Origin of the sequence: Agromyces sp. NPDC057679 (assembly GCF_042799635.1) — a bacterium.
GTDB lineage: Bacteria > Actinomycetota > Actinomycetes > Actinomycetales > Microbacteriaceae > Agromyces.
Map to the genome: position 1 here is coordinate 332,934 of NZ_JBHVIK010000001.1, position 903,542 is coordinate 1,236,475.

Here is a 903,542-nt window from a genome sequence, read left to right on the forward strand (position 1 = left end):
AGATTGCGCACGATGCGGCGGATGCGGCGGGGGTCGACGTCGGCGTCGAGATGGCCGCCCGGCGCGACGAGCCGCAGCTCGCTGCCGCGCTCGCGCGCCAGCTCGTGCATCGACTCGATCGCGTCGCCCGCGAGGTGCACGAGGTTCGTGGGCTCGGTCGTGAGCTCGACCGAACCGGCGTCGTAGCGGCTGATCTCGAGCAGGTCGGCGAGCAGCGTCTCGAAGCGCTCGGTCTGCGTGTGCAGCAGCTCGACCGTGCGCGACGTCGGTCCGGGGAAGTCCTCGCGCTGCCCGTACAGCACGTCGCCTGCGAGCCTGATGGTCGTGAGCGGGGTGCGCAGCTCGTGCGAGACGTCGGAGACGAAGCGCTGCTGCATGACCGAGAGCTCGGCGAGCTCGCGGATGCGGGCCTGCAGGCTGTCGGCCATGCCGTTGAACGAGGCGGCGAGGGTCGCCAGCTCGTCTTCTCCCTTCGAGGGCATGCGCACGCCGAGGTCGCCCGCGGCCAGGCGCCGGCTCGTCGCGGCCGCCGATCGGATCGGCTCGATCACCCAGCGCACGACGAGCAGCGTGATCGCGCTGAGCAGCACGATGAGCGCGATCGCGCCGAGCACGCCGACCGCCTGCATGAAGCCGAGGGTCTGCTGGGCATCGGCGAAGTCGTAGCCGATGTAGAGCTCGTAGTCGCCCACTCTCGGCACCTCGAGGGTGCTGCCGACCACCACGCCCGGGTCGGTGCCTCCGTCGGCGTTCTCGAGCGCGACCGACTGCCAGAACTGTCCGTCGGGGTTGGCCTGCACCCGCTCGCGCAGCTCGTCGGTGATGACCGCGCTCACCTGCGGATCGCCGCGGTCGGGCGGTGCATCGCGCACGGCCGTCTCGGTCGGCACCCGGAAGTAGACGATCGAGTTGGATCCCGACGTCGTCTGCACCGTGCGCACCGTCGAGGCCATGAGGCTCTGCAGCGCACCGCGGTCGGCGGCGTCGGAGGAGTTGAGGATGCGCTGCGCCGCCACCGTCGCGTTGTTCGCGGCGGCGAGGGACTGGTCGAGCTGGCTCTGGAACAGGTTCGACGCCACGCTGAAGGAGATGTACAGGCCGATCACGAAGATCGCGAGCGAGGAGAGCGCGATGGTGATGAGGACCGTGCGGAACTGCAGCGACCGCCGCCAGAGCGCGTTCAGCCGCCTCGGCAGCTCGCGCCACGAACCCGTGAACGGGATCGCCGTGGCGGAGGTCTCGGTCATCCGGCCCGTCGCCTAGGTCGTCGCGCCGGCGCGATAGCCGACGCCGCGCACCGTCATGACGATGCGCGGGTTGTCGGGGTCGTGCTCGACCTTCGCCCGCAGCCGCTGCACGTGCACGTTCACGAGCCGCGTGTCGGCCTTGTAGTGATAGCCCCAGACCTGTTCGAGCAGCATCTCGCGGGTGAACACCTGCTGCGGCTTCGAGGCGAGGGTGAGGAGCAGGTCGAACTCGAGCGGGGTGAGGTTGATGCGGGTCTCGCCGCGACGCACCTCGTGCCCGGCCGCGTCGATCACGAGGTCGCCGATGCCGAGCGTCGCGACGACCGGGTCGGGGGTCGGCCGGAGCCGGGTGCGGATGCGGGCGACCAGCTCCTTCGGGTTGAAGGGCTTGACCATGTAGTCGTCGGCGCCGGATTCGAGGCCCTTCACGACGTCGGCCGTGTCGGACTTCGCCGTCAGCATGATGATCGGCGTGCCCGACTCGGCGCGGATGCGACCGCACACCTCGATGCCGTCCATGCCGGGGAGCATCAGGTCGAGCAGGACGAGGTCGGGCTTCGACTCGCGGAACGCGGCGAGCGCGCCGGCGCCGTCGGCGCAGAAGACCGGCTCGAAGCCCTCGGTGCGCAGCACGATGCCGATCATCTCGGCGAGGGCCGTGTCGTCGTCGACGACGAGTACGCGTGAAGTCATGCCGTTCATTCCTGTCGGTGCCGTGCGACGCGGCGCGGCCCGTGTCGGTGCCGTGCGACGCGGCGCGGTCTGGTGCGCTCCAGCGTAGTCGGTCGGCGTGCGGGTCGGCCGAATGTGCGAGCATGGGGGCACCCCGCCGGAAGGAGTGCGTACAGGTGTCGGATCACGACTGGCAGGCGCCCGGCAGTCCGGCGAGCGGTTCGGCTCCGGATGCCCCGGCTCCGCCGCCCTACGGCGCACCCCCGGCTCCGCCGCCCTACGGCGCACCCCCGGCTCCGCCCGTCCCGGGTTACGGCCCGCCCCCGCCGCAGCAGCAGCCCTGGGTCCAGCCGCCGCCCGGGGCCTGGGCGCCGCCGCCGAAGCCCGGACTCCTGCCGCTGCGGCCGCTGAGCTTCGGCACGCTGCTCTGGGCGCCGTTCCAGGCGCTGCGCCGCAACCCGGCCGCGACCTTCGGCAGCGGGCTCGTGGTGCAGCTCGTCTCGGCGCTCGCGACGCTCGCCGTCGTCGTGCCGTTCATGGTGTTCATCTTCACCCGCGTCGAGAACGCCGCCACTGAAGACATGGACGCGGTCATGTCGGGCGGGGTGGGCGCCTTCCTCCTGCTCATGCTCGTCCCGGTCGCCCTCACGCTCGTCGCCGGCGCCTTCCTCCAGGGCGTCATGGTGGTCGAGGTCGCCACCGGGACCCTCGGCGAGCGCCTCGGATTCGGGGCGCTCTGGCGGCGCGCCGCACGCCGCATCTGGCCGTTGCTCGGGTGGACGGCGCTCGTCACCCTCGCGCTGCTCATCGTCGTGGCCGTGTTCACCGGCATCATCGTCGTCGCCGCGCTCACCTCGCCCGGCGCCCTGATCGGTGCGGTGCTCGTCACCATCATCGGAGTGCTCGGGCTCGCCGTCCTCGGCGCCTGGCTCGGCACGAAGCTCTCGATCGTGCCGAGCATCATCGTGCTCGAGCACGCCGGGATCGGGCCGGCCGTACGGCGGTCGTGGCGGCTCACGAACGGGTACTTCTGGCGCACCTTCGGCACCCTGCTGCTCGTCGGGCTCATCCTGAACGTGGCCGCGCAGATCGTCGTGCAGCCGGTGTCGCTCGTCGGCACCATCCTCGCCGCGATCATCGACCCGACCGGTTCGGGGGCCGCGATCGGCATCACGATCGCGACGAGCGTGGTCACCCTCGTGCTGTCGGTGCTCATCGGTGCGATCACGGCGGTCGTGCAGAGCGCGCTCGTCGCCGTCATCTACATCGACCTCCGCATGCGCACCGAGGGGCTCGACCTCGAGCTCGCCCGCCACGTCGAGCAGCGCGATGCGGGCGCGGCCCCGACGGGCGACCCGTACGCGCCGCCGCCCGCTGCCCCCGCCTGGACGCCGCACGCCCCGGCACCGACCCCGCCCGAGACGGCCTGGCCGACGCCGCCCGAGGCGGGCGAGCCCGGGCAGCCGCGGCACTGACGGTGCTCGTCCTGACCCCGCTCGACCCCGACGCACCCGAAGCGCGTCGGTGGCTCGAGGACGAACTCGCGAAGCCCGAATACCAGAACTCGAAGCCCACTGCCTTCGACCTCGCGATGCAGGCCGTCCGCGACTGGTTCGCCGACCTCCTGGGCGGCGCCGGCGGCGTGCCCGCGCCGGTCGTGACGCTCATCGTCGTCCTCGTCGTCGCCGCGATCGTCGTCGTCGCCTTCCTGGTCTTCGGCGCCCCTCGTCTCCGTCGGCGACGGTCCGCCGCCGTCCCGCTCTTCGACGACGATGACCGTCGCGACCTCGCGGCGCTCCGGCGCGCCGCAGAGCTCGCCGCGTCGGACGGCGACTGGCCGCTCGCCATCGAGGAGCGCTTCCGCGCACTCGTCAGGGGTGCGGTCGACCGGGACCTCGTGCAGGTGCACCCCGGCACCACCGCCCATGCCTTCGCGATCGCGGCCGCGCGTCCGTTCCCCGGTCGCGATCAGGATCTCGCGTCCGCCGCCGCCGAGTTCGACGGGGTCCGCTACCTGGGCGGGACCGGCAGCGCGGCGGCGTACGAGCGCATGAGCGAACTCGAGGCGGAGCTCGCCCGGACGCGACCGGCCGGCGACGCCGACGCCGCCGCCGACGCCGAGGCGGCGGGGGCCGTCCGGTGACGGCGGCACCGCCCTCCGCGGCGGCACCCTCCGGCACCGCCGATGCGGTGCCCGCCGACGCCATCACGCCGACGTTCCGCGCCGGCGTCCGCCGCCGACGCATCTGGATCGTCTTCGCGGTCGTGCTCGTGCTCGGCGCGATCGCGCTGCTCGTCCTCCGCGGCGGGGCCGCGGGCGCGGGGCAGCGCCTCGGCGCCGACAACCCGGCCCCGCTCGGGGCCAAGGCCCTGGTCGAGGTGCTCGGCTCCCACGGCGTCGAGGTCGAGGCCGCCGCCGACTTCGACACCGCGCTCACCGCGGCGAAGTCCGGTGCCACGGTGCTCGTGTTCGACGAGTTCGGCCTGCTCGACGAGCAGCGGCTCAGCCGGCTCGCGTTGTTCTCCGATCGCCTCGTCGTCGTCGAGCCGGGATTCACCGCACTCGAGGCGCTCGCACCCGGCGTGCGGATGGCGGGGGCGGCGTCCGGCGCGCTCGACGACGTCGCGTGCGAGCTCCCCGCCGCCGAGAACGCCGGGGCGCTCTCGACGGGCCAGCGTCTGTTCACCCTCGACGACGAGGCGACCGCCGACGGCTGGCAGGGATGCTTCCGCGACGGCGAGTACGGCTTCGCCGTCGCCGAGGGGCCCTCATCGGGCGACGGCCGGATCGTCCTCGTCGGGGCGTCGACCCCGTTCGAGAACGGCCGCATCACGGAGCGCGGCAATGCGGCGCTCGCCATCGGGCTCGCCGGGGCATCCGATGAACTCGTGTGGTACCTGCCCGGCCCGCTCGACGCCGACCCCGACCAGGCGCCCACGCTCGGCGAGCTCACGCCCGGCTGGGTCAGCCCGGTGCTCGCGCTCGCGATCGTGGTGACCGTCGTCGCCGGGATCTGGCGGGGGCGCCGCTTCGGTCCGCTCGTCGTCGAGAACCTCCCCGTGCACGTCCCTGCTGGCGAGACCGCCGTGGGCCGCGCCCGCCTGTACGCCAGGAACGCCGCCCGCACGCACGCGCTCGACCAGTTGCGCCTCGGCGCGATCGCCCGCATCGCCACGGCGCTGCGACTGCCTCGCACCGCCGACGTCTCCGAGATCGCCGCCGCCGCGGCCGCCGCGACCGGACGTGACCCGTGGCAGGTGCGCGCCGTGCTCGTCGAGGCGCTGCCCGTCGGCGACCGCGACCTCGTGCGGCTCGCGAACGAGCTCGACGACCTCGAGCACGCCGTGCGTGCGACACTCGCACCAGAGACCTCCACCCCGCACGATGCGGAACACCCAGGAAGGCGACCATGACCGACCCGATCGCGAACGAGACGACCGCTGCGCCGGCGCCCGCCACGCCCGACGACGAACTGCGGCGCGCGCTGAACCGCGTCCGCACCGAGGTCGGCAAGGCGGTCGTCGGCCAGGACGGCGCGGTGACCGGCCTCATCATCGCCCTGCTGACCCGCGGGCACGTGCTCCTCGAGGGCGTGCCCGGCGTGGCGAAGACCCTGCTCGTGCGCACCCTCAGCCGGACCCTGCAGCTCGACACTCGGCGACTGCAGTTCACGCCCGACCTCATGCCCGGCGACGTCACCGGCTCCCTCGCCTACGACCCGCGCTCCGGGGAGTTCGCCTTCCGCGAGGGCCCGGTGTTCACCAACATCCTGCTCGCCGACGAGATCAACCGCACGCCGCCGAAGACCCAGTCGGCGCTCCTCGAGGCGATGGAGGAACGCCAGGTCTCTGCCGACGGCGTGACCCGGCCGCTCCCCGACCCGTTCATGGTCGCGGCGACCCAGAACCCGATCGAGTACGAGGGCACCTACGCGCTGCCCGAGGCGCAGCTCGACCGCTTCCTCCTGAAGCTCGTCCTCGACGTGCCCGAGCGCGAGGCCGAGGTCTCGCTGCTGCGCCGCCACGCCGACGGCTTCGACCCCCACGACCTCGCCGCCGCGGGTGTCACGCCGGTGCTCGGCGCCGACGAGCTCGCGGCCGCGCGCCGGGCGGCGGCCGCGGTGCGCGTCGAGGACGACGTGCTCGGCTACCTCGTCGACCTCGCCCGTGCGACCCGGCGCAGCCCCTCGATGCGACTCGGCGTGAGCCCTCGAGGCACGACCGGGCTCCTCGCCGCGGCGAAGGCCTGGGCCTGGCTCACGGGCTTCGAGTCCCTCACCCCCGACCACGTGCAGGCGATGCTGCTGCCGGTCTGGCGCCACCGGGTGCAGCTGCGGCCCGAGGCCGAGCTCGAGGGCGTCTCGGTCGACCAGGTGCTGCGCGGCATCGTGCAGCAGGTGCAGGTTCCGCTCTGAGATGGCGCTGACCGGTCGATTCGCGCTGCTCGTCGCCCTCGGGGTCGTCCCCGTGGTCGTGGCGGGCCTCTCGAGCGCGCCGCTGGCCTGGCTCGCGCTCGTCGGGTGGCTTCTCGTCGTCACCGGTGCCGGCATCGTCGACCTCTCGCTCGCCGCCTCGCCCCGCACGGTCGCCTTCCGCCGTGAACTGCCCGACCGCGTGCGCCTCGGCGAGCACGTCGCCTCCCGGCTCACGGTGCAGAACCTCGGCGGCCGGATGCTCCGCGCCACCGTCCGCGACGGATGGGAGCCCTCCGCCGGGGTCGCCGGACCGAACCGCACCCGGCTCTCGATCCCGCCGGGCGAGCGCCGGCGGATGACGCTGCACCTGGTGCCGACCCGCCGTGGCGATCGCCGCACCGGACAGGTGACGATCCGCTCGGCCGGGCCGCTCGGGCTGTGGGCGCGGCAGGCGACCTTGGCGGCGCCGGGGCGAGTGCGGGTGCTGCCGCCGTTCCATTCGCGGGTGCACCTGCCCTCGCGGCTGACCCGGCTGCGCGAGCTCGACGGACGGACGCCGCTCCTCATCCGCGGCCAGGGCACCGAGTTCGACTCGATCCGCGAGTACGTCCGCGGTGACGACGTGCGTTCCGTCGACTGGCGGGCGACCGCGCGCCACATCGACCCCGAGGTCCCCGGCAACACGCGGCTCATGGTCCGCACCTGGCGCCCCGAACGCGACCGTCGCATCGTCATCGTCGCCGACACCTCGCGCACCGCGGCGGCGCGCATCGCCGATGAACCCCGCCTCGACACGAGTTACGAGGCCTCGCTGCTCCTCGCGGCGCTCGCGTCGCACGCGGGCGACCGCGTCGACTTCCTCGCGACCGACCGACGCCTGCGCGGGCGCGTGCACGGTGCGAGCGGGGCCGACCTCCTCGCCCGCATGGTCGACACGATGGCGGGCATCGACGCCGAGCTCGTCGAAGCCGACTGGGCGCTCGTGCCCGGCCAGGTGCGCGCGGTGACGAGCCGCCACGCCTTCGTCGTCCTGCTGACCGCGGCCGACTCCCCCGGCTCCGCCCGAGGTCTGCTCTCCGTGCTGCCGCAGCTCACCGCCCGGCACACGGTCGTCGTCGCCTCGGTCGCCGACCCGACCCTCATCGAGACCAGCCGGCTGCGCGGCGACCTCGACGAGGTCTACGGCGCCGCCGCTGCGGAGCGGGGCCTCCTCGACGGCGAACGGGTCGGCGCGGCGATCCGCCGTCTCGGCGCCCAGACGGTCACGGCCGCGCCGCACGAGCTGCCCCCGGCCCTCGCCGATCGCTACCTCGAGCTCAAGGCCGCCGGGCGCCTCTGACCCCACCGCCGCCGCCGCCGCGCGCCGACGGCGACTCGCAGCGTCACACGACGCAGTTTTCGAACATTCGCGCGGGGTTCACCGCTGCAGAACCGCAGTCTCGCTACGCTCTGGAAGGCGCCGATGAGGCAGCGCCACGCTCGAGCGGTCGCCGTCCGCGCCCGCCCACCCTACGAAAGGGACTCAATGTCTGACACCGCACCTGCTGACACCGCACCTGCCGGCACCGCACCTGCTGTCGCCGCTCCGTCGACCGCTCAGAAGCTCGTCGCCGAACTCCTCGGCACGTTCATCCTCGTCTTCGGCGTCATCGGCGCGGCGATCTTCTCCTCCGCGAACACCGGCCTGCTCGGCGTGGCCTTCGCACTCGGCCTGTCGGTCGTCGTCGGCATCTACGCCTTCGGCCCGATCTCGGGCGGCCACTTCAACCCGGCCGTCACGCTCGGGCTCGCGATCGCCGGTCGCTTCGCCTGGAAGGACGTGCTCGGCTACATCGCCGCCCAGGTCGTCGGCGGCATCCTCGGCTCGGTGGTGCTGCTCGGCGTCCTCTCGACCGGCCCCAAGTTCGACATCGCGATCTTCCGCAGCGTGTCGACCGGCTACGACGAGCTCTCGCCGGCCGGCTTCGGCCTCGGCTCCTTCCTCATCGTCGAGATCGTCGCCACCGCGATCTTCCTCTTCGTGATCCTCGGCGTGACCTCCGCCGGCCGCGCGGCGTCGAACCTCGCCCCGCTCGCGATCGGCCTCACGCTCACCGTGCTCGTGCTCGTCGCCGGCCCGGTCTCGAACGGCTCGTTCAACCCGGCCCGCTCGATCGCGACGGCGATCTTCGGCGGCCAGCTCGCCCTCACCGAGCTCTGGGCGTCGATCGTCGCCCCGATCGTGGGTGCGCTGCTCGCCGGCGTGATCTACAAGGCGGTCTTCGACCGCCCCGCGAAGCTCACCGCGTAGTCGACGCTGCGACTGACGAAGGCGGATGCCCCACGGGGCATCCGCCTTTCGTCGTCTCACCGCAGGTACGCGGCGGTGCGGAAGAGCGCGAGACGCGCACCCGGAGCGCTCTCGTCGCCTCAGCCCGAGACGACCCGCGTGGCCCCGGCGTCGAACGCCGCGAGGTCGCCCGTCGCCCCTGCGCGCCGCGCCCGCCCGCCGACCACGAGCATGTAGAAGAGGAACCCGCCGAGCGCGAGCGCCCCGATGCCGATCTTCACGGCCCACGGCCACGGGGCGGGCGTCACGAAGCCCTCGATGAGGCCCGCGATGAAGAGGAAGAACACGAGTCCGATGGCCACGGTGAAGAGGGCCCGCGCGTCGGCGGCGAGCGCGACCCCGCGCGGCCTCGGACCCGGGGCGACCCAGGCCCAGAAGATGCGCAGGCCCGCCGCCGCCGCGACGAACACGCAGGTGAGCTCGAGGAGGCCGTGGGGGGCGATGTAGAGGAAGAAGGTGTCGGCCTCGTCGTACGCGAACATGACCGCGGCGTTCACGCCGAGGTTCTGCGCGTTCTGCATGATCACCCACGGCACCCAGACGCCGAGCACGCCGAAGGCGACGCACTGGGCGGCGATCCACGCGTTGTTCGTCCACACGGAGCCGGCGAAGGAGCCGGCCGGGTGCTCCGAGTAGTAGGCGGCGAAGCCCTCCTCGGCGATCTGCCGGAGCTCCCGCTCCGAGCCGATCGAGGCGAGCGCCCGCGGATCGCCGAGGATCCACCAGGCGTACAGCGCCGCGATGACGAACGTGGCCACGGCCACCGCGAGCGTGAGCCAGCGGATGCGGTGGAGCGCCGCGGGGAGGTCGAGTGCGACGAACCGCGCGAGCTGGCGCAGCGGGTTCTCGGGCGCGCCCGTGAACCGCAGCCGCGCTCGCGCGAGCGAGAGCGAGAGGCGGTCGCCGAGGGCGGTCGAGCCGGCCGTCGACTTCACGAGCGAGAGGTCGGATGCCCCGGCTTGATACCGCTCGATGAGCTCGTCGGTCTCGGGCCCGCTGAGGCGCGGGCTGCGCGCGAGCGCGTCGAGTCGCTGCCAGTCGTCACGGCGGGCTGAGGCGAGCGCTTCGAGGTCCATCTGCTTGAATACTACCCATGGCCGAATCGACCGCCGAGCCCGTCCGGCTCGCCCGCTTCGACGACGACGGAGTGGTCACCGGCGAGGCGGTCAGCCTCGATCTCCGGCCCGCGAGCGCGCTCATCCGCGCCGGCGGCGCCGCGATCGACGTGCTCGTGAACCTCGCGCTCCTCATCGGCCTCGTCTTCCTGCTCGCGGGCCTCGGCGTCGACGAGGCGGCGTTCCGGGCGGTGCTGATCACCGGTCTCGTGGCGGTCCTCGTCGTACTGCCGACGACCGTCGAGACGGCCTCGCGGGGCCGTTCGCTCGGCAAGCTCGCCCTCGGGCTCCGGGTGGTGCGCGACGACGGCGGCGCGATCGGCTTCCGGCACGCCTTCATCCGCGCGCTCGTGGGCGTCGTCGAGATCTACATGACCTTCGGCGGGCTCGCGGTGCTCGTCGGCTTCCTGAACCCCTCGTCGAAGCGGCTCGGCGACCTGCTCGCCGGCACGCACGGCCAGGTCGAGCGCGTGCCGGTGCCGCCCTCGACCGCGTTCGGAGTCCCGGTCGAGCTCGCCGCGTGGGCCTCCGTCGCCGACCTCGGACGACTTCCCGACCCGCTCGCGCGCCGGGTGGCGTCGTTCTTCCAGAACGCCCCGCACCTCGCGCCGGCGAGTCGCGAGCGAGTGGCGGCGTCGCTGGCCGCTGAGGTCGCCCCCTACGTCTCGCCGGTCCCCGACGCCCCGGCCGAGCGGTTCCTCGCCGGGGTCGCCGCGCTCCGGCGCGAACGCGACCTCGTCGCGCTCGGCCTCGAGACCGAGCGCATGGCCGCACTCGCCCCCGTGCTCACCGCGAGCCCGCCCGGCTTCCCCGAGCGTTGACGCGGGGGCCGCGGCATCCGGCCGCTCAGTAGCGGTAGTGGTCGACCTTGTAGGGCCCTTCGACGGGCACGCCGATGTAGGCCGCCTGCTCGGGGCTCAGCTCGGTGAGCTGCACGCCGAGCGCGTCGAGGTGGAGGCGGGCGACCTTCTCGTCGAGGTGCTTCGGCAGCACGTAGACGCCGATCGGGTACTCGTCGATGCGGGTCCACAGCTCGATCTGCGCGAGCACCTGGTTGGTGAACGAGTTCGACATGACGAACGACGGGTGGCCCGTCGCGTTGCCGAGGTTCATGAGCCGGCCCTCGCTCAGCACCAGGATCGAGCGGCCGGTCGGCAGGCGCCACTCGTGCACCTGCGGCTTGATCTCGACCTTCTCGGCGCCCTCGAGCGCCTCGAGCGCAGCCATGTCGATCTCGTTGTCGAAGTGGCCGACATTCGAGACGATCGCGAGGTGCTTCATCTCGAGCATGTGCTCGAGCCGCAGCACGTCCTTGTTGCCCGTGCAGGTGACGAAGATGTCGACCTCGCCGACGACGTCCTCGACGCGGGCGACCTGGTAGCCGTCCATCGCGGCCTGGAGCGCGCAGATCGGGTCGACCTCGCTGACGATGACGCGGGCGCCCTGGCCGCGCAGCGCCTCCGCGGCCCCCTTGCCGACATCGCCGTAGCCGACGACGAACGCGACCTTGCCGCCCATGAGCACGTCGGTGGCGCGATTCAGGCCGTCGGGCAGCGAGTGGCGGATGCCGTACTTGTTGTCGAACTTCGACTTCGTCACCGAGTCGTTGACGTTGATCGCCGGGAAGAGCAGCCCGCCCTCGGCGTGCAGCTCGTAGAGGCGGTGCACGCCGGTCGTGGTCTCCTCCGTCACGCCCGTGAGCTCCTCGGCGATGCGGGTCCAGCGGTCGGGACTCGTCGCGAGCGAGCGACGCAGGGTGTCGAGGATGACGCGGTACTCGCCGCTGTCGGCGGCGGAGGCCTCGGGCACGACGCCGGCGGCCTCGAAGTCGCGTCCGCGGTGCACGAGCAGCGTGGCGTCGCCGCCGTCGTCGAGGATCAGGTTCGGGCCGATCCAGTCGGCGCCCGCCTCGGCGGCCTCGGCCGACCAGTCGAAGATGCGGTCGGTGCACCACCAGTACTCGTCGAGCGTCTCGCCCTTCCACGCGAAGACGGGCACGCCCTTGGGCTCGTCGACCGTGCCCTCGGGTCCGACGACGATCGCGGCGGCCGCCTCGTCCTGCGTGGAGAAGATGTTGCAGCTCGCCCAGCGCACCTGCGCGCCGAGCGCGACGAGCGTCTCGATGAGCACCGCCGTCTGCACCGTCATGTGGAGGCTGCCCGCGATGCGCGCTCCGGCGAGCGGCTGCGCCTCGGCGAACTCGGCCCGCAGCGCCATGAGGCCCGGCATCTCGTTCTCGGCGAGCCGGAGCTGGTGACGCCCCGCCTCGGCGAGCGAGAGGTCAGCGACCTTGTACGGGAGTGCGGTGGTGGCGGGCAGCGTCGTCATGCCGTCCATTCTCGCAGGCCGCGCCCGACGGCGACGCACTGCGTCGCCGTCGGGCGCGAGCCGTGAACCCTACCCCTGCGCGCCGGGATCCCGCGGACGCACGGCGGCGGCCGCCTGCACCGGGAGGGTGGGCTCCGACATCCGCTGCTCGACCACGACCCGGCCCCTGAGCGTCGTCACGAGCACGGTGATGCGGGCACCGACGTGCGCGTCGGTGAGTCGCAGCGTCGACGTCGGCGGCCCCGCGATCGGGGCGCCATCGGCGAACCACCGGTAGGCGAACCTCGATCCGGGCGGCTTCGGGCCCGCATCGACCGTCAACCGCTCGCGGACGACCGGCGCTCCCCAGATCCGCGGCAGCGTCGGGTCGACGCCAGCCGGCCCGACCGGCTCGCTGGGAACGGAGCTCGACGTCGTCGGCAGGTATCCGTCCGCGGTCGCCGTCACCCGGACGGAGATCCGCTTGCCGAGGTGCTCGGGACCCAGCACGAGCTTCGCGCCCGCCGCCCCCGCGATCGCGGCATCGTCGGCGAGCCACTCGTAGCCGAGTGACACGCCGTCGGTCGTCGCCTGCGCAAGTGCGGTGAGCGTCTCGCCGACGCGCGCGGCACCCGACAGCTCGGGCGTGGGCAGCTCGACCGAGACGGTCCCGACCCGGTTCAGCTCGGCGTCGATCCCCGCGGTCTCCGTCCCGGCTGCTACTGCGATCCCCGAGGCCGATGCGGCTGAGCCGGCATCCTGCCACCATTCTGCGAGATACCCCGGCACCCATTCGGGCGACGGCACGAACCGCAGCTTGACGTCGCCCGTCGGGAGTCCCTCGAACCGGTAGCCGCCCTGCACGTCGGCCCGGTTCTCGCCGATGAGGTCACCGTCGGCCGAATACGCCTCGACCGTGGCGAACGAAGCGCCGAGACCGTCGGCGTCGGTGACCCGCCCGCTGAGGCCTGCACCGCGCTCGAGCTCGGCGTCGATGCCCGTGACCGCTTCTCGCCCGGGAGTGACGGCCGTCGCGGCGCCAGGCGTCGAGGCGTCGTTCCACCACTCCATGCCGAGGTCGCGCCAGACGTCGCCGAAGCGGACGGTGTACGGCACGCCGTTCTGGAGACCCCAGATGCGGTACGAGCCGTCGGCGGTGGTCTCAGCAGAGCCCGCGGGGCCGAATCCGTCGTGAGCGGTCACCCAGTGCGCCCCGATGGACTCGCGCCCGTCGCCGAGATCGGCCGTGACGCGGCCCTCGACGACGCCACCGGTCTCAAGCTCCACGTCGAGCTCGAGTTCGCCGGTCTGCCCGGGCTCGACGGTCACCTGCTCGATGTGCGCCGCGGCACCCATGTCCGTCTTCGTCCGGACGGAGACGCGGTAGGTACCGGGGTGCAGCCAGTGGGCGTTCGCCGAGCCCGGCTCGTCGCACATCGTGTCGCGATAGGGCCCGCTGATCTCACGGACACCGATGCAGGTCTCCACCGGCTGGCCGAGATAGCTCACCGAGGTCCGCAGTCGCGCGGCCTGAGCGAGTCGGATGTCCTGGTTCACCTCGCCGACGCCGTCGATGACCTCGACGATGACGGGATCGGGCGTGCCCGTTCCGGCGTGCTGCACTTCCACGGCGTACGTGTCGGGTTCGAGGCCGGTGACTCGGTAGACACCCGTGTCATCCGCAACGGCGGAGAAGCTCCTCCCGCCGTCGCCGCTGATGGTGACGTACGCGCCGGGAATCGGCGCACCCTCGGGCGCGTAGACCGTGCCGGTCAGCACGGTGTCGAGCGACAGTGTCGCATCGGCGCGTGCTTCGCCACCGATCGGCACCGTGATCGTCTGCGAATCGGCGAACGAGCCGCCGCCCCACCAAGTGTCGTGGATCGGCCCGGTGAAGCGCAGCTTGACCTCGCCCGCCGGTACGTCGTACAGGCTGATCGTGTCGCCGTCCCAGGAGCTGCCCGCGGCGAGCATCTCACCGGTGGCGGGGTCGAATGCCTCCATCCGGATGTACCCGGAGTACGGCCCGTCGGTCTCGACAGCCGACGTGATCCAGCCGAGTCCCGGCAGCGTGTAGTCGCGCGTCACGGCCTCCGCGCCCACGTCGAAGTACCGCGCCGTCATGCGGGTGGAGCCGTCCCACCACCACGACGTCGACGACCACGAGCTCTCGGCGAACCGCACCGCATATCGGCCGACGTCGAGGCCCTCGAACCGGTAGCCGCCGTCGGGATCGGTCGAGATCGTGCGCAGCAGCCCGCCCTCATCGTGGAGCTCGACGATAGCGCCCTGCGCCGCGACCGGGCCGTCGATGGTCTCGACCGCCACGCGCCCGGCGATCCCTCCAGACCCCGCGGCCGGTGCCGCGAGATCGAGCACGGCCTCGTTCGACGCGGCGACCGAGACGATGTCGGCACCGGCGCGCGTGGGCGAGCCGCCTGACCAGGTCGCGGTGATGCCGGGGCCGGTGACCTCGACGAGGTAGCGTCCGCCGTCGAGCGGTGCGATCACGTATCGACCATCGTCGTCGGTGATGGCGGCGCCCGCGGTCGCGCCGCCGAACGCGTGGAGGGTCACCGCCGCGCCGGCCACGCCGGCTCCCGAACCGTCGACCGTGATGCGCCCGCTGACGGACGCGGCCCGCACGGGAGCGTAGTCGAGGACCGCAGTGGCACCGTCCGAGACCTCGGTACTTGCGCCGCCGCCGAAGTACGGCACACCACTCGGCATCGAGAACCAGACGTCGTACGCACCCGCCCGCAGCCCGACCACCTCGTATCGCCCGTCTGCATCGGTCGTCGCGGAGCCCCACCCAGCGCCGCTCACCGAGACGTCGACTCCCGCGATCGGCTGGCCGTCGACGGCGACGACGCCGGAGATGGAACCGGCTCGGCCGAGCTTCGCGTCGATGCCGGTCACGCTCTCACCGCTGTCGACGTCCACCGGAGTCGCATCGAACATCTCGGCGGCATCGTCCCAGTACTCGCGGAGATATCCCGAGACGGCCTCCGGGTCGAACGCGTCGGCTTCGAACGACACCGTGTAGCTTCCGGCGGCGAGGCCGACGAGCTCGTACCTCCCGTCGGCATCGGTCGTGGCGGAGACCCAGCCGGGGCCGTTCGCGGAGACCGAGACTCCTGCGAGCGGAAGGTCGTCGGTGCCGGTCACGATGCCGCTGATGGAGCCGCCTGCCGAAAGTTCCGTGACGAGCCCCGAGAGGGTCTGCCCGCCGACGACCTCGAAGGTGTCAGCGGAGAACTGGTCGAGCTGGTCGTTCCACCATTCGCCGGCGAACGCCGAGCCCCACGGAGCGCTGAACTCGAGCGTGTACGCGCCCGCGAGCAGGCCACTGAACCGGAACGTCCCGTCGGGACCGGTCCACGCGCTGGCCCGGTGCTCGACCGAGCCGTCGACGACGGCGAACGCCGTGACGCCGACGTCGGACAACGGCGCGCCGTCCGTCCCCGTGACGACGCCCTCGACGATGCCGCCGGTCGCCAGCGTCGCATCCATGCCGGAGAGCTCGTCGCCCTCGGCGATCTCGAAGGAGTCGGCCGACCACTGCTCGCGCTGGTCGTTCCACCACTCGCCGACGAAGGCGGAGCCGTAGGACGACGCGAACTCGAGCGTGTACGTGCCGGGCTCGAGCGACTCGAACGCGTACGCCCCGTCGCCGCCGCTCTGCATGCCGGCCGCGTACTCGAAGTACTCGCCGTTGAAGCGATGGAGGTTCACGCTGACCTCGGCGGCGGGCGAACCGTCCTCCGCGGACACGACGCCGCGGAGCGACCCGCTCGCGATCTCCTCGGTCGCCGGTGACTCCTCGACCTCGGCGGCGAGGGGCTCGGCCTCCTGAGCCTCGGGAGACGGCGGAGCCGTCTCCTCGACGGCCGGCGTGGTCGGAGAGAGCGACTCCGCCGATGCCGGCGCGGCAGCGCCCAGCGCGAGTGCGCCTGCGAGGAGCGCGGTGATGACGAGACGCGCGACGGCGCCCAGGGATGACGAGAAGGATCGAGGACGCACGTGGTCTCCGGCTGTAGGGTTCCGGTCGGGAAGAACCGTGTGCGCGGCAATGCTGTCGCTGGGCCGGACCGTGTTCGAATCCCGACAATAGCGACGCGTGGTCGGGAATCCCTCCCCCCTTTCGGGGGGCACCGAGCGGCGGGCCCTCAGCTGCGGATGAGCGCCAGGACCTCGTCGCGGACGGCGGCCATCGTGGGCTCGTCTCCGCCCTCGACGTTCAGGCGCAGCAGCGGCTCGGTGTTCGAGGGGCGCACGTTGAACCACCAGAACGGCTCGTCGCCGGCGGTCTGGCCGATGACCGTCAGACCGTCGAGTTCGTCGAACTCGCCGCGGCCCGTGAACGCCTCCACGATCCGCGTGTACGCGGCCGGGACGTCGTCGACGACCGAGTTGATCTCGCCCGAGAGCGCGTACGGGTCGAACCGTGCGCCGAACTCTGAGAGCGGGGCATCCTGCGCACCGAACTCGGCGAGCACGTGCATCGCCGCGAGCATGCCGTTGTCGGCACCCCAGAAGTCGCGGAAGTAGTAGTGGGCCGAGTGCTCGCCGCCGAAGACCGCGCCCGTCGCCTTCATCTGGTCTTTGATGAGCGAGTGGCCGACGCGGGTGCGCACCGGCACGGCGCCCGCCTCCTCGATGGTCTCGGGCACGAAGCGCGAGGTGATGAGGTTGTGGATCACGTTGACGTTCGTCTCGCCCGCTGCGCCGACGCGGGCGATCTCGCGGAGGGCGACGATCGCGGCCACCGCCGAGGGCGTGACCGCCCCGCCCCGCTCGTCGACGACGAAGCAGCGGTCGGCGTCGCCGTCGAACGCGAGACCGAGGTCGGCGCCGTGCTCGACGACCGCGCGCTGCAGGTCGACGAGGTTCGCCGGCTCGAGCGGGTTGGCCTCGTGGTTCGGGAAGGTGCCGTCGAGCTCGAAGTAGAGCGGCACGATCTCGAGGGGCAGTGCGGGAAGGCCCGCGGCCTCGCCGAGGACGGCGGGGACGGTGAGGCCGCCCATGCCGTTGCCCGCGTCGACGACGATCTTGAGCGGGCGGATGCCGCTGAGGTCGACGAGCCTGCGGAGGTAGGCCGCATAGTCGGCGAGGACGTCGGCCTCGAGCACCGCACCCGGCATCTCGACGGGGGTGATGCCCTGCTCGAGGAAGTCGGCCGCCCGGTCGCGGATCGCCGCGAGGCCCGTGTCGAGCGAGATGCCCTGGGCGCCCGCCCGCGAGAACTTGATGCCGTTGTAGGCCGCGGGGTTGTGGCTGGCGGTGAACATCGCCGCCGGGGCATCCATCGAGCCCGACGCGAAGTAGCTCTCGTCGGTGGAGCACAGGCCGATCGACACGACGACGGCGCCGCGCGCGGCCGCCCCGGCCGCGAACGCGGCCGCGAACGCGGGCGACGAGTCGCGCATGTCGTGTCCGACGACGACCCGCCCGCCGGCCGCGCCGACCTCGTCGACGAAGGCCGCGCCGAGTGCCTCGACGGTCTCGGCGGTGAGCCCCTCGCCCACGATTCCGCGCACGTCGTACGCCTTCACGACCGCGTCGAGGCGCGCGCGTGCGTCGGATGAGGCAGCGGGATTCATGCCTTGAAACCTACCCCACCGAGCGCCGTGTGCCGCACGACCTGCCAGCCCACGGGCGCCGAGGTTCGCTCGGCGTGCCGGGCGCAGAGGTCGTAGCCGTGGGGCTCGCGCACGACGGCGAGCGGACCCAGCACCGCGGTGGACTCGGCGTAGTCGAAGGTCAACGTCGCAACCGCTTCGGCGGCGCATGCGGTTCGCGAACAACGTCTCATGGCAGATCAAGAGTAGCGATCGGTGCCGACAATAGGATGGAATGCATGCCCCGTTCCCGTCGTGTCGCGCCCCGCTCTCCGAGACGGCTGGCACGTGACCGCCACGGCCGCGGCATGCGCTCCCCGGTGACCGGTCCGCACCTTCCGCTGCTCTCGACCCGGCTCGACGAGTTCGAGCTCACCATCGGCACGACCGTGTCGTACCTGCGCGGACTCTGGCCCGAGCTCGACGGGGTCGTGTTCGAGGTCGCACAGGCTCCCGCCGAGGCCATCCACGAGGACCACATCGACCGTTGGAAGGTCTACCACGACGAGCGTCGCATCGTCTTCTTCCGGCTCCCGATCGTGCGCTTCCTCCGGCTGCAGGAGGGCGAGGACCGCGACGAGAAGCTGCTCGTCGAGAGCTGCGTCTTCCGCGCCGTGGCCGACTTCCTGGGCCGCGATCCGTGGGAGCTCGCGCCGGGACGCTACCGCCACTTCTGACACGCGGCCTGCACGGCGTGCGGCGGCGCCGCGCAGCGACGAACGACGCCGCGCAGCGCCGCGTCCCGCTCAGCGCGGGGTGACGACGATGGGCGAGTCGAGCGGCCCGGGCGGCCGGACCGGGAACGACGACAGGGCGCGCTCGCCCGAGAACGAGACGGTGGCGTGCACCCCGTCGGCCCCGGCGAGCTCGACGACGCTGCGCTGCGGGAGCTCGATCGACGCCGCCTCCTCGGGTGCGAGCCGGACGGCGCGCTCCTCGCCGTCGACGACGGCCAGCACCTCGAGCTCCTCGTCGCCCGGGTTCAGCAGGTGCAGCACCGGGCCGGGCCCGGCCGGAACGGCCACGACGGCGTCATCGAGCAGCGGTGCCGTGGCGACCGTCCAGGCGAGGTCGACGGAGGACTCCTCGTCGTCGCCGCCGGGGGCGGTCTGCGCCTGCGGCGTGCCGGTGGTCGCGCGGGCTGCGGCGACGATCGGCCCGTCGGCCTCGAGCGTGATCGTGTAGTCGCCCTCGTCGAGCTCGCCGAGGGGCACGTCGGTCATCTGGCCGGGTTCGAGCGTGACGTCGATGCCCGCCCCGCCGCCGCCCGACTCGGAGGCGACGCCGATCGAGACCTCGACCTGCTCGTCGCCCGGTGCGAAGAGCCGCACCGCCGGGTGGTCGTCACCCTCGGCATGGTCGTCGGCCGGGTCGACGCCGCCGGCGGTCGGCACCACGAAGCCGGGGATCGACTGCTTCGTCGCCGGCATCGCCGTCGGGCCGACGAGCTCGACCCCCGCGGGCGTCAGCCCCTCGATGACCGAGTGCTCGAGCGTCACCGCGATCGCACCGCCCGTGCTGGTCACGTGCACCACCGGTGAGCGGAGGTTCGGCGCCAGCCCCGCGAGCGAGAGCACGCGCTGCTCGCCGGCCGGCACCGTGATGCCGAGCGCCGACGGGGCCTCGACCGGGCCGTTCTCGCCGCTGACGCGCACGTCCACCGTCGCGGCGACCTCGCTGGGGTTCGACAGCAGCACGATGCTGCTCCGGCCGACATCGGTGGCACCGCCGACGAGCCAGGCCTCGGCGACCGCTTCGTCGCACGCGGCGGCGGCGAATCCGGCGATCGTCTCGCGCTCGCTGCGCTGCCCCTGCGCGCCCGCGAGTTCACCGGCCCCGGCGGCGCCGGCCTCGGTGGTGATGGCGAGCGGGGTGCCGTCGCGATCGGCGTTCGGGTTCTCGGGGGCGCCGAGCGGCGTCTCGGTGATCTCGACGTCGTCGGGCGAGACGCCGGTCGTGACCGAGGTCGAGCCGACCGACACCGCGGTCGTCGCGTCGGCGGCGTCGTCGCCGAGCGAGAGCAGCGGCCCGGGGCAGACCCGCAGCTGTCCGGTCTCCGCGGGCTCCACCACCGTCGACGGCGGTTCGACGCGGAATTCGGGCCACGGGACGAGGGCCGCCGCCGCGAGTGCGGCCGCCGCGATCCCGCCGGCCAGGACGAGGGCGAGGCCGCGACCACCCGCGCGGGCGACGTTGCGGGCGAGTTCGCGCCTATCGGGCATCGTCGTCTCCTTCGCTCGTGGGGGTGGGTTCCGCCGGGCGCTCGGGCTCGGGCTGGGGCTCCGGCTCGGATGCCTCGGCGCCCGACTCGGTTCCGGCGTCGGCCTCCGGGCCGGCATCGGCCTCCGGACCGGCGTCGGGCTCCGGACCGGCGTCGGGCTCCGGACCCGACTCCGGGCGCGCGTCCTGCGCCGGGGCATCCCCCGCATCGACCGCCCCGTCGTCGGGGCCGATCTCGTCGGCATCGGCGGCGGCGTCGACGGCCTCATCCCGCTGCGCGTCGGCCTCGGGCTCCGCGACCGCGGTACCCGCGGCCGCCGCGGCGGCCCGCTCCTTCCGCCGTGGCGTCACCGGGCGGCGCCGCTCGGGTCGGCGATCCGCCTCCCTCCCGGCGCCGGTCGGGATCGAGAGCAGCAGCGTCGCTCCGAGCACGAGGAGCTGCACGGCGGTGACGACGCCGGCGATCCATCCTCCGGCGTCGGCCGGGATCTGCGCGGCCGGGGCGTCGGCCTCCGCCGCGGTGAAGCGCCAGAGCGTGCCGAAGTCCGTCTCGCCGACGGCGACGAGCGACGAGTTGGCGTCGAGCGCGGTGCGCGCGCGGTCGGCCACCGCGACGGCGGCGCTGTCGTCGGCATCGACCGGTTCGTCGAGCAGCACGAACGAGGCGCCGAACTCCTCGACCGCCGCCTCCGCTCCCGTGCCGCTGCGCGAGGCGAGGTTGCCGGCGACGAGCGCGAGCTCCTCCTCCTCGGACGACAGCGTCCGCGCGGTCGCCGCGAGCGTCGACTGCTCGTCGAGCGTCGTCCCGGTGCCGCGCTCGAGGGTCGCGCGCAGGCTCCCGTCGGCTTCCGGCGTCAGCCGGAGCGTGGTGACCCGCGGGTCGGTCTCGGCCTCCGCGCCCACGAACGCGGGCAGGGTGCGAGCGGTCGCGGGCTGCACGGCGACCGAGCCGGTCGCGAGCGCGATCCCGGTCGGCAGCATCGCGGCGGCGATCGCGGCGAACACCACCCATCCGAGCAGCGCGCGGCCGCGTCGCATCGCGTCGAGCGCGAGCACGGCGGCGAGCACGAGGCCGAGCCAGGCGAGGCTGAGGCCCGCGCCCGTCCAGACCGGGATGGCGTGCGATCCGGCCGAGGCGACCGAGAGGTGCGCCGCGGCGACCGCGGTCGCGAAGCCGAGGAGCGCGATGCCGAGGGACAGCGCGGCGGCCCGGAGCGAGCGGGTGAGCACCGCGGCGAGCGCGACGAGCACGAGCGGCAGCACGAGCGCACTGAGGGCGATGCGGAAGTCGACCGAGCCTGACCCGGAGAAGAAGTCCTCCCACCCGCCCCAGGAGCCGTCGGGGAGTCCGAGGGCGAGCTGCCAGGTCGACGGGATGCCGCTCCCGGTCGGGAGCCCAGGATCGGCGACGAGCCCGAGCGGCGTGCCGCGACGGAGCTGATCGACGACGAGCGGCAGCGCGAGCACGAGCGCGGGGATCGGCAGGCCGATGAGGCGCACCCAGGCGCGCCCGCTCACCGCGAGCGCGACGATCCACGCGACGAGCAGCGCTGGTGCGAGGCTCGGGGCCGCGCCGACGAGCGCGGCGAGCAGCAGCGAGGCGGTCGCCGCCGCCGCCCACGAGGTGGCGGCGCCGAAGGCGGCGAACGCGAACCACGCCAGCAGCACGTGCGCGAGCACGGCTCCGGGGCGGCCGTCGCCGAGCGCGATGAGGAACGGCGGCGCGAACGCCCAGAGGAGCGCCGCGACGGCGCGCACCGAGGCGCGTTCGCTCAGTCGCGAGGCGGCGAACCAGGCGCCGACGGCGGCGGCGGGGATCGCGAGGAGCCAGAGCAGCAGGAGCGCGAACGACGGCGCCCAGAACGCCGCCGAGCCGAGGACGGCGAGGACGCCGGCGAACGGGTCGGCCGCGCCGACGAATCCGGTGCCGAGGTCGCGCCATCCGTAGGCGGCGTTCCGCCAGAGCTCGGCGACGTCGTTCGAGAGCGGCTGGAGCGCCCCTCCGCCGACCCCGCCCGAGCCGAGCAGCCAGGAGAAGAGTCCCACGGAGGCGGCCGCCGTCGCGAGGAGGATCCATCCCCCGCCCGTGCCGATGAACTGGAGCTCGTGCTTGCGCCCGCGCGCCCGCTCACGCCGGGCTTCGGCGGAGTGCTGCCGCCGGCGGCGCATCTCGTCGGGCTGCATGCGAAGCGGGGCGATCGCCGACCATCCGACCGTGCGCGCGGATTTCAGCGCGCGCCGGGCCCGCGGCACCCGTGCGCCCGAGAACATCGTCGTGAACGCCGCCGCGAACTCGCCCGGGATCGCCCCGGGCGCCTTCACGAGCAGGAGCCGGACCGAGCGGACGACGGCGAGCAGCAGGAAGCTGAGCCAGTGCAGCGGCACGAACGGCAGCGGAGCGTAGACGAGTCGCCGGTGCAGCTGCGCCGCACGGGTCGCACGCACGCGACGGCGCGTCGTGCGTGCTCGCGGGCCGGTTTCGGGGCCGGCGACGCCGACGCCCGCGAATCGCGCCTTCGCCCCGGGGACGACTGCGACCCGGTGCCCGGCCAGGCGGGCGCGGACCGAGAGGTCGAGCGCGTCGTCGACGGTGGGGAGCCCCGGGTCGAATCCGTCGAGCGCCCGCCAGACGGTGTGCCGCACGAGGATCGCCGCCGGGTCGAGCCCGAGGACGTCGCTGAGCCCGTCGTGCTGGCCCTGGTCGAGTTCGTCGGCGACGATCGCGACACTGCGTCCGAGGCGGGTGATCGAGCGGCCGAATCGGGCGATGCGCTCGGGCTCGTCCCAGTCGACGAGCTTCGGTCCGGCGACGGCGACCGACTTCGCGGTCTCGAAGGCGGCGACGAGCTGGGCGAGGGCATCGGGCGCGGGGGCGCTGTCCTCCGCGAGCAACCAGAGCGCGTCGCCGTCGCCGTCCGGCGCCTCGAGCACGCGGTCGGCCGCTCGGATCGCCGCACCGAACGAGAGGTGCTGCGAGAGGTCGATGAGGTGGGAGGGCGAGGCCGAGGCGACCTGTTCCCGTGCGACGTCGTCGGCCTCGGTGAGGACGACGACGAGCGCGTCAGGCGTCCGCTCCTGGGAGCGGATGGCATCGAGCGTCTGGCGGAGGTGGTCGCCGCCGTGGTGCACGACGAGGACGGCGGTGACTCTGGGGAACATCGGGGTCAGCCTAAGCGGCGCACCCCGCGGCATCCGCAAGCGAGGCGGGCGCGCCTCGAAAACGGCGGCCGGAAAGCCGAGCGCGGAGCCTGCCGAAGCAGGCTCCGCGCCTCACACCGCCCGCTTGCGGAGCTTGCGCCGCTCGCGTTCGGAGAGTCCGCCCCAGATTCCGAAGCGCTCGTCGTTGCCGAGCGCGTATTCGAGGCATTCGCCCCGAACCTCGCAACCGGTGCAGATCTTCTTCGCGTCCCTCGTCGATCCGCCCTTTTCAGGGAAGAACGCCTCGGGATCGGTCTGCGCGCACAATGCGTCGCTCTGCCACGCCAACGGATTGTCGTCGTCGACCGTCGGTCGCACGCCGGGAACTCCCAGCCTGACCGGATCGATGAACCAATCGTCAGGTACTCCAGAACGATATTCAGGACTTCCCATATCGTCTCCCACCCAGTTGTACCGACCACCCAGAGGGTGTGTCACGACCAATTACACCGGTGTAGTTCGTGAGAGTCAAGTCGTAGATCGTAAACCCTCGATTCGCCGTCGAGGCTTCACGAGGGTCACGACACGCCGGGTGTTGAGCAGACGTTATGAATCGGGCGCGGATGACTCGCGCTCAGCTCGCGGCGCGGCGGGCCTCCCAGGCGCTGCGCACCATGTCGGTGAGCGAGTGGCGCATACGCCAGTCGAGGTCGCGCGCCGCGAGCTCGCCGGAGGCGACGATGCGGGCGGGATCGCCGGCGCGACGAGGCGCGACCTCGGGTTCGAACGCGATACCGGTGACCTCGGCGACCGCGGTCATGATCTCGCCGACCGAGACCCCCGCGCCGGATCCGAGGTTGTAGACGGCCTCGACCGGTTCGCCGGCCTCGAGCCGCTGCGCCGCGACGACGTGCGCCTCGGCGAGATCGGCGACGTGGATGTAGTCGCGCACGCAGGTGCCGTCGGGCGTCGCGTAGTCGTCGCCGTTGATGCGCGGCGTGCGTCCGTCGAGCAGCGCGTCGAAGACGAGGGGGAAGAGGTTGTGCGGGCTCGGGTCGAACACCTCGGGCGTGCCCGATCCGACGACGTTGAAGTACCGCAGGCTCGTGTGCGAGAGGTCCGTCGCGCGCGCCTGGTCGGCGAGGAGCCACTCGCCGATGAGCTTCGACTCGCCGTAGGGCGATTCAGGATGCTTCGCGGTCGTCTCGGTGACGAGGTCGACGTCGGGCGTGCCGTACACGGCCGCGCTCGACGAGAAGACGAGGTTCGAGACCCCCTTGGCCTCCATCGCGGCGAGGAGGGTCGCGGTGCCCGTGACGTTCTGCTGGTAGGTGTGCAGCGGCCGCTGCACCGAGACGCCCGCGTACTTGTACCCGGCGAGATGGACGACGCCGCGGATGCCGTACCGCTCGAACGCCGACTCGAGGACGCGCCCGTCGAGGATGGAGCCCTGCACGAAGGGGATGCCGTCGGGGACGAAGCCGCGTCGGCCCGAGGAGAGGTCATCGACGACGACGGTGTCGATGCCCTTCGCCGCGAATGCCCGCACGACGTGCGACCCGATGTAACCCGCTCCCCCGGTGACCAGCCAGCTCATGTTCGACCTCTCCTGACGGCGGTGTCTCCGGCGCCCACCCGATCGTAACGAACCGGGCGAGCGCGAGCCCGCCGGCGCTCTCCAAGGAGCGTCGGCGGGCTCGGTCCGCGTCGGTGGTCAGCTGAGTCGTTCGATGTGGCGCGTGCGGTCGCGGATCTCGGGACGACCGTAGCCGTCGTCGTCGAGCCGGAGCACGGTGGCGAGGACTCCCCAGACGGCGAGCCCCGCGAGCACGAGGAGCATGATGGTGGTCATGGCAGTAAATCTACGTATTGCCAGATACTGCCGAAAGTGGCAGAGTGGACACTAATCGATCGATTTCTGCCAAGCGGAGGGCACCGTGCTCCACTCCATCGCCTGTCTCGCCATCCCCCAGATGGCGCCGTTCGAATTCGGCGTGATCTGCGAGGTGTTCGGCATCGACCGCTCCGAGCAGGGCGGGCCGAACTTCGACTTCCACGTCGTCGCCGCCGACCCCGGCCCCATCTCGACGAAGCTCGGGTTCGACATCGTCGTGCACGAGGGGCTCGAGTTCGCCCGCACCGCCGACCTCGTCGCGGTGCCGGCCGCCCTCATCGACGAACCGCTCGACGGGCGCGTCGCCGAGGTGCTCCGCGACGCCGTCGCACGCGGCGCCTGGGTGCTCAGCGTCTGCTCGGGCGCCTTCACGCTCGGCCGCGCCGGCGTGCTCGACGGCCGGCGCGCCACCACCCACTGGATGTACACGGACCGCCTCGCCGCGGAATTCCCGACCACCGACGTCGACCCCGACGTGCTCTTCGTGCAGGACGACAAGGTCGTCACCGGCGCAGGCACCGCCGCAGGCATCGACGCGGCGCTCCACATCGTGCGCTCAGAACTCGGCGCGAGCGCCGCCAACATCATCGCCCGTCGAATGGTGGTGCCCCCGCAGCGCGACGGCGGCCAGTCCCAGTTCATCCAGACGCCCGTGGGCGAGTGCCACAGCGACTCGTTCGCGACGATCACCGCCTGGATGCTCGAGCACCTCGACGAAGAGCTCACCGTCGACCGGCTCGCCCGCACCGCACTCATGTCGCCGCGCACCTTCGCCCGCCGGTTCCGCGCCGAGACGGGCACGACGCCGAACGCCTGGCTCAACCGTCAGCGGCTGCTGCGCGCCCAGCAGCTCCTCGAGGAGACCGACCTCAACCTCGAGCAGATCGCCCGCGACACCGGGTTCGGCGCCGCCGCCGTCATGCGGCACCACTTCGTCAAGGTGCTGCAGACGACGCCGACGGCCTACCGGCGGCTGTTCGGGCTCCGCGTCGCGAGCTGATCAGGCGGCGGGCGACCACGAGCCGTCGACGGTCGCGATCCACGCGTCCCCGTCGCCGGCGACGACCAGCTCCCGCTCCTCGGGCGTGACGAACGCGGCCTCGCCGCGCTCGAGCATGAACGGCTCCGTCGAGGCGCCGCCGCGAAGCTCGATCCGCGCGCGCTCCGCCACGACGATCGCCGGCCCGCCGAGCGCGACCCGAACCGCTTCCCCGGCCGTCGACGGCTCGACGCGGTACAGCTGGAAGTCGGGCACCCCCGGGCGGAACGCCCGCACGCCCGGCGCGACCTCGACCGGTTCGAGCCGCGGCGGCGGCATGGGGGTGAAGTCCAGCACGCGCGCGAGCTCGTCGACATCGACGTGCTTCGGGGTGAGCCCGCCGCGCAGCACGTTGTCGCTCGCGGCCATCAGCTCGATGCCGAGCCCGTCGAGGTACGCGTGGATGTTGCCCGCGGCGAGGTAGAGCGACTCCCCCGCGGTGAGACGGACCCGGTTGAGCAGCAGCGAGATCACGATGCCGGGGTCGCCGGGGTAGGCCTCGGCGAGCGCGCCGACGGTCTCGAACGAGACGGCGTACGGCGAGGCGGCCGCCTCGGGCGAGGCGGCGAGCGCGGTCACCCGCTCGATCACCCAGCTCGCCTCGCCGGTGTCGCCGCCGCGGCCGTCGGTCAGCAGCCACTCGACGGTCGCGCGCAGCGGCTCGGCACCCGAGAGATGCGACTCGAGCAGCTCGATCGCTCCGGGTTCGGGTGAGTCGGATGCCTCGTCGGCGGCGCGGAGCGCGGCCAGGACGCCGCGCACCTCCTCCATCGGCCGGAACCCCGAGAGCGCGTCGAAGGTCTCGCTCACCGCCACGATGAGCTCGGGCTTGTGGAACTCGTCCTTGTAGTTGCGGTCGTACGCGTCGATCGGGACGCCGTCGGCCTCCTCGAGCGCGAAGCCCGCTCGTGCCTGCTCGGGGGTCGGGTGGGCCTGGAGCGAGAGCGGCGCGCCGGCAGCGAGGACCTTCAGGAGGAACGGCAGTCGCGCCCCCTTGGATGCGAGGTCGGGACCGAGCGCCGCAACCGGGTCGGCCGCGATCCACTCGGCGAGGTCGGCGTGGCCGACGGACGCGCCGTCGACGATCCGCGCGGGCGAACCGGCGTGCGCGCCGAGCCAGAGTTCGGCCTCGGGCTCGCCCGACGCGGGCCTGCCGCGGTACGCGGCGATCGCGCTCCTCGAGCCCCAGGCGTAGTCGCGGGGGGTGTTGTCGATCGCCACGAACATGCGTGCTGGTCCCTTTCTTCGGCGTGGCACCACGCTACCAACGGACGCAGCCGGGGAGAGGCATCCGGCCTCGTCGAGCGGCTGTGCCCGCCGATCACCGCGCCGGCGGCTCCCGGCGGTCCGCGAGTCCGCGGCGCTCGCCGATCGTGCCACTGCGGGCATGGCCCTCCTCGCGGGGAGGATCACGCGCGAGGCTCCGTTCGTCTAGCCTTACTCCATGACCACGGCCCGGCGCAGCGCGCTCATCGGCGCGTACGCGACGTTCGCGCTGTTCACGTTGCTGGCAGGCCAGTTCTGGCGCAATCTGCTCGGTTGGTGGGGCTTCGGCATCGTCGCGGCCCTCGTGCTCGGCGGCGCGATCTGGCTCGTCGTCGCGACGCGTCCGAAGTGGAACTGGCGACGGGTGCCGAAGTCGACGCTCGTGTTCCTCGTCTTCGCGACCCTCTCGATCGCCTGGTCCTACTATCCGGGCGCCTCGGCGCTCGGCGTCGGGCTCACCCTCGTCACGACCTTCGTCGCCGTCGCGCTCGCGCTGTGCCTGCCCTGGTCCGGCATCGTCCGCTCGCTCGGCGCCGCGATCAAGTGGGTGCTCGCGCTCTCGCTGCTCTTCGAACTCTGGATCGCGGTGTTCGTCCGCGAACCGCTGCTGCCGAACTTCCCCGACTTCGACCCGAACGCCGAGAAGATCCCGATGGCCTTCTACTGGTCGCGGGCGCTGCTCTTCGACGGCGGTCCGATCGAGGGCATCGTGGCCAGCCGCAACCTCCTCGCGATGACCGCGCTGCTCGGGCTCATCGTCTTCGGCACGATGCTCGCGGCGGGCACGATGCGTCGAGTGAGCGGCATCTTCTGGCTCGCCGTCGCCGGTGCGGTCTTCGCGCTCACCCGATCGGCGACCGTCATCCTCGTGGCGGTGGTCGTCCTCGTCGCCCTCGGCTTCGCGCTGTGGGCGCGCCGCATGGGCCCTGAGCGTCGTCGCGGGGTGTACTGGGCGGCCGGCGGTGCGCTCGTGGCATCCGTCACCCTGCTCGCCGTGTTCTGGAATCAACTGCTCGAGCTCTTCGGCAAGGGTGAAGACCTGACCGGTCGACTCGACATCTGGGACGCGGTGATCGGCATGATCGGCGAGCGCCCGATCGCGGGCTGGGGCTGGGTCGGCTACTGGAACCCGTTCGTCGAGCCGTTCAGCGACCTCGCCGTCCGCAAGGGCGTCGTCTACCTGCAGGCGCACAACGCCTGGCTCGACGTGTGGATGCAGCTCGGCATCATCGGCCTCCTCGCCTTCGCCTCCATCGTCATCGGCGCGCTGTGGCGCTCGTGGTTCCTCGCCGTCGACCGGCCGATGGATGCCTCGGGCCGGCCGATCCCGTACTCCTCCGCCGCACTCCTCCCCCTCCTCGTGCTCGTGGCGCTCATCGGCCAGAGCCTCGCCGAGAGCCGCCTCCTCGTCGAGAGCGGCTGGGTACTGCTCATCGCGATCGCCTGGGCGACGAAGCGCCGCCAGTGGGAGCACGAGCCCCTGCCCGCCGCTCCCGGGGCGAAGCGCTTCGGCGGTCACGACGCGCAGAGCGTGCGCGACGGGGCGCGATGACCTCGGGCGGGGCGCCGGCGCGCGCCGAGATGATCCGCGAGTTCGTGGGTTCGGCACGGTTCGCGCAGGCGGTCTCGCTCCTCGCGATCGGGCTGGCGTTCAGCACGCACGCGATCCGCGCCCTGATCGGCTGGCCCGGCCTGCTCGCAGCGCTCGCGGGACTGCTCGTGCTCTGCGCCGCCTCGCTCGTGACGCGCTGGCGGGCGATCGAGTGGTACGGCATCCTGCCGCTGACCATCCTCGTCTTCGTCGGCTGGTGCGCCGCGTCGGTCATCTGGAGCACGACGCCCGGCGCCTCGGCGGCCCGGGTCGTCTACCTCGTCGCCTTCGCCGTGCTCGGCGTCTACGTGGCGCTCATGCGCGACACCATCCAGATCGTCCGCGCCTTCGGCGACGCCTTCCGGCTCCTCCTCGGCGTCTCGCTCGCGCTCGAGCTGCTCGCCGGCATCCTCATCGACTCGCCGATCCCGTTCCTCGGGATCCAGGGCGATCTCGCCGCGCTCGGCCCGATCCAGGGCATCTTCGGCTCCCGCAACATGCTCGGCTTCGTCGCGCTCATCGGGTTCATCACCTTCATCGTCGAGTGGCGGATGCACATCATCTCGCGCACTCGCGCGATCGGCTCGGTCGCCCTCGCGCTCGGCTCCATCGTGCTCTCGGGCTCCCCCACCGCCTGGATCGCCCTCGGTGCGGCACTCGTGGCCCTCGCAGCGCTCTACGGACTGCGGCGGGTGCCCACGGTGAGCCGCTGGCGCTGGCAGCTCGCGCTGCTCGTCACCGGCGCGGCCGCGCTCGTCACCGGGTGGATCCTGCGCATCCGCATCATCGAACTGCTCGATGCGCGGGCCGAGTTCGACGTGCGGCTCGACCTCTGGCGCGAACTCTCCCGCTACCTGAGCCTCAACCCGCTGCAGGGCTGGGGCTGGGTCGGCCGCTGGCCCGATGCGCCGCCGTACACCTGGCTCGAGGCGGGCGCCGGGCGGCCGCACGAGTCCGCGCTGAACGCGTACCTCGACGCCTACTTCCAGGTCGGCGTCATCGGCGCGTTCGCCTTCGCCGCGCTGATCGGCGTCGCGCTCGTGCGGGCCTGGCTCCTCGCGTCGAACCGGCGCAGCGTCGTGTACCTGTGGCCCGCCCTCGTCCTGGTCGCGGTCGCGGTGACGAGCGCGGCCGAGAGCTTCGCCCTCTACGAGGGCGGATGGATGCTCGTCGTCATCTGCGCGGTGAAGGCCGCGCGCGACATGAGCTGGCGCGACGCGCTGGCGAGGCGAGCGGCCTCCGCCGGGTGATCTTCGCGAAGATCGCGGACCTGCCTCCCCGTCGGCCTCTCCCGCTGCGGAGTTCCGTGCGCCGTTCTCGCGGCTGCTGCCGCCACCGGTGCAGGATCGCCGACGAGCGGGTGCTCGGCCATTCGTCGCCCTCCGGAAGAGCCCCGTAGAATCGTGCGATGGTCGTCAGGGCAGAATCGTGCGCGTTCCGGCGCGGCAGGACAGTATTCGAGGGCGACACCCGCGAGGCGATCGTCGGTTTCTCTGCCGACGGTGCCTGACGCCGTGGTCGAGACAGGCGCGATTCCGATTCCGGCCGCGAGCCGCAGCCCTCGCGGGAGCTTCGTGCTCGTCCTCCTCGCGACCGCGGTCGTCGGCGTCGCCGGGTACGTGATCACCTGGCTCGTTCCCCGCATCACCGGCGTGGAGGACTACGCGGTCTTCGCGGTCTTCTGGTCCTTCGTGTTCCTCCTCGTCGCCGGGCTCTCGGGTATCCAGCAGGAGATCACGAGAGCGACGCGGCTCGCCGAGACGACCGCGGCGGGCACCCGTCACCGCGCGGCTCGATTCGGGCTCGTGTCGGCCGCACTGGTCTTCGTCGTCGTCGTGGCCAGTGCGCCGTTCTGGGTCGGCAGCGTCTTTCCCGAGGGCGGGTACGACCTCGTGTGGCCGCTCGCCTGCGGCGGGGCGGCATTCGTGCTGCTCGCCGTCCTCACGGGCACGCTCTACGGCATCTCGTCGTGGGGGGTCCTCTTCTGGGTCATCCTCACCGAGGGCGTCCTCAGGCTCGCGCTCATCGGGGTCGCGCTGATGTTCACGCACGACCCCGTCGTGCTCGGTTGGGCGATCGTCATCCCCTTCGGCGCGACGATCGCGATCATCTGGCCCGCGGCGCGCGGGAGCATCGCCGGTCGGACCGACCTCGACGTCGGCTACCGTGCTCTCACCTGGAACGTCGCCCGCACCGTCGTCGCCGCGACCGCCATGGGCGTCCTCGTGAGCGGGTTCCCGCTCATCCTCAAGCTCACCTCGCCCGACGCCGATCCCGCGGAGCTCGGCCTGCTCATTCTGGCGACCACCCTGGTGCGCGCCCCGTTGATCGTCGTCGGGATGGCCATGCAGAGCTACCTCGTCGTGCTCTTCCGCAACAACCTGGCGCGCTTCTGGCGCATCCTGCTGGCGCTCGAAGGCCTCGTCATCGCCGCCGGGGCGCTGCTGGCCCTGCTCGGCTGGCTCTTCGGCCCGGCGGTGTTCGAGGTCCTCTTCCCCGGTGAGCCGGTGCCGTCGGGTGCCCTCATCGCCGTCCTCGCTGCGTCGTCAGCGCTCGTCGGAGCCCTCTGCGTCACGGCGCCGGCGGTGCTCTCCCGAGCCCGCCATTCCATCTTCACCGCCGGATGGGTGACCGCCGCACTGGCCACGGTCGCCTGCCTGCTGCTGCCGATCGGCCTCGAGGCACGCACGATGCTCGCGTTGCTCGTGGGGCCTGCGGCAGGGCTTACCGTCCACGTCGTGTTCCTCGCGTTCTCGCGCGAGCGCATCGACACGGCCGAGGGTGACCGCCTACTCTGACCGCGAGTCGTCGGGCCGAAGGATCTCCTCGAGTTTCCGTATCCTCAGGTCCTGGATCGCGGCGCGCTCGGCGAGGACCCTGGTCTTGGACTCGAGCCGGGTCAGCTCGGCACTGTGCTGGAGGCAGACGAGGAAGAGGATCCCGATGCTCACGAAGAAGACGAGGTTGGTCGGCACCTCGATGCCGATGACACCCGCCGCCCACTCGAGCGTGCTCGGAAAGATCCCGACGATGAGCGCGAGGACGCCGGCGATCAGCCACCAGAGCGCGTGACGCTCTCTCAGCCTGCGGCGCCGCAGCATCTCGATGACGACGACGAGAGCGAGGACCGCAGCGGCGATCCCGAAGATGTAACTGGTGGCGCTCACGGTCGGGCCGTCCCGACGGCGAAGCTCTCGGCCGGCCGAACCATGGCGAATCCGAGCGCCATCACCGCGCGTCCGAGGTACGCAGCGGACTTCACCGGATTATGGGAGGGGACCCCGCCCGTCCTGGCGCGCATGGCGACCGGGACCTGGCGGATGGCGCATCCTGCCCGCGCGGCGATGACGAGCGCCTCGATCGTGTCGCCGAGGTATTCGGCGGGATAGTGCTCGGCGAACAGGCGAACCGCCTTCGGACCCGACGCACGGAACCCCGACGTCGTGTCGGTCAGTGTCGTGGAGGCGACGCGGCTGAGCACCACGGCGAGCACGCGCATCGCCCACTTGCGCGGGCCGCGGACGCTGTAGTCGCCGGTTCCCGCGAACCGCGCCCCCATGACGACGTCGGCGGAGTCGAGTGCCTCGAGCAGGGAGGGGACACCGGCGGGATCGTGCTGTCCGTCGGCGTCGATCTGGACGACGTTCGCGTAGTCGTTCTCGATCGCGTACTTGAACCCCGCCCGCATGGCGCCCCCGACGCCGAGGTTGAAGGGCAGCCGGATCACGTTCGCGCCCGCCCCGGCCGCTGCCTCGAAGGTGCGATCCCGCGAGCCGTCATCGACGACGAGGATCCCTGCAGCGGGAAGCAGCGCACGAACCTCGCGGACGACATCGCCCACGGACTCTTGCTCGTTGTAGGCAGGGAGGACGATCAGGGTCCGCTCGATGGCAGCGTTCACCAGATGATCCTAGCAATCGCGCGCGATCCTCCCGAACGGTGCGCCGTGCCGATGACGTAGGCTTGGCGGCTGGCAGCGACCGGAACGAAAGGCAGAGTGTGCGGATTCTCTTCATCCACGAGGTGAACTACCTGATGAAGGTCATCTTCGAGATGCACGAGTTCCCCGAACTGCTCGCGCTGCGCGGTCATGACGTGACGTTCTTCCACTATCCCGAGTCCGCGGTGGGGCAGCGACGGAATCACCGCGCGAGCACCCACCGGATCCACGGTCGCGCGTACCCCGAGGCCGCCCTCGAACTCGTCACGCCGCCGACCTGGGGCGGCGGAGCCATCGGACGCCTCACCGCGCCGATCGTCAACATCCCGACCCTCTCCCGACTCATCCGCACCGGCGGCTTCGACGCGATCGTCCTCTACGCCGTGCCGACCACGGGCTGGCAGACGGTGCGCATCGCGAAGCGTGCCGGCGTGCCGGTGATCTTCCGCGCGCTCGACGTCTCTCACCGCATCCGCCGGACGCCGTTCGCGCCGCTCATCCGCCTCGCCGAGCGGTACATCTACCGCAACGCCGACCTGCTCTCCGCCAACAATCCGGCGATGGCCGCCTACTGCGTCGAGGCGTCAGGGCGGACGGGCCCTTCGGAGGTGCACCTGCCTCCGGTGGATGTCTCGCACTTCGCGGTCGGCGACCGGAAGGTGCGCCCCGAGTTCGATCTCACCGACGAACACCGCGTGATCCTGTACATGGGGAGCTTCTTCGAGTTCTCGGGTCTGGATGACGTGCTTCGATCGATGGTCGGCGAGTTCGAGCGGGATCCCATGCTGCGCCTGATGCTCGTGGGCGGCGGCACGATCGACGAGTCGCTGCGAGAACTCGCGGTCGAACTCGGCATCGACGATCGGGTGATCTTCACCGGTGTCGTGCCGTATCTCGATCTCCCGTCGTACCTGAAGGCGGCGGACGTCGCGATCAACCCCTTCCGGTCCGAACTGGTCACGAATGTCGCGTTCCCCCACAAGGTGCTGCAGTACATGGCCGCCGGGGTGCCCGCGGTGTCGACGTCGCTGACCGGACTGCGCGGCGTCCTGGGCGATGCATCCGGCGTCACGTGGGCGGATGGACCCGCCGGCGTCGCCGCCGAGGCCGTGCGCATCGCGCACCTGCCGCTCGCCGAGCGACGCAGCATCACCACGGCACAGGAGGACTTCGTGGCACGGACATTCTCGATCGATGGTGCGGTCGCCGCGCTCGAACGATCGCTGACGGAGGTGGGCTAGCATGGCAGTCATGTCTTCGCGGGTCCTCGTCCTCGGCGCGACCGGGATGCTCGGCCACACCGTCCTCTCGACGCTCCTCGACATGGGAGTCCCGGCAACCGGCACCGTCCGAGCCGTCTCGAACGCCCCCGAGGCGCTGCAAGCGCACGTCGCGCCGTTCGAGGCAGGCGTCGACGCCGTCGACGGCGTCGTCGCAGGACTGGGGCCGGGCGACTACGTCGTGAACTGCATCGGCGTGATCCGCCACCTCATGAGAGACGACGACGAGTCCGACCGTCTCAATGCCGTGCGCATCAACTCGCTCTTCCCGTATGAGTTGTCCGCGGCCGCCACGGCCCAGGGTTTCCACGTCATCCAGATCGCCACCGACTGCGTCTACTCGGGTGCCCGTGGCGGCTACGACGAGGCTGCCCTGCACGACGCGACCGATGTCTACGGGCACAGCAAGAGCCTCGGAGAGGTTCCGAGCCCGAACTTCCTGAACCTCCGGGCCTCGATCATCGGCCCCGAGGTCCGCACCGCGACGTCGCTGCTCGAATGGACGCTCGCACAGCCTGCCGGCGCGTCGATCAAGGGGTTCACCGACCACGTCTGGAACGGCGTCACCACCGAGACGTTCGCGCGTATCGTCGCCGGCCTCGTCACCTCCGGAGAACGACCGAGCGGCACCCGGCACCTGGTTCCCGCCGACGTCGTGACGAAAGACGAACTCGTTCGGATGATCCTCGCCGCCTTCGGCCGCACCGACGTCACCGTCGACGCTCACGAGACCGGTCACCGCGTCGACCGCACCCTCTCGACCTCGTACCCCGACGCCAACGATGCGTTCTGGGCGGCGGGCGGCTTCTCGGAGCGCCCGACCATCGCCGACATGGTGAACCGCCTGGCCGCACACACCAACGCCACTTCGATCGGAAACACTCAATGACCCGAAGCATCAAGGACGCCGTCGTCACCATCACCGGAGGCACCGGCTCCTTCGGATCCACCATGGCGAAGCACCTGCTGACGCAGGGCGTCGGTGAGGTGCGCATCTTCAGCCGCGACGAGGCGAAGCAGGACGCGATGCGCCACGCCATCGGCGATTCGCGCATGCGCTTCCACCTCGGCGATGTGCGCAACGAGCAGAGCGTGATCCGAGCCATCCGCGGCAGCGATCTCGTCTTCCACGCAGCCGCGCTCAAGCAGGTCCCGTCCGGCGAGTTCTTCCCGATGGAGACGGTGGCGACGAACATCCACGGCAGCGCGAACGTGATCCGCGCTTCGGTCGAACACCAGGTCAAGTCGATCGTCTGCCTCAGCACCGACAAGGCCGTCTACCCCATCAACGCGATGGGCATGACGAAGGCGCTCATGGAGAAGACCGCGATGGCGATGGCGCGCGAGTTCATCGACTCCGACACCTCCATCTCGGTCACGCGCTACGGCAATGTCATGTATTCGCGCGGCTCGGTCATCCCGCTCTTCCTGAAGCAGCTGTCCGATACCGGCGGCGTGACGGTGACCGACCCGAAGATGACGCGCTTCCTGATGTCGCTGGCGGAGTCGGTCGACCTCGTGAAGTACGCATTCACCCAAGCCGAGACGGGCGACCTGTTCGTGCGCAAGGCGCCCGCGAGCACGGTCGAGGTGCTGCTCCAGGCGGTCGCGCGCATCGCCGGGGTGGAGAACCCCGGCGTCGACATCATCGGCGTGCGCCACGGCGAAAAGCTCTACGAGTCGCTCCTGAGCTCGGAGGAGCGCGCCACGGCCGAAGACCTCGGCGGGTACTACCGGGTCCCGCTCGACACCCGTTCGCTCGACTACAAGCCGTACTTCGAGGAGGGTCTCGACCTCGGCGACGACAGCGCGAGCGAGATCGAGGCATACACGTCGCACAACACGCAGCGACTCGACGTCGACGAGGTCGAGGCGCTGCTGCACACGCTGCCCGAGATCCAGGCCTACCTGGCTGCGCGGTAATACTGTGACCAAGCCGAGAGTCCTCACCGTCGTCGGGACGCGCCCCGAGATCATCCGCCTGTCGCGGGTCATCGCCCACCTCGACGACGCGACCGACCATGTCCTGGTCCACACGGGCCAGAACTACGATCGTCAGCTCAACGAGGTGTTCTTCGAGGAACTGGGTATCCGCTCCCCCGACCACTACCTGGGCGTCGACACGTCGAGCCTCGGCGCGACGATGGGCGATGTCCTGCGCAAGAGCGAGACCTGCTTCAACGAGGTCAAGCCCGACGCCGTACTCGTGCTGGGCGACACCAACAGCGCGATCTCGGTCGTGATGGCGAAGCGGATGCACATCCCGAGCTATCACATGGAGGCAGGCAACCGCTCGTTCGATGAGAACGTGCCCGAAGAGACCAACCGTCGTCTCGTCGACCACGTCGCCGACTTCAACCTCCCGTATACCGAGCACGCCCGTCGCAACCTCCTCGCAGAAGGGCTCTCGCCGCGGCGCATCGCGGTGACCGGCTCGCCGATGCGCGAGGTCATCGACCACTACCGCGACGCGATCGACGGCTCGGACGTACTGGCGCGGCTCGAGGTGGAGCCGAACGGCTACTTCCTCGTGAGCGCGCACCGACAGGAGAACGTCGACTCGCCCGAGCGCCTCGGCGCACTGCTCGACTCGCTGCGGGCCGTGCATGAGCGCTGGGGTCTCCCGATCCTCGTCTCGACCCATCCCCGCACACGTGTGCGCCTGAAGGCGCTCCAGGCCGAAGAGATCCCCGGGGTGCGCTTCCACGAGCCCTTCGGGTTCCTCGACTACTGCAAGCTCCAGATCAACGCGCGCTGCGTCCTGTCCGACAGCGGGACGATCAGCGAGGAGTCCGCGATGCTCGGATTCGACGCGATCACCATCCGTGACTCGATGGAACGCCCCGAGGCCCTCGAAGCGGGCATCGTCGTCATGACCGGCCTGCGCGCACCCGAGATCGTCGCCGGCATCGAGGAGGCGACCTCTCGCCGCTACGGCACCGCGCGCGTCGCTCCGGCGGACTACCAGATCGCCGACACCTCGCGTCGCGTCGTCAGCTTCATCCTGTCGACCGTCGGCCGGCACCATGAGTGGGCGGGCGTCCGACGCTGAGCTCGACCGGTCGCTCCGCCGCCTGTCCGCGAACCTCCGACATGCGACCGTACAGTGACGCCCACTACACTCGCTCTGGTAGCTCCCCCAGGAAGGCAGATGTGAGAACCGCACTCATCGGCTATACCGGCTTCGTCGGATCGAACCTCGCATCGAGGCACCCATTCGACTCGGTGTACAACAGCAGCAGCATCGACAAGATCGCGGGCGAATCGTTCGACCTCGTCGTGACCGCGGGCAACCGCGCTGATTCGCACCGCATCAACCGCCACGGCGACGAAGACCGCGCCGAGATCGACGCGCTCGCCGACCGCCTCGGCACCGCGCAGATCGGCAAGCTCGTTCTCGTCTCGACCGTGTGCGTCTACCCGGGTGGATCGAGCCCGACCGAGTCGACGAGCCGCAGCCCGCGCGACCTGACCCCGTACGGCGCCAACCGGCTGCATCAAGAGGAGCGGCTGGCCGGGCAGCACGACACGCTGATCCTGCGTCTTCCGCAGCTGTACGGCGACGGGCTGAAGAAGGGCGTCATCCACGATCTCGCGAACGACTACCGCGTTGAGTTCATCCGTCCCGACGGCGAGTTCCAGTACTACGACGTGCGCCGCCTCTGGAATGACATCGGCATCGCGCTCGGCGCCGGGCTCGAGTCCATGAACCTGGCCACCCCCGCCCTTCGCAACGACGTCGTCGCGCGCGACGGATTCGGCGTCGACGTCACCATGAACGATCCCGGACCTGCCGATCCGTTCTCGACGATGTACACCCGCGACATGCGAACCGAGCACGCCGCGCTCTTCGGCGGATCGGGCGACTACCTCCTCGATGCCGACACCGAGCTCGACGGCATCCGCGAGTTCGCCCGTTCGATTCGCGAGGTGGCCTGATGTACGCCGGACACCGCGTCTCCGCCATCGTCACCTGCGCGGGCAAGGGCACCCGCTTCGGTTCGAACAAGCTCCTCGTCACGATCGACGGCATGACGGTCATCGAACGCACGGTGCGCTCCATGCTGCTGCCGATCGTCGATGAGGTCATCGTGACGGTCAGCGCCGAGAATGAGGCCGAGTACCGCCGGATCCTCGTCGAGGAGGCGGGCCTCGACGTGACGTTCGTCATCGGTGGCGCCGAGCGCCACATCTCCGCGATGAACGGCCTCGAGGCGACGACGGGCGACATCGTGCTCACGCATGACGGTGTGCGGCCGTTCGCGACACCCGAGCTCATCGAACGCGTCGTCTCCGCAGCCGTCGAGCACGGTGCCGCGATGCTCGGCATGCCGAGTACCGTACAGGTGAAACTCGTCGGTGACGACGGCTTCATTCAGGGATCGCTCGATCGCTCGCACTCGTGGCTCGGACAGACCCCGCAGGTCTTCCGGCGCGACCTCCTCGATCACGCCTACCGCCGCGCCGTCGAGTTGCAGTACGCCCGTGTCAGCGACGACGCGGATCTCGTCGCCGAGTTCTCCGGCGTCGCTGCGCGAATCGTCGAGGGTCACGTGAACAACATCAAGATCACGACGCCGCAGGACCTCGGCACTGCGAGGCTCATCGCCGAACATCTCGTCGACGCCGAGTGAGAGAACGCCTGACGCAGTCCGTCCGGCGTGACGCGCGCCGATAGGATTGCGTGGTGCTCAAGGTCAGCGTCGTCGTGGCGACATACTCCCCCGGTACCGGCCTCGATCGCCTGGTCGCTTCGCTCGACGCGCAGACCCTTGCTGCCGACGACTTCGAGGTGATCTTCGTCGATGACGGATCACCCGATGACACCCTCGATCGGCTGAAGTCGATCCAGGCGACCCGACCGAATGTGCGAGTCGAGCGCATCGAGAACTCGGGCTGGGCGTCGCGCCCCCGCAACATCGGGGCCGACCTCGCCGTCGGCGAGTACCTCCTGTTCATGGACCACGATGACGAGCTCTACCCCGACGCCCTGCGCGCGGCGAGCGCGTTCGCGCGCGAACACCATGCCGACGTACTGAACGGCAAGGAGTCCCGCACCCACGACGCCGGTTGGGCACTCGACACCTATTCCGGCGACCGTGGCCAGGATCGCGGCCGAGTCGACGCGCACCCCCTCGTGCCGACCAACCCCCACAAGCTCTACCGCACGGCGTTCGTCCGAGAACATGGAATCCGATTCCCCGAGGGCCGCCGGGTCCTGTGGGAGGACATCTTCTTCAATGTCGAGGTCGCCGAGCATGCGGCCACGATCTCGACGCTCTCCTCTGTGCCGTTCTACCACTGGGTGCAGACCGCCGGCAGCGGGTCGACGACCTTCAAGCGCTCCGATCCGGTGTGGTGGGACTACCTCTCACAGGTCATCGATTCCATCGAGCGTCATCTCGGGCACGACTCATTGCAGGGCGCCCAACTGCGCCGCCATCAGTATCGGAGTCGCCTCCTGGCCTCGTTCAACCCGGCGTACGGGCGGCGTCCACTCGCCGAACGCGAACTCATCGAGACACGCGCCCGCGAACTCCAAGACCAGTTCATGGACGCGACCGACGACGAGTCACTCGACCGCGGCGCGCTGGCGGTCGCGCGAGCCCTCCGCTCAGGCGACTCCGCGTTGCTCGCGCTCGTCTCGACCACCAACGGCACCGACCGATTCGCCGAGGCGCAGCTCGGTTCTGCGAGCTGGAGCGACGGCAAGCTGCTCATCTCGACCGCGATGTCGACGGTCGAGCGCCACGCCGGCGGAGGGACGTTCCTCCTCGACGGCACCCGTGTGCTCGCAATTCCCGGGGCGACCATCGCGAGGCTCGGCACGATCGACGAGTTCGACGTCAGAGCCGAGCTCGACTCGACCACGGCCTCACTCGTGGTCCGCGGCCGCTCGTCTCGCATCGCCTGGGACACCGGCGGCAACGTGACCTCGCAGTCCCTGGTCTCGACGGCCGAGGGCACGGAGGCGACCTTCGGACTCGAGCTCGAGGGGGCCGTCGATGTCCGTTCAGACGCATTCGGTGCACCCCTCGACTCGCAGGTGTGGGATGTCTTCGAACGAGTGAACCGCGCAGGCCGCGTGCAGCAGCCGCGTGTGCGCGCGAGCATCGCGGCGCTCCCGGCGCTGATCGACGGGCGACCGGTGACCGCGTACGCGAATCGTGACGGATTCCTCAGCATCGACGTGGGCGGCGAGATCACGTCGGTCTTCGACGGCGCAACACCGTCGGCAGTGGTCGGTTCCGAGCCCGGAGCCGCGAACACCACCGTCGTGCTCGCACTCCCCGGCCTTCCGGTCAGCGGGTCCGGCGAAGGCGAAGGCTGGGTGGCTCTGAGCGAGCGAGGCTCCGGTCTCCGCGCACGACTCGCGCGAACCGTGCGCAAGGTCATCCGCAGGAGTCATCCCCCCGCTCGGTTCCCCGTGCGCTATCTTCCCTCCGAGTCCGGTGCGACCGCGCGAATCGAGCTGCCGAGCCGGCCCGGTCGATACCGTTGGCGCCCTTCGGAGCGCTCACCGGGCCTCCCAGGATGGGACGTCATCCTCCGAGGCGACGACGTGCGTCTGGAGGTGCACCATGGCTGATCACGGCGCGACCCCGCCGAGCGTCACGGTCGTGATTCCGACCTTCCGGTCGGGCGAACGGCTCCGGCGGCCACTCGACTCCCTGCGCGCGCAGACGCTCGGGTCCGATCGCATCGAGATCCTCGTCATCGACGACGGATCGCCCGCGGAAGACGCCGCGGTGATCGCCGATCTGGTCAGTGGTCTGCCGAACGCGCGCTTCCATCGCATCGAGCACTCGGGCTGGCCCAGCCGTCCGCGGAACGTCGGCATCGATCTCGCCATCGGCGACTACATCCTCTTCGTCGACCACGACGACGAGCTCTACCCCGACTCGCTGGCGATCGCCCTCGACACGCTCGCGAGAACGGGTGCCGATGTCTTCGCGGGCAAGGAGGCCCGGACCGACCAGGCGAAGTGGGGGCTCGACGCGTTCGACGGCAATCACGATGCTGCCGAACTGCGCACCGATGTCCACCCGCTCGTCCCGACGAACCCGCACAAGCTCTACCGCACCCGCATGCTGCGAGAGCACGGCATCCGATTCCCCGAGGGAGGACGCCAGCTCTGGGAGGACGTGCTGTTCAACGCCGATGTCGCTCGACACTCGCCGCGCGTCAGCATCCGATCGGACGAACCCTTCTACCACTGGGTACGGGAAGGTCGCACGACCTCGACGAGCTTCGGCGAGGACGCCGACGAGTGGTGGAGCGCGCTCACCCGAGTCGTCGAGCACGTCGACGGCGCCCTCAGCGGGGACGGCAACGAACTCCAGCGCCGCCTGCTCGTCGGGCTGCAGTTCCGCGACCGGGTGCTTCCGGCTCTCGGTCCGTCCCTGCTGCGTCGCACGGAGGCGGAGCGGACCGAGATCCTCGCCCGGGCACGGCACCTCGTCGTGGACTTCCTCGACGACGAGGTGCAGCAGTCGCTTCCCCGGCACCTCGCCGCTCGCGCCCAACTGCTGCGTCTGGGGCGTCCTGACCTCGTCCTGGCGCTGGCGCGATACGACGACGGCATCGCCGGAATCACGTTCGCCCGCTCCGTCGTGGTCGACGCCACGATCCGGCTGGAGACCACCACCAAGTGGTTCGCGAATCGCGGCGGGTTCCTCGACCTGGTCGTCGCAGGCGGGCAGGTCCGTCGCGCGCTGTCTCCGGATCTCGAGGAGGCGCTCGACCCGAGCTATCTCCTGCTCGACGACGACCTCGCCGCTGCGTCGAGTCGGATCGGCCTTCGTTCACGCGATTCGCGCATGACGTGGCTCGTACCGACCGAGACGACGGTCGGCGTCAGCGACGATCCGTTCTATCCCGATGTCACTGCTCGGTCGACCGCGCTCATCGACCCCGATTCACTCCGCTACGGCCTCCCGATGGCCGACGGCTATTGGGATTTCAACGCCCGGAACGAGCTCTTCGGCGTCGTGAACCACCGTGCGATCCGGGCAGTCGGCGTCAACGGTCGGGCGCAGCGTTCGCGAAACCTCCGCGTCTATCAGAACGTGCACGACAAGCTGAGCCTGCAGATCAGCTGAACCCCGAGAACTCGACGGATCCTGCGTCTCGGGACGCCGGGAGAGTTCAGTCTTCGGGCGACGTCGGCATCGGCGTGGCCCGCAGCGGCATGTCCTCGCGGAGCCGCTCGAAGACCAGGTCGTACAATTCGACCACGCGACGGTTCTCGCCTCGGACCTCGTTGAGCTCGGCGCGAAGCTCCCGAACCTCGAGTTCGTAGGCGAGCATGCGGCCGGTCAGCGAATCGTCAGTCGGGTCGACGCGCGCAAGCAACTTCAGGTTGTTGTAGGTCACCGGCATGGCCCGTTCCGCCAGGCGGCCGAAGAACTGCTTCATCGTTGGTCTCCATCATCGGTTGTCGGTCGGGTCGCGGTCGCTCTGATCACGAACTCCACCTCATCGCGGCGTCCGTGCGGTGTCGAGGCAGCTCCGAGCTCACGAAGCTCGAGACTGAGCGCATGTTCGGCGATCTCGGTCTCGAACCACTCCCGCGGGTAGTGCCAGCTCGTCGGATCGTCGCGCCGGTGCGACGCCGGAAGATTCGTGTACGTCGTCCCCCATGCGACCGCTCCCCCGCGCAGCAGGAGTTCGAGCAGGTGGAAGAGGCCGTGACGGTTCGTCATCGTGAGTCCGTGGATGACATCCGCGATCCTGACATGCCACACCTCACCGGTCGCCAGGAGCCGGGCGCCGAGTGCCAGGAGATCATGCCGGTCATTCGCGTTGACGTAGGCGAACTGCGTACCCGGAGCCGCGTTCGCCGCGGCGATCGAGAGCGCCTCATGGCTGAAGTCGACACCCACCACGCGGTGCCCCGTCGACGCGATGACATTCGCCGCTTCGCCGGTCCCGCAGCCGAAGTCGAGCACCGGGACGCCGTCGGGCAGGTTCTTCGCCCACGCGACGATCGCGGCGGGGTCGGCCGGCTGCGGCTGCACGCCGTCGAGGGCGAGATAGTGCTTCTCCCAGAACACCCGCGCGCGATTGTAGACACCGAAGTTGTTCTCGAACCGGCGCCTGGTCCATTGAGACGTCTCGAACACGAACGACGGGTCGGGGACGATCCAGTTCGGACCGTAGGCGTACTCGAGCCAGGCCTCGGGCCGGTTCGGAGCCGGCAGCGTGACTCCGTCGACTTCGACCCGCTGCACCGGCAGGAGGTCGCTGTGCACGACCTCGGAGCCACGAAGCGCGAACGGCTGGCAGTAGAGCCCGTCGCGGAAGAACCCGGTGAAGATGTCGACGTAGTGCTCGACGTGACCGTCGTCGTCGAGGAAGTCGATCTCGAGATGAGCGAGGCTGTGCCGGACGACGATCATTCCGGCCGAGCGGAGCACCCGCTCCAGTCGGTATCCGTCGAGGGCGATGTCGGCAGGATGCCAATGCTTGCTGAGGAAGGCGAGGTCGATGTCGTCGTCGTGCGGCATCAGCGCGCCATTGCGCATGTAGCCGAGCAGGCTCCCGCCGACGATGTACACGTCGAAGTCATGTGCCTCGAGCAACTCGACGAGCGACCTGGCGTTCTCGAGCAGCCGTTCGCGCAGCGTCTCGTCACCGCCTTCGAACACCGGCCCGAGGCGTGCCCACTTGTTCATGGCGAGCGGACGGCCCGCCGTGTCGCGCAGATCGACACTCCGGGTCGAGCGTCCGAACTGCAGGTCGGCCTGCATCAGTTCATCGCCGTTGGCCGAGTTCCGGATGCTCACCGTGGTGCGGCCGTCGAGATAGGGACGCATCGCCTTGGGCCAAGGCAGGCGGCCGCCGGTCACTTCGTCTGCGGCAACCGACCAGACTCGGCGACCATCGAAGAGGACGTCGATCGTGTTGACACCGCGAAGGAGCCCGGACCCGATACGAAGGAACCTCTTGGATGAGCTCATGCGGCGTTCATCGCTTCGACGGCCTCCGCGATCGGCCCGTCGAAGACCTTCTTGCCCTTCTTGATGACGACGCCTCGTTCGCAGAGCTCCTGCACCATCGCCATGTTGTGACTGACGATGAGCATCGTCTTGCCCGCTCGGGCGAGTTCGTGGATCTTCTCCGTGCACTTCTTGCGGAACGGGGCGTCGCCCACCGAGAGGATCTCGTCGACGAGGAGGACATCGAGTTCGACATGGATCGCCACCGAGAACGCGAGGCGCAGGAACATGCCCGACGAGTAGTGCTTGACCTCTTGGTCGATGAACTCGCCGATCTCGGAGAACGCGACGATCTCGTCGAACCGCTCATCGACCTCGGCCTTGTTCATGCCGAGGATCGCCGCGTTGAGGTAGACGTTCTCGCGTCCGGAGAGGTCGGGGTGGAACCCGGCCCCGACCTCGATGAGGCCGGCCACTCGTCCACGAGTGAGGATGCGGCCCGCGTCGGGCTCGAGCACCCCTGAGACGAGCTTCAAGAGCGTCGACTTGCCCGAGCCGTTGTAGCCGAGCACCGCGACGCTCTCACCCTCGGCGACGGTGAAACTGACGTCATCGAGCGCTTGGAAGGCTGACGAGCCGACCTTCTTCCGCTGCACCCACGAGACGAACGCCTCCTTCATGGAGTGCGTGTGCCGGATCTGGAACGTCTTGCGAACCTGGTCGACGATGATGCTCGGACGACGTTGCGCGTTGAACTCATTCATAGGTCTTGTGCAAAGCTCCGTTCGAACCGGCGGAAGACGAGCTGCCCGATCACGATCGTGATGATGCAGATGCCGAGCGTCGTCAGGATGTCGGTGCCGATCGTCGGGACGAGAACGTCTTCGACGCTCGGCGTGCTCGTCGTCGGAGCCCAGAACGCGAGATGGAAGAGCTCGACCGCGGTCGTGAGTGGGTTCAGCATGTAGATGCGGAGCGCCCATTCGGGCAGGGCCGCCTCGACCATCGTGATCGTGTACAGCACGGGGGACGCCCACGTGGAGAGCATCCGCAGGATCTCGACGATGTTCTGCGCATCGCGGAATCGGACGTTGAGCGCACCGAACAGGAGCCCGAGACCGAGGCTCGTCAGGAGGATGATGAACAGCCCCAACAGGAACGCCCCGAGCGAGATCAGCGTCGGCGTCCACCCCAGCAGGATGCACGCGAGCAGCAGGATCGCCACCTGCGGCAGGAAGTGGATGAGCGCCACCACGATCGAGGCGATCGGGAAGAGCTCGCGGGGGAGGTAGATCTTGCGCACCAGCGCCCGATTGTCGACGATCGAGCTCGTGGCGTTGCCGAAGCCCTCGTTGAAGAGGTTGATCGCGACGACGCCTGCGAAGAGGTACACCGCGAAGTTCTCGACATCGCGATGGAACTGCAGGACGACACCCATCACGAAGTAGTAGATGAAGAATTGCGCCGCCGGCTTCACGTACGACCAGGTCCACCCGAGCACCGAGTTGCGATAGCGGGTGGCGGTGCCCTTCCTGATGAGCAGGCGGAGCAGATAGCTGTGGGTGAAGACGTCGAGGATGCCGCGACCACGTCCCGGGGTCTCGAATCCCGTCAGGTCACCAGATGTCATGTGATCGTGCTCTCCATATCGACAGGGCCCCGTTCGACCCGAAGCCCCACGGCATCCTAGCCGAGAATTCTGCGGGCCCAGAGTGCGCGTCACGGGCGCGGAACCCCCGTGACGGTGGGGTGTCGAGCAGCGGCCACGCGGCCGCTCCCATGGGCGGCGCCCGCCGCCCATGCGCACGCGGCTCGGTGCGATGCAGGACGTGCGTCGCGCCCCGCCATTTCGACGCTGCCTCGCGGACCGCGACGACTCAGCCGGATTCAGCCCAACGAGCGACCACATGGCAGGATAGACGGTTGTGAAAGGGATCATCCTCGCCGGCGGCTCGGGCACGCGGCTGCACCCCATAACGCTGGGCGTGTCGAAGCAGCTGATCCCGGTCTACGACAAGCCGATGGTGTACTACCCGTTGTCGACGCTCATGCTCGCGGGGGTCCGCGAGATCCTCGTCATCACGACGCCGCACGATGCCGCGTTCTTCGAGCGCCTCCTGGGCGACGGGTCTCAGTTCGGCATCTCATTGACGTTCGCGCAGCAGCCCTCACCCGACGGTCTCGCGCAGGCGTTCACGATCGGGGCCGGATTCATCGGCGACGACAAGGTCGCCCTCGTCCTCGGCGACAACCTGCTGTACGGCCCGGGCCTCGGCACCCAGCTCAAGCGCTACACCGACGTCGACGGCGGCGCCGTCTTCGCGTATTGGGTCGCGCACCCGGAGGCCTACGGCGTCGTGGAGTTCGGTCCCGACGGCCGAGCGGTCTCGCTCGAGGAGAAGCCGGCCCAGCCGCGCAGCAACTACGCGGTACCGGGTCTGTACTTCTACGACAACGACGTCGTCGAGATCGCCCGGAACCTGAAGCCGAGCCCGCGCGGCGAGTACGAGATCACCGATGTCAATCGCGCCTACCTCGAGCGGGGCAAGCTGCAGGTCGAGGTCCTCCCCCGCGGCACGGCGTGGCTCGACACCGGCACCTTCGACCAGATGACGGATGCCGCGGAATACGTGCGCACGATGCAGCGACGCACGGGACTGTCGATCGGTGTGCCCGAGGAGGTCGCGTGGCGTCAGGGGTTCCTGAGCGACGACGAACTGCGTGAACGCGCCGAGAAGCTCGTGAAGTCGGGGTATGGCGCCTACCTGCTCGACACGCTGATGAGAGGCCACTGATGACCCACCTACTCGTGACGGGCGGTGCCGGCTTCATCGGCTCCAACTTCGTGCACCATGTCATCGACCACACCGACTATCAGGTGACGGTCCTCGACAAGCTGACGTATGCCGGCAACCTCGCGTCGCTGAACGGCCTCCCCGACGACCGGTTCGCATTCGTTCACGGCGACATCACGGATGCCACCGTGGTCGACGACCTCGTCGCCCGCGCGGACGCCGTCGTGCACTACGCGGCGGAGTCGCACAACGACAACTCATTGCACGACCCGCGCCCCTTCCTCGACACGAACATCATCGGCACGTTCACCCTGCTCGAGGCGGCGCGCAAACACGGCACACGCTTCCACCACATCTCGACCGACGAGGTGTACGGCGACCTCGAACTCGACGATCCCGAGCGGTTCACCGAGGCGACGCCGTACAACCCGTCGTCGCCGTACTCCTCGACGAAGGCGGGGAGCGACCTGCTCGTGCGCGCGTGGGTGCGCTCGTTCGGGCTCCAGGCGACGATCTCGAACTGCTCGAACAACTACGGCCCCTACCAGCACGTGGAGAAATTCATCCCACGCCAGATCACGAACGTCATCCGCGGCATCCGCCCGAAGCTCTACGGCGCGGGCGAGAACGTCCGCGACTGGATCCACGCAGACGACCACTCGTCCGCGGTGCTCACGATCCTCGACCGCGGCGTCATCGGTGAGACCTACCTGATCGGCGCCGACGGCGAGCGGAACAACAAGGCGGTCGTCGAACTGATCCTCGAGCTCATGGGCGAGCCGCGCGACGCGTACGACCACGTCACCGACCGTGCCGGCCACGACCTGCGGTACGCGATCGATTCGACGAAGCTGCGCGACGAACTCGGCTGGCGCCCGCAGTTCGGCGATTTCGAGTCCGGGCTCACCGCGACGATCGACTGGTATCGCACCAACGAATCGTGGTGGGCGCCGGCGAAGGACTCCACCGAAGCGTTCTACGCGTCGAAGGGGCAGTGAGTGACGGAGTACAGCAAGCCGCTTCGCCGCACCGAGACGCCGATCCCCGGGCTCACGGTGTGGGAGCTGCCGGTCCACGGTGACAATCGTGGATGGTTCAAGGAGAACTGGCAGCGCGAGAAGATGATCGCGCATGGGCTCGAGGACTTCGAGCCCGTGCAGAACAACATCTCGTTCAACGACGCCGTGGGCTCGACCCGTGGCATCCACGCCGAGCCGTGGGACAAGTGGGTCTCGGTCGCGACCGGGCGCATCTTCGGCGCGTGGGTCGATCTGCGCGAGGGGCCGACGTTCGGCACGGTGTTCACGACGGAGATCGATCCGTCGCGGGCGATCTTCGTGCCGCGGGGGGTCGGCAACGCTTACCAGTCGCTCGAGCCCGACACCGCGTACACCTACCTCGTCAACGATCATTGGTCGCCCGACGCCGAGTACACCTTCCTCAACCTCGCCGACGAGACCGCCGCCGTTCCGTGGCCGATCCCGCTCTCGGAGGCAGAGCTGTCGGCGAAGGACCTCGCGCACCCGCGTCTCGCCGACATCACGCCGGTGCCGCCGCGCAAGATCCTCGTGCTCGGCGCCGACGGCCAGCTCGGCAAGGCGCTCCGCGCCGAGTACGGCGACTCCGACCATGTGGAGTTCGCGGCGCGGGAAGACCTCGACCTCGCCTCCCCGGAGCTTCACGAGGCCCGCCGCTGGCGCGACTACGACGCGATCGTCAATGCCGCCGCCTTCACCTCAGTCGACCTCGCGGAGACGCCGGCGGGCCGACGCGACGCCTGGGCCGCCAACGTCACGGGTGTCGCCGCCCTGGCGAAGATCTCCGCCGAACACGGCATCACGCTCGTGCACGTTTCGAGTGACTACGTGTTCGACGGCGCGCTCGAGCGTCCGTACCGTGAAGACGACGCGATCAGCCCGCTCGGCGTGTACGGGCAGACGAAGGCCGCCGGTGATTCCGTGGTCTCCGCTGTTCCCCGTCACTACATCCTGCGCACCTCGTGGGTCATCGGCGAGGGCAGGAACTTCGTGTCGACGATGGCCTCGCTCGCCGAGCGCGGCGTCCGGCCGAGCGTCGTGTCCGACCAGATCGGCCGACTCACCTTCACTGACGACCTCGCCCGCGGCATCCGCCACCTCCTCGAGGCGCGACCCGCATTCGGCGTGTACAACCTGACGGGCGGCGGCGAGCCGATGTCGTGGGCCGACATCGCGCGACGCGTGTTCGCGCTGCTGGGCAACGATCCGGCGAACGTGACCGATGTCGCGACTGACGAGTACTTCGCGGCGGCGACCGAACCTGTGGCACCTCGACCGCGCAACAGCGTGCTCGACCTCACGAAGATCGAGGCGACGGAGTTCACGGTCTCCTCGGCGGCGGATTCGCTCGCGCGCTACCTCACGGCGGCGGCGCGATGACGACCGACGCTGCACCTGCTCGGTCCCGATCGCGACAAGGTCTGCAGCGCGCGGTCGCGTGGGTGAACACGAACGATCGCTGGGCGTACGTGCTGCTGTTCATCGTCTTCGCCGTGCTCGTCCTCACCGGCACGACGACCTCGAATCTCACGCAGGACTACCTCCAATCGACGGTCGGCGGCCGGGACGGGATCCTGTTGGGCACTCCGCAGGAGATCCGCTGGGACGAGTATCTCAACGCGACACCGACCTACCTCTCCATGATGGCCACCGGAGGGACCCCGTCGTTCCCCCCGCTCGCCGAGCAGTCCGGTCTTGCGATGCGCTACAGCGAGAGCGGGCCGATCGCCTCGATCGTCTTCTTCGAGAGCACGCTGCTCCACCTCTCGGGCGTCATTCCCGAGCCGATCCTCTTCAGCCTGCGGTGGTGGCTCCCGACGATCCTCCTCCTCGCGTGCATGCCCATCTGGTTCCGTCAGCTCGGGTTCGACAGCAGACTCGGCTGGCTGGCCGGCCTGGTCGTCGCCGCCTCGCCCGCAGTCGCGTGGTGGTCGCTCCTGCCCGCCAACAGCATGGGATTCACCCTCGCCGGGTGCGTGGCGCTGCTCGCCGGTTTCTCGCGGCTCTCCGAACGACGTTTCTGGCTGGCCGGGGTGTTCGGCGTGATCGCCGCGATCCTCCTCGCCGGCATGCCGTCGGGGTACCTGATCTGGTCGCTCATCCTGGGCGCGCCGCTGCTCCTGGCCAGCGCTGTGCGGATCCTGCTCTCGAATCATCCGAGGGCGACGGTCCGGTGGGGCTACCTCATCGGCGTCGGCGTGCTCACGATCGTCTTGACGATCGGAATGCTCGCCGATGTGCGGGGTGGGCTCGAAGCGCTGTTCGGGACCCTCTATCCCGGTGACCGCCGGCTCCCCTCGACCCCGACGATCTTCGAGCTGCTGTTCGGCGCTCCGTCCGGCCTCGCGGTCGATCGTGGCGAACTGACACCCTCCGGCGGGGTCACCAACAAGAGCGAGCTCTCGGCTTCATGGACTGTGGCGTTCGTCATGGTCGCCCTGCTCATCACCGGGGCGGTCGTACGCCTCGTGAAGCGCGAATGGCGAGTCTGGCTGCCGGTCGGCGTCCTCCTCGGGTGGGGACTCGTCTGGCTCGCATGGGCGTCGTTGTCGTTCGGTGACGCGAGCGCCGGCCTCCCCCTCTTCAGCCAGGTTCCGTCCCAGCGCGCAGCCCAGGTCGTCGGCATCATCGGCGTGATCACGCTGTGCCTGATGCTCTCCCGCATTCGGCCGAGTGTTCCGCGCTCGGCCGGCATCGCCCTCGTGGTCGCGGCGGTCGGCTTGTATGCGGCGTCCCTCCTGCAGCGGTTCATCATCCTCGACATGTCGACGCTCGCGGTCTGGGTTGCGGGCATCGGATCGGGCATCGCCGCCTTCCTCGCGGTCCGATGGGGCAACAGGATCTGGGCGATCGCACTGGTCGCGGTCATCGCAGCCGCCTCATCCGCGACGGCGAATCCGATCACGGTCGGCCTCGGTGCATACCGCGACTCGGACCCGGCCCGTTACTTCGCCGCCGCGGCGGACGATGTGCGCGAGTCGGGCGAGGTGTGGGCCAGCGACTTCCGTGCGATGGACGCGATCATGCTCGCCAACGGCCTGCCGTCGCTCTCCGGCCCCCAGCCGTCAGGGCCCGACGCCGATGAATGGAAGCGACTCGATCCGGATGGTTCGGCTGAGGAGAGCTGGAATCGCGGCGGCAGTCGCATTCGCATCGTGTGGAGCGAGGAGCCCGGCGTCGACATCGAGGCCACGAGCTACAACGTGATCACGATCACCGCCGACCCGTGCAGCCTTCATGAACGCATCCCCGAGCTCACCACGGTGATGTCCCGCGATGTGCTCACCCAGAACTGCCTCGTCGAGCAGGACGTGATCCAATGGAAGGACACGCCGGTTCACGTCTACGGGTTCGACGACGCGAACTGATCGCCGGCACCGCCGATGATCGCCGCCCGACCGGGACACCGACGTCAGCACGTCAGTGTCGCCGTCACCGTCATCGTCGCCGCCGCCGCCGGGGCGATCTCGACAAGCGAGCGCGCCAGCACTGGCACACCCCGACTTCGCAGGCACGAGACGCTAGGCTCGTAGTCTCGCCCGGGGGCCACGGCGAGATCCACCGACACACACGGAGCATTGCAGCGTGAGCTTGACCTGGAACGAGATCCAACGCGTCGTCTTCCCCCAGGATGCCGACCCCGACGTCATCTCCCTGTATGTCGATGCCGACGTCTGGGCGAAGGTCGGCGACCGCGAGGTCCGCATGAGCGACCGGGCCCACCTCGACGACGTGCTCGGGCGCGACCGCTACCGCGTCGGCGTCGGCGAGCGGGTGTCGTTCGCGAGCTACTTCAATGCCTTCCCCGCCTCGTACTGGCAGCAGTGGACGAACGTCGACCGCGTGCGCCTCTCGGTCGAGACCAGCGGCGAGGGCAACCTCCTCGTCTACCGCTCGACCGCGCAGGGCGTGCCGCAGCGCGTCGCCTCCGAGCCGTTCTCGGGTACCGTGCGACACGAGATCGACCTGCCGGTCACGACGTTCGGTGACGGCGGCTGGTACTGGTTCGACATCGTCGCCGGCGACGCCGAGGTCGTCGTCGCCGACGGCCGCTGGCTGACCGACGCCGCCGAGCTGCGCTCGGGCGGGGCATCGATCGGCACCACGACCTTCAACAAGCCGGACTACTGCGTGCGCACCCTCGAGGCCCTCGCCGACGACGAGACCGTCCGGTCGGTCATCGACCGCATCTACATCGTCGACCAGGGCGGCCAGCGCGTCGCCGACGAACCCGGGTACGACGCGGTCGCCGAGCGCCTCGGCGACACGCTCTCGATGATCGAGCAGCCGAACCTCGGCGGCTCGGGAGGTTTCGCCCGCTCCATGGCGGAGACCGTCGCGGCGGGCTCCAGCGACTTCCTCATCCTGCTCGACGACGATGTCACCGTCGAACCCGAGTCGATCGCGCGTGCCGTGCGGTTCGCTCGGCACGCCACCCGGCCGATCGTGGTCGGCGGCCACATGTTCGACCTGCTCAATCGGCCCGTGCTGCACGCCTTCGCCGAGACGGTCGAGCTCAAGCCCTTCGTCTGGCGAGCACTTCCCCGTGACGAGACGCCGCACGACTTCCGCTTCTCGAACCTGCGGCAGACGAGGTGGATGCACGCGCGCATGGACGCGGACTACAACGGCTGGTGGTTCTGCCTCATCCCCACCGAGGTCATCCGGTCGATCGGCCTCTCGCTGCCGGCCTTCATCAAGTGGGACGACGCCGAATACTGCCTGCGCGCCCGAGACGCCGGCTATCCGACGGTGACCCTGCCGGGTATGGCACTCTGGCACGTCTCATGGCTCGACAAGGACGACTCAATCGACTGGCAGGCGTACTTCCACGCCCGCAACCGCATCGTCGCCGGCCTCCTGCATTCGCCCCACGCGAACGGGGGCCTCCTCCCCCGCGATAGCGAACGCTGGGATCTCAAGCATCTGCTCTCGATGCAGTACTACCCCGTGACGCTGCGGCACCGCGCCCTCCGCGACATCCTGTCGGGTCCCGCGCACATGCAGCGCGGAATGCCGACCATCCTCGGCGAACTCCGGGCGGCGGCAGCCGACTTCCCCGAGAAGACCGTGCTGCGGCACGAATCGGAGATCCCGATGACGGTCGAGGGCAAGCGGGTCTATCCCATTCCGGCGATCTCGGCCGGGCCCGCCGGCCCCCGCGGCATCCCCCTGGTCGTGTTCACGGTGCAGATGACGCTGCGCCAGTGGTTCACTCGCCCGGCGCCGAAGAACGTCGCCGAGCCCCAGGTGGAGCTCTCCAAGCGTGACAGCACCTGGTACCGGATGCCGCACCTCGACAGTGCGCTCGTGTCGACCGCCGATGGATCCGGCAAGGTGCGCTACACGCGCGATCCGAAGACCTTCCGGCGACTGCTGCGTGAGAGCCGCCGTCTCCACCGCGAACTGCGCAAGCGCTGGCCCGAACTGGCTCGGGAGTACCGTTCCGCACTCCCCGAGATCACCTCGCCCGAGGCGTGGGCGCCCCACTTCACGACGAAGAAGTAGTGCGCTCGCACCGGGCACGGCGATGATCCGCCGTGCCCGGTGCGCCGTTCAGCAGAGCACGAGCCGCGCCACTCGATCGCTCAACGCACCCGGCCCGCCGAGGAGCGTGAGCGAGGTCGCCTGCTGCTTGAGCAGTGCGGCGCGAACCGCGCTCGGCACGCAGGTACCACGGGTGAGGTACAGCGGTTGCTTCGCGCGCCCCGCCGCGGCCGCGCCGCTGAGGGCGTCGGGGTAGGAGAGCCCGGTCGCCACGAACGCGTTCGCACTCGTCGCGAAGATCGAGTTCACGGCCACGCCGGTCGCGTACCGATCGGCACCCGCGTACCGCTTCACCGTGCGTTGCTCGGCGAGCTTCGACTGCACGCCCGACGACACGACTCCCGTGCCGCCGGCGATGCGGACCTCGCCGACGCCGAGCGCGTCGAGGAGCGATCTCGTCGCAGCGTCGACCGTGCTCGAGCGCCCGTCGAGGAGCACGACGGGCGCACCGATCGAACCCGCGGCCGCCCCGGCGGTCAGCCCGTCGGGGTAGTCGCGTCCCGTGGCGATGTACGCGACGGCCGCAGTGTCGAAGGCGTGGTCCGCGAGCCGCCGCGACGTGTCGTAGCGATCGGTGCCGCCGATGCGGCTGACCGGCGCGACCGCGCCGACCGCGCTCGCGACCCCGTTCGAGATGACACCGGTGCCTCCGACGACGACGATCTGCTTCGGTTTCAGGCGCTTCAGCTCGGCGAGGGTCGAGGCCGGCACCGACGACTTCAGCGTCAGCAGCAGCGGACCGCCCTGCTTCGCGGCCGCGGGCGCGGCCGAGAGCGCGTCGGCGAAGTCGCCGCCCGACGCGAGGTAGGCGACGGGCACGCCCGCTGTGGGGAAGCTCGCCCTCGAGATGGATGCCGCGGTCTGGTAGCGGTCTTCGCCTTCGAGCCGCGTGACCGGGATGGCCGTATCGACCCGCGGGTCGCCGAACCAGTCGCGGTACATGCGCCAGAAGTTGCGGTTTCCGTAGGCCGAGCAACCGTCACCCGTGCCGTACAGATTGGCGAGCGCCGCCGCGTTCGGCTGGTACGGCGTGTAGTAGTAGAGGGCGGCGGTCGCGGCGTTCTTGACCGTGACGAGCGACGATCCGCAGCTCGTGGCGGGGTTGTACTGGATCCGGTTGGCTTGGCCGACCTTGATCCACGTGAACGAACCCCCGGGATTTCCGTACCAGGTGAGTTGGCGCGCTGCAGCGAACACCTGGTTGAAGAAGCCGTAGTACGTGGAGTCGCACGACGCGGTGTCGGGGCACCCGTAGCCCATCGCCTTGCGCAGCACCCCGGACGTCGGAGCGGGGTCGGTGAGCAGCGACTGCTCCTTCTGCAGGGTGACGAGGATGACCTTGGCGCTGAGCCCGCAGGCGCGCTGCACCTTGTAGATCACCCGCGCCGCCGACTCGCCTCGCGCGCCCGGATAGGTCGCGCAGGTGCCGAAGCTCCAGGTGCGCGTGGGCGTGTCCATCTTGAGCCGTGCGAGGCAGGACGAACTCGCGCAGGTGCCGACCATTCGCTGGAGGAACGCCTGGATCTCGGCCTCGGTCATCGCCGCACCGTTGCGGAAGTTCGCGTTGGAGATGAGGTTGCCCGCGGTGAACGGCGAGGCCGCGGTCGCCGAGAATTGCCCGTCCACGGCGGCATCCGAGGCCGTCGCATCGAGCTCGACCTGCCGCTCGGCCGCCGCCGCAGCATCGCCCGGAGCCTCGTCGCCCGCCTTTGCCGCCTGTTCGGCCAGGTGCGCCTCGTACAGACTTCGCTCGTCGACGGTGTCGTCACCGGCTTCCGGAACCGACGCCGGAAGCGTCGCTGCTCCGACGGCCTGAGCGGTCGGCTCAGCCGCCACCTCCTCGGCCGCGGCCGGCAATGTGAACGACGCGGCCAGCACCGCCCCTGTGATGATCCCGACGATGGTTGTCTTCAACATGGTGCACTCCCCCGAGGCGCCGCCCGAACCGGCGACTCAACACGACACTAGCTTGGCCACGCGATCGCCCAGGGCTCCCATGCCGCCGATCAGCGTGATCGCGGTCGTGCCCTTGGCGTAGATCGCCGTCCGGATCACCGGCGGCACGCAGGACGGCTGCGTCAGCAGCAGCGGGTCGGCTGCGGCGCCCGCCGCCGCGGCCCCCGACAGCGCGTCGGGGAACGCGGCACCCGTCGCGAGGTACGCGTTCGCGGTCGTGCCGAAGACGGAGTTGACGGCCGCGCTCGTCGAATAGCGGTCTGCGCCCGCGTACCGCTTGACCGTGAACGCGGCGGCGAGGGACGACTGCACGCCCGACGAGACGACACCCGTGCCGCCGGCGATACGCACCTCCGCGACGCCGAGCTTCTTCAGCAGCGACACGGTCGCGGTGCCGGCGGTGCGCGCCTTCCCGTCGACGAGCACGATCGGCACATCGAGGGCCCCGGCTGCGGCACCGGCGCTCAGTCCGTCGGGGAAGTCGCGGCCCGTCGCGACGTAGGCGGTCTTCGCCGATCCGAAGGCGTCCGCGGCGATCCGGCGGGAGGTGTCGTAGCGATCGGCTCCTCCGATGCGCTTCGTCGGGGCCACCTTGCCGAGCGCAGTCGCGACGGCGCCGCCGATCGCCCCGGTCCCGCCGACGATCACGATCTGCTTCGGCGCGAGCCGCTTGAGCTCGGCGAGCGTCGACGCGGGCAGCGATGACGTCGCCGAGAGCAGCAGCGGGCCGCCCTTGTGGGCGGCGGCGGGCGCGGCCGCGAGGGCGTCGGCGAACTCGAGCCCGGCGGCGACGTAGACGACCGGAACACCGGGCGTCGGATAGGACGCCTTCGAGATCGCCGCTGCGGTCGCGTAGCGGTCCGCACCCTGCAGGCGCGAGACCGTCATGGCGGCGCCGCCGCGCGGATCGCCGAACCAGTCGGTGTACATCCGCCAGAAGTTGCGGTTGCCGTACGACGAGCACGCGTCACCCGAGCCGTAGACGTTCTTGATGGCCGCGGCGTTGGGCTGGAACGGCGTGTAGTAGTAGAGCGCGGCGGTGGCCCGGTTGGCGATGACGACGCCGGACGCCCCGCACGCGTCCGTCGGGTGGTAGTCGATGCGGTTCGACTCGCCGACCTTCAAGTAGGTGAAGGTACTGCCTGCCGTGCCGTAGTACGTCAACTGCCGCGACGCGAACGCGACCTGCTCGAAGAACCCGGCGTACTCGGGGTCGCACGAGCTCTCGTCGGGGCATCCGTACCCCATCGCCTTCGCGAGCGTCGCGGCCGACGGCTCGCGGTTGGTGAGCAGCGACTGCTCTTTCTGGAGCGTCACGAGGATGACCCTCGCGCTCAGCTGGCACGCCTGCTGCACCTTGTAGATGATGCGGGCGGCGGACTCGTTCGCCGCGCCCACGTAGTCGACGCAGCCGCCGTAGCTCCAGGCGATGTCCTGGGTCGTCTCGCGGTAGTTCGGGAGGCATGAGCTGCTCGTGCACCCAGCGCCCATCTTGACGAGGAACGCCTGGATCGCGGCCTCGCTCATCGCATCGCCGTCGTAGAAGTTGGCATCGGCGATGAGGTTGCCTGCGGTGAATCCGGTCGCGGCGGCCGGGGCGAAGGTGGCCGAGCCGGATGCCTCGGAGAGCGAGCGATCGAGCTCGACGCGGGCCTCGGCGTCGGCTTCGCCACTCGCCTCCCCCGGAATCGGGTCACCGGCGATCGCCGACTGGCCGGCGATGTGCCGGGCGTAGAGCGCCTGCTCGGTCGCGGTCGAGCCGGGGTCGTGGCCGGGCGAGTCGGCGGCCTGCGCCGGCGAGAGGCCGACGAGCCCGGCGAACACGCCGGCGAGTACTGCGATCGCGAGCTGCTTCACTGCGGCACCACCTTCGGGACGAGACCCCGCGGCGGCGCCGGGTTCGGGCCGGTGGAACTGTGCGGACGCAGGGATCCGTGCGACCGAGCCTAGTGCCGCCGGGTCATCGTGCGAAGCGCTCGACCAGCTTGTTCTGGAACATGCTGAGCGCCGAACCGATCGCCATGTGCATGTCGAGGTACTGGTAGGTGCCGAGTCGGCCGCCGAAGTAGACGTCGGGCTCGCCGTCCTGCAGTTCGCGGTACGCGAGGAGCGCCGCGCGGTCTTCGGGCGTGTTCACCGGGTAGTACGGCTCGTCGCCCTGCTCGGCGAAGCGCGAGAACTCCCGCATGATGATGGTCTTGTCGGCCGGGTACTCGCGCTCGGGGTGGAAGTGGCGGAACTCGTGGATGCGGGTGAACGGCACCGAGGCGTCCGCGTAGTTCATGACCGACGTGCCCTGGTAGTCGCCCACCGGCATGACCTCGCGCTCGAAGTCGAGGGTGCGCCAGCTCAGGTGACCGGCCGACGAGTCGAAGTAGCGGTCGACGGGACCCGTGTAGATCACGGGCACGTTGCCGACCACGGCCGCCTTGTTGATCGGCTGCGACGCGTCGAAGAAGTCGGTCGAGAGCTTGACGTCGATCTTCGGGTGGTCGGCCATGCGCTCGATCCACGCCGTGTAGCCGTCGACCGGCAGGCCCTCGTGGGTGTCGTTGAAGTAGCGGTTGTCGTAGTTGTAACGCACCGGCAGGCGGCTGATGACCTCGGCGGGAAGCTCGGTCGGGTCGGTCTGCCACTGCTTCGCGGTGTAGTCGCGGATGAACGCCTCGTAGAGCGGGCGGCCGATCAGCGAGATCGCCTTCTCCTCGAGGTTCGCCGCGGCCTTCGTGTCGAACTCGTCGGCCTGCGAGGCGATGAGGGCGCGAGCCTCTTCGGGCGAGTAGGCCGCGCCGAAGAACTGGTTGATCGTGCCGAGGTTCACCGGCAGCGGGTACACGACGCCGTTGTGGTTCGTGTACACCTTGTGCTGGTACGAGGTGAATGCGGTGAAGCGGTTGACGTACTCCCACACCTTCTCGTTCGAGGTGTGGAACAGGTGCGCGCCGTACTTGTGCACCTCGATGCCCGTGGCCGGGTCGTCCTCGCTGTAGGCGTTGCCGCCGATGTGGTCGCGCCGGTCGATGACCTGCACGGTGAGGCCCAGCTCGTTCGCCGCGCGTTCCGCGATCGTGAGCCCGAAGAATCCTGAACCGACGACGACGAGATCGGTCATCGTGCACCTCCGTTTCCGATGACGAGCCGGGGTGTGCCCACCCAACGGTCGGCCGCGGTCACGTTGCGGCCGTCGACGAGGAGCCGAACGCCGGGGACCTCGCCGGTTCCGAGCGTTCGGTAGTCACTGTGGTCGGCCTGCACGATCGCGAGATCGGCGGGTTCGCCGAGGTGGTACGGCGCCCATCCGTAGCGGGCGAGTTCGTCATCGGTGTAGAGCGGGTCGTGCACGAGCACCTTCGCGCCCCGTGACTCCAGGGCCTCGACCGTCGCGAAGACGCCCGAGAACGCCGTCTCCTTGACGCCGCCGCGGTACGCGGCGCCGAACACGACCGCGGTGAGCCCGCTGAGGTCGCCGAGGATGCCGGCCGCCTGGGCGACGAGTCGCTCGGGCATCGAGGCGTTGAGCACGCGCGCGGTGCGCACGATCTCGGCGTCGCGGTCGGTCGAGAGGTAGAGGCGCGGGTACACCGGGATGCAGTGGCCGCCGACGGCGATGCCGGGCCGGTGGATGTGGCTGAACGGCTGCGAGTTGCACGCCTCGATGACGGAGTACACGTCGACGCCGACCTCGTCGGCGTAGAGCGCGAACTGGTTCGCGAGCCCGATGTTCACGTCGCGGTAGGTCGTCTCGGCGAGCTTCGCCATCTCGGATGCCTCGGGCGAACCCATGTCCCACACGCCGTTGGCGCGGGCGAGGTCGGGACGCTCGTCGAACTCGAGCACCGCCTCGTAGAACTCGATCGCGCGCCGACCGCCCTCGGGGCTCAGCCCGCCGACGAGCTTCGGGTACTTGCGGAGGTCTTCGAAGACGCGCCCGGTGAGCACGCGCTCGGGCGAGAACACGAGGTGGAAGTCCTCCCCCTCGGTGAGCCCCGAGATCTCCTCGATCATCGGCTTCCATCGGCCGCGCGTCGTGCCGACGGGAAGGGTCGTCTCGTACGAGACGAGGGTGCCCGGCGTGAGGTGCTCGGCGAGCGAGCGGGTCGCCGCGTCCATCCAGGCGAAGTCGGGCTCCCAGGTGGCGTCGTCGACGAAGAGCGGCACGACGATGACGACGGCGTCGGCACCCGGCACGGCGTCGGCGTAGTCGGTCGTGGCCCGGAGACGGCCGCCCGGCACGAGTGCGCCGAGCTTCTCCTGCAGGTGCGCCTCGCCGGGGAACGGCTCGGTGCCGGCGTTGACGAGGTCGACGACGGCCTGGTTGACGTCGACGCCGATGACCTCGTGGCCCCGGTCGGCGAACTGCACAGCAAGAGGGAGGCCGATCTTTCCGAGGGCCACGACGGCGATACGCATGAACTCCAGTCTATGGCGTGAGCGGATGCCCGAGGACCGCCCTCAGCGTGCGCGGTCCGCCAGCACCTCGATCACACGGGCCGCGGCGCGGCCGTCGCCGTAGGGCGCGACGTCCGTCGGCTGCGGTGCGGGTCGGGTGACGCCCGCCGCGATCTCCTCGGCGGTGTCGACGAGGACGTTCCAGCCGAGATCGACCGTCTCGACCCACTCGGTCTCGGGTCGCACGGTGGTGCAGGGGACCCGCAGGAGGAACGCCTCCTTCTGCAGCCCGCCCGAGTCGGTCACGACGCCGGCGCTCGCCATGACCGACGCGATCAGGTCGGGGTAGGCGAGCGGTGCGTGCTGGACGAGCGCGCCCTGGGTCAGCGAGATCCCGGCAGCGGCGGCCTTCGCCACGACGCGCGGATGCGCGAGCAGCACCACGGGCTTGTCGAGCGCCGCGAGGCCGGCGACGACCTGCGCGAGGCGGGCGGGGTCGTCGGTGTTCTCGGCACGGTGGATCGTCGAGACGTAGTAGCCGCCCGGCTCGAGGCCCGACCCGGCCACGAGCGGCGACGGCGTCGAGGCGACGGCGTCCCGCACCTCATAGAGCACATCGGTCATGACGTCGCCGACGAGCACCGTGCGGTCGGCGAGCCCCTCGTTCGCGAGGTGCCCGACGGCGACCTCGGTCGGGGCGAGCAGGAGATCGGCGGCATGGTCGGTCAGCACGCGGTTGTGCTCCTCCGGCATGCGGCGGTTGAACGAACGGAGCCCGGCCTCGAGGTGGGCGACGGGGATGTGCAGCTTCACGGCGCTCAGAGCCGCCGCGATCGTCGAGTTCGTGTCGCCGTACACGAGCACCCAGTCGGGCCGGTGCTCGTCGAACACGGCGTCGAGCGCACCGAGCATCGCCCCGGTCTGCACGCCGTGCGATCCCGACCCCACGCCGAGGTGCACATCGGGCGCGCCGATGCCGAGGTCGTCGAAGAACACGTCGGAGAGCATCGGGTCGTAGTGCTGGCCGGTGTGCACGATGACGTGCTCCACCGATGCGGCGACGGTCGCCTTGTGGATCGGGGCGAGTTTCACGAACTGCGGTCGGGCGCCGACCACGCTGAGGATCTTCACGGGGTGCCATCCTAGCGCCGACACCCGGGGCATCCGTGAACGGAAGACGGATCGCGGGATCAGCGATCCGCGGCGCTCCCCCGGCGGCTCACCGCGATCGAGGCGAGTCCCCAACGGAGCGGCGCCTCCCTGGCGAGCGCCCACAGCGGATTCCGGGGCAGGAGGGACCCGAGGCTGCGCTGGCTCCCACGGGCGGCCGCCGCGGCGAGGAGGGAGTCGACCGGCGAGTCCGGGTCGGCGGCGAGCTCGACGAGACGACGGTCGATGCGCGAGAGCCGCTGGAGCGCCCGGGGTGCCGCCGCCGTCACGATCGCGACGGCGTCGGCGAGGTCCCGGCGGTCGGTCTCCGTCCACGACGACGACGTGCGGTTCAGCACGAGTCCGATGACATGCAGGCGGAAGAGCTTGCAGGCGACCGCGATCCGGGTCCGCCCGGGCAGTGCGCGGAACACCGGCCCCCCGACGAGCGGCGCGAGGAACGCGACATCCTCGCGCACCGGGCGGGCGGTCGAGGTGACGCGGACCTCCGCGTCGTCGTGCACGATGTACGCCGGCCCCGATGCGTCGTAGGCGACGGCGGCGCCCGAGCACCACAGGGCGGTGCTGAACGCGATGTCCTCCCCCGACCGCAGCCCGGTCGTGAATCGCAGCTCCCCGAACCGGGCGCGCGAGATGAGTCCCAGCGGTGCGTTGCGGTACGCGAGGCGGTCCGCGACCACCTCGAGGCCGACCCGGCGTCCGAGCCGTACCGGCGGCGACGGCACGGTGACCGGCGGCCGGGCGTCGTTGCGGATGCGGGCGATCACGACGTCGGCTCGGGTGCGCGACTGCAGCGCGAGCCACGAATCGATCGCCCCGGGCGCGAGCTCGTCGTCGGAGCCCATCACGGCGAAGAAGTCGGCGGTGGACGCGGCGATGCCGTGATTGAACGGGCCCGCAGGGCTCGGAATGCCGTCGTGCAGTTCGTGCACAGCGAGCCGGGGATGCCCCGACCACGGTCGCAGCCGTTCGAGGACCGGACCGGGCTCGGTGTTGTGGATCACGACGAGCGCGCGCGCCGTCGGCGACTGGGCGTCGATGACCGAGGCGACGGCGCGCTCGATGGCTCGCTCGGGCGAATGCACGGCGATGACGACGTCGACGGAGGGGGCGGGCATGACGACGACCCTATCCGTCGGCCCGATCGATCCAACCCGCTCGCAGCACCTCTGCGCTCATCCGCCCGTCGTGCACGAGTCGCACGAAGTCCCGGCCCGCGCTCACGAGGGCGGCCCGTCGATCGCCGTCGGCGGCAAGGCCCCGCAGCACGGTCTCGAGCGAGTCGGGCGTCGCCTCGACGAGCGGGGCGGGCCCGCCGGTCGCGCGTTCGATGTGCTCGCGGACGTGGGGCAGGAGGTGGGCGACGGTCACGCAGCCCGCTGCCATCGCCTCGCACGCCGCGACGCCGTAGGAGCCGAGGCGGAACTGGTCGAGCACGACATCGGCCTCGCTGAAGAACCCCGGCATCTCGGCATGGGGCACGCCTTCGATGCGGCGATAGGCGATGACGCCCTCGGCGTGCAGACGTTCGAGCACCGGCTCGATGAGGTGCGTGCCCTTGATCTTCGTCTTCGACGGCGCATGCACGACGCGCAGCGGTCCGTCGTGCGACGCGCGCGGCAGGGACCACCGGTCGAGGTCGACGACGACCGGGCACCAGTCGGCCCACGGCACGTCGTCGAGCAGGTCGGGGGTCGACACGAACACCGATGCACCGAGCTCGCGGAGGAGCGCGATGTTCGCGATCGCGTCCCGCTCGAGCTTGTCGGTGTAGAGGTCGTCGTCGAGGAACGGCGACCACGGCGTGGCAGCGGCATGCCGCGACGGCACGCGCACATCGGTGCCGTGCCCGATCATCGCGATCGAGAGCCCCCGCGAACGGAGCTCGGCCGCCTCGCGGCGGACGTCGCGCCCGAAGAGCCGTCCGAAGAGCGGTCGCTCCGCCTCGAACAGCACATGGCTGAACCGGGTGACGGCGTCGAGCTCGGCCCGCTGCCACTCGGCCGATCGCGCGTAGACGCCTGTCGGCACGACGGTGTCGGCCTCGAAGCTGAACCCGCCCGGCACGTCGACGGCCATGTTCGCGGCGCCGATGCGCTCACTCGAGCGGGTGAGTGCCTGCGCCCACTCGTGCCCCTGGCCGGCGTAGTTCGTGGGCCCGATGTAGACGCGGACCGGCGCGTCGGGGGCGGGAGTCGGCGCCGGGATGTCGGCGGCGTTCACGGGCCCCGTCGCACGCACCGCGAGCCGACCCCAGAAGCCGTCGGGGTGGTCGGCGACGTGGTCGATCGCGAGGTTGACGAATCGCGGAAGGCGGTGGCGGTCGCGCAGTACCGCACCCATCATCGACTGCAGGCCCACACCGATCCCCTTCTCATCGCTCCGTCACCGGTGCCGTGCGGCCGGCGTCGACGATGCGCCGCACCGCGGCCTCCCAGACGTGCTGCTGCCGTTCCGCCGAGAGCCGACCGGCGGCGGCGTCGGCGTGCTGCTTCCACGCGGCGACCTCGTCGACGGCGAGCCGGTCGAGGATCTTCACGAGATCGGCGACCTCCGTGCCCGGCACGACCTCGCCGATCCCCTCTTCGCGGACCATCGCGGACATCTCGGGCGCGGGCCCGACCAGGATGCCGAGGCGGGCCTGCGCGAAGTCGAACAGCTTGTTCGGGAGGGCGTTGACCGAGTTGAAGCCGCGCATGACCGGCATGTACACGCCGAGGTCGTAGCCGTTCAGCGCCTCGACCAGCTCGTCGTACGGCAGCGGCTCGCGAATCACGACCCTCGAGCCGCTGCGCCCGGCCAGCGCGCGGAGCTCGTCCATGTACGCGGGCGGGCCCGGCACGAGGAACAGGTCGAGCGTGAGGTCGGAGCTCGTCGCCGCGACCGCCCCGATGATCGTCTCGAGCCCGCGCGTCCGATCGGCGACCCCGCTGAAGACGAGTCGCACGGGCTCGGTCACCGGTCCGGGGCGCAGGTCCTTGCCGGGACTCGCGTTCAGCACGAGCTCGGGTTCGAAGCCGAAGCGTCGCGCGTACTCGGCGGCGATGCGCCGGCCGACGGTCGTCGTCGATGCGGCGCGGGCGGCGTACCGCCGGCAGAGCCACGAGTAGTACGGGCCTCTGAACAACATCCACTTGCGGTCCTCGTCGCGAAGCCGCGGCCAGTACTCATGCAGGTCGAGATGGACCCGCGACGGCGGGAAGTGCTTCATCGCCAGCGGTGCGGTGTCGAGGTCGTTCGCGAGCACGACGTCGAACGCGCGCCCCTCGAGGAGCGCGTCCGCTTCGCGGACGTCGCTGTTGGACCAGTACAGACGCCGGTAGCGACGGAGCACCGTGCGCACCTCGCCGAGGAGGCGACCGGCTCGCGTGGGCCGCGGCGCCGACGCCCGCGTGATCTCGAGGTGCTCGACGTGGGGATGCGGCGAAGGACCGAATCCGCACGTCGTGACCTCGTACTCGCGCGCGAAACCGCGGATCTGCTTCAGGACCCGTGCGTCGCTCGCGAGCGGTGAGAGCGACAGGATCAGCATCCGGGGCCGCTCAGGCATCGTTGACCTCCAGTCCGGCGAGTCGCGCCTGCTGACGGAACTCGGGGACGCGCCGCTGCAACTCGTCGAAGGCACCCGTGTCGACCACGCGACCGTCAGCGAGGTAGGCGATGCGATCGAAGGTGCGGATCGTCGAGAGCCGGTGGGCGACCGAGATCACGGTCACCTCGCCCCGCAGGCCGCGGATGGCCTTGGCGACCGACTCCTCCGTGCGGCCGTCGAGGGCGCTCGTGGCCTCGTCGAGCACGAGCACCCGCGGCGCCGCGTAGAGGGCGCGCGCGATGCCGAGTCGCTGCCGCTGGCCGCCGGAGAGATCGAGACCGCGTTCGCCGACCGCCGTGTGGATTCCGCCCCGCTGGGCGATGAACTCGGCGAGCTGCGCCCGCTCGAGCGCGGCGTCGACCCGCTCGTCGTCGATGTCATCGCCCCAGGTGAGCGCCACGTTCTGCGCGACGCTGCCGGCGAAGAGCGCGACGTGCTGGGGAACGTACGCGACCGAGGATCGCCACGCGCGGGTGGCGGCAGAGACGTCCACACCGTCGATGCGAACCGAGCCCGACGACGGCGCGGCGAGCCCGAGCAGGATGTCGATGAGCGTCGACTTGCCGGCGCCCGACGGCCCCGCGACGCCGAAGGTCGACCCGAACGGGATCTCGAGCGAGACGCCGTCGAGTGCGGGGCGCTCGGCGCCCGGATACGCGAAGTGCACGTCGTCGAGCACGAGCTTCGAAGGGGACTCGGGCAGCACCGCGGTGTCGGCCGGCTCCTTCTCGTGCACGGCGTGCGCGGCCGAGCCGATGTCGTCGATCACGTTCTCGGCGTGCACCACGTTGGCGGCGGCCTGCGTCAGCGCGCCCTGCACACCGGTGATCGCCGGAATCAGCCGGAACCCGGTCACTGCGAACAGCGCGACCGCGGCGACCGCCGAGTCGAGGCCGCCGGTGAGGTAGGAGACGCCCCCGATCAGCAGGAGCCCGCCGATGAGCGCCGCCTCGATCACGTACTTCGGCACGATGGCGAGGAACGAGATGTTCGCACGCGCCCGGGTGGCGTGCGAGCGGAGCCCGCGCACCATGTCGCGGACCTCGCCGAGTCGGCCGCGGAGGGTGACCTCCTTGAGCGCTTCGACCAGCTCGGTGATGACGGCGGCGGCGCGGTAGGCGTACTCGCGGTTGACCCGTCCGGCGACGAGTGCCTTGCGCGAGATGACCGCGAAGAGCAGGTAGGCGATGATCCCGAGGTACACCGTGACGACGATCGCGCCGATCGGCTCGGAGACGACGAGCACGAGGCTCACCGCCGCGAAGGTGAGGATGTTCGCGGGGATGCCCGAGAGCGGGAGGAGGAAGCCCATGATGGTGTTCGCGATGCCAGAGTCGGCGACGCGCGTGATGTCCGACGTCGTCTTCGCCGAACGCTCCGTCCAGGCGAGTTCGGTGTACCCGGCGAGCAGCCGGTCGCCGACCTCGAGCTCGTACCTGGCGAAGCGCCGCGTCGCGCGCCAGTGCAGGAACACGGCGATCACGCCCTTGACGACGATGAGCGCGCACGCGATGAGGATGAACCAGACCGCCGACTCCGGCGGGAACTCCCCGAACAGCGGCAGCACGACGGGCGAGCCCGAGAGCGTCGGCGCCAGGACGAGCGACAGCAGGCCCATCGACACGATGTCGAGCGCGCTGAGCGAACTCGTCGCGACGATGTAGGCGAAGTAGAAGCCGTAGGCGCCGTGCGGCATGAGCCGCAAGACCCGTCTCGCGACGGCGAACATCGACAGCAAACGGGTCCCTCCGGATTCTCGCCGACCCGAGCGGGTGGCGAAGCCAGCCTAGTACCGGGCGCCTGTGACGCCGCCGACGAGGAACTCGCGCAGCACCGCGGCGGCCGCCTCGTCGCCGTGCGCCCGACGCACGAACGAGGGGCCCGCGGCGGCGATCGCCGCGTAGTGCGCGCGCCGATCGGCGATGTCGCGCAACACGTCTTCCAGCGAGTCGGGATCGGCCTGGACGATGGGCGGTTCCTCCCCGACCACGGATGCGACGTGCTCGCGCACGTCATCGCTCAACCGGGCGACGACGAGACGCCCGGCCGCCATCGCCTCGATCGACGTCGTCGAGTAGATGCCGAGCCGGAACTGGTCGAGGACGACGTCGGCGGCCGCGTAGCGATCGCGCATCTCGCCCGCCGGCACCCCCTCGACGCGCGCGTAGTCCACGAGTCCCTCGGCCTGGAGTCGCTCGAGCGCCGGCTCCACGAGTGCGCTGCCCTTGATGACCGCGTTGGTCGGGGCGTGCAGCACGCGCACTCGTGCCGCCTCGAGGACGGGCGCGTCGGTCGCCCAGTCGTCGGGCTCGACGAGGTTCGGCAGCCAGCGGGCGCCGGGCGCGTCGGCGAGCAACTCGGGCGTCGCCACGAAGACCGGGAGGTCGAACTCGTCGATGATCCGGGCGTTCTCCGCCGCGACCGCTTCGAGCGTCTCGCGCAACTCCCAGCTCTCGTCGCCGAACGGCGACCACTCGCTGTCGGCGACGTGCCGGCTCGGGAGGCGCAGGTCGCTGCCGTGCGAGATGAAGCCGACCGAGATGCCGGCGTCGAGCATCGACCGCACCTCTCGTCGCACGTCGCCCGAGAACCGGCGCCCGAGGATCGGCCGCTCGGCCTCGACGAGCACGTGCGTGAAGCCGCGCACCGCGCGCCACTGCCCGTCGCTCCAGCGTCGCGAGCGTGCGACGACGCCCGCGGGCACGGATGCGTCGGCGGCGAACCCGCCGTTCGGTCCGGTGAACTGCAGGTTCATCGCAGCCACGCCGGGGATCCTCCCGGCCGCCCGGGCCCAGCGACGGCCCTGCGCCGCGTAGTTGGCCGGGGCGATGAGCAGGCGCACCGCTCCCTCGGGTGCCTGGATGGGGCGCGGCACATCGCCCGGACCGTACCCGATCACCCTGGAGAACGCGCGCTCGGCGACCGTATCGGGCAGCGCGAGCACCGCTCGACCGGCCAGTCGTCGCGCCGCGGCGACGGGACTAGGCATCGTCCGCCCGCCGGGCGGCGCCGCGCACGACCTCGGCGGCGGATCCCGCCCTGGCCTCGGACGACGCGCGCTCGCGCGCCCAGGTGCCGAGTGCCCGCCGCGCCTCGTCCGACGGGTCGTGCGCGAACGCCTCGAGCATCGCGGCGGCCACGGTCTCGGCGTCGTAGACGACCGACGTCCCGATCCGCTCGGCCTCGACGTATTCGGCGCCCGTCCCGACTCCGGCGAAGATCACCGGCGTCCCCGACGCCGCGGAGGCGAGCACCTTCGTGGGGAGGGCGAAGTCGTAGCCCTGACCCGGCTTCAGGCTCACGAGACCGGCGCGCGCCGAGCGCAGCCAGGCCGCCGCCTCGTGCGGCGGGACGGATTCGACGAATCGGACGGCATCGGGTGCGATCTCCGCCGCGAGCCCCTTGAGCGCGGACCAGGCGCTGCCCTGTCCCACGAAGGCGATCGTCGCATCCGGCATCGCCTCGAGCACCCGCGGCATCGCGCGGATGAACACGTCGGCTCCCTGCCATTCACTCGTCGTTCCGGCGTAGACGCCCCATGCCGGCTCGTCGCGACGCGGGCCGTCGGGGGTGAAGACACGCGTGTCGATCCCGTTCGGCACGACCGTGACGTCGGCCCGCGGTGCGAGTTCGCGAACCTTCGCCGCGACGCCGTCGGTCACCGCGATGACCGCCGAGGCGCCGCGGAGAGCGCGCCGTTCCAGCCAGCGCACCGCGCCGACCACGGCGGCAGGGGCGTTCGTCGACTCCGTGGCGTCCGACCAGACGTCGGCCGCGTAGTACACGTACGGCGTGCGGCGCATCGCGCAGGCGATGCGCATGAAGAACCCCGTCGTCGGCGGGGGCTCGATCACCACCGCATCCGAGCGACGGGCGAACAGGAGTCTGAAGAAGGCCGGGACGTCGAAGCTCAGGTACTGGAGGTAGCCGCGCACGTATCCCGCTCGATCGCGGAGCACCGGTGCACGTCGGACCCGGACACGCGGGTCCGTCGGCGAATCGGCCTCGAGGCCGCGCGGCGGGCGCACCGTGACCACGTCGACCTCATCGCCGCCGCGGGCGAACGCCTCGACGAGCGCGGCGAGACGGAACGATGCGGCCGCAGGTTCGGGCTCGTAGATGCGGGTGACGACCGAGACGCGCATCGTCAGATGACGACGGTCTCCGCCGTGCGGGCGGATTCGAGCGCGGCCTCGACGACCATGAGCGTGCGCAGTCCCTGTTCCATCGTGACGACTTCGCTCGGCCGCCCGAGCACGGCGTCGCGGAACGCCTCGTGCTCGACCCGGAGCGGCTCCCGCTTGGCGAACGCGAACCGGGTGACATCGCCCTCGGAGACCCCGCGGAATGCCGAGATCGACTCCCATTCGAGCGGGAAGGTGCCGTTCGCGTGGAAGGTCAGGTCGCCGGTCGCGGTGTCGGCCACGAAGGCGCCCTTCTCACCGGTCACGATCGTCAGCCGCTCCTTCATCGGGCTCAGCCAGTTCACGAGGTGGTTCGTGATCACGCCGTTCGCGAGCCTGCCGGTCGCGGCGATCATGTCCTCGTGCTCGCGTCCGCTGCGGTACGTGGTCTGCGCCGAGACGGAGACGTAGTCGCTCTGCGCGACCCACGCCGTGAGGTCGATGTCGTGCGAGGCGAGGTCCTTGCCGACGCCGACGTCCGCGATCCGGGCGGGGAACGGCCCCTGGCGACGTGTGGCGATCTGGAACACCTCGCCGGCGTCGCCCTGGGCGATACGGCGACGCAGCTCCTGGAGCGCGGGGTTGAAGCGCTCGATGTGTCCGACCGCGCCGACGAGCCCCGCGTCGGTGAACGCAGCGGTCATCCGGCGCCCGGCCTCGACCGAGTGGGCGATGGGCTTCTCGACGAGCGTGTGCACGCCGGCGGCCGCGAGCTTCAGCGCGGCATCCTCGTGGAACTGCGTCGGAACCGCGACGACCGCGAGGTCGACGCCCGCATCGATGAGCGACTCGATGTCGGGGAGGATCGGCAGTTCGCCCGCGACGCCGTGGGGGTCGCCACCGGGATCGGCGATCGCGACGAGGTCGATGCCGTCGACGTCGCGCATGACGCGCGCGTGGTGCCGACCCATCATGCCGACGCCGAGGAGGCCCGCTCGCAGCGCGGCCATCAGGCGCCCGCCCCGGCCACGGCGTTGACGGCGTTCACGATCCGGTCGAGCTCCGCCTGGCCGAGCGAGGGATGCACGGGCAGGGAGACGACCTCGGCAGCCGCGCGCTCGGTCTCGGGCAGGTCGAGGCCCGGGGCGTACCGTTCGAGCGACGCGAGCCGATGGTTCGGAATCGGGTAGTACACGCCGGATCCGACGTTGTGCTCCTCGCGGAGCGCCGCCGCGAAGCCGTCGCGGTCGTCGGCGACGCGGATCGTGTACTGGTGGTAGACGTGCTTCGCGCCGGGCGCGACCGGGGGCACCGTCACGCCGCGCAGCTCGCGGTCGAGGAATGCCGCGTTCGCACGTCGAGCCTCCGTCCACCCGTCGATCTTGGTGAGCTGCACGCGGCCGATCGCCGCGTGGATGTCGGTCATCCGGGCGTTGAACCCGATCACCTCGTTCGCGTACTGGCGCTCCATGCCCTGGTTCCGCAGGAGACGCATCATGCGCTCGATCTCCGGCGTCGCGCACGACACCATGCCGCCCTCGCCGCTCGTCATGTTCTTCGTCGGGTAGAGGCTGAACATCGCGAAGCTGCCGAACGTGCCGACGCGCCGGCCGTCGAGCTCGGCGGCATGCGCCTGCGCCGCGTCCTCGAAGACGGCGATGCCGTGCTTGTCGGCGACGGCTCCGAGCTCGTGCATCGCGGCGGGGTGCCCGTACAGGTGCACGGGCATGACCGCGGCGGTGCGCGGGGTGATGGCCGCCTCGACGGCCTCCGCGCTCAGCGTGAACTGCTCGGGCTCGATGTCGGCGAAGACGGGCGTGGCGCCGGACAGCGCGACCGAGTTCGCGGTCGCGGCGAACGTGAACGACGGCACGATGACCTCGTCGCCCGGGCCGATGCCCGCAGCGAGGAGCCCGAGATGGAGGCCGGAGGTGCCCGAGTTCACGGCGACGCTCACGCGTCCGCCGGCGATGACCTCGGCGAACTCGGCCTCGAAAGCGGCCACCTCAGGGCCCTGGGCGACCATGCCGGACCGGAGCACGCGATCGACGGCCTCCCGCTCCTCGTCGCCGATGATGGGCTTCGCCGGTGGGATGAAAGCCTCGGTCATGCGTCTGATTCTCCTCTGAGATTGCCGTCGATCAGTCGATAGCGTTCCCCGGTGGCGGGGCACGTGAATCCGTCTGAAGTCTCTTCGAGCCGCCGACCCGACCGGCCGACCCACCCGATCTGTCGTGCAGGGACGCCGGCCATGAGCGCGTGCGGCGGGACGTCCTTCGTCACGACCGCGCCCGCGGCGATCGTCGACCACGCCCCGATCGTGACCGGGGCGACGCACACGGCGCGGGCTCCGATCGCCGCACCGCGCTCCACGGTGACGCCGACGGCCTCCCAGTCGTCGGCGCTCTTCTGCGAGCCGTCGGGGTTGATCGCGCGCGGGTAGGTGTCGTTGGTCAGCACGACCGCGGGCCCGATGAAGACGCCGTCGGCGAGCTGCGCCGGCTCGTAGACGAGCGCGTAGTTCTGCACCTTGCAGTTGTCGCCCAATCGCACGCCGGTGCCGATGTAGGCGCCGCGGCCGACGACGCAGTTCTCGCCGAGCACGGCGCCTTCGCGCACCTGGGCGAGATGCCAGATCGAGCTGCCCGACCCGATCACCGCGGTGTCGGCGACGTCGGCCGAATCGACCACCCGCACATCGGGGGTTCTCTTCACGGGCTCCTCATTCCGTTCGACTGCCGGGACCGAAGATCAAGCGTAACGCCTTCTGACAGAATGGCCTGATGGACTCTTCCTCGGTGCACCCCCCCGAGAGCCCCCGACGACACGCCTCCGACACCACGATCGTGATCCCCCTCTACAACGAGGCTCCGGTCATCGGCGGCGTGATCGAGGGGCTCCAGGCGCACTTCGACCACATCGTCTGCATCGACGACGGCTCGAGCGACGGGTCGGCCGAGGCGGCTCGCGCAGCGGGCGCCCGCGTGCTCCACCATCCGTTCAACCTCGGGCAGGGGGCCGCGCTCCAGACGGGCATCTCGTACGCGCTGACGCTCCCGCACACGAGGTTCATCGTGACCTTCGACGCCGATGGGCAGCACCGCGTCCAGGACGTCCTCGAGATGCTCGATCTCGCCGACCGCGACGACGTCGCGATCGTCTTCGGCTCGCGCTTCCTCGACAAGCGCACGAACCCGGGCATCATCAAGCGCGTCATCCTGAAGACGGCCGTCTGGGTGACCAACATGACCACCGGGCTGCGCCTCACCGATGCGCACAACGGTCTCCGCGTCATCCGTGCCGATGCCGCATCGAAGATCACTCTCGAACAGGACCGCATGGCCCACGCGACCGAGATCGTGCTGAAGCTCGGCCGCACCGGCCTCCCGTGGCGCGAGTATCCGGTCGAACTCCTCTACACCGACTACTCGAAGGCGAAGGGCCAGTCCGTGCTCAACTCCGTGAACATCCTCGTCGACCTGCTGGTGCGCTGACCATGATCATCCAGATCCTCCTCGTCATCGGCGTCATCGCCGTGGGCCTGTTCCTCGCGCGCCCCACGGGCGGCGACCGCCACCTGGCCCTCCGTCGCCTCTTCATGGCCCTGTTCGTGCTCGTCGCCGTCATCTCGATCCTGTTCCCCCAGTGGCTCAGCTGGCTCGCGAACACGATCGGCGTCGGACGCGGCGCAGACCTGCTCCTCTACGCGCTCGTGCTCGCCTTCCTCATCACGGTGGCGACGAGCTACCGCCGGAACGTCGCGACGAACCGCCGCATCACGCAGCTCGCTCGCGAGATCACGCTCTCGCGCGCCGCTGCGGAGGATCGCGACGCCGGGGAGCAGGCGCCCGGCACGGAGCGCGCCGGGCGTCCGGAGTGACCCTTCTGCTCAGTCGCAGGCGGTGATCCGGTAGAGCACGAGGTCGCCCTCGCGGTCGACCTCCTCGAAGCCCGGTGCGGTGTCGAGATCGAGCAGGCCCTCCATGCCGACCCGGCTGTCGACGGTGAGCTTCTTCTCGTCGTTCCTGATGAAGTCGCCGAAGTCGAGTGCCCATCGAACGTCGAGATCGCGCACGGCGTCGCAGACGGCGGGGTCGCTCGCCGCATCGCGCAGTCGGGCGTTCACGAGAAGCTGCTCGGGCGACTTGGGAGAGTTGAAGTGCGGGTTGAGCACCCGCTGATCGGCGAGTGCGTACGCCAGGTTCGTTCCCGTCCACGGGTTCCCCACCAGGGTGCCTTCGAGTCCGGTGTGCTCCGGGAGCCGCTCGATGAGGCGCCGCTCGGAGTTCGTGAGGATCGGCGCGTCCTCGGTCATGCGGAATGCGCGCTCGGCGGAGTTCCGTGCCGTGCCCATCGCCGGCACCTGCACGGCGACGAGCGACGCCAGCGCCACGACGGCGATGAGCACCCGCACGTGCGGCTTGGCGACGCGGCTCCGGACGAACCGCCAGACGGTCACGGCGCCGTAGCTCGCGAGCGGGATGCAGGTCACTGCGAACACGGCGGCGAGTCGCGGCGGGTCCTTGTAGAACAGCCCGAGCAGCGAGTCGCGCACGAGCGGGTGCTGGATGGCGTCGGCGACGTAGTAGAGCACTGCACCCGTCGCCCACATCCCGACCAGCGCGAGGCGACGACGGCGGATGAGCGCGAACACGAGCCCCAGTGCGGCGAGCAGCGCGACGCCGATCGAGGCCGGGGCTCCGTACCTGAAGTGCAGGGCGACCTGCAGCGCCCCGGCACGGGGGCCCACGATCGGGTCCCACGGCGCGTACTGGCCCATCCGGCCGACGACGACCCAGGCGACCACGAATGCCACCAGCGCGAGCGACGCGACGACGGCGAGCACGACCCGTCGGCGCAGCGGCGTCCCGGGCGAGCGGAACGCACGTCGCACGACCACGCCGATCGCCGCCGGGACGGTGACGGCGATGGCCGCGAAGACGATGGCCGGCTGTGCCAGGGCGATGGCGAGCCACACGACGAGGAGCAGGATGATGCGACGGGGGCGACTCAGGCCGAGTGCGCTGCCCGCGCCGAGGAGCGACAGCTGGAGGGCGACCGCGATCGGCAGCAGTGCGAGCGCGAGGAAGAACGGGTACAGCACCCCGAACGTCAGCATGAGCATCGGGAACCACGGGAGCAGCGACGCGATGATCGCCGCGCTGTAGGTCGCGGCCAGGTTGCCGCCGAAGACCGTTCGTGAGAGCAGCAGCACCGCGCCCGGCCACACCAGTGCCAGCACGACCAGGTTCGTGGCGTTCACGCCGACCGGGATCGACGCCCCGGTGGTCGCGACCACGAGGGAGACGAGGTCGTGCCACGCCGCGGGATACACGCCCGTACTGTCGATGACACCGGCGAGCGTGAGGGTCGAGCCGTCGGCGGTGTCCAGGATGTGGCGGACGGCGTTCATGTGGAAGCCGTTGTCGAACGTCTGCGAGATCGCGGCCGGGTGCACGAGCGCCCAGGCGAACAGGCCGGCGCACGTCACGCCGGCGATGACCCAGGCGATCACGACGTGGCGGGCGCCGTGGTCGCGCGGCGGCGCGCTCGGCGCTCGACGGAGCACCCGCGTCAGCACGCCCACGAGGAGCGTGATGCCGACGAGGGCGATGCCGACGGTCCAGGGGTTCCAGGGCAGCCCGACGCGCTCGAGCAGCACGGCCAGGCTCGCGATCGCGCCGATCGACGCGGCGGGACCGATGCCCCAGGCGACGAGCCCGCGAGCGCCGAGCGCGTACGTCATCGCGACGCCGGGGAGCACGATCCAGCCGGCGGCGGCGAGGAGCGCGGGGACGAGGTCGATCCAGGCGGCGTTCACGCGGCACCGGCCCGGGCGGCGACGGCCGAGGTCACGATCTGATCGAGGCCGAGGCCCGCACGCCAGCCGAGCTCGTCGGCGATGCGCGTGACATCCGCGACGACGTGGGCGGGGTCGCCTGCACGCGCAGCCACGACCTCGGCGGGGACCGGCCTGCCGAGCGCGGCGGAGACCTCGTCGAGTATCTCGATCACCGAGGTGCCGACGCCGCGACCGACGTTGTAGACGGTGTGCCCGGGTGGGACCGCGTGCAGCCGGTCGAGTGCGACGAGGTGCGCCTGCGCGAGGTCGAGCACGTGCACGTAGTCGCGCACGCCGGTGCCGTCCGCGGTGTCGAAGCCGGTGCCGTAGACCTGCGGCGTCAGGCCGCGTTCGATGCGGTCGAGCACGATCGTCAGCAGGTTGGCGACGGCTCGGTCGCCGAGGTCGGGCCATCCGGCGCCCGCGACGTTGAAGTACCGCAGGCTCGTGGCGCGCAGCGGGGTCGCCCGTGCGACGTCGGCGATGAGCCATTCGGAGACGAGCTTCGACTCGCCGTACGGGTTGATCGGATGGACGGCCGACCGTTCGGTGACGAGTGGCGCCGCCTGCTCGCCGTAGACCGCGGCGGTCGAGGAGAAGACGAGACGTTCGACCCCCGCGCGGCCCATCGCCTCGAGCAGGTTGGCCGTGCCGCCCACGTTCTCCCGGTAGTACCGGATCGGCTGCTCGACCGACTCGGGCACCTTCTTCTTGGCAGCGAGGTGGAAGACGGCCTCGACGTCGTGCCGGGCGATCGCCGCGGCGATCGCGTCGACCGCATCGTGCGCGGCCAGGTCGATCGGCTCGATCGCGGCATCGCCGATCCGTCCGGCGTCGCCGGAGGACAGGTCGTCGAGGACGACGACGCGATCTCCGCGCTCCTGCAGCAGCCGAACGATGTGGGCGCCGATGTACCCGGCACCTCCGGTGACCATGACACTCACTGCGACTCCTCCGGAACCCCGTCCGTGGGTCCCCGGATATCCTAGACGGCCGCTCCTGAACGTCTCGCAGCGGCGGGCGGATCGGATGCCGCGGTCCGGCCGGTCCCCTCGCCGGGTGCGCGGGAGACCCCGCTCAGTCGATCGACCCGCCGCCGGCGATCAGCTTGCGGTACGCGACCTTCCGGACCCCTTCGGGGACGAACCGGTAGACGCCCCGCACGGTCACGTTCCGCAGGTACTCCCACCGGCTCGTGAAGCGGATCCTCCGCAGGGCACGCTGCAGCTGCAGCTCGCTGCGCCACTGCGCCTTCCCGCCGCGGCGCGCGTAGGCGCCCGCGCCGACGCGGTACATCACGAGCGGTTCGACGAGGTTCTCGACGGATGCCCCGGCGTCGATCATCCTCGCGAACAGCCAGTAGTCCTCCATCAGCCCGAGGGGCTGGTAGCCGCCCGCCCGTTCGACCGCGCTCCGCCGGTACATGACCGTCGGGTGGCTGAACGGGTCGTGGAAGCGGGCGTAGCGGGCGATCTCGTCGTGCCCGGTGCGCGGGGTGCGCCGGCCCACGATGGCGCCGCCGTCGTCGAGGAACTCGAACATGCCGGTGCCGAGCAGGTCGACGCCGCCCTCGACGACCGGGAGCTGGCGGGCGAAGCGCTCGGGCAGCGAGATGTCGTCGGCGTCGATGCGGGCGACGATCTCGTGCTCGCAGAGGCCGAGCCCGAGGTCGAGCGCACGGGCGAGTCCGACGTTCTCGTCGATGACATGCCGGGTGACGGGTACCGGGCTCGCGTCGACGACCCGGTCGATCGCGGCGGCGAGCTCGTCGCCGACCGGGCCGTCCTGCACGAGGACGACCTGCGACGGCTTGACGGACTGCTCCCCGACGCTCGAGGTGAACGCCTTGGCGAAGTGCGCGGCGTCGTCGCCGCGGTAGACGGGCATGAGCAGCGAGAAGTCCGCGCTCATGCAGGCTCCACCTGCACCACGGCGTCGCTCGCGCGACCGAGGCCGGCGAGCGCCGTCGCGTTGGGTCGCGGCCGGGTGCGGGTGCCGTCGCGGTAGCCCCGGCGCCAGCCGTCGCGGAGCACCGTGCGATCCTCGGAGCGCGCGAAGGTGCGGATCCAGCGACGGACGCTCGACGCGCCGTACACCGCCTTCTCGAACGGGCCGAGGCTCTGCGATCGCCGGAACATCCACAGCTTGTTGCGCACCTCGTAGTAGAAGCGCGGCCCCGGGTCGGCGTCGGTGGCGCCGAGCACCTTCGTCTTGTGCACGACGACGGAGGCGGGCACGTGCAGGCCGCGCCGCCCGCGCAGGGCCCGCGTCGAGTACTCGAAGTCGTCGTTCCAGATGAAGTAGTCGGCGATGGGCAGGCCGATCTCGCGCACCACGTCGGCGCGCACGAGCATCGAGACGAACGAGGTGCTGCGAATCGGGATGCCGCCGCGGCGCGCCGCGGCGACGCGCTCGTCCTTGCCGACGAAGGGCTTCTCGCGGGGGGTGTTCATCGGGTGCTCGGTGCCGTCGTGCCAGACCACACGGGACCCCGCCACGACGTGGTCGGTGCCGTCGACGGCGTTCAGGAGCTCGGCGAGCGCCCCCTCCGTCGGCACGGTGTCGTCGTCCATCAGCCAGAGCCAGTCGGGCTCGTGGTCGGCGAGGGCGACCGCCATGCCCGCGGCGAAGCCGCCGGCGCCGCCGGTGTTGCGCGGCAGGGTGACGAGATCGACGAGGTCGCCCGCGGCGCGTGCGACGTCGGCCGAGGCATCCGTGGAGGCGTTGTCGACGACGACGACCTTCGCGAGCGCTGCGCGCTGCGCGCCGAGCGCGTCGAGGACCTCGGCGAGGAGCTCCGCCCGGTTGTAGGCGACGACGACGGCGACGACGCGCGGTGGCACTGGTGACGGACTCATCGACTCTCGCTGATCTCGGGAAGGCGCCCCGGACTCTCGGGAAGGCTCCCCACTATCTTGCCCTGTCCCCGGCCGCGAGCTTTCCACAGCGGCGGCCCTCACGCCCGATTCTCGGGGAGCGGACGATAGATTGGGTGATTCGACCGTACGACACTCGAAGGAGGGGCATGCCCACGACGCTTCGGATGATCGTCGACCAGGTGGTCGCACCGGTACCCGGCGCGCTCGGCCGCTACACGCAGGCACTCACGACCTGGCTCATCGACACCGCCCCTCCGGGGTGCGAGGTCGAGGGGGTCGTCTCGTCGTCGCTGCCGAGCGACTACGAGCTGGTGCTCGAGCGCTTCCCGGGCCTGTCCGGGCTCTACAAGTCGAGCCTCGCGCGACGCGAGCTGGTCGCCGCGTGGCAGTTCGGGCTCACGACCTCGCCGGGCGGCGGCATGATCCACGCGCCGAGCCTCTTCGCGCCGCTGCGCCGGCACGACGCCGCTGCGGGGGTCGACCAGACGGTCGTCACCGTGCACGACCTCCTCGCGTGGACCCACCCCGAGTCGCTCACGACGACCACGGTCGCGTGGAACAAGGCCATGATGAAGCGCGCGCGCAAGCACGCCGATGCGATCGTGGTGCCGACGCACGCCCTCGCGGAGCGGCTCGCGATGGTCGCCGACTTCGGCGACCGGGTGCGGGTCATCGGCACCGCCCCGCGCGTCGGCCTGAAGCTCCCCCGCGACGCCGCGGACCGCGCGGCACGCTTCGCGCTGCCGCGCGACTACCTCGTCACGGCCGGGTCGCTCGACCCGCGCAACGGCGTCGTCGACCTGCTCGAGGCACTCGGTCGCCCCGACTCCCCCGACATCCCGGTCATCGTGCTCGGTCCCGAGAACTGGGGCGAGCTGCATCTCGCGACGGTCGCCGAGGAGGCCGGGGTCCCGCGCGGCCGGGTCAGAGCGCTCGAGCTCGACGACCCCGCCGATCTCGCCACGGTGCTCTCGGGCGCCACCGCGTTCGTCGCGCCGAGCCACGACGAGGGCTCGGGCACCTCGCTCATCGAGGCGTTCAGCCTGGGCGTCCCCGTGATCCACTCCGACACCCCCGCATACGTCGAGGTCGGCGCGGAGGCCGGGCGCGCCGTCGCCGTCGGCGGCGGTGCGGGCTACGCCGAGCGCCTCGCGGCGGCGATCACCGCGGTCGTCGAGGACTCAGCGCTCGCCGATCGCCTCTCGATCGCCGGAACCGACCGGGCGCAGGCCTTCACCTGGCGCGACTCGGCCGAACGCGTCTGGCAGCTGCACGCCGACCTCTGAGCGGTCGGGGCCGGCGACTCGTCGAGCGGGGCCGCGGGCGACGGCGCGCGTCCTGCATCCCGCGCACGGCCGTGCGCCGGCGCACCGCAGTGCGCGCCGGCGCGACCGCGCTCGCGACTACTCCGCCGGCTCCTCCGTCGCGGGCGGTGCGATCGCCTCGGCGACGAGCTGGCGGATGTACTCGTAGTCGGGGTCGGCCGGGTCGATGCCGTTCTCGGGCGTCAGCTCGACGTGCCCCATCGGCAGCTCCTTGGTCTTCATCGCGAGGCCGACGAAGTAGCCGAGCATCGACTGCGGCACGTCGGTCTTCACGGTCTCGGCACCGGCCGAGGCGACCTCCTGGAACTTCGCGAGCACGTTGGTCGGCGTGAACTGCCGCAGGATCGCCTCCTGCAGCACCCGCTGACGCGCCATCCGCTCGTAGTCGCCGCCGGCGACGCCGTAGCGCGCGCGGCCGTACCAGAGCGCGTGATAGCCGTTGAGGTGCTGCTGGCCCGGCTCGATCCAGCCGTCGACGCCGTTGTTGTCCTCGTCGCCGCCGATCGGGATGCGGGTCTCGACGTTGATGTCCACCCCGCCGAGCGCGTTGATGAGGGCCTCGAAGCCCTGCATGTCGATGAGCGCGTAGTACTGGATGTCGAGTCCGGTGATGCCGGACGCCGCGTCGCGCACGCCCTCGATGCCGGGCTCGGACCCCTCGGCGACGGCGTTCGGATACATCTCGGGGCTCTTCAGCTCGACCTCGGTGTACACCGAGTTCAGCTGGCAGACGTCGACCTCGCAGCCGTCGATCGCGCCATAGCCCTCGGGGTAGACCTCGGCGAGCGGCGAACCCTCGGGGAACGGGAAGTACTCGAGGTCGCGGGGCAGGCCGATCGTGACGGCCGAGCCGGTCTCGGCGTCGATCGAGACGATCGACATGCTGTCGGGGCGCATTCCCTCGCGGTCGGGACCCGAGTCGCCGCCGAGCAGCAGGATGTTGTAGCGCCCGTTCTCGTCGGGCGGCTCGGTCGGGCCGGCGACGAACATCGACGAGATCACGCCGCCGGTCGTCGTGGCGAGGTAGGCGCCGTAGGCCGCGGTGCCCGAGACCAGCACCATGACGACCGTGGTGAGCCCCGCGATCCAGCCGCGCGCCGACGGCGAGGTCTTCACGATCCGCACGAGCCGCAGCGTGTCGAGCGTGAGCACCACCCACAGCACGGCGTAGAAGGCGAGCACGAGGGCGACGAGCCACAGGGTCCACGGCGTCGAGGCGATCGTGAACAGCGCGATGCGCCAGAACAGCCACGACAGCAGGGCGAGCACGGCGAGCACCCACAGCACGAGGGTCGCGCCCAGCCCGAAGCGTCCGAGCCGCCGGTTGCCGGCGAGCACCTGCGGCGCCCCGGGGATGAGGAAGTTGAGCACGACGAGCCACCAGCCGCGACGGGTCATCACGGTGCGCGAGGCGACATCCGGGTACCGGATGGGGCTTGCTGCGAGGCTCATCGCGACTGCTTCAACCGTTCGTTCTTCTCCTCGACGAGCGCGGCGAGGTCGCGCGCGTAGCGGTCGAGGGCTTCGGCGATCGTGGGGTCGGATGCCCCGAGCACGCGTGCGGCGTAGAGTCCGGCGTTCTTCGCTCCGCCGATCGCCATGGTCGCGACGGGGATGCCGCCGGGCATCTGCACGATCGAGAGCAGCGAGTCGAGGCCGTCGAGCTTCGCGAGCGGCACGGGCACGCCGATGACGGGCAGCGTCGTGACCGAGGCGAGCATGCCGGGCAGGTGCGCTGCGCCGCCGGCGCCGGCGATGATGACCTTCAGGCCGCGGGCGGCCGCCTCCTTGCCGTAGGCGATCATCTTCTCGGGCGTGCGGTGCGCCGAGACGACCTCGACCTCGTGGGCGATGCCGAACTCGTCGAGCACTGCGGAGGCCTCGCGCATGACGTTCCAGTCGGAATCGGAACCCATCACGACGCCCACGAGGGGGCTGGTGTTCGTCTCAGTCACTTGATCGAGTGTACGGCCGCGTGCTGGGAGATGCCCGCAACGACACCGCGGCGCGACCCGCACGGGCCGCCGTCGGCCGGATCAGTCCTGGAAGAACGCGGCCGCGGCGCGCGCCTCGTACACGACCGAGTCCAGATCGTCGCCCGTCGCCGTGACGTGGCCGATCTTCCGGCCGGGGCGGGGCGCCTTGCCGTAGTTGTGCACCTTGACCGTGGGGTGACCGGCGAGCGCCTCCGCGTAGCGGTCGGTCAGCGCACCCTCGGCCGGGCCGCCGAGCACGTTGACCATGACCGACCAGTCGCCGTGGCTGCCGGTGGCGCCGAGCGGCAGGTCGAGGACCGCGCGCAGGTGCTGCTCGAACTGCCCGGTCGTCGATCCGTCCATCGACCAGTGGCCGCTGTTGTGCGGGCGCATGGCGAGCTCGTTCACGAGGATGCGGTCGTCGGTGGTCTCGAAGAGCTCGACGGCGAGCACCCCGGTGACGCCGAGCCCCTCGGCGATCGTGATGGCGACCTCGGCAGCGACGTCGGCGAGGCGGCCCGCCGAGCGGGGCGCTGGCGCGATGACCTCGCTGCAGACACCTCCGACCTGCACCGTCTCGACGACCGGCCAGGCCGCGATCTCGCCGCTCGGTCGGCGTGCGACGAGCTGCGCGAGCTCTCGGCGGAAGTCGACGAGCTCCTCGACGAGCAGCGCGCCCTGCCGGCCGTCCTCGACGATCGTCGTGAACCATTCGGCGACCTCGGCGGCGCTGCGCACCACGCGGACGCCCTTGCCGTCGTACCCGCCGCGCGGCGTCTTCACGACCGCGGCGCCGCCGTGCTCGGCGATGAACTCGTCGAGCTCCTCCGCCGTCTCGACGCGCGCCCAGTCGGGCACCGGGAGGCCGAGCTCGGAGAGCCGCTCCCGCATGACGAGCTTGTCCTGCGCGACGGCCAGCGCCTCGGGGCCGGGGTGCACCGCGATGCCGGCGTCGACCATGGCCCGGAGCACGTCCTGGGGGACGTGCTCGTGGTCGAAGGTCACGACGTCGACGGTCTTCGCGAACTCGAGCACGGTCGCCGTGTCGGTGTAGTCGCCGACACGCTCCGCGGCGATCTCGGCCGCCATCCCGTCGTGTTCGGCGAGCACTCGGAGGTCGACTCCGAGTTCGATCGCCGCGGGAACCATCATTCGGGCCAGCTGTCCGCCGCCGATCACTCCGACCCGCACCCCGTGCACTCCATTCGTCGTCGTGCGCCCGAACGGCGCCCAGTCCAGTCTAGGCGGCGCGGAATAGGATGTGTCGGTGTCCACCAGCATCGCCGACGTCGCCGCCCGCCTGTGGCACGGGCTCCTGGCGTACGCGGTGAAGTTCGGCGTCGTCGGCCTCATCGGGCTCGTCATCGACGTGGCGCTCTTCAACGCCCTCCGGCTCGGCCTCGCGGGCGACGACACGTGGGCGCAGTCGGCGATCGGCGCGAAGACGATCTCGACGAGCGTCGCGATCGTGTTCAACTGGCTCGGCAACCGCTACTGGACCTTCCGGAGGCACCGGCGCCGCAACTACCTGCGCGAGTTCGCCGAGTACGTCATCGTCTCGCTCGGCGGCATGGCGATCTCGCTCGCCTGCCTGTGGGTCAGCCACCACCTGCTCGGCTACACCACGCTGCTCGCCGACAACATCGCCACGAACGTCGTCGGCCTCGGGCTCGGCACGGCGTTCCGCTTCGTGCTGTACCGGTACTGGGTGTTCGGGCACCATCGCGCCGACGGCCTCTCGACGCTCGCGCGCGTCGAGGAGGCCCAGCGCACCCTCTTCGAGGAGCCGGATGCCCCGGCGCCGGCGGATGCCGCGGACGTCGTGGCCGAGGCATCCGCACCGGAGCCCGACGCGGTCGCGCGCCCGCGCCGGCCCGCCCACTCGACGAAGGCGGGCCGACCGTAGCGGGTCAGTCTCCGTCGAGCTCGATCTCGCATCGCGCAGCCTGGAACCACGGCCGACCGTAGCGGGTCAGTCTCCGTCGAGCTCGATCTCGGCCGGCTGGAACCACGGCGGGTAGACCGCGACCTTGGCGCGGACGCCGACCGCGGCGAGTGCCGCCCGCACCCGGTCGCGCACCTTGTCGTTGCCGACGGCGATGAGCGCGATGCGCTCGAGCGGCACCTCGCCGCGGGCGAGGAACTCGGCCGTGCGGAGGCGCGCGGTCTCGTCGGCGTGCACGAGGCGCCGCAGCAGCCGCTCGACGTCGGGCCACTCGATCGCGAGCTCGGCGCCGGGCAGCGCCGCGTCGGTGTCGCTGACGATGACGGCGCCGGGCTCGGTGAGCGCGCCGCGGGCGGCGGCGACCGATCCGACGAGGATGACGTGGTCGGCCGCAGGGCGGAGCACGGCGTCGTCGCGGAGGCGCGGGTCGGGGCTGGCGGTGCGCACGGCGTCCCAGACGAGCGCATCGGGCGTGAGCAGGAAGGGCACGTAGTCGGCGAGGGTCGCGTCGACGCCGGGGACGGACTGCTGCCGGCGGAACTCGCGGACGGCGGGCGCCGCGACGTCGACGGCGGGGTTGGCCCCGCCCGCGTCGGAGAGGATCGCCCCGGCGCCGAGGATGCGGCCGAGGTTGTCGAGGTGCGTGACGTGGTAGATGCGGATCGTGCCGACCTCGACGGGCGGCGCCGTGAGGGGACGGCCCGTGAGCGTCGGTGCGGCGCGGCCGGCGCCCGAGGAGGCGGTGCGCGTGGAGGCCGTGGCAGTCCGTGCGCTGCCGCGGGTCGATCCGCGGACCGGTGCGGTCGCCGTGACCTTCTGCTCGGGCTCCTTCGGGGGGAAGCACGTGGCGCAGAGGCCGTCATCGAAACCGTGGATGCATTCGTCGCCCAAAGGGGAACCTCTCGTCGCGCGGCTCGCACTCGGGGGCGTGCGAGAACCGACGGACAACTTTACGCGCTCCGGCGGGGTTCCGCGGCCGGGTCGGGATGGGCGTCCGGTTCGGTCGGCGCCGGGATCGGTCAGCGCCCGCCCCAGGCGACGGTGTCGCCGTCGAGCAGGGTCGCGGCGGCGGGCCCGCGCGTCGCCGGACCGTGGGCGGTCTCCATGAGCTCGTGGAGCGCGGCCTGCACGAGCTGCGGCTTCGGCAGGTCGCGGAGGACGACGGGGCGCTCCTGGCCGACGTCGATCCGGACGTCGCCCGAGCCGAAGAGGCTCTGGCCCGGGGTCTTGCGGACGCTGACCTCGCGGACCCTGGCGTGCACGACCTCGTTGCGCACGCGCACGAAGACGCCTCGGCGCATGATGATGCGCCGCGTCGTGATCGTCGTGCGGCCGGTGAGCCAGGCCAGGTACGGCAGGAGGCAGGCGAGGACGACGACGAGCAGCGCTCCCCCGAGGAGCGCGAGCAGCTGCCAGAGCTCGCCCACGAACCCCAGCGCGTACCCGGTGCCCGCGGCGACCGCGACGAGCACGATCACCGGCAGGATGAGCACGCGCGCATGGCGTCGCAGCCTCGCGACCACGCGCTCGGCCGGCGGTGCGGTCGGCGCGGCGGCAGACGCGTCGGCTCTCGTCATACGCCCATTAATACCGCAGGTGCGTCACGTCGCCCGCGGCGACAGACCAGGGTTCGCCGTTCTCCCGATCGATGACGACGAGCCGGCCGTCGCCGTCGAGGCGTTCGGCGCGCCCGAGCAGTTCGCGGTCGCCCGGCAGTTCGACGCGCACCTCGCTGCCGAGGGTGCCGCAGAGCGCGGCGACCCGGCGGTCGACCCCGGATGCCACGGGGTCGGCACCCGCGGCGCAGAAGTCGTCGAACAGGGCGATGAATCGCGTGAGGTAGTCGGCGAGCACCGCGTCGCCGTCGGGCCGGACCCCGGTGGCGAGCAGCAGCGAGGTCGAGGTGAGCGTCGGCAGGTCGTGCTCGTCGAGGGTGAGGTTGAGCCCGGCGCCGACGACGACCGCGCCCGGTGCCTCGCCCTCGGGCGCCTGCAGCAGCTCGGAGAGGATGCCGCAGATCTTGTATCCCGACACGAGCACGTCGTTCGGCCACTTCAGCTCGACGTCGACGACGCCGCTCCGGTCCTCGTCGTCGTGCTCGGGGTCGGCCGCCGCGCGGACGGCGGCGGCCGCGTCGACCGCGCCGCGCACGGCCTCGGTCATCGCGGCGCCCGCGATGAGCGGGATCCACCCGTAGCCCGAGACCGGGAACGGCCGCCCGCCGGGCAGCTCGGGCCGGAGCAGCATCGAGATCGCGAGGGTCTTGCCGGTGGGGGCGAGCCAGGTGCGTCCGAGCCGGCCGCGCCCCTTCGTCTGGTTGTCGGTCACGATGACCGCGCCGTGGGGCCAGCCCGGGGCATCCGCGCCGGTGGCCGCCTCGCGCAGCTCGTCGTTCGTCGACCCCGCCTCGGCGAGGAACTCGAAGCGCGGCACGGCCGCGCGCGATCGCTCCCATTCCATGCCGACCACACTAGCCACGGACGGCTTTGTACGAAGTCGGCCAACTCGCGAGTGGATTTGTAGGAAACCGTCAACGAAGTCGGCCGGATGCTCGCCGGTAGAGTGAACGGCGTGACCGAAGCGACTGACGGCCCCGACCTCTCCACCACCGCCGGCAAGCTGGCCGACCTCAAGCTGCGCTACCACGAAGCGGTGACCGCGTCGGGTGAGGCGGCGATCGAGAAGCAGCATGCCAAGGGCAAGATGACGGCGCGCGAGCGCATCGCCGAGCTCCTCGATCCGGGCTCCTTCGTCGAGCTCGACGAGTTCGTGCGCCACCGCACGCACGCGTTCGGCATGGACGCGAAGCGCCCCTACGGCGACGCGGTCGTCACGGGCACCGGCACGATCCACGGCCGGCAGGTCGCCGTGTACTCGCAGGACTTCACGATCTTCGGCGGCTCGCTCGGCGAGGTCGCGGGCGAGAAGATCATCAAGGTCATGGAGCTCGCGCTGAAGACGGGCGTGCCCATCATCGGCATCCTCGACTCGGGCGGCGCCCGTATCCAGGAGGGCGTCGTCGCCCTCGGCAAGTACGGCGAGATCTTCCGCCGCAACACGCAGGCCTCCGGCGTGATCCCGCAGATCTCGATCATCTGCGGCCCGGCCGCGGGCGGCGCGGTCTACTCCCCCGCGCTCACCGACTTCGTCATCATGGTCGACAAGACGAGCCAGATGTTCGTCACCGGCCCCGACGTCATCAAGACCGTCACGGGCGAGGACGTCGGCATGGAGGAGCTCGGCGGCGCGCTCACCCACAACACCGTCTCTGGCGTGGCGCACTACCTCGCGAGCGACGAGTCCGACGCGCTCGACTACGCGCGCACCCTCGTCTCGTTCCTCCCCGACAACAACATGACGGATGCCCCGGTGTACGACGCCGAGGTCGAGCTCGAGATCACCGACGACGACAAGCGCCTGAACACGGTCATCCCCGACTCCCCGAACCAGCCGTACGACATGCACACCGTCATCGAGGGCATCGTCGACCACGGCGACTTCCTCGAGGTGCAGCCGCTCTACGCCCCGAACATCGTCGTCGGCTTCGCCCGCGTCGAGGGCCGCACGGTCGGCATCATCGCGAACCAGCCCTCGCAGATGGCCGGCACGCTGAACATCGCCGCCGGCGAGAAGGCCTCGCGGTTCGTGCGCTTCTGCGACGCGTTCTCCATCCCGATCCTCACGCTCGTCGACGTGCCCGGCTACCTGCCCGGCACCGACCAGGAGTGGACGGGCGTGATCCGCCGCGGCGCGAAGCTGCTCTACGCCTACGCCGAGGCGACGGTGCCGCTCGTCACCGTCATCACCCGGAAGGCGTACGGCGGCGCCTACATCGTCATGGGCTCGAAGCAGCTCGGCGCCGACATCAACCTCGCCTGGCCGACGGCCGAGATCGCGGTCATGGGCGGCCAGGGCGCCGTGAACATCCTCTACCGCGGCGAGATCAAGCGCGCCGAGGAGGCCGGTGAAGACGTGGCCGCCGTGCGCACGAAGCTCGCGAACGAGTACACGTACAACGTGGCCTCGCCGTTCCTCGCGGCCGAGCGCGGTGAGCTCGACGGCGTCATCGAGCCCGCCGCGACCCGCGTCGCCGTCGTGAAGGCGTTGCGGGCGCTCCGCACCAAGCGGGCGAGCCTGCCCGCGAAGAAGCACGGGAACATCCCGCTGTAGGGCGGCGACCATGTCTGCACACGAAGATCCCGCCGTGGCCGCGAACGACGCCGCCGGCGACCCGCGCGCCGCTGAGCTGCGCATCCTGACGCGTTCGGTGACCGACGAGGAGACCGCCGCGGTGACCGCGGTGCTGCTCGCCGCCGCCGACGCCGAGGTGCCCGAGGCCGACGAGGTCGCGCCCGGCCGCAACGCGTGGGTGCGCAGCGGCGGCGCGATCCGCCGCCCGGTCGAGGTCGGGCCGGGCCGCTGGGTCGGCTCGGTCCGTTGAGGCGATCCGCGCCGCTGTCCCCCGTTTCACCGCGCCATGCCGTCGCTCGGCGACCCCGCACGCGCCGCGCGCGGCGCGGGGGGACCCAGTGGGGGACACGGATGTCCCCCGAAATGCTGACTATGCGGACGGTGCTCAAACGAGCAGTATTGATCTTGCAGGCTCCACAGGAGTCGCCACTGTCATCGGTCGGGTAACCGGTGACTGTTGGGGGCGAGCCAGGGCGATATTCGGGTTGTCGCCGTGGCTCGGGCTTGAAGGGGGACCGGTCGGGGATCGGTCCCCCTTCCTCATGTCCGCTGCGTGGGCGCCATCGAGCCGCCCCGGAAGTGCCCCACCTGACCCGGCCGGGAACCGCGGCGTCACACGTCCGTGTCGCGCGTCACGCCCGCTCGCGCGGGATCTCCAGCCAGAGCTCGACCTCGAGGTCCTCGGTGTCGCCCGACGCCGCGTGCTCCTCGTCGTCCGCCGCGTCGACGAGCCCCACGACCGTCACCGCGGTCGGCGACCCCTCGGCCGCCGTGCGCGCGATCAGACGGTCGGCGGTCGACGAGGCGATCGCCTCGGCCAGCTGGGAGAGCACGCGGTCGCGGGCGGCCTCGTCGAGGTCGTCGATGCCGCCCTCATCGAGCAGGGTGACGATCACGCCGCGCTGACGGGCTCGCTGCACCTCGGCGCGCACGACGTCGGTGAGGAGCATCCGCCCCCGGATCTCGTCGCGGATCGTCGCCTCGAGCAGCCGGCACTCCGCCCGCTGCATCTCGTCGAGCCGGCCGTCCCGGTCGGCGATGCGGCGGAGCATCGGCGCGGCGACCCGGTTCGTGTGCGCGAGCCGCATGCGGCCCTCGAAGAGGTGGGCGTCCTGCGCCGCCTGCCAGGCGGCGGCCTCCCGCTCGGCCTGGGCGTATCGTCGCGTCTCGCGTCCGGCGTTCGTGAGGGCGCTGGTGAGCATGTGGGCGATCGCGACCCAGACGAGGCTGCCGATGACCCCGAGCGCGCCGAGCGCGAGCGGCCCGGCCCACAGCATCGTCTGCACGGCGAGCGCGATCACGCCGATCCAGGCCGTGATGAGCCGGCGTCGGGCGGCGGCGATCGTCATGAGCGTGCCGACCGCCGCGACGTACCAGGTCGCGTAGCCGTTGTCGACGGCGGGGTCGAGCTGGCTCGTCACGAGGAGCGGCAGCACGATGCTCACGGCGAGGTCGAAGGCGGCGAGCCAGTCGGGCATCCGCACCCGGCGGGCCGGCCAGAGGCTCGCGACGGTCGCCGCGGTGTAGAGCACGAGGGCGACGACGGTCGGCCACGGCGAGTCGGGGACCTCGAGCGAGTAGATGCCGAGCACGACGTGGTACGCGGAGAAGAGCGCCCCGAGCACGAGCAGGAGCCACCGCGGGATCGTGATCATGCGCCGGCTCCCGTCGCGGGTGCGGCGCCCGGCACACCGCCGGATGCCCCGGGGTCGCCGCCGAGCGCACCCGCCGGCCACGCGAGCGTCACGGTCGTGCCGTGCCCCGGGCGCGACGCGATCTCGGAGGCGCCGCCCACGTTCGCGATCCGCTCCTCGATCGACACGCGGAGCCCCAACCGCTCGCTCGGCACCCGGTCCGGCTCGAATCCGATGCCGTTGTCGGCGATCTCGATGACGCAGCCGCCCGCGCGCACGCCCCTGATGCGGATCTCGCGCCGCGCGCGGCGCCCGGGCTCCTCCGCGTGCTGCACGCTGTTGACCATCGCCTGGACCGACGCGGTGTAGAGCGCGTCGACGACCTCGACGGGCAGCTCGACGCCGCCGGCGTTCACGACCCGGACCGCGAAGTTCGTGTTGAACGTGGTCAGGGCGGCGCGGAGGCGCCGCACGAGCACCGACAACCCCACCCGGTCGAAGGCCCGCGGGCCGCTCGCCCCGGCCTCGTCGAGCCGCTCCAGCGCGTCCCTCGCCATCCTGGCGGCGAGCTTCTCCTCGCCCTCGCTCCTCGCCGAGGCGGCCGAGAGCAGCGTCGTCAGCACGCTGTCGTGCACGAGCGCGTCGACCTTGACGCGTTCGGTCTCGGTCGCGTGCTGCCGGGCGACGAGGTCGTACCGTTCGAGCGCGGCCTCCTGGGCGGCGTCGACCGCCGAGGCCGCCTCGCGCAGCATCGTGATGATCGCGAGCACGACGACGCCGAGCACGACGGCGTAGAGGGCGTCGAGCACCGCGAGCAGTGGCGGAGCCTGCCCGCCCGACGGGGTGGCGCGGATGACCCCGTAGAGCGCCGGCACGATGAAGGTGTAGGCGGCTGCCCAGACCGGCGGAAGCGCCACCACGGCGCAGGTCGTGGCGACGGTGCAGAGGTAGTAGAGCCAGGGCACCGCGCCGTCGAGCGCCTCGGGGTCGCTGACGAGCAGCGGCCAGACGACGAGCGCCGCGACGTAGAACCCGGCGAAGACGAGGCACGCGGTGCGCACCGCGACCTTCGCGACCGTGGCGACCGCGAGCGCGGCGATCCCGCCGAACAGCGCCGCCATGAGCGCTGCTCCCGCACCGACGCCGAGGGCATCGGCCTGGTCGAGCGCGAGCGGCAGCGACTGCGCCCCGAAGACGAGCCCCACCACCCCGAGCGCCCGCGCGATGATCGTCTCGATCTGCGCGCGGGTGACCGCGGGCTTGCGCTGCGGGAGGCGGGGCACCCGCCACTCAGCGGCGGCCATCTCCGCTCTCGGCGTCGAGGCCCGGGAGGATGCCGTCTTCGACGGCGCGCCGCAGCAGGTCGACCTTCGTCGGCGCCGGGCGGCCGATCTCGACGTACTTCGCGCGGATCCGGTCGAGGTACTCGCGCGCCGTGGAGTGGGCGATGCCGAGCTGCATCGCGACCGCCTTCAATGGCAGCCCGGAGGCGTAGAGGTGCAGGACGTCGCGCTCGCGCCGCCCGAGCTGCGCCTTCGCGAACTCCCGGTCGGCCTCGATCGCGCTCGCCCATTCGACGTTGGTGAGCACGCCGCCGCCGGCGACGGTCGCGATCGCGCCGATCACGGCGGACATCGGCGAGGCCTTCGGGATCACCCCCGCGGCGCCCGCGGCGAGCGACTCGCGGACGGCGGCGACGCGATCGGCGATGCTGTGCACGAGCACGGCGCTCCCGGTCGCGAGCACGGCCCGCACGTTCTCGGTCACGGTGGTGCCGTCGCCGAGCGAGAGGTCGAGCACGACGACGTCGCAGTGCCGCGCCTCGATCACGGGGAGCAGCTCGGCCACGTCGGCCGTGTCGGCCATGACCTCGTAGCCCGCGGCCTCGCACGCGGCGCGCAGGCCGATGCGCACCGCCTCGTGGTCGTCGACGATCGCGACCGTCGCCGCCGGCTCCGTCGTCTGCGCGTCCTCCGCCACAGGCCCCCCTTCCCGTCGAATCACACGATAGCGGTCAGACGCGCGACCGCCTCGACGTGATGGGTGTTCGGGAAGAGATCGAAGGCGCGGACGGCGTCGAGCCGGTAGCCGTGCTCGGCGAAGATGCCGACGTCGCGGGCGAGCGCGACCGGGTCGCACGCGACGTAGACGAGCTGCCGCGGGGCGAGGGCGGCGAGTCGTTCGACGACCTGGCGCCCGGCGCCCGAGCGGGGCGGGTCGAGCACGATGGTCGCGGCGCGCAGCCGCTCGCGCTCGGACGGGCTCGCGGCGGCGGCGAGCTCGTCGAGGTAGCGATCGACCCGGCCGGTGACCGCTCGCGCGCCGACCCAGTCGGCGAGGTTCGTGCCCGCGTGCTCGGTGGCGCGCGCGTCGGACTCGACGGAGGTGATGCGCACCGTGTCGCCGAAGCGATCGCCGATCGCGGCGGCGAGCAGGCCCACCCCGCCGTAGAGGTCGTGGTTGGCGGCCCGGGGGTCGAATCGCTCGTCGTCGACGAGGTCCTGCACGGCGGCGCTCAGCGTCGCGGCCGCACCGCGGTGCACCTGCCAGAATCCCCCGCGGTCGAGCCGGAAGACGCGGTCGCCGACCTGCTCCTCGATGCGTTGCGTGCGACCGCCCCGCGTCGCCTCGCCGGTGTCGACGACGACCCAGGGGTTGCCGAGCGACGGGGCGACGAGGTCGACCGACCGGGCGCCGGCGAAGCGTTCGTCGAGCGGCGCGAGGTGCGCCAGCTCGGGCACGGCGAGCGGCACGGATGCCACGGGCACGACCCGGTGGCTGCGTGCCGCGTACGGGCCGACGCGGCCCTCGGCGTCCACCTGCAGCCGGAGCCTGGTGCGCCATCCGGTGCCGAGCTCGGGGTCGGCACCGGGTGCGAGCACCGGGTCGACCGCCTCGACCTCGACGGCCTGCTCGACGCCGCCGAAGCGCGCGAGCGCGTCGACGAGCACCTCGCGCTTCAGGTCGCGCTGGCGCGCCATGGCGATGTGGCCGAACTCGGCGCCGCCCGCGCGGTGCTCGGGGGCGCGGTCGACGCCGGCCTCGGCCCAGGGGTGCTCGCGGCGGTCGGGCGAGGCGTCGAGCACCTCGAGCGTCTCGGCGCGCCAGAACTTGGCCTTGCCGGTGTCGGTGACACGGGCGCGCACGCGCTCGCCCGGGATGGCGTCGGCGACGAAGACGACTCGCCCCTCGTGGCGGGCGACGGCCACGCCGCCGTGGGCGATCCGTTCGACGTCGAGTTCGAGCACGGGGCCGTCGAGCCGCGGTTCTGCGGGTGCGGGGCGGGCCGGGCGGGGTGCGGCGCCCTGCGCACGCGAGGGACGGCGCGCGGTACTGCGGCGTCGACGATCGGGATTCACCATGCCTCGAGCATTCCACAGCAGCCCTGAGTGCGGGCAGGATGGGGTGATGCGCCTCTACCTCGCCTCGACCTCCCCGGCACGGCTCCAGACCCTGCGCGCAGCGGGCATCGAACCGATCGCGGTGCCGCCGGGCGTCGACGAGGCGGCCGCGGTCGCCGCGCACGAGGCGGAGTCCGGCCCGCTCGAGGCGCCCGAGATGGTGCAGCTGCTCGCACGGGCCAAGGCCGAGGCGCTCGTCGGCTCCCGACCGGGCGGCGAGGAGATCGACGGACTCATCCTCGGGGGCGACTCGGCCTTCCTCACGGGCGGGGCGATCCACGGCAAGCCGCACACGCCCGACGTGGCGAAGACGCGGTGGCTCGCGCAGAACGGCGGCCACGGCGACCTCTGGTCGGGGCACTGGCTGATCGACCACCGCGGCGGCGAGGTGCGCGGCGCCGTCGGCCGCGCCGACATGGCGACGGTGCGCTTCGCCGCCCTCGACGAGACCGAGATCGACGCGTACATCGCGACGGGCGAGCCGCTGCTCGTGGCCGGCGCGTTCACGGTCGACAGCCTCGGCGGTCCGTTCATCCGCCGTGTCGAGGGCGACCCCTCGACCGTCGTCGGGCTCTCGCTCTCCACCCTGCGCGACCTCGTGCGCGAGCTCGGCGTCGACTGGACCTCGCTCTGGAATCGGGGCGGTGCCGCCGCGGGGTGACCCCGCGATTGTCGTCTGCCGCAAGAGACATCCATTCATTTTGTGGAGGTCGTCCAAAGTCAGCGCCGCCGTGCGCAATAGGCTTGGGAACTATGCCGCGTATCACCAAGGTCCTCATCGCCAACCGTGGAGAGATCGCCGTCCGCGTGATCCGCGCCGCTCGCGACGCCGGCATCGGCTCGGTCGCCGTCTACGCCGACCAGGACCGCGACGCCCGCCACGTGAAGCTCGCCGACGAGGCGTACGCCCTCGACGGCACCACGAGCGCCGAGACCTACCTCGTCATCGACAAGATCCTCTCGGTCGCCCGCCGCTCCGGCGCCGACGCGGTGCACCCCGGCTACGGCTTCCTCGCCGAGAACCCCGACTTCGCTCGCGCCGTCATCGACGCCGGCCTCATCTGGATCGGCCCCTCGCCCGAGGCGATCGAGCGCCTCGGCGACAAGGTCTCGGCCCGCCACGTCGCCGAGAAGGTCGGCGCCCCGCTCGCGCCCGGCACCCTCAACCCCGTCGCGGATGCCTCGGAGGTGCTCGACTTCGTCGACGTCCACGGCCTGCCCGTGGCGATCAAGGCCGCCTTCGGCGGCGGCGGCCGCGGCCTCAAGGTCGCCCGCACCCGCGAAGAGGTGCCCGAGCTCTTCGAGTCGGCCACCCGCGAGGCGGTCGCCGCCTTCGGCCGCGGGGAGTGCTTCGTCGAGAAGTACCTCGACAAGCCCCGCCACGTCGAGACCCAGTGCCTCGCCGACCAGCACGGCAACGTCGTCGTCGTCTCGACCCGCGACTGCTCGCTGCAGCGCCGCCACCAGAAGCTCGTCGAGGAGGCCCCGGCGCCGTTCCTCAGCGATGCGCAGCGCACCGCCCTCTACGAGTCGTCGAAAGCGATCCTCAAGGAGGTCGGCTACGTCGGCGCCGGCACCTGCGAGTTCCTCATCGGCCAGGACGGCACGGTCTCCTTCCTCGAGGTGAACACGCGCCTCCAGGTCGAGCACCCCGTCTCCGAGGAGGTCACCGGCCTCGACCTCGTGCGCGAGCAGTTCCGTCTCGCCGAGGGCGGCGTGCTCGACTACGCCGACCCCGAGACGGTCGGCCACTCGATCGAGTTCCGCATCAACGGTGAGGACCCGGGCCGAGGCTTCCTCCCCGCGCCGGGCCCGATCCACCAGCTCCGCTTCCCCGGCGGCCCCGGCATCCGCGTCGACTCCGGCGTGACGAGCGGCGACGAGATCTCGGGTGCGTTCGACTCGCTCCTCGCGAAGCTCATCGTCACCGGCAAGGACCGCGAGGAGGCGCTCTCGCGCGCACGTCGCGCCCTCGACGAGTTCGAGGTCGCGGGCCTTCCGACCGTGCTGCCCTTCCACCGCGACATCGTGAACAACCCCGCGTTCGCGCCCGAGGGCGATGCGCCGTTCTCGATCTACACGCGCTGGATCGAGACCGAGTACGACAACCGGCTCGAGCCGTGGTCGGGCGAGCTCGAGGAGACCACGGGCCCTGCGGCGCGCACGAACGTCGTCGTCGAGGTCGCCGGTCGCCGCATCGAGGTCAGCCTCCCGAAGCGGCTCGCCGGCGGGGCATCCACCGCGTCGCGCACCGCGGGCCCCGCGCCGCGCCGCCGCACCGGATCGCACGCCGTCGACACCGGCACCGGCGACGCCGTGAAGGCCCCGATGCAGGCGACGGTCGTGAAGGTCGCCGTCGCCGAGGGCGACAAGGTCGTCAAGGGCGACCTCGTGCTCGTGCTCGAGGCCATGAAGATGGAGCAGCCGATCGTCGCGCACAAGGACGGCGTGATCGGCGCGGTGAACGCCGAGGCCGGCGCGACCGTCTCGAGCGGGCACCTGCTGCTGTCGATCGCCGACGCCTGATCCCCCCTCTCTCTTTTTTCCCTCCCTCGACCATCCGGGACCCTTCTCAGGACTGGCCCGAGCGCTTCTCAGGAGTTCCGAGCGATCTTCCGTCGAAACGCCGAGCCTTCGTCCTGAGTAGCGACTGGATCGGATGGGTCGGTCCTGAGAAAGGCGACGCGAAGCTCGTGGGAACTCGCGCGCAGCCGGGGCGGGTCAGCACTGAGCGAGCACTCGCAGGATGGTCGCGACCACGAGGTCGGGCTCTGCGAGCACCTCGAGCGCGGTGAACCGCAGCACCCGCACTCCGCGTTCGAGCAACGCGACGTCCCTACGGCGATCGCGGGCGAACGCATCCCGACTCGAATGATGCGCGTAGCCGTCGACCTCGACGACCAGCCTGCCTCCGACCAGGAAGTCGACGAAACCGACGCGGTCGAACGGCACCTGTTGCGCGAAGGAGACGCGCGCACGACGCAGGGCGTCGGCGAGGTAGGTCTCGGCTCCCGAACCGTCGAGCCCCGTGAGCTGCCACAGCCCGAATCCGGGCGGCGTTCGAGCAGCGAGCAACTCGGTCGCCGCGGCGAGCGGCACCAGTCGAGCGGCGACGGCCGACTCGAATGCGGCGAGCACGTCGATGCGAGCCGCGCAGCGCGCGAGTTCGCTGAGTGCGGTCGTCACCGGCACGCACCAGGCGCGCTCGTCGCGTGCACGAGCCCCGAACGGCACATCCGTCCAGTGCAGCACGAGCTCGGTCGAGGATCGATCCGGGGTGAGCGGTTGCGGATCGGGAATCAACACGCGGTTCGTGCGGAGGCGCGCGGCATTCGCCGGCAGCGAGACGTGCACCGGTCCTGGCTTGCGGCACCAGAGCCCGAGTCGTTCGGCGGCGCTCACGCAACCGAGACGGCCTCCGACACGCACAGCGGCCATCGCGGCGGTCGATGCGTCGGGCCTCGCGTAATGCGACCGTCTCACGCGACGGATCTCGCCCGTGGCGAGGGCACGCGAGATCGTTCCCGAACGGATGCCCCGATCGAGCAGCTGGGATCGTTCGACGATCCCGCCGAACGCGTCGACGAGTTCCAGGAGTCGCGGCATGGCGGGAGTCTGCCCGCGACCTGAGGCGCGGAGCTTCGCCGCCGCAGTCCAAGTGGCGCAGTCGAGACGACGATGGGCTGTGGAGGACGAGTGCTCGAGACATCCACCGATTCGCGTTTCTCAGGACGCCCGCGCCGCCCGCGCCGCTTTCTCAGGATGAAACACCGCGCCCGCAGACTGCGTGGCCGTATTCCTCCTGAGAAACGACAGGGGCAGCGGAGCGTGGAGGGCGGAGGGTGGAGGGCGGGTCAGGGCCCGGTGCTGCCCTGCGCGGTCGGCACCTCGACCTCGCTGACGCTGCCGGCCATGCGCGAGTGACGGCGGCCGTAGAGCAGGTAGATGAGGACGCCGATCACGAGCCACACGAGGAACCGCACCCAGGTGAGCGTCGTCAGGTTGAACATCAGCCAGAGGCAGAGCGCGGCCGAGATGATCGGCAGCACCGGTGAGAACGGCACCCGGAACCCGCGCGGCAGATCGGGCCGGGTGCGTCGCAGCACGACGATGCCGATCGACACGAGCACGAACGCCGAGAGCGTGCCGATGTTGATCATCTCCTCCAGCAACCCGACATCGGTGAACGCGGCGACGAACGCCACCACGGTGCCCGCGATGATCTGCACCCGGGCGGGCGTCTTCGTGTGCTCGGTCGTCTTCGACAGCCACCGCGGCAGGAGGCCGTCGCGGCTCAGCGCGAAGACGATCCGCGAGAGCCCGAGCAGGATGATCATGATCACCGTCGTGAGGCCCGCCAGCGCGCCGAGCGAGATTACGGCCGACGCCCAGTCCTGGCCGACGAGACGGAAGGCGGTCGCGAGCGACGGCGTCTCCTCCTCGGCGAGCTCGCGGTACGACACCATGCCGGTCATCACGATCGAGACGAGCACGTAGAGCAGCGTCACGATGCCGAGGCCGATGAAGATGCCGCGGGGCAGGGTCCGCTGGGGTTCCCGCACCTCCTCCGCGCTGGTGGCGACGACGTCGAAGCCGATGAAGGCGAAGAACACGAGCGCAGCCGCCGCCAGCATGCCGAACACGCCGTACTGCGCGGGCGCGGCGCCGGTCGCCCACGAGAACAGCGACTGCGTCCACACGTCGGTCGCGCCGCCCTCGGTCGGCACGGCCTCGGGGATGAAGGGGGTGAAGTTCGCGGCCTTCACGAAGAAGAAGCCGACGACGATCACGAACAGCACGATCGCGACCTTGATGATCGTGAAGACGGCGCCGACGCGGGCGGTGAGCTTCGTCCCGGCGACGAGGAGCGCCGTGAAGACCGCGACGATCAGGAACGCCGGCCAGCTCACTTCGAGCCCGCCGATGTCGAACGTCGCGGGGAACGGCAGCCCGAAGGCGAGCAGCGCCTCGCCCAGGTAGACGCCCCAGTACTTCGCGAGCACCGCCGCCGCGGTGAAGAGCTCGAGGATGAGGTCCCACCCGATGATCCAGGCGAGGAGCTCGCCCATCGTCGCGTAGGTGAAGGTGTACGCGCTGCCGGCGACCGGCACGGTCGAGGCGAACTCGGCGTAGCACATGATGGCGAGCCCGCACGTGACGGCCGCGAGCACGAACGAGATGATCACGCTCGGCCCGGCGAAGTTGGCGGCCGCCTGCGCCCCGACCGAGAAGATGCCGGCGCCCACGGCGACCGCGATGCCCATGAGGGCGAGGTCCCACGTGCCGAGCGAGCGCTTGAGGCTGCGCTCCTCGTCGTGGGAGTCGGCGATCGACGCCTCGACGGACTTCACTCGCAGCTTCATCGCTACCCCCTGGGTTCGGCGCCGCCCCCGCGGCACTCGATCACCTCAGCGTACGACGTGCATGGCCCTCGCGGCATCCGTCAGCGAACCGCTGAGCGACGGATACACCGGGAACGCCTCGGCGAACTGGTCGACGGTGAGCCGATGCTCGACCGCGAGCGCGAGCGGGAAGATGAGCTCGGAGGCCTTCGGCGCGACGATGACGCCGCCGATGATCGACCCCGAACCGCTCGAGGCGAAGAGCTTCACGAAGCCCTCGCGGATGCCCATCATCTTGGCCCGGGGGTTCGACGAGAGCGGCAGCTTGTAGACGACGCCGGGCACGACGCCCTCCTCGATCTCCTTCTGCGTCCACCCGACGGTCGCGATCTCGGGCTGCGTGAAGATGTTCGAGGTGATGTTGCGGTTCTCGGGCGGGTTCACGATGTCGCCCATCGCGTGGAACACGGCCGTGCGCCCCTGCATCGAGGCGACCGAGGCGAGCGGCATGAAGGTCGTGCAGTCGCCTGCGGCGTAGATGTTCGGGATCGAGGTGCGGGCGACCCGGTTGACCCGGATGTGACCCGACTCCGCCAGCTGGACGCCGGCCTCCTCGAGGCCGAGCTCGCGGGTGTTCGGCACCGAGCCGACCGCCATCAGGCAGTGCGAGCCCCGCACCTCGCGGCCGTCGCCGAGCGTCGCGACGACGGAGTCGCCGTCGCGCACGACGGATTCGGCGCGCGACTTGTTGAGGACCTTCATGCCGTTGCGCTTGAAGACCTTCTCGATCACGGATGCCGCATCCGCGTCCTCACCCGGAAGCACCTGGTCGCGGCTCGAGATGAGGGTGACCTTGGCGCCGAGCGCGCGGTACGCCGAGGCGAACTCGGCGCCGGTGACGCCCGAGCCGACGACGATGAGGTGCTCGGGCACCTGCTGGAGCGAGTAGAGCTGGGTCCAGGTGAGGATGCGCTCGCCGTCGGGCACGGCGGTCGGCAGCACCCGAGGGGTCGCACCGACCGAGAGCACGAGCGTGTCGGCCTCGATGCGGTCGAAGTCGGTGCCGCCCTTCGCGGTGGCGACGATGACGGCGTTCGGTCCGTCGAGGCGTCCCTCGCCGTGCACGAGGTGCACCCCGGCCTCGATGAGGTTCGAGCGCATGTCCTCCGACTGCTGCGCCGCGAGGCCGAGGAGCCGCTTGTTCACGGCCGCGAGGTTGATCGCGACGCTCGGCTTGACGGCCTTCTCGGAGTCGCCCTTCGCGTAGAACTGCACGCCGAGATCGGCGGCCTCCTTCACGGCGTTCGAGGCCTCGGCGGTCGCGATGAGCGACTTCGAGGGCACCACGTCGGTGAGCACGGCCGAACCGCCGACGCCGGCGCGCTCGATCAGGGTGACCTCGGCGCCGAGCTGAGCGGCGGCGAGGGCGGCCTCGTACCCGCCGGGGCCTCCTCCGAGGACGGCGATCCGTTGCGTGCGCTCGAACTCGTAGGACATGCTCATATTCTGCCAGTCCCATGGGCTCGGCCAGCACATGAGCAGCTTCGTGCCGAAGCATCCGGTGCGTTCTAGAGTGGTGGGATGCACGATGCGAACCCGCTGGACGACCCCACCGCCGACCCGTTCGAGGTGGCCGCCGCCGCCGCCGCGAAGATCGCCGAGCTCACCGGCGTTCCCCGCCACGACGTCGCACTGACGCTCGGCAGCGGCTGGGGCCGCGCCGCCGAGCTCATCGGCGAGACGACCCACACCCTCGCCGCGACCGACGTGCCCGGGTTCTCCAAGCCCGCCCTCGAGGGCCACGTGGGCACCCTCCGCTCGGTGCTCCTGCCCTCGGGCAAGCGCGCGCTCGTGATCGGCGCCCGCACCCATTACTACGAGGGCCACGGCGTGCGCCGCGTCGTGCACTCGGTGCGCACCGCGGCCGCCGCGGGGGCGACGACGATGATCCTCACGAACGGCGCCGGCGGCATCAAGGAGCACTGGACGCCCGGCACGCCCGTGCTGATCAGCGACCACATCAACCTCACGGCCGATTCGCCGCTCGAGGGCGCCACCTTCATCGACCTCACCGACCTGTACTCGCAGCGGCTGCGCGACCTCGCACACACGATCGATCCCGGGCTCGACGAGGGCGTGTACTGCCAGTTCCGCGGCCCGCACTACGAGACCCCGGCCGAGGTGCAGATGGCGAAGACCATCGGCGGGCACATCGTCGGCATGTCGACCGCGCTCGAGGCGATCGCCGCCCGTCAGGCCGGCATGGAGGTGCTCGGCATGTCGCTCATCACCAACCTCGCCGCCGGCATCCAGCAGACCCCGCTGAGCCACGCCGAGGTGATCGAGGCCGGCCAGGCCGCCGAGCCCGTGATCAGCGCGCTGCTCGCGAAGATCGTCGCCGCGCTCTGAGCGCACGCCGCAGGAAGGACCGACGGATGTCGCACGAACTCGATGCCCGCGACGCCGAGCGCGTCGCCCTCGCCGAGGCCTGGATCGCGCAGGACCCCGACCCCGAGACCCGCGACGAGCTCGCCGCGATCGTCGAGTCCGTGCGCGGCGGCGACGCCGAGGCGTCCGCCGATCTCGCCGACCGCTTCGACTCGCGGCTCGCCTTCGGCACCGCCGGGCTCCGCGGCGAGATCGCGGCCGGCCCGAACCGCATGAACCGGGTGCTCGTCGCCCAGGCGGCGGCCGGGCTCGCGGCGTACCTCCTCGAGCACGCCGCGCCGGGCGCAACGCCCTCGGTCGTCATCGGCTACGACGGGCGCAAGAACTCTGCGGTCTTCGCCCGCGACTCGGCCGAACTCATGGCCGGCGCCGGCGTCCGCGCCATCCTGCTCCCGCGCCTGCTGCCGACGCCGGTGCTGGCGTTCGCCGTGCGCCACTTCGACACCTCGGCGGGCGTCATGGTGACCGCCTCGCACAACCCGCCGAACGACAACGGCTACAAGGTGTACCTCGGCGGCGAGCACCACGGTTCGCAGATCGTCGCCCCCGCCGACGCCGAGATCGCGGCGCACATCCTGCACATCGCGTCGACCGCCGCCGTGCCCTCGCTGCCGCGCGCGGAGTTCGAGACCGCCGGCGAGGAGGTCGTCGACGAGTACGTGCGCCGCACCGCCGAGAGCGCCGCTCCCGGCACCCCGGCGGCGCAGCCCCGGGTCGTCTACACGGCGATGCACGGCGTCGGCTGGGAGACGGCGGCCCGCGTGCTCGAGACCGCCGGATTCGACGCGCCCGCGCTCGTCGAGGCGCAGATCGCCCCCGACGCCGCGTTCCCGACGGTCTCGTTCCCGAACCCCGAGGAGCCGGGGGCGATGGACCTGTCGTTCGCCCGCGCCCGCGAGATCGACGCCGAACTGATCGTCGCGAACGATCCCGACGCCGACCGGCTCGCCATCGCGATCCCCGACGCGGCCGCGCCCGACGGCGCAGGGTACCGCCGCCTCACCGGCAACGAGGTCGGCCTGACCCTCGGCTGGCTCGCCGCGCGCCGCGCCGCCGACGCCGCGACCGGCGACGGCGGACCGAACGGCGCGCTCGCCTGCTCGATCGTCTCCTCCCCCGGGCTCGAGGCCGTCGCCCGCGCCTACGGGCTCGACTTCGAGGCGACGCTCACCGGGTTCAAGTGGATCTCGCGCGCGCCCGGCCTCGTCTTCGGCTTCGAGGAGGCGCTCGGCTATCTCGTGAACCCCGGCGTCGTCCGCGACAAAGACGGGATCTCGGCCGCGGCCGCGTTCCTCTCGCTCGCGGCCGAGCTGAAGGCCGAGGGCCGGACGGTCGCCGACCACCTCGACGAGTTCGTCGAGAAGTTCGGATGCCACGCCTCCGGCCAGGTCTCCATCCGCGTCACCGACCTCTCGAAGATCGGCGCGGTGATGGCACGGCTGCGCGCCGAGCCGCCCGCCTCGGTCGGCGGCATCCGGGTCGAGCGCATCGAGGACCTCGCCGACGGATTCGGCTCGCTCCCCCCGTCGGACGTCCTCCGCATCGTGCTCGAGGGCGGCTCCCGTGTGATGGTGCGCCCGAGCGGCACCGAGCCGAAGCTCAAGGTCTACCTCGACGCCGTCTCGGAGCAGGGCACGGTCGCCGAGCGGCGGGCCGCGGCGACGGCCACCATCGCCGCGCTCGAGGCGGGCATGCGCGAGCTCGTCGCGTAGCCCCGCCCGGGCGCGGGCGTCAGCCGAGCGAGCGCTCGAGGAGCCGCGAGATCTCGTCGACGTCGAAGTAGTTCGTCACCTCGACCACCTCGGCGAAGCTCCGCCCGATGGCCTCGCGCACGGCGGGCGCCAGCTCGCTCGAGGTGAGGATCACCTGCGCGTCGGCTGCGGCCGCGACGATGCCCGCGAGATCGCTCGCGTCGACGTCGGCGGCGAGCTCGAGGCGCTCGAGGGCGCGTTCGGCGTTGACCTTGAGGATCGCGGAGGTGCCGATGCCGACACCGCACACGGCGATGATCTTCACGCTGCGCCCCCGTCGGTGCCGAGGAGAGCCCGGACCTCCCCCGCGTCGCGCGCCCGGGCGAGCCGGTCGACCGCGCCGGCGTCGTTGAAGACGTTGGCGAGGTTCGCGACCGAGGCGACGTGCTCCTCCGCGTTCGCGACCGCGAGGCCGAGGACGACGTTCACCGGGTCGTTGTGCGGGTGCCCGAAGGCGACCGGCTCGGCGAGCGTCACGACCGCGAGCCCCTCGTGCAGCACGTCGCGCCCGGGCCGGGCGTGCGCGAGCGCGAGCCCGGGGGCGATCACGACGTACGCGCCGAACTCCTCGATGACCGCGATCATGCGGTCGGCGTAGTCCGAGCGGGTCGCACCCGAGCGGGTCAGCGCCCGCCCGGCCTCGCGCACGGCACCGCGCCAGTCGGCGGCGTGCGCGCCGAGGACGACGGCCTCGTCGGGAAGGGGAGGGAGGTTCATCACGGTCCGTTCAGGGGCGGCGGCGCGGACGGCGGAGGCCCGTGGCATCCGCCGTCGGCAGCGTCGTCAGGCTTCGTCGAAGCCGTCTTGAATGAGCTCGGCGAGCTCGTCACGGTCGTCGAGCGGCAGGAACGCCGCGGCAGCCGCATTGAGCTGGAACGTCTCGAGGTCGTCGAGGTCGTAGCCGAAGGCGTCGCTGAGCAGCGCCAGTTCGCGGGTGAGGCTCGTGCCCGACTGGAGTCGGTTGTCGGTGTTCACCGTCACGCGGAAGCCCAGCTGGTAGAGCAGGTCGAAGGGGTGGTCGACGAGTTCGTCGCCCCACGCCGTGATCGCGCCGGTCTGGAGGTTCGACGACGGGCTCGTCTCGAGGGCGATCTCGCGGTCGCGGACCCACTGGGCGACCGGGCCGAGCGAGACGTAGGTGTTCTCGTCGTCCTGGCGTTCGATCAGCAGGTCCTCGGCGATGCGGACGCCGTGGCCGAGCCGGAGTGCACGGCCGTCGAACAGCGCGCTGCGGATCGACTCGAGGCCGTCGGCCTCGCCCGCGTGCACCGTGACCGGCATGAACTGGCTCGCGAGGTAGTCGAACGCGGTGCGGTGGCGGCTCGCCGGGAACCCGGCCTCGGCGCCCGCGATGTCGAAGCCGACGACGCCGCGGTCGCGGTGGCGCACGGCCAGCTCGGCGATCTCGAGCCCGCGGTCGGCGTGGCGCATCGCGGTGATCAGCTGCCCGGTGCGGATGCCTCCGCCCTGGTGCCGCACGTCGTCGGCGCCCTGCTCGAGGCCCTCCTGCACGGCCTCGACCGCCTCGTCGAGCGTGAGCCCGCGCGTGAGGTGCTGCTCGGGCGCCCAACGGATCTCGCCGTAGATGACGCCGTCGGCGGCGAGGTCCTGCACGAACTCGCGCGCGACGCGCGAGAGGCCCGCGCGGGTCTGCATGACCGCCGTGGTGAGGTCGAACGTCTTCAGGTACTCGACGAGCGAGCCCGAGTTCGACTGCTCGGTGAACCAGGCGGCGAGGCCGTCGGCATCGGCCGCCGGCACCTCGAGCCCCTGCTCGTCGGCGAGCTCGATGAGGGTCTGCGGGCGCAGGCCGCCGTCGAGGTGGTCGTGCAGCGAGATCTTGGGCAGGGACTGGATGCTCGTGCCGTCGCCCTCGAGCCGGTACTCCGTCGGAATCGTGTTCACGTGACAACGATAGCGGCGCGACTGCCGCGAAGTCTCGGCAATCTCGAAGCCGGGCGCGTCCTGAGACGCGCTACACGCCCGCCGCCGCGGCGCTCAGCGACCGATGCGGTCGGCGATGAGCGGGCCGCCGTCCTCGACGGGGTCGCCCTCGTCGCCGATGCGCCAGGCGCCCGCGACGGCCTCGAGCGCCCGCTCGAAGCGAGCCGGTTCGTCGGCATGCAGCGTGAACAGCGGCTGGCCGGCACGTACCGCGTCGCCGGGCTTCGCGTGCAGCTCGATGCCCGCCGCGTGCTGCACCGGATCCTGCTTGCGGGCGCGGCCGGCGCCGAGGCGCCAGGCGGCGATGCCGAACGGCAGCGCCTGCTGCTCGACGAGCACGCCGTCGCGCTCGGCGGTCACGACGTGCTGCTCACGGGCGACGGGCAGCGCTGCGTCGGGGTCGCCGCCCTGCGCGATGACCGAGCGTCGCCAGGTGTCCATCGCGCGACCGTCGTCGAGGGCGGCCTCGACGTCGACGTCGGGCCGGCCGGCGAGGGCGAGCATCTCGCGGGCGAGCTCGACCGTGAGCTCGCGCACGTCGGCGGGGCCGCCGCCGGCGAGCACCTCGACCGACTCGCGAACCTCGTTGGCGTTGCCGATCGTGAGGCCGAGCGGCACGTTCATGTTCGTGATGAGGGCGCTCGTCGCGACCCCGGCGTCCTCGCCGAGCTCGACCATGGTGCGGGCGAGCTCGCGCGAGCGCTCGATGTCCTGCAGGAACGCGCCCGAGCCGAACTTCACGTCGAGCACGAGCGCGCCGGTGCCCTCGGCGATCTTCTTCGACATGATCGACGAGGCGATGAGCGGGATCGCCTCGACCGTGCCGGTGATGTCGCGGAGCGCGTAGAGCTTCTTGTCGGCCGGCGCGAGGCCCGCGCCCGCGGCGCAGATCACGCCGCCGACGTCGCGCAGCTGCGCGAACATCTCGTCGTTCGTGAGGTCGGCCCGCCATCCCGGGATCGACTCGAGCTTGTCGAGCGTGCCGCCCGTGTGGCCGAGCCCGCGCCCCGAGAGCTGCGGCACCGCGACGCCGAAGGTCGCGACCAGCGGCATCAGCGGCAGGGTGATCTTGTCGCCCACGCCGCCCGTCGAGTGCTTGTCGCTCGTCGGCTTGCCGAGCCCGGAGAAGTCCATGCGCTCGCCCGAGGCGATCATCGCCATCGTGAGGTCGCGGATCTCGCGGCGCGTCATGCCGTTGAGGAAGATCGCCATGGTCATGGCCGACATCTGCTCGTCGGCCACGTAGCCGCGCGTGTAGGCGTCGACGAGCCAGGCGATCTCGGGCGAGGTGAGCTCGCGCCGGTCGCGCTTCGCGCGGATGAGGTCGACGGCGTCGAAGGGCTCGATGGCGGTGGTCATGCTTCTCCTCGGAATTCTGCGAGCTGGCGTGGGCCGAACGCGTCGGGCAGCACCTCGTCGATGGTCTTCAGGCCCGACACGGTGTCGAGCACCATGCCCTCGGCCGAGTGCTCGTACAGCAGCTGGCGGCACCGCCCGCAGGGCATGAGCGTCGCCCCGTGGCCGTCGACGCAGGTGAAGGCGACGAGCTTGCCGCCGCCCGACATGACGAGTGCCGACACGAGCGAGCACTCGGCGCAGAGGGTGACGCCGTAGGAGGCGTTCTCGACGTTGCAGCCGCTCACGATGCGACCGTCGTCGACGATCGCCGCAGCGCCCACGGGGAACTCGGAGTACGGCACGTAGGCCTTCGCCATCGCCTCGCGGGCGCGCTCGCGCAGCCCCTGCCAGTCGATCGCATCCGTCGCGGTCATGTTGCTCTCCCGTTGCAGATGAGGTGTCGGATGTCCCGGGGCGGCCCCGGGACATCGGTCACGCCTTGATGTATGGCTTGCCTGCCGCGGCCGGGCCGCGGACCTTGCCGACGAACCCGGCGACCGCGATGATCGTGACGACGTAGGGCAGCATCAGCATGAACTCGCTCGGCACCGACGAGCCGATGACACCGAGCACGTTCTGCAGGTTCGATGCGAAGCCGAACAGCAGGGCCGCCAGGGTCGCCTTGATCGGATCCCACTGGCCGAAGATCACTGCCGCGAGCGCGATGAATCCGGCGCCGGCGGTCATGTCCTTGTTGAACGCGCCGACCTGGCTCAGCGTGAAGAACGCGCCGCCGAGACCGGCGATCGCGCCGCCGAGCGAGACGTTCCAGAAGCGGGTGCGTCCGACGTTGATGCCGACGGTGTCGGCGGCCTGCGGGTGCTCGCCGACCGCCCGCAGCCGGAGACCCCACTTGGTGTGGAAGAGCCCGATGTAGACCGCCGCGACCGCGACGTACATGATGTAGACGATGATCGTCTGCCGGAAGAACGTCGGCCCGATGATCGGGATCTCGGACAGGATCGGAATGTTGATGCGCTCGAAGCGCGGCGGCGTGTTGAGCGTCGCCGCGTTGGGTGCGAGCACCTGCGAGAACAGGAAGCTCGTGAGGCCGAGCACCAGCACGTTGAGCACGACACCGACGATCACCTGGTCGACGAAGTACTTGATCGAGAACGCCGCGAGCACGAACGAGACCAGGACGCCCGCAACGGCCGCGGCGAGCAGTCCGATGTAGGGGTTGCCGGTCGCGCTCGCGACGACCGCGGAGGTGAAGGCCCCGCCGAGCAGCTGCCCCTCGATCGCGATGTTCACGACACCGACGCGCTCGGAGATGACGCCGCAGAGCGACCCGAAGATGAGCGGGACCGACAGGCTCAGCGCACCTGCGAAGAGGCCGGCGAGCGGGATGACGTGGGTCGACGCACCCGCCGCGGCCCAGGTGAGGAATGCGATCAGGAACACGACCGCGAACACCACCATGAGCCAGACCGGCACCCGTCGCTTCGCGCGCACCATCACGAAGCTCACGACCGTGATCGCCGCGAGGAGGATGACGCCGACGACGCTCGTGACCGTCGAGTCGAGCACGACCTCGGGCAGCTGCAGGAAGTCGCTCGCCCCCGAGATGCGGAAGACGGCCTGGCCGTCGTTGCTCGCCACGAAGAAGAGGACCGCCGCGAGCGCCGTGATGACACCGAAGGCGATCGGCGCCTTCCAGGTGACGACGGTGGTCTTCGCGAGGGCCGGCTCCTGCGGAGCGGTCGCGTGATGCTGCGTCACAGCGGTCATTTCGCCGCCACCTCCTTCGTCACGATCGGGCGAGGTCGTCGCGGGGCGCTGCCGGGGGCCGGCAGCCGGAAGATCGCGCGCACGAGGGGCGGCGCAGCGATGAACAGCACGATGAGCGACTGCACGACGAGCACGATGTCGATCGGCACGCCCTCGGCCGCCTGCATCGAGAAGCCACCGGCCTTGAAAGCACCGAAGAGGATGCCGGCAGCGAGCACGCCCCATGGGGTCGAGCGCCCGAGCAGGGCGACCGTGATCGCGTCGAAGCCGATTCCGGCGTCGATGCCGCTCGAGAAGCCGGTCGTGACGGTGCCGAGCACCTGGCTCACCCCGGCGAGCCCGACCAGAGCACCGGAGATGAGCATCGCGTACACGTACATCGACTTGACGTTGATGCCCGCGACCCGCGCCGCGTTCGGGTTCTCGCCGACGGCACGGAACTGGAAGCCGAGCGCGGACCGGTCGAGGATCCACCAGACGAGCACCACCGCGGCGATCGCCAGGACGAACCCGAAGTGGAGGTTGTACTGCTCGCCGAGCAGCGGGAAGAACACCGCGGTGTCCTTCATCGGCGGCGTCTTCGGATTGTTCGAGCCGGGCGCCTGGAGCAGGCCGGGTGTGCGGAGCATCCAGGTCACGAGGTAGAGCGCGACGTAGTTCAGCATGATCGTCACGATCACCTCGTGCGCACCGGTGCGCGCCTTCAGGAGACCCGCGATGCCCGCCCACAGCGCGCCGGCGAGGAGACCCGCGAGCAGTGCGACGAGCATGTGCAGGCCGACCGGCAGATCGAATGAGAAGGCGACCCACCCCGCGGCCGACGCGGCCATCAGCATCTGGCCGCGACCACCGATGTTGAACATGCCGACCCGGAACGCGAGCGCGACGCCGAGGCCGGCGGCGATCAGCGGGGTGGCGAAGTTCAGCGTCTCGGTGAGCGGCTTGATGCCGGTGACGAAGCCCGGCCTGCGGAAGTTGTAGATCGACCCCTGGAAGAACGCCGAGTACGCGCCCGAGACCGAATCCCAGATCGCGACGAAGGTGTCGCCGGGGCGGGCGAAGAAGTAGCCCGCGGCCGCCTGCACGTCTTCGTCGGTGAAGGCGATCATGATCGCGCCGACGACCAGGGCGAGCAGCACGGCGAGCACGGAGATGATCGCGTTGCCGGTGGCGATCTCGCGCAAGGCGGTCTGCCAGCGAGACGGCGGTTCGACCTCGTCGGGCGCTGCTGCGGTGCCGCCGGCGGTGGCAGTGGCGGTCGCCTTCGCGGTGGAGTCGGCCGGCGACGGCGACGTGTCGGCGGCCTGGTCGGCCGCAGCCGCCGGGTCGATGGGCCCTGAGTCGCCCGACGGCGTCACCGTCGGCTCGGCCTGCGGGTCTTTGGGGTCGCTCATGCGGCGGCTCCTTCTGCAGGGACCTCGCCGGCCATCATGAGGCCGAGGACGTCGCGGGGGGTGTCGCCCGGGACGATGCCGACGATGCGGCCCCGGTACATGACCATGATGCGGTCGGCGAGGGCCGTGACCTCATCGAGTTCGGTCGAGACGACGACGACGGGAACACCCGAGTCGCGGGTCTCGATGATGCGCTTGTGGATGAACTCGATCGACCCGACGTCGACACCGCGTGTCGGCTGCGCGGCGACGAACAACCGCAGCTCGCGACTGAGTTCGCGGGCGAGGACGACCTTCTGCTGGTTGCCGCCCGACAGGCGCCCGACCTTCGTCTCGATCGACGGCGTGCGCACGTCGAACTCGGCGACCTTCTCCCGGGCGAACTCGGCGAGCGTCGAGAGCTGCAGGCTGCCCGCCTTGACGAAGGGGGCGGAGTCGGCGCGGTCGAGCATGAGATTCTCAGCGATCGTGAACTCGGCGACCAGGCCGTCTTCCTTCCGGTCTTCGGGCACGAAGCCGACGCCCGCCTTCAGGATCGAACGCACGCTGTCGCCGTTCAGCTCATCGCCGTCGAGCATGATCGACCCGCGCACGCGCGGCTGCAGGCCGACCAGCGCCTCGGTGAGCTCGGTCTGCCCGTTGCCCTGTACGCCGGCGACCGCGAGCACCTCGCCCCGGCGCACCTCGAACGACACGTCGTTGACGACGAGCTGGCCGATCGGGTCGATCACGGTGAGCCCGTTCACGACGAGCGCGGCGTCGCCGAGCGTCGGCGGGTTCTTGTGCACCGTGAGTTCGACGGCGCGGCCGACCATGAGCGAGGCGAGCTCGGCGTTGGTCGCCGTGGGCGAGGCCTCGCCGACCACCTTGCCGAGCCGGATGACCGTGATGCGGTCGGCGACCTCGCGGACTTCGCGGAGCTTGTGGGTGATGAAGACGATCGAGGTGCCGCTGTCTTTCAGCTGACGCATGATCGCCATGAGTTCGTCGGTCTCCTGCGGCGTGAGCACGGCGGTCGGCTCGTCGAAGACCAGCACCCGCGCGTCGCGGGAGAGCGCCTTGATGATCTCGACCCGCTGCTGCACTCCCACCGGGAGGTCGTCGACGAGTGCATCGGGGTCGACGTCGAACCCGAAGCGGTCGGAGATCTCGCGGACCTTCTCGCGGGCGGTCTGGAGGTCGAGGAGGCCACCGGCCTTCGTCGACTCATGGCCGAGCATGACGTTCTCGGCGACAGTGAACACCGGGATGAGCATGAAGTGCTGGTGAACCATGCCGATGCCGGCGCGCATCGCGTCGCCGGGACCCGCGAAATGCTGGATCTCGTCATCGAGCAGGATCTCGCCGCCGTCGGCCTGGTACAGGCCGTAGAGCACGTTCATCAGCGTGGACTTGCCCGCGCCGTTCTCACCGAGCAGGCAGTGGATCTCGCCCGCCTCGACGGTGAGGTCGATGTGGTCGTTGGCCACGAGCGTTCCGAACGTCTTCGTGATGCCTCGGAGCTCGAGTTTCATGTCACCGATCCTAGTGATCAGGCTGCAGATGCAGCAGGTTCTGCGCAGATGTCGGCAGGGCTCGAACCGACTTGCTCAGATGTTGCAGACATTGCGCATGGGTCGAACGACGGCGGGGAGGCCGGCCGCAGCCGCCCTCCCCGCCGCACGATCTCCCGCTTACTTGGCGAGGTAGGACTCGACCGTGATGTCGCCGGCGATGATCGCGTCGCGCAGCTCCTGGATCTTGGCGTCGAGCTCGGCCGGAACCTTGTCGGCCCAGTCGTGGTAGTCGGCGAGGCCGACACCCTCGTTCTCGAGCGTGCCGATGAACGGCGTGGTGTCGAACTCGCCGTTGCCCGACTCGATCACGGCCTCCTGGACACCCACGTCGATGCCCTTGCGGATCGAGGTGAGCAGGAGCGGAGCGACCGAGGGGTCGGTCTCGTACACGTCGGCGTCGACGCCGATCAGTGCGATCTCGCGACCCGAGTCCTCGATCGCGACCGCGGCCGACTGGTAGATCGGGCCGCCGACCGGCAGCAGCACGTCGACGTTCTGGTCGATGATGCCCTGCGCGAGCTGGCGAGCGCCGTCGTTGGCCTCGAAGCCACCGGTGAACGAGCCGTCCTGTGCGGCGCGGTCCCAGCCGATGACCTTGACCGCGGCGCTGTTCTCCTCGTTGTAGTACTCGACACCCTGGGCGAAGCCGTCCATGAAGATCGAGACGGTCGGGATGTTCATGCCGCCGAAGGTACCGACGGCGCCGGTCTGCGAGATGCCGGCCGACAGGTAGCCCGCGAGGAACGCGGCCTGGGCGGTGTCGAAGATGATCGGCTTGATGTTGTCGGCGTCGGTCGTGCCGTCGAAGTCGGTGTCGACCGTGTCGTCGATCGAGATGTAGTCGATGTCAGGGTTCGCCGTGGCCGACTCGAGCGCCGCAGGGGCGAGCAGGAAGCCGACCGTGACGATCGCGTTGCAGCCCTGGTCGACGAGGCTCGTGAGGTTCGAGGCGTAGTCGGTCTCAGCCGCCGACTCGACCATGATCGGCTCGACGCCGAGCTCCTCGGACGCCGCCTCGAGGCCCTGGGCGCCGAGCTGGTTGAAGGACTTGTCGTCGAATCCGCCCGCGTCGGAGACCATGCAGGGGATGAAGTCGAGGGCTTCGCCCCCGCCGTCGCCGCCGCCCTCTTCAGGCGCCGATGCGCAGCCGGCGAGCAGTGCGACACTGCCGAGCAGCGCGAAACCGCCGAGCGCGGCCTTCTTGGTGGTGACCTTCACTGTGTCCTCCAAAAGACGCAAGACCCCGACCTTCGCGGGGCACGTGCAGTCACGTTACCCAATGTTGCGGCGCGCGGGATCGTCCGCCGGGCCCGCATCGGGCAATGGTTATGAATACGCGACATTCTGCTCATATGAGCAGCACGGATGCCCCGCACTCGGGGGTCGTGGCGGCCGACTACGGCGCGCTCGGCGACTCCACGACGAGGTCGCCGGCGATGATCGCCTGTCGCAGCCCCTCGATCTCGGCGTCGAGTTCGGGCGAGACCAGGGCCTCGAGCTCGTGGTACGGCGCGATCTCGACGCCGCCGTTCTCGAGCGTGCCGACGAACGGCTCGTTCGTGAACTCGTCGGCCTCCACGTCGCCGACGATGTCGACCATCGCGTCCTGCGTCCGCTTCAGCACGCTCGTGAGGATCACGGGCCGGAACTCCGCCGAGAGCGTCTCGTACCCGTCGCTGTCGACCCAGATGATCGAGACGCCCCGCTCCACGGCGGCCGCTGCGGCGCCCTCCCCGACCTGGCCGGCGACCGGCAGGATCACGTCGGCCCCCTGGTCGATGAAACCCTCGGTCATGACCTTGCCCTTGTTGACGTCCTCGAAGTCCCCGGTGAACGAGCCGTCCTGCTTGGCCTTGTCCCAGCCGAGCGCCCGCACCTGCGTGCCGTGCACCTCGTTGTACTTCGCGACGCCGTCGACGAAGCCGTCCATGAAGAGGGTGACGGGCGGCTGGTTGCCGCCGCCGAACGTCGCGACGACGCCGGTCTTCGACACGCCCGCGGCCAGGTAGCCCGCGAGGAACGAGGCCTGCGCCGTGTCGAACACGACGGGCTTCACGTTGTCGGCCTCGACGGTCTCGTCGACGATCGCGAACGCCGTGTCGGGATTCGCCCCGGCCTCCTCGAGCGTCGACTCCGCGAGCTCCCAGCCGACGGTCACGACGAGCCCGCAGCCCGAGGCGACCGCCTGGGCCACGTTCGGGGCGAGGTCGGTCTCGCCGGTCGAGACGAGCGCCTGGGCCTCGATGCCGTACTCCTCCTCGGCCTGCTGCAGGCCCTCCCAGGTCGACTGGTTGAAGGAGCGGTCCTCGAGGCCGCCCGAGTTCGTGACCATGCGCACGCAGCCCTCCCCCGCGGCGTCCGTGCCGCCGGCGTCGGGGGCGGAGGCGCACGAGACGAGCGCGAGGGATGCCGCGGCGACCGCGGCGACGAGGAGACTGCGCGTTGCCCTGGGCATCTTGAACCTGCCTTCTCGTGCCTAGAGCACGTCGCTCGAACCGCCGAGCCGGAGGGCGTCGACGACCGCTTTCACCCGCTGCGCGTGCTCGCTCGTGGTGACGAGGAGCGCATCGGGCGTGTCGACCACGACGATATCGTGCACCCCGATGAGGCTGATGACCCGCTTCGACCGGCTCACCACGATGCCGCTCGACGCGTCGGCGAGCACGCGGGCGTTCTCGCCGAGGATGGCGAGCTCGCCGGAGCGCCCCGCCGTGTTCAGCTTCGCGAGCGAGGCGAAGTCGCCGACGTCGTCCCACTGGAAGTGGCCGCGGATCACCGCGAGCCGGCCGGCGGCCGCCGCGGGCTCGGCGACCGAGTAGTCGATCGCGATCTTCTCGAGGCGCGGCCAGATGCGGTCGACCGCGGGGCCGCGGGTGGACGGGTCGTCCCAGGCCTCGGCGAGCTCGAGGAGCCCGGCGTGCAGCTCGGGCTTGTTCCGGGCGATCTCGGCGAGCAGCTGGTCGGCTCGGGCGATGAACATGCCCGCGTTCCAGAGATGGCGGCCGCCGGCGAGGTACCGCTTGGCGGTGGCGAGGTCGGGCTTCTCGACGAAGCTCGAGACGAGCTCGCTGTGCTTCGCGCCGGGCACGTCGAGGGGCTCGCCGCACTCGATGTAGCCGAATCCCACGGCGGGCTCGGTGGGGGTGATGCCGATCGTGGCGATGTACCCGGCCCGCGCGGCCGCGACCGCCTCGGCGACGGCGCCCCGGAACAACGCATCGCCGGAGATCACGTGGTCGGCCGCGAAGGAGCCGATGACCACCCCGGGTTCGCGGCGCTCGAGGATGGCCGCGGCGAGGCCGATCGCGGCCGTCGAGTCGCGCGGCTCGGATTCGAGCACGATGTTCTCGTCGGCGAGCAGCGGCAACTGCGCCTCGACCGCGGCGCGGTGGGCGCGCCCGGTGACCACCATGATGCGCTGTTCGCCCGAGAGCGGGGCGAGGCGGTCCCAGGTGTCCTTGAGGAGCGTCTGTCCTGAGCCGGTGAGGTCGTGCAGGAACTTCGGCGCATCGGCGCGCGAGAGCGGCCAGAGCCGCGAACCGACGCCGCCGGCGGGAATGATGCTGTAGAAGCCATCGAGGGCTGCGGAGGTCATCCGCTCAGGATAGTCGGCGCATCCCGGACCCGGGCGGTATTCGCCGCGGCGGCGAGTGGATAAGGCACACCTCACCTGCACGTCGACCGGGCCGGGTCTAGACTCTGATCGGGCCGTCGCGCCCGTGCGCCCGCATGTCCGGGCCGGAAACACACAGCCAGGGAGGGTTGTTCATGCCAGAGACCTCGGCAGGAACCCTGACCACACCCGAGAAGCCGGCGAAGCAGAAGCCGGGCGGCACGCTCTATCGCGGCCACGAGGGTATGTGGTCATGGGTGCTGCACCGCATCACGGGTGTCGCGATTTTCTTCTTCCTTCTCGTGCACATCCTCGACACGGCGCTCGTGCGGGTGAGCCCCGAGGCGTACAACGCGGTCATCGGCGCCTATCAGACCCCGATCATGGGCCTCGGCGAGGTCGCCCTCGTGGGTGCGATCGTGTTCCACGCGTTCAACGGGCTGCGCATCATCCTCGTGGACTTCTGGGCCTGGGCCACGCGTCACCAGAAGGTGCTCTTCTGGGTCGTCATCGCCCTCTGGGTCGTCACGATGCTCGCGTTCACCCCGCGTCACCTCATCAACGTCTTCAGCCACTAGGGGTCCTCCGACATGACTGCGATCGAATTCCCCGGCGAACCCCGCCGGCGCGGCTCCAACCTCGAGAAGTGGGGCTGGATCTACATGCGCGCCTCCGGCGTCGTGCTCCTCGTGCTGATCTTCGGCCACCTCTTCATGAACCTCATGGTCGGCGACGGCATCCAGGCCATCGACTTCGGCTTCGTGGGCGGCAAGTGGGCCGACCCGTTCTGGCAGTGGTGGGACGTCCTGATGCTCTGGCTCGCCCTCATCCACGGCGCCAACGGCATGCGCACCCTCGTGAACGACTACACGAACCCCGGCACCGTGCAGAAGCTGCTCAAGGGCGCCCTGTTCGCCGCCGCGGCCGTGCTGATCATCCTCGGCACCCTCGTCGTCTTCACCTTCGAGCCGTGCCCCGCGGGCGCCCCGGCCGACCTGCTCCCCTCGTTCTGCGCCGCATAGGAGATTCGTGAACACCCAGACCTCCGACGCCGAGACCAAGATCGTCGACGGCGTCCACTACCACCAGTTCGACATCGTCATCGTGGGCGCCGGCGGCGCCGGCATGCGCGCGGCCATCGAGGCCGGGCCCGGTGCGAAGACCGCCGTGATCTCGAAGCTCTACCCCACCCGCTCGCACACGGGCGCGGCGCAGGGCGGCATGGCCGCGGCGCTCGCGAACGTCGAAGAGGACTCGTGGGAGTGGCACACCTTCGACACCGTCAAGGGCGGCGACTACCTCGTCGACCAGGACGCGGCCGAGATCCTCGCCAAGGAGGCGATCGACGCGGTCATCGACCTCGAGAACATGGGCCTGCCGTTCAACCGCACGCCCGAGGGCAAGATCGACCAGCGGCGCTTCGGCGGGCACACGCGCGACCACGGCAAGGCGCCGGTGCGTCGCGCCTGCTACGCGGCCGACCGCACGGGTCACATGATCCTCCAGACGCTGTTCCAGAACTGCGTCAAGCTCGGCATCAACTTCTTCAACGAGTACTACGTGCTCGACCTCGTGATGACCGAGGTCGACGGCGTCGAGCAGCCCTCGGGCGTCGTCGCGTACGACCTCGCGAGCGGCGAGCTGCACGTCTTCCAGGCGAAGGCCGTGATCTTCGCCACCGGCGGCTTCGGCAAGATCTACAAGACGACCTCGAACGCGCACACGCTGACCGGCGACGGCGTCGGCATCGTCTGGCGCAAGGGCCTCCCCCTCGAGGATATGGAGTTCTTCCAGTTCCACCCGACCGGCCTCGCCGGCCTCGGCATCCTCCTCACCGAGGGCGCCCGCGGTGAGGGTGCGATCCTCCGCAACGCCTCGGGCGAACGCTTCATGGAGCGCTACGCCCCGACCATCAAGGACCTCGCGCCCCGCGACATCGTCGCGCGCTGCATGGTGCAGGAGGTGGCCGAGGGCCGCGGCGCCGGCCCCCACAAGGACTACGTGCTGCTCGACTGCACGCACCTGGGTGCCGAGGTGCTCGAGACCAAGCTCCCCGACATCACCGAGTTCGCCCGCACCTACCTCGGCGTCGACCCGGTGTACGAGCCGGTGCCCGTGATGCCGACCGCGCACTACGCGATGGGCGGCATCCCGACGAACGTCGCCGCCGAGGTGCTGCGCGACAACACCACCGTCGTGCCCGGCCTCTACGCCGCCGGCGAGTGCGCGTGCGTCTCGGTGCACGGCTCGAACCGCCTCGGCACGAACTCGCTGCTCGACATCAACGTCTTCGGCAAGCGCGCCGGCCGCAACGCGGTCGAGTACGTGAACTCCGGCGTCGAGTTCACCCCGCTGCCCGACGACCCGGCACGCGGCATCCGCGAGCTGCTCGCGCAGCTGCGCGACTCGAACGGCACCGAGCGCATCGCCGCCATCCGCAAGGAGCTCCAGGACGAGATGGACAAGGGCGCGCAGGTGTTCCGCACCGACGAGTCGCTCGCCCACGTCACGAACGTCATCGCGGGCCTCCGCGAGCGGTACAAGAACATCGCCGTCCAGGACAAGGGCAAGCGGTTCAACACCGACCTGCTCGAGGCCGTCGAGCTCGGGTTCCTGCTCGACCTCGCCGAGGTCGTCGTCTTCTCCGCACGCAACCGCAAGGAGAGCCGCGGCGGCCACATGCGCGACGACTTCCCGAACCGCGACGACGAGAACTACATGCAGCACACCATGGCGTACCTGTCGGGCGACGCGCACTCGGCCGACGCGGCCGACCACATCCGGCTCGACTGGAAGCCCGTCACCGTCACGCGCTACCAGCCGATGGAAAGGAAGTACTGATCGTGAGCACCGCCACGCTCGAACAGGCGCCCGCCGCTGAGGCCCCCATCCAGTCGTTCACCGTCACCTTCCTGATCCGCCGCTTCGACCCCGACGTGGACACCGAGCCGCGCTGGCAGGACTTCGACGTCGAGATGTACGCGACCGACCGCGTGCTCGACGCGCTGCACAAGATCAAGTGGGAGCAGGACGGCTCGCTGACCTTCCGTCGCTCGTGCGCCCACGGCATCTGCGGCTCGGACGCGATGCGCATCAACGGCCGCAACCGGCTCGCGTGCAAGACCCTGATCAAGGATCTCGACATCTCGAAGCCGATCTACGTCGAGGCGATCAAGGGCCTGCCCCTCGAGAAGGACCTCATCGTCGACATGGAGCCGTTCTTCGCGAGCTACCGCGAGGTGCAGCCGTTCCTCGTGGCGAACTCCACGCCCGAGCCGGGCAAGGAGCGCGTGCAGTCGGTCGCGAACCGCGCGATCTTCGACGACACCACGAAGTGCATCCTCTGCGCCGCGTGCACCTCGTCGTGCCCGGTGTTCTGGACCGACGGCCAGTACTTCGGCCCCGCGGCGATCGTGAACGCCCACCGCTTCATCTTCGACTCCCGCGACGACAACGCGCAGACCCGCCTCGACATCCTCAACGACAAGGAGGGCGTGTGGCGCTGCCGCACGACCTTCAACTGCACCGAGGCCTGCCCCCGCGGCATCGAGGTCACGAAGGCCATCGCCGAGGTCAAGCAGGCGATCATGCGCGGCAAGCCGTAAGCAGAGATCAACCCCGAACGGGGCCGGTGCCGGGCGGCACCGGCCCCGTTCGCGTTGCGGGAGAACCACGGCACGCACGAGGGGCCGGTGCATCCGAAGCACCGGCCCCTCGCTCGCGTGGTTCCTAGGCGGTGTGCCGTTCACCCGGGCGGCGGCGACGGACGATCGTCACCGACACCAGCAGCGCACCGATCAGCAGGAGCCCGGCAGCACCCCAGAGGAGGGGCCCGCCTGCGAAGCCGGTCGAGGCGATGCCAGGAACCGGCGGCTGCGGCACTCGGACCGTGACGGTCGAGTCGTCGCAGAGGATGGGCAGTTCGGGATCGATTACCGCGAGCGGGGCGATCTCTTCCCCGGGTTCGCCGTTGATCTCGCCCTGATCGGGCAGGTCGTTCCAGCAGACCTCACCGGTGTTGTCGATGCTCGACTTCTTCGACGCGGGGTTCAATGTGACGCCGAGCACCACATCGGGGGCATCGGGCTCGGTACCGCCGATCATGCCGTTGAGCACGCAGTGCAGGGTGCCGCCGTACCCCGACGAATCCTTGCCGGTGACCTCGCAGTCGTCCCAGCGCGGGAAGGCGGGGGCAGGATCCGTCGTGATCGTGTTCACCTTGAGGTCGCCGGGGATCTCGTCGAAGAGCTCCATAGCCTCGACCGCGCCGAGCCCCGAGTTGGTGACCGCCAGCGTGTAGTCGAACGAGCTTCCCGGCTTCGCCTCGGTCACGCTCGACGTCTTCTCGATCGTGACGCTCGGGTCGCGCTGGACCTCGCATGCCGGGGTGGCCTGCGGATACACCGCGAGCACGGACTCGCTCGGGTTGACCTGGAACGTGATCGTCATCGGGTTCACCTGGTCGGCGAACGCGTAGCTCTCGAGCTTCGAGTCCTTGACCATGTTCTCCCAGATGTCGACGATGCCGTTCTCGCCCACGACGTCGCCCTCCTGGATGAGGCGCCATCCGGGCCATCCGATCGAGATGCCCTCGTCGTTCACGACGCCGTACGGCCACAGGGTGCGGCCATTGCGCTCGTCCCACGGGATCTCCGTCACGACCGGCTCCGCGTCGGGGTAGACCGAGGCGTCGGGGGTCCAGGTGACCGTGATCGGCCCAGGAGCGACCGATCCGGTCGTCTGCACGTTGTAGTGCAGGTAGGGCACGTCGTTCTCGCACTGCACGAAGGCGTTCGCCTGCATGGCCTTCGTCGGCACCTCGGCCGTGTCGCAGTCGTTCGTCGGGTCGACGTCGAACTCCGAGACCTCGACGCACGCCGTGTTCTCGATGTCCTCCGCAGGGACGAGCGGCGGCTCCTCCGACGGGTTCTCGGGCAGCTCGGGTCCGACCACCGGGTCCTTCAGCGTCACGGGGATCGTGATCTCCACGATCGGACCGGGGCCGAAGGTCGCATCGGTCGTCCAGGTCAGCTCGTTGCCGTTCTGGAGGAACGTCCACGAACCGATCGGGTCGAGCGTGATGTCGGCCGGGTCGAACTCGAGCGAGTCGGGCAGCGTGTCGGTGACGACGACGCCGTCGACCGGTGTCGGCCCGTTGTTCGTCACCGTCAGCACCCAGTCGAAGGTGTTGTCGTCGGTGCCGGCCTCGACCGCATCCACGCCGTCGGGAAGCACCGCAGCCTTCACGATGCCGACGTCGACGATCGGGATGTCGGTGCATCCCTCGAGCTCGGTCGTGACGGTGCCGTTCACCATCTCCGCGGTGTTGAGGAACCCGCCGCCGGTCTCGGTCGCCGCGCACTTCGCGTGGTCGATCGTCTCGATCGAGGCGGCGTTCGCGCGGACGGTGATCGTCCAGACGTGGGTGTCGCCGGCGGTGATCGGATGCGCCGTCGCGAGCGTCGTGGCATCCTCGCCGTTCCAGCCGGCGACGTCGCCGCCGTCAGGATCCGTCGCCGTCGCCGATTCGATCGTCACGCCGTCGGGGAAGGCGAGCGTGTCGCTGAGGTCGTAGACGAGATCGTGGTCGCCGACCGTGTCGACGGTGATCTCGTAGACGATCTCGTAGTCGCCGCCGCCGAGGTCGGTCGCGGGGTGCGCGACCTTGACCGCGGTGGTGCGGCCGGGCTCGGCGCAGGCCTCGTCGTCGGTCGGGAGCCCCGCGACGGTCAGCGTCGCCGAGTTCGCGAAGCCGCCCTGCTCACCGGGCACGCAGTTCGTCGAGCCGTCGCCCTCGCCTTCGCCCTCGTCCCAGACCGCGTCACCGGTGACGGTGGCGTGCACCGTCACGAGGTACTCGTGGGTGCCGACGGCGGCCGTCAGGACGACGTCGTTCGCGAGTTCCTCGACCGGCTGGGTCGCCGGGTCCTCCCAGACGTCGCCCGAACCGTCGGGGCCGGTCCACGAGGCCTCGTCGATCTCGATGCCCTCGCCGAAGTCGGCGAGCGAGTCGACCAGGTCGTAGGTGACGGGCGAGACGACGCTCTCGTTCGTCACCGTCACGGTGTAGTCGATCGTCCAGGTGCCGTCGTCCTCCTGCACGACCCCGGTGACCTCCTTGTCGAGCAGGTAGCTCGCGGGCTTCGCCGTGTTGACGATGGTGCACGTCACGTCGTCGCCCGGTGAGAGGTTCGCCGTGTCGCCGGTGAGCACACCCGGCACGTCGCAGCTCCACGTGCCGGCCTCGAACTCGTCGGCGCCCTCGAAGTCGCTCGCGAGCTCGGTGAGCACGTAGTCGACGTTCGACTCGACCGCGCCGGTCGCGGTGCCGTCGCCGGTGATGACGGCCGCTTCACCCTCTTCGGTCGCCGAGACCGTCCACAGCGTCGGCGGGAAGTCCGCCTCGACCGAATCGGGGGCGACGTCCTTCACGAGCGTCAGCGTCGGCGCGAGGTCGGTGTTCTCGATCTCGCAGTCGACGGTGGCGCCGAGCTCGTGGACCGTCAGCGTCGCGCTCGTCGCGCCGTCGGCGGCGGTGAGCGTGAACGCGTCCTCACCCTGCTCCGAGGTGCAGCTCCAGGTCGCGAGGACCTCGTACTCGACGCCGTCCTCCCAGATCACCGACACCTCGTTGAGCGTGTACCCGACCTCGAGGTCGACGGGTCCCGAGGCGGTGCCCGGTCCCCCGAAGCCGTCCTCGGGCGTGCTCGCCGACACGGTCCAGTCGGATGCCACGGCGTCGCCGCCGTGCGCATTCGTCACGATCTTCTCGAGGTTGACCGTCTGCACGCAGTCGACCTCGTTGGTCACGAGATAGCTGTTCACCGTGGCGTCGAGCGTGTAGTCCCCCGTGCCGTTCTCGACGGCGTCGACGATCTCGCAGCCCTCGGGCACGACCACGTCGGTCTCACCGACGGCGACCTCGTCGCCGAGCGAGTACGGGCCGCTCTCGGCATCCCAGTCGACGTCGGTGCCGTCGAGCTGGCCCTGTGCGGTGAAGCCGTCGGGCAGTTCGTCGCTGTCCCATGCGATCGGCTCGCCGCCGTCGATCACCCACGCCTTGTCGACGATCACGATCACGGGCACGTCGAGGCAGCCGTCGTCGGTCCACGTGCCGCCGGAGGTGACGACCGCGCCGTTCAGGAGTCCCTGCCCGTCGTCGCCCTCGCAGAGGAGCGCCGGGGAGCCGTCGACGCCGTCGACCGTGAACGACACCGTGACGGTGAAGGTGTGGGTCGCGCCGCCGGCGAGTTCCTGGTCCTCGACGATCACGTCGGTCGCCGGGCTCGCGCCGTTCCACGCGGGGTTCACCGTGACATCCGCGCTGGTGACCTCACGATCGGTGATCGTGACGCCGTCGGCGAAGTCGGGGGTGTCGGCGAGGTCGTAGACGAGCGACTGGCTCGCGCTCAGGTTCTCGACCGTGATCTCGTACGTGGCCTCCCAGTGGTCGCCCACCTTGACCGCCTCGGTGCCGACCGCGGTCTTCGTCACCTCGGGCTCGGCGGGCAGGCCGCAGCCGTCGTCCGACTGGGGCACGCCGTCGCTCGTCAGCGTCGCGGTGTTGAGGAATCCGACGTTCGGCTCCTCATCGCTCGGGTCGCAGGTGTTCGTCGTCGGGTCGGTGAACGCCGCCTCGTCGACCTTCGCGGTCACCGTGACCGTGTAGCTGTGCACCTCGTCGATGTCGATCACCTCGGGGGTGCCGACGATCGTCTCGGTGGGGTTCGCCTCGGGGTCCTCCCACTCGCCGTCGGTGCCCTGGCCCGCCCACTCGGCGGTGAGGATCTCGACCGAGGGGCCGAAGTGCAGCGTGTCCTCGAGCGTGTACGTCGAGATGTAGTCGCCGTTGCCGGTCACCGTCACGTCGTACTCGACGGTCCAGACGCCCTCGCCGTCCTGGGTGACGGTCGGGTCGGACTTCTCCACCGTGGGACGGCCGCCCGGCTCAACCGGGGTGCAGTCGTCGGAGGTGTCGACGATCTCGCCGCTCGTGAGCTCGACCTCGTTGAAGAAGCCGGCGCCCGACTGCCCGTCGACGCAGAGCCGCTCGTTCTCGGGCAGGCCCGAGGGAACGGTCGCGTTGAGGGTGATGCGGTAGACGTGCACCGCTCCGGCCGCGATCGGCTCATCGGCCACGACCGGGATGGTCGCCGGAACCGGCGACGCGTCGGTCGTGATCGGACCCGCCACCGGCGAGACCTCCTCGACGGTGTACGAGTTCAACGTCACCGACGCCGGGAAGCCCGGAACGTCGTCGAGCGAGTAGTAGCCCGCCTTCGCGCCCGGCGCGGTGTTCGAGACCGTCAGCAGGTAGCTGACGTCCCAGGTCGCGTCGAGCTGCTGCAGTGCGGTCGCGCCGCTCTTCAGCACCTTGGGGGCGCTGGGGCTGTCGCACGCCGTGTCCGTCTCGGGGTTCCCGCCGACCGTGAGCACGGCGGCGTTGTTGAACGCACCGTCGCTGTCGTCCTGCGGGCACGCGGTCTGCGCGGGCGTCAGGGTCGGTCCGTCGAGCGCGATGCCCGAGACGGTGATGATCCAGACGTCGGATGCCCCGCCCGCGAGGTAGGCGTCGGCGACGAGTGCTCCGGCGCCGGCCCAGCCGGCCGCGGCCGGCGACCCGTCACGGGTGACCGTGTAGCTCGCACCCGAGAGGTCGACGCCGGCACCGAAGTGCAGCTCGTCCTCGAGCGAGTAGGTACCGCCGACGGCGCCGGTGTTGTCGACGTCGATGCGGTACTGGATCGTCCAGAGTCCGTCGACGCCCTGGCTCACCGAGCCGGGCACGACCGTCTTGTCGTGCACGATGACCGGCGGGTCGACCGTGACGCAGCCGGTGGCGTCGTCGGACTGGTTGCCCGACTCGACCGTCGCGACGTTGTTGAGTCCGCCGTCGCTCGGACACCGGAAGCCGGCCTGGTCGGCACCGATCTCGACGATGACCTGCACCTGGTAGACGTGCTGGTCGACGCCCGCCGTGCCCGCGAGGGTCACATCGTCGGCGAGGAGGGTGTTCGGCGCGAATCCGGTCCACGAGGCCTCGGTCGGCACGGGCTGGGCGACGACCGTCGCAGGCCCGGTGGCGGTGACGCCCGTCGGCAGGTCGAGCTCGTCGACGAGGTCGTAGACGACGCTCGTCGTCGCGGACGGGTTCGTCACGGTGATCGTGTACGGGAGCGTCCAGGTTCCGTCGCCGTTGTCGACGGCGGTGCCGCCCTGCTTGGCGATGGTCGGCTTCACGGGCAGCTCGCAGTCGGATGCCTCGTAGGGGACCTGTCCGACGTACATCGTCGCCGTGTTGAGGAAGCCGACGGTGCCGGGCTCCTGGTCGTCGCATGCGCCCTGGGTCGATCCGGTGAAGTCCGCGTCGGCGTCGACCGTCGCGTTCACGGTGACCCGCCATGTGTGCGAGGTCCCCGCGGCGAGCTGCGGTTCGCCATCGAACGGCTGCACCGCGTCGAATCCGACGGTCCAGGCCTCGGCGGAACCGGCGGGCAGCGGTTGCACGCGCTGGTAGCTCGCGCTGTTCACCGTCACCTCCGAGCCGAAGTCGAGCTGGTCGGAGAGGATGTAGTCGAGCGGCTGGAAGGCGCTCGGGTTCGTCACGACGATGTCGTAGGCGATCGTCCACGAGCCGTCCGCGTTGGGCGTCGGCACGGCCGCCGTCTTCGAGATCGACGGGGTGAACGGCTTGAGCGTGTTGGTGACCGTGCACTCGACCGCGTCGCCGGCGCCGAGCGCGGCCACGTTCGGGCCGGGCACCTCCGGGCCGCCGTTCAGCGAGCAGAGCCACGCGCCGGGGGCGAATTGGTCGGCATTCGGCAGATCGGTGCTCTCCGAGAGTTCGAAGGCGACGCCTGCCGGAACGGTCACGACTCCCGTGGTGCCGTCACCGCTCGCGACGACCTGGTCGTCGTCGGTGCGGCTCGCGCTCAGCGTCCACTCGTTCGCGGCGGCGACGTCGCCGGTCACGACCTTCGTGAGCTCGAGCGTCGGGGCGATCGGGTCGTTGGAGATGACGCAGGTGCCCTGCCCGAGCGCGGGCAGCGTGATCTGGTCGGTCTCGACGAACTGGCCGTTCGGCGACGTGCGGCACATGACGCTCGTCTGGGTCCAGCCGTCGGGCCCGCCGCTCTCCGACACCGTGTACGCCTTGCCGGGGCGGACGTACACGGTCTCGCCCGTGGTCGCGTCCTGGGCGTCGAGACCCGGGATCGCGGGCGCGTTCGGCGTCGCGGTGAGCGTCCAGTCGCTCGGTTCGGCATCGATGCCGAGGTCGTTGTCGACGTTCTTGATGAGCGTGAGCGACGCGGTCTGGTTGACCGCGGTGCACTGGACCCGGAAGCCCAGCGGCACCGTGACGCCGCCGTTGAGGCCGTCGGCGAAGCCGGGGACGACCGTGCCGCCCGCGTTCACCTGCACGCAGTCCCAGCTGCCCGTGGCGGGCGGCACCGGAACGGCATTCAGGCCGAGGGTCTGTACGTATCGCGGGTCACCCGTCTCCACGAGCGGGTAGGTGACGTTCGGGGTCACGAGTGCCGTCGCGTTCGGGGTGCCGGTGGCGCCGTTCGGTCCGGCGAGCGCCCCGCCGGGAGCCACTGCGTCGAGATTCCACTCGCCCGGTGCGACGGGACCGTTCGAGACGGTCTTCTTCAGCGTGAGCTGGGAGTCGCAGGCGACGGTGTTGGTGATCGTGTACGTGTTGTCACCCGGTTGCAGCGTGGCACTGTACGGCAAGGCCCCGTTGGCCGGTGCGCTGCCGTTCGCGAGCGTCACCTTGCTGTCGGTGATGCGGCAGAGGTCACGCGAGCCGACGCTCGTCGTCTCGTTCAGCGACACGACGGTGTTGGCCGGGACCGGGCCCTGCGGCGTCACCCACGGCGCGTTCGCGCCGCCGACGGTGAGCTGCGCCGTCAGGCCGATCGGCTGCTGGCCGTTCTGGTAGGTCACGCCGTTCACGACCCAGACCTTGTTGACGCTGTAGGTCGACTGCGGCAGCGGTGGCCGGTTCCAGACCGTACAGGTGACGGCCTGCGTGGAGCTGACCGGGATCGAGAAGCCGTTCGTCTCGTTCGTCACCGTGATCGCGTTACCTGTCGCGACGTCGGTGCAGACGGCGTTCTTGCCGCTCGTCGTGACGATGCTGTGGCCCTGCGGATCCTCGGTGACCTTGACGGTGCCCGAGGTGGTGCCGCCCGCGAAGGTGAGCGGGAGGTTCACGGCGCCGGTGCCGGCCGCCGTCACGCCCGACTGCGATGCGGGAGTGATGCCGCCGGTCGTGGGCTCCGCGGTGAAGGTCCAGCCGCCCGCCGGAGTCTGGCCCGTCTTCTGCTCGCCCGTGCTCGTGTTCGACACGACCTGCTTCACGACCGAGACCGATCCCTGGCAGGCACCGAGCGCGAGGTTGCGCAGGATCGTCCCGGCCTGGTCGTAGCTCGCGGACTGGAAGTAGTCGGAGTTCAGCTGGCTGCCGGAAATGGCCACGAGGTTGTCGGGCGAGCCCCCGACGCCGCTGCCGACGCCGAAGGCGATGACACGGGTGCCGAGCGCTTTCACGGCATTGGCCGAGAAGACGCCGTTCTCGACCTCGCGGAATCGAGTGCGGTTGCCCGGGCCCTCGTTGTTCGCGTAGACCGTGGGGTTGCCGTCGGTGAGCACGAGTGCGATGTCGTACTGCGTGCCGCTCGTCGCGACCTGGTAGATGCCGCGGTCCCAGTTCGTCGCCCCGCTGGGGGTGCCGAAGCTGTCGATGTGGTTGCGCACCGTGTTCGCACCGCCGACCGTCGAGACCGGCGTGATGCCCAGGTTGCCGCCGACGCTCGCGGGCGCGACGTTGTTGAAGGTGAAGATGCCGACCTGCGACGGCGTGCCCTGCAGTGCGGTGACGAAGCCCTTGGCGGCGTCCTTCAGGTCGTCGAAGTTGGGTTCCACGGAGCCGGAGAGGTCGATGACGAGCGCGATTCGCACGCCGCACTGCTGGGCCCTGGTCGGATTCGCGAGCGAGTTCTGCCAGATGCCGCCGGAGGCGTTGTTCGCGGTGTTGCCCGTGGCGATCATGAAGTCGCTCAGCGAGCTGAGGGTCTCGCCGGCGTCGACGTCGGCGATGCGGAATCGGTAGTCCGCGGAGGTGGGCGAGGTGCCGGTCGCGAGCGTGTCGTTCGAGAACCAGCCGGCCGGGACGCCGGGAGTCGCCTGCGCGACCCAGAAGTTGGAGTTGTTGGCGTTCGGCACGACGAAGCTGCAGACGCCGGCGGCGGTCGACGTGCAGGTCGCCCACGGCTGGTTGATGATGGAGCCGAAGCTGCCGGCATTGTCGGTGTAGAGCTGCAGGGTCACTCCGCCGAGACCGCCGACGCTCGAGATGCCGGTACGTGCCCCGCCGACCTGGACGTTGATGGTCGCGGGACCCGTGTAGGTCTGGGTGAAGGTGCAGTTCGCGGTCTTGTTGTTGCTGTCGGGGAAGGTGACCGTTCGGGCTGCCTGATTCCAAGTGGGGTCGCCGCCGCCCGGACCGCCCGTGGTGCACTCGAACGTCGTCGTGTAGTTCGCCGGCCCGTTGTCGGCGAACAGCGTGTAGGTGTTGTTGCGCGGCACCGGCCGGGTCTGCCCGGAGGTGAAGTTGTAGTTGTCGCTGTTGCTCGAGCGGACGGCGTGCAGCGTCCACTGGCTCGCCGTCGCCGGTCCGCCGGAGACGACGTTGGTGATGGTGAGGCTGCCGCAGTTCGACGTACAGTCCGCTGTGTCGGCCGGGAAGACCGCCATCGGCGCGACGAGCTGTTCAGTGGCCTCGGGAGCCGGCGCCGGCTCGGCGGGCGCCCGCTCGGCGGGCGGCGCCTCGGCCGGCGGCTCCTCTGCGGGCGGTTCCTCCGCCGGCGGCTCCTCCGCCGGCGGCTCCTCCGCCGGCGGCTCCTCCGCCGCAGGCTCCTCGCTCGGTGCCGCGCTCTCCCCCGTCCCGGGTTCGACCGACTCGCTCGCGACCTGCGCCGACTCGGGCGTCGTCCCGTCCGACGCCTCGCCTGCGGCGAAGGCCATCGTGGGCAGCCCGATCGCGAGCATCGCGCCGGCGGTGATCGCGGCGATGGTCGCGCGGAGCGATCGGCTTCGTCGCTCCTGGCGGCGGCGTCGAGCGCGACGTCCCTCAGGCTTGCGGTCGGAGCGGAACGGGTCGAACAAGCTGTCCATGGTTGTCGAACCTTCGTGATCGGGTGATGCGCACGGTGGCACAGATCGCGCAATTGCGCCGAGTCAACCAGAGGATTCGGGGGACAAACAGGGGGGCGGTGACACCAAAACGGGGGGCATGCTCCGCTCTCAAATCAGTATTGATCAGGGATTCATGAGATCGTGTCACCCGAAAGCGGGGTACTCGACAATCACTCGACTTCCCCCCTTCGGGGGACACGCCGACGGGGGTCGGACCTCGATGGTCCGACCCCCGTTCGCCAGGGCCTCAGCGCGCCCTCACCGACTCACGCGGCGTGTTCGCCCTGCCTGCGCCGGCGGATCACCATGCCGGCCGCGACGAGCAGTCCGCCGAGGAGCACGAGTCCTGCAGCGCCCCAGACGACGGGCTCACCGCCGAAGCCGGTGGCGGCCATGGGCTGCGGGATCCGCACGGTCACCGTCGAGTCGTCGCAGACGACCACCGGATCCTCGGAGGTGTCGTCGGCGTTCTGCCAGCACACCTCGCCCGTGTTCACGACGCTCGTCGCCTTCGTCGCCGGGTCGACGTGCACGTCGAGCACGATGGGCGGGGCTTCGGGGTAGTTCGGACCGAGCACCCCGAGCAGGTCGCAGTGCAGCAGTCCGCCGTAGCCCTCGGCGTCCTGACCGGTCACCTGGCAGTCCTCCCAGCGCGGGAAGGCGGGAGCGGGTGCCGTCGTGATGTCGTCCACCCGGAGGTGCGACGGGATCTCGTCGAAGATCTCCACCGGCTCCGCCGAGCCGACGCCCGTCGCCGTGACCTCGAGCGTGTACTCGAAGTTCGTGCCGGGCTTCGCCTCCTCGACGCTCGCGGTCTTCAGGATGTCGACCTCGGGCTCGCGATCGATCGCGCAGGTGGGCAGCGCCTGCGGGTACACCGCGAGCACCGACTGCGAGGGATTCACCGAGAACGTGATCGTCGCCGGGTTCTCCATGTCGCGCCAGGGGTAGGTCGGCACCGTCTCGTCGAGGATCAGGTCGCCGAACCGGGTGCCCGGCGTGGGCGGGTTCGTGAGGTCCTCCTCGGTGATCGGGCGCCAGCCCGGGAACTCGAACGGCACGCCATTCTCGTCGACCGCTGCGCCCGGCCAGAGCAGCCGGCCGTTGCGCTCGTCCCAGGGAACCTTCTGCTCCTTCGTCAGCGTGCCGTCGGCGCTCGTCCAGGTGACGGTGATCTCGCCGGGTTCGACGTGCTCGCTCGCCGCGACGTTGAAGTACAGCCACGGGACATCCGCGATGCAGCGCACGAACGCGGCCGGGTCGATCGCCTTGCGGGGCACGTCGACCTCGTCGCAGTCGTTCGCCTCGATCAGGTCCTCGAGCACGCCCTCGCCGCTCGTGATCGCGACGCACGCCTGGTTCGGGACGTCGCCGATCTCGATCTCGGGCAGCGGCGGCACGGGGTCGTCGGGGTCGACGATGTCGGTCTCCACCGGCTCGGGCTCGGGCAGCCGCACCGGGATCGTGATCGTGGCCACATCGCCCGGCTCGAACGGTCCGACGCCGTGGGCGGCGAACTCGTTGTCGCCGACCGTCGGCTGCTCGGTCCAGGTGCCGACCCCCTCGAAGGTCGCCGGGCCCGTGACCTCGAGCTCGGGGTCGACCAGGTCGGTGACGTCGAGCTCCTCCACATCGATGCTCGAGTGGTTGGTCACGGTGAGCACGTAGTCGAACTCGTCACCGCCCTCGATCGCGTCGTCGGGCAGACCGCTGAGGTCGTAGTTCTTCTCGATCCCGACGTCCACGAGTTCGGCCTTGTTGGTGAGGTCGCAGCTCGTGAGCTCGCCGACCTCGACGAGCGCCGTGTCGTCTCCCTCGCCGTCGCGGTCGCAGATCCAGCCCTGGCTGAAGAAGTACTTCAGCAGCGGGTGGGTGGATGCCTCGGCCGTCGGCTCCTCCGAGAGGCCGTACTCGCCCGTGGGAAGGGTGAACACGGTGCCGACGTGCCCGAGCACCGCGACGCTCTCGTCGGCGCCGGTGCCCGTGAGCAGCCAGTCCTTCGGTGCGAGCTGCTCGAGGTCGCCGAGCCCGAGGTCGGCGAGGTCGATGCCCTCGAACGCCGAGAGGTCGACGTGCTTCTCGAGCGTGAGCCGGCCGACCGGGATGGTGTCGCAGTCGTCGACCTTCGTCACGATCGTGCCGTTGTCGAGCACCGCCTCGTTGAAGAAGCCGCGACCGCTGGTCGACGCCTCGCAGGTGACGTGATCGATCACCGTGATCTCGTCGACGTCGGCCACCACCACGATCGTGTAGGTGTGGACCGCCGACTTCAGGATCACCGCGTCCTCGGCGAGCGTCGTCTCGGAGTCGCCGTTCCAGGCCGACGTGTCGAAGCCCGCGTCGTTCGTCGCGGTCGCCGAGACGATCTCGACGCCAGCCGGGAACCCGAGGTCGTCCTCGAGGTCGTAGTACTGGTCCTGCGTGGCGCTCTCGTTGGTGACGACCACCTCGTAGGTCACGGTCCAGTCGCCGTCGTCGCCGCGCACCGGGCTGCCGACGAGCTCCTTCGTGACCGTCGTGCGGCCGGGCTCGTCGCAGTCGGTGGCCGGCTGCGGTTCGCCGTCGCCGACGATCAGGAACGCGGTGTTGCGGAAGCCGCCCTGGGTGGTCTCGCCCTCCTGGCACTGGTCCTGCGAGGTCTCGTAGACCTCCTCGCCCGCAGTCGCGTTGATCGTGATCGTGTAGGTGTCCGTCCCGGAGGCCGGCACCGACTCGTCATCGGCGAGCACGGAGTTCGATGCCGTCGGATCCCAGTCGGCGGCCTCGTCGCTCGGCCCCTCGGCCTCGGCGTCGTTGATCACGATGCCGACCCCGAAGAACGGCTGGTCCTGCAGGTCGTAGACGAGCGGCGCGACCGGGCTCTGGTTGGTCACCTTCACCTCGTAGACGAGGTCCCACGTGCCCTCGGCGTTCTGCCCGATGGAGACGAGCTCCTTCGTGATGAGTCCGGTCGGCGGGACCACGTCGTTCGTCACGTCGCAGCTGAGCGTGGCGCCCGGCGTCGCGACGAACTGGTTGCCCGCCGTCTGCGGGTCGGAGTCGGTGCACGTCACCGTGCCGCCCGACCAGCCCGCCGGCAGTTCGCCCTCGGTCACCGTGTAGACGGTGCCGATCTTCAGGTTCGTCCACGTGACGCTGTCGGTCACGTTGCCCACTCCGGTCACCGTCTGCTCGGCCTGCGGCAGCACGCCGTCGGCGGGCGAGATCGTGAGCGGGAACGACCACTCGAAGCCGTCGGGGACGCCGGTCACGTGCTTGGTCACGGTGACCTCGCCGGGCACCGCCTCGTTCGTGATCGTGCAGCTGATCGACAGGCCGGGCGTGACCTCGAACTGGAAGCCGGCGAGCTCGTCGTCGGCATCCTCGAGGTCGCCGCCGTTGCAGATGAAGTCGCCCTCGTTCCAGCCCGACTCGTCACCCTCCGTGAGCGTGTAGGTCTCGCCGACCACGAGGTCGGTCCAGCTCACGCTGGCGTCGGCCTCGGTCACGTGCTGCGTCGTCGGCTGCGCGCCGACCGCGGGCGAGATCGTGATCTCGAAGTCGAAGGGGTAGCCCTGCGGCACGCCCTTCACGATCTTGCGCACGGTCACGTCGCCAGTCTCCGGGGCGTTCGTGTACGTGCAGACCACGGTCTGACCTGCTGCGAGCTCGATGCTCGCCGTCGCGCCCTCGGTGTCGACGCCGTCGGGCGGCGTGCACTCGAGACCGGTGAGGTCCCAGTTCGCCGTGTCGCCCTCGGTGACCGTGTAGCTGCCGGGGAGGAGCGAGCCGAAGGCCTGCGGGGCGTCGCCGTCGGTGAGCGAGAACTCCTGGTCGTCGCCGTCACCCGCGAAGGTGAAGGGGAACGCCTGGGTCGCGCCGCCCGGGATCTCTCCGACGCCCGGCACCACCTTGTCGACGATAATGGTCGACAGCTCGGTGTTCGAGTAGGTGCAGACGACGGTCTCGCCCGGATCGAGGTCGATGCGACCCTTGAGCGGGTTCACCTGGTCGATCGACGAGCCGTTGTCGGCGCCCCCGACACGGGACTCGACGCAGCCGACGAGTTCGCCCACGTGCGTGTTCGTCAGCAGCTCGGTCACGCTGTAGCTGCCCGCCACGACGTTGTCGTAGCTGTTGGCGCCGGTGCCGTTCGCGGTGGTCACGCCGAAGGATCCGATCGACGGGTTGCCGGCCCACGGCCACGTGCCCGTGAACTGGAAGGTGCCGTCGGCGCCGTCGATGTTCTTGACGATGATGATCTTGCCCTTGGCCGTGTTCGTGATGTCGCACTCGAACACGTCGCCCGGCTCGACCGTGAAGCCCGACTCGTCGACGGACTCCGCGGTGTCGTCGCCAGCGTGGGTGACCTCGCAGACGAGCTCGCCCACGACCCATCCGGCGCCCGGGTCCTTCTCGGCGAGCGAGTAGGTGGTGCCGGGCACGAGGTCGGTGAACGTCGTGTCGCCGACGCCGCCGCCGGCGGGGGTGGTGACGATCTGCTCGATCGGGGCGCCGGCCGGGTCGATCGGGGTCAGCACGAAGGTGAAGCTGCCGGCCGCGCCGACCGAGGTCTTCGTGACCTTCGCCGAGGCGGGCTCCGCCTCGTTCTTCACCGTGCACTCGAGCGAGAAGCCCGGCGTGACCACGAACTGGTCGCCCGGCTTGCCGGGGTTCGAGTCGGGGCCGCACTCGACGACGCCGCCGGTCCAGCCAGCGGGCAGGTCCTCGGTGATCGTGTACTCCTCGCCGACGACGAGGTCGGTCCAGGTGACGGTGTCGCTCGTGTTGCCGGTGCCCGACACGGTCTGCGTCGCGCTCGGCTTCACGCCGTCGGCGGGGTCGATCGTGAGGTCGAACTCCCATTCGGTGTCGTCGGCGACGCCGTCGACCGTCTTCGTGACCTTCACCTCGCCAGGTTCGGCGACGTTCTTCACCTCGCACTCGAGCGAGAGGCCCGGGGTGACGGTGAACTGGAAGCCCGGGTCATCCGACTCGTCGTCGATGCCCTCGCAGGTGATCGTCCCCTCGTCCCAGCCGGCGAGGTCGCCCTCGGTGAGGGTGTACGTCGTGCCGACGTCGAGGTCCTTCCACTCGACGATCGGGTCGTCGTCCGTGGCGTTGATGGTTCCCTGCTGGCCGCCGGGCACCGGGCTGATCGAGATGGGGAACGACCAGTCGTAGCCGTCGGGCACGCCGTCGACCTTCTTCTCGACGGTCACGCTGCCCTTCGTCGCCGTGTTGAGCACCGTGCACTCGACGGTCTCACCCGGCGAGAGCGTGATGCCGATCGGCGAGTCGGCGGTGGGCGTCTCGCCCGAGCAGGTCATGCTCGTGACGTCCCAGCCGGCCTCGGCGAGCTCGGCGAGCGTGTACGCGCCGGGGACGATGTTGTTGAACGCCTTCGACTGGCCGTCCTTGAGCACGAAGCCGCTCTGCCCCGTGAGGGTGAAGTCGAACTCCTGGGCGGAGCCGTCGGGGTTCGTCTGCTTCGTGACGATGATGTTGCCGCGCTGGGTGTTCGTGTAGGTGCAGGTCACGAGCTCACCCGGCTGCACCGTGATCGTGGCCTTGCCCTGGGCGATCGAGACGACCGAGTCGCCAGTGACGTCCTCGACGCACGTCAGGTTGGTGAGGTCGTAGAACGGAGCCGGGGTGGTCTCGGTGACGGTGTAGGCGCCGGGAGCGACGCTGTCGAAGAGCTTCGTCGCGGTGCCGCCGACGGTGGTGAGGTCGAAGCCCGAGAGGTCGGCGCCGGTCGTCGTGAAGCTGAACGTGCCGTTGTCGCCGGCGACGTTCTTGATGATCTTGATCTGGCCGTCCTGCTCGTTGGTGAACGTGCAGTTGAGCACCTGGCCGGCGATCGTCTTCAGCTTCGCGGTCGCGGTCGCGAGGAACACGTCGCCGTCACCGTCGCCGTCGGCGTCGCAGACGATCGACGTGAGGTTCCACTGGGGCGTGCCCGGCTCGGCGATCTCCGTGATGTCGACGTTGCTGCCGGGCGTGTAGTAGAAGACCTGCGAGCTCTGCCCGCCCGGAACCTGCACGTTGCCCTGCTGCCCGGTCACGGTGAAGTCGAAGGTCGCCGGGTCGCCCGCGGCGGCCTTCGTGATCTTCACGCCCGAGGTGACGTTCTCGATGGTGCAGGTGGTGGTCGCGCCGATGTACAGCTTGAAGCTGCCGTCGGTCGTCGACTCGACCTGCCCGTTCGCGGGGTTGGTGACCGAACACGTGGTCTGCTTGAACGCCCACGGCGACGGCGGCGTCGCCTCGGTGAGCTTGTAGTCGTTGCCCGCGAACACGTTGCCCCAATTGTGGGTGTCGCCCAGGCCGATGGCAGCGCCGAGCCCGTTGTTGCCGGCGACCGTGTCGGTCGGACCGGTCAGCGTGGCGTCGTGCACCTGCCCGCCCCCGGTGCGGGTGACCGCGTAGTTGAAGGAGGCGTTCGGCGCCCCCTGCGGGGTGCCGACCTTCTTCACGACGAGGCTGCCGCAGTTCGTGAGGGTGATCGGGTTCGACGACACGAGCTGGTCCTGCAGGGTGGCGGTGTCGCTGTTGCCGGTGCGGGTGATGAAGCCCGAGTCGAGGAACGAACGACAGGTGCCGTCGGGCGGCAGCAGCCCGGAGGCCGTGAGGTCGACCGCCATCTCACCGAAGGTCGCGTCGGTGCCGCTCGTGTTGGTGTCGGTGTTGCCGCCGACCGCGGCCTGGTAGACGACCGGGCTGCCGATGGGCTCCCAGCTGTTGCCGTCCCACGAGAGCACGCGGATGGAGGTGGTCGGGCTGCCCGAGGGGTCGTAGTTGAACTCGACCAGGTAGTCGTCGGACCGTCCGGCGGCCGGCCCCTGGAAGACCTCGTAGGAGGTCATGTCGCCGTTGCCCGAGAGGCGCGTCCAGTAGGCGTAGAAGATGGTGTGCTGAACCCCGTTGACCGTGACGACCTCGTACGCCGAGCCGCCGGTGCAGGCATCGCCCTTCGCGTTCGCCGAGTTCGTGATGAGGTTCTTCCACGGGTTGTCGTCGATCTTCGCGCCGCCCGGGAACACGCTCAGCGTCTCGGTGGCGCCGCAGGTGCCGGGCGAGCCGAGGGTCGCCCCGCTGTCCGCGGAGCGCTGCGCGGCGAGGATCCCACTCGACTGGTGCCCGGATGCGGTCGTGTACGCGGGCTTCGGCGTCGATCCCACGACCCCGCCCCAGTCGTTCGCGCCGGAGGTGTTGCCGTCGATCTCGAAGCTCGTCGAGACCGATCCGAGCGTGGCCGCCGCGGCCGAGGTCGCCGGCGCGACCGCCATGAAGACGGCACCGCCCGTCGCGAGCAGCCCGGTGATCGCGAGCGCGCTGATGAGACGCTGTCTCGCCCGCCTCGCCTGGAGCCTCAACGAGCGACGTCCGGTCGCCTGGTCGGTGGAACGGGTGCGGTGGGATCGCGTGACGTTCATCATCAGCCTTCGGGTTTCGGAAGCGGGTGAGCTTCCGGCTGTTCCGGCCCGGGCGACCGGGCCTGGGGGTGCGCGGGCACGCATTCCCCGGTGGTCCGCTTCCGCGGACCGGTGAACCCGCGGGTACGAGTTCGCGCTCATCCTCGCATCGGGGCACCGGCCCGAAACAGGGGCCCACTGGCACCAAAACGGGGGGATCCTCAGTTTTGGGGGACAGATCTTTCCCCTGATGGGCGCGAAATGGGGGACAAAGCCGATGCGTTCGAATGGTCCTGTGCTCGAAGCCGTTCACGCCCTCGGCCGGAACACCCGACCGCCGGCATGACGGATGCCCCGCCGGGATCGCTCCCGGCGGGGCATCCGACTCATCGCTCAGTTCTCGCGAGGACGACGAACCCCGCGAACGATCGCCGCGGCTCCGAGGAGCACGAGCATCGCACCGAGGGGCAGCATCGCGGAGGTCCGGACTCCGCTCTCGGCGAGGCCCGCCGGCGTCGACGACGGCGTCGACGGCGGCGACGGCTGGTCCGGCGCCGCGTTGCAGTTCGGCGTCGGCGGCGGGTACACCACGTCGGCGTCGTTCGACGGGTTGATCCGGATCTCGACGACCGCCTCGGCCCGCAGGTCGTAGAACGGTGCACTCGGATCGAGGATCCAGGTGCCGTCGGGCAGCAGCGTCCACCCCGGCCAGTCGGTCGGGTTGCCGTCCGCGTCGACCTCCGCCCCCGGCCAGAGCTGCTGTCCGGAGATGGTGTCGCCGCTCACCCACCCGGCCGGGTAGGCGATCGGATCGACCTGGGAGGCACCGTCGGCGAGGAGCGCCGCGACGTCATCGGCCGGGATCGAGGGGTCGCGATTCGCGAAGGCCTCGGGCGTCCACCAGATCAGCGAGATGGGATTGGCTCCCGGGTCGCTGATGTTGAACGGCGTGATCGAGTAGGTGAACCACGGGGTGTCGTTGACGCACTGCGCGAGTCCGACGAGTCCGATCGCCTTCACCGGGGTCTCGGCGTCGTCGCAATTGTCGTCGGGATTCGAGTCGAACCCGGGCTCGCCCGCCTCGACCTCGGCAGCGGCGATCGACGGCGCCTCGGGTTCGGGGTACGCCTCGCTCGCGACGCAGGCGCCGTTCACGAGATCGGGGATCGGCTGGTCGGGCGCGGGTTGCGCGAGCTCGCCGACCGTGACCTCGAACGTGATCGTGATCTGGTCCCCCGGGAAGATCCAGCCGTTGTGCTGGACGGTGAGCACACCGTCCGCCACCTCGACCGGGTCCCACTCGCCCGGGTTCGGCGAGATCACCGCCGAACCGTCGACGTACGTCACCCCGTCGGGCAGGACATCGGTGACGAGGCTGCGGTACGCCGGGTCGGTGCCCTTGTTCGTGATCGTCAGCGTGTAGGTGATGACGTCGTCCTCGCCGGAGTCGACGGGCTCGTCGCCCTCGGTCGCCTCGTCCTTCTCGAGCACGAGATCGATGTCGACGACCGGGTGGTCGACGACGCAGACGTCGTCGTCCACGGCGACCGCGTTCGCGGTGCGCTGGGCGAGCGCGGGTTCCTCCTCGCTCGGGCACTCGCCGCCGGGCCCGGGCACGACGACGTTGTGCAGCAGTTCGCCGAACACGTCCTCGCCCACCTCGACGGTGTACGAGACCGTCGCCGAGTCACCGGGCTCGAGGTCGGGGACGTCCCACGTGAGCACGTCGCCCACGGGACCGGAGAGCCCGGCTCCGAGGTCGACGATGGTGCCGTTGTCGAGCACGTCGCTCACGTCGTCGAACGCCTTCGCCCCCGTCACCGTGGCGTCCGAGTCGTTGTAGGCCTGGAGCGTGTAGGTGATGAGGTCGCCGGGTTCGACGATCGCGCCGTCGGTCGGCATCGACCACTTCTGGAGGAGCCAGTGCGGCACGGGCACCCGCGGGCACGGCTGGACGGTGATCGTCTTCTCGAGATCGTTCTCGGGGTCGTCGCCCGTGCGATGGAGGACGACGTCGTAACTGCCGGGCTCGAGCTCGAAGTCGTGGTCGAGGACGTCCTCGAACGTGACCGAGTCGATGAGCTCGTCGGTGCCGGACTTGTAGACGCTGAGCGTGTACTCGAAGCCGAGCAGCAGGCCGAGGAGCGCGACCTTGACCGGCGGCGGCGTGCCCCCGGGCTCGGTGCAGATCTCGGCGGTCAGCTTCATCGTCGGAGGTGCCGGGTTGCAGTCCTCCTCGGTGATCTCGGTCTTCGTGGTGTTGAGGCCCGGGAAGTGATGCTGGACCCCGTCCTTGTCGAAGTAGTCGAACACCGGGATGATGTCGCGACCGTCCTGATGCTCGGAGTGCGCGTGCGTCGGGTCGGTCGGGTCGTCGGGGTCGCCGTTCGGGTCGATGATCGAGCGCACGCTCGGCGAGATGAACACGTACGGGTTCGACTCGCTGCTCGTCGCGTGGCAGATCGCCACGTGATCCTTCCACTCGGGGATGGTGGTGACCGGCGGTCCGCCGTTCTCCTCGTCACCCGTCGGCGCCACCGTTCGCGCGGCCGGTGCGGGTGCCGCCGCCTCGGCTGCGGGCGGCTCGGCCGCCGCAGCGGGCTCGGGTGCTGGCGTCGTCGGCTCGGCGGGCTCGGCTGCGGGCTCCTCGACCGGCTCGGGCTCGGCGACCGGCTCGGGCTCGGCGACCGGCTCGGCGGGAGGTTCAGCGACCGGCTCGGCTGCGGGCTCCGCCGCGGGTTCTGCCGCGGGTTCGGCCGCCGGCTCGGTGGCCGTGACCTCCGCGCTCGGCGGCAACTCGTCCGCCGCGGCGAGCACGGGCGCCCCGAAGAGCACGAGTGCGCCGACCGTGATTCCGGCGAGCCCGGCGCGGATGCCATGCGCCGGACGTTCGGCGCGATGGGCAGGATGGTGACGGTGCATGACGAGCTCCAGACCTCGAGGTGGGAGCCGGCTCGGGTGAGAAACCGGGTCAGCACTGCCAGTCTGCGCCGCGCCGCGGGCATGAAACAAGGAATTCTCAGGTATCACCCCTGAATGCGGGGTACCCCGCTCCCCGAGGACTCCGACGTGAACACCGGTGATGCCGCGGCGCTCGTCGCGCCGCGGCATCCCCCGCTCGACCCGAACCGCCTACACACCCCCGATGCGGCGGCGCCGGATCACGACCCAGGCGACGGCGACGCCGCCCACGAGGAGCATTCCGGCCGCGATCCAGACGAACGGGCCGCCCGCGAAGCCGGTGCTCGCGATCGACGAGCCGGGCACGGTCACCGTGACCGAGGAGTCGTCGCAGAGGATCGGCTCCGCCGGATCGAGCGGGATCGCACCCTCGGCTGCGGCCGCCGTCTGGTCGTCGGGCAGGTCGTTCCAGCAGATCTCACCGGTGTTGACGATGCTCGACGAGTTCGACTGCGGATTCAGCGTGACGGAGAGCACCACATCCGGGGCATCCGGCCTCGTGCCGCCGATCTGCCCGTTCAGGATGCAGTGCAGCGTGCCGCCGTAGCCGGCCGAGTCCTTGCCGGTGACCTCGCAGTCGTCCCAACGGGGGAACGCGGGGGCCGGCGGCGTGGTGATCGAGTTCACCCTGAGATCGGCCGGGATCTCGTCGAAGAGCTCCATCGCCTTGGTCGAGCCGAGGCCGGGGTTGGTGACCGACAGGGTGTAGTCGAACGTGTCGCCCGGCTCCGCCGTGGTCACGCTCGAGGTCTTCTCGATCAGCGGTCCGGCCTCACGGGTCACCGCGCAGGCGGGGGTCGCCTGCGGGTAGACCGCGAGCACCGACTGGCTCGGGTTGATCTCGAAGGTGATCGTCATCGGGTGGAGCTGGTCGGCGAACGCGTAGCTCGGCAGCGACGAGTCCTTCACCATGTTCTCCCACGAGTCGACGATCGTGCCTTCTCCGACGACGTCCCCCGGCTCGGCCAGGCGCCATCCCGGCCAGCCGATCGAGATGCCCTCGTCGTTCACTTCGCCGTACGGCCAGAGCAGCCGGCCGTTGCGCTCCTCCCACGGGATCGTCATGACGATCGGCTCCGCGTCGGGGTAGAACACCGGGTCGGGCGTCCAGGTGACGGTGATGTCCGACGGGGTCACGGGTCCGGCCGTCATGACGTTGTGGTAGAGCCACGGCACGTCGTTGATGCACTGCACGTAGGCGTTCGCCTCGATCGCCTTCGTCGGCACCGTGGTGTCGTCGCAGTCGTTGGCGGGGTTCGCGTCGGTGACGGGCAGCACCGGGTCGTCGACCGCGGCGAGCGCGGCGGCGGCCGTCGGCGGCTCGGTGTCCGGCACGACGATCGCGACGCACGCCTCGTTCTCGACGGGCTCGGCCGGCACCGGCTCGGGCGGCACCTCGGGGTTCTCGGGCAGCGGCCCGAGCGGATCGCCGAGGAACCGCACCTGGAACCGGAACTCGGTGACCGAGCCGGCCTCGTAGACGCCGCTGTACTCGGCCGAGAACTCGTTGCCCGTGAAGGACGCGGTCCAGTTCGGATCGACGGGGTCGATCTCGATGCCGCTGATCACCTCGAGCGTGTCGGGCAGCGTGTCGGTCACGAGCGCGCCCGGCACGTCGGGTCCGTGGTTCGTCACCGTCAGGGTGAACCAGAACTCGGATGCCTCGGGGTCGGTGTTGTCGATCGCCTCGACGCCTTCCGGCAGCTCGTAGTCCTTCACGATGCCGAGGTCAGCCGGATCCGCGGTGTTCACGATGCCGCACGTCGCCTCGCCGCCCGCCGGCACGTATACCTCGTGCTGGGGATCGACCAGCTTCTCGGGATCCTCCCCCTCGTCATCGCACACCCACTCGCCGGGCACGTACGTGCCGTCGTCGACGTACGGGTTGTCGGACTCGGGGGCCGGCCGCTCGCTCAGGCCGTACCAGCCGCTCGGAACAGGGTAGCTCGTGCCGGGGTCGTCCGCGCCGGGATCCTCGACCGTGACCGGGCCCTCGGCCTTCAGCAGCCAGTCGCTCGGCACCGCGAGCGGGAAGTCGGGGATGTCCTGGACCTGCTCGTTGTCGACGGTCTTGATGAGCGTCAGGCGCCCGGGGGCGTCGCAGGCCTCGTCCTCGCGCACTCCCGTGCCGATCGTCACGATGCCGGTGTTCGAGAAGCCGCCGCCGTCTTCGCCGTCGCAGCCGTACTCGGGCATGCCGTCGTCGTCGATGGTCGCGGTGACCCGGATGAGCCAGCTGTCGGTGGCGCCGACCGCGATCGGCACGTCCGTGGCCAGCAGGTACTCGGCGACCGGATCGAACGGGCCGGTCAGCGAATGCCCCGGAAGGCTCGGGTCCTCACCCGGCTCCCAGTACTCGATTGCCGAGATCGTCATGCCGGCGCCGAAGTCCGTGGCATCCGACAGGTCGTAGGCCGTGTCGACGTGCCCCGTGTTCTCGACGTCGAGCGTGTAGCCGAGCGTCCACTCGCCGGTCGCCACGTCGAGGTCGGTCTGCACGACGTTCTTGTCGATCGCGATGTCGGGCGTCGGGTTGTGCGTGGTGCAGTCGTCGACGGGCGCCGCCGACTTCACGTCCTCGGGGCATCGCCCGTTGTCGCCGGGAGTGACCACGTTCGCGAGCACCTCGTTGAAGGCGTCGTCGTCGACCTGCACGGTGAACGAGAGGGTGGCGGTGTCGCCCGGACCGAGATCCGGGATCGACCAGGTCAGCTCCGTCCCCACGAGGTCGGCACCCGCCGGGAGGGGCAGCTGGATGGTCGCGTCGTCGAGCACGTCGCTCAGGTCGTCGACGAGCTCCGCGCCCGTCACCGGCACGACGCCGTCGTTCTGCGCGTGCAGGGTGTAGGTGACGTCCTGCCCCGGTTCGACGGTCGAACCGTCGGCCGGATCGACCGTCTTCCACGCGAGCCACCTCGGCGCGAAGGTGTTCAGCACCCAGCAGTGGGTCGTCTCCTCCCTCTCGACGGTGGCCGTGAAGGTGCGGGCGTCCGTGTCGAACGGCACCGCGACCGCGTCTTCGAGGTCCGGCGAGGTGCCGCATCGGGCACCCGTCAGCATGCTGCCGCCGTCCGCCGTCTCGGAGAACACGACCTGGCGTGCCGGCGGGTCGGGCTGCACCGCGAAGCCGGTCACCTCGTAGGGGTCGGTCTGGCTGGAGGCATCCGTGGTGTCGCTCGTCGGGTCGACGTCGGAGGTCGCGGTCGAGAACTCCCAGCCTGCCCCGCCTGCGACGCCGGGGAACGCCGCCCCGACCTGCTTGTGGATGATCACGTTGCCGCCGCAGAGCGCCTTGGCGACGAGTTGGAGGTCATCGGCGAGGCTCGAGTAGTTCGTCGACGTCATGTAGTCGGCCGTCGCGATGTTCGACCCGTCGAACTCGGTTCCACCCGAGATCGACTCGATCGGACCGAGCGAGACGTTGGGCCCGACCGCGACGACGAAGACGTGCGACGGGATGCCCTTGATCGCGTTGGCCTGGAGGATCGCCGGGTCGAGCGCCCCCGGGGAGCCGTCGGGGAACTCGCCCCCGTCGTCGGGGTCGACCGTGTTCGGATTGCCGTCCGTGATCACGATGGTGAGCTCGACGGGCGGGTCGCTGAACCCGCCGAACGAGCCGAGACCGACCTCGAGGCCGCGCTTCCAGTTCGTCCAGCCGTCGGAGCCCAGTCCGCTGTAGGAGCCCTGGATCGTCGCGAGGTTCGCGCTCGTGAGCGCGATCGCCGACTGCAGCAGGCTCGCGTCCTGGTCGAACTCGGTGACCGAGACCTCGGAGCCGGTGTCCTTCAACGCCTCGGTGAACGCGTCGGCGGCGGCCTTCAAGTCCGCGATGCCGCCGTCGCCGATCGAGCCCGACTTGTCGAGCACGAGGGCGAAGTCGAGTCCGCAACTGTCGGGCAGATCCGGGTTGGACGACGGCTCCGGCGAGTCCGTGGCGGCGAGGCTTCGCAGGCCCGCCTGCTGTTCGGCCAGGCACGCGTCGCGCGCGCTGCGGTCGTCGTTCCCGATCGGGATCGCCATGCAGTCGACGGGCGCGGGCGCCGGGGCCTCGGGGGCTGCGAGCGGTTGCTCGACGGGCGGCTCCTCCGCGGGCTGCTCCTCGGGCGGGGCGGCCTCTTCAGCGGGGGGCGCGGCTTCCTCGGCGGGCGGCGCGGGCTCCTCGGCAGGGGGCGCCTCCTCCGTCGGCGGCGCGGTCTCCGCGGGCGGGGTCTCGGGTTCCGCTGTCGCCTCCTCGGCCTGGACGACGGCCTCGTCGCCCGCCGCCGGCGGCGTCGCGAGTTCGTCGGCCGCGGCGAGCGTCGGAGCACTGAAGACGACCAGCGCACCCACCGTCAGCGCCGCGAGCATCGCCCTGATCCGCGGTGGCGGCGGGGCCGCCGATTCTTCGGTTCGAGCAGCGGAACGAGTGCGCAGTTTGCGGTGCATTTCAGACTCCACGTTCGGGTGCGGTCAGGCCGAATCGAGAATTTCTCAGGTCGACGGCCCCAGTCTTCTCGCACGCTTCGGCCGATTTCAAGGAATTCTCACCACCTGGTGTCCCCCAGTTCGCGGGGTACGGGCGAGCCGCGCAGCACTCCCCCGGTCCGCTCCGTCCCGCTTCTCAGCAGCGTTCTCGGCGGTCGCGCACCGAGACGAGCGCAGTGGCGATGTCCCCCGAAAGGCCGACATGCTTCGCCCGTGAACCGGCGATCCGGCGACTGGGGCTCGGGGCCGTGACGACGGGCGAAGACCGTCGCCCGGGGCGAGGGCTTCCACGCGCGGACCGACGCTCGAGCGCCTCCGCCTCGGTCCCGGCCTCGATCGCTAGGGTTGGAGCGTGAGCGAGCGCGGGTCGAGACCTCCACACGGGGCGGCGAAGTCCGACGTGCGGTCGGCTGCCGACCCGCTCGATCTCGACGGCCGCCCGCCCTCCGCGAAGGAGCGCTTCGACGCCGTGAGCCAGCCCATCCTCGAACGCTTCGAGGAGCCGATCAGCAGGGTCAACACGCTCACCCAGAAGACCATGGCGCTCTTCCCGGTCCGGGTGTGGCGGCACTTCCTCGCGCGGAACGGCTTCATCCTCTCGGCCGGGCTGAGCTACCAGGCGCTGTTCGCGAGCTTCGCCGCGATCTACGTCGTGTTCGCCGTCGCCGGCATCTGGCTCACGAGCAACCAGGAGACGATGGATGCGTTCATCACGCTGGTGAACACCTATGCGCCCGGGCTCGTCGGCTCCGGCGACGAGGCCGTCATCTCCGACGACGAGCTCACCCAGATCGCGCAGGCGAGCGCGGGAGTGCTCGGGTGGACCGGTGCCATCGCCGTCATCGGCCTCATCTGGACGGCCATCGGCTGGATCACCTACGCCAGGCTCTCGGTGCGCTCGATCTTCGGGCTGCCGAAGGACACCCGGGCGTACGTGCTGCTCAAGGCGAGGGACTTCCTGGCCGGATTCGGCTTCGGCGCAGTGCTCATCTTCGCCTCCGTGCTGTCGGTGGCGACCACCTCGTTCATCTCATGGGTGTTCAGTTCGCTCGGCATCGAGGACGCGGGCGGCTGGGAGGCGTTCCTCGTGCAGGCGGGCGCGATCGTCGTCGTGTTCGTGATCGACACGCTCGCCCTCGCGGTGATGTTCCGGTTCCTCTCCGGTGCGGCGATGCCGTGGCGCCGGATGTGGGTCGGCTCGCTCCTCGGCTCCGGTGCGCTCTCCGCGATGCAGATGCTCAGCGGGCTGCTCGTGTCGAGCGCGAGCCGCAACCCGCTGCTCGCGACGTTCGCCGTCTTCATCGCGCTGCTCCTCTGGTTCCACCTCGCGAGCATCGTGATCCTCGTCGCCGCGAGCTGGATCGCCGTCGAGGCCGCGGATGCGCACGAGACGCTTCGGAAGGTGACTCCCGAGCAGCTCGCCCAGGAGGCCAGGGAGCGCGAGCACGAGGCGATCCTGACCGCGGCGCGCGTGCGGGTGCGGGAGGCCCGCAACGAGCTCGCCGCGGCGAACTGGTTCGACCGCCTGCCGGCCAAGCGCCGGCTGGCGCGGGCCGAGCAGGAGCTCGCCGAGCTCGAAGCGGACGGCGGCCCCCGGGCGGCGAACGGTGACGGGGGGCTCCCGTAGGATCGAGGGCATGCCCTCCGCGAAGCCCCTCCGTCTCGCCAGCGTCAACGTGAACGGAGTGCGAGCCGCATTCCGCAAGGGCATGGGCGAGTGGCTCGCCGGCCGCGACGTCGACATCCTCGCCCTCCAAGAGGTGCGCGCCTCGACCGAAGACCTGCAGGGCCTGCTCGGCGACGAATGGGACATCCTGCACGACCCGGCGACCGCGAAGGGTCGCGCAGGCGTCGCGATCGCCAGCCGGCGCCGCGCCCACATCCACCGCGTCGAGCTCGGCGCCGCCGATTTCGACACCGCCGGGCGCTGGCTCGAGGCCGACTACGAGGTCGGCGACCGCGTCATCACCGTCGTCTCGGCCTACGTGCACTCGGGCGAGGTCGACACGCCGAAGCAGGTCGAGAAGTTCAAGTTCCTCGACGCGATGGTCGAGCGCCTGCCGAAGCTCGCCGAGCACTCCGAGCTCGCGGTCGTCGTGGGCGACCTCAACGTCGGTCACCGCGCCCTCGACATCAAGAACTGGAAGGGCAACGTCAAGCGCGCCGGCTTCCTGCCCGAGGAGCGCGCGTACTTCGACCGCTTCGTCGGCGCCGAGGGCGACGAGGCCTACAACGCGGGCGCCGGGCTCGGCTGGGTCGATCTCGGCCGCCGCGACGCGGGCGAGGTGCCGGGGCCGTACACCTGGTGGTCGCAGCGAGGCAAGGCGTTCGACACCGACACCGGCTGGCGCATCGACTACCAGCTCGCGACGCCCGCGCTCGCGGCGACGGTGCAGCGCTACACGATCGACCGGGCGGCCGCCTACGACCAGCGATGGTCCGACCACGCCCCCGTCGTCGTCGACTACGCCATCTGACCCTGCCGCACCGCGGCCGCACACTTCGAAGGAACTCCCCATGACGCAGAAGCCCCGCCTCTACTCGGGCATGCAGCCTTCCGCCGACTCGCTGCACGCCGGCAACTACATCGGCGCCCTCCTCCAGTGGAAGGAGTTGCAGTCCACGCACGACGCCTTCTTCTCGGTCGTCGACATGCACGCCATCACCGTGGCGCAAGACCCTGACGAGCTCCGCGAGAAGACCCGCCGCACCGCGGCGCAGTACATCGCCGCCGGCATCGACCCGTCGAGCTCGACCCTGTACGTGCAGTCGCACGTGCCCGCGCATGCCGAGCTGGCATGGGTGCTCAACACCATCACGGGCTTCGGCGAGGCCGGGCGCATGACCCAGTTCAAGGACAAGTCGCAGAAGCAGGGTGCTGACGCGACCAGCGTCGGCCTCTTCGCCTACCCCGTCCTCATGGCGGCCGACATCCTCCTGTACCAGACCGAGATCGTCCCGGTCGGCGACGACCAGAAGCAGCACGTCGAACTCACCCGAGACCTCGCGACCCGGTTCAACGCCCGCTTCGGCGCCGGCACCTTCGTGCTGCCCGAGCCGGCGATCCAGCGCGAGACCGCACGCATCTACGACCTGCAGAACCCGACGTCGAAGATGTCGAAGTCGGGCGACACGCCGGCGGGCATCCTGTGGATGCTCGACGAGCCCTCGGTCACCGCGAAGAAGATCATGCGCGCCGTCACCGACACCGACGGCGAGGTCCGCTTCGACCGCGAGCACAAGCCCGGCGTCTCGAATCTGCTCACGATCTTCTCCGTGCTCTCGGGCCGCAGCATCCCCGAGCTCGAGCAGGAGTTCGCGGGCCGCGGCTACGGCGACTTCAAGAAGGCGCTCGCCGAGGTCGTCGTCGACGAGTTCGAACCCATCCGGGCACGGGCGCTCGAACTGCTCGACGACCCCGCCGAGCTCGACCGCCTGCTCGGCGTCAATGCCGACCGCGCGAGCGAGGTCGCCGAGGCCACGCTCGCGACGGTCTACGACCGCATCGGCTTCCTCCGGCGCGCGCGCTGACCATGCAGCCTGTCGCCCTGCGTACCGCACGACTCGTGCTCGACCTCCCGGTCGAGGGCGATGTCGCGCGCGTCGCCGAGTACTGCACCGACCCGCTCTTCGAGCAGTTCCTCACCACGCCGTGGCCGTACACCGAGGCGCACGCACGCGGATTCCTCACCGAGCATGTACCGTCGGCGTGGTCATCGGGCGAGGAGCTCACGTGGGCGGTCCGCACCGAGACGGGCGGCCCGCTGCTCGGGGTGATCAGCCTGCGCACCGATGCCTGCGAGGTCGGTTACTGGCTCGGCGCCGAGCACCGCGGTTCGGCGTACATGACCGAGGCGCTGCTCGCCGTGTGCGAGTGGGCCTTCGTCGAGCTGCCCGGCACCGAGACGGTCACCTGGCGCGCGAACGCGGGCAACGTCGCCTCGGCGATGGTCGCCCGGGCCGCCGGGTTCCTCAACACGACGACGGCGACTACGACCGTGCCCGGGCGTGACGGAACCGATCTCGAGGGCTGGTCCGCCGAGCGCGGCCGCACCCCCGCAGCCGATGCCGTCGCCAGTTGGGCGCCGCTCCTCGGCGGCGCGGCATGACCTCGGTCGACGGCCCCGCCGACCCTGCGCAGACGGCCTCGTCGTCGACCGTGAGCCCCGCGTCGCCGCTCGTGCTGTTCGACCTCGACGACACGCTGATGGCCCATCGCGAGGCGGTCGCGGCCGGCATCGCCCTCCACATGCGCGAGCGCGCATACGTGGGCGACGATGCACCCGCGCAGCAGCTCTGGCACGAGCTCGAAGAAGAGCACTACCACGAGTACCTCGCCGGGCGCCTGACCTTCGAGGGGCAGCGGCGAGCCCGCGCCCGCGACTTCGCCCTCGCGCACGGCGACGAGCTCGACGAGCTCGCGGCCGGGGCGTGGTTCGACCGCTACTTCGAGCGCTACCGCGAGTCGTGGACCCTGCACGCCGACGCGCTGCCGGCCATCGATCGCCTCGGCGACGAGATCCCCGAAGTGCGCATCGGCATCATCACGAACGGCGAACTCGACTTCCAGCTGGCCAAGCTCGACCGCCTCGGCATCCGCGACCGCTTCGGGCACGTGATCGCCTCCGGCACGGTCGGCGTCACGAAGCCCGACTCCGAGATCTTCGAGCTCGCGGTCGCCAGGTTCGCGGCGGAGCGTCCGGTCTCCTGGGCCGCCTACGTCGGCGATCGCCTGGCGACCGACGCGATCGGCGCGGCGCGCGCCGGACTCGTCGGTGTCTGGCTGAACCGGTTCGGCGTGGAGCCGAGCGCCGACGAGGCCGACGAGGCCGCGGCAGCCGGCGTCATCGAGATCGCCTCGCTCGACGAACTCCCCGCTGCGCTCACGCCGCGCCTGCGACGCTGACGCCCGAGGGGGCGACCCGCCCGGTCACGCCCGCTGCGGGCCCAGGTCCCGGCCAGCCGACCCCGACCCCGACCCGCACGACGAAGACGGGCCGAGCGCACCCCCATGCGCCCGGCCCGTGAATCCACCGTAACCCGCGGTGGACGTGCTGCAGATCAGACGACGTCCGCGTCGACCCAGTCGAGGGTCTTCGAGACGGCCTTCTTCCAGTTGCGGTCGAGTCGTGCACGCTCGGCCTCGTCCATCGACGGGGTCCAGCGCTTGTCCTCCTGCCAGTTCTGGGCGAGCTCGTCGAGGCTCGACCAGAAGCCGACCGCGAGGCCCGCGGCGTAGGCTGCGCCGAGCGCCGTCGTCTCGGCGACGACCGGGCGCACGACCGGCACACCGAGGATGTCGGCCTGGAACTGCAGCAGGGTGTCGTTCGCGGTGGCACCGCCGTCGACGCGCAGCTCGGTCAGGTCGACGCCCGCATCGGCGTTCACGGCCTCGATCACGTCGCGCGTCTGGAAGGCGATCGCCTCGAGCGCGGCACGGGCGATGTGGCCCTTGTTCACGAAGCGCGTGAGGCCGACGAGCGCACCGCGGGCGTCGGGGCGCCAGTACGGTGCGAACAGGCCCGAGAACGCCGGCACGAAGTACGCGCCGCCGTTGTCCTCCACCGACTTCGCCAGCTCCTCGACCTCGGCGGCCGACGTGATGAGCCCGAGGTTGTCGCGCAGCCACTGGATCAGCGAACCGGTGACGGCGATCGAGCCCTCGAGGGCGTAGTGCACCGGCTGGTCGCCGAGCTTGTAGCCGACGGTCGTGAGCAGGCCGTTCTTCGAGTGGACGATCTCCTCGCCCGTGTTGAAGATGAGGAAGTTGCCCGTGCCGTACGTGTTCTTCGCCTCGCCGGTCGCGAACGCCGCCTGCCCGAAGGTCGCGGCCTGCTGGTCGCCGAGGATGCCGGAGATGGGGGTCTCCCGCAGCAGCGAGTGCTCGTTCGCGGTGCCGTAGACCTCCGACGACGACTTGATCTCGGGAAGCATCGAGCGGGGAACCCCGAAGATGCCGAGGATCTCGTCGTCCCATTGCAGGGTCTCGAGGTCCATGAACATCGTGCGGCTCGCGTTCGTGACATCCGTCGCGTGCACGCCGCCGTCGACACCGCCGGTCAGGTTCCACAGCACCCAGCTGTCGGTGGTGCCGAACAGGAGGTCGCCGGACTCGGCCTTCTCACGCGCGCCGGGCACGTTCTCGAGGATCCAGACGACCTTGGTGCCCGAGAAGTAGGTCGCGAGGGGCAGTCCGACCTTCGCCTTGAAGCGCTCGACGCCGCCGTCGGCCGCGAGGCGGTCGACGATGGGCTGCGTGCGGGTGTCCTGCCAGACGATCGCGTTGTAGACCGGCTCGCCGGTCGTCTTGTCCCACACGACCGTGGTCTCGCGCTGGTTGGTGATGCCCACTGCGGCGATGTCGTGGCGCGTGAGGTTCGCCTTGCCGAGGGCCTGGCCGATCACCTCGCCCGTGTTGCGCCAGATCTCGGCGGCGTCGTGCTCGACCCAGCCGGCCTTGGGGAAGATCTGCTCGTGCTCGAGCTGCCCGGTCGAGACGATCGATCCGGCCTTGTCGAAGATGATCGCGCGCGACGAGGTCGTGCCCTGGTCGATCGCGAGTACGTAGTCAGCCATCTGAGAACTCCGTTGCTGTCAGTGAATGGTGAGGGGTGAGGGGCGGATGCCTCGGGCTCAGCCGAGGATCGGGAGCAGGGGAACCGCGGCGAGGCCGGCGAGCACGCCGCCGATGATGGGGCCGACGACCGGCACCCACGAGTACGACCAGTCGCTGCCGCCCTTGCCCTTGATCGGCAGGATGGCGTGCGCGATGCGCGGGCCGAGGTCACGGGCCGGGTTGATCGCATAGCCGGTCGGGCCGCCGAGGGAGGCGCCGATCGCGATCACGAGGAAGGCCACGGGGATCGCGCCGAGCTCGGCGGGGGTGCCGCCGTTCGTGAAGCCGATGATGACGAACACGAGCACGAAGGTGCCGATGATCTCGGTGACGAGGTTCCAGCCGTACGAGCGGATGGCGGGGCCGGTCGAGAACACGCCGAGCTTGTTGGCGGCCTCGGGCTCGGCGTCGAAGTGCTGCTTGTACGCGAGCCAGCAGAAGATCGCGCCGAGGAAGGCACCGATCATCTGGGCTCCGATGTAGGTGAGCACCGAGACGGCGCCGACAGGCACCTGGATGCCCGCCGCGGCGTTGCCGAACTCGGTGGCGCCGTTCGCGACGAGGCCGAGGGTGACGGCCGGGTTGAGGTGGGCGCCCGAGGCGTACGACACGATCACGCCGGCGAAGACCGCGAGGCCCCAGCCGATGTTGACCATGAGGAACCCGCCGCCGAAGCCCTTGTTCTTCGCGAGGGCGACGTTCGCGACGACGCCGCAGCCGAGCAGGACCAGCATCGCCGTGCCGACGACTTCCGACAGGAACACGAGACCGAGATTGTCCACGTTGACCTTCTTTCTGAGAGAGCGAGCCGATCGGCCCCGATGAAACGTATCCGCCGAAATGGCCGGTGCACGGCGTTTCCGGGTGCACATCCGTGCAGATTCGATCCGCCCCCATCGGTCGCCGCACGGGCGCGACGGCACCGTGCCGCGACCGACGGGTGGGCCCGAGACGCCGAGCTACTCGACCGGCGAGAGGCCGGCGAGCTCGCCGATCGCGACCCCGTGGCGCTCGGCCAGCAGCGTGCGGGTCGCCGCGATCTCCTCGGCGCGACGGCCTGCGCTCCACCCGAGCACGGCGCCCGCGAGCTCGCCGAGCTCGGCGAGGAGCTCGGCGGTCAGGGCGCCCGTGAACGCGATGCTCGTGCGCCGCAGCACCAGGTCCTGCAGGTGCACGACGCGCTCGCCCCGCACGAGCCAGGCGATCTCGCGGCGGCTGTAGCCGGTGTGGTGCGCGAGCGGTTCGTCCTGCTCGCCCTCGACCTCGGCGAGGAAGGCGGCGGCGCGGGTGCCGTAGCGCTCGAGCAGCTCGTCGGTGCGGAGGCGGCCGACCTCGTCGCCGTGCGACACGAGCCACACGCGGCGGGCGTCGTCGTTCGCGGGGTAGCCGGCGCCGCCGCCGATCGCGAGCCCCTTCGTCGTCACGGTGCGCTCCGCTCCGATGAGCGCGAGCACCTCGTCCGAGAGGTGCTCGGCGAGCGCCCGGAACGTGGTCCACTTGCCCCCGACGAGGCTCAGCACCGTGGTGCCGGGGCGGCCCGTGGCATCCGCCCGTTCGATGCGGTAGTCGCGGGAGACGAAGCCCGGCTGCGTCTCGTCGTGGTGCGGCAGCGGGCGCACGCCCGAGAAGCGGTAGACGATCTGCGAACGGTCGACGGCGACGCTTGGGAAAACGTGCGCGATGAGGTCGAAGAAGTAGTCGACCTCCTCCTCGGTGCAGATCGCGGGCTCGCGCATGTCGTGCTCGAGGTCGGTGGTGCCGACCATGACCTTGCCCTTGAGCGGGTAGATCAGCACGATGCGCCCGTCCTCGTGCTCGAAGAAGATCTCGCGTCCGGCGGTGGCGGCGTGCAGCTCGGGGTGGTCGAGCACGATGTGCGAGCCCTTGGTGCCGCCCATGAAGCGCGTCTCGTGGCCGAGCTCGGCGTTCGTGAGGTCGGTCCAGGGGCCCGAGGTGTTCACGACGACGTCGGCCGCGATCGAGAACTCCTCGCCCGTGGTCGTGTCGCGGACGCGCACGCCGGCGGCGTCGTGGCCGATCGCCTCGAGGTAGTTCGCGGCCCGGGCGTGCGGGCCGGCCGCGAGCCCGTCGAAGAGCACGTCGAGGGCGAGTCGCTCGGGGTCGTGCATGCTCGCGTCGTAGTAGGTGGCCGTGTACTTCACGCCCGGGTTCAGGGCGGGGAGCTCGGCGAGCGAGCGCTTCCGGCCGTGGAACCGGTGTCGCGGCACCGAGCCGCCGTCGCGCGAGAAGGCGTCGTAGATCGTGAGGCCCGCCTTGATGAGCGCGGCGCCGCGCTCGGTCGGCTTGCCCGACTTGTGCGTCAGGAAGCGCAGGGGCGCGGAGAGGATGCCGGAGAAGGTCGAGAAGATCGGCACGGTCGTCTCGAGCGGCTTCACGTAGTGCGGCGCGATGCGGATGAGGCTGTTGCGCTCCTCCACCGACTCCTTCACGAGGCGGAACTCGCCGTTCTCGAGGTAGCGGATGCCGCCGTGGATCATGTGCGACGACGCCGAGGAGGCGCCGGAGACGAAGTCGCCGCGCTCGACGAGCACGACGTCGACGCCCTGCAGGGCGAGGTCGCGGAAGGTCGCGATGCCGTTGATGCCGGCGCCGATCACGAGCACGGATGCCTCGGGGCGGGCGCGGAGGGCTGCGATCTCCTCCCGGGTCGACGGTGCTCCGCCGTGGTGCTCCTGGCGGTGCTGGTTCGTCGAATGCGTTGACATCGCTGTCCTCTCGGAGAAGGCGGGCTTGCATGAGCCTGCCGCGTGTGGATGAATACATCGTGAACACGGCAGCACGAACTTGCAAGCCGCGTGAACATATGTGCAGAGTGGGGGCCATGATCGACAAGGAGATCCTCGCGACGATCGACGTCGACGAGGCGGTGCCGGGAAAGACCCGTGACGCGCTGCGGGCAGCGCACCTGTACTACATGCAGGACCTCACGATGGACGCCATCGCGCACGAGCTGCACACCTCGCGTTCCTCGGTGTCGCGGCTGCTGAGCCACGCCCGCGCGAGCGGGCTCGTCGAGATCTCGATCCATTCCCCGCTCGACCTCCCGAGCCGCATCGAGCAGGAGATCCTCGAGCGCTTCGAGGTGCAGGCGCACGTCATCCCGGTGCCCGACCACGCGAGCGATGTCGACCGGCTCGACCGCGTCGCGCTCTCGGCTGCACGGATTCTCGGCCGCTTCATCGACTCGAACCTCACCGTCGGCCTCGCCTGGGGATCGACCATGGGCGCGATGAGCCGGCACCTCGTGCCGAAGGCGACGCACAACTCCGAGATCGTGCAGCTGAACGGCGCCGGCAACCTGCGCACGACCGGCATCGTCTACGCGAGCGAGCTGCTGCGCCGATTCGGCGACGCGTTCGGGGCTCGGGTGCAGCAGTTCCCGGTGCCGGCGTTCTTCGACGAGCCGGCCACGAAGCAGGCGTTCTGGCGCGAACGCTCCACGCAGCGCCTGCTCGACCTCCAAGGCCGGCTCGACCTCGCGCTCTTCGGCATCGGCTCGCCGTTCGCCGAGGTGCCGAGCCACGTCTACCAGGGCGGCTACCTCGAGCGCGCCGACTACGAGGACCTGAGCCGCGACGGTGCGGTCGGCGACGTCGCGACGGTGTTCTACCGCGCCGACGGCTCGACCGACGACATCGCGCTGAACGCCCGCGCGACCGGTCCCGACTTCGCCACCCTGCGACGCGCGCCGCGACGCATCTGCGTCGTCTCCGGCCGCGCGAAGCTCGCCGGCCTCCGCGGAGCGCTCGCCGCCGGGCTCATCACCGACCTCATCGTCGACGAGGGCACCGCCCGGGCGCTCGTCGAGCAGCCCGCCGCCTGACCCGTCGATCCATCGAGTGGGCAGATAAGCACCTTCCCAGGGTTCTGGAGGTTCAGCTCCGCCCACTCAATGGGGTGGAGATCGGCGCGGCCGGTCGCGAGGCGAGGCGGGAATAGGACGGCGTCCCGTGCGTTGACCTACAATCGACACGAGAAACGTGCTCCGGGGTCGGTGTAATTCCGAGCCGGCGGTGACAGTCCGCGAGCCGGGCGCGTTCGATCGCAAGGTCGAATGTGCACGGTTGAACCGGTGGAATTCCGGTACCGACGGTGAAAGTCCGGATGGGAGGCGGCACGTGTCGGCTGCGCTGCGCGCCGCCGACGACGCGGTGGCGACACCGCGGAACCAGCCGAGCATTCCCGGAGCCTTGGACACGAGGACGAGGAATGGCGAGCGCTGACGACCAGGCGGCTGCGCAACACGCTGCGGATGCCACGGCGATGCGCCGCGCGCTCGAACTCGCCGACCGGGGCCCCGCCACGGGCGTGAACCCGCGCGTCGGCTGCGTCATCCTCTCGCCCGCGGGCGAGGTGCTCGCCGAGGGCTGGCACCGGGGCGCCGGCACCGCGCACGCCGAGGTCGACGCCCTCTCGAAGCTCGCCCCGGGCACCGCCGCCGGTGCGACGGCCGTCGTCACGCTCGAGCCCTGCAACCACACCGGCCGCACCGGGCCGTGCGCCCTCGCCCTCGTCGAGGCCGGCATCGCCCGCGTCGTCTACGCGGTCGGCGACCCGGGCGACGACTCCTCGGGCGGCGCCGCGCGCCTGCGCGCGGCGGGCGTCGACGTCACCGGCGGCGTGCTCGCCGACGAGGTCGAGGCGCTCCTCGACGACTGGCTGTTCGCCGCCCGCCATCGTCGCCCCCGCGTGATCGTCAAGTGGGCGTCGAGCCTCGACGGTCGCGCGGCCGCGGCCGACGGCACGAGCCAGTGGATCACCGGCCCGGCCGCCCGGCACGACGTGCACCGCCGCCGTTCCGCCGCCGAGGCCATCGCCGTCGGCACGGGCACCGTGCTCGCGGACGACCCCGCGCTCACGGCACGCGACGACGCCGGCCGGCTGCTCGAACGCCAGCCGGTGCCCGTCGTCTTCGGGCGCCGCCCCGTGCCGACCGGCGCGACGCTGCACGCCCATCCGCAGACGCCCCTGTTCGTCACGGGCGCCGACCTCGCGAGCGACCTCGAAGAGCTGCAGCGGCGGGGCATCCGCTCGCTCTTCGTCGAGGGCGGCCCGACGCTCGCGAGTGCGTTCATCGCCGCCGGCCTCGTCGACGAACTGCTCGTCTACCTCGCCCCCGCCCTCATCGGCGGTCCGATGCTCGCCCTCGGCGACCTCGGCATCACGACGATCGCCGACGCCCGCCGCTTCGATTTCGCCGCCGTCGAGCGGCTCGGCGACGATCTCCTGCTCGTCGCCCACCCGGCCCCGGCCGGCCCACAGGAAGGCAACTGACATGTTCACCGGAATCATCGAGGAACTCGGCCGCATCGCGGGCGTCGAGCGCAACGCCGACGCCGCGCGGCTGACGGTGCACGGGCCGCTCGCGGTCGAGGGCGTGAAGCACGGCGACTCGATCTCGGTATCGGGCGTCTGCCTCACGGTGGTCGAGTTCGACGCGCAGGGCTTCACCGCCGACGTCATGGCGCAGACCCTCGCGATGTCGACGCTCGACGCGGCGCGCGAGGGCCTCGCGGTGAACCTCGAGCGGGCCGCGAAGGTCGGCGACCGCATCGGCGGGCACATCGTGCAGGGCCACATCGACGGCACCTCGGAGGTGCTCGAGATCCGGCCGGGCGAGGCCTGGCGGGTCATCCGCTTCTCACTCGACCCCGAGCACGCGCCGCTCGTCGTCGACAAGGGCTCGATCGCGGTCGACGGCGTCTCGCTCACGGTGAGCGAGGTCGGCGCCGATGACGCCGGCGACTGGTTCGAGGTGTCGCTCATCCCCGAGACGCTCGTGGCGACGACCCTCGGCGAGCGCGTCGTCGGCGACCGGGTGAACCTCGAGACCGACATCCTCGCGCGGCAGGTCGCCAGGATGCTGCGCTTCGGCGAGCACCGCACGCTGCCGTCATCCGTGCCCGCGACGAGCGGGGGTCTCGCATGAGCCTCGCCACGATCCCCGAGGTGCTCGACGCGCTCCGCGCCGGCAAGCCCGTCATCGTCGCCGACGACGAAGCCCGCGAGAACGAGGGCGACGCGATCATGGCCGCCGAGTTCGCCACGCAGGAGTGGATCGCCTGGATGGTCCGCAACACGAGCGGCTACCTCTGCGCGCCCATGCCGAACGCGATCGCCGACCGCCTCGAGCTGCCCCTCATGGTCGAGCGCAATGAAGACGCGCGCTCGACGGCGTACACGATCTCGGTCGACGCGGCCGACCGCAACTCGACCGGCATCTCGGCCACCGAGCGCGCACACACCCTGCGGGTGCTCGCCGACCCCGCGTCGACGCCCGAGCGGCTGATCCGGCCCGGTCACGTGATCCCGCTGCGCGCGGTCGACGGCGGCGTGCGCGAGCGCGCCGGGCACACCGAGGCCGCGGTCGACCTCATGCGCCTCGCGGGCCTCTCCCCCGTCGGCGTCATCGGCGAGCTCGTCGAGGACGACGGCGAGATGATGCGCCTGCCGGGCCTCATCGCGCTCGGCGAGCGCGAGGGCCTGCCGGTGACGACGGTCGCCGCACTCATCGAATGGCTGCGCGAGTGGCACGAGGACGACGACCTCGACGCCGCCGCCGCGGTGCCCGAGTCGTCGCCGGTCGCCTTCGAGGTCGAGACCACGCTGCCCACCGAGCACGGCGACTTCCGCGTGCGGGCGTACCGCGACCGCGGCACCGGGGCCGACCACGTCGCGATCATCGTCGGCGACCCGGGCGCCGACGAGCTGGGCGCGGTCGTGCGGGTGCACTCCGAGTGCCTGACCGGCGAGGCGTTCGGCTCGCTGAAGTGCGAGTGCGGGCCGCAGCTCGCCGCCGCGCTCGAGGAGATCCAGCGCCGCGGCGGCGTCGTGATCTACCTGCGGGGCCACGAGGGCCGCGGCATCGGACTCATCAACAAGCTGCGCGCGTACCGCCTGCAGGAGGACGGCCTCGACACCCTCGACGCGAACGTCGCGCTCGGCCTGCCGATCGACGCCCGCGACTACACGGCGGCGTCGGCGATCCTCGCCGACCTCGGCGTCGAGCGGGTGCGCCTGCTCACGAACAACCCCGACAAGGTGCGCCAGCTCGAGGCGCACGGCATCGAGGTCGTCGAGCGCATGCCGCTCGTGGTCGGCGTCGGCACCGTCAACACCGGCTATCTCGACACCAAGCGTCGCCGCATGGGCCACGCCATCGAAGACCAACAGCTCGCCGACGCGGCGGCGGAAACCCTCCTGGAAGGACACGCATCATGAGCGGTCACGGCTCGCCCACCCTCGACATCGACGGCTCCGGCCTCCGCGTCGTCATCGTCGCCGGCAGCTGGCACGACGAGATCTCGAACGGCCTCATCGCGGGCGCGACCCGCACGCTCGAGACGGCGGGCGCCGAGTTCGAGCTCGTGCGCGTGCCCGGCAGCTTCGAGCTGCCGGTCGTCTCGAAGGCCGCGCTCGAGGCCGGCGCCGACGCGGTCGTGGCGCTCGGCGTCATCATCCGCGGCGGCACGCCGCACTTCGAGTACGTGTCGGCCGCGGCGACCGACGGGCTCACCCGGGTCGCGCTCGACACGGGCAAGCCCGTCGGGTTCGGCGTGCTCACCCTCGACGACGAGCAGCAGGGCCTCGACCGTGCCGGCCTGCCCGGCTCGAAGGAGGACAAGGGGCGCGAGGCCGCCGAGGCCGCGATCGCGACGGCCAGGGCGCTCCGCGCGCTCTGACGGGCACTGACCGGGCGCTGACCATGCCCTGCCGGCGGAGAACCGTCCGACGTTCAGGTTTCGACTTCGACGCGTCGTAGAACCGACTACACTCGGCACCATGGAGACCCTGCGCCACATCGTCGTGTTCGTTCACCTCATCGGCTTCGCCGTGCTGTTCGGCGCCTGGGTCGTCGAGGCGGTGAACCGCCGCTACCAGGTGACCCGCCTCATGAACTACGGGCTCCTCATCGCGGGCGTCGCCGGCCTCGCGCTCGCGGCCCCGTGGGGCATCGAGTACGACATGAACTACATGAAGATCGGCATCAAGCTCATCGTGCTCATCGCGATCGGCGCACTGCTCGGCATCGGCTCGGCACGCCAGCGCAAGAACGGCTCCGTCCCGCCCGCCGTCTTCTGGTCGATCGGCGTGCTGACGGCCCTCAACGCCGCCATCGCGGTCATCTGGCGGTAGTCCGTCCACGAACGAACGGATGCCCCGAGCCGACACCGGCTCGGGGCATCCGCGTTCTCGGGCGCGCGCCGTTCGCCGCACGATCGCCACCGTTCGTCGCACGCACGGCCCCCGCTCGCGGGGTCGCGCCGCAGCGCAGGCGTAGTGTAGGTGGGTTGCCACAAGCGACGATTCCACCCGCTGCCTCACGGGCAAGACGCCAGACCGACGTGCCCCGAGCGCAGCGTCGTCACGCAACCCCTGGAGTCTTCGCCAGCGATGTCAGCATCACCCGCGGCCCCGTCCGCACCCACCACCACGGCCGCCCCGGCCAATCCCCGCAGCCGCGTGATCCTCGCGAGCCTCATCGGCACGACGATCGAGTTCTACGACTTCTACGTCTACGCGACCGCGGCGGTGCTCGTCTTCCCGCACCTGTTCTTCCCGACGGGCGACCCGACGACCGCCCTCCTCTCGTCGTTCGCCGTGTTCGGCGCGGCGATGGTCGCGCGCCCGCTCGGCGCGATCGTGTTCGGCCACCTCGGCGACAAGCACGGCCGCAAGGCGACCCTCGTCGGCGCCCTCCTCACGATGGGCATCGCGACCTTCCTCATCGGCGCGCTGCCGACGTACGAGGCGGTCGGCTGGCTGGCACCGCTCCTCCTCGTCGTGCTGCGCATCGCGCAGGGCTTCGCCCTCGGCGGCGAGTGGTCGGGTGCGGCGCTCGTCGCGACCGAGAACGCGCCGGCCGGCAAGCGCGCCTGGTACGGCACCTTCCCGCAGCTCGGCGCGCCGATCGGCTTCATCATCGCGAACGGCCTGTTCCTCGTCATCGCGGCGCTGCTGCCCTCGGACGACCCGACGATGCCCTCGCAGGCGTTCCTCGACTGGGGCTGGCGCATCCCGTTCCTCTTCTCGATCGTGATGGTCGCCGTCGGCCTCTGGGTGCGTCTGCGCCTGGTCGAGTCCACCGCGTTCCAGTCGGCGTCGAAGCGCGGCAAGCTCACGCGCCTGCCTCTCGCGAGCGTCTTCAAGCACTACTGGAAGCAGCTCATCCTCGGCACCTTCTTCATGCTCGCGACGTACGTGCTCTTCTACCTGATGACGACGTTCTCGCTGAGCTACGGCCGCGCGGCGGTCGAGCCGGCCGACGGCGCGCTCCCCGGCCTCGGCTACTCGTACAACACCTTCGTGCTGATGCTCATCGGCGGGGTCGTGTTCTTCGGTGTCTTCACCCTCCTGTCGGGCCCCTGGGCCGACCGCTGGGGCCGCCGCAAGACGCTCATCTGGGTCACCGTGGCGATCATCCTGTTCGGCCTCGCGTGGGTGCCGCTGCTCGGCGCCGGCTTCGTCGGCGTGATGGCGTGGCTCGTGGTCGGCTTCTCGCTCATGGGCATGACCTTCGGGCCGATGGGCGCGCTGCTGCCCGAGCTGTTCCCGACGAACGTGCGCTACACGGGCTCGGGCATCTCGTACAACGTGTCGTCGATCCTCGGCGCCGCGGTCGCCCCCTTCATCGCGGTCGCGCTGTGGCAGGCCGGCGGCGGCAGCCCGTTCTGGGTGGGCGTCTACCTCTCGGTCATGGGCGTCCTGACGCTCATCGCGCTGCTCGTCTCGAAGGAGACCCGCGACGTCGACTTCGACGAGGCGGGGCTCGAGTCCTCGGCGGTGCTGTAACCGGCGGTTCCCCACGAAGGGCGGATGCCTCCCCCCGCCGCTCCGCACATCGCCTCGCGATGCGCGGAGCCTCCGGCGGGCGGGCCCGGGCATCCGCCCTTCGTCGCGCCCGCCGGGGTTCGTGCGCGCCGACCTCTAACATGGCGGCATGCCCGTCGACGTGCCGCCCGGCTCCGCCCACCCTGCGATCCGCGTCACCGAGGAGGTGCGCGCCGCCCTCGACGACGGGCGGCCCGTGCTCGCGCTCGAGTCGACGATCCTCACGCACGGGCTGCCCCGGCCCCGCAACCTCGAGGTCGCGCTCCGCAGCGAGGCCGAGGTGCGGGCGGCGGGGGTCGTGCCGGCCACGATCGGCGTCGTCGCGGGCGTCCCGGTCGTCGGGCTCGCCGCCGCCGAGATCGAGCACCTCTGCACCGCGGAGGGCGTGGTCAAGGCGAGCGTGCGCGACCTGCCGATCGCCCGGGCGAAGCGCCTCGATGCCGGCACGACGGTCGCCGCGACGGCCTGGCTCGCCCACCGGGCCCGAATCCGGGTGATGTCGACCGGCGGCCTCGGCGGGGTGCACCGGGGCGCCGGCGAGAGCTTCGACGAGTCGGCCGACCTGCCGCTGCTCGCCGAGACCCCGATCACCCTCGTGAGCGCCGGCGTCAAGTCGATCCTCGACATCGCGGCGACGCTCGAACGCCTCGAGACCCTCTCGATCCCCGTCGTCGGCTACCGCACGAACCGGTTTCCGGCGTTCACGGTCACCGATTCGGGCTTCGCGCTCGACTACCGGGTCGAGTCCCCCGCCGAGGCGGCGGCGCTCGCCCGGGCGCGCGACGAGCTCGGGCTGCGCGCCGCGGTGCTCGTCGCGAATCCGGTCGCGCCCGAGCGCCAGCTCGACCCGGCGCTGCACGACCGGGTGCTCGCCGAGTCGCTCGCGGCCGCCGCCGCCGCCGGGGTGACCGGACACGACACGACGCCGTTCCTGCTCGAGCGGTTCCAGCGCGAGACGGGCGGCGCGAGCCTCGAGGTGAACCTCGAGGTCTATCGCGGCAACGTGTCGCTCGGGGCGGAGATCGCGCGTGAGCTCGCCGGCTGATCCCGCGATGGATGCCCCGCGCCCGCCCCTCCTCGCGGTCGTCGGCGATCTCGTCGAGGACGTCGTCGTGTGGGCGTCCGAGCCGGTGCGGCACGGCACCGACACCGCGGCACGGGTGTTCCGCACGCGCGGCGGCAGCGCGGCGAACGTCGCGGCGCTCGCGGCCCCGCTCGTCGCCACGCGATTCATCGGCTGCGTCGGACCCGATGCCGCGGGTGACGCGCTCGTCACGGAGCTCGAGGGCCGCGGCGTGGACGTGCGGGTGCAGCGGCGCGGCACGACGGGCGCGGTGGTGCTCGTCGTCGATCCCGACGGCGAGCGCACGATGTTCCCCGACCGCGGCGCGAGCGCGCTGCTCGGGGCGGTCGATCCGGCCTGGCTCGACGGCGTCGCGTGGTTGCACGTGCCGAGCTACGGCTTCGAACGCGAACCGGCGCGATCGGCGGTGCTCGCGCTCGTCGCCGAGGCCCGGCGCCGGGGTGCTGGCCTCTCGATCGACGCCTCGTCGACCGGCTTGCTCTCGGCGCTCGGCGTCGAGCAGGTGCTCGCGCTCTACCGATCCCTCGGACCCGACGTGCTCTTCGCGAACGAGACCGAGGCCGCGCTGCTCGGTCTCGGCACCGACGAGCGGCGCAGCGCACCGGTGGCCGCGACGGTCGTCGTCAAGCACGGGCCGCTGCCGACGCACGTGTTCGAGGACGGCCGGCTCGTCAGGACCGTCCCGGTCGAATCCGTGCTCGGCGCACGCGACCTCACGGGTGCCGGCGACGCCTTCGCAGCCGGATTCCTCGCGGCCCGCCTCGCGCGCAGCGGTGTCGTCGAGGCCGTGCTCACCGGGCATGCCGCGGCGGCCCGGGTCATCACGACGGCGGGCGCCGCCACCGAGGTCGATGGCCGCAGCCACGTCAACCAAGATTGACGGGATGGCGAACGTCAACTACGGTTGACGCCATGGACGACCGCAACCTCCGCACCGCCATCGCCGCGGCTGACGGCGACGACCCGTACCGGGCGCTCCGCGAACTCCACCGCGCGAGGGTCGAGCTCACCCGCGACCTCGACCGAGCCGAATCCCTCGCCGTCCGCCGCGCCCGCGCGGCCGGATCGAGCTGGCAGCTCATCGCGCTCGCCCTCGGAGTGTCGAAGCAGGCGGTGCACAAGAAGTACGGGCGCAGCTGAGACGCGTAGGCTGCAATGCGGCGATGATGCGAGCGGCGGGGGCGCGAGGCATCCGATCGCTCTTCTCGTCAGGAAAGTGAGCATGAGCACCAGCGAGCCCCGAACCCGCCGCGACGAACGCGCCGCGCGCAACGCGCGCACGGCACGTCGCACCCCGTCCAGCCGTCGCACCTCCCCCTTCGCCCGCCGTGGCGGCGGCGAGCAGCCGACCGGCCCCCGCGCCACCTTCCGGCAGCTGCTGCCGTTCATCTTCGAGCACCGGCCGGTGCTCATCTGGGTCGCCGTGCTCTCGATCGTCGGCGCGTTCGCGAGCCTCGCCCAGCCGCTGCTCGTCAGCCAGGTCATCAACGTCGTCGAGGCGGGCGACCCGCTCGGCGGCATCGTCTGGGCGCTCATCGCGCTCGTCGTCGTGAGCGGCGTGATCTCGGGCTACCAGCACTACCTGCTGCAACGCACCGGTGAGGGCGTCGTGCTCTCGAGCCGCAAGCGGCTCATCCACAAGCTGCTCCACCTGCCGATCGCCGAGTTCGACACCCGCCGCACCGGCGACCTCGTCTCGCGCGTCGGCAGCGACACGACGATGCTGCGCGCCGTGCTCACGCAGGGCCTCGTCGAAGCGGTCGGCGGCACCGTCACCTTCATCGGCGCCCTCATCGCCATGCTCATCATCGACCCGGTGCTGCTCGGGCTCACCGTGCTCGTCGTCGCCGTCGCGATCACGACCGTGACGCTGCTCTCGCAGCGGGTGCGCGAGGCGTCGCATGCGGCGCAGGCGAAGGTCGGCGACGTCGCCGCCTCGGTCGAGCGTGCCATCGGCGCCGTGCGCACCATCCGCGCCGCCGGCGCCACCGAGCGCGAGGTCACGGCCGTCGAGGCCGAGGCCGAGGGCGCCTGGCGCATGGGCGTGCAGGTGGCGAAGATCTCGGCGCTGATCGTGCCGATCGCCGGCATCGCGATGCAGGTGTCGTTCCTCGTGGTGCTCGGCGTCGGCGGCTACCGCGTGGCCTCCGGGGCGATCACCGTGGCGAACCTCGTCGCGTTCATCCTGTTCCTCTTCATGATGATCCTGCCGCTCGGGCAGGCGTTCGGCGCGATCACCTCGGTCAACCAGGCGCTCGGCGCCCTCGGGCGCATCCAGGAGATCCTCGACCTCCCCGACGAGGACGCGCACGACCGCGAGCTCGCCCCCCGCGCCCTCATCGTCGGCGATGCGAACGAGGGCCTGCTGCCCGACGCACCCGCCATCGCCTTCGACGACGTGCACTTCGCGTACGCGTCGACCCGCCAGGACCCGGCGGACCCCGCCAACGACTCCCCCGACGAGCACCTGCCCGAGCCCGACGTCACCGAGCGCCAGCCCGTGCTGCGCGGCGTCTCGTTCGACGTGCCGCGAGGCCGCCGCATCGCACTCGTCGGGCCGTCGGGCGCCGGCAAGTCGACGATCCTCGCGCTCATCGAGCGGTTCTACGACCCCTCGGTCGGCGCGGTCCGCATGGGCGGGCTCGACCTGCGCGCGCTCGACCGCACCGAACTGCGCGCCCAGATCGGCTACGTCGAGCAGGACGCCCCGGTGCTCGCCGGCACCCTGCGCGACAACCTGCTGCTCGGCTCGCCCGACGCGACCGACGCCGAGTGCGAGCACGTGCTGCGCGCCGTCAATCTCGGCGCGGTGCTCGACCGCGACCCGGCCGGCCTCGGCGCCGCGGTCGGCGACGACGGCATCATGCTGTCGGGCGGCGAACGCCAGCGGCTCGCGATCGCGCGGGCGCTGCTCGCCGCACCCCCGATCCTGCTGCTCGACGAGTCGACGTCCTCGCTCGACGGCGTCAACGAACGAATGATGCGCGAGGCGATCGACGCCGTCGCCGCGGGCCGCACGCTCATCGTGATCGCGCACCGGCTCTCGACCGTCATCGACTCCGACCGCATCGTCGTGCTCGACGACGGGCGTGTCGTCGGCGAGGGCACGCACGGCGAGCTCGTCGACTCGGTGCCCCTCTACCGGGAGCTCGCCGAGCACCAGCTGCTCGTCTGAGCTCCAGCTGACCTCACGGCGAGGTGTCCCGTGGCGGCCGCCACGGGGCATCCGCCGCTCAGTGCTGACCCGAGCGAACCTCAGTGCTCGCTCGGATGGATCCGCGACGCGTCGTCCTTAGCGTGGGAACCCGCATCCGGCAATGGATGCCCCAGGCCCATGCCCCACGGAGGACCCACCATGACCATCGCGACCATGACGGACGCGCGCGACCTCAGCCGCTTCGACGAACTGCCGGTCGAGCTCATCGACGAACTGCCCGAGGCGGGCGACGCCACCACGACGCGTCGCTCGGGCCTCGGCAACTCCTTCGACCGGGTGCAGTCCGGCATCCAGGGGTGGCTGCGCCACTGGGAGCCGCTGCAGCTGCCGGCGTTCACCGCCGTGCGCGACGTGATGCCGGACGACGACCGCGGTCGCAGCTCGTTGCACGCCGCCCCGACGCGGCCCGACGGCGCGGTGCGCCTCACCGCGAGCGTCTACGACCGGCCCAACCGCTCGGGCGGGCCCCTCGCCTGGTCGCGCAACTGGGCGAGCCTCGCAGTGCTGCCGCCGGCCAGGGAGGCCGGACGCCTGTTCTACCGGTTCAGCGCCGCGAGCCGACTCGTGCTCGACGGCCAGGCCGACCTCAGCCTCGTCTCGACGAGCGTCAACTTCGGCGTCGTCGCCGACGCCGCGAAGCAGAGCCCGTTCCAGACGCCGGGGTTCGCCACCCCGATCGTGCGTCCGCTCGTCGGCGTGCAGTGCCGCGCCGACGTCGACGCCACGTCATCGCAGACCTTCGAGGGCTCGATCGCCGTGCGCCAGGGCGACACCCCGGCGATGGCCTTCGTCATCGGCACCGACCTCCTCTTCGAGCACGGCTGGGTGCGCATGCACGAGGGCTCGAGCACCTGGATCGGCCCGAGCGAGGCCGGCGCGAGCGGCACGATCGAGTTCCGCTACGCCCCGGCGGCGCTGCTGCGCCTGCTCGGGCACCTCGACGACCCGCACACCGTCGACTGAGTCCCGCCCGCGCCCTCGCGGCCGAACCCCGACCCGGCCGCGTGGGTGCGACGCATCGGACGGCTCAGACCGCCGGAAGCCCGCCGAGCGGCCAGGATCCGAGGATCCGGCCGTGGTGCGAGGTCTCCGGCGGCCTGAGCCGGACGAGCGCGAGCGTGCCGAGCTCGAGACGGTCGCCGGGGTGCACCCGCCCGTGTCGCTTCGCCGTGACGTGCGGACGGAAGTCGAGGCGCGGTCGGACGCGCTCGACCCCCGCATCGTGGAGTCTCGAGATCGCCCCGCTGCGGAGGGCGGCGATCTCGCCGCCGTCGCGCACGAGCGAGACGAGGATGTCGCGGCGCGGCCCGAACATCGCATCCTCGCCGACGGCCACCGAGATCGGCCGCTCGTCCGTCTCGCTCGCGAGCGCGCCGAGCGTCTCGCAGAGGACGTCGGCGTCGAGCTCGGTCTCGAACGGTTCGACGAGGGTCACGTGCAGCGGCCATTGCGCGACCGTGAACTCGTCGCCGACGGTGAGCGGCGAGAGCGGGAGCACGACGACGAAGCGCGCCATCCGGCGAGTCTATCCGGGCCCCGTCACGCGACGGTGCGGGCGGCTCGCGGGGCTACTGCGGCCGCGCGGCCGCACGCTCGGCGCCGCCGACGTCGACCTCGCCGTCACCCTCCCGGGCGCCCGGTCGCTGCCATGGCCACCGCCCGGTGATCTCGACGGCGAGCGACCAGCTGAGGAAGGTCCGGATCAGCACGATGATGCCGAGGACGCCCACCGACTCGAGGGTCGGGGTCACGGCCACCGTGCGGATGATGTCGGCCGCGACGAGCAGCTCGAGGCCGATGAGGATGCCCCGGCCGAGCACCCGGCGGAACTGCTCGTAGACCGGCCCGGTGCGGCGGATCCGCCGGATCGCGGCATCCACCATCGCGTAGAGCACGCCGACGACGATCGCGACGACGCCGATGACGTCGATGACCTCGCCCGCCCGCGTGATGATCTGGCCGAACTCCATGGGGTCCTCCTGCCGCACACGCTAGCCCTGATGCCGCGCACTGCGGCCGATGCGGCCCGCGTGGCGCGCCCCGGAGACGACGGAGGGGCGGATGCCCTGAGGCATCCGCCCCTCCCGAGCGGTCTCGACGTGCTGCGCTACTCGGCGACCGGGGCCGAGGCGTGCTCGAGGTGGTACCGCAGGCTCGCGAGCTCGGCCTTGAGCGCCGCGGGCACCCGGTCGCCGAACTGGGCGAAGTACTCGTCGGTGAGCGCGCACTCGGCGAGCCACGAGTCGCGGTCGACGTCGAAGAGCTGCTCGAGCGCCGCCTCCGTGATGTCGAGTCCGTCGAGGTCGAGCGAGTCGGCAGCCGGGAGCAGGCCGATCGGCGTCTCCACCGTGTCGGCGGTGCCCTCGATGCGGCCGACGATCCACTCGAGCACGCGCGAGTTCTCGCCGAAGCCGGGCCAGAGGAACGAGCCGTCGGCGCCCTTGCGAAACCAGTTGACCTGGAAGATCTTCGGCGCGTTCGTGCCGAGCACGCGGCCCATCTTCACCCAGTGACCCCAGTAGTCGGCCATGTTGTAGCCGCAGAACGGCAGCATCGCGAAGGGGTCGCGGCGCAGCTCGCCGACGGTGCCCTCGGCGGCCGCGGTCTTCTCGGAGGAGATGGTCGCCCCCATGAAGACGCCGTGCTTCCACGAGCGGGCCTCCGCGACGAGCGGCACGTTCGTCGCGCGGCGACCGCCGAAGAGGATCGCGTCGATCGGCACGCCCTCGTGGGCGTCCCAGTCGTCGGAGATCTGCGGGCACTGCGCGGCGGCGACGGTGAAGCGCGAGTTCGGGTGCGCGGCGGGGCGGCCCGAGGCGGGCGTCCAGTGGTTGCCCTGCCAGTCCGTGAGCTCCTCGGGGATCTCGTCGGTCAGGCCCTCCCACCAGACGTCGCCGTCGGGGCGGAGCGCCACGTTCGTGAAGATCGTGTTGCCCCAGAGGGTCTGCACGGCCGTCGGGTTGGTGGTCTCGCCGGTGCCCGGCGCGACGCCGAAGAAGCCGGCCTCGGGGTTGATCGCGTAGAGGCGGCCGTCGTCGCCGGGGCGCATCCAGGCGATGTCGTCGCCGATCGTCTCGACCGTCCAGCCGGGGATGGTCGGACGCAGCATCGCGAGGTTCGTCTTACCGCACGCCGACGGGAAGGCGGCCGCCACGTGGTACGACTTGCCCTCGGGCGAGGTGACCTTGATGAGCAGCATGTGCTCGGCGAGCCAGCCCTCGTCGCGGGCCATGACGCTCGCGATGCGCAGCGCGAAGCACTTCTTCGCGAGGAGCGCGTTGCCGCCGTAGCCCGAGCCGAACGACCAGATCTCGCGCGAGTCGGGGAACTGCACGATGTACTTCTCGTCGTTGCAGGGCCACTCGATCTCGGCACGGCGGTGGCCGACGCCGTCGACGAGCGGGTAGCCGACCGAGTGCACCGTGCGCACCCACGGCTCGCCGGCCTCGATGAGGCGGTAGACCTGCTCGCCCATCCGGGTCATGATGCCCATCGAGAGCACGACGTAGGGCGAATCGGTGATCTCGACGCCGAGCTGCGAGATGGGGCCGCCGAGCGGGCCCATCGAGAACGGCACGACGTACATCGTGCGGCCCTTCATCGAGCCGTCGAAGACCTCGGTGAGCTCGGTGCGCATCTCGCGCGGGTCGCGCCAATTGTTCGTCGGGCCCGCGTCCTCCTCGTAGGTCGAGCAGATGAAGGTGCGGTCCTCGACGCGCGCGACGTCCGAGGGGTCGGTGCGCGCGAGGTAGCTGTTGGGACGCCACTCGGGGTTCAGCTTGATGAGCTTGCCTTCGGCGACGAGCTGCTTCTCGAGCAGGTCGGCCTCGTGCTGCGAGCCATCGCACCAGACGATCTCGTCGGGCTTGGTGAGGCCCGCGATCTCGTCGACCCACGCGCGCAGGGCCGCGTCGGTCGTCCCGCGCCGTGCGGGCGATGCAGAGTCGGATGCCTCGGTGCCGATCGAGAACTCGGAGATGGTCATCGTCGTCCCTTCCAGTGGGTTCCCGGCGTGCGCCGGAGTGGTCGTGTTTCCAGAATGCGCCGTTTCGTGGCATCCGCGTGACCAAATCGGTAGTTAAGAACTGTTGATCTTTCGATATTCTTAAGGCATGAAGGCAGGCTCCCCCGACCTCGCGACGCTCGGCCACCGCATCCGCCACTTCCGCGGCGAGCGCGGGCTCACCCTCGACCAGCTCGGCGAGGCCGTCGGCATGGCCGGCAGCCAGCTCTCGCTCATCGAGAACGGCAAGCGCGAGCCGAAGCTCTCGACGCTCGACGCCTTGGCCGCCGCGCTCGACGTCGAACTCGCCGAACTGCTCTCGCGCGAGGCGCCGAGCCGGCGCGCCGCGCTCGAGCTCGAGCTCGGCCGGGCCCAGGCGGGCCACCTCTACGCGAGCCTCGGCCTGCCGCCGATCAAGGCCACGCGCGGCATCACCGACGAGACGCTCGAGGCGGTCGTGGGGCTCCACCGCGAGCTCCAGCGCCGGGCGACCGAGGCGATCGCGACCCCCGAGGAGGCGCGGCGCGCCAACACCGAGCTCCGCGAGCGCATGCGCGAGCGCGCGAACTACCTGCCCGAGATCGAGACCCTCGCCGAGGAGCAGGTCCGCTCCTCGGGGCACCGCTCCGGCGCGTTGACGCACCGCGAGGTGAGCGTCATGGCCGAGCGGCTCGGGTTCCAGCTCTTCTACGTCGACGACCTGCCCGACTCGACGCGGTCGATCAGCGACCTCTCGAACGGCCGCATCTACCTGCCGCCCGCATCGATCCCCGGCGGCCACGGCCTGCGGTCGATGGCCCTCCAGGCGATGGCGCACCGACTGCTGGGACACACTCCCCCGGCCAGTTACACCGAGTTCCTCTGGCAGCGACTCGAGATCAACTACTTCGCCGCCGCCTGCCTCATGCCGCAGGACGCCTCGATCGCGTTCCTCCAGGAGGCGAAGAAGGAGAAGCGGCTCGCGATCGAGGACTTCCGCGACGCGTTCGGCGTCACCCACGAGGCCGCGGCGCTGCGCTTCACGAACCTCGCGACCTCGCACCTCGACATGACCCTGCACTTCCTCCGGGTGGCGGGCGATGGAGCCCTCCTCAAGGGCTACGAGAACGACGGGCTGCCGCTGCCGACCGACGTGACCGGGTCGATCGAGGGCCAATGGGTGTGCAAGAAGTGGAGTGCCCGCACCGCGTTCGCGCACACCAACCGCACGACGGAGAACTACCAGTACACCGACACCCCGGCGGGCACCTTCTGGTGCGCGACCCAGACCGGCCGCACGGATGCCGCGGAGTTCTCGATCACGGTCGGCGTGCCCTTCGCGCAGGCGAAGTGGTTCCGCGGGCGCGAGACCACGCTCCGGGCGGTCTCCACCTGTCCCGACGAGTCGTGCTGCCGCAGCGCCCCGTCCGATCTCGCCGAGCGCTGGGCGGGCCGGGCCTGGCCGAGTGCGCGCCTGCACGCGCACGTGCTCTCGCCGCTGCCGTCGGGCACGTTCCCCGGGGTCGACGACGCCTCGGTCTACGAGTTCCTCGAGGCGCACGAGGGCGAGTAGCCCTCCCCGCGGGCATCGCCGAGTCCGTTCCGCTCCTCCGGCGCGGCCCGATCAGGCGACGGGGGCGAGTGCCTCCCGTTCGCCTTCGGCGCGACGGGACGGCAGCGGGAGGCGGAACAACCCGTCGGGAAGGTGCGGACGCAGGACGGCGGGCCCCGCCGTGAGGAGGGTCGTCGCGCCGACGACGAGCACGAGCGCGGCGAGATCGCCGCCCGGAATCGGCGGGATCACGATCACGAGCACCGTGAGCGCCACCGGGTGCATGAGGTAGATGGCGAGCGTGCGGCCCCCGAGGAAGCGACCCGCGCTCGCGACCCGCGGGATCCTGGCGGCGGCGCCGCACAGCATCACGGCCGCGGTCACGCCGAGCAGGCTCAGCGCGGGCGTGATGGACCAGGCGGACGATCGGTCGAGGAGCGAGAGCACCGTCCACGAGACGGCGAGGACGAGCCCGAGGGCCGGCGGGGCCCCGGCCATCCGATCGAGCACCGAACGGAGCGTCGCGCCCGCCACGAACCACACGAAGAACGTCATGAGCCGGTACAGGGTGAGGCCGGCCGGAAGCGTGGTGACGAACGGCGCCAACACGGGTGCGCACAGCCACAGCAGCACTGCGACGCCGAGGAGCGCGGCGCGGTGCCGGCCCGCCGCGCGCGCGGCGAGGAAGAACACGACAAGCGCCGGCAGGTACCAGTAGGCTCCCGAGAGTTCCGGGATCCAGCCGAGTGCCCGCGGGAGGTCGGCCAAGCCCGCGCCGTAGGCGAACGCCCAGCACGGCGCGAATGCGAGCGACCAGATCGCGTACGGCCAGAGCAGGTCGAGGATGCGCGATCGACGGACGGCGGCGAACGGTCGATCGAGCGCGCGCGTCGCGAGCATGCCCGAGACGAGGAAGAACAGGGGCATGCGCACCGTCAGCAGCAGCTCGTTGACGGCGCCGATCATCGCGCCCACCCGGCCGGTCTCGGCGAGCACGGCATCGATCCAGGCACCACCGACGTGGTACAGCACCACCAGGGCGATCGCCGCGGCCCTTGCGACATCGGCCCAACCGAGTCGCGGGAGCACGCGCTCAGCATAGCCGAGGCCGTGCGCGGCGACGGATACTCGAGACGCCCTTTATCGCGTCTATTGCATTACTGTGCGAGACACACTATCGTGTGATCCATGGACACCGATGAGACGACCGCCGGGCACCTGCAGGAGCTGCGCCGCGGCACCGTCGTGCTCGCGTGCCTGATCCGGCTGCGCACGCCCGACTACGGCTACGCCCTGCTCGAGTCGCTGAACACGCTCGGCATCCTCGTCGACGCCAACACGCTCTACCCGCTGCTGCGCCGGCTCGAGAAGCAGGGCCTCCTCACGAGCGAGTGGAACACCGACGAGGCCCGGCCCCGCAAGTTCTACCGCACCAGCCCCGGCGGCGAGCTGCTCGCCGACGCCCTCATGACCGACTGGCGGCGCATCGACGACGCGCTCGCCGGCCTCACCGACGGAGACGAATCATGACCGAGCTCACCGACCGCTATCTCTTCGCGGCGACACGGAGCCTTCCCCAGATGCAGCGCGAGGAGCTCTCCCGCGACCTCGCCGAGCGCATCGCCGACACGATCGACGCGCGGGTCGAATCGGGGGCCTCGACGCCCGAGACCGCCGAGCGCGACGCGCTCGTGGAACTCGGTCACCCCGCCGTGCTCGCTGCGAGCTACAGCGACCGCCCGCTCATGCTGATCGGGCCGCGCTACTTCCTCGTCTGGAGGCGCCTGCTGATCTTCCTCGAGTCGTTCGTCCCCGCGACGGTCGCGGCTGCGACCGCGCTCGGCCTCGTGCTCGCGGGCGGCGGCTGGGAGATCATCGGCACGGTGGTCTCCACGGGCCTCGCCGTCGCCGTGCACCTCGCCTTCTGGCTGACGCTCGTCTTCGCCCTCATCGAGCGCTACGACACGGGTGCCGTCGGCAGCACGGACAAGCTGCTCGGGTGGACGCCCGACCAGCTCCCGCAGCTGCCCGAGGTGCGTCGCCCGCACCGGCGGGGCGACCTCATCGCCAGCCTCGTCTGGCTCGCGATCGCCGCGGCGTTCCTCGTGTGGCAGCAGTTCGGCATCGTGTGGATCGGCGGCGAGCGCTCCGCGGTGCCGCTGCTCGCGCCCGAGCTGTGGTCGTTCTGGCTGCCGTACCTCTTCGTGCTCATCGCGCTCGAGGCGGCGTTCGCCGTGTGGATCTACCGCAGCGACTGGAACTGGGCCAACGCGATCGTGAACGTCGTGCTGAACGCCGCGTTCGCGATCCCGGTCATCTGGCTCTTCGTCGAGGGCATGCTGCTCAGCCCCGAGTTCGTCGCGCTCGTCGACCCGCACCTCGACGCCGACGCCGTACGGGTGCTCTCGGTGCTGTTCGTCGGCGGCGTCGCGGCGGTCTGCACCTGGGACTCGATCGACGGCATCGTCAAGGCGGCCCGTGGCGGCGGGCGCGGCACGCTCGACTTCCCGGGAAACCGCAGCCCGCGGCGCACCTCGGTCTGAGTCCGGCGGCAGGCGGGATGCCTCGGGGCCGGCGATCGCGCGATCGTCGGCCCCGAGGCATCCGTTCGTGCAGCCGGCGACCGAGCCGACGACGGGTCGCAGGAGCAGACCGCCCTCGGACGCGCGGGCGCCCGCGTGTCGCGCGAATCCTCCTGCGACCCGTCGACGGGTGACGGCCCCGCTGCGTCGGGTCGGCTACTTCGGCTGCATCCGGATCGCGCCGTCGAGGCGGATCGTCTCGCCGTTCAGCATCGGGTTGGCGATGATCGAGCGCACGAGCGCGGCGTACTCGCTGGGGTGGCCGAGCCGCGAGGGGTGGGGCACCTGGGCCTCGAGCGAGCCCCGCACCTCGTCGGGCATGCCCGCCATCATCGGCGTCTCGAAGATGCCCGGCGCGATCGTCATGACGCGGATGAGCAGCTTCGACAGGTCGCGTGCGATCGGCAGGGTCATGCCCGCGACACCCGCCTTCGACGCCGAGTAGGCGGCCTGGCCGATCTGCCCGTCGAAGGCGGCGACCGAGGCCGTGTTCACGATGACGCCGCGCTCCGCAGTCGCCGGGCCGCCCGCCAGGGCCGAGGTCACGGGCTCGGTCGCGGCCATCGCCGCGGCCGCGAGGCGGGTGACGTTGAACGTGCCGATGAGGTTCACCCGAATGGTCCGCTCGAAGGCGTCGAGCGGGCCGGCGCCGTCACGGCCGACGGTGCGGTTCGCCGTCACGATGCCGGCGCAGTTCACCGCGACGCGGAGGGGCGCGAGGGACGAGGCCGCATCGACCGCGGCCTGCACCTCGGCCTCGTTCGCGACGTCGGCCGCGACGAAGCGGGCGCGATCGCCGAGTTCGGCCGCCGCCTCCTCGCCGCGCGGCCCGGGCAGGTCGACGAGGACGACGGCGGCGCCGCCCTCGACGAGTGCGCGCGCCGTCGCCCGGCCGAGGCCCGAGGCGCCGCCCGTGACGATCGCGGATGCTCCGTTGAGTTCCATCTGCTGTCCTTTCGATTGGTGTGGTCGCCGTGCGTCTCCGTTCGAACCGGAGGTTCCCGCTGCCGCGGCGACGCTCGGCCGGACGGCGGCACTCGACGAGATCGAGCGGGTGGGAGGTCGGTCAGATGCGTTCGATGACGGTGGCGTTCGCCATGCCGCCGCCCTCGCACATCGTCTGCAGGCCGTAGCGGCCGCCCGTCGCCTCGAGCTGGTTGACGAGGGTCGTGAGCAGGCGCGTACCCGACGAGCCGAGGGCGTGCCCGAGCGCGATCGCCCCGCCGCGCGGGTTGAGCTTCGCGGCGTCCGCACCGGTGTCGGCGAGCCAGGCCAGCGGAACCGAGGCGAATGCCTCGTTGACCTCGTACGCGTCGATGTCGTCGTGCGTGAGCCCGGCCCGCTCGAGCACCTTCGCCGTCGCCGGGATGACGCCCGTGAGCATGTAGAGCGGGTCGCTGCCGACCACCGAGAACGAGCGGAAGCGCGCCCGCGGGGTGAGCCCCAGCTGCGAGGCGCGCTCGGCGCTCATGATGAGCGCGGCGGAGGCCCCGTCGGTGAGCGGCGACGAGTTGCCGGGCGTGATCCGCCAGTCGAGCTCGGGGAAGCGGGCCGCGAGCGCGTCGGTGCGGAACGCCGGGTTCAGGCCCGCGAGCGACTCGACCGAGGTGCCCGGGCGCACCGTCTCGTCGGCGAGCCCGTCGACGCCGGGCACCGGCACGAGCTCGCTCGCGAAGGCACCCGACTCGTGCGCCGCGGCCGCGAGCTCGTGCGAGCGTGCGGCGAAGGCGTCGAGCTCGTCGCGCGAGAAGCCCCACTTGGCCGCGATGAGCTCGGCGGAGACGCCCTGGTTCACGAGCCCCTCGGGGTAGCGGGTGCGGATGCGCGAGCCGTACGGGTCGGCGCCCGCGGCGCTCGAGCCGAGCGGCACCCGGCTCATGGACTCGACCCCGCAGGCGATCACGATGTCGGCCTGGCCCGCGAGCACGGCCTGCGCGGCGAACGTCGCGGCCTGCTGGCTCGAGCCGCACTGCCGGTCGATCGTGGTGCCCGGCACGTGTTCGGGGAAGCCCGCGGCGAGCACCGCGTTGCGGGTGAGGTTGTAGCTCTGCTCGCCGATCTGGCTGACGCAGCCGCCGATCACGTCGTCGATCAGCCCCGGGTCGAGGTCGTTGCGATTGACGAGCGCGTCGAGCACTCCCGCGAGGAGGTCGACGGGGTGGACGGCGGACAGCAGCCCCCCGGGCTTGCCGCGCCCGACGGGCGTGCGGACGACGTCGACGATGACGGCTTCAGTGCTCATGGCTCCAGCCTACGGCCAGCCAAGCGCTCGCTTGGTACGCGAACGACGGATGCCCCGTGCGCACGCGTGCGCACGGGGCATCCGTCTCGTTCTGGAGGCGAGGTCAGCCGACCGGCTCGGGCTCGCGCGCGAGCACGACGGGCTGGCGCTCGGGCAGCACGACGGGGTGGGTGCCCGCCATCGCCTCGATCACGCGCACGACCTGGCACGAGTAGCCGTACTCGTTGTCGTACCAGACGTAGAGCACGGCGTCGGTGCCGTCGGCGATGGTCGCGAGACCGTCGACGATGCCGGCGCGGTTCGAGCCGACGAAGTCGGTCGAGACCACCTCGGGCGACTCGATGTAGTCGATCTGCTGGCGCAGCGGCGAGGTGAGCGAGGTCTGGCGGAGGAACCGGTTGAGCTCGGCCTTCGTCGCGGGGCGCTCGAACTGGAGGTTCAGGATCGCGAGCGACACGTCGGGCGTGGGCACGCGGATGGCGGAGCCGGTGAGCTTGCCCTCGAGGGCCGGCAGCGCCTTCGACACGGCCTTCGCGGCGCCCGTCTCGGCGATGACCATGTTGAGCACGGCCGAGCGGCCACGACGGTCGCCCTTGTGGAAGTTGTCGATCAGGTTCTGGTCGTTCGTGAACGAGTGCACCGTCTCGACGTGACCGCGCACGACGCCGTAGGCGTCGTCGACGGCCTTCAGCACCGGGGTGATCGCGTTCGTCGTGCAGGAGGCGGCCGAGAGGATGCGGTCGTCGGCCGTGATGTCGTCGGTGTTGATGCCGTGCACGATGTTCTTGATCGCGCCCTTGCCGGGTGCGGTGAGGAGCACGCGGGCGACGCCCTTCGACCGCAGGTGCTGGCTGAGGCCGGCCTCGTCGCGCCAGCGGCCCGTGTTGTCGACGACGATCGCGTTGTCGATGCCGTAGGCGGTGTAGTCGATCGTCGCGGGGTCGTCGGAGTAGATGACCTGGATCAGCGTGCCGTTCGCGAGGATCGTGTTCGCCTCCTCGTCGACCTCGATGGTGCCCGCGAAGGGGCCGTGCACCGAGTCGCGGCGGAGCAGGCTCGCGCGCTTCACGAGGTCGTTCTCCGCGCCCTTGCGCACGACGACCGCACGCAGGCGCAGGCCCTGGCCGCCGCCCGTGTGCGCGATGAGGATGCGGGCGAGGAGGCGCCCGATGCGGCCGAAGCCGTAGAGCACCACGTCGGTGCCGGACGCCTCGGGGGCGCCGGCCTCGGCGATGACCGGGGCGAGTTCGGCGCGCACGAAGTCGACGAGCTCGCGGGCGTCGCCCTCGCCGACGGCGTCGGCGTAGCGGCTGACGATGCGGGCGACGTCGATCGAGGCCGGGCCCGGCGCGATCTCGCGGAGCACGTCGAGCACGCGCATGGTGTCGACGAGGTCGAGCTCGACGTCGCCGGCCTGGCGGGCGAAGCGGTGCGCCTTCAGCAGTTCGACCGCCGAGCGGTTGATGAGCCGTCGTCCGTGGATCGACGTCACCACCCCGTGGTCTCGGTAGAGGCCGCCGATCAGCGGAATCATCCGCTCGGCGAGCTCCTCTTTGGCGATCCATTCGGCACGGCGGGCGTCGAACTCGTGGCTCACGTTCTTCCTTCTCGGCCGAGCGGACGTGGGCGTCGTCGACCAGGGTCGTGCGACCGCGTCTGCCGGTGGGCAGCGCTGGCCGCATTCTTTCCGGGGATGTCTCGATCATACCTAGACATTCATGCGCGGTTGCTGTACGTGACGTCGAACGGAGGCAACGCGGCGCGACGGCGCGGCGACCGGCCGGCGACCGAGGGCGCCTCCGTAGACTGGGGTCACGTGGATCGCCTCATGCCCGGAGTCATCGCCGTCCTCGTCGGCGCCGTCGCCCTGACGGTCGCGTTCGTGCCGCTCGTGGCCCTGAGCTACCGTCGGCGCGGCGGGTTCTCGACAGCACGGTTCCTCGGCTGGATCGCGCTCGGCTTCTACCTGCTCGGCCTCTGGGCGTACACCCTGCTGCCGCTGCCCGATTCCGGCGACTACACGTGCTCGGGCGTCGTGCTCGACCCCTTCGCGGAGATCGCCGACATCGTGCGCCTCCAGGCGGAGGACGGCGGCTCGCTGCTGCGCAACGCCGCGTTCCAGCAGTTCGCGCTCAACATCGTGCTGTTCCTGCCGCTCGGCTTCTTCGTGCGCGCGCTCTTCGACCGCGGCATCGTCGTCGCGACGGCCGCGGGCGCACTCGTCTCGCTCGCGATCGAGCTCACGCAGCTCACCGGCGTCTGGGGCGTCTACCCGTGCGCCTACCGACTGTTCGACACGGGCGACCTCATGACGAACACGCTCGGCGCGGTGCTCGGCTCGCTCGCGGCCCTGGCGCTCGTCAGGCGCGGTCGAGCGTCCGACGAGCAGGATGCCGCGACCGGCGTCGTCTCGGCCGGGCGCCGGCTGCTGGCGATGACCGCCGACCTCCTCGTGCTGGGCGTGGGATCCATCGGGCTGTCGGTCCTCGCGAACGCCGCGCTCCTCCTGCTCCTCGGGAGGGAGTCGGTGCTCGAGTTCTCCGACGCCGTGTCGCTCGTCGCGACCCTGCTCGTCATCTCGGCGCAGGCGGTCTCCGTGCTCGCGGGCGGGGTCACGATCGGCGAGCGCGCGGTGCTCATCGGTGCCGCCGAGACCCGGCGCCCCCGCGTGCTCTGGCGACTCGTGCGGTTCGCGGCGGGCATCGGCGGATACGGACTGCTGCAGCTCATGCCCGAGCCCTGGAGCCTCCTCGCGAGCGTGCTCGCGGTGGCGAGCCTCGTCGTGGCGTTCACGAGCCGGGGCCACCGCGGCCTCGGACAGGCCGCGGCCGGGATGGACGCCGTCGCGTGCGCTCCGGGTCAAGGGCCCCGCGCGCCTGGACAACGCCGCGCGCCCGCGCGCTCCTAGCGTGGATGGTCACGACTCGACGTGGAGGAGCCATGACCATCGACACCCAGACCCCCGTCCTCGAGGAGGCGCACGCCGCGCTCCTCGCGGAGATCACCCCGAACGGCGGCGAACGCCGCGAGATCCTCGACCCCGCGACGGGAGACGTGGTCGGCCACGCCCCGGTGCACACGGTCGACGACCTCGACCGCGCCGTCGCCGCGGCGAAGGCCGCGCAGCCGGCATGGGCCGCACTCGGGCACGAGCGCCGCAGCGAGCTGCTCCTGCAGGCCGCCGACGCGATCGACGCGAACGCCGAGGCGCTCGCCCACCTGCTCTCGCGCGAGCAGGGCAAGCCGCTCAACGGCCCGAACGCGCGGTTCGAGGTCGGCGGGGCATCCGGCTGGATGCGGGCGGCCGCAGCGACGCCGCTCGAGGCCGAGGTCGTGTTCGACGACGGCGAGACCCACGCCGAGCTGCACTACCGCCCCATCGGCGTGGTCGGGGCCATCGGCCCGTGGAACTGGCCGCAGATGATCACCGTGTGGCAGATCGCCCCGGCACTGCGCATGGGCAACACCGTCGTGGTGAAGCCCTCGGAGTACACCCCGCTCAGCGTGCTCGCGCTCGTGCAGGTGATCAACACCGTGCTCCCCGAGGGCGTGCTGCACATCGTCAGCGGCGGCCGCGAGGTCGGCGCCGCGCTCTCCGCGCACCCCGAGATCGGGAAGGTGATGTTCACCGGCTCGACCGCCACCGGCAAGGCGATCATCCGCAGCTCGGCCGACACGGTCAAGCGCCTCACCCTCGAGCTCGGCGGCAACGACGCCGGCATCGTGCTGCCCGACGTCGACCCGAAGGCCATCGCCGAGGGCCTGTTCTGGGGCGCGTTCATCAACACGGGCCAGACCTGCGCCGCGCTGAAGCGCCTCTACGTGCACGACGACGTCTACGACGAGGTCGTCTCGGCCCTCGCCGAGGTCGCCGGCGCCATGCCGATGGGCGTCGGCGTCGACGAGCGCAACGTGCTCGGGCCGCTGCAGAACAAGCAGCAGTTCGACATCGTCGACCGGCTCGTCGAGTCGGCGAAGGCGTCCGGCGCACGCGTCGTGCTCGGCGGCGAGCCCGACCGCGAGCAGCCGGGCTACTTCTACCCGACGACGCTGATCGCCGACATCGACAACGACCACCCGCTGGTGGCGGAGGAGCAGTTCGGCCCGGCGCTCCCGATCATCCGGTACCGCGACCTCGACGAGGCGATCGAGATGGCGAACGGCGTCGACGTCGGCCTCGGCGCCTCCGTCTGGTCGTCCGACCGCGAGACGGCCCGCGAGGTCGCGTCGCGCATCCAGTCGGGCACCGTCTGGATCAACGCCCACGGCGTGGTGCACCCGATGGTGCCGTTCGGCGGGGCGAAGCAGTCGGGCTACGGCCTCGAGTTCGGGGTCGAGGGGCTCAAGGCGCTCGCCGTGCCGCAGGTCGTCAACGGCTGAGGCGCGCACGCGACGGCGATGGCCGGGCGGGAGGATTCCCGCCCGGCCATCGCCGTGTCTGCTGCGGCCGCCGCGTATCGTGGAGCGAACGCACCGCCGTCACCCTGGAGGGTCAATGCCGAAGATCGTCGACCACGACGAACGTCGTCTCGCGATCGTGCACGCGACCTGGCGCCTCATCGCGGCGAAGGGGTTCCGTGCGACGACCATGCGCGAGATCGCGAAGGCGTCGGGGGTGGCCAACGGGGGCCTGTTCCCGTACTTCCGCAACAAGGAGGAACTGCTCGGCGCGACGTTCGAGCACGTCTTCGAGGCGACGAACGATCGCTTCGCCGCCGTCCGCGCCGACGCCGAGGGGCTCGCGGCGCTGCGCGCGCTCATGCTGCAGATCTTCCCGATCGACGACGAGCGGCTCCTCGAGGCCCGTATCGTGATCCCGTTCTGGGAGTACGCGGCCAACGAGCCCGAGCTGCTCGAGCTCCACGAGCGCACCATGCAGCGCTGGCGCGTCGAGATCACGGGGCACCTCGAGGCCGCGAAGCGACTCGGCGAGATCCGCGAGGACGTGGAGGTCGCGCTCGTGACCGACCTCTTCATGGCGCTGCTCGACGGCGTGCAGGTGGTCGCGGTCGTGTCGCCCGGCACCTCGGGGCCCGAGCGGCTCACGCGCATGCTCGACGGCTACCTCGAGCTGCTGCGCTGATCCCGGCGGTCGACGGCGACGGGCGGCCGGACGTCGCCCATGCGACATCCGACCGCCCGTGCCCTCGAGGCGTCGCTCAGTGCGCGTGCCCCGAGCAGGTGCACGAACCAGCGGCGCAGCCGCACCCGCCGTCACCGTCGTGCGCACCGTGCGCCGCGGCGGTGTGGCAGGCCATGCCCATCGACGCCGACGACGGCACGTCGAGCGCGGGGTTGCGGTCGAAGAAGCCGTAGGGCTTCAGGGTGAACTTCGCGTAGTCGACGGGCATGACCGGCCAGTCCTCGACGCGCGGGAAGTGCGTGGGGCCGAAGGTGTGCCAGAGGACGATGTCCTCGCCGTCGATCGAGCGGTCGGCCGCGGTGTAGCGCGGCAGGCCGTCGCCGCCGGGGTTCTGGTTCACGAGGTCGCCGGCCGGGTACCGCTCGTCCTGCGCGTAGCGCGTGACCCAGAGATGGTTGCGGGTGAAGCCCGCGCGCTTGGCGATCACCGACTCGGGGTCGGCCATGAGCGTCGGCAGGCCCTGCGCGAGCAGTTCGTACGCGACCGGCCGGCCCAGGCGGTTCTGCTTCTCGGTGTTGACGATGTGCCAGGCCCGGCCGACCGCGAGGTCGGCGTCGCGCACGCCCTCCGACTCGGTGCGCAGTCGCGTCGTCTGCTTGGTGAACGCGTTGCCGTACTCGTTGCCCTCGCCCATCGGCAGGCGCACCGCGTCCACCTCGTCGACCGCGTTCGCGACGCCGTCGACCATCATGTCGAGTCGCGCGCTGAACAGGTGCTGGTGGTACGGGGCGCCGAGGCCCGGCGCGACCTCGCTCGCGTGGTCGCCCGCCTCGGGGTCGTACGCGGAGGTGAAGAGCACGCCCGTGAGCTTCGCCTCGCACTCGATGGTGCCGTCGAGGTAGAGGTACCAGTAGAAGCCGTAGTCGTAGTTGCCGACGGTCGTGAAGAAGCTGATCACGAGCCGGCGCTGGCGGCGCACCTCGTTCGAGCCCGTGTAGATGTCGGTGTGCTTCCAGAGGGTGCCGTAGTCCTCCTCGTGCATGCAGATGGCGTTCGGGATGACCCGGGGATTGCCGAGCTCGTCGGCGAGCGTGGCGTCGAAGTAGTGGATCTCGCCGAGGCAGTCGCAGCCCAGCACGAGCGAGTTCGCGTAGCGGCCGAACACGTACTCGCCGGTGTCGAAGTAGTTCTGCCAGAAGCGCGCGGGCGACGGGTCGCCGTAGGGCACGACCATCTCGGCGATCGAGGCGCGGTAGACGATGTCGCGCTCGGCGCCGCCCTGGTCGGCGTCGACGAAGCGGATGCGCCGCAGCACGAGCCCTTCGCGGGCGTCGAACGCGAGCGAGAAGCGCCAGTTCGCCCACGACACCTCGTCGCCCTCGACGGTGAAGCTCGGGCCCTCGGGCTGGGTGATCGCGATGGGCTTCAGGGTGTCGAGCGGCGCGCCCTGCACCTCGGGGTCGTCGAAGTTACCGCCCTCGGCGGGGATGGGGAAGACCTTGTGGTCGACGAGCTCGAACATGCGGCCCTCGACCATGTCGACGTACGCGCAGAGCCCGTCGACCGGGTGGGCCCAGCAGTGGTCCTGCTCGTACTGGCGCATGAAGGCGAGCACGCGGATGACGCGGCGCCCCCGCTCGTTCTCGAAGCCGTACTGGCCCGCCGAGAGCGGCGCGAGCGCGACCTGCTCGTGCGTGATGCCGCGCTTGGCGAGCGCGGCGTGCCACTCGTCCTCGCGACCGAGCAGGTCGTAGATCGCCTCGAACTCGACGTCGAGGATCGGCACCTGGCCGTTCGCTCCGTCGATCTCGTCGACGCGGACGACCTCGCGGGCGGTGAGCGAGACGCGTGCGTCGTGCGAGGCGCCGGTCGCCTGGTCGAGCAGCAGCGCACGGATGACGCGGGGCAGGTCGATTCCGGCGAGGACCTCCGCCTTGGCGGGCTCGTCGACGCCGACGTACACGAAGCGGGTGGTCTCGCGCACGAGCCCGGCTGCGGCGAGGATCTCGCGCGTCGCGACGATCTCGTCGGCGGCGAGGCCGCGCAGCGGGTCGGCGTCGCGCAGGGGCGACGGGAGGGTGTCGATGGGTGACGGGCTCGCGTGGTGCGAGTGCTGGGCCGACGTCGTTGTCATGCTGGGTCCTCGTTTTCTCTACGAATGTTGAGATACATTAGCCTGCATCCACGAGACAGGGAAGTCCCGAGATGAACGAATTCGCCCACGGCGCGATGCTCGTCGGCGCGCTCACCGGCGCGGGGTGCGCCGTGACGACGCGCCGCGCGGCGCTCGACCTCGCGGCCTCCGCCGTCATGCTCCTCGCGATGTGCGACATGGCGTTCACCCGCCTGGCTCCCCCGCTGGCCTGGACGATCGTGCTCGTCGGCATCGGACTCGCGCTCGGGGTGCGGCTGCGCACCGAACAGGCCGGGCACCGCGCGCGGATCCCCGCACCTGGGCGCCCGCGCCTGCTGCACCGGGCGCTGACGTTCATCGTCGGCGGATGGGCGTTCGCGATGCCCGTGGCCGCCGACGCCGCCTCCTCGGCCCACGCGCACGGCGGCGGCGGCGCCTTCGCCCTGGCCGCGCTCGCGATGACCGTGTTCGGCGGATGCCTCGTGGTCCGAGAGCTGCGCGCCGACGGCGCACGGCGCCTCCGGCACGCGGCCGAGGCGGCGAGCACGTCGCTCATGCTCGCCGCCATGGCCGTACCGGGCGTCGTGGCCGCGCTCGCGTGAACGACCGACGGCCACGACGGGATCGCCCGCTGGTCAGATGCCGCGGTGCGGCTCCGAACCGTGCACGGCGGCCTCCGCCTCGTCGACCCCGTGACCGATGCGCTGGTACAGCGCGGGATCGCGACGGCGCAGCGCGAACGCCCACACGACGCCGAGGACGCCGGGGACGATGAGCAGGGCCGGCAGCACGAAGGTCGCCGGCGTGGTCTCGGCCTGGCCGAGCAGCACGTCGAAGTTCGCGACGATCAGCACGAACACCGTGAACAGCACGACCGCGGCGATCGAGGGCGCCACGACCGCCGCCCACGTGCTGACTCCACGGCGATCACGACGGAAGAAGCCGATGACCGAGACCGCGACGATGCCCATGAGCAGCACGAGCCCCATCGCCCCCGTGTTGGTGAGCCACGTGAACATCGTGAGCACCGGGTAGAGGAACTCGACCGGCGCGAAGTCGTTCTTCAGCCCCAGGCCCTCCCCCGCGATGATGAATCCGAGGGTCACCACGACCGCGATGACGCTCTGCGCGAGCGAACCGGCCCAGGGTGCGCGGGAGGCGGCGCGCACGGCGCCGAGCCCGCGGTGCAGCACGCCCTCGCGACCGAGCGAGTAGAGGTAGCGCGCGACCGCGTTGTGGAAGGACTGCAGGGCCGCGAACAGGCTCGTCAGGAACAGCACCTGCATGATGTCGCTGATGATGACGGGGGCGTGCTCGCCCATGAAGACGAACATCAGGTCGGGCCCGAAGGTCGCCGAGGCCTCGACGATCTGCGAGGGCCCGACGCCCACCGTGAACGCCCACGCGCTGAACGCGTAGAACACGCCGATGATCGCGACGGCGGCGTAGGTCGCGCGGGCGACGGTGCGCTTCGGGTTCTTCGCCTCCTCGCCGTAGATCGCGGCCGACTCGAAGCCCATGAAGGCCGCGATGCAGAACGAGAGCACGGCGCCGATGCCGGGCACGAAGAGGCTCGACGGCTCGAGCGCGGCGGTGCTCACGCCCTCGGGTGCCACGGCGAGCGCGACGAGGTCGAACACGAGCACCGCGACGAACTCGAGGGCGACGAGCGTGCCGAGCACCTTCGCCGACAGGTCGACGCGGTTCACGCCGAGGATGCCGACGACGATGATGCAGACCAAGATCCAGAGCCACCACGGCGTGGCGATGCCGAGCTTGGCCTCGAGGAACATCGAGAGTTGGAACCCGAAGAGCCCGTAGATGCCGATCTGCATCGCGTTGTACGCGACGAGCGCGACGAGTGAGGCGCCGACGCCGAACGGCCGGCCGAGGCCCTGCGCGATGTACGCGTAGAACGCCCCGGCGTTCGTGACGAACCGGCTCATGGCCGCGTACCCGACGGCGAAGACGGCGAGCGCGACGGCGAGCAGGAGGAACGCGAGGGGCACGCCGATGACCCCGGTCACGGCGAAGGTGCTGGTGACCCCGCCGGCGACGACGGTGAGCGGCGCGGACGCCGCGATGATCATGAGGGTGATGGAGGGCACGCCGAGGCGGCGTCGACCGAGCTCACCGCTGGTCGTCGTCGGCGACGTTGTCGACGTTGAGGTCATGGCAGAGGTCCTTCGTCCGGGTGCGCGAGACCCCGACGGCCTCGCACGATGCCCGTCATCATCGCCCCTCTCCCACCGCGGCGGGTTGTCGCTGCGTGAACGGCGCTTGCCCTCCGGTGCACGTCCCACTGTCGGTCTTCGCGCTACGTGCGTAGAATAACCGCACCCCCGTGCCGGACGACGACGTCCGGAGAGAGACTGAGGTGACCCCGTGGAGCACTCGCTCGGCACATCCCCCGCCGCCGACACCGTCGCGCCACTCGACTTCGCGCAGTTCGCCGGCCTCGTGTCGCGATCGTTCGTGCCGCTGCGCGTGCACCCCGAGCGACCCGACTCGTTCCGCGGCGGGCTCCGCACCGCGTCATCCGACGAGGTGCACCTCTCGGTCGTGACCGCCGACGCGCACGAGATCCGGCGGACGCCCGAACTGGTGGCCCGCAAGGAGGCGCGGTTCTTCAAGCTCGGCCTGCAGCTCTCGGGCAGCGGGCTGCTCATCCAGGACGGGCGCGAGGCAGTGGTGCGCCCGGGCGACCTGGCCATCTACGACACGAACACCCCGTACTCGCTGGTCTTCGAGGAGCGGTTCACGACGGCCGTGCTGATGGTGCCGCACCGGCTGATCGAGCTGCCCACGGAGGCGGTGCGCGGCATGACGGCGACGACCCTCTCGGGCGACGAGGGCCTCGCGCACATGGTCTCGGGGTTCCTCGGCGGCCTCGCCGGGCAGCTCGACCAGCTCGACGGTCCCGTCGGAAGCAGACTCGCACGCAACGCCGTCGACCTGGTGACGACGATGTACGCCCAGCAGCTCGACCTCGCCCGCGACGCCGACAAGCCGCACCGGCCGATGCTGCGTCGCGTCCAGGCGTTCATCGACGAGCATCTCGGCTCGCCCGAGCTGAGCCCCACCAGCATCGCCGCCGCCCACTTCATCTCGACGCGGCACCTGCACGCCGTCTTCCACGAGGAGGGTCTGACCGTCTCCAGCTGGATCCGCGCCCGCCGCCTCGATCGATGCCGTCGCGAACTCGTCGACCCGCTGTCGGCGCATCGCCCGGTCGCGCAGATCGCGGCGCGGTGGGGGTTCCGCGACGCCGCGCACTTCAGTCGCGCGTTCCGCGCCGAGTTCGGCGAGGCGCCGACGGGCGCCAGGGCACGGGCGATCGCCGCCTGACCGGCGGCCGAGCCCCTCGTCAGCCGGCGTGCGGCTCGTCGCCGCGGCCGATGGCCACGTCGTCGACGTACGAGATCTCCTTGGCGGCGATGCGCTCGGGGATGCCGTCGAACGCCGCCGCCCGCTCGGGCGAGACCACGTACGCGGCCTCGACGCGCTCGAACTCGGCCCGGTCTCCCGGCACGCTGACCGCCCACACGAACTCGTTCGCCGCGGGCACGCCGTAGGCGAACTCCACCTCGAAGCCGGTCGCGCGCCGCACCGCGGGCATCCGCTCCTCGAACCACGAGACGAACGCCTCGTACTCGCCCGGGACGATCTGGTAGCGGCGCAGCTGCACGGTCTTCATGCGTCCATCATGCCGTGGCGGCACGGGGCGAACGTTCACCCGCTGGTCGCACCCGGGTCATCCGGCCGCCCTACCGTCGCACCGGCGACCGTCGCCGACGATGAGGAGACCAGACATGCCCGACCGACTTCCCGTGAGCCGCCGCGCCGTGATCACCGCCGGGGCGCTCGGCGCCGTCGGCGCCGCGCTGCCCGTCGGCGCCGCGAATGCGGCCCCCGCGAGCCCGCGACGCTCCCCCGCCGGCAGCCCGCGCGCGAACGGCCCGAAGCTGCGCTTCCACGGCGACGGCACCTTCAAGGTGGTGCAGTTCAACGACACCCAGGACGACGAGCGCACCGACCGCCGCACCGTCGAGCTGATCGAGAAGACCCTCGACCAGGAGCAGCCCGACTTCGTGCTCATCAACGGCGACGTCATCACGGGCGGCTGCGAGACCCGGCTCGCCGTGAAGCAGGCCATCAACAACGTCGTCTGGCCGATGGAGAGCCGGAAGATCCCGTGGGCGGTCACCTACGGCAACCACGACGAGGACTCGCTGCCGCAGTCGGGCGTCGACGAGGCCGGGATGCTCGAGTTCTACCGCTCGTACGACTACAACATGAACGCGGCGAACATCGCGGGCGTCACCGGCACGGGCAACACCATCGTGCCGGTCGCCTCCTCGGCGAAGAAGAACCGCGACGCGTTCGCGCTCTGGCTGCTCGACTCGGGCCGCTACGCGCCGGGCTCGATCAACGGGCAGGACTTCGCGGGCTACCCGACCTGGGACTGGCTGCGCATGGACCAGGTCGCCTGGTACCGCGAGGAGTCGCAGCAGCTCGAGCAGAAGCTCGGGCGCAAGCTCCCCGGCCTCATGTTCATCCACATCGCCCTGTGGGAGCACCGCTTCATGTGGTGGGGCGGCGTCGACACCCGCACCGCGGCCGACGCCGCGCGGGGCAAGGCCCGTCACGGCATCGTCGGCGAGCGCAACGAGGACGAGTGCCCCGGCCCCATCAACTCGGGCATGTACAACGCGATCCTCGAGCGCGGCGACGTGAAGGGCGTCTTCGTCGGCCACGACCACGTGAACGACTACGTCGGCGACTACTACGGCGTGCTGCTCGGCTACGCGCCCGGCACGGGCTTCGGCGCCTACGGGCTGCCCGGTGCCGCGCGCAACCGCATGCGCGGCGGCCGCGTGTTCGAGCTCACCGAGGCCGGCGACGACGTGACCGTCGCGACCCGCGTGGTCTATGCCCGCGACCTCGGCATCGACCTCACGGCGAACGACCAGCCGATGGAGCCGACGCCCCTCGCCCCGAAGCAGGAGCGGATCTGACGCGGATCCCGAACTGATCGGATCGGACGGGGCTCGCGCAGCGGGCCCCGTCCTCGCTTGACCGGTCGCCCCGGGTGCGGTCAGAATCAGCCATGCGCTGCGCGGGAGCACGTCCGGTCGCGATCGCCGTCGGACTCGCCGTCGTGGTGATCGCGAGCCTCGTGGGCTGCGCGCCGCAGACCGGCCCGCCTGGCGGATCGAAGGGCGGCATCCTCGTCGAAGAGCGGGGCGAGCCGTTCAGACCGCTCGACATCCGACTGAGCGGCCTCGAGCCGAACAGCACGGTGACGCTCTCGGCGGAAGCAACCATCGACTGGATCATGCACCGCTCGGAGGCGGCCTTCGTCGCGAACGGGGTCGGCGAGATCGACCTCTCCGAGACCGCCCCGGTCGAGGGCGACTGGTCGGTCGCCGACCCGATGGCCCCGTTCTGGGCGCTCGCGCCCGAGGGCACCGGCGTTCCGAGCTTCGGCTCGCTCGGGGAGACGTACGAGGTCGAGTTGACGCTCAGCTCGGCGGACGGCGAGGAGCTCGCGAGCACGGTGGTCACCCGCGGCACGCAGTTCGAGGGGCTGTCGATCGAGCCCGTCGACGACGACGGACTCATCGGCGAGTTCGCGGCACCCGCCGCAGCAGGGGTTCCCGGTGCGGAGCCGCGCGCGGCCGCCCTCGTCATCTCGGGCAGCGAAGGCGGCATCGGGGGCGCCCGCCTCGTCGCCCGTCAGCTCGCCGCGGCCGGCTACCCGGCACTCGCCGTGAGCTACTTCGGTTCGCCGGGTCAACCGACGTCGCTCGCCGAGATCCCGCTCGAGCCCTTCCTCACGGCGGTCGAATGGCTTCGGGCCCGCCCCGAGGTCGACCCCGAGCGGGTGACCCCGTTCGGGATCTCCCGCGGCGGCGAGGTCGCCCTCTGGCTCGCCTCCGTCCATTCCGATCTCGTTCGCGGCGCGATCGCCCCGGTCGGCGCCGGCGAGCTCTGGTGCGGGTATCCCGAGTGGAGGCGTTCGGCCTGGACGCTCGCGGGATCCCCGACGCCCTGCACGATCGACCCGGCGGACCCCGTCCCCGCCTCCGTCCTCGACCTCGAGAACGTCGACGGACCGCTCGTACTGGCCTGCGGCACCGCCGACACACTGTGGGACTCGTGCCGGCTGATGGATCGCACCCTCGGGCGCGCCACGTCCGCGGGGCTCGACGTGACCGCGATCACCGGCGACGGCGCCTCGCACTTCATCGCGACCGATCCCACCCAGCCGGCATTCGCCGGGACGGATGCCGCCGCCGACGCCGCCGCTCGCGCGGAGTTCTGGAGCGCCGCCATCCGAGCGCTCGGCCCGCCGACCGACGGCCGCTGAGCGATCGACACCTGACGCCGCGCAGTCCACCCGGCGGCCGCAGGGGTCGTATACTCGACCTCGTCCAGGCGCACGGCGATCATCGATCGGCATGGCGCCGGTGCTCGAAAAATGGGCACGAAGCGTCGCCGATGCTGACGTCGGCCGCGAGACACATACGGAATCACCTCATCCGTCATCGTCTCGAAAGGCTTCGCCATGCCCGTACCCTCGAACACCACCGTCGCCGCGCACGTCGCGCGCACCCTCGCCGCCCACGTCGACCACGTCTTCGGCGTGATGGGCAACGGCAACGCCTACTTCCTCGACGCGCTCGAACGCGAGACGGATGCCGCGTTCACGGCCGTGCGGCACGAGGCGGGCGGCGTCGTGGCCGCCGACGCGCACTATCGCGCCTCGAAGCGGCTCGCCGCGGCGACCTCGACGTACGGCGCCGGATTCACCAACACCCTCACCTCGCTCGCCGAGGCGGCCCAGGCCCGCGTGCCGCTGGTGCTCGTCGTCGGCGACGAGCCCACCTCGGGCCGTCGCCCGTGGGACGTCGACCAGATCGCCCTCGCCTCAGCGGTCGGCGCGCGCACCTACACGGTCGGGCGCACGGATGCCCCGGCCACCACGGTCATCGCGATCGAGCACGCGCTGAGCTACCGCGTGCCGGTGGTGCTGGCCCTCCCCTACGACGTCGCCGCGGCCGAGGCCGGGCCGTTCGTCGCGGCGCCCGCGCCGCGGCATCCCGACCCCCTCGACCCGGCGGGCGAGTTCGCGACCGGCGTGATCGGCGAGCTCGCCGACGCGCTCGCAGGCGCGAGCCGTCCCTTCCTGCTCGCGGGCCGCGGGGCGTGGCTCGCCGATGCGGGCGAGGCGCTCGGCGAGCTCGCCGCGGCGACCGGGGCGATCACCGCGTCGACGGCGCTCGGCCGCGGCGTGTTCCCCGACGCCCGCTACGACCTCGGCGTCACCGGCGGATTCGGCGCCGAGGGCGCGATGGAGCTCGTGCGCGAGGCCGACGTCGCCGTCGTGTTCGGCGCCTCGCTCAACCAGTTCACGATGCGCTTCGGCGACCTCTTCGCGCCGGGCACCCGGGTGTTCCAGGTCGACGTCGCCCCGTCGGCGACGCACCCGCACGTCGGCGGCTACCTCCGCGCCGACGCCGGCGTCGTCGCCCGCGCGCTCGTCACCGAGCTCTCGGTGACCGGTGCCGCGTCGTCGGGCTGGCGCGAGCAGGTCGACGTGGGGGCACTCCGGGCCTACCCGGCGCCCGAGCGCGCCGACGGACTCGCCGACGACGGCCGCCTCGACCCGCGCGCCGTCGCGCTGCGCGTCGCCGAGCTGCTGCCCGAGGACCGCGTCGTCGTCTCGGACGGCGGTCACTTCATCGGCTGGGCGAACATGTACTGGCCAGTCGCCTCGCCCGACCGCATGATGATGGTCGGCACGGCGTTCCAGTCGATCGGCCAGGGCTTCCCGAGCGTCGCCGGCGCCGCCGCGGCGAAGCCCGAATCGACGATCGTGCTGACGAGCGGCGACGGCGGCGGCCTGATGGCCCTCGCCGACCTCGAGACCGCGGTGCGGACGGCCGGCGGACGCGGCGTCGCCGTGATCTGGAACGACGCGGCCTATGGCGCCGAGGTGAACCTCTACGGGCTCAAGGGCCTCGCCGAGGGGCCCATGCTCATCCCCGAGGCCGACTTCGCGGCGGCCGCGGCCGCGTTCGGCGCCGAGGGCGTCGTCGTGCGCGAGCTCGGCGACCTCGAGGCGCTCGCGGCGTGGGCCGCGCGGCCCGTCGACGAGCGACGCTTCCTCCTGCTCGACTGCCGCATCTCGGGCACGGTGATCGCGCCGTACCAGGAGGAGATCATCCGGGTGAATTCCCGCTGAGCGGCCTGCGGCCGCGGCGCGATCCCACGCCCGGCCGTACCCATCGTTCTCCCAGCGGGCGCTTGAAAGGATACCCCCGGGGTATCCGAACCACCCCCGGGATGCGAGCGACCATGTGCCGAGCGGTGAACTGCAAGACCTGCGGGAAGACGACGTGGGCCGGCTGCGGCCAGCACGTCGACCAGGTGATGCGCGGGGTCCCGCGCTCCGAGCGGTGCACCGGCCACGCCGACGAGCCGAAGCCCGCCGGCCTGCTGGCCCGCCTGTTCGGGCGCTGAGCGACCTCGACGGCCCGACACCGAAGACGACGACGGCGCCCCGCCCGGATGGGCGGAGCGCCGTTCGGCGGCTCGGGTTCAGCGCATGCCGTAGACGGCCCCGCGCGACTGCTCGGCCTCGTGGTCGGGCCCGAGCGGGATGCCCGTGCGGTCGCGGAGCAGCAGCGTGGCCGCGAAGGCGACGACCATCACGCCCGCGATGTAGAAGGCCACCGAGGTCGCGGTGCCCGTCTCCTGCACGAGCCAGGTGGCGATCATCGGCGCGAACGCGCCGCCCAGGATCGCACCGATCGCGTACGTGATCGACACGCCCGAGTAGCGGATCGAGGCCGGGAAGAGCTCGGCGAAGTACGCCGCCTGCTGCCCGTACGTGAAGCCGTTGCCGATCGCGAAGAGCGAGACGCCGAGGAACAGCAGCCACGGGTTGCCGGTGTTCACGAGCGGGAACAGCAGGAAGACGGTGGCGAGGAACGCGATCCACCCGATGATGTAGGTGTTGCGGCGGCCGATCCGATCGGAGACGATGCCCGCCGCGAACGTGCAGACGAGCCAGACGACCGAGGCGCCGGCGACGGCGAGCAGCACCGGCGTGCGCTCCATGCCGACGAGGCCGCCGTCGGCGAGCGGTGTCGTCGCGTAGTTCTGCAGGTAGCCGCCGGTCGTCATGTAGCCAGCCGCATTGTTGCCCGCGAAGGTGAGCGCGGCGAGCAGCACGAGCAGCCAGTGCTTGCGGAAGAGCGTGAGGATCGGGGTCTTCGCCTCCTCCTTCTTCGCGGCGATCTCGAGGAAGACGGGGCTCTCATCGACCGCTCGTCGCACGATGATGCCGACGACGATGAGCACGAAGCTGAGCAGGAACGGCACGCGCCAGCCCCACTCGAGGAAGGCGTCGCCGGGCGAGATCACGCCGGTCATGAGCGCGAGCACGCCCGAGGCGAGGAGCAGGCCGATCGGCACGCCGATCTGCGGGAAGGCGCCGTAGCGACCGCGCTCCCCGTCGGGCGCGTGCTCGACCGCCATGAGCACGGCACCGCCCCACTCGCCGCCGGTCGAGAGCCCCTGCACGATGCGGAGGAGTACGAGCAGGAGCGGGGCCGCCATGCCGATCTGCTCGTAGGTCGGCAGGAAGCCGATGAGCGTCGTCGCCGAGCCCATCAGGATGAGCGTGACGACGAGCATCGCCTTGCGGCCGATCTTGTCGCCGAAGTGGCCCGCGAGGAACGCGCCGAGCGGGCGGAAGAGGAAGCTGACGCCGACCGTCGCGAACGAGAGGATCGTCGCGAACTCGGCGCCCGCGGGGGCGAAGAAGAGCGACCCGAAGACGAGGCCCGCCGCGCTCGCGTACAGGAAGAAGTCGTACCACTCGATGGTGGTGCCGATCACGGTGGCGAAGGCGACGCGCTTGAGTTCGCGGCGCTTCGCGGCATCGACGGGCGATGGGGCGGGAAGGGTTTGTGCGGTCATGCGGCGACTCCTCTGTCGAGTCCGCGGTCAGGGGGATGCGCCCGGACCGGCTGCTCCGCCCCGAACACGTCTCGAATCATATACGATTTCAGATACCCCGCAACCGGGGCGCCGCCGCCCCGATCCGTGAGCGGTGACTACGATCTCCAGTGGACCCTCGATGAAGTGGAGCGCCTGTGCTTGACCAGCCCGCGATCGACGCGATCGCCGACGAACTCGTCGCCGCCGACCGCGACCGCACGACCGTGCCCCTGCTCACCGCGCGCCATCCCGGCATGAGCGTCGACGACGCCTACGCCGTGCAGCGGGTGTGGGCCGAGCGCCGGATCGCCGGAGGCGCCCGGCTCGTCGGGCGCAAGATCGGCCTCACCTCGAAGGTGATGCAGGTCGCCACCGGCATCACCGAACCCGACTACGGGGTGATCCTCGACGACATGGTGATCGAGTCGGGGGCATCCGTCGACTTCGACCGCTTCTCGAACGTGCGCATCGAGGTCGAACTGGCCTTCGTGCTCGCGAAGCCCCTGCAGGGGCCGAACACCACGATCTTCGACGTGCTCGACGCGACGGCCTACGTGGTGCCCGCGCTCGAGATCCTGAACTCGCACATCGAGATGCAGGGCCGCACGATCGTCGACACCATCAGCGACAACGCCGCCATGGGCGCCATGGTGCTCGGCGGGCGACCGGTCAAGGTCGACGCGGTCGACCTGCGCTGGGTCTCGGCGCTGCTCTCGCGCAATCAGACCATCGAGGAGTCGGGCGTCGCCGCGGCCGTGCTCGGCCACCCCGCGATGGGCGTCGCCTGGCTCGCGAACAAGCTCGCCCACCACGGGCAGACCCTCGGCGCCGGCGAGATCATCCTCGCCGGCTCCTTCACCCGCCCCATGTGGGTCGAGCGCGGCGACACCGTGCACGCCGACTACGGACAGCTCGGGACGATCTCATGCCGATTCGAATGAACCTGCCCCAGACCTTCGCCGCGCGGCTCGCTGCGGCCGACCGGCCGCAGATCGGCATGTGGGTGTGCTCGGCGAGCCCGCTCGTCGCCGAGATCGCCGCCGGCAGCGGACTCGACTGGGTGCTCATCGACGCCGAGCACTCCCCCAACGACCTGCAGACGATCCTGCATCAGCTCTACGCGGTCTCGGCCTACCCCGTCGCCCCGGTCGTGCGCCCGCCGATCGGCGATCCCGTCGTGATCAAGCAGTACCTCGACCTCGGCGTGCAGAACCTCCTGGTGCCGATGGTGCACTCGGCGGCGCACGCCGCCGAGCTCGTGCAGGCCGTGCGCTACCCCGACGGGGCCGTCGATGGCGGCGTCCGCGGCGTCGGCGCCTCGCTCGCCCGCTCCTCGCGGTGGAACCGCGTCGAGGGCTACCTCGGCAGCGCCTCGTCGTCGATCAGCCTCATCGTGCAGATCGAGTCGGCCGCCGCGGTCGCCGCGGCGGGCGAGATCGCCGCGGTCGACGGCGTCGACGCCGTCTTCGTCGGTCCCGCCGACCTCGCCGCCTCGATGGGACTCGTCGGGCAGCCCGGCCACCCCGACGTCGTCGCGGCGGTGCTCAGCGCGATCCGCGCCGCGACCGCCGCCGGCACGCCGGTGGGCGTCAACGCCTTCGTGCCCGACGACGCCGACCGGTATCTCGAGGCCGGGGCGTCGTTCGTCGCCGTCGGCGCCGACGTCGCACTCCTCGCCCGCGCCTCCGAGGCGCTCGCCGAGCGCTACATCGGCTCGCGAGACGGGCAGGATGCCACGGGCCCGACGCCGCGCACGAGCTACTGAGCCACGAGGCATCCCGCCTGCATCGCTTCAGGACTTCGGAGGCCGCTCAGGACGGTTCGGCCCGGAATCGTCCTGACGGGGCTCCCTGCTCCTGAAACTCCGTGCTTCACAAGGACCGCTGGATCGTATATGATTTCTGATATCACGAGACGAGGACGTCAATGACCATCGCTGGCATCGCCACTCCCGGCAAGATCATCGCCGTGCACCTCAACTACCCGTCGAGGGCCGCACAGCGCGGGCGCACGCCCGCCCAGCCGAGCTACTTCTTCAAGCCCGCTTCCTCGCTCGCCCACACCGGCGGCACGATCGAGCGCCCCGCCGGCACCGAGCTGCTCGCCTTCGAGGGCGAGATCGCCATCGTCATCGGCGAGCGCGCCCGCCACGTCGCACCGGCCGACGGCTGGTCGCACGTCGCGCTGGTCACCGCGGCGAACGACTTCGGGCTCTACGACCTCCGCGCCGCCGACAAGGGCTCCAACGTGCGCAACAAGGGCGGCGACGGCTTCACCCCGCTCGGCCCGGTCGCGCTCCCCGCGAGCGCCGCAGGCGAAGACGGCTGGCGCGTGCGCACCTGGGTCAACGGCGAGCTCGTGCAGGAGGACACCAGCGACACCCTGCTCTTCCCCTTCGGCCGACTCGTCGCCGACCTCTCGCAGCACCTGACGCTCGAGCCCGGCGACGTCATCCTCACGGGTACGCCCGCCGGATCGAGCGTCGTCGTGCCGGGCGATGTCGTCGAGGTCGAGGTCGACGCCCCGGGTGCACCCGGCGCCCCGAGCACCGGCCGCCTCGTCACGACCGTCACCCAGGGCACGGTGCCCTTCGGCGACTTCGGCACGAAGCCCGCGATCGACGACGCCCAGCGCATCGAGGCCTGGGGCAGCGAGACCGAGCACGCCGCGGCGGTCGCCGCCGGGCTCGCGAGCCCGCTCGACGCCCCGGCCGCCCCGGCCGACGCGGCCGACGCGGCGGCTGCGACCGGCGCCGCGCCCGTGGCATCCGGCCCCGTGCTGACCGACGAGGTGCGCGAGCAGCTCGGCGGCGCCGCCGTCGCGACCATCTCGGCGGCCCTGCGCAAGCGCGGCTACCACGACGTCTTCATCGAGGGCGTGTTCGCGAACCACCCCGGCGACCGCATCGTCGGCACGGCGAAGACGCTGCGGTTCATCCCGTTCCGCCCCGACCTGTTCAAGGAGTTCGGCGGCGGGTTCAACGCGCAGAAGCGCGCCTTCGACACCGTCGAGGCCGGCGAGGTGCTCGTCGTCGAGGCCCGCGGCGAGCGCGGCACCGGCACCGTGGGCGACGTGCTCGCGCTCCGCGCCCAGGTGCGCGGCGCCGCCGGCATCGTGACCGACGGCGGGGTGCGCGACTTCGACGCGGTCGCCGAGTTCGACATCCCCGTGTTCAGCCAGGGGCCGCACCCGAGTGTGCTCGGCCGCCGGCACGTGCCGTGGGAGACCGACGTCACCGTCGCCTGCGGCGGCGCCGCGGTGCAGCCGGGCGACGTGATCGTCGGCGACGGCGACGGCGTGCTCGTCATCCCCGCGGCGATCGCCGCCGAGGTCGCCGCCGAGGCCTTCGCGCAGGAGGCCGAGGACGCCTGGGTCGCCGAGCAGGTCGCCGGCGGGGCCTCCGTCGACGGGCTGTTCCCCATGAACGCCGAGTGGCGCGCCCGCTACGACGCCGACCGCGCGTCGGGTGCCGACTCGGCCGATGCCGCGCAGGAGTCGCGATGACCGCCGAGTCGAAGTCGCAGCGCGCCTACGGGTTCATCCGCGAGCGCATCGACGACGGGCGCTACGTGCCCGGCTACCGGCTCGTGCTCGGGTCGATCGCCGGCGAGCTCGACGTCAGCGTCGTGCCCGTGCGCGAGGCGATCCGCCGGCTCGAGGCCGAGGGGCTCGTCACCTTCGAGCGCAACGTCGGCGCCCAGGTCGCGCTCATCAAGGAGACCGAGTACCTGCACACCATGCAGACGCTCGCCCTCGTCGAGGGCGCCGCGACGGCGCTGTCGGCGCCGACGCTCACCGCCGAGCAGCTCGCCCGCGCCCGCGCGGTGAACGAGCGTATGCGCCGCACCCTCGACGACTTCGAGCCGCACCGCTTCACCGAGCTCAATCTCGAGTTCCACGCCGTGCTCTTCGAGGAGTGCCCGAACCCGCACATCCTCGACCTCGTGCACCGCGGCTGGAACCGCATGAAGGTGCTCCGCGACTCGTCGTTCAGCTTCGTGCCCGGCCGGGCCCACGAGTCCGTCGCCGAGCACGAGCGCATCCTCGAGCTCATCGAGGCGGGCGCACCGTCGCTCGAGGTCGAGCTCACCGCACGCGCCCACCGCACCGCCACACTCGACGCCGTGCTCGCCTACCAGGCCGAGCACAAGCATCCGGCGTCCGCCTGACCCGACCGAGACCGACCGTCTCCTCGCCCGACCACCGCAGAACGGAAGAACCACGATGACCGCGTACACGCCCGAGGGGCTGCCCGACCGCATCCGCCATTACATCGACGGCGAGTTCGTCGACTCGATCGACGGCGACACCTTCGAGGTGCTGAACCCCGTCACGAACGAGACCTACGTGCACGCCGCCGCCGGCAAGAAGGCCGACGTCGAGCGCGCCGTGGCCGCCGCCCGCCGCGCGTTCACCGAGGGCCCGTGGCCGCGCATGCTCCCCCGCGAGCGCTCGCGCGTGCTCCACCGGATCGCCGACATCGTCGAGTCGCGCGACCAGCGCCTCGCCGAGCTCGAGTCGTTCGACTCGGGCCTGCCGATCACCCAGGCGCTCGGACAGGCGCGCCGTGCCGCAGAGAACTTCCGCTTCTTCGCCGACCTCATCGTCGCGCAGGCCGACGACGCCTTCAAGGTGCCGGGCAAGCAGATGAACTACGTGAACCGCAAGCCGATCGGCGTCGCCGGGCTCATCACGCCGTGGAACACCCCGTTCATGCTCGAGTCGTGGAAGCTCGGCCCCGCCCTCGCGACCGGCAACACCGTCGTGCTGAAGCCCGCCGAGTTCACCCCGCTGTCGGCCTCGCTCTGGGCCGGCATCTTCGAGGAGGCGGGCCTGCCCAAGGGCGTCTTCAACCTCGTCAACGGCCTCGGCGAGGACGCGGGCGACGCGCTCGTGAAGCACCCCGACGTGCCGCTCATCTCGTTCACGGGCGAATCGAGCACCGGCCAGCTGATCTTCGGCAACGCCGCGCCCTTCCTCAAGGGCCTCTCGATGGAGCTCGGCGGCAAGAGCCCGGCCGTCGTCTTCGCCGACGCCGACCTCGACACGGCGATCGACGCGACCATCTTCGGCGTGTTCTCACTGAACGGCGAGCGCTGCACCGCGGGTTCGCGCATCCTCGTCGAGCGCCCGGTCTACGACGAGTTCGTCGAGCGCTACGCCGCACAGGCGAAGCGCGTCAAGGTCGGCCACCCGCACGACCCCGCGACCGAGGTCGGCGCGCTCGTGCACCCCGAGCACTACGACAAGGTGATGAGCTACGTCGAGCTCGGCAAGACCGAGGGCCGGCTCGTCGCCGGCGGCGGACGCCCCGAGGGCTTCCCGACCGGCAACTACGTCGCCCCGACGGTGTTCGCGGATGTCGCGCCCGACGCCCGCATCTTCCAGGAGGAGATCTTCGGGCCGGTCGTCGCGATCACCCCGTTCGACACCGAGGAGGAGGCGCTCGCCCTCGCGAACGACACCAAGTACGGGCTCGCCGCCTACATCTGGACCAACGACCTCAAGCGGGCGCACAACTTCTCGCAGTCGGTCGAGGCGGGCATGGTGTGGCTCAACTCGAACAACGTGCGCGACCTCCGCACCCCGTTCGGCGGCGTCAAGGCGTCGGGCCTCGGCCACGAGGGCGGCTACCGCTCGATCGACTTCTACACCGACCAGCAGAGCGTGCACATCACGCTCGGCGCACCGCACAACCCGACCTTCGGCAAGGCCTGAGCCCCGAGACCCCCACTGAGCAAGGACGCTGACATGACCAACCGCGACGACATGACCCTCACCTCCTCGGGCTTCTACGTGAGCCAGGAGGCCCCGATCCACACCGACAACCCGGTGCCGACCCCGTCGGTTCCCGCCCCCGACATCCTCCGCTGCGCGTACATGGAGCTCGTCGTGACCGACCTCGCCGCCTCGCGCGAGTTCTACGTCGACGTGCTCGGCCTCTACGTCACCGAGGAGGACGACGACACGATCTACCTCCGCTCGACCGAGGAGTTCATCCACCACAACCTCGTGCTCCGCCGGGGCGAGCTCGCGGCCGTCGCCGCGTTCTCGTACCGGGTGCGCTCGAACGACGACCTCGACAAGGCGGTCGCGTTCTACACCGAGCTCGGATGCCGCGTCGAGCGCCGCGCGGAGGGCTTCACCAAGGGCATCGGCGATTCGGTCCGGGTCGAAGACCCGCTCGGGTTCCCGTACGAGTTCTTCTTCGAGACGACGCACGTCGAGCGACTCTCGTGGCGCTACGACCTGCACACGCCGGGCGAGCTCGTGCGCCTCGACCACTTCAACCAGGTGACCCCCGACGTGCCGCGCGCCGTGAAGTTCATGCAGGACCTCGGCTTCCGCGTCACCGAGGACATCCAGGACGAGGAGGGCACGGTCTACGCCGCGTGGATGCGCCGCAAGCCCACCGTGCACGACACCGCCATGACCGGCGGCGACGGCCCGCGCATGCACCACGTCGCCTTCGCGACGCACGAGAAGCACAACATCCTCGCGATCTGCGACAAGCTCGGCGCGATCCGCCGCTCCGACGCGATCGAGCGCGGGCCGGGCCGCCACGGCGTCTCGAACGCGTTCTACCTGTACCTGCGCGACCCCGACGGGCACCGCGTCGAGATCTACACGCAGGACTACTACACGGGCGACCCCGACAACCCCGTCGTCACGTGGGACGTGCACGACAACCAGCGCCGCGACTGGTGGGGCAACCCCGTCGTGCCCTCGTGGTACACCGAGGCGTCGCTCGTGCTCGACCTCGACGGCAACCCCAAGCCCGTCGTCGCGCGCACCGACTCGTCCGAGATGGCGGTCACGATCGGCGCCGACGGCTTCTCGTACACGCGCAAGGGCGACGAGGAGCTGGGCTTCAAGCTCGGCAACACGCTCTAGGCGTCGCCGTTCCGGAGGCGCCCTCGCCGTTCAGCGGCGCCCAGTGCAGAATTCAGGATGGCTCGCGCGCCGCGCCGCACGATCGCCCGTGCGGCGCGGCGTTTCGCCTGACGCGTCCTGAGTTCTGCACGCCCGCAGTCACCGCACGCCCGCTCAGACCGGCCGGTCGAGCCCTTCGCCCCAGCGATGCACGCCGCGCCGCATCAGCATCCGCACGACCCCTTCGACCGACGGCCAGTCGTCGACCACCTGTCGATGGCTGAACGCCACGTGCGCGTACCCGGCCGCCTTCAGCCAGGCCGCCCGCCGTCGATCTCGCTCGAACGCGCCGGGCGCCGAGTGGGGGCCTTCGCCCTCCACCTCGAACACGACCCGCTCGCCGACGAGCAAGTCGCCGTGGTACCCGCCCGGCAACTCCACCTGCACGCGCACCGGCACGCCGAGCTCCTCGAGCCGGTAGCGCGCGATCGTCTCGCCGATCGCCTGGCTCGAGGCACTCGAGCGGAGGGCGATCGACCGGCTCGAGGCGGGCAGCCGTTCGAGCAGCCGCGCGAACCCGGCGTCGTCGAGCTTCGGCCCCGGCCCGCCCTGCCACGGCACCCACTCGCGTGCCGAATCGAGAACGCAGAGCGCATCGAGCGCCGGGAGGCAGCGGAACATCTGCGCGAGGCACTCGTCGAGCGGCGCGAGGAATCCGTGCAGCTCAGGGGTGGCGCTCGTCCAGTGCAACCTGACCGCCGCCCTCGGGGCCTCGTCGCGCGGAAGCGGGCGGGCGTCGTCGTCGGGATGCCGCAGTCGGGCCGCCTGCCCCGCCAACCCGACGTGCAGCCGCACGGGCTCGCTCAGCACGCGGAGACCGTGGAGTCGCGCGGCCGAGACGCAGCTGAGCCTGCCGCCGACGCGCACCGCCCGTTTCGCGGCCGCGGGGACCAACGGGTCGATGTAGACGCCGCGCCGGACCCGCTCGAGTCGACCGCGCGCGAGCGCGGCCTCGACCGTGCGGCGCGGCACTCCAGCGGCGACGAGATCGGCCGCGCGACACACTCCGCCGCCCGCTCGGAGGACCCGCGTGATCGTGCTCACCCGCTGATCGTGCACCGGTGCCGACGGCTGGGGCGGGGACCGCCGTGCTGCCGGGACGCTCGCGGCTCCCCCTCGGTTTGTTGAGGAGCAGTCGGGGACCGTACGGCATGTGCAGAACTCAGGATGCTTGGGGCGGCGCGCCGCCCGTTCGCCACGACCGTGCGGCATGGCGGGCCAGGCATCCTGAATTCTGCACTCGCCCCGGGCGCGCAGAACGCCCGCGCACGCGGCCCCCTCAGTCGGCGGGCGTCGCCTCGACGAGCGGGATGACGCGGTGCGGGATGGGCGTGTCGAGCACGACGAGCGTCGAGGTGCGCTCGATACCGGGCACGCGCACGAGCTGGTCGACGACCCGCTGGAGGTCGCGGTTCGAGGCGGCGACGACCCGCACCAGCAGGTCGCTGCGGCCGGTGATGGTGTGCGCCTCGATGACCTCGGGGATGCCGCGGAGCTCGTCGAGCATGAGGTCGCTGCGCGAACCCTGCGCGATCTCGATCTCGACGAAGGTCGTGACCGGGTAGCCGAGCGCGGCCGTGTCGATGTCGGGACCGAACCCGGTGATGATGCCGAGCCGCTGCAGCCGGTCGAGGCGGGCCTGCACGGTGCCGCGGGCGACGCCGAGGCGCCTCGAAGCCTCGTACACCCCGATGCGCGGTTCGTCGGCGAAGAGCGCGACGAGTCGCGCGTCGAGTCGATCGATGGGCATCGGGACCTCCCCCGCATCCAGCGTACGCGGGCGATCGCGGGCCGGATGACGCGGGGAGGACGGGGGCGGCGGGGTCGCGGCCGCCGACGCCGCCGACGCCGCCGACGCCGCCGCACGAGGAGTCGGGACACGGTCGGACGCCCCCACGCCCGACCGCGCCCCGGTGCGGGCGCCGATCCCGCTCAGCCGAGCATCGCGCGGTCGTCGAGCGCCGCGCCCTTGATCTTCGCGAACTCCGCGAGGAGCCCGGCGACGGTCATCTTCTGCTTCTCCGCCTCGGGCAGGTCGAGGATGATCCGCCCCTCGTGCATCATGATGAGCCGGTTGCCCACGCGGAGCGCCTGCTCCATGTTGTGCGTGACCATGAGGGTCGTGAGCTTGTCGCGCTCGACGACCGACTTGGTGAGGCGGGTGACGAGGTCGGCCCGCTGCGGGTCGAGTGCCGCCGTGTGCTCGTCGAGCAGCAGGATGCGGGGCTGCGTGAAGCTCGCCATGAGCAGCGACAGCGCCTGGCGCTGGCCGCCCGAGAGCAGGCCCACGCGGGCCTTCAGGCGCTGCTCGAGGCCGAGCTCGAGCGCGACCAGCTCCTGCTCGAAGCGCTCGCGACGCGCCTTCGTGACGCCGAGGTGGAACCCCCGTCGCTGCCCGCGCCGGAGCGCGAGCGCGAGGTTCTGCTCGATGGTGAGGTCGGGCGCGGTCCCGGCCATCGGGTCCTGGAAGACCCGGCCGATGTACGCGGCCCGCTGGTAGTCCTTCATCCGCTTCACCGAGCGCTCGTCGATGAGGAGGTCCCCCGAGTCGACGGCGATCTTGCCCGCGATGATGTTCAGCAGCGTCGACTTGCCGGCGCCGTTCGAACCGATGACGGTGACGAAGTCGCCCTCGTCGAGGTGGAGCGACACGTCGTTCAGCGCGACGCGCTCGTTGACGGTGCCCGGGAAGAAGGTCTTCGTGACGTGATCGATGGTGAGCATGGTCGTCGTTCCTCTCAGGCCCTGACCGCGCGGCGGTTGAGCTGCCGGAAACTCGGGACGCGCTTCAGGAAGCCCCAGCGCGGCAGCAGCAGCGCGGCGACGACGAGCACGGCGGAGATGAGTTTCATGTCGTTCGGGTTGAGGCCCGCCGCGAGCGCGAAGAAGATCACGAGGCGGTAGATGATCGCGCCGACGAGCACCGCGAAGGTCGCCACCCACACCGAGCGGCCTGCGATGATCGCCTGTCCGATGATGACCGAGGCGAGGCCGACGAGGATGAGGCCGATGCCCATCGAGACATCCGCGAAGCCCTGGTACTGCGCGACGAGCGCGCCGCAGAGCGCGACGAGCGCGTTCGAGATCGCGAGCGTCAGGATCGTCGTGAAGTGCGTGTTCACGCCGAACGAGCGGATCATCTGCTCGTTGTTGCCGGTCGCCTGGATCGAGAGGCCGAGGTCGGTCGAGAGGAACCAGTCGATGGCGAACTTCAGCACGAGCGCGAAGATCGCGAAGATGAGGATGCTCCACGGCCCGCCGAGCAGGCCGTTGTCGCGCAGCGGCGTCATCACGGTGTCCTCTCGCAGCAGCGGGAGGTTCGATTTGCCCATGATCCTGAGGTTGATCGACCACAGCGCGATCATGGTGAGGATGCCGGCGAGGAGGCCGTCGATGCGCCCCTTCGTGTACAGCACCCCGGTCACGATGCCGGCGACCGCCCCCGACGCCGCCCCTGCGAGGGTGGCGACGGGGGCGGGAACGCCCTGCACGATGAGCGAGGCCGCGACGGCGGCGCCGGTGGTGAAGCTGCCGTCGACCGTGAGGTCGGGGAAGTTGAGCACGCGGAATGTGAGGTACACACCGAGCGCCATGATCCCGTAGAGCAGGCCGAGTTCGAGTGCGGCGTTCATGCAGGGCCTTCCGGATGTCCCGTGGGCGTCTTATTCGATGGTCTGGTCGGCGTCGGCGACCAGGTCTTCGGGGAGGGTGACGCCCTGGCGCTCGGCGGCGGCGGGGTTCACGATGAGCGAGAGCTCGTCGAGGGTCTCGACGGGCATCTCGGCCGGGTCGGCGCCGTTCTCGAGGATCTCGATCGCCATCTTGCCGGTCTGGTAGCCGAGCTCGGTGTAGTCGATGCCGTAGGTGGCGACGGCGCCGCGCTCGACCTGGCCGCCCTCGGCACCGAACAGCGGGATCTGCTTCTGCTCGGCGATCTGCACGACGGCCTCGAGGCCCTCGGTCACGCGGTTGTCGGTCGGGATGTAGATCGCGTCGACGTCGCCGAGCGACTCGGTCGCCTGGGCGACCTCGCTCGAGTTCGTGACGGTCGCCTCCTTGATCTCGAGGCCGAGCTCGTCGGCGGCCTCCTTCGCGAGCTCGACCTGCACCTCGGAGTTGACCTCGCCCGAGCTGTACACGATGCCCACGGTCTTCGCGTCGGGCACGACCTGGGTGACGAGCTCGAGCTGCTGCTCGACCGGGTTGAGGTCGCTCGTGCCGGTGACGTTGCCGCCGGGCTTCTCCCAGCTGTCGACGAGGCCGGCCTCGGCGGGCTCGGTGACAGCGGTGAAGAGCACGGGGATGTCGGCGATCGACTGCGCCGCGGCCTGCGCGGTGGGCGTCGCGATGGCGAGCACGAGGTCGACGCCGTCGGTCTGGAACTTCGCCGCGATGGTGGTGGCGGTGGCCTGCTCGCCCTGCGCGTTCTGCTCGTCGAACGTGATGTCCTCGCCCTCGACGTAGCCGGCGTCGGCGAAGGCCTGCTTGAAGCCCTCGCGAGTGGCGTCGAGCGCGGGGTGCTGCACGATCTGGCTGATGCCGATCGAGAGGGTGTCGTCGGATGCGCCGGCCGCGCCGCCGTCGGCTGCGCAGCCGGTGAGCACCAGTGCTCCCGAGGCGAGCAGTGCGAGTCCGGCGAGCTTCGAGTGGGTTCTCATCGTGGGGATCCTCCTCAGGTCCGTGTTGCGGGGGTTCCGTGCGCGGGGCGCAGGTCTCTGGGGCGGGCTCGGCCGGGGACGGCCGGGCCCGGGAAGGGATGGAGCGGGGGTTGGAGGTGGGACGGGATGCGGGGTGGCGTCAGCCGACCGGCGCCGCGACCGGTGCGGTCGCGAGCGCGTCGGCCGCGGCGGCGAGGAAGCGGTCGTTCGCCTCGGGCGAGCCGATCGTCACGCGGACGCCCTCGCCGGCGAAGGCGCGTGCGACGACGCCGTGCGCGTGCAGCACGCCGTCGACGCGTTCGGTGTCGTCGCCGGTGCGGAGCCACACGAAGTTGCCGAAGGAGTCGACCAGCTGCCAACCGCCGTCGCGGAGCGCCGCCGTGACGCGCTGCCGCTCGGCGACGATCTCGCGGATGCGCACCTCGAGCTCGGACTCGGCGTCGAGCGAGGCGATCGCCGCGCGCTGCGCCAGGTCGCTCACCGCGAACGGCACGCCGACGCGGCGGAGGTTCGCGGCGATCTCGGCCGGGGCGATCGCGTACCCGACGCGGAGCCCGGCGAGCCCGTAGGCCTTCGAGAAGGTGTGCAGCACCGCGACGTTCGGGTGGCGGCGGAAGAACTCGAGCCCGTTCGCCGAGCGGGGGTCGTCGTCGAAGTGCACGTAGGCCTCGTCGACGACGACGAGCACCTCGGCGGGAACCTTCGCGAGGAACGCGGTGAGCTCGTCGGCGGTCACCGTCGCGCCGGTCGGGTTGTTCGGGTTGCAGACGAAGACGAGCCGGGTGCGGGGCGTGATCGCCGCGGCCATCGCGTCGAGGTCGTGGCGTTCGTCGGCCGTGAGCGGCACGGGCACGGGGGTCGCGCCCGCCACCTGCACGAGGATCGGGTACGCCTCGAAGGAGCGCCAGGCGAAGATCACCTCGTCGCCGTCGCCGGCGCTCGCGTGGATGAGCTGGCCGGCGACCTCGACCGATCCGGCGCCGAGCGCGATCTCGGCGGGGTCGACGTCGTAGTGCTCGGCGAGCCGGCGGGTGAGCTCGGCGGCGCCGAGGTCGGGGTAGCGCTGGATCCCGTCGAGACCGGCGACGACCGCGTCGACGACCGAGGGCAGCGGGGGGAACGGGTTCTCGTTCGAGGAGAGCTTGACGGCGCCCTGCGCGGCGGGCCGGCCCGGCTTGTAGACGGGGAGCCGGCCGATGACGTCGCGCTGGTGGATCATGTCCCTACTTCCTCGTGGGTCGTCACCGCGGCGCCCGTCGCCGCTGACGATCGGCAGCCTAGGGAGGAAGTCGACGGGGCGGCAAAGCGACGATCGAGCACCCGACAAGGTGCTCGATCGTCACGTGCCGATCCGATTCGAGCTGTACAAGATGCACAGCCGCAGATTGGCACCCGGTGCGGGTGCGACCCGGCTCAGTCGTGCAGGAACCCGATCGCCGCGTCCTTGAACACCCGCGAGGTGAGCGTCGAGACGTGGTCGCGGCCCGGCACCGAGACGAGGTCGACGCCCCAGTCGAGCGCGAGCTGCTGCACGCCGGCCGGCACCGGGTCGAGCTCGCCCGCGACGAAGAGCGCGGGGATCGTCCCGGGGATCCCGAGCGGTGCGCCCGACACGCCCTCGACGACCGCGAGCAGCGCCTCCCGGTCGGCGCCCGCGTCGATCGCGGGCCGGAGCACCTGCTCGATCACCCGGTTCTCGGTCGGCCGGTCCTCGACGAGCAGCGCGCGCACCTCGGCGATGGCCCACGAGGCGAACAGCTCGTTCGGCCCCGCCCCGCCGAGCACGACCCGCCGCAGGCGTTCGGGGGCGATGGCCGCGAGCGCGGAGACCACGCGGCATCCCATCGAGTAGCCGATCGCGTCGGCGACCGGCACCCCCGCCGAGTCGAGCACGGCGGCGAGGTCGGCGCCGAGTCGGATCGGCGCATAGTCGGCCGCACCGATCGGCTTGTCGCTGTCGCCGTGGCCGCGCAGGTCGACGGTCACGACCTCGCGACCGGCGTCGGTGAGCGCCTTCACCCAGCCGGTGCCCTCCCACGTGATGCGCGCGTCGGAGGCGAAGCCGTGCACGAGCAGCACCGGCGGCAGCGCGGCGTCGCGATTCGGCGCGCGGTGCACGCGGTAGCCGATGAGCACCCCGTCGGCGCTCTCGGCGTGCAGCAGCGGAGGGCGGGAGGCATCCGTCGCGATCACTCGGCGGCCCCGGATGCCTCGGCGACGACGCTCGAGGTCACGATGAGCGCCCCCGCGTGGCCGAGCTCGGCGAGGGCGGCGTTCGAGGACTCGGCCGCGACACCCGCGACGAGGTCGGTCAGCACGCGAACGTGCTGGCCGTGCTCGAGCGCGTCGAGCGCGCTCGCCCGCACGCAGTAGTCGGTCGCGAGGCCCACGACGTCAACGTCGGTGATGCCGTGACGGCCGAGCAGCTCGCTGATCGTGTCGCCCGCGTCGTCGGTGCCCTCGTAGATCGAGTACGCCGGCACGCCCTGGCCCTTGCGGATGTGCACGTCGACCTCGTCGACCGTGAGCGACGGGTGGTACTCGGCGCCCATCGTGCCGGCGACGCAGTGCGGCGGCCAGGTGTCGACGAAGTCGGGTTCGGCGTCGGTCGCGAAGTGGCCGCCGTTGTCGCCCTCGCCCGAGTGCCAGTCGCGCGAGGCGACGACGAGCTCGTAGGCGCCGCGATGGCGGGCGAGCAGCTCGCTCACGCCGGCGGCGACGGCGGCTCCGCCGTCGACGCCGAGCGCACCCCCCTCGGTGAAGTCGTTCTGAACGTCGATGATGAACAGCGCGCGGGTCATGCCTCCATTGTCCCCCCGCCCGCGCGAGGGGCAACCCGGGCGGGCTCAGGGCCCGCGGCAGCCTCGCCGCTCACTGGTTCGAGAGGTTGTCCCCGCAGAGGTAGAAGCCCGTCGCGAGCGTGTCGATCGCGGTCTTCGCCTCATCGGTCACGTCGCCCAGGGCGTAGATCGCGAAGGTGAGGTCGGTGCCGTCCTCGGCGCGGATGACCCCCGAGAGCGTGTAGCCGGTGTTGATCCACCCCGTCTTCGCGAGGACGCGGCCGTCGGCCACCGCGTTGTCGCCCCAGAACCGGTCGTCGTAGGCGAGCGAGCCGCGCTCGCCCGACACCGGCAGCGAGTCGAGCAGGTACCCGAGGTTCGCCTCCCGCGCGTTGATCTTCACGAAGAGCCGCGTGAGGTACGAGGGCGGCACGGCGTTGTCGTCGGAGAGGCCCGAACCGTCGACGACCGTGATGCCCGCCGTGTCGACCCCGTAGGGCGCGAGGCCTTCGAGCACGCCCGCGTTGATGGCCGCGAAATCGTTGCCGGAGCCCGTCTCGATCGCGACGAGGCGCGCGAGCATCTCGGCGACCGTGTTGTCCGACACGACGAGCGCCTTGTCGACGAGCGCCGACACGGGCGGCGAGAGCACCTGACCGAGCTGCGTCGCCCCGGCGGGCGCCGTGCCCCGCTCGATCGTCGCGACCCCGCCGAGCTCGTCGGCGAAGGCCTGCCCCGCCCGGCCGATCGGGTCGTCGCTGCGCCAGGAGGTGTTCGAGTACGGGTCGTCGCGGTCGCCGTCGACCATGAGCGCCGTGATGTTCGACATGTAGCCGTCTTCGCGCTCGACGAGGTCCCAGCTCGGCTGCCATTCCTCGCCGCCGAAGTAGCTCGCGTCGAGGATCAGCTTCGTGATCGGCGGATTCGCCGGATCGGCGGCCCAGGCCTCTTCGACCTGCCGGGCGAGCTCGTCGAGGTGCGCGGCGCCCGGGTAGGCCGTCTCGTCACCGGAGGGGGTGCGCGAGAGCGTCACGTCGCCGCCGCCGACGAGCACGATCGAGCCCGGCTCGGCGCCCTTCACGACGGTCGTCGCAGCGCGGTGGTCGGGCCCGAGCACCGAGAGCGCCGCCGCCGAGGTGAGCACCTTCATGACGCTCGCGGTGCGGGAGGGCGTCGTGCCGCCCCGGTCGTACAGCACCTCGCCGGTCGAGGCCTTCATCACCTGCGCCTGCAGGTTCGCGAGACGGGGATCGGCGGCGCGCTCGGCGACCGAGCAGGTGCGCACGCGGCTCGCCGCCGCCGCGGTCTCGGGCCGCGGCCGTGCCTCGGGGGTCGGCGTCGGGGTCTCGCTCGGCACCGCGGCCGAGACGGGCTCTTCGGGTGCGAGCGCGGCGCCGAGCGCGACCGCACCGCCCCCGACGAGCGCGAAGGCGAGCACGCCGCCGACGATCGCGAGCGGCAGCCGATGCTTCCTGATGAAGGCGAGCGCGGATGCCGCGGCACCGCCGCGCCCGGGCGGCGCGGCGCCCGTGGCATCCGTCTCATCGATCACGCGGGAATTGTACGCGCCCTCCCCCGGTGCCCCGTTCAGGAACGGCGCGGGCACCCGCACCCGCCGACCCGCCGGCCGCCGACCCGTCGATCAGACGCCGGCGCGCAGGGCGGCGATCGGCTCGATGCGCGAGGCCTTGCGCGCCGGGTAGGCCCCGGCGCCGAGCCCCACGGCCGCGCCGAGGAGCGCCGCGCCGAACACCATGGGCAGGTCGATGATCGGCGTCCACTGCTGCACGAGCGCGACGACGACCACCGCGAACACGCCGACCGCGGCCCCGATGAGCCCGCCGAGCAGGCCGATCACGACCGACTCGACCATGAACTGGCGGGCGATCTGCCGCCTCGTCGCGCCGAGCGCACGCCGCAGGCCGATCTCGCCCGTGCGCTCCGACACCGAGAGCAGGGTGACGTTCGCGATGCCGAGCCCGCCCGCGAGCAGCGCGATCACCCCGAGGATGAGGAAGACCACGTTGATGTCGGCCTGCACGTTCTCCTGCAACGAGGAGCCCGCGCGCGGCGCCTGCACGTCGAAGTTCTCGGGCGCGTTCGGGTCGAGCGCGATCGGCGCCTGCTTCGCGACGAGCGGACCCGCGCCCGCGTCGATGCGCAGCTGGAGTTCGCTCGCGCTCCGCAGGCCGAAGTCGGCACGCGCCGTGCCCAACGGCAGGATGACCGCGTCGAGCAGGTCGGGCCGGCGCTCCACGCCGTCGACGATGCCGATGACGGTGTACGGGCGCTCGCCGATGAAGATCGAGGGCTGGCTGTCGACGCGGTTGATCCCGAGCTTCTCGGCGGCCCGCGCCCCGATCACGGCGACCCGGTCGGCGCGGGCCTCGTGCCCGTCGTCGAAGTAGCGCCCGGCGCTCACCTCGCCGCGCACGGCGTCGAGGAGGCCCGGCGAGGTCGCAAGCAGCGCCGGGCTCAGCACCTCGGGCGCCGAGGGGTCGTTGATCGGCACGGCGGTGATCTCGAGCTCGCCGATCGGCACCTCGCCGATGAGCCCCGCGCGCTCGACGCCGTTGAGGCGCTCGACCCGCTCCGACGCATCCCACGGCAGGGTCGTGGTCGCGACCTCGTTGCCGCTGGAGTTCGCGGTCTCGGGCTTCACGACCGCCTGCGTCGCGGCGACGGCGTCGAACTGGCGGCTGATCTGCCCCGCGGCCGTCTGCGCGAAGCCGATCGTGACGACGAGCGAGGCGATGCCGAGCACGGTGCCGAGCGTCGTCATGACGAGTCGTCCGGTGTGGCCGCCGATGCCGTGGCTCACCTCGACGAGGAGGTCCTGGTTGGTGAAGCGGTCGGCGCGGGCGATCACGGGGACGGCGGCGGCACCGCCCGCAGCGTCGGCCGTCGCGTCGCCTTCGGTCGTGCCGGCGGTCGTGCCGGCGGCCGCACTGCCGGCGACCGCGCTGCGCCGGAATCGCCGGAGGATCGATCGCCTCACAGCTCGCTCACCCGCCCGTCGGCGATGCGGATGCTCCGTCGCGCCCGGTCGGCGACGTGCTGGTCGTGCGTGATGACGACGAGGCTCAGCCCGTCGGCGTTGAGCTCTTCGAAGAGGTCCATCACCTCTCCGGAGGTCTGCTGGTCGAGGTTGCCCGTGGGCTCGTCGGCGAGGATCAGCTCGGGCGAGGCCATCACGGCCCGCGCCACGGCGACGCGCTGGCGCTCGCCGCCCGACAGGGTCGTCGGCAGGAAGTCCATGCGGTGCGCGAGGCCGACCCGGTCGAGCGCGGCCTTCGCCCGCGGCATCCGTTCGCGTCGCGGCACGCCGCTGTACAGGGTGGCGAGGAGCACGTTGTCGAGCACGGTGCGACGCGGAAGCAGGTGGAAGGCCTGGAACACGAACCCGATCGTCTGCGCACGCAGGCCCGCGCGCGCCTCCTCGTCGAGCGCGGCGGTGAGCACGCCGCCGAGCCGGTACTCGCCGACCGTCGGCCGGTCGAGGAGGCCCAGCACGTTGAGCAGCGTCGACTTGCCCGAACCGCTCGGTCCGACGATCGAGAGGTAGTCGCCCCGCCCGATCGAGAGGTTGACGCCCTTCAGCGCCTGCACCTCGGGCGGACCGGGGAAGGAGCGGGTGACATCGATGAGCTCGACCACGGGGGCCTGGCTCATCGGCCCACCACGACGAGGTCGCCCTCGGCGATCTCACCGGTGATCTCGACGAATCCCTCGGCGGCGAGGCCGGTCTCGACCTCGACGAGCCGGGTCTCGTCGCCGTCCTGCACCTCGACGCGCGATTCGCCGCCGGGCCCCGCAGTGAGCGCCGCGAGCGGCACCGCGAGCACATCGCCCTCGGTCGCGCCGATCGAGATCTTCACGCGCACGTTCTGCCCGCGCAGCGCCTCGACCTGCGCGTCGGTGGGCTTGACCGGGGCGAGCACCACGTCGTAGCGCGGTCCCGACTCGGCGGCCTCGCCGCCTTCGGCCTTGCGCGGCTCGACCGAGGTGATCGCGGCGCCGAGCTCGGAGCCGTCGGGCATCGCGAGGGTCGCGACGTCGCCGGCCTTCAGCAGCTTCGCATCGCTCTCGGCCGCGGAGGCGTTGATCGCGAGGGTCGCCCCCGAGACGAGCATCGCCGCGGACTGCACGATGGTGCCGCGCTCGACCATGACCTCGTCGACTCGGCGCGGGAGGTCCTGGAGGTAGAGCACCTCGCTCACCGGGAGGAAGGCGAGGGTGCCGGTCTCGGCCTCCTCGAGGAGCTCGTACGCGTCGTCGAGCTGCGAGCGGGCCGAGTCGAGGGCCGCCCGTTCGGCGCTCGCGTCCTTCGGCGCGAGCCCGGCGTCCCGCTCGACGCGGGCGAGCTTCAGCGCATCCTCGGCGTCGCCGATCGCGACGGGGTCGCCCTCGGCCTTGGCGGCGGCGAGCGCGCGCTCCGCGGCGCGCACCGCGTTGTCGAGCTGGACGCGCTCGACGGAACTCGGGCCGGACCCGGCAGCGGCGAGCGCACGCTCCGCTGAGGCGACCGACTCCTCGGCGCCGTTCACGGCCTCTCGCGCCGAGCGCACCGTGTCGGCGGTGCCCTCGGGCGCCTCGGGGAGCGGATAGCCGACCTTCTCGTAGAGGGCCGCGACGCCGGCCGCGGTCGCCGAGTCGAACGAGTCCGAGCCGACGTCGCCGGGATCGATGCCGACGGCGCGCAGCGCCTGCTTGAGCTGCGTCACGTCGGGCCCCGAGAGGCCGGCCCGAAGGGTGCGGTAGCCCGGCAGTTCGCCCGGCAGCACGATGACGGGGCGACCGGTGACCTCGAGTGCGACCGCCGCAGGACCGAGCGTCGCACCCACCTCGGGCACGCGACCCGTGACGACCGCGGGGCCGCCGAGATCGCCCGTCTCGAGCTTCACCTCGACGGAGTCGGCGAACGCCGCGTCGCCGCGGATGGTGACGTCGTTCGAGAGCGAGCGCAGCTCGACCGGCACGGTGATCGGTCCGGCGTCGGGAGCCGACGCATCGGCGGCGGCCTGCCCCGGCGAGACGATGAGGAAGCTCAGTCCGACCCCGGCGACGAGCGAGGCGATCGCGACGGCCGCGAGCACCCAGAGCACCCGGTTGCCGCGCAGCACGCGCCGCCACCCCTGCACGGCGGGGTCGACGGGCTCGGTCGGGGCGACCTCGGCCGGGGCGGACGCCTCGGCGGCGACGAGCTCGTCGAACTCGCTGCGCGGGGCGTCCGACGCCGCGTTCTCGCCGGCCGCACCCGCCTCGCCCGTCGCGCCCGACTCGTCGGCGCCGCCCAACTCGCCGGCCTCGCCCGCGCGCCGCCTGCGGATCACTCGTCGCCCTTGCTGTACGCGGCGAGCAGCGCGTCGAGCTCGGACTTGTTGTCCTCGATGAACTGCTCCTCGAGCGCGAACTGCGCCTTCAGCTGCGCGTTCTGGTAGTCGAGCTTCTCGGCGCAGCGGAAGTCGGCGACGGCGATGTCGATCTCCTTCTGCTTGAGCTCGGCGAGCTGCTCCTCGCTCGGGCCCTCGGGGTTCTCACCCTCCCAGAAGGCGTTCTGCTCGTCCATGATCGAGGTCTGGGCGTCGCTGCGGGTCTTCAGGTCGGGGTACTCGGCGTCGGCCATGCAGGCCGCCCACTTCTCGTCGAGCGCGAGCATGTCGGGCTGCTTCGCGAGCCCCTCCCACAGGGCGCCCATCGCCTCGGTGAGGTCGGTGAACTCCTCGTCCTCCCAGTAGTTCTCGCCCTGGATCTCGTGCTGCGCCGCGCCTTCGCAGCCCGCGGTCTCCCAGTTGTACTCGTAGGAGCCGTCCTCGTTCATCTCCTCCTCGGCCGGAGGCTCGCCGTAGAGGGTCGCGTAATAGGCCTCCTGCTCGCTCGGCGAGAGCGCCTCGACGTAGGGCTGGTTCGGGTCGACGAACTCCTCGGCCTCCGCCTGCTGGGCGTCCATCTCCTCCTGGGTCTGCACGAAACCCCACCCGTTCGCGGCGACCCATTCCTCGGTCTCGCGCTCGGCCATCTCGTCCTCGTCCATGAAGCCCATGTTCTGCGACTGGTCGACGGGGGTGTACTCGAAGCCCTCCTCGGCCATGCACTCGGCCTTGAACTCCTCGGCCTGCTTCTGCTCGGCGACCATCCGCTCCTCGTCCCACGTGCCGTTGACCGGCTCGAGGTACTTCGTGAGCGGGCTGTCCTCGTAGCTGAGCTTCTCCGTGCCGCCGCCAGGCCCGCCGGCGCAGCCTGCGAGCGCGAGCACCGCGACGGCGGCGAGGGCGGTGAAGCCGAGGACGGGGCGGCGTGCGGGCACGGGGAACTCCTTCGGGTCGGTGCGCCGAGACCCGCGTCGGACGGTCGCTCGAGCGGGTCTCGGACGCGTCGGCAGGGCGGCGCTCCGGCGAGCCTATCGGCGCTCTGGAGCGCCGCACCATCCGTCCAGAGGATGATTCGGGGTCGGATCAGGGTGATCCCCGATCGGTGCTCACTCGCCCGGGTAGCGCAGGCCGATCTGCTCGCGGATCAGGTCGAGCGTCTCCATGATCGCGACGCTCTGCCGGGTCGGCAGGATGTCTCCGCCGTCGGTGCGCCCCTCGGCGACGAGTCGCTCGAGCGCGGCCGCCTGGTAGTGCATGCCCCGGCCGTGCACCTCGGAGACGTACTCCTCGACGACCTCGCCGTCGGGACGGACCAGGCGGAAGGTCGTCGGCGCGTACCAGATCGGGTCGATCTCGATGCGCGCCTCGGTGCCGAGCACCATCGCCGTGTTCGGCCCGCGGGTGTTCGATGCGGAGAGCGTGGAGGCGATGCGGCCGTCGCCGTAGGTGAAGATCGTCGCGACCTGCGCGTCGGCGCCGGTCGGCTTGAACGTCGCCGACGACCGGACGTCGGCGGGGGCGCCGAAGAGATCCCAGGCGAACGAGATCGGGTAGATGCCGAGGTCGAGGAGCGCACCGCCGCCGAGCTCGAGCGCGTTGAGCCGGTGGGCCGGGTCCTCGGGGAGCAGCTGCGTGTGATCGGCGATCAGCGTGCGCGGCTCACCGATCGCGCCCGTCGCGACGAGCTCGCGGATCCGCACCATGTGCGGGAGGTAGCGGGTCCACATCGCCTCGAGTGCGAGGAGCCCTCTGGCCTCGGCGACCTCGGCGATCTGCCGAGCCTCTCGGGCGTTCAGTGTGAAGGCCTTCTCGACGAGCACGTGCTTGCCGGCCTCGAGGGCGAGCACGGCGTTCGCCGCGTGCATCGGGTGCGGGGTGGCGACGTAGACGACGTCGACCTCGGGGTCGGCGACGAGCGATTCGTAGCTGCCGTGCACCCGGGGGATGCCGAACTCCTCGGCGAAGCGTGCGGCGGAGGCCTCGTTGCGCGAGCCGACGGCCCGCACATCGAATCCGTTGAGCTTCAGGTCGTTGACGAAGAGGCGAGCGATGCCGCCGGTCGCGAGGATGCCCCAGCGCAGAGATTCGGTCATCCGGCAAGGATACGGCGAGTCGGGTGCTCACCGCCCCCACCCCCACATCTGGGTTGCTGTGGATTCCTCAGTTCAGGTCTAGCGTTGGCCCATGAGTGCACTTTCAACCCGAAAGGCTCGCAACGGCATCGTCGCCGCGGCGGCCGCAGTCGCCCTTCTCGCGATCCCGATCGGGATCGCACTGCCCGCCCAGGCAGCGCCGCCCGAGACCGCCGTCGCGAAGTACGTGGCGCTCGGCGACTCGATCGCCGCCGGCCAGGGCGCGGGCATCCCGCTCGACGCCTGCCTCCGCACCGGCGCGGGCTATGCGAACGGCCTCGATGCGATCCCCCGCATCAACCTCCTGCGCAACGCGGGCTGCAGCGGCGCCTCGATCGCCGACGTCGCCGCCGGCCAGCTCGGCCAGGTGAACCGGGGCACGACCCTGGTCACGATCACGGCGGGTGCCGGCGACCTCGACATCGGCGGCGTGTACGCCGCCTGCTTCCCCGATCCGGCCGTTCCGGCGTGCGTCGCCGCAGTCGTCGCCGCCCAGCAGACCCTCGAATCCGGCGTCATCGGCGAGCGCCTGACCGCACTGCTCATCGCGACGCATGAGCGGTCGCCGCGGGCGCAGATCCTCGTCACCGGGTATCCGCTCCCCTTCGGCGGCGCGACGCAGGGATTCCTGGGCGTGATCGACCAGGCGGTCGCGGCCCTCGACGCGCAGATCGCCGGAGCCGTCGCCGCAGCCGCCGGCCTCGGCGGCGTGCCGGCCGGCTACGTCGACGTGACGGCCGCGTTCGCGGGCCACAGCGCGGTCAGTGCCGATCCCTGGCTCGGTTCGAACCCCGCCGATCCCGTCACGTTCCTCCATCCCAACGCCGCCGGCTACGCCGCGTACACCGGCATCGTGCACGACGCCTACCTGGCCGTGGCGCCGTGAGCGCGCGCAGCACGCTGGCCGCGGCGGTCGCGGCCGTCGTCGTCGCGGCTCTCGCGCTGACCGGCGCGTCGCCCGCGTTCGCCGCGAAGGGGCCGGGGAAGCCAGGTGGCGGCTCGAGCGAGCTCGCCTACGTCGCGCTCGGCGACTCGTTCGCCGCCGGGCAGGGCGGCGGGAGCTATCTCGACACGAGCTGCTACCGCAGCAGGAACAGCTACCCGCAGCGACTCGATGCGACGGCGAAGCTGAAGCTCACCGCCTTCCCGGCCTGCGCCGGAGCCTCGACCGTCGAGACCCTCGCGTCGCAGGTGCCGGCGATCCCCGCAGGCACGCAGCGCGTGTCGCTGACGATCGGCGGCAACGACGTCGGGTTCGCGTCCGTGATGCAGAACTGCTTCGTGTTCGTCTCCACCACGAGCTGCGAGTCGCGGCTCGCGACCGCGGAGACCATGGTGGGCGACGGCACGATCCACAACCGGGTCGCCTCGCTGGTGCAGGCCATCCGCGCGAAGGTCGGCGCCCAGGCGAAGATCGTCGTCGCCGGCTACCCGCAGCTGTTCCAGCTGCCGTCGCGGTACGCCTACGCCGCCCGCGTCAACGCCGACACGAGCGCGCTGAACGACCAGGTCGAAGCGGCCGCGGTCGCCAACGGCGCGACCTTCGTCGACGTGGAGGCGGCCTTCGCCGGACACGGCATCGGCAGTTCGACGCCGTGGATCAACGCGTTCAGCATCTTCAACACCACCGCGGCGTTCCACCCGAACTCGACGGGATACGCGAACTACGCGACGCTCCTCGGCCCGGCGCTCGGCTGACGACTCGAGACGGGAACGACGAAGGGCCCGGGGAGACCCGGGCCCTTCGCATATCCGGCACCTCGTCGATTCCGACTCGATCGGACCGCAAGAGTAGGGTGCCGATCGTCGCGGCGAGCAAGGCTGGACGACGAAGGGAGCACCATGATCGCAGAACTGAACCGCCTGGTCGCGTACGTCGAGGATCGCCTCACCGACGACCTCGACGTGACCACGCTGGCGACGGGTTTCGGCACGACCGAGTACCACCTCCGCCGGATGTTCTCATCGTTGGCCGGCATGCCGCTCTCCGAGTATGTCCGGCGCCGCCGGATGACGGCCGCCGCGGCGGACGTCATCGGAGGCGGCGACCTGCTGGGCATCGCCGTGCGCTACGGCTACGGCTCGACCGAGGCGTTCGGCCGAGCGTTCCGATCGGTGCACGGCGTCGGCCCCGGCGACGTGCGGCGAGACGGCGGCCCCCTTCGAACGCAACCGCAGCTCAGGTTCCGCCTGACCGTCGAAGGGAACATCACCATGGACACTCGAATCGCAGATCGACCGGCATTCCGACTCGTCGGCCACGCAGCACGTGTGCCGCTCATCCACCACGGCGCCAATCCGCACATCCAGGCCCACATCGCCGCGCTGCCGGCATCGGAGCACTCCCGACTCAAGGACCTGGGCGACAGCGAGCCCGCGGGCCTGCTCCAGGTCAGCGACGATGTCGATCCCGATTACGCGGAGGGCAGCGAGCTGACCTACCTCCACGGGGTCGCCGTCACCGACCGGACGCGGGTGCCGGAGGATCTGGATGCGATCGACGTACCTGCCGGCAGCTGGGCGGTGTTCCGCACCGAAGGGGAGTATCCGGGAGCCCTGCAGGCGGCATGGGCGGCCACCGCGACGGAGTGGTTCCCGTCCAATCCCTGGCGGCTGCGCCCCGGTCCGTCGATCGTGGCGATCCTCGACCGGGCCCCCGACTTCAGCACGGCCACCTGCGAGTTGTGGCTCCCGGTCGAACGAGCCTGATCGAGACCGCCCGTCGGAGACGAACCCGGCGTCCCGGCGTCCCGGACAACGGAAGAAGCCCGGAACCCCGCGAGATCTGCGGAGTTCCGGGCTTCGTATCGGAGCCGCCTGTGGGAATCGAACCCACGACCTTCTCATTACGAGTGAGACGCTCTGCCGACTGAGCTAAGGCGGCGTGACGACCGGCGCGCGAGGCGCACCGACTGGCACGAGAGTCAATAGTAGCGGATGCGCGAGGCTCCCGATGACCACTCGGATCCGAGGTGCGGATGCCGCGCGGCGCTCACCCCGCGACATCCGCACCCGATCAGCACTCGGGGTCGCTCGCCGGCACTGTCCCGTCGATGAGATAGCTCTCGACCGCGCCGTTCACGCAGGAGTTCGACTTGTTGTACGCGGTGTGCCCCTCGCCCTCGTAGCTCACGAGCACGCCGCTCTCGAGCTGGTCGGCGAGGGCGACCGCCCACTCGTACGGGGTCGCCGGGTCGCCGGTGGTGCCGACGACCATGATCGGCGCGGCGCCCTCGGCATGGATCTCGGCCCGCTCGCGGTCGGACTGGTACGGCCAGTTGACGCAGCTGAGGTCGCCGTAGCCCATGTACGGGCCGATCGTCGGGGCGGCCTCGGCGATCGCCTCGGCCTTCTCGCGCATCACCGCCACGTCGGACTGGTAGGTGTAGTCGAGGCAGTTGATGGCCCGGAAGGCCTCGGTCGAGTTGTCGAGGTACGTGCCGTCGGGGTTGCGACCGTTGTAGCCGTCGGCGAAGGCGAGCGCCGGATCGGCGTCGCCGAGCATCGTGGCCTCGAGCATGTCGCTGAGGTACGGCCACGAGTCGGCGCTGTAGAGCGGGTAGATGATCGCCGTCAGGAGCGTGTCGGCGCCCACCATCCGCCCGTCACTGCCGCGCAGGGGGCTCTGGTCGACCGACGCGAGCAGACGCCCGATCTCGTCGCGCGACGCGTCGACGGTGCCGTCGAACGGGCAGTCGTCCGAGGCGAGGCAGTCTTCCAGGTAGGCGTCGAGCGCTCGCTCGAACCCGACGGACTGCGCCTTCGAGACCTCGAAGTCGCTCGCCGAGGGGTCGATCGCGCCGTCGAGCACGAGCCGGCCGACCTTCTCGGGGTAGAGCTCGGCGTAGGTCGCCCCGAGGAAGGTGCCGTACGAAAAGCCGAGGTAGTTCAGCTGCTCGTCGCCGAGGACCGCACGCAGCAGGTCCATGTCGCGCGCGGCGCTCTCGGTGTCGACGTTCGGCAGGAGGGCGCCGGTGTTCTCGTCGCAGGCCGCCCCGAAGTCGGCCGCGGCACTGCCGACGGCCTCGATCCACTCGTCGCTGCCGCGCTCCGCGGGCACGATGCCGTAGAGGTAGTCGTCCATCTCGGCGGCGTCGTAGCAGGCGACCGCCGAGGAGCGGCCGACCCCTCGCGGGTCGAAGCCGACGATGTCGAAGCGTTCCTGCAGGGGCTCGCCGACGGCGTAGTCGAGGGAGTCGAGCACGAAGTCGTAGCCCGAGCCCCCTGGGCCGCCGGGGTTCACGAGCAGCGACCCGACCTTCTCGCCGCTCGCCGCGTGACGCACGAGGGCGAGGTCGATCTCGCCCGCCGACGGGTCGTTCCAGTCGAGCGGCGCCTTCGCGGTCGTGCAGCCCATGCCGTCGCCGCAGCGCTCCCACTCGAGCACCTGCGTGTAGAACGGCTCGAGCTCGGCCGAGACCTCTTCGCCCGTGGGGGTCGACACCGGCGCCGACGGCTCGAGGAACGACGGCACGCACGCGCTCAGCGCGAGCACGGCGGCGAGCGCGACACCGACCGCCGCGAAGCGACGGCCCCGCGGCCTCCGCCCCCTCGGCTCGCGGTCCTGCGATCGTCGGACGGTGCTCGGTGCGCTCATGCGGCTCCTCGTTCGTGGTCGTTGGCTCTGACGGCGGAGACGAGCATCGCCTCGAGCGCGAGGGCGGGCTGCACGTTGCCCTCGATGCGCGTGCGCGCGGTCTGGATGGCATCGAGCGTCGCGAGCGTCCGCGCGGGCGTCGCCGCCGCGGCGGCCTGCTCGATGCCCGGCAGCAGCTCGCGATTGACGAGCGGGACCTCGGCCGCCAGCTGCACGAGCAGGATGTCGCGGTAGAGCGACGCGAGATCGACGAGGATCCGGTCGATGCCGTCGCGGAGGCTCCGGGTCGCCCGGCGCTTCTGATCGTCTTCGAGGGCCTTGATCTGCGGCCGGAGCGCCGGCGGAACCGCCTGCCCGGGGGCGATGCCGAGCGAGTGCAGCGCGTGCTCGCGCTCCTCGGCGTCGCGGAGCTCGGTGATCGCCTTCGCGTCGTCGCCGGCGATCTCGAGATACCGCGCCGCCGTCATCACCGCCGTCGCCGTCGAGCGCACCCGGAGCGCGAGCTGGAGCGTCTCGGCCCGGCGCTCGCGGGCCTCGGCGTTCGTGGCGAGCCGGTGCGCCATGCCGATGTGGCTCTGCGCCTCGCGAGCGGCGCGTTCGGCGAGCTCGGCGTCGACGCCGTCACGGCGCACGAGGAGTTCTGCGACGTCGGCGATGCTCGGCACCTGGAGGCGCACCGAGCGCACCCGCGAACGGATCGTCGGGATGAGGTCGGCCTCGCTCGGCGCGCAGAGGATCCAGACGGTGCGCTCGGGCGGCTCTTCGAGCTCTTTGAGAAGGAAGTTCGAGGTCTGCTCGGTCATGCGGTCGGCGTCCTCGACGATGATCACGCGGTGCCGGCCGATCGACGGCGCGTAGTGCGAGCGCTTCACGATGTCGCGCACGTCGTCGCGCTTGATGATCACGCCCTCGGTCGCGAGCACGTGCAGATCGGGGTGGCTGCGCGCGTCGACCTGGATCCGGGTCGCCTCGTCGCCGTCGGGGTCGCCCGAGATGAGCGCCGTCGCGAAGGCGTAGGCGAGATTGGATCGCCCCGAACCCGGTGGGCCGGTCACGAGCCACGAGTGCGTCATCTGCTGCGAACTGCCGCCGGATGCCTCGGCCCCACCGCCGCGCGCGGCCTCGGCCGCGGCGCGGAACACGGCGATCGCCGCGTCCTGCCCGGTCAGCTCGCTCCACACGCTCACGGCTCCACGCTACCTTCCGCCGCCGACGGCGGATTCAGCGGTCGCCCAGGAGCGCGCCGACCCGCTCGCGGATCGCGAGCGCGATCGCCTCGACCGGCTGCGCCGCGTCGACGACGAGGAACCGCCCGGGTTCGGCCTCGGCGAGTCCGAGATAGGCGGTGCGCACCCGGTCGTGGAACTCGGCGGCCTCGGCCTCGAGCCGGTCGTAGCGCGTGCGCGCCTCGTCGAGACGGCCTCGGGCCGCCGCGGCGTCGAGGTCGAGCAGCACGGTGAGGTCGGGCACGAGTCCCTCGGTCGCCCACTCGGAGATCCCGCGCACGGCTTCGGGGTCGAGCACGCGCCCCGCCCCCTGGTAGGCCACCGAGGAGTCGATGTAGCGGTCCTGGAGGACGACGTCGCCGCGCTCGAGCGCCGGCCGCACGACCGTCGCGACGTGATGCGCGCGGTCGGCCGCGTAGAGCAGCGCCTCGGCGCGCGGAGCGATGTCGCCGCGGTGGTGCAGCACGATCTCGCGCACCTCGACGCCGACCTCGGTGCCGCCCGGCTCTCGAGTGCGCACGACGGTGCGCCCCTGCCCGGTCAGCCACTCGCCGAGCAGTTCGGCCTGCGTGGTCTTGCCCGAGCCGTCGCCCCCCTCGAGGGTGATGAACAGACCCGAACCGCTCACTTCTTCGACGCCGCCTTCTTCGCGGCCGGCTTCTTGGCGGGCGCCTTCTTGCGCGGTGCGGCCGGCCCCTTGTCGCGCTTGATCTGCAGCAGCTCGACCGCGCGCTCGAACGTGATGTCCTCGACGGACTCGGCCCGCGGGATCGTCGCGTTCGTCGTGCCGTCGGTGACGTACGGGCCGAAGCGGCCGTCCTTCACCTTGATCGGCTTGCCGCTCACCGGGTCGTTGTCGAACTCCTTCAGGGCGCTCGACGCGCGGCGGGCGCCGTACTTCGGCTGGGCGAACAGCTCGAGCGCGCCGGCGAGGTCGATATCGAAGATCGCGTCCTCGCTGGGGAGCGTGCGGGTGTCGGCGTCCTTCTTGAGGTACGGGCCGTAGCGACCGTTCTGCGCCGTGATCTCGACACCCGACTCGGGGTCGGCGCCGACGACGCGGGGCAGGTCGAGCAGCTTCAACGCCGTCTCGAGGTCGATCTCCTCGGGGTGCATGCTCTTGAACAGCGACGCCGTGCGCGGCTTCGGGGCGGCTGCCTTCTTCGCGCCGCGCTTCGGCTTCGGCGCCTCGACGACCTCGCCGGTGGCGGTGTCGACGGTCGCCGCCGTCTCGGGCTCGGGCTCGAGCTCGGTGACGTACGGTCCGAAGCGGCCGTCCTTCGCGACGACCTGCTTGCCGTTCGCGGGGTTCACGCCGAGGACGCGGTCGCCCTGCACGGGCGCCTCGATGAGCTCTCGGGCCTTCGCCTCGGTGAGCTCGTCGGGCGCGAGCCCCTCGGGCAGGTTCACCCGGCGCGGCGTCGGCTCTCCGGTCGCGGAGGGTGCGGCGTCGGGGTCGACCGTCTCCAGGTAGGGGCCGTACTTGCCGATGCGCAGCGTGATGTCGGGCGCGATCGCGACCGAGTTGATCTCGCGCGCGTCGATCTCGCCGAGGTTGTCGACGACCTGACGCAGGCCGCGGTGCTTGTCGGAGCCGAAGTAGAAGCTCGAGAGCCAGTCGACCCGGTCGGCCTCGCCCGCGGCGATGTGGTCGAGGTCGTCCTCCATCTCGGCCGTGAAGTCGTACTCGACGAGGTCGCCGAAGTGCTCCTCGAGCAGGCGCACGACCGAGAAGGCGATCCAGCTCGGCACGAGCGCCTGGCCGCGCTGCGTGACGTAGCCGCGGTCGATGATCGTCGAGATGATCGAGGCGAAGGTCGAGGGCCTGCCGATGCCGAGCTCCTCGAGTCGCTTGACGAGGCTCGCCTCGGTGTAGCGCGGCGGCGGGCTCGTCTCGTGGCCCTTGGCCTCGAGCAGGTCGAGCGCGAGCTGCTGCCCCTCGGCCAGCTGCGGGAGCTTGGCGTCGCCCGAGGCGTCGTCGCGGTTGCGCTCCTCGTCGCGTCCCTCTTCGTAGGCGGCGAGGAAGCCGCGGAAGGTGATCACGGTGCCGCTCGCGGTGAACTCGGCGATCGTGCCGCCGATCTTCGTCGTCGGTGCGGCCGGGGCGGCGGCATCCGCCTTCGTCGGGCCGACCTCGATCGTGACGGTGGCCGTCTGGCCCTTCGCGTCGGCCATCTGCGAGGCGACGGTGCGCTTCCAGATGAGGTCGTAGAGGTCGAACTCGCGCCCGCGCAGTGCCCCCTGGAGCGAGGAAGGCGTGCGGAACACCTCGCCCGAGGGGCGGATGGCCTCGTGCGCTTCCTGGGCGTTCTTCGACTTGCCCGCGTACACGCGGGGCTTGTCGGGCACGGAGTCGGCGCCGTAGAGCGAGGTCGCCTGCGCACGCGCCGCCGAGATCGCCTGCTGCGACAGCGAGTTCGAGTCGGTACGCATATAGGTGATGTAGCCGTTCTCGTAGAGCGACTGCGCCACGCGCATCGTGTCCTTCGCCGAGAGGCGGAGCTTGCGAGCGGCCTCCTGCTGGAGGGTCGACGTGGTGAAGGGCGCCGCCGGCCGGCGCGAGTACGGCTTCGTCTCGAGCTTGGAGACGCGACGGGCGACCGTGTCGTCGCGGAGCGCCGACGCCAGCGCCTCGGCGGTCGCCTCGTCGATGACGACGGCCTTCGAAGTGAGCTTCCCGGAGTCGTCGAAGTCGCGGCCGGTCGCGATGCGCTCGCCGCCGACACGCACGAGCTTGGCGTCGAACGCGCTGCCCGGGGCATCCGTGGCGAAGGTGCCGATCAGGTCCCAGTAACCGGCCGCGACGAAGGCGAGGCGCTCGCGCTCGCGGTCGACGACGAGGCGGGTGGCGGCGGACTGCACGCGGCCGGCTGAGAGGCCGGGGCCGACCTTGCGCCAGAGCACCGGCGAGACCTCGTAGCCGTAGAGCCGGTCGAGGATGCGGCGGGTCTCCTGCGCGTCGACGAGCGCGGTGTCGAGTTCGCGGGTGTTGTCCTTCGCCTTCTGGATGGCGTCCTTCGTGATCTCGTGGAAGACCATGCGGCGCACGGGGACCTTGGGCTTCAGCTCCTGCAGGAGATGCCACGCGATGGCCTCGCCCTCGCGGTCCTCATCGGTGGCGAGCAGGAGTTCGTCGGCGTTCTTCAGCGCGCGCTTGAGTTCGGCGACCGTCTTCTTCTTCGAGTCGGAGACCACGTAGTACGGCTCGAAGCCGTTGTCGACGTCGACCGAGAACTTGCCGAGCGGGCCCTTCTTGAGCTCGGCGGGCAGGTTCTTCGGCTCGATGAGATCGCGGATGTGACCGACCGAGGACAGCACCTCGTACCCGTCGCCCAAGTACTGGGCGATGGACTTCATCTTGGTCGGCGACTCCACGATGACCAACTTCTTCGCGCCTGACACCAGACTCCTTCTGACCGTTCGAATGAGACGAGAACGCACAATATATGCCGCGCCCCCGAGCGGTGTGCCATGGCCGGCGGAACGCTCCGCCGACAGCCACACGATACACACCCTCGCCGGAAGTACGCCCACTCCACCGCGTCCAGTCGGCGGGACGCGACTCGCCGCGACCCCTTGCGCTTCGGCACGCCGGGAGGAGAATGGCGGCATGGACACGTCATCTCACGGCTCGTACACGGCCAAGCTGATCGACGGGCCGCTCGAGGGCAAGACCGTCGCGACGGCCTTCCTCGAATCCGGCGACCCCAGGCCCCGCCTCGAGCTCAACGCCGATGCGGGCAAGCGCTACGTCTACTCCCGCTCGGCCGGACGCGAGTTCGAGACGCCGGGCGACTCCCGCCCCTCGGCGGTCGACTACCGGTTCATCGAGACCGTCTTCGACTGATCGGCCCGGCTCGCCGCGCGGCGACGGGTTCACCCCGGCCAGCTCGGAGGGCCGGCGCGTGCCTCGGCCGTGAGCGCGAAGCCCGGCACCCCGGCGCGCACCGATACCTCGGCGATCGGGCCGTCGAGTTCGCACGAGACGAGTTCGACGCCGTTGCGCTCGGCGATCGCCGAGGCGAGCGCGCAGGGCGTTCCCGGTACGGCGCCGCTCGACGCGTCGGCGGCGGCGAGCGCGGCGGCGTCGGCCGCGTTCGCCGCGCGCTGCGACCCCACGAAGGCGCCGAGCACCGGCACCAGGAGCGCCGAGAGCCCGATGATCGCACCGACGAGGCCGAGCGCGACGACCGAGGCGGCACCACGGTCGTCGCGTCGGCCGTCGGGGCGATCCGGCAGACGGCTGCGCCGGCTCATCGTCCACCTCCGACGGCGCACGACTCGGCGCTCAGACGCACCGTGGAAAGGAGGCCCGCACCCGAGGCGGTGAGCCGCGCGCACACGAACTCCCCCTCCTCCGCGACCGCGAGCGCCGCGGCTCCGGCCACGCGCGCGGCGATCGCCTGCGCCGTGGCGCTCGACTCGCCTCGTCCGAGCGCCCGTGCGGCGTCGGCGGCCGCGTCGGTGAGCCGCACCTGCTGGGCCGCGAGCTGCACCGAGGCGAGGCATCCGGCGAGCGCGAGCGCGATCGCCGGCAGCGCGACGGCGAACTCCGCCGTCACGCTGCCCCGCTCCCGGTCACCCCACCGTGAGCGCATTCCGCACGAGATCGGTGAGGATGCCGCGCACCTCGTCACCGCGGAGGATGACGACGAGCAGGCCCGCGAAGCCGACCGCGGCCATGGTCGCGACCGCGTACTCGGCGGTGGCGGCGCCGCGTTCGCCTGCGAGGCGCCCGAGGAGCCGTCGCGCGGCGGATCGCTGCGGGGGCGGTTCGGCTCCGGTCTCGACGTCGCCCGATCGTGCGGGCTCGTCGACCCGGTCATCGGAGTTCTGCATGTGGTTCCCTTCAGTAGCGCCGGAGGCCCGGCGGATCGGCGGCACGAGTCCTGAGTCGTCACGAGGCATCGCCGAGGGTGCCGGTGACGACGGAGATCATGAGCGGCGCGACGCCGAGCAGCACGAAGGCCGGCAGCACGCAGAGTCCGAGCGGCAGCATGAGGCGCACGCCGAGTGCGGCCGCCCGCGCGGCACCCGCCGAGCGGGCGGCGCGGCGCACCCGGAACGACTCGGCCCGGAGGAGCTCGGCGACCGGGGCGCCCGCCCGGGCCGCGAGCGCGACGACCTCGTCGACGGCGCGGCCGTCGCCCGAGTGCGGCACGTGCGTGCGCATTGTCTCGCGGGTGAGGGCCCTGGCCCGCTCGACGGAGGCGCCGCTCGACATCGCGATCGCGAGCAGCTCGAGCTCGAGTCCGGCATCGGCCTGCGAGACCGACGCGGTGCGGGCGAGCCGGCGGTTCCATCCCGCTCCGGCCCAGAGCAGCAACGCGCCGAGCACGAGGCAGGCGAGGCCGACGGGATTGCCGAGCAGCACGCCGACGGTGTCGAAGCCGAGGGTCGCTCCGAACACGACCGCGATCGGCGGCAGCGCGGTGACGAGCCGGGCGCTGGCCGCGGGGCCGGCGAGCGCGGCGCCGACGTCGCGACGGAGCTGCGCCTCGTCGCGGAGCACGACGGCGAGGCTCCGCAGACTCGCGGCGAGCGGTGCGCCCGACTCGGCGGCGACCGACCACGCCGCGGCGAGCACCGGCCAGGCGAGGGAGGCCCCGGGGTGGGCCGCGCCTGCGACGGCGATCGCCGCGGCGACCGACTCCCCCTGCGACGCCGCCTCGGCGGCCGCGGCGAGCACCCGCGCGTCGCCGGAGGCGGCCGCGCAGCCGTCCGTGGTTCCCATCGCGCCCGCAGCGCCGTCCTCCGCGGACACGTGGCGCCAGGCACTCGAGGCCGGCACTCCCGCGGCGAGGAGCACGGCGAGGCGCTCGGTGATCGACGCGATCGCGTCGACCCCCGCGCCCGGGTCGGCCGCACGCCGGCGCAGGAGCTTCGTCAGCGCGATCACAGCGGCTCCACTCCGAGCCGATCGCCGCGCAGGGCGAACCGGCCGATCTGGGCGAGACGCCGGCGGCCGTCGACGCGTTCGAGGTGCAGCACGAGATCGAAGGCGCTCGCCGTCTGCCTGGCCACCGCGTCGGGCGAGAGCCCCGCGGTCGCGCCGAGCGCTTCGAGCCGTGCGGGGACGTCGGCGAGCGAGTTCGCGTGGAGCGTGCCGGCCCCGCCGTCGTGCCCGGTGTTGAGCGCGGCGAGGAGTTCGCGCAGCTCGGCGCCGCGGCACTCGCCGACCACGAGCCGGTCGGGGCGCATCCGCAGCGCCTCTCGGAGCAGCGCGTCGAGGCCGATGCGCCCGCTGCCCTCGAGATTGGCCTGGCGTGCTTCGAGCGAGACGACGTGCGGGTGCGCGAGCCGGAGCTCGGCGACGTCCTCGATGACGACGATGCGTTCGTGCGCGGGCGCACCGCTCAACATCGCGGCGAGCATCGTCGTCTTGCCGGTGCCGCCGGCACCGGTGACGAGCAGGTTCCGGCGGTCGCGCACCGCGCGCTCGAGCAGCTCGCGCTGCACGTCGTCGAGCATGCCGGTGGCCGCGAGCTCGGCGAGCGATCGACCGGCCGCCCTCGGGATGCGTACGGAGATGAGGGTGCCCCCGGTCGAGACGGGCGGCAGCACCACGTGCACGCGGATGCCGAGACCGAGCCGGACGTCGACCGTCGGAGTCGCCTCGTCGACGTGGCGTCCGCCGCGGGCGATGAGCTTCACGGCCAGCGCGCGGACCTCGGACTCCTCAGCCGCCCACCCGGACTCGCGGCGGGCGCCGCCGCCCCGGTCGACCCAGAGCCCGGCGCCGCCGTTGACGAACAGGTCGGTGACGGGCCCGTCGGCCGCGAACGGCGCGAGGGCGTCGAGCACGGCCAGATCGAGGTGGGATGCCGCGGCTCGCGTCTCCCCCTCCGTCGCCCCGAATCCGGACTCGAGGCCGGTGAGAATCTCGGTGAACCGGTCGATCGCCTCGAACTCGGAGGGCGTGTGCGACGACGACACTCGGCTGATCGACCGCGTACTCGGCACGGCGATCTCGGTCGTCTGCCACGAGGGCGTCGCCACGAAGGGGATGGACATGCGGCGAGCGTATGGAGCCGGGCGGGCCCCGAGGCATCCGTTCGAACGCGGAGAAGAAGAAATCCCCCTCCACGTCGTTGTGGAGGAGGATTCGACTCGCACCCGGGAGAGGTGCTCTTAACGAAAGGGGGCGGCACCCATTGGGGGGAACAGGTGCCGCCTCGGCAGCGCAAGGATTGGGGGGAATCGCGAGCGCTGCAGGCCTCGAAACGAGTGTTCGGGCGGTATTCAGTGTAGGGCCTCAGAATGAATGCGCAAGTATTTTTGTCCTCATTTGTGCGGACACACAGATTTCTCTGCGCAAAGGCACAGTAATACTCCGAAGCCGTGCACGGAAGTGCAAACCGACGATGTGTTTCCTCACTCGTCGAATGCATGCATGAGCGAGAGGTAGGGTGCTGCTTGGGGCAGGCGACCCAACCGATGAAACAGATCGCGAAGGAGCGACCGGAGAACCATGACCGTTCAGATCGATCACGCACTCGAGGAGATCAGGCGCTTCCGTCCGAGCCCCGAGTTCGCCGCCCAGGCCGTCGCCGGCCAAGAGCTCTACGAGTCGGCACGCGCCGACCGCCTCGGCTTCTGGGCCGACCAGGCGCGAGAGCTCCTCACCTGGCAGAAGCCCTTCACCCGCACGCTCGACTGGTCGAACCCGCCGTTCGCGAAGTGGTTCGACGACGGCGAGCTCAACGTCGCCGAGAACTGCCTCGACCGCCACGTCGCCGCCGGCCTCGGCGACCGCGTCGCGATCCACTTCGAGGGCGAACCCGGCGACAGCCGCGACATCACCTACGCCGAGCTCACCGACGAGGTCAAGCGCGCCGCGAACGTGCTCGAGGGCCTCGGCATCGGAGAGGGCGACCGCGTCGCCATCTACCTGCCGATGATCCCCGAGGCGATCGTCTCGATGCTCGCCGTCGCACGCATCGGCGCCATCCATTCCGTCGTGTTCGGCGGGTTCAGCTCCGACAGCCTCGCCTCGCGGATCGACGATGCCGAGGCGAAGCTCGTCATCACCGCCGACGGCGGGTACCGCAAGGGGCGGGTCTTCCCGCTCAAGCCGACGGTCGACGAGGCGATCGCCAAGTCCGCCGGATCGATCGAGAACGTGCTCGTCGTCAAGCGCACGGGCAACGAGGTCGACGTCGTCGACGGCCGCGACCACTGGTGGCACGACACCGTGGCCGAGGCCTCGGGCGAGCATGCGGCGAAGCCCTTCAACGCCGAGCACCCGCTGTTCATCCTCTACACGAGCGGCACCACCGGAAAGCCCAAGGGCGTCGTGCACTCGAGCGGCGGCTACCTCACCCAGGCCGCGTTCACCCACAAGAACGTCTTCGACCTGCACCCCGAGACCGACGTCTACTGGTGCACGGCCGACGTCGGCTGGATCACGGGCCACTCGTACGTCGTGTACGGCCCGCTCGCCAACGGCGCCACGCAGGTGGTCTACGAGGGCACCCCCGACACCCCGCACCCGGGTCGCTGGTGGGAGATCGTCGAGAAGTACAAGGTCTCGATCCTCTACACGGCGCCCACGGCGATCCGCTCGTTCATGAAGCTGGGCCGGCAGATCCCGCACCAGTTCAACCTGCGTTCGCTGCGCCTGCTCGGCTCGGTCGGCGAGCCGATCAACCCCGAGGCCTGGATCTGGTACCGCCACGTCATCGGCGGCGGCTCGATCCCCGTCGTCGACACCTGGTGGCAGACCGAGACCGGCGCGATCATGATCTCGGCGCTGCCGGGCGTCACCGACCTGAAGCCGGGTTCGGCGCAGGTGCCGGTGCCCGGCGTCTCGATCGACATCCTCACCGACGACGGCGCCCCCGTCGAAGGCGAGGAGGGCGGGCTCCTCGTCGTGACCGAGCCGTGGCCGTCGATGCTCCGCGGCATCTGGGGCGATCCCGAGCGGTTCAAGGAGACCTACTGGGAGAAGTTCGGCGACAAGTACTTCGCCGGCGACGGTGCGCGCCGCGATGAAGACGGCGACATCTGGCTGCTCGGCCGGGTCGACGACGTCATGAACGTCTCGGGTCACCGGCTCTCGACCGCTGAGATCGAGTCGTCGCTCGTCGCCCACCCGTGGACCGCCGAGGCCGCCGTCGTCGGCGCCTCCGACGAGACCACGGGCCAGGCGGTCGTGGCGTTCGTGATCCTCAAGGCGAGCCAGGCCGCGCACGGCGACGACGTCGCCGCGGCGTCGGAGGAGCTGCGCAAGCACGTCGCGACCCAGATCGGCGCGATCGCTCGTCCCCGCCAGGTGTTCATCGTCAACGAGCTGCCGAAGACCCGCTCGGGCAAGATCATGCGGCGCCTGCTGCGAGACCTCGCCGAGGGCCGTCAGATCGGCGACACGACGACGCTGGCCGACACCTCGATCATGCAGATCATCAGCGAGCAGGTGAAGTAGCCGCTCCGCGTCGCTCGCACGACGACGGATGCCCCGGCGGGAATCGATCCCGCCGGGGCATCCTGCTGTCTGCTGGGGCTATGCGAACTCGACGACGAGCTCGAGCTCGACCGGCGAGTCGAGCGGCAGCACCGCGACGCCGACGGCCGAACGGGCGTGGCGCCCGGCGTCGCCGAAGATCTCGCCGAGCGCCTCGGAGGCGCCGTTGATGACCCCGGGCTGCCCGGTGAACGCCGGGTCGCTCGCGACGAAGCCGACGAGCTTCACGATGCGGGTGACGCGGTCGAGCGAGCCGATCTCGGCGCGCACGGCCGCGAGCGCGTTGAGCACGCAGGTGCGGGCATAGGCCTTGGCGTCGTCGGCGGGCACGAGTCCGTGGCCGTCGCCGACCTTGCCGGTGGCCGGCAGGGCGCCGGCCGTGAACGGCAGCTGGCCCGAGGTGTGCACGTACGAGCCGGTGACGACGGCGGGCACGTAGGCGGCGACGGGGGCGGCGACCTCGGGGAGCTCGATGCCGAGCTCGGCGAGGCGGGCCTCGTATCCGGCCATCAGGCGTGCCCCTCGCCCTCGAACTGCTTCGCGGCCTGCGCGGCCGCCGCGGCGCCGGCCGACGCCGCCGCCGAGTCCTCGCCGCCCTTGGGGCGCTTCAGGTACGCGACGAGGCCGCCCTCGGGGCCCTGCACGATCTGCACGAGCTCCCAGCCCTCCGAGCCCCAGTTGTTGAGGATCGCGGCGGTGTTGTGGATGAGCAGCGGAGTGGTGATGTACTCCCAGGCGGGCATGTGGGCTCCCTCGATGGATGTCTCGTGCACGATACGTGCGGGATCGCGGTTCGCGGCGTGTCGTACCCGGATGCGACGCCCAGCGCACGTATCGGGATTTGTCAGCCTTCTCCGTTAAGCTCCACTATATGTCTGCCCAAAAACGTACGATGAGCGACGTCGGCTCCGGAATCCTCGGGTTCGTCGGCATGAGCGCTCTCGCCGGCGTCCTCGTGACCGCCGCGGTGACCCCGGCCCTCGCCGTGACCGGTATGGCTGCCAACAACAGCATCACGATGTTCGAGAACCTGCCCGGGTACCTCGAGATCGGCGAGCTGGCGCAGAAGTCGACGATCTACGCGATGAAGCCCGACGGCACGCCGTCGGCGATGGCGTACTTCTACGACGACAACCGCGAGGAGGTGGAGTTCAAGTACATCTCGCAGTACCTGAAGGACGCCGCCGTCGCCGGTGAGGACCCCCGGTTCTACGACCACGGCGGCATCGACATCGCGGGCACCGTGCGCGGCGCGTTGAAGACGGTCATCGGAGGCGACACCCAGGGCGGTTCGTCGATCACGCAGCAGTACGTGAAGAACGTGCTCGTCGCGAACGACATGTCGAAGGCGACGACCGACGAAGAGCGCACCGAGGCGTGGGAGAAGCACACGAAGACCTCGGTCGACCGCAAGCTCAAGGAGATGCGGTACGCGATCGCGGTCGAGAAGGAGTACTCGAAGGATGTGATCCTCGGCGGCTACCTGAACATCGCGGGCTTCGGCGGCCAGATCTACGGCGTGCAGACCGCCGCCTCGTACTACTTCGGCACCAACGCGAAGGACCTCTCGCTCGCGCAGGCGGCGAGCCTCATCGCGATCGTGAACAGCCCCGAGGAGTTCCGGCTCGACTACCCCGAGGACGAGCTCAACGGCGCGGCCACGGTCGTCGACGGCGAGACCGTGCCGTACGCGCGCAACAAGGAGCGCCGCGACTACATCCTCGGGAAGATGCTCGAGGAGAAGAAGATCACCCAGGAGGAGCACGACGCGGCGATCGCCGAGCCGGTCGCTCCGAAGATCGTGCCGCCGTCGAGCGGCTGCCAGGCCTCGCCCGTCTACGCGTACTTCTGCGACTACGTCACGTGGGAGATCAAGAACAAGCTCGACAACCCCGAGACGACCGACGTCAACGAGGGCGCCCGCATGCTCGAGCGCGGCGGCCTCGACATCTACACGACGATCGACGTCGACCTGCAGAACGCGGCATACTCGGCCGTGCACGACAACGTCCCCACCTCGATCCCCGAAGCCAACATCGGCGGCTCCGCCGTCTCGGTCGAGGTCGGCACCGGTCGCATCCTCGCGATGGCGCAGAACACCGTCTACAACGTCGACCCCGAGGTGACCGGCGACGGCTACGACGCCGTGAATTACAACGCGACGATCGACTACGGCAGCTCGCACGGCTTCCAGCCGGGCTCGACGTTCAAGATCTTCACGCTCGGCGAGTGGCTCAAGGAGGGCCATTCGGTCAACGAGAGCATGGACGCCCGCAAGCGCAACAACTGGGGCACCTTCAAGGACAGCTGCGACGGCGACAAGGACGCGGGCGACTGGGATCCCCGCAACGACGAGGGCGGCAACGGCGGCTACTGGAGTGCGCTGCACAACACGGTCCGCTCGGAGAACACCGGCTTCGTCGCCATGGCGAAGCAGCTCGACCTGTGCGGCATCAAGAAGACCGCGACGGGGCTCATGAGCGCCGGCCGCGCCGACGGCAAGCCGCTCGGCGAGGGTCTCAACGAGGACGGCAACCGCATCCCGTTCGGCCCCTCGGCCGTGCTCGGCACCGAGGAGATCGCGCCGATCTCGATGGCGACCGCCTTCGCCGCGGTCGCGGGCGGCGGCAAGTCGTGCACCCCGATCGCGATCGACAGCATCACCGACGGTGAGGGCAAGGCCGTCGAGATCCCGAAGTCGACCTGCACCCAGGCCATCACGCCCGACGTCGCAGCGGGTATGAACTACGCGCTGCAGCGCGTGATGACCGAGGGCACGGGCACGTCGTCGCGCGGAAGCATGGACACCGCGGGCACGCCCATGATCGGCAAGACCGGTACGACCGATGACGCGTACGCCACCTGGATGAGCGGCGCCTCCTCGAAGGTCGCGACGGTCGTCGGCGTCTACAACGTCACCGGCTTCGTGAATCTCCGCGAGACCTACATCAACGGCGAGCAGGCCGCCGTGCTCCGCCACAACATCTGGCCGCGCATCATGGACGTCGCGAACAACAAGTACGGCGGCGACGCGTTCGCCGAGCCCGACCAGAAGTACCTGAGCACCCCGATGGCGAACGTGCCGAGCGTGCTCGGTCTCGCCCCCGAGGCGGCCCAGAAGGCGCTCGAGGCCGCCGGCTTCGGCTGGTCGATGGACGGCGACGTCGACTCGGCGCAGCCGAAGGGCACGATCGGAAGCCAGTCCGCGACCGGCCAGGCTCCGCGCGGCTCGTCGATCTCGCTGAAGATCAGCCGCGGCAACCTGACCGGGGTGCCCGACGTCAGCGGCATGCAGGCCGACCAGGCCGAGGCGACCCTCGGCGCCGCCGGATTCCGGGCCGACCGCAAGGAGCAGGACACGGACGACGAGAGCAAGAACGGCCTCGTCATCTCGCAGTCCCCTGGCCCGGGCGAGAATGCGAAACCCGGCCAGAAGGTCACGATCGTCATCGGCCGATTCACCGGTGGCGGCGGCAACGGCGACGGCGGCCCCGAGACCCCTCCGGGCAACGGTTGACCGCCCGCCTGACGCCCGTCGCGCGGATCGCTCTGGCGATCGGCGCGGCGGGCGTCGCCGCGTTCGCCTGGGGTTCGCTCGTCGAGCGGACCCGATGGACCCTGCGCCGCGCCGAGGTGCCGGTGCTCCCCGCCGGCGCGCAGCCGATTCGCGTGCTGCACCTCTCGGACCTGCACATGGCGCCGTGGCAGCGCGACAAGCAGGAGTGGGTGCGCGAACTGGCACTCCTCGAGCCCGACCTCATCGTCGACACGGGCGACAACCTCGGCCATGAGCGCGGCCTCGAGGGCATCCGCCGCGCCTTCGAGCCGTTCGCGGGCATCCCCGGGGTCTTCGTCAACGGCTCGAACGACTACTTCGGCCCGACACCGAAGAATCCGTTCGCGTACTTCGCGGGCCCGTCGCGGCTGCGCCGCTCGGCGAAGCGGCTCGACATCGAGGCCTTGCACGGGTTCTTCGCCGAGCTCGGCTGGCAGGACCTCGACAACACCGCCGCGAGCCTCGACCTCCGGGGCACGCACTTCGAGTTCTTCGGCGTCGACGATCCGCACAAGGGGTACGACCGGCTCGACCTCATCACCGGTGCGATCGACGAGCTCCGCGCCGACGACCCGCTCGGCGAGGAGAGCTGGCTCGACGAGACCCCGCAGCCCACCGCGCGGCCCACGGTGACCATCGGCGTCGCGCACGCGCCGTACCAGCGCGTGCTCAACTCCTTCGTGAACCACGGCGCCCAGCTGATCCTCGCCGGCCACACGCACGGCGGCCAGGTCTGCGTGCCCGGCTACGGGGCGCTCGTGACCAACTGCGACATCCCGCGCAAGCAGGTGAAGGGGCTCAGCGTCTGGCGGCACGGGCTGCGGTCGGCGTTCCTCAACGTCTCGGCCGGCCTCGGCACCTCGATCTTCGCCCCGGTGCGCTTCGCCTGCCCGCCCGAGGCGACCCTCATCACGCTCGTCCCCGCCGAATAGGCCCCGATGCCCGCAACCTCGGCTCCCCGCCGCGGCGGAGGGCGAGGCACGGCGCAGTGGTCGGAGGCGCTCGATTTATCGGCTATCCTTGTTGAGGCCCGCAAGGGTCACCCCGGGGTGTGGCGCAGCTTGGTAGCGCGCGTCGTTCGGGACGACGAGGTCGCAGGTTCAAATCCTGTCACCCCGACCGGGTAGAAACCCCCTCCGATTTCGGAGGGGGTTTCGTCGTTCTCGGGGCGCCTCAGGGGCGCCCGATGCCCCGGTACTCCCAGCCGGCCGCGCGCCAGGCGGCGGCGTCGAGCACGTTGCGCCCATCGATGATGCGCCGGCCGGCGACGAGTCGCGCCGTCTCCACCGGATCGAGCGCCCGGTACTCGCGCCACTCGGTGACGAGCACGACGAGGTCGGCGCCGCGCAGCGCCTCGCGGGTCGAGGTCACGTAGTCGAGCTGCGGATGACGCGCCCGCGCGTTGTCGATGCCCTCGGGGTCGGTCGCGACGACCTCGGCACCGAGCCCCTTGAGTTGCACGGCGACGTCGAGCGCGGGCGAATCGCGCACGTCGTCGGATTCGGGCTTGAAGGTGACGCCGAGCACGGCGATGCGCTTGCGGTGCACGCTGCCGTCGAGGGCGGCGACGGCGAGGTCGACGGCGCGCTGGCGCTGACGCAGGTTGATGGCGTCGACCTCCCGGAGGAAGGCGAGCGCCTCGCCGCGGCCGAGCTCTTCGGCGCGAGCGGTGAACGCGCGGATGTCCTTCGGCAGGCATCCGCCGCCGAATCCCACGCCGGCGTTGAGGAAGCGGCGCCCGATGCGCGCGTCGTGTCCGATCGCGTCGGCGAGCGCCGTGACATCGGCGCCCGAGGCATCCGCGATCTCGCTCATCGCGTTGATGAAGCTGATCTTCGTCGCGAGGAAGGCGTTCGCCGCGACCTTGACGAGTTCGGCGGTCGCGTAGTCGGTGACGATCCGCGGGGTGCCCGCCTCGATCGCGGCGCGGTAGACCTGATCGAGCACGGATGCCGCGTGGTCGTCGCCGACGCCGTACACGAGCCGATCGGGCTCGAGCGTGTCGCGCACGGCGAAGCCCTCGCGGAGGAACTCGGGGTTCCAGGCGAGCGAGGCGTGCGGCGCGAACTCGGCGAGGCGCTCGGCGAGGCGCCCCGCGGTGCCCACGGGGACGGTGCTCTTGCCGACGATGAGCGCGCCCTCGGCGAGATGCGGCACGACGGCGTCGAAGGCCGCGTCCACGAAGCGCAGGTCCGCGGCGTTGCTGTCGGCGGCCTGCGGCGTGCCGACGGCGAGGAAATGCACCTCCGCGCCGGCGGCATCGGCGATGTCGGTCGAGAAGCGGAGCCTGCCCGTCGCGATCGCGGAGGCGAGGATCTCGGCGAGCCCCGGCTCGAAGAACGGCGGACGCCCGGCGGCGAGCGCGGCGATCTTCGCCGGGTCGACGTCGATGCCGACGACGTCGTGCCCGAGTTCGGCCATCGCCGAGGCGTGCACGGCGCCGAGATAGCCGCAGCCGATCACCGAGATGCGCATCCTGGTCCTTTCGAGCGTGGAACTCCATTCTCCCGCACGTGCCCCGACGCGGGCCGTCGCCGGTGCGCCGGGGGCGAACTTCGTCATGGGCCACCATCCGTCCGACGGGATTGCTAGCGTGAGGGCCGACCCGAACCGAAAGGTGTTCAATGTCCAGAACCCCTGCTCGCACCGCCGTGGCCGTCCTCACGGCCTTCGGCGTGTGTCTGACCGCGATCGCCGCCCCCACCGCGGCGCTCGCCGAGTCGCGCTCGACGAACTCCATCGCCTCCGAGACGACCGCACCCGATGGGCTCGTCGTCGAGACGCCCACGATGGGCGAGTACGCGGCCGAGGACTACCTCTCGGCGGCGAACGGCCTGCCGAACGGACTCGTCGCCGCGCTCGAGAGCGATCTGGGCATCACCCCCTCCGAATACCTCGCACAGTCCGACGCCGCCGTCGACGCGGGCGACGTGCTCGGCTACCTGTCGGCGTTGGGCGTGCCCACCGACGACGCCGTGCTCGACGGCACCGAGCTCACGGTGCTCGTCGACGACGAAGACCAGGCCGATGCGGTCGCCGCCGTCGGTGCGACCCCGGTCTTCCAGCCGGTCGACGGCATGGATGCCGACTTCTCCGACATCGACTTCGACGCCGCGGCCGACCTCGTCGGCGGCACCGGGTGGACCTACGAGCTCCCGAACAACATGATCAGCCTCTGCTCGGTCGGGTTCAACGGCCGTGCGACCTCGAACGGAGCGGACCAGTTCGCGACCGCGGGCCACTGCCTCGAGGCGAACTCGACCGACGGAACGCCGCTCTACGCGCTGACGCAGTCGAAGCCCGATGACAGCCTGAGCGCTGTCGGCGCACACCTCGGCTCCCGCGTGCCGGGCACGGTCAAGTACGGCGCGAACGTCGACTCGGCACGGGTCGCGGTCGCCGCCGGCTGGACGCCGAAGCCCACGGTCTCCACCTGGGGCGGCGGCAAGGGCGCTCCGACCGCCGGCACGCCGGTCACCGTTCGCGGCGCTACAGCGGGTGTCGTCGGCGCGAAGCTCTGCAAGTCAGGACGCACCACGGGGTGGACCTGCGGCACCGTGCAGGGCTTCCAGACGATCCAGGTCGGCGGCCGAGACGTCAACTCGGTGATCGCGAACGTCTGCGCCATCCCCGGCGACAGCGGCGGCGCGGCCCTCGTCGGCAACTACGCGGTCGGCATCACCTCGGGCTCGAATGCGAGCGCGACCTCCTGCGCCGCGCAGCCGCTGGCCGCGTTCTTCGCGATGACGTCGTCGCGCGGCCAGGACGTGCTCGAGTACAACACCGGCTGGGAGCTCTCGGTCGCGGTGAACACGCCGGTGGTCACGACCCCGAGCTACAACCGCGTGTTCGCGGGCGAGTCGCTCACGGGTTCGGTGCCGGCCGCGCCGAGCGGCACGGTCGTGTCGCTGTACCTCGACGGCTCGACCACCGCGACGTCGCAGGTGAAGCTCGCCAAGACGGGCGGCACGTTCTCGCTTCCCTTCACCGGCGTCGCGCTCGGCGCCCACAGCTGGAGCATCGTGGCCCAGCACGGCACCTTCTCGAAGTCGAGCGCCGCGACCGGGACGGTGACCGTGCTCCCGGCGCCGAAGGTCGATCGCCTCGCCGGCGCGGATCGCTACAGCACGGCGATCGCCATCTCGATGTCCGCGTTCCCGACGACCGCACCCATCGTCTACGTCGCGGCCGGCGACGGATTCGCCGATGCGCTCGGTGCCGCCCCCGCGGCCGCGAAGGGCGGCGGACCGCTGCTCCTCACGCCGAAGAACTCGCCGCCGGCTGCGCTGCTCACCGAGCTCAAGCGTCTGAAGCCGCAGAAGATCATCGTCGTCGGCGGCACCGGGGCGGTCTCGTCCTCGACCGCGAACGCGTTCGGCAAGATCGCCCCCGTGACCCGACTCGGCGGCGCGGACCGCTATGCGACGAGCCGCAAGGTCGTCGACTACGCGTTCCCGTCGACGACGACGGCCGTCTACGTGGCCTCCGGAGGGAACTTCCCCGACGCGCTCGGCGCGAGCGCCGCGAGCGCGCGCTACGACTCCCCCGTCGTGCTGACCGCGGGCACGTCGCTCGATGCGGCGACCTCGGCCCTCATCAAGCGGCTCGGCGCGAGCAAGATCCGCGTGGTCGGCGGCTCCGCCGTCGTCTCGAACTCGGTGCTCACGTCGCTGAGGGGCTTCGCGAGCGACACGAAGCGCGTCGCCGGCAGCGACCGGTTCGGCACCGGCCTCGCGATCAACAAGGACGCGTTCGCCTCGAGCGGTCGGGTCTTCGTGGCGAACGGCATGAACTTCCCCGATGCCCTCGCCGGAGCCGCGTTCGCGGGCGGCGTGAAGGCACCGCTCTTCCTCTCGCCGGCGACGTGCCTCGCGAGCGGGACGCGGGCCGACCTGCTGCGTCTCGGCGCCGGCCAGGTCACGCTGCTCGGATCGGACGGCGTGCTCAGCGGCAACGTCGCGAAGCTGCGGGAGTGCTGACCGCGGGCGCATGACCAGGAGCCCCTGCGCACCCTTCCGAGGGAGCGCAGGGGCTCCCGTCGTTCCTTCCCGAGGCGGCGAGCGCGTCACTCCGTGGTGTCGGAGCGAGCGGAACGACCGCTCGCGGCGCGGAGCAGCCGCTCGAGCGGGCCTCGCCCGAGGAATCGCCGCCAGAGCCACGCGAACGCCATCCCACCGACGATGAGCCCGATCGTCAAGGCCCAGGAGTCGTCGGTGACGAAGCCGTCCTCGACTCGCTTCGCCCCCGAGATCACCACGAGGTGCAGCGTGTAGATCGTGAGCGGCATCGCACCCATCGCCGTCACCGGCGACAGCACCGCCCCCGCGATCCGCGTCACGGCCGGACGGGCGAGCGCGGTCAGCGTCACCATCGCCGCGACGATGACGAGCCCGATGCCCACGTTTCCGAGGGCGAGCGCCGAGGCGGAGACCGCATGCTCGGCAGGTGAAGCCGTGGCATCCGCCTCATCGGGCAGCAGGCGGGTGAGCGGCAGCATGACGACCGCGGTGAGTGCGCCCGCGAGCGCATACCGCGGCACGACCCGCGGATCCGCAGCCCCCAGACGCGCGAGCCCGAGCCCGATGAGCATCACCGGCACCCAGATGATCACCGGGTACGCGCCGGTGAGCAGCCAGTCGAACAGCAGCCGCGGGCCGTCCTCCCTCGCCGCCAGGAGCTCCTGGCTGTACTGCGCCGCGGTCGCGACGCCTGGTGCCACCGCGAGCAGCCCGGTGCCGACGACGAGGGCGACGCGGGCCGGCAGGAAGAGCAGGGGCAGCATGACGAGGAACGCGACGCCGTAGACGTCGAGGATGATGAACACGAGCGGGTGGAGGGTGGCCGCGATGAGGAGGCCCAGCGCGATCAGGATGACGGCGCGCACCGCGAGTTGCCGGCGCAGGACGCCGCGCCCCTCAGCCACGGGGCGGATGCCTCCGGTGAGGAAACCGAGCCCGAACCCGGCGGTGAGCGCGAACAGCAGGCGTGGGCGCTCATCGGCGATCGCGATGAGCTCGGCGGCCTCGGGGCTGGCCGCCACCGGCGCGACGTGCGCTACGAACATGCCGATGAGTGCGAGACCGCGAGCCGCGTCGATGCCGTCCACTCGCGGCGCAGGGCGGTCGCGCACCCGCGCTCCCACCCCGGCCGGAGCCGTCACCGCACGACGACCGTGGGGGCCTCGAGACGCGCGAGCACGCCGTGACTCACCGAGCCGAGCAGGAACCGGGTGAGGGCGCTGCGCCCGTGGCTCCCGACGACGAGGAGTTCGGACTCGGCCGCGGCGTCCGCGAGGGCGACGACCGGGTCGCCGGCGATCACGCGGCGATCGACCTCGAGTCCGGGATGGGATCGATCGAGCGGGACGAGCGCGTCGACGAGCACCTCGTGCGCGGCCCGCGTGAGGTCGTCCATCGCGAACGCGGAGACCCCGTAGCCGTACTCCCCACCCGCCATCAGCGCCAGATCCCATGCGTGCACCGCGATGAGCGGACAGCCCAACCGCTCCGCCTCGGCGGCGGCGAATTCGAGCGCCCGCGCCCCGACCTCCGAACCGTCGATGCCGACCGCGACGCCGGATCGAGCCGAGACGTCGATGTCGGGCACGACCGCGACCGGCGCGTGGCTCGCCGCCGCGAGACGGAGGCTGTGCACGCCGCGTCGGCTCGGGCGTTTGCCACCGTGCGAATCGCTGGCGACGACGAGCAGATCAGCCTCGCGCGAACGCTGTTCGAACCGGGCGATCGGAGCGCCCTGCTCGAGGTCGGTGATGATCTCGAGCGACGAGTCGACGGCACGAGCGGTGTCGGCAGCGATGGCCAGCTGCTCGCGGGCTGCGTCGAGCACCGCCAGGAGCAGATCCGCGTCGCCGCTCGCCTCGATCGCCTCATCGACGACGTGGAGGAGGCGCAGCGTCGACCGGCGGGCGGAAGCCCGCTCCGCGGCCCACCGCACGGCCAGGAGGCCCGCGCGTTCAGCGACGCTCACTCCGACGACGATCTCGCTCATGCGGCGACCTCCTCGACTCCATCTTCACGCGAACGGGAGGACGGCACCAGCACCGCGCTGCGCGGCGCGGCGTCCTGCGTGTCGTTCAGTGCCGCCCGTTGAGCACGCCGCCCGACTCCTGCAGGTAGCAGACGCCGCAGAGCGACTCGTACTCCACCTCGACGCCGTCGATCGCGACCTGCTCGCCGTCGAAGATGTACCGCCCGTCGACGCTGCGTCCGTTGAAGATCGCCTTGCGTCCGCAGCGGCAGATCGTCTTCAGCTCTTCGAGCGAGTGCGAGACCTCGAGGAGGCGTCGGCTGCCGGGGAACGCGACCGTCTGGAAATCGGTGCGGATGCCGTAGGCGAGCACCGGGATGCCGTCGATGAGCGCGATGCGGAGGAGGTCGTCGACCTGCTCCGACGAGAGGAACTGCGCCTCGTCGACGAGCAGGCAGCTCACGTCGCGGCCCGACTCCTCGATGACCCGGGTTCGATGCCCCTGGAAGCGGTCGAGCACCGGGGCATCCTGTTCGATGACGAAATCGACCTCGCGCACGACGCCGAGGCGCGAGACGATGTCGCGATCCCCCTTCGTGTCGACGGCGGGCTTCGCGAGGAGCACCCGGTGCCCGCGCTCCTCGTAGTTGAAGGCCGCTTGGAGCAAAGCCGTGGACTTGCCGGAGTTCATCGCGCCGTAGCGGAAGTACAGTTTCGCCATCTACTCGAGGAACCCGTCCTCCGCCGCGCGACGGATGAGCTCCGCCTTGCGGCTCGCAGGCCGGCCGACCTTCGCATACTTCTCGCGCACACGGCGCAGGTAGGTCTTCGCGGTCTCGTAGCCGACGTCCATGCGCTGCCCGACCTCCAGGGTGCTGAGTCCCTGGGCGTAGTAGCGCAGCGCCTTCTCTTCTGCGGGGCTGAGGTGCACGCCCGACATCGTCGCGACCGCGCCGCCCACCCCCGGTGCTCCGACGGCTCGGGCGCCGGGCCGGGATGCCTGCCGCGGCAGTCGCTCGCCGCGCATGACCCGCCGTGCGTAGTCGACGAGCACCTCGGCGGGGAGCGTCTTCGAGACGAAGCCGGCCGCGCCCGCCGCCATGCAGCGCTCGCGCGAATCGTCGTCGTCGAGCGCGGTCACCACGATCACCCGGGCGCCTGCGGCGCGGCACGCCCTGATGCGGGACTCGATCGACACGCCGTCGGGGAGCTGGAGGTCCATCAGGACGATGTCGACGGGGAACTCGGGGCTGCGCACGAGGTCCATCCACGAGGTCGCGGTGACGACCACGTCGAAATCGGCCGCACGGTCGCCGAACCACCGGGCGAGGCTGTCGACGATCAGACTGTGGTCGTCGAGGATCGCAAGCCGGTGCCGATGCTCCGGGCCTTCGTCAATCGATGACATAACTCAGCTCCACACGTACATTCTCTCGCGTCGAAGCCGATTCGGCACCCAAGGAAACGGCGCGCGCCACGGCGATGAACCGATCGATCTCGCGTTTGGCCGGCGGGCGACCCGCCGGAACGGCCGAGATCACGATCCGGCCGCCGTCGAGATCGTTCACGAGGGAGACCGCCACCCGTTCGGAGCGCGCCGGTTCGGCGAGCCAGCTGATGAGCGCCGTGAGTGCGGAACGCTGGTCGTCGCCGAGCAGGTCGGCGGCCCCGGAGGGGTCGTCGACGACGGTCTCGATGCCCCGGGTCAGCCTGACATTGGTCGCCAGGTCGTCGAGCCAGGTCGACTCGAGCCCCGCCCGCAGGGCACGGCGAAGCTCTTCTGCGAGCTCGCGGGCCCGATCGGCCTCGGCCACCGAGATCCGTTCGGCCGTCATGATGCCGGCGAGGAACGGCAGCACCTCGCGGCCGAGCACCGAGACCCGGCTCTGCTGCACCGAGCGGGCGATGCCCGCCCGCAGCTCGGTGTCGCGCTGGAGGGCCGCACGGTTCGCCTCGCGCTGCCAGCCGAGGGTCTCGGCGATGATCGCGTAGGCGTACCCGGCCGCGGCCGCGGAGAGCGCGATGACCGGCGCCGCGTTCACCGCCACCAGGGCGCCGACCGGGGCATCCGCTGCGACGTAGCTCGAGGCGCCGACGACGAGGATCGACAGGACGATCGAGGCGAGCACGCCCGCGAGCGCGAGCGAGACCCACGTGCAGTACGGGGCCACCGAGAGAATGAGCATCCCGATGACGACCGGCCCGAAGTCGTCGTAGAGGTAGCGGTTGGAGCCGACGGTGCTGGTGTACTCGGCGATCGCGGCGCCGACGGCGAGAGTGACGACGACCCAGAGGCGCTCGGCCGTGAATGGCGCCCGCGACGGTGCCGCCGAGATCGCGGCGACCGCTCCGGCCGCCGCGACGAGGAGGATCGCGACGATCGCCGCGAGCGGCGAGACGACCTCGCCCCGGTGGACCCAGGTGAGTGCGACCGCGCTGCCGAGGGCGAGCGCGGCCCCGATCGCCACGATCGGCGCCGCGGTGATGCCGCCGATCGGGTCGGCCTCCTGCTGGGTCAGGCGCATCATGCTCCGCCCTCCGGGACGGTGAGCACGATGGTGGTGCCGATGCCCTTGGTCGACCACAGCCGGACGGTGCCGTCCTGCTGCTCGATGCGGGCGCGGATCGAGGTGCGCAGCCCGATGCGGTCGTCGGGCACCTCGCCCTCGTCGAATCCGACTCCGCTGTCCATCACCGCGATCGTGACTTCGCCGCCCCCGAGGCCGAGCGCGAGTTCGGCCTCGTCGACGCCGGCGTGGCGTGCGACGTTGATCAGGCACTGCGCGACGGCCGCGTCGAGCGCCTCCGCGCGCCCCGGCCCGAGCACGTGCAGGATCTCGGGGTCACCGGTCACGCGCACGTCGAGGCCGGCGTTCGACGCCGCGGCGAAGGACTGCACGAGCATCGTCGTGCCGTCGCCGCGCGGCTCGACCGGCTCGGAGGCGGTTCTCGATCGCGTCGCGGCCCCGCCGGCGCCCCGACGGGCGAATCGCCCTCGCCCGGTCGCCCCGTTCGGCGAGGGATCGGGGACGGGGGCGGCGCGCCGGTTGCCGCGATCGTTCGCCGCCGCCTGCCCCGAGTGGTCGATCGCCCAGTCCCGGCCGACGATGAGCCCGAGATCCTGGCGGATCCCGGCGCGCAGCCGCTCGTCGACCGTGCCCGAGCCGGCCGCGGCGATCGCGACGAGATGGCTGAGTGCGGTGTCGTGCAGTCGCGCGGTGGCCCGAAGTTCGTAGTCGTGGCGGATGGCGAGTTCGCGCGTCTGCTGGCTCGCGCGGTGCAGCCCGGTCTCCTGCCGGGGATCGGAACGGCGCGAGACGCCGTCGAAGATCCTGACCACGAGCAGGATGCCGAACGCGGCGGCCGCCGCCGTGCTGGGGGCGTAGGCGCCGCCGACGAGCGCGACGCCGAGGAACGCCGCCGCCTCGCCGAGCGCGTAGCCGAGCGTGGCCCAGACGATCGCGATGAGCGAGCCGCTGCCGGCGCCCCCGACGAGCAGGAGCGCGATCCTCGGGAGCGCGAGCACCGCGTTGTTGGTCGATTCGAAGCCTCCGGGCTCCATGACGAGCATCGTGAAGGCGATCGTCGCTCCGGTGCCGACGACGAGCGCGAGGACGGTGAGGGTGACGGACGGGTACATGGCGACGGCGACGAGCGCGAGCAGCATCACTCCGGCGAGCGCCGCCCCCGTCCACCCGGTCGGCCGCTCGCCGACGGTCGCGACGAGGATGCTCACGACGATCGTGATCGTCAGGCAGGCGAACGCGGCGCAGTGCCCGGCGAACGCGAGCGCTCGACTCAGACTGTCGCGCGCGAGGTGACCCGGCAACCCCAGGCTCATCGTGAACCTCCACTCGCGAGCAGCGCCCGACCTTCGCGAGCCGATCGGACTCAGCGAATTATCTCAGTCCGGCGGGAATTCGCGCATCTCCACGCACCGCGAGCGCAGCGTTTCGCTCAGGGCGGGTCAGAACAGTCCGCTCAGGGCGGGTCAGAACAGGGCCGCCGGGTCGGCGAGCGCACCCAGCCCGGCGGGGAGTTCGAGCGTGGTCGACGCCGTCTCGGAGCCGGCACGGGCACCGGCGCCGTTCGGCCGCCCGGCCGCCCCCGGCCGGGTCCAGCGGTCGCGGGGCTCCGCCGTCGACCGGACTCCGCCGGTCACCGGGTCTTCGATGCCGCGTTCGAGCCCGTGCGCCCGGATCAGCGGGTGGATGCGCTGGGCGAGCCAGCGCCGGTACTCCTTCGGGGCGTAGGCGTTGTTGCCGTAGTACATCGAGCGGTACTGCGGCACCAGTTCGGGATGCTCGCGTTCGAGCCACTGCATGAACCACGGCTTGACCGCCCCGCGCAGGTGGAGCGCGGCGTACAGCACGCTCGTCGCCCCGGCCGCCTTCACCTGCCGCAGCGCCTCGTCGAGGTGCGCCCGGGTGTCGGTGAGATACGGCAGCACGGGCATGAGGAACACCGCGCAGTCGAGCCCGGCCTCGCGGACCGCCGTCACGGTCGCCAGCCGCGCCTTCGTCGACGGCGTGCCCGGTTCGAGCGACTGCTGCAGTTCGTGGTCGTGGATCGCGATCGACATGGCGAGGTCGACCGGCACGTGTTCGGCGGCGGCCGCGATGAGCGGCAGGTCGCGGCGCAGCAGCGTGCCTTTCGTGAGGATGCTGAACGGGGTACCGCTCGTCGTGAGTGCGTCGATGATGCCCGGCATGAGCTCGTAGCGGCCCTCGGCCCGCTGGTACGGGTCGGTGTTCGTGCCGAGCGCGACCGGCTCATGCCGCCACGAGGGCCGGGCGAGTTCGCGCCGCAGCACCTCGGCGACGTTCACCTTCACGATGATCTGACGGTCGAAGTCGTCGCCCGCGTCGAGGTCGAGGTAGCTGTGGGTCGGCCGGGCGAAGCAATTGTGGCTCACGACGCCGTTTGCGATGAAGTCACCGGTCGACGTCGTGATATCGAGCATGTCGAGCGTCGTGCCGAGCGGCTCGATGGAGACGATGCGAAGGTCGGCCATGGTCTTCACCGTCGCACCCGCGAGTGCGAGTTTTCGACTGATCGCCGGGCGGCTGATCGCGAAGAAGGCGTTTCTGGCACGGAGCCCGCCCCTGACGCGAACGTTCGAGACGCCGTTGGCCCGCGGCGCCTCTCTGACATGCGGAATCGCGAAGGTGGACAGAGCGCGCTCGATCTCGGTGAGGATCTCCTCATCGGAGTTGCTGATGCGGAGAACCCCGCGTGAGCAGGAACCCTCAGCATCGAAGACGCCCGAGAGATACCCCGCTCGCCAGCCCTCGGACGGGTCGTCGGGCCACTCGATCAGGCTGGTGATGAGGTCGAGATCGCTCGCCTTGGACGTTCGGATCGCCATCATCGCCCGCCGCGCTTCAGTCGCCGTCGAGAACTGGAAGGTCGTCGTCCGGACTCCGAAGTGCTCGAGGTAGTCGGCCGAGCGCTCGAGCGCCTCCACATCGGCAAGCGCGAGTCGGAACCTGTTGGCGACATACGAACCGCCGTTCGTCCGCGGGTAGCGCCGCCGCAGGATCGTCCCGTCGCCGCGGACCATACCCGTCAGGTACCCGCGTCGGAAGTCGTCCGAGGTGATCTCCGGCACGGGTTCGGCGCTTCCGCCGCCGAACCCCACGAGCGAGTTGCCGAGGGTGAGGTGCGGGCGTCTCGCGCCCCCCGACATCGCACCGGTCACATGCTTCCACCCGCGGTCGGTCAAGAACCGATGATCCCCGCTCGCGATGAGCGAGGTGCCGTCCGCGAGACGGATTCGGTACGCCGGCTTTCGCGTCGACCACTTCGCGAGGACGACCGTGGGCACGTAGCGGCGGTAGCGGCCGATCGTTCGGGTGCCCATGACCTCGTCGCCGACCGCGACCTCGGACAACGGTTTCGTACGGCCGTCGGCCATCGTGATCCCCGTCGTCGGATCCAGGCAATAGACGCACGCATGGCTGCAGCCCCGGTACGGGTTGATGGTCCACCCGAAGGGCATCATCGACTGGCCCGGCACCCGGTTCAGCGCCGATTTCGCGAGCACCTCGTGGAAGGTGACGCCGGCGAACTCGGGTGTCTGCACCGACCGCACGAGGTTGTTGAGCCGGGCGAGGCCGGGCAGGGCGTCGACCTGGTCGACTCCCAGTTCTTGCCCGCTCCACCGCATTCACTCATTCGAACATACATTCGAATATCGCGCAAGGGCGCGGCGATCGGCTGCCCGAAGATCGGGATGCCTCGGGGACGCACCCCGAGGCATCCCGCCTGCTCAGCCGGCGACCGCGACGGGGGCCGTGCTGCCCGGGTGCAGCTCGAGCCGCTCCCCCGACCAGCGCCGGCGCAGCCAGCGGTCGTGGCTCGCGATGACGACGGCGCCGGGGTAGCCCCCGAGCGCCTCCTCGAGCTCGGTCGCGAGCGCGAGCGAGAGGTGGTTCGTCGGCTCGTCGAGGAGGAAGACGTGCGGCGGGCGCGCGAGGACGAGCGCGAGCGCGAGCCGGCGCTGCTGCCCGACCGAGAGCGCGCCGACCGGCCGCTCGAGGTCGCGCGGCGCGAGGAGGCCGAGGCCCGAGAGCGGCACCTGCTCGGCCCGGCGTTCGCCGAGCACCCGCTCGTACGTCGCCCGCGGCGTCGCCGCGGGGTCGCCGAAACGGACGTCCTGCTCGAGCAGCTGCACCCGCAGCCCCTTCCGCCGCTGCACGGCTCCCCGGTCGGCGGCGATCGAACCGGCGAGCACGCCGAGCAGCGTCGACTTGCCCGCCCCGTTCGCCCCCGTCACGAGCAGTCGCGAGAGCGGCTCGAGCCGGAGCCGCTCGAGCCGCAGCCGGCCCGGGACCTCGACGTCGTCGAGCTGCACGAGCAGCCCGGCGGACTCCTCGAGCGCATGCGATCCCGACGGGATGCCGGCGAACTCGAGGGGTGCAGGGGGCTTCCGCAGCTGCTCGCGTTCGAGCGTCGCGAGCCGCTGCTCGGCGTTGCGCACCCGGCGTGCGATCGAGCGCTCGACGTTCTCGCCCTTGAAGTACTTGAGGAACTTGTCGTTGTCGGTCGCCGCCCGCCCGTGCGAGACGTTGCGCGCCGTCCCGCCGATCGAGGACCGCAGGCGCCGGAGCTCCTCCTGCTCGTCGTCGTACTGCCGCTGCCAGCGCGCCCGCTCCTCGGCCTTCACGCCGAGGAACTCGCTGAACCCGCCGCCGAAGACCGTCCCGCCGAGGGTGCCCGATGACCCGTCGGCGGCGGACGCCGCGAGCGCGCCCTGGCGCCCCGGGTCGAGGTCGAGCAGGCCCGTCGCCGCCCGATCGAGGAACGCCCGATCGTGGCTCGCGAACACGACCGGCCCCGCGAAGGCGCGCAGGCGCCCCTCGAGGAACTCGGCCGCGGCGTCGTCGAGGTGGTTCGTCGGCTCGTCCAGGAGCAGTGCGTCGGGCGCCGAGAGCAGCAGCGCCGCGAGGGCGAAGCGCGAGCGCTGCCCGCCCGAGAGCTCGTCGATGCGCCGCCCGCGCCCCAGCCCGGCCACGCCGAGCCCGTCGAGCAGCTCGTCGCGACGGGCCTCGGCGGTCCACACCTCGGCCCGCTCGGCGGCGTCGAGTGCGGCCGCGTAGCGCTGCTCGGCCGATGCGGCGTCGGCATCCGCACTGGCGCCGAGCGCCTCGGCCGCGGCGTCGAGTTCCCGTTCGATGGCGCGCACCGGGGCGAGGGCCGCCTCGAGCACGAGATCGACGCGCTCATCGGGCGCGAACGGCAGCTCCTGCGTGAGCAGGCCGGTGCGTCGGGGGCGCGTGATCCGCCCCGAGACGTCGGCGCGTGCGAGCGGGCCGGCGGCCGAGGCATCCGGGCCGTCGTCGGCGGCGAGGAGCCGCAGCAGCGTCGACTTGCCGACGCCGTTCTCGCCGATGAGGCCGAGCCGGTCGCCGGGGGCGACGGTGAAGCCGAGGTCGGCGAAGACGCGCCGGTCGGGGTAGGCGACCGAGAGTCCGTCGGCCCGGAGATGGTTGGAGAAAGAGAGGTGTACAGCCAAGGGGTCCGCCCTTCGCGAGGGCTCCCGAACGGCCGCCGGATACGGCGACGACGCGGTCCGTCCGGTGCACCGGCGGTGCCGGGGCGTCGCGTGCGACACCTCGGCCCGCGCGTTCGCTGCGGATGCGGCGACCGTTCGGGAGCGGAGTGGATCCCGCCGGGCATTGCCGGGCGTGGGTGCACGAGACCGCAGTCGCGATCAGCACGGGTCGATCAGGACCGTGTGCACACCCGACGTCAACGGCGCCTCAGGCGCGGGACGAGGGGGTGTGCTCACTTCATAGCGTGTACGACCGTAGCAGCGTGCCGGCGCGGGCGCAAACAGGCGCCCCCGCCGGCACGAGCCGAATCGTCAGGCCGAGAGCTTGAGCACCTCGGCGGTCGCCTTCAGCGACGCCTCGGCGGCGGCCGGGTCGGCCGAGAGCTCGGTGCCGTAGCTCGGGATCATCTCGCGGAGCTTCGGCTCCCATTCCGCCATGCGGTCGGGGAAGCAGCGCGAGAGCACGTCGAGCATGATCGGCGCGGCGGTCGATGCGCCGGGCGAGGCGCCGAGGAGACCGGCGATCGTGCCGTCGGCCCCGGTGATGACCTCGGTGCCGAACTGCAGGATGCCGCCCTTCTCGGGGTCCTTCTTCATGACCTGCACGCGCTGGCCGGCGGTGATGAGCTCCCAGTCCTCGGTCTTGGCCGTGGGCATGAACTCGCGCAGCGCCTTCATCTTCTTCTCGCGGTTCGCCATGAGCTCGCCGACGAGGTACTTCACGAGGTCGAAGTTCTTGAGGCCGACCTGGAGCATCGGCCCGAGGTTGTGCAGGCGGATGGAGAAGGGCAGGTCGAACCAGGTGCTCGTCTTGAGGAACTTCGGCGTGAAGCCCGCGTACGGACCGAACAACAGCGCCGTCTCACCGTCGACGACGCGGGTGTCGAGGTGCGGCACCGACATCGGCGGGGCGCCGACGGCGGCCTTGCCGTAGACCTTGGCGTGGTGCTGCGCGACGAGCTTGGGGTTGGTCGTGCGCAGGAACTGCCCGGAGATCGGGAACCCGCCGAAGCCCTTGATCTCGGGGATGCCCGAGTGCTGGAGCAGCGCGAGCGCGCCGCCGCCCGCACCGACGAACACGAAGCGGGCGATCACGGTCTTGGGGGTGTTGCCGACGGTGTGGCGGAGCCGGAGCTTCCACCGGCCGTCCTTCAGGCGCTTGAGCCAGGTGACCTGGTGGTTCGTCTGGATGGAGGCGCCGCGCTGCTCCATGTCGTGCATGAGGTACTTCGTCAGCGCGCCGTAGTCGACGTCGGTGCCGGCCTCCATCCGCGTGGCCGCGACGCGGGCGCGAGGATTGCGCTTCTTCGCGAGGAGCGGGGTCCACTCGGCGATGCGCTCGAGGTCCTCCGTGAACTCCATGTCGGGGAAGAGCGGCTCGTCCTTCAGCGCCTCGACCCGCTTCTTCAGGTACTCGATGTTCGCCGCACCGCGGACGAAGGTCATGTGCGGGGCCGAGTTGATGAAGTTGTGCGGCTCGGGCAACGCGCCCTTCGCGACGAGGTAGGCCCAGTACTGGCGGCTCACCTGGAACTGCTCGTTGATCGACACCGCCTTGGTCGAGCTCACGCTGCCGTCGGCGTTCTCGGGCATGTAGTTGAGCTCGCAGAGCGCCGCGTGGCCGGTGCCCGCGTTGTTCCAGGCGTTGGAGGACTCCTGCGCGACCTCGCCCAGGCGCTCGTAGACGCGGATCGTCCAGTCGGGCTGCAACTGGGAGATGAGGGAGCCGAGCGTCGCGCTCATGATGCCCCCGCCGATCAGAACGACGTCGACGGTTTCCTCTGAATTCACGGGTTCCAGTGTAGATGGGCTTCGAGGGTGCCCTTGACCGGCCCATTTCCTCGGATGACTCGGCGCGCCCCTGCGCGGTCAGCCGAGCTGCGGAAGGCCTCGCTCGTCGAGCGGCCAACCGGGGTTGTGCGCGAGCTCCCAGAGGTTGCCGTCGGGGTCGGCGACGTAGCCGCTGTATCCGCCCCACTCGGTCTCGGAGGCCGCCTTCGCGATCGAGCCGCCGGCGAGCACCCAGTCGCCGACGGCGTCGTCGACCTCCTCGCGCGAGGCGAGGTTGATGGCGAGCGCCACCGCCCTGAACCCGGGCGCGTTCGCGTGGAAGGTCGGCAGCGCCGCGTCCTTCGCGAGCTCGGCCGTCTCCCAGAGGGCGAGGACGCCGCCCGGCGTGGCGAAGAAGGTGATCTCCCCGGCGACGGTGGAGCGGGCTTCGCGCCAGCCGAGCCGGTGGTAGAACGCGGTGGCCGTCTCGACGTCGGCGACGCCGAGGGTCACGAGTGAGAATCGCTGCGGGATGCCCATGCGCCGAGCGTACGCCCTGACGTCGGCGCCGTCACCCCGCCGTCCGGCCGTCCCGCCGAACGCGCCCGTTACGGCACGAGCACCGTCGCCTCGGCCGCCGCGATCGCGACCGCGGTACGGGCTCGCTCGAGCGCCGCTTCACCGGCGCCCGCCGCGACGAGGGAGAGCAGCGCTGCGCCGACGATGGGCGCCGAGTCCACGATCGAGAGGCGCGCGAGCGGCGCGACCTCGGCGAGGCGTTCCCGGACTCTCCCGAGCAGGCGCTCGTCGCCAGACTGGGCGATACCGCCGCCGAGCACGACCGGCACCGGCCGCTCGAGGAGGCCGAGCCGCGTGAGGCTCGCCCGGGCGAACGCGGCGATCTCGTCGGCCTGGCGGTCGACGAGCGCGATCGCGACGGCGTCTCCGGCACGTGCGGCGTCGAACACCGCCGGGGCGAGGGCGGTCAGCTCGGAGGAGTCGCGCCGCCCGAAGTGGAGCTCCTCGATGAGCTCGGGCACCGAGGCGACCCCGAGCCCGCGCAGGAGCTCGTCGACCAGCGTCGTGTCGGGCCCGCGGCCGTCGACGGCGCGCGCGGCGTGCCAGAGCACCGCTTCGCCGAGCCCCGAGCCACCGCCCCAGTCGCCCGACAGCGGCCCGAGTGCCGGGAAGCGCACGACGGCGCCGTCGGCTCGGACGCCGATGGCGTTCACGCCGGTGCCGCAGACGACCGCGACCGCGTCGGGCGAGTCGGTGCCCGCGCGGAGGAGCGCGTAGAGGTCGTTCTCGACGACGGCCCCAGCGGCCCACCCGAGGCCCGCGATCGCGCCGGCGTACTGCTCGATCTCGACCGGCAGGTCGAGGCCCGACAGGTAGAGGCCGGTGTGCGCGACGGGGTGCTCCCCCGCGACCTGCCGCACGAGGCCGTCGACCTGGGCGACGGAGGCGCCGAGCCCCTCGAAGTGCGGGCTCGACCCCGGGCCGCGCCGGTGCGCGACGAGGTCGCCGTCGAGCGTGAGCGCGACGGCGTCGGTCTTCGAGCCGCCGCCGTCGACGGCCACGACGACCGGCGGCGCCGTGGCATCCTCGGCGACGCCCGCCGCGCCCCCGGTCACGCCCACTCCAGGAAGCGCGCGTTCTCGGCCAGGAGCAGGTCGGTGAGCTGCTCGGCCCGGTCGTGCTGCAGCACGAGCGGGTGCGCGCGCATGGCGCGGAGCACGCGATCCCGACCGCCGTGCAGCGCCGCGTCGAGCGCGAGCCGCTCGTATCCGGCGACCCCCGAGACGAGCCCGCGGATGTCGTCGGGAAGCGGCGCGACCGGTTCCGCGACGAATCCCCCGTCGCGGAACACGGCCGGCACCTCGATGACGTGGTCGTCGGGCAGGAACGGCAGCACGCCGTCGTTGCGCAGGTTGACCACGCGGGAGCGGCTCCCGCCGTCGCGCATCGCCGCGAGGAGCTCGATCGCCGCCTCCGAGTAGAACGCGCCGCCGCGCCCCTCGAGGGCGGCGGGCTTCTCGTGCTGGGCGACGTCGGCGTAGAGCTCGAGGAGCTCGCGCTCGATCGCGCGGACGGCCTCGGCCCTGGTGGGTTCGCGCAGCTGCTCGCGCAGCACCTCGTCGTGCGCGTAGAAGTAGCGCAGGTAGTACGAGGGCACGACACCGAGCTGGGCGATGAGGGCCGGAGCGAGGTGCACCTCCTCGGCGAGGTCGCCGATCCGGTGCTGCAGCAGGCCGGGCAGCCGGTCCTCGCCGTCGACGACGACGCTGCGCTCCCAGGTCAGGTGGTTGAGCCCGACGTGGCCGAGGTTCACCCGGTCGTGGTCGACGTCGAACATCGCGGCGAAGCGGCGCTGGAACCCGATCGCGACGTTGCAGAGGCCGACGGCGCGGTGGCCCGCCTCGAGCAGCGCCCGCGTCACGATGCCGACCGGGTTCGTGAAGTCGACGATCCAGGCGTCGGGCTTCGCGTGGGCGCGCACGACCTCGGCGATGCGGAGCACGACCGGCACGGTGCGGAGCGCCTTGGCGAGGCCGCCCGGCCCCGTCGTCTCCTGGCCGATGCAGCCGGCCTCATGGGGCCAGGTCTCGTCGGCGTGACGGGCGTCCTGCCCGCCGACGCGCAACTGGATCAGCACCGCGTCGGCGTCGGCGACGCCGGCGACGAGGTCGGTGGTGCCGATCACGGCGGCCGGATGTCCCGCATGCTCGAGCATGCGCCGCGACATCCCCGCGACGAGCGAGAGCCGGTGCGGGTCGGTGTCGACGAGCCGGATCTCCTCGAGCGGCAGGGTGTCGCGGAGCCGGGCGAACCCGTCGATGAGTTCGGGCGTGTAGGTGGATCCTCCGCCGACGATGGCGAGCTTCATTGGTCCTCATTCCGTGCGTGGTGCGCACCGCGCGCAGCGGCGCGGAGCGAAGATCGTGGCCTGACGGCGGATGCCCCGGCATCCGCCGCTCGCAGGCGGGTCAGGTGGCGAGCGAGATGTCCGCCTCGAGCTGATCGCGGATCTGGTCGACGAGCTGCTGGCGCGCGCCGAGGAGCACCGGCTGCGCGCCGGCGCCGCTCGTGCGCACCGCGAGCTTGGGGTGGGCCGCGGGATCGACGCGGCCGGCGACGAGCTCGGCCAGCCGAGCACCGCCGGCGGTGCCGGTGGGGCCGCCGAGCACGATCATCGAGGGGTCGAGGATCGCGAGCAGCGGGTCGACCGCCAGGATGACCCGGTCGGCGAGCGCCGAGAGCGCCGCGTCGTCGCCCGCGAGGCGGGGCAGGACGTCGGCGAGCGCCTGGTCGCCGTCGCCCAGCATCCGCGCGACGGCCGGGCCGCCGAGCAGATCGGTGAAGTCGTTCGCAGCCGGCGCGAGCGCGGCGGCCGCGCGCGGCACCGCGAGGTAGCCGATCTCGCCGGCCCCGCCGGACGCGCCCCGGTGGACGGTGCCGCCCAGGTCGACGCCGACGCCGAGGCCGTCGCCGATCCAGAACAGCGCGAAGCTCGACGCCTGCTGCGCCGCTCCGGCGGAGCGCTCGGCCATCGTCGCGAGGTTCACGTCGTTGTCGATGGTCACCTGGATGCCGAGCGCCTGCTCGATGCGCGCGCGGGCGCCGATCGCCGGCCAGCCGGGCAGCGTGTCGGTGAACGAGAGCTCGTCGCCCTCGACGAAGAACGCCGCCTGCACGCCGATCACGACCCGGCTCACCGTGTTCTCGTCGATGCCCGCGCTGGCGCAGGCCGCGCGGACGGCGTCGCGGACGTCGCCCTCGGGCGTACGGTCGCCGTCGGCCGTCGCGATCTCGACGATCGGGTGGTCGTGGTCGACCGCGTCGACGACGACCGCCTGGATGGATCGGTCGAGGATCGAGATGGCGACCCCGGTGATGCGATCGGTGCGGACGCCGTAGGTCACCGCGTTCGGCCCGCGTCCTCCCGAGCGCTCGCCGACGGGATGGATGAGCCCCACCCGCTCGAGCCGTGCGAGCATCTGCGATGCCGTCGGCTTCGACAGCCCGGTGAGTTCGCCGAGGCGCGAACGCGTGAGCGGCCCGTGCTCGAGCAGGAGGCGGAACGCGGTGCGGTCGTTGCGCGCCGCGAGCCACGTCGGGGTGCCCGGGTCGATCTGGCTCATGCTGTCCGCCTCTCGCGAATCGTGTTCGTGGTCACTCTATCTGAAAACAATGTTTACTGATTGGATCACCCGCCGCTCCGCACCTCGTCGCGCAGCCGTCCGAGCCGATCAGGATCGGCGGCCGCCTCCAGCAGGGTCTTCGTGTAGTCGTGCTGCGGATCGAGGATCACCTGCTCGCTCGGCCCGCGCTCGACGATCTCGCCGCGGTACATCACGAGGATCTCGTCCGAGAAGTGCCGCGCGGTCGCGAGGTCGTGGGTGATGTAGAGCACCCCGAGGTGCTCCTGCCGCTGCAGCTCGGCGAGCAGGTTCAGCACGCCGAGGCGGATCGACACGTCGAGCATCGACACCGGCTCGTCGGCGATGATGAACCGGGCCCCGGGCGCGAGCGCCCGCGCGATCGCGACGCGCTGTCGCTGACCGCCCGAGAGCTCGTGCGGCCGGCGGTCGGCGAACGTCGAAGCCGGCGAGAGCCGCACGCGCTCGAGGAGCTCCTCCGCGCGTTCGCGGACCTGCTTCGACGAGAGCCGCGGGTGGTGGATGCGCAGCGGCCGCTCGAGGTGGTGCCGGATCGGATGGAACGGGTTCAGCGAGCTGAACGGATCCTGGAAGACCATCTGCACATCGCGTCGGTAGCGGGCGAGGCCGCTCCCCCGGGTCGCGCTCGCGCGCCCGTCGAGGAGCACCTCGCCGGACGTCGGGGTCTCGAGCTTCGCCATCATCCGGGCGATCGTCGACTTGCCCGACCCCGACTCGCCGACCAGGGCGATGGTGCGCCCGGGCTCGAGGGTGAACGAGACATCCCGCACCGCATTGAGGGTGCGCACGTTCACGCCGCTCCGCAGGCGGAAGTCCTTGACGAGGTGGCGCGCCTCGAGGGTCGTGGCCTCGAGGGGCGTGGTGCGCCCGCTCATGCCGCACCGCCCATCGCGGCACCCGTACGGATGAAGTCGCCCCGCTCGCCGCGGAGGCTCGGGAAGCTCGACAGGAGTCGCCGGGTGTATGGGTGCCCGGGAGCACGGTAGATCTGCTCGGAGGCGCCCTGCTCGACGATCTCGCCGTCGAGCATGATCGCGATGCGGTCGCTGATCTCGATGAGCAGCGGCAGGTCGTGCGTGATGAAGATCACCGCGAAGCCGAGCCGTTCCCGCAGCCGCATGATCTCGCGGATGATGCCGCGCTGCACGACGACGTCGAGTGCCGTCGTCGGCTCGTCCATGATCATGACCTGCGGGTCGAGGGCGAGGGCCATCGCGATCATCACGCGCTGGCGCATGCCGCCCGACAGCTCGTGCGGGAAGCTCGAGAGACGCGCGGGGTCGACGCCGACGAGGCTCAGGAGCTCGGCGCAGCGCGCCTCGCGCTCGGCCCGCTTCATCGCGGGCCGGTGCGTGAGGAACACGTCGGCCAGCTGCTTGCGCACGCTCATGACGGGGTTCAGCGAGTTCATCGAGCCCTGGAAGACCATCGACACCTTGTCCCAGCGGTACTTCCGCAGCGATTCGCCGTCGAGTGCGACGACGTCGATGTCGGCACCGGATGCGTCGTGGAACACGACCTCGCCCCCGGTCATGAGCGCCGGGGCCTTGAGCAGGCGATTGAGGCCGTACGCCAGGGTCGTCTTGCCGCAGCCCGACTCCCCCGCGAGTCCCAGGATCTCGCCGCGGTGCAGCGTGATCGATGCGCCCCGCACGGCCTTCACCGGCGGGTCGACCTCGTACTCGATCGAGACGTCGCGCGCGGTGAGCACCGGCTCGCCGAGGGCGAGCGCGCCGTTCATGGGGTCCGTGGCGATCACGGGGTTCGTGGGGTTCATGCGAATGCTCCGGTGTCGGCGACGCCCCGGCCGGCCTTGGCTGCCCGGCGCTGGCGCTTCGCGTTCTCAGGCGCGAGCCTGAGCTTCGGGTTCACGACCTCGTCGATCGCGAAGTTGATGAGGGCGAGCCCGGCGCCGAGGGCGGCGATGACGAGGCCGGGCGGCACGAACCACCACCAGGCGCCGGTGCCGACGGCCTGGCCGGTCTGGGCGTCGTTCAGCATCGTGCCGAGGGTGATCGAACCGGTCGGCCCGAGCCCGAGGTACGAGAGGCCGGCCTCGCCGAGCACGGCGAAGATGACGCCGAAGATGAACTGGGCGGCGAGCAGCGGCACGAGATTCGGCAGGATCTCGACGAAGATGATGCGGCCCGGCTTCTCGCCGGCGACACGGGCCGCGGCGACGTACTCCCGGGTGCGGAGTGAACGCGCCTGCGCCCGCAGCACCACCGCCGACCCGGCCCAGCCCGTGATGCCGAGCACGAGCGCGACGAGGAGCGAGCTGCGGGCGAGCGGCCCGAGCCCCTCGGCGTTCTGCACGTAGGCGGCGATCACCATGACGACGGGCAGGCCCGGGATGACGAGCACGATGTTCGTGAAGAGGGTGAGCACCTCGTCGAGCACGCCGCCGAAGTAGCCGGCGAAGACGCCGAAGATCACCGCGAGGAGCAGGGCGACGATGCCCGCGACGAGCCCGATGAAGAGCGAGCCCTGCGTGCCCCAGGCGAGCTGGGAGAAGACGTCGTAGCCGAGCTTCGTCGTGCCGAGCCAGTGCTCGGCCGAGGGCGGCTGCAGCGCCTCGTTGCTCGAGTCGCGGGGCGGCTGGGCGATCATCGGGCCGAAGATGCCGAACAGGGTGATGAGCCCGACGATCACGACCCCCGCGACGAGCTTGCCCGAGCGGCTCGGCAGCACATGACGGAACCGCCCGCCGCGCGTCGCGCGGGCCGCCGCGATCGCCGCGGTCGCGGTCGCCTCCCGGTTCGTCTCGCGCACGGCCTCGGCGGAGACCGGCGACTGGAACGGCGCGTCGTCGCCCGTCGCGTACCCGGAGTCGTCGGTCGCGCGATCGAGGGTGGGCTGGGAGTCATCCATTGTGTCGCACCCTCGGATCGATGAAGCCGTAGATGAGGTCCATGAAGAAGTTGGCGGCGAGCACCGTGAGCGTGATCACGAGGAACACGCCCTGCATGAGCGCGTAGTCGAGGCCCTGCACCGCCTGGATCATGAGCTTGCCGATGCCCGGGTAGCTGAACACCTGCTCCATCACGATCGAGCCCGCGACGACGAAGCCGAGCGCGATGCCGAATCCTGCGAGGCTCGGGATCGCCGCGTTGCGCGACGCGTACTTCGTGCGCACGCGGCGCGGCGTCAGCCCCTTCGCCTCGGCGGTGACGACGTAGTCCTCCGACATCGTCGACACCATCATGTTGCGCATGCCGAGGAGCCAGCCGCCGACCGAGGAGAGCACGATCGTGGTCGCCGGGAGGATGGCGTGGTAGACCGCGCTGCCGATGAACGCCCAGCTGAGCTCGGGACCCGCCGGGAACTCGAAGACGTCGTACCCGCCGACGATCGGGAAGAGTCCCAGCTGCACCGAGAACACCGCGACGAGCACGAGCGCGAGCCAGAAGTACGGGATCGACTGGAAGACCGTCGTCACCGGCACGAGATGGTCGAGCCAGGTGCCGCGCCGCCACCCCACCCACGCGCCGACGACGATGCCGAGCAGGAACGAGATGACGGTCGCGACGCCGACGAGGATGATCGTCCACGGCAGCGCCGCGGCGATGAGGTCGGCGACCGAGGCCGGGTACCGCGTCGAGGAGACCCCGAGGTCTCCCTGCAGCAGCCGGCCCCAGTACGCCACGTACTGGTCCCAGAGGGACATGTCCTTCCCGGCGCCGAGGATCGAGGTGATCGCCTCGATCGTCTCCTCGGAGAGGGGACGCCCGCCGCTGGCCCGCCGGAGCTTGCCGAGCATGATCGCCGCGGGGTCGCCCGGGAGGAGCCGCGGGAGCAGGAAGTTGAGCGAGATCGCCGCCCAGAGGGTCACCAGGTAGAAGGCGACCCGCCGAAGGTAGAAGCTCATCCCGCTGCCGTCCTCGAGGTGGGGGAGGTTCGTTCCATGGGACCGCTCGGCCTACTCGACCGGCGTGAGGTGCGTGAGCACGACCGCGTTGGCCACTGCGAGATAGGGCAGGGGCGCGGCGTACAGCTCGTCCTCCGTCGGCCACCCGCTGAACTTCTCGGTGTTGAAGAACGACTGCGAGGCGTTCAGCACCACCGGGATGTACGGGAGGTCGCGCGCGATCTCGGCCTGGATCGTCGCGTAGGCCTCCTGCTTCGCCGCGACGTCCTGCGTCGCACCGGCTGCGAGCACCGCCGCATCGACCGTCGGGTTCGTGTAGCGGGAGTAGTTCTGCCCGACGAGCGGGGGCTCGCCGACCTTCGCGGTCGAGGTGCCCGCGAAGTACTCGTGGTAGTTCGAGTACGGGTCGGCGACGAGGCTCTGCGTGAGACCGAAGAGCGCCATCTGGAAGTCGCCGTTCTGGATCGGCGTCCAGTACTCGGCGTCGGAGACGGTGCGGGCATTGATGCGGATGCCCGCCTCCGCCGCCTGCTCGGAGATGAGCTTCGCCGCGTCGTTGTAGTCGGTCCAGCCGTCGGGCGAGAACAGGTCGATCTCGATCGCCGTCCCGTCCTTGCCGTAGAACCCGTCGGATCCCTTCGTGTAGCCGGCGGCCTCGAGGACGGCGCCCGCCTCGGCGGCATCCGCCTGCTGCGGGCTCGTGGCGAGCTCGGGGTCGCTCAGCCACTGCTCGTCGCGCGGCTGCAGGGTGAACGACGGCGAGGACTCGCCCGCGAGGCCGGCGAACGCCTTCTCGGCGATCGTGGCGCGGTCGATCGCGAGGTTGATCGCCTGGCGCACGGCGGGGTCGGTCTGGGGGCCGACGCACCCGAGCTCGGCGTTGGCGCACGTCGTGATCGTGGTCGGGTCCTGCTGCTGGTTGAGCGTCGTGATCTCGCCCGACCCGGTGACGGCGTCGGGGTTCGCGATGAACTGGCCGACCCAGTCGATCTTGCCGGTGGTGAGCAGGTCCTGCGAGGACTGGTTCGAGTCGAGCCCGACGTACTGCACCTGCTCCACGGCGGGGGCGCCGTCGCGGAAGAGCTCGTTCGCCTCGACGGTGTACGCCGCGTCGGAGAAGCTCTTCAGCACGTACGGCCCGGAGCCGACCGGTTCGGGGTTCGTCTCGGCCATGAAGTCGTCGATCGAGGCCCAGATGTGCTCGGGGATGATGTAGGTCGATCCGAGCGTGAGCGAGGCGCTCGTGAACTGGGGCTCGGTGTAGGTGAGCACGACCGTGGTGTCGTCGGTGGCCTCGGCCGAGACGAACTGCTCCGACTTGTTCGAGCCGTACCCGAAGGTGAAGGCGACGTCGGCGGCGGTGAGGTCTTCGCCGTCGCTCCACTTCAGGTCGGGCTTGATCGTCACCGTGAGCGTGCGGCCGTCTTCGCTGTACTCGTAGCCGTCGCCGATGAGCCCGACGGGTGCGTCGGCCGAGAGCTGGTTGAAGAAGAACAGCGGCTCGTAGATCGCACCGAAGGTGGCGTGCACGGCGGTGTCGACCGCGAACGGGTTGAAGTTGTTGTTGATGGGGGTGGCGCTGCCGGCCCAGACCCGGAGGACCGCGGCGTCGCCGCCCGACCCGGTCGAGGGCGTGCACCCGGTCAGGCCGACTGCGAGCGCGGCGGCCCCGGCTGCGAGCGCCACCGCGATGCGGCGCTTGGATCGAATCATCGTTCCGTCATTCCTCTCGTGCTTCATTGCGTGGGAAGAGCAGTACGCCGCGCGCAGGATCGTGGTGCGGTCGTTACTGGAAGCGACCCTAACAGAAAATGAAGTAACCGGAAACAATTCATTCAATTAGTCCGGCTGTCACGGCGAGCGCTGCGGCCGCGGGCTCCGCAGGCGCACGAAACGACGACGCCCGGTGCGGGAATCCCCCGCACCGGGCGTCGTCGTGACGGCCTGGGCCTCAGCGCGCGAGCAGCGCGGCGAGCGCCGGCAGCTGGGCCGGATCCTCCAGGGCCGATCCGACGGCGACCGTGCGCACCCCGCGGGCGAGGAACTCGCCCGCGTTCGAGGCATCCATGCCGCCCGTCGCGACGAAGCGCGCCTCGGGGAACGGCCCGGCCATCGCGCCGAACCAGCCGGGCCCGAGGAGCGAGGCCGGGAACGCCTTCAGCCAGGTCAGCCCGAGCGACGTCGCCCGCTGCACCTCGGTCGCCGTCGCGACGCCCGGCAGCGGGGGCAGTCCGGCGTCGAACGAGGCGCGCACGACGGCCTCATCGAACCCGGGGCTGACCGTGAACCCCGCGCCCGCGGCGGCGGCCTGCTCGACGTGCTGCAGCGACACCACGGTACCCGCGCCCACGATCCGACCCTCGGCACGCCCGGCCTCGGCGACGGCGGCGAGCGCCTCGACATCGGCGTCGGACTGGATCGGCAGCTCGACCACGTCGATGCCGAGCTCCCACGCCTGTCGCGCCAGCGCGAGGCTGCGGTCGACGCCGAAGCCGCGGAAGATCGCCATCAGCGGGCGGCCGGCGAGGAGGGTGTCGAATGCGGCGTTGTCGATCGTGGTCATCACGGGGCCTTTCACTGGGAGCGAGTCGGGGCGGTGCGCGGTCGTGCGGTGCGCGGTCGGATCACGGGGCGCTGAGCTCGCGCGGGAAGTCGCTCGTCTCGGCGAGCACGAGCACCGCGCGGTCGTGGCCGGCCTGCAGCCGCTCGACGGAGTCACGGCCCTCGAGGAGTGCACCGAGATAGCCCGCGGCGAACGCGTCGCCGGCGCCGACGGCCTCGACGACCTCGACCCGGTGCGCGGCGACGTGCTCGACGGTGTCGCCGCCGTCGGCGTCGCGCGCGAACTCGGTGGCCCCGACGTCGCCGTCCTTCACGACGAGCCGCTCGGGCTCGGGCAGCAGCACCCGCACCTCGGCGGGGGTCGCAGTGCCCCAGAGCCGCTCGGCCTCGTCGAGCCCGACGAAGGCGACGTCGGAGCCGGCGGCGAGTGCGCGGAGGCGGGTCGCGGCCGCGGCGAGCGCGGCGGACGGATCGCCCGGCCAGAGCACCGCCCGGTGATTCACGTCGAAGCTGAGCAGCGCGCCGCTCGAACGGACGCGTTCGACGGCGGCGTCGAGCATCGCGTCGCAGGAGGCGGAGAGCGCCGCGGTGATGCCGCTGAGGTGCACGACCCGCACGCCGTCGAGCGGCAGTGCGGCGAAGAACCCGGGCGACATCCTCGAGGCGGCGGAGCCGGCCCGGAAGTACTGCACGCCGTTGCCGGGGTCCTTCACGTAGAGCCCGGTCGGAGCACCGGGGTCGCGTTCGACGTAGCGCGTGTCGACGCCGCGGGCCGCGAGCTGCGCGACGAGTCGGCGACCGAGCGCGTCGTCGCCGACCCGGCCCGCCCAGGCGGCGGCATGGCCGAGTGCGGCGAGGTGCGAGGCGACGTTCGACTCTGCGCCGCCCGCGTCGAGGTGGAAGTCGCGGGCCTCGGCGAGCGGTTCGGCGAGCGCGGGCGCCACGAGCACCATCGTCTCGCCGACGGCGATGATCTCGGGCAGCGGAGCAGCGGTCACACGGCCTATGCTGGCGGTTGTGCAACTGCTGCGCAAACGCGTTGCAGAATACGCAACACCTAGAAAGTGAGCTTCGGATGCACCGCCTCGCCCCGCTCGCCGAGACCGCCGACACCCGCCTCACCGAGTGCGACAAGGGGCTGCCCCCGCGCGCGGCCGGGCTCACCGTTCAGGAGTTCCTCGACACCGCGCCCCGGCTCGGCGAGTTCTGGACCCCGCTCCTTGCGCTCGATCGCGCGGCCCTCGAGCACAACGCAGAGACGATCCAGCGCTGGTGCGACGAGCGCGGCCTCGAACTCATGCCGCACGGCAAGACGACGATGGCCCCCGCGCTCTGGCGCCTCCAGCTCGCCGGCGGGGCCACCGGCCTCACCCTCGCGACCCCCGGCCAGGTGCGCACCGCACGCGCCTTCGGCGTGCGCACCGTCGTGCTCGCGAACGCCCTCGTCGCGCCCGACGCGCTCGCCTGGGTCGCCGCCGAACTCGCCGACCCCGACTTCGAGTTCTGGTCGTGGGCCGACTCCGTCGAGACCGTCGAGGCGATGGAGCGCGGCCTCGCCGCCGCCTCGCACGCGATCGGCTCCGAGGGTGCGGCGGTCGCCCGCCCGATCGCCGTGCTCGTCGAGCTCGGCGCCGGCGGCGGCCGCACCGGCGCACGCGGACTCGACGAGGCCCTCGTCATCGCCCGCCGCATCGCCGACTCGCCCGTCCTGCGGCTCGCGGGCGTCGCCGGGTACGAGGGCAGCCTCGGGCACGACCGCTCCTCGGTCGCGGTCGCAGCGGTGCGCGACTACCTCGCCGACCTCGTCGAGCTCCACGGCGCCGTGCGCACGCTCGCCGACCCCGCCGACGGCCCGCTCGTCGTGACCGCGGGCGGCAGCGCCTACCTCGACCTCGTCGCCGACGTCTTCGCCCCCGAGATCGAGGCCGACGCCGGGCGCGGCGACACCCGCTGGGTGCTGCGCTCGGGCGCCTCGCTCGTGCACGACGACGGCTTCTACCGCGGCATCTCTCCCATCCATCGCGAGCTCACCGCCGCGATGCGCGGCTACGCCCGCGTCGTCTCGCACCCCGAGCCCGGGCTCGCCCTCCTCGACGGCGGCAAGCGCGACCTCCCCTACGACGAGGGGCTGCCGGTGCCGCTCGCTGTCGCGAGCGCACTCGGCGACGAGGTGCGGCCGCTCGACGAGGCATCCGTCACCGCCGTGAACGACCAGCACGCCTACCTCCGCGCCGAGGCCGGCGCGACCCTGCCCGTCGCCATCGGCGACGTCGTCGCTTTGGGCCTCTCGCACCCCTGCACCGCGTTCGACAAGTGGCGCTGGATTCCCGTCGTCGAGCATGCCGGGAGCGACCTCGTCGTCGACCTCGTGCACACGAGGTTCTGACGGCGATGACCGAGACGCTCCCCCATGACCCGGTGCTCATCGCGAACGCCCGCATCGTCGACGAGACGGGTGCGCGCGCGGGAACGCACGACGTGCTGCTCGCCGGCGGCCGCATCGCGGCGATCGACGCCGCGGGCGCTCGCGATGCGCGTGCGGCGCTCGGCCGCCGGGCGACCGTCGTCGACGCCGCGGGGCGGCTGCTCCTGCCCGGCTTCGTCGACGCGCATTCGCACGCCGACGGCGCCGTGTTCGACCCCGAGGTGCAGCTCGCGCTCCTGCGCCAAGGCGTCACGACGGTCATCGGCGGCCAGGACGGCGTGGGCTTCGCCCCCGGCGACGGGGCCTACGGCACCGAGTACTTCGCCGCGATCAACGGGAGGCACCCGCACTATGCGGGCGGCGGCGTCGGCGCCCTCCTCGCGCGCTACGACGGCACGACCCCGCTCAACGTCGCGACCCTCGTGCCGGCCGGCACGGTGCGGTTCGCCGTCATGGGGCGCTCCACGGATGCCCCGACCCCGGCCGAGCTCGACGAGATGCGCGAGCTCGTGGCATCCGGGCTCGCCGACGGCGCCGTCGGCCTCTCGACCGGACTCGATTACGTGCCCGGCGTCTTCGCCGACGCCGCCGAGCTCGCCGACCTCGCGCGGCCGGTCGCCGCGGCCGGCGGCGTCTACGTGACGCACATGCGCGGCGGCTACGAGGCCAACTCGGCGGCCGGCATCGACGAGATCGGCGCGGTCGCGACGGCGAGCGGGGTGCGCGTGCACGTGTCGCACTTCCACGCGACGCCCCCGATCGTGCGCGGCGAGCTCGCGCGGCTCGCCGAGGCCGGCGTCGATGCCACCTTCGACGCCTACCCGTACACGCGCGGCTGCTCGATCCTCGCGATGCCGATCCTGCCGGCCTCGCTCACCGTGCGCCCCGCCGCCGAGGTGCTCGCGGTGCTCGCCGACCCCGCCGAGCGGGCCCGGCTGCGTGCCGATTGGTTCCCGACGATCACGGGCTACGCGAGCCTCGGACCCGACTGGCCCGCGATGCTGACGCTCGCGCACATCGCCGCGCCCGAGTACGACTGGGCGCACGGGCTCAGCCTCGCCGAGGCGGCGGAGGCGAGCGCTCGGAGGAGCGCCTCGACCGCCGCTGCCGAACCGATCGATGCGATCGACTTCGCGCTCGACGTGCTCGTGGCCTCGCGGCTCGAGGTCAACGTCGTGATGGCCGTCCAGCACGAGCGCAGCGACGCCGAGCTCGCCGAGATCCTCTCGCACCCCTCGGCGATCGGCGGATCCGACGGCATCTTCCTCGGCCGGCACCCGCACCCCCGGGCGCGCGGATCGTTCGCAAGATACTTCTCGCTCCTCGTCGGCGAGCAGCGCACGCTCGGGTGGCCGGATGCCTCGGCACTCGTCTCGGGCCGCGCGGCCCGACGATTCGGGCTGGGCGAACGGGGTGTCGTGCGCGAGGGTGCCGTCGCCGACCTCGTGCTGGTCGACCCCGAGCGCGTCCGCGCCGGGGCCTCGTATGCGGCACCGCTCGAGCTCGCCGCGGGCATCGACGACGTGTTCGTCGCGGGCGTCCCCGTGCTCGCGAACGGTGCGCTCACCGGCGCCACGCCGGGCCGGGGCCTGCGCCGCTCGGCTTCGTTTCTCAGGAATGGGGCCGCGACCGACGGCGGTTTCTCAGGACGATCGACGTTCGCGGAGCCCGCGAACGCCCCGGCGCTCCTGAGAAACGAGGACACGCTCCTGAGAAACGATGGCGCACTCCTGAGCAACGATCGCGCAGCCGACGACGGGGAAGGGCGGGCCTGACATGTCGCAGAGCGTGACGCGCGCCGCGCACATCATCGACGCGATCGCGGCCGATCCGCGCACCGTCGCCGAGCTCGCCGCGGAGTTCGGCCTGCACCGGTCGACGATGTTCCGCGAGCTCCAGGCGCTCGAGGCCGTCGGCTGGGTGCGCAAGCGCGGCTCGGGCCGGTACACGCTCGGCACCCGGCTCGCCGCGCTCTCCAAGCAGGCGCTCGACTCGCTCGACCTGCGCGAAGCGGGCGCCGAGCACGTGCGCCGGCTGCAGCGCCGCACGGGCAACACCGTGCACCTCGCCGCCCTCATGGACCGCTCGATCGTCTACGTCGACAAGGCCGAGGACGAGGCCGGCGTGCGCATGTACTCCCGGATCGGCCGGGCGGTGATCCCTTACTGCTCCGCCGTCGGCAAGGCGATCCTCGCGGGGATCGACCCCGCGAGGCGCGACGCCGTGCTCGACGGCGTCGTCTGGCAGCGCTACACCGAGCACACGATCGACTCGCGCGAGCGACTCGACCGCGAGCTCGCACTCACCGCGGCCCGCGGCTACGCCGTCGACGACCGCGAGTTCGAGGCCTTCGTGAACTGCATCGCCGTGCCGATCCGCAGTTCGCTGGGCGTCGTCGGCGCGCTCTCCGTCACCGCGATCCGCATGGTCGCCGACCTCGACCGGCTGAAGGCCGAGCTGCCCGCCATGCGCGAGACCGCCGAACTGATCTCCCGCGAGCTCGGGTGAACGGATGCCTCGGGGTCGCGCCCGAGGCATCCGCAGACCGCGAACCGCACCACACCCCAGACCACCCAGACCACCCAGACCACCGGAACGAACACCCAGGAGGAACCCATGTCCAAGACCGCCGTCACGCTCTCGAACGCGCCGAAGCCCGCCGGGCCCTACAGCCACGGCGTCGTCGCCAACGGATTCCTGTACACCGCGGGCTTCGGCCCGCAGGACCCGGCGACGGGCCTCGTCGTCGAGGGCGGCGTGAAGGAGCAGACCCGCCAGGTGCTGCGCAACATCGGTGCTGTGCTCGCCGAGTACGGGCTCACCCACGACGACGTCGTGAAGGTGACCGCCCACCTCGAGGACCTCGCCGACTTCGCCGAGTACAACGAGGCCTACGCCGAGTTCTTCACCGAGCCCTATCCGGTGCGCACGACGGTCGGCTCGCGCCTGGCGGACATCCTCGTCGAGATCGACGTCGTCGCGGCGATCCCGCAGGCCTGATCCGCCGCGCTGCTGCTGCTGCAGGAGATCGGGCCCCATGGTCGCCCGACCGGGCGTCCCAGTGCAGTTCTCCTGCAGAAACAGCGCGCCCAGGCGCTCGGGCTACGCGATGCCGCCGCCGTCGACGACGAGCGCCGACCCGGTGACGTAGCTCGACTCGTCGCTCGCGAGCCACACGACCGCCGCCGCGATCTCGCGCGGTTCGCCCATGCGACGCAGCGGGCGGTCGGCGGCCTCGGCGAGGAACCCGTCCTCGGCTTGGCCGAGCTGGCGGGCCTCCTCGCGCAGCATGCCCGTGTTCACGTCGCCCGGGTTGACCGAGTTCACCCGGATGCCCTGCGGGCCGTGGTCGATCGCGAGCGCGCGGGTCATGTTGACGACGGCGCCCTTCGAAGCGCAGTACGAGATCGCCTGGCCGCCGCCCTTGAGGCCCCAGCCCGAACCGGTGTTGACGATCGAGCCGCCGCCCGCTGCCTCCATGACCGGCACGACGTGCTTGCACATGAGGAAGATCGAACGCACGTTCACGCCGAAGACGCGGTCCCACTCCTCGACGGTCGTCTCGACCGCGGTCGTGCGGCGGATGATGCCCGCGTTGTTGAAGACGACGTTCACACCCCCGAACTCGGCGACCGTCGCGGCGACGACGCGTTCGATGTCGGCCTCGCTCGAGACGTCCGCCCCGATCGCGATGGCGGTGCCGCCCGCCTCGCGGATCTCCGCGGCGACCTGCTCGGCGGCCTCGGCGTTCAGGTCGACGACCGCGACGGCGGCACCCTCGGCCGCGAGTGCGAGCGAGGTCGCGCGGCCGATGCCGCCCGCTCCGCCCGTGACGATGGCCTGCTTGTTCTCAAGGCGCATGGCCTTCTCCTTCGATATCGGGTGCGTGGACAGGATAGAAACTGGATGCGCCGGAGCCGGTGATCACGCGCGCGAATCCCGCGAGGCGGGCGTCGACGCGCGGGTCGCCGGTGTCGACGAGCAGGGGGCGCCCGCCGAGGTCGATGAGCTTCTGCTCGGGGGCCACGACCACGAGCGGGTCGTCGTCGAGCAGGCGCAGCACCCTCGGCGAGAGCTGCTGGTTGCCTCGGCCGAGCAGGAACCCCTGCCCGCCGATGACGCTCACCACGGCCTTCGCCGGGCCCCGTGAGATCTCATCGACGAGGTCGTGCTCGCTCGCGCCGGCCAGCACGAGGCGGCCGTCGAGCACGACGTCGACGCCGAGCGGGGTCTTCGCGACGCCGAGCTCCCTGGCGAGCTCGCTCATCGTGCCGCCGGGACCGAGCAGGTAGCGCACGCCCGGCCGCATGGCGCGGGCGGCACCTCGGGCGGCGGCCACGACGGCGGCGTGCTCGCTGGCGGGCGTCGCCGCCTTGCGCGACTGCGTTCGGCCTGCACGGTACGGCACCGGCATGGTGCCGTAGAGCCGCGGCTCGACGCGCGACCGACGCATCGCGGCCTCGTCGAGGTCGAGCACCTCGCGCTCCTGCACGGGCAGGGCTCCGTTCGATCCGGATGCCTCGACCCACGCCGCGGCGAGGGCGCCCGCCGCGCGCGGACTCACCGCGAACACGGGCGAGTACATCTTGACGCCGGCGGGGATGCCGAGCGCGGCCGCGGGAGCGAGCAGCCCGGCGGCGACGTCGCGGGCGGTGCCGTCGCCGCCGGCGAAGAGCACGAGGGTCGCCCCGGCGGCGACGAGTGCACGCACCGCTGCGGTCGTGTCGGCCGCGGTCGCCGCCGAGGCGGATGCCCCGGGGCCGTCGCCGCCCGGTCGGTAGACCACGTGCGGCTCGAGGCCCGCGGCCCGCACCGCGTCCTCCCCCATCGGGCCCGCCGCCGTGAGCACCGGCTGCCGCGCGGCATCCGCCGTCGTCGCGACGACCTCGAGCGCGAGCCGGGCGCGCTCGGCCGCGCGCGGGTGCGAGCCGCGCGCGGCGGCCTCGACCTGCACGTCGGCGCCGTCGGAGCCGGCGAGCCCGGCGGGCCCGCCGACCCCGGCGACGGGGTTCACGACGAGAGCGAGCATGCTCAGGCGGCCGACTCCGCGACGTCGACCGCCGTCGGAGCGCCCTCGCCGAAGTACTTCCGGCGGTAGGCGCGCCACGTGATCGCCCAGCGCTCGGGGTCGTCGAGGTCGTCGTGGTGGGTGTGGTGCACGGTCTGGTTGTGCGGGGCGGTGCGCACGACCTCGGGGGTCTCGCGCGCCTCACGGGCGACCTCGGCGAGCGCGCCGACGTACTCGTCGATCTCGGCCATCGAGTACGACTCGGTCGGCTCGAGGGTGAACGGCTGCGGCACGACGTAGGGGTGGTGGCTCGTCCAGTAGTGCATGCCGAAGTCTGAGAGGCGGATGCCGATCTCCTCCGACGAGATGCCGGTGTCCTCGAAGAGCTCCTGCCACGAGTAGCGCACCTGCTCGATGCGGCGGCGGCCCTCGGCGTACGGCGCGGAGGCCCCGGGGATCTCGAGCACCTTCGCGAGCAGGTAGTTGTTGTTGAGCACGGCGATCTCGGCGGCGGCGAGCAGACCCTCGGCGCCGAGCGCCATGATCCACGAGTACGCGCGCACGATGTTCGGCACGACGCCGTGGAACGGCGCGACCGCGCCGATCGACTGCGGGCCGGCCTCGCGCACGTCGAAGCGCACCTCGCCCGACGCATCGGTCGAGCGCACGACCCGCGGCCCAGGCAGGAACGGCGCGAGCGCCTCGCTCACGGCGTTCGCCCCGGCGCCCGGCCCGCCGCAGGCGTGCGGCGTCGAGAACGTCTTGTGCAGGTTGAAGTGGCAGACGTCGAAGCCGGCGTCGCGGGCGCGGGTGATGCCGAGGATGCCGTTCGCGTTCGCCTGGTCGTACGAGGCGAGGGCGCCGACCTCGTGCGCGGCATCCACCCACTGCTTGATCGCGGGGTTGTAGATGCCCGTGTCCTCGGGGTTCGTGACCATGATCGCCGCGGTGCGCGGTGAGAGCGCCGCCTTCAGCGCCGCGAGGTCGGGGTAGCCGTCGGCGTCGGGGTGGATCGTGATGATCTCGTACCCGGCCGCCTTCGCCGCCGCTGCGTTCGACGGGTGGCTGAAGATCGTCGTGATGACCTCGCGACGCTGCTCGCCCTCGCCGTTGGCCTCGTGGTACGCGCGGATCATGGCGATGTTCGCCCAGATCGCGGCCGAGCCGCCCTGCGTGTGCAGCGACACCTCGGCCATGCCCGAGATCTCGGCGAGCATGCGCTCGAGGTTCCAGGTGATCTCGAGCACGCCCTGCGCGTCGGCCGGGTCCTGCAGGGGATGCATCGCCGTGAGCTGCGGCACCCCGATGAGCTGGTCGTTGATCTTCGGCGAGTACTTCATCGTGCAGGTGCCCTGGCCGATGTCGACGTTGAAGTCGGCGCCGAGGTTCTCCTGCGAGAGCCGCAGGTAGTGCTTGAGCACGCGCTGCTGGCCCATCTCGGGGAGGGCCGGCGGCGTGACCCGGCGGAGGGCCGCGGGCAGCGACGCGACGACGTCGCCGACGGCGTCGCGCACGCCCGGCTCGATCGGCGTGACGAGCACGCCGCGCTCGCCCGGAGTCGAGAGCTCGAAGATGACGGGTTCGTCCCAGCTGGCCTGGTGGAAGCGGCGGACGGCGGGCTTGGGTGCGAGCGGGAGGCTCATGCGCGGGTCTCCTGAGTGGTGGTGTCGGTGGATGCCTCGGCGAGCGCGCCGATCGCGGCCGCGAGCCGGTCGAGGTCGGCCTGGCCGGTGAGCTCGGTGACGCACACCGCGAGGGTGTGCACGCCGAGGGGCACGCCGGGCTCGATGCCGTCGCGCCGGAGCGCCTCGACGACGCCCTGCGCGGTGAGCCCCGCGCCCGACACGTCGATCGTGAACTCGCGCAGGTGCAGCGCGTCGTCGCCGAGCGCGACGCCCGGGACCGCGGCGAGCCGCTGCTGCGCGTACCGGGTGCGGGCGAGCAGCAGTTCGCCGAGCTCGCGCATGCCCTGCGGACCCATGAGCGCGAGATAGACGCCGGCGGCGATGCCCCAGAGCGCGGCGGCCGTGCCGACCCACTCCTTGCCCTCCTCGCGCAGGGCGAAGGAGGTGCGCTCGTAGGCGACGTCGCCGAAGCCGACCTCGCCGGGCACGTCGGTCGTCGCGAGGCCGAAGAGGCGCGAGGGCATCTCCATGATGAAGGTGGGGTCGTCGGCGACGGCGATGAAGCCGCCGTGGGCCCCGCCGTACCACTGGTGCAGTCCGAGCGACTGGATGTCGCCGCACACGATGTCGGCCCCCTGCTCGGCGGGCGGCGTCAGCACGCCGTAGCCGACCGGGTCGGTGCCGACGACGAGGATCGCGCCGACGGCGTGCGCGGCGTCGGCGATCGCCCGGAGCGATGCCTCGACCGCGCCGGTGACGCTCGGGGTCTCGACCCACACCGCGGCGACGTCGTCGCCGAGGCGCGCGGCGAGCCCCGCGACATCCGCCGTGCCGTTCACCGTCGGAACGACCTCGAGGTCGAGGTGCACGCGCACGAAGTCGAGCACCTTGGAGGACTTCGCCGGCAGCACGTCGCTCGCGACGAGCACGCGGCGGCGGCCGGTGATGCGTCCGGCCATGGCGAGGCTCGTCGCGGTCGCCTGGTACCCGTCGTAGGTGGGCACGTTCACGACGTCCATCGCGAGCAGCTCGGCCATGAGCGACTGGTACTGGAACAGCGCCTGGAAGCGGCCGTGGTCCTCGTAGGGCTCGCCCGCGTAGGCGGTGAGGAATTCGCTGCGGTTGATGACCTCGTCGACGACGGCGGGCACGTAGTGGTGGTAGGTGCCGTGGCCGAGGAAGCTCAGCCGCTCGTCGGTCGACCGGTTCTTCGCGAGGAGGCCGCGCACGTGGCGGGCCAGGTCCTGTTCGGCGACGAGCGGGGCCGGCAGCTCGAGCGCGCGGCCGAGCCGCAGCTCGGCGGGCACGTCGGCGTAGAACTCGTCGATCGAGGCCGCGCCGACGGCGTCGAGCATGGCCTGCTTCGTCGCGGGCGCGGTGTTCGGGATGTACGGATGGACGAAGGAGTCGGTCATGGTGCCTCAGTCGTTCGTGACGGTGGAGTCGGTGGAGTCGGACAGGGTGATGAAGGGCGGCGCGTCGGCCCGCGGGGTCGCGAGCACGGCGGCGCCGAAGCGCGCCAGGGTGAGGGTGCTCCCCCTCGGCGCGGCCTCGCCGAGCAGCTCGCGCGCCCCTTCGGGCACGTCGACCGTGATCTCGCGTCGGCCGTGGTTCAGCACGAAGGTGTAGTCGGTGGTCTCGTCGCTGCGCGTGACGGCCTCGAGGTCGAGGTCGAGGCGCTCCCGGGCCGGCAGGCCGGCCGCGGCGAGCACCTCGCGGAAGAGCGCGACGAGGCCGGCAGGCTCGAGCACGCAGCTCGCATACCAGGCGGCGCCGGATGCCCCGTCGCCCGCCTGCGGGCGCCGAGTGATCGCCGCACGGTCGTCGAGCTCGCCCGACGCGTAGTGCGCGAGCACTTCGGTGCCGTCCCGGACCTCGAGCCACTCGCCCCAGGTCGGGGCGTCGAACTCGGCTCCGCCTGCGGCGAAGCGCACTCGCTCGGCGAGCCCGTCGGCGACGGGCCACTGCTCGTCGACCTCGACCCCGAGGAGTTCGCGCAGCGGGCCCGGGGCGCCGCCGTCGTGCACCTTCTCGGTCGCGTCGACGACGCCCGAGAAGGGGCCGACCACGAGCTGGCCGCCGCGGGCGACGACGTCGGCGAGGACCTCGGCCTGCGAGGCATCCGTCACGTAGAGGTTCGGCACCGCGACGACGTCGTAGCCCTCGAACGGGCCGGTCGCACGCACCGTGTCGACCGGGTGGCCGAGCGCATGCAGCGCCGCATGCCAGGCGCGGGCCTGGGCGAGCCAGTTCAGCCGCTGCGAGGGCAGCGACTCGGTCGCCGACGAGCCCCACCACGAGTCGTGGTCGACGACGAGCGCGACGCGCGAGCGCACGCGGGTGCCGCGCACCGGCTCGAGGCGCTGCAGTTCGGCGCCGAACGCCTTCGCCTCCTGGAACGAGCGGGAGGCCTCACCGCGGTGACCGACCATCGCCGAGTGGAACTTCTCCTGGCCGTATTTCGCCTGGCGCCACTGGAACACCATGGCACCGTCGGAGCCGTGGGCGACGGCCTGCAGGCTGCCGATGCGGTACTGGCCCGGCGCTTTCGGCACGTTGACGTCGCGCCAGCTGACGCCGCTCGGCGCCTGCTCGAGCAACAGCCACGGCTGCCCGCCCTTGAGCGAGCGCATGTACCCGTAGTTGAGCGCCGCGGGCACGTGGGCGAGCGGGTCGGCCGGGTCGGGGTAGGCGTCGTCGGTGACGAGGTCCTCGACGGCGGCGAAGTCCCAGTAGTCCAGGTCTCGGAGGATCGACATGAAGTTCGTGGTGACGCCGATCTCGGGCGTGACCTCGCGGAGGATGTCGACCTCGAGCTGGAAGAGCTCGAGCAGGGCGTCGGACGAGAAGCGCTCGAAGTCGAGCAGCTGCGTCGGGTTGACCGGGCCGGTCGAGCGGCGCGGCGCCTCGATGTGCGCCCAGTCGGTGTAGCGCTGGCCCCAGACGTTGACGCCCCAGGCCTCGTTGAGGCCGTCGAGGTCGCCGTAGCGGGCCTGGAGCCAGCGACGGAAGTGCGCGGAGGACTCGGGGCACCAGCAGCGCGAGACGTGATCGCCGTACTCGTTGGAGACGTGCCAGAGGGCGAGCGCGGGGTGGTCGCCGTAGCGGTCGGCCATGGCGCGGGTCATCCTCGCGACGTTGTCGCGCCAGACCGGGGAGCTCGGGCAGTACGCCTGGCGCGAGCCGAACTCGAGGCGCCGGCCGTCCTCGTTCCACGGCAGCATCTCGGGGTTGCTGCGGATGAGCCACGAGGGCGGGGTCGCGGTCGCGGTGGCGAGGTCGACCTTGATGCCGCCCGCCCACAGGAGGTCGATGATGCGGTCGAGCCAGCCCCACTCGTAGACGCCCGGCGCGGTCTCGAGCTGCGGCCACGAGAACACCGGGAGGCTCACGATGTTGACGCCGGCCTCCTGCATGAGGCGGATGTCCTCGTGCCAGACCTCCTCCGACCACTGGTCGGGGTTGTAGTCGCCGCCGTAGGCGAGCGCGTCGAGGCGGATCGCCCGAGGGGACTCGTCGGCCACATCTGCTCCTCTCTGAGTGCGTGGGGATGTACAGTCTGCGCTGCAGAATGTATTCTGTATACAGACACCGTAAACCGGATGCCGGAACCGGTCAAGCCCACCTCACGTCCTAGGCTTGCCGCGACGGCCGAACGGCCCGGAGGGGCGAATACATGGCGATCGAACGCAAGAACCTGCGCTCACAGGTCCGCGAAGAGCTGCTCGCACGCATGCGCGCCGGCGCAGTGCAGCCCGGCGAGGGCATCAACGAGGTGCAGCTCGCCGCCGAGCTCGGCGTCAGCCGCACCCCGCTGCGCGAAGCCCTCATCGCCCTCGAGAGCGAGGGCCAGATCGAGAGCGAGAACGGCAAGGGCTTCCGCTTCGTCCCCCTGAGCGCGAGCGAGTTCGAAGACCTCGCCCCGGTGATGGCGAGCCTCGAGAGCCTCGCGCTCGAGCTCAGCCCCATCGACGAGCTCCGTGAGATCGGCGCGCGCCTCGCCGCACTCGCCGCCGACTTCCAGCAGGAGGTCGTCGAGCACGCCCTCGTCGTCACGAAGGACGACGAGTGGCACGGCATCATGCTCTCGGCCTGCCCCAACCGGCGACTGCTCGACGTGATCGCCAGCGTGCGCGGGGCGTTCCACCGCTACGAGTCGCTGCTCGTGCCGAACGACGTCATGGTCGAGCGCGTCGCCGCCGAGCACGCGGCGATCGCCGCATGCCTCGCCGACGGCGATGTGCCCGGCGCGATCGCCGCCCTCAAGGTCAACTGGCTGCACGGCATGCGCCGCATCCTCGACAACGCGTCGAGCCCCTACTTCACCGCGTAGCCCGACGCTTCTGCAGGAGAATTGCGCTGACATCCCGCCACAGGCAGGGATGGGGCCCGATCTCCTGCAGAAGCTGTAGCCCGCGGGATCAGTCGTCGGCAGACAACGCGACCGCGAGGTCGATGAAGAGCGCCGCCGACCAGCCGAACGCGGTCGTCGCCGTGCGCGCCTTCCTCCCGGTGAGCGGGTTGAAGTACTCGTGCGGCCCGCCGCCGTGCACGACGAGCGCGACGGTGCGTTCGGCGAGCTCGCGGGCGAGCTCGGGATGCCCCGAGGCCCGCAGCCCCTCGACGATCAAGGCGTTGGTGTTCACCCACACCGGTCCGCGCCACATCCGTTCGGCCGAGAAGTCGGGGTCGGCGGCGGAGACCGTCGGCACCGCCCACGGCAGCGCGTAGCGCTCGGGGTCGCCGAGCGCGGCGAGGAGCGCCTCGGCCACCTTCTGCGGCAGGCGCCCGGTGAGCAGCGGCATGAACCCGACGACGGCGTCGCTCGCGACGACCTCCCCCGCTGCGCGGGCGAGGAAGCGGCCGGATGCCTCGTCCCACATCCCGAGCAGCAGCTCGAGCGTGCGCGCCGCACGTTCGCGGTGCGCGCGGGGCTCGCCCGCGGCATCCGCCCCGTAACGTTCGGCGAGCGCGGCGAGTTCGAGGTCCTGCAGCACGAGATAGGCGCCGAGGTCGGGCGCCGTGGTCGGCAGCGGGCCGTCGAAGATGGGGCTGTCGTCGAGGCCTGAGGAGTAGGGGTGGCCGTACTCGGGCATCCCGTCGCCGTCGAGGTCGCTGCCCGCGAACCACCAGTCCTGCGAGCGGCGGATCACGGCGAGCTGCTCGCGCGCCCACTCGGGCTCGTCCTCGACCTCGAGCACCTTTCGGAGCGCCCAGGCCGCGAGCGGCGGCTTCGTGAGCGGCACCGGCGCGCCAGGATCGGCGATCTGCGAGCCCGCACGGCGCAGCCGGTCGCGATCGGCCTGCGGCAGGTCGTCGCTCGTGGCGAGCACGCCCTCCTCGTGCACGACGTCGGGCAGCTGACCGTCGGCACTCGGGAACCGGAACGCGATCTCGAGCTGCTCCCGGGCGAGCGCCGGGTCGCCGTGGCGAAGCCCCACCGCGATGAAGTACGCGTCCCACTGCCACACCCCGACGTAACCGATCTTGGAGGGCACCACGCCGCGCACGTCGCCGAGCGCCGGCAGCTCGACGATGTTCGCGCCGAGCACCCACCAGCAGAAGGCGGCCATCTGCTGCAGCTCGTCGCGCACGATCGGGCACTTCGCGAACCAGTCGAGCCAGCGGCCCTCGGTCGCGGCGAGGTCGTCGGCGTGCGAAGCGGATGCCTCGTGCACCACGCCGCGGTCGGCGCCGATGTGCAGGCGGGCGGCGGGGGCGTCGGCCGTGAGCTCGACGCGGGTGCGTTCGCCGTCTGGGGTCGTCCACTCGACCGAGAGGCCGCCGGCACCTCCCACCGAGATCGCACCGGCACCCGCGAAGGTGAGCGTCGCATCGCCGTCGCCGAACTCGATCGCGTGCGGCAGCACCGCGGTCACGAGCAGCGCCCGCCCCGAGGCATCCCGCACCACCAGTTCGTCGATGACCCGGCACTCGTCGAGCCACCGCTCGTACTCGGAGGTGTGCACCCGGAGCGCGGTCGCCGGGGCTGCGCCCTCGGCGCCGCCCCGCTCGACCCACTCGTCGCGGTCCGCCCGGAACACGAGCACGCGCGAGCGCGGCAGCGTGAACGGGGCCTGCACGAGGTCGAGGTGGCGGCCGGCGAGACCGGCCAGCGCCGAGGCATCCATGGTCGTCGAGCGCTCGGTCATCGTCCTCCCAGTCCCGAAGCGGCCATGCTGTTGAGGATGCGACGCTGACCGATGATGAACACGATGAGCATCGGGATCGTCGAGATCGCGCTCGCCGCCATCACGAGGCCGTAGTTCACCGAACCGAACTGGCCCTGGAAGCTCGAGAGCAGCAGCGGCACCGTGAACAGGTCGGGCGTGTTCAGCAGCACGAGCGGGAACAGGAAGGCGTTCCACACGTCGAGGGCGACGATGATGCTGAGCGCCGCGAGCCCGGGCTTCAGGTTCGGCAGGATGACGCTCCAGAAGATGCGCCAGCGTCCGGCGCCGTCGACGAGCGCCGCCTCCTCGAGCTCCTTCGGCAGGCTCAGCACGAACTGGCGCATGAGGAACACCGCGAACGGGTTCGCGAGCAGCCCCGGCACGATGAGCGCGAGGTGCGAGTCGACCCAGCCGAGCTGCGTCATGAGCAGGTAGAACGGGATGAGCGTCACCTGCTTCGGGATCATCTGCGTCGCGAGGAACACGATGAACAGCACCTTCGCCCCGCGGAAGCGGATGCGCGCGAACGCGTAGCCCGCCATCGAGGCCGTGAGCAGCGTGCCGGCCACGACGAGCGCCGCGATGTAGAGGCTGTTGAGGTACGCCTGGCCGAACGGCACCGCGTTCCACGCCTCGACGTAGTTGTCGGCCGTCCACGGCTGCGGCAGGAACGCGAGCGGGTCCTGCAGCAGCTGCGGCAGGGTCTTGAACGACGTCAGCAGCATCCAGATGAAGGGGAACACCATCGCCACGCCGGCGACGACGAGCACGATGTGCAGCGCCGTCGAGCTCAGGCGGCGCTTGCCCTTGCCCGTGCGGGGCGCCGTGGGGCGGTAGCCGGGTGCGCTCAGCGCAACGGTCGAGTCGGTCGGGGGCGTCTGCGTGCCGTCGGCGAGGCGCGGATTCGTGAGACTCATGCGGCGTCGTCCTCGTAGTGCACGAACTTCTTCTGGGCGCCGAACTGGATCGCCGTGATGATGAGCGTCAGCACGAGCAGGATGACGCTCGCCGCGCTCGACGGGCCGATCTCGAACTTGCCGAAGCCGAGATCGTAGATGTGGTACACGATCGTGCGGGTCGCGTTGTCGGGCCCGGCGTTCGAGACGAGCACGTAGACCGTGTCGAAGGTCTGCAGCGACGAGATGAACGCGACGACCGACGAGAAGAACACGATGGGCGACAGCAACGGCAGGCGGATGCTCGTGAACAGGCGCCACGGGCCGGCGCCGTCGATGCGTGCGGCCTCGATGACCGAGGGCGAGATGTTCTGCAGGCCGGCGAGGAAGATCACGACGTTGAGGCCGAGCGACGACCAGATCGTGACGATGCAGACCGCGAGCAGCGCGAGCTTCGGGTCCTGCAGCCAGTCGGGCGGGGCGATGCCGAAGATCTTCGCGATCGCGGTCGACAGCACCCCGTCGGCGCGGAACATCTGCTGCCAGATCATGGCCACCGCGACGGTCGACGTCACGACCGGGGCGAAGAACAGCACGAGGTAGAGCGTGCGGGTCTTCAGCTTCTCGAGCGCGACCGCGATCATCACGGCGAGTCCGAGGCCGATCGGCACGGTGACGACCGCGATGATCAGCGTGTTGACGATCGATCGCCACAGCAGCTCGTCCTGGAACTGCGCCGTGAAGTTCTCGAACCCGACCCAGGTCAGCTCGGACAGGCCGTCCCAGCTGGCGAACGCGAGCACGAGGCTCGCGACGAACGGCAGGACGACGAAGAGCAGCATGCCGAACAGCTGCGGGCCGATGAACACGTAGCCCCAGCGGCGGTCGCGGCGACGCCACGCCGCCTCCTTGCGGTACGTGCGCGGGGGCGGAGCGGATGCCGCAGGGAGCTCCTGCAGCATCCGCTCGCCGGTGGCGATCTGGCTCACGCTATTCGCCCGACTTCTCCGCGACGAGGTCGGCGGTGGCGTCGAGCGTCTGCTGTGCGTCGGCCTTGCCCTCGTACAGCTTCAGGAACAGGTCGCTGATGTCGGTCGAGAGCCCGGGAACGCGCGCCTCGGCGGCGTAGTTGGTGAAGCCGATGTCGCGCATGTCGAGGAACGTCTGGGCGTGCGCCGGGTAGCCGTCCTCGAGCACCACGTCGTCGGCGCCCTTGATCGACGGCACGGCGTTGCCGCCGCCCTCGAGGCGGAACGTCTGGCCCTCGGCCGAGAGGAACTCGGTCCAGAACGTGAACGCGGCGTCCTTCGCCTTCGTGTTGCCGTTGATCGCGAGGAACGAGACGGCGACACCGGTCGGCGCGGCCTGCCCATCGGGCGTCGGCCAGCGCACGATGTCGTAGGCGTCGGGGTCGCCCGCGGTCTGCACGGTGCCGATCGTGTAGCGGCCCTGCACGAAGAAGCCCGACTTGTGCGTGACGAACACGCTGTCGGCTCCGGCGCCGTCGGGCAGGGTGTCGGCGACGACGAAGGTGCCGTCCTGGAACAGGCCGCCGAGTTCGTCGATCGCCTCGACGCTCGCCGGGTCGGCGTCGGCCGTGAAGGCGCCCGACTCGTCGTACGGTGCGGGCAGGCCCTGCGACGAGAGCCAGCTCCAGTGCGTGGCCCAGTAGTTCCAGAACATCGAGCCGGTGAGCCCCGCGTCCTTGAGCTTCGCGTTCATCTCGAGGTACTTGTCGGTCGTCCACTCGCCGTTCTCGGCGAGCGTGGCCGGGTCCTCGGTGATGCCGGCCGCTTCGAGCGCGGTCCTGTCGTACCAGAGCACGTCGGGGTTCGAGTCGTTCGGGGCGCCGTAGTACTCGTCGTCCTTCTCGGCGGCGCCGAACAGGCCGGGGAAGAAGTCGTCGGGCTTGGTCTGGCTGTCCTTCGACTCCATGAGCTTCTTCAACGGCATGAGCCGGCCCGAGTCGGCGAACTGGCCCATCTTGTCGTCGCCGACGTAGAACACGTCGGGCGCGGTGTTGCTCGCGAGCTGCGCGAGCAGCTTCGAGTGGTAGTCGCCGTAGTCGGCGACGGGCTGGAGCTTCACGGTGATGTCGGGGTGGCGGTCCATGAACTCCTCGTTGAACTCCTTGTACCGCGTGAGCTCCTCAGCGGTGCCCCACGTCGACCACACGACGGTGTTCTCGTCCTTCGCACCTCCCCCGCCGCTGCATGCCGCCAGTCCGAGGGCGAGGGCGCTTGCCGCGCCGATCGCCAGGAGACGCCTCATCTTCGAGTTCGCGCGGGCCATTCCGCTACCTCTTTCGTCATTGCAGGAGGTGCCGACGAGGGTGTCGGCGGTGAGGGGATGCTTCGCCATTATTCTGTATACAAAACTCAATTCCGTCAAGACGTGACAGGTCACGAACGGGCAACGGCACCGTTCTCCGACCCGCTCGAGGCGCCGCCCCCTGAGAACGACGGATGCCCCGTGGCCGACCGGCCACGGGGCATCCGTGTGATTCGAAGTGACGTTGCGCTACACGCGCGCCGGCACCTTCGCGGCGACGAGCTCCGCGATCTGCACGGCGTTCAGTGCCGCGCCCTTGCGCAGGTTGTCGTTCGAGACGAAGAGCACGAGGCCCTTGCCCTCGGGCGCCGACTGGTCCTGGCGGATCCGGCCCACGTAGCTCGGGTCGTTGCCCGCGGCCTGCAGCGGCGTCGGGACGTCGCTGAGCTCGACACCCGGCGCCACGGCGAGCAGCTCGGTCGCGCGCTCGGGCGTGATCGGGTTCGCGAACTCGGCGTGGATCGAGAGCGAGTGGCCCGTGAACACGGGCACGCGCACGCAGGTGCCGGCGACGAGCAGGCCCGGCAGCTCGAGGATCTTGCGGCTCTCGTTGCGGAGCTTCTTCTCCTCGTCGGTCTCGTTGTCTCCGTCGTCGACGATCGAGCCGGCGAGCGGGATCACGTCGAAGGCGATCGGGCGCGGGAACTTCTCGGGCGCGGGGAACTCGACGGCCGAGCCGTCGTGCACGAGGTCGATCGTGTTCTGCTCGACGGCGGCGCGCGCCTGCTCGAGCAGCTCCTCGCCACCGGCGAGACCGGCACCGGAGACGGCCTGGTAGGTCGACACGACGAGCCGCTCGAGGCCGGCCTCGTCGTGCAGCACCTTCAGCACGGGCATCGCGGCCATGGTGGTGCAGTTCGGGTTCGCGATGATGCCCTTCACGGCCTGGTCGATCGCGTGCGGGTTGACCTCGCTCACGACGAGCGGGACCTCGGGGTCCATGCGCCACCCGCTGGAGTTGTCGATGACGGTGACGCCGGCCGCGGCGAAACGCGGAGCCTGCGCCTTCGAGAGCGTCGCACCGGCGGAGAAGATCGCGAGGTCGAGCCCGGTGGGATCGGCGGTCGAGGCGTCCTCGACGACGATGTCCTCACCCTTGAACGGCAGCGTGGTGCCGGCCGAACGCGCCGAGGCGAAGAAGCGGATCTGCGCGACCGGGAAGTCGCGCTCCTCGAGGAGGCGGCGCACGACCGCGCCGACCTGACCGGTGGCGCCGACGACGCCGATGTTCACACCGTTGCTCATTTCACCCTCTTGATCGTCGAGTTCATTTCAGTTTGCAGGACTTCGGAGGCTGCTCAGGACGAAGTCGGTGATTCCGTCCTGAATTGGCAGCTTTCTCCTGAATTCAGGCGGGGATGCCTCGCGCTGGCGCGGCGCTAGCGACCGGTGCCCGCGTGGACGATCGCGTCCTCGTCGCCGTCGAGCTCGAACGCCGTGTGCACGGCCTGCGCGGCCGCCTGCACGCTGTCGGCGCGCGTCACGACCGAGATGCGGATCTCGCTCGTCGAGATCATCTCGATGTTGATGCCGGCCTCGTAGAGCGCCTCGAACAGTCGCGCCGAGACGCCGGTCGCCGAGCGCATCGCGTTGCCGACGAGCGAGAGCTTGCCGATCTGGTCGTCGTACTGCAGCGACTCGAAGCCGATGGCCTCCTGCGCGCTCGCGAGCGCGGTCAGCGCCCGCTCGCCGTCGGCCTTCGGCAGGGTGAACGAGATGTCGGTGCGACCGGTCGCCGCCGCCGACACGTTCTGCACGATGACGTCGACGTTCGCGTTCGTGCCGGCGACGATCTTGAAGATCTTCGCGGCGACGCCCGGCTTGTCGGGCACGCCGACGACCGTGATCTTCGCCTCGGACAGGTCGATCGCGACTCCGGCGATGACGGACTCTTCCACAGCTGCTCCTTCGGGAAGACGCGAGGGGTCGTACACGATCGTCCCCTCGCTGTTGTTGAACGACGAACGGACGTGCAGGGTGACGCCGTGACGACGCGCGTACTCGACCGCGCGGATGTGCAGGACCTTCGCGCCCGATGCGGCGAGCTCGAGCATCTCCTCGCTCGTCACCCTGTCGAGCTTGCGCGCCTTCTTCACGACGCGGGGGTCGGAGGTGAAGACGCCGTCGACGTCGGTGTAGATCTCGCAGACGTCGGCCTCGAGGGCCGCCGCCAGCGCGACGGCGGTCGTGTCGCTGCCGCCGCGCCCGAGGGTCGTGATGTCGCGGGTGTCGCGGTTGAAGCCCTGGAAGCCGGCGACGATCACGATCGCTCCGTCGTCGAGCGCCTCGCGCAGCCGCACGGGGGTGACGTCGACGATACGGGCGGCGCCGTGCTGGGCGTCGGTGATCATGCCGGCCTGGCTGCCGGTGAAGCTGCGGGCCTCGTGCCCCATGCTCTTGATCGCCATCGCGAGCAGCGCCATCGAGATGCGCTCGCCCGCCGACAGCAGCATGTCGAGCTCGCGGGGCGCCGGGATCGGCGACACCTCGCTCGCGAGGTCGAGCAGCTCGTCGGTCGTGTCGCCCATCGCCGAGACGGCCACGACGACGTCGTTGCCCGCCTTGCGGGTCTCGACGATGCGCTTCGCAACCCGTTTGATGCTCTCGGCATCGGCGACGGACGAGCCGCCGAACTTCTGCACGATCAAGCTCACGTGGCCTCCCGGGGATTCTGGGCGCGCGCGGGCCGACGGGCCCGTCGTCGGAGTCTTCATCATACGGCGGCCCGCATGCGCGGCCCGCCATGTGACGCCGTCGTGACGGCTCGTGCGACCGGGGCACGACCGCACCCGCAGGAGTAGCATGCGGCCATGTCCGAGGTGCTCGACGGCTGGTCCGAGTTCAACGTCGCGATGGTGGGCGCGACGGCGGCGCTCGCCGGCCTCCTCATCGTGGCGATGTCGGTGAACATCCGCACGATCCTCGAGTCGCCGACCCTTCCCGCCCGGGCCGCGGCGTCCATCGCCACCCTGGTGCTCGCGATCGTGGTCACGGGGCTCGCGCTCGCACCCGACCAGCCCGCCTGGCTCTACGGGGTCGAGGTGCTCGGGGTCGCGCTCCTCGCCGGATCCTTCGAGGTGCACGCGATCCGGGTGATCCACCGCGACGCGACCGAGCACCGCGGCAGTGCGCTCGAGCAGCTCGCGAAGTCGATCGCCGGGGTGCTGCCGCTCGTCGCGTACCTCGGCGGCGCGATCGCCCTCATCGCGGGCGCACCGGCCGTCGGCCTCTGGGCGCTCGGCGTCGCCACGCTCCTCGCGATCGCCACGGCGATCCTCTACTCGTGGGTCGTGCTCGTCGAGGTGCTGCGCTGAGGCTCAGCCCTCGTGATCGCGCGGCATGTACCACTCGGTGAACTCGCTCGCACGCCCGTCCGGGGCGAAGCGGATCACCCAGAGGTTCAGGTAGTCGCGCTCGGCCGGGTACTCGGTGCGGCCCTGCACGAGGGCGAGCTCGGATGTCTCGTGCACGACGTGCCAGTCGAAGCTCCACGCCCCCGGTTCGTCGGCGTCCTCGATCCAGCCCGAGACGATCTCGGCACGCCCGCGACGGGGCTCCACGTCGGGTGCCGTGAGGTAGCTGGCGTCATCGGTGAAGAGACCGCCGATCGCGTCGGGATCGTTGCTCTGCCAGGCGCGGAGGTAGCCGGTGACCCAGTTCGCGGTGCGTTCGCTCGCGGATTCGCTCATCACCCCGGTCTACGCGCGCTCGACTCGCGCGTCAACCCGACGGCCCGATCGCGGCGTCGGCCGCAGCGGCGACCTCGACCGGGGGCGCGAGTCAGCCGACGACGCGACGGCCCTCGAACGCGCGACCGAGCGTGACCTCGTCGGCGTACTCGAGGTCGCCGCCGACGGGCAGGCCCGAGGCGAGACGGGTGACCTTGATCTCGAGCGTGGTGAGCAGCCGGCTGAGGTAGGTCGCCGTCGCCTCGCCCTCGAGGTTGGGATCGGTCGCGATGATGACCTCGACGACGGTGCCGTCGGCGAGCCGCTGCATGAGCTGGCGGATGCGCAGTTCGTCGGGGCCGATGCCGTCGATCGGGCTGATGGCGCCGCCGAGCACGTGGTACAGCCCGCGGAACTCACGGGTGCGCTCGATCGCGACGACGTCCTTGGCCTCTTCGACGACGCAGATGAGCGAGGGGTCGCGGCGGGGGTCACGGCAGATCGAGCACGTCGACTGCTCGGAGACGTTGCCGCAGATCTCGCAGAACCGCACCTTGTCGCGCACGGTGGTCAGGATCTCGGCGAGGCGGGAGACGTCGAAGTGCTCGGTCTGCACGATGTGGAACGCGATGCGCTGCGCCGACTTCGGCCCGATGCCGGGCAGCCGGCCGAGCTCGTCGATCAGTTCTTGGACGATGCCTTCGTACACGGGCTACCCACGCTCCCCGAAGCCGCGCGCCGGAGCTTCGACCTCTTCGAGGAAGGTCGCGCCGAGCACCTCGCGCACGACGGCCTCGCCGTACCGCTGGATGCCGCCGTCGGTCGTCGAGGCCACGGGACGCGACGGCGCGCGTCGCGCCGGGGCCGGGCGGCCCTGCGCCGGAGCCCGTCGAGAGTCGGCCGGAGGCGGGGGTGCGTCGAACGGCTCGGGCGCAGGGCCCGGGTCGAACGGCGGCTCCTCATCGGCCGGCGGCGCCTCGGCGTCGTCGGGCACGAAGTCGGGGATGCCATGGCTCGATTCGGCGGCGCTCGTCGCGGAAGGCCCGGCCGCGCGCGGCCCCGCGTCAGGAGCCGGTCGTTCGGCGAGTGCCGTCGCGGTGCGCGCGGGCGCCTCGGCCGCGGCCGTGCCGGCGGGATCGGCGTCGGGTTCGGGATCGCGCGGGATCGCGACCGTCGCCCACGAGTCGACCGGCCCGGTCGGCGTCTCGGCCGGCCGCTCCTGCACGGCAGCCGTCGGCGCCGGCGCGCTCGTCGCAGAGGCCTCGGCGGCGTCGGTGCGGGCCGGAACCGGCCCCCCGCCGCTCGGATGTGCCGTGTCGGGGCCGGTCGGCGTCGGAGCCGGGGCCGCGCCGCCACCGCCCGGAGCGGGCGACGGCGTCGGCGCGGGCGCGGTCTGACCGCCGCCGCCGCTGCCGATCACGCGCGGCACGAACTTGACGGTCACGCCGAGCACCTCGGCGATCGCCGTGCGCAGCAGGTCGGCCGCCGTCTGCGTGCCGCTGCCCGCCCGCAGGCCGTCGAGGTCTCCGGGGCTCGCGAAGCCGAGCACGAGCACGGCCTCGTCGGTGCGGTACTCGAGCACCTGCGCTGCGAGCGCCGCCATCCATGCGGTGCGCTTGGTGCGCTGGAGGACGTTGAGCACCTCTGGCCAGGCGTCGCGCACCTGCTGCACCGTGATGGGACCGCTCGGCCGGACGCGTTCGGCCGGCGGCGCCGGCGCTTCGGCCACCGGTTCGGGCACGACCTGAGCAGGCTCGACCGGCGCGGACGCGGCCGGCGCCGTCGACTCGGCCGGCCGGGCCTCGGCCGCCGGATCGGCGGCACGCGCCGGAGCTGCGGTCGGCTCGGCCTGACGGCTCGGTGCCGCAGTGGCCTCGCGCGTGGCGGCGGCGCGAGGCGCCGGCTCGGCCGCACGAGTCGCCGCCGGCACGGCACCGCCCGACGACGCACCGCTCGATGCGACCGCGAGGGCCCCGCCCTCGACGGCCCGCTCGAGCCGCTCGACGCGCGCGAGCGCGCCGCGCTCGGAGTCGTCGCTCGCCGGCACGAGCACCCGGGCCAGCATGAGCTCGAGGTGCAGGCGCGGCGAGGTCGCGCCCGTCATCTCGGTGAGGGTCTGGCTGACGAGGTCGGCCACGCGCGACAGCTCGGCCGAGCCGAACGCCCGGGCCTGGGTCGCCATGCGGGCGAGCTCGTCTTCGGGCACGCCGCGCAGCACGGCCGCGGCCGCCTCGGGCGTCGACGCGGCGACGACGATGAGGTCGCGGAGCCGCTCGAGCAGGTCTTCGACGAAGCGTCGCGGGTCCTGTCCGGTCTGCACGACGCGGTCGGCCGCGGCGAACGCCCCGGCGGCGTCGTGCGTGCCGATCGCGTCGATGACCTCGTCGAGCAGGGCGCCGTGCGTGTAGCCGAGCAGCGCCACGGCCCGCTCGTAGTCGATCGTCGAGCCCTCGGAGCCCGCGATCAGCTGGTCGAGGAGCGAGAGCGTGTCACGGGGCGACCCGCCGCCGGCGCGCACGACGAGGGCGAGCACGCCGGGCTCGACCGAGATGCCCTCTTCAGTGCAGAGCTGCTGCACGTACTCGAGCATCGGCGCGGGCGGCACCAGCCGGAACGGGTAGTGGTGGGTGCGCGAGCGGATGGTGCCGAGCACCTTGTCGGGTTCGGTCGTCGCGAAGATGAACTTGATGTGCTCGGGCGGCTCTTCGACGATCTTCAGCAGCGCGTTGAACCCGCCCGAGGTCACCATGTGCGCCTCGTCGATGATGAAGATCTTGTAGCGATCGCGGGCGGGGGCGAAGATCGCCCGCTCGCGCAGGTCGCGCGCGTCGTCGACGCCGCCGTGGCTCGCCGCGTCGATCTCGACGACGTCGAGCGAGCCGCCGCCGCCGCGCGACAGCTCGACGCAGCTTGGGCACACTCCGCACGGAGCATCCGTCGGGCCCTCTGCGCAGTTCAGGCAGCGCGCGAGGATGCGCGCCGACGTCGTCTTGCCGCAGCCGCGGGGGCCGCTGAACAGGTAGGCGTGATTGACCCGATCGGTGCGGAGCGCCGTCATCAGCGGCTCCGTCACCTGGGACTGGCCGATCATCTCGGCGAACGTCTCTGGCCGGTAGCGGCGATATAGGGCGGTGACCACGATTCAATCGTAGTTGCCGCGTCCGACACGCCATCCGGATGCCTCGGGCGTACGATGCACGGACGGAAGGAGCGTGATGACGGTGACGACGATGACTCCGGCTCAGCTCGAGCGATTCGAGGCCCGCCTGCTCGCCGAACGCGGGGAGGCCGCCGAACGCGCGGCCGAGTTCGGCGATGTGATGGGCGAGGTCCGAGCGGCCAGATCCGGCGCCAGCGCCGACGACGAGCACGACCCCGAGGGCCCGACGATGACCCAGGAGTGGTCGCAGCGCACCGCGGTGCTCGCCGACGTCGAGCACGAGCTCGCCGAGATCGACCGCGCCCTCGCCCGCATCGCCGACGGCAGCTACGGCTTCTGCGCCCGCTGCGGCAAGCGCATCACGGTCGCCCGGCTCGACGCGCGCCCGACGGCCACGCTCTGCATCGACTGCGCCCGCCTCGAGCGCTGACCGACCCGGCCGCGCTCAATCGCGACGGCGGTACGCCTGGATCATCGGGCAGTCGAAGGGATCGCGCGCGGCGAGGCCGACCCGGTTGAGGTAGGCGATGACGATGCCGTACGACTCGATAAGCCCGGTCTCGGTGTAGCGGAGGTCGTTCTCGCGGCAGTACTCGCGCACGATCTCCTGCGTGCGCTTGAGCGCCGGCCGCGCCATGCTCGGGAAGAGGTGGTGCTCGATCTGGTAGTTGAGGCCGCCCATGAGCGAGTCCATGAACCGCCCGCCGCGGATGTTGCGGCTCGTGAGCACCTGGCGCTCGAGGAAGTCGACGCGGACCCCGCGCGGGATGAGCGGCATGCCCTTGTGGTTGGGCGCGAACGACGCGCCCATGTAGACGCCGAAGACGCCGAGCTGCACGAAGAGGAACACGGTCGCGAGCAGCGGCGGGAACGCCCAGAACACGAGCGCGGCGACCCCGACGAGGCGCACGGCGATGAAGGCGAGCTCGAGCCCGCGGCGCTTCACCGTGTTGCGGCGGTCGAGCACGTGCCGGATGCCGTGGACGTGCAGGTTGAGGCCCTCGAGCAGCAGGAGCGGGAAGAACAGGTACCCCTGCTTGCGCGTGATCAGGCGGACGAGACCGCGGCTCTCCGCGGCATCCTCCTCGAGGAACGAGATCGTGTCCTTCGCGATGTCGGGGTCGCGGCCGATCATGTTCGGGTTGCCGTGGTGGCGGGTGTGCTTGTTCATCCACCAGCTGTAGCTGATGCCGACGACGAGGTCGGCGAGCACGAGCCCGGCCCAGTCGTTCACCGGCCCCGAGCGGAAGATCTGCCGGTGCGAGGCCTCGTGCGCCATGAAGGCGAACTGGGTGAAGACAACGCCGAGCACCGCGGCGATCACGAGCTGCCACCACGAGTCGCCGATCATGACCGACGCCGCGATCGCGGCACCGAGCACGACCGCCCAGAACACGGCCTTCCGCACGTAGAAGCCGACGAAGCGGTCGAGCAGCCCCTCGGCCTTGATCTGGCGCGACAGCCGCGCGAAGCCGCTCTGCGCCGGATCTACGGCGTCCTCGCGGCGGCGGCCAGCCGTCAGGATGACGGGCGACATGGTGCCCAGCGCACCGTCGGGGCGTTCAACGACCTGCAGGCTCATCTGCGCTCTTCTCGTCGTCCGAAGGCGCGAATGAGTCTCAGACGAACGATTCGGGGGCGTGTCCGCGGCCTGGTTCGACCACGACGCGAGCGTATGCAGGCGGTTCAGCGCGTCGCATCACACGGCTGAGCCATTCGCACCCCCTACCCCGGTACGGGTTCGGATGACTCGGCCGTCGCCGAAGCGGCACGCAGGCCCTTGAACGCCCGCAGGTACAACGGGCTCGACGCGAGCACCAGGTAGAGCCCCGCGCACACCACGAGGGTCGGCACGAGCCCCGCCTGCTCGGCCGCGAGGCCGCCGAGGAACGCGCCCAGCGGCATGGTCGCGGCGACGCCCGCGGTGGTCACGCCGAACACCCGGGCGCGCATGCCGTCGGGGATCAGCCCGTACATCGCGGTCGAGATCATCGGGTTGATGGCGCCCGCGGCGAGCCCCGACAGCGCGAGCACGGGCAGCAGCACCGGCGCGGGCGCGCCGAGCGCCATCGTCAGGTAGGGCACGGTGCCCGCGATGAGGAAGCACACCGCGAACATCACCCGACCCGAGAATCGGTGCCCGACCGCCCCGAAGAGCACCGAGCCGGTCAGCGCACCGGCCGCGAAGCATCCGACCATGAAGCCCAGCTGGGCAGGATCGCCGAGCACCTCGGTCGCGTACAGCGGCTTCAGCACGGTCATGCCGGCCGCGTCGATCGCGTTCGTGAGCGTCACGAGCAGCACGATCGCGCGCAGCAGCGGCGAGGATGCCACGAAGCGGAGCCCCTCCATGAAACCGCCGCGCGGGGCCGGGTCGGCGGCGTCGGGCTCGCGGGCCTCCTCGGCGCCGGGGCGTCGCGGCACGAAGCAGAGCACGAGCAGCGCCGAGACGACGAACCCGCCGGCGTCGACGACGAGCGCCGGCATCGGCCCGAGGAACGCGACGAGGGCGCCCGCGGTGCCCGCACCGAGCATCATCGCGGTGCGCTGCACCGCCGCCTGGGCTCCCGCGGCCCGTTCGATCGGCCAGTGCGCGAGCTTCGCGAGGTCGGGCGTCATCGAGGTCTTCGCCGTGTCGCCCGGAGGGTCGAGGAGCCCGCCGAGGAAGACGAGGGCGAGCATCGCCCCGAACGGGAGCCCCACGGTCGCATGGAGGATCGGGATGGCGAGCACCGTCACGGCGCTCGCGAGGTCGGCGACGATCGACGACAGCCGGTAGCCGAACCGGTCGACGAGCACGCCGCCGAGCGCCCCGCCGATGACGAGCGGCACGGTCGCGAAGACGCCGACGACGCCGGCGGCGAGCGGCGAGCCCGTCTGGGTGAGCGCGATGATCGGCAGGGCGACGAGCGCGATCGCGTTGCCGCCGAGCGAGAACAGGGCGGCCGCGAGGTTCGCGACGAGCGGGAGTCGCCGGCGGGCGCCCGCCTCGGCGGCGGCCCGGCCGCCTTCGGTCGCGGTCTCGGTCGCGGTCTCGACCAGCTCGCTCATCGCTCGCTCCTCGGGAAGGTGTGGGTGATCCAGCGCACGGCGCGGGTGCCCGGCCGCGGCTCGCGCCCGACCGCCCACCACTTCTCGCGCACCGCGGCGAGTTCGGCGGTGAGCTCGCGGAACTCGTCGAGGGTGAGCTGCGCGCCGCCGTCGCTCGAATCGGAGGCGGCGATCCAATCGGGCTCGAGCCCGCGCTCGGCGTCGAGCGCGTCGAGGAGTTCGCGGTGGTACGAGTCGATGACGGTGCGGCGCATCGCCTCGGCGGCCTCGCGGCGTTCGGGGTCGTCGAGATAGCTCTCGGCGTTCAGGCTCGTCATGTCGTGGGCCGAGCGCCACCAGCGCTCGCGACCGTCGCGCTCGTGCTCGGGCGCGGGCTCGACGAAGCCGTGCTTGGCGAGCGTCGACAGGTGGTAGCTGATCGACCCCGACGCCGCTCCGGTCGCCTCGGCGAGCATGCCCACCGAATGCGGGCCGTGCATGCGGAGGAGGCCGAGGATGCGCAGCCGCAGCGGGTGCGCCATGGCGCGCATGGCGCCCGCGTCGCGCAGGTCGATGGAGTTCCGGCTCTCGCTCACGCCACCATGCTAACTCTGCAAGAACTATTGCGCAACAGTTCTTGCATATCCCCGCGCGCCGATTCCCCGAGCCTGCAACGGTGTTTCTCAGGACCGCCCTCGCGTTGCTCAGGATGCCCTCGCCGCACTCGACGACCGTTGCGCCAGATCCCGGCGCGCTCGGGTCCGGGTCATCCTGAGAAGCGCGAGCACGTCCTGAGAAGCAGAGATGGGGTCCTGAGAAACGTGAGGTGGGGGCCTGAGAAGCTGTGATCAGGCCGAGACGGCCTCGAGGGTCTGGCGGGCGATCTCGAGCTCTTCGTCGGTGGGGACGACGAGCACCGTGACGGGCGACGCGTCGGTCGAGATCACGCGGGTCTCCCCCGAGCGGGCCGCGTTGCGCTCGGCGTCGAGCTCGATGCCGAGACGCTCGAGCCCGGCCAGCGCGGCGGCGCGCACCGGGGCCGAGTTCTCCCCCACCCCGGCCGTGAACGAGATCACGTCCACCCCGCCGAGCTGCGCCAGGTACGCCCCGATGTACGCCTTCAGCCGGTGCGCATACACCTCGAGGGCGAGCGCTGCGCGCTCCTCCCCCGCTTCGGCCGCGTCGACGAGGTCGCGCATGTCGGCGTGCCCGCCGAGGCCGAGGATGCCGCTGCGCCGGTTCAGGAGTTCGTCGACGCCGTCGACGTCGAGGCCCGCGCGACGCTGCAGGTGCAGCAGGATCGCCGGGTCGAGGTCGCCCGAGCGGGTGCCCATCACGAGTCCCTCGAGCGGCGTCATGCCCATGCTCGTGTCGACCGAGCGGCCGCCGGCGACCGCGCACGCCGAGGCGCCGTTGCCGAGGTGCAGCACGATCTGGTCGAGCTCCTCGAGGGGCCGGCCGAGGAACTCGGCCGCTGCGCGCGAGACGTAGCGGTGCGAGGTGCCGTGGAAGCCGTACCGGCGGATGCGGTGCTTCGCCGCCACGTCGCGGTCGATCGCGTACGTGTACGCCGCCGGCGGCATGGTCTGGTGGAACGCCGTGTCGAACACCGCCACGTGCGGCACGTCGGGGAACGCCCGCTGCGCCGCCTCGATGCCCTCGAGGTTCGCGGGGTTGTGCAACGGCGCGAGGCTCGACAGCTCGTCGATGTTGATCTTCACGAGCGGCGTGATCACCGTCGGCTCGAAGAAGCGGGCGCCGCCCTGCACCACCCGGTGCCCGACCGCGACCGGCGGGTACTGCTCGAGCGACGGCCCGTGTGCGGCGAACCCCTCGAGCATGACGTCGAACGCGGCGAAGTGGTCGGGCACGTCGACCGCGGCATCCCACGTCGAGCCGAGGCTGTCGTTCTCGGGACCCTCGTGCCGGTGCCTGGCGTGCCCGCCCTCACGGCCGATGCGTTCGACCAGCCCGCTCGCGAGCGCCTCGCCGCTCGCCGCGTCGACGAGCTGGTACTTCAACGACGACGAACCCGAGTTGACGACGAGGACGAGGCTCACGAGGCATCCGCCGCCTGGATCGCCGTGATCGCCACGGTGTTCACGATGTCCTGCACGAGCGCCCCCCTCGAGAGGTCGTTGACGGGCTTGCGCATGCCCTGCAGCACCGGCCCGATCGCGACGGCGCCGGCCGAACGCTGCACCGCCTTGTAGGTGTTGTTGCCGGTGTTGAGGTCGGGGAAGACGAACACGGTCGCCCGCCCCGCGACATCCGAGTCGGGGAGCTTGGTGCGCGCGACCGCCGCGTCGGCCGCGGCGTCGTACTGGATCGGCCCCTCCACCGCCAGCTCGGGCGCCCGCTCGCGCACGAGCTCGGTGGCACGCCGCACCTTGTCGACGTCGGCGCCTGCACCCGACTCCCCCGTCGAGTACGAGAGCATCGCGATGCGCGGCTCGATGCCGAACTGCGCGGCGGTGGCCGCCGACGAGATCGCGATGTCGGCGAGCTGCTCGGCCGTCGGGTCGGGCACGATCGCGCAGTCGCCGTAGACGAGCACGCGGTCGGCGAGCGCCATCAGGAACACGCTCGAGACGACCTCGACGCCCGGCCGCGTCTTGATGATCTCGAAGGAGGGCCGGATCGTGTGGGCCGTCGTGTGCGCCGCCCCCGAGACCATGCCGTCGGCCATGCCGAGCTCGACCATCATGGTGCCGAAGTACGAGACGTCCTGCACGCGCTCGCGCGCCTGCTCGAGGGTGACGCCCTTGTGCGCGCGGCGCTTCTGGTACTCCTCGGCGAAACGGGTCACGTAGACGAAGTCGTGGTTCGAGAGCACCGTCGCGCGCGAGATGTCGAGGCCGAGCCCGATCGCCCGCGAGCGCACCTCGATCTCCTCGCCGAGGATCGTGAGCTCGGCGACGTCGCGCGCGAGGAGGGTCGCGGCGGCCCGGAGGATGCGGTCGTCGTAGCCCTCGGGCAGCACGATGTGCTTGCGCTCGCGGCGCGCCCGCTCGAGCAGGCCGTACTCGAACATGAGCGGGGTGACGACCTCGGGGCGCGCGATCTCGAGCCGGTCGAGCAGCGCCTGGCCGTCGACGTGCTGCTCGAAGAGCGACAGCGCGGTGTCGCGCTTCCGCTGCGACTCGGCGGCGAGGCGGCCGCGGGTGTGGGTGATCGCGAGCGCGGTCTCGTAGCTCGTCAGCTGGGTGCGGATGATCGGCAGCCCGGCCTTCAGGCCCTCGACCAGTCGCTCGATGTGGCCCGAGAGCGGGAACCCGCCGTTCAGCACGATGCCCGAGATCGACGGGAACGTCGCCGAGGAGTGCGCCGTGAGCACCCCGAGCAGCACCTCGCTGCGATCGCCGGGCACGATCACGACCGAGCCCTCGATGAGGTGGGAGAGCACGTTCTCCATCGACATCGCCGCGATCACGACGCCGAGCGCCTCGCGGTCGAGCAGGTCGGCGTCGCCCGCGTAGAGCTCGCCGTCGACGGCGTCCATGATCGAGCGCATCGACGGCGCGACGAGGAACTGGTCTTCGGGGATCGCCCACACTGCGGCGGATGCCTCGCCCGACGCCGCGGCGATCGGCCCGCGGTCCGAGCGCGACGCGCCCAGCACCGCGCCGACGATCTCGGTGAGCCGTGCGGGATCGGCGCGGTTGACGACGATGCCGAGGAGCGATGCGTGTTCGCGTTCGAGCTCCTCGACGGCGAGCTCGGTGAGCTGCGCGAGCTCGTCGGCGGTGCGCGCCTCGGTGTCGCCGAGGTGCTCGCTGCGCCCGCGGCCCTGGCCCTCGCCGACCCGCCCGCCGAGCACGAGGAGCACGGGGGCGCCGAGGTTCGCGGCGATGCGCGCGTTGTAGGCGAGCTCGGTCGGGCTGCCGACGTCGGTGTAGTCGGAGCCGATGATGACGACCGCGTCGCACCGGCTCTCGATCGCCTTGAACCGGCGCACGATCGTCGCGAGCGCCGCGTCGGGGTCGGCGTGGACCTCTTCGTACGCGACGCCGATCGCCTCGTCGTAGTCGATCGGCACGACTCCGTCGTGCGCGATCAGGAGTTCGAGGACGTAGTCGCGCTCGGCCGTGGATCGCGCGATCGGCCGGAAGACGCCGACGCGGGTCGCCCGGTGGGTCAGGGTGTCGAGCGTGCCGAGCGCGACGGTGGACTTGCCGGTGTTGCCCTCGGCCGAGCAGATGTAGATGCTGTGCGCCACGCACTCAGCCTATTCGGCGTGTGCGCCGTCGGTTCTGAGTATCTCCGGTCAGTCGGCCGCCCGGTCGCGATGCGGTGCTGCGTCAGCCAGGACAGTGCGGCGAGCCACAGCAGCGCCGCGGTCGTCGCGACGAGCTCGAGCCAACCGCCGAGGTCGGTCGCGACGCCGGCGAGCGAGAGGATGCCGCCGGTCGCCGAGGTCGCGATGACGAGCAGGATGCTCGGGGCGGCGAGGGTCGCGTAGGCCCGCCCGAGCCGGAGCGTCTGGATGATGGCCACGCCCGCCAGCGCGAAGCCCGTGACGGCGGCGATGGTGTGCACGGCGTCCTGCGGGGCGGCGGCGGCACTGAACGGGATCGGACAGCCCGTCGTGCACGGCACCGCCGCGCCGACGGCGAACATCGCGCTGGCGCCGATGAGGCTCGTGCTCACCGCCCACGCGCCGAACAGCCCGCGCCCGCTGCGCAGGCCCCAGAGCCCGATCGCCGAGGCGGCACCGCCGAGCGCCACCAGCCCCAGCGAGAGGTTGAACGCCGTCGCGGTGATCTCGCCGGCGGCGCCGAGCCCGCTCACATAGGTGTTGCCGGGGAACACGATCCGCGAGGCCCACATCATGCCGAGCGCGAGCAGGACGAGGCCGGGGCCGACGAGGCGCAGGGCCATCGCCGTCGGGCCGCAGAGCCAGCGCGCGGTGGACGGGGAGACGTTCGAATGGGGCATCATTCCACGCTAGGAACGCGGCTGCGCGGTGTCGTCGGCACGGGGTGCCGTCGTCGTGGCACCCGGGGCCCATCCTCACGAGCTGGCCATCCGTCGGGAGGATGACGCGCGACCCGAGAGAGCGCGACCACGTCGGATCTCGGGCGCGGTCGGAACCCGAGCGTCATTCGCCTATGCTGATCGGGCACATCGACGTGCCGTGCCGTCCCCCCTGCGGCGCGACCCGAACAGAGACACCCACCTGTGAACCCCATCGCCCTCATCGGAGCGGGCCCCTCGGGCCTCGCCGGCGCGCGCGCCCTCAGCCGCGCCGGTCTTCCCTTCCACGGTTTCGAGGCCGGCGCCGACGTCGGCGGCCTCTGGAACATCGACAACCCGCGAAGCACCATGTACGAGTCGGCGCACCTCATCTCGAGCCGCACGACGACCGAGTTCGCCGAGTTCCCGATGCGTTCGACGGCCGACTACCCGAGTCACCGCGAACTCCTCGGCTACTTCCGCGACTACGCCGACGAGTTCGGCCTGCGCGAGCACTTCCGCTTCGGCACCCGGGTCACCGCGGTCGAGCCGCTGCCGGTCGAGGGCGGCGAGACGCCCGGCGCGAACGGATGGCGCCTCACCGCGGTCACCGACGACGGCGAGACGATCACGGGCGAGTACTCGAGCGTGATCCTCGCGAACGGCACCCTCGCCGAGCCGAACGTGCCGGCGTTCCGCGGTGAGTTCACCGGCGAGCTCATGCACACGAGCGCCTACAAATCGGCGAAGGTGTTCGACGGCGAGCGCGTGCTCATCATCGGCGCCGGCAACTCGGGCTGCGACATCGCCGTCGACGCGGTGCACCACGCGGCATCCGTCGACCTGTCGGTGCGTCGTGGCTACTACTTCGTGCCGCGGTACCTGTTCGGCAGGCCGTCCGACACGCTCAACCAGGGCCGGCCGCTGCCCGCGCCGATCAAGCAGTTCATCGACGCCCGCGTGCTCAAGGCGTTCACGGGCGACCCGGTGCGGTTCGGCTTCCCGAAGCCCGACTACAAGATCTACGAGTCGCACCCGATCGTGAACACGCTCATCCTGAACCACCTCGGCCAGGGCGACCTCCGCATCGTGCCCGACGTCGACCGCTTCGACGGCCGCACCGTCCACTTCGCCGACGGCAGCTCGGCCGAGTACGACCGCGTCGTGCTGGCGACCGGGTACACGCTCGACTACCCGTTCGTCGCACGCGAGCACCTCGACTGGGCGGGGGCCTCGCCCTCGCTCTTCCTCAACATCTTCCCGCCGAGCTTCAACGGCCTGCACGTGCTCGGCATGATCGAGGCCTCGGGCATCGGCTGGCAGGGCCGCGCCGAGCAGGCCGAGCTCATCGCCGCGTACCTCGCCGCGGCTTCGAGCGCGCCCGAGCAGGCGGCACGGTTCAGGGCGCGGGCGGTTGCCCCGTGGCCCGACCTCACCGGCGGGTACGACTACCTCGGGCTCGACCGCATGTCGTACTACGTCAACAAGGACGCCTACCGGCGCACCGTGAAGCGGCTGCGCAAGACCCTGCCCGAGGCATCCGCTTCACCGAACCGGACCGGCGCCGCTGCTGATGCGCGCCGTTCGGCCGACCGGGACGGAGTGCGCGCATGAACATCGACGACGTCGTCCTGAACTTCACGCCCGGCTCGATGCTCGCCCTGAACGTCGTGCTCGGCTTCATCATGTTCGGCATCGCGCTCGACACCGCGCCGAGCGACTTCAAGGCCGTGCTCACCGCGCCGAAGGCCATGATCGTCGCGATGCTCGCGCAGATCATCCTGCTCCCGGCGGTCACGTTCGGGCTGACCCTGCTGCTGAACGTGCAGGCGTCGATCGCGCTCGGCATGATCCTCGTGGCGTGCTGCCCGCCCGGCAACATCTCGCAGGTGCTCACGTACCGTGCCCGCGGCAACGTGGCGCTCTCGGTCTCGATGACCGCGGTCGCGAACGCGCTCTACATCTTCGTGCTCCCCGTCAGCATCGTGTTCTGGGGCAACCTGCACCCGACGGCGTCGGAGCTCGTACGCGAGGTCAGCCTCAACGGCTGGCAGATGCTGATCGAGATCTTCCTCATCATCGGCCTGCCGTTCTTCGCCGGGCTCCTGATCCGGGCGAAGTGGCCACGTTTCGCGGCTCGCGTGCAGCCGTACGCCCGCTGGATCAGCCTCGCCGCGCTCGTCGGCTTCATCGTCATCGCCCTCGTCGGCAACTGGGCGATCTTCATGGCCTACATCGGCGTCGTGCTCGTCGCGGTGTTCCTGCACGACGCGGTCGCGCTCGGCCTCGGCTACGCGAGCGCCCGCATCGGCGGGCTCGGCGTGCGCGACCGGAAGGCGATCACCTTCGAGGTGGGCATCCGCAACGCCGGCCTCGGGCTCGGGCTCGTGTTCGCCTTCTTCGACGGCCTCGGCGGCATGGCGATCGTCGCCGGCTGGTGGGGCATCTGGGACATCATCGCGGGCCTCGCGGTCGCGACGCTGTGGGCGCGGCATTCGGCGAAGCGGTCGGATGCCACGGCGCCGGCCCCTGCGGTCGCCGCCGGGGCCTCCGGAAGCGAGCCCGTCGCATGAGGCGCGTGCTCGTCACCGGCGGCTCGGGGTTCCTCGGCTCCTCGGCGGTGCGCGCCCTCGCGGGCGACCCGCACGTCGAGCTCGTCGTCTCGGGCGACGTGCGCGAGCCCGCCTCGACGCCCGACGGGGTCGTCGTCGAGGCGTGCGACGTGACCGACGCCCAGGCCGTCGCCGCCGTCGTCCGCGAGCACCGCATCGACACGATCGTGCACCTCGCCGCGATCGTGAACCCGGGCGCCCTCGACGAGGAGATCGAGTACCGGGTCGACGTCGAGGGCACCCGCAACGTGCTCGACGCGGCCGTCGCCTACGGCGTCTCGCGCATCGTCGTGTCGTCGTCGGGCGCCGCCTACGGCTACCACGCCGACAACCCCGAATGGCTCCGCGAGGACGACGCGATCCGCGGCAACGAGGAGTTCAGCTACTCGCGGCACAAGCGCCTCGTCGAGGAGATGCTCGCCCGATACCGGGAGGCCCACCCGGCGCTCGATCAGGTGGTGCTGCGCATCGGCACCATCCTCGGCCCGACCGTCGCGAACCAGATCACCGCCCTCTGGGACGGCCCGCGGATCCTCGCGATCCGCGGCTCTGACAGCCCGTTCGTGTTCGTCTGGGTCGACGACGTCGTCGGGGCGATCGCGACCGCCGCGACCGGCGAGGCGACCGGCGCCTTCAACGTCGCCGGCGACGGCAAGGTGAGCGTGCACGAGATCGCCGCGGCGCTCGACAAGGGCACCCTGACGCTGTCGCCCGGGGTGCTCGCGTTCGCGCTGCGCGCTGGGCGGGCCCTGCGGCTCACCGTGCACGGGCCCGAGCGCGTCGGGTTCCTGCAGTACCGGCCGGTGCTCGCGAACGACCGCCTGAAGTCGGTGCTGGGCTACACGCCCGCGAAGACGAGCCGCGAGGCGTTCGACGCATACCTCGCGGCGCGGGCGGCGCGCGGCTAGTGTGCCACCCTCGCTCGTCACGAGACAGCGCACCGCACTTTTCAGGATGAGCGCCTCGTTGCGTCTGCATGCGGCGCCGAGGACGCGCTCATCCTGAAAAGCGCGGCCGCGTCACCCCGAAAGCACGGATGCTTCGCGCCGCGCGCAGCTCGAAGCATCCACCTCGCCGGCATCGCGCTGATTTCGGGCGGCAGCGGCAGCTCGGCTCAGCGAGCGTCGATGACGAGATGCGCGTGCTCGCGCGGGCGGAACCGCTCGGCGAAGTCGCGCTCGTTCGGCACCCACACCTCGTCCCAGAGGCGGTCGTGCCGGCGGCCCAGCGCCTCGTCACGCGCCTTGCCGCGCCTCGCGGCGGTCTCGAGGTCGAGGTCGATCCAGATGCGCAGGTCGAGGAGCTCGACCGTCTCGGGGTGGAAGAACCCGATCAGGTCGACGACGAGCACTTCGGCGCTCGGCAGCGGGCGCGGCTCGCCGAGGCGGCCCGCGCTCCAGTCGTACGGACGGAACTCGCCGGGACCCCGCTCGCGGAAGGGCCGCAGCACCTCGTCGGCGAGCCGCACGCGCTCGACGCCGCTCCAATCGCTCGACCGCAGGTGCGAGCGCACCGGGTCGAGGAAGTCGTCGCCGCGGATGCGCACGACGCCGCCGCCGCCGCGCGCCACGAGGGCGCGCGCGAGCGTCGACTTGCCCGCCCCGCAGTACCCCGAGATGCCCACGACGATCGGACGCTCAGCAGCCGCGCGCGCCTCCGACACACGCGTGAACACGGCATCGACGTCGGGCTGAGGCATCCCCTCAAACTAGTGCCGGGTCGGCTCGACCGGGCACTGGTTCTTCGACCCCGCTCGGCTCGGGTAGACTTGCTGCGGCTCCCCACGTGGCGCCATCCAGGCCAACTCCCCCAGGGCGGAAACGCAGCAAGGGTAACCGGGCTCTGGCGGGTGCGTGGGGGGTCACTGGAGGATTCGCCTAGTGGCCTATGGCGCACGCTTGGAAAGCGTGTTGGGTGAAAGCCCTCAGGGGTTCGAATCCCCTATCCTCCGCCAAGAAATTCACCGCGCGCGCAGCACCCGCCGATGGGGTTCGAATCCCTTCTCCTCGCCAGATCCGAGCGCTCGCTCCGCATCTCCGCCCCAGGGCGTATTGCGTCCGCGTCTGGAACGCCTATGCTGTCCTGAGCCGGGTCGTGAGGGCCCGAGGTGTCGACGAAGACGACGGCGACCTTGTTGACCCCACGACACCGGCGCGCCCTTCCCACTCTCCCCGCTCGCCGGCCCTTTGCGCCGCGGGAATTCCCCCTGTTTCGGCGCCGTTCCGACCCGTGTCCTCATTAATGCGGAATAGCGCCCTCGAGCCGAACAGGCGCATCATGTGTGTGATGTCAGCAGCACAGGTGGAAGCGAGGAGTGGGGACGCAGGGGGCTCCTCCACCAGCGCAGCGGCAGCAGGGGGCGACGGCCTCAGGGTGATCACCCTGAGGCCTCGTCGCACTCTCGGGTGGAACTACGGTCTGGCGCTCACCGCGCTCGTCGTGCCGCTGCTCGCGGCCGAGCTGTGGTTGCTCGACCAGCCGACCGCGTGGCCGATCGTCGCCGCGACGGCCTCGGTGCTCGGCGTGCTCATCGGGCTCGCGTGGGTCGCGTATCGGCGCGCCCGCGTGTCGGTGAGCAAGTACGGGATCGTCGAGCGCGGATTCTTCGGCGTCACGACCGTCGTCGCGGCTCGCGACGTCGCCCGAGTCCTGCGCCTGGAGCTCTATCGCCCGAACAGTCTCGACACGACCGAGGAGCTGTTCGTCGTCTGCCGCGGCGGGCGCGGACGTTTCCGCATGCGCGGCCGCTTCTGGGACGAGCGCACGATGAACCTCGTGGCCGAGGTGCTCGAGGTCGACGAGACGACGCGGGTCGAACCCGTGACGCTGTCCGAGCTTCGCGCGAGCGATCCGACGCTGCTCTACTGGTTCGAGCGGCGTTCGCTCCTCGGCTGATGTCGAGCGTCGGGGTCGCCGACGCGGCGGCCGCGTCGCCGCTCAGCTCGTCGCGATGCCGAGCCGCGGCGCCTGTGGGGTGCTTGAGGGCAGTTCGTGGAATCCGAGCCGGTCGTAGAACGCCCGCGCACCCGTGTTCGCGGCGGCGAGGCCGAGGTGCAGCGCCGGCACGCCCCGCGCGGCGAGTTCGGCTCGCACCCGCTCGATGAGGCGGCGCCCGAAGCCCTGGCCCTGCAGTTCGGGCAACAGGTCGATGTGCAGGTGCGCGGGGTACTCGGCGAGCTCGGGCACGAGCATGCGCTCGGGGTGGAGGCCGGCGTCGATCAGCTCCGCCTCGGTGAAGTCGGGTGCGTGCGAGGTGGGCTCGCCGGCGGCCGGATGCCTCGCCGCGAAGCCGGGCCCCCACTCGCGCCGCCACCACTCGATGAAGGCGGCGGTGTCGGCGATCGCCATCACGTAGCCGAAGGCCCGCCCGGTGTCGGCGTCAGCCACGACGAACGCGAGCTCGGGCGCGTACTCGACGTACGGCAGGGCGAACACCTCGGGCATGAGCGTGTCGTCGGAGTAGACCCCCGTCGCGTCGCCGCCGGCCGCCGCGGTGCGCAGGCAGATCAGCGCGACGTCCTCGCGGTCGTCGGGGCGGTAGGGGCGGATCTCGAACACCTGTCAATCCTCCCCGATCTCTCGGGAGTCCCGAGACGCTCGGCTGCTCGACCGGCCGTGTCGCGGTCTCAGCGGCGCTTGGCCATGCCGAAGAGCCCGGTGAGCACCTGCGTGATGACCTTCTGCGTGGTCTTCGAGCCGAGCACCTGGTCGAGGGTCGAGCGCTGCGGCGACCGCGACCGCGAGCCGCCCGAGCGCGAGGAGCCGGAGGTCTTCTTCAGCAGTCGGTCGTACTCGGCCTGCGCCTTCTTGTCGGCCTTCGCCGCGTCGGCCTGGATCTTCGCCTGCATCTTCGCGTACTCGGCGTCGGCCTTCGCCTTCGCCTCCGCCGCCTCGGCGGCGTCGGCGGCGGCCGCCGCGTCGGCCATGCGCTTCGTGAGCAGTTCATGGGCCGATTCGCGGTCGATGGCGGTGCCGTACTTATCCATCAGCGGGGATGCCGCGACGGCGGCGTCGATCGCGGCGTCGGCGCTCGGCGACATCGAGGCCTGGGGCGCGCGCAGCCTCGTCCAGGCGACGGGCGACGGGGCGCCCTTCTCGTTCATGACGGTGACGACGGCCTCGCCCGTGCCGAGCACGGTGAGCGTCTCCTCGAGGTCGTACCCCGACTTCGGGTAGGTCGAGACGGCCGCCCTGAGCGCCTTCGCGTCGTCGGGCGTGAAGGCGCGCAACTGGTGCTGCACGCGCGAGCCGAGCTGCGCGAGCACATCGCCCGGCACGTCCTTCGGCGTCTGGGTGACGAAGAAGACGCCGACGCCCTTCGAGCGGATGAGCCGCACCGTCTGCACGACCTGCGCGAGGAAGTCCTTCGAGGCGCCGCTGAACAGCAGGTGCGCCTCGTCGAAGAAGAAGACCAGCTTGGGCTTGTCGAGGTCGCCCACCTCGGGGAGGCCCGCGTAGAGGTCGGCGAGCAGCCACATCAGGAACGTCGAGTACAGCGCGGGCTTGTCGGCGACGCCGGGCACCTCGAGCAGGCTGATGACGCCGCGCCCGTCGGCGGCCGTGCGCAGGAACTCCGCGGTGTCGATCTCGGGTTCGCCGAAGAACACGTCGGCGCCCTGATCGGCGAAGGTGATGAGTTCGCGGAGGATCACGCCGACGGTCGCCTTCGACAGGCCGCCGAGGCCGTCGAGCTCGGCTTTGCCGTCGTCGCTCACGAGGTAGGCGAGCACGGCGCGCAGGTCGTCGAGGTCGAGGAGTGCGAGCCCGTTCGCGTTGGCGTAGTGGAACACGAGCCCGAGGCTCGACTCCTGCGTGTCGTTGAGTCCGAGCACCTTCGAGAGCAGCAGCGGCCCGAAGCCAGAGATGGTCGCCCGGATGGGCACTCCGCGCCCGACGCCGCCGAGCGAGAAGAACTCGGTCGGGAAGCTCGCGGCGCTCCATGCCTGCCCGATGCCCTCGGTGCGCTTCAGCAGCTTCTCGTCGCCCTCGCCCGGCGTCGCGACGCCCGAGAGGTCGCCCTTGATGTCGGCGGCGAAGACCGCGACCCCGTTCGCGGCGAGCTGCTCGGCGAGCACCTGCAGCGTGCGGGTCTTGCCGGTGCCCGTCGCGCCGGCGACGAGCCCGTGCCGGTTGGTCATCGCGAGCGGGATGCGCACCGGGACACCCGGCATCGCCTCGCCGTTGACGAGCGCACCCATCTCGAGCGCGGGGCCCTCGAAGGCGTAGCCGGCGCGCACGGCGTCGATCGCGGCCTGATCGAGCGGTCCGGATGCTTCGGCGCCTGCCGCTGCGGCGGATGCCGCCGTCGCCGGGGCCGCGGCCTCCTCAGGCCCGGGTTCGGCCTTGGCCTCGGCAGCGGGATCATCCGCGGGTACTGCCGCTGGCTCTGCCGCCGCGGCTTGCGCCGACGCCGCCGCGGCCGCCGCCTGCGCGAGCGCCGCGGCCTCCTCAGCGGCTTTGATCGCGGCCTCCGCCTGGGCCTGCAGCGCCTTCGCCGCCGCGGCTGCCGCAGCGGCCGCCTCCTGTGCCTGCTTCACCGCGTCGTCCTCGGCCATGTGCCGATCCTACTGACGCACGCCGGAGCACCCCGATCACAGCGGATGTGAATCGGCGATCGCGCGCCGCAGCCCGGTCGGGTTGAACAGGCTCAACGCCGTCGCCGAGACGACCTCGACGGGCGCGTCGAGCAGCCGTCGAGCGAGATCGGCGAGCAGCGGCGCGGCCGCCGAGCCCATCGCGATATCGGTCTCGACGAGCAGGGCCAGGGCATCGGGGTGCTCACGGTACTCGTCGTCGAGCACGCGCACGTTCGTCGCCCCGTTCGCCTCGAACACACGCAGCAGTTCGCTCCGCCGAAGGCCGAGGCGCTCATCGAGCGGAAGGTCCGCGAAGCGCCTGCGCTCCTCTCTGTGCCCGCCGGGCCGCCTCCCCGCGGCGAACTCGAGCATCGCCTCGCGGACGACGGCCTTCTTCGTCGTGCCGAGGAAGTACGCGAACTCGTCGATCAGCGCGTTCGTCGCGCCATCCACTTTCACCGGCTTCTCCGTCACCCGTGACGCCTTCCGTCTGGTCTTCCGCTGTCTCGTCGGGCCGGCTCCGGCTAGGGTCGGCGCATCCTCGCCCGTCCCTCCGTGGCCCCGCGCCGGCGTGCCCCCGCGCGCCTCTCACCCGAAGTCCCGGGGTCCGTACCTCGAGCTCCATGCCTCCGTGCTCCGTGGCCCGTACCGTGGCCACGGCCACCGAGGCCCGGAGGCAGAGTTCCCTTCGCAAGGTCGGTACCGAAGTACCGAAGTACCGAAGTACCGAACGCGGGGCAACGGAACTCTTCCGCGTCGCAGGGCCGGGCGGTGCGAACGGCGTCTCCGGTCGGGCGGTCCGAGCAGGGGCGGCGCTGGGGAGGAGGAGTCGGCGGCGAGGGCCGACGGGGTTCCCCGGGCGCGCGGGCCGCCCTAGGGTGAAGGGATGAGCCCGGCAGCGCGTGCGGCAGAGGTCATCGACGTGGGGGGTCGCGAGGTGCGGATCTCGCACCCCGACAAGCTCGTCTTCCCCGAACCGGGCCTCACGAAGCTCGATCTCGTGCAGTACTACCTCACGGTCGCCGACGGGGCGCTGCGCGGAGTCGCCGGGCGGCCGATGGTGCTGAAGCGCTTCGTGAAGGGCATCGATCAGGAGGCGTTCTTCCAGAAGCGCGCGCCCGAGAAGCGTCCCGACTGGATCGAGACCGCGACGCTGCACTACGCCTCGGGGAACTCCGCCGAAGAGGTCGTCGTGACCGACGCCGCGGCGCTGGCGTGGGTCGTGAACCTCGGTTGCATCGACCTCAACCCGCACCCTGTGAGGGCCGACGACCTCGACCACCCCGATGAGCTCAGGGTCGACCTCGACCCGATGCCGGGCGTCGACTGGTCGCAGATCGTCGACGTCGCCTTCGTCGCCCGTGACGTGCTGAGCGACCACGGGCTCGTCGGCTGGCCGAAGACGTCGGGCTCACGTGGCATCCACATCTCGGTGCGCATCGCGCCCGAGTGGAGCTTCACCGAGGTCCGCCTCGCCGCCGAGACGCTCGCCCGGGAGGTCGAGCTGCGGGCGCCGGGCCTCGCCTCGGCGCGCTGGTGGAAGGAGGAGCGGGGCGAGAGCGTGTTCGTCGACTTCAACCAGAATGCGAAGGACCGCACGGTCGCCTCGGCGTACTCGGTCAGGGCCCTGCCCGACGCCCGGGTGTCGACGCCGCTCGACTGGTCGGAGGTCGCGGGCAGCCGTCCCGAGCGCTTCACGGTCGCGACCGTGCTCGAACGCTTCGCCGAGCGCGGCGATCCTGCGGCCGGCATCGACGACGCCGTCGGGCGGCTCGACGGCTTGCTGCGGCTGGCTGAGGAGCTCGGTCCGGCGGAGAAGCCGCCGCGCGGCTCCGACGGGTCGGGGCGCCGCCAGTCGACGATGCCGCTCATCGAGATCGCGCGCGCGAAGACCAAGGAGGAGGCGCTCGAGGGGCTCGAACGGTGGAAGGCGAGACATCCCGACGTCGTCGCGCGCCTCGAACCTGCCGACGTGCTCGTCGACGGCATGCGCGGCACCTCCTCGCTCTGGTACCGCATCCGCGTGAACCTGCAGCACGTTGCCGAAGCCGACCGGCCGGCGCAGGAGCCGCTCGAGGTCGACTACGACCCGTGGGCGCGATACCGCGACGAGGACGGCACGCTCTCGTTCCCGGGCTCGCCCTCGTGAGCGACCTCGGCCCCGTCGACCCCGGACACCATGCCGACGTCGAGTGGCTGCACCGCTGGCGGCTCCGGCCCGAGGGCGACCCGCACACGACCGCGTCGAGCACGCTGATCCCGGTGCGCACGGCCGAGGGGGCGCCGGCGATGCTGAAGCTCGCCCATATCGACGAGGAGGAGCGGGGCGGCGAGCTGCTCGAACGGCTCGCCGGGCGCGGCGTCGCGCGGGTGCTCCGCCGCGAGGGCCCCGCGATGCTCCTCGAACGAGCGACCGGACCGAACGACCTCGTGCGGATGGTCCTCGCCGGGCACGACGACGAGGCCACGCGCGTGCTGTGCGCCACGGCGGCGCAGTTGCACGTCGACCCCGCCGACCTCGACGGGACCGACCCGTCCACCTCGGGCGAACTGGTCGTGCCGTCCGATGCCGGCGGCGCGCCGCTCGTGCCCCTCACGACCTGGTTCCGCGAGCTGTTCGCGCACGCCGACGAGCTCGAACCGCTGCACCGCCGCGGCGCCGAGCTCGCGGACGGACTGCTCGCCGCGCCCCGCGACGAGCGGGTGCTGCACGGCGACGTGCATCACGGCAACGTGCTCGACTTCGGCGAGCGCGGCTGGCTCGCCATCGACCCGAAGGGGCTCGTCGGCGAGAGCGCGTTCGACTTCTGCAACCTCCTCTGCAACCCGTCGCACGAGCGCGCGCTCGCCCCCGCCCGGCTCGAACGGCAGTTCGGCGTCGTGATCGAGGCGACCGCGCAGGCCGGTGCACCCCTCGAACCCGACCGCTTCGCGCGGTGGCTCGTGGCCTGGTGCGCCCTGTCGTCGACGTGGTTCGTGCTCGACGATGACCCCGCGCACGCCGAGGGGGCCACCCGGATCGGCGAGCGGGCGCTCGGCCTCATCGGCTGAACGCGCCCGCCTCAGCGGGTGAGCTCGACCGGCGACCGTGACGCCCACTCGCGCACGAGGTCGACGCGCACGGCGACGCCCGTGCCCGGGGCATCCGGCACCCTCAGCTGGCCGCGATGCTCGCCCGAGCCGAGCACGAACGGTTCGGTGACGTCGTCGGCGTAGTAGCGGTCGGACGCGGAGGTGTCGCCGGGGAGCAGGAACCCCGGCAGCGCGGCGAGCGCGACGTTCGCGGCCCGACCGACGCCCGTCTCGAGCATTCCCCCGCACCAGACGGGCACATCGAGCTCGCGGCAGGCGTCGTGCACCCGCAGCGCCTCGAGGTAGCCGCCCATGCGGCCGGGCTTGATGTTCACGACGCTCGTGGCGCCGCGGTCGATCGCGTCGACCGCGGTGGCGGCGTCCAGGATCGACTCGTCGAGGCAGACCGGCGTCTCGCTCGCGGCGGCGAGGCGCGCGTGGCTCGCGAGGTCCTCCTCGGCGAACGGCTGCTCGATGAGCAGCAGCTCGAAGGCGTCGAGGCTCGCCAGCAGCGGGATGTCGTCGGCCGTGTAGGCGGTGTTCGCGTCGACCTGCAGCAGCCCTCCGCGGCCCATGAGCTCGCGCACGGCGCCGACCGGCACCACGTCCCAGCCGGGCTTGATCTTCAGCTTGATGCGCCGGTACCCCGCCTCGAGGTAGCCCGTGACCTCGTCGAGCAGCTCCTCGAGGGTCGGCGCGATGCCGACCGAGACGCCGCAGTCGACCCACTCGCGCACGGCGCCGAACGCCTCGCCCATCGAGCGGCCCTGCGCCCGCAGCTCGGCGTCGAGCACCGCCGCCTCGAGCGCGCCCTTCGCCATCCGGTGCCCTGCCACGAATCCGAGGGCGCCGGCGACCGAGCGGGCGAGCGGGAGCGAGGCTCCGCGGTGGCCCGGCGCCTCCTCGCCCGTCGGGCCGCCGGTCGGCTTCGCCTCGAGCAGCGCCGGACCCAGGTAGCGTTCGATCACGGATGCCACGCCGTCGACGTACTCCGCCGAGTAGAACGGGTCGCGTCCGGCGACGCACTCGCCCCAGCCCTCGCCCGCGTCGGTGCGCACGTGCACGAGCAGGGCCTCGCGCACCGTCTCGCGCCCGAAGCTCGTCTCGAAGGGGCGCACCAGGGGCACCTCGATGCGGTGCAGTTCGATCGCATCGATGCGATTCGGCGTCGTGCTCATCTCGGCTCCTGTCCGGGGCGGGCGTCAAGGTCGGGGTCGTCGTCGGTGAAGACGTAGTCGCCGTGCTCGTCGAGCTCGGGGCGGAGCCCCTGCCTGGCCATCGCGGTGAAGGCGGCGGCCGACGCGGCGCGCAGCCGTGCGGCCTCGTCGGGGTCGTCACGACGGAGGGACTCGAAGTCGGCGACGAGAGCGAAGCCCTCCTTGCCCGACCAGTGGGGTGCGGGTTCGCCCGCAAGGGCCCGGTCGACGCGCGGCGCGGCGAGCCGCCAGCGCACCTCGAAGCGGTCGCTGCGGTCGGCGCCGGTGATCTCGTCGCCGATCACCCCGTAGAACTCGGGCAGGTAGGCTGCGACCTCGGCGCCGAGCCGCACGAGGTTCATGCGCGCGTTGCGGCGGATGAGCGGGTCGAACGTCCACCGGATCTCGTCGACGCCGTGCGCGATCGCGATCGCCCGCTGGCGGAGCTTCAGCGCGAGGCCGATGCCGTGCCCGCGGGCCGCCGGCGCGACGGCGTTCATGTGCGAGTGCAGGTGGAGGCCCTCGTTCCAGCCGAGGAACCCGAGCGTCGCGCCGAGCAGCGCTCCCGGCGTCGCGTACGGCGGCGTGGCCGAGGCATCCACCCCGCCCTCGTCGTCGACGACCGCGACGAGCACCGTGCCGCCGGCGTGCAGGAGCGCACGGATCATGGCGTGGTCGGGACCGCGCCCTTCGCCCCACGTCGCCTCGAAGCGCCCGAGCACGGCGTCGACCTCGTGCTCGGCCGCCTCGCGCGTGCGCACGCCCGACCGGAGATCCGCCGCCTCGGCGAGTGCTTCGGCGGCATCCACGACGTCACGGTCCATGCCTCCCGAGGCTAGCCGACCGCGAGCCTCGGCACCCCTCCCGGCACCGGTCAGCAGAAGCCGGCGACGCCCTCCCACGCCGCCGGCGCGGGCTCGACGCCCTCGCGCGTGACCGACGCCTCGATGAGGCCGTACGGGCGGTCTGCGGCGAAGAACACCTCGTTCGGGTTGTCGAGGCCGAACGGCGCGAGATCGACGACGAAGTGGTGCCGGTTCGGCATCGAGAACCGGATCTCGTCGAGTTCGGGCTCGGCCCCGAGCACCGCCCGGCCCATCTCGTACAGGGTCGCCTGCAGGGCCGGCGAGTACCCCTCGGCGAAGCTCGCGAGCAGGCGCGCTCGCACCCTGGCGTAGAGCGCGTCGTAGTCGGGCCGGGCCCCGGCGGCGAAGCGCCAGCGCACGGCGACGCTCGTCGCGAGGATCCGGTCGCTCGTCTCCTGGAGCGTCGTGTAGCGGTCCCTCGGGAACCCCTCGAAGCCCGAGCCCGTCGTCTTCATCACGGTGAGGTCCTTGAGCCCGCCGAGCACGTGCCGGGCCGGCCCGTCGGCGACGACCGCCGCGGTCCGCACCTCCTGGCCGGTGCGCACGAACGCGTGGTCGTGCGGCTCGCCGTCGGCGGCGATGCGCTCCCAGGCGTACCGCTCGGCGAGCCAGCGCCCACCCGTCACCCAGTCGAACTCACCGGTGAAGTGCCCGGCGAGGCGCAGCAGGAACTCCTCGGGGGCGCCCACGCCCTCGCGGGCGAAGGCGAAGATCGTGTTCTTCTGGGTGTCGGTGGCGACGACATGCGCGTTGTCGCCCTCGAGGTGCGCCGCCGAGAAGTCGCCGCGCAGCTGCGAGGTCACGTTGAGGTCGTCGAGCTCGTGCCGCGCGGTGTCTCGGGTCACCCGTACGAGGCGCACCTCGGCCTTGCCGTACCGGTTCGGGCCGAGCACGATGCCCCCGCCCTCTCCGCCGCCGTTCGCTTCGTCGGTCATGCTCGTCCTAGCTCCCTCGATAGGTGGAGTACGCGAATGGGCTGAGCAGGATCGGCACGTGGTGGTGCCGCCCCTCCTCGTCGACCACGAAGGTGATGAGCACCTCGGGGTAGAAGCCCGCGGTGCCGCGGGCGGCGAAATAGGCGCCCGTGTCGAAGCGCAGGCGGTACTCCCCCGGTGCGACCCGCTCGGGGCCGAGCGCGTTCACCCGCCCGTCGTCGTCGGTGGTCGCGTGCGCGAGGCTCGTCCACCCGTCGCCGCCGTCGTGCCGGAGGAGCTCGACGGCGACGCCCGCAGCGGGCCGGCCCTGGGCTGCATCGAGCACGTGCGTCGTGATCTGCGAACCGGTCATGGTGAGAAGCGTCCCTTCACTCGCAGCACGGCGATCTCGCGCAGCTGCTCGGCGACGATCGCCGCCTCGTCGGCGTCGTCGTTGCCGAGGCGGGCTTCGAGCGCCTCGAGGATGTCTCGCGCCGAGCGCCCTGCGGCCCGGATGAGGAACACCCGCCCGAAGCGACGCTCGTACGCCGCGTTGCCCTCGGCGAGCGCGCGGGCGAGCTCGGCGTCGGTCGGGTCGACCCCGGCCTGCTCGCCGCGCGAGAGCTCCGCCGACTCTCCGGCCCCCGCCGCCCGTTCGCCGATGCGCGGGTGGTCGCCGAGCGCCTGCGCGATCTCCGCCTCGGTGAACGGCGACGCGGCGAGGCCCGCCGCGCGCACGAGGTCGTCGAGCGACGCGAACGGCCGCGCGTCGGCGAGCTCCTCGCACCACCTGGCGAGGTCGAGGCACGGCCGGAGCGACGCGATCGCCTCATCGCGATCGGCGCCGTTGAACCACTCGAGGGGGCCCGGCTGCCTCATCGTCCCATTGTGCTGGCGTCGGCCCTCGAGGGGAACCGGCTCGTGCCGGAGCATCCGCCCGCGCGGCCGGCCGCGATCGACGGGCACGCCGGCGAGGAGCGTCCGCCGCACGACGCCGGTGAGCTCGCGCCCGTCGTACGGCGAGACGGGATGCCGGTGCTGGAGCGAGGCGGCGTCGACGGTGAACCCCGCCTCGGGCGCGAAGACCACGAGGTCGGCGTCGGCGCCGACCGCGATGCGTCCCTTCGTCGGCAGCCCGACCAGCTCGGCGGGACGCTCCGACATCCACCGGACGACCCGCTCGAGCCCGATGCCGCGACGGCGCGCCTCCGTCCAGACGAGCGGCAGGCCGAGCTGCAGCGAGGCGATGCCGCCCCAGGCGAGCTCGAAGTCGCCGTCGCCCGCGAACTTCAGCTCGGGCGTGGCCGGGGAGTGGTCGGAGACGACGAGGTCGATGACGCCCTCGACGAGCCCCTGCCAGAGCGCGTCGCGGTTCGACTGCTCGCGGATGGGCGGGCAGCACTTGAACGCGGTCGCCCCGGCGGGCACGTCCTCGGCACTCAGCGTGAGGTAGTGCGGGCAGGTCTCGACGCTCAGGCGGACGCCGGCGGCGCGGGCGTCGGCGATGCGCCCGAGCGAGTCGGCGGAGCTCAGGTGCAGCACGTGCGCGCGGGCACCGGTGCGCTCGGCGCCCGAGATGACCGCGGCGATCGCCGCGTCCTCAGCCGCCCGCGGCCGCGACGCGAGGAAGTCCGCGTAGGCCGGCCCACCGGGGTGCGGGGCGCCCTCGATCAGCCCGGCGTCCTCGGCGTGCACGATCAGCAGCGAGTCGAGGGCCGCGATCCGCCCCATCGCCGCCTCCATCTCGTCGGCGCTCACCGGCGGGAACTCGGGCACCCCCGACGGCAGGAGGAAGCACTTGAAGCCGAACACGCCCTCGGCGACGAGGGGCTCGATCTCGTCGAGGCTCCCCGGCACGATCCCGCCCCAGAACCCGACGTCGACGGCGAGCTGGCCCTCGGCCGCCGCGCGCTTGACCGCGAGCGCCGCGACCGACACCGTCGGCGGGATGCTGTTCAGCGGCATGTCGATGATCGTCGTGACGCCGCCGGCCGCGGCCGCCCGCGTCGCCGACGCGAAGCCCTCCCATTCGGTGCGGCCCGGCTCGTCGACGTGCACATGGGTGTCGACGAGCCCGGGCAGGAGCACCTCGTCGTCGGCGAGGGTCTCGACCTCGGCCCCCTCGAGCTCCGCTCCGAGCGGCGCGATCGCCGCGACGACGCCGTCGCGCACGCCGAGCTCGACGGCCGCGAACGCCCCATCGACGAGGGCGCGCCGGGCGCGCAGCACCCGGTCGAACGGTCGGGCGTTCACGCGGTGAGCCTCACCTGCCGGTTGACGTCCTTGTAGAGCAGGTAGCGGAACGGGCCGGGCCCGCCCGCGTAGCAGGCCTGCGGGCAGAACGCGCGCAGCCACATGAAGTCGCCCGCCTCCACCTCGACCCAGTCGTCGTTGAGCCGGTAGACGCCCTTGCCCTCGAGCACGAACAGTCCGTGCTCCATCACGTGCGTCTCGGCGAATGGGATCGAGCCGCCCGGACGGAAGGTCACGATGTTCACGTGCATGTCGTGCGCGAGGTCGTCGGGGTCGACGAACCGGGTCGTCGCCCAGGCGCCGTCGGTGCCGGGCATGGGCTGCGGCGCGACATCCTGATCGCGGGTGACGAACGAGGCGGGCGCCGCGATCCCTTCGACGGGCTCGTAGGCCTTCCTGATCCACTGGAAGCTCGTGAGCGCCTCGCCCTCGTTCACGATCGACCAGTCCGCCCCGGCGGCGAGATACGCGTACCCGCCCGGTTCGAGCCGGTGCCGTCGGCCCTCGAGGGTCAGGGTCAACGCGCCTGCGGTGACGAAGACGACGCCCTCGACCTCCTCCTCGGCTTCGGGCCGGACCGCGCCGCCGCCCGGTGCCAGCTCGACGATGAGCTGCGAGAAGGTCGTCGCGAACCCCGCGATCGGGCGCGCGAGGATCCAGGCGCGCGCGTCGGTGAACCCGGGAAGGCTGCTCGTCACGATGTCGCGCAGCACCCCCTTCGGGATGACCGTGTACGCCGTGGTCACGATCGCCCGGTCGCTCAGGAGTTCGCGCTGTCCGGGCAGTCCGCCCTCGGGGGTGAAGTAGTCGCTCATCGAGCCTCCTCGTGATGGTCGTCGGTGCGTCCGCCGCGGCATCCGCTCATCTCGTCGTTCGCCTCGCCCTCGCGAGGTCCGCGAGCGCAGGCTCGTCGTAGCCGGTGTCGGCGGCCACCTCGTCGCCCGTGAGCGCACCGCACTGCACCCCGCGACGCACGAACGCGGCGAGCGCGCGCACAGTGGCCGGCTCGTCGAGCACGGCGCCCGCCGTGCCGTCGTGCACGTGGCGCAGGCGGGCGGATGCCTCGGGGTACCCCTCGCGGTAGTAGGCGTACGCCGCGACGAAGCGGGTGGGCAGCTGCGCCGGGTGGAGATCCCACCCCTGCGGGAATCCACGCTCGAACGCGCGGCGCACGAGCCGGGCGTGCACCCGCCAGGCCTCCAGCGCGCGGTCGCCGAGCGGCAGCAGGTTCGACGAGCCGTCGGAGAGCCGGATGCCGGTGCCCGCGACCGCGAGCTGCATGACCTGCTTCGCGTGATCGGCGGCCGGGTGCTCGAGCGACTGATAAGGCGCGGCGATGCCGAGCGCGGCGGTGTAGTCGTACGTGCCGAAGTGGAGGCCGACGATGCGGCCGGGGGCGGCGAGTGCCAGCCGCGCCACCGGTGCGACCCCGTCGGCGCCCAGCACGAGCTGCGGTGTCTCGACCTGCACCTCGAAGCGCAGCAGCCCCTCGGGCAGGCCGTGCGCACGTTCGAGCGCCGCGAGCGCCCCGGCCATCGCCTCGACCTGGGCGACCGTCGACACCTTCGGGAGGGTGAGCATCAGGCCGTCGGGCAGCCCGCCCTGCTCGACGAGCGCGGTGACGAAGAGGTCGAGGGTGCGCACGCCGCGTGCGCGCGTCGCCGCCTCGAACGACTTGCAGCGGATCCCGATGAAGGGCGGAGCGAAGTGCGCGCCGGTGGCGGCGGCGACGCGCTTGGCGGCGCGCACCGCGTCGGCGTCCTCGGTGTCGTCGTCCTTCTCGCCGTAGCCGTCCTCGAAGTCGATCCGCAGGTCTTCGATCGGCTCGCTCGCGAGCTTGCGCTCGACGAGCGGGGCCACGGCCTTCGCGATCGGCGCATCGAGCCCGATGCGGAGCCCGAGGGCCTCGGCGCCGCCGGCGGCGGCGACGGCCTCGCGGGCTGCCCTCCCCCACTCGACCGGGAGTTCGGGCGTGTAGCGATCGCCCGGCACGTACACCGTGTGCACCGGCTGGCGGGAGGCGTCGTCGCCGGGATAGGCGCCCTCGAGCAGGCGGTCGGTGTCGGCGAGCCGCTCGTCGACGCGCGCGAGGTCGGCGGGGGTGAGTGCGGTGCGCGCGGGACCGGCCATGCTCAGCCCCGCGGCCGGGCGTTGCGGGCGACTCCGATGGTCATGCGAACACCTCCGTCCACGCCGTCCGTCGGCACCGAGGGAGGCGTCTCTCGGAGGCTACACCCGCAGCCGCGCGAGACGGCCGGAACCTGCCGTCCTGCGCTCGGCGCCCCGTGCCGCGGAGGTGCGTAGACTCCGAAGGAGGGGTGCAACGTCGCACCGGAGGAGCCCGGCCCATGGAAGAACCCGTTCTCACCGTCAACGGACGACGGCGCCCGTTGACGGGCGTCACCGCGCACACGACCGCCCTCGACTGGCTGCGGTCGACGGGGCTCACCGGCGCGAAGGAGGGGTGCGCCGAAGGCGAGTGCGGGGCCTGCGCGGTGCTCATCGCGACGCCCGACGGCGACGGCACCGCGTGGACGGCGGTGAACTCGTGCCTCGTGCCGGTCGCGGCGCTCGACGGGCAGGAGCTCGTCACCGCCGAGGGCCTCGGTTCCCCCGAGTCGCTGCACCCCGTGCAGCGGGAGCTCGCCGAGGCGGGCGGTTCGCAGTGCGGCTACTGCACGCCGGGATTCGTCTGCAGCATGGCGGCCGAGTTCTACCGCGCCGGGCGGGCGCCCGCCACCGGGGTGGGCGGGGCGTCCGACGACGGGGCCGACGGGGCATCGGACGCCGAGCACGGGCCGAACGGCTTCGACCTGCACGCCCTCGGCGGCAACCTCTGCCGGTGCACGGGGTACCGCCCCATCCGCGACGCCGCCTATGCACTCGGCACGCCGGAGGCCGACGACGCGCTCGCCGCACGCCGCGAGCGCCCCGCCCCCGCCGCCGCGGCGACCGACCTCGCTGCCGCCGGAACCCGGTTCCTCCGCCCCTCCGCGCTCGACGAGGCGCTGCGGCTGCTCCACGACGAGCCGTCGGCCGTCGTCGTCGCGGGCTCGACCGACCTCGGCGTCGAGGTGAACCTCCGCGGTCGCCGCGATCCGCTCGTCGTCGCGATCGACCGTCTCGACGAGCTCCGCGCCTTCGCCGTCGACGGCGACGCCGTCGAGCTCGGGGCGGCGCTGCCGCTGTCCGAGATCGAACAGCGGCTCGACGGCCGGGTTCCGCTGCTCGCGCAGCTCATCCCGCAGTTCGCCTCCCGACTGATCCGCAACCGCGCGACGCTCGGCGGCAACCTCGGCACGGGCTCGCCGATCGGCGACGCGCCGCCCGCCCTGCTCGCCCTCGATGCCCGCCTCGTGCTCGTCTCGCACGACGGCGAACGCGAGGTCGGCGTCGCCGACTACTTCACCGGCTACCGCGAGACGGTGCTCCGACCGGGCGAGCTCATCCGCGCGGTCCGCATCCCGCTGCCGCTCGCGAGGCTGACGGCGTTCCACAAGATCGCGAAGCGCCGGTTCGACGACATCTCGAGCGTCGCGCTCGGCTTCGCGTTCGACGTCGACGACGGCGTCGTGACCGCGGCGCGGATCGGCCTCGGCGGCGTCGCCGCCACCCCGGTGCGCGCGCTGGCGACCGAGGCGGCGCTCGTCGACCGGCCGTGGAACCTCGCGACCGTGCGCTCCGCCGCCGCGGTGCTCGCGGGCGAGGGCACCCCGATGTCCGACCACCGCGCCTCGAGCGAGTACCGCTCGATCATGCTCGGCAACGCGCTCGTGAGGCTCTTCCACGGCGACGCCCACCGGGCGACCGACCGGAGGGAGGTGCCGGCATGATCCCCACCACGCCTCCGGACATCACTGGCGCGATGCCCGGAGCCTCGCGCGGCATGATCCCCACCGCCCCTCCAGACATCGCCGGCGCGATGCCCGGAGCCTCGGGCGGCGTGGGCCCATCGCTCGCCGATCGCCCGCCCGCCCCCGTCGTGGGTCGCCCGGCCGTGCACGAGAGCGCGGCCCTGCACGTCACCGGGCGCGCGCAGTACACCGACGACCTCGCCGTCCGCGCCGCAGGCGCGCTCACCGCCTGGCCGGTGCAGTCGACGCACGCGCACGCCCGCATCGCGCTCGACGTCGCGCCCGCGTACGAGGTGCCGGGCGTCGTCGGGGTGCTCACGGCCGACGACGTGCCCGGCCTCAACGACGCCGGGGTGAAGCACGACGAGCCGCTCTTCCCCGACGAGGCCATGTTCGTCGGGCACGCCCTCGCCTGGGTGCTCGCCGAGACGCCCGAGGCCGCACGCCTCGGGGCCGCCGCGGTGCGCGTCGACGCCGAGCCGCTGCCGTCGATCGTCACCGTGCGCGAGGCGATCGCCGAGGGGTCGTTCCAGGGCATCCCGCGCACGGTCGTGCGGGGCGACGCCGCGGAGGCCCTGCGCACCGCCCCCGTCGTCCTCGACGGCGTCTCCGAGTTCGGCGGGCAGGAGCACTTCTACCTCGAGACGCACGCCTCGTTCGCGGTGCGCGACGGCGAGGGGCAGTACTTCGTGCAGTGCTCGACGCAGCATCCGAGCGAGACCCAGGAGATCGTGGCGCACGTGCTCGGCATCCCCTCGCACGAGGTCACGGTGCAGCAGCTGCGCATGGGCGGCGGGTTCGGCGGCAAGGAGATGCAGCCGCACGGCTTCGCCGCGATCGCCGCGCTCGGCGCGAAGCTCACGGGGCGCCCGGTGCGGCTGCGGCTCGATCGCACGCACGACCTCACGATGACGGGCAAGCGGCACCCGTTCCACATCGCCTGGCGAGCGGGGTTCACCGACGACGGCCACCTGCTCGCGCTCGACGCGACGCTGACGAGCGACGGCGGGTGGAGCCTCGACCTCTCCGAACCCGTGATGACGCGCGCGCTCTGCCACATCGACAACGCCTACTGGATCCCGAACGTGCACGCCCACGGGCGCGTCGCGAAGACGAACCTGCCCTCGAACACCGCATTCCGCGGCTTCGGCGGCCCGCAGGGCGTGTTCCTCATCGAGGACGTCCTCGGCCGCGCCGCGCCGATCCTCGGCGTCGAGCCCACGCGGCTCCGCGAGCAGAACTTCTACCGCCCCGGCCAGACGACGCCGTACGGGCAACTCGTGAAGGACGCGGATCGCATGCCCGCGATCTGGAATCGGCTGAAGGCCGAGTCCGATTTCGACGCCCGCCGCGCCGAGCTCGCGGCCTTCAACGCGGCGCACACCGAGGTCAAGCGCGGGCTCGCCCTCACGCCGATCAAGTTCGGCATCTCGTTCAACTTCACCGCCTTCAACCAGGCGGGCGCGCTCGTGCAGGTCTACAAGGACGGCTCGGTGCTCGTGAACCACGGCGGCACCGAGATGGGTCAGGGGCTGCACACGAAGATGCTGCAGGTCGCCGCGACCGCGCTCGGCGTCGAGGCGCATCGGGTGCGGCTCGCGCCGACCCGCACCGACAAGGTGCCGAACACCTCGGCGACGGCGGCCTCCTCGGGCGCCGACCTCAACGGCGGCGCGGTGAAGCACGCGTGCGAGCAGATCCGCGATCGGCTTGCGGCGGTCGCCGCGCCTCGCCTCGGCGTCGAGCCCGGCGACGTGCGCTTCAGCGGCGGCCTCGTGCGCGGGCCCGACGCCGACGGCCCGCGACTGTTCTTCGACGAACTCGTCGCCATCGCCTACCTCGAGCGGGTGCAGCTCTTCGCCGCCGGCTACTACCGCACCGAGGGGCTCACGTGGGACCTCGACCGCATGCAGGGCTCGCCGTTCAAGTACTTCGCCTACGGCGCCGCGGCCGCGGAGGTCGAGGTCGACGGATTCACCGGCGAGTACCGGCTGCGCCGCGTCGACATCGTGCACGACGTCGGCGACTCGCTGTCGCCGCTCATCGACCTCGGGCAGATCGAGGGCGGCTACGTGCAGGGCGTCGGATGGCTCACGCTCGAGGAACTCCGATGGGACACCGGCGACGGCCCTGACCGGGGGCGCCTGCTCACGCAGTCGGCGTCGACGTACAAGCTGCCGAGCTTCTCGGAGATGCCCGAGGTCTTCAACGTGCACCTCTTCGAGAACGCCCGCGAGGACGGCGCGGTGTACGGCTCGAAGGCGGTCGGCGAGCCGCCCCTGATGCTCGCGTTCAGCGCCCGGGAGGCGCTGCGCGACGCCGTCGGCGCGTTCGGCGAGCCGGGTCGGAGTGTCGAGCTCGCCTCGCCGGCGACGCCCGAGGCCGTCTTCTGGGCGATCGAGGCGGCTCGCGCGGGTGCGGCCGAGCACGTGACGAGCGCGCGGGGCGCGCCCGAGGCATCCCTCGCATCGGATGCCCCGACGACGCCCCGGCGCGAATCGGTCACCGCGCGGCGCGAGACCTGACGGGGCCGCGGATGGACTGGCTCGAGGCGCTGCGGCGGCTGCGGGAGGCCCGCGAGCCCGCGGTGATCGTCACCCTGGCCATCGTGCGCGGGCACGCACCGCGCAACGGCGGGGCGAAGATGGTGGTCTCACGGGGCGCGATCATCGGCACCGTCGGGGGCGGCAACCTCGAAGCCACGGCGATCGACCGTGCCCGCTCGCTGCTCGCCTCGGGGTCGACCGACCCCGAGCTCATCACGCTGAAACTCAGCGACAAGACCACGACCGAGTACGGCGTGCAGTGCTGCGGAGGAGAGGTCACCCTCATGCTCGAACCCGTTCCGGTCGTGCCGGCCGTCGCGATCTTCGGCCTCGGACACGTGGGACTCGAACTCGCCCGCATCCTCGCCCGGCAGGAGTTCGAGCTGCACCTCATCGACTCGCGGGCCGAGATGCTCGCACCCGAGCGGCTCGGCGTGCCCGGCGAGTCGGGGGTGCTCGCCGATGCGGTCGCGCTCGTGCACGTGCAGCACGAGCCCGTTCCCGAGGCCGGGCTCGCCGCGCTGCCGACCGGTGCCCATGTGCTCGTCATGACGCACGACCATGTCGAGGACCTCGCGATCGTCGACCAGGCGCTCCGCCGGGAGGGGCTCGCGTCGATCGGCCTGATCGGCTCGCGGTCGAAGTGGGCGCGGTTCAAGGTGAAGCTGGCGGAGCTGGGCCACGACGACGCGTCATTCGCCCGGGTCTCGACGCCGATCGGCATCCCCGAGGTGGCGGGCAAGGCGCCGGCGACGATCGCGGTGAGCGTCGCCGCGCGCATCCTCGAGCTCGTCGAGCGCGCGCGAGCGGACGACGACGCGGGCGACGAGGCGGGCGACGACGCGGGCTGAGGCCGGCGTCGGCCGCCTGGCTCAGTACTCGATGCGGTCGGCCTTGCGCTGCCACTCGGCGAAGGGTGCGAGCCGCTGCCCGCCGGGGAGTTCGAGCCGGGCGACCGGCATGACGGCGCGCGACTCCTCGCCGTCGTCGTCGTCGAAGTAGCGATAGAAGCGGGCGTCGTCGAAGCCGGCGTCGGCCGCGTCATCGCGGGTCGCGGCGTAGACGACCCGGTCGAGGCGGGCCCAGAGTGCCGCGGCGAGGCACATCGGGCACGGCTCGCAGCTCGAGTAGAGGGTGGCCCCGCTGAGGTCGAAGTCGCCGATGCCGAGGCACGCGGCCCGGATCGCCGTGACCTCGGCGTGCGCGGTCGGGTCGAGGTTCGCGGTGACCCGGTTCACCCCGTCGAAGCTGCGGCCGTCGGCGGTGACGACGATCGCGCCGAACGGCCCGCCGGCGTTGCGCACGTTCTCGGTCGCGAGCTCGACGGCCTGGGCGAGCCGGGCGGCGGTGTCGTCGCCGGGTGCTGCCTGGATGGGGCCGAGGTTCATGCGATGCATCCTTGCTCTTCGTCCCGACAGTAACAGCCGAACGCGCCGCGCAGGCCGGTGGATTCGTGCCGCATCGCTCGCTGGTTCCGCATCTGCGGCACTATTCTCGGTTTCATGACGCAATATCGGATCAGTGAGGCCTCGGAGCTCGTCGGGGTGAGCGACGACACGGTACGCCGCTGGATCGCCGACGGCCTGCTGCCCGTCGAGAAGGACGCCGCCGGCCGTCAGGTCGTTCCCGGCGCCGAGCTCGCGGCGCGCGCACAGGCGATCGCCTCGACGGCCGACGACCGCACCGGGGTGCGCCGCAGCGCGCGCAACCGTTTCGTCGGGCTCGTGACCCGCGTCGAGATCGAGGGCCTCATGGCCCAGGTCGAGCTGCAGTGCGGCCCGCACCGGGTGGTCTCGCTCATGTCGTCGGAGGCCGCGCGCGAACTGCGGCTCGAGGTCGGCTCGCGCGGTGTCGCCGTCGTCAAGGCGACCATGGTCGTCGTCGAGACCGAGCAGGCGGCCTCGTGAGCGCCCGCCGCGCCTTCACCGCGTTCGCGCTCGGCTCGGTCTCGCTCGCGCTGCTGGCCGGGTGCGCCACCGCCGGCACCGATGCCTCCGGCACTCCGTCGTCGGCCGCGACCGGGGCCCCCGACGACGAGCCCACCGGCGAGCTCACGATCTTCGCCGCGGCCTCGCTCGGGGGCGCCTTCGACGAGCTCGCCATCCGGTTCGAGGCGCTCCATCCCGCGCTCGACGTGCTGCCCGTCACCTACGACGGCTCCTCGGTGCTCGCGACGCAGCTCATCGAGGGCGCCGCCGCCGACGTGTTCGCCTCCGCCGACGAGCCGAACCTCGACCGCATCGCCGAGGAGGGCCTCGTCGAGGGCGAACCCGAGGTGTTCGCCACGAACGTGCTCGAGATCGCGGTGCAGCCGGGCAACCCGCTCGGCATCGACGGACTCGACGACCTCGCGCCCGCCTCGGGCGCGGCACCCGTCGTGGTGGTCTGCGCCGCCGAGGTGCCGTGCGGGCGCGCCGCCGCGACCCTGCTCGCCGACGCCGGCGTCGAACTCGTGCCCGCCAGCGAGGAGCAGAACGTGACGGCGGTCCTCACGAAGGTGCGCTCGGGCGAGGCCGACGCCGGCCTCGTCTACGTCACCGACGTGCGCGCGGCCGGCGACGACGTCGACGGCATCGCGATCGAGGGCGCGGATGCCGCGACGAACCGCTATCCGATCGCCGCCCTCGCCGAGGCCGCGAACCCCGAGGCCGCCGCGGCATTCGTCGAGTTCGTGCGTTCGCCCGCGGGCGCCGAGGTGCTCGAGGACTTCGGATTCGGGTCACCGTGACCCCGTACCGCCTGCGCGACGAGGTGGCGGCCCTCCGATGACCGGCACCCCGTTCGCACTGGGGCCCGCGCCCTCGCCCGCGCGGGATCGCGTCGGCGCCCGTCGGGCGATCGGGATCCCCGGCGCCCTCCTCGTGCCCGCGGCCCTCGGCACGGCCGTCCTCGTGCTGCCCCTCGCCGCGCTGCTGCTGCGCCTCGACTGGAGCGCGGTGCCCGCCGCGGTCACCTCGCCCGCCGCGGTCGAAGCGCTCACGCTCTCGCTCGTCACCGCCGCGGTCGCCACCGGGTGCTGCCTCGTGCTCGGCGTACCGCTCGCCCTCGTCATCGCCCGGGCCTCCCGCCGCACGGCGGCGGTACTGCGCACCCTCGTCACGTTGCCGCTCGTGCTGCCGCCGCTCGTCGGCGGCATCGCCCTGCTCGCGCTGCTCGGCCGCACGGGGCTCTTCGGCGAGAGCCTCGCCCTCCTCGGCATCCGCATCCCGTTCACGACGACCGCCGTCGTGATCGCGCAGGTGTTCGTCGCCCTCCCCTTCCTCGTGATCTCGGTCGAGGGTTCGCTGCGGGCGGTCGGCACGCGCTTCGAGGCGGTCGCCGCGGGACTCGGCGCCCGGCCGTTCACGGTGTTCCGCCGGGTGACGCTGCCGCTCGTGCTCCCCGGCGTCGCCGCCGGCACGGTGCTCTGCTTCGCCCGGGCGCTCGGCGAGTTCGGCGCCACGGCGCTGTTCGCCGGCAACACCGCGGGCGTCACCCGCACGATGCCGCTCGCGATCTACACCGCGTTCAACGGGGCGGGCGTCAGCGAGGACACCGCGATCGCGCTCTCGCTCATGCTCATCGGTGTGGCGGTCGCGGTGCTCCTCGTCATGCGCGGCTGGCGAGAGGACGTCCCGCGATGACCGGCGGCGGGGCATCCGGTGCGCTCGTCGCGGACGTCGTGAGCGAACGCGGCGGCTTCCGCCTCGAGGCGGCGCTCCACGTCGACCGCGGGGAGGTGCTCGCGGTGCTCGGGCCGAACGGCTCGGGCAAGTCGACCCTGCTCGCGACCCTCGCGGGCCTCATCGCCCCGACGCGCGGAGTGATCCGGCTCGGGGAGCGGGAGCTCTTCGGCGTCGCGCCCGGCGCGCGGCGGCCGGTCGAGGTGCCGGTCGATCGTCGCCGCATCGGACTGCTCGGCCAGGAGCCGCTGCTGTTCCGGCACCTCAGCGTGCTCGAGAACGTCGCCTTCGGGCCGCGTTCCCAGGGCGTGCGCGCCGCCGCGGCGCGCACCGAGGCGCGGCAGTGGCTCGACCGCGTCGACGCGACCGGCTTCGCCGACCGTCGCCCGGCCGAGCTCTCGGGCGGCCAGCAGCAGCGGGTGGCGATCGCCCGCACCCTCGCGGCCCGGCCCGAGCTGCTCCTGCTCGACGAGCCGTTCGCGGCGCTCGACGTACCGACCGCGGCCGCGATGCGCCGCCTCCTCGGCGAGCTCTGCGCCGAGACGGCGACGCCGACGGTGCTCGTGACGCACGACCCGCTCGACGCCATCGTGCTCGCACCGCGCGCGGCCGTGCTGCACGACGGCCGCATCGCGCAGACCGGGACCGTCGCCGAGGTGCTCGGCCACCCCGCCACCCCGTTCGTCGCCGCCCTCGCCGGCGTGAACCTCGCGATCGGCGTCGCGACCGGCGACGGCGGCGTCGAGATCGCCGGCGTCGACGGCTCGCGGTTCGTGCTCGCGGGCGGCGCACCCGCGCCCGGAGCACCCGACGCCGCACCCGCCAGGGGCATCCCCGAGGGGCTGCCCGCCTCGGCGGTCTTCAGCCCCGGCGCGGTGCACGTCGCACCGGCGATCGGGGTCGGCGCCGGGGCATCCGGTGCCGCGACCGCGAATCGCTGGATCGGCACGGTCGCCCTGCTGCAGCCGGCACCGGGCGGAGTGCGGCTCACGACGCGCGAGCACCCCGAGCTCGCCGTCGACCTGCCGGGCGCGGCGGCCGTCGCGCTCGACCTGCGGCCGGGGGCGCGGTTCTCGTTCTCGGTCGCACCCGAGGACGTCGCGGTGCGCGTGCGCGACTGAGCCGGTGTTACGGTGGCACCACGAGCAGGGGGTGACCGACGAGCGACACGGCGATTCCGATCCGACCGCCTCGCGCCGAATCGGCGGGTGCGGCGCTCGGCGTGCGCCGGCTGCCCTCGACGGGCCTCGAAGCCGTCGAGCCGTCGCTCGTCGATCGCCGGGATCGCCCGATGCGCGACCTCCGCATCTCGATCACCGACCGCTGCAACTTCCGCTGCGTCTACTGCATGCCGAAGACCGTGTTCGGTCGCGACTACGCGTTCCTCGACCGCGACGAGCTGCTGAGCTTCGAGGAGATCACCCGCATCGCCCGCATCGCCGCCGCGCACGGCGTCGAGAAGCTGCGACTGACCGGCGGCGAGCCGCTGCTGCGCCGCGGGCTCGAGGGGCTCATCGAGCAGCTCGCCGGGCTGCGCACCCCCGACGGCCGTCCGCTCGAGATCGCGCTCACGACCAACGGCTCGGCGCTCGCGATGAAGGCCGCCGCGCTGAAGGCGGCCGGCCTCACGCGCGTCACCGTCTCGCTCGACTCGCTCGACGACGAGCTGTTCCAGGCCATGAACGACGTGCGGTTCCCCGTGGCCCGCGTGCTCGAGGGCATCGACGCGGCACAGGCCGCCGGCCTCGGGCCGGTCAAGGTCAACATGGTCGTCAAGCGCGGCCTCAACGACCACGAGATCCTGCCGATGGCACGGCACTTCCGCGGCACCCCGTTCACGCTGCGCTTCATCGAGTACATGGACGTCGGCACGACCAACGGGTGGCGGCTCGACGACGTCGTTCCGTCGGCCGAGATCGTCGAGCGCATCGGCGCCGAGTTCCCCCTCGAGCCGCTCGGACAGACCGCCCCGGGCGAGACGGCGACGCGCTGGCGGTACCGCGACGGCGGCGGCGAGATCGGATTCATCTCGAGCGTCACGAACGCGTTCTGCGGCGACTGCAACCGCGCCCGCATCTCGACCGAGGGGCGGCTCTTCACCTGCCTGTTCTCGGCATCGGGGCACGACCTGCGGGCACTGCTGCGCGGCGGCGTCGACGACGAGGGGCTCGCCGACGCGATGGCCGCGATCTGGCGCGGCCGCGACGACCGCTACTCCGAGGTGCGGGCGACCCTCACGCCCGAACTGCGGGCCGCACGGCCCAAGGTCGAGATGAGCTACATCGGCGGCTGAGGCGGCGCCCGGCGGTCGCCGGCACCGATGCCGACCCCGACCCGGGGCTCAGAGGCCGACCCACTCCGAGACGCCGTCGTCGAAGTGCTGCCGCTTCCAGATCGGCACCTCGCGCTTGATGAGCTCGACGAGGCGCTCGCACGCGTCGAAGGCCTCGGCGCGGTGGCCCGCCCCCGCGGCCGCGACGAGCGCGACGTCGCCGATGCAGAGGTCGCCGACCCGATGCGCGGCCGCGACCGCGAGGCCCGTCTCCTCGGTGACGCGGCGCACGCAGTCGGCGAGGAACCGCTCGGCGTCGGGGTGGGCCCGGTAGTCGAGCGACAAGACGCCCCGGCCGCCGTCGTGGTCGCGCACGACCCCGTGGAAGACGACGACGGCGCCGCTCGCGTCGGATTCGACCGCGCGTCGCACGGCGGCCTCGTCGAGCGGGAGATCGGAGACGAGGGCGTACGGTTCGGGCATGCGGCGATCCTATGCCGTGCGGTGTCGGGCCTCGATGCCGTCGCTGCGCTCCGCGCGCCGACCGGCCCGACCGACGTCCGCCGGGTCCATCACTTCTCGGGCGCCGCTGCGCCGGGCCGGGCGTCGCGGAGCATCCCGGCGACGACGAGCGCGAACGCCCCCACGAGCACGAGCAGCCAGAGCCCGAGCGCGTACGAGTTCGTCTCGGCGTTGTAGGTGGCGCCCATCACGAGCGGCGGGAAGTACCCGCCGAGACCGCCCGCCGCCGCCACGACGCCCGTCACCGCACCGACCTTGTCCTTCGGGGTCGACGGGCCGACCCAGGCGAACACGGCGCCCATGCCGAGGCCCATCGCCGCGGCCATCGCGATGAAGGTGACCCCGGTGAGGATGCCCTCTGGCGGTTGCTGCCCGACGACGTAGGCGAGCGAGACGATGCCCGCGAGCGAGATGAGGGAGATGATCTTCGGCCCCACCCGGTCGGAGAGCGCGCCGCCGATCGGCCGCGCGACCACCGCCGCCGCCGCGAAGAGCGCGGTGCGCGTGCCGGCGCCCACCGGGTCGACGTCGTCGGGGTAGATCGTCGTGAGGTACTTGGGCAGGAACGTCGAGAACGCGACGAAACCGCCGAAAACGATGCCGTAGAGGAACGCCATCTCCCACGTGATGCGGAGCTTCAGCGCGCCGAGGACCTTCGGCACGAGCGGCTGCCTGCTCGGCTCCCAGACCGGCGAGTCGCGGAGGAACAGCCACACCAGCACCGCGGTGGCGGCCATGATCCCCGCGATCAGGAAGTGGGTCGGGAGGTAGCCGATCCACTCGGCGAGGCGCGGGGTGAAGAACGCCGAGACGGCCGTGCCGATCATGCCCATGCCGAAGACGCCGGTCGCGAAGCCGCGACGCGAGGGTTCGTACCAGGCGCTCGAGAAGGGCACGCCGACCGCGAAGATCGTGCCGGCCACGCCGAGGTAGAAGCCCGCGCCGATCAGCAGCGGGAAGCTCTTGATCTCGCCCGCGAGCGCGACGAGCAGCACGGCGGGCACCGAGAGCAGCAGCACGGCGACGAACATCGTGCGGCCGCCGAAGCGGTCGGTGAGCGCGCCGACGAGGATGCGGCCGAGCGCGCCGACGAGCACGGGCGTCGCGAGCATGAGGGAGATCTGGCCCTCGTCGAGGCCCATCTCGGTGGCGTAGGTCTTCTGCAGCGGGGCGATCACCATCCACGCCCAGAAGCCCATCGTCGAGGCGAAGGTCGCCAGCAGCACCTGCCCGAGCTGCCCCCGCAGCTTCGTTCCCTCGGATTGCGTCGACGATGCGGTCATGCTGCCCCTCCAGCCGATTGGAAATCGTGACCCTTCCTGAGCCAGACAGTACCGGGCGGGCGCCCGGGGCGCACGCAACCCGCCCGGTGGATCCGCACTCGGCGACGCGCGGACCCCACGGGGGTTCCTTCCCATCCGGTCGCTCACCGACCATGATGTCGGGTAGGACGTGTCGGATCGCGGCCTCGGCCGCGATCGACGCACCAGCCGAGACGAGGAGGCTTCGATGAGCCGAACGCCCCGATCTGCGAGCGAGCCGGCCACCGACGGCCCGCTCGCCGATTCCCTCCTGAGGTTCGGCCGCTTCCTGAGACCCGGCGAGTTCTCGCCCGACCTCCGCACCGTCACCCTCGAGGGCGGTCGCCAGGGCGACGTCTTCTACCGCGATCGCTGGTCGCACGACAAGGTCGTGCGCTCGACGCACGGCGTGAACTGCACGGGATCGTGCTCGTGGAAGGTGTACGTCAAGGACGGCATCATCACGTGGGAGACGCAGGAGACCGACTACCCGTCGGTCGGCCCCGACTCCCCCGAGTACGAGCCCCGCGGCTGCCCGCGCGGCGCCGCGTTCAGCTGGTACACCTACTCGCCGACCCGGGTGCGCTACCCGTACCTGCGCGGCGTGCTGCTCGAGCACTACCGGGCCGCGAAGGCCCGCGTCGGCGGCGACCCCGTGCTCGCCTGGGAGGCGCTCGTCACCGACCCCGTGGCATCCCGGGCGTACAAGCGGGCCCGGGGCAAGGGCGGGCTGGTGCGCGCGAGCTGGGACGAGACGCTCGAGATCATCGCGGCGGCCCACGTGCACACGATCAAGGCGCACGGGCCCGACCGGGTGGCCGGGTTCTCGCCGATCCCCGCGATGTCGATGGTGTCGCACGGCGTCGGGGCCCGGTTCATCAACCTCATCGGCGGCACCATGCAGTCGTTCTACGACTGGTACGCCGACCTCCCGGTCGCGAGCCCGCAGGTGTTCGGCGACCAGACCGACGTGCCCGAGTCGGCCGACTGGTGGAACTCGACCTACCTGATGATGTGGGGCTCGAACGTGCCGGTGACCCGCACGCCCGACGCGCACTTCATGACCGAGGCCCGCTACCGCGGCCAGAAGGTCGTCACCGTCTCGCCCGACTACGCCGACAACACGAAGTTCGCCGACGAGTGGCTCTCGCCGCACCCCGGCACGGACGCGGCGCTCGCGATGGCGATGGGGCACGTGATCCTCAGCGAGTTCCTCGTCGGGCGGCGGGTGCCGCGCTTCGAGCACTACCTGAAGACCTACTCGGATGCCCCGTACCTGATCTCGCTCGAACGACGGGGCGAGGCGTGGGTACCCGGGAAGTTCGTCACGGCGGCCGATCTCGGCGGGTTCGGCTCGCGCGTCGCGAACGCCGCGTTCAAGACGGTCGTGCTCAACCAGAACGCCGAACCGGTCGTGCCGAACGGCTCGCTCGGCCACCGTTTCGGCCCCGACGACGAGGGCCGGTGGAACCTCGATCTCGGCGACGTCGACCCGTTGCTCACGATCGCCGACGCGCCGGGGTGGCGGGGGGCGGCCGTCGCCGTCGACCTGCCGCGGTTCGACACCGCGCCCGGGCCCGGAGCGGAGCACGAGGGCGGAGCGGGCGTGGTGCGCCGCGGCGTGCCCGTCGCGACCGTCGAGGGCCGCACCGTCACGACCGTCTTCGACCTGCTGCTCGCCCAGTACGGCGTCGGTCGCGACGGACTCCCCGGCGACTGGCCGACCGGCTACGACGACGCCTCCACCCCCGGCACGCCCGCGTGGCAGGAGGAGATCACGGGGGTGCCCGCCGAGCAGGCCGAGCGCATCGGCCGCGAGTTCGCCGACAACGCCGAGCGCTCGGGCGGCCGTTCGATGATCCTCATGGGCGCGGGCACGAACCACTGGTTCCACTCCGACACGATCTACCGCACCTTCCTCGCCCTGACGACGATGACCGGCTGCCAGGGCGTCAACGGCGGCGGATGGGCGCACTACGTCGGGCAGGAGAAGGTGCGGCCCGTCACGGGGTACTCGCAGTACGGCACCGCGAGCGACTGGTCGCGGCCCGGCCGCCAGATGATCGGCACCGCGTTCTGGTACCTCGCGACCGACCAGTGGCGCTACGACGGGCTGCCGGCCGACCAGCTCGCCTCGCCGCTCGCCGAGGGCTTGTTCGCCGGCCGCACCACGGCCGACTGCCTCGTCGAGTCTGCCAAGCGCGGCTGGATGCCGAGCTTCCCGACCTTCGACCGCAACCCGCTCGACCTCGTCGACGACGCCCGCGCCGCGGGCAAGGAGCCGGCCGAGTACGTGGTCGACTCGCTGAACGACGGCACGCTGCGCTACGCCTGCGAGGACCCCGATGCGCCCGAGAACTTCCCACGTGTGCTGAACATCTGGCGGGCGAACATCCTCGGCTCCTCGGGCAAGGGCAACGAGTACTTCCTGAAGCACCTGCTCGGCACCGACTCGGCGGTGCGCGCCGCCGAGGCGCCGCCCGAGCGCCGACCCGAGTCGATCGAGTGGCACGACGACGCACCCGAGGGCAAGCTCGACCTGCTCGTCACCGCCGACTTCCGCATGACCTCGACGACGCTCTTCTCCGACGTCGTGCTGCCGGCCGCCACCTGGTACGAGAAGCACGACCTCTCGTCGACCGACATGCACCCCTTCGTGCACTCGTTCAACCCCGCGATCGCGCCGCCGTGGCAGACGAAGACCGACTTCGAGATCTTCCACCTCATCGCGAAGCGGTTCTCCGAGTACGCGCGCACGCACCTCGGCACCCGCAGCGACCTCGTCGCGGCACCCCTCATGCACGACACCCCCGATGCGATGGCGACCCCGCACGGCACCGTCGAGAACGGTCTGCCCCTCGTGCCGGGCGTGACGATGCCGAAGCTCGTCGTCGTCGAACGCGACTACACGGCGATCGCCGACAAGCTCGCGACGCTCGGGCCGCTCGCCGTGAAGGCGGGCATGGTGACGAAGGGCATCGTGTTCGACCCCACGCCCGAGGTCGCCGAGCTCGGGCGGGTGAACGGGGTCGCGTCGGCCGGCGCCGGCGCCGGGCAGCCGCTGCTCGACACCGACGTGAAGGTGTGCGAGGCGATCCTCGCCCTCTCGGGCACGACGAACGGTCGGCTCTCGGTGCAGGGCTTCCGACAGCTCGAGAAACGCACGGGCCAGCGCATCGCGCAGCTCGCCGAAGACCATGAGGGCGGCCGCATCCGCTTCGCGGATGTGCAGGCGCGGCCGGTCTCGGTCATCACGAGCCCCGAGTGGTCGGGTTCCGAGCACGGCGGCCGGCGCTACACGGCGTTCGCGATCAACGTCGAGCACCTGAAGCCGTGGCACACCCTCACCGGGCGCCAGCACTTCTTCCTCGATCACGACTGGATGCGGGAGCTCGGCGAGAACCTGCCGATCTACCGGCCGCCGCTCGACCTCGCCAGGCTCTTCGGCGATTCGCCGACCGTCGGGTCGACGGCGCCGAGCGGCGACCCCGCGGCATCCGGCCATGCCGAGGTCGCCGTGCGCTACCTGACGCCGCACTCCAAGTGGTCGATCCACTCCGAGTACCAGGACAACCTCTTCATGCTGTCGCTCTCGCGCGGCGGCCCGACCATCTGGATGTCGACGCAGGACGCCGAGAAGATCGGCGTGCGCGACAACGAGTGGATCGAGTCGTACAACCGCAACGGGGTCGTCGTCGCCCGCGCGATCGTCTCGCACCGCATGCCCGAGGGCACGGTGTACATGTACCACGCGAAGGACCGCACGGTCGACGTGCCCCGCACCGAGACGAGCGGGCAGCGCGGCGGCATCCACAACTCGCTCACCCGGGTGCTGCTGAAGCCGAGCCACCTGATCGGCGGCTACGCGCAGCTCTCGTTCGCGTTCAACTACCTGGGGCCGACCGGCAACCAGCGAGACGAAGTCACGGTGATCCGCCGGCGCAGCCAGGAGGTCGAGTACTGATGAAGGTCATGGCGCAGATGTCGATGGTCATGAACCTCGACAAGTGCATCGGCTGCCACACGTGCAGCGTCACCTGCAAGCAGGCGTGGACCAACCGCTCGGGCGTCGAGTACGTGTGGTTCAACAACGTCGAGACGCGGCCGGGCATCGGCTACCCCCGCCGCTACGAGGACCAGGAGAAGTGGGGCGGCGGCTGGGTGCGCACGAAGTCGGGGCGCCTGAAGCTGCGCTCGGGCGGGCGCCTGAAGAAGCTCGCCACGATCTTCTCGAACCCGAAGCTGCCCGAGATCCACGACTACTACGAGCCGTGGACGTACGAGTACGACATGCTCCTCAACGCCCCGGCCGGCGAGCACACCCCGGTCGCGAAGCCGAAGAGCCTGCTCACCGGCGAGGACATGAAGATCTCGTGGTCGGCGAACTGGGACGACAACCTCGGCGGCTCGGCCGAGACGATGGCGGAGGACCCGATCCTCCAGCACATGTCCGACCACGTGGCATCCGAGTACGAGCAGACCTACATGTTCTACCTGCCGCGCATCTGCGAGCACTGCCTGAACCCCTCGTGCGTGGCCTCATGCCCCTCGGGCGCGATGTACAAGCGCGTCGAGGACGGCATCGTGCTCGTCGACCAGGACCAGTGCCGGGGCTGGCGCATGTGCGTGTCGGGCTGCCCGTACAAGAAGGTGTACTTCAACCACAAGACCGGCAAGGCCGAGAAGTGCACGCTCTGCTATCCGCGTCTCGAGGTGGGCCTGCCGACGGTCTGCTCCGAGACGTGCGTGGGGCGCCTGCGCTACCTCGGCCTCGTGCTCTACGACGCCGACAAGGTCGCCGAGGCCGCGTCCATCGAAGACGAGCACGCGCTCCTCGACGCGCAGCGCGACGTCTTCCTCGACCCGCACGACCCGGCGGTCGTGCAGGCCGCCAGGGAGGCCGGCATCCCCGAGGACTGGATCGACGCCGCCCAGCGCTCGCCGATCCACCGGCTCATCAACGAGTACAGGGTGGCGCTGCCGCTCCACCCCGAGTACCGCACGATGCCGATGGTCTGGTACATCCCGCCGCTCTCGCCCGTGGTCGACGTCATCGCCTCCTCGGGCAACGACGGCGAGGACGCGAAGACGCTGTTCGCGGCGATCGCGAAGCTCCGCATCCCGCTCGAGTACCTCGCCGGGCTCTTCACCGCGGGCGACACCCGCCCGGTCGAGGCGTCGCTGCGCAAGCTCGCCGCGATGCGCTCGTACATGCGCGGCATCAACCTCGGCGAGGGCAAGGACGAGCGGATCGCCGATGCCGTCGGCATGACCGGCGACACCCTCGAGGAGATGTACCGGCTGCTCGCGATCGCGAAGTACGAGGAGCGCTACGTCATCCCGGCCGCGCACACCGAGCAGGCCCGCGAGCTCGACGAGCTCGCCTGCTCGCTCGACTACGACGGCGGCCCGGGCATGGGCGGCGCGGGGCCGTTCGGCTCGTCGAGCGGGCAGCAGGTGCCCGTCGCGGTCGAGAACTTCCACGCGCTGAAGAACCGGCAGAGCGCCGACCGGCCCTCCACCGCGGGCCGGGTGAACCTGCTCAACTGGGACGGCAACGGCGCGCCGAACGGCCTCTTCCCCCCGAAGTCCGGGGAGGAATGATGGCGAACTTCCCGCTCATCTTCAGACGCTCCGGTTCGGATGCCTCGCGCTCGTCGCGCAGACCGGCGACGGCGCCGCTCGCGCTCGACGACGCCACGCGGCGGCTCGCGCACATCGCGGCCTCGCTGCTGCTCGACTACCCGGGCGAGGGCTTCGACGCCCGGGTCACGGCGGTCGAGGCCTCCCTCGGCCAGCTGCCGCCCGCGATCGCGAGCGAGCTCCGCGCCTTCATCGACCACGCCGCCGCGACCGATCGCGAGGCCCTCGCGATCGAGTACGTCGCGACCTTCGACCTCAAGCGCAAGTGCTGCATGTACCTGAGCTACTACGCCGCGGGCGACACCCGCCGGCGCGGCTCCGCGCTCGTGACCTTCATCGAGGCCTACCGCGCCGCAGGCTGGGAGTTCGACGCCGACGAGCTGCCCGACTACCTGCCGGCCGTGCTCGAGTTCTCGGCGCGCAGCGACTCGCCCGTGGCATCCGAGCTGCTGTCGGCGCACCGCGACGGACTCGAGGTGCTGCGCGAGGCCCTCGAGAAGCAGCAGAGCCCGTGGGCGGGCCTCGTGCGCGCCGTCTGCCGGTCGCTGCCCGAACTCGACGAGGCGACGCGCGAGCGCTACCTTGAGCTCGTCAGCCAGGGGCCGCCCGCCGAGACGGTCGGGTTGTCGTTCCTCGGCGACATCCCGCCGTACCGGCCCGTCGGAGCCGCACACGAGGAGGCACGCGCATGACCGCCTGGGACGTCCTGCTGTGGGTCGCGATGCCGTACGCCGCGTTCGCGGTGTTCGTCGTCGGGCACATCTGGCGCTACCGCTACGACAAGTTCGGGTGGACGACGAGGTCGAGCCAGACCTACGAGAACCGGCTGCTGCGCTGGGGCTCGCCGATGTTCCACCTCGGCATCCTCATGGTGCTCGCGGGGCACGTCGTCGGCCTCCTCATCCCGCGCGAGTGGTTGTACGCCATCGGCATCGACGAGCACCTGTACCACCTCGGCGCGACCGCGCTCGGCACCGCGGCGGCGGTGCTCACCCTCGCGGGCCTCGCGATCCTCATCTACCGTCGGCGCACGGTCGGACCGGTCTTCCTCGCGACGACCCGCATGGACAAGCTCATGTACGTCGTGCTCGGCGCGGTGCTGCTGTTCGGCACCATCGCCACCGTCATGTACCAGCTCCTCGGGCCGGGCTACGAGTACCGCGGCACGGTGGGCCCGTGGCTGCGGAGCCTCATCATCTTCCAGCCGAAGCCCGAACTCATGGTCGACGTGCCGCTCATGTTCCAGATCCACGTGATCGCGGCGAACGTGCTCTTCGCGCTCTGGCCGTTCACCCGGCTCGTGCACGTGTGGTCGGCGCCGATCGGCTACCTGTTCCGCCCGTACATCGTGTACCGCTCGCGCGACGACGCCCGGCGCCCCGGCTCGCGGCCCGCCCGCCCCGGCTGGGAGGGCATCCAGACGCCCGACCCGAAGAAGCTCACGAAGCTCTGAGCGCTCTGGGCCCCCGCGGAGCGAACGGCGTCGCTCAGCGCGTGACGAGGTCGGCGGCGACCCCGGCGAAGCGCTGGATGCCGCCGTCGAGCGAGGCGACCTCGGCGTGCCCGCGGCGTGCGAGCTCACGGGCCGCGCGCTGCGAGCGGATGCCGACCTCGCAGTACACGACGATCGGGCCGTCGCCGGGCGGGAGCTCGGCGCCCGAGAGGAGCTCTCGGAGCGGGAGCAGGGTGCTGCCGTCGATGCGGACGAGCTCGGCCTCGCTCGGCTCGCGCACGTCGATGAGGCGCAGCGGCTCGGCCGCACGGAGACGCATGAGCAGTTCGGCGGCCGAGATCGGGGGCGGCGCGGTCGCCGAGGCATCCGATTCGCTCGAATCGTCGAGGCCGCAGAACCGTTCGTAGTCGATGAGGTCCGTGATCTCGTCGGCGTCGGCGATCGCCGTGTAGGCGATCTCACGGGTGCGCGCGGTGAGCGCGTCGTAGCTGAGCACCCGGCCGAGGAGGGGGTCGCCGAGTCCGGTGACGAGCTTCACGACCTCGGTCGCCATGAGCGCGCCGACCACGAGGCAGAGGCTGGGCAGCACGCCGCCGAGTTCGCAGCTCGGCACCTCGCCGGGCGCGGGCGGCACGGGGAAGAGGTCGCGGTACCCGGGGCCGCGACCGCGCCAGGCGACGCCGAGCTGCCCGTGATAGCGCAGGATCGCGCCCCAGACGAGCGGCTTGCCGGCGAGATGGGCCGCGTCGTTCGTCAGGTAGCGCGTCGGGAAGTTGTCGCTGCCGTCGACGACGAGGTCGTAGCCGTCGAGGATGCCGCGGAGGTTCGTCGCGGTCAGGCGCTCGAGATGCCGGATCACCCGGCATTCGGGATCGGTCGCGGCGACCGTGTCGGCGAGCGAGTCGACCTTCGGCCGACCGAGGTCGTCGACGCCGTGACTGAGCTGGCGCGGCAGGTTGCTGAGCTCGACCGTGTCGGCGTCGGCGATGCCGATCGTGCCGACGCCCGTGCCGGCGAGCGCGGGCACGACCGCGCTGCCGAGCCCGCCGGCGCCGATGACGAGCACCCGCGCGGCCTCCAGGCGACGCTGGGCGAGCTCGCCGAAGCCCGGCAGCATGAGCTGTCGGCTGAAGCGTGCGAGCCTGGCGGGAGACAACGGCGGCCCGGGCTCGACGAGCGGCTCGGTCATGCGGCCAGTGTATCCGGCGGGTTCCGCCGCGAGGGCGGTCGGCGGGGCGGCGGATCCGGATAGGGTTCCGGATCCGTCGCGCCGCACTGCTCGGGAGTGATCGGCGCCGGGGCGCATGGGAGCCGTTCGTGGGGGCCGAGTTCGCTCCACCCCGGAACGCCGATCGCGGGACACCCACTCGGGTGTGGGTCAAACGTCCCACTTACGAAGATACGGATCCATCCTGTGAACCGGCTCCACGATCCCTGCACGCTTCCACTGAGTCCCGAGTGCACCCGACGGGGATCGGGAACGGGCCGGCCCGCATCGGATCGCACCCTCCCGGTACCATCGACGGCATGACGATCGTGACCGTGCGGTACTTCGCGGCGGCCGCCGACGCGGCCGGTGCCGAGGAGGAGCGGCTCGAGCTCCCCGACGGCGCCACCGTCGGCCACCTCCGCGACGAGCTCGCCGAACGGTACGGCGTCGCGATGCAGCGAGTGCTGCAGAACGGGTCGTTCCTCGTCGACGGCACCGTCGAGCGCGACCCCTCGACCGCACTCGGCGCGGCCGTCGACATCCTTCCGCCGTTCGCCGGCGGATAGGACCGAGCACTCCCCGAGCGCTCACCTGACTCGGGAACCCGTAGCACCCACCGCAGAGACGAGGCCGGAATGCGCAGCTACGCCGAACACCAACGGGCCGTGCACGAACTGCTCGACCCGCTCGCCGCGCGGCTCGACGCCGCGGGCGGCCGCCCGGTGCCGGTCTCGGCCTCCGTCGGGCGAACCGACGCCCACGGGCGGGTGCTCGCCCGCGACGTCCACTCGCCCGTCGCGCTGCCCGGCTTCGACAACTCGCAGATGGACGGCTACGCCGTGCGCTCGGCCGAGCTCGCCGGGGCGCGCCCCGGTTCGCCGGTGCGACTGGTGGTCGGGCCGACCAGCGCCGCGGGCGACGCGCCCTTCGCACTCGCCCCCGGCACCGCCTCCCCGGTGATGACCGGTGCCGCGATCCCCGGCGGCGCCGACGCCGTCGTGCCGATCGAGGTCGCCGACCCGTCCGCCTTCATCGGCCTCGGCGCCGGGCGCCACGACTCCCCCGACGGCTCGGTCGTCGGGTTCACCGCCCCGGTGGCGCCGGGCACGTACATCCGCCGCGCCGGCAGCGACATCGCCGCGGGTGCCCTGCTGCTCGCCGCCGGCACGCGGCTCGGCCCCGCGCAGCTCGGCTCGCTCGCCGCGGCCGGCGTCACCGAGGTGCTCGTGCGGCGTCCGTTGCGGGTGCTGCTCGTCTCGACCGGCCACGAGCTGCAGGCCCCAGGCGCTGCGCTCCGCCCCGGGCAGATCCACGACGCCAACACGACGATGCTCGGCGCCGCGCTCCGCGGGTGCGGCGTCGAGGTGGTGGAGGCCCTGGCGCCCGACGACGCGGACTCCGTGCGGGCCGCGCTCGAGGCATCCGCTCGCCGCGTCGACCTCGTGGTGACCACCGGCGGCGTCAGCGCCGGCGCCTTCGAGGTGGTGCGCGAGTCGCTCGCCCCGCTCGGCGTCGAGTTCGTGAAGGTCGCGATCCAGCCGGGCGGACCGCAGGGCCTCGGCACCGCCCTCCTCGAGCCCGACGACGGCGCCGGCCCGGTCGAGGTGCCCGTCGTGTCGTTCCCCGGCAACCCGGTGTCGGCGCTCGTCTCGTTCGAGCTCTTCCTGCGGCCGGTGCTGCGTCGGCTCGAGGGCCTCGCGCCCGACCGCCACCGCGCACGGCTGCCGCTCGCGCACGACGTCGTCTCACCACGGGCGAAGCACCAGGTGCGGCGGGGCGTGCTCGACGGCGACGGCGCCGTCGAGGTCGGGGCGCCGAGCTCGCACCTGCTGCACGCGTATGCTCAGGCGACAGTGCTCGTGCACCTGCCGGTGGGGGTCGACGCGCTTCCCGCCGGCGCCGCCGTCGACGTCTGGAGGATCGATGACTGACACCCCGCCCCGTCTCACCCACCTGCGCGACGACGGTTCGGCGCACATGGTCGACGTCACCGACAAGCAGGTCACGAAGCGCACCGCGAGCGCGCAGGCGGTGCTCACGACCCGCCCCGAGGTCGTCTCGGCGATCCTCGACGGCACCCTGCCGAAGGGCGAGGCGATCGGCACCGCGCGCATCGCCGGGATCATGGCGGCGAAGCAGACCTCGACGCTCATCCCCCTCTGCCACCCGCTGCCCCTCACGAAGCTCGACGTCGACATCACCGCCGAGGGCGAGCGCGTGCGCGTCGTCGCGACGGTCACCACCAAGGGCGTCACCGGCGTCGAGATGGAGGCCCTGACCGCCGTGAGCGTCGCCGCGCTCACCCTCTACGACATGATCAAGGCGGTCGACCACCACGCCGTCATCGGCGAGATCATGGTGCTCGCGAAGGCGGGCGGCAAGAGCGGCGACTGGTCGCGCGCATGAGCGATCGGATGCCGCGTGCCGCCACGGTGCTCGTCGCGTCGACGCGTGCCGCGGCCGGCGTCTACGAGGACCGCACGGGGCCGGTGATCGCCGCCTGGCTCGCCGAGCGCGGCTTCGCGGTGCAGGGGCCGCTCGTCGCCGCCGACGGCGTGGCGTTCGAGACCGCGCTGCAGGCGGCCGTCGCGGCGGCGCCCGCGGTCATCGTGACGACCGGCGGCACCGGCCTCGCCCCGGGCGACCTCACCCCCGAGGCGACGGCGGCGCTGCTCGACCGCGAGCTCCCCGGCTTCGCCGAGGAGCTGCGCCGACGCGGCGCAGCGACGACGCCGACCGCCCTGCTGACCCGTGGCGTCGCCGGGGTCGCGGGATCGACGTTCGTGGTCAACCTGCCGGGCTCGACGGGCGGCGTGCGCGACGGCCTCGGCGTGCTCGGCGACGTGCTCGACCACGTGCTCGACCAGCTCGCGAGCGGCGATCACGCGCGTCCCGCCTGAGGGTCGGGTCCGGCCGGCGGCCGTCAGCTCCGCGGCACGCGCGGCGGGGTGACGTGCTCCTGCGCCAGGGCGGCGTTTCGGGCCGAGACGAGCTCGAGCCGGGCGAGGCGCTCGCGTTCGAGCGGCACCGCGAACACGGCCCAGAGCACGAGCGCGACGCCCGCGCCGACGAGCGCGCCGCCGACGGTGTCGGAGAACCAGTGCGCGCCGAGATAGGTGCGGCTGATCGCCATGAGCACCGTGTACACGGCGCCGAGCACCCAGACCCAGAGGCGCGGCACGATCACGCCCACCGCCACGGCGATCGTCGCGGCGTTCGCGACATGCCCGCTGGGGAATGAACCGTAGTCGGACACCACGATCATGTCCTCGGGGCGGGCGCGGCCGAAGAACGACTTGAGGATCTGCACGACCCCGGCGCTGAGCGCCGAGGCGAGCACGAAGTAGAGCGCGGCCCAGGGCCTGCGCAGGAGCAGGAGCACGATCGCCGCGCCGACGGGGATCACGAACACCGCGATGATGCCGCCGCCGAGCGCGTTCATGAAGTACGAGAACACGTCGCCGACGGGCCCCCGCAGGGCGAGCACGTCCTCCGCCCACTCCTCGTCGACCTCGAACGGCAGTCCGCCCTGCCGTCCCATGATGACGAAGCCGAGCAGGGCGGCCGTCACGACCGCGGCGATGCCACCGATGAGCGGGGCGCGTCGCCGCACCGTCCGCACCGACGCGGCCGCCTGCTTCGCCTCAACCGTCCTCGTCGCCTGCATCCTCCAACGCTAACGGCCGCTGCGGCGGCATCCACCCGGCTCGCCGGGGCGCCCGGGTTCAGTCGGTGAGGGGCGGCACGGTCTTCGGACGCACGAGCACCCAGAGGCCGATGATCGCGATCGCCGCGGCGGCCGACATGACGATCGCCATCGGCAGCGCACTGCCGACGCCCATGAGGCCGATGAGCGGGGAGATGAGCCCCGCGAGCCCGAAGTTCAGCGCCCCGAGGAGCGACGCGGCCGTGCCGGCCTCGCTGCCGTGCGAGGCGAGCGCGAGGATCTGCACCGCGGGGAAGGAGAAGCCGCAGGCGGTGATGAACAGGAACAGCGGCACGATCGTGCCCCAGAGGCCCGCGCCGGTCACGTCGAGCACCGCGATCGCGATGGCCGAGCCCAGCAGCACGACGGTGGTCACCGCGAGGATCCACTGCGGCGCCACCCGCCCGCGCATGAGGCGCGAGCTCGTCTGGACGCCGATGATGATGCCGACCGAGTTCACTCCGAACAGCAGTCCGTACTGCTGGGCGGTGAACTCGTACACCTCCTGGAAGAGGAACGACGAGGTCGACAGGTACCCGAACAAGCCGGTGAACACCATGCCGCCGACGAGCGCGGCGCCGAGGTAGACCCGGTCGCTGAAGAGGGAGCGGTAGCGGTCCCGCATCGTCGAGTGGCCCGAGACGTGCCGGCGCGACGGCGGCAGCGTCTCGACGATGAGGAAGGCGACGCAGAGCACGACGACCACGCCGTACGCGGCGAGCACCCAGAAGATGCCCCGCCAGTCCATGACCTGCAGCAGCTGCGAGCCGATGACGGGCGCGAGCACGGGAGCGAGGCCGTTCACGAGTGCGAGGCGCGAGAGCATCTTCACGAGGGGCTTGCCGCCGAACAGGTCGCGCACCATCGCCATCGCGACGACGCCGCCCGCGGCGGCGCCGAAGCCCTGGAGCAGGCGGAACACCGCGAGCCACACGATGTCGGGGGCGAACGCGGCACCGATCGACGCCGCGATGTGGAGCGCCGTGGCGAGCATCAGCGGAAGCCGGCGGCCGACCTTGTCGCTCCACGGGCCCACGATGAGCTGCCCGAAGCCGAAGCCGATCATCGTGCCCGTGAGGGTGATCTGCACCGCGGCGGCCGAGACGCCGAGCTCCTCCTGCAGCACCGGGAAGGCGGGCAGGTAGAGGTCGACCGTGAACGGGCCGAGCGCGGTGAGCGCACCGAGCACGAGCACGTAGACGAGACGCTGGCGGCTGGTGAGCCGGTCGCCGGCGTGCACCGAGACGACCGGGGTCGAGCGGGTGTCGTCGGGGCGGATGATGGGGATGGGGCTCGTGGCGGACATGCGATCCTGGCGTGCTCGAAGGCGGATGAGGTCTGGTGCCGGGCGCGACCGGCTGCCTCGGCGCGCGCCGTCGGACGCCGGGAACGACGACGACGGCACCGCGTGGGCGCCGTCGTGCGGATCCGAGCCCTGCTACCGCACTCGAATCGATTCGAAGGCACTAGGTTATCGCACGGTCGACCACGGCGCGAGCGTCGATTCCCCGACTCCCGGCATGCACGCGGGCTGCGTCGCTAGTCTGGATCGATGCCGTTCGATCTCCGAGACATCCCGCTCGACCAGAAGGCCGAGGCCGCGCTCGCCGCACGCGGTCTCGCATACCGAGTGATCGACCCGCATGACCGTGCGGCGCTCGCGGCCTGGGCGCAGGCCGACAGCCGCGGCTTCCACAACGCCGTTCCGAACGAGCAGGAGCTCGAGCGCGAGATCGGGGTGATCTCCGATCGACGGGTGCACGGCGTCTACGACCCGACGCTCGACGAGCCCGAGATCCCCGTCGCGACCGTCGCGAGCTGGCCGACCGGCCTCAGCGTGCCCGGCGGACGGAGCGTCGACGGCTGGGCCGTCAGCTCGGTGACGGTCGCCGCGACGCACCGGCGGCGCGGCGTCGCCCGCGCGCTGATGGAGGGCGAGCTCCACAACGCCGTCGCCGCGGGCGCCGCCGTGGCGATGCTCACCGCGACCGAGGCGACGATCTACGGACGCTACGGCTACGCGCCCGCCGCACGGGCGACGACCATCGAGGTCGACCGCCGGCGCGTCTCGTGGGCCGGCGCCGCCGAGCCCGGCCGCGTGCAGTTCGTCGCCCCCGCCGCGATGCGCGAGCAGGCCGCGGCGATCGCCCGCCGCGCCGTGGCCCGGACCCCCGGCGAGATCGACCGCTGGCCGGGCCTGCTCGACCGGGTGCTCGGCACCCATCACCCCGACAGCGAGCGCTCCCGCGCGGTCCGGGTCGCCCGCTACGACGACCGGCACGACCAGCCGCAGGGATTCGTCGTCTTCCGGGTGCGCCACGAGGGCGACATGGCGGGCGTGATCGAGTTCGATTTCATGGCCGCGGCGAGCGACGAGGCCGAGCGGGCGCTCTGGCGGTTCCTCGTCGAACAGGACTTCGTGACCCGCATCCGCGGACGCCTGCGATCGATCGACGAGCCGCTGCCCTGGCTCCTGACCGACCGTCGGGCGATCAGCGTGACGGAGTCGCACGACCACCTCTGGCTGCGCATCCTCGACCCGGTCGCGGCGCTCGAGGCCCGCCGGTACACGGGCAGCGGTTCGCTCGTGCTCGAGGTCGACGACCCGCAGGGCTACGCCGCGGGCCGCTTCGAGCTCGAGTTCTCGGCGAAGGGTCACGCCGAGGTGCGTCGGCTCGAGCAGGGCGCGCCGGATGCCACGGCCTACGCCGCCCGCCGCTCTCGCCCCGCGCAGGGCCTGCGTCTCGGCGTCGCCGAGCTCGCGGCGATCTACCTCGGCGACGTCGCGCCGTCGCTGCTCGCCCGCGCCGGCCGAGTCGTCGAGACGACACCGGGATCGCTCGCCCTGGCCGACCGGCTCTTCTCGTCGCCGCGGGCACCGCACCTCAGCGTCTGGTTCTGAGCGCCGCGCCGCCCGCCGGGTCGTCACGAGTGGACCGGGTCGGTCCATCCCGCCGCGAGCTCGGCGCCGGCCCGTTCGAGCCATCGGAGCGGTTCGGCGACGGCGGCGGCGCCGCTGCCGGCGAGCTCGGTGAGCGAGGCGCTCGCCGCGAACCCGGCGCGCACGGGCTCGACGGACACGAGCCCGGCCACGAGCGCGGCGGGGATCCCCGCGGCCTCGGCGAGGCGGACGACCTCTGACGGCGCCTTGCCGGCGGCCGACTGCCCGTCGTAGCGCCCCTCGCCGGTGATCACGAGCGAGGCGCCGTGGAGGGCGCCGGGCAGCCCGATCGTCTCGGCCACGGTACGGGCGCCGGGGGCGATGCCCGCGCCCCACGCGAGGAGGCCGAAGCCGGTGCCGCCTGCGGCGCCCGCGCCGGGCGTCGTCGGGTCGGTGCCGGGCAGCAGCTCGGCGAGCCGGGCGAGACCGGCGTCGAGCAGGGCGACGTCGGCGGCCGTCGCGCCCTTCTGCGGGCCGAACACCTCGGCGGCGCCGGTCGCACCGAGCAACGGGTTCGTGACGTCGACGAGGAGTCGGGCACCGGAGACGGGCGGGCGTCGGAGACCGTCGAGCCGCACCTCGGCGAGCCGGGCGAGCGCGCGGCCGCCGCTCGGGACCGGCCGCCCCGCGCCGTCGAGCAGCTCCGCGCCGAGCGCGGCGAGCGCCCCGGCTCCCCCGTCGGTCGAGGCGCTGCCGCCGAGCGCGAGCAGGAGCCGCACGACCCCGTGGTCGAGCGCCGCGGCGATCGCCTGACCGAATCCGCGGGTGTGCGCGTCGAGCGGCGCGAGCGGGTCGAGGAGCGTGATGCCGCTCGTCACGGCGAGCTCGACGACGCCCGTCGCGGGTTCGCCCGGCAGCAGCAGCCAGTGCGCGGCGACGGGCGCGTCGAGCGGCCCGGTCACGGTGACGGGCATCCGCGTCGCCCCGGGCACCGCCGCGGCGAAGGCGTCGAGCGTGCCCTCGCCGCCGTCGGCCATCGGGTGCAGCACGAGCTCGTCGCCCGGGCGCATCGTACGCCAGCCCCGGGCGATCGCGGCGGCGGCCTCGGCCGCGGTCGCGGTGCCCTTGAACGAGTCGGGGGCGATCACGACACGACGCATCGGGCTCCTCCTCGGAGTCGGGCCGCTCGGCGCGAGCCGGCGCGCGGGCTAGATCGAGTCCTGCCTCGGGAACACGACCTTCTGCACGATGATGATGAGCGAGGCGGCCACCGGGATCGCGACGAGCGCGCCGAGCACCCCGCCGAGCGTGCCGCCGGCGACCGCGGCGATCACGACGAGCGCGCCCGGCACCGAGACCGCGCGGTTCATGATGCGGGGGCTCAGCACGTAGGCCTCGACCTGCATGTAGATGAGGTAGTAGATCGCGGCGGCGAGCGCCGTCGGCGGGCCGGCGGCGAGGCACACGAGCGTGATGATCACCGCGCCCGTGAGCGTGCCGACGAGCGGGACGAGCGAGAACAGGAAGGCGATGAACGCGAGCAGGATCGGGGCGGGCGCCCCGATGATCGTCAGGAAGATGAGGCTCAGCACGCCGTTGACGGCGGCGAGGCTGACCTGGCCCATGACGTAGCGGCCGACCGAGCCCGTGATCTCCTCCGAGACGTCCCGGTAGCCGGGGCGCGAGGAGGCCGGCACGAAGCGGGCGGCGTAGCGCTTCATCGAGTCGAGCGAGGCGAGGAAGTAGAGGGTGAGGATGAGCACGATCGTCGCCCCGGTGAACCCGCCCGCGATGCCGGCGCCGACCGCGAGGATGCCGCCGCCGAGCGAGCCCAGGTTCTCGGGGTCGGCGAGCCACTTGCCGACCGACTCGATCGCGTCGTTGAGCGCGTCGCCCGAGCCGGAGACGCTGTTGAGCCAGCCGACGAGGTCGCTGTGCTTGAAGTTCTCGACGATCGTCGGCCAGTTCTCGATGACGTACGTCGTCTGCTCGACGACGAGCGGCACGATGGTCGCGATGAGGCCGACGAAGAGGCCGACCACGACGATGACGACGCCGAGGATGGCGGCCCACCGGGGCATCCCCCTGCGCTGCAGCCAGCTGACGACCGGATCGAGGCCGAGCGCGAGGAACAGTGCGAGCGCGACGTAGAGGATGACGGTGCCGAGCTCGGCGATGATCCCGCCGAGCATGAGCGCCAGCAGCACGCCGAGCGCCCCGATGAATCCGATGCGGAACGCCCGGATCTTCACCTCTGGACCGCGCGCGTCGCCGTCGCTCGTGACCTGGGCCGCGGGCGGCTCGGGTGCGACCGCTCGCTTCGTTCGGATTCGCATGCCTCGACGGTAATGCGCGCCCCGGCCGAAGGCATCCCCTTGACCCGGCGAGTTCGATCCGGCAGCCGCCGCGAACGGATGGAATGATTCGCGACCCGGGGCGTTGCACCACAGCGGGGCGGCACCGTGCGCCCCGGCGAGGAGCGGGCATGGCGGACACGACGGGTGTGGGATTCCGATCCGAGCGGGGGCCGGTGCTCATCGCGGTGATGCTCGCGACCGGGCTCATCGCGATCGACTCGACGATCCTCGCGACGGCGGTGCCCTCGATCGTCGAGGATCTCGGCGGCTTCTCGCAGTTCCCGTGGCTGTTCTCGATCTACCTGCTCGCCCAGGCCGTCTCGGTGCCGGTCTACTCGAAGCTCGCCGACACGGTGGGGCGCAAGCCCATCATGCTCGTCGGGATCGGGCTGTTCCTCCTCGGCTCGATCCTCTGCGGCGTCGCGTGGGACATGACCTCGCTCATCGTCTTCCGAGCGGTGCAGGGTCTCGGCGCGGGGGCCGTGCTGCCCGTCTCGATCACGATCACCGGCGACATCTACACGGTGCGCGAACGCGCCAAGGTGCAGGGCTACATCGCGAGCGTCTGGGCCGCCTCCTCGGTCATCGGCCCGACGCTCGGCGGGGTGTTCGCCGAGTTCCTGTCGTGGCGGTGGATCTTCTTCGTCAACATCCCCCTCTGCATCCTCGCCGCCGTCATGCTCTGGCGGGGCTACCACGAGTCGCTCGGCCGCCAGAAGCACCGCATCGACGTGGCCGGTGCGACGGTGCTGACCCTCGGGCTCACCCTCGTCATCCTCGCCGTGCTCGAGGGCGGGCAGGCGTGGGCCTGGCTCTCGTGGCAGAGCCTCGGCGCGTTCGGCATCGGCGGGCTGCTGCTTTTCGCGTTCGTGCTCATCGAACGCCGCGCGGCCGAGCCGGTGCTGCCGCTCTGGGTGTTCTCGCGCCGCCTCATCGTGACGACCTCGCTCATCTCGCTCGGCGTGGGCGCCGTGCTCATCGGGCTCACCTCCTACGTGCCCACCTTCCTCGAGATCACGGCGGATGCCTCGCCGCTGGTCTCGGGCCTCGCGGTCGCCGCACTCACCCTGGGCTGGCCGATCGCCGCCTCGAACGCGGGGCGCCTGTTCCTCCGCATCGGGTTCCGCGCCACCGCTCTCATCGGGCTCGCGGTCGCCGTGCTCGGCAGCGCCGCGCTCTTCGCGGCCTCGTTCGTGCCGAACGTGTGGACGACGGCGATCGCGTGCTTCATCGTCGGCCTCGGCCTCGGGCTCGTGGCGTCGCCCACCCTCATCGCGGCCCAGTCGTCGGTGCCGTGGGAGGAGCGCGGCGTGGTGACGGGGGCGAACATGTTCCTCCGCTCCGTCGGCAGCGCCGTCGGCGTCGCGATCTTCGGTGCGGTCGCGAACGGCGTGATCGCCCGCTCGGGGCTCGGCGACCACTCGCCCGTCGCGATCCAGGCGGCCTCGGCCACGGTGTTCTTCGCCGTCGCCGTCGCGGCGGTGCTCACGATCGCCGCGGCGCTCGTGATGCCGCGCGCCCGGGTCGACGAGATCGAGCACCGCCCGGCCGAGGCGGCCGCCGCCGCCTGACACGAGTGGGTTGAGGGGCGGCCCGACGAGTCGCAGGAGAATCCTCCCGCCACGCCGCGCCGCAAGCCCGATCAGCCGATCTGCTCCTGCGACCCGTCACTCAGTGGTCGCCGCCCGGCCGCACCTTGACGAGTTGCAGGAGAATCCAGCCCGCCGCACCGCTGACGGCTCGATTCCCCGGGTTCGATCCTGTGACTCGCCGACTTCCCCTCAGTCCCAACGGGCGGCGGGCGGCAGGATCTCGGCCTCGAGGGTCCGCACCCAGCGGTCCCCCGTCGCCCGGAACTCCCGCCGCGTCGCGAAGCGGTAGTGGTAGGCCCGCACCCGCACCCAGCTCGGCGTCGCCCCGTCGAACGGGTCGCGGGCGAGCAGCGCGAGCGTCGGGGCGTCGGCCGCGAGCAGACGCTCGATGAGCACCCCGAACCACGGCTCCCACATGCGCCCGAGCGGCAGGAACCACATCAGCCAGTCGAGCCGCAGGTGATACGGGGCCCACTGCCGCGGCACCGCGCGCACGTCGCCGGGCTTGCCCTTGAAGCCGTACTCCGACCACGCGGCATCCTCGTCGGGCACCTCGTCGAGCGTGCCCTCGACGACGATCTCGATGCGCCGCTTCGTGACGGTGCCGAACGCGCCGTAGGCGTTCACGAGCATCCACCGGTTGAAGGCGGCGTTCATGAGCTGGCGCCGCGAGAAGAGGTTCCGCAGCGGCCACCAGCTGAGCACGAGCAGCAATGCGGAGGCCGCGAGCACGACGAGCGTCCACCAGACGGGCGACCCAGAGGCATCCGTGCCGAGATCAGCCGGGATCGCCGGGACGAGCGCATGCCAGACCGAGTCGGGCACGGCCGCGGCGGCGAGCACGACCGTGATCCAGTTGAGCCAGGCGAAGTTGCCCGTGACGATGAGCCAGAGCTGGGTGGCGATGACGATCGCGGCCGCCGCCGCGCCGACCCACCCCGGCACGAACAGCAGGAACGGCACGACGAGCTGCGCGAAGTGGTTGCCGAGCACCTCGCCGCGGTGGAACCACGGCGGCAGCAGGTGCGCCTGGCGGCTGAGCGGTCCCGGCATCGGCTGGGTCTCGTGGTGGTACATGAGCGCCGTGAGGTCGCGCCACTCGCGACCGCCGCGGATCTTGATCATGCCGGCGCCGAACTCCAGCCGGAACACGAGCCACCACACCGCGACGACGATCGTGATCGACGGGGGCTGCGAGTTCGAGCCGAGGAACGCCACGGTGAACAGCGCCTCGCAGAGCAGCATCTCCCATCCGAACCCGTAGAAGGTCTGCCCGACGTTGACGATCGAGAGGTAGAGCAGCCAGAGCCCCAGGAACACGAGCATCGGCAGCCACGGCGGGCCGAGCTGCGGCAGCCCGAGCACGACGGATGCCCCGAGCACGATCCCGGCGACGGCGACCGCGACGAGCCGCCGGTCGGTGTACCCCCAGCGGAACAGGCTCGGGCCGCGCAGCCGCGAGGCGCGGCGCAGCAGCTCGGGCACCGGCAGGAGGCCCCGCTCGCCGAGCAGCGGGCGGAACTGGTTCAGCGTCGACCAGAACGCGACGACGGCCAGTGCACCGACGCCGCGCTGCAGCACCTGGCGGGCGACCTCGTAGTCGTGCGCGTCGAACCAGGCGGTCCAGTCCACCCCTCAACGCTACGCCGCGGCCCGCCCGTCGCGCAGGAGCTGGGCGCCCCGTTCGGGGCCGCCGGAGTCAGACGCGGAGACCGAACCGCTCGCGGAGGGCGAGCTTCGCCGCGTACCACCCGTTCATGCCGTGCACGGCGGGACCGGGCGGGGTCGCGCTCGAGCAGAGGTACACGCCGTCGACGGGGGTGCGCCACGGCGCCGTCGAGATCACCGGGCGCTTCACGAGCTGGGTGAGGTCGAGCGCCCCCGAGTAGATGTCGCCGCCGACGTAGTTGCGGTTGTAGATCCCGATCTCGTGCGCCGAGCTCGCCGCGCTCGCGAGCACGACGTCGCGGAACCCCGGCGCGAAGCGCTCGACCTCAGCGGTCACGAGCTCGGTCGCGTCGAGCGTCGACCCCGCCGGCACGTGGGTGTACGCCCACAGCACCTGCTTGCCCGCGGGCGCACGGCTCGGGTCGACGACGCTCGGCTGGCAGACGAGCACGTACGGATGCCTCGGGGCGCCGCCGTCGCCGGCGATCTGCGCGTTCAACCCGGGTTGCAGGCCTCGCGCGACCGCGTTCTCGGCCGCGGCGATCTCGCGCCGGCTGCCGCCGAGGTGCACGGTCGGCGCGAGTCCGACGGCGGGGTTCGCCCACGGCACCGGACCGTCGAGCGCGAAGTCGACCTTCGCGACGCCGGATCCGTAGCGGTAGCGACGCAGCGCGCGCTCGTAGCGGTGCGGCAGCTCGGCGCTGAACAGCAGCTCGGGCGAGGTGTCGAGCAGCACCGCGCGCGAGCCGCCCACCTCGTCGAGCGACTGCACCGGCGCATCCGTCACGATCTCGGCGCCGTGCTCGGCGAGCTCAGCGGCGAGCGCATCGGCGATCGCCTGGGATCCGCCCTTCGGCAGCCCCCAGCCGACGCCGTGGGCGTGCATCGCGATCAGCAGTCCGGCGCCCGCCGAGGCGAGCGAAGGCAGACCGCCCGCCGCGTGCGCGACGACGCCCGTGAAGAGCGCCGGCGCGACGTCCCCCGTGAAACGCCGGTCCCAGGCTCGGGTGCCCTGATCGAGCGCGCGCAGGCCGAATCGGAACGCCGCGATCGGATCGCGTGGCACCCGGAGCAGCTGCGAACCCGTGAAGTCGACGACGCCGTCCTGGCGGGCGAGGAGCGGTCCGACGAGACGCTGCCACGCCCGGCCGTCGGCGCCGAGCCCGTCGACGGTGCGGTCGAGGTCGCGCCAGGCGATGCCGGCACGGCCGCCCGGCAACGGGTGCGCGTAGGAGGCCTCGGGCAGGATCCACTCGGGCGCGCGCGGCCCGTCGACGAGGCCGAGCTCGCGGAACACCGGGGAGGCGAGCGCCGCCGGATGCACCGCCGAGCAGACGTCGTGCCGGAAGCCGGGCAGCGTCAGCTCAGCGGTGCGAACGCCCCCGCCGATGGTCGGCGCCGCCTCGACGACGCGCACGGTGAGCCCGGCGCGCGCGGCGACGACGGCGGCGGTGAGCCCGTTGGGCCCCGATCCGACGACGGTGACGTCGACCATGCTCAGAAGGTGTGGAGATAGACCCAGGGCAGGCGGTCCATCATGAGTCGGTGGCGGTTGCCCTGGGCATCGGGGGCGTCGTCGGGCACGGCCGGGCCGCGCCCCTCCCCGCCCGGGGCGGCGTCGTACTCGTCGTCCTCCTGCCAGAGCACCATGCGGCGGGCGTCGTCGCGGCGGGCCCGGTAGGAGCGCACCTCACCGGCGGCGAACCCGGCGAGCGCAGCGTCGACCGACGGGGCCCCGCGCAGCCCGTGCAGGGTGACCCACGTCGGCGGCCACAGCGTCATGCCACCCGCGGCGTGCCGGTCGAGGGCGTCGACCGGCCGGATCCACTCCGCGGAGACGACCTCCTCGGGGGCGAGCCGCAGTTCGCCGTCGGGGACGCGCACGGCGAAGAACGCCGTCGTCAGCTGCTTGGGAGCACCGCGCGGCGGGGTCCACAGGGAGAAGGGCACGAGCTCACGCCCGTCGATGACGAGGCCCACCTCCTCCTCCACCTCGCGCACGGCGGCGCGCCGGGCGGCCTCGAGCCCGTCGGCTGGGCCGCCGAGCGCGTCGGCCTCGTCGACGGCACCGCCCGGGAACACCCAGGCGCCGGCGAACGAGCCGCGATCGCTCGGCCGCTCGGCGAGCAGCACCTCGAGGCCGAGCTCGCCGTCGCGCAGCAGCACGACGGTGGCGGCGGATCGGGTGGCGACGGAAGAGCTCGGGGACTCGGGCGCGCTGTCCATCCACTCAGACTAGGCCGGTCGGCCCCACCTCGCACCGGGGCGGGCCGATACACTGCCGGGATGGATGACGCCGCAGCGCAGGAGCGGGTCGACGCGGCCGGGCCGTCGCGACTGGCCCGCGCGGTGCTCGCACCGAACGCCGGCCCGATGACCCTCGACGGCACGAACTCGTACGTGCTGCAGGCGCCCGGCGCCCGTTCGACGATCGTCGTCGATCCGGGACCCGCCGATGCCGGCCACCTCGAGCTGCTCGCGGGCGCCGGCGAGGTCGAACTCGTGCTCATCACGCACCACCACGCCGACCACACCGAGGGGATCGACGCCTTCGCGCGGCTGACCGGGGCTCCGGTGCGGGCGATCGACCCCGTGTTCTGCCGCGGCGCGGCGCCGCTCGCCGACGGCGAGCGCATCGTCGGGGCGGGCGTCGAGCTCGAGGTGCTCGCGACCCCCGGGCACACGGCCGACTCGGCGTGCTTCGCCCTGCTCGGCGAGACGGGCGAACCCCGGGAGGACGGCGACCGCTCGCCGCTCGCGGTGCTCACCGGCGACACGATCCTCGGCCGGGGAACGACGATCATCGCCGACCCCGACGGCGCGCTCGGCCCGTACCTCGACTCGCTCGAACGGTTGCGCGCGCTCGGCACGCCCGGGCCGGTCGCCGTGCTGCCGGGTCACGGCCCTGCGCTGTCCGACCTCGCGGCGATCTGCGACGCCTACCTCGCGCACCGGGCCGAGCGGCTCGACCAGGTGCGCGCCGCACTCGCCCGGCTCGGCGCCGACGCGACGGTCGGCGAGGTCACCGACCTCGTCTACGCCGACACGGATGCCTCGGTGCGGGGCGCGGCCGAGGCATCCATGCGTGCGCAGCTGCGCTACCTGCGCGAGCCCGCCTGACGCACCCGCCCAGACGCAGGATCGCCCGGTTCCACGAGGAACCGGGCGATCCGTGCGATGCGCCGTGCGTCAGGCCGCGACGGCGAAGCCGCCGGTCCAGCCGATCTTCTCCTGCACGGCGAGGGTGAGCTGGAGGAAGCCGATCGACTCGAGCTCGCGGGCTCGCTTGAGCGATCCCGCGTCGATCGCCTTCACACCGCCGGCGCGCACGACGTCGATGAGGGCCTGCTTGGCCACGGCGTCGTCGCCCGCGACGAGCACGGTGGTCTCCTCGTCGCCGACCGACTTCGAGGCGAGGGTCGCGGCGAAGTTGGTGTTGAACGCCTTGAGCACGCGCGACTCGGGCAGGAGCGCGGCGAGCTCGGCCGCCTTCGAACTGTCGGACGCGGGCACGAGCGAGTCGAAGGTCTCGAAGTCGAGCGGGTTGGTGATGTCGACGACGATCTTGCCGGCGAGCTCGGCACCACGGGCCTCGACGATCTCGGCGAGTGCGAAGTGGGGCACGGCGAGCACGACGATGTCGCCCGTGATCGGCTGCGAGACGTCGCGGCCGATGACCTCGACGCTGTTGCCGCCCGCGGCGACGATGCCGCCGATCGCGCTGCCCATGTTGCCGTTTCCGATGATGCTGACGGTCGTCATTGCGATTCCTCCCCGCGCCGTTCGACGCGATTACTTGTTACGACAACTATTACGATAGCCCAATTCAGTTGTTGCGTCAACCAATGCGCTAGAATCGAGGCATGGCAGACGAAACGCAGTGGCTCTCCCCCGAGGAATCGGCGGCCTGGGTGCGCCTCATCGCCGTCGCCGAACTGCTGCCCGGCGCACTCGACGCGCAGCTCCTCCGCGACGCGGGCCTCACCCATTTCGAGTACGTCGCGCTCATGGCCCTCGCGGACGCCCCGGACCGCACCATGCGCATGACCGAGCTCGCCTCGCGCACGAACGCGACCCTGCCGCGCCTCTCGCACGTCGCCCGCCGGCTCGAGGAGCGAGGGCTGATCCGACGATTCCCCTGCCCCGAAGACCGGCGCGCGACGAACGCGACCATCACCGAGGCCGGGCTCGAGCTCATGGCCGGCGCCGCCCCCGGGCACGTCGGCACGGTGCGCGCGAACGTGTTCGACGCGCTGAGCGCCGAGCAGCTCGAACAGCTCTACGTCATCGCGGGCGCCGTGCTCGCGAAGCTCGATCCCGACGAGCGGCTCTCGGCCACCTCCTGCCAGTTCAGCGAGGGGCCGGTCGTCCGCACGCTCGCGAGCTAGGGCTTCGCCGCCCGGGGCAGCGCTGCTCACAGCAGCGCTGCCGTCGGCAGCATCGGGCCCGCGCCGCGCCCCCACGGCGCAGGCTGAGGGCATGAGCGAACAGACCCCGGCCATCCAGCCGATCGACGCCGAGCTCACCGCCCGGCTCTTCCACGAACGCATCATCGTGCTCGGCGACGAGCTCGACCAGCAGGGCGGCAACCGCCTCTGCGCGCAGCTCGTCACCCTCGCGGCCGACGACCCGCGCCGAGACATCCGCTTCTGGATCAACTCGCCCGGCGGCTCGGTGTCGGCGATGCTCGCCATCGCCGACCTGATGCGCTCGATCCCGAACGACGTGTCGACGATCGCGTACGGCATCGCGGCGAGCGCGGGCCAGTTCCTGCTCAGCGCGGGCACGCCGGGCAAGCGCTTCGCCCTGCCGCATGCGCGCATCCTCATGCACCAGGGATCGGCGGGCATCGGCGGCACCGCCGTCGACGTCGAGCTGCAGGCCGACGACCTGCGCCACATGCGCGACACCGTGCTCGGCATCACCGCGGCGAACACCGGCCAGCCCCTCGAGCGCATCGCCGAGGACTCGCTGCGCGACCGCTGGTACACCGCCACGGAGGCGGTCGACTACGGCTTCATCGATCGCATCGCCGACGGCTTCGACGAGATGTTCCCCCGGGCCGAGCGCCCCCAGACCGGATTGCGAGCGACCGCATGAGCAGCTACACCATCCCCTACGTCGTCGAGAAGCGCGGCAACAGCGAGCGTTCGCTCGACGTCTACAGCCGCCTGCTCTCGGAGCGCATCGTCTACCTCGGCACCGAGATCGACGACGGCGTCGCGAACGTGCTCATCGCGCAGTTCCTCCACCTCGCCTCCGAGTCGAGCGAGACCCCGATCAGCCTCTACCTCAACTCCCCCGGCGGCTCGCCCGGCGCGGCGCTCGCGGTCTACGACACGATGCAGCACATCAGGCCGGATGTCGCGACCACGTGCGTCGGCCAGGCGGCCGGGCCGGCCGCGGTGCTGCTCGCCGGCGGGGCGAAGGGGCAGCGGGCGATCCTGCCGCACGGACGGGTCGTGCTGCACCAGCCCTCGACGCAGGGCCGGGGCTCGATCCCCGACCTGATCATCCACGCCGACGAGGTCGTGCGCGTGCGGGCCGAGCTCGAGGCGGCGCTCGCCGCCGACACGGGGCACGACGCGGCGACGCTGCGACGCGACACCGATCGCGACCGCATCCTGTCGGCGGCCGCCGCCGTCGAGTACGGGCTCGCCGATCACGTGCTGACGGCGCAGGTCGCCGTCGGTGCGGGCGCCGCCTACGCGGCGAGCAGGTAGACGCCGCCGGGCGGTGCGACGACGGTCGCGCCGCCCGCGGCCGTCGCGGCGTCGAGGTCGAGCACGAGCACGGCGTCGACGTCGGACGCGGGATGCCTCGCCGGCACGTCGGCGCGGAACGCGAACGACACCTCGCGTTGGAGGCGTTCGCGCCGCTCGGCCTCGCGGCGTTCGAGCTCGCGCCGGGCCTCGAGCGACTCGGCCACCCGGTGCACGAGCTCGACGAGCTCGAGGCCGAGCGCCTCGGCGACCGAGCCGAGCACCTCGCTCGACGCCTCCTTGCGACCGCGCTCGATCTCGGAGAGGTACTGGGGCGAGACGCCGGCCGCCCCGGCGACCTCGGTCAGGATGCGCTCCTGGGCGAGCCGCTCGCCGCGGAGCACCTCACCCAGCTCGTTGCGCCAGAGCGGCTTGGCGGTGCGCGGTGCTCGCGGGAACTCGACGACCTTGCCCATGCCCCGAGGCTAACCGCCGAGCCGAGCGGGCGACAGCTCGATCCGCTCACAGCAGAACAGCGAGCCCTCGACGACGAAGGCGGCGCGGGATCGCTCCCGCGCCGCCTGCGCCTCATTGCGTCAGGATGCCCCGAGCATCGTCATCGAGGCACCCCGCCGACGTTGATCTCAGCGGCCCCGCCGAACGCATTGCCCGCCATCGAGTTCAGTCCGACGAGCTTCACGTACCGACCGGCAGCGGCAGCGAACTCGACGCGCTGGGGCCCGAGGTCTCCGGTGAACGACCCCGTGGCGACGGGGTCGCCCCAGCTCGTCCCGTCGGCCGAGACGAAGACCTGGTAGTCCTTCATCCGGCCGTTGACCGCGTTCTGGCGCGTCAGGTACTCGAGGCCCGTCACGTCGTAGCTCGCCCCGAGGTCGAGGGTGATGAAGTGCGGGTACGGAACTGCGCCGTTGCGGTACGACGTGTGCCAGAACGTGTACGGGTCGCCGTCGATCGCCTTGGTGGCCGGCGTGTTCTCGGAGACCGTCTCCTCGCTCGAGACCCCGGCGATCGTGAGCTTCGTCTGGTCGATGAGGTTCGGCAGCGGCGGAATCGTGGGAACGGAGAGCGTCTCGGTCGCGCTTCCGGCTCCGTCGCCGCCCCGGTAGTCGGCGGTCGCGGTGAAGACGCGGAGCGCATACCCCGCTCGCTTCTCCGGGACGCGGATCTGGAAGACGGCGACCTCCTCGTCGCCCGCGGCGATGCGGCCGAGGTCGTCGTCGACCACGGCGACCTGCCAGCCGACAGGGCCGGCGAACGACACGGCGACCTTGCTCATCGCCTTGTCCGAGTCGTTCGCCACCGTCACCTCGACGTCGACGATCGCCGGCCCTTCGAGGCTGATCTCGGAGATCGAGACCGCGATCTCGGCCTCCTCGGCCGGCACCTCGTCAGCAGCCTCGGCCTTCTCGGCCTGCTGCTCCGGTGCGGCCGAGGCCGCAGCGGGGGCCTCGGCCTCCGACGCCTCCGGTGCCGGGGCACCTGTTTCGGTCGCCTCGGTCTCAGGGGCGTCCGATGCCGGGGCTTCGGGCGCCTCGGGCTGCTGCAACGCCTCCGGCGTCGGAGCCGGCGTGCTCGTCGCCCCGGGTGCGGGCGGGTCGTCCAGTGTGCTGCCGAATGCCGGCGGTGCGGCCAGCGCGAGCGTCGAGGCGAGCGCGATCGCCGCGAGGGCGCCGCGACGGACGGAGTTCGATGACATTGTTCGCTTCCTCTCTCGTTCGGGGGTCAGACGACGGCCGGCATGGCGGTGCGGACGGAGTCGAGGCCGAGGCGGAGCTTCTTCCACTCGCCGCGGGTGAAGTCGGGCACCTCGACCGGGCGGCCGCCCTTCTCGATCGACGTCACGCTGAGCGGCACGGGTGCGCACCACGCGGCCGAGTCGTAGACGTCGATGTCGGGCACCTGGCCGGTGCGCATCTGCTGCACGATGCGCCACTGCAGGATGTAGTCCATGCCGCCGTGGCCGCCGCCGGCCGCGGGCCCCTCGAGGTCCTTCCACAGCCAGTGGTCGTACTCGGCGCGCAGCGCGCTCGCGCCCCGCCAGGTGTCGCCGCTGTGGATCGGCTCGGCGTAGACGCGTGCGCCCGTCGCATCGGCGCCGACGTAGTCCTCGAAGATGCCGCGGCTGCCCTCGATCGTGTTGATGCGGCTGTACGGTCGCGGCTGGCTCACGTTGTGCTCGGCCCGGATCATGCGCCCGTTCGCGGTGGAGATCATGCAGGTGACGAGGTCGCCGTTGATGTACTCCTCCTTCCACGAGCGGTGGTCGCGCGGCACGAACCGCTCGCGGTAGTCGGCGAGGCCCCGAGGCGCGCTCGCGGTCGCGGTCAGGGTCGTCAGCCGGTCGCCGCGGTTGATGTCCATCGCGGCCGCGATCGGCGCGAGCCCGTGCATGGGGTAGAAGCTCGCGACGCTCTTCGTGTGCCAGATCCGACGCCAGTCGTCGGTGTAATAGCCGTCGTTGAAGAGCAGCGACCGCAGGTCGTGCAGGTAGCCGCCGTGTCCGCTCGTGATGTCGCCGAAGACGCCGTCGTGCGCCATCTTGAGCATCGCGAGCTCGTTGCGGCCGTACGAGCAGTTCTCCATGAGGAACAGGTGCTTGCGGGTCTGCTCGCTCGTGTCGACGAGGTCCCAGAGCTCGTCGAGCTCGGTCGCGATGGGCAGCTCGACGCCGACGTGCGCACCGGCCTTCAGCGCGGCCTTGCCCTGGGCGTGGTGGAACTCCCACGGCGTGGCGATGTAGACGAGGTCGAGCTCTTCGGTGTCGAGCATCTTCTGGAACGAGGCGTCGGAGCCGCCGTACTCGCGCGGGCGGGGCTTGCCGGCGTTCGCGACCCGATCGGCGGCGCGGGTCGCGCGATCCCCTCGGATGTCGCAGACGGCGACAACCTGCGCGCCCGGCACGCTGACCCAGCTGCCGAGCATGCCCATGCCGCGGTTGCCGAGCCCGATGAGGCCGATCTTCACGGTGTCGACCTGGTTGAAGGGTTCGTTCGCCATCGATCGCGAGCCCTGCTTGCGGGCCGGCGCGGCGGCGGTCGCTGCGCCCGAACTCGCGGCCGTCGCGAGCGCGACGCCGGCCAGCGCTCCGCCGAGCAGGTTCCTGCGGGTGAAACCGGATGCCACGGATTCGAGGTCGGCGGCGGCTCCGACCTTCTCGCGCGGACTGGTGAAGAAACGCGGCATTGCACTCTCCAGAGCTCGTGTGTGTGGTTGTTGAGCACACTGGCGCAGGTGAGCGATGGATGTCAAGAGTTGATTGGAAACTGACTCAATCAATCATGAAGGTGCAGAAGTCGACGAATTCTGCCGCCTGGCGCACAGAAAAACGGGCCTCACCGATCACTCGGTGAAGCCCGTTCCGGCTCTGGTCAGGCGACTTCGTACGTCAGGCAGTCGGCATCGTCGGCGCCGGCGCCGATGCGCACCGAAGCCGCGGTGCACTCGAGCTTCGAGTTGTGCACGCACTCGGCGCGCTGGCATGCGCCGACGTGGGTGAGCACCTTGTCGAGGCCGCCCTTGCTGCCCAGCGGGATGAAGGTCGCGCACTCGGCATCGCCGACCGAACCGGCGATCGTCACGGCGGCGGCATGGCAGTGCGAATGATCGTTGTAGGAGCATCCGGCCACCGAGCATTCGGCGACTGCGGGCAACTCGTCGAGCGTCATGCTCATGGGTGACCTCCTCTGGCGGTTGCGACCCGTCGAGACGGCCGCTCGGTATCTGGATGCTAACCCCGCACGGCGCGATCCCACAGTATCCATGGGACGGTTTTCCGCAGATCAGTGCGACTTTCTTCTGAGGATTGCCTAACCTTCCCGGCCTTGTTCCGGGCGCCGCAGCATGACTCAGGCCGGAGCGTTGTCGGGGTCGACGGTCTCGATCATGTCCTCCTCGACGGCGTTGTCTGCCTCGACGTCGTTCGCCTCGTCGCCGCGATCAGGGCCGCCGTCGGCCGGCTCCCCCTCGCGGTCGAGACGACCTGCCTCGTCAGGGTGTTCGGATGCTCGGGGTGCCCCTCGATCGCGCGTCACGTCACTCATGATGCCCTCCCAGGTCTCGATCGTCGCGGTCGTCCGAGCGTGCGCGGGCGCGAGGCATCCCGTCAACCGCTTGACAGCGACGCCGACGAGGCGAGCCGCCGTTCAGTACTCGAGCACGTAGCTCCGGTGCGAGTGGGCGATCTCGAACCCGAGGCCGGTGTACAGGCCCAGTGCCCCGGTCGGGTTCTCGGCGTCGACGTCGAGCGTCGCCTTCTCGAGGCCCACCGAGCGACACGCGTCGAGATGACGGGCGAGCAGCCGCCGGGCCATGCCGCGACCGCGCCACGACCGGACGACGCCGACGAGCTGCACGTACGAGGAGCTGAAGCCCTGGCCCGCCCAGTCCTGCTCGTTGCGGAGCGCGAGCACGAAGCCGACGACCTCGCTGCGACCGTCGATCGGCGCGACGGCGAGGAACGAGAGCGACGGGGCGAACTGCTCGCCGCCGACGAAGCGCGCCCACCGCTCCCGGCCCGTGGACTGGCTGCCCCAGTGGTCGACGAAGGCCGCGTTGCGGGCGAGCCGTGCCGATTCCGTCCACTCCGCCGACCACGGGACGATCGCGTACGCCCCGTCATCGGGGCCGAGGTCGACGGGCTGGGCGACCTCGCGCTCCAGCGTGAAGAAGTGCCGGCGCAGCTCGAGGCCCGCCCGGGAGAGGAGGGCCTGCGCATCGGGTGCACGTTCCTCCGCATACGCCATGATCCAGCCCGGCAGGGTCTTCTCGCTCGCCGAGAGCTGCTCGCGAGCTCGGGCGAGCTCCCACTCGAGCAACCGCCGTCCGATGCCGCGGCCGCGTGCTTCGGGCCGCACCGAGCCCGACACGATCGAGCGCACGAGGGTCTCCTGGCCGGGCGGGACGACGGCCGATCCGCTCGCGAGGATCCGCCCGTCGTCGGCGAAGGCCAGCAGGGTGTCGCGGACGGGGTCGATGTGCGAGAGCTCGAAGGTCTCGAGCAGCTCGTCGCGCGACTCGACCCAGTTCGGATGGTCGGCGCTCGCCACGTCGGCGTGGAAGGCGAGGAGCTCGTCGAGGTCGCCTGGGGCGGCGGGCCGCCAGCGGGCGACGTCGGGGTGCTCGGGGAGGACGGGCGCGGGAGCGACGCCCACTCGACTCGACAACGGGGGTCGCGGCTCGGCCATGCTCAGATCCTGCCACGCCCGGGCCGGGCGGCGACCGACCGCGCCGGGATGCTGGAGTTCGCGTCGCCGCACGGGCATGATGAAGCCACGGACACGGAGGTGGGCGATGTCGACGGAGACGATGTTGTGGTCGATCCTGGGGCTGATCGGCGCAGTGGGCGGGGTGCTGCTGCTCGCCGCGCTCTGGTCGCTGATACGCCGCCCACGGCAGTGACCGGGGCGGCGCTCCCCGACGGGTTCAGCGGATCGCGTCGGCGATCGGCGTCGCGCCCGCGTTGAACCGGATCGTGCGCCCGATGGTCGCCGGCTCGGCGAGCACGGCGGCCGCGACGGCCGCCACATCGGCGCGGTCGACGGTCAGGCTCTCGGATGCCTCGGCGTCGATGCGCCCCGTGCCCTCGCCGTCGGTGAGGCGGCTCGGGCCGAGGATCGTCCAATCGAGCGCCGTCGTCACGAGGTGCTCGTCGGCGGCCGCCTTCGCCTCCGCGTACGCGTGGAACGAGTCGGCCTCTGGCACCGAGTGGTCGGGCGAACGGAAGTACGAGACCATCACGTAGCGCCGCACGCCCGCCGCCTCGGCGGCGGCCATCGAGCGCACCGCCGCATCGCGGTCGACCGCGTAGGTGCGCCGCGGATCGCCGCCGCCCGCACCCGCCGACCAGACGACGGCATCGTGCCCCCGGACGAGGTCGGCGAGGCCGTCGACGTCGAGGGTCTCGATGTCGGCGACGACCGGGTTCGCGCCGCTCGCGGCGACCTCGGCCGCGTGCGCGGGGTTGCGGATCACCGCGTCGACCTCGTCGCCGCGCGCCACGAGGAGACGTTCGAGCCGCAATGCGACCTTCCCGTGCCCTCCGATGAGTACGATGCGTGCCATGCGGAACTCCTTCGCTGCTCCTGCTCCACGCTACCCGGCCCCGGCACCGGAGGGCGGTCCGGCGCCGTGCCGGTGACCAGCGCGGGTCTCCTGCTCTACCGGACGGCGCCGGTGGAGGCCGCTCCGACGGGCGCCGTGCTCGAAGTGTTCATCGCCCACATGGGCGGCCCGTACTGGGAGCGCCGGCACGAGGGGGCCTGGACCGTGCCGAAGGGCGAGTACCTCGTCGCGACCGAGCATCCGCTGCTCGCCGCCCGGCGCGAGTTCGGCGAGGAGATCGGGGTCGCGGCGCCCGAGCTCGACTACGCCGACCTCGGCGAGTTCCGATCCTCGACCGGCAAGCTCACCCGGGTCTACGCGGCCGAGGCACCCGACTTCGAGATCGGCCACGTGGAGAGCAACTCCTTCGAGCTCGAGTGGCCGCCGCGCTCAGGTCGCGTCCAGTCCTTCCCCGAGGTCGACGACGCGCGGTGGGTGCCCATCGACGAGGCGCGATCGCTCGTGACGAAGGGCCAACGGCAGATGCTCGACGCGCTCGAGGCACGGCTCGACGAATCGGGCTGACCCGCATCACTCAGCCGACGCCGAACTCCGTCAGGAGTTCCCCGCACCACGCGGGCACCACCGAGCTCGCGGGTCCGTGCCGCACGTCGTCGAAGAGCGGCGTGATCTCGCTCGCCGCGAGGTTCAGTTCGATCGTGCGCGCGCCGTGCTCGGCCGCGGTGACGACGAACCCGGCGGCAGGGTACACAGCGCCGGAGGTGCCGATCGCGGCGAACACCTCGCAGGCGGCGAGTGCGGCCTCGATCTCGTCGAGCCCGTACGGCATCTCGCCGAACCAGACGACGTCGGGGCGCAGCATCCGTTCGCCGCAGTTCGGGCACTCAGGACGCTCGATGAGGTCGCCGGGCACCGGCGAGCGCTCGGCGCACGCGAGGCATCTGGCGAGCGCGAGCTCGCCGTGCATGTGCAGCACCCGGGTCGAGCCCGCCAGTTCGTGCAGGGCGTCGATGTTCTGGGTCACGACGAGCAGCTCGTCGCCGAGGGCCTCCTCGAGGTGCGCGAGTGCGACGTGCGCGGGGTTCGGCTCCGCGAACGCGACGGCATGTCGGCGTGCGTCGTAGAAGCGCTGCACCGTGTCGGGGTCGCGTTCGAACGCCTCGGGCGTCGCGACGTCCTCGACGCGATGCCCCTCCCACAGCCCGCCGGCGTCACGGAACGTCGGCACCCCGCTCTCGGCCGAGATGCCGGCCCCGGTCAGCACGACGACCCGCATGACTCCATGAGACCACGTCGCGGCGGCTGTCGGAATCGCCCGCGATCTTGCAGGATGGCCGTATGGGGGGCGATGCGCTCATCGACGAGGCGGCGGCGCTGTACGCGCTGCGCCCCGAGGAGTTCACCGCGGCCCGGAACCGCCGCGCCCGCGAGCTGCGCGACGACGACCGGGAGCTCGCCGACGCCGTGACCGCGCTGCACCGCCCGGCCCCGGCGGCCTGGCTCGTGAACCAGCTCGTGCGTCACCGCGGCGACGAGCTCGACGAGCTCCTCGGGCTCGGAGCCGAACTGCGCGCCGCGCAGGCCGAGCTCGATGCCCCGGCGCTGGCCCGCCTCGCCAAGCAGCGCCGCGCGCTCGTCGCGGCGCTCGCCCGCGAGGCCGGCTCCCTGGCCGAGCAGCTCGGCGCCCCGGTGCGCCAGCCGGTGCTCGACGAGGTCGCGCAGACCCTCAATGCGGGCATGGTGGATGCCTCCGCCGCCGACGCCGTCTCCAGCGGACGACTCGTGCGGAGTCTCGAGGCCGTCGGCCTCGAGGTCGACCTGGGCGGCGCGGTCGCGGGCGGCCCGGGCAGCCCGACGCCGGCGAAGCGGCCCGCGCGGCCGAAGGCCGGCCGGCGTGGCGACGCCGATGACGATGCGGCAGGACGCGAACGCGAAGAGCAGGCGCGGCGCGAGCGTGCGGAGCACGAGCGTGCGGCGGCGGCGGCGGCCGAGGAGCGCTCGGCCGAGGCATCCGCCGCCCTCGACGAACTCGAGCGCGAACTCGCGGCGCTCACCGAACGGATCGCCGCGGACGCCGCCCGACGCGACGAGCTCGACGCCGAGCTGCGCGAGGTCGAGGACCGGCTCGACGAGCACGGCCGGGAGCAGCGGCGGCTCGGGCGCGAGCGCGACCGGGCGGCACGGTTCGCCGAGACGGCGCGTGACGAGGCGACCGCGGCGCGCCGGGCGCTCGACTAGCCTGTCGGCATGCCCGACACCCCCGACGACGCCCCCGCCCTCCGCCCCGAGACCGTCGCCGTGGTGGCGGGTCGGCCGCCGCACGCACCCGACGCCCCGATGAACGTGCCCGTCCACCTCACGTCCACCTACGTGGCGGGCGGCGACACCGCGTACGGGCGGTACGGCAACCCGAGCTGGACGGCCTTCGAGGACGTGCTCGGGGCGCTCGAGGGCGGCCGCTGCGTCTCGTACGCCTCGGGCATGGCCGCGATCTCGGCGGTGCTCGACCTCGTCGCGCCCGGCGGGCTGGTCGTCGCGCCGCGCCACTCGTACACGGGCACGGTCGCGCTGCTCGAGGAGCGGGCCGAGCAGGGGCGCCTCCGGGTCCGCTTCGTCGACATCTCCGACACGCCCGCCGTCGTCGCTGCCTGCGCCGGAGCCGCGATGGTGTGGTTCGAGACGCCGACGAACCCCGCGCTCGAACTCGCCGACATCGCGGCCATCGCGGCCGCGGCGCATGAGCACGGCGCGCTCGTCGCGGTCGACAACACCTTCGCGACGCCGCTGCTGCAGCGCCCGCTCTCGCTCGGCGCCGACCTCGTGGTGCACTCGGCGACCAAGTACCTCTCGGGTCACAGCGACGTGGTGATGGGCGCCGCGATCGCCGCGAGCGAGGAGCACGCCGCCGCGCTCGTGCAGCGTCGAAGCCTGGCCGGGGCGATCCCGGCGCCGCTCGAGGCGTTCCTGGCGCTGCGCGGGATGCGCACGCTCGCGGTGCGGCTCGACCGTGCCCAGGCGAACGCGCAGGAGCTCGTGCGGCGGCTCGACGGGCACCCCGCGATCGACGAGGTGCGCTACCCCGGCTTCGGGGCGATCGTGTCGATCGTCGTGCGCGGCGGCGCAGTGCCGGCGGAGACCCTCGCCGAGCGCACCCGCCTGTGGGTGCACGCCACGAGCCTCGGCGGGGTCGAGTCGACGCTCGAGCGGCGTCGGCGCTGGCCGGCCGAGCAGCCCACCATCCCCGAGGGCCTCGTGCGGCTGTCGGTCGGGATCGAGCAGGTCGACGACCTCTGGCGCGATCTCGCCGGCGCCCTCGACTCGCTCGGCTGACGCCGGGGCGACCCTCAGCCGAGACGGGCCAGGAGCCAGTCCATGGCGTCGGGCACGGTGTCGAGCACCGAGATGTGCCCGTCGTCGAGGCGCATCCAGAGCGTCGCGTTCCGCAGGTGGGCGAGCTGCCACGCCGCATGCCGCCGCGGCACCACCCGGTCGCCTTCGCCCTGCACGACGAGCACGGGGGCGACGACCTCGGCGAGCTCGAACCCCCACGGGCTCGCGAAGGCGACGTCGTCGTCGATGAGCCCGTCGGGGCCGAGTTCCCCGGCACGCACGGCATCCGCGCCGAGGGACGCCCACCGGCCCTCGAGCGCCGCGAGATCCACCGGCAGGAACTGCGCGGGGTCGAACTCCTCGGTCTCGGCGAAGCGCGCCCTGGCCGTGCGCCCCTGCCGTGCGGCCTGCAGCGCGCCCGGTGCATGCATGCCGTCGTACCAGTCGTAGTCCTCGGTGAAGGGGGCGATCCCCGCGAGCACCGCCGCGCCGATCACCCGATCGGGATGCCTCGCCGTACCGGCGAGCGCGTGGGGCCCGCCGCCCGACGCCCCCATCGAGGCGAAGCGCCCGATGCCGAGCGCGTCGGCGACCGCGACGACGTCGTCGGCCGCAGAGGCGACGTCACGTCCGGGGCGCGGCGTCGAGCCGGCGTAGCCCGGGCGGGCGTACGAGACGAGGCGGATGCCCCTGGCCTCCGCCGCGGCGGCGACCGGTTCGAGCGGCGCCCCCGTCTGCGGCGAACCGTGGTGCCAGACGAGCGTGAGCGGCGCCGAAGCATCCGCGCCGGAGTCGTACGCGCGCAGCACCCGACCGTCGTCGAACCGCACGTCCTGCACCGTCGCCATGCGCACCTCCGTCGCCACCCGGCCTCGCGCCGGTGCGCCCAGCCTAGGCTGGGCTCGTGATCGAGGGCTTCCTGCAGGGCGTGCGGATGCTCGTGCGCGGCTTCGCGTTCTGGGCGAAGCGCCCGCGGGTGATGCTGCTCGGGCTGATCCCGGCCGCGATCGTGTTCCTCCTCGTCGTGGCGGCGCTCGTGGGGCTCGGCTTCGGGCTGCCCTCGCTGACCGACTGGCTCACCCCGTTCGCCGACGACTGGGTCGAGCCGTGGCGCGGCCTCGTGCGCGGCACGATCGGGGCGATCCTCCTCGCCGCCGCCGTCGTGCTCGCCGCGGTGACGTTCACGGCGGTGACGCTCGCCGTCGGCGACCCCTTCTACGAGCAGATCTGGCGCGCCGTCGAGACCGAGCTCGGCGGTGAGGTGCCCGAGCACGGCCCCGGGTTCTGGCGCGCGGTCGGCGATTCGCTCGGGCTCATCGGCATGGGTGCGGTGATCGCGATCGGCGTCGGAATCGTCGGGCTCATCCCGCTCCTCGGCGCGGTCGTCGGGCCGGTGCTCGGCGTCGTGCTCTCCGGTCGATTGCTGGCCGCCGAGCTCGTCTCGCGCGCGTTCGCGGCGCGCGGGCTGCGCGGCACCGATCGGCGACGGATGTTCCGGGGCAGGCGCTCATCGATGTTCGGCTTCGGCGTGGCGACCCAGCTCTGCTTCATGGTGCCGCTCGGCGCGGTGATCGCGATGCCGGCTGCCGTCGCCGGTTCGACGATGCTCGCCCGGGCGGCGATCGACGCCGCCGCATCCGCCGCGCCCCCAGGCGCTGCTGCTTCTGCAGGAGATTAGGTCCCATCCCCTGCTCTGAGCCCTGCTCAGCGCAATTCTCCTGCAGAAGCAGCAGGAGGAGCAGGTGGAGATGCGGGCGCCCGGCCCTCGAAGAGCAGGATCGGCACCGGCCCGAACGGCAGCGATCTCGCGCGCACGCGCCGCACCTCGCCGGCGGTGAACCCCGCCGCGACGAGGGCCGCCTCGGTCTCGCGGTCCCAGTGGCATCCGTGGCACCACCGCTTCGACAGGGGGGTCGCGACCCGCTGCACCGCGCGCTTCAGCGTGCCGCGGGGCGCGGCGACGTGGTCGACGAAGACGACCCGGCCGCCGGGCACGAGCACCCGCCGCACCTCGGCGAGCGCGGCCGCCTGATCGGTGACCGAGCAGAGCACGAAGGTGCCGACGACGGCGTCGACGGAGTGATCGGGCAGCGGGATCCGCTCGGCGACCGCGTCGAGCGGTTCGGCCGGGTGACCCCATTCGCGCCCGCGGGTGGCGAGCTCGGCACGGCGCTTCGCGTCGGGTTCGAGGCCGATCCACTCGACCCCGAGCTCGAAGGCGCCGAAGTTCTCGCCCTCGCCGGCGCCGATCTCGAGCACCCGCCCGCGCACGCGGCCGAGCAGTTCGCGACCGAGTTCGTCGACCGCGTCCTGGCTGATCAGTTCGCCGGGGGCCACCCCGGCACGCTACCGCGCGGGCCGGCTCCTGTCATCCGGGCGACCGACTCAGCCGCCCGGCATCGGATGCCTCGTGCCGCGCTCAGGCCTCGAGGCCGGCGGTGCGCGTGGCCGCGGCCACGAACGCGGGGCGCACCCGATCCCAGCCGTCGAGGTAACCGCCGACCATCGCCGCGTCGCGGAGCAGCACGAGCTGCGCGGCCGCCTGCTCGGGCGTCTCGACCTCGGCGGCGGTGAGCAACCCCTCGAGCTCGGAGCGGAACCACTCGCGGTGCTCGCCGACGGCCCGCCGCACGCCGCTGCCGGGGTCGGGGTACTCGGCGGCCGCGTTGATGAAGGGGCAGCCGCGGGTGTGGTTGCGGGCGACGTCGTCGGCGAGGCCCTCGATGACGAGCCCGACGAGCTGCCGCGGCTCGGCGCCCGACGCCTCGGCGGCGTCGAACGCCCCGCGGATGTTCGCGTCCTCGACGCCGAGGTAGGCCTCGACGAGGTCCTCCTTGCTCGGGAAGTGCCGGTAGAAGGTCGCGCGGGTGACGCCGGCCTCGGCGATGATGCGGTCCACGCCGACGGCGTGGATGCCCTCTCGGTAGAAGAGTTCGGACGCCGTCTGGAGCAGCCGTTCGCGCGCCGCGGAGGCGCCGGTGGAGGTGGTTCGTGCAGCCATACCAAAGATGATAGAACGATCTTTCTCTTTTTGCTTGACATCCGTTCCGCCCTGGGCGTACAGTCTGGGAATACAAAGAGATAGAACGATCGTTCTACTTCACAGATCACGAAGCGGTCACCCCGATCGCCCCACCACAAGGAGCAGGAACCATGAACACCACCGGCGCGAACAGCAGCAAGGCCACCATCGTCCTCGTCCACGGGCTCTGGATGACCCCGAAGAGCTGGGACACCTGGGCCGAGTACTTCCGGGCCCGCGGCCACGAGGTCGTCGTCCCGGGCTGGCCCGGGATCGACGACCGCGACGTCGCCGACATCCGCTCGAACCCCGAGTCGCTCAAGGGCATCGGCCTCAAGCAGATCGCCGACCACTACGAGCGAATCATCCGCGCCCTCCCCGAGAAGCCGATCATCATGGGCCACTCCTTCGGCGGCGTGATCACCCAGATGCTCGCCGACCGCGGCCTCGGCGCCGCCTACGTCGGCGTCGAGCCCGGGCAGACCGCCGGCATCACGACGCTCCCCGCATCGACCCTCCGCACGGGCTTCCCGATCCTCGCGAACCCGTTCGACAAGAACGGCGCGAAGCCCCTCTCGAAGTCGCACTTCCACTTCACCTTCGGCAACGACCTCGGCCGCGAGGCATCAGACCGCCTCTGGGAGGAGTTCGCGGTGAACTCGTACAACCGGGTCTTCTTCGAGGGCGTCGCCTCGACGATCAACGAGAAGGGCGGCGTCACCCACGTCGACTACGCCCGCACCGACCGCGCGCCGCTGCTCGTCATCACCGGCGAGATCGACCACGTCGTGCCGCCGGCCATCGGCCGGGCCATCGTGAAGAAGTACACCTCGACCGGCAGCCCCGCGATCGTCGAGCTCCGCGAGTTCGCCGGCCGCACGCACCGCATCGTCAGCCAGGACGGCTGGGAGGAAGTGGCCGAGTACGCGCTGAACTGGGCCGTCGAGCACGCGCAGGCGCCGCAGGCCGCCTGATCGGCATCGCCCCCGCCGCGGAAGGCGCGGACCCCGAGGGGTCCGCGCCTTCGCCGCGTTCAGGCCGACCTCAGTCCGCTGCGCGCAGCCCCGCGAAGAACGCCCGGATGTCGCCGACGACGAGCTCGGGCACCTCGAGCGCCGCGTAGTGCCCGCCCCGCTCGAACCGGCTCCAGTGCACGATGTTCGAGTTGTCGCGCTCGGCGAACACCCTGATCGTCTGGAAGTCGTCGGCGAAGACCGCGACGCCCGTGGGCGCCGCGTTGACCTGCGGCTCCTCCCCCGCGGCCTCGGCAGCGGCGGCGGCGCGGGCGTTGTCGAGGTAGGCGCGGCTCATGCCGGCTGCCGCGTTCGCGAACCAGTTGACGCTCACCTCGGTGAGGATCGCGTCGAGCGGCACGAGCGAGGTGCCGTTGCCGAAGGAGTTGAACAGCTCGCTGTAGGCGAGGAGGCCCACGGGCGAATCACTGAGCCCGACCGAGACCGTCTGCGGACGGCTCGCGTTCATCGTGTTGTACCCACCGACCGACTGGAACCACTGCATGTGCTCGAGCCCCGCGTAGTCCTGCGGTTCGAGGCGTTCGAACTCGGCAGGGTCGCCCGAGGGGAACGAGAACAGCTGCAGCACGTGCAGGCCGAGGAAGCCCTCGGGGTTCAGCAGCCCGAGGTCGCGCGCGACGAGCGCGCCGTTGTCGGAGCCGTGGATGCCGTACTCGGTGTAGCCGAGGCGCCGCATGAGCTCGTCGTAGGCCCGGGCGACCCTGGCGGTCGTCCACCCCGACTCGGTGACGGGATTCGAGAAGCCGAAGCCAGGGGCGTCCGGGACGACGACGTCGAAGGCATCCTCGGCGCGGCCGCCGTGCGCGACCGGGTCGACCAGCGGGCCGATCACGTCGAGGTAGTCGACGGATGACCCGGGGTAGGTGTGGGCGAGCAGCAGCGGCGTCGCCCCGGCGTGGGGCGAGCGCACGTGGATGAAGTGGATGGGCTGCCCGTCGACCTCGGTCGTGAAGTGCGGGAACTCGTTGATGCGCGCCTCGACGGCGCGCCAGTCGAAGCCGCTGCGCCAGCGGTCGACGGCCTCGCGGAGGTAGGAGTTCGGCGTGCCGGCATCCCAGTCGTCGACCGGGGCGGCCTGCGGAAGGCGGGTGCGCGCGAGGCGCTCCTGGAGGTCGTCGAGTTCGGCCTGGGCGACCTCGATGCGGAAGGGACGGATCTCGGTGGAAGCGGTGGTCGTGTTCATGTCTTCGACGCTACGGTTCATATAGGCACGTTCCGTTCCTAATGAGCGAAGAGAATCGAACCATGTCCGACACCGCCGCACGCCTCCTCGCGTTGCTCTCGCTCCTGCAATCGCGCCCCGACTGGACGGGCACCGAGCTCGCCGCACGACTCGCGGTCACGACGCGGACGATCCGCAACGACGTCGAGCGCCTGCGCGAGCTCGGCTACCCGGTCGACGCCGCCCGCGGCAGCACGGGAGGGTACCGACTCGGCGCCGGCGGCAAGCTGCCGCCGCTGCTGCTCGACGACGAGGAGGCGGTCGCCGTCGCGGTCGGCCTGCGCGCGGCCACCGGCATCGCCGGGATCGAGGAGTCGAGCGGCCGCGCCCTCGCGAAGCTCGAGCAGGTGCTGCCCTCGCGCCTGCGACCCACGGTCGCCGCCCTGCACGAGACGGTCGACCGCGCACCAGAGAACACGGGCACGGATGCCCCCGACCCCGAGGTCGACGCCGCCGTCCTGCAGGCGGTGGCCGCGGCCATCCGCGACGTCGAGTGGCTGCGCTTCGACTTCCGCGGCGAGCCCGTGCTCGTCGAGCCGTACCGGCTGCTGAGCTGGCAGCGCCGCTGGCACCTCGTCGCACGCGACCCTCGCAGCGGCGACTGGGGCACCTACCGCGTCGACTGGATCGAGCCGCGCATGCCGACCCGTCGGCGCTTCGAGCCCGAGCCGGTGCCCGGCGGCGACGCGACCGCGTTCGCCATGCGCACGATCGCCGCGACCGGCTGGAACGTGCACGCACGCCTCCGCATCGCCGCCTCGGCCGACGAGGTGCTCGCGCGCATCAACCACGCGGTCGGGGTCGTCGAGCCGGTCGACGAGCACCGATCGGTGCTCGTGACGGGTGCCGACACGCTCGAGACGATCGCCGCGTACATCGGGATGCTCGGGATGGACTTCACCGTCGAGTCGCCGCCCGAACTGCGAGCGGTCCTGCTGACGTACTCGGAACGGTACGCCCGGGCCGCCGCCGAGTGACCGGCCGCCGCACCGTCGTCGTCAGCCGAGCCCGATGCGGTCGGGCACGGCCGCCGCGACTGACGGCAGCCAGGCGTCGACCTGAGGCCAGGCGCGCGCGACGGGCAGGCTCCGCAGCAGTTGCGCGAGGGAGGCGTCGGCGGCCGGCCACGGGATGACGCGACGCGGCGATGCACTCGCGAGCACCCCGAGCCACCAGTGCTTCCAGGTGACGGGCAGGCTCTCGGGATGGATCACGACGTAGTAGTCGGGGACGTTGAGGTCGTGCCGCCCGGCCGCCTCGAGCGCACGGGCGATCTCGAATTCGAGCACGCCGTAGGTCGACAGGTCGTCGAAGAACTCGACCCAGGCTGCGGCCACGTGCGCGAGCGGGTCGTGGTCGTGGACGACGAACGGTGCCGCCGAGCTCGACGACCAGCGGGCGACGTCGGCGTCGGAGGCGTCGGGCAACAAGGCCGCACGCACGTTCGCGAAGCCCTCGAGCGCATGGATGGCATTCGCCGTCTCATCTCCGACGACGACCAGCGTGGTGCTGGACGGAGCCTCCATTTCCGCAGTCTACGCCGCGGTGGATCGGCCGGGTCAGTGGGCGCGCCAGTAGCCGCAGAAGGAGATGTCGCGCTTGGCGATGCCGCGCTCGTTGACCAGGAACCGACGGGCTCCCGTCGCGAGCTTCGACTCCCCCGCGGCGAAGGCGTACACCGAGTCCGCGGGGATGCTCAGCTCCTGCAGGTGCTCGAGTGCCGCACGTCCGGCGGGCTGCTCGGGTCGGCGCACGATCCAGTGCACGTCGAACCCCTCCGGGGCGTCGACGTGCTGGCGGTCGGCGAGATCGGGCACCTCGATGATCGCCTGCCCCCGTGCGTCGCGCGGGAGGTCGCGCAGGATGCCGAGCACCGCGGGCAGCGCGCTCTCGTCACCGACGAGCAGGACCTGCTCGGCGCGCTCGGCATCGGCCTGACGGAATCCGCACCCCTGGTCGATCAGCGCGACGGAGGCCCCCAGCGGCAGGCCGCTCGCCCAGGGCCCTGCGACGCCGTCATCGCCGTGCACGACGAAGTCGATGTCGAGTTCGAGTTCGGCCGGACGGAACTCGCGCACGGTGTAGTTGCGGATGACGGGCCGCGTCGCCTTCGGGAGCATCAGGTAGCGGAGGTACCCCGCCATGTCGAAGGTGTCGGCGAGGTTGTCGAAGCGCGTGTCGCCCGCGGTCGGCACGGCGAGCCGGAACCACTGGTCGAAGCCGAGGTGCCGCCAGTCGGCGAGCCCCTCACCCGCGACCGTGAGGCGCACGAAGTGCGGCGAGATGCGAACGGCGTCGGAGACCGCCACCTCGACGACGCCGCTCGGCGCATGGGTGACGGCGATGTTGCTGGCGGCCACGGGACTCCTCGGGGTAGTTAGGTAATGCTTACCTTATACGTGACCGTTGCTCCGATGGAACCGAGGCAACCGACGCCGTCCGGAAGGAATCCTGAAGATCTTTCGGAGATCGCATCATGATCCGGCTCCATCTGCGTCTCTCTGATTGAGTAGAGGTGGTCGACCCCCTCGATCCCCTCTCGTTCCCCGCCCGTTCTCCCCGAAACGGAACCCGATCATGCACTCCCGCGCCCCCCGTTCCCCGCGCACGCGCCTGCGCTCGTTCACGAGCCTGCTCGCCATCACCGGCCTCGCCCTGATGGGCGCCGTCGCGATCACGGCCGCAGCGCCGGCCGCCCCCGCGAACGCCGCCGAGCCATTGCCGATCTGCCCGCCCGACGGCGAGGCTCCCCCGATCGGCCCGCTGCCGACCTACACCGACTCGAACGTCGCGGTCTATGTGGGCGGCGACTACCTCGCGACCTCGAGCGCCGCCGAGTCCGAGGGGCTCCTGCTGGTCCGCGGCAACGCGACCTTCGACAAGACCTCGGGCGGCGTCTTCAACGTGGGCGCCGTCGGCGCCGGCTCCGGCATCGTGCCGGCGGGCGGCGGGACCATGCTCGCGGTCGGCGGCGACCTCGTCGTCGGCCCGACGACGAACCTCCACGTCGGCGCGAACATCACGGGCGGCGGCGCGGTGAAGGTCGGCGGCACGTCCACGGGCACCGTCGACACCAACGGCGCCGGCATCGAGACCGGTCTGGGCCAGGCGGCCGCGATGGACCCGAACGCCGACTTCCAGACGGTGATCACCGACACCTCCGCGGAGATCGCGGGGTACCCGGTGACCGGCACCGGCCTCGTCGCCGGCAACCAGGTGCAGTTCGTCGGCACGCCCGGCGACGACCCCCAGGTCTTCACGCTCGACACGGGGGCGATCTCGGCGATCACCGAGATCTCCTTCACCGCGCTCCCCGCCGACGTGCCGATCGTCATCAACGTCACCGGCACCGACGACGTGGCGTTCTCACCGAACTACTTCGCGATCGACGGCGTCCGCGTCGACGACCTCACGTCACCCGTGTTCGGCAATGCCGCCTCGCGCATCCTCTGGAACTTCACCGACACGACGTCGCTCCTCATCGGCGGCACGAGCCAGTTCATGGGCTCGATCCTCGCGCCGACGGCGGACGCCGAGATCACCGCGTCGACCAACGGCCGCGTGCACATTGGCGGCGACCTCACCACCCGCGGCGCCGGCAACGAGCAGCACAATTACCCGTGGACCGGCGGCGGGTCGCTCGGCTGCCAGCAGGTCGGCGGCTTCTCGGCGGCGAAGGACGTCACCGGCCCCGCGGCCGGCGACGTGCCCGCCGACACCGAGTTCACCCTCGAGTACTCCTACGAGCTCGGCGGCGAGACGATCACCGGCCAGCTCACGCTGCTCGCCGACGGCACCGTCGTCGACGGCCCGCAGGACCTGCCGGTCGGCACGGTCGTCGACTTCGACGAGATCGACCTGCCCGTGATCCCCGGCGTCTCGTGGGGCACGCCGGCCATCAGCCCCGAGCAGGTCACGATCGGCGACGACGAGAACACCCTCGTCACCGTCACCAATCCGACCGAATCGGGCACCCTCATGGCCGGCGGCTTCTCGCTCGCGAAGTCGGTCGGGGGCGACGCCGCCGCGGCCGTGCCCGCCGAGACCTCGTTCACCGTCGAGTACCGCTACGAACTCGACGGCACGACGACGACGGGCAGGATCGCCGTGCTCGCCGACGGCACCGTGAGCCAGGGCCCGCAGGACCTCCCGACCGGCACCGTCGTCTCGTTCACGGAGGTCGACCTGCCCGAGATCGACGGCGTCGAATGGGGCGAACCGACCTTCAGCCCCGAGACGGTGACGATAAGCACCGATGAGGACGTGCTCGTCACGGTGACGAACACCGCCGGCTCGCCCGACGGTCCGGGACCGGGCCCCGACGGCGGTACCGACACCCCGACCGACGGCGACGGCGACCTCGCCGAGACCGGCGTCACCGGCATCGCGGCCGCGATCGCGGGCGCCGCGGCACTGCTCGCCGCGGGCGTCGCACTGCTCCTCGTGCGCCGCCGTCGCACCGCCTGAGCGACGACGCACAGGGATGCCCCGGGCTGCACCCGCAGCCCGGGGCATCCCTGTGCTCACCGACGACCCGTCACACGCCGATGGTGAGCGCCGCGGTGTAGCCCGCCGCCACCGAACCCGACATGCTCGCGATCTGGTGGATGCCGCCGTCGTCGCCGAAGACGTTGTCGCCGCTGAGGCTCGTCCGCGACATGTTCTGCACGCTCCGCTCGTAGCCGGAGGTCGCGTAGACGAGCGCGTTCGCCTCCTCGGGCAGTGCGATCTGCGAGGTCTTCACGATCGGCCCCGAGGCGACCGCGTTGTCGACGTCGGAGTACACCTCGAAGTGGATGTGCGGCCAGCGCCCCGAGTAGCAGGCGGGGTAGATCGAGGTGAACCGCACGGTGCCGCTCTCGTCGGTGGCCTGCACGCCGCGGAGGTAGTTCTCGTTCGCGGCGCCCTCCGAGTAGAGCGAGTAGTCGCCGGCGCGGTCGCAGTGCCAGAGGTACACCCCGGCGCCGACGAGCGCACTGCCGGTCGCGGCGTCGCGCACCGTGAGCGCGATCTCGAGCGGGACGCCCGCGGCGACCGTGGTCGACGAGCCGAACGACGAGCGGATGTCGCTGCGCACGATGCCCGAGTCGTCGAGCACGTTCACGCCGTTCGAGCCGTCGGCCGGGTACGGGCCGCCGGTCTCGTCGGGCACCTCGTCGAGCGGTCCGGATGCCTCGGCGCCGGCGCTCGACGAGGGCGTCGGGGTCGCCGTGGCCGATGAGGCGGTGGAGGGGCTCGCGCTCGCGCTCGGCGACGCCGGGGCGGCCGTGCAGGCCGCGAGCAGCGAGGTGAGCCCGATGCCGCCGAAGATGCCGAGCGCGCGTCGCCGGTCGACGAGGGTGCGGATGTCGTAGACGAGGCCGCGATGGTCTTCGTCGATCTCGTCGCCGTGCTCGTCGAGCCAGCGGGGGTCGACGTCGCGGGCGGCGTCGGGCTGCCGCTCGGCGCGGTCGGTGGTTCGGTCGGTCATGACTGGCTCCTCACGTTGCAGCGAGCATGGCCGGGATGCCTCGCCGCCGGCTGTGCGGCCGCTATGCCCCTGCCATGAGTGCCCGCACCGCCCGCTCGAGGAGGGGGCGCGGGTCGAGGACCGGGTCGACGGTGAGCCGGTGGAGGACCAGTCCGTCGCCGAGCGCCATCACGGTCTTCGTCGCGGTCGCCGGATGGGGCATGCCGATGCCGACCAGGAGCGATTCCGTCCAGCGTTCGAACTCGTGTCGTTGCCGCCGCAGCGGTGCGCCGAGCTCGGGGTCGCTGCCCAGCTCGAGCCACAGCGAGTACCTGGCCCGGGTTCGTGCGGCGAGCGGGCCGGTCTGCAGTTCGAGGATGCGGCACAGCCCCCCGATGAACTCGTCGACGCTGCGAGGGGCGGCGGCAGAAGCGCTCGACGCGTCGAACTCGGCGCGCTCCTGTTCCGCGAGGTGGTCGACGCACCCGGCGAGGAGCGCCCGGCGGGTGCGGAACCAGTTCGACGTGCTGCCGGCGGGCAGCCCGGCGGCGGCATCGACCCGGGCGTGGGTGAGGGCGCGCACCCCCTCCGTGCCGAGCAGTTCGAGTGCCGCGTCGAGGGCACGGACTCTGGTCGTGGGCATGTACACCTCGCTCGGTTCGGTCTACTATGAACATAGTCCTACTACGAATGTAGTATCGCCGCGACGAAGGAGTCGTCATGAGTCGGATCGGATCGACGGGGAGTCTCGGGCTCACCGTTCAGCGTGAGCTTCCCGGCACCCCCGAGGAGGCCTTCGACGCGTACACGGACCCCGGCAGGCTGCGGGTCTGGCTGTCGGCGCTCGGACCGGAAGAGGGCGCCGTGCTGACCTCCGTCGACCTCCGCGTCGGAGGCCGCTGGGAGGCGCGGTTCCGCCCGAACCCTCAGACGCTCGTGCACGACGTGCAGACCTACCGCGAGATCGACCGTCCGCACCGTCTGGTCACCGACCTCGTCGCCGAGTCGAGCGTCGGCGGTGAAACCATGCCGACCCTCGAGACGCGCATCGTGATGACCTTCGCGGCGACCGAGACGGGCACGCTCGTGACGGTCGAGCAGTCGGGGTTTCCGGCGACCGAGATGCGCGACTTCTTCGAAACGACCGTGTGGCCGGCCGGCCTCGACCGCATCGCCGAGTTCCTCGCGAGCGGGTGACGCCGTCCGCACCCGAGCGGGCCGAGGAGGAACGCCGAGGGAGCCGTACTCCCCCACCGGGCCGCTCGGGCGGCGGAACCGTCACATCGCGCGGGTGCCGTCGCTCATGACCGGCGAGATCAGCCCGAAGAGGTTGCCGTCGGGATCGGTGAGCGCGCCGGTGCGCCCCACCCCCTCGGTGTCTTCGAGCGGCACCGCCTCGGTCGCCCCGAGTTCGAGCGCGCGCGCGAACGTCGCATCGACGTCGTCGACGCCGACCACGATGTTGCAGCCGTTGACCGGCGCTCCCGGCGCCGGAGCCGGGCCTTCCCGTTGAGTGAGCCCGCCGTTGATGCCGAGCCCGGGCGACGCCTCGGTGTTGCCGATCGACCCCTCACCGGTCTGGATCATCCAGTACGGATAGTCGCCGAACTGGGTGAACTGCCACCCGAGGAGCTCGGTGTAGAAGTCGACGAGCCGCTGCGGCTCGCTCGCGTGGATCTCGAAGTGCACGACCAGGTTCGCCATCATGGCTCCGTCCGCTCAACGCCGGCCCGCCGCGTCGCGGCCGGTCACGCGGCACAGGCTACGCCGGGCCGGCGACATCCTCCACCGGTACCGGGCACTCGAGCGCCGGCGAGGCATCCGGGGCGGGGGGGTTCCGTTCGCCGCCTCGGAGGCGAATGATGGGGACGGTGCGGGGCGCGGTCGCGGCCCGCCGCCGATGACGTGCCGAGCGGCCGCTCCGCGAGGCATGCGAAGGAGCGGAACCATGGGCATCATCGCCGCCGACCTGTTCGTCACGCTCGACGGGGTCTACCAGGCCCCGGGCGGCCCTGAGGAGGACGAGGAGCACGGCTTCCCGTACGGCGGCTGGCAGGCGCCGTACCTCGACGACGAGAACGGCGCCGACATCATGGCGGGCATCGACCGGCTCGACGCGCTGCTGCTCGGGCGCAAGACCTACGACATCTTCGCCGCGTACTGGCCGCACCAGTCGGGCCCCATCGCCGAGAAGTTCAACGCCGTTCCGAAGTTCGTCGTGTCGCGCACGCTCGCCGACGCCGACTGGGCCGGCACCACGGTGCTGCACGACGCCGCGGGCGAACTGCCCGCCGTGAAGGAGCGATTCGACGAGATCCACATGATCGGCAGCGGCGACCTCCTGCAGACGCTGCTCGACGTCGACCTGGTCGACCGGCTGAACCTGTTCGTCTACCCGATCGCCTTCGGCACCGGCAAGCGGATGTTCCGCGACGGGGTGAAGCCGGCCTCGTTCACGCTCGCCCAGCCCGCCCGCAGCTATTCGAGCGGCGCCATCGGGCTGGTCTACGACCGCGCCGGGGTGCCGGTGACCGGCATCTCGATGGAGTGACGCAGGGATGACGGGAGGCCGACCATGAGCACTCGTGACGAGGGCTTCGAACTCCTCGGGGAGGTCGCCCCCGAGCTGCTCGCCGAGCCCGACGTGGCGTTCGGCCGCATGTTCGGCTCGGAGGGGCTGTCGGTGCGCGGCAAGTTCTTCGCGTTCGTCTCGTTCCACGGCGACCTGGTCGTCAAGCTCGACGCCGACCGCATCGAGGAGGCGGGCCTCGACAACATGGTGATGCGCGGGCGCCCGATGCGGGAGTGGGCGGTCGTGGGCCTCGCCGAGGGTGCCGACCGCTGGCGCGAGGCCGCCCGCGAGGCGTACGCGTTCGTCGACTCGATCACCCCGCGCTGAGCAACCGGACTGAACCGTCAGCCGCCGGGGTGGAGCGGCAGCAGCCAGGGCACCATGGTGATCGCGACGACCATCACGATGAGTGCGAACGGTGTGCCGATGCGCAGGAAGTCTCCGAAGCGGTATCGCCCCGGCCCCAGCACGAGCGTATTGACCGGCGACGAGACCGGGGTCATGAACGCGGCGGAGGCCGCGAGGATGACGACCATCGCGAAGGGGTAGGGCGAGGCATCCAGTTTCTCGGCGGTCGCGATCGCCACGGGCCCCATCAGCACCGCCGTCGCGGTGTTCGAGACGAACAGCCCGATCACCGCGGTCGTGAGGAACAGGCCCGCGAGCAGGACGACCGGACTCCCCTCCCCGAGCGTCGAGGTCAGCGCCGTCACCGCGAGGTCGATGCCTCCCGTGCGCTCGAGTGCGAGCGCGAAGGGCAGCATGCCGACGATCAGCAGCAGCGTCGGCCAGTGGATCGACCGGTAGGCGCTCGGCATGTCGATGCAGCCGAACAGCCCCATCATGAGGCACGCGATGAGCGCGGCGATCACGTTCGGCACGATGCCCGTGACCATGAGCACGACCATGACGACGACGCTCAGCAGCGCGAACGGCGCGCGATTCGCGGCGGGTGACTGCTCGCGCACCTCGGCCGGCAGTTCGAGTGCGACGAAGTCCGCGCTGCGGGCGGTCAGTCGCTTGACATCCTCCCAGGCGCCGACGACGAGCAGGGTGTCGCCCAGCCGCACGCGTTCGTCGGCGAGCGAACCGGTGAACGCCTCGGCGCCGCGCCGCAGGCCGATCACGTCGACCCGGTACAGCTCACGCGTGCGCAGTCCGCCGATCGTGCGCCCCAGTGCGGCCGAGTTCGGCGGCGGCATCACCTCGCCGAGCCCCACTTCGCGGGACCGTTCGGCGAGGAAGCCCTCACCGGCGGGCAGGGCGCGCAGGCGCAGGCGCCGGAGCTGCTCGGCGAGGTCGCCGCGTCGTTCGAAGACGTCGACGAGCAGCACGTCGCCCCGGGCGAGCTGCGTCGCCGGCGCCGTGGCCGTCACGTCGAGCGTCCGTTGCAGCCATCGCGAGCGCTCGACGGCGATGATGCGGAGGCCGTGCGGGTGCAGGCCGACCTCGCCCAGGCGCTGCCCGATGAGGGGCGAGCCCCGCCCGACCTTCACCCGCCGATCGCGATCCGCGAGCCGGTAGTCGCCGATGAGGTGGCCGAACGTGCGGTCGGCCCGAGTCGAGTCGTCGGCGGAGCCGGCCCCGAGGAACCGGCGTGCGACGAGCATGTAGCCGATTCCGAGCACGAGCACCACGAGCCCGAACGGGGTGACCGAGAAGAACCCGAAGCCGTCCTCGCCGGCGCGCACCAGTTCGGCGTCGATGACGAGGTTCGGTGCGGTCGCGATGAGGGTCAGCATGCCGCTGATCAACGCGGCGAAGCTCAACGGCATCATGAGCTGTCGAGGCGAGATGCCGAGTCGCGCGGCGATGCTGAGCACCACCGGGATGAAGATCGCCACGACGCCGGTCGAGCTCATGAACGCGCCGAGCAGCGCGACCGTGAGCATGAGCAGCACGATGAGCCGGGTGCTGCTCGTGCCGGCTCTCGCCGACAGCCAGTCGCCCAGCCGATAGGTGAGTCCGGTTCTGGAGAGCCCCTCGCCGATGACGAAGAGCGCGGCGATGAGCACCACGTTCGGGTCGGAGAACCCGGAGAGCGTCTCGGGCACCGTCAGCACGCCGGTGAGCGGGAGGGCGACCAGGAGGCCCACGGCGACGACGTCCATGCGCGGGCGGTTGATCGCGAACATCACGATCGAGGCGACGAGCAGGGCGAGTACGACCAGCAGTTGCCAGTTCACGGTGCAACCGTATCGGCCGCGGCGGCGATCGGACAGGTTTCGGCGACCGCGCACCGCGCTCGCGACCGCGCTGGTCTCTCGGCTCGGGCAGCCGACGGTCACTCACTCGCGCAGGAGGCCCCGCAGCGTCTGGATCGTGTCGGCCTCGGCCGGCCCCTTGTCGTCGCGGTAGCGCTTGACCCGCGCGAAGCGCAGGGCGATGCCGCCCGGGTACCGGCTCGACCGCTGCACCCCGTCGATCGCGATCTCGACGACGGTGACCGGTGCGACGAAGACGGTGTTCGCCGTGCGCCGCACCTCGATCTCGGGGAAGCGCTCGGTCTGCCAGCGGAGCAGCTCGTCAGTGAGGCCCTTGAAGGTCTTGCCGACCATGACGAAGCCGCCGGGCTCGCCGAACTCGCCCTCGGGGTCGAGCGCCCCGAGGTGCAGGTTCGAGAGCAGCCCGGTGCGTCGCCCCGATCCCCATTCGCACGCGAGCACGACGAGGTCGTAGGTGTGCACCGGTTTCACCTTGACCCAGCTCGACCCGCGTCGGCCGGCCGCGTACGGCGAGTCGATCGCCTTGACGACGACGCCCTCGTGCCCGGCCGCGAGCGCCTCGCGCGAGACCCGTTCGGCCGCCTCGGGATCGGCGGTCACCTCGCCCGGGATGCGGTGCGCGGGCGCGATGCGCTCGAGCTCGGCGAGCCTCGCCGCGAGCGGTTCGTCGAGCAGGTCACGGCCGTCGACGTGGAGCACGTCGAAGAACCAGGGATGCAGCACGGTGTCTCGTGCCGACTCGGCGCCGAACCGCGACATCGTCTCTTGGAACGGGCGCGGCGCCCCGTCCTCACCGAGCGAGAGGGTCTCGCCGTCGAGGATGACCCGGTCGACCGGCAGCCCGCGCACGACCTCGACGACCTCGGGCACCCGGTGCGTGATGTCGGCGAGGTTGCGCGTGAAGACCCGCACCTCGTCGCCCGCGCGGTGCACCTGGATGCGCGCCCCGTCGAGCTTGTACTCGACCGAGGCCTCACCGGTCTGCTCGATCGCCGCGCCCGGCGTGGCCGCGGTCGCCGCGAGCATCGGCTGCACGGCTCGCCCCACCACGAGCCCGACCGCCTCGAGCTCGCCCTCGGCACCGGTGAGCGCGACGCGGGCGGTCTCGCCGAGGTCGCCCGAGAGCATCGCGGCCCGGCGCACGAGATCGGCGGGGCGGTCGGCGGCGCGGGCGATCGCGTCGGCGAGCACGCCCGCGAGGGCGCCGGTGCGCACCTCGCCGAGCAGCACCCCGGCGATGAGGTGCTGCTCGCCCTCGGTCGCCCGGGCGAGGAGCTCGCGCAGCTCGCTCGAACGCTCGCCCGAGGAGCCCGTGCCCGCCGCGGTCGCGAGCCGGTCGAGTGCGGCGTCCAACTCGCCGACCGTGATCGACGGCGACTCGGCCGCCGCGGTCGTCTCGATCGCGGCCGACAGTCCGCGCCACCCGACGCCCACCCGACCCTGCCTCGGCTTGCCGACGAGAAACCCCACCGCCGGTGCGATCTCGTCGGGTTCGAGCCGCCGCAGCAACTCGGCCAGCGCCTCGATCTTCGCGAGGCGCGAGCGGGTGGCGGCCACGGCCGCCGAGGTGGTGACGAGCTCGTCGATCAGCACCCGCCCAGTCTCGCACCAGCCGCCGACACGTACCCTTGGACGATGACCACGCTCCTCGCCGCCGAATGGCGCGCCCGCGCCGAGGCGCACGCCGAGCGGGCCGACACCCTCACCGCCGGTCATCGCGAACGGACGGCGCGCGGCGAGAAGCATCCCATCGAGGACTTCCTCTTCACGTACTACTCGTACTCGCCGAGCCTGCTGCGCCGCTGGCACCCGGGCCCAGGGGTCGAGCTCGCCGATGCCGCGGGCGACCCACGCGCCGACTGGCGTTGGTACGCCGAGGGCCGCGAGCCGGGTTCGCTCGTCGTCGACCGCGACGCGATGGAGGCGGAGAAGGGCCCGATGCTCGCGGTCGTCGCGCGCATGCTGCGGCTCACGGCGTCGCGTCCGGCGGCGTTCGGATGCTTCGGACTGCACGAGTGGGCGATGGTCTACCGTCAGGGCGAGCACCGGCATCCGGTGCCGCTGCGACTCGGGCAGGCGGCGACCGACGAGGTCGTCGAGGCGCACGAGCTGCGCTGCACGCACATCGACGCGTTCCGCTTCTTCACGCCCGACGCGGTGCCGCGCAACCGCTTCGAACCCACGCGCGCGTCGCAGCCCGAGCTGGAGCAGCCCGGCTGCCTGCACGCCAACATGGACGTCTACAAGTGGGCGGTGAAGCTCGGTCCGCTCGTGCCGGGCGAACTGCTGCTCGACGCCTTCGAACTGGCCCGCGACATCCGGTACCTCGACATGCAGGCCTCGCCGTACGACATGGCGCCGTGGGGCGGCGCGCCCGTGCGCATCGAGGACGCCGAGGGCAAGGCCGAGTACGTGCGACGACAGCGCGGCTTCGCCGAGCGGGCGAACGGGCTGCGCCGCGCCATCCTGGATGCCGCGTTCGCACCGGTGCCCGCGCCCCAGCCGGTCGAGTAGGCGCGCAGCGCCGTCTCGAGACCACGACCGGTGGTCTCGAGACGCTGCGCAACTCGACCGACCTGAGCGCGGTCAGGGAACCTGGTATCCCGCCGCGCGGAACAGCTCGTACCACTCGGGGCGCGTGAGCGGCACGGCCGAACCCGCCGCGGCGCCCGCGACGCGCTCGGGGTTCGTCGTGCCGAGCACGACCTGCATGTTCGCGGGATGCCTCGTGATCCAGGCGGTCGCGATCGCGATCGGCGGCACGTCGTACTTCGCGGCCAGCCGGTCGATCGCCGCGTTCAGCTCGGGGTAGTCGGCCGAGCCGAGGAACACGCCGGTGAAGAACCCCGCCTGCAGCGGCGACCAGGCCTGGATCGTGATGCCGTTCAGGCGGCAGTAGTCGACGACGCCCCCGTCGAGCATCGTGGACTGCGAGAGCCCCTGCATGTTCGCCGCGACGCCCTGGGCGATGATCGGCGCATGCGTGATCGACAGCTGCAGCTGGTTCGCCACGATCGGCTGGCGCACCGAGCGGCGCAGCAGCTCGATCTGGCTCGGCGTGTGGTTCGAGACGCCGAAGGCGCGCACCTTGCCGGAGGCCTCGAGCTCGTCGAAGGCCCGGGCGACCTCGTCGGGCTCGACGAGGGCGTCGGGGCGGTGCAGCAGCAGGATGTCGAGGTAGTCGGTCTGCAGCGCCTCGAGCGAACCCTCGACCGACTCGATGATGTGCTCGTACGAGAAGTCGAAGTACGGGCCGTCCTTCACGATGCCGCACTTCGTCTGCAGGGTGACCTGCTCGCGCTCCGACGGCGAGAGCCGCATCGCCTCGGCGAAGCGGCGCTCGCATGCGTGCAACGTCTCGCCGTAGATGTCGGCGTGGTCGAAGAAGTCGATGCCGGCGTCGCGGGCGGTGCCGATGAGGGTGCGCACCTCGTCGTCGGCCATCTCTTCGATGCGCATGAGGCCGAGCACGACGTTGGGCGCCGCGATGCCGGCGAGGTCGATGGTCTTCACTGGGCTCCTTCGGGGCGCCCGACGCCTTCGGGACGCGCCCACCCACCCTAGCGAGGCGGGGCGGCTCCTCGTCGCGGTGCCGAGGCGAGCCACTCGTCGAAGCTCTGGCGACCGAGCCTCGCGTGGGGCCCGGGCAGCACGGCGCCGTGGCGCATCTCGCGCATCCCCTTCATCGGCAGCGCGATCGAGAGCACCGGCCCGCGCCGTCCCTCCGCGCGGGCCAGGCGGCGGACCATCTCCGAGAGCTGCTCCTCGCGCGGGCCCGCGAGCTCGCCCGCACGGCCGGCGGCCGGATGCTCGGCGAGTTCGACGAGACGTTCGCCGACCTCCCGCGCGGCGACCGGCTGCGTGCGCATCCGCGGCGCCAGCTGCACCCCGGCGACCCGCATCCGCCCGGCCATCTGCCCCGCGAACTCGTGGAACTGGGTCGCCCGCAGGATGGTCCACGGCACCTGCCCCTGCTCGACGACCCGCTCCTGGGCGAGCTTCGCCTCGTAATAGGCGTACGGCACCTCGTCGATGCCGACGATCGAGAGCAGCACGTGGTGACCCACCCCTGCCCGAGCCTCGGCCGCGAGCAGGGTGCGCGAGCTCGTGGTGAAGAACCGCTCGGCCGTCTCGCGGTCGATCGACATGATGTTGGCCGTGTCGACGACCACGTCGACCCCCGCGAGCGCCTCGGCCAGCCCCTCGCCCGAGATCAGGTCGACCCCGACCGAGCGGGCCAGGACGACGACCTCGTGGCCGCGTTCGCGGGCGACGTCCACGACGTGACGTCCGACGGTTCCGGTGCCTCCGGCGACGGCGATCCTCACAGTGCTGCTCCTCTCCTCCGGTGCGGCGGGGTGCCGCAGGCGGGGCATCCGATCGCCCCTCACCATGACGACGACGCAGCCCGCCGGAATGTGACGCGGCGGTGGGAGCGCGGGATGAGAGGCTTGGCGCATGACCCGCGACGACACTGCGGAGGCGGCCGCCCTCGAGGCCGAGCGCCCGAGGCTGCTCGGGCTCGGCTACCGCCTGCTCGGCACGGTCGCCGATGCGGAGGACGCCGTCCAGGACGGGTATGCGCGCTGGTATCGGATGCCTCCGGCCGAACGCGACGCGATCGAGAACCCCGGGGCGTGGCTGATGCGGGTCACGAGCCGGATCTGCCTCGACCTGCTCGGCTCCGCGCGGGCCCGACGCGAGTCGTACGTCGGCGAGTGGCTGCCCGAACCGTTGCCGACCGCCGACGTCGCCCGGTTCGCGGTGCGCGCCGCCGACGACCCGCTCGACCGCGCGATGCTCGACGAGTCGGTGTCGACGGCCCTCCTCGTCGTGCTCGAGGCGCTCACCCCGGCCGAACGGGTCGCCTTCGTGCTGCACGAGGTGTTCGCCGTGCCGTTCGGCGAGATCGCCGAGATCCTGGGTCGCTCGCCCGAGGCGTGCCGACAGCTCGCCTCATCGGCCCGGCGCCATGTGCGCGAGGGTCGTGCCGGCGCCGTCAGCCGCGAGCGCCACGACGAGGTCGTGCGCGCGTTCGTCGCGGCGGCCGGCAGCGGCCGGCTCGAGGCGCTGGTGGCGCTCCTCGCCCCCGAGGTCGTGCTCGTCGCCGACGGCGGCGGCCTCGCCACGGCGGCGCGTCGCCCGGTGCTCGGACCCGACCACGTCGCCCGCTACGTCGCCGGCATCCTCGAACGTCGCGGTCCTGCGCTCGAGTGGGCGGTGCACGAGACCGCCGACGGGCTCGTTCTCGTGTTCGGCGAGCGCGGCATCGTCGACTCGGTCGCATCCGTCGAGGTCCGCGACGACCGCATCGCGCAGGTCTGGATCATGCGGAACCCCGGGAAGCTGCAGCGCTGGAACCCGTTAGCGGCCGACGCGGGGTGAGCGGGCGCCGATCGCCGGCCGCAGCCCGGTGCCGTTGATCCCGATCAGCCCACGGTGTCCAGCGCCTCGCTCACATCGAGGAGCAGGGCACTCTGCAGTCCGTTCCACTCGGCGGTGTCGGGGTCGGGCCAGGTCGAGAGCTTGACGATCACCGAGTCGGTCCGGGGGTCGAGCCAGAGGTTCTGCCCGTGGATGCCGATGCCGCTCACGTTGCCGCGCGCGTTGCCCATGCACCACCATTGCGCCGTGTACGAGCCGCCGGGGAACGCGCCGGTGAATGCCTCGGAGGTCATCGCCCCCGGGTCGCCGCCGGCGAGGATCGCGCGCGCCCACTCCTCGGAGACGACGCGCCCGCCGGGTGCGACCCCGCCGTCGAGCACGAGGCGCCCCACTCGAGCGAGATCGCGGGCGGTGCACGAGATGCCGCCGTTCGCGAAGCCGAACCCCGCGCTGTCGACCGTGATCGTCGCATCGCGGTCGGCGTCGAGCTTCGACCACACGAGGTCGGCGACGACGTCGTGGTAGCGCGAGCCGGTGGCCCGCTCGATGATCCACGCGAGCACGTCGGTGTTCGCCGAGCAGTACTGGAACTCGCCCACCGCCCCGCTGCCGCGGAGCGTCGTGAGGAACGCGTAGGTGTCGACCGGGTCGCCGTCGCGCCGTCGTCGCCACCCGGCCGCACGGTCGTGCGTCTGCACCTCGGCGGCCGGGTTCACGTAGTCCTCGTCGTAGTCGATCGCGACCTGCATGTCGAGGACGTGACGCACGGTCGGGCCGTCGTAGACCGATCCGGCGAGCTCGGGCACGTAGTCGGTGACGGGACGCGCCGGGTCGATGCGGCCGGCGTCGACGAGCGCGCCGACGGTGAGTCCGCAGATCGACTTCGACACGCTCATGAGCAGGTGGCGCTGGTCGGGCGCGAAACCGGGCTTGAAGTACTCGGCGACGACCTCGCCGCCGCGCAGCACCAGGAACGCATCGGTGAAGGTGGCCTCGAGCCGGCGTTCGAGGTCGGGCAGCTCCGTCGCGAACGCGTCGAGCCGCACGGTCGCGGCGACGGCTGCCGCGGCGCGCGCGGCCGTCGGGATGCGCGAGATCGTCGCGGTCGGCACGAGCTCCGCGAGGTCGCCGAAGGCCCAGCGGTTGCCCGGCGCCTCCTGCCAGGTGTCGAGGTCGGGCACGCCCGCGGGCGCGCCCGGGTAGCGGGGCGGGTGCGGGCCGGTCGCGGTCGGGTCTTGCGGGTCGATGGGGAGGGCCGCGTCGCTCATGTCCGCCATCATGCCGCGGACTCGGTCGACGAAGCGGCGGGGCTCGCGGCCGCTGCGGCCGGGGCTCCCTGCGTCGCCGACTCGGCGCGCGCGTCGTCGAACCGGCCGAACCCGGCCTTCGAGAGCCCGAGGTAGACGAGGGCGGAGACCGTCATGCCGACCGGCACCGACAGGTCGACCCAGCCCAGCAGCTCGGCGATCGGGCCGGTCCAGACGTCGGTCGAGAGGCAGAGCGCGGTCGCGATGCCGCCCGTGACGACGGCCGTCATGCCCGGGATGCTCCACCCGCCCGCGTACCAGTACTTGCCGCCGCGGCGCTCGTCGAACAGGTCGATCGCGTCGTACCCGTTGCGGCGCAGGATGATGTCGGTCGCGAAGATCGCCATGGCGGGGCCCGAGACGATCACGAGGAACTGCAGCATGAGGTTGACCGCGTCGAGCAGGCTCGTCGACATCACGAGGTAGAGCGTGAGCGCGGTTCCGATGGCGCCGACGACGATCGCCGAGGGGATGCGACGGATCGGCACTCCGACCGACTGCAGCGCCATGCTCGAGGTGTACGTGGTCATCCCGTTGAGGGCGATCGTGTTCACGACGACGCCCAGCACGAGCAGCGGCCCGAGCCAGTTCGGCAGGAGGCCGAGGATCGCCGACTCGATGCCCGCGTCGATCGCAGCGGCACTGAGCCCGGTCGCGATGAGCGCACCGACGACCGTGAAGAAGACACCGGGCAGCGCGCCGCCGAGCGCGGTGGCCGCGATGATGTGCGACGGCTTGGTCTCGCGCGGCAGGTAGCGGGCGATGTCTGGGCTGTTGATGTACGAGAGCGGCGTCGAGGCGAGGATCGTGAACCCGATCGTCACGGCCGACCAGAGCGGCACGCCGGTGAGGGGCACGGGGGCCTGGTAGCTCCAGTCGACGGTCGGCAGCGCGAACGCGGTCACGGCGAGGAAGATCACGAGCAGGCCGGCCGAGATCGCGGTGTAGCTGCGGATGATGAGCGCATGGCCGTAGACGGCGACGAGCACGGTGATCGCGGAGACGACGAGCGTCACGATCACGGGACCGAGGACGGGGTCGTCGAACCCCCACTGCGCGAGCAGGTCGGCGCCCATGAACGACGACGCGAGCCAGTTCAGCGCGAGGAACACGGCCGAGATGAACCATCCGGTGAAGGCGATGATGACCTTGTTGCCGATGACCCCGTAGAGGGCCCGGCTGATGACCGATCCCGAGGTGCCCGCCGCCGGGCCGGCGATCGCGATGAGGCCCGGGAAGACCCAGAGCAGGTTCGCCGCGACGATGACGGCGACGGCCTGCCAGATCTCGAGGCCGAGCAGGATCATGGTCGCGCCGATCGTGAAGTTCAGCACGCTCACGTTCGGCGCGGCCCACACGCCGAAGAGGTCGCGGGCTCGGCCGTGACGCTCGCTCGCGCTCACGAACTCGATGCCGCGGGTCTCGGGTTGGGTGGGTGCGTCGACGAAGTCCTGCGACGCTGCGGGAGTCTGGGATGACACGGGGGATCCTCTCGGCGGGCCCGAGGCGGCGTCGCGGACCAGCCGGTGCGACACTGCTATTGGTCACTCGACCAATGGGCTATTGGTCGCTCATCCAATAACATGATCGGCATGATGTCAAGCGCGCCCGCGACCCGAGCCCGCAAGCTGCCCGCCGAGCGACGGGCCGAGATCGTGCAGGCCGCCGCGGCCATCGCACTGGAGGGCGGCCTCGAGAAGATCACGCTGCGCGCCGTCGCCGACCTGCTCGGCGTCCGGCCCGGCCTCATCAGCCACTACTTCCCGGTCGCCGAGGACCTGGTGATCGCCGCGTTCGTGCACGCCGTCTCCGACGAGCGCGAGGCGCTCGTGCCCGAGGGCGGCGAGCCGCTCGAGCGGATGGCACGCCTCGTCTCGCGTGTCGAGAGCTCCGACGCGCGGGCGATCTCGCGTCTCTGGCTCAACGCGCGCCACCTCAGCCGGTTCAGCCCCGCGCTCGATGCGGCGCTCGAGGAGCAGGAGTCGTTCGACCGCGACCGGCTCACCGCGCTCATCGACCACGGCATCGCGGCCGGCGTGTTTGCACCCGCCGACGCCTTCACCGCGACGGTGCGCATCTTCATCGCGATCGACGGCTTCGGCGCCTACGCGAACAACACCGGCGCGTTCGCCTCCGACGCCTACTGGCGCTTCGTCACCGACGCCGCCGAGTGGGCGCTCGGCCTCGAGGCGGGTCGACTCCGCGAGGAGATCGACGCGCTCGACCGCTGAGTCGACCGGTCGACCGAGCGGGTGCGGCCCGTCGTATCCTGAGCCGATGGAGCTCGCGTTCAGCGGTGAACTGTGGTTCTGGCGCGGGCCGGCGCCATGGCACTTCGTCTCGGTGCCCGACGCGGAGTGCGAGGCCATCGCGCAGGTCGCACCGCTCGTCAGCTACGGCTGGGGCATGGTGCCGGCCACCGTGCGGATCGGGCGCAGCGAATGGCCGACCGCGCTGTGGCCGAAGGACGGCGGGTACATCGTGCCGGTGAAGACCTGGGTGCGCGCGGCGGAGTCGCTCGAGATCGGCGACACCGTCGAGCTGCGTCTCGACCTCGGCACGGTCTGAGCCGCAACGTCGCCCCGACGGCTACTCGGGCGCTCCCCGCCCGAGCTCCCGCCTGCGCCGTTCGAGCTCGGCGCGCTTCTCGTAGTACTCGATCTCACGGTCGAGGTCGGCGAGCTGCTCCTCGGTCGAGCGCGCGTCGCCGGGGCCGCTCGACGGCATGACCGTCTGCGGGCCGGCGGGCGCGGCCGGCGCGTCCGCGCCACGCACTGTGCCGGTGCGGGTGCCGCGGCGGCCCGCCGACGAACGCTCGCGACCCAGCACGAACCACAGCACGGTGCCGATGAGCGGCAGCAGCACGACGAGGAGGATCCAGCCGAACTTCGGCAGGTGCTTCACGTCGGACTCGTCGCGCATGATGATGTCGACCAGCGCGTACACCAGGGCTGCGAGCGTCAGGATGGTGAGCACGAACCCCATGGGCGTCAGCCTAGAGCCGGAGCGTCGCCCCGGGCGAACCGCGCGGCGCGGACGCTCAGCGGCTCGCGCGGATGTGGACGCGCTCGCCCTGGGCGCTCAGCAGGTTCAGCACCTCGGCGGGTTCGAGCGACGCGCTCGCAGTGCCGTGCGGCACCCGCGTGTCGAACTCGGCCGCCTCGCCCGCGTCGAGCACGATCTCGTCGTCGCCGAGCGCGAGCCGTACGCGTCCGCTCAGCACGTAGATCCAGTCGTAGCCCTCATGCGCGCGCTGCTCGACCGGCGCCTCGGGCGGATGCCCCGGCAGCACCATCTTGAACGCGTGCACGTCGGGGTTGCTGCGGGTGAGCGGGATGATCGCCTTGCCGTCTCGGTAGAAGGGTTTCGGGTGCACCCTCGGGTCGGCGATCTGCGGGGCGCCGACGAGGTCGTCGAGGCTCGCCCGGTACACCGCGGCGAGCCGGATCAGCAGGTCGAGCGTCGGACGCCGGCCGCCCGACTCGAGCCGCGAGAGCGTGCTCGCCGAAATGCCGGTCTCCTCGGAGAGCTCGGCGAGCGTGAGGCCTCGACGAGTGCGGAGCGCTCGCAGTCGCGGAGCGACGCCGTCGAGCATGCGGTCGAGCGACGGTGCGTCTGGGTCGTCGGGCACGGGGCATCCTTTGCTGATTCGGCAAGCTCGCTTGCCGTTCCATCATGACACCTCCACGATCGGTACATGCAGCAGACCACCTGGGACGTCATCATCATCGGCGGCGGCAGCGCCGGACTCAGCGCCGCGCTCATGCTCGGCCGCTCCCGGCGGCGAGTCCTCGTGCTCGACGAGGGCCTGCCGCGCAACCGGTTCGCCGGCCACATGCACGGCGTGCTCGGCCGCGATCACACCTCGCCGCTCGCCCTCCTCGCCGACGGGCGCGCCGAGCTCGAGCGCTACGACGGCGTGGAGGTGCAGCCCGGCATCGCGGTCGCCGCGCACGGGGCGGCGCCCGCCTTCACGCTCGAGCTCGCCGACGGCGAGCATCTGCAGGCCCGTCGGCTCCTCGTGGCGAGCGGCCTGCGCGACGCCCTGCCCGCCGTCCCCGGCCTCACTGAGCAGTGGGGGCGCGGCGCGTTCGTCTGCCCCTACTGCGACGGATGGGAGGCGCGCGACCGGCGCATCGCCGTGCTGGCGACGAGCGCCGCGCAGGTGCACCAGGCCCAGCTCATGCGCCAGCTCTCCGACCGCGTCACGGTCTTCGCGCACGGCGCCGAGCTGCCCGACGAGGCGCGCGCCGGCCTCCTCGCGCGCGGCATCGGCGTCGAGGACCGCCCCGTCGCGGCGGTCGTCGCCGACGAGCGGGGCGCGCTCCGGGGCATCCGCCTCGACGACGGCACCGAGATCGCGAGCGACGCGATCTTCGTCGGACCCGCGCCCGAACCGAACGACCCGGTGCTGCGCGAGCTCGGCGCCGAACGCACCGCGCACCCGATGGGCGGCGAGTTCGTCGTGGTCGACGCGATGGGCCGAACGAGCGTGCCGGGCGTCTGGGCGGCGGGCAACGTCACCGACCCGCGCTCCTCGGTCCCGTTCGCGATGGCCGCGGGCAGCATGGCGGGCGCGGCGATCAACGCCGATCTCGTCGAGGAGGAGGTGCGGGCGGCGCTCGCCGCGAGCGCGGCATGACCCGTCACGTCATCCACGGCGCGCGTTCACCTTGAACGCCTAGGCTGAGGTGATGCTGGTCATCAGCTACAACCTCCGCAAGCACCGCGCGATCACCGAACTCGCGGCGCTCGATGAGCGCTACTCCCCCGACGTGCTCTGCCTGCAGGAGTGCGACACCACCGACCTCGCCGAAGAGGTCGGTCGGCTGCGGCTCGCGCACTCGACGACCGGCAACCGGCTCGGGCTCGCCCTCTACTTCCGGCCCGACCGGTTCACGCCGCGCGACATCCGCGCCTTCGCCCTCAAGAAGTCGCTGCACGACCGCGTGCTGCGCCCCGCGCATGAACGCCTGCTCGGCGCGCGGCTCATCGACCTGCAGCACGACCGCGAGGTGATCGTCGCCTCGTTCCACGCGGCGCCCCTCACCGCGCTCAACTCGTTGCGGCGGCACCAGATCCACTCGGCGCTCGGCTCGCTGCAGCTGATGGGCCCGCACCTGCCGACCCTCATGGTGGGCGACTACAACTACCCCGTCTTCAAAGACAATCTCGCCGAGAAGGTGCGCGACGCGGGCTACGAGCTCACGCTGAGCGACAGCCGCACGTACACGCGGTACAAGTACTTCCGCGGGCACTTCGACTTCGCGACCTCGGCCGACTTCGAGATCCGCCGCGTCGAGACGCTGCCGCGCGGGTCGAGCGACCACCTGCCGATCCTCATCGACGCGCAGTACGTCGGCACGCGCGCCGACGACGAGATCGACGTCGTCATCTGAGGCGCGGGCGGGCCGCCGCCACCGCTGGACGACCCCCGCATCGATCCGGGGGTTCACCCGATAACCGCGTCCCGGCGACGCTCGTAGCGTGCGGCCATGGCCTCCATCACCGACCCCGTCGCAGCTCCGCCCGCGAGCACCGAGGGCACCGGCACCGCTTCGCCGCCGACTTCGCCCCCGCCGGCTCGCCGCCGCGTCGCGGCGACCCGCATCGCGTGGACCTGGGTGCTCCTCTCCTCGCTCGGCATCGCGGCCTTCGCCGTCGTGCCGTACCTCACCGCGTCGCTCCGCGCTCTCGCCGAGACGCCCTCGGGCGGGCTCGCCGGCAACTACGCCGAGCAGCCGTGGCCGATCCAGCTCGCGTTCTACGCGCACATCGTCGCGGGCGGGTTCGCCCTCGTCGTCGGCCCGCTGCAGTTCTGGAAGTGCCTCCGCACGAGGCATCCGCGCGTGCACCGCTGGACCGGCCGCTCGTACCTCGTCGCCGTCGGCATCGCCGGTGTCGCGGGTCTCGTGATCGCCCCGGTGAACGACGCGGGGCTCGTGGGCCTCTTCGGCTTCGGCGCGCTCGGCGTGCTCTGGCTCGTCACCGGCTGGCTCGGGTACCGGGCGATCCGGCGGCGGGATGTCGCGAGCCACCGCGCCTGGATGATGCGCAACTTCGCCCTCACCTACGCAGCCGTGGCCCTCCGGATCTGGCTGCCGCTCCTCATCGTCGCGCAACTGCCGTTCACGACCGGCGAGTTCGACTTCGACGCCGTCTTCGCGAACGCCTACGCCGCGGTGCCGTTCCTCTGCTGGCTGCCGAACCTCGTCGTCGCCGAGTGGCTCATCGCCCGCCGGGGGCTGCCGACGTTCTGGCGCGCCGCGCCCACCCTCGGCTGAGTGCCGCGCGGGCGGACTTCGTCACCCTGCGAGCGCGATGCCCACGCAGACGAGCCCGAGGAACAGGTCGAGCCCCATGCACCACAGCGCGAGCGAGCGACCGACGACCGCGTTGCGGCGGTAGTGCACGACATCCCAGCCGGCGTGCGCGGCGAGGGCGAGCCCGGCGATCGCGAGCCCCAGGCGCGGGTCGAGGGCGAGCGCCACGACGGCGACGCCGAAGAACCCGAGCATGGCGAGCGCCTGCGGGGTCGTCGCCCTGGGTCTCGCGATGAGCCCGATGACGAGGAGCACGAGCCCCGCGGTGGCGAGCACCGCCCACCGCGGCAGGTCGAGCAGCTCGGCACCGAAGACGAGCAGGGTGCCGACCGCGACGACGAGCCACGCGACCCAGCGCAGGCCCGTGACGGCCGCCGCGAGGTAGCAGAGGGTGGCGATGCCGAGCGCGGTCGTCGGCACCGTCGCGCCGAGCGCCTCGGGGTAGCCGCTGAACAGCAGTCCGAACCCGCTCACGACGCCGATGACGAGCGCGAGGACGATGAACGGGATGGACGGCGGTGCGGTCGTGACGGCGGCGCCGTCGGTCGCGGCCGGGGCCGCATGGTCGGTTCGGTTCATCGCTGCGCCTCCTTGCGTGAGCGTCGGGGTTCGATATATCTATACCCCCTGTGGGTATAACACATCGGCGCTGCCGCCGCCACCCCCTGAGGCCGACCGACCCGGCTCAGCGCCCGATCAGCTCGTTCAGCCAACCCGGCCCGGCGATGAGCACGCCGTCGGCGAGCCTCGCGCGCAGCCCGCGGTCGGCGGTCACCACCAGGGTCCGGCGTTCGGATGCCTCGACGCGGGCGATCTCGACGATGCTGCCGTCGCCGTCGGCCGGGGCGGCGACCACCGTGAGGCCGTCGGGCCGGGCTGCGGCCTTCGCGGCCCCCTCGATCACGGCCACGACTTCGCCGATGCGGAGCACGCCGCCGTCGGGGCCGTGCACCTCGCGCCCGACGAGCGGCGGCAGTGCGGCGAGCAGTCGCGTCGCGGCACCTGCGCGGTCGCGCCACCAGCCGTCGGGCCGCGAGCCCATCACGTTGGCGACGTCGACGACGAGCCGCACCGGGATCGCGCCGCCTGGCCTGTCCATGCGGTGATCCTCCCACGGCCGCCGCGGGCATCGCGCGCGACTGCCGGCCGCTCCTCGAGCGGTTCACCGGCAGCGCCGGCCACAGGCAGCGTCTGATGCGACGAGGCGCACCGCACGACTCCGACACTGAGTCGCCGGGCGACTCAGTGTCGGAGCAACGCCGGCCGAGCGCCCCCAGTGGAGTCGCCCGGCCGGCCGGTCGTGTGGCGGCGCCGTCCCGTCTACTCGATCGCCGCGGCGTTGCGGCGCCTGCGGGCCGCGACGACGAGCGCGGCGCCGAGGCCCGCGATGAGCACGGCGAGGGGTGCGAGCGCGAGCAGACCGGCGTCGACCCCGGTCTCGGCGAGGCCGTCGGATGCGACGGGCTGGGAGCCGGTGCCGTCGGTCGCGTCGCCGTCGCCGTCACCCGTGCCGCCGTCACCGCCGTCGCCCGGGCCGGGCTCTCCGCCCGGCTCCCCCGCCGCAGCGGGCAGCGTGCCGACGCGGAGGGCGGCGGGCTGCTCGCCGTCCGCGAACCACCACGCGGGACGCTCGGCCACGGCGTCCGCCGCGAGCTCAGTCGTGACTACGGCGGAGGCGCGCACCTCGCCGGGCGCACCGAGCGCCGCGGGCATCGTCGCGAAGCCCTCGTTGTTGAGGTTCGGCATGCCCGCGGGTCGGGCGAACAGGCTGATCTCCGGCTCGCCGCCGGTGAAGGCGATGCGGGCCGAGCGACCCTCGCAGCCGTCGTCGCAGACGGCCCAGAGCTCGCCGAGCACCGTGTCGTAGTCGAGCGCCATGACGCCGCCGAGCCCCGGGTCGATGGCCGCGACCTGCGTGACCGAGCCGTCGTTGCCGAGCGCGTACGCGTAGACGAAGCCGTCGTCCTCGACGGCGACGAAGAAGAGGCCGTCGCCGTGGCCGGGGTGGTCGGCCGGCTCGTAGGGCGCTCCGGTGCCCTGATCGACGAGCAGGCCCGCGAGCGCGGCATCCGACACCCATTCGACGGCCTCGATGCCGGTGTTCGCGGCGACCTGCGGCAGCGAGGCCGTGAGGTCCCACTCCTGGCTTACGACGACGTCGGGGCCGACGGCGTCGGGGTCGACCGCGAGCACGACGTTCTGGTTCACGCCCTTCTTCGAGTTGTCGCGCTCGGAGGCGAGGTAGACCCGCCCGTCGCCGTCGACCGTGATGCCCTCGGCGTCGGGGCCGGCCGCGGCCGGGTTGCCGGCGTCGCGCTGGAACCGCGCCCGCTTGCCGTCGGCCCAGCCCTCGGCGAACGCGGCCGTGCCGTCTGCGGCGACGTCGAGCTTCCAGAAGGCGCCGGTGCCGTTGTCGACGGCCCAGAGCACGGTGCCGTCGGCGGTCGCCTGCGCGTCGAGGCCCGAGGAGTCCGCGAGGAACATCGCGGTCTCGTCGAGCACGGTCACCTCGGGCGACCCGGGCCAGGCCGCCGCGACCGGTTCTTCGGGTCCGCCGGGCTCGCCGGTGCCGTCGCCGCAGTTCGTCGCGCCCTTGGTCGCGGTCTTCGCGTCGGCGAAGTCGCCGGTGCCGTCGGGGCAGCGCGCCCAGGTGACGGCGGCGTGCTCGGTCCAGGCGTGCTCGGCGACGGCGAGGCCGCCCGCGTTGCGCACGGTCGCGACGTCGGCGCCGCCGAGCCCGAAGGCGAAGTGGCTGCCGCCGTCGAAGACGAAGAAGGCGCCGGGCGCGAGCACGGTGCCGGCCGCGACCGGGGTGACGTCGGCCGCGTGGCCGGCGGGGTCGCTGTCCATGAGGGTCCAGCCCGAGAGGTCGATCGGCGCGGTGCCGGTGTTCACGATCTCGACCCAGTCGGTGGCGTCGCCGTTCGACTCGACCTCGTTGATCGCGACGGCGGGCAGCACGCAGTCGTTCGCCGCGCCCGGCGTCACCCGGGCGAGGCCGAAGGCGCCCGTCGTGTCGGGGCAGCGGGCGTAGCTCGCGGCCGCCTCGTCGCCGTCGATGGCGGGATGCCCCGTCCACGACGTCTCGTCGAGGAGGGTGCCGTCGGCGGCGTACACGCGGATCGAGTCGGAGCCGCCGATGCCGATCGCGGCCTGGAACGGCTGCGGGGTGCCGTTCACGTCGACGCCCTCGGTCTCGGCGTCGACGACGCGCCGCTCGCCTGCGGCGAGGCTCGCCCCGGCCGCGAAGAACCAGCGGTGGTCGTCGGAGTTGTCGCGGATCTCGACCCCCGAGAGGTCGACGGCCGCGTCACCCGGGTTGACGAGCTCGATCCAGTCGGCGGGGCCCGAGTCGACCTCGTTGAGCACGACGGCGCCGGCCGCGGCCGGCGGTTCGCACGTGTTCGGGGCGCCGAGGGTCAGCGCGGTGCCGTGCGCCCAGTCGCCGCCGTCGGCGCAGCGCGACCAGTCGGCGAGCGGGGCCGTGGCCTCGTAGGCGTAAGAATCGACATCGGTGCCGGCGGCGTCGACGAGGGTGACCGCGTCGCCCTTGCCGAGCCCGAACGGGAACCCGAGGGGCGAACCGTCCTTCTCGAGCACGAGGAATGCGCCCGCGGCGAGGCTCGTTCCGGCCGGGATGACGCCGGACTCCTCGCGCTTGTCGTCGAAGACCTGCCACCCCGAGACATCCACGCTCGCGGTGCCGGCGTTGAACAGTTCGATCGCGTCGACCGCACCGGCGACGACGTCGTCGTAGACGATCTCGTTGACGACGACGCCGGTCTCGGCGGCGGTCGCGAGGCTCGGGCTCGCGGCGACCGCGAGGCCCGAGGCCGCGACGGCGAGCGCGGCGAGCATCGCGGGCACGCGGCGACGCGGAGACGTGGGTGGGTTGGGGTGCTGCACGGGCATGCTGGCGCTCCTGACGCGGGCGGGTGCGGGGGTCGAAGCCACTCGACCGGGTCGTGGTGACGCGGACCCGTCGCGGGGGTGAACGGGCGGTGTACCGCACCGGTCGAATCACGCGCTCGGCTCGGCGGATCGGCCGATCGGCCGAGGCGCGTCGAGCCCGTCGGCCGATGCGCGCGACCGGGCTCGCGCACGAGCATCGAGCCATGACCGAATCACGTCGACGCCGCGAGTGGCTCGCTCCGGCGGGGCTCATCGCCCTCAGCCTCGTGCCGATCGCCGCGGGGGCGTTCCGGCTCACCCAGCTCACGGGCGGCGGGCCGGTGACCACCGAGAACGCCCGCTTCTTCGACTCGCCGGTGCCGGTGGTCGTGCACATCGTCGCGTCCAGCGTGTTCCTCGTGCTCGGCGCGCTGCAGTTCGCACCGGCCCTCCGCCGCCGGCGCTGGCACCGGTTCGCCGGACGGGTCGTCGCGCCTGCAGGACTCCTCTCGGCGCTGTCGGCGCTCTGGATGACCCTCGCCTACCAGATGCCGGCGGTCAACGGCGTGGCGCTCATGGTGATGCGCCTCGGGTTCGGCACCGTGATGGCCGGCGCGATCGTGATCGCCTTCCTCGCGATCCGGCGGGGCGACATCGGCACGCACAGCGCCTGGATGACGCGGGCGTACGCGATCGGCCTGGGCGCGGGCACCCAGGTGTTCACGTTCCTGCCGTGGACGCTCGTGCTCGGCGCTCCGGGCGAGGCGATGCACGCCGTGCTCATGGGCGCCGGCTGGGTCATCAACCTCGTGGTCGCCGAGTTCGTCATCCGCCGCCGCGCACGGTCGGGGCGAGCGGCCGGGTCCCGGCGCCCCCGCGGCACCGCCTCCACGCCCGTCACCGCCCCTGCCCCGCCGGCGGGCGCCGACCTATCATGAGGGCATGACGAGCCCCGTCCGCGCACTGTGGCGCTCGCCGGCCCCGACGCCGCCTCCGCCGCGGCGGGTCTGGCGCGACTGGGTGCTCGTCGGCGTGCTGCCCCCGCTCGTGCTGCTCGAGGCGACGCTGCGCCCCGAGGTGCCGTGGCGGTGGGGATGGGCGATCGTGCTCGTCGCCCTCGTGCCGACGCTGCTCTGGCGGCGCACGCGCCCGTTCACGATGCTCGCCGTCGCGTTCGGCGTCGGCACGCTCGTCTCGGTCGTGGTGGGCGGCGACCCCCAGCTCGTCACGACGGCCTACTTCCTCGTGCTCGTGTACTCGGTGCTGCGCTGGGGCAACGGCCGTGCGATGCTCGGCGGTGCCGCACTGGTGCTCGCCGGCACCCTCGCCCCGCTGCTCCTCGAGTCGCCGTCGCCGGTCGACCTCGTCGGCGGGCTCGCGGTCGTCGTCACGACGGGGTCGCTCGGCCTCGCATTCCGCTGGCGCGCGGGTGCCCGGGCGCGCGAGCTCGAGCGCATGCGACTGCTCGAACGCGAGGAGCTCGCCCGCGAACTCCATGACACGGTCGCCCATCACGTCTCGGCGATCGCGATCCAGGCCCAGGCCGGCGCCGCGGTCGCGGCGCAGCATCCCGACGCCGCGACCGAGGCGCTGCGGGTCATCGAGGGCGAGGCGTCGCGCACGCTCGACGAGATGCGGGCGATGGTCCGCGTGCTCAGGCGGTCGGATGCCCCGGAGCTGGCCCCCGTCCCCGGCCTCGACGACCTCGGGCGACTGACGAGCTCGCCGGCCGGCGGCCCTGCCGTGACGGTCGAGCTCGACGGCGACACGGCGTCGGTGCCGCCGGCGATCGGCGCCGCGGTGTTCCGCATCGCGCAGGAGGCCGTGACGAACTCGCGCCGCCACGCGCACGGCGCCACCCGCGTGGAGGTGCGGGTGCGGGTCGACGGCGACGGCGTGCGGCTCGACGTCCGCGACGACGGCGAGGCCGTGGTCTCCGCTCGGCCCGGCTTCGGGCTCACCGGCATGGCCGAACGCGCCGCCCTGCTCGGCGGCCGGTGCGAGGCCGGGCCGTGCGACGGCGGGTGGACGGTGACCGCCGAGCTGCCGCGGGCGGGGTGGCCGAGGTGAGCGTGCGCGTGCTGATCGCCGACGACCAGCACCTCGTGCGCACGGGGCTGCGGATGATCCTCGACGCCCCGCCCGGCATCGAGGTCGTCGCCGAGGCGGCCGACGGCGACGAGGCGGTCCGGCTCGCGCGGAGCATCCGGCCCGATGTCTGCCTGCTCGACATCAGGATGCCCGGGACCGACGGTCTCGAGGCGACCCGCCTGCTCGCGGGGCCCGACGTCGCCGATCCGATGCCCGTGGTCGTGATCACGACCTTCGACCTCGACGAGTACGTCTACGGTGCGCTGCGGGCCGGCGCGCGCGGATTCCTGCTGAAGAACGCCGGGGCGGTGCTGCTCGCCGAGGCGGTGCACGCGGCCGCCCGCGGCGACGCGCTCATCGACCCGAATGTCACGGTGCGGCTCATCGCCGCCTTCGCGGGCGAGGCCGCCGAACCGCCCGCCGCCCCGGCCGTGCCCCTCACCGACCGCGAGACCGAGGTGCTCGACGCCGTCGCACGCGGCCTCGGCAACGCCGAGATCGGCCGTGAGCTGCACATCTCGCTCAGCACCGTGAAGACGCACGTCGAGAGCCTGATGACGAAGCTCGGCGTGCGCAACCGGGTCGAACTGGCGATCTGGCGGCACGAGCAGCGGCGATCGCGCTGACGCTCCTGGCGACGCGAAGCGCAACACCGCTCGCACGCAGGCGAGGATGGAAGCATGCAGATCATCGTCATCGGCGCCGGCGCCTGGGGGCTGCCCGCGGCCGCCGAGCTCGCCGAGCGCGGCCACCGGGTCACCCTCGTCGATCGCTACGGACCCGCGAACCCGCTGTCGTCGTCGCACGGGCCGACCCGCATCTGGCGGCTCGCCGACCCCGATCCCGCGAAGATCCGGATGACCCGGCAGAGCCTCGAGGCGATGGAACGGCTGTCGTCGATCGCCGGCGAACCGGTGTTCCTCCGCCGCGGCCTCGTCTGGCGCGACTCGACGGCGGCGCTCGACGCCTTCGAGTGGACCCTCGCGATGGAGGGCATCCCGCACCTGCGGCTCGACGCCGAAAAGGTCGGCGCACGCTTTCCCGGGCTCGTGCCCGACGGCCGCGGCGCGATCTACACCTCCGAGGCGGGCCCGGTGCTCGCCGAGGTCTCGCTGCGCGCGCAGCTGCGGCGCTTCGAGCGGGCGGGCGGCACGCTGCGCATCGCGCACGTCGTCGACATCGAGGCGGATGCTTCGGGCGACGGCCCGCGTCGGGTGCACCTCGGCGGCGGCGAGACGCTGGAGGCCGACGCGCTCGTGGTCGCGGCCGGCCCCGGCGCATCCGCCCTGCTCGAGCGCCTCGGGCTCGACGTGCCGCTGCGCCCGCACCTCGAGCAGGTCGTGCACGTCGCCGACCCGGCGCAGCCGTTCGACGAACTGCCCGACCTCATCGACATCGCCACCCCCGAGCGGCCGACGCTCTACGCGATGACGACGCCGGGAGTGGGCTTCAAGCTCGGCCTCGACGCACCGCTGCGCGACGCCGTGTGGGGCGTCGACGACGACCGCACCCCCGACGCGGAGCGCACCGGGTTCCTGCTCGGCTACGCGCGGGAGGTGCTCGGCATGCAGGGCGCCGAGGTCGTCGACGCGAAGGTCTGCACCTGGACCGACTCCCCCGACGGCCGCTTCGTCATCGGCACGCCGCTGCCCGGCGTCACCGTCGCGTGCGGCGACTCGGGCGAGGGCTTCAAGTTCTCGGCGCTCATGGGCCTCGTGCTCGCCGACCTCGCCGAGGGCGCGACGCCGTCCGTCGACCTCGAGCCGTTCCGCTTCGACCGTTTCGCCGATCCCGAGGCCGCTGCCGGAGGCGGGGCGACCGCCGCGCGCGCCTCGCTCGCCGCGCCGACGTCGATCGGCGGATCGCCTACGGGCGGCGGGGCACCGGAGCCATCCGCCTGACGCATGCCGCCGTCGCGCGCGACGCACGGCGCTCTCGCGCGGCGGGCGTCGGTTGGAGGCATCCTCCGTCGACATCTCGGTACTTCGGTACTTCGGTACCGAGGTACCGAATCGGAAGGTCCCGAACCGCGCTGGAGCCGCGCACCCGACGGCGACGTGCCGGACCGACGCGGCGCCGCCCGAAGGTGATCCGAGGCGGCGCCGCGGACGGCTAGCGCCCGGTGTCGCTCGGCACCGCGTCCGCGCCGGCCTCGGCGCCCTCCGCGCCGGCGGCGGCGCCGAGCTGCCGGGCGCGCAGCACGCCGACGACCGCCGCGACGACGAGCGAGAGCATGAGCGCCCAGTTCACCCAGTCGTTGCGTCCGGTGAGCAGTTCGAGGTTCGTCACCATGAGCACGAGCCCCACGAGGAGGCCGACCACGCCGAGGAGCGGCGCCACGAGCACACGGAACACGCCGTGCCCGCGCCGGTCGCGCGAGAAGAAGCGGATCACGGCGACCATGCACACCGCCTGCAGGGCGACCACGCCGACGATGCCGACGCCGTTGGTCCACAGCAGCAGCACCAGGTACGGATCGGCGCCGAAGGTGACGGTGAGCGAGATGAGCATGAGCGAGACGATCGTCGTGACGAGGCTCGCCCGGGCGGGCGACCGGTAGCGCGAGTGCGTGACGCCGAGCCGCGCGGGCAGGAACCCGTCGCGCCCGAGCGAGAACAGGTAGCGCGACGTCGCGTTGTGGAACGCGATGGTCGCGGCGAGGATGCTCGTGACGATGAGCAGGCCCATCACGATGCTCGCCCATGCGCCGAGGTACGACTCGGCGAGCATGAAGTACAGCCCCTGGAACACGTCGGAGAGGGAGTACTCGACCAGCCCGTCGACGCCGAGCGCGGCGACCGCGATCCAGGCGATGAACGCGTAGAAGACGGCCAGGAACCCGACGGCGAAGTACGTCGCACGGGGCACGGTGCGCTCGGGCCGACGCGCCTCCTCCGCGTAGATCGCGGTGCTCTCGAAGCCGATGAACGCGCCGAGGGCGAGCACGAACATGCCGCCGCTCGCGAGGTTGAACACGTTGCCGGGCGCGAACGGCTCGATCGAGAAGTTCGCGGTGCCCTCGGTCGCGAGCACGGCGACGGCGATCACCGCGAGGATGAGCACCTCGAGGATCATGAGCACGGCGAGCACCCGCGCGCCGATGTCGATCTGCCGGTAGCCGAGCACCGCGACGACGGCGAGCCCGGCGAGGGCGTACACCGACCAGTGCAGCTCGATGCCGAGCATGGGGTTGAAGGTGGTCGCGGCGTAGAAGCCGAGGAACCCGTAGAAGCCCGCGCAGATGAGGGCGTACGAGAGCAGGGCGACGAGCGCGGCGGCGCCGCCCGCCGATCGGCCGAGTCCTCGGCCGATGAAGGCGTAGAACGCGCCCGCGTTGCGCACGTACCGGGCGAAGGCCGTGAAGCCCGCGGCGCACAGGATGTACACGATGCCGCTGAACAGGTAGGCGCCCGGCACGCCGATGCCGCCGAGCCGGAACGCGAGCGGGGCGGCGCCCGCCATCACGGCGAGGGGCGCTGCCGCGGCGACCACGAAGAAGAAGATGTCGAAGGTGCCGAGCTTGCCGCGGGCGAGTCCGCCCGAGCGGTCGTCGGCGGTCGGCGTGGGGGTGGGGGTCGAACTCATCGGTGCTCCTCGTCAGCGACGGTGGTGACAGCAGGGGATGAAGCGGGTGAAGCGGGTGGTGCGGATGGATCGGGTGGTGCAGTCGGATCGGAAGGGGGTCTGCGGCGGCCGGGGCGGGCGCGGGCCCGCCCCGGTCGGGAGGCTCACATCGCCGGCCACCAGGCGGGGTCGGTCCAGAGCGCGAGCTCCTGCTCGAGTGCCGCGCCCACGCGGAACACGGTCGCGTCGTCGTAGCTGCGGCCGACGATCTGCACGCCGGTCGGCACCCCGTTCGGCGCCCGGCCCGAGGGCACGGCGAGCACGGGCACGCGTCCGATGACGTTGAACGGCAGCGTCATGAGCTTCGAGAAGATCGCGGTGCTGTCGGTGCAGGGTTCGTCGGCGGCGAGGCCGGTGGTCGCGATCGTCGGGCAGACCAGCACGTCGTAGCCCGTCATGAGCTCGGCGAACGGGCGGTAGAAGGCCGATTCGGCGACGAGGCCGCCCACGTAGTCGCCGCCCGCCGCAGCCTGCGCGGCGAAGGCGCGGGTGTACGGCATGAGCTGCTCGGCGCGCGAGGCGTCGCCCTCGGCGATCGACTCGATGAACGGGCCCATCACGGCGCCGAAGTGCGGCCAGGCCGTCTCGAGCGTGCGCTCGGGCCCCCACGGCAGTTCGACGAGGTCGACCGTGGCGCCCGCGGCGACCAGCGCAGCGGCGGCCGAGCGGGTGTTCGCCTCGACGACCGGGTCGACATCGTAGCCGCCGAGGTCGAGGCACAGGGCGACGCGGACGCCATCGAGCGGGGCGGCGACCCCTGAGACGGTCGCGACCTCGCGGAGGGAGGCGGCGTCGCCGACCCACGGGCCCGAGATCACGTTCTGCAGCATGGCGACGTCGGCGACGCTGCGCCCCATCGGGCCGTCGGCGCAGTAGGTGTCGGAGTTGAACGGCGCCATGCCGGGCACGCGGGCGAACGGCGGCTTGAAGCCGACGACGCCGCAGAACGACGCGGGGATGCGGATGGACCCGCCGATGTCGGAGCCGGTCGCGAGCAGGGTCGACCCCGCCGCGAGCACGGCGCCCGAGCCGCCCGAGGAGCCGCCGGGGGTGAAGTCGGGGTTCCAGGGGTTGCGGCTGACGCCCCAGAGCTTCGAGTGCGTCACGGGGGCGCAGCAGTACTCGGGGGTCGTGGTGCGGCCGTGCACGACGGCGCCGGCCGCCTGGATGCGCTCGACGATCGGGTGCGTCTCGTCGGCGATGTTGCCGCGTTCGAGGAGGCATCCGTCTTCGAGGAGGCGACCGGCGATGGGCTGCTCGTCCTTGAGCATGAGCGGGATGCCCTCGAGCGCGCGGGGCGCCTCGCCCGCGGCGAACCGCGCCTCGGACGCGACGGCCGCAGCGCGCGCCTCGTCGATCCACTGTTCGGTGACCGAGTTGATGACCGGCTCGGTCGCCTCCGTGCGGGCGATGACCGATTCGAGCAGGTCGACGGGCGAGAGTTCGCGCCGTCGCATCAGCTCGGATGCCTCGGTGGCGGTGAGCCGGAACAATTCCATCTGGTGGTGCCTTTCGCGCTTCCGTACGTCGTACGGATCCGTACACTGTACGGACGATACTGTTGCACCCATGGCGTCCCGTCAAGAGGCATCCCGCAAGAAGACCGCACCGCGCAGGACCGTGAGCCGCGACGACCTCACCGAGGCCGCGATCGCGCTCGTCGAACGCGACGGGCTCGACGCCCTGACGATGCGCCGACTGGCCGCCGAGCTCGACCGGGCGCCCATGAGCCTCTACACGCACGTACGCAACCGCGACGACCTCGTCGACGCGATCGTGGCCCGGCTCATCGAGCGCCTCGGGCTCCACGAGGTCCCCGGCGAATCCTGGCAGGACGCGGTGCGACGCACCCTCCGCTCGTACCGCGACCTCGCGGTGCAGCTGCCGCACAGCTTCGAACTGCTCGCCCTCGCCCCGTACGACACCTCGCCCGTCGCACCGCACCTCGCCGGTGTCGTCGCGAGCCTCGAACGCGCCGGGCTCGGCCCCGCCGAGGCCCGCCAGATCCTCGGCATCGTCGACGCCTACGCCACGGGATTCCTCGTGGTGTGGGCGCGCAGCCAGGCCGCGGCGCGCCCCACGGGAACCGACGCCCCGCCCGAGGTCACCGGCATGCGCGAGCTCGAGACCTTCGACCAGGGCCTCGAGGCCCTCATCGCGGGGCTCGACGCGACCCTCGTGCGCAGCCCCGCGGCATCCGAGTCGCCGGCCCCGACCTCGTAGACCCACCCACCCGCGGCGCGCCCCGGTCCGCAACGTCGGCGATCGCCACGAATCCGGTGCGCAGGCGGCGACCCGCCCGAAGTCGTGGCGATCGCCGAAGCTGCGGCGGCGGAGGATGAACGAACTCGCGTCGCGACTCCGTGCAGATCTCCGTGCGCTGCACGGATGCGGCGTGCACCGCCCGCGGCGACACTCGCTCCAACGTCATCACCGACAAGGAGCACGACATGACCGACACCAGCGCGATCACCGCGACCGACGCCGACCGCGAACTCAAGGCCCGCCACCGCAGCATGTGGGCGTCGGGCGATTACCCGACGCTCGCCGCCGACCTCATCTGGAGCCTCGGGCCGCGCCTCGTCGCCGCCACGGGGATCCACGACGGCGACCGGGTGCTCGACATCGCGGCCGGCAGCGGCAACGCGTCGATCCCCGCCGCCGAGCGCGGCGCCGCGGTCGTGGCGAGCGACCTCGCACCCGAGCTCTTCGCCGCCGGGCGCCGCAACGCGGCCGAAGCCGGTGTCGCGCTCGAGTGGCGCGAGGCCGACGCCGAGGACCTCCCGTTCGAGGACGCCGCGTTCGACGCGGCCGTCTCGTGCGTCGGCATCATGTTCGCTCCGCACCACGAGGCCGCGGCGAGCGAACTGCTGCGGGTCGTGCGACCCGGCGGCCGGATCGGCCTGCTGAGCTGGACGCCCGAAGGGTTCATCGGCCGCATGTTCGGCGTGATGAAGCCGTTCGCGCCGCCGCTGCCCGAGGGCGCGACGCCCGCGCCCCGATGGGGCGACGAGGCGCACGTGCGCGCCCTGCTCGGCGACCAGGTCGACGACGTGGTCGCGGTGCGCGAGACCGTCGCGATCCCCCGGTTCTCGAGCGGAGCCGAGTTCCGCGACTACTTCAAGGCGCACTACGGCCCGACGATCGCGGTGTACCGCCGCATCGCCGACGACCCCGAGGCCGTCCGCGCGCTCGACGACGCCCTCGCCGTGCTCGGCGACGAGCAGTTGGCGGGCGACGCGAACCGCACCCTCGAGTGGGAGTACCTGCTCGTCACCGCGACCCGGCGCTGAGCCGCCGTGCCCCGCACTCCGATCCGCACGAAGGAACCACCGTGAATCTCAGCGAGCATCACCAGATGCACGACCTCAACCTGGCCCGCGAGGCGACCCTCGCCGGCCGCCTCGAGCAGCGCCGCGTCGCGCTCGAGCGCATCGCCGAAGCCCGCGCCGCCGCGGTCGCGCGACGACGGCCGGACGTCTCGGCGCCGGCCTCGTCCGGCGCCCCGGCCCGCTCGGGTCTCCGCGGTCTCCGCGCCCTGCTCGACCGGCTCGGCCACGGCTGGCCCCCGGCGAGCGGCCCCCGACCGGCCCACTGAGCCGGCGGCCCCACGCCGCGGGCGGGCGGCATCAGTACAGGGTGAGCACTGATGCCGTCCGCCCGTCGCGCGTCGAAGATGTCACCGTGTCGAACCCCCGTCTGACACCCCGTGAACGCGCCGTGCTCGCCGCCATCGAGCGACGGCTGAACAATCCCGAGATCGCGAGCGAGATGTTCATCTCGGTGCGCACGGTCGAGAGCCATGTCGCGAGCCTGCGCCGCAAGCTCGCCGCCGAGACGCGCGCCGAGCTCATGTCGGCGTCGATCGCCATGCGCGAGACCTCGGTGCGGGTGCCCGACGACGCCTTCGTCGGGCGCGACGCCGATCTCGACCGCCTCGGCGCGGCCGTCGACGCGCGGCACTGGGTCACCGTGACCGGCCCGGGCGGGGTCGGCAAGACCCGGCTCGCCCTCGAGTTCGCCCGCTCGTTCGCAGGTGCGCCGGTCGTCGTCGAGCTCGAGCACGCGGAGCCCGTCGACGTCGTGGCCCGCATCTCGCGGGCGCTCGACCTCGAATCGACCCCGGGCGTCGACGCGCTCGGCGCCGTCGCGACCTCGCTCGGCACTCGCCCCTACCTGCTCGTGCTCGACAACGTCGACCGGGTGGGCGCCGCCGTCGGCGAGGTGGTCGCCCGGGCGAGCGCGCTCGCCCCCGAACTGCGGGTGCTGACGACCTCGCGCACGCCGATCGGCGATGCGGGCGAGCAGGTCGTCGCCCTCGCCCCGCTGCCGACTGACGGCGCCGACCCGCCCGCGGTCGCCATGTTCCTCGAGCGCCTCGGCCCCGGCGCGGTCTCCGTACCGCCGAGCGAGGCCGAGCGCGAGCAGGCCGCCCGCATCTGCGCGCGGCTCGACGGCCTCCCGCTCGCGATCGAGCTCGCGGCATCCGTGGCCCGTCATCTCTCGCTCGCCGAGCTCGCCGAACGCCTCGAGCGCGACTTCGCGACACTCGACCGCGCCGCGCCGGGCGGACGGCATCGCACCCTCGAGACCGCGTTCGAGTGGAGCTGGGACCTGCTCGACCCCGACGAGCAGGAGGTGCTGCGCCGACTCGCCGCCCTGCCGCGCACCTTCGACATGGACCTCGCCCTCGCGGTCACCCACCCCGGCGCCGGCGGCACCGTCGTGCGGCTGCTCGACCAGTCGCTCATCGTCGCGATCGGGGGCTCGCCCCGCCGGTTCCGGCTGCTCGAGGTGCTGCGCGACTTCGTTCGCGCCCGCACCGACGACGCGCTCGCCCGCGAGGTGCTCGAGCGGCATGCGACGTTCATCGAGGCGATCGTGGTGCCGTTCGCGAACCGTGCACGACTCGACGACAGCCTCGAGGCGATGCACACCTCCGAGATCCTCTGCCCCGAGGTGAACGCGGCGGTGCGGTGGGCGCGCGCCACGAGGCATCCGAGCGCCCTCAACCTGGCGTCGTCGCTCGGCATCGGAATCGAGCAGTACGGTTCGGACGTCGACAGCGTGCGTACGCTCGCCGCGGTCGCGCACGACGCCGAGGTGATCGTGGATGCCACGCCGCAGCAGTTGCTCGCGCTCGGCACCGCGCTGACGTTCCTCGACCTCGACGCCGTCGCCGAGCTCGCCGAGCGCGCCCTCGAGATCGCGGGCGACGACCGCGAACGCCTCGCCGCGCTGCACCTCGCCGGCATGGCGGCGGCGTACCTCGACCACGAGGCGATCGCGCTCGCACGTCTCGGAGAGGCCGAGGAGCTCGCCGAGGCGCTCCACGACCGCTGGGAGCTCGCGGCGACCCGGCAGATGCGCGGCGTGGCCCTCCGGCGCGACTCGCCCGAACTGGCGATGGTCGACTTCGCGGCCGCGATGCACGACTACGGGCGTGCAGGAGACGCGATGCACGTCAACAACGCGCGGTACATGATGGCGCTGACCGCGGCCGAGGCCGGCATCGACCTCGACCGGGCGGTCGAGCTCGCCGCCGAGTGCGTCGACTATGCGCGGGCGTCGCACAACGAGCACGAGCTCGCGCACGCCGCGATGGTGCAGCAGCTCATCGGCCGCGCGGACGCGGTGCTCGAGCTCGACGAGCTCGCGCACGAGTTCCAGCGGTTCGGCGACGCCCGCTGCTGGATCCGCACGCTGCTGATGCAGGCCGAGCGCCGGCCCGAGTCGGGGCGTCGCGACCTCCTCCTCGAGGCGCTCGACCTCGCCCGGGCGGTGCACGACGAACGCCGCGAGGCGGTGATCCTCGCGAAGCTCGCGGTGGCGGGCTGAGGGGCGGCATCGTTCCGCCGCCCTTCCGCGTTCGCCCCCGAGCTGCTACCGTCGTCGCGATGGGTACGCTGATTTACTCCTGAGTGGTGAGCCGTGTCGAGCATTCGCTCCGCGGCTTCCGCATCGATCGCAGGCGGCGACGACCGCCGCTGATCGACGCGCAACCGACCACTGATCATTCGGCCCGCTGCCGTCGCCACTCGCGCGCACCCTCTCATGGGTTCGCCGACGAGGCCTCGACCGGCGCTCGCGTCGTCCGCGAACGGGCCGGGAAGGGAGCTTCTCCATGTATCCGACCAACCAACTCTCACTGCACGCCGTGACCAAGCGCTTCGGCGACCGCATCGTGCTCGATCGCGTCGAGCTCTCGCTCAGGCCGGGCGAACGCGTCGGCGTCATCGGCGACAACGGCTCGGGCAAGTCGACCTTGCTGCGCCTGATCGGCGGCGCGCTGAGCCCCGATGCCGGCGAGCTGATCACGCGCTTCGCCGGCGGCGTCGGCACGCTCGACCAGGTGCTCGAGCTGCCCCCCGGCGCGACGGTCGACGACGCGATCGACGCCTGCTCGGTCGAGCTGCGCGCACTCGAACAGGCGATGCACGCGGCCGAGCGAGGGCTCGCGGGGCTCGAGGGCCCGGCCCTCGACGAGGCCCTCGCCGAGTACGCGGCGCTCACCGCGCGCTTCGAGTCGCGCGACGGCTACGGCGCACTGGCCCGGCTCGGCGCCTCGCTCGAGGCGCTCGGCGTCGGAGACCTCGATCGCGATCGCGCGTGGCAGACGCTCTCGGGCGGCGAGCGGTCGCGCGTCGCACTCGCCGCGACCGTCGCCGCGAACCCCGAGCTGCTGCTGCTCGACGAGCCGAGCAACGACCTCGACGACGACGCGTGGCAGTGGCTCGTCGAGCGGCTGCGCGCCCACGACGGCACGGTCGTCGTCGTGACGCACGACCGGGCGTTCCTGCAGGCGCTCACGCAGGTGATCTGGGAGGTCGACGCCGCCTCGGTCGCCCGCTACGGCGACGGGTACCCGGGCTACCTCGTCGCGAAGGCGAACGAGCGCGAACGGCACCGGCTCGCCTACGAGACGTGGAAGGCCGAGCTCGCCCGCAACCGCGAACTCGTCGCGACGAACGCCGGGCGGCTCGCCGCGATCCCCCGCAAGCTCGACAAGGCGGGCATGGGCACGGGTGCGTTCAAGCCCCGCGGTCGCGACCACGGGGCGATGGGCCGCATCCGCAACGCCAAGGCACGGATGTCGCGGCTGCTCGCCGAGCCGGTCGCGGCCCCGCCGAAGCGGCTCTCGTTCCGGGCCTTCGCCCCGACGCGACCGGTCGGCGTCGACGCGGCCGAGGCGGAGCACGCTCCCCTGCTCGTGCTCTCCGGAGTGCGGGTGGCCGAGGCATCCGTCGACGACCTCGTGCTCGCGCCCGGCGGGCGGCTGCTCATCACCGGACGCAACGGCATCGGCAAGACGAGCCTGCTGCGGGTCATCACGGGCGAACTGCGGGCGGATGCCGGCACCGTGAAGGCGACACCTCGCATCGGGCACCTGCGACAGCAGAGCGCGATCCCGCCGAGTCGGCGCACGCTGCTCGAGGCGTACGCGGCCGGCATCCGGGAGGATCTCGGCACGGCGGAGGGGCGGCTCATGCCCCTCGGGCTGTTCCACCCGCGCGACCTCGCGGTACCGGTCGGCGCGCTGTCGTACGGGCAGCGGCGGCGGCTCGAGCTCGCGCTGCTCGTGAGCGAGCCGCACGAGCTGCTGCTGCTCGACGAGCCGACGAACCACCTCGCCCCCGACCTCGTCGAGGATCTCGAGGCAGCGCTCGAGACGTTCACCGGGGCGGTCGTGCTCGTCTCGCACGACCGGCTGCTGCGCGAGCGCTTCGGCGGCGAGCGGCTCGACCTGGACGGGTGATTCGCCCTGGGCTCAGGCGTCCGATGCGTCGGATGCCTGGGCCCAGGCGAACCCGTCGGGGTCGACGAAGGCCTCGGCGTCGACGTTGATGCGGATGCGGTGCGAGCCGCTGCCGTCGTCGGCGACGCCGACCGTCTTCGCGAGCGCACGTCGCTTGTAGAGGCCGAAGCCGATCGGGCTCGCCGCCATGGCGAAGTCGACGTAGCCGCCGATGCTCTTCGCCACCTCGAGGCCGCGGTCGCTGTAGAAGCGCTTGCTCGCCGACACATCGTCGGCGCCGATCAGCAGCACGACGTGCTCGATCCGGTGGGTCGCGGGCCCGGTGTCCTTCTTCGCCTCGCTCGCCATCTGCCAGATCGTGCCATCGGGCGCTCGCACGACGCCGCCGAATCCCCAGAGCGACTTCTCGGCGGGCTTCAGCACGGTCGCACCCGCGGCGACCGCGGCATCGAACAGGCGGACGACGTCGGCGGGCTGAGCGACGACGAGCGACATCGTGAACCCGCGGAAGCCGCCCGTCGGCGCATCGGACGGTTCGAGCTGGAGCCGTTCACCGAGACCGAATGCATCGTCGTAGAAATGAGCGGCCGCGTCGAGGTCCGACACCCCGAGCGTGACCGAGCGGATCGTCGTGAGTTTCTGGTCGGTGTTCATGTGGCACACGATTCACGCGCGCACGATCGGCGTCAACCCCCGCACAAGAGGCGGACCGCTGGAGCATCGTCGCGAGGGGCGACCACATGACCACACGACCACACATCGGGCGACCACATGACCACACGACCACACCCGTCGCCCGGGCGGTCCTGGCCGCGCGCGGAGACCGACCGTCGGATCCCCGGCGGCGGACACCCCGCGGCATCCTCGCCTGACGCGGCCGTCGGGCTACGACGAGGTCGCCTGACGGCGTGCGTAGAACTCGCGCACCCGGTTGCGGTTGCCGCAGTCGGCGGCGACGCACCAGCGCCGGTTGTGCCGGGGCGAGGTGTCGAGGAACACCCAGCCGCACTCGGCGTCGGCGCACTGCGCGAGCCGGTCGAGGTCGTCGCGCAGCAGCAGCTCGACCGCGGCGAGCGCGAGGCGTCGACGCGGGAGCGCGAGGTCGAGGGGGAAGCTCCAGTCCCATCCGTCGCCGGCTGGCACGAGCGCGCCCGATGCGACCGCCTCGGCGTGCAGCCGCACGACGGGGTCGGTCGGCCCGCCCTCGTAGCAGGCGGAGTAGAGCGTCTCCCGCAGCTCGCGCACGCGGGCCCATTCGTCGGCGGCGTCGGCCGGATGCTCCGCCGCGAGTGCGCGGAGCGCGGCGGCCTGCTCGGCGTCGACGAGCCCCGACTCCTCGGCGAAACGCAGCACGTCGTCGTAGTCGACGAGGTAGTCGACGAAGTGATCGGCGGCGAGGCGCTCGGACACGGTGTTCATCAGGTCGAGCCCGACGGCGCCGCCGATCTGCGCGAAGGGCCTCTCGCGCCGTCGGTAGCTGACCGGAACCGCCATGGATCGATTCTAATGTGCAATCACGACTTTACGCATTCGATTCCGTCTGCCAACCTGTAATGCATGTCTGCACGATCATCCATTAGCCGACGAGACGCGGCGCGACGCAGCCCGCTGTCGGCCGACTTCTCGCGCCTCTGGGTCGCGCAGGGCGCCGGGGTGGCCGCTGCGCAGATCGCCGAGCTCGCACTTCCGCTGCTCGCGGTCCTCACGCTGAACGCCTCCGCGCTCGAGCTCGGCCTGCTCGGCGTCGCCCGGTGGTTGCCGTTCCTGCTGCTCGCACTGCCGCTCGGCGTGCTCGTCGACCGGCATCGCCGACGCCCGATGATCGTCGTCTCCGACTGGGGGCGCGCCGCCTTCACCGTCGCGATCATCGTCGCCGCGGTCGCCGGGGTGCTGACCATGCCGGCGCTGCTGCTCCTCGCCGCCGCGATCGGCTGCTTCACCGTGCTGTTCGAGGTGTCGTACCAGTCGATCGTGCCGAGCGTGGTGGCGCCGTCGGGCCTCGCCGCCGCGAACTCGCGCCTCGCGGCGACCGCGGCGGCCGTGCAGGTCGGCGGTCCGGGCGTCGGCGGCCTGCTGGTGCAGCTCATCACCGCCCCGTTCGCGCTGCTCGTCACGGCGGGCGGCTACGTCATCTCGGCACTCGCGGTCGGCGGCATCCGGGCGCCCGAGGCGCCGCCCACCGAACGCGGCCGCTTCGTCGACGAGCTGCGCGCCGGCCTGTCGTTCGTGCGCCGCGACAAGTACCTCGTCGCGAACCTCGGCTTCTCCGCGCTCTACAACCCGTTCATCCAGTGGGTCATGGTGCTGTTCCTGCTGCACGCCGTCGACGAGCTCGGCCTCGACGCCTTCCAGGTCGGACTCGTCCTCGCGATCGGCGCGACCGGGGCGCTCGCCGGCTCGCTGCTGGCGGGCCCGCTGACCCGGCGGTTCGGGGCGGGGCGCCCCATCCTCGTGACCGCGATCGCCGAGTGCCTCGTGCTGCTGGTGCTTCCACTCGCGGATGCCTCGTGGGGCGCGCCGACGCTCGTCATCGTGCTCGGCCTCGTGTTCGCGGTCGGCGACGCCGGGGCGACGCTGTCGAGCGTCATCCTCATCACGATCCGGCAGCTGCGCACGCCCGACCACATGCTCGGCCGGGTGAACGCGAGCATGCGCTGGGTCTCGTACGGCACGATCGCGTTCGGCGCGGCCATCGGCGGTGTCGTCGGCGAGCTCGTCGGCACCCGCACGGGCATCCTGATCGGCGTGCTGCTCACCTTCTCGGCGGTGATCTGGGTGATGCTCGGCCCGCTGCCCCGGGTGAAGGACCCCGCGGAGCTCGCCATCGCCGAACGGCGCGAGCCCGTCATGACCTCGACCGAGTAGGCGATACAGTCGGCGAGACCGCGCCCCGTCGTGCCGAGAGGATTTCCATTGGCGAACACCGAGCCCCCGCTGAAGGTCCGACCCCGTATCTGGATCGGCCTGCTGATCTGGCTCGCGTACCTCGCGCTCGTCATCGCGATCCAGGCGGCGAGCGGCATTCCCTACGACGCGTGGGGCGAGAGCGCGGGAAACCTGTTCTTCGGGGCGGGCGTCTCGCTCATCGTCGCGACGGTGCTCCTCGTGATCACGACGACCCTGCTGGGCTGGTGGCGCCCGGCGCTCTTCGAGCGCGAGCGCAGCCGGCATCGCTGGCCGATCTTCGTGCCGATCCTCACGGCGATCGCCGCGATCATGAACCTCACGGCCACCGACTGGAGCGCGTACGGCGGCGCATTCCTCGCCGCATCCCTCGCGCTGCTGCTGGTCGGCTTCACCGAGGAGCTCGTGAGCCGCGGCCTGCTGCTCACGGCGCTTCGCAGTCGGCTGCGCGAGGTCTGGGTCTGGCTCATCACCTCGGTGCTGTTCGGTCTCTCGCACCTCGTGAACATCCTCCTCGGCGCGCCCGACTCGGGCACGGTGATCCAGGTGATCTCGGCGTTCCTCGCCGGAACGGTGTTCTACATCCTGCTCCGCGTCACGGGCTCGCTCATCTGGGCGATGGTGCTGCACGGGCTCTGGGACTTCTCGGTCTTCGCCACCGCCGTCGGCCAGGCAGGCGACCTCGCGGCGATCGCGAACGTCGTCGAACTCACTGCCGGCTTCCTGGGTCTCGCCTGCGTGGCGTTCGTGATCCGCGGTGCGAACGAGCGAACGGATGCCCCGCTCGCTCCCCGAGCGTAAGCCGTCGCGCCGGCGAGGAAGCGACGGCGCTCGTCGGGGGTGAGCACGCCGTCGGCCGAGCGGCCGTCGTTCAGGTCGCCCGTCAGCCCCGCCCGCGGCGCTGCGCCCGACGCGCCTGCTTCGCACGCGTACGCTGCATCGCCGCCTCCCGCGCCGCGATCGAGGCGGCGTCGGGGTCGCCGGGTGACAGCACGGTGCGCAACGCGTTGCGCTCGCGCGCGGCGCGCGACAGGTCGGCCATGCCGACGAGCACCGCCACGATCGGTGCCGCGACGGCGACGGCCACGGCGATCGAGACCGTCGACTCCACGAGGGGCAGCGCGGGGTCGACGAGCACCGCCAGCGCCACGTACGCGGCGAGCGGCGTGAACACCGCCACGACGAGCCGCGACGTCCAGAGCCCGGCGCGCGAGCCGAGCAGCAGCGGTTCGGCCACCTCGCCCGGCACCCGTCGGGGCTGCCCGTCGGCGACCCACCGCACCGCCGCGCGCTCGACCCGTCGCATGAGCACGAGCCGCGCGACGACGAGTGCCGCGATGACCGCCAGCGCACCCGCGATCGCGATGCCGCCCCAGAGGCTCAGTCCGTCGATGAAACGCTCGACCGGATCGTCGAAGTAGCGCTCGTCGCACCGGCGGCACGGCTGGCGCAGCCACACCGAGACGAACCAGATCGCGAGCACCGCGCCGAGCGCGCAGGCGGCGATGACGATCGCGCGGTCGATCCGGGCTGCGAACCCCGGCAGCAGCTGGGCCGGCGGTTCGATCGAGGTGGATGCCTCGCGGCGACGCGTCTCCGAGAGATCCGCGACGACGACGGTGCTCGCCCAACCCGCCTCGAGCACCGCTCGACGGTGCTCCTGTCGCTCCTCGACGCCGACGAGCCACGACCGCACGACCAGCCACCCGAGCACCACGACGGTGCTCACGCCGATGATCGCCCACACGACCGGGGTTCGCCCCTCCTCGTCGAAGAGGGCGAAGAGCAGGCAGAACCCCCCGACGGCCATCGCGATGACGGCGACGACGAGGGCGGCCCGACGAACGTGGCGCGCGGGCAGGGTCGCGAGTCGGGCGCGGTGCGCCGACGACGGCACCTGCCCCGGCTCGGCGCTCGCATGGTGCTCGAGCAGCCGCAACGCCGCCGCGACGTCGAGGGCGCCGAGCAGCGGGATCGCGAGCGCCAGGCCCGCGCCGAGCCCGAACAGCGGCACCACCGTCGCCCGCAGGAACGCGTCGACGTCGAGGTCGTGCGAGAGCTGCCAGAGCGCCTCGTCGCTGACGATCGCGGCGATGAGCATCGTCACCCACGTCGCACCCGCGCCCACGGCGAGCGCGATCGCCAGGCCGACCGCGGTTCGCCCGAACGCCGACGATGCCGTCTCGGGTACCTCGACGAAGCGGAGGTCGCGCAGCTCGCGCTCAGCACGGTCGCGCGCCGCACGCCGTCGCTCGGTGCGGGCTGCGCGCCCCGATCGGGCGCGGTCGTCGCGTTCGTCCAGGTCGGCCATCGCCTCAGGCGCCCCGGGTGGCGAGCGGGTCGTCGATGAGGGCGCGGTCCCACTGCGCGAGGATGGCGTCGACGGTCTCGTCGGGCGCTTGGTCGGTGGAGTCGATCCAGAGCCCGACCTGCGGTGTCTCGGCGAGCCAGCCGTCGAAGGTGCGCACGGCATCCACGAGTGCCGCGTCGCCGAGCCATCCGTCGTAGGCGCCGGTACCGCGCTCCGTCTCACGGCGTACGACGGCTTCGACGCGGGGTCGCAGCACAACGAGCGCGCGGCGCCCGCCCATCCGGCCGAGCTGGTCGGCGACGGCGGAGCCGTAGATGTTGTCGACGTGCACCGCGCTGATGCCGGCATCGACGAACGAGCGGGCGAGCATGGCGCCGTGCCGATACCGCAGCTCGAGCTGGGCGAGTGCGCCGGGCGACGGCGGCTCGGCCATGTCCTCTCGGCCGGCGACGACCATCTGCCAGAGCGCGTCGCCCTCGATGAACGCGGCGGTGCCGAGCCGCTCCGCGAGCAGTCGCCCCACGGTCGACTTGCCGGCGGCGGGAACGCCGACGACGAGTACGGCGATCGGCCGGAGGTCAGGGGCGGCGGGCGTGGTCGTGTCGGGCATCCGGGTCAGGTTATCGCCTGCGGATCGGCGCCTCGGGGTCGACCGCGACGAGCGCGGCCTCGAGCGCCTCGGCGAGCGCGCGCACGCCGTCGGCGCCGACCGGTGCGAACTCGCGATCGATCGCGGGCAAATAGGCCTTCGCCCCGGCGAGGAAGCGGCGGCGCCCGTCGGCGGTCAGCACGGCGAAGGCCGAGCGGCCGTCGTCGGGGTTGACCTCGCGAGCGACGAGCCCTGCGGCGACGAGCTCGTCGACGAGCCGGCTCACCCGGGTGCGGCTCAGCACGACGCGCTCGGCGAGCTGGCCCATGGTGAGCCGACCTCCCCCGTCGTTGAGCTCGAGCAGCACGTCGTACCAGCTGAGCGGCAGTCCGCCCTCGCTCGCGACGGCGCGCTCGAGGCGCGGCAGCACGGCGGCGTGCAGTCGCAGCAGCGACTCCCAGGCGCGTTCGGCGTCGTTCGTCATGTCGCCGACTCTACCAGTTGCGTGCGTGCGCACACATATGCCAGACTCGCTCATCTCGGTTATGTGCGTCCGCACACACTTGAAAGGATCGGATCATGACCACGCTCCTGCACGTCTCCGCCTCGCCGCGCGGCGAGGCGTCGCACTCGCTCGCGATCGCCCAGCGCTTCGTCGAGTCGTTCGAACAGGCCTCGCCCGAGGCATCCATCGACCACTGGGACCTGTGGGACGGCTCGCTGCCCGCCTTCGGCCCCGACGGGGCCGGCGCGAAGATGCGGGTGTTCGCCGGCGACGAGCCCGAAGGGGCCGAGGAGATCGCCTGGCACCGGGCCCGCCTCGCGTTCGAGCGGTTCGCCGCCGCCGACCTCTACCTGTTCAGCCTGCCCATGTGGAACTCGGGCGTGCCGTACATCGCGAAGCAGTTCATCGACGTCGTCAGCCAACCCGGCTGGGTGTTCGGCTTCGACGGCGAGACCGGCTACTCGGGGTTGCTCGAGGGCAAGCGCGCCGCGGTCGTCTACACGAGCGCCGTCTACGGCGAGGGGCGGCCGCCGGCGTTCGGCGCCGACTTCCAGCAGCCGTTCTTCAAGGGCTGGCTGCGCTGGGCGGGCATCGACGAGATCGACTCGGTCGAGTTCCGGCCGAACCTCGCGATCGCCGACGCCGAACCCGGGCGCCTCGCCGCCCATGCCGAGGCACGACGTCTCGGCGCCGAGTTCGGTCGAGACGCGCGAGCCGCGGCGGCCTGACGACGCTTGGTCCGACGATTCGGGGGTTCTCCCGATACTGGCCGTCCACCCGCATCCGCTTGGCTCGAGACATGCCTTTCGTCACGTTCCTGCGCGGGTGGGCGGCGGTCGCCGTCGGCTGCCTGCCGCTCGCCGGTCTCATGCTCACGCCCCAGCTCATGCGCAGTCGCGCGGGCAGCGAATCGCTGCTGATGGTCGGGATGCTCCTGCTCCTCGCGCTGCTCGCAGCCGCCATCGTGCTCGCGCCCGGGCTGAACGCACTGGCGACGCCGGTCGTCGGCCGCTGGGAGCCGCGCACCGCGCTGCGGTCGACCCGCGAGGTGTGGCGCCGCAGCACCGGGCAGGCGTGGCTGGCGTTCGGCGCCCTCGTACTCGTCTACGGCGCGGGACAGGCGATCGGCTACCTCCTCGGCGAGGCCGTGCCGTACGTGCACGACAACCCGGCGAGCACAAGTGACCCGACGGCCCCACTGTGGGTCATCGACTACCCCGCCTACGTGCTGCAGGCCGTCGTGCTCTACGCCGTCACCACCCTCGCGATCGCGCTGTACGCCGCCCGCGTGCGGTCGCTCGCCCTCGGCCTCGCGGCATCCGCCGCCGGTGACGCGGCACGAGGCCGGTCCGGCCGCCTCGACACCGGCGTTCGCTGAACCGCGTCTACTCGCCCGGCGCGGCTCCGGGCACGTAGACCGCGAGGCGCTCGCGCAGCGAGCCCGCGTGCAGCTCGAAGAGGTGGCCGTCGTCGTCGTGGAAGTAGATCGAGTCACCCTCGCCCTCGACGCGCGAGCGCGGCGGACGGAGGTCGAGCCCGAGCGCGACGATCTTCTCGCGCAGGCCGGGGAGGTCGCCGCGCTCGACCTGGAACGCGACGTGGTTGTAGCTGCGCGGCAGCCCGCCGTCGCCCTCCATGATCGCCACCCAGGTCGCCGCGTCGCCGTCGCCGACGAGGAAGAACCGCTCGGCCGAGAGCGAGAACGTGTCGCTGCCGCTGTCGTACACGCGCACGGCGCCGAGCACCGTGGTGAGCATGCGCTCCATGCGGTCGAGGTCGCGGACGATGAAGGTCACATGGCTGAGGCCGCTGCTGGTCACCGCGTCAGACTACCCGCGGCGCCCGGGGCACCCGGGCTGCCCCGACCGTGCCCGCCCGTGCCGAACCGCCGTTCCCCTCGACCCGCCGGTCACGCGCCGACCCTTGGGCCTCGCGGCGCCCGCGCTTCGTTAGAGTAAGCGCCGAGCGAGACTTCTGTTCGAAATCGAGGGAACATCCTCGAATCGAGAACGATGTCCTCACCGCAGAGAAAGGGTGGAGCGCGATGACGAGCAGCGCGACCGCGGGCGAACTGTTCCGCCTGGTGCATTCGGGGCGCGCCGGTTCCCGCGCCGACCTCGCCCGGCTGACCGGGCTCAGCGCCTCGACGGTGACCCTTCGCGTCGACGAGCTCATCGCCCACGGGTACCTCGAGGAGGCGGGGCCGGGCCACTCGACCGGCGGCCGGCGACCCCGCCTGCTCGCCGTGCGCGAGAGCGGCTCGGTGGTCGCCGCGGCCGATCTCGGCGAGCGCCACGTCACGATCGTGCTGATGAACCGCCGCGGCGAGGTCATCGCCGACGCGCTGAAGCCGCTGTCGCTGCTCGACGAGCCGTCCGCGGTGCTCGAGTCGGTCTGGGGCTCGGTGCGCGAACTCGCCGCAGGGCTCGACCCCGAGCCCGTGATCGAGGGCATCGCGATGAGCCTGCCCGGGCCGGTCGACTCCCGAGACGGGCGCCTGCTCGCGCCCATGCGCATGCCGGGCTGGAACGGGCTCGTCGTCGGCGACATGCTGCAGCGCATCACGGGACTGCCGGCCCACATCGACAATGACGCCAACGCCATGGCGCTCGGCGAGCACGTCGAGCGCGGCCAGTCGGTCGGCGAGCTCGTGTTCGTGAAGGCCGGCAGCGGCATCGGCTGCGGCATCATCACGGGCGGCCGGCTCTACCGCGGCTATCGCGGCGTCGCGGGCGACATCAGCCACGTCGCCCTCGCCGACGCACCACCGATCATCTGCTCGTGTGGCCGGGTCGGATGCCTCGACGTCGTCGCCAGCGGGACGGCCATCGTCGACGCGCTGCGCGGTACGGGGGTCGAGGTCGAGCACCTCGACGACGTGCTCCGGCTCGCCCGCGATGCGCAGGCCCGCCCCACCGCGCTCCTCCGCGAGGCCGGGCAGCGCACCGGCGAGGTGCTCGCGACGATCATCAACTTCTACAACCCGCAGATGCTCGTGCTCGGCGGGCAGCTCGCGACGGCCGACGCGTTCGTGGCGGGCGTGCGCCAGGCGATCTACACGCTCTGCCTGCCGATGTCGACCGACCTGCTCGAGATCAGCGTGAGCGCGGCGGGGCCGCTCGCGGGCGCCCGCGGCATCGGCACCGCGATGCTCGCCGAGCTGCTCGAGCCGAACCGGATCGACGAGGCACTCAGCACCAAGTAGATCCAGAATCGAATGAAGTAAGCAGACTTCACCTCAACTGCGAGAAAACTTCGTCATCAGTTTGATCTAAGCTGGGCCGCATGACGCAGCGTCCTCGCATCGCGATCGCCGGCATGGCGATCGAGTCCAGCACGTTCTCGCCCCACCGCGCGGGGGCACGCGACTTCCAGCGATTCGAGGGTGACGAGCTCGTGCAGCGCTACACCTCGCTGCGCGACGGCACGCTCACCGATGCGGCCGACTGGCTGCCGGTGTACTACGCCCGCTCGATTCCCGGCGGCGCGGTGCTGCGCGAGGTCTACGACGACATCAAGCAGCGCATCCTCGACGGACTGCGCGAGCTCGTGGCCGACGGCGGCCTCGACGGGCTCTTCTTCGACATCCACGGCGCGATGAGCGTCGACGGCCTCGACGATGCCGAGGGCGACCTCATCACCGCCATCCGCGAGGTCATCGGCGGCGACGCCGTCGTGTCGGCCTCGATGGACCTGCACGGCAACGTCTCCGACGCGCTCGTCTCGCAGGTCGACCTCATCACCTGCTACCGCCTCGCGCCGCACGAGGACACCTGGGAGACGCGCGACCGTGCCATCCGCAACCTCGTGGAGACCCTGCAGGAGGGCCGCTCCCCCAAGCGGGCGCACGTCACGGTGCCGATCCTGCTGCCCGGCGAGAAGACCTCGACACGTGTCGAGCCCGCCAAGGGCCTCTACGCCCGCATCGGCGAGATCGAGCAGCGCCCCGGCATCATCGATGCGGCGATCTGGATCGGCTACGCCTGGGCGGATGAGCCGCGGTGCCACGGTGTGGTCGTGGTCACCGGCCACGACGAGCAGGCCATCACCGACGCCGCCGAGGAACTCGGCCGCGCGTTCTGGGGCGTGCGCGACGAGTTCGAGTTCGTGGGCCCGCCCGGAACCCTCGCCGAGGGCGTCGACGCCGGCCTCGCGGCCACCGACACCCCGTACTTCATCAGCGACTCGGGCGACAACCCCGGCGCCGGCGGCACGGGCGACGTCACCTGGACCCTCGCGCAGCTGCTGCAGGACGAGCGGCTCACCGGCCCCGACGCCCCGACCGCTCTCGTGGGCTCGATCTTCGACCGGGGCGCCCTCGAGGAGCTCCGCACGCGCACCGTCGGCGAGACGGTGACGGTCACGGCGGGCGCACGCGTCGACCACGGCCCCCACGGCCCCGTGACGATCACCGGCGTGCTGCACTCGCTGCACGAGGGCGATCCCGATGCCGGCGGCGTCGCGGTCATCCGCGTCGGCGGGCTGCACGCGATCGTCACCGAGTACCGCAAGGCGTACCACGACATCGCGGACTTCACGTCGATCGGGCTCGACCCCTTCGCGGCCCAGATCGTCGTCACGAAGATCGGCTATCTCGAACCGACGCTCTACGACGCCCAGCGCGGCTGGACGCTGGCGCTCACCCCGGGCGGCGTCGATCAGGACCTCGAGCGGCTCGGGCACCATCGAATCCAGCGGCCGATGTTCCCCTTCGACGACTTCGCGGTCGAGCCCGAGCTCTCCGCGCGCCTCTTCGGCTGACGCAGGGTCTGCAGCCGGGGGCGGTAGGACCCGTCGGCGAGACCGGCGGCGCCCTTCCGGCATTCGCATCGCGGTCGTTCGGCGTGCCCGGGCGACCGCGACTGCGGGTGGGCCGGTTCACCCACTCCTTCTTTGCTCCATTTTTGAAGAAACTAAGTTACAAGACCGTAATAAGTTCGTTAATTCGGAGCGACTTACTTCGTGCAGGATGAAACAGCGCCGACAATCCGCACGATTTCACCCATCCGGCGCATGAACAAGGAGGTTTGATGCGTACGACTGTCATCCGGCGCCTGCTCGCTCCCCTCGGCCTCGCCGCCGCGGCCGCCCTCGTGGTCACGGGCTGCACGGCGCAGGGCACCGAAGCATCGAGCAGCAAGGACTCGGTCAGCTATGCGCTGCCCGCCGGCACCGGCCCGAACTGGATCCTGCCGATCTCGAGCCCCGACACGATGGCCACCCACAACAGCGCGATCAAGGCCACGATGTGGCCGCGCCTGTTCGAGTACAACGGCACCAGCGGCACGATGGAGTGGGACCAGAAGGCGTCGGCGGCGAAGGAAGCCGTCTTCTCCGAGGACCACCTCTCGGTGACGATCACGCTCAACGACCTCGACTGGTCGGACGGCACCCCCGTCTCGTCGCGCGACGTCGAGTTCTGGTACAACCTGGTGCGCTTCAACGCGGAGAAGACGGGCGGCTACTCGGCCGGCCTCATCCCCGACAACATCACGAAGTTCGAGACGGTCGACGAGAAGACCTTCACCCTCACCTTCGACCAGGTCTACAACGAGGAGTTCCTCCTCGCGAACCAGCTCAGCCTGGTCTACCCCATGCCCCAGCACGCCTGGGACAAGACCAGCGCCGACGGCGAGATCGGCGACTTCGACCGCGAAGCGGCGAGCGCCGTCGAGGTCTTCGACTACCTCTTCTCCGAGGCGAAGGACATGAAGACCTACGCGACGAACGAGCTCTGGCAGACGGTCTCCGGCCCGTACGTCGTGAAGAGCTGGTCGGACTCGGGCCAGGTCGAGCTCGTCGCCAACGAGAAGTACACCGGCGACGACAAGCCCTCGATCGAGAACGTCACGTTCCTCCCCTTCACCTCGGCCGACGCCGAGATGAACGTCGTGCGTTCGGGCGAGGTCGACTACGGCTACATCACGAGCGCGCAGCTCACGAACGAGTCGCAGTTCACCGATCTCGGCTACCGCGTCGAGCCGTGGGCCGGCTGGTCGATCACGTACATGCCGTACAACTTCGCGAACCCCGAGATGGGCCCGATCTTCGACCAGCTCTACATCCGTCAGGCACTGCAGCACGCGGTCGACCAGGAGACCATCTCCGACGTCGTCTGGCACGGTGCGGCGACGCCCGACTACGGCCCCGTCCCGCAGACGCAGGACAGCGCCTACCTCTCGGACGTGCAGAAGGACAACCCGTACCCGTTCGACCTCGACGCCGCGTCGAAGCTGCTCGCCGACCACGGCTGGAAGACCGGCTCGGGCGACACGCTCGAGTGTGCGAACCCCGGCACCGGCGACGACCAGTGCGGTGAGGGCATCGCGAAGGGCCAGAAGCTCGAGATCGTCGTCACCACGCAGAACGGCTCGCAGGAGACCGACAACATGATGAGCGAGATCCAGTCGTCGCTCGGCAAGATCGGCGTCGCCATGACGATCGACTCGAAGCCGCTCGACTCGGTGCTCACCGAGGCGCAGTCCTGCAAGACCGAGGGCTCGACCACCTGCACCTGGCAGCTCGTCTTCTTCGGCACCGCGGGCTCGTGGTACTTCCCGGCCTACCCGACGGGTGAGCGCGTGTTCGCGAAGGACACCAAGTGGAACGCCGGCCAGTACGACAACCCCGAGGCCGAGGAGCTCATCAACCAGATGACCGCCTCGACCGACAGCGAGATCGCGCAGCAGTACTCGGCGCTCCTCGCGGAGGACCTTCCCGTGATGTGGATGCCGAACCCGGTCTACCAGGTCTCGGTCATCAAGGAGGGCCTCGACGTCGCGCACCAGGACCCGGGCGCCTCGTTCTTCCCGCAGCGCTGGTCCTGGACGAAGTGACCCGAGTCCCGCACTCGGTTCGAATGGTGAAGTAAGGCGACATCAATGGTGGCAGTAGCGCAGAACGCGGTCAGGACCGCGAGCAGCGGCGGCACGGGACTCCTCCGGTTCCTGTCCAGGCGAATCGTCCAAGGCGCGATCGTGATCCTGATCGTGACCCTGATCGTGTTCGCGCTGCTCCACCTCGCCATGCCGCACGGGCCCGCCCAGGGCATCCTCGGCATGCAGGCCACGCAGGAGCAGATCGACGCGTTCAACCGCGAGCACGGCTTCGATCGCCCCCTGTGGCAGCAGTACCTCACCTTCCTCTCGCAGATCGCCGTCGGCGACCTGGGCGATTCGTTCACGCTGAATCGCCCGGTCGCCGACGCGATCGGCCAGCGCTTGCCGAAGACCCTCGTGCTGGCGCTGCTCTCGATGATCGTCGCGCTGGTCGTGGCGATCCCGATGGGCATCTACCAGGCGGTCCGTCGCGGCCGCACCGGTGACGTCGTGTTCACGTCGATGAACTTCATCATCTACTCGACGCCCTCCTTCTTCCTCGGCCTCGTGCTCGTCATCGTGTTCGCGCAGACGCTGCACCTCGTGCCCGCGCTCGCCCCGCAGGGCGACACCGTCGCCGAGGTCCTGTCGAACCCCGCCGGACTCGTGCTCCCCATCGCGACGGCGGCGCTCGGCATCATCGCGACGATCTCGCGCTACATGCGCTCGGCGACGATCGACAACCTCTCCGAGGACTACGTGCGCACCGCCCGGGCCAAGGGCACCCCGATGCCGGTGGTCGTGCGGCGGCACGTCGTGCGCAACTCGCTGACGCCCGTCATCGCGATGCTCGGCTACTACCTCCCCGTGATGTTCGGCGGCATGATCGTCGTCGAGTCCCTGTTCAACTACCCCGGCATGGGCCTGCTGTTCTGGACCAGCGCGCAGACCGGCGACTACCCGGTGCTGCTCGGCTGCGTGCTCGTGATCGCACTCGCCACCGTCGTCGGGTCGCTGCTCGCCGACCTGATCCAGGCCATGCTCAACCCGCGTACCCGAGGGGAGCTCTCGTGACGACGGCTACCGCGCCCACCACCACGGCGACCGTGCGGTCGCCGTTCCGCCGCGGCCTCCGCCGCTTCCTGCAAAACAAGCTCGCCCTGTTCGGCGTGATCACGATCGTGGCGTTCCTGCTCTTCTGCTTCCTCGGCCCGATCCTCTACCCGACCGATCAGGTGCACACCGACCTCACGAGCACCATGCTGCCGCCCGGCACCCCGGGGCATCCGCTCGGCACCGACGACGTCGGTTACGACGTGCTCGGCCGCCTGATGGTGGCGGGCCAGGTCTCGATCATCATCGGCCTCGCCGCCGGCATCCTCGCGACCGTGATCGGCACGCTGTGGGGCGCCGTCGCCGGCTATGTCGGCGGCTCGGTCGACGCGGTCATGATGCGCATCGTCGACGCGGGCATCGCGATCCCCGCGACCTTCCTGCTCCTCATCCTCTCGGCGATCATGCGACCGAGCGTGCCGCTCATGATCGTCGTGATCGGCCTCGTCTCGTGGCTCGTCCCCGCGCGCCTCGTGCGCGCCGAGTCGATCTCGCTGAAGTCGCGCGAGTACGTGCTCGCGCTGCGGGCGATGGGCGGCACCCACGGCCGCGCCGTCCGCAAGCACATCGTGCCGAACACCGTGGGCACGATCGTCGTGAACGCGACGTTCCAGGTCGCCGACGCGATCCTCCTCGTCGCCTACGTCTCCTTCCTCGGCATGGGCCTGCAGAAGCCCGCGACCGACTGGGGCGCGATGCTCACGGGCGGCATGACCTACACCTACGCCGGCGCCTGGTGGCTCGTCTTCCCCGCCGGCCTCTGCATCGTGCTGACCGTGTGCGCCTTCAACAGCATCGGCGACGGCCTGCGCGACTTCTTCGACGTGAAGGGACGCGACCGTTGAGCACCATGATCGAGACCGACGCCGTGGCCGAGGCCCCGGCCGAGACCCCGATGCTGTCCATCCGCGACCTCGCGGTGACGTTCCGCACCGACGACGGCCCGGTCCACGCCGTCAAGGGCATCGACCTCGACATCCATCGCGGCGAGGTGCTCGCCCTCGTCGGCGAGTCGGGCTCGGGCAAGTCGGTGACCGCGGTCGCCGTGCTCTCGCTGCTGCCGTCGTCGGCGACCCGCACCGGGTCGATCGTGATGGACGGGCGCGAGCTCACCACGCTCACCGAGGCGCAGATGAACGGTGTCCGCGGCAAGGAGATCTCGATGGTCTTCCAGGAGCCGATGACCGCCCTCAACCCCTCGATGCGCATCGGTGACCAGATCGCCGAGGCGCTGCTGAACCACGGCGCCTGCACCAAGCAGGAGGCGGCGCAGCGTGCGATCGAGCTGCTCGGCCGCGTCGGCATCCCCGACCCGGCCCGCCGGGCCCGGGGCTACGCCCACGAGATGTCGGGCGGCCAGCGCCAGCGCGTCGTCATCGCGATCGCCCTCGCCTGCGAGCCGAAGCTCATCATCGCCGACGAGCCGACCACCGCCCTCGACGTCACCGTGCAGGCCGAGATCCTCGATCTCATCCGCGAGCTGGCCCGCGAGAGCGGCACCGCGTTCCTCCTCGTGACGCACAACATGGGCGTCGTCGCCGACATCGCCGACCGCGTCGCCGTGATGTTCCGCGGCGAGATGGTCGAGGACGGCAGCACCGAGCAGGTGCTCGGCGCGCCGACCGCCGACTACACGAAGCGACTGCTCGAGGCGGTGCCGCGCCTCCCGGAGGCCGTCGAGGCCGTGCCGCCCGCGGGCCTGCCCTCGCCGGCCGCGACGGCGACCCCGGTGCTCTCGCTCCGCGAGTCGAGCGTCACCTACCGCAAGGGCGGCACGAGCTTCACCGCGCTCGACGCGGTGAGCGTCGACATCGCGGCGGGCGAGATCCTCGGCCTCGTCGGCGAGTCGGGCTCGGGCAAGTCGACCCTCGGCAAGGTCGCGCTCGGGCTCGCGCCGACCTCGGGCGGCGAGATGCGCCTGTTCGGCGAGAAGCTCGGACGGGGCGGCCTGCGCGGCCGCGCCGAGCGCCGGCTGCGCGGCCGGGTCGGGGCGATCTTCCAGGACCCGGGTTCGAGCCTCGACCCGCGCACCACGGTCGGTGAGGCCATCGCAGAGCCGCTCATCGTGCACCGCGCCGTGCGACCGATGTCGGGCCGCGACCGGGCTGCCCGCGTGCGCGAGCTGCTCGACGCCGTCGAGCTGCCTGCGGCGTACGCCGGCCGGTTCCCGCACGAGCTCTCGGGCGGGCAGCGCCAGCGCATCGGGCTCGCCCGCGCGATCGCGCTCGAGCCCGAACTGATCATCGCCGACGAGCCGACCTCGGCGCTCGACGTCTCGGTGCAGGCGGCCGTGCTGAAGGTGCTGCGCGAGCTGCAGCAGCGCATGGACTTCGCGTGCCTGTTCATCAGCCACGACCTGGCGGTGGTGCACGAGTTCTCGCACCGCGTCGCGGTCATGAACGCCGGCCGGATCGTCGAGATCGGCGCCACGGAGGACGTGCTGCTGCGCCCGCAGGACCCGTACTCGCAGCGACTGCTGGCCTCGGTGCCGGTGCCCGACCCGGTGGCCCAGCGCGAGCGGCGTCTCGCCCGCCTCGGCGCGCGGAGCGCCGCATGACGGGCGGGGTCGCACTCGAGTTGATCGCCCAGGATGCCGCGGCCGTTCGTGTCGCGGCATCGTTCGGTGCCGCACGCGTCGAGCTCTGCCAGGCCCTCGCGCTCGGCGGGCTCACGCCGTCGATCGCGACGGTCGAGGCCGCCGTCGCCGCCGCGCGCGAGCTCGGCGGTTCCGTCGGCGTGCACGTGCTGATCCGTCCGCGCGGCGGCGGGTTCCACTACACGGCCGACGAGGTCGCGGTGATGGCCGGCGACATCCGCGCCGCGGTCGCGGCCGGCGCCGACGGCGTCGTCATCGGATGCCTCGACGCGTCGGGCCGCCTCGCGGTCGACGAGATGCGCCGCCTGCGGGATGCCGCGGGTGACGCGGGCGTCGCCGCGCACCGGGCGATCGACGTCAGCGCCGACCCGCTCGAGGCGTTCGACACGCTCATCGAGCTCGGCCTCGACCGGGTGCTGACGTCGGGCGCCGCGCCGACGGCCTTCGACGGCCGGGCGATGCTGCGCGACTTCGTCGACCGCGCCGACGGCCGCATCGCCGTCGTGGCCGGTGGCGGGGTGACGGCGACGACCGTTCCGGCGATCCTCGAGACCGGGGTGCGCGAGCTGCACTTCTCGGCCAAGCGCACGGTCTCCGATCGTTCGGGTGTGAGCATGGGCTCCGCCTCCGAGGGGGTCGGCGACTACGAGGTCGTCGACAGCGAGGTCGCGTTCGCGATCGCGGACGCCGCGCGTCGGGCGGTCGCCGAAGTGGCCGACCCCGAGGCATCCGTGTCGGCTGCGACCGTCGGCGGTGTCACTCGATGACGCAGGCTGCAGTGCTCGGTCTCGATGTCGGGGGCTCGAGCGTGAAGTACCGGCTGGCCTCGGCCGACCCGGGCGACGGAATGCCCGACGCCCTCGCCGAGGGCGTGGCTCCGGCGCCCGCTGCTGACCTGCCCGCCTCGCTCGCCGAGCTCGCGCGCACCGTGGCGGCGGGGTATCGCCTCGTCGCGGTCGCGGTCGCCATCCCGGGTCTGGTCGACGAGGCGACGGGCACCGTGATCCGCTCGACGAACGTACCCCAGCTCGACGGCCGCCCCCTCGGCCCCGAGCTCACCGAGATGCTCGACGTGCCGGTCATGATCCTCAACGACGGGCGGGCCGCCGCCGTCGCCGAGGCGCGCTGGGGCGCGGGCGCCGCCGCGCACGACGTGTTCACGCTCGCGCTCGGCACCGGCATCGCCGGCTCGCACATCGTCGACGGCGCGATCGTCGACGGCGCGAACGGCTCGGCCGGCGAGCTCGGGCACGTCGTGATCGAGCCGGGCGGGCTGCCGTGCTCGTGCGGACAGCAGGGCTGCCTCGAGACCGTGATCGGCGCCCCCGCGCTGCGGCGCGTCTGGAACGCCGCGGGCGGCGAGGGCTCCGCGCGCGAGCTGCTCGCCGCGTATGACGAGGGCGACCCTCGCGCCGTGGCGATCGTGCAGGCCGCGGCCCGTCACCTCGCCGACGCGATCCTGACGCTGCTCGCGCTCGTCGACCCGGGCGTCGTCGTCGTGGGCGGCGGGCTCGCGAGCGAACCGCACCGGCTCGTCACGCTCGCGGCGTCGTACGTCGACGAGCTCGCGACGTTCCACCGGGTGCCGCCGATCGTGCCCGCCCGGCTCGGGCGCTGGGCGGGGTCGGTCGGCGCCGCCGCGGAGGCGCGCACGCTCGCGGCCTGAGGCGGCGACGCACGCCCATACGATGGTCGTCGACGTTGGGAGACGCATGCTGGTGAGCTGGGCGGCGGTACTGGGTGTGGCACTCGTCGAGTTGGGGATGGCACTGACGCCCGGGCCGAACATGGTGCACCTGGCGGCGCGGTCGATCAGCCAGGGCACCCGCGCCGGGCTCGTCGCGCTGTCGGGCACGGCGGTCGGCTTCGTGGTCTACCTCGCGGCGGCCGCGTTCGGCCTCGCGGCGCTGTTCGCGGCCGTGCCGGCGGCGTTCCTCGTGGTGAAGATCGCCGGCGCGGTCTACCTCGGCTATCTCGCCTGGCAGATGCTGCGACCCGGCGGCCGCTCGGCGTTCGACCCGGCCGAGGTCGCTCCGATCCGACCCGCCCGGCTCTTCGGGATGGGCCTCGTCACGAACCTGCTCAACCCCAAGATCGCACTGCTCTACGCCGCGATCCTGCCGCAGTTCATCGACGCCTCGCAGCCGGTGTGGTCGCAGTTCCTGGTGCTCGGCGCCGTGCAGATCGTCGTGGGCGTCACCGTGAACGGCCTGGTCGTCGTGAGCGCCGGCCGGCTCGCCGGGTTCCTCCGCGCACGGCCGCTCGCGATGCGGGTGCAGCGCTGGGTGTCGGGCACGGTGCTGGCCGGCTTCGCCGTCAAGCTCGCCGTCGAACGACAGCCCGCCGCCTGACGGCCGCCGAGCGTCGTCGAACTGCGTTCGGGTCGCGCGGGTCGCCGGCTACGCGGCGCCGTCGACGGCGGCGCCGTCGGCCGCCCGAACGTCCGCAAGGTGCGGCGCGACGAGTTCGAGCATCCGCTCGTGCGTCGGTGCATCGGCCGAGATGACCAGGCCGCGGCCACCGCGTAGCGGCTCGCCGTCGAGATCGGTGACCACGCAGCCGGATGCCTCGGCGAGCGCGATCCCTGCGGCGAAGTGCAGGTTGTCGTGCAGTCGGCCGTCGGAGAGGTAGGCCGCCCGCCGGCCGGCCGCGACCCAGGCCACGCCCAGCGTCGACGAGATGACTCGTGGGCCGTAGGCCGCCCGCAGTCGTCGATCGGCGACGAGCTGAGCGCCGACGAACGGTCGATCGATCGGCCCGTCGCAGTTGACCTCGACGAGGCGCGAGCGGGCGGTGGGCGCGAGGAGCTCGTCGGCTCCACCCGCACGGCGGAACGCACGGCGGCCATCGGTCCAGAACAGCTCGGCGGCGATGGGGTCGGCGACGGCCGAGGCGAGGTCGGTGTCGCCGTCGCGAAGGGCGACGTTCACGGCGGCGAGCGGCGTCGTGGCGGCGTAGTTCAGGGTGCCGCAGAGCGGGTCGACGAACCAGCGGCGCGCGGTGAGCGCGCCGCCCGAGGCGCCCGACTCCTCGCCGATGCGTGCGTCGGCCGGCCGATGCTCGTCGAGCACGCGGAGGATCGCCTGCTCGGCATCGAGGTCGACCTGCGTGGCGAAATCGGTCGCCGACTTCGCGATGCGCGCGTGCGCGGCGCCGTAGCCGCGCGCCACGACCTCGGCGCCGGCCTGGGCGGCGGCGATCGCCACGTCGACATCGCTGAGCGTCACGCGCCGACGATAGCAGTGCGCGCACACCGGGTCGTGGGACGGCACGACTGCCGCATCACTGCGGGAGTCGCGGGCGTGGCATCCAGCTCGGGTCATTGTGCGCAGCGGCCGACGGGAGGATCCTGAGAGCATGACCGATCGCGAGGATTTCTTGATTTGGTTGCAGCGCGACTTCGTGCGGGCGGAGCGCGCGATGTTCGACGGCGACGCCGGTCCGCGCCGGGCGATCTGGGCCGAGGAGGAGCCGGTGACCGTGCTCGGTGCCTGGCGCAACGTCTCGAACCACGCCGAGCTCATCGAGGCGTTCGACGAGCTCTCGACGAGCTTCTCGAACTGCGCCGACTACGAGTTCGACCTGATCTCGTTCGAGGTGCTCGGCAAGATGGCGTACACCGTCGGCTACGAACGCGTCGCGGCGTCGATCGACGGCGAGCCGCGCAGCTTCACGCTGCGGGCCACGCAGGTCTATCGACGCGACGGCGACGGCTGGCGGGTCGTGCACCGGCACGCCGACAAGGTCGGGTAGCCGGGGAGCTCTCGTGACCACCCCGGTCGAGGCCGACTACCTCGTGGTCGGCGCCGGCGCCATGGGGATGGCCTTCGTCGACGCCCTCATCGACCACGCCCCAGACGTACGGGTGGCGCTCGTCGACCGGCGCCACGGCGTCGGCGGGCACTGGCTCGAGGCGTATCCGTTCGTGCGCCTGCACCAGGCCTCGGCCCTCTACGGCGTCGCGTCGACCCTGCTGGGCGGCGGCCGCGTGCAGCATCGCGGGCCCGAGACGGGGCTCCAGGAGCGGGCGACGAAGTCGGAGATCTGCGCGTACTACGAGCGGATCCTCGCGGAGCGCCTGCTCGAGTCGGGGCGAGTCGAGTTCTTCGCCGGCTGCGAGCACCTCGGCGATCACACCTTCGCCTCGCGGGTGTCGGGCGAACGGTTCACGGTGCCCGAGCGCTGCCGGGTCGTCGACGCGCACTACCTCGCACCACGGGTGCCGGCCGAGGTGCCGCCGCCGTTCGAGGTCGGCGACGGCGCCCGGGTCGTGCCGGTCAACGAACTCGCGCACCTCGACGAGCCGCCGAGCCGGTACGTGGTCGTGGGCTCGGGCAAGACCGCGACCGACGCGTGCATCTGGCTGCTGGCGCGCGGCGTCGCCCCCGACGCGATCACCTGGGTGCGGCCCCGCGACCCCTGGATGCTGAACCGCGCCGTCGTGCAGCCCGTGCCCGAGGTGTTCCTCGGATTCGTCGCCGACATGATGGAGGCCGCAGAGGCGTCGAGCTCGCTCGAAGACCTGTTCCTGCGGATGGAGGACGCGGGCATCATGCTGCGGGTCGACCGTTCGGTGACGCCCACGATGGCGAAGGCTCCCACGCTCGCGCTGTGGGAGCTCGAGCTGCTGCGCACGATCGAGCACGTCGTGCGCCTCGGGCACATCCGCCGCGTGGAACGCGGAAGCATCCACTTCGACGACGGCTCGATCACGATCCCTTCCGATGCACTCATCGTGCACTGCGCCGGCGAGGGCCTCATCTACCGCCCGCTCGTGCCGGTCTGGTCGCCCGGCGCGATGACGCTCCAGCCGATCCGGGCAGGCTTCCCCTGCTTCGGGGCGGCGATCGCCGGCTACGTCGAGGCCACGCGTTCCGACGACGACGTGAAGAACCGGCTCTGCCCGCCGTCGCCTTATCCCGACTCGATGGCGTCGTGGGCGCGGATGACGGCCGTCGGCACCCGCAACGCGGGGTCGTTCGGTACGGAGCGCGACATCTCCTCGTGGGCGTCGACGGTCGCGATCAATCCGGCGCGCATCTCACGGGATGCCCCGCGCTCGGCTCAGCTCGACGGCATCCTCGATCGGGTGAAGGCCCACTCGGGGCCGGGGGCGGCTCGCCTCGCGGAGTTGAGCGGCGGCTGGGCCGGGGCGGGATCGGGCTGAGCTCGCGAACGGCTCAGGGCCTGCACCGTTGCCTCCTGGTGGCCACGAGCCGATACTCGAAGCATGCGTCGTCTCGGGGCCCTACCGCCCGAACGTCGCCGGGGGGCGGGGTTCGTGCTCGCCGTGGCCGCCGCGGTCACGGTTCTGTCGGGGTGCGCGCTGATTCCCGCGGCGATCGACGCCGACGCGCATGCGTTCGCCCGCGGCGAGGTGGCCGACGTGGCTCGCGGCCTGTACGGCGAGGGCACGTTCACCACGATCGAGCACTACGCCCGAACGGCCGACGAGGCGCTCAGCCAGTACAGCTGGCCGGTCCTCATCGGGTACGAGGCCTACGCCGATGCCGGCGAGGACGAGCCGATCGGCCGGTTGCAGTTCCGCGTGGTCGTGCCGAGCGAGGGGTACGGCACCGACGATCACATCGCGTGCTTCTGGTCGGAGTTCGACATGTACGGCGTGGTGCCCGACCCCACGGCGAGCGACACCGCCGTCGCCCACGACCTCGACTGCCCGGCCGACGCGCAGCAGATCGAACCACCCGTCGACACCGACCCCGTGTATGTGGTGCCTGACGGCACCGAGGCCATCGCGGTCGAGGTGCTCACCGCGGCACCACCCGATGCGACCGCCGAGTCGATCGTCGCCGAGGTGATCGAACGGATGCCACCGCCCACGGGCGAGTACGAGGTGCCGTTCGAACCGGCTGCGGTCGTCGCCGACGGCGAGATCGGCTTCGCGATGGGCCAGGGTCACGACTGCCTCCTCGTGAAGCGCACCGCCGCAGGCGTCGAGGTCGTGCACGCCCCGGCGATCCTGCTCGAGCCGGGCGAGCTCGGCTGCAGCCCGGGCACCGCGCTGCTGCCGCCCGACCAGCTGCAGTCTCCGCACTGACGCCCGAAATGGGGGCCGTCGCCTTCCGCGTCGCGTGAGGTTGACGGGGCAACAATGTGCTCATGGACACCGAGACCGAGGATTCGAGAACCGAGCCAGCCGCGTCCCGCGCGACGGCGCCCTTGACGACCGGGATCCTCGCCGCGGCCGTCTACTTCTTGGCGAACCCGCTCATCTACTGGGTGCCGCTGGTCGACTGGTTGCCGCCGGGGCCCTCGTCGGGCATCTTCGCCTACGTCACGCTCCCGATGTTCCTCTGCATCGCGTCCGCCGTGCTCGGTGTCGTCGCGATCGTCACCGGCCGATCTGCGCTGAGACAAACGACAGCGCGGGCGCGCGCCGGCGCGGGTCTCGCGCTCGGCGTCGCCGCAGCAGTCCAGGCCGTCATCTACCTCGTGCTGATCGGAATCGATTTCGCTGCGATGTGACCGCCCGCCGAGAGGTCGCGAGGTGGAGGTTTCGGCGGGGCGATTCACGACGCCCGATCTTCCGCCACCGGTACGACGAACGCCCGGCCCTCTGGAATGAGGGCCGGGCGTTCGGTGACGGGTTTCGAGACGGCGCGGGCGCGCCCCCGCCACCCCAGTCGAGGGACTACGCCGGCAGCGGCACCACACCCGCCGCCGCCACGACGAACTCGCCGTCGCGGGCGTCGACGTGCACCGCTCCCCCGTCGCCGAGGGCGCCGGAGACGAACAGGTCGCTGATGCGGTCGTCGATCTCGCGCTGGATGACCCGGCGCAAGGGCCGCGCACCGTACTCGGGCTCGTAGCCCCGTTCGGCGAGCAGCGCGACCGCGGCATCCGTGGCCTCGAAGCCGACCTCGCGCGACGCGAGGCGACGCGCGGTCGCACCCAGCATCAGCTTCACGATCGACGCGAGCTGCGGCTGGTCGAGCTTCTGGAACAGCACGATCTCGTCGATGCGATTCAGGAACTCGGGGCGCATGGCCTCGCGCACCTTGCCCATAACGCGCTGGCGCACGTCGTCGGCCGAGCTGAAGCCCGAGGCATCCGCGCCGGCGACGAAGCCGAGCGCACCCGACCGCGACGCGAGGAACTCGCTGCCGAGGTTCGAGGTCATCACGACGACCGTGTTGCGGAAGTCGACCGTGCGGCCCTGGCCGTCGGTGAGGCGTCCGTCGTCGAGCACCTGCAGCAGCAGGTTGAACACGTCGGGGTGCGCCTTCTCGATCTCGTCGAACAGCACGATCGAGTACGGGTTGCGCCGCACGCGCTCGGTGAGCTGTCCGGCCTCGTCGTACCCGACGTATCCGGGAGGGGCGCCGACGAGTCGCGATACGGTGTGCCGCTCACCGAACTCGCTCATGTCGAAGCGGATCACGGCGGTCTCGTCGTCGAACAGGCGGTCGGCGAGGGCCTTCGCGAGTTCGGTCTTGCCGACACCCGTCGGCCCGAGGAACAGGAAAGAGCCGACCGGCCGACGCGAGTCGCCCATGCCGGTGCGGTTGCGACGCACGGCCTTGGCGACGGCGGTGACCGCGTCGTCCTGCCCGATGACGCGCTGGTGCAGCTCGCCCTCGAGGTCGGCGAGGCGCTCGCGCTCGGTCTCGGTGAGGCGGTTCACCGGGATGCCGGTGGCCCGCGAGATCACCGCGGCGATCTCGGCCTCGTCGATGACGGCGGCATCGGATGCCGCGGCGCGCCCCTGCTCGGTGACCTCGTCGAGCTTCGCCTGCACCTTCGAGATCTCGTCGCGCAGGCGCGACGCCTCCTCGTAGTGCTCGGTGCGCACGGCGGCGTTCTTCTCCGCCTCGAGCTCGCCGAGTCGCGACTGCATCGCGGAGACATCCACCTTCACGCCGAGGCGCAGCCGCAGGCGCGCGCCGGCCTGGTCGATGAGGTCGATCGCCTTGTCGGGCAGCACACGGTCGCTGAGGTAGCGGTCGCTGAGCTCGACGGCGGCGCGGATCGCAGCATCCGTGTACTCGACGCCGTGGTGCTGCTCGTACGCGGGCTTCAGGCCCTGCAGGATGAGCACGGCGTCCTCGATCGACGGCTCGCCCACGCGCACCGGCTGGAAGCGACGCTCGAGCGCCGGGTCCTTCTCGATCTTGCGGTACTCGTTGAGCGTGGTCGCGCCGACGAGGTGCAGCTCGCCCCGCGCGAGGCGCGGCTTCAGGATGTTGCCGGCGTCCATGCCGCCCTCGCCTGCGCCACCGGCGCCGACGACGGTGTGCACCTCGTCGATGAAGACGATGAGGTCGCCCTTGTTGGCGGCGATCTCCTCCATCGTCTTCGTGAGGCGCTCCTCGAAGTCGCCGCGGTAGCGGGTACCGGCGAGCATGCCGGGCAGGTCGAGCGCGATGACACGCTTGCCGAGCAGGGCCTCGGGCACGTTCTCCTCGACGATCGCGCGGGCGAGGCCCTCGACGATCGCCGTCTTGCCGACGCCCGCCTCACCGACGAGCACGGGGTTGTTCTTCGTGCGGCGCGACAGGATCTCGATCGTCTGCTCGATCTCGTCGGCCCGGCCGATCACGGGGTCGAGCTCGCCGTTCGCGGCCCGCTCGGTGAGGTCCATGCCGAACTTGTCGAGCATCGGGGTGTCGCTCTCGGCTTCCGCCGGTTGAGGAGCGCCCGACGAAGTCGGACGCGTCTCGAAACCGGTCTCCGCGTCGTGCTCACGCATCCCCTGGGTGAGGGCTTCAGCAGTAACCCCAGCCCGAGCCAGCACCTGCCCAGCAGGCGCATCCTGCCCGAGCACGAGCGCGAAGAACAGGTGCTCAGGATCGATGTACGTCGACCCGCTCGAGCGCGCCACCTGGTAGCTGTGGAACAGCGCGCGGGAGGCCGACGGCGTGATCGTCGCCGCATTGATGTCGGCAACATCGGATGCCGCAGGCAACCGCGCCTCGGTCGCCGTGATGATGCGCTCGGGGCTCGCCCCGACGCGTCGGATCGCCTGCTGCACGCTCTCGTCCTCGACGATCACGCGCAGGATGTGCAGGGCGTCGAGCTCGGTCTGTCCGCGCTCGAGGGCGAAGCGCCCGGCCTGCTGAAGAATGCTCTGGGTGCGCGCGGTAAGGAACCGGCTGAGGTCGATCGACCGCGCCTGTCGCGCCTGCTCACCCGCGAGGTATCGGGCAAGGAACTCGTCGAACGAGCTTGCGCCGGCCTCGTTGAAGTCGTTGGGCACCTGGCCTCCTGGTTGAAGTTGAGTGTGGTTCGCTCAAGTTCAACGCGGGGAGCGCAGCCGTATTCCCTCATCAGTGACGTCCATTGACGGCCTTAGCAGGTGGCTGTCTGTGTCTTGCACCATTTCCACCCGAATGCGATCCTCGACCCCGAGACGAAACACAGGCTTGTCCCAATGAGCGCTGGAGACCCAAAACCTGAGCGAGGGCATCCGAACGGGTCAGCGGAGGGATACCCCGAACTCGCGATGCAACTCTTCGGACTGCGCCGTCGACATGTACATTTCTGACGCGAACGGGTGATCGTCCATAGTTATCACGGCCGCGCGCGCGAGTATCGCCAGACAACGGTCGAGTGCCAAAGAACCAGCCGCAGTGGAAAGCCATTCCGGGCCAATCGAGTTTTCGCTGGGAGTGCAAATGTCTAGCAGCTGGCTGTCCACCTCACCGCTACCGATGTCATCCAGGCTTGTGCTCATCACGGTTCGCAGGGATTCCAGTTGGCGGGCCAAAGGATCGTCGGCCTGAACAGAACGGCCCGAGGGAAATCCACCATCGAGCGTGGCAAGCATAGAAGGATCCAGTCGAAGCGCTACGCGCAGACTAGGCCAATACTCGATAGGACTGCCAGCCTCGAGCAGTCGCGCTGCAATTTCGCTGTCATGACCATAAGGCAGCTGCGGATTTCGCCCCACGGTGACCGCAAACGCGCCGAGATCCACGCCATCCGACAGACATCCAATCCAATCGAGCGGCGCCGAGTATGCCCACACCGCGGCCTCGTCTGACAGCAGCCAATCGACATCGAAATCAATCACCCGCTCACCCGCACGCATTTCATCGATCGATGTCGGAATGGTCGCGGCGAGGCGCCACAGCTGCGCCCTCGAATTAACAGTCTTGGCGGAGTCAAATGCAACGCGTACGTTCGCAAGCAGGTCCTTCAGTGAGGCCGTGTCGGGCTGCGGGCGATATCGCCCGAGTAGCAGCGATGCCGGGAGGACTATGCCCCTGCGGCCGATCGAGCTTGAGATAGGGAGTCCCCAGTCCGGGACCTCCGGGTCTTCAACAAGGTCTTCCCCAAGCTCGTGCACGGAAAGCGGACTACTGAAACGCTCCTCTGCTTCCAGCCAGTCGGCCTGGTCTCCCAGCAGTCCACGTCTCGCATACCTCGCGAGCTGCTGCAGACGCTCGCCCCTCGTATGCTCCTGCCGCCGCGCCAGGATGGCTGCATCGTTCAAACACGCGTGGACAACCCATGGGACCCCGCTGATTGAGATGTTCTGGTACCAGTCCGCTTCAGAAAGGGCATCGAGTGCTGCGGCGAGCGTGTCACGCGTCGGCGAAACCACAAACCGCGAGAGCGCTCGCACCGAGCCCAGCTCCGGGGTTTGGGGTTCGACGGACGTGAGCGACCGCCAGACGGTGTCGTCCTGGCGTACACCCATGAACTGCCCGAGCCTGACGGTCGAGCCCGAATCAAGCTGCACGGATATTGATACATTGCGCCTTACGGCAAATCCAGCTAGCACAGGAAGAGCGAGGGCCCACGGAAGGCCATTCTCGGAGTTGAGATCGTCCTGGAGGGCGACTCTCATCGGCAGGTGCCCCATCGCTTGGCCCGACAGCGGGTCGCATGAACGAGAGAAACCTGCAATCGTCGAGCTCCGGCCCAAAGAGGGTTCGATCATGGTGAGTGCTCCCAGCGGCCGCTTCGCTCGGGCCGGGCTGTGATTCGCGATGGACTCAAGCTCATTGACCGCATCTAGTGCGTTCAACACCATCGCACGATTGAGCCACGTCGACGTTCCCGCTGGACTCGCCGACGCCGCGCGATCGAGCAACACTCGGGTCGACTCGTTGTCACCAAGGTCGCCAACTCTGGCAAGATCCGACTCGAACGGCCCGTCGATGAGCTCGGCCACAGTTGCGGCGAGTGTGCGAGCGTGCATCGGCTGGGACGCGGCCGCTCCGTCATGCAGAACATCCAGCGCCAGATATGACCCAGGCTTGGTGACCTTGAAAACGTGGCTATGGCGATTCAAGTCTGCGCAGAGGATGGAGACGTCGGACCGCAAGTGCGCCCGCGTCGCGAAAATGCAACCGATCGCAAAGAGGGTGACGTTTCTCCAGTATGCGCTGCGAGCGATCTCTTCGATAGCGGAGATGACTTTACTCTCGGGGAGATTCACGATGTACTCGCCAGCCATGAACTCCTGAAGACTCCGAAGCTCGAATCCGATCCGCTCAGCGTTCAGACGTGTCAAGAATACGAGGCGATCAGTCACGAGCGTCGCAAAATCGTCTCTCAATCTCTCGACCTCCTGCTCGGAGTGCCCCTGTGACTCGAAGTGATCCGCGATCAGACCCTCGAACTCAGGTGCTGTGAGATATGAAGACGTATCGCCGGGGCCCGCCCCGCGCTTCTGCAACAGGTGGCCGATACTCCGATGCAGTTGCGACACGTCCGTCTCATACGTCTGAAGCAGTTCTGCCAGTGGCCCTCCCTTCTCCTGTTCGCGCTGCGAGATCACTGAGTAGTAGGCCGAGAATAGCCTCCAACGGTCGCGCGGGGCCTTGCCGATCTTCTCCAAGAGAACCGTCAAGATGGTCACCTGGAGCGGCGACTGGAAGAGTCTTGCTGTGAAATCTTCGCGACTCGCGCGCTCCAAACGCTCCATCGTCTTTTCTGACTGCTGCGTCCCGACGCCCGTTCGCACAGCAACAAGGCCAGCTGCATACGCGAGCGCTTGATCTACATCCAACGGCACGAGTTCGAAGTGCCGAAATACCTTCGGCGAGAACTCAGCGCTGTATCCCTGGGGGCGAGTCGTCGCCATCGTGATTAGGTCAGCACCGAGCATCTCAGCCTCAAGATAGAAATCCGCGAGGCACTCGAGTACTTCAGCCCGATTGCTCGAGGCTGGGACCTCGTCTAGCCCGTCCACAAACAAGACCCAGGGATACTTCCTGAGCCAGCCCCGCATGTCAGATCCATCAACGATTACGGACGACCGCCGGCTAACGGAGGCCGCGATGAAGTCGAGGAGGGTACGTTCGGGGTTTTCCGAGAGATAATCCGCGAGAGCGGTAAGAATGACTCGAAATGGCCATGGTCGTGAGCGTGGCCTGTCGAGGCCGATCTCCGCTAGGCGCCGCTCAATCGATGCCACGATTGCTGCAAGTTCCGGATTCCGAACAACGGGAGACTCTCTTAGGAACTCGGCCCTATAGACCTGTGCAAGCCATTGGGTGATGGTACTTTTGCCCTGCCCTGGCCCTCCCACGAGCACTACTTTTCTGAGCGGTGGCTTGCTCTCATCCGTCCCCCCAGCAAGTGGATTCGATCGGCCAAACTCCCTGAGCAGAGTCTTCGCGATCTGAAAACCCTCGTCGCCGCTTCGAACGATCTGACCATGCCAAGCGCTGCGATCCACTGCAGGTAGATCAACGAAGGTCGTAGTAACACTCACCCTCTGATCGCTCACCGTACCGGCCTGAGTTAGGTTCAGTGCGTCGTCATCACCCAGTGCCCGCGCCAGGGAGAGACTGAGTGCCTCCGCAAGTGCCTGTTCACGGGAATCACGTTGATCGAGAAGCGACGCGACGACATCCCCAGGCGTAATGAAAGCTTGATACCGGCGACGAACTGCATCGGCACCGTCTAGATACGTCCGGATTTCGTCGTACTCCCACGTCTTTACGACCTCAATGGGCAGCTTGCGCTTCCGGATTTGATTGAGCGCGAACTCCTCGATTAGTTCCTTGCCGCCCCCGTCGCGCGGAGACAGCCGCACATTGGTGGCGAACAGAAGAAACCGAGGAATCGCCTTTCGCTTGGAGGTCGGCTGTGCCCACCGCTTAATTTCCGCCGAGATCTGCTTCTTCAGCCAGCGCAAATTGTCGATCGGCTCCTTTTCGTGGAGCCGATACTTCGCCTGCAGGACCCCGAGCCCGTCCAACTCTGTCCCCGACAATGCGGTCGGCCCTGACCAAGTGGCTTCGCGGCCACCGTCGGGGCCAACGCCAAACACGCTAAGTGAGGAGTTAACGACGCCAGCCACAAGTGCTTGCGTCAAATGCTCGAAGTTGGCGGGTCCAAGCGTGCTGAGGTCGTAGTCCACATCCACATCATGCTCGATCCAGCAACGGAATACTCGCAACGCACAGATGGTGGGGCACTCGACGCTAGCCGCAAGACCAACAACCGGCCTGGCTTCTGCCTAAGGCGACACAAAATGGGGCGCTTCAACTCCATGAATCCACGGCGGGCCAACTGCGAGAAGCCGCTGTCGGAATCGTGGGCGGCCGAGAGTGCAATAGGCGAGTCGTGCAGCATTCCCTGCCAAGTCCTTCGAACGCCGCCCAATCGAAGGCCCGGCGATCAGTCAACATCGGTCGCTACAAGCGGATCAGCTCGCACTACGTCGGTTCGACACCGCCGCTCTCAACATCGACACAACGTATGCCACACCTGACCACTCCTCAGCCCGACATGGCACTATGCACCGGCGCGAGCGCTGACGTACTCGGGCAGTTACCGGTCAGCGCACTTGAGGCCACCCTGCGCGCAGCCACGAGCGCGATCACCTCCGGGGCTCGCCCTCGCCCCAAGGCCCCCCGATGTTCGGGATGTCCGCACGTCGCCAGGGGCAGCAACCCGATGAGCCGTTGACGCACCCCGCCCACCGGCGTAGACCTGAGGCAGCCCGAGAAGGAGGTGCCATCATGGCGAAGGATCTCTTGGTCACCCTCGAGGATCAGCCCGGCGAGGGGGCTCGACTCGGCGAGGCGCTCGGCAATGCGGGCGTCAACATCGAGGGCCTCTGCGCGATCATGGAGGGCGGTCGGGGTGCCGTCCACATCCTCATCGACGACGTCGCGGGCGCCAGGGCGGCACTCGAGGGCGCCGACATCACGGTCGACGCCGAGACCGACGTCATCGTCAGCCCCGCGCTGCCTGACCCCGACCTCGACACGCCAGGTGTGTTCGGTGGGATGGCTCGCGCCCTCGCCGAGGCGGGCATCAACATCTCGCTCGTCTACGTGGCATCCCGAAACCGGGTCGTGCTCGCGACGAGCGACAACCAGAAGGCCACGCAGCTGCTGCAATCGATGATGTAGGGAGCGGTCGGGACCTCAGCCGACTGGATCGCGCCTGCGTGACGCCGTCCGCAGGGCTTCAACGTATCCCGCGATGATCTCCGGCCGCTCAACGCCGAAGAATCGGGTTGGCACTCTCATCGGTTGGAACGACACGCGGACCGGTCCAGTTGCGCATTCCATCAACAGGTCGACCGACTGGGCCACGCCGAACGAATACTCGATCGTGCCGAGCGCGACGTCCTCGATGGCCGTGCTGGGAATGGCCACCTCAGTTGCGAACGCCCAACCGGAGAAGACGCGAACACCAGTGCTGTCGACGACGAGGAGACCATAGCCGGGATACGGAACGTACGGTGCGCGGCGCCCGACCGCCTTGCCTGCGCTATCGAGTTGATGGGCCAGGCGAGCCGTCACAACGAACGGCATCACGGCCGCAGCAGGGGCGACCTGCTTCGCCGTACGAATCCGTGCCGCTTGCTGCGACTCGAACCACGTGAGTACCAGCGCCACGATCACCGCGAGGATGCCCGTCAGGCCCAGAGCGACACCGCTCTCCCCCGCAGAGAATCCGGCGCCAGCCGCAGCGACGCCAACCACGCCGACGCTCACCCAGGTAGCCCACCACAGACCGCCATGCAGACTCCGCGCATACGCATCGATATCTCTGACAGCAGCGTCGAGCTTCGGGTCGGGTGCCACGCGATCACACTACTGCCGGGCGGGTCCCGCCCGGCACGCGCCCGCCCCGACACTCACCCCCGCAACCACCGCTGCCGCAGCCACGCCCCGATCACGAACCGCGCGTCGTCAGCGTCGATGTCGATGCCGATCGACGCGGCGGCCCGCTTCAGCCTGTAGTGCACGGTCGCGCGGTGCACGCCGAGCTGCTCGGCCACCTCGGTGATGCGCTCGCCGTGGGCGACGTACACCTCGAAGAGCTCGAGGGTCTCGGGCGACGCAGCGGCGAGGCGGCGCAGCGGCTCTGGCAGCAGGTGCGGCGGCGGCTCCTCCGCGAGCAGCGTCGCGACGGAGGCGGCAATCGGGTCGGCCGTCCACGACGCCGACCTCCTCCCCCGCGAGCGCGCCACCCGCACCGCCACGAGCGCCTGCTCGTATGACTCCCAGGCGTCCGCGAGGCCGTCGACCGGCGCACCGATGCCGACGACCGCGTCGAGCGGCTCATGCACGTCCGCGGCATCCGCTTCTCGAACCATCGCCGCGACCATGCTGTCGATCGCCTCGGGGGTCGGCTCGTTGCGGAACCCGATGAGGATGAACGTGTCGGGCGTGCTCGGCACGAAGCTGTAGGCGTCGATCATCGGCGTCGTGATCGCGCGCAGCAGCACGCGCGAGATCACCTCGCGCGGCGGCGGTCCGCCCCACGGCGCCCACTCGGCGCCGAGCGAGAGGCAGAGCGCCACGAAGCGGCGCGAGCGCGTGTACATGCCGAGGTCGACGAGTTCGCTCGCCGCGTTGCGACGGCTCGGCTCGTCGGGGGTGAGCAGCCCGAGCATCTCCGACTCGACCTCGGCGTTCACCGCCTCGATCGACTGCGAGACGTTGACGAGCAGCGAACGCAGGGTCTCGACGGTCTCGGCGATGACGGATGCCTCGCTCGGCGTGAGCGGGCGCACGAGCGTGATCCAGAGGAACCCGAGCACGCCGTACCGCGACCGCAGGGTGATCGCGAGGCGCGCATGTTCGAGGCCGAACGCGGGGTCGGCCTCGAGCACGCGCGGCACGAGCTGCGCGTGCAGGCGGCGGGCGCGCAGCTCGGCGGTGAGCGCGTCGCTCGGGCGCCGCGCGGTCAGGGTCTGCAGCCGGGCCGCGTCGAGGTCGTCGTAGTGGGCACTGCTCGCGAGCAGCACGAACTCGGCGTCTTCGAGCACCACCGAACGGTTCAGCGCCATCGCGAGCCGATCGACGGTCTCCTGCACGGTGTCGAACATCGGGCCTCCGCTACCTGGCCGGCGGGACGCCTCCGATCCTATGCCGCGCGCGTCGCCCGCCGCCGTCACACGACGAGCGCTCCGCCCTTCACCACGGCCGCGACCTCGGTGAAGCGGCGCACGTCGTCGAGATGCGCGCCGCGCACGGCGATGAGGTCGGCGAAGCGGCCGGGCGCGAGGGCACCGACATCCGCAGACCGCCCGAGGCAGTCGGCCGCCACGGATGTCGCGGACTGCAGCGCCCGCATCGGCGTCATGCCGAACTCGACGAACTCGGGCAGCTGCCCGGCGTTGAGCCCGTGCGGGAAGACGATCGCGTCGGTACCGTACGCGATGCGCACGCCCGCCTCGATCGCGAGCCGAACTGACGCACGGGCCGACTCGCCCACGAGCGCGGTCTTCTCCCTCACGCCCGCCGGGTACCCGTCGAGATCGCCGTGCGCATCGTCCCACTGCAGCAGGTACGTGGTCGGCACGTAGTAGGTGCCGTGCTCGAGCATGGCCGACATGGCGGCCTCCCCGAGCATGGTGCCGTGCTCGATGGTGCGGGCGCCCGCACGGATGGCCCGGAGCGCACCCTCTTCGCCGTGCGCGTGCGCGGCGACGTAGAGCCCGTAGAGCGCGGCCTCGTCGACGCAGGCCCGCAGCTCGGCCTCGGTGTACTCGGGCGCGCCGGGCACGGTGCCCGCGGCGTAGACGGCGCCGGTCGCGATGACCTTGATCACGTCGGCGCCGCGATGCGCGATGCGCCGCACCGCCGACCGCACCTCGTCGACCGAGTCGGCCACACCGAACCGGAACGACCGCGGCAGCTCGATGTCGACCGCGAGGTCGGTGATCTCGCCGCCGCCCGACGAGCACGTCACATAGGCGCCGGCGCACACCATGCGCGGGCCCTCGCAGATGCCGGCGTCGATGGCGTCGCGCAGGTCGCAGTCGACGAAGGCGCGGAAGCTGCCGACGTCGCGCACCGTCGTGAACCCGGCGCGCAGCGTGGCGCGCGCGTTGCGGACGCCGAGCAGGGCATCGCGGGCGGGCGAACCGGTGAGGTACGGGCTGTAGCTGCCGCGTTCGAGCTCGCCGACGAGGTGTGTGTGCAGGTCGATGAGGCCGGGCGCGACGAGGTGGTCGCGCAGGTCGAGCACGTCGTCGCCGCTGCCGTGGCGTGAGGCCGACCAGGGCGCGACGGCGGCGATGCGCTCGCCGTCGAGCACGATCGCGTGATCGGCGAGCACCTCGCCGGTGAGCACGTCGGCGACGGCGCCGGCACGGATGACGCGGGGGCGAGTCGCTGCGGTGGTCGCGGTGGTCATCACAGCACCTCCACGCCGTCGTTCGTGCCATCCGTCGCGATCAGCCGCTTGCCGAACGCGAACCGCACGAAGATCATGGCCACCGCCACGACCGCCCCGACCACGGCGAAGGCGGCGAAGTAGGCGGTCTCGTTCTCACCCGGCGAGAAGCCCTCACCCGCGACGCCCGCCGCGGCAATGCCGATCGCGGCGCCCAGGTAGTGCAGCGAGAGCATGCGCGTCTCGAAGCCGGCCGGCGCGACCGCGCTCGCGAGCGACAGGCCCGACGGCGACACCACCACGTCCGAGGCGCCGAACACGAACACGATGACGACGAGCACGATGATCGGCGTCAGCTCGCCCGTGCCCGAGGCGGCGGCGAGCCATCCCATCGCGATCGCGCAGCCGCCGAATGCGACGGCGAACTTGACGGCGAGCGACGGCTGGCGGTCACCGAGCGCGCCCCAGAGTGTCGCGAGGATCGGCGCGACGATGATCGTGCAGAGCGGCGCGATGCCGAGCACGGTCGACGGCGGCAGCTCGACGCCGAAGACGACGCGGTCGGTGCTCGCCTCGGAGTGGATCGCGACCGTCGTGTAGAGCTGCTGGTAGAGCATCGCGAACACGGCGGTCGCACCGAAGAACGGCAGGTAGTGCAGCACCCGCCGCTTGTGCTCGCGGTCGAGGTCGCGCCGGGTGAACAGCTTCACGAACATGGCGGCGGCCAGCACGAGCGCGCCGAGTCCGACGATCGTCGACGGGTTCGACCCGGCCGCGACCGTGCCGATGATCGCCGCGACCCCGAGGGCGACGGCGAGGATCGGCCAGGCGAGCGCCCAGCCCTTCACGCCGTGGCCGTGCACGACGGGCGCGGTCGCTTCGGTCGATCGGCGGAAGGGCAGGTAGACGAGCAGGCCGATGAGGATCGCGACCGCCGAGGCGAGGAACCCGAGGCGGAATCCGACCTCCGACTGCAGCACGCCCGTGAGGGTGATGCCGACGAGGGCGCCGCCCGCGCTGCCGAGGTAGTAGACGGTGAAGCCCGACTCGCGCTTCGACTCGTGCGCGTTCAGCGTGCCGCCGAGCACGGCGCCCTCGCTGACCCACATGGATGCCGCGCCGAAGGCGATGGCGATGAGCCCGGTCGCGAGACCGACCTCGCCGGGCACGGCGGCGAGCACGAGGTATCCGGCGAGCGCGAGCACCGCGCCCCAGCGCAGGCCGCGGCCGGCGCCGAGCACGTTGTCGGCCAGCCAGCCCATGAAGATCGTCGCGAGGAACGTCGCGGCGCTGTAGGTCGACACGATCGCGATCGCCACGTCGGTCGAGAGTGCGAGGCCGCCCTCTGAGACCGCGAAGTACACGTAGTAGACGAGGATCGTCTGCATGCCGTAGAAGGCCAGCGCGTCGAACGCGGCGAAGCCGGCGACCGGGTACATGGTGCGCGGCAGTCCGAAGAACGTTCGCTGCGTCGGTGGGGCTGTCGGCGGGCTGCTGACGGTCATTTGCGCCTCCATTGGAGCATCAGGCCGCGGGGGCGGCATCAGGGGTTGCCGAGAGTCAATCCGATCGTGATGAGCGACGGTTTCGACATCCGTTGAAGTTCCCGCCACGATCTGCGACGGATGTCGCAGGCGCCACCGCCGCCGCGCGGTCACGATGGTCGGGTGACCAATGACGCCACCGACCTCCCCTTCACCCGTGCAGAGTACGACGATCGGCTCCGCCGCATGCGCCGCGCCATGGCCGACGCCGACGTCGACTTCGCGATCATCACCGCGCCCGACACGATGGCCTGGCTGACCGGCTATCGCAGCCGGTGGTACCGCCAGCACACCTCGACCTCGATGCCGCCGGCGCAGTGCATCGTCGTGCACGTCGAGAAGGGGCATCCCTTCATCATCGACGCCGGCTACCACGAGGAGCTCGCCCGCACCTCGACGGTGCTCAACGACATCCGCACCCTGCCGACCTCGAGCGAGACGCACGAGGCCTCGCTCGACGACTACGTGTCGTTCCTCGCCGCGCAGCTCCGCCCGTGGGCGGGCGGCCGCGTCGGCCTCGAGCGGTGGAGCTGCATCCCGAGCCCCGCGGTCGCCGACGTCGTCGACGCGATGCTCGAGGGCCTCGGATGCCACGTGGTCGACGTCACCCTGCCGTTCCGCGGCATCCGGCGCCTGAAGAGCCCGGCCGAGCTCGCGAAGATCGAACTCGCCCAGGCGGCGTGCGACGCCGGCATCCGCGCGATCGCCGCCGAGGCCACCCCCGACACGACCGAGCTCGAGGCCTGGGCGCTGTACTCGCTCGGCATGGTGCGGGCGGGCGGCGAGCCCGCCGTGCTGCACGAGACCGTCGCGGCCGGATCGTCGGTCTCGGCGCTGCACCGGCTGAGCGGGCACACGCGACTCGGCTCGGGGCCGGTCGTGCACCCCGACATGGCGTCGGCCGTCGACGGGTACCACGCCCGTGCGACCCGGCCCCTGATGTTCGGGCCCGTCTCCGACGAGAGCAGTCGGCAGATCGCCATCGCCGCAGGGGCGTACGAGGTGGTCGCCGAGCACGGCGCGGTCGGGGCATCCTGGCGGGCGCTGCTCACTGAGCTGCGCCGGTACTTCGTCGAGGCCGGGGTGTCGCCGGGTGCCGAGGGCGGCGTCGGCGGGTACGAGCTCGGCCTCTCGGTCGCCCCCGGTGACTGGGTCGGCGAGTTCGCGTGGGCGATGGACGACGAGCGCGACGACGTGATCGAAGCCGGGCTCGTCACGAACTTCGAGTCGTGGACGTCGCTGATCCTCGTCGACACCGTCGTGTTCGAGGCATCCGGCCCGCGGTTCTTGTCATCATTGCCGCGCGACGTGCTGGAGTTCGCGTGAACGCCCCGTGGACGCGGCAGTTCGACCTGCCCACCGCCGCCGGGTCGATCCGCGTGCGCGAGTGGGGCGACCCCGATGGGCCGCTCGTCGTCTTCCACCACGGCACGCCGAGCAGCTCGATCGCCGTGCCCGGCGGATGGACGGGGCCTGCGACTGCCGGCGTGCGGCTGTGCTCGTACGACCGCCCCGGCTACGGCGGCTCGCCGTCGGCACCCGGGCGCACCGTCGCGGATGCCGCGGAGTGGAGCCGGCTCATCGCCGATGCGTACGGTACCGACCGCTTCGCGGTGATCGGCACCTCGGGCGGTGGGCCGCACGCGGTTGCGACGGCGGCGCTGCTGCCGGAGCGGGTGACTGCGCTCTGCGTGGATGTGGGGCTGGGGCCGGCGGGGTTCGGGTTCGACGGTGCGACAGAGATGGTGGCGGAGACGGTCGCCGAGATCGCGGCAGCGCGGCGCGGCGACGCCGCACTGCGCGAGCACCTGCGCTCGCTCGGCGACGGCGCCGAGGCGCTCGACGAGTGGTTCGAACGGCTGCCCGCGAGCGACCTCGAGGTGCTCGGACGGCCCGAGGTGCAGCACGAGGAGTCCGTCGAGGCGACCGAGTGGAGCGCGCACGGCATCGACGGCTGGGTCGACGACGACCTCGCGCTGTTCGCACGGGCGTGGGCGTTCGATCCGAGCCACCTGCGGGCGGCGACCCGCCTCGTCTACGGCGACGCCGACGTGCTCGTTCCCGCCTCGCACGGGCGGGCGTGGCTCGAACTCCTGCCGCATGCGGAGCTGCAGGTCGTGCCCGACGGCGGACACTGGATGCGCGACCACGAGGTCGAGCTGCTGCGGTGGTGCGGGGCCGTGGTCGCCGTGTGAGGGGTGCATTGTTGCAGGGGCGACCGCGTGAGAGACATCCGTCAGCGTTCGGCCGCGACGCCCTCGCAGGTCATGCGAGTTCGTCGCCCGAATTCGTACTCCCGCGAACTGGGGAGTACGCCGCGAGAACGGCGTCGATAGGCTCACGTGAAGTCGACGTCTCCGCGTCGACTGACCCGGATCCTTCGCTTGCAGTGACGGTGGCGATGCTCGCTGCCGTCATTGTCGACGATCGAATGGAGAAGCGCCCTGTGTTCGTGATCGAACCGGATCCTGAGCGGCCTCGGAAACGCCGCGTCGTCGATCGAGAACGAGATGCCGCGCTCGTGCCCCTCGGCATGCGCGCGTACGAAGCGATCCGGCTGATGAAGCTCGTGTGGGGCGAGCGGGTGATCCCATTCGAATACGACCTCGAGCCCATCGCCGCCGAAGCCGGCAAGCGCTTCGTCGGTCACGTCATCGGCTTCGGCACGAGCCCGATCGCCGCAGAGCAGGCCGGCACCTCCCGATACCGTTTCGCCAGTGAGGAGGAACGACGCGCTGCCGAGCGACTCGCGGCCGAGGCGCTGCTCGTCTACGGGGACTTCTACGACGGCCTGGACCACCCCGACGGGGTCTTCACCGTCGAGGTGCCGACGAAGGAGTACGGAACCTTCGAGTACACCCTCTCTTCCTTCGGTTACTAGACCAATAACGTCACCTGACACCACGGATGGGAGCACCCGATGAGCGGCGAAGAACGCGATCATCGCCGACTCGATTCTGAAGCGAGCTGATGCCGGTCGTGCTGCCCCCGACCAGGCTCGGAGTCCGAGCGACGCTCGCACGGCAATCGGGGTTCAACGCCGAACAATGGATGCCACGGCGCGCGACTTGTCCTCCACAGGTCTCGCTCTGCGCGATTCATCCACAGGCAAAATAGCAGATCATCGCTGATTTTCGGCGCGACTGAATGTCAGTGGGTGCGTGCAGGATGGAGGCATGGAAGAAACCTCGCCACTCGGGCAGGCCGCACCGGCGGCGCAGGCCGCGCTGCACGCGCTGGCCGCCCTCGAGCGCGAGGTGGCGGGTCTCCGTGAGGCGTGGGCCGGCGCGATGCCGGCGTGGGGCGCGAGCTTCGGCTCGGCGCAGTTCGACCTCGAACAGATGAGCGACCCGGGTCTCATCCGGGTCACCGACGCCCTCGCGAAGACGCGGCGCGACATCGACGCCGTGCTCGCCCGGGTGGCCGCAGAGGTCGCGCGACGCTCCGGGCCCGAGTTCGGTGAGACCGGGCTCGCGAAGGCGCAGGGGTTCCACAATCCGACCCGGCTCATCGCCGCATCCACCGGGGCGTCGCGCACCGACGCGCAGCGGCTGATCGCCGTCGGCACCGCCACCGCCGAGCGGCAGACCTTCAACGGCGAGCGCGCGCCCTCGAGGCATCCGCATGTGGCGGCTGCGCTCGCGACGGCGGCGATCGGTCTCGACGCGGCATCCGCGATCACCTCGATGCTCGACCGGCCGTGGGCGAGGGCCGACGCCTCCCGCATCGACGTCGTCGAAGCGGCGCTCGTCGAGCTGGCCGCGCAGGTGCCGCTCGAGACCCTGCTGCGCGGAGTCCGCGAGGCAGAGGCGCGGCTCGATCCCGACGGCGTCGAACCCCGCGACGACGAGCTCCGTTCGGAGCGCTCGCTGACGATGCGAGAAGACCGGCACGGCATGGTGCACCTGCAGGCCCGGCTCGACCCCGAGAGCGCGGCGCCGGTCAAGGCGGCGATCGAGGCGCTCGTCAGTGATGCGCTGCGCCGACGCCGGCCGGGCGAGGGCGACCACGCGCCCGTCGTCGACGACGACCGCTCGATCCCGCAGATCCAGGCCGATGCGCTCGCCGCGCTCGCACGACACACGCTCGGGTGCACGCAGACGCTCACGCCCCTCGCGAAGACCACGGTCGTCGTGCGCGTCGACCTTGACACGCTCGTGAGCGGCCTCGGGCACGCCAGCATCGACGGGCTCGACCAGCCCGTCTCGGCGGCGACCGTGCGCAGAATGGCCGCCGACGCCGAACTCATCCCCGCCGTGCTCGGCGGCGAGAGCCTCCCGCTCGACCTCGGAAGGGCGGCCCGGCTCTTCACCAAGGCGCAGCGACTCGCCCTCGGCGAGCGCGACGGCGGCTGCGCATCCTGCGGCCAGAACATCGGCTACGTCGAGGCGCACCACATCGACTGGTGGGAGCGAGATACCGGCCCGACTGACCTCTCGAACGGGGTGATGCTCTGCAGCTTCTGCCATCACCGCATCCACCGCGACGGGTGGAGGATCGACGCGAGCCCGAGCGAGGTGTGGTTCATCCCGCCACCGCACATCGACCCCGATCGGGTGCCCAGGCTCGGCGGGCGGGCGCGATTCGAGCTCCGGGAGGACCGGGCGGCCTGACCGCGCGCGGGTGCCGTTCGTGGCGCCCTTCGCGCTGCGGGGCAGCGCCCGACCCGTCCGCGCCCGCTCAGACCTCGACGGCGACCCCGTCCACCAGCCAGACGGCGCGGTCGTGAACCGACGCCGCCGACGCGTCGAGCGCGTCGCGCAGCCCCTGCTCGCCGTCGACGAAGTGCGACCAGCCGTCGTAGTGCGCGAACGTCGCGACGCGGGGAGCCGCGATGCCGACGAGCTCGACGACGTCGCGACCCCTCATCGTGTAGCGCAGCGGCCCGGTGACGCCGAAGCGCACACCGCCGACGTTCGCGAGCATGACGTCGATCGAGAGTTCCTCGGCGACGCGGCGCAGCGGGCCGAAGAGCACCGTGTCGCCCGTGATCCAGATCGCGACACGTTCCTCACCCTGTCTGCGCACGGCGAACCCGATGACGTCGCCGACGATGGGGTGCGTGAGCGGCGGCCCGTGCCGGCACGGCGTCGCCGTGATCTCGAGCGTCGGCAGCCCCGGGCGTGGGCCGGGCAGCGTGACCGACTCCCCCGACTCGAGCCCGTGCAGCCGGTCGGCCGGCACGGCGGGCGCAGGCACGGCGCGCGCCGACCCGCTCTGCGCGAGTCGGCCGGCGCCGCTCGCCGTGGTCACGACGGCGCCGACCGAGGGCAGCATGGCGCGACCGGCGTCGTCGAGGTTGTCGGCGTGGTGGTCGTGGCTCACAAGGGCGACGTCGATCGGCCCGAGCTCGTCGACGCCGATGGCCGGGCCGGCCGTCTTCGTCGAGCCGGTGCCCCAACCGAACGAGTAGCGCCCGCCCGCGGGGTCGAACGTGGGGTCGACGAGCAGGCGCCAGCCGTCGAGCTCGACCAGCACGGTCGGGCCGCCGATGCGCGTCAGCTTCATGGCGCCGAATCCTTCATGCCACCGATTCCATCGGGTTACTCATGCCGCGGCATCCCTCATTCCGCGGACTCTACCGCCGGCTCCGCGCCCGCCGCCACGGTCGATCCGGTCGACCTCGCGTGCGCGAGCGCCCACTCGAGCGCCGTGTCGGCGACTTCCTCCCAGCCGGGCTCGGCGCAGATCCAGTGCGAACGGCCGGGGAACTCCACGTACTCGGTGATCGCGGGCGACTTCGCGTAGTGCTTCGCGTTCGACTTGTTCACCGACGGCGGCATGATGTGGTCCTTCTCCCCGCCGATGAACAGCAGCGGGGCGCGGTCGGCGGCGTAGTCGACCCAGGTCTCCTGCTTGCCGGGCTTGAAGTTCGCGATGAGCCCGTAGGACCAGACCCAGTTCGCCGGAGCGGGAATGGCGAACTCGTGCCACACCGCGTCGGAGTCCTCCCGGGAGAGCGTGTTCGCGAACGCGTAGTGAAACTCCTCGGGCGTGAAGCCGACGGCCTTGTACCGGTTCGCCGGGTTCTTGAGCGCCGGGAACAGCGACTTCACCTGCGAAAGCGGGTTCACGCGCACGCCCTCGGTCGGCGCCGAGTCGACGACGACCGCCGAGGCGCCGAGGCCGCGAGCGAGCAGCAACTGCGTGAGCGTGCCGCCGAACGAGTGCCCCATGATGATCGGCGGCTTCGGCAGCGCCTCGATCTGCGCGGCGAGGTGGTCGACGGTCTCGGGAACCGTGAGGTTCGCGATCACGTCGGGGTTCTCGCGCAGGGCCTCGACTTCGATCTCGAAGCCGGGGTACCCGGGCGTGAGCACCGTGAAGCCTTTCGCCTCGAAGCGCTCCTTCCACCCCCTCCAACTGCGGGGCGTCATCCAGAGCCCGTGCACGAGCACGATGGTGTCGGGGGCGGTGGTCTCGGTCATGATGCGGTCCTTTCGAGTGGTCGAGTGGTCGAGCGAAGGCGAGGGATGCCGCGACGAGTCGCCGCGGCATCCGCTCATGAATCGATGAACGCGAGCAGGTCGGTGTGCAGCCGATCGCGGTCGGTATCGGGCAGGCCGTGAGCGCCGCCCTCGTAGACGAGCAGGGTCGCGCCGTCGATGAGCTCGGCCGAGCGCGCGCCGCCGACCTCGAACGGCACGATCTGGTCGTCGTCGCCATGGATCACGAGCGTGGGCACGTCGATCTTCGCCAGGTCGGGCCGGAAGTCGGTGGCCGAGAACGCGGCGATGCACTCGTACGCGGCCCGGTGCCCGCAGGCCATGCTCTGCAGCCAGAACGCGTCGCGCACGCCCTGCGAGACGTCGCCCGAGCGGTTGTTGCCGAAGAACGGTCCGTCGGCGAGGTCGCGGTACAGCTGCGAGCGATCGGATGCCTCGCCCGCGCGGATGCCGTCGAACACCGCGATCGGCAGCCCGCCGGGGTTGTCGTCGGTCGCGAGCATGAGCGGCGGCACCGCCGAGACGAGCACGAGCTTGGCGACGCGCGACGACCCGTGCCGGCCGACGTAGTGCGCGATCTCGCCGCCGCCGGTCGAGTGGCCGACGAGCGTGAGGTCGGTGAGGTCGAGGGCGTCGATGAGGCAGGCGAGGTCGTCGGCGTAGGTATCCATCTCGTTGCCGTTCCACGTCTGGCTCGAGCGACCGTGGCCGCGACGGTCGTGCGCGATCGCCCGGTGCCCGTGCTCGGCGAGGAACCGGGCCGCGGCCTCCCACGCGTCGGCGTTGAGCGGCCAGCCGTGGCTCAGCAGCACGGGCGTGCCGCCCGACCCCCAGTCCTTGTAGAAGATCTGCGCGCCGTCATCGGCGGTGACGTAGGGCATGGCGCCTCCATCCAGCGGGCGACTCGCGCGGGTGCGAATCGCGGATGCCTCGATGCTGGCGCGTGCGGACCGGCCACCGAACCACGTGGTGCGCGTAGTCGGGAGCGCTCAGTCTTCGGCATAGCGCTCGGCGAGCTGGCGCCGCGACGTGATGCCGAGCTTCCGGAACACCTTGCGCAGGTGGTAGTCGACCGTGTTGGCGCTGATGAACAGCTCGGCGCCGATCTCGGCGTTCGTGCGGCCCGCCGAGGCGAGGCGGGCGACCGTCGCCTCCTGCGGGGTGAGCGCGTCGGCGGTCGACTCGCCCGGTGCATGAGCCACGACGTGCTCGCCGGTCGCCTCGAGCTCGCGGCGGGCCCGCGCGGCGAACGCGGGGGCCTCGACCCGCTCGAAGATCGCGAGCGCGAGCCGCAGCTGCTCGCGTGCGTCGCGGCGGCGCTTCACGCGTCGCAGCCACTCGCCGTACACGAGGTGCGCGCGCCCGAGCTCGCCGCGTGACCCGGTCGCGGCGAGGTGCCCGATCGCCTCGCGGTAGCGGGCCTCGGCCTCGTCGTCACCCGCGAGCAGCGCCGCAGCGCGCGCCGAGACGCCCCGGATCCACGGCGTGCCGCTCACCTCGGCGAACCGGGCGAGCCGAGCCGCGGCATCGCGCACGGCGGGCTCGTCGCCCCGGCCGCTGCGCGCGCCCGCCTCGACGAGCTCGGGCAGCTGCTGGTACGTCACCTGCAGGAAGTCCCGCGCGACCATGGGCTCGAGCCGGGCGTACGCCGACTCGGCGCGTCCGTCGGCGAGGTCGCGCGTGCTGAGTCCGGTCATCGCGATCGTGTGCGCCCCGACGAAGCCGCTCGCGAGCGTGCCGAGCGCGACCTGCTCGATGACCTCGACGGGCGCCCCGGCCCAGGCGAGCACGGCGGCGTTCACGACCTGCTCGGCGTCGTAGCCGATGGCGCGGCGCAGTTCGCGCACCTCCTCGACGTAGCGACCGGATGCCGCGGGGTCGCCCCGCACGAGCTCGACCTCGCCGAGCAGCCAGAGGGTCGTGTCGAGTACGCGCAGGTTGCCCGCTTCTCGGGCCGCGGCCGCGGTGCGCTCGAGCAGTTCGATGCAGGCCGCTTCGTCCCAGAGGCCCATCGTCAACGCGACGCCGAAGTACCCGAGGTCGAGCAGTTGCGCGTCGTCGGAGGCGCGGAGCATCTCGACCGCGGCGCGCATGGGCGGCACCGCCTCGTCGTACGGCAGCAGGATGTGCGCCGCGAGGCCGCGCAGCGCGATCGACCGCGGCCCGTCGGCGACCTCGGCGCCGGCCGCGAGCCGCTCGCCGAGCTCGGGCAGCGTCGCGCCCGCGACCGCCCACTCGGCGGTGAGCTCGACCTCGAACGCCCGCACGAGCGCACGCTGCTCGAGCTCGGGCGCGAGGCCGTGGAAGAGCTCGGCGGCACGCAGCAGGTTCGCCGTGCCGCCGAGCACCCCGTCGGCGTCGGCCACGAACAGCGCGAGCATCGCGCGCAGCATGAGCAGGCGGCCCTCGGTGACCGGGTCGGCCGTCGCCGGGTCGATGCGATCGAGCAGTTCGAGCGCGAGCTGCGCGGCGCCGGCTGCCGCCGCGGCCTCGGCGGCGGCCATGAGCCGGGCGTCGCGCACGGGACCGGGTGTCGTGAGATCGGCGGCGCCCGCGAGCAGTCGCGCACGCGAGGCCGTGCCGCCGCGTCCGCCCGCGGCATCCGCGGCCTGTTCCATGCGGTCGGCGACCTCGTCGTCGACCCCCGCCGCGGCGGCGGCCGCGTGCCAGACGGCGAGGTCGGGCCGCCCGTGCTCATCGGCCACCTCGCGCAGCACCGCGTGCACCTCGCGGCGTTCGGCGAACGGCATCGCGTTGTAGACGGCCGCGCGCACGAGCGGATGCCGGAACCGCACCCGCTCGCGCACCGTGGCGAGCCCGGCGAGCTCGGCCGGCCCCGCGGCATCCGCCGGCGACCTGAGCCGTTCGGCCGCCGCATCGATGAGCTCGGCGCGCCCCGTCGACTCGGCCGCCGCGATGCCGAGCCAGCGGCGGGTCGCGGCGGGCAGCGCCTCGACCGCGCGCAGGTAGGTGGACTCGAGCCGCAGGCCGATCGGCACCGGCCCGAGCGCGAGCGACGAGTCGGTGAGCTGCTGCGCGGTGAACTCGCGCCCGAGGTCGATGAGGGCGAGCGGGTTGCCCCCGGTCTCCTCGGCGAACCTCGTCGCGAGATACGGGTCGACCGGCGCCGACGACGAGCGATTCAGCAGCTGCACCGAGTTCGGCGCGTCGAGTCCGCCGAGCTCGAGCACGGCGACGCCCGCCGCCGTGACCGCGACCCGTTCGTCGGGCCGCGTCGCGAGCAGCAGCGCGACCGACTCGGCCTCGAGGCGGCGGCCCATGAACGCGAGCACCTCGAGCGACTCGACGTCGACGAGGTGCGCGTCGTCGATCACGCACACGAGCGGATTCCGTTCGGCCGCCGCCGCGAGCAGCGAGAGCATGCCGAGCCCGACGAGGTAGCGATCGGGCGGCGGGCCCTCGTCGAGCCCGGCGGCGATGCGCAGGGCAGTCGCCTGGCGCGGCGGCAGGGTCTCGACGAGCTCGGTGAACGGGGCGCCGAGCCGCTGCAGCGCTGCGTACGGCATCGCCTGCTCGGCCTCGAATCCGTGGGCGCGCACCACGCGGGCTCCGGCGAGCTCGCGCGTGGCCTCGTCGAGCAGCGCCGTCTTGCCGATGCCCGGTTCGCCGCGGATCAGGAGCGCCGAGCCGCGCCCGTTGCGCGCCGATCCGACGAGCTCGGCGAGACGCTCACGCTCGCCGGCACGGCCGAGGAGCGCGGGCGGCGACGTGTCGATGCTGAACACCGTAGTGGAGCGCTCTCACGGCGCGCTAGAGCCTGTCGGCGCCGTCGCGCCCGACGGCTGATCCAAGCGCCTACCGGTGCGCGACCGCCCGGCGCTCGGTGGAGCGACCGGCCAGCCCGACGTCCTTCATCAGTCGCGGTCGACGCCGCTCTCGCACCTTCGCGAACCATTCGGAGGCCGGGTACGAGAGTCGAACGACGAAGTAATTGAGGTACTCGATGACGCCGAACGTCCAGACGACCATCACGAGGAGCGCGGCCCAGAGCTCGTCGGGCCACCACACCAGCACCCCGACCAGTCCCGCCAGCAGGAGCAGCGGGTCGGCAATCCGAAACCCGCGATAGAGCCGCGCGAGGTGCGACGGCATCGGGCCGGCCCCGACCCATCCGCGAGCGAGCAGCCAGTACGCACCCGCCTGGACCAGCACCAGCAGAAGCGGGGCCAGCGCGCACCAGAGGGCGAGGACGGCCGTCGACGACGCCAGTCTCGGCGTGATGCCCACCACGGCGACCAGTGCAAAGACCGCTGCCGCGGTGAGTTCGCCGAGTCCGAGGCTGAGGTACCGCTTGCGTGCGTGGAGGCGGTGACGCGTGTTCACCTGCTCACCCTACGGGCGGGACGCACAGCCTCGCCTCGTAGGCTGGGAGCGTGCCCCGTCTCCACGCAGAACCCGATCGCTCCAAGTGGGTGCCCGTCACCGACTCCCTCGGATTCCGGGGTCGCCGCGCCCGCAAGCAGGCGATCGGCATGCTGCTGTCGCAGGCCAAGGGGCCGGGCGCCGAGCCCGCGAAGCGGGGCGGCGGCTTCGGCGCCTGGGCGATGAGCCAGGCCGTCCCGTTCCTGATGCGCAAAGCAGCGGGGCGTGTGCTCGTCTGGGTCTGGAAGGCGGAGCCCGACCTGCTCGTGGTGATGGCCCAGGTGCAGGCGGCGACGCCCGAGATCCGCATCGCGCGAGCCTCGATGCCGATCGAGTACGACGACACCGAGGAGTTCCGCGGCACCTATCTCGGCGTGGGTGAGAAACTCGCCATGCCGCTGCCGCAGGGCGGTCGCCCGCCGTTCGCGACGTACACGTGGGATCTCGGCACGCACCTCGTGACCGTCACGGCGGTGTGCAGCGATCGCGAGCGCTTCGGCACCGTCATCGGTGCGGTCGACGAGCTCGCACGCGGCATCCGCATCGTCGACGACCTCACCGTCGGCGAATCGGCGCCGGTGCTGCAGATCGACCCGGCCTGAGACTCTGCAGCTACTGACCAAGCCGGATCCGGCTCTGCGCTAGAGTTCGCCGACGACGCAGGTGCTCTCACCGTCGAACGTGACCTGACCGGGGATGATCACGATGCGGATGTTCTCGACGGACTCGCCTCGGCCGACAAGCCAGTAGTCGGATCCGCCTGACTCGCGGCGTCGGACGTCGAGTTCGGTGCTCAAGCCCTCCGACGTCCAGGAGTCCCGCACCGCATCGATGAGTTCGGTCGCTTCCACGTCGCCGGTCCACGTGCGCACGTCGATGTAATTGATGCCATTGGTCCCGTTCGAGAGCGTGCACGGGTCGGCAGCCAGCGGGTACTCGGGGTCCCAGCCTTCCTCCGACAGAGCCATGAGGTCATACGTCGAAGACATGAGTTCGACGAGCGCCTGCTTCGACTCCTCCGGAGTCATGGTCTGCTCCTGTTCGGTCGGCGGGGCACTGCACCCGGCCAGCAGGGCGCCGATGAGCGCAACCATGGCCAGGCCGACTCGGCGCCGCGCCCCATCCGACATCAACTCTCCTCCGCGACGTGAGCACCTTGGCTCACCACCGCCCGCACCGTGTCCAGCACCACTTGCAGCGCCGGCGAATCCGCCTGGCTCCGCCGGTGCACCGCCGACACCCCGCGGGTCGACGCGGGTCGCACGGTCGGAATCGCCACGAGATCCGGGTGCAGCGCCGGCCGGCCCATCCGCGGCACCAGCGCGACCCCGAGGCCCGCGCGCACGAGCTCGAGGTGGTTCTCGAACTCCATCGACTCGTGCACGACGCGCGGCGCGTTCGAGACACCGTCGAACAGGCGCCGCAGCCACTGCCGGCAGATCGTCGAGTCGAACGTCGCGATCCACTCCTCGTCGGCGAGGTCGACCGGCTCCAGCTCGGTGCGGTCGGCCAGCGGATGGTCGCGCCGCACGATCACGTCGGCGACATCCATGAACAGGGGCGTCTCGACGAGGTGATCGGGCATCGCGAGCGCGACCCCGCCCCAGCGGTGCACGATGCCGAGATCGCGCTGACCCGACGCGACGAGCGCGATGGTCTCCCACGGCTCGCTCTCGCGCATCGGCACCCGCAGTTCGGGATGCTCCGCACGGAGGCGCGGCAGCACCTCGACGAGGATGCCGCGCACCGCCGTGGAGAACGCGCCGATGCGCACCTCGCCCGTGACCCGACGGGGCGCACCGTCGGTGGCGCCGACCCCGCCGGCCAGGTGCAGGTCGGCCTCGAGTCGTTCGAGGTCGGCGAGCACGGTGGCCGACGAGGTGACGAGCTGACGCCCGGCATCGGTGAGCACGACGCCGCGTCCGGCGCGTTCGAGCAGGGCGACGCGGGTGCCGCGTTCGAGGCGCTTGATCTGCTGCGACACGGCCGACGGCGTGAAGCCGAGCGCGTCGGCCGCGCCGGCGACGCTTCCGTTCGTGGCCACGGCGCGCAGGGCGACCACGGCTTCGAGATCGATCATGTACGGATGCTACCGAATCAAGCAGAGAAATGATCGCTGGTGTTTCCGGATGTCACGGGGTGAAGTGGAACCATGACGAGACGCGACATGCTGCTGGCCGCCATGGTTGCGACGCTGTGGGGCTTCAACTTCGTCGTCATCGATTGGGGCATGGCCGGCATCCCGCCGCTGTTCTTCGTCGCCGTGCGCTTCGCCGTCGTCGCCCTCGCGGCGGTCGTCGTGCCCCGCCCGCTCGCGAGCTGGAAGACCGTCGTCGGCGTCGGACTCTTCATGAGCCTCGGCCAGTTCGCGCTGCTCTACACGTCGATCGCGCTCGGACTGCAGCCCGGCATCGCCGCCCTGCTGCTGCAGGCGCAGGTCGTGCTGACGATCGTGGTGGCGGCGCTCGCGCTCCGCGAGCGTCCGAGCCGCATGCAGACGATCGGCGTGCTGGTCGGCACCGTCGGGCTCGGCGTCGTCGCCCTCGGTCGCGGCGGCGACGCACCGGCGCTCGCGGTGGTGCTGTGCCTGCTGGCCGCGCTCTCCTGGGCGATCGGCAACGTCATCTCGCGCAAAGCCGGACCGGTCGCGCCCGCGAAGCGCTTCGGCGCCCTGTCGCTGACGGTGTGGTCGTCGCTCGTCGTGCCGCTGCCGGCACTTGGGCTGTCAGCCCTCATCGAGGGGCCGGATGCGATCGCCGCGGGCATCGCCGCGTTCGGATGGCGCCCGATCGTCTCGACGCTCTACACGGCGGGGCTCTGCACCCTCGTCGGCTACGCGATCTTCAACGCCCTGCTCGCGCGCAACCGGTCGGCGTCGGTGGTGCCGTGGGTGTTGCTCGCGCCGGTGGTGGCGATGGCCTCGGCGGCACTGCTGCTCGGGCAGGTCCCGAACCTGTGGGAGACCGTCGGCGGGCTGGTGCTCGTCGCCGGGGTGTTCATCGCGAATGCGCCGGTGCGGCGGCGTGCGAGCCGGTCGGCGGCAGTGCCGGCGCCCGTCTCGGCATCCCTTCCTAGCGCCCCGCGAGCCGGATCGCCTTCTCGGTGAAGTAGCTCACTTCGCCATTCGCATCCTCGACCCCGAAGACGAACTTCCCCGAGGGCGTCGCCCGAACATCGACGACTTCGCCGCGCCCGCGCGGGGTGAACACGTCGGCACCCGGCGTGAAGATGGTTTCGCTCATACATCGGAGTATGCGGGCGTCGGGCATCGGCCCGCCTCCCCCGTGAGACGGATCATGTCTTCCGCGTCTCCCCTGCGAGCCGTGCAGAATGGCGAGGTCGACACTCGAGAGCCGTGAAGAGGAGGGCCCGTGCCCGACGCGACGACCCGAGACATCCCATCGGATGCCGCGACCGGCGCCGACCTGCTCGCCATCGCCCGTGCCGAGGCCACGCCGTCGCACGCGATTCGCGAGCGGGGCCTCGTCGAGGCCATCCCCGAGCTCGCCGCGCTCGCATCCACCCCGCAAGATCCGGAGTGGCATCCCGAGGGCGACGTGCTCGTGCACTCACTGGGGGCAGCCGACCTCGCCGCCGCGTACGCCGTCGTGCACGGCGTCGACGACGACCGCCGCGCGCTGCTCGTGCTCGCCGCGCTCTTCCACGACATCGGCAAGCCCGACACCACCCGCCGCAGAGACGGGCGCATCATCTCGCACGGCCACGCCGAGCGCGGCGCCCAGGTGATCCGGTCGATGGGGCGACGGCTGCGACTCCCCCAGTCGCTCGTGATCGCGGCCGCCGCCATCACCGAGACCCACATGGCCCCCGCCTCGGTGCAGGGCGAGCCCTCGGCGCGGGCGGTGCGCCGGCTTCGAGCACGTCTTGAAGCAGCAGGCACCTCGCTCGACGACTGGGCGATCGTCGTGCGCTGCGACGGCGCGGCCCGCAGCTCGGCGGCGCGACCGGATGCCTCGGTGCCATGGGTGCGCGTCGCACAGACCCTCGACCGCTGACCGCGGCCCGGATGCCTGCCCGCGGGCGGGCGACACGAGCGGACGAACCCCAACCCCTTGCTACCGTGGCGGCATGGAGGAGCAGCTCGCACCCGTCCTCGCCCACCTCGATCGGGCCGATCCCGGCGAGATCGTCGGCGTCTACCTGTACGGGTCGGCGATGTCGGGCGGGCTCCGGCCCGACAGCGACCTCGACGTCCTCGTGCTGACGCGTCGCTCGCTCACCGCCGACGAGCGCGCGGCGCTGACGCGAGTGCTGCTCGACGCGTCGAGCGGGTCGGCGCACCCGCTCACCCTGTCGGACGGCAGCACGGGCCGCCCGCTCGAACTCACGTGCGTGGTCGTCGACGAGCGCCGACGGTGGCCCGAACCGGCCGAGCACGACTTTCAGTACGGCGAGTGGCTGCGCGCCGACCTCGAAGGCGGGCAGACGCTCGAGCCGACGATCGACCCCGACGTGCCGATCCTGCTCGCGACCGCGCAGACGGCGCACCGGGTGCTGCGCGGCCGGCCGCTCGACGAGGTCGTCGCCCCGGTGCCGCCCGCAGAACTGCGCGAGGCGATGCTCGCGAGCATCCCCGACATCCTCGGTGAGATCGTGGGCGACGAGCGCCACACGCTGCTCGCCTTCGCCCGCATCGTCACGACGCTGCGCACCGGCGAGATCGTGCCCAAGGATGTCGCGGCCGCAGCCGTCGCGGCCACGCTGGCGCCGAGCGACCGGGCGCTCCTCGAGCGCGCGCGGGCGGGCTACCTCGGCGAGGCCGAGGATGACTGGACGGGCCTCGCCGACGAGGTCACCGCGCTCTCCCACGCGCTCGCGGCGCAGGCGCACGAACTGGCGGCGCCCCGGGTGTAACCTGCGAACACCGTTGCCACCGAGCCCGGCGCATCGGCCCCCGCCCACCGAGGAGCGACCCGTGCGCCTACGTGCCGTCGACATCGTCGACGTCTTCGTCTACCTCGTCGTGCTCGGGCTGTTCACCCAGTTCTTCCCGACCGTCATCACCGAGTCGTTCCTCGTCTCCCTGCTGACGGCGGTGCTGTTCAAGCTCGCGCTCGAGGTCATCGCGGTCTTCAAGCAGCGCATCCTCGAGCGGGTGCGCGCGTCGCGAACGCCAGCCCGCAAGACCCTCAACGCCGCGCTGCTGCTCGTGCTCGGCGCGGGCAGCAAGTTCCTCATCCTGTGGCTCACCGACCTGCTGTTCGGCGATGCAGTGCAGCTCGGCGGGTTCTTCTCCGTCACGCTGCTGATCGTCGTGCTCATGGCGGCGCGTCTCGGCATCCGCCTGCTCGTCGACGGCAAGCGGCCGCGCGACGGGAGCGCCTGACCCGCTGACGCTCACCCCGCGAGCAGCTCCGCGGCGATCGCCTCGCCGAGCACGCGCGCGCCCTGCTCCGACGGGTGCAGCCCGTCGTACGACATCCCGTCGGCGAACCTGCCCTCCGCGGTGCGGAGGCCGGCCGAGGCATCCACGAACCGCCAGCCGCGATCGTCGGCGAGCGCTTCGAGCTGCTCGTTGAATTGCGTGGCCGCCTCGGGGAACGCGTCGGACGGCGGGATCGACGAGACGACCACGTCGTCGATGCCGACCGTCGCCACGATGCGATCGAGGTTCGCAGCCGACTCGTCGAACGGCACGCCGAACGCGAGGTCGTTGGTGCCGGCGAGCACGACGAGCACGTCGGCGTCGACCGCGGTGACCGAGTCGGCCATGTACGAGGTCGGTGCACCCCACTCGGCCCAGCCGCCCACGAAGTCGGCGCCGGCCTCGACGGCGTACGCCGCCCACGATTCGCTGCCGAGGTCGCCACCGGCGAGATCGGGACTGTTCGCGTCGGTGATCGAGTCGCCGACGACGGCGAAGCTCGTCGACCCCGCGGTCGGGTCGGTTCGGCCGGCCGATGGGGATGCCGCGCCCGGGCTCGCGGCACCATCGGCCCCCGCGCCGCCGGCCGAGGAGCACGCCGCCAGCGCTGCGCCCCCCAGCACCGCGAGAACGAGCGCGACGGCCCGCCCTGCGAGGCGTCGCGACGGGCGAACGATGACGGCACCCATGCTGCGAGTCTACGAACGACGACGTCCGCGGAGCCCTGCCAGACTGGGCGGATGCCGAATGCACCGATCGACCACGCTGCCGCGCTCGCGATGTGGGCCGAGTACCGCGCCGCGCATCCGACGATCGCGACCGACGCCGAGGAGCCGTCGGCCGAGCGGTTCGGCGATCACCCCGAGCTGACCGACGAACTGCTGGGCCTCGTGCTCGACGGCACGAAGCGTGCGACGGCGACGCTCGTCGCCGAGTTCGAGGCCGAGGGGCAGGCGCTCCCTCGAGTCGGCAGCCACTGGATCGCGTGCGACTCGACCGGCGCACCCCGGGTCATCCTGCGCAGCACCGAACTGCGCGTCGGGCCGTTCACGAGCGTCGACGCCGCCTTCGCGTACGACGAGGGCGAAGACGACCGCTCGCTCGCCTCCTGGCGCGAGAACCACGCGCGCTACTGGCGACGCGCGGCCGCCGCCATCGGCATCGAGTGGACCGAGCAGCACGAGGTCGTCTTCGAGCGCTTCAGCGTCGTGTGGCCGCCCGAAGCAGCCCACGACCGCTCGGCGTAGGCACCCGTCACGCCTCCGCGGTGCGCTCACCGCCCTGCTGCGGGCGCGGCGACCGGGCGGCGCGCCCGGGCATGATGGCGAGGGCGAGCAACGCGGCGACCGCCGCGACGACGGCGCCGAACCAGTACCCTCGGTCGAAGGCGGTGATCGCGTCGCCGACGAGGGCGGCGGCCGCGATGCTCGAGACGGCCGAGACGCCGGTCGCGGCGCCGAACTCGTGGAAGGTGCTGAGCACACCCGATCCGATGCCGGCCTCGTGCGGCGCGACCGCCGAGAACAGGCTCGTCGACGACGCAACGAATGTCGCGCCGATGCCGAGCGCGGCGACGGTCATCGCGATCACGAGCACCGTCATGCTCGCGATGCCGGCAGCTGCGGCCATGCCGAGCGCCGCGATGAACAGGCCGACGACGGCGGTCGCGCGCGCGCCGAAGCGCCCGAGGGCGCGGGCACCGAACTGGGCGCCGCCGATGGTGCCGAGTGCGACCGGGATGAAGACGAGCCCGGTGTCGAGGGCGGAGAACCCGTGCACCTGCTGGAAGGTGAACGAGCCGAGGAAGAACACGGCGATCATGAGCGCGGTGGCGACGAAGATGAGCCCGAGGCCCGAGGCGACCGGGCGGCGCGCGAGCATGCCCAGGTCGAGCAGCGGAGTGCGAGCGGTGCGCTGGCGCCAGACGAAGAGCGTGTATCCCACCGCTCCGCCGAGGAGTGGCAAGAGCACGGCGAGGCTGAGCCATCCGCCGTCGCCCGCGTTCACCAGCGCGAAGATCACGCTCGCCGTCGCCAGCGTCACGATCACGGCGCCGAAGAGGTCGAGGCGGCCGCCCGAGCCTTGGAAGCTCGGCAGGATGCGCACGAACGCGATGAACAGCAGCACGCCCACGGGCACGTTCACCCAGAAGACCCACGACCAGCCCGGACCCGACGTCAGCAGCCCGCCGAGCAGCACGCCGATCGCGGCACCGGCCCCGCCGAGGGCCGACCAGACGCCGAGTGCCTTGGCGAGCTCGGCGCCCTGGAACGTGCGGGCGATCGTCGAGAGCGCCGCTGGCGACATCGCGGCCGCACCGATGCCCTGGAACGCTCGACCGATGAGCAGGGTCGTCGGGTCGGCGGCGAAGCCGGTGAGCAGTGAGGCGAGTGTGAAGACGGCAAGGCCCACCAGCACGATGCGGCGCGAGCCGAAGACGTCGGCCGCCTTGCCGCCGAGCAGCATCAGGCCGCCGAACATGAGCGCGTAGATGCTCACCACCCAAGTGAGCTCGCCGCGACCGAGCCCGAGCTCGGCGCCCATCTGCGGCAGGGCGAGCGCCACCACCGTGACGTCGACGATGAGCATGAGTTGCGCGAGGCCGAGAAGTGCGAGCATGCGCCATCGCCGCTGGTACGGCTGCGCGGTGTCACCGGTCTCGGGGTGCGGTCGTTGCTCGGACATGCGTCGCCCTCATCTCAAGTCGAACTCGTGTGTACGAGTTCGCACGATAACATGAACACGTGTGTTCGACAACGGTGCGGTAGGAGATGGCCGCGACTTTCGCAGCCACGTCGAAGACCCGAGGGGCCTCCTCGGGGGCCCGGGACGCCGCGCCTCAGCCTTGCGCGGCCACGATCGCCAGCGCCGTCTCGACCACCAGGCGCGGCGCATCGGCGACGGCGAGCTCCTCGCGGTGCACCGCGCCCGATGCGGCGTGCAGCACGGCCTGGATGGTGGTGATCTGCCACTCCACCGGCATGTCCGCGCGGAACACGCCCGCCTGCCGTCCGCGCTCGAGCAGGGCGCGCACCCGCTGGGCGGGGCCCTCGTGCGCGAGCTGCATCTGTTCGGCCGGAAGCGCCTGCCCGGCCGCGATCACGATGCCGCCGAAGCGGTGCGTGAGGTACCAGCTCGCCTCGAGCAGTCGCGCGAGCGCCTCCCGCGGGTCGCCGTCGATGTCGACCTCGCGCAACGCGAGCTCGGTCTCGTCGATGGCGCGCGTCGCGACCTGGGCGACGAGGTCGGTGCGCGAGTCGAAGTGCCCGTAGAGGGTCACCCGGCCGACCCCGGCGGCCTTGGCGATGTCCTGCACGCTCGCATCGGGATCCACCGCGAGCAGCCGCGTCGCGGCATCGAGGATCGCCTCGATGTTGCGACGGGCATCCGCGCGTTTGGCTGGCGTGGCGGGAGCGGCCAAGGTGACTCCTCTTCGCGGCGATCGACGATCTCGTACGGTGCTGTCCATGATAGGGCGGGCGCGTCTCGGGGCCGGGCAGCGCCGCCTCCCCGTTCCGCCCCGGCTCTGAATTCGCAGAGAGGGCTAGGGCTTCGGCGAGAGCAAGCGTAGATTGCGTTATATCGCGTTTCCGACGTGGCTCTGAAGCCGCGTCTCGGCTCGACGAAGGCGGAGACATGAACGTGAATCACGAACGACGGCTCGTCGTGCACGATGCCCTCGGGCGCCCCGGTGGGAGGTGGGAGCCGTGGAGGTGCTGCTCGGCATAGTCATCGCGTTCCTCGTCTTCGTCGCCGTCTCGATCCTCACGGTCGTGCTGGTGGCGCGCGCCGTCTTCCGGCGCATCCGCCGCAACCGCGCGGTCGCCGCGACGGCGCTGCGCGCGCGGGCCGGCTTCAGCCGCGGCCCGCGTCGAAAGGTGCTCACCCTCCGCGTGCGCCTCGCCGAGACGCTCGACAGCGGCCGAGCCGCGATCGACCTCGCCGCGCAGAGCGGCGGCGCGCACGGCGAACTGCCGCGGCTCTTCGGGCGCATCGCGACCGAGGGCGAGGCCCTCGACCTGCAGCTGCGGCTGCTCGAGAGCGAGACCGACCAGGCCGTGCTCGCCCGCGAGCTGCCGCTGGCCGACGATCGCGTCGAGCAGGTGACGTCGCTCGTGCGCCGACTGCGCGCAGCGGTGTCGGCGGGGCTCGCCGGATCCACCGACGACACGCTCGGAACCCTGCACTCCGAGATGGAGCGTGAGGTCGCCGCCCTCGCCGCCGGGGTGCAAGAGCTCCAGCGCCTCAACCGCCGCGATGAAGTCGTCGCCCCGACCCGACCGCCGGCACGACCGCCGACCCGATCCGCGAGCGCCGTGCGGCGCCCGAATCCGACGTTCGACCTGAAGGAGACCCGACCATGAGCGACAACACCTCACGCGTCCGCACCATCTTCCGCAGCAAGACCAAGAAGGCCCTCGACAAGATCGAGGACCCGCGTGAAACGCTCGACGACAGTTACGAGCAGCAGGTGAAACTGCTTCAGCAGGTGCGCCTGGCGGTCGCCGACGTCGCGACGGCGAAGAAGCGCATCGACCTGCAGGGGCAGGAGATGGGCACCCGCTACCAGCGCCTCGGCGAGCAGGCCCGCGAGGCGATGGCGCAGGGCCGCGAAGACCTCGCCCGGGCGGCACTCGAGCGCCGCGCACTGCTCGAATCCCAGGTCTCGAAGCTGCAGGACCAGTACGCCTCGATGCAGCAGCAGACCGCGCAGCTGCAGCAGCGCGAGCGCCAGCTCTCCGAGCAGGTCGCCGCGTTCCGCGTCGAGAAGGAGACGATCAAGGCCACCTACACCGCCTCCGAAGCGCAGGTGAAGGCGAACGAGGCGGTCGCCGGTATCGGATCGAGCATCGACGACGTCGGCGCCAGCCTCGACCGCGCGAAGGACCGCGTCGCGCAGATGCAGGCGCGCGCCGCCGCGACCGACGAGCTGCTCGCGAGCGGAGCGCTGAAGGACCTCACCGCCGCCCCCGACGCCGACATCGAGCGCCAGCTCGCGGTGCTCTCGGCGAAGGCCGAGGTCGATCGCCAGCTCCAGGCGATGAAGCAGGATGACTCGTCGGCCCCGAGTTCGCAGCAGCACCGCGAGGGCCCCGACGGGTGGTTGAGCATCGGGCAGTAGCCGAGCCGGGAGCGAATCGCGGGGTTGCCCCGCCGCCGTCCGGGCTGCCACGATGCCAGAAGCCTGACGCGACTGGAGATGCGATGCCCGACACGCTCGACCGACCGGCGGCGGCCGCCCTCTCGACCCTGCCGGGCGCGACGATCATCCGCCGCATCCGGGGGATGATCTTCTCGGCGCTCTCCACGGCGCTCGTCTACTCGTTCGTCGGCACGGCGAGCAAGGGCGGCTGCGTGGGCGGCTCGCCCACCGACGGCTTCATGGAGGTGAACGGCAGTCCCGCCGACATCGCACCGACGTGCGTGCAACTCAACCTGCGACCGAGCGCGATCGTGTTCGTCGCGATCGCGGTGACCGTCATCGTGGCGATCACGCTCGTCCTCCGCCCAGGGCGCACGGAGGCATCCGCCCTCCGCGTCATCGACCGCGCGGTGGTCGTCATGATCGCCGGCACACTCGCCTTTGCGGCGTTGACGATGGTCTCGTTCTTCGCGATCCCGCTCGATCCGCCGAGCCCCGGCGAGCCCTTCATGATCCCGTTCACCTTCGGCCACGTCGAGGTCGACATCACTCCGTAGCCGTCTCGGCGCGATCCGACCGACGGAGCACGCCGCGGGTCTCGACGCGCGGCCCGCACGGGCGCATCATGGCCCCATGACGACGCCGACCCTCACCGCGCAGCTCCGGCTCGACCTCAGGCATCGCCTGCGACCCATGTCGGGCCGCAACCCCGACGAACCGCATCGCGCCGTCACGCCGCTCGAGCTGCTCTACGACCTGACGTACGTCATCGCGTTCGCCGCCGCGGCCGACGAGCTCGCGCACGCGCTGTTCGTCGGCGAGGTCGGTCCCGGCATCGGCGCGTACCTCTTCGCGATCTTCGGGGTGTCCTGGGCGTGGCTCAACTTCACCTGGTTCTCGTCGGCATACGACAACGACGACGCGCTCGTGCGGGCGGCCGTCGTCGCGCAGATGGTCGGCGTCGTCATCTTCGTCTTCGGGCTGCCCGTCAGCTTCGAGGATGCCGCGCACGGCGCCAGCCCGAACAACATGCTGCTCGTCGCCGGCTACATCGTCATGCGCGTGCCGCTCATCGCGCTCTGGCTGCGCGCGGCGCGCGAGGATCCGGCCCATCGGCGCACCTCCGTCGCCTACGCGGTCGTGATCGCAGTTGCGCAAGTCGGTTGGCTGCTCACGACCGTCCCGGGCATCCCCGCCGGTGCGACGGTCGCGGCGATCGCCGTGCTCGCCGTCGCCGAGCTCATCGCACCGCTCGTCATCGAACGCCGCTACGGCCGCGCCCCCTGGAACGCCGGCCACATCGCCGAGCGGTTCGGGCTGCTCACGCTCATCACGATCGGCGAGGTCATCGCGGGAACCGTCGCGGCGGTCGGCGCCCTCGTCGCCGAGCAGGGGTGGTCGGTCGCGGCGGTCGCGATCGTCGCAGCCGGGCTCCTGATCGCCGCCGGGCTCTGGTGGGCGTACTACCTGATCCCGTCGCGCACCATCCTCGAACGATGGCCCGAACGCACCTGGGGCTGGCGATACGTGCACCTGCCGTTGTTCGGCGCGATCGCCGCCGTCGGCGCAGGGCTCCACGTCGCCGCGCTCGGGGTCGAGCACCAGGAGCTCAGCCTGCTGCAGATCACCCTCGCCCTCGCGGTGCCGGTCGCGTGCGTGGTCGTGCTCGTCTTCCTCATCTGGAGCGTGCTCATGCGCTCGATGGACTTCACGCACGTGCCGCTGTTCATCTGCAACCTCGTGCCGCTCGTCGCCGCGGTGATCATCGCGGCCGTCGTCGACGCGGGGGCGCCGATCGACCTCGAGCCCGGTGGCGACCTCACGGCTCTCGTGACGGTGATCGGGTTGGTGTCGCTGTCGTGCGTCATCGAGGTCGTCGGCCACGAACTCGTCGGCTACTCGCACACGCTGCAGGCGGCGAAGCGGCACCTGCTCGAGCCAGAGATCGACCAACGGCACGCCGCGACCGACGCGGCCGAGGCATCCACCTGATCGCTCACCGCCCTCGCCGCACTCGCGTCCTCGGCGACGAGTGGCGACGAGCGGCTACGCCCAGCCGAGTTCGCCGAGCTTCGCGTCGTCGAGCCCGAAGTAGTGCCCGATCTCATGCACGATCGTGATGCGCACCCGCGTGCGCAGGGCGTCGAGGTCGGCGCTGTGCGCCTGCATGTTGTTCTTGAAGAGCGTGATGCGATCGGGCAGCTCGCCGAAGCCGTAGACCCCGCGCGTCTTCAGCGGGCGACCGCTGTACAGCCCGTAGAGCCGCGGCCGCTCCCCCGGCGGCTGGTCCGCGATGAGGATCGCGACGTTCTCGACGCCGCGCACCATGTCGTCGGGCAGCGCGTCGAACACCTCGGAGACCATCTGCTCGAACTCGTCGTCGGAGATCTCGACCATCTGCCCATTGTGCGCGCCGAACGACGGGCCACGGCGCCCGTTCGCGTGCAGCGAAGTCAGGCCGAGCCCTCCTGGGCGGGATGCCCCGCGCCCCCGTCGCTCTGCAGGAACGCGAGCACCGCGGCCACCCGCCGGTGCACGCCCGACTCGGGCAGCCGCAGTTTCGTGAAGATCGCGTTCACGTGCTTCTCGACGGTCGACGTCGACAGGAACAGTGCCTGCTCGATGCCGGCGTTCGTCTTGCCGGCGGCCATCTGGCGCAGCACCTCGAGTTCGCGCGGCGAGAGCGTCGCGAGCGGACTCGACGCCCCGACCGCGCTGCGACGACGAACCAGGGTGTCGACGATCTGCGGGTCGATCACCGAGCCACCGGCGCACACCTCGCGGAGGGCGTGCACGAGATCCTCGAGGTCGCCGATGCGGTCTTTCAGCAGGTACCCGAGCCCCGCCGAGCCGTCGGCGAACAGCGCCAGCGCGTAGCTCTCGTCGGCGTGCTGCGAGAGCACGACCACCCCGGTCGAGTCGGTCGAGGCCCGGATGGCGTGCGCCGCATCGATGCCCTCCATGTGGTGGCCCGGCGGCATCCTGATGTCGGTCAGCACCGCGTGCGGTGCGAGCCGGCGCACCGCGTCGAGCAACTCGACGCCGCTGCCGACCGACGCGACCACGTCGACCTCGCCCGAGTCCTCGAGCAGCCGGCGCACGCCCTCGCGCACGAGGTAGTTGTCCTCGGCGATGACGACGCGCAGCACCTCCGGCTCAGCCAACGGCCACCCCCTCCGACGTGGTCCCGGCGGCGACGCCGTCGACGGGCAGCTCGACCGTCACGATCGTGCCCGACGGCTCGTTCGCCGAGACGCGCATGGTGCCGCGGAGCGCCGCGACCCGGTCGCGGATGTTCGCGAGGCCGCCGTGCGACACCGGCACGCCGTTCGCACCGTGCCCCGACGCCCGCGCGGCCGCCGCCTGCTCGGCATCGATGCCGCAGCCGTCATCGGCGATCGCGATGCGCAGCCGCCCGTCGTCGCGCGCGAGCCCGACCGAGGCGTGCGTCGCGTTCGCATGCTTGGCGGTGTTCGCGAGCGCCTCCCGCACGACGTAGTACGCCGTGGTCTCGACGTCGTCCGAGAACCGTTCGCCGCGCACGCGATCGTCGGCCTCGACGGTGAGCGGGATCGGGAATCGCGCCACCCCCGACTCGACAGCGGCGGCGAGCCCGTTGTCGCTCAGCACCGGCGGGTGGATGCCCCGTGCGAGCTCTCGCAGGTCGGTGAGCGTGGCACGGGCCTGCTCCTGCAGCTCCTCGAGCTCCGCCGAGGTGAGCTCGCCGCGCTGCAGCCGGTTGCGGGCGAGCCGGAGTCCCGCGATCTGGGCGACGACGTCCTGCTGGATTCCGTCGTGCAGGTCGCGCTCGAGGCGTCGGCGCTCGTCGTCCTGCACGGCGATGAGCCGTTCGCGCGAGGCGGTGAGCTCGTCGAGCTGCTCGGCCAGCTGCGCCGCCAGGCGAACGTTCGCCACGGCTGCCGCGGCCTGACCCGCGACGGTGCGCAGCAGCATCCGCTCGGCCTCGCCGTACTCCCCGCGCCGCCGCGGCCCGACCTCGATGCGCCCGAGCAGCTCGTCGCCGTGCACGAGGTCGCACGCGTCGGCGGCTGCCTCGTCGGCCGCGGCCGCACCCGCGCTCGCTCCCGCGACCTCGCTCGGCATCGGTGCGAGATCGCCGTCGGCCGCCACGAGTCCGATGCGCACCCACGAGGCATCCAGCCCCTCGCGCACCGCCTCGGCGAGTCGCGTGAGCAGCTCGCGCGGCTCGACCGCCTGCTCGAGCCGGGCACCGAGCTCACCGAGCATCTCGAGCTGTCGCTCACGGTCGCCGAAGAGCCGGCGGTGCAGCCGGCGCTGCAGCCAGGTGCGCACGGGCAGCAGCGCCACGGCGAGCAGCGTGGTGATGAGGATCGCCGGCACGGCGCGCAGCGGCGGGGCGAGCAGCAACGCCGGCGTCGCGACGGCGGCCGCGTAGATGACCGTGATGAGCAGATTCGACGACCGCGCGACGAGCCGGCCGCGATCACCGGGTGCGATGTCGAACGCGCCGTAGCTGAGGATGCCGTGGATCGCGGCGATGGGGATCGCGATGAGCGAGGCGTACACCAGCACCTGGACGAACCAGTTGTCGAAGAACGTCCAGAGCGCGAAGGCGACCATCGCGCCGGCGACCACGAGGGCCATGACCCGCGTGCGGGCGCGCACCTCGGGGGCGCCGAACAGCGCCCGGGTGCCGAGCACGGTGAGCCCGATCGCCACGGCCACCCACGACTGCACGACGAGGTAGTGCACCGCGGGCGCCGCCCATTCGAGCCACGGCACCGCGTACGGATTCGGGACCGCGTCACCGCTGATGCCGATGTACGGCGACATCACGACGTGCGGGGTCGTGAGGAGCGTCAGCGGGGCGGCGAGCAGGGGCAGCCAGAGGAACACGACCGCGATCCGCTGCCATCGGTGCTCGACGACGCCGTCGGGGAACGTCGCGAACACCATCAGGAACGCCGCCGTCGCGGTGCCGTCGGCGGTCAGCCCGATCCCGTTGACGAGCGGGAACCACGGCTGGGCGGCGAGCTGGGGGTTCTGCAGCATGAGGGTCTCGTAGGCCGCGCTGACGAGCATCGCCGTCGCGGCGAGCGCGACCAGAACGGCCGTGCGCGACGCCGAGACCGTGAGCAGCCAGATGCCGAAGACGAACATCGGCAGGACCCCGAGCATGGGCCACGCGAGCGTGTGGTCGGCCTGCCCCTCGACGAAGCCGCGCGCGACGACGATGTAGACCAGGGCCGCGACCCCGATCGGGCCGAGCGTCGCCAGGCACACCCACCTGCGTTCCACGCTTCCATCGTCCTCCTCTCGCGCGCTCGGCGGGAGGGGGCCCGCCCCGGCCCGCCCTTAGCAGCAGACCCCCACTGCGTGTGCGGCCGGCTGCCATGCCGCATCGGGTCACCTGCGTTCCGGCGCGGTCGCCCGCCGAGGAGCGTGAAACACGAGCGGATGCCGCGCATCGGCGCCGCACTGAGGAGAAGGCATCATGCGCAAGCTGTACTCGGGCCTCGCCTGGACGGTGTCGGGCGCCGTCGTCGTCCAGGCCGCCGCGATCGCGTTCGCGTTCGGCGGCATGCTCAACCTCATCGCCGAAGGCGGCGTCGTCGACAAGGCGCTGCTCGAGAGCTTCCAGGCTGCCGGCGTCGGCGAGATGGGATTCCTGGTCCACGGGCTCGTGGGCGGCGTGCTGATTCCACTCGTGGCGGTCGCGCTGCTCGTCGTGTCGTTCTTCGTCCGTGTTCGCGGCGCCAAGCTCTGGGCGGCGATCACGCTCGGGCTCGTGGTGCTGCAGGTGACGCTCGGGTTCTCGATCGTCGGCTCCCCGTACCTCGGCATCATCCACGGCGCGAACGCCCTCGCGATCGTCGTCGCCGGTGCGGTCGCCGCCCTCCGGGTGCGCCGCGCGCGCCGGACCGAGGCGGCGAGCCCCGAGGAGGCGACGAGCGATGCCGTCTCGGCGTGATCTCCTGCGATGCGCCGTCGTCGGCGTCGCGGTCGCGACCGCGCTCGGCGCCGGTGCGCTCGCGTGGAGCTCCACGCTGCTCGGCGAGTACTCGGTCATGGACATGGGCTCGGGCGACGGGCACGCCGGCCACGGCGGCCACGGTGCGGGTGCACCCGGTGGACACGGCGCGGCCGAGGCATCCGGCGCCGTCAGCGTGACCGCGCTGACGGCGCCCGACCGCCCCGCCGACGTGCGCGTCGAGCTCGTCGCCCGGCAGGGCACCGTCGAGGTGCCCGGAGGCCGGTCGATCGAGGGCTACACGGTGAACGGCACCTCGCCCGGGCCCGAGATCCGCGCCCGCCAGGGCGACCTCGTCGAGGTCGTGCTCGTCAACGAGTCGGTGGCCGACGGTGCGACGCTGCACTGGCACGGCATCGACGTGCCGAACGCGGCCGACGGCGTCGCGGGCATCACGCAGGACGCCGTGCCGGTCGGCGGTCGGCACGTCTACCGCTTCGAGGCACACGACGCCGGCACCTACTGGTACCACTCGCACCAGGTCTCGCACGTGCAGGTCGAACGCGGCCTGCTCGGGGCGATCGTGATCGAGCCGGCCGAGACCGCCGCCCGACCCGATGCCGCCCGCGAGCTCGACCGCACCGCCCTGCTGCACATCTACGGCGGCCAGCACACGCTCAACGGTCGCGTCGCCGACGAGCGCATCGCCGCAACTCCAGGCACGACGGTCCGGGTGCGCGTCGTCAACACCGACCAGGGCACCGCCGCGGTGTGGGCGGGCGTCCCGTTCCGCGTCGCCGCGACCGACGGGCACGAGGTGCACGAACCGGGCGAGGTCGACGGGCAGCGCCTGCTCATCCCCGCGGGCGGGCGGGCGGATGTCACGGTCGTGGCGCCCGATCGCGGCGCGGCGCGCCTGCACGTCGGCGGCGCCCGGAGCCTCCTCATCGGCGCGGTCTCGGACGCCGATGACTCCGCGCCGCCGGTGCGCCAGCCCGCGAAGACCCTCGACCTCCTCGCCTACGGCGCCCCTGCCCCGCTCGACTTCGACCCGGCCTCGCCCGACCGCTCGTACGACTACGTCATCGCCCGCCGTTTCGGTCTCATCGACGGTCGCCCCGGCAACTTCTGGACGATCAACGGGCGCATGTTCCCCGACGTGCCGATGTTCGCGGTGACCGAGGGCGACGTCGTGGTGATGCACCTCCGCAACGACTCGGGCGACGTGCATCCCATGCACCTGCACGGCCACCACGTCGTCGTGCTCTCACGCGACGGCGTCGCGGCCTCGGGCAGCCCGTGGATCGTCGACTCGCTCGACGTGCACCCCGGCGAGTCGTACGACATCGCGTTCGTCGCCGACAACCCCGGCATCTGGAGCGATCACTGCCACACCCTCCCGCACGCCGTCGACGGACTCATCGCCCACGTCATGTACGACGGGATCACGACGCCGTTCACGATCAACGGCGACGCGGGCAACCGGCCCGAGTGACCGCAGCGGCGCGGCCCGCCGCCTCAGTCGACGAGCGCCCCCGCCGAGAGGTTCGCGATCGCGCCGGTCATCGACCGGGCACGGTCGGAGGCTGCGAACGCGAGGTACTCGGCGATCTCGTCGAGGGTGGGCAGCCGTCCGAGCATCGTCATGCCCTCGAGCCCGGTCAGCCAGTCCTCCATCGGGATGCCGCCGGCCGCCGCGATGCGCCCGAACATCTCGCCCGTGTACGACGTGGCGACCGCGTCGGACATGGCGTGCGGCCGCACGCAGACCACGCGCACCCCGTCGGGCCCGAGTTCGCCGGCGAGCGCGCGCGAGAACCCCTCGAGTCCGGCCGACTGCGCGGCGTTGCCGATGAGCCCGCGGCCGGTGAGCCGGGCGCCCGGCGTCGAGATCGTGAGGATCACGCCGCCCCGCTGCGCGATCATGGGCCGCGACACCGCCTTCGCCGTCACGAAGTTCGTCTGCAGGTACCCGACCACGGGGTGCAGGTAGTCGTCGAGCGAGGTCTCGGCGATCGGCAGGCCCTGCACGTGGTCGAAGCCGACGGCGTTGAGGGCGACGTCGATGCGGCCGGCGGCGGCGACCACCTCGTCGACGTGCCGGTCGACCGCGGCCTGGTCCATCGCGTCGACGACGGCGATCGCGACGTCGGCCCCCTCCGCTCTGACCGCGGTGGCCGCGGCTTCGAGGCGTGGCAGGCTCCTCCCCGCGAGGTACAACCGTGCGCCCTCGCGGGCGAACACCCGCGCCGCCGCGCCCCCGATCGACCCGCCGCCGCCGTGGATCACGGCCACCTTGTGCTCGAGCAGCATGTCGCACCTCCCCTTCGTCAATATGCAACTTCATGGTTGCACATGCGTGCGGGAGATGCAATCGTTCGATTGCAGTTCAGGCTTCGCGCGGCCGGAGCACGATGACCGGGATCTCCCGGTCGGTGATGCGCTCGTACCGCTCGAAGCCGCGGGCCGTCGCCGTGATCTGCGCCCATGCGGCGGCCCGCTCGGCGCCGTGCAGCTGCTCGGCGACGACGTCGATGCGCCGCCCCGCGAACTCGATGCGCACCTGATCGGGGTGACCGGCGATGTTGTAGTACCAGGCGGGGTTCTGCGGGGCGCCGTTCGCCGACGCGACGATGTACCTCGCGCCGCCACCGGCGGGGAACCACCGCACCGGCGTCACCCGCTCGAGGCCCGTGCGGCGACCGACCGTGACGAGCGCCAGCTTGGTGCCGCGACGGTCGCCCTTGTGGCGGATCCGCTCGGCCATGCGCTGGTTGGCCCACTGCTCGAACCGGTTGCGGGCCGGCTGATGCGCCCCGTGGGTACCGTTCGGCGTGTCGAATGCCATCGGATCGCCTCCTCTCGGTGGCGAGTGCTGCTCCACCTCAATCATCCCGCCGATTCGGCCCGCGCGGCACACCGAATTCCGTCGAATCAGGGGGTCCTGACCGCCGAGGCTCGCCGGGTGACCGATGCCTCACGGGGACGCCTAGACTCGCCGGGTGACCGACGCCCCCACCACCCGCCGCATCGAGCTGACGCTGCACAAGCCCTGGTTCGCGCTCTACTGGGGCGTCAAGCCGACCCTCGTCATCGACGGGCGCGGCCAGCCGAGCCAATGGGGCGTCGGAACCTGGCAGGTCCGCACCGACGAGCCGGCCGTCGTCGGCGCCTATCTCTTCAACCGGGTCTGGCGCTTCGGGGCGGCCGAGTTCACGCTCGCGCCGGGGCATCCCGCAGCGCTCGTCTACCGCGCGCCCGCGCTGCCGTTCCTTCGCGGGCGCTTCCGCCCAGCTGAATAGGATGTCCCTGAACCGACCCCCGGAGAGGACGCCCATGTCATTCGGCGACGCGATCACGACGGTGCTGCGCAAGTACGCCGACTTCAACGGGCGGGCCGCTCGGCCCGAGTTCTGGTGGTGGATCCTCTTCTACGCCCTCGTCGCGGCCGCGCTCGGCGTGTTCAACGTGATTCCGATCGGCGATGCGTCGAGCCTCGGCGCCGTGCTCTCGAGCCTCTGGGGCATCGCCATGCTGCTGCCGACGCTCGCCGTGATCGTGCGACGCCTGCGCGACACCGGCCAGAGCTGGGGCCACGTGTTCTGGCTGCTCGTGCCGATCGCCGGGCTCATCGTGCTCGCGATCATGCTCTCGCAGCCGGGCAAGCCGGGCGTCGTCACCGCCTGATCGCGGGCACGGCACCCGCTGCGCGCCGCGCACCCCGGGCGTAGGCTCACCCCCATGACCATTCAACGGATGGACAACGTCGGCATCGTCGTCGACGACCTCGACGCCGCGGTCGCCTTCTTCGTCGAGCTGGGCATGGCCGTCGAGGGCCGCGCTCCGATCGAAGGCCCCTGGGCCGACCAGACCGTCGGGCTCGACGGCATCCGCAGCGAGATCGCCGTGCTCGTCACGCCCGACGGCCACGGCCGGCTCGAGCTCGCGAAGTACCTCGAGCCCGCGGCATCCGAGATGTCACCGCCGAACCCGCCGCCGAACACGCTCGGCCTCCACCGCGTGATGTTCGCCGTCGACGACGTCGACGACACCGTCGCCCGCCTGCGCGGGCACGGCGCCGAACTCCTCGGCGAGATCGCGAACTACGAGGGCATCTACCGGCTCTGCTACCTCCGCGGCCCCGCCGGCATCATCGTGGCGCTCGCCGAGCGGCTGGGCTGAGGGCCGGCTGCGAGCGGGCACGCTGCCGCCCGCACCTCAGTGCCATCCCGGTTGACGCGCCTCCAGCACCGGAGGAGTCTGCAGGTACGGGCTCCCACCGCGACGAGGGCACTCTCCGCCGCGTACGACCCCGACGGTCGAGCCCGGTGCTGGAGGTGACCATGTCATCCACCGCTGAGACGAAGACCGGCTGGCAGCAGGTCAAGGGGCTGGTGCTCACCGCCGGGGCGCTCGCCGGCGCGATCCTCGCCGTCATCGGCGTGTGGAATCTCTTCTTCAGTCCCGACCAGGGCGAGCAGGCGTCGGCCGAGCTCACGATGATCGGCGAACAGAAGCTGCACGATTTCGATTTCGACGAAGCGACCGAGGGCCTCACATCGACGCCGGAGGGCATGCCACCCGGCCGAATGACGATCGACCTGGTCGCAGCTCCCGCGCCGTCTCCCGGGACCGGCGACGAGCTCGACGACGCGGGAACAGACCCCGCCGATCCCGCCGATCCTGCCGATCCCGCCGATCCCGCCGATCCCCTCCAGGAGATCCCGACGCCCTCGGATGCGCCGGTCATCCCCGAACCCCTGGCGCCGATCCCGAACCCGCCGCCCACGCCCGGCATCGAGACCGATGACCCCACGGAGGCTCCCGCCCGCCGATTCGACCTCGTTCCGCGGGCCGAGGCGCTCCGGTCGCTCGGCGGAAGCGTCGGCGTCGAACGCTACGACCCGACCGACCAGGAGTTGACGACCGCGTTGCTCTCGGTCCCCGAGAACGTCGACCTGTCCGATGCCGGCGGCGACGCACTTTCCACGGACGAGGCCGCGGCCCAACTGGCGGCGGATCTCGCCGAGGTCGAGTCCTCCGAGGAGGACGGCACCCTGAACCCGCACGGCTACAACATCATGGTGAACTACCGGCTCGACTGGCTGCGCGGCGAGCGCCTGGTGCTGACCTGGTCGGTGCACAGCGACGACGCGGCGAGCGGGTGGGCCTCAGACCGACTCGGGATCCGGTTCACCCCGACGACCGAGCACGACAGCGGCACCGCGTACATCTGGGCGCCCGACCTCGAGTCGCTCGGCCCGCACACCCTGGAGGTCAAGATCTACCACCTCGCGAAGAACGCGCTCCTCACCGCCAAGCCGCTGGAGCTGCCGGCGGACTGACGTCCGCCCCGACACGCTCGTCGTCGGGCTCCTCGAGGCCTAGCCGAGGCCGGCGCGCCCCTCCGAGGCATCCAGCTCGCCCTCGACCGGGCGGTTCGAGAGGCCGACCGATCCGGCGCCCGGCTCGCCCTTCGACAGCGCCGCCGACACCGCGACCGACTCGTCGACGTCGGGGTACTGCGGACGCAGCTGCACCGGCTGGCGGCGGCGCTGCTCGCGCTTCGCCTTGCGCGAGGCGGCGAGGAGGTTCAACGCCTCGACGAGGATGGCGAACGCCATCGGCGCGTAGATGAGCGCCTTGTCGATGTGCACGCCGAAGCCCTCGGCGATGAGGAACACGCCGATCAGCAGGAGGAACGACAGGGCGAGCATCTTCACCGTCGGGTGGCGGTTCACGAACGTGAAGATGAAGCGCGCCGCGAACAGCATGATCGCGAACGAGAGCACGACGACGGTGACGATCACGACGAGGTTCTCGGTCATGCCGACCGCGGTGATCACCGAGTCGAGCGAGAACACGATGTCGAGCGCGAGGATCTGCGCGAGCACCGAGCCGAAGGTGATGCGCTTCGGCGCGGCGCCGTGCTCCTCCTCGGCGCCCTCGAGCTTGTGGTGGATCTCGGTGACGGCCTTGTAGACGAGGAAGAGCCCGCCGGCGATGAGGATGAAGTCCTTCACGGAGAAGCCCATGCCGAACCAGACGACCACGTCTTCTTTCAGCGTGATGATCCAGCCCGCGAAGAACACGAGCACGACGCGGATCACCATCGCGAGCGTCAGGCCGAGGTTGCGGGCCTTCGCCTGCTGCTCCTTCGGCAGCTTCGACGCGAGGATCGAGATGAAGATCACGTTGTCGACGCCGAGCACGATCTCGAGCACGAACAGCGTGACGAAGACGGCGATGAGGTCGGGGGTCAGGGCGAGGGAGAAGTCCACCCGTTCATCGTAGAGAGGCTCCGCGGTCTTATGCGGGAGCGGGCTCCGACCGAAGCACCTCGGCACGAAGTTCCGTCTGCAGCTCCTGCACGATCGCCGCGGTCTCCGCCTCGGTGATGAGGCGGAGCGCGCCCCGAGGCGAGATCGGCACGAGGGCGAGGTGGATGTCACGGCCCTCATGCCGCACGACGAACTCGACGGCCGGCGTCCAGCGAACACCCATGAGCGTCTCGCCGACCTCGATCGCCGAGATCTGCTGCACGCGGACCGCGAGCGCCGGTGACGCCGCACCGCCAACGAAGAACCTCAGCGCGCCGTCGACGATGACGACGGTGCCCAGCGCGCTCGACGACACCCTGGCGCCGAGCTGTCGGGCCGACTGGGCGAAGTCGGGGGTGGCCGAGCACGCGAACTGCATGGCGCTCGGAAAGGCCGCGGTGAGCCGAGACTGTCGCGCACGGGATCGAAGCACGAGCCACAGCGTCACGGCCGCAACGACGACGATGACGACGACCACTGCGATCACGAGGGGACCGAAGAGGTCGTCGCCCCGCTGGGCGGAGTTCGCCAGGCGAGCGGCCTGCAGGGCGATGAAGACGCCGCCGAAGACGACGGCGATCGCCACCGGCAGCCATCGACGAATACCGGTCGTCTTGCGGGTCGCCATGCCGGGTCCTCTCGTTCGGGAGCACCAGCATAGGCGCCGACGCCTCAGCGTGTGAGCTCGGCCTCCTCGTCGAGGTGGCCGAGCTTGTACGGGTTCGCGATCGAGAAGATGCGCGTGATGCGCCCGCCCTCGACCTCGAAGCAGATCGCTCCCGCCAGTGCGCCGTCGACCTCGCCGCGGATCGCCGGGTGCCCGTTGACCCATGTCGGCCGCGCCTCGAACGGCAGGCCGAGCTTCGCGAGCCCGCCGAGCAGGTAGCGGGCGATCTTGTCGGCACCGACGATCGGGCGGCGAGCCGCCCCCTTCACGAAGCCGCCGCCGTCGGCGACGGAGACGACGTCGGGTGCGAGCACGTCCATGAGGCCCTGCAGGTCGCCCGAGTTCACCGCGGCGACGAACCGGGCGACGACGGCCTCCTGCTCCGCGCGGTCGACCGCCACGCGCGGGCGCCGGGCGGCGACGTGCTCCTTCGCGCGGTGCGCGATCTGGCGCACCGCGGCCGTCGTCTTGCCCACCGCATCGGCGATCTCGTCGTACGACACGTCGAACACTTCGCGCAGCACGAACACCGCGCGCTCGGTCGGCCCGAGCGTCTCGAGCACGGTGAGCATCGCGATCGAGACGCTCTCGGCGAGCTCGACGTCGTCGGCCACGTCGGGGCTCGTGAGCAGCGGCTCGGGCAGCCACTCGCCCACGTACGACTCGCGCCGGCGCGACCGGGTGCGCAACTGATTCAGCGCCTGCCGTGTCACGATCCGCACGAGGTACGCGCGCTCGTCGCGCACCTCCGTACGGTCGACGGCGTTCCAGCGCAGCCACGACTCCTGCAGCACGTCCTCGGCGTCGGCCGCCGAGCCGAGCATCTCGTACGCGACGGTGAAGAGGAGGCTCCGGTGCGTGACGAACGGGTCGTCGGTCATGACGCCGAGCCTACGACTTCGGCCGGGGCATCCGTCGTCGCCGTGGCCGGCGCGCGCGTCGCGAGCGGCGGCAGCTCGCACGCGTCGGCGTAGCCCTCCGAATGGATGCCGAGGGCGACGTTCATGCGCGAGCTCATGTTCATGAACGCGACCTTCGCGGTGAGCTCGATGAGCGCGGCCGGACCGAGCTCGTCGAGCAGCGCCGCCGACAGCTCGTCGGTGACGGCGGGCGGGGTCTGGCTCATCGCCTCGGCGTACTCCATGACGTTGCGTTCGAGGGGCGTGAACACGGATGCCTCGCGCCAGACCGGCACCTGCCGGGCCTTCGCCTCGTCGAGCCCCTCGTTGTGCGCCTTGTAGTAGTTGAAGTCGAGGCACCAACTGCAGCCGATGTACGCCGCCGTCGCCATCACGGCGTAGCTCGCGAGGTTGTGATCCAGCTCATCGAGGGCCTCGATCTTGCGGCCGATGCCCATCGACGCGCGCATGAGGGCGGGATGGTGCGCGAGCACCCCCATCGAGTCGGGCACCTGGCCGAGCATGCGCTTGGCTGCGATCTTCACGACGGTGCCGAAGACGCCGGTGAGCTCGGTCGGCGGAATGCGGGTCTGGGTGGTCATCGTGTCCTCCTGCGATCGTCGACGGCCCGGGGTTCGGTTCCCGGGATCATCCCGTCGCACATGAAGACACCGACCGGGGCGGCCGTGTGACATCCGCGCAGAAATCTCTTCTCGGCGACCGCGACGGCGTCACGTCGTGGCATGGCAGAGGCGGCGACGCACCCAGCCCGAGGCATCCGCCTGCGCGAGCTCGCCCGAGCGGATCGCGCGGACGAACTCGATCGCCTCCTCGCTCAGGCGACCGTCGGCGGTGTCGGGGGTATCGCGGAGCACCGTGACGGTGAGCCATCGCGCGAGCCGTCCGCCGATGCGGACCGTCACGGCCACGGTGCCCGCGAAGTGGCGCGCCTGGCCGTCGGTGTCGTCATCGACGGCCAGGCGGAAGCCGCGTCCGCGCAGGCGATTGCGGCCGCCTCCCGCCGCGTCGAACAGCCACAGGGGTCCGCGCCGCACGCCGGCGATCCGCCCGAGTTCCTTGAGGAACCGCCGGTTCGAGTAGCCCCGCTCGGCGAGGCGGGCGATCGAGTCGGCGAGGGCGGCGCAGGCGTCCATCCCTTCACTGTACGAGGGCGGGAACCGGTTCGAGCGCGGGCGCAGCTCGGAGCGAACGCTCCTGCGGACTACCGCGCCGGGGAGACGGCCGAGGCGATGACCTGGGCGAGATCCACGGGGCGACTCCACATGGGCCAATGGCCGGTGGGGAGGTCGACGAAATCGACCTGCGTCAACCTGCTCACCTCTGCGAACATCGGATGCCCCGCGGCAGCGAGCTCCCGGATCTGGCCGCTCGTGATGGAGCAGCACACCAGCGTCGTGGGGACGTCGAGGCGCTCGTCGTCGGTGAGCGTGACGGTCTGGCGCAGAACGGCGCCCGGCTCGGGAACGGCCCGGCGACGGAACCGCTCGAGGTCGTCGGGACTCAACCCGTCGAGGCTCGCGTTGGCGGCGAGATCCTCGAACGCGGGCAGCGGGAGCTCGTCGAGATCGGCGGGTGCATCGGGGGCGAAGACGCTGCCCGGAGCGAGCGGGCCGCTGTCGACCCAGACCACGCGGCGGAGCAGGTCGGGGTGCCGGTCGAGCAGCATGCTGACCGGCGCGTTGGCGCCGCTGTGCGCGACGATCACCGCCGGGCCGTGTCCGGTCGCAGCGTCCTGGGCCAGCGCACGTTCGATCGCGTCCACCTGGTCGTCCAGGGTCCTCGAAGCGCGCTGCGCGTCGTCGGAATCGAGCCCGGGCAGGGTCAGCGCGGTGGCGCGGTGGCCGGCTCCGCGCAGGTGCCGGGCGACGTCGTCCCAGGCCCATGCCCCCAACCAGTGGCCGGGGATCAGGAAGATGGTCGGGTTCTGCTCGTCATTCGTCATGTCTCCACTCTCGCGGTCTGCCTGGACAACGGGATGTCACTATTTCTGGCACGAATTTGAGATGATGCTCTGGTGAAACGAGCTGAGCGCCTCCACGCGCTCTCGGAGATGCTGCGCCGCCAAGGGTCTCGCGGGTACACCGCGGGGCGAATGGCGGCGGAGTTCGGCGTGTCGGTCCGCACGATCAAGCGAGACCTGGCCTCCCTCGAACGCAGCGGCGCACCCCTGTGGTCCCGTCCCGGCCCCGGTGGGGGCTACGGGCTGACGGAGATGGCCAGCCTTCGACCGGTCAGCCTGAGCCCCGCGCAGGCCGTCGCGATCCTGGCGGCGGCGTCCGCCGCCCCCGATGCTCCCTACGCCGACCTGGCCTCCTCGGGAGTGCAGAAGATCCTCGACGTCCTCGATCCCGCCGCGCGGGCCAGAGCCCGAAGGCTGGCGGATCGCGTCTGGGTCGACGCACCGCCCACTCCGAAGCGGGCCGTCAGGTCGGCGCTCGAGGAGGCGATGACCGAACAACGGGTGGTCCGCATCCGCTACACCTCGTCCGACGGCACGAGCACGACGCGCGACGTCGAACCGGTGCTCTTCGCCTCGACGAGCGGGCAGTGGTACCTGATCGGCTGGTGCCGGCTGCGCGACGCGATGCGCTGGTTCCTGATCGCCCGAGTGCAACAGGCGCGGGTCACCGCACTCCCCTGCACCGGACACACCGTCGACGAGATCGGAGCTCCACCCGCGACGGCACGACCGGTGCACGGACGTGACGACTGACTGCCCTCTCGACGGCTCCGGTCACCTCGCCTCGTCGACCACCGGGGCGAGATCTGCGGGCTGCGGCTCCGTCAGCGGCAGCGCGTCGCCGAGGATCGGCGCGAGCGCGGAACGCGCCGGGCCGAGGTAGCGGCCGAGTTCGGCTCGCCCGTAGCGGATCGGCACCGGCGCCGTGCCCTTCGCCGGGTACATCTCGTACTCGTCGCGCAGGGTGCCGAGGAAGTGCGGGCCGAGCGCCGGGGCCGCCCCCGCGATGACGACCTCCTGCGGGTCGAGGAGGGCCGCCATGATGCGCAGCGCGCGTGAGAGGGCGCGGGCGCCGAACGCCATGCGCTCGCGGGCGTCGGCGGTCGAGGCGAGCAGGCTCGTGTCGTGGCCGTCGAGCTCGTCGGTGTAGGCGTCACCGAGCATCGCGCTCATCGAGGCCGCCGATTCGAGGCATCCCGACAGCCCGCAGCGGCAAGTCGATCGAGCGCCCTCGAACACGACCCGGACGTGGCCGATCTCGCCGGCCCGACCGGTGGCCCCCGACAACAGCGTGCCGCCGTTGGTGACGGCGGCGCCGACCCCCTCGCCGAGGTGCACCACGAGCCGGATCACGCCCTCGCCGGCGTCGGCGGCCTCGGTGAGGGCCTCGGCGTCGACGTCGTTGACGACCGAGGTCGGGGCGTCGATCGCCTCCTCCAGCAGGCTCGCGAGCGGCACCCCGAACCAGCCGAGCTGCACGCTGTCGACGACGACGCCGTCGGCCGTGACCCCGGGCACCTGCACGCAGGCGGCGAGGACGCGCGACTCGATGCCCTTCGTGATCTCGCGGACCGCGTCGACGACTGCCGAGACCTCCACCCCGTCCGGGTGGTCGACCCGACGGCTCGCGACCGTGCGGCCGGCGAGGTCGACGAGCGCGGTGTCGACGGCGCGCGTGCGCACCACCGCGACGACGATGAGGTGGGTGTCGCCGTCGATCTCGAGTCGGGTCGCGCGCTTGCCGCCGGTGCTCTCGGCGGGGCCGGTCTCGGTGACGAGGCCGACCTCGATGAGCTCGGCGACGAGCGACGACGCGGTCGCCGAGGTGAGGCCTGTGCGGCGCGCGATGACGGCGCGGGTGACCGGCGCGGGCTCGCGTGCGATGAGGCCGAGCGCCCGGAGCAGGTTGTCGCGGCGGATCACCGTCTGCGCGTCGGGCACCCCGTCGCTCGCGAATCGGCGCAGGAGAGCGGATCGGCGCTGCGGACTGGCGGTGCTCACGGTCATCGTCTCCTCGGTCGGGCGAAACGGTCGCCGGCCGCGCTGCCGGGCACGAGAACATCTTGCCCCTTGACGCGTCCACAGCGATCGCCTAGGTTCGACCCAACTTAGTTTACTAAGTCAACAAAGTGGGCCGGATGCACGGATTTCCTCCGTCGCACGAGTTCCGCGGTCGGGGATTGGCCGCGGGACTCCCCCGCCCCGTCCGCGCGCCCTACCGCCGATCCGCGGTGCTGCGCGCCGTCGGCGCGGCGACGACTCCGTGGCTCGGGCGACACACACGATCGTCGAGAAGTTGGAGGCAATGATGCAATCAATTCGCAAGACGTTGGCCACGGCAGGAGTCTGCGCCGTCGCCCTGGCCGGGGCGCTCGTGCCGCTGCCGGCCGCCGCGGCCCCGCCAACGGGACCGCTGCCCGCCGTGAGCCCCACCCCGCAGTCGATCGACCGCGCCGGTTCCGACCTCAACGTGCCCGGGCGCGTCGAGGTCGTCGTCGACGACGGCACCGACGCCGCCGCGCTGGCAGCGCTCCGCGAGACCCTGACCGCGCACGGCGTCGACCGCATCGACGAACGCGCCACCCGGTCGGGCCGGGCCCCGCTCACGATCGAGCTGGGTGCGGCTTCGCGCGGCGACATCCGCTCGGTGCTCGGCGAGACCGAGGTCCCGACCCATGCCGAGGGCTACGCGATCCGCGCCGATGCGTCGAAGGGCCCGCTCGGCACCGTCGCGCTCGGCGGCGTCGACGCCGCCGGCCAGTACTACGCCGTCAAGACCCTCGAGCAGCTCTTCGTGCCGAAGGACGACGGCGGGTACCGCATCGCCGGCGCCTCGGTCAGCGACTTCCCCTCGATGCCGCTTCGCGGCACGATCGAGGGCTTCTACGGCAACCCGTGGACCCACGAGGAGCGCCTCGACCAGCTCGAGTTCTACGGCGACGTCAAGGCGAACACCTACATCTACGCGCCGAAGGACGACCCGTACCACCGCGACAAGTGGAAGGACCCGTACCCCGCCGACAAGCTCGCCGAGCTCGGCGAGCTCGTGGAGACCGCGACCGACAACCACGTGCGATTCACTTTCGCCCTCTCCCCCGGCAACACGGTCTGCTACTCGAGCGACGCCGACTACCAGGCCCTGACGGGCAAGCTGCAGCAGATGTACGACCTCGGCGTGCGGGCGTTCAACATCCCGCTCGACGACATCGACTACGGGCGCTGGCACTGCGACGGCGACCGCACCGCGTTCGGCGCACCGAGCGGGCGCACCGCCGGCATCGCGCAGGCCTCGTTCCTCGACCGCGTGCAGAAGGAGTTCGTCGAGACGCACGAGGGCGTGCAGCCGCTGCAGATGGTGCCGACCGAGTACTACAACACGAGCGACTCGGGCTACAAGACCGCACTGCGCGGCATGGACGAGGACGTCGTCGTGATGTGGACCGGCGAGGGCGTCGTGCCGCAGGAGGTCACGGTCGCACAGGCGCAGAAGGCCGCCACCGTGTTCGGCGGACCGACCTTCCTCTGGGACAACTACCCGGTCAACGACTACGGCCAGACCTCGGGCCGCCTGCTGCTCGCCCCGTACGACAAGCGCGAGGCCGGGCTCGGCGAGTACCTCTCGGGCATCGTCTCGAACCCGATGAACCAGGCCGCCGCGAGCAAGATCGCGATCTTCGGCGTCGCCGACTTCACCTGGAACGACGAGGCGTACGACGCCGCGCACGACTGGTCGCAGGCACTGCGATTCATCGCGAACGGGGATGCCGCGACGGCGGCTTCGCTGCGGGTCTTCGCCGACCTCAACCACCTCGCACCGAGCTTCGGGGCGCCGTGGCAGCCGCAGTCGCCCGAGCTCAACGCCCGGATCGCCGCGTTCTGGGCGAGCTGGGAGGCCGGCGACAAGGCCGGCGCGGTCGCCGACCTCCGCGAGTACGCGGCGGCCATCGCCGACGCGCCCGACGCGATCCGCAACGGGCCGACCGATGCGGCGTTCGTCGCCGACGCGAGCCCGTGGCTCGACGCGACCGCCCTCTGGGGCGCGGCGACCGTCGAACTGCTCGACGCCGTGCAGGCGAGGATCGACGGCGACGAGGCATCCTCGACCGAGCTCGCGGCGTCGGCGAAGGCGACGGCCGCCGCGGCCGCCGCGGTCGTCGTCGACCCCGTCGACAACGCGTGGGGCAAGGCCAAGGTGCGCATCGCCGACGGCGTGCTCGACGTGTTCCACGGCCGCATCGGGTTCACGCTCGCGATGTGGGAGGCGGGTGACGTCGTCAACGTCGCACCGAAGGGCACGGCGACCGCGTCGAGCGTCGAGGTGCCGCAGTTCGGCGCGCCGAACGTCAACGACGACAAGACGACGACGCGCTGGGCCTCGGGCTACAGCGACGACTCGTGGGTGCAGGTGAAGCTCGCCGAGCCGACCGTCGTGCGCGGCGTCACCCTCAACTGGGAGTCGGCCTGCGCGAACGCGTACGAGCTGCAGACCTCGAAGGACGGGGCGACGTGGACGACGATCCGCACGGTCGACGACTCGACCTGCGGGCTCGACATCTTCACCTTCGACGAGGCCGACCCGGTGCAGTACGTGCGCATGCAGGGCATCGACCGCAAGACGACGTGGGGCTACTCGATCTGGGAGTTCGGCATCTACGCGGCGAAGTGAGGTTCGTCGCCCGGTGATCGGGCGATCAGCCGACCGGTGCCCTTCCGCTCATCACGAGTGGGAGGGCGCCTCCGCGTGCGCGGTGCGATCCGTCATTCAGTCGGTACCGTCGGCGAGCACCGCGCGCAGCCGTGACCGGCACTCCGCCACGAACTCGGGGAACGTCTCCCAGTAGTACGGGATGCCCGAGACGGCGACGCCGATCGCCCACGCGCGGGCGCGCAGCCAGGTCGCCTCATCGAGCTGCGCCGCCGCGAAGTACGCGTCGCGAGCGGCGGGCGGCAGATCCCACACCGGCGCGTGCTCGGCGTCTGGCGCGCCGACCGAGAGCGCGCCGAAGTCGATCACCGCGTGCAGGCGGCCGTCGCGCACGAGCAGGTTGCCCGGTCGCAGGTCGCCGTGCAGCCAGACGGGGCCGGCAGTCGAGTCGGGCATCGCCACCGCCTCGCGCCACCACCGCTCGAGGGTGTCGACGGCGAGCTCGTCGCCGACGAGCCGCCGGCATTCGTCGAAGTGGGCGCCGATCCACTGGTCGGCATCGTGAAGGCTGCCGCCGCGATACCAGCTGAGCTCGCCGTCGCGGCTCGCGCCCATGAGGTCTATCGAGTGCAGCTCGCGCACGAAGCCGGCGAGGTCGGCACCGAACGCCGACCAGTCGTCGACGTTGCGCGACTCGGGCACGGCCCCGTCGATCCAGCGCACGACCGCCCACTCGGCCGGGTAGTCGGCGCTCGGCGCGCCCGCGAACTCGGTCGTCGGCACGCGCAGGGTCAGCCGCGGCGCGAGCCGCGGCACCCACTCCCGCTCCGTGCGCAGCGACGCGGCCTTGTCGACCGTCCGAGGCATCCGCACCAGCAGCTCGTCGCCCAGCCGGAACATGCGGTTGTCGGTGCCGGCGCCCGCCTCGGCGAGGGGCAACTCGGCCCACTCGGGACGGTCACGGCGCAGCAGGGCGGCGACGAGCTCGGCGTCGATGGTCAGCTCGTCGTCGTGCAGGGGCATCCGCCCATTCTGCCGGTCAGTCGAGCGGTGCGTACTTCGCGGCGATGATGCCCGAGTCGTACACCTCCGTGCTGAGCAGCCGCAGCCCGACCGGATGCGGCGAGCGCAGCCGGTCCTCGGCGTTGCCCACGATGAACGGGTGGATGCCGACGTGCACCTCGTCGACGAGCCCGGCGTCGACCAGCGCGGCAGCCACCCCGCCGTACCCGTGCGAGACGATCGAGGAGTACCGGCCGCGGAGGGCCCGCACGGCCTCGGCCAGGTCGCCCTCGATGAGGGTGCAGTTCCAGTCGAGCGGGCCGATCAGCGTCGTCGAGGCGACGAACTTCGGCAGTGCGTTGTAGTGCGCGGCGAAGCCGCGTTCGTCGGTCTGCGCCGGCCAGTACTCGCGGAAGAACTCGTAGCTGCGCCTGCCGAGCAGCACGGCGTCGGCCCCGAACACGAGTTCGTCGCTCGCTCGCTGCAGCCCCGGGTCGTTCTCGTCGAACCAGTGCTCCATCTGGTCGAACGCCCCGTCGAGCGTCATTTCGAAGGAGATCGTCACCTTGCCCATGCGCCCCAGCATGCCCCGAGCACGGCGCCGTGTCGATGCCTTGCGGGACACGTCGACACCTGCGCCCCATGCTTCGATCGTGACGCTCCGAGGTCATCCCTTCCAGCCGGCGCGTTCGATCGTGCGCATGACGGCCTGCAGCTCGGTCTCGTAGCGGGCCGTGTCGGTGGCGTAGCCGGCGCGGGCGACCTCGGCGGCGAAGGCGTACGCGTCGGGCAGCTTCGTGAACGCCTTCGCGTAGCGCTGGTGCCGGAGCACCCGCCCGTGCGCGAGGAAGGCGGCGGCCGCGTCGGGGTAGGCGCGGAACCACGCCTTCACGACGTAGTCGTACTTGCCGTCGGCCCGCGGGGTGACCGAGATCACCTCGGGGTACTTCACGTCGGGCGTCGAGTGGACCTCCCTGGTCCGCCACAGCTGGCGCGTCGCCTCGGGGTCGGTCGCCCTGGCCTTGATGCCGAAGAAGTTGTACCTCGCCGCGCGAGCACCCCATCCCGACTCGAGCGCGGCCTGCGCGAGCGTGACGAGCGCGGGCACGCCGCTCGATGCCTCGCTGGCCCGGGCGTGCGGGCCGTAGACCTCGACGAACCGCTTGGGCGGCAGCTTCACGTTCGTGTGACCCTGGTCGGGTGGCGCCGGTGCCGGCTTCGGTGCGGGTGCCGGCTTCGGCGGAGGCGGTCCGCCGCCGATCCCGGGCACGCCGCCCGCGAACAGAACGCTCGGGCTCCGCGCGCCCTCCCACGAGAGCTCGACGTGCGCGTGGTCGGTGTGCGGGCTCACTCCCCCGTAGGGCCGCCACCCCGCACTGCGGCGCGGCCAGCTCCACTGCTGCCGGTTCCAGATGATGTAGACCACCTGCAATTCGACGGCGTTCTGCTGCAGCCAGGCGATGTAGTCGGCCGTCTGCTTCGCCTGCACCGGGTCGGATGCCGCGGCGTAGAGGTCGATCGCACGGCCCTCGCCGTGGATGGAGGGTGCGGTGCTGCCGCGCACGGAGCGGCAGTTGTAGATTCCGGCCTTCCGCCCGGTCAACCGCTTCCACTGCGCCGCCATCGCGGTCGCCCCGGCCTGCGCCTTGCCGGTGCATCCGGCGAACTTCGTCTGCCGCACGACGCCCGCAGCCCGATCGGGGGTCGCCGTCTGCGCGGGCTTCTGCGGGGTGTCGGGCTTCGGCGTCGGCAGCGGGGTCGGCGCGGGGCGGGTGCGCCGGGCCTGCCGGTGGGCCTCGACCTCGCGCTTGGCCCGCACCGCGGCATCCCCCGAGAGGTACGTCCAGATCGACCAGGTGCCGCGCACGTCGACGTGCGCGAAGCTCGCGGCGACGCCGATGCCGAGGTCGGGCCCGCCCACGTCGATCGCGAGCTTCGCGATCTGCGTGCCGGTGAGCCCGCGGATGGAGATGTCGGCGGCCTGGCCGGAGCAGTGCCGGCTCAGGGTCGCCTGCTTGCCGCGCGCGGCGTACACCGCCTGGTTGCGCGCCCACGAGCGGTAGCCCGACCCGATGCGCACGGGCTTGCCCGCGCGATCCCGGATCGCCTGCAGCAGGTGCACCAGCGCGGGCGAGATGCGGGCGACGGGCGCGGCGCGGCCGCCGCTCGTCACGAGCTCCTTCACGGTGAAGTTCTTCGACAGCGTGGTCGCGTGCACGGCCGGGCCGGTCTGCAGCAGCGGGAGCCCGGTGCCGTGCGGATCCCAGTGCTCCTGGCCCTTGCCCGTCGCCCCCGTCGCCGCCTGCAGCTTCGCACCGCTCGGGAAGTCCTCGCCGAGGAACTCGGGTGCCGCGTCCTCGAACGCGGCCTGCCCGCCCTCGTCCTCGTCCTCGAGGGCGAATCCGGATGCCCCGGGCGCGGACTCGTACCCGGTCTCATCGCCGAACGCCTCGGGGTCGAACTCCTCGGGTTCGAACGACTCGGGCTCGAACTGCTCGAAGGCGAACTCCTCGGGTTCGAACTCCTCCGGTTCGAAACCCTCGTCGGCGGCCTGCTCGGTCTCGAACGACTCAGCGCCGAACCCCTCGTCCTCGGCGTCCCCGGACTCCTCGGGCTCGAACGCCTCCGAGAACTCCCCCGTGTGGAATCCCTCGTCCTCGTCCTCGCCCTCCTCGTCGAGCCATTCGCCCTCCCCGGCGGCCTCGCGGGCGTCGACATCGAACTCGCTGATGACCTCGAGCTCTTCCTCGGCGAATCCCGCGGCCTCCCACTCGTCCGTCTCCGCCGTCGCCGGCGGCATCCAGGCCTCGCCCTCGTCGAGCCTCTCCGCCTCGAGCTCACCGCTCCCGCGGCCGCCGCAGTCGACGCGCTTCGCGCCGACCTCCGCCCCCGCATCGGCGAGCAGCTGCCGGCCGAACCGGCGCGGGATGTCGTTGTGCCCGACCGAGGTGCGCTCGACCCGGAACCGCGGTGCGAGCGCGGCGGCGCCCGGCCGCGACAGTGCGGCGCAGAGCGCGGTCGCGACCACGCCGCTCTGCGCCGCGGTGCCGGCGCCGAAGAAGACCCGCATGGCGGGCGCCGTGGCCGCCGGCTGCCCCGCCGCCTGCGCGACCCGGCGACGCATCCACGAGATGAGGTTCGCCGCCGAGCCGTAGAGCGCGTCGTAGGCGAACACCTCGTCGGGGTCGGCGTGCGCGAGGATGCGGTTCAGCGGGTCGCCGCCGCCCGAGTGCGCCGTGAGGATGAGCCGTCCGCGGGCGGCGGCGATGCCGGTCTGCTCGCGGAACCGCTCGAGGCCCTCGGCGACGAGCGCGTCGAGCGCGCCCGGCTTCACGAGGGCGGGGAAGGTGAAGCGGTCCGACCGCTTCGCACTCGGCTCCGACTTGCCACGGGGCAGGAGGAGCAGCGTGGGACGACTGCGTCCGCCCCCGCCGGGGCTCGCCGGGTCGCCGAAGTCGAGGCCGCTGATCGGCTCGACGCTCGTCGGCAGGCGCATCTGCCGGCCGGGCCCCGAGTAGCCGTGCAGGTGCACGACGACGTCGACCGTCGAGGGCGAGCTCATCGCGTTCCAGCGCATGACCATCGCGGGCGCGGCGCCCCCGTGGCCCGCCAGCACCGCGACGGTCGGCACCTCCGCGCGACCGCCGCTCGTCGTTCCCGGCGTGCTCGGCGCGCCCGGTCGCGGGGCGGGCACGGGCACGGGACGCGGAGCCGGACGTGAGCGCCGGGCCGCGCGGTAGGCGGTGAGCTCGGCCGCGACCGCCGACCAGTTCTTCACCCCGCCGTAGTTCCATAGCGTCCAGGTGCCGCGCACGTCGAGGTGCGCGAAGCCGACGCCGACGCCGACCCCGATGTCGGGACCGATCGCGTCGATCGCGAGCTTCGCGATCTGCGTGCCCGACATGCCCGCGATCGACACGTCGGCCGCCTGGCCCGCGCAGTGGCGGCTCTTCGTCGGCCGTTTGCCGCGGCCGCGGTAGACCGCCTGGTTGCGCGCCCACGAGCGATAGCCCGAGGTGATGCGCACGGCGACGCCGGCGCGGTCTCGCAGCGCCTGCAGCGCGACGACGAGCTCGGGCGAGATGCGGGCGACGGGCGCGGCGCGGCCGCCGCTCGTCACGAGCTCCTTCACGGTGAAGCTCTTCGAGAGCTTCACCGCCTGCACGGCCGGCCCGGTGTCGAGCAGCGGCAGCTTGGGCCCGATCGGATCCCAGTGCTCCTGCCCGTCGCCGGTCGCGCCCGACGTGATGCGCAGCGTCGCACCGTTCGCGAACGTCACGGTGCCGGCGGCCTCGTCCTCGCCGAACCACTCGGGCTCGGCGAACGACTCGGGATCGGCGAACGACTCCGGGTCGCCGAAGTCCTCCGGCTCAGCGAACGCCTCCGGCTCGGCGAAGCCCTCCGGTTCGAACTCCTCCAGCTCGCCGAACTCCTCGGGCTCGGCGAGACGCTCCGGCTCACCGAACGCCTCGGGCTCCTCGAACTCCTCCGCCTCGAATCCGGCCGCGACCTCGTCGGGCCGGGCGAACGGCGTCTCGAACCCCCAGCGGTCGAACTCGACGGGCGCGGATCGCGGTGCACTCATGATCGCCTCCTGACCTCGACGACGCGGTCACCGCGACGCCGGAGCCGACGGCTTGGCGACCACGTTCACCCGCGCCGGGACCACGGCCTTCTTGAGGTCCTTGCCGCTCGCCGCCGACCACTCGGTGATCACGCGACGGCTGAAGGCGCCGAGCGGCTGCGCCCCGGCCGGCGCTGGACCGGTGCCGGGGGGCTGCGCCTGGGCGTAGAGCAGCCATGCGAACTGCGGACCCGACACGTATCCCGCCTCGAGCGTGCGCAGCAGCAGCGAGAGCTCGGTCGCCATCGCGAGGAAGCTGCCCGAGCGCGTGTGCGGCGCGAGACCGACCCGCTCCCCGATGAGCTTCAGTCGCTCGCCGGGGCTCGAGGCCTCGGCGCGCAGGTCGACGATGACCGGCGTGTTCGTGCTCAGCGTGAGGTGCACCCAGCCGAGCACGGTCGCCGCGGCCAGCTCCTCACGGGCGAGCATGCCCTGCTGGCGGCGCACCCGCAGCTGGTAGCCGAGCTGCTCGGCGATCCGGAAGATCCGGTCGTCGTCGGCCTGGTTCACCCCTGAGGTGTTCCGCAGGTTCGACATCGCCTGCCAGAGCTCGAACAGCAGCTCTTCGAAGAGCGGCACGAACCCGGTGTTCGCGGCAGCCGCCTTGTCGAACACGGCGGGCGCGTTCGCCTCGGTGCCGAAGGCGAGATCGACGCCGAGCACGCGCCAGTAGATCCCGCGACGCACCCCTTCGGGGTCGGGTCGGAAGCTGCTCGTCGAGAGCCACGGCGAGACCAGGTTGGCGCCGCCGAAGAGCATCGCCTCCGTGGCATCCAGCCATCGAGAGGTGGCGCGCTGCGGGATGCCGAGCCCTTCGCCGCCGCGGAACTCCTTGACGACCCTGCGGAGGATCTGCACCGCCCGCGTGTTCTCGAGCACGTACGAATAGCCGATGTGGTCCCAGGCGGGGCCGGCGGTGGGCGGAACGGGGCTGAACGCCCCGCTCGCCCACAGGGCACGACGGGCCGGGCCCGCCGGGCCGCCCGGCTCGTTCCAGATGTTCGCCTGGTCCCAGACCTGCTCCATGTGGAGCACGAGGTCCATCGGGTCGCTGCCGAGCACCGCGAGCGCGGCGTCCTGCTGCGAGAGCCCTGCGGCGACGAGCCGCTGAACGAGTTGCTGGATCATGAGCTACGCTCCCTTCGCTGCGGCGCCGACGCCGACCTGCGCGGGCCGGGCCTGACCGATGTACCCGAATTCGAGCTGCGGCGGGGCGAGCCGTTCGACGCCCTCCCAGGTCGGAGCGTCCATCGCCTCCCGCAGGGTCGCGAGGGCGTCGGCGACCTCGTCGGGCAGCGGGTCCGCCGTGCGCGGGGGCACGAGCTCCCGCAGCGGAGCGAGCTCCTCGATGATGTCGACCATGCCCTGGCCGATCGCGTCGAGACCCGTCGACAGGCTGACCGACTCGGCGAGCGACTCGACCCGCGCCTGCAGCACCTCGTTCTGGGCGGCGAGCACCGTGATGAGGTCGCGCATGGCCGCGATCTGGTCGTCGTCGCCGCCCCCGCTGCCGCTCGCCTTGCTCGAAGCGGCCTTCGACGTGCTGCCGGACCCGCTTCGCGAGCCACCGGCGGCGGACTGTGAACCGCGTGTGGTTGCCATGGTGTCCTCCTGGTCTTCCGTTCCTTCTCGTCGTTCTCGTCGTCCGGCGCCGAGCGGTCAGGCCGCCGCGCCGGTCATCCACCGGCGGGCACGGTCGATCCACTCCGGCGCCGAGCCGGGCAGCTCCGCCTCGCGGAGCCCCGCGAGGGCCACCAGCCGGATGCCCTCGGTGCGCCGCCAGTGCGGCGAAGTCCAGGCCGAGCTCCCGGCCGCGCGCTCGAGCTCGCCGAGCGCGGCCGGCGACACCCGCCGCGGGTCGACCACCGTGCTCATCTCCCGACCGCCCAGCCCCGGCACGGGGGCGGCGAGGACGGCAGGGGCGAGCTGCGGCATCCGGGCGCTCGACCGCGCGAGCAGCGGCTGCAGCGCGGGTTCCGCGCGCTCGATCGGATGCTCCGCGAGCATCGCCGCCTCGAGCCGGTCCCACGGCCCCGCGCCGTACGCCGCCCGGCAGAACGCGCAGCCGAGGCGCGTGCGGAGCCATCCGATGGGATGCGGGTCGCCGACCGGCCAGCGCAGCACCGTGCGGGTGTCGCCGACCACGTCGTAGAGCGCCGAGACCGAGGCGAAGCCCGTGTGCAGGAACGCATACGCGTCCGCGGCGATCTCCGAGGCCCAGGGCGACCACATCCGCTGGAGCGCCGGGTCGTCGGCGAGCGCGGCGGCGATCGCCCTGCGCACCGACGGCGTCCACCCGGTGAGGTGGGCGACCTGGTGCCCCGTCTCGTGGAAGAGCGAGGTCGGCCGGTAGAGGTTGTGCCGCACGATCTTGATCGCGGCGACGGGGTTGATCGTGCCGGGCGACCAGAGCCGGATGCCGGCCCTGAGGATCGAGGCCCCCATGCCCGGCTTCACGTAGGTGAGCGAGGGCGGAACCGGCTGTCGCGCGGCGACGAGCACGGGCCGCATGCTCGCGTCGGCGAGCCCGTCGAGCAGGCGCATCGTCGAGCGCAGCCCCGGCGAGGTGCGCGAGCTCACGGCGTCGCCGAAGAAGTCGAGCGTCGTCTCGACCTGGGTGTAGCGACGGCGCAGCACCTGCACGGCACGGCTGGCGCGCACGAGATCGGTCGGGCTGCGGGCCGCGCCCTGTGCGAGGGTGCGGGTGCGTCCGCCGAGCCCGACGAGGTCGTCGACGGCGGCGCCGAGCCGCTGCCTGAGCGGCAGGCCCGTCTGCGACTCGAGCTCGGCCCACGCGGAGGAGGGGGCGAACTCCTCGGCGTCGAGGAACGCGCTCGCCGCCGCCTGCCAGTGGGCGCACTGGCGCTGCAGGTCGTCGGCGGCGAGCCGGCGGCCCTTCGCCGCCGGATCGAGCGTGCTCACCGTCGCGGTCATCGGAGCCTCCGGCCGGCGACGACGGTCACGGTCCCCGACGGGGTGCCGCGCATCGCCGCGCCGGTGGTGAGCGAGCGCAGTTCGGCGGCGCCGAGCCGGCCGCCGACGGCGGCAGAGATGAGGCTGATGCCGGGCACGGCGGTGAGGTTCAGGATGACGGTGGTGCCGTCGGCGGGGTCCGCGGCGGCGCGTGTGAACTCCTCGGCGCGCGTCCGCGCCCACTGGGCGATCATCGTCAGGTACCACCCGCCCAGGCGCCGCCGCAGTGCAGCGAGCACGTCGGGCGTCATCCTGGCGAGCTGCCGGGCGGCGAGGTCCTCGCGTTGCGGTGCGGCGGTGCGCAGCACCACCGAGCGGTCGCCCGCACGGAACCGCAGCCGTCGCAGGCCCTGCGACATCGCCCGCAGGAGCGCCGGCACGCCTCGACCCTGGCGGATCTCGGCGGCGACGGCCTGCGACTCCGTCTCCGAGAGGTAGACGGCGATCCGCACGGTGCCCGCGCGGAGGTCGATCGTGGCGCGCGACCGGCTCGCCCGAGGCCCGCCCTGCCGTGCTGCGAGGGCCGGCGACGCGGTGACCGGCGTCGCCGCAGCCGTCACCCCCGCAACGGCCGCCGCCGACGCCATCGCGCCGCCGGCGCCGAGCGGTTCGAGCCAGTACAGCCGTTGGCCGACGGCGACCCTGGCGCGATGGGCGAGGTAGCGCTGCGGCACGGGCACGCCGAGGCGCGGCTCCCGCAGCAGCAGTCCGGCGGCCTTCGGCGTGAGCGGGTGCAGATTGCGCCAGGCCGCGTGGCCCCGGCCGAGGCGGGCGAGCCGCCGGTCGGCCGCGGCGAGCGCGGGCACCGTCGTGCCGACGACGGCTTCGAAGACGTGCAGCCGCGCGCGCACCGGGAAGACGACGCCGGCGGCCCGCAGTTCGGCGCCGAGCGTCGCGCCGCCGAAGGTGCGCAGCGCATCCGCGACCTGTTCGGTCACCTCGACCTCGGGCACCCGGCTGTAGCGCCGGAACGGATGCGGCGACCGCACCCGCCGGGTCACGAACGAGCCGCCGAGGCTCGGCGCCTGCTGGAGTCGCGGCTTCACGAGCCGGGCGGGGAAGTTCGTCGCGACCGCCTGCTCGAACGCCTCCGCGGCGGCGAGCTGGAGCAGCTCGTCGTTCTCGAAGACGTAGTCCTCGTTCTCGGCGAGCTTGCGCACGGCGTCCTCGACCGTGGCGGCGAGCGCCGTCGCGGCGGTCTCGGCCTCCGACTCGCCACGACCGCCGGCTCCCTCGGCCTCGGCCTCGGCCTCGAGCGAGACGAGCCGCAGTCCGGTGTCGACGATCGCGGTGGCCAACGGGCGGGAGAGGTTCGGCCCGACGTACCCGCGGATGAGCCCGCCCAGGTACTTGGCGAGGAACCCGACCACCCGCTGCCGCCCGGCGAGGTTGATGCCGACCTTGAGCGCCGGCAGCAGGGCCGGCACGAAGTTCTCGATGGCGGGGGCGAGGTCCTCGCCGTCCTGCGCCTCGGCGATGATCGACACGAGCGCATCGCGCGCCTCGGCGAGCTGCTCGAGCTCGGCGCTCTCGACCAGTCGCTCCGGCTCACCGCCGAACGCCTCCGGCTGCTCGTCCTCCCGTGTCGTCGCGACGATGTCGGCGAGGGCCTCGTCGAACTGGGCCGCGAGCTCGTTCGTGTCGGTCGCCACGGCGGGCGAGAACCCGTGCATGCCCTCCTCGTCGAACTCGTCGACGGCTGCGAACGCATCGGTCTCGGCGTCGGATTCGTCTTCGCCCTCGAACCGGAACCGTGCGGCGAGCGCCCGGGCGGGCGCCTGGAGCGGCGCGGGCAGGCGGCCGATCGCCATCGACAGCACGCGTTGGAGGAGCTTCGGGATCAGCCCGCGCAGCTTCTCGAGGGCGGCGGTCAAGAGGCCCCCGGCGACCTTCCCGACGGCGCTCGCGGCGCCCTTCGCCGCGTTGACCACGAAGCCCGCGGCGCTCCGCACCTTCTTCACGATGCTGCCGAAGAGCTGCTCGGAGGCCGGCGAGAGCGGGCCGGCGACCGGGTCGAGGCGGTCGAGCATCGCGTCGAACTGCTCGTCGGACAGGGATGCCACGTCCACCCCCGCGAGCTGCTCGGCCAGGGAGTCGACGTAGCGCTCGGCCTCGAGCCGGAGCGGAGCGAGGTGGGCGTCGCCCAGGCGCTCCCGCTCGCCGATCGACCCGGCCGTCTCGCCCTGGAACCGGTCCGCCACGACCCCGGACGTCTCGGCGACGAGGTCGGCGACCGCCTCGTCGAAGCCGTCGACCTCGAGCGCGTCGAGTGCTTCCGCGAACAGCGATGCGGCCTCGTCGACGCCTTCGCCGGCGAGCGTCACCTCGGCGAACGGGCTCAGACCCTCGGTCCACGGCAGCAGCCCGATCGGTGCCGGCGGCCCCTCCGCGAGCGCCTCCGCGAACGGGTTCTCCCCCAGGGTGACATCCACGTCGGTACTCATCAGGCCCTCCTGGATCGCGCGACGGCGACGATTCGCGACGCCGCTGGGAGCAGTCCACCAGTCGCGGCGCTCACGTCCGTCCCGGCCGCCGTGCGCGGATCGTGGCGCAGGGATGCCGGCGCGCGTCGCGAGTTCGTCGGCCGTCCGTCCGTGCCGCGTCCCGCTCGCGTCCCCCGGCGTCGCCCGTTCACCGATTCGAGGGCGTTCGGTCTTGACCGCGGCCCGCCGCAGTTCCACCATGAGGAAGGGGGCCCGACAGCAACGAGCATCACGACGCATGTTCGCAGGCACTGAGAATCGCACGACACCGACCTCGGGGAGACGGGTGGCCATCGTGGGCCGGCTCGGCGTGCATCCGATGGTGCGGTTGACGCTGCCCGCGCGCCGGGTCATGGCCTTCCTCGCGCTCCACGACGAGCCCGTCTCCCGTCCGGCCGCGGCGGGGCGGCTCTGGCCCGACATCGTCGACTCGCAGGCGCGCAGCAACCTCCGCCGCAGTCTCTGGCAGGTTCCGCCGAGCTGGGTGCGCAGCGTCGGCGACGAGCTCTCGCTCGACGCGGTCGTCGACTACCCCGATGCGCGGCGCATCGCCGCGGCGGCGCTGCATGGGGCTCCACTCGATCTCGGGGCGATCGAACTCCTGTCGGAGGATCTCCTGCCCGGGTGGCACGAGGAGTGGGTGATCCCCGCGCAGAACTCCTTCCGCATGCTCCGGGTGCAGGCGCTGGAGGCGGCGTGCCGATCGATGACCGCGTCCGGCGACCACGCGCTCGCGACCCAGGCGGGCATGGCCGCGCTGGCGGGCGAGCCGCTCAGCGAGTCGGCCGCGGAGGCGCTCATCTCGGCGTACCTCAGGCAGGGCAACCGCTACGCGGCCGCCCGGTGCTTCCACGAGTTCTGCATCGTCCTGCGCGAAGAGCTCCAGGTCGAGCCCGATGCGCAGCTGAGCTCGAGGCTCGCCGAATCCGGGATTCCGCCCGAGTGACGACGGCGCGCGGCCGACCGGCTCAGACCCAGCCCGCCAGGTGCGGCACCTGCTCGGCCACGAGCACCGCGGCGAGCACGATCATGGCGCCGCCCGAGACCCGCGAGACGATCCGCATCGCCGAGGGGCGGAACCGCAGCACCGCCCGCGCCCCGAGCCCGACCACCGTGTAGACGAGGGCGCAGCACGCCACGAAGATGAGCCCGAGCACGGCGAGCTGCACCGGAATGGGCCACGACCCCGAGGCATCCGTGAACTGTGGCAGCAGCACCACGAGCACGAGCAGGCCCTTCGGGTTGAGGCCGCTGACTCCCGCGCCCTGCGCGAGACGGCGCCAGGGGTGATCGACGGCGGCGGGCGGGGCGCCGTCGCCGGACGCGACGCCCGCGACGGCCGCATCCGCCTGTACGACGACCGGCGGATCGCGCAGCACGCGTACGCCGAGGTAGACGAGGTAGGCGGCCGCGGCGAAGGTCAGGGCGACGATCACCCACGGCACCGCCGCGACCGCGGCGCCGACCCCGACGGCGACGGCCGCCACCGTGACCAGGTAGCCGAGCAGCACCCCGCCGAGCGAGGGCAGGATGCTCCGTCCGCTCGTGCCGACCGCGATGAGGTACGCCCAGTCGGGCCCGGGCAGCACGACCATGAGCGTCATCATGACCGAGCATGCGAGCAGCAGTTGCACGTCCATGACGCCCTCCTCCGATCGAACAGCTCGACGCTACGCGGCTCGTCGAGGCAGCCGCTGCCGAGTTTCACTCCAGCGGGAGGGTGTTGTGGAATAATCTGTTCGATGGATGCCACAGATCGGAGAATCCTTGCCGAACTCCAGCGCGACGGCCGACTGAGCCTCACCGAGCTCGCCGAGCGCGTGCAGCTCAGCATGTCGCCGACGCACCGGCGCCTGCGTGCCCTCGAGGAGTCGGGCGCGATCACCGGCTATCGGGCGAACATCGACGCCGAGCAGGTCGGCCTCGGCTTCGGCGCGCTCGTGTTCGTCACGATGGAGCAGGCGAATCGCGCCACCGTGCCGGCGTTCGACGCGGCGGTCGCCGAGATCCCCGAGGTGATCCAGGCGCTCCGCCTGTTCGGCGACCCCGACTACCTGCTGCGCGTGGCGGTCCGCGACCTCCAGGCGTACCAGCGCCTGTGGGACGAGCAGCTCTCAGCCCTGCCCGGGGTGCGACGGGTCGAGTCGACGCTCGTCATGAAGACCATCGTCGACGACCGCCCGCTGCCGATCTGAGCGGGCGGCGCGAGCGCCCGCCCGCCGCGACCGACGTCTGGGCGCCCGCCGTCAGAGTGCGCCGGTGGCCGGCTTCTCGACGACCCGCCCGTCGCCCTCGAAGACGAGCAGCCGGTCGGCGAGCTTGTCGACGAAGAAGCGGTCGTGCGAGACGACGACGACCGCACCCGGGAAGTGCGTGAGCGCCCGCTCCATCACCTGGGTCGAGGTGATGTCGAGGTGGTTGGTCGGCTCGTCGAGCACGATGACCGCCGCGCCCGAGAGCAGGCACTGGGCGATCGCCACGCGCGCCCGCTGGCCGCCCGAGAGGGTGCCGATCTTCTGCTTGAGGTCGGCCTCCGAGAACTGCAGCATCGCGAGGAAGCGGCCGACGCTCTTCTTCGTCGCCGTGAAGGCGAGCGAGTCGGGGTAGGCGTTCACCGCGTGGCCGACCGTATCGGTCAGGTCGAGCTCCGCGTACACGCGGTTGTACGACACGAACCGGGCGCCCTTCGCCCAGCGCACGCTGCCCGCATCGGGCGTCGTCTCCTCGGTGAGCACGTCGAGCAGCGTCGACTTGCCCGAGCCGTTCGAGCCGATCACGGCCACGCGGTCGCCGCGCTGCAGGTCGAACGCGACGCCCTCGAACAGCGGCGCGCCGCCGAAGCCCTTCGTGAGCCCCGTGACCGTGAGCAGGTCGTTCGACACCTTGAGTCCGTCGTAGATCGAGGTGATGATCTGGTCGATCGGGCGCGGGGCCTGGCGCTTCTTGATGTCGGCGAGCCGGCGCGCGACGGCGTTCGAGGGGTTGCGGGCCGCCTCGCGGCGAGCGGTCGACGCGGCCTGCTCGTAGGCGAGCAGCTCCTCCTCGTGGGCGAACTGCTTCTCGAGCATCTTCAGCCGCGACTGCTTCGCGTGCACGTAGGCCGAGTAGTCGCCCTCGTACTCCTGGAGGCGGTAGTTCTCGACCTCGATGATGCGGTCGACGACGCCGTCGAGGAACTGGCGGTCGTGCGAGACGACGAGCACGGCGCCCGCGAAGCCCTGCAGCCAGTTCTCGATCCATTTCACGCCGTCGAGGTCGAGGAAGTTCGTGGGCTCGTCGAGCAGCAGCACGTCGGGCGCCTGCACGAGGATCTGCGCGAGCGCGGCCCGGTTGCGCCACCCGCCCGAGAGGCGGTCGACAGGCAGGCTCCGTCGCTCGTCGTCGAAGCCGAGCCGGGTGAGCACGGTGTCGATCGTCGTCTCGTAGGTCCAGCCGCCGATGTGGTCCATACGCTCGAACAGCTCGCCCTGCTCGGTGAGGAGGCGCGTCATCTCGTCGTCGCCCATCGGCTCGGCGAGCGCGAGGCCGATCTCGTCGAGGCGTGCCTGCGTCTCGTGCACCTGCGCGAAGTGCGCGCTCAGCGTCTGCTCGATGCTCTGCTCGCCGTCGAGCTCGGAGAACTGCGAGAAGTACCCGATCGTCGTGCCGAGCGTGACGTCGCGCGTGCCGCCCGTGGGCTCGCGCCGGCCGAGCACGACTTCGAGCAGGCTCGTCTTGCCCGTGCCGTTCTTGCCGATGAGGCCGACGCGGTCGCCCTGCTTGAGCTTCAGGAACGCCTCTTTCAGCACCGGTCGCCCGTCGAACTCGATGCTCACGTCGTTCAGGCGGATCAGGCTCACGGGCGTCCTCGGTTTCGGGTGGAGTGCGGTGTCGCGCGGTGCGCGAGAGACGGCGAGACGGATGCCTCGAGCCGGCGTCGAGTCTACCGACGCCGGCTTCGGGGCCGATCGGAGCGGCCGCGGCTCCCGTTCGCGCGGGTCAGCCGAGCATGCCCGAACCGACCACCGCCGCGACGGTGCCGCCGTCGACCAGGAGGTCGGTGCCGCTCACGAAGCCGGCGCGGGTCGGGTCGAGGAGGAACGCCGCGGCCTCGGCGATGTCGTCGGGCGTCCCGAGGCGCTTCGCCGCCGACGCCTCCACCATGCCGCGCATCTGGGCGCCCGACTCGCCCGCGAGCTCCTGCTGGCCCATGGGCGTCGAGATCACGCCGGGGCTGATCGAGTTGATGCGGGCGCCGCGCTCGCCCCAGGCGATCGAGGCCTGCCGCACGCGAAGGTGGTTCGCCCGCTTGGCGATCGAATAGGCGGCGCCGGGGTCGGGCAGTGCGCCGAGGAACGGCAGGGCGAGGAGCTCGTCGGTCGCGGTCGCGGCGAGCGCGCGACCGAGCTCGGCGGGCAGCTGACCTGCGCTGAAGTGGCCCGCCATGCTCGCGATGACGACGCCGGCGCCGCCCGGCGCGATGACCCGGGCGAACTCGTCGAGCACGATGGCGACCCCGAGGAGGTCGACCGCGAGGATCGCCTCGATCGACGCCTGCGTCGGCGAGAGGCCCGCGGTGTGCGCGACGTGCGTGACCCGGCCGAGTGCCGCGGCATCGTCGGCGAGCGCGGCGACCGAGTCGCGCCGGCTCACGTCGACGAGGTGGGCGTGCACCTCGTGACCGGCGCCGCGGAGCTCGTCGGCGACCTGGTCGAGGGTCGATCGGTTGAAATCGGCGAGCACGACGACGCGGCCGCTGCCGACGCGGCGCGCGATCGCCTGCCCCATTCCACCCACTCCGATGACGACGGCGACGTCCTTCGACATGTGCTGACCTCCTGTGTTCTCCGATGCCCGCCGATAAACGAGACTGCGAGTAGCATAATTCGATTGCCGAGCGAATACCATCGGACCGTGGAACCTTCCAAGCGCGGTCGCCCGCGCAGCACCGACGCCGATCGCGCGATCCTCGAAGCGGCCCGCGACCTGCTCCTCGAGGCCGGGTACGACGGACTCAACCTCGCGGCGGTCGCCGAGCGCGCCGGCGTCGCGAAGCAGACCGTGTACCGCCGGTGGAACTCGAAGTCCCACCTCGTCGCCGGCGCCGTGCTCGCCGGAGTGCTCGCGCCGAGCGGATTCCCGCCCGACGCGCTCGCCGGCGAGGCATCCGCCGCCCCAGCCGACCTGCGCGACTGGATGCACCGGCTCGCCCTGAGCCTCGAATCCCCGGCGAACGCGGCGACCGTGCGCGCCCTCGCCGCGGCGGCCGCCGATGACGACGACGACGCCGCGCGACTCTACGAGCGCTTCACCGGCCCGACACGCCGACTGCTCGTCGACATCCTCGAATCGGCGAGATCGCGCGGCGAGGTGCGCGACGACGCGAATCTCGAGGCCGTCGCCGACGCCGTGTTCGGCGTGGCGCTGTACCGCATCCTCGCGCGTATCGAGGCGCCGGCTTCGGGCATCGACTCGCTTGCAACGGTGATCATCGACGGACTCGAGCCGCGCACTCCACCCGGGCGCTGACGAGGCACGCGCGACCCCGTGCGCATCACACGGACCGGCCGCGTTTGGCTAGCGTGAGGTGTGACGATCGACGGGTCGCGGATGGGGGTCGGGATGGACGTCGGCGACGTGCTGCTCAACGTGGGACTCATGATCGTGCTCACGCTGGTCTTCCTGGCCGTGCTCACGGCATTCGTCAGGCGGGTGCTCGGCGTGCGCGTCGGCATCGTGCGCATCGTGATCGCGGGATTCGTCGGCCTCGCCGCCGAGGTCGGGTTCGAGTCGCAGATCGTCTGGGGCAAGCAGGAGTACAGTCCCGCGCTCCTCCCCGTCCAGCTCGGCATCGTCATGTTCGCGTCGGTCGCGTTCCTCGTGCTCGCGGAGATCATCGTGCCGCCGGGCACGATCCAGCGCCCCGACCAGTGGCTGCCGTCGCTGCGGCGCAGCGCCGCGCGCACCCGCCGGTACAGCGAGATCTCGCGCATCGCCGTGCGCCACGGGCTCGTGCCCTTCCGGCCGAACTCCGAGCCGACGGTCGCCGGCCGGGCCGAGCGCACCCGGCAGGCCGTCGCCCTGCGGGCCGCGCTCGAAGACGCCGGCGGCGCGTTCGTGAAGCTGGGCCAGGTGCTCTCGACGCGCAGCGACGTGCTGCCGCCCGAGTTCGTCGCCGAGCTCAGCGGGCTGCAGCAGCGGGTGCCGCCGGCTGAGTGGTCCGAGGTGCGCGCACTGCTCGAGGCCGAGCTGGCCCGGCCGATCAGCGAGGTCTTCGCCCACTTCGACGAGACCCCGCTCGCCGCGGCATCCATCGGGCAGGTGCACCGCGCGACGCTCGCCTCGGGGGAGCCGGTCGCCGTGAAGGTGCAGCGGCCCGGCATCGTGCCGCTCGTCGACCGCGACCTCGACATCGTCCTGCGGGTGGCCGACCAGCTCGACAAGTCGACCGAGTGGGGGCGGTCGCTCGGCGTGCGTGGTCTCGCCGAGGCCTTCGCCGCGAACCTCCGCGAGGAGCTCGACTACCGCATCGAGGCGGCGAACATGGCGGCGATGCGCGCGACGCTCGCCACGCATCCGGCGCCCGAGCGCGTCACCGTGCCCCGACACCACGCCGAGCTCAGCGGCGAGCGCGTGCTCGTGATGGACCTCGTCGAGGGCCGGACGCTCAGCGAGCCGGGCACGCTGCAGGGCCGCTCCGACGACGAGCGCGCCGAGCTGGCCGATCGCCTCTTCTCCTCGGCGATGACGCAGATCATCGACGACGGCGTCTTCCACGCCGATCTGCACCCCGGCAACATCGTGGTCGCCGAGTCGGGTGAGATCGTGCTGCTCGACTTCGGGTCGATCGGTCGGCTCGACTCCGAGCTCCGCCGCCAGATCGGCGAGGTGCTGCTCGCGTTCTACCGGGGCGACTCCCGCAGCTTCGGCGATGCGCTGCTCGGGCTCGTCGAGTTGCCCGACGACCTCGACGAGGTCGCCCTGCGGCGGCAGATCGGGGCGTTCATGTCGCGCCGGCTCGGCCCGGGCGGCACGGTCGACGCGACCGTGGTGACCGAGATGGTGCGCCTCCTCGCCGAGAACCGGATCGCGGTGCCGGGAGACCTCGCCGCGGCCTTCCGCGCCGTCGGCACCCTCGAGGGAACCCTCCGGCTCATGAGCCCCCGTTTCAACCTGCTCACTGAGGCGGAGGGCTTCGCCAAGACCCGGGTCGCCGAAGCGGCGCGCCCGTCGGCGCTGTTCTCGACCGCCATCGACGAGATCGGCGGCCTGCTGCCGATGCTGCGCCGGATGCCCCGTCGCGCCGACCGCATCAGCGCGGCGCTCGCCGACGGGCGCCTCTCGTTCAACGTGCGCCTGTTCGCCGACCGTCGCGACCGATCGCTCGTGCGCGACCTCGTGAACCTCGTCGCGGTCGCGTTCCTCGCGGGGGTGTTCGGCATCATGGCCTCGATGCTGCTCATCAGCGAGGGCGGGCCCGAGGTCGCGCCCGACTTCTCCCTGTATCAGCTCTTCGGCTACCTCCTCGTGATCGTCTCGGGGCTGCTGACGCTCAAGGTGCTGTTCGACGTCTTCCGGCGGCGCTCGCCCTGAACGGCTCCGGCCGCGAGCCGGGCGGGATGCGAGGATCGAACGCATGCCGACTCCCTCGCCCACCCCGATCGACCTCGACAGCTGGCCCCGCCGCGAGGCCTTCGAGCACTACCGGCACCGTGTGCCCTGCACCTACGCGATGACGGTCGAGCTCGACGTGACCGCATTCGTCGCCGCGCTGCGCGGTTCCGCGCGCAAGACGTATCCCGCGCAGATCTGGGCGATCGCGAACGTCGTGAACCGGCATCCCGAGTTCCGCATGACCCTCACCGACGACGGCGCAGCGGCGACCTGGCCGGTCGTGAACCCCGCGTTCACCGTGTTCAACCCCGAGCGCGAGACCTTCGCCGCCGTGTCGGTGCCGTACGACGCCGACTTCGGCCGATTCCACGAGGCGGCCGTCGCCGAGCTCGCGACCGCGTCGACGGCGACCGAGATGTTCCCGCAGGGCGGGCTGCCGGCGAACGTCTTCGACGTGTCGAGCATCCCGTGGACGAGCTTCACCGGCTTCACGCTGCAGATCGACGGCGGGTCGAACCACTTCGCGCCGATCTTCACGCTCGGCCGCTACCTCGATCGCGACGGCCGCACGCTGCTGCCGCTCGCCGTGCAGATCCACCACGCCTCGGCCGACGGGTTCCACACCGCGCGCCTCGTCGGCGAGCTCGAGCAGCTCTTCGCCGACCCCGCGTGGGTCACGGCCTGATTCACCCTCGCGAACCACCCGGCCGACCCCGCGAACCGGGGCGTGACACCGCGGCACGCCGCGCGTAGCGTGTGCGGCAGCAACGCCACGCCGGACGAGGGGGTGCCGTGACGGTTCCCGATCGCGATCCATCCCGCGCGCACTGGATGGAACTGTTCTTCGACCTCATCTTCGTGGCGCTCGTCGGGCAGCTCGCCCACGGGCTCCACGAGCACCCGTCCGTCGCCGCCCTGCTGCTGTTCACCGCCCTGTTCGCCTCGGTCTGGTGGTCGTGGGTCAACCTGACCTTCACCGTCAACCTGATGCCGTGGCTCACCCGGCGTCAGCTCGCGCTCGTCATGCTCGCCGCGATGATCGCGGTCGGCGCGATCGCCGTCGCCGCGCCCGAGGCCACGGGCGACCGGGCCTGGCTGTTCGCGGCCGGCAACGCTGCGCTGCGGTTCGTGCTGCTCGGGCTCTGGATCACGATCTCCTGGCGCACCGGGGGCACCGCCTCCCGGGTGCGCGTGCTCGCCTACAACGGCGCGACAGCCGTGCTCTGGCTCGTGTCGATCTGGGTGCCGATGCCCTGGATGTTCGCACTCTGGGGCATCTCGATCGTCGTCGAGGTGACCCTGCTCATCGCGAGCAGCCGCAGCTGGGCCGACCGGGTGCTCGTGAACATGAACACCGAACACCTCTCCGAGCGGTTCGGGCTGCTCGTCGTGATCGTGCTGGGCGAGTCGGTGCTCTCGGGTGTCGCCGCACTCGACGAGCACTGGAGCGCCGCATCGGGCATCGCCGGGGTGCTCGGCCTCTGCGTCATCTCGCTGCTCGCGTGGTCGTTCTTCATGTACGGCACCGACGCCATGCGCACCGGGCTCGACGCGCTCCGCGAGGCCGGCGACTACCGCGCCATCCGCGACACGGTCGGCTTCCTGCCGTTCCTGATCGTCGTCGGCGTGACCGCGATCTCGGGCGCGATCGACGGCGCGATCACGCATCCGCACGAGCCCCTGCCCGAGGCATCCGTGATCGCCCTCTGCGGCGGCATCGCGATCTTCTACGCGACGAACGCGATCATCTCGCTGCGCTTCGGCCGCCCGCTGCGGGCGGTGCTCGGCTGGGCCGTGCCCGCACTCGTGCTGACCGTCGTGCTCGCGGTCGCGAGCCTCGTGCTCGAGGCGCAGCTCGCGATCGCCGCCGCGGCGGTCGTGCTCGCGGTGATCGTCACGATCTCCGAGACGACGAACCGGCGCAGGCGGGCGGGGCAGGCCGTGCCCGACCTTCCGCTCGAGCCGGCGGGCTGAGCGGGCATCGGCTCACCCCGCGGCGTCGAAGTCGACGCGCGGCTCGAGGCCGAGGTACTCGGCGTAGCGCCCGGCGGCCTGCTCGACCGCCCGACGCTCGCCGGCCGTGAGCCCGCGGTGGGGATGCAGCGCGAAGGCGACCGCCTTCGCCGTGACGGTGCGCCTCATCGCGGCGACGAGCTGGCCGTCGACGAGCGCCATGCCGATCGCCGACTCGCGCGCCCGCGGCACGATGCCCTCGGCATCGATGACCCACCGGGAGTCCTGGAAGCCGCGGTACATCTCGTCGAGCACCTGCAGCAGGTGACCCGCGGGTTCGGCCGGCCCGGTCGGCGGGCCGCCCGGCGCATGCCAGAAGGTGCGCCCGTCGTGCTCGAACGACTCGAGCCGGTCGGCGACCGCGGCGATGCCGCGACGGGCGTCGGTCACGGTGAGCGTCGCCCAGTACGCGAGGTCGCGCTCGGTCGCCGGCCCGTGCCCGGTGCAGTACCGCAGCGCGAGCTCGGCGAGCGCCTCGTCGCGGTCGAACGGGCGCCCGGCCGGCACGCGCTCGTCCATGAGCGCATAGGTGTGCTCGCCGTCGCGGGGCACACCGCTGCAGACGAGGCCCGTCATCTCGAGGCGCCCGACGACCAGCATGAGCTGCTGCCCGGTCAGTTCGAACCCGCGGTCGGCGAGCGCGGCCACGAGGTCGGCACGGGTGCGGTCGGATGCCTCGCCGAGAGCCCGCTCGATCGCGTCGGTGATCGCGGACATGCGGCCGTCGAGTGCCGTCAACTGCTGGTCGAAGACGGGGAACACGCGAGGCGCGGTGAGCGCCAGCAGCCAGCGGACGTCGTCGGCGTGCACATAGTGCCAGGTCGGCCGCAGCGCGTGCGTGCGGATGACCCGCCCCGAGGCGAGCGCTCCCTCGAGGTCGGCCCGGTCGGCGGCGACCGTGCGCGTCGCGACCGCCCACGCCGACTGCGACGGGTTCTCGGCCTGCACCGCGAGCAGCGAGCGGACGACCGCTTCGGCGTCGGCGGCGGGGGCGGTGAGCGACTGCGACCGCAGCCGCCAGCGGGCGAGGTCGCGATCGGTGGTCATCCCTGCAGCGTATTGCCGTCCGCCGTCACGACGCAGCGTCGCGCGTGGGACTTGCCCGTCCTCCGCTCGCGCTGGCAGCATGAGCGCAGATCGATCGGAGGCGCGATGACCAGCACTGCCGCACCCGTGACGGCGACCGCGCCTCCGGCGTGGGCGACGCTGCTGCTTCGCGTCCGGGGGTTGATGCTGAGCGGCGCGTTCGCCGCGCTCGTCTACGGCATGCTCACGAACGCGAGTCGCAGCGCGTGCCCGACGCAGACCGGAGGCGTCTCCACGGCCCGGTGCGTGACCTATACGCTCAGCCCGAGCTGGATCGTGGTCGCCGCCATGGCGATCGCGCTCCTCGTCGGGCTCGGCGCCGCGAGCCGACGCGCCGATGCACGGGCCGCGCTGCGCGCACTCGACCGCACCGGCGTGATCATCATCGCGATCGCCCTCGGCTCGCTCGTCATCGCCCAGGTCTGGTTCTGGATGCTGCCGGTGCAGCAGGTGCTCGACCACGGCGGCGGCCTCTGGTTCCCGTTCCCGTTCGGCGCGGTGACGAGCGACTTCACCGGGCTCGGCTGACGCGCCGACGGTCAGCGCGCCCCGAGCACGACGCTCACCGTGCCGACCCCGCGAGCACGCGGCCGCTCATCGTCAGCACGAGTCGCCGCGGCATGAACCCGACGAGCTTGCTGGTGATCGCGTTGGCGCGCCCCGAGACGACGCTCGCCGGTGCGCGACGCCGGTCGATGCGCCCGAGGGCGAGCTCGACGACCTGCTCGGTCGTGCGGAAGCGGCCGACCGCCGCGCGCTCGGTGCCGACGACGTCGAAGAACTCGGTGCGGGTGGCGCCGGGGCTGAGGGCGAGCACGCGCAGCCCCGAGCCGCGTGTCTCGTACGCGAGCGCCTCGGTGAAGCTCAGCACGAACGCCTTCGACGCCCCGTAGACGGCCATGTTGGGGCACGGCTGGTAGGCGCCGGTGCTCGCGACGCTGACGAGCGCCCCGCGCCCGGCGCGCACGAGGTCGGGCAGGAACTCGCGGGTGAGCGCCACGAGCGCGGCGACGTTCACCTGCACGAGCTCGGCGATGCGCGAGGGATCGGCCTCGGCGAACAGGCCCCGCATGCCGAAGCCCGCGTTGTTGACGAGCGTCTGCACCTGGATGCCCCGCTCGTCGAGCGCGGCTCGCAGCTCGGCCGCGGCCTCGGGGCGCGCGAGGTCGAGCGCGATGGGCGTCGCCCGCACGCCGTGCTCGCGCTCGATGCGGTCGGCGAGCTCGCGCAGCCGGTCCTCGCGGCGGGCGACGAGCACGATGTCGGCGCCGCGGCGGGCGAGCTGGGTCGCGAACTCGGCGCCGAGCCCCGAGCTCGCGCCGGTGACGAGGGCGGTGGTTCCGGAGAAGTCGGTGGTCATACCCGTCAATGTAGACAGTGTCATCATTGTTGTCAATGCCTACTTTCGGATAGGGTGCAGTGGTGACCGAACGCGCCTACCACCACGGCAACCTGCGCGAGGCGCTGCTCACCCGCGCCTGGGCGACGATCGACGACGACGGGCTCGACGCGCTGTCGATGCGGCAGCTCGCCCGCGACGTCGGGGTCAGCCACGGGGCATCCGCTCGCCACTTCGCCGACCGCACCGCCCTGCTCGACGCGATCGCGGTCACCGGCTTCGAACGCATGAACGCCGCCCTCACCGAGGCCGTCACGAGCGAGCCGACGTTCGACGCGCGCCTGCGCGCCGCGGGACTCGCGTACGTCCGCTTCGCCGTCGACCACCCGGCGATCCTCGACCTCATGTACAAGGCCAAGCACCACCCCGATGCCTCCCCCGAGCTCCTCGAGCTCAGCCGGGCGAGCATGGCCGCCGTGGTCGCCCTCGTCGCCGAGTCGCAGGCGAAGGGCGAGATCCGCGAGGGGGATGTCGAGCGGCAGGCGCTCGTCGTCTTCGCCGCCGTGCACGGCGTCGCCGCGCTCGCGACCGACGACCTGCTCGACGGCGTCGCCTGGCAGGACGCCGCCGAGTCGACGATCGCCGTGGTGCTCGGAGCCTTCGCCGCAGGATGATCCCGACGGGTCGACGGGTCGACGGGTCCTACGTCAGCAGCCCTCGGCGGTACCCGACCGCCACGGCCGCGGCCCGGTCGTTGACCCCGAGCTTCTCGAAGATGTGCAGCACATGCGTCTTCACCGTCGCCTCGCTGATGAAGAGCTCGGCGGCGGATTCGCGATTCGTGCTGCCGCTCGCGATGAGGCGCAGCACCTCGAGCTCGCGCTCGCTCAGCACCGCAGCCGGCGCAGGGGCCGGTTCGCGCACACGGCCCATGAGCTTCTGCGCCACCGACGGCGCGAGCACCGCCTCGCCCCGCGCGGCCGACTCCACGGCGCGCAGCAGCTCGTCGGCCGGAGCGTCCTTCAGCAGGTAGCCGGTGGCGCCGGCCTCGATGGCCGGCAGCACCTCGGTGTCGCTGTCGAAGGTCGTGAGCACGAGCACACGCGCCCGCACCCCGTGCTCGGCGAGCCGCCTGATCGCGGTCACCCCGTCGACCCGCGGCATCCGGAGGTCCATGAGCACCACATCGGGGTCGAGCCCCCGTGCGGCCTCGACCGCCTCGGCCCCGTCGTTCGCCTCGCCGACGACGTCGAAGCGGTCGTCGCCCGCGAACATGCCGCGCAATCCGTCGCGCACGATCGGATGGTCGTCGGCGATGAGCAGGCGGATGGGCGCGTCAGCCAAGCGGGGTCTCCCTCGAGTGTGCGGGCACGGTGGCCGAGATCGCGGTGCCGGCTCCCGGCTCGGACTCGAGGTCGAGCGTACCCCCGAGCCTCGTCGCCCGCTGTCGCATCGAGGTGAGCCCGAATCCGCCGTCGGTCGTCGCGGTGTCGAACCCGACGCCGTCGTCGCGCACGTCGAGCGTGACGACGTCGTCCATGAACGTCAGCGTCAGCTTCACCCGGCCGGCCCTGGCGTACGCGCCCGCGTTCGCGAGGGCCTCCTGCGAGATGCGCAGCAGGGCGACCTCGACCTCGGGATGCAGCGGGCGCACCCGGCCGACGGCGGAGAACTCGGCGCGCACGCCGGTCCGGTCGCCCCACTCCGCCACGACCGCGGCCAGGGCATCGGGCAGCTGCGCGCTCTCGAGCTGCACCGGCCCGACCGCGTGCACCGAACGCCGCGCCTCCGCGAGGCTCTCGCGTGCCAGTCGCGTCGCGACCTCGATGCGGCGGCGACGGTCGTCGTCGCGGCCGGCGTCGTCGGCGCGCTCGGCGGCCTGCAGCTGCGTGATGATGCCCGCGAGGCCCTGGGCGATCGTGTCGTGAATGTCACGGGCGATGCGCTGGCGCTCGTCGAGCACACCGGCCTCGTGGGCCTGCACGAGCAGTTGCGCATGCAGGCCCTCGTTCTCGTGGATCACGGCCTCGAGCTGCTCGACCATGTGCTTGCGCTCGACGCTGCGCTCGAGGGTGACGTCGCCGAGGTGGCTGAAGAGCGAGACGAGCGCGACGAGCGCAGCGACGAAGAACAGCCGCACCGCGATCGCCGCCGGCGTCGGCGCGGGGGGTCCGAGGAAGGCGGTGATGCTGATCGCCGCGGTGGCGGCCAGTCCGACGTACCGCCACGCGCCGCGCAGCCGCTGCCACGAGTGCACGTACCCGACGAAGGCGAAGAAGCTCGCGAACCACATGTCGCGGGCGCACAGCGCGCCGATCAGCACGATCAGCCCGGCGACGTAGAGCGGGCCGAGCGAGACGCGCCGGCCGAGCGCCGCGATCCACACGGCGGAGAGCGCGACGAGGCCGAGGATGACGAGCACGTCGACCGGAGTGTGCTGTCCCGTGAGCAGGGCGAGGGCCGTCGATGCGGCGAGCAGCACGTACGGAACGGCCGCGGTGAGGCGCTCGAGCCGTTGCTCGCGGACATCGAGTCGGTCTGCGGTCTCCGTCATGCGCGTCACTCCCAGCGGAAGAACCTGGCCGCCGCGAGGCTGACCACGACGGCGTACGCGGCCATGACGCCGAGCAGCACCGGATCGGCGGCGCCGCCCACCCAGACCTCGGACATCGTCTGGCGGAAGGCGCCGAGCGGGGTGAACTCCCCGATCGTCACCAAGATATCGGGCATCTGACTCGCGGGCTGGATGAGCCCGGCGAGGTAGGCCATCGGGAAGTACAGCAGCACGCCGATGCCGTTGGCCGCACGACCGCTCGGTGCGAGCGCGGCGATGAGCAGTCCGACCGCGAACATGGCCGCGGTGCCGAGCACGAACGCGGCCGCGAAGCCGAGCGGATTGACCGGCGCCGCGGCGCCGAGCCCGAGCACGGCGACGACCACGAGCGCGGTGCAGCTGGCGAGGGCGAGCACGAACTGCAGCACGAGCTGCACGACGAGCAGGCTCATCGGCTCGACCGGCGTCGTCGACATGCGCCGCAGGATGCCCTTCTCGCGGTACCCGGCGAGCGCGGTGGGCATGAGGTAGAGGCCCACGAGGCCGATGGCGATCGCGATCGCCATCGGCAGGAGCGTGGTGTCGCCCGGGCCGATCGAGCTGCCGAACACGATGAGGATGAACATCGGGATCAGCACGGTGAACAGCGAACCCGGTTCGCGGACGAGCAGCTTCGATTCGACGACGGTGAGCTTGGCGGTCGCGGCGGCCATGGGAGTCTCCTTGATGGGTCGGGGTGGTCGTGGATGGTGCGGGCTCAGCGCTCGAACGCGCGCCCGGTGAGTGCGACGAAGGCGTCGTCGAGCGTGCGCTTGTCGATGCGCAGCTCCGAGGCGAGCACGTGGTTGCGCGCGAGCGTCGACGTCACCGCGGTCGCGAAGTCGCCGCGCCCGGTGACGGACACCTGGGCGCCCTTCGCCGTCACCGACGTCACCCCGGGCAGGGACTCGATCATCGGGAACAGCCCGTCGTCGACCTCCCCGACGATCGCGAAGTGCATCGCGTGGTCGGCGTCGACCCGGTCGATGAGCCCCGCCGGAGAGTCGATCGCGGCGATGCGGCCGTGGCTGAACACCGCGACGCGGTCGCAGAGCGCCTCGACCTCGTCCATGAAGTGGCTCACGAGCACCACGGTGACGCCGGTGTCGCGCATCCGCCCGATGAGCTCCCAGGTCGCCTTGCGCGCCTGGGGGTCGAGGCCGGTCGTGAGCTCGTCGAGGAAGGCGACGCGCGGCCGGCCGACGAGGGCGAGCGCGATGATGAGCCGCTGCTTCTGGCCGCCCGAGAGCTTCGCGAAGCGGGTGTTGCGCTGCTCGGCCAGCCCCCATTCGTCGAGCAGCTCCCGCCAGTCGCGGGGGTTCGCGTAGAACGAGGCGTAGAGGTCGAGCGCCTCCCAGACCTTGAGGTTCTCGGGCAGCTCGGTGTGCTGCAGCTGCACGCCGATCACCTCGTGCAGCTCGCGACGGTCGCGGACCGGGTCGAGCCCGAGCACCCGCACCGTCCCGCCGTCGGCCCGGCGCAGGCCCTCGATGATCTCGACCGTCGTGGTCTTGCCGGTGCCGTTCGGGCCGAGGATCCCGAAGATCTCGCCCTCCTCGACCGAGAACGAGATCCCGTCGAGCACGGTGCGGGCGCCGTAGCGCTTGGTGAGGTCGGTGACGTCGATGACTGGCATGACTCGAGCCTCGCCGGATCGAGCCCGACGGGCATCGGCCGGGTGGCCGGACCTTCGGAGTGCGCGGTGGATCCGCGAATCAACCGTTCGATGGATTGCGATGCGGATGCGCCGCGGGCGGCGGGACCGGGACGGCTCGCTCGGGACATCCGGTTCGTCTGGGGCGCTTGACTGGGACGCTCGTCCCACAATACGCTGCGAGCCATCGAGCAAGGAGGCTCATATGGCGCACCACGTTCACTCGAGATCCGCCGCAACACCGCTCGCCGACGGTCGGCGACGACGCCCCACCCGATCCACCCGCTCCATCCGGTCCATCCTCGGCATCGCCGCGATCGGCGCTCTGCTGTTCACCATTCCGGTCGCTCCGGCGGCCGCCGCCGAGAACTGGTGGGATGCCCCGAACCGCCCGGCCGTCGAGGTCGAGCTCAACGTCACCGGGGCACCGATCACGTCCGCTGCCGGCGAGGAGGTGCGCGGCTTCATCGACTCGCACACCCACCTCAACTCGAACGAGGGCTTCGGCGGGCGCATGATCTGCGGCGCCCCGTTCTCGCCGAACGGCGTCGCCGACGCGCTGAAGGATTGCCCCGAGCACTACCCCGACGGCAGCGGCGCCCTGTTCGAGATGCTCACGAGCGACCCCGACGGCAAGCACGACCCGGTCGGCTGGCCGACGTTCAAGGACTGGCCGAAGACCACCTCGATGAGCCACCAGGCGTCGTACTACGCGTGGATCGAGCGCTCGTGGCGCGCCGGCCAGCGCGTGCTCGTCAACGACCTCGTCACGAACGGCGTGATCTGCTCGCTGCCGATCATGCCGAAGGACCGCTCGTGCGACGAGATGAGCGCGATCCGCCTCGAGGCGCAGAAGGTGCGCGAGATGGAGTCGTACATCGACGGCATCTACGGCGGCCCGGGCAAGGGCTTCTTCCGCATCGTCACGACGCCCGAACAGGCGCGCACGGTGATCGCGGAGGGCAAGCTCGCCGTCGTGCTCGGCGTCGAGATGAGCGAGCCGTTCGGCTGCAAGATGATCCTCGACGTCGCGCAATGCTCGAAGGCCGACATCGACCGCGGGCTCGACGAGTTCGAGTCGCTCGGCATCTCGAGCATCTTCCTCTGCCACAAGTTCGACAACGCGCTCTGCGGGGTGCGCTTCGACACCGGCACGCAGGGCACGATCATCAACGTCGGCCAGTTCTACTCGACCGGCACGTACTGGCAGACCGAGGCGTGCACCGGCCCGCAGCACGACAACCCGATCGGCAACGCCGAGGTGCCCGAACAGCTGCCGGGTGCCGACCCGCCCACCTACCCCTCGGGGGCGCAGTGCAACACCCGCGGGCTCACCTCCCTCGGCGAGTACGCGCTGCGCGCGGTGATGTCGCGCAACATGATGGTCGAGCTCGACCACATGAGCGTGAAGGCCGCGGGCCGCGCCCTCGACATCCTCGAGGCCGAGGCCTACCCGGGCGTGCTGTCGAGCCACAGCTGGATGGACTCGAACTGGTCCGAGCGTCTGTACAAGCTCGGCGGGTTCAAGACGGGCTACCCGCACGACGCCGCGGGCTTCCTCGGCGAGTGGCGCGACACCGCCGCGCTGCGCGCGCAGTACGGCAAGGGCTACGGCTTCGGTCTCGACTTCAACGGGGTCGGCAGCCATCCCGCCGGCGGCACGGCTCCCGTCGCGGTCACCTACCCGTTCACCGCGGCCGACGGCAGCACCGTCGTCGACCGGCAGGTCAGCGGCGAACGGACCTTCGACATCAACACCGACGGGTTCGCCCACTCGGGCCTGGCGCCCGACTACATCGAGCAGCTGCGTCTCGCGGGCGGCGGCGACGAACTCGTCGACGACCTGATGTCGGGTGCCGAGTCGTACCTGCAGACCTGGGAGGCGACGCGCACGCACCGGAGCTCGCAGAACCTCGCGACCGGCAAGGCCGCGACGTCGAGCTCGAACGAGTGGAACCCGTTCACGAGCTTCGCTCCCGGCCGGGCGGTCGACGGCAAGGGCGACACCCGCTGGGCGAGCGGCAACTGGGGCACCAGCCCGCAGTGGCTGCGCGTCGACCTCGGCGAGTCCCAGCCCCTCAGCCGGGTGACCGTGACGTGGGAGCGTTCGGCCGCGAAGGCGTACGAGGTGCAGCTCTCCGACGACGGGCAGACCTGGCGCTCGGTCTGGTCGACGACCACGGGCGACGGCGGGCTCGACACGGCGTCGTTCGCGCCGACGAGCGCGCGCTACGTCCGGGTGCACTGCACCGAGCGCACCACGAAGTACGGGTACTCGATCTGGGAGCTCGGCGCCTTCGGCAGCTGAGCGATCGCGAGCTGCGGGCCCGGCGACCGGTCGCCGGGCCCGCGGTGCGTCCCGTTCATCTCCGCGCCAGCACGGATGCTCCCCGCCCGATGCCGCACGTACGCTGCCACCCATGAGCGGCCCCACGTCGCACCACTACCTCGTCGCGCTCGCCGACGGCGGCGGCACCGTGCCCGCCGAGCTCGGCGTGGTGCGTCGACTCGTCGAGCGCGGCCACCGGGTCACCGCCCTCGTCGACGAGTCGATGGCGGGGCCGAGCCGGGCGACCGGCGCCACCGTGCACCTGTGGAGCGCTCCGCGCGGCACGGACTTCCGCGACTGGGCGATCAGGAACCCGCTCGAGCTCGCGAAGAGCATGTCGGAGCACTACCTGTCGGGTCCGGCCGCCGGTCACGCCGCCGACACGCTCGCCGACCTCGACGCCGCGCTGCCCGACCGCGTCGTCGCCACCTTCTTCACGCTCGGCGCGATGATCGCCGCCGAGGCGCGCGGGGTGCCGTTCGACGTGCTGATGCCGAACATCTACATCGCGCCCGTGCGGGGACGTCCGGTGGGCGGTGCCGGCCTGTCGCCGATGCGCGGCCCGATCGGCGCGATGCGCGATCGCATGGCGGGCGCCGCGACGACGAGGCTCCTCGACCGGTACGCGCTCGCCACGCTGAACGCGGTGCGTGCGACGCACGGCCTCGCCCCCGTCGAGCACGTCTGGGAGCAGGTGCACCACGCGAGACGCGAACTCGTGCTGACCACCGCCGAGTTCGACTTCGACGGCGACTTCCCGCCGAACGTGCGGTTCGTCGGCCCGATCCTCGACGATCCGGACTGGGCCGCCCGCACGAGCTTCGATCCGCCCGCGGGCGATGGGCCGCTCGTGCTGGTGGCACTCTCGTCGACGTTCCAGAACCATGCCGACTGCCTGCAGCGCATCGCCGATGCGCTCGCACGCCTGCCCGTGCGCGGGCTCGTGACGACCGGGCCCGCGATCCCACCGGAGCTGATCGAGACCTCCGAGAACGTCGTCGTCGTGGCATCCGCACCGCATCGGGCGGCCATGCGCCGGGCGAGCCTCGTCGTGACCCATGGCGGTCACGGCACGGTGATGAAGTCGCTCGCGGCCGGGGTGCCGCTCGTCGTGCTGCACCACGGCCGCGACCAGGCCGACAACGCGGTGCGCGTCGTGCGGCACGGCGCGGGCGTCGCGGTGCCGCGACGGGCCCCCTCCGACGACATCGCCGCGGCGATCGAGCGGGTGCTCGGAAACGCGCGCTACCGCGAGGCCGCCGCGCGGCTCGGTGCGGCCATCAATCGGGATGTCTCGGGCAGCGCCCTGCTCGACGAACTCGAGCCGGCGCACTGACCGCGCGAGGCGGCACCTGCTCGCCTCCGCTCACACCTCCAGTGCGCGATCGGCGTGCAGCCGCGCCTCGAGGCGGCGCTGGAGGTGCAGGGCCGGATAGATGCCGAGCAGCACGACCATCGGCGTCAGCAGCCGCAGCTCGTGGATGTCGTGGGCCGCGTAGGTGCGCTCGAACCGCTCGACGTAGAACCTGTAGTCGCGGGGGTCGTCGTCGAGGCGGCGGGCCGACATGCCCGAGACCATCGCCGAGGCGTACCCGATCTTGAGCCCCTGCAGGGCGAGGTGCACGGCCAGGTCGAGGTCCTCGTGCATGAGGTCCTCGCGGTCGGGGCAGACCTCGTCGCGCACCTGCAGCCAGGCCTGCCTGGTGATCGCCATGTTGCTGCCGAAGAGGAACACGAACTTGCCCGCGAGGTGCACCTGCAGCTTGCGGAACTCGTCGTCGGCATGGTGGCCGAAGCCGCGCAGCGGCATGTCGTAGTACTCGACCGGGCCGCTCGCCGCAGCGAGCTCGGGGTCGGTGAACACGCGCCGCACCTGCTCGACCCAGTCGGGCTCGATCGCGGAGTCGGCGTCGATGCGCCCGATCACCTCGGAGCGGGCGGCGTCGAAGCCGGCGTTCCGCGTCGGGGTGATGCCCTGCTCGTCGTCCTGCGAGATCAGGCGGAGGCCGGCCTGGGGGAACGCGGCCTGCATGGCCTCGACCGCGGCCCGGGTCGCATCGGTCGACCGGTTGTCGACGACGAGGATCTCGTCGGCGGGCTCGGTCTGGTGGATCGCCGCGAGGAGGCAGTGCCGGATGGTCGACTCCTCGTTGTAGGCCGGGATCACGATCGAGACGGTGGGCAGTGCGGCGGTCATCCCGCGATGCTAACCGCGACGATGCCCGCCCAGCGGACGACCCACCGTTCAGAGCCCCTCGGCGATCTCCTTGATCGCGGCCAGGCGGCGCTCCCACTCGCGCCCGACGGCGTCGAGGCGGGCCGCGGTCGCGCTGAGTTCCGCCCCGAGCACGCGATAGCGCACCTCGCGGCCGACGCGCACGGGCTGGACGAGACCGACCTCGGCGAGCACGGCGAGGTGCTTGGCGATGGCCTGCCGGGTCACCGGCAGCCGCTCGGCGAGGGCCGATGCCGAGGCATCCCCCTCGCCGAGCGCCGCGAGGATGCTCCAGCGCGTCTCGTCGCCGAGCGCCGCGAACACGGGAACCAGCGTCGCAGTGGTCATGCGTCGCCCTCGAGCAGGGCGACGAGCTTGTCGAGTTCGGAGACCCAGCCCTCGGCGTGGTCGGCCATGTTGGCCCGAGGGTCGGTCGTGCGGTCGAACCCGGTCTCGACGACGGTGAGCTCGGTGCCGCCGTCGACCTCGTCGAGGGTGAAGGTGAAGACGGTCGTCGTCCCCGCGTCGATCGTGCCGCCCGCACGTCGGACCGCGTCGTCGTTCGACCACCGGTACGAGACCGAGCGCGGAGCCTCGATCGCCTCCACGCGCAGCGGGATCGTGCCGTACCCCTCGAACGTCATCGAGCCCGTGGCGCCGACGCCGGCGCCGTCGAGCACCGTCTGCCCGAACCAGCGGGAGATGTGCTCGGGTTCGGTGACGGCGCGCCAGACCTTGTCGAGGGGGGCTGCGATGCGGATCGTGCGTCGCACCGTGAAGCCCCCCTCATCGATGACGGATGCTTCGTTGCGGGTCATGCTCACCATGATCGCGCTCCTTCCGGCGATTGGCGCCGTGGGTGTCTCGGCGATCGATCGATCACCTGCAACTCGATAGTTGCATAGCCCCCACCGAAGCGCAACCCTTTGGTTGCATTCACTCCTCGCTCACCCGGAGCACGACACTCCCCCGCTTGCGACCGCCGTCGACGCGGCGATGCGCCTCGACGATCTCATCGAAGCCGACGACGCGATCGATGACCGGCCGCAGCACCCCCGCTTCGGCGAGCGCGGCGAGGCGCTCCATGCCCGCGGCATCCATGCGACCCCCCTCGTGGTCGACGACGAGCCCGCTGCGACGCGACTGCCGCTTCGCCCGGAGGAGCCCACGCAGGTCGAGGATGACGAGGAGCAGGGCGCCGCCGGGGCGCAGGAGGTGCGCGACCCGTTCGAAGGGGGCGTTGCCGACGCACTCGACGATGACGTCGTAGCGGGCCGCCGCGCCCGGCGCCGCGAAGTCCTGCTGCGTGTGGTCGATGACGCGGTCGGCGCCGAGCGAGCGCACGAGTTCGGCGTTGCGGCCGCTCGTGACCGCCGTGACCCTGGCGCCGCAGGCCGCGGCGAGCTGCACCGCCGCCGAGCCGACCGCGCCCGAGGCGCCGTTCACGAGCACCTCGCTGCCCGGGCCGATCTCGACGCGATCGAGATAGCGCAGCGCGGTGTGCCCGCCGAAGACGATCGCGGCGGCCTCGTCGAACGAGAGGTTCGCAGGCTTCCGCGCGACCTCGCCGTCGGCGGCGATCGTCACGAACTCGGCGTGGCAGCCCATGCGCACGGCCCGCATGACGATCACCTCGTCGCCGACGGCGAAGCGCTCGACCCCCGCCCCGATCGCCTCGACGACGCCGGCGGCGTCCATGCCGAGCACCCGTCGTCTCGGCCGGAACAGCCCGATCGTCGGCGCCACCATCAGGCTGAAGCCGCGCGGCAGACGCCGCGCGCGAAGGCGTTCGTCGGCGACGCTCACGGTCGCCGCCCGCACGCGGACGAGCAGTTCGCCGGGCCCCGGTTCGGGACGGGGCATCTCGACGAGGCGCACGACCTCGGGCGGGCCGAATCGATCGATGCGGGCCGCGCGCATCGTCGCGCTCGACTCGTCGCGCCGCTCGCCGTCGGGGCGGGTGCGCGTGGTCTCGTGGTGCGATCCGGTGGACATGCGATGCTCCCTTACGTCGTAAGTCTTACGTCGTAAGATACTCTTCGAGAGGGCGGGTGTCCAGCCCCCTCCGAGAAACCTGACGTTGTACGGTGAAGCCATGCCGAGAACCGCCGAGCGCACCCCGCTCAGTCGCGACCGCGTGCTGCAGACCGCACTGCGGCTCGCCGACCGCGACGGCCTCGACCGGCTCACCATGCGCGCCCTGGCCGACGAGCTCGGGGTCGAGGCGATGTCGATCTACTACCACCTGCCGAACAAGCCCGCGATCCTCGACGGCCTCATCGAGCAGGTCTTCGCCGAGATGGCGGCCGAGGCGGGCGGCTTCGCGCCGCCGTCGACGGATGCCTCGAACTGGTCGGCCACGCTGCGCTCACGCATCCTCGGCGCGCGCCGGGTGCTGCTGCGGCATCCCTGGGCCCCGGCCCTCATGAACGTGCGCGGCACCCCGGGCACCCTCGCGATCGCCTACGCCGACGGCGTCGTCGGCATCATGCGCGGCGGCGGGCTCTCGCACGACCTCATCCACCACGGACTGCACGCGATCGGCAGCCGCATGTACGGCTACGTGCAGGAGCTCAACGACGACAACGCCGCCGAGCCGCCGGCCGACCCCGCGCAGTTCGCCGCCCTCGCCCCGCACCTCGCCGCGATGCTCGCCGACGTCGTGCATGACGACCCCGACTCGACGCTCGGCTGGTGCGACGACCAGACCGAGTTCGAGTTCGGTCTCGACCTGCTGCTCGAGGGCCTCGAACGCCGTCGCCTCGCCGAGGCGCGCTGACGCGCGCCCGCGCGCTGCACGCCGACGCGCCCTCGGCTCCCTAGGCTGTGCGGGTGACCTCGGCACCCGAACCCACCCGGCCGTCGCTCGCGAAGCAGCTCCTCTGGGCCGGGCTCGCCGTGGGCGTCGGAGTGCCGCTCTGCCTCGGCGCGTGGATCGGGCTCGTGCTCGCGGGCGACCGACTCGGCTGGAGCCTCACCGCCGATGAGGTCTTCTCGTGGCTCACGGCCGCCCTCGTCGCGCTCCTGCTCTGGCCGATCGCGATCCGCGGTGCGCAGCGACAGCTCTGGCACTTCCGCGGCAGGCCCCCGGGCGAGCCCGCGCGCTGGAGCAGCGAACCGACCGCGCCCGTGCCCGAGGAGTCGCCGGCAGCCGGTGAGCGCTGGGCGCGTGCGGCGATCGTGGCGGTCGGGGCGGCGAGCCTCCTGGCGATCTGCGGACCGCGGGCGGTGACGCTCGCACTGCTCGGCGGGCTCGACGCCGCGAGCGCCGGCGCCCGCTCGTGGTGGCTCGCGCTGCAGTTCGGAGCGTTCATCCTGATGCTCGCGCTCGTCGTCCCCGTGCTCTGGGTCACCGAGCGCCGCATCCGGCGCCGCCCCCGCGACGACCCCGGGCGTGAACGACTCGAACTCGCGCAGAGCTGGTACCTCGGGGCGGGGCTCGCCTGGGTGATGTGCGCGATCGTCGGGTTCCTGATCGCTTTCATGATCCTGCGGTACCTGTAGGTGCGCCGCGCGGTCCGTGGGCGGCATCGCGTGCCGCCCACGAGCCCGGGCTAGGCCGCGAGCCGCCCCACCGCACGCGCCCGGATGAGCACCGCCTGTCCGTCGCTGTACGCGACGGGCAGCTCCTCGATCGCGACGACCTCGACGGTCGCCGGGTCGGCGCCGGCGAGGCGCGCACGGTCGACGGCCTCGGCCGAGGCGTCGTCGCGCGCGGCACGCCGGTCGGCGTGGGGCCCGTCGAGCCGGTAGATCTTCTCGATCTGGCCGGCGATCTCGCCGAGCGCGGCGCCGACGGCGTTCGCCGCGCCGAAGTGATCGGGGCGGATGAGCGTGCCGACGCCGTCGAGCTCGTCAGGGGCGATGATGCTGCCTCCGCCCACCAGGATCACCGGCACGGGCGCGGCATTCGGCTTCATGCGGTCGATCGTGTCCTCGAGGAGCTCGCGGATCGCCGCCCACGCGGCGCGTCCCTGCCCGGGGTCGACCGAGGGGGCCTCGATCCCGTCGATGCGCACCCCGCCTGCCGTGAGGGCGACGTCGGTCGCCGTGAGGGTCGAGCCGCCGAAGGCGAGCGCCTCCTCGGTCAGCCGATAGCCGACGCTGTCGGGGCCGAGCACGATCCGGCGGCCGGAGTCGGACGGCTCGGCACGCACGATGGTGCCGCCGCCCAGGCCGACCGAGAGCACGTCGGGCATGCGGAAGTTGGTGCGGATGCCGCCGATCTCGACCGCGTGCGCGGACTGCCGCGGGAAGCCGTCGACGAGCACCCCGATGTCGGTCGTCGTGCCGCCGATGTCGACGACGAGCGCATCGCTCGCACCCGAGAGGTGCGCCGCGCCGCGGATCGAGTTCGTCGGCCCGCAGCCGATCGTGAGCACCGGGAACTCGAGCGCGTACTCGAGCTGCATGAGCGTTCCGTCGTTCTGGCCGAAGTACGGCGTCGCCTCGATGCCCCGCGCCTGCAGCGCGGCGACGAAGCCCGTCGCCATCTGCTTCAGCGTCCGCATGAGCGCGGCGTTGAGCACGGTGGCGTTCTCGCGCTCGAGCAGGCCGAGCGAGCCGATCCGCGCCGATCGCGAGACGGGCACGTCGAGCTCCTCGGCGACGATCTCGGCGACCCGCTCCTCCTGCCGTTCGTCGACGGGCGAGAACACGCCGACGACGGCCACCGCGTCGACCTCGCCGCGCATCCGGCGGCAGACCTCGCGTACCTCGTCCTCGTCGAGGGGGGCGAGCACCCGCCCGTCGACCTCGAAACCGCCGTGCAGAAGGTGGGCGTGCTCGCCGATCGCGCGCCGCAGCTCGTCGGGCCAGCCCTCGAGCGGCGGCACCGCCGTCGTCGCGGGTGCGCCGAGGCGCAGGATCCCGACCCGGCCGAGGCCGCGCCGTTCGACGATGGCGTTCGTGCAGTGCGTGGTGCCGAGCATCGCGTGCGTCACGAGCGACGGGTCGATGCCGGATGCCTCGAGCACCGCATCGATCGCCGCGGCGACGCCCTCGCCGGTGTCTGCGGTGGTCGGCCGCTTCACGGATGCCACGACGGCGAGCCGCTCGTCGAGCACGACGGCGTCGGTGTTGGTGCCGCCGACGTCGATGCCGATGCGGTATCCGCCCGCGCTGTTTCCGGCCATCACGCGGCCTCCTTCCGTTCGATCCGACGTCGGGCGAGGTCCTCGACCGGCTGCCACTCGACGTCGTAGCCGAAGTGCGCGGGTCCCGCGTTGTCGAGCCCGACGGGGGTGCGCCACTTCTCGTGGCAGGGCATCGCGACGACCGCGACGCGGGCACCGTACCGCAGCGCCTCGGTCGTGATCGGCTGCCCCGTCGCGAGGTCGAGCACCGAGATCAGGTCGGGTGTCACGGCGGCGAGTTCGCCGTCGCGCCGGGCGAGCAGCATCTCGTTCTGGAAGTCGAGCCGGAACCGGTCGCCGCGGTCGTCGCCCACCCCTTCGAGCTCGGCCGCCCCTCGGGTGAAGCCGCCCTCGACCTGCCGCTGCAGGTCGGCGACCTTGCCGTCGAAGAGCCGCACGCCGCCGAGCTCGGCGCAGAGCGCGTCGATCTTCTCGTCGTCGCGGAGCTCGACGCCGCCGGCACCGCGACCGAGGAGGATGGCGCCGATCCGCTTCGCCGCGGTGAGCGTCGCCGGGATGGCGCATTCGCGCACGACCGCGCCGCCGTAGGCGTAGTCGATCATGGTCGCGGCGCCGCCCATCTCGACGGTCGCCGCGCGGGCGAGTCGCTCGGACCAGGCCCCGTCGACGGGGCGGCTGACGACCTCGTTGCCGTGGTGGTCGACGAGCACCGTCGTCCCCGGTCCGTAGCCGGCCAGGTGGAAGGTCACCATCTGGGCCTCGGGGAACGCGCGGCCCATCGCGTCGCCGTCGACGACCGGAAGCCCCGCGAGTGCCGCGGCGGCGATCGGGAGCATCGAGTTGCCGCCGCCGACCTCGATCGGCATGACCGCGGTCGGCACGCGCCGGGTGGCTCCCTCGATGGCCCTGAGGGCGGCGAGCAGCTCCGACTCGGCCTGGATCCGCTCGACGCTCACCGAGGGCGCCCCGATGCCGCCGATCGGCACGACGAAGTCGTCGTCGCCGAGTTCGTCGACGTCGATCATGCGCACCGGGCCGTGCAGGCGGATGAGCCGTTTGGCGATGAGCGAGCCGACGTGCGGGTCGCCGCCGCCGCCGGTTCCGAGCACCGCGGCGCCGAGGGCGATCGCGTCGATGTCGGCCTCGGTGATGAGACGCTCGCTCATGCGGTCACCTCGCCGCTCGTGCGGGCGGGCTCGCCCTGGGGGGCGGCCTCGTTCGGCGCCGCGCCCTCCCGCGCGGCCTGCGCCGAGGCATCCTCGCCCGTCGGGTCGGCGCCGGGCACCTCGCGCTGCCGCAGCGGGGCGAGTGCCAGGTAGACGACGAATCCGGCGAGCAGCCCGTCGAGCGCCGAGATCGTGGTGATCGAGGCCCAGCCGAAGCCGAGGCCGTCGGCGGGGTTCGTGGTCGCGAGCGCGACGAAGATGCCTGCGGCCCAGGCGACGACCGCCCACACGTCGACCGTCGGCACCGCGGCTCCCGGCGTGAACCGCGATCCGCGCCGGCCGGTGAGGTACGCGGCGAGGTAGACCCCGCCGTACGGTGCGATGATCACGCCGATGGCGAGGATGAAGGGCACGAAGAAGTCGGCCGCCCCCGCGACGGCGATGACGATGCCGACGGCGCCGCCGACGATGGTCAGCGTGCGTCGGTTCATTCGACCGCTGATCGACGAGAAGCTGAGCGCCGCCGAGTAGATGTTGGTGGTGTTCGTCGTCCACTGCGCGAGGATCAGCACCACGACGGCGACGAGCCCGAGGCCGAGCGTGAAGTAGATGGTCATGAGCTCGGACTGGTCCATCACCCGGGCGAGCAGGATCGCGACGACGATGATGATCGAGTTGCCGAAGAAGAAGCCGACGAAGCCCGCGGCCATCGCCTGGCGCGGCGTCTTCGCCCAGCGGGCCATGTCGGGCGCCGAGACCACGCCGAGGATGAAGATGCCCATGACGAGCGACACCGCGCCGCCGAAGGTGATCGTCGTCTCGACGGGCGAGTCGAGGCCGCCCGCGCCGAAGGTGGCGAACGCGACCACGACGCCGACCACGAGCAGCAGGAGCAGCAGCGGGACGGCGAGCGTGCTGAGCCGCGAGATCGACCGGTAGCCCCAGAGCGCGGTGAGCACCATCAGCACGCCGCCGATGGCGGTGAACAGCTGCACCGGCACGTCGAGCCCCGTGAGCTCGCTGAAGGCGATCTGCGCATTGCTGCCGAAGAAGCCCGCCTGCACGGCGAACCAGCCGAGCAGGCTCACGGCGAGGGCGATCGCGAGGACCGCGCCGCCGATCTTTCCGAACACCGCGCGCGAGAGCATCGCGGTCGACAGGCCGGTGGCGGCGCCGACGTAGGCGCACGCCATCGCGAGCAGGCCGAGCAGCAGTGAACCGGTGACGGTCGCGGTGATCGCCGGCCAGAACGGCATGCCGGTCGCGAGGGCGACGCCGAGGAAGGCGCCGGAGAGGTCGATGCCGATCGCGATCCAGACGGCGGCGATCGAGATCCAGCTCTTGCGCTGGTCGGCGGGCACAGCTCCGTGCTCGTAGTCGGTGGATTCCATGAGATGTCTTTCGAGGAGACCGTCGCGAGCGCCCGCTTCGATGACGGGCGACGGGTCGGCGGTGATGGGGGGGGATGCCTCAGGCTGCGAGTGCGGCGGAGAGATGTCGCCAGGCTCGATCGAATCGCTCGCGGTAGACCTCCGGCTCGTAGTGGGTGAGCTGGAGGAACAGGCCGTCCATGATGACGAAGACGAGCGCGGTGAACCCCTCGGCGTCGCCGGGGGCGAAGGCGCCGGCGGCCACGCCGTCGTCGTACGCGCGGCGCACGGCGTCGGCGAGGGTCGACTCGGAGTCGAGGAAGATCTCGCGCAGGTTCTGGCCGCCCGGTCCGTACTCGGCGACGGCGGCGCGCAGGCTGAACTCGGCGAGGTCGGGTCGATCGCGGTAGTACGCCTCGATGCCGCCGAGCAGGTGGCCGAGACGCTCGAGGGGCGGCAGTTCGCCGCTCGCCCGGGCGAGTTCGTCGAAGAACGCGGTGTGCTCGACGACGACCTCGGCGTAGACCGCCTCGTACAGCGCCTCCTTGCTGGGGAAGTGCGCGTACAGCGAGGGCGTCTTGATGCCGACGGCCCCGGCGATCTCGCGCAGGCTGGCCTCGGCGTAGCCCCGGCGTCCGAAGACCACGCGGGCTTCGGAGAGGATCTGTGCTCTGGTCATCGCCTGCCTAACGATCATTAGTTAGGCAGACGATAGCCTGCGTCGCCGGCCGCCGCAAGCCCGACCGACACGAACGACGAGGACCCGGGGCGATGCCCCGGGTCCTCGGTCTCCTGCTGCTCCCCCGCGTCAGCGCGGCCCGATCATCGGGGCGACAGCGTGCCGTGACGGTCGCCCGATCCGTCGACGCGCAGCGTCACCCGCGTCTCGCCCGCCCCCGCGAGCGGATCATGCTCGTCGACGATGAGCACGAAGGATCGCTCTTCGCCGCCCGGCACCCGTCCGACGCCGGTGACGCTCCACCAGCCCTCCGCCGACTGCACGAAGCCGAGCCGCTCACCGGTGAGGATCGACTCGCCTTCGGGCGTCGTCACCGAGAGCGCACCGACGGCGCCCGGAGCGCCCGCCGCCTGTTCGAGCTCGAGGTCCACCGCGAACTCCCCCGCGCCGTCCCCGAGCTCGACGATGCCCTGCGTGGTGACGTGCTTCGCCTCGGCGGCGTCCTGCGGGCGGGTCGGCATGCCCGGCGATCGACGGAGCGCCTCGCCCGCAGCGGCCCCGGTCGGTTCGCCGTCCTCCAGCGCGAGCTCGCCGTTCACGAACACCTGCTCGACGCCCTCCGAGTACTGCTTCGGGTCCGGGAAGGTCGCGCGATCGATGATCCGCTCGGGATCGAAGACCGTGAGGTCGGCGGCCATGCCTGGGGCGATGAATCCGCGGTCCACCATGCCGAGCATGGTCGCGGGGAGCCCGGTGATCTTGCGGATCACCTCCTCCCAGCTCAGCACGCCCTGCTCCCGCACATAGCGCCCGAGCACGCGCGGGTAGGTGCCGTAGTGGCGCGGATGCGTCTCGTCCGACTCCGTCGCACCTCCGTCGGAGGAGATCGCCAGGAAGGGATCGGTGAGGAACGCCTCGAGGTCGTCTTCGGAGCCGATCTGCATGACGCACGGGATGTCACCGCCGTGCTCGGCGAGCGTGCGCATCACCGCCTCGCCGATCGTGACGTCGCCGTACTCGACCATGAGGTCGGCGAGCGAGACGTTGCCGAGCACCGGGAACGTGATGTTCGCGGGCTCGCCCACGTCGTCGACGACGAACGCGCTGACCTCCTGGTCGATCCGCGCCCGCGAGGCGGGGTCGTCGAACCGGTCGAGCATCGCCTCGGTGCCGCCGTCCTGCACCCAGCCCGGGATGTAGAACGAGAGGCCCGTCGAAGCCGCCGTGTACGGGTACACGTCACCGCCGGCGAGGCGTCCCTCAGCCCGGGCGTCGGCCTGGAGGGCGAGCATCTCGGCCGAACCGCCCCAGTTGCCGGGTCCGGCGACCTTCATGTGCGTCGCCTCGGCCATGAGGCCCGTCGCCGCGCCGATCCGCAGGTTCTCCTCGACGGCCTCGACGGCGTGGTTCGTCTCGTCGCGCATGTGGTCGGAGAACATCGCGCGCCATCCGGCGAGGTCGCCGACCGCCGCCGCCACCTCCTCCGTCGTGGAGTAGCGCGCCGGGAAGTAGCCGAGACCGCTCGACACCCCCCATGCACCGTCGGACATCGCCTCCGCGAACATCGCCTGCATCCGTGCGGACTGCTCGGCGGTGGGGCGCACGTCGGCTTCGCCGACGACCTCGGTCCAGACCGTGTTGAACCCGATGTACGGGGCGAGGTTGATCGCCGTGTCGATCCCGTCGAGTTCGTCGAACTGCGCGGCGATGTCGGCTCGGCCCATTCCGTCCGGCCCGATCGCCTCCGTCGTGACGCCCTGCGTCAGCGAGCTCTTCGCGTCGGCGAGCGCCTCGAGCTCCGCATGCGAGTGGAGGTCGATGAATCCGGGGGCGACGTAGCGGCCGCTCGCATCGACGATGCGGTCGGCGTCGACGCCGTCGAGGTCGCCGACGGCCACGATGCGCCCGTCCCGCACCCCGACGTCCGCGAGCCGGCCCGCGCTGCCGGTGCCGTCGAACACGGTGCCGCCCGCGATGACGACGTCGAGCCGCCCCTGCGGCGCCGCGGTGACCCCGCCGTCGTTCGCGCCGAGCCACACGCCCGCGGTGATCGCGACCGCGGCGACGACGACGAGTGCGCCGACGAGGAGGAGCACGCGCCGTGCGCCCTTCGAGGTGTCACCCGAGCTGCCGACGGTCGCCGGATCGGTGCCGGAGCGCGATCCGCTCCGCGCCTCCGGATCGTTGTCTGGTTGCCCCATTGCATCCCTTTCGTCTCATCTGATGCCGGCCGGTGCCGACCGGCGGTGGTGGTGGTCGCGCCGCAGCTTCGGCTCAGCGCACGCTCTCGAGGAAGTTGCGGGTGCGCTGCCGCTGCGGGCGGTCGAGCACCTCATCGGGCGGGCCCGCCTCCACGACGACGCCGCCGTCCATGAACACGACCTGGTCGGCCACGCCCCGGGCGAAGCCGATCTCGTGGGTGACGACGATCATCGTCATGCCGTCGTTCGCGAGCTCGCGCATCACGTCGAGCACGTCGCCCACGAGCTCGGGGTCGAGCGCCGAGGTCGGCTCGTCGAAGAGCATGAGCTTCGGGTCCATGGCGAGGGCGCGGGCGATGGCGACGCGCTGCTGCTGGCCGCCCGAGAGCTGCGACGGGAAGTGCCCGGCGAAGTCGGCGAGGCCGACGCGGTCGAGCAGGTCGAGCGCGCGCGCCTTCGCCTTCGCCCTCGGCACCCCGGCGATGCCGACCGGCGCCTCGGTGATGTTCTCGAGCGCCGTCAGGTGCGGGAACAGGTTGAACTTCTGGAACACCATGCCGATGTCGCGGCGCTGCCTGGCGATCTGCCGGGGCGTCATCTCGTGCGTGGCGTGGCCGGCCTGCCGGTAGCCGATGAGCTCGCCGTCGACGAGGATGCGCCCGCCGTCGATCGACTCGAGGTGGTTGATGCAGCGCAGGAGCGTCGACTTGCCCGAACCCGAGGGGCCGAGCAGCACCGTCACGGTGCCCTCGGGCACCGCGAGCGAGACGTCGCGGAGCACCTGGTGGGCGCCGAAGCTCTTGCGCACCCGGCGGATCTCGACGAGCGGCCGGACCGCGGCGGGAACCGCGGGGGCCTGGGCGCCGGTGGTGGCGATGGTGTTCATCGGGCGCTGACCGCCTTCGTCTCGGGCGCGGGCTCGACGGCCCGGCGGGTGGTGAACGTCGCCCGCAGCCGCTGCCACGGCGTCGGCGGCAGGTTGCGGCTCGAGCCGCGCCCGAACCGGCGCTCCAGGTAGTACTGCGGGATGGAGAGGACGCTCGTCATCAGCAGGTACCAGAGGCTCGCGACGATGAGCAGTTCGACCTGCTTGAGGTTCTGCGACGAGATCACGGTCGCCTGCGTGTAGATCTCGAGCACCGCGATGACCGAGAGCAGCGAGGTGTTCTTCAGCATCGAGATGGTCTCGTTGCCCATCGGCGGGATGATGACGCGCATGGCCTGCGGCAGCAGCACGCGACGGAAGGTGTAGAGCGGAGACATCCCGAGCGAGAACGCGGCCTCGCGCTGGCCCTCGTCGACCGACAGCATGCCGGCGCGCACGATCTCCGAGGAGTAGGCGGCCTGGTTGAGCGTCAGCGCGAGCAGGCCCGCGACCATCGCCGTGATCAGCACGTTCGTGTCGACCTGCCAGAACACGATGTCGGTGAACGGGATGCCGATGGTCAGCTGCTCGTACAGCAGCCCGAGGTAGCCCCACAGCACGATCTGCACGAGCAGCGGGGTGCCGCGGAACGCCCAGACGTAGAACCAGGCGACCGTCGAGAGCACGGGGTTCGACGAGAGTCGCATCGCCGCGATGACGATCGCGAGGAGCGTCGAGACCGCCATGGCGATCAGCGTGATCACGAGCGTCAGCACCACGCCGTCGAGGATGCGCGGGTCGACGAGGAACTGGCCGATCGCGGCGAAGTCGATGTTCGGGTTCGTCAGCACCGAGGTCACGAACCCGGCGGCGAAGAGCAGCACGACGGCCGCGCTGATCCACCGCCACGGGCGTCGCAGCGGAATCGCCCGCACGTCGTCGTCGGTGGCATCCGGTGCGGGGGCTACGCCCCGGTCTGCGGGCGCCGCGGGCGCCGCCGGTGCCGTCGTCATTCTGCCGCCCCCTGGTTCACCTCGGCCGACTCGACGGCGTAGGCGGCGATGTTGTTGCGCTCGAGCACCTCCTGGTAGGTGCCCTCGTCGATGAGCGCCTGCAGCGCGCTGCGCACCGCCTCGACGAGCTCGGTGTCGCCCTTGAGGATGCCGATGCCGCTGTAGACCGGGTTGAACCCGGCGGGGTTCTCGGGGTCGCGCACGACGTCGAACGCCTCGCCGTCGTCGGTCGTCGCCGCGACGTACTCGGCCACGACGGCGTCGGCGACGTAGGCGTCGCTCTTGGCCGCCCGAAGCGCGGTCTGCGCGTCGAGGTCGCTCGGCAGCTCGGTGACCGTCACCGGGTCGCCGTCGCAGTCCATCGCCCGCAGCAGCTCGCCCTGCACGGTCGCCTTCTGGACCGCGACGGTCTTGCCGCAGAGGTCCTGCTGGGTGGTGACGCCGACCTCGTTGCCCGCCTGCACGAGGATCGCGAAGCCGCCGTGCGTGTAGTCGACGAAGCTCACCGTCTCCTGCCGCTCGGGGGTGTCGTTCATGCCGCTCATGATGAGGTCGTTCTTGTTCGCCTGCAGCGACGGGATCACCGAGTCGAAGGCCTGCTTGTTGAGCGACACGTCGATGCCGAGCTTCTGGCCGATGAGTCGCCCGAGCTCGGGGTCGAAGCCGACCGGGCGGTTCGTCTCGTCGTACATCGCCATCGGCGGGAACGGGATGTCGAGGGCGATGTCGAGGCGGCCCTTCTCGACGATCTCCTCCGGCAGCAGTGCGGTGAGCTTCGCGTCGACGGTCGTCGAGACCTCGTCGCCGGTCGGCAGCTCGGGGCCCTGGGCTGCGGAGGCGCCGGATCCGGCGCCCGAGCAGCCGGTCAGGGCGAGGGCGAGGGCGGCCGCGGCGGCCGTCGCGCCGACGAGGGTGGTGGTGCGTGCGTTCATCGGTGACTTCCTTGTCGTGGGGTGGGACGGGTTGTCGGTGGGTCGAAAGGCGGTCGGATGCCTCAGGCGAACGCCCGGGCGTCGGTCATCGCCGGCGCGTGGGTCGCCAGCAGGTCGTCGTAGCTCTCACGGCGGGCCACGAGCCGGGCGTCGCCCTCGCGGGCGAAGACGATCGCGGGCTTCAGGGCGCCGTTGTAGTTGTTCGACATCGTGTAGGCGTAGGCGCCGGTCGCGGCCATGACGACGAGGTCGCCGACGCGGGCGGGCGGCATGGGGGCGCCGTCGACGAGCAGGTCGCCCGACTCGCACTGGCGGCCGACGAGCTGCACGGTCTCGGTCCACGGTTCGTGGAGCCGGTCGGCGACGATCGCCTCGTAGCGCTGTTGGGTGAGTGCGATGTCCATCTGGTCGGCGAGGCCGCCGTCGACGGCGACGAACGTGCGGCCGGTGCGCTTGACCGTCGTGACCCGGTAGAGGGTGACGCCGGCGCGGGCGACGACCGAACGCCCGGGTTCGATCATGAGCTTCGCGTCGGCCGGCAGGTGCGCCCGGGCTGCGGCGACGATCGAGTCGAGGTAGGCGCCGACCTCCGGCGCCTCCTCCTCGTAGGTGTAGGCGATGCCGAGCCCGCCGCCAACGTCGTAAGTGCCGAAGGTGCCGACGCCCGAGATCTTCTCGACGGCCTCGGCGAACTGCGCGACATCCAGGATCTGCGAGCCGATGTGCAGGTGCACGCCCTCGAAGCGCATGAGCGGGTGGGCCTGCATGCGGGCGATCGCCCGCGCCGCCTGGTCGATCGGCAGCCCGAACTTCGAGTTCAGTCCGCCGGTCGCCTGCGAGGCGTGGGTCTTCGCCTCGACGCCGGGGATGACGCGCAGCAGCAGGCGCTGGGGCCGTTCGAGCAGGCGCTCGAGCCGGTCGAGCTCGTCGTCGTTGTCGACGATGATCGCGCCGATGCCGGCGTCGAGCGCCATGCGCAGCTCGGCATCGGTCTTGGCGTTGCCGTGGAAGTAGAGGCGCTCGGGGTCGACGCCCGCGGCGAGCGCGAGCCGCAGTTCGCCGCCGCCCGCGATGTCGACGGCGAGCCCCTCCTCCTGGGCGAGCCGGTACATGCCGACCGCGGGCAGCGACTTCGAGGCGAAGAGCACCTCGGAGTTCGGCCAGCGTTCGCGCAGTCCGTCGATGAAGCGACGGATCTGGCGCCGCAGCCCGGTCTCGTCGTAGACGTGCAGCGGGGTGCCGAATCGCTCTGCGAGCTCGGTGACGGCGACGCCGCCGATCTCGAGGACGCCGTCGGCGTTCGCGGTCGCCTCCTCGGGCAGGATCCGCCAGAGTTCGCCGAGGCGGGTGCCGTCGGGTGCGGGCCGGTCCGTGGTCATGCTCTCCTCCTTGCGCGCGGCGCCTTCGCCGTCGACGGTGGCCAGCCTAGGAAGATCGATCGTGCCCGTGGTTGTCGATCTCGGATAGATTCACAGGGTGGATGCAGGGATTTCTCCAAGCGGTGTGCTGCGCGGCAACGGCCCCCGGGTGACGCTCGCCGAGCTCGTCGAGCAGCTGGGCCCACGCACCGCGACCCCGATCGGCCCGCTCGGCACCGGCGTCGCGGTCACGGGCACCGAGTTCATCGACATCGTCGACGAGCTGACGGATGCCCCGGGCACGCTGCTGCTCGCGCCGTCGACCGCCTCGCTCTCGACCGCGCGGCTCGCGGCGATCGCCGCCGCAGCCGCCGAGCAGGGCGCCGCGGGGCTCGCCGTCAAGTGCAGCGCCGAACGGGTGCCCGCGCTCGCGGCGATCGCCGACGCGACGGGGCTGACGATCGTGCGGATCGCGGACCGCATCAGCTGGCGCCTCCTCGACGCGCAGCTCACGCACCTGCTCGGCGAGGCCGACTCCGCGATCGCGGGCCCCCAGGACCGCGGCGCCGAGCCGTTGTTCGCCATCGCGAACGAGCTGGCCGAGTTCTTCGGCGGCTCGGTCGCCATCGAAGACCTGAGCCGCAACATCCTCGCCTACTCCTCGGTGCCGGGGCAGGTGATCGACGCGCTCCGCACCCACGGCATCCTCGCGCGGCAGGTGCCCGCCTCCCCCTACAACGACGACCAGTACCGCACCGTGCTGCGCTCGGACCGCCCGATCAAGTACCCGCGCCTCGGCGACGAGGAGCCCCGCGTGGCGTTCGCGATCCGTGCCGGCGCCCTGCCGCTCGGCTCGATCTGGGCGATCGACGCCTCTGGCGAGGCGCCGACCACGCCCGAGCAGGAGGAGCGGATGCGGCGGGCGAGCGCCCTCGCGGGCGCCCACCTGCTCGACGACCTGCGCGCCCACGCGACCAACCAGCGCCCCCGCGAGGACCGCCTGCGCACCCTGCTCACCGGGATCGAGCTCACCGGCACCGAGTTCGCCGAGCTCGGCATCGACGAGGAGCGCGGCGCCGCCCTCCTCGCCATGGAGGTGCCGGGCGCCGGCCCGACGGCGATCGCGCAGCTCCGCTCGACGGTCATCCGCCATCTCGTGCTGCACCGGCCCGACGCCGTGGCCGTCGCCCACCGCGGGCGCGTCTACGCGCTCTTCGCCGCCGGATCCGTCGACGAGGCGGTGCGCTCGGCCGAACCGCTGCTGCCGCTCGTCGACCGCCTCGTCGGCGACGGCGTCCGCATCGCCGTCGCCGGGCCCGCGCATCGCTCGGGCGACGTCGCCGGCGCGCGCGAGCTCGCCGACCGACTGCTCGAGACGGCCGCGCGCGCGGCCGACCCGCGCTCGGGGCGCATCGTGACGGCCGCCGGGCTGCGTCCGCAGCTCGTGGTCGAACGCGCTGCCGAGCTCTTCACCGCAGCGCCCGAACTGCGCGACCCCGCGATCGACGCGCTCGGCGAGCACGAGGCGACGGCGGCGATCGCCGAGACGGTGCTCACCTGGCTCGAGTGCTTCGGCAACGTGGCGCAGACCGCCGATCGCCTCGGCGTGCACGAGAACACCGTGCGCCATCGCCTGCGGCGCGCGGGCGAGGCGCACGGCCTCCGCCTCGAGCACGCCGACGACCGCCTCGCCGCGTGGCTGCAGCTGCGCGCGGCGGCGCGCTGAACCCGCGACCGCCCGGGGCGTCGCCCCGAGCGGTCAGCCGGGCGCTCAGCCTCCGAGCGGTTCCTCGGCGACCTCGCGGATGAACCCGATCACGTGCTCGCGGAGCGCCTCGACTCGGCGGTCGCGGGCCGCCTCGACGTCGAAGCCGAGGTACGCGACGGGCGGGCGCTTGCGCGCGTTCACCGAGCACTGGAAGTCGGCGCACACGAGCGTGCCGACCGTGTCGCCCTTGCGACCGGCGGCTCCGGCTCGACGCGCCACGAAGAAGAGCACGTCGTTGGGCAGGTGCACGTCTTCGCACCACGAGCACTGGGGCCGAGAGCGGAGCCGGCCCTCGGCGCGCTTCAGCATGACGCCGACGAGTTCGCCGCCGACGGGCGCCACGACGTAGGCGACGTTCGGCAGCTTGCGGTCGCGCCAGCCGAGGAAGTCGCGGCGGTCCCAGTCGAGCTCGGAGAAGTCCGCCGGCAGGCTGAGGGCGGCGCGCTCGCGCACGCTGGCATTGATGAACGATGCGCGGATCTGCGCGTCGGTGATGGGGAGCATGGAATCTGAACCTGTTCTGTTCGCCGCCGAGACGGGCGGCACGCTGACGTGGGGATGACCGGTCGCAGGCGCGACCGACCGCGGCCCGCGGCGTCGAACGCCACCGGCCGAGGGCGGGGTCACCTCATCGCGGCGCACGAGGCGCCCGCGACCCCCTCACGCCCGCGCACGTTCGCGGGCAGGTCAGCACGATTCACAGTGGGGCAGCCTACACGCGGGTGCTGGGCCTCCCCCTCGACCGCCGCCGTGCACGGGCGTATCGTGGCCGCCGAACGCGATGGCCGAACAAAGGGGTTACCGATGGCCGAGCTCTCACCCATCCAGCCGTGCCTGTGGTTCGACGACCAGGCCCGCGAGGCGATGGAGTACTACGTCGGGGTCTTCCCGAACTCGCGCATCACCCGCATCGACGAGTACCCCGACGAGTCGCTCGACGAGCACTTCGCCGGCATGTCGGGCAAGGTGATCAACGGCCAGTTCACGCTCAACGGGGTCGATTTCGTCTGCCTCGACGGCGGGCCGCTCTTCGTCTTCAACGAGTCGATCTCGTTCGTCGTCTCGTGCGCCGACCAGGCCGAGATCGACCGCTACTGGGCCGCCCTCTCGCACGTGCCCGAGTCGGAGCAGTGCGGCTGGTGCAAGGACCGCTTCGGTGTCAGCTGGCAGGTGATCCCGGCGAACATGGGCGAGCTGACTCGGCGGCCCGAGCAGATCCAGGTGATGATGCGGCAGAAGAAGGTCGTGATCGCCGAGCTCGAGAACGCCTGACGCGGCCTACTCGATCGCGGGCACCTCGGCATCGTCGGGCACCCATTCGAGCAGGTCGCCCGGCTGGCATTCGAGCACCCGGCACATCGCGTCGAGCGTGGAGAAGCGCACGGCCTTCGCCCGCCCGTTCTTCAGCACGCCGACGTTCGCGGGCGTGAGCCCGACCCGCTCGGCGAACTCGCCGACGCTCATCTTGCGCCGCGCCAGCTCGACGTCGATGCGCACGACGATCGGCATCAGATCACCTCGTCGAGATCGGTGCGCAGCACCGTCGCCCGCCGCAGGAGCACGCGCATGACGACCATCGTGAGCACCACGACCGCGCCGATCAGCACCATGCCGGTGAGGAGGACCGGCAACCCGGGGTCGCGCAGTTCGGGCGTGACGTAGATCACGACGACGAGCGTGGCGGCGAGCCCGGCGAGCAGCAGCCACCCGACGGCCATCGCCCAGACGATCGCGTCGACCCAGCGGAAGGCGCGCTCGCTGAAGATCCGGTCGTCGCGCACCAGGTCGAGCAGGCGCCAGATGCAGACGATCACGACCTGGAAGCACGCCGCCTCGAGCACGGCGACCACGAGCATGAGCCACGGAAGGGCGCCGCGTTCGGGGTGCTCGGCGGCCATGTGCGAGAACTGCCCGGGCAGGCTGAGCAGCTGCGCCACGAGGAGCCCCGCGAACACGAGCACCAGCAGCACCTTGAGGGGCACGACCACCCGATCGATCTTCGTCATAGATCGACTCTCGTTCATTATCGATCGATTGTCAATCGACTGATCGGGTTCGCTAGGCTCGCCGCATGCCCCTCGCCGCGGTCCTGCTCTGCGTCGTCCTCGGCGTGCTCGCCGTGTTCCAGCTCGCGCTCGTGTTCGGCGCCCCGATCGGCCGCTTCGCGTGGGGCGGGCAGCACGAGGTGCTGCCCGCGCGCCTCCGCATCGGCAGTGCGGTCTCGATCGTGATCTACGCGGTCATCGCCGTGCTCGCGCTCGACCGGGCCGGGCTCGTCGACGTCGTGCCCGACGCGGTCTCGACGGTGGGCATGTGGGTCGTGTTCGGCTACTTCGTGCTCGGCATCGCGCTCAACGCGATCTCGCGCAGCCGCGCCGAGCGCCTCACGATGGCGCCGACCAGCGCCGTGCTCGCCGTGCTGAGCCTCCTCGTCGCGCTCGGCTGAGACGGTCGCGGACGCCTGCTCAGAGGTACTGCTTGAACCCCACGTGGGATGCCTCGAAGCCGAGCCGCTCGTAGAACCGATGCGCGTCGTCGCGGCGCGCATCGCTGGTGAGCTGCACGAGCCTCGCGCCGCCCTCGCGCGCGTGCTCGACCGCCCACCCGATCATCGCCGACCCGATGCCGGCGCCACGCAGCTCGTCGGCGACCCGCACGGCCTCGATCTGCATCCGGGTCGCGCCGCCGCGCGAGAGCCCCGGGATGAACGTGAGCTGCATCGTGCCGACGATCGCGCCGTCGGGGGCCTCGACCGCCACCAGCAGCTGCGCGGCATCCGCGTCGATGGCGTCGAAGGCGCGCAGGTAGCCGGCGCGCTCCTCGTCTCCGAAGCCGAACTCGGCGGCGCGCAGCGCATCGGCCGCGATGAGGGCGACGAGGGCGTCGACGTCATCGCGGCGCGCGCGCCGGAGGGTGTACGTGCTGCCGGGGGTCGCGATCGTGGTGAGGCTCACCCGACCACGCTCTCACATCAGGGCCGTGGGCCCGCGCCGGCGGGCGCCCGGTCAGCCCCGACCGCTACGCCGAGGGGGCGTCGTCGATGATCACGTAGAGCTTGCGCACGGTCTCGTGCACGTGCCACACGCCGCGCCATCCGCTCGGGGTCACGAGGGTGTCGCCGGCGCCGAAGGTCACGGGCTCCTCGCCGTCGACCTCGATCGTCACGCGCCCCGAGAGGAACTGGCACACCTCGGTGTACCCCTCGCGGGTCGCGGCGAACCGGCCGGGCGTGCACTCCCAGTAGCCGACGTCGACGGCCGGCGTCGTCCAGAGCGAGTCGGATGCCTCGAGCACGCCCTCGCTCAGCGCGGTGGGCTTCGGGGCGGCGGGGCCGAGGTCGCGCGCGATCGGGGCGAGCGCGACGACGGTCGCCACGGGGTCGGGCTGGTCGGTCATGGTTCCTCCTCTGTGGTTCTCTGGTTCGGGCCGCTCCGTTGCTTCTGCATGAGAAGTGTCACGATGCCCCCTGATTCAGGGCTGCCAGTGCAGTTCTCCTGCAGCGGCAACGGCACTCGGGCTCAGCGGCCCGCGACGAGGTCGGCGACCTTCGCGATCGGCGAGGTGGTCGCGCGACCTCGCTGCTCTCCGCGGTCGGCCGCGTGATACGCCGTGTAGATCGCCTGCACGGCGAGCCAGCGCAGCGGCTCGACCTCCCAGTTGCGGGCCTTGTGGCCGACCCAGGGCAGGCCGGTGAGCTCGGTGTCGTTCCCCAGCACGAGGTCGCGCAGCGTGCGACCGGCGAGGTTCGTCGCGGTGACGCCCGTGCCGACGTAGCCGCCCGCCCAGCCGAGGCCGGTCGCGCGGTTGTGCCCGACGGTCGCGGCCCAGTCGCGCGGCACGCCGAGCACGCCCGACCAGGCGTGTTCGATCGCGGCGCTCCGGGTCGACGGGAAGAAGCGGTTGAGCAGCGCCGTCAGGCTCTCGATCGTGCGCGGCTGGGTCTCGCCGTCCTGGTCGACGTGCGAGCCGTAGCGGTAGGGCACCCCCCGGCCGCCGAACGCGATGCGGTCGTCGGCGGTGCGCTGGGCGTACATGTAGACGTGGGCGAAGTCGCCGAGGGTCTCGTGCCCGTTCCAGCCGATCTCGTCCCACACGACGGGGGCGAGCGGCTCGGTGACGATGAGCGACGAGTTCATCGGCAGCCAGGTGCGGTGCAGGCCCGTCAGGTCGGGCGTGAAGCCCTCGGTCGCGCGCAGCACGTGCGCCGCGCGCACGGTGCCGTGGTCGGTGCGGGCCTCGCCGGGCACGATCTCGGTGACGGTCGTGCCCTCGTAGATCGCGACGCCGAGCCGCTCGACGGCGCCGGCGAGCCCGAGCGCGAGCTTGGCGGGGTGGATGCGGGCGCAGTGCGGGTGCCAGATGCCGCCCTGCACGCCCGCGACGTTGATGCGCGCGGCGGCGGCCTTCGCGTCGAGCACCTCGACATCGGTGGCGGGCCACGACTGCTCGGAGGCGGCGGCCTCCTTCAGCCGCGCGAGCTGGGCGGGGTTCAGCGCGACCTCGAACTCGCCGCCCTTGTGGATGTCGGCGTCGATGCCCTCGGCGGCCGCGACGGCGATGACCTCGTCGACCGTCGCGTTGAGCGCGCGCTGCTGGGCGATCGCGGCCTCGCGGCCGTGCGTCTTCACGTACTGCCCGCGGCCGCCCGTGACCGAGTTCGTGAGCCAGCCGCCGTTGCGCCCCGAGGCGCCGTAGCCGGCGAACCGCCGCTCGAGCACGGCGACGCGCAGGTCGGGCTGGTCGCGCTTGAGGTAGTAGGCCGCCCAGAGCCCGGTGTAGCCGCCGCCGACGATCGCGACATCGACGTCGAGGTCGCCGGGGAGCGCCGGCCTGGGGGTCGGGACGCCGACCTGCTGCAGCCAGAACGAGACGCCGCCGTTGACCGTCATGTCGGGTGTTCTCCATCTTCGTCGAGGGGGCCGTCGCGTCGTGCGGCGGCCGGCCGAGGCATCCCGGACACTGAGATGTCGGCGTGTTGTACAACAGCGTTTTGAAACGTACCCTCGTCGTGGCAGGCTGTCAAACGAACCGGACCAGGGAGGCGCCCGTGCCCATCGAGGTCGACCACGACGAGCGGCTCGCCGACATCGCCCGCGCGACCGTCGAGGTCGCGCGCGAGCGCGGCACCCGGGCGGTGACGCTGCGTGCCGTCGCCGAGCGCCTCGACCGCTCGACCGCGTACATCACGAACTTCGTGCCGTCGCGCGCACTCCTCATGGCGAACGCGCTCGACCACGCCCGCGCCCAGTGGGACGAGTCGCGCGCCGCTCACCTCGGCGAGCTCGTGGGCGTCGCGCGCCTCGCCGAGCTCACCCGGTGGATGTGCTCCTCCTCCCCCGAGGAGAACGTGCTGCGCAGCCTCTGGATCGAGGTCATCGCCGACGTGCGCGGTGCGAACCGCCGCGCCTACGAGGTCGTGCGCGGCGTCACGGATGCCACGTACGGCAAGTTCCTCGCCGGCGCCGAGCACGTCGTGCAGGGCGGCGAACCGGTCGATCGCGACGAGGCCGCGCACATCGCCGACATCCTCTACCTCTTCTGCCGCGGCTACGAGGTGAAGGCGATCGAGGACCCGGAGGCGTGGACCGACGAGCGTGTGCAGGCCTCGCTCGAGGTGCTGCTCGGCGCGCTCGTCTTCGACGGCGGCACCCAGCGCTGACTCAGGCTCATCTTGGATACAAGTTGTATCCTTCTGCGATGGCCACGCAGCAGAAGACGCCCCCGTCCGACGAGCCGACCACTCCCCGGAAGGGCGAACGCCCCGGCCACACGACGCCGCACGCCGCAGGTCTCGAGCGCCGCCTCCGCCGATCGCGCGCCCTCAACATCGTGCTCGGCATCGCGACCGCGTTCCTCCTCGTCGTCGCGATCGCCCAGGCGTTCCCGCAGTCGCCGAGCACCGCCGCACCCGCGGCGAGCGCCGGCCCCGAGGCATCCGATGCCGCCGCCTACGCCGAGAACCCCGCGATCGCGCTGCGCGATCCCGACGACCCCCTCGCCATCGGCGACGTCGACGCGCCCGTCGTGCTCGTCGAGTGGGCCGACTTCCGCTGCCCCTACTGCGCGGTGTTCACGAACCAGACGATGCCCGTCATCCTCGACGAGTACGTCGAGGCCGGGCTCGTGCGCTACGAGTTCCGCGACGTCGCCTTCTTCGGCGACGACTCGACCGCGGCGGCGGTCGCCGCCCGCGCCGCCGGCGAGCAGGGCCGCTTTCCCGAGTACCTGAAGGTCGTCTACGCGGCGGCCCCCGAGCAGGGCCACCCCGACATGCCCCGCGAGAAGCTCGTCGCCTTCGCGAAGGAGGCCGGGGTCCCCGACCTCGCCGCGTTCGAGGCCGACCTCGACCGGGCCGACCTCCGCGAGGCCGTCACCGCGAGCACCGCGCAGGCGCAGCAGCTCGGCGTCACCGGCGTGCCGTTCTTCGTCGCCGGCGACCAGGCGCTCTCGGGCGCGCAGCCGCTCGACGCCGTGCGCTCGTTCCTCGACGAGCAGCTGCTCGCCGCGGGCGTCGACCCGGGCGAGCTGCCCACCGCGGGCTGAGGCCCGGTGGACCTCGGCTTCGCCGGCGCGTTCATCGGCGGCATCCTCACCCTGCTGAGCCCGTGCTCGGTGATGCTGCTGCCAGCCTTCTTCGCCTACGCCTTCACGACCCCGACCCGGCTCATCGCCCGCACCGGCGTCTTCGCGCTCGGCCTCATGACGACGCTCGTGCCGGTCGGCGTGCTCTCGGGCACCGTCGGTGCGTTCGTCAGCGCGAACCGCACGCTGCTCGTCACGATCGCCGCGGTCGTCGTCATCGCGCTCGGCCTCGTGCAGGCGCTCGGGATCCCGCTGCCCTCGTTCACCCGCGACACGGGTGCGGGCGACGACGCGGGCGAGGCCGGCTCCGTTGCATCCGTCTACCTGCTCGGCACCGTCTACGGGATCGCCGGCATCTGCGCCGGCCCGGTGCTCGGCTCGGTGCTCACTCTCGCGGCGCTCGGCGGCAGCCCCCTCTACGGCGCGCTCACGCTCGCGGTCTTCGCGCTGGGCATGACGGTGCCGCTCTTCGTGCTCGCGTTCGCCTGGTCGCGGTCGACGTGGGTGCGCCGACTCGTGCGCCCCCGGATGATCCGCATCGGCCGCTGGTCGAACACGTGGACGCAGCTCGTCGCGGGCCTGCTCGGCATCGGCCTCGGGGCGCTGCTCATCGTCACCGACGGCACCGCGGGGCTCTCGGGGCTCCTCGGCGCCTCGCAGCAGTTCGCGATCGAGTCGAGCGCGCTGCGCCTGACGGCGGGCGTGCCCGATCTCGTGTTCGTCGCCGTGGCGGTCGCGATGCTCGTCGCGGTGTGGCTGCTCCACCGTCGCGCCGCGCGCCGTGCGGACGCGACGGCGGAGGACGCGCACTCGACACGGACGACGGACGAGGCGTGAGCCCCGCGGGTCGCGAATCGACGCGATCGGATGCGACGGCGCCCGCGAGCGGCCATGATGGGCGGGTGCCGACCATCGACAGCGCCGCCGAACGCGCCTACGCCGCGACCCGTACGGCGATCCTCGACGGCACGCACCGGCCGGGCACCATGCTGAGCGAGAACGAGCTCGCCGGGCGCCTCGGCATGAGCCGCACCCCGGTGCGCGCCGCCCTCGCCCGCCTCCAGGACGAGGGCTGGATCACGATCTACCCGAAGCGCGGCGCGCTCGTGCGCGAGCTCGGGGGGCGCGAGATCGCCGACCTCGCCGACGCTCGCCTCATCCTCGAGGCGATGGGCGTGCAGCGGGCGACGAGCGCCGTCCGGCGCGCGCTCGCCGACCGCCTCGAACCCGAGCTCGCCGCGCAGCGCGACGCACTCGTCGCCCGCGACATCGACGGGTTCGTCGAGCTCACGATCGCGTTCCACCGCTCGTTCGTCGAGGCATCCGGCAATGCCGTGCTCGTCGAGATCGGCGACCGGCTCGCCGATCGGCAGCGACTGCTGCTGAGCGCCCACCGCGACGTCCTGTTCGACCGCGTCGACGAGACCATCGCCGAGCACCGGGCGCTCATCGAGCGGCTGCGGGCCGACGACCCTGCGGGCTTCGCCGAGGCGCTGCGCGCCCACATCATGGACACCCACGGGCCCGAGCTCGGGCCGATCTGAGCCCGAGGAGACGGCGCGCCGGGGCCCGGCGCGCCGTCCGCTCCGTCGGCGTCTCAGGCGGGCACCGCGACCGACGCGGGCTTCCGCTCGCGGATGAGGAACCCGAACGCGAGCGCGACGAAGAACATCAGCACGCCGTACACCGCCGCGGGCAGGCTCATCTCGATGCTGCCGATGACGGTCTGCGCGATGACGATCGCGAGGGTCGCGTTGTGGATGCCGATCTCGAAGGAGCTCGCGACCGACTGCGCGCGCCCGACGCGGAGCAGTCGCGGCACCGCGAACCCGACCGCGAGGCTCAGCACGCAGAACAGCACGGTGATGAGGGCGAGCGTGCCGGCGTTCGCGAGGAGCAGTTCGAGGTTCGTCGCGATCGCCCCGGCGATGACGACGACGAGGATGATCACGGAGGCGATGCGCACGGGCTTGTCCATGCGGTCCGCGAAAGCCGGCTTCCACCAGCGCACCAGCATGCCGAGCACGACGGGGCCGAGCACGATCGCGAACACCTCGATCGTCTTCGCGAACTGCAGTCCGAGGGCGTCGTCGCCCGGCAGGAAGTACGCGATCGCGAGGTTCGTGATGAGCGGGAGCGTGAAGACGGCGAGCACCGAGTTCACCGCCGTGAGCGAGATGTTCAGCGCGACGTCGCCGCGGAAGAGGTGGCTGTAGAGGTTCGCCGTCGTGCCGCCGGGGGATGCCGCGAGCAGCATCATGCCCACCGCGAGCACGGGCGGCAGCTGGAACAGGAGCACGAGTCCGAGGCAGATGAGCGGCAGCAGCACGAGCTGGCAGGCGAGTGCGACGAGCACCGCCTTCGGCTGCTTCGCGACGCGGGTGAAGTCTCGCGGGGTGAGCGAGAGCCCGAGGCCGAACATGATGATTCCGAGCGCGACGGGCAGCCCGATCGTGGTCAATGGACCCATGTGGTGATCACTCCTTCGTGATGACGGTGTGAGACAGTCTCGTGGACGGGGCGGGCCGTTGTCACCAGCGGATTTCCGGGCGGGACGAAGCGTTGCGGCGCCACCCCGATCACCCGATTCCGACACCTGACGGCGCTCGGTTAGAGTCGAGCCCGTGTGCGCCGTCGCAGCGCGCCGGAGGGAGCACCATGTCGGCGAGAGTCCGTATCGCGATGCTCGCAGCGATCGCGGCCCTGCTCCCGGCGGCGGTGACCGCCCCGGTCGACGCCGCGAGCGCCGCGCCCGCACCGGCGAGCGTCGCGGCGGCCGCACCCGGGACGCCCGAATTCCCCGAGGGCGTCACCCGCCTCAGCGGCGCCGATCGCTACGCGACCGCCGTGGCCGTCTCCAAGCGATACTCGCCCGGTGTGCCCGCCGTCTTCGTCGCCACAGGGGCCGACTTCCCCGATGCGCTCGCCGCGGCGAGCGCTGCCGCCGCGGCGAGGGGACCGCTCCTGCTCACGACGAAGACCCGGCTCCCCGACGCGGTGCGCCTCGAGCTCCAGCGCCTGAAGCCGGCCCGCATCTACATCGCCGGAGGGACCGGGGTCGTGTCCTCGGGCGTCGAGACGGCGTTGCGCGGCATCGCGCCGACGAAGCGGCTGGCGGGGGCCGAGCGCTACGCGACCGCGAAGGCCATCGTCGATGCGGGCTTCACGAGTGCCGACCACGCCATCATCGCGACCGGTCGCACCTTCCCCGACGCGCTCGCCGCCACCGGCGCCGCGGGTTCGCGACGGGCCCCCGTCCTCCTCGTCGACGGCACCTCGTCACGGGTCGGCGCCGCGACCCTCGCGACCCTCCGTCGCCTGGGCGTGAAGTCGGTCACGATCACCGGCGGGACGAGCGTCGTGAGCAGCGGCATCCAGTCGCAGCTCGCGTCCGCCGGATATTCGGTCACCCGCTACGGCGGGGCCGACCGCTACGCCACGGCCGCCCTGATCAACCGCGCCTACTTCCCGTCCGGGTCGTCGTCGACGAGCTTCCTCGCCACCGGGGCCGACTTCCCCGATGCGCTGGCGGCCGCGGCGCTCGCCGGCCGGCTCGCCGCTCCGCTCGACCTGACCTGGCGCACCTGCGTGCCCCCGGTCGTCAACGACGGCATCCTCTCGGTCGGCGCGACCCGGCGTGCCGTGCTCGGCGGCACAGCCGTCGTCTCCCGCGCCGCGGCCGAGAACGTGCGTTGCGTGATCCCGACGACGAGCGAACCGCTGGCGGACTGGGCGACGTCGTCGTGGACGTTCGACGCCGATGCGCCCGCGCCGTACTCGGACCGTCCGCCCGTCGACGTCCGGAGCAGCTCGATCAAGCTCGACTCGACGGGGCTGCTGATCTACCTGCGGGTCGACAACAAACAGCGGGCCGACCACCCCGTGGCGTACGCGCAGTACGGCATCTCGGCACTGCTCGAGTACGAGCGCACCGGCGACCGGATCTGGCTCGACCGGGCGATCCGCCATGGCCGGCAGCTCATCGCGATGAAGGTCGAGCGCGGCGACGGCTGGTGGTACCCGTACCGCTTCCCGTGGACGTACTACCAGCGCACGCTGCCGGCCCCCTGGTACTCGGCGATGGCGCAGGGGCAGGCCCTCTCCCTCTTCGTCAGGCTCGCCGACGCGACCGGCGAGACGCGCTGGGAGACCGCCGCCGACCGCACGTGGACGAGCTTCACGCAGCGCTACTCGTCGACCGCTCCCTGGTCGAGCCTCGTCATCGACGACCACCTCTACTTCGAGGAGTACGCGGGCCGGCAGGTGCCCCTCACGGTGCTCAACGGACAGGTCTTCGCGATGTTCGGGCTCTACGACTACTGGCGGCACCGCGGCGGCGATCCGACGGTGGCCGCGTACCTCGACGGCGGCGCGACGACCGTGCTCGACCGGATGATGCCGGCCGTCCGCGTGCCGGGCGGCGTCTCGTACTACTGCGTGCAGGCCGAGTACTGCCAGAGCACGCGGTGGCAGAACACGACCTACCACGTCATCCACTCCTGGCAGCTCGACACGCTGACGCGCCTCACCGGCGACGACCGGTTCTCGGCGTGGGCCGCCCTGCTCCGCAAGGACTGGGCGCCGGCCGACCCGGCGCAGAGCTTCGAGCAGGCCCGAGGAGAGTGGATGCTCCCGACCGAGTAGCCCTCGACGCCCTCGATCCACCGGAACACGGAGCGAACGCGCGTCGGTGGTGGATGGTCGGCGGCTGGTGGCAGGCTGGGTGCATGGCGATCGAGGTGCGACCGGCGACGGTCTTCGACGACGTGGCAGCGGTGCTCGGGCCGAAGAAGCCGACGTCGAACGTGTGCTTCTGCCTGAGCTACCGGCTGCGGACCTCGAAGGAGAACCTCGCCCTGGTCGGCCCCGCCCGCGGCGAGCGCGTGCGCGAGCTGTGCGCGCAGACGCCGCCGCCGGGCGTGCTCGCCTACGACGGCGACGAACCCGTGGGCTGGGCGGCGGTGCATCCGCGAGCCGACACCTCGTTCGCGACCAACCGCAAGATCCCGCACGTCGACGAGGCCGACGTCTGGTCGGTCTGGTGCTTCCGGGTGCGGCCGGGCCATCGCGGCGAGGGCATCGCGCACCACCTGCTCGCGGGGGCGGTCGAGTTCGCGCGGGCGAACGGCGCACCCGCGATCGAGGGCTACCCGGTCGACAATCGGGGCGCGAAGGTCGACCTCACGATGGCGTACGTCGGCACGCGGCGGTTGTTCGAGGAGGGCGGCTTCACGAAGGCCGCCGACACCGAGTCGGTGCTCAACCGCTTCCCGCGCGTGCTGATGCGGCTCGATCTCGACTGACGCCGACATCTCGCGCACAGGGCTATACATCCGATCTTTAATCGGGCAGGATGAGCATCGGTCGCAGATTGACGATGAATCGCGACGATTCCGCACCGAAACACCAGATCAATGATGCTCCGGAGGTCCCCCCGCATGCTCGAACGCGAGATTCCGCGCCGCCGCGCCCTACAGCTCGGCGGGCTCGTCGCCCTGGCCCCGCTCGTTCCCCAGTTCCTCGCCGCACAGCCCGCGGCCGCCCTCGTCGGCGGCCGGGCGGCGGCCGCCGCCGCGGGCGGAGGCATCCCCGTCCCCGAGCTCTCGACGAAGTCGCTCTGGTACGGCACCCCGGCCGCCGACTGGGAGACGCAGGCGCTGCCGATCGGCAACGGCCGCCTCGGTGCGATGCTCTTCGGCAACCCCGACGAGGAGGTCGTGCAGTTCAACGAGCAGAGCCTCTGGGGCGGCCTCAACGACTACGACAACGCGCTCGCCGGCAAGCCCGACGGCGCCTACGACACGAGCGTGACCGGCTTCGGCTCGTACCGCGACTTCGGCACGCTCACGATCGGCTTCGGCGCGCGCCCGAAGGTCACCGCACCGGGCGGCCCCTACAAGATCTGGGGCGCCGAAGACGTCGACAAGAGCTACGACGGCAACAGCCAGACCAAGTGGTGCATCGACGGCCCGCCCGCCCACGTGCTCTGGCAGGCCGAACTGCCCGCCGCCGCCGTGGTCTCGTCGTACAGCTTCACGAGCGCGAACGACGTGCCCGCGCGCGACCCGCAGGAGTGGCGCGTGCTCGGTTCGAACGACGGCAGCACCTGGGCGACGCTCGACTCGCGCACGGGAGCGCCGTTCGAGCAGCGCTTCCAGACGAAGACCTACGAGTTCCAGAACTCGACCGCCTACCGCTTCTACCGCGTCGACTTCGTGCCCAAGGCGGGCGTGAGCCACTTCCAGCTCTCCGAGATCGGGCTCGGCGGCGTCGAGCTCGCACAGGGCGGCAGCGTCTACGTCTCGTCGCCCTCGGGCCACGCCGACTCGCTCATGGGCAGCATCGACGGCGACGCCGCCACCGTCTGGCAGGTCGACGACGCCGGATCGGGCGCCGCATGGCAGCTCGAGCTCGGCGCGAAGCGGGCGCTCACCGGCTACCTGCTGACGAGCGCGCCCGACGCGCCCGAGGCCGACCCGCGCGACTGGGTGCTCGCCGCCTCGAACGACGGCGTCGCCTGGAAGACCCTCGACACGAGGTCGGGCGTCGCGTTCGCCGGCCGCGGCGAGGCGAAGAGCTTCTCGTTCGCGAACTCGGCGACGTACTCGCACTACCGGCTCACGTTCACGGCGCCCGGGGCGTTCCGCCTCGCCGGGGTCGCGTTCACCGGTAGCGGCTACACGACCCGCGGGCAGCGCCAGGTCGTCGGCTACCGCCGCGCGCTCGACCCCGCCGTCGGCCTGCACACCGCCCACTTCGCGACCGTCGCCGGCACCGTGCTGCGCGAGGCGTTCGCGAGCCGCGAGGCCGACGTCGTCGTGCTGCGCTACACGAGCGACACCGCCGGCGCGCTGTCGGGCACGATCACGCTCGTCTCCGAGCAGGAGAACTCGCCGACCTCGGTCGACGCGGCGGCCCGGCGCCTCGGCTTCTCGGGCACGATGGCCAACGACCTCAGCCACGCCGCGACGGTGCGCATCGCCGACACCGACGGCGAGGTCAGCGCCGACGGCGCGGGCCTGCGCGTGAGCGGGGCGTCGACCATCACGCTCCTCCTCGACGCCCGCACCGACTACAAGCTCAGCGCCGCCGACGGTTGGCGCGGCGCCGCGCCCCAGCCCGGCATCGACGCCGCCCTCCAGGCGGCGGGTGCGCGCAGCTTCGACGAGCTGCGCGACGAGCACGTCGCCCAGGTCTCGAAGCTCATGTCGCGCGCCGCGGTCGAGTGGGGCGAGACGGATGCCTCGGTGCTGGCGCTGCCCACGACGGCGCGCCTCGCGCGCTACGGCGCCGGCGAGGCCGACCCGACGCTCGAGCAGTCGATGTACGACTTCGGCCGGTACCTGCTGCTGAGCTCCTCGCGGCCGGGCGGGCTGCCCGCCAACCTGCAGGGCCTCTGGAACAACTCGAACCAGCCGGCGTGGGCGAGCGATTACCACACCAACATCAACGTGCAGATGAACTACTGGGGCGCCGAGACGACCGATCTGCCCGAGTCGCACGAGGCGCTCATCTCGTTCGTGCAGCAGGTGGCGGTGCCGAGCCGGGTCGCCACGCGCAACGCCTTCGGCGCGAGCACCCGCGGCTGGACGGCCCGCACCTCGCAGAGCATCTTCGGCGGCAACTCGTGGGAGTGGAACACCGTCGCGAGCGCCTGGTACATGCAGCACGTGTACGAGCACTGGGCGTTCACGCAGGACAAGAAGTACCTGCGCGACGTCGCCTACCCGCTGATCAAGGAGATCTGCGAGTTCTGGGAGGACCGGCTCAAGGAGCTGCCCGACGGCACCCTCGTGGCGCCCGACGGCTGGTCGCCCGAGCACGGCCCCCGTGAAGACGGCGTCATGTATGACCAGCAGATCATCTGGGACCTCTTCCAGAACTACCTCGACTGCGCCGACGCGCTCGACATCGACGCCGAGTACCGGGCGACGGTCGCCGACCTGCAGGCACGCCTGGCACCGAACAAGATCGGCAGCTGGGGCCAGCTGCAGGAGTGGCAGGCCGACCGCGACAGCCCGACCGACATCCACCGGCACACCTCGCACCTGTTCGCGGTGTACCCGGGCCGGCAGATCACGCCCGAGTCGGCCGAACTCGCCGCGGCGGCACTCGTGTCGCTCAAGGCGCGCTGCGGCGAGAAGGAGGGCGTGCCGTTCACGGCGGGCACCGTCTCGGGCGACAGCCGCCGTTCGTGGACCTGGCCGTGGCGCACCGCGCTCTTCGCCCGCCTGGGCGACGCCGAGCGCGCCGGCATCATGCTGCGCGGCCTCATCACCTACAACACGCTGTCGAACCTGTGGTGCAACCACCCGCCGTTCCAGCTCGACGGCAACTTCGGCATCACCGGCGCGATCGCCGAGATGCTGGTGCAGAGCCACGACGGCGTCATCCGCCTGCTGCCGGCGCTGCCCGCCGACTGGGCGGCCTCGGGCTCGTTCACGGGGCTCCGCGCCCGCGGCGGCTACTCGGTGAGCTGCGAGTGGCGCGACGGCGAGGTCGTCTCGTACGACATCGTGGCCGACCGTGCGGGCAACATGTCGAACGTCATCGTCGTCGTCGACGGGACGCGGCGCAAGGTGAAGCCCGCGAACCCGAAGAACGGCAAGCCGATGCGCGAACTCGGCAAGGCCGACTGAGTCGCTCCACGAGTTCGCGAGCGAGGGATGCCCCGGGCGAGCGCCCGGGGCATTCCGCGTGTCGGCGGGGCGCGCTAGCTTTGCCCCGACGAAGGGACACCGATGACCGCCTCGCACCACCCCGCACCCCTCGAACGGCTCCGCACCGAACTCCGGGGCACGCTGCTGCTGCCCGGCGACGCCGGCTACGACGCCGCGCGCACGCCGTGGAACCTCTCGATCGAGCAGCGCCCCGCCGCGGTCGCCGAGCCCGCCGACGTCGACGACGTGCGCGCGATCGTGCGCGCCGCTCGCGAGGCCGGGCTCGGCGTCACCACGCAGCCCAACGGGCACGGCGCCTCCGACGACCTCGACGGCGTCGTGCTGGTGCGACCGCGACGGCTCGACGAGTTGCACGTCGACGTCGAGGCGCGAGTGCTGCGCGTCGGCGCCGGCGTCAACTGGGGTCGCGCCCTCGCGGCACTCGAGGGCACCGGCCTCATCGGGCTCGCCGGCTCGAACCCCGAGGTCAACGTCGTGGGGCTCGCGATCGCCGGCGGGCAATCGATGTTCAGCCGCCGATACGGGCTCACGGCGCGGTCGATCATCGCGGTCGAACTCGTCGACGCCGCAGGCGACGTCCGCCGGGTGACCGATGCCGACGACGGCGAGCTGCTCTGGGCGCTCCGTGGCGGCGGCGGCCTGTTCGGCGTGATCACCGCGATCGAGCTCTCGCTCCACCTGGGCGACGCCCTCTACGGGGGCGGTCTCGTCTTCCCAGCCGAGTCGGCGACCGCCGTGCTCTCGGCCGCCTTCGCCCTCGCGCACGACGAACCCGAGCTCGGGCTCGACATCGGCATGATGCGCTTCCCCGACCTGCCCGTCATGCCGCCGCACCTGCGCGGGCGCATCGTCGCGACCGTCGGCCTGGTTCACGTCGGCGACGAGACGACCGGGCAGGTCTTCGCCGATCGGCTGCTGGCCGTCGCCGAGCCGATCGCGAACTCGCTCACCCCGTTCTCGATCGGCCAGCTCGCGGCGGTGGCCGCCGAACCCGTCGACCCGATGCCGACCGCCGACTTCGGTGCCGCGATCGGCCCGCTCGACGAGACGTTCGCAGGCGACTTCGTCGAGGCGTTCCTCCGCGGCGCCGATCGCGGGCTCACCCGGTGCGGCATCCGCGCGATGGGCGGCGCGATCGCCGAGGAGCTCGGCGCCGAGCTCTCGGCCATCGGGGCGGTGCACGCCCCCGGCCTGCTCAGCTCGGGCGCCCTGCTGCTCGATCCCTCGGTCGACGCGGAGGCCGCGCTCTCGCCGTTGCGCGAGCTCGCCGCGAAGTACCCGGCCGAGGGCATGGTGCCGAGCTTCCTCGGCTCGCAGACGAGCCTCGCCGACGCGTACGGCCCCGCGGTGCTCGAGCGGCTCGCCACGGTGAAGCGCCGCGTCGACCCCGACGGGCTGATCCGCAGCAACCGCCCGCTGGGCTGACGCCCCCGAGAGAGGAGGGCGAGCGCACATGGCCGATCGATACCGCACCGTCGACGAGTTCCTCGCCGCGCAGCAGCCCGCGCGGCGCGCCCAGGTCGACGCGCTGCGCGCGCTCGTCCGCGAGGCAGAGCCCCGGTTGGTCGAGATCGTCAAGTGGAACTCGCCCGACTACACGCTCGACGGCGTCGACCGGCTGACCATCAACGCGGCCGGCCGCGGGCCGGTCCGGCTCATCCTGCACTTCGGCACGGCGCGGGCCGAAGACCGCGGCGCCGAACCGAGCTTCGCGGGTGACCCCGAGGGGCTGCTCACGTGGCACTCGAACATCCGGGCGAGCCTCGTCGCACCCGAGGTCGAGTCCGCGTCCCAGCCTGAGGACGCGGCTGCGAGGGCGCGGGTCGTCGCCGTCATCCGGGCATGGCTGGCGGCCGAGTGAGCGGGCCCCAGGAGCCGCCGCGGCCCCCGCGCGCGGCACGCGCCGTTCGCGCCGACTCCGCACTGGCGTCGGCCCCGTCGATGTACGAGCATGACGGCATGGACGTCTTCGCATGGCTGCTCGACGCCGATCCGTCGATCCGCTGGCAGGCGCTGCTCGACCTCCACGACGACGTCGACGGCGCCGCCGCCGAGCGCGCCCGCGTCGCCACCGAGGGCTGGGGTGCCCGGTTGCTCGCCCTCCAGGACGCCGACGGGTACTGGAGCGATCAGGAGTACGGCGTGGACGGCGACCGCCGCAGCACGATCTGGTCGCTGCAGCTGCTGCGCCGGCTCGGCGTCGCCCCCGAGGCATCCGTCGTGCGCACCGCGATCGCCCGCGTGCGCGACGGCGTGACGTGGCGCGAGCACGGCGACCTGCCCTTCTTCCACGGCGAGGTCGAGGAGTGCCCGAACGGCGGCGTGCTCGCGCTCGCCTCGTACTTCGGCGTGCTCGGCGAGGGCAGCGACCGCATCGTCGGGCGCCTCCTCGACGAGCAGCTCCCCGACGGCGGGTGGAACTGCGAGCCGCGCGAAGAGTCCGAGCGGTCGTCGTTCGACTCGACGATCTGCGTGCTCGAAGGACTCCTGGCGTACGAGCAGGCGGTCGGCGACGAGGCGGCCGACGGCGACGTCTCCACGGTCGGGGCCGCGCGGCGCCTCGGCGAGGAGTACCTGCTCGAACGCAACCTGTTCCGGCGGCGGTCGACCGGCGAGATCGTGCTCCCCCGCTACGCGAACCTCGCCTTCCCGCCGTACTGGTTCTACGACGTGCTGCGCGCACTCGACCACTTCCGCGCCGCCGGGGCGTCGCCCGACGCCCGCATCGCCCCCGCGGTCGACCTCCTGCTCGCGCAGCGGGGCGACGACGGTCGATGGGCCGCCGGCACGCCCAACGACGGCGAGGTCTACTTCGCCGTCGATGCGCCCGAGGGCGAGCCGAGCCGGTGGAACACCCTGCGCGCGCTGCGCGTCCTGCGCTGGATCGACGCCGCCGCAGTCTGACCGCCACCAGACACCCCCACTACCGGTGTCTTGCCGCGCTTGTCCCCCGGTTCTAGCCTGAGATGCACCCCGCCAGACCGACGAGGTTCTCCGACTCCGCTCCGTGACGGTGACCGCATGTCTTCAGCGTTGTACGCCCTGGGCCGCTGGGCGTTCCGGGCGCGTCGCGCGATGCTGCTCATCTGGGTCGCCGTGCTCGCGGTGCTGTTCACCGGCGCGGCGCTGCTCAGCGAGGGCACCGAGAACAGCTATTCGATCCCCGGCACCGAGTCGCAGGAGGCGCTCGACGCGCTCGCGCGCACCTTCCCCCAGGTGAGCGGCAGCTCGGCACAGCTCATCGCCGTCGCTCCCGAGGGCGGCTCGGTCACCGACGCCGACTTCGAGTCGGCGGTCGAGGCTTCCGCGACCGCGATCGCCGCCGTCCCGCAGGTCACGTCGGCGACCTCGCCGTACTCCTCGGCCACGAGCGAGGCGGCGAACATCGCGAGCGACGATTCGGCCGTGATCGTGCCGATCCAGCTCTCGGTGACCACCAGCGAGGTGCTCCCGTCGACGGCCGACGCGCTGCAGTCGGCCGGCCGTTCGCTCGAGGCGGCACTGCCCGACGGGTCGGAGGTCGCGGTCGGCGGGCAGCTCTTCTCGCAGACCTCGACGGGCATCAGCGTCACCGAACTGCTCGGCATCGCGATCGCGTACGTGGTGCTCCTCATCACCTTCGGCTCGCTCATCGCCGCCGGGCTGCCGCTCGTCACGGCACTGCTCGGCGTCGCGGCCTCGCTCTCGATCGTGCTCGCGGGCACCGGGTTCATGACGATCACCTCGACGACCCCGCTCCTCGCCCTCATGCTGGGCCTCGCCGTCGGCATCGATTACGCGCTCTTCATCGTCTCGCGGCATCAGGACCAGCTGAAGCACGGCCTCGACCCCGAGGAGTCGGCGGCGCGCGCCGTCGCGACCTCGGGCTCGGCGGTCGTCTTCGCCGCGACGACGGTCATCATCGCGCTGCTCGGGCTGACGGTCGCGGGCATCCCGTTCCTCACGACGATGGGCGTCGCCGCGGCGCTCGCGGTGGCGGTCGCGGTGCTCATCTCGCTCACGCTGACGCCCGCGCTCCTCGGCTTCGCCCGCTGGCGGGTCGTCGCGAAGCGGTTCCGCCCGGTCGGCGCCGACGCCGCCGCCCCGATTGAGATCGTCGAGCACGCGGATGCCTCGACGGCGACCCGCGACGACGACGCCGCCGTGGCATCCTCGCCCTTCGGTCTCGAACCTCACGCGACCGGCGGGCCCGGCGGGCCCGGCGAGCCCGACGACGCCGACCGAGCCGAGGAGACGGCCGAGGAGGCCGCCCGCTCGATCGACGACGACGACGGCGAGCACCCGCCGGCGCGCCGCGGCTTCTTCTGGGGCTGGGTGCGCACCGTGACCCGGTGGCCCGCGGTGACGATCGTCGTGATCGTCGGGCTGCTCGGCCTCGCGACGCTGCCGGCGGCCCACCTGCGGCTCGCGCTGCCCGATGCGGGCTCGCTCGAGGAGGATGCCCCGGGCCGCATCGCCTACGACCTGATCGCCGAGCATTTCGGACCGGGCTACAACGGCCCGCTCATCGTGACCGGAACGATCATCGAGAGCACCGACCCGGTCGCGCTCATGGACGACCTCGCCGCATCTGTGGCCGCCGTCGACGGCGTGGCGGCGGTGCCGCTCGCGACGCCGAACGAGACGGGCGACACGGGCATCGTGCAGGTGATCCCCGAGGGCTCGCCCGATTCGGAGGCGACCAAGGCGCTCGTCGCCGAGCTGCGCGCGATGCACGACGACTGGCAGGAGCAGTACGGGGTCGATCTCTCGGTGACGGGCTACACGGCCGCGGGCATCGACATCTCGGCGCGGCTCGCCGACGCCCTGCTGCCGTTCGGCCTGCTCGTCATCGGGCTCTCGCTCGTGCTGCTCGCAATGGTGTTCCGGTCGATCGTGGTGCCCGTGACGGCGGCGCTCGGCTACGCACTCTCGGTCGGTGCGGCCTTCGGCCTCACGAGCGCGGTCTTCGTCGACGGGGTGCTCGCGGGGCCCCTCAACGTCGCCGACGTCGGCACGGTGATCAGCTTCATGCCGATCATCCTCATGGGCGTGCTCTTCGGCCTCGCGATGGACTACGAGGTCTTCCTCGTCAGCCGCATGCGCGAGGACTACGTGCACCAGGGCGACGCCGAGTCGGCGGTCGACACCGGGTTCCTCAGCTCGGCCAGGGTCGTGACCGCGGCGGCGATCATCATGTTCGCGGTGTTCGCGGCGTTCGTGCCCGAGGGCGACGCGTCGATCCAGCCCATCGCGTTCGGCCTCGCGGTGGGCGTCGCGATCGACGCCTTCGTCGTGCGGATGTCCCTCATCCCGGCCGTGCTTGTGCTGTTCGGCGCCCGGGCCTGGTGGATGCCGCGGAGTCTCGACCGGATGCTGCCGCACTTCGACATCGAGGGTGAGGGCCTCGCCGAGGAGTTCGCACTGGCCGACTGGCCGGCGCCCGGCGCCCGGTTCGCGATCGCGGCCGAGGGGGTGCGCGCCGCCGTGCCCGGCCTCGACGACGAGAGGGATGCCTCGCCCCACCTCGATGCGATGGTGCCCCCGGGGGCGCACCTCGTGCTGCTCGGCGGCACCGACGGGGAGCGCACGCGGCTGCTGCTCGCACTCGGCGGCCGGGCACGGGTCGCCGCGGGCCGGCTGAAGTCGGTCGGATTCGTCGTGCCGCCGCGGGCGTCTGCGGTGCGGGCGCGCTCCGCGCTCGTGCGGTTCACCGACTCGGCGACCGCGCTCGACCGCGTGCGCGGCGCGCTCGACGCGCGCCCCGAACTGCTCCTGCTCGACGGCATCGAGGAGGTGGGCGACCCGGGGGTCGTGGGTGGCATCCGATCGCTGCTCGCCGAGGCCGGCGGCGGGGCTGCCGCAGGCGCAATCCGCCGCCGGCCGGCGCTCACGATCGTCGTCGCGGCGCGCGACGTCGATGCGGCCGTGCGGATGCTGCCCGAGGACGCCCCGTCGCAGCGCGCCCACCTCGCCGAACCGGCTGCGGCGTTCCCCGCCGACACCGCCGCGACCCTGACGACGGCGGGCTGACATGGCGACGCGCACCTTCTCGGCGACGTCGGGGTCGGAACGGCTCGGCCGGCTCGCGATGCTCGGGCTGGTGGTGCTGCCGCTCCTCATCGGCGTCGTGCTGAGCTGGGCGCTCGCGACGCCGACCGCGCATCTCGACCGGATGACCGCGGCCATCGTGAACGACGACGAGCCCGTCACGATCGACGGGCGGACGGTGCCGCTCGGGCGGCAGTTCGCGGCGGGGCTGATGGAGGGCACGGCGACGGCGAGCGCGGCGCCGTCCGCATCGCCGTCCCCCTCACCCGCGCCGTCGACGCCCCCATCGACGACCGGGCCGGCCACGGCGACCAGCGCGGAATCGGCGGCGACCGCCGCCCCCTCCGCGTCCGCGAGCCCGACCGCCACCGCGACTCCGGGCCCGACGGCGACCGCCGAGCCGACCCCGTTGCCCTCGCCCGCCGCGGCGACGCCGATCGAGAGCCCGACGGACTTCGACTGGGTGCTGACGAACCCCGACGAGGCCGCGGAGGGGCTCGCGACCGGCCGCTACGCCGCGGTCGTCACGATCCCGGCGTCGTTCTCCGCCGCGGCGACCTCGTTCAGCGGGCCCGCGAGCGCGGCGAGGCAGGCGGTCATCGAGGTCGCGACGACCCCGGCATCGGCGTTCCTCGACCCGGCACTCACGCAGGCGGTCACGCAGGCCGCGGTCGAGGCGCTCAACCGGCAGCTCATCGAGCAGTACCTCGCGCAGGTGTACACGGGCTTCACGACGATCGACGAGCAGATCGGCGAGGCCGCGAGCGGCGCCGCCCAGCTCGCCGAGGGTGCGGCCTCGCTCGATTCGGGCGCCGCGCAGCTCGCCGCGGGCGCCGAGTCGCTCGCCGCGGGGCTCGCCGCGATCGAGACCGGCGCGGGCGACCTCTCGGCAGGCATCACCGAACTGGATGCCGCGGCCGCCCCGCTGCCGGGCGCAGCGAGCCTGCTGGCCGACGGCGCTGCCGAGGTCGCGACCGGGGTCGATGCGCTCGCGAGCGACCTGGCCGGTGCGACCGCCGAGTTCGCGGCCGTCGTCGCCCGGGTGTGCGCGACACCGGGCCCCGTGTGCACGCGCGCGACGACCGCGCTCGAGAACCTGCGCGCCCTCGACGCGAAGATCGATGCGCTCGCCCGCGGCGCCGACGGCGTGGCGACCGGCAACGCCGACCTCGCCGAGGCGGCGAACGGGCTCGTCGACGGGATCGACGCCGCCGCGACGGGCGCCGACGAGCTCGCGGGCGGCGCGGCCGAGGCGAGCGCGGGCGGGGCCGAGCTCGCGAGCGGGTCCGACGAGCTCGCGAGCGGCGCGAGCGAGGTCGACGACGGGGCCGCGCAGCTCGCTGCGGGGCTGGCGCAGGCGAGCGAGCAGATCCCGAGCTACACCGACGACGACATCACGACGCTCTCGACGGTCGTCTCGCAGCCGGTCGTCGCTGACCAGGACGCGGGCACCCCGGGGATCGTCTCGGTGCCGCTCTCCTGCGTGCTCGCGCTCTGGCTCGGCGGCTTCGCCATGGCGCTCGCGCGTCGGGCGGTGCCGATCGAACGGTTGTCGGCGGCCGATCCGTCGCGGTCGATCGCGTGGCGCGCGGTGCTGCCGGGCCTCGGCCTCGGCGCCGCGCAGGGGCTCGTGGTGGGCGTGGTGGTGCTCACCGGTCTCGCCGTGACGCCCGCGCAGGGCGCGGCGTTCACCGTGGCGAGCATCGTGATCGGGGCGGTCTTCGCGATCGCGAACCAGGGGCTCGCCGCCGCCTTCGGCGGTGCGGGGCGCCTCGTCGCGGTGTTCATCGCGCTCGTCGCGTTGACCGCGGGGCTCTCCTCGACCGTTCCGCCGTTCATCGCCGCGGCCGCCGGGGCTTCGCCGACTGCGCCGGCGCTGCAGCTGCTCACGGCGACGCTGACCGATACCGACGCCGCCTCGGGCGCGATCTGGGGCGCCCTCGCGCTGCTCGCGCTCATCGCCGTGGCGTCGTTCGCCCTCGTGCTCGCCGGAGTCGCCGTGCGTCGGAGCGGCGACCCGCTGCGATTCGTCCCCGCGGGCTGATCAGAGCATCGCGCCGACGAGCGCCTCGCCGAGCGGGGTCCGCAGGTGGAGCATCCGCGCCCCGTCGCGCGTGGAGGCGACGAGTCCGCCCTCGCGCAGCACCGCGAGGTGGTGCGATGCCGTCGACACGGCGATGCCGTGGTCCGCGGCGACCTGCGAGGTGGTGCGCGCGTCGTGCGCGGCGAGCAGGATCGCAGCGCGGGCGGGCCCGACGAGCGCGCCGAGCGCCGAAGCGGTCGTTGCCGGGTCGCGCGCCCAGGTCTCGGTCACGCCCTGCGCGGGGTAGAACACGGTGGGCTGCGCGGGCGGCTCGGTGAGCACCATGCAGCCGTACGACGACATGACCGAGGGCACGAGCACGAGTCCGCTGCCGCGGCAGTCGAGCGCCTCCCGATGGAGGCGCAGCTCGACGCGGACCGCATGCTCGTGCCAGCTGATCGAGGGATGCAGCTCGCTCGCCATCGCGGCGAGGCCGCCGGTCGCGATCCGGCGCGACCGCACCGCGATGTCGGCGCGCAGCAGCCGCTCGAGCTGGGTCCACACGGGTGCGAGCACCGCACCCCACACCTCGACCCAGGCGTCCGCGATCATCGCCCGCGCCCGCTCGGGTTCGGCGATCATCCGCTGGATCGCCTGCTGCCTCGCCCCGCTCGAGCGCAGCACCATCTTGTGCAGGTCGACGAGCATCGGCGCGACCGGCGCCGCCCGCAGGCGCGCCGCCTCCTCCTCGGGCTCGAGGTCCCACCCAGGCTCGGAGGTGAGGAAGTCGGGCATGTAGCCGTCGACCCCGATGAGCACGGCGAGCAGTTCGAAGGATTCGCGGGGCAGGCGTCCGCGCACCGCCCGCAGCCAGCCCCACTGCAACGGATGCTCGGCCGGGCGTTGCAGCACGCGCACCGCGTGGCAGAGCTCGTGGCCCGGCGAGATGCCGAACCGGATCGCCGAGATGTCACCTGGGGCGAGCCCGAACTCGACGAAGTTTCGATTCACATCGAAACTCTAACGCGCGGGGATGCCTCGGGCGGAGGCTGAACGCAGATCGAACGAGGGCGGTGCCGAAGCATCCGACCCGCACGAACCGACCGAAGGAGCCACCGTGAACGCCGCAGAGATCACCCTCTCCCCCACCATGACGCCGCCCACCGCCCCGCGCGTCGTCCCCGCCGACGAGCTCCGCATCGGCAGCGGTCACACCCGCCGCTTCGTCGGCCTCGAGCACGGCGCACGCATCTCGTACTTCTTCGTCGACAACGAGCCCGGCGAAGGACCCGACCTGCACTGGCACCCGTACGCCGAGACGTGGATCGTGCTCGAGGGCGTCGCCCGCATCACCGTCGGCGACACCGAGCTCATCGCCCACGCCGGCGACACCGCGACGGCGCCGGCCGGAGTGTGGCACGGTTTCAAGAACGCCGGCGACGGGCGGCTGCAGCTCATCGGCATCCACGCCGCCGAGACCATCGTCCAGACCTGGGCCGACTAGGCCCACCGCACCGAAGGAGCATCCGAATGTCGTTCCAGGCCTACCTCGACAACATCGAGACGAAGACCGGACTCACCCCGCGCCAGCTCGTCGACCTCGCGCACGAACGCGGCTTCGACGAGACCACCAAGGCGACCCCGATCGTCGCCTGGCTCGCCGAGGACTACGGCCTGGGTCGCGGCCACGCGATGGCGCTCGTGCACGTCATCACGAAGGGGCCGCAGATCAGCACCAAGCACGTCGGCACCGATGGCGTGCACCGCGACGCCACCGACACCCTCTGGCTCGACGGCCAGGCGACGAACCCGAATCCCTGACGGTGCGCGGCGGCGCGGCCCGGTTCAGCCGAGCCGCGCCGCGAGCCGCGAGCCGCGGAACTGCCCGACGGCGACGAGCAGCACGATCAGCACCGCGAACACCCCGCAGCTGATGAGCCCGAGCGGGCCCGCGAGCCATGCCTCGGGCGTCGGCGAGCCGGCCGCGATGACGAGCGCGCCGAGCCCCGCCGAGGCGTTGAAGGCGCCGTGCGCGAAGACGGCCGGCCACACCGAGGCCGTGCGCAGCCTGGTCCAGCCGAGCAGCACGCCGAAGAGGGTGCAGGCGAGCATCATGAGCAGCACGCCGGTGCCGTCGGTCAGGCCGTAGTTGTAGCCGAGCAGGAGGAGCGGGCTGTGCCAGAACCCCCAGAACGCGCCCGAGACGAGCAGGGCCGGCCACACGCCGAGCGGGCGGAGCGCGGGTAGCAGCCAGCCGCGCCAACCCACCTCCTCGCCGAACGCGAGCGGGGCGTTGATGACCGCCCCGACCGGGATCATCAGGAACTGCGCCGCGACCACGAGCCCCATGGGCGGCAGCGGTTGGCCCGCCGGCAGCTGCGCGGCGATCAGCTCGGTGAACCCCGAGAAGCCGACGAGGTCGAACACCGCGAGCCCGAGCACCCCGACCACCACGAGCCCGGCGGCGACGATGAGCGGCATCGCGACGATCATCGCGAGGCTCGTGCCGATGGTGCGACCGAGGGGCCGCAGCGGCCACATGCCGAGTTCGCGCAGGATGTCGCGTGCCGGGCGCCGTCCGCTGATCCTCGCGTCGACGACGATCGCGATGAACGTCGCCGCGGCGGGCGTCAGCATCATCGCCATCGCGATGAGGGGCAGCAGCGGGTCGTCGAGCCCCTCGCCGCGCGCCCAGAGCGGCGCGGCGACGAGCCAGGCGAGCCCGCACGACACGATCGCGAACACGCCGACCGCCGCCCACGGCACGGTCGTGCGCGTCTCGGGCGACGCTGCGACGTCGGGGGCGGTCCGGGTCTCGATGCTCTCGCTCACCAGGGTCACGCTACCGAGCGCCGCCCCTCGGCGGATCCGCCGCGCGACGGAGATCGCTCGCCGCAGTGAGTCCGACGACGCAGTCGGGGCGCGCGGACGGGCGAACTACGCGACGAGGTTCCGCCAGTCGCCCGCGCGTGCATCGATCGGCGAGCCGTTCGCGATGCGCGCGGTGCGCGCGACCGGGTCGGTCTGCACGGTCGCGAGCGTCGCCCAGCGTTCGCCGAACGGCAGCGCCGGGTCGGGGCGGTGGCAGAGCAGCGGCTGCCCCGGGTCGGAGTAGAGGAAGGCGAGCAGCTCTTCGTCGGTGCGGGGCTCGGGGTAGTCGGCGAACCGGCTCGCGATGAGCCCGTATCGCTCGTCGGAGTCGGGCTGGTAGATCTCCGTCTTCTCCTCGGCCTGCGGTTCGGGGCTCAGGAAGTGGTTGGTGCGCACCACCGTGCCGTCGACGGGCTCGATCACGAACACCCCGATCGGCGTGATGTCGGTCGTGACGACGGTGTCGGCGTCGAGCAGCGTGAACGAGCTCGAGGCGCTCCGCGGGGCCGCCCGCACGAGGTCGAGCGCCTCCGCGACCGAGGCGGCCTCCTCGAGCACGGTCGCCGACAGCACATGCACGGGCACGCCGCCGGCCCCGTCGGCGCGGTGCCCCAGGATGTTGAAGTGCAGCGCGAGGCCGGCGCTGTTCACGCCGATCTTGCCGAGCATGCCGTGCTCGGTGAGTCCGACGACGTCGTACGTGCCGCCGCGCGTCTCGTGCGTGTGCCATTCGCCGTCGAGCTGGTGGTGCCAGTCCCACGTCTGCAGGCCGAAGGTGCGCACGGCGCCGCCGCCGAGCTCCACCCGGCGACCGATCGTCGAGCACTCGCCCGGTGCGGCCCCGAGGCCCTGCGAGAGGATCTCGGTGCGGGCGTTCAGCGCGTACACGTGCCACGGCTCGACCCCCGCGCCGGCCGCGATGCCGTCCATCTCGGCGAGGCGGGCCGGGCGCCAGTCGCCGACCGCGTCGGCGCACCGGAGCGCGAGCTCGCGGACCGTCGCCTCGTCGAGCGCGTACTTCGCGAAGAGCTCGAGATAGGTCTGCAGCCCCGCCGGCAGGGCGTCGCGGAGCTGCGCGCCCCGCTCACGACCGCGTTCGAGGGGGTCGCTGCCGTTCGCGACGACGTGCAGGCGGTCGGTGATGCTGTGCAATGGATCGTTCCTTCTGATGTGCAGTGGTGCTTCGGACGGCGATGCGGGCGGTGCCGCCGTGCGGCGGAGCGGCCGTCGCCGGGGTTTCAGATCTGCCGGGCGAGCTCGTCGATGACCCCGCGGCGCGGCAGCCAGCCGGGCTGGGGTGCGCACTCGAGCAGCAGTTTCGTGTACGGATGCGAGGGGCGGTCGAGGATCTCGTCGACCATTCCCCGCTCGACGATACGCCCGCGGCGCATGACGATGACGTCGTCGGCGACGGCGCGCACCACCGAGAGGTCGTGCGTGATGAACAGGTAGCTGAGCCCCTTCTCGCCGCGGAGGCGGTCGAGGAGGTCGAGCACCTGGGCCTGCACCGAGACGTCGAGGGCGGAGACCGCCTCGTCGAGCACGATGATCTCGGGCTCGGCCGCGAGGGCGCGCGCGATCGCGACGCGCTGCTTCTGCCCGCCCGAGAGCGCCGACGGCTTCGCGTCGGCGTGGCGCTCCGTGAGGCCGACCTCGGCGAACAGCTCGAGCACCCTGGCCCGGCGCCCGGCGCGGTCGAGGTCGGGCCGGTGCACGCGCAGCATCTCGTCGATGGTGGCGGCCACGGGCAGCGAGCGATTGAGCGAGCCCTGCGGGTCCTGGAACACCATCTGCACGAGTTTCGCCCTGGCGCGCAGGCGCGACCGCGAGGTGGTGGGCCTGACCTCGGCGCCGTCGATCACGACCCGGCCGGCGTCGGCCTTCTCGAGTCCGACGATCACGCGGGCGAGCGTCGACTTGCCCGAGCCCGACTCGCCGACGACGGCGAGACAGGTGCCGCGGCGCAGCACGCAGCCGACGTCGTCGAGGGCGGTGACGCTCGATCGGCGCCCGAGGTGGAAGGTACGGCGGAGGCCCTCGGCCTCCAGGATGACGTCCGCGCTCATGCGCGCGCCTCCGTTCGATCGTTCATCACCGGGTCGCGCGGCTCCGGGTGGAGCAGCGGCCGCGCCGCCATGAGCGCGCGGGTGTACTCGGTCTTCGGCCGGTCGCGGATCTCCTCGGGGGTGCCGATCTCGAGGATCGCGCCGTCCTTCATCACCGCGAGCCGGTCGCAGACCGCGGCCGCGAGATCGAGGTCGTGGGTGACGAAGATCATCGAGAGGCCGTGCTCGCGCCGCTTCTCGTCGAGGATCGCGACGACCTCGGCCTGGGTCGTCACGTCGAGCGCCGTCGTGGGCTCGTCGGCGAGCAGCAGCCGCGGCTCGCCCGAGATCGCCCCGGCGATCACGACGCGCTGCAGCATGCCGCCCGAGAGCTGGTGGGGGTAGGAGCGCAGCACCCGTTCGGTGTCGGTGATGCCGACCTGCCGCAGGAGCCCCGCGGCGCGCGCCTTCGCCTCCGACTTGGGGATGCCCCGTGCGTCGGCCATGCCCTCGATGAGGAACCGCTCGACGTGGAGCACGGGGTTGAGGGCGCCGTGCGGGTTCTGCGCGATGAGGGCGAGCTCGTTCGCGCGGATCCTCCGCAGCTTCTCGCCGCTCGCCGAGAGGAGGTCGGTGCCGGCGAACCCGATCGAGCCGCCGACCTTCGCCCCGGAGGGCTCGATGCCGAGCAGGCACTTCAGGGTCATCGACTTGCCCGAGCCCGACTCGCCGACGAGGCCGAGCGCCTCCCCCTGGCCGAGCGAGAACGAGTTGCCGCGCAGGATCTCGGTCTCGTGCCCCGTGTCGGGATCGGTGACCGAGAGCGTCAGTCCGTTGACGTCGAGCATCAGCGCGTCCTTCCCGCAGCGCGGCGACCGCCGAGCTGCTCGCCGACGTAGCCGAGGGCGGCCACGGTGATCACGATCGCGAGCCCTGCGAAGACGCTCTGCTCCCAGTACCCCTGCAGGAGCGAGGCCTGGCCGTTGGAGACCATCAGGCCCCAGTCGGGCGTGGGCGGCTGCACGCCGAGCCCCAGGAACGAGAGCGCGGCGAGGTCGATCATCGCGTAGCCGAAGTTGATGGTCATGCCCGTGAAGATCTGCGTCCGCACGTTGGGCAGGATGTGCCGCACGGTGATCAGGAATCCCGAGATGCCCTGCAGCTGCGCCGAGGACACGTACGGAAGGTTGCGCTCGCGCAGCGCCACCGAGCGGATCACGCGCGCGGAGTACGGCGTGAAGCCGATGGCGAGCGCGATCGAGGCGGTGAGGAGCGAGGGCCCGAAGATCGCGACCGCGAGGATCGCGAGCAGCATGTTCGGGAAGGCGAAGAGGATGTCGAGGACGCGCCCGATGAACGCGTCGACCCGGCCGCCGAACCACACTGCGGTGAGCGCGAGCGTCACGGCGGCGGCCGCGGCGACCACGACGACGATCATCGGCCCGATGAGGCTCGTGCGCGCACCCCAGATGATGCGCGAGAGGATGTCGCGGCCCGACTGGTCGGTGCCGAACCAGTGCTCGGGGCTCGGCGGGAGGTGCCGGTCGACGACCGAGCCCTGGTACGGGTCGTAGGGGGCGATGAGCGGCGCGAAGATCGCCGTCAGCAGGACGACGGCGAGCACGCCCGCGCAGACGAGTCCGAGCGTGCCGAGGCGGCGCCGCAGCAGGCTCCACCCCGACATCGGCCCGTCGAGGCGCCGGCGGCGCACCGCCTGCACCGAGACGGTGTCCTGGCCGACGGTGTTCGCCGGCGGCTCCATGCTGGTCTGCCGACTCATGCCGACACCTCCCTGGCCAGGCGTACGCGCGGATCGATCACGGCGTAGAGCAGGTCGACGATGAGATTGATCAGTCCGAACGCGAGCACCATGATGAGCGCGATCGCCTGCACGACGGCGAAGTCCTTCTTCTGCACGGAGTTCACGAGCAGCGATCCGATGCCGTCGAGGGTGAAGGCGTACTCGATCACGAAGGCGCTCGCGAGCAGGCCCGCGATGTTCGTGCCGAGCACCGTGGTGACGGGGAGCATCGAGTTGCGGATCGTGTGACGGGCGAGCACGATCCGCTTCGGGACGCCCCGGGCGATCGCCATGACGACGTGCTCGGAGCCCTGCTCCTCGCGCACCGCGGTGCGCGTGATGCGGGCGACGACCGCGATGGCCGGGAAGGCGAGGGCGATCGCCGGCAGCGTCAGGTGCCAGACCCGGTCGGTGAAGCCCTCGCCCGAGCCCGAGACCGGGAACCATCCGAGGTTGGCCCCGAACAGCGCCATCAGCAGGAGGGCTGCGAAGAAGGTCGGCACCGCGAAGCCGAGGTTCGACCCGAACACCACGACCTTCTCGAAGACGCCCGAGCGCGTCGCCGCGAGCACCCCGAGCCCGACGCCGAAGAGCACGATGAGGATCGCGGCGTACGCGGCGAGGAACAGCGTGGTGGGCAGGCGCGACTCGACGAGCGTCGAGACGTCCTGCTGCGTGATGAGCGAGCGGCCGAAGTCGCCGTGCAGCACGTCGACGAGCCAGTTCCAGTAGCGGACCAGGAAGGGATCGTCCAGCCCGTACTGCGCGCGGATGGCCTCGAGCACCTCGGGGCTGACCGTACGGCCCTGCACGAGGAACTGCTCGGGGCTTCCCGGAGCGAGGTACATGCCGCTGAACACGATGAAGCTCGAGACGAGCAGCACCAGCGCCAGCGCGACGATCCGTTTCAGTACGTAGATCATGGACGATCCCCTCCCGTGCGCACCCGTTACTCGGCCGAGCCGAGGTCGGCGGCCCAGGGGTAGTAGAGGTAGATGAACGAGGCGGGCACCCCGGTCACCGACTCGTCGAGGTAGAGCCGCACCGCGAGGTCGTTGATCGGCACCCACGGCTGCTGCTGCATGACGAGCGCCTCGGCCTCGACCGTGAGCTCGGCCCGCTTCTCGGGGTCGCTCTCGGCGTAGGCGGCGTCGATCGCCGCGTCGATCGCGGGGTCGGAGAAGCCGGAGTAGTTCTGCTGGCTGCCGGTGTAGGCGACGTTGTCGAGGTGCGCGAGCGGCGACGGGCTCGACAGGTAGTTCGTGGTGACGAAGCCGTCGTAGCCCTTGCGCGCCTCGGGGTCGGAGAAGAACGCGCCGAACTGCGCGCTCGGCACGCCGGTCGGCTCGAGGGTGAGTCCGAGCTCCTTCGCGCCGTTCGCCATCTCGTTGAGGATGTCGGCGTAGAACGCGCGCTCGCTCGGGTAGGCGATCTTGATCGGCTGCGAGAGGTCGACCGTCGCCGCCTTCAGTTCTTCCTTGGCGGCCTCGAGGTCGTGGCTGAGGTCGGGCAGCTCGGCGTCGCGCAGCTCGGCGACGTCGGGGTAGTGGTTCCACGGCCCCTGCGGGACGATCGAGCGCGACGGCGTGCCGGTGCCCTCGTAGACGGTGTCGGCGATCGCCTGGCGGTCGGTCGCCCGGGTGAGCGCACGTCGCACGGCGGGGTCGCCGAAGGTGCCGTTGCCGGTCGAGATGATGGCCATGATCTGCATGCCCTGGCCGTACGAGAGCGAGCCCGTCGCACTCGAGGAGAGCTGGCCGAGCGCGGGCAGCGGCACGTCGTACGAGCCCTGGATCTCACCGGTCGAGAGGCCCGTCGCGATCGCGGTCGGGTCGACGACGAAGCCGATCACGACCTCCTTGGCCTTGGCGCGCTTCTCGGCGTTCCAGTAGCCGTCGTAGCGGTCGAGCGAGATCGACTGCCCCTGCTTCCACTCGCCCACCTGGAACGGCCCGGTGCACATGACGCCGGCCTCGGGGTTGCCGTAGTTCTCGCCGGCGGCCTCGCGCTGCTTCTGCTGCACGACGGCGCCGAGGTTCGTGGCGAGCTCCTCGTCGAGGATGGTGTTCGGCTCCGACAGCGTGAGCGTCACCTCCCAGTCCCCGGTCTTCTCGATGCCGATGACGTCGGCGAAGCTCGAGGCGAGGTAGCTGCCCTCGGCGGGGTCGAGGTGGCGGTTGAGGCTGTAGACGACGTCGTCGACGGTCATCGGCGTGCCGTCCCAGAAGGTGACGTCGTCGCGGATCTGGAAGACGTAGGTCTTGGCGTCGTCGGACACCTCGTAGCCCGAGGCGAGGTTCGGCTCGACCGAGAAGTCGGGCTGCATCTGGAACAGCGATTCGCAGAGGTTCGAGATGATCGTGTTCTCGGGGTAGTTGAACGCCTTCACCGGGTCGAGCGTGGCGAGCTCGCCGTAGGTCGAGTTCCACGTGACCGTGTCGATCTCGCCGGTCGCCTCCGGCGTGACCTGCAGGAGCTCGGCGTCGTCGAGCGCCGGCCCCGCGTCGCCGCCCCGGTCCGCCGTGCAGCCGGCGAGCCCCAGGCTCGCGACCGCGAGGAGCGCGATCGATGCCCTCGTCAATGCGGTTTTCACTGTGTCCTCCTGAGCTTCTTCGTTGAATCCCTCGCTGTGTGGTGCGATGAGCTACGGCGACGGTACTAGGAAAATCGATTCTTGTAAATCGATTCCCTGAATCGATTCTTCTTCCTGTCCCCCGGGCGATCCGCTTGCTACGCTGTGCGGGTGTCCATCGAAGCCGCCAGACCGACCATCAACGACGTGGCCCAACGCGCCGGTGTGTCGCGCACCACGGTCTCGAACGCGCTGAACGGCAAGGGCACGATCGGCGCCGAGACCATCGAGCGGGTCAAGCGCGTCGCCGACGAGCTCGGCTACGAGCCGAACGCCGTGGCCCGGGGTCTCCGTCAGTCGAAGCTCGGCGTCATCTCGCTGCTCATCAGGCCGCTCGAGTCGCTCGACACCGCGCTGCCCGAGGGCGTCGACTACTTCCTCCGGTTCGCCGGCTCCGCCGCCCTCGCCGCGATGGACCACGGCTACTCGCTCATGCTCATCACCGACCCGGCGAAGCCCGGCGCGCCGCCCTCGTCGCTCGCGGCCGACGGATGCCTCGTCGAGGCCCCGATCCGCAACGACCCCGCCCTCACGCTCCTCGACCGCAAGCGCATCCCGTTCGTGGCGGTGGGGGTCGACCCGGCCAGACCCGACGACTTCCCCGCGATCGCGCAGCAGACCGAGCGCGACACGTTCCTCGTGCTCGACCACCTGCGCGAGGCCGGGGCCAGGCGGATCGCACTCGTGACGGGCACCGACGAGAACTCCTGGAACACCCTCGCGCGACGCGGCTACGAGAGCTGGGCCGCCCGTCACGGCATCGAACCCGTGATCCGCTCCCTCGACGAGACGAGCGGGGTCGACGGCGGCCGCGCGCTCGCGCACGAACTCCTCGCCGGCCAGACCCCGCCCGACGGCGTGTACTGCCTGACGGGCCGGCACGCGGCGGGTCTCGTCGCCGGGGCCGGCGAGCTGGGCCTCCGCGTCCCCGACGACCTCCTCGTCGCGGCCGGCTCCGATGCGGTCGTCACCCGCACCTCGACGCCCACGATCACGGCGCTCGACATGCGCCCCGTCGAGACGGCACGGCTCGCCGTCGAGTCGCTGATCCGCGTGCTCGAGGGCGAGCCCGTCGACTGGTCGCTCATGGATCCCGAGAGCCTCCTCGTGGTCCGCGACTCGACGTCTCGGCGCTGAGCCCGGCCGAGGCATCCGCTCGCAGCCGACTCACCGTTCGAGGCCGTAGGCTCGATGGCACCGCCAACCCCGAGCTGCAGAGGAGTCCGCCTGCCATGAGCGACGCCGCGAACCTTGACGTCTTCAACCGCCGCGAGTCCGAGGTGCGCGGTTACGTGCGCTCCTTCCCGACCGTCTTCGACCGCGCCACGGGCTCGACCCTCATCGGCGCCGACGGCCGCGAGTACCTCGATTTCTTCGCCGGCGCGGGCGTCCTGAACTACGGGCACAACAACCCGCTGTTCACGCGTGCGCTCATCGAGTACCTCGAGCGCGACGGCATCATCCACGGGCTCGACATGGCGACCTCGGCCAAGCAGGCGTTCATCGAGGCGTTCGAGCGGCACATCCTCGAGCCGCGCGGCCTCGACCACAAGCTGCAGTTCACGGGCCCGACCGGGGCGAACGCCGTCGAGGCGGCGCTGAAGGTCGCCCGCCAGGCGACCGGCCGTTCGACGGTCGTCGCGTTCACGAACGCCTTCCACGGGCTCAGCCTCGGCGCGCTCGCCGCGACCGGCAACAGCCACTACCGCGAGGCGGCGGGCGTCTCGCTCGACGACATCGTGCGCCTCCCCTACGACGGCTACCTCGGCGACGGCATCGACACCCTCGACCTGTTCGAGAAGATGCTCGGCGACCCCGGATCGGGACTCGACCTGCCCGCCGCCGTCATCGTCGAAGCCGTGCAGGGCGAGGGCGGCATCAACGTCGCGAGCGTGCCGTGGCTCCGGCGCCTCCGCGCCATCACGGCCGAGCGCGGCATCCTGCTCATCCTCGACGAGATCCAGGCCGGCGTCGGCCGCACCGGCGCGTTCTTCGCCTTCGAGGCCGCGGGCATCGTGCCCGACCTCGTCACGGTGTCGAAGTCGATCTCGGGCTCGGGCCTGCCGATGTCGCTCGTGCTGCTGCGCCCCGAGGTCGACGTGTGGAAGCCGGGCGCCCACACCGGCACCTTCCGCGGCAACAACCTCGCCTTCGTCTCGGCGCGCGTCGCCCTCGAGAACTACTGGGCGAACGACGAGTTCGTCGACGCGATCGCCCGCACCTCGTCGGTGCTCGCCGCCGAGCTCGAGGAGATCGCCGCGGCGAACCCCTCGCTCGGCCTCACGGTTCGCGGCCGCGGCCTCATGTACGGCCTCGTCTGCGACGGCGACCCGACGCTCGCCGGGCGCATCTCGAAGGAGGCGTTCACGCGCGGCCTCGTCATCGAGACCTCGGGCGCCCACGACGAGGTGCTGAAGTTCCTGCCCGCGCTCACGATCGGCGAGGACGAGCTGCGACGCGGCCTCGCGATCGTGCGCGAGAGCCTCGCCGCGGTCCTCGCGGCCTGAGCCGGCGTCCGTCGGCATGACCGAGATGGATGCCCCGGGCACGCCCCGCGTGCTCGGGGCCACCGTCGACGACCAGACCCGGTGCGTGCACTATCGCACCGAGGTCGACATCGTCGCGATCCGCTTCGCGTGCTGCGGCGAGTACTACCCCTGCCACGCCTGCCACGAGGAGGCCGCCGGCCATCCGGCCGAGCAGTGGCCGCTCGCCGAGCGCGGGCGCGAGGCGGTGCTCTGCGGCGTGTGCCGCACCGAGCTGACGATCGACGCCTACCTCGCCGCCGATGCCTGCCCCGCGTGCGGTTCGCGCTTCAACGAGCGGTGCCGGCTGCACACCCACCTGTACTTCGAGGCGAGCTGACACCGGAGGACGGCAGGTCCTGCCTCGGGGAGTGACATCGGCTGCCACTGCGGGCAGCATGGGCGCCATGCAGATTCTCGACTGGCTCCTCGACGCCGATCCGGCCATCCGCTGGCAGGTGCTGCACGACCTCGCCGACGCCCCCGCCGACGAGGTCGCCCGTGAGCGCGCGCGCGTCGCGACCACGGGGTGGGGCGCCCGCGTGCTCGAGCTGCAGGACCCCGGCGGCACCTGGGGCGGGCACGAGTACGGAGCCCGTGGGGCCCGCGACGGCAGCCACTGGACCCTGCAGCTCCTGCGGAGATTCGGTGCCGATCCCGCCGCCCAGCCGGTGCGGGCCGCGATCGAGCATGTGAGCACGGGCGTGACCTGGCGGAAGTTCGACGACCGCCCGTACTTCGCCGGCGAGGTCGAGGCCTGCGTCAACGGCGGCGTCCTCGCCGCGGCGGCGTACTTCGGCCGCCCCCGCGCGGAGATCGACGGACTCGTCGACCGCCTCCTCGGCGATCAGCTCGCCGACGGCGGATGGAACTGCGATCCGCCGGAGCGATCCACCGCGTCGTCGGTCGACACCACGATCTGCGTGGTGGAGGGCCTGCTCGCAGTCGAACGCGCCGTCGGCGACGTGCCCGCGGTGACCGACGCCCGACGCCGCGCCGAGGAGTACCTGCTCGAACGGCGGCTCTTCCGTCGCCGTTCCACCGGCGCGATCATCCGGGGGCGCTACCTCGACCTGAGCTTCCCGCCGTACTGGTTCCACGACGTGCTCCGGGGCCTCGACCACTTCCGCGACGCCGGCGTCGCAGACCCCCGGCTCGCCGACGCGGTCGAGGTGCTGCACGAGCTCCGCGGCACCGACGGCCGATGGGTCGCCGGGGTGGGCCGACGGGGCCGAGTGCTGATCGAGGTCGAGGAGGGGGTCGACGACCCCAGCCGGTGGAACACGCTGCGCGCACTGCGGGTGCTCCGCTGGCTCGAAGGGTCCTGACCCGCCATCGCCCGATCACGGCGAGGGGCGGAGGCCACGTGGCATCCGCCCGCGCCGTGCGAACTGCGTCAGCCGTTCAGGGCGACCGCCTCGACCTCGGCGCCGAGCCGCTCGGGACGCGGCTGCGACGGGTGCGGGGGGTCGAGGAGCTCGGCCTGCAGCTCCCACAGCACCACCTTCAGCTCTTCGCGGAGCTCCGCGTACGCGGGGTCGAGGTAGACGTTGTTCACCTCGTCGGGGTCCTGCTCGAGGTCGTAGAGCTCCCACTCGGGCGGGTAGCTGTGCGCCGAGGCGCCGGGCAGGCCGAGCCCGTCGTTGTAGAAGTAGATGAGCTTGTGGCGGTCGGTGCGCACCCCGTAGTGGGCGAAGGCGTGGTGGTTCACGTCGTCGTTCTCGAAGTAGCGGTAGTACATCGCGGGCCGGGTGGGCCGCTCGGGCTCGTCGGTCAGCTGCGGCCAGAAGCTCTGGCCCTGCATCCGCGGGTGCGAGGCGACCCCCGCGCTCTCGAGGATCGTCTGGGCGAAGTCGACGTTCGTGATGATCTGCTCGAGCGGTTCCTCGCGGTGCGAGATCCGCGACGGGCAGCTGATCACGAGCGGCATCCGCAGCGACTCGTCGTACATGAAGCGCTTGTCGAACCAGCCGTGGTCGCCGAGGAAGAACCCCTGGTCGGAGGTGTACATCGTGAGCGTGTCGTCGAACTCGCCCCGCTCGCGAAGCCAGTCGATCACCCTGCCGACGTTGTCGTCGACGGAGGCCACGCACGCGAGGTAGTCCTCCATGTAGCGCTGGTACTTCCAGAGCGCGGCCTCCTCGTAGTCGAGGCCCTCGGGCGGTGCCTGCTTGAGGTCGGTGAGGGTCAGGTGGTCGGCGATGCGCATCGCCGCACGGTGGGCGGCCGACGAGCGGGTGCGGTAGTCGTCGGTGAACGTCGCGGGCACCGGGATCGGCTCCGAGTACATGCCCCGGTGCCGCTCATCGGGCTGCCACGGTCGGTGCGGCGCCTTGTGGTGGATGAGCAGGCACCACGGCTCGTCGCCCTCGAGCGACTCGAGCCACGCGAGCGACAGGTCGGTGATGACGTCGGTGGCGTAGCCGTCGACGATCCGCACGCCGTCCTCGGTGAGGATCTGCGGGTCGAAGTACTCGCCCTGATCGCGCAGCACCGCCCAGTGGTCGAAGCCCTCGGGGTCGTGGCCAGGCCCCTCCCCCATGTGCCACTTGCCGATGATCGCCGTGCGGTAGCCCGCCTCGCGCAACTGCGAGACGAAGGTCGGCTGGCTCGCGTCGATCGGCGTCTCGAGCGTCGTGACGCCGTTGACGTGGCTGTAGGTGCCGGTCAGGATCGACGCCCGGCTCGGCGTGCAGAGGGCGTTCGTGCAGAAGCAGTTGTCGACGCGGACTCCGGCGGCGGCGATCTCGTCGATGCGCGGGGTTCGGTTGACGATCGAGCCGTACGCGCCGATGGCGTGGGAGGCGTGGTCGTCGGTCAGGATCAGCAGGATGTTCGGGCGGCGTTCGGTGGAACTCATCGATCTCATTCGTCTGGTGGGCAGAGGGCAGGGCGAGGCATCCGCAGCCCGCTGGGCCGCACGGCGGAGCAGGCGCTCCGCCGTGCGACGGGGGTGCGGTCGGCGGCGGCTGCTACTCGCCGGCCTCCACGAACTGCTCGCCGAGGGAGTACTCGGCGGGGTCGAGCGGGTCGGTGACCTTGCCCGCGGTGACGAAGTACTCGTTCAGGGCACTCAGCCACGTCACGACCGTCCCGTCCTCGGTGAGGCCGTCGACCTCGGCCGCGGTCATGTACTTCGCGTTCTCGGCCTCGACGGCGAGCGCGTCGGCCTCGATCTTGAGCATCTTCGAGGTCAGCTCGATCGTCTCGTCGAGGTTCTCCACCCGGTAGTCCATCGCCTTGCGCAGCACGGCGAGCACCTTGGCGGTCGCCTCGGGGTGCTCCTCGACGAACGAGGGGCCCGCGACGAACGCGCTCGGGAACGCGACCTCGTCGATGAAGTCCTCGTTCTCCGCGAGGATCTCGAGGTCGGGCACCTGCTCCTGGATGGTGTCGATGAGCGGGTACCAGATCCCGGCCGCGTCGACCTGCTTCGACGCGAACGCCGACACGACGGTCGCCGGGTCCATGGCGACCTTCTCGACGTCGTCGATCGTCATGCCCGCAGAGCGGAGCGCCATGGTGAGGATCATGTCGCCGGAGGTGCCCTCGGGCACCGCGACCTTCTTGCCCTTCAGGTCCTCGATCGAGGTGATGCCGGCCTGCGCGATCACGCGGTCGGCGTTGCCGAGGCTGTTGATGGCCGCGACCTTCGCCTGGCCCGAGGCGGGCAGCCACATCGCGCCGGGGCCGATGTAGCCGAAGTCGAGGTCGTCGGTGCCGAGCGCCTGGATCTGCAGCGGGCCGTTCGTGAAGACCGGCGTCTCGACGTCGATGCCGTGCTTCTCCCAGAGGCCCTGGTCCTCGGCGATCGCGAGCAGGCTCGCGCCGTTGAAGTCGGCGATGTAGCCGAAGCGGACCTTCTCGAGCTCGGCGGGGGCGCCCGAGCCGGAGTCGCCGGCGGCGCTGCTGGAGCAGCCGGCGAGGGCGAGTGCGACGACGGCGGCTGCGGCGGCGGCGAAGAGGCCGCGCGTGCGGGGGGTGCGGGTCATGGATCTTCCTCGATTCATGCTGTCAGGCGACAGCGGTGGGGGTCGTGCCGGGGTTCTGGTGGTAGACCGCGTTCCAGACGCGGTTGCGGAGCGCCGTGAACTCGGGGCTGAGCCGCATCTCCTCGGTGCGGGGGTACGGCAGGTCGACGTCGACGATGTCGAAGATGCGGCCGGGTCGTGCGGCCATCACGACCACGCGGTTGGCGAGGTACACGGCCTCGTCGACGTCGTGCGTGATGAAGACGACGGTGCGCTTGTCCCGGTTCCACGTCTCGAGCAGCTGGTCCTGCAGGGTCACCCTGGTGAGGGCGTCGAGCGCGCCGAACGGCTCGTCCATGAGCAGGATGCTGGGGTTCACCGCATAGGCGCGGGCGATCGCGCAACGCTGCTTCATGCCGCCCGAGAGCATCTTCGGGAGGGCGTCGGCGAACTCGGTGAGCCCGACGAGCTCGATGAAGTGCTCGGCCTTCTCGCGTCGTTCCTTCGCGCCGAGCCCCGCGGTCTTCAGTCCGAACTCGACGTTCTTGCGCACGGTCAGCCAGGGGAACAGCGCGTACTGCTGGAAGATGACCCCGCGCTCGGGGCCGGGGCCGTCGACGGCGCGGCCGTCGACGAGCGCCTCGCCCGAGCTCGGCCGGTCGAGCCCGGCCAGGATGTTCATGAGCGTCGACTTGCCGCAGCCCGAGGGGCCGACCACCGTGATGAACTCGTTGTCGGCGACGTCGAGCGAGACGCCGCCGAGGGCGACGAACTCCTCGCCCTTGAGGTCGAAGGTCTTCGTGACGTCCCGCACCGAGATGCGGGCGTCGGTGAGCGTGGTGGTGGTCATCGTCGTTCCTGCCATCCGGTGAGCTTCGTCTCGGCGTAGAGCAGCACCCGGTCCATGAGGAGCCCGAGGATGCCGATCACGATGAGCCCGACGAAGATCGTCGGGAGGTCGTAGTAGAGCTGCGCCTGCTGCATCCGGTAGCCGAGGCCCGCCTGCGCGGCGATGAGCTCGGCCGCGACGAGGGTCGCCCAGGCGGCGCCGAGGCCGACGCGCATGCCCACGAGGATGAACGGCACGGAGGCCGGGACGACGACGCGGAGGAAGATGCCGGCGTCCTTCGTGCCGAGCACCCGCGCGGCGTTGATCAGGGTGCGGTCGATGTTGACGACGCCCTGGAACGTCGAGATCACGCAGGCGAAGAACGCAGCGAGGAAGATCACGAGGATCTTGGGCTCCTCGCCGATGCCGAGCAGCACGATCGCGAGCGGGATGATCGCGAGCGGCGGGATGGTGCGGAAGAACTGGATCCACGGCTCGACGAGGCCGCGCGCCCAGGCGTACCAGCCCATCAGGAAGCCGACGGGGATCGCGACGAGCGTGCCGAGCGCGAAGCCGATCAGCACGCGGCTGAGGCTCGCGGCGGTGTCGGCGAGCAGGGTGCCGTCGATGAGCAGTTCCCAGCCGCGCACGGCGACCTCGACGGGCGAGGGCAGCCGGAGCCCTGCGGCCGAGAGCGCCCACCAGAGCAGGATGCCGGCGGCGACGCTGAGGAGGTTCAGCAGGAGCATGCGGCGCCGGGGCGCGGCATCCTTCGCCTTCGCCGTCGCCTTCGCGCGTTCGGAGGCATCCCGGCGCTTCACGGTGGCATCGGTCAGCGCGACCATGGGCGGCCTCCTCGGTTCAGGGGGGACATCAGGGGGTGCTCCTTCGCAATCGGGTGGCCGCGGGGGCGACGTTCGTCGCCGACTGGTAGCCGGCGAGCAGGGGGGAGTTCTGGAGGACGGCGATGATGCCGCCGATCGCGCCGCCCTCGTCGCCGAGCACGGCGCCGCGGATGCGCGGCGAGTACTCGCCGACGGGCAGCAGTTCGTAGGCCGTGGTCGCGGCGGCCTGCTCGTGGATGACGTCGGAGATCTGGGCGACCTCGCCGCCGACGACGATCTCGGAGGGGTTCAGTGCCACCGCGAGCGAGCCGATCACGCGGCCCACGGCCTCGCCGGCGTCGCGGAGCACGCCGACGACGAGCGGATCGCCCTTCGCGGCCGCTGCCGCGACGTCGTCGAGGGTCGCCATCGGCGCCCCGGCCTCGGCGCAGCGCCGGAGGATCGCGCCGATGGAGGCGACCGTCTCGAGGCAGCCGCGCTTGCCGCACCGGCAGAGCTCGCCGTGCCCGCCGAGGCTGATGTGGCCGAACTCGCCGGCGAGCCCGGAGGCGCCGGTGACGAGGCGACCGCCGACGACGAGCCCGCCGCCGATGCCGTCCGACAGGCGGAGGTACAGCAGGTGCTCGACCTCGGCCGCGCTGTCCCAGGTCGCCTCGGCGAGGCCGGCGAGGCGGGTGTTGTTGTCGAGCAGCACCGGCGCCCCGAAGCGGTCGGCGAACGCCGTGCGCATGAGCACCGCGCCGGCGCGGCGCGCCTCGGCCACGGGCTCCGAGGGCTCGTGCGGCACACGGGGCGAGAACGGCCCGGGGAACCCGATGCCGACCCCGAGGACGCCGTCGAAGTGGAGCCCGCGCTCGACGCCCATGCGGTCGACGAGGTCGAAGGCCGCATCGATGCGCTCCTGCCACGACGCCGTCGCGTCGTAGGCGACGACGTCCGAGGCGATGAGGTCGTGGGCCGCGTTCGCGACGACGATCCGCACGCGGCGCCGGCCGAAGTCGACGCCGAGGTACTGCCCGGCGGCGGGGTCGAGGGTCAGCTTCTCGGCGGGCCGGCCGCGGCCGAGCCTGGGGGTCTCGTCGTCCGAGACCGAGATCACGCCGCGCTCGAGCAGTTGCGACGTGATCTCCGAGAGGGTGGTGCGCGAGAGGCCGATGCGCGCGGCGAGCTCGCCGCGGGTCATCGCGCCGTGCTCGCGCAGCACCTGGAGGACCCGGTCTTCATGGGTCCGTCTGACGAGTGCGTGCACTCCACTGGGCAAGGTCACACGGACACGCTAAGAGGGCCGATTTTTTCCGTCAACACACCGACATAATTCGCTTCGAAATCCGTCACGCGCCGGACGAATGGCTCGCCGAGCCCGCCGTCGGCCCGGAGCCGAACGACGAACGGCGAACGGCGAACGGGCGCGATGGTCATCGACCATCGCGCCCGCCTCACCGCTGCCGGCCCGGCGCAGGGCCGGTGGCGTCGCCCGTCAGCGCTTGCCCGGGACCGTCACCAGGACCGTTCCGGCCACCACCGGCTCGGCGCCGCCGACGGTCACCTCGAGCTGCCCGACGTGGGCGCCCGAGGCGTGGAAGTTGCGGCTCGTGCTACCCGTGTAGGCCGAGTTCTGCGTCATGGCGACGATGTCGCTCGCCGCCGTGCTCGCGAGCGCGACCGGCTGCCGCGTGCCGTCGCTCCAGACCAGCTCGGCCGTGACCTCCGCCGGCACCGTGCTCGGTGCGATCACCCGCCAGTCGATCTCGGCCTTCGACGACCTCGGTCGGTCGCCGGCGGCCGCGGGCGTCGCGGTCACCGGCGTGCGCGTCACGGTCGGCGCCGCGTCGATCCGCCAGTCGACGGTCGCGGTCGGGAAGAAGTTCACACCCTGCACCGTCATCCGCGTTCCGAGCTGGCCGGTGCGCTCGACGAACTCCGCGAGCACCTTGCCGCTCTGCGGGGTCCAGCCGGCCTCCGCCGTCGCGAGCAGGCGCGGGAAGGTGTAGAACTGCGCTTGGTCGACGCCCCGGATGAACTCGCCCCAGAAGGCCGCCTCGACGCCGAGGATCGCGCTCTCGGGCACGCCGGCGATCTGCGTCGCCGGGTTCCAGTTGTACGCGTTCTCGAGGGTGCAGGGGCCACCGCACGCCCAGGTGCCGCCGAGCGGCTGACGACCGTCCTGCTTCTGCGGCATGTAGGTCTTGTTCGCGGGCGACATGATCACCTTCGCACCGCGGGTGTTCACGGCGTCGCGCACGGCGGCGCCGTTGCCGGTCCACAGCTGGACGACGGCGTCGTCCTCGGGCAGCGACGTGCTCGCGTACTCGTTCCAGCCGACGACGGTCTTGCCGAGGTCGGCGACGGTCGCGCTCGCGAAGTCGACCATCTTCACGTAGTCGGCGTGCGAAGTGGTGTGCGCCTCGTCACCGCCGATGTGCAGGTACTCCCCCGGCGTGAGCTCGGCGACCTGCCGCAGCACCTCGGCGATGAAGGCGTAGGTGTGCTCGTTGTTCGCATCGAACGACGAGTTGCCGACGTCGCCGGTGCCCTGGTGCGGCACGGTGACCTCGCCGGGCTTCGGCTTCGGGCTCGACCCCGCCGAGTTCAGCTGCGGGATGGCGTGGAGCGCCGCGTTGGTGTGGCCCGGCAGGTCGATCTCGGGGATCACCGTCATGCCGTTCTCGCCCGCGTACGCGACGATCGCCCGGTAGTCGTCCTTCGTGTAGTACCCGGTCCGCCCGAGCTCGGTGCCCATCAGCTGGCCCGCCCGGTTGTAGGTCATCGCGGTCGCGCCGCTGATGCCGGTGAGGTCGGTGTAGTCGATGCCCGAGGGGTTCTCGGCCGGGGTGTCCATCGCGATGCGCCAGCCTTGGTCGTCGGTCAGGTGCAGGTGCAGCCGGTTCAGCTTCAGCGGGGCGGCGCTGTCGATCAGCCGCTTCACCTCGTCGACGGTGTAGAAGCTGCGGGCCGTGTCGACCATGAGGCCGCGGTGCTCGAAGCGCGGGTAGTCGCTGATCGAGACGAACGGCACCGACCACTCGACATCGGTACGCTGCTCCGACTCGATCCACGCGGGCAGCAGCTGGCGGAGGGTCTGCACGCCGTTCAGCGCACCGGCCTCGGTGTCGGCGGCGAGCTCGATGCCGCCGGCCCCGACCTCGAGCGTGTAGCCCTCGGCCTCGTGCCCGGCGGGTGCGTTGCCGTCGGCGACCGAGATGTCGATCGCCTGCCCCTCGGCCTCGGCGACGATCGGCAGGGCGAACCCGGTCGAAGGCCGCATCACGTCGGCGAGGTACTCGGCCGCCGCGATCGCGTCGCCGGATGCCTCGATCTCGACCTCGTCCGTGAGCACGAGCGCGCCGTCCGCACGCTCGAGCGAGACGGGTGCCGGCACGAGCGGCAGCTGCGGCTCGGGCTCGGGCAGGGGTGCGTCGTAGACCCGGAACTCGGAGATCGAGTACCCCCAGGTCGACCAGCGGGTCATCCCCTGCATGCGCACGAAGCCGACCGGCTCGTCGACGTCGAGGCTGAGCTCGTCGACGCGCGGGCAGGTGGCCTGGGCGGTCCGCTCGGCCTGCGTCGTCCATTCGACGCCGTCGACGGAGGTCTGGATGCGATAGGCGCGGGCGCAGGCGTTCGGCCATTCGAGCACCACGGTCGCGACCTCGGCGGGCTCGGCGAGTTCGAGCTGCACCCAGCTCGCGTCGACGTACTTCGACGACCACCGGGTCGAGGTGTCACCGTCGTTGACGTGGGCCGGCACGAATCGGGCGTCGTCGAGCTCGGTCGACGAGGCGGTGGCGACGGCGTCGAGCGCGAGGTTCGCGGGCATCGCCGCACGGAGCGCGGTCGGTCCCGCCGTCGCCGGCGCCTCTGCGGCGGTCGCGGCGAACGGCGCGGCGGGCACGATGAGCGCGGCGGCGAGCACGCCCGCCGCGAGTCGGAATCTGCGTGGCATGAGGTCTCCTCGTCGAGAATCTGGGAATCGCGCCTCACGCTATGGAGCCCGTTTTTTTCCGTCAACACCCCTGCAGAATTCAGCGGCGAACCACCCGGAGCGTCGCGAGCGAGGGGTCGACCGCGCCCCGCACGTAGCCGCCCGGCGTGGCCGCGATGCGCCGCAGGAACTCGACGACCTCGGCGGTGACGACCTCCCCCGGCAGCACGTTGGGGATGCCCGGAGGATAGGCGGCGAGGGCGTCGGTCGACACCTGCCCGATCGCCTCCTCGATCGGCACGGCGTCGGCCGGGGCGAAGAACGCGTCACGGGGCAGCATCGCGAGCGGCCCCGGTTCGGGCAGGGCGACCGGCGGCACGACGTCCGCCACGAACGGCCGGGATGACTCGCCGGTGCCCTCCTCGGGCGCGAGCGCGTGCAGCGCCTCGACGATGCGGTCGACGTCGGGCACGACGCCCGCGCCGAGCACGGCCACGACGGCCGAGTCGGTGGCGATCTCGAAGGAGACGCCGTCGCGTTCGAGGCGGTCGCGCACGGTGTGGCCGTGCAGTCCGCCGCGGGCGACGTCGATCGAGACGCGCAACGGGTCGGCGTCGACGATGTCGGCGAAGTCCCCGAACCCGTCGCTCACGATGCCGAAGCGTCCGCGGCGACGGATCTCGTCGCGCAGCAGGTCGGCGGCGGCGATCGAGGCGGCGATGCGGGCCCCGCCGGTCTGCAGGGTCTCGCGCGCGAGGTCGAGCGAGGCGAGCAGCAGCGCACTCGCGCTCGTCGACTGGGTGAGCGTGAAGCCGCGCTCGACGAGCGGTTCGAGCTCGTCGGCGAACGGCCCGTCGGCGAGGTGCAGCATGGCCGACTGGGTGAGGCTGCCGCCGAGCTTGTGCGTGCTCGAGATGACGAGGTCGGCGCCCTGGCGCACGGGGTTCTCGGGGAGTTCGGGGTGGAAGCCGAAGTGCGCGCCCCACGCTGCGTCGACGATGAGCGGGGCGCCCGCGGCGTGCGCGACCTCGGCGAGACCCGAGATGTCGGCGACGGCGCCGAAGTAGCTCGGCGAGATGAGGTAGACGCCCTTGGGCCGGTCGACCCGCTCGAGCGCGGCACGGAGCGACGCGGGCGAGACCCCGTGGTTGATGCCGAGGACGGGATCGATCGACGGCGCGACGAAGCTCGGCGAGAGCCCCGCGAGGATCACCCCGTCGGTGAACGAGGAGTGGGCGCTGCGCTGGCCGACGACGGGGTCGCCCGCCTCGCGGAACGCGCCGAGCGCGAGGGCGGCGATGCGGTTGGCCTGCGAGGCGCCGTTCGTGAGGAACCACGTGCGGCGGGCGCCCCACGCCTCGGCGGCGAGCGTCAGCGCCTCGGCGAGCGGATTGCCTCGGCCCTTGTCGATGCCGGCGAGCAGCGGCGGCACGTCGCGGCGCAGGATCTCGGCGCCGAACCACTCGGTGAGCGCGGGGGCCGCGTCGGGGTCGGCCGCATGGCCGGGGACGTAGACCCTGGCTCGGTCGATCTCGGCGTAGCGGGCGACGGCGTCGGCGTAGGGGGTGGGCATGCCTCAAGCCTTCCCGATCTGCGATCGATACGGAATACCGGTCTTTCTGGAATGATCGATAGCAGGTATTGAGGAGGAGGGGAGGAGGTACGGTGATCGATCTCCGTCAGCTCCGTGCGCTGCGCGCGATCGCCGAGCACGGCTCCGTGGCTGCGGCCGCCCGTGCGCTCGACTGGAGCCAGCCGACCGTGTCGCACCACCTCGCGGGGCTCGGACGGGCGACGGGCACCGCCGTCGTCGAGAGCTCGGCCGCGGGCACCTCGCTCACCACAGCCGGTCGGCTCTGGCTCCCCCACGCCTCGGCCATCGTCGACCGCGCCGACCGCGCGCTCCTCGAGGTCGCCGCGACGCTCGAGTCCGGGCGCCGCACGGTGCGTCTCGGGGTCTTCCCCACAGCGGCGGCGCGACTCCTCCCGGGCCTCGTCGCGGCGTTCGACACCGCCGGCCTCGTCCCCGAGATCACCGAGGCCGAGCTCGACGTGCTCGTCGCGGCGCTCGACCGGCTCGAGCTCGACGCCGCCGTGGTCTACTCCTCGCCCGGCGCGCCCCGGCACGGCGTCCGTCGCTCCGGCACCGGTGTGACGCTGACGCCGCTGTTCACCGAGCGCTTCTCGCTCGTGGTGCCGGCACGCCACCCGCTCGCGGGCTCCGGCCGGGTTCGCCTCGCCGCGCTCGCGGGCGAACGCTGGGTGGTCGGCACGCTCGACGACGACCCGGTCGACGCCGCGTTCCGCTCGGCCGCGGTGCAGGCGGGATTCGAGCCGCTGCTCGGCCCGCGCAGCGACGACTACCGCGTCGTCGTCGAGTACGTCGCCGCCGGGCTCGGCCTCGCGTTCGTGCCCGAACTCGCCGTGCCCGCCGGCCGCGACGACCTGGCCGTGGTCGAGGTCGAGGGGCCGGCGCTCGCGCGCGAGGTCTCGCTCGCGACGGCGCCGGCACTCGCCCCCGAACTGCGGGAACTCATGGTGCGCGCACTCGCCTGACCAGCAGGGTTCCCCTCAGTCGCGCCCACCGCCGACCGGCACCGACGGCCCGTCCTCCGTCTCGGCTTCGGAGGCCGCGGGGGCCGCGGCCGCGCCGTGCACGGGGTGGGTGCGCTCGAGTGCGGCACCCTCGACATCGACGTCGGGCAGGATGCGGTCGAGCCACTTCGGCAGCCACCACGCCTTCTCGCCGAGCAGGTGCATGATCGCGGGGATGAGCAGCATGCGCACGACGAACGCGTCGAGCAGCACGCCCGCCGCGAGGCCGAAGCCGAGCGGGCGCACCATCGTGAGGTGCGAGAACACGAAGCCGCCGAACACCGCCGCCATGATGATGGCCGCGGCGGTGACGACCGCGCGTCCGCCCCGGAGGCCCGCGACGACCGCGGTACGCGCCGGCACGCCGTGCACCCAGGCCTCGCGCATGCCCGAGACGAGGAAGAGCTGGTAGTCCATCGCGAGGCCGAACAGCACGCCCATGACGATGATCGGCGCGAAGTTGAGCACCGGGCCCGGATCGTGCACGTCGAAGAGCGGGCCGAGCCATCCCCACTGGAAGATCGCGACGACCGCGCCGAACGCGGCGAACAGCGACAGCACGAAGCCGGCGGTCGCGATGATCGGCACCAGGATCGAGCGGAACACGAGCATGAGGATGAGCATCGAGAGGCCGACGACGAGGCCGAGGTAGAGCGGCAGCACGTTCGCGAGCTTCTCGGAGATGTCGATGTTGCCGCTCGCCTGGCCGGCGACGCCGAGCGCGAGCTCGCCCGAACCGTCGAGGCCCGCGTCGGCGGCATCGAGCGGCGCGAGCGCACGGAGGGCGTGCACGAGCTCCTCGGTCGACTCGCTCGACGGGCCGTCGTCGGGCACCACCTGGAAGGCCAGGAAGTCGCGGTCGTCGGAGACGCCGACCGGGGCCACGGCGACGACGCCGGGCCGGCCGAGCAACAGCTCGGCGAGCTCGGCCTGCGCCGGGACGACGTCGTCCTCGTCGAGCCCGTCGGGAAGCGCGACCGTGACGAGCAGCGTGCCGTTCTGGCCGGCGCCGAACGCGTCGGCGACCGCGGTGTACGCGCGGTACTGGGTCGAGTCGGCCGCCTCCGACGAGCCGTCGGGCAGGCCGAGCCGCATCGACAGCGCGGGGATGGCGACGACGAGCAGTGCGACGATCGCGATGCCGGCGCGGAGCAGGGCCCGCGAGGTCTTCATGGGCGTCAGCTCGGGCTGCGTGTGCGCGTCGTGCCCGATCTGCGCGCGGGCGCGACGGCTCAGCACGCGCATGCCGATGAGGCCGAGGAGCGCGGGGCTCAGGGTGACGGCGACGAGCACGGCGATGAGCACGCACACCGCGCCCACCGTGCCCATGACCCCGAGGAACGGGATGCCGGTGACGTTCAGCGCGAGCAGCGCGACGAGCACCGTGGATCCCGCGAACACGACGGCATTGCCCGAGGTGCCGTTCGCGAGCGCGATCGACTCGTCGAGGTCCATCCCGGCGAGCAGCTGACGACGGTGGCGGTTGAAGATGAAGAGCGCGTAGTCGATGCCGACGGCGAGGCCGAGCATGACGCCGAGCACCGGCGTGACCGACGACATGTCCACGACGCCCGAGAAGGCGAGCGAACCCGCGACGCCGACGCCGACGCCCACGAGCGAGGAGAGGATCGGCAGCACCGCGGGCAGCAGCGCGCGGAACATGACGATGAGCACGAGGAGCGCGAGCACGACGCCGATGATCTCGCCGGGCCCGATGAGCCCGTCGATCGAGGCCGCGATCTCGGTCGAGTAGTCGATGCTCACGCCGTCGATGCCGGCGCCGTCGAGCTCGGCGGCGACGGCCGACTTCTGCTCGTCGGGGAGGCTGAAGAGGTCCTCCTCGAACATCACCGCGCCGAGCGCGGTGGCCTCGTCGTCCGAGACGGTCCTGATCTCGGATGCCGCATCGGCGAGCCGCACGCCGGCGTCGAGCTGCGCGCGCTGCGCCTCGAGCTCCTCGGCGCCCGCATCGAGCTCGGCGCGGTTCGCATCGAGCTCGGCCTGCCCTGCGTCGAGCTGCGCCTGCTGCGCCGCGAACTGGGCGGCCGCCGCGTCGTACATGCCCGCGGCCTTCGCCTGCTCGACCGCCGCGTCGAGCTGCGCCTGCCCGGCGTCGAGCTGCTGCTGGGCGGCGTCGAGCTGCGCGCCGCCGTCGGCGAGCTGCTGCTCGGCGGCGTCGAGCTGCGCGCCGCCGTCGTCGAGCTGCGCCTGCGCCTCGGCGCGCTGGGCGTCCGCGGCGAAGGGGTCGACGACGCCCGCGACGCCGTCGAGCTCGGCGATGCGCTCGAGCAGCGCGCCGATCTCGCCCTGCTGCTCCTCGGTGAACGCCTCGCCGTCGTCGGTCTGGAAGACGACGGTGCCGGTCGCACCGCCGAGGTCGTCGAGCTCGCCCTGCAGCTCGGCCGTCACCCGGTCGGTCTCCGTGCCGGGGATGCTCATGCTCGACGTCAGCGTGCCGCCGAACGCGAGGAATCCGCCGACCGCGAGCCCAAGGGCGACCACCCACGAGACGATGACGCGCCAGGGCCGGTGCGCGGCGAAGCGCCCGAGGCGGTAGAGGAGTTCGGCCATGGAAGTGCTGCCCTTTCGAGTCGCGGGAGTGGCGGCGCCTCATCGAGCCGCTTCGAGGATATCCGACATCTGTCGGATATCCGACCGATGTCGGAGAACGGTCGGGTCGTGCGGCGTCCGGCTGGCAGAATCGCGATATGGATGTCCGCGTCGAGCGCACCCGCCGTGCACTGCAGGAGGCGCTGTTCGCGCTCGCCAGGGAGCGCCCGCTCGACGAGCTCACGGTCGCCGACATCGCCGCCCGCGCGGGCGTCAATCGCTCGAGCTTCTACCAGCACTACGACGACAAGGAGACGCTGCTCGCCGACGCCCTCGACGCCGCCGCCGAGCAGGCCGGGGCGTCGCTCCCGCGCATCACGGAACCGCTCCCCGGCCCGCCGCAGGCGCTCTTCGACTACCTCCGGCACTTCGACGAGAACGCCGAGATCTACCGGCGCGTGCTCGGCCGCCACGGCTCGGCGGTCGTCATTGCCCGCCTCCGCACGCGCATCGAGGCGATCGTGCGCGACGGCATCACGGCGTCGGGCGCCCGCGTCTTCGAGGGCATGCCGCTCGACGTCGTCGGCGCAGGCATCGCGGGCTCCGCGCTCGGGGTCATCGAGGCCTGGTTGGAGCGCGATCCGCGCCCATCGGTCGAGACGGCCGCCGAGTGGCTGTGGCGGGTGCTGCTCGGCCCCGGCGACGCCTGGCGGTGAGGCTCAGCCCAGCTCGGTGGCGCCCTGCTCGATCGCGGTGTCGGCCAGGTGCCGGGCGCCGTGGCTCAGCACCTTGACGACGACACCGCGCCGACGCAGCTCGCCGAGCGTGCGGAGCTCTTCGTCGACGTCGCGCCCCAGGGCGTGCACGTTCGCCACGACGAGCACGTCGCCGCCGTGCAGGGTGCCGAAGAAGCGCGCAAGCCGCTGCTCCCACGACTCGCCGAGGTTCTCGGGCGCCGGGTAGCGGAAGTCGAGGATCTGCACGCCGAACGCGGCCAGGTCCTGCCGCTGCTCGAGGATGGGCGGCATGTCGGGTCGCGCGATCACGAGGCCGACGAGCCGCGAGCCTTCGGGCCGCGCCATCCACCAGTGGTGGTCGTGCTGCACCTCGACGAAGCACTCGGGGCACTGCGTCGGAGTGTGGGTCGACGACTCCCGTTCGGTGGTGGGATTCTCGTCGCTCATGGTCTCGCTCGCTCCTCGCAGGGTCGGCTACATCGTACGCGGTCGGCCCGACATCGGGGCAGGTGAACGGCCGATCCGACGAGGCGCGGCGTCAGTCGTCGGCGCGGACCCGCATCCGCCGTGCACGACGGCGGGCGAGCACGACCGCCGCCGCGCCGAGCATCAGCACGGCGAACGCGACGAGCAGCGGCGGCGTCCCGTCGAATCCGGATTCGGGCAGCGCCGCCGGCCCGGGCGGCGGCGTCGGGCCCGGGGTCGGACCGGGCGGCACCGTCTGCTCGTTCGCGAACGTGCACACCACCGTCTCGCCGAGACCGAGGTCGACGACGGCGCTCGCGCCCTCGATCACGGCTCCGCCGGTCGCGCCCGTGCACGTGATCCCCGCGAGCTCCCACCCGTCGGTCTCGAGCTCGGTGACGACGTACTCGCCCGGCGCGAGCGGCGCGGTCGAGAACGGCGGCGAGGCATCCGACAGGGTGAAGCCGTCACCCGCCTCGCCCGCGGCCCCCCACTCGAAGGCGAACTCCTGCGGCGAGCCGCTCGGCACCGTCGTCTTGTCGACGACGATCACGCCCCATTCCACGTTCGTGAAGGTGCAGACGACGGTCTCGCCGGGGTCGAGCTCGATCGAACCGACGAGACCCTCGACGCTCGACGCCGTGCCCTCGACATCGCCGTCGACGCAGGTCAGGGCGGTGTTCTCGTAGCCGTCCTCGTCCGACTCCGCGACCGTGTAGCTGCCGGGCGCGATGCCGTCGAAGCTCGCGGCCCCGGTGCCGTCGCTCGTCGTCACCGTGAACTCGGGCGGCTCCAGCCAGTCCCCAGTGAAGTCGAAGGTGCCGTCGGCGCCGTCGACCGCCTTCGCGATGACGATGCGGCCCGGCGCGGTGTTCTGGGCAGTGCAGTCGCCGACGTCGCCCGGGGCGACCGAGAACTCGCCGAGGTCGTCGATCACGAAGGGAGCGCTCCCGTCGGCAGGGGTGATCGTGCAGCTGAGCGCCCCCTCGATCCAGTCGGGTCGGTCGACCTCGACGAAGGAGTACCGGACGCCCGGAACGATCACCGGCAGCGCGATGCTCGCCGTGCCGCCCGCGGTGGTCGCGCTCACGGTCACCGGATCGACCTCGTGGTCGAGATCGGTGAGGACGAACTCGAAGGTGCCGTCGCCGCCCAGCGAGGTCTTGGTGAGCGTGCCGGTGCCGGCGGTCGCCTGGTTGATGAAGGTGCAGGCGAGCTCCTGGCCCACCGGTGCGGTGAACTGCACCCCGGGCTCGCCAGGATCCTCGTCGACGAGACCGCCGCAGTCGACGGTGCCGGTCCAGCCGGCCGGCACGTTCTCGGTGATCGAATAGCTCCGCCCCGGCACGAGTCCCGACCAGGTCGCGCTCTCGCCCGACTGCCCGGTGCCGCTCACGGTCTTGGGGTCCGCCTCGCCCTCCGGCACCGGGGCGATCGACAGCTCGAACGACCACTCGAAGTCCGAGGCGATGCCGCCGGCGATCTTCGCGACCGTGATCGACGACGTCGCCGCGGTGTTCTCGACGGAGCAGGCGATCGCCTGGCCGGGCTCCGGCACGAACTGCAGCCCGGCTGCGGCGGGGTCGAGGTCGGCGACGCCTTCGCACGTGAGCTCGCCCCGCGTCCAGCCCGGCTGATCGGCGCCCGCCTCGCGGATCGTGTACGTGTCGCCGGGCACGAGCTCGCCCCACTCGACGAGCGGTGCCGCGTCGGTCGCGGTGCGTCCGGCGAGGCTGCCGTCGGGCGCGACGAGCTCGAAGTCGAACGACCATGCGAAGCCCGGGTCGACGCCCACGACCGACTTCTCGAGCGACAGCGACGCCGGCTCGGCCCGGTTGGTGAAGAAGCAGACCGCCGCCTCGGTGTCGAGGAGGTCGACGACGACCCCGCGCCCGTCGGCGCTGGGCGCCCACTCGGCGCCGTTGCAGTCGACGCCGTCGAGCGCCCAGCCGTCGACGTCGACCGGTTCGGTGATGGTGTAGCTGCCGGGCTCCAACGATCCGAAGGAGACGAGTGCTTCGTTCGGCGGAGTCGAGTTGCCGTTGAGCGCGAAGCCCGTCGGGTCGTCGTCGGGCGGCGTGAAGAGGAAGTCGAACAGCTGGTCGAACTCGACCGGGACGGTCCGTTTGACGATCGCGATCGAGCCGGGAAGGCTGTTCGTGAAGAAGCAGCGCACCGTCTCGCCAGGCAGCACCGTGAGGTCGATGCTGCGCAGCTCGACGTCGCCGGTGTGGTCGCTCCCGCCGTAGGTGCAGGAGAGGTCGGCCAGCCGGGTCGCGGGATCCTCCGCGTCGCTCACCTCGGTGATCGAGTAGTCGCCGGGTGCGACGCCGGTGAAGACCTGCTCGTAGAGGGTTCCGTCGCCGTTCGGCGCGGCGATGCTGAAGTTCTCGCCGCCCGGCAGGTCGCTCGTGAAGTCGAAGGTGCGCCCGTCGACCCCGTGCACCTCCTTCGAGACGATCACGGTGCCGAGCTGGGTGTTCGTGAACGTGCACGTGATGTTCTGGCCGGCCGACGGCGTCACGGTGACCGAGCGCTCGCCGGTCTCCACCTCGGCGTCGCAGTTGAGACTGGGCGGCAGCCATCCGTCGGCGGGCCCTTCGGTGATCGTGACGGGCTCGCCGACCGGTACGGCGAACGAAAGGCTGCCGTCGTCGCCGAGCGTGAAGGGATCCTGCCCGGTCGCCTCGAACTCGAACTCCGCGGTCGCGCCGTCGGGCTCGGTCTGCTTCACGACGGTGATCACGGCCGCCGAGTTGGTGATCACGCAGTCGGTCGTGTTCGCCGGTGAGACGAGGAACGTGTCGGCGGGGTCGTCGAGCACGAACTGCTGCGCAGGGCCGCCGGTGAGCGGGATCGCGGTGCAGACCACCGACTGCAACGACCACGGCGGCGGGATCTGCGTCTCCGACAGGCGGTAGTCCGATGCGGCGAGCACCTCGGGGTAGCTCTTCGTCTCGCCCGCCCCGATCGTGTCGACGATCGTGTCGACCGGCGGCAGCCCCGGGAGGACCGGACCGCCGTCGCGGGAGATCGTGTAGCCGAAGTCGTCGTCGGCCACGATGCCGGCCGGCACGGTCGCCTTCGTCACCGTGAGCGCGCCGCAGTTCGAGAGGTTCATCGGGTCGGGCGAATGCTCGGCGAAGTCCTGGATGTTCGCCTGCGGCGAGTTGCCGGTGCGCGTGAACATCGCCGACACCTCGAAGGTGCTGCACTCCGTCGGATCGAAGATGCCCGCGGTGGTCAGGTCGATCGCGAACTCGCCGAAGGTCTCGAGCGGCTGGTTCGTGAGCGGCGGCCCCTCCTGCCGCACCCCCGTCGACCAGTCGATGTCGGCGGTCCCGGGCTGCGGTTGCCACGTGCCTGCGCCGAGCGCGTTCGCGCACCCGTCGCCCGCGGCCGGCGCCCATCGGAGCACCCGTGCGGTCGTGCCGGACGAGGCGTAGTCGAACTCGATGAGGACGTCGTCGCAGCGGCCGGCGGCGGGGCCCTCGAGATGCTGGAAGATGCTCACCTCGCCGTTGCCCGCGTATCTCGTCCAGTAGCCGTAGAGGATGCCGTGCCGGCTGCCGTCGGCGCCCAGGACGATCTCGACGCCGTAGCCGGTCGAGCAGAGGTCGCCCTTCTCGTTGGGCTTCGCCGAGCCCGGAAGCCACGGGTTCGTGTTCGGATTCTGGCTCGGCGGTGCGCCCGTCGGCTCGGCTCCGACGTTGCAGGCCGCCGTCGCCTCGCTGTTGTCCCACGCGAACGCCCCCTGCACGACGCCGCTCGACTGCAGTCCCTGCGTCGTCGTGTACGTGCCGGTCGGGGTGAAGGTGAAGCTGCTGTCGGGCTGGACGCCCGTGATGAAGTCGCCCCAGTTGAAGGTGGTCGGCGGGGAGGCGGGAGTCGTGGTGCCGTTCATCACCATGCCCGTCTGGAGCCCCGAGGGCGACAGGGTCGCGGCCGAGGCGGGCGCCGCGGCGCCGAGCGGCACGAGCACGGCCGCGAGCAGCGCCACGGCGATCATCGCCGCGCTGCGCCGCCGTCGCACGGTCATGGTCGCCGCACGCTCCCGAGCAGGGGGATCTCGGGCGACGGCGATACCGTCGCGCTGATCGGACCGGCTGTTCCCCCCGGCGTGCGCACCGTTTCACCGTAGCGAACTCCCGGCGCCGAGAACAGTCCCGGGCACCGCCCGGCCGGCGCCGCGAGCTGCGGCGCCCTCAGCCGGTCGCGCCGAAGAAGCCGATCGCCGCCTCGCGGAAGACCCGCGACCCCGGCGCGTTGAAGTGGTGCCGGCCGGGCAGCTCGACGAACTCGCCCCTCGGCGTCGCCGCGGCGAGGAGTCGCGACTCCTCGATGATCGCGTCCTTCGTGCCGGTGGCGAAGAGGATGCGCTGACGGGGCGGCCTCGACGCGTCGGGATCGGCGTCGCCGTGGCGCATGCCCTCGGCGAGCGCGATCAGCGCGAGCAGGTCGTTGCCCGGCACCCGCTCGGCGAGCGTCGCGTAGTTGCGCGTGACCTGGTCGTCGATCGGCGTGCCGTGCAGGGCGTACGAGCGAGCCTGCGCGACGTCGAGCCGCGCCAGCGGCCGCCCGTCGGGGATGCCGCCGAGCACGGCGCACTCGACGTGCTCGGGCGCCTGCACCGCGAGCTGCCAGCCCACGCGGGCGCCGAGCGAGTAGCCCGCGTAGCGCACGGTGTCGAGGAGGTAGGTGTCGAGCACCGTCACGAGGTCCTGCACGAGCGCCGACATCGCGTACTCGGACGCCTCGCGCGGCTTGTCGCTCGCCCCGTGGCCGAGCTGGTCGACGCCGAGCACCCGGTACCCGGCGTCGAGGAGATCTCGCACCCAGCCGGTGTTCACCCAGTTGTCGCGGCAGCTCGACGCGAAGCCGTGCACCGCGAGCACGGTCGGCGCCGACTCGTCGCCCCACGAGTACGTGGCGATGCGCCGCCCCTCCGCGGTCATCACGAACTGCGGGGCGGGCATCGCGGTCAGCTGCGGGAGCGAGGCATCCATGTCGGCCATTCTCCCGGTTCGCGGATGCCTCGCGCCGCACCCCGCCCGATCGCGTCGCGCCGCCCCGCGCTCAGCCTTGGAAGTCCTCGGGGTCGACGTCGTCGAGGAACTGCTTGAACTCGGCGAGCTTCGCCTCGTCGTCGGGGCCCTCGTCGCCGACGCCGGCCTCGGCATCGTCGTCATCGCCGCCGGCGAGCTCGGCGGGGATGCCCGCGTCGTCGAGCACCTCGTCGGCGACGAAGATGGGCGCCGCGGCGCGCAGCGCGAGCGCCACCGCATCCGACGGCCGCGCATCGATGACCTGCCGCCCGGTCGGCGTGGTGAGCGTGAGCTCGGCGTAGAACGTGCCCGACTCGATGCGCGTCACGTCGACACGCTCGACCCGGGCGCCGACGGTCGCGAACAGGGTCGTGATGAGGTCGTGCGACAGCGGCCGTGGGGCCTGCTCGCCCTCGAGGGCGATGAGGATCGAGGTCGCCTCCTGGGCGCCGATCCAGATCGGCAGCACGCGGGGGGCGCCCGGCTCGAGCTCGTCGTCGAGCGGCTTCAGCAGCACGAGGTGCTGCTGGGCGGCGTCGAGCGCGATGCCGAGCACGCGAACCTGGACCATCTTCCGAGGGTAGGCGCGTTCGCCGCTCGCCGACAGGGTGGTTCGCCGACGGGTGGTTCGCCCACAGCGAGCACGCTGGCGCGGGCCCTCCGCCGGGTTCAGGATGGAACGATCCGGATCGTCACCGAAGGAGCCTCGCATGAGCAGCTGGACCGCCGACGAACTCGACCGCATCGGCGACGCCGAGGAGCTGCAGCTCGCCTCGTACCGCCCCGACGGCACGCTGCGCCGGTACGTCGTGATGTGGGTCGCCCGGGTCGGCGACGAGCTGTACACCCGCTCGGCGTACGGCCCCGACGCCGCCTGGTACCGGCACGCCCTCGCCAGCGGCCGCGGCCGCATCCGCGCGGGCGGCGTCGAGCGCGAGGTGCGATTCGAGCCCGGCGACCCCGAGGCGAACGTGCCCCTCGACGCCGAGTACCACCGCAAGTACGACCGCCACGGCGAGAAGATCGTCGCCACGGTGGTCGGCGAGCACCGCTACGGCCTCACCGTCCGACTCGCCCCGGACGGGGCGTAGCCCGCGGGCGGTCGCTCGGCGAGAATGGCGGGATGCGTGCGGCGATCGCCGACGCCGCTCCGAAGGGACCCGCATGACGAACGACGCCCGCGCCGAGGCATCCGCACCGACCGCATCGCACGCGTCGGAACCGTCGGCGCTGTCGGCCGCCGACCCGCACTGGTGGCGGCAGGCGGCGGTCTACCAGATCTACCCGCGCAGCTTCGCCGATCGCAACGGCGACGGCATCGGCGACCTCGTCGGCATCACCTCGCGGGTGCCCTATCTCGCCGAGCTCGGCGTCGACGCGGTATGGCTCAGCCCGTTCTACCCCTCGGCGCTCGCCGACGGCGGCTACGACGTCGACGACTACCGCGACGTCGACCCGAAGATCGGCACGCTCACCGAGTTCGACGAGATGGTCGCGGCGCTGCACGGGGCCGGCATCAAGGTGGTCGTCGACATCGTGCCGAACCACAGCTCCGACCGGCACGAATGGTTCCGGGCGGCGGTCGCCGCAGGCAAGGGCTCGCCCGAGCGCGAGCGCTACCTCTTCCGCGACGGGCGCGGGGCGAACGGCGAGCTGCCCCCGAACGCCTGGACCTCGATCTTCGGCGGCAGCGCCTGGGAGCGCGTCACCGAGCCCGACGGCACGCCCGGCCAGTGGTACTTCCACCTCTTCGCGAAGGAGCAGCCCGACCTGAACTGGGAGCTGCCCGAGGTGCACGAGGACTTCCGGCGCACCCTGCGGTTCTGGAGCGACCGGGGCGTCGACGGCTTCCGCGTCGACGTCGCCCACGGGCTGAAGAAGGACCTGGACGCCTCGCACGACGACCTGGCGACGATCCACCGCGCCGACCTCTTCGCCGACGGCTCGCACCCCCTCTGGGACCGCGACGACGTGCACGAGATCTACGCCGAGTGGCGACAGGTGTTCGACGAGTACGACCCGCCGCGCACGGCGGTCGCCGAGGCCTGGGTGCATGCCGACCGGCGCGCCCGCTACGCCTCGCCCGAGGGGCTCGGCCAGGCGTTCAACTTCGACCTGCTGCAGGCGGGGTTCGACGCGGAGGGGTTCCGCGAGGTCATCGCGAACAACCTCGCGGAGGCGGCCGCCACGGGCGCCTCGTCGACGTGGGTGTTCTCGAACCACGACGTCGTGCGGCACGCGACCCGCTACGGCCTGACGGTCGAGTCGGGCGCCGCGGGCGGCACGCCGACCGGCGCGGAGGGCAAGGCGTGGCTCCTCGCGGGCGGCGACCCCGACTTCGTCGACACGGCTCTCGGCCTTCGCCGGGCCCGCGCGGCGACGCTGCTCATGCTCGCGCTGCCGGGGTCGGCGTACCTCTATCAGGGCGAGGAGCTCGGCATGCCCGAGGTGGGCGAGATCCCCGACGCCGACCGGCAGGATCCGGCGTTCTTCCGCAACACCGGCGTCGAGATCGGTCGAGACGGATGCCGCGTGCCGCTGCCCTGGACGGCCGAGGGCACCTCGTTCGGCTTCGGCCCCACGGGCGCCGCGGCACCGCACCTGCCCCAGCCCGCGTGGTTCGCCGACTACGCCGTCGATGCCGAGTCGGGGGTGCCGGGCTCGACGCTCGAGCTCTACCGCACGGCGCTCCGGCTGCGCCGCGAACTGCAGGGTGACGAGGCCCTCGAGTGGCTCGAGGCATCCGAGCCGTCGGTGCTCGCCTTCGCCCGGCCTGGCGGCTGGCGCTCGGTGACGAACTTCGGCGACGACGCCGTGCCGCTGCCCACGGGCGAGGTGCTCGTCGCGAGCGGGCCGCTGCCCGGCGACGGCACCCTGCCCGGCGCGACGACGGTGTGGGTGCGCTGAGCCGCGCCAGTGCTGTGGCAGCGCCCCACCCGGGCTCGCGCGCCGTTCAGCGCGCCCGGCGCCAGAGCACGATCGCGGTGACGACGCTCGCGACGATCGCGAGGCCCGCGATCGTCGCGAAGACCATGTAGCGGATCTCGGTCGCCTCGCCCTCGTAGGGCTGGGCGTCCGACCAGTCGAGCGAGATGCGCACGAACGCGAGCGCGAGCGCGGTGCCGCCCACGCCGACGAGCACCGCGATCAGGCGCCGCTTCCCGCGTCCGGTCATCCTCGTCGCACCCTTCCGTTCGTCCCGCATGTGCGGCGCTGCCAGCCTGACACAGTCGAATGTGCGATTTCGCACACGGCGCGTGCGGAACTCCCCATTGGTGCAGGCGGCCGGCCGCCCCAGAATCGAGCAGTGGCGCGACCCTGCCGCCCACTCCGTTCATGCAAAGGAGCATCGGATGACCCAGTCCCAAGCCGCCCAGGCGCCGACGTCCACGTCGGGCCTCCGACGCGTCGTCTCCGCGTCGATGGCGGGCACCGTCGTCGAGTGGTACGAGTTCTTCCTCTACGCCTCGGCGGCGACGCTCGTGTTCGGCACCGTGTTCTTCCCGCCGTCCGACGACCCGTTCGCGGGCATCATCGCCGCGTTCCTCACCTACGCGGTCGGCTTCATCGCCCGCCCGCTCGGCGGCATCGTGTTCGGACACTTCGGCGACAAGTACGGGCGCAAGCGGCTGCTCCAGGTGAGCATCCTGCTCATCGGCGCCGCGACGTTCCTCATCGGCTGCCTGCCGAGCTACGCGCAGATCGGCCTCGCGGCGCCGATGCTGCTCGTCGTGCTGCGCTTCGCGCAGGGCTTCGCCCTCGGCGGCGAGTGGGGCGGCGCGGTGCTGCTCGTCGCCGAGCACAGCCCCGACCGCTCGCGCGGGTTCTGGGCGAGCTGGCCGCAGGCCGCGGTGCCGATCGGCAACCTGCTCGCGACCCTCGTGCTGTTCGTGCTCTCGTCGACGCTCACCGCCGAGGCGTTCCTCGGCTGGGGCTGGCGCGTCGCGTTCTGGCTGTCGGCGGTGATCGTGCTGATCGGCTGGTACATCCGCACGAAGGTCACCGAGGCGCCGATCTTCCTCGAGATGCAGCAGGAGCGCGAGCAGGTGAAGGCGAACTCGTTCGGCCCGCTCGAGGTGCTGCGTCGCTACCCGCGGGGCGTGCTCGTCGCGATGGGACTCCGCGTCGCGGAGAACATCCTGTACTACGTCGTCGTGACCTTCTCGATCGTGTACCTGACGCAGGTCGTGCAGGAGGGCACCTCGGCGACCCTGCTGATCCTCGCGGGTGCGCACGTCGTGCACTTCCTCGTCATCCCCGTGTTCGGGCGGCTCTCCGACCGGCTCGGCCGCAAGCGCGTGTACGCCGCGGGCGCCGTGCTCGGAGCCACCTGGGCGTTCTTCGCCTTCCCGCTGATGCAGACCGGCCAGCCGGTCGTCATCTGGGCGGCGATCGCGCTCGGCCTCGTGTTCCACGCCGCCATGTACGCCGCACAGCCGGCGATCATGGCCGAGATGTTCCCGACCCGGATGCGGTACTCGGGCGTCAGCCTCGGCTACCAGGTGACGTCGATCTTCGCCGGCTCGCTCGCCCCGATCATCGCGACCGGACTGCTCGCGCAGTACGGCTCGAGCGTGCCGGTGGCGATCTACGTCGCGATCGCCTGCGCGATCACCCTCGTCGCGGTCGCGGCGGCCCGCGAGACGAAGGGGCTCGACCTCCGCACGCTCGACGCCGCCGATCGCGAGCGCCTCGGCTCGGCGACCGCGCCCGAGCAGGTCGGCGCGAACGCCTGACCGCTCATCGGATGCCTCGGCCGGCCCGTCACCGTGCGGGTCGGCCGTCGGCGTCTGCGCCCGGCATCCGCGTCGTCGTCCGCCTCACCCGTCGTGAGCGCCCGATGCCCAGCGTCCGAGCAGCGCCGACCGAACCTCCTCGATGCGGGCGCGCAGCGCCGTGATGTAGGCGAGCACGAGCGGCTGGCGCAGCGCCTCGGGGTGGATCACCATCCAGTACGGCAGCCGCACCTCGACCGCCTCGGGCAGGAGCCGCACGAGGTCGTCGTGCTGATCGGCGAGGAACGCCGGGAGCAGCCCGATGCCGGCGCCCGCACGCGTCGCCTCGATGTGCACGTACACGTTCGTGCTCGACACGGCGTCGAGCATGCGCGGCACCGCACGGCGGGCGTCGTCGAGCGCGTCAACCTGCAGCATCGACTCGATGAAGTAGACGAGCGGCCGCCCGGCGAGTCCGGCGAGGTCGGCCGGGCTGCCGTGCCGTTCGAGGTAGCCCCGGCTCGCGTAGAGCCCGAGCGTGTAGTCGGCGAGGTGGCTCGCCTCGGCGCGGTGCACGTGCGGTCGGCCGACGACGACCTCGAGGTCGACCCCGACCCGCTGCATCGCCGCCCGGCGGGTCGCCGCGACCATCTCGAGCGACACCTCGGGGTGCTCGCGGCGCAAGGCGACGATCGCGGGCGCCGCGATGTAGCCGCTGAACCCGTCGGTCGCCGAGAGCCGCACGACCCCCGCGAGCGCCGTCGCCTCGGGGTCGAGCCCGCGCAGCGCCTGCTCGACGCCCTCGGCCGCGACGAGCGCCTGCTCGCCGAGCGCGGTGAGCGCCCACCCCGCCGAGCCGCGTACGAGCACCCGGCCGCCGAGCGCCTGCTCGAGCGACTCGATGCGCCGGCCGACGGTCGTGTGATTGATGCCGAGCGCCGCACCGGCGGCCGTGTACCGCCCCGAGCGCGCGACCGCGAGGAAGACGAGCAGGTCGTCGGGGTTCGCTGCGGGCCGCGGTGCCGTGATCACGCTGTGCATGATCGCACAGTCGGGACGGCGTCGCACCGGAGTGCGCCCGCGTCGAACCGCTCGCCGGATGGCCCGACCGGGCAGAAGGGCGCTCGGCCGCCCTCCCCCAAGGGCGGCCGAGCATGGGCGCTGCGGCCGCCCTCCCCCAAGGGCGGCAGCAGGCCCGGTCTCGAAACCGTCAGCGCTCCGCGTCGACCTCGTCGAGCGGGTGCGTGGTCGTCGGGATCGCCCCGGTGAGCGGCAGGCCCTCGCGGAGCAGGCGGCGACGGCGGAGCATCCACAGGATCGCGAGGACGACGAACCACACGGGTGCCGCGAGCAGCGCGGGCCGCGTCGACTCGCCGAGCAGCAACGTCACGATGATGAACGCGAAGAACGCGAACACGAGCCACGGCGTGACCTTGGCGAACGGCATGCGGAACGCCGAGGCGGCGTGCTTCTCGGGGTACCGGCGCTGGTACACGAGGTGGCTCGCGACGATCGAGCCCCAGGTGAAGAGCACGAGGGTGGCGCACACCGAGCTCACGAAGGTGAACGCCTGCACGACGCCGTCGCCCGCGTAGAGCAGCGGGATCGCGGCGAAGAGGAACACGCAGGTGAAGAAGACGGCGTTGCGCGGGATGAACCGGCGATCGACCTTCGCGAAGACGCGGGCCGCATGGCCGTCCTTCGCGAGGCCGAACAGCATGCGCGTGCCGGAATACAGACCCGAGTTCGCGCTCGATGCGGCCGAGGTGAGCACGACGAGGTTGATCGCGAAGGCCGCCGCCCCGAAGCCCGCGAGCAGCAGGGTCGAGGTGAACGGGCTCGTGCCCGCCTCGATCTGATCCCACGGCGTGATGCTCATGATGACGACCATCGCGCCGACGTAGAAGACGATGATGCGCACGACGATCGAGTTGATCGCCTTCGGCAGGTTGCGGCGCGGGTTCTCGGTCTCGGCGGCGGCGGTGCCGACGAGCTCGACGCCGATGAACGCGAACACGCCCATCTGGAAGCCCATGATGAATCCCGATGCGCCGAGCGGGAAGAGCCCGCCGTGCTCCCAGAGGTTCGTGACCGAGGCCTGCACCCCGTCGGGGCTCGTGTAGCCGGTGACGATCAGCACGATGCCGACGGCGATGAGCGCGAGGATCGCGACGATCTTCACGATCGCGAACCAGAACTCGGTCTCGCCGAACCATTTCACCGGCTGCAGGTTGAGGATGGTCAGGCCGATGGCCGTGAGCAGCGCGGGCACCCACACGGGGATGTCGGGGGCGAAGTACTGGGTGTACGCCGTGATCGCGACGATGTCGGCGACGCAGGCGACCACCCACGAGAACCAGTACGTCCACGAGACGAAGAACCCGGCCCACGGGCCCAGCATGTCCTTCGCGATGTCGCCGAAGGTCTTGTAATGCAGGTTCGACAGCAGCAGCTCGCCGAGCGCCCGCATGATGAAGAACACGAAGACGCCGATGATCATGTACACGAAGATGATCGACGGCCCCGTGAGGCTGATGACGGTGCCGGAGCCGAGGAACAGGCCGGTGCCGATGGCGCCGCCGATCGCGATGAGCTGCAGGTGACGGTTCTTCAGCCCGCGTTCGAGCTCGGCGGGCGGGGCGGCGCTCGAGGCGTCGGTCGTTCTGGGGGGCGATGCCGCTTCGGTCATAGGGGGACTCCTTCGTCTGTGCGGATCGGGGCGGGGTGCTCGAGGCCGGCTCCGGGCTGCCTGCCCGGGCTCGGCGCCCGGCTCAGGCTCGGGCGACGACGCGCACGCGATCGAGCCGGGGATCGACGCTGCCGCGCACGTAGCCCGAGGGATCGGCAGCGGTGGCGCGGAGGAAATCGAGCACTTCGCGGGTGAACGGTTCACCGGGAAGCACATTGGGGATACCAGGAGGATACGCGGCGAGCGCGTCAGCTGAAACTCGGCCGACGCTCTCCTCCCACGGGATCACCTCGGTCTCGCTGAGGAACGCGTCCTGGACGCTCATCGCGAGCGGGGCGACGGCCGGCAGGGGACGCGGCTCGCTGAGGCTCTCGATCGCGACGGGCAGGGCGTGCAGCGCGGTGAGGAACCGGTCGACGTCGACCCGGCTCGTCGCGCCGAGCAGCAGCAGGATCGCCGAGTGCGTCGAGAGCTCGACGACGACGCCGTGGTCGCGGATGAGGCGGTGATGGGCCTCGCCGCCGGAGATGCCGCCGGCGCGCGTGTCGATGACGATCTTGAAGGGATCGAGGTCGACGGTGCCGGCGCTCAGGCGGATGTCGTCGCTCGCGTCGCGGAATCGCCCGCCCTCGCGGATGCCGCGGCGGATCGCCTCGGCCGCGGCGAGCGTCTCGCCGATCGAACGCTCGCCGTCGATGACGAGGCGGCGGCGCGCCTCGTCGAGCGAGGCCATGAGCAGGGCGCTCGACGACGTCGACTGGTACGAGCGGTGCACGCGGTCGGCGAGCCCCTCGAGGCGCTGCCCGAACGGCCCCTCGCCGAGGAAGAGCATCGCCGACTGGGTGAGCGAGCCGCCGCCCTTGTGCGTGCTCGAGACGACCAGGTCGGCGCCGAGTCTCGCGGCGTTCACCGGCAACCCGGGGTGGAAGCCGAAGTGGGCGCCCCAGGCCTCGTCGACGATGAGCGGCACGCCGTGCGCGTGGGCGACCTCGGCGATCGCGGCGATGTCGGAGACGGCGCCGAAGTAGCTGGGGCTCGTGAGGTAGACCGCGCCGCTCGCGGGGTGGGCGGTGAGCGCCGCATCGACCTGCTCGGCCGTGAGCCCGTGCGAGGAGCCGAGGGCGCTGTCGACCGCCCCCTGGACGAAGTGGGCGTCGATGCCCCCGTGGGCGATGCCGTCGATGACGCTCGAGTGCACGCCTCGCTGCACGACGAGCTCACGGCCGAGCGCGCGGGCGACCATGGTCGCGATGTGGTTGCCCTGGGACGCGCCGTTGGTGAGGAACCAGGCGCGGCGGGCGCCCCACGCGTCGGCCGCGAGCTCGAGCGAGCGGGCGAGCGGCGTGGGCTTGGCCGGGTTGATCATGCGCCAGCTGTCCTGGTCGATGCCGCTGAAGAGCATCGGCTTGTCCATGCGCAGCGCCTGCTCGCCGATGAACGAGGCGATCCCGGGGGCGTTCTCGGAGTGGCCGTGGTGGGCGGGCACGTGGATGTGCTGCCAGTCGCCCGCGGCGAGCGCGCGAAGCGCGTCGGCGTACGGGACCTCGGTCTGCGTGGGGAGCTGCGTCGGTGCGGCGTGGAGCATGACGTTCAGGTTAGGAACCATCGCGCGACATGAGAAGTGGGTGAATCTTTGCCGCAGCGACATACGCTCTATGAGTGATCTCGTTGCAGCAGCTCCGCGTCGTCCTCGCCGTGCGCGCGAACGGCAGTCTCACGAAGGCCGCGAACGCCCTGCACTACGGGGTGCCGACGGTCACGCACCACCTCGACGCCCTCGAGTCGGCACTCGGGGCGCGGCTCGTCGAGCGCACGCCCCGGGGCGCCCGGCTGACGCCGATCGGCGAGCTGCTCGCCGAGGAGGGCGAGCAGATCCTCGCGCGCGTCGCGCACGCCGAGCGGCTCGTCGCCACCTACCGCGACGCCGGGGCGATGACGCTCGTCGTCGGCACGTTCCCCTCGATCGGCTCGCGCCTCCTCCCCGAGGCGATCCGGGCGCTCCGCGAGTCGATGCACGTCGAGGTCGAGCTCGTCGAGGGCGAACCGACCGAGCTCGTGCGGATGCTCGGCGACGGCGCCCTCCATGCGGCCCTCATCTACGACCTCGAAGGCGACCCGGTCTTCGACGCGCCCGATCTCGAGCCGACCCTGCTGATGTCCGAGCCGTTCCACGTGCTCGTGGGGGCGTCGAGCCCGCTCGCGGAGCTCGACGAGCTCGACCTCGGCGAGCTCGGCCGCAGCTGGATCGGCAGCCGCAACGACGACGAGGCCTCGCAGCGGGTCCTCCGACGTGCGAGCGCCGCGCTCGGGCGGGAGCTGCACGTGTTCACCCGCACCGACGACCTCAACATGATCCACGGCCTCGTCGCCGCCGATCTCGCCGTCGCGCTCGCGGTGCCGTCGACCTCCGTGCCGGGGTTCGGCGTGGTCGTGCGACCGCCCGTCCAGGAGCTCGGGATGCGCCGACTCGCCTTCGTCACCCGCGGCGACGCGCAGCTGCCGGCCCTCGCGCGTCTCCGCGACATCCTCGTCGACGCGGCCGCCGAGCTCTCGCGTCAGACGACCGCCGGCGCTGCCGATCCGCCCCGCTCGTGAGGCACCAGCCCGGCGGCGGGCACCGCCCGAGTCATGGTCAGGCGAAGATCAGCCATCCCGCGCCGATCGCGAGCGCGATGACGCCCAGCACGAGGCTCGGGGCGAAGGGCTCGCGGCGGCGGACGTGCAGGCCCACGGCGACGGCCATCATGCCGGCGAGGCCGAAGGCGGCGATGGGCGTGAGCCAGGGTGCGATGCCCGTCGCGGCGGGCAGGATCATGCCGATCGCCCCGATCACCTCGAGCGCCCCGATGCCCTTGAGCTGGGCGGGGTTGACGACCTCCACCCACGACATCTTCTCCCCCACGCGCTCGTAGGGGGTGACGACCTTCATCGTGCCGGCCATGACGAAGGCGAGGGCGAGCACGGCGGTGGCGATCCAGAGGGCGATGATCATGGGGGTTCCCTTCTCGGTTACGAACAGTTCGTAACGCACGATCTGGTATCGTAACCCTCCGGGTCCCGGCACTTCTCCGTGCGCAACGCACCTCGAGGTGCGTATCGGGCCCTGCGAGAGGAGCTGCAATGCCCACCCGACCGGCACGCGCCATGACCGTCGAGCCGCTCGACGCGCCCGTCGGGCACGAGGGCACCGCCGCGTGCAGCGTCGACAACCCCGCGAGCGGGCTCATCCGCGAGATCCTCGCCCGCGTCGGCGACAAGTGGAGCATGCTCGTCATCGGCGTGCTGCACGACGGCCCCCTCCGATTCACCGAACTGCAGCGCAAGATCGACGGCATCTCGCACCGCATGCTCACGCAGACCCTGCGCAGCCTCGAGCGCGACGGTCTCGTCACGCGCACGAGCTACCCCGAGATCCCGCCCCGCGTCGAGTATGCGGCGACCCCGCTCGGCCGCTCGCTGTCCGAGCCCGTCATCGAGCTCGCCAGATGGGCCGCGGCCCACCGCACCGACATCCTCGACGCCCGGGAGGCCTTCGACGCCGAGCGCTGAGCCCGCCACGGGGCGCCGCCGGCGCCGCGCTCGGGACCCGCCTCCCGGCCTCAGCCGATCAGCCGATCAGCCGATCAGGTCCGCGTACTCCTGCGCGACCCGCGCGACCTTGTCGACGTAGTCGTTGTCGTGGTTGTACGAGTACACCGCCTCGCGCCAGCCCTCGGGGCTCGTCATCGAGCCCGCCGCGCACAGGTACCGCGCCGTGGTCAGCGCGGCGTCGTCGATCTGGTGCGGGTCGGCCACGTCGTCGCCGTTCGCATCGCTCGCCCACCGCTCCCAGGTCGACGGGATGAACTGCATCGGTCCGACCGCCCGGTCCCAGGTGGTGTCGCCGTCGAGCACGCCGCCGTCGGTGTCGGCGATCTTCGCCACCCCGTCGCCGTCGAGCGCCCGGCCGATGATCGGCGGGCTCACGTCGCCCGACTCGCCGAGCGCCGAGTCGCCGTGCCGGCCGTGGTCCGACTCGATCGATCCGATCGCGGCGATCGTCGCCCAGTCGACGCCGCACTCCGGTTCCTCCTCGGCCACGGCGACGTGCGCGAGCGTGTACGCCGCGAGCGCCCGCTCGGGGATCCCGGTGGCGTCGGCCGCCATTGCGAGCCAGTCGCCGTCGACGACGGGCACGGGCAGCGACTCGCGACCCGAGCCCGAGAGGTCGGCGGGGTCCTCGGGCGTCGCCGTGCCTCCGTCGGCGGAGGCGTCGCCCTCGGCCCGGTCGAGGTCGTCGGGCTGCGAGGTCGTCGGCGGCAGCGCGACGTACGAGCCGTAGGCGGCGGGCGCGGCGAATCCGCCGGGGTTCCGCGCCGTGCCGATGAGATTCACCGCGACGACGACGCCGACCACGAGCGCGACGACCCCGACGGTGGCGCCCAGGTACATCGCGACTCGCCCGATGACCCGGCCCCAGCTGACGCGCGTCCGGGCTGCCCGACGCTCGCCGCGATCATCGGCGTCGAAATCGTCGTCCCAGGACATCGTTGCTCCGTTCGGGCGTTGGTTCAGGTGCCCGCAGGGCCGCTCCGGTGGCACTCGTTCGAGCGCGACGGCGACGACCCCCATCCACACTACGCGTCCGTCGCCGCCGGCGCGCCCGAAACGTGCCAGTCGGCTCTCGTGAATCGCCGCCCACCCGACTAGGCTCGGCCACGTCGGCACGAAGAAGGGCTGATTGCGCCATGTCGAAGGCACTCTCCGAAGATCAGCTCGCCATCGTGGCGGCCGTTCACGAGTTCACCGCGGCCGAGCTCGCCCCGTTCGCGAACGAGCGCGACCAGAAGAAGCAGTTCCCGGTCGACACCCTCGAGCGGGCCGGCCTGCTCGGCCTGGGCGGCATCTACGTCGGCGAGGAGTTCGGGGGCTCGGCCCTGGGGCGGTTCACCGCGGCGCTCGTCTTCGAGGAGCTCGCGAAGGGCGACACTGCGATCGCCGCGTACCTGTCGATCCACAACATGGTCGCGTGGATGATCGACCGGTACGGCGATGACCGACAGCGCGCGCAGTGGCTGCCCGGGATGAGCGCTCTCGTCGATCGCAGCAGCTACTGCCTCACGGAGCCCTCGGTGGGGTCCGATGCCGCGGCCCTCACGACGTCCGCCCGGCGAGAGGGCGACGAGTACGTGCTGAACGGCGTGAAGCAGTTCATCTCGGGCGCCGGCTCGTCCGCCGTGTACCTCGTCTTCGCCCGGACCGGCGAGGCCGGTTCCCGGGGCATCAGCGCGATCGTCGTCCCCGGGGAGGCACCCGGGCTCTCCTTCGGGCCCGACGAGAAGAAGATGGGCTGGAACGCCCAGCCGACCCGCCAGGTCGTGCTCGACGGGGTGCGCGTTCCCGTGGGCAATCGGCTCGGCGAGGAGGGCGACGGCTTCTCGATCGCGATGTCCGGGCTCGACGGGGGCCGGGTGAACATCGCGGCGTGCTCGATCGGCGGCGCGCAGTGGGCGCTCGACCGCACGCTGCGCTACGTCGAGGAGCGCGAGACCTTCGGGCATCCGCTCGCCGAGCACCAGTCGGTCGCGTTCACCCTCGCCGACATGGCGACCGAGCTGCACGCCGCGCGCCTGCTCGTGCACGATGCGGCCGCGGCGATCGACGACCGTGAGCCCGACGCCACCGCGAGATGCGCGATGGCCAAGCGGTTCGCGACCGATGCGGCCTTCATCGTCGCGAACAGCGCGCTGCAGCTGCACGGCGGGTACGGGTACCTGTCGGAGTACGGCATCGAGCGGGTCGTCCGCGACCTGCGGGTGCACCAGATCCTCGAGGGCACGAACGAGGTCATGCGCATGATCATCGCTCGCCGGCTGCTCGGCTCGCGCTGAGGGTTCGGGTGAGGCGGTCGCGCCCGGCCCTCAGCTCGCGAGGAGTCCCGAGTGCAGGAGCTCGAGGTAGTTCGCGCTGAGGCTCGCAGCGGTGTGGCTGCCGGCGGGGCGGTACCAGAACACCGTCGACCACACGGCGTCGCGGATGAACCGGAAGGCGAGACGCGGGTCGACGGTGTCGCGGAAGACCCCCTCGCGCTGGCCCGCGGTGATCTGCTCGAGCCAGATCTCCTCGATGCGGGCGGCGCCGTCGACGAGGAACTCGAACCCGGGCTGGGTCATCAGGAACCCGGTCTCGTTCTGGTAGATGCGCACCTCGTCGGGGCGCTGCTCGATCGTGAGGAAGGCGTGCTCGATGAGCTGGTCGAGATGCTCGCGCGGGCTGCCGCCGCCGGCCGCGATGCGCTCGAACGCCGAGAGCGTGTCGTGCTGGAAGGTGTGCAGGATCTCCTGGAGCACCGCCTCCTTCGAGGCGAAGTGGTGATACAGGCTGCCCGAGAGGATGCCGGCCTCGTCGGCGATGTCGCGCACGGTCGTCGATGAGTAGCCCCGCGAGGCGATCAGCCTCGTCGCGATCGCGATGATCTGCTCGCGCCGCCCCGTTCCATCTCCCACCTCAGCGCCCGCTGACCTTGCCGAACAGCCGGGCGATGGGTGCGAGCACGAGCGGGCGCGCGGCGACCCAGGCCGCGGCGATCACGACGAGCGAACCCACGAAGATCCAGAACCCGACCCAGTTCACGACGTCCTGGCTCGCGTACATGTGGTTGAGGTTGCGCAGCGCCCCGGTGGCGAAGACGAGCCCCACGTGCACGATGATGAACGCCACGAAGTAGAGCATCACCGGGAAGTGCACGGCGCGCGCCAACTCGACCGGGTAGATGCGGTTCAGCGTCTTCGCGTTCTTCGGCCAGAGCCCCGACATGCGCACCCCGGTGATCGCGGCGAGCGGGGCGGCGATGAACACGGTCACGAAGTAGGCGATCTGCTGCAGGCTGTTGTAGTTCACCCAGCCGTTCTCGGTCGGCCAGTCGAGCGAGAGGTACTGCAGCAACGCCGAGATCGCGTTCGGGAAGACCTCCCAGCTGGTCGGCACGATCCGCATCCACTGCCCGGTCGCGAAGAGCAGCACGACGAAGACCGCGCCGTTGACGAGCCACAGGATGTCGAGCGACTGGTGGAACCAGAGCGACAGGCTGATCTTGCGCTTGGCGTTCCAGCGGGGCGACCAGAACGCGGTCGGCCGCTTCTGGGTGCGCACCTGCAGGCCCGATCGCATGATGAGCACGATCAGGAACACGTTGAAGAAGTGCTGCCAGCCGATCCACGCCGGAATGCCGACGGGCGCGCCCTCGGGCAGGTGGTACTCGCCCGGGTACGTCGCGAGGAAGTCCTGCATCGGCGCGAGCGCGAGCAGCCAGTTGACCACGACGACGACGCCGGTCGCGGCGAGCAGCAGCCCGAATCCGCCGATGGCGAGGGCGCCGGCCCACTCGGCGCGCGAGTACGGTCCGTACAGCTTCGGCCACGGTTCGGCCACGGGGCGGGCGGATGCCACGACCGGCGCCGCGCGACGAGGCTGCGGTGCCGGGGTGCGCCGCGGCACGGCGGCCGGGGCGACCTCGACGGGCGCGGGCGCGGCGGCGGGAGCGGGGGCAACCTCGGCCGCGACCTCGGCGACGACCGGGGCGGCCGCCGCGGGCGCCTCGACGACGCGCTCGGGCCGCGCGGGCGCGGTGCCCGCGGGCGGCCACGGCTCGCCGCCGGGGGTGCGCGGCAGTCCGCGGCGCAGTGCGACGCCACCCGCGGCGACTGCGGCGGCGGGCGCAGCTGCGACCGCAGGCGCCGCGGCAGGCACGGCCGCGGTGCCGACCGGAGTTGCCGGGGCGACCTCGGGAGCACTCGCGCTCGCGGCATCCGCGACGGAACCCACGGCGGCCGCGACCGTCACCGATCCGGCGGGCGGCCAGGGCTCGCCGCCCGGCACGCGCGGCAGGCCACGCCGCAGCGAACGGCTCGTCACGGCGGTCTCGGCGAGCGGCGCCGCGGCGACCGGTGAGGCCGCGAGCTGCTCCGTCGCCGCCACTGCGGGCGCCGCCTCGGCCTGCACCGCCGCGACTCCCGCGAGCTCGACCACCGGGGGCCAGGGCTCGCCGCCCGCGATGCGGGGCAGGCCCTGCCGTGTCGTTCGCCCGTACGTCGCCATCGGGGGTTACGCCTTCCGCGCCTCGAGCGCGGCGATCAGCTGCGGGACGACCGTGAACAGGTCGCCCACGACGCCGAAGTCGGCGATCTCGAAGATCGGGGCGTCCGCATCCTTGTTGATCGCGACGATCGTCTTCGCCGTCTGCATGCCGGCCCGGTGCTGGATCGCGCCCGAGATGCCGAGCGCGATGTAGAGCTGCGGCGAGACCGAGACGCCGGTCTGGCCGACCTGATACGACTGCGGCACGTAGCCGGCGTCGACGGCGGCGCGCGAGGCGCCGACGGCGGCGCCGAGCACGTCGGCGAGCTGGTCGACGAGCGCGAACTGCTCCTCGGAGCCGAGGCCCCGGCCGCCCGAGACGACCTTCGCCGCGCCGCGCAGCTCGGGGCGCGACGAGGTGACGACGGCCTCGTCGACGCTGCCGATCACGGCGGCACGACGACCGGATGCCGCGACCTCGAGCCGCTCGACCGAGACGGGCTGCGCCTCCGCACGGGCATCGATCGCCCCCTCGCGAACGGTGACGACGGGAGCACCCCAGGTGACGGCGGAGTCGACGTTGTAGGCGCCGCCGTAGACCGAGTGGTGGGCGACGACGCCCTCGGCGTCGCGGGAGACGCCGACGGCGTCGACGGCGAGGCCAGAGCGGGTGCGCGCCGCGAAGCGGGCGGCGATCTCACGGCCCTCGATCGAGTTCGAGACGAGCACGGCGTCGGGCCGCACGAGTTCGGCGGCGGCGGCGAGCGCGTCGGCGGCGGGCACCGTGAGCTGCGCCGCGTCGGCGGGCTCGGCGACGAGCACGCGGATCGCGCCGAGCGCGGCGGCGTCCGCGGCGAGTCGATCGCCGTCGGCGGCGACGAGGAGTGCGACGGGGGTGCCGACGCCGGCGGCGGCGCCGAGCAGCCCGGCGGCGCTCTTCGTGAGCGCGCCGGAGGGGGTGACGTCGAGGAGCACGAGGATGGAGTCGGCGGTGTAGTCAGTCATCGTCGGTCCCCTTACGCGAGCCGGTTCTGGACGAGGTACTCGGCGAGGCGCTCGCCGGCGTCGCCCTCGTCGACGATCTTGGTGCCCGCCGTGCGCGGCGGCTTCTCGGCCAGCGAGATCATGATCGACCGCGAGGCCTCGGCGGTGTCGGCGTCGACCCCGACGTCGGCGAGCGAGAGGGTCTCGAAGGGCTTCTTCTTCGCGGCCATGATGCCCTTGAAGTTCGGGAAGCGGGCGTCGGGCAGCGCTTCGGTGATCGAGATCACGGCGGGCAGCGTCGCGGTGACCTGCATCGTGCCGTGGTCGCTCGCACGCTGGCCGCGCACCTCGCCGTCGGCGATCTCGACCGAGTTCAGGCTCGTCGCGTTCGGCACGTCGAGGAGCTCGGCGACCATCGCGGGGAGCACCCCGCCCGATCCGTCGGTCGACTCGTTGCCGGCGATCACGAGGTCGTACCCGATGTGCTGGAGGGTTGCGGCGAGCGCCTCGGCGGTGAGCCCGAGGTCGGCGCCGGCGAGCGCCTCGTCGGCGAGATGCACCGCCGACGACGCCCCCATGGCGAGGCCCTTGCGCACGGTCGCCGCGGCGGACTCGGGCGACATCGAGAGCACGACCACCTCGGTGTCGGCGTTCGCGTCGGCGTAGCTCAGCGCGACCTCGAGGGCGCGCTCGCCGATCTCGTCGAGCACGGTGTCGCTCGCCGCGCGATCGGCGAGGCCGGTCTCGAGGTTCAGCTTGCGGTCCCCATAGGTGTCGGGGACCTCTTTGACCAGGACGACGATCTTCATTCCGCTCCTTCGCACGAGTGGCTCCATCCTAACCAAGCACTTGCTTGCCTGGAAAGGACACTGATTTGTGGGATGCCGCCAAAGCGGCCGGAAGGCTCGCCCGAGCCGCTCGTGGAACCCGCACAGTTTCGCTGGCCGGCACGGAGACGCGGGGTTACGCTGCGGGCATGAGCGGATTCCGACCCCCTGTTGCAGACATCGCCTTCGCCCTCGAGCACGTCGTCGACTACGACGCCGTCGCGCAGCTGCCCGGCTACGAGCACGCCGACCTCGAGACCGTCACGGAGATCCTCGATGAGGCCGGCAACTTCATGACCGAGCTGGTGGCCCCGACCAACCGCGCCGGCGACCTCGAGGGTTCGACGCTGAACCCCGACGGCACCGTCACCACGGCGACGGGCTTCAAGGAGGCCTACTCGGCCTACGTCGACGCCGGCTGGGGCTCGGTGCCGCTGCCCGAGGAGTTCGGCGGCGGCGGGTTCCCGCGCACCGTCGGCCTCGCGCTCCAGGAGCTCATGACGACCGCGAACATGGCGTTCGCGCTGGCCCCGCTGCTCACGCAGGGTGCGATCGAGGCCCTGCTGCACTACGGCAGCGACGAGCAGAAGCAGCAGTGGCTGCCGAAGATGGTCTCCGGCGAGTGGACGGGCACCATGAACCTCACCGAGCCCCACGCGGGCTCCGACGTCGGCGCCCTCACCACCAAGGCCGTGAAGCGCGAGGACGGCACCTACGGCATCACCGGCCAGAAGATCTTCATCACCTTCGGCGACCACGACCTCAGCGAGCAGATCGTGCACCTCGTGCTCGCCCGCACGCCCGACGCCCCTGCCGGAACCAAGGGCATCTCGATCTTCATCGTGCCGAAGTTCCTGATGAACGAGGACGGCTCGATCGGCGAGCGCAACGGCGTGCACACCGTCGGCGTCGAGCACAAGATGGGCATCCACGGCTCGCCGACGTGCGTGCTCTCGTACGAGGACGCCACCGGCTACCTGGTCGGCGCCGAGAACATCGGCATGCGCATCATGTTCGTCATGATGAACAGCGCCCGCCTCTCGGTCGGCATGCAGGGCCTCGCGGTGTCGGAGCGCGCGTACCAGCAGTCGCTCGACTACGCGACCGAGCGCATCCAGGGCCGCGCGATCGGCGCTACCGAGGACTCCCCCATCATCGACTTCCCCGACGTGCGCCGCATGCTCATGACGCAGAAGGCATATATCGCCGCCATGCGCCGCATGATGCTGCTGACGGCGACGTACGCCGACGTGTCGACGCACCACGCCGACCCCGCGACCCGCGCTCGCGCGAACGAGATCGTCGGCCTACTGACCCCGATCAGCAAGTCGTTCGGCACCGACCTCGGCAACGAGCTCACCTCGCTCGCGCTGCAGATCCACGGCGGCATGGGCTTCATCGAGGAGACCGGCGCCGCGCAGCACTACCGCGACGTCCGCATCGCCGCGATCTACGAGGGCACGAACGGCATCCAGGCCGCCGACCTCGTCGGCCGTAAGCTGCCCGTCCGCGACGGGGCATCCGCACTCGAGTTCATCGCGAGCATGCGCGAGCTCGACGCCGACCTGGCCGCGGCGGGCGAGGAGTTCGCCTCGATCCGCGCCCAGCTGAGCGCCCAGCTCGACACGCTCGAGCAGACGACGGCATGGATGCTCCGCACCGGCGCGACCGACCCGAACGCCGTGCTCTCGGGCTCGACGCCCTACCAGCGCATCTGGGGCCTCGTCGTCGGCGGCTGGCTCATGGCGAAGTCCGCGCTCGCCGCCCGCGGCCTCGACGCCGACGGCATCGCCGAGACGCAGCTGCCGCTCGCCCGGTTCTACGCCGAGCAGCTGCTGCCGCAGGCGGCGGGCCTCGCGAGCGCGGCGACCGCCGGCTCGCGCGACCTCTTCGCCCTCGACGCCGCGGCGCTCGGCGACGCGGTGGCGCGCGGGGCGCGCGTCTGACCCGACGCTGATCGATCCGGCCGGGCCCGGCACCTTCGGAAGGTGCCGGGCCCGGCTCTTCGCCGTCGCCCGCTTGGATGCGCGGGCCCGGAGAGACGGCGCGAACGATCAGACGGAGTTCGGCGGGTAGGTCTCGACGAGGAACTGCTCCATCTCGTCGAGGCAGCGCTCGATCTGCGCACTCGCGTAGTGCATCTCGTCCCAGACGCCGAAGAGGGTGATCACGAGCGGGCCCGAGCCGGTCTCGATCGGGGTGGTCGTGAGACCGAATCTGGGGTCGTCGGAGAGGATGCAGATGCCGCGCCCCGCGGCTGCGAGCGCCTGGGCGAGCGGGGGTGACTCGGTCTCGAGCGAGGCGGTGAACCTGAGGCCGGCTCTCGCCGCCGCCGAGTCGAACATCTGGCGGACCCCGTGCGCACGGCTCATGACGATGAGCGGTTGTGTCACGAGTGCGGCGATGTCGACCGTCTCGCGATCGGCGAGCGGATGGTCCCGCCGCATCTGCGCCCAGAGGTAGGCGTGGCCGATCACCTTGGTGCGGAACTCCGCCGGAGGGATCCGCGTGCCGACGGCGAAGTCGGCCCGCCCGGTCGCCACGGCCGCGTACACGTGCTCGGGCATCGCCTCGACGACGTTGCCGATCACGCCGTCCGGTCCCGCGCGGACGATGAACGGCGCGACGATGTCGGTCGCCGTCGTGGGGGCGGTCACGACGGTCAGCTCGGGCGCCGTGCCGCGCGCGATCGCATGGGCGGTCGCGCCCGCCTGCGCCGCGCGTCCCACGAGGTCCTCGGCGACCGGGCGGAACCTCCGGCCGGCGGCGGTGAGCGCAAGCCCTCGCGCCGACCGGTCGAACAGGTCGAATCCGAGGTCCTGCTCGAGGCGCCGGATCTGCCGGCTGAGCGAGGGCTGCGCGACGTGCACGACCGCGGCGGCGCCGTGGAGCGTGCCGGCCTCGCACACCGCGAGGAAGTAGCGGAGCAGGCGGAGATCCATCGATACCTCCCAAGCATCACTTCAACCGAAACTAAGTATTGGTCTGTTAAGGCTCGGCGTCCATAGACTGGCCGCACTTCGCCGCCGAAGACCCCCGCGGTGGCGAGCCCACCCCAGGAGGCAGTCATGGCAGTCACCCGAGCGCGACGCTCTCGCGCACTCGCAGTTCTGGCCGTCGGGGCCGTCGGCGTCGCCGGCCTCGCCGGCTGCACCGCCGGCGGCGCCGCCGCCGGATCCGATTCCACGGTGCTCAGCGTGGCCGCCTCGGCCGCGGTCACCACGTGGGACCCCGTGCGGTCGTTCTCGACCGAGGCGCTCTACCTCGGCAACGTGTACGAGCCGCTCCTCTGGAAGAACGCCGAAGGCGCCGACGAGGAGTTCACCCCCGGCATCGCCGAATCGTGGGAGGCGAGCGACGACGGGCTCACCTGGACGTTCCACATCCGCGAGGGCGCGACCTTCCACGACGGCGAAGCCGTCGACGCCGACGCCGTGAAGGCGAGCATCGAGGCCGCGAAGGACCACGCCGGGGCATCCTTCATCTGGGCGCCGCTCGAGTCGATCGAGGCGACCGACGACGCGACCGTCGTCATGCACCTCTCGTACTCCGCACCGATGGACCTCGTCGCCGCCTCGACGTACGGCGCGTGGATCGTGTCGCCGAAGGCGCTCACCGCCTCAGCCGGCGACGAGCAGTACTTCGAGCAGGGCATCGACGCGGGCACCGGGCCGTACACGGTGAAGTCGTACACGCCCGGTGAGAAGGTCGTGCTCGAGGCGTACGACGAGTACTGGAACGAGGACGCGGCGCCGCACTACGACATCGTCGACATCGCGATCACGCCCGACGCGGTCACCGCGCAGCAGATGCTGACGAGCGGCGAGGTCGACCTCGCGACGAACCTGCCGCTCGAGAACGTCGACACCGTGGCATCCGACCTCGGAACCGAGGTGCGCACCGCGAACTCGCCGTTCAACTTCGTCGGCTTCTTCAACACCACGAGGCCGCCGCTCGACGACCCGAAGGTGCGGCAGGCGCTGAGCTACGCGATCCCCTACGACGACGTCATCGAGGTCGGCGGCCAGGGGTACGGCACCCAGTCGCACGGCCCCGTGCCGAAGGGCATCTTCCCGTACTCCGACAGCGTGCCGCAGTACGAGCAGGACCTCGAGAAGGCGAAGGCGCTGCTCGCCGAGGCGGGCCACGCCGACGGACTCGAGCTGACCCTGACCTACGCGTCCGAGAACTCGTCGGAGGCGCGGTTCGTGCCGCTGATCAAGGACGCGTTCGCCAAGATCGGTGTCACCCTCGACGTGCGGGCCGAACTCTTCAACCAGCAGTGGGAGAACGCGAAGGCCGACCCGGCGACCGCCCAGGACATCTTCGTCGTCTACTACTGGCCGACCTACAGCGACGCCGGCGCCGACAACCTCTATTCGCTGTTCCACTCAAGCGAGGAGCCGTTCTTCAACCTCAGCTACTGGAAGAACGGCGAGTACGACGCCCTCGTGGAGGAGGCGGGAACGCTGACGGGCAGCGACCGCGAGGCCGCCCAGGCGAAGTACGAGGAGGCGATGGACCTGCTCGTCGACCAGGCGCCCGGGTTCTTCCTCTACGACGCGCAGGCCGTGAGCGTCGTGCCCCCGGCGCTCGACGTCGCCGACTTCAACGAGAACTACCCGTTCACGACGTTCTTCGCCCCCATCACGCCCGCGAGCTGACGCCCGCCGCCCCGCCCGGCCGGGCGGACCGCCCTACTGCGTCCGCCCGGCCGACCCTCCCCTCGACCCTGGAGTCATCCATGTTGCGCTTCCTCGCCGGCCGGCTCGGAACCGCGGTGCTCGTGCTCTTCGTGCTCACGCTCATCGTGTTCGTGCTCTCGCGCGTCATCCCGGCCGACCCGGCGGTCGTCTACGCCGGCCCGAAGGCCCCGCCCGAAGAGCTCGCCCGCATCAGGGAGAAGCTGGGCTTCGACCAGCCGATCGTCGTGCAGTACTTCGCCTACCTCGGCGGCCTCGTGACGGGCGACTGGGGCGACTCGCTCGCGACCAAGCGCCCCGTGCTCGACGAGCTCGCCACCCGCCTCCCCGCGACCCTCGAACTGCTCTTCGCCGCGATGCTCATCGCCGTCGTCGTCGGCATCGTGCTCGGGGTCGTCGCCGCCAAGCGACCCGGCAGGGCGCTCGACGGCGCGATCCGGTTCCTCGCCATCGGCGGCGTCTCGATGCCGGCGTTCTGGCTCGGGCTGCTGCTGCAGGTGCTCTTCGTCGGCCGGCTGCAGCTGCTGCCCGCGACCGGGCAGTTCAGCACCGAGGTCGAGTACCTCGCCCCGATCACCCCGGTCACCGGGTTCCCGCTCTTCGACAGCCTCATCACGGGCAACTGGGTCGCCTACAGCGACGGACTCGCGCACCTCGTGCTGCCGGCGATCACGCTGGCCGCGTACCCGCTCGGCCTCATCGCCAGGATGACCCGCGCATCGATGCTCGAGGTGCTCGGCCAGGACTACGTCTTCACGGCGAGCGCCTACGGACTGCGCGATGCGTTCATCCGATGGCGGCTGGCGCTGAAGAACGCGCTGCCGCCGACGATGACGGTCATCGGCCTCGCCGCCGCCTACGCGCTCACCGGCACCTTCTTCGTCGAGGTGGTCTTCAACTGGCCCGGCATCGGCCAATTCGCCGCGAACGCCATGCTCGCCGTCGACTACCCGGCCATCATGGCGATCACCCTGCTCGGCGCCGCCGGCTACCTCATCGCGAACCTCGTCGTCGACCTCGTCCAGGCCCGGCTCGACCCGCGGGTGACGCTCGCATGACCGCCACGACCGCGCTCCCCGCCTACGTGCCGATGGGCGGCGGCGCCCTCAGCCGCATCGGCCGGGTGCTGCGCACCGACCGGCTCGCCGCCCTCGGCCTCGCCCTCATCGTGCTCGTCGTCGTGCTCGCCGTCTTCGGCCCGTGGCTCGCCCCGTACCCCGCTCAGGGCTACGGCGAGACGAGCGTCGGCACCCGCGGCCTCGCCCCGAGCCCCGAGCACTGGTTCGGCACCGACCAGCTCGGCCGCGACGTCCTGAGCCGGGTGATCATCGGCGCCCGTCCGGCGCTCACGATCTCGCTGTTCGTCGTCGCGATCGCCGCGCTCATCGGTATTCCGCTCGGCGCGATCGCGGGCTATCGGGGCGGATGGCTCGACGAGGTCCTCATGCGGATCACCGAGGTCTTCCAGGCCTTCCCCCCGCTGCTGCTCGCCATGGTCACGGTCGCGATCCTCGGTCCGAGCCTCACCAACGCGGGGCTCGCGCTCGCCATCTGCTGGTGGCCCTGGTACGCGCGGCTCGTCCGTGCTGAGGCGCGCTCGCTCCGCGACCGGCCGTTCGTCGAGGCCGCGAGGTCGATCGGGGTGCCCGCCTGGCGCATCCTGCCGCGGCACATCCTGCGCAACTGCATGACCCCGGTGCTCGTGCAGGCCACGGTCGACATCGGCAGCGTCGTGCTCGCCGCCGGCTCGCTCGCGTTCATCGGGCTCGGCGCCCAGCCGCCGGCGCCCGACTGGGGCCTCATGGTCGCCGAGGGGCGCGGGCAGATCTTCACCGCGTGGTGGATCTCGACCTTCCCCGGCCTCGCGATCTTCGTCACCGTGCTCGGCTTCAACCTGCTCGGCGACTCGCTGCGCGACTTCTTCGATCCCAGGCAGGTGAAGCGATGAACGGCAAAGCGACGACCGATCTCCTCCTCATCGACGACCTCGAGGTCGCCTTCGCGGAGCGCGGCGCCGTCACCAACCGGCCCGTGCGCGGCATCACCCTCGCCATCGCGCCAGGCGAGGTCGTCGGCATCGTCGGCGAGACCGGGTGCGGAAAGAGCCTCACCGGGCTCGCCGTGCTGGGGCTACTGCCGAAGGGCGCCGTGCCCTCGGGACGCATCCTGCTCGACGGCGTCGAGCAGCCCTTCGACGGGACGGGGGCCGCCCGGGGCGACGCGATCTCGATCGTGTTCCAGAACCCCGGCACCGCGTTCAACCCGGTGTTCACGCTCGGCCGGCAGATGCGCGACGTCGTCGCCCGCCATCGCCGCGTCGACGGTCGCCCCCTCGGTCGCGTCGCCGCGAAGGCGCACATCGTGCAGTACCTCGAGCAGGTCGGGCTGCCCGACCCCGAACGGGTCTTCCGCAGCTATCCGCACGAGCTCTCGGGCGGCATGCTGCAGCGCGCCATGATCGCGATGGCGCTGCTCTGCGAACCGCGCCTGCTCATCCTCGACGAACCCACGACCGCGCTCGACGTGACGATCGCGAAGCAGATCCTCGAACTCGTGCTCGCCCTCCGCGACCGCTTCGGCTTCGGCGTGCTGCTCATCACCCACAACCTCGGCATCGTGCGCGAGATCTGCGATCGCATCGCGGTGCTCTACGCCGGCCGCGTCGTCGAGTCCGGACCGACGGGAGCGGTGCTGCGCTCACCGGTGCATCCGTACACGCAGGGGCTGCTCGGCGCCCTTCCCGCGCGCCACCGGCCGGGACAACCGCTCGAGGCCATCCGCGGCGCCGTGCCCGGCAACCTGCTGGCACTCTCGGGCTGCTCGTTCCGCGATCGCTGCCCGGTCGCCGTCGACCGGTGCGCCGAGGTCGACCCCGTGCTCGAGCCCACCGCACCGCTGCACGAGGCGGCGTGCCTCCGCGTCGCCGAGGAGGTCATCGGATGACGGCCATGCTGCACGTCGACGAGATCGTGAAGGTCTACCGCGCGCACGGCGGCGAGGTGCGCGCCGTCGACGGCGTCTCGTTCGAGGTCGAGGCGGGCACCACGTTCGGACTCGTCGGCGAATCCGGATCGGGCAAGAGCACCGTGGCCCGATGCGCGCTGCGGCTCATCGAACCGAGCTCGGGCGGCTCCCGCATCGACGGCGAGCCGATCGGTGCACTGCGCGGACGTGCGCTGCGCGAACTCCGGGCACGCACCGGCATGGTGTTCCAGAACCCGGTCGCCGCCCTCAACCCCCGACTCACCGTCGAGCAGTCGATCGCCGAGCCGCTGCGCACCCACACGCGGTTGCGCGGCCGCGCCCTCGTGGAGCAGGCGCGTGCGCTGCTCGACGAGGTGGGGCTCGCCCGCGCGCACGCCGAGCGTCTGCCGCACCAGCTCTCGGGCGGGCAGTGCCAGCGGGTCGGCATCGCACGGGCGCTCGCGACCCGGCCGAAGCTGCTCGTGCTCGACGAGCCCACGAGCGCACTCGACGTCTCGGTGCAGGCCCAGGTGCTGAATCTCCTGCAGGAGCTGCGCCGGGAGCACTCGCTCAGCTACCTGCTCATCTCGCACGACCTCGACGTCGTGCGCTACATGAGCGACACGGCGGGCGTCATGCGCGCCGGCCGCCTCGTCGAGGTCGGCCCCGCCATGGAGGTGCTCGTGAACCCGCGGCACGAGTACACGCAGCGCCTCCTCGCGGCCATGCCCGAGACGCCGGGGGCGATCGACCTCTCGGCGCCCCCCGTCGCTCCGACCGCCCCGAACGAGAACAGGATCCTGTCATGACCTCCCTGCTGCCCGCGGGCGTCGCCCGCGACGCTCACCCGCCGCGATTCCCGGGCGCCGAGCCCGGCGAGCCGAGCCTCGAGACCTGGCAGGATGCTCCGCACAACCGCTGGGCGTTCGCCCATGTCGCCGAGCTCGTGCCGACCGCGCCGATCCCCCGCAGCGCGGCGCCGCTCCCCGGCCGCGATCGCGCCGGGCTCGACGCGCTCCTCGACCAGCTGCCCGATCTGGCCGCCCGGCTCGAGGCGAGCTACACCGATGCGCTCGTCGTCGTGCGCGACGGTCGCGTGGTCGCCGACCACTACCGCGAGGGCATCGGGCCCGAGACGCCGCACCTGCTGATGAGCGTGTCGAAGTCGATCTGCGGGCTCACGGTCGGCACCCTCGTCGACGACGGTCGCCTCGAGCTCGGTCGACGGGTCGACGAGTACGTGCCGGCCCTCGCGGGGAGCGCCTACGGCGACGCGACCATCCAGCAGGTGCTCGACATGACCGTCGACGTCGACTATGACGAGGACTACCGCAACCCGGCCTCGCACGTGCAGGCCCAGGATCGCGTCGCCGGCTGGCGGCCCCGCCTCGCCGATGACCCCGCCGACACGTACACCTTCCTCGCAACGCTGCGCGGCGGCGGACGGCACGGCGAGCGGTTCAAGTACTGCTCCGCCGGCACCGACGTGCTCGCCTGGGTGGTCGAGAGCGCGACCGGCCTGCGGTACCCCGACGCGGTGTCGCAGCGTCTGTGGTCGCGGCTCGGCTGCGAGCACGACGCGAGCATCACCGTCGATCAGGGTGGGTTCGGCTTCGCGAACGGCGGCATCTCGTGCACCGCGCGCGACCTCGCGCGGGTCGGCGAACTGATGCTCGGCGAGGGAGTCCTGGGCGGCGAGCCGGTGGTGTCGCCCGAGTGGGTGCGTCGCACGCGCGACGGCGGTGATCCCGACGCGGCGAGCGGCACGGTGTTCCAGCGGGTGCATCCCGGTGGGGCGTACTCGAATCAGTGGTGGATCACGGGGAGCGCACGCGGCGACTACTACGCGGTGGGCATCCACGGCCAGTTCATCTGGGTCGACCCGTCGACCGGGGTCGTGGTGGCCAAGTTCTCGTCGTGGCCCGAGCCCGTCACCGAGCAGTGGAACCGGGTGCACGCCGAGCTCTTCCGCGATCTCTGCGACGCGGCGGGCCGCTGACCGTCCCGACGGCTCAGCGCCGCGGGGTCCACCCGGGCGGCAGCGGTCCGCCGACGTCGGCGCGCTCGCGGTCGGCCGCGGCCGACCAGCCCTGCGCGGCATCCGTCGCGTCGAAGCCGCCGCGGGCGACCCGGAAGCCGACGTCCTCGTGGTGCATGCGCGGGGCACCGCCTCGCCGGGTCGAGGCGCGCACGTTCCACGCGTCGTCGGCGAAGCCGCCGCCCCGGAACACGCGGTAGTCGTCGTAGCGGGCGGGGTCGAGCAGGTCCCAGCACCACTCCCACACGTTGCCGAGGGTGTCGAACAGGCCGTTGAGATTCGGCAGCCGGCCTCCGACCGGCTGCGGCGCACCGACCCCGTCGGCTCCCGTCCACGCGACCTCGTCGAGCGGCCCGTAGTGCGGGCCGGTCGAGCCGGCACGGCAGGCGAACTCCCACTCCGCCTCGGTGGGCAGCCGGAAGCCGTCGGCGTCGACGTGCCAGGTCACCTCCTCGCCGTCGAACGAGTACGCCGGGTCGAGGCCCTCCCACTCGGAGGCCGCGTTGCAGAACCGCACGGCGCGCAGCCAGCTGACGTCGCTCGCCGGCCGTCGCGGATGCTCAGCGGTCTCTCCGAGCAGTTCGCCGAGCTGTGCCTGCGTGACGGGGTAGACGCCGATCTCGAACGATTCGAGCTCCACGCTCCAGCGCACCTTGCGACGCGCGTCGTGCAGCGTGACGGTGCCCGCCTCGATGCGTGCGAGCTCGATGTCGGTCATCCGTGCAGTCTCGCACGGGCAGGGTGCCACGGGTCAGTCGGAGTCGACCTGGGGCTCGGCGAGCTCGATCCAGGCGAGTGTCTGCGCGACGGCGTCGGCGGGGTCGCCCTCGGCGCCCGCCTCGACCCAGCCCGTGAGCGCGGCGAACGTCGCCGCCTGCATGGCCGCGGCGAGCGCCCGGCACGTGCCGGCCGACGCGCCAGGCAGCCGGCTGCCGAGGAACTCGGCGAGCCGCCCCGTCCAGGCGCGGTCGGCGGCCGCGGCGGTGGCGGCGAGTTCGGGCTCGCTCGCGATCAGGCGGAACCAGGCCGACGCGCTGCGCCGCACATGCACGTCGTGCGAGACCGAGGCGACGATCGCCCGACGCACGGCTTCGGCGGCCGGCGTCTCTGGGCTCATTTCGGCGATCGATCGCGCGAGCCGGTCGTTCGCCGACTCGACCTCACCCCAGGCGATGCGATCGCGGGTGCCGTAGTGGCGCATGAGCGTGCGCGTGCTCACCCCGGTGGCATCGCCCAGCTCCTTCCAGCCGGTCGCCGCGTAGCCGCGCTCCGACCAGAGGGCGAAGGCCGCTTCGGCGACCGCATCGCCGTCGACGATGCTCGGCCGCCCGCGGCCACGGGTCGGTGCCTCGGGTGCCGCGTCCTCAGCCGATGTGGTGTCCACAGCCACCTCCGATGTTTTTGACGTAGTGTGTCAAATATAAACCTCGCTCCGCGAATGGGAAGGAAACACACCATGACCCGCAAGTACGTCGTGACCGGCTCCGCCTCGGGCATCGGCGCCGCGACGAAGCGCGCGCTCCTCGAGCAGGGCGCGACCGTGATCGGCGTCGACCTCCGCGACGCCGACGTCGAGGCCGACCTGTCGACGTCCGAGGGCCGCGACGCGGCGGTCGCGCGCGTGCTCGAGCTCTCGGGCGGCGTCGTCGACGGCGTCATCGCGTGCGCCGGCATCTCGGCCCCCGCCCCCGTCACGATGTCGGTCAACTTCTTCGGCGTCACCGCCGTGCTCGAAGGGCTGCTGCCCGCCCTGCGCGCCTCCTCGGCCCCGCGCGCCGCCGTCGTCTCCTCGATGGCCTCGCTGCAGCCGGTCGCTCCCGAGCTCGTCGAGGCCGGCCTCGCGGGCGATGAGCCCGCGGCCCTCGCCGCCGCGGCGAAGCTCGCCGAGCAGGGACCCGAAGTGGGCTACCTCGTGTACCCATCCTCGAAGCGCGCGCTCTCTCGCTGGGTACGCCGCGAGTCGGTCGGCGAGGCCTGGGCCGGCTCCGGCATTCCGCTGAACGCCGTCGCCCCCGGCACCGTCATCACCCCGATGACCGCCGCGCTCCTCGACAACCCCGAGGGGCTCGCGATGGTCGACGCCGCCGTGCCGATGCCGCTCAACTACCACCAGCCCGCCGAGTCGATCGCGAACCTCCTCGTCTGGCTCACGAGCGCCGAGAACACGCACATGGCCGGCCAGACGATCTACTGCGACGGGGGCGCCGACGCGACGCTGCGCGGCGACGACATCTGGTCGTGGAACGACCCGACGCCCGCGGCCTGAGCGGCAGCCGCAGGCCGGCGACGAGGGGGCGGATGCCACATGGCATCCGCCCCCTCGTCGTCGTGTCCCCCGGGGATCCTCCGCTCCGGCTGGCAGGATCGTCGAATGGCCATCCACGTCAACGTCGATAACTTCGCGCTCGCCGAAACCCACCGCATGATGCGGGACCTCCAGGAGAACTCAGGAGGCGTCAACCGCTTCCTCCACAACCGGGCCCCCGCCGACATCGACAAGCAGACGGTCATCCGGCTGAACCGCGACACCCTGTACAGCTTCGCGGTGGTCGACATCACCGAGGGCGCCACCTTCACCATCCCGGAGCACGGGGATCGGTACCTCTCGGCGATGGTCGTCAACGAGAAGCACTACATCAACGAGATCTTCCACGACGCGGGCGAGCACCGGCTGACCCTCGAGCAGTTCGGCACTCCCCATGTGGTGCTCGCGGTGCGCACCCTCGTCGATCCCGCCGACGCCGACGACCTGGCCGAGGTCGTCGCGCTCCAGGATCGGATCACGCTGACGGCCGGCTCGTCGGCCCCCTTCGCGATGCCCGACTACGACACGGAGACCCTCGACGAGACGCGAGATGCTCTGCTCGCGCTGGCCCGCAACCTGAGCGGGTTCGATCACACGTTCGGCGCGCAGGACGAGGTCGACCCCGTCCGCCACCTCATCGGCACCGCCGCGGGCTGGGGCGGGCTCCCCACCTCGGAGGCGAACTACATCGGCGTCGACCCGCGGCTCCCGGTGGGCCGGTACGAGCTGACGGTCGGCGACGTCCCCGTCGACGGGTTCTGGTCGATCTCGGTGTACAACGCCGACGGCTTCTTCGAGCCGAACGATCGCGGCGCATACACGATCAACAACATCACGGGCACCCGCAACGGCGACGGCACCATCACCGTCCGTTTCGGCGACTACCCCGCCGGCACGCCGAACGCGATCCCGATCACCGAGGGCTGGAACTACCTGGTGCGGCTCTACCGCCCGCGCGCCGAGATCCTCGAGGGTCGCTGGTCGTTCCCGGTGCTCGACGCGTAATCGTCGGCGGCGCCCCGCATGGTCGCGCCGGCGCGCGCCGCGAAGCCGACCGCCGTCGCCGCGATCGTGCGCTGCATCACCTCGACGGCCGCGGTCGGCGCGACGCCCACCGGGCGGGCGAGGCTGATGGTGCGGGCGAGCGCCGCGGCGTCGAGCCGCACCGAGCGCAGGCCCGGCCGGTCGATGAGCACCATCGCGGGCACGATCGCGACGCCGAGTCCGCGTTCGACGAATCGCAGCACCGCGTCCATCTCGGCGCCCTCGAGCACGACCTCGGGCGTGAGCCCGGCGGCGCCGAACGCGGCGTCGGTCGCGGCGCGCAGGTCGTAGCTCGAGCTGAAGACGATCTGCGGCAGGGCCGCGACCTCGCCGAGATCGATGCGGTCGCGCGTCGTGATCGGCGGCGCCCCGGCCGAGGAGATGACGACGAGCTCCTCCACGAGCAGCGGCGTCACGGTGAGCCGCTCGGCCGACGAGGCATCCGAGGTGGTGATCAACGCGAGGTCGAGCTCGCCGGCGGCGAGCTCGTCGAGAAGGCGACGCGAACCGCGCTCCGAGAGGTGCAGCTCGATGCCCGGATGCTCCGCGTGAAACGCGCTGAGCACCTCGGCGACGAGGCTGATGCAGAGCGTGGGCGTGGCGCCGAGCCGCACGCGCCCGCGCTCGAGGCCGGCGAGTTCGGCGAGCTCGCGCCGCACCGATTCGGCGTCGGCGAGCATGCGGCGCGCGAGCGGCAGCAACGACTCGCCGGCGACCGTGAGGGTGCTGCCGCCGCGGGCTCGGTGGAACAGTTCGGCGCCGAGATCCTGCTCGAGCGCGGCGATCTGGCGGCTCAGCGAGGGCTGGGCGAGGAAGAGCTCCTCGGCGGCTCGGGTGAAGTTGCCGAACCGGGCCACCTCGACGAAGCTGCGCAACTGCTCGAGGTTCATATTCATAGCCTACGCGCATCATTACCAGTCGAATGATGCATTGGAGTAATCAGAGCAGCGAACCTACCGTGGAACGCATGACCACCTCAGGCACCCCCCTTCCCGAGCGTCAGATCTCCACCACCGTGCTCGTGATCGGCACCGGCGGCTCGGGTCTGCGCGCCGCCATCGAACTCGCCGAAGCCGGCGTCGACGTGCTCGCCCTCGGCAAGCGCCCCAAGCACGACGCCCACACCTCGCTCGCCGCCGGCGGCATCAACGCCGCCCTCGCGACCATGGACGCCGACGACAGCTGGCAGCAGCACGCCGCCGACACCCTGAAGGAGAGTTACCTCCTCGCCGACCCGCGCACGGTCGAGACCGTGACGAAGGGCGCCGCCCGCGGCATCGACGACCTCGAGCGCTACGGCATGCCGTTCGCACGCGAGGCCGACGGCCGCATCTCGCAGCGCTTCTTCGGCGCGCACACCTACCGCCGCACGGCCTTCGCGGGCGACTACACCGGACTCGAGATCCAGCGCACGCTCGTCAACCGAGCCGCGCAGCTCGACATCCCGGTGCTCGACACCGTCTACGTCACCCGCATCCTCGTGAACGACGACGGCGCGGTGTTCGGCGCCTACGGCTTCGACGTCGAGGACGGCACGCGCTACCTCATCCACGCCGACGCGGTCATCCTCGCCGCGGGCGGCCACAACCGCATCTGGCGGCGCACCTCGTCGCGGCGTGACGAGAACACCGGCGACTCGTGGCGCCTCGCCGTCGAAGCGGGCGGACGGGTTCGCGACCCCGAGCTCGTGCAGTTCCACCCCTCGGGCATCATCGAGCCCGAGAACGCGGCCGGCACCCTGATCAGCGAGGCCGCGCGCGGCGAGGGCGGCATCCTCACCAACGGCCTCGGCGAGCGCTTCATGCACAAGTACGACCCCGAGCGCCTCGAGCTGTCGACGCGCGACCGCGTCGCCCTCGCCTGCTACACCGAGATCAAGGAGGGTCGCGGCACCCCCGATGGCGGTGTCTGGCTCGATGTCTCGCACCTGCCCCGCGAGACGATCATGCAGCGGCTCCCCCGGGTGTACCAGACCATGCTCGAGCTGCAGATGCTCGACATCACGAAGCAGCCGATCGAGATCGCACCCACCGCGCACTACTCGATGGGCGGCGTGTGGGTGCGCCCCGACGACCACGGCACCGACGTTCCCGGGCTCTATGCCATCGGCGAGGCATCCAGCGGTCTGCACGGCGCGAACCGCCTGGGCGGCAACTCGCTCATCGAGCTGCTCGTCTTCGGCCGCATCGTGGGACAGGCGGCGATCGAGTACTCGCGCGGCCTCCCGGCGCAGCGCCGCTCGGCCGCCGCGGTGGCCGTCGCTCGCGACGAGATCGACGCGCTGCTCACCGCCGACGGCACCGAGAACGTCCGCGCCCTCCAGCGGGCCATCCGCGACACGATGACCGAGCACGCCGGCGTCGTGCGCGACGAGCAGGGCCTCACCGCCGGGCTCGCCGAGCTCGACGCGATCGAGGCACGCATGGCCGACCTCGGCGTGCACCCCGACATCGCCGGTTACCAGGACCTCGCGCACGCCTTCGACCTCAGGTCGGCGGCGCTGGCGGCCCGCGCGACGCTCGAGGCGGCGCTCGAGCGCCGCGAGACCCGCGGCTGCCACAACCGCAGCGACTACCCCGAGACGGATGCCTCGCTGCAGGTGAACCTCGTCTGGTCCCCCGCGACCGGCGTGACGCGCGAATCGATCCCGCCGATCCCCGAGGAGATCGCGGCCCTCATGCGCGAGGAGGTCTCGGTGGCGGGCAAGCTCGTCGAGTAGCGGGCGCCGCTACGCGGAACGGGCCGCGCGCTCGACGAGCACCCGCACCTCGGGCACGAGTTCGTCGACCGGCCCCTCGACGGCAAGGCCGGGCGCGACCCTCGCGATCGCCAGCGCGGCGACCGGCGACGCCGGGGCGCCGAGATCGCGGCGCCACGCCGCGATCTGCTCGGCCGAGGCGACGTACACGATGCGGCCGAGTCCAGCCCAGGCGTGCGCCGCCGAGCACATCGGGCAGTGCTCGCCCGAGGTGTACACCGTGGACGCGGACCGCTCCTCGGCGGTGAGGTGCACCGCCGCCCAGCGGGCGATCTCGAACTCGGGATGCCGCGTCGGGTCGCCGGTGCTCGTCTCCCGGTTGTGGTCGGCGAACCGTTCGACGCCGGCCGGGTCGACGAGCACCGAACCGAACGGGCCGTCGCCCCCGGCGAGCGCTTCACGCGCGAGCTCGACCGCGCGGCGGAGGTGGACGAGGTCTGCGTCGGAGATCGTCATACCTCCAGCTTGGCGCGAGCGGGTGCCGAAGGCGAGCGGCGCCCGCCGCGAGGCATCCGGAGCCGGCCCCGCGGGCCGATAGCCTGACCTCCATCCCCCGATCGCAACAGGAGATCCTCGTGAGCATTCAGCGCATCCAGCCCGGCCCCCGCATGAGCCAGGCCGTCGTCCACGGCGACACCGTCTACCTCGCCGGCCAGGTGGCCGAGGGCGCCACCGTCGTCGAGCAGAGCCAGGCTGCGCTGGCGCGCGTCGACGAGCTGCTCGCGAGCGTCGGCAGCGACAAGTCGAAGCTCTTGAGCGTCACCATCTACCTCGCCGACATCGCGAGCTTCGCCGACATGAACTCCGTCTGGGACGCCTGGGTCGACGGCGCGAACCCGCCCGCCCGCGCCACCGTCGAGGCGAAGCTCGCCACCCCCGACTACTTCGTCGAGTTCGCGGTCATCGCCGCGATCTGAGCGGTCGCGGAGAAAGGGCCGGATGCCGGCATCCGGCCCCTTCTCGCACCCGACTTGACGGGCCTCGAAACCGCACGCGAGGATGACCGGATGCCGCTTTTCGACCACCTCGGGCTCAGTGTCGAGGACCTGCCCCGCTCGATCGCCCAGTTCGACCCCGTGATGCAGGCGCTCGGCTGCACCCGCAACGACGCCGACGACAGCGTCTCCTGGAACCTCGGCGAGGAGGAGCTGATCCTCTTCCCGGCCCGCGAGCCCGGAACCGGACCGCACCGCCACGGCCGCATCGGCTGGCAGCACCTCGCGTTCCCCATCGGCTCGCGCGATGAGGTCGACCGGCTGCACGCGATCGCCGTCGAGGCAGGATGGACCTCGGTGCGCGACCCGAAGCCGTACCCGCGCTTCAACGAGCGCTACTACGCGGCGTTCGTCGAGGACGACAACGGCATCCGCTTCGAGTTCATGTTCAACCCGCCGAAGGAGCCCGTCGCGGGCTGAGGCCGATGCTCGGCCTAGGCCGGCCCTCGCCGCGTGTGCACCATCCGCCAGTTGACGGGCGCCCAGCTGTCACCCTCATCGAATGAGAAGTCCTGCTCCCAGACGGGGTTCGGACCATCGGTGTCGAGCCAGCGGAATCGAGCGAGGAATTCGATGCCCCGGTACTCCGCGGGGCCGATGAACGTGCCGACGCCGTCGACGAATCGGCCGCGCACGGGGTCGTCGAGCACTCCGGGGCGCGAGGCCGATGCCCACCAGATCGCCCACTCGTCGGTCTCGGGCGAGTAGAGGCGCAAGGAGTAACCGTCGAAGGCCGTGCCGTCGGCGAGCGTGCCGCGAGTCTGGTCGGCATTGCCGAGGCCGCCGAGGATGCCCTCGACCTCGGCGATGCTCTCGAACTCGACCCAGGTCGTGCAGTCGGGATCGAGTGAATCGGTCAGCCGCCGGTGATGCACCGACCAGTCGCCGAGGAGGAAGTCGAAATCCGTTGCGCTCATGGCCGGACGCTATCGGGTGCCGCCGACATCAGTCGACGGCGTGAGCCTCATCGCGACCGCCGGTGCGTACGGGCTGATGTGCCGACTCGACCCGCTTCCCTGAGGCCTGAGCCTCTACGAGCCCCGTCAGTCAGGCGATCCGAGCGGCCCGGTCGCGGTGCCGTCCGGCACCGTCGTCACCGAGACGAGCTCTTCGCGACCGGCGCCGCCCGAGACGGACACCGTCAGTACCGGCCCGACGTCGCGTGCGTAGAACTTGAGCTCCTCGACGTCGGGTTCGAGCGGGGTCGTGTCGCGGGTCAGCAGTGCGCCGGTGAACGCCCCGTACGGCACTTCGACGAGTTCCTCCGTACCGAGCACCGCACCCTGGTCCTCCGCTTCGCCCGCGAGGTACTCCTGCCGGTACTCCATGCCCGGGCGAGGGTCGGCGGGCATGATGATGCCGGGAAGCGCACCGTCGACGCCGGCCTCGAAGCTCCCCTCCGTCGAGACGATCTCGCCGTCCTCGAACTCGGCCGTGTCCTCGCCCAAGTACCAGATCGCACCGGCCTCGTCCTGCGCGTACCAGTCGAAGGTGTCCTCGACGAGTTCGTCGCCGCGACGGACGGTGTCGCGCACGACCCTCGCCTCGATGCCGTTCGCGATCTCGCGCGTCTCGGAGGTGACCGTCACCTCGACGGTGAGCTCCCCATCGGGATCCGTCTCGCGATAGGTCCACCGGGTGCCGGGCTCCATCGGCCAATAGGGGTTGTCGATGTCGGTCGTGAACTGCGCGGGGTCGAGCTCGACGGCGTCGCTCCCCTCGGGGAGACTGCGCTCTTCGGCCGGCTGCGACGCGCCGGTGCACCCGGCGAACATCGCTGCGGCCAGCGCCGCCAGTGAGATCGTCACGATCCGCGCATGCACCATGCTGCTCATGACACCGTCAATGCTACGCGGGTGCGGGGCGCCGGATTCGGACACCCATTAACCATTGACTTATATAAGCCACGATGCAATCATGGTCGCATGCACGCGCTCGATGTCCTCGGAGATCCGGTGCGACGCCGCATCCTCGAGCTGATCGCCGACGGCGAAGCGCCCGCCGGCGACGTCGGTCGAGTCATCCAGGCCGAGTTCGGCATCTCGCAGCCCGCGGTCTCGCAGCACCTGCGGGTGCTGCGAGAGTCGGGCTTCGTGACGGTGCGACCCGACGGGGCGCGGCGGCTCTACGCCGTCGACCCCGAACCGCTGGCGCAGGCCGACGCCTGGTTCGACACGTTCCGCCGGTTCTGGCAGCCGAAGCTCGATGCCCTCGGCACCGAGCTCGCGCGCGGCCGGCTGGCGCAACGAAAGGCGGCCGAAGAACAGGCGCCCGCGGCATCCCCGCCGGCCCGACCGCACGACGAACCCGCGGACGACGCTCGAAGCGATCCGCACGACGAGTGAACGAAGGAGCACCGACATGGTTGACGTGAACGCGCAGATCGACGCGGTCTCGCGCAGCATCGAGACGAAGGAGGTCGACGGAGCGCTGTCGTACGTGCAGCAGCTCGCACAGACCTACCCCTCCCCCATCGACGACGTGTGGGACGCCGTGACCTCGGCCGAGCGGATCCCCCGCTGGTTCCTGCCGGTCTCGGGCGACCTCCGGCTCGGCGGCCGGTACCAGCTCGAAGGCAACGCCGGCGGCGAGATCCGCAGCTGCGACCCGCCGAACGGCGGCACGGCCGGCTACACGATCACCTGGGGCATGGGCGCCGGCGAACCGGCGCTCGTGAGCATCCGCCTCACCGAAGTGGATGCCTCGTCCACTCGCCTCGAGCTCGAGAACGTCGCGTCGGCGGCGAGCCTGCCCGAGGGCATGTGGGAGCAGTTCGGCCCGTCGGCGACCGGTATCGGGTGGGACCAGGGCCTGCTCGGGCTCGCCCTCCACTTCGGCGGAGGCGACGACGGGATCGCCCCCGAAGAGGCCGCTGCCTGGGTCGTCACCGACGAGGGCAAGGCCTTCATGCGGCGCTCGGCCGACGCCTGGGCCGCGGCGCAGCAGCTCGACGGGGTCGATGCGGAGGTGGCGAGGGGTGCCGCCGACCGCACCTACGGCACCTACACCGGAGAGCTGCCGCCACCCGCGATGGGGTGATCCCCGGCCGCACGGCGGCGCCGCTCGGGCACCGGTCGCCCCCGTCGCATCCAGGCGTCGTCATCGCGCCGTCTCTTCCGCTACGTTCATCGATGTAGACGCCGTCGACACCCGCGCTCGAGCGACCCCAGCAGCCACCCGATGGGGCCTTCTGCATGCATGCATCGGCGTCGGGATCTTCGTCGCCTGCATCTTCCTCCCGGCGCTCATCCCCTCCGAGTCGTGGAGCTACCCGGTCTGGCTGGCATCCGCGCTCGCCATGCCGGTGCTCATCACCGGATGGATCGTCGTCGTGTCGCGGAGGTGGGGCACCGGCAACGTCATCCGCGACTACGGGCTGAGCTTCCGCTGGATCGACCTGCTCGGCATCCCGCTCGCCTTCGCGGCGATCTGGTACATCGAGCCGATCGTCGTGTTCATCGCCCTGATGATCTTCGGCGACCCCGGCGGGCTCGAGACGAACGTGGTCGTCTCCCCCGAGCCGATGGTGTGGCTGCCCGAGCTCGTCCTGGCGGTGGTCGCTGCCCCGTTCATCGAGGAGGTCGTCTTCCGCGGCATGCTGCAGCCCTCGCTGAAGCGATGGTTCGACGGCGAGTGGCCCGACCCCGACCGCAGCGTCCGGGCGACGAACGGCGCGGTGCTCATCACAGCGGTGATCTTCTGCTCGCTCCATCTTCCGCAGATCATCGGCGGCGTCAACGGGGTGAGCCTCGCAGCGTCCACGTTGTTCGCGGGCATCGTCTTCGGAACCCTCGCGATGGCGACCCGCCGTACCGCCCCCTCGATCGTCGTGCACGCGGCGTCGAACCTCGTCGCGACCGCCGGAGCGTACGGAATGATGGGCTGACTCGGCCGCTCGCACCTCGCGGGACGCTCGCTGGACAGGATGTCCAATCGCGTCTCGCGAATTGGCCGCCGCGGCAAGCACGCCCTTCGTCGGCGTAGCGTAGTGTCTGTCCGCTCGATCAATGGCGACGACAGGAACCACGCATGACCTCCCCCGCTCTCGCAGCCCACCCCACGAAGCTCCGGCGCTCGCTCGGACTCTGGGCCATCGTCGGCCTCGGCCTCGGCTACATGACGCCCATGACGGTGTTCGACACCTTCGGCTACGTCTCGGATGAGAGCGGCGGCGTGGTGCCGCTCGCCTATCTCTTCGCGCTCGTCGTCATGCTGTTCACCGCGATCAGCTACGGCCGGATGACCCGCGTCTACCCGTCGGCGGGCTCCGCCTACACCTACGCTTCTGAGACGATCCACCCGAACTTCGGCTTCCTCGTCGGCTGGACGGCTCTGCTCGACTACCTGCTGCTGCCGCTCGTGAACGCGCTGCTGCTGCGCCAGTACTTCGAGGCGTTCTTCCCCGACATCTCGGGCTGGGTGTGGGTCGGCGGCTACGTCGCCCTCATCACGCTCCTGAACTTGTGGAGCATCACCTCGACCTCGCGTGTGAACGCCACGCTCCTCATCTTCCAGGTCGTGCTCATCGTCGTGTTCATCGGCCTCGCGTGGGGTGCGCTCAACGCGGGTGCCGGCAATGGCACGCCGCTCAGCATCGAACCGCTGTACCACGCGAACGTGCAGATCGCGACGGTCATCAGTGCGGCCACGATCGTCTGCTTCTCGTTCATCGGGTTCGACGCGATCACGATGTACACCGAGGAGGCGAAGGACGCGAACACCGTGCCGAAGGCGATCGTGCTCTCGCTGCTGATCGGCGGGGCGCTGTTCTTCGTCGCAGGGTGGTTCGCCCAGTCGCTCTTCCCCAGCGTCGAGGGACTCACCGAAGGCACCGCGCTCCCCGAGCTCGCGTTCTCGGTCGGCGGCATGCTCTTCCAGATCCTGTTCGTCGCGGCGGCCGTCGCGGCGGTCGCCGCGTCGAGCCTCGCCTCGCACGCGAGCGTCTCGCGCATGCTCTACGTCATGGGCCGCAACAGCTCGGGCCCGATCGGCCGGCGGATGTCGTACGTGCACCCGAGGTTCCAGACTCCGGCGGTCGCGATCGTGTTCGTCGGCATCGTCTCGCTCTTCGCTGCCGTCGCCGACCTCGACTTCGTGTTCTCGCTCATCAACTTCGGTGCGCTCATCGCGTTCACGGTCGTGAACGTCACGGTGATCCTGCACTTCGCGGTGCGCCGCCGCGAGGTGAAGACCGCGGGGCAGATCGTGCGCAACATCCTGCTGCCCGTCATCGGCGTCGTGCTCACCGTGCTGCTCTGGGTGAACCTCAGCGGCGAGGCGATGATGTACGGCCTCATCTGGCTCGCCGTCGGCCTCGTCTCGCTCCTCGTGATGACGCGGTTCTTCCGTCGCAAGCTGCGCATGTCGCTCGAGGAGGACGAGGTCATCGCCGAGGGCGACGAGGGCGCCGACGCACTGCTCGCCGAGGACCGCGCGCTCCTCGACGCCGCAGAGGGCGCTTCGAACGACAAGTAGCGGATGCCGCAGCGGCGGCTCACGACGACCGGTGCGGTCAGCGCGGGTCGCCGCTCGTCGTCTCCGCCGCGACCGGCTCGGGCGGCACGATCGTGTGCGAGAACGACGCCGCGGCCGCCACGGCCTCGAACTGACCCGAGTTGCGGCGCACGCGACGCGCGACGAGGAAGACGAGCCCGATGCCGAGCACGCACCAGATGCCCATCGAGATCGACGACCACGAGAACGCCTGCGCGAGGGCGGCGGAGTCCGAGGCGCCGTCGGCGAGCTGTCGGGCGTTGACTCCGCTGTAGACCGACGCGACGATCGCCGTCATCACCGCCGCGCCCACGTAGCGCGCCATGTTCGACACGCCCGATGCCGCCCCGACCTCGCGCGGCTCGACGCTCGAGGTCGACAGCGACGAGCACGGGCCGTTCTGCAGGCTCATGCCCGCGGCGACGCCGACGAGCGGCAGCACGAACATGCCGTACCCCCACGACTCGGTGACGAACGCGAGCACCGCGAACGACGCCGACATGATCACGAAGCCGAGCACGATCGTCACGCGAACGCCGATGCGACCCACGATGGGCGTGATGAGCGGTGAGAGCACGACGGCCGCGGCCGCGACCGGGAGCGTCGCGAGCCCCGCCTGGAAGGCGTCCATCTCGAGCGCGGCCGGGTTCTGGAAGTAGAGGCTGACGACGTACATGATGCCGTTCACGGTGCCCGAGCCGAGCAGGATCGAGAGCGTCGCGCCCACGAGCACCGCGTTGCGCAGCAGCTTCAGGTCGAGCAGCGGTGCGGCGACGCGGCGTTCGACGACGACGAACCCGATGGCCGCGGCGACGGTGATGGCGAAGCATCCGATCGTCTGCCAGGAGAGCCAGCCCCACGCGGTACCGTTCGTGAGCGCGAAAATGAGGGGCGCCAGCGTCGCGGCGATGAGCACGGAACCGACGAGATCGATCGAGCGCGGCTTCGACGGGTCCGAGGACTCCTTCACGCCGATGAGGGTGATCGGGATGCACACCGCGGCGATCGCGGCGTCGATCCAGAACAGGCCCTGCCAGCCGAGCGTCGAGGCGAGCAAACCACCCACGAGCGGGCCCGCCGCCGCGCCCACCGCGGATGCCGCGCCCCACAGCGTGACCGCGCGCAACTGCTCCTTGCCGGTGTTGGCCGCCGAGAGGAGGCTCATGCCGCACGCGAGGATCGTCGCTCCGGCCGCGCCCTGGATGCATCGGCCCGCGATGACGCCGACGCCCTCTTGCGACAGGGCGATGAGCACGCACGACGCGATGAAGAGCACGAGGCCCCAGAAGAAGATGCGACGCCTGCCGAACACGTCGCCGAGCGAGCCCGACGTGACGATCACGGCCGCGCCCACGAGCGAGTACCCGGTCACCGCCCATTGCAGCGTGTCGGTCGGCGTCCCCGTGTCGGCTGAGATCGCCGGGATCAGGATCGACACCGCCGACGTGTTCGCATTGACCACCAGCGCCGACACGCACGTCGCGATCAGCGCGGCGAGCGCCGCGCGCTTGGCCGCAACCGTCGCGGCGGAGCCGGCGACCTCCACCGTTTCCCCCATGCGCCGTTCCTACCACCGGGCGGAGGCCGTGGACAAGAGGCGCGCGCAACGCCGTCGGGCCCGAGAATGGAAACGTGACCGAACCCGCCGACTTCGTCGACCGCACGCTGCGGTACGAGGGCGACGAGTACCGCGCCGACGACGTGCGCGAGCAGCTCGGGCTCGACTCCTACGGTGCCTCGGTCGGCCCGGTGCGCGGCACGATCCGCGACGTGGGCAACCGCTACCGCGGGCTCGACCACGATGCGATCACGGCGCTCGCCTCCGAGCTCTGGTCGGTGCCGGTCTTCGAGCGGCGCCTCGCTGCCGTCGTGCTGCTGCAGCGCAACGTGCGGATGCTCGGCAACGGCGACCTCACCCGCGTCGAGGGGTTCCTTCGCGAGGCATCCGTCGACGCCCTCGTCGACCCCCTCATCGCCGACGTGCTGCGACCGCTCATCGGCGGGCTCGGCACCGGCGCCCGTCGCCGCGCCGACGGCGTGCTCGCCCGCTGGGCCGCCGATCCGTCGCCTGCGCTGCGCAGAGCGGCTCGCGAGGGAATGGGCGGAGCCTGACCGCCACGGGGAATCCGCCCCTCGCCTGCGGCGACGCGCGTATGCCAGACTTCGTCGAACGGGGAGGGTCGCATGGCGAGCACTGGCGACATGAACCGGCGGCGCACGGCCGCCGGACTGGTTCCGATCGCGGGCTGGATCCGCGGCTACGATCGCCGCTGGCTTCGCGGCGACCTGATCGCCGGGGTGACGGTCGCGGCGTTGATCGTGCCGAAGAACCTCGGCTACGCGGGCATCGCCGGCATCCCGCTGCAGAACGGGCTCTACGCGGCGGCGGCGGGCGCGCTCCTCTACGGGATCTTCGGCACGAGCCGCCAGATCTCCATGGGCCCGAGCTCGGCACTCGCCGCCGTTGCCGCCAGCGCCGTGATCGCGACCGGGCTCACCGACCAGGCCGACATCGCGTCGTTCGTGGCGGGCATCACGCTCGCCTCCGGAGTGCTCTTCCTGCTCCTGTTCGTGCTCAGGATGGGCTGGATCGCGCAGTTCCTCTCACGGGCGGTCGTGACCGGGTTCCTGTTCGGCGCCGCCGTCGACGTCGTCATCTCCGAGCTCCCGAAGCTCACCGGAACCGAGACCGACGGCTCGAACGCGATCCAGGAGCTGTGGTCGTGGTTCGCGACCCTCGGCGAGACGCACCCGACCACGCTCATCGTCGGCGCCGTGTCGCTCGTCGTGGTCTTCGGCGTCGGCCGGGTCGCGCCCCGCCTGCCCGGCGCGCTGGTGCTCGTGGTCGGCGGCCTGCTGGCCTCGTGGCTCCTCGATCTCGGCGAGCGCGGGGTCGCGCTCGTCGGCGAAGTGCCGCGGGGGCTGCCGGCGTTCACCCTCCCCGACCTCGGCCTGATGTGGGACAACGCGGCGACGGTGGGGATCGCGGCGGTCGCACTCGTGCTGATCGGCTTCTCGCAGACCGCCGGCGACGCGAGGATGTTCGCGGCGAAGCACCGCTACCAGGTCGACATCGACCAGGAGTCGATCGCGCAGGGCATGGCCAACGCCGGCGCCGGGCTCTTCCAGGGCATGCCGGTGTCGACCAGCCTGTCCGCGAGCTCGCTCAACGACCACTCCGGCGCCCGCACCGGGCTGGCCTCGATCACGTCGGGCGTCACCGTGCTCCTGACGCTGCTGATCCTGGCGCCGCTCTTCTCCGGCCTGCCGAAGCCGGTCCTCGCCGCGCTCATCATCGAGGCCGTCGTGATGGGCATGATCAACCTCCCCGAGATGCGCCGCCTCCTCCGGGTGCAGCCGTTCGACTTCTGGATCGCCGTCGCCGCCATCATCGGCACGCTGGCGTTCGGCGTCCTCGCCGGAGTCATGATCGGCATCGGGCTGTCGATCGTCTGGCTCATCGGCGTCGCCACGCACCCGAACATCGCAACCCTCGCGCGGGAGCCGGGCACCCAGGTGTTCCGCGACGTGAGCGAGCACCCGGCCGACGAACGCGTCCCCGGGGTCGTCGTGATCCGCATGGACGGCGGCCTGTTCTTCGCGACGTCCGACGCTCTCGAAGACCGCATCCGCGAGATCATCCACTCGACGCCTGACCTCACCGGGATCGTCCTCGACTGCGGCGGCATCAACTTCATCGACTCGCAGGGATGCGCGAAGTTCAGCGACATCGTTGAGCTCGCGAAGGACTCCGAGGTCACGCTCCGCCTCGCCCGGGTGAAGCAGGTCGTGCGCGCCACGCTGGCGCGGGACGGCGTGCTGGAGCGGCTCGGCCCCGACCGCATCCACGGCAACGTCGACCGCGCGGTCACGGCGCAGCTCGGGCATCCGAAAGATCCGTCGGACGCCGGCGGCTCGACCGACGGCTGAGCCGCGATACGCCTGCCAGGCGAGATGCGATCGCTCCGCCTGCTCACAGACGATGAGGGGTGGATGCCACGTGGCATCCACCCCTCACGTCGGAAAGCTGCAAACCTAGAACTCGGCGAGAGGACCGACGGGATCGGCGGAATCACGTCGGTGACATGCTTCGGGAACATCGGCTCCTGGCCGCGGTTCATGGGGGCCTGCTCGTCTTGAGTGCAAGAACTTCTTGACGTCCTCGGTCAGGGGACGCCGCAGTAGAAGTCCTGGGTGTACTGCACCTCGTTGTCGCCGATCGCACCCACAGCGCGTATGCCGGCCAAAGTTGCTCGCCCGAGGAGGAGCGATAGGAAATCAACGTCGACCCGCGCGTCCGAGGGCGATACGAACTATGCGTTGAGCCTTGAAACGATGGTGCTGCTCCACATCTGAACGATCTCCGGATCACTCGCTTTGAGCATGCGGACATGGGCGAGGCGGTTGCGGATGGGAACTAGCTGCTCCTGCAGCTTTCGCCAAATCGCTGCCTCTACCCCAAGCTGATCAAATTTGTCGCTTCGGATGATGTCGAGCAGCTCACCGAGCGTCAGCCATTCAAGGGGGTCCCGTAGATCGTTCACACTCTTCGCAGCCACGCTTGTATCAAGTTGCGCGCGCCGAAGAATTTCGTCCTTCATTCCGCCGATGCTTGAAGTTCTCCACGCGTCTCCGTATTCTGCAATTGCCGCCGCACGCACTCCAGCCCGCAGGGTCCGCTCGATCAGCCAAAGCCCAGATACGACATCCGGCAAACGATCGACGGGAGTGACCGTCTTACTGACGTGCTCCGAAAGCGCCTCCTTAAGCAACTTCAACGATGATGGCATCGTCAAACGAGGTGAGCCGTCCGAATCAAGTTGGAGCAGGCCGGCCCCGCGCAGACCCTCTACTTCTCGGGAGTTGAGGTACCGAAGACCGTCGGTCCCCTTCGGATTCACCTCAAAGATGGCGTGGTCGAGTGCGGCCACGAGGCCCTGCCCAAGCTCAGCGAGAGCCTCACTAAGCAACCCGACGCTGAGAGGATCGCCGAATGCCACCGCGGGCAGCGGCCATCCTGCGGGCCGCCGCCCCGTTGTCGGTTGAGGAACCTCTCCGTCATTCAAAGGCGGCAGCGTAACTAGCGCCGCGTCTTCAAGAACTGAGCTTCCCGGCACCGACCGAAACGCGATTCGTGGCGTCCGAGATATGAGACATACCATCCGATCGCTGTCCAACAGCGATAGCACCTGCTCGCGCACTTCACCCAAGACGTTGGCTGATGAGTCAGTGCAGCGCTCAAGGTCAGTCACCAGAAGAGGCTCTGCACCTCCAATTCCGCCCCAGACCGCTCGATCGTCAATGGAGGCGGAAGTCCCTCTTAGCTCGCTGAGAAATGGCTCCCGAATTGGGTCCTGCACTCGGCCGACCTGTACAAACACGAGCCGATGGCGCTTCATGCTTCGCGCGACCATCTCTGCTCGAGCAGTCGCTGCAGCACTCAGCGGGTCGGTCACAGCAGACTCAAGACGGTTGCGGACTGATACGAGGTCCCATCCTTCTCGATGAGGCCAAGACTCAATAGGTGTTGCAGCTCGAGCGGCTGCTCCTTGGCAATATCGCCGAAGTCGTCCGGCGATTCCATCAACATGTCGAGCATCACGGCCTCGAGGGGGTAGTAGCGGCGCACGTGACTGACCATTTCGTGGATGTTTCCAGCAACAGTGCGCTTCCAGTCATCAAGATTCCGGAGGACATCTGCTCGTGAGATTCGACGCTGAAAGACGTCAACTGGCAACTGTTGAACAACGGACGAAGCGAGACTTCGGTAGAGGAAGGCGTGCCCGCCGGTAGCTTCAAAGAATGACTCGAGCGCTCCGGAATCGATGTTGATTCCCATCCGACTGCCTACCGAAGTCGCCAACTCGTCCGCTTCTGCACGGTCGAAGGGCGCAAGGAAATGGCTCTTCGCCCAAGAGAAGAGGGGATTCGGTCGACCGAACAGCCGCCCATTCTCGACGATCGCGCTGGTCAGCCCCGACAGTACGAAAGTAAAGTTGTCATTCTCTTGGACGAGGCTCCGCAAAGCACCCAAGAACTGAGAGACAGACGCCATCTCGCCTTCGCTGATGTCGATTCGATCCGACGGAGTCAGGTACTCGATTTCGTCCAGCAGGAGAACCAGACTCACGTTCTCCTTCGCCAGGCTGCGAAGCACTGTTTGCATCGCCCTGCGGAAGTCCGATGCGTCCGCCGTCCCCTGCAACTGGCCCAGAGCTCGAGAACTATGCCCGCGCCTCTTCAGAACCTCCATTAGGTCGGCGCGCAAGTCTTTGATCAGGCTTGGAATCGGGTCAGTAGGAGGTGACGGGAGGCTCTCCAGATCACGAAGGATGACAATCCGATCGTCATTCGAGACGTCATCAGCCAACTGGCTTAGGACACTCGTCTTGCCGGCCTTTCGAAGTCCAAAAAGGCCCGCCACACGCTGCTTCCTGACGTCGTCATGAAGCGCCTGCATGAGCTGGCGTCGCCCGAAGAACCTGTCGCCCCGAACTGGTGTCGACTCGTAGAAAAGGTCGCGGGCATAGATGTAGTCGCGCAAGAGCGAGACCAAACTCACTGGATCAGTCGCGTCGACACCCGACAACGGAATCGCCAAGAAGCCGCCGGTAGACCAGTCATCCAGCTTCTGCCTCGCCCGAGGGTCAGGGGAGGATACGAAGATCACATCTGGAGTGACGTCGCGGTGAAGCTTTCGAATAGCGTCCTTCGCGGCTTTCAGTTCGCGAATTTGAAGGTCTGGATAAGGGCTGTAGAAGAACATCACTTCCCGCGTCAGCCCGAACGCCGCTTCGATCGCACCGCTGAACCGCACGAGTGAAATCCGGCAATTCTGAAGCCCGTTGACCGAACATTTCTGAGCGTGAACCATCTGCGATCCGAGTTCACCAAGCGCTCGCCGGTGCTGACGAACGATCGGGAAGCGGCTCTCAAGCTCGGAAATGTGCTTCTGCAGGTTGTCGTTGAGAGGGGCGGTGATAGCGCCCGCTCGCCAACCGCTGTGTGTCGTCATGCTCCTCTGTTCTTATGGCAACGTGTCTCGAACCGGGAAACCCGGCGGCTAGTCACATCAGGACAATCGCGGATCTGATCAAATCACGCGGCAGATACGCCTCGCACTAGAAGTCCCAGTCCTCGTCTTCGGTCACGACCGCCTTGCCGATGACGTACGACGAGCCCGACCCCGAGAAGAAGTCGTGGTTCTCGTCGGCGTTCGGCGAGAGCGCCGACAGGATCGCCGGGTTCACGTCGGTGACCTGCTTGGGGAACATCGGCTCGTAGCCGAGGTTCATGAGGGCCTTGTTCGCGTTGTAGTGCAGGAACTTCTTGACGTCTTCCGTCAGGCCGACGCCGTCGTAGAGGTCCTGCGTGTACTGCACCTCGTTGTCGTAGAGCTCGTAGAGCAGCGAGAAGGTGTAGTCCTTCAGCTCGTCGCGCTCGGCCTGCGAGATGCGCTCGAGGCCCTTCTGGAACTTGTAGCCGATGTAGTACCCGTGCACGGCCTCGTCGCGGATGATGAGGCGGATCAGGTCGGCCGTGTTGGTGAGCTTCGCGCGCGAAGACCAGTGCATCGGCAGGTAGAAACCCGAGTAGAAGAGGAAGCTCTCGAGCAGGGTCGAGGCGACCTTGCGCTTCAGCGGCGAGTCGCCCTGGTAGTACTCCATGACGATCGCGGCCTTCTTCTGAAGGTTCGGGTTCTCGACCGACCAACGGAAGGCGTCGTCGATGTCCTTGGTCGAGCACAGCGTCGAGAAGATCGACGAGTAGCTCTTCGCGTGCACCGACTCCATGAACGCGATGTTCGTGTAGACGGCCTCCTCATGGGGGGTGATCGCGTCGGGGATGAGCGAGACCGCGCCGACCGTGCCCTGGATCGTGTCGAGCAGGGTGAGGCCCGTGAACACGCGCATCGTGAGGGTCTGCTCCTCGGGCGTCAGGGTGTTCCACGACTGGATGTCGTTCGACAGCGGCACCTTCTCGGGCAGCCAGAAGTTGTTCACCAGGCGGTTCCAGACCTCGAGGTCCTTGTCGTCCTGAATCCGGTTCCAGTTGATCGCGTTGACGTGGTCGACGAGCTTCAGCTTGCCGCCGACGTGCGCCGGGTCGTTGCTGGCCGAGTTGACCGGGTCGGTGAGGGTCATCGTGTTCCTTACTCGCTCTCGCGTGCTGTGTTCTTCGCCGCGTCCTCGACGCAGAATCGACATTCGGGCTTCGAGACGCCCTTGTTCGTGTGGTAGCGGGTGTGGGCGCTCCGAACGCTCGACGGCATCGGGCGGCCCTTCCTCGCCGCCGACATCTTCGCTCGCGTCCCGGCGGAGGCCGACCTACCGAAATTCGGGTTGCCCTCGCCCCTGCGCATCTCCGAGAGCTGCTGACGCGATTCCTCCGACATGGAGTGGCCGAAGCCCGGATGATCAGAACCGAACTTGCCGTAGTTCGGGTTCAGCTCGCCGGCGTTCATGCCCTTGCGTTCTGCAGACCAGCGGGCCTTCTGTTCCTCGCTGTGTGTGCGTCCCCACATCGGGTTCGCCTCCCCCGGCATCGAGACGCCGACCCTGCCGCGATTACGTTCGCTGGTAGCCTGCCGCCGCTCGGGCGACCACTCGACACCCGTCGGTCCAAGACCACCCTCGGAGAGGTTGAGCAGACGATCGCCGAGCTCCCGGTAGAGCGTGATCCAGCCGATCTCCGCGAGCCCGAGGTCTTCACGACTCGTGCAGATTCGCTCGAGAATGACGACTTCGAACTCCTCACGGGGAGTCTTCCTCAGCCAGTCATAGAACGGCGTCTTTCGCCCGCGTCGCGCGACGGTCAGGTGCTGCCCGGTACGTCGGGACAGCGACTTGGTCGTCTGCCCGACGTACCGGTACTCACCGGTCGCCTTGACGCGGAATCCATAGACGATCCCGAGCATCGGGGAACCTTCCCCGAGCTCCGGCGTCCATTGGATGGTCTCGATCATGGGTGGGTCACAGCGCGCAGCTGACGCACATCTCCAGCTCGGTGCCTTCGAGAGCCATCTGACGCAGACGGATGTAGTAGATCGTCTTGATGCCCTTCTTCCACGCGTAGATCTGCGCGCGGTTGATGTCGCGGGTCGTCGCCGTGTCCTTGAAGAACAGGGTGAGCGAGAGGCCCTGGTCGACGTGCTGCGTCGCCGCGGCGTAGGTGTCGATGACCTTCTCGTAGCCGATCTCGTACGCGTCCTGGTAGTACTCCAGGTTGTCGTTCGTCATGAACGCCGCCGGGTAGTAGACGCGCCCGAGCTTGCCCTCCTTGCGGATCTCGATCTTCGAGGCGATCGGGTGGATCGACGCCGTCGAGTTGTTGATGTACGAGATCGAGCCGGTCGGCGGCACCGCCTGCAGGTTCTGGTTGTAGATGCCGTGCTCCTGGATGGAGGCCTTGAGCTCCTGCCAGTCCTGCTGCGTCGGGATGTGCACGCCGGCGTCGGCGAAGAGCTGCGTGACCTTCGCGGTCTCGGGCACCCACGCGGCATCCGTGTACTTGTCGAAGAACTCGCCCGACGCGTACTTCGAGTCGGCGAAGCCCTCGAAGGTCTCGCCGCGCTCGATCGAGATCTTGTTCGACGCGCGCAGCGCGTGGAACAGGACCGTGTAGAAGTAGATGTTCGTGAAGTCGATGCCCTCTTCGCTGCCGTAGAAGATGCGCTCGCGGGCGAGGTAGCCGTGCAGGTTCATCTGGCCGAGGCCGATGGCGTGCGACTTGTCGTTGCCGTCCTCGATGGAGCGGACCGAGGCGATGTGGCTCTGGTTCGACACCGAGGTGAGGCCGCGGATGGCGGTCTCGACGGTCTTGCCGAAGTCGGGCGCGTCCATCGTGAGGGCGATGTTCAGCGAACCGAGGTTGCAGCTGATGTCCTTGCCGATCTGGTCGTACGAGAGGTCTTCGTTGTACGTCGTCGGCGTGTTCACCTGCAGGATCTCGCTGCAGAGGTTCGACATGTTGATGCGGCCCTTGATCGGGTTCGCCTTGTTCACCGTGTCCTCGAACACGATGTAGGGGTAGCCCGACTCGAACTGGATCTCGGCGATCGTCTGGAAGAACTCGCGCGCATTGATCTTCGTCTTCTTGATGCGCGGGTTGTCGACCATCTCGCGGTAGTGCTCGGTGATCGGCACGTCGCCGAAGGGCTTGCCGTAGACCTTCTCGACGTCGTACGGCGAGAACAGGTACATGTCCTCGTTGTTCTTCGCGAGCTCGAAGGTGATGTCGGGCACGACGACGCCGAGCGACAGCGTCTTGATGCGGATCTTCTCGTCGGCGTTCTCGCGCTTCGTGTCGAGGAACCGCATGATGTCGGGGTGGTGGGCCGAGAGGTACACCGCGCCGGCGCCCTGGCGGGCACCCAGCTGGTTGGCGTAGCTGAAGCTGTCTTCGAGGAGCTTCATCACGGGGATGATGCCCGAGGACTGGTTCTCGATCTGCTTGATCGGGGCGCCCGACTCGCGCACGTTCGAGAGGAGGAGGGCCACGCCGCCGCCGCGCTTGGAGAGCTGCAGCGCCGAGTTGATGCCGCGGGCGATCGACTCCATGTTGTCTTCGATGCGGAGGAGGAAGCAGCTGACGAGCTCGCCGCGCTGCGCCTTGCCCGTGTTGAGGAAGGTCGGGGTCGCCGGCTGGAAGCGGCCGCCGATGATCTCCTCCACGAGGTCGATCGCGAGCTGCTCGTCACCCTGCGCGAGGCCGAGCGCGGTCATCACGACGCGGTCCTCGAAGCGCTCGAGGTAGCGCTTGCCGTCGAAGGTCTTCAGCGTGTAGCTCGTGTAGTACTTGAACGCGCCGAGGAACGTCTCGAAGCGGAACTTCTTCGAGTACGCGAGGTCGTTGAGCTTCTGGATGAACGCGAAGTCGTACTGCGCGATGACCTCGGGCTCGTAGTACTCCTTCTCGACGAGGTAGTCGAGGCGCTCCTTCAGGGAGTGGAAGAAGACGGTGTTTTGGTTGACGTGCTGGAGGAAATACTCGCGCGCCGCCTCACGGTCCTTCTCGAACTGGATCTTGCCGTCGGCACCGTAGAGGTTGAGCATCGCGTTGAGCGAGTGATAGTCCATCGCCGTGCGCGGCGCCTCCATGAGGGCTACGCCGTCCGTTGCTGCTGCTGACTTCGCCAAAATGCGTCCAATCCATCAGTGACGGCGCGAACGTCGTCTGGGGTTCCGAATACTTCGAAGCGGTAGAGGTGCGGCACCCCGGTCTTCGCGGCGATGATGTCGCCGGCCAGACCGAAGGCCGACCCGAAGTTGGTGTTGCCTGCGCTGATCACGCCTCGGATGAGTGCGCGATTGCGCTCGTCGTTGAGAAATCTGATGACCTGCTTCGGCACGGCGCCTTTGCCGTCACCGCCGCCGTAGGTCGGCACGACGAGCACATAGGGCTCGTCGGCTTCGAGAGCCGGTTCGCGGGCGTGCAGCGGAATGCGTGCAGCCGGGCGGCCGAGCTTCTCGATGAAGCGCTTGGTGTTGCCCGAGACGCTCGAGAAGTAGACCAGGTTCGTCATGATCTTCTCCTTCGCGTTCCGGTTCACTCCCCCGAGCTCACCGGTCGCGATTATGCGAGACGCGAGGCGAGCTCGTTGATCTTGTCGGGGCGGAAGCCCGACCAGTGGTCTTCATCGGTGATCACGACGGGGGCCTGCAGGTAGCCGAGTTCCTTGACCTGGGCGAGCGCGTTCTCGTCGACCGAGAGGTCGAGCACCTCGTACTCGATCCCCTTGCTGTCGAGGGCGCGATACGTCGCGTTGCACTGGACGCAGGAAGGCTTCGTGTAGACCGTGACCGTCATGGTTTTCCCCTCGTTCTCGGGCCCTGGAGGACCCGTCCCCCGTGTTGCTGATTGATGTCTTCAATACTACATCTAGTGTCTGCCGAACTGAACCGCCACAACATGATGTAGTTACATTCATGTAGTTATCCACGGGGTTATCCACCGACTGTGAACAACGGATGTCGCGATGATCGGCCTGTTTGCTGGGGTGTCGCGCGGTTATCCACAGACGGACGAAATCGAGATCGCACGGCTGTGGATGAACGCCCCGGCGTGTCGCGATGCACGACACTTGGGGGCCCTCGGATGCCGCCACCCCTACATATGGTGTTGTAACCCCCACGATGCCACTACCCACCGACATCGCCGGACACCGGGCGAGCGTGTCGCCCGGCAGGGCGCGACGGCAGCAGTACGACGGATGCCACGGGGCCGGCCCCGTGGCATCCGCCGTACTGGATCGGTCAGGCCTTCGCGGCCTTCGCCGCCGCCTTCGCCGCCTGCTTCGAGGCGCGCACCTTCGCGAGCGACTCGGGGCTCACGATGTCGGCCACCGAGGCGAACGAACCCTCGTCGCCGTAGGCGCCGGCCGCCTCGCGCCAGCCCGGTGCCTCGAGCCCGCACTGCTTGCCGAGGAGCGCGAGGAAGATCCTCGCCTTCTGCTCGCCGAAGCCCGGCAGCGCCTTCAGCCGCTTCAGCACCTCGGCGCCGCTCGGCTCGCCCTGCGTCCAGATGGCGGCCGCGTCGCCGCCCCAGTCGTCGCGCACGGCCGCGGCGAGCGCCTGCACCCGCCCCGCCATCGACCCCGGGAACCGGTGCACGGCCGGGGTCTGCTTGAACACCTCGGCGAAACGCTCGGGGTCGGTCGCGGCGATCTCGCCGGCGTCGATCGTGCCGAGCCGCTCGCGGATCTTCTCGGGCCCGGCGAAGGCGGTCTCCATCGCGACCTGCTGATCGAGCAGCATGCCCGTGAGCAGCGCGAACGCGTCGTTCGAGAGCAGCTCGTCGGCCGCCCGGTCCCCCGTGATGTGCAATGCCATGCCGTTCATCCTCCCACCGACCGGCTCGGGCGGCCACGGGGTGCGGATGTCGGCCGACAGTGCTGGAATGGGGCCGAGCCCGCAACGCCCCGTACTGCGAACCCGAGATCCGAACGATTCCGAATCCAGCTGATCAACGGAGGAGATTCCATGGCACTCGCGATGGACGTCAAGATCGAACTCATCCACGTCCCCGTCACCGATATCGACCGCGCGAAGGCGTTCTACGTCGACCAGTGCGGCTTCAACGCCGACCACGACCAGCGCGTCAGCGACACGATGCGTTTCGTGCAGGTCACGCCGCCCGGCTCCGCCTGCTCGATCGCCTTCGGCGAGGGCATCGGCGGCACGATCGAGCCGGGCGCGCTCGACGTGATCCAGGCCGTCGTCGCCGACGCCGACGCGGCGCTCGAGCAGCTGCGCGCGGCCGGCGTCGACGCGCAGGGGGTCGACGAGCAGGCGTGGGGGCGGTTCGTCACCTTCGCCGACCCCGACGGCAACCGGTGGACCCTGCAGCAGCTGCCCGACTGGTCGCAGCAGGCGCAGTGAACACGGCGACGGCCCCCGCTCCGAGGAGCGGGGGCCGTCGTTCCGTGCGTTCGGCAGGTGGGACTAGCCGGCCGCGTTCACGATGTCGAGGAGGTTCGGGTTGTTGGCGTACGCCTCGGCCGCGTTCTCCTTCGTCACGATGACCGGAGCGAGCAGGTACGCGGGCACGACCTTCACGCCGTTGTCGTACTGCTCGGTGTCGTTGACGTCGACCTCTTCGCCCTTCTGGAGCTGCTGGATCATCTTGATCGTCTGCTCCACGAGGAGGTTGGTGTCCTTGTTGATGGTCGAGTACTGCTCACCCGCCATGATCGACTTCACCGACTCGACCTCGGAGTCCTGACCGGTGACGGTCACCTTCGAGATGTCCTTGCCGGCCTGCTTCGTCGACGTGATGATCGCGCGGGCGAGGTTGTCGTTCGGCGAGAGCACACCGTCGACGTCCTTGTCCGCGTAGTTCGCGGCGAGCAGCGAGTCCATGCGGCTCTGCGCGTTCTCGGCCTCCCAGCCCTGGGTCGCGGTCTGCGCGATGTCGGTCTGGCCCGAGACGACCACGAGCGTGCCGTCGTCGATCTTCGGCTGCAGCACCTCCATGGCGCCGTTGAAGAACACGGCCGAGTTGGCGTCGTCGGGCGAGCCGGAGAAGAGCTCGATGTTCCACGGCGCCTCGTGGCCCGAACGCGCCGCGAGACCGTCGAGCAGGGCCTGGCCCTGCAGCTTGCCGACCTCGAAGTTGTCGAACGCCACGTAGTAGTCGACGTTCTCGGTGTTCTCGATCAGGCGGTCGTAGGCGATGATCTTGACGCCGGCGTCGGCGGCCTGCTGCAGCTGCGTGCCGAGCTGCTTGCCGTCCTTCGCGCCGATGACGATGACCTTCGCGCCGTTGGTGACCATGGCCGAGATCTGGTTCTGCTGCTCGGCGACGGTGTTCGAGGCCGGCGCGTACTGCACGTCGCCCTTGAACCCGGCGTCGGCGAGGCCGTCTTCGAAGAGCCCGCCCGCGAGCACCCAGTTCTCACTGGTCTTGTCGGGAAGGGCGATGCCGATCGTGCTGTCGGCGGCGAAACCGGCCGAGCCGGACTCGTCGCCGCCGGTCGAACCGCCGCGGTCGGACGAGCAGCCCGCGAGCGCGAGCGCCGCGACCGCTGCGACCGCTGCGGCCGCAAGAGTGAGCTTCTTCATTGATCATTCACTTTCTTGTTGGGATTGCTGACTTCTCTTGGAGGGGAAGGGTTGGGTGGATGCCACGGCGTCACCGCTGAGGCATCCGTTCTCACTCAGCGGGAGCGGATGTCGCTCGGCTGGGAGGACTCGTTGGACGCAGCGGTCGGAGCGACGGCCGGGGCCTCGACCGGGCCTTCGGACTCGAGCTTCGCCCTGCGGCGGTTCGACCAGATGCCGAAGATCGACGGGCCGCCCTGGCGCTTCGACCACACGTCGACGGCCACGGCGAGCAGGAGCACGAGGCCCTTGATGATCTGGACGACGTCGGCGCCGGCGCCGATGAGCTGGAGGCCGTTGTTGAGGAACGCCATCACGAGACCACCGACGATCGAGCCGATCACGGTGCCGATGCCGCCCGAGACGGCGGCGCCGCCGATGAACACGGCCGCGATCGCGTCGAGCTCCCAGCCGTTGCCGTCCTGCGGGCCCGAGGCCGTCGAGCGGGCGACGAAGATCATGCCCGCGAGGGCGGCCAGCACCGACATGTTCATCATGACGAAGAAGTCGACCCGGCGGTCCTTCACGCCCGAGAGCGTCGCGGCGAGGCGGTTGCCGCCGACGGCGTAGATGTGGCGGCCGAAGATCGTGTTGTTCGTGATGAACGAGTAGACGATCACGAGGACGACGAGGATGATGCCCGAGATCGGGAAGCTCGTGCCGGGGCGGCCGGTCGCGAACAGCCACGCGGCCCAGAGGATCACACCGGCGAGCACGACCACCTTGACGACGCTCACCCAGACGGGCGCCATCTCGGAGCCGAGCTTCTTCTGGGTGCGGCGCAGGTGGAACTCGTTCCAGACGATCCACCCGGCGCCGAGCACGCCGAGCACCATCGTGAGCACGTTGAAGGCCAGCGGCAGTGCGAGCTCTGGCAGGTATCCGGCGCCGATGATGCCGAACTCCTGGGGCACGGGGGTGGTCGTCGACTGGCCGATGAGCTGGTTGCCGCCGCGGAAGATGAGCATGCCCGCCAGCGTCACGATGAACGCCGGCACACCGACGAACGCCACCCAGAAGCCCTGCCAGGCGCCGATCGCCGCACCGACCCCGATGCCGAGCACGATCGCCAGCGGCCAGGGCAGGTTCCACTCGGCCATCGACTTCGCCACGATGATGCCCGTGAACGCCGCCACCGATCCGACCGAGAGGTCGATGTGGCCCATGATGATGACCATCACCATGCCGATCGCGAGGATCAGGATGTACGAGTACTGGTTGACGACGTTGATCAGGTTCGTCGGCGAGAGCGTGAGCCCGTTCGTCCAGATCTGGAAGATCACGATGATGACGATGAGGCTGCCGAGGATGCCGAACTGGCGGAGGCTCGACTGCCCGCCGCCGAAGACCTTGCGGATGTCGGCGAGGCCGCCCTTCTTCTTCTGGGTGCTCGCAGGGGTGCTCGCCGTGCTCATGCGTTCGCCTTCTTCTTCGCCGAGGTCATGCTGCGCATGAGCGCCTCGGGATTCGCCTCTGATGCGGGGATGTTGTCGGTGATCTGGCCCTCGAAGACCGTGTAGATGCGGTCGGCGATGCCGAGCAGTTCGGGCAGCTCGCTCGAGATGAGGATGACGCCCTTGCCCTGGGCGGCGAGCGACTGGATGATCGTGTAGATCTCGTACTTCGCGCCCACGTCGATGCCGCGGGTCGGCTCGTCGAGGATGAGCAGGTCGGGGTCGGTGAACATCCACTTCGCCAGCACGACCTTCTGCTGGTTGCCGCCCGAGAGCTTCGAGACGCCCGCCTCGACGCTCGGCGTCTTGATGCGCAGCTGCTTGCGGTAGTCCTCCGCGATGCCGAACTCGCGCGAGTCGTCGATGACGCCGCGCTTCGCGATCTTCGAGAGCTTCGCCGCCACGATCGAACGCTTGATCGTGTCGAGGAGGTTGAGGCCGAGCTGCTTGCGGTCCTCGCTCACGTAGGCGAGGCCGTGGTTGATCGCGGACTCGACGTCCTTCAGGACGATCTCCTTGCCGTCCTTCACGATCGTGCCCGAGAGGTAGTTGCCGTAGGAGCGGCCGAAGACGCTCATCGCGAGCTCGGTGCGCCCGGCGCCCATGAGCCCGGCGAGGCCGACGATCTCACCGCGGCGGACGTTGAAGCTCGACCCCTTGGCGACGAGGCGCTCGGGCACCTGCGGGTGCTGGATCGTCCAGTCCTTCACCTCGAAGAACACGTCGCCGATGTGCGGGGTGCGGTCGGGGAAGCGGCTCTCGAGCGAGCGGCCGACCATGCCGCGGATGATGCGGTCCTCGTCGACCCCGCCGGCCTTCACGTCGAGCGTCTCGATCGTGTGGCCGTCGCGGATGATCGTGATCTCGTCGGCGATCTCCTCGATCTCGTTGAGCTTGTGGGAGATGATGATCGCCGTGATCCCCTTGCCCTTGAGGCCGCGGATCAGGTCGAGCAGGTGCTCCGAGTCGTCCTCGTTGAGGGCGGCGGTCGGCTCGTCGAGGATGAGCAGCTTCACGTCCTTCGCGAGCGCCTTCGCGATCTCGACGAGCTGCTGCTTGCCGACGCCGAGGTGCTTGATCTGCGTGTCGGGGTCTTCGTCGAGGCCGACCCGGGCGAGCAGGTCGATGGCCCGGAGCTTCGCCGCGGCCCAGTCGATGCGTCCGCCGCGGGCGATCTCGTTGCCGAGGAAGATGTTCTCGGTGATCGAGAGCTCGGGGATGAGGGCGAGCTCCTGGTGGATGATCGCGATGCCGGCCTGCTCGCTGGCACGGATGTCGCGGAACTGCACCTCCTCGCCGCGGAAGATGATCTCGCCCGTGTAGGTGCCGTGCGGGTAGACGCCCGACAGCACCTTCATGAGCGTCGACTTGCCGGCGCCGTTCTCGCCGCAGATCGCGTGGACCTCGGCCGGCATCACCGTGAGCGAGACCTCGGACAGGGCCTTCACACCCGGGAACTCCTTGGTGATGGATCGCATCTCGAGGATCGGCGGCGCGCTCATCGGCGGCCTCTCGGTGCTGCGGTCATCATCGACGGGTACATTCTCGACCTCGGTGTCAGTGGTTCGGGACTCGATGTGACGCGTGTGACCGTTCACATCGAGACCTATGGTGCATCCGACGTGCGCCGCTGTCAAGCGCGGGTCGCAACACGGCCGTGCGTCAGGCGCGGGCGAGCGGGCGCCGCACCGGCGCTTCGGCCGTCGAACCGCGCACCACGAGGCGCGGCACGATCTGCTCGACCTCGAGCACCTGCTCGCCGTGCAGCTGGTTCAGCAGCAGCGCGACGGCACGCCTCCCGCTCTCGCGGTGGTCCTGGTACACGGTCGTGAGCGGCGGCCACACGTGCTGCGCGACCGGGATGTCGTCGAAGCCGACGACGCTGATCTCGCCGGGAACGTCGACGCCGCCGTCGCGGAAGGCGTGCATGAGCCCGATCGCCATCTGGTCGTTGGCCGCGAACACCGCCGTGAAGTCGCGGTGGCGCAGCAGCTCGCGGCCGGCGAAGTAGCCGAAGTCGGCGCTCCAGTCGCCGAGGATCGGCGGGTGCAGGTCGAGCTCGGCGTCGCCGATCGCGTCGAGGAACCCGCGCATGCGCGCCTCCGCCTCGATCCAGTCCTGCGGACCGGCGAGGTGCACGATCTCGCGGTGGCCGAGGTTGATCAGGTGCTGCGTCGCCCGCCGCGCCCCGGTCACCTGGTCGACCGAGAGCGCGAGGTGGTCGCTGCGCCCCGTCGACTGCAGGCTCACGAAGGGCACCCCGACGGGCGAGCCGGCGAGCACCTCGAACACGCGCACCTGCGGGGCGATGACCACGAGCCCCTCGATCGCCTGCAGCATCAGGTGCTCGAGCGCATCGGCGATGCCCTCGGGCGAGGGGTCGGCGATGTTCGCGGTGTTCACGTAGTACCCGTGCTCGCGCGCCGCGTCCTCGATCGCGGCGATGCTCGTCGCGGGGCCGTACTCGGTGCTCCTCGCGGCGAGCACGCCGATCGTGTGCGAGCGGCTCGTGACGAGCGCCCGGGCCGCGCGGTTCGGCCGGTACTGCAGCGTCTCCATCGCGGCGAGCACGCGGTCGCGGGTCTCGGGCCGGATGCTCGGGTGGTCGTTCAGCACCCGGGAGACGGTCTGGTGCGAGACCTCGGCGAGGCGCGCGACATCACGGATGCTGGGCGCCCGCCCCTTGGGAGAATCAGGATTCACTGCCAGACCGATCGACGTCGATGTGCACGTTCACATCGAAGGTGTTTCCATTATGCACGCCCGGCGCGATCGCACAACGTCGTCATGTGACAGTCACATCGCGGGGTCGATTCGATTCGACCGTTGCGCACCGATTCGACCGTCGATCATTCGCCCGATCGGCGGGCGCAACGCGGCCCGGCAGCCGCCGATGCGAGCGACGTGCGAGCGGGCCGGGCCGAGGCCTCAGTCCCGAGGGCGCACGCGCGGCGCGAGCACCACGGCCACGAGCGCGATGACCACCGTCACCGAGAAGTCGGCGGTGAACGCCGACGCGGCGACCGCGCTCGAGACGAGCGCCGTGACGGCGAGCGCCGACGACGCACCGAGCGACTCGCCGATCGAGAGGGCCGCGCTGTTGAAGCCCTGCGCGGAGACCGGCGAGAGCCCGAGCACCGCGACCGAGTGGCGGGGGTACATGAACCCCATCGCGGCGCCCGCGAAGGTCCACGCAACGAAGGCGATCGCCGGATGCAGCGTGAACGCCGCGACCGCGAGCACCCCGACGAGCGAGAGCGTGAGCAGCACCGAGCCGATCATCACGGCCTGCGCGTTCGAGACGCGATCGCCCAGGCGTCCCTGCAGCCACGAGGCGATCGCCCAGCTGACCCCGGCACCGGTGAGCACCGCGCCCGCAAGGCTCGCCGGGAACTCGTAGCGCTCCATGAAGAGGTACGGCAGGTAGATCTCGCTGCCGAAGAAGGCCCCCGCCACGATGAGCCGCAGCAGCACGGTCGCGGGCAGTCCGCGCGCGGCCCGCAGCGTGCCGACCGGCAGCAGCGGGCGCGCCGCGACGACGATGAGCGCGATCGCCACGGCGGCGACCACCCAGCGCCACGGATCGACGAACTCCTTCGACAGCGACAGCCCGAGCGCCGCGGCCGCCGTGAGCACCGCCCAGCCGACCCGGCCGAGGCTCCATGCGACCGCCGGGTCGCCCTGGATCTTCTCGCGCACCCGCACGATGGGCGGCACGACCATCGCCGCCGCGGGGGCGACGAGCGCGATCACGCCGAGGAACACCCAGTGCCAGCTGAACACCTCGGCGATGACGCCCGCGACCGCCGGCCCGATGATCGACGGGATCACCCACGCCGCCGCGAACCCGGCGAACACGCGGGCCCGCAGCGCTTCGGGGTAGACGCGCGCGACGATGACGTAGAGCGGCACGATCACGGCGGCGCCCGAGAGCCCGTGCACGAAGCGGCCGATGATGAGCACCGTCATGTCGGTCGCGGTGCCCGCGATCAGCAGGCCGATGACGAACAGCACCGCCGCCGTGATGAGCGAGGGCAGCGGCCCCGAGCGGTCGGTCCAGTTGCCGGCGATGACCATGCCGACGATGCCCGCGGCGAGCGGGACGGCGAACGCGAGCGCGAAGAGGGCGGCCCCGTCGAGCTCGCGGGCGACGATCGGCATGACCGTGGTGACCGCCATCGCCTCGAACGCCGCGAGGAAGATGAGCGAGAACATGCCGATCGACAGCCAGCGGTAGGGCGGCGAGAGCGGCCCCTTCGCTTCGGCCGTGGGGGCCGCCGCGGCCTCGATCTCCCCGGTCTCGCGGGTCGGAATCGGCGTCTCGGCGGTCGGCTCACTCACCCGATCGAGCCTACGACCTCAAGTGCCCTTCAACTCAAGCCCGGCGTGTACGACGGCACATCCCGGGGTCGACACGGTCTTCCGCCCGCGGCGGCGACGTGGTACCGTCCAGAAGTTATGACAGCGGTGTCATACATTTTCGCAGTGAAGCGACAGGGAGCGACGGTGAAGCACTTCAACCGGTCGGGCAGCGCCCGCCGAACGCGGGCGACCGCAACAGCAGTGATCACGATGGCGATGGCCGCGGCGGCGCTGACGCCGATCTCGGCCGCAGCAGCGGCCCCCGGGGAGGTGACGTTCCAGTCCTCCTTCGAAGCGGGCGACGCCGTGCCGGCGCTCGCGGGCACCGGGGAGTCGGTCAACCTCAGCGGTGATCGCAACGTACCCGGCAGCCTGCTGCCGCAGGTGACGGCGGTCACCGCCTCCGGCCAGAACCCGCCGAACGAGACCGCGGAGAAGCTCGCCGACGCCAACCCCGGATCGAAGTGGCTGGTCTTCAGCGCCACCGGGTGGGCGCAGTACGAACTCGCCGAGGCGCGGCCCATCGAGGCCTACACGCTGACCTCGGGCAACGACGCCCCCGAGCGCGACCCGCGCGACTTCAAGGTCCTCGGCTCGAACAACGGCACCGACTGGACCGTCGTCGACACGCGAAGCGGCGAGTCGTTCTCGGCGCGCGGGCAGACCCGGAGCTTCGCGCTCCCGGCGCCGAGCGCCGCCTACCGCTACTACCGCCTCGACATCACCGCGAACCACTCGGGCGGCCTCATCCAGCTCGCCGGCTGGGAGCCCATCGCCGACGCCGACGCCGAGCCGACCCCCACCGACCTGGCGCTCGAGGTCGACTCCGGCCCGACGAGCTCCTACACCGCGAAGACCAACGTCGGCTTCTCGGGCACGCACGCGCTCCGCTACGCCGGCACCCACCTCGGTGCCGGCCCCGCGGCCTCGACGTCGGTGATCTACTCCGACCTCGACATCGCGGTCGAGGAGGACAGCCGCCTCTCGTACACGGTCTTCCCCGTGCTCGACTCGGGGCAGAGCTACGCGTCGACCTTCGTCGCGATCGACCTCGTGCTCGACGACGGGACGACGCTCGCGGCCAGCGAGCTGACCGACTCGTACGGGTACGGCGCCGACGCGCGCTCGCAGGGCCTGGCGAACGTCCTCTGGCCCGACCAGTGGAACAAGGTGAGCGTCGACCTCGGGGCCCTCGCCGGCCGCACCGTCACCGGCGTGCTCCTCGACTACGACCACCCGGGCGACGGCGTCACCGGGGTCGAGACCCCGGCCGCCGGGACCACCGTGCTCGGATGGCTCGACGACATCCGCATCGAGGAGGCGGAGCCGCACGACGACTCCGACGGACTCGTCTCCTACGTCGACACACGCCGCGGCACGAACTCCACCGGCGGGTTCTCGCGCGGCAACAACATCCCGGCGGTCGGCTGGCCGAACGGCTTCAACTTCATCACCCCGATGACGAACGCCGACAACACCGGAACCCTGTACCAGTACCAGGGCGCCAACACCGCGCAGAACCTCCCCGCCCTCGAGGGCATCGGCTTCTCGCACCAGCCGAGCATCTGGATGGGCGACCGCAACCAGCTCGCGGTCCTGCCCGCGGTGGGCGCGAACCCGACCTCGACGCTCGACGACCGGCGCCTCACCTTCCACCACGAGAACGAGGTGGCGCGGCCCGATGTCTACGGCGTCGAGTTCGACAACGGCATCTCGACCGAGGTCACGGCCACCGATCACGGCGCGGTCTACCGCTTCGCCTTCACCGGCGACCAGAGCTCGGTGATCGTCGACCAGCTCGTGAACTCGTCGAAGCTCACGATCACGGGCGACACGGTCACCGGATGGGTCGACGGCGGGTCCGGCTACCCCGGCCGCACCCGGATGTTCGTGTACGGCACCTTCGATGCCCAGCCGACCAAGGCCGGGCCGACCACGCAGGGCAACCGCAACGGCAGCGCGCGCTTCGCGGCGTTCGACACGTCGAGCGACCGCACGGTCGAGCTCCGCATCGCGTCGTCCTTCATCTCGCAGCAGCAGGCGCAGCGCAACCACGAGCTCGAGCTCGCGGGCGTCTCGTTCGACGACGCCCACGCCGCCGTGCGGGACGCCTGGAACGATCGCCTCGGCGTCGTGCACGACGTGCAGGGCGCGACGGAGACCCAGCTGGTGACCCTGTACTCCAGCCTGTACCGCCTGAACCTCTACCCGAACTCGCAGTTCGAGAACGTCGGCACGGCCGGCGACCCCGAGTACAAGTACGCGAGCCCGGTGTCGGCCACGACCGGCGCCGCGACCGACACCACGACGAACGCGAAGCTCGTCGACGGCAAGATCTACGTCAACAACGGTTTCTGGGACACCTACCGCACCGCGTGGCCGCTCTACTCGCTGCTCTACCCCGACGTCACCGAAGAGCTCGTCGACGGGTTCGTGCAGCAGTACCGTGACGGCGGCTGGATCGCACGATGGTCCTCGCCCGGCTACGCCGACCTCATGACCGGCACGAGCTCCGACGTCGCCTTCGCCGAGGCGTACCTCGCGGGCGCGCTCGACACCGACACCGCGCTCGAGGCCTACGACGCGGCGGTGAAGAACGCCACCGTGCTGCCCGCGTCGAACGCCGTCGGACGAAAGGGCCTCGCGCAGTCGATCTTCCTCGGCTACACCGAGGAGAGCACGCACGAGAGCGCATCGTGGGGCCTCGAGGGCTTCATCAACGACTTCGGCATCGGCGAGATGGCCGCGGCGCTCGCCGACGACCCGAACACCCCCGCCGACCGCGTCGAGCGGCTCCTCGAGGAGGCCGAGTACTTCCAGGCGCGCGCCAGCCACTACGTCGAGATGTTCAACCCCGAGGCCGACACCTTCACCGCCCGCAACGCGGACGGCAGCTGGCCGGTCGGCGCCGACTTCGACCAGAAGGCCTGGGGCGGCGCGTTCACCGAGGCGAGCGCGAAGACCTTCGGGTTCCACGCGCCGCACGACGTCGCCGGACTCGCCGCGCTGTACGGCGGGCGGCAGGGGCTGATCGAGGAGCTCGACGAGTTCCTCACCGTGCGTGAGAAGGCCGACTACTCCGGCATCCACGAGGCGCGGGAGGCCCGCGACGTCCGCCTCGGCATGCTCGGCATGTCGAACCAGGTCGCGCACCACATCCCGTACGTGCTCGCCGAGGCGGGCGACCCCGCCGAGGCGCAGGCGCTGATCCGCGACATCCAGCAGCGGCTCTTCGTGGGCTCCGACATCGGCCAGGGCTACCCGGGCGACGAGGACAACGGCGAGTTCTCCGCCTGGTACGTGTTCTCGGCGCTCGGCCTCTACCCGCTCGAGGTGGGCTCGGGCGACTACACGATCGGCACACCGCTGTTCGACCGCGCGACGCTGAGCATCGGCGACAGCGAGCTCGTGATCTCGGCGCCCGGCGCCTCCGACGGCAAGGCGTTCGTCTCGGGCGTCGAGCTGAACGGCACGCCGGTCGACGAGACCACCCTCGACGGCGACCTGCTGCGCGAGGGAGGCGAGCTCGTGTTCGCGATGAGCGACGAGCCGAGCGAGTGGGGGGCGAAGGACCTGGGCGAGCAGCTCGAGGTCCCGCGCACCCTCGTCGACGCCACCAAGGTCGACCGCGGCACGCTCTCGGCGGGCGACGGCACCTCGACGGCCTCGCTCGTCGACGACAGCATGAACACGACGACGACGTTCGACTCGGGCACCGCCGAGCTGACCTGGACCTCGCAGTCCGGGCCGGTGACGGTCGGCCAGTACACCCTGACCGGCGCCGCGCTCGACCGGGCGCCCGCGTCGTGGACGCTGTCGGGTTCGACCGACGGCGAGAACTGGACCGAGCTCGACCACCGCGACGGCGAGTCCTTCGACTGGGCGACGCAGACGCGCCCCTTCTCGATCGACGCCGACGGGGTCTTCACGAGCCTCCGGCTTTCGGTGGAGTCGGCCGACGGGCCGCTGACGCTCTCCGAGGTCGAGCTCTTCGCCTCGGCGGGCACTGCCGAGGGGCTGACGGTCAGCCCGGCCGCGGCGCAGTCCGCAGCGGTCGACACCGAGTTCGCGGGCCCGCTCGCGACGATCGTCGGCACCGAGACCTCGGCCTCCGGCTACCAGGTCTCCGTCGACTACGGCGACGGCACCGGCACGGTCGAGGGCACGCTGAAGCGCGACGACCTCGGGGGCTGGCGGGTCACGGCGCCGCACACCTTCACGGCGCCGGGCCTGTACACGGCCACGGTCATCGTGCAGGACTCGACCGGAGCACTCGCGTCGGCGTCGACGAACGTCGCGGTCACCCGCGACGAGACGTTCGTCGGCTCGTTCGACTCGACCTGCATCGGCGACCTCGGCACGACCGCCGCGAACTGCGACGGCCAGGGCTTCGGGTACTTCCGCGACAAGCTCGCCGCGGACGGCTTCGTGCAGGGCTCGACGATCGCGATCCCGGGCACCGCGCTGAGCTACGACCTCCCCGCGGTGGCGGCCGGCAAGCCCGACAACCTCACGGGCGAGGGGCAGACGGTGCGCCTCGGCCTCGGCGAGGGGGCGACGCAGCTCGCCTTCGTCGGCACGGCCACCGAGAACGGTCGTCAGCCCGAGGCGGTGCTGCACTTCACCGACGGCACGTCGCAGACCGTGAAGATCTCGTTCGGCGACTGGGTCGGCGCGTCGGGCAACCCCGCGTTCGGCAACAGCGTGGTCGCGATCTCGGAGGGTCGCCTCTCCGGCACCGCGGCCGAGTCCTCGGTCAAGAACACCGCGATCTACGCGACGGCGCCGATCACGATCGACACCGACGACGCCGGAGCTCCGAAGGTCGTCGAGTCGCTGACGATGCCGGCGGAGGAGGGCACGCTCCGCGACGGACGCGTGCACGTGTTCGCCGTCGCCTCCGACGGCGACCGTTCGGGTGCCTCGGCGCTCGAGGTGCAACCGCAGGCCGTCGAAGCCCAGATCGCGGCCCAGGCGTTCGAAGCGACGCTCGCCACGACCGTCGGCGGCGCGTCGGAGCAGAGCGCCATCGTCAACTGGGGCGACGGCACCCCGGTGTCGGCACTGCCGGTGACCGAGGGGGCCGTCACGGGTGGACACACCTACGCCGTCTCGGGCAGCTACACGGTCTCCGTGACGGTGGACGACGGCGTCCGGTCGGCGTCGACCACGCTCGAGATCGTCGTCGACGAGCCCGCCCCGGTGTACACGCCGGAGATCGCGGTCGAGCCGGCCCAGGCCGCGCCCGGCGGCACGATCCGCGTGACCGGCGACGGGTTCGCACCCGGCGAGACCGTCGAGCTCCGGTTCGACGGCGGTGACCCGGTGAGCACGACCTCGACCGCAGCAGGCGCGATCGACGACGAGCTCACCATCCCCGCCGGGGTCGTCGACGGCGACTACGCGGTGACCGCGGTGGGTGCGGTGTCGGCGGTCGAGGCGTCCGCGCCGGTCGCCGTGCGCACCCCGGCACGGGCCACCACGGTGACCCTCGGCTCGGACGCCGAGGCGCCCGTCGCCGGAGACCTCGTCGGGCTGAACGCGACCGTCGCGCCGAGCGAGGCCACCGGCCTGGTGGAGATCCTCGAGGGCGAGACCGTCGTCGGCACGGCGACCGTCACGGCGGGCACCGCGACGGCGGACGTACGGGTGGAGACCTCAGGGCTGCACACGTACACGGCGCGCTTCGTTCCTGACAGCCCCGAGTCCTACCTTCCGTCGGTCTCGGAGCCGTTCGCGATCGAGGTCGGCGACGCCCCCGTGGAGCCGGCCGAACTCACCCTGAGCGACGACAGCGCCGCACAGGGCGGAACGCTCGGCATCGCGGGCACGGGCTTCGGTCCGGGCGAGCTCGTGACGATCAGGCTGCACTCCGAGCCCGTGCGCCTCGCCGAGGTCGCCGCCGACGACCACGGCGCCTTCGAGGCGCAGGTCACGATCCCGGCGACCGCCGCGGTCGGCGAGCACACGATCGTCGCCGAAGGTGCGGTGTCGGGGCTCAGCGCCCAGGCGGTGCTCACGGTGACCGCGACGACGGTCGAGGTCGCGACGATCTCCATCGGCGCCCCGAACAAGCTGCTCGCCAAGGCCGGATCGGCGATTCGGTTCACGGCACGGGTGTTCGCGCTCGACGGACGCGCACCGGTCGGCACCTTCACGGTGTACGACGGCGACCGCGCGATCGCGGAGGTGCCAGTGACCGCTCGCGACGGCGGAGAGGTGACCGTCAAGCTGCCCAAGCTGAAGGGCGGGCTGCACCTGATCCACGGCGAGTTCGAGGGCGACGCCGGCTACGGCGACTCGCGGACGATCCCGGTGCCGCTCCTGCTCTGGTGATGCTCGGGTGAACCCCGCTTCGGCCCGGCGTGCCGCCTCCGGCACGCCGGGCCGAAGCACGTCGGGCGGGATGCCTCGGGCTCGCGCCGCTCAGAACTCCTCGTGGGTGTCGGGGTCGGCGCCCCAGATGCGGCCCCGCGAGAGCGCCGAGATCGCCGCGACCTCCTCGGCGCTGAGCGCGAAGCCGAACACGTCGAGGTTCTCGCGCCGGCGCTCGGGGTCCGACGACTTCGGGATCGGCACCGCCTCGAGCTCGACGTGCCAGCGCAGCACGAGCTGCGCGGGGCTCACCCCGTGGGCCGTCGCGAGCTCGACGACGACCGGCTCGCGCAGCAGCTCGGTGCGACGCGCGAGCGGGCTCCAGCTCTCGGTGCGGATGTCGTGCTCGTCGTGGAAGGCCCGCAGCTCGTCCTGCGGGAAGTAGGGGTGGAGCTCGACCTGGTTGACGACCGGGGCGACGCCGGTCTCGTCGATCAGCCGCTCGAGCATGGCCGGCGTGAAGTTCGAGACGCCGATCGCCCGCACGAGCCCCTTCTCGCGCAGCGAGATCATCGCCCGCCAGCTCTCGAGGTACTTGTCGATGCGCGGCAGCGGCCAGTGGATGAGGTACAGGTCGACCCACTCGAGGCCGAGCCGCTTCCGCGACTCCTCGAAGCTCGCGAGCGTCTCGTCGAAGCCGTGGTGGCGGCCGGGCAGCTTCGTCGTGATGACGAGGTCGCTGCGGTCGACGTCGGTGCGCTCGATCGCCTCGCCCACCGCCTCCTCGTTGCCGTAGTTGTAGGCGGTGTCGATGAGCCGGTAGCCGTCGGCGATGGCCGAGGTGATCGCCTCGATGCCGAGCTGGTCGTTCAGCCCGTAGGTGCCGAGCCCGATCGCGGGAATCGTGTTGCCGTCGCGAAGGGAATAGGCGGGAACGCTCATTCCTCAATACTCACGCACGCGCGGCCCTCACGCCACAGGGCTCCCCGACGGGAGCTCGGCGAATGCGCGCACCGGGAAGGTGCCGAAGCCCTCGACGCGCGGCGGCACCGCCGTGAATCGCGCCCCGCGCACGGGCACCCGCTCGAGCGCCGTCAGGTGCTCGATCACGTGCACGCCGGCCTCGAGCAGGACGGAGTGCGCGGGGCGCTCGCCGGCCGACTCGGCGTCGTCGATGTTGAGCGAGTCGATGCCCACGGCTGCGACACCGGCCGAGGCGAGGTGCCGCGCCCCGGCCTCGGTGAGGAACGGCGCGCCCGTCGCGTACTCGGGCCGCCCGAAGTGGCGGCTCCACCCGGTGTGCAGCAGCACGGCGGTACCCGCCAGTTCGCGATCGTAGAACACCTCGGCCGGAATCCCCCGCCCCGTGGCATCCGTCAGCCTGAACACCTCGGCCGGGAGGCCGACGAGCGTCTCGAGCGGCAGGCTCGCGAGGTCGCCGCCGTCGGCGTAGCGGTGGTAGGGGCTGTCGAGGTACGTGCCGGTGTTGCCGATCATCGTGATGACGTCGAGCGCGAACTCGGTGCCGGGCGCGTAGTGCTCGCGCGACGCCTCGCGGGTGAGGTGCGGGGTGATCGTCGGCGCGGGCAGGCCGGGGTAGGTGATGAGCCCCGCCGAGATCGTGTGGCTGAGGTCGACGAGCACGGGGCGCTCGGTACGAGAGGCATCGGATGCCTCGTGCCCCGCCCCGCTCACGTCGCCCACCGCGCCGACGCCCCGCGACCCCCGGTGCGGCTCGGCGACGATCTCGAGGTTCGCGAGCGCGACCCGGCCGACGAGCGCGAGCCCGAGGTGCCGCACGAGCAGCTCGCCGATCTCGGCCTCGCCGAGATCGGGCGAGGGCAGGTCGAGACGGAACCCCTCCGCGCGCAGCCCTCCCCCGTTCACGAAGTCGATCTCGGCGTCGAAACGGGCGCGGTACTCGGTCATGCGTGCTGCTCCTCGGGGATGGGGGCGGGGGTCGTGTCGGCGCCCACGGCGACGAGGTCTGCGGGTTCTGCGGGTTCGGCCGTGGCATCCGTCGCGCCCGGTGCGCGCCGCGCCCGCCAGCGGCGCACCACCGTCACCGCGACCGCGGCGAGCGCGAGCACCGCGGGCACCAGGAGGTTCGCCCAGGCGAGCACGAGCAGGCCGACCGTCATGACGGTTGCGACGACCGCGAGCCACCAGCCGAACGACCAGCGGCGCAGCAGCAGCGTCGCGGCGAGCATGCCGGCGGCGTAGATCGCGACCATGTTGCTCGTGTGGATCAGGATGAAGCCCGAGAGGTCGAGGTCGTTCGCGAGCATCAGCCCGTAGTAGATGAGGATGAGCACGCCGGTCACCGCGAGGGCGCGTCGGGGCACCTCGCCGTCGGCGGCGCCCTTCGCGAGGAACTTCGGCAGGTCGCCGTCTCGACCGAGCGCGGCGCCGAGCTTGCCGAACGCCGGCAGGTACGCGTTCATCACGCCGACGGTGACGATGGCCGCGATGATCGCCACGAGCACCGGGCCGATGCCGGGCGCGGTGGTCTCGACGAGGGCGAGCAGCGGCACCTGCCCCTCGCCCGCCTCGTCGCCGAGCACGGCGACGGTCACGAACTGGAGGGCGAGGTAGCCGACGCCGACCACGGCCACCGCGATCGCCGTCGCGAGCGGGATCGTGCGGCGGGGGTTCTTGAACTCGCCCGCGATGTGGGTGCCGACCTCCCACCCGGCGAACGCCCAGACGAAGAGGCTGATCGCGACGCCGACGCCCGCCCAGCCGTTCGGCAGGAACGGCTGGAAGTTCGCGACGTCGGCCGCCGGGAAGGTGACGGCGACCACGCCGACGACGACCGTCACGAGGAGGCCCGAGAGCACGAACTGCACCCACCCCGCGACGCGCACCCCGAACCAGTTCGCGATGTACGGCGGCACGAACACCGCGAGGCCGATGAGCGGCACGGCCGAGCGGTCGATGCCGAGCACCGCGACGACGTACTCGCCGCCGAGCACCGCGAGCACCGGGGCGCCGATGCACACGCCGAAGTAGAACCAGTAGCCCGCCATGCGCGCGGCGGTGTCGCCGAGCGCCCGTCGCACGTAGCTCGCGACGCCGCCCGCGTCGGGGTAGCGCGCCGCGAGCGCGGCGAAGGTGCCGGCGAGCGGGATGGAGAGCACGAGCACCGCGGCGACGGCCACGATCGAGGCGGGGCCGGCGGCCTCGGCGGCGAGGCCGGGCAGCACGAGGATGCCGGTGCCGAGCACGCTCGCGATGTAGAGCGCCGTGCCCTGGCCGAGGCCGAGGGTGCCGCCGTGGTGCTCGCCGCTCGCCGCGGGCTCGGCCGCGCGTGCGGCGGTGTCGTTCGAAGTCACCCGCTCATTCTGGGGCATCCCGACGACCCACCGCGATGGCTGGATCGACACTCTTCATCGATATCCTGCCACTCGGCGCGGGCACCCCGGCGTACGCCGGGGGCGCACCCCCGGTCAGCGCGCGCGCAGCTGCGCGACCGCCGTCTCCCGATCGATGAACGAGGTCAGCTCGCCGATCGAACCGAGCAGGGGCGCCGGAACCACCACGAGCGTGTTCTTGTCGACCCCGACCTCCACGAGCGTCTGCAGGGTGCGCAGCTGCAGGGCGAGCGGGTGCGCCATCATCGTGTCGGACGCGACACCGAGCTGCGTGGCGGCGAGCGCCTCGCCCTCGGCGGCGATGATCTTCGCCCGCTTCTCGCGCTCCGCCTCGGCCTGGCGGGCCATCGCCCGCTTCATCGCGTCGGGCAGCAGGATGTCCTTCAGCTCGACGAGCGTCACCTGCACGCCCCATTCGGCGGTCGTCACGTCGAGGATCTCGCGGATGTTCACGTTCAGGACCGCCGTGTCGGAGAGCGCCTCGTCGAGGTGGTGCTGGCCGATGACCTTGCGCAGCGTGGTCTGGGCGATCTGGTCGATCGCGGACTTCACGTTCTCGATCACGATCACCGACTTCACGGCGTCGGTCACACGGAAGTACGCGACCGCCGAGACGCCGACGCTCACGTTGTCGCGCGTGATGATGCCCTGCGACTGGATGGGCAGTGTCACGACCCGCAGCGAGACCTTGGTCATCACATCGACGATCGGGATGATGAACCGGATGCCGGGATCGCGCACGCTGTGCAGCCGGCCGAACCGCAGCACGACGCCGCGCTCGTACTGCTTCACGATCTTCACCGACATGAAGAAGAGGATGATCGCGAGGATGACGACGACGATCACGGTGATCCAGAGCCAGACCATGAGACTCATCTCCCAGCGGCGCCGGTGACGGGCCGCGCGCCGTCACCTCCATTGTCGCACCGACGGCGGCCACGACCGCCGGATCGGGTCGACCTCGCGGCCGGCCGCCGGATTCGGCAGCCGGCCGGTCGCACTACAGGCGACCGAGCGTCTGGTCGATGTCGGCGAGCAGGTCGTCGACGTCCTCGATGCCGACCGAAAGGCGCACGACCGACTCGGGCACCTCCGCCTCGGTGCCCTTCACCGAGGCGTGCGTCATCTCCGAGGGGTAGTTCACGAGCGACTCGACCCCGCCGAGCGACTCGGCGAGCTGGAACAGCTCGGTCGACTCCGCGAAACGACGCGCCGCCGCACCGCCGCCGACGAGGGAGATCGAGAGCATGCCGCCGAAGCCCGACATCTGCCGGCCGGCGAGCTCGTGCCCGGGGTGCGACTCGAGCCCCGGGTAGTAGACGCGCTCGATCGCGGCGTGCTCGTCGAGACGACGGGCGATCGCGAGGGCGTTCTGGCTGTGCCGCTGCATGCGGACCCCGAGCGTCTTGATACCGCGGGAGGTGAGGAACGCGTCGAACGGACCCGACACGGCGCCGGCCGCGAACTGCGTGAACTGCACCCGCTCGTGCACCTCGTCGAGGCCCTCGCCCGCACCGAACACGAGCGCACCGCCGACCACGTCGGAGTGCCCGCCGAGGTACTTCGTCGTCGAGTGCACGACGACGTCGGCGCCGAGCGCGAGCGGCTGCTGCAGCGCGGGCGACGCGAAGGTGTTGTCGACGACCACGAGGAGGCCCGCCTCGTGTCCGAGCTCGGCGAGCGCCGTGACATCCGAGATCTTCATGAGGGGGTTGGACGGGGTCTCGATCCAGAGCACCTTCGTCGCGCCCGGCTCGATCGCCGCGCGCACCGCGTCGACGTCGCTCGTGTCGACGGTCGAGTGGCGCACGCCCCAGTCGCCGAAGATGCGACGGATGAGCCGGTGGGTGCCGCCGTACACGTCGTTGCCGATGAGCACGTGGTCGCCGGGCTTCACGACCGTGCGCAGCAGCGCGTCCTCGGCGGCGAGGCCCGAGGCGAACGAGAGTCCGTGCGCGCCGCCCTCGAGGGCGGCGAGCTGCGTCTCGAGCGCCGTGCGCGTGGGGTTGCCGCCGCGCGAGTACTCGTAGCCGCCGCGGAGGCCGCCGATGCCGTCCTGCACGTAGGTCGAGGTCTGGTAGATGGGCGGGATCACCGCGCCGGTCGTCGGGTCGAAGGCCTGGCCGGCGTGGATCGCGCGGGTGTCGAAGCGTGCGTCGTCGTGCATGGTGATGAGCTTTCGTGAGTGGTGAACGTCGGTGGGGTCTAGTGGGAGAGGTAGCCGAGCAGGTCGGTGCGGGTGATCACGCCGAGCGCCTTGCCGCCGTCGGTGACGAGCATCGCGGGCGCGCCGGCGAAGGCCTGACGGGCCGACGCGACCGGCTCGGTCACGCCGATGAGCGGCAGCGGATCGCCGACGACGGTGCTCACCTCGTCGGTCAGCTTCACCACCCCCGAGAACACCTGGTCGAGCAGGACCTCCTCGTGCAGCGCGCCGAGCACCTCGCCGAGCACGACGGGCGGCTCGGCCGACAGCACGACGAGCTGCGAGACACCGGTCTCGGTCATGCGGTCGATGGCCTCCTTCACCGTGTCGTTCGGGTGCACGTAGACGAGGGGGGCGGTGCGGTCGGCCTTCGCGGCGAGCAGCTCGGCGATCGTGTGCCCTGCGGGCGCGTTGCCGAAGCCGTAGGCGCGCATCCACTTGTCGTTGAAGATCTTGCCGAGATATCCCCGGCCGCCGTCGGGCAGCAGCACGACGAACACGTCGTCGGCGGTGACGCCGGGCGCCGACGCGGCCTCGAGCGCCGCCACGACGGCCATGCCGCTCGAGCCGCCGACGAGAATGCCCTCCTCACGGGCGAGGCGGCGGGTCATCGCGAACGAGTCGGCGTCGCTCACGGCGATGATCTCGTGCGGCACGCTCGGGTCGTACGCGGTCGGCCAGAAGTCCTCGCCGACGCCCTCGACGAAGTAGGGCCGGCCCGTGCCGCCCGAGTAGACCGAGCCCTCGGGGTCGGCGCCGATGATGCGCACCGCGTCGTTCGACACCTCGCGCAGGTATCGCCCGGTGCCCGTGATCGTGCCGCCCGTGCCCACGCCCGCGACGAAGTGCGTCACGCGGCCGTCGGTGTCGCGCCAGATCTCGGGGCCGGTGGTCTCGTAGTGCGATCGCGGGCCGTTCGGGTTCGAGTACTGGTCGGGCTTGAACGCCCCGGGGATCTCGCGAGCGAGCCGGTCGGAGACCCCGTAGTACGACTCGGGGCTGTCGGGCGCGACCGCGGTCGGGGTCACGACCACCTCGGCGCCGTAGGCGGTGAGCACGTTGCGCTTGTCCTCGCCGACCTTGTCGGGGCACACGAACACGCAGCGGTACCCGCGCTGCTGCGCGACGAGCGCGAGGCCGACGCCGGTGTTGCCGCTCGTCGGCTCGACGATCGTGCCGCCCGGCTTCAGCAGGCCGTCGCGCTCGGCGGCGTCGATGATGCGGCCGGCGATGCGGTCCTTCGAGGAGCCGCCCGGGTTCAGGTACTCGAGCTTGACGAGCACCGTGGCATCCGTGACGCCCTTCGTGACGTGCTGGAGCTTAACGAGGGGCGTGTCGCCGACGAGATCGACGATGGATTCTGCGTACTTCATGGGTGTCCTTGCGTATCGGCCGCGGCTGTTCGGCCGGCGGAATGACGGGCGGCGAACGATCGGGGCGAGTGTGCGTGCGTGCGTGGGGTCGGGAGACGTCGGCGTCAGCGACAACACAGCGAGAGGATCACGTGGTCAACTCTAGCCCGGCGGTGCGCGGCCTGTCACGATGACGGGGGTGCGAGGCGGATGCCGCGGGCCGCATGCCGCACGTGCGATGCGGCGTTCTCCCAGCCGCATGCGTTCGTATGGTTCTGACGTCCCCCTGACGTCGACGGGTTCCTCGACTCCGTCGGCGTCCCCGAATCGAGAGAGGCCCGCGTGAGCGCGACCCCGCCCATCCCCCCGAAGGCGAAGCAGCAGGCGAAGCAGCAGAGCATCAAGGAGCAGCGCGCCGCCGAGCGCCAGCGCAAGCTCGAGGAGTTCCGCAAGAAGGAGGCGCGGGCCAAGCGCAATCGCAAGATCGTGCTGTGGTCGAGCGTCACCGGCGGCGTCGCCGTCATCGCGCTGCTGATCACCGCGATCGTGCTCACCCCGCAGCCCGCCAGCTACGGCGCGGGCGGCGACGGCGCCTCGATCGAGGGCGTCGAGACGTTCGAGAACGGCGCAGGCCACGTCGAGGGCACCGTCGACTACGCGCAGACCCCGCCAGCGGGCGGCGAGCACAACCAGGTGTGGCTGAACTGCGGCGTCTACGAGCAGCCCGTGCCCAACGAGAACGCGGTGCACTCGCTCGAGCACGGCGCGATCTGGGTCACCTACGACGCGACGAAGGTCTCGGACGACGAGCTCGCGACGCTGAAGTCGAAGCTGCCCTCGAGCTACGTCGTGCTGTCGCCGTTCGAGGGCCTGCCCTCGCCGATCGTGCTGAGCGGCTGGAACTCGCAGCTCCAGCTCGACGACGCCGACGACCCGCGCATCGCCGCCTTCTTCGAGGAGTACTGGCAGAGCCAGAACGTGCCCGAGCCGGGAGCACTGTGCACGGGCGCCTACGACGCACCCGGCAAGGTGTCGTGACCGCACTCGAGACCGCGACGGCCTCCTCCCCGGCCGCGCCGGCATCGCCCTCGCCCCGACGGGGCCGGGGCGGTCGCGTCGCCGTCGCGATCGTGGCCGTGCTCGCCGTCGTCGTCGTGGCAGTGGCCGCGTTCTCGGTCGGCCGCCTCTCGACGCTCGCCGAGCCGACGCCGACCACGACGAGCGCCGAAGCCGGATTCGCGCGCGACATGCAGGTGCACCACCAGCAGGGCGTCGAGCTCGCGATGATCATCCGCGACGCCACCTCCGACGAGGAGGTGCGGCTGCTCGCCTACGACATCGCGACGACGCAGGCGCAGCAGGCCGGACAGATGTACGGCTGGCTCGCGAGCTGGGGGCTCCCGCAGTCGGGCCGCGAACCGTCGATGACGTGGATGACTCGGCCCGCCGCCGACGGCACGGGCCACGCCTCGCACGGGGCTGACGGGTCGGGCGCCGACGGCGCGGCCCACGAGCCCGGCGCGCCGATGCCCGGGCTCGCGACGCCCGAGCAGGTCGCAGAACTCCGTACGCTCTCCGGAGTGGAGGCCGAGGTGCGGTTCCTCGAGCTCATGATCGCCCACCACCAGGGCGCCGTCGACATGGCCGAGGCCGTGCTCGATCGCTCCTCGACCGGGGTCGTCGTGGCGCTCGCCCAATCGATCGTCGACAGCCAGACGAGCGAGATCGAGCTCATGGAGTCGATGCTCGCCGAGCGCGGAGCCCCGCCGGTCGGGTAGGGTCCGGCCGGTCGTGGAGCGAAGCCCTCGCTACTCGGCCGCCGCCGGCTTCTTCCTCGCCGAGCCCTTCGGCGGGAACAGCGTCTCCGACTGCTCGAGCGACATGCCGTTCGTCTCGGGCACCTTCGTGAGCACGAAGAAGAACGACAGCGCGGCGAACGTGGCGTACATGCCGTAGGTGAAGACGAGCGAGAAGTCGCTCATCACCGGGAAGCTGACCGTGACGAGGAAGTTCGCGATCCACTGCGCCGACGCGGCGAGTCCGAGCGCCCGCGCCCTGATGCTGTTCGGGAAGATCTCGCCGAGCAGCACCCACACGAGCGGACCCCACGAGAAGCCGAACGCGATCACGAACACGTTCGCGGCGACGAGCGCGGTCGGCCCCCAGGCGCCCGGCAGGCTGAGCTCGCCGTCGACGGTGACGGCGTTGCCGAAGGAGACCGCCATCGTGGCGAGCGCGAGGGTCATGCCCACCGAGCCCACGAGCAGCAGCGGCCGCCGGCCGACCCGGTCGACGAGCGCGATGGCGACGAAGGTCACCGCGATGTTCGTCACCGAGGTGAGCACGCTGATCAGCAGCGAGTTCGACTCGTCGAAGCCGACGGCGCTCCAGAGCGTCGTCGAGTAGTAGAAGATCACGTTGATGCCGACGAACTGCTGGAACACCGACAGCAGGATGCCGATCCAGACGATCGGGCGCAGGCCGAGCACGGGGCCGCGCAGCGCGCCCTTGCGGTTCGCGAGCTTGTCGTTCGCGATCGTGTCCTGGATCTCGCGGACCGAGCGGTCGATCTCGTCGGCCGGCTGGATCTGCGCCAGCACGGAGCGCGCGACCTCCTCCTTGCCCTGCTTCAGGAGGAACCTCGGCGACTCGGGGAGTCGCAGCGCGAGCAGCCCGTAGACCAGCGAGGGCACGATGCAGGCGAGGAACATCCACCGCCAGGCCTCGAGGCCGAACCAGAACGGCTCGCCCGCACCGCCCGCCGCGGTCGCGAACAGCGCGTCCGAGAGCAGGGCGGCGAAGATGCCGAAGACGATCGCGAGCTGCTGCAGCGAGGCGAGCCGGCCGCGCTGCTTCCGCGGTGAGATCTCGGCGATGTACGCGGGCGCGACGACCGAGGCGATGCCGATGCCGATCCCGCCGATGATGCGCCAGATCGTGAGGTCCCAGCCGGCGAAGGCGAACCCCGAGCCGATCGACGAGACGAGGAAGAGCGCCGCGCCGAGCAGCATGACCGGGATGCGGCCCCAGCGGTCGGCGAGGCGGCCCGCGAGCTCGGCGCCGATCGCGCAGCCGAGCAGCGCGCTCGCGATGGCGAAACCCGTCGCCGCGGCCGAGAGCCCGAACTCGTCCTCGATCGCATCGACCGCGCCGTTCACGACCGAGGAGTCGAAGCCGAAGAGGAAGCCGCCGACGGCACCCGCCGCCGCGAGCCCGACGACCCGCCGGTTCAGCGCCTTCGCGTTCGGCCCCGCCACCGTCGCGGCCGCCGGTGCGCCGCCCTCGCCGAGTTGTTCCGCCATGTGTCTCCCCCTCGACATCGTGTCGACCACGCTACTGCGGCCGCGCTCCCGTGCCCGGGCGACGGCACGGCGACGTCGTGATTCAGCGCCGGTCGAGCGTTCCCCGAACGATCCCCGCCGAGGCCAGCGCCTCGGCCGCCGCCCGGCGACGCGTCTCGATCGCCTGGCCGATGTCGCGGGCGACCGCGGGGTTCGTGTGCACGATCTCGTCGATCACCGCGAGCGGCATGACGAGCACCGTCGTGACCTCGGCGGCGGTGGCGCGCACGAACGAGGGCTCGCGCGTCAGCACCGTCTGGCCCACCGAGTCGCCGACGTCGGCGACGCCCGACTCGATCGGCCCGCGGTCGGTCACGACCGCCAGCCGGAGGCGGCCGTCGACGACGACCCGCATCACGTCGGGCACGCGGTCGGGCTGCTGCACGACCTCGCCCGTGCCGTACCGCTCGAGCCGGCAGCTCGGGGCGAGGCGCGCGCGGTCGTCGGCGCTCAGCCGGAATGCGGGCGCGACCTGCGCGAGCGCCTCGTCGAGCCGATCGGGCTCGGCGATCGGGTCGCTCGCGTCGCCGTCGAGCGAGAGCCCGCGTCGCCGGGCGGCGTACCAGAGCCAGGCGAGCAGCAGCGAGACGGCGGCGTCGGCCGTCGCCGGGCCCTGCACGGGCACGTCGACCTCGTACTTCGCCGCCCCGAGGTAGCGGGCTGACGGCGCTTCGCCCGGCATCCGCATCGGCAGCGTGCCCGCGACCTCGACGAGCAGCTCGATGACCTCGTGCGGCGGGTCGTCCGTCGAGAACGCGACGGTGGTGCCGGCCCGATGCAGTTCGGTGGGCAGGCTGAGATTCGTGAAGGAGGCGCCCGCGAGCGAGGAGTTCGGCACGATCTGCACGCCCGCGCCCGTGTCGATGTGCACCGCCCGCCAGTTCACCTCGACGACCCGGCCGCGCACCCCCGCCGCGTCGAGCCAGTCGCCGAGCTTGAACGGCTGCTCGAAGAGCAGCAGGAGCCCCGAGATGATGCCGCCGACCGCGTTCTGCAGCGCGAGGCCGATCACGATCGACGTGACGCCGAGGGCCGCGATCAGGCCGCCGACGTCGGCGTTCCACACCCAGGAGAAGAGGATCGCGAGCCCGACGACGATGAGCACGAGCCGGCCGAGGTCGACGAAGATCGACGGGATCCGCTCGCGCCAGCTGCCGGGCTTCGCGTTCGCGAAGAGGGCGACGTTGAGGGCGCTGAGCACGAGCAGGATGACGAGGAACCCGAGCACGGTCGCGACGACCCGCGCCCAGACCTGGTCGGCCGGCGACTGCACGGCGAAGACGAGGAGCCCGAACAGGGCGGCGACGGGCACCACCCAGTTGCGCAGCAGCCGCACGGGCTTCGCAGCGGCGCTGCCGCGGCGGGTCAGCCAGCCGAGCACCTCGGTGAGCACGACGAGCAGCAGCGGAACGCCGAGGGCGAGCACGATCGCCCACACGAGCCAGCCCGAGCCGAAGAGCTCCTCCACGGCTACTCCACCCGCCAGACGGTCTCGGCGCCGTCCGCCGTCTCGATGGTGCCGGCCGACACGATCCGCGCACCCTCGAGCATCCGGTCCTTGACCGCCTGGCTGACGTAGATACCCGGGCTGCCGGTCACCCCGCGCACCCGGTAGGCGAGATTCACCGCGTCACCCCACAGGTCGTACGCGAGGCTCGTCCGGCCGACGAGGCCGCTCGTCACGCTGCCGCTCGACACGCCCGCGCGCAGTTCGACGGATGCCTCGTGCTGCGCGTTGAAGCGCGAGATCACGTTGCGCAGCTCGACCGCGAAGTCGACCGCCCGGCGCACGTTGTCGACGCGGGGCACGATGAGTCCCGAGCTCGCCAGGTAGCCGTTGCGGAGCGTTCGCACCTTCTCGACCCCGGCGCGCTCGGCCGCCTCGTCGAAGCTGCGCATCAGGGCGTTGAGCTGGCCGAGCTCCTCGTCGTCGTCGAGCGTCGCGGCGTAGTCGTCGAAGCCGACGAGCTCGGCGAAGATGACGGCGACGTCCTGGTGCACCTCGGCGATGGTCTCCTCTGTCCCCCACTTTCCGCAAGGGCGGATTCGAGCGGGATCAGGCCTCGAGCACCTCGGCCCCCTGCACCGGCCGCTCCTCCTGCTGGCGGTAGAGCGAGGCGTAGACGCCGCCGGCGTCGACGAGTTCGGCGTGCGTGCCGCGCTCGACGATGCGGCCAGCGACGACCACGAAGATGACGTCGGCGGCGACGACGGTCGAGAGCCGGTGCGCGATCGCGATCGTCGTGCGGCCGCGCGCCGCATCGTCGAGGGCCTGCTGCACGACGCGCTCGGAGATGGTGTCGAGCGCGCTCGTCGCCTCGTCGAGCACGAGCACGGCCGGGTCCTTCAGCAGCACACGCGCGATCGCGATGCGCTGCTTCTCGCCGCCCGAGAGGCGGTAGCCGCGCTCGCCCACCACGGTGTCGTAGCCGTCGGGGAAGGAGGCGATCGTGTCGTGGATGTTCGCCGCTCGCGCCGCCGCCTCGAGCTCCGCGTCGGTGGCGCCGGGCTTCGCATACCGGAGGTTCTCGGCGATCGTCGCGTGGAACAGGTACGTCTCCTGGCTGACGATGCCGATGTGCGACATGAGCGACTCCTGACGGAGATCGCGCACGTCGACGCCCGCGAAGCGCACGGTGCCCGAGGATGCCTCGTACAGCCGCGGCACGAGGTACGAGACCGTCGTCTTGCCGGCACCGCTCGGCCCGACGAAGGCGGCGAACCGGCCGGGCTCGATCGTGAAGCTCACGCCGTCGAGCGTCGGTCGGGACTCCTCGTCGGCGTCGGGGTAGCGGAAGGACACCTCGTCGAACTCGACCCGGCCGAGCACGCCCGGGTCGTCGGGCACGCCGTCGTCGACGACCTCGCCGTCGGCCGTCTCGCCGTCAGCCGCCTCGCGCGGCTCGCCCGGCACCTCGCGCGCCTCCGGGGCATCCGTGATCGACGGCCGCAGGTCGAGGTACTCGAAGATGCGCGCGAACAGGGCGCTCGAGGTCTGCAGGTCGAGCGCGACCCGCATGAGCCCCATGAGCGGGAACAGCAGCCGCGCCTGCACGGTGGTGAACGCGACGATGGTGCCGGCGGTGAGCCCCGCGGTGCCGCCCGCGATCAGCCAGCCCGACACGAGGTACACGATCGCCGGGATCGACGACATGAAGATGTTCACCATCGCGAAGAACCACTGACCGGTCATCTGCTGCTTGACCTGCAGCCGGATCTGGTTGCGGTTCTCGTCGGCGTACCGTTCGATCTCGCTCTGCTGCCGGGTGAAGCTCTTCGACAGCAGGATGCCCGAGACGCTCAGCGTCTCCTGCGTGATCGCCGTCATCTCCGACAGCGACTCCTGCGTCTTGCCCGCGATGCGGGCGCGCACCTGCCCGACCCGGCGCTGCGCGATCACCATGAACGGCATCAGCACGAGCGCGATGAGGGTCAGCTGCCAGTTGAGCAGCAGCATGGCGATGAAGGCCGAGATGACCGTGACCGTGTTGCCGAGCACGCTCGACACGGTGTTCGTGAGCACGCCCGCGACGCCGCCGACGTCGTTCTGGAGGCGCGACTGGATGACGCCCGTCTTCGTGCGGGTGAAGAAGCTCAGCTCCATCGCCTGCAGGTGGCTGAACAGGCGCACCCTGAGCGCCCCCATGACCTTGTTGCCGATCGTGGAGGTGAGCCAGGTCTGCCAGACGCCGAGCAGCGCCGACACCACGAACACGGCGATCATCGCGAGCACGAGGCCGGTCAGCACCGGCACGTTCGGCGGGGATGCCTCGCCGCCCGGGCCGGTCGGGAAGAGCCCGTCGTCGAACGCGCGCTGGGTGAGGAGCGGCGGGATCACGCTGAGCGCCGCGCCGACGAGCACGAGCACGACCGTCGTGACGAGGGCGGTCTTGTGCGGGGCGAAGAGCTCGGCGATGCGCCGCAGCAGGTGCGGGATCTTCGGCGCCTCGGCGTTGGCCGCCCGCTGCGCCGACTCGTCGGAGGAGGCGATGCGCGTGCGCGCCTTGCCGTAACGGCCGACCTGCGCGCCCCCGCCTCCGCCCCCACCGCCATGCATGCTCATGGCTTCACCCTACGACCGCAGTCGCACGGGGCCGCCCCGGTTCGCCCCGAGCGGAGCCGCGGGCGGCGCGGCGGGCGGCGCGGATGCCGCGTGGCTCACCACGCGGCATCCGGCTCCCGCAGCCCGTTCGGGTCAGCCCTTCGACGATCCGGCGAGCAGCCCGCGCACGAAGTAGCGCTGCAGGCTGAAGAACACGATGAGCGGCACGACGAGCGAGACGAAGGCCGCGGCCGTCAGCCGCTGCCACGTCTGCCCGCGCTGCCCGGCGAGCTCGGCGAGGCGCTGCGTGAGCGGCGCGACGTCGGCGGTGCCGCCCGAGAACACGAGCGCGACGAGCAGGTCGTTCCAGACCCAGAGGAACTGGAAGATCGCGAAGGAGGCGAGGATCGGCACCGAGAGCGGCACCACGATGCGCAGGAAGATCTGGCCGTGCGTGGCCCCGTCGACGCGGGCGGCCTCCATGAGCTCGCGCGGGATCTCGGAGATGAAGTTGTGCAGCAGGAAGATCGCGAGCGGCAGGCCGAAGATCGTGTGCGCGATCCACACCTGCACGTACGTCTCGTCGGGGATGATCGGCACGACGCCGTGCAGCCACTCCTGCGCGGGCTTCAGCGTCGTGGTGAAGATCTGGAGCAGCGGGATGAGCGCCATCTGCAGCGGCACGATCTGGAGCGCGAAGATGATCACGAACACCCAGTCGGCGAAGGGGAACTTGATCCAGGCGAGCGCGTAGGCCGCCATCGCGGCGAGCACGGTCGCGAAGACGACGACGGGGATCGTGATCGCGAGCGAGTTCACGAAGTACGAGCCGAGCTGGGGCGCCGACGACGAGGCCGAGAAGAGCACCTCGTTGTAGTTGTCGAGCGTCCACCCCCAGTTCTCGAAGACCGTCCACCAGCCCGTCGTGTTGATGAGCTCGGCGGGCCGGAACGACGAGACGAACAGTCCGAAGGTCGGCAGCGTCCACAGCACCGCGATGAGCAGGGCGAAGACGGTCGCCGGGCGCGAGGTCAGGCGGCGCTTGACGCGTGCCGCCTTCGTGCCGTCGAGGTTGTAGCCGCGCCGGGCGGCGGCGTCGAGCTCTCTCGCGACGGCCTTGTCGGTCGAACCGGTGGTCTGGCTCATCGGATCTCCCTCTGCTTGCGGAGCACGCGGATGTTGTAGACCACGACCGGCACGACGAGCAGGAACAGCACCAGCGCGAGCGCCGCGCCGCGGCCCGGCTCGGCTGCCCGGAACGCCTGGGTGTACATCTCGTTCGCGATGACGCTCGTGTTGAAGTTGCCGCCGGTCATGACGCGCACGATGTCGAACACCTTGAGCGTCGCGATCGTGATCGTCGTGACCACGACGACGAGGCCGCCCCTGATGCCGGGCAGCGTCACGTTGCGGAACCGCTGCCAGTTCGTCGCCCCGTCGAGCTCGGCCGCCTCGAGCTGCTCGGACGGGATGCCCTTGATCGACGCGGAGAGCACGACGACCGCGAAGCCGGTCTGCACCCAGATCATGACGATGATGAGCAGGATCGTGTTGACGATCGGCTCCTGCAGCCAGAGCACCGGCTCGCCGCCGAACCAGACCACGATCTGGTTGAGCAGGCCGATCTGGGGTCTCGCGGCCGGGCGGTACTCGTAGACGAACTTCCAGATGATGCCCGCACCGACGAACGAGATCGCGACGGGCATGAACACGAGCGACTTGTAGATGCGTTCGCCGCGCGAGCGGTCGATGAACACCGCGTAGGCGAGCCCCACTGCGGTCGAGACCGTCGGCACCAGCACGACCCAGAGGATCGTGTTGCCGAGGGTGAGCAGGGCCTCGGGCTGGGTGAACATCCAGACGTAGTTGTCGAAGCCGATGAAGTCGCCCGCGCGGTTGGTGAACGACGTGAAGGCGGTGCGCACCGCCGGATACAGCAGGCCCACTGCCAGCAGGATGCAGGCGGGGGCGAGGAACAGGACGAGCTGGTACCAGTCACGACCGCGCTTGGGGGCGCGGTCGATCAGGAACAGGATCAGCCCGATGACGGCCGCGAAGATCGCGAGCCCGAGCAGGATCTGGAAGATCTTGCCGATCAGGTCGGCGGTGGTCACCCGGAGGCCTCCGATCGCAAGCGGATACGACGACGGTCCGGCGCGCTGCGGCGCGGCCGGTGGGACGGGTCACCCCGGGGCCGGCCGCGCGCGGCGCGACCCCGGGGCATCCGTCACTCCTGCGGCCAGCTCGCTTCGATGAAGTCGAGCGTGTCGGCCGTGCTCTTGCCGCCGATCCAGTCGACCATGCCGGTCCAGAACGTCCCGGAACCGACCGCGGCGGGCATCACATCGGAGCCGTCGAATCGGAACGTGGTGTTCGGGTCCTGCAGGAGGGCGACCGATTCCTGCAGCAGTGCGCTGCCGGCGTTCTCGGGGTCGAGCCCGGTGTTGGCGCTGATGACGCCGCCGAGGCTGACGCGCGAGTTCGCCCACTCGGGGCTCGACAGGTACGTCTGCACGGCCACGACCTCGTCGGCGTCGGAGAACGCCGCGACGATCTCGCCACCGCCCGTGACCGCGTTGGCCCCGGCCTCAGTGCCCGGCAGCATGAACGCCCACACGTCGCCGTCCTCGGCGACCGTGGTGCCCTCGGGCCAGAAGCCCTCGTAGAACGAGGCCTGGTGGTGCATCGCGCAGGCGTTGTCCATGATGGGCAGGCCCGCGTCGCCGAAGTCGGTCGTCGCGATCGAGCGCACGTCGCCGAGACCGCCGTTGACGTTCTCGTCGGTGCGGATGAACTCGCCGACCGAGTCGAACGCCTCGGCGATGGCCGGGTCGTTGAACGGGATCTCGTGCGTCGTCCACTGGTCGTAGACGTCGGGGCCCGACATGCGGAGCACGAAGTCCTCGACCCAGTCGGTGCCGGGCCAGCCGGTCGCGACGCCGGAGGCGAAGCCGACGCACCAGGGCTTGTCGACGGCGCCGGATCCGCGGATCTCCTCAGTCAGCGCGGCGAGGTCGTCGAGCGTCTCGGGCACCTCCCAGCCGTTCTCCTCGAAGAGGGTCGGCGAGTACCAGACCCAGCCCTTGATGTTCGCCATCAGCGGTGCGCCGTAGAGCGTGCCGTCGACGGTGCCGTAGGCCGCCCAGTCTTCGGACCAGTACTCGGCCACGTTGTCGGCGACCGACTCGGGCGCCGGCAGGAGGTCGCCCTGCTGGGCGAGGCGTGCGATGAGGCCCGGCTGCGGGGTGATCCCGAGGTCGGGCGGGTTGCCGCCTTCGATGCGGACGTTGAGCTGCTCCTCGTACTGGTCGGAGCCCTCGTAGACGATGTCGATGCCGGTGCAGTTCTCGAAGTCGGCCCAGGACTGGTTCAGCAGTTCGGCTTCGGGATCGAGGATCGTGCCGTAGACGTCGACCTCGGTGCCGTCGTCGAACGAGCCGTAGGTCTCGTAGGGCCCGCAGTCCCCGGTCGCCGACTCCTCGTTCGCAACGTCGCCCGTGCAGGCCGTGAGCGTGAGACCGACCGCTGCGGCCACCACGACGGGGGCCATCAGACGGCGATGCCGTGTGAATCTCATGTCATCTCCTCGTTGAGTGTGGTGCAGGGCGGAGCCGGAAACCGGTTCCAGACCCCACGGTAGGCCAGTGGCACGGGCGTCCACAAGGGAGCCGGGGTCACGAATCAGTCACCGTGCGGACGTCCGGGTTCGCAGTGCGAGAGCGCTCCCACGCCTCGAGCGGCGAATCCGCCGGAACCGGTTCCATCCGAAGCCGGTCTGCCGCTAGGCTCGGCTCCGGAACTGCCCGACGGAGGGGGTTGCGGATGGCGGCCATCGGCGATGTCGCGCGCCTTGCGGGCGTATCGAAGGCGACCGCCTCGCGAGCGCTCTCCGGGGGCGGCCACGTCGCCGTCGCCACCCGCAGGCGGGTCGAGGCCGCGGCGTCCGAGATCGGGTACATCGCCTCCCCCGCCGCCGCCAGCCTCGTCACCGGGCGCACGAAGAACGTGGGCGTCGTCATCCCGATCGTGAACCGCTGGTTCTTCGGCGAGGTACTCGAGGGCATCGAGCGCGCACTGCTGTCGGCAGGGTACGACCTGACGCTCTACAACGTCGCCGACGCCGGCCCCGAGCGCGATCGGGTGTTCGAGTTCTTCCTCGCCCGCAAGCGCGTCGACGCGGTCATCGCGGTCGGCGTCGACCTCGCCGAGCACGAGGCGGCCCGGCTCTCCCAGAGCGACAAGCCGCTCGTCTGCCTCGGCGGGCGGGGCGCCGTCGACGCCCGCCTGTCGATCGACGACCGCGCCGTCGGCACCCTCGCGACCGAGCACCTCCTCCGGCTCGGCCACACCCGCATCGCCCACCTGGCGGGCCCCGACGCCGCCGCCGAGCCGGGCACCGTGCCGGGCGAACGGCTGCGCGGCTACCTCGACGCGCTCGCCTCCGCCGGACTCGCACCCGACGAGGGCCTCGTGCTCGAGACCGACACGACGATGCCCGCCGGATGCACCGCGGCGCTGCAATTGCTCGGCCAGCCCGGCCCGCGCCCGACCGCGCTGTTCGCCGCATGCGACGAGATGGCGTTCGGCGCCATGATCGCCGCGGAGCGACTCGGCATCGCGGTGCCGGGCGAACTCTCGGTCATCGGCGTCGACGGCCACGAGTACGCCGAGATGTTCGGCCTCACCACGATCGAGCAGTCCCCCGGCGAGCAGGGACGCCTCGCCGTCGAGGCCGTGCTGCGCCTGCTCGGAGAGGGCGAGGTCGCCGACCCGCTCCCCGACTCGGGCGCCCCGCTGCCGACCCGTCTCGTCGTGCGTTCGAGCACGACCGCCCCGCCGCGCGGCTGAGCGCGGCGGCGCGACCGCGCAAGGCGGCCTCAGGCGGCGTCGCCCACCGTGATCGCCTCGGCTTCGCGCTCAGCGGCCTCGACGTCGTGCTCGACCCGGTCGACGCGACGCAGCGCGCGGTGGCCGGCCACGACGATGAGCGCCGCGACGAGCACCGACCCGGCCGCGGCGAAGTACGGCGCCGACGGCGAGATCAGGTGGGCGAGCTCGGCGGCGGCGGGCGGCGCGAGGGCGCCGCCGAGGAACCGCACCGCGGAGTACGCGCTCGACGCCACGGACCGCTGGAGGTCGGTCGCCTCCATCACGCACTCCGTGAGCACCGTGTTGAGCACGCCGAGCACGAGTCCGCCGACGACGATGCAGACGACGAGCGCCGTCGGATCCTCGATGACGAGGCCCGCCGCGACGAGGTCGAGCGAGAGCAGCGGCAGCGCGATCCACAGCACGCGGGTGCGCGGCATCCTCGCGGTGAGCAGCGGTGCGACGAAGACCGAGGTGACCGCGAGCGCGAGACCCCAGCCGAAGAAGGTGAACCCGAGGCCGAGCGCGTCGAAGCCGAGCGGGAACGGCGAGTACGCGAGCAGGACGAAGAAGCCGATGTTGTAGAAGAGCGCCGCCGCCGCGAGCACGGCCAGTGCGGGCTGCCGCAGCGCCCTGATGGGTGCCGAGAGCCTCGTCGGCTCAGGCCTGGCCGAGGCATCCGCGTCGTCCTTCAGGAACGCGACGATCGCGATGAAGCCCACGGCCATGAGCGCGGCCGTGCCGAAGAACGGGCCGCGCCAGCTGACGTGGCCGAGGAGGCCACCGAGCAGCGGCCCGACCGCGATGCCGAGGCCGAGCGCCGCCTCGTAGAGGATGATCGCCGAGCCCGTGCCGCCCGCGGCGGCGCCCACGATCGTCGCGAGCGCGGTCGAGATGAAGAGCGCGTTGCCGAGGCCCCAGCCGGCGCGGAAGCCGATGACCGACTCGACGTTCTGCGAGAGCCCGGCGGCCGCCGCGAAGACGATGATGAGCGCGAGCCCGATGAGCAGCGTCTTCTTCGCGCCGATGCGGCTCGACAGCCAGCTCGTGCCGAGCATCGCGAGCCCCGTGATGAGCAGGTAGCTCGTGAAGAGCATCTCGGTCTCGGTGGGCGTCGCCCGCAGGCTCTCGGCGATCGCGGGCAGGATGGGGTCGACGAGGCCGATGCCCATGAAGGCGATGACGCACGCGAAGGCGACGGCCCAGACTGCCTTGGGCTGGTGGAGGATCGAGGCGGAGGCACCGTGGGCGGCGTGCGCGGTCACGCGGTGGCTCCGTTCCGCGCGGCGGCGTCGGCCCGCTCGATCCGGGTGCGGATGATCGCGACCGCACGGGCGAGCGTCTCGCGCTCGTCGTCGGCGAGGTCGGCGAAGTAGGGGGCCATCTCGCCGGCGAGCTCGTCGCGCCAGGCGTCGAGCGCGGTGAGGCCCGACGGGTCGGCCGAGATAAGCCAGGCGCGCGCGTCGTTCGCGTCGGCGATGCGACGGATCCAGCCGCGGTCGTCCAGCGCGTGCACGAGCTTCGTCATCGTGGGCTGGCTGACGCGGCTGACGCGGGCGAGTTCGCCGAGGCGCATGGGGCCGAGGTCGCGCAGCACGCTGAGGGTGCGCCAGACCGCCGGGGACTCGGTGTTGTCGGTCGCCGAGGCGGCGAGCCGCGTGAGTCGGTGGTTCACGGCGACGAGATCGCCGATGAGGTCCGAGATTTGCATAGCTTAACTATATAGCCATGCTATGCATATGTCGACCCGCGCGCGCCCCCGGAGACGACGGATGCCCCGTGGTCGAGATCGACCACGGGGCATCCGTGTGCTTGGTGACGCAGGTCACCTCAAGCCGCAAACCCGCTCGCGCGGGCGGCGATTACTTGAGGGTGACGGTCGCACGCTCAGGTATTGCTGCCCTCCGAGAGGGCGGCGATTACTTGAGGGTGACGGTCGCGCCGGCCTCCTCGAGGGCAGCCTTCGCCTTGTCGGCGGTCTCCTTGTTCGCGCCCTCGAGCACGGCCTTGGGAGCACCGTCGACGACGGCCTTGGCCTCGCCGAGGCCGAGCGAGGTGAGCTCGCGGACGGTCTTGATGACCTGGATCTTCTTGTCGCCGGCAGCCTCGAGGATGACGTCGAAGGAGTCCTTCTCCTCGACCTCTTCGGCACCCGCGCCACCGGCAGCGCCGGCAACGGCGACCGGGGCGGCCGCGGTGACTTCGAACTTCTCCTCGAACGCCTTCACGAACTCGCTGAGCTCGACAAGCGTGAGACCAGCGAACTGCTCGAGCAGCTCTTCGGTGGTGAGCTTCGCCATGATGTTTCTCCTATTAGGTGGGGTTTGTGTAACGAGTCCGTCGGGCGCTTACGCGGCCTCGGCGGTCTCCAGCTTTTCGCGAAGCGCGTCGATGGTGGCGGCAGCCTTGCCCATCGTCGCCTTCATCATGCCCGCTGCCTTCGCAAGCAGAACCTCGCGGCTCTCGAGCGAGGCGTACTTGTTGACCTCGTCGGCGTCGAGGGTCTTGCCCTCGAAGACGCCGCCCTTGATCACAAGATTCGGGTTCGCCTTGGCGAAGTCACGCACGGCCTTGGCGGTGGCGACGAAGTCACCATGCACGAAGGCGACGGCGGACGGACCGGTGAGGTCGGCGTCCAGCGTCGTGATCCCCGCGTTGTTCGCGGCGATCTTGGTCAGCGTGTTCTTCACCACGGCGTAGCTCGCGTCCTGACGGATGCTGTTGCGCAGCTGCTTGAGCTGGGCAACCGTCAGGCCGCGGTATTCGGTCAGCAGAACGGCAGCGGAGCTCTCGAACAGGTTCGTGAGTTCGGCAACCGAGGCTTCCTTGTTCGCCATGGCCACTCCTTGTGAATTCAACGTGCACCGCGGAGGCGATGCACGGCCTGGAGCGCTGGAAGCAATGGGGAGAAAGAAAAAAGCTCCGGCGCAGTTGCGCGGAGCTCGGCCCGGATCACCCGGAAAGTCTTCGTCACACCTGCGCGGGCCCTTGCTTTCGCAAGACTTCGGTCGCGTTCGCCCGTTTTCACGAGCGCGCACGACAACCAGCGGTCTTCGGCTCCGTCAAGAGTAGCGGATGCCCCGGGCTCCGCCAAATCCACCGCAGAGGGCTACTCCAGCGGTGCGCGGGAATAGTTGACGAACGTCGACAGTTGACGAATGCAACGACTTTCTCTATAGTTGATGTCGATCAACTACTTATGCAAGGAACCTCTGTGACCTCCACGCTTCCGAACGACCTCGAGACGACACGTACGCCTCGCCAGGTCTTCACCGCCCTCTCGGGCCTCATCATGGGCATGTTCGTCGCCGTGCTCTCGGGCACGGTCGTCTCGACCTCGATGCCCGTCATCATCGCCGACCTCGGCGGCGACCAGTCCGCCTACACCTGGGTCATCACCGCGAGCCTGCTCGCCACGGCCGTCTCCACCCCGATCTGGGGCAAGCTCGCCGACCTCGTCGACCGCAAGATGCTGCTGCAGATCGCGCTCTCGCTCTTCGTCGTCGGCACCGTCGTCGCCGGCTTCTCGCAGTCGACCGGCATGCTCATCGCCGTGCGCGTCGTGCAGGGCCTCGGCGCCGGCGGCCTCATGTCGCTCGTGATGATCGCGGTCGCCCTCATCATCTCGCCGCGCGAGCGCGGCAAGTACATGGGCGTGGTCGGCGGCATCATGGCCCTCGCCACGATCGGCGGGCCGCTGCTCGGCGGCGTCATCACCGACGCCTTCGGCTGGCGCGCCAACTTCTTCATCGGCGTGCCCTTCGCCGTCCTCGCGATCATCCTCATCCAGCGCACGCTGCACCTGCCGAAGCCGAACCGCGAGCGCGTGAAGATCGACTACCTCGGCGCGATCCTCCTCACCGTCGGCGTCTCGCTCCTCCTCATCTGGGTGTCGATGGGCGGCAACCAGTTCGAGTGGAACTCCGTCGAGAGCTTCGCCATCATCGGCGTCTCGGCCGCGGCGATCATCGGTTTCATCGTCACCGAGTTCCTCGTCGAGGAGCCCATCGTGCCGATGACCCTCTTCACGAACCGCACCTTCACCCTCTCGGTGATCGCATCGATCTCGATCGGCGTGGCGATGTTCGCGACGAGCGTCTTCCTCGCGCAGTACTTCCAGCTCGCCCGCGGCGCGACCCCGACCGAGTCGGGCCTCATGACCATCCCGATGATCGTCGGCCAGATGGGCGCCTCGATCGGCATCGGCGCGCTCGTCAGCCGCTTCGGCAAGTGGAAGGGCTGGATGCTCCTCGGCTCCGTGCTCACCCTCGCCGGCGTGAGCCTCATGACGACGCTCCGCTACGACACCGACTTCTCGCTCGTCTCGGTCTACATGTTCGTGCTCGGCGCGGGCCTCGGCATGGTGATGCAGAACCTCACGCTCATCGTGCAGAACGACACCCCCGCCTCGCAGCTCGGCGCGGCGAGCTCGAACGTGAACTTCTTCCGCTCGATCGCGGGCACCATCGGCGTGACGATCATGGGCTCGGTGCTCGCCACCCAGGTCACGGCCCACATCACCGACGGCCTGTCGAAGTTCACGCCGACCTCCGCCGACGAGGTCGACGCGCTCAAGTCGCTCGCGAGCGGCAGCCTGCCGAAGGTCTCCGAGCTGCCCGACACGATCCGCGTGATCGTCGAGGGGTCGTACGGCCACGGCATCGCCGACGTCTTCTGGATCGCCGTACCGCTCGCGGTCGTCAGCCTCATCGCGATCGCGTTCCTCCCGAACAAGCCGCTGTCGACGAAGAACGCCGCGCAGACGCTGGCCGAAGAGGCCGAGCAGGTCGCGATCGACCTCGCCGAGGCCGAGATCGCGGCGCCGGTCACCTCCTCGATCCAGCTCGTCGACGGGTCGGATGCCACGAGCGGCCGCCGCGACGAGGCATCCGCCCGCGATGCCGGAGCCGAAGCCTCAGGAGCCCGCAAGTAGCATGAGCGTCGTGACCGAGCCCACCGCAGCAACCGCCGCCGAGCCCACCGTCGACGAGGCGATCGCCCACGTGGAGGACCAGCTCTCGTTCGTCTTCGGCCGTGCCCGCGCGGTGTGGAAGGAGGCGGCGCAGCAGATCCACCCCGAGCTCAACCCGGCCGGGTACAAGCTGCTCGCGACGGTCGTGCGGCTCGGTTCGACGAACGCGCACGTGCTCACCGAGCTCTTCGACATGGACAAGAGCGTCGTGAGCCGGCAGATCCGCATGCTCGAGGAGGTCGGGCTCGTCGAGAGCCGCCCCGACGAGCGCGACGGCCGGGTGCGGGTGCTCGCGCCCACCCCCCTGGCGGTCGAGCGCATCACCGCCGTGCGGGCCCGCAACCAGTCGCGCCTGCACGCGGTGCTGCGCGAGCGCTCGGTCGCGGAGCTCGAGCTCTTCGCCGAGATGCTCGGCGGGCTCGCCGAGGCGTAGCCGACCCGGAGACGGGTGACGGGGCGGCTCGAGAACCGGTGAGGTCCTCGAGCCGCCCCGTCGTCGTTCCTGCCCGACGGGCTCCGACTCAGCCGGCGTGCAGCGACTGCTGCAGCGCGCCCATGCCGCCGACCAGCGGCAGGTGCACCGTCGACTTCGACGGGTCGAGCATCAGCGTCGTGCCGGGCGCGGGGCGCACGGTGAACTCGTGGTCGCTCGAGAGCACGACGAGCCCGATCTGCGAGCCGGCCGAGAACACGTAGTCCTTCGGTTCGAGCTCGAACGCGAAGTCGTACGCCCTCCCGGGCGTGATCGGGTCGGTCACCGCGGCGGAGTCGCGGTTCTCGACGTCCATCCACCCGCGGGTGATGATCTTCGGCGCGCCGGTCGCCGGGTACTCGACGAGGAGCGCCGTGAGGTTCGCCTTCGGCCGGTCGACCGACAGCCGCAGCGACACCGAGGGCGTGCCGGAGAGGCGCATCGCCTCGCCGAGCACCTCGGTGCGGTAGGCGAGGCGGTTCGGCGACGACGCCGCGGCGGCGAGGTCCGCGGCGAGCAGGCTCGCGTCATCCACGAGGTCTTCGCTCGCCTTCGATCCCGAACGCGACACCGCGATCGTGCCGACCCCGTCGGACGTCGCCGCACCGCCGAGCTTCAGCTTGACCTCCGACATGGCCGGGTCGGGCCACTCGGCGTACTCGGTGAGCGTGCGGTCCTCGCGGACGACGTACGCCTTCGGCAGCGCCTCGACGCCGTTCTCGATGTCGTAGAGGTACCGGGTGAACCATCGGTTCAGCAGGGTGTCGTTCGGGTTGCCGCCGTGGCCGCCCTGGTGCAGGTAGATCTGGTGCGGCACGTCGTTCGCCTTGAGGGCCTCGTAGAGGTCGGCGGCGTTCTTCGTCATGACGTTCCAGTCGTTGAGCCCGTGCGCGACGAGGGTCGCGGCGGTGATCTCGTCGGCGTTCGCGAGATAGTCGCGCTCGTCCCAGAAGGCGCTCTCGTCACCGGTGACGCGATCCTGGTTCGCCCGCAGCTCGTCGATGACCGGCTGGCAGATCTCCTGGTCGAATCGGGTGTAGACGTAGTCGGCGAGCACGTCGAGGTCCTCGCCCTGGTAGCCGCCGGGCGCACGCACCGCACCGTTCGCGCGGTAGTAGTCGTACCAGTTCGAGATCGCCGAGACCGGCACGATCGCGTCGAGGCCCTCCACGCCCGTCGAGGCCACGCCGATCGGCAGGGTGCCGTTGTACGAGGTGCCGATCATGCCGACGCTCCCCGTCGTCCAGTCGGCGGCGACCTCGGTCGTGCGGTCGGGGCTCGTGTACGCCGTCGCCCGGCCGTTCAGCCAGTCGACGACCGCCTTGCCGGCGAGCGACTCGTTCGTGCCGCCCGAGGTGGGGCAGCCCTCCGACCACCCGCTGCCGAAGCCCTCGGCGTGCACCACGGCGAACCCGCGCGGCACCCAGGTGCTCTCGAGCGAGCGCGAGATGGTCGGGCTCGTACGGTTGCGCGGCACGTAGGCGGGCCACGGCTCCTTCTCGCTCGGCGGGTCGCCGATCTCGTGGTCGACCGACCAGTTCGTGACCTGCGAACCTCCGGCGTAGTACGGGCTCAGCTCCATGAGCACGGGAACCTTGAGGCCCGCCGACTCGGTCTCGGGCACCCGGCTCACGTCGATGTGCACGAGGTCGGGCAGGCCGTCGCGGTCGGAGTCGACCTCGCTCTCGACCCACGCCTCCTCGTTCACCCACTCGGCCGAGTTCTTCGTGAAGACGGCCTGCGAGAGGCCGTCGACGAACGTGGGCTCGGCGGGCTCGGGGCTGGCGTACGCGGGCGACGCGATCGCGACGCCCGCGCAGGCGAGCGCGGCCGTCATGGCGACGGCGACGCGTTGACCGCGTCGCCGCCCTGCGGTGGTAGGTACCGCTCGGATCATGCGGATGCTCCTTCGGTCGTGCCGGGGCATGGCCTCCACCCGCGCCGGGCGCGGTGCCACCGCCCCGTGGCTGCTCCACACGCTACGGGCGCGCGCGCACGACACGCCAGACGCCCCGTCGGCGCCGAACCGCGGGCGGGCGCCCGAGATGCCGAACCCGCGCCGCAGTATTCAGGACGAGCGCCCCGATGGCGGCCCACTCGAGGGCATCGACCCGCTCATCCTGAGAAGTGCGGGGCGCGGGCCGGGCGAATCGGCGGCGAGAGCAAGCGAGCGAGCGAGCGATCCGCGCTACTCGGCGGCCGGCGCCGGCGCGGGGGCGGGGGCGGGGGCGGGCGCGGGCGCTGCGGCCGTCACGAGCGGCAGCTCGACCGTGAAGGCGGTGCGCCCCGGCTCGCTCACGACCTCGACCGTGCCGTGGTGCGCCTCGACCACGGCGCGCACGATGGCGAGGCCGAGGCCCGTCGACCCGGCGCGGCGCGAGCGCGAGGCATCCCCGCGTGCGAACCGCTCGAAGAGCGTGGCGCGCACCGACTCGTCGATGCCGGGCCCGTCGTCGACGACCTCGAGCCGGGCGCGATCGCCGTCGACGCGGAGCCGGGCGACGACCTCGGTGCCCGCCGGCGTGTGCAGCCGCGCGTTCGCGAGGAGGTTCGTCAGCACCTGCCGCAGCCGGGCGTCGTCGCCCGAGACCTCGACGGCGTCGTCGGGCGCGTCGACCGACCAGTCGTGGTCGGGGCCAGCGGCCTGCGCATCGCCGACCGCGTCGACCACGATGGCGCGCAGGTCGACCCGTCCGTGCACGAGCTCCCGGCCCTCGTCGAGCCGGGCGAGCAGCAGCAGGTCCTCGACGAGTCCGGTCATGCGCAGCGACTCCGACTCGATGCGCGACAACGCGTGCACGACGTCGTCGGGCAGCTCGCCGCCGTGCAGGCGCGTGAGTTCGGCGTAGCCGCGGATCGAGGCGAGCGGGGTGCGCAGCTCGTGCGACGCGTCGGCGACGAAGCGGCGCACCTTCTGCTCGCTCTGCTCGCGGGCGGTGAGGGCGGAGGCGACATGGCCGAGCATGCGGTTGAACGCGGAGCCGAGGCGTCCGACCTCGGTGCCGTCGTCGTCGACGTCGACCCGTTCGGCGAGCGCGACGTCGCCGCGGTCGAGCGGCAGCTCGGAGACGCGCTGCGCGGTGGCGGTGACGCGCTCGAGCGGGCTGAGCGCCCTCGCGACGATGACCGAGCCGAGGCCCATCGCGACGACGAGCCCCGCGAGCGCGACGATCGTGATGGTCAGGGCGAGCTGCGAGCTGTCGGCGTTCACCTCGGCGAGCGGCAGCGCCAGCACGATCCGCACGCCGTTCCACTCGGTCTGCTCGAGGGCGAGCGCACGGTAGTCGCCGAGCTCGCCGACCCGGATCGAGTGGGGTTCGCCGTCGGTCGGCACGTGGGCGAGCACGTCGGCGAGCTCGGCGGGCAGGTCGAGCACCCGGCCGCCCTCGGTGATGTAGCCGGCCCGCGTCTCGCCGTCGGCGGGGACCAGGGCGGCGAGGGTGCCGGCCTCCTGGCCGGGGATGTTGAGCACGAGCGAGGGTGCCGCAGAGGGGTCGCCGGGGAACCCGGGCGGCTGGCCCGAGATCGCGAGGTTCGCGCGCGAGATCGTCGAATCGAGGTTCGCGTCGAGCCGCGCGACCGAGGAGCTGTGGAACACCGCGACGCTCACGAGGCCGACGACCGCGCTGACCGCGACGAGCAGCGACGCGACGATGACGAGGAGCCGGCGGCGGAGGGTCCACGGACGGCCGCGGCGCGGCGCATCCGCCCCGTCGACGACCGCGTCGGTCGCCCCGGTCGCGACGGCGACGACCGCCTCGCGCGACGCGGCGGCGTGCCCCGGGTCGCCGGGCCGGGTCATCCCGCGGCCTTCAGCATGTACCCGGCGCCGCGGACCGTGTGGATCATGGGGGCGCGGCCGGCGTCGACCTTCTTGCGCAGGTATGAGATGTAGAGCTCGACGACGGACTCCTTGCCGCCGAAGTCGTACGACCACACGCGGTCGAGGATCTGCGCCTTCGAGAGCACGCGTCGGGGGTTGCGCATGAGGTAGCGGAGCAGCTCGAACTCGGTCGCGGTGAGCTCGATCGGCTCGCCGCCGCGCGCGACCTCGTACGAGTCCTCGTCGAGGGTGAGGTCGCCGACGGTGAGCACCGGGTCCTTCGCCTGGGCGAGGGTCAGGGTCGAGCGGCGGATGAGTCCGCGCAGGCGCGCCACGACCTCCTCGAGGCTGAACGGCTTCGTGACGTAGTCGTCGCCGCCCGCGGTGAGCCCGGCGATGCGGTCGTCGAGCGAGTCCTTCGCGGTGAGGAACAGCACCGGCGTCTCGGTGCCGTCGGCGCGCACGCGCTGCAGCACCTCGAGCCCGTCGAAGTCGGGGAGCATGATGTCGAGCACGATCGCGTCGGGCCGGAACTCGCGCGCGATGCGCACCGCGCTGTGGCCGTCGGCGGCGGTGCGCACGTCCCAGCCCTCGTACTTGAGCGCCATCTTCAGCAGCTCGGTGAGCGAGTGCTCGTCGTCGACCACGAGCACCCGCACCATCGAACCGTCGCCCTTGGCGATGGCGGGAGCACGATGGGACGCGGCGGCGGGGGTCGTGGTCATGCTTCCAGTATCCGCACCCCGCTATGCGTTTCCTATGGCTTTCATGAGCGGATGCCGCGCGCCGATCGAGTGCCGATCGGGTGCCGCGGGACATAGCGAGGCCATAGCCCCGCCATCGAGCGGGCACAGCGCGACTGCCTAGCGTCGCGATCGGCGCTCCGTCCCGGGGTGCTCCCCCGTTCCCTCACGACCCCGCTCCCGACCCCTGAGGATGCTCATGTTCTTCACCTATCTCCGGCGCGAGCTCGCCGGCCGCCGCAGGCAGACGGCGATCATCGCCATCGGCATGGCGCTCGCGATCGCCCTCGTCATCATCGTCAACTCCGTCGCCTCGGGGGTGAAGGCCGCGCAGGCCTCCGTGCTCGAGTCGGTCTACGGCGTCGGCACCGACATCACCGTCACCCAGTCGCCCACCCCGCCCGGCGAGGGCGAGGGCGGCGGGCCCCGGTTCGAGTTCGACGCGGGCGCGGGCACCACGGCAGACGGCACCACCGAGCTCAGCCAGTCGCGGCTCAGCGCGGGCTTCGGCTCGAGCACCTTCGACGAGAACGCCCTCGCCACCGTGCAGGGCGTCGACGACGTCGCCGCGGCGGCCGCGACCCTCTCGCTCACGAACACGACGTTCAACGGCGAGATGCCCGACTTCAGCCGGATGCAGGGCACCGACGGCGGCCCCGCCACCGACGAGGGCACCGGCCAGGCCGCTCCCCCGCAGGGCGGGCCCGACGGCGCCGGCGGCAGCGCCTTCGACGTCGACTCGTTCAGCGTGCTCGGCCTCGACCCCGCAGCCGACGCGATCGGCCCGCTCTCGGCCGTCTCGCTGACCGACGGCCGCGCGCTCGACGAGGGCGACACCGGCGCGAACGTCGCCGTGCTCGACGCCGACTACGCGACGAGCGCCGAGCTCGCGACCGGCGACACGCTCGACCTCGGCGGCACCGAGTTCGAGATCGTCGGCACGGTGACCTCCAACGCCGCCGACTCGGCGAGCGCGGCGAACGTCTACATCCCGCTCGACGTCGCCCAGACCCTCTCGGGCGAGGAGGGCATGATCTCGAGCATCTCGGTGCAGGCGACCTCGTCGACCGACATCGCGCAGGTGCAGGCCGACCTCGAGGCCGCACTGCCCGACGCGACCGTGTCGACGCAGGAGGACCTCGCCTCGAGCGTCTCGGGATCGCTCTCGACGGCGTCGAGCCTCGTGTCGAACCTCGGCCTCTGGCTCTCGCTCGCCGTGCTCGTCGCGGCGTTCCTCATCGCCATCCTCTTCACCATCTCGGGCGTCACCCGGCGCACCCGCGAGTTCGGCACGCTGAAGGCGATCGGCTGGTCGAACCGCCGCGTCGTCGGCCAGGTCGCGGGCGAGTCGCTCGTGCAGGGGCTCATCGGCGGCGCCGCGGGCCTCGTGATCGGCCTCGTCGGCATCGCGGTGATCAACCTCGTCGCGCCCACCCTGTCGGGCAGCGCCTCGGGCGGCGGATTCGAGATGGCCGCCGGACCCGGCGGTGCGGCCGGCCCGGGCGGTGCGACGGGCGGCGACGCGGCCGGCGGGCGGGCGTTCGGCCCCATGGGCCAGACCGCCGCGGCGACGACCGAGGTCGTGCTCAACGCCCCCGTCACGGTGTCGGTGATCGCGATCGCGATCGGCATCGCGATCCTGGGGGGCCTCCTCGCGGGCGCGATCGGCGGCTGGCGCGCCGCTCGCCTGCGCCCCGCCGAGGCGCTCCGGAGCGTCGGCTGACCCGGCTCCGTCCACGCCACGACGGCATCCACCGCATCGACACGACCACCACCGAGGACACCATGTACACACTCACGAAGCTCACGAAGACGTACCGGCAGGGCAACCGCGCGGTGCACGCCCTGAAGAACGTCGACCTCACGATCCGCACCGGCGAGCACGTCGCGATCCAGGGGCCGACCGGCGGCGGCAAGTCGACGCTGCTGCAGATGCTCGGCGGGCTCGACCGGCCGACGTCGGGCACGATCAGCATCGGCGACGACGAGATCTCGAAGATGCCCGACGCGAAGCTGGCGAAGATCCGTGCGAAGGAGATCGGGTTCGTCTTCCAGAACTTCAACCTCATCCCCACGCTGACCGCGCAGGAGAACGTGGAGACGGCGCTCGAGCCCCTCGCCGTGGGCGGCGCCCGACGTGCGGAGCGCGCCGCGGCGGCGCTCGCCGCGGTCGGGCTCGCAGATCGCGCCGGCCACCTGCCGAGCGAGCTCTCGGGCGGCCAGCAGCAGCGCGTCGCGATCGCCCGTGCGCTCGTGAAGGAGCCCGAGGTGCTCCTCGCCGACGAGCCGACCGGCGCGCTCGACGAGGAGACCCGCGACGAGATCCTCGAGATCCTCGAGGGCATCCGCCGCGACCGCGGGCTGACGCTCATCGTGGTCACCCACGATTCCGCGGTCGCCCGCCGCGCCGAGCGCCGCCTGCACATCACGGCGGGCACGGTCACCGAGCGCTGAGCCGTGCAGGGCGGATGCCCCGGCCGCACGCGCGGCCGGGGCATCCGGTTCGCCTGCTCGCGGTCGCGAGATCTCCGCGATCGCCTCCCCCGGAGCTCTCGCGAGGCTCCGGAATCGCTGGGCGCTTCGCGGATCGCGACGGCGGCGCGGCGGAACCGACGTACGGTGGATCGAGTGGATGACGTGAACGAACCCGGCGGCACCGTCGACGAGCCGTCGGCGGCGCAGGCGGCCGAACCGACGGCCCCGGCCGCCCCGGCCGCCGAGCCCGCGGCGACCGAACCCCGGACGACCGGACCCGCGACGCCGCGCGCCGCGGTGCGGCCGAGCCGGCGGGTGTACCTGCGGCGACGCCTCCTCGTGGGCGGCGCGCTCGTCGTAGTGCTCGCGCTCCTCGCCTGGGGCGTCGCGGCCATCGTCATCGCGGCCACCGCGCCGCGCGGTCCCGGCACGCAGGGCGGCGACGGCAGCCATCCGAACGCGGCAGCCCTCGAGCTCGACCCCGAGCTCCCCGCCCCCGTGCTGCGCCAGCTCGAGTACGTGCGCGAGCACTGGGACGCCGACGAGAGCGAGCGCTACGGCGTGCTCGGCGACGACGACTGCGTGAACTTCACCTCGCAGACCCTCATCGAGCGCGGCTGGCTGCCCGACGAGGAGTGGTGGTACTCGGAGGACGGCGACGCGTACGCCCACTCCCCCGCCTGGCGCTCCTCGACGCTGTTCCGCGACTACCTCGCCGCGCACCCCGAGCGGGCGACACCACTCGACGACACGCAGCGTGCGCAGGTGCGGCCGGGCGACATCGTGCAGTTCGACTGGGACGCCTCGGGCGACCGCGACCACACCGCGATCGTCACCGCGGTCATCGAGGACGACGAGGGGAACGTCGACGTCTTCTACGGCGGCCACACGGATGCCACGTGGGACCGCTCGGTCGACGACCACCCCAACCATCCCGAGACGCAGGTGAGCTACTGGAGCGTCATCGGCTGAGCGGTGCGGGGTCGAACAGCGGTCGAACCGGGGTCGAACCGCGGTCGCGTCAGATGAGGTCGTGCCGCAGCGCCCACGCGGCCGCGGCCGCCCGCGAGGGGACCCCGAGCTTGGTGCGGATGTTCGCGAGATGCCGGTGCACCGTGTGCGGGCTCAGCAGGAGACGCGCGGCGATCTCGGCGTCGGTGTCGCCCCGGGCGACGAACCGCAGCACCTCCCGCTCGCGCGCGGTGAGGCCGGTCGCGCCGACGGGCTCCGACCTCGATCCGGCGTTCGGCGCCTCGACCGGCGCGCCGAGGGAGGCGAGGGTCTCGCGTGCGACGGAGTCGGCGTCGCCCCGCCACGGGAAGTGATCGTCGCCCTCGAGCCCGACGAATCGTGCGTCGCGGATCCGTGCGGCCACGTCTTTGCCGAGCGCGAACGGAATCGCCCGGTCGGCGCGGCGGTGCAGCACGAGCGTCGGCGCCCGAACATCGGCGAGGTGCGGCGTCGCGTCGACCTCGTACACCGCCTGCAGTGACGCGAGTGCGACCTCCCGCGAGGCCGACCTCCGCTGGAACTCGACGAACTCGGCACGCTCCTCGGCCGTCGCGTCCGGCAGGAACAGGTCGGCCAGCACCCGCGAGCCGAGACCCCAGTGCTGCTCGATGATGCCGAGCATCGCCGCCCGGGCGGCCGGCGGCGCGAGATCCGCCCCACAGGCGTACGTGCCGTAGAGCACGAGGGCATCGACACGTCCGGGATGCCGCGCCGCGAACAGCGAGGCCACGCCGCCGCCCGACGAGCCGCCGAAGAGCGCGATCGGCCCGTCCGCGGAGTCGTCCGCGGCCGCATCGACGACCGCCTCGAGCACCGCGAGCTCCTCGTCGAGGGTGCGTGGAGGGGTGGCGTCCCGATCGGACCTCCCGGTGCCGGGACGGTCGTAGCGGATGACCGTGCGGTGGCGCGCGAACTGCTCGACGAAGCGCCGGAACCCCGCGTTACGCCAGTCGAGCTCCAGGTGGCTCGACCACCAGCCGCCGATCACGAGCGGCGGCCCGGCACCGACGGCCGACCACGCGATCGAACGACCGTCGAGCTCGGCGTGGTGGACGACCTGGTCTTCAGGTTGCACGGCGTCAGTCTACGAACGCGAGGGACGCTCGGCACTACTTCACGAGCGCCGGCCGCGCATCGGCAGCGAGCGCGCGGACCCGTTCGACCTCGGCGAGATGCTCGCGGAGCAGGGCGCGTGCTCCCGAGAACTCCGGGGTGTCTTCATCGCTGACGAGCACCGGCACGTACTCGCCGGGCAGCAGCAGTTCCTCTCCGACGCCGTCGGGGGCGCGGACGACGCGGAGCATCCCGGCGCCGGCCTGCTCCTCGAGCCAGATGCGGCCGCTCTGCTCGGGCACCCCGGCGAGCTCGGCGAACGTCTCCGCATCGACGGGGCCCGCGTCGAAGATCACGCGGTAGTAGCCGCGCTCACGGCCGACGGCGATCGAGTCGCCGATGCTGCGGGTGGATTCGGATGGGGTGTTCATCGGTGGCTCCTCGGATTCGTGCGTCGCCGGATCGCGACGTTCCGATTCCACCGCCGACGACGCAGGGCGCGCGTCGCATCTTCAGGCCAGTTCGGCATGGCCCGTCGGGGCCACCCACGCCGGCTCGCAGGCGCTCCGCTCAGGGCCGCTCGAAGTCGTACTCCTGGAACTCGGCGACCTCGGGCACCCATCGGCCCTCGAGGAAGCCGACGTGCGCGGGGTGCGCGTTGTAGGCGTCGTACGCCGCCTGGTCGGCGAACACCATGCCGAAGCGGTGGGTGAACGTGCTCTTCGGGCTGACCTGGCGGCTGATCGCGAAGTCGGCGACCCCGGGGATGCCGGTGAGGGTCTCGCGCGCGGTGGCGAAGAACTCCTGCTCCGCGGCGGAGCCGGGCTCGTGGACGAGCCGGAAGACGACGGTGTGCTCGATCGACATGGGACCCCTACTGGTTCGAGAAGGCGGCGTCGAAGGAGGCCGTCGGTCGCGGGAACAGCTTCGAGCGGATGAATCCGACGGCCTCGGCCGCGCCGTGCAGCCGGTCCATGCCGGCGTCCTCCCACTCGACCGAGATCGGGCCGGTGTAGCCGATCGCGTCGAGCGCGCGGAACGCGTCCTCCCAGGGCACGTCGCCGTGCCCCGTCGAGACGAAGTCCCAGCCGCGCCGGGGGTCGCCCCACGGCAGGTGCGACCCCATGATGCCCGCGCGTCCCGTCGCGGGGCGCAGCCGCGTGTCCTTGCAGTCGACGTGGTAGATGCGGTCGGCGAAGTCGACGATGAACCCGACCGGGTCGATGCCCTGCCACATCATGTGCGACGGGTCCCAGTTGAAGCCGAACGCGGGGCGCCGGTCGATCGCCTCGAGGGTGCGCACGCTCGTCCAGTAGTCGTACGCGATCTCGGAGGGGTGCACCTCGTGCGCGAAGCGCACGCCCTCGGCGTCGAACACGTCGAGGATGGGGTTCCAGCGGTTCGCGAAGTCCTCGTAGCCGGCGTCGATGACGCTCGCGGGCACCGGCGGGAACATCGCCACGTACGGCCAGATCGACGAGCCGGTGAAGCCGACGACGGTGTCGACGCCGAGCATGCGGGCGACACGCGCCGCGCGCTTCATGTCGTCGGCGGCGCGCTGCCGGACCCCCTCGGGGTCGCCGTCGCCCCACGTGTACGGGCGCACGATCGCCTCGTGCCGGAAGTCGATCGGGTCGTCGCAGACAGCCTGACCCGTCAGGTGGTTCGAGATCGCGTGCACGGAGAGCCCGTGCCGCTTCAGGATCTCCTGCCGCTCGGCGAGGTAGCCCGGCTCCTCCTCGGCGAGCTTCAGGTCGAGGTGGTCGCCCGAGCACGCGATCTCGAGGCCGTCGTAGCCCCACTCGGCGGCGAGGCGCGCGACCTCGGCGAAGGGCAGGTCGGCCCACTGACCGGTGAAGAGGGTCACGGGGTGGGTGGCGGTCATGCCGGGTTCCTTTCGTCCTGCAGCGCGGTCAGGTATCGGATGCTCCGTGCCGCCAGTTCGTCCTGCGAGGGGGCGAGCGGGCGCCACACCGAGGCGGCGACCGCGATCGTCGCGTTCTCGCCGGTGAAGCTCTCGAGCCCGAGTGCGCCGGTGTACCCGACGTCGTCGAGCGCGTCGAGGAACGCGGGCCAGTCGAGGTGGTCGTCGCCCACGGCGCCGCGGTCGTTGCCGCAGACCTGCACGTAGGCGAGGTTCGTGCCGGCCGCTCGGATCGCGTCGCCGATCGACTTCTCCTCGATGTTGAGGTGATAGCTGTCGAGGGCGAGTCCGAGGCCGGGGCCGAGCAGCGGCCCGAGCGCCTCGAGGGCCTGCTCGACGGTGTTCACGAGACTCGTCTCATACCGGTTCAGCGGTTCGATCGCGAGGCGGATGCCTCGGTCCTCCGCCTTGCGGACGACCGGCGCGAGGCTCGCGCGCAGCTCGCGGTACCTGGCCTCGCGCTCCTCGGCGTCCATGCGCCACGCGCGGCCGGTGGCCGCCGTGAAGGGGCCGGCCACGACCGGGGAGCCGAGGCGCTCGGCGACGCCGAGGCAGTGCACGAGGTAGTTCTGGGTGGCCACGATCTCTGAGCCGGGCGCGGCGACCAGGTTGCGGCCGGGGCCCATCGCGCCGATCACGATCGGGGCGAGGCCGTGCTCCGCCAGCAGGTCGGCCGCGGCATCCGCCGACCAGTCGCCTGGGCTCTCGACCGGCAGCTCGATCGCGCCGAAGCCGAGCTCGGCCGCCTTGGCGGCGAGCGCGGGAAGGTTCTCATCGGTGAGGGGCGAAGCCCACACCCAGGTGTTGACGCCGATGGTGCGGCGCATGCTGCCTCCTTGCAGACTCCGTCGGTCGCGTAGCGAGCGTATCGATCGCCCGCGCTGTGGTCGAGGAACGGAGCGTATCGAGACCTCCCGGTCTCGATACGCTCCGTCGTCACTCCCCGAACATCGATCGGATCACGGGGTTACGGGACGATCCGGTCCTCCCAGACCTGCGGGTAGCCGGGCAGGTCCTCGCCGCCGAACTTCGCGTAGTGGCCGTCGGGCATGTTCTCGTTGAGGGCGAGGTACTCGTCGACCTCCTCCGCGGTGATCGGCGACTGGGGCAGCACCCACTCGCTCGGCACCTCTTCGCCGGCGAAGATCTTCTGCGCGGCGAGGAGCGGCGTGCGCCACTGGAAGTTCGAGTACACCGGCGCGAGGCCCGTGAGCCCGGTCTCCTTCCACTTGCGGAGGAAGCTCATCTCGTCCTCGCCCGTCATGACGGGGTAGTCGACGCCGGCGTCCTCGAACGCCTCGATGGCGGCGACGGCGCCGTCACCGGCGTCCATCCAGATGCCCTGGACGTCGCCCTTGGCGAGCTCGTCGGAGATGATCTTCTTGATCTCCGCCGGGTCGGCCCCGGTGAAGTAGTCGACCGCCTCGATGCCGGCCTCGTCGAACAGCTTCTCGGCCGCGGCCCAGCGCTGCTCGAGCACGTCGACACCCGGCAGGATGCGCAGCGCCACGACCTTGTCGCCCTCGTCGAGCTCGTCGATGAGGAACTCGGCCGTGTCGATGCCCCACGCGAATCCTCCGATGGGGTGGATGAACGTGACGGGGCAGTCGGTCTGCACGCCGCGGTCGAACACGATGACCGGCTTGCCGGTGTCGCAGGCGCGCTCGACGGCCGGCGTCATCGCCGCCGTGGAGTTCGGCGAGATGATGAAGACGTCGCAGCCGCCCTCCTCGATGAAGTAGTCGATGTCGGCGATCTGCGTGTCATCGGAGTCCTGCGCGTCGCGCGTCTCCATCTCGCTGATCACGCCGGCCTCCTGGAGCACCTTGAGCTGTTCGTTCATGGTGATCCAGCCGGTCGTGCGCCACGGGTTGGAGATCGAGGCGTTGGCGAAGCACGCCTTCTTGGCGCCCTCCGAGGCGAACTCCGAGGTGTCGACCATCTCGGCGTTGATGTGCTGCAGCCAGGGCTGCCCTTCGGGGCCCTCGGGCACGACGTCGCGCTCGGCGTCCTGCTTGTCGAAGAGCTCCTGGTCGAACCACTCGACCGACTCCTCCGTGGCGGCGGCGTCATCGCTCGGCGCTGCCACGTTGGGGTCGGTCGTGCAGCCGGCCATCGTCAGCAGCGCGAGGGCGCCGACCATTGCGGATGCCACCGTGTACCTGCGTCGCATCACGAACCTCCTTTGGTTTCGTTGTCAGCCCTCGACGTCGAGGGAATGGGTGCAGGGCGAGCGGATGCGGGGGCATCGCGCTCCTCCGCCGGTGCCGGCGAAGTCTGGGTCGCCGCGTCGGGCGAGGTCTCGGTGCCCGCGTCGGGCGAGGTCGGGCTCGTGGCATCCGTCGATGCCTCGATGCCGCGACCGCGGCGGCGCGCGCGGAAGGTCGTCGCCGAGTACGCGACGGCGAGGATGATGATCGCGCCCTGCACCGCGTCGCGGTACGTCGAGGGCACGCCGGCGAAGTTCAGCACGGTGAAGAGCGCTTCGAGGGCGAAGGCGCCCGCGGCCGCCGCGACCACCCAGCCGCGACCGCCGCCGAGCACGACGCCGCCGAGCACGACCGCGGTGATCGCGATGAACTCGTAGCCGCGCCCGACCGAGGGGTGCACACCGGCGTAGCCGACGAGCAGCACGCCCGCGATCGTCGCCGAGAGCGAGGAGATCATGAAGGTCGACGTCTTCACCCACCAGTTGCGGGTGCCGGAGAAGCGCGCCGTCGTCGGGTTGTCGCCGAGGGCGATGATCGTGCGCCCGAAGGGCCGCTTCGAGAACCAGATCGCGGCGGCGAGCACCACGGCGAGCACCACGACCGACCAGGGCAGGATATCGATGACCGGGATGCCGCGGATGCCGCCGCGACCGATCTCGCGGAACCCGTCGGCGGGGTTGCCGGTCGCGGCGCCGCCCGTCCAGTAGAGGGTGCCGCCGAGCAGGGCGAGCATCATGCCGAGCGTGACGATGAAGCTCGGCACCTTGAGCATCGTGACGATGAGCCCGTTGACGAGGCCGATGAACGCGCCGAAGGCGAGCATGAGCGCGAGCACCGGCAGCGACTTCGCCTCGTCCTGCCCGATCAGGTTGCCGGCGATGACGACCTGCGCGGTCACGACCGAGCCCATCGAGAGGTCGAACTCGCCGCCCACGATGACGAAGTACTGGCCGATCGCGACGATCGCGACGGGCGCGACCCGCTGGATGAAGCGGATGAACTGCGACGGTTCGGCGAACGACGGGTTCAGCAGCGCGATCGCCACGAGCAGCACGATGAGGAGGAGGAACACGGCGCCGCGAGGGCTCACCAGGGTGCGGCCGAGGTCGGCGAGACGGGCCCCCAGGCTCGGGCGGTCGGATGTCACGGCGCTCATGCCGCGCCTCCCTTCGTTGCCGGGGCGGCGGGTTCGCCGGCCGCGGGCGGCTCGGCCCCCGCGGTGAATCTCGGCCGTCGCCGGTCGACGGAACGGCTCGTGTACACGGCGACCGCCGCGACGATGACGACGCCGCGGACGACGTCCTTCAGGAAGGGGTTCACCTGCATGACGCTCATCACGTTGTCGACGACCGCGAAGATCGCCACACCGCCGATGGTGCCCCAGATCGACCCGCGGCCGCCCATGAGCAGGGTGCCGCCGAGCACGACCGCGGCGATCGAGAGCAGGTCGTAGCCGCCCTGGGTGCCGACGACCGGGCTGCCGACGCCGAGCCGGCTCGCGAGGAGGAGCCCTGCGAGGGCCGCGGTGATCGAGCACAGCACGTGGGCGACGATGAGCGGGCGGGCGGTGCGGATGCCGGAGAGTCGCGCCACCTGCTCGTTGCCGCCGACCGCGAACATGTGGTTGCCGGTGCGGGTGCGGGCCAGGAAGAACGCGGCGGCGAGCGCGACGACGAGCATGAGCAGCGTCGACACGGGCACCGGGCCGACGCCGGTCGCACCGATCAGCTGGAACTCCCACGGCACCTCCCCGCTCGTGCCCTTGTAGTTCGTGTCGAGGTAGCCCTTGATGATGAGGCCCGTGCCGAGCGTCGCGATGAAGCCGTTCACCTTGAGCTTCGTCACGATGAGCCCGTTCGCGAGGCCGATGACGGCCGCCACCACGAGCACCACGAAGACCGCGAACGGGATGTTCGCCGGGTTGCCGGCCATCAGGTCGGCCGCGATGAGGCTCGAGAGGCTCACCACGTACGGCACCGAGAGGTCGAGCGAGGCGCAGAGGATGACGAGGGTCTGCCCGATGGCGACGAAGCCGAGCACGCTCATGCCGGTGAGGATGTCGCGGATGTTGCCGGCGCTGAAGAAGTTGCGGCCGACCGTCGCGACGAGGATCGCGCCGACCGCGATGACGGCGACGAGCGCGATGCCGACGATGAGGGTCGAGTCGAGCCGGCGGCGCGAGCTTGCGCGGCGGGGGGCCCTGGTGGGGGTGGCGGTGCTCATCGCAGCTCCTCTCCCCCGACGCGGAGTGTGCCGGTGGCGGCGCCGAGGATGGTCGCCTCGTCGCTGCGCGCCGGCAGTTCTGCCGAGGCGCGGCCGTCGTGCATGACGATGATGCGGTCGGACATGCCGATCACCTCGGGGAGCTCGGACGAGATCATGAGGATGGCGACCCCTTCTTTGGCGAGTCGTCGCATGAGGGTGTAAACGGCGACCTTCGCGCCGACGTCGATGCCTCGGGTGGGCTCGTCGAGGAGCACCACGCGCGGCTTCGTGGCGAGCCACTTCGCGAGCACGACCTTCTGCTGGTTGCCGCCGGAGAGGTACTGCACCTCCTGGTCGAGGCCGCGCGAGGCGAGTTCGAGCGAGGAGAGCACGCCCGGCAGTTCGCGCCGGGTGTCGCGGGTGCGCCGCGAGAACACCGAGCGGATCACGAGGAGCGCGTTGTCGGTGATCGACTGGTTGAGCGCGAGACCCTGCGCCTTGCGGTCCTCGGTGATGAGGGCGATGCCCCGCTTCACCGCCTGGCGGGCCGAGCCGAGCCGCACGGGCTCGCCGTCGAGGAGCATCTCGCCGCGGGTGAACGGCACGACGCCGAACACCGCCTCGACGAGTTCGGTGCGCCCCGAGCCCTGGAGGCCCGCGACGCCGACGATCTCTCCCGCGCGGAGCTCGAGGTCGACCCCGTCGACGTACGCGTTGCCCGCGCCGCGGAGTTCGAGGCGCGGTTCGCCGGGCACGGTGCCCGGTTCGGCCTCGGGGAAGTACGCGGAGATCGGGCGGCCGACCATGCGGCGCACGAGCTCGTCGGTGTCGAGCTCGGCGGCCGGGCCGCTCGAGACGAGCGCCCCGTCCTTCAGCACGGTGATCGTGTCGCAGAGGTCGAAGATCTCCTTCAGGCGGTGCGAGACGTAGAGGATCGCGACGCCGCGCGCCTGCAGCCGTCGCACGATCGTGTAGAGCAGCTCGACCTCGTGGTCGGCGAGGGCGGCGGTCGGCTCGTCCATCTGGATGACACGGGCGTCGACCGAGAGCGCCTTCACGATCTCGACGATCTGCTGCTCGGCGACGGTGAGGGTGCGCACCGGGGCATCCGCGTCGATGGAGTCGATGCCGAGCTCGGCGAGGAGCGCCCGGGTCTCGGCGAGCATCGCCTTCTTGTCGACGAGGCCGCGGCGCTTGGGCTCGCGACCGAGGAAGACGTTCTGGGCGACGGTGCGCTCGGGCAGGAGGTTGAACTCCTGGAAGACGGTGGCGAGCCCCTGCCGCGCGGCCTGCACCGGGTGGGTGAACTCGACCTCGGTGCCGCCGAGCGTGACGGTACCGGCGTCGCGCTCGTACACGCCCGCGAGGATCTTCATGAAGGTCGACTTGCCCGCGCCGTTCTCTCCGACGAGGCCGTGCACCTCGCCGGCGCGGAGCGTGAGCCCCACGCCGCGCAGCACGGTGACGCCGAAGAAGGACTTCTCGAGCCCCTCGGCCACGAGCACCGCTTCGCCGCTCATGCCGGCACCTCCACCCAGTCGCGTCGTTCGGCCGAGGCGAGCACCGCTTCGGTGATCTGCGCGGCGCGCAGCCCGTCGGCGAATCCCGGCAGCCCGTCGGGCGCTGCACCGTCGATCGCGGCGTAGGCGTCGGCGACGAAGGCGTTGAACGCGTCCTGGTAGCCCATCGGGTGCCCGGCGGGCACGATCGCGAGGCGGGCGGCGTCGGCGCTCAGGCGGCTCGCGTCGCGTTCGATGACGCTGGATGCCTCGGTGCGGCCGAGCCACAGGGTGTCGGGCCGCTCCTGCTCGAAGCGCACGCTCGCGTCGGTGCCGGCGAGTTCGATCGAGAGGGCGTTCTTACGGCCCGGGGCGACCTGCGAGACGAGCAGGGTGCCGAGCGCGCCCGAGTCGAGTTCGACGACGAGGGCGACGAGGTCTTCGGTCTCGATGCCCGAGTGGGTGGCGCGGTCGGCGTAGACGGTGCGGCTCGCGGCGTTCAGCCGCACGATGCGCTCGCCGGCGACGAACTCCACGAGGTCGACGAGGTGCGAGCCGATGTCGGCGAACGCCCGCGACGGGCCGCCCACGGCCCGGTCGACCCGCCAGTCGTCGTCATGCGGGGCGGCGAGCCAGTCTTGAAGATAGGCGCCGTGCACGCTGAGCAGGCGGCCGGCCTCACCGGCGGCGACCCGCGCTCGTGCTTCGCGCGCCATGGGGTGGAAGCGGTAGACGAACGGCACCGCGGCGACGAGGCCCCGGGCGTCGGCGAGCGCGACGAGCTCGGCGGCGTCGGCCGCGGTGGTGGCGAGCGGCTTCTCGCAGATCACGTGCTTGCCGGCCTCGAGCGCCGCCCGGGCGAAGCCGGCGTGGGTCGCGTTCGGGGTGCAGATGTGCACGATCTCGACGGCGGGGTCGGCGAGCAGGGCCTCGAAGGACTCGAAGGCGGCGCCGATCCCGAGTCGCTCGGCGGCCACTGCGGCCCGCTTCGGCGAGGAGGAGGCGGCGCCGACGAGTTCGGCTCGGGCGGCACGGGCTGCGCGCGAGTGCACGGCGGCCATGAAGCCGCCGCCGACGAAGCCGGCACGTTTCGTGCGGGCTGGGGCGGTGACGTCCGTTGTCATGGGGACATGCTGACACACGTCCGCCACCTTTTGCTAGTCCTTCGGCAAAAGTTGTTCGTTCGAGATCAACATGTCAGTTGACCCACTAAGGGAAGTCGGTGTGCTTTACTCAGTGTCATGGTCGACATCAGCCGCGGATCGGCGCTCGGAACCTCAGGTGCGAGCGAGCTGTTCCAGTTGCTGCGCGACGGCGCCCCGCGCACGCGCGCCTCGCTCGCCCAGTCGACCGGGCTCGCCCGCTCGACCATCGCCGCGCGGGTCGACGAGCTCATGCGGCTCGGCCTCGTCTCGCCCGTCGCCGACGCGGCCTCGACCGGCGGAAGGCCGCCCTCGCAGTTCGCGCTGAACCCCGCGGCCCGCATCGTGCTCGCCGCCGACCTCGGCGCCTCGCACGCCACGCTCGCCGTCACCGACCTCACCGGCACGGTGCTCGCCGAGCACTCCGAGCGCATGGACATCGCCCAGGGCCCCGAGCCCGTGCTCGGCTGGATGGTCGAGCAGGGCCTCGCCCTCATCGAGGGCCTCGGCCGCACCCGGCACGAACTCGTCGCGATCGGCATCGGCGTGCCCGGCCCCGTCGAGCACTCGACCGGTCGCCCCGTGAACCCGCCCATCATGCCCGGCTGGGACCGCTTCGACGTGCCCGGCTGGGTGCAGCAGCACCTCGAGGTGCCCGTGCTCGTCGACAACGACGTCAACATCATGGCGCTCGGCGAGCAGGCCATCGCCTGGCCGCAGACCGAGCACCTGATGTTCGTGAAGGTCGCGACCGGCATCGGCTCGGGCATCATCTCGGGCGGACTGCTGCAGCGCGGCGCGCAGGGCATCGCGGGCGACATCGGGCACATCCGCGTGGCGCGCGGCAGCGAGGTGCCCTGCCACTGCGGCAATCGCGGATGCCTCGAGGCCCTCGCCTCCGGCCCGGCCATCGCACGGGCGCTGCGCGAGCAGGGTCTCGACGCGGCATCCGGCAGCGACGTCGTCGAGCTCGTCAAGCGCGGCGACATCGACGCGATCCAGGCGGTGCGCCAGGCCGGCCGCGACATCGGCGAGGTGCTGACCGCCTGCGTGAGCTTCGTGAACCCCTCGGTCATCGCGATCGGCGGCTCGATGGCGCGCGCGGGCGAGCACCTCATCGCGGGCGTCCGCGAGGTCGTCTACACCCGGTCGATGCCGCTCGCGACCGAGCACCTCGCGATCGTGCAGTCGGCGGCCGCCGAGAACGCCGCCGTGCTCGGAGCGGCGATGCTCGCCATCCACCACGCGCTCTCGCCCGAGGGCATCGACGCGCTCGCCGCGCGCTGACCCCGGGGCATCCTCGCGCCCTCGCGGCCGCCTGCGGCCCGCACCCGGCCCGACGGCCGCGCGGCACCCTCGTCGATCGCTCACGAGGATGCCGCGCATCGAGCCGATTCGGCGTCAGAACCGCAGGTCGCGCAGGTAGTCGTACCCGACGTCGGCGGTCTGCAGCGGGGTGACGTCGGGGGTGTCGTTCTCGACGATGTACTCCTCGACCGCGTGCGCACGGAAGATCCGCGCGAAGTCGATCGTGCCGGTGCCGAGGTCGGCCATGTCGCCGCCCGTGTGGCGGTCCTTGACGTGGAACTGGCGCACGCGCTGCGGCGCCTGGTCGATCACGTCGATCGCGAACTGCTCGGGATCGGCGGCGCCGTCGCCGCTCTGGATGCCGCCGGTGACGACCCAGTAGAGATCGGCCTCGAGGTGCACGAGGGCGGGGTCGAGGCGCTCGGTGAGCACCTGCCACGGGGTGAGCCCGCCGCCGAGGTCGGTCGTGAACTCGTGCGCGTGGTTGTGGTAGCCGTAGGCGATGCCGTACGACGCGGCGGCCTGCGCCTCGGCGTTCATCGTGTCGGCGAGCTGCTGCCAGTCGGCGAGCGCCCCCGAGGCGAAGTACGGCACGTTGAGGTAGCGCTGGCCGAGCGTCGCCGCGTTCTCGAGCTTCTGCTCGAGGGCGGCGGCATCGGGCGAGGTGCCGTCGTGCGACGAGGTCGCCCGGATGCCGATCTCGTCGTAGAACGAGCGCAGCTCGGCGGCGGTGCGGCCGAAGTAGCCGAGCGCCTGTTCGACGCGCGGGTAGCCGAGGTCCGCGATCGCGCGCAGCGTGGTGTCGTAGTCGCCGGGGCCCCAGGGCGCTCCGAGTCCCTCGCGCACCGTCCACAGCTGGAGGCTGATCTTGCCCGGGGGCACCCGCTTCCACGGCTTCTTGGCGACATCCGCCATCGCCGGCGCCGCGCCGGCCGAGAAGGTCGCCATCGCGGCCGTCGCGCCCAGTGCGCCGAGGAGGAGCCCGCGTCGGCTCACCCCGCGCTCCTGCAGTGATGCGCGAAGTGCGCCCGTCCCGTCATGTCCGTAGCACATGCTGTTCCTTCCGTCTCATCGTCGAGAGTTCCGTGCTCGAACACTGTCGCTCACTTTTGTCGCAGCGTCAATCAAAAGTCGCTTGTGATTACCACAGAAGTCGCTGGTGATACATCCGAACCGGACGCGACGGCCTCGACGGCGCGGTCCAGCGCGACGCCGAACACGGCGACGCACCGCGCCCGAGCCGACGAGGAGACGGGCGGACGGGTTGCGGGACTACGCCGGCGCGCCGAGCCAGACGACGAGCGCCGCGAGCGCCAGCAGGTTGCCGACGACCCCGGCCCAGAAGACCCGGCGGAAGCTGCGCTTGCGGGTCTTGTGCCGGAACAGCTGCTGCGCCGCGAGCGCGCCCGGCCATCCGCCGGCGAGGTCGACGAGGTGCAGGGTGCGTTCGGCGATACGGCCCGCTCCCCGCTTCGCGGCCGCCTTGTCGATGCCGTAGGCCGCGAAGGCGACGACCGACCACGTCCCGTACCAGGCGCCGATCCACCACGGCACCGCCGCGAGCGCGAGGGCGCCGACGAGCAGCGCGGCGAAGCCGACGAGCACCCCCCAGCTGAGCGTTGCGGGCAGCGGACGCGAGAGGTCGCGGTCGCTCCGGACGGCGCGGGACGGCCCGCGCTGCACCGTTCTCGGATCACCTGCCATGCCGTCGATCGTACGGCGTACGGGGGCGGTGGCGAGTACGCTCGGAGGGTGCCTGAACCATTCGCCCTCTTCGATCTCGAGGGTGACACGTGGGCGCCGCCGGCCGAACCCCGTCCGCGGCTTCCGCACGAGACCCGCATCGTCGCCGACTCGGGCGATCGAGTGGCGTGGCTTCGCGCCCGCGCGCAGGGCATCACCGCGACCGATGCGGCCAAGCTCGCCACCCGCGAGTCGGTGCGCACCGCCGCGCACGAGAAGCTGCACGGCGGCCGCCGCAGCTTCGGGGGCAGCCGATACACCGACCACGGGCGCGCCCGCGAACCCGTGATCGCCGAGTGGGTCCGCCAGACCCACGGCCTCGCGCCGTCGACGCTGCTGTTCCACTCCGAGTTCGAGCGGCGGCACCTGGCGACGCCCGACGGGCTGGGCGTCGCCGAGAACGGCTCGCTCGAGCTGTGCGAGATCAAGACGACCTCCAAGCCGTGGCGCGGCATCCCCCGCGGCTACCTGCGGCAGGTCTGGTGGCAGCAGTACGTGCTCGGCGCCGAGCGCACCCTCGTCGTCTGGGAGGAGCACGCCGACTTCGTGCCCGTCGACGACGAGCCGAAGGCTCGCTGGGTCGACCGCGACGACGACCAGATCGAGATCCTCGTGGGTCTCGCGAACGAATTGCTGCAGGCGATCCGTCCGAACCCCGCTGCCGTCGACCCGCGGGCGGTCTATCGCCCGGGGGCGCTCGCGTGACCACGCTCCTCCTGCACGGCCTCGGCGCCGACCGCAGGCAACCGCTCGAGCTCCTCGCGCCGGTCGTGCGCTCGGTCGCGGGTGACGACGAGCTCGTCATCGCCCCCGACGTGCGCGCCCACGGCGGGTACCTCACAGTCGGCGAGCCCGCCGACTTCGCGCTCGACCGCCTCGCGGCCGAGGTCGCGACGACCGTCCGCGAGCAGGTCGAGGAGGCCACCGGACGCCCCCTCGACGAGGGCGGGCCGCTCACCGTGCTCGGCATCTCGATGGGTGCGGCGCTCGCGCTGCGGCTGGCGCTCGACGAGCTGCTGCCGATCGATCGCGCGGTGTTCGTGCGGCCGGCCTTCGACGACCGCTCGCTGCCCGACAACCTGCGCGTCTTCCCCGTCATCGGGCAGCTGCTCATCGACGCAGGGGCGGCCGGTGCGGCCGAGTTCCGCGAGCGCGAGATCTTCCACCGCATCGCGGCCGAGTCCCCCGCCGGGGCGAAGGGGCTGCTCACGCAGTTCACCTCGCCCGATGCCGCACGCCGCGCGATGCGGCTCATCGAGATCCCGCGCAACCGCGCCTTCGCCGACGATGCCGAGCTCGCACGGCTCACCTCCCGCGGCATCCGCTCACTCGTCGTCGCGGCGCCCCGCGACCCCGTGCACCCGGTGCCGATCGCCGAACGCTGGGCCATCGGGCTCGAGGCGCCCCTCGTGATGCTCACCGCCCGCGACGACGGCCAGGCGCAGCAGAACGCGGTGCTCGGGCACCAGCTCTCGCGCTGGCTCGAGGCGAGCGACGCGCGGCGCGGCACGCGGGGCTGAGAGCTCGCCCCCGACGCGACTCAGCCGGCGGTCGGCGTCATCGCCCGGTCGCCCCCGGAGGGCGAATCCGTCGCGGCCCGCCCGCCGATCCGGCTGAGGCCGACGACGCCCGAGCCGACCAGGAGGATGAACGCCGCGATGGCGATGACGTACACGCTGACGCCGTCGTACCCGACGCCCGGGCTGACGGCGGGGTCGAAGAACGGATACGGGTACCAGCCGACGATCGCCCCGCGGATCATCGTGTAGACGACCCACGCCATGGGAAACGCCGCGATCCACCAGAAGCGGCTCCACGGGATGCGGCCACGGCCCGGCGCGAGCACCCAGTCGAGCACGAGGTAGAGCGGCGCCCAGACGTGCAGGATCTCGTTCGACCACGGCAGCGTGGTCGCCTGGTCGAGCGAGATGTCGCGCAGCAGCAGGTTGTAGACGACGAGCGTCGTCGCCATGTACGTGGTCGCGCAGGCACGCACGAGGTCGAAGAGGGGCGGGTCGCTCGCCCGGCGGAACGCGTACGCGGCGCCGACGAGCAGCACGATCGCGGCGAGCGCGTTGGAGAGGATCGTGAAGAAGCTGAAGAAGTTCACGACGAAGGCAGTCGGGTCGGGCACCATCGAGAGGCTCTTCGCGAACTGCCCCACGATGGCGACGATGATCGCCGCGGCCGCCGCGACCCGCAGCACTCCGAAGACTCGACGCACGATCCACCCCTTCCGGCCGTCGCGCGACGACCTCCTCGCAGCATAGCCACGGCGGGCAGAATGGAGCGAGGACCACGACGGAGGGCACGGGGCATGCAGACGGAGACGGCGCAGGAGACCATGCGGGCACTGGTGATCGACCGCACCGGCGGCCCCGACGAGCTCCGCCTCGCCGAGGTGCCGCGCCCGCTGCGCATCAGCGACGAGGTGCTCGTTCGCGTCGTCGCCGCGAGCGTGAACCCCATCGACGTGAAGACCCGGGCGGGCCGCGGCACGTCCGCGGCGATCACGAACTGGCCCGCGGTGCTCGGCCACGACTTCGCCGGCGTCGTCGAGCAGGTGCCCTACGCCGCGCATCCGCTGCAACCGGGTGACCGGGTGTACGGCATGGTGCGGGTGCCGCGCATGCCGGGCACCCACGCGGAGTACACGACGGTGAGCTCGATGAGCCTCGCCCCGATGCCCGCCTCGCTCGACTTCGCGCACGCGGCGGCGGTGCCGCTCGCGGCGCTCACGGCGTGGGGCGCCGTGGTCGACACCGCACGGGTGCACGACGGGCAGCGGGTCCTCATCCACGCCGGCGGGGGCGGGGTCGGACACTTCGCCGTGCAGTTCGCGGCGTACTTCGGCGCGACCGTCACGACGACCGCGTCGCCGCGCAACGCCGACTTCCTGCGGGGGCTCGGCGCGCACCGGGTCGTCGACTACACGAGCGAGCGCTTCGAGGAGGTCGCGCGCGACCAGGACGTCGTGATCGACCTCATCGGCAACGTGAAGGATGCCACGGGCACACGCTCGCTCGACGCGCTGCGTCCCGGCGGGCTCATCGTGACCGTGCCCACGGGCTCATGGCCGACCATGCGCGAGGAGGCCGAGGCCCGCGGCCTCCGCGCGACCGGCTACGTCGTCTCGCCCGACGCGCGCACCCTCGCGGTGATCACCCGCCTCATCGACGACGGCGCGGTGCGCGTGCACCTCGACCGCGAGCTGCCGCTCGCCGAGGGCGCGGAGGCGCACCGGCTGATCGAGGCCGGGCACGTGCGCGGCAAGCTCGTGCTGCGGGTCGCGCCCGACCCCGCCTGACGCCGGCTCCGGCTCGCCGCCCCCGACCGGGGTCGCGTCACCGCCCCGCCGCGAGCAGGGAGGCGCCGAGCTCGCTGCGCAGGTACAGCACGCTGTGCCCGTAGCGGGTCGACACGACGAGGCCCGCATCGCGGAGCACCCGCAGGTGCTGGTTGACCGCCGACGCGGTCACGCCGAAGCGCACGCCGAGCTCGGTCGACGACGCCGGGTCGCCGAGCGCCGAGAGCAGCCGGGCGCGGGTCTCGCCGAGCACCGCGGCGACCGCGGCCGGGTTCGCGACGTGCTCGGCCTCCCACAGGGCGCCCTGGCCCCGCGCCGGGTACATGATCATGGGCGGCCCGTCGCCGATGGGCGCAGAGCCACGCCGGGTGAACATCGTCGGCACGAGGGTGAGGCCGAGACCGTCGATGGGCTGCACCCGTTCGTTCGGGTCCTTGAGGCGCACCCTGACGACACCGCCCTCGTAGTCGACGGTGCCCGAGATGCCGTTGAGCATCGTCGCGAGGCCCTGCTGCGCGATCTGCCGCCCCCGATAGACGACATCGGCCTCGAGCACGGCGCGCATGCGCGGCCAGTAGGGTTCGAAGGTCGCGGCCCAGAGCTCGTCGAGCGCATCGGCGAGCCGTCGGATCGCGGCGCGCGGCGACCCGGCGAAGACCTCGGGGACGTGCCCGTGCACGCCGACGAGGTCGCGCTCGAACTCGGCGGGCGAGATCGCGCGCAGCGCCGCCATCTCGTCGTCGAGCCGGGTGAGGGGGCTCGTCGGGCGGGGGTTCAGGAAGTCGGGGGTCCAGAGCCGCTCGTCGATGAGGGCGGTGAGCGCGTCGAGGTCGAGTTCGGCGCGGGCGGCCTCGGTGCGCCGGAGCCAGGGCAGCTGCAGCGGGAAGCGGGCGGGGTCGCGGATGGCCCGCAGCGACAGGCCCAGCTCGCAGAGCGGAGAGATGCCGAATCGCACGGCCGCGACATCCGTCTCGTTCAGCACGTAGCTCAACATGAAGCAGAACGCTACATCAATTTCGAAGGGGATGCGCTCTCTGACAGAACTGTCTCGTGAGCCCTACCTCCCCGCCCGGCACCGCCCCCGCCTCCCCCGACACCGGCGCGACCCCCGCGGTCGACGCGGGCGCCGCCGACCCCGTCGCGCGGCCGAACCTCGTCGCCCGCCTCGCCGCCTCGGTCGCCGACCCCGTGCTGCGCATCCTCGTCGGCGCGACGCTCATCTCCCGCATCGGTCGCGGCATCTTCCTCACCGTCACCGTGCTGTACTTCACGCTCATCGTCGGCCTCACGCCCGGCGAGGTCGCGATCGTGCTCGCCGCGGCGAGCGGGGCCGGCGTCGTCGCGTCGTTCGCGGGCGGCTGGCTCACCGACCGGTTCAGCGCGAAGCGCCTCATCATCCTGTTCACGAGCATCGAGGGCGTCGCGCTCATCGCGTACGTGTTCGCCGGCGACTTCGTCACGGCGCTCGTCATCGCGGTCGTCTGCGGACTCTTCGAACAGGGCGCGAACTCGACCCGCTCGGCGATCATCGCCCGGGCCTTCACCGGAGAGTCGCGGGTGCACGCCCGCGCCGTCCTCCGCACCGTGACCAACGTGTCGATCGCCGTCGGCTCGGGGCTCGGCGCACTCGCCCTCGCCCTCGGCACGGCCGAGGCGTACCGGGGGCTCATCATCGGCGCCGGCGTGCTCTACCTGCTCGGCCTGTTCCAGCTCGTGCGCCTGCCCGCCCGGGTCGACGCCCCGGCGCGCGCCGCGGTCGCCGAGGTCGTCACCGCGACCGGTTCGGTGGATGCCGCGGCCACCGCCGAGGCGATCGCGAGCGAGCGGCGCGACTGGCGCTCGCACTCGCCGTGGCGCGACCCGCGCTACCTCTGGCTCACCGCGCTCAGCGCGATCTTCGGCATGCAGTTCGGCGTCGGTGAGCTCGGCGTCCCCCTGTGGATCACCCGCGAGACCGAGGCGCCCGAGGTGCTCATCGCCGCACTGCTGATCCTCAACACGATCATCGTCGTGGTCTTCCAGGTGCCGATGTCTCGCGGCACCCACGACCTGCGGGTCGCGGGTCGCGTCTCGGCGATCGCCGCCTGGCTCATGGCCGGCGCGTGCCTCGTCTACGCGGCCGCCGCGGGGCTGCCGGTCGGCTTCGCGATCGCGGTGCTCGTGATCGCCGCGATCGCCCACGCCTTCGCCGAGGTGCTCTCGCAGGCCGGCGGCTGGGGCCTCAGCTTCGAACTGGCCGACCCGGTGCGCGCGGGCACCTACCAGGGCGTCTTCGGCATGGGGTACTCGGTCGGCGCGCTCGCCGCACCGCTCGTCGTCAACGCGACGGCGATCACGCACGGCCTCGTCGGGTGGGCCTCGCTCGCGGCCGTGTTCCTCGCCTCGGGGCTCGGCACGTGGTGGATCGCACGACGGGCCGCCGCCGCGACCACGGCCTGATCGCGCGGCTCGCGTCCGGCGCTGCGCTCACGGCGTCGCGCTCACGGCGCTGCGCTCACGGCGCCGTGCTCACGCCGCGGCGGTCACCGCGCGGTGTCGAGCCGCTGCTCGAGCACCCAGTCGTCCTCGACCCGGCCGCCGACGGTGAAGTGCTTGCGACCGACCTTCGCGAAGCCCCGCTTCTCGTAGAAGCGGATCGCCCGGGCGTTCTCCTCGTTGACGCCGAGCCAGCAGGTGACGGCGCCGGCGGCGCTCGCCGCCTCGAGGGTCGCCGCCATGAGCGGCGCGGCCACGCCGCGGCCGTGCTCGCCCGCGCGCGTGTAGAACTTGCTGAGCTCCACGGCGGGCCGACCCGTGACGACGGTCGCGGCATCCGGATCGCCCGGCTCGCCGCCGACGAGCATGCTGTACCCGATCAGCGAGGCGGACGCCCCGCTCCCCCGCTCGGCGACGAGCACGCGCCGATCGGGGTCGGCGAGATAGGCGACGAAGTGCTCGAGGCGGAAGTGCCGGTCGATGAAGTCGGCGATCGCCTCGGGCGTCGTGTGCGGCGGGCAGGCCAGCGGGAACGTCTCGGCGGCGAGGGCCGCCAGCTCGGCGACGTCCGCCTCCGCCGCGGGGCGGACAAGGAGCTCGTCGGCATCGTGGGTGATGGTCACGTCCGCGATTCTGGCAGACCGCCGCCGGCGACGTCGGCGTGTTTCAGCACCCCGGAAGCCCGTCAGCGCGCATCCCGAGTAGCGAGCTGACGGGCATCCCGAGCGCCGAGCCGGGCGGCCGCGACGACGAACGGGCCTCCCCGACCGTCGCACCTCCGGGGTCGCCGGATCGGTCGGGGAGGCCCTGGTCGTCGACCAGGCCGAGCCTCAGAGGAAGCGGGCGTACGCCCCCACCGTGAGGAACGTCGGGAACTCGGGCTCGAGCGCCACGGTGCGGAACACCGAGATCGCGTCGTCGAAGCGGTCGCCCTCGAAGCGGGGCAGCTCGGCGACGGCCGCCGCCATGAGGCGCACGATCGAGGTCTGGTCGATGCGCGTGCCCTCGGCGGTGACGGTGTTCTCGTTGAGCCACTGCCACAGCTGCGAGCGCGAGATCTCGGCGGTCGCGGCATCCTCCATGAGGTTGTCGATGGCCGCGGCGCCGACGCCGCGCAGCCACGACTCGATGTAGCGGATCGCGATCGAGATGTTGTCGCGAACCCCGCCCTCGGTGACCTCGCCGCCGATCGACGGGATGTCGAGCAGGTCGGCCGCCGTCACGTGCACGTCGTCGCGGAGGCGGTCGACCTGGTTCGGCCGGTCGCCGAGCACCGCGTCGAACTCGGCGCGGGCCGTCGGGATCAGGTCGGGGTGGGCGACCCACGTGCCGTCGAAGCCGTCGCCCGCCTCGCGGCGCTTGTCGGCCGAGACCGCGGCGAGCGCGCGCTCGGTCACCTCGGGGTCGCGGCGGTTCGGGATGAACGCGCTCATGCCGCCGATCGCGTGGGCACCGCGCTTGTGGCACGTCTGCACGAGCAACTCGGTGTAGGCCCGCATGAACGGCACCGTCATCGTGATCGCCTTGCGGTCGGGCATCACCCAGCGGCGGCCCCGCGAACGGAAGGTCTTCACGATCGAGAAGATGTAGTCCCAGCGGCCGGCGTTGAGGCCGGCGCAGTGGTCGCGCAGCTCGTAGAGGATCTCGTCCATCTGGAACGCGGCCTGGATCGTCTCGATGAGCACCGTCGCCCGAACCGTGCCCTGCGGGATGCCGAGGGCGTCCTGCGCGTAGACGAAGATGTCGTTCCAGAGCTTCGCCTCGCGGTGCGACTCGAGCTTCGGCAGGTAGAAGTACGGTCCGCGACCGGCCGCGATGAGCGCCTTCGCGTTGTGGAAGAAGTACAGTCCGAAGTCGACGAGCGATCCCGAGGCGTGCATCGCCCGGCCCGCGCGGTCGTGGAACTTCAGGTGCTTCTCGACGAGGTGCCAGCCGCGCGGACGCATCACGATCGTGGGCGTCTCGGCGGCGGTGACGCGGTACTCCTTGCCCTCGGGGCTCGTGTACTCGAGCTCGCCGCGGAGGAAGTCGAAGAGCGAGAGCTGGCCCTCGATGACGTTCGCCCAGGTCGGACTCGTCGCATCCTCCTGGTCGGCGAGCCACACCTTCGCGCCCGAGTTCAGGGCGTTGATCGACATCTTGCGGTCGGTCGGACCGGTGATCTCGACGCGGCGGTCCTCGAGGCCCGGTGCGGCGCCCGCGACCCGCCACGTGGCGTCCTCGCGGATCCACGCGGTCTCGGGCAGGAACCGGGGGTCGCGGCCGTTCGCCGCGTCGACGCGGGTCTGCAGGCGCTCGGCGAGCAGCTCGTGCCGGGTGCCGGCGAAGCGGTCGTGCAGTTCGGCGAGGAACGCGAGCGCCTCGGGCGTGAGGATCTCGTCGTAGCGCGCGCCGTGCGGCGCGGTGACCTCGATGCGCGGTTCGACGGTCTGGAAGCTCCCGGTCGCGGGGCGGGCGGTGGATGCCTCGGTCGCGCGTGCGGGCGGAGCATCCGTTCGTTCGATGATCAGGGTGTTCATGGTCGTCTCCTTGCGATCTTCGTTTCTCAGGAGGGATCCGGGGCGGATGCGGCATCCGCACCCGAATCCTCCTGAGAAGCCGCCTTCCCAGAAGTCCGGCTCCTGAGAAACACGAATGGCGTCAGTGGTTGAACTGTTCTTCCTCGGTCGATCCGACGAGGGCGAGGGTTGCGCTGTTGGGGTTCAACGCGGTGGCGATCTGATCGAAGTAGCCGGTGCCGACCTCGCGCTGGTGGCGCGTGGCGGTGTAGCCGGATGCCTCCGAGGCGAATTCCGCCTCCTGGAGCTCGACGTAGGCCGACATGTGACGCTCGTTGTAGTCCTTGGCGAGCGTGAACATGCCGTGGTTCAGGGAGTGGAAGCCGGCGAGGGTGATGAACTGGAACGCGTAGCCCATCGCGGCGAGCTCGCGCTGGAACTTCGCGATCTGGTCGTCGTCGAGGTGGCGCTTCCAGTTGAAGCTCGGCGAGCAGTTGTACGAGAGGCGCTTGCCCGGGAACTTCGCGTGCACGGCCTCGGCGAAGCGACGGGCCAGGTCGAGGTCGGGCTCGGCCGACTCGACCCAGAGCAGGTCGGCGTACTCGGCGTAGGCGAGGCCGCGGGCGATGACCGGCTCGATGCCGTTCTGCACGTTGTAGAAGCCCTCGGCGGTGCGCTCACCGGTGACGAACGGCTTGTCGCGCTCGTCGTGGTCGCTCGTGAGCAGGGTCGCGGCGAGGGCGTCAGTGCGGGCGATGATGATCGACGGGACGCCCGCGACGTCGGCCGCGAGACGGGCCGCGTTGATGGTGCGGATGTGCTGGCCCGTGGGGATCAGCACCTTGCCGCCCATGTGGCCGCACTTCTTCTCGCTCGCGAGCTGGTCCTCCCAGTGGACACCGGCCGCACCGGCCTCGATCATCTGGTGCATGAGCTCGTAGGCGTTGAGCGGGCCGCCGAAGCCGGCCTCGGCGTCGGCGACGATGGGGGCCATCCAGTCGCGGTCGTCGGTGCCCTGCTCGATCTGGCCGGCGCGGAGCAGCGCGTTGTTGATGCGGCGCACGACCGCCGGAACCGAGTTCGCCGGGTAGAGCGACTGGTCGGGGTAGGTCTGGCCCGAGAGGTTCGCGTCGGCCGCGACCTGCCAGCCCGAGAGGTAGATGGCCTTGAGGCCCGCGCGCACCTGCTGCACGGCCTGGTTGCCGGTGAGGGCGCCGAGCGCGGCCGACCACTCCGGGTCCTCCATGCGCTCGAAGGCGTTGCCCGTGTTCTTCTGGATGTTCTCCCAGAGCTTCTCGGCACCGCGCTTCGCGAGCGTGCGCTCCTCGCGGACGGGGCCGCGGAGGGCGATGACGTCCTCGGCGGTGTAGTCGCGCTTCACGCCCTCCCAGCGGGGGTCGGCGTCCCACTCGAGCTGCAGCTCGGCCGCGGTCTGGGTCTGGTCGCCGGGGCGGTTGGGGGTGCTCATCGTCGTGCTCCTTCGGTGCTGCGGGGTGCATTCTCCGGATGCCTCGTGGCGGTCATCCGTTCGTCCTGCACCCATGCTGCGCCCGCCTGGAGCACCCGGACCGACGAATCCGGGGGTGAACTTCTGCAGTATTTCTACTCCGGAGAAGAACCGGGGTCCACCCCTCCGCCCCTGCCCTCTGCACCCCCTCCACCCCCAGCCGCAGCATCGAGATGACACTCGTCGTCGGTCCCGCGACACCCAGACCGGCAAGGACTGTCACTTCGATGTGGCGGGAACGCCGCTCCACCCCCGCTCGGCGAGGGCGCGGGCGGTGCGCGCGATGATCTCTGCGCGGGGCGTGGTCTTGGTGATCCTGATGACCCACCAGCCGTCGTCGATGAGATCGTTCAGCCTCGCGACATCCGTCGCCCACTGGTCGACGTCGAGCAGATGCTGCTCCCCGTCGTACTCGACGAGCACCCCGTAGCCGCGGAACACCAGGTCACCGCGCGTTCGCCGGCCCGATCGCAGCACGATGCGGCCGTTCGGCTCGGGCTCGGGGAGCCCCGCACGCGTGAGCACGAGCCGGGTGAACGATTCGCGGCGCGAGTACACGTTCGGCCGCATCGCCTGCCGGGCCTCGGCGAGCCGCCTCGCCCCTCTCCTCGAGCCGTGGCGCTCGATCGCCTCGTCGATCGTGCGTTCGTCGGTCAGCGGAACAGGCAGCCCGAGCAGCCGCTCCCCCGCCGCGATGAGGTCGTCGAGCCCGAGCAGGACGGCGAGCGAGCACCACGTGTCGGCCGGGGCCGTCACCCGGGCGCCCCGCACTCCCGCGACGCTGACGAGCACCGGTTTCGCGGTGCTGCGGCTCGCGACCACCCCGCGGCGGCGCGGCGCGCGTGTGCCGTCGAGCGCCACGAGGTGCAGACGCGGATCGCGTTCGAGCCTCCACGGAAGCGGCAGCCCGAGGAGGATGCCGGCGGTCGGGCCGGTGAACGCCTGCCCCTCGGTCATCACCACCGCGAGTGCCGAGCAGCGCTCGCGCAGGTCGCCCAGACGTCGAGCATCGACGCGGACGCCACGATGGGGTGCCGCGAGGGTCAACGACCGGAGGCGTCGTGGTGTCACGCCCGCAGCGAGGGCTTCCGCGGTCGAGAACGGCACGCGCTCGAAGCGCGGTGGGAGCGGTGACGGTCGGCTCATCCGTCGATCGTCTCGGTCGCGCCGCCCATGCTCGGCCGGAACGACCCGCACGAACGAACACCCCACGTCGGGCGCCATGTCGAGGGCAGGTCGGGCGCCCGCCGAGATGACAGCTGATGTCGCTGCGACACCCTCGGATGCGACGTCAGCTGTCATCTCGGCTGGCGCGTGGGTGGGAGGTGGGCCGGGGTCAGCGGCTGAAGCGCACCGTGGCGCGGAGACCGCCGCCGGGTCGCGGCGAGAGCTCGAGCTCGGCCCCGTGCCGGGCGACGATCGCCGCCACGATCGAGAGGCCGAGCCCCCGGCCGCGGTCGGCGGCGTCGCGCGTGCGCCCGCCGCCCCGCGTGAACGGCGCGGTGAGGGTGGCGACGGTCGACGCGTCGAGCTCGGCCCCGCCGTTCTCGACACGGAGGAACGGGGCCGGGCCCGTGTCGTCCGTCGTCACCGTCACGAACCCGCCGGCCTCGTTGTGCCGGATCGCGTTCTGCACGAGGTTGACGACGAGCTGGCGCAGCAGCACCTCGTCGCCCTCGACGACCGCCGCCCCGAGCGTCGTGCTCAGGCGCACTCCCGCCGGCTCCGCCTCGTCGCGCGCGTCGTCGACGACGGAGGCCGCGACCGCGCCGAGGTCGACCGGGCCGGACCCGTCGGTCTCGGCCGAGTCGACGGCCGCGAGGTCGAGCAGCGCCTCGACGGTCGCGATGCTGCGCTCGTTCGTCTCGCGCAGGCGCTCGAGCAGCTGCCGGTCGGGCGTCGCTCGCGCGGACAGCGCGACGTCGAGCATCGCACGGGTGGTCGCGAGCGGGGTGCGGAGTTCGTGCGACGCGTTCGCGGCGAATCGTCGATCGGCGTCGGCCGAGCGCTCGAGGGCGTCGAGCATGCCGTCGAAGGTATCGGCGAGGTCGGTGATCTCGTCGCGCGGCCCGCCGAGGGCGATGCGGTGGTCGAGGTGACCGCGCGCGGCCCGGTGCGCGGCCACGTTCACCTCCTGGAGCGGTCGCAGCATCCGGCCGGCGACGAGCCAGCCGGCCCAGGCGCCGCCGGCCGCCAGCAGCACGAGCGCGCCAGCCGACACCCAGAGCAGCAGCTGCAGGATGTCGGCGCGCGAACTCACGACGACGGCCGCCTCCGTGGTCGTGCTGGCCAACAGGCCGGGATCGGAGAGGGGCTGCGCCGGCGCCGCCTCCCCCGTCATCGCATCGGCGGGGATCGACTCGGTGAGCGGGGCGGCCGTGGTCGCGGCGAGACTGTCGGCGAACTCGTAGCTCGGCAGCAGCCCGACGACGAAGGAGACGATCACGAGGAGCACGGCCCCCGCGACGGTGAGCAGCACGGCGTAGGTCAGCGCGAGGCGTGCGCGCACGGTGAGGCGGAAGGCCTTCGGCGCGGCGGCCGCCGGCTCAGCCATTCGCCACGTCGATCGCGTAGCCGGCGCCGGGGTCGGTGCGGATCATCCACGGCTCGCCGAGCTTGCGCCGCAGCGTCGAGATGGTCACCTTCACCGAGTTCGTGAAGGGGTTCGCGTTCTCGTCCCAGGCCTTCTCGAGCAGGGTCTCCGCGCTCACGACACCGCCGCCCGCGCGCATCAGCACCTCGAGCACCGAGAACTCCTTGCGGCTGAGGCGCACGAACCGGCCGTCGCGGAAGACCTCGCGCCGGAACGGGTCGAGCGTCACGCCCGCGGCCTCGAGCTGCGGAGGCAGCGCGGTGAACCGGCGGCGCCCGAGCGCACGCACGCGCGCGACGAGCTCGGGGAACTCGAACGGCTTCGCCAGGTAGTCGTCGGCTCCGAGCTCGAAGCCCTCGACCTTGTCGCCGAGCCGGCGGGCCGCGGTGAGCATGAGGATCGCCGGGCGCGTCTCGCGCGCGGCGAGGGCGGCGCACACCTCATCGCCGTGGATGCCCGGCAGGTCGCGGTCGAGCAGCACGACGTCGTAGTCGTTGACGTCGATGTTGAAGAGCGCGGCTTCGCCGTCGGCGGCGACATCCGCGGCGATCGCCTCGAGCGCGAGCCCGGCGCGCACCGCCTCGGCGAGGTAGGGCTCGTCCTCCACGATCAGCACGCGCACGTGTCCACTTCCTTCGGTCTGCGGCATCCGGACGCTCCATCACACCCTGCGGGGCATAAGGAAAACGTCAGCGCCACCTTTTACCTCACTACGACCGCGCTGGGAGTGTGCTGGGTCCCGCGCATGAACCGGCGCGACCGAAAGGACCCTCGAATGACCACCACACGCACCTCCCGCGGCGCCCGCGCCCGTCTCGCGCTCACCGGCATCGGCCTCCTCCTCGCCCTCACGGCGTGCGCGCCGAACGCCCCCGAGACCCCCGAACTGAAGTCGGGCGACTCCGACGCCGCCTACGAGGAGTGGTCGACCGACTTCGTCTCCTGCATGAAGGAGCGGGGCGTCGACATCGAGATCGCGACGGCCTCGGGCGAATCGACGGGCGGCGACTCGAGCGAGGCCGTCGATCCCGACGAGATCGACCCCGAGGCGATGGCCGCGGCCCAGGATGCCTGCATCGACGAGCTGGGCGAGCCGCCGGTCGACCCGAACATGCCTGACGTCGAGGAGATCAACGCCGCCACGCTGCGTTTCGCCGCGTGCATGCGCGAGCTCGGCTACGACTACGCCGACCCCGAGATCGGGGCCGACGGATCGGTCGGCATGACGGAGGCGATGTCGGTCGACGAGTTCGACCCCGAGGACATCGACACCTGCAACGAGAAGGCCGACTACCCCGAGATGGGTCAGCAGTGACGAGCGACGAGCAGACGACGGATGCTCCGGCGCCGGGCCTCGCGAGACCGACGCGCCGGCGGCGCCGATGGCTCATCGCGGGCGCCGGCCTCGCGGTGCTCGGCATCGCCGGAGGCGTGCTCGCGGCGACGTGGCCCGCATCGACGGCCGAACCGGGCGACGAGCGCCCGGCCGCCGACGTCGCGACCGCGCCCGTCACCCGCGGCGACCTCACCGAGCGGATCCGGCTGACAGGACGCCTCGGCTACGGCGAGTCCCGGGATGTCGGGACGAGCCTCGGCGGAACGGTCACCTGGCTGCCCGGCATCGGCACCATGCTCGATCGCGGTGCGACGATGTTCCGCGTCGACGACGACCCCGTCGTGCTGTTCCTCGGCGGGCTGCCGGTGTGGCGGTCGTTCGCGGAGGGCATGGACGACGGGCCCGACGTGCGCCAGCTCGAGGAGAACCTCGCCGTGCTCGGCTTCTTCGAGCGCGATCCCGACGAGGAGTTCGCCTGGTCGACCGCCGCCGCGATCGAGGAGTGGCAGGAGTCGCTCGGGCTGGAGGAGACGGGCTCGATCGAGCTCGGCCGCATCGCCTTCGCCCCCGAGCCGATGCGGGTCGCGGAGCACAAGCTGAAGCCCGGCGCCCCGGCCGGCTCCGCCGTCATCGGCGCCTCCGGCACGGTGAAGCGCGTGAGCGTCTTCCTCGCGCCGAATCTCGGATCGGTGGCGCCGGTGGGGACCCCGGTGCAGATCACGCTGCCCGGCGGCGGCACGGCACCGGGCACGGTGAGCGCCGTCGGCGCGCCGGTCGAGCAGGACGACGAGGAGGGCGGGAAGAAGCTGAAGCTCCCGGTCACGATCACGCTCGACGACACGGCCGCGGCCGACGGGCTCGACGACGTCGGCGTGAGCGGCGAGCTCACCGCGGTGCGTCGGGAGGACGCGCTGATGGTGCCCGTCACCGCGCTGCTCGCCCGCGCGGGCGGCGGTTTCGCCGTCGAGGTCGTGACGAAGGGCGACCTCACGTCGGTGCCGGTCGAGCTCGGACTGTTCGCCGATGGACTCGTCGAGGTCACGGGCGGCGAGCTCGAGGCCGGCGACGAGGTCGTGGTGCCGGAATGAGCGGCCCGCTGATCCGGATGCGCTCGGTGACCCGGACGTACGGCTCGCCGCCCACGGTCGCCCTCTCGCACGCCGACCTCGACGTCGATCGCGGCGAGATGCTCGCGATCGTCGGGCCGAGCGGCTCGGGCAAGTCGACGCTCCTGAACCTCATGGGCACGCTCGATCGGCCGAGCTCCGGCGAGATCCGCATCGACGGACACGACACGGGGGCGATGAACGACGCCGAGCTCTCGGGGCTCCGTGCGCACACCATCGGATTCGTGTTCCAGCAGTACCACCTCGCCGAGGGGGTGACCGCGCTCGACAACGTCGCCACCGGCCTGCTGTACACCGGGGTGCCGAAGGCCGAACGGCGAGCGCGCGCCGCCGACGCGCTCGCCCGCGTCGGACTCGCGGCACGCACCGGCCACCGCCCCAACGAGCTGTCGGGCGGCGAACGCCAGCGCGTGGCCATCGCGCGGGCGGTGGTCGGCGAACCCGCCCTCCTCCTCGCCGACGAGCCGACGGGTGCGCTCGACACCCGCTCGGGCGAGACCGTCGTGTCGATCCTCGCCGAGCTCAACGCCACGGGCACGACCGTCGTCGTGATCACCCACGATCCGCAGGTCGCCGAGCGGATGCCCCGCCGGGTCGGCATCCGCGACGGTGTGCTGTCGACGGGCGCGGGCATCTCGACGGGAGCCCGCTCGTGAACGGCCTGCGCTCGCGGCTCCGCACGAGCGATCTCCTCTCGCTCGGCCTGCACGGACTCCGCGCCCGCCCGATGCGCGCCCTGCTCTCGGCGCTCGGCATCGCCATCGGGATCGCGGCGATGGTCGCGGTCGTCGGCATCTCGACGTCGAGCGAGGCGCTCGTGAAACAACGGCTCGCCTCGCTCGGCACGAACCTGCTCACCGCCTCGGCCGGGTCCGACTTCTTCGGGCAGGACGCCGCGCTGCCGGCCGATGCGATCGACCGCGTGCGCCGCGTCGAGGGCGTCGAGCAGGCGAGCTGGAGCGCCTCGCTCGCCGACGTGCACATCTACCGCAACCCGATGATCGACCGGGGCGCGACGGGCGGGCTCACGGTCGCCGTCGCCGACCTCGAACTGCTCGAGGCGACCGGCACCGGGCTCGGCTCGGGCGTCTGGCTCAACGGGGCGACCGAGCGCTTCCCGGTGGTGGTGCTCGGCGCCGCGGCGGCCGAACGGCTCGGCATCGTCTCGATCGGGAGCGCGATCGAGATCGACGGACGGCAGTTCACGGTCGCCGGCATCCTCGACCGCTCGCCGCTCGCCCCCGAGCTCGACACGCTCGCCCTCATCGGCGCACCGATCGCGACCGAGCTCTTCGCGTTCGACGGCTCGCCGTCGGTCATCTACGAGCGCTCGGCCGACGCACTCGTGACCGAGGTGCGCGACCTCCTGCCGGCCACGATCAACCCCGAATCGCCGACCCAGGTGAAGGTGAGCCGTCCCTCGGATGCGCTCGCGGCGAAGAACACGATCGATCAGGCCTTCACCGGGCTGCTGGTGGGCGTCGGCTCCATCGCCCTGCTCGTCGGCGGCATCGGCGTCGCGAACACGATGGTGATCTCGGTGCTCGAACGCCGACAGGAGATCGGCCTGCGCCGCTCGCTCGGGGCGACGCGCGGGCACGTCCGCTCGCAGTTCCTCGTCGAGGCGATCCTGCTGGCGCTCTGCGGCGGCATCGCGGGCACGATGATCGGGTGGGCGATCACGGCGGTCGTCGCGGGGGCGAACGGATGGCCCGTCGCGGTGCCGCCCGCGGTGCTCGCGGCCGCGGTCGGGGCGACGGTCGCCGTCGGCGCGGTCGCGGGGGCGCTGCCCGCGGCCCGGGCCGCCCGCACGTCGCCGACGGCCGCGCTCAGCACCTGACGGGTCGGACGGGGGCGCCGACCGACCGGACGGACTGTCAGGTCACCGCACCCCCGTCCGATGGTTCGTCTCATTCGCCGGGAACCACGTTGCACCCGTCGTGGCGCAGGGCAGAATGGCCACTGCGCGATGGCGCGCGAGTGAACAGGAGGCGTCGCCAGTGACTCAGGCATCCACGATCGAGGCGGAGTCGGGGACGACTCCCGCACCCGGGACTTCCCGCGGCGAGGCACCCGGAACGGTCGTCATCGACGCCGTCACGAAGCGCTACGGCGACTCGACGGCGGTCGACGGCCTCTCGCTCACCATCGAGGCCGGGGAGTTCATCTCGCTGCTCGGCCCCTCGGGCTGCGGCAAGACCACGACGCTGCGCATGATCGCCGGCTTCGAGCAGCCCGACGCCGGTGACATCCGCGTCTCGGGCCGTTCGCTGCTCGGCGTGCCGCCCTACCGCCGCGACGTGAACACCGTGTTCCAGGCCTACGCGCTCTTCCCGCACATGTCGGTCGCCGAGAACGTCGCCTACGGGCTGCAGCAGAAGCGCACCCCCAAGTCCGAGATCCGCGAGCGCGTCATCGACGCCCTCGACCTCGCCCAGATGCGCGGCTTCGCCGACCGCAAGCCCACCCAGCTCTCGGGCGGCCAGCAGCAGCGCGTCGCGCTCGCCAGGGCACTCGTCAACCGCCCCTCGGTGCTGCTGCTCGACGAGCCGCTCGGCGCGCTCGACCGCCAGCTGCGCGAGGAGATGCAGCTCGAGCTGAAGCTCCTCCAGTCGCGCCTCGGCATCACCTTCGTCTTCGTCACGCACGACCAGGGCGAGGCGCTCTCGATGAGCGACCGCATCGCGATCATGCGGAACGGGCGCATCGAGCAGCTCGCCGACGCCGACACCGTGTACGCGCGCCCGGCCTCGGCCTACGTCGCCGCGTTCGTCGGCCAGCAGAACTTCTTCCGCGGCCGTGCCGTCGAGGGCGGCGGCGCCGTCGAGTCGACGCACGCGCTCGTGCGCGGCACCACCTCCGCCTCCCCCGCCCTTCGCGAGGGCGAGGCCGGCCTCGCCGCGGTCCGCCCCGAGTTCGTGCGGATCGAGGCCGCGGCGGGCGCCGAGGCATCCGACGCCGTGAACTCCGCCCGCGGCACCCTCATCGGCGTCTCGCACCTCGGCGAGACCATGCAGTACCTCGTGCGGCTCGGCGACGACCAGAGCCTCATCGCCCGACGCCCGACCCCCGAGGCGCCGCAGGTCTCGGTCGGCGACACGGTCGTGTGCTCGTGGCGCCCCGAGAGCGTGCTCCTGTTCCCGGCCGACGATGCGGCGAGCGACGGCGGATTCGTCGCGCCGCCCACCGCCTGATCCGCCGAGGAGTCACGATGTCACCCGAACCCGAGATCCGCATCCTCGCGCCCGCGGGCGCCGCCAAGACCATCCGCCGCGAGCTCTCCCGGCGCCGATTCCTGAGCTTCGCCGCCGCGGCGGGCTCGGCCGGACTGCTCGCCGCGTGCGCGCCGTCCGGCACGCAGAGCGCCGCGCAGGCCTCGGGCGGCGCCCTCGAGGACCGCCTCTCGATCTACACCTGGGGCGACTACGACGCTCCCGACGTCCTCGACGCCTTCACCGCCGACCTCGGACCGAAGATCTCGCTGAGCGCCTTCAACTCGAACGAGGAGATGGTGGCGAAGCTCGTCGGCGCCCGCGGCACGAGCGGCTACGACATCGTCGTGCCGACCGGCACCTTCGTCGCGCAGATGGCCGAGCACGGGCTGCTGTCCAAGCTCAACCACGACCTGATCCCGAACCTGCAGCACGTCGACCCCGAGTTCCTCGGTCGCGCGTGGGACCCCGACAACGAGTACTCGATCTGCAAGGCGTGGGGCACGACGGGCTTCGTCTACGACACCACGGTGATCGACCGCGAGCTGAAGGACTGGAACGACTTCATCGACGCGGCCAAGAACGAGGCGAGCGGCAAGACCTCGCTCCTCGACGACCCGGCCGAGCTCACGGGGCTCTACTTCTGGTCGAACGGCATCCCGTGGAACACGACCGACGAGGCCGAGCTCGCCGCTGCCGAGGCCTTCCTCGTCGACGAACTGGCGCCGCACATCTCGGCGTTCGACTCGTACCCGGGCGGCAGCGCGATTCCGCAGGCCACGCAGGCGCTCATGCAGTCGTACAACGGCGACGCGCGACTCGGCATGCTCGAGAGCCCGGACCCCGAGCGCTGGAAGTTCGTGCTCGGCTCGCCGTCGACCGAACTGTGGATGGACAACTGGGCGATCCCGGCCGGCGCACCGCACCCCGAGGCCGCGCACGCGTTCATCGACTATGTGCTCGCGCCCGAGAACGCCATCTCCGAACTCGACTACATCGGGTACCACACGGGCGCGAAGGACATCGAGCAGGTCGCGGCCGACGCCGGACTGCCGATGCTCGACCTCGTGTTCTTCACGCCCGAGCAGCTCGCGACCATGCAGGAGGGCGAGCTCACCGAGGCGCAGGAGCGCATCGTGCAGATCTGGAACAAGACGAAGGCGGCGGCTGGTGCGTAGACGACTCCCCGGGTTCCTCCTCGCCGCGCCCGCGTGGGCCTGGCTGACGATCTTCTTCATCGCCCCGGTGGCGATGGTCGTGTGGTTCAGCTTCGGCTACAAGCCGAGCATCTTCGCCACGCAGGCGACCGACAAGCTGTCGTTCGACCGATACGCCGAGGTGCTCACCCCGACGTTCTTCGCGACCTTCCAGAACACGCTGTGGGTCGGCGTCGTCGGCACCGTGCTGTGCTTCCTCATCGGACTCCCGGTCGCGTACTGGATGGCGGTCAAGGCGCCGCCGTCGAAGCGGGGCCTGCTCGTCGCGCTCGTCATGGTCCCGTTCTGGACGAACTTCCTCGTGCGCACGATCGGCTGGCAGGTCATCCTCGCCCCCGAGGGTGTGCTCTCGACGATGCTGCAGGGCGTCGGCTTCGAGCCGCTCGCGATCCTGAACACGCGCGGAGCAGTCCTGATCGGCGTGGTCTACAACTATCTGCCGCTCATGATCCTGCCGCTCTTCGTCGCGTTCGACCGGGTCAACGGGCCGCTCCGCGAAGCCTCGAAGGACCTCGGCGCGGGCAAGCTGACCACGTTCTTCCGCATCACGCTCCCGCTCGCGCAGCCCGGCATCGTCGCGGGTGTGCTCCTCGTGTTCATCCCCCTGATGGGCGACTACATCACGGCGACCGTGCTCGGCGGGGCGAAGGGCAACATGGTCGGCCAGCTCGTGGCCAGCCAGTTCCAGACCGCGCAGAACTGGGCGCTCGGCTCGGCGATGGCGGTCGTGCTGATCTTCGTCATCATGCTCACCGCGGCGGCCGGAGCGATCCTCGTGTGGCTCGTCTCCTGGCCGTTCCGCGCCCGCAACCGGCTCGTCATCGGCACGGCGCCGGCGGCGGCGGCACCCGTTCCCGTTCGAGAGGAGGTCGCGGCATGAGTCTTCGACAGGTGGAGCGACCGGCCCGGCGGGCCCGTCCGGCATGGTCGGATGTCGCGTTCAACATCTGGGGCGTCCTCGTACTCCTCTTCCTGTTCGCGCCGATCCTCGTGATCATCGCCTCCTCGTTCAACGTGGGGCGCCTGCTCGTGTCGTGGGACCAGTTCGGCTTCGACTCGTTCCTCGCGCTGCTCGCGAAGCCCGCGCTCCGCGACGCGGTGTGGATCTCGGTGCAGACGGGTTTCATCGCCGCGCTCGTGGCGACCCTGCTCGGCACGCTCGCGGGCATCGCGATGGCGCGGCACGCGGGCAAGTGGGTCTGGTGGTTCCTCGGTCTGCTGCTGCTCGTCTCGGTGACGCCCGAGATCGTCGACGCCGTCGCACTGCTGCCGTGGATGGTGTTCCTCGGCCAGGACCTCGGCATGTCGATCTTCAACGACGGCATCGTGCGCCTCGTCGTCGGCCACTCGCTCTTCTCCGTGGCCGTCGTCTCCTACCTCGTGCGCGCGCGTCTCGTCGGCCAGGAGGCGAAGCTCGAGGAGGCCTCGGCCGACCTCTACGCCACCCCCGCCCGCACGTTCCGCAAGGTGACGCTGCCGCTCGCGATGCCCGCGGTGCTCGCCGGCTTCCTGCTGTCGTTCACGCTGAGCCTCGACAATACCGTCATCGCGGCGTTCGTCTCGGTCTCGGGGTCGACGCCGTGGCCGGTGTACGTGCTGAGTGCGCTGCGCAGCGGACTCCGTCCCGAGATCGCCGCCGTGTCGACGGTGATGCTCGTGCTCACGCTGGTCGCGCTCGGCCTCGTCGCGCTCGTGCTGCGGCGTGCGGGCGACTCTGCCGCCGACATCGCCCGCACGATGGCGGGCAGCTGAGCCCCACGCGGCCCGGACGCAGAACGGGGGCGCACCGATCGGTGCGCCCCCGTTCTCGTGCCTCGTGCGTCAGGCGCAGACGACGGTGAGCTCGGTGATGCCCTCGGTGAGCGCAGTGAGGTGGTCGCCCATGGCCGAGACGTCGGCATTCGCCGGGTCGGCGAGCATGCCGTCGACGTAGGCGACGTACGCGGTCATCGCGGCGGCGGCGCTGTCGGCCGCGGCCTTCACGTCGGCGTCGCTGACCTGGGCGGCGGTCTCCTTGACCGTCTGCTCTGCGCCCCTGAAGGCCTCGAGCGCGGCGGCCGGGTCGCTCGTGTCGACCGACGAGAGGCCCTCGAGCTCGGTCAGCGTGGTCTTCACGATCGCGCAGTCCGCCTCCTTCGACTGGCCGGCCTCGGGTGCGGCGGACTCGGCGGACTCGGACTTGGCGTCGTCCTTCGAACCGGCGTCGGCGGCCGGGGCGCCCGCGGCGCACCCGGTGAGCAGGAGGGCGAGCAGCGTGAACGAGGCGGCGGCGAGCGGACGTGATGCAGTCATCGTGATGATTCCCCTAAAGATCGGTCCCGGGTCGATCCCGGGCCCCCGGTACATCCAAGCAGTCGCCGCCGACGAGCGGAAATGGCACAGCTGCCCATCGTTCGGGTCGCGGCCGCCGCGGATGTCTCGGAACGGCGACGCGGTCGCGCTCAGGCGTAGCGCGCGGTGAGGGCGGCGCCGAGCTCCGCGAGCCGATCGCGCAGGCTGACGGGCTCGATCACCTCGGCCTCCCGCGCCCACGCCGCGAGCCGCCGTTCCAGCACCTGCTCGCTCGGCGCGGTGACGCGCAGCCGCACCCGGCCGTCGGCCTCCGCCTCGCCGCCGGCGCTGCTGCCGGTGACCCAGCCCCGGAACTCCTCGACGACCGCCGCGTCGACGAGCACCGTCGCCTCGGTACGGTGCCGAGCCGCGTTCGCCGCCGCCCGCAGCGCGGCCCACTCGGCGTCGAGGTCGAACGGGTCGGGGCGCTCGAACCGCTCGTCCCCCACGACGACGTCGCCCATGCGGTCGACCCGATAGCTCCGTCTCGACGCGTCGTCACCGGGCGCGTCGGCCGCGCCGCTCGGCCGGTCGACGGCGGGCGCGCTGACCGCGTCGGCGATCAGGTACCAGACGCCGCGGGTCTCGATGAGCCCGAGCGGGCGCACGGTGCGCACCGCGGCCTCCCCGCCCCACCGTGTGTAGCCGAACCGGGCGACCCGCCGCTCGAGCACGGCCTGCTGCAGGAGCTCGACCGCGCGGGGCGGTCGCGACGCGGGGGCATCCCACCCGCCCGCATCGACGATCACCGACTCGGCGGCCGCCTCGGCGTCGGCGCGGAAGGTCGCGGGCAGCGCCCTGAGCACCTTACGCAACGCCGAGCGCGCCGCGTCGCTCTCATCAGCGCGGGGGCCGAGGAGGAGGAAGAGCGCCCGCGCCTCCGAGGCGGTGAATCCACTGAGGTCGGTGCGCCCCTCGCCGAGCAGCTGCCAGCCGCCGCCGCGACCGGGCTGCGGGTAGACGGGGATGCCCGCCGCGGAGAGCGCCTCGAGGTCGCGTCTGGCCGTGGCCACCGAGATCTCGAGCTCCTCGGCGAGCTGGCGGGCGGTGACGCGACCGCGCGCCTGCATGACGAGGAGGGTGGCGACGAGCCGGTCTGCGCGCATGTTCCGATTCTCCTCGCAAAAGTAGTCAGAAGGTGAGCACTTCTGCGTTCGATCATGGAATCACCAGGCGACGACGGGTCGCCGGATCACGAGGGAGAACCCAATGCTGCGAGGCATCGCCACCATCAACTGCTACGTCGACGACCCCGCCGCGGCCGCCGCCTGGTACACCGAGGTGCTCGGAATCGAGCCGTACTTCAGCCGCCCCGGTCCTGACGGGCGCCCGGCGTACGTCGAGTTCCGGATCGGCGACCACCAGCAGGAGCTCGGCTTCATCGACCGACGGTTCGCTCCCGCCGAGCTCGGCGCCGGCGCGGGCGGCGCGCTCGTGCACTGGCACGTCGACGAGCTCGAGACCGCCGTCGCGCGACTCGTCGAGCTCGGCGCCACGCCGCTGCTGCCGATCACCGAGCACGGGCCCGGTTTCGTGACCGCGTCGGTCGTCGATCCCTTCGGCAACGTGCTCGGGGTCATGACGAACGTGCACTACCTCGACATGCTCGCCGGGCCCGCGCGCGACGAACTCGTGCAGGAGGCGTGACGCCGGCCGCGCCTCCCGCCGGTCAGGCGGCGGAGGCCTCCTGCCCCACGACCTCGTCGATGACGCTGCCGTGCACGGGCAGCCAGCCGAGGGCTCGCGCCTTCGCGCCGTCGGCGCGCTGGTCGAGGAGCAGCGCATCGGCGAAGACGGCGCCGAGGCGCGAGCGCGAGGCATCCGCCCCCTCGGCGACGACACCGCTCGCGCCGCCCTGCGCGACGACGGCTTCGGCGACCGCGCGCACGGTCGTGGGCGCGCCGTCGCTGCCGATGACGCGACCGAGCGCGCGGTCGTGCTCGAGCGCGTGCCGGTAGAGACGGGCGAGGTCGTCGACGTGCACCCAGGTCCAGTGCTGCTCGCCGTCGCCGAGCAGCAGGATCCGGCCGTCGACGTCGCGCGGCGCCTCGGAGATGAGCTGCACGAGCCCGCGCTCGTCGCCGTAGACGACGCCGGGGGCGATGATCGTCGCCGAGACGGATGACGCGAGCAGTCGCTCCTCGATCGGCACCCGCCAGGCGACGAGCGCCGGTGCATCGGGCCGGGCATCGTCGTCGAGCGCGTCGCCGGCCCCGTACGCCCAGATGCCGCCGGTGTGCACGTAGCGGCGACCGGTGCCGCCGAAGGCCTCGATGACGGCGTCGGCGATCGCGGTGTCGAAGGCCGCGGCGTCCGACGCCGGTGCCGCCGCGTGCACGGCGCCGTCGGCGTCGGCGAGCAGCGGGGCGAGCCACGCGGCATCCGTCGCCTCGCCGATGGCGGCCGTCGCGCCGCGCGCCTCGACCGCCTCGGCGGCGCGCTCGCTACGCACGACCGCGACGACTTCGTGCCCGTGCGCGACGAGTTCGCCGAGCACGGCCGATCCGATGTATCCGGTTCCCCCGGTCAGTAGAATCCTCATGCCTGCGACGCTACGGAGCCGACGCCGGTTACTTCAACGGAACTTCCCTCGAGGGAAGCACGAGCCGTCATCGGGGGTCGGATGTCGCAACACCACGTCACCACCGCCGCGCCGGCCGCGGCCCCGACCGACGACGAGGAGCGCGACGTGCTCTCGCCGAACTGCCCGAGCCGGGTGATCCTCAGCCGCATCGGCGAGCGCTGGACGATGTTCGTCATCCTCGCCCTCTCGCGCGCGGGAACGCTGCGCTTCACCGAGCTGCGCGCACGGGTCGGCGAGGTCACCCCGAAGGTGCTGACCGAGACGCTGCGCGCCCTCGAGGCCGATGGGCTCGTCGAGCGCCGCGCCTACGCCGACTCCCCGCCCCGGGTGGAGTACTCGCTCACGCCGCTCGGCACCTCGCTGCTCGAGCCGATCGCCGCGATGCGCGAATGGGCCGAGCGGCACGTGCCCGAGGTGCTCGCCTCCCGCGATCGCGCGACCGGCTGAGCGCGCGACCGGCCGAACCGAGCGACCGCGCCATCCTCCGCCTCGGTCCTGCCATTCCGGCGAGCGCGGGCGGACTCGACGCGCCACGGCGCCGCGACGCTCGTTACATTGGGCGTGTGACCCGAGCGCTCATCATCATCGACATCCAGCAGGACTACTTCCCCGGCGGCCGGCACCCGCTCGTCGGCACCGACGCGGCCGCGGCGCAGGCCTCGCGACTGCTCGCCGCCTGGCGTGAGCGCGGCGAGCCGGTCGTGCACGTGCAGCACATCTGGGACGCCCCCGATGCGGCGTTCTTCCAACCGGGCACCCCGGGCGTCGAGATCCACCCGTCGGTCGCGCCGCTCGCCGACGAGCCGCTCGTCACGAAGGAGAACCCGAACTCGTTCCTCGAGACCGACCTCGACGAGCGGCTGCGCGCGATCGCCCCCGACGAGCTCGTCGTCGCCGGCATGATGTCGAGCATGTGCGTCGACGCGACCGTGCGCGCGGCGGCCGACGCCGGCTGGACGGTGAACGTCGCCCACGATGCGTGCGCCGCCCCCGACCTCGAGTTCGACGGGGTCGTCGTGCCGGGCGCGCAGGTGCACGCGGCCTTCATGGCGGCGCTCGACGGCAGCTACGCCACCGTCGTGAGCGCCGAGGAGATCATCGCGCAGGGCTAGCACTTCACGGATTCTTCGCTCGCGAGGCATCCATTTCGTCGAGGCTGGCACACCTGGAGCCCTTCATTCGCAGAACTTCTGCGAATCTTCCGTTTGCGTGAACCGCCGGCACGTGTGACCATCGATGGCATGATCACCGTCGATGCCACCGCTGAAGCCGCCGAACAGCTCGACGCGCTCACGCTCGGCCGGCGCATCCGCGACCGCCGCACGGCCCGCGGCATGACGCTCGGCGAGCTGGCCCGCGCGATCGACCGGGCGCCCTCGCAGGTGAGCGCCATCGAGAACGGCAAGCGCGAGCCGCGCCTCTCGATGTTGCGCACGATCGCGCTCGCGCTCGGCACCACGGTCGACGAACTGCTGCGCACCGACGCCCCGAACGAGCGCGTCGCCCTCGAGATCGCCGTCGAGCGCGCACAGCGCGGCCCCGTGTTCGCGGCCCTCGGGCTCGACCCCTTCCGCGTCGCGAAGACGATGAACGACCAGACCCTGCAGACGATCCTCGCCCTGCACAACGAGATCGACCGCCTCCACCGCGAGCGCGCAGCCACGCCCGAGGAGGCGCGCCGCGCGAACGGCGAGCTGCGCGCCGAGATGCGCGCCCGCGACAACTTCTACCCCGAGCTCGAGCAGAAGGCGGCCGAGCTGCTCGAGGCCGTCGGCCACACCGGCGGCCCGGTGTCGCACCAGCTCGTCGCCGACATGGCGTCGCACCTCGGCTACTCGCTGCACTACGTGGGCGACCTGCCGCACTCGACGCGATCGGTGACCGACAAGCACCACGGACGCATCTACCTGCCGACGCAGCAGTCGCCCTCGCGCGACTCCCGCTCGCCCATCCTCCAGGCGCTCGCGAGCCACCTGCTCGGCCACGAGGAGCCCGCGAACTACGCCGAGTTCCTGCGCCAGCGCATCGAGACGAACTACCTGACGGCCGCGCTCCTGCTGCCCGAGCAGGCGGCGGTGCGCTTCCTCTCCGAGGCGAAGAACCTGCGTCGCATCTCCATGGAGGACCTCCGCGACGCCTTCGCCGTCTCGTACGAGACCGCCGCCCACCGCTTCACGAACCTCGCGACCGCCCGCCTCGACATCCCCGTGCACTTCACGAAGGTGCACGAGTCGGGCACGATCATCAAGGCGTACGAGAACGACCGGGTGCGCTTCCCGAGCGACGCGCTCGGCGCGATCGAGGGCACCACGATGTGCCGCAACTGGACGGCGCGCACCGTGTTCGACGTCGAGGACCGCTACAGCCCGTGGTACCAGTACACCGACACTCCGTCGGGCACGTTCTGGTGCACCTCGCGCATCGAGAAGGCCAAGGAGGGCGAGTACTCGGTGTCGGTGGGCGTGCCGTTCGAGCACGTCAAGTGGTTCCGCGGCCGCGAGACACCCCATCGTGCGGTGTCGCGCTGCCCCGACCCCGCGTGCTGCCAGGCCCCGTCGGGCCTCGCCGAGAAGTGGGCGGATGCCTCGTGGCCGGCTGCGCGCACGCCGACCTCCCTGCTGGCGGCGCTGCCCACGGGCACCTTCCCGGGCGTCGACCAGACCGAGGTCTACCAGTTCCTCGAGGCGCACGCCCCGCGCTGAGCAGGCGGCGACGCACGACGAAGCGCCCGGGCCGGCCGGCGGAAGGGCCGGCCCGCCCGGGCGCTGGTCGGTCGGCTCAGCTCGCCGCCTTGCGGAGCTCCCGGCCGTGCACGGTGAGCGCGTAGATCACGAGGATGTCGAGCACGATGACGATGAGCGACCACCACGGCTGCGCGGGCAGCAGGAAGAGCTGGCCGATCGCGTTCACGATCGCGAGGATGATCGCCACCACGCGCGCCCAGGTCGCACCGGCGAACAGCGCCAGTGAGGCCAGGATCAGGACGACGCCGATGATCAGGTGCCACCAGCCCCAGCCCGCGACGTCCATGAGGAACAGGCCCTCGTTCGTCACGAAGTAGGCGCTGTTCGGGCCGATGACGGCCATGAGGCCGTAGATCGCGTCGAAGATGCCCGCGACGAGCAGCATGATCGCCGCGAAGTAGCCCCAACCGACCCAGCCGGTCGTTTCGGTGTCGCTCATGTCGATTCCTCCCAGTGGATTCGGCGGGCGCGCACCGCGTCCGTCGTCGTCACGCTACTGAGCGGCCGCCCCGCCGGACATCACGCAGTTCGCGTGAATCCCGGGGGCCGGCCGCCCGGCTCACGCCGTCGCGGGGAGGTGATACGCGACGTGGACCGACTCGATCGCCCCGTCGAAGGCGAACGGCATGCGGTCTGCGTACGCCCGCGACACCGCGCCGCCGTAGGCCCTGCCGATGTCGAGGCAGTCGTTGGCCGAGAAGAGCAGCGGGGCGCTGATCGGCACCGTGCCCGACCCGACCTTCGTGCCGTCGACCCGCAGGGTCACCGAGAGCGGGCCGCCCGGCCGGGGCTCGACAGAGTCGGTCACGACCTCGATCACGTGCTCGCCCGCCGCGATCGGCGACTCCGAGGCGATCGTCGTCCGCTGCACGAGGAACAGGTTGTACTCGTACGTGAGCACGCCGTCGACGACGAAGCAGGTGAGCCCGCCGCCGGCGCCGCCGAGCTTGTAGAGCACGCCGTTCGCACCTTGGGGCAGCGACGCCTTCATCGTCACCGTGTTCGGCCGGTTGCCGAGCGCCGGTGCGCAGAACTCCGGGATGCGTACGGTGTCGCCCGACAGCTCCCACTCGGTGTAGCTCGGGCCGAGCCGGAACTCGGGGTGGTACACCGGCACCCAGAGCCCGCCGCCGATCGGCAGCACCTCGTTCCTGGCCGCCTCGATCGCGAAGAGCTCCTTCATCTCGGCGAGCTTCTCGGGGTGGTCGGCGGCGAGGTCGTGCGCCTGGCTCCAGTCGTCGTCGAGGTGGTAGAGCTCCCACCGGTCGGCGTCGGGAGTCCACGTGGCGATGCCGGGAGGGGCACCGGGAACCCACGGCAGTCGCGGTCCCGTCGCCGACGCGATCCAGCCGTCGGAGTAGATCGAGCGGGAGGCCATGATCTCGAAGTACTGCGTGCGACGACGGCCCTCGGCCGCCGCCTCGTCGACGGCGTAGGCGAAGCTCGTGCCGTCGATCGGATCCTGGTGGATGCCGTTCACCTGCTCGGGGTGCGAGATGCCGAGCACCTCGTAGACCGTCGGCACGAGGTCGATCACGTGGTGGAACTGCGTCCGCGGCTCCGGATCGTGCGCGATCCGACCGGGCCACCGCAGGAACATCGGGTTGCGCGTGCCGCCGAGGTGCGAGGCCATCAGCTTCATGCCCTGGTACGGCGACGAGCCGGCCCACGCCCAGGCGGCGTGGTACTGGTTGTCGGTCGCCGGGCTGCCGAGCGCGTCGAGTCCGCCGAGCTCGTCGAGTGCGGCGATGTGCTGGTCGACGGTCGTCGGGATCATGTTCTGCGCGAGCAGCTCGCTGATCGTGCCGTTCTGCCCCTCGCCCGACGACCCGTTGTCGCCCCAGATGTAGACGATGAGCGTGTCGTCGCCGTAGCCCAGCTCCTCGAGCGCGTCGACGAGGCGCCCGGCCTGCACGTCGGCGTGCTCGCCGAACCCGGCGCAGACCTCCATCAGGCGGGCCTGGAACGGCTTCTGGTGGTCGGGGATCTCGTCCCAGCCCTGCAGGCTCTCGGGGCGCGCGGTCAGCTCGGCGTCCTGGGGGATCCACCCGGCAGCCTTCGCGCCCGCGAACGAGTGCTCGCGGTAGGCGTCCCAGCCGTCGTCGAAGCGGCCGGCGTACTTGTCGGCCCACTCCTTCATGATGTGGTGCGGCCCGTGGATCGCGCCGGTCGCCCAGTACATGAAGAAGGGCTTGTCGGGGGCGTTCGCCTTGTGGTCGCGCAGCCACTCGATCGCGTCGTCGGCCAGGTCCTCGCTGAGGTGGTAGCCGTCCTCGGGCGAGCGCGGCGGGAGCACCGAGGTCGTGTTGCGCACGAGGTTCGGCTCGTACTGGGATGCCTCGCCGGCGAGGAACCCGTAGAAGTACTCGAAGCCGTAGCCGGTCGGCCAGCGGTCGTAGGGCCCCGCCTTCGTCGTCTCCTCGGCGGGCGTGTTGTGCCATTTGCCCCAGGCGCCGGTCGAGTAGCCGTAGTTGCGGAGCACCTCGGCCATCGTCGCGCTCGACTTCGGGATGTGGCCCGAGTAGCCGTCCCAGTCGTTCGCGAGCTCGGCGATCTGCCCGGAGCCCACCCGGTGATGGTTGCGGCCGGTGAGGAGCGAGGCGCGGGTCGGTGAGCACATGGCCGTCGTGTGAAACCGGTTGAAGCCGATGCCCTCGTCGCGCAGGCGGCCGAGCGTCGGCGTCTCGACGACGCCGCCGAGCGGGGCGGGCAGCGCCGGCCCCGCGTCGTCGATGAGGATCACGAGGACGTTGGGCGCCTGCTCGCCGAGGTGGCGGTCGGGCGGCTTGGGCGAGTACGTCGATTCGGCCAGGGTGCGACCGGCGATGCTGCCGGAGCCCTTCGGCGGGAACGGCAGCGTGCGCGCCGGCGGCAGCGGTGTTCCGATGATCGAGCGGGATGCGGTGTCGGCCATGGGGTTCTCCTGTCCTCCCCGCGCCCGTCGGCGGAGTGCGCGGGAGTGCCCGGCGCGAGGCACCGGCGCGGGCTGTCCATCGTGCGGGCCCGGTGCCGTCTCGGCATCACGCAGATCGCGCGATCCGGACACGCCCCCATCATTCGCGTGATCTGCATGATGCGGAACCCCGTGAAGGGGGGTGTGATCGGAGCATCGATTGGAGGTCGGGCATGGACCACCTCGAACTGCTGCGTCGCCTGGCGATCGACGACGACCGGCTCTCGGGTGAGGGCCTCCCCGAGCCCGCCGGACCGTTGGGCCCGAAGTCGCTCGCGCTCGCCCGTCTCGGTGCCCTCTGCGGCGTCGGCGGGACCGACGCCTCGTTCTCCTCGGCGGTCGACGGGGCGATCCGAGCGGGCTCGACCGCGGCCGAGCTCGTGCAGCTCATCGTCGCGGTGGCCCCGGTCGTCGGCATGCCTCGCGCGGTCGCGGCGGCCCAGCATCTCGCCGTGGCGCTCGACCTCGACCTCGAGACCTTCGTCTCCGGAGCCGACTGAGGTCAGCCGAGCAGGCGGAGCTCCTCCGCCCGTTCGACGGCCGCACCCCTCGTCGTGACCTGCAGCTTGCGGTAGATGGAGCCGAGCTGCGAGCTCACCGTGTTGCGGGAGACGAACAACCGCTCGCCGATCTCGGCGATCGTGAGGTGCGTCTGCAGGTAGGGCAGCAGCCGGAGCTCGGCCGGGGTGAGCGGGGAGACGCCGAGCACCTCGCGCGACTGCTCCATCGACGACCGCAGCGCGGCGACGTCATCGAGGAGCGTGCCGAGGCCGGGGCGCACCCGCAGGAGGTCGTCGATCTCCTGCAGCAGGTGCGCCGCCGTCGACCCCTTGCCGAGCGCGACGAAGGCGCGGGCGAGTTCGAGCCGGACCTTGACGGCGAGGACCGGCATCACGTGGGTGCAGAGTCCCCGGTCGCGCATCGCGCGCGCGAGCAGGCGCTTCGCGGCGGGGCCGTCCTTCCGCCGGATCGCGACGCGGGCACCCACCGCGAGCACGAGGGTGGTGGTCGCGTAGCCGTCCATGCCGTGCTCGGCGATCGCGGCCAGCCCCCGGTCGACGTGGCCGCCGGCCTCCGCGACGTCGCCCCGATCGAGGGCGATGATCGCGAGCTCGGCCTCGCTCAGCACGATCGAGTCGGCGTTGCCGAAGAGCTCGGCCTGGCCGGACGACCGTTCGAACGCCTCGATCGCGGCATCCGTCTCGCCCGCGAGCAGTCGGGTCCACCCGACGAGGTGCAGCGCCTGATCGTGCCACAGGCTCGACGGCGACTCCGACTCGAGCCCGAAGGCCGCGTCGGCCGTGGCCGCGGCGAGCCCGTCGCGCCACATGATCGCCCGCACCATCGCACGAGCCGAGTCGTAGCTCGGCAAGCCGAGTTCGGCGGGCCCGTCGTACTCGATGCGGTCGAAGAGCCGGGCCCAGCCGTCGGCTTCTGCGGCATGTCCGTCGAGGATGGCGCGGAGACCCGCGAGCACGACGAGCGGCGGGTACTCGGCGATCGCCTCGGAGCCGAGCTCGTGCATCCACCGGGAGACCGCGGCGAGCTCACCGGCCTGATAGGCCCGGAGCGAGCGCTCGGCGACGAGCCGCACGGACCGCCGTCGATCGCCGGCCGCGAGCAGGTGCTCGATCGCGAGCGCGACCTCGCCGTGCCGCTCGCACCACGCCGCCGCCCGGCGATGCAGCTCGGGCCCCTCCCCGGGCTCGACCCGATCGAACTCGGCGAGCAGGAACTCGCGGAACAGCTGGTGGTACCGGTACTCGCCACGAGGTCGCTCGATCGGCACGAGGAAGAGCCCCCGACGCTCGAGCTCGCTCAGCCTGGCCCGCGAGTCGTCGCGTTCGAGCACCGCGTCGCAGCATCCGGCGGAGAGGTGCTCGAGCAGGGCGGTGCGCCGCAGGAACGACTGGTCGTCGGCATCGAGCGCGCGATAGCACGCGCGATAGAGGTAGTCGGCGACGAAGCGGTCGTCGCCGCCGATGTCGACCGGATGCCCGCCGTCACGTGCGGCGAGCGCGGCGAGCGCGATCCCGGTGGGCCATCCCTCGGTGTGCTCGACGAGGCGCGCCAGGTCGCCGTCGTCCGCGACGGCCTCGAACGCGTCGAACACCCGTCGGGCGTCGTGCACGTCGAGGCGCAGCTGGTCGGCGCCGATCTCGACGACCTCCCCGCCGAGGCGCAGGCGCGAGAGGAACTCGGGAACCCGTCGACTCGCCATCACGACCTGCGACCCCGCCGGGATGCGTCCGAGGGCGACCTCGAGCGCGTCCTGGCAGGCGGGGGTCTCGGCCTCGTGGAGGTCGTCGAGCACGAGCACGAACGGCGACTCGACGCGCTCGATCGCGGCGGCGAGCATCGGCGCCGCCCGCCCGAGCACGGCGCGACCGGTCATGGGGAGCGCGGTGAGAGCGGCCAGGCCGTCATCGCCCGGCATCGCGCGGTCGAACGCGCCCGCCAGCACGGCGATGAGCGCCGCCGGGTCGTCGTCGAAGCGGTCGAGCGAGACCCAGACGAGCACGCGGTCGTCGCGCTCGGCCCACTCGCGCACCAGCGTCGACTTGCCGTACCCGGCCGGTGCCGCGAGGCTCACGAGCGGAGCCCCCGACGACCGCGCGCGATCGATCAGGCGGCGGCGGCTCACGCTGCCGCCGCGACCCCGCGGCGGCGCGAACTTCGGCGAGGCGGGGTCGTCGCTCGTCGGCGACGAAGTGTCCTCCTGCACGGTCGTCAGTCCGTCCATATCCGGATTCTAGGGAGTGCGCACGCGGATCCGGCGTGCGACACCTTGTCCGGACCGCCTTCGAACTCGCGACAGCGCGAAGTGGCGGTCGCTCGCCCCGCCGGGCGAGGATGGGGGAACCAACCATCGCATCGGAGTGATACCCGTGGGCACCACCGTCTTCGAACGACGCATCCCCCAGCCCTCCGTCATCGAGCACGCGCTCGGTGGCACCTCGCATTCGACCTTCTGGATCGACGACCTGCCCGAGGCGTTGACGCCCTCGCGGCCGAAGCTCGCAGGCACGGCGGTCGCCGACCTCGTCGTCGTCGGCGGCGGCTACACCGGCCTCTGGACGGCCCTGCTCGCCAAGGAGCGCAACCCCGACGCGCACGTCGTGCTCGTCGAGGCGAAGCGGGTCGGCTGGGCGGCCTCGGGCCGCAACGGCGGCTTTTGCGAGGCCAGCCTCACGCACGGCGACGAGAACGGCCAGGCCCGCTGGCCGAAGGAGATGGAGCTGCTCCAGCGCCTCGGCATGGAGAACCTCGACGCGATCGAGGCCAGCGAGGCGAAATACGGCATGGACTTCCAGTTCGAGCGCACCGGGCAGCTCGCTCCCGCCATCGAGGAGCACCAGGTCGAGTGGCTGCGCGACTGGGCCGACGAGGCCGCGAAGCACGGCGAGGGCGACGACGTCGTCTTCCTCGATGAAGCCGCGGTCCAGGCATCCGTCAAGTCGCCGACCTACCTCGCCGGCGTGTGGGAGAAGCGCACCAACGGCATGCTGCACCCCGCCCGCCTCGCCGCCGAGCTCGCGCGCGTCGCCGAGGAGCGCGGCGTCGAGATCTTCGAGCACTCCCCCGTGCGCCGCCTCGAGACGCCCGGCTCGACGGGTGCGGTCAGCGTCGTCACCGACGGCGGCCGCGTCGACGCGAAGCACGCCGTGCTCGCGACGAACGTGTTCCCGTCGCTGCTCAAGCGCAACCGGCTCATGACGGTGCCCGTCTACGACTACGTGCTCATGACCGAGCCGCTCTCGGCGCAGCAGCTGGCCGACATCGGCTGGAACGACCGCCAGGGCATCGGCGACATGGCCAACCAGTTCCACTACTACCGGCTCTCGAAGGACAACCGCATCCTCTTCGGCGGCTACGACGCCATCTACAACTACGGGCGCAAGGTGCGCGAGTCGTACGAGCACCGGCCCGAGAGCTGGCAGCGGCTCGCGAGCCACTTCTTCACCACGTTCCCGCAGCTCGAGGGGCTGAAGTTCAGCCACCAGTGGGCGGGGGCGATCGACACGAGCACCCAGTTCACGGCGTTCTTCGGCACGGCCCGCGACCACCGCGTCGCCTACGCCGCCGGGTTCACCGGGCTCGGCGTGGGGTCGACCCGCTTCGCCGCAGAGACGATGCTCGACCTCCTCGAGCGTCGCGAGAACGAGCGCACCACGCTCGAGATGGTGCGCAAGCGTCCGCTGCCCTTCCCGCCCGAGCCGGCCGCCGCGATCGGCATCAACGCGACCCGCTGGTCGCTCGACCGCGCCGACCACAACCGCGGCCGGCGCAACGTGCTGCTGAAGACGCTCGACGCGCTCGGCCTGGGGTTCGACTCGTGAGCGCCGACGAGACCGTGCTGCGCCTCGTCGCCGGCGCACTGACGGATGCCTCGGGGCTCGCCCTCGAGCACGAGCCGGTGCCGGCCGAGCAGGTCGTCACGGGCAGCCCGACGACGGCCTACCGCGCGCTCGACGAGTCGGGGGCGGGCGAGATCGGCGTCTGGGAGATGTCGGTCGGCGCGATGCGCGACGTCGAGGTCGACGAGGTCTTCGTCGTGCTCGCCGGGGCGGCGACGGTCGAGTTCGAGCATGTGCCGTCGACCGGCCGGCCCGGCGACCCCATCGTGCTCGCCCCGGGGGCGGTCGTCCGCCTCGAGGCGGGCATGAAGACGATCTGGACGGTCCGCGAGCCGCTCCGCAAGGTATTCATCGAGCGCTGAGGCTCGGAGAGAAGAAGAGGAACATCATGGCGAAGTATCGGGTGCAGAACCCCGCGACCGGCGAGATCGTCGAGACCTTCGAGGCCGCGACCGATGCCCAGATCGAGGAGACCCTCGCGGCGGCCGACGCCGCCTACCGCGAGTGGCGCGAGCGCAGCGTGCAGGAGCGCGCCGCAGTGGTCAAGCGGGTGGCCGAGCTCTTCGAGGAGCGCAAGGACGAACTCGCGCGGCTCATCGCCGTCGAGATGGGCAAGTCGATCGCCGAGTCGCTCGACGAGGTCGAGTTCGCCCGCTCGATCATCGAGTACTACGCGGTGCACGGGCCGAGCCTGATCACCGACCACGAGATCCCGTCGACGATCCCCGGCAAGGCGATCATCGAGCAGCTGCCCGTCGGGGCGCTCCTCGGCGTCATGCCGTGGAACTTCCCGTACTACCAGGTGGCCCGCTTCGCTGCCCCGAACCTCGTGCTGGGCAACACGATCATCCTGAAGCACGCCGACATCTGCGCCCGTTCGTCGCTGACGATCCAGGAGATCATGGAGGAGGCCGGGGTTCCGGTCGGCGGCTACCAGAACGTGTTCGCCTCGCACGAGCAGATCGCGACCATGATCGCCGACCCGCGGGTGCAGGGCGTCTCGCTCACCGGTTCCGAGCGGGCCGGCGGCATCATCGGCGAGCAGGCCGGCCGCCACCTGAAGAAGTGCGTGCTCGAACTCGGCGGCAACGACGCGATGGTCGTGCTCGACTCCGACGACGTCGCGAGCGTCGCGCAGGCGGCCTGGGACTTCCGCGTCTACAACGGCGGCCAGGTGTGCAACTCGAACAAGCGGCTCATCGTGATGGACGACATCTACGACGAGTTCGTCGCCGAGCTGCGCCGCCTCGCGACCGGGCTCGAGCCGGGCGACCAGCTCGACCTCGGCGAAGGCCAGTACGTCCCCCTCTCGTCGCGAGCCGCCGCCGAGACCGTGAACGCCCAGGTGCAGAAGGCCGTCGCCGAGGGCGCGACCCTCGAGGTGGGCGGCGTGCTCTCCGAGGGCCCCGGCGCGTACTTCTCGCCCGCCGTGCTGACGGGCGTGCCCCGCGACTCCGACTCGTACCGCGAGGAGATGTTCGGCCCGGTCGCGACGGTCTACCGCGTGCACAGCGACGACGAGGCCGTCGACGTCGCCAACGACAGCCCCTTCGGCCTCGGCGGCTCGGTGTTCTCGACCGACGAGGCGCGCGCCGCCCGGGTCGCCTCCCGGCTCGACGTCGGCATGACCCACGTCAACACGATCGCGGCCGAGGCCGCCGAGCTGCCGTTCGGCGGCGTGAAGCGCTCGGGCTTCGGCCGCGAGATGGGCCCGGTCGGCATCGGCGAGTTCGCCAACCGCCGTCTGCGGTTCGTCGCGAAGTAGCCGACCTCGTCACCCGCAACGGGGCCTGCCGGCGAGCTCGCCGGCGGGCCCCGTTGCGGGTCGGGCGTACTTCAGCCGCCCGATCAGCCGCAGACGCCTGGTCACGGGAGCGATCGGATGACGTGCAGCAGCAGCATCGACCGGTCTCGCTTCGACAACGTCCGCGGCGCGCTCAGGCGACCGCTGCGTCGACCGCACCCGGCGCTGGGCCCGACGGCGCGATGCGGAAGGTCGTGGTGAAGCGCGCCAGCAGCTCGGCGTCGCCGGCGAACGAGACTTCGGATGCCTCGCCGTCGAGCAGTCCGCGCAGGCGCCCCGGCTCGAGTTCGAGCTCGAGCACCGCCTGGGGCACCGGCTCGAGCGCCGACCGGCGGGGCTGGGGCAGCGCGCCCGGGCCGACCGGGGCGACGTCGAGCGTCGGGCCGATGACGATCGCCGACACCGAGACCGGCGCGGCGTCGTCGACCACGTGCAGCACGTACTCGGTGGGCGGCATCGACGCCGCGGCATCCGGCCGGAACGCCGCGCGCAGCGCGAAGGCGATGGAGTCGGCGCTCATCGTCTCGCCGTCGCCGGGCTCGCCGAGCAGCGACCACCCCCAGCGTTCGAGCGCGACGACGACGGGTTCGAGGCCCCGGCCGAGCTCGGTGAGCTCGTAGCCGCCGCGCACGCTCGGCACGCGGCGCAGCACGCCCGCCTCCTGCAGCTCCTTCAGCCGATCGCTGAGGATGTTCGTGGGGATGCGCGGCAGCCCGGCCTTGAGGTCGCCGTATCGGCGCGCGCCGACGAGCAGGTCGCGGACGATGAGCAGCGCCCATCGATCCCCGACCCGCTCGAGCGCGCGGGCGGCTCCGCCGTACTGGCCGAAGCCGCGCGCGCCGCGTGTCGCCATGCGGTCAGGCCGTGGCCGACTGTGCCTTGGCCTGGTCGGCCAGGTAGGCATCGGGCCCCTGCTCGACCGCCGCCTGCTCCATGAAGAGGAAGCCGAGGATGTTGCCGTCGGGGTCCTCGAGGTCGCGCGAGTACATGAAGCCGTAGTCCTGCGCGTCGCGCGGCTCGGTGCCGCCCGCAGCGAGCCCCTTGGCGAGCACGGCGTCGACCTCGTCGCGGGAGTCGCGGGTGAACGAGATGCTCGTCTGCGCCTGCGTCTTGGTGTCGATGATCTGCTTGTCGGTGAAGGTGCCGAGGTACTCGCGGGTGAGCACCATGAAGTAGATGTTCTCGTCGAGCACCACGCAGGCGGCGTTCTCGTCGGTGAAGAGCGGGTTGATGCTGAACCCGAGGGCCTCGTAGAACGCCTTCGAGCGGTCGAGGTCGTTGGTGGGCAGGTTCACGAAGATGCTGGTCGTGCTCATGATCGCCTCCGAGGGATCGTCAGTGGTCGTGTTCGGGTGGTTACGAACTCCAGCTTGCTCTTTGCAAGTTCACTTGTCAATAGCAAGTGAACAGATCTTCGACGCGGTCAGCGCAGGGCGCTCCGCCGCACGAGCAGCGCGAGGTGCAGCGCCGTGAGCGTCTCGCCGTCGTCGAGGTCGACGCCGAGCAGCTGCCCGATGAGGGACAGGCGCTGGTAGAACACCGATCTCGACAGGTGCGACGCCCCCGCGGCCGCCGTGCGGTTGCCGGGGTGCGCGAGCGTCGCGCCGAGCACGTCGAGCAGGTCACCGCCGCGGGCGAGGTCGTACTCGATGAGCGGCGCGAGCATCTGTTCGCTGTGCCGCAGCAGCCGGTGGTCGTCGCGCAGCGAGGTCACGAGCCTGATGAGCGGGCGGTCCTCCGCCCGGCGGATCGCGAGGCCGCGCCGCGACCGCGCGCCGGGCGCGCGCGCCAGGTCGATCGCCTCCTGCACCGAGCCGAGCAGCCCGTCGAGGCCCGACGCAGCCTGCCCGATCGAGAGCACCAGGTGATCGGCGGATGCCTCGTCACCGATCAGCGCCCGCGCGAACTCGCGCGCGGTCGCATCGGCGAACGACGCTCCGGCCGGCAGCGACAGCAGCACGATGCTCGCCTGGGTCTGCCGCGACCAGCCGGGCGCCGCCCCGGCGAGGGCCCGGCCGCCGAACGCCTTCGCCGCGGTATCCGCCCGCGCCGCCGTGACCGGCGCACCCGTGACGACGAGGCCGTGGAGCGTCGCGCCCTCGACCGGCAGGCCGGCGGCGCCGAGGCGCGCCGCCGCCGCGGGGAGACCTGCGAACCGCCCCTCGAGCAGGCCGTCGATGAGCCGCTGCCGCCCGGCGCGCACCCACTCGTCGGCGTCGTCGCCGTCGGCGAGACGGCCGAGCGCGAGCGCGATCGCCCCCTGCTCGAGCACGCCGGTCCGGCCCGCCGGATGCGCCGGCCCGGGCAGCGCGATGAGGTGCCCCCACCGGATGCCCCGTGCCTCGACCGGCACGATCAGCCACTCGTCGGGGTGGCGGTGCGCCTGCCGGGATCGCTGCTCCCAGTTCGCGAGCAGCGCCTCCTCGGCGCCCGCAGGCACCTCGGCCGCGACGACCTCGTAGGCGAGGTTCTCGAGCACGACCGGCGAGCCGAGGGTCTGCGCGAGCTGCGCGACGATGTAGTCGGCGGGCGAACCGCGCAGGCTCAGCGCGGTGAAGCGCTCGCGCACCTCGTCTCGGGCGCGGAGGGCGGCCGTCTGCTCGGAGATGATCCGGCTGTGCACCGCCTCCGTCAGCGTGACGAACTTCACCTCGCGGTGGAGCGCGACGAGCGCGAGCCCGCGCTCGCGAGCCGCCTGCTCGACGACGGCGGGCACGTAGCGGTAGTGCACGCCGAGCTCGAGCACGAGGCCGGCGAGGCCGGCGTCGACGAGGCCGGAGACGAAGTCGTGGAGCTCGTCGGGGTCGGTCGGCCAGCCCGAGCCCGTCGACAGCAGCAGCTCCCCGCCGTCGAGGAGCCGGGCGACGCCCGCGCTGTCGGAGACGTGCACCCAGCGCACCCGGGCGTCGAGCCCCCCGTCGTCGCCCGAGAGCACCTCGGGAACCCCGGCCACCACGGCCGGCAGCGCGAGGATCTCGCGCACCGTCGGCAGCGCCGCACCGTCGTCGGCCGCAGCCGCCTGCGCCCCGTTCAGGCCGCCCGGACGATCCGTTCGGATCGAATGATCTTCGCGACGATCTGGCACCGCTTCGCTCTCTTCGCCTCTGCAACACTGGGAAATCAGAAGCTTAGTCGAGCGTCGGCCAATCTGTCTGAACGCCCTGATGCACCGCCCGGAAGGACCTGTCATGAGTATCACCGAGACCGCGACGTCGCCCACGTCGAACTCCGAAGTGCCCGCGATCGGGCACTGGATCGACGGCGCGGTGCGCGCCTCGAGCTCCGGCCGCACCGCTCCGGTCTACAACCCCGCCACGGGCGCGGTGCAGGCCGAGGTCGTACTGGCCGACCAGGCCGAGATCGACGCGGCGATCGCGTCGGCGCAGGCCGGCTTCGAGGTGTGGAGCGGCTACTCGATCGCGAAGCGCCAGACCGTGATGTTCGCGTTCCGCGAGCTGCTCAACTCGCGCAAGGGCGAGCTCGCCGCGATCATCACCTCCGAGCACGGCAAGGTGCTCTCCGACGCCATGGGCGAGATCCTCCGCGGCCAGGAGGTCGTCGAACTCGCGACCGGGTTCCCGCACCTGATCAAGGGCGCGTTCTCCGAGAACGCCTCCTCGGGTATCGACGTCTATTCGCTGAAGCAGCCGCTCGGCGTGGTCGGCATCATCAGCCCCTTCAACTTCCCGGCGATGGTCCCGATGTGGTTCTTCCCCATCGCGATCGCCGCCGGCAACGCCGTCGTCCTGAAGCCGAGCGAGAAGGACCCCTCGGCGGCGCTCTGGCTCGCGGAGCTGTGGAAGGAGGCCGGTCTCCCCGACGGCGTGTTCACCGTCCTGCAGGGCGACAAGCTCGCCGTCGACGGCCTGCTCACCTCGCCCGTCGTGCAGTCGATCTCGTTCGTCGGCTCGACCCCGATCGCGCAGTACATCTACGAGACCGCCTCGAAGCACGGCAAGCGCGTCCAGGCCCTCGGCGGCGCGAAGAACCACATGCTGGTGCTCCCCGACGCCGACCTCGACCTCGTCGCCGACCAGGCCGTGAACGCCGGCTACGGCGCCGCCGGCGAGCGCTGCATGGCGATCTCCGTCGTGCTGGCCGTCGAGCCCGTCGCCGACGAGCTGATCACCAAGATCACCGAGCGCATCGCCCAGCTGAAGATCGGCAACGGCGCCGGCGTCGAGGGCGTCGAGCCCGACATGGGCCCGCTGATCACCGACGTGCACCGCGACAAGGTCGCCTCGTACGTCGACATCGCCGAGGCCGACGGCGCGAAGATCGTCGTCGACGGCCGCGGCTTCACCGTCGACGGCCACGAGGACGGCTTCTTCTTCGGCCCGACCCTGATCGACGACGTGCCGACCACCTCGCGGGCCTACACCGAGGAGATCTTCGGCCCGGTGCTCTCGATCGTGCGGGTGCAGTCGTACGACGAGGGCCTCGACCTCATCAACTCCGGCCAGTTCGGCAACGGCACTGCGATCTTCACGAACGACGGCGGCGCGGCCCGCCGCTTCCAGAACGAGGTGCAGGTCGGCATGATCGGCATCAACGTCCCGATCCCCGTGCCGGTGGCCTACCACTCGTTCGGCGGATGGAAGCAGTCGCTGTTCGGCGACTCGAAGGCGTACGGCACGCACGGCTTCGACTTCTTCACGCGCGAGAAGGCCATCACGAGCCGCTGGCTCGACCCGGCCACGCGCAGCGACCGCGCGCACACCGGCATCAACCTGGGCTTCCCCCAGAACCACTGACCCGTCCAGGAGACTCCGACATGACCGACACCATCACCGACGTCACCGGCGACGAGCTCGCGGCCGGCACCGAGGCGGTCTACACCGACCGCCACGGCGCGGTGCACGCGCTGCCCGACGCCGCCGCCGACGCGCAGGTTCGCGCCGACGACCGGGCCCACGTCTTCCACTCGTGGAGCGCGCAGGCCCTCATCGACCCGCTGCCGATCGCCGCCGGCGAGGGCGCGACGTTCTGGGACTACCAGGGCAACGCGTACCTCGACTTCTCGTCGCAACTCGTGAACCTGAACCTCGGGCACCAGCACCCCGACCTCGTCGCCGCCATCCAGCAGCAGGCCGGCCGTCTCGCGACGATCCAGCCCTCGATGGCGTCCGACGTGCGCGGCGAGCTGGCCCGCCGCATCGCCGAGGTCGCCCCCGGCGACCTCGACAAGGTCTTCTTCACGAACGGCGGCGCCGACGCCAACGAGTACGCGGTGCGCATGGCGCGCGCCGTGACGGGCCGCCGCAAGGTGCTCTCGATGTACCGCAGCTACCACGGCGGCACCGCGACGGCGATCTCGCTCACGGGCGACCCGCGCCGCTGGGCGAACGAGCCCTCCGACGGCTCGGTCGCGCACTTCTTCGGACCGTACGAGTACCGCTCCGCCTGGGGCTCGACCACGCCCGAGGAGGAGGCGCAGCGCGCGCTCGCCCACCTCGAGCAGGTCATCGTGCTCGAGGGCGCGTCGACCGTCGCCGCGGTCATCCTCGAGACGGTCGTCGGCACGAACGGCGTGCTCGTGCCGCCGCCCGGCTACCTCGAGGGCGTGCGCGCGCTCTGCGACAAGTACGGCATCGTCTACATCGCCGACGAGGTCATGGTCGGGTTCGGCCGCATCGGCGAGTGGTTCGCGGTGAACCACTTCGGCGTCATCCCCGACCTCATCACCTTCGCGAAGGGCGTCAACTCGGGCTACGCCCCGCTCGGCGGCGTCGTGATCTCGCAGAAGATCGCCTCGCACTTCGACACCGTGGCCTTCATGGGCGGCCTGACCTACTCGGGCCACCCGCTCGCGTGCGCCCCCGGCGTCGCGACGTTCGAGGTGTTCGAGCGCGACGGAATCCTCGAGCACGTGCGCGACCTCGGCGAGCGCGTCGTCGGTCCCCGCCTCCGCGAGATCGCCGCGAAGCACCCCTCGGTCGGCGAGGTGCGCGGCGTCGGCCTGTTCTGGGCGATCGAGCTCGTGAAGGATGCCTCGACGCGCGAGCCGCTCGTGCCGTTCAACGCCGCAGGCGCCGACGCGGCCCCCATGGGCGCGGTCGCCGCCGCCTGCAAGCAGGCCGGCCTCTGGCCGTTCGTGCACTTCAACCGGATGCACGTCGCCCCGCCGCTCGTCATCTCCGAGGAGGAGCTCGTGCGCGGCCTCGACATCATCGACGAGGCGCTCACGGTCGCCGACGGGTACGTCACCGCCGGCTGAGCGCACCGCCGTCGCAGAGGCCCGGGCCTCGGGGTTCGCCCCGAGACCCGGGCCTCTCGTGCGGAGTACCATGGGCGTCGTTCACGGGCCGCCGTGCCGACGGCGCGCCCGGATCGGGGGAAGCGCTCATGGACGACCGTCATATCTCGGACCGCGTGGAGACCGTCGCCGCGGCGACGCCGTTCCAGATGCTCTACGACTTCTACCGCTTGTCGGGCTACGAGCGACGACGGCATGAGCCCGGCGTGCTCGACTTCACCTTCGGCGACCCGCACGACCCGCCCTCGGCCGAGTACGTCGAGATCCTCCGCGACGCGACGGTTCCGCAGCACGAGCTCTGGTTCGCCTACAACTTCGGCGACCCGGAGGCCATCCGAGCTGCGACCGACTCGATGCGCGCGCACCTCGGCATCCCGTTCGAACCCGACGACGTCCATCTCACGACGGGCGGCTTCGCGGCGATCTCGGCCGCGTTGAAGGTCGTCGGCGACCCGGGCGACGAGGTCGTGTACAGCCTGCCGCCCTGGTTCCTCTACGAGGGGCTCATCCTCGAGGCGGGCATGGTTCCCGTGAAAGTGCCGATCGACCGGCGCACCTTCGATCTCGACCTCGAGGCGATCGCCGCGGCGATCACGCCGCGCACCCGCGTCGTCATCGTGAACAGCCCGAACAATCCGACGGGGCGCGTCTACCCGCCGGCCCTCCTCGAGCGCCTCGCCGCGCTGCTCGACGAGCGATCCGCACGGCACGGACGTCGCATCCACCTCGTCTCCGACGAGGCCTACAACCGCATCGTGTACGACGGGCTGCGCTTCCGCAGCCCGGTCGAGTTCTACCCGTGGAGCTTCCTGGCCTACAGCTACGGCAAGACCCTGCTCTCACCGGGCGAGCGCATCGGCTACCTCGCCGTGCCGCCGACGATGCCGGCCGCGGCCCGCGACGAGATCCGCAGCGCCGTCGAGACCGTGCAGATCACCGGCGGATGGCTGTTCCCGAACGCGTCGATGCAGTACGCGCTGCCCCGGCTCGAGCAGTTGCGCTTCGACCTCGCCCTGTTCCAGCGCAAGCGCGACGTCATGGTCGCGGCGCTCCGCGAGCTCGGGTACCGCGTCGCCGTGCCCGAGGGCACCTTCTACCTGTTCCCCGAGTCTCCACTCGCCGACGACGCGGAGTTCGCCCGGCTGCTCGACCGCGAGGGCGTGCTCGTGCTGCCGGGGCGCATGTTCGAGACCCCCGGGTACTTCCGCATCTCGCTGACCGCCACGTTGGAGACGATCGAGGCGTCCCTCCCGCGCTTCGCCGCCGCGTACGCCGCCGCGGGCGTCGGCTAGCCTGAACCACATGGACTCACGGGCGACGCCCGGCGGCATGGCCCGGCGAACGTTCCTCGCCGCCTCCTTCTCCGGCCTCGCGACCGTCGTGCTCGCGAGTTGCACCGCACCGCAGCCGACCCCGACACCGCCGCCGACCGGGAGTCCGACCACCTCCCCGACGCCCTCCCCCGCACCGACACCGTCGCCCGTCCCCGAGCCGATCACGGTGCGCCGTTCACGCTGGGGCGCCGACCCCTTCGCCCGCGGGGCGTTCACCTACGACGCGGCGGGCGGCCCCGACGAGCTGCGCGAGGCACTCGCGCAGCCCGTCGCCGAACGGGTGTTCTTCGCGGGCGAGGCCTGCGACACCGCGGCGCCGGGCACCCTGCAGGGCGCCCGCAGCTCGGGCGCCCGCGCGGCGTCCCTCGTGCTCGAGCTCGCGGAGCCCGGCGAACGCGTCGCCGTGATCGGCGCCGGGCTCGCGGGGCTCACCGCCGCTCGCGAGCTCGCCGACCGAGACCTCGAGGTCGTCGTCATCGAAGCCAGGGACCGCATCGGCGGGCGCATCGACACCGTCGACGCCGACGGCTTCGACGGCCCGATCGAGCTCGGCGCGCTCGTCATCGGCAGCACGGCGCTGCAGGCGGCGCTGCCCGACTCCGTCGAGCTGCTGCCGATCGCCCCTCCCGCCGGCGCGCGCACGGCGGACGGTGCGACGGTGGCCATCCCCACGACCGGCCCCGACGCGATCGCCGCAGCGCAGGCGTGGGCCGCCGCCCAGCCCGAGGCGAGGGCGAGAGAGCTCTCGCTCGCGACCGCGCTCGTCGAGTCGGGCACGAGCGCCTCGCTCTCGACCCAGCCCGACGCGACGGGCGTCTCCCCCGCGGCCTGGCTCGCCCACTCGCTGGCGAGCGGGGTCGGGGTCGAGACCGGCGCGACCGCGAACCGCGTCGCCGCCCTGGCCGAGCTCGGCAGGGGCGCCGTGGCCGCCGGCCCCGCGACCGGCGCCGACCCCGACGCGCCCTCGTCGACCGCGCCGGCGCTCGCCCGCGGCCTCGCCGGCGCCCTCGACGCCGACGCCGACGCGCTCGACATCGCCGTCATGAGCGTCGTGACCCGCATCGCCTACGACGAGCGCCGGGTGAGCCTGCGCCTCGACTCGGGCGAGTCGCTCACGGTCGACCGAGTCGTCGTCACCGTGCCGCTCGGGGTGCTGAAGACCGACACGCTGCAGTTCTCCCCCGCCCTGCCCCTCCTGCACCAGCGGGCGATCTCGCGCCTCGGCGTCGGGCTCGTCGACACGGTGTGGCTGCGCTTCGAGGAGGCGTTCTGGCGCCCCGCGAACGAGTCCGGCGACGCCGACGGCACCGGGGCCGAGGCATCCGTCACGGTGCTGACCGTCGTCGGCGAGACCCCGAGCGTCGCCGCCTGGCTCGATGCGGGAGCGCCCGACGGCGAGCCGGTGCTCGTCGGGCTCATCGCCGCGACGCAGGCCGAACGTCTCGAGGCGCTCGACGACGCGGCGTTCCGGGAGGCGGTGCTCGCCGATCTCGTGCCCTTCGCCACAGCCGCCGGTTGACGGCGACGAGGCCCGCGGTCAGCGTCACGAAGATGACGAGCACGAGCGCGCAGTAGAGCGCGACGCCGACCGGGCCGCCGACCTGCGCCTCGTCGAGGAAGAAGTACGGGTACCACCCGAGGTCGGCGCCGCGCGCGAGCGTGTAGCCGAGCCACACCGTGGGGTAGACGAGCACCCAGCCGACCGTCGACCACGGCACCCGCGGGTTCACCGCCATGATGCTGTCGGCCGTCCAGGCGATGACGGCGAGCGCCGGCACGACGAAGTGGAGCAGGGTGTCCGACCAGGGCACGTCGACGCGGTAGTCGCGCGTCGAGGCCTGGGCGACGATGATGCCGAACACGATGCCCGACACCAGCACGTACACCGTCACCATCGTGCGCAGCACCCCGAGCCAAGGCGGGTCGCGCGGCGCGGCGAGCGCGAATCCTCCGGCGATGCCGAGCGTCACGACCGCGAGGAACGCCGACTGCACGGTGAAGTAGCTGAAGAAGTTCGTGGTCGCGAAGAACCGGAACCCGAGCACGTACTCGAAGTTGCCGATGAGCGCGACGACCTCGAGCACCGCGATCGCGAGCCGGAAGACGCCCAGCGTCCGCCGCGCGCGCGGCGAACCCGCGTCGTTCGGTGAACGCGGGCCCGGCATGCCTCCACGCTAGCCGCCGCCGGCGTCAGCGCGAGCCTCAGTCGAGCGGGCGCAGGATGCGCTGCAGGAACCGCCGCGTGCGCTCCTCGCGCGGCGCGGTGAAGATCTGCTCGGGCGCTCCGCGCTCGACGACGACGCCGCCGTCCATGAAGAGCACCTCGTCGGCGGCCTGCCGAGCGAACCCGAGCTCGTGCGTGACGACGACCATCGTCCAGCCCTCGTCGGCGAGCTCCTTGATGACCTGCAGCACCTCGCCCACGAGCTCGGGGTCGAGCGCGCTCGTCGGCTCGTCGAAGAGCAGCAGCAGCGGCTTCAGCGCGAGCGCGCGCACGATGCCGACGCGCTGCTGCTGCCCGCCCGAGAGCTCGAAGGGGTAGGCGTCGCGCTTCTCGGCGAGGCCGACGCGATCGAGCAGGGCGGATGCCTCGGCCACGGCCTGCGCCTTCGGCACCTTCTGCACCCGGACCGGGCCCTCGATGACGTTCTGCAGCACCGTCATGTGCGGGAAGAGGTTGTGCTGCTGGAACACCATCGCCGAACGGTCGCGGAGCGCGAAGCGCTCGGCCTTCGAGATCGGCGTCGAGAAGTCGAGCGAGGGCCCGCCCGCGATCCCGACCGTGCCGGCGTCGGGCGTCTCGAGACCGTTGAGCGAACGCAGCACGGTCGTCTTGCCCGAGCCGCTCGGCCCGATGAGCACGACGACCTCGCCGCGGCGCACCTCGAGGTCGATCGACCGCAGCACCTCGTTGTCGCCGAACGACTTGCGGATGCCGCGCGCCTCGAGCAGCACGCTGTCGTCGGGGGTCTGGCCCGGGGCGAGCGGGTCGGGGCCCGAGGCATCCGAACCGTTCACCGCGCCGTCGTTCGCCGACCCGTCGCGATCAGTGGGCGACATAGCGGTCCAATCTCTTCTCGATCAGGTTCTGCCCGCTCGACAGCACGAGGCAGAAGAGCCAGTAGATGACGGCCGCTTCGATGTAGATGAGCAGGAACTCCCGGCTGAACGCCGCGATCTCCTGCGCCACCCGGAACATCTCGGTCACGAGGATGAGCGAGGCGAGCGAGGTGTCCTTCACGAGCGAGATGAAGGTGTTCGACAGCGGCGGCACCGAGACGCGCGCCGCCTGCGGCAGGATCAGCCGGGTGAGCGTCGTCCCCGACGACATTCCGATCGTGTAGCCGGCCTCCCACTGGCCCTTCGGCACCGAGAGGATGGCCGCACGGATCACCTCGGCCGCGTAGCCGCCGACGTTGAGCGAGAACGCGATGATCGCGCTCGGCCACGGGTCGATCGTGATGCCGACCGAGGGCATGCCGTAGAAGATCACGAAGAGCTGCACGAGCAGCGGCGTGCCGCGGATCACCGAGATGTAGAACCTCGCGATGCCGCTGACCACGCGGTTGCGGCTGATCCGCATGAGGGCGACGCCGAGCGCGAGCACGAGCCCGAGCGCGAACGAGGCCAGCGCGAGCGGAATCGTTCCGCTGAGGCCGCCCCAGAGCAGTGGCCAGAACGAGTCGAGGACGAGTTGCCAGTCGGTCATCGCCTCACCGCCTTCCGAGATACGGCGGATGCCGCGTCACCCCATGATTCCACCGGGGGTGTTCCCCGTGCGAACCAGGGGCGGAACGCGGCATCCGCCCGTCGATCAGGTGAGCGCTACTGCGAGACGTCCTCGCCGAAGTACTTCTCGCCGAGCTCGGCGAGCACGCCCTCCTCGCGGAGTTCGGCGAGCGCCTCGTCGACGGCCTTCACGAGCGCGGTCTTGTCCTTCGTGAAGGTGAGGGCGCTCTCGCTCGGGTCGGTCTCGGCCACGACGGCGAGCTTCGCGTCGGGCGTCTGCTTCACGTAGTCGAGGTAGGTGAGCTTGTCGTTGACCGTGGCGTCGACACGGCCCTGCTCGAGGAGTGCGACGGCCTGCGCCCAGCCCTCGACGGCCTCGACGTTCGCACCGGCGTCGACGGCGAGCTGGTAGAAGTTGCTCGTCAGCGACTGCGCGGTGGTCTTGCCCTTCAGGTCCTCGAAGCTCGAGATCGAGTCGTCGCCCTCGTTCACGACGACGACGCTCGGCGACACGGTGTACGGGGTCGAGAAGAGGTAGTCCTCCTCGCGCTCGGGGTTGATCGAGACCTGATTGGCGATGACGTCGAAGCGGCCCGCGTCGAGGCCCGCGAAGATCGCGTCCCACTGGGTCTCCTCGAACTGGATCTCGAGGCCGAGCTTGTCGGCGACGGCCTCGGCCACCTCGACGTCGTAGCCGACGAGGTCGCCCGCGCCGCCCTCGTGGAACGTGAACGGAGGGTAGGTGCCCTCGGTCGCGACCGTCAGGGTTCCGGCGTTCACGAGCCCGAACTCGTCGTCACCGGCGGCCGAGTCGCTCGCGGCGGGGGCGCTCGACGAGCAGGCGGCGAGCGCGACGACGGCGAGGGAGGCGGCGGCGAGGCCGAGCAGGGTGCGGGCACGGGGTGCGCGGGACATGGGGGCTCCGTTCGTGGGGAGGGGTGCGGCCGCAGGTACGCGGCGACGATGGGGTCGAGTCCATCACGACCCGGCCGCAAGGTGAAACGGCATTACCCCGCGTTGCATTCCCGCCCGTTCGCTCGCTCCCCGGGTTTCTCAGGACGAGCTGCGGCGAATCTGCGGTTTCTCAGGAGTCGACGCAGAGCACTCCGGTCGCCCGCCCCGAGCTCTCGCGCGAGTCGGCCCGCCCCGCCGCCTAGCCGTCCTGAGAAACGTGAGGAGTGGGTGCCGCCACGAGCACGCCGTCCTCGCGGCGCGGCACGCCGAGCGGGTTGCCGTCGGCGAGCTCGGCCGGCAGCACGGCGGCCGGGGCATCCTGCCAGGCGACGGGAGTCAGCCACCTGCGGATCGCGGTCGCGCCGACCGAGGTGTGCACCGAGGCGGTGGTGGCGGGCCAACCGCCCCCGTGGTGCTGCCCCCACGCGATCGCGACGCCCGTCGGCCAGCCGTTGAAGACGAGCCGGCCCGCGACGGACTCGAGCGCCTCGGCGAGGTCGGCGACGTCTTCGCCGGGCGCGTGGTGGATGGACGCGGTGAGCGAGCCCTCGAGCACGGCGAGCGCCCGGCCGAGCCCGGCGTCGTCGGCGTAGCGCACGAGCAGCGTGAGCGGGCCGAAGCACTCCTCGAGGAAGGCTTCGCGCCCCTCCACGAACGACTCGGTGCTCGTCGCGACGACGACGGGAGCCGCGACGTCGGCCGCGCGCTCCCCCGCGAAGACGAGGTCGACGTCGTCGCGCTCGGCCAGCTCGACCGAGCCGCGGTCGAACGCCGCCGCGATGCCCTCGGTGAGCAGGCGCTGCGGCGCGGCGTCGCCGAGCGCGGCCACGAGCGCGTCCTCGATGCCCGACCCCTCGGGCACGAACACGAGGCCGGGCTTCGTGCAGTACTGGCCGCCGTCGCGGGTGAAGGAGCCCGCGAGCCCCGCCGCGATCGACGCGGCGCCGGGTCCGGCGTCCGAGACCGCGGCCGGCGTCACGACGACGGGGTTGAGCGAGCCGAGCTCGCCGTAGAACGGGATCGGCTCGGGGCGAGCGGCGGCGAGGTCGAAGAGGGCGCGGCCGCCGCGGGTGGAGCCGGTGAAGCCGACCGCCGTGACCCGCGGGTGCTGCACGAGCGCGAGGCCCGCCTCCATGCCCTCGACGAGCTGGAGCGCGGCCGCCGGCCCGCCGGCCGCGGCGAGCGCCTCGTGCGCGACCTCGGTGACGCGGCGCGAGAGCCTCGGGTGCCCCGGATGCGCCTTCACGACGACCGGGCAGCCCGCGGCGAGCGCCGAGGCGGTGTCGTTGCCGAGCACCGAGAACGCGAACGGGAAGTTCGAGGCCGCGAACACACCGACCACGCCGAGCGGGCGGAGCATCCGCCGCAGCTCGGGACGGGGCGGCAGGAGCGAGGCGTCGGGCGAGTCGATCGTCGCCTCGAGGTACGAGCCCTCGTCGATCACGCCGGCGAAGAACCGCAGCTGGGTCGAGGTGCGGGTGAGCTCGCCGCCCAGCCGCGCGGCCGAGAGGTGGGTCTCCTCGCCCGCGAGCGCGACGAGCTCGTCGCGGTGCGCTTCGACGGCGTCGGCGATCGCGCCCAGCCAGCGGCCGCGCTCGGCACGGCTCGAGCGCCCGAGGCCCGACGCCCCGGCGAGCCGCACCGCGAGCTCGACCGCGGCGTCCGCCGACAGCTCGACCCGCTCGTCGCCGCCGGTCGCCGGCTCGTCCCGCGGGGCGATCCCCGTGGCATCCGTGTTCGTCATCGTGAACCCTTCTCGTTCGTCACTGCGCTCGCCTCTGCCGAGCCACTCTCAGAAGGCGTTGAGCCCCGTGAGCTCGCGCCCGAGGATCAGCTGGTGGATCTCGTCGGTGCCCTCGTAGGTGCGCACCGACTCGAGGTTGGCCGCGTGGCGCATGACCGGCCACGCGTTCGTGATGCCGTCGCCGGCGAGGATGGCCCGCGCCTCGTGCGCGATCGCGAGCGCCTCGCGCACGCTGTTGAGCTTGCCGACCGAGATCTGGGCGGGCGTCAGGGCACCGCGCTCCTTGAGCCGGCCGAGGTGCAGCGCGAGCAGGATGCCCTTCTCGACCTCGAGGAACATGTCGGCGAGCTTCGCCTGGATGAGCTGGTTCGCGCCGATCGGCTTGCCGAACACCTCGCGCGACGTCGAGCGCTCGATCGCGGCCTCGAGGCACGAGCGCGCGGCGCCCATCGCGCCCCACACGATGCCGTAGCGGGCCTCGTTGAGGCAGCCGAACGGGCCGCTCAGTCCGCGGGCGCCGGGCAGGATCGCGTCGCCGTCGACGCGGACGCCGTCGAGCGCGATGTCGCACTGCACCGAGGCGCGCATCGACAGCTTGCCGTCGATCGGCGTCGCCGTGAAGCCGGGCGTCGAGGTCGGCACGAGGAACCCGCGCACCGCGCTGCCGCCCTCGCCGAACGCGCCGGAGGGGTCGTCGACCTTGGCCCAGACCACGGCGACGTCGGCGAGCGAGGCGAGCCCGATCCACCGCTTCGCCCCGTCGATGACCCAGCCGTCGCCGTCGCGACGCGCGGTCGTCGTCATGCCGGCGGGGTCGCTGCCGCCCTGCGGCTCGGTGAGCGCGAAGCAGCCGACGAGGTCGCCCGCGGCCATGCCGGGCAGCCACCGGTTCTTCTGCTCCTCGGAGCCGTACTTGTGGATCGCGCTCATCGCGAGCGAGCCCTGCACCGACACGAAGGTGCGCCACCCCGAGTCGGCGGCCTCGAGCTCGAGGCAGACGAGGCCGTACGAGACGGCGCCGGCCCCGGCGCACCCGTAGCCCTTCAGGTGCATGCCGAGGAACCCGAGGTCGCCGAGCTCCTTCACGAACTCGCGGCGGAAGTGCTTCTGCTCGAAGTCCTCCTCGATGACCGGCAGCAGGCGCTCCTGCGCGAAGGTGCGGGCCTTCTGCTGCCAGGTGCGCTCCTCCTCGCTGAGGAGGGCGTCGAAGTCGAAGACCTGGTCGATGCTGGGGGCGGTGGTCATGCGCGGGGTCCTTTCGAAGGGTCGGCGGTGGGTTCGGATGTCACGGGGTGCCAGTCGGCGCCCGCGTGCTCGTCGAGCCGGGGCGGCGGGGTCAGGTAGCGGGCGCTGGCCGAGGAGAGCCTGATCGGGTTCGCCACGGTGCGGCTGCCGTCGATCGCGGCGACGGGCTCGAGGCCGAGCGACTCGGCGAACGCGATCGCCTCGGCGACGTCGTTGACGAGCCCGGCGGGCACGCCGGCCTCGCTGAAGCGCTCGGCCCACACGGCGGCGCGGGCACCGGCGAGCGCGCCCTCGATCTCGGCGCGGAGGTGCTCGCGGTGGGCCACGCGCGCCTCGTTCGTCGCGTAGCGCGGGTCGTCGGCGAGCCCGGGCAGCCCGAGGATCGCGGTGAGCGCGCGGAACTGCTTGTCGTTGCCGACGGCGATGACGAGGTCGCGGTCGGCGGCCGGGAACACGGCGTAGGGCGCGATCGACGGGTGCTGGTTGCCGAGCCGGCGCGGCGCGCGGCCGGTGACGAGCGTCGAGGCGGCCTGGTTGGTGAGCGCCGAGAGCAGGCTCTGCATGAGGTTGATCTCGACGTGCGCGCCCTCGCCGGTGCGGTCGCGGTCGCGCAGGGCGAGCAGGATGCCGGCGAGCGCGTTCTGCGCGCAGAGCACGTCGACGAGGGCGACGCCGGCCTTCGAGGGCTCCCCCTCGGGCTCGCCGGTGATCGACATGAGGCCCCCGACGGCCTGCACGAGGAGGTCGTAGCCCGCGAGGCCGGCGCCCTCGCCCGCGCCGAAGCCGGTGATCGAGCAGTAGACGACCCGGGGGTTCGCCGCGCGCACGGCGTCATGGTCGAGGCCGAAGCGGCGCATCACGCCCGGGCGGAAGTTCTCGATGACGACGTCGGCCGTGGCGGCCAGGCGCCGGGCCTCGGCGAGCCCCTCCTCGGTCGCGAGGTCGAGGGCGACCGAGCGCTTGTTGCGGTTGACGCTGCCGAAGTAGGTCGCGGTGCCGTTGGCGTCGACCGGCGGCTTCCAGTGCCGGGTGTCGTCGCCGGTGGGCGGCTCGATCTTGATGACGTCGGCGCCGTAGTCGGCGAGCATCATCGTCGCGTAGGGACCGGCGAGCACGCGCGAGAAGTCGGCGACGCGGAGGCCCGCGAGCACCCCGTGATCCGGCCCGCCGGGCGCACCGCCGGCCGCGCCGCGTGGCGCGTCGCCGGTCGTCGTCTCGGGTCGCTCGTGCATGGGTCATCCGCCTTCGCATGTGCCGGCCGTTCGGCCGCCGTCCATTCATCCTATAGTGAATCTTTTTTGCGCGCGCCGCCACTCGGCGCGGGCGCGCTCGGCTATCGTGAACGCATGGAATCGAGGGTGGGCCCCGGCGCGCGCGAAGCCGTGTTCGCCCAGCTCGCCGATGCGGGCCGCGCCGAACAGGTCGCGCAGCGACTCATCGACGGCATCGTGCTCGGCGTGCTCGACCCCGGTGAGCGCCTGCCGAGCGAGCCCGAGCTCGCCCGACGGTTCGGCGTCGCCCTCATCACCGTGCGCGAGGGGCTCGGCATCCTCCGCGAGGCCGGCCTCGTCGAGACCCGTCGCGGCCGCGACGGCGGCAGCTTCGTCGTGCACGACGACGCCGAGCACCGAACGCTGCTCACCGCGCGGCTCCGCGGGCTCGCCCAGGTCGAGCTCAGCGACATGGCCGTCTACTTCGGCGCGATTCTCGCCGGGGCGGCCGAACGCGCCGCCGAGCGCGCGAGCGACCCCGAGGCGAGCCGCCTCGCAGCCTGGCTCGACGCCGCCGACTTCAGCACCGCGGCGAGCGCCCGCACGAACCAGGGCGGCTTCTTCCTCGAGCTCGCCGTGCTCAGCCAGTCGGCCCGGCTCGTCCGCGAGCAGATCCGCCTGCAGGCCGAGTTCGGCCCGCTGCTGCTCATCGGCCTCGACGACGCCGCCGCCCGATCCGAGGCGGCCGCGGCCGACCGCCGCATGGTGCGGGCGGTCACGACGCACCGCCCCGCCCGGGCCCGCGAGGCCGCCGGCGTGCTCGTCACGGCGCTCTCGGCCAGCCTGCTCGCGGCGAAGGCCAGGGTCGAACGCGGAGGCGGTCTCGATGACCACGAATGAGCAGCTCGCCCCGGTCGCCGACGCCGTCGGCGAGGTCTTCGCGCGCGTCTTCGACCAGCTCGCCGACTGGCGCACCCCGATCGAGGCGATGATCGCCCGCTCCTCCGCCTCCGGCGGCGAGGTCCGCCCGGCCGAGCTCGACCAGACCGTCGCCGACCTCGTGATCCCCCGCCTCGTCGAGCCCGACGCGCTGCTCACCGGGGCGGGATTCATCGCCGACGGCGAGATCGTGCGGGGCCGCGAGGTGCACTTCGCCTGGTGGCTCGGACCGCTCGACGACAACCCCGTGCTCGGCTCGACCGACGGCCCGACGAGGCTCGACCTCTCGACGCGGGGCTACACCGAGTACCTCCGCGACTTCCGCGCGCTCGAGTGGTACCGCATCCCCGCGACGACCCGCCACGCGCACGTGACGGGCCCGTTCGTCGACCACCTCTGCACGTGCGACTACATCCTCACGCTCACGATGCCCGTGCACGGGGAGGGCGGCGAGCGCATGGTGGGCGTCGTCGGCGCCGACATCTCGGTCCGGCGGCTCGAGCAGGAGCTCCTCGCCCGGTTCCTCGGAGCCCCGGTGCCGCTCGCGCTCGTGAACGCCGACGGCCGGGTGGTGCTCTCGACCGAGCCGACGCTGCAGGTCGGCCAGCTGGCGGATGCCTCGGCGCCGAACTCGCTCGACTGCCCCGGCACGCCGTTCCGCGTGCTCGTGGGGCCCGCCTCCGCCGATCGCTGACGGCGGAATCCCGAACCCGAGCATCCCCTGAGCACGGGTCGAGAAGAATCATCCGTTGTTATATCTTTGACGGACGAGCGTATGCACCGCGGCAGACGACCCCCTCCGACAGGCCCCGGCCGACTGGCGTGCGTGCCCCGAGAAGGAGAATCCCCATGCCCTATGCCGTGACCAACCCCGCCACCGGCGAGGTCGTCAAGAGCTTCGACACCATCACCGATGAGGCACTCCAGGCAGCGATCGCCTCGGCCGACGAGGCGCACCGCGGCTGGTCGAAGCAGTCCACCGTCGCCGAGCGCGCCGCACTCATCCGCCGCGTCGCCGAGCTCCACAACGAGCGCGTCGACGAGCTCGCCGACATCATCGTCCGCGAGATGGGCAAGCCGCGCGAGCAGGCCGTCGGCGAGGTCGAGTTCTCGGCCGCGATCTACGAGTACTACGCCGACCACGCCGAGGCGCTCCTGAAGGACGAGCAGATCGACCTGCTCGCCGGCGAGGGCTCGGCGCTCATCCGCCGTTCGTCGCTCGGCGTGCTGCTCGGCATCATGCCGTGGAACTTCCCGTACTACCAGGTCGCCCGCTTCGCCGGCCCGAACCTCATCATCGGCAACACGATCCTGCTGAAGCACGCCGAGCAGTGCCCCGAGTCGGCGGCCGCGATCGAGCGCATCTTCCTCGACGCCGGCTTCCCCGAGGGCGCCTACGTCAACCTCTACGCCTCGCACGAGCAGATCGAGACCGTGATCGCCGACCGCCGCGTGCAGGGCGTCTCGCTGACCGGCTCCGAGCGCGCCGGTGCGATCGTCGCCGAGATCGCCGGTCGCCACCTCAAGAAGGTCGTGCTCGAGCTCGGCGGCTCCGACCCCTTCATCCTGCTCTCGACCGACGACCTCGACGCCACCGTCGAGGCGGCGACCTTCGCCCGCGTCGACAACAACGGCCAGGCCTGCAACGCGGCGAAGCGCTTCATCGTCGTGGAAGACCTCTACGAGCCCTTCCTCGAGAAGTTCACGGCCGCGATGAACGCCGTCGAGGAAGGCGACCCCGCCGCCGACGGCACGGCACTCGGCCCGCTCTCGTCGGCGAAGGCCGCCGAGGGCCTCGCCGAGCAGGTCGAGCGCGCGGTCGCGCAGGGCGCGACGCTGCACTCGGGCGGCAAGAAGAACGGCAACTACTACTCGGCGACGATCCTCACCGACGTGCAGCCCGGCTCCGACGCGTTCCACGAGGAGTTCTTCGGCCCGGTCGCGCAGGTCTTCAAGGTCGCCGACGAGACCGCCGCGATCGAGCTCGCGAACGACACCCCGTTCGGCCTCGGCTCGTACGTCTTCACGACCGACTCGGAGCAGGCGCTCCGCGTCGCCGACCGCATCGAGGCCGGCATGGTCTTCGTGAACGTGGTCGGCGCCGACGGCGCCGAGCTGCCCTTCGGCGGCGTCAAGCGCTCGGGCTCGGGCCGCGAGCTCGGCCGCTTCGGCGCCGACGAGTTCGTCAACAAGAAGATGATCCGCATCGGCTGATCACCGCTTCACGATCGGATGCCCCGGGGTTCGCCCCGGGGCATCCGTCGTTGCGGGCGGCGCCCGGTCATCCCCGTACCCCGACGCCGCTCGTCGACCTCGCGACCCCTGCCGTTTCGGGTGCCTCGACCCGCCGCATTCGCCGTGCGAGATATGCGGCGTCGCGCGGCATCCCGGGCAGCGTCGCCGACACGATCGCGTACATGAGGTCGAGCCCGACGGCATAGAGTCCCGTGACGCCGCGCACCACGCCGCGGGTCTGCTGCAGCCGGCCGTCCTCGTCGAACACGGGCAGGTCGATCCAGCTCAGATCGTCTCGATACCCGGTGCACCAGATGACGTCGGCGACCTCGAGTGCGCGCCCGTCGACGACCGGCATGCCGCGCTCGACCCCGGTGACCCGGCCTGCGCGCGCGACCCCGGCAGCCTCGAGCTCGGCGAGGCGGGTCCGGATGAGCGGGGTCGCGCTCGTCGCGGCCTTCGGCAGCACCCGTCGCCCGATCGGGTTCCGGCCGTTCAGCACATGCACCCCGGCGAACCTGATGAGCGGCAGGCCGAACCGTGCGAGCGTGCGACCGTGGCGGAACGGGAGCTGCCCGCCCGGCGTGCCGGCCACCGTGGTGGGGTGGCTTCGGCTCACCTCCAGCGCGATCTCCGCCCCCGAATTGCCGAGCCCGACGACGAGCACCGGTCCCGCGCGAAGCTCCGAGGGGTTCCGGTAGTCCTCCGAGTGCAGCTGCTGCACCGACCCGTCGAGCAGGTCGGCGAACGCCGGCACCCGCGGAATCTGGTGGCCGCCCGCGGCGATCACGACGTTGCGCGCGATCCAGCTCCGCTCCCCGGCCTCGACCACGAATCGACCGTCGACCCGCCCGACCCGATCGACCCGGATGCCCGTCAGCACGGGCAGCTCGAATCGGGCGGCGTACGCCTCGAGGTAGTCGGCCATCTCGTCCTTCGTCGGAAACGCGAGGGGGTCGCCGGGGAAGGGCATCCCGGGCAGGCCGTCGTACTTCGCGGGGGTGAAGAGCCGGAGCGAGTCCCAGCGACGCCGCCAGGCGTCACCGACGCGGTCGTGGGCATCGAGGATCAGGATGTCCCGGTGCAGGTGTCGTTCGAGGTGGAATCCGATGGTGAGCCCGGCCTGCCCGCCACCGACGACGACGGTGTCGAACTCGTGGCCGGATCCGTCCGAAGAGTGCTGTGCGTGGTCCATGCTCGGCACGGTACGAGGCACTTACCGGCCTCGCATCGGCGAAATCCCCCATGCACCCCGCAGCCGCCACGCCCCCTCACTCGGCCAGTCCGTGTCGGAACGCGTACGCGGTCGCGGCCGATCGCGACGCGAGACCGAGCTTGCCGAAGATGTTGCTGAGGTGGCGCTCGACGGTCTTCTCGCTCAGGTAGAGCTCCGCACCGATCTCCCGGTTCGAGTGCCCGGCCGCCACGAGGCGCAGCACCTCGACCTCGCGCGGGGAGAGCCCTCCCGGCGTCTTCGTGAGCGACTCGACGGCCGCGAACACGGGTGCGGCGCCCAGCTCGTCGAGGATCGCACGCGCGGCGTCGAGCTCCATGACGGCGGAGGCCTCGTCGCCCGATGCCCGGTAGCACCGGGCGGCGAGCACCCGGCAGCGCGCCGCTTCGAACGGCACCTCGAGCTCCCTCCACTTCACCCAGGCCCTGCGCGAGGCGGTCAGGGCCCCGGCGGCGTCACCCTCGGCGAGCAGCACCGCCGACTCGGCGGACTCGGCGAGTGCGCCGACCATGGGCGTCGTCTCGCTGCGGCTGAACGCGATGAGTTCGTCGGCCGCCCCGCGAGCACCGGCGACCTCGCCCGCGCCCAGCTGGATCTCGACGATGGCGGGCAGGAGCGCCCGGCGCTCCGAGGGGTCGAGTCGATCGGCTGCGGCGAGGATCATCCGCTGCGCCGTCGACGCCTCGCCCTGGGCGAGCCGGAGCAGCGCCAGCCCCGGCTGCGGCTCGAAGCCCGTTCGCGCCGCCGATTCGTAGGCCGCCTCGGCGGCGGCGTCCTCGCCCCGCAGCCGGTGCACCTCGCCCTCCAGGTAGGCGGAGGCGTAGGCGCCGTCGTGGTCGCCGCGCGCCGAGCGCCGCCTGGCCTCGGCGGCCGCGGCCCCCGCCTCGGCCCATGCGCCGTGCGCCAGGAAGAGTGCCGCGCGGTGCGCGTGGCACTGGCCGGTGAAGACGATCAGGTCGGGGCGCTCGGCGCACCACCGATCGAGCGCGCGGGTCCACTCCTGCGCGCGCCGGAGGTCGAACGCCAATCGGCACGACTGCAGCAGTGCGCAGTAGGCGATGCCCGACGCCTCCGGCGACAGCTCGCCCGTCGTGACCGCGACCATGACCTCGTCGAGCAGCCTCATCCCTGCGCCGAGCTCCCCGAGCATGATCCGCGACTGGCCGATCCCGAGGCCGGCGAGCGCGGCGATGTCGGCGTCGCCAGCCTGCCGTGCGCACCGTTCGGCCTCGCGGAAGATCTGCTCGGCGCCCTCGGCGTCGCCGGAGTACAGGGCCTGCAGGCCGCGCGGCACTCGCAGGAAACCGTGATCGGCGTCGGGCTCCTCGGCGTCGTCGACGAGCCGCTCGGCACGTGCGAACCACCCGCTGCTCCGGGCATGGTCGCCGACGTTCGACAGCATCATCCCGAGCCACGCGGCGCAGCGGATCGCCGCGACGTCGTCGCCGTCGGCGAGGAACGCCTCGTGCGCCCGGGCGAGCCAGTCGAGTCCTTCGGCGGCGCGCCCGACGAGGAACGCCGCCGTTGCGAGGTGCTCGAGATCGAGCGGCGTGGTGACGGTCTCGCGATCGGCCAGCTCGAGTTCGGCGACCGCCTCGTTCCAGCGATTCTCGCGATACGCGGCTCGGCCCACGTCGAGTGCGGCTCCGCCCATGACGCCTCCAGCCCGGGCGCCGCGCTCGTCGGCGCGGGCAGCCGGCTCCGGCAGCGTCCGACCTCAGGCTAGCCCCGCACCGGTTCCGCCGGCAACGCGTCGCGGCCCGCTCGCCGCTCGCCCCGACCGCGCACCGACCGGAGGCACAGGACGAGGAGGATCGCGCACGAGACGAGGTAGAAGGAGTGCAGCATCCACACCGGCCCGATCGGCAGACTGAAGACGTAGATCGAGTAGACGAGGTTGGCGATGTTGATCATCACCACGCTCGCGAGGCTGTACGACGAGACGTCCCCGGTGCGCAGCGCCTTGCGCAGCATCGGAAGGTTGCTGACGGCGAAGACGACGGCCGAGGCCGTTCCGGCGAGCATCACGAGGTCCATGCGCCGAAGGTAGCGATCCTTCCGCGGGCGCTGCATCGGCTGATTCCCGGAGTCCGCCCGTCTCGGGCTGCATGGTTTCCCCCATCGCCGACCGGCGGGCGAGCGTCAGCGTTTCTTGTCGAGCTGGGCGTCGATCTCCGCGATGCGCTCGGCGAAGATGCGGCGCAGCAGCGCGTCGGGCACCGGATGCTCCGCCGTGAACTGCAGCGCCCCCGGCGACCATTTCAGGCCGACCGCGTCGAGCTCGGCCCCGAGCCCCGGCAGGATCCGCCCGCTGAACGGGTAGAGGCCGAGGTGCTGCTTCGCCTCGAGCGCTGCCGCGAGTCCCTTGTCACGGTGCAGCAGGGCGGGCATGCCGTAGCTCTCGCCCTCGACGGCGTCGGGCGAGAGCTCGCGCGCGATCGCGATGACGTGCTCGAGTGCGACCCGGTTCTCGCCCTCGCGTTCGGCGAGGTAGTCGGTGACGGTTCCCATGCCCGCATCCTGCCATGGGGCCTGCTGCGCGGCATCCGAAATTAATCATTTGGTGCTATAGCTTTAGCGCCACATGTATGGCTATGCTGGCCCGTACCGTGCGCCTGCGGGGTGGGGTGGGCGCGAGATCAATGTCGATCGAAAGGGCATCATGCCAGCAGAACCCACGCCGAAGCAGCTCGGCGACGACGAACACCTGAAGGTCCTCGGCTACGACGGCTCCTTCAACCGCTCGATGAGCCTCTGGGCGAACTTCGCCCTCGGCTTCACCTACCTCTCCCCCCTCGTCGGCGTGTACTCGCTCTTCGCCACCGCGCTCGCGGTCGGCGGCCCGCCGTCGATCTGGTGGATTGTCATCGTCGGCGCCGGTCAGCTCCTCGTCTCGCTCGTGTTCGGCGAGGTCGTCTCGCAGTACCCGATCCACGGCGGCATCTACCCGTGGGCCCGACGCCTCTGGGGCCGCCGCTACGCGTGGATGGCCGCCTGGGTGTACATCTGGGCGATGATCGTCACGATCACCGCGGTGGCCGAGTTCGGCTCGGGCTTCGTCGCCAGCCTCTTCGAGCTCGAGCTCACCCCGACGGTGAACCTCGCCATCACCCTCTCGCTGCTGCTGCTCGCGTTCCTCTTCAACTTCTCGGGCACGAAGACCCTCGCCCGGGTCGCGCAGATCGGCCTCGCCGCCGAGCTCGTCGGCGTCATCGGGCTCGGGCTCTACCTGCTGATCTTCCAGCGCAAGCAGGAGTTCAGCGTCTTCTTCGACACGATGGGGGTCGAGGGCGACGGCAGCTACCTCACCGCGTTCATGGGCGCCGCCCTCGCCGGGCTCTTCCTCTTCTACGGATTCGAGGCCTGCGGCGACGTCGCCGAGGAGGTGTCGAACCCCGCCCGTCGCATCCCCAAGGCGATGGTCATGACGATCCTCGTGGGCGGCGTCTCGGCTCTCTTCTCGTTCGGCGGCTACGTGCTCGCCGCGCCCGACCTCGCCGCGATCGTCGCCGGCGACGACGTCGACCCGATCCCGCACATCCTCGAGTCGACGCTCGGTCCCGTCGGGGCGAAGCTCTTCCTCGTGGTCGCGATCACCGCGTTCATCTCCTGCGTGCTGAGCCTGCAGGCCGCAGCCAGCCGCCTGCTGTTCTCCTTCGCCCGCGACGGCATGATCCCGGGTCACCGCTGGCTCGCGAAGGTGTCGGAGAAGAACAAGGTGCCGACGAACGCGCTCATCGTCGCGTGCACCGTGCCCGCGCTGCTCGCGGTGCTCATCTTCCTCAACGACGGACTGCTGCTGCCCATCACCTCCTTCGCGGTGCTCGGCATCTACGTCGCGTTCCAGATGGTCGTGCTCGCCGCGCTCCGCCAGCGCCTCAAGGGCTGGAAGCCGGCCGGCCCCTTCTCGCTCGGCGGCCTGGGCTTCATCGTGAACGCCCTCGCACTCGCCTACGGCGTGTTCGCCATGGTGCTGCTCGCGACACCGGGTGCCACGGGCGTGTTCTTCACCGACTACGTCGTGCTCATCGGCCTGGGCGTCGTCGTCGTCTCGGGGCTGCTGTACCTGCTGATCGCGCGGCCCGACCGCAAGTCCGACGCACCGTCGGGCGACGCGATCGCGGTGGCCGACGAGATCCGCACCCGCACGGGCGCGACCGCCGCGGTCGACGCGCCGGCCGCCCGCTGAGCGACGAGCGCTCCGCGACCTCGCACCGGGGGCGGGCTCGGGCCGAAAGCCCGAGCCCGCCCCCGTCGTCGTTCACGGGATAGGGTGATCGGATGATCCGACGGCACGTGCTGGTGAGCGGCCTCGTGCAGGGCGTCGGCTACCGCTACCTCGCCCGCAAGCACGCCGAGCGGCTCGCCGTCACGGGGTGGGTGCGCAACCTCCCCGACGGCTCGGTCGAAGCCGAGGTGCAGGGCTCGGAGGCCGCGGTCCAGGAGATGCTCCGCCGCCTCGAGGCGGGCCCACCGGGCTCGCACGTCACGGAGCTCGTCGTCACCGAACTCGACCCCCGCGACGACGAGGGCTTCCGCATCACCCGCTGATCGCGCCCGCCGGATTCCCGGCGCTGCGGACCGCCTCCGCGCTCATTGACCGCGGGTCGTCGCGGTCGTACCGTTGAAGTGACCCCCGAATGGGAGCCACCACCTGAAGGAGGCTGGTTTCTATGAAGAAGTGGACTCGCTGGGAAGACTGGGTCGCGATCGCCGCCGGTGCTGCGGCCATGCTCTCGACCATGTTCGTTCCCCCGATGGGCGCCTCGGTCGCCCTGATGCTCGTGCTCGGTGCTCTGCTCGTCATCTCCGGGCTCGTCAACCTCGCCGCACCGGGCCTCGTCGCGATGGAGTACGTGCAGGCCGCGCTCGGCATCCTGCTGATCGTCTCGCCCTGGATCGGCGGCTACGCCGACGCGATGACCTTCGGGGCCGCCTGGATGTCGTGGATCTGCGGCGCCGTCGCGCTCGTCGCCGCGGTGCTCGCGATCCGTCCGAGCATGCAGGCCCACCACGACGCGATCACCCACTGAACCGTCGCACGACGACGAAGGCCCCGCCGGCGAACCGGCGGGGCCTTCGTGACGAGTCGGTCGACTCAGATGGCGTTGACGTCCAGGGGGATGCCGGGGCCGAACGTGGTCGACACGGCGCCCTTCTGGATGTAGCGGCCCTTCGAGCTCGACGGCTTGAGACGGAGGACCTCTTCGAGGGCCGCCTTCGCGTTCTCTTCGAGCTGCTCGGTCGTGAACGAGGCCTTGCCGACGACGAAGTGCACGTTGGCGTGCTTGTCGACGCGGAACTCGATCTTGCCGCCCTTGATGTCGGAGACGGCCTGGCCCACGTTCGGGGTCACGGTGCCGGTCTTCGGGTTGGGCATGAGGCCGCGGGGGCCGAGCACCTTGCCGAGACGGCCGACCTGGCCCATGAGCTCGGGGGTCGAGACCGCCGAGTCGAACGCGGTGTAGCCCGCGGCGACCTTCTCGATGAGCTCGGCGCCGCCGACCTCGTCGGCGCCGGCGGCGATGGCCGCCTCAGCGGCGGGGCCGGTCGCGAACACGATGACGCGAGCGGTCTTGCCGGTGCCGTGCGGGAGGATGACGGTGCCGCGCACCATCTGGTCGGCCTTGCGGGGGTCGACGCCGAGCTTCAGCGCGACCTCGACGGTCGAGTCGAACTTCGCCGAGCCGGTCTCCTTCGCGAGGGCGACGGCCTCGCTCGGGGTGTAGAACTTGCCGTCTTCGATCTTCTCGGCCGCGGCGCGGTAGGCCTTGGACTTCTGTGCCATGTTGCTTCTCCTTGAGAGAGTGTGGTCATCTGCGCCTGGCGGGCGCTGCCACTGATGCTGAGTTCTGAGGAGCGGAGATCAGACGATCTCCGCCGCGGCCTTATTCGACCGTGATGCCCATCGAGCGAGCGGTGCCCGCGATGATCTTCGACGCGGCGTCGAGGTCGTTCGCGTTGAGGTCGGCCATCTTCTGCTCGGCGATCGCGCGGACCTGGTCCTGCGTGAGCTTGCCGACCTTGGTGGTGTGCGGGACGCCAGAACCCTTGGCGACGCCGGCGGCCTTCTTGATGAGCTCGGCGGCGGGCGGGGTCTTCAGGATGAAGGTGAACGAGCGGTCTTCGTAGACCGTGATCTCGACGGGGATCACATTGCCGCGCTGCGACTCGGTCGCCGCGTTGTAGGCCTTGCAGAACTCCATGATGTTCACGCCGTGCTGACCAAGGGCCGGACCGATGGGCGGTGCGGGGTTGGCGGCGCCGGCGTTGATCTGAAGCTTGATCAGACCAGTGACCTTCTTCTTCGGTGCCATGATTTCTCTCTTTCTGTTCGAACGCCCTGGCGGGCACTCTCCCGTCGCTCCGGCGGTTCCGGAGGGCGGTGGTTCGTGTGGTTCGGCCGGGCCGAACGCAGCACAACCCCCCGAGTATACCGGAGGGCTGGCTGTGGAGGTTCTGAGCGGCGTTAGAGCTTGGTGACCTGGTCGAAGCTGAGCTCGACCGGGGTCTCGCGCTCGAAGAGCGAGACGAGCACGGTGAGCTTGCCGCTCTCGGGCTTGATCTCGCTGATCGTGCCGGGCAGGCCCGCGAACGAGCCGTCCTTGATGGTGATCGTCTCGCCGACCTCGAAGTCGACCTCGGCGGGGATCTGGCGGGCGGCACCGGTGGCGGCGCCGGCCTTCGCGCCCTTGGCGGGCGCGACGTCCTTGATCTCGACGAGGCTCTTCAGCATGCCGAAGGCCTCCTCGAAGCGGAGGGGGGTCGGGTTGTGCGCGTTGCCCACGAAGCCGGTGACGCCGGGAGTGTGGCGGATGACCGACCAGCTCTCCTCGTTCAGCTCCATGCGGACGAGCACGTAGCTGGGGATGCGGACGCGGGTGACCATCTTGCGCTGGCCGTTCTTGATCTCGACCACGTCTTCCATCGGCACTTCGACCTGGTAGATGTAGTCGGCCATCGCCATCGACTCGCGTCGCTGCTCGATGTTCGCCTTCACGCGGCGCTCGAAGCCCGCGTACGAGTGGATGACGTACCACTTGCCCGGGAGGAAGCGCAGCTCGGCGCGGAACTCCTCGTACGGGTCGAACTCGGTGTCGGCCTCTTCTTCGACCGCCTCGAGTGCGGCTTCGGCCTCGTCGGCGGAGTCGATGTCGAGTGCGTCGTCGACGATCGCGTCGGCCTCGGGGTCGTTCGCCTCGGCGAGCGAGTCGAGCACGGCGTCGAGGTCGACGTCGTTGCCTTCGTCGTCGACGACGTGCACGGCCACGTGCTCGGCCGGCTCCGAGGACTGCTCCTCGTGCTCGTTGACGTTGCCCGTCTGCGCCTCGTCGTCTTCGGCCGACTGCTCTGCAGCCGTGGCCCAATCGACGTCGTCGTGCTCAGTCCTTGACAATTCTCGATCCTTCTCTTCGTGCGCCTACGGCGAACGGGTTGGCGAGCCGAAGGCCTCGATCAGACCCCGGTCGTTCCGAAGACGTACAGCACCAGCCACCCGAACAGCTGGTCGAGGCCCCAGACGAGCGCCATCATGATGATGACGAACACCAGCACCACGACCGTGAAGCTGAAGAGCTCCTTCCGCGTGGGGGTGACGACCTTCTTCAGTTCAGCGATGACCTGCCGGATGAACAGGGCGATGCGCGAAAAGGGATTCCGACGCGCGGCGCGGTCGCGCTTCGCGTTGGCGACGACGTCCTCACTCGGTTCGTCGATTACTTTCCGTGCCACCTCGTACACCTTTCGTGGGCCGGCAATCACTGCCGGCTCGCAGGGCGGACAGGACTCGAACCTGCAACCTGCGGTTTTGGAGACCGCTGCTCTACCAATTGAGCCACCGCCCTCGGGCCCTGTTGCGAGGGCACCTCGGAGTCACCGCCTCGGCTCCATGCACCCGGAATTCAGGATTTCGGGCGCAGTGAAGTTTTGCTGAGGAAAGCAACATCGAACAGTCTATGCGACGCGAGCGGCTCGCGCGAACCGGCGCCTACATTGGGTTCATGACTGTCGATCGCGCCGCCCGCCGCACCCCCGAGCCGAGCTCGAGCGTCGAGGTCGTCGGGGAGCACTCGCAGTTCCGCCTCGACCTCGAGCGCATCCGATTCTCGCCCTACTTCTCGCGGCTCTCGGCCGTCACGCAGGTCATCGCGCAGCCGGGCGCCGGCCCGCTCATCCACAACCGGCTCACCCACTCCATCAAGGTCACCGCCGTCGCGCGCGCGATCGCGGTCGGCTTCGCGGATGCCTCGTCGCCGGCCCATGCGCTCGCGGCCCGACACGGCTGCGACGCGGTCGTCGTGCAGGCCGCGGCGAGCGCGCACGATCTCGGCCACCCGCCGTTCGGGCACCTCGGCGAGCGCGTGCTCGACCGGCTCGCCCGCGAGACTCTGGGCCTCGACGACGGGTTCGAGGGCAACGCGCAGAGCTACCGCATCATCGCGACCCTCGACGTCAGCACCGCGGCATCCCATGGGCTCAACCTCACCGCGGCGGTGCGCTCGGCGATCGCGAAGTACCCGTGGACCCGCTTCGCCACCACCGCGGCGTTCCCCGACGGCGGGCTGCCCCGCGGCATGCGGCTCGTCGACGGCGAGGCGGTGGCGACGAAGTTCTCGGCCTACGGCCTCGACGCGGCCGACCTCGCCGCGGCGCGGGCCGGCCTCCCGCCCATGGTGCAGTCGCTCGAGTGCTCGGTGATGGACACCGCCGACGACATCGCCTACTCGATCCACGACGTCGACGACTTCTACCGCGCCGGGCTGCTGAGCCACGGGGCGGTGGCGCGCGAGTTCCGCGGCTGGGTCGAGGGCTGGAGCGAGCTGCGCGGGCTCGGCGACGAGGAGCTCGCCTCCCGCACCGCCCCCGCGGGCGCCGCGCTCGAGGCGCTCCGCCGCAAGCTCCGCGCGAGCGACGCGTGGGTCGCCGACGACGACGCCTTCGCCGCCGCGGTCGACACGGTCGCCGACGATCTCGTCGACGGCCTGCTCGCGACGCCCTTCGACGGGTCGATCGCCTCTGAGCGTGCCCTCTCCTCGTTCACGAACCGCTGGATCGGCCACCTGCAGACCTCCGTCGTGCCCGCCCCCGAGGGCGTCGCGCGCACCGGGCTCGTCGCGCTCGACCGCGGCGCGTGGCACGAGGTCGAGATCCTGAAGTTCGTGCACCGGCACTTCATCCTCGACCGGGCCGACATCGCGATGTACCAGCGCGGCCTCAGCCGGGTGCTGACGCGGGCCGTCAAGGGGCTCACGGCGTGGGTGACCGACGACTACGACCGGCACCGCGTGCCGCAGCGGCTCAAGGAGCTCGTCGACATCGCGACCGCCGGCTACGAGCTCGTACGGGCCACCCGGCCCGACGGCGTGCCCGTCCCCGACGCGGGCGCGGTGCGCCGCCTCGGCGTGGGGCGCGGCGTGGTCGACTACGTCGCCTCGCTCTCCGACGACCAGGCGCTCGCGGTCTCCGAGGCCATCGACGGCCGCCCCGACCGGTTGTGGGACATCGGCCAGAACCTCTGACCGGCGTCGGGCGCGGTGCCGCCCGGGGCATCCGTTCACCGGGTCGTCGCCGAACGGTCGCCGAACCGACACGGTCGCGCACGCCGCGGCCGATTGGCTCGCGGCATGAGCCGAAACCTCACGCGACGCGCCCTGCCGCGCGCCATCGCCGTCACCGCCGCGACCGCCACGGCGGCCGCCATCCTGTTCGCCGCGCCGGCCCACGCCGTCGGCAACGGGCAGACCACCCCCACCTCGCCGATGCACGCCTTCGAGCCCACGCTCGTCGCACGCGCCACGCTGTCGGCCGACTTCCTCGCCGAGGGCCCCGCCTCGGGCGCGCTCGCCTCCGCCGCGAACGGCCGCCAGGGCCCGTGGGACGGCCAGGTGATCCCCGGGTTCTCCGCCGTGATCGAGAACGGCGACGGCACCTTCTGGGCCCAGCCCGACAACGGCTTCGGCGCGAAGGGAAACTCGGCCGACTTCCTCCTGCGCAACTACCTCGTGCGCCCGGCCTGGCAGACCGCCGAGGGCGGCGACGGCTCGATCGAGGCCCTGCGATTCATCTCGTACAACGACCGCAACGGCATCCTCGACTTCCCGATCGTGAACGGCGACACCGAGGAGCGCCTGCTCACCGGCGCCGACTTCGACATCGAGTCGGTCGTGCGCGCGAAGGACGGCAGCTTCTGGGTCGGCGAGGAGTTCGGGCCGTTCCTGCTGCACTTCGACGCCGACGGCACCCTGCTCGAGAAGCCGTACTCGCTCGACGGCGCGAAGTCGCCGCAGAACCCGTACCTCGAGCCCGGCGAGACCCCGCGGGTGCGCGCGAGCCGCGGCTTCGAGGCGCTCGCCGCCTCGAAGAACGGCCGCTACCTCTACCCGATCGTCGAGGGCTCGTACGCCGACGACGCCGACCTCCGGCGCCGCGAGATCCACGAGTTCGACACGAAGCGCGGGGCGTACACCGGCCGCACCTGGAGCTACGAGGCCGACCAGGAGGCGAACGTCATCGGCGACGCCTTCACGGTGAAGAACAACGTGCTGCTCGTCGTCGAGCGCGACGACTTCGAGGGCGAGCAGTCGGTCACGAAGCGCGTCTACGGGGTCGACCTGACACGCACCGACGCCGACGGCCGCCTCGAGAAGACGCTCGTGCTCGACGCGCTCCGGATCGCGAACCCGAGCGGCATCGGCGCCGGCGACGGCTACGGCACCGGCGAGGTCTTCTCGCTGCCCGTGCAGTCGTTCGAGACGATCGTGCAGCTGAAGGACGGGCGCCTGCTCATCGGCAACGACAACAACTACCCCGGCAACGACGCCCGCGTGCCCGGCACGCCCGACGACACCGAGTTCGCGGTGATCGACCTCGACCGCACGAAGATCGAGCCCGAGCAGGTGACGGTCATCGGCCACCGCGGCGCGAGCGGGTACCGGCCCGAGCACACCCTCGCCGCCTACGAGCAGGCCATCGTGCAGTGCGCCGACTACATCGAGCCCGACGTGGTGTCGACGAAGGACGGCGTGCTCGTCGCCCGCCACGAGAACGAGATCAGCGGCACCACGAACGTCGCCGCCCGCCCCGAGTTCGCCGATCGCAAGGCCACGAAGACCATCGACGGCGCCAAGGTGACCGGCTGGTTCACCGAGGACTTCACGCTCGCCGAACTGCGCACGCTGCGCGCGAAGGAGCGGCTGCCGCAGACGCGCCCGGCCAACACCGCGTTCGACGGGCTCTACCTCGTGCCGACCCTCGACGAGGTCATCGACCTCGCCCGCCGCTCGATCAGCTGCGACGGCCGTCAGGTGGGCGTCTACCCCGAGACGAAGCACCCGAGCTACTTCGACTCGATCGGCCTCTCGCTCGAGGAGCCGCTCGTCGCGGCCCTGCAGGCGAACGGCGTCGACGACGCGGACGCGCCCGTCATCGTGCAGAGCTTCGAGGTGTCGAACCTCCGCGAGCTCGACGGCATGACCGAGGTCCGCCTCGCCCAGCTCATCAGCAACTCGGGCCGGCCGTACGACTTCACCCTCGCGGGCGACCCGCGCCGCTACAGCGATCTCGTGACGCCCGCGGGCCTCGCGGAGATCGCCGGCTACGCCGACGGCATCGGGGCCGAGAAGTCGGTGCTCATCCCGCGCACCCCGGCGGGCGGCCTCACCGCCCCGACGCCCGTGATCGCCGACGCGCATGCGGCCGGCCTCGAGGTCCACGGCTGGACCTTCCGCCTCGAGAACCAGTTCCTGCCGGTCGAGTTCCGCTCGTCGTCCGACCCGATCGCGCCCGGCGATCTCGCGGGCGAGATCGCCGTGTACCTCGCGGCGGGCATGGACGGCGTGTTCAGCGACCAGCCCGACGTCGCGGTCACGGTCGCCGGCTGAGTCACGGGTCCGACGAGAGGGCGGATGCCGCGGCGAGCGCCGCAGCATCCGCTCTCCCATTCCGGACGACCCGGTATTCACCGGATCGACGCGCCGTTCCGTTCCCGGTACTCCATCCGCGAGTAGCATGTGGCCCAGCACCATCGCGCCGTGCTCACCGTGGCCGACGCATCCCGATTCGACGAGGGAGTGGTTCACATGAGTGAGATGCAGACCGGCGAGGCACGGCCCACCGGGTGGGTCGGCTGGGGCGCGTTCGCGGCCATCATGCTGATCGTCGCGGGCGGCTTCGACCTGCTGTACGGCTTCATCGCGCTGTTCATGCAGGACAGCGCCTACTTCGTCACCTCGCAGGGCGGCCTGTTCCTGTTCGACGTGCAGGGCTGGGGCTGGTGGCACGTCATCAGCGGTGCGCTGCTGATCCTCATCGGAGCCTTCCTCTTCTCGGGTGCGACCTGGGCGCGCGTCATCGCGGTGATCCTCGTGATCGTCAACGCACTCGGTCAGCTCGCGCTGCTCCCGGTCCAGCCGTGGTGGTCGCTCATCGTGCTCACCCTCGACATCCTCGTGATCTACGCGCTCACCGTGCACGGCAAGGAGCTCGAACACCTCGGCTGAACCGCCGCCATCTCCGGATGGATTGCGCCATGACACCGCCTGTCATCAGCGGCGCGCGCGCCGTAGGCTGGTTCCCGTGACCGAACGCGCCCGTCTCTCCGCCCGCATCGCCGCCATCGCCGAGTCCGCGACCCTGAAGGTCGACGCCAAGGCGAAGGCCCTCCAGGCCGAGGGCCGCCCGGTCATCTCGTACGCCGCCGGAGAGCCCGACTTCGCGACGCCCGAGCACATCGTCGAGGCGGCGCTCGCCGCCACGCGCGACCCGAAGAACTACCGCTACACGCCGGCGGCGGGCCTGCCCGAGCTGCGCGAGGCGGTCGCCGCGAAGACGCTGCGCGACTCGGGCCTCGAGGTCTCCCCCGGCCAGGTCGTCGTGACGAACGGCGGCAAGCAGGCCGTCTACCAGGCGTTCCAGGTGCTCCTCGACGACGGCGACGAGGTGCTCGTCCCCGCTCCCTACTGGACCACCTACCCCGAGGCGATCAAGCTCGCCGGCGGCACGCAGGTCGACGTCTTCGCGGGCAGCGACCAGGGCTACCTCGTCACGGTCGAGCAGCTCGAGGCCGCGCGCACCGAGCGCACCAAGGTGCTGCTGTTCGTGTCGCCGTCGAACCCGACGGGCGCCGTCTACTCGCCCGAGCAGACCCGCGCGATCGGCGAGTGGGCCCTCGAGCACGGCATCTGGGTCGTCGCCGACGAGATCTACCAGAACCTCACCTACGGCGCGCTCGACTCGGAGGTCGGCAGCGCCGCCCCGCGGGCCGTCTCGATCGTCGAGGCCGTGCCGGCGCTCGCGAACCAGACGATCCTCGTCAACGGCGTCGCCAAGACCTACGCGATGACCGGCTGGCGCCTCGGCTGGATGGTCGGCCCCGCCGACGTCATCAAGGGCGCCGCGAACCTGCAGTCGCACCTCTCGTCGAACGTGTCGAACATCTCGCAGCGCGCCGCGATCGCCGCGCTCACCGGCCCGCAGGAGCCCGTCGAGGCGATGCGGCAGGCCTTCGACCGCCGCCGCCGCCTCATCGTCGCCGAGCTCTCGAAGATCGACGGCATGACGGTGCCGGTGCCCGAGGGCGCGTTCTACGTCTACCCCGACGTGACCGGCCTCCTCGGCCGCGAGTGGGGCGGCGTGACGCCGACGACCTCGCTCGAGCTCGCCGACCTCGTCCTCGAGCAGGCCGAGGTCGCCGCGGTGCCCGGCGAGGCGTTCGGGCCGAGCGGCTTCCTGCGGCTCAGCTACGCGCTCGGCGACGAGCCGCTGCTCGAGGGCGTGCAGCGCCTGCAGCGCCTCTTCGGCTGAGTCGGATGCCGCGGGGCGACGCCGCGCGCAACGACGCGGAGTGATGCCGGGTCGGTCCCGATCAGCCCGGCCGGCACACGACGTAGGCGGTGAAGAACCGGGGGCTGCGATCGGGTTCGGTCCGCTCGACCTCGATCCGCCAGCCGATCGGGCGGGCTGCACCGCCGCTGCCGGCGACGGGCCCGTCGTGGACCACCCGGAGCCCGATGCTCGTGCCGAGGCGTCCGCCGCCCATCGCGAGCTCGCCCCGCTCGCAGTACGCGACGGCGGAGCCCCCGCGGTCGAACGACCCGAGCATCTCGGGGGCGTCGCGCAGCACGAGATCGTCACGGAGGTCACCGCCCCGCGACATGCGCGGCTCGGGCGCCTCCAGCCCCGTCGGCGCCCCGCTCGAGGTGGCGACCTGCAGGCCGACGAGGGTCCCGACGCCGTAGGCGGCGGCGACCGCGGCGATGGTGGCGGCGGCGACCATCGCCGCGACCACCCAGATCTTCATGGGCAGCTCCCTCGCCAGGACTGGCAGCTCCTCGCCCGGGTCGCGGCGACCGTAGCGCGGGGATCGGCCGACCGCATGCGTGCCAGCACTGGAGTTCGCATGCGTGCCAGCACTGGAATCTCACGCGACGGCATGCTCAGTCAGGGTGCTCCGGGCCTCGCGCGCGAGTTCCTCGGCCACCGCGTCGAGCAGGGGCGAGCTGAGGTTCCACTGCTGCCAGTGGAGCGGCACGGCGACGGGCGTGCCGCCGAGCCGCACGAGCTCGCCGCGCTCGAGCTCGGCCGACGACTGGAACTCGGGCAGCATGCCCCAGCCGAGGCCGAGCTTCACCGCGCTCGCGAAGTCGTTCGACGCGGGCACGTAGTGCCGCGGGGCGCGCTCGGGGTCGAATCCGGCGGCCTCGAGCGCGTCGTGCTGCAGATGGTCGCGCCGGTCGAAGTCGACGAGCGGTGCGTGCACGAGCCAGTCGGGCAGCACGGATGCCACGGGCTCCGCCCCGCGGGCGTCGCCGCGCCCGGCGGACCACCGGGCGATGTACGCCGGCGTCGCCACGGCCTCGTAGCGCATGACCCCGAGGGGGCGCACGAGGCATCCGGCCACCGGGGTGGCCTGCGAGGTGACCGCCCCCATGACGGTGCCCGACTCGAGGAGCCCGGCCGTGAAGTCCTGGTCGTCGCGGTGCAGGTCGAAGACGACGGGATGGGCCAGCGCGACGCGGGCGAGCGCGGGCAGGAACCAGGTGGCGAGCGAGTCGGCATTCACGGCGAGCGGGATCGTCACCGGCCGGACCGAGGCGGATCGGGCGCGGGGGTCCGCCGCGGCACCGCCCGCACGGTCGGCGTCGGAATCGAGCCCGAACTCGGCGAGCGCATCGTGCTCGAGGAGCGCCAGCTGGCGGGCGAGCCGTACGACCGCGGCACCTGCTTCGGTCGCCCGAGCGGGCTTCGAGCGCACGACGAGCACCCGGCCGAGCTGCTGCTCGAGGGTCTTCACGCGCTGCGACACCGCCGACGGGGTGAGCCGCAGCCGTCGGGCGGCCGCGTCGAAGGTGCCTTCGTCGATGACGGCGGCGAGCGTGCGGGCGAGGTCGAGTGGAATCTGCATCTGAAGCAACGCTAACGGTTCTGAAGGATCTTGAGCTGGATTCATGAGAATTCCCCTCGTAGCCTCGTCCCATGCCCCTCTCCTCCGCGCTCGCCGGCCTCGGCCTCGGCCTCTCGCTCATCGTCGCGATCGGTGCGCAGAACGTGTTCGTGCTGCGCCAGGGCATCCGCCGCGAGCACGTCTTCGCCGTCGCGGCGATCTGCGCGCTGAGCGATCTCGCGCTCATCTTCGTGGGCGTCTCGGGCATCGGCGCGGTGCTCGCCGCGGTGCCGTGGCTCGTCGAGGTCATCCGCTGGGTGGGGGCCGCGTTCCTCGTCGGCTACGGGCTGCTCGCGGCCCGGCGTGCGCTGAAGCCCGGCGGCGAGGCGCTCGTCGCCGACACCCCCGAGATCAGTGTTTCTCAGGACCCGGCCCTCGAAACGCGAGCTTCTCAGGACGAAATGCCGCGATCGAGCTCGATTCATGTGGTCGCTCCTGAGAAACACGTGATGGCTCCTGAGAAACGATCCACCCTCACGGTGGCACTGCTCACCTGCCTCGCGCTCACCTGGCTGAACCCGCACGTCTACCTCGACACGGTGTTCCTGCTCGGCTCGGTGGCGAACAGCCACGGCGACGGGCGCTGGGCGTTCGCCGCGGGCGCCGGGGCCGCGAGCCTCGTCTGGTTCTTCGCCCTCGCGTACGGTGCGCGCCTCCTCGGCCGGGTGCTCGCCACCCCGCGGGCCTGGCGCATCCTCGACGGGGTGATCGCGGTGGTCATGTTCGCCATCGCGGCCTCGCTCGTGCTGCCCCACTGATCGGGAATGGCGAGGTCGTCCGCGACCGTGCTACCGTGTCCGACATCGTGAGCACCTTCACCTGTCGCTGCTGTCGCCGCTAGGCGGTCGTCTCCCCGACGACCCCAGGGCGCGATTCCCCGCGCCGCCGACCGCAGCCCCGTGCTCACGCCGCATCCGACGCGTCCGCGTCAGCTCCGTGGCATCCGCCTCGAATCGACCCCGCATCGATCTCGAACCGGATGCCGCCCAGCCGACGTCAACGGATGCCGGGGCCGCCGCGTCGTCGGCGCACCATCCGGCACTCGAAAGGACCATCCCATGTCCGGCATCCCCGTTCTCGACCTCTCCCTGCTCAACGGCACGACCGAGCAGCAGGCGCAGTTCCGCGACGACCTCCGCCGCGCGACGCACGAGGTCGGCTTCTTCTCGCTCATCGGCCACGGCGTGCCGACCGAGCTCATCGACCGCGCCTACGCCGCAGCCCGCGCGTTCTTCGCGCTGCCCGAGTCGCACAAGCTCGCGATCGAGAACGTGACCAGCCCGCACTTCCGCGGCTACACCCGCATGGGCGGCGAACGCACGCTCGGTCGCGTCGACATCCGCGAGCAGATCGACCTCGGCGCCGAACGCCCGGCCGTCCCGATGACGGCCGACACGCCCGACTACTGGATCCTCGAGGGGCCGAACCTGTGGCCCGAGGCGCTGCCCGAGCTGCGGGCCGTGTCGGAGGAATGGATCGCCCGGCTCGACGAGGTGGGCACGCGGCTCCTGCGCAGCTGGGCCGAGGCCCTCGGTGCGGCACCCGACACCTTCGACGCCGCCTTCGAACGCCCTTCGCCGTACCTGAAGATCGTGCGCTACCCCGGCGTCTCGGCCGAGCAGCCCGCGCAGGGCGTCGGCGCGCACAAAGACCTCGGCGTGCTCACCCTGCTCTCGGTCGAGGACGGCAAGGCCGGCCTGCAGGTCGAGAAGGACGGCGAGTGGATCGATGTCGTCGCCCCGTCGGGCGCGTTCATCGTGAACATCGGCGAACTGCTCGAGATCGCCACCGACGGCTACCTCAAGGCGACCAAGCACCGCGTCGTCTCACCCGAGCCGGGTACCGAGCGCATCTCGATCCCGTACTTCCACGGCCCCGCGCTCGACGCCGTCGTCCCGACGATCGAGCTCGCCCCCGAACTCGCCGCCGAGGCGCCCGGCATCACCCGGGACCCGGCGAACCCCCTGCACGCGGTCTTCGGCGAGAACTGGCTGAAGAGCCGGCTCCGCGCCCACCCCAACGTCGTCGAGGCCCAGCACCCGAGGCTCCTCGTCAGCGCCTGAGCGCACGGGAAGGCCGGCATCCACCGACCGGTGGATGCCGGAATCGACCCGTCGGACGCTGCCGCCGGAGCGGCCCTGCTGCCACGCTGGGGCCATGACGAAGAACGACGCGGCCGTGAGCGTGCGGGAGCTCCGCAAGCAGTACGGCCAGAAGACCGCGGTCGACGGGGTGAGCTTCGACATCCGCCCCGGCGAGACCTTCGCGCTGCTCGGGCCGAACGGCGCCGGCAAGTCGACCACCATCGAGATCCTCGAGGGGTACCGCAACCGCACCGGCGGCGAGGTGAGCGTGCTCGGCGTCGACCCGGCGAAGGGCGGCCTCTCCTGGAAGGCCCGGCTCGGCATCGTGCTGCAGTCGACCGGCGAGACGGGGCTCGTGACCGTCGCCGAGCAGCTGAGGCACTTCGCGGGGTTCTATCCGAACCCGCGCGACGTCGACGAGGTCATCGCGGCCGTCGGCCTCGAGCCGCAGGCGAAGACGCGCATCGCGAAGCTCTCGGGCGGGCAGCAGCGGCGCGTCGACGTCGCGCTCGGCATCATCGGGCGCCCCGAGCTCCTCTTCCTCGACGAACCGACGACGGGCTTCGACCCCGAGGCCAGGCGCCGTTTCTGGGAGGTCGTCCGAGGGCTCAAGGCCGAGGGCACCACGATCCTGCTCACGACCCACTACCTCGACGAGGCGGCGCAGCTCGCCGACCGCGCCGGGGTGATCGCCGGCGGCCGGCTCGTCGACCTCGGCGGCATCGACGAGATCGGCGGCGCCGACGCGCGGGTGCCGCTCGTGCGTTGGCGCGACGCGGGCGGCGTGCTCCGCGAGGAGCGCACGCACGAGCCGGGGCGGGTCGTGGCCTCCGTCGTGGCATCCTTCGGCGGCGAGCCCGCCGACCTCGAGGTGATCCGTCCGAGCCTCGAGGACATCTACCTGCAACTCGTGCGCAGCGCCGACGGCGCTGCCGAACCCGAGGAGGTGCTCGCATGAGCACGGTCGCACTGGGCGCTTCGCGCATCGGCTACGAGACCAAGACGTACTTCCGTTCGTTCGACACCCTGTTCTTCACCTTCCTCTTCCCGTTCGTGATGCTCGCGATCTTCACGGCCGCGTTCAGCGCGCAGGGCGAGGTCGGCCCTCCTGGGTCGGAGATCTCGATCGCCGCCTACTACCTGCCCGGCATGATCGCCGCCGGCATCCTGCTGTCGGGCGTGCAGAACCTCGCGGTCGACATCGCCCTGGAGAAGAGCAACGGCACGCTCAAGCGCCTCGGCGGCACCCCGTTGTCGCCGGTCGGCTACTTCCTCGGCAAGATCGGGCAGGTGTTCGTGACCGGCACGCTGCAGGCGGGCCTCCTGATCCTCGGCGGATGGCTCGTGCTCGGCATCGACATGCCGACCGAGCCCGAGAAGTGGCTCACCTTCGCGTGGGTGTTCGTGCTCGGGCTCGTGACCTGCGCCCTCGTCGGCATCGCCCTCTCGGCGGTGCCGCGCAGCGGCAAGAGCGCGACCGCCGTCGTGATCCCGATCGTGCTGCTGCTGCAGTTCATCTCGGGCGTGTACCTGCAGTGGAACATGCTTCCGACCTGGCTGCAGGACATCGCGAGCCTCTTCCCCCTCAAGTGGATCGCGCAGGGCATGCGGTACGTGTTCCTGCCCGAGGGCTGGGAGGTGCTCGAGCAGAACGAGTCGTGGAACCTGCCCGGCGTGGCGATCGCGCTCGGCATCTGGCTCGTGGTCGGACTCGTGCTCAGCCGGATCACGTTCCGCTGGATCCGGCGGGATGCCTGAGCCTCGCGGGCTTCCCGGGCACCGTGATCGCCCCGTGAGAGCATGACGACATGCTGAACCGCCGCTGGTGGGACCTCGGCGCACTCGCGGTCGCCGCGGTGACGGTGCTCTTCGGGCTCGCCGAACCGCCCTACGGCCCAGGCGACTGGGGCGCGTGGGCGGTCTCGGCCGTGTTCCTGGTGCTCTACTTCGCCTATCTGCGCGGCGGCATCGGCGGCGAGGACGCGACGCGCCACGTCGTCATCACGATCGTGCTCGCGGCCGTCGTCGGAACCGGCGTCGCCTACGACCCGAGCGCGTCGATCCTGCAGGCCTTCGCCTACCCCTTCATCTGGATCACGGCGCCGTCGACGCGGCGCGCGATCATCGCCAACGTGGTGATCGCGCTCGCGCTGCTCGTGGGGTATCTCGTGCACTTCGGACTCGGCGGCTGGCTCGCCGGCCTCACGGTCGCGGGCCTCTCGCTCGGCTTCAGCCTCGCGCTCGGCCTCTGGATCACGCACATCGCCGAGATCGGCGAGGAGCGGATCAGGCTGTACGACGAGTTGCAGGCGGCGCAGGGCCAGCTCGCGGCGATGCACCGCGATGCGGGCGTCAACGAGGAGCGGGCGCGGCTCGCCCGCGAGATCCACGACACGATCGCGCAGAGCCTCACGGGCCTCGTGATGGTGGCCCAACGCGCCGAGAACCGCCTCGCGCCCATCGATGGGGAGGCGGCGGCCGCGGCGCGCGGCGACGTCGAGCTCATCGAGCAGATGGCGCGCGAGGCGCTCACCGAGGCCCGCGGCCTCGTCGCCTCGCTCGCACCGGTCTCGGCCGACGGCGGCCTCGCCGCCGCGCTCGGCCGGCTCGGCGCCGCCTTCGAACGCGAGACGGGGGTGCGGGTGAGCATCGAGGCGGATGCCACGGGGCTCGACCGCGAGCTCGAGGTCGTGCTGCTGCGGTGCGCCCAGGAGGGGCTCGCGAACGTGCGCAAGCATGCGCAGGCGACCCGGGCCGAGATCGCGGTGCGGGCGTCGGCCGAGCGGGTGGAGCTGACCGTGCGCGACGACGGCGTCGGACCCGCGCGCGCAGGCGATCCGGCCGAGCCCGGCAGCTTCGGGCTGGCGGGCCTGCGCGACCGCGCGGCGCTCGTCGGCGGTGCGTTCGAGTTCGGTGCGGCCCCGGGCGGCGGTGCGCTGCTGCGGGTGACCGTGCCGCGGAAGGAGCGGGGATGAATCCGATCCGCGTCGTCGTGGCCGACGACCACCCGATCGTGCGGGCGGGCATCGTCGGGCTGCTCAGCACGGCCGCCGGCATCGAGGTCGTCGGGGAGGCGTCGGACGGGGCCGAGGCGGTGGAACTTGCCCGCACCGAGCATCCCGACCTCGTGCTCATGGACCTGCGCATGCCCGGGGTGGACGGCGCCTCGGCGACCGCCGAGATCGTCGCCGAGGTGCCCGGCACTCGGGTGCTCGTGCTGACGACGTACGAGACCGACGAGCACATCCTGTCGGCGATCGAGGCGGGTGCGGGCGGGTACCTGCTGAAGGCGGCGCCGCAGGAGGAGATCCTCGCGGGGATCCGCGCGGTGGCGGGCGGCGAGACCGTGCTCGCGCCGTCGATCGCCGCGAAGCTCGTCGCCCGCGTGCGCGCGGATGCCGCGGAGCCCGCGGATGCCGCGCCGTCGCTGTCGCCGCGCGAGCTCGAGGTGCTGCGCCTCGTCGCGGCCGGCCGGTCGAACCCCGAGATCGCGCGCGAGCTGTTCATCGGCGAGGCGACGGTGAAGACGCACCTGCTGCACATCTTCGAGAAGCTCGAGGTGAACGACCGCACCCGCGCGGTGACCCGGGCGATGGAGCTCGGCCTGCTCTGATTTTGCACTCTTGATCGGATAGTGCAAAATTGCACTTCATGAGCGAGAGTGCAACGAAACCCGAGGGCGTCCGCGCGCAGCGCCGGGAGCGCACCCGCCGCGAACTCACCCGGCAGGCGCGCCTCCTCACCATGGAGCGCGGCCTCAGCGGATTCACCGTCGAAGAGCTCTGCGAACGCGTCGGGGTCTCCCGCCGAACCTTCTTCAACTACTTCCACGCGAAGGACGACGCGGTCGTCGGCCACCGCGACGACACGCTCGACGAGGAGGCCCTCACCGAGTTCGTGAACGCGCGTCCGGCCGGGGCCACCGGCATCTCGTCGACGCTCATGAGCGACCTCGTCGCCCTCGCGGTCGCGAGCATCCCCTTCGACGACGAGCACCCCGACGACGAGCCGAACCCCGAGATGCTCGTCGAACGCGAGCCGCAGCTGCTCCCCAAGTTCATGCGCGAGGGCGCCGAGCTCGAGCGCAGGATGACCGGCGTCATCGAGTTCCGCGAGAGCCTCGCCCCCGGCGACCCGCGGGCCGCCATGGCGGTGCAGCTCATCGGCACGATCGTTCGCGCATCCGCCGCCCGCTACTTCGCCCCCGGCAACACCACCGACTTCGGCGCCCTGCTCCTCGACTCGCTCGACTCGGCACGCGCCCTCTTCTCCCCCACCCCCGAAGGAACCGAATGACCACCGCACCGCCCGCCCCGGCCGCGCCGCTGCTCCTCACGAAGCGACGCATCTGGATCATCTTCTCGGCGCTCATCGCCGGCATGCTGCTCTCGAGCCTCGACCAGACCATCGTCTCGACCGCGATGCCGACGATCGTCGGCGAGCTCGGCGGCGTCGAGCACCAGGCCTGGATCACCACCGCCTACCTCCTCGCGACGACCATCGTCATGCCGATCTACGGCAAGTTCGGCGACGTGCTCGGCCGCCGCAACCTCTTCCTCATCGCGATCGCGCTGTTCACGGTGGCCTCCATCGGCGCCGCGTTCGCGCCGACCTTCTGGGCCTTCGTCGCGTTCCGCGCCATGCAGGGACTCGGCGGCGGCGGGCTCATGATCCTGTCGCAGGCGATCATCGCCGACATCGTGCCGGCCTCCGAGCGCGGCAAGTACATGGGCCCGCTCGGCGCGATCTTCGGCCTCTCGGCCGTGGCGGGGCCGCTCCTCGGCGGCTACTTCGTCGACCACCTCACCTGGCAGTGGGCGTTCTACATCAACATCCCCATCGGCATCGCCGCGTTCGCCATCGCCTGGTTCACGCTGACCCTGCCGAGCAAGAAGGCCACGCACCGCATCGACGTGCTCGGCGTCATGCTGCTCTCGGCCGCGACCGTCTGCCTCATCTTCTTCACCGACTTCGGCGGCAGCGCCGAGCACGGCTGGGACGCGATCGAGACCTGGGCCTGGGGCGTCGGCCTCCTCGCCGCCGCGTGCGCGTTCGTCTGGGCCGAGGCCCGGGCGGAGGACCCGATCATCCCGCTCTCGCTCTTCAAGAACCCGGTGTTCATCAACGCGACCGCGATCGGCTTCACCCTCGGCATCGGCATGTTCTCGGCCATCGCGTTCGTGCCGACGTTCCTGCAGATGTCGTCGGGCACCTCGGCGACGGCGTCGGGCCTCCTGATGCTGCCGATGATGGCCGGCATGATGGGCACCTCGATCTGGTCGGGCATCGCGATCTCGAAGTCGGGCCGCTACCGCGCGTTCCCGATCGCGGGAACCCTCGTGACCGCGGCGGCGATGCTCGCCATGACGACGCTCTCGGCCGACACCCCGATCTGGCTGATCTGCGTGTACCTGTTCGTCTTCGGCGCGGGCCTCGGCCTCATCATGCAGGTCGTCGTACTCGTGGTGCAGAACGCCGTGCCGGCCACCCAGGTCGGCACCGCGACGAGCACGAACAACTACTTCCGCGAGGTGGGCGCGTCGCTCGGCGTCGCGATCTTCGGCGCGATGTTCACGACCCGGCTCTCCGAGAACCTCACGAAGATCTTCACCGACGCCGGCGCGAGCTCCGCGCAGGCCGGCGACGCGATGTCGACGCTCGACCCGCAGCGCCTCTCCGAGCTGCCGGACCCGGTGCGCGACTCGATCGTGACGGCCTACGCCGACTCGCTGGCGCCCGTGTTCTGGTACCTCATCCCGTTCATCCTCGCGGCGTTCGTGCTGGCGCTGTTCCTCAAGCAGATCCCGCTCTCCGACGAGGCCGGCATGGTCGCTCGCGGCGAGGCGATCGCCGGCGACGAGGCGGATGCCGCGGAGCAGGCCCTGCGGGGGCGCGGCACGGTGGTGACGGGGCCGGCCGACGACGGCGAGGCGGTCTCCTCGGCGACGGGGTCGACGCCCGCCCAGGGCTGACCGGCACCCATTCGGTGCGGTGCATGCGGATGCGCCTACGCTTGACGTGGCATCCGCATGCACCGCTGGAACGACGGGCCGAGCCCGTCGTCGACGCATGCTCGATGGCCTCGAGAGGCTCGCATGACCCCGTATGAACACCGCCCCTGGCTCGCGCACTACGCCGAGGGGGTGGCGCACACCATCGAGGAACCGACCCAGACCCTCGTCGACATGATCGACGACGCCGTCGGCCGGTTCCGCCGTCGCACCGCGCTCGAGTTCTTCGGCGCCGAGACGAGCTACGACGAGCTCGGCGAGCAGATCGCCCGGGCCGCCGAGGGACTGCGTCGGCTCGGCGTGGAGGCGGGCGATCGCGTCGCGATCGTGCTGCCGAACTGCCCGCAGCACGTCGTCGCGTTCTACGCAGTGCTGCGGCTCGGCGCGATCGTCGTCGAGCACAACCCGCTGTACACGCCGCCCGAGCTGCGGCACCAGTTCGAGGACCACGGGGCGAAGGTCGCGATCGTCTGGAACAAGGTCGCCGACACGGTCGCGGAGTTCCCCGGCGACATCCGGCCCGACCACATCGTCGCGATCGACCTGACGCGCGCGTTCCCGTTCGGCAAGCGCCTCGCGCTCCGGCTGCCGATCCCGCAGGCGCGCCGCTCGCGCGCGGCGCTCACGACGACGCCGACGGCGCACGGCCTCGTCGCCTGGGAGCGCCTCACCTCGCGACGCCCGCTCTCGAAGCGGCACCCGCGCCCCGGGCTCGACGACACGGCCGTGCTGCAGTACACGAGCGGCACCACCGGCACGCCGAAGGGCGCCGTGCTGAGCCACCGCAACCTGCGGGCGAACGCGATGCAGGGCCGCGCCTGGGTGCCCGGCCTCACCGAGGGCGACGAGGTCTTCTACGGGGTGCTCCCGCTGTTCCACGCCTACGGCATGACCCTCTGCCTCACCTTCGCGATGAGCATCGGCGCGCGGCTCGTGCTGTTCCCGACGTTCGACTCGAAGCTCGTGCTCGACGCCGCGCGGCACTCGCCGCCGACGTTCCTGCCGGCCGTGCCGCCGATCTACGACCGCCTCGTGCGCGACGCGGTGAAGCACCCGCGCGCACTGCGCAACATCCGATTCGCCATCTCGGGGGCGATGAGCCTGCCGATCGCGACGGTGGACCTGTGGGAGAACGCGACCGGCGGACTGCTCGTCGAGGGCTACGGCATGACCGAGTCCTCGCCGATCACCCTCGGCAACCCGATGGGCCCGACCCGGCGCCCCGGCACGGTGGGCGTGCCGTTCCCGAGCACCGAGATCCGGGTGATCGATCCCGACGACCCGAACGTCGACCTGCCCGAGGGCGAGGCCGGCGAGCTGCTGGTGCGCGGGCCGCAGGTGTTCCAGGGGTACTGGCGGCGGCCCGCCGAGACCGCGGAGACCCTGCTGCCGGGCGGCTGGCTGCGCACCGGCGACATCGTGCGCGTCTCGGGCGAGGGCTTCGTCACGATCGTCGACCGCCGCAAGGAGCTCATCATCACGGGCGGATTCAACGTCTCGCCGTCGGAGGTCGAGGTCGCGCTCCTCGCACACCCCGACGTGCGCGGGGCAGCCGTCGTCGGCCTCCCCGGCCGCTCGGGCGGTGAGATCGTCGCCGCCGGCGTCGAGCTCCGCGAGGGCGCGGTGTTCGACGAGACGGCGCTGCGCGACTTCTGCCGGGCGAGCCTCACGCCGTACAAGGTGCCCAAGCGCATCGAACCCTTCGACGAGCTGCCGCGCTCGCTCATCGGCAAGGTGCTGCGCCGCGAGGTGCGCGACGCCCTCCTCGAGCGGTAGCCCGCGCGGGTTGCGAGGTGCGCGGATGCCTCAGAGCAGGCGCCGCGCGTTCGCCCACGCCGTCAGCTCGTGGCGGCTCGAGAGCTGGAGCTTGCGCAGCACGGCCGAGACGTGCGTCTCGACCGTCTTCGTCGAGATGAAGAGCTCGGCGGCGACCTCCTTGTAGGCGTAGCCGCGGGCGATGAGCCGCATGACCTCCTGCTCGCGCGCCGAGAGGCGGTCGAGCTCGTCGCTCGCCTGCGCGGTCTCGCCGACTGCGGCGCCGAATGCGTCGAGCACGAAGCCCGCGAGCTTCGGCGAGAACACGGCGTCGCCGCCCGCGACGGCGTGCACGGCACGGCTGACGTCGGCGCCCGAGGAGCCCTTCGTGATGTACCCGCGGGCCCCGGCGCGGATCACGCCGACGACGTCCTCGGCCTTGTCCGAGACCGAGAGCGCGAGGAACTTCGTGCCCGGTACGGCGTTCGCCGCGCGCCGGATCACCTCGGCCCCGCCGCTCGTGCCCGCGGGCACCGCGACCCCGGGCAGGTGCACGTCGAGGAGGACGACGTCGGGCGAGGCATCCGTCACCGCCCTGACCGCCGACTCGACGTCGTGCGCCTCGCCGACGACCTCGATCGTGTCGTCGAGGTCGGCCTTCAGGCCCGACCGGAAGATCGAATGGTCGTCGACCACGACGACCCGCACCCGCTCAGCCACGGCTCGCCTCCCCGTTCACGCGCTCGGCCGGGAAGCGCAGGCGCACCTCCGTGCCGACCCCGCCGGCACCCGGCGCGACCGAGCCCGAGCCGCCGGCCCGACGCATCCGACCGATGATCGACTCGCGCACACCGAGCCGGTCGCCCGGCACCTCGGCGAGGCTGAAGCCCGGCCCGCGATCGCGCACGAACACCTCGACCGCCTCCTGGCTCGACTCCACGTACACCGACACCTCTCCCCCGGCGTGACGCGCCGCGTTCAACATCGCCTCTCGCGCCGCCGCCGCGAGTTCGCCGCTCGCCCGCTCGCGGATCTCGCCGACGACGACGACGTCGACCGTCACCGCGTAGTCGATCTCGAGCGCCGCCCCGAAGTCCCGGAGGTCGGTGCCGAGGTCGCTGTCGGCCGGGCCGTCGCCCGCGAACAGCCAGTCGCGCAGCTCCCGCTCCTGCGCCCGGGCGATGCGGGCGACCTCGCTCGTCGCGCCGGCCCGATTCTGGATGAGCGCGAGGGTCTGCAGCACCGAGTCGTGCAGGTGCGCGGCGATCTCGCTGCGCTGCTCCTCGCGGATGCGCTTCGTGCGCTCGTCGCTGAGCTCGCGCCACTGGGCGAGCAGGGTCGGCAGGTAGACGAGCGCGATGCCGGTGAGCGCGGCGAACGCGGCGACGAAGGTCGGCACCGGGTACCACGATGCGGTCGACCCGAGCACGAGGGCGAGCGCCGTGACCGCGAGCAGCACGGTCGCGACGACGCGGATCGCGAGTTCGGCGCGCGGCCCGCGCTCGGGGTCGGGGCGGTCGACGAGCGTCGCCCACGCCCCGGCGCCCGCGGCCAGCGCGACCCCGGCGGCGACGAGGCCGAGCCAGGCGACGAGGCCCTCACCACCCGATTCGACGACGCGCCCGGGGGTCGCCCACGCGACGATGAGGCACACCGTCGCGGCGACGATCAGGATCCACGCGACCGGCGCGCGCCGGGTCGGCTGCTCCTCGCCCTCCCGCCAGGGGGTCAGCGCCCACAGCCAGAGGTAGAGCAGCAGCCCGGCTCCGCTCGCGAGGCTCGTCACGACGAACGCCGCGCGCACGATCCAGACCGGCCAGCCGAGGTGCTCGGCGAGCCCGGCCGCGGTTCCCGTCGCGAGGCAGTCGCGCGGACGCGTCATCCTCGGCGGCGCCGAGGAGGTCGCCGAGGCGGCCTCCTCCGGCACCGCGCGCTCGTCCATGACTGCAATCCAAGCAGACGGCGAGGCCGAGGCCCCGGGCCGGGAGCCGACGATCAGGGTCGAATCAGGGATCCACCCCATGGCGGGCGGCCCCGCCCCGCTGCCAGCATCGAAGCATGGAGACGAACCAGACCGCCCCAGGGGCCGGCCCAGCGCCGGAGGATGTGCAGGGGGACTCCACGTCCGCCGGCCAGCAGGCCGACGGGGCGGTCGGTTCGTCTCCGAACGGCCCGGATGCCACGGGCCCCGGCTTCTACGCCTGGCTCCGCCGGCTCGGGGTGCCGCGACGGGCCGGCTGGCTCGGCGGCGTCTGCGCGGGCGTCGGCGCCCGACTCGGGATCGACCCGATCATCGTGCGCGGCATCGTCGTCGTGCTCGCCGTGCTCGGTGCGCCGTTCGTGCTCGTCTACGCGATCGCCTGGCTGCTGCTGCCCGACGTCGAGGGCGAGATCCACCTCGAGCGCCTCACCCGCGGCATCGTCGACCCCGCGGTCGTCGGCATCGCGGTGATGGGCGTCATCGGGTTCATCCCGCTGGTGCAGGGCGGATGGCTCGGCTGGCGCTGGTGGCCCGACTGGCAGATCGCCGACCCGGTCTTCGGGTTCGACCTCACCTGGCCGTTGCGGGTCGTCTGGGGCCTGCTCGTCGTCGGCGCGATCGTCTGGTTCATCGTCTGGCTCGTTCGTCGGGCCTCCACCAGCTCCCCGGCCGGCGGGGCGCCGCGAATGGCTTCCGCGTCGAGCGCCGCCGGCACGGGGCCCATCGTCGCCGACGCCGGTGGCGCCGGCACGGCAGCACCCGCCGGTTCGGCCGCCGCGTTCGCAGCCGGCGCGGCGACCGCCGGGGCATCCACCACCGCCCCCGACGCACCGCCCGCGACGACCGAACCGCCGGTGCCCGCCGAGGGCGCCGACGCGGCCGCGATCGCCGACTGGCGGGCCCAGCACGAGGCCTGGCGCGTCTCGCACGCCGAGTGGAAGGCCGGTCAGGCGGAGGCCGACCGGGCCGCGCGCGAGCAGGCCGCCGAGGAGACGCGGGCCCGCGCACTCGAGTTCCAGGCACAGGCGACCGCCGCCCGTGCCGCACGCAGGGCGAGCCGCCCCCGAGCGAGCGCCGCGTACGTGTTCACCCTGCTCGGCATCGCCGTCGTGACCGGCGCGATCACGGCGATCTGGGCCTTCGGCGACCCCGAGACCGCGGCGTTCAGCACCGCGATCGCCCTCGCCGCCGCGACTCTCGTGCTCTCGTTCGGCATGGTCGTCGCGGCCCTCCGACGCCGCCGCAGCGGCATCCTCGCCACGCTCACCGCGGCGAGCCTCGTGGCGATGCTCGTGAGCACCGCGGTGTCGGCCTTCGCCCCGTACGGCACGCTCGTCGCCCCCAACCAGTCGATCTCGCTCGGCTACCCGCAGCAGCTCCTGCAGCCGGTGGGCGACGCGTACGTCTCGGTCGGCTCGTACGACGGCTACCCGAACGACGCGCAGGTGATCACCCTGACCCAGGGCACCGGCGACACCTACATCACCGTCGACCCGAACACGTCGATCGTGCTCGACGCGAGCGAGGCAGGTGCCATCAGCTACACCGTCTGGGACGCCGACGGCAATCCGTCGCAGCGGCAGTTCGGCGACGTCGACCGCCGCATCCTGGTGCTCGGCGACGTGGCGGCCGACGACACCGAGGGCACGACCGCCGACGCGCGACTCGTCCTCCGGCAGAACAGCGGATCGGTCTTCATCGAGGTCTTCGAATGAACGGAGCGAACATGCCCGAGCCCACGCCCGACGAGCGCCGCGACGACACCGAGCGGCTCGCCGAGACGGCCCGTCTGGACAGCACAGCCCGCCTCGACGAGACCGCTCGTCTCGACGACGGCATCGAGACGCTCGCCTTCGACCGAGTGCTCGCCGACGACGCCCCGCTGGTGCCGCCGCCCGCACCCGCACCCGGCGACCGGCCCACCGCGACCGCGACCTCCTCGACCGGTTACGTCACCGCGACGGCGAGCGCCCCGCTCCCCCGCCCGACCGTCCGCTGGGGCGCGCTCGTCTGGGCGCTGCTGTTCGGCACGATCGCCGGGTTCACGCTCTGGACGCTCGTCGACCTGCAGCACCGCGACGACGTGCTGTTCTGGATCGCCGCGGTGCCGATGCAGCTCGTGCCGCTCTACCTGCTCGCCGTGGTCGGCGTCGTCGTCGCGCTCTTCGGCATCGTCGGGCTCATCCGCCGGGGCGAGCGCCAGCGCCGCGCCGCGCGCGGCTGACCCGCCGCGGCATCGACGGCGTCAGCCCCTCACCAGACGGGCAGCTCGCGGTCGCCGAGCGGGGTGAGCTCGGACGGCATCGGCCAGGCGAGCTCGAACCGCATGAGCGGGATGTCGATCGCGCCGAAGTCGTCCTTCTTGACCACGATGCGGTCGGTGCTCACCTCGGTGATGCGCACCCGCAGCTCGGAGCCGTCGTCGAGCCGCAGCACGTACGGGTCGGCGAGGTAGCCGATGCCGTGCGCCTCGAGCTGCTCCTCGCCGGCGAGCCAGTCGACGGCGCCGCCGAGCTCGCGACCGAGCAGGTCGACGGGCACGAACCCCTCGCCCTCGGGGCGCAGCCAGCCGACGAGCTCACCGTCGGGGCGGCGGTGTTCGATGAAGTCGGTGCGGTCCACCCGTCCGACCCTAGTGCGACTCGTCCGCTCGGCTAGAGTTCGATGCCCACGAGCACGGGTTCGGGGCGCAGCACGATGCCGAACTCGGCCTGCACGCGCTGCTGCACGAAGCGCGCGAGCTGCGCGAGCTCATCGGCGCTCGCGTCGCCCCGGTTCGTGAGCGCGAGCGTGTGCTTCGACGAGATCGCGGCGCGCGACCCGGGCAGGGCGAACCCCCGGGTGATGCCCGAGTGCTCGATGAGCCACGCGGCCGAGAGCTTCACGAGCGGCCCGGGGCCGGCGGCCTCCGCCGGCGCCTCGGTATCGGATGCCTCGAGCTCGGCCTGCAGCTCGAGGAACGCGTCGAGCGGGGTGCCCGAGGCGATCGTCGAGAGCGGCGTCACCTCGTCGGGCTCGTCGGGCTCGAGGTACCAGCGCGGCGCGTCGGCCGGCATCGCGCGGGCCGTGCGCTCGGTCACGATCGGGTTGGTGAAGAACGAGCCCGCACTCACGGAGTCGGGGTCGTCGGCGTCGAGCACCATGCCCTTCGAGGCGCGCAGCGCAAGGACGGTCTCGCGCACCCGCGCGATCGGCACCCGGTCGCCGAGCTGCACGTTGAGGGCGCCGGCGAGCTGGGCGTAGGCGATCGGCTGCCCCGGCGCCTCGCCGAGCACCGCGAACTCGGAGGCGGTGTCGTGGAGCTCGAGCTCGACCGAGACGACGATGCCGCGAAGCCCCTGCTTCAGCACCGAGGTGCGGTAGCCCAGCTCGAGCTCGTCGGCGGTCATGCGCCGCGGGCGCTCGGCGCCCTCGTCGAGGAACTCGATCGCGACGAGCGTCGACGCGAGCTCCTGGCCGTAGGCGCCGATGTTCTGCACGGGCGCGGCACCGACCGAACCCGGGATGCCCGAGAGCGCCTCGAGGCCCGAGTAGCCGTGCTCGACCGTCCACGCGACGAGGTCGTCCCAGACCTCGCCGGCCTGCACGCGGAGGCGCGCGACGTCGTCGCCCTCGCCTGATCGGGGCAGCACCTCGATGCCCTTCGTCGCGACGCGGATGACGGTGCCGTCGAAGCCCTCGTCGCCGACGAGCAGGTTCGAGCCCCCGCCGAGCGCGAGCCACGGGTCATCCGACGACCAGGCCCCGGTGGCGAGGTCGACGAGGTCGCGCTGGGTCGTCGCGGTGACGAGCCGGCCGATCGGCCCGCCGACCCGCAGGGTCGTGAGCTCCGAGAACGAGGTGGCGCCGCTCATGTCAGCCGAGCGCGACGCGAACCTGCGCCTTGCCGAGCACGGTGTCGTCGCCGAGCTTGACGGTGAGGTCGATGCGGGCGACGGTCGCCGCCTCGTCGAGCTGGCCGACCTTGGCCGAGACGGTGACGAGGGCGCCGTCGACGGGGTCGACGACGACCGGTCGGGTGAACCGCACCTGATAGTCGGCGACGCGGCCGGGGTCGCCGGCCCAGTCGACGACCGGCTGCACGGCGAAGCCCATCGTGAGCATGCCGTGGGCGAGCACGCCGGGCAGGCCGACCGACGCGGCGACGTCGTCGCGGTAGTGGATCGGGTTGAAGTCGCCCGAGGCGCCGGCGTAGCGCACGAGCGAGTCGCGGGTGAGCGGGAACTCGCGCTCGGCGATCACGTCGCCGACGGCGAGGGAGGCGAAGTCGGGGGCGGCCATCAGTCTTCTCCTCGGATGACGAGCGTCGAGATCGCCGTGACGACGTGCTCGCCCGCGGCATCGGTGATCGCCGTCTCAGCGGTCACCATCGAGTGGGCGCCGAGGCTCTTCACGCTCGCGACCGTGAGCGTCGCGGTGAGCAGGTCGCCCGCGACGATCGGCCGGGTCGAGGTGAAGCGCTGGTCGCCGTGCACCACGCGCGAGAAGTCGATGCCCGCGTCGGGGTCGGCCAGCAGCTGGGCGAGCGAGTGCTCCTGCACGACGACGGCGAAGGTCGGCGGGGCGACGACGTCGGCGTAGCCGGCGGCCGCGGCGGCCTCGGGGTCGAGGTTGATCGGGTTCGTCGCGAACACGGCGCGGGCGAACTCGCGCACCTTCTCACGGCCGACGAGGTACGGCTCGGTGGACGGGTAGACCCGCCCCTGCAGCTCGGGGTTCAGTGACACCCGGACAGTCTATTCGGGGCGGGTCGACCGTTCAGCGCTTGCCGCCGCCGAGCAGGCCGCCGAGGAGGTCGCCGAGACCGCCGCCCGAGCTCGAACCGCCCGAGCCGCCGCCGAGCAGTCCGCCGAGGAGGTCGCCGAGACCGCCGCCCGAGCTCGAACCGCCCGAGCCGCCCGCGCCACCGCCGAGCAGGCCGCCGAGCAGGTCGCCGATGCCGCCGCCGGAGGCCTCGTTCTCGGCCGGCGCGGCCTGCTTCTGCTGGAACTGCTTCGCGAGGAAGCTCATCACGATCGGCGCGAGGATCGGGAGGAGCTGCCCGATGAGGTTGCCCGCCCCGCCCTCTTTCGTGTCGAGCGCCTTCACGACCTGGTCGGTGTTGCCGCCGAACACGTTCTTCACGATCTTCTCGCCGTCGGCCTCGTCGACGTCGGCGAGGTTCACCCCGCCCTCGACGAGCTTCGGGTCGTGCTTCGCGACGGCCTTCTCGAGCGACGCCGCGCCCGCGGGGTCGGCGGCGTTGGCTCCCATGCCGGCGAGCAGCGCGGGCAGCGCGTCGCCGACGGCCTGCTTCGCGGTGGCCTCGTCGACCCCGAGCTTGGCGGCGATGTCGCCGATCGGGAGGTCGGCGATGATGTCGTCGATTGCGGCCATTTCGGGTTCCCCATTTCTGCGCGCCCGCCGTCGGGGCGCCGCGGAATCACGGTATCGGGCTTGGCTGCGGCTGCGGAAGAGGCGCCCCGCGGGCGCCCGGGGATGCCGCGGGCCGGCGGCGTGCGCTCAGTCGTCGCGCAGTCGCGCGAGCCGGAGCCGCAGGGCGTCGAGCACGAGCTCGAGGCCGAGCTCGAACACCCGGTCGGATCGTGCGTCGCCGCGCTCGGCGGTGGCGATGAGGCGGCCGAGACTCCGCGTCGGCGTCCCCGGCTGCCAGATGTCGTCGGGCGACGCGTAGTCGAGCCCGAAGCCGAGGGCGAAGGAATCGAGCACGGCGACCACCGAGAGCACCTCGTCGTCGGGGAACCCGCCGTCGACGAGCGCCGTGGCGAGCACGTCGTAGCTCTCGATGACGGCGTCATCGGTGATGGTCTTGCCGACGAGCAGCGGCACGATCGCAGGATGCTCGGCGTAGAGGCGGCGCATCCCCTGCATGGTCTCGACGACGATCTCGTCCCACGTGCCGGTCGGCAGCTCGGGGAGGTAGCGACGGCCGAGCCGTCCGCGCACGAGCTCGATGATGCCGTCGCGGCCGTCGATGTGGTTGTAGAGCGACGAGGGCGTGACGCCGAGGCTGCGGGCGAGCGCGTTGACCCCGAACGGAGCGCCGGAGTCGATGAGCTCGATCGCGGCGTCGGCGATGCGGTCGGCCGAAAGCCGGGGCACCTTCGGCCTCGCCATGCGCACTCCTCGGGTCGGGCGCTCGGGTTCGAGCAATCAGGTCAGCCTACGCGGATGCCCCGGTGCGGGGTTCCGCGATCCGGCATCTCCATGCATAATAAACGAATACCATTCGTTTAACGCGGCGCCCCGCCGCGTCATCCCCGGCACACCGCAGTGCCCCGATCCCCCACCGGAGCCCCGATGTCGCACTCCGACCTCAGCGCACGCGTCCCCCTGCGCCTGCCCACCGCGACCGCGACCTTCGCGATCGCCATCGCCGGCTACCTCGGCGTCAACCTCTCGCCGTACATGATCACGGCCCTCCAGACCGCGCTCGACGCCGATCTCATCACCGCCAGCTGGATCGTGACCGGAGCACTGCTCGCGACCGCGATCGTCGGACTCGCGATGGCGCCGCTCTGCGCGGGCCCCCGGCGACTCCTCGTCGCCCGTGCCGGGCTCGCCCTCGGCGTCGTCGGCTTCGGCGCCGCCGCACTCGTGCCCGAGCCGGGCGTCGTCGTCGGCGGCCTGCTCCTCGGCGGAGCCGGCGCGGGCGGCGCGGTGGCCGCGGCGGGCGCGGCCCTCGCCGCCTTCCGCAACCCCGACCGGGTCGCGGGCTTCAACGGCCTCGCGAACCGCGGCGTCATCACGATCGTGCTCCTCGTCATCCCGCTCATCGGCCTCGCCCCGATCGACGTGTTCGGCGCGCTCGCCCTCTTCAGCCTCATCGGCATCGCCGTGAGCGGCTGGCTGCCCGCCGCACCCGTGCACGCGCCGCGCGCCGGGGCTGCGGTCGCCGAGGCCGTGCCCGTCGAGATCCCCCCGACGGGCGCCGTGCGCTCCCTGCCCGAGCGCAGCCCCGCCACGACCCGCCTCGTCACGATCGCCGGGTTCGCGCTGCTCGTGACGTTCGCGCTCTGGGCCGCGAGCGAGGACTCCCTCTGGGCGATGGCCGGCGCGATGGGCGCCGAGCAGGCCGGCCTCACCGACGCGGGCCTCGGCCTCGCGCTCAGCGGCGCGACCGCCGGCGGGCTCGTCGGCTCGGTGCTGCTCATGATCGTCGGCGACCGATTCGGACGCGCCCTGCCGCTCGGCATCCTGCTGGCACTCGGCGGCATCCTGAAGATCGTGGAGGGCTTCACGACCGACGAGACGAGCTTCATCGTCGTGTTCATCGCGTGGAACACCGTCTACGCCCTCGCCTTCATGTACTTCGTCTCGACCTCGGCCGCGCTCGACGCCGACGGCCGCTGGTCGGGCCCGCTGCTCGCCGTCTACCTCGTCGGCTCGAGCCTCACCCCGGTCATCGGGGCGGCGCTCGTCGGAGTGCTCGGCTACCAGGGCTTCGCCGTCGCCCTCGGCATCGCGAGCTTCGTGCTAGCCGTGCCGGCGGTACTCGTCGCCCGACTGTCCACCCGCCTGCAGCGCGCCGAGGCCGACCCGTCGGCCGGCGCGCGGCCCGAGGCATCCGCCCCCACCCAGGAGGTCACCGCATGAGCCGCACGCTCGTCACGAACGCCCGCATCTTCACCGCGAACCGTCCCGGCGACGGCGCCGACTGGGCTGAGGCGCTCGTCGTCGACGGCGAGACGCTCGCCTACGTCGGCGACGCCGAGTCGGCCGCCCGGGCCGCCGGGGCCGACGCCGAGGTGCTCGACCTCGGCGGGCGGCTCGTGATGCCCGGCTTCCTCGATGTGCACACGCACCTGCACATGCTCGGCGACGCGCTCGGCCGGGTGCAGCTGCGCGACGCCGGCGAGCTCGGCGAGATCCAGGCGCGCCTCCGCGCGGGGCGCGACGCCGACCCCGAGGCGGCGCGCCTCCTCGGCGTCTCCTGGCTGTTCGACGCGGTGCCGGGCGGCGCGCCCACCCGGCAGATGATCGACGAGGTCGTCGCCGACGTGCCCGTCTATCTCGACGCGAACGACCTGCACTCGACGTGGGTGAACACGGCCGCACTCGCCGAGCTCGGCATCACCCGCGACACCCCCGACCCGATCGGCGGGCGCATCGGGCGCGACGCCGACGGCGAACCCGACGGCATGCTCTACGAGACGGCGACGCAGTACTTCGTGTGGCGGTTCCTCGCCGAGCAGACGACCGACGCCGATCGCGACGCCGCCGTCGAGCGCGCGCTCGACGCCTACCTCGCGGCCGGCGTCACCGGCGCCGCCGACATGGCGTTCGGCGAGCACGAGCTCGCCTCGATCGAGCGCGTCGTCGCACGACGCGGCGGCGAGCTGCCCTTCCACCTCGTCGCGTACTGGCTCATCGACAACACGGGCGACGACGCGCAGAACCTCGCGCAGGTCGCGCGCGCGACCGAGCTCGCGCAGCGGACGGACGCCCCGGTGCGCGTCGTCGGGATCAAGCTCATCACCGACGGGGTGATCGACGCGTGCACCGCCGCGATGAAGGAGCCCTACGCCGACGGCTCGAACGAGGAGCCGATCTGGCCGTACGCCCGGATGGCGCCCGTCGTCGCCGCGGCCGACGCCGCAGGGCTCCAGATCGCCCTGCACGCGATCGGCGATCTCGCGAGCGAGTCGGCGCTCGACGCCCTCGAGCACGCGGCCGAGGTGAACGGCGACCGGCCCCGCCGCCACCGCATCGAGCACCTCGAGTACGCCGCCCCCGGCACCGCCGAGCGCATGGCCCGGCTCGGCGTCACCGCCTCGATGCAGCCCGTGCACTGCGACCCCGCGGTCATGGACAACTGGATCGCGCAGCTCGGCGACGCACGTGCCGACCGCGGCTTCGCCTGGAGCGAGTACCGCGACGCCGGGGCGCTGCTCGCGTTCTCGACCGACGCGCCGACCGCGCCGCACGAGGCGCTCGCGAACCTCTACATCGCTGCGACCCGGCGCTCGGCGCTCGACCCCTCGCTCGAGGCGCTGACGCCCCAGTACGCGCTGCCGCTCGGCGAGGCCGTCGGGCACGCGACCCGCGACGCGGCCGCGTCGATCCGCGAGGAGCACGTGCGCGGGCGCCTCGCCGAGGGGCTCGCCGCCGACTTCGCCGTGCTCGACGCCGACCCGTTCGCCGAGGGCGACGCGGCACTGCTCCGGGCCCGGGTCATCCGCACCGTCGTCGCCGGCCGCACCGCCTACGAGGCGTAGGCGCGCGCCCCTGCCCTCCGACGCGATTCGGCCGGCGACCGGGCGCCGAGCGCCGAGCCGTGCCCGCCGCACCGAACACGAACGAGGCCGCCCCCTGGTGTCGCAGGGGGCGGCCTCGTCATACGTACGGAGGGGACGCGGGCGTCACTCCTCCGCGACCGCGCGCGAGAGCGTCTCGCCGCGGAAGTAGGCCGGGCGCTTCCAGCGCTGCCAGAACATGATGACGACGCCGGTGAGCAGGATCACCATGCCGAGCACGAACACGAGTCCGACGCCGCCGATGTTCGAGCCCGATCCGTACTCGGGGTCCATGCTGTCGATGAGCGTCGTGAAGAACAGCACCGACAGGATGAGTCCGCCGAGGAACGGCGCGAACAGGCGGAAGAAGAAGTCGCGGCCGGAGCGGAACCACGTCTTGCGGAAGTACCAGACGCACGCGAACGCCGTGATGCCGTAGTAGAAGCAGATCATCATTCCGAGCGTCGTGATCGTGTCCCACAGCACGTCCTCGCTGACGAAGCGCATGACCGTGTAGAACACGGCGGCGACGATCGCCGCGACGACGGTCGCGTAGCCGGGGGTGAAGAAGCGCGGGCTCACGCGCGCGAACTTCTCGGGCAGGGCGCCGTAGTGGCCCATCGCGAGCAGCGTGCGCGCGGGCGACACGAAGGTCGACTGCAGCGACGCCGCCGAGCTCGAGAGCACCGCGAGCGACATGAGGATCGCGAGCGGGCCGAGGATGGGGCCGGCGAGGTAGAAGAACGCGTTCTCCTGGATCGCCTCGTTGCCGAGGCCGACGCCCTCGGTGCCGACGCCCGCGAAGGCGAGCGAGCCCATGGCGACGAAGAGGTAGATCGCGACGACGATCGTGACGGTGAGGGTCGCCGCGCGACCGGGCGTGGTGCGCGAGCCCTTCGTCTCCTCGTTCATCGTGAGCGTGACGTCCCAGCCCCAGAACACGAACAGCGACACCGAGAGGCCCGCGACGACGGCCGAGAACGAGCCGATCTCGAAGGGGTTGAACCAGCTGAGCTCGACCGGCGTCGCGTCGAACGCGGTGCCGTTCGCGACGTGGATGAACGCCGCGACGCCGAAGCCGATCATGACGAGCAGCTGGAACCCGACGAGCCAGTACTGCACCTTCTGCGTCGTCTGCATGTCGCGGTACGAGATGAGCGTCGCCCCGAGGATGAACACGAGGCACGTGGCGACGTTCACGAACGGGTTGCCGACGAGATCGGCGACGGCCGCGGCATCCCCGCCGAAGAACCCGACCACCTGCGAGACCGCGAGGTAGAAGAACTCGACCGCGATGCCCGCGAGGTTCGACAGCACGACGACGGTCGCCGCGATGAGCCCCCAGCCGCCCATCCAGCCGAGCCACGGGCCGAAGGCCCGGGTCGCCCAGGTGAACGAGGTGCCCGAGTCGGGCATCGCGCTGTTGAGCTCGCGGTAGCCGAAGGCGACGAGCAGCATCGGGATGAACCCGAGCAGGAAGATGGCGGGCAGCTGCGTGCCCACCTCGGCGACCGTCGGGCCGAGCGCGCCGGTCAGCGTGTACGCCGGGGCGATGCACGAGATGCCGATGACGATCGCGCCGATGAGGCCGACCGATCCGGCGGAGAGCCCCTTCTTCGACAAGCCCGCGTCGGTGCCGTCGACCATGGCGCTCGCCGTCGTGAGCGGCGCGTGCGGCTCGGTGTGGTGTTCGTGTGGGTGCGTCATCGCAGGTCTCTCAGTCGGTGGGGCGCGGCACGACGATCATCGGTACCGGCAGTTCGCGGAGCATCTTCGAGCCGGTGGACCCGAGGAAGAGGCGGCTCGGGGTCGCGAGCCGGCTCGAGCCGACGAGCACGATCTCGCCGGCGTGCCAGTCGAGCCCGCGCACGGACTCCTCGATCGAGGAGCCGGTCGCCGTGGAGACCGTCGCCTCGACGCCCGCGGGCAGCGCCCGCTGCGCCTCGACCAGCACCTCATCGGCGTGGGCGGTCGACGTGAGGTCTGCGAGCTCCTCGTCCATGCCGGAGGGCAGGTCGATCGGCACGAGCGAGAGCAGGCGCAGCGGCGCGTGGGTGGCTCGACCGAGGCGCACGGATGCCTCGAGCACGGCGCTCGCCCCGGCGCGCAGGCCGATCGCCGCGGTGATGCGGGTGACGCCGAGCGACGTCGGCACGTCGCGCGAGCCGGCGGGGGCGAGCGCGACCGGGACGTCCGAGGCGTGCAGCAGCGCGCTCGCGACCGAACCGATGCGCGAGCGGCCGAGCACGGCGCCGCGGGCGGAGCCGACCACGATGAGCGACGCGCCGAACTCGTGCGCGGCGTCGACGAGTCCTTCGGCGAACGACTCCGCGTAGCGGATGTGCAGCGACTGGGCGATGTCGTCGCCGAGCTTCGCGCTCGCCTCGGTGAGCCAGCGCTGCGAGCGCTCTTTGACATGCCGTTCGTACGCGGGGTCGCGGGGCACGACGCCGCCGCGGGCCTCGATCGGCAGGATCATGACGACCTCGAGGAAGGCCTCGGTCGCCCCGGCGAGCCGGGCGCCGAACGCGAGCGCGTCGGCACCCGAGTCGTCGGCCGTGTAGCCGACGACGATGCGGATCGATTCGGACATGCTGGAGACTCCGCTCAGCTCGCGAGACTCTGCTCGTTGAGAATCTGCTCGGCGACGAGGCGGCCCATGCGGATCGCACCGTCGACGTGCTGGTAGCCCTTGCCCGCCATGTCGGAGCAGGCGAAGTGGATCGGGCCGACGTTCTTGCGCAGGTCGGCGCCGTAGCGGGCGAGGCCGCCCATGTCGAAGCTCGCCGCGTAGGCGCCGCGGGTCCACTCCTCGCTGCCCCAGTCGCTCTCGTAGTAGACGACGGGGTTGAGCGCCTCGGGGCCGTAGTAGTGCGAGAGCGACTCGAGGATCGCAGCCTTCCGCTCCTCGGCGGAGAGCGTGAAGACGCCGTCGGCCTCCTCGTCGGAGACGAAGCCGACGAGGGTGCCGCGAGTGTCGCCGTGATTCGTGTTGTCGTACGCCTCGTGCGAGAGCTCGTAGGGGCTGAACGCGGTGCCCGACAGGCCCTGCTCGCGCCAGAACGGCGTCTCGTAGACGGCGTGCACCTTGATGACGAAGCCCATCGAGAGGTGCTGGTGGAGCTGGTGCTGGCGGCGGGGCAGCGGCGGCTCGTACGAGATGCGGCTGTAGAGGATCGGCGGCACGGCGAGGACGACGCGCTTCGCGTGCACCTCGATCGAGTCGGTGACGGCGACGACGCCCTCGTCGAGGTTGTCGGGGTTCCAACGGAGCTTGCGCACCGGCTGGTTCAGGCGCACCGCGTCGCCGAGCTTCGCGGCGAGGCCGAGCGGCACCTGCTGGAGGCCGCCGACGACGCGCGCGTCGAGGATGAAGTCGGCGTCGACGAGGTTCGAGAACGAACCGGCCGAGGCGGCCATGAGCAGGGCCTGCAGGGCGCTGAACGCGTGGGTCGGCTTCGTGAGCATCGCGCCGGCGATGAACATGCCGATGTTGAGCTTGGCCTCTTCGTCGTCGGTCTGCGTGCCGAGCCACTCGGCGAACGAGATCTCGTCGAGCTCCTTCGCGCGCGGGTGCGCCCAAGGGGCGTCGGGGTCGATCTCGGCGACGAGCGCGTCGAGCTTCTCGATGAGGCCGACGATCTCGCCCTCGGTCTTCGCGGGGACCGGGAAGATCTCGCCCTCGAAGAGGCGGCGCTCGCCGTCCTCGGCGATGTAGACGTTCTTGCCCTCGCGGTAGCGCGTGTAGGTCTCGAGGCCGAGCTCGGCGAGCGTCTCGATCAGGGCGTCCTGGTCGGGCGAGACCCACTGGCCGCCGATCTCGAGCATGGCGCCGTCGACGTCGCCCGTCCAGAGGCGCCCGCCGACGCGGTCGCGGGCCTCGAGCACGACGACCGATTCGCCGGCGTCCTTCAGCTTGTTGGCGGCGGTGAGGCCCGCGGCCCCCGCGCCGACGATGACGACGTCGGTCTCGATGCGTTCCATGTGTGAACACCTTTCTCAGGAACAGTGCCGCGCTTCTCAGGAGAGAACGGGTCAGAAGAACTCAGGCGACCCGGAATCTCCTGAGAAACTGCGTCATTCGCGCAGGGTCTCCTGAGAAACACGGGTGGGGGTGGATGCCTCGGGGTGGAACCGCGAGGCATCCACCCGAGATCAGCTCACCGGGATGAGCGTGTACTTGGTGTCGAGGTACTCGTGGATGCCCTCGGCGCCGCCCTCGCGGCCGATGCCCGACTGCTTGATGCCGCCGAAGGGGGCGGCCGCGTTCGAGACGAGGCCGGTGTTGAGGCCCATCATGCCCGTGGCGAGCTTCTCGATCATGCGCTGGCCGCGCGCGAGGTCCTGCGTGAAGACGTAGGAGACGAGGCCGTACTCGGTGTCGTTGGCGAGGCGCACGGCCTCGTCCTCGGTCGAGAAGGTGGTGATGCCGAGCACCGGGCCGAAGATCTCCTCCTTGAGGAGGCGGGCGTCGGCCGAGACGTCGCCGAGCACGGTGGGCGCGTAGAACGTGCCCGCGCCGCCGATGACGGTGCCGCCGGTGAGGATCTTCGCGCCCTTGCCGACCGCGTCCTGCACGAGCTCGTCGGTCGTCGCGACCGCCTTGTCGTCGATCAGCGGGCCGATGTTGACGCCGTCCTCGGTGCCGCGACCGACCGAGAAGCCGGCGACGCGCTCGGCGACCCGCTTCGAGAACTCGGCGGCGACCGACTCGTGCACGATGAAGCGGTTCGCGGCGGTGCAGGCCTGGCCGATGTTGCGGAACTTCGCGAGCATCGCGCCGTCGACCGCCTTGTCGAGGTCGGCGTCGCCGAACACGACGAACGGGGCGTTGCCGCCGAGCTCCATCGAGGTGCGCAGGATGCCGGTGGCGGCCTGCTTCATGAGGGCGCGGCCGACGCCGGTCGAGCCGGTGAAGCTGAGCTTGCGGAGGCGCGGGTCCTCGATGATCGGGCCCGAGACGGCCGAGGAGGTCGAGGTCGCGATGACGTTCACGACGCCCTTGGGCAGGCCCACCTCTTCGAGCAGCTGCACGAACGCGATCGTCGTGAGCGGGGTGAGTGCCGGGGGCTTGATGACGACGGTGCAGCCGGCCGCGAGCGCGGGCGCGATCTTGCGGGTCGCCATCGCGAGCGGGAAGTTCCACGGGGTGATGAAGAACGAGGGGCCGACGGGGCGCTGCGAGACGACCATGTGGCCGGTGCCCTCGGGGTTCAGGCCGTAGCGGCCCGAGATGCGCACGGCCTCCTCGCTGAACCAGCGGAGGAACTCGCCGCCGTAGGCGACCTCGCCGCGGGCCTCGGCGAGGGGCTTGCCCATCTCGAGGGTCATGAGGAGCGCGAACTCCTCCTTGCGCTCCTGGAGCAGGTCGAACGCGCGGCGGAGCAGTTCGCCGCGGACGCGGGGGGCGGTGGCCGCCCACTCGTCCTGCGCGGCGACGGCCGCGTCGAGCGCCTTGAGGCCGTCGGCGACCGAGGCGTCGGCGATCTCCTTGATGGTGTCGCCGGTGGCGGGGTCGATGACGGCGAGGGTCTTGCCGCCCTCGGCCGGCACCCACTCGCCGGCGATGAAGAGGCCGGTCTCGACCTTGTCGAGCACCGTGGCTTCAAGCGTTGCGTTCGTCATGTGTGACTTTCCCGTTCGATGGTTCGTGCAGTTCGTGCGGTGTGCTGCGGTCCCGGATGTCTCCGAGTCGCCCGGCTCCGTGCGGTGACGGGCGACTCGGGGAGGAGTTGTCGGATCAGGGATAGAGGCCGCGCAGCTTGTGCGCTTCGGCGACGCGCTCGACCGCGAGCGCGGTGGCGGCGGTGCGGAGCGACAGGCCCCGCGAGGTCGCGTAGCCGAGCACGTGCTGCCACGCGCTGAGCATCCGCTCCTCCAGTCTGGCCTCGACTTCGTCGACGCGCCACCAGTAGGCCTGGTTCGCCTGCACCCACTCGAAGTACGAGACGATCACGCCGCCGGCGTTCGCGAGGATGTCGGGCACGACGAGGATGCCGCGCTCGCGCATGATGCGGTCGGCCGCGGGCGTCGTGGGGCCGTTGGCGCCCTCGACGATGACCTTGGCCCGCACCTGTGCGGCGTTGCCCTCGTGCAGCACGCCCTCGACGGCGGCCGGCACGAGCAGGTCGACCTCGAGCTCGAGCAGGGCGGCGCCGTCGAGCGCCTCGGCGCCGGCGAAGCCGACGACCGCACCGGTCTCGCGGACGTGGGCGCTGAGCGCCTCGATGTCGAGTCCGGCGGCGTTGTACACGGCGCCGTACTGGTCGCTCACGGCCTGCACGGTGACGCCGGCCTCGGTGAGGAACCGCGCGGCATCCGCGCCGACCTTGCCGAAGCCCTGCACGGCCGCGGTGGCCTGCGACTGGGTGATGCCGGCGTGTCGGAGGGCGGCGAGCGCGATGTGCGTGACCCCACGCGACGTCGCGCTCGCGCGCCCCTGTGAACCGCCGAGCGCGATGGGCTTGCCGGTCACGATGCCGGGCACGGTGAAGCCGGAGTTCACGGAGTAGGTGTCCATGATCCAGGCCATCGTCTGCTCGTCGGTGCCGATGTCGGGCGCAGGGATGTCGCGCTCCGGGCCGATGATCGGCAGGATCTCGCTCGTGTAGCGACGGGTCACGCGCTCGAGCTCGGCCTTGGAGTGCTCGCGGGGGTCGATCGCGATGCCGCCCTTCGCGCCGCCGTAGGGCACGTCGAGCAGGGCGCACTTCCAGGTCATCCACATGGCGAGCGCCCGCACCTCGTCGATGTCGACGTTCGGCGCGTAGCGCAGGCCGCCCTTGGCGGGGCCGCGGCTGAAGTTGTGCTGCACGCGGTAGCCGGTGAACAGCACGGTCTCGCCTGAGTCGCGGCGCAGCGGCACCGCGACCGTCAGCTCGCGACGCGGGGTCGCGAGCATCTGGTGGGTGCCCTCGGAGAAGCCGAGCAGGCCGATGGCCTCGGCCAGCTGCGAGCGTGCGTCGTCGAGCGGGGTCGCGATGGGGGCTGCGTGCGGGGCGACGACGTTGTCGATCACGGTGCTCATGCCTGCTTGAGACCCTCCGCGATCACGCCGAGGCCCTCGATGAGGAGCTCGTCGGAGATCGTGAGCGGCGGCAGGAAGCGGACCACGTTGCCGTAGGTGCCGCAGGTGAGCAGGATGACGCCGTGCTCGTGCGCGTACTTCGCGACCTTGCCGGTGAGGGCCGCGTCGGGGGCGCCGGTGGCGGGGTCGACGAGCTCGATCGCGACCATGGCGCCGCGGCCGCGGACATCGCCGATGCGGGGGTCGGCCGTGCGGAGCGCGTTGAGGCGGCCGATGAGCACCGAGCCGATCTCCTTGGCGCGCTCGATGAGGCCGTCCTGCTCGTAGGTCTCGATCGTGGCGAGCGCGGCGGCGCAGGCGAGCGGCGAGCCCGTGTAGGTGCCGCCGAGGCCGCCGGCCATCGCGGAGTCCATGATCTCGGCGCGACCGGTGACGGCCGACAGCGGCAGGCCGCCGGCGATGCCCTTGGCGGTGACGATGACGTCGGGCACGATGCCCTCGTGCTCGCTCGCGAACCAGGCGCCCGTGCGGGCGAAGCCGGTCTGCACCTCGTCGGCGATGAAGACGACGCCGTTCGCGTTCGCCCACTCGACGAGCGCGGCGAGGAAGCCGGTGGCGGGCACGATGAAGCCGCCCTCGCCCTGGATGGGCTCGATGATGATCGCGGCGAGGTTCTCGACGCCGACCTGCTTCTCGATCTGGAGGATCGCGCGGGCCGCGGCCTCACGGCCGTCGAGGCCGCCGTCGCGGAACGGGTAGCTGAGGGGGGCGCGGTACACCTCGGGGGCGAACGGGCCGAAGCCGCTCTTGTAGGGGATGTTCTTCGCGGTGAGCCCCATGGTGAGGTTCGTGCGGCCGTGGTAGGCGTGGTCGAACGCGACGACGGCCTGCTTCTTCGTGTAGTGGCGGGCGATCTTGATCGCGTTCTCGACGGCCTCGGCGCCCGAGTTGAACAGCGCCGAGCGCTTCTCGTGGTCGCCGGGGGTGAGCTCGTTGAGCTTCTCGGCGACGGCGACGTAGCCCTCGTAGGGGGCGACGGTGAAGCAGGTGTGGGTGAAGGCGTTCAGCTGCGCCGCGACGGCGTCGACGACGCGCGGGGCCGAGTTGCCGACACCGGTGACGGCGATGCCCGAGCCGAGGTCGATGAGCGAGTTGCCGTCGGCGTCGACGACCACGCCGCCGCCTGCGGCGACGACTGAGATGGGCAGGGTGTGGCCGACGCCGGCGGCGACGGCCTGCGCCTTGCGGGCGATGAGCTCCTGCGAGCGGGGGCCGGGGATGGCCGTGACGAGACGGCGCTCCTGAGCGAGTGCGGGGCCGCCGGGGATGGTGGTGGCCGGGGTGTCGACGAGGGTCATAGCTGCTCCGATGCAATGTGACGACGGTGGCTGATGCGTCGATGGTAGGTCGGGCAGCACGGATGCCTCGACGCCCGCGTGTACACGAAGCATCCACTTCTTGGACGCCGCGTACAACGCGAACACCCGGCTTCTGCAGGAGAACTGACGCGAGACGCCGTGTCAGGCGACCATCGTGACGAATTTCCTGCAGAGGCCGGGTGTCGGGCCGGGCGGGGCCGGGATGTCGGGCCGGGGAGGGTCAGCGGCCGGCGAGCTCCTTCTGCTCCTCGATCTCCTGCGCCGCGACCGCACGCGTCGCCGGCGCAGGCGGGTCGTTCGGCACGGCGGCCGCTCGGGCGCCGAGACCGGGGATCGCCGAGCGCCGTCGCGCCCGGCCGATCGCGCGCAGCGACACCGCCCACTGCAGCCCGTAGCCGATCAGGAACACCAGCAGCGTGAAGATCAGCGCCATCGCCGCACCCTGGTCGGGCTGGTAGAGCTGCGCCGAACGCGGGCTGATCATGGCGTACATGTACACCGACAGCGGCCGCGACTCGGGCGTCGCGAGGAACGCCGGCAGCGTGAACTCGTTCGTGCCGAGGATGAACATCTGGATCCACACGGCGAACACCGTGGGCATCAGCAGCGGCACCACCACCCGGCGGAAGCCCTCGAGCGGGCTCGCGCCGCTCACGACCGCGGCCTCCTCGAGCTCCTTGCGGATCTGCAGCGTCGCGCTGTAGCCCGAGCGGTACGCGATCGACACCCGGTACGAGTACGCGATCACGAGCGCCGCGATCGTGCCCGCGAGCGGGATCACGGGGTTGATCACGAGGAAGGTGAGGAACATCGCGAAGCCCGCGATGACCGCCGGGATCGCGACCGACGACGAGGCGAACAGGTCCATGGCCCTCGACCCCGGAGTGCGCCGGCCGCGCGCGATGCCGTAGGCGAGCACCGTCGCCGCGACGCACGCGATCGTCGCGCTGGCGCCCGCGATGAGCAGCGTGCGCCCGAGCGAGGCCCAGAACTCGCCGTCGGCGAGCACCTCGCCGAAGGCGGTGAAGTGCGTCTGCGTGGCGAGCGCCTCGAACGAGAACGCGATCGGGTACGGGGTGATCGCCGACCAGAGCAGGGCGAACATCGGCAGGACGGCGGTGAGCAGCACGAAGACGAAGATCGCGACGAGCACCGGCGCCTTCCAGGCGCCGAGCTTCATGGTCGTCGGCCGGAACCCCTTGCCCGAGATCGAGGCGCGGCGCTCGGCGCTGCGCGTCGCACGGAGGTAGATCACGAAGGCGATCGTCGTGATCACGAGGAACACGCAGCCCCACGCGGCGGCGAGCCCGTACTGCGGCAGTTCGCCGGCCCCCGCGCTGATGAGGTTCCAGAGCTTCAGGGCGAAGATGTTCTTGCCCGCCTCCTGGCCGAAGAGGAGCGGGATCTCGAGGCTGCCGAGCCCGAGGATGCCGGTGAGCACGGCGACGCCGAGCAGGCCCGGCCAGAGCATCGGCAGGGTCACCCGCCGGAGGGTCTGCCCCCACGACGCGCCCGACACCCGCGCCGACTCCTCGAGCGAGCCGTCCATCGAGGTGAGGATCGGCACGATCATGAGGAACGGGAACGTCACGTTCGTGAGCGACTGCACGACCGTCATCGTCGCGAACGAGTACGGGTCGATGACGAGGTCGCCGGGCAGCAGCCGCAGCAGCTGGTTCAGCACGCCCGACTCGGGCGAGAGCATGAGCTGGTACGCCTGCGCCTTGACGATGGGCGGGATGATGAACGGCACCACGACGAGCACCGAGATCACCCGCCGGAACGGCACGTCGGTGCGCACCGTGACCCACGCGAGGCCGAAGGCGAGCAGCAGCGAGATGATCGTCGAGCCGCCCACGAAGACGGCGGTCGAGCCGAGCACCGACCAGAAGTCCTCGCGCAGCTCCCAGAGGGTGACGAAGTTGTCGACCGACCACTTCGCACTCGACACGCCGAACGGCAGGAACGGACCACGGAACGCCGTGATGACCTGCACGGCCAGCGGGATCGCGAGGAGGAGCGTGATCACCGCTCCCGCGACGATCGTCGCGATCTTCATTCCGGTCGGCCGGGTCCGCCCGGCCGTCGTGGTCCGTCCTGCCGTCGACATGCGGTTATCCGTTCAGTGCCGCGTCGGCGGCGTTGATCATCGCGATCCAGTCGTCGCGGTTCTCGGGCGACTCGATGTTCGTCGTGCCCTCGAGGCCCGCGAGCAGCGCGTCGGCGTTCGTCTTCATGAGGCCGGTCGCCTCGTCGAAGACCGAGGCGGGCAGCCCCGCGTACGGCACCTGCGTGGTCGAGAACTGCTCGTCGGTCATGCGGAGGTTCAGCCAGTCGGGGTTGAAGGCGTTCCAGAGCACCCACAGCATGCCGCCGGCCTGGTTCTTCGCGTCGACGTTCACACCCGAGAACTGCGCGAACACCGGGCCGTTCTCGTACGGCTGCACCGTGAGGCTCGGGTTCGGGTTGAACAGGGTCTGGCCGAGCGCGATCGGCACGTCGCCGTTCGAGAGCGGCGAGTCCTGGTCTTCGAGCACCTGGAGGGTGCCCGACGACTTCAGCTGGCCGATGAGGTCGACCATCGCGTCTTCGCCGTCGGCCATGCCGACGCCCGAGAACACGTTCGCGTTGTAGCTCGCGACCGAGACCTTGCCCGCGTACTGCGGGTCGAGCAGCCCCTCGAGCGTGGCCGGGGCCTCGATCTTGTCGGTGTTGACCTGCATGAGCGAGCCGTTGATGCTGTCGGGCAGCATGCCGGTCGAGCCGAGAGTGAGGAACTCCTCGGGCACGCCGAACTTCGCCCAGTCGACGTCGGCCCAGTAGCCCTCGTCGGTCATCGCCGCCGAGGAGACGATCGAGCCCGAGATCACGTCGGTGTTGCGGGCGCCGGTGGCCTTCGCCGAGATGATCGCCGACGACAGGTTGTAGGTGAGGCCCTGCGTCTCGATCTTCAGGTCGGGGTAGCTCTTGTTGAACTCGGCGATGACCTCGGGCGAGAGCTCGTACCAGTCCCAGATCACGAGGCGGCCGCCGTCGGTCTCCTTGGCCTGCTCGTAGAGGGCGTCCATCTGCTCGTCGATCGCGGGCCAGATGTCCTCGTAGAAGTTCTCGCATCGGGTGACGGGGCCGACCTCGACGGCGTCGCAGGCGCCGGCCGCGGCGGCATCGCCGGAGGGTTCGATGGCCTGCGGCGTCGATCCGGGCGTGCTGCACGAGCTGAGCAGCAGCATGCCGGTCGCCGCGAGGGCGATGAGGCCGCTGCGGGCTGTGGGTGACTTCATGATCCGGGTGTCCTCTCTGACGTGGATCTCTGATGGATGGAGCGGGGGACGGTGCGATGGAGCGGGTGGAGCGGCCTTCCTGCGCGATGGGGTGGCTAGTCGGCGAGCACGCGGCACGCGTGCGGCGCGAGCTCGATGGCGATCTCGCTGCCGTTGGCGGGCGAGTCGAGGGGGGCCCCGCGCGCCACGATCGTGCCGACGACGGTCGGGCCTGCGAGCACCTCGACCTCGTACTCGACGATCTCGCCGAGGAACTCGACCCGTACGACGCGGGCGGGCAGCACGTTCGGGCGATCGGGCGCGGTCTCGTGCCAGCGCACGCTCTCGGGGCGGAACGTGACGGTGACCTCGTCGCCGAGGCCGACGCCGTCGGGGCAGGGGGTCGCGAGCCGCGTGCCGAAGGCTTCGACGAGCGCCTCCCCCGCGCCGCCGCGCTCGCGCACGACCGCGGGGATCATGTTGACCCGGCCCACGAAGTCGGCGACGAAGCGGTCGGCCGGCTGGTAGTAGAGCTCGCGGGGCGAGGCCTCCTGCACGATGCGGCCCTGGTTCATCACGGCGACCCGGTCCGACATCGAGAGCGCCTCGGACTGGTCGTGCGTGACGTAGAGCGCGGTGATGCCGAGCCGCTGCTGGAGGCTTCGCAGCTCATTGCGCATCGTGTCGCGGAGCTTCGCGTCGAGGTTCGAGAGCGGTTCGTCGAGCAGGAGGAGGCGGGGCCGGTGCGCGAGCGCCCGGGCGAGGGCGAGGCGCTGCTGCTGGCCGCCCGAGAGCGCGGTGGCGGGCCGGTTCGCGTAGGCGTCGAGCTGCACGAGCTCGAGCGCCTCCATGGCCCGGGCCCGCGCCTCCTTCTTCGGCAGCTTGCCGCCCGAGACCTGCAGGGGGAAGACGGCGTTGGCGAAGACGGTCATGTGCGGCCAGATCGCGTAGTTCTGGAACACCATGCCGACGTCGCGCTTGTCGGGCGGCATGTGCTCGGTGCCGGTCGAGAGCACCTTGTCGTCGAGCGTGATCCGCCCGCCGTTGCTCGTCTCGAGGCCGGCGACGCAGCGGAGCGTGGTCGTCTTGCCGCACCCCGAGGGCCCGAGGAGCGAGGTGAAGGTGCCCGGCTCGATGGTGAAGCTGACGCCCTTGACGACGGGCACTGCGCCGCCGTCGAGCTCGTACTGCTTCTCGAGGCCGTCGACGACGAGGCGGCCGCCTCCCTGTGCTGCAGTCATGTGTCCGCTCCTTGGCGATTTCTGAATTCTGGATCCGATTGAAGGACGAGGATGCCCCGGCGGGACCGTGCGGCGGCCATCAGTGCTCGACCGCCTGCGCCGGCGCTCCGCCGCGGGCGTCGGCCCCGGCCTCACGAGGGCGGGCGTCAGCCCGGGCCTCGCGAGCCTCGCCCCAGCCGACGGTCACCTTGGGCCTCGCGAAGAACAGCACCACGATCGCGCAGAGCGCGAACGCGCCGACCGCGAGCCACAGCGACTGGGCCATCGCGGTCGAGAAGCCGCCGACCGCCGCCGAGGGCAGGCCACCGGCCGATCCCGGCGCGAGGTCCTCGGCCGTGAAGCCCGGCAGTTGCGCCGCGAGCGTGAGGCTCATGAGGGCGGCGATCGCCGCCGAGCCGAGCACCGAGCCGAGCTGGCGGGTCATCGTGTAGACCCCCGAGCCGGCGCCGGCCTGCGCCCGCGGCAGGTTGCGCGTCGCCGTCGAGGCCAGCGGTGCGAAGACGCCCGAGATGCCGAGCCCGAGCAGCGCCGAGGGCAGGAGCAGCAGCCAGTACGGGACATCCGGCCCGATGAGCACGCTGTACCAGGCGAGCGCGAGCGCCGAGAGCGAGAGCCCGGCGAGCGCGACCCACTTCGGGTCGATCCGGTCGCTGAACCGGCCGACGAGCGGGGCGAGTACGCCCGAGATCACCGCCATCGGCACGAGCATGAGCGCCGCCTGCGTCGGCGTGAGCCCGCGCCCCACCTGGAAGTAGAACGCGAGCGGCAGCGGCATCGTCGTCATCGCGACGCCGACGAGCGAGATCGCGACGTTCGACAGCGAGAAGTTGCGGTCGCGGAAGAGCCCGAGCGGCAGCAGCGGCTCGGCCGTGTTGAACGCCTGCCAGACCACGAAGCCCGCGAGCACGACGAGCCCGGTGACGATGACGCCCCACACGGTGATCGGGCCGGCGATCGTGCCCCAGTCGTACGTCTCGCCCTCCTGGATGCCGAAGACGACGAGGAACATGCCCACCGCGCTCAGCACGACGCCGAGCCAGTCGAAGCGGTGCGAGTGGGTCTCGAGGTTCGGCACGAGGCGCCACGCGGCGACGAACGCGACCACGCCGACCGGGATGTTCACGAAGAAGACCCACTGCCAGCCGAGCGAGTCGACGAGCACGCCGCCGAGGATCGGGCCGACGAGCGTCGCGACGCCCGCCACCGATCCCCAGAGCCCCATCGCCGCACCGCGCTGGTTCGGCGGGAAGACGCGGGTGATGACCGCCATCGTCTGCGGCGTCATCAGCGCCGCACCGAGCCCCTGCAGGGCGCGGGCCGCGATGAGCGTCGTGATGTCGCCCGAGAGCCCGCACCAGAGCGACGCCAGCGTGAAGACCACGAGGCCGACGAGGTACACCCGCTTCGGCCCGAAGCGGTCGCCGAGCCGGCCCGTGATGAGCAGCGGCACCGCGTACGCGAGCAGGTACGCGCTCGTCACCCAGATCACCGCCGTGAGGTCGGTCTCGAGGTCGGCGAGGATCGCCGGGTTCGCTATCGACACGATCGTCGTGTCGACGAGGATCATGAAGAACCCGATGACGAGCGCCCAGAGGGCGGGCCACGGTCTGGCGGTCTGGTTCATGGTCGGCTTTCGCAGGGGGAGGTCACGGGCCGGGGGTGGGGTTCAGTTCGCAGCGGATGGCTCGCCCGGCAGCCCGACGACGGGTTCGCCGAGGAGCGGGGTCGAGACCGCGTAGATGCCGTGGTTGGCGAAGAGCCAGATCAGGTTGCGGTCCCACTCGACGAAGATGCCGTGCACCGGCGCCGCGAGGTCGTCGTCGTCCTTCAGTCCCATCGGGGGCACGAAGTACGCGCCGACCTTCGGGTCCTCGGGGTCGCGCACGTCGAAGATCTGCAGCCCCGCCGCGTAGAAGGCGTAGGGGATCACGCCGCCGTGCGGGGTGCCGGTGTTGGTGAAGTAGCCCGAGCGCTTCGGCCCGAACGAGCCCCGGCGCTGCGCCCAGTCGGTGAACGCGGCCTCGGCGGGCGGCACCGGGCGGGGCAGGGTACGCACGACCCGCGGGTTCGTCGGGTCGGAGACGTCGATCTGGTAGATCTCCTTGGCCGGCTCGTAGCAGTCGGTGTTCATCGGGTAGCCCGAGACGTAGACGTAGCCGGTCTCCTCGACCTGGGTCGTGTCGACGTTGTCGCCCTCGGTGCCGGCGACGCTCGTCGGGAGCTCGCACCAGCCGACGTGGTGGATGTTCGCCGGGTCCGAGACGTCGAGCACGAAGAAGCCCTGGCCGCCCTGGGCGGCGTAGCCGTAGCGGCAGCCCGACTCGACCGAGCGCGGCATGAAGACGCCCATGCGCGAGCCGAACCAGGAGGTCTTGTTGTTCCAGCGATCGTTGCCCGCGAGGTACTCGGAGTCGGCCTCCTCGCCGGCGCGGGAGCCGGGCACCCACCAGGTCGAGAGCAGCTCGGGGTTGGCGGGGTCGCTGACGTCGTACGCCGCATGGCCGGCGGTCCAGAGCGTCGTGCGGTAGGGCTGGTTCGTGAAGGTGTTGTCGGGCGCGGTCGCGACGAAGAGGTACTTGTCGCCGTAGTAGACGGGCAGGTCGAGCACGCCGTTGCCCTCCTGGATCTCGTCGGGCCCGTGGTTCGGGTCGGTCGAGACCTCGGTGAGGAGGGTCCAGTCGCGGGGGCTCGGCCCGTTCATCTCCCAGGTGCGGAAGCCGCGCAGGCCCTCCCACTCCTTCAGCTGCCCCTCGACGGTGTCGTCGAGCCACTTGTTGGCGACGCGCCCCTTGAGGAAGTAGCGCGGGGTCTCGCTGGCCTGGACGGCGATGTGCTTGCCGAGCTGCTCGTTCCACTGCACCGTGGTCGCGCCGAACTGGGGGCGGGGGTCGCCCCAGCCCCACTCCTCCTCGTCGACGATCTTCAGGTCGCGGGGGTCGGTGATGTCGTACAGCTTCCAGTGGTTGCCGCCGCCGTAGTGCAGCATGTAGCGGGTGCCGTCGAAGTCGTAGATGCACTGCCACGAGTGGCTCGTGTTCACGACGATCGGGTAGAACGCCTCGGCGGTCGCGTTGAGGGCGTACGTCTCGGGGTCGCGGTAGTCGAGCTGCCCGGGCCAGTCGACGAACACGTCGCGCGGCACCGACGGGGTGGAGGCCGGCGGGAGGAAGGTGCCGTCGGGCTGCATGCCCCAGGTGCCGGGCTCGGGGTCGCGGGGTTCGCCGTCGACGCGCTCGAAGTCCTCAGGACGGTACTTCTTCGCGTCGGGAACGTAGGGAGAGCCGGCCATGTCGCCTCCATTGGCAGCTGGAACTGAGATCGTCGCGACGCGGTGCGTCGTCACATTCAGCGTCGCCAGAAGTTGCGATACCGTCCAATATCTATTCGGCTCGGAGCCATGACCGTTCAGGCATACCGACCGAACTGCTGCGCTTCGCGTTCGGCGTGCTCGCGTTCGAACTCCGCGAGCCGCGCCCCTTCGACCCGGAGATGCTCGAGCAGGGCCGAGGCCGCCGCCGACGGTGCGCGGTCGGCGAGCCGCGTGACCCCGACCGCGCGCCGGATCGAGCTCAGCGGGGTCGGCAGGATGCGGAGCTCGCGGTCGTCGACGGCGATGAACATCGGCAGCGCCGCGATGACGTCGGTCGACACGAGGAGGTTGCGCAGCGTCAGCATCGACGTGCACTCCACCCGGTCGGCCGGCAGCGGCAGGCCCTCGTGGAAGAAGACGGCCTCGAGCTCGGCGCGCAGCGCCGTCTGCGCGAGCGGGAAGATCCACGGGTAGCGCACGAGTTCGGCGAGCGCGGTCGTCGGGCCCTGGTGCACGGGATGCCCCGCCCGAGCCACGAGCCGGATGGGCTCGAGGTGCAAGCGCTCCTGCTCGAGCCTGACGGGCACGCTCGACGAGAGCCGGCCGACGGTGAGGTCGAGGTCGCCGGCGAGCAGCAGCTGCTGCAGGGTGTCGGGCGTGCCCTCGCGCACGACGACCGTGAGGCGCGGGTGCTCGACCTTGAGCCCAGCGATCGCCCGCGGCAGCAGCAGGTTCGAGCCGGCCAGGTGCGTGCCGACCGTGACCGTGCCGAGCTGGCCCGACTGGAGCAGCCGCACCTCCTCCCCCGCGATGCGCAGCTCGGCGAGCACCGAACGGGCGCGCTCGATGAAGGGCCGGCCGTACTCCGTCGGCGTGACGCCGCGGGGCAGCCGCTCGAACAGCGGCACCCCGAGCAGGTCCTCGACCTCGCGCAGTCCGCGGGTCACGACCGGCTGGGTGATGTGGAGCGCCTCGGCGGCGCGCACGAGGGTTCCCTCGTCGGCGATGGCGGCGACGAGGACCAGGTGCCGGATCTTGAGTCGGCCATCGAGGAGGCGGTCAGTGCTCATGCAACGGAACCATAGCCGAACGGGCATGGCAGCGCGTCAACTCGGCATTTGTCGGCATCCCGCCCGGTTCCTAACCTGAACCCATGTCCTCCCCGACGTCACCGGCGACGATCGCCCTGCCGACCAAGCCGACGCCTCGCGCGCCCCGCCAGATCCGCAACTTCATCGACGGCGAGTTCGTCGACGGCATCCGCGGCTTCGACAAGATCGATCCCGTCGACGGATCCCTCGTCGGGCAGGTGCACGAGGCCGGCCGGGTCGAGGTCGACCGGGCCGTGGCCGCCGCGCGCGCCGCGCTCGACGGCCCGTGGGGCCGAATGTCGGTCATCGAGCGCACCCGCCTGCTGCGCCGCATCGCCGACGTCATCGATCGCCGCGCCGAAGAGCTCGTCGCGGCCGAGGTCGGCGACACGGGCAAGCCCGAGACCCTCGCCCGCGACCTCGACGTCGCCCGGGCGGCCATGAACTTCCGCTCCTTCGCCGACACCGTCGCGGCGGCCGGGCTCGACTCGTTCCTCACCGAGCTGCCCGACGGGCGCCGGGCGCTCAACTACGCCGTGCGCAAGCCGCTCGGCGTCGTCGCGGTCATCGTGCCCTGGAACCTGCCGCTGCTGCTGCTCACCTGGAAGCTCGCCCCGGCGCTCGCCGCCGGCAACACCGTCGTCGTGAAGCCCTCGGAGGAGACGCCGTCCTCGGCGACCATGCTCGCCGAGATCCTCGCCGAGGCGGGGCTGCCGGCCGGCGTCGTCAACGTCGTGCACGGCTTCGGCGCGGGTTCGGCCGGCGCGTTCCTCACGGAGCATCCGGGCATCGACGGCGTCACGTTCACCGGCGAGTCCTCGACCGGCTCGACGATCATGCGCGCGGTCGCCCCGCGGGTGCGCCCCGTGTCGTTCGAGCTCGGCGGCAAGAACGCCGCCGTCGTGTTCGCCGACGCCGACCTCGACGCCGCGGTCGCCGGCCTCGCCCGCTCGACGTACCTCAACACCGGCCAGGTCTGCCTCTGCACCGAGCGCATCTACGTCGAGCGGGCGGTCTTCGACGACGTCGCCGCCGGCCTCGCCGAGCAGGCGCGGCGGCTTCGCCTCGGCCGCCCCGAGAACCCGGCGACCACGACCGGCCCCCTCATCTCGCAGGCGCACCGCGAGAAGGTGCGCGGCTACCTCGACCTCGCCGTGGCCGAGGGCGCGACGGTGCTCGCCGGCGGCGGCATCCCGACCCTCGGCGAGGGCCTCGACGGCGGCTCGTGGATCGAGCCGACCCTCTGGACCGGCCTCGACAACTCGCATCGCACCGTCCGCGAGGAGATCTTCGGACCGGTCGCCGCCCTCATCCCCTTCGACACCGAGGAGGAGGCGATCGCGCTCGCGAACGACACGGACTACGGGCTCGCCGCGGTGACGTGGACGAGCGACCTCACCCGCGGCCACCGGGTCGCGCAGCGCATGCGCGTCGGGATGTCGTGGGTGAACACCTGGTACCTGCGCGATCTCCGCAGCCCCTTCGGCGGCGTGGGCCTCTCGGGCATCGGCCGCGAGGGCGGCCACCACTCGCTCGAGTTCTACACCGAGCCGACGAACGTGTGCGTGCAGCTGTGAGCGGCGAGGCGACGGCCACGGCCCTGCACGCCGCCGAGGAGCGGCTGCATGCGGCGGCCCGCGACCGCCTCGCCTGCTCGCCCGTGCGCGAGCTCATCGGCGAGACCGACCAGGATGCGGCCTACGCCGTCCAGTCGCTCGGCATCGCACGCCGGCTCGCCGAGGGCCGACGGATTGTCGGGCGCAAGATCGGCCTCACCTCGCCCGCGGTGCAGGCGCAGTTCGGCGTGTTCACGCCCGACTACGGCGTGCTGCTCGACGACATGGTCTTCGCCGACCGCGAGCCGATCGACCTCGGGCGCTTCCTGCAGCCCCGCGTCGAGGCCGAGGTCGCCTTCGTGCTCGGCCGCGACCTCGACTCCACCACGACCCACGTGGCCGAGGTGCTCGCCGCCACCGAGTTCGTGCTCCCGGCGATCGAGGTCGTCGACTCGCGCATCGCCGGCTGGGACATCCGCATCACCGACACGATCGCCGACAACGCGTCGAGCGGGGCGATCGTGCTCGGCACCACCCCGCGCCGGATCGAGGGGCTCGACCTCGCCGAGCTCGGCATGCGCCTCGACCACGGGGGCGAGCCCGTCTCGACCGGGTCGGGCGCCGCGTGCCTCGGCAGCCCGGTCATCGCCGTCGCCTGGCTCGCGCGCGAGGTCGCCCGGCACGGGCGGCCGCTCCGCGCGGGCGAGATCGTGCTCTCGGGTGCGCTCGGACCGATGGTCGCGGCGAGCGCGGGCGTCTTCCACGCCCGCCTCGACGGTCTCGGCGAGGTGCGCGCGGACTTCACCACGACCGCCCTCGAAGGAGCCGCAGCATGACCACCGCCGTCGCCATCATCGGATCGGGCAACATCGGCACCGACCTCCTGATCAAGGTCAAACGCCTCTCGTCGACGCTGCACGTGGCCGCCATGGCCGGCATCGACGCCGACTCCGACGGGCTCGCCCGGGCGCGCCGGCTCGGGGTCGCGACGACCCACGAGGGCGTCGACGGACTCGTCGCGATGCCCGAGTTCGAGGGCGTCGAGCTCGTCTTCGACGCGACCTCCGCGGGGGCGCACGCGCGCAACGACGCCGTCGTGCGCGACCGCGGCCGCCTGATGGTCGACCTCACCCCGGCCGCGATCGGCCCCTACGTCGTGCCCGTCGTGAACCTCGGCGACGAGCTCGACGCCACGAACGTGAACATGGTGACGTGCGGCGGCCAGGCCACCGTGCCGATGGTCGCGGCGGTCTCGCGGGTGGCGCCGGTGGCGTACGCCGAGATCGTCGCGTCGATCTCCTCGCGCTCGGCGGGCCCCGGCACCCGGGCGAACATCGACGAGTTCACGGAGACGACGGCCAGGGCCCTCGAGGTGATCGGCGGCGCCGAGCGCGGCAAGGCGATCATCGTGCTGAACCCGGCCGATCCGCCGCTCATCATGCGCGACACGGTGTACTGCCTCGTCGAGGACCGGGCCGACGCCGCGCTCGACGAGGACGCCGTGCGCGACTCCGTCGCCGCGATGGTCGCGGAGGTGCAGGGCTACGTCGGCGGCTACCGCCTGAAGCAGGAGGTGCAGTTCGACCGCGTCGACGAGCCCTACGTGCCGGCGCTCGACCGCCCGTTCCGCGGCACCCGCGTCACCGTCCTCCTCGAGGTCGCGGGCGCCGGCCACTACCTGCCCGAGTACGCGGGCAACCTCGACATCATGACCTCGGCGGCGCTGCGCACGGCCGAGCGACTCGTCGCCGCACGGAACGGAGCCACGGCATGAACGCCACCGCCACCGCCACCGAGACGGCGCCCGCGTCCGCGCCCGCACCCGCGGTGTACGTGCAGGACGTCACGCTCCGCGACGGCATGCACGCGATCGCCCACCGCTACACGCTCGACCAGGTTCGCGACATCGCGCAAGCCCTCGAGGCCGCCGGCGTCGACGCGATCGAGGTCGCCCACGGCGACGGCCTCGGCGGCTCGAGCGTCGCCTACGGGCAGGGCGCGCACACCGACTGGCAGTGGATCGAGGCGGCCGCCTCGGTGCTCGACCGGGCGAAGCTGACGACGCTCATCCTGCCGGGCATCGGCACGATCGACGACCTCGAGCGGGCCCGCGACCTCGGCGTCGCGAGCGTGCGCGTCGCGACGCACTGCACCGAGGCCGACGTCGCCGCCCAGCACATCGGCTGGGCGCGCGAGCACAGCATGGATGTCTCGGGGTTCCTGATGATGAGCCACATGAACGACCCCCGGGGTCTCGCCGAGCAGGCGCGGCTCATGGAGTCGTACGGCGCGCACTGCGTCTACGTCACCGACTCGGGCGGCCGGCTCACCATGCGAGACGTCGCCGACCGCGTCGACGCGTACCGCGAGGTGCTCTCGCCCGAGACCCAGATCGGCATCCACGCGCACGAGAACCTCTCGCTCAGCGTCGCGAACAGCGTGACCGCCGTCGAGCACGGCGCCTTCCGCGTCGACGCCTCGCTCGCAGGGCAGGGCGCCGGCGCCGGCAACTGCCCGATCGAGGCGTTCGTCGCCGTCGCCGACCTCCTCGGCTTCGGGCACGGCTGCGACCTCTTCGCCCTGCAGGATGCCGCGGAGGAGCTCGTGCGGCCGCTGCAGCGCCGGCCCGTCCGCGTCGACCGCGAGACCCTCACGCTCGGTTACGCCGGGGTGTACTCGAGCTTCCTGCTGCACGCCGAGCGGGCCGCCGAACGGCACGGGCTCGACGCCCGCGACATCCTCGTCGAACTCGGCCGCCGCCGCATGGTGGGCGGCCAGGAGGACATGATCGTCGACGTCGCCCTCGACCTCGTGGCCGAGCGCACCGCGAGCATCGTGCCCGGCGCGCGCCAGGACGGGGACGCCGCATGACCGCCGCAGCCGCCTTCGCCGCCGCCCTCGACCGGGCGCAGCGCACCGTCTCGCCGATCGCGCGCCTCGACGCGGGCGAGGTCATCGGCCTCGGCACCGCCTACGCCGCGCAGCACGCGCTCGTCGCCCGTCGCGTCGCCCGCGGCGAGCGCGTCACCGGCGTGAAGCTCGGGTTCACGAGCCGGGCGAAGGCCGCGCAGATGGGCGTCGACGACGTCATCATCGGCACCCTCACCGATGCGATGCGCGTCGAGGACGGCGGCGCCTTCGACCCCCGCGCGGCGATCCACCCGCGCGTGGAGCCCGAGGTCGCGTACCTCCTCGGCGTCGACCTCGACAGCGCACCCGACGGCGAGCTCGACCCGGCCACCGCCATCGCCGCCGTCGCGCCCGCGCTCGAGGTGATCGACTCCCGCTACCGCGACTTCCGGTTCAGCCTCGACGACGTGGTCGCCGACAACGCGTCGGCGGCCGCCTACGCGATCGGCCCGTGGCGGAGCGCCGCCGCGGCCGGTCCCCTCGACAACCGGGCGGTGCGCCTCGAGCTCGGCGGCCGGCTCGCGCAGGCCGGCTCGACCGCGGCGATCCTCGGCGATCCCGTGCGCGCGCTCACCGCCGCCCGACGCCTTGCACGCGAGCACGGCTTCGCCCTGCGGGCCGGCACCGTGCTGTTGGCCGGCGCCGCGACGGCGGCCGTGCCGCTGCCGGGCGACGGCCACGTCGAGGCGACGATCGCCGGTCTGGGCCGCGTGTCGTTCCGCGTCGAGCGCGGGGCGGCCGCCGACGGCTCGAGGGTCGGCGACTCCGAGCAGCGGGAGGACGCGTCATGAGCGACGCACGCGGCATCCTCGTCGCCGGCAAGGCGACCCCTCGCGGACGGTTCCCGCACGCGAAGGTCGCGGGCGACCTCGTCTTCGTGTCGGGCACCTCGAGCCGCCGTCCCGACAACACGATCGCGGGCGCGGAGGCCGACGAGTTCGGCACCACCCGGCTCGACATCGCCGTGCAGACCCGCGCGGTCATCGAGAACCTCCGCGAGATCCTCGCCGAGGCCGGCTGCAGGCTCGAGGACCTCGTGCAGGCGACGAGCTACCTCGTCGACATGAACGACTTCGCCGCCTACAACGCGGTCTGGGCCGAGTACTTCGACGAGCAGGGCCCGACCCGCACGACCGTCGCCGTGCACCAGCTGCCGCACCCGCACCTGCGCATCGAGATCCAGGCGGTCGCGCGCCGCCCCGAGGCTTCCGACGTTCCCGATACCGCCACTCTCGAGGAGGAGAAGAAATGAGCACCATCCCACCCGTGATCGATTTCGCCGCGTGGATCAAGGAGCACGAGCACCTGCTCCAGCCGCCGGTGAACAACAAGCAGGCGTTCATCCCCATGAACGACTTCATCGTGCAGGTCGTCGGCGGGCCCAACCAGCGCACCGACTTCCACTTCGACCCCTACGAGGAGTGGTTCTACCAGTACCGCGGCAACATGCACGTCAACATCCAGACGGAGGACGGCCCGCAGCGCATCGACATCCGCGAGGGCGAGATGTGGCTGCTGCCCGGCAACGTCTACCACTCGCCGCAGCGCCCCGAGGCCGGTTCGATCGGCATCGTCATCGAGCGCATCCGCGAGGAGGGCACGCTCGAGAAGTTCGCGTGGTTCTGCCCGAACTGCAACGAGAAGGTGCACGAGGTCGAGCTGCAGGTGCGCGACATCGTCGAGGACCTGCCGCCCGTCTTCCGCGAGTTCTACGAGAGCGAAGAGGGTCGGACGTGCCCGAACTGCGGCACCGTCCACCCCGGCAAGGGCTGACCCCGTTGGGCACGATCGACATCCACACGCACTACGTGCCGAGCGCCTGGCCCGATCTGTCGACGCAGATCGGGCCGGGGGTCTGGCCGTCGCTGCGGGTCGACTCCGAGCGCGAGGCGATGATCATGCTCGGCCAGGCCGAGTTCCGTCGCGTGGAGTCCGACTGCTGGGATGCCGAGGCACGCCTCGCCGACATGGACGCCGACGGGGTCGACCTCCAGGTCGTCTCACCCACGCCGGTCTTCTTCTCGTACGACAAGTCGGGCGACGAGGCCGTGAAGGTCGCGCGCATCTTCAACGACCTCGCCCTCGAGATCTGCGCGCCGGCGGCCGATCGCCTGCTGCCGTTCGCGCAGGTGCCCCTGCAGGACACCGACGCCGCGTGCGCCGAGGTCGACCGCGCGATCGCCGCCGGGCACCGCGGGGTCGAGATCGGCAACCACGTGGGCGACCGCGACCTCGACGACGAGGGCGTCGTCACCTTCCTCCAGCACTGCGCGTCGCAGGGCGTGCCCGTGCTCGTGCACCCCTGGGACATGCCCGAGTCGCCGCGGCTCGACCGGTGGATGGCGCGCTGGCTCACCGGCATGCCCGCCGAGACGCACCTGTCGATCATCGCGATGATCCTCGGCGGCGTCTTCGACCGCGTGCCGCCCTCGCTCCGCATCGCGTTCGCCCACGGCGGCGGCTCGTTCGCGTTCTGGCTCGGCCGACTCGAGAACGGGTGGCACCGCCGCCCCGACCTCATCGCGACGAGCGAGCTGCCGCCGTCGGCGTACCTCGACCGGTTCAGCGTCGACTCCGTCGTCTTCGACGATGCGCCGCTGCGCCTCCTGGTCGACACGCTCGGCGCCGAGCACGTGATGGTCGGCAGCGACTACCCGTATCCGCTCGGCGAGCGCCCGGTCGGGTCGGTCCTCGACCGCGCCGACTTCCTGAGCGACGCCGAGAAGGCGGCGATCCGACACGGCAACGCCCGCCGCTTCCTCGCGATCTGAGCCGGGGCGCCCGCACGGCGGGCGCCCCGCCCGGCCTCTCGCTTCCTCCCCCTTGCTCGCAACCAGACCCCGGAGACCCGCACATGAGCCTCGCGACATCCGCCCCCCACTCGATCGACCGCGCGACGTGCGCCGCGCTCGACGCGGCCGACCCGCTCGCCCGGTTCCGCGAGCGCTTCGCGCTGCCCGAGGGCGTCGTCTACCTCGACGGCAACTCGCTCGGCGCCCTGCCGCGCGCGACGCCGGGGCACGTCGAACGGGTGATCGCCGAGGAGTGGGGCACGGGCCTCATCCGCAGCTGGAACGATGCGGGCTGGTTCGACAAGCCCGCCGCACTCGGCGACCGCATCGCCCCGCTCATCGGTGCGGCGCCGGGCGAGGTCGTGCTCGGCGACTCGACGTCGGCGAGCCTCTTCCAGGTGGTGACGGCGGCCGCCCGCCTGCGCCCCGGCCGCCGGGTGATCATCTCGGAGCGCGGCAACTTCCCGACCGACCTGTATGTGCTCGAGTCGGTGCAGGAGCTCCTCGGCGAGCCCGGCCGCCCGCTCGAGCGCCGGCTGATCGACGACGAGGGCCCGACGCTCGACGAGGTGCTCGACGGCGACGTCGCGGTCGTCGTGCTCACCCACGTGAACTACCGGACCGGTCGCATGTACGACCTGGCCGAGGTGACCCGGCGGGTGCACGAGGCCGGCGCGCTCATGGTGTGGGACCTCTGCCACAGCGTCGGCGCCGTGCCGGTCGAGCTGAACGCCGCCCGGGCCGACTTCGCGATCGGCTGCACGTACAAGTACCTCAACGGCGGGCCCGGCTCGCCCTCGTTCATCTGGGTCGCGGGTCGCCATCAAGGCGTCGCCCGGCCGCCGCTCACGGGCTGGCACGGCCACGCCCGCCCCTTCGACTTCACCGTCGGCTACGAGCCCGCCGACGGCATCACGCGATTCCGCGTCGGCACGCCGCAGCTGCTCGCGGTCGCCGGGCTCGAGGCGAGCCTCGAGCTCTGGGCGGAGGTCGACCTCGCCGAGCTGCGCGAGAAGAGCCTGCGCCTCACCGAGCTGTTCATCTGCCTCGTCGACTCCCGGCTCGCCGAGTGGGGCATCGAGGTCGTGACGCCGCGGCAGTCGGCGCGCCGCGGCAGCCAGGTCGCGCTGCGCGCGGGCGGCGCCGTCGGAACCGGCACCGGTGACGCGCTCGACGCCGGCGACGGCTACGCCCTCATGCAGGCGCTCATCGAGCGCGGGGTCATCGGCGACTTCCGCGCGCCCGACCTCATGCGCTTCGGCTTCGCCCCGCTCTACGTCACGCACACCGACGTGTGGGACGCGGTCGCGACGCTCGAGGACCTGCTGCGCACCGGGGCCTGGCGCGAGCCCCGCTTCGCGCGCCGCGGGGCGGTCACCTGACCCTCCGTCACCCATCGGGCCCCGCGAAACATTCGACGGATGCCTCGGGGCCGATGTGTACACTCAGGGCATCATGTTCGCCGGCGTGTACACCGCCTCGCCGGTCGAGTAGGCCCGTCCGGGCCGACTCGAGATCCCCCCGGATCACCGAGGAGCCCCGTGAAGCCCACCGTGCAGACCCTGCTCGACCGTCCCGAGCTCGCCCTCGGCCTGCTGACGCCCGCCGACGCGCTGCCCGACGGCGCGCTCGACGCCCCGGTCGTGTGGGCGCACAGCTCCGATCTCGCCGATCCGACCCCGTTCCTCGACGCGGGCCACGTGCTGCTGACGACCGGCACGCAGTTCGCCGAAAGCGCCGCGGCCGACGCCGAGTTCGCCGAGGCGTTCGTGCGGCGGCTCCGCGAGCGCGGCATCGCGGCGCTCGGCTTCGGCACCGAGGTGATCCGAGCCGGCACCCCCGAGACGCTCGTGGCGGCGTGCCTCGCGCAGGGGCTGCCGCTCTTCGAGGTGCCCTACCGCACCCCGTTCATCGCGATCGCGCGCACGGTCGCCGACCTCATCGCCGAGGACGCCTTCGCCAGGCAGGCGTGGGCGCTCTCCGCGCAGCGCGCGATCTCGCTCGCGGCGCTCCGCCCCGACGGGCTCTCGGCGACCCTCGCCGAGCTCTCGCACCGGCTCGGGGCCTGGGTCGGACTCATCGACGCGACCGGCTCGCTCGACCGCGAAGCCCCAGAGGGCGGGCTCGCGCAGCCCGCGCTCGGCGAGGTCGTCGGCGAGGCCCGCTCGATGATCCGCCGCGGCCAGCGGGCGAGCCGCACCCTGCTCGCCGCCGAGTCGACCGAGGCGCCGCAGCGCATGACCCTGCAGACCCTCGGCGGCGGCGGCGCGCTGCGCGGCGTGCTCGCGATCGGCGACTCGGCCGAGCTCGACCAGGCCGGCCGCGAGGTCGTCACCTCGGTGATCGCGCTCGCGGGCCTCGCCCTCGAGCAGAACCGCGACCTCGACCGCGCACGCGGCCACCTGCGGTCGGGCCTGCTCAGCGGCATCCTCGCCGGCGACACGACCCTCGCCGAGCGCGTCTCGGCCGAGATGTGGGGGCCGTTGCCCGAGCCGCCGATTCGCATCATGGTCACGGATGCCCCGCTCACCCAGGCCGACCGTCTCACCGAGCTTCTCGAACTCCGCGTCGAGGAACGCGGCGGGCGGCTGTTCTTCGGCCGCGACGACGAGCAGTACGTGCTCGTCGTCGAAGAGGCCGACGCCCCGCTCGCCGAGGAGATCGCGACCGAGTTCGAGCTGCCCGTCGGCGTCTCCGACCCGGTCGGCGGCGGCGCCGTCGCGCAGGCGCACGAGCAGGCGCTGCGCGCGCTCGACCGGGCGAGAGAGAGCGGCGCCGGCGTCGTCGCCTTCGACGAGATCAGCCGCCAGGGCGTGCTCGCGTTCCTCGCCCGCACCGACGCGCGTGCGGTCGCCCTCGCGACCCTCGCCCCGCTCACCGAGCACGACGCCGCGAGCGGCACCTCGCTCGTCGTGACGACCCGCACCTGGCTCGAGCACGGCGGGCAGTTCGACGCGACGGCGCAGGCCCTCGGCGTGCACCGGCACACAGTGCGCAGCCGCATCGCCCTCGCCGAGCGGTTGCTCGGACGCGACCTCTCGGGGTTCCACGCCCGCGCCGACCTCTGGGCGGCGCTCCTCGCGGTCGAGTAGGGGCGCGCTCGGAGCGTGACTGCAACCCAGAAGCGCAATGACGATTTCTGCGCGAAAAGCGATCTTCACATTCAAAATCCGTCACATTAACCCTTGCCGCTCGCACGGTGAGTCGCTACGGTCATCCTATCTTTCCCTACCAAGGAGACCGCAAAGATGCGAATCCGGCCAGCGAAGACCCTGATTTCCAGCTCAATCATCGGAGCAATGATCGGAGCGGTGGTCGTCACCGCACCCGCGTACGCGGCTCCCGATGTTCAATCGATCACTCCCTCGTCGACCGGGCCGGCCGGCATCGACGCCGTCATCCCGCGCCCCACGGAGTGGACGGCGGGTGACGGAAGCGTCGCCCTGACCCGCTCCTCCCGCCTCCTCATCGACGGACCGTCGCGCGACCTCGCGCTGCTCCCCGCCGGTGACGCCGCGTTCCCGGGACCGGTCGGCGAGATCACGCAGGACCTCTCGAAGCGCGTCGGCGCCGAGCTCCGCGAGCTCACAGGGCTCCCGCTCAAGTCGACCGGCGCCGTCAAGACGGCGACCGACGGCGATATCGTGCTGCGGCTCGTCGACGACGAAACGCTCGGGGCCGAGGGCTACCGGTGGTCGAGCGACGGCCCGATCGTCATCGAGGCCGCGACGACGAACGGTCTCTTCTACGGCACGCGCACCCTGGTTCAACTGCTCGAGGCCGACGACGACCACCGCGACGTGCCGAAAGCGACCGCGACCGATGTGCCCACGCAGGCCGTGCGCATGATCCAACTCGACGCCGGACGCAAGTACTGGTCGATGGACTCCCTCGAGAACCTGCTGCGCCGCATGGGTCAGCTTCGACTCAACACGCTCTTCCTGCACCTGTCGGATTCCGAGGGTTTCCGGCTGTACAGCGAGAAGTTCCCGGGGCTCGCCGACCCCGAGCACTCGTACAGCCGCGACGACATCGACCGGCTGAAGGTACTCGCCGCCGAACAGCACGTGCAGCTCATGGGCGGGGTCGACGTGCCCGGCCACGCGACGGTCATCAGCGAAGCGTTCGACGTCGGCTTCGGCTCGGGCGAGGGCGCATGCACGCAGGCGCACACGCACTCGCACCTCACGCCCGACTGGATCATCGACATGACGAGCGACGAGGCGGTCGCGAAGACCGCCGAGATCGTCGACGAGTTCTCGTCGTGGTTCGACGCACCGCTCTTCTCGATCGGCGCCGACGAACTGCCCGGCCAGCTCGCGAACTGCCCTCGGGTGGCGAACACGATCGCCGACGACCCCGAGATCGACTCGCTCGGCGACATGCTCACGCGCTACATCAACACGCTCGACGCGGTCATCAGCGAGAACGGCGCGCGCACCGCGATCTACAACGGCGTCGAACACATGTCGACGCCGAAGCAGGACCTCAACGCCTCGGTGGTCGACCTCACCTGGGAGGGCACGGGCGCCGGCCCGGCCGTTCCCGGCCACGACGAGATCGCGATCGGGCCGTTCTACCTGACGCCGAACAACTACCACAACCTCTACCCCGACACCGCGTGGATGTACGACGAGTGGGCCCCGAACACCGAGGCCGACATGCTCGGCTCCGGCATGCCGCACTGGGCGGATTACAACTTCTGGTCGGAGGACGCGTATTGGGAGCAGCTGAGCGCGCTGCCCCGGGCCGTGCTCGCCGACCGCTCGTGGAACGGCTCGGCGACGCCCGACGACCTCGCCGTGTTCACCGCGCGGTTCGACGCGCTCCCCGATCCGGCCGGACTCACGACGCCCGATGAGCAGAAGCGGGTCGACGACGGCGAGCCGTCCCACCGTTGGACCTTCGACCAGGCCGACTACCCCTCGGGCTGGACCTGGGCGGGCAGCCCCGGCAACACGATCTTCGCCGAGGACGCCGCAGGCGACCTGCCCGGCTCGACCTACATCATCAACAACCCGACCCTCGTCGACGACGGCGTGAAGGGCGAGGCGTTCCGGTTCGACCACAACCGCGACGGCGTCGGGTTCGGCGGCGTCGACGTCGCCGAGCCGTGGACGGTGTCGACCTGGGTGAAGCTCTCGGCCGAGACCGCCGATCAGGTGCTGCTGAGCTCGAAGTACGGTGCACTGAAGCTGCGCCAGGCGGGCACCGGCAAGGTCGGTTTCACCGAGTACGGCGTCGCCGATCATTCCTTCGAGTTCACGCTCCCGGTCGGACGCTGGGTCAACCTCACGTGGGTCGCGACCGAGGACGAGACGACCCTCTACGCCGATGGCAGCCGGGTCGGCAGGGTCGCCGCGTCGATACCGCTGCCGCTGCGATCAGTGGGAACGCCGTCGGCGAGCCTGCGCGGCGATCTCGACGAACTGACCACGTGGGACGAAGCGCTCGACGGCGATCAGGTCGCCGAGTGGTTCGGCGAGTACGACGTGCCGGCGTGGGACTACACCGCGTCGACGGCGTCGCTGAACTCGCACGAGAGCCCCGAATGGTTCGACGACGACAAGTTCGGCATCTTCATCCACTGGGGGCCGTACTCGGTGCCGGCCTGGGGGCCGCGCGGCTCGTACGCCGAGTGGTACTGGAACTACATGAACTCGGCCGGCTCGGCGACGAACCAGTATCACCAGGCCACCTACGGCGCCGACGTGCCGTACGACCGCTTCATCGACGACTGGAAGGCCGAGAAGTTCGACCCGAAGGCGTGGGTCGACCTCTTCAAGGACGCCGGCGCCAAGTACTTCGTGCTCACCTCGAAGCACCACGACGGCACCGCCCTCTGGGGCAGCGACGTGAGCGGGCGCGACACGGTCGACCTCGGCCCGAAGCGAGACCTCGCGGGCGAGCTGTTCTCGGCGGCGCGCGAGGACGGCGACCTCAAGGCGGGCTTCTACTACTCGCTCTACGAGTGGTACAACCCGGCCTACACGGGCAAGCCTGCTCGCAACCCGTACACGGGCGCCGAGGTGCCCTACACGGGCGCGCCGACCGGTGTGAACTACGTCGACGGCTACATGCTCCCGCAGATGCGCGAGCTGATCGACAAGTACGACCCCGACATCATCTGGTGCGACGGGCAGTGGGACAAGCCCGCCTCGTACTGGAAGACCGCGGGCGTCATCGCCGAGTACTACAACCAGGCGAAGAACCGCGAGGAACCGAAGGGCGTCGCCGTCGCGAACCGGTGCAAGATCGACTCCGGAGCGCTCGACTCGACCGAGCTCGACTTCCAGACCCCCGAGTACACGGTCAAGCCCGACATCGACACGAACAAGTGGGAGTCGAGCCGGGGCATCGCGCACTCGTACGGCTACAACCAGAACGAGCCGATCGAGGACTACCTCACGAGCGACCAGCTCGTGGAGTCGCTCGTCGACATCGTGAGCAAGAACGGCAATCTGCTGCTCGACGTCGGACCGAAAGCCGACGGCACCATCCCCGAGCTGCAGGCCGAGCGACTGCGCGACATCGGCGCATGGCTCGACGTCAACGGCGAGGCGATCTACGGCACGACCTATTGGAACCGGGCCGACGAGCCCGCCTCCGACGTCCCGGTTCGGTACACCCAGCGCGACGGATCGCTCTACGCGACGACCTTCGACTGGCCGGGTGACCAACTCACGCTCGGTGGCGACCTGCCGTTCGGGGACGACACCACGGTGAAGCTGCTCGGCTCCGACGGGAAGGCGCTCGACTGGGAGCGCAACTCGGCCGGTGAGGTCGTGGTCGAGATGCCCGCCGACGGTGCCGACGCCACGACGTCGATGCACGCGTTCACCTTCGAGATCTCGAGCCCGGGCACTGACAGCCTCCTACGCACGACCGTCCGGGTGCCCGAGGCGGTGCAGCGAGGAACGACCGTCGTCGGGTCCGCCGTCATCGCCAACCCCTCGTCGAAGGCGTCCGCGAAGGCGAAGGTCGAGATCGACGGACCGGAAGGATGGACCGTGAAGGCGGGCAGCGCTTCGGTGCCCGCACTCGGCCCGGGCGAGTCGTACGTCGTGCCGATCACGATCTCGGTGCCGGCGGGCGCCGATGCTGCGAGCGGCCGGATCGTCGTGACGACCACGACGGACGGTGTGTCGACATCGGCCGCCGCGACCGTGAAGATCGCACTGCCCAACCTCGCGAAGGGCAAGCCGGCGACGCAGTCGAGCACCGCATGGGAGGGCGTGCCCGCGCGCGCGGTCGACGGCGACCGCAACGGCGCCTTCTCCGGCAACTCGGTGACCCACACTTCGGAGCCGTCGAAGGAAGCCTGGTGGCAGGTCGACCTCGGCGAGAACGCCGACCTCGACCGCGTGGAGATCTACAACCGCACGGACTGCTGCGGCGAACGTCTCTCGAACTACTGGGTCATGACCTCGGACGTGCCGTTCACGGCGAGCACGCTCGCCGATGCGCGGGCAGAGGCCGGCACGGCGATCCGCGTCGCCGAACAGGCCGGTCGACCGTCGGTCATCGACCTGCCCGACGGCGCGACGGGGCGCTACGTGCGAATCCAGCTCGAGTCCGCCACCCTGCCGCTCTCGCTCGCCGAGGTCGAGGTGCTCGGGCTGCCGCGCAGCGGCTGAGTTCCGGCCGCCTCACCGAGTGGGCGATCTTGGTCGGCGCGCCTCGCGAGCCCACCAGGATCGCACGCTCGGCATGATGCAGCACGCCGAGCGGCGCGAGCCGGGCAGGACCCGGCGACGGCGTCAGCGCCCCTGCGCCGCGATGACCTCGCGGTACCAGCCGAACGAATCCTTGCGGGTGCGCTCGCCGGTCTCGAAGTCGACGTGCACGAGGCCGAAGCGCTGCGTGTAGCCCTGCGCCCACTCGAAGTTGTCCATGAGCGACCAGGCGAAGTAGCCCTGCACGTCGACGCCCTGCTCGATCGCCGCGGCGACCGCGCGCACGTGGCCGTCGAGGTAGGCGATGCGCTCGGCATCGTGCACGGCGCGACCGCCGTCGGATGCCTCGACCACCTCGTCGACGAACGATGCCCCGTTCTCGGTGATGACGACGGGCGGCAGCGCGTCGCCGTAGTCGCGGCGGAGGCCCACGAGGAGCTCGGTGAACGCGGCCGGCACGATCGGCCATTCGAAGCCCGTGAGCGGCGTGCCCTCGGGCGGTGCGACCGGCTCGAACGGCAGGCCCGCGGCGGCGAACTCCGAGCCCGCCGCGGGCGCGGCCACGTACGTCGGGTTGTAGAAGTTCACCCCGTAGAAGTCGAGCGGCGCCGAGATGAGCTCGAGGTCGCCCGCCTCGAGCCCGGGGAACTGCTCGAGCCCGAAGGCCGAGAGGTCGGGGTAGGCGCCCGTGAGCACGGGGCCGGCGAAGATGCGGTTGTAGATGAGGTCGAACGCTCCGGCCGCCATCAGGTCGTCGACCGACTCGCCGGCGGGCACGACGAGGGTGTGGTTGTTCGTGATGCCGACCTCGGCGTCGCCCGCCGCCCGGATCGCGGCGACCGCGAGCCCGTGCCCGAGCAGCTGGTGGTGCACGGTCGGCAGGGCGCCGAGCATGAGCTCGCGCCCCGGGGCCTGGGTGCCGAGCGCGTACCCCTCGAGCGTCGTCATCGCGGGCTCGTTGAGGGTGATCCACCGCCCGACCCGGTCGCCGAGGCGGTCGAGCACGAGCCCGACGTACTCGGCGAATCGCTCGGCGGTGTCGCGCACGAGCCAGCCGCCCGCGTCCTCGAGGGGCTGCGGCAGGTCCCAGTGGTAGAGCGTCGGCAGCGGCGCGATGCCGGCCCCGGCGAGCGCGTCGACGAGCCGCTCGTAGTAGTCGAGCCCCGCCGCGTTCGCGGGCCCGGTGCCGCCCGGCTGCACGCGGGGCCAGGCGATCGAGAAGCGGTAGTCGGTCGCGCCGAGTTCGGCGAGCAGGGCGACGTCGTCGCGGAACCGGCGGAAGCTGTCGGCGGCGACGAGCGCGTTCGAGCCGTCGATCACGCGACCGGGCTCGGCGGTGAAGGTGTCCCAGATGCTCGGCCCGCGCCCCGCGGCATCCGTGGCGCCCTCGATCTGGAACGCGGCCGTCGCCGCACCCCAGCGGAAGCCCGCGGGCAGCCGCAGCACCGGGTCGGCAGCGGCCGGCTCGGCCGTCGTCGCACGCGTGGTCGGGGCATCCTGCATCGTGAACCTCACTGTCCGTCGCCAACTGGGACGCTTGACCCAGTTCGACCCACCCTAGCGGGCCGGGCGCGCGCTGGGAAGAGCCGCCGCCCCTTCCCGCCCGCGGCGCGCGAGCGTACGCTGGGAGGCGTCGAAGGGGGCTCCGATGAACGCGACGGTCGGCGAACGCCTCGTCATCCACGGCAAGCAGGTCGGCCAGCCCGGCCGCCACGGCGAGATCCTCGAGGTGCGCGGCGAGAACGGCGGGCCGCCCTATCTCGTGCGATTCGACGACGGCCACGAGACGCTGCTCTTCCCGGGCGCCGACTGCGAGATCGAGCACGCCGAGCAGTGACCCGCGGCGCGCTAGCGTGGAGGGCATGTTCCACTCCTATGCGGCGATCGGCGACAGCTTCACCGAGGGCGTCGGCGACGAGCTGCCCGACGGCAGCGTGCGCGGCTGGGCCGACTTCGTCGCCGTCGGCCTCGCGAAGGCCGCACGCGAGCCCATCGGCTACGCCAACCTCGCCATCCGCGGCCGCAAGCTCGGCCCCATCATCGACGAGCAACTCGACGCGGCGATCGCGCTGAAGCCCGAGCTGCTGAGCTTCAACGGCGGCGGCAACGACATGCTGCGCCCTCGCATGGACGAGCAGGCGACGGCGATCCGCTTCCGCGAGGCGATCCACCGCATCCGCGAGGCCGGCATCCACGTGCTCATGCTGAGCGGGGCGAACCCGACCGACCACCTGCCGATGGGCCGCGTGTTCGACACCCGCGGCGCCCGGCTCACCGCCGCCCTCGTCGACCTCGGCTCGCTCGAGGGCGTCACCTTCGTCGACAACTTCAACGACCGAGGGCTCCGCGACATCCGCTACTGGTCGCCCGACAAGCTGCACCTGAACGCCCTCGGCCACGCGCGCGTCGCATCGAACGTGCTCACCGCGCTCGAGGTTCCGGTGCCGCCCGAGTGGGGCGTCGAGGAGGTCGCCGCCGCGCCTGCCGGGCCGCGCAGCCGCAACACCGCCGCGTACTACCGCGAGTTCGTGCTGCCCTGGATCGGGCGCCGGCTCACCGGTCGCTCGTCGGGCGACGGACGGATCGCGAAGCGGGCGACGCTCGAGGCGGTCGACGCCGACGCGATGCGCTGAGGCGCGGCCGCAGGCGCACGGCCGCAGGCGCACGGCCGCAGGCGCGGCCGCGTGCGAACCGGCAACCGCGACCGTCGGCGCGCGCCCGCTACGCCCCGAGCACGTCGGCCACGAAGGCCCGGGTGCGCCGCGCGAGCCCCTCGATGCGCTCGAGCTCGTGCACGCTCGGCAGGACCTCGGACGGCGCAGGCGGACGTCCCAGCCGCACCGTCTCCTGGCAGGCGAGGTCGCCGCAGATGTAGGTGCCGACGCTGTCGCCGCGGGCTCCCGCCGCACCCGAGCGGCGGGCGGAGAACAGCGAGACCTGGTCGCCGGGCTGGTGGGTGTGGCAGAGGTTGCAGACGGCGGCGCGGTGCCGCGAGCCGGTGCGCTCGGCGCTGCGCAGCACGATGCCGGCGGGCTCGCCGTCGAGTTCGGTGACGAGGTATCCGCGCGAGGCGATGCGCGGATCGCGCCACGCGAACGCGTCGAGATGGGCCCATTCCGTGACGAAGAACGTCACCGGCAACGTGAGCTGCTCGAGCTCGGAGGCGTCGGCGTTGCCGAGCGCCGCCCGGACCTCGGACTCGACCAGCGGCTGCATACGGCTCCCCTCGTGCGACTTCCAGTCTACGAACGGGCTCGTGCGACGGGGCATCCCTAGCGCGCGACCGGGCGGTTCGACCACTCCTCGTAGGTCATCCGATCCGACTCGGGCGGGTCGATGAGCACGAGCTCCCAGGTGACGCCCTCGCTCTCGGCCGACCACGAGATGACGACCACGTCGCGTTCCCCCATACCGTCGGGCCGGTGCCGCCCGAGTTCGGTGGCCGCGTACTGCACCATGATGCCGTGCTCCTCGAAACGTGCCCGCGAGGCGCATTCACCGCGCTCGACGAGGCTCGTGCCCACCGGCACGACCGAGAGGCAGACCTGGTCGATCCCGTTGAGGTAGGCCCAGAAGCCACGGCCGAGCACCTCGTCGATGCGGCGCACCGTGTCGGCCTGCGCGCCGAGCGCGACGGTGAGGCTCTCGTCGTCGGGCTCCTGCGGGCGGTCGAACACGGCGAGGCCGCGGGGCGGGGTCGCGACCGAGATCACCGCGATCGCGCCGGCCACGGCGAAGCCCGCGAGCACTGCCGCGATGGCGAGCCCGCTCGCGGCGCGAGTGCCGAGGCGGCCCGGCCGTCGGGTACGGGTCGCGGATGCCACGGGGCCTCCGCCGTCCGCTGACCGACCCTCGCCCGCCGCGGCGGGCGCGCCGCCGGTGATGACGCCGCGGTCGGCCGCCGGGTCGGTCCCGGCATCCGTTCGCCCGGATGCCGCGCCGGGCCGCGCTTGGTCGACCCGCTCCTCCTCGTGGGATGCCGCAGTCGCCGCCCGCTCACGCTCGCGTTCATCCGCGAGCCGGGCGAGCTCGGCCTCGACCGACTCGAGCTCGTCGGCGGCGCTCGACGTGAATCCGTCGGGAGTGCCGTAGACGATCCGGCGCAGGGCGTCGGCCCGCGCCTCGAGTTCCGCGTCGTCGCTCGTCAAGGCCCCTCCTGTGCCGACGCTAGTCCGCGGAGTTCCGTTCGAACAGTCCCCCGTCTGCGGCATCCGCGCACTCTTCAGGACGAGCGCGCCGAGGCGCCCTGCACGAGCCCTCTCGTCCGGCTCATCCTGAATTGCGCGGCGCGCGCCCCGCTCCACCCGCACCGCGGGATGAGCCGCCGTCTCAGAAGACCGGGCGAGGCCGATCGTCGACGAGCGGGTGCCATCCCTCGGGGCCGCGGTCGTACGCGTGCGCGGGCCCGTCGGCGAGGAGCTTCGAGAGCGCGGCGAGGAAGCGGTCGACGTCGTCGGCCGACGAGCCCGCGCCGAGGCTCGCCCGCAGCCCGTTGGCACGGGTGGCGACGCGGTCGAAGAAGGGGTGGGCGCAGAACCGTCCGGCCCGCACCGAGATGCCGTGCTCGGCGCCGAGGGCGGCGGCGAGCAGGCCCACCGAGCCGCGCTCGAGCTCGATCGTGGCGATGCCGAGGCGGTCGTCGGCGTCGTCGAACCCGCGCACGACCCGCGCGCCGCGCTGCGCGGCGAGCCCTGAGTGCAGCCGTTCGGTGAGGGCCGCCTCGTGCTCGTCGCGGGCGGCGTCGCCGAGGCGCTCGAGCTCGACGAGCGCGCGGGCGATCGCGGCGATGCCCACGACGTTGGGGGTGCCGGCCTCGTGGCGTGCGGCGCCCTGCTTCCACGCGACGCGCTCGAGGGAGACCGTCTCGACGGCGCCGCCGCCGGCGAGGTGTGCGGGTGCGGCGTCGAGCCAGTCGGACCGGCCGACGAGGGCGCCGGCGCCGAAGGGCGCGTACGCCTTGTGCCCCGAGAAGGCGAGGTAGTCGATGCCGGATGCCTCGAGCGAGACCCGGCGGTGCGGCAGCAGTTGCGCGGCGTCGACGGCGAGACGGGCGCCGTGCGCGTGGGCGAGCGCGGCGAGACGCTCGATCGGCAGCACTTCGCCCGTGACGTTCGAGGCGCCCGTCACCGTGAGGAGGGCGGCGGGACATCGGGCGAGCTCGGCGTCGAGCACGTCGAGGGTCTCGGCGATGGTCGGGCGGGCGACGACGACCCGACGGGCGCCCTCGCGCCAGGGCAGCAGGTTCGCGTGGTGCTCGAGATCGAGCACCACCGTGTCGCCCGGCACGGCCGCCGCGAGCAGGTTGAGCGCATCGGTCGTGTTGCGGGTGAAGACGACGAGGTCGTCGTCGCGCGCCCCGACGTGCCTGGCCACCGTCGCGCGCGCGGCCTCGACGAGGGCGGTGGTCTGCTGCGAGGGGTACCCGGTGCCGCGGTGGACGCTCGCGTAGTACGGCAGCACTTCGACGACGTGCGCGGCGACGGCCGCGAGGGCGGGCGCCGAGGCGGCGGTGTCGAGGTTGACGTGGCGCACGAGTCGGCCGCCGAGCACGGGAACCTCGAGCCCGGCGTCGACGAGCCGTGCGAGCGGGCCGGGGGCCGTGGCATCCATCATCGCCGCCGGCTCCGACGTGCGCGCGATGCGGGCGGCGGTCGACTCGGTGGCGATCACAGGGCTCTCCTCGGTGCGTGGTTCGGACGACGCTACGGATGCCCCTGCGCCGCCTCAACCCTCCGTGACGCGGGCCGTCACGGGCCGCAACAATCGGAAACACGGAGGGTTGAGGCGGCGCCGACGCGACCGCGCCGCGGGCTACTCGGTCGGCGGGTTCGTCGGCTCGCCGAGCGACAGCATGAGCCGGTTCGCCCAGTTGAAGAACGCGGCCGAGTGGATGACGTCGGACACGGCCTGCTCGTCGAATCCGACCTCGCGGAGCGCGTCGAGGTGCCCGCGCTCGAGCCGGGGCGGCGTGGCCGCGAGCGCGACGGCGGCGTCGATGACGGCCCGCCACGCGGCATCCTGCTCGCCGTCGATGCCCTCGTCGAGCAGCCGCTGCACGTCGTCGTGGCGCTTCGAGTGGTGCGTCGCGAAGCGCGCGTGCACCGAGGCGCAGAAAATGCAGCCGTTGAAGCGGCTCGTCGCGGCCGCCGCGAGCTCGCGCTCGGCGCGGGGCAGGCCGTCCTTCGCGTTGTAGAAGATGTCCTTGTCGGTGAGGGTTCGCGCCTTCAGGATGTCGGGGTCGCGCGCGAGCAGCCGGAAGTAGTCGCTCTTCGCCCGCGCCCGGTCGACGAGCCCGTCGTACTGGCGCTCGGTGAGCTCCGCCTCGTCGGCCGGTTCGAGCCAGGGCACCCAGCCGAGCTCGGCCTGGGTGAAGACCTCTGGGGTGGATGCGTCGGGGTGCCCGAGCACTCGGGCGGCCTCGTGCGTGGCGTGGTCGGTCATGCTGCGTCCTCCGTCGTGAGGAGTCGGAGCCCGGCGGCGACGCGCAACTGGAACGCGAGGAACGACACGAGCTGGGAGAGGGTGACGATGCCGTCGCTCGACCAGCCGGCGGCGGCGAGCGCGGCGAGCGCCTCGGGCGAGGCCTCGCGCGGGCGGAACACGAGCAGGTGCGCGTGCTCGAGGGCGGCGATGGTCCGGTCGCCGAGCACCGCGCGGGCCGGGTCGTCGGACGCGACGGCGAGCCGGAGCCCGTCGCGGTTCTCGGCGGCGAGCGGGGCGGTCGGGTAGTCGCCGTACGGTCCGGTCGTGCGCACCGAGGCGGCGAGGTCGGCCACGGCGTCGGCGAGGGCGTCGCCGGTGTCGTCGCCCGCGCTGCGGGTGAGCGCTCCGTAGTGGGCGGTCGCCACCTCGTCGTCGTGCAGGATCGCGACGAACTGGGCGACGGCGGCGCGTTCGGCGAGGGTCGCGTGCGTCTCGTCGATCGCGGTGAAGAGGGCGTCGTAGCTCGCCTGGGCGTTGTCGCGGGTCGCAGGGCGGTGTCGGCGCAGCGCGTCTGCGGCGGCGCCGGGCGTCACCCCCGCGAGTCGGTCGATGAGGTCGGTCATGTCGGTGCCTTTCTGTCGTCGGTGTCGGTGTCTGGGCCGACGGGCTTCACCGGGCGGAGGTTCCCTCCGCGGCCGGTGTGGTCATGTGGTCGTGTGGTCGCACCGGGTGTGGTCATGTGGTCGTGTGGTCGCGCTCCCGGAAGGCCACCTCCCGCTCCCGGACGGGTCCGCGGGCGGACTCGCTTGCCGACCGCGCCCGGTCAGCGGGCGAGCGCGGGTGTGCTGGCTCCCCACCCGAGCGCCGGCGCGACCTCGCGGGCGATGAGCTCGATCGAGCGCAGCACGAGCTCGTGCGGCGGGTCGACCGAGTGCACCTGGAACGCGACCTCGCTCGCCTGCGCGGCGACCGCGTCGCGCGAGAGCGACTCGATCACCTCGTCGACGGTGCCGACGTGCGTGTCGTACGCGGCGATGAGGTCGTCGAGGGTGTCGCCGTGCGGCGCCTGCCCCATTCGGGTGAAGCCGACCGCGGCGCGACGCAGCCCGACCTCGGCGTAGCGGCGGGCCTCCTCGCGCGAGTCGGCGACGAAGAGGGTGCGCGAGGCGAGGATGCGCGGCGGCACGCCGTGCGGCAGGGCCTCGAGGTACGCGTCGACGACCGGCTGCTGTACGTCCGAGAGGCGCGCGCGGGGGGCATCCGATGATCTCGGCTGGGTGCGCGAGAGCATCAGGCCGTGACCGGCGCGACCGGCGCGCGTGCCGCCGAAGGGTGAGAACGTCGCCTGCCAGACGCGGCCCAGCAGGTCGCGGCCGGGCGGCTGCAACCGGTTCGCGTCGTCGCCGAGCGCTCCGCCGGCGAGCGCCGCGACGAGGGAGTCGATCTTCTCGCCGAAGACGCGGCCCCGGTCCTCGGAGACCTCGCCGAAGGCGAGGAAGGAGGCCGGCGTCGACCCCGAGCCGAGCCCGAGCTCGGCACGGCCGCCCGAGACGAGGTCGAGCACGACCGCATCCTCCGCGACCCGCACCGGGTCCTCGAGGGGCAGCGTCACGACCCCCGTGCCGAGCCGGATGCGCGAGGTCTGCGCGGCGACGTTCGCGAGGAACACGAACGGCGACGGCAGCCCGCCCTCGGCGGCGTGGAAGTGATGCTGCGCGACCCAGGCCGAGTCGAAGCCGTGGCGCTCCGCGGCGACGATCTGCTCGGTCGCGATGCGGAAGCGCTCGGCGGGGCCGGCGTCGTCGAGCAGGCGGGTGAAGAATCCGATGCGGGTCATGCGAGGGCCTTTCCTGAGGAGACGGCGAATGAGACGGTCGAGTCGAGCGCGTCGGGAGCGGTGGGTGCATCGTGGTCGTCGGCGGCGGAGCCGGCCGCGTCGAACCGCACCGCCCGCCGGGGCACCGCGGCGAGGAGTTCGCGCGTGTACTCGTGCTGCGGCGCGTCGAACACCTGCTCGGTCGCCCCCTGCTCGACGACGCGGCCGCGCCGCATCACCGAGACCGAGTGGCTGATGCGCGCGACGACGGCGAGGTCGTGCGAGATGAACAGGTAGCTGAGCCCGAGCTCCTCCTGCAGGCGTTCGAGGAGCTCGAGGATGCGCGCCTGCACGGTGACGTCGAGCGCCGAGACGGCCTCGTCGAGGATGACGAGCTCGGGCTCGGGTGCGAGCGCGCGTGCGATCGCCACTCGCTGACGCTGCCCACCCGAGAGCTCGGCGGGCCGCCGGCCGGCGACGTCGGCGGGCAGCGCGACCCGCTCGATGAGGTCGCGTGCCGTCTCGGCCCGGCTGCGCCGGTCGCCGATGCCGAAGTTCCGCAGCGGCTCGGCGATGATCTCGGCGATGGTCTGCCGCGGGTCGAGCGAGGCGAACGGGTTCTGGTAGACGAGCTGCACCCGTCGACGGAACTCCCGCTTCGCGGCGCCCGCCAGCGCGGTGACGTCGAGCGACGGCGCGCCGCCGCGGGCACCGAGCGCGACCGTGCCCGCGTCGGGCTCGACGAACCGCGCGATGATGCGCGCCGTCGTCGTCTTGCCCGAACCCGACTCCCCCACGATCGCGTGCGTCGTGCCGCGCAGCACCTGGAACGAGACGTCGTCGACCGCGCGGAACGGCTCGCGCCCCCGGCCGAGCGAGAACGCCTTCACGAGCCCGGATACCTCGAGCACGAACGGGTTCTCGGCCGCGGCCACCCCGGGGTCGCGCAGGTACAGCGGCGGACGGGGGTGGCGGAACGGATGCTCGGCGAGCCCCGGGGCATCCGCCAGCAACCGGCGCGTGTACGCCTCGACGGGGGCGTCGATGAGCTGCTCGGTGCCGCCCTGCTCGACGACGCGGCCGTGCTGCATGACGACGACGCGCTCGGCCCGCTCGGCGGCGACGCCGAGGTCGTGGGTGACGAGCAGCACGGCCGTGCCGCGCTCGCGGCGCAGTTCGTCGATGAGGTCGAGGATGCGCCGCTGCACGGTGACGTCGAGCGCGCTCGTCGGCTCGTCGGCGATCACGAGCTCGGGCTCGAGCGCCACCGCGTTCGCGATGAGCACCCGCTGGCGCATGCCGCCCGACAGCTCGTGCGGGTACTGCTTGGCGCGCAGCGCCGGGTCGTCGAGGCCGACGCGGTCGAGCAGTTCGAGCACGCGGCCACGGATGCTCCGGCGATCGCCCCGGCCGTGGATGCGGAAGGTGTCGGCCAGCTGCACGCCGATCGGCCGCACGGGGTTCAGCGACGAGACCGGGTCCTGCGGGATGTATCCGATGCGGGCGCCGCGCACCGACTCGAGCCGGCGGTCGCTCCAGCCGGCGAGGTCGGTGCCCGAGAGGCGGATCGCGCCGCCCTCGATGCGGCCGCCGCCGGGTAGCAGCCCGAGCACGGCGCTCGAGGTGGTCGTCTTGCCCGAGCCCGACTCGCCGACGAGGGCGACGACCTCGCCGGGCGCGACCTCGAACGAGACGTCGTGCACGACGCGGCGGAGTCCGTCGCGCCCGCTGTAGGCGACGTCGAGGTGCTCGATGGTGAGCAGGGGTGCGGCGTTCGCGGTCATCGGGTCCTCCCGAGGGCGTGGCTGATGCGGTTGGCGCTGAGCACGACGGCGACGACGACGAGGCCGGGCAGCACGGTCAGCCACCATGAGGTCGCGACGTAGTTGCGCCCCTCGGCGATGAGCAGGCCCCACTCGGGCGTCGGCGGCGGAGCGCCGTAGCCGAGGAACCCGAGCGTCGAGATCGCGAGGATCGCGGTGCCGAACTGCAGCGCCGCGAGCCCGACGACCGAGGTGAGCGAGTTCGGCAGCACGTGCCGGAACAGCACGGTGTGCAGCCGTGCCCCTGAACCGATCGCCGCCTCGACGTAGTCGGCCTGCCGCACCCGCACGACCTCCGAGCGCGAGAGCCGGGCGAAGGCGGCGATGGAGCCGACGCCGACGGCGATCGCGGCGTTCACGGTGCCGAAGCCGAGCAGGATGATGATGCTCAGCGCGAGCAGCAGCCCGGGGATCGCGAGCAGCACGTCGACGAGCCGCATGACGACCGCGTCGACGGCGCCGCCGAGCGAGCCCGCGAGCACGCCGAGCAGGGTGCCGCCCACGAGGCCGACGGTGACGGCGACGAACGCGCCCGACAGCGAGTGCACCGCGCCGTACACGACTCGGGTGAAGAGGTCGCGGCCGATCGCGTCGGTGCCGAAGAGATGCGCGGCGCTCGGAGCCTGCAGCTTGTCGGCGGGCACGCCCGCGAGCGGGTCCTGCCCGGTGAACAGCCACGGCACGAGCGCCCACGCGATCGCGACGGCGATCACGATCCAGGCGATCACCAGGCCGGGCCGGATGCCGCGGAGCCGGCGGATTCCGTCTGCAGACCGGGCGGCGCTCGCCGACCCCGGCCGCTCGAGCACGTCGACGCTCACGCTGCCACCGCCTTCCGCTTGAGCCGCGGATCGAGCACCGGGTACACGAGGTCCACGGCGAGGTTCACGATGACGAACACGAGCGCGGCGAGGATGACGATCGCCTGCAGCACCGCGACATCCTGATTGGCGACGGCCTGCTCGGTGAGCCGGCCGATGCCCGCCCGCCCGAAGACCGTCTCGGTGACGACCGCGCCGCCGATGAGTTCGCCGATGAGCACGCCCGCGATGGTGATCGTCGGCAGGGTGGCGTTGCGGGCGACGTCGCGCCAGAGCACGCGGGCCGGGCTCGCGCCCTTCGCCCGCACGACCGCGACGAACGGCGACAGCTGCACCTCGTCGATCGCCCGGGCGAGGATCTGGGCGAGCGGCGCCGAGATCGGGATGGCGAGGGTGAGCACCGGCAGGATCAGCGCCTGCGCGGGGTCGGCGCCGATGACCGGCACGAGCCGGAGCTGGAACGAGAACACCTGGATCAGCACGATGCCGAGCCAGAACACCGGCACCGAGACGAACACGCCCGGCAGCGAGCGCAGCGCCTGCCGCAACCAGCCGAACGGGGCGAGCGTCGAGAGGAAGGCCAGGGCGACGGCAAGCACGACGGCGACGAGGAAGCCGAGCCCGGCGAGCACGAGCGTCTCGGGCAGTGCAGAGCCGATGAGTTCGTGCACCGGGGTGCCGTACTGCACCGAGGTGCCGAAGTCGCCCGCGAGGAAGCCGGTGACGGTGTGCAGGTACTGCTGCCAGACCGGCACGTCGGCGCCGTAGCTCTGGCGGATCTCGGCGATCTGCTCGGGCGAGAGCCCCAGCTCGGGGCTCTCGAACTTGATCAGGATCGCGTCGCCCGGCAGCGCCTGCAGCAGCACGAAGGTCGCCGTGAACGCGATCGCGAGCACGAGGAGCGCCTGCCCTGAGCGGCGTGCGAGGTAGGCCATCGTTCTCTCCTTCCGTTCTGTTCGCGTGAGGGGGCCGCGGCGGTCGAGCGGCCTTCGTGGGGCCGCCCGACCGCCGAGCGCTTCGCTACTGCTTCGCGACCCAGGTGTCGTAGAACAGCGGACGGGCGACCGCCTCGGTCGTGAAGCCGTGCACGTACGGCGCGGCGCCGTAGACCTGCGGCTCCTCGAACAGCGGGATCACGTACGCCTGCTCGGTGAGGTAGTCCTGCACGGCGACGGAGGCGTCGTCGCGCTTCGCGGGGTCGGGCTCGGATGCCACAGCGAGCAGCAGCTCATCGAGCTTCGCGTCGTCGGAGAGCAGGGTGTTGCGGTTCTTCGTGAAGTACTGGCTCTTGATCACGTCGTTGTCGGCGCGTCCGACCATCGAGTGGTAGAGCGGCGTCTTCAGCGGGTCGAGGATGTCCTCGGCGTAGCTGCCCGCGTCGGCGGCCTTCACGTTGAGTTCGACGCCGATCTTCGCGAGCTGCTGGCTCACGAGTTCGAGCGTCTGCTTCGAGAGCGGCTGCGGCTTGGCCTCGTAGACGGTGAGCGAGAGGCGCTCGCCGTCCTTCTCGCGGATGCCGTCGGCACCGGGTGTCCACCCGGCCTCGTCGAGCAGCTGCTCCGACTGCTCGGGGTCGAAGGCGAGCGCCGCCGACTCATCGGTGTAGCCCTTCGCCGTCGCGGCGAGCTGCGAGGTCGCGACCGGGTAGTTCTCGGTGAAGATCGTGTCGACGACCTCTTGGGCGTCGACGCCGTGCACGAGCGCCTGGCGCACGCGCAGATCGCTCAGCAGCGGGTTGGTGAACCGCAGCCCGAGCGAGTTGTTGACGCCCCGGGTGGGGGCGGCGACGATCTCGAAGCCGGCGTCCGCGACCTGGGCCTCGTCGAAGGCCTGCACGTAGCGGATGACGTCGGCCTGACCCGCGAGCAGCGAGCCGATGCGCACGCTGTCCTCGGGGGTGACGATGAGGTCGATGGCGTCGAGGTACGCCCGGCCCTGGTGTTCGAACGAGGGCGGCGCCCAGTCGTAGTCCTCACGGGCCTCGAGGTGCAGCGAGGTGCCGATCTCCTCCTCGGTGACGACGAAGGGCCCGGAGCCGACGATCTCGGTCGACGAGCCCGCGCCCCAGTCCTCGAGCTTGCGGTCGAGGGTCTCGGGCGAGACGAGCCCCGAGTTGATCGTCGAGGTCGCCTGCAGGAACCCGGGTGCGGGCGCCGAGAAGGTGAAGGTCACCGTGTCGGCGTCGACCACCTCGCTCGCGGCGTAGTTGTTGATCGCCTCCGAGACGGTGAGGCCGAGCGCCTCGTCGCCGAGGCCGTAGGTGTCGAAGTTCTTCGCGACGGCGGCGGCGTCGAGCGGCGTGCCGTCCGAGAAGGTGACGTCGTCGCGGAGCTCGAAGGTGTACTCCGTGGCATCCTCGTTGACCGACCACTCGGTCGCGACCCACGGCTCGATCTCGAGGGTCTCGGGGTCCTGCCAGGTGAGGCGCGCCGTGATGTTGTTCACGATGCCGCCGTTCGGGTAGAAACCGGCCTGCGGCGGGTAGAGCGTCGTGTGGGGCTGGTGCTCGAGGTAGGTGAGCGTGCCGCCGGTGACCGGGTCGCCGGCCGCGTCGGCCGTGCCCTGCGCGCCCTGCCCGGCGCAGGCGGCCAGGAGGCCGGTCGCGGCGAGCGCGGCGACGCCGGCGGCGATCAGTCGCGTGTTCTTCGTGGACATGTGCTGTGGTTCCTTCGGTTCGGAATCGAGACGTTCGGCCCCTGGGTGCGGGGTGTGATCGTCGAAGCTACGGATGCCCCGCGCCCGTCTCAACCACCCCTCGACGCCGGCCGTCACCGCGGGAAACCGGCGGCAACGGGGCGTCACCGGGCGTCACGTGCACGTTCTCGGGGCGGGCCAGGCCGAGGTGGTCGCGCAGCGTCTCGCCCTCGTACTCGGTCGGGAACGCCCCTCGCCGCTGCAGCTCGGGAACGACCCCGAGGGCGAACGCCTCGAACTGCGTGGGCTGGATCGCGGAGAGCACGTTGAAGCCGTCGACGGCGCCCGCGTCGCCCCACGCCTCGAACTCGGTCGCGATGTCCTCGGCGGTGCCGACGATCATCGACGCGTTCACCGAGGCGGCCACGACGAGGTGGCGGAGCGTCGGCGGCCGTTCGCCCGAGGGGTTGCGCCCGGTGCGCTCGGCGACGATCTCGACGAGCTCCTGGCCGGGTGCGCTGAACTCGGCGACGATCGCCGGGGTGACCGCGCGATCGGGCGACAGTCCAGAGACATCCACCCCGAGGAGTGTTGAGAGCTGCGCGAGCGAGCGGTTCGCGGGGAATGCCGCCGGCGGCCCGTCGGGCCAGTCCTCGGCGATCTGCACGAGCTCGCTGAGCTCGTCGGCGATGGACTGCGCGTGCTCCCGGGTCTCGCCCACGATCGGCAGCACGGGCGCGATGACCTTCAGCGTGCGGTCGTCGCGACCCGATTCGAAGGCGAGCGCCCGCAGCTCCTCGCGCACCTGCACGGCGTGGTCGAGGTCGCTGACCGCGACGAGTGCGAGGTCGGCGTTCTGCGCGGCGAACAGGCGCGAGCGCGGCGAGGTGCCGGCGTGCACGATCGGCAGGTGCCCCTGCACGGGCCGTGCGACGTTCAGGGGCCCGGTCACGCTCAGGTGCTGGCCGTTGAAGTCGGTGGCGTGCAGCTTCGTCGGGTCGATGAAGACGCCGGCCGCGGCATCCGCGACGATCGCGTCGTCCTCGAAGGAGTCCCAGAGGCGGCGCAGCACGTGCTCGAACTCGACCGCGCGGTCGTAGCGGGTCTCGTTGGCGGCGTGGAAGTCGCGCCCGTGGTTGCCGGCCGCCCGCGGTTCGGCGCCGGTCACGAGGTTGAGCCCGGCGCGACCGCCGCTCAGGAGGTCGACCGAGGCGGTCGCCCTGGCCAGCGTGAACGGGTCGGAGTAGCTCGTGTTCGCCGTCGCGATGAGGCCGATGCGCTCGGTGACGCCCGCGAGGTACGTGACCGCCGACAACGGGTCGATGCGGGCCACGAGGTACGGATCGCGGAACTCGAGGTCGTGCCCCGTCGCGAGCCAGTCGCCGAAGAACAGGTAGTCGAGGCGCGCCTGCTCGGCGACCTCGGCCGTGCGGCGCAGCACCGCGGCATCCCCCCGCGGATCTCGATGCGCCCCCGGATACCGCCAGCCCGAGGGGTAGGCGCCGATCGCCCTGACCATTGCGCCGATGATGAGTCGTGTCATGTTTCGACCTCCCGGAGACCGACGCTAGGGAGGGCGATCGGATGCCGCGAGCCCACCCGTCACACGGGGGAACCGGGTGTCACACGGGGACTGCGGGCGTCACATGACGGGGTGCTCACCAGGTCGCGACGTACTCCGAGACTCGGTCGGGCAGCGTTCCCCGCACCACGGGGGCACCGCGCTGCACCGCCTGCCCGATGCGCTCTCGCAGCTGCGGCGACGCGATCCGGTAGTCGACGAAGTCGCCGTCGCTCGCGTACACCCCGATCGGCAGCGTCAGCGCCTGGAAGAACGAGAACAACGGGCGGAACTGGTGCTCGATGATGAGCGCGTGCCGGTCGCTGCCGCCCGTCGCGGCGAGCAGCACCGGCTTGTCGATGAGCGAGTACTGCCCGACGAAGTCGAACACGTGCTTGAAGAGCCCGGTGAAGCTCGCCCGGTAGACGGGGCTCGCGACGATGAGCAGCGTCGCCGACTCGATCCGGCGGATCGCCGCCTCCGCGGTCGGGCTCAGCTCGTCGCGCCGGAGCGCACCGCTGAACTCGCGCCCGATCTCGCCGAGCTCGATGAGGTGGGTCTCGACCTCGACACCGGGCTGCGCGGCGAGCGCGACCGCGAACTCCTCGAGGATCTCGCGGACGAGCACGGTGGTCTTGGACGGGCTGTGCAGGCTGCCCGAGACGGCGACGAGCGAGACGTGGTGCGACATGCCTCGACGCTAGGCAGGGCCCGGGGATGCCGCGACCGCACGGGTCACACGGCGGAACCGGCCGTCACGCGGCGGAACGCCCGGTCACACGAGGTCATGCGGGCGCGGTGCGCCGGGCGGGCTCGCGCGGCGATCTCCGACAGGATGGCGCCGAACCCAATGCTCGAGGAGATCGTGTGTCGTCGAAGAAGGACCGGAACGCCCTGCCGTCGTGGGGCAGCGAGCTCTGGCTGAGCCGCGCGCAGCGCCGCTTCATCGGCGTCGTCACGACGATCACGGTCGTCGTGGCGCTCATCGCTTGGGTGCTGACGCTCACCCCGTGGCCGTCGGCACTCGCCATCCGCGGGCTGTTCGAGCGCGGCGGGGCCGAGACCGCGGCCGAGATGCGGCGACACGTGCCCGACACCCCGCTGAACGCGCTCCTCGACGAACACGTCGGCGGCGACCCCGACGCCGACATGCGCTACGACGTGTTCTCCCCCGCCGACGGCGGCGACGAGCCGCTGCCGACGGTCGTCTGGGTGCATGGCGGCGCCTGGATCTCGGGCTCGTCGACCGACGTCGATCCCTACCTGCGGATCCTCGCGGGCGAGGGCTACACGACGGTCGGCCTGAACTACGGGCTCGGCCCCGAGTCCACCTACCCCACCGCAGTGCACCAGCTCAACGACGCGCTGCTCGAGCTCGACGCGCGCGCCGACGACCTCCGCATCGATCGCGACCGGATCGTGCTCGCGGGCGACTCGGCGGGCGCGCAGCTCGCGAGCCAGCTCGCGACGCTCAGCACCAACCCCCGCTACGCGGAGCTCATGGGCATCGACCCGGCGCTCGACGCCGACCAGCTCGCCGGCGTGGTGCTGAACTGCGGTGTCTACGACCTCGACGCGATGTCGGAGCTCACCGGCATCGGCTCGTGGGGGCTGAAGGCGGCGCTCTGGGCGTACACCGGCACCCGCGACTGGTCGCAGGAGTCGCCCGGTTCGACGATGTCGACCATCGACTACGTCACCGCCGAGTTCCCGCCGACGTACATCTCGGGCGGCAACGGCGACGCGCTCACCTGGATCCAATCGCTGCCGATGCGCGACCGGCTCGTCGAGCAGGGGGTGGAGGTCACGGAGCTCTTCTGGCCGGCCGCCCATGAACCGGCGCTGCCGCACGAGTACCAGTTCCACCTCGACCTCGGCGAGGCGCAGGTCGCCCTCGACGAGACGCTCGGGTTCCTCGCCGAAGTCGCTCGCTGAGGCGGAACGCCGGCTGACGACGCGTCACGAACGTGCAACTCAGGAGTCGGAGCGGGAGGCACCGGCAGCGGTGACCACCCGACCCGCCACGGCGCGCACGAGCGGCACGAGCCCGAGCAGCAGCAGCGCGCCGAGCGCGTAGCCGGCGAGGTCGAGCGGGTCGAACGAGCTGCCGAAGACGAGCCGCAGCGGCGGCACGGCGTCGACGATCCGCGACGGGAGGCCGGTGAGCTGGAGCAGCTCGACCGCCGCCGAGACCCCGAACCCGGCGACCGCGACGACCCACGCCGGCAGGCTCGGCCGCACGGTCGCGATCACGAGTCCGACGAGGCACGCGTAGAGCGCGCTGCCGGCCAGGTCGATCGCGACCGTGCGGGCGAACATCTGCAGGCCGAGGCCCACGAGCAGCACGACCGCAGCGGTCGCGGCGTACGCCAGTCGCGTGCGCCGGTCACCCGCCGCGCGGCTCACTCGTCGCGCGGGCCCTTGTGGCGCGGCTTGCGGGCCGGGCGGTCATCGCCCGAGTCGCCCGCACGGTCGTCGTGACGCGGCCGGTCGTCGCGGTCGTCGCGACGCGGCCGGTCGTACCGGTCGTCACGACGCGGACGGTCGTCGCGCTGGTATCGCCCACCGCCGCCGCGGCCGTCACGGTCGCGGTCACCGCGGCGGGGCGCACCCCGGTCGGGTCGCAGCTCGATGAGGCGTCCCGAGATGCGGGTGCCGTCGAGGCGCTCGAGCGTCTCGCGGGGCAGGTCGGCCGGCAGCTCGACGAGCGAGAACTCGGGCTTGATCTGGATCGCGCCGAAGTCGTCGCGGTTCAGGCCGCCCTCGTTCGCGAGGGCGCCGACGATCTGGCGCGGTTCGACCCGGTGGCGTCGGCCGACCGCGATGCGGTAGGTCGCCATCGGCACACCGCTGCCGCGCGGGCGGCGGGCGGGGCGGTCGTCGCGGTCGTACCGGTCGCCGCTGCGTCCGCGGTCGTCGCGCCGGTCGTCGCGATCGCGTCCTCGGTCGTCGCGGCGCTCGCGGTCGAAGCGCGCGGGCCGCTCGGGCTCGGGCTCGAGCAGCAGCGGCGACTCGCCCTGGGCGACCACGGCGAGCGCGGCGGCCACGTCGACCTCGGGCACGTCGTGGTGTCGCAGGTAGTGGGCGATGATGTCGCGGAAGCCCTCGATGCGCTCGTTCTGCTCGAGCGCCGCAGTGATGCGGTCGTCGAAGCGTGCGAGCCGGGTCACGTTGACGTCGTCGACGCTCGGCAGAGTCATCGGGGTCATCGGCTGCTTCGTCGTCTTCTCGATGCGAGCGAGGAGGCTGCGCTCGCGCGGGGTGACGAAGCTGATCGCGTCGCCCGTGCGGCCGGCGCGGCCGGTGCGGCCGATGCGGTGCACGTACGGCTCGGGGTCGGTCGGGATGTCGAAGTTGACGACGTGCGAGATGCGCTCGACGTCGAGGCCGCGGGCCGCGACATCCGTGGCGACCAGGATGTCGAGCTTGCCGCTCTTCAGCTGCTCGACGGTGCGCTCGCGCTGGGCCTGGGCGACGTCGCCGTTGATCGCGGCGGCCGCGTATCCGCGAGCGCGCAGCTTCTCGGCGAGCTCTTCGGTGACGTTCTTCGTGCGGACGAAGATGATCATGCCCTCGAAGTTCTCGACCTCGAGGATGCGGGTGAGCGCGTCGACCTTCTGCGCGTACGAGACGATGAGCGAACGCTGCGTAATGTTCGCCGAGGTCTGCGTCTTCGTCTTGACGGTGATCTCTTCGGGGTCGTGCAGGTACTGCTTCGACATGCGGCGGATCGCGGCCGGCATGGTCGCCGAGAACAGGGCGACCTGCTTGTCGTCGGGGGTGTCGGCGAGGATCGTCTCGACGTCTTCGGCGAAGCCCATCTTGAGCATCTCGTCGGCCTCGTCGAGCACGAGGTACTTGAGCTCCGAGAGGTCGAGCGTGCCCTTGTCGAGGTGGTCCATGATGCGACCGGGCGTGCCGACGACGATGTGCACGCCGCGGCGCAGCGCCGAGAGCTGCACGCCGTAGCCCTGGCCGCCGTAGACGGGCAGGATGTGCACGCCCCTCAGGTGCGCGGCGTACTTCTCGAACGCCTCGCACACCTGCAGCGCGAGTTCGCGGGTGGGGGCGAGCACGAGCGCCTGCGGCGTCTTCTGCGAGAGGTCGAGGCGGGCGAGGATGGGCAGCGCGAAGGCGGCGGTCTTGCCGGTGCCGGTCTGGGCGAGGCCGACGACGTCGCGCCCCTCGAGCAGGGTGGGGATGGTCGCGGCCTGGATCGCGGAGGGGGTCTCGTAGCCGACGTCGTCCAGGGCCTTGAGCACCGCCCCGTCGAGACCGAGGTCTGCGAATGTCGTCGCGGCGGGCTCGTCGGGAGCCGCGGCCGGGGCGGGAAGTTCTTCAGAAGTCACGCTTCAGGGTAGTCCCCGGTGCTGTGAAAGGCCCGGTGGATGCCGCGGGGTGCCGCCGGGACGGCGGTCTGCGCGGCCCGTGGTCGCCGTCAGCCCTTGGGCTTCTTCGGCCCCTGCCCGCGGCCGGGGTGGTCGTCGTCGGTACTGGGGTCGGGCTCGGGTTCGGGCTCGACGACGGGGTCGTCGACAGGCTCGTCGGGTTCGTCGGCGACGGGTTCGTCGGTCGGTTCGATCGGGACCGCCGTGGGCTCGGGGGGTGCGGGGGTCGACGTCGGCAGCACCGGCGGGAACGCCTGCGAATTCGCCGGGGCGCTCGGGGTCGGCCGGGGCGTCTCGAGTTCGGACGACGCCTCGGTGCCGGGTGCGCCGGCGCTCCCGGCCTGGATGACGGCGGCTCCGCCGGCGATGATCCCGATCGAGAGGAGCGCGGCCGCGCCGGTGAGCGCCACGGCACGGTGCGCGGATGCCCAGGAGGTGACCGCGGCGACGGCCGGCGCCGATCGGCGCGCGAGGGCATCGACCACGGCCGCGAGGAGGGCGGTCGCCTTGGCGAGCGGCGAGGCGGGGACCGCAGGCGGGGCGGCGCGGCGGCCGCGGGGGCGCGTAGGGGTGGGCTGCTCGCCCGTTCCGTCGCTCACCTCGACCTCGATTCCTCGGTGGCCCGCGTTCGGGGGCCGCATTCGAGGATAGATGCCGAGGCCGCCGTGCGCATCCCGACGAGTCGGCCGCGAGGTCAGCCCGAGACGATGAGCGAGTAGAGCAAGGTGCCGAACTCGGCCAGGAGCACCATCGCCCCGGCCGTCGTGCCGATCGCACCGTAGACGCGCGTCGGACCGCCGCGCAGGCAGGCGGTGATGCCCACCGCGATCGCCGTGAGCGCGAGCACCACCATGATCGCCGAGACCACGAGCGACGACGTCGCGATGGCCCCGATGTCGCTCGATCTCAGGGCGGAGGCCGTGATGATCACGCCGACGAGGTCGAACACGACGAGCACGATGGCCAGGACGAAGGCGACGATGCCGATCGCGTCGACGCGGGCCGGGGCGGCGTGCGGTGCCGGGTGCGGGGCGGCCGGTGAGGCGGCGTGCGGGGCGCTCATCCGGCCACACTAGCGGGGCGGTCACGGCGGCGACAGGATCCCGGGTGCCGCCGAGGCTCGCGCCCTGCTAGTCTTCCCACTGGTTTCAACGTTGAAATCGTAGAGAGCCGAGGACATGACGACCCGAACCCGACCCCGTGGCATCCCGACCGCCGCCGCAGCGGACGCCCCCGCACTCGGCCCCCGAACCTGGGCCGCGGTCATCCTCATCGGCCTCGTCGGTCAGCTCGCCTGGGTGATCGAGAACATGTACCTCAACCTGTTCGTCTACGAGACGGTCTCGACCGACCCCGGCGTCATCGCGTGGATGGTCGCGGCGAGCGCGATCGCGGCGACGGTCGCGACGCTCGTCGTGGGTGCCTGGTCAGACCGGCTCGGTCGCCGTCGCGAGCTCATCGCGGGCGGCTACCTCGCGTGGGGCGCGGTGACCGCGGCCTTCGGCCTCGTCGGCGCGCCGGATGCCGCGGCGGAGGCCGCCCCCGTGCTCATCGGGGCGGTCGTCGCGATCATCGCGCTCGACTGCGTCATGAGCTTCGTCGGCTCGGGCGCGAACGACGCGGCCTTCGCCGCCTGGGTCACCGATTCGACGGTGCCCGCGAATCGCGGCCGGGTCGACGGCTGGCTCGCGACGATGCCGCTCGTGGCGATGCTGCTCGTCTTCGTGCTGCTCGACCCGATGACCCAGGCCGGCCAGTGGCCCGCCTTCTTCGCCCTCATCGGCGGCGTCACCGCCGCCACCGGCGTCGCCGCGTGGTTCCTCGTCCGCGACCGGGGCGTCGCGCCCCGCGAGCAGCGCGTGCTGCGCGCGGTCGTCGACGGCCTCCGCCCGGCGACCGTCCGACGCGAGCCGGCGCTCTTCCTCACCCTCGCGATCTGGTGCGTCATCGGCATCAGCTCGCAGGTGTTCATCCCCTTCGTGCTCATCTACCTGCGCTACTCGCTCGCGCTCGAGGCCTCGGCGATCGCCCTCGGCATCGTGCTCGTCCTCGCCTCGGCGCTCAGCGTCGTCGGCGGGCGCGTGATGGATCGGGTCGGCAAGGAGCGCTTTCTGCTGCCCGCGGTCGGGGTCTTCGTCGCCGGCCTCGTCGCGATGACCTTCGTGCGCGACTTCGCCTGGGTGGTCGTCGCGGCGACGTTCATGATGGCCGGCATGATGGCCTCCATCGCCGCGGTTTCCGCGATGACCCGAGACCAGACGCCGGCCGACCGGGCGGGCGGCGTGCAGGGCGCCCGCATGATCTCGGCGGTGATGCTGCCGATGGTGATCGGCCCCGCGATCGGCGCCGCCGTCATCTCGGGCGCCGCGCACAGCTACGTCGAACTCGGGCGCGAGCACCCCGTGCCCGGTCCCGAGATCTTCCCCGTCGCCGCCCTCGTGCTCGTCGCCGTGCCGGTGCTGGCCGCCTTGCGCACCCGCGTGCTGCGGCGCGCGGCTGCAGGTGCGGCTGCGGTCGACCCCGCCTCGTCCGAGGAGACCCGCGCGTGAGCCGCCGCACCCCCTGGGCCGACGGCCTCGACCCCGACGCGGTCCTGCCCGAGTACCCGCGACCGCAGCTCGCCCGCGACAGCCACCTGAACCTCAACGGCTGGTGGGACCACGCGTTCACCGCCGACGGCCGGCCGCCGAGCAGCTGGGACGGCCGCATCCTCGTGCCCTTCTCCCCCGAGGCCGAGCTGTCTGGCGTGGGGCGGCAGCTCCAGCCCGGCGAGCACCTCTGGTACCGGCGCACCGTCCGCCTGCCCGCGGGGTTCCTCGTCGATCGGGTGCTGCTGCACTTCGGCGCCGTCGACCAGCGCTGCCGGGTCTTCATCGACGGCGTCGAGCTCGGCACGCACGAGGGCGGCTACCTGCCGTTCTCGATCGACGTGACCGAGGCGCTCGCCGACGGCGAGGCTCACGAGCTGACCGTCGACGTCGTCGACCCGAGCGACACCTCGTACCACTCGCGCGGCAAGCAGTCGCTGAAGCGGGGCGGCATCTGGTACACCGCGCAGTCGGGCATCTGGCAGACCGTCTGGATGGAGTCGGTGCCCGCGCTCCACGTGCGGCAGCTCGAGCTGCGCCCGCGCCTCGACGACGAGACGATCGAGGTCGTCGTCGAGGCATCCGTGCCCGATGCCGTCGTCGCCGGCGAGCCGCCCGTCGCGACCGTCGTCGTGCGCGCCGACGGTCGCGAGCTCGCCCGCGCCGAGGGCCCGGCGGGGCACCCGCTCACGATCCCGATTCCCGGCGCCCGTCGCTGGAGCCCCGACGACCCGTTCCTCCACGACGTCGAGGTGCGACTCGGCGACGACCTCGTGCAGAGCTACGTCGGCATGCGCTCGGTCGGCGTCGCCCCCGACGCGTTCGGGCGCCCGCGGCTCATGCTCAACGGCGAGCCGGTGTTCCACGCGGCGGTGCTCGACCAGGGCTACTGGCCCGAGGGCCTCTACACGCCGCCGTCCGACGAGGCGATGGTGCACGACCTCGTCTCCATGAAGTCGCTCGGCTTCAACGCGGTGCGCAAGCACATCAAGATCGAGCCGCTGCGCTGGTACCACCACTGCGACCGGCTCGGGCTGCTCGTCTGGCAGGACATGGTGAACGGCGGTCGCCGCTACGACCCGGCCGTCATCACGCTGCCGGTGAAGCTGCCGTTGCGGCTCAGCGACCATCGCCACCGACGCTTCGGCCGGCAGGATGCCGCGGGGCGGGCCGAGTTCACCGCCGAGCTCGGGGCGACGGTGCGACTGCTGAAGAACGCGCCGAGCGTCGTCGTGTGGGTGCCGTTCAACGAGGGGTGGGGGCAGTTCGACGCACTCGCGGCCGTCGACCGGGTGCGGGACCTCGACCCCGACCGGATCGTCGACCATGCGAGCGGATGGCACGACCAGCGCGGCGGCGACCTCGAGAGCCTGCACGTGTACTTCCGGAAGCTGAAGCCCGGGCGTCGCTGGGGCCGTGACGGGCGCGCCGTCGTCGTCTCGGAGTACGGCGGCTACAGCCTGCGCCTGCCGGGTCACGAGTTCGGCCCGCGCGAGTTCGGCTACCGGCGCTACCGCAGCATCGACGCGCTCACCGAGGGATTCGTCGAGCTGCACCGTTCCGAGGTGCTGCCCGCGATCGCGGCAGGACTCTCCGGCATCGTGTACACGCAGCTGTCCGACGTCGAGGACGAGCTCAACGGCCTGCTCACCGCCGACCGCACCGTCGTGAAGGTCGACGCCGACCGGGTGCGCGACGTCATCGGCGAGCTGTTCGCCGAGTTCGCCGCGGTCACGGCGCCGGCCGTGGCATCCCCGACCGCGCCGACGCCCACCCGCCCCGCCCGCTGAAACCCGACCCGAGAACGGAACCCCATGGCCCGCACCATCGTCGAGCGCGAGCTCACCGCCCCCGTCGCCCTCTGCGGACCCGACGGCCGCCTGAACCGCGACGCCGTCGGCTGGACGCGGACGCCGCTGCACGACACCTCGGGCATCGACGGCCGCCGGGTGTGGGGCCGCAACAAGCGCTGGGAGTACTGGGCGATCACCACCCCGACCCACCTCATCGCGCTGACCGTGTCGTCGATCGACTACGCGGCGGTGCATGCGATCCTCGTGCACGACCGCCGCGACGGCTCGACGATCGACCGTTCCGCGATCGCCCCGTTCGGCTCGAGCGCCACCCTGCCCGCCTCGCTCGGCGACGGACCGGCGCGTGCCCGCACCTCGTCGATCGAGATCGACATCGACGAGCTCGAGGGCCCGGTCTCCTCGTCGTGGCCCGACGGCACGGCCACCCGGCTCCGCGGCACCGCCGAGGGCGTGCGCCTCGAGATCGACGCGCACCGGCCCGCCGGGCACGAGAGCCTCGGCGTCGTCGTGCCCTGGTCGGACCGTCGGTTCCAGTACACGGTGAAGGATGTCGCGCGCCCGGCGAGCGGGTGGCTCGAGGTCGGCGGCGACGGCGACCGTCCGGTCGAGCGCATCGAGCTGCCCGAGGGCGAGAGCTGGGCGGTGCTCGACCACGGTCGGGGCCGCTGGCCGTACAGGATGATCTGGAACTGGGGCGCCGCCTCGGGCCGCGTCGACGGCCGCACGATCGGCCTGCAGCTCGGCGGCAAGTGGACCGACGGCACCGGCTCGACCGAGAACGCCGTCGTCGTCGACGGACGGCTGCACAAGATCGGCGACGAACTCGACTGGGAGTACGACGTCGACGACTGGCTCGCCCCGTGGCGAATCCACGGCGAGCACGTCGACCTGCGGTTCGAGCCCTTCTGGGATCGGGTGAGCGCGACCGAGCTCGTCGTGTTCGGCTCGCACGGGCACCAGTGCTTCGGCCACTACTCGGGCTGGGTCGACGCCGGCGGCGAGCGCATCGAGGTCACGGGCCTGCTCGGTTGGGCCGAGGACGTCAGGAACCGCTGGTGAGCGCGCGTCGCTCGGCCGGTCCGACCCTGAAGGACGTCGCGGCGATCGCCGGCGTCTCGTACCGCACGGTGTCGAACGTCATCAACGGGCGGGTGCCCGTGAGCGAGGCGACCCGCGAGCGGGTCGACGCGGCGATCGCCGAGCTCGGCTACCGCCCCCAGCTCGCCGCCCGCCAGCTGCGGATGGGGCGCAGCAACTTGATCACGCTCTCGGTGCCGTTCCTCTCGCTGCCGTACTTCGCCCAGCTCGCGCATGCCGTCGTCGGGGCCGCCGAGCAGGTCGGCTACGACGTCGTGGTCGACGAGACGCACGGCGATCCCGAACGCGAACTTCGCGCGGCCGCCGGATTCCAGACCCTCCTCACCGACGGCATCCTGCTGAGCCCCATGTCGCTCGACGACGCGGGGCTCGTCGCCGCGCGCGGGCGAACGCCGCTCGTCGTCCTCGGCGAGCGCATCCGCGCCGCCCGCGTCGATCGCGTCGTCGTCGACAGCGTCACCTCGTCGCGGGATGCCGCGGCCCACCTGATCGCGTCGGGCCGCCGCACCCTCGGCTTCCTCGGCACGGTTCCGGATGCCTCGATCGGCGCCGCGGCCGCCGACCTCCGCCTCGAGGGCTTCCGATCGGCGCTGCGCGCGGCGGGGCTCGAGGCGAAGCCGCAGCACGTCCTCGAGGTGTCCCCGTGGGACCCGGCGTCACCCGACGGCGACTACTCGCGCGAGGAGGGGTACGCCCGGGTGCGGGCGCTGCTCGATGTCCGGCGTGGCGAGGCGGGCCGGCTCGACGGCCTCGACGGCCTCGTCTGCGCGAACGACCTGCTGGCGATCGGCGCGCTGCGCGCCTTCCGCGAAGCGGGCGTCGAGGTGCCCCGCGAGGTCGCGGTGGTCGGCTGGGACGACTCCCCCGAGTCGGCGTTCGCCGCACCGTCCCTCACGAGCATCGCCCCCGATCTCACCGAGCTCGCGCGGCTCGCCGTGGCATCCCTGCTGCGCCTCGTCGACGACCCGCACTCGCCGCCGCGCGTCGAGCAGGCGCCGTATCGGCTCGTGGTGCGCGAGTCGGCGCCGGGCGCAGCATCCCGCTCGGGCTTTTCGACGTAGTGTAGAAATATGTCTCGCGCGACGCTCGCCCTCCGCCTGCTGCTGCCCGCCTTCCTCATCGGCGCGATCGTCGCGATCTCGTTCCTCGAGGCACCGCTCAAGTTCCAGGCGCCGGGCATCACCATCCCGCTGGGGCTCGGCATCGGCCGCCTCGTCTTCACCGCGCTCAATGTGCTGACGGGCGTCGCGCTCGCCGTCCTCACCCTCGTGAGCCTCCGCCGACCGCGCGCCGGGCGCGCGCCGCTCGTCCTCCTCGGCGCTGTCTGGCTCGTCTACCTCGTCGAGATCGCCGTCATCCGCCCGGTGCTCAACCGGCGCAGCGACCTCGTCATCGCCGGCTCCGAGGCGCCCGGCACCGACTGGGCGCACTACGCCTACATCGCCGCGGAGGTCACGGTGCTGGCGCTCCTCGTCGCGCTCGTCGTCGTGACGGTGCGAGAGGTGCTGCCCACCCGCGACGAGCTTGCCGCGCGCAAGGTCCCCTCGGCGGTCTGAACCGGCGCCCGGCCGCTCACGATGGCCGATGCCTCGGTCGCGGCGTCATCACGGCCGGCCTCATCGTGATCGCGATCGTCGCCCTCATCGACTGGCGTTTCAGAAGCGACCGCGCCGCAAGTCGCCGCAGTATTCAGGACCAGCCCGATGACAGGTCCGGTGAGCGGCCTGTCGGACCGCTCATCCTGAATTGCGCGGTGCGAGTGCGGGCGCCCGCCTCAGCGCCGCTGCAACCGAGCCCTCAGCCCGCCGTCGAGGCCCGCACGACGAGCTCGGGCTGGAAGACGACCTGCTCGGGGGTGAAATCGGCGTCGTCGGCTTCGCGCAGCAGCAGATCGACGGCCGTGTGCCCGATGAGGGCGGCGGGCTGGCGGATCGACGACAGCGGCACCACCGCGGCCGCGGCGAAGTCGATGTCGTCGTAGCCGATGAGCGCGATGTCGCCGGGCACGCGGGCGTCGCCGCGCATCACGAGCGCCTGCAGCACGCCCATCGCGAGGAGGTCGTTCGCCGCGAACACGGCATCCGGTCGCTCGTCGACGGGACGGGCTCGCAGCACCTCCCCCGCGGCACGCCCCTGCAGCACGGTGAGGTTCTCGGTGGGGACGATCTCGAGCGAGGCATCCGGCACCTCGGCGATCGCCCGCCGTGCGCCCTCGATGCGGTCGTCGATCTGCCGGAGGCCGGCAGGTCCGCCCACGAAGGCGATGCGGCGCCGGCCGAGACCGAGCAGGTGCTCGGCGGCGAGCCGGCCGCCGGCGACGTCGTCGACCGAGACCGACGAGAAGCTGCGGTCGTGCACCTGGCGATCGACGAGCACCACGGGCGTGCCGCGCTCGCGCAGCCGCTGCAGGCGGGGCAGGTCGTCGGCGAGCGGGGAGATCAGCACCCCGTGCACGCGCTGCTCCTCGAAGAGGTCGACGTAGACCCGCTCGCGGTCGATGTTCTCGTCGCTCGTGCCGAGCAGCACGGTCAGGCCGGCCTCGGCGGCACGCGTCTCGGCGCCGCGGGCGACATCGGTGAAGAAGGGGTTGCGCACGTCGAGCACGACGAAGCCGATCGACCGGCTGCGCCCGGCCCGAAGCTGTCGGGCCGCGTCGTTGCGCACGAAGCCGAGCTCCTCGATCGCGGCGAGCACCCGTTCGACGGTCGCCGGAGCGACCTTGTCAGGGCGGTTGAGCACGTTCGAGACCGTGCCGACCGAGACGGATGCCGCCGCCGCGACCTCGCGCACACTCACCGCCATCGGACCCCTCGCTTCGATCGCCGCCATCGCTGCCGGTGATGAGACCACCCCGACTCGTCCACCCAGTATCGCGTATCGCGTCGCGAAATGAATCGAATCAATACTGTGACCCGGGAGCAGTTGACGTCCGCGATCGATAGCCCTAACATCGAAGCGTCTGAAACGATTCATTCCTCAACGCGGAGGTGCGTACACCGATGTCGCCAGAACCGACCACCGACGTCGGCACACCGCCGCCGACCGCGCTCGCCCTGCGCCACGCCGCGAAGACGTTCGGTCCCGTCGTCGCCCTGGCCGACGGCACGATCGAACTGCGTGCCGGCGAGATCCACGCACTCGTCGGCGAGAACGGCGCAGGCAAGTCGACGCTCGTGAAGATCCTCGCCGGGCTCTACCACCCCGACGCCGGCGAGTTCACCGTCGACGGGCAGCCGGTCGCCTTCCGCACCGTCGCCGACAGCAAGGCCGCGGGCATCTCCGTGATCTACCAGGAGCCGACGCTCTTCCCCGACCTCACGGTCGCCGAGAACATCTTCATCGGACGCCAGCCGAAGGGGCGGGGCGGCCTCATCAGCCGTGGTCGCATGCGCGCCGAGGCGCGCGCGCTCTTCGAGCGGCTCGGCGTGCCGATCGACCCCGACCGCATCGCCGAGGGTCTCTCGATCGCCGATCAGCAGATCATCGAGATCGCGAAGGCGATCTCCCTCGACGCGAAGGTGCTCGTGATGGACGAGCCGACCGCGGCGCTCTCGGGGGTCGAGGTCGAACGCCTCTTCGCCGTGGCCCGCGGGCTCCGCGACGGGGGCGCCGGGATCCTGTTCATCTCGCACCGCTTCGACGAGATCTTCGCGCTCACCGACCGGATCACCGTCATGCGCGACGGTCGCTACATCAGCACGCATGACACCTCTGCCGTCACCACGCCGGAGATCGTGCGCGAGATGGTCGGCCGCGACATCGCCCAACTCTTTCCCAAGGTCGAGGCCGAGATCGGCGATGCCGTGCTCACGGTCACCGGGCTCTCGAGTGCGGGCGTCTTCAGCGACATCGACTTCGAGGTGCGCTCCGGCGAGATCGTCGCGCTCGCCGGACTCGTCGGTGCCGGCCGCACCGAAGTGGCGCGGGCGGTGTTCGGCATCGACGCCTACGACCGAGGCAGCGTCGAACTGCTCGGCCGTCAGCTGCGCCCGCACGATCCGCAGGCCGCGATCGACGCCGGCATCGGCTTCGTGCCCGAGGACCGGCGCAAGCAGGGGCTCGTCATGGACCTCTCGGTCGCGCGCAACGCAACGCTGACCCTCCGCAACTCCCTGGCCCGGTTCGGACTCATCAACGGGGCCCGCGAACGCGCTGCCGCCGTGGAATGGACGAAGCGCCTCCAAGTGAAGACGGGGTCGCAGGAGTATGCGGTCGCGACCCTCTCGGGCGGCAACCAGCAGAAGGTCGTGCTGGCCAAATGGCTCGCCACCGAGCCGAAGCTCCTCATCGTCGACGAGCCGACCCGAGGCATCGACGTCGGCACCAAGGCCGAGGTCCACCGGCTCCTCTCCGACCTCGCGGGGCGCGGCATCGCGATCCTCATGATCTCGTCGGAGCTTCCCGAGGTGCTCGGCATGGCCGACCGGGTCCTCGTCATGCACGAAGGCCGAATCACCGCACAGCTCGATCGAGCGAACGCCACACCTGAAGCCGTGATGCACGCGGCGACCGCCTCACGGGAGCACGCCGAATGACCGACACCGTCACGCCGACGCCCACCCCGGCACCCACGCCTCCGCCGGAGAAGTCCGCTTCCGCCCGTGGCGGACGCCTCACCGGGCTGCTGCGACTGCGCGAGTTCCCGGTGGCGCTCGCGCTCATCGTGCTCGTGCTCGTCACGTACCTCGCGAACCCGCTCTTCCTCTCGCCGCAGGGCACGAAGGACCTGCTGCTCAACGCGACGATCATCATCATCCTCGCCGTCGGCCAGGCGATCGTGATCATCACGCGCAACGTCGATCTCTCGGTCGGATCGATCCTCGGCCTCGTCGCGTTCGGCACCGGATCGCTCTTCGCGAACGTGCCCGGCATCCCGATCATCGCGGTCTTCGCGATCGGGCTCGCCTTCGGTGCGATCCTCGGGGCGATCAACGGTCTCCTCGTGTCGCTCGCACGTGTGCCCGCGCTCGTCATCACGCTCGGCACGCTGTACATCTACCGCGGCCTCAACAACGCCTGGGCCGGCGGCACCCAGTACTTCGCGGGCGACCGCCCCGAGGAGTTCGGCGCCCTCTCCGTCGACACGATCCTCGGCTTCCCGATCATCACGCTGCTCGCAGTCGTCGTCGTGGTCATCGTCGCCATCGTCATGGCGGGCACACGATCGGGGCGGGACCTCTACGCCATCGGATCCGACCCCGATGCCGCGAAGCTCTTCGGCATTCCCGTCGGGCGCCGGGTCTTCACCGCCTTCGCCGTGAACGGGCTCCTCGCCGGCCTCGCGGGCGTGCTCTACGCATCTCGCTTCAACTCCGTCGGAGCGACGACGGGAACGGGCCTCGAGCTCGACGTCGTCGCCGCGGCGGTCGTCGGCGGCGTCGCGATCTTCGGCGGCAGCGGCTCCGTGGTGGGAGCTGCGATCGGCGCACTCCTCCTCACGACGATCACGAGCGCACTCACGGCGCTGCGGGTCGACAAGTTCTGGCAGCAGGCGATCGTGGGCGTGCTCATCCTCGCCGCGATCATCATCGACCGCGTCGCGAGCATCCGAACCGCTCGCCGACTCCGACTCAGCGAGGCACGCGATGTCTGACACGCAGCACACCACCGAGATGGTGGAGCCCACCGCGACCTCGGCGGTCTCCGCCGACACGACCAAGACGCTCCGCGACGAGCCGCGCGGCCGCACCGGGTGGGCCCGGATCCTGCTCGGGCGCGATGCGATCATGATCTACCTGCTCATCGCGACGGTCATCCTCGCGATGGTCTCCATCCCTCGCTTCGCATCGCCCGTGACCACCGGCTTCCTGCTGCTGGACGTGATCCCGGTGCTGCTCATCGCGATGCCGATGACCCTCATCATCATCACGGGTGAGATCGACCTGTCGGTCGCCTCGATCGCAGGCCTCACGAGCGCACTGATGGGGGTGCTCTGGCAGGCCGGGTGGGACATCGGGATCGTGCTCGTCCTCGGGCTCGTGATCGGCGTGCTCGCCGGCATGTTCAACGGCTTCCTCGTCGCCGTCATCGGCCTTCCGTCGCTCGCCGTGACGATCGGCACCCTGGCGTTGTTCCGCGGGCTCGCGCTCGTCGTCATCGGCGATAACGCCGTCGCGAACTTCCCGCCCGAGCTCACGGGGTTCTTCACCTCCAAGATCGGCACGACCGGCATCCCCACCGTCATGATCGGCGTGGTGCTCGTGGTGGTCGTATTCGGTGTGATCCTGCATTTCACCCCGTTCGGTCGCGGCCTCTACGCCCTCGGGTTCAGCGCCGAGGCTGCGAGGTTCGTGGGCATCCACGTCGCCCGATCGAAGTTCTGGCTCTACGTCGCCTCCGGCGGCGTGTCGGCCCTCGCCGGCATCTTCTGGACGCTCCGCTACTCGAGCGCCCGCTCCGACAATGCGAGCGGGCTCGAGCTCGCGGTGATCGCTGCGGTGCTCCTCGGCGGCGTGTCGATCTTCGGCGGCAAGGGCTCGATCCCCGGCGTCGTCGCCGGTGTGCTCCTCATTGGCACGATCAACTACGCGCTGCGACTCGGACGTGTCTCCGACGTGGTGCTCATCATCGTCACCGGCACCCTGTTGATCGCTTCGGTCGTCGCACCGAGCATCTTCGATGCCGTGAAACGCCGACGCCACGATCGCCGTGTGCGTCGAGAACTCCCCCAGGCCCAGCCCTCGGGGTCGGTCCGCGCCTAGCACCTGGCGCACGAAGGAAGGAAGAGACAATGGAGTTGTTCCGCACTCGCACCGGCCGGGGCACACGCACCCGCCGGATCGCGACTATCGCCGCGACCGCGGCGACCATCGCCCTCATCGCCACGGGCTGCGCCACAGGCGGAGACTCGGGGTCAGGCGGCGGCTCGGGCGCCGAGGGCGACCAGACGATCACGTTCATCCCGAAGCAGCTCAACAACCCGTACACCGACGTCGTGCTCGGCGGCGGCGAGGAGGGCGCCGAGGCTGCCGGATTCGCCTCGAGCGCGGTCGTCGGCCCGCTCGACGCGAGCGCGTCGAGCCAGGTCTCGTTCATCAACGCCGAGACCCAGGCGGGCACGAACGTCATCGTCATCGCGGCGAACGACCCCGACGCGGTCTGCTCCGCGCTCGAGGAGGCGCGCAGCGGCGGTGCGAAGATCGTCGCGTTCGACTCCGACACGAACCCCGACTGCCGCGACGTGTTCATCAGCCAGGTCGTGGCCAAGGAGGTCGCGCTCATCCAGGTCGAGCTCATCGCCGAGCAGATCGGCGGCGCCGGCGAGATCGCGATCCTCTCGGCCACCGCGAACGCCACCAACCAGAACGAGTGGATCAAGTTCATGGAGGAGGAGCTCGCGTCGAACCCCGACTACGCCGACATCGAGCTCGTCGCGAAGGTCTACGGCGACGACGACGACACGAAGTCGTTCCAGGAGGCCCAGGGCCTGATGCAGGCGTACCCGAACCTGAAGGGCATCATCTCGCCCACGACGGTCGGCATCGCCGCGACGGCGCGCTACCTCTCCGAGTCGGAGTACAAGGGCAAGGTCGCGCTGACCGGCCTCGGGCTCCCGAACGAGATGCGCCCGTTCGTGAAGGACGGCACCGTCACCGAGTTCGCCCTGTGGGACCCGGCGCAGCTGGGTTACGTGGCGGCGTTCGCCGGCAAGGCACTCGCTGACGGCGACATCACCGGCGAGGTCGGCGAGACCTTCGAGGCCGGCGACCTCGGCGAGCGCGAGATCGGCGAGGGCGGCATCGTCATCGTCGGCCCGCCGACGGTGTTCAACGCCGACAACATCGACGACTACGACTTCTAGTCGATCGACCCGGGCGGATGCCGCGAGCCGCGGCCGCGGCATCCGCCCACCGTTCAGGCCCCCGCCTGTACGCCGTTTCGGAGTTCCGCCGTCTCGCCCGCCCAACGGGCGCACGGCGGCGGAGCTGCCGAATCCGTGGACAGACCCCCCACCTCACGAAGGAGTGACGATCCATGACCGACGCACCCGCACGCGACGTGAGCGGCCTGCTGCCGCCGAAGGCGCGACGCAAGCCGCGGATCGGCCTGGTCGCCGGCGGACTCGGCACCTACTGGCCGCAGTTCCCCGACCTGTTGCCGCAGCTGCAGGAGTCGGCGCGCTACGTGTCCGAGCGCTTCCGCGGAATGGACGCCGAGGTGACCGACGTCGGCTTCATCTCCGACGCGCAGGAGGGTGCGGCCGCCGGCGAGCGGCTGCGGCAGGCCGACTGCGACCTGATCGTGCTCTTCCTCACCACCTACCTCACCTCATCGATGGTGCTGCCGATCGCGCAGCGCGCGAACACCCCCGTGCTCGTCATCGACCTGCAGCCGACCGAGAAGATGGACCACGCCTCGTTCGACACGGGGGCGTGGCTCGCCTACTGCGGGCAATGCCCGGTGCCCGAGGTCGGCAACGTGTTCCGGCGGGCGGGCATCCCGTTCCGCAGCGTCTCGGGCTGGCTGCGCCAGGAGTCGGCGTGGCAGCGCATCGAACGCTGGATCAACGCGGCGCACGTGCGCGCGGCACTCCGCCACGCGCGGCACGGGCTCATGGGCCACGTCTACCCGGGCATGCTCGACGTGTCGACCGACCTCACGCTGCTGCCCGTCACGTTCGGCTCGCACGTGGAGGTGCTCGAGTTCGATGACCTGCGGGTGCGCGTCGAGCAGGTCACCGACGCGGAGACGAACGAACGGATGTCCCTCGCCCGCGAGATCTTCACGCTCGACGACACCGTCAACGACGAGGACTTCGCGTGGGGCGCCCGCGTCTCGGTCGGGCTCGATCGCCTCGTGGAGGACTTCGACCTCGACTCGCTCGCCTACTACCATCGCGGACTCGACGGCGAGCAGCACGAACGCCTGGGGGCGGGCATGATCCTCGGAGCGTCGCTGCTGACGGCGAGGGGCATCCCCGCGACCGGCGAGTACGAGCTCCGCACCACGGTCGCACAGCTCGCGACGCAAGTCGTCGGCGCCGGCGGGTCGTTCTGCGAGATCCAGGCGCTCAACTTCGAGGACGGCGTCGTCGAGATGGGCCACGACGGCCCGGCGCATCTCGCGGTGTCGGCCCGCGACCCGCTGCTCCGGGGCCTCGGCGTGTACCACGGCAAGCGCGGCTGGGGCGTCTCAGTCGAGTTCGACGTGCAGCCGGGCCCGGTCACGCTGTTGGGGCTCGGTCAGGACCGCGACGGTGGCCTCGCATTCGTCGCGTCGGAGGGCACGGTGGTGCCCGGGCCGCTGCTCGCGATCGGCAACACGACCAGTCGCGTCGACTTCGGCCGCGACCCCGGCGAGTGGGTCGACGAATGGTCCGCGACCGGCATCGGCCACCACTGGTCGCTGTCGGTCGGTCATCGCGCCGGCGACTACCGCGCGGCGGCCTCGCTGTTGTGCATCGACTACCGAGAGGTGTGACCACGTGCACGGAGACGAAGGGCGCGCTCCTCATGGCGGAGCGGCGCAGCATGATCTACACTTGAAACGATTCATTTCCCACGAGGACGGAGTGCGAAGATGAGCGAGACCACTGCTCCGGGCGCCCCCGACTTCGAACGCGTGTGCTTCCAACTCCAGGTGAAACCCGAGCGCATCGACGAGTACCGCGAGCGCCACGCAGCCGTCTGGCCCGACATGCTCCGGGCGCTCGAGGCGACCGGATGGCACAACTACTCCCTCTTCCTCCGCGACGACGGGCTGCTCATCGGCTACGTCGAAACGCCGTCGATCGTCGACGCCCAGGCCGCGATGGCCCGCACCGCGGTGAACGCCCGCTGGCAGGCCGAGATGGGCGACTTCTTCGTCGACCTCGACGTCGCGCCCGACGAGGGCTTCCTCAGGCTCACCGAGGTGTTCCACCTCGAGGACCAGCTCGCCGCGCTCGACGCCGACGCGGCATCCGACCCCGCCCGCAGCGGCACCAGAACAGAAAGCAGCGACTCGTGAGCACCATTCCAAGCACCGTCCTCGACCAGCTCGAACTGCAGGCCGTCGAGCTGCCGAGCTGGGCGTTCGGCAACTCGGGCACGCGCTTCAAGGTGTTCGCGACGCCGGGCACCCCGCGCGATCCCTTCGAGAAGATCGCGGATGCCGCGCAGGTGCACCGCTACACGGCGCTCGCGCCGACGGTCGCCCTGCACATCCCGTGGGACCGCGTCGACGACTACGAGGCCCTGAAGCGCCACGCCGAAGGCCTCGGCGTCTCGCTCGGCACGATCAACTCGAACACCTTCCAGGACGACGACTACAAGTTCGGCGCGCTCACCCACGAGGACGCGGCGGTCCGGCGGAAGGCGATCGACCACCACCTCGAGTGCATCGACATCATGCACGCGACCGGCAGCCGCGACCTCAAGATCTGGCTCGCCGAGGGCTCGAACTACCCGGGCCAGGCCGACCTGCGCGGCCGGCAGGACCGCCTGCACGAGTCGCTGCAGGAGATCTACGCCCGTCTCGGCGACGAACAGCGCCTCGTGCTCGAGTACAAGTTCTTCGAGCCGGCGTTCTATCACACCGACGTGCCCGACTGGGGTACCAGCTACGCCCAGGTCGCCGCCCTCGGCGACAAGGCGATGGTCTGCCTCGACACCGGCCACCACGCGCCGGGCACGAACATCGAGTTCATCGTCATGCAGCTGTTGCGCCTCGGCAAGCTCGGCTCGTTCGACTTCAACTCGCGGTTCTACGCCGACGACGACCTCATCGTGGGCGCCGCCGACCCGTTCCAGCTGTTCCGCATCATCTTCGAGGTGATCCGCGGCGGCGGCTTCAACCACCCCGACGTGGCGTTCATGCTCGACCAGTGCCACAACGTCGAGGACAAGGTGCCCGGCCAGATCCGCTCCGTGCTCAACGTGCAGGAGATGACCGCCCGCGCCCTGCTCGTCGACGCCGAGGCGCTGCGTGCCGCGCAGTTGTCGGGCGACGTGCTCGAGGCGAACCGCGTCTTCATGGACGCCTTCTACACCGACGTGCGCCCCGCCCTCGCCGAGTGGCGCGAGTCGCGCGGCCTGCCGGCCGACCCGATGCGCGCGTTCGCGGCATCCGGCTACCTCGCCCAGATCGCCGCCGACCGCGTCGGCGGCGTGCAGGCCGGCTGGGGGGCGTGATCATGACGAACCAGGCAGCGGCCGAGCTCATCGCCCGGTCGAACCGCCTCGGCGCCGACCCGAAGAACACGAACTACGCGGGCGGCAACACCTCGGCCAAGGGCACCGAGACCGACCCGGTCACGGGCGAGCCCGTCGAGCTCCTGTGGGTGAAGGGCTCGGGCGGAGACCTCGGCACCCTCACCGAGCCAGGCCTCGCGGTGCTGCGGCTCGACCGGCTGCAGGCGCTGAAGGGCGTCTACCCCGGCGTCGACCGCGAAGACGAGATGGTCGCCGCGTTCGACTACTGCCTGCACGGCAAGGGGGGTGCGGCGCCGTCGATCGACACGGCCATGCACGGCCTCGTCGACGCGGCACACGTCGACCACCTGCACCCCGACTCGGGCATCGCGATCGCGACCGCCGCCGACGGCGAGGCGCTGACGGCGAAGATCTTCACCGACGCCGCGGGCGTGCAGGAGGTCGTGTGGGTGCCGTGGCGGCGCCCGGGCTTCCAGCTCGGGCTCGACATCGCCGCGATCAAGGCCGCGAACCCGCAGGCGATCGGCTGCATCCTCGGCGGCCACGGCATCACCGCCTGGGGCGACACCTCCGACGAGGCCGAGGCGACCTCGCTCCGGATCATCGACACCGCGGCCGCCTACCTCGCCGAGCACGGCGACGCGCAGCCCTTCGGGGGCGTGCGCGCCGGCTACGAGGCGCTGCCCGAGGCCGAGCGCCGCGAGCGCGCCGCCGCCCTCGCCCCGACGATCCGCGGCATCGCCTCGCACGACCGGGTCATGGTCGGCCACTTCACCGACGGCGACGTCGTGCTCGACTTCCTCGCGAGCGAGAAGGCCCCGGCGCTCGCCGCGCTCGGCACGAGCTGCCCCGACCACTTCCTGCGCACGAAGGTCAAGCCGCTCCTCCTCGACCTGCCCGCGACCGCGACGACCGAGGAGCAGCTCGCCCGCCTGCACGAGCTGCACGCCGAGTACCGTGCCGACTACCAGGCCTACTACGACGCCCACGCGGACGCGTCGAGCCCCGCGATCCGCGGCGCCGACCCCCTCATCGTGCTCGTGCCGGGCGTCGGCATGTTCTCGTACGGTGCGAACAAGCAGACCGCGCGCGTGGCCGGCGAGTTCTACGTCAACGCGATCAACGTGATGCGCGGCGCCGAGTCGGTCTCGACGTACGCCCCCATCTCCGACGCCGAGAAGTTCCGCATCGAGTACTGGGCGCTCGAGGAGGCCAAGCTCCAGCGGATGCCGAAGCCCAAGACCCACCAGGGCCGCATCGCCCTCGTCACGGGTGCCGCGAGCGGCATCGGCAAGGCCATCGCGACCCGGCTCGCGGCCGAGGGGGCGTGCGTGGTCGTCGCCGACCTCGACCTCGAGAAGGCGCAGGCGGCCGCCGCCGAGCTCGGCTCGAGCGATGTCGCGATCGGCGTCGCCGCGAACGTCGCCGACGCCGACGCGGTGCAGGCCGCACTGAACGAGGCGGTGCTCGCCTTCGGCGGCGTCGACCTCGTGGTGAACAACGCGGGCCTCTCGCTCTCGAAGCCGCTCCTCGAGACGACCGAGAAGGACTGGGACCTGCAGCACGACGTCATGGCGAAGGGCTCGTTCCTCGTGTCCAAGGCCGCCGCCCGGGTGCTCATCGACCAGCGGCTCGGCGGCGACATCATCTACATCTCCTCGAAGAACTCCGTCTTCGCCGGGCCGAACAACATCGCCTACTCGGCGACGAAGGCCGACCAGGCGCACCAGGTGCGCCTGCTCGCGGTCGAGCTCGGCGAGCACGGCGTGCGCGTCAACGGCATCAACCCCGACGGCGTCGTGCGAGGGTCCGGTATCTTCGCGAGCGGTTGGGGTGCCAACCGCGCCGCCACCTACGGCGTGAACGAGGAGGACCTCGGCCAGTTCTACGCGAACCGCACGATCCTCAAGCGCGAGGTCGTGCCCGAGAACGTCGCCGACGCGGTGTTCGTGCTCACCGGTCCCGAGCTCAGCCGCACTACGGGCCTGCACATCCCCGTCGACTCCGGCGTCGCCGCCGCGTTCCTGCGATGACCACGGGCGGCCGGGGCACGGCGGGCTCGGTCGCCGCGGTCGACCTGGGTGCGACGAGCGGCCGGGTCGTCGTCGGCCAGGTCGACCAGGCGGCCGGACGGCTCGAGCTCGAGCAGGTCGCGCGCTTCGCGAACGGCCCTGTCCGCCTGGCGTCCGGGCTGCACTGGGATGTCACGGGCCTCTACCGCGACCTGACGCAGGGCCTCGCCGAGGCGTTCCGCCGCGAGCCGGGCATCGCCTCGATCGGCATCGACTCGTGGGCCGTCGACTACGGGCTGCTGCGCGACGGACGCCTCCTCGGCGAGCCGTTCCACTACCGCGACGAGCGCAACGCGAACGCCGTCGACAAGGTGCACGCGATCGTGCCGTTCAGCGAGCTCTACCGACGCAACGGGCTGCAGTTCCTGCCCTTCAACACCGTCTACCAGCTCGCGGCCGAGCGGCCGACGGGATGGCTCGGCTTCGCCGACACGCTCCTCCTCGTCCCCGACCTGATCGCCTTCCAGCTCACGGGCGCCGCGGCGGCCGAGCGCACGAACGCATCGACCACCGGGCTGCTCGGGGTCGCGAGCGGCGAGTGGGACCTCGAGCTGATCGAGCGGCTCGGGCTCGAGGCATCCCTGCTGCCGCCCCTCGTGTCGCCCGGAGCCGCGATCGGCCCGCTTCGCCCCGCCGTCGCCGCCGAGCTCGGTGCGCCCGAGGGCGTCCAGGTGGTCGCCGTCGGCTCGCACGACACGGCATCCGCCGTCGTCGCCGTACCGATGCGGGCCGAGTCGGCCGCGTACATCTCGTGCGGCACCTGGGGCCTCGTCGGCGTCGAACTCGAGCAGGCGGTCACGAGCGACGCGGCGCGCGAGGCCAACTTCACGAACGAGGGCGGCGTCGACGGCCGCGTGCGGTTCCTGCACAACGTCATGGGGCTGTGGCTGCTCAGCGAATCGGTGCGCTGGTGGGAACGCGACGGTTCGCCGATCGCGCTCGGCGAGCTGCTGGATGCCGCGGCCGCCGTCGACCGTCCCATGCCGGTGTTCGACGCGAACGACCCCCGGTTCATGGCGCCCGGCGACCTGCCCGGCCGTATCGCCGAGTGGTGCGCCGAGCACGGCGTCGCCGCTCCGCAGACCCGGGCCGAGTTCACCCGTTCGATCGTCGAGAGCCTGGCGCAGGCCTTCGCCGATGCGGTCCGCGACGCCTCCGCGCTCTCGGGGGTCGGGATCGAGACGATCCACATCGTCGGCGGCGGCGCCCTCAACGGCCTCCTCTGCCGGCGCACCGCCGACCGAGCCGGCCTGCCGGTGCTCGCCGGCCCCGTCGAGGCGACGGCCATCGGTAACGTGCTCGTCCAGGCGCGGGCGCAGGGCTTCGCCTCGGGCGACCTCGAGTCGCTGCGCGGGCTCGTCGTGCGGGCGTTCGAGCCGGTGCAGTACGAGCCGCGTCGCTGAGTCGGGCGCTCGCAGCCTCGGGCGCGAGCCCGGCGCATCGGAAACGATCCGCCGACGTCGCTGCGGCATTTTCGGTCGAGGCATCCGCAGTGGCGGACACATCCGATCTTTAACGGGTCGAACCATCTCGCTTCATTGACGTCAGGCCGCGTGGTTTGGCATACTCACAGCAGAAGTTGCACGTTTCGAGGCCAATGGGGTTCGCGAAACCACGATGAATCATCAGATCTCTCGCGCAGTTCCATCGGCCGCCATCAGCTGATCACGCGAGCTCTGTACGAACGCGCCCGCCAGCTCGAAAGACGAGCAGGTGGGTCGGAGCTCCGCGGATCGACACCCGTGAAAAGGTCGGCATGTTCCTTCGAAATAGAGTCCTCCCGGCGCTGGCGGCGCTCATCGCGCTGCCACTGCTGGGTTCCACCATCACCGCTTCGAGTGCCCTCGGCTCACCGATCGATGAGTCCTCGCCGACCGCGCAGGCCACGGAGTCCGGCGGCGACGCACTGCGCATGTGGTACACCGCACCCGTCTCCGACTGGGAGAACCAGGCACTCGTGCAGGGCAACGGCACCACCGGCCTCATGGCGTTCGGCAACCCGGGGCGCGAGCGTCTGCACTTCAACGAGAAGACGCTGTGGCGAGGCGGGCCTGCCGCCGGCCGAACCTACCTCGGCGGCAACAAGGCCACCGCGCTCACGCCGGAGCAGCTCGAAACGTACCGGCAGGCACTCGACAGCAAGGCGACGAATGTCTTCGGCCTCCCAGCCACTGGCACCACCGGCGCCAACCGCCAGCTCACGAACCTCATGTTCGGCAACACCGGCGGCATGGGCATGTACCAAGACTTCGGCGATCTCTACCTCGACTTCGGCGCCGCAGGAATCACCGATGACGCCGCGTCGAACTACGTCCGAGACCTCGACCTCACCACCGCGGTCTCGACCGTGAACTTCGACCATGACGGCGTGCACTTCGAGCGCGAGTACTTCGTGAGCTACCCCGACCAGGTCGCGGTGGTTCGCCTGACCGCGTCCGAGCCGGGAAAGCTCAGTTTCACGACGTCGACCGCGGCGGCGAGCGGGCTGAGCACGATTGCCACGGCCGACGCGGACGAGAAGCGGGTCACCCTCGCGGGGCAGGTCGCTGACAACCAGATGCGGGCCGAGATGCAGCTCAAGCTCGAGAACCAGGGCGGAACGGTCTCGAGCAGCGATGGGCGCACACTGACGGTCACCGCCGCCGACGAGGTGACGCTCGTCTACTCGACCGGGACGGACTACGAGAACGAGTACCCGACGTACCGAGGCGAGGATCCTCACGCCGAGCTCACCCAGCGCGTGGACTCCGCCGTGGCCGACGGGTACGAGGTCGTACTCGACCGTCACCTTGCCGACTACCAGGAGCTGTTCTCCCGGGTGAACTTCGACGTGGGCGCGACGGTGCCCGACATCCCGACCGATCAGTTGATGCGCGACTACCGCGCCGGCGAGCACGATCTGGCGGTCGACCAGTTGGCGTACCAGTTCGGTCGCTACCTCAGCATCGCCGGCTCACGAATCGGAGACCTTCCCACCAACCTCTGCGGACTCTGGATGATCGGCAGCGCGAACGCCTTCTGGGGCGCCGACTACCACTTCAACGTCAACGTCCAGATGAACTACTGGCCGGCGATGATCACCAACCTCGCCGAGACCCAGGTGCCGTTCAACGAGTACGTCGAGTCGCTCGTGATCCCGGGCCGGCTGACGGCCGAACGCTCGGCCGCCGTGAAGACCGAAGACTTCGCGAACACGCCGATCGGTTCCGGCAACGGCTTCCTCATCAACACCCAGGTGAACCCGTTCGGGCACACCGCCCCGATCGGTTCACAGGAGTACGGCTGGAACGTCGGCGGATCGTCGTGGGCGATGCAGAACCTCTACGACTACTACCTCTTCACAGGCGACGAGACCTACCTGCGCGACACCGCGTACCCCATGCTCAAAGAGATGGCCGAGTTCTGGAACGAGTACCTCTGGTACAGCCCGTACCAGCAGCGGCTGACTGTGGCTCCGGGCGTCTCGGCCGAACACGGTCCGACCGCCGTGGGCACCGCCTACGACCAGTCGCTGGTGTGGGAGCTCTATCGAATGGCGATCGAGGCCTCCGAGAAGCTCGGCGTCGACGCCGAGCTGCGCACCGTGTGGCAGGACAAGCAATCGCAGCTCGACCCCATCGCCATCGGGCAGCAGGGCCAGGTGAAGGAGTGGTACGAGGAGACCTCCCTCGGCAAGGCGCAAGCCGGCGACCTGCCGGAGGAGAGCATCTGGAACTTCGGAGCAGGAGGCTCGGCCAACCAGGGTTCGGTGCACCGCCATACCTCTCAGCTCGTCGGGCTGTTCCCGGGCACGCTGATCAGCAAGGACACTCCCGAGTGGATGGATGCCGCCATCACGTCGCTCGAGCAGCGAAGCCTGAACGGCACGGGCTGGTCCAAGGCGATGAAGATCAACATGTACGCCCGGACCGGCCTCGCCGAGGACACGTACTCGATGGTGCGGGCGATGCTGTCCGGAAACCGCAACGGGCTGATGGACAACCTGCTGGATTCCCACCCGCCGTTCCAGATCGATGGCAACTTCGGTCTCACCGCGGGCATGACCGAGATGCTCGTGCAGAGCCAGCTCGGCTACACGCAGTTCCTCCCGGCCCTGCCGAGCGCGTGGAAGGACGGCAGTGTCGACGGCCTCGTGGCTCGCGGCAACTTCGTGATCGGCATGGACTGGAGCGACGGCGAAGCGACGCGATTCGAGGTGACCGCACGCAACGGCGGCACCTTCGTCGGTGACCACCCGGGCATCGCGGAGACCACGGTGAAGGACTCCGATGGCAAGCTCGTGGCGGTGGCGGCCGACGGCTCCGATGAGATCTCGTTCGAAACGACCGTGGGCGAGACCTACACGATCGCCTTCGAACCCGACGGCCCCGGCTTCGACAACGCCGAGTGGCATGTCGACCGTGCCGAGGGTCTCGGCGAGATCACCGCCGCGGCAGCCGAGCAGGTTCGAGGGCACCTCGCCCAGGCGCAGCACCTCGAGTCGACCTCCGCGTCGAGCCGCGCGATCATCGCGCAGCTCGAGAACGCCGCCCGGAAGGGCAAGGCAAGCGCAGGGTTGGTCGACTCGTTGGACGCGCTCGCCGATTCCTACCGCTGAGTCGGCAGGGTGCGCCCGGTGATCTCGGTCACCGGGCGCACCCGGCGTTGCCGACGATCCCGCCGATCCCCACGAGGGTCGGCAGTCGGAATGCGAGCGTGGCTGTCAGTCGTCGGTCAGTGGACCGCTCCCCCGACGGCCCGCTCGTCGGGCTTGCCGGTATCGGCCAAGACGGCCTCGAGGCCGGCCACGAGGGCGATGACCATGTCGTCGATCCCCATCGACGGCTGGGCCGGATGGTCGGCGACCTGCTGCGGCGAGTACGGGACGTGGACGAAACCGCCGCGCTTGCCGGGGAACTCGTAGTCGATCAGGTACAGGACCTGGTACATGATGTGGTTGCACACGTAGGTGCCCGCCGTGTTGGACACCTGCGACGGGATGCCCGCCTTGCGCATCGCCGTCACCATCGCTTTCACGGGCAGGGACGTGAAGTAGGCGGCGGGTCCGTCCTCGCGGATCGTCGTGTCGATGGGCTGATACCCGTCGTTGTCGGGGATGCCCCCGTCGTCGACGTTGATGGCGACGCGCTCGGGACTGACCGCGAGACGTCCTCCTGCCTGGCCGACGCTGATGATCACGTCGGGGTCGTGCTCGACGACGGCAGCACGGACGACGTCGGCCGAGCGGCCGAACACGACCGGGATCTCGAGCTTGACGATCTCCGCGCCCGCGACGGAATCGGGCAGGGCGCTGACCGCCTGCCACGAAGGATTGGTCGCTTCACCGCCGAAGGGCTCGAAGCCGGTGATGAGGATCTTCATGTGATCCTTCCTCCCCCGAGTGAACGCCGAGGTCCCCGGATCACCTCACCGGACCCCGCGAACCCGGACGCCCGAAACGCCCGGAACCACGCTGGGACTCCGGGCGACCCGACGAGCTGACCGAGACGATCGACGGCTCGGACGACGAGGGCGGATACCGGTGCAGGAACGTCGGAGCTGCGCGGCGCCGTCGCGGGTCAGTTTCCGGCCGCCCGCAGCCAGAGATGCGGGCTCCGGGATGCGGCACCGGGTTCGAGCCCCGACACGTCGGTCGTCGGCGTGCGGACCAGCTGGCCCGAGACCTCTTCGCTCGCCGAGATGCCGGCCGCCTGCGCCGCCTTGAGCGCGCTCGCGCGCAGCTTGCGCCAGTCGGGCTCGCTGACCGGGACTCCGCTCATGTCGGCACCGCGCACGAGCACCAGCTGCGTGCCGGCCGGCCCGGATTCGAGACGCGCGACCGTCGAGGCGTCGGCCTCGATCTTCGTGGCCTTCATGTGCCACTCGAGGCGGGACGGGTGCTCCCAGAAGCGAGGCAGCGCCGCACCGTCGAGTGCGGCGGCCGCGGTGTCGAGGTCGACGGGGAACCGCACGACGGTCGCGAGCGACGCCAGCTTGCCGTCGACCCCCGTGCCGCTCGAGTCCTGCCACGTCTTGCCCGTACGGGCGGCGTCGGCGGCCGATGCCGAGGTTCGGCGAACCCACGCACGGGCTCCGATGAGAAGGAAGACGAGCACGATGAGCGCCCCGACGATGATGAAGCCCTGATACTCCTGCCAGAAGGTCATGCACGCATCCTATGAGCACCGAGTCGTGCGGATGGTCGCGTGTCGTAGCCCCACGACATCACCCGACGCCGCGGATGATGTCCATGAGTTCGTCGAGCCGGTAGCCGTGGCGTCGCGCGTACTCGACGAGCTCACGAGATCGGCGAACCACCTCGCCCCGCTCGGGAGAGCCGGCCACGGAGACCCCTCGACCCCGCCGGAACTCCAGCAGGCCCTCGTCGCGCAGGGTCCGGAACGCGCGCAGCACGGTGTTGGCGTTGACGCCGAGGACGGCGGCGAGGTCCTTCGCGGGCGGCAATCGGTCGCCCGGGTTCGCCTCGCCGTCGGCGATGGCACGGCGGATCTCGCCGGCGACCTGTTCGTGGAGGTCGACCGATTCGTTCTTGTCGACTTCGAGGTGCACCATGATGCTATCTATGCTAGCATCATCGAAGGAAGGGACGGATCATGGTGGTCACCGCACCGCCACGCCGGCCCGACTCCCACGATGCCGATTCCACCGTCGAGCCGGACCGGGGCGGCGAAGCCCACATCGAAGAAGCGAGACGAGGTCCGCGACGTCACGCGTCGCGTGCCGATCAGGGCGATGTCGAGGCACTGATCCGAGAGGCGCGCCACCGGGCGCGCCGCCGTCGCGTGGCGATCGGCCTGGTCGGCATCGCGGCACTCGCGTCGGCGACGTGGCTGGCCGTGCTCTCGTTCGGCGCCGCCGAGCCGACCGGTGCGAGCAGGCCGAACCTCGGGGCCGCACTCGTCGATGCGGTTCCGGCGAACCCCGGCGCGGGCGCCGAGCTCGTCGCCTCGTTCACCACGCACTGGTCCACCGGCGGGGGCGACGCCATGGTCTACGTGTACGACAACGGATTGGTCCTCTCCAGCGGACCCTGGAACGAGCGGCGCTTGACACCGCACGGCGTCGAACTGCTTCGTGCCGGGATCGTCGCGAGCGGCATCCTCGACCCCGACCGGCATGCGGAGGCCTCGGAGTCCGGGTCGGGCGCGTTCCTGCAGCTTCGCGTCGGCGGCACCCTGACGACGGCCTGGCAACCACGAGGGCGTGACGGAGATGCCGAGGTCGCGGAGTTCGACCGCGTCGTCATTCAGCTCAGGGACTTCGACGATTGGCTTCCGGCCGATGCCTGGGCGCAACGACCGACCACCCCCTACGTGCCGCCGGGATACGCGATCTGCTCGTCCGGGGACGAGGAGGGCGACCCTCCCCACGTGCACGACGCCGTGCTGCCGCTTCTCCCGAGGAACGCATCCGCAATACTCGCAGCTGGTCCGCGATACACCTCGATCGACCCCCGGACCGACGCCTACGCGGCGAGCCCGTCGTCGCCGAGTTACGACATCCTCGGCTGTCGCCAGGTCACACCGGCGCAGGCGCAATCCGTCGTCGACGCGCTCGTCCGTGCCGGATGGGGCGTCGAGGACTCCGGCCCGCCGCCCGAGGGCGAGCGGGTCCTGCTCGCCGTCCGCGAGCGCCTGGACCCGTTCACCATGTCGACCGAGTTTCCAGATTTCGGAACGGTGAACGTGGAGTTCCTCCCGATCCTGCCCCACGGCGTCCCCGAGTGCGCGTGCACCGGATGACGGGGTCGCAACGACCGAGGAACGTCCGACACCGGGACCAACCCGACCGCGCCGTGAAACGACGAAACCCCCGGCAGGACCGGGGGTTTTCGCGGTAGCGAGGGCGGGACTCGAACCCGCGACACCACGATTATGAGCCGTGTGCTCTAACCACCTGAGCTACCCCGCCGCGAGGCTTCCGGCCGAGACGCGAACGCTCGAACCGAGAACCAGAGCCCCGAGTCAGGATTGAACTGACGACCCCTTCCTTACCATGGAAGTGCTCTACCACTGAGCTATCGGGGCGTGTGCCGCATTCGGCAACCGTACGAGGATATCACCTCTCAGAGGGTGCTTCGTACCACTGCCACGAGCACGACGACACGCGCCGTCATCGACCCGGCGAGAGCCCCGAACCGCCGGGCGCCGAACCGCGGGGCACCGGCCTGCCGAGCACGACGCCCCGCCCGCTCACCACGCCGGCGCAGCGACGCCGGGCAGCGCCCACGCCCCGAACGCGGGCCCGTCGGCGATCGCGGCCAGGGCAGCGCCCGACGGCGCATCGGATGCCTCGAGCCGCACCTCGCCGAACGCGACGAGCGACTCGACGAGCGACTCGACGAGCGCCACCGGCAGCTCGACCGCAGTCGCCGAGCGTGCAGCCACGACGAGCACCGACTCGACAGCCGACTCGCGAACGAACGCGACGAGCTCGTCGGTGACCGCGAGCCAGCGGATGCCGCCGGTGGCGAGCACTTCGTGCGAGCGCCGCAGCTCGACGAGACGGCGGTACGCGTCGAGCACGGGCGCGACCGAGGCATCCTGTTCGGTGCCCCAGGGCATCGGCGTGCGCGAGGCCTCGCCGTCCTCGCCGGTGAGGCCGAACTCGTCGCCGGCCCACACCACGGGGATGCCGGGCATCGTGACGGCGAGGCCGAAACCGACCGGCACGGTGCCGGGGCGCGCGTTCGTCGCGAAGCGCGGGGTGTCGTGCGTGTCGAGGGCGTTCATGCCGCCGAGGCGGGTGCGCCACGGATACCCGGCGGCGAAGCGCAGGTGCGCGTCGACGAACTGGCGGCCCGTGAACACGGGCACCTGCGCGAGCGCGAAGCCGATGCCGCCGCCTGCGGGGCTGCCGGGCGCCTGCAGCCAGCTCCAGAGCGGCCGGGTGAAGGGGGTGTAGCTCATCGCGCCGTGCCACGCGTCGCCCTGGAAGTCGCTCGCACCGTCGTTCGTCGACTCGCCGAGCAGGATCGTGTCGGGGTTCACCGCGAGCATCGTGCGGCGGATCGCGCGGCGCACCTCGGCGTTCAGGTCGACGCCGCCGAGGCGGCCGGTCATGTTGGCGACGTCGATGCGCCAGCCGTCGAGCCCGAACGGCGCCCGCAGGTACTTCGCGACGATCGAGTCGGGGCCGTCGACGAAACGGCGGCGCAGCTCCTGCGACGACCAGTCGAACTTCGGCAGGCTCGGCACGCCGAGCCACGACTCGTAGCCGTTCGGCGCCGCGTCGTCGAAGTAGTAGAAGTCGCGCTCGGCCGAGTCCGGGTCGGCCTGCGCGATGCGGAACCACTCGTGCGCGTCGCCCGAGTGGTTCGAGGTCAGGTCGCCGATGACACGGATGCCGCGGGCGTGCGCCGCCTCGACGAGGCGAACCAGTGCGTCGTCGCCGCCGAGGAGCTCGTCGACGTGGTCGAAGGTGGCGGCGTCGTAGCGGTGGTTCGACCGCGCGGGGAACACCGGGGTCAGGTACAGCAGGTTCACGCCGAGGCCCGAGAGGTGGTCGAGCTTCTCGCGCACGCCGTCGAGGTCGCCCCCGAAGAACTGCGCCGAGCGCCCGGGCGGCACGGGGTCGAGCGCGTCGCCCCACTGCGCCGGGATCGCCCACTCGGGCGTCTCTCGCTCATCGGCCGTCGCCGATCGCGCGAAGCGGTCGGGGAACACCTGGTACAGCACGCTGCCCGAGACCCACTCGGGCACCGGCTCGTGCGCGACGAGCCTGAAGTCGTCGTGGTCGCGCGTCTCGATCTGCGAGAGCCCCACCTGGTTCAACCAGTGCTGACGCCCGTCGACGCCGACGAGGAGCCACCGGTAGCGGTGCACGGGGTTCTCGACCTCGACGCGCGCCTCCCACCAGGTCCAGCCGTCCTCCCCCGTCGCCACGCGTACGGCTTCGTCGAAACGCGGCTCCCGGTTCGGGTTCGAGCGCGTGCCGACCCAGGCGAGTGGGCCGAAGGCCTCGGGCACCCGCAGCCGCACGCGCACGGTCTCGCCGAGCGCGGGGCTCTGCGTCGAGACGTGCAGCGGCGATCCGTCGTGGTGGGGGGTCAGCATGGAGTCATCCTCTCGTGGCGTTCTTCGTTTCTCAGGAAGGTTTGCGAGCTTCTCAGGAATGGTTGTGGGGTCGGCACGGGATCAACACCGGGAATCCGCAGCGGATCAGCCCCCGACCCCTCCTTCCGCTCCTGACGAACGTGCCGCTGCGCACAGCCGCTCCTGAGAAACGAAATGTGGCCGTCGGGCAGAATGGAGCGTCGCCAGCGACCGCGACGTGAAGGGAGCGACGGTGGCCACCGGATTCGAGCTGATCGAACGCGACGGCGGGCTCGCCGCCTTCGCGGCCGCCAACGGCTGGGCGCACCGCGCGGTCGGCGACCCGCCGGCGCTCGGCGACGGCCTCTGGGAGCAGGTGTCGAACGGCACGGCGCACGACCAGGTCATCGCCGACGGATGGCAGACGGGGCACCTGCGCGGCGGCACCCGCAGCGCCGAATCGGTGCGCTTCACGAAGTCGGGTGTGAAGGTGACGACGCGCGTGCGGTCGAGCACGTCGCTGAGCGGCATCGACGTCGGCTACCTCGCGATCGCGCTGCCGCGGTACCTGCCGAACCTGATCCTCGACGCGGGCCGCAACGACGGCCTGCTCGGCTCCAGCCTCGCGCGTCCCCCGAAGGAGAACCAGCGGCTCTCGCTCGAGGGTGACTTCGACCGGCACTTCCGCCTCTACGTGCCGAAGGGCTACGAGCGCGACGCGCTCTACGTCTTCACGCCCGACCTGATGGCCCTGCTGATCGACGAGACCGGCGACCTCGACGTCGAGGTGCGCGACAACCTGCTGATCGTGATGAGGCCGGGCGGCTTCGCGTGGGCCGAGCGCTCGACCTGGGAGCGATTCGACCGTATCCGCGCGGTCGTCGGCGCGAAGTTCCACGACCGCACCGACCTGTACGTCGACGAGCGGGTGCCGGGTGCCGAGACGCCGGCCTCGCGCCTCGCGGCCGCCGCGGCCGGCGCTCCCGGCACGCCCGGCGCGACCGGCACCGCCTCGCCGAACGCAGTCGCCCCCGCCGGCCGCCGCCTGCGCCGCAAGATGGACCGCGCCACCGCGATCGGCATCGGCTTCGGCATCGGCGGCGTGGTGATCGCCATCGCCGCGGTCGTCGTGCCGATGATCATCATGGCCGCGTCGGGCCTCGAGATGGGCGAGTCGGTCTCGTTCTGAGGCTCCCCGCCGAGACTCGCCTGCGCGCGCCGGCGCCAGCACCGAGGCATCCACGTCGCTCGAACCGGATGAGCCGGCCGGTGCCGGCCGGCTCATCCGGTCCACGAAGCCCTCCAGGCGCGCGTCCTACTTGACCGCGCCGGCGGTGAGCCCGCCGACGATGTACTTCTGCAGGAAGAGGAACAGCGCGACGACCGGCAGCGCCGACATCACGGCCCCGGCCGAGAAGGCGCTCCAGTCGGCGTAGCGGGGGTTCGACACGAGCTTCGTGAGGCCGACGGCGAGCGTCTGCTTGTCGGTGTCGATGAGCAGCACGGATGCCACGACGAACTCGTTCACCGACGCGATGAACGACAGCAGCGCGACGACCGCGAGGATCGGGGCGACGAGCCGCAGGATGATCGTGAAGAAGATGCGCGCGTGCCCGGCGCCGTCGATCTTGGCGGCCTCGTCGATCGAGGCGGGCACGGTGTTGAAGAAGCCGTACATGAGGTACGTGTTCACGCCGAGCGCGCCGCCGAGGTAGACCATGATGAGGCCGAGGTGGGTGTTCAGGCCGATCGCCGGGAACAGGTCGCCGATGGTCGACATGAGCAGGAAGATCGCGACCACGGCGAGCAGCTGCGGGAACATCTGCACGACGACGATCGAGATGAGCCCGAAACGGCGCCCGGTGAACCGCATGCGCGAGAACGAGTACGCGGCGAGCGCCCCGAGGAACACGGTGCACACCGCGGTCGTGCCGGCGATGATCATCGTGTTCGCGAACCACGTCGCGAACGGCACCTGCGGGTCGGAGAGGATCCGCACGTAGCTGTCGAGCCCGATCTTCGAGAACAACGCGTTCGAGCCGGTCAGCGTGCCGTTGGGGTTCAGCGACGACGAGATCACGAAGACGATCGGGAACAGCGAGAACACGACCATCACGACGCCGACGATGTGGCGCCAGCCGGTCGCCGCGAACCAGCGGCCGAAGCTGAACGGGCGCTTCGGCAGCACGAGCGGCGCGTCGCCCAGCGAGGAATGCGCCCGCGTCGAGGCATCCGTCATCTCTTCGATCTCGCCCGCGGCGAGACCCACGCCCGTGCCGGGCACCACCTTGCGAGCGGCCATCAGTTCAGCTCCTCGAGGCTCTTGGTCCGCCGGAACGCGATGATCGAGATCACCGCGACGACGATGAAGATGATGATCGAGTACGCGCTCGCGAGACCGTAGTCACGGGTCTGGCCGGTGAACGCGACCTTGTAGACCATCGTGATCAGGATGTCGGTGAACCCGACCGGGATCGGCGCGTTCGAGTCGCGCGGCCCGCCGTCGGTGAGCATGTAGATCGTGTTGAAGTTGTTGAAGTTGAACGCGAACGACGCGATGAGCAGCGGCGCCACGGTCACGAGCAGCAGCGGCAGCTTGATCAGGCGGAAGATCGCCCACGGCTTCGCCCCGTCGACCTTCGCGGCCTCCTGGATGTCGTCGGGGATCGACTGCAGCGCGCCCATGCACACGAGGAACATGTAGGGGAAGCCGAGCCAGAGGTTCACGATGAGGATCGAGACCTTCGCGAGGAGTGGATCGGTGAGCCACGGTATGGATGCCCCGCCGAGCAGCACCTGGTTGATGAAGCCGAAGCTCTCGTTCATCATGCCCGCCCAGACGAGCGCCGAGAGGAACGACGGGATCGCGTACGGCAGGATCATCAGCACGCGGTAGATCTTGCGACCCCGCATGCGCATGTCGTTGAACACGATCGCGAGGAAGAGGCCGAGGAAGAACGTCGACGCGACCGAGATGATCGCGAACGCGAAGGTCCAGGCGGTCACGTAGAGCAGCGGGCCCGCGAGTCGCGTGTCGGTGACGGCGCGGACGAAGTTGTCGAAGCCGACCGTGATCTGCCAGCCGGGCAGCAGCTGCTCGCCGTCCTCGGCGGTGAACGCCCCGACGCCGGTGTCGGAGTAGACCGTGCCGGTCGTGAGGTCGGTCATGGTGCCGGCGGCCTCGTCGTACTCGAGCGTCGAGACGTAGAGGTAGCCGGTCGAGCCGTCGGGCGTGCGGATCGCACCGTCGTTCGGGTCGTCGGAGGCGGGCACCGCGAGCGCGGTGACCTCGTCGGTGCGCTCGAGCACGTCGGCGAACTGCAGCGTGTTCCAGCCGTCGGCCGAGACGGCGACGTCGCCGTCGAACTCGGCCCCGGATGCCTCGGTGAGCGGTTCCTCGTTGGTGCCGACGAGGGCGTCGCCCTCGGGGTCGGTCACGAGCAGGCCCAGCTCGCCGCCGCGCTCGACGACGGTGACCGGGTAGGCGGGCGAGTCCTCGACCCGCTCGAGCGAGGAGGCCATGAGCGAGGAGACGGCCTGCTCCTTGGAGCCGTTGTGGCCCGTGCCGTAGTTCGTGAAGGCGATGTACCCGGTGTAGAGGAGCACGAACACCTGGAACACGACGAGGAAGATCACCCCGGGCGTGAGGTACTTCGCGGGGAGCTTGCGGCGCGAGAAGTAGATCCAGTTCACGAGCGCCGTGACGGCGGCGACGATGACGAGCACCACCCACTGCTCGTGCAGCGCAAGCACGAACACGGCGTACAGCGCGAGCGCGTCGACGAGGCCGAGCGCCAGCAGCTTGATCAGCAGCACCTTGATGCCGCCGGAGGCCTGTTCGGCGATGCCCGCAGCGCGACGCTGCTGCTTCGTCTGCTTCGGCGGCGCGTCCTCGCGGACGTCCTCCTCGATCACGGTGCCCATGTGCCTGTCTCTCTCATCGTCGTCGCTCGGTGATGCAGCGCGAACGTCGGTCGAGCAGGGAGCGGAGCGACCGTATCGAGACCCCGTCGAGGGCCTCGATACGGCGCTGCGCGCCTACTCGACCGACGTCGTCGGTCAACCTGCGTCGATCGCGGCCTGCACGTCGGCGGCGAGCTTCTGCCACGTGGCGACCGGGTCGGCACCGTTGATGATGGCGGCCTCGGCGATGCCCCAGTACTGCCACACCTTGCCCATGGCGGGGATGGCCGGCATCGGCACGGCGTCGGCACCGACGGCGGCGAAGCCCTCGATGATCGGGTCGCTCGAGGCGGTCTCGGCGGCGGCCGAGTTCGCGGGGAGGATGTTGCCGGCCTCGAACAGCTCGAGCTGCGTCTCTTCACTGCCGAGGTAGTTCACGAGGAAGTCGTTCGCGGCGACCTTGTTCTTCGACTCGGCCGAGACGAAGAAGCCCTTGACGCCGGCGAACGGCTGGGTGGCCTCACCGGTGGGGCTCGGGGTCGGGTCGATCGCGACGTTGATGCCGGCGTCGACGGCCGCGCCGACGTTCCACGGTCCGGTCAGCCAGAAGGCCGACTTGCCGGTGAGGAAGCTGTCCTTCGCGATGTCACCGTCGATGTCGGTGTTGAACGCCTTGGTGCCGTTCTTGCCCTGCGTGCCGAGCCAGGTGGCGAAGGCCTCGCCGCCGGCGTTGCCGAGCTGGAGGTCGTCGGCGTTGTAGCCGTTCTCGTCGCTGCCGAAGACGGGGGCGCCGAACGCGGTCTGGAAGGGGTAGAGGTGGTACGGGTTGCCCTCGGCGCCCTGCTCGACGACGAACGGCTGCGTGAGGCCGGCCGCGGTGCCCTTGGCGAGCATGTCGTCGAAGCTCGTGGCGGCCTCGGGGACGAGGTCGGCGTTGCGGAGCACCGCGATGTTCTCGACCGCGTAGGGGAGCATGTAGGTCGTGCCGTCGTAGGTCGACGCGTCGACGGCCACCTTGAGGTAGTCGGCGGCCGAGTCGCCGAGCTCGATCGGGGCGACGACGCCGTTGGTCGAGAGCTCGCCGAGCCAGTCGTGGGCGCCCATGGTGATGTCGGGGCCCTTGCCGGTCGGAACCTGCTGGATGAAGTCGTCCTTGATGTCGGCGTTGTCCTTGCCGACGAGCTTGACGTCGACGCCGGTCTCGTCGGAGTAGGCCTTGGCCGCGCCCTTCAGCGCGTCGACGCGCTCGGCGTCGACCCAGACGGTCAGCGTGCTGCTCGCGCTCGACTCCGTGTCGGAGCTGCCATCGGCACCGGCGCAACCGGCGAGACCGAGCGTCGCGACGACCGCGACCGCACCGGCCGCAAGGAGGCTCTTCCTGTTCACCCTCATTGGTGTGTCCTTCTCAGTGTGCGTGAGATCGGCGCCTTCGCCTGGTGGCTCGAACTGCACACCGCCCGAAAGGCCGTTCTTCCCTGTGTCGCTCGCGATTGCAAGCGATTACAGGTATACCCTGCTTTCCTCTCAACGCCAAACCGGCCGAACTCTATCGATACCGGTTCGTGATGATCGAACATCCTGCGATTCCTGCAAGCGTTTCCACGGTGTATCAAGAATGTCGTACAGTTTCCGTCATGACTTCCGAATGGTGGCGCACTGCCGCGATCTACCAGATCTACCCCCGTTCCTTCGCCGATGCGAACGGTGACGGCATGGGCGACCTGGCCGGCATCACGGCGCGCCTCGCCGACCTCGCCGAGCTCGGCATCGACGCGATCTGGCTCTCGCCGTTCTTCACCTCGCCCCAGAAGGACGCCGGCTACGACGTCGCCGACTACTGCGACGTCGACCCGCTCTTCGGCACCCTGACCGACTTCGACGCCATGGTCGAAGAGGCGCATGCCCGAGGCATCCGCGTCATCGTCGACCTCGTGCCGAACCACTCGAGCGACCAGCACGACTGGTTCCAGGCGGCGCTCGCGGCTCCCGTCGGCAGCGCCGAGCGCGCCCGCTACCTCTTCCGCGACGGCCGCGGCGAGAACGGCGAGCTCCCCCCGAACAACTGGGAGTCGGTCTTCGGCGGCCCTGCCTGGACCCGCGTCACCGAGGCCGACGGCACGCCCGGCCAGTGGTACCTGCACCTCTTCGACTCGTCGCAGCCCGATTTCGACTGGACCAACGAGGAGGTCCGCGAGGAGTTCCGCCGCATCCTGCGCTTCTGGCTCGACCGTGGGGTCGACGGCTTCCGGGTCGACGTCGCGCACGGCATGATCAAGGCCGACGGCCTGCCCGACTGGTCGCCCGCCGCCGACGCCGGCAGCATGGGCGGCGGAGCCGAGGCCGAGGCCGTGCCCGCGCCCTACTGGGGCCTTGACGGCGTGCACGAGATCTACCGCGACTGGCGCGCGCTGCTCGACACCTACCCGGGCGAGCGCATCCTCGCCGCCGAGGCGTGGGTCGACCCGCTCCCCCGCGTCGCGCAGTGGGTGCGCCCCGACGAGATGCACCAGGCGTTCAACTTCGCCTACCTCGAGACGCCGTGGCAGTCCGACGCACTCCGCCGCGTCATCGACGACTCGATCGCCGCCTTCGCGGCCGTCGGCGCCCCCTCGACCTGGGTGCTCTCGAATCACGACGTCGTGCGCCACGCCACCCGGCTCGCGCTCACCGAGCCGAACCCGCAGGGCCACGGCGTCGGCCCGCGCACGCCCGGCCTTGGCGACCCCGCGACGGGCCTTCGCCGCGCCCGCGCCGCGACCGCGCTGATGCTCGCCCTGCCCGGCTCGGCCTACCTGTACCAGGGCGAGGAGCTCGGCCTGCCCGAGGTCATCGACCTGCAGGACGACGCCCGCCAGGACCCGACCTGGTTCCGCACGAACGGCGAGCGCTACGGTCGCGACGGATGCCGCGTGCCGCTGCCCTGGACGGCGTCCGCGCCGTCGTACGGCTTCGGCCCCACCGACGCCGCGTGGCTCCCCCAGCCCGCATCATGGGCGTCGTTCGCCCGCGATGTGCAGCGCGACGACCCGGCGTCGACCCTCTCGCTCTACCGGTCGCTCCTCGCCGCGCGCCGCGCGCACGGCCTCGCCTCGGGTTCGCTCGAGTGGCCGCTGGGCGAGACCCCCGAGGTGTTGTCGTTCCGCAACGGCGACGTGGTCGTCGTGGCGAACACCGGGTCGGCACCCGTGGCGCTGCCCGCGGGCGAGGTGCTCCTCGCGAGCGGCCCGCTCGACGAGGCATCCGCCCAGCTGCCCGGCGACACCACCGTCTGGCTGCGCGCCGCCTAGCGGCCGCTTCTGCCGCTGCCGCGCGGCAGCCGCACCTCCGCACTTTTCAGGATGAGAGGGCCGATGGGCCTGACTCAAGGTGTATCCACCCCCTCGTCCTGAAAAGCGCGGCGACACCGGGCGGGGCTGCACTGGGGCACGGGCGCTCGCTCCGCACTTTTCAGGACGAGCTGGCCGATGACCCCGTCACTCGGCCCATCCGCCCTCTCGTCCTGAGAAGTGCGCGTGGCCGCGCCCGGATCGGCGTCAGAACTCCGTCCGCTTGTGCTGCGGAAGCGCACGCGCGGCGAACTCGAACGCCTGCGCACGGTACGCCCACCGGTGCTCGCCGCGGGCGATCACGGCGAGCAGGTGTTCGCTCGTGGCATCCCAGTGGCTCGTCACCATTCGGTAGCTGAGGCGGAGCACCAGGTAGCCGCGGATTGCGAGCTCGAAGTCGCGCCGGCGATCGCTCTCGAACTCGTCGTCGCCCGAGTGGAACTGCGACCCGTCGACCTCGATGACGAGGCGATCGCCGACGAGCAGGTCGACCCTGCCGACGCCGGCGATGCGCACCTGGCTTCGATGTCGGATGCGGTGGGTGCGCAGCAGCATGCGCGCCTTCGTCTCGATGCCCGATTCCGATCCGGCGTCTGCCCGGTCGATGATCCAGTGGCGCGAGCGCAGACCGAGCTCCCGGACGACCTCCAGTTCGCGTGCCGAGAGCACCGCAGAGGAGAGTGCGGAATCCAGCGCTGCGATCACGGCGTCGGGTGCGGCGCAGTTCAGCATCTCGGCGAGTGCGAGCGTGAGCGGGTCGACGACCGCAGTCGGAGCGGGATCACTGCGGTGATGCACGCAGACCCGGTCTCGGTCGCGGTCGAGCGCGCGGGGCCCGGCCGCCTCGGGATCGGGTGCGCGGAGTCGCGAAGCGCCACGTGCGACCCGCACGTGCAGGGTCGGGTCGTCGGGTACGCGGATGCCGTGCATGCGAGCGACGGTCGCCGCGGTCGCGACCCCGCCGACCCGCACCGCCCGGACGACATCGGGATTGGCGTTCGGTGTTGCGACCCAGCCGCGACGGACGCGCGCGACGACCCCCGCGGCGACCGCGGCATCGACGGCGTGGCGCGAGAGCCCTGCATCGGCGATCCGCGCGACAGAGCAGACCCCGCCTGCAGCCGCCACGGTCGAGACGACCGCGGGAGAGCTCGACGCAGCGGAGGCATCCGCACGGGACAATGTCGGCATGCCTCGAGTCTCGGCGTTCGATCACCCGCCGATCGCGTGACGACCGGATCTGTGGAGAAACGCGGACGAGCTAGTTCGTGTTGGCGTAGAGCCACTCGAGCGGGTCGACCCACTCGCCGTCCATGCCGCCGATGCGGATCTCGAAGTGCAGGTGGGGGCCGGTCGACATACCGGTGTTGCCGGTCTCGCCGATGACGTCGCCGACCTCGACGGTGTCGCCGATCTCGAAGAGTCGCGAGCCCTCGATCATGTGGGCGTAGACGCTGACGATGGTCTGCCCGTCGATCTCGTGCTGGATCATGATGACCGTGCCGAGCGACCCGCCCGAGTCGGTCGACTCGACGACGACGCCGTCGGCGATCGACTGGATGTCGGCACCGTAGCCCGGGTTGAAGTCCTGGCCGTGGTGGTCGCTCGAGCAGCCCGCGCAGTCGCGGTAGCCGAACTGGTCGCCGATGTGCACGCCGACGGCGAACGGCCATTGGACCGTGCCGGCGGGGTTGTTCGTGAAGGTCGCCTCGGCGCGGATGCCCGCGGCCTCGGCGTACTCCTCGATGGTCTGGGTCTTGTACCCCTCGCTCTGCACGCCCTGGGCGAGCACGCCGTCGTTGATCTGCACGCGCTGGCCGTCGATCGTGATCGTCGACGCGCCCTCGAGGGCCATGGCCTGCACCTCGGCGGGGGTGAGCAGCGACAGCGACGGCACCGAGGTGGCGACGGCGAGCATCGCGGCGAAGCCCATGGCGACGACGCTGGCGATGCTGCGGGTGCGGTTGCGACGCTGGGCCGGCCGCGCCGGCTGCGGGGCGGATGCCGCGGGGCGGGCGCCGACCGCGGCCTGACGGCCGGTGGCGCGCGATGCACCGGACGCACGGCGGGCGGATGCCGCGGGGTGCGACTCGGGGCCGCCGTCGCGCGAGCGACGGTCGGCGTGGTCCGCGGTGAGGGCGTCGGCCTCGGCACCGGCGGCGGCGATCATCGCGGCGAGCTCGTCGCTCTGCCCGACGGCGCCGCGCGGGGCGAGGGGAATCTCGGTCGACGCGGCGAGCACGTCGGGCCGCGGAATCTGCACGACGACCGGTTCGGTGCGCGGCCCCGCGGCGGCTCCCGCGATGAGCGACGCGAAATCGGCGGAGGCGGTCGCCGCAGCGGCCGCGGTGGCGGCTCCGCCGGCGAGCGGCGCGGCGGCGGAAGCGGAGGCGACTGCGGGAACAGCGGCCGCGGCGGCACCGCGGCGCACGCCGTGGACCTCGGGCTGCGCCTTGGAACCGAAGCGGCCCTTGCCGGCCTTGGCCTGCTTCTCGGCCTTGCGATCGGCGCGAGCGCTGCGGTCAGCCCGACCCGATCGGCGGCCGGCGTCGGCGACGTCGTCGGCCTCCGCATCGCCGAGCCCGGCGAAGAGATCGTCGAACCCGGCGGGCTCGGATGGCGCGGGCTGGGGCTTCACCGCGACGGGCCGCTCGGCGGGCTCGGCCGCGGCGGACATGACGGAGGCCGAGCGACGGGCGACCGGGTGGTCGATCGGCTCGGCCTCGGTGGGCGTTGCGGGGGTGGAGCGGCGACGCGTCGGCTGGGCTTCGGCGACGGGAGACGAGGTCGGGGCGTTCACGCCCGAGAACAACTCGTCGAAGCTGGGATGGACCGGCTGCGAGGTGGCCACGGGCTGAGCCGAGGCGTATCGGGCCTGTGCGGGCTGTGCGACCTGCGGCTGTGCGGCAACCTCGCCCGCGACGGCGGCGGTCGGCTGCGCCTGCCAGGCGGGCCGGCTCTGTGCCTGCGGCATCGGTGCGTGCGACTGCTGCTGCACCCACGCGGCCGGCGCCGCGGCATCCGCCCCGGTGAACTGCGCGGGGGCCTGAGTGCCGCCGTTCGCCGCTGCTGCCGACCGTGCCGCCTCCGCCTCGCGTTCGCGCAGCTCACGACGGGTCAGGGGTCGCTCGGGCCGCACTTCAGCGCGGGTGCCTGGCGTTGATCCGTCGGGCACGAGGGGGGACTCGAGCACGTGTAGGGGGCTTTCGGCGTCGGGGGCGAGAGTTCGGTCGAAGGAGGTGCTCATCTCGGCGGCGCGCGACGAGATAACAGGTTGGTAAAGACTACCCGGAATCAGCGGTGAACGCCACGCGAAACCGCGGGATCCGTCGCGCGAACGGTCGATGAACGGCCGTGTTCCGCGTCATCCCGGGCATCGCGGGTCTCAGGCTCCTGCTCCGGCGGCGGCGAGCGCGGCGACGAGCTGCTCGTAGAGGCCGGGCGCTGCGGCGACGACGAGTTCGTCGCTCTCGCGGCCGCCGCGTGCGCCGCCGACCAGCGCTCCGGCCTCGCGGGCGATGAGCGCGCCGGCGGCGTGATCCCACGGCGCCAGTCCGCGCTCGTAGAAGGCATCGAGCCGGCCGGCCGCGAAGGCGCACAACTCGAGTGCCGCCGAGCCGTTGCGTCGCACGTCGCGCACCTGCGGGAGCACCGCGAGCAGCACTTCGGCCTGCTCGCGCCGACGCTCGGCCGCGTACCCGAATCCGGTGCCGACGAGTGCGTGGCCGAGCGGCACGCCGGTGTTGACCTGCAGCGTCTGCGATGCGCCGACCGCGCCCGCTCCCTGCCCCGCGCTCAGCCGCGCTCCCCCGCCGGCGCTCGCCTCGAACACCTCGCCCGTCGACGCGTTCACGACGACGCCGACGAGGGCGTGCCAGCTCGACGGCTCGGCGGGCCCCTCGACGACGGCGATGCTCACGGCCCAGCTCGGCAGCCCGTAGAGGAAGTTCACGGTGCCGTCGATCGGGTCGACGACCCAGGTGAGCCCGCTCGTGCCGATGCGCTCCGCGTCCTCCTCGCCGAGGATGCCGTCGTCTGGCCGGGCGGCGAGGATGCGCTCGCGGATGAGCGCCTCGGTGTCGCGATCGGTCGCCGTGACGATGTCGGTCGGCGTGGACTTGGTCGCCGCGACCTCGACTCCCGCGCGACGCGCCCGGGCCGCGAACTCCGCGGCCTGTACGGCGATGTCGCGTGCGAGCGCGAGCAGTTGAACGAGGTCCACGGATGCCACGTGCCCGGTCATGCCCTCAAGCTAGCGCGGCCCGGACGCGCGTGCATCTGTCGCCGCGCGCCGGAGCGGCACCCCAGGAACACGAAAACCCCGGCGAACCGGGGCTTTCACTGGTGGCGAGTGAGGGATTCGAACCCCCGAATGCTGAGCAGTCTGATTTACAGTCAGATCCCTTTGGCCGCTTGGGTAACTCGCCGTCGCACCCGACCACGTTCTGCACACAACCGGGGGCCTGTCAAGGATACCCGCCGAGGCCCCGTGGCGGAAATCGAGCTCAGGACGGGTCCGTCGGGCCCGACGGCGGGCCTGTCAGCGGGCCCGACGGCGGGCCGCTCGACCCACCGTCGGGGCCGGCCGACTCGGGTGCGGCGCGTCGACGCCGGACCGCCGCGAACACCACGGCGGCGGCTCCGGCGAGCAGCACGCCGGCCGCGATCGCGATGAACGGCGCGACGTTCGCCCCGGACTCGGCGAGCTCGCCGGTCGCGGCCGGCGCCGCGGTCGCCGGAGGCGGCGAGGCGGGCGGCGACGACGGCGGCACGACGACGACCGGCTCGACGGTGATCGGCGGCACCTCGACCTCGGCCTGCGAGCCGTCGACGATCACGGGTTCGGGCGGCGTGTAGCCGGCCGGGGGCACGACGACGAGCGTGTACTCCTCGGCCTGCGGGAGTTCGATCGTGAAGCCGCCGTTCTCGTCGACCGGCACCTGCAGTTCTTCACCCAGGACGTCGCGCACGGGTTCGCCGTCGGCGTCGTCGACCGCGACGACCGTTCCGGGCGGCGGCGGCGCTCCGCCGTCGAGCACGACGGTGCCGGTGATCGTCGTCTTCGTCGCGGCGGCGGCGAGCCACAGCTGGTACGACGGCGAACCGTTGACGGCACCGTAGAGCAGTTCGATGCGGCGCACGGCGGGGTCGGGCCGGAACCCGAGGTAGGCGCCCGCCGTGTCGTCGAAGTTGCCGACGAGCGTGCCCTCCACGAAGTCGATGCCGAAATCGTTGAGGGTACCCGTGGCCACCCAGCGCGGGACGTCGGTGAACGGCCCCGGCCCGGTGCACGTGCTCGGCTTCGGCGACCCGGCCGCGCAGTAGTTCGCTGGCGTCATCGCACCGAGCGCGGTGACTGGCAACTGCACGCCGGCGTCGTCGAACGCGGTCACGAACACCCAGTCGGCGTCGACGTCGCCGAGCGCGAAGCCCCAGTCGTCGCCGCGCGTGGCGCCCAGGTCGACGACGGTGCGCGACGGCGGCGGGTTGTCGGCGGCCGGCGGAGTCGGCGCGAGCGATCCCGTCTTCGGCCTGATCGTGAGGTACGGCTGCAACCGGCTCGACCCGTACTCGGTGCCGAAGTCGGTCGAGGCGTTGAGGAACGCGCTCGCGCCCGACGCCTCGGTCAGGGTGATGGAGTCGCTCGTGACGCTGATCGGCCCCGCGAACCCGGTCGACGCCGGGAGCATCCCGGTCGCGGTGAACGCGCCCGCCGTGCCGCCGACCGTCCAGTCCGCGTATGCCCCGATCTCGGTCGCCGGGTCCACGGCGCTCGCGGGCGCGGCAGCGCCGACGAGCACGAGCCCGATGATCCCGATTCCCCCTGCGAGCGACTTCCGTCGATTCGACATTCCGCCATGCTCGCACACCGGTCGAGCACGGGCCACCCTCAGTTCGACGAACGCCACCAGGGCATCTCGGCGGTGTCGTTGTGGTCGCGCGCGCCGTCGGGCTCGGTCGACGACTCCCCGGCCCGCGCGGCGCTCTGCCGCTGCTCGTACGTCGAGAGCCAGCCCTGGTGGCCCTGCGGCGCGGTCGCCTGCACCGGCACCGGCTCGGTGATGGGCTCACGGGCTCCGCCGGCGTCGCGACCGCCACGAGCGTACTGCTCGCGGTCCCACTCCTCGCGAGCCCGGGCGCGCTCGTCGAGCGCGGCCTGCTCGGCCCGCGCCCGTTCGGCGCGCTCCCGCGAGATGCGCGCCGGCTCCGAGCGGCGTTCCTCGGTGGTGGGACGGGCGCCGCCCCCGCGCAGGCCGGCACGCTGGATGACCCGCTGGATCGTGAGTCCGCGCTGGTTCGGCGCGGCCACGAAGCGGATCTCGCGCAGGCCCTGGTCCTGCGCGGCCGACTCGAAGATGAAGTGCCCGTAGTTGAAGATGCGCCCGAGGATCGGCACGTGGACCGAGATGTCGAGGATTCGCGCGATCGGCATCGTCGCGATGCGCTGCGAGAGGATGCCGTGCACGCGGAACACGCGCATGTTCGTGATGACGAAGCGGTCCATGCGCCGCCCGAGGATGCGCCAGCCGCCGTGCAGCACGAGGAAGAGCGCGAGGAAGAACGGCACCCAGTACAGCTGCGACGGCAGCCAGGCCAGCAGGAGCAGCACGGGCACGGCCGCCGCCATCTCGAGCGCGGCGAACACGTTCGACGCCCAGTGCTTGCGCACCTCGTCGATGATCACCTCGCCGTCGTCGGCGATCAGGTGCCGCTCGACGTGCGGATCGAACAGGCTCACGGCGCGCTCCGGGCTATGACGAGAGCGAGGTGAAGAACGTGACGACCGATCCGGCGGCGTTGAAGACGGCGTCGACCGCGCCCTGCACGGCGTTGGCGGCGTCTTCGGGCCGGGTGATCAGATAGAACGCGGCGAAGACCACGACGAGGCCCAGGACGATGCGCTTGACCCACTTCACGGTTGCGGTTCCCTTCGAGTGACGGATGGGCATGCCGACCACCCCTCGGGCAGACCCTGACCAAGGCATTCTTGCCTGAACCCGCCGTTCGAGACAACGCGCCGCGCCGCACACGGGCGGGTGCGAACGGTAGGATTCCAACCGATTACGGGGAATGAGGGCCATGGCCGGCATCGAAGAGGTCGCGAAGCTCGCGGGGGTCTCGACCGCGACGGTCTCGCGCGCTCTCAGCGGCCGCGGCCACGTCTCGCCCGGGTCGAAGGCGAAGGTGCAGGATGCCGCGGCCCGCCTCGGCTACGTCGTCTCCTCGAACGCCTCCTCCCTGGCCTCCGGCCGCACCCGCAACATCGGCGTCGTCGTACCGTTCCTCAACCGTTGGTTCTTCTCCTCGGTGCTCGAGGGCGCGCAGCAGGCGCTGCTGCGCCGCGGCTACGACCTCACCCTCTACAACCTCTCGGGCGACGGCCAGGAGCGCTCGAGCGTGTTCGAGCACTTCCTGCTGCGCCAGCGCGTCGACGCGGTCATCGCCGTGTCGCTCGAACTCACCGAGCCCGAGGTCGCCAGGCTCCACGAGCTCGGCAAGCCGCTCGTCGGCGTCGGCGGACCGATCCCCGGAGTGCGCACGCTCACGATCGACGACGTCGCCGTGGCCCGGCTCGCCACCGAGCACCTCATCGGCCTCGGTCACCGCCGCATCGCCCACATCGGCGGCGACCTCGAGTTCGACGTCGACTTCCACCTGCCGACGAACCGGCGACTCGGCTACGAGGGCGCGCTCCGCGACGCCGGCCTGGAGCCCGATTCGCGCCTCTTCGCCCCCGCCGACTTCACCATCCGCGGCGGCTACCACGCGACGAAGCAGCTGCTCGGCGCGCCCCACGACCGCCCGACCGCGATCTTCGCCGCGTCCGACGAGATGGCGATCGGCTCGATCCTCGCCGCCCGCGACCTCGGCCTCGTCGTGCCGCGCGACGTGTCGATCGTCGGCATCGACGACCACGACCTCTCCGACTTCTTCGGCCTCACGACCGTCGCCCAGTTCCCCCGCCTCCAGGGCGAGCAGGCCGTCGACATCCTGATGGACGCGCTCGAGCCGCCGGCCGACGCGACGTCCGCGCCCGCCGCGACCCAGCTCCCCTACGAGCTCCGCGTGCGATCCTCGACGGCCCGCCCGCCCGAGTAGCGGCGAGGATGCCTCGCGCGTGCGCCGTGGCATCCGTTCGTCTGATTTCGCGCCTCGGTAGACTGACCCGCATGGCAGATTCAACGTTCGACATCGTGAGCAAGGTCGACCACATGGAGGCCGAGAACGCCGTCAACCAGGCGCGCAAGGAGGTCGAGCAGCGCTACGACTTCAAGAACGTGGGCGCGTCGGTCGAGTGGAGCGGCGAGAAGATCCTCCTGAAGGCGCAGACCGAGGAGCGGGTCAAGGCCGTGCTCGAGGTCGTCGAGTCGAAGTTCATCAAGCGCGGCATCACGCTCCGCGCGCTCGACACGGGCGAGCCGTACGCGTCGGGCAAGGAGTTCCGCATCGAGATCTCGCTGAAGAACGGCATCGACAGCGAGAACGCGAAGAAGATCTCGAAGATCATCCGCGACGAGGCGCCCAAGAGCGTGAAGAGCCAGATCCAGGGCGACGAGCTGCGGGTCTCCTCGAAGAGCCGCGACGACCTCCAGGCGACGATGGCGCTGCTCAAGGGCAAGGACCTCGACGTCGCGCTGCAGTTCACGAACTTCCGCTGAGCGGAGTGCGCTCGGTGCCCGGCTGCGTCAGCGCCCGGGACCGTAGCCGCGCAGCCAGCGGGTGATGTCGGCGTAGGCCTCGCCTCGCACCGGCTCGCGCGACAGGAACACGTCGTGCAAGGCGCCGTCGATGCGGGCCACGGTGACCGACGGCCCGAGCTTCAGCGCCCGCTGGGCGATCTCGTCGACGACGAGCACGCTGTCGCTCGAGCGCATCGCCTCGTCCCACCTGGGGAGGATCGTCGACCGGGCCGACAGCAGCGTCAGCACGGGCGCCCCGACGTCGATGCCCGCATCGACCGTGGCATGCCCCGCGAGGATCGCCATGAGCCAGGCCGGCGAGGTCGCGAACCCGCGATCGGGCCGCCACGCGTGCTCGTACTCCCACTCGCCGCCCTGCTCGCGCGCGACGGCGCGGGTGTAGAAGCCGAGGTCGACGTTCGGCAGCGGCGCGAGCGGGTGCACGCGCGCCCCGAGCTCCATCATCGGTGCGATCGCCTGCCGACCCACCTTGCTCAGCTGGAACTCGAGCCACGGACTGTTCAGCACGAGCGCCGCCACCCGACCCGGGTGGCGCGCGGCCCAGAGCGACAGCGTGAGCCCTCCTGTCGAGTGCCCGATCAGGATCAGCGGGCGGCCTGAGGCCGAGCCCGAGGCATCCGGCTGCCCCATCGCGGCGAGCGCGGCCGCGATGTCGGCATCGTAGGTGGCGAGGTCGGCGACGAATCCGGGCACCTGTCCGGGGCGAAGACTGCGTCCGTACTTGCGCAGGTCAAGCGCGTAGAAGCGGGCGCCGAGGCCCGCCCAGTACTCGGCGAGTTCACGGTTGAAGAAGTAGTCGCTCCAGCCGTGCACGTAGAGCACATCGGCCCCGGATGCCGCGCCGCGCGTGAGCCGCGGCCGCCACCTCGGGCGGTACCGCACGAGGGTCGCGACGACCTCGCCCTCGTCGTCGCTCCCGACCGGGAGCGTGAGCTGCTCGAAGCGGTCACCGAGGAGATCGGGGCGCCAGGTCTGAGGCTGGGCGGCGGCGTCATTCGGATCGCTCACTGCTCCCCTCCCCTGGGCCGTGTCGGGGTCAGCCTATCGAGGGTGCCCCACCAACTGGGCATTGGCGAGTCGGGCACGGCGTCCTAGCGTGTGACTGTGCACGACCCGAATGTCGACCCCACTGCGGGCGAGCAGCGTGCGACGACGACAGCACCCCCGTCTCGTCGCCGCGCTCCCCTCGGTACGCTCGCCGTCATCGCTGTCATCGGCCTGCAGGTGACGGTTCCCTTGATCGCACTCCTTCAACCCCCGCCGCAGAAGCTCGGGTTTCAGATGTACTCGGCGCTGGGAGGTGTCACGGCTTTCACGATCGACGCCGAAGGAGCCGAACATCGCGTCGATGATCTCGAGCGGATCGTCGCGAAGAACCGTCCCGAGATCGACTGGCTGCCTTCGTTGCCGGAGGCGATCTGCGCGGCCGAGTCTGCTGCGGTGAGTGTGCGAGTCGAGCAGTCGGGTCGGTCGAGGAGCCTCACGTGCGACTGACCGAGATCCGAACCGACGCTCGGGCCGTCGCCGTCGCCCGGATCGGGCTCGGAGTAGCCACGGTCTTCAACGCGGTCGAGGCCTTCGCGATACTGGATCGGATCCGAGGGGGCCTGCTCGCCATGCCCGTCTTCGACGCCGCGCCGCGAGTCGAGACACCGCTACTCGCAGCCTGGCTCATGGTCGCGGTGGCGGCAGGAATCGCGCTGGCGATCGGATGGCTGACGACGCCGGCGGCGATCGTCACCGTCGCGCTGAACGTGGCGATCCTGCTCTGGGACGAGCAGGTCTACAGCAGCCACCGGTGGCTCGCCACCCTCCTGGTCGCCTATCTCGCCTTCGCTCGATCCGACACGACCTGGTCGATCACGCATCGCAGATCCGACGCCACTGTCCCCTGGTGGCCGCAACTCCTCATGATGAGCCAGCTCTCCGTGCTGTACCTCTTCTCAGCGCTGAGCAAGATGAATCCGTACTTCATCACCGGCGCGCCGCTCTCGAAGTGGGTCTGGCTCGATCTCCCATGGCAACTGTTCTTCATCGCGTCCGTGCTGACCGTCGGGGTCGAGCTCTTCATCGCGATCGGCCTCTGGTTCAGAGCGAGCCGGCGGTTGGCCGCACTGCTCGGCCTGGGCCTCCATGCCTCGATCGTGGTGCTCATGAACAACGAGACGTTCGCACTCATCGCCTTCGCGATCACCTGTGTCTCGCTCTATCCGCTGTTCTTGCGACGACCGAGCCTCCGCCACCGGGACGAGATTCGGCCGACCGCGGAACAACTCAGTTCGTCTGGCTGAATGCGCTGATGATCCCGATGACCGCGGGAGCCATGACGACGATCATCAGCACAGGCAGCAGGCAGAAGATGAGCGGGAACAAGATCTTCACCGTGACCTTCTGCGCCTGCTCCTCTGCCCGCTGCCGACGTTTGAGGCGCATCTCGCTGGCCTGAACCCGGAGGACGTCGCCCAGCGCGATTCCGTACGCGTCCGCTTGAACCACCGCTCGAGCGAACCGCTTCAGATCCTCGGAGTTCGTCCGGTGTTGCAGTTCGAGGAACGAGTCCCGGCGCGTCCGGCCGATCGACATGTCCTGCAGCACCCGGATCAGTTCCTCAGCGAGCGGGCCTCTGCCGTTGCGAGCCGATTTCGCCATCGCCGCGTCGAATCCGAGGCCGGCTTCGACCGCGATCGTCATCTGGTCGAGGGTATCCGGAAGGGCGTGATTCACCGCGGTTTGCCGGTCATGCGCGCGGCTGTTGATCAGGACGTCAGGGAGGGAGAAGGCGATTCCGACGATGACCACGACGACGATCACCTTGAGCGGCTGGATATCGCCCGCAGAGAGGAAGACGATGCTTCCGGCCACGGCCACGAGGGTCAGCACCGCTTTCCACACGAGGATGCGGGTGACCGTCCACCCGGAAGGGCGCCCCGCGAAGGAGATCTGCCGCTCGAGCCAGGCGATGTACCCGGTCGGAGCCACAGCGACGAATCGCGTGCCGATCGTCGACTGCTGCAAGACGGGCGCGGGAGCCGGCACCTCGCCATCAGGCGTAGCGATCGCCGTTTTCGGCTTCGCCGGGAAGAGAAGGAACACGAAGACGCCGAATGCGAGGGCGGTCAACGCGATGATCAGCACCAGGATCGCGTTCATCAGAATTTGACCTTCACTGCGAATGACACCCAGATGATGCCCACGATCATGAGTACGAAAGCGACAACGAGCGAGATGATGCCGAGCACGGTCTGAAAGAGCACGCTGACATAGCTCGGCCGTGTGGCCAGCAGCAGGAAGAAGACCACGATCGGCAACGCCACCAGGATGATCGCGGAAAGACGGCCCTCCGCTGAGAGTGCGCTCACCTGACGTCGGATCTCGTTCCGTTCGCGGATCGTCTTGCCGACCTGATCGAGGACCTCCGCGAGGTTGCCGCCCGTCTCCTGATTGATCGAGATCGCTTGCGCGACCCATTCGAAGTCCGGGCTGCTCATGCGTTGGGCTGTCGTCGCCAGAGAGTCCGCCAGGCTACGACCCAGACGAGTCTCATTGACGACACGGGAGAGTTCCTCTCGCATCGGGGAGTCCGTCTCGGCAGCGACGGCCCCGAGCGCCCGACTCAAGCCATGCCCGGCTCGAAGTCCACCCGCGATCATCTGAACCGTGTCATCGACCTGCTCGGCGAACTTCGCGCGGCGCTTGGAGGTTCGGGCGATGAGGTAGGCCTTCGCCAGCAGCGGCGTGACCGCAGCGAACACCAGCGCCAGCACGACCGAGGTTCCGCTCGACAGACCGAGTAGCGCGCCGATCAGGGCGAGAACAGAGGCTGCCGACCCGACGAACACCAGGAACGCAGGAGGGTCAACGGTCAGCCCTGCCCGCGAGAGCTCCTCGGGGCCGAACATTCGAGAGGTGCGCTTCGACGCCGCGGAATCGAGCACGCTCACCGTTCGGTTGGCGATTCTCGTGAGACCTGAAACGTGTTCCTCACCGGGGGCGAGGCGGCGATCGCGAGCGATTCTGGGCGCCGGTGGAGCGACGGCGAAGAAGAGCAGCACCAGCATCGCGAGAAGCGCGATCGTGATGCCCGCAATGAGCAGAGCCGGATTCATCGGATTTCCCCGAGGATCTCGTCGTACTGCACCTGGAACAACGACATGGGCAGCGCGATTCCGTGGTCGGCGATGCGTTCGGCGAACCTCGGGCGCACCCCGGTCGGCTCGATCCGCCCCATGAGCCTGCCCTCAGAGTCGTACCCGGCTGTGTAGTCGAAGCTGAAGGCGTCCTGAAGCGTGATGATGTCACCTTCCATGCCGTGCACTTCGGTCACACTGGTGATTCGGCGAACGCCGTCCTTGTGGCGGGTGATCTGAACGATGACGTCGATGGCAGAGGCGATCTGTTCGCGGATCGCCCGCAGCGGGAGGTCCATGCCCGCCATGAGGACCAGGGTCTCCATGCGTGAGACGGCGTCTCGCGGCGAGTTGGCGTGCAGGGTCGAGATCGAGCCCTCGTGGCCGGTGTTCATCGCCTGCAGCATGTCGAGCGACTCCGCACCGCGGACTTCGCCGACGACGATGCGGTCGGGGCGCATACGCAGCGAGTTGCGCACGAGATCCCGAATCGTGATCTCACCACGTCCCTCGATGTTCGGTGGCCGAGATTCAAGGCGAACCACGTGGTCCTGCTGGAGCTGGAGTTCGACCGCATCCTCGATGGTCACGATTCGTTCGTCGCCCGGAATGAACGCCGACAGGACGTTCAACAAGGTGGTCTTGCCTGTTCCGGTGCCGCCGGAGACGAGAATGTTGAGCTTCGCTCTCACCGCCGCGTCGAGAACGGTCGCAACCTCGCGGGTGAGCGTGCCGAATCGGATCAGATCGTCGACGGTGTACGGCGTCCCGGCGAACTTTCGGATCGTGAGCGACGATCCATCGACAGCGAGCGGAGGGATGATCGCGTTGACGCGGGAGCCGTCTTCGAGACGCGCGTCGACGAGCGGAGATGACTCGTCGATACGTCGACCGACGCGTGAGACGATTCGCTCGATGACCCGTCTGAGCTGGGGCTCGCCCGTGAACCGGAATGCGGTCTCCTGAAGTCGGCCGAAGCGTTCGACGTAGATCTGGTCGAAGCGGTTGACCATGATCTCACTGACCGAGTCATCTTCGAGCAACGGTTCGAGCGGGCCATACCCGAGTACGTCCGCGCCGATGTCGTCGATCAACCGATTGCGCTCTGCTGTGGTGAGCGCAAGCTGCTCGGCCGCGACGATCTCCGCGAGTTCCTGCCGGGCCAGCTGGTGGAGCTGTTCTTCCGTAAGCGAAGAATCGTTCAGCCGGGTGCCGATCCGACCGAACAGCTCCTGAGCGGCCTTCTCCTTCACTTCCGCCAACGGATCGACGGGAGTCGTGCGCATCGGCTCTCGCCGCCGCTGCTGCTGGGCCAAGACCGATCCGTCGCCTGCAGCACCGACGGGAGGCACATACGCACTCGTCGCCGCAGTCGACTCGACCGACCCGCTGGGCCCCTCGACCCCGGTGCTCGGCAGGAGGTCGGGGGCTTCTCCCGGCTGCTGCGCACGAAGGGCGTTCAGCCGATCATTCAGGTTCATTCGATCGCCGCCTTCTCTGGATTCTGCTTCGCTTGGGGAACGCCTCGGGCGCGATGCGGAGCACGATCGACCGGATCGCCTTGGCGGCTGGATCGCGCACGTCATCGTGGATGAGAGGAACTCCCCGATTCGATGCCAGCAACACGGCCGACGACTTGGGCACCTCGATATCGACCGGCGCGCCGATGATCTTCTCGACGTCCTTGATGGTGAGCCCGCTGTTCTTGTCCGTCTGGTTCACCACGATGTGGCGATTGCCGGGCATGAGCCCGACCGTCGAGAGGAGCTCGAACTCTGTCCGGAGCGCCCTTAGGCTCGGCACCCCCATGTTCGTGACGAACACCGCGTCGGTGACGTGCTCGAGCGTGACAAGTGTGTGTTCTCCGAGGCCGGGCGTCGTGTCGATGACGACATATCGGAATGTCGCTCGCAGTCGGTCGATGAGCCTGGCGAGCGCCCCCGGTCGGATCTGGTCACCGAGCTCGGGCGAAGGCGCACTCGCCACGACGAAGAATCCGTCGGCGTGGTGCGTGAGCGTCGTCTTGAGCACGATTTCGTCATCAGCCGCATCGGAAACGGCATCGACGATCGTGCGCTCGGGCTCGAGTGCCAGGGCTGCGGTGATATCGCCGAACTGCAGGTCTGCATCGACGAGAACGACCGAGTTCGGTGAGATCTCGGCGAGTCCCGTCGCGAGGTTGATGGCAATCGTCGTCTTTCCCTGCCCCCCTTTCGGAGCGACGACGGCAATCGCCTCGGTCGGCACGCCCGCCTCGAGCGGCGGAAACTCCCATTCGGGAGGCGCAGGCTCGACGGGGGTGGCCGGGGAGGGCGGCTTAACTCCAGCCTCGAGTTCCGACTCGTCCCATGTGCGCTCGAGATCGGAAAGCGCGATCGAGGCCGGGGCGTCGAAGTCGCCCGTCTCAGCATGCCCGTTTCCGACCAGCCAAGACCCGAGCCGATCGAGCAGTGCGACGGTTGTGTCGTCGGTAGCGTCGGGATTCAGCACCGCATGGAGAGCGAGTTCATCGACCCAGTCTTCAAGGTCCGAACGCTGTTCACGCACGACGATGAGCCCGAGATGCGGGTGCTTCGCGGTGAGGGCCTCGACCAGTCCCTTCGTTTCCTCGTAGTTGAGGACGGGGCCGAGCAGTGCGATGCGGGGAGATTCCGGGATTCTGCTCACCACGGATTCCGGCCCGAACGTCAGGAACTCGCCCGGGATCACGGCAAGCCGATCGCCGAGTAGATCCCGCATTCGGGTCTCGTACTCGGCGGAACGGCTGACCAAGACGTAGGCGGTCACTAGAACGCGTTGCTTCCTGTCACCGGCGAGGTGCCGCTGTTCTCGGTCTTCTCGTTCTCGAGTGTGAGCCACATCTGTGCATAGCTCGCGGCCTCGCCTTCGGTGAACCACACCCACCGCTCGATGTCGTGAGCGCTGAGCGCGATCGTCACCATGATGCTGTCTGCAGACCGCTGCTCTGCCTGCGCTTCCTCTTCGTCGGGCTCAACGGTCACCGCGCCCTGCACCTTCGTCACGAGAACTCCGTGGAAAGCGAACTGGGTGATCGGATTGACGACGTCCTCCTGATCACCTTGCTCGTCCGGATCCACCGTTCCGACGAGCCCGATCTTGTCACCGGCGCGCACCTGGCCACCCACGACGCGGTCGGCCGGCAAGGTGAACGAAATGAGCTGCATCCCGTCGGGAATGACCACATCGCCCCGCGCCGCCAGCTCGAGCGGGTCCACGAATCGCGCCGAGAGCAACTGCTCCCCCGGGAGCACTTCAGCATCAGCGACCAGGCCATCGAGCTCGCCGAGATCGGTGACGTACCCATCGGCGAGGTTCTTCTGCGGAATCGAATCCACCTTGACGAATTCGCCGACCGCAGAGCCCGGGGTGCCCTTCGGAATCGCCTCTTGGACGATGTAGACGTCCGCCATCTCCATGCCTTCGGAGGCGCGGGCATCGGCCCCCCGCACGTACGTGACGATGATGAACGCGCCCAGAGCTGCGAGCACGAGGGCGACGATCGCACCAATGATTCGGGTCTTCATTTCGTCCGGGTCCTATTTGATTCGGGGTGAGTTGTTAGGGCTCACGTGAGTGGTCAGTCGATGAGGGAGGTCACAGGCACGGTCGGCCCGACGAACCAGTTCGGGTTCACCGTTGTGTACTCGATGAATCGCCCGTAGAACGCCAGTGAGCCCCAATCCTTCGGCCTTGTCGGGTCCTTCTTGTTGTCACAGTTGGCGTTGTAGAACGGTTCCGTCTTCGGCGAGCAGTAGTCGACTTGATCGGAGCCGTTGTCCTTGACGTGGATGCCGCTGACCTCGAACACCGCGAATTTGTCGATGCAGTATGTCTTGCCTGCCGGAGGTGTGAGAGGGGCGCAGGCTGTCGCACTGTTGTACACCGGCACATAGATCGTCTTGCCCACGAGACACGCGAACATCTTCTCTTCGTTCGACTTCAGCGAATTCGGCAGCCCCGCGAGGTTGCAACCGAGCTGAGCGACTGCCGCAGCGAGTTCCGCGTTGGAGACCGAGCATTTACCGGTGTTGCCAGTCGTGATCGTAACGAAGTCGTTGAGCGCAACGTCTTTCGAACACGAGGCGGTGCCATCGTCGAGCCAGCCGAAACCACCCGTCTGAAAACCGGGGCAGGTGACGTTATCGATCGGGATCCACGCCACCGTTCCACTCCCGCTCGTGGGAATGCTGCAGTGTCCGATCGCCCAAGGCACCACCGGTCCCTTCGTGCCGGGAACCCACTTCGCGGTCGCGTCGGTGCCGACATCCGACTGGGCGAAGCCGAGGGCCGCAGCAAGGGGGTGCGCCATCTCGAGCGTGGCCGTCGGGACCTTGACGGTGTTGGTCGTGAACGCGAGTACGCCGACCGTCGGCGCGCTCCCGATCAGGTTTCCGCCCGTGACCGTGAGTGCCGCGGTCCTCGCTCCGGCCTGGGCCGACGGCGAGGTGCAATCCGAGTTCTTCGCACAGTACTGAGCGGCCGCGAGTGCACCGGCGTCGGCCGCGTTCTGCAGCTGAGCACGTTCCGAGTACATCGCACCGACATCGACGGCGACCGCGCCGAACCCGATGAGCACGAAGATCATGAGCCCGACCAGTACGGCACTCGCTCCTTGCTCGTCACCCTTGACGCGCCTGATCATCCGATGCATGCCATCTGTCCTTTCGCAGAAAGGGTAGGCCCAAGGACTTGGGTGAAGAAGCCGGTCAGGGTCGGCATCGGGATACTCGCCGTCGTGGTCACAGTCTTAGAGGTCGCAAGCCCTGAGTCGTAGTTCGGGGCTGCGCTATCGCATCCTTGCTTGAGCGTGATGCCTGCGGAGGCGACAGTCCAATCGACCGTAGGCGCTGCTGACTTTCCGACCGCGATCGCAGCGTCTGCGGACCCCGGCGGCGTATCTGCCAGGTGGACCACGTAGTGCCTCGCCGATTCTCGCGCTGCGTTCGACAACGAGACCTGTTGATTAAAGACCCAGCCGAAATCGATGATGCCGAGCAACAGGAAACAGAGCGGCAGCAGTACAAGTGCAAACTCGACTGCCGCCGCTCCGCGTTCACGATCCCTGATCACGTGATCAGTACGCGACTGAGGTCGATCAGGTGGCAGGAGGAGTGTTGCCATTGGTGATCGCGGTGGAGACAGTCTGGAACGCAGCCTGGATCTGTCCACCGAGAGTGAAGACGATGACGACGATGACCGCCGCGATCGCCGCGACGATGAGGCCGTACTCGACCGCGGTCGCTCCTTCGTCATCGGAGCGGAGCGAGTTGATGCGCGCCTGGAGCGCGGCGTATGCCTTCAGCATGAGGGACCCTTCGGGTTATGGGACTCCTGCACTCCCCAGCGGGTGGTGCATCCCGCATGCGGGTACATGCGGTGACATGAAGGTATACAGCGCATTCCAAGCGACCTATGCCCCACTTTGGGGGTGGCATCCGGCGATTGACGCAATGAATGCCGCAGATCGGCCATTTCTCGCGCACGATACGAGAATCTGCCCCCCAGTCTGGGGGTTTTTCGGGGTACAAGAATGGGGTACACGTGTCCCCTGTGTTCGGGGTACACGTGTACCCCGACAACTGAGGACAGCCCTGCGCGGCGGGGCCTCCAGCGTCGCATCCGCCCCGACGAATACGGCGCCGGTCGCCTGCGGCTCAGCCGCCGAAACGGTAGTTCCGCCCCTCAGCCCACCGGCCCCGAAAGCAGTACCGCGACCAGCGCCCCCGCGAGCATCGACGGCCCGAACGGGATCGACCCCCGCAATGTCACCCGTTTCAGCGCGAGCGCCACGAGCGAGACGAGTCCCCCGATCACGAACGCGGCGAGCAGTGCGACGAGCCAGGGCGACAGTCCGAACCATCCGGCGAGCAGGCCGATCACGAGCGCGAGCTTCACGTCGCCCATGCCCATCGACGACGGCGAGATGAGGGCGAGCACGAAGTAGACGGCGAACATCGCCGCACCGCCGGCGAGCGCCCAGAGGAGACGCATCCACTCCCCCGTGGCCCAGGTCGCCGGCACCAGCAGCACCGCCACCGCCGCGAGCGCCGGGAACACCACCGCGTTCGGCAGCCGCTTCTCGACGAGGTCGACGATCGAGAGCACCGTCGCGCACGCGGCGAACGCGAGCAGTGACGGTAGCAGCCAGTCGAGGCCGAACCGCAGGCCGAGCAGCCCGAAGGTCACCGCGGTCGTCACGGCGGCGACCAGCCGCAGCGTGGCGAGCCGCGGCATCCGATCGCCCGTGATCGAACGCACTGACCACGCGGCCAGCGGCCACCAGCCGAGGGCGAAGCCGACCGCCGCGAGGGTGAGCGCGGTCATCGGCGCGAGCATCGGCATGCTGAGCAGCGTAGCGCCGACGCAGTGCGCAGGCGCACCGTCGTTCACAGGGGGAGGGTCAGGGGAGATGGGCCCCGCGACCACCTGCTGTCGACCGGGCCGCTGCGAGCACCGCACCGGTGCCGCCCATGGCCGCCGCGACGAAGCCCAACCCGAGGAACACCCAGACCACCACCAGATTGTCGGTGATAAGCCCGAGCGGGAGGCAGAATGCCGGGATCGCGACGAGCAGCGCCTGCCACCAGGTCGCCCCGAGGAGGAGTGTGATGACGGCGGCGACGGCCACGAGCGCTGCTCCCGTCGCGAATCCGCTGTATGCGGGGGCGAGCTGGTCTGCCGACGGCCCGCCGAAGCGCCAGAGGGCGCGGAACGAGTTCGTGAAGATCAGCCAGACGCCGGAGAGGAACATCAGCATCCACATCACCGTGAGGACGATTCGGAGTGTGCGGAATCGAGGACTGCTCTGCACGGCGGCGGCCGGAGCGGCAACATCGTCTTCGACCCTGCCGAACGTGCGCAAGATCGCACTGGCTGCCCCGACTGAGGCTGCGATCAGACCGATGACACCAACGAGGAGGAACACGAACGGGTTCAGGGCGAACTGCGCGATCGACAGCACCACGACCGGTGCCGCCATCAACACGGCGTGCCACCACCGGGCTCCGATGATCACGGCGACGAGCGCAGCGAGAACGACGAGTACGGCTCCGCCGATGAACGCACCCTCCCACGGCTGCCGGCCGAACGCCCCGAGCATCAGCTGGCTTCCGAGCAGCATGAGGCCGAGCCCGGTGAGCAGCAGCGCCATCCAGAGCACGGTCGACACGACACGCACCGTGAGGCTGAGCCCACCGCGAACGGCGCGACGATCCGTGCGAGGTGCGCTCGAGGCATCCGGCATGCGCCAAGGCAAGCGGACGTCGGGAGGATTCACCAGCCCCCGTTAGCGGGTGGACGGTCTCCGACCGACCGACCGCGCGCTACGCCACGTCGCCGCGCGAGATGTCGACCATCTCGTCGCGGGGCACGACCTTGATGCGCTTGCGCCCCTCGGCCGAGCCCAGCTCCTGCTCGTGCTCGTCGAGGCGGTGCCAGCCGTCGAGGTCGGTCCAGCGGATGCCGCGCGACTCGAGCAGCTCGATCACCGACTCCTCCGACGGCGACTCGGGCCGCCACCAGTTGCCGAGGTCGTTGATGACGTGCTTGATCGTCTCCATCGCATCGGACTTGGTGTGGCCGATGAGGCCGACGGGGCCGCGCTTGATCCAGCCGGTCGCGTAGACGCCGTACATCTGGCGCGCCTCGCCCGTCTCCTTGTCGCGCATGAGCACCTGGCCCTCGTGGTTCGGGATGACGCCGAACTTCTTGTCGAACGGGATGCCCGGCAGCGGCGAACCGAAGTACCCGACCGCGCGGTACACGGCCTGGATCGGCAGCTCGCGGATCTCGCCGGTGCCGACGACCCCGCCGGCGCCGTCGGATTCGGTGCGCTCCCAGCGGATGCCTCCGACGCGCCCGTTGCCGTCGTCGACGATCTCGAGCGGCTTCGCGAAGAAGTGCAGGTGCAGGCGGCGCGACGCCTGGCCGACCTCGCGCTGGCGCCACTGGTTCAGCACCTTGTCGATGACGAACACCTGCTTGTTGCCCGACACGGCCGCGCGGGCGGCGTCATCGTAGTCGAAGTCCTCGTCGTAGACGATCATGTCGACGTCGCGCAGCTCGCCGAGCTCGCGCAGCTCGAGCGGGGTGAACTTCACCGAGGTCGGGCCGCGGCGGCCGAACACGTGCACGTCGGTCACGGGCGAGGCGGCGAGGCCGGCCGCGACGTTCGCGGGGATCTCGGTCGGCATCAGGTCTTCGACGTGCTTCGCGAGGATGCGCGAGACATCGAGTGCCACGTTGCCGTTGCCGATGACCGCGACCTCCTTGGCCTCAAGCGGCCAGGTGCGCGGGAAGTCGGGGTGCCCGTCGAACCAGCTGACGAACTCGGCGGCCCCGTACGAGCCCTCGAGCTCGACGCCCGGGATGTTCAGTGAGGCGTCCTTCACCGCACCGGTCGCGAAGATGACCGCGTTGTAGTGCTTCTTGAGGTCGTCGAGCGTGATGTCCTCGCCGAAGCGCACGTTGCCGAAGATGCGGATGTCGCCGCGGTCGAGCACCTCGCGGAGGGCGGTGATGATGCCCTTGATGCGCGGGTGGTCGGGTGCGACGCCGTAGCGCACGAGTCCGTAGGGGGCGGGAAGGTGGTCGAACAGGTCGATCGACACGTCGAAGTTGCGCTCGGCCTTCAGCAGGATGTCGGCGGCGTAGATTCCGGCGGGACCGGCCCCGACGATCGCCAGCCGCAGCTTGTTCCTCGTCACATCTCTCCTCGTGTTCTCACCTCGGAGACGGCATGCGCGGTCGGCGCGGCCGTCAGCTCTGGCGCTCGACGATCGTCTCGGCGAAACGCGTGAGCGCCTTCTTCACACTTCCTTCGGGCAGCGGGGCGAGCGCCGCGACCGCCTCGGCGGCCCAGCGGTGCGCCTCGGCGAGCGTCGACCGGGTGGCCTCGTGCTCGCGCAGCTCGGCGACGATCGCGTCGACCGTCGCGCGCGACGGCACGATGCGCGAGGCGAGCGTGTTCGTGTCGAGCGGGTCGCCGAGGTCGGCGGTGGCCGCGGTCACGGTGATCACGTCGCGCTCGATGCGGGCGAGCAGGTCGGCGGATGCCTCGTCGGTCTTCGCCAGCTCGGCGAGACGCAGGAGCGGCAGCGTGACGACGCCCGCACGCAGGTCGGTGCCGGGCACCTTGCCGGTCTCCTCGGGCTGCGGCGACAGGTCGATCACGTCGTCGATGAGCTGGAACGCGACGCCGATCTTCTCGCCGAATTCGACGATGGGCGCCTCGAAGGCGGGGTCGGCGCCCGAGAACACGACCCCCGACTGCGCGGCTGCCGCGATGAGCGAGCCCGTCTTGTCGGCGAGCACCTGGATGTAGTGCTCGATCGGGTCGTCGGCCTCGGTCGGGCCGACCGTCTCGTGCAGCTGGCCGAGCACGAGCCGCTCGAAGGTGTCGGCCTGCATGCGGATCGCCCGCTCGCCGAGGCTCGCCATCAGCTGGCTGGCCCGCGCGAAGAGCAGGTCGCCCGTGAGGATGGCGACGGAGTTGCCCCACACCGCGTGCGCGGCGGGCACGCCGCGGCGGCGGTCGGAGTCGTCCATGACGTCGTCGTGGTACAGCGAGCCGAGGTGTGTGATCTCGATCGCCTCGGCGGCGGTGATCACGTCGTCGGTCGCGCCTGCGCCGAGCTGCGCGGTGAGCAGGGTGAGCATCGGGCGCACCCGCTTGCCGCCGGCTTCGAGCAGGTAGCGCGTGGAGACGTCGGCGATGGAGTCGGCGAACTGCACCTCGCGGACGAGGCCGGACTCGACGCGTTCGATGCCGTCGTCGATCGCCCGCGCCATGGCCTTGTCGGCGGCGGACGCGAAGACCCGCTCGCTCAGACCCAGGTTGGCGGCGAGCGCGGAGCCGCGACGGGCGACCGGGTGGCTCGGATTCACGTCTCCCAGCCTACCTGTGCCCGCATGCGGGCCCGTGTCAGCGACGGCGAACGGATGTCACGGGCTTCGCCCTGACGGCTGGTCTCGATACGCGTGCTCCTGCGTCGCGCCGCTACTCGACCGGCGAGGCGGCGAGCGGCTTGCGGCCGCGGTGCAGGGCGACGACGCCCATCGTGAGGTTGCGCCACGCCACGCCGGTGTAGCCGGCCTCGCGGATCCACGCGGCGAGCTCGGGCTGGGCGGGCCAGGCGTTGATCGACTCGTTCAGGTACTCGTAGGCGGTGTCGTTCGAGCTCGAGAGCTTCACGAGCGGCGGCATCACGTACTGCTGGTAGACGTTGTAGCCGAAGCGCACGAAGGCGACCGGCGGCTTCGAGAACTCGCAGATCACGAGCCGGCCGCCGGGCTTCGTCACGCGGAAGAACTCGGCGATCGCCCGCTTCGGCTCGTTGACGTTGCGCAGGCCGAATGAGATCGTGACGGCGTCGAAGGAGTCGTCGTCGAAGGGCAGCTTCGTGGCGTCGGCCTCGACGAAGACGAGGTTCGGCACGTGCGCCTGCCTGCGGCGGCCGACCTCGATCATGCCCGGCGAGAAGTCGGCGGCGACGACCGAGGCGCCCGACTTCGCGAGGCTCGCGCTCGAGGTGCCGGTGCCGGCGGCGACGTCGAGGATGCGCTCGCCCGGCTTCGGGTCGACCGCGCGCGTCGTCGCGACCCGCCAGAGCGGGGCGTTGCCGACCGAGAGCACGTTGTTGGTGCGGTCGTACGCGGCGGCGACGCGATCGAACATCGCCGACACCTCGCGGGGGTCCTTGCCGAGGTCTGCGCGGGTCATCCCTCGATTCTACCGGGGCGCCCCCGCCGATCGGCCGGGCGTGATCGCCCGGATGCGCCTACCCGCCGAACGCCTCGACGATCGGCCGGAACTTCATGTCGGTCTCGGCGAGCTCGTCGGCGGGCACCGAGTCATGCACGATGCCGCATCCGGCATACGCGGTGACCGTGCCGTCGAGGTCGACCTGCGCGCAGCGCAGCGCGATCGCCCACTCGCCGTCGCCGTCGCCGTCGACCCAGCCGACGGGGCCGGCGTAGCGACGGCGATCGAAGCCCTCGAGTTCGAGGATCGCGCGCAGCGCGACCTTGCGGGGCGTGCCCGCGACGGCGGCCGTCGGGTGCACGGCCTTCACGAGGTCGAGCGAGTTCGAGCCGTCGCCGAGCGTGCCCTTGAGGTCGGTCGCGAGATGCCACAGGTTCGGGAGCTGCAGCGTGAACGGTTCGGGGCTCGTGTCGAGCCGGGTCGTGTGCGGCTCGAGCCGCTGCACGGCGCTCGCGACGGCGAGCGCGTGCTCGGCGAGGTTCTTCTCGCTGGCCGCGAGCGCGGCGGCGTGATCGCGATCGGATGCCTCGCCGGCGCCCCGCGGCGCCGTCCCCGCCAGCACGCGCGCCGAGACGGTGCCGTGGTCGACGCGAACGAGCGTCTCGGGGCTCGCGCCGATGAGGCCGTCGACGGCGAAGACCCAGGTGTCGGGGTAGTCCTCGGCGAGCCGGTTGATGGTGGCTCGCAGGCCGGCGTCGTCGCTCAGCGTGCCGACGAGCTGCCTTGCGAGCACCGCCTTCTCGAACTCGCCGGCATCGATGCGGCGCACCGCCTCGGCCACGGCCGACTCGTAGGCCTCGGGCGGCAGCGAACCCGGTTCGAACGCGACCCGCGGCACCTGCCGCTTCGGCGCCGGCTCGGGGATGGTCACCTCGGCGGGCGTCTCGAAGCCGATGCGGGTCACCCAGGCGCGGCCGTCGCGGCGGCCGATGACCAGCTCGGGCACGATGAGCACGCTCGTCGCCGCCGACTCGTCGGCGAACGCGAACGCGCCGAATGCGACGAGGCCCGTGCCGGGCAGGCCGACGCGGTCGTCGATGTCGGCGGCGGCGGCGATCGAGGTCCATGCCGACGCGGCGTCCTCGATGCGAGACGCGCCCGACGACTCGATGCGCAGCACTTCGCCGAGTCCGACGATGCCCTCGCCGCGGCGCATCCAGACGAGCGGGTGCCGCGGATCGGTGCGCGGAATCAGCGGTTCGGTCTCATCGACGGCCACCGTCCTGACGACGAGGCGCGCCGGGGCGTGCGTCTGACTCACCGCACCAGCCTACGCTCGACCGGCTGGAGGTCAGCTCGCGGCGAGGCGCGCCTGCTGCTCGGCCACGTCGTAGTCGGCTGTCGGCCAGCTGAGCTCCATCGCCTCGAGGGCGTCGATGAGCAGGTGCTGCACCGCGAGCCGCGCATACCACTTGTGGTCGGCGGGAACGACGAACCACGGGGCATCCGGCTTGGAGGTGCGGTCGAAGACGTGCTGATACGCCTCGCGGTACGCGGGCCAGAGCAGGCGCTCGTCGATGTCGCCGGGGT

At 71.5% G+C, this 903,542-nt stretch carries 790 protein-coding genes, 7 tRNA genes, 1 other RNA gene, 1 pseudogene and 1 riboswitch (2 of these 800 cut by a window edge); of the genes and pseudogenes, 339 read left to right on the plus strand and 460 right to left on the minus strand.

Annotated features, from left to right (window positions below):
* Both mtrB and mtrA read right to left on the minus strand, forming a co-directional pair.
* Positions 1 to 1,247, minus strand: the 5' portion of a protein-coding gene (gene mtrB / locus ACFVAJ_RS01540) for an MtrAB system histidine kinase MtrB (protein ID WP_376941037.1). Its footprint begins 469 nt before the window's first position; the window shows 1,247 of its 1,716 coding nt (coding positions 1-1,247); the start codon lies at positions 1,245 to 1,247; the stop codon falls past the left edge of the window.
* A gap of 12 nt (positions 1,248 to 1,259) precedes the next feature.
* Positions 1,260 to 1,940: an MtrAB system response regulator MtrA gene (gene mtrA, locus ACFVAJ_RS01545; protein WP_157422484.1), complete on the minus strand. Its 681-nt coding sequence runs from the start codon at positions 1,938 to 1,940 to the stop codon at positions 1,260 to 1,262.
* A gap of 155 nt (positions 1,941 to 2,095) precedes the next feature.
* Here mtrA and ACFVAJ_RS01550 point away from each other — a divergent pair, with 155 nt between their 5' ends.
* The 6 genes from ACFVAJ_RS01550 to ACFVAJ_RS01575 all read left to right on the plus strand — a co-directional run bounded on the left by ACFVAJ_RS01550 (position 2,096) and on the right by ACFVAJ_RS01575 (position 8,624).
* On the plus strand, positions 2,096 to 3,394 hold the full coding sequence (locus ACFVAJ_RS01550) for a hypothetical protein (RefSeq protein WP_376941038.1): 1,299 nt from the start codon (positions 2,096 to 2,098) through the stop codon (positions 3,392 to 3,394).
* Positions 3,395 to 3,396: 2 nt separating this feature from the next.
* Positions 3,397 to 4,062: a hypothetical protein gene (locus ACFVAJ_RS01555; protein WP_376941039.1), complete on the plus strand. Its 666-nt coding sequence runs from the start codon at positions 3,397 to 3,399 to the stop codon at positions 4,060 to 4,062.
* Positions 4,059 to 5,333 (plus strand): DUF4350 domain-containing protein, encoded by a 1,275-nt coding sequence (locus tag ACFVAJ_RS01560; RefSeq protein ID WP_376941040.1) that lies wholly within the window; start codon positions 4,059 to 4,061, stop codon positions 5,331 to 5,333. The genes ACFVAJ_RS01555 and ACFVAJ_RS01560 overlap by 4 nt, the downstream gene beginning before the upstream one ends.
* Positions 5,330 to 6,334 carry an AAA family ATPase gene (locus ACFVAJ_RS01565; protein WP_376941041.1) on the plus strand — a complete coding sequence of 335 codons (1,005 nt, stop codon included), beginning with the start codon at positions 5,330 to 5,332 and terminating at the stop codon, positions 6,332 to 6,334. Before ACFVAJ_RS01560 ends, ACFVAJ_RS01565 begins: the two co-directional genes overlap by 4 nt.
* A gap of 1 nt (position 6,335) precedes the next feature.
* Complete coding sequence (locus tag ACFVAJ_RS01570; RefSeq protein WP_376941042.1) at positions 6,336 to 7,673, plus strand: DUF58 domain-containing protein; 1,338 nt, start codon at positions 6,336 to 6,338, stop codon at positions 7,671 to 7,673.
* A 186-nt stretch (positions 7,674 to 7,859) separates the two neighbouring features.
* The gene (locus ACFVAJ_RS01575; RefSeq protein ID WP_376941043.1) at positions 7,860 to 8,624 is read left to right on the plus strand and encodes an aquaporin; all 765 of its coding nucleotides are present in this window, start codon (positions 7,860 to 7,862) and stop codon (positions 8,622 to 8,624) included.
* 119 nt (positions 8,625 to 8,743) lie between these two features.
* On the opposite strand, the gene ACFVAJ_RS01580 is transcribed toward ACFVAJ_RS01575, so the two are convergent.
* Positions 8,744 to 9,739 carry a stage II sporulation protein M gene (locus tag ACFVAJ_RS01580; protein WP_376941044.1) on the minus strand — a complete coding sequence of 332 codons (996 nt, stop codon included), beginning with the start codon at positions 9,737 to 9,739 and terminating at the stop codon, positions 8,744 to 8,746.
* A 17-nt stretch (positions 9,740 to 9,756) separates the two neighbouring features.
* Here ACFVAJ_RS01580 and ACFVAJ_RS01585 point away from each other — a divergent pair, with 17 nt between their 5' ends.
* Positions 9,757 to 10,599: an RDD family protein gene (locus tag ACFVAJ_RS01585; protein ID WP_376941045.1), complete on the plus strand. Its 843-nt coding sequence runs from the start codon at positions 9,757 to 9,759 to the stop codon at positions 10,597 to 10,599.
* A 25-nt stretch (positions 10,600 to 10,624) separates the two neighbouring features.
* Here ACFVAJ_RS01585 and ahcY read toward each other — a convergent pair whose 3' ends face one another.
* The 4 genes and pseudogenes from ahcY to ACFVAJ_RS01605 all read right to left on the minus strand — a co-directional run.
* A complete protein-coding gene (gene ahcY, locus ACFVAJ_RS01590) occupies positions 10,625 to 12,106 on the minus strand; it encodes an adenosylhomocysteinase (RefSeq protein ID WP_376941046.1) in 1,482 nt (493 codons plus the stop codon).
* Between the two features lie 69 nt (positions 12,107 to 12,175).
* Positions 12,176 to 16,108, minus strand: coding sequence for a carboxypeptidase regulatory-like domain-containing protein (locus ACFVAJ_RS01595; RefSeq protein WP_376941047.1), 3,933 nt, complete (start codon positions 16,106 to 16,108; stop codon positions 12,176 to 12,178).
* Between the two features lie 146 nt (positions 16,109 to 16,254).
* Entirely contained in the window at positions 16,255 to 17,688 is a 1,434-nt protein-coding gene (locus ACFVAJ_RS01600) for a phosphomannomutase/phosphoglucomutase (RefSeq protein WP_376941048.1), read from the minus strand.
* Between the two features lie 32 nt (positions 17,689 to 17,720).
* Positions 17,721 to 17,900, minus strand: a pseudogene (locus ACFVAJ_RS01605) (DUF3499 family protein); the annotation flags it as partial.
* Positions 17,901 to 18,014: 114 nt separating this feature from the next.
* Here ACFVAJ_RS01605 and ACFVAJ_RS01610 point away from each other — a divergent pair.
* Positions 18,015 to 18,383, plus strand: coding sequence for a hypothetical protein (locus ACFVAJ_RS01610; protein ID WP_376941049.1), 369 nt, complete (start codon positions 18,015 to 18,017; stop codon positions 18,381 to 18,383).
* A 69-nt stretch (positions 18,384 to 18,452) separates the two neighbouring features.
* On the opposite strand, the gene ACFVAJ_RS01615 is transcribed toward ACFVAJ_RS01610, so the two are convergent.
* The 5 genes from ACFVAJ_RS01615 to ACFVAJ_RS01635 all read right to left on the minus strand — a co-directional run bounded on the left by ACFVAJ_RS01615 (position 18,453) and on the right by ACFVAJ_RS01635 (position 24,916).
* A complete protein-coding gene (locus ACFVAJ_RS01615) occupies positions 18,453 to 19,928 on the minus strand; it encodes a DUF5719 family protein (protein ID WP_376941050.1) in 1,476 nt (491 codons plus the stop codon).
* Positions 19,918 to 23,085, minus strand: coding sequence for a glycosyltransferase (locus tag ACFVAJ_RS01620; RefSeq protein WP_376941051.1), 3,168 nt, complete (start codon positions 23,083 to 23,085; stop codon positions 19,918 to 19,920). The genes ACFVAJ_RS01615 and ACFVAJ_RS01620 overlap by 11 nt, the downstream gene beginning before the upstream one ends.
* A gap of 111 nt (positions 23,086 to 23,196) precedes the next feature.
* Positions 23,197 to 23,517, minus strand: coding sequence for a WhiB family transcriptional regulator (locus tag ACFVAJ_RS01625; RefSeq protein ID WP_376941052.1), 321 nt, complete (start codon positions 23,515 to 23,517; stop codon positions 23,197 to 23,199).
* 181 nt (positions 23,518 to 23,698) lie between these two features.
* Positions 23,699 to 24,661 (minus strand): UDP-glucose 4-epimerase GalE, encoded by a 963-nt coding sequence (galE, locus tag ACFVAJ_RS01630; protein WP_376941053.1) that lies wholly within the window; start codon positions 24,659 to 24,661, stop codon positions 23,699 to 23,701.
* Between the two features lie 117 nt (positions 24,662 to 24,778).
* The gene (locus ACFVAJ_RS01635) at positions 24,779 to 24,916 is read right to left on the minus strand and encodes a hypothetical protein (protein WP_376941054.1); all 138 of its coding nucleotides are present in this window, start codon (positions 24,914 to 24,916) and stop codon (positions 24,779 to 24,781) included.
* An 85-nt stretch (positions 24,917 to 25,001) separates the two neighbouring features.
* Here ACFVAJ_RS01635 and ACFVAJ_RS01640 point away from each other — a divergent pair, with 85 nt between their 5' ends.
* Positions 25,002 to 25,958 (plus strand): GlxA family transcriptional regulator, encoded by a 957-nt coding sequence (locus ACFVAJ_RS01640; protein ID WP_376941055.1) that lies wholly within the window; start codon positions 25,002 to 25,004, stop codon positions 25,956 to 25,958.
* On the opposite strand, the gene manA is transcribed toward ACFVAJ_RS01640, so the two are convergent.
* Positions 25,959 to 27,224: a mannose-6-phosphate isomerase, class I gene (gene manA / locus ACFVAJ_RS01645; protein WP_376941056.1), complete on the minus strand. Its 1,266-nt coding sequence runs from the start codon at positions 27,222 to 27,224 to the stop codon at positions 25,959 to 25,961.
* A gap of 217 nt (positions 27,225 to 27,441) precedes the next feature.
* Between manA and ACFVAJ_RS01650 the strand changes: the two genes are divergently transcribed.
* From ACFVAJ_RS01650 to ACFVAJ_RS01660, 3 genes are all read left to right on the plus strand, one after another.
* Positions 27,442 to 28,815 carry an O-antigen ligase family protein gene (locus tag ACFVAJ_RS01650; protein ID WP_376941057.1) on the plus strand — a complete coding sequence of 458 codons (1,374 nt, stop codon included), beginning with the start codon at positions 27,442 to 27,444 and terminating at the stop codon, positions 28,813 to 28,815.
* The gene (locus ACFVAJ_RS01655; protein ID WP_376941058.1) at positions 28,812 to 30,104 is read left to right on the plus strand and encodes an O-antigen ligase family protein; all 1,293 of its coding nucleotides are present in this window, start codon (positions 28,812 to 28,814) and stop codon (positions 30,102 to 30,104) included. Before ACFVAJ_RS01650 ends, ACFVAJ_RS01655 begins: the two co-directional genes overlap by 4 nt.
* Before the next feature lie 252 nt (positions 30,105 to 30,356).
* Positions 30,357 to 31,652: a hypothetical protein gene (locus ACFVAJ_RS01660; protein ID WP_376941059.1), complete on the plus strand. Its 1,296-nt coding sequence runs from the start codon at positions 30,357 to 30,359 to the stop codon at positions 31,650 to 31,652.
* Here the strand turns inward: ACFVAJ_RS01660 and ACFVAJ_RS01665 are convergent.
* A complete protein-coding gene (locus ACFVAJ_RS01665) occupies positions 31,644 to 32,021 on the minus strand; it encodes a DUF2304 family protein (RefSeq protein ID WP_376941060.1) in 378 nt (125 codons plus the stop codon). The genes ACFVAJ_RS01660 and ACFVAJ_RS01665 overlap by 9 nt on opposite strands.
* Positions 32,018 to 32,755: a glycosyltransferase family 2 protein gene (locus ACFVAJ_RS01670; protein ID WP_376941061.1), complete on the minus strand. Its 738-nt coding sequence runs from the start codon at positions 32,753 to 32,755 to the stop codon at positions 32,018 to 32,020. Before ACFVAJ_RS01670 ends, ACFVAJ_RS01665 begins: the two co-directional genes overlap by 4 nt.
* Before the next feature lie 98 nt (positions 32,756 to 32,853).
* Here ACFVAJ_RS01670 and ACFVAJ_RS01675 point away from each other — a divergent pair, with 98 nt between their 5' ends.
* From ACFVAJ_RS01675 to ACFVAJ_RS01710, 8 genes are all read left to right on the plus strand, one after another.
* Positions 32,854 to 34,035, plus strand: a complete 1,182-nt coding sequence (locus ACFVAJ_RS01675; protein ID WP_376941062.1) for a glycosyltransferase — start codon at positions 32,854 to 32,856, stop codon at positions 34,033 to 34,035.
* Between the two features lie 10 nt (positions 34,036 to 34,045).
* A complete protein-coding gene (locus ACFVAJ_RS01680) occupies positions 34,046 to 34,963 on the plus strand; it encodes a sugar nucleotide-binding protein (protein WP_376941063.1) in 918 nt (305 codons plus the stop codon).
* Entirely contained in the window at positions 34,960 to 35,997 is a 1,038-nt protein-coding gene (locus tag ACFVAJ_RS01685) for a polysaccharide biosynthesis protein (protein WP_376941064.1), read from the plus strand. Before ACFVAJ_RS01680 ends, ACFVAJ_RS01685 begins: the two co-directional genes overlap by 4 nt.
* Positions 35,998 to 36,001: 4 nt before the next feature.
* Positions 36,002 to 37,126 (plus strand): non-hydrolyzing UDP-N-acetylglucosamine 2-epimerase, encoded by a 1,125-nt coding sequence (wecB, locus tag ACFVAJ_RS01690; RefSeq protein WP_376941065.1) that lies wholly within the window; start codon positions 36,002 to 36,004, stop codon positions 37,124 to 37,126.
* A 101-nt stretch (positions 37,127 to 37,227) separates the two neighbouring features.
* A complete protein-coding gene (locus ACFVAJ_RS01695; RefSeq protein ID WP_376941066.1) occupies positions 37,228 to 38,013 on the plus strand; it encodes an NAD-dependent epimerase/dehydratase family protein in 786 nt (261 codons plus the stop codon).
* Positions 38,013 to 38,708 carry a 2-C-methyl-D-erythritol 4-phosphate cytidylyltransferase gene (locus ACFVAJ_RS01700; RefSeq protein ID WP_376941067.1) on the plus strand — a complete coding sequence of 232 codons (696 nt, stop codon included), beginning with the start codon at positions 38,013 to 38,015 and terminating at the stop codon, positions 38,706 to 38,708. Before ACFVAJ_RS01695 ends, ACFVAJ_RS01700 begins: the two co-directional genes overlap by 1 nt.
* Positions 38,709 to 38,761: 53 nt before the next feature.
* Positions 38,762 to 40,663 (plus strand): glycosyltransferase, encoded by a 1,902-nt coding sequence (locus ACFVAJ_RS01705; RefSeq protein WP_376941068.1) that lies wholly within the window; start codon positions 38,762 to 38,764, stop codon positions 40,661 to 40,663.
* Positions 40,656 to 42,176 (plus strand): glycosyltransferase family 2 protein, encoded by a 1,521-nt coding sequence (locus ACFVAJ_RS01710; protein ID WP_376941069.1) that lies wholly within the window; start codon positions 40,656 to 40,658, stop codon positions 42,174 to 42,176. Before ACFVAJ_RS01705 ends, ACFVAJ_RS01710 begins: the two co-directional genes overlap by 8 nt.
* A gap of 46 nt (positions 42,177 to 42,222) precedes the next feature.
* On the opposite strand, the gene ACFVAJ_RS01715 is transcribed toward ACFVAJ_RS01710, so the two are convergent.
* The 4 genes from ACFVAJ_RS01715 to ACFVAJ_RS01730 all read right to left on the minus strand — a co-directional run bounded on the left by ACFVAJ_RS01715 (position 42,223) and on the right by ACFVAJ_RS01730 (position 45,645).
* Positions 42,223 to 42,492 carry a hypothetical protein gene (locus tag ACFVAJ_RS01715; RefSeq protein ID WP_376941070.1) on the minus strand — a complete coding sequence of 90 codons (270 nt, stop codon included), beginning with the start codon at positions 42,490 to 42,492 and terminating at the stop codon, positions 42,223 to 42,225.
* Positions 42,489 to 43,892: a LicD family protein gene (locus tag ACFVAJ_RS01720; RefSeq protein ID WP_376941071.1), complete on the minus strand. Its 1,404-nt coding sequence runs from the start codon at positions 43,890 to 43,892 to the stop codon at positions 42,489 to 42,491. The genes ACFVAJ_RS01715 and ACFVAJ_RS01720 overlap by 4 nt, the downstream gene beginning before the upstream one ends.
* A 140-nt stretch (positions 43,893 to 44,032) precedes the next feature.
* A complete protein-coding gene (locus ACFVAJ_RS01725; protein ID WP_376941072.1) occupies positions 44,033 to 44,779 on the minus strand; it encodes an ABC transporter ATP-binding protein in 747 nt (248 codons plus the stop codon).
* A complete protein-coding gene (locus tag ACFVAJ_RS01730; RefSeq protein ID WP_376941073.1) occupies positions 44,776 to 45,645 on the minus strand; it encodes an ABC transporter permease in 870 nt (289 codons plus the stop codon). Before ACFVAJ_RS01730 ends, ACFVAJ_RS01725 begins: the two co-directional genes overlap by 4 nt.
* Before the next feature lie 295 nt (positions 45,646 to 45,940).
* On the opposite strand from ACFVAJ_RS01730, the gene rfbA reads away from it, so the two are divergent.
* The 5 genes from rfbA (at position 45,941) to ACFVAJ_RS01755 (ending at position 53,355) form a co-directional block, all read left to right on the plus strand.
* A complete protein-coding gene (rfbA, locus tag ACFVAJ_RS01735; protein WP_376941074.1) occupies positions 45,941 to 46,810 on the plus strand; it encodes a glucose-1-phosphate thymidylyltransferase RfbA in 870 nt (289 codons plus the stop codon).
* Positions 46,810 to 47,808, plus strand: coding sequence for a dTDP-glucose 4,6-dehydratase (gene rfbB / locus ACFVAJ_RS01740; RefSeq protein WP_376941075.1), 999 nt, complete (start codon positions 46,810 to 46,812; stop codon positions 47,806 to 47,808). Before rfbA ends, rfbB begins: the two co-directional genes overlap by 1 nt.
* Positions 47,809 to 49,227: a dTDP-4-dehydrorhamnose reductase gene (gene rfbD / locus ACFVAJ_RS01745; RefSeq protein ID WP_376941076.1), complete on the plus strand. Its 1,419-nt coding sequence runs from the start codon at positions 47,809 to 47,811 to the stop codon at positions 49,225 to 49,227.
* Positions 49,228 to 49,289: 62 nt separating this feature from the next.
* Positions 49,290 to 51,215 carry a hypothetical protein gene (locus tag ACFVAJ_RS01750; RefSeq protein ID WP_376941077.1) on the plus strand — a complete coding sequence of 642 codons (1,926 nt, stop codon included), beginning with the start codon at positions 49,290 to 49,292 and terminating at the stop codon, positions 51,213 to 51,215.
* Positions 51,216 to 51,432: 217 nt separating this feature from the next.
* Positions 51,433 to 53,355 carry a glycosyltransferase gene (locus tag ACFVAJ_RS01755; protein WP_376941078.1) on the plus strand — a complete coding sequence of 641 codons (1,923 nt, stop codon included), beginning with the start codon at positions 51,433 to 51,435 and terminating at the stop codon, positions 53,353 to 53,355.
* 48 nt (positions 53,356 to 53,403) lie between these two features.
* Here the strand turns inward: ACFVAJ_RS01755 and ACFVAJ_RS01760 are convergent, their stop codons facing one another.
* From ACFVAJ_RS01760 to ACFVAJ_RS01825, 14 genes are all read right to left on the minus strand, one after another.
* Entirely contained in the window at positions 53,404 to 55,311 is a 1,908-nt protein-coding gene (locus ACFVAJ_RS01760; RefSeq protein WP_376941079.1) for a cell wall-binding repeat-containing protein, read from the minus strand.
* Between the two features lie 36 nt (positions 55,312 to 55,347).
* Complete coding sequence (locus ACFVAJ_RS01765) at positions 55,348 to 57,207, minus strand: cell wall-binding repeat-containing protein (protein WP_376941080.1); 1,860 nt, start codon at positions 57,205 to 57,207, stop codon at positions 55,348 to 55,350.
* 103 nt (positions 57,208 to 57,310) lie between these two features.
* Positions 57,311 to 58,462, minus strand: a complete 1,152-nt coding sequence (gene glf, locus ACFVAJ_RS01770; RefSeq protein ID WP_376941081.1) for a UDP-galactopyranose mutase — start codon at positions 58,460 to 58,462, stop codon at positions 57,311 to 57,313.
* Complete coding sequence (locus ACFVAJ_RS01775; RefSeq protein ID WP_376941082.1) at positions 58,459 to 59,760, minus strand: nucleotide sugar dehydrogenase; 1,302 nt, start codon at positions 59,758 to 59,760, stop codon at positions 58,459 to 58,461. Before ACFVAJ_RS01775 ends, glf begins: the two co-directional genes overlap by 4 nt.
* A 42-nt stretch (positions 59,761 to 59,802) precedes the next feature.
* A complete protein-coding gene (gene wecB / locus ACFVAJ_RS01780; protein ID WP_376941083.1) occupies positions 59,803 to 60,870 on the minus strand; it encodes a non-hydrolyzing UDP-N-acetylglucosamine 2-epimerase in 1,068 nt (355 codons plus the stop codon).
* Between the two features lie 59 nt (positions 60,871 to 60,929).
* A complete protein-coding gene (locus tag ACFVAJ_RS01785; RefSeq protein ID WP_376941084.1) occupies positions 60,930 to 62,027 on the minus strand; it encodes a glycosyltransferase in 1,098 nt (365 codons plus the stop codon).
* A gap of 10 nt (positions 62,028 to 62,037) precedes the next feature.
* A complete protein-coding gene (locus ACFVAJ_RS01790) occupies positions 62,038 to 63,270 on the minus strand; it encodes a hypothetical protein (RefSeq protein ID WP_376941085.1) in 1,233 nt (410 codons plus the stop codon).
* Positions 63,271 to 63,283: 13 nt separating this feature from the next.
* Positions 63,284 to 64,459, minus strand: a complete 1,176-nt coding sequence (locus ACFVAJ_RS01795; protein WP_376941086.1) for a glycosyltransferase family 1 protein — start codon at positions 64,457 to 64,459, stop codon at positions 63,284 to 63,286.
* Positions 64,452 to 66,197 carry an ABC transporter ATP-binding protein gene (locus ACFVAJ_RS01800; RefSeq protein ID WP_376942454.1) on the minus strand — a complete coding sequence of 582 codons (1,746 nt, stop codon included), beginning with the start codon at positions 66,195 to 66,197 and terminating at the stop codon, positions 64,452 to 64,454. The genes ACFVAJ_RS01795 and ACFVAJ_RS01800 overlap by 8 nt, the downstream gene beginning before the upstream one ends.
* 90 nt (positions 66,198 to 66,287) lie before the next feature.
* A complete protein-coding gene (locus ACFVAJ_RS01805; protein ID WP_376941087.1) occupies positions 66,288 to 67,490 on the minus strand; it encodes a hypothetical protein in 1,203 nt (400 codons plus the stop codon).
* Entirely contained in the window at positions 67,483 to 68,646 is a 1,164-nt protein-coding gene (locus tag ACFVAJ_RS01810) for a glycosyltransferase family 4 protein (protein WP_376941088.1), read from the minus strand. Before ACFVAJ_RS01810 ends, ACFVAJ_RS01805 begins: the two co-directional genes overlap by 8 nt.
* A 2-nt stretch (positions 68,647 to 68,648) precedes the next feature.
* Entirely contained in the window at positions 68,649 to 69,635 is a 987-nt protein-coding gene (locus ACFVAJ_RS01815) for a Gfo/Idh/MocA family oxidoreductase (RefSeq protein ID WP_376941089.1), read from the minus strand.
* Positions 69,635 to 70,735 (minus strand): DegT/DnrJ/EryC1/StrS family aminotransferase, encoded by a 1,101-nt coding sequence (locus tag ACFVAJ_RS01820; RefSeq protein WP_376941090.1) that lies wholly within the window; start codon positions 70,733 to 70,735, stop codon positions 69,635 to 69,637. The genes ACFVAJ_RS01815 and ACFVAJ_RS01820 overlap by 1 nt, the downstream gene beginning before the upstream one ends.
* The gene (locus tag ACFVAJ_RS01825) at positions 70,732 to 71,340 is read right to left on the minus strand and encodes an acyltransferase (protein WP_376941091.1); all 609 of its coding nucleotides are present in this window, start codon (positions 71,338 to 71,340) and stop codon (positions 70,732 to 70,734) included. The genes ACFVAJ_RS01820 and ACFVAJ_RS01825 overlap by 4 nt, the downstream gene beginning before the upstream one ends.
* Positions 71,341 to 71,408: 68 nt before the next feature.
* On the opposite strand from ACFVAJ_RS01825, the gene ACFVAJ_RS01830 reads away from it, so the two are divergent.
* Positions 71,409 to 72,119: a glycosyltransferase family 2 protein gene (locus ACFVAJ_RS01830; RefSeq protein WP_376941092.1), complete on the plus strand. Its 711-nt coding sequence runs from the start codon at positions 71,409 to 71,411 to the stop codon at positions 72,117 to 72,119.
* Positions 72,120 to 72,121: 2 nt separating this feature from the next.
* On the plus strand, positions 72,122 to 72,505 hold the full coding sequence (locus ACFVAJ_RS01835; protein WP_376941093.1) for a DUF2304 domain-containing protein: 384 nt from the start codon (positions 72,122 to 72,124) through the stop codon (positions 72,503 to 72,505).
* A 9-nt stretch (positions 72,506 to 72,514) separates the two neighbouring features.
* Here the strand turns inward: ACFVAJ_RS01835 and ACFVAJ_RS01840 are convergent, their stop codons facing one another.
* The 4 genes from ACFVAJ_RS01840 to ACFVAJ_RS01855 form a co-directional block, all read right to left on the minus strand.
* On the minus strand, positions 72,515 to 74,446 hold the full coding sequence (locus ACFVAJ_RS01840) for a DUF6541 family protein (protein WP_376941094.1): 1,932 nt from the start codon (positions 74,444 to 74,446) through the stop codon (positions 72,515 to 72,517).
* Positions 74,443 to 75,411, minus strand: a complete 969-nt coding sequence (gene galE, locus ACFVAJ_RS01845) for a UDP-glucose 4-epimerase GalE (RefSeq protein ID WP_376941095.1) — start codon at positions 75,409 to 75,411, stop codon at positions 74,443 to 74,445. The genes ACFVAJ_RS01840 and galE (ACFVAJ_RS01845) overlap by 4 nt, the downstream gene beginning before the upstream one ends.
* A 133-nt stretch (positions 75,412 to 75,544) precedes the next feature.
* Positions 75,545 to 76,378 (minus strand): glycosyltransferase, encoded by an 834-nt coding sequence (locus ACFVAJ_RS01850; RefSeq protein ID WP_376941096.1) that lies wholly within the window; start codon positions 76,376 to 76,378, stop codon positions 75,545 to 75,547.
* Positions 76,375 to 77,325, minus strand: coding sequence for a glycosyltransferase (locus ACFVAJ_RS01855; protein ID WP_376941097.1), 951 nt, complete (start codon positions 77,323 to 77,325; stop codon positions 76,375 to 76,377). Before ACFVAJ_RS01855 ends, ACFVAJ_RS01850 begins: the two co-directional genes overlap by 4 nt.
* A gap of 167 nt (positions 77,326 to 77,492) precedes the next feature.
* Between ACFVAJ_RS01855 and ACFVAJ_RS01860 the strand changes: the two genes are divergently transcribed.
* The gene (locus tag ACFVAJ_RS01860; protein WP_376941098.1) at positions 77,493 to 78,632 is read left to right on the plus strand and encodes a glycosyltransferase family 4 protein; all 1,140 of its coding nucleotides are present in this window, start codon (positions 77,493 to 77,495) and stop codon (positions 78,630 to 78,632) included.
* A gap of 117 nt (positions 78,633 to 78,749) precedes the next feature.
* On the opposite strand, the gene ACFVAJ_RS01865 is transcribed toward ACFVAJ_RS01860, so the two are convergent.
* The 3 genes from ACFVAJ_RS01865 to ACFVAJ_RS01875 all read right to left on the minus strand — a co-directional run bounded on the left by ACFVAJ_RS01865 (position 78,750) and on the right by ACFVAJ_RS01875 (position 81,826).
* On the minus strand, positions 78,750 to 80,123 hold the full coding sequence (locus ACFVAJ_RS01865; protein ID WP_376941099.1) for an LCP family protein: 1,374 nt from the start codon (positions 80,121 to 80,123) through the stop codon (positions 78,750 to 78,752).
* Positions 80,120 to 80,587 (minus strand): 5-(carboxyamino)imidazole ribonucleotide mutase, encoded by a 468-nt coding sequence (purE, locus tag ACFVAJ_RS01870; RefSeq protein ID WP_376942456.1) that lies wholly within the window; start codon positions 80,585 to 80,587, stop codon positions 80,120 to 80,122. The genes ACFVAJ_RS01865 and purE overlap by 4 nt, the downstream gene beginning before the upstream one ends.
* 120 nt (positions 80,588 to 80,707) lie before the next feature.
* Positions 80,708 to 81,826 (minus strand): 5-(carboxyamino)imidazole ribonucleotide synthase, encoded by a 1,119-nt coding sequence (locus ACFVAJ_RS01875; RefSeq protein WP_376942458.1) that lies wholly within the window; start codon positions 81,824 to 81,826, stop codon positions 80,708 to 80,710.
* An 88-nt stretch (positions 81,827 to 81,914) separates the two neighbouring features.
* On the opposite strand from ACFVAJ_RS01875, the gene ACFVAJ_RS01880 reads away from it, so the two are divergent.
* Positions 81,915 to 82,553, plus strand: coding sequence for a GtrA family protein (locus tag ACFVAJ_RS01880; protein WP_376941100.1), 639 nt, complete (start codon positions 81,915 to 81,917; stop codon positions 82,551 to 82,553).
* A gap of 66 nt (positions 82,554 to 82,619) precedes the next feature.
* Here ACFVAJ_RS01880 and ACFVAJ_RS01885 read toward each other — a convergent pair whose 3' ends face one another.
* The 3 genes from ACFVAJ_RS01885 to ACFVAJ_RS01895 form a co-directional block, all read right to left on the minus strand.
* Positions 82,620 to 83,483, minus strand: coding sequence for a DarT ssDNA thymidine ADP-ribosyltransferase family protein (locus ACFVAJ_RS01885; protein WP_376941101.1), 864 nt, complete (start codon positions 83,481 to 83,483; stop codon positions 82,620 to 82,622).
* A 128-nt stretch (positions 83,484 to 83,611) separates the two neighbouring features.
* Entirely contained in the window at positions 83,612 to 84,169 is a 558-nt protein-coding gene (locus ACFVAJ_RS01890; protein WP_376941102.1) for a PH domain-containing protein, read from the minus strand.
* 7 nt (positions 84,170 to 84,176) lie between these two features.
* Positions 84,177 to 85,052 carry a biotin--[acetyl-CoA-carboxylase] ligase gene (locus ACFVAJ_RS01895; RefSeq protein WP_376941103.1) on the minus strand — a complete coding sequence of 292 codons (876 nt, stop codon included), beginning with the start codon at positions 85,050 to 85,052 and terminating at the stop codon, positions 84,177 to 84,179.
* Positions 85,053 to 85,163: 111 nt separating this feature from the next.
* Here ACFVAJ_RS01895 and ACFVAJ_RS01900 point away from each other — a divergent pair, with 111 nt between their 5' ends.
* Positions 85,164 to 86,762 carry an acyl-CoA carboxylase subunit beta gene (locus ACFVAJ_RS01900; protein WP_246191988.1) on the plus strand — a complete coding sequence of 533 codons (1,599 nt, stop codon included), beginning with the start codon at positions 85,164 to 85,166 and terminating at the stop codon, positions 86,760 to 86,762.
* Positions 86,763 to 86,772: 10 nt separating this feature from the next.
* Positions 86,773 to 87,033: an acyl-CoA carboxylase epsilon subunit gene (locus tag ACFVAJ_RS01905; protein WP_376941104.1), complete on the plus strand. Its 261-nt coding sequence runs from the start codon at positions 86,773 to 86,775 to the stop codon at positions 87,031 to 87,033.
* Positions 87,034 to 87,415: 382 nt separating this feature from the next.
* Here ACFVAJ_RS01905 and ACFVAJ_RS01910 read toward each other — a convergent pair whose 3' ends face one another.
* From ACFVAJ_RS01910 to ACFVAJ_RS01925, 4 genes are read right to left on the minus strand one after another with little or no spacing between them, the layout of a single operon-like run.
* Positions 87,416 to 88,438, minus strand: a complete 1,023-nt coding sequence (locus ACFVAJ_RS01910) for a hypothetical protein (protein ID WP_376941105.1) — start codon at positions 88,436 to 88,438, stop codon at positions 87,416 to 87,418.
* A complete protein-coding gene (locus ACFVAJ_RS01915; protein WP_376941106.1) occupies positions 88,435 to 89,721 on the minus strand; it encodes a sensor histidine kinase in 1,287 nt (428 codons plus the stop codon). Before ACFVAJ_RS01915 ends, ACFVAJ_RS01910 begins: the two co-directional genes overlap by 4 nt.
* Positions 89,708 to 90,397: a response regulator gene (locus ACFVAJ_RS01920; protein ID WP_376941107.1), complete on the minus strand. Its 690-nt coding sequence runs from the start codon at positions 90,395 to 90,397 to the stop codon at positions 89,708 to 89,710. The genes ACFVAJ_RS01915 and ACFVAJ_RS01920 overlap by 14 nt, the downstream gene beginning before the upstream one ends.
* A gap of 20 nt (positions 90,398 to 90,417) precedes the next feature.
* Positions 90,418 to 91,779, minus strand: a complete 1,362-nt coding sequence (locus ACFVAJ_RS01925; RefSeq protein ID WP_376941108.1) for a class I SAM-dependent RNA methyltransferase — start codon at positions 91,777 to 91,779, stop codon at positions 90,418 to 90,420.
* Positions 91,780 to 91,825: 46 nt separating this feature from the next.
* Here ACFVAJ_RS01925 and ACFVAJ_RS01930 point away from each other — a divergent pair, with 46 nt between their 5' ends.
* Together ACFVAJ_RS01930 and ACFVAJ_RS01935 are read left to right on the plus strand one after the other, a co-directional pair.
* Positions 91,826 to 92,479, plus strand: a complete 654-nt coding sequence (locus ACFVAJ_RS01930) for a Maf family protein (protein WP_376941109.1) — start codon at positions 91,826 to 91,828, stop codon at positions 92,477 to 92,479.
* Between the two features lie 92 nt (positions 92,480 to 92,571).
* The gene (locus ACFVAJ_RS01935; protein WP_376941110.1) at positions 92,572 to 94,344 is read left to right on the plus strand and encodes an acetyl/propionyl/methylcrotonyl-CoA carboxylase subunit alpha; all 1,773 of its coding nucleotides are present in this window, start codon (positions 92,572 to 92,574) and stop codon (positions 94,342 to 94,344) included.
* Between the two features lie 195 nt (positions 94,345 to 94,539).
* Here the strand turns inward: ACFVAJ_RS01935 and ACFVAJ_RS01940 are convergent, their stop codons facing one another.
* The 3 genes from ACFVAJ_RS01940 to ACFVAJ_RS01950 all read right to left on the minus strand — a co-directional run bounded on the left by ACFVAJ_RS01940 (position 94,540) and on the right by ACFVAJ_RS01950 (position 98,657).
* Entirely contained in the window at positions 94,540 to 95,424 is an 885-nt protein-coding gene (locus tag ACFVAJ_RS01940; protein WP_376941111.1) for a DUF559 domain-containing protein, read from the minus strand.
* Between the two features lie 248 nt (positions 95,425 to 95,672).
* Entirely contained in the window at positions 95,673 to 97,181 is a 1,509-nt protein-coding gene (locus ACFVAJ_RS01945; protein ID WP_376941112.1) for an APC family permease, read from the minus strand.
* A gap of 45 nt (positions 97,182 to 97,226) precedes the next feature.
* Positions 97,227 to 98,657: an NAD(P)H-quinone dehydrogenase gene (locus tag ACFVAJ_RS01950; RefSeq protein ID WP_376941113.1), complete on the minus strand. Its 1,431-nt coding sequence runs from the start codon at positions 98,655 to 98,657 to the stop codon at positions 97,227 to 97,229.
* A gap of 84 nt (positions 98,658 to 98,741) precedes the next feature.
* On the opposite strand from ACFVAJ_RS01950, the gene ACFVAJ_RS01955 reads away from it, so the two are divergent.
* Positions 98,742 to 99,569 (plus strand): purine-nucleoside phosphorylase, encoded by an 828-nt coding sequence (locus ACFVAJ_RS01955; RefSeq protein WP_376941114.1) that lies wholly within the window; start codon positions 98,742 to 98,744, stop codon positions 99,567 to 99,569.
* 26 nt (positions 99,570 to 99,595) lie between these two features.
* A complete protein-coding gene (locus ACFVAJ_RS01960) occupies positions 99,596 to 101,320 on the plus strand; it encodes a phospho-sugar mutase (protein ID WP_376941115.1) in 1,725 nt (574 codons plus the stop codon).
* Between the two features lie 19 nt (positions 101,321 to 101,339).
* Here the strand turns inward: ACFVAJ_RS01960 and ACFVAJ_RS01965 are convergent, their stop codons facing one another.
* The 11 genes from ACFVAJ_RS01965 to ACFVAJ_RS02015 all read right to left on the minus strand — a co-directional run bounded on the left by ACFVAJ_RS01965 (position 101,340) and on the right by ACFVAJ_RS02015 (position 112,977).
* On the minus strand, positions 101,340 to 101,624 hold the full coding sequence (locus ACFVAJ_RS01965) for a PTS sugar transporter subunit IIB (protein WP_376941116.1): 285 nt from the start codon (positions 101,622 to 101,624) through the stop codon (positions 101,340 to 101,342).
* On the minus strand, positions 101,621 to 102,076 hold the full coding sequence (locus ACFVAJ_RS01970; RefSeq protein WP_376941117.1) for a PTS sugar transporter subunit IIA: 456 nt from the start codon (positions 102,074 to 102,076) through the stop codon (positions 101,621 to 101,623). Before ACFVAJ_RS01970 ends, ACFVAJ_RS01965 begins: the two co-directional genes overlap by 4 nt.
* 66 nt (positions 102,077 to 102,142) lie before the next feature.
* Positions 102,143 to 103,264, minus strand: coding sequence for an adenosine deaminase (locus ACFVAJ_RS01975; RefSeq protein ID WP_376941118.1), 1,122 nt, complete (start codon positions 103,262 to 103,264; stop codon positions 102,143 to 102,145).
* Between the two features lie 93 nt (positions 103,265 to 103,357).
* Positions 103,358 to 104,662, minus strand: coding sequence for a thymidine phosphorylase (locus ACFVAJ_RS01980; RefSeq protein ID WP_376941119.1), 1,305 nt, complete (start codon positions 104,660 to 104,662; stop codon positions 103,358 to 103,360).
* Positions 104,659 to 105,075, minus strand: a complete 417-nt coding sequence (locus ACFVAJ_RS01985) for a cytidine deaminase (RefSeq protein WP_376941120.1) — start codon at positions 105,073 to 105,075, stop codon at positions 104,659 to 104,661. The genes ACFVAJ_RS01980 and ACFVAJ_RS01985 overlap by 4 nt, the downstream gene beginning before the upstream one ends.
* 58 nt (positions 105,076 to 105,133) lie before the next feature.
* On the minus strand, positions 105,134 to 106,432 hold the full coding sequence (locus ACFVAJ_RS01990; RefSeq protein WP_376941121.1) for an ABC transporter permease: 1,299 nt from the start codon (positions 106,430 to 106,432) through the stop codon (positions 105,134 to 105,136).
* Positions 106,429 to 107,826 carry an ABC transporter permease gene (locus tag ACFVAJ_RS01995; RefSeq protein WP_376941122.1) on the minus strand — a complete coding sequence of 466 codons (1,398 nt, stop codon included), beginning with the start codon at positions 107,824 to 107,826 and terminating at the stop codon, positions 106,429 to 106,431. The genes ACFVAJ_RS01990 and ACFVAJ_RS01995 overlap by 4 nt, the downstream gene beginning before the upstream one ends.
* Positions 107,823 to 109,340, minus strand: a complete 1,518-nt coding sequence (locus tag ACFVAJ_RS02000; RefSeq protein WP_376941123.1) for an ABC transporter ATP-binding protein — start codon at positions 109,338 to 109,340, stop codon at positions 107,823 to 107,825. The genes ACFVAJ_RS01995 and ACFVAJ_RS02000 overlap by 4 nt, the downstream gene beginning before the upstream one ends.
* Positions 109,341 to 109,499: 159 nt before the next feature.
* Positions 109,500 to 110,600, minus strand: coding sequence for a BMP family protein (locus ACFVAJ_RS02005; protein WP_376941124.1), 1,101 nt, complete (start codon positions 110,598 to 110,600; stop codon positions 109,500 to 109,502).
* 178 nt (positions 110,601 to 110,778) lie between these two features.
* The gene (locus ACFVAJ_RS02010; protein WP_376941125.1) at positions 110,779 to 111,837 is read right to left on the minus strand and encodes a BMP family protein; all 1,059 of its coding nucleotides are present in this window, start codon (positions 111,835 to 111,837) and stop codon (positions 110,779 to 110,781) included.
* Positions 111,838 to 111,858: 21 nt separating this feature from the next.
* Positions 111,859 to 112,977 carry a mannose-1-phosphate guanylyltransferase gene (locus ACFVAJ_RS02015; protein ID WP_376941126.1) on the minus strand — a complete coding sequence of 373 codons (1,119 nt, stop codon included), beginning with the start codon at positions 112,975 to 112,977 and terminating at the stop codon, positions 111,859 to 111,861.
* A gap of 173 nt (positions 112,978 to 113,150) precedes the next feature.
* Between ACFVAJ_RS02015 and sdhC the strand changes: the two genes are divergently transcribed.
* Genes sdhC through ACFVAJ_RS02035 form a run of 4 tightly spaced genes read left to right on the plus strand, consistent with a single transcriptional unit; the run spans position 113,151 to position 116,600 of the window.
* Positions 113,151 to 113,573 (plus strand): succinate dehydrogenase, cytochrome b556 subunit, encoded by a 423-nt coding sequence (gene sdhC / locus ACFVAJ_RS02020; RefSeq protein ID WP_022888266.1) that lies wholly within the window; start codon positions 113,151 to 113,153, stop codon positions 113,571 to 113,573.
* Positions 113,574 to 113,585: 12 nt separating this feature from the next.
* Entirely contained in the window at positions 113,586 to 114,017 is a 432-nt protein-coding gene (locus ACFVAJ_RS02025; RefSeq protein WP_376941127.1) for a succinate dehydrogenase hydrophobic membrane anchor subunit, read from the plus strand.
* Between the two features lie 7 nt (positions 114,018 to 114,024).
* Complete coding sequence (sdhA, locus tag ACFVAJ_RS02030) at positions 114,025 to 115,836, plus strand: succinate dehydrogenase flavoprotein subunit (RefSeq protein ID WP_376941128.1); 1,812 nt, start codon at positions 114,025 to 114,027, stop codon at positions 115,834 to 115,836.
* Between the two features lie 2 nt (positions 115,837 to 115,838).
* Positions 115,839 to 116,600, plus strand: coding sequence for a succinate dehydrogenase iron-sulfur subunit (locus ACFVAJ_RS02035; RefSeq protein WP_376941129.1), 762 nt, complete (start codon positions 115,839 to 115,841; stop codon positions 116,598 to 116,600).
* A gap of 124 nt (positions 116,601 to 116,724) precedes the next feature.
* Here the strand turns inward: ACFVAJ_RS02035 and ACFVAJ_RS02040 are convergent, their stop codons facing one another.
* The 4 genes from ACFVAJ_RS02040 to ACFVAJ_RS02055 all read right to left on the minus strand — a co-directional run bounded on the left by ACFVAJ_RS02040 (position 116,725) and on the right by ACFVAJ_RS02055 (position 140,903).
* Entirely contained in the window at positions 116,725 to 126,177 is a 9,453-nt protein-coding gene (locus tag ACFVAJ_RS02040) for a hypothetical protein (RefSeq protein WP_376941130.1), read from the minus strand.
* Positions 126,178 to 126,464: 287 nt separating this feature from the next.
* Positions 126,465 to 133,616, minus strand: a complete 7,152-nt coding sequence (locus ACFVAJ_RS02045) for a DUF5979 domain-containing protein (protein WP_376941131.1) — start codon at positions 133,614 to 133,616, stop codon at positions 126,465 to 126,467.
* A gap of 372 nt (positions 133,617 to 133,988) precedes the next feature.
* Entirely contained in the window at positions 133,989 to 136,517 is a 2,529-nt protein-coding gene (locus tag ACFVAJ_RS02050; protein WP_376941132.1) for a hypothetical protein, read from the minus strand.
* A gap of 210 nt (positions 136,518 to 136,727) precedes the next feature.
* Positions 136,728 to 140,903 carry a hypothetical protein gene (locus tag ACFVAJ_RS02055; protein WP_376941133.1) on the minus strand — a complete coding sequence of 1,392 codons (4,176 nt, stop codon included), beginning with the start codon at positions 140,901 to 140,903 and terminating at the stop codon, positions 136,728 to 136,730.
* Between the two features lie 469 nt (positions 140,904 to 141,372).
* Here ACFVAJ_RS02055 and ACFVAJ_RS02060 point away from each other — a divergent pair, with 469 nt between their 5' ends.
* Genes ACFVAJ_RS02060 through ACFVAJ_RS02080 form a run of 5 tightly spaced genes read left to right on the plus strand, consistent with a single transcriptional unit; the run spans position 141,373 to position 145,926 of the window.
* Positions 141,373 to 142,647: a YihY/virulence factor BrkB family protein gene (locus ACFVAJ_RS02060; protein ID WP_376941134.1), complete on the plus strand. Its 1,275-nt coding sequence runs from the start codon at positions 141,373 to 141,375 to the stop codon at positions 142,645 to 142,647.
* A gap of 10 nt (positions 142,648 to 142,657) precedes the next feature.
* Positions 142,658 to 143,497: an exodeoxyribonuclease III gene (locus ACFVAJ_RS02065; protein WP_376941135.1), complete on the plus strand. Its 840-nt coding sequence runs from the start codon at positions 142,658 to 142,660 to the stop codon at positions 143,495 to 143,497.
* A gap of 40 nt (positions 143,498 to 143,537) precedes the next feature.
* Positions 143,538 to 144,551 (plus strand): tryptophan--tRNA ligase, encoded by a 1,014-nt coding sequence (trpS, locus tag ACFVAJ_RS02070; protein WP_376941136.1) that lies wholly within the window; start codon positions 143,538 to 143,540, stop codon positions 144,549 to 144,551.
* A gap of 2 nt (positions 144,552 to 144,553) precedes the next feature.
* Complete coding sequence (locus ACFVAJ_RS02075) at positions 144,554 to 145,129, plus strand: GNAT family N-acetyltransferase (RefSeq protein ID WP_376941137.1); 576 nt, start codon at positions 144,554 to 144,556, stop codon at positions 145,127 to 145,129.
* Positions 145,126 to 145,926 carry an HAD family hydrolase gene (locus ACFVAJ_RS02080; protein ID WP_376941138.1) on the plus strand — a complete coding sequence of 267 codons (801 nt, stop codon included), beginning with the start codon at positions 145,126 to 145,128 and terminating at the stop codon, positions 145,924 to 145,926. Before ACFVAJ_RS02075 ends, ACFVAJ_RS02080 begins: the two co-directional genes overlap by 4 nt.
* A 155-nt stretch (positions 145,927 to 146,081) precedes the next feature.
* Here ACFVAJ_RS02080 and glpK read toward each other — a convergent pair whose 3' ends face one another.
* The 3 genes from glpK to ACFVAJ_RS02095 form a co-directional block, all read right to left on the minus strand.
* Positions 146,082 to 147,596 (minus strand): glycerol kinase GlpK, encoded by a 1,515-nt coding sequence (glpK, locus tag ACFVAJ_RS02085; RefSeq protein ID WP_376941139.1) that lies wholly within the window; start codon positions 147,594 to 147,596, stop codon positions 146,082 to 146,084.
* Between the two features lie 57 nt (positions 147,597 to 147,653).
* A complete protein-coding gene (locus ACFVAJ_RS02090) occupies positions 147,654 to 148,370 on the minus strand; it encodes an MIP/aquaporin family protein (protein ID WP_376942460.1) in 717 nt (238 codons plus the stop codon).
* 225 nt (positions 148,371 to 148,595) lie between these two features.
* Positions 148,596 to 150,362: an FAD-dependent oxidoreductase gene (locus ACFVAJ_RS02095; RefSeq protein ID WP_376941140.1), complete on the minus strand. Its 1,767-nt coding sequence runs from the start codon at positions 150,360 to 150,362 to the stop codon at positions 148,596 to 148,598.
* A 116-nt stretch (positions 150,363 to 150,478) separates the two neighbouring features.
* Here ACFVAJ_RS02095 and ACFVAJ_RS02100 point away from each other — a divergent pair, with 116 nt between their 5' ends.
* The 12 genes from ACFVAJ_RS02100 to ACFVAJ_RS02155 all read left to right on the plus strand — a co-directional run bounded on the left by ACFVAJ_RS02100 (position 150,479) and on the right by ACFVAJ_RS02155 (position 162,752).
* Entirely contained in the window at positions 150,479 to 151,480 is a 1,002-nt protein-coding gene (locus ACFVAJ_RS02100) for a sugar-binding transcriptional regulator (RefSeq protein ID WP_376941141.1), read from the plus strand.
* A gap of 153 nt (positions 151,481 to 151,633) precedes the next feature.
* A riboswitch (FMN riboswitch) is annotated at positions 151,634 to 151,779 on the plus strand.
* A gap of 87 nt (positions 151,780 to 151,866) precedes the next feature.
* Positions 151,867 to 152,931: a bifunctional diaminohydroxyphosphoribosylaminopyrimidine deaminase/5-amino-6-(5-phosphoribosylamino)uracil reductase RibD gene (gene ribD, locus ACFVAJ_RS02105; RefSeq protein WP_376941142.1), complete on the plus strand. Its 1,065-nt coding sequence runs from the start codon at positions 151,867 to 151,869 to the stop codon at positions 152,929 to 152,931.
* Between the two features lies 1 nt (position 152,932).
* The gene (locus ACFVAJ_RS02110; RefSeq protein WP_376941143.1) at positions 152,933 to 153,586 is read left to right on the plus strand and encodes a riboflavin synthase; all 654 of its coding nucleotides are present in this window, start codon (positions 152,933 to 152,935) and stop codon (positions 153,584 to 153,586) included.
* Complete coding sequence (gene ribA, locus ACFVAJ_RS02115) at positions 153,583 to 154,878, plus strand: GTP cyclohydrolase II (protein WP_376941144.1); 1,296 nt, start codon at positions 153,583 to 153,585, stop codon at positions 154,876 to 154,878. Before ACFVAJ_RS02110 ends, ribA begins: the two co-directional genes overlap by 4 nt.
* The gene (gene ribH / locus ACFVAJ_RS02120) at positions 154,875 to 155,339 is read left to right on the plus strand and encodes a 6,7-dimethyl-8-ribityllumazine synthase (protein ID WP_376941145.1); all 465 of its coding nucleotides are present in this window, start codon (positions 154,875 to 154,877) and stop codon (positions 155,337 to 155,339) included. The genes ribA and ribH overlap by 4 nt, the downstream gene beginning before the upstream one ends.
* 100 nt (positions 155,340 to 155,439) lie before the next feature.
* The gene (locus ACFVAJ_RS02125) at positions 155,440 to 155,793 is read left to right on the plus strand and encodes a Fe-S protein (protein WP_376941146.1); all 354 of its coding nucleotides are present in this window, start codon (positions 155,440 to 155,442) and stop codon (positions 155,791 to 155,793) included.
* Positions 155,794 to 156,051: 258 nt separating this feature from the next.
* Complete coding sequence (locus ACFVAJ_RS02130) at positions 156,052 to 157,449, plus strand: MFS transporter (RefSeq protein WP_376941147.1); 1,398 nt, start codon at positions 156,052 to 156,054, stop codon at positions 157,447 to 157,449.
* A 148-nt stretch (positions 157,450 to 157,597) separates the two neighbouring features.
* The gene (locus ACFVAJ_RS02135; protein ID WP_376941148.1) at positions 157,598 to 158,533 is read left to right on the plus strand and encodes a pseudouridine-5'-phosphate glycosidase; all 936 of its coding nucleotides are present in this window, start codon (positions 157,598 to 157,600) and stop codon (positions 158,531 to 158,533) included.
* A gap of 7 nt (positions 158,534 to 158,540) precedes the next feature.
* Positions 158,541 to 159,452 (plus strand): carbohydrate kinase family protein, encoded by a 912-nt coding sequence (locus ACFVAJ_RS02140; RefSeq protein ID WP_376941149.1) that lies wholly within the window; start codon positions 158,541 to 158,543, stop codon positions 159,450 to 159,452.
* A gap of 32 nt (positions 159,453 to 159,484) precedes the next feature.
* The gene (locus ACFVAJ_RS02145; protein WP_376941150.1) at positions 159,485 to 159,712 is read left to right on the plus strand and encodes a hypothetical protein; all 228 of its coding nucleotides are present in this window, start codon (positions 159,485 to 159,487) and stop codon (positions 159,710 to 159,712) included.
* Between the two features lie 82 nt (positions 159,713 to 159,794).
* Complete coding sequence (locus tag ACFVAJ_RS02150) at positions 159,795 to 161,747, plus strand: ABC transporter ATP-binding protein (protein WP_376941151.1); 1,953 nt, start codon at positions 159,795 to 159,797, stop codon at positions 161,745 to 161,747.
* A gap of 180 nt (positions 161,748 to 161,927) precedes the next feature.
* Positions 161,928 to 162,752 carry a hypothetical protein gene (locus ACFVAJ_RS02155; protein WP_376941152.1) on the plus strand — a complete coding sequence of 275 codons (825 nt, stop codon included), beginning with the start codon at positions 161,928 to 161,930 and terminating at the stop codon, positions 162,750 to 162,752.
* 64 nt (positions 162,753 to 162,816) lie between these two features.
* Here the strand turns inward: ACFVAJ_RS02155 and ACFVAJ_RS02160 are convergent, their stop codons facing one another.
* From ACFVAJ_RS02160 to ACFVAJ_RS02170, 3 genes are all read right to left on the minus strand, one after another.
* Positions 162,817 to 163,305 carry a 2'-5' RNA ligase family protein gene (locus ACFVAJ_RS02160; protein WP_376941153.1) on the minus strand — a complete coding sequence of 163 codons (489 nt, stop codon included), beginning with the start codon at positions 163,303 to 163,305 and terminating at the stop codon, positions 162,817 to 162,819.
* Between the two features lie 52 nt (positions 163,306 to 163,357).
* Positions 163,358 to 163,759, minus strand: a complete 402-nt coding sequence (locus tag ACFVAJ_RS02165; protein ID WP_376941154.1) for a DUF1622 domain-containing protein — start codon at positions 163,757 to 163,759, stop codon at positions 163,358 to 163,360.
* A 137-nt stretch (positions 163,760 to 163,896) separates the two neighbouring features.
* Positions 163,897 to 165,774, minus strand: coding sequence for a phosphoenolpyruvate carboxykinase (GTP) (locus ACFVAJ_RS02170; RefSeq protein ID WP_376941155.1), 1,878 nt, complete (start codon positions 165,772 to 165,774; stop codon positions 163,897 to 163,899).
* A gap of 127 nt (positions 165,775 to 165,901) precedes the next feature.
* Between ACFVAJ_RS02170 and ACFVAJ_RS02175 the strand changes: the two genes are divergently transcribed.
* A complete protein-coding gene (locus ACFVAJ_RS02175) occupies positions 165,902 to 167,344 on the plus strand; it encodes a helix-turn-helix domain-containing protein (RefSeq protein WP_376941156.1) in 1,443 nt (480 codons plus the stop codon).
* A 51-nt stretch (positions 167,345 to 167,395) separates the two neighbouring features.
* Here ACFVAJ_RS02175 and ACFVAJ_RS02180 read toward each other — a convergent pair whose 3' ends face one another.
* Positions 167,396 to 168,412, minus strand: coding sequence for an acyltransferase family protein (locus ACFVAJ_RS02180; RefSeq protein WP_376941157.1), 1,017 nt, complete (start codon positions 168,410 to 168,412; stop codon positions 167,396 to 167,398).
* 99 nt (positions 168,413 to 168,511) lie between these two features.
* Here ACFVAJ_RS02180 and ACFVAJ_RS02185 point away from each other — a divergent pair, with 99 nt between their 5' ends.
* Both ACFVAJ_RS02185 and ACFVAJ_RS02190 read left to right on the plus strand, forming a co-directional pair.
* Positions 168,512 to 168,853, plus strand: coding sequence for a PadR family transcriptional regulator (locus ACFVAJ_RS02185; RefSeq protein ID WP_376941158.1), 342 nt, complete (start codon positions 168,512 to 168,514; stop codon positions 168,851 to 168,853).
* Positions 168,850 to 169,866 (plus strand): permease prefix domain 1-containing protein, encoded by a 1,017-nt coding sequence (locus tag ACFVAJ_RS02190; protein ID WP_376941159.1) that lies wholly within the window; start codon positions 168,850 to 168,852, stop codon positions 169,864 to 169,866. Before ACFVAJ_RS02185 ends, ACFVAJ_RS02190 begins: the two co-directional genes overlap by 4 nt.
* A gap of 195 nt (positions 169,867 to 170,061) precedes the next feature.
* Here ACFVAJ_RS02190 and ACFVAJ_RS02195 read toward each other — a convergent pair whose 3' ends face one another.
* From ACFVAJ_RS02195 to ACFVAJ_RS02205, 3 genes are all read right to left on the minus strand, one after another.
* Positions 170,062 to 170,850, minus strand: coding sequence for a 3-hydroxyacyl-CoA dehydrogenase (locus tag ACFVAJ_RS02195; RefSeq protein ID WP_376941160.1), 789 nt, complete (start codon positions 170,848 to 170,850; stop codon positions 170,062 to 170,064).
* Positions 170,851 to 170,971: 121 nt separating this feature from the next.
* Positions 170,972 to 172,147 (minus strand): thiolase family protein, encoded by a 1,176-nt coding sequence (locus tag ACFVAJ_RS02200; protein WP_376941161.1) that lies wholly within the window; start codon positions 172,145 to 172,147, stop codon positions 170,972 to 170,974.
* A 103-nt stretch (positions 172,148 to 172,250) separates the two neighbouring features.
* Positions 172,251 to 173,681, minus strand: a complete 1,431-nt coding sequence (locus ACFVAJ_RS02205) for a glyceraldehyde-3-phosphate dehydrogenase (protein WP_376942462.1) — start codon at positions 173,679 to 173,681, stop codon at positions 172,251 to 172,253.
* A gap of 294 nt (positions 173,682 to 173,975) precedes the next feature.
* Here ACFVAJ_RS02205 and ACFVAJ_RS02210 point away from each other — a divergent pair, with 294 nt between their 5' ends.
* The 3 genes from ACFVAJ_RS02210 (at position 173,976) to ACFVAJ_RS02220 (ending at position 177,230) form a co-directional block, all read left to right on the plus strand.
* The gene (locus tag ACFVAJ_RS02210; protein WP_376941162.1) at positions 173,976 to 175,055 is read left to right on the plus strand and encodes a VanZ family protein; all 1,080 of its coding nucleotides are present in this window, start codon (positions 173,976 to 173,978) and stop codon (positions 175,053 to 175,055) included.
* A gap of 32 nt (positions 175,056 to 175,087) precedes the next feature.
* Positions 175,088 to 176,527 carry an aldehyde dehydrogenase family protein gene (locus tag ACFVAJ_RS02215; RefSeq protein WP_376941163.1) on the plus strand — a complete coding sequence of 480 codons (1,440 nt, stop codon included), beginning with the start codon at positions 175,088 to 175,090 and terminating at the stop codon, positions 176,525 to 176,527.
* A gap of 115 nt (positions 176,528 to 176,642) precedes the next feature.
* A complete protein-coding gene (locus ACFVAJ_RS02220) occupies positions 176,643 to 177,230 on the plus strand; it encodes a TetR/AcrR family transcriptional regulator (protein ID WP_376941164.1) in 588 nt (195 codons plus the stop codon).
* 76 nt (positions 177,231 to 177,306) lie between these two features.
* Here ACFVAJ_RS02220 and ACFVAJ_RS02225 read toward each other — a convergent pair whose 3' ends face one another.
* On the minus strand, positions 177,307 to 179,364 hold the full coding sequence (locus ACFVAJ_RS02225) for a primary-amine oxidase (RefSeq protein ID WP_376941165.1): 2,058 nt from the start codon (positions 179,362 to 179,364) through the stop codon (positions 177,307 to 177,309).
* A gap of 71 nt (positions 179,365 to 179,435) precedes the next feature.
* On the opposite strand from ACFVAJ_RS02225, the gene ACFVAJ_RS02230 reads away from it, so the two are divergent.
* On the plus strand, positions 179,436 to 179,966 hold the full coding sequence (locus tag ACFVAJ_RS02230) for a hypothetical protein (protein ID WP_376941166.1): 531 nt from the start codon (positions 179,436 to 179,438) through the stop codon (positions 179,964 to 179,966).
* 33 nt (positions 179,967 to 179,999) lie between these two features.
* Here the strand turns inward: ACFVAJ_RS02230 and ACFVAJ_RS02235 are convergent, their stop codons facing one another.
* Complete coding sequence (locus ACFVAJ_RS02235) at positions 180,000 to 181,538, minus strand: APC family permease (protein ID WP_376941167.1); 1,539 nt, start codon at positions 181,536 to 181,538, stop codon at positions 180,000 to 180,002.
* Between the two features lie 211 nt (positions 181,539 to 181,749).
* Here ACFVAJ_RS02235 and ACFVAJ_RS02240 point away from each other — a divergent pair, with 211 nt between their 5' ends.
* A complete protein-coding gene (locus ACFVAJ_RS02240) occupies positions 181,750 to 182,712 on the plus strand; it encodes a helix-turn-helix domain-containing protein (RefSeq protein ID WP_376941168.1) in 963 nt (320 codons plus the stop codon).
* A gap of 19 nt (positions 182,713 to 182,731) precedes the next feature.
* Here ACFVAJ_RS02240 and ACFVAJ_RS02245 read toward each other — a convergent pair whose 3' ends face one another.
* Positions 182,732 to 183,061 (minus strand): hypothetical protein, encoded by a 330-nt coding sequence (locus tag ACFVAJ_RS02245; RefSeq protein ID WP_376941169.1) that lies wholly within the window; start codon positions 183,059 to 183,061, stop codon positions 182,732 to 182,734.
* Between the two features lie 115 nt (positions 183,062 to 183,176).
* On the opposite strand from ACFVAJ_RS02245, the gene ACFVAJ_RS02250 reads away from it, so the two are divergent.
* The 4 genes from ACFVAJ_RS02250 (at position 183,177) to ACFVAJ_RS02265 (ending at position 187,893) form a co-directional block, all read left to right on the plus strand.
* On the plus strand, positions 183,177 to 184,382 hold the full coding sequence (locus ACFVAJ_RS02250) for a metallophosphoesterase family protein (RefSeq protein WP_376941170.1): 1,206 nt from the start codon (positions 183,177 to 183,179) through the stop codon (positions 184,380 to 184,382).
* A gap of 92 nt (positions 184,383 to 184,474) precedes the next feature.
* The gene (locus ACFVAJ_RS02255; RefSeq protein WP_376941171.1) at positions 184,475 to 185,737 is read left to right on the plus strand and encodes an acyl-CoA thioesterase/BAAT N-terminal domain-containing protein; all 1,263 of its coding nucleotides are present in this window, start codon (positions 184,475 to 184,477) and stop codon (positions 185,735 to 185,737) included.
* A 198-nt stretch (positions 185,738 to 185,935) separates the two neighbouring features.
* Positions 185,936 to 187,615, plus strand: coding sequence for a thiamine pyrophosphate-binding protein (locus ACFVAJ_RS02260; RefSeq protein WP_376941172.1), 1,680 nt, complete (start codon positions 185,936 to 185,938; stop codon positions 187,613 to 187,615).
* A gap of 125 nt (positions 187,616 to 187,740) precedes the next feature.
* Entirely contained in the window at positions 187,741 to 187,893 is a 153-nt protein-coding gene (locus ACFVAJ_RS02265; protein WP_376942496.1) for a hypothetical protein, read from the plus strand.
* A 78-nt stretch (positions 187,894 to 187,971) separates the two neighbouring features.
* Here ACFVAJ_RS02265 and ACFVAJ_RS02270 read toward each other — a convergent pair whose 3' ends face one another.
* The gene (locus ACFVAJ_RS02270) at positions 187,972 to 189,357 is read right to left on the minus strand and encodes an MFS transporter (protein ID WP_376941173.1); all 1,386 of its coding nucleotides are present in this window, start codon (positions 189,355 to 189,357) and stop codon (positions 187,972 to 187,974) included.
* Positions 189,358 to 189,533: 176 nt separating this feature from the next.
* On the opposite strand from ACFVAJ_RS02270, the gene hpaH reads away from it, so the two are divergent.
* From hpaH to hpaD, 6 genes are all read left to right on the plus strand, one after another.
* The gene (hpaH, locus tag ACFVAJ_RS02275) at positions 189,534 to 190,319 is read left to right on the plus strand and encodes a 2-oxo-hept-4-ene-1,7-dioate hydratase (protein ID WP_376941174.1); all 786 of its coding nucleotides are present in this window, start codon (positions 189,534 to 189,536) and stop codon (positions 190,317 to 190,319) included.
* Complete coding sequence (locus ACFVAJ_RS02280; RefSeq protein WP_376941175.1) at positions 190,304 to 191,143, plus strand: aldolase/citrate lyase family protein; 840 nt, start codon at positions 190,304 to 190,306, stop codon at positions 191,141 to 191,143. The genes hpaH and ACFVAJ_RS02280 overlap by 16 nt, the downstream gene beginning before the upstream one ends.
* A gap of 161 nt (positions 191,144 to 191,304) precedes the next feature.
* A complete protein-coding gene (locus ACFVAJ_RS02285) occupies positions 191,305 to 192,882 on the plus strand; it encodes a fumarylacetoacetate hydrolase family protein (protein ID WP_376941176.1) in 1,578 nt (525 codons plus the stop codon).
* Complete coding sequence (locus ACFVAJ_RS02290) at positions 192,879 to 193,547, plus strand: GntR family transcriptional regulator (protein ID WP_376941177.1); 669 nt, start codon at positions 192,879 to 192,881, stop codon at positions 193,545 to 193,547. Before ACFVAJ_RS02285 ends, ACFVAJ_RS02290 begins: the two co-directional genes overlap by 4 nt.
* A 55-nt stretch (positions 193,548 to 193,602) precedes the next feature.
* Positions 193,603 to 195,096 carry a 5-carboxymethyl-2-hydroxymuconate semialdehyde dehydrogenase gene (hpaE, locus tag ACFVAJ_RS02295; protein WP_376941178.1) on the plus strand — a complete coding sequence of 498 codons (1,494 nt, stop codon included), beginning with the start codon at positions 193,603 to 193,605 and terminating at the stop codon, positions 195,094 to 195,096.
* 33 nt (positions 195,097 to 195,129) lie between these two features.
* Entirely contained in the window at positions 195,130 to 196,272 is a 1,143-nt protein-coding gene (gene hpaD, locus ACFVAJ_RS02300; RefSeq protein ID WP_376941179.1) for a 3,4-dihydroxyphenylacetate 2,3-dioxygenase, read from the plus strand.
* A gap of 153 nt (positions 196,273 to 196,425) precedes the next feature.
* Here the strand turns inward: hpaD and ACFVAJ_RS02305 are convergent, their stop codons facing one another.
* From ACFVAJ_RS02305 to ACFVAJ_RS02370, 14 genes are all read right to left on the minus strand, one after another.
* Positions 196,426 to 197,355 (minus strand): type IV toxin-antitoxin system AbiEi family antitoxin domain-containing protein, encoded by a 930-nt coding sequence (locus ACFVAJ_RS02305; protein ID WP_376941180.1) that lies wholly within the window; start codon positions 197,353 to 197,355, stop codon positions 196,426 to 196,428.
* Positions 197,356 to 197,590: 235 nt separating this feature from the next.
* A complete protein-coding gene (locus ACFVAJ_RS02310) occupies positions 197,591 to 198,061 on the minus strand; it encodes an Lrp/AsnC family transcriptional regulator (protein WP_376941181.1) in 471 nt (156 codons plus the stop codon).
* Positions 198,062 to 198,243: 182 nt separating this feature from the next.
* Positions 198,244 to 199,035: an ABC transporter ATP-binding protein gene (locus ACFVAJ_RS02315; protein WP_376941182.1), complete on the minus strand. Its 792-nt coding sequence runs from the start codon at positions 199,033 to 199,035 to the stop codon at positions 198,244 to 198,246.
* A gap of 14 nt (positions 199,036 to 199,049) precedes the next feature.
* Complete coding sequence (locus ACFVAJ_RS02320) at positions 199,050 to 199,943, minus strand: ABC transporter permease (protein WP_157422354.1); 894 nt, start codon at positions 199,941 to 199,943, stop codon at positions 199,050 to 199,052.
* A gap of 30 nt (positions 199,944 to 199,973) precedes the next feature.
* On the minus strand, positions 199,974 to 200,969 hold the full coding sequence (locus ACFVAJ_RS02325) for an ABC transporter substrate-binding protein (RefSeq protein WP_376941183.1): 996 nt from the start codon (positions 200,967 to 200,969) through the stop codon (positions 199,974 to 199,976).
* A 139-nt stretch (positions 200,970 to 201,108) separates the two neighbouring features.
* Entirely contained in the window at positions 201,109 to 202,188 is a 1,080-nt protein-coding gene (gene hisC / locus ACFVAJ_RS02330; protein WP_376941184.1) for a histidinol-phosphate transaminase, read from the minus strand.
* A gap of 194 nt (positions 202,189 to 202,382) precedes the next feature.
* A complete protein-coding gene (locus ACFVAJ_RS02335) occupies positions 202,383 to 203,162 on the minus strand; it encodes an alpha/beta fold hydrolase (RefSeq protein WP_376941185.1) in 780 nt (259 codons plus the stop codon).
* Positions 203,159 to 203,770, minus strand: a complete 612-nt coding sequence (locus ACFVAJ_RS02340; RefSeq protein WP_376941186.1) for an isochorismatase family protein — start codon at positions 203,768 to 203,770, stop codon at positions 203,159 to 203,161. The genes ACFVAJ_RS02335 and ACFVAJ_RS02340 overlap by 4 nt, the downstream gene beginning before the upstream one ends.
* Before the next feature lie 70 nt (positions 203,771 to 203,840).
* Positions 203,841 to 205,301 (minus strand): D-alanyl-D-alanine carboxypeptidase/D-alanyl-D-alanine-endopeptidase, encoded by a 1,461-nt coding sequence (locus ACFVAJ_RS02345; protein ID WP_376941187.1) that lies wholly within the window; start codon positions 205,299 to 205,301, stop codon positions 203,841 to 203,843.
* Positions 205,302 to 205,391: 90 nt separating this feature from the next.
* The gene (locus tag ACFVAJ_RS02350) at positions 205,392 to 206,747 is read right to left on the minus strand and encodes an ABC transporter permease (RefSeq protein WP_376941188.1); all 1,356 of its coding nucleotides are present in this window, start codon (positions 206,745 to 206,747) and stop codon (positions 205,392 to 205,394) included.
* Entirely contained in the window at positions 206,744 to 207,421 is a 678-nt protein-coding gene (locus ACFVAJ_RS02355) for an ABC transporter ATP-binding protein (RefSeq protein ID WP_376941189.1), read from the minus strand. Before ACFVAJ_RS02355 ends, ACFVAJ_RS02350 begins: the two co-directional genes overlap by 4 nt.
* Entirely contained in the window at positions 207,418 to 209,082 is a 1,665-nt protein-coding gene (locus ACFVAJ_RS02360) for a hypothetical protein (RefSeq protein WP_376941190.1), read from the minus strand. The genes ACFVAJ_RS02355 and ACFVAJ_RS02360 overlap by 4 nt, the downstream gene beginning before the upstream one ends.
* A complete protein-coding gene (locus ACFVAJ_RS02365; protein WP_376941191.1) occupies positions 209,079 to 210,056 on the minus strand; it encodes a hypothetical protein in 978 nt (325 codons plus the stop codon). Before ACFVAJ_RS02365 ends, ACFVAJ_RS02360 begins: the two co-directional genes overlap by 4 nt.
* Before the next feature lie 171 nt (positions 210,057 to 210,227).
* Positions 210,228 to 211,214: a Gfo/Idh/MocA family protein gene (locus ACFVAJ_RS02370; protein WP_376941192.1), complete on the minus strand. Its 987-nt coding sequence runs from the start codon at positions 211,212 to 211,214 to the stop codon at positions 210,228 to 210,230.
* Between the two features lie 91 nt (positions 211,215 to 211,305).
* Here ACFVAJ_RS02370 and ACFVAJ_RS02375 point away from each other — a divergent pair, with 91 nt between their 5' ends.
* The 3 genes from ACFVAJ_RS02375 (at position 211,306) to ACFVAJ_RS02385 (ending at position 213,962) form a co-directional block, all read left to right on the plus strand.
* Positions 211,306 to 212,139 carry a GDSL-type esterase/lipase family protein gene (locus ACFVAJ_RS02375; RefSeq protein WP_376941193.1) on the plus strand — a complete coding sequence of 278 codons (834 nt, stop codon included), beginning with the start codon at positions 211,306 to 211,308 and terminating at the stop codon, positions 212,137 to 212,139.
* Positions 212,136 to 212,951, plus strand: a complete 816-nt coding sequence (locus tag ACFVAJ_RS02380; RefSeq protein WP_376941194.1) for an SGNH/GDSL hydrolase family protein — start codon at positions 212,136 to 212,138, stop codon at positions 212,949 to 212,951. Before ACFVAJ_RS02375 ends, ACFVAJ_RS02380 begins: the two co-directional genes overlap by 4 nt.
* A 144-nt stretch (positions 212,952 to 213,095) precedes the next feature.
* The gene (locus ACFVAJ_RS02385) at positions 213,096 to 213,962 is read left to right on the plus strand and encodes a GyrI-like domain-containing protein (RefSeq protein ID WP_376941195.1); all 867 of its coding nucleotides are present in this window, start codon (positions 213,096 to 213,098) and stop codon (positions 213,960 to 213,962) included.
* A gap of 102 nt (positions 213,963 to 214,064) precedes the next feature.
* Here ACFVAJ_RS02385 and ACFVAJ_RS02390 read toward each other — a convergent pair.
* The 5 genes from ACFVAJ_RS02390 to topA form a co-directional block, all read right to left on the minus strand.
* Positions 214,065 to 214,137 (minus strand) — tRNA-Thr (locus tag ACFVAJ_RS02390).
* Positions 214,138 to 214,269: 132 nt separating this feature from the next.
* Positions 214,270 to 215,850 (minus strand): alpha/beta hydrolase, encoded by a 1,581-nt coding sequence (locus tag ACFVAJ_RS02395; protein WP_376941196.1) that lies wholly within the window; start codon positions 215,848 to 215,850, stop codon positions 214,270 to 214,272.
* Entirely contained in the window at positions 215,847 to 217,037 is a 1,191-nt protein-coding gene (locus ACFVAJ_RS02400) for a DNA polymerase III subunit delta' (RefSeq protein ID WP_376941197.1), read from the minus strand. The genes ACFVAJ_RS02395 and ACFVAJ_RS02400 overlap by 4 nt, the downstream gene beginning before the upstream one ends.
* Positions 217,038 to 217,071: 34 nt before the next feature.
* Entirely contained in the window at positions 217,072 to 217,704 is a 633-nt protein-coding gene (tmk, locus tag ACFVAJ_RS02405; RefSeq protein ID WP_376941198.1) for a dTMP kinase, read from the minus strand.
* Positions 217,701 to 220,478: a type I DNA topoisomerase gene (gene topA, locus ACFVAJ_RS02410; RefSeq protein ID WP_376941199.1), complete on the minus strand. Its 2,778-nt coding sequence runs from the start codon at positions 220,476 to 220,478 to the stop codon at positions 217,701 to 217,703. The genes tmk and topA overlap by 4 nt, the downstream gene beginning before the upstream one ends.
* A 208-nt stretch (positions 220,479 to 220,686) precedes the next feature.
* Here topA and ACFVAJ_RS02415 point away from each other — a divergent pair, with 208 nt between their 5' ends.
* The gene (locus tag ACFVAJ_RS02415; protein ID WP_376941200.1) at positions 220,687 to 220,923 is read left to right on the plus strand and encodes a hypothetical protein; all 237 of its coding nucleotides are present in this window, start codon (positions 220,687 to 220,689) and stop codon (positions 220,921 to 220,923) included.
* Between the two features lie 29 nt (positions 220,924 to 220,952).
* On the opposite strand, the gene ACFVAJ_RS02420 is transcribed toward ACFVAJ_RS02415, so the two are convergent.
* The 5 genes from ACFVAJ_RS02420 to ACFVAJ_RS02440 are packed head-to-tail and all read right to left on the minus strand — an operon-like array spanning position 220,953 to position 224,090.
* Positions 220,953 to 221,333: an Rv3654c family TadE-like protein gene (locus tag ACFVAJ_RS02420; RefSeq protein ID WP_376941201.1), complete on the minus strand. Its 381-nt coding sequence runs from the start codon at positions 221,331 to 221,333 to the stop codon at positions 220,953 to 220,955.
* Positions 221,330 to 221,638, minus strand: coding sequence for a TadE family type IV pilus minor pilin (locus tag ACFVAJ_RS02425; RefSeq protein ID WP_376941202.1), 309 nt, complete (start codon positions 221,636 to 221,638; stop codon positions 221,330 to 221,332). Before ACFVAJ_RS02425 ends, ACFVAJ_RS02420 begins: the two co-directional genes overlap by 4 nt.
* Positions 221,639 to 221,654: 16 nt before the next feature.
* The gene (locus ACFVAJ_RS02430) at positions 221,655 to 221,915 is read right to left on the minus strand and encodes a DUF4244 domain-containing protein (RefSeq protein WP_376941203.1); all 261 of its coding nucleotides are present in this window, start codon (positions 221,913 to 221,915) and stop codon (positions 221,655 to 221,657) included.
* 58 nt (positions 221,916 to 221,973) lie between these two features.
* Entirely contained in the window at positions 221,974 to 222,975 is a 1,002-nt protein-coding gene (locus ACFVAJ_RS02435) for a type II secretion system F family protein (RefSeq protein ID WP_376941204.1), read from the minus strand.
* The gene (locus ACFVAJ_RS02440; RefSeq protein ID WP_376941205.1) at positions 222,972 to 224,090 is read right to left on the minus strand and encodes a TadA family conjugal transfer-associated ATPase; all 1,119 of its coding nucleotides are present in this window, start codon (positions 224,088 to 224,090) and stop codon (positions 222,972 to 222,974) included. The genes ACFVAJ_RS02435 and ACFVAJ_RS02440 overlap by 4 nt, the downstream gene beginning before the upstream one ends.
* Before the next feature lie 457 nt (positions 224,091 to 224,547).
* Between ACFVAJ_RS02440 and acs the strand changes: the two genes are divergently transcribed.
* Positions 224,548 to 226,500 carry an acetate--CoA ligase gene (gene acs, locus ACFVAJ_RS02445; RefSeq protein WP_376941206.1) on the plus strand — a complete coding sequence of 651 codons (1,953 nt, stop codon included), beginning with the start codon at positions 224,548 to 224,550 and terminating at the stop codon, positions 226,498 to 226,500.
* Positions 226,501 to 226,578: 78 nt separating this feature from the next.
* On the opposite strand, the gene ACFVAJ_RS02450 is transcribed toward acs, so the two are convergent.
* Positions 226,579 to 227,049, minus strand: coding sequence for a RidA family protein (locus tag ACFVAJ_RS02450; protein WP_376941207.1), 471 nt, complete (start codon positions 227,047 to 227,049; stop codon positions 226,579 to 226,581).
* A complete protein-coding gene (locus tag ACFVAJ_RS02455; RefSeq protein ID WP_157422335.1) occupies positions 227,049 to 227,282 on the minus strand; it encodes a hypothetical protein in 234 nt (77 codons plus the stop codon). Before ACFVAJ_RS02455 ends, ACFVAJ_RS02450 begins: the two co-directional genes overlap by 1 nt.
* 149 nt (positions 227,283 to 227,431) lie before the next feature.
* On the opposite strand from ACFVAJ_RS02455, the gene ACFVAJ_RS02460 reads away from it, so the two are divergent.
* The 3 genes from ACFVAJ_RS02460 to ACFVAJ_RS02470 all read left to right on the plus strand — a co-directional run bounded on the left by ACFVAJ_RS02460 (position 227,432) and on the right by ACFVAJ_RS02470 (position 231,214).
* Positions 227,432 to 230,056, plus strand: coding sequence for a transglycosylase domain-containing protein (locus ACFVAJ_RS02460; protein WP_376941208.1), 2,625 nt, complete (start codon positions 227,432 to 227,434; stop codon positions 230,054 to 230,056).
* On the plus strand, positions 230,053 to 231,027 hold the full coding sequence (locus tag ACFVAJ_RS02465; protein WP_376941209.1) for a metallophosphoesterase: 975 nt from the start codon (positions 230,053 to 230,055) through the stop codon (positions 231,025 to 231,027). Before ACFVAJ_RS02460 ends, ACFVAJ_RS02465 begins: the two co-directional genes overlap by 4 nt.
* A 113-nt stretch (positions 231,028 to 231,140) precedes the next feature.
* Positions 231,141 to 231,214: transfer RNA gene (locus tag ACFVAJ_RS02470), tRNA-Pro, on the plus strand.
* A 54-nt stretch (positions 231,215 to 231,268) separates the two neighbouring features.
* Here the strand turns inward: ACFVAJ_RS02470 and ACFVAJ_RS02475 are convergent.
* Positions 231,269 to 232,570 (minus strand): UDP-glucose dehydrogenase family protein, encoded by a 1,302-nt coding sequence (locus ACFVAJ_RS02475; protein ID WP_376941210.1) that lies wholly within the window; start codon positions 232,568 to 232,570, stop codon positions 231,269 to 231,271.
* A gap of 149 nt (positions 232,571 to 232,719) precedes the next feature.
* Here ACFVAJ_RS02475 and ACFVAJ_RS02480 point away from each other — a divergent pair, with 149 nt between their 5' ends.
* Complete coding sequence (locus tag ACFVAJ_RS02480; protein ID WP_376941211.1) at positions 232,720 to 235,074, plus strand: cell wall-binding repeat-containing protein; 2,355 nt, start codon at positions 232,720 to 232,722, stop codon at positions 235,072 to 235,074.
* Between the two features lie 86 nt (positions 235,075 to 235,160).
* Here the strand turns inward: ACFVAJ_RS02480 and ACFVAJ_RS02485 are convergent, their stop codons facing one another.
* The 20 genes from ACFVAJ_RS02485 to ACFVAJ_RS02580 all read right to left on the minus strand — a co-directional run bounded on the left by ACFVAJ_RS02485 (position 235,161) and on the right by ACFVAJ_RS02580 (position 258,517).
* Positions 235,161 to 236,225, minus strand: coding sequence for a heparan-alpha-glucosaminide N-acetyltransferase domain-containing protein (locus tag ACFVAJ_RS02485; RefSeq protein WP_376941212.1), 1,065 nt, complete (start codon positions 236,223 to 236,225; stop codon positions 235,161 to 235,163).
* Between the two features lie 26 nt (positions 236,226 to 236,251).
* A complete protein-coding gene (locus tag ACFVAJ_RS02490; protein WP_376941213.1) occupies positions 236,252 to 237,103 on the minus strand; it encodes a universal stress protein in 852 nt (283 codons plus the stop codon).
* 85 nt (positions 237,104 to 237,188) lie between these two features.
* Positions 237,189 to 237,803, minus strand: coding sequence for a thymidine kinase (locus ACFVAJ_RS02495; protein ID WP_376941214.1), 615 nt, complete (start codon positions 237,801 to 237,803; stop codon positions 237,189 to 237,191).
* Positions 237,804 to 238,490: a response regulator gene (locus ACFVAJ_RS02500; RefSeq protein WP_376941215.1), complete on the minus strand. Its 687-nt coding sequence runs from the start codon at positions 238,488 to 238,490 to the stop codon at positions 237,804 to 237,806. It lies immediately after the preceding gene.
* On the minus strand, positions 238,477 to 239,610 hold the full coding sequence (locus tag ACFVAJ_RS02505; RefSeq protein WP_376941216.1) for a hypothetical protein: 1,134 nt from the start codon (positions 239,608 to 239,610) through the stop codon (positions 238,477 to 238,479). Before ACFVAJ_RS02505 ends, ACFVAJ_RS02500 begins: the two co-directional genes overlap by 14 nt.
* Entirely contained in the window at positions 239,607 to 240,923 is a 1,317-nt protein-coding gene (locus ACFVAJ_RS02510) for a sensor histidine kinase (RefSeq protein WP_376941217.1), read from the minus strand. The genes ACFVAJ_RS02505 and ACFVAJ_RS02510 overlap by 4 nt, the downstream gene beginning before the upstream one ends.
* Positions 240,924 to 241,073: 150 nt before the next feature.
* Positions 241,074 to 243,251 carry an intein-containing Rv2578c family radical SAM protein gene (locus ACFVAJ_RS02515; RefSeq protein ID WP_376941218.1) on the minus strand — a complete coding sequence of 726 codons (2,178 nt, stop codon included), beginning with the start codon at positions 243,249 to 243,251 and terminating at the stop codon, positions 241,074 to 241,076.
* 102 nt (positions 243,252 to 243,353) lie between these two features.
* Positions 243,354 to 245,099, minus strand: coding sequence for an ABC-F family ATP-binding cassette domain-containing protein (locus ACFVAJ_RS02520; protein WP_376941219.1), 1,746 nt, complete (start codon positions 245,097 to 245,099; stop codon positions 243,354 to 243,356).
* Positions 245,100 to 245,450: 351 nt separating this feature from the next.
* Positions 245,451 to 246,929 carry a malate:quinone oxidoreductase gene (locus tag ACFVAJ_RS02525; RefSeq protein ID WP_376941220.1) on the minus strand — a complete coding sequence of 493 codons (1,479 nt, stop codon included), beginning with the start codon at positions 246,927 to 246,929 and terminating at the stop codon, positions 245,451 to 245,453.
* Between the two features lie 78 nt (positions 246,930 to 247,007).
* Positions 247,008 to 247,448: a VOC family protein gene (locus ACFVAJ_RS02530; RefSeq protein WP_376941221.1), complete on the minus strand. Its 441-nt coding sequence runs from the start codon at positions 247,446 to 247,448 to the stop codon at positions 247,008 to 247,010.
* Positions 247,449 to 247,516: 68 nt separating this feature from the next.
* Positions 247,517 to 248,542, minus strand: coding sequence for an N-acetylglucosamine kinase (locus ACFVAJ_RS02535; RefSeq protein ID WP_376941222.1), 1,026 nt, complete (start codon positions 248,540 to 248,542; stop codon positions 247,517 to 247,519).
* Positions 248,539 to 249,795 (minus strand): 6-phospho-beta-glucosidase, encoded by a 1,257-nt coding sequence (locus tag ACFVAJ_RS02540; protein ID WP_376941223.1) that lies wholly within the window; start codon positions 249,793 to 249,795, stop codon positions 248,539 to 248,541. The genes ACFVAJ_RS02535 and ACFVAJ_RS02540 overlap by 4 nt, the downstream gene beginning before the upstream one ends.
* Before the next feature lie 100 nt (positions 249,796 to 249,895).
* A complete protein-coding gene (locus tag ACFVAJ_RS02545) occupies positions 249,896 to 251,050 on the minus strand; it encodes an ROK family protein (protein WP_376941224.1) in 1,155 nt (384 codons plus the stop codon).
* A gap of 65 nt (positions 251,051 to 251,115) precedes the next feature.
* Positions 251,116 to 251,964 (minus strand): ABC transporter ATP-binding protein, encoded by an 849-nt coding sequence (locus tag ACFVAJ_RS02550; RefSeq protein ID WP_376941225.1) that lies wholly within the window; start codon positions 251,962 to 251,964, stop codon positions 251,116 to 251,118.
* A complete protein-coding gene (locus tag ACFVAJ_RS02555; RefSeq protein WP_376941226.1) occupies positions 251,961 to 252,866 on the minus strand; it encodes an ABC transporter ATP-binding protein in 906 nt (301 codons plus the stop codon). Before ACFVAJ_RS02555 ends, ACFVAJ_RS02550 begins: the two co-directional genes overlap by 4 nt.
* Positions 252,863 to 253,960: an ABC transporter permease gene (locus tag ACFVAJ_RS02560; protein ID WP_157422317.1), complete on the minus strand. Its 1,098-nt coding sequence runs from the start codon at positions 253,958 to 253,960 to the stop codon at positions 252,863 to 252,865. The genes ACFVAJ_RS02555 and ACFVAJ_RS02560 overlap by 4 nt, the downstream gene beginning before the upstream one ends.
* Positions 253,953 to 254,957, minus strand: a complete 1,005-nt coding sequence (locus tag ACFVAJ_RS02565; protein ID WP_376941227.1) for an ABC transporter permease — start codon at positions 254,955 to 254,957, stop codon at positions 253,953 to 253,955. Before ACFVAJ_RS02565 ends, ACFVAJ_RS02560 begins: the two co-directional genes overlap by 8 nt.
* 51 nt (positions 254,958 to 255,008) lie before the next feature.
* Positions 255,009 to 256,670, minus strand: a complete 1,662-nt coding sequence (locus ACFVAJ_RS02570; RefSeq protein WP_376941228.1) for an ABC transporter substrate-binding protein — start codon at positions 256,668 to 256,670, stop codon at positions 255,009 to 255,011.
* Positions 256,671 to 256,908: 238 nt separating this feature from the next.
* Positions 256,909 to 257,520, minus strand: a complete 612-nt coding sequence (locus ACFVAJ_RS02575; protein WP_376941229.1) for a bifunctional 4-hydroxy-2-oxoglutarate aldolase/2-dehydro-3-deoxy-phosphogluconate aldolase — start codon at positions 257,518 to 257,520, stop codon at positions 256,909 to 256,911.
* A 61-nt stretch (positions 257,521 to 257,581) separates the two neighbouring features.
* Positions 257,582 to 258,517: a sugar kinase gene (locus ACFVAJ_RS02580; protein ID WP_376941230.1), complete on the minus strand. Its 936-nt coding sequence runs from the start codon at positions 258,515 to 258,517 to the stop codon at positions 257,582 to 257,584.
* A 77-nt stretch (positions 258,518 to 258,594) separates the two neighbouring features.
* Here ACFVAJ_RS02580 and ACFVAJ_RS02585 point away from each other — a divergent pair, with 77 nt between their 5' ends.
* The 4 genes from ACFVAJ_RS02585 to ACFVAJ_RS02600 all read left to right on the plus strand — a co-directional run bounded on the left by ACFVAJ_RS02585 (position 258,595) and on the right by ACFVAJ_RS02600 (position 262,944).
* Complete coding sequence (locus ACFVAJ_RS02585; protein ID WP_376941231.1) at positions 258,595 to 259,905, plus strand: alanine racemase; 1,311 nt, start codon at positions 258,595 to 258,597, stop codon at positions 259,903 to 259,905.
* 5 nt (positions 259,906 to 259,910) lie between these two features.
* On the plus strand, positions 259,911 to 261,719 hold the full coding sequence (locus tag ACFVAJ_RS02590) for an amidohydrolase family protein (protein ID WP_376941232.1): 1,809 nt from the start codon (positions 259,911 to 259,913) through the stop codon (positions 261,717 to 261,719).
* 1 nt (position 261,720) lies between these two features.
* A complete protein-coding gene (locus ACFVAJ_RS02595) occupies positions 261,721 to 262,452 on the plus strand; it encodes an IclR family transcriptional regulator (protein WP_376941233.1) in 732 nt (243 codons plus the stop codon).
* Between the two features lie 108 nt (positions 262,453 to 262,560).
* Positions 262,561 to 262,944 carry a RidA family protein gene (locus ACFVAJ_RS02600; protein ID WP_376941234.1) on the plus strand — a complete coding sequence of 128 codons (384 nt, stop codon included), beginning with the start codon at positions 262,561 to 262,563 and terminating at the stop codon, positions 262,942 to 262,944.
* Between the two features lie 102 nt (positions 262,945 to 263,046).
* Here the strand turns inward: ACFVAJ_RS02600 and ACFVAJ_RS02605 are convergent, their stop codons facing one another.
* From ACFVAJ_RS02605 to ACFVAJ_RS02625, 5 genes are read right to left on the minus strand one after another with little or no spacing between them, the layout of a single operon-like run.
* Entirely contained in the window at positions 263,047 to 263,805 is a 759-nt protein-coding gene (locus ACFVAJ_RS02605; RefSeq protein WP_376941235.1) for an SDR family NAD(P)-dependent oxidoreductase, read from the minus strand.
* On the minus strand, positions 263,795 to 264,973 hold the full coding sequence (locus ACFVAJ_RS02610) for an ATP-NAD kinase family protein (RefSeq protein ID WP_376941236.1): 1,179 nt from the start codon (positions 264,971 to 264,973) through the stop codon (positions 263,795 to 263,797). Before ACFVAJ_RS02610 ends, ACFVAJ_RS02605 begins: the two co-directional genes overlap by 11 nt.
* 2 nt (positions 264,974 to 264,975) lie before the next feature.
* Entirely contained in the window at positions 264,976 to 266,595 is a 1,620-nt protein-coding gene (gene gcvPB / locus ACFVAJ_RS02615; RefSeq protein ID WP_376941237.1) for an aminomethyl-transferring glycine dehydrogenase subunit GcvPB, read from the minus strand.
* The gene (gcvPA, locus tag ACFVAJ_RS02620; protein WP_376941238.1) at positions 266,592 to 267,992 is read right to left on the minus strand and encodes an aminomethyl-transferring glycine dehydrogenase subunit GcvPA; all 1,401 of its coding nucleotides are present in this window, start codon (positions 267,990 to 267,992) and stop codon (positions 266,592 to 266,594) included. The genes gcvPB and gcvPA overlap by 4 nt, the downstream gene beginning before the upstream one ends.
* Before the next feature lie 6 nt (positions 267,993 to 267,998).
* Positions 267,999 to 270,101: a beta-galactosidase gene (locus tag ACFVAJ_RS02625; RefSeq protein WP_376941239.1), complete on the minus strand. Its 2,103-nt coding sequence runs from the start codon at positions 270,099 to 270,101 to the stop codon at positions 267,999 to 268,001.
* Positions 270,102 to 270,253: 152 nt separating this feature from the next.
* Between ACFVAJ_RS02625 and ACFVAJ_RS02630 the strand changes: the two genes are divergently transcribed.
* Positions 270,254 to 270,910, plus strand: a complete 657-nt coding sequence (locus ACFVAJ_RS02630) for a GntR family transcriptional regulator (RefSeq protein WP_376941240.1) — start codon at positions 270,254 to 270,256, stop codon at positions 270,908 to 270,910.
* Between the two features lie 88 nt (positions 270,911 to 270,998).
* Here the strand turns inward: ACFVAJ_RS02630 and ACFVAJ_RS02635 are convergent, their stop codons facing one another.
* From ACFVAJ_RS02635 to ACFVAJ_RS02660, 6 genes are all read right to left on the minus strand, one after another.
* Complete coding sequence (locus ACFVAJ_RS02635; RefSeq protein WP_376941241.1) at positions 270,999 to 272,729, minus strand: amylo-alpha-1,6-glucosidase; 1,731 nt, start codon at positions 272,727 to 272,729, stop codon at positions 270,999 to 271,001.
* Entirely contained in the window at positions 272,726 to 273,667 is a 942-nt protein-coding gene (locus ACFVAJ_RS02640) for a carbohydrate ABC transporter permease (protein WP_376941242.1), read from the minus strand. Before ACFVAJ_RS02640 ends, ACFVAJ_RS02635 begins: the two co-directional genes overlap by 4 nt.
* Positions 273,664 to 274,635 (minus strand): carbohydrate ABC transporter permease, encoded by a 972-nt coding sequence (locus ACFVAJ_RS02645; protein ID WP_376941243.1) that lies wholly within the window; start codon positions 274,633 to 274,635, stop codon positions 273,664 to 273,666. The genes ACFVAJ_RS02640 and ACFVAJ_RS02645 overlap by 4 nt, the downstream gene beginning before the upstream one ends.
* A gap of 1 nt (position 274,636) precedes the next feature.
* On the minus strand, positions 274,637 to 275,938 hold the full coding sequence (locus ACFVAJ_RS02650) for an ABC transporter substrate-binding protein (protein WP_376941244.1): 1,302 nt from the start codon (positions 275,936 to 275,938) through the stop codon (positions 274,637 to 274,639).
* A 228-nt stretch (positions 275,939 to 276,166) separates the two neighbouring features.
* Entirely contained in the window at positions 276,167 to 277,222 is a 1,056-nt protein-coding gene (locus tag ACFVAJ_RS02655; RefSeq protein WP_376941245.1) for an aspartate-semialdehyde dehydrogenase, read from the minus strand.
* A 134-nt stretch (positions 277,223 to 277,356) separates the two neighbouring features.
* Positions 277,357 to 278,631 carry an aspartate kinase gene (locus ACFVAJ_RS02660; RefSeq protein ID WP_376941246.1) on the minus strand — a complete coding sequence of 425 codons (1,275 nt, stop codon included), beginning with the start codon at positions 278,629 to 278,631 and terminating at the stop codon, positions 277,357 to 277,359.
* Between the two features lie 156 nt (positions 278,632 to 278,787).
* On the opposite strand from ACFVAJ_RS02660, the gene ACFVAJ_RS02665 reads away from it, so the two are divergent.
* The gene (locus ACFVAJ_RS02665; protein WP_376941247.1) at positions 278,788 to 279,291 is read left to right on the plus strand and encodes a hypothetical protein; all 504 of its coding nucleotides are present in this window, start codon (positions 278,788 to 278,790) and stop codon (positions 279,289 to 279,291) included.
* A gap of 3 nt (positions 279,292 to 279,294) precedes the next feature.
* Here ACFVAJ_RS02665 and ACFVAJ_RS02670 read toward each other — a convergent pair whose 3' ends face one another.
* From ACFVAJ_RS02670 to ACFVAJ_RS02680, 3 genes are all read right to left on the minus strand, one after another.
* Positions 279,295 to 279,666 (minus strand): YybH family protein, encoded by a 372-nt coding sequence (locus ACFVAJ_RS02670; RefSeq protein ID WP_376941248.1) that lies wholly within the window; start codon positions 279,664 to 279,666, stop codon positions 279,295 to 279,297.
* A 91-nt stretch (positions 279,667 to 279,757) separates the two neighbouring features.
* The gene (gene recR, locus ACFVAJ_RS02675; protein ID WP_022890710.1) at positions 279,758 to 280,354 is read right to left on the minus strand and encodes a recombination mediator RecR; all 597 of its coding nucleotides are present in this window, start codon (positions 280,352 to 280,354) and stop codon (positions 279,758 to 279,760) included.
* Positions 280,355 to 280,357: 3 nt separating this feature from the next.
* The gene (locus ACFVAJ_RS02680) at positions 280,358 to 282,784 is read right to left on the minus strand and encodes a DNA polymerase III subunit gamma and tau (protein ID WP_376941249.1); all 2,427 of its coding nucleotides are present in this window, start codon (positions 282,782 to 282,784) and stop codon (positions 280,358 to 280,360) included.
* Positions 282,785 to 282,860: 76 nt separating this feature from the next.
* On the opposite strand from ACFVAJ_RS02680, the gene ACFVAJ_RS02685 reads away from it, so the two are divergent.
* On the plus strand, positions 282,861 to 283,235 hold the full coding sequence (locus tag ACFVAJ_RS02685) for a TraR/DksA family transcriptional regulator (protein ID WP_376941250.1): 375 nt from the start codon (positions 282,861 to 282,863) through the stop codon (positions 283,233 to 283,235).
* Positions 283,236 to 283,250: 15 nt separating this feature from the next.
* Here ACFVAJ_RS02685 and ACFVAJ_RS02690 read toward each other — a convergent pair whose 3' ends face one another.
* The 6 genes from ACFVAJ_RS02690 to ACFVAJ_RS02715 form a co-directional block, all read right to left on the minus strand.
* Positions 283,251 to 284,387: a fatty acid desaturase family protein gene (locus ACFVAJ_RS02690; protein ID WP_376941251.1), complete on the minus strand. Its 1,137-nt coding sequence runs from the start codon at positions 284,385 to 284,387 to the stop codon at positions 283,251 to 283,253.
* A 143-nt stretch (positions 284,388 to 284,530) separates the two neighbouring features.
* On the minus strand, positions 284,531 to 285,856 hold the full coding sequence (locus ACFVAJ_RS02695) for an MFS transporter (protein ID WP_376941252.1): 1,326 nt from the start codon (positions 285,854 to 285,856) through the stop codon (positions 284,531 to 284,533).
* Positions 285,853 to 286,431: a helix-turn-helix domain-containing protein gene (locus ACFVAJ_RS02700; RefSeq protein WP_376941253.1), complete on the minus strand. Its 579-nt coding sequence runs from the start codon at positions 286,429 to 286,431 to the stop codon at positions 285,853 to 285,855. The genes ACFVAJ_RS02695 and ACFVAJ_RS02700 overlap by 4 nt, the downstream gene beginning before the upstream one ends.
* 252 nt (positions 286,432 to 286,683) lie before the next feature.
* The gene (locus ACFVAJ_RS02705) at positions 286,684 to 287,895 is read right to left on the minus strand and encodes an acetate/propionate family kinase (protein WP_376941254.1); all 1,212 of its coding nucleotides are present in this window, start codon (positions 287,893 to 287,895) and stop codon (positions 286,684 to 286,686) included.
* Positions 287,892 to 290,054, minus strand: coding sequence for a phosphate acetyltransferase (pta, locus tag ACFVAJ_RS02710; RefSeq protein ID WP_376941255.1), 2,163 nt, complete (start codon positions 290,052 to 290,054; stop codon positions 287,892 to 287,894). Before pta ends, ACFVAJ_RS02705 begins: the two co-directional genes overlap by 4 nt.
* Complete coding sequence (locus ACFVAJ_RS02715) at positions 289,973 to 290,773, minus strand: hypothetical protein (protein ID WP_376941256.1); 801 nt, start codon at positions 290,771 to 290,773, stop codon at positions 289,973 to 289,975. Before ACFVAJ_RS02715 ends, pta begins: the two co-directional genes overlap by 82 nt.
* Positions 290,774 to 291,016: 243 nt before the next feature.
* Between ACFVAJ_RS02715 and ACFVAJ_RS02720 the strand changes: the two genes are divergently transcribed.
* From ACFVAJ_RS02720 to ACFVAJ_RS02730, 3 genes are read left to right on the plus strand one after another with little or no spacing between them, the layout of a single operon-like run.
* The gene (locus ACFVAJ_RS02720) at positions 291,017 to 292,405 is read left to right on the plus strand and encodes a flavin-containing monooxygenase (RefSeq protein ID WP_376941257.1); all 1,389 of its coding nucleotides are present in this window, start codon (positions 291,017 to 291,019) and stop codon (positions 292,403 to 292,405) included.
* A complete protein-coding gene (locus tag ACFVAJ_RS02725; RefSeq protein ID WP_376941258.1) occupies positions 292,402 to 293,364 on the plus strand; it encodes a bile acid:sodium symporter family protein in 963 nt (320 codons plus the stop codon). Before ACFVAJ_RS02720 ends, ACFVAJ_RS02725 begins: the two co-directional genes overlap by 4 nt.
* Positions 293,361 to 294,311 carry an NAD-dependent epimerase/dehydratase family protein gene (locus tag ACFVAJ_RS02730; protein WP_376941259.1) on the plus strand — a complete coding sequence of 317 codons (951 nt, stop codon included), beginning with the start codon at positions 293,361 to 293,363 and terminating at the stop codon, positions 294,309 to 294,311. The genes ACFVAJ_RS02725 and ACFVAJ_RS02730 overlap by 4 nt, the downstream gene beginning before the upstream one ends.
* Before the next feature lie 206 nt (positions 294,312 to 294,517).
* On the opposite strand, the gene ACFVAJ_RS02735 is transcribed toward ACFVAJ_RS02730, so the two are convergent.
* Positions 294,518 to 295,102, minus strand: a complete 585-nt coding sequence (locus ACFVAJ_RS02735) for a uridine kinase (RefSeq protein ID WP_376941260.1) — start codon at positions 295,100 to 295,102, stop codon at positions 294,518 to 294,520.
* 73 nt (positions 295,103 to 295,175) lie between these two features.
* Between ACFVAJ_RS02735 and ffs the strand changes: the two genes are divergently transcribed.
* The 3 genes from ffs to ACFVAJ_RS02750 all read left to right on the plus strand — a co-directional run bounded on the left by ffs (position 295,176) and on the right by ACFVAJ_RS02750 (position 296,298).
* An RNA gene (ffs, locus tag ACFVAJ_RS02740) (signal recognition particle sRNA small type) lies at positions 295,176 to 295,272 on the plus strand.
* A tRNA-Ser gene (locus ACFVAJ_RS02745) sits at positions 295,270 to 295,357 on the plus strand. Before ffs ends, ACFVAJ_RS02745 begins: the two co-directional genes overlap by 3 nt.
* Positions 295,358 to 295,776: 419 nt before the next feature.
* The gene (locus ACFVAJ_RS02750; protein WP_376941261.1) at positions 295,777 to 296,298 is read left to right on the plus strand and encodes a hypothetical protein; all 522 of its coding nucleotides are present in this window, start codon (positions 295,777 to 295,779) and stop codon (positions 296,296 to 296,298) included.
* A gap of 42 nt (positions 296,299 to 296,340) precedes the next feature.
* Here ACFVAJ_RS02750 and ACFVAJ_RS02755 read toward each other — a convergent pair whose 3' ends face one another.
* The 3 genes from ACFVAJ_RS02755 to ACFVAJ_RS02765 form a co-directional block, all read right to left on the minus strand.
* Entirely contained in the window at positions 296,341 to 296,961 is a 621-nt protein-coding gene (locus ACFVAJ_RS02755; protein ID WP_376941262.1) for a GNAT family N-acetyltransferase, read from the minus strand.
* 68 nt (positions 296,962 to 297,029) lie between these two features.
* A complete protein-coding gene (locus ACFVAJ_RS02760; protein ID WP_376941263.1) occupies positions 297,030 to 298,958 on the minus strand; it encodes a helicase HerA-like domain-containing protein in 1,929 nt (642 codons plus the stop codon).
* Positions 298,959 to 298,994: 36 nt separating this feature from the next.
* A complete protein-coding gene (locus ACFVAJ_RS02765; RefSeq protein ID WP_376941264.1) occupies positions 298,995 to 299,453 on the minus strand; it encodes a hypothetical protein in 459 nt (152 codons plus the stop codon).
* A gap of 412 nt (positions 299,454 to 299,865) precedes the next feature.
* Between ACFVAJ_RS02765 and ligD the strand changes: the two genes are divergently transcribed.
* Both ligD and ACFVAJ_RS02775 read left to right on the plus strand, forming a co-directional pair.
* Positions 299,866 to 301,128 (plus strand): non-homologous end-joining DNA ligase, encoded by a 1,263-nt coding sequence (gene ligD, locus ACFVAJ_RS02770; RefSeq protein ID WP_376941265.1) that lies wholly within the window; start codon positions 299,866 to 299,868, stop codon positions 301,126 to 301,128.
* Positions 301,125 to 302,030: an aminoglycoside phosphotransferase family protein gene (locus ACFVAJ_RS02775; protein WP_376941266.1), complete on the plus strand. Its 906-nt coding sequence runs from the start codon at positions 301,125 to 301,127 to the stop codon at positions 302,028 to 302,030. The genes ligD and ACFVAJ_RS02775 overlap by 4 nt, the downstream gene beginning before the upstream one ends.
* Before the next feature lie 11 nt (positions 302,031 to 302,041).
* Here ACFVAJ_RS02775 and menC read toward each other — a convergent pair whose 3' ends face one another.
* Genes menC through ACFVAJ_RS02810 form a run of 7 tightly spaced genes read right to left on the minus strand, consistent with a single transcriptional unit; the run spans position 302,042 to position 309,410 of the window.
* Positions 302,042 to 303,229: an o-succinylbenzoate synthase gene (gene menC / locus ACFVAJ_RS02780; protein WP_376941267.1), complete on the minus strand. Its 1,188-nt coding sequence runs from the start codon at positions 303,227 to 303,229 to the stop codon at positions 302,042 to 302,044.
* Positions 303,226 to 304,071: a GNAT family N-acetyltransferase gene (locus ACFVAJ_RS02785; protein WP_376941268.1), complete on the minus strand. Its 846-nt coding sequence runs from the start codon at positions 304,069 to 304,071 to the stop codon at positions 303,226 to 303,228. The genes menC and ACFVAJ_RS02785 overlap by 4 nt, the downstream gene beginning before the upstream one ends.
* 50 nt (positions 304,072 to 304,121) lie before the next feature.
* Complete coding sequence (pucL, locus tag ACFVAJ_RS02790; RefSeq protein ID WP_376941269.1) at positions 304,122 to 305,048, minus strand: factor-independent urate hydroxylase; 927 nt, start codon at positions 305,046 to 305,048, stop codon at positions 304,122 to 304,124.
* 7 nt (positions 305,049 to 305,055) lie between these two features.
* Entirely contained in the window at positions 305,056 to 305,400 is a 345-nt protein-coding gene (uraH, locus tag ACFVAJ_RS02795) for a hydroxyisourate hydrolase (RefSeq protein ID WP_376941270.1), read from the minus strand.
* Positions 305,397 to 307,280 carry an allantoinase AllB gene (gene allB / locus ACFVAJ_RS02800; protein ID WP_376941271.1) on the minus strand — a complete coding sequence of 628 codons (1,884 nt, stop codon included), beginning with the start codon at positions 307,278 to 307,280 and terminating at the stop codon, positions 305,397 to 305,399. Before allB ends, uraH begins: the two co-directional genes overlap by 4 nt.
* On the minus strand, positions 307,277 to 308,095 hold the full coding sequence (locus ACFVAJ_RS02805; protein WP_376941272.1) for a bifunctional allantoicase/(S)-ureidoglycine aminohydrolase: 819 nt from the start codon (positions 308,093 to 308,095) through the stop codon (positions 307,277 to 307,279). The genes allB and ACFVAJ_RS02805 overlap by 4 nt, the downstream gene beginning before the upstream one ends.
* Positions 308,096 to 308,141: 46 nt before the next feature.
* Positions 308,142 to 309,410: a DUF6986 family protein gene (locus ACFVAJ_RS02810; protein ID WP_376941273.1), complete on the minus strand. Its 1,269-nt coding sequence runs from the start codon at positions 309,408 to 309,410 to the stop codon at positions 308,142 to 308,144.
* Positions 309,411 to 309,628: 218 nt separating this feature from the next.
* Here ACFVAJ_RS02810 and ACFVAJ_RS02815 point away from each other — a divergent pair, with 218 nt between their 5' ends.
* The 3 genes from ACFVAJ_RS02815 to xdhC all read left to right on the plus strand — a co-directional run bounded on the left by ACFVAJ_RS02815 (position 309,629) and on the right by xdhC (position 314,531).
* The gene (locus ACFVAJ_RS02815; RefSeq protein WP_376941274.1) at positions 309,629 to 311,113 is read left to right on the plus strand and encodes a xanthine dehydrogenase small subunit; all 1,485 of its coding nucleotides are present in this window, start codon (positions 309,629 to 309,631) and stop codon (positions 311,111 to 311,113) included.
* A gap of 89 nt (positions 311,114 to 311,202) precedes the next feature.
* Positions 311,203 to 313,659 (plus strand): xanthine dehydrogenase molybdopterin binding subunit, encoded by a 2,457-nt coding sequence (gene xdhB, locus ACFVAJ_RS02820; RefSeq protein ID WP_376942464.1) that lies wholly within the window; start codon positions 311,203 to 311,205, stop codon positions 313,657 to 313,659.
* Positions 313,660 to 313,670: 11 nt separating this feature from the next.
* Positions 313,671 to 314,531 (plus strand): xanthine dehydrogenase accessory protein XdhC, encoded by an 861-nt coding sequence (xdhC, locus tag ACFVAJ_RS02825; RefSeq protein WP_376941275.1) that lies wholly within the window; start codon positions 313,671 to 313,673, stop codon positions 314,529 to 314,531.
* Between the two features lie 21 nt (positions 314,532 to 314,552).
* On the opposite strand, the gene ACFVAJ_RS02830 is transcribed toward xdhC, so the two are convergent.
* Positions 314,553 to 315,068 carry a nucleoside deaminase gene (locus ACFVAJ_RS02830; protein ID WP_376941276.1) on the minus strand — a complete coding sequence of 172 codons (516 nt, stop codon included), beginning with the start codon at positions 315,066 to 315,068 and terminating at the stop codon, positions 314,553 to 314,555.
* Positions 315,069 to 315,182: 114 nt separating this feature from the next.
* Between ACFVAJ_RS02830 and ACFVAJ_RS02835 the strand changes: the two genes are divergently transcribed.
* The 5 genes from ACFVAJ_RS02835 to moaA all read left to right on the plus strand — a co-directional run bounded on the left by ACFVAJ_RS02835 (position 315,183) and on the right by moaA (position 319,635).
* Complete coding sequence (locus ACFVAJ_RS02835; RefSeq protein WP_376941277.1) at positions 315,183 to 315,587, plus strand: molybdopterin-binding protein; 405 nt, start codon at positions 315,183 to 315,185, stop codon at positions 315,585 to 315,587.
* The gene (modA, locus tag ACFVAJ_RS02840; RefSeq protein WP_376941278.1) at positions 315,584 to 316,408 is read left to right on the plus strand and encodes a molybdate ABC transporter substrate-binding protein; all 825 of its coding nucleotides are present in this window, start codon (positions 315,584 to 315,586) and stop codon (positions 316,406 to 316,408) included. Before ACFVAJ_RS02835 ends, modA begins: the two co-directional genes overlap by 4 nt.
* 37 nt (positions 316,409 to 316,445) lie before the next feature.
* Entirely contained in the window at positions 316,446 to 317,303 is an 858-nt protein-coding gene (locus ACFVAJ_RS02845; RefSeq protein WP_376941279.1) for an ABC transporter permease, read from the plus strand.
* The gene (locus ACFVAJ_RS02850) at positions 317,300 to 318,463 is read left to right on the plus strand and encodes a sulfate/molybdate ABC transporter ATP-binding protein (RefSeq protein WP_376941280.1); all 1,164 of its coding nucleotides are present in this window, start codon (positions 317,300 to 317,302) and stop codon (positions 318,461 to 318,463) included. Before ACFVAJ_RS02845 ends, ACFVAJ_RS02850 begins: the two co-directional genes overlap by 4 nt.
* A gap of 101 nt (positions 318,464 to 318,564) precedes the next feature.
* Positions 318,565 to 319,635 (plus strand): GTP 3',8-cyclase MoaA, encoded by a 1,071-nt coding sequence (gene moaA, locus ACFVAJ_RS02855; RefSeq protein ID WP_376941281.1) that lies wholly within the window; start codon positions 318,565 to 318,567, stop codon positions 319,633 to 319,635.
* A 48-nt stretch (positions 319,636 to 319,683) separates the two neighbouring features.
* On the opposite strand, the gene ACFVAJ_RS02860 is transcribed toward moaA, so the two are convergent.
* Positions 319,684 to 320,097 carry a molybdenum cofactor biosynthesis protein MoaE gene (locus tag ACFVAJ_RS02860; protein WP_376941282.1) on the minus strand — a complete coding sequence of 138 codons (414 nt, stop codon included), beginning with the start codon at positions 320,095 to 320,097 and terminating at the stop codon, positions 319,684 to 319,686.
* Positions 320,098 to 320,186: 89 nt separating this feature from the next.
* A complete protein-coding gene (locus ACFVAJ_RS02865) occupies positions 320,187 to 321,419 on the minus strand; it encodes a nitrate/nitrite transporter (protein WP_376941283.1) in 1,233 nt (410 codons plus the stop codon).
* A gap of 226 nt (positions 321,420 to 321,645) precedes the next feature.
* On the opposite strand from ACFVAJ_RS02865, the gene ACFVAJ_RS02870 reads away from it, so the two are divergent.
* The 4 genes from ACFVAJ_RS02870 to narI are packed head-to-tail and all read left to right on the plus strand — an operon-like array spanning position 321,646 to position 328,533.
* Positions 321,646 to 325,401 (plus strand): nitrate reductase subunit alpha, encoded by a 3,756-nt coding sequence (locus ACFVAJ_RS02870; protein WP_376941284.1) that lies wholly within the window; start codon positions 321,646 to 321,648, stop codon positions 325,399 to 325,401.
* Positions 325,401 to 327,041 (plus strand): nitrate reductase subunit beta, encoded by a 1,641-nt coding sequence (narH, locus tag ACFVAJ_RS02875; RefSeq protein WP_376941285.1) that lies wholly within the window; start codon positions 325,401 to 325,403, stop codon positions 327,039 to 327,041. The genes ACFVAJ_RS02870 and narH overlap by 1 nt, the downstream gene beginning before the upstream one ends.
* The gene (gene narJ, locus ACFVAJ_RS02880; protein WP_376941286.1) at positions 327,041 to 327,772 is read left to right on the plus strand and encodes a nitrate reductase molybdenum cofactor assembly chaperone; all 732 of its coding nucleotides are present in this window, start codon (positions 327,041 to 327,043) and stop codon (positions 327,770 to 327,772) included. The genes narH and narJ overlap by 1 nt, the downstream gene beginning before the upstream one ends.
* Positions 327,769 to 328,533, plus strand: a complete 765-nt coding sequence (gene narI, locus ACFVAJ_RS02885; RefSeq protein ID WP_376941287.1) for a respiratory nitrate reductase subunit gamma — start codon at positions 327,769 to 327,771, stop codon at positions 328,531 to 328,533. The genes narJ and narI overlap by 4 nt, the downstream gene beginning before the upstream one ends.
* Positions 328,534 to 328,567: 34 nt before the next feature.
* Here narI and ACFVAJ_RS02890 read toward each other — a convergent pair whose 3' ends face one another.
* On the minus strand, positions 328,568 to 329,722 hold the full coding sequence (locus ACFVAJ_RS02890; RefSeq protein WP_376941288.1) for a ThiF family adenylyltransferase: 1,155 nt from the start codon (positions 329,720 to 329,722) through the stop codon (positions 328,568 to 328,570).
* A 338-nt stretch (positions 329,723 to 330,060) separates the two neighbouring features.
* On the opposite strand from ACFVAJ_RS02890, the gene ACFVAJ_RS02895 reads away from it, so the two are divergent.
* The 4 genes from ACFVAJ_RS02895 (at position 330,061) to ACFVAJ_RS02910 (ending at position 332,643) form a co-directional block, all read left to right on the plus strand.
* A complete protein-coding gene (locus ACFVAJ_RS02895; RefSeq protein ID WP_376941289.1) occupies positions 330,061 to 330,309 on the plus strand; it encodes a MoaD/ThiS family protein in 249 nt (82 codons plus the stop codon).
* 69 nt (positions 330,310 to 330,378) lie between these two features.
* Entirely contained in the window at positions 330,379 to 331,674 is a 1,296-nt protein-coding gene (glp, locus tag ACFVAJ_RS02900; protein ID WP_376941290.1) for a gephyrin-like molybdotransferase Glp, read from the plus strand.
* Positions 331,667 to 332,149 carry a cyclic pyranopterin monophosphate synthase MoaC gene (gene moaC, locus ACFVAJ_RS02905; protein WP_376941291.1) on the plus strand — a complete coding sequence of 161 codons (483 nt, stop codon included), beginning with the start codon at positions 331,667 to 331,669 and terminating at the stop codon, positions 332,147 to 332,149. Before glp ends, moaC begins: the two co-directional genes overlap by 8 nt.
* Before the next feature lie 8 nt (positions 332,150 to 332,157).
* Positions 332,158 to 332,643: a molybdenum cofactor biosynthesis protein B gene (locus ACFVAJ_RS02910; protein WP_376941292.1), complete on the plus strand. Its 486-nt coding sequence runs from the start codon at positions 332,158 to 332,160 to the stop codon at positions 332,641 to 332,643.
* A gap of 23 nt (positions 332,644 to 332,666) precedes the next feature.
* Here the strand turns inward: ACFVAJ_RS02910 and ACFVAJ_RS02915 are convergent, their stop codons facing one another.
* Both ACFVAJ_RS02915 and ACFVAJ_RS02920 read right to left on the minus strand, forming a co-directional pair.
* Complete coding sequence (locus tag ACFVAJ_RS02915; protein ID WP_376941293.1) at positions 332,667 to 333,410, minus strand: phosphatase PAP2 family protein; 744 nt, start codon at positions 333,408 to 333,410, stop codon at positions 332,667 to 332,669.
* 58 nt (positions 333,411 to 333,468) lie between these two features.
* Positions 333,469 to 334,755: a multidrug effflux MFS transporter gene (locus ACFVAJ_RS02920; RefSeq protein WP_376941294.1), complete on the minus strand. Its 1,287-nt coding sequence runs from the start codon at positions 334,753 to 334,755 to the stop codon at positions 333,469 to 333,471.
* Positions 334,756 to 335,001: 246 nt separating this feature from the next.
* On the opposite strand from ACFVAJ_RS02920, the gene ACFVAJ_RS02925 reads away from it, so the two are divergent.
* On the plus strand, positions 335,002 to 336,351 hold the full coding sequence (locus tag ACFVAJ_RS02925; RefSeq protein ID WP_376941295.1) for a GNAT family N-acetyltransferase: 1,350 nt from the start codon (positions 335,002 to 335,004) through the stop codon (positions 336,349 to 336,351).
* A gap of 23 nt (positions 336,352 to 336,374) precedes the next feature.
* Here the strand turns inward: ACFVAJ_RS02925 and ACFVAJ_RS02930 are convergent, their stop codons facing one another.
* Both ACFVAJ_RS02930 and ACFVAJ_RS02935 read right to left on the minus strand, forming a co-directional pair.
* Complete coding sequence (locus ACFVAJ_RS02930; RefSeq protein ID WP_376941296.1) at positions 336,375 to 337,490, minus strand: glycerate kinase; 1,116 nt, start codon at positions 337,488 to 337,490, stop codon at positions 336,375 to 336,377.
* Positions 337,491 to 337,538: 48 nt separating this feature from the next.
* The gene (locus tag ACFVAJ_RS02935; protein ID WP_376941297.1) at positions 337,539 to 338,666 is read right to left on the minus strand and encodes an AI-2E family transporter; all 1,128 of its coding nucleotides are present in this window, start codon (positions 338,664 to 338,666) and stop codon (positions 337,539 to 337,541) included.
* A 149-nt stretch (positions 338,667 to 338,815) separates the two neighbouring features.
* On the opposite strand from ACFVAJ_RS02935, the gene ACFVAJ_RS02940 reads away from it, so the two are divergent.
* Positions 338,816 to 340,258 (plus strand): MDR family MFS transporter, encoded by a 1,443-nt coding sequence (locus ACFVAJ_RS02940; protein ID WP_376941298.1) that lies wholly within the window; start codon positions 338,816 to 338,818, stop codon positions 340,256 to 340,258.
* A gap of 210 nt (positions 340,259 to 340,468) precedes the next feature.
* Here ACFVAJ_RS02940 and ACFVAJ_RS02945 read toward each other — a convergent pair whose 3' ends face one another.
* From ACFVAJ_RS02945 to ACFVAJ_RS02955, 3 genes are all read right to left on the minus strand, one after another.
* Positions 340,469 to 341,911: a lipase maturation factor family protein gene (locus ACFVAJ_RS02945; protein WP_376941299.1), complete on the minus strand. Its 1,443-nt coding sequence runs from the start codon at positions 341,909 to 341,911 to the stop codon at positions 340,469 to 340,471.
* Between the two features lie 67 nt (positions 341,912 to 341,978).
* Positions 341,979 to 343,442: a phytoene desaturase family protein gene (locus ACFVAJ_RS02950; protein WP_376941300.1), complete on the minus strand. Its 1,464-nt coding sequence runs from the start codon at positions 343,440 to 343,442 to the stop codon at positions 341,979 to 341,981.
* 2 nt (positions 343,443 to 343,444) lie between these two features.
* A complete protein-coding gene (locus ACFVAJ_RS02955) occupies positions 343,445 to 344,173 on the minus strand; it encodes an NUDIX domain-containing protein (RefSeq protein WP_376941301.1) in 729 nt (242 codons plus the stop codon).
* 60 nt (positions 344,174 to 344,233) lie between these two features.
* Between ACFVAJ_RS02955 and ACFVAJ_RS02960 the strand changes: the two genes are divergently transcribed.
* On the plus strand, positions 344,234 to 345,067 hold the full coding sequence (locus ACFVAJ_RS02960; RefSeq protein ID WP_376941302.1) for an MBL fold metallo-hydrolase: 834 nt from the start codon (positions 344,234 to 344,236) through the stop codon (positions 345,065 to 345,067).
* 69 nt (positions 345,068 to 345,136) lie between these two features.
* Here the strand turns inward: ACFVAJ_RS02960 and ACFVAJ_RS02965 are convergent, their stop codons facing one another.
* Positions 345,137 to 345,709, minus strand: coding sequence for an NADPH-dependent F420 reductase (locus ACFVAJ_RS02965; RefSeq protein ID WP_376941303.1), 573 nt, complete (start codon positions 345,707 to 345,709; stop codon positions 345,137 to 345,139).
* Positions 345,710 to 345,810: 101 nt separating this feature from the next.
* On the opposite strand from ACFVAJ_RS02965, the gene ACFVAJ_RS02970 reads away from it, so the two are divergent.
* The 3 genes from ACFVAJ_RS02970 (at position 345,811) to ACFVAJ_RS02980 (ending at position 347,670) form a co-directional block, all read left to right on the plus strand.
* Positions 345,811 to 346,335, plus strand: coding sequence for a MarR family winged helix-turn-helix transcriptional regulator (locus ACFVAJ_RS02970; RefSeq protein ID WP_376941304.1), 525 nt, complete (start codon positions 345,811 to 345,813; stop codon positions 346,333 to 346,335).
* A 91-nt stretch (positions 346,336 to 346,426) separates the two neighbouring features.
* Positions 346,427 to 347,047, plus strand: coding sequence for a ClpP family protease (locus tag ACFVAJ_RS02975; protein ID WP_376941305.1), 621 nt, complete (start codon positions 346,427 to 346,429; stop codon positions 347,045 to 347,047).
* On the plus strand, positions 347,044 to 347,670 hold the full coding sequence (locus tag ACFVAJ_RS02980; RefSeq protein ID WP_376941306.1) for a ClpP family protease: 627 nt from the start codon (positions 347,044 to 347,046) through the stop codon (positions 347,668 to 347,670). The genes ACFVAJ_RS02975 and ACFVAJ_RS02980 overlap by 4 nt, the downstream gene beginning before the upstream one ends.
* On the opposite strand, the gene ACFVAJ_RS02985 is transcribed toward ACFVAJ_RS02980, so the two are convergent.
* The 7 genes from ACFVAJ_RS02985 to ACFVAJ_RS03015 form a co-directional block, all read right to left on the minus strand.
* Entirely contained in the window at positions 347,652 to 348,125 is a 474-nt protein-coding gene (locus ACFVAJ_RS02985) for a helix-turn-helix domain-containing protein (RefSeq protein ID WP_376941307.1), read from the minus strand. The two genes, ACFVAJ_RS02980 and ACFVAJ_RS02985, sit on opposite strands and share 19 nt — an antisense overlap.
* 140 nt (positions 348,126 to 348,265) lie before the next feature.
* Positions 348,266 to 349,366: a discoidin domain-containing protein gene (locus ACFVAJ_RS02990; RefSeq protein WP_376941308.1), complete on the minus strand. Its 1,101-nt coding sequence runs from the start codon at positions 349,364 to 349,366 to the stop codon at positions 348,266 to 348,268.
* Positions 349,367 to 349,392: 26 nt separating this feature from the next.
* Entirely contained in the window at positions 349,393 to 350,853 is a 1,461-nt protein-coding gene (locus tag ACFVAJ_RS02995; RefSeq protein WP_376941309.1) for a Gfo/Idh/MocA family protein, read from the minus strand.
* A 185-nt stretch (positions 350,854 to 351,038) separates the two neighbouring features.
* Positions 351,039 to 351,341, minus strand: coding sequence for a DUF1540 domain-containing protein (locus ACFVAJ_RS03000; RefSeq protein WP_376941310.1), 303 nt, complete (start codon positions 351,339 to 351,341; stop codon positions 351,039 to 351,041).
* A gap of 174 nt (positions 351,342 to 351,515) precedes the next feature.
* Positions 351,516 to 351,710 carry a hypothetical protein gene (locus tag ACFVAJ_RS03005; RefSeq protein WP_376941311.1) on the minus strand — a complete coding sequence of 65 codons (195 nt, stop codon included), beginning with the start codon at positions 351,708 to 351,710 and terminating at the stop codon, positions 351,516 to 351,518.
* A gap of 102 nt (positions 351,711 to 351,812) precedes the next feature.
* Entirely contained in the window at positions 351,813 to 352,853 is a 1,041-nt protein-coding gene (locus ACFVAJ_RS03010; protein WP_376941312.1) for a GNAT family N-acetyltransferase, read from the minus strand.
* Between the two features lie 238 nt (positions 352,854 to 353,091).
* A complete protein-coding gene (locus ACFVAJ_RS03015) occupies positions 353,092 to 353,730 on the minus strand; it encodes an NAD(P)H-binding protein (protein WP_376941313.1) in 639 nt (212 codons plus the stop codon).
* A gap of 72 nt (positions 353,731 to 353,802) precedes the next feature.
* Here ACFVAJ_RS03015 and ACFVAJ_RS03020 point away from each other — a divergent pair, with 72 nt between their 5' ends.
* Positions 353,803 to 354,294 carry an NUDIX domain-containing protein gene (locus tag ACFVAJ_RS03020; RefSeq protein ID WP_376941314.1) on the plus strand — a complete coding sequence of 164 codons (492 nt, stop codon included), beginning with the start codon at positions 353,803 to 353,805 and terminating at the stop codon, positions 354,292 to 354,294.
* Between the two features lie 10 nt (positions 354,295 to 354,304).
* Here the strand turns inward: ACFVAJ_RS03020 and ACFVAJ_RS03025 are convergent, their stop codons facing one another.
* On the minus strand, positions 354,305 to 355,006 hold the full coding sequence (locus tag ACFVAJ_RS03025; RefSeq protein WP_376941315.1) for an NAD-dependent deacylase: 702 nt from the start codon (positions 355,004 to 355,006) through the stop codon (positions 354,305 to 354,307).
* 62 nt (positions 355,007 to 355,068) lie between these two features.
* Between ACFVAJ_RS03025 and ACFVAJ_RS03030 the strand changes: the two genes are divergently transcribed.
* A complete protein-coding gene (locus ACFVAJ_RS03030) occupies positions 355,069 to 355,968 on the plus strand; it encodes a transposase (RefSeq protein ID WP_376941316.1) in 900 nt (299 codons plus the stop codon).
* A 9-nt stretch (positions 355,969 to 355,977) separates the two neighbouring features.
* A complete protein-coding gene (locus tag ACFVAJ_RS03035) occupies positions 355,978 to 357,060 on the plus strand; it encodes a trans-sulfuration enzyme family protein (protein ID WP_376941317.1) in 1,083 nt (360 codons plus the stop codon).
* 14 nt (positions 357,061 to 357,074) lie between these two features.
* Here ACFVAJ_RS03035 and ACFVAJ_RS03040 read toward each other — a convergent pair whose 3' ends face one another.
* Complete coding sequence (locus ACFVAJ_RS03040) at positions 357,075 to 357,908, minus strand: alpha/beta fold hydrolase (RefSeq protein ID WP_376941318.1); 834 nt, start codon at positions 357,906 to 357,908, stop codon at positions 357,075 to 357,077.
* Between the two features lie 56 nt (positions 357,909 to 357,964).
* On the opposite strand from ACFVAJ_RS03040, the gene ACFVAJ_RS03045 reads away from it, so the two are divergent.
* Positions 357,965 to 358,738: an EI24 domain-containing protein gene (locus ACFVAJ_RS03045; RefSeq protein WP_376941319.1), complete on the plus strand. Its 774-nt coding sequence runs from the start codon at positions 357,965 to 357,967 to the stop codon at positions 358,736 to 358,738.
* Between the two features lie 26 nt (positions 358,739 to 358,764).
* Here ACFVAJ_RS03045 and ACFVAJ_RS03050 read toward each other — a convergent pair whose 3' ends face one another.
* Together ACFVAJ_RS03050 and ACFVAJ_RS03055 are read right to left on the minus strand one after the other, a co-directional pair.
* Entirely contained in the window at positions 358,765 to 359,397 is a 633-nt protein-coding gene (locus ACFVAJ_RS03050; protein ID WP_376941320.1) for a class I SAM-dependent methyltransferase, read from the minus strand.
* Positions 359,398 to 359,479: 82 nt separating this feature from the next.
* The gene (locus ACFVAJ_RS03055) at positions 359,480 to 360,061 is read right to left on the minus strand and encodes a TetR/AcrR family transcriptional regulator (RefSeq protein WP_376941321.1); all 582 of its coding nucleotides are present in this window, start codon (positions 360,059 to 360,061) and stop codon (positions 359,480 to 359,482) included.
* Positions 360,062 to 360,213: 152 nt separating this feature from the next.
* On the opposite strand from ACFVAJ_RS03055, the gene ACFVAJ_RS03060 reads away from it, so the two are divergent.
* The gene (locus tag ACFVAJ_RS03060; protein WP_376941322.1) at positions 360,214 to 361,056 is read left to right on the plus strand and encodes an alpha/beta hydrolase; all 843 of its coding nucleotides are present in this window, start codon (positions 360,214 to 360,216) and stop codon (positions 361,054 to 361,056) included.
* A gap of 70 nt (positions 361,057 to 361,126) precedes the next feature.
* On the opposite strand, the gene ACFVAJ_RS03065 is transcribed toward ACFVAJ_RS03060, so the two are convergent.
* Positions 361,127 to 362,299 (minus strand): epoxide hydrolase family protein, encoded by a 1,173-nt coding sequence (locus ACFVAJ_RS03065; RefSeq protein ID WP_376941323.1) that lies wholly within the window; start codon positions 362,297 to 362,299, stop codon positions 361,127 to 361,129.
* A 62-nt stretch (positions 362,300 to 362,361) separates the two neighbouring features.
* Here ACFVAJ_RS03065 and ACFVAJ_RS03070 point away from each other — a divergent pair, with 62 nt between their 5' ends.
* On the plus strand, positions 362,362 to 363,315 hold the full coding sequence (locus tag ACFVAJ_RS03070; RefSeq protein ID WP_376941324.1) for a helix-turn-helix transcriptional regulator: 954 nt from the start codon (positions 362,362 to 362,364) through the stop codon (positions 363,313 to 363,315).
* A 21-nt stretch (positions 363,316 to 363,336) separates the two neighbouring features.
* Here ACFVAJ_RS03070 and ACFVAJ_RS03075 read toward each other — a convergent pair whose 3' ends face one another.
* Together ACFVAJ_RS03075 and ACFVAJ_RS03080 are read right to left on the minus strand one after the other, a co-directional pair.
* A complete protein-coding gene (locus ACFVAJ_RS03075) occupies positions 363,337 to 363,864 on the minus strand; it encodes a hypothetical protein (RefSeq protein WP_376941325.1) in 528 nt (175 codons plus the stop codon).
* A 33-nt stretch (positions 363,865 to 363,897) separates the two neighbouring features.
* Complete coding sequence (locus tag ACFVAJ_RS03080; protein ID WP_376941326.1) at positions 363,898 to 364,698, minus strand: siderophore-interacting protein; 801 nt, start codon at positions 364,696 to 364,698, stop codon at positions 363,898 to 363,900.
* A gap of 217 nt (positions 364,699 to 364,915) precedes the next feature.
* Here ACFVAJ_RS03080 and ACFVAJ_RS03085 point away from each other — a divergent pair, with 217 nt between their 5' ends.
* Positions 364,916 to 366,805 carry a choice-of-anchor A family protein gene (locus ACFVAJ_RS03085; protein WP_376941327.1) on the plus strand — a complete coding sequence of 630 codons (1,890 nt, stop codon included), beginning with the start codon at positions 364,916 to 364,918 and terminating at the stop codon, positions 366,803 to 366,805.
* A gap of 70 nt (positions 366,806 to 366,875) precedes the next feature.
* On the opposite strand, the gene ACFVAJ_RS03090 is transcribed toward ACFVAJ_RS03085, so the two are convergent.
* Complete coding sequence (locus ACFVAJ_RS03090) at positions 366,876 to 367,808, minus strand: intradiol ring-cleavage dioxygenase (RefSeq protein ID WP_376941328.1); 933 nt, start codon at positions 367,806 to 367,808, stop codon at positions 366,876 to 366,878.
* A gap of 61 nt (positions 367,809 to 367,869) precedes the next feature.
* On the minus strand, positions 367,870 to 368,430 hold the full coding sequence (locus ACFVAJ_RS03095; RefSeq protein ID WP_376941329.1) for a TetR/AcrR family transcriptional regulator: 561 nt from the start codon (positions 368,428 to 368,430) through the stop codon (positions 367,870 to 367,872).
* 77 nt (positions 368,431 to 368,507) lie between these two features.
* On the opposite strand from ACFVAJ_RS03095, the gene ACFVAJ_RS03100 reads away from it, so the two are divergent.
* Positions 368,508 to 368,984 (plus strand): SRPBCC domain-containing protein, encoded by a 477-nt coding sequence (locus tag ACFVAJ_RS03100; RefSeq protein WP_376941330.1) that lies wholly within the window; start codon positions 368,508 to 368,510, stop codon positions 368,982 to 368,984.
* An 81-nt stretch (positions 368,985 to 369,065) separates the two neighbouring features.
* On the opposite strand, the gene ACFVAJ_RS03105 is transcribed toward ACFVAJ_RS03100, so the two are convergent.
* Positions 369,066 to 369,491, minus strand: coding sequence for a VOC family protein (locus ACFVAJ_RS03105; RefSeq protein ID WP_376941331.1), 426 nt, complete (start codon positions 369,489 to 369,491; stop codon positions 369,066 to 369,068).
* A gap of 244 nt (positions 369,492 to 369,735) precedes the next feature.
* On the opposite strand from ACFVAJ_RS03105, the gene ACFVAJ_RS03110 reads away from it, so the two are divergent.
* Entirely contained in the window at positions 369,736 to 370,338 is a 603-nt protein-coding gene (locus tag ACFVAJ_RS03110; RefSeq protein ID WP_376941332.1) for a dihydrofolate reductase family protein, read from the plus strand.
* Between the two features lie 24 nt (positions 370,339 to 370,362).
* The gene (locus tag ACFVAJ_RS03115; RefSeq protein ID WP_376941333.1) at positions 370,363 to 370,686 is read left to right on the plus strand and encodes a hypothetical protein; all 324 of its coding nucleotides are present in this window, start codon (positions 370,363 to 370,365) and stop codon (positions 370,684 to 370,686) included.
* Between the two features lie 17 nt (positions 370,687 to 370,703).
* Here the strand turns inward: ACFVAJ_RS03115 and ACFVAJ_RS03120 are convergent, their stop codons facing one another.
* Positions 370,704 to 372,545: an SLC13 family permease gene (locus ACFVAJ_RS03120; RefSeq protein WP_376941334.1), complete on the minus strand. Its 1,842-nt coding sequence runs from the start codon at positions 372,543 to 372,545 to the stop codon at positions 370,704 to 370,706.
* Between the two features lie 102 nt (positions 372,546 to 372,647).
* Entirely contained in the window at positions 372,648 to 374,177 is a 1,530-nt protein-coding gene (locus tag ACFVAJ_RS03125; protein ID WP_376941335.1) for an ATP-dependent DNA ligase, read from the minus strand.
* A 42-nt stretch (positions 374,178 to 374,219) separates the two neighbouring features.
* Here ACFVAJ_RS03125 and ACFVAJ_RS03130 point away from each other — a divergent pair, with 42 nt between their 5' ends.
* Positions 374,220 to 375,098: a 3-methyladenine DNA glycosylase gene (locus ACFVAJ_RS03130; protein ID WP_376941336.1), complete on the plus strand. Its 879-nt coding sequence runs from the start codon at positions 374,220 to 374,222 to the stop codon at positions 375,096 to 375,098.
* 72 nt (positions 375,099 to 375,170) lie between these two features.
* On the opposite strand, the gene ACFVAJ_RS03135 is transcribed toward ACFVAJ_RS03130, so the two are convergent.
* Positions 375,171 to 376,097, minus strand: coding sequence for an aldo/keto reductase family oxidoreductase (locus ACFVAJ_RS03135; RefSeq protein ID WP_376941337.1), 927 nt, complete (start codon positions 376,095 to 376,097; stop codon positions 375,171 to 375,173).
* Between the two features lie 47 nt (positions 376,098 to 376,144).
* Positions 376,145 to 376,912: an SDR family oxidoreductase gene (locus tag ACFVAJ_RS03140; protein ID WP_376941338.1), complete on the minus strand. Its 768-nt coding sequence runs from the start codon at positions 376,910 to 376,912 to the stop codon at positions 376,145 to 376,147.
* A gap of 130 nt (positions 376,913 to 377,042) precedes the next feature.
* On the opposite strand from ACFVAJ_RS03140, the gene sigJ reads away from it, so the two are divergent.
* Positions 377,043 to 377,969, plus strand: coding sequence for an RNA polymerase sigma factor SigJ (sigJ, locus tag ACFVAJ_RS03145; protein ID WP_376941339.1), 927 nt, complete (start codon positions 377,043 to 377,045; stop codon positions 377,967 to 377,969).
* A gap of 44 nt (positions 377,970 to 378,013) precedes the next feature.
* Here sigJ and ACFVAJ_RS03150 read toward each other — a convergent pair whose 3' ends face one another.
* Together ACFVAJ_RS03150 and ACFVAJ_RS03155 are read right to left on the minus strand one after the other, a co-directional pair.
* Positions 378,014 to 379,237: a serine hydrolase domain-containing protein gene (locus ACFVAJ_RS03150; protein WP_376941340.1), complete on the minus strand. Its 1,224-nt coding sequence runs from the start codon at positions 379,235 to 379,237 to the stop codon at positions 378,014 to 378,016.
* A gap of 8 nt (positions 379,238 to 379,245) precedes the next feature.
* Positions 379,246 to 380,757: a purine-cytosine permease family protein gene (locus ACFVAJ_RS03155; RefSeq protein WP_376941341.1), complete on the minus strand. Its 1,512-nt coding sequence runs from the start codon at positions 380,755 to 380,757 to the stop codon at positions 379,246 to 379,248.
* 114 nt (positions 380,758 to 380,871) lie between these two features.
* On the opposite strand from ACFVAJ_RS03155, the gene ACFVAJ_RS03160 reads away from it, so the two are divergent.
* Both ACFVAJ_RS03160 and ACFVAJ_RS03165 read left to right on the plus strand, forming a co-directional pair.
* A complete protein-coding gene (locus ACFVAJ_RS03160) occupies positions 380,872 to 381,507 on the plus strand; it encodes a TetR/AcrR family transcriptional regulator (protein WP_376941342.1) in 636 nt (211 codons plus the stop codon).
* Positions 381,508 to 381,553: 46 nt separating this feature from the next.
* Positions 381,554 to 381,844 carry a DUF1905 domain-containing protein gene (locus tag ACFVAJ_RS03165; protein WP_376941343.1) on the plus strand — a complete coding sequence of 97 codons (291 nt, stop codon included), beginning with the start codon at positions 381,554 to 381,556 and terminating at the stop codon, positions 381,842 to 381,844.
* Positions 381,845 to 381,865: 21 nt separating this feature from the next.
* Here the strand turns inward: ACFVAJ_RS03165 and ACFVAJ_RS03170 are convergent, their stop codons facing one another.
* Together ACFVAJ_RS03170 and ACFVAJ_RS03175 are read right to left on the minus strand one after the other, a co-directional pair.
* Positions 381,866 to 382,261 carry a PLDc N-terminal domain-containing protein gene (locus tag ACFVAJ_RS03170; RefSeq protein WP_376941344.1) on the minus strand — a complete coding sequence of 132 codons (396 nt, stop codon included), beginning with the start codon at positions 382,259 to 382,261 and terminating at the stop codon, positions 381,866 to 381,868.
* Positions 382,262 to 382,316: 55 nt separating this feature from the next.
* Complete coding sequence (locus tag ACFVAJ_RS03175) at positions 382,317 to 382,907, minus strand: helix-turn-helix domain-containing protein (RefSeq protein ID WP_376941345.1); 591 nt, start codon at positions 382,905 to 382,907, stop codon at positions 382,317 to 382,319.
* A gap of 66 nt (positions 382,908 to 382,973) precedes the next feature.
* Between ACFVAJ_RS03175 and ACFVAJ_RS03180 the strand changes: the two genes are divergently transcribed.
* The 3 genes from ACFVAJ_RS03180 to ACFVAJ_RS03190 all read left to right on the plus strand — a co-directional run bounded on the left by ACFVAJ_RS03180 (position 382,974) and on the right by ACFVAJ_RS03190 (position 385,560).
* A complete protein-coding gene (locus ACFVAJ_RS03180; RefSeq protein ID WP_376941346.1) occupies positions 382,974 to 383,918 on the plus strand; it encodes an NAD(P)/FAD-dependent oxidoreductase in 945 nt (314 codons plus the stop codon).
* Positions 383,919 to 383,970: 52 nt separating this feature from the next.
* Positions 383,971 to 384,675 (plus strand): endonuclease/exonuclease/phosphatase family protein, encoded by a 705-nt coding sequence (locus ACFVAJ_RS03185; protein WP_376941347.1) that lies wholly within the window; start codon positions 383,971 to 383,973, stop codon positions 384,673 to 384,675.
* Between the two features lie 96 nt (positions 384,676 to 384,771).
* Positions 384,772 to 385,560, plus strand: a complete 789-nt coding sequence (locus ACFVAJ_RS03190; protein ID WP_376941348.1) for a DUF2306 domain-containing protein — start codon at positions 384,772 to 384,774, stop codon at positions 385,558 to 385,560.
* A gap of 21 nt (positions 385,561 to 385,581) precedes the next feature.
* Here the strand turns inward: ACFVAJ_RS03190 and ACFVAJ_RS03195 are convergent, their stop codons facing one another.
* The 3 genes from ACFVAJ_RS03195 to ACFVAJ_RS03205 all read right to left on the minus strand — a co-directional run bounded on the left by ACFVAJ_RS03195 (position 385,582) and on the right by ACFVAJ_RS03205 (position 389,511).
* Positions 385,582 to 386,178 (minus strand): hypothetical protein, encoded by a 597-nt coding sequence (locus ACFVAJ_RS03195; protein ID WP_376941349.1) that lies wholly within the window; start codon positions 386,176 to 386,178, stop codon positions 385,582 to 385,584.
* Positions 386,179 to 386,284: 106 nt separating this feature from the next.
* Entirely contained in the window at positions 386,285 to 386,698 is a 414-nt protein-coding gene (locus tag ACFVAJ_RS03200; protein WP_376941350.1) for a hypothetical protein, read from the minus strand.
* Between the two features lie 221 nt (positions 386,699 to 386,919).
* The gene (locus tag ACFVAJ_RS03205) at positions 386,920 to 389,511 is read right to left on the minus strand and encodes a lamin tail domain-containing protein (RefSeq protein WP_376941351.1); all 2,592 of its coding nucleotides are present in this window, start codon (positions 389,509 to 389,511) and stop codon (positions 386,920 to 386,922) included.
* Between the two features lie 203 nt (positions 389,512 to 389,714).
* Here ACFVAJ_RS03205 and ACFVAJ_RS03210 point away from each other — a divergent pair, with 203 nt between their 5' ends.
* From ACFVAJ_RS03210 to ACFVAJ_RS03225, 4 genes are read left to right on the plus strand one after another with little or no spacing between them, the layout of a single operon-like run.
* Positions 389,715 to 390,428 carry a DUF2306 domain-containing protein gene (locus tag ACFVAJ_RS03210; protein ID WP_376941352.1) on the plus strand — a complete coding sequence of 238 codons (714 nt, stop codon included), beginning with the start codon at positions 389,715 to 389,717 and terminating at the stop codon, positions 390,426 to 390,428.
* Positions 390,429 to 390,432: 4 nt separating this feature from the next.
* A complete protein-coding gene (locus tag ACFVAJ_RS03215) occupies positions 390,433 to 391,560 on the plus strand; it encodes a sensor histidine kinase (protein WP_376941353.1) in 1,128 nt (375 codons plus the stop codon).
* A complete protein-coding gene (locus ACFVAJ_RS03220; protein WP_376941354.1) occupies positions 391,557 to 392,207 on the plus strand; it encodes a response regulator in 651 nt (216 codons plus the stop codon). The genes ACFVAJ_RS03215 and ACFVAJ_RS03220 overlap by 4 nt, the downstream gene beginning before the upstream one ends.
* A gap of 54 nt (positions 392,208 to 392,261) precedes the next feature.
* Positions 392,262 to 393,482, plus strand: a complete 1,221-nt coding sequence (locus ACFVAJ_RS03225) for an FAD-dependent oxidoreductase (protein WP_376941355.1) — start codon at positions 392,262 to 392,264, stop codon at positions 393,480 to 393,482.
* A gap of 211 nt (positions 393,483 to 393,693) precedes the next feature.
* On the opposite strand, the gene ACFVAJ_RS03230 is transcribed toward ACFVAJ_RS03225, so the two are convergent.
* On the minus strand, positions 393,694 to 395,166 hold the full coding sequence (locus ACFVAJ_RS03230) for an APC family permease (RefSeq protein WP_376941356.1): 1,473 nt from the start codon (positions 395,164 to 395,166) through the stop codon (positions 393,694 to 393,696).
* 143 nt (positions 395,167 to 395,309) lie between these two features.
* Positions 395,310 to 396,704, minus strand: a complete 1,395-nt coding sequence (locus ACFVAJ_RS03235; RefSeq protein WP_376941357.1) for an amidase — start codon at positions 396,702 to 396,704, stop codon at positions 395,310 to 395,312.
* A 70-nt stretch (positions 396,705 to 396,774) separates the two neighbouring features.
* Here ACFVAJ_RS03235 and ACFVAJ_RS03240 point away from each other — a divergent pair, with 70 nt between their 5' ends.
* From ACFVAJ_RS03240 to ACFVAJ_RS03260, 5 genes are all read left to right on the plus strand, one after another.
* Positions 396,775 to 397,428, plus strand: coding sequence for a TetR/AcrR family transcriptional regulator (locus tag ACFVAJ_RS03240; protein WP_376941358.1), 654 nt, complete (start codon positions 396,775 to 396,777; stop codon positions 397,426 to 397,428).
* A gap of 227 nt (positions 397,429 to 397,655) precedes the next feature.
* A complete protein-coding gene (locus ACFVAJ_RS03245) occupies positions 397,656 to 398,498 on the plus strand; it encodes a class I SAM-dependent methyltransferase (RefSeq protein ID WP_376941359.1) in 843 nt (280 codons plus the stop codon).
* A 41-nt stretch (positions 398,499 to 398,539) separates the two neighbouring features.
* Entirely contained in the window at positions 398,540 to 398,803 is a 264-nt protein-coding gene (locus ACFVAJ_RS03250) for a hypothetical protein (protein ID WP_376941360.1), read from the plus strand.
* Between the two features lie 41 nt (positions 398,804 to 398,844).
* On the plus strand, positions 398,845 to 401,043 hold the full coding sequence (locus ACFVAJ_RS03255) for an ATP-binding protein (RefSeq protein ID WP_376941361.1): 2,199 nt from the start codon (positions 398,845 to 398,847) through the stop codon (positions 401,041 to 401,043).
* Between the two features lie 286 nt (positions 401,044 to 401,329).
* Positions 401,330 to 402,961, plus strand: a complete 1,632-nt coding sequence (locus tag ACFVAJ_RS03260; RefSeq protein WP_376941362.1) for an ABC-F family ATP-binding cassette domain-containing protein — start codon at positions 401,330 to 401,332, stop codon at positions 402,959 to 402,961.
* 12 nt (positions 402,962 to 402,973) lie between these two features.
* On the opposite strand, the gene ACFVAJ_RS03265 is transcribed toward ACFVAJ_RS03260, so the two are convergent.
* Both ACFVAJ_RS03265 and ACFVAJ_RS03270 read right to left on the minus strand, forming a co-directional pair.
* A complete protein-coding gene (locus tag ACFVAJ_RS03265) occupies positions 402,974 to 403,615 on the minus strand; it encodes a glyoxalase (RefSeq protein ID WP_376941363.1) in 642 nt (213 codons plus the stop codon).
* Positions 403,616 to 403,846: 231 nt separating this feature from the next.
* Positions 403,847 to 404,455, minus strand: a complete 609-nt coding sequence (locus tag ACFVAJ_RS03270) for a CGNR zinc finger domain-containing protein (RefSeq protein WP_376941364.1) — start codon at positions 404,453 to 404,455, stop codon at positions 403,847 to 403,849.
* A gap of 63 nt (positions 404,456 to 404,518) precedes the next feature.
* On the opposite strand from ACFVAJ_RS03270, the gene ACFVAJ_RS03275 reads away from it, so the two are divergent.
* Together ACFVAJ_RS03275 and ACFVAJ_RS03280 are read left to right on the plus strand one after the other, a co-directional pair.
* A complete protein-coding gene (locus ACFVAJ_RS03275) occupies positions 404,519 to 405,826 on the plus strand; it encodes an MFS transporter (protein ID WP_376941365.1) in 1,308 nt (435 codons plus the stop codon).
* Between the two features lie 48 nt (positions 405,827 to 405,874).
* Positions 405,875 to 406,666: a CPBP family intramembrane glutamic endopeptidase gene (locus tag ACFVAJ_RS03280; protein WP_376941366.1), complete on the plus strand. Its 792-nt coding sequence runs from the start codon at positions 405,875 to 405,877 to the stop codon at positions 406,664 to 406,666.
* Positions 406,667 to 406,748: 82 nt separating this feature from the next.
* Here the strand turns inward: ACFVAJ_RS03280 and ACFVAJ_RS03285 are convergent, their stop codons facing one another.
* From ACFVAJ_RS03285 to ACFVAJ_RS03295, 3 genes are read right to left on the minus strand one after another with little or no spacing between them, the layout of a single operon-like run.
* Complete coding sequence (locus ACFVAJ_RS03285) at positions 406,749 to 408,176, minus strand: hypothetical protein (protein ID WP_376941367.1); 1,428 nt, start codon at positions 408,174 to 408,176, stop codon at positions 406,749 to 406,751.
* Positions 408,177 to 408,180: 4 nt separating this feature from the next.
* On the minus strand, positions 408,181 to 408,786 hold the full coding sequence (locus tag ACFVAJ_RS03290; RefSeq protein ID WP_376941368.1) for a phosphotransferase: 606 nt from the start codon (positions 408,784 to 408,786) through the stop codon (positions 408,181 to 408,183).
* A gap of 10 nt (positions 408,787 to 408,796) precedes the next feature.
* Entirely contained in the window at positions 408,797 to 409,249 is a 453-nt protein-coding gene (locus tag ACFVAJ_RS03295) for a MarR family winged helix-turn-helix transcriptional regulator (protein WP_376941369.1), read from the minus strand.
* Positions 409,250 to 409,344: 95 nt separating this feature from the next.
* Here ACFVAJ_RS03295 and ACFVAJ_RS03300 point away from each other — a divergent pair, with 95 nt between their 5' ends.
* Entirely contained in the window at positions 409,345 to 409,998 is a 654-nt protein-coding gene (locus ACFVAJ_RS03300) for an FMN-dependent NADH-azoreductase (RefSeq protein WP_376941370.1), read from the plus strand.
* Positions 409,999 to 410,069: 71 nt separating this feature from the next.
* A complete protein-coding gene (locus ACFVAJ_RS03305) occupies positions 410,070 to 410,648 on the plus strand; it encodes a hypothetical protein (RefSeq protein ID WP_376941371.1) in 579 nt (192 codons plus the stop codon).
* Between the two features lie 7 nt (positions 410,649 to 410,655).
* Here ACFVAJ_RS03305 and fosX read toward each other — a convergent pair whose 3' ends face one another.
* Positions 410,656 to 411,090, minus strand: a complete 435-nt coding sequence (gene fosX, locus ACFVAJ_RS03310) for a FosX/FosE/FosI family fosfomycin resistance hydrolase (RefSeq protein WP_376941372.1) — start codon at positions 411,088 to 411,090, stop codon at positions 410,656 to 410,658.
* A gap of 224 nt (positions 411,091 to 411,314) precedes the next feature.
* Between fosX and ACFVAJ_RS03315 the strand changes: the two genes are divergently transcribed.
* The 9 genes from ACFVAJ_RS03315 to ACFVAJ_RS03355 all read left to right on the plus strand — a co-directional run bounded on the left by ACFVAJ_RS03315 (position 411,315) and on the right by ACFVAJ_RS03355 (position 422,148).
* Positions 411,315 to 412,475 carry an ROK family protein gene (locus ACFVAJ_RS03315; RefSeq protein WP_376941373.1) on the plus strand — a complete coding sequence of 387 codons (1,161 nt, stop codon included), beginning with the start codon at positions 411,315 to 411,317 and terminating at the stop codon, positions 412,473 to 412,475.
* 80 nt (positions 412,476 to 412,555) lie between these two features.
* The gene (locus tag ACFVAJ_RS03320; protein WP_376941374.1) at positions 412,556 to 414,031 is read left to right on the plus strand and encodes a M81 family metallopeptidase; all 1,476 of its coding nucleotides are present in this window, start codon (positions 412,556 to 412,558) and stop codon (positions 414,029 to 414,031) included.
* A 269-nt stretch (positions 414,032 to 414,300) separates the two neighbouring features.
* Complete coding sequence (locus tag ACFVAJ_RS03325; RefSeq protein WP_376941375.1) at positions 414,301 to 416,106, plus strand: peptide ABC transporter substrate-binding protein; 1,806 nt, start codon at positions 414,301 to 414,303, stop codon at positions 416,104 to 416,106.
* Positions 416,107 to 416,151: 45 nt separating this feature from the next.
* A complete protein-coding gene (locus ACFVAJ_RS03330; RefSeq protein WP_376941376.1) occupies positions 416,152 to 417,162 on the plus strand; it encodes an ABC transporter permease in 1,011 nt (336 codons plus the stop codon).
* The gene (locus ACFVAJ_RS03335) at positions 417,159 to 418,046 is read left to right on the plus strand and encodes an ABC transporter permease (protein ID WP_376941377.1); all 888 of its coding nucleotides are present in this window, start codon (positions 417,159 to 417,161) and stop codon (positions 418,044 to 418,046) included. Before ACFVAJ_RS03330 ends, ACFVAJ_RS03335 begins: the two co-directional genes overlap by 4 nt.
* A 5-nt stretch (positions 418,047 to 418,051) precedes the next feature.
* Entirely contained in the window at positions 418,052 to 419,758 is a 1,707-nt protein-coding gene (locus tag ACFVAJ_RS03340) for an ABC transporter ATP-binding protein (RefSeq protein ID WP_376942466.1), read from the plus strand.
* Positions 419,755 to 420,564, plus strand: coding sequence for a copper homeostasis protein CutC (locus tag ACFVAJ_RS03345; RefSeq protein WP_376941378.1), 810 nt, complete (start codon positions 419,755 to 419,757; stop codon positions 420,562 to 420,564). Before ACFVAJ_RS03340 ends, ACFVAJ_RS03345 begins: the two co-directional genes overlap by 4 nt.
* Positions 420,561 to 421,463, plus strand: a complete 903-nt coding sequence (locus ACFVAJ_RS03350) for an ROK family protein (protein ID WP_376941379.1) — start codon at positions 420,561 to 420,563, stop codon at positions 421,461 to 421,463. The genes ACFVAJ_RS03345 and ACFVAJ_RS03350 overlap by 4 nt, the downstream gene beginning before the upstream one ends.
* A 97-nt stretch (positions 421,464 to 421,560) precedes the next feature.
* Positions 421,561 to 422,148, plus strand: coding sequence for a LysE family translocator (locus ACFVAJ_RS03355; RefSeq protein WP_376941380.1), 588 nt, complete (start codon positions 421,561 to 421,563; stop codon positions 422,146 to 422,148).
* Between the two features lie 48 nt (positions 422,149 to 422,196).
* Here the strand turns inward: ACFVAJ_RS03355 and ACFVAJ_RS03360 are convergent, their stop codons facing one another.
* The gene (locus ACFVAJ_RS03360) at positions 422,197 to 423,024 is read right to left on the minus strand and encodes an inositol monophosphatase family protein (RefSeq protein WP_376941381.1); all 828 of its coding nucleotides are present in this window, start codon (positions 423,022 to 423,024) and stop codon (positions 422,197 to 422,199) included.
* A 130-nt stretch (positions 423,025 to 423,154) separates the two neighbouring features.
* Between ACFVAJ_RS03360 and ACFVAJ_RS03365 the strand changes: the two genes are divergently transcribed.
* From ACFVAJ_RS03365 to ACFVAJ_RS03380, 4 genes are all read left to right on the plus strand, one after another.
* A complete protein-coding gene (locus ACFVAJ_RS03365; RefSeq protein WP_376941382.1) occupies positions 423,155 to 423,550 on the plus strand; it encodes a YybH family protein in 396 nt (131 codons plus the stop codon).
* Positions 423,551 to 423,563: 13 nt separating this feature from the next.
* Complete coding sequence (locus tag ACFVAJ_RS03370) at positions 423,564 to 424,964, plus strand: NAD(P)-binding protein (RefSeq protein WP_376941383.1); 1,401 nt, start codon at positions 423,564 to 423,566, stop codon at positions 424,962 to 424,964.
* Between the two features lie 63 nt (positions 424,965 to 425,027).
* Positions 425,028 to 425,855, plus strand: a complete 828-nt coding sequence (locus ACFVAJ_RS03375) for a hypothetical protein (RefSeq protein WP_376941384.1) — start codon at positions 425,028 to 425,030, stop codon at positions 425,853 to 425,855.
* A gap of 62 nt (positions 425,856 to 425,917) precedes the next feature.
* Positions 425,918 to 426,283: a hypothetical protein gene (locus ACFVAJ_RS03380; protein ID WP_376941385.1), complete on the plus strand. Its 366-nt coding sequence runs from the start codon at positions 425,918 to 425,920 to the stop codon at positions 426,281 to 426,283.
* Between the two features lie 166 nt (positions 426,284 to 426,449).
* Here ACFVAJ_RS03380 and ACFVAJ_RS03385 read toward each other — a convergent pair whose 3' ends face one another.
* Positions 426,450 to 429,014: an ATP-dependent Clp protease ATP-binding subunit gene (locus ACFVAJ_RS03385; protein WP_376941386.1), complete on the minus strand. Its 2,565-nt coding sequence runs from the start codon at positions 429,012 to 429,014 to the stop codon at positions 426,450 to 426,452.
* A 219-nt stretch (positions 429,015 to 429,233) separates the two neighbouring features.
* Positions 429,234 to 433,136 carry an NACHT domain-containing protein gene (locus tag ACFVAJ_RS03390; RefSeq protein ID WP_376941387.1) on the minus strand — a complete coding sequence of 1,301 codons (3,903 nt, stop codon included), beginning with the start codon at positions 433,134 to 433,136 and terminating at the stop codon, positions 429,234 to 429,236.
* Positions 433,137 to 433,740: 604 nt separating this feature from the next.
* Between ACFVAJ_RS03390 and ACFVAJ_RS03395 the strand changes: the two genes are divergently transcribed.
* On the plus strand, positions 433,741 to 434,136 hold the full coding sequence (locus tag ACFVAJ_RS03395) for a hypothetical protein (protein WP_376941388.1): 396 nt from the start codon (positions 433,741 to 433,743) through the stop codon (positions 434,134 to 434,136).
* 15 nt (positions 434,137 to 434,151) lie between these two features.
* Here ACFVAJ_RS03395 and ACFVAJ_RS03400 read toward each other — a convergent pair whose 3' ends face one another.
* From ACFVAJ_RS03400 to ACFVAJ_RS03415, 4 genes are all read right to left on the minus strand, one after another.
* Entirely contained in the window at positions 434,152 to 434,817 is a 666-nt protein-coding gene (locus ACFVAJ_RS03400; protein ID WP_376941389.1) for a hypothetical protein, read from the minus strand.
* Positions 434,818 to 434,870: 53 nt separating this feature from the next.
* Entirely contained in the window at positions 434,871 to 436,067 is a 1,197-nt protein-coding gene (locus tag ACFVAJ_RS03405) for a PucR family transcriptional regulator (protein ID WP_376941390.1), read from the minus strand.
* A 65-nt stretch (positions 436,068 to 436,132) separates the two neighbouring features.
* Positions 436,133 to 437,380: an amidohydrolase family protein gene (locus ACFVAJ_RS03410; RefSeq protein WP_376941391.1), complete on the minus strand. Its 1,248-nt coding sequence runs from the start codon at positions 437,378 to 437,380 to the stop codon at positions 436,133 to 436,135.
* Positions 437,380 to 438,864, minus strand: coding sequence for a peptide MFS transporter (locus ACFVAJ_RS03415; RefSeq protein ID WP_376941392.1), 1,485 nt, complete (start codon positions 438,862 to 438,864; stop codon positions 437,380 to 437,382). The genes ACFVAJ_RS03410 and ACFVAJ_RS03415 overlap by 1 nt, the downstream gene beginning before the upstream one ends.
* A gap of 162 nt (positions 438,865 to 439,026) precedes the next feature.
* Here ACFVAJ_RS03415 and ACFVAJ_RS03420 point away from each other — a divergent pair, with 162 nt between their 5' ends.
* The 4 genes from ACFVAJ_RS03420 (at position 439,027) to ACFVAJ_RS03435 (ending at position 443,516) form a co-directional block, all read left to right on the plus strand.
* The gene (locus ACFVAJ_RS03420; protein WP_376941393.1) at positions 439,027 to 440,229 is read left to right on the plus strand and encodes a M24 family metallopeptidase; all 1,203 of its coding nucleotides are present in this window, start codon (positions 439,027 to 439,029) and stop codon (positions 440,227 to 440,229) included.
* Positions 440,226 to 441,098 (plus strand): alpha/beta fold hydrolase, encoded by an 873-nt coding sequence (locus tag ACFVAJ_RS03425; protein WP_376941394.1) that lies wholly within the window; start codon positions 440,226 to 440,228, stop codon positions 441,096 to 441,098. Before ACFVAJ_RS03420 ends, ACFVAJ_RS03425 begins: the two co-directional genes overlap by 4 nt.
* A gap of 11 nt (positions 441,099 to 441,109) precedes the next feature.
* Entirely contained in the window at positions 441,110 to 441,784 is a 675-nt protein-coding gene (locus tag ACFVAJ_RS03430; protein WP_376941395.1) for a hypothetical protein, read from the plus strand.
* 295 nt (positions 441,785 to 442,079) lie between these two features.
* Positions 442,080 to 443,516: a DUF222 domain-containing protein gene (locus tag ACFVAJ_RS03435; protein ID WP_376941396.1), complete on the plus strand. Its 1,437-nt coding sequence runs from the start codon at positions 442,080 to 442,082 to the stop codon at positions 443,514 to 443,516.
* Positions 443,517 to 443,583: 67 nt separating this feature from the next.
* On the opposite strand, the gene ACFVAJ_RS03440 is transcribed toward ACFVAJ_RS03435, so the two are convergent.
* The 5 genes from ACFVAJ_RS03440 to ACFVAJ_RS03460 all read right to left on the minus strand — a co-directional run bounded on the left by ACFVAJ_RS03440 (position 443,584) and on the right by ACFVAJ_RS03460 (position 449,693).
* Complete coding sequence (locus ACFVAJ_RS03440) at positions 443,584 to 444,411, minus strand: MBL fold metallo-hydrolase (RefSeq protein ID WP_376941397.1); 828 nt, start codon at positions 444,409 to 444,411, stop codon at positions 443,584 to 443,586.
* 56 nt (positions 444,412 to 444,467) lie between these two features.
* The gene (locus ACFVAJ_RS03445; protein WP_376941398.1) at positions 444,468 to 445,331 is read right to left on the minus strand and encodes an alpha/beta hydrolase; all 864 of its coding nucleotides are present in this window, start codon (positions 445,329 to 445,331) and stop codon (positions 444,468 to 444,470) included.
* Between the two features lie 74 nt (positions 445,332 to 445,405).
* Positions 445,406 to 446,230 carry an alpha/beta fold hydrolase gene (locus ACFVAJ_RS03450; RefSeq protein ID WP_376941399.1) on the minus strand — a complete coding sequence of 275 codons (825 nt, stop codon included), beginning with the start codon at positions 446,228 to 446,230 and terminating at the stop codon, positions 445,406 to 445,408.
* A 108-nt stretch (positions 446,231 to 446,338) separates the two neighbouring features.
* On the minus strand, positions 446,339 to 449,095 hold the full coding sequence (locus ACFVAJ_RS03455) for an AAA family ATPase (RefSeq protein WP_376941400.1): 2,757 nt from the start codon (positions 449,093 to 449,095) through the stop codon (positions 446,339 to 446,341).
* A gap of 70 nt (positions 449,096 to 449,165) precedes the next feature.
* Positions 449,166 to 449,693: a hypothetical protein gene (locus tag ACFVAJ_RS03460; protein ID WP_376941401.1), complete on the minus strand. Its 528-nt coding sequence runs from the start codon at positions 449,691 to 449,693 to the stop codon at positions 449,166 to 449,168.
* 50 nt (positions 449,694 to 449,743) lie between these two features.
* Here ACFVAJ_RS03460 and ACFVAJ_RS03465 point away from each other — a divergent pair, with 50 nt between their 5' ends.
* Complete coding sequence (locus ACFVAJ_RS03465) at positions 449,744 to 450,334, plus strand: hypothetical protein (protein ID WP_376941402.1); 591 nt, start codon at positions 449,744 to 449,746, stop codon at positions 450,332 to 450,334.
* Between the two features lie 39 nt (positions 450,335 to 450,373).
* Here the strand turns inward: ACFVAJ_RS03465 and ACFVAJ_RS03470 are convergent, their stop codons facing one another.
* Together ACFVAJ_RS03470 and ACFVAJ_RS03475 are read right to left on the minus strand one after the other, a co-directional pair.
* Complete coding sequence (locus ACFVAJ_RS03470) at positions 450,374 to 450,826, minus strand: hypothetical protein (protein WP_376941403.1); 453 nt, start codon at positions 450,824 to 450,826, stop codon at positions 450,374 to 450,376.
* 35 nt (positions 450,827 to 450,861) lie between these two features.
* On the minus strand, positions 450,862 to 451,812 hold the full coding sequence (locus ACFVAJ_RS03475) for a LysR family transcriptional regulator (RefSeq protein ID WP_376941404.1): 951 nt from the start codon (positions 451,810 to 451,812) through the stop codon (positions 450,862 to 450,864).
* 72 nt (positions 451,813 to 451,884) lie between these two features.
* Here ACFVAJ_RS03475 and ACFVAJ_RS03480 point away from each other — a divergent pair, with 72 nt between their 5' ends.
* Positions 451,885 to 452,838: an EamA family transporter gene (locus tag ACFVAJ_RS03480; RefSeq protein WP_376941405.1), complete on the plus strand. Its 954-nt coding sequence runs from the start codon at positions 451,885 to 451,887 to the stop codon at positions 452,836 to 452,838.
* On the opposite strand, the gene ACFVAJ_RS03485 is transcribed toward ACFVAJ_RS03480, so the two are convergent.
* Positions 452,804 to 452,974, minus strand: a complete 171-nt coding sequence (locus tag ACFVAJ_RS03485) for a hypothetical protein (protein WP_376941406.1) — start codon at positions 452,972 to 452,974, stop codon at positions 452,804 to 452,806. The two genes, ACFVAJ_RS03480 and ACFVAJ_RS03485, sit on opposite strands and share 35 nt — an antisense overlap.
* 129 nt (positions 452,975 to 453,103) lie before the next feature.
* Between ACFVAJ_RS03485 and ACFVAJ_RS03490 the strand changes: the two genes are divergently transcribed.
* The 3 genes from ACFVAJ_RS03490 to ACFVAJ_RS03500 all read left to right on the plus strand — a co-directional run bounded on the left by ACFVAJ_RS03490 (position 453,104) and on the right by ACFVAJ_RS03500 (position 455,079).
* Positions 453,104 to 453,748: an HDIG domain-containing metalloprotein gene (locus ACFVAJ_RS03490; RefSeq protein WP_376941407.1), complete on the plus strand. Its 645-nt coding sequence runs from the start codon at positions 453,104 to 453,106 to the stop codon at positions 453,746 to 453,748.
* 73 nt (positions 453,749 to 453,821) lie between these two features.
* Positions 453,822 to 454,607 carry an aminoglycoside adenylyltransferase domain-containing protein gene (locus ACFVAJ_RS03495; RefSeq protein WP_376941408.1) on the plus strand — a complete coding sequence of 262 codons (786 nt, stop codon included), beginning with the start codon at positions 453,822 to 453,824 and terminating at the stop codon, positions 454,605 to 454,607.
* Between the two features lie 61 nt (positions 454,608 to 454,668).
* Positions 454,669 to 455,079, plus strand: coding sequence for a hypothetical protein (locus ACFVAJ_RS03500; protein WP_376941409.1), 411 nt, complete (start codon positions 454,669 to 454,671; stop codon positions 455,077 to 455,079).
* A gap of 11 nt (positions 455,080 to 455,090) precedes the next feature.
* Here the strand turns inward: ACFVAJ_RS03500 and ACFVAJ_RS03505 are convergent, their stop codons facing one another.
* On the minus strand, positions 455,091 to 455,807 hold the full coding sequence (locus ACFVAJ_RS03505; RefSeq protein ID WP_376941410.1) for an SGNH/GDSL hydrolase family protein: 717 nt from the start codon (positions 455,805 to 455,807) through the stop codon (positions 455,091 to 455,093).
* A gap of 51 nt (positions 455,808 to 455,858) precedes the next feature.
* On the opposite strand from ACFVAJ_RS03505, the gene ACFVAJ_RS03510 reads away from it, so the two are divergent.
* Complete coding sequence (locus ACFVAJ_RS03510) at positions 455,859 to 456,365, plus strand: ASCH domain-containing protein (RefSeq protein ID WP_376941411.1); 507 nt, start codon at positions 455,859 to 455,861, stop codon at positions 456,363 to 456,365.
* Between the two features lie 7 nt (positions 456,366 to 456,372).
* On the opposite strand, the gene ACFVAJ_RS03515 is transcribed toward ACFVAJ_RS03510, so the two are convergent.
* Entirely contained in the window at positions 456,373 to 457,803 is a 1,431-nt protein-coding gene (locus ACFVAJ_RS03515; RefSeq protein WP_376941412.1) for an MFS transporter, read from the minus strand.
* Positions 457,804 to 457,957: 154 nt separating this feature from the next.
* Positions 457,958 to 458,539, minus strand: coding sequence for a TetR/AcrR family transcriptional regulator (locus tag ACFVAJ_RS03520; RefSeq protein WP_376941413.1), 582 nt, complete (start codon positions 458,537 to 458,539; stop codon positions 457,958 to 457,960).
* Positions 458,540 to 458,825: 286 nt separating this feature from the next.
* Between ACFVAJ_RS03520 and ACFVAJ_RS03525 the strand changes: the two genes are divergently transcribed.
* The 4 genes from ACFVAJ_RS03525 (at position 458,826) to ACFVAJ_RS03540 (ending at position 462,253) form a co-directional block, all read left to right on the plus strand.
* Positions 458,826 to 459,482, plus strand: a complete 657-nt coding sequence (locus ACFVAJ_RS03525; protein ID WP_376941414.1) for a hypothetical protein — start codon at positions 458,826 to 458,828, stop codon at positions 459,480 to 459,482.
* Positions 459,479 to 460,240: a PspA/IM30 family protein gene (locus tag ACFVAJ_RS03530; RefSeq protein ID WP_376941415.1), complete on the plus strand. Its 762-nt coding sequence runs from the start codon at positions 459,479 to 459,481 to the stop codon at positions 460,238 to 460,240. Before ACFVAJ_RS03525 ends, ACFVAJ_RS03530 begins: the two co-directional genes overlap by 4 nt.
* 83 nt (positions 460,241 to 460,323) lie before the next feature.
* Positions 460,324 to 460,818, plus strand: a complete 495-nt coding sequence (locus tag ACFVAJ_RS03535; RefSeq protein WP_376941416.1) for a hypothetical protein — start codon at positions 460,324 to 460,326, stop codon at positions 460,816 to 460,818.
* A gap of 76 nt (positions 460,819 to 460,894) precedes the next feature.
* Complete coding sequence (locus ACFVAJ_RS03540; protein ID WP_376941417.1) at positions 460,895 to 462,253, plus strand: low temperature requirement protein A; 1,359 nt, start codon at positions 460,895 to 460,897, stop codon at positions 462,251 to 462,253.
* A gap of 54 nt (positions 462,254 to 462,307) precedes the next feature.
* On the opposite strand, the gene ACFVAJ_RS03545 is transcribed toward ACFVAJ_RS03540, so the two are convergent.
* Genes ACFVAJ_RS03545 through ACFVAJ_RS03555 form a run of 3 tightly spaced genes read right to left on the minus strand, consistent with a single transcriptional unit; the run spans position 462,308 to position 465,541 of the window.
* Positions 462,308 to 462,658, minus strand: a complete 351-nt coding sequence (locus tag ACFVAJ_RS03545) for a metallopeptidase family protein (protein WP_376941418.1) — start codon at positions 462,656 to 462,658, stop codon at positions 462,308 to 462,310.
* Between the two features lie 56 nt (positions 462,659 to 462,714).
* On the minus strand, positions 462,715 to 463,425 hold the full coding sequence (locus ACFVAJ_RS03550; protein ID WP_376941419.1) for a response regulator: 711 nt from the start codon (positions 463,423 to 463,425) through the stop codon (positions 462,715 to 462,717).
* Positions 463,418 to 465,541, minus strand: coding sequence for a sensor histidine kinase (locus tag ACFVAJ_RS03555; protein WP_376941420.1), 2,124 nt, complete (start codon positions 465,539 to 465,541; stop codon positions 463,418 to 463,420). The genes ACFVAJ_RS03550 and ACFVAJ_RS03555 overlap by 8 nt, the downstream gene beginning before the upstream one ends.
* A 196-nt stretch (positions 465,542 to 465,737) precedes the next feature.
* Here ACFVAJ_RS03555 and ACFVAJ_RS03560 point away from each other — a divergent pair, with 196 nt between their 5' ends.
* Together ACFVAJ_RS03560 and ACFVAJ_RS03565 are read left to right on the plus strand one after the other, a co-directional pair.
* Positions 465,738 to 466,214, plus strand: a complete 477-nt coding sequence (locus tag ACFVAJ_RS03560; protein WP_376941421.1) for a hypothetical protein — start codon at positions 465,738 to 465,740, stop codon at positions 466,212 to 466,214.
* Positions 466,198 to 467,709 (plus strand): multicopper oxidase family protein, encoded by a 1,512-nt coding sequence (locus tag ACFVAJ_RS03565; RefSeq protein ID WP_376941422.1) that lies wholly within the window; start codon positions 466,198 to 466,200, stop codon positions 467,707 to 467,709. The genes ACFVAJ_RS03560 and ACFVAJ_RS03565 overlap by 17 nt, the downstream gene beginning before the upstream one ends.
* Positions 467,710 to 467,732: 23 nt before the next feature.
* Here ACFVAJ_RS03565 and ACFVAJ_RS03570 read toward each other — a convergent pair whose 3' ends face one another.
* Entirely contained in the window at positions 467,733 to 468,527 is a 795-nt protein-coding gene (locus ACFVAJ_RS03570; protein WP_376941423.1) for an SDR family NAD(P)-dependent oxidoreductase, read from the minus strand.
* A 76-nt stretch (positions 468,528 to 468,603) separates the two neighbouring features.
* The gene (locus ACFVAJ_RS03575) at positions 468,604 to 469,062 is read right to left on the minus strand and encodes a nitroreductase/quinone reductase family protein (RefSeq protein ID WP_376941424.1); all 459 of its coding nucleotides are present in this window, start codon (positions 469,060 to 469,062) and stop codon (positions 468,604 to 468,606) included.
* A gap of 154 nt (positions 469,063 to 469,216) precedes the next feature.
* Between ACFVAJ_RS03575 and ACFVAJ_RS03580 the strand changes: the two genes are divergently transcribed.
* The 4 genes from ACFVAJ_RS03580 to ACFVAJ_RS03595 all read left to right on the plus strand — a co-directional run bounded on the left by ACFVAJ_RS03580 (position 469,217) and on the right by ACFVAJ_RS03595 (position 471,559).
* Positions 469,217 to 469,516, plus strand: a complete 300-nt coding sequence (locus ACFVAJ_RS03580; protein ID WP_376941425.1) for a hypothetical protein — start codon at positions 469,217 to 469,219, stop codon at positions 469,514 to 469,516.
* A 34-nt stretch (positions 469,517 to 469,550) separates the two neighbouring features.
* Positions 469,551 to 469,901: a DUF805 domain-containing protein gene (locus ACFVAJ_RS03585; protein WP_376941426.1), complete on the plus strand. Its 351-nt coding sequence runs from the start codon at positions 469,551 to 469,553 to the stop codon at positions 469,899 to 469,901.
* A 54-nt stretch (positions 469,902 to 469,955) separates the two neighbouring features.
* Positions 469,956 to 470,396: a VOC family protein gene (locus tag ACFVAJ_RS03590; RefSeq protein WP_376941427.1), complete on the plus strand. Its 441-nt coding sequence runs from the start codon at positions 469,956 to 469,958 to the stop codon at positions 470,394 to 470,396.
* 161 nt (positions 470,397 to 470,557) lie between these two features.
* Complete coding sequence (locus tag ACFVAJ_RS03595) at positions 470,558 to 471,559, plus strand: hypothetical protein (protein WP_376941428.1); 1,002 nt, start codon at positions 470,558 to 470,560, stop codon at positions 471,557 to 471,559.
* Between the two features lie 39 nt (positions 471,560 to 471,598).
* Here the strand turns inward: ACFVAJ_RS03595 and ACFVAJ_RS03600 are convergent, their stop codons facing one another.
* The 6 genes from ACFVAJ_RS03600 to ACFVAJ_RS03625 all read right to left on the minus strand — a co-directional run bounded on the left by ACFVAJ_RS03600 (position 471,599) and on the right by ACFVAJ_RS03625 (position 476,063).
* Positions 471,599 to 472,495, minus strand: a complete 897-nt coding sequence (locus tag ACFVAJ_RS03600; protein WP_376941429.1) for a TerC family protein — start codon at positions 472,493 to 472,495, stop codon at positions 471,599 to 471,601.
* 28 nt (positions 472,496 to 472,523) lie between these two features.
* The gene (locus tag ACFVAJ_RS03605; protein ID WP_376941430.1) at positions 472,524 to 473,162 is read right to left on the minus strand and encodes a hypothetical protein; all 639 of its coding nucleotides are present in this window, start codon (positions 473,160 to 473,162) and stop codon (positions 472,524 to 472,526) included.
* A 44-nt stretch (positions 473,163 to 473,206) separates the two neighbouring features.
* Positions 473,207 to 474,082 carry an RNA polymerase sigma-70 factor gene (locus tag ACFVAJ_RS03610; protein ID WP_376941431.1) on the minus strand — a complete coding sequence of 292 codons (876 nt, stop codon included), beginning with the start codon at positions 474,080 to 474,082 and terminating at the stop codon, positions 473,207 to 473,209.
* Positions 474,079 to 474,702 (minus strand): carboxymuconolactone decarboxylase family protein, encoded by a 624-nt coding sequence (locus ACFVAJ_RS03615; protein ID WP_376941432.1) that lies wholly within the window; start codon positions 474,700 to 474,702, stop codon positions 474,079 to 474,081. The genes ACFVAJ_RS03610 and ACFVAJ_RS03615 overlap by 4 nt, the downstream gene beginning before the upstream one ends.
* A gap of 129 nt (positions 474,703 to 474,831) precedes the next feature.
* Positions 474,832 to 475,254 carry a hypothetical protein gene (locus ACFVAJ_RS03620; protein ID WP_376941433.1) on the minus strand — a complete coding sequence of 141 codons (423 nt, stop codon included), beginning with the start codon at positions 475,252 to 475,254 and terminating at the stop codon, positions 474,832 to 474,834.
* Positions 475,255 to 475,322: 68 nt separating this feature from the next.
* Positions 475,323 to 476,063: an alpha/beta fold hydrolase gene (locus tag ACFVAJ_RS03625; RefSeq protein WP_376941434.1), complete on the minus strand. Its 741-nt coding sequence runs from the start codon at positions 476,061 to 476,063 to the stop codon at positions 475,323 to 475,325.
* A gap of 72 nt (positions 476,064 to 476,135) precedes the next feature.
* On the opposite strand from ACFVAJ_RS03625, the gene ACFVAJ_RS03630 reads away from it, so the two are divergent.
* On the plus strand, positions 476,136 to 476,834 hold the full coding sequence (locus tag ACFVAJ_RS03630) for a helix-turn-helix transcriptional regulator (RefSeq protein WP_376941435.1): 699 nt from the start codon (positions 476,136 to 476,138) through the stop codon (positions 476,832 to 476,834).
* Positions 476,835 to 476,855: 21 nt separating this feature from the next.
* On the opposite strand, the gene ACFVAJ_RS03635 is transcribed toward ACFVAJ_RS03630, so the two are convergent.
* The gene (locus ACFVAJ_RS03635; RefSeq protein ID WP_376941436.1) at positions 476,856 to 478,082 is read right to left on the minus strand and encodes an ROK family transcriptional regulator; all 1,227 of its coding nucleotides are present in this window, start codon (positions 478,080 to 478,082) and stop codon (positions 476,856 to 476,858) included.
* Positions 478,083 to 478,386: 304 nt separating this feature from the next.
* On the opposite strand from ACFVAJ_RS03635, the gene ACFVAJ_RS03640 reads away from it, so the two are divergent.
* The gene (locus tag ACFVAJ_RS03640) at positions 478,387 to 480,747 is read left to right on the plus strand and encodes a beta-N-acetylglucosaminidase domain-containing protein (protein WP_376941437.1); all 2,361 of its coding nucleotides are present in this window, start codon (positions 478,387 to 478,389) and stop codon (positions 480,745 to 480,747) included.
* A 96-nt stretch (positions 480,748 to 480,843) separates the two neighbouring features.
* Here the strand turns inward: ACFVAJ_RS03640 and ACFVAJ_RS03645 are convergent, their stop codons facing one another.
* The 7 genes from ACFVAJ_RS03645 to ACFVAJ_RS03675 all read right to left on the minus strand — a co-directional run bounded on the left by ACFVAJ_RS03645 (position 480,844) and on the right by ACFVAJ_RS03675 (position 491,769).
* Entirely contained in the window at positions 480,844 to 481,749 is a 906-nt protein-coding gene (locus tag ACFVAJ_RS03645) for an aminoglycoside phosphotransferase family protein (protein ID WP_376941438.1), read from the minus strand.
* Positions 481,750 to 481,765: 16 nt separating this feature from the next.
* Positions 481,766 to 482,302 (minus strand): dihydrofolate reductase family protein, encoded by a 537-nt coding sequence (locus tag ACFVAJ_RS03650; protein ID WP_376941439.1) that lies wholly within the window; start codon positions 482,300 to 482,302, stop codon positions 481,766 to 481,768.
* Positions 482,303 to 482,395: 93 nt separating this feature from the next.
* Positions 482,396 to 486,313 carry a D-Ala-D-Ala carboxypeptidase family metallohydrolase gene (locus ACFVAJ_RS03655; protein WP_376941440.1) on the minus strand — a complete coding sequence of 1,306 codons (3,918 nt, stop codon included), beginning with the start codon at positions 486,311 to 486,313 and terminating at the stop codon, positions 482,396 to 482,398.
* Between the two features lie 27 nt (positions 486,314 to 486,340).
* Positions 486,341 to 487,480, minus strand: coding sequence for a hypothetical protein (locus ACFVAJ_RS03660; RefSeq protein WP_376941441.1), 1,140 nt, complete (start codon positions 487,478 to 487,480; stop codon positions 486,341 to 486,343).
* Between the two features lie 3 nt (positions 487,481 to 487,483).
* On the minus strand, positions 487,484 to 487,954 hold the full coding sequence (locus tag ACFVAJ_RS03665; protein WP_376941442.1) for a hypothetical protein: 471 nt from the start codon (positions 487,952 to 487,954) through the stop codon (positions 487,484 to 487,486).
* Between the two features lie 57 nt (positions 487,955 to 488,011).
* Entirely contained in the window at positions 488,012 to 489,286 is a 1,275-nt protein-coding gene (locus ACFVAJ_RS03670; RefSeq protein WP_376941443.1) for a hypothetical protein, read from the minus strand.
* Positions 489,283 to 491,769 (minus strand): hypothetical protein, encoded by a 2,487-nt coding sequence (locus ACFVAJ_RS03675; RefSeq protein ID WP_376941444.1) that lies wholly within the window; start codon positions 491,767 to 491,769, stop codon positions 489,283 to 489,285. The genes ACFVAJ_RS03670 and ACFVAJ_RS03675 overlap by 4 nt, the downstream gene beginning before the upstream one ends.
* Positions 491,770 to 492,094: 325 nt before the next feature.
* Between ACFVAJ_RS03675 and ACFVAJ_RS03680 the strand changes: the two genes are divergently transcribed.
* The gene (locus tag ACFVAJ_RS03680) at positions 492,095 to 492,754 is read left to right on the plus strand and encodes a BTAD domain-containing putative transcriptional regulator (protein ID WP_376941445.1); all 660 of its coding nucleotides are present in this window, start codon (positions 492,095 to 492,097) and stop codon (positions 492,752 to 492,754) included.
* Positions 492,755 to 492,776: 22 nt separating this feature from the next.
* Here ACFVAJ_RS03680 and ACFVAJ_RS03685 read toward each other — a convergent pair whose 3' ends face one another.
* Positions 492,777 to 493,448, minus strand: a complete 672-nt coding sequence (locus ACFVAJ_RS03685; RefSeq protein ID WP_376941446.1) for a LysE family translocator — start codon at positions 493,446 to 493,448, stop codon at positions 492,777 to 492,779.
* 102 nt (positions 493,449 to 493,550) lie between these two features.
* On the opposite strand from ACFVAJ_RS03685, the gene ACFVAJ_RS03690 reads away from it, so the two are divergent.
* Positions 493,551 to 494,003, plus strand: a complete 453-nt coding sequence (locus ACFVAJ_RS03690) for an Lrp/AsnC family transcriptional regulator (RefSeq protein ID WP_376941447.1) — start codon at positions 493,551 to 493,553, stop codon at positions 494,001 to 494,003.
* A gap of 51 nt (positions 494,004 to 494,054) precedes the next feature.
* Here ACFVAJ_RS03690 and ACFVAJ_RS03695 read toward each other — a convergent pair whose 3' ends face one another.
* Together ACFVAJ_RS03695 and ACFVAJ_RS03700 are read right to left on the minus strand one after the other, a co-directional pair.
* A complete protein-coding gene (locus ACFVAJ_RS03695) occupies positions 494,055 to 495,647 on the minus strand; it encodes an ABC-F family ATP-binding cassette domain-containing protein (RefSeq protein WP_376941448.1) in 1,593 nt (530 codons plus the stop codon).
* A gap of 139 nt (positions 495,648 to 495,786) precedes the next feature.
* A complete protein-coding gene (locus ACFVAJ_RS03700) occupies positions 495,787 to 496,614 on the minus strand; it encodes an SDR family oxidoreductase (RefSeq protein WP_376941449.1) in 828 nt (275 codons plus the stop codon).
* 87 nt (positions 496,615 to 496,701) lie between these two features.
* Between ACFVAJ_RS03700 and ACFVAJ_RS03705 the strand changes: the two genes are divergently transcribed.
* From ACFVAJ_RS03705 to ACFVAJ_RS03720, 4 genes are all read left to right on the plus strand, one after another.
* On the plus strand, positions 496,702 to 497,316 hold the full coding sequence (locus ACFVAJ_RS03705; RefSeq protein WP_376941450.1) for a TetR/AcrR family transcriptional regulator: 615 nt from the start codon (positions 496,702 to 496,704) through the stop codon (positions 497,314 to 497,316).
* Between the two features lie 60 nt (positions 497,317 to 497,376).
* Positions 497,377 to 499,380, plus strand: coding sequence for an ABC1 kinase family protein (locus ACFVAJ_RS03710; protein WP_376941451.1), 2,004 nt, complete (start codon positions 497,377 to 497,379; stop codon positions 499,378 to 499,380).
* A 43-nt stretch (positions 499,381 to 499,423) separates the two neighbouring features.
* Positions 499,424 to 500,086 (plus strand): CatA-like O-acetyltransferase, encoded by a 663-nt coding sequence (locus tag ACFVAJ_RS03715; protein WP_376941452.1) that lies wholly within the window; start codon positions 499,424 to 499,426, stop codon positions 500,084 to 500,086.
* 146 nt (positions 500,087 to 500,232) lie between these two features.
* The gene (locus tag ACFVAJ_RS03720) at positions 500,233 to 501,375 is read left to right on the plus strand and encodes a low temperature requirement protein A (protein ID WP_376941453.1); all 1,143 of its coding nucleotides are present in this window, start codon (positions 500,233 to 500,235) and stop codon (positions 501,373 to 501,375) included.
* A gap of 12 nt (positions 501,376 to 501,387) precedes the next feature.
* Here ACFVAJ_RS03720 and ACFVAJ_RS03725 read toward each other — a convergent pair whose 3' ends face one another.
* On the minus strand, positions 501,388 to 502,461 hold the full coding sequence (locus tag ACFVAJ_RS03725) for a winged helix DNA-binding domain-containing protein (protein WP_376941454.1): 1,074 nt from the start codon (positions 502,459 to 502,461) through the stop codon (positions 501,388 to 501,390).
* Positions 502,462 to 502,566: 105 nt separating this feature from the next.
* Between ACFVAJ_RS03725 and ACFVAJ_RS03730 the strand changes: the two genes are divergently transcribed.
* On the plus strand, positions 502,567 to 503,028 hold the full coding sequence (locus tag ACFVAJ_RS03730) for a hypothetical protein (protein WP_376941455.1): 462 nt from the start codon (positions 502,567 to 502,569) through the stop codon (positions 503,026 to 503,028).
* A 34-nt stretch (positions 503,029 to 503,062) separates the two neighbouring features.
* Here ACFVAJ_RS03730 and ACFVAJ_RS03735 read toward each other — a convergent pair whose 3' ends face one another.
* Positions 503,063 to 503,860 (minus strand): SDR family NAD(P)-dependent oxidoreductase, encoded by a 798-nt coding sequence (locus ACFVAJ_RS03735; RefSeq protein ID WP_376941456.1) that lies wholly within the window; start codon positions 503,858 to 503,860, stop codon positions 503,063 to 503,065.
* A 62-nt stretch (positions 503,861 to 503,922) separates the two neighbouring features.
* Here ACFVAJ_RS03735 and ACFVAJ_RS03740 point away from each other — a divergent pair, with 62 nt between their 5' ends.
* Positions 503,923 to 504,513: a TetR/AcrR family transcriptional regulator gene (locus tag ACFVAJ_RS03740; RefSeq protein WP_376941457.1), complete on the plus strand. Its 591-nt coding sequence runs from the start codon at positions 503,923 to 503,925 to the stop codon at positions 504,511 to 504,513.
* A 28-nt stretch (positions 504,514 to 504,541) separates the two neighbouring features.
* Here ACFVAJ_RS03740 and ACFVAJ_RS03745 read toward each other — a convergent pair whose 3' ends face one another.
* The 4 genes from ACFVAJ_RS03745 to ACFVAJ_RS03760 are packed head-to-tail and all read right to left on the minus strand — an operon-like array spanning position 504,542 to position 508,068.
* Positions 504,542 to 505,183, minus strand: a complete 642-nt coding sequence (locus ACFVAJ_RS03745) for a response regulator (RefSeq protein WP_376941458.1) — start codon at positions 505,181 to 505,183, stop codon at positions 504,542 to 504,544.
* Positions 505,176 to 506,393 carry a sensor histidine kinase gene (locus ACFVAJ_RS03750; RefSeq protein ID WP_376941459.1) on the minus strand — a complete coding sequence of 406 codons (1,218 nt, stop codon included), beginning with the start codon at positions 506,391 to 506,393 and terminating at the stop codon, positions 505,176 to 505,178. The genes ACFVAJ_RS03745 and ACFVAJ_RS03750 overlap by 8 nt, the downstream gene beginning before the upstream one ends.
* A 5-nt stretch (positions 506,394 to 506,398) precedes the next feature.
* Positions 506,399 to 507,106: an ABC transporter permease gene (locus ACFVAJ_RS03755; protein ID WP_376941460.1), complete on the minus strand. Its 708-nt coding sequence runs from the start codon at positions 507,104 to 507,106 to the stop codon at positions 506,399 to 506,401.
* A gap of 44 nt (positions 507,107 to 507,150) precedes the next feature.
* Positions 507,151 to 508,068: an ABC transporter ATP-binding protein gene (locus ACFVAJ_RS03760; protein ID WP_376941461.1), complete on the minus strand. Its 918-nt coding sequence runs from the start codon at positions 508,066 to 508,068 to the stop codon at positions 507,151 to 507,153.
* Positions 508,069 to 508,291: 223 nt separating this feature from the next.
* On the opposite strand from ACFVAJ_RS03760, the gene ACFVAJ_RS03765 reads away from it, so the two are divergent.
* The gene (locus ACFVAJ_RS03765; RefSeq protein WP_376941462.1) at positions 508,292 to 510,394 is read left to right on the plus strand and encodes a discoidin domain-containing protein; all 2,103 of its coding nucleotides are present in this window, start codon (positions 508,292 to 508,294) and stop codon (positions 510,392 to 510,394) included.
* 112 nt (positions 510,395 to 510,506) lie between these two features.
* Entirely contained in the window at positions 510,507 to 511,751 is a 1,245-nt protein-coding gene (locus ACFVAJ_RS03770; RefSeq protein WP_376941463.1) for a nucleotide disphospho-sugar-binding domain-containing protein, read from the plus strand.
* Positions 511,752 to 511,781: 30 nt separating this feature from the next.
* Here the strand turns inward: ACFVAJ_RS03770 and ACFVAJ_RS03775 are convergent, their stop codons facing one another.
* The 4 genes from ACFVAJ_RS03775 to ACFVAJ_RS03790 all read right to left on the minus strand — a co-directional run bounded on the left by ACFVAJ_RS03775 (position 511,782) and on the right by ACFVAJ_RS03790 (position 514,625).
* Complete coding sequence (locus ACFVAJ_RS03775; RefSeq protein WP_376941464.1) at positions 511,782 to 512,612, minus strand: glycosyltransferase; 831 nt, start codon at positions 512,610 to 512,612, stop codon at positions 511,782 to 511,784.
* A gap of 48 nt (positions 512,613 to 512,660) precedes the next feature.
* Positions 512,661 to 512,978, minus strand: a complete 318-nt coding sequence (locus ACFVAJ_RS03780) for an ArsR/SmtB family transcription factor (RefSeq protein WP_376941465.1) — start codon at positions 512,976 to 512,978, stop codon at positions 512,661 to 512,663.
* On the minus strand, positions 512,975 to 513,457 hold the full coding sequence (locus tag ACFVAJ_RS03785; protein WP_376941466.1) for an SRPBCC family protein: 483 nt from the start codon (positions 513,455 to 513,457) through the stop codon (positions 512,975 to 512,977). Before ACFVAJ_RS03785 ends, ACFVAJ_RS03780 begins: the two co-directional genes overlap by 4 nt.
* 109 nt (positions 513,458 to 513,566) lie before the next feature.
* Positions 513,567 to 514,625: an NAD(P)-dependent alcohol dehydrogenase gene (locus tag ACFVAJ_RS03790; protein ID WP_376941467.1), complete on the minus strand. Its 1,059-nt coding sequence runs from the start codon at positions 514,623 to 514,625 to the stop codon at positions 513,567 to 513,569.
* A gap of 100 nt (positions 514,626 to 514,725) precedes the next feature.
* On the opposite strand from ACFVAJ_RS03790, the gene ACFVAJ_RS03795 reads away from it, so the two are divergent.
* On the plus strand, positions 514,726 to 515,409 hold the full coding sequence (locus ACFVAJ_RS03795; RefSeq protein WP_376941468.1) for a TetR/AcrR family transcriptional regulator: 684 nt from the start codon (positions 514,726 to 514,728) through the stop codon (positions 515,407 to 515,409).
* 53 nt (positions 515,410 to 515,462) lie between these two features.
* Entirely contained in the window at positions 515,463 to 516,134 is a 672-nt protein-coding gene (locus tag ACFVAJ_RS03800; protein ID WP_376941469.1) for a hypothetical protein, read from the plus strand.
* A 50-nt stretch (positions 516,135 to 516,184) separates the two neighbouring features.
* Here the strand turns inward: ACFVAJ_RS03800 and ACFVAJ_RS03805 are convergent, their stop codons facing one another.
* The 9 genes from ACFVAJ_RS03805 to lysA form a co-directional block, all read right to left on the minus strand.
* Positions 516,185 to 517,765, minus strand: a complete 1,581-nt coding sequence (locus tag ACFVAJ_RS03805; RefSeq protein WP_376941470.1) for a hydantoinase/oxoprolinase N-terminal domain-containing protein — start codon at positions 517,763 to 517,765, stop codon at positions 516,185 to 516,187.
* Positions 517,765 to 518,892, minus strand: a complete 1,128-nt coding sequence (locus ACFVAJ_RS03810) for a DUF917 domain-containing protein (protein ID WP_376941471.1) — start codon at positions 518,890 to 518,892, stop codon at positions 517,765 to 517,767. The genes ACFVAJ_RS03805 and ACFVAJ_RS03810 overlap by 1 nt, the downstream gene beginning before the upstream one ends.
* Positions 518,889 to 520,283 (minus strand): cytosine permease, encoded by a 1,395-nt coding sequence (locus tag ACFVAJ_RS03815; protein WP_376941472.1) that lies wholly within the window; start codon positions 520,281 to 520,283, stop codon positions 518,889 to 518,891. The genes ACFVAJ_RS03810 and ACFVAJ_RS03815 overlap by 4 nt, the downstream gene beginning before the upstream one ends.
* Before the next feature lie 79 nt (positions 520,284 to 520,362).
* A complete protein-coding gene (locus ACFVAJ_RS03820) occupies positions 520,363 to 520,941 on the minus strand; it encodes a TetR/AcrR family transcriptional regulator (protein WP_376941473.1) in 579 nt (192 codons plus the stop codon).
* Positions 520,942 to 521,084: 143 nt separating this feature from the next.
* Positions 521,085 to 523,142, minus strand: a complete 2,058-nt coding sequence (locus ACFVAJ_RS03825) for an amidohydrolase family protein (RefSeq protein ID WP_376941474.1) — start codon at positions 523,140 to 523,142, stop codon at positions 521,085 to 521,087.
* A 73-nt stretch (positions 523,143 to 523,215) separates the two neighbouring features.
* Positions 523,216 to 524,028 carry an amino acid ABC transporter ATP-binding protein gene (locus ACFVAJ_RS03830; RefSeq protein ID WP_376941475.1) on the minus strand — a complete coding sequence of 271 codons (813 nt, stop codon included), beginning with the start codon at positions 524,026 to 524,028 and terminating at the stop codon, positions 523,216 to 523,218.
* Positions 524,025 to 525,020, minus strand: coding sequence for an amino acid ABC transporter permease (locus ACFVAJ_RS03835; RefSeq protein ID WP_376941476.1), 996 nt, complete (start codon positions 525,018 to 525,020; stop codon positions 524,025 to 524,027). The genes ACFVAJ_RS03830 and ACFVAJ_RS03835 overlap by 4 nt, the downstream gene beginning before the upstream one ends.
* Complete coding sequence (locus ACFVAJ_RS03840; protein WP_376941477.1) at positions 525,017 to 525,952, minus strand: ABC transporter substrate-binding protein; 936 nt, start codon at positions 525,950 to 525,952, stop codon at positions 525,017 to 525,019. The genes ACFVAJ_RS03835 and ACFVAJ_RS03840 overlap by 4 nt, the downstream gene beginning before the upstream one ends.
* A 62-nt stretch (positions 525,953 to 526,014) precedes the next feature.
* Positions 526,015 to 527,331 carry a diaminopimelate decarboxylase gene (lysA, locus tag ACFVAJ_RS03845; protein WP_376941478.1) on the minus strand — a complete coding sequence of 439 codons (1,317 nt, stop codon included), beginning with the start codon at positions 527,329 to 527,331 and terminating at the stop codon, positions 526,015 to 526,017.
* Between the two features lie 97 nt (positions 527,332 to 527,428).
* Between lysA and ACFVAJ_RS03850 the strand changes: the two genes are divergently transcribed.
* Positions 527,429 to 529,036 (plus strand): PucR family transcriptional regulator, encoded by a 1,608-nt coding sequence (locus tag ACFVAJ_RS03850; protein ID WP_376941479.1) that lies wholly within the window; start codon positions 527,429 to 527,431, stop codon positions 529,034 to 529,036.
* Positions 529,037 to 529,081: 45 nt separating this feature from the next.
* Here the strand turns inward: ACFVAJ_RS03850 and ACFVAJ_RS03855 are convergent, their stop codons facing one another.
* Entirely contained in the window at positions 529,082 to 529,582 is a 501-nt protein-coding gene (locus ACFVAJ_RS03855) for an FBP domain-containing protein (RefSeq protein WP_376941480.1), read from the minus strand.
* Positions 529,583 to 529,882: 300 nt separating this feature from the next.
* Between ACFVAJ_RS03855 and ACFVAJ_RS03860 the strand changes: the two genes are divergently transcribed.
* The gene (locus ACFVAJ_RS03860) at positions 529,883 to 530,350 is read left to right on the plus strand and encodes a VOC family protein (protein ID WP_376941481.1); all 468 of its coding nucleotides are present in this window, start codon (positions 529,883 to 529,885) and stop codon (positions 530,348 to 530,350) included.
* Positions 530,351 to 530,356: 6 nt separating this feature from the next.
* Here ACFVAJ_RS03860 and ACFVAJ_RS03865 read toward each other — a convergent pair whose 3' ends face one another.
* Complete coding sequence (locus ACFVAJ_RS03865; RefSeq protein ID WP_376941482.1) at positions 530,357 to 530,587, minus strand: helix-turn-helix domain-containing protein; 231 nt, start codon at positions 530,585 to 530,587, stop codon at positions 530,357 to 530,359.
* Complete coding sequence (locus ACFVAJ_RS03870) at positions 530,587 to 531,084, minus strand: DUF2975 domain-containing protein (RefSeq protein WP_376941483.1); 498 nt, start codon at positions 531,082 to 531,084, stop codon at positions 530,587 to 530,589. The genes ACFVAJ_RS03865 and ACFVAJ_RS03870 overlap by 1 nt, the downstream gene beginning before the upstream one ends.
* Positions 531,085 to 531,149: 65 nt before the next feature.
* Here ACFVAJ_RS03870 and ACFVAJ_RS03875 point away from each other — a divergent pair, with 65 nt between their 5' ends.
* A complete protein-coding gene (locus ACFVAJ_RS03875; RefSeq protein WP_376941484.1) occupies positions 531,150 to 531,524 on the plus strand; it encodes a hypothetical protein in 375 nt (124 codons plus the stop codon).
* Positions 531,525 to 531,543: 19 nt separating this feature from the next.
* On the opposite strand, the gene ACFVAJ_RS03880 is transcribed toward ACFVAJ_RS03875, so the two are convergent.
* The 3 genes from ACFVAJ_RS03880 to ACFVAJ_RS03890 all read right to left on the minus strand — a co-directional run bounded on the left by ACFVAJ_RS03880 (position 531,544) and on the right by ACFVAJ_RS03890 (position 533,967).
* Positions 531,544 to 532,032 (minus strand): GNAT family N-acetyltransferase, encoded by a 489-nt coding sequence (locus ACFVAJ_RS03880; protein ID WP_376941485.1) that lies wholly within the window; start codon positions 532,030 to 532,032, stop codon positions 531,544 to 531,546.
* 64 nt (positions 532,033 to 532,096) lie between these two features.
* Positions 532,097 to 532,474 (minus strand): cupin domain-containing protein, encoded by a 378-nt coding sequence (locus ACFVAJ_RS03885; RefSeq protein WP_376941486.1) that lies wholly within the window; start codon positions 532,472 to 532,474, stop codon positions 532,097 to 532,099.
* Between the two features lie 122 nt (positions 532,475 to 532,596).
* The gene (locus tag ACFVAJ_RS03890; protein ID WP_376941487.1) at positions 532,597 to 533,967 is read right to left on the minus strand and encodes an NAD(P)/FAD-dependent oxidoreductase; all 1,371 of its coding nucleotides are present in this window, start codon (positions 533,965 to 533,967) and stop codon (positions 532,597 to 532,599) included.
* 158 nt (positions 533,968 to 534,125) lie between these two features.
* Between ACFVAJ_RS03890 and ACFVAJ_RS03895 the strand changes: the two genes are divergently transcribed.
* From ACFVAJ_RS03895 to ACFVAJ_RS03910, 4 genes are all read left to right on the plus strand, one after another.
* Positions 534,126 to 534,737 (plus strand): TetR/AcrR family transcriptional regulator, encoded by a 612-nt coding sequence (locus ACFVAJ_RS03895; RefSeq protein ID WP_376941488.1) that lies wholly within the window; start codon positions 534,126 to 534,128, stop codon positions 534,735 to 534,737.
* 38 nt (positions 534,738 to 534,775) lie between these two features.
* Positions 534,776 to 535,621, plus strand: a complete 846-nt coding sequence (locus ACFVAJ_RS03900; RefSeq protein ID WP_376941489.1) for a DsbA family protein — start codon at positions 534,776 to 534,778, stop codon at positions 535,619 to 535,621.
* 6 nt (positions 535,622 to 535,627) lie between these two features.
* Positions 535,628 to 536,497 carry a cytochrome c biogenesis CcdA family protein gene (locus tag ACFVAJ_RS03905; protein WP_376941490.1) on the plus strand — a complete coding sequence of 290 codons (870 nt, stop codon included), beginning with the start codon at positions 535,628 to 535,630 and terminating at the stop codon, positions 536,495 to 536,497.
* 65 nt (positions 536,498 to 536,562) lie between these two features.
* Entirely contained in the window at positions 536,563 to 537,204 is a 642-nt protein-coding gene (locus ACFVAJ_RS03910) for a GntR family transcriptional regulator (protein WP_376941491.1), read from the plus strand.
* Between the two features lie 53 nt (positions 537,205 to 537,257).
* Here ACFVAJ_RS03910 and ACFVAJ_RS03915 read toward each other — a convergent pair whose 3' ends face one another.
* A complete protein-coding gene (locus tag ACFVAJ_RS03915; RefSeq protein ID WP_376941492.1) occupies positions 537,258 to 538,130 on the minus strand; it encodes a bile acid:sodium symporter family protein in 873 nt (290 codons plus the stop codon).
* Positions 538,131 to 538,318: 188 nt separating this feature from the next.
* Between ACFVAJ_RS03915 and ACFVAJ_RS03920 the strand changes: the two genes are divergently transcribed.
* The 8 genes from ACFVAJ_RS03920 (at position 538,319) to ACFVAJ_RS03955 (ending at position 552,415) form a co-directional block, all read left to right on the plus strand.
* Positions 538,319 to 540,304 carry a cell wall-binding repeat-containing protein gene (locus ACFVAJ_RS03920; protein WP_376941493.1) on the plus strand — a complete coding sequence of 662 codons (1,986 nt, stop codon included), beginning with the start codon at positions 538,319 to 538,321 and terminating at the stop codon, positions 540,302 to 540,304.
* Positions 540,305 to 540,387: 83 nt separating this feature from the next.
* Positions 540,388 to 540,963, plus strand: a complete 576-nt coding sequence (locus tag ACFVAJ_RS03925; RefSeq protein WP_376941494.1) for a GNAT family N-acetyltransferase — start codon at positions 540,388 to 540,390, stop codon at positions 540,961 to 540,963.
* 135 nt (positions 540,964 to 541,098) lie between these two features.
* Positions 541,099 to 544,299 carry a glycoside hydrolase N-terminal domain-containing protein gene (locus ACFVAJ_RS03930; protein ID WP_376941495.1) on the plus strand — a complete coding sequence of 1,067 codons (3,201 nt, stop codon included), beginning with the start codon at positions 541,099 to 541,101 and terminating at the stop codon, positions 544,297 to 544,299.
* A 102-nt stretch (positions 544,300 to 544,401) separates the two neighbouring features.
* Complete coding sequence (locus ACFVAJ_RS03935; RefSeq protein ID WP_376941496.1) at positions 544,402 to 545,766, plus strand: FAD-binding oxidoreductase; 1,365 nt, start codon at positions 544,402 to 544,404, stop codon at positions 545,764 to 545,766.
* Positions 545,767 to 545,794: 28 nt separating this feature from the next.
* Positions 545,795 to 546,202, plus strand: coding sequence for a DUF1801 domain-containing protein (locus tag ACFVAJ_RS03940; protein ID WP_376941497.1), 408 nt, complete (start codon positions 545,795 to 545,797; stop codon positions 546,200 to 546,202).
* 98 nt (positions 546,203 to 546,300) lie between these two features.
* Positions 546,301 to 547,245 carry a hypothetical protein gene (locus ACFVAJ_RS03945; RefSeq protein ID WP_376941498.1) on the plus strand — a complete coding sequence of 315 codons (945 nt, stop codon included), beginning with the start codon at positions 546,301 to 546,303 and terminating at the stop codon, positions 547,243 to 547,245.
* 117 nt (positions 547,246 to 547,362) lie between these two features.
* On the plus strand, positions 547,363 to 550,353 hold the full coding sequence (locus ACFVAJ_RS03950) for an MMPL family transporter (protein WP_376941499.1): 2,991 nt from the start codon (positions 547,363 to 547,365) through the stop codon (positions 550,351 to 550,353).
* Position 550,354: 1 nt separating this feature from the next.
* On the plus strand, positions 550,355 to 552,415 hold the full coding sequence (locus tag ACFVAJ_RS03955; protein WP_376941500.1) for a YhgE/Pip domain-containing protein: 2,061 nt from the start codon (positions 550,355 to 550,357) through the stop codon (positions 552,413 to 552,415).
* On the opposite strand, the gene ACFVAJ_RS03960 is transcribed toward ACFVAJ_RS03955, so the two are convergent.
* The gene (locus tag ACFVAJ_RS03960) at positions 552,416 to 553,405 is read right to left on the minus strand and encodes a DUF5937 family protein (RefSeq protein ID WP_376941501.1); all 990 of its coding nucleotides are present in this window, start codon (positions 553,403 to 553,405) and stop codon (positions 552,416 to 552,418) included.
* Positions 553,406 to 553,511: 106 nt separating this feature from the next.
* On the opposite strand from ACFVAJ_RS03960, the gene ACFVAJ_RS03965 reads away from it, so the two are divergent.
* Together ACFVAJ_RS03965 and ACFVAJ_RS03970 are read left to right on the plus strand one after the other, a co-directional pair.
* Positions 553,512 to 553,898: a cupin domain-containing protein gene (locus tag ACFVAJ_RS03965; protein ID WP_376941502.1), complete on the plus strand. Its 387-nt coding sequence runs from the start codon at positions 553,512 to 553,514 to the stop codon at positions 553,896 to 553,898.
* 26 nt (positions 553,899 to 553,924) lie between these two features.
* A complete protein-coding gene (locus ACFVAJ_RS03970) occupies positions 553,925 to 554,215 on the plus strand; it encodes a DUF4287 domain-containing protein (RefSeq protein WP_376941503.1) in 291 nt (96 codons plus the stop codon).
* A 24-nt stretch (positions 554,216 to 554,239) separates the two neighbouring features.
* Here the strand turns inward: ACFVAJ_RS03970 and ACFVAJ_RS03975 are convergent, their stop codons facing one another.
* From ACFVAJ_RS03975 to ACFVAJ_RS04005, 7 genes are all read right to left on the minus strand, one after another.
* Positions 554,240 to 555,226: a CPBP family intramembrane glutamic endopeptidase gene (locus ACFVAJ_RS03975; RefSeq protein ID WP_376941504.1), complete on the minus strand. Its 987-nt coding sequence runs from the start codon at positions 555,224 to 555,226 to the stop codon at positions 554,240 to 554,242.
* A 105-nt stretch (positions 555,227 to 555,331) separates the two neighbouring features.
* The gene (locus ACFVAJ_RS03980; RefSeq protein WP_376941505.1) at positions 555,332 to 556,417 is read right to left on the minus strand and encodes a C45 family autoproteolytic acyltransferase/hydolase; all 1,086 of its coding nucleotides are present in this window, start codon (positions 556,415 to 556,417) and stop codon (positions 555,332 to 555,334) included.
* 86 nt (positions 556,418 to 556,503) lie between these two features.
* The gene (locus tag ACFVAJ_RS03985; protein WP_376941506.1) at positions 556,504 to 557,331 is read right to left on the minus strand and encodes an ABC transporter ATP-binding protein; all 828 of its coding nucleotides are present in this window, start codon (positions 557,329 to 557,331) and stop codon (positions 556,504 to 556,506) included.
* Positions 557,328 to 558,158 (minus strand): ABC transporter ATP-binding protein, encoded by an 831-nt coding sequence (locus ACFVAJ_RS03990; RefSeq protein WP_376941507.1) that lies wholly within the window; start codon positions 558,156 to 558,158, stop codon positions 557,328 to 557,330. Before ACFVAJ_RS03990 ends, ACFVAJ_RS03985 begins: the two co-directional genes overlap by 4 nt.
* Positions 558,158 to 559,090 carry an ABC transporter permease gene (locus tag ACFVAJ_RS03995; RefSeq protein ID WP_376941508.1) on the minus strand — a complete coding sequence of 311 codons (933 nt, stop codon included), beginning with the start codon at positions 559,088 to 559,090 and terminating at the stop codon, positions 558,158 to 558,160. Before ACFVAJ_RS03995 ends, ACFVAJ_RS03990 begins: the two co-directional genes overlap by 1 nt.
* On the minus strand, positions 559,087 to 560,034 hold the full coding sequence (locus ACFVAJ_RS04000; protein ID WP_376941509.1) for an ABC transporter permease: 948 nt from the start codon (positions 560,032 to 560,034) through the stop codon (positions 559,087 to 559,089). Before ACFVAJ_RS04000 ends, ACFVAJ_RS03995 begins: the two co-directional genes overlap by 4 nt.
* A gap of 26 nt (positions 560,035 to 560,060) precedes the next feature.
* Complete coding sequence (locus ACFVAJ_RS04005; protein WP_376941510.1) at positions 560,061 to 561,704, minus strand: ABC transporter substrate-binding protein; 1,644 nt, start codon at positions 561,702 to 561,704, stop codon at positions 560,061 to 560,063.
* A 150-nt stretch (positions 561,705 to 561,854) separates the two neighbouring features.
* Between ACFVAJ_RS04005 and ACFVAJ_RS04010 the strand changes: the two genes are divergently transcribed.
* From ACFVAJ_RS04010 to ACFVAJ_RS04025, 4 genes are all read left to right on the plus strand, one after another.
* Entirely contained in the window at positions 561,855 to 562,880 is a 1,026-nt protein-coding gene (locus tag ACFVAJ_RS04010; protein WP_376941511.1) for a LacI family DNA-binding transcriptional regulator, read from the plus strand.
* A 95-nt stretch (positions 562,881 to 562,975) separates the two neighbouring features.
* On the plus strand, positions 562,976 to 564,250 hold the full coding sequence (gene ectB / locus ACFVAJ_RS04015; RefSeq protein ID WP_376941512.1) for a diaminobutyrate--2-oxoglutarate transaminase: 1,275 nt from the start codon (positions 562,976 to 562,978) through the stop codon (positions 564,248 to 564,250).
* 16 nt (positions 564,251 to 564,266) lie between these two features.
* A complete protein-coding gene (locus ACFVAJ_RS04020; RefSeq protein WP_376941513.1) occupies positions 564,267 to 564,608 on the plus strand; it encodes a CHY zinc finger protein in 342 nt (113 codons plus the stop codon).
* Between the two features lie 67 nt (positions 564,609 to 564,675).
* Positions 564,676 to 565,596, plus strand: coding sequence for a hypothetical protein (locus tag ACFVAJ_RS04025; RefSeq protein WP_376941514.1), 921 nt, complete (start codon positions 564,676 to 564,678; stop codon positions 565,594 to 565,596).
* A gap of 68 nt (positions 565,597 to 565,664) precedes the next feature.
* Here ACFVAJ_RS04025 and ACFVAJ_RS04030 read toward each other — a convergent pair whose 3' ends face one another.
* The 8 genes from ACFVAJ_RS04030 to ACFVAJ_RS04065 form a co-directional block, all read right to left on the minus strand.
* The gene (locus tag ACFVAJ_RS04030; RefSeq protein ID WP_376941515.1) at positions 565,665 to 567,128 is read right to left on the minus strand and encodes a sulfatase; all 1,464 of its coding nucleotides are present in this window, start codon (positions 567,126 to 567,128) and stop codon (positions 565,665 to 565,667) included.
* A 112-nt stretch (positions 567,129 to 567,240) separates the two neighbouring features.
* Positions 567,241 to 568,260, minus strand: a complete 1,020-nt coding sequence (locus ACFVAJ_RS04035; RefSeq protein WP_376941516.1) for an aliphatic sulfonate ABC transporter substrate-binding protein — start codon at positions 568,258 to 568,260, stop codon at positions 567,241 to 567,243.
* 22 nt (positions 568,261 to 568,282) lie between these two features.
* Positions 568,283 to 569,089, minus strand: coding sequence for an ABC transporter ATP-binding protein (locus ACFVAJ_RS04040; RefSeq protein WP_376941517.1), 807 nt, complete (start codon positions 569,087 to 569,089; stop codon positions 568,283 to 568,285).
* On the minus strand, positions 569,086 to 569,913 hold the full coding sequence (locus ACFVAJ_RS04045; RefSeq protein ID WP_376941518.1) for an ABC transporter permease: 828 nt from the start codon (positions 569,911 to 569,913) through the stop codon (positions 569,086 to 569,088). The genes ACFVAJ_RS04040 and ACFVAJ_RS04045 overlap by 4 nt, the downstream gene beginning before the upstream one ends.
* 28 nt (positions 569,914 to 569,941) lie before the next feature.
* Positions 569,942 to 571,180, minus strand: a complete 1,239-nt coding sequence (locus ACFVAJ_RS04050; RefSeq protein WP_376941519.1) for an ROK family protein — start codon at positions 571,178 to 571,180, stop codon at positions 569,942 to 569,944.
* Positions 571,177 to 571,332: a hypothetical protein gene (locus ACFVAJ_RS04055; RefSeq protein WP_376941520.1), complete on the minus strand. Its 156-nt coding sequence runs from the start codon at positions 571,330 to 571,332 to the stop codon at positions 571,177 to 571,179. The genes ACFVAJ_RS04050 and ACFVAJ_RS04055 overlap by 4 nt, the downstream gene beginning before the upstream one ends.
* 58 nt (positions 571,333 to 571,390) lie before the next feature.
* A complete protein-coding gene (locus ACFVAJ_RS04060) occupies positions 571,391 to 573,856 on the minus strand; it encodes a family 20 glycosylhydrolase (RefSeq protein WP_376941521.1) in 2,466 nt (821 codons plus the stop codon).
* A gap of 79 nt (positions 573,857 to 573,935) precedes the next feature.
* A complete protein-coding gene (locus ACFVAJ_RS04065) occupies positions 573,936 to 575,408 on the minus strand; it encodes an aminotransferase class I/II-fold pyridoxal phosphate-dependent enzyme (RefSeq protein WP_376941522.1) in 1,473 nt (490 codons plus the stop codon).
* A gap of 92 nt (positions 575,409 to 575,500) precedes the next feature.
* Between ACFVAJ_RS04065 and ACFVAJ_RS04070 the strand changes: the two genes are divergently transcribed.
* Positions 575,501 to 576,391, plus strand: coding sequence for a LysR family transcriptional regulator (locus tag ACFVAJ_RS04070; protein ID WP_376941523.1), 891 nt, complete (start codon positions 575,501 to 575,503; stop codon positions 576,389 to 576,391).
* Positions 576,392 to 576,406: 15 nt separating this feature from the next.
* On the opposite strand, the gene ACFVAJ_RS04075 is transcribed toward ACFVAJ_RS04070, so the two are convergent.
* Entirely contained in the window at positions 576,407 to 579,001 is a 2,595-nt protein-coding gene (locus ACFVAJ_RS04075) for an MMPL family transporter (protein ID WP_376941524.1), read from the minus strand.
* 137 nt (positions 579,002 to 579,138) lie between these two features.
* Between ACFVAJ_RS04075 and ACFVAJ_RS04080 the strand changes: the two genes are divergently transcribed.
* A complete protein-coding gene (locus ACFVAJ_RS04080) occupies positions 579,139 to 579,696 on the plus strand; it encodes a TetR/AcrR family transcriptional regulator (RefSeq protein ID WP_376941525.1) in 558 nt (185 codons plus the stop codon).
* 3 nt (positions 579,697 to 579,699) lie between these two features.
* Here the strand turns inward: ACFVAJ_RS04080 and ACFVAJ_RS04085 are convergent, their stop codons facing one another.
* The 4 genes from ACFVAJ_RS04085 to ACFVAJ_RS04100 form a co-directional block, all read right to left on the minus strand.
* Positions 579,700 to 580,164, minus strand: coding sequence for a recombinase family protein (locus ACFVAJ_RS04085; protein WP_376941526.1), 465 nt, complete (start codon positions 580,162 to 580,164; stop codon positions 579,700 to 579,702).
* A 91-nt stretch (positions 580,165 to 580,255) separates the two neighbouring features.
* Positions 580,256 to 584,221, minus strand: a complete 3,966-nt coding sequence (locus ACFVAJ_RS04090) for a collagen binding domain-containing protein (protein ID WP_376941527.1) — start codon at positions 584,219 to 584,221, stop codon at positions 580,256 to 580,258.
* A 166-nt stretch (positions 584,222 to 584,387) separates the two neighbouring features.
* Entirely contained in the window at positions 584,388 to 585,188 is an 801-nt protein-coding gene (locus tag ACFVAJ_RS04095; RefSeq protein ID WP_376941528.1) for an alpha/beta fold hydrolase, read from the minus strand.
* Positions 585,189 to 585,258: 70 nt separating this feature from the next.
* The gene (locus tag ACFVAJ_RS04100) at positions 585,259 to 585,798 is read right to left on the minus strand and encodes a bifunctional nuclease family protein (RefSeq protein ID WP_376941529.1); all 540 of its coding nucleotides are present in this window, start codon (positions 585,796 to 585,798) and stop codon (positions 585,259 to 585,261) included.
* 139 nt (positions 585,799 to 585,937) lie between these two features.
* On the opposite strand from ACFVAJ_RS04100, the gene ACFVAJ_RS04105 reads away from it, so the two are divergent.
* Positions 585,938 to 586,318 (plus strand): DUF2255 family protein, encoded by a 381-nt coding sequence (locus ACFVAJ_RS04105; RefSeq protein ID WP_376941530.1) that lies wholly within the window; start codon positions 585,938 to 585,940, stop codon positions 586,316 to 586,318.
* Between the two features lie 73 nt (positions 586,319 to 586,391).
* Complete coding sequence (locus ACFVAJ_RS04110) at positions 586,392 to 588,134, plus strand: alpha-amylase family glycosyl hydrolase (protein WP_376941531.1); 1,743 nt, start codon at positions 586,392 to 586,394, stop codon at positions 588,132 to 588,134.
* 46 nt (positions 588,135 to 588,180) lie between these two features.
* Here the strand turns inward: ACFVAJ_RS04110 and ACFVAJ_RS04115 are convergent, their stop codons facing one another.
* Positions 588,181 to 588,402, minus strand: coding sequence for a hypothetical protein (locus tag ACFVAJ_RS04115; protein WP_376941532.1), 222 nt, complete (start codon positions 588,400 to 588,402; stop codon positions 588,181 to 588,183).
* Between the two features lie 178 nt (positions 588,403 to 588,580).
* Between ACFVAJ_RS04115 and ACFVAJ_RS04120 the strand changes: the two genes are divergently transcribed.
* Positions 588,581 to 589,963: an MFS transporter gene (locus tag ACFVAJ_RS04120; protein ID WP_376941533.1), complete on the plus strand. Its 1,383-nt coding sequence runs from the start codon at positions 588,581 to 588,583 to the stop codon at positions 589,961 to 589,963.
* 84 nt (positions 589,964 to 590,047) lie between these two features.
* Here the strand turns inward: ACFVAJ_RS04120 and ACFVAJ_RS04125 are convergent, their stop codons facing one another.
* The 3 genes from ACFVAJ_RS04125 to ACFVAJ_RS04135 all read right to left on the minus strand — a co-directional run bounded on the left by ACFVAJ_RS04125 (position 590,048) and on the right by ACFVAJ_RS04135 (position 594,216).
* The gene (locus ACFVAJ_RS04125) at positions 590,048 to 590,983 is read right to left on the minus strand and encodes a LysR family transcriptional regulator (RefSeq protein ID WP_376941534.1); all 936 of its coding nucleotides are present in this window, start codon (positions 590,981 to 590,983) and stop codon (positions 590,048 to 590,050) included.
* A 169-nt stretch (positions 590,984 to 591,152) separates the two neighbouring features.
* Positions 591,153 to 592,631 carry an amino acid permease gene (locus ACFVAJ_RS04130; RefSeq protein WP_376941535.1) on the minus strand — a complete coding sequence of 493 codons (1,479 nt, stop codon included), beginning with the start codon at positions 592,629 to 592,631 and terminating at the stop codon, positions 591,153 to 591,155.
* Positions 592,632 to 592,713: 82 nt separating this feature from the next.
* Positions 592,714 to 594,216, minus strand: coding sequence for an aminotransferase class I/II-fold pyridoxal phosphate-dependent enzyme (locus ACFVAJ_RS04135; protein ID WP_376941536.1), 1,503 nt, complete (start codon positions 594,214 to 594,216; stop codon positions 592,714 to 592,716).
* Positions 594,217 to 594,290: 74 nt separating this feature from the next.
* Here ACFVAJ_RS04135 and ACFVAJ_RS04140 point away from each other — a divergent pair, with 74 nt between their 5' ends.
* Positions 594,291 to 595,226, plus strand: a complete 936-nt coding sequence (locus ACFVAJ_RS04140; protein WP_376941537.1) for a LysR family transcriptional regulator — start codon at positions 594,291 to 594,293, stop codon at positions 595,224 to 595,226.
* Positions 595,227 to 595,263: 37 nt separating this feature from the next.
* Here ACFVAJ_RS04140 and ACFVAJ_RS04145 read toward each other — a convergent pair whose 3' ends face one another.
* The gene (locus ACFVAJ_RS04145) at positions 595,264 to 595,623 is read right to left on the minus strand and encodes a DoxX family protein (protein ID WP_376941538.1); all 360 of its coding nucleotides are present in this window, start codon (positions 595,621 to 595,623) and stop codon (positions 595,264 to 595,266) included.
* 128 nt (positions 595,624 to 595,751) lie between these two features.
* On the opposite strand from ACFVAJ_RS04145, the gene ACFVAJ_RS04150 reads away from it, so the two are divergent.
* Complete coding sequence (locus ACFVAJ_RS04150; protein ID WP_376941539.1) at positions 595,752 to 596,180, plus strand: winged helix-turn-helix transcriptional regulator; 429 nt, start codon at positions 595,752 to 595,754, stop codon at positions 596,178 to 596,180.
* A gap of 66 nt (positions 596,181 to 596,246) precedes the next feature.
* Here ACFVAJ_RS04150 and ACFVAJ_RS04155 read toward each other — a convergent pair whose 3' ends face one another.
* Positions 596,247 to 597,158 (minus strand): lytic transglycosylase domain-containing protein, encoded by a 912-nt coding sequence (locus ACFVAJ_RS04155; protein WP_376941540.1) that lies wholly within the window; start codon positions 597,156 to 597,158, stop codon positions 596,247 to 596,249.
* A 200-nt stretch (positions 597,159 to 597,358) separates the two neighbouring features.
* Between ACFVAJ_RS04155 and ACFVAJ_RS04160 the strand changes: the two genes are divergently transcribed.
* Positions 597,359 to 598,501 carry an acyl-CoA dehydrogenase family protein gene (locus ACFVAJ_RS04160; protein WP_376941541.1) on the plus strand — a complete coding sequence of 381 codons (1,143 nt, stop codon included), beginning with the start codon at positions 597,359 to 597,361 and terminating at the stop codon, positions 598,499 to 598,501.
* A gap of 30 nt (positions 598,502 to 598,531) precedes the next feature.
* On the opposite strand, the gene ACFVAJ_RS04165 is transcribed toward ACFVAJ_RS04160, so the two are convergent.
* From ACFVAJ_RS04165 to ACFVAJ_RS04180, 4 genes are read right to left on the minus strand one after another with little or no spacing between them, the layout of a single operon-like run.
* Complete coding sequence (locus ACFVAJ_RS04165) at positions 598,532 to 599,116, minus strand: TetR/AcrR family transcriptional regulator (RefSeq protein WP_376941542.1); 585 nt, start codon at positions 599,114 to 599,116, stop codon at positions 598,532 to 598,534.
* A 1-nt stretch (position 599,117) separates the two neighbouring features.
* Positions 599,118 to 600,707 carry a cytochrome b/b6 domain-containing protein gene (locus tag ACFVAJ_RS04170; protein WP_376941543.1) on the minus strand — a complete coding sequence of 530 codons (1,590 nt, stop codon included), beginning with the start codon at positions 600,705 to 600,707 and terminating at the stop codon, positions 599,118 to 599,120.
* Between the two features lie 6 nt (positions 600,708 to 600,713).
* Positions 600,714 to 601,691: an electron transfer flavoprotein subunit alpha/FixB family protein gene (locus ACFVAJ_RS04175; protein ID WP_376941544.1), complete on the minus strand. Its 978-nt coding sequence runs from the start codon at positions 601,689 to 601,691 to the stop codon at positions 600,714 to 600,716.
* An 11-nt stretch (positions 601,692 to 601,702) separates the two neighbouring features.
* Positions 601,703 to 602,479: an electron transfer flavoprotein subunit beta/FixA family protein gene (locus ACFVAJ_RS04180; protein ID WP_376941545.1), complete on the minus strand. Its 777-nt coding sequence runs from the start codon at positions 602,477 to 602,479 to the stop codon at positions 601,703 to 601,705.
* A gap of 167 nt (positions 602,480 to 602,646) precedes the next feature.
* On the opposite strand from ACFVAJ_RS04180, the gene ACFVAJ_RS04185 reads away from it, so the two are divergent.
* Positions 602,647 to 604,443 (plus strand): acyl-CoA dehydrogenase, encoded by a 1,797-nt coding sequence (locus ACFVAJ_RS04185; RefSeq protein ID WP_376941546.1) that lies wholly within the window; start codon positions 602,647 to 602,649, stop codon positions 604,441 to 604,443.
* 108 nt (positions 604,444 to 604,551) lie between these two features.
* On the opposite strand, the gene ACFVAJ_RS04190 is transcribed toward ACFVAJ_RS04185, so the two are convergent.
* Positions 604,552 to 605,439 (minus strand): LysR family transcriptional regulator, encoded by an 888-nt coding sequence (locus ACFVAJ_RS04190; RefSeq protein ID WP_376941547.1) that lies wholly within the window; start codon positions 605,437 to 605,439, stop codon positions 604,552 to 604,554.
* A 126-nt stretch (positions 605,440 to 605,565) separates the two neighbouring features.
* Between ACFVAJ_RS04190 and ACFVAJ_RS04195 the strand changes: the two genes are divergently transcribed.
* From ACFVAJ_RS04195 to ACFVAJ_RS04220, 6 genes are all read left to right on the plus strand, one after another.
* The gene (locus ACFVAJ_RS04195; RefSeq protein WP_376941548.1) at positions 605,566 to 607,161 is read left to right on the plus strand and encodes an ABC transporter substrate-binding protein; all 1,596 of its coding nucleotides are present in this window, start codon (positions 605,566 to 605,568) and stop codon (positions 607,159 to 607,161) included.
* 80 nt (positions 607,162 to 607,241) lie between these two features.
* Entirely contained in the window at positions 607,242 to 608,258 is a 1,017-nt protein-coding gene (locus tag ACFVAJ_RS04200) for an ABC transporter permease (RefSeq protein ID WP_376941549.1), read from the plus strand.
* Entirely contained in the window at positions 608,255 to 609,148 is an 894-nt protein-coding gene (locus tag ACFVAJ_RS04205; RefSeq protein ID WP_376941550.1) for an ABC transporter permease, read from the plus strand. Before ACFVAJ_RS04200 ends, ACFVAJ_RS04205 begins: the two co-directional genes overlap by 4 nt.
* Entirely contained in the window at positions 609,145 to 610,143 is a 999-nt protein-coding gene (locus tag ACFVAJ_RS04210; protein WP_376941551.1) for an ABC transporter ATP-binding protein, read from the plus strand. The genes ACFVAJ_RS04205 and ACFVAJ_RS04210 overlap by 4 nt, the downstream gene beginning before the upstream one ends.
* Positions 610,140 to 610,973: an ATP-binding cassette domain-containing protein gene (locus tag ACFVAJ_RS04215; RefSeq protein WP_376941552.1), complete on the plus strand. Its 834-nt coding sequence runs from the start codon at positions 610,140 to 610,142 to the stop codon at positions 610,971 to 610,973. Before ACFVAJ_RS04210 ends, ACFVAJ_RS04215 begins: the two co-directional genes overlap by 4 nt.
* Positions 610,970 to 612,163, plus strand: coding sequence for a serine hydrolase domain-containing protein (locus ACFVAJ_RS04220; protein WP_376941553.1), 1,194 nt, complete (start codon positions 610,970 to 610,972; stop codon positions 612,161 to 612,163). The genes ACFVAJ_RS04215 and ACFVAJ_RS04220 overlap by 4 nt, the downstream gene beginning before the upstream one ends.
* A 13-nt stretch (positions 612,164 to 612,176) precedes the next feature.
* On the opposite strand, the gene ACFVAJ_RS04225 is transcribed toward ACFVAJ_RS04220, so the two are convergent.
* The gene (locus tag ACFVAJ_RS04225) at positions 612,177 to 612,920 is read right to left on the minus strand and encodes a formylglycine-generating enzyme family protein (protein ID WP_376941554.1); all 744 of its coding nucleotides are present in this window, start codon (positions 612,918 to 612,920) and stop codon (positions 612,177 to 612,179) included.
* Between the two features lie 33 nt (positions 612,921 to 612,953).
* Entirely contained in the window at positions 612,954 to 613,586 is a 633-nt protein-coding gene (locus ACFVAJ_RS04230; RefSeq protein WP_376941555.1) for a TetR/AcrR family transcriptional regulator, read from the minus strand.
* Positions 613,587 to 613,658: 72 nt separating this feature from the next.
* Between ACFVAJ_RS04230 and ACFVAJ_RS04235 the strand changes: the two genes are divergently transcribed.
* The gene (locus ACFVAJ_RS04235) at positions 613,659 to 614,468 is read left to right on the plus strand and encodes an SDR family oxidoreductase (protein WP_376941556.1); all 810 of its coding nucleotides are present in this window, start codon (positions 613,659 to 613,661) and stop codon (positions 614,466 to 614,468) included.
* A 105-nt stretch (positions 614,469 to 614,573) separates the two neighbouring features.
* Positions 614,574 to 615,512 carry a DUF1214 domain-containing protein gene (locus ACFVAJ_RS04240; RefSeq protein WP_376941557.1) on the plus strand — a complete coding sequence of 313 codons (939 nt, stop codon included), beginning with the start codon at positions 614,574 to 614,576 and terminating at the stop codon, positions 615,510 to 615,512.
* Here ACFVAJ_RS04240 and ACFVAJ_RS04245 read toward each other — a convergent pair.
* Positions 615,452 to 616,441: a LysR family transcriptional regulator gene (locus ACFVAJ_RS04245; protein ID WP_376941558.1), complete on the minus strand. Its 990-nt coding sequence runs from the start codon at positions 616,439 to 616,441 to the stop codon at positions 615,452 to 615,454. The genes ACFVAJ_RS04240 and ACFVAJ_RS04245 overlap by 61 nt on opposite strands.
* Before the next feature lie 77 nt (positions 616,442 to 616,518).
* On the opposite strand from ACFVAJ_RS04245, the gene ACFVAJ_RS04250 reads away from it, so the two are divergent.
* Positions 616,519 to 618,270 carry an L-aspartate oxidase gene (locus ACFVAJ_RS04250; RefSeq protein ID WP_376941559.1) on the plus strand — a complete coding sequence of 584 codons (1,752 nt, stop codon included), beginning with the start codon at positions 616,519 to 616,521 and terminating at the stop codon, positions 618,268 to 618,270.
* 9 nt (positions 618,271 to 618,279) lie between these two features.
* On the opposite strand, the gene ACFVAJ_RS04255 is transcribed toward ACFVAJ_RS04250, so the two are convergent.
* Positions 618,280 to 618,765 carry a nucleoside deaminase gene (locus tag ACFVAJ_RS04255; RefSeq protein ID WP_376941560.1) on the minus strand — a complete coding sequence of 162 codons (486 nt, stop codon included), beginning with the start codon at positions 618,763 to 618,765 and terminating at the stop codon, positions 618,280 to 618,282.
* 119 nt (positions 618,766 to 618,884) lie between these two features.
* Here ACFVAJ_RS04255 and ACFVAJ_RS04260 point away from each other — a divergent pair, with 119 nt between their 5' ends.
* On the plus strand, positions 618,885 to 619,226 hold the full coding sequence (locus tag ACFVAJ_RS04260) for a RidA family protein (RefSeq protein WP_376941561.1): 342 nt from the start codon (positions 618,885 to 618,887) through the stop codon (positions 619,224 to 619,226).
* 90 nt (positions 619,227 to 619,316) lie between these two features.
* Positions 619,317 to 619,724, plus strand: a complete 408-nt coding sequence (locus ACFVAJ_RS04265) for a VOC family protein (protein ID WP_376941562.1) — start codon at positions 619,317 to 619,319, stop codon at positions 619,722 to 619,724.
* A 14-nt stretch (positions 619,725 to 619,738) separates the two neighbouring features.
* On the opposite strand, the gene ACFVAJ_RS04270 is transcribed toward ACFVAJ_RS04265, so the two are convergent.
* Both ACFVAJ_RS04270 and ACFVAJ_RS04275 read right to left on the minus strand, forming a co-directional pair.
* Positions 619,739 to 620,221: a hypothetical protein gene (locus ACFVAJ_RS04270; RefSeq protein ID WP_376941563.1), complete on the minus strand. Its 483-nt coding sequence runs from the start codon at positions 620,219 to 620,221 to the stop codon at positions 619,739 to 619,741.
* A 126-nt stretch (positions 620,222 to 620,347) separates the two neighbouring features.
* Entirely contained in the window at positions 620,348 to 621,139 is a 792-nt protein-coding gene (locus tag ACFVAJ_RS04275) for a hypothetical protein (protein WP_376941564.1), read from the minus strand.
* Between the two features lie 90 nt (positions 621,140 to 621,229).
* On the opposite strand from ACFVAJ_RS04275, the gene ACFVAJ_RS04280 reads away from it, so the two are divergent.
* From ACFVAJ_RS04280 to ACFVAJ_RS04295, 4 genes are all read left to right on the plus strand, one after another.
* Complete coding sequence (locus ACFVAJ_RS04280; RefSeq protein ID WP_376941565.1) at positions 621,230 to 621,649, plus strand: ArsR/SmtB family transcription factor; 420 nt, start codon at positions 621,230 to 621,232, stop codon at positions 621,647 to 621,649.
* A gap of 16 nt (positions 621,650 to 621,665) precedes the next feature.
* Positions 621,666 to 622,343, plus strand: coding sequence for an SRPBCC domain-containing protein (locus ACFVAJ_RS04285; RefSeq protein ID WP_376941566.1), 678 nt, complete (start codon positions 621,666 to 621,668; stop codon positions 622,341 to 622,343).
* A gap of 259 nt (positions 622,344 to 622,602) precedes the next feature.
* Positions 622,603 to 623,190: a CPBP family intramembrane glutamic endopeptidase gene (locus ACFVAJ_RS04290; RefSeq protein WP_376941567.1), complete on the plus strand. Its 588-nt coding sequence runs from the start codon at positions 622,603 to 622,605 to the stop codon at positions 623,188 to 623,190.
* Between the two features lie 143 nt (positions 623,191 to 623,333).
* Positions 623,334 to 624,779, plus strand: a complete 1,446-nt coding sequence (locus ACFVAJ_RS04295; RefSeq protein ID WP_376941568.1) for an APC family permease — start codon at positions 623,334 to 623,336, stop codon at positions 624,777 to 624,779.
* Between the two features lie 37 nt (positions 624,780 to 624,816).
* Here ACFVAJ_RS04295 and ACFVAJ_RS04300 read toward each other — a convergent pair whose 3' ends face one another.
* A complete protein-coding gene (locus ACFVAJ_RS04300; RefSeq protein WP_376941569.1) occupies positions 624,817 to 626,355 on the minus strand; it encodes an MFS transporter in 1,539 nt (512 codons plus the stop codon).
* A gap of 74 nt (positions 626,356 to 626,429) precedes the next feature.
* On the opposite strand from ACFVAJ_RS04300, the gene ACFVAJ_RS04305 reads away from it, so the two are divergent.
* Complete coding sequence (locus ACFVAJ_RS04305; RefSeq protein WP_376941570.1) at positions 626,430 to 626,909, plus strand: DNA alkylation repair protein; 480 nt, start codon at positions 626,430 to 626,432, stop codon at positions 626,907 to 626,909.
* A 72-nt stretch (positions 626,910 to 626,981) separates the two neighbouring features.
* Positions 626,982 to 628,727 (plus strand): SulP family inorganic anion transporter, encoded by a 1,746-nt coding sequence (locus ACFVAJ_RS04310; RefSeq protein WP_376941571.1) that lies wholly within the window; start codon positions 626,982 to 626,984, stop codon positions 628,725 to 628,727.
* A 383-nt stretch (positions 628,728 to 629,110) separates the two neighbouring features.
* Here ACFVAJ_RS04310 and ACFVAJ_RS04315 read toward each other — a convergent pair whose 3' ends face one another.
* The 8 genes from ACFVAJ_RS04315 to ACFVAJ_RS04350 form a co-directional block, all read right to left on the minus strand.
* Entirely contained in the window at positions 629,111 to 630,049 is a 939-nt protein-coding gene (locus ACFVAJ_RS04315; RefSeq protein ID WP_376941572.1) for a hypothetical protein, read from the minus strand.
* 200 nt (positions 630,050 to 630,249) lie between these two features.
* Positions 630,250 to 631,812 carry an AAA family ATPase gene (locus ACFVAJ_RS04320; RefSeq protein WP_376941573.1) on the minus strand — a complete coding sequence of 521 codons (1,563 nt, stop codon included), beginning with the start codon at positions 631,810 to 631,812 and terminating at the stop codon, positions 630,250 to 630,252.
* 106 nt (positions 631,813 to 631,918) lie between these two features.
* Entirely contained in the window at positions 631,919 to 632,941 is a 1,023-nt protein-coding gene (gene nrdF / locus ACFVAJ_RS04325; protein ID WP_376941574.1) for a class 1b ribonucleoside-diphosphate reductase subunit beta, read from the minus strand.
* An 8-nt stretch (positions 632,942 to 632,949) separates the two neighbouring features.
* Positions 632,950 to 633,762: an NUMOD3 domain-containing DNA-binding protein gene (locus ACFVAJ_RS04330; protein WP_376941575.1), complete on the minus strand. Its 813-nt coding sequence runs from the start codon at positions 633,760 to 633,762 to the stop codon at positions 632,950 to 632,952.
* Between the two features lie 7 nt (positions 633,763 to 633,769).
* A complete protein-coding gene (nrdE, locus tag ACFVAJ_RS04335) occupies positions 633,770 to 635,896 on the minus strand; it encodes a class 1b ribonucleoside-diphosphate reductase subunit alpha (RefSeq protein ID WP_376941576.1) in 2,127 nt (708 codons plus the stop codon).
* Positions 635,897 to 635,901: 5 nt separating this feature from the next.
* Positions 635,902 to 636,321, minus strand: coding sequence for a class Ib ribonucleoside-diphosphate reductase assembly flavoprotein NrdI (gene nrdI / locus ACFVAJ_RS04340; RefSeq protein WP_376941577.1), 420 nt, complete (start codon positions 636,319 to 636,321; stop codon positions 635,902 to 635,904).
* 50 nt (positions 636,322 to 636,371) lie between these two features.
* Entirely contained in the window at positions 636,372 to 636,605 is a 234-nt protein-coding gene (gene nrdH / locus ACFVAJ_RS04345; RefSeq protein WP_157425078.1) for a glutaredoxin-like protein NrdH, read from the minus strand.
* A gap of 446 nt (positions 636,606 to 637,051) precedes the next feature.
* Entirely contained in the window at positions 637,052 to 637,636 is a 585-nt protein-coding gene (locus tag ACFVAJ_RS04350; RefSeq protein ID WP_376941578.1) for an HhH-GPD-type base excision DNA repair protein, read from the minus strand.
* Between the two features lie 153 nt (positions 637,637 to 637,789).
* Between ACFVAJ_RS04350 and ACFVAJ_RS04355 the strand changes: the two genes are divergently transcribed.
* On the plus strand, positions 637,790 to 638,176 hold the full coding sequence (locus ACFVAJ_RS04355; RefSeq protein WP_376942468.1) for a glyoxalase superfamily protein: 387 nt from the start codon (positions 637,790 to 637,792) through the stop codon (positions 638,174 to 638,176).
* A 63-nt stretch (positions 638,177 to 638,239) separates the two neighbouring features.
* Here ACFVAJ_RS04355 and ACFVAJ_RS04360 read toward each other — a convergent pair whose 3' ends face one another.
* The 5 genes from ACFVAJ_RS04360 to ACFVAJ_RS04380 form a co-directional block, all read right to left on the minus strand.
* Entirely contained in the window at positions 638,240 to 639,358 is a 1,119-nt protein-coding gene (locus ACFVAJ_RS04360; RefSeq protein ID WP_376941579.1) for a substrate-binding domain-containing protein, read from the minus strand.
* 95 nt (positions 639,359 to 639,453) lie between these two features.
* Complete coding sequence (gene mmsB / locus ACFVAJ_RS04365; RefSeq protein ID WP_376941580.1) at positions 639,454 to 640,812, minus strand: multiple monosaccharide ABC transporter permease; 1,359 nt, start codon at positions 640,810 to 640,812, stop codon at positions 639,454 to 639,456.
* Positions 640,809 to 642,353 (minus strand): multiple monosaccharide ABC transporter ATP-binding protein, encoded by a 1,545-nt coding sequence (mmsA, locus tag ACFVAJ_RS04370; RefSeq protein WP_376941581.1) that lies wholly within the window; start codon positions 642,351 to 642,353, stop codon positions 640,809 to 640,811. Before mmsA ends, mmsB begins: the two co-directional genes overlap by 4 nt.
* Positions 642,354 to 642,513: 160 nt before the next feature.
* The gene (locus tag ACFVAJ_RS04375) at positions 642,514 to 643,554 is read right to left on the minus strand and encodes a LacI family DNA-binding transcriptional regulator (protein WP_376941582.1); all 1,041 of its coding nucleotides are present in this window, start codon (positions 643,552 to 643,554) and stop codon (positions 642,514 to 642,516) included.
* A gap of 225 nt (positions 643,555 to 643,779) precedes the next feature.
* Positions 643,780 to 645,192 carry an MFS transporter gene (locus ACFVAJ_RS04380; protein ID WP_376941583.1) on the minus strand — a complete coding sequence of 471 codons (1,413 nt, stop codon included), beginning with the start codon at positions 645,190 to 645,192 and terminating at the stop codon, positions 643,780 to 643,782.
* Positions 645,193 to 645,336: 144 nt separating this feature from the next.
* Here ACFVAJ_RS04380 and ACFVAJ_RS04385 point away from each other — a divergent pair, with 144 nt between their 5' ends.
* Complete coding sequence (locus tag ACFVAJ_RS04385; protein WP_376941584.1) at positions 645,337 to 651,549, plus strand: GH92 family glycosyl hydrolase; 6,213 nt, start codon at positions 645,337 to 645,339, stop codon at positions 651,547 to 651,549.
* A gap of 90 nt (positions 651,550 to 651,639) precedes the next feature.
* On the opposite strand, the gene ACFVAJ_RS04390 is transcribed toward ACFVAJ_RS04385, so the two are convergent.
* The 6 genes from ACFVAJ_RS04390 to ACFVAJ_RS04415 all read right to left on the minus strand — a co-directional run bounded on the left by ACFVAJ_RS04390 (position 651,640) and on the right by ACFVAJ_RS04415 (position 658,481).
* Positions 651,640 to 652,470 (minus strand): aldo/keto reductase, encoded by an 831-nt coding sequence (locus ACFVAJ_RS04390; protein ID WP_376941585.1) that lies wholly within the window; start codon positions 652,468 to 652,470, stop codon positions 651,640 to 651,642.
* A 27-nt stretch (positions 652,471 to 652,497) separates the two neighbouring features.
* Positions 652,498 to 653,457 carry a cyclase family protein gene (locus ACFVAJ_RS04395; RefSeq protein ID WP_376941586.1) on the minus strand — a complete coding sequence of 320 codons (960 nt, stop codon included), beginning with the start codon at positions 653,455 to 653,457 and terminating at the stop codon, positions 652,498 to 652,500.
* Positions 653,454 to 654,863: an APC family permease gene (locus ACFVAJ_RS04400; protein WP_376941587.1), complete on the minus strand. Its 1,410-nt coding sequence runs from the start codon at positions 654,861 to 654,863 to the stop codon at positions 653,454 to 653,456. Before ACFVAJ_RS04400 ends, ACFVAJ_RS04395 begins: the two co-directional genes overlap by 4 nt.
* A gap of 114 nt (positions 654,864 to 654,977) precedes the next feature.
* Positions 654,978 to 655,769: a slipin family protein gene (locus ACFVAJ_RS04405; RefSeq protein ID WP_376941588.1), complete on the minus strand. Its 792-nt coding sequence runs from the start codon at positions 655,767 to 655,769 to the stop codon at positions 654,978 to 654,980.
* Positions 655,770 to 655,902: 133 nt separating this feature from the next.
* A complete protein-coding gene (locus ACFVAJ_RS04410) occupies positions 655,903 to 657,069 on the minus strand; it encodes a cystathionine gamma-synthase (protein WP_376941589.1) in 1,167 nt (388 codons plus the stop codon).
* Between the two features lie 38 nt (positions 657,070 to 657,107).
* Entirely contained in the window at positions 657,108 to 658,481 is a 1,374-nt protein-coding gene (locus ACFVAJ_RS04415; RefSeq protein WP_376941590.1) for a cystathionine beta-synthase, read from the minus strand.
* Positions 658,482 to 658,802: 321 nt separating this feature from the next.
* Here ACFVAJ_RS04415 and ACFVAJ_RS04420 point away from each other — a divergent pair, with 321 nt between their 5' ends.
* Both ACFVAJ_RS04420 and ACFVAJ_RS04425 read left to right on the plus strand, forming a co-directional pair.
* On the plus strand, positions 658,803 to 659,498 hold the full coding sequence (locus ACFVAJ_RS04420) for a DUF3105 domain-containing protein (RefSeq protein ID WP_376941591.1): 696 nt from the start codon (positions 658,803 to 658,805) through the stop codon (positions 659,496 to 659,498).
* Positions 659,495 to 660,238, plus strand: coding sequence for a DUF305 domain-containing protein (locus ACFVAJ_RS04425; protein WP_376941592.1), 744 nt, complete (start codon positions 659,495 to 659,497; stop codon positions 660,236 to 660,238). The genes ACFVAJ_RS04420 and ACFVAJ_RS04425 overlap by 4 nt, the downstream gene beginning before the upstream one ends.
* A 30-nt stretch (positions 660,239 to 660,268) precedes the next feature.
* Here ACFVAJ_RS04425 and ACFVAJ_RS04430 read toward each other — a convergent pair whose 3' ends face one another.
* The 7 genes from ACFVAJ_RS04430 to ACFVAJ_RS04460 form a co-directional block, all read right to left on the minus strand.
* The gene (locus ACFVAJ_RS04430; protein ID WP_376941593.1) at positions 660,269 to 661,762 is read right to left on the minus strand and encodes a sugar porter family MFS transporter; all 1,494 of its coding nucleotides are present in this window, start codon (positions 661,760 to 661,762) and stop codon (positions 660,269 to 660,271) included.
* 82 nt (positions 661,763 to 661,844) lie between these two features.
* The gene (locus tag ACFVAJ_RS04435) at positions 661,845 to 663,269 is read right to left on the minus strand and encodes a mechanosensitive ion channel domain-containing protein (protein ID WP_376941594.1); all 1,425 of its coding nucleotides are present in this window, start codon (positions 663,267 to 663,269) and stop codon (positions 661,845 to 661,847) included.
* A 2-nt stretch (positions 663,270 to 663,271) separates the two neighbouring features.
* Positions 663,272 to 663,802 carry an adenylate/guanylate cyclase domain-containing protein gene (locus ACFVAJ_RS04440; RefSeq protein WP_376941595.1) on the minus strand — a complete coding sequence of 177 codons (531 nt, stop codon included), beginning with the start codon at positions 663,800 to 663,802 and terminating at the stop codon, positions 663,272 to 663,274.
* 55 nt (positions 663,803 to 663,857) lie between these two features.
* Entirely contained in the window at positions 663,858 to 665,858 is a 2,001-nt protein-coding gene (locus ACFVAJ_RS04445; RefSeq protein ID WP_376942470.1) for an ABC transporter ATP-binding protein, read from the minus strand.
* Positions 665,859 to 665,996: 138 nt separating this feature from the next.
* Entirely contained in the window at positions 665,997 to 666,989 is a 993-nt protein-coding gene (locus ACFVAJ_RS04450; RefSeq protein WP_376941596.1) for a carbohydrate ABC transporter permease, read from the minus strand.
* Positions 666,986 to 667,957 carry a carbohydrate ABC transporter permease gene (locus ACFVAJ_RS04455; protein WP_376941597.1) on the minus strand — a complete coding sequence of 324 codons (972 nt, stop codon included), beginning with the start codon at positions 667,955 to 667,957 and terminating at the stop codon, positions 666,986 to 666,988. The genes ACFVAJ_RS04450 and ACFVAJ_RS04455 overlap by 4 nt, the downstream gene beginning before the upstream one ends.
* Positions 667,958 to 668,070: 113 nt before the next feature.
* Positions 668,071 to 669,420: an ABC transporter substrate-binding protein gene (locus ACFVAJ_RS04460; protein WP_376941598.1), complete on the minus strand. Its 1,350-nt coding sequence runs from the start codon at positions 669,418 to 669,420 to the stop codon at positions 668,071 to 668,073.
* Between the two features lie 245 nt (positions 669,421 to 669,665).
* Between ACFVAJ_RS04460 and ACFVAJ_RS04465 the strand changes: the two genes are divergently transcribed.
* A complete protein-coding gene (locus ACFVAJ_RS04465) occupies positions 669,666 to 670,691 on the plus strand; it encodes a LacI family DNA-binding transcriptional regulator (RefSeq protein WP_376941599.1) in 1,026 nt (341 codons plus the stop codon).
* 29 nt (positions 670,692 to 670,720) lie between these two features.
* Here the strand turns inward: ACFVAJ_RS04465 and ACFVAJ_RS04470 are convergent, their stop codons facing one another.
* From ACFVAJ_RS04470 to rplJ, 4 genes are all read right to left on the minus strand, one after another.
* Complete coding sequence (locus ACFVAJ_RS04470) at positions 670,721 to 671,977, minus strand: MFS transporter (RefSeq protein ID WP_376941600.1); 1,257 nt, start codon at positions 671,975 to 671,977, stop codon at positions 670,721 to 670,723.
* Entirely contained in the window at positions 671,974 to 672,423 is a 450-nt protein-coding gene (locus ACFVAJ_RS04475) for a MarR family winged helix-turn-helix transcriptional regulator (protein ID WP_376941601.1), read from the minus strand. The genes ACFVAJ_RS04470 and ACFVAJ_RS04475 overlap by 4 nt, the downstream gene beginning before the upstream one ends.
* A 208-nt stretch (positions 672,424 to 672,631) precedes the next feature.
* Positions 672,632 to 673,012, minus strand: a complete 381-nt coding sequence (gene rplL / locus ACFVAJ_RS04480; protein ID WP_376941602.1) for a 50S ribosomal protein L7/L12 — start codon at positions 673,010 to 673,012, stop codon at positions 672,632 to 672,634.
* A gap of 48 nt (positions 673,013 to 673,060) precedes the next feature.
* Positions 673,061 to 673,549: a 50S ribosomal protein L10 gene (gene rplJ, locus ACFVAJ_RS04485; protein ID WP_376941603.1), complete on the minus strand. Its 489-nt coding sequence runs from the start codon at positions 673,547 to 673,549 to the stop codon at positions 673,061 to 673,063.
* Positions 673,550 to 673,911: 362 nt separating this feature from the next.
* On the opposite strand from rplJ, the gene ACFVAJ_RS04490 reads away from it, so the two are divergent.
* Positions 673,912 to 675,645: an MDR family MFS transporter gene (locus tag ACFVAJ_RS04490; protein ID WP_376941604.1), complete on the plus strand. Its 1,734-nt coding sequence runs from the start codon at positions 673,912 to 673,914 to the stop codon at positions 675,643 to 675,645.
* Positions 675,646 to 675,655: 10 nt separating this feature from the next.
* A complete protein-coding gene (locus tag ACFVAJ_RS04495) occupies positions 675,656 to 676,117 on the plus strand; it encodes a MarR family winged helix-turn-helix transcriptional regulator (protein WP_376941605.1) in 462 nt (153 codons plus the stop codon).
* A gap of 88 nt (positions 676,118 to 676,205) precedes the next feature.
* Here the strand turns inward: ACFVAJ_RS04495 and ACFVAJ_RS04500 are convergent, their stop codons facing one another.
* From ACFVAJ_RS04500 to ACFVAJ_RS04510, 3 genes are all read right to left on the minus strand, one after another.
* The gene (locus ACFVAJ_RS04500; RefSeq protein ID WP_376941606.1) at positions 676,206 to 678,053 is read right to left on the minus strand and encodes a Xaa-Pro dipeptidyl-peptidase; all 1,848 of its coding nucleotides are present in this window, start codon (positions 678,051 to 678,053) and stop codon (positions 676,206 to 676,208) included.
* A 291-nt stretch (positions 678,054 to 678,344) separates the two neighbouring features.
* The gene (locus ACFVAJ_RS04505; RefSeq protein WP_376941607.1) at positions 678,345 to 679,958 is read right to left on the minus strand and encodes a sensor histidine kinase; all 1,614 of its coding nucleotides are present in this window, start codon (positions 679,956 to 679,958) and stop codon (positions 678,345 to 678,347) included.
* On the minus strand, positions 679,955 to 680,704 hold the full coding sequence (locus ACFVAJ_RS04510; RefSeq protein WP_376941608.1) for a response regulator transcription factor: 750 nt from the start codon (positions 680,702 to 680,704) through the stop codon (positions 679,955 to 679,957). The genes ACFVAJ_RS04505 and ACFVAJ_RS04510 overlap by 4 nt, the downstream gene beginning before the upstream one ends.
* A 217-nt stretch (positions 680,705 to 680,921) precedes the next feature.
* Between ACFVAJ_RS04510 and ACFVAJ_RS04515 the strand changes: the two genes are divergently transcribed.
* The 3 genes from ACFVAJ_RS04515 to ACFVAJ_RS04525 all read left to right on the plus strand — a co-directional run bounded on the left by ACFVAJ_RS04515 (position 680,922) and on the right by ACFVAJ_RS04525 (position 684,169).
* Positions 680,922 to 682,445 (plus strand): ABC transporter permease, encoded by a 1,524-nt coding sequence (locus ACFVAJ_RS04515; protein WP_376941609.1) that lies wholly within the window; start codon positions 680,922 to 680,924, stop codon positions 682,443 to 682,445.
* A gap of 62 nt (positions 682,446 to 682,507) precedes the next feature.
* A complete protein-coding gene (locus ACFVAJ_RS04520; RefSeq protein WP_376941610.1) occupies positions 682,508 to 683,176 on the plus strand; it encodes an ABC transporter ATP-binding protein in 669 nt (222 codons plus the stop codon).
* Positions 683,177 to 683,350: 174 nt separating this feature from the next.
* On the plus strand, positions 683,351 to 684,169 hold the full coding sequence (locus ACFVAJ_RS04525) for an amidase domain-containing protein (RefSeq protein ID WP_376941611.1): 819 nt from the start codon (positions 683,351 to 683,353) through the stop codon (positions 684,167 to 684,169).
* Positions 684,170 to 684,218: 49 nt separating this feature from the next.
* On the opposite strand, the gene ACFVAJ_RS04530 is transcribed toward ACFVAJ_RS04525, so the two are convergent.
* From ACFVAJ_RS04530 to ACFVAJ_RS04575, 10 genes are all read right to left on the minus strand, one after another.
* Complete coding sequence (locus tag ACFVAJ_RS04530; RefSeq protein ID WP_376941612.1) at positions 684,219 to 685,283, minus strand: alpha/beta fold hydrolase; 1,065 nt, start codon at positions 685,281 to 685,283, stop codon at positions 684,219 to 684,221.
* A gap of 34 nt (positions 685,284 to 685,317) precedes the next feature.
* Complete coding sequence (locus tag ACFVAJ_RS04535; RefSeq protein ID WP_376941613.1) at positions 685,318 to 685,692, minus strand: hypothetical protein; 375 nt, start codon at positions 685,690 to 685,692, stop codon at positions 685,318 to 685,320.
* Between the two features lie 139 nt (positions 685,693 to 685,831).
* Positions 685,832 to 686,128, minus strand: coding sequence for a Dabb family protein (locus ACFVAJ_RS04540; protein ID WP_376941614.1), 297 nt, complete (start codon positions 686,126 to 686,128; stop codon positions 685,832 to 685,834).
* 7 nt (positions 686,129 to 686,135) lie between these two features.
* Complete coding sequence (locus ACFVAJ_RS04545; protein WP_376941615.1) at positions 686,136 to 687,146, minus strand: sugar phosphate isomerase/epimerase family protein; 1,011 nt, start codon at positions 687,144 to 687,146, stop codon at positions 686,136 to 686,138.
* The gene (locus ACFVAJ_RS04550; RefSeq protein WP_376941616.1) at positions 687,143 to 688,012 is read right to left on the minus strand and encodes a sugar phosphate isomerase/epimerase family protein; all 870 of its coding nucleotides are present in this window, start codon (positions 688,010 to 688,012) and stop codon (positions 687,143 to 687,145) included. Before ACFVAJ_RS04550 ends, ACFVAJ_RS04545 begins: the two co-directional genes overlap by 4 nt.
* 140 nt (positions 688,013 to 688,152) lie before the next feature.
* Positions 688,153 to 689,358: a substrate-binding domain-containing protein gene (locus tag ACFVAJ_RS04555; protein WP_376941617.1), complete on the minus strand. Its 1,206-nt coding sequence runs from the start codon at positions 689,356 to 689,358 to the stop codon at positions 688,153 to 688,155.
* Positions 689,358 to 690,551, minus strand: a complete 1,194-nt coding sequence (locus ACFVAJ_RS04560; RefSeq protein ID WP_376941618.1) for an ABC transporter permease — start codon at positions 690,549 to 690,551, stop codon at positions 689,358 to 689,360. The genes ACFVAJ_RS04555 and ACFVAJ_RS04560 overlap by 1 nt, the downstream gene beginning before the upstream one ends.
* Positions 690,548 to 691,618, minus strand: coding sequence for an ABC transporter permease (locus ACFVAJ_RS04565; protein ID WP_376941619.1), 1,071 nt, complete (start codon positions 691,616 to 691,618; stop codon positions 690,548 to 690,550). Before ACFVAJ_RS04565 ends, ACFVAJ_RS04560 begins: the two co-directional genes overlap by 4 nt.
* A complete protein-coding gene (locus ACFVAJ_RS04570) occupies positions 691,615 to 693,120 on the minus strand; it encodes a sugar ABC transporter ATP-binding protein (RefSeq protein WP_376941620.1) in 1,506 nt (501 codons plus the stop codon). Before ACFVAJ_RS04570 ends, ACFVAJ_RS04565 begins: the two co-directional genes overlap by 4 nt.
* Complete coding sequence (locus ACFVAJ_RS04575; protein WP_376941621.1) at positions 693,117 to 694,223, minus strand: Gfo/Idh/MocA family protein; 1,107 nt, start codon at positions 694,221 to 694,223, stop codon at positions 693,117 to 693,119. The genes ACFVAJ_RS04570 and ACFVAJ_RS04575 overlap by 4 nt, the downstream gene beginning before the upstream one ends.
* 117 nt (positions 694,224 to 694,340) lie before the next feature.
* On the opposite strand from ACFVAJ_RS04575, the gene ACFVAJ_RS04580 reads away from it, so the two are divergent.
* A complete protein-coding gene (locus ACFVAJ_RS04580) occupies positions 694,341 to 695,528 on the plus strand; it encodes an ROK family protein (protein WP_376941622.1) in 1,188 nt (395 codons plus the stop codon).
* Positions 695,529 to 695,642: 114 nt separating this feature from the next.
* On the opposite strand, the gene ACFVAJ_RS04585 is transcribed toward ACFVAJ_RS04580, so the two are convergent.
* Both ACFVAJ_RS04585 and ACFVAJ_RS04590 read right to left on the minus strand, forming a co-directional pair.
* Positions 695,643 to 696,545: a sugar phosphate isomerase/epimerase family protein gene (locus tag ACFVAJ_RS04585; RefSeq protein ID WP_376941623.1), complete on the minus strand. Its 903-nt coding sequence runs from the start codon at positions 696,543 to 696,545 to the stop codon at positions 695,643 to 695,645.
* 276 nt (positions 696,546 to 696,821) lie between these two features.
* A complete protein-coding gene (locus ACFVAJ_RS04590; RefSeq protein ID WP_376941624.1) occupies positions 696,822 to 697,253 on the minus strand; it encodes a DUF1294 domain-containing protein in 432 nt (143 codons plus the stop codon).
* A gap of 138 nt (positions 697,254 to 697,391) precedes the next feature.
* Between ACFVAJ_RS04590 and ACFVAJ_RS04595 the strand changes: the two genes are divergently transcribed.
* Together ACFVAJ_RS04595 and ACFVAJ_RS04600 are read left to right on the plus strand one after the other, a co-directional pair.
* Positions 697,392 to 697,997: a YqaJ viral recombinase family protein gene (locus ACFVAJ_RS04595; protein ID WP_376942472.1), complete on the plus strand. Its 606-nt coding sequence runs from the start codon at positions 697,392 to 697,394 to the stop codon at positions 697,995 to 697,997.
* Positions 697,994 to 698,812, plus strand: a complete 819-nt coding sequence (locus ACFVAJ_RS04600) for an alpha/beta fold hydrolase (RefSeq protein ID WP_376941625.1) — start codon at positions 697,994 to 697,996, stop codon at positions 698,810 to 698,812. Before ACFVAJ_RS04595 ends, ACFVAJ_RS04600 begins: the two co-directional genes overlap by 4 nt.
* A gap of 20 nt (positions 698,813 to 698,832) precedes the next feature.
* Here ACFVAJ_RS04600 and ACFVAJ_RS04605 read toward each other — a convergent pair whose 3' ends face one another.
* A complete protein-coding gene (locus tag ACFVAJ_RS04605; RefSeq protein WP_376941626.1) occupies positions 698,833 to 699,516 on the minus strand; it encodes a Pr6Pr family membrane protein in 684 nt (227 codons plus the stop codon).
* Positions 699,517 to 699,609: 93 nt separating this feature from the next.
* Between ACFVAJ_RS04605 and ACFVAJ_RS04610 the strand changes: the two genes are divergently transcribed.
* Complete coding sequence (locus ACFVAJ_RS04610) at positions 699,610 to 700,599, plus strand: NADP-dependent oxidoreductase (protein ID WP_376941627.1); 990 nt, start codon at positions 699,610 to 699,612, stop codon at positions 700,597 to 700,599.
* A 37-nt stretch (positions 700,600 to 700,636) separates the two neighbouring features.
* Here the strand turns inward: ACFVAJ_RS04610 and ACFVAJ_RS04615 are convergent, their stop codons facing one another.
* Positions 700,637 to 701,593, minus strand: a complete 957-nt coding sequence (locus ACFVAJ_RS04615; RefSeq protein ID WP_376941628.1) for a DUF5937 family protein — start codon at positions 701,591 to 701,593, stop codon at positions 700,637 to 700,639.
* A gap of 56 nt (positions 701,594 to 701,649) precedes the next feature.
* Between ACFVAJ_RS04615 and ACFVAJ_RS04620 the strand changes: the two genes are divergently transcribed.
* Complete coding sequence (locus ACFVAJ_RS04620) at positions 701,650 to 703,038, plus strand: MFS transporter (RefSeq protein WP_376941629.1); 1,389 nt, start codon at positions 701,650 to 701,652, stop codon at positions 703,036 to 703,038.
* Between the two features lie 83 nt (positions 703,039 to 703,121).
* On the opposite strand, the gene ACFVAJ_RS04625 is transcribed toward ACFVAJ_RS04620, so the two are convergent.
* The 6 genes from ACFVAJ_RS04625 to ACFVAJ_RS04650 all read right to left on the minus strand — a co-directional run bounded on the left by ACFVAJ_RS04625 (position 703,122) and on the right by ACFVAJ_RS04650 (position 710,294).
* Positions 703,122 to 703,697, minus strand: coding sequence for a GNAT family N-acetyltransferase (locus tag ACFVAJ_RS04625; RefSeq protein WP_376941630.1), 576 nt, complete (start codon positions 703,695 to 703,697; stop codon positions 703,122 to 703,124).
* A 207-nt stretch (positions 703,698 to 703,904) separates the two neighbouring features.
* Positions 703,905 to 705,593, minus strand: coding sequence for a malate synthase A (gene aceB / locus ACFVAJ_RS04630; protein WP_376941631.1), 1,689 nt, complete (start codon positions 705,591 to 705,593; stop codon positions 703,905 to 703,907).
* A gap of 121 nt (positions 705,594 to 705,714) precedes the next feature.
* Positions 705,715 to 707,040, minus strand: coding sequence for an isocitrate lyase (aceA, locus tag ACFVAJ_RS04635; RefSeq protein WP_376941632.1), 1,326 nt, complete (start codon positions 707,038 to 707,040; stop codon positions 705,715 to 705,717).
* Between the two features lie 258 nt (positions 707,041 to 707,298).
* Positions 707,299 to 708,225 (minus strand): hypothetical protein, encoded by a 927-nt coding sequence (locus ACFVAJ_RS04640; protein ID WP_376941633.1) that lies wholly within the window; start codon positions 708,223 to 708,225, stop codon positions 707,299 to 707,301.
* Between the two features lie 190 nt (positions 708,226 to 708,415).
* Positions 708,416 to 709,633, minus strand: a complete 1,218-nt coding sequence (locus tag ACFVAJ_RS04645) for a sensor histidine kinase (RefSeq protein ID WP_376941634.1) — start codon at positions 709,631 to 709,633, stop codon at positions 708,416 to 708,418.
* Positions 709,626 to 710,294, minus strand: a complete 669-nt coding sequence (locus ACFVAJ_RS04650; protein ID WP_376942474.1) for a response regulator transcription factor — start codon at positions 710,292 to 710,294, stop codon at positions 709,626 to 709,628. Before ACFVAJ_RS04650 ends, ACFVAJ_RS04645 begins: the two co-directional genes overlap by 8 nt.
* Positions 710,295 to 710,447: 153 nt before the next feature.
* Between ACFVAJ_RS04650 and ACFVAJ_RS04655 the strand changes: the two genes are divergently transcribed.
* From ACFVAJ_RS04655 to ACFVAJ_RS04690, 8 genes are all read left to right on the plus strand, one after another.
* Positions 710,448 to 710,987, plus strand: a complete 540-nt coding sequence (locus ACFVAJ_RS04655) for a hypothetical protein (RefSeq protein ID WP_376941635.1) — start codon at positions 710,448 to 710,450, stop codon at positions 710,985 to 710,987.
* Positions 710,984 to 712,096: a peptidoglycan-binding protein gene (locus tag ACFVAJ_RS04660; protein ID WP_376941636.1), complete on the plus strand. Its 1,113-nt coding sequence runs from the start codon at positions 710,984 to 710,986 to the stop codon at positions 712,094 to 712,096. The genes ACFVAJ_RS04655 and ACFVAJ_RS04660 overlap by 4 nt, the downstream gene beginning before the upstream one ends.
* Positions 712,093 to 712,791: an ABC transporter ATP-binding protein gene (locus ACFVAJ_RS04665; RefSeq protein ID WP_376941637.1), complete on the plus strand. Its 699-nt coding sequence runs from the start codon at positions 712,093 to 712,095 to the stop codon at positions 712,789 to 712,791. Before ACFVAJ_RS04660 ends, ACFVAJ_RS04665 begins: the two co-directional genes overlap by 4 nt.
* A complete protein-coding gene (locus tag ACFVAJ_RS04670; protein ID WP_376941638.1) occupies positions 712,788 to 713,975 on the plus strand; it encodes an ABC transporter permease in 1,188 nt (395 codons plus the stop codon). The genes ACFVAJ_RS04665 and ACFVAJ_RS04670 overlap by 4 nt, the downstream gene beginning before the upstream one ends.
* 160 nt (positions 713,976 to 714,135) lie before the next feature.
* Complete coding sequence (locus tag ACFVAJ_RS04675; RefSeq protein ID WP_376941639.1) at positions 714,136 to 715,329, plus strand: ABC transporter ATP-binding protein; 1,194 nt, start codon at positions 714,136 to 714,138, stop codon at positions 715,327 to 715,329.
* Positions 715,330 to 715,346: 17 nt separating this feature from the next.
* Positions 715,347 to 716,525, plus strand: a complete 1,179-nt coding sequence (locus ACFVAJ_RS04680) for a spermidine/putrescine ABC transporter substrate-binding protein (RefSeq protein ID WP_376941640.1) — start codon at positions 715,347 to 715,349, stop codon at positions 716,523 to 716,525.
* Positions 716,518 to 717,444 carry an ABC transporter permease gene (locus ACFVAJ_RS04685; protein WP_376941641.1) on the plus strand — a complete coding sequence of 309 codons (927 nt, stop codon included), beginning with the start codon at positions 716,518 to 716,520 and terminating at the stop codon, positions 717,442 to 717,444. Before ACFVAJ_RS04680 ends, ACFVAJ_RS04685 begins: the two co-directional genes overlap by 8 nt.
* Complete coding sequence (locus ACFVAJ_RS04690; protein WP_376941642.1) at positions 717,441 to 718,316, plus strand: ABC transporter permease; 876 nt, start codon at positions 717,441 to 717,443, stop codon at positions 718,314 to 718,316. The genes ACFVAJ_RS04685 and ACFVAJ_RS04690 overlap by 4 nt, the downstream gene beginning before the upstream one ends.
* Before the next feature lie 69 nt (positions 718,317 to 718,385).
* Here ACFVAJ_RS04690 and ACFVAJ_RS04695 read toward each other — a convergent pair whose 3' ends face one another.
* Together ACFVAJ_RS04695 and ACFVAJ_RS04700 are read right to left on the minus strand one after the other, a co-directional pair.
* Positions 718,386 to 718,856, minus strand: a complete 471-nt coding sequence (locus ACFVAJ_RS04695) for a hypothetical protein (protein ID WP_376941643.1) — start codon at positions 718,854 to 718,856, stop codon at positions 718,386 to 718,388.
* Positions 718,857 to 719,005: 149 nt separating this feature from the next.
* Positions 719,006 to 720,001, minus strand: coding sequence for a helix-turn-helix transcriptional regulator (locus ACFVAJ_RS04700; protein WP_376941644.1), 996 nt, complete (start codon positions 719,999 to 720,001; stop codon positions 719,006 to 719,008).
* A 103-nt stretch (positions 720,002 to 720,104) separates the two neighbouring features.
* On the opposite strand from ACFVAJ_RS04700, the gene ACFVAJ_RS04705 reads away from it, so the two are divergent.
* Entirely contained in the window at positions 720,105 to 720,542 is a 438-nt protein-coding gene (locus tag ACFVAJ_RS04705; RefSeq protein WP_376941645.1) for a VOC family protein, read from the plus strand.
* A 22-nt stretch (positions 720,543 to 720,564) separates the two neighbouring features.
* On the opposite strand, the gene ACFVAJ_RS04710 is transcribed toward ACFVAJ_RS04705, so the two are convergent.
* Entirely contained in the window at positions 720,565 to 721,437 is an 873-nt protein-coding gene (locus tag ACFVAJ_RS04710; protein ID WP_376941646.1) for an NAD-dependent epimerase/dehydratase family protein, read from the minus strand.
* A gap of 81 nt (positions 721,438 to 721,518) precedes the next feature.
* Between ACFVAJ_RS04710 and ACFVAJ_RS04715 the strand changes: the two genes are divergently transcribed.
* From ACFVAJ_RS04715 to ACFVAJ_RS04725, 3 genes are all read left to right on the plus strand, one after another.
* Positions 721,519 to 721,926 carry a winged helix-turn-helix transcriptional regulator gene (locus tag ACFVAJ_RS04715; RefSeq protein ID WP_376941647.1) on the plus strand — a complete coding sequence of 136 codons (408 nt, stop codon included), beginning with the start codon at positions 721,519 to 721,521 and terminating at the stop codon, positions 721,924 to 721,926.
* A 116-nt stretch (positions 721,927 to 722,042) separates the two neighbouring features.
* Positions 722,043 to 722,591 (plus strand): cysteine hydrolase family protein, encoded by a 549-nt coding sequence (locus tag ACFVAJ_RS04720; protein ID WP_376941648.1) that lies wholly within the window; start codon positions 722,043 to 722,045, stop codon positions 722,589 to 722,591.
* A gap of 129 nt (positions 722,592 to 722,720) precedes the next feature.
* Positions 722,721 to 724,181: a helix-turn-helix domain-containing protein gene (locus tag ACFVAJ_RS04725; RefSeq protein ID WP_376941649.1), complete on the plus strand. Its 1,461-nt coding sequence runs from the start codon at positions 722,721 to 722,723 to the stop codon at positions 724,179 to 724,181.
* A gap of 76 nt (positions 724,182 to 724,257) precedes the next feature.
* On the opposite strand, the gene ACFVAJ_RS04730 is transcribed toward ACFVAJ_RS04725, so the two are convergent.
* Positions 724,258 to 724,662, minus strand: coding sequence for a hypothetical protein (locus ACFVAJ_RS04730; protein ID WP_376941650.1), 405 nt, complete (start codon positions 724,660 to 724,662; stop codon positions 724,258 to 724,260).
* Positions 724,663 to 724,782: 120 nt separating this feature from the next.
* Positions 724,783 to 727,137 carry a sulfatase-like hydrolase/transferase gene (locus ACFVAJ_RS04735; RefSeq protein ID WP_376941651.1) on the minus strand — a complete coding sequence of 785 codons (2,355 nt, stop codon included), beginning with the start codon at positions 727,135 to 727,137 and terminating at the stop codon, positions 724,783 to 724,785.
* Between the two features lie 212 nt (positions 727,138 to 727,349).
* Here ACFVAJ_RS04735 and ACFVAJ_RS04740 point away from each other — a divergent pair, with 212 nt between their 5' ends.
* Positions 727,350 to 727,676 carry a carboxymuconolactone decarboxylase family protein gene (locus tag ACFVAJ_RS04740; RefSeq protein ID WP_376941652.1) on the plus strand — a complete coding sequence of 109 codons (327 nt, stop codon included), beginning with the start codon at positions 727,350 to 727,352 and terminating at the stop codon, positions 727,674 to 727,676.
* 2 nt (positions 727,677 to 727,678) lie between these two features.
* Here the strand turns inward: ACFVAJ_RS04740 and ACFVAJ_RS04745 are convergent, their stop codons facing one another.
* Positions 727,679 to 729,919: an AAA family ATPase gene (locus tag ACFVAJ_RS04745; RefSeq protein ID WP_376941653.1), complete on the minus strand. Its 2,241-nt coding sequence runs from the start codon at positions 729,917 to 729,919 to the stop codon at positions 727,679 to 727,681.
* Between the two features lie 145 nt (positions 729,920 to 730,064).
* On the opposite strand from ACFVAJ_RS04745, the gene ACFVAJ_RS04750 reads away from it, so the two are divergent.
* From ACFVAJ_RS04750 to ACFVAJ_RS04760, 3 genes are read left to right on the plus strand one after another with little or no spacing between them, the layout of a single operon-like run.
* Positions 730,065 to 731,516, plus strand: a complete 1,452-nt coding sequence (locus ACFVAJ_RS04750; protein ID WP_376941654.1) for an NAD(P)/FAD-dependent oxidoreductase — start codon at positions 730,065 to 730,067, stop codon at positions 731,514 to 731,516.
* A complete protein-coding gene (locus tag ACFVAJ_RS04755; RefSeq protein ID WP_376941655.1) occupies positions 731,513 to 731,896 on the plus strand; it encodes a cupin domain-containing protein in 384 nt (127 codons plus the stop codon). The genes ACFVAJ_RS04750 and ACFVAJ_RS04755 overlap by 4 nt, the downstream gene beginning before the upstream one ends.
* Before the next feature lie 26 nt (positions 731,897 to 731,922).
* Complete coding sequence (locus ACFVAJ_RS04760) at positions 731,923 to 733,299, plus strand: NAD-dependent succinate-semialdehyde dehydrogenase (protein WP_376941656.1); 1,377 nt, start codon at positions 731,923 to 731,925, stop codon at positions 733,297 to 733,299.
* 172 nt (positions 733,300 to 733,471) lie between these two features.
* Here ACFVAJ_RS04760 and ACFVAJ_RS04765 read toward each other — a convergent pair whose 3' ends face one another.
* The 3 genes from ACFVAJ_RS04765 to ACFVAJ_RS04775 form a co-directional block, all read right to left on the minus strand.
* Positions 733,472 to 734,191, minus strand: coding sequence for a winged helix-turn-helix transcriptional regulator (locus tag ACFVAJ_RS04765; protein WP_376941657.1), 720 nt, complete (start codon positions 734,189 to 734,191; stop codon positions 733,472 to 733,474).
* A 4-nt stretch (positions 734,192 to 734,195) separates the two neighbouring features.
* Positions 734,196 to 734,654, minus strand: a complete 459-nt coding sequence (locus tag ACFVAJ_RS04770) for a VOC family protein (RefSeq protein WP_376941658.1) — start codon at positions 734,652 to 734,654, stop codon at positions 734,196 to 734,198.
* Between the two features lie 107 nt (positions 734,655 to 734,761).
* Positions 734,762 to 736,423, minus strand: a complete 1,662-nt coding sequence (locus tag ACFVAJ_RS04775; RefSeq protein ID WP_376941659.1) for a PucR family transcriptional regulator — start codon at positions 736,421 to 736,423, stop codon at positions 734,762 to 734,764.
* A 103-nt stretch (positions 736,424 to 736,526) separates the two neighbouring features.
* On the opposite strand from ACFVAJ_RS04775, the gene ACFVAJ_RS04780 reads away from it, so the two are divergent.
* The 4 genes from ACFVAJ_RS04780 (at position 736,527) to ACFVAJ_RS04795 (ending at position 742,447) form a co-directional block, all read left to right on the plus strand.
* Positions 736,527 to 738,092: a CoA-acylating methylmalonate-semialdehyde dehydrogenase gene (locus ACFVAJ_RS04780; protein WP_376941660.1), complete on the plus strand. Its 1,566-nt coding sequence runs from the start codon at positions 736,527 to 736,529 to the stop codon at positions 738,090 to 738,092.
* Between the two features lie 20 nt (positions 738,093 to 738,112).
* Entirely contained in the window at positions 738,113 to 739,555 is a 1,443-nt protein-coding gene (locus ACFVAJ_RS04785) for an aspartate aminotransferase family protein (protein ID WP_376941661.1), read from the plus strand.
* A gap of 128 nt (positions 739,556 to 739,683) precedes the next feature.
* Entirely contained in the window at positions 739,684 to 740,886 is a 1,203-nt protein-coding gene (locus tag ACFVAJ_RS04790) for an aminotransferase class I/II-fold pyridoxal phosphate-dependent enzyme (RefSeq protein ID WP_376941662.1), read from the plus strand.
* A gap of 10 nt (positions 740,887 to 740,896) precedes the next feature.
* Positions 740,897 to 742,447, plus strand: a complete 1,551-nt coding sequence (locus tag ACFVAJ_RS04795) for an FAD-dependent oxidoreductase (protein WP_376941663.1) — start codon at positions 740,897 to 740,899, stop codon at positions 742,445 to 742,447.
* Here ACFVAJ_RS04795 and ACFVAJ_RS04800 read toward each other — a convergent pair.
* From ACFVAJ_RS04800 to ACFVAJ_RS04830, 7 genes are all read right to left on the minus strand, one after another.
* Complete coding sequence (locus tag ACFVAJ_RS04800; protein WP_376941664.1) at positions 742,344 to 743,093, minus strand: Pr6Pr family membrane protein; 750 nt, start codon at positions 743,091 to 743,093, stop codon at positions 742,344 to 742,346. The genes ACFVAJ_RS04795 and ACFVAJ_RS04800 overlap by 104 nt on opposite strands.
* A gap of 37 nt (positions 743,094 to 743,130) precedes the next feature.
* On the minus strand, positions 743,131 to 743,988 hold the full coding sequence (locus ACFVAJ_RS04805; RefSeq protein WP_376941665.1) for an amino acid ABC transporter ATP-binding protein: 858 nt from the start codon (positions 743,986 to 743,988) through the stop codon (positions 743,131 to 743,133).
* Entirely contained in the window at positions 743,975 to 744,637 is a 663-nt protein-coding gene (locus ACFVAJ_RS04810; protein ID WP_376941666.1) for an amino acid ABC transporter permease, read from the minus strand. The genes ACFVAJ_RS04805 and ACFVAJ_RS04810 overlap by 14 nt, the downstream gene beginning before the upstream one ends.
* A gap of 116 nt (positions 744,638 to 744,753) precedes the next feature.
* Positions 744,754 to 745,572 (minus strand): amino acid ABC transporter substrate-binding protein, encoded by an 819-nt coding sequence (locus ACFVAJ_RS04815; RefSeq protein WP_376941667.1) that lies wholly within the window; start codon positions 745,570 to 745,572, stop codon positions 744,754 to 744,756.
* A gap of 238 nt (positions 745,573 to 745,810) precedes the next feature.
* The gene (locus ACFVAJ_RS04820; RefSeq protein WP_376941668.1) at positions 745,811 to 747,355 is read right to left on the minus strand and encodes an aldehyde dehydrogenase (NADP(+)); all 1,545 of its coding nucleotides are present in this window, start codon (positions 747,353 to 747,355) and stop codon (positions 745,811 to 745,813) included.
* 48 nt (positions 747,356 to 747,403) lie between these two features.
* Positions 747,404 to 748,600, minus strand: coding sequence for an acyl-CoA dehydrogenase family protein (locus tag ACFVAJ_RS04825; RefSeq protein ID WP_376941669.1), 1,197 nt, complete (start codon positions 748,598 to 748,600; stop codon positions 747,404 to 747,406).
* Positions 748,597 to 749,832: a CaiB/BaiF CoA transferase family protein gene (locus ACFVAJ_RS04830; RefSeq protein ID WP_376941670.1), complete on the minus strand. Its 1,236-nt coding sequence runs from the start codon at positions 749,830 to 749,832 to the stop codon at positions 748,597 to 748,599. The genes ACFVAJ_RS04825 and ACFVAJ_RS04830 overlap by 4 nt, the downstream gene beginning before the upstream one ends.
* 114 nt (positions 749,833 to 749,946) lie before the next feature.
* Here ACFVAJ_RS04830 and ACFVAJ_RS04835 point away from each other — a divergent pair, with 114 nt between their 5' ends.
* The 3 genes from ACFVAJ_RS04835 (at position 749,947) to ACFVAJ_RS04845 (ending at position 752,964) form a co-directional block, all read left to right on the plus strand.
* Positions 749,947 to 750,711: a GntR family transcriptional regulator gene (locus tag ACFVAJ_RS04835; RefSeq protein ID WP_376941671.1), complete on the plus strand. Its 765-nt coding sequence runs from the start codon at positions 749,947 to 749,949 to the stop codon at positions 750,709 to 750,711.
* Positions 750,698 to 751,444 carry a cache domain-containing protein gene (locus ACFVAJ_RS04840; RefSeq protein WP_376941672.1) on the plus strand — a complete coding sequence of 249 codons (747 nt, stop codon included), beginning with the start codon at positions 750,698 to 750,700 and terminating at the stop codon, positions 751,442 to 751,444. The genes ACFVAJ_RS04835 and ACFVAJ_RS04840 overlap by 14 nt, the downstream gene beginning before the upstream one ends.
* Before the next feature lie 155 nt (positions 751,445 to 751,599).
* Entirely contained in the window at positions 751,600 to 752,964 is a 1,365-nt protein-coding gene (locus ACFVAJ_RS04845; protein WP_376941673.1) for an NAD-dependent succinate-semialdehyde dehydrogenase, read from the plus strand.
* Between the two features lie 67 nt (positions 752,965 to 753,031).
* On the opposite strand, the gene ACFVAJ_RS04850 is transcribed toward ACFVAJ_RS04845, so the two are convergent.
* The 4 genes from ACFVAJ_RS04850 to ACFVAJ_RS04865 all read right to left on the minus strand — a co-directional run bounded on the left by ACFVAJ_RS04850 (position 753,032) and on the right by ACFVAJ_RS04865 (position 756,730).
* Entirely contained in the window at positions 753,032 to 754,180 is a 1,149-nt protein-coding gene (locus ACFVAJ_RS04850; RefSeq protein WP_376941674.1) for a flavin-containing monooxygenase, read from the minus strand.
* Positions 754,181 to 754,256: 76 nt separating this feature from the next.
* Positions 754,257 to 755,873, minus strand: coding sequence for a LuxR C-terminal-related transcriptional regulator (locus ACFVAJ_RS04855; protein ID WP_376941675.1), 1,617 nt, complete (start codon positions 755,871 to 755,873; stop codon positions 754,257 to 754,259).
* Positions 755,874 to 755,941: 68 nt separating this feature from the next.
* A complete protein-coding gene (locus ACFVAJ_RS04860; RefSeq protein ID WP_376941676.1) occupies positions 755,942 to 756,256 on the minus strand; it encodes a hypothetical protein in 315 nt (104 codons plus the stop codon).
* A gap of 105 nt (positions 756,257 to 756,361) precedes the next feature.
* Positions 756,362 to 756,730 carry an iron chaperone gene (locus tag ACFVAJ_RS04865; protein ID WP_376941677.1) on the minus strand — a complete coding sequence of 123 codons (369 nt, stop codon included), beginning with the start codon at positions 756,728 to 756,730 and terminating at the stop codon, positions 756,362 to 756,364.
* 151 nt (positions 756,731 to 756,881) lie between these two features.
* Between ACFVAJ_RS04865 and ACFVAJ_RS04870 the strand changes: the two genes are divergently transcribed.
* From ACFVAJ_RS04870 to ACFVAJ_RS04880, 3 genes are all read left to right on the plus strand, one after another.
* The gene (locus ACFVAJ_RS04870) at positions 756,882 to 758,408 is read left to right on the plus strand and encodes an APC family permease (protein WP_376941678.1); all 1,527 of its coding nucleotides are present in this window, start codon (positions 756,882 to 756,884) and stop codon (positions 758,406 to 758,408) included.
* A 92-nt stretch (positions 758,409 to 758,500) separates the two neighbouring features.
* On the plus strand, positions 758,501 to 758,770 hold the full coding sequence (locus ACFVAJ_RS04875) for an acylphosphatase (protein WP_376941679.1): 270 nt from the start codon (positions 758,501 to 758,503) through the stop codon (positions 758,768 to 758,770).
* Between the two features lie 122 nt (positions 758,771 to 758,892).
* The gene (locus ACFVAJ_RS04880; RefSeq protein ID WP_376941680.1) at positions 758,893 to 759,252 is read left to right on the plus strand and encodes an SPW repeat protein; all 360 of its coding nucleotides are present in this window, start codon (positions 758,893 to 758,895) and stop codon (positions 759,250 to 759,252) included.
* Between the two features lie 65 nt (positions 759,253 to 759,317).
* On the opposite strand, the gene rplA is transcribed toward ACFVAJ_RS04880, so the two are convergent.
* From rplA to ACFVAJ_RS04905, 5 genes are all read right to left on the minus strand, one after another.
* Complete coding sequence (rplA, locus tag ACFVAJ_RS04885) at positions 759,318 to 760,007, minus strand: 50S ribosomal protein L1 (RefSeq protein WP_022889256.1); 690 nt, start codon at positions 760,005 to 760,007, stop codon at positions 759,318 to 759,320.
* 100 nt (positions 760,008 to 760,107) lie between these two features.
* Entirely contained in the window at positions 760,108 to 760,536 is a 429-nt protein-coding gene (gene rplK, locus ACFVAJ_RS04890) for a 50S ribosomal protein L11 (protein WP_157425180.1), read from the minus strand.
* A gap of 152 nt (positions 760,537 to 760,688) precedes the next feature.
* The gene (gene nusG, locus ACFVAJ_RS04895; protein WP_376941681.1) at positions 760,689 to 761,615 is read right to left on the minus strand and encodes a transcription termination/antitermination protein NusG; all 927 of its coding nucleotides are present in this window, start codon (positions 761,613 to 761,615) and stop codon (positions 760,689 to 760,691) included.
* 59 nt (positions 761,616 to 761,674) lie between these two features.
* Positions 761,675 to 761,950 (minus strand): preprotein translocase subunit SecE, encoded by a 276-nt coding sequence (gene secE / locus ACFVAJ_RS04900; protein WP_157425182.1) that lies wholly within the window; start codon positions 761,948 to 761,950, stop codon positions 761,675 to 761,677.
* Positions 761,951 to 761,990: 40 nt separating this feature from the next.
* A tRNA-Trp gene (locus ACFVAJ_RS04905) sits at positions 761,991 to 762,063 on the minus strand.
* 156 nt (positions 762,064 to 762,219) lie between these two features.
* Between ACFVAJ_RS04905 and dgt the strand changes: the two genes are divergently transcribed.
* From dgt to ACFVAJ_RS04925, 4 genes are all read left to right on the plus strand, one after another.
* Complete coding sequence (dgt, locus tag ACFVAJ_RS04910) at positions 762,220 to 763,737, plus strand: dGTP triphosphohydrolase (protein WP_376941682.1); 1,518 nt, start codon at positions 762,220 to 762,222, stop codon at positions 763,735 to 763,737.
* Between the two features lie 105 nt (positions 763,738 to 763,842).
* A complete protein-coding gene (locus ACFVAJ_RS04915) occupies positions 763,843 to 766,098 on the plus strand; it encodes an esterase-like activity of phytase family protein (protein ID WP_376941683.1) in 2,256 nt (751 codons plus the stop codon).
* A 198-nt stretch (positions 766,099 to 766,296) separates the two neighbouring features.
* A complete protein-coding gene (locus tag ACFVAJ_RS04920; RefSeq protein ID WP_376941684.1) occupies positions 766,297 to 766,716 on the plus strand; it encodes a hypothetical protein in 420 nt (139 codons plus the stop codon).
* 76 nt (positions 766,717 to 766,792) lie between these two features.
* On the plus strand, positions 766,793 to 768,019 hold the full coding sequence (locus ACFVAJ_RS04925) for a pyridoxal phosphate-dependent aminotransferase (protein ID WP_376941685.1): 1,227 nt from the start codon (positions 766,793 to 766,795) through the stop codon (positions 768,017 to 768,019).
* A gap of 61 nt (positions 768,020 to 768,080) precedes the next feature.
* On the opposite strand, the gene ACFVAJ_RS04930 is transcribed toward ACFVAJ_RS04925, so the two are convergent.
* Both ACFVAJ_RS04930 and ACFVAJ_RS04935 read right to left on the minus strand, forming a co-directional pair.
* Positions 768,081 to 768,515 carry a hypothetical protein gene (locus ACFVAJ_RS04930; RefSeq protein ID WP_376941686.1) on the minus strand — a complete coding sequence of 145 codons (435 nt, stop codon included), beginning with the start codon at positions 768,513 to 768,515 and terminating at the stop codon, positions 768,081 to 768,083.
* 120 nt (positions 768,516 to 768,635) lie between these two features.
* Positions 768,636 to 769,619 (minus strand): LysR family transcriptional regulator ArgP, encoded by a 984-nt coding sequence (locus tag ACFVAJ_RS04935; protein ID WP_376941687.1) that lies wholly within the window; start codon positions 769,617 to 769,619, stop codon positions 768,636 to 768,638.
* 71 nt (positions 769,620 to 769,690) lie between these two features.
* Here ACFVAJ_RS04935 and ACFVAJ_RS04940 point away from each other — a divergent pair, with 71 nt between their 5' ends.
* From ACFVAJ_RS04940 to ACFVAJ_RS04980, 9 genes are all read left to right on the plus strand, one after another.
* A complete protein-coding gene (locus ACFVAJ_RS04940) occupies positions 769,691 to 770,416 on the plus strand; it encodes a LysE/ArgO family amino acid transporter (protein ID WP_376941688.1) in 726 nt (241 codons plus the stop codon).
* A 300-nt stretch (positions 770,417 to 770,716) separates the two neighbouring features.
* Positions 770,717 to 771,721: an isopenicillin N synthase family dioxygenase gene (locus ACFVAJ_RS04945; RefSeq protein WP_376941689.1), complete on the plus strand. Its 1,005-nt coding sequence runs from the start codon at positions 770,717 to 770,719 to the stop codon at positions 771,719 to 771,721.
* Positions 771,722 to 771,815: 94 nt separating this feature from the next.
* Entirely contained in the window at positions 771,816 to 772,700 is an 885-nt protein-coding gene (locus ACFVAJ_RS04950; protein WP_376941690.1) for an ABC transporter ATP-binding protein, read from the plus strand.
* Positions 772,697 to 773,500 (plus strand): ABC transporter permease, encoded by an 804-nt coding sequence (locus ACFVAJ_RS04955; RefSeq protein ID WP_376941691.1) that lies wholly within the window; start codon positions 772,697 to 772,699, stop codon positions 773,498 to 773,500. The genes ACFVAJ_RS04950 and ACFVAJ_RS04955 overlap by 4 nt, the downstream gene beginning before the upstream one ends.
* Before the next feature lie 50 nt (positions 773,501 to 773,550).
* Positions 773,551 to 774,717, plus strand: a complete 1,167-nt coding sequence (locus tag ACFVAJ_RS04960; RefSeq protein WP_376941693.1) for a sensor histidine kinase — start codon at positions 773,551 to 773,553, stop codon at positions 774,715 to 774,717.
* Positions 774,714 to 775,355, plus strand: a complete 642-nt coding sequence (locus ACFVAJ_RS04965; protein WP_376941695.1) for a response regulator — start codon at positions 774,714 to 774,716, stop codon at positions 775,353 to 775,355. Before ACFVAJ_RS04960 ends, ACFVAJ_RS04965 begins: the two co-directional genes overlap by 4 nt.
* A gap of 38 nt (positions 775,356 to 775,393) precedes the next feature.
* The gene (locus ACFVAJ_RS04970) at positions 775,394 to 776,038 is read left to right on the plus strand and encodes a TetR/AcrR family transcriptional regulator (RefSeq protein WP_376941697.1); all 645 of its coding nucleotides are present in this window, start codon (positions 775,394 to 775,396) and stop codon (positions 776,036 to 776,038) included.
* Positions 776,035 to 777,714 carry an MDR family MFS transporter gene (locus ACFVAJ_RS04975; RefSeq protein WP_376941699.1) on the plus strand — a complete coding sequence of 560 codons (1,680 nt, stop codon included), beginning with the start codon at positions 776,035 to 776,037 and terminating at the stop codon, positions 777,712 to 777,714. Before ACFVAJ_RS04970 ends, ACFVAJ_RS04975 begins: the two co-directional genes overlap by 4 nt.
* A 123-nt stretch (positions 777,715 to 777,837) precedes the next feature.
* Positions 777,838 to 779,529: a long-chain-fatty-acid--CoA ligase gene (locus ACFVAJ_RS04980; RefSeq protein ID WP_376941701.1), complete on the plus strand. Its 1,692-nt coding sequence runs from the start codon at positions 777,838 to 777,840 to the stop codon at positions 779,527 to 779,529.
* 30 nt (positions 779,530 to 779,559) lie between these two features.
* On the opposite strand, the gene ACFVAJ_RS04985 is transcribed toward ACFVAJ_RS04980, so the two are convergent.
* Both ACFVAJ_RS04985 and ACFVAJ_RS04990 read right to left on the minus strand, forming a co-directional pair.
* A complete protein-coding gene (locus tag ACFVAJ_RS04985) occupies positions 779,560 to 780,228 on the minus strand; it encodes a LuxR C-terminal-related transcriptional regulator (protein ID WP_376941703.1) in 669 nt (222 codons plus the stop codon).
* Entirely contained in the window at positions 780,221 to 781,450 is a 1,230-nt protein-coding gene (locus ACFVAJ_RS04990) for a PspC domain-containing protein (protein ID WP_376941705.1), read from the minus strand. The genes ACFVAJ_RS04985 and ACFVAJ_RS04990 overlap by 8 nt, the downstream gene beginning before the upstream one ends.
* A gap of 116 nt (positions 781,451 to 781,566) precedes the next feature.
* Here ACFVAJ_RS04990 and ACFVAJ_RS04995 point away from each other — a divergent pair, with 116 nt between their 5' ends.
* The gene (locus ACFVAJ_RS04995) at positions 781,567 to 783,204 is read left to right on the plus strand and encodes a PspC domain-containing protein (protein WP_376941707.1); all 1,638 of its coding nucleotides are present in this window, start codon (positions 781,567 to 781,569) and stop codon (positions 783,202 to 783,204) included.
* Positions 783,205 to 783,215: 11 nt separating this feature from the next.
* On the plus strand, positions 783,216 to 783,713 hold the full coding sequence (locus tag ACFVAJ_RS05000) for a hypothetical protein (RefSeq protein WP_376941709.1): 498 nt from the start codon (positions 783,216 to 783,218) through the stop codon (positions 783,711 to 783,713).
* 29 nt (positions 783,714 to 783,742) lie between these two features.
* On the opposite strand, the gene ACFVAJ_RS05005 is transcribed toward ACFVAJ_RS05000, so the two are convergent.
* From ACFVAJ_RS05005 to ACFVAJ_RS05030, 6 genes are all read right to left on the minus strand, one after another.
* Positions 783,743 to 784,111: a hypothetical protein gene (locus ACFVAJ_RS05005; protein ID WP_376941711.1), complete on the minus strand. Its 369-nt coding sequence runs from the start codon at positions 784,109 to 784,111 to the stop codon at positions 783,743 to 783,745.
* A 32-nt stretch (positions 784,112 to 784,143) separates the two neighbouring features.
* Positions 784,144 to 785,343: a UDP-N-acetylmuramate dehydrogenase gene (locus ACFVAJ_RS05010; protein ID WP_376941713.1), complete on the minus strand. Its 1,200-nt coding sequence runs from the start codon at positions 785,341 to 785,343 to the stop codon at positions 784,144 to 784,146.
* A gap of 1 nt (position 785,344) precedes the next feature.
* Entirely contained in the window at positions 785,345 to 785,770 is a 426-nt protein-coding gene (locus tag ACFVAJ_RS05015) for a MaoC family dehydratase (protein WP_376941715.1), read from the minus strand.
* Positions 785,770 to 786,216 (minus strand): MaoC family dehydratase N-terminal domain-containing protein, encoded by a 447-nt coding sequence (locus ACFVAJ_RS05020; protein ID WP_376941716.1) that lies wholly within the window; start codon positions 786,214 to 786,216, stop codon positions 785,770 to 785,772. Before ACFVAJ_RS05020 ends, ACFVAJ_RS05015 begins: the two co-directional genes overlap by 1 nt.
* A 31-nt stretch (positions 786,217 to 786,247) precedes the next feature.
* A complete protein-coding gene (locus ACFVAJ_RS05025; RefSeq protein ID WP_376941718.1) occupies positions 786,248 to 786,865 on the minus strand; it encodes a DUF937 domain-containing protein in 618 nt (205 codons plus the stop codon).
* 126 nt (positions 786,866 to 786,991) lie between these two features.
* Positions 786,992 to 787,606: a TetR/AcrR family transcriptional regulator gene (locus ACFVAJ_RS05030; RefSeq protein WP_376941720.1), complete on the minus strand. Its 615-nt coding sequence runs from the start codon at positions 787,604 to 787,606 to the stop codon at positions 786,992 to 786,994.
* 183 nt (positions 787,607 to 787,789) lie between these two features.
* On the opposite strand from ACFVAJ_RS05030, the gene ACFVAJ_RS05035 reads away from it, so the two are divergent.
* Both ACFVAJ_RS05035 and ACFVAJ_RS05040 read left to right on the plus strand, forming a co-directional pair.
* Complete coding sequence (locus ACFVAJ_RS05035; RefSeq protein ID WP_376941722.1) at positions 787,790 to 789,085, plus strand: MFS transporter; 1,296 nt, start codon at positions 787,790 to 787,792, stop codon at positions 789,083 to 789,085.
* Positions 789,082 to 790,707, plus strand: a complete 1,626-nt coding sequence (locus ACFVAJ_RS05040; protein ID WP_376941724.1) for an amidohydrolase — start codon at positions 789,082 to 789,084, stop codon at positions 790,705 to 790,707. Before ACFVAJ_RS05035 ends, ACFVAJ_RS05040 begins: the two co-directional genes overlap by 4 nt.
* A 144-nt stretch (positions 790,708 to 790,851) precedes the next feature.
* On the opposite strand, the gene ACFVAJ_RS05045 is transcribed toward ACFVAJ_RS05040, so the two are convergent.
* From ACFVAJ_RS05045 to ACFVAJ_RS05100, 12 genes are all read right to left on the minus strand, one after another.
* Complete coding sequence (locus ACFVAJ_RS05045) at positions 790,852 to 792,372, minus strand: APC family permease (RefSeq protein ID WP_376942476.1); 1,521 nt, start codon at positions 792,370 to 792,372, stop codon at positions 790,852 to 790,854.
* A 70-nt stretch (positions 792,373 to 792,442) separates the two neighbouring features.
* Positions 792,443 to 793,318, minus strand: coding sequence for a universal stress protein (locus ACFVAJ_RS05050; protein ID WP_376941726.1), 876 nt, complete (start codon positions 793,316 to 793,318; stop codon positions 792,443 to 792,445).
* Positions 793,319 to 793,332: 14 nt separating this feature from the next.
* The gene (locus ACFVAJ_RS05055) at positions 793,333 to 794,709 is read right to left on the minus strand and encodes a flavin monoamine oxidase family protein (RefSeq protein WP_376941728.1); all 1,377 of its coding nucleotides are present in this window, start codon (positions 794,707 to 794,709) and stop codon (positions 793,333 to 793,335) included.
* A 171-nt stretch (positions 794,710 to 794,880) separates the two neighbouring features.
* Complete coding sequence (locus tag ACFVAJ_RS05060) at positions 794,881 to 796,350, minus strand: NAD-dependent succinate-semialdehyde dehydrogenase (protein ID WP_376941730.1); 1,470 nt, start codon at positions 796,348 to 796,350, stop codon at positions 794,881 to 794,883.
* A 115-nt stretch (positions 796,351 to 796,465) separates the two neighbouring features.
* On the minus strand, positions 796,466 to 797,752 hold the full coding sequence (locus ACFVAJ_RS05065; protein WP_376941732.1) for a Glu/Leu/Phe/Val dehydrogenase: 1,287 nt from the start codon (positions 797,750 to 797,752) through the stop codon (positions 796,466 to 796,468).
* On the minus strand, positions 797,749 to 799,110 hold the full coding sequence (gene gabT, locus ACFVAJ_RS05070; RefSeq protein WP_376941734.1) for a 4-aminobutyrate--2-oxoglutarate transaminase: 1,362 nt from the start codon (positions 799,108 to 799,110) through the stop codon (positions 797,749 to 797,751). Before gabT ends, ACFVAJ_RS05065 begins: the two co-directional genes overlap by 4 nt.
* 241 nt (positions 799,111 to 799,351) lie before the next feature.
* Positions 799,352 to 801,241, minus strand: coding sequence for an ABC transporter permease (locus ACFVAJ_RS05075; protein WP_376941736.1), 1,890 nt, complete (start codon positions 801,239 to 801,241; stop codon positions 799,352 to 799,354).
* 4 nt (positions 801,242 to 801,245) lie between these two features.
* Entirely contained in the window at positions 801,246 to 802,412 is a 1,167-nt protein-coding gene (locus ACFVAJ_RS05080) for a hypothetical protein (RefSeq protein WP_376941738.1), read from the minus strand.
* A 95-nt stretch (positions 802,413 to 802,507) separates the two neighbouring features.
* Positions 802,508 to 803,632, minus strand: a complete 1,125-nt coding sequence (locus tag ACFVAJ_RS05085; protein WP_376941741.1) for an ABC transporter ATP-binding protein — start codon at positions 803,630 to 803,632, stop codon at positions 802,508 to 802,510.
* A gap of 79 nt (positions 803,633 to 803,711) precedes the next feature.
* The gene (locus ACFVAJ_RS05090) at positions 803,712 to 805,256 is read right to left on the minus strand and encodes a DHA2 family efflux MFS transporter permease subunit (protein WP_376941743.1); all 1,545 of its coding nucleotides are present in this window, start codon (positions 805,254 to 805,256) and stop codon (positions 803,712 to 803,714) included.
* 42 nt (positions 805,257 to 805,298) lie between these two features.
* Complete coding sequence (locus ACFVAJ_RS05095) at positions 805,299 to 806,921, minus strand: LVIVD repeat-containing protein (protein ID WP_376941745.1); 1,623 nt, start codon at positions 806,919 to 806,921, stop codon at positions 805,299 to 805,301.
* A 116-nt stretch (positions 806,922 to 807,037) separates the two neighbouring features.
* Positions 807,038 to 808,012 carry a LysR substrate-binding domain-containing protein gene (locus ACFVAJ_RS05100; protein ID WP_376941747.1) on the minus strand — a complete coding sequence of 325 codons (975 nt, stop codon included), beginning with the start codon at positions 808,010 to 808,012 and terminating at the stop codon, positions 807,038 to 807,040.
* A gap of 83 nt (positions 808,013 to 808,095) precedes the next feature.
* Here ACFVAJ_RS05100 and ACFVAJ_RS05105 point away from each other — a divergent pair, with 83 nt between their 5' ends.
* The 11 genes from ACFVAJ_RS05105 to ACFVAJ_RS05155 all read left to right on the plus strand — a co-directional run bounded on the left by ACFVAJ_RS05105 (position 808,096) and on the right by ACFVAJ_RS05155 (position 822,928).
* On the plus strand, positions 808,096 to 809,610 hold the full coding sequence (locus ACFVAJ_RS05105; protein WP_376941749.1) for a 2-hydroxymuconic semialdehyde dehydrogenase: 1,515 nt from the start codon (positions 808,096 to 808,098) through the stop codon (positions 809,608 to 809,610).
* Positions 809,607 to 810,425 (plus strand): 2-keto-4-pentenoate hydratase, encoded by an 819-nt coding sequence (locus ACFVAJ_RS05110; RefSeq protein ID WP_376941751.1) that lies wholly within the window; start codon positions 809,607 to 809,609, stop codon positions 810,423 to 810,425. Before ACFVAJ_RS05105 ends, ACFVAJ_RS05110 begins: the two co-directional genes overlap by 4 nt.
* Positions 810,422 to 811,363, plus strand: a complete 942-nt coding sequence (locus ACFVAJ_RS05115; RefSeq protein ID WP_376941753.1) for an acetaldehyde dehydrogenase (acetylating) — start codon at positions 810,422 to 810,424, stop codon at positions 811,361 to 811,363. Before ACFVAJ_RS05110 ends, ACFVAJ_RS05115 begins: the two co-directional genes overlap by 4 nt.
* Complete coding sequence (gene dmpG, locus ACFVAJ_RS05120; RefSeq protein WP_376941755.1) at positions 811,360 to 812,460, plus strand: 4-hydroxy-2-oxovalerate aldolase; 1,101 nt, start codon at positions 811,360 to 811,362, stop codon at positions 812,458 to 812,460. The genes ACFVAJ_RS05115 and dmpG overlap by 4 nt, the downstream gene beginning before the upstream one ends.
* Complete coding sequence (locus tag ACFVAJ_RS05125; RefSeq protein WP_376941757.1) at positions 812,457 to 813,290, plus strand: 2-keto-4-pentenoate hydratase; 834 nt, start codon at positions 812,457 to 812,459, stop codon at positions 813,288 to 813,290. The genes dmpG and ACFVAJ_RS05125 overlap by 4 nt, the downstream gene beginning before the upstream one ends.
* Positions 813,287 to 813,751 (plus strand): RidA family protein, encoded by a 465-nt coding sequence (locus tag ACFVAJ_RS05130; protein ID WP_376941758.1) that lies wholly within the window; start codon positions 813,287 to 813,289, stop codon positions 813,749 to 813,751. Before ACFVAJ_RS05125 ends, ACFVAJ_RS05130 begins: the two co-directional genes overlap by 4 nt.
* On the plus strand, positions 813,748 to 814,272 hold the full coding sequence (locus ACFVAJ_RS05135) for a 3-hydroxyanthranilate 3,4-dioxygenase (RefSeq protein WP_376941760.1): 525 nt from the start codon (positions 813,748 to 813,750) through the stop codon (positions 814,270 to 814,272). Before ACFVAJ_RS05130 ends, ACFVAJ_RS05135 begins: the two co-directional genes overlap by 4 nt.
* A 5-nt stretch (positions 814,273 to 814,277) precedes the next feature.
* Positions 814,278 to 815,270: an amidohydrolase family protein gene (locus ACFVAJ_RS05140; RefSeq protein ID WP_376941762.1), complete on the plus strand. Its 993-nt coding sequence runs from the start codon at positions 814,278 to 814,280 to the stop codon at positions 815,268 to 815,270.
* A gap of 83 nt (positions 815,271 to 815,353) precedes the next feature.
* Complete coding sequence (gene kynU, locus ACFVAJ_RS05145) at positions 815,354 to 816,673, plus strand: kynureninase (RefSeq protein WP_376941764.1); 1,320 nt, start codon at positions 815,354 to 815,356, stop codon at positions 816,671 to 816,673.
* A gap of 159 nt (positions 816,674 to 816,832) precedes the next feature.
* Complete coding sequence (locus tag ACFVAJ_RS05150) at positions 816,833 to 818,383, plus strand: PucR family transcriptional regulator ligand-binding domain-containing protein (RefSeq protein WP_376941766.1); 1,551 nt, start codon at positions 816,833 to 816,835, stop codon at positions 818,381 to 818,383.
* A 207-nt stretch (positions 818,384 to 818,590) separates the two neighbouring features.
* Positions 818,591 to 822,928, plus strand: a complete 4,338-nt coding sequence (locus ACFVAJ_RS05155) for an alpha-L-fucosidase (RefSeq protein WP_376941768.1) — start codon at positions 818,591 to 818,593, stop codon at positions 822,926 to 822,928.
* Positions 822,929 to 823,051: 123 nt separating this feature from the next.
* Here ACFVAJ_RS05155 and ACFVAJ_RS05160 read toward each other — a convergent pair whose 3' ends face one another.
* A complete protein-coding gene (locus tag ACFVAJ_RS05160) occupies positions 823,052 to 824,470 on the minus strand; it encodes a GH1 family beta-glucosidase (RefSeq protein ID WP_376941770.1) in 1,419 nt (472 codons plus the stop codon).
* Between the two features lie 145 nt (positions 824,471 to 824,615).
* Here ACFVAJ_RS05160 and ACFVAJ_RS05165 point away from each other — a divergent pair, with 145 nt between their 5' ends.
* Complete coding sequence (locus tag ACFVAJ_RS05165; RefSeq protein ID WP_376941772.1) at positions 824,616 to 824,804, plus strand: DUF1918 domain-containing protein; 189 nt, start codon at positions 824,616 to 824,618, stop codon at positions 824,802 to 824,804.
* A 25-nt stretch (positions 824,805 to 824,829) separates the two neighbouring features.
* Positions 824,830 to 825,600, plus strand: coding sequence for an SGNH/GDSL hydrolase family protein (locus ACFVAJ_RS05170; protein WP_376941774.1), 771 nt, complete (start codon positions 824,830 to 824,832; stop codon positions 825,598 to 825,600).
* A gap of 88 nt (positions 825,601 to 825,688) precedes the next feature.
* On the opposite strand, the gene ACFVAJ_RS05175 is transcribed toward ACFVAJ_RS05170, so the two are convergent.
* The 12 genes from ACFVAJ_RS05175 to msuE all read right to left on the minus strand — a co-directional run bounded on the left by ACFVAJ_RS05175 (position 825,689) and on the right by msuE (position 838,736).
* Complete coding sequence (locus ACFVAJ_RS05175; protein WP_376941776.1) at positions 825,689 to 826,183, minus strand: FBP domain-containing protein; 495 nt, start codon at positions 826,181 to 826,183, stop codon at positions 825,689 to 825,691.
* Between the two features lie 56 nt (positions 826,184 to 826,239).
* Positions 826,240 to 827,115 carry a hypothetical protein gene (locus tag ACFVAJ_RS05180; RefSeq protein WP_376941777.1) on the minus strand — a complete coding sequence of 292 codons (876 nt, stop codon included), beginning with the start codon at positions 827,113 to 827,115 and terminating at the stop codon, positions 826,240 to 826,242.
* 181 nt (positions 827,116 to 827,296) lie between these two features.
* Positions 827,297 to 828,637, minus strand: a complete 1,341-nt coding sequence (locus ACFVAJ_RS05185; RefSeq protein ID WP_376941779.1) for an aminotransferase class V-fold PLP-dependent enzyme — start codon at positions 828,635 to 828,637, stop codon at positions 827,297 to 827,299.
* Between the two features lie 141 nt (positions 828,638 to 828,778).
* Positions 828,779 to 829,408, minus strand: coding sequence for an alkylhydroperoxidase domain protein (locus tag ACFVAJ_RS05190; protein ID WP_376941781.1), 630 nt, complete (start codon positions 829,406 to 829,408; stop codon positions 828,779 to 828,781).
* Positions 829,405 to 830,013 (minus strand): CMD domain protein, encoded by a 609-nt coding sequence (locus tag ACFVAJ_RS05195; protein ID WP_376941783.1) that lies wholly within the window; start codon positions 830,011 to 830,013, stop codon positions 829,405 to 829,407. The genes ACFVAJ_RS05190 and ACFVAJ_RS05195 overlap by 4 nt, the downstream gene beginning before the upstream one ends.
* 200 nt (positions 830,014 to 830,213) lie before the next feature.
* Positions 830,214 to 831,227 carry a putative FMN-dependent luciferase-like monooxygenase gene (locus tag ACFVAJ_RS05200; RefSeq protein ID WP_376941785.1) on the minus strand — a complete coding sequence of 338 codons (1,014 nt, stop codon included), beginning with the start codon at positions 831,225 to 831,227 and terminating at the stop codon, positions 830,214 to 830,216.
* Positions 831,224 to 832,990 (minus strand): dipeptide ABC transporter ATP-binding protein, encoded by a 1,767-nt coding sequence (locus ACFVAJ_RS05205; protein ID WP_376941787.1) that lies wholly within the window; start codon positions 832,988 to 832,990, stop codon positions 831,224 to 831,226. The genes ACFVAJ_RS05200 and ACFVAJ_RS05205 overlap by 4 nt, the downstream gene beginning before the upstream one ends.
* A complete protein-coding gene (locus ACFVAJ_RS05210) occupies positions 832,987 to 833,850 on the minus strand; it encodes an ABC transporter permease (protein WP_376941789.1) in 864 nt (287 codons plus the stop codon). The genes ACFVAJ_RS05205 and ACFVAJ_RS05210 overlap by 4 nt, the downstream gene beginning before the upstream one ends.
* Positions 833,847 to 834,785, minus strand: a complete 939-nt coding sequence (locus ACFVAJ_RS05215; protein WP_376941791.1) for an ABC transporter permease — start codon at positions 834,783 to 834,785, stop codon at positions 833,847 to 833,849. The genes ACFVAJ_RS05210 and ACFVAJ_RS05215 overlap by 4 nt, the downstream gene beginning before the upstream one ends.
* Positions 834,786 to 834,870: 85 nt before the next feature.
* Positions 834,871 to 836,505: a TIGR04028 family ABC transporter substrate-binding protein gene (locus tag ACFVAJ_RS05220; RefSeq protein WP_376941793.1), complete on the minus strand. Its 1,635-nt coding sequence runs from the start codon at positions 836,503 to 836,505 to the stop codon at positions 834,871 to 834,873.
* Positions 836,506 to 836,572: 67 nt separating this feature from the next.
* Positions 836,573 to 838,027, minus strand: a complete 1,455-nt coding sequence (locus ACFVAJ_RS05225) for an NtaA/DmoA family FMN-dependent monooxygenase (protein ID WP_376941795.1) — start codon at positions 838,025 to 838,027, stop codon at positions 836,573 to 836,575.
* A 115-nt stretch (positions 838,028 to 838,142) separates the two neighbouring features.
* A complete protein-coding gene (gene msuE / locus ACFVAJ_RS05230) occupies positions 838,143 to 838,736 on the minus strand; it encodes an FMN reductase (RefSeq protein WP_376941797.1) in 594 nt (197 codons plus the stop codon).
* A 176-nt stretch (positions 838,737 to 838,912) separates the two neighbouring features.
* Here msuE and ACFVAJ_RS05235 point away from each other — a divergent pair, with 176 nt between their 5' ends.
* Positions 838,913 to 839,980: an alpha/beta hydrolase gene (locus tag ACFVAJ_RS05235; protein WP_376941799.1), complete on the plus strand. Its 1,068-nt coding sequence runs from the start codon at positions 838,913 to 838,915 to the stop codon at positions 839,978 to 839,980.
* A gap of 39 nt (positions 839,981 to 840,019) precedes the next feature.
* Here the strand turns inward: ACFVAJ_RS05235 and ACFVAJ_RS05240 are convergent, their stop codons facing one another.
* The 4 genes from ACFVAJ_RS05240 to ACFVAJ_RS05255 all read right to left on the minus strand — a co-directional run bounded on the left by ACFVAJ_RS05240 (position 840,020) and on the right by ACFVAJ_RS05255 (position 843,496).
* Positions 840,020 to 840,451, minus strand: a complete 432-nt coding sequence (locus tag ACFVAJ_RS05240; RefSeq protein ID WP_376941801.1) for a DUF2809 domain-containing protein — start codon at positions 840,449 to 840,451, stop codon at positions 840,020 to 840,022.
* Positions 840,448 to 842,394 (minus strand): DEAD/DEAH box helicase, encoded by a 1,947-nt coding sequence (locus ACFVAJ_RS05245; RefSeq protein WP_376941803.1) that lies wholly within the window; start codon positions 842,392 to 842,394, stop codon positions 840,448 to 840,450. The genes ACFVAJ_RS05240 and ACFVAJ_RS05245 overlap by 4 nt, the downstream gene beginning before the upstream one ends.
* 89 nt (positions 842,395 to 842,483) lie before the next feature.
* Positions 842,484 to 843,032 carry a hypothetical protein gene (locus tag ACFVAJ_RS05250; RefSeq protein WP_376941805.1) on the minus strand — a complete coding sequence of 183 codons (549 nt, stop codon included), beginning with the start codon at positions 843,030 to 843,032 and terminating at the stop codon, positions 842,484 to 842,486.
* A gap of 95 nt (positions 843,033 to 843,127) precedes the next feature.
* Positions 843,128 to 843,496, minus strand: a complete 369-nt coding sequence (locus ACFVAJ_RS05255; protein WP_376941807.1) for a hypothetical protein — start codon at positions 843,494 to 843,496, stop codon at positions 843,128 to 843,130.
* Between the two features lie 115 nt (positions 843,497 to 843,611).
* On the opposite strand from ACFVAJ_RS05255, the gene ACFVAJ_RS05260 reads away from it, so the two are divergent.
* Genes ACFVAJ_RS05260 through ACFVAJ_RS05280 form a run of 5 tightly spaced genes read left to right on the plus strand, consistent with a single transcriptional unit; the run spans position 843,612 to position 849,489 of the window.
* Positions 843,612 to 844,982, plus strand: a complete 1,371-nt coding sequence (locus ACFVAJ_RS05260) for an MFS transporter (RefSeq protein WP_376941809.1) — start codon at positions 843,612 to 843,614, stop codon at positions 844,980 to 844,982.
* Positions 844,979 to 846,811: a glycoside hydrolase family 2 protein gene (locus tag ACFVAJ_RS05265; protein WP_376941811.1), complete on the plus strand. Its 1,833-nt coding sequence runs from the start codon at positions 844,979 to 844,981 to the stop codon at positions 846,809 to 846,811. The genes ACFVAJ_RS05260 and ACFVAJ_RS05265 overlap by 4 nt, the downstream gene beginning before the upstream one ends.
* Positions 846,812 to 846,835: 24 nt before the next feature.
* Entirely contained in the window at positions 846,836 to 847,894 is a 1,059-nt protein-coding gene (locus ACFVAJ_RS05270; protein WP_376941813.1) for a DUF2804 domain-containing protein, read from the plus strand.
* Positions 847,891 to 848,994, plus strand: coding sequence for a LacI family DNA-binding transcriptional regulator (locus tag ACFVAJ_RS05275; RefSeq protein ID WP_376941815.1), 1,104 nt, complete (start codon positions 847,891 to 847,893; stop codon positions 848,992 to 848,994). Before ACFVAJ_RS05270 ends, ACFVAJ_RS05275 begins: the two co-directional genes overlap by 4 nt.
* A 9-nt stretch (positions 848,995 to 849,003) precedes the next feature.
* Positions 849,004 to 849,489 (plus strand): hypothetical protein, encoded by a 486-nt coding sequence (locus ACFVAJ_RS05280; protein ID WP_376941817.1) that lies wholly within the window; start codon positions 849,004 to 849,006, stop codon positions 849,487 to 849,489.
* Between the two features lie 241 nt (positions 849,490 to 849,730).
* On the opposite strand, the gene ACFVAJ_RS05285 is transcribed toward ACFVAJ_RS05280, so the two are convergent.
* Positions 849,731 to 850,735: a LacI family DNA-binding transcriptional regulator gene (locus ACFVAJ_RS05285; RefSeq protein ID WP_376941819.1), complete on the minus strand. Its 1,005-nt coding sequence runs from the start codon at positions 850,733 to 850,735 to the stop codon at positions 849,731 to 849,733.
* Between the two features lie 197 nt (positions 850,736 to 850,932).
* Here ACFVAJ_RS05285 and ACFVAJ_RS05290 point away from each other — a divergent pair, with 197 nt between their 5' ends.
* From ACFVAJ_RS05290 to ACFVAJ_RS05335, 10 genes are all read left to right on the plus strand, one after another.
* A complete protein-coding gene (locus ACFVAJ_RS05290) occupies positions 850,933 to 852,468 on the plus strand; it encodes a sugar ABC transporter ATP-binding protein (protein WP_376941821.1) in 1,536 nt (511 codons plus the stop codon).
* The gene (locus ACFVAJ_RS05295; protein WP_376941823.1) at positions 852,465 to 853,526 is read left to right on the plus strand and encodes an ABC transporter permease; all 1,062 of its coding nucleotides are present in this window, start codon (positions 852,465 to 852,467) and stop codon (positions 853,524 to 853,526) included. Before ACFVAJ_RS05290 ends, ACFVAJ_RS05295 begins: the two co-directional genes overlap by 4 nt.
* Positions 853,519 to 854,634: an ABC transporter permease gene (locus ACFVAJ_RS05300; RefSeq protein ID WP_376941825.1), complete on the plus strand. Its 1,116-nt coding sequence runs from the start codon at positions 853,519 to 853,521 to the stop codon at positions 854,632 to 854,634. Before ACFVAJ_RS05295 ends, ACFVAJ_RS05300 begins: the two co-directional genes overlap by 8 nt.
* A gap of 29 nt (positions 854,635 to 854,663) precedes the next feature.
* On the plus strand, positions 854,664 to 855,734 hold the full coding sequence (rhaS, locus tag ACFVAJ_RS05305) for a rhamnose ABC transporter substrate-binding protein (protein WP_376941827.1): 1,071 nt from the start codon (positions 854,664 to 854,666) through the stop codon (positions 855,732 to 855,734).
* 173 nt (positions 855,735 to 855,907) lie between these two features.
* Positions 855,908 to 857,353: an arabinose isomerase gene (locus tag ACFVAJ_RS05310; RefSeq protein ID WP_376941829.1), complete on the plus strand. Its 1,446-nt coding sequence runs from the start codon at positions 855,908 to 855,910 to the stop codon at positions 857,351 to 857,353.
* Positions 857,354 to 857,452: 99 nt separating this feature from the next.
* Complete coding sequence (locus tag ACFVAJ_RS05315; protein ID WP_376941831.1) at positions 857,453 to 857,881, plus strand: L-rhamnose mutarotase; 429 nt, start codon at positions 857,453 to 857,455, stop codon at positions 857,879 to 857,881.
* A 5-nt stretch (positions 857,882 to 857,886) separates the two neighbouring features.
* Positions 857,887 to 859,044: an L-rhamnose isomerase gene (rhaI, locus tag ACFVAJ_RS05320; RefSeq protein WP_376942478.1), complete on the plus strand. Its 1,158-nt coding sequence runs from the start codon at positions 857,887 to 857,889 to the stop codon at positions 859,042 to 859,044.
* Between the two features lie 2 nt (positions 859,045 to 859,046).
* Positions 859,047 to 861,098 carry a bifunctional aldolase/short-chain dehydrogenase gene (locus ACFVAJ_RS05325; protein WP_376941833.1) on the plus strand — a complete coding sequence of 684 codons (2,052 nt, stop codon included), beginning with the start codon at positions 859,047 to 859,049 and terminating at the stop codon, positions 861,096 to 861,098.
* Complete coding sequence (locus ACFVAJ_RS05330; RefSeq protein WP_376941835.1) at positions 861,095 to 862,540, plus strand: rhamnulokinase family protein; 1,446 nt, start codon at positions 861,095 to 861,097, stop codon at positions 862,538 to 862,540. The genes ACFVAJ_RS05325 and ACFVAJ_RS05330 overlap by 4 nt, the downstream gene beginning before the upstream one ends.
* Positions 862,541 to 862,893: 353 nt before the next feature.
* Positions 862,894 to 865,734 carry a glycoside hydrolase N-terminal domain-containing protein gene (locus tag ACFVAJ_RS05335; protein WP_376941837.1) on the plus strand — a complete coding sequence of 947 codons (2,841 nt, stop codon included), beginning with the start codon at positions 862,894 to 862,896 and terminating at the stop codon, positions 865,732 to 865,734.
* Positions 865,735 to 865,850: 116 nt separating this feature from the next.
* Here the strand turns inward: ACFVAJ_RS05335 and pcp are convergent, their stop codons facing one another.
* The 3 genes from pcp to ACFVAJ_RS05350 all read right to left on the minus strand — a co-directional run bounded on the left by pcp (position 865,851) and on the right by ACFVAJ_RS05350 (position 867,689).
* A complete protein-coding gene (gene pcp, locus ACFVAJ_RS05340; protein ID WP_376941839.1) occupies positions 865,851 to 866,498 on the minus strand; it encodes a pyroglutamyl-peptidase I in 648 nt (215 codons plus the stop codon).
* A 197-nt stretch (positions 866,499 to 866,695) separates the two neighbouring features.
* Positions 866,696 to 867,283, minus strand: a complete 588-nt coding sequence (locus tag ACFVAJ_RS05345) for a hypothetical protein (protein WP_376941841.1) — start codon at positions 867,281 to 867,283, stop codon at positions 866,696 to 866,698.
* A gap of 58 nt (positions 867,284 to 867,341) precedes the next feature.
* Entirely contained in the window at positions 867,342 to 867,689 is a 348-nt protein-coding gene (locus ACFVAJ_RS05350; protein ID WP_376941843.1) for a GntR family transcriptional regulator, read from the minus strand.
* A 230-nt stretch (positions 867,690 to 867,919) separates the two neighbouring features.
* On the opposite strand from ACFVAJ_RS05350, the gene ACFVAJ_RS05355 reads away from it, so the two are divergent.
* A complete protein-coding gene (locus ACFVAJ_RS05355; protein ID WP_376941845.1) occupies positions 867,920 to 868,879 on the plus strand; it encodes a hypothetical protein in 960 nt (319 codons plus the stop codon).
* 95 nt (positions 868,880 to 868,974) lie between these two features.
* Here ACFVAJ_RS05355 and ACFVAJ_RS05360 read toward each other — a convergent pair.
* From ACFVAJ_RS05360 to ACFVAJ_RS05370, 3 genes are all read right to left on the minus strand, one after another.
* A tRNA-Met gene (locus ACFVAJ_RS05360) sits at positions 868,975 to 869,048 on the minus strand.
* Positions 869,049 to 869,092: 44 nt separating this feature from the next.
* Positions 869,093 to 869,164 (minus strand) — tRNA-Thr (locus ACFVAJ_RS05365).
* Positions 869,165 to 869,329: 165 nt separating this feature from the next.
* On the minus strand, positions 869,330 to 871,192 hold the full coding sequence (locus ACFVAJ_RS05370; protein WP_376941847.1) for a glycoside hydrolase family 13 protein: 1,863 nt from the start codon (positions 871,190 to 871,192) through the stop codon (positions 869,330 to 869,332).
* 232 nt (positions 871,193 to 871,424) lie between these two features.
* Here ACFVAJ_RS05370 and ACFVAJ_RS05375 point away from each other — a divergent pair, with 232 nt between their 5' ends.
* Entirely contained in the window at positions 871,425 to 872,360 is a 936-nt protein-coding gene (locus ACFVAJ_RS05375; RefSeq protein WP_376941849.1) for a hypothetical protein, read from the plus strand.
* 126 nt (positions 872,361 to 872,486) lie between these two features.
* Here the strand turns inward: ACFVAJ_RS05375 and ACFVAJ_RS05380 are convergent, their stop codons facing one another.
* The 3 genes from ACFVAJ_RS05380 to ACFVAJ_RS05390 form a co-directional block, all read right to left on the minus strand.
* Positions 872,487 to 873,410: a sugar ABC transporter permease gene (locus tag ACFVAJ_RS05380; protein ID WP_376942480.1), complete on the minus strand. Its 924-nt coding sequence runs from the start codon at positions 873,408 to 873,410 to the stop codon at positions 872,487 to 872,489.
* Between the two features lie 62 nt (positions 873,411 to 873,472).
* Positions 873,473 to 875,095 (minus strand): ABC transporter permease subunit, encoded by a 1,623-nt coding sequence (locus tag ACFVAJ_RS05385; RefSeq protein ID WP_376941851.1) that lies wholly within the window; start codon positions 875,093 to 875,095, stop codon positions 873,473 to 873,475.
* Positions 875,096 to 875,230: 135 nt separating this feature from the next.
* Positions 875,231 to 876,466, minus strand: coding sequence for an extracellular solute-binding protein (locus ACFVAJ_RS05390; protein WP_376941853.1), 1,236 nt, complete (start codon positions 876,464 to 876,466; stop codon positions 875,231 to 875,233).
* Between the two features lie 242 nt (positions 876,467 to 876,708).
* Here ACFVAJ_RS05390 and ACFVAJ_RS05395 point away from each other — a divergent pair, with 242 nt between their 5' ends.
* Positions 876,709 to 878,361, plus strand: coding sequence for a glycoside hydrolase family 13 protein (locus ACFVAJ_RS05395; protein ID WP_376941855.1), 1,653 nt, complete (start codon positions 876,709 to 876,711; stop codon positions 878,359 to 878,361).
* A gap of 246 nt (positions 878,362 to 878,607) precedes the next feature.
* Here ACFVAJ_RS05395 and ACFVAJ_RS05400 read toward each other — a convergent pair whose 3' ends face one another.
* The 7 genes from ACFVAJ_RS05400 to ACFVAJ_RS05430 all read right to left on the minus strand — a co-directional run bounded on the left by ACFVAJ_RS05400 (position 878,608) and on the right by ACFVAJ_RS05430 (position 885,350).
* Entirely contained in the window at positions 878,608 to 879,591 is a 984-nt protein-coding gene (locus tag ACFVAJ_RS05400; protein ID WP_376941857.1) for an endonuclease domain-containing protein, read from the minus strand.
* Positions 879,592 to 879,661: 70 nt separating this feature from the next.
* Complete coding sequence (locus ACFVAJ_RS05405) at positions 879,662 to 881,593, minus strand: peptidoglycan DD-metalloendopeptidase family protein (protein ID WP_376941859.1); 1,932 nt, start codon at positions 881,591 to 881,593, stop codon at positions 879,662 to 879,664.
* Positions 881,594 to 881,785: 192 nt separating this feature from the next.
* Positions 881,786 to 882,643: an inositol monophosphatase family protein gene (locus ACFVAJ_RS05410; protein WP_376941861.1), complete on the minus strand. Its 858-nt coding sequence runs from the start codon at positions 882,641 to 882,643 to the stop codon at positions 881,786 to 881,788.
* Between the two features lie 99 nt (positions 882,644 to 882,742).
* Positions 882,743 to 882,827, minus strand: a tRNA-Tyr gene (locus ACFVAJ_RS05415).
* Between the two features lie 78 nt (positions 882,828 to 882,905).
* Positions 882,906 to 884,252, minus strand: coding sequence for a hypothetical protein (locus tag ACFVAJ_RS05420; RefSeq protein WP_376941863.1), 1,347 nt, complete (start codon positions 884,250 to 884,252; stop codon positions 882,906 to 882,908).
* Positions 884,253 to 884,290: 38 nt separating this feature from the next.
* Positions 884,291 to 885,139, minus strand: coding sequence for a PH domain-containing protein (locus ACFVAJ_RS05425; protein WP_376941865.1), 849 nt, complete (start codon positions 885,137 to 885,139; stop codon positions 884,291 to 884,293).
* A 13-nt stretch (positions 885,140 to 885,152) separates the two neighbouring features.
* Complete coding sequence (locus tag ACFVAJ_RS05430; protein ID WP_376941867.1) at positions 885,153 to 885,350, minus strand: hypothetical protein; 198 nt, start codon at positions 885,348 to 885,350, stop codon at positions 885,153 to 885,155.
* A gap of 130 nt (positions 885,351 to 885,480) precedes the next feature.
* Between ACFVAJ_RS05430 and ACFVAJ_RS05435 the strand changes: the two genes are divergently transcribed.
* Positions 885,481 to 886,500, plus strand: coding sequence for a LacI family DNA-binding transcriptional regulator (locus ACFVAJ_RS05435; protein WP_376941869.1), 1,020 nt, complete (start codon positions 885,481 to 885,483; stop codon positions 886,498 to 886,500).
* A 71-nt stretch (positions 886,501 to 886,571) separates the two neighbouring features.
* Positions 886,572 to 887,060: a YajQ family cyclic di-GMP-binding protein gene (locus ACFVAJ_RS05440; protein ID WP_376941871.1), complete on the plus strand. Its 489-nt coding sequence runs from the start codon at positions 886,572 to 886,574 to the stop codon at positions 887,058 to 887,060.
* A 27-nt stretch (positions 887,061 to 887,087) separates the two neighbouring features.
* Here ACFVAJ_RS05440 and ACFVAJ_RS05445 read toward each other — a convergent pair whose 3' ends face one another.
* Positions 887,088 to 888,110 carry an alpha/beta hydrolase gene (locus ACFVAJ_RS05445; protein ID WP_376941873.1) on the minus strand — a complete coding sequence of 341 codons (1,023 nt, stop codon included), beginning with the start codon at positions 888,108 to 888,110 and terminating at the stop codon, positions 887,088 to 887,090.
* Between the two features lie 96 nt (positions 888,111 to 888,206).
* Between ACFVAJ_RS05445 and ACFVAJ_RS05450 the strand changes: the two genes are divergently transcribed.
* Positions 888,207 to 888,596, plus strand: coding sequence for a hypothetical protein (locus ACFVAJ_RS05450; RefSeq protein WP_376941875.1), 390 nt, complete (start codon positions 888,207 to 888,209; stop codon positions 888,594 to 888,596).
* Positions 888,587 to 889,393: an HTTM domain-containing protein gene (locus tag ACFVAJ_RS05455; RefSeq protein WP_376941877.1), complete on the plus strand. Its 807-nt coding sequence runs from the start codon at positions 888,587 to 888,589 to the stop codon at positions 889,391 to 889,393. Before ACFVAJ_RS05450 ends, ACFVAJ_RS05455 begins: the two co-directional genes overlap by 10 nt.
* On the opposite strand, the gene ACFVAJ_RS05460 is transcribed toward ACFVAJ_RS05455, so the two are convergent.
* The 15 genes from ACFVAJ_RS05460 to ACFVAJ_RS05530 form a co-directional block, all read right to left on the minus strand.
* Positions 889,377 to 890,252: a type II secretion system F family protein gene (locus ACFVAJ_RS05460; protein WP_376941879.1), complete on the minus strand. Its 876-nt coding sequence runs from the start codon at positions 890,250 to 890,252 to the stop codon at positions 889,377 to 889,379. The genes ACFVAJ_RS05455 and ACFVAJ_RS05460 overlap by 17 nt on opposite strands.
* On the minus strand, positions 890,252 to 891,208 hold the full coding sequence (locus tag ACFVAJ_RS05465; RefSeq protein ID WP_376941881.1) for a type II secretion system F family protein: 957 nt from the start codon (positions 891,206 to 891,208) through the stop codon (positions 890,252 to 890,254). Before ACFVAJ_RS05465 ends, ACFVAJ_RS05460 begins: the two co-directional genes overlap by 1 nt.
* On the minus strand, positions 891,205 to 892,710 hold the full coding sequence (locus ACFVAJ_RS05470) for a CpaF family protein (protein ID WP_376941883.1): 1,506 nt from the start codon (positions 892,708 to 892,710) through the stop codon (positions 891,205 to 891,207). The genes ACFVAJ_RS05465 and ACFVAJ_RS05470 overlap by 4 nt, the downstream gene beginning before the upstream one ends.
* Positions 892,697 to 894,016, minus strand: coding sequence for a CpaE family protein (locus tag ACFVAJ_RS05475; protein WP_376941885.1), 1,320 nt, complete (start codon positions 894,014 to 894,016; stop codon positions 892,697 to 892,699). Before ACFVAJ_RS05475 ends, ACFVAJ_RS05470 begins: the two co-directional genes overlap by 14 nt.
* Positions 894,016 to 894,774, minus strand: a complete 759-nt coding sequence (locus tag ACFVAJ_RS05480) for a Flp pilus assembly protein CpaB (RefSeq protein ID WP_376941887.1) — start codon at positions 894,772 to 894,774, stop codon at positions 894,016 to 894,018. Before ACFVAJ_RS05480 ends, ACFVAJ_RS05475 begins: the two co-directional genes overlap by 1 nt.
* Positions 894,775 to 894,827: 53 nt before the next feature.
* Complete coding sequence (locus tag ACFVAJ_RS05485; protein WP_376941889.1) at positions 894,828 to 895,901, minus strand: pilus assembly protein TadG-related protein; 1,074 nt, start codon at positions 895,899 to 895,901, stop codon at positions 894,828 to 894,830.
* A complete protein-coding gene (locus ACFVAJ_RS05490) occupies positions 895,889 to 896,371 on the minus strand; it encodes a TadE/TadG family type IV pilus assembly protein (RefSeq protein WP_376941891.1) in 483 nt (160 codons plus the stop codon). Before ACFVAJ_RS05490 ends, ACFVAJ_RS05485 begins: the two co-directional genes overlap by 13 nt.
* The gene (locus ACFVAJ_RS05495; RefSeq protein ID WP_376941893.1) at positions 896,346 to 896,555 is read right to left on the minus strand and encodes a Flp family type IVb pilin; all 210 of its coding nucleotides are present in this window, start codon (positions 896,553 to 896,555) and stop codon (positions 896,346 to 896,348) included. Before ACFVAJ_RS05495 ends, ACFVAJ_RS05490 begins: the two co-directional genes overlap by 26 nt.
* A gap of 377 nt (positions 896,556 to 896,932) precedes the next feature.
* On the minus strand, positions 896,933 to 897,592 hold the full coding sequence (locus ACFVAJ_RS05500; RefSeq protein WP_376941895.1) for a prepilin peptidase: 660 nt from the start codon (positions 897,590 to 897,592) through the stop codon (positions 896,933 to 896,935).
* 58 nt (positions 897,593 to 897,650) lie between these two features.
* On the minus strand, positions 897,651 to 898,418 hold the full coding sequence (locus ACFVAJ_RS05505) for a hypothetical protein (protein WP_376941897.1): 768 nt from the start codon (positions 898,416 to 898,418) through the stop codon (positions 897,651 to 897,653).
* 154 nt (positions 898,419 to 898,572) lie between these two features.
* Positions 898,573 to 899,955 (minus strand): FAD-dependent oxidoreductase, encoded by a 1,383-nt coding sequence (locus ACFVAJ_RS05510; protein ID WP_376941899.1) that lies wholly within the window; start codon positions 899,953 to 899,955, stop codon positions 898,573 to 898,575.
* A gap of 52 nt (positions 899,956 to 900,007) precedes the next feature.
* On the minus strand, positions 900,008 to 901,135 hold the full coding sequence (locus ACFVAJ_RS05515; RefSeq protein WP_376941901.1) for a polyprenyl synthetase family protein: 1,128 nt from the start codon (positions 901,133 to 901,135) through the stop codon (positions 900,008 to 900,010).
* A gap of 112 nt (positions 901,136 to 901,247) precedes the next feature.
* The gene (locus ACFVAJ_RS05520; RefSeq protein ID WP_376941903.1) at positions 901,248 to 901,970 is read right to left on the minus strand and encodes a class I SAM-dependent methyltransferase; all 723 of its coding nucleotides are present in this window, start codon (positions 901,968 to 901,970) and stop codon (positions 901,248 to 901,250) included.
* Between the two features lie 58 nt (positions 901,971 to 902,028).
* Positions 902,029 to 903,273 (minus strand): isochorismate synthase MenF, encoded by a 1,245-nt coding sequence (locus ACFVAJ_RS05525; RefSeq protein WP_376941905.1) that lies wholly within the window; start codon positions 903,271 to 903,273, stop codon positions 902,029 to 902,031.
* A gap of 30 nt (positions 903,274 to 903,303) precedes the next feature.
* A protein-coding gene (locus ACFVAJ_RS05530; protein ID WP_376941907.1) for a PPK2 family polyphosphate kinase crosses the window boundary here: on the minus strand, positions 903,304 to 903,542 show its 3' end. The gene runs 619 nt beyond the window's last position; 239 of the gene's 858 nt are visible here — the last part of the coding sequence; its start codon lies beyond the right edge, outside the window; it ends in the stop codon at positions 903,304 to 903,306.

Excerpts from the sequence above, each read along its gene's own strand:
- ACFVAJ_RS02255 (WP_376941171.1), top strand. The coding sequence starts at position 184,475 with ATGCGCTGCGCGGGAGCACGTCCGGTCGCGATCGCCGTCGGACTCGCC.
- ACFVAJ_RS04275 (WP_376941564.1), bottom strand. The coding sequence starts at position 621,139 with ATGAGCAGCATGGTGCATGCGCGGATCGTGACGATCTCACTGGCGGCG.
- ACFVAJ_RS04760 (WP_376941656.1), top strand. The coding sequence starts at position 731,923 with ATGGCGAAGTATCGGGTGCAGAACCCCGCGACCGGCGAGATCGTCGAG.
- ACFVAJ_RS03495 (WP_376941408.1), top strand. The coding sequence starts at position 453,822 with ATGGAGGAGCAGCTCGCACCCGTCCTCGCCCACCTCGATCGGGCCGAT.
- ACFVAJ_RS04780 (WP_376941660.1), top strand. The coding sequence starts at position 736,527 with ATGAGTATCACCGAGACCGCGACGTCGCCCACGTCGAACTCCGAAGTG.
- ACFVAJ_RS03860 (WP_376941481.1), top strand. The coding sequence starts at position 529,883 with ATGGCCGAGCTCTCACCCATCCAGCCGTGCCTGTGGTTCGACGACCAG.
- ACFVAJ_RS01835 (WP_376941093.1), top strand. The coding sequence starts at position 72,122 with ATGATCATCCAGATCCTCCTCGTCATCGGCGTCATCGCCGTGGGCCTG.
- ACFVAJ_RS01810 (WP_376941088.1), bottom strand. The coding sequence starts at position 68,646 with ATGCGCGTCTCGGTCGTCACCCGCATCTACGAGCCCGAACCTGCGGCC.
- ACFVAJ_RS03940 (WP_376941497.1), top strand. The coding sequence starts at position 545,795 with ATGGCCGATCGATACCGCACCGTCGACGAGTTCCTCGCCGCGCAGCAG.
- ACFVAJ_RS01940 (WP_376941111.1), bottom strand. The coding sequence starts at position 95,424 with ATGCCGCGACTCCTGGAACTCGTCGACGCGTTCGGCGGGATCGTCGAA.
- mmsA (WP_376941581.1), bottom strand. The coding sequence starts at position 642,353 with ATGAGCGCGCCGCCGATCCTCGAGATGCGATCCATCACCAAGGAGTTC.
- ACFVAJ_RS01580 (WP_376941044.1), bottom strand. The coding sequence starts at position 9,739 with ATGGACCTCGAAGCGCTCGCCTCAGCCCGCCGTGACGACTGGCAGCGA.
- ACFVAJ_RS03275 (WP_376941365.1), top strand. The coding sequence starts at position 404,519 with ATGTCTGCACGATCATCCATTAGCCGACGAGACGCGGCGCGACGCAGC.
- ACFVAJ_RS04740 (WP_376941652.1), top strand. The coding sequence starts at position 727,350 with ATGGACCACCTCGAACTGCTGCGTCGCCTGGCGATCGACGACGACCGG.
- ACFVAJ_RS05090 (WP_376941743.1), bottom strand. The coding sequence starts at position 805,256 with ATGAACCAGACCGCCAGACCGTGGCCCGCCCTCTGGGCGCTCGTCATC.
- acs (WP_376941206.1), top strand. The coding sequence starts at position 224,548 with ATGACCGTTCAGATCGATCACGCACTCGAGGAGATCAGGCGCTTCCGT.
- ACFVAJ_RS05520 (WP_376941903.1), bottom strand. The coding sequence starts at position 901,970 with ATGACCCGCGCAGACCTCGGCAAGGACCCCCGCGAGGTGTCGGCGATG.
- ACFVAJ_RS05315 (WP_376941831.1), top strand. The coding sequence starts at position 857,453 with ATGAGCGAGACCACTGCTCCGGGCGCCCCCGACTTCGAACGCGTGTGC.
- ACFVAJ_RS05160 (WP_376941770.1), bottom strand. The coding sequence starts at position 824,470 with ATGCAGGATGCCCCGACCACGCGTGCGACGACGGCCGAGCCGGCCGCT.
- ACFVAJ_RS02890 (WP_376941288.1), bottom strand. The coding sequence starts at position 329,722 with ATGACCGAGCCGCTCGTCGAGCCCGGGCCGCCGTTGTCTCCCGCCAGG.
- ACFVAJ_RS04290 (WP_376941567.1), top strand. The coding sequence starts at position 622,603 with ATGCCGGTGCTCATCACCGGATGGATCGTCGTCGTGTCGCGGAGGTGG.
- ACFVAJ_RS02650 (WP_376941244.1), bottom strand. The coding sequence starts at position 275,938 with ATGGCCCGCGCGAACTCGAAGATGAGGCGTCTCCTGGCGATCGGCGCG.
- ACFVAJ_RS04555 (WP_376941617.1), bottom strand. The coding sequence starts at position 689,358 with ATGCGACGCAGGTACACGGTGGCATCCGCAATGGTCGGCGCCCTCGCG.
- ACFVAJ_RS03480 (WP_376941405.1), top strand. The coding sequence starts at position 451,885 with ATGACGAGACGCGACATGCTGCTGGCCGCCATGGTTGCGACGCTGTGG.
- ACFVAJ_RS04535 (WP_376941613.1), bottom strand. The coding sequence starts at position 685,692 with ATGAACACCCCATCCGAATCCACCCGCAGCATCGGCGACTCGATCGCC.
- ACFVAJ_RS02110 (WP_376941143.1), top strand. The coding sequence starts at position 152,933 with ATGTTCACCGGAATCATCGAGGAACTCGGCCGCATCGCGGGCGTCGAG.
- ACFVAJ_RS03030 (WP_376941316.1), top strand. The coding sequence starts at position 355,069 with ATGGGGGGCGATGCGCTCATCGACGAGGCGGCGGCGCTGTACGCGCTG.
- ACFVAJ_RS03185 (WP_376941347.1), top strand. The coding sequence starts at position 383,971 with ATGCTGGTCATCAGCTACAACCTCCGCAAGCACCGCGCGATCACCGAA.
- ACFVAJ_RS04245 (WP_376941558.1), bottom strand. The coding sequence starts at position 616,441 with ATGAACCTCGAGCAGTTGCGCAGCTTCGTCGAGGTGGCCCGGTTCGGC.
- ACFVAJ_RS04040 (WP_376941517.1), bottom strand. The coding sequence starts at position 569,089 with ATGACCACCACCACGCTCACCGACGCCCGCATCTCGGTGCGGGACGTC.
- nrdH (WP_157425078.1), bottom strand. The coding sequence starts at position 636,605 with ATGACGGTCACGGTCTACACGAAGCCTTCCTGCGTCCAGTGCAACGCG.
- ACFVAJ_RS05395 (WP_376941855.1), top strand. The coding sequence starts at position 876,709 with ATGACTTCCGAATGGTGGCGCACTGCCGCGATCTACCAGATCTACCCC.
- ACFVAJ_RS03150 (WP_376941340.1), bottom strand. The coding sequence starts at position 379,237 with ATGAGCGACGCGGCCCTCCCCATCGACCCGCAAGACCCGACCGCGACC.
- ACFVAJ_RS02125 (WP_376941146.1), top strand. The coding sequence starts at position 155,440 with ATGGAGACCCTGCGCCACATCGTCGTGTTCGTTCACCTCATCGGCTTC.
- ACFVAJ_RS02970 (WP_376941304.1), top strand. The coding sequence starts at position 345,811 with ATGGCAGACGAAACGCAGTGGCTCTCCCCCGAGGAATCGGCGGCCTGG.
- ACFVAJ_RS03545 (WP_376941418.1), bottom strand. The coding sequence starts at position 462,658 with ATGGTCGAGATCTCCGACGACGAGTTCGAGCAGATGGTCTCCGAGGTG.
- ACFVAJ_RS02100 (WP_376941141.1), top strand. The coding sequence starts at position 150,479 with ATGATCGACAAGGAGATCCTCGCGACGATCGACGTCGACGAGGCGGTG.
- ACFVAJ_RS01800 (WP_376942454.1), bottom strand. The coding sequence starts at position 66,197 with ATGCCGCACGGCGCCTACGGCTTCTACTTCGCCTACATCGTCGCGACG.
- ACFVAJ_RS03000 (WP_376941310.1), bottom strand. The coding sequence starts at position 351,341 with ATGAGCATGACGCTCGACGAGTTGCCCGCAGTCGCCGAATGCTCGGTG.
- ACFVAJ_RS03245 (WP_376941359.1), top strand. The coding sequence starts at position 397,656 with ATGACCGACACCAGCGCGATCACCGCGACCGACGCCGACCGCGAACTC.
- ACFVAJ_RS04030 (WP_376941515.1), bottom strand. The coding sequence starts at position 567,128 with ATGAGTTCCACCGAACGCCGCCCGAACATCCTGCTGATCCTGACCGAC.
- ACFVAJ_RS01890 (WP_376941102.1), bottom strand. The coding sequence starts at position 84,169 with ATGACGAGAGCCGACGCGTCTGCCGCCGCGCCGACCGCACCGCCGGCC.
- ACFVAJ_RS02395 (WP_376941196.1), bottom strand. The coding sequence starts at position 215,850 with ATGAGCGCACCGAGCACCGTCCGACGATCGCAGGACCGCGAGCCGAGG.
- ACFVAJ_RS04075 (WP_376941524.1), bottom strand. The coding sequence starts at position 579,001 with ATGGCCGAACTCCTCTACCGCCTCGGGCGCTTCGCCGCGCACCGGCCC.
- ACFVAJ_RS05135 (WP_376941760.1), top strand. The coding sequence starts at position 813,748 with ATGAGCACCATCCCACCCGTGATCGATTTCGCCGCGTGGATCAAGGAG.
- ACFVAJ_RS02245 (WP_376941169.1), bottom strand. The coding sequence starts at position 183,061 with ATGAAGACCGTGCAGCTGCGCCGCTACCAGATCGTCCCGGGCGAGTAC.
- ACFVAJ_RS01980 (WP_376941119.1), bottom strand. The coding sequence starts at position 104,662 with ATGACCACCGCCATCGAGCCCTTCGACGCCGTCGACCTCATCCGCGCG.
- ACFVAJ_RS03405 (WP_376941390.1), bottom strand. The coding sequence starts at position 436,067 with ATGTTCGACACCGTGCAGGAGACCGTCGATCGGCTCGCGATGGCGCTG.
- ACFVAJ_RS04150 (WP_376941539.1), top strand. The coding sequence starts at position 595,752 with ATGCCCACCCGACCGGCACGCGCCATGACCGTCGAGCCGCTCGACGCG.
- ACFVAJ_RS05175 (WP_376941776.1), bottom strand. The coding sequence starts at position 826,183 with ATGCAGCCGCTGGTCGAGTCCGAGGTCCGGGCGGCGCTCGGCAACGCC.
- rplK (WP_157425180.1), bottom strand. The coding sequence starts at position 760,536 with ATGGCACCGAAGAAGAAGGTCACTGGTCTGATCAAGCTTCAGATCAAC.
- ACFVAJ_RS05310 (WP_376941829.1), top strand. The coding sequence starts at position 855,908 with ATGACCGACGCACCCGCACGCGACGTGAGCGGCCTGCTGCCGCCGAAG.
- ACFVAJ_RS04410 (WP_376941589.1), bottom strand. The coding sequence starts at position 657,069 with ATGCACGACGACGCACGCTTCGACACCCGCGCGATCCACGCCGGCCAG.
- ACFVAJ_RS05200 (WP_376941785.1), bottom strand. The coding sequence starts at position 831,227 with ATGACCCGCATCGGATTCTTCACCCGCCTGCTCGACGACGCCGGCCCC.
- ACFVAJ_RS03435 (WP_376941396.1), top strand. The coding sequence starts at position 442,080 with ATGGAAGAAACCTCGCCACTCGGGCAGGCCGCACCGGCGGCGCAGGCC.
- ACFVAJ_RS03765 (WP_376941462.1), top strand. The coding sequence starts at position 508,292 with ATGGCGCACCACGTTCACTCGAGATCCGCCGCAACACCGCTCGCCGAC.
- ACFVAJ_RS05130 (WP_376941758.1), top strand. The coding sequence starts at position 813,287 with ATGAGCGACGCACGCGGCATCCTCGTCGCCGGCAAGGCGACCCCTCGC.
- ACFVAJ_RS03590 (WP_376941427.1), top strand. The coding sequence starts at position 469,956 with ATGACCATTCAACGGATGGACAACGTCGGCATCGTCGTCGACGACCTC.
- ACFVAJ_RS02850 (WP_376941280.1), top strand. The coding sequence starts at position 317,300 with ATGACCGGCGGCGGGGCATCCGGTGCGCTCGTCGCGGACGTCGTGAGC.
- ACFVAJ_RS03825 (WP_376941474.1), bottom strand. The coding sequence starts at position 523,142 with ATGGGGCAACCAGACAACGATCCGGAGGCGCGGAGCGGATCGCGCTCC.
- ACFVAJ_RS03475 (WP_376941404.1), bottom strand. The coding sequence starts at position 451,812 with ATGATCGATCTCGAAGCCGTGGTCGCCCTGCGCGCCGTGGCCACGAAC.
- ACFVAJ_RS04160 (WP_376941541.1), top strand. The coding sequence starts at position 597,359 with ATGTCGAAGGCACTCTCCGAAGATCAGCTCGCCATCGTGGCGGCCGTT.
- ACFVAJ_RS03075 (WP_376941325.1), bottom strand. The coding sequence starts at position 363,864 with ATGGAGGCTCCGTCCAGCACCACGCTGGTCGTCGTCGGAGATGAGACG.
- ACFVAJ_RS02835 (WP_376941277.1), top strand. The coding sequence starts at position 315,183 with ATGACGCAATATCGGATCAGTGAGGCCTCGGAGCTCGTCGGGGTGAGC.
- ACFVAJ_RS04190 (WP_376941547.1), bottom strand. The coding sequence starts at position 605,439 with ATGGATCTCCGCCTGCTCCGCTACTTCCTCGCGGTGTGCGAGGCCGGC.
- uraH (WP_376941270.1), bottom strand. The coding sequence starts at position 305,400 with ATGACCGGTTCGCAGATCACGACGCACGTGCTCGATGCAGCCCAGGGC.
- ACFVAJ_RS03935 (WP_376941496.1), top strand. The coding sequence starts at position 544,402 with ATGACCGCCTCGCACCACCCCGCACCCCTCGAACGGCTCCGCACCGAA.
- xdhB (WP_376942464.1), top strand. The coding sequence starts at position 311,203 with ATGCCCGGAGCCTCGGGCGGCGTGGGCCCATCGCTCGCCGATCGCCCG.
- ACFVAJ_RS04545 (WP_376941615.1), bottom strand. The coding sequence starts at position 687,146 with ATGACCGCCACCCACCCCGTGACCCTCTTCACCGGTCAGTGGGCCGAC.
- ACFVAJ_RS04540 (WP_376941614.1), bottom strand. The coding sequence starts at position 686,128 with ATGTCGATCGAGCACACCGTCGTCTTCCGGCTCGTCCACGAGCCCGGC.
- ACFVAJ_RS04265 (WP_376941562.1), top strand. The coding sequence starts at position 619,317 with ATGCCGCTTTTCGACCACCTCGGGCTCAGTGTCGAGGACCTGCCCCGC.
- ACFVAJ_RS04500 (WP_376941606.1), bottom strand. The coding sequence starts at position 678,053 with ATGATCCGAGCGGTACCTACCACCGCAGGGCGGCGACGCGGTCAACGC.
- ACFVAJ_RS04130 (WP_376941535.1), bottom strand. The coding sequence starts at position 592,631 with ATGACCGAAGCGGCATCGCCCCCCAGAACGACCGACGCCTCGAGCGCC.
- ACFVAJ_RS04990 (WP_376941705.1), bottom strand. The coding sequence starts at position 781,450 with ATGGACGAGCGCGCGGTGCCGGAGGAGGCCGCCTCGGCGACCTCCTCG.
- ACFVAJ_RS02515 (WP_376941218.1), bottom strand. The coding sequence starts at position 243,251 with ATGCGGTGGAGCGGGCAAGAACTGGGAGTCGACCAGGTCGACGCCCTG.
- ACFVAJ_RS03750 (WP_376941459.1), bottom strand. The coding sequence starts at position 506,393 with ATGACGGAGACCGCAGACCGACTCGATGTCCGCGAGCAACGGCTCGAG.
- ACFVAJ_RS02965 (WP_376941303.1), bottom strand. The coding sequence starts at position 345,709 with ATGACGACCGTCAGCATCATCGGAAACGGCAACATGGGCAGCGCGATC.
- ACFVAJ_RS03720 (WP_376941453.1), top strand. The coding sequence starts at position 500,233 with ATGGAACTGTTCTTCGACCTCATCTTCGTGGCGCTCGTCGGGCAGCTC.
- ACFVAJ_RS03665 (WP_376941442.1), bottom strand. The coding sequence starts at position 487,954 with ATGGCAACCACACGCGGTTCACAGTCCGCCGCCGGTGGCTCGCGAAGC.
- ACFVAJ_RS04840 (WP_376941672.1), top strand. The coding sequence starts at position 750,698 with ATGACCACGAATGAGCAGCTCGCCCCGGTCGCCGACGCCGTCGGCGAG.
- ACFVAJ_RS04935 (WP_376941687.1), bottom strand. The coding sequence starts at position 769,619 with ATGCAGATTCCACTCGACCTCGCCCGCACGCTCGCCGCCGTCATCGAC.
- ACFVAJ_RS04810 (WP_376941666.1), bottom strand. The coding sequence starts at position 744,637 with ATGACCGACTGGCAACTCGTCCTCGACTCGTTCTGGCCACTGCTCTGG.
- ACFVAJ_RS05170 (WP_376941774.1), top strand. The coding sequence starts at position 824,830 with ATGTTCCACTCCTATGCGGCGATCGGCGACAGCTTCACCGAGGGCGTC.
- ACFVAJ_RS02595 (WP_376941233.1), top strand. The coding sequence starts at position 261,721 with ATGTCGCAGAGCGTGACGCGCGCCGCGCACATCATCGACGCGATCGCG.
- ACFVAJ_RS02575 (WP_376941229.1), bottom strand. The coding sequence starts at position 257,520 with ATGACCACGATCGACAACGCCGCATTCGACACCCTCCTCGCCGGCCGC.
- ACFVAJ_RS04830 (WP_376941670.1), bottom strand. The coding sequence starts at position 749,832 with ATGCACGAGCGACCCGAGACGACGACCGGCGACGCGCCACGCGGCGCG.
- ACFVAJ_RS01960 (WP_376941115.1), top strand. The coding sequence starts at position 99,596 with ATGTCGCACGAACTCGATGCCCGCGACGCCGAGCGCGTCGCCCTCGCC.
- ACFVAJ_RS02090 (WP_376942460.1), bottom strand. The coding sequence starts at position 148,370 with ATGCTGGTCCTGCTCGGCTGCGGCGTCGTCGCGAACGTCGCCCTCGCG.
- ACFVAJ_RS02310 (WP_376941181.1), bottom strand. The coding sequence starts at position 198,061 with ATGCCCATCGATCGACTCGACGCGCGACTCGTCGCGCTCTTCGCCGAC.
- ACFVAJ_RS02920 (WP_376941294.1), bottom strand. The coding sequence starts at position 334,755 with ATGTCCGCCACGAGCCCCATCCCCATCATCCGCCCCGACGACACCCGC.
- ACFVAJ_RS02080 (WP_376941138.1), top strand. The coding sequence starts at position 145,126 with ATGACCTCGGTCGACGGCCCCGCCGACCCTGCGCAGACGGCCTCGTCG.
- ACFVAJ_RS02140 (WP_376941149.1), top strand. The coding sequence starts at position 158,541 with ATGGATGCCCCGCGCCCGCCCCTCCTCGCGGTCGTCGGCGATCTCGTC.
- ACFVAJ_RS03085 (WP_376941327.1), top strand. The coding sequence starts at position 364,916 with ATGCACTCCCGCGCCCCCCGTTCCCCGCGCACGCGCCTGCGCTCGTTC.
- ACFVAJ_RS02420 (WP_376941201.1), bottom strand. The coding sequence starts at position 221,333 with ATGAGCCGGCGCAGCCGTCTGCCGGATCGCCCCGACGGCCGACGCGAC.
- ACFVAJ_RS03300 (WP_376941370.1), top strand. The coding sequence starts at position 409,345 with ATGACCACGCTCCTGCACGTCTCCGCCTCGCCGCGCGGCGAGGCGTCG.
- ACFVAJ_RS04510 (WP_376941608.1), bottom strand. The coding sequence starts at position 680,704 with ATGACCACGACCCCCGCCGCCGCGTCCCATCGTGCTCCCGCCATCGCC.
- ACFVAJ_RS04135 (WP_376941536.1), bottom strand. The coding sequence starts at position 594,216 with ATGCTCCACGCCGCACCGACGCAGCTCCCCACGCAGACCGAGGTCCCG.
- ACFVAJ_RS03355 (WP_376941380.1), top strand. The coding sequence starts at position 421,561 with ATGGCACTGACGCCCGGGCCGAACATGGTGCACCTGGCGGCGCGGTCG.
- ACFVAJ_RS01710 (WP_376941069.1), top strand. The coding sequence starts at position 40,656 with ATGGCTGATCACGGCGCGACCCCGCCGAGCGTCACGGTCGTGATTCCG.
- ACFVAJ_RS04000 (WP_376941509.1), bottom strand. The coding sequence starts at position 560,034 with ATGATCTACGTACTGAAACGGATCGTCGCGCTGGCGCTGGTGCTGCTC.
- ACFVAJ_RS04845 (WP_376941673.1), top strand. The coding sequence starts at position 751,600 with ATGCCCTATGCCGTGACCAACCCCGCCACCGGCGAGGTCGTCAAGAGC.
- ACFVAJ_RS04095 (WP_376941528.1), bottom strand. The coding sequence starts at position 585,188 with ATGGATGCCTCGCTCCCGCAGCTGACCGCGATGCCCGCCCCGCAGTTC.
- ACFVAJ_RS03675 (WP_376941444.1), bottom strand. The coding sequence starts at position 491,769 with ATGAGTACCGACGTGGATGTCACCCTGGGGGAGAACCCGTTCGCGGAG.
- ACFVAJ_RS05045 (WP_376942476.1), bottom strand. The coding sequence starts at position 792,372 with ATGGTCGACGGCACCGACGCGGGCTTGTCGAAGAAGGGGCTCTCCGCC.
- ACFVAJ_RS05040 (WP_376941724.1), top strand. The coding sequence starts at position 789,082 with ATGAGCCGCACGCTCGTCACGAACGCCCGCATCTTCACCGCGAACCGT.
- ACFVAJ_RS04610 (WP_376941627.1), top strand. The coding sequence starts at position 699,610 with ATGCAGACGGAGACGGCGCAGGAGACCATGCGGGCACTGGTGATCGAC.
- ACFVAJ_RS02810 (WP_376941273.1), bottom strand. The coding sequence starts at position 309,410 with ATGGCCGGTCCCGCGCGCACCGCACTCACCCCCGCCGACCTCGCGCGC.
- ACFVAJ_RS04765 (WP_376941657.1), bottom strand. The coding sequence starts at position 734,191 with ATGGCGACACGCGGCGCGCGCGGCTTCGGCCAGTACGGCGGAGCCGCC.
- ACFVAJ_RS04520 (WP_376941610.1), top strand. The coding sequence starts at position 682,508 with ATGTACACACTCACGAAGCTCACGAAGACGTACCGGCAGGGCAACCGC.
- ACFVAJ_RS03565 (WP_376941422.1), top strand. The coding sequence starts at position 466,198 with ATGCCGTCTCGGCGTGATCTCCTGCGATGCGCCGTCGTCGGCGTCGCG.
- ACFVAJ_RS02980 (WP_376941306.1), top strand. The coding sequence starts at position 347,044 with ATGAGCAGCTACACCATCCCCTACGTCGTCGAGAAGCGCGGCAACAGC.
- ACFVAJ_RS02760 (WP_376941263.1), bottom strand. The coding sequence starts at position 298,958 with ATGGCCGAGGACGACGCGGTGAAGCAGGCACAGGAGGCGGCCGCTGCG.
- ACFVAJ_RS04180 (WP_376941545.1), bottom strand. The coding sequence starts at position 602,479 with ATGAAGATCGTCGTCCTGGTCAAAGAGGTCCCCGACACCTATGGGGAC.
- ACFVAJ_RS04965 (WP_376941695.1), top strand. The coding sequence starts at position 774,714 with ATGAATCCGATCCGCGTCGTCGTGGCCGACGACCACCCGATCGTGCGG.
- lysA (WP_376941478.1), bottom strand. The coding sequence starts at position 527,331 with ATGACCACGGACCGGCCCGCACCCGACGGCACCCGCCTCGGCGAACTC.
- purE (WP_376942456.1), bottom strand. The coding sequence starts at position 80,587 with ATGGGTTCCGATTCCGACTGGAACGTCATGCGCGAGGCCTCCGCAGTG.
- ACFVAJ_RS03410 (WP_376941391.1), bottom strand. The coding sequence starts at position 437,380 with ATGACCACCGCGACCACCGCAGCGACTCGCCCCCGCGTCATCCGTGCC.
- ACFVAJ_RS01930 (WP_376941109.1), top strand. The coding sequence starts at position 91,826 with ATGCGCCTCTACCTCGCCTCGACCTCCCCGGCACGGCTCCAGACCCTG.
- ACFVAJ_RS05410 (WP_376941861.1), bottom strand. The coding sequence starts at position 882,643 with ATGACCGGGCACGTGGCATCCGTGGACCTCGTTCAACTGCTCGCGCTC.
- ACFVAJ_RS02550 (WP_376941225.1), bottom strand. The coding sequence starts at position 251,964 with ATGAGCGGGCGCACCACGCCCCTCGAGGCCACGACCCTCGAGGCGCGC.
- gcvPB (WP_376941237.1), bottom strand. The coding sequence starts at position 266,595 with ATGAGCCTCCCGCTCGCACCCAAGCCCGCCGTCCGCCGCTTCCACCAG.
- ACFVAJ_RS02555 (WP_376941226.1), bottom strand. The coding sequence starts at position 252,866 with ATGAACCCCACGAACCCCGTGATCGCCACGGACCCCATGAACGGCGCG.
- sdhC (WP_022888266.1), top strand. The coding sequence starts at position 113,151 with ATGCCAGAGACCTCGGCAGGAACCCTGACCACACCCGAGAAGCCGGCG.
- ACFVAJ_RS05335 (WP_376941837.1), top strand. The coding sequence starts at position 862,894 with ATGTTCCTTCGAAATAGAGTCCTCCCGGCGCTGGCGGCGCTCATCGCG.
- ACFVAJ_RS04185 (WP_376941546.1), top strand. The coding sequence starts at position 602,647 with ATGAGCGGATTCCGACCCCCTGTTGCAGACATCGCCTTCGCCCTCGAG.
- ACFVAJ_RS02845 (WP_376941279.1), top strand. The coding sequence starts at position 316,446 with ATGACCGGCACCCCGTTCGCACTGGGGCCCGCGCCCTCGCCCGCGCGG.
- ACFVAJ_RS02075 (WP_376941137.1), top strand. The coding sequence starts at position 144,554 with ATGCAGCCTGTCGCCCTGCGTACCGCACGACTCGTGCTCGACCTCCCG.
- ACFVAJ_RS03005 (WP_376941311.1), bottom strand. The coding sequence starts at position 351,710 with ATGAGTGACGTGACGCGCGATCGAGGGGCACCCCGAGCATCCGAACAC.
- ACFVAJ_RS02480 (WP_376941211.1), top strand. The coding sequence starts at position 232,720 with ATGTCCAGAACCCCTGCTCGCACCGCCGTGGCCGTCCTCACGGCCTTC.
- ACFVAJ_RS02600 (WP_376941234.1), top strand. The coding sequence starts at position 262,561 with ATGTCCAAGACCGCCGTCACGCTCTCGAACGCGCCGAAGCCCGCCGGG.
- rplA (WP_022889256.1), bottom strand. The coding sequence starts at position 760,007 with ATGGCACAGAAGTCCAAGGCCTACCGCGCCGCGGCCGAGAAGATCGAA.
- ACFVAJ_RS02865 (WP_376941283.1), bottom strand. The coding sequence starts at position 321,419 with ATGACCGCATCGTCGACGCAATCCGAGGGAACGAAGCTGCGGGGGCAG.
- gabT (WP_376941734.1), bottom strand. The coding sequence starts at position 799,110 with ATGACCCTCGTCGACACCCCGGCCACCACCATCCCCGGCGGCCCCGCA.
- ACFVAJ_RS02320 (WP_157422354.1), bottom strand. The coding sequence starts at position 199,943 with ATGAACGCCGCACTCGAACTCGGCCTGCTCTACGGGATCATGGCGCTC.
- ACFVAJ_RS05440 (WP_376941871.1), top strand. The coding sequence starts at position 886,572 with ATGGCAGATTCAACGTTCGACATCGTGAGCAAGGTCGACCACATGGAG.
- ACFVAJ_RS04745 (WP_376941653.1), bottom strand. The coding sequence starts at position 729,919 with ATGGACGGACTGACGACCGTGCAGGAGGACACTTCGTCGCCGACGAGC.
- gcvPA (WP_376941238.1), bottom strand. The coding sequence starts at position 267,992 with ATGACCGACTCCTTCGTCCATCCGTACATCCCGAACACCGCGCCCGCG.
- ACFVAJ_RS04300 (WP_376941569.1), bottom strand. The coding sequence starts at position 626,355 with ATGGGGGAAACGGTGGAGGTCGCCGGCTCCGCCGCGACGGTTGCGGCC.
- ACFVAJ_RS03165 (WP_376941343.1), top strand. The coding sequence starts at position 381,554 with ATGGAGCTCGCGTTCAGCGGTGAACTGTGGTTCTGGCGCGGGCCGGCG.
- ACFVAJ_RS02610 (WP_376941236.1), bottom strand. The coding sequence starts at position 264,973 with ATGCTCGCTCTCGTCGTGAACCCCGTCGCCGGGGTCGGCGGGCCCGCC.
- ACFVAJ_RS02975 (WP_376941305.1), top strand. The coding sequence starts at position 346,427 with ATGAGCGAACAGACCCCGGCCATCCAGCCGATCGACGCCGAGCTCACC.
- ACFVAJ_RS03485 (WP_376941406.1), bottom strand. The coding sequence starts at position 452,974 with ATGAGCGAAACCATCTTCACGCCGGGTGCCGACGTGTTCACCCCGCGC.
- ACFVAJ_RS03285 (WP_376941367.1), bottom strand. The coding sequence starts at position 408,176 with ATGGCCGACCTGGACGAACGCGACGACCGCGCCCGATCGGGGCGCGCA.
- ACFVAJ_RS05165 (WP_376941772.1), top strand. The coding sequence starts at position 824,616 with ATGAACGCGACGGTCGGCGAACGCCTCGTCATCCACGGCAAGCAGGTC.
- ACFVAJ_RS01795 (WP_376941086.1), bottom strand. The coding sequence starts at position 64,459 with ATGCCTGAGCGGCCCCGGATGCTGATCCTGTCGCTCTCACCGCTCGCG.
- ACFVAJ_RS05380 (WP_376942480.1), bottom strand. The coding sequence starts at position 873,410 with ATGACGGATGCCTCGACGCGGGCGCATTCCTCGCTGGGCGACGCGCCG.
- ACFVAJ_RS01905 (WP_376941104.1), top strand. The coding sequence starts at position 86,773 with ATGTCTGCACACGAAGATCCCGCCGTGGCCGCGAACGACGCCGCCGGC.
- ACFVAJ_RS03105 (WP_376941331.1), bottom strand. The coding sequence starts at position 369,491 with ATGGCGAACCTGGTCGTGCACTTCGAGATCCACGCGAGCGAGCCGCAG.
- ACFVAJ_RS04045 (WP_376941518.1), bottom strand. The coding sequence starts at position 569,913 with ATGGTCGCGCTGACCGATGCCACCGTGAAGCGCCGGGATGCCTCCGAA.
- ACFVAJ_RS05255 (WP_376941807.1), bottom strand. The coding sequence starts at position 843,496 with ATGAGCGCCCCGCACGCCGCCTCACCGGCCGCCCCGCACCCGGCACCG.
- ACFVAJ_RS05065 (WP_376941732.1), bottom strand. The coding sequence starts at position 797,752 with ATGAGCACCGTGATCGACAACGTCGTCGCCCCGCACGCAGCCCCCATC.
- ACFVAJ_RS05190 (WP_376941781.1), bottom strand. The coding sequence starts at position 829,408 with ATGACCGACCACGCCACGCACGAGGCCGCCCGAGTGCTCGGGCACCCC.
- ACFVAJ_RS02695 (WP_376941252.1), bottom strand. The coding sequence starts at position 285,856 with ATGAGCGAGCTGGTCGAGACCGCGACCGAGACCGCGACCGAAGGCGGC.
- ACFVAJ_RS05205 (WP_376941787.1), bottom strand. The coding sequence starts at position 832,990 with ATGACCGCGAACGCCGCACCCCTGCTCACCATCGAGCACCTCGACGTC.
- ACFVAJ_RS03375 (WP_376941384.1), top strand. The coding sequence starts at position 425,028 with ATGCGTCGTCTCGGGGCCCTACCGCCCGAACGTCGCCGGGGGGCGGGG.
- hpaD (WP_376941179.1), top strand. The coding sequence starts at position 195,130 with ATGACCAACCGCGACGACATGACCCTCACCTCCTCGGGCTTCTACGTG.
- ACFVAJ_RS04710 (WP_376941646.1), bottom strand. The coding sequence starts at position 721,437 with ATGAGGATTCTACTGACCGGGGGAACCGGATACATCGGATCGGCCGTG.
- ACFVAJ_RS05195 (WP_376941783.1), bottom strand. The coding sequence starts at position 830,013 with ATGACCGACCTCATCGACCGACTCGCGGGGGTGACGCCCGGCGCCGCC.
- ACFVAJ_RS02455 (WP_157422335.1), bottom strand. The coding sequence starts at position 227,282 with ATGCCCGCCTGGGAGTACATCACCACTCCGCTGCTCATCCACAACACC.
- ACFVAJ_RS04115 (WP_376941532.1), bottom strand. The coding sequence starts at position 588,402 with ATGACCGGACGCGGGAAGCGGCGCCTGATCGCGGTGCTCGTCGGCGTG.
- ACFVAJ_RS04615 (WP_376941628.1), bottom strand. The coding sequence starts at position 701,593 with ATGTTGAGCTACGTGCTGAACGAGACGGATGTCGCGGCCGTGCGATTC.
- ACFVAJ_RS04995 (WP_376941707.1), top strand. The coding sequence starts at position 781,567 with ATGGAGACGAACCAGACCGCCCCAGGGGCCGGCCCAGCGCCGGAGGAT.
- ACFVAJ_RS02045 (WP_376941131.1), bottom strand. The coding sequence starts at position 133,616 with ATGAACGTCACGCGATCCCACCGCACCCGTTCCACCGACCAGGCGACC.
- ACFVAJ_RS04930 (WP_376941686.1), bottom strand. The coding sequence starts at position 768,515 with ATGAAGATCTGGGTGGTCGCGGCGATGGTCGCCGCCGCCACCATCGCC.
- ACFVAJ_RS01620 (WP_376941051.1), bottom strand. The coding sequence starts at position 23,085 with ATGTTCCCCAGAGTCACCGCCGTCCTCGTCGTGCACCACGGCGGCGAC.
- ACFVAJ_RS04800 (WP_376941664.1), bottom strand. The coding sequence starts at position 743,093 with ATGCCGGGCCCGCGTTCACCGAACGACGCGGGTTCGCCGCGCGCGCGG.
- ACFVAJ_RS02215 (WP_376941163.1), top strand. The coding sequence starts at position 175,088 with ATGACCATCGACACCCAGACCCCCGTCCTCGAGGAGGCGCACGCCGCG.
- ACFVAJ_RS03650 (WP_376941439.1), bottom strand. The coding sequence starts at position 482,302 with ATGGGCAAGGTGACGATCTCCTTCGAAATGACGCTCGACGGGGCGTTC.
- ACFVAJ_RS01820 (WP_376941090.1), bottom strand. The coding sequence starts at position 70,735 with ATGACCGAGGCTTTCATCCCACCGGCGAAGCCCATCATCGGCGACGAG.
- ACFVAJ_RS02440 (WP_376941205.1), bottom strand. The coding sequence starts at position 224,090 with ATGTCCATCCCCTTCGTGGCGACGCCCTCGTGGCAGACGACCGAGATC.
- ACFVAJ_RS01830 (WP_376941092.1), top strand. The coding sequence starts at position 71,409 with ATGGACTCTTCCTCGGTGCACCCCCCCGAGAGCCCCCGACGACACGCC.
- ACFVAJ_RS02000 (WP_376941123.1), bottom strand. The coding sequence starts at position 109,340 with ATGAAACTCGAGCTCCGAGGCATCACGAAGACGTTCGGAACGCTCGTG.
- ACFVAJ_RS03415 (WP_376941392.1), bottom strand. The coding sequence starts at position 438,864 with ATGACCGTCAGCAGCCCGCCGACAGCCCCACCGACGCAGCGAACGTTC.
- ACFVAJ_RS04055 (WP_376941520.1), bottom strand. The coding sequence starts at position 571,332 with ATGACCATCGCGCCCGTTCGCCGTTCGCCGTTCGTCGTTCGGCTCCGG.
- ACFVAJ_RS03760 (WP_376941461.1), bottom strand. The coding sequence starts at position 508,068 with ATGCCAGTCATCGACGTCACCGACCTCACCAAGCGCTACGGCGCCCGC.
- ACFVAJ_RS04175 (WP_376941544.1), bottom strand. The coding sequence starts at position 601,691 with ATGACTGACTACACCGCCGACTCCATCCTCGTGCTCCTCGACGTCACC.
- ACFVAJ_RS04565 (WP_376941619.1), bottom strand. The coding sequence starts at position 691,618 with ATGAGCACCGCCACCCCCACCAGGGCCCCCCGCCGCGCAAGCTCGCGC.
- ACFVAJ_RS01585 (WP_376941045.1), top strand. The coding sequence starts at position 9,757 with ATGGCCGAATCGACCGCCGAGCCCGTCCGGCTCGCCCGCTTCGACGAC.
- ACFVAJ_RS02960 (WP_376941302.1), top strand. The coding sequence starts at position 344,234 with ATGGATGACGCCGCAGCGCAGGAGCGGGTCGACGCGGCCGGGCCGTCG.
- nrdE (WP_376941576.1), bottom strand. The coding sequence starts at position 635,896 with ATGGAGGCGCCGCGCACGGCGATGGACTATCACTCGCTCAACGCGATG.
- ACFVAJ_RS03330 (WP_376941376.1), top strand. The coding sequence starts at position 416,152 with ATGGTGGCAGTAGCGCAGAACGCGGTCAGGACCGCGAGCAGCGGCGGC.
- ACFVAJ_RS04855 (WP_376941675.1), bottom strand. The coding sequence starts at position 755,873 with ATGGGCGGAGCCGCACTCGACGTGGGCCGAGCCGCGTATCGCGAGAAT.
- ACFVAJ_RS04805 (WP_376941665.1), bottom strand. The coding sequence starts at position 743,988 with ATGTCGCCCACTGATCGCGACGGGTCGGCGAACGACGGCGCGGTGAAC.
- ACFVAJ_RS02510 (WP_376941217.1), bottom strand. The coding sequence starts at position 240,923 with ATGAGCCTGGGGTTGCCGGGTCACCTCGCGCGCGACAGTCTGAGTCGA.
- ACFVAJ_RS04640 (WP_376941633.1), bottom strand. The coding sequence starts at position 708,225 with ATGAGCCGACCGTCACCGCTCCCACCGCGCTTCGAGCGCGTGCCGTTC.
- ACFVAJ_RS03945 (WP_376941498.1), top strand. The coding sequence starts at position 546,301 with ATGGACGTCTTCGCATGGCTGCTCGACGCCGATCCGTCGATCCGCTGG.
- rplL (WP_376941602.1), bottom strand. The coding sequence starts at position 673,012 with ATGGCGAAGCTCACCACCGAAGAGCTGCTCGAGCAGTTCGCTGGTCTC.
- ACFVAJ_RS02220 (WP_376941164.1), top strand. The coding sequence starts at position 176,643 with ATGCCGAAGATCGTCGACCACGACGAACGTCGTCTCGCGATCGTGCAC.
- ACFVAJ_RS02415 (WP_376941200.1), top strand. The coding sequence starts at position 220,687 with ATGGACACGTCATCTCACGGCTCGTACACGGCCAAGCTGATCGACGGG.
- mtrA (WP_157422484.1), bottom strand. The coding sequence starts at position 1,940 with ATGACTTCACGCGTACTCGTCGTCGACGACGACACGGCCCTCGCCGAG.
- ACFVAJ_RS02915 (WP_376941293.1), bottom strand. The coding sequence starts at position 333,410 with ATGCAGGCGACGAGGACGGTTGAGGCGAAGCAGGCGGCCGCGTCGGTG.
- ACFVAJ_RS02735 (WP_376941260.1), bottom strand. The coding sequence starts at position 295,102 with ATGCCTCAGCCCGACGTCGATGCCGTGTTCACGCGTGTGTCGGAGGCG.
- ACFVAJ_RS05035 (WP_376941722.1), top strand. The coding sequence starts at position 787,790 with ATGTCGCACTCCGACCTCAGCGCACGCGTCCCCCTGCGCCTGCCCACC.
- ACFVAJ_RS02095 (WP_376941140.1), bottom strand. The coding sequence starts at position 150,362 with ATGTCAACGCATTCGACGAACCAGCACCGCCAGGAGCACCACGGCGGA.
- ACFVAJ_RS05370 (WP_376941847.1), bottom strand. The coding sequence starts at position 871,192 with ATGCTGACCCCCCACCACGACGGATCGCCGCTGCACGTCTCGACGCAG.
- ACFVAJ_RS03510 (WP_376941411.1), top strand. The coding sequence starts at position 455,859 with ATGCCGAATGCACCGATCGACCACGCTGCCGCGCTCGCGATGTGGGCC.
- ACFVAJ_RS03365 (WP_376941382.1), top strand. The coding sequence starts at position 423,155 with ATGACCGATCGCGAGGATTTCTTGATTTGGTTGCAGCGCGACTTCGTG.
- ACFVAJ_RS04825 (WP_376941669.1), bottom strand. The coding sequence starts at position 748,600 with ATGACCACCGCCCCCAGCATCGACCAGGTCTTCGACTTCGACGCCCTC.
- ACFVAJ_RS04220 (WP_376941553.1), top strand. The coding sequence starts at position 610,970 with ATGACCTCCCTGCTGCCCGCGGGCGTCGCCCGCGACGCTCACCCGCCG.
- ACFVAJ_RS02065 (WP_376941135.1), top strand. The coding sequence starts at position 142,658 with ATGCCCTCCGCGAAGCCCCTCCGTCTCGCCAGCGTCAACGTGAACGGA.
- ACFVAJ_RS04590 (WP_376941624.1), bottom strand. The coding sequence starts at position 697,253 with ATGGCAGGTGATCCGAGAACGGTGCAGCGCGGGCCGTCCCGCGCCGTC.
- ACFVAJ_RS01815 (WP_376941089.1), bottom strand. The coding sequence starts at position 69,635 with ATGGCCGCGCTGCGAGCGGGCCTCCTCGGCGTCGGCATGATGGGTCGG.
- ACFVAJ_RS04945 (WP_376941689.1), top strand. The coding sequence starts at position 770,717 with ATGTCCGGCATCCCCGTTCTCGACCTCTCCCTGCTCAACGGCACGACC.
- ACFVAJ_RS05430 (WP_376941867.1), bottom strand. The coding sequence starts at position 885,350 with ATGCCCATCCGTCACTCGAAGGGAACCGCAACCGTGAAGTGGGTCAAG.
- ACFVAJ_RS02690 (WP_376941251.1), bottom strand. The coding sequence starts at position 284,387 with ATGAGCCTGCAGGTCGTTGAACGCCCCGACGGTGCGCTGGGCACCATG.
- pucL (WP_376941269.1), bottom strand. The coding sequence starts at position 305,048 with ATGACCGACGAAGCGAACGGCGGCGGAGAGGGCGGGGGCATCGTGCTC.
- ACFVAJ_RS04205 (WP_376941550.1), top strand. The coding sequence starts at position 608,255 with ATGACCGCCACGACCGCGCTCCCCGCCTACGTGCCGATGGGCGGCGGC.
- ACFVAJ_RS02950 (WP_376941300.1), bottom strand. The coding sequence starts at position 343,442 with ATGGTCGACGTCACCGTCGTCGGATCGGGGCCCAACGGGCTCACCGCC.
- ACFVAJ_RS04980 (WP_376941701.1), top strand. The coding sequence starts at position 777,838 with ATGACCCCGTATGAACACCGCCCCTGGCTCGCGCACTACGCCGAGGGG.
- ACFVAJ_RS03610 (WP_376941431.1), bottom strand. The coding sequence starts at position 474,082 with ATGACCGACGACCCGTTCGTCACGCACCGGAGCCTCCTCTTCACCGTC.
- ACFVAJ_RS04690 (WP_376941642.1), top strand. The coding sequence starts at position 717,441 with ATGAGTCTTCGACAGGTGGAGCGACCGGCCCGGCGGGCCCGTCCGGCA.
- ACFVAJ_RS04020 (WP_376941513.1), top strand. The coding sequence starts at position 564,267 with ATGACCGAGATGGATGCCCCGGGCACGCCCCGCGTGCTCGGGGCCACC.
- ACFVAJ_RS02460 (WP_376941208.1), top strand. The coding sequence starts at position 227,432 with ATGAGCGACGTCGGCTCCGGAATCCTCGGGTTCGTCGGCATGAGCGCT.
- ACFVAJ_RS03595 (WP_376941428.1), top strand. The coding sequence starts at position 470,558 with ATGTCATCCACCGCTGAGACGAAGACCGGCTGGCAGCAGGTCAAGGGG.
- ACFVAJ_RS02145 (WP_376941150.1), top strand. The coding sequence starts at position 159,485 with ATGGACGACCGCAACCTCCGCACCGCCATCGCCGCGGCTGACGGCGAC.
- ACFVAJ_RS03315 (WP_376941373.1), top strand. The coding sequence starts at position 411,315 with ATGACGAGCAGCGCGACCGCGGGCGAACTGTTCCGCCTGGTGCATTCG.
- ACFVAJ_RS05500 (WP_376941895.1), bottom strand. The coding sequence starts at position 897,592 with ATGCCGATGCTCGCGCCGATGACCGCGCTCACCCTCGCGGCGGTCGGC.
- ACFVAJ_RS05270 (WP_376941813.1), top strand. The coding sequence starts at position 846,836 with ATGGCCCGCACCATCGTCGAGCGCGAGCTCACCGCCCCCGTCGCCCTC.
- ACFVAJ_RS03010 (WP_376941312.1), bottom strand. The coding sequence starts at position 352,853 with ATGGCCGAGCCGCGACCCCCGTTGTCGAGTCGAGTGGGCGTCGCTCCC.
- ACFVAJ_RS03985 (WP_376941506.1), bottom strand. The coding sequence starts at position 557,331 with ATGAGCGCGGACGTCATCCTGGAGGCCGAGGGCCTCCGCCGTACCTTC.
- ACFVAJ_RS02270 (WP_376941173.1), bottom strand. The coding sequence starts at position 189,357 with ATGACCGCACAAACCCTTCCCGCCCCATCGCCCGTCGATGCCGCGAAG.
- ACFVAJ_RS03015 (WP_376941313.1), bottom strand. The coding sequence starts at position 353,730 with ATGGCACGCATCGTACTCATCGGAGGGCACGGGAAGGTCGCATTGCGG.
- ACFVAJ_RS04415 (WP_376941590.1), bottom strand. The coding sequence starts at position 658,481 with ATGAAGTACGCAGAATCCATCGTCGATCTCGTCGGCGACACGCCCCTC.
- ACFVAJ_RS04490 (WP_376941604.1), top strand. The coding sequence starts at position 673,912 with ATGCAAGGAACCTCTGTGACCTCCACGCTTCCGAACGACCTCGAGACG.
- ACFVAJ_RS05220 (WP_376941793.1), bottom strand. The coding sequence starts at position 836,505 with ATGTCCACGAAGAACACGCGACTGATCGCCGCCGGCGTCGCCGCGCTC.
- ACFVAJ_RS04210 (WP_376941551.1), top strand. The coding sequence starts at position 609,145 with ATGAACGGCAAAGCGACGACCGATCTCCTCCTCATCGACGACCTCGAG.
- ACFVAJ_RS03855 (WP_376941480.1), bottom strand. The coding sequence starts at position 529,582 with ATGCTCCCCATCACCGACGCGCAGATCCGCGCATCGTTCATCAATGCC.
- ACFVAJ_RS03685 (WP_376941446.1), bottom strand. The coding sequence starts at position 493,448 with ATGGACGTGCAACTGCTGCTCGCATGCTCGGTCATGATGACGCTCATG.
- ACFVAJ_RS03395 (WP_376941388.1), top strand. The coding sequence starts at position 433,741 with ATGGCGAAGGATCTCTTGGTCACCCTCGAGGATCAGCCCGGCGAGGGG.
- ACFVAJ_RS03180 (WP_376941346.1), top strand. The coding sequence starts at position 382,974 with ATGCAGCAGACCACCTGGGACGTCATCATCATCGGCGGCGGCAGCGCC.
- ACFVAJ_RS01720 (WP_376941071.1), bottom strand. The coding sequence starts at position 43,892 with ATGCGTCCCTATCTCGACGGCCGCACCACGGTGAGCATCCGGAACTCG.
- ACFVAJ_RS04240 (WP_376941557.1), top strand. The coding sequence starts at position 614,574 with ATGGCCATCCACGTCAACGTCGATAACTTCGCGCTCGCCGAAACCCAC.
- ACFVAJ_RS02170 (WP_376941155.1), bottom strand. The coding sequence starts at position 165,774 with ATGACCATCTCCGAGTTCTCGATCGGCACCGAGGCATCCGACTCTGCA.
- ACFVAJ_RS04120 (WP_376941533.1), top strand. The coding sequence starts at position 588,581 with ATGACCCAGTCCCAAGCCGCCCAGGCGCCGACGTCCACGTCGGGCCTC.
- moaC (WP_376941291.1), top strand. The coding sequence starts at position 331,667 with ATGACTGACACCCCGCCCCGTCTCACCCACCTGCGCGACGACGGTTCG.
- ACFVAJ_RS05470 (WP_376941883.1), bottom strand. The coding sequence starts at position 892,710 with ATGAACCTGAATGATCGGCTGAACGCCCTTCGTGCGCAGCAGCCGGGA.
- ACFVAJ_RS02280 (WP_376941175.1), top strand. The coding sequence starts at position 190,304 with ATGCCGATTCGAATGAACCTGCCCCAGACCTTCGCCGCGCGGCTCGCT.
- ACFVAJ_RS05075 (WP_376941736.1), bottom strand. The coding sequence starts at position 801,241 with ATGTCGACGGCAGGACGGACCACGACGGCCGGGCGGACCCGGCCGACC.
- ACFVAJ_RS02590 (WP_376941232.1), top strand. The coding sequence starts at position 259,911 with ATGACCGAGACGCTCCCCCATGACCCGGTGCTCATCGCGAACGCCCGC.
- ACFVAJ_RS05385 (WP_376941851.1), bottom strand. The coding sequence starts at position 875,095 with ATGGGCACCGTGATCGAGGAGGACGTCCGCGAGGACGCGCCGCCGAAG.
- ACFVAJ_RS02150 (WP_376941151.1), top strand. The coding sequence starts at position 159,795 with ATGAGCACCAGCGAGCCCCGAACCCGCCGCGACGAACGCGCCGCGCGC.
- ACFVAJ_RS05000 (WP_376941709.1), top strand. The coding sequence starts at position 783,216 with ATGCCCGAGCCCACGCCCGACGAGCGCCGCGACGACACCGAGCGGCTC.
- rfbB (WP_376941075.1), top strand. The coding sequence starts at position 46,810 with ATGACCCACCTACTCGTGACGGGCGGTGCCGGCTTCATCGGCTCCAAC.
- ACFVAJ_RS05050 (WP_376941726.1), bottom strand. The coding sequence starts at position 793,318 with ATGTCCGAATCGATCCGCATCGTCGTCGGCTACACGGCCGACGACTCG.
- ACFVAJ_RS03110 (WP_376941332.1), top strand. The coding sequence starts at position 369,736 with ATGGGCATCATCGCCGCCGACCTGTTCGTCACGCTCGACGGGGTCTAC.
- ACFVAJ_RS01625 (WP_376941052.1), bottom strand. The coding sequence starts at position 23,517 with ATGGGAAGTCCTGAATATCGTTCTGGAGTACCTGACGATTGGTTCATC.
- ACFVAJ_RS04285 (WP_376941566.1), top strand. The coding sequence starts at position 621,666 with ATGGTTGACGTGAACGCGCAGATCGACGCGGTCTCGCGCAGCATCGAG.
- ACFVAJ_RS03380 (WP_376941385.1), top strand. The coding sequence starts at position 425,918 with ATGGACACCGAGACCGAGGATTCGAGAACCGAGCCAGCCGCGTCCCGC.
- xdhC (WP_376941275.1), top strand. The coding sequence starts at position 313,671 with ATGGACTGGCTCGAGGCGCTGCGGCGGCTGCGGGAGGCCCGCGAGCCC.
- ACFVAJ_RS03585 (WP_376941426.1), top strand. The coding sequence starts at position 469,551 with ATGTCATTCGGCGACGCGATCACGACGGTGCTGCGCAAGTACGCCGAC.
- ACFVAJ_RS03060 (WP_376941322.1), top strand. The coding sequence starts at position 360,214 with ATGAACACCACCGGCGCGAACAGCAGCAAGGCCACCATCGTCCTCGTC.
- ACFVAJ_RS01785 (WP_376941084.1), bottom strand. The coding sequence starts at position 62,027 with ATGCCCGCCCCCTCCGTCGACGTCGTCATCGCCGTGCATTCGCCCGAG.
- ACFVAJ_RS03835 (WP_376941476.1), bottom strand. The coding sequence starts at position 525,020 with ATGACGACGGCACCGGCGGCGCCCGCGGCGCCCGCAGACCGGGGCGTA.
- ACFVAJ_RS04850 (WP_376941674.1), bottom strand. The coding sequence starts at position 754,180 with ATGGACCACGCACAGCACTCTTCGGACGGATCCGGCCACGAGTTCGAC.
- ACFVAJ_RS03785 (WP_376941466.1), bottom strand. The coding sequence starts at position 513,457 with ATGGTGAGCATGACCCGCAACGAAGCATCCGTCATCGATGAGGGGGGC.
- ACFVAJ_RS01610 (WP_376941049.1), top strand. The coding sequence starts at position 18,015 with ATGCGCTCCCCGGTGACCGGTCCGCACCTTCCGCTGCTCTCGACCCGG.
- ACFVAJ_RS01570 (WP_376941042.1), top strand. The coding sequence starts at position 6,336 with ATGGCGCTGACCGGTCGATTCGCGCTGCTCGTCGCCCTCGGGGTCGTC.
- ACFVAJ_RS03065 (WP_376941323.1), bottom strand. The coding sequence starts at position 362,299 with ATGAACACGACCACCGCTTCCACCGAGATCCGTCCCTTCCGCATCGAG.
- ACFVAJ_RS01945 (WP_376941112.1), bottom strand. The coding sequence starts at position 97,181 with ATGAAGCTGCGAGTGAAGTCCGTCGAGGCGTCGATCGCCGACTCCCAC.
- ACFVAJ_RS04700 (WP_376941644.1), bottom strand. The coding sequence starts at position 720,001 with ATGCGCGCAGACCGGCTCGTCGCCACCCTCCTCGTCATGCAGGCGCGC.
- ACFVAJ_RS05390 (WP_376941853.1), bottom strand. The coding sequence starts at position 876,466 with ATGAGGGTGAACAGGAAGAGCCTCCTTGCGGCCGGTGCGGTCGCGGTC.
- ACFVAJ_RS02585 (WP_376941231.1), top strand. The coding sequence starts at position 258,595 with ATGCACCGCCTCGCCCCGCTCGCCGAGACCGCCGACACCCGCCTCACC.
- ACFVAJ_RS04460 (WP_376941598.1), bottom strand. The coding sequence starts at position 669,420 with ATGAGATTCACACGGCATCGCCGTCTGATGGCCCCCGTCGTGGTGGCC.
- ACFVAJ_RS05030 (WP_376941720.1), bottom strand. The coding sequence starts at position 787,606 with ATGGCGAGGCCGAAGGTGCCCCGGCTTTCGGCCGACCGCATCGCCGAC.
- glf (WP_376941081.1), bottom strand. The coding sequence starts at position 58,462 with ATGACCGATCTCGTCGTCGTCGGTTCAGGATTCTTCGGGCTCACGATC.
- ACFVAJ_RS05285 (WP_376941819.1), bottom strand. The coding sequence starts at position 850,735 with ATGGCGGTGAGTGTGCGCGAGGTCGCGGCGGCGGCATCCGTCTCGGTC.
- ACFVAJ_RS02930 (WP_376941296.1), bottom strand. The coding sequence starts at position 337,490 with ATGCGTCGTGTCGTGATCGCCCCCGACTCGTTCAAGGGCACCGCGACC.
- ACFVAJ_RS04915 (WP_376941683.1), top strand. The coding sequence starts at position 763,843 with ATGAGCCGAAACCTCACGCGACGCGCCCTGCCGCGCGCCATCGCCGTC.
- ACFVAJ_RS03540 (WP_376941417.1), top strand. The coding sequence starts at position 460,895 with ATGACGACGCCGACCCTCACCGCGCAGCTCCGGCTCGACCTCAGGCAT.
- ACFVAJ_RS04970 (WP_376941697.1), top strand. The coding sequence starts at position 775,394 with ATGAGCGAGAGTGCAACGAAACCCGAGGGCGTCCGCGCGCAGCGCCGG.
- ribA (WP_376941144.1), top strand. The coding sequence starts at position 153,583 with ATGAGCCTCGCCACGATCCCCGAGGTGCTCGACGCGCTCCGCGCCGGC.
- ACFVAJ_RS05215 (WP_376941791.1), bottom strand. The coding sequence starts at position 834,785 with ATGGCCTACCTCGCACGCCGCTCAGGGCAGGCGCTCCTCGTGCTCGCG.
- nrdI (WP_376941577.1), bottom strand. The coding sequence starts at position 636,321 with ATGACGAACCTGGTCTACTTCTCGAGCGTCTCGGGCAACACCAAGCGC.
- ACFVAJ_RS03865 (WP_376941482.1), bottom strand. The coding sequence starts at position 530,587 with ATGCCGATCGTCGTGCGCATCGACGTCGAGCTGGCGCGGCGCAAGATG.
- ACFVAJ_RS03205 (WP_376941351.1), bottom strand. The coding sequence starts at position 389,511 with ATGCCCGTGCAGCACCCCAACCCACCCACGTCTCCGCGTCGCCGCGTG.
- ACFVAJ_RS02570 (WP_376941228.1), bottom strand. The coding sequence starts at position 256,670 with ATGATTCGATCCAAGCGCCGCATCGCGGTGGCGCTCGCAGCCGGGGCC.
- ACFVAJ_RS04815 (WP_376941667.1), bottom strand. The coding sequence starts at position 745,572 with ATGTCCCGCGCACCCCGTGCCCGCACCCTGCTCGGCCTCGCCGCCGCC.
- ACFVAJ_RS02990 (WP_376941308.1), bottom strand. The coding sequence starts at position 349,366 with ATGTCATCGAACTCCGTCCGTCGCGGCGCCCTCGCGGCGATCGCGCTC.
- ACFVAJ_RS03265 (WP_376941363.1), bottom strand. The coding sequence starts at position 403,615 with ATGAACACCGACCAGAAACTCACGACGATCCGCTCGGTCACGCTCGGG.
- ACFVAJ_RS03320 (WP_376941374.1), top strand. The coding sequence starts at position 412,556 with ATGACGCAGCGTCCTCGCATCGCGATCGCCGGCATGGCGATCGAGTCC.
- ACFVAJ_RS03990 (WP_376941507.1), bottom strand. The coding sequence starts at position 558,158 with ATGCTCGACGTCAACGGACTGACGCTCTCGGTCACCGATCCCGACACG.
- ACFVAJ_RS01985 (WP_376941120.1), bottom strand. The coding sequence starts at position 105,075 with ATGACCGCGACGGATGCGATCGACTGGCAGGGGCTGCGCGAGCGCGCC.
- ACFVAJ_RS04795 (WP_376941663.1), top strand. The coding sequence starts at position 740,897 with ATGGACTCACGGGCGACGCCCGGCGGCATGGCCCGGCGAACGTTCCTC.
- ACFVAJ_RS03230 (WP_376941356.1), bottom strand. The coding sequence starts at position 395,166 with ATGAGTTCGACCCCCACCCCCACGCCGACCGCCGACGACCGCTCGGGC.
- ACFVAJ_RS01775 (WP_376941082.1), bottom strand. The coding sequence starts at position 59,760 with ATGCGTATCGCCGTCGTGGCCCTCGGAAAGATCGGCCTCCCTCTTGCT.
- ACFVAJ_RS02375 (WP_376941193.1), top strand. The coding sequence starts at position 211,306 with ATGAGTGCACTTTCAACCCGAAAGGCTCGCAACGGCATCGTCGCCGCG.
- ACFVAJ_RS04940 (WP_376941688.1), top strand. The coding sequence starts at position 769,691 with ATGCCCCTCTCCTCCGCGCTCGCCGGCCTCGGCCTCGGCCTCTCGCTC.
- ACFVAJ_RS01575 (WP_376941043.1), top strand. The coding sequence starts at position 7,860 with ATGTCTGACACCGCACCTGCTGACACCGCACCTGCCGGCACCGCACCT.
- galE (WP_376941053.1), bottom strand. The coding sequence starts at position 24,661 with ATGAGCTGGCTGGTCACCGGGGGAGCGGGTTACATCGGGTCGCACGTC.
- ACFVAJ_RS02895 (WP_376941289.1), top strand. The coding sequence starts at position 330,061 with ATGACGATCGTGACCGTGCGGTACTTCGCGGCGGCCGCCGACGCGGCC.
- ACFVAJ_RS05055 (WP_376941728.1), bottom strand. The coding sequence starts at position 794,709 with ATGGAACGCATCGAGACCGACGTCGTCATCGTCGGCGCGGGGGCCGCG.
- ACFVAJ_RS03955 (WP_376941500.1), top strand. The coding sequence starts at position 550,355 with ATGGCGACGCGCACCTTCTCGGCGACGTCGGGGTCGGAACGGCTCGGC.
- ACFVAJ_RS05490 (WP_376941891.1), bottom strand. The coding sequence starts at position 896,371 with ATGGCAACACTCCTCCTGCCACCTGATCGACCTCAGTCGCGTACTGAT.
- ACFVAJ_RS05105 (WP_376941749.1), top strand. The coding sequence starts at position 808,096 with ATGTCCTCCCCGACGTCACCGGCGACGATCGCCCTGCCGACCAAGCCG.
- aceB (WP_376941631.1), bottom strand. The coding sequence starts at position 705,593 with ATGAACACCCTGATCATCGAACGAACGGATGCTCCGCCCGCACGCGCG.
- ACFVAJ_RS04570 (WP_376941620.1), bottom strand. The coding sequence starts at position 693,120 with ATGAGCGGCGAAGCGGTGCTCGTGGCCGAGGGGCTCGAGAAGTCCTTC.
- ACFVAJ_RS02185 (WP_376941158.1), top strand. The coding sequence starts at position 168,512 with ATGGACACCGATGAGACGACCGCCGGGCACCTGCAGGAGCTGCGCCGC.
- ACFVAJ_RS04655 (WP_376941635.1), top strand. The coding sequence starts at position 710,448 with ATGACCACCACACGCACCTCCCGCGGCGCCCGCGCCCGTCTCGCGCTC.
- ACFVAJ_RS03690 (WP_376941447.1), top strand. The coding sequence starts at position 493,551 with ATGGATGCCACAGATCGGAGAATCCTTGCCGAACTCCAGCGCGACGGC.
- ACFVAJ_RS03025 (WP_376941315.1), bottom strand. The coding sequence starts at position 355,006 with ATGCGGGTCGTCGTGCTGACCGGGGCCGGCATCTCGGCCGAGAGCGGG.
- ACFVAJ_RS04515 (WP_376941609.1), top strand. The coding sequence starts at position 680,922 with ATGTTCTTCACCTATCTCCGGCGCGAGCTCGCCGGCCGCCGCAGGCAG.
- ACFVAJ_RS03735 (WP_376941456.1), bottom strand. The coding sequence starts at position 503,860 with ATGACCACCGACTTCTCCGGAACCACCGCCCTCGTCACCGGCGCGAGC.
- ACFVAJ_RS02225 (WP_376941165.1), bottom strand. The coding sequence starts at position 179,364 with ATGACAACGACGTCGGCCCAGCACTCGCACCACGCGAGCCCGTCACCC.
- ACFVAJ_RS03925 (WP_376941494.1), top strand. The coding sequence starts at position 540,388 with ATGGCGATCGAGGTGCGACCGGCGACGGTCTTCGACGACGTGGCAGCG.
- ACFVAJ_RS01680 (WP_376941063.1), top strand. The coding sequence starts at position 34,046 with ATGTCTTCGCGGGTCCTCGTCCTCGGCGCGACCGGGATGCTCGGCCAC.
- ACFVAJ_RS04820 (WP_376941668.1), bottom strand. The coding sequence starts at position 747,355 with ATGACGAACACGGATGCCACGGGGATCGCCCCGCGGGACGAGCCGGCG.
- ACFVAJ_RS04870 (WP_376941678.1), top strand. The coding sequence starts at position 756,882 with ATGCCAGCAGAACCCACGCCGAAGCAGCTCGGCGACGACGAACACCTG.
- narH (WP_376941285.1), top strand. The coding sequence starts at position 325,401 with ATGAAGGTCATGGCGCAGATGTCGATGGTCATGAACCTCGACAAGTGC.
- glpK (WP_376941139.1), bottom strand. The coding sequence starts at position 147,596 with ATGGCTGACTACGTACTCGCGATCGACCAGGGCACGACCTCGTCGCGC.
- ACFVAJ_RS03515 (WP_376941412.1), bottom strand. The coding sequence starts at position 457,803 with ATGTCCGAGCAACGACCGCACCCCGAGACCGGTGACACCGCGCAGCCG.
- ACFVAJ_RS03815 (WP_376941472.1), bottom strand. The coding sequence starts at position 520,283 with ATGGAATCCACCGACTACGAGCACGGAGCTGTGCCCGCCGACCAGCGC.
- pcp (WP_376941839.1), bottom strand. The coding sequence starts at position 866,498 with ATGAAGATCCTCATCACCGGCTTCGAGCCCTTCGGCGGTGAAGCGACC.
- ACFVAJ_RS05155 (WP_376941768.1), top strand. The coding sequence starts at position 818,591 with ATGATCGGAGCGGTGGTCGTCACCGCACCCGCGTACGCGGCTCCCGAT.
- ACFVAJ_RS04680 (WP_376941640.1), top strand. The coding sequence starts at position 715,347 with ATGTCACCCGAACCCGAGATCCGCATCCTCGCGCCCGCGGGCGCCGCC.
- ACFVAJ_RS05010 (WP_376941713.1), bottom strand. The coding sequence starts at position 785,343 with ATGAGCGGCGCCACCTCGTTCTCGGAGCTCACGACCCTGCGGGTCGGC.
- ACFVAJ_RS03440 (WP_376941397.1), bottom strand. The coding sequence starts at position 444,411 with ATGAAGCTGACGCGCATCGGCGGCCCGACCGTGCTGGTCGAGCTCGAC.
- ACFVAJ_RS03670 (WP_376941443.1), bottom strand. The coding sequence starts at position 489,286 with ATGACCGCGACGGTGAGCACGCTCGATCCGGCGGCGAAGGGCCGCCGG.
- ACFVAJ_RS02355 (WP_376941189.1), bottom strand. The coding sequence starts at position 207,421 with ATGAGCCAGGCCCCCGTGGTCGAGCTCATCGATGTCACCCGCTCCTTC.
- ACFVAJ_RS03560 (WP_376941421.1), top strand. The coding sequence starts at position 465,738 with ATGCGCAAGCTGTACTCGGGCCTCGCCTGGACGGTGTCGGGCGCCGTC.
- ACFVAJ_RS02250 (WP_376941170.1), top strand. The coding sequence starts at position 183,177 with ATGCCCGACCGACTTCCCGTGAGCCGCCGCGCCGTGATCACCGCCGGG.
- dmpG (WP_376941755.1), top strand. The coding sequence starts at position 811,360 with ATGAACGCCACCGCCACCGCCACCGAGACGGCGCCCGCGTCCGCGCCC.
- ACFVAJ_RS02870 (WP_376941284.1), top strand. The coding sequence starts at position 321,646 with ATGAGCCGAACGCCCCGATCTGCGAGCGAGCCGGCCACCGACGGCCCG.
- ACFVAJ_RS05295 (WP_376941823.1), top strand. The coding sequence starts at position 852,465 with ATGACCGACACCGTCACGCCGACGCCCACCCCGGCACCCACGCCTCCG.
- narJ (WP_376941286.1), top strand. The coding sequence starts at position 327,041 with ATGGCGAACTTCCCGCTCATCTTCAGACGCTCCGGTTCGGATGCCTCG.
- ACFVAJ_RS01700 (WP_376941067.1), top strand. The coding sequence starts at position 38,013 with ATGTACGCCGGACACCGCGTCTCCGCCATCGTCACCTGCGCGGGCAAG.
- ACFVAJ_RS04090 (WP_376941527.1), bottom strand. The coding sequence starts at position 584,221 with ATGACCGTGCGACGGCGGCGCAGCGCGGCGATGATCGCCGTGGCGCTG.
- ACFVAJ_RS04255 (WP_376941560.1), bottom strand. The coding sequence starts at position 618,765 with ATGACGATCTCCGACGCAGACCTCGTCCACCTCCGCCGCGCGGTCGAG.
- ACFVAJ_RS03195 (WP_376941349.1), bottom strand. The coding sequence starts at position 386,178 with ATGAACCGAACCGACCATGCGGCCCCGGCCGCGACCGACGGCGCCGCC.
- ACFVAJ_RS02785 (WP_376941268.1), bottom strand. The coding sequence starts at position 304,071 with ATGGACCGTGACGTCGTGGATGCCGCCGAAGCACTCGCCGAGGCGGCG.
- ACFVAJ_RS02130 (WP_376941147.1), top strand. The coding sequence starts at position 156,052 with ATGTCAGCATCACCCGCGGCCCCGTCCGCACCCACCACCACGGCCGCC.
- ACFVAJ_RS02560 (WP_157422317.1), bottom strand. The coding sequence starts at position 253,960 with ATGGATGACTCCCAGCCCACCCTCGATCGCGCGACCGACGACTCCGGG.
- ACFVAJ_RS02830 (WP_376941276.1), bottom strand. The coding sequence starts at position 315,068 with ATGAACCTCGGCCCCATCCAGGCAGCACCCGGCGACGACACCGCCGCC.
- ACFVAJ_RS02505 (WP_376941216.1), bottom strand. The coding sequence starts at position 239,610 with ATGATGCGCCTGACCCAGCAGGAGGCCGACCCGATCGGCGGCATCACC.
- ACFVAJ_RS03875 (WP_376941484.1), top strand. The coding sequence starts at position 531,150 with ATGCCCCTCGCCGCGGTCCTGCTCTGCGTCGTCCTCGGCGTGCTCGCC.
- ACFVAJ_RS03325 (WP_376941375.1), top strand. The coding sequence starts at position 414,301 with ATGCGTACGACTGTCATCCGGCGCCTGCTCGCTCCCCTCGGCCTCGCC.
- ACFVAJ_RS05400 (WP_376941857.1), bottom strand. The coding sequence starts at position 879,591 with ATGCCGACATTGTCCCGTGCGGATGCCTCCGCTGCGTCGAGCTCTCCC.
- ACFVAJ_RS05100 (WP_376941747.1), bottom strand. The coding sequence starts at position 808,012 with ATGAGCACTGACCGCCTCCTCGATGGCCGACTCAAGATCCGGCACCTG.
- ACFVAJ_RS02910 (WP_376941292.1), top strand. The coding sequence starts at position 332,158 with ATGCCGCGTGCCGCCACGGTGCTCGTCGCGTCGACGCGTGCCGCGGCC.
- ACFVAJ_RS03340 (WP_376942466.1), top strand. The coding sequence starts at position 418,052 with ATGATCGAGACCGACGCCGTGGCCGAGGCCCCGGCCGAGACCCCGATG.
- ACFVAJ_RS04445 (WP_376942470.1), bottom strand. The coding sequence starts at position 665,858 with ATGCATGGCGGTGGGGGCGGAGGCGGGGGCGCGCAGGTCGGCCGTTAC.
- ACFVAJ_RS02935 (WP_376941297.1), bottom strand. The coding sequence starts at position 338,666 with ATGCGAATCCGAACGAAGCGAGCGGTCGCACCCGAGCCGCCCGCGGCC.
- ACFVAJ_RS03445 (WP_376941398.1), bottom strand. The coding sequence starts at position 445,331 with ATGACCGAGACCACCGCCCCCGACACCATCGTGCTCGTGCACGGGCTC.
- ACFVAJ_RS01955 (WP_376941114.1), top strand. The coding sequence starts at position 98,742 with ATGCACGATGCGAACCCGCTGGACGACCCCACCGCCGACCCGTTCGAG.
- ACFVAJ_RS03605 (WP_376941430.1), bottom strand. The coding sequence starts at position 473,162 with ATGGCGACCCGCAAGACGACCGGTATTCGTCGATGGCTGCCGGTGGCG.
- ACFVAJ_RS03100 (WP_376941330.1), top strand. The coding sequence starts at position 368,508 with ATGAGTCGGATCGGATCGACGGGGAGTCTCGGGCTCACCGTTCAGCGT.
- ACFVAJ_RS03930 (WP_376941495.1), top strand. The coding sequence starts at position 541,099 with ATGCTCGAACGCGAGATTCCGCGCCGCCGCGCCCTACAGCTCGGCGGG.
- ACFVAJ_RS02340 (WP_376941186.1), bottom strand. The coding sequence starts at position 203,770 with ATGACCCGCGCGCTGTTCATCATCGACGTTCAGAACGACTTCACCGAG.
- ACFVAJ_RS04320 (WP_376941573.1), bottom strand. The coding sequence starts at position 631,812 with ATGACGACACACAGCGGTTGGCGAGCGGGCGCTATCACCGCCCCTCTC.
- ectB (WP_376941512.1), top strand. The coding sequence starts at position 562,976 with ATGAGCGACGCCGCGAACCTTGACGTCTTCAACCGCCGCGAGTCCGAG.
- ACFVAJ_RS02230 (WP_376941166.1), top strand. The coding sequence starts at position 179,436 with ATGAACGAATTCGCCCACGGCGCGATGCTCGTCGGCGCGCTCACCGGC.
- ACFVAJ_RS02055 (WP_376941133.1), bottom strand. The coding sequence starts at position 140,903 with ATGCTCGCGGCGCTGACGGTGGGTGCGCTGGTCGTCTTCAGTGCTCCG.
- ACFVAJ_RS02200 (WP_376941161.1), bottom strand. The coding sequence starts at position 172,147 with ATGAGCACTGAAGCCGTCATCGTCGACGTCGTCCGCACGCCCGTCGGG.
- ACFVAJ_RS04450 (WP_376941596.1), bottom strand. The coding sequence starts at position 666,989 with ATGAGCCAGACCACCGGTTCGACCGACAAGGCCGTCGCGAGAGAGCTC.
- ACFVAJ_RS03240 (WP_376941358.1), top strand. The coding sequence starts at position 396,775 with ATGGCGTCCCGTCAAGAGGCATCCCGCAAGAAGACCGCACCGCGCAGG.
- ACFVAJ_RS04125 (WP_376941534.1), bottom strand. The coding sequence starts at position 590,983 with ATGCACAGCGTGATCACGGCACCGCGGCCCGCAGCGAACCCCGACGAC.
- ACFVAJ_RS02860 (WP_376941282.1), bottom strand. The coding sequence starts at position 320,097 with ATGCCCGAACCGTACGCCCTCGTCTCCGATCTCCCGCTCGACGAGGCC.
- ACFVAJ_RS02285 (WP_376941176.1), top strand. The coding sequence starts at position 191,305 with ATGACCATCGCTGGCATCGCCACTCCCGGCAAGATCATCGCCGTGCAC.
- ACFVAJ_RS03170 (WP_376941344.1), bottom strand. The coding sequence starts at position 382,261 with ATGGGGTTCGTGCTCACCATCCTGACGCTCGCAGCCCTGGTGTACGCG.
- ACFVAJ_RS04865 (WP_376941677.1), bottom strand. The coding sequence starts at position 756,730 with ATGGGAACCGTCACCGACTACCTCGCCGAACGCGAGGGCGAGAACCGG.
- ACFVAJ_RS02545 (WP_376941224.1), bottom strand. The coding sequence starts at position 251,050 with ATGAGCCAGATCGACCCGGGCACCCCGACGTGGCTCGCGGCGCGCAAC.
- ACFVAJ_RS03095 (WP_376941329.1), bottom strand. The coding sequence starts at position 368,430 with ATGCCCACGACCAGAGTCCGTGCCCTCGACGCGGCACTCGAACTGCTC.
- ACFVAJ_RS04100 (WP_376941529.1), bottom strand. The coding sequence starts at position 585,798 with ATGGTCCAGGTTCGCGTGCTCGGCATCGCGCTCGACGCCGCCCAGCAG.
- ACFVAJ_RS04280 (WP_376941565.1), top strand. The coding sequence starts at position 621,230 with ATGCACGCGCTCGATGTCCTCGGAGATCCGGTGCGACGCCGCATCCTC.
- ACFVAJ_RS04550 (WP_376941616.1), bottom strand. The coding sequence starts at position 688,012 with ATGCGCCGCACCATCGGCGTCAACACCTGGGTGTGGGCTTCGCCCCTC.
- ACFVAJ_RS04065 (WP_376941522.1), bottom strand. The coding sequence starts at position 575,408 with ATGCCCACCCCCTACGCCGACGCCGTCGCCCGCTACGCCGAGATCGAC.
- ACFVAJ_RS01565 (WP_376941041.1), top strand. The coding sequence starts at position 5,330 with ATGACCGACCCGATCGCGAACGAGACGACCGCTGCGCCGGCGCCCGCC.
- ACFVAJ_RS04475 (WP_376941601.1), bottom strand. The coding sequence starts at position 672,423 with ATGCAAATCTCGGACCTCATCGGCGATCTCGTCGCCGTGAACCACCGA.
- ACFVAJ_RS03915 (WP_376941492.1), bottom strand. The coding sequence starts at position 538,130 with ATGGGTCCATTGACCACGATCGGGCTGCCCGTCGCGCTCGGAATCATC.
- ACFVAJ_RS01925 (WP_376941108.1), bottom strand. The coding sequence starts at position 91,779 with ATGGTGAATCCCGATCGTCGACGCCGCAGTACCGCGCGCCGTCCCTCG.
- ACFVAJ_RS01725 (WP_376941072.1), bottom strand. The coding sequence starts at position 44,779 with ATGAATGAGTTCAACGCGCAACGTCGTCCGAGCATCATCGTCGACCAG.
- ACFVAJ_RS04665 (WP_376941637.1), top strand. The coding sequence starts at position 712,093 with ATGAGCGGCCCGCTGATCCGGATGCGCTCGGTGACCCGGACGTACGGC.
- ACFVAJ_RS04035 (WP_376941516.1), bottom strand. The coding sequence starts at position 568,260 with ATGACCCGCACCCCCCGCACGCGCGGCCTCTTCGCCGCCGCCGCAGCC.
- ACFVAJ_RS03820 (WP_376941473.1), bottom strand. The coding sequence starts at position 520,941 with ATGACCAGAGCACAGATCCTCTCCGAAGCCCGCGTGGTCTTCGGACGC.
- ACFVAJ_RS04975 (WP_376941699.1), top strand. The coding sequence starts at position 776,035 with ATGACCACCGCACCGCCCGCCCCGGCCGCGCCGCTGCTCCTCACGAAG.
- ACFVAJ_RS02985 (WP_376941307.1), bottom strand. The coding sequence starts at position 348,125 with ATGGGCAAGGTCGTCGAGTTCCCGCGAGCACCGCGCACCGCCAAGCCG.
- ACFVAJ_RS05225 (WP_376941795.1), bottom strand. The coding sequence starts at position 838,027 with ATGACACGACTCATCATCGGCGCAATGGTCAGGGCGATCGGCGCCTAC.
- ACFVAJ_RS04350 (WP_376941578.1), bottom strand. The coding sequence starts at position 637,636 with ATGAACGGCATGGCATTGCACATCACGGGGGACCGGGCGGCCGACGAG.
- ACFVAJ_RS04875 (WP_376941679.1), top strand. The coding sequence starts at position 758,501 with ATGATCCGACGGCACGTGCTGGTGAGCGGCCTCGTGCAGGGCGTCGGC.
- ACFVAJ_RS04560 (WP_376941618.1), bottom strand. The coding sequence starts at position 690,551 with ATGAGCGCCGTGACATCCGACCGCCCGAGCCTGGGGGCCCGTCTCGCC.
- ACFVAJ_RS04575 (WP_376941621.1), bottom strand. The coding sequence starts at position 694,223 with ATGACAACGGACGTCACCGCCCCAGCCCGCACGAAACGTGCCGGCTTC.
- ACFVAJ_RS04920 (WP_376941684.1), top strand. The coding sequence starts at position 766,297 with ATGAGTGAGATGCAGACCGGCGAGGCACGGCCCACCGGGTGGGTCGGC.
- ACFVAJ_RS04390 (WP_376941585.1), bottom strand. The coding sequence starts at position 652,470 with ATGAGCGTTCCCGCCTATTCCCTTCGCGACGGCAACACGATTCCCGCG.
- ACFVAJ_RS04395 (WP_376941586.1), bottom strand. The coding sequence starts at position 653,457 with ATGACCGAGTACCGCGCCCGTTTCGACGCCGAGATCGACTTCGTGAAC.
- ACFVAJ_RS04330 (WP_376941575.1), bottom strand. The coding sequence starts at position 633,762 with ATGATCGAGACCATCCAATGGACGCCGGAGCTCGGGGAAGGTTCCCCG.
- ACFVAJ_RS03350 (WP_376941379.1), top strand. The coding sequence starts at position 420,561 with ATGACGCAGGCTGCAGTGCTCGGTCTCGATGTCGGGGGCTCGAGCGTG.
- ACFVAJ_RS02665 (WP_376941247.1), top strand. The coding sequence starts at position 278,788 with ATGTCCGAGGTGCTCGACGGCTGGTCCGAGTTCAACGTCGCGATGGTG.
- ACFVAJ_RS01895 (WP_376941103.1), bottom strand. The coding sequence starts at position 85,052 with ATGGAATGGGAGCGATCGCGCGCGGCCGTGCCGCGCTTCGAGTTCCTC.
- ACFVAJ_RS02630 (WP_376941240.1), top strand. The coding sequence starts at position 270,254 with ATGGCGATCGAACGCAAGAACCTGCGCTCACAGGTCCGCGAAGAGCTG.
- ACFVAJ_RS04270 (WP_376941563.1), bottom strand. The coding sequence starts at position 620,221 with ATGAGCGCAACGGATTTCGACTTCCTCCTCGGCGACTGGTCGGTGCAT.
- ACFVAJ_RS03805 (WP_376941470.1), bottom strand. The coding sequence starts at position 517,765 with ATGGCCGGAAACAGCGCGGGCGGATACCGCATCGGCATCGACGTCGGC.
- ACFVAJ_RS04770 (WP_376941658.1), bottom strand. The coding sequence starts at position 734,654 with ATGAGCACGACCAGCATCTTCGTGAACCTGCCCACCAACGACCTCGAC.
- ACFVAJ_RS03660 (WP_376941441.1), bottom strand. The coding sequence starts at position 487,480 with ATGATCCAGCAACTCGTTCAGCGGCTCGTCGCCGCAGGGCTCTCGCAG.
- ACFVAJ_RS02925 (WP_376941295.1), top strand. The coding sequence starts at position 335,002 with ATGCCGTTCGATCTCCGAGACATCCCGCTCGACCAGAAGGCCGAGGCC.
- ACFVAJ_RS03200 (WP_376941350.1), bottom strand. The coding sequence starts at position 386,698 with ATGGACAGGCCAGGCGGCGCGATCCCGGTGCGGCTCGTCGTCGACGTC.
- ACFVAJ_RS02730 (WP_376941259.1), top strand. The coding sequence starts at position 293,361 with ATGAGGCGCGTGCTCGTCACCGGCGGCTCGGGGTTCCTCGGCTCCTCG.
- ACFVAJ_RS04835 (WP_376941671.1), top strand. The coding sequence starts at position 749,947 with ATGGAATCGAGGGTGGGCCCCGGCGCGCGCGAAGCCGTGTTCGCCCAG.
- ACFVAJ_RS03260 (WP_376941362.1), top strand. The coding sequence starts at position 401,330 with ATGTATCCGACCAACCAACTCTCACTGCACGCCGTGACCAAGCGCTTC.
- ACFVAJ_RS01860 (WP_376941098.1), top strand. The coding sequence starts at position 77,493 with ATGCCCACGACGCTTCGGATGATCGTCGACCAGGTGGTCGCACCGGTA.
- ACFVAJ_RS04430 (WP_376941593.1), bottom strand. The coding sequence starts at position 661,762 with ATGGCGGAACAACTCGGCGAGGGCGGCGCACCGGCGGCCGCGACGGTG.
- ACFVAJ_RS04405 (WP_376941588.1), bottom strand. The coding sequence starts at position 655,769 with ATGGTCTGGCTCTGGATCACCGTGATCGTCGTCGTCATCCTCGCGATC.
- ACFVAJ_RS01910 (WP_376941105.1), bottom strand. The coding sequence starts at position 88,438 with ATGATCACGATCCCGCGGTGGCTCCTGCTCGTGCTCGGGGCGCTCTTC.
- ACFVAJ_RS05495 (WP_376941893.1), bottom strand. The coding sequence starts at position 896,555 with ATGCTGAAGGCATACGCCGCGCTCCAGGCGCGCATCAACTCGCTCCGC.
- ACFVAJ_RS03115 (WP_376941333.1), top strand. The coding sequence starts at position 370,363 with ATGAGCACTCGTGACGAGGGCTTCGAACTCCTCGGGGAGGTCGCCCCC.
- ACFVAJ_RS03615 (WP_376941432.1), bottom strand. The coding sequence starts at position 474,702 with ATGACCACCCAGACCCGCATTCCGCCGACCGAGCTCACCGGCGTCTTC.
- ACFVAJ_RS05095 (WP_376941745.1), bottom strand. The coding sequence starts at position 806,921 with ATGGCCGGCTCTCCCTACGTTCCCGACGCGAAGAAGTACCGTCCTGAG.
- ACFVAJ_RS02805 (WP_376941272.1), bottom strand. The coding sequence starts at position 308,095 with ATGAGCGACTACTTCACCCCCGAGGGCGGACTGCCCGGACAGCGCGAA.
- ACFVAJ_RS03210 (WP_376941352.1), top strand. The coding sequence starts at position 389,715 with ATGACCGAATCACGTCGACGCCGCGAGTGGCTCGCTCCGGCGGGGCTC.
- ACFVAJ_RS01970 (WP_376941117.1), bottom strand. The coding sequence starts at position 102,076 with ATGAACCTCCCTCCCCTTCCCGACGAGGCCGTCGTCCTCGGCGCGCAC.
- ACFVAJ_RS02370 (WP_376941192.1), bottom strand. The coding sequence starts at position 211,214 with ATGACCGAATCTCTGCGCTGGGGCATCCTCGCGACCGGCGGCATCGCT.
- ACFVAJ_RS02040 (WP_376941130.1), bottom strand. The coding sequence starts at position 126,177 with ATGGACAGCTTGTTCGACCCGTTCCGCTCCGACCGCAAGCCTGAGGGA.
- ACFVAJ_RS03270 (WP_376941364.1), bottom strand. The coding sequence starts at position 404,455 with ATGGCGGTTCCGGTCAGCTACCGACGGCGCGAGAGGCCCTTCGCGCAG.
- ACFVAJ_RS04215 (WP_376941552.1), top strand. The coding sequence starts at position 610,140 with ATGACGGCCATGCTGCACGTCGACGAGATCGTGAAGGTCTACCGCGCG.
- ACFVAJ_RS01995 (WP_376941122.1), bottom strand. The coding sequence starts at position 107,826 with ATGAGCGACCCCAAAGACCCGCAGGCCGAGCCGACGGTGACGCCGTCG.
- ACFVAJ_RS01935 (WP_376941110.1), top strand. The coding sequence starts at position 92,572 with ATGCCGCGTATCACCAAGGTCCTCATCGCCAACCGTGGAGAGATCGCC.
- ACFVAJ_RS02540 (WP_376941223.1), bottom strand. The coding sequence starts at position 249,795 with ATGAAGCTCGCCATCGTCGGCGGAGGATCCACCTACACGCCCGAACTC.
- ACFVAJ_RS04730 (WP_376941650.1), bottom strand. The coding sequence starts at position 724,662 with ATGAGCGACACCGAAACGACCGGCTGGGTCGGTTGGGGCTACTTCGCG.
- ACFVAJ_RS02165 (WP_376941154.1), bottom strand. The coding sequence starts at position 163,759 with ATGGAGTTCGGCCAGATCATCACGCGGGCGGGCGAGGTCATCGACGTC.
- ACFVAJ_RS03570 (WP_376941423.1), bottom strand. The coding sequence starts at position 468,527 with ATGCTGCTCGAGCACAAGGTGGCCGTGATCCACGGCGGCGGCGGGTCG.
- ACFVAJ_RS02205 (WP_376942462.1), bottom strand. The coding sequence starts at position 173,681 with ATGATTCCGCTGATCGGCGGCCTCTACCGAGACCACGGGGTGGTGACG.
- ACFVAJ_RS04145 (WP_376941538.1), bottom strand. The coding sequence starts at position 595,623 with ATGATCATCGCCCTCTGGATCGCCACCGCCGTGCTCGCCCTCGCCTTC.
- ACFVAJ_RS05085 (WP_376941741.1), bottom strand. The coding sequence starts at position 803,632 with ATGACTGCAGCACAGGGAGGCGGCCGCCTCGTCGTCGACGGCCTCGAG.
- ACFVAJ_RS02940 (WP_376941298.1), top strand. The coding sequence starts at position 338,816 with ATGGCGGACACGACGGGTGTGGGATTCCGATCCGAGCGGGGGCCGGTG.
- ACFVAJ_RS03190 (WP_376941348.1), top strand. The coding sequence starts at position 384,772 with ATGGCCTCCATCACCGACCCCGTCGCAGCTCCGCCCGCGAGCACCGAG.
- ACFVAJ_RS03700 (WP_376941449.1), bottom strand. The coding sequence starts at position 496,614 with ATGTCGAAGGACGTCGCCGTCGTCATCGGAGTGGGTGGAATGGGGCAG.
- ACFVAJ_RS02490 (WP_376941213.1), bottom strand. The coding sequence starts at position 237,103 with ATGAGCGAGATCGTCGTCGGAGTGAGCGTCGCTGAACGCGCGGGCCTC.
- ACFVAJ_RS04715 (WP_376941647.1), top strand. The coding sequence starts at position 721,519 with ATGTCGCAACACCACGTCACCACCGCCGCGCCGGCCGCGGCCCCGACC.
- ACFVAJ_RS04860 (WP_376941676.1), bottom strand. The coding sequence starts at position 756,256 with ATGGACCTCGTGATGCTCGCCGGAACGGCCTCGGCCGTCGTCTTCGCC.
- ACFVAJ_RS02955 (WP_376941301.1), bottom strand. The coding sequence starts at position 344,173 with ATGGACAGCGCGCCCGAGTCCCCGAGCTCTTCCGTCGCCACCCGATCC.
- ACFVAJ_RS04465 (WP_376941599.1), top strand. The coding sequence starts at position 669,666 with ATGGCGGCCATCGGCGATGTCGCGCGCCTTGCGGGCGTATCGAAGGCG.
- ACFVAJ_RS01850 (WP_376941096.1), bottom strand. The coding sequence starts at position 76,378 with ATGAGCGCGGACTTCTCGCTGCTCATGCCCGTCTACCGCGGCGACGAC.
- ACFVAJ_RS02195 (WP_376941160.1), bottom strand. The coding sequence starts at position 170,850 with ATGGAACTCAACGGAGCATCCGCGATCGTCACGGGCGGCGCCTCGGGC.
- ACFVAJ_RS05465 (WP_376941881.1), bottom strand. The coding sequence starts at position 891,208 with ATGAATCCGGCTCTGCTCATTGCGGGCATCACGATCGCGCTTCTCGCG.
- ACFVAJ_RS02655 (WP_376941245.1), bottom strand. The coding sequence starts at position 277,222 with ATGAGCAACGGTGTGAACATCGGCGTCGTCGGCGCCACCGGTCAGGTC.
- ACFVAJ_RS03070 (WP_376941324.1), top strand. The coding sequence starts at position 362,362 with ATGTCCGACACCGCCGCACGCCTCCTCGCGTTGCTCTCGCTCCTGCAA.
- ACFVAJ_RS03295 (WP_376941369.1), bottom strand. The coding sequence starts at position 409,249 with ATGACGAACGACGCCGAACGCGCCTGGGAGTCGCTGCTGCGACTGCAC.
- ACFVAJ_RS04360 (WP_376941579.1), bottom strand. The coding sequence starts at position 639,358 with ATGAAGAAGCTCACTCTTGCGGCCGCAGCGGTCGCAGCGGTCGCGGCG.
- ACFVAJ_RS02155 (WP_376941152.1), top strand. The coding sequence starts at position 161,928 with ATGACCATCGCGACCATGACGGACGCGCGCGACCTCAGCCGCTTCGAC.
- ACFVAJ_RS01715 (WP_376941070.1), bottom strand. The coding sequence starts at position 42,492 with ATGAAGCAGTTCTTCGGCCGCCTGGCGGAACGGGCCATGCCGGTGACC.
- ACFVAJ_RS04955 (WP_376941691.1), top strand. The coding sequence starts at position 772,697 with ATGAGCACGGTCGCACTGGGCGCTTCGCGCATCGGCTACGAGACCAAG.
- ACFVAJ_RS03780 (WP_376941465.1), bottom strand. The coding sequence starts at position 512,978 with ATGACCACTGCGACGCTGGTTCCCGTGTTCGCGGCGCTCGGCGACGAG.
- menC (WP_376941267.1), bottom strand. The coding sequence starts at position 303,229 with ATGAGCACGACGCCGAATCGCATCGATGCGATCGAACTGCACCGCATC.
- ACFVAJ_RS04695 (WP_376941643.1), bottom strand. The coding sequence starts at position 718,856 with ATGACTGCATCACGTCCGCTCGCCGCCGCCTCGTTCACGCTGCTCGCC.
- ACFVAJ_RS03810 (WP_376941471.1), bottom strand. The coding sequence starts at position 518,892 with ATGAGCGAGCGTCTCATCACCGAGGCCGACATCGACGCGATCGCCCTC.
- ACFVAJ_RS03715 (WP_376941452.1), top strand. The coding sequence starts at position 499,424 with ATGCCGACTCCCTCGCCCACCCCGATCGACCTCGACAGCTGGCCCCGC.
- trpS (WP_376941136.1), top strand. The coding sequence starts at position 143,538 with ATGACGCAGAAGCCCCGCCTCTACTCGGGCATGCAGCCTTCCGCCGAC.
- ACFVAJ_RS01635 (WP_376941054.1), bottom strand. The coding sequence starts at position 24,916 with ATGACCACCATCATGCTCCTCGTGCTCGCGGGGCTCGCCGTCTGGGGA.
- ACFVAJ_RS05485 (WP_376941889.1), bottom strand. The coding sequence starts at position 895,901 with ATGCATCGGATGATCAGGCGCGTCAAGGGTGACGAGCAAGGAGCGAGT.
- ACFVAJ_RS03995 (WP_376941508.1), bottom strand. The coding sequence starts at position 559,090 with ATGAGTCGGCAGACCAGCATGGAGCCGCCGGCGAACACCGTCGGCCAG.
- ACFVAJ_RS01950 (WP_376941113.1), bottom strand. The coding sequence starts at position 98,657 with ATGTCCTACGAGTTCGAGCGCACGCAACGGATCGCCGTCCTCGGAGGA.
- ACFVAJ_RS03885 (WP_376941486.1), bottom strand. The coding sequence starts at position 532,474 with ATGACCGACCAGCCCGACCCCGTGGCGACCGTCGTCGCGCTCGCCCCG.
- ACFVAJ_RS01650 (WP_376941057.1), top strand. The coding sequence starts at position 27,442 with ATGACCACGGCCCGGCGCAGCGCGCTCATCGGCGCGTACGCGACGTTC.
- ACFVAJ_RS03450 (WP_376941399.1), bottom strand. The coding sequence starts at position 446,230 with ATGCCCTACGTCACCGCCGATGACGGCGCGCAGATCTTCTACAAGGAC.
- ACFVAJ_RS01615 (WP_376941050.1), bottom strand. The coding sequence starts at position 19,928 with ATGCCCGATAGGCGCGAACTCGCCCGCAACGTCGCCCGCGCGGGTGGT.
- ACFVAJ_RS04505 (WP_376941607.1), bottom strand. The coding sequence starts at position 679,958 with ATGACCCGGCCCGGCGACCCGGGGCACGCCGCCGCGTCGCGCGAGGCG.
- ACFVAJ_RS03830 (WP_376941475.1), bottom strand. The coding sequence starts at position 524,028 with ATGAACACCATCGCCACCACCGGCGCCCAGGCCCCCGCGGTTCCCGCC.
- ACFVAJ_RS03345 (WP_376941378.1), top strand. The coding sequence starts at position 419,755 with ATGACGGGCGGGGTCGCACTCGAGTTGATCGCCCAGGATGCCGCGGCC.
- ACFVAJ_RS04080 (WP_376941525.1), top strand. The coding sequence starts at position 579,139 with ATGGATGTCCGCGTCGAGCGCACCCGCCGTGCACTGCAGGAGGCGCTG.
- ACFVAJ_RS04950 (WP_376941690.1), top strand. The coding sequence starts at position 771,816 with ATGACGAAGAACGACGCGGCCGTGAGCGTGCGGGAGCTCCGCAAGCAG.
- ACFVAJ_RS04235 (WP_376941556.1), top strand. The coding sequence starts at position 613,659 with ATGACCCGCAAGTACGTCGTGACCGGCTCCGCCTCGGGCATCGGCGCC.
- ACFVAJ_RS01730 (WP_376941073.1), bottom strand. The coding sequence starts at position 45,645 with ATGACATCTGGTGACCTGACGGGATTCGAGACCCCGGGACGTGGTCGC.
- ACFVAJ_RS05015 (WP_376941715.1), bottom strand. The coding sequence starts at position 785,770 with ATGGCCGCCCCCGACTTCGCCTCCCTCGCCGTCGGCGACGTGATCGCC.
- ACFVAJ_RS04060 (WP_376941521.1), bottom strand. The coding sequence starts at position 573,856 with ATGCCACGCAGATTCCGACTCGCGGCGGGCGTGCTCGCCGCCGCGCTC.
- ACFVAJ_RS04170 (WP_376941543.1), bottom strand. The coding sequence starts at position 600,707 with ATGGCGACGTACGGGCGAACGACACGGCAGGGCCTGCCCCGCATCGCG.
- ACFVAJ_RS03235 (WP_376941357.1), bottom strand. The coding sequence starts at position 396,704 with ATGGAATTGTTCCGGCTCACCGCCACCGAGGCATCCGAGCTGATGCGA.
- ACFVAJ_RS03640 (WP_376941437.1), top strand. The coding sequence starts at position 478,387 with ATGATGCAATCAATTCGCAAGACGTTGGCCACGGCAGGAGTCTGCGCC.
- sigJ (WP_376941339.1), top strand. The coding sequence starts at position 377,043 with ATGACCCGCGACGACACTGCGGAGGCGGCCGCCCTCGAGGCCGAGCGC.
- ACFVAJ_RS02260 (WP_376941172.1), top strand. The coding sequence starts at position 185,936 with ATGCCCGTACCCTCGAACACCACCGTCGCCGCGCACGTCGCGCGCACC.
- ACFVAJ_RS01865 (WP_376941099.1), bottom strand. The coding sequence starts at position 80,123 with ATGAGCCTCGCAGCAAGCCCCATCCGGTACCCGGATGTCGCCTCGCGC.
- ACFVAJ_RS03090 (WP_376941328.1), bottom strand. The coding sequence starts at position 367,808 with ATGACCGACCGAACCACCGACCGCGCCGAGCGGCAGCCCGACGCCGCC.
- ACFVAJ_RS03035 (WP_376941317.1), top strand. The coding sequence starts at position 355,978 with ATGCCCGACACCCCCGACGACGCCCCCGCCCTCCGCCCCGAGACCGTC.
- mmsB (WP_376941580.1), bottom strand. The coding sequence starts at position 640,812 with ATGAGCACGGCGAGCACCCCTGCGAGCACCCAGAAGAAGAAGGGCGGC.
- ACFVAJ_RS03160 (WP_376941342.1), top strand. The coding sequence starts at position 380,872 with ATGTCAAGCGCGCCCGCGACCCGAGCCCGCAAGCTGCCCGCCGAGCGA.
- ACFVAJ_RS02050 (WP_376941132.1), bottom strand. The coding sequence starts at position 136,517 with ATGCACCGTCACCATCCTGCCCATCGCGCCGAACGTCCGGCGCATGGC.
- ACFVAJ_RS03470 (WP_376941403.1), bottom strand. The coding sequence starts at position 450,826 with ATGGTTGCGCTCATCGGCGCCCTGCTGGCCGGGTGCAGTGCCCCGCCG.
- ACFVAJ_RS02385 (WP_376941195.1), top strand. The coding sequence starts at position 213,096 with ATGATCGCAGAACTGAACCGCCTGGTCGCGTACGTCGAGGATCGCCTC.
- ACFVAJ_RS01805 (WP_376941087.1), bottom strand. The coding sequence starts at position 67,490 with ATGCCTAGTCCCGTCGCCGCGGCGCGACGACTGGCCGGTCGAGCGGTG.
- ACFVAJ_RS02025 (WP_376941127.1), top strand. The coding sequence starts at position 113,586 with ATGACTGCGATCGAATTCCCCGGCGAACCCCGCCGGCGCGGCTCCAAC.
- rhaS (WP_376941827.1), top strand. The coding sequence starts at position 854,664 with ATGGAGTTGTTCCGCACTCGCACCGGCCGGGGCACACGCACCCGCCGG.
- ACFVAJ_RS03970 (WP_376941503.1), top strand. The coding sequence starts at position 553,925 with ATGTCGTTCCAGGCCTACCTCGACAACATCGAGACGAAGACCGGACTC.
- ACFVAJ_RS05330 (WP_376941835.1), top strand. The coding sequence starts at position 861,095 with ATGACCACGGGCGGCCGGGGCACGGCGGGCTCGGTCGCCGCGGTCGAC.
- ACFVAJ_RS04200 (WP_376941549.1), top strand. The coding sequence starts at position 607,242 with ATGTTGCGCTTCCTCGCCGGCCGGCTCGGAACCGCGGTGCTCGTGCTC.
- ACFVAJ_RS04295 (WP_376941568.1), top strand. The coding sequence starts at position 623,334 with ATGACCTCCCCCGCTCTCGCAGCCCACCCCACGAAGCTCCGGCGCTCG.
- ribH (WP_376941145.1), top strand. The coding sequence starts at position 154,875 with ATGAGCGGTCACGGCTCGCCCACCCTCGACATCGACGGCTCCGGCCTC.
- ACFVAJ_RS02290 (WP_376941177.1), top strand. The coding sequence starts at position 192,879 with ATGACCGCCGAGTCGAAGTCGCAGCGCGCCTACGGGTTCATCCGCGAG.
- ACFVAJ_RS04960 (WP_376941693.1), top strand. The coding sequence starts at position 773,551 with ATGCTGAACCGCCGCTGGTGGGACCTCGGCGCACTCGCGGTCGCCGCG.
- ACFVAJ_RS02160 (WP_376941153.1), bottom strand. The coding sequence starts at position 163,305 with ATGGCGCGCTTCGTCGTCGTGCTCCCGCTCTCGCCGCTCACCGTCGGC.
- ACFVAJ_RS03055 (WP_376941321.1), bottom strand. The coding sequence starts at position 360,061 with ATGGCTGCACGAACCACCTCCACCGGCGCCTCCGCGGCGCGCGAACGG.
- ACFVAJ_RS02640 (WP_376941242.1), bottom strand. The coding sequence starts at position 273,667 with ATGAGTCTCACGAATCCGCGCCTCGCCGACGGCACGCAGACGCCCCCG.
- kynU (WP_376941764.1), top strand. The coding sequence starts at position 815,354 with ATGAGCCTCGCGACATCCGCCCCCCACTCGATCGACCGCGCGACGTGC.
- ACFVAJ_RS02605 (WP_376941235.1), bottom strand. The coding sequence starts at position 263,805 with ATGCGCCTTGAGAACAAGCAGGCCATCGTCACGGGCGGAGCGGGCGGC.
- ACFVAJ_RS04355 (WP_376942468.1), top strand. The coding sequence starts at position 637,790 with ATGGACGTCAAGATCGAACTCATCCACGTCCCCGTCACCGATATCGAC.
- ACFVAJ_RS05060 (WP_376941730.1), bottom strand. The coding sequence starts at position 796,350 with ATGACGAACGCAACGCTTGAAGCCACGGTGCTCGACAAGGTCGAGACC.
- ACFVAJ_RS04195 (WP_376941548.1), top strand. The coding sequence starts at position 605,566 with ATGGCAGTCACCCGAGCGCGACGCTCTCGCGCACTCGCAGTTCTGGCC.
- ACFVAJ_RS05325 (WP_376941833.1), top strand. The coding sequence starts at position 859,047 with ATGACGAACCAGGCAGCGGCCGAGCTCATCGCCCGGTCGAACCGCCTC.
- ACFVAJ_RS02685 (WP_376941250.1), top strand. The coding sequence starts at position 282,861 with ATGACGGTGACGACGATGACTCCGGCTCAGCTCGAGCGATTCGAGGCC.
- ACFVAJ_RS03890 (WP_376941487.1), bottom strand. The coding sequence starts at position 533,967 with ATGACGGTCAACGGCGGCGTCTCGTTCTGGCTGCAGCAGGTCGGCGTC.
- ACFVAJ_RS02725 (WP_376941258.1), top strand. The coding sequence starts at position 292,402 with ATGAACATCGACGACGTCGTCCTGAACTTCACGCCCGGCTCGATGCTC.
- ACFVAJ_RS03770 (WP_376941463.1), top strand. The coding sequence starts at position 510,507 with ATGAGCGGCCCCACGTCGCACCACTACCTCGTCGCGCTCGCCGACGGC.
- ACFVAJ_RS02175 (WP_376941156.1), top strand. The coding sequence starts at position 165,902 with ATGAAGGCAGGCTCCCCCGACCTCGCGACGCTCGGCCACCGCATCCGC.
- ACFVAJ_RS03870 (WP_376941483.1), bottom strand. The coding sequence starts at position 531,084 with ATGACGAAGATCGATCGGGTGGTCGTGCCCCTCAAGGTGCTGCTGGTG.
- ACFVAJ_RS04735 (WP_376941651.1), bottom strand. The coding sequence starts at position 727,137 with ATGGCCGACACCGCATCCCGCTCGATCATCGGAACACCGCTGCCGCCG.
- ACFVAJ_RS02670 (WP_376941248.1), bottom strand. The coding sequence starts at position 279,666 with ATGAGCGAATCCGCGAGCGAACGCACCGCGAACTGGGTCACCGGCTAC.
- ACFVAJ_RS02500 (WP_376941215.1), bottom strand. The coding sequence starts at position 238,490 with ATGTCATCGATTGACGAAGGCCCGGAGCATCGGCACCGGCTTGCGATC.
- ACFVAJ_RS03530 (WP_376941415.1), top strand. The coding sequence starts at position 459,479 with ATGAGCGACAACACCTCACGCGTCCGCACCATCTTCCGCAGCAAGACC.
- ACFVAJ_RS02995 (WP_376941309.1), bottom strand. The coding sequence starts at position 350,853 with ATGCCGCGTTTCTTCACCAGTCCGCGCGAGAAGGTCGGAGCCGCCGCC.
- rplJ (WP_376941603.1), bottom strand. The coding sequence starts at position 673,549 with ATGGCGAACAAGGAAGCCTCGGTTGCCGAACTCACGAACCTGTTCGAG.
- ACFVAJ_RS01760 (WP_376941079.1), bottom strand. The coding sequence starts at position 55,311 with ATGTTGAAGACAACCATCGTCGGGATCATCACAGGGGCGGTGCTGGCC.
- ACFVAJ_RS04225 (WP_376941554.1), bottom strand. The coding sequence starts at position 612,920 with ATGACCGACATCGAGCTCGCACGCATCGAGGCGGGCACCGTCACGCTG.
- ACFVAJ_RS02210 (WP_376941162.1), top strand. The coding sequence starts at position 173,976 with ATGCCCGGAGTCATCGCCGTCCTCGTCGGCGCCGTCGCCCTGACGGTC.
- nrdF (WP_376941574.1), bottom strand. The coding sequence starts at position 632,941 with ATGACCCTCACCGACCCGGTCAACTCGGCCAGCAACGACCCGGCGCAC.
- ACFVAJ_RS03620 (WP_376941433.1), bottom strand. The coding sequence starts at position 475,254 with ATGGACGCCTGCGCCGCCCTCGCCGACTCGATCGCCCGCCTCGCCGAG.
- ACFVAJ_RS02565 (WP_376941227.1), bottom strand. The coding sequence starts at position 254,957 with ATGAGCTTCTACCTTCGGCGGGTCGCCTTCTACCTGGTGACCCTCTGG.
- manA (WP_376941056.1), bottom strand. The coding sequence starts at position 27,224 with ATGTTCGTGGCGATCGACAACACCCCCCGCGACTACGCCTGGGGCTCG.
- ACFVAJ_RS05345 (WP_376941841.1), bottom strand. The coding sequence starts at position 867,283 with ATGACCTTCTGGCAGGAGTATCAGGGCTTCATCATCGTCGGGGCGCTC.
- ACFVAJ_RS03775 (WP_376941464.1), bottom strand. The coding sequence starts at position 512,612 with ATGACCGCCGCACTGCCCACCGTCTCGATCGTGATCCCGGCCTACAAC.
- ACFVAJ_RS05280 (WP_376941817.1), top strand. The coding sequence starts at position 849,004 with ATGTCTCGCGCGACGCTCGCCCTCCGCCTGCTGCTGCCCGCCTTCCTC.
- ACFVAJ_RS03290 (WP_376941368.1), bottom strand. The coding sequence starts at position 408,786 with ATGCCCGACACGACCACGCCCGCCGCCCCTGACCTCCGGCCGATCGCC.
- ACFVAJ_RS03645 (WP_376941438.1), bottom strand. The coding sequence starts at position 481,749 with ATGCCCCTGCACGACGACGAGCTGACCATCGACGCCGAGCTCGTCGCC.
- ACFVAJ_RS02635 (WP_376941241.1), bottom strand. The coding sequence starts at position 272,729 with ATGACCGAGCGCTCGACGACCATGGATGCCTCGGCGCTGGCCGGTCTC.
- hpaE (WP_376941178.1), top strand. The coding sequence starts at position 193,603 with ATGACCGCGTACACGCCCGAGGGGCTGCCCGACCGCATCCGCCATTAC.
- ACFVAJ_RS03900 (WP_376941489.1), top strand. The coding sequence starts at position 534,776 with ATGGCCACGCAGCAGAAGACGCCCCCGTCCGACGAGCCGACCACTCCC.
- ACFVAJ_RS05025 (WP_376941718.1), bottom strand. The coding sequence starts at position 786,865 with ATGGCCGCAATCGACGACATCATCGCCGACCTCCCGATCGGCGACATC.
- ACFVAJ_RS04025 (WP_376941514.1), top strand. The coding sequence starts at position 564,676 with ATGCAGATTCTCGACTGGCTCCTCGACGCCGATCCGGCCATCCGCTGG.
- ahcY (WP_376941046.1), bottom strand. The coding sequence starts at position 12,106 with ATGACGACGCTGCCCGCCACCACCGCACTCCCGTACAAGGTCGCTGAC.
- ACFVAJ_RS01915 (WP_376941106.1), bottom strand. The coding sequence starts at position 89,721 with ATGGCCGCCGCTGAGTGGCGGGTGCCCCGCCTCCCGCAGCGCAAGCCC.
- ACFVAJ_RS03920 (WP_376941493.1), top strand. The coding sequence starts at position 538,319 with ATGTCGGCGAGAGTCCGTATCGCGATGCTCGCAGCGATCGCGGCCCTG.
- ACFVAJ_RS05080 (WP_376941738.1), bottom strand. The coding sequence starts at position 802,412 with ATGAAGTCACCCACAGCCCGCAGCGGCCTCATCGCCCTCGCGGCGACC.
- ACFVAJ_RS05480 (WP_376941887.1), bottom strand. The coding sequence starts at position 894,774 with ATGAAGACCCGAATCATTGGTGCGATCGTCGCCCTCGTGCTCGCAGCT.
- ACFVAJ_RS02135 (WP_376941148.1), top strand. The coding sequence starts at position 157,598 with ATGCCCGTCGACGTGCCGCCCGGCTCCGCCCACCCTGCGATCCGCGTC.
- ACFVAJ_RS05260 (WP_376941809.1), top strand. The coding sequence starts at position 843,612 with ATGACGACCCGAACCCGACCCCGTGGCATCCCGACCGCCGCCGCAGCG.
- ACFVAJ_RS03505 (WP_376941410.1), bottom strand. The coding sequence starts at position 455,807 with ATGGGTGCCGTCATCGTTCGCCCGTCGCGACGCCTCGCAGGGCGGGCC.
- ACFVAJ_RS03305 (WP_376941371.1), top strand. The coding sequence starts at position 410,070 with ATGCCTTTCGTCACGTTCCTGCGCGGGTGGGCGGCGGTCGCCGTCGGC.
- ACFVAJ_RS02450 (WP_376941207.1), bottom strand. The coding sequence starts at position 227,049 with ATGGCCGGATACGAGGCCCGCCTCGCCGAGCTCGGCATCGAGCTCCCC.
- ACFVAJ_RS01990 (WP_376941121.1), bottom strand. The coding sequence starts at position 106,432 with ATGACCGCTGTGACGCAGCATCACGCGACCGCTCCGCAGGAGCCGGCC.
- ACFVAJ_RS03575 (WP_376941424.1), bottom strand. The coding sequence starts at position 469,062 with ATGGCATTCGACACGCCGAACGGTACCCACGGGGCGCATCAGCCGGCC.
- msuE (WP_376941797.1), bottom strand. The coding sequence starts at position 838,736 with ATGTCGCACCACGTCTCGCTCGTCGCCGTCTCGGGCAGCCTGCACAGC.
- ACFVAJ_RS02475 (WP_376941210.1), bottom strand. The coding sequence starts at position 232,570 with ATGCGCATCTCGGTGATCGGCTGCGGCTATCTCGGCGCCGTGCACGCC.
- ACFVAJ_RS03840 (WP_376941477.1), bottom strand. The coding sequence starts at position 525,952 with ATGAACGCACGCACCACCACCCTCGTCGGCGCGACGGCCGCCGCGGCC.
- aceA (WP_376941632.1), bottom strand. The coding sequence starts at position 707,040 with ATGAGCACCCCCAACCGCCCCGGCGACCAGACCCAGACCGCGGCCGAG.
- ACFVAJ_RS03755 (WP_376941460.1), bottom strand. The coding sequence starts at position 507,106 with ATGGCCGCCGCGACCGCCAAGCTCACCGTCGTCGAATCGAAGCTGCTC.
- ACFVAJ_RS03225 (WP_376941355.1), top strand. The coding sequence starts at position 392,262 with ATGCAGATCATCGTCATCGGCGCCGGCGCCTGGGGGCTGCCCGCGGCC.
- dgt (WP_376941682.1), top strand. The coding sequence starts at position 762,220 with ATGACTGTCGATCGCGCCGCCCGCCGCACCCCCGAGCCGAGCTCGAGC.
- hisC (WP_376941184.1), bottom strand. The coding sequence starts at position 202,188 with ATGATCCACCAGCGCGACGTCATCGGCCGGCTCCCCGTCTACAAGCCG.
- ACFVAJ_RS03215 (WP_376941353.1), top strand. The coding sequence starts at position 390,433 with ATGACGAGCCCCGTCCGCGCACTGTGGCGCTCGCCGGCCCCGACGCCG.
- ACFVAJ_RS04155 (WP_376941540.1), bottom strand. The coding sequence starts at position 597,158 with ATGTCCTGGGACGACGATTTCGACGCCGATGATCGCGGCGAGCGTCGG.
- ACFVAJ_RS03625 (WP_376941434.1), bottom strand. The coding sequence starts at position 476,063 with ATGACGAATGACGAGCAGAACCCGACCATCTTCCTGATCCCCGGCCAC.
- ACFVAJ_RS04785 (WP_376941661.1), top strand. The coding sequence starts at position 738,113 with ATGACCGACACCATCACCGACGTCACCGGCGACGAGCTCGCGGCCGGC.
- ACFVAJ_RS04580 (WP_376941622.1), top strand. The coding sequence starts at position 694,341 with ATGGTCGACATCAGCCGCGGATCGGCGCTCGGAACCTCAGGTGCGAGC.
- ACFVAJ_RS03535 (WP_376941416.1), top strand. The coding sequence starts at position 460,324 with ATGCCCGACACGCTCGACCGACCGGCGGCGGCCGCCCTCTCGACCCTG.
- ACFVAJ_RS03725 (WP_376941454.1), bottom strand. The coding sequence starts at position 502,461 with ATGACCACCGATCGCGACCTCGCCCGCTGGCGGCTGCGGTCGCAGTCG.
- ACFVAJ_RS04310 (WP_376941571.1), top strand. The coding sequence starts at position 626,982 with ATGGCGAGCACTGGCGACATGAACCGGCGGCGCACGGCCGCCGGACTG.
- ACFVAJ_RS01685 (WP_376941064.1), top strand. The coding sequence starts at position 34,960 with ATGACCCGAAGCATCAAGGACGCCGTCGTCACCATCACCGGAGGCACC.
- ribD (WP_376941142.1), top strand. The coding sequence starts at position 151,867 with ATGGCGAGCGCTGACGACCAGGCGGCTGCGCAACACGCTGCGGATGCC.
- ACFVAJ_RS05290 (WP_376941821.1), top strand. The coding sequence starts at position 850,933 with ATGTCGCCAGAACCGACCACCGACGTCGGCACACCGCCGCCGACCGCG.
- ACFVAJ_RS02430 (WP_376941203.1), bottom strand. The coding sequence starts at position 221,915 with ATGCAGAACTCCGATGACCGGGTCGACGAGCCCGCACGATCGGGCGAC.
- ACFVAJ_RS04645 (WP_376941634.1), bottom strand. The coding sequence starts at position 709,633 with ATGGCTGAGCCGGCGGCCGCCGCGCCGAAGGCCTTCCGCCTCACCGTG.
- ACFVAJ_RS05350 (WP_376941843.1), bottom strand. The coding sequence starts at position 867,689 with ATGGTGCACCTCGAAGTCGACAAGAACGAATCGGTCGACCTCCACGAA.
- ACFVAJ_RS05435 (WP_376941869.1), top strand. The coding sequence starts at position 885,481 with ATGGCCGGCATCGAAGAGGTCGCGAAGCTCGCGGGGGTCTCGACCGCG.
- ACFVAJ_RS03795 (WP_376941468.1), top strand. The coding sequence starts at position 514,726 with ATGCCGAGAACCGCCGAGCGCACCCCGCTCAGTCGCGACCGCGTGCTG.
- ACFVAJ_RS04105 (WP_376941530.1), top strand. The coding sequence starts at position 585,938 with ATGAGCAGCTGGACCGCCGACGAACTCGACCGCATCGGCGACGCCGAG.
- ACFVAJ_RS05420 (WP_376941863.1), bottom strand. The coding sequence starts at position 884,252 with ATGTCGAATCGACGGAAGTCGCTCGCAGGGGGAATCGGGATCATCGGG.
- ligD (WP_376941265.1), top strand. The coding sequence starts at position 299,866 with ATGAGCCCGGCAGCGCGTGCGGCAGAGGTCATCGACGTGGGGGGTCGC.
- ACFVAJ_RS02015 (WP_376941126.1), bottom strand. The coding sequence starts at position 112,977 with ATGACCTCCGCAGCCCTCGATGGCTTCTACAGCATCATTCCCGCCGGC.
- ACFVAJ_RS04880 (WP_376941680.1), top strand. The coding sequence starts at position 758,893 with ATGAAGAAGTGGACTCGCTGGGAAGACTGGGTCGCGATCGCCGCCGGT.
- ACFVAJ_RS02190 (WP_376941159.1), top strand. The coding sequence starts at position 168,850 with ATGACCGAGCTCACCGACCGCTATCTCTTCGCGGCGACACGGAGCCTT.
- ACFVAJ_RS02235 (WP_376941167.1), bottom strand. The coding sequence starts at position 181,538 with ATGACCTCAACGTCGACAACGTCGCCGACGACGACCAGCGGTGAGCTC.
- ACFVAJ_RS02815 (WP_376941274.1), top strand. The coding sequence starts at position 309,629 with ATGGAAGAACCCGTTCTCACCGTCAACGGACGACGGCGCCCGTTGACG.
- ACFVAJ_RS02530 (WP_376941221.1), bottom strand. The coding sequence starts at position 247,448 with ATGGGCATCCCGCAGCGATTCTCACTCGTGACCCTCGGCGTCGCCGAC.
- ACFVAJ_RS04725 (WP_376941649.1), top strand. The coding sequence starts at position 722,721 with ATGATCACCGTCGATGCCACCGCTGAAGCCGCCGAACAGCTCGACGCG.
- ACFVAJ_RS03655 (WP_376941440.1), bottom strand. The coding sequence starts at position 486,313 with ATGAGTGCACCGCGATCCGCGCCCGTCGAGTTCGACCGCTGGGGGTTC.
- ACFVAJ_RS02715 (WP_376941256.1), bottom strand. The coding sequence starts at position 290,773 with ATGCCCCATTCGAACGTCTCCCCGTCCACCGCGCGCTGGCTCTGCGGC.
- ACFVAJ_RS01600 (WP_376941048.1), bottom strand. The coding sequence starts at position 17,688 with ATGAATCCCGCTGCCTCATCCGACGCACGCGCGCGCCTCGACGCGGTC.
- ACFVAJ_RS05115 (WP_376941753.1), top strand. The coding sequence starts at position 810,422 with ATGACCACCGCCGTCGCCATCATCGGATCGGGCAACATCGGCACCGAC.
- ACFVAJ_RS05125 (WP_376941757.1), top strand. The coding sequence starts at position 812,457 with ATGACCGCCGCAGCCGCCTTCGCCGCCGCCCTCGACCGGGCGCAGCGC.
- glp (WP_376941290.1), top strand. The coding sequence starts at position 330,379 with ATGCGCAGCTACGCCGAACACCAACGGGCCGTGCACGAACTGCTCGAC.
- ACFVAJ_RS05300 (WP_376941825.1), top strand. The coding sequence starts at position 853,519 with ATGTCTGACACGCAGCACACCACCGAGATGGTGGAGCCCACCGCGACC.
- narI (WP_376941287.1), top strand. The coding sequence starts at position 327,769 with ATGACCGCCTGGGACGTCCTGCTGTGGGTCGCGATGCCGTACGCCGCG.
- ACFVAJ_RS02325 (WP_376941183.1), bottom strand. The coding sequence starts at position 200,969 with ATGAGAACCCACTCGAAGCTCGCCGGACTCGCACTGCTCGCCTCGGGA.
- ACFVAJ_RS04110 (WP_376941531.1), top strand. The coding sequence starts at position 586,392 with ATGACGAACGACGCCCGCGCCGAGGCATCCGCACCGACCGCATCGCAC.
- ACFVAJ_RS02495 (WP_376941214.1), bottom strand. The coding sequence starts at position 237,803 with ATGGCGAAACTGTACTTCCGCTACGGCGCGATGAACTCCGGCAAGTCC.
- ACFVAJ_RS05460 (WP_376941879.1), bottom strand. The coding sequence starts at position 890,252 with ATGAACGCGATCCTGGTGCTGATCATCGCGTTGACCGCCCTCGCATTC.
- ACFVAJ_RS03040 (WP_376941318.1), bottom strand. The coding sequence starts at position 357,908 with ATGGCGACGGTGCAGGACGTGCGGTTCGACGACGGTCGGGTGCTGCGC.
- ACFVAJ_RS03130 (WP_376941336.1), top strand. The coding sequence starts at position 374,220 with ATGACCACGCTCCTCGCCGCCGAATGGCGCGCCCGCGCCGAGGCGCAC.
- ACFVAJ_RS03730 (WP_376941455.1), top strand. The coding sequence starts at position 502,567 with ATGACCAGCACTGCCGCACCCGTGACGGCGACCGCGCCTCCGGCGTGG.
- ACFVAJ_RS04790 (WP_376941662.1), top strand. The coding sequence starts at position 739,684 with ATGGACGACCGTCATATCTCGGACCGCGTGGAGACCGTCGCCGCGGCG.
- ACFVAJ_RS02315 (WP_376941182.1), bottom strand. The coding sequence starts at position 199,035 with ATGCTCACCATCGATCACGTCACGAAGACCTTCTTCCCGGGCACCGTC.
- ACFVAJ_RS04705 (WP_376941645.1), top strand. The coding sequence starts at position 720,105 with ATGCTGCGAGGCATCGCCACCATCAACTGCTACGTCGACGACCCCGCC.
- ACFVAJ_RS03790 (WP_376941467.1), bottom strand. The coding sequence starts at position 514,625 with ATGTCCACCGGATCGCACCACGAGACCACGCGCACCCGCCCCGACGGC.
- ACFVAJ_RS01855 (WP_376941097.1), bottom strand. The coding sequence starts at position 77,325 with ATGAGTCCGTCACCAGTGCCACCGCGCGTCGTCGCCGTCGTCGTCGCC.
- ACFVAJ_RS03950 (WP_376941499.1), top strand. The coding sequence starts at position 547,363 with ATGTCTTCAGCGTTGTACGCCCTGGGCCGCTGGGCGTTCCGGGCGCGT.
- ACFVAJ_RS04085 (WP_376941526.1), bottom strand. The coding sequence starts at position 580,164 with ATGAGCGACGAGAATCCCACCACCGAACGGGAGTCGTCGACCCACACT.
- ACFVAJ_RS01655 (WP_376941058.1), top strand. The coding sequence starts at position 28,812 with ATGACCTCGGGCGGGGCGCCGGCGCGCGCCGAGATGATCCGCGAGTTC.
- ACFVAJ_RS04250 (WP_376941559.1), top strand. The coding sequence starts at position 616,519 with ATGACCACCTCAGGCACCCCCCTTCCCGAGCGTCAGATCTCCACCACC.
- ACFVAJ_RS02010 (WP_376941125.1), bottom strand. The coding sequence starts at position 111,837 with ATGCCCAGGGCAACGCGCAGTCTCCTCGTCGCCGCGGTCGCCGCGGCA.